Raw genomic sequence first — 773278 nt, 5'->3', positions numbered from 1 at the left:
TATAGGGCCCCTATCCGAACCTGTAAACACCTTTTTTCGAGATTTATCGAGATTTTCGGCGATTGTTTTTTTCACCCCCGAAACGGTCCGCACAAACCCTTGGCTTTCGGGGGTTTCACGTAGAAATCGGATATGCGCATAGCTCGACCCACATCGGTGCATAACACCGAAAACCACAGGGAAAACCGACTCTGCGCCAATAATTACAATATGGAGTCCAATGACTTCGCAGCAAAAACGAAAAAGGAAACGTTCAAATCGCAACAAGATTTTCGCTTTTTCACACAATCCAAGTCGCGTAAGAGAATCGCATTGATGTTCTTGCACCACCAGAACAGCCGATGGCCTGATCCATCATCTGTTTTGGCGGTTGCAGCCCCACATATATAAAAGGCCCATATCCGTGATCGATATCCCGCACATTGTCGCCCATCGCGGCGCTTCAATTGAAGCCCCGGAAAACACCATTGCCGCATTCCGGGTTGCCGGCGCACGCGGTGCCAAATGGATTGAGTGTGATGTCACGCTAAGTGCGGATGACAAATGCGTGCTTATCCATGACGACACGCTTGAACGGACCACCAACGGTACCGGCCCCATCCATCACAGCGATTTCGACGCCTTACGCAACCTCGATGCCGGGGGATGGTTTTCAGACATATATAGGGGCGAACGAATCCCCAGCCTGAAAGATACGCTCGAAACCCTGTATTTCATGGATATGGGAGCCAACCTTGAAATCAAGCCATCTGGCTGCGATCCGGTGCGCCTGTGCGAGGAAGTCATCAAGGAACTCCGTACATCGAAGACCGTGCCGCCAATTCTGATTTCAAGTTTTGATGACACCGCGGTTGCCCATATGCGCAAACATATGCCAGACCTGCCATGCGGCTGGTTGCTGGAAACCCTGCCGAAAAACTGGAAGACCGAGTATGCGCGTCTTGGCGCATCGGCCATTCATATCGACCACAAGGCACTGACACCGGTGAGTGCTGCCGAGATTGTCGATGCTGGTGTCCCGCTGGTTTGCTATACCATCAATGATGTCGAACGCGCCAAGGAGCTGTTCTCCTGGGGTGTAACATCGGTGATTACCGATGATCCGGCCAAATTGCTGATGGCGATTCCCCGCCGACCGTTCGCCGCCCACAGATAGACCCTGGATCAAACCAAACCCGGGCAAAACGGCATCACGGCTCTGATCGCCACCACGACCCAGAGCCTGATCGCCAGATAAAAACAGGAAACAGTCCAATGTCCATTGCCCCACAAGATGGTGCTCCGGCTCCGCCACCAATTGATCCGGCACTTGATCCTGCACTTTCGCCTACCCCGCTTTATCCCAATAATCGGATAAAGCGTCACCTAAGCGAATTGTTCAGACTGGCACTGCCGGTGACGATTGCCCGTCTTGGCATGCTGATCATGGCGGTTGTCGATACCATCGTGGTTGGCAACTATGACAGTGCGGCACTGGCCTACCTTAATATTGCACATGCGCCCTTTACATCCTTGATGGTGACCGGCATCGGACTCCTGACCGGGGTCATGGTCATGACATCGCATGCCAAGGGTCGCGACAACCTGATGGCGGCCGGGGCTGTGTGGCGCAATGCCATGCCTTATGCTGTCCTGATCGGCATTGTCTTTACCCTTCTGACCATGCAATCGGACTGGCTGTTTAAAATCACCGGTCAACCGGTCGAAATCACCGACCATGCCGGCGATCTGGCCATGATTCTGGCAATCGGAATGCCCGCCGCACTTATTTACATTACCTGTGCCTTTTTCCTTGAAGGATTGCAGCGCCCCCTGCCAGGCATGGTGTTGATGATCGCGGCCAACCTGGTCAACCTCGTTCTTGATTACGGGCTGGTTTACGGGGCATTTGGCTTGCCTGAATTGGGTGCCGAAGGTGCGGCATGGACATCAAGCGTCATTCGCTGGTTCATGGCGCTTGGTCTGCTGGGCTATATCCTTCTGATGAAAAGCCATCATCTTTATGGCATTCGCAACGGCTTTGCCGGGTGGTGGCGCGGATCGCGCGATGCCCGCCATCTGGGCTATGCTGCGGGCGCCAGTCAGGGGATGGAAACCGGCGCCTTTGCCGCCATGCAGCTTTTCGCCGGCCGTCTTGGCGTTATTGCCGCGGCGAGTTACGGCATCAGCATGACGCTTTTGGCCCTGATGTTTATGGTAGCACTTGGTCTGGCGTCGGCAACATCGGTTCGGGTCGGCATTGCCTATGGCAGGCGCGACCGACCGGACATGGCGCTTGCCGGGTGGATTGGTCTTTTGACCACGATGTGCGTGATGCTGGCCCTTAGCATTCCGCTTTATCTGTTCCCCGATGCTGTTGCACATCTGTTTACCCAGGATGTCGCGGTGCTTGCCACCACGGTTTCTGTATTGATTTTGATGCCGATCATTTTCCCGACCGATGGCGGGCAGAATGCCGCAATCAGTGCGCTTCGCGGCGCTGGCGATAAATGGGCACCAACGATTTTGCATCTGGTGTCCTATATCTTTGTCATGATCCCGGTTGGCTATTACCTGTCATTCGTTCTTGAGATGGGGGTGCGCGGCCTGTTTTGGGGGATTGCGATTGCAAGCCTTGTCGCGGTCAGCGGTCTGGCGATCCGGTTCCTGATCGTGTCATCGCACGACATTCCGGAACATCCCGAACAGATCTAGTCATAGAGAACCAACGAACAAAAAGCGCCGCCGGTTTCGCCCGACGGCGTTTTTAAAAATGCATACCATCACATGATCAGGAACGCGCAGCATCAAATTGGCGCTTCGGCATCAAAAGATCACAGAACGGCAGGACCAGTGTGTCGAACGCCGATGCAGCGCGCGCGGCATCAATCCGGATGATGTGCTGTTCGATATCGCGCTGGGTGGCAAACGCGCCAAGCGGTGCCAGTTCCGGCAAGGCATCAACCATGATCGCGTAAAATGCGACCTGATCCTCGCGCGCTGTTCCCGCCGCCAGATTGCCCAGATGGTTATAAAGCGCCATCGCCAGGAACCAGCGGCAATAGGGCATCAGACCTTGCAAGATCTCGGAGCGTTGTTGCGGCTGGACATATTGTTGCAGGTCATGATCAAGCCAGACGGCATTTTGCACCCCGGCAACAAAGGCGTTTCGAAGGGCGGGATACTCATCACTAAAGAACACAGTCGTCAGCCAGGATGACACATCATCAAGGGCTGCTCGGCGCGATGCCGGTGTGCTGTCATCCCCAAAATCAAGGGCCGGCATCGGCGGTTTGCCCGACATGGCAAGACTTGCCACCGCCGGATCAATCAATGCATTGGCAAGCCATGCCTGATGCCAGATTTTCATCGGCCGGAAATAGGGCTCCTTTTCCGAACCACCGGCTTCGATCCAGCTTTCGATCAGGTGCGCGCGCCCCAATGCGATACCAAGGCGCAGGGCATCTTCAAACCCCATGCCGTTCTGCAAAAAAGCATCACCGAGCATATCTTCAAGCAAGGGCAGCATGCTTGTGACATTGTCAGACCGAAGTCCTGCACCAAGCGGCTGATAGAAAGATGCAGCATCGCTGTGGCCCAGAATGGCGCGGGCATGCTTGGCAAAATCACCCCAGAAAACAAGCTTTACCGGTTCTGCCCGCTTGCGCCAAAGCGGGCGGGTCGTGTGCCAGTTTTCGCATTCAAAATTGGCCATCGGCAGGGCATCAACAAGGCGCGCCAACGGTTTGGCCACCGCCAATTCCAGATCATCCTCGGATCCGACATGACCGATGGACAGACGCCAGCCCGGTTCTTCATGCGGATGACGATCAAGCCACAACATGGCAAACCCGGTCGCATTTGACCGGCCCGCTGACGGGGCAACCAGATCAAAAAACAGCGAAAGGGCGGCCGGCATTTCCGGCACGCTATGATCGGTCAGTGCGTCCCCAACGGTCCATGTTTTGACCAAAACATCATCGGCATCCGGTCGATTGTCAAAACGCGGCGGCAGAAAACCGGAATACTCGTTTGCAGGACGGGTGGGGTCAGTCATGGCAGCCTCATGGATGCGAAAGGGCACGATGATTTAAACGAAATCATTCATGGCGCTGCTGATACCCAAGGAAACCGGGCAGGTCAATCACCGGGCAATCAGCCAGCACACCGTGAATGGTCGCGGCCCCTCCAGACTGGTTGACCGTTATGCCCGGGTCAAACCGGCATGGCCGATGCTGGCTTCACGGTAAACCGAGGGCGGCATCGCCATCAAACGTCTGAAATCGCGTGAGAAATGCGCATTATCTGTAAAGCCGCACCAGAACCCGATTTCACCAACCGAGAGGGTAGTGCCATATAAAAGCCGACAGGCTTCACGCACGCGCACCAGACGCAATAGGTCGGAAAACCGGCTGTTGGCCTGTTGCAAGCGGCGCTGCAATGTGCGGCCTGATGTATCAAGTGCTGCAGCAACTTCATCAATTGTCCAGCTACGCCCGATATCATGTTCCAAAACCGTACAAAGCTGTTGCACGATCGGGCGCTGCGCCCCGATTGACGGCGCGGTGCCGGGCATATTGGCCATGAATGGATAGGATGACGAAACCTGTTCGAAACTGCCCCAATTGATCCGAAAACGAAGGCCACGACCGGAAAATGCCAGTTTATCGCTAATGCGGCCCTTGCGCGTCACGCGCACTGCCGGACCGTGGCTTGGCAAAATGGTGGCGTCAATATTTTCGGCCCCGGCCGCCTCAAGCAAGCCGATCAGGAACCCCAGCAACAGCAGGTTTTCCACCCGTGCCGGTGGCTGACCGCGCACGACCCCGCGATGGATGGTCATGGATTTTCCGGTGACGGAAAAATCGCTGCGCGCACGTGCGTGCGAATAACCTTCAAGCCGGCGCCAGCGATCAGCAATCACCGACGGGGTTGCCGAGTGGCGTAACATGGTCAGGATCGGTTCCTGTTCCTTGGCCGCCAGATAGCGCCCAAGACGCACCAGCACCGCCGGACCATTGATTTCTTCCAGTGCGAGCATGATGCTGCGCAGCTTGGCAGAAGTTACAACCGTCCCGCCCGGGACAAGGTCATAGCCCCGCGGCAACCATGCAAGTTGCCGGATCAGGGCAACATGCAAACCAAAAGAAACAAATTCCTGCATCAAAACGCGCCAAATTAAAGGTAATTGGCGCGATCATACAAACTAATGACCGACCTGTCAGTGTCACATTCAAAATGTCACGAAGCTGTTACATTGATCGCGATTTTTAAAAATCCGCTGAGATGAAGGTCACTTGGCGCAACGACCAGCCATTGCCGACCAGGTGCGGGCATGTCACTTTTAAACCATCTCCTGCCCCTTCCCTGACAATACGGATTGATAGCGTGATCAAGGTTCTTTTCGTCTGCACCGGCAATATATGTCGCTCGCCCACGGCCGATGGCGTTTTTCGCAAGATGGTTCGCGACGCCGGACTGGATGCCCATATCAGCGTCGATAGCTGCGGGCTGTCGGCCTATCACGTTGGCGAATTGCCCGACCCGCGATCGCGTGAAATGGCAAAAAGCCGCGGCATTGATCTTAGCGACATCCGATCCCGCAAGATCAGGCCTACCGACTACCATGAATTTGACTATGTTCTGGCCATGGATGACGGGCATTTGCGCGATATGCGCCGCCAGGCACCCAATACCCATCAGCACCGTATTGAGCTGTTTCTGGATTATCATCCGTCGATGGCCGGACAAAGTGTCCCCGATCCCTATTACGGCGGTGCCAACGGGTTTGTCGATGTGTTTGACATGATCGAGGAAGCCTCAAACAACCTGCTGTCGCACATCCGCGAAAAACACGATATCTAGGCCCTTAACCCCCGGAAAGGATTATGGATAAACGCGCGCTTGCAGATTTGATCAAACGCCACACCGGGGCGTCGGTGCGATCCGTCGCGCCACTTTCGGGTGGATGCGTTGCCGATGTGATGCGCACCGATCTGGATGACGGGCAGCAACTGGTGATCAAGCACAGCACGACAAATGATGCGCAAAATGATGCAGGTCTTTTGATCGAAGCGGAAATGCTGCGTTATTTCAAAACGCACTCCCCGATCCCTTGTCCCGAGGTCATCCATGCCGACGCAAATTGTCTGGTGATGACATTTATCGCCAACGATAACCGAATGACTGGACGCGTGCAGCGCGATCTTGCCGAACAGTTGGCAAGGCAGCATCAGGTAACGTCTGAAACGTTCGGACTTGGCTTTGACACTTTAATTGGCGGCCTGGCGCAACCAAATACACCCGAGGAAAGCTGGATCACGTTCTTCGCCGAACACCGTTTGCGTCATATGGCGCAACACGCACATCGCGCAGGCAAGCTGCCCGGTAGTATGGCCGCGCGCGTTGATCGATTGATCGACAGGCTTGGTGATCTTTTGCCAGACCAAAGCACAGCGGTACTGCTGCATGGTGACTTGTGGGGTGGCAATATCCTGTGTCAGTCTGACAAGCTTGCGGGCTTGATTGATCCGGCGATTTATTACGGCGATCGGGAAATCGAACTGGCCTTTGGGACGTTGTTTGGGGATCTGACACCGGAATTTTTCGCGCGGTATGATGAAATACTGCCGATAGAGCCGGGGTTCTTTGAAGAACGCCGTGATTTGTATAATCTTTATCCGTTACTGGTCCATGTTCGCCTGTTTGGCGGCCATTATGTCGGTTCGGTTGACCATATCCTTGCCCGATTTGGGCACTAAAGCACGTGAACAAACACAAAATACCATCAGTCAGGCACACCTAGAATGGGGAAGAGAGAGTTGAAAGTACTAGCAGGAGCCGCCATCGCCTTGACCATGACGGTCAGCATTGCCGCCATCGCACATGAAGGGGCAACCGGCGTTGTCAAGGAACGCATGGAAGGCATGAAGGCCATTGGCCAACAGGTCAAAATCATGGTCCCGATGATGAAGGGTGCATTGCCCTATGACCCGGATCAGGTCGCGAAAGCCGCAACGATTATCGAAGGTCACTCAGGCGAGACCTTTACCGCCCTTTTCCCGGAAGGCAGTAATGGCAAACCGTCTGAAGCACTGTCAGACATCTGGGAAGACTGGTCAAAATTCACCAATCTGGCAAACGAACTGCACGCCAAGGCCAGCGATCTTAAATCGGTCGCAGTTAGCGGCGGATCAGAAGACGATTTCAAGGCATCACTTGGTGAAATGATGCAGACCTGCAAATCCTGCCACAGTGATTTCAAGGAATAGATCGCGCGAATTTGCGGTCCCAACGCAAAAAAGGTCGCAGCATTTTGGTGCTGCGACCTTTCTTTTTGGATCATCTGAATGCGTCTTAGCGACCGATCATGGCAAAGAATTCGCGACGCGTGATCGGGTCATCGCGGAATGCGCCAAGCATCCGGCTGGTGACCATCGACACGCCGGTCTTGTGCACTCCACGGGTGCTCATGCATTGGTGATTGGCATCAATCACCACCGCCACACCAAGCGGATCGAGTTCTTCCTGAATGGTGTTGGCAACCTGTGCGGTCATCTTTTCCTGAATCTGCAGGCGTTTGGCATAGACCTCGACAACGCGGGCCAGTTTGGAAATACCAACGACACGGCGGCGCGGCAGATAGGCGACATGTGCCACACCAATGATCGGCACCATGTGATGTTCGCAATAGGATTCGACGCGAATGTCGCGCAGAACGACCATTTCGTCATAGCCGTCGGTTTCTTCGAATGTCCGACGCAGAATCTCGGCCGGGTCCTGCTGATAGCCAGCAAAGAATTCACCATAAGACCGTGCCACACGGTCAGGGGTTCCGCGCAAACCTTCGCGGTCGGGATCATCCCCGGCCCAACGCAGAAGTGTCCGAACCGCTTCTTCTGCCTCTTCGCGTGTCGGACGCTTCACCGGGTTATGTTCGCTGCACATACCAAATCCTTTGTCATTTTATTACAGGATTGAACCTGCCTTGGTGGGGCTCAGGGCCCGCGCTACCTGATACTGTTTTTTGACGCGATCAGTTCACAGTGTGTTGCCCATGCGGACTGTCCAGCGAAAAGGCTGGAATCGCAATATCAAAATGATTGCCGTCCATATCCGTCATTTCGAAAGTGCCCACCATGAAGCCGCTTGGCGTGGTCAGTGGCGCGCCACTGGTGTAGTTGAAACTTTCGCCACAAGCCAAAACAGGCTGTTCGCCGACAACACCCGGGCCTTTGACTTCCTGGGTTTCGCCACGCGAATCCGTAATCCGCCAATGACGGTTAAGCAACTGAACAGTTTTCGAGCCGAGATTCTCGATCTCGATGCGATAAGCCCAAATATAACGATGGGTGTCCGGGTCTGATTCGTCCTCAAGGAACATCGGCTTTACCGATACCTTGATGTCGTGGGTTACGGTCGAATACATGCATATCTCCGGGCCAAGTGTGTTCCAGTCAATTTGCATCAGCCAAGAATGCGATGGATGGACCCTTTATGTAGACAATCCTTCCCGAAAGTACCAGTCAGCAGTCAAAACAAACTGGCATTATCCCCCGGATCGGAAACGAAAAGGCCCGTACAATGTACGGGCCGGATCGATGTCAGGATTACTGTTGGTCCATGCTTTTAAACGGCAAGGGCCGCCAACAGGTCTTCCTTGAGGTCATCAATATCTTCCAGACCGACAGATAGACGCAGCATGCCCTCGGTAATGCCCATTGCAATCTTGTCCTCGGCCGGTACACGCTGATGCGTGGTGGTCCAGGGATGGGTTGCAAGGCTTTTTGCATCGCCAAGGTTGTTGGAAATATCAATCAGCTTGAGATTATCAAGCAACGAGAAGGCTGCTTTCTTACCACCGGCAAGCTCGATTGCGATCAATCCACCACCACGGCCAGACATTTGCTTCATTGCCAGTTCATGCTGCGGGTGACTTTTCAGCCCCGGATATAGAACGCGTGACACTTGCGGCTGTTCCGTAAGAAATTCAGCCAATGCAGTTGCATTGCGAATATGCTGATCCACACGCAGGCTAAGTGTCTCAAGCCCCTTAAGAAGAACCCAGGCATTGAACGGGCTCATGCTTGGCCCGGTATGACGCAGGAAGGTGGTCAGATGTTCGTCATGCCATTCCTTGTCATTAAACAGGATCGCCCCGCCAAGGCAACGCCCTTGGCCATCGATATGCTTGGTCGCGGAATAAACAACAATATCCGCCCCCAGTTCCATCGGCTTTTGCAGGATCGGTGTGGCAAAGACGTTATCGACAATCACCTTCGCACCGGCCTTGTGCGCCAGTTCGGAAATGAAGGCGATATCAAGAACCTCAAGGGTCGGGTTCGAAGGTGTTTCAAGGAAAACCGCATCGGCCGGTTTCGAAAGTGCCTTCTCCCAGGCGTCCTTGTCCGTGCCGTCCACCAGTTCGGTCTCAACGCCGAACCGCGGCAAAAGCGTGGTCAGGATAAATTCACACGACCCGAACAGAGCACGCGATCCAACCACACGGCCACCGGCCTTGGTGCTGGCGGCCAATGCATTCCAGACAGCCGACATGCCCGATGCCGTCGCCCGGCAATATTGCGCGCCCTCGATCAGGGCAAGGCGTTCTTCGAACATGCCAACGGTCGGGTTGGCGAAACGCGAATACACAAAACGTTCCGGACCGCTGCCATCAAAGGAGGCCTCGGCCTCGGCGGCAGTTTCATATACATAGCCGGAATTCATAAAGATGGCTTCGGAGGTCTCGCAGAATCCGCTGCGCGCTGTACCGCCACGCACGGATCGGGTCGCTGCGCGCCAGTTATGGGAAGCCTTTTTGTCGGTCGTCATCGTCTTGCTCCTACATGCCCGGAATATCTGCATACCGTAATCCGGACACAAAAAAACCCTGACCGGCATGAATGGGTCAGGGCCGAAGCCATAGCACCCCTCTTTAGCGATTTTTTACGTGGCCGCAAGCCGGTCGACAAATCCCACGATGCGCAGACGATACGTCCAGTTTTCCCCTACGTCAAGCGCCACTCCCTCAGGTTTATTGCGCATGTTCCTAAGCCATCCGGCCAGGCTTTGTACAATTTGCCCTCACGCAATGGTGAAGGCAGTTCATAAGCAAGTTTTGAAATTTCTCTCTAATGTTGGGTCAAATAATGCGATCCTGTATTCAGGGATTTGCATTTCGAACCAAACGAACGACTTGCAAGAGCCTGAAATCAATGACCAAAACCAGTTCAATGGCGTCACACTTGTCCGACCAGAAACCAGATAACCATAGCGAAATCAAAAGCACGTCAAAGCCCCTATGGCGCAAGCTTTTGCCGGTGATTGTTCTGGTTGTCGGACTTGTCATTGCATGGGCCAGCGGCGTTCTCGATTTGCTGTCTTTTGAGACCCTGCGTGAAAACCGCGACCTGTTGCAGGGCTTTGTCTTCGATAACCCGGTTTCCAGCGTTCTGGTCTTTATGGGGCTTTACGTCGTTTCAGTCGCACTTTCCCTGCCAATCGGGTCGATCCTTACCATCACGGGTGGCTTTCTGTTCGGGGCGTTTCTTGCCACCAGTTATGTTGTGGTATCCGCCACCATCGGCGCGACGATCGTTTACCTTGCGGCCCGCTATGCGTTTTACGATCTGATGCGCGCCAAGGCCGGAAACGCCGTCCGCAGGATGGAGGAAGGCTTTGCTGAAAACGCGTTCAGCTACCTGATGGTTTTGCGCCTGATCCCGATCTTTCCGTTCTGGCTGGTCAATCTTGTGCCGGCCCTTCTTGGCGTCAAACTACGATCCTTTGTTTTTGGCACCATGATCGGCATCATTCCGGGCACTTTTGTTTATGCGTCCATCGGGGACGGTCTTGGCGCGCTGTTTGATCAGGGCAAGACACCTGATCTTGGCATCATCTTTGAACCACGTATTCTGACCCCGATCATCGGGCTTGCCGTGTTGGCGCTTTTGCCGGTGGCCTACAAGAAGTTGCGCAAACGTAAAATCGGGGCGAACGCCGATGAATAAGATCATCACGACCGACATTTGTGTCATCGGGGCTGGATCCGGCGGCCTTTCCGTTGCTGCTGGCGCGGTTCAGATGGGCGCAAAAGTTGTCCTGATCGAAAAGGGCAAGATGGGCGGTGATTGCCTTAATACTGGCTGTGTTCCGTCCAAGGCGCTGCTGGCCGCTGGCCATGCCGCGGAAAATGCACGTAGGGCTTCACGGTTTGGCGTATCGACCGGGCCGGTGGAGATCGACTTTGGCCGGGCTATCGACCATGTTCATTCCGTGATCGCGGGCATCGCGCCCCATGACTCGGTCGAACGGTTCGAAGAACTTGGCTGCACGGTCATTCAGGCCGAAGCCCGTTTTACCGGTCCGGGTGAAGTCGTTGCCGGTGACACCACAATCAGGGCCAAACGCTTTGTGATCGCCACGGGATCACGTGCGGCCGTGCCGCCGATCCCGGGGCTTGAGACCGTTTGCTATTTCACCAACGAAACCATCTTTGAAAACCGCGTTCGCCCAGAACATCTGATCATCATCGGCGGCGGCCCCATCGGTCTGGAAATGGCGCAGGCCCATAATCAGCTGGGCGCGAAGGTTACCGTGATTGAAATGGGCACCATCCTGCCCAAGGATGATCCGGATCTGGTGGCTGTTGTCCGCGACCGAATCAAGGCCGATGGCATCAGCCTTTATGAAGGGGCAAAAACTAAGGAAATCCTTGATGTGAATGACCAGATCCGGGTCGTCATCGAACATCAGGGTATCGAGATTACCTTGGAAGGCAGCAACCTGTTGCTGGCAACCGGACGCAAACCCAATGTCGAGAATCTCGGCCTGAAGGATGCCGGTATTGACTATACCGACCGCGGTATTTCCGTCGATGCGCGATTGCGGACATCCAACAAAAAGGTTTTTGCCATTGGCGATATCACCGGCGGCCTGCAATTTACCCATATGGCGGGATATGATGCCGGCATCGTCATTCGCAATGCGCTATTCCGTCTTCCGGCCAAGGTTGATCACAGTGCCGTGCCATGGGTGACCTACACCAACCCGGAACTGGCACAGGTCGGCCTGACCGAAAAGGCCGCCCGCGAACAATATGGCGATGACATCCGCGTTGTGACCTGGGATTACGCCGAAAATGACCGCGCCCGTGCAGAGGCCGAGACCGAGGGCTTCATCAAGGTCATCACCAAACCAAACGGCCGGATTCTGGGGGCTGCCATCGTCGGACGGCAGGCAGGTGAACTGATCGGTGTCTGGTCACTTGCCATCAGCAAGAAGATGAAGATTGGCGCGATTGCGGGCATGATCGCGCCTTACCCGACCTTGGGCGAACTTTCCAAGCGCGTCGCCGGGGCCTGGTATACCCCCAGCCTGTTTGGCGAAAAAACGCGCAAGCTTGTGCGTTTCCTGCTCAGGTTCGCATAAGCGGCTTGCTTGCCATCGCGCATGAAAACAAGCATCTGTATTGCTGTACTTTTTTCGGTTTATCGGCCTAACATCAGTTAATGAATAACCGGCATCTGAAATTGCCCCCATGGGCCAAATCGCTTTCCGCGCGCCTTCTGGTGCTGACGGTAAGCTTTGTGATGCTTGCCGAGGTGTTTGTCTTTGCCCCCTCTGTCGCGCGCTTTCGGATTGACTGGTTAAAGGCGCACCTTGATTCAGGCTACCTTGCGGCCCTTGCCCTTGAAGCCACCCCCGATCAGATGATCCCCGACGATCTTGAACGCGAACTTCTGTCCAATGCCGGGATCGAGGCGGTCATCCTGCGACGTGAAGATCGTAAATTGCTGCTGCAACGCGATGATATGCCCGCCAAGGTCGACAAGGATGTCAATCTGAGCGATTTCTCGATCCCGATGGCCTTGATGGAAGGACTGGCAACACTCAGCCAGACCGAAAACCGGGTATTGCGCGTGGTAGGCATGCCCTCCATGGCGCCGGATTTCGAGATCGAGGTGCTTGTGCATGAAGACCGCCTGACCGAGGCGATGCGCAATTTCGGCTGGCGGGTGTTTGGCCTGTCGCTGATGATTTCATTCTTTACAGCCGGGCTTGTCTATTTTGCACTTAATCGGTTGCTGGTGCGCCCGATGCGAACCCTGACCAGCGACATGATACGTTTTCGCGAAGATCCGCAGGACAAGGCATCGCTGATCAATCCGGGCGAACGTGATGATGAAATCGGTGTTGCCCGCCAGGAACTCGCCATGATGCAGCAAGACATTCAGGCGATGCTCAATCAGCGTCGCCGACTTGCCGCCCTGGGTACGGCCGCCACCAAAATCAGCCATGACCTGCGCAATGCACTGGCGACCTCGATGCTGATGACCGAACAGCTTGCCAAAAGCGAAGATGATGAAGTCCGCGCCGTGGTGCCGCGTTTGTTATCATCGATGGAACGCGCGGTTTATATCAGTGAACAAACCTTGTCCTTTGCCCGCGAAACCCCGCCGCCGCGCGATCTGGCAACCTTCACCCTGATTGAACTGATCGAGGAAATCCGCGATCAGATTTTGCTGCAAAAATGCGAACCGTTGCTTGATGGCAGTATGGGCGATGCACCTGTCGCCATTGAACCCTGCGCGGCGAGCATTGAGATCGACCTGCCTGATGATGTCATGCTTGAAGCCGACTATGACATGCTGTTTCGCGCCTTCAGCAACCTGATGCGCAACCCGCTGGAGGCCGGGGCGACCACCGTCACCATCAGTCACAAAATTCAAACCGAACCTGAAAAGGGTGACGAATCGGCCAAAGCCCGCCGCTCTATTGAAGTTTTCATTGCCGACAACGGGCCGGGATTGCCCGAAAAGGCGATCAAGAACCTGTTCGTCCCGTTTGCCGGCAGCGGGCGACAAGGCGGCACCGGACTTGGCCTTGCCATCGCACGCGAACTGATCAGCACCCATAACGGTGAACTTCGCCTCACTGCAACAGGGCCGGATGGTGCTGTTTTCACAGTCAAATTGCCACTTGGTAACTGATTTCGCGGCATTCCAGTGCTGCAGCGCATTCAGTCGATAGATTTTTCCTATATATTTTTATTTTATATTCGATTTTATCTTTTGATCAGCATTTGCGACCTTGGGTTATGGCGATGCCGGACTTGATCCCGATCCCCGATCCGCTCCTGACCCAAAGTTCGGTATCGCCAAACTTACTTGAGTGTGCACCGTATTCTTTTGAAGCCTTCCTACCCCTGTTGCACCCTCCCTTGACGTTGGCACCTTAAGTGAGACCGCATGTCGAAGACCCCATAATCCTTGCCGGATTATCATCAGGGGATCTGAAATGGTCTCCGCCCTCAAAACCCCTTGTCCAGATACGGACAAGGGGTGTTTTTTTGACATCACATCAGCTTGGGCGGATCAATGACGCACGCATGTCGTCAATCTGTTGGCGCAAAAAACAGCCTTGCGCGTGATCATTGATCAGGCCCATCGCCTGCATGAACGCAAACACCGTGGTCGGCCCGACGAACTTCCAACCGCGTTTTTTGAGATCCTTGGAAAGGGCAACGGACGTCGGCGACGTTGACATCGATTGTGGCGGGTCCACCTCATCCGGTTTCGGTTCAAACCGCCAGAAATAGGCGGCAAGTGATCCTTCATCGGCCACCATCTCGCAGGCCCGCTTGGCATTGTTGATCGACGCCTCGATCTTGCCGCGATGCCGGATGATCCCGGCATCACCAAGCAAACGTTTGACATCCGCATCATCAAACTGCGCGACCTTGTGAAAATCGAAACCGGCAAAGGCATGGCGGAAATTCTCGCGCTTGGTCAGGATCGTGCGCCAGCTTAACCCCGACTGGAATCCCTCTAGACAGATTTTCTCAAACAGCCGGATGTCATCGGTCACCGGAAAACCCCATTCCGTGTCGTGATAGTCGTTAAATTCCGGCGCCGCATCACACCAGTCACACCGACATTTTCCATCCGTTCCGATTGTTGTTTTGCTCATTGCTCAGGCCATCAGGAAATCAAGGCGTTGATCGGCACGCGCGGGCGAGATTTCCAGAATCTCGGCGCTAACGATCCCTTCGACAACGAACGGATCTTCATTTACGCGGGTTTCAATCTCATCAAACGACACGCCATGGGCCAGAACCGCACCGCCCATATTGGGTTGCAGGCTGCCGACCATCAGAAACACACCATCATCAAAGCCCTGCTTGATCCAGGCTTTATGCGCGTCCATGAATTCCTGTGCCTTTGGGCGGTTTTCGGCAAATTTCAAAAAGATCGCAAACATCGTCTACTCCCTGTCTGGGTTACTTTTGTTAGCAAGCCCGGCAATCTGGTCATCCAACCAGGCGCACATCAGATCGACCTCGTGATGCAGGAACCGGTCATCATCAAACGCATTGGCAAGGGTCGCCACACCCTGACTTCGGCCAAGGATATGCATGGCCAGTTCATCGGATTTGTTGCCAAAGCCCAACCGTTCGAACTGCCGACACAACCAACTGCGAAACAGGGTAAACAGCGCCGCGGCATCGCTTTTTGCCGCGTGGTTCAGTTTCGCCAGTTCTGACGACAACGTACCCACCGGGCAGCCGTATTTTCGGATTTTCTCGCCATTGACGATCAGAATATGGATGAAACTTAGAATACGCTCCGCCGGATCTGATCCGGAAACTTCCCAGCGATCAAGCATCTGCTCGGTATTGGCAAGACGGCGATTGATCACACCATCAAGGATGTCATCCTTGGTCTTGAAGTGATGGTAAAAGTTGCCGCGCGATATGCCGACGGTGGCTGCGATATCGGCAAACGATGTTGCCTCGAACCCGTGCTGGTAAAACAGCAGGTCCGCTGCCTCGACAATCCGTTCTCGTGTTTCTGCTGCCATTTTCCGATATGCCGCCCGATTAGCCTGAGATTAGGACAAATGTCCCAATCCCGAAATTAGGTCAATTGTCCTATTCTGTCAATAAGACAAAAAAAAACACCCGCAAGCATCGCCTGCGGGTGCTGGAAAATTCGGTGTCAATATCCTGGGTTTTGATCAGTCGCGCCAGAAGGCCGGGAAGAGCAAAACGAGCACGGTAAACACTTCAAGACGGCCAATCAGCATGCCAATCGACATCAGCCACTTTGCGCCATCCGGCAGGGTTGCAAAGTTGCCCGACGGGCCAACAATCGGCCCCAACCCCGGTCCGACATTGGCAATCGCCGTACCGGCACTCGACACTGCGGTGATGAAATCAAGTCCCATCGCGCCAAGTGCTGCGGCCAGAACGACAAAGCAGAACACAAACAGGAAGAAGAAGCTCAGAACCGATTCCGTAACATCTTCCGAAAGCGGTTTGCGGTTGTAATAGGCAATGAAAACGCCATGCGGACGCAGCATATGCGACAGCTGGATCTTGGCGATTTCATACAGAACCTGAAGGCGGAAGATCTTGACCCCGCAGGTTGTCGATCCTGCACAGCCGCCAATAAACATGACAAAGAAGAACACCGTCACCGCAAACGGGCCCCAAAGCCCGTAATCGGTGGTGGCATAGCCCGTACCGGTCATCACCGACACAATGTTGAAGGACGTAAAGCGTAGCGCATACAGGAAATCGACATTATTGGTTTCCGAATGCCAAAGCGCGAGTCCGACAACGATGGAAACCGCAATTGTGATGAACCAGCGCACCTGACTGTCGCGGAACAAGGCCCGACCCTGCCCGCGCAGCATCTGCAGATATAAAATAAACGGCAATGCCCCCGTCGCCATGCCCAAGGTGATGATCACATCAATCGTCGCACTGTCATAATGCCCGATTGACGCATCCTTGGTCGAAAAGCCGCCGGTCGCAATCGTCGTCATGGCATGCGCAATCGCATCAAACGGCGTCATGCCCGCCGACCACAACATAATCGCCCAAAGGCCCGTGAAGCTCAGATACAGCATCGCGATACCCATCGCGATCTGGGTTGCGCGTGGGAACGCCTTGTCCGATTTGTCGGAATTTTCCATGCGGAACAACTGCATCCCGCCAACACGCAGCATCGGCATGACGGCAATCGCCATCACGATAATCCCGATCCCGCCAAGCCACTGCAAAAGTGCCCGCCACAGCAAGATCCCCTGCGGCGCGGTATCAAGACCGACAATCACGGTCGATCCGGTGGTGGAAATACCCGACATCGCTTCGAAAAACGCGTCGGTATAGGACATATCAAGATCGGAAAAGGCAAAAGGCAGCGCCGATGCCGCCGTCAGAACCAGCCAGCTCAGCGTGGTCAGGATAAAGGCCTGGCGTGAATTGATCTTAAGATTGTCCATGCGGTTCATCATGATCAATGCCCCGCCGACAAACAGCGACACAAAGGACGCCGCCGAGAACACGATCCAGTCACGCTGCCCGTAATAAAGGTCGACCAACGCCGGGATGAACATGCCAATCGACAACGTACAGAGCAAAATGCCGACGATGAAAAGAATGGGACGGAAATCGATCAATGAAGCGCCTCTTGGCACATACACCGCGAAATCCCCCCGGACAAACGGCATATGGTGCGTCTGATGTTCTGTTTTCGGAAGCCACTGCATACCCGAAAATTCGGTCTGCATGTACCCCCTTCATCACAAGCAGCGAAATTCTTGGCATATGGGGCCACAATGTCCAGCCCTTTTAAGCTGTTGCACGCTGCCTTGCGGTCGGAATTTCGCGATAGTCAACACGATTTGTTCGCGCCCGCACCCTGATTAATGAACCACCGTCACCTTTGATCCGACTTTCAATATCGCCACACTGCGCAACCATTACCACTTAACTATGTCTATAATTCTTATTGATTTCTGATAGTTCACCTGTTGATCAGAATCATTCGAATATAATCGCCGGTTTCTTTTGGTTTTTTCCTCATCGCTCAAAGAACGCAAACCTGCCTGTATTTGATATTGTGTCGTGCAACATGGCGCGCTTTCCCCTAAATTAGCCGGACCAAAAACGATGAGTTCAATCATCGGTGCCTGCCTTGTGACTATCCTTGGGGAGCTTCCCGTGTGGGGAAAGAAATTATACTTCGCGATCATTCTGTGTGTTCTGCTGGCGGTCGGGTTTCTGACCACGAGTTTTGTAAGCTTCTATGTCGCCCGGGATTCTCTTGAAGAACAGATTTCCGAAAGCACGCTTCCGCTGACCAGCGACAATATCTATTCCGAGATCCAGCGCGATCTGTTGCAGCCGATCTTCATTTCCTCGTTGATGGGCCATGACACGTTCGTTCGCGATTGGGCGCTTTCCGGCGAAAACGATCAGGAACGGATCACCAGGTATCTGGGCGAAATTCAATCGCGCTTTGACACGATCACGTCCTATTTCATCTCTGAAGAAACCCGGAACTATTATCACCCGACCGGCGTGATCAAACAGGTCAGCGAAGATGACCCGGCCGATGGCTGGTATTTCCGCGCACGCGACGGGAAGCAACCATACGAGATCAATATCGACCATGACACGGTTGATCGGTCGCGCCTGTCGATCTTTGTCAATTATCAGGTACGTGATTATGACGGCAATGTCATCGGCATCACCGGTGTTGGCCTGGCCGTCAGTTCGGTCACCAATCTGATCGAAACCTATCAGGCACGCTATGGCCGGACGATCTATTTCATCGATACCGAAGGCCATGTCACACTACGCGGCAGCGGCTTTGGCGATGCCCACAGCCTGCAGGAACGGCCGGGCATGCGCACCCAGGCCACCAAAATCCTGACCTCGCCAGGCGCGTCGATCAGTTACGAACATGGCGGACACACCTATTTCGTCAACAGCCGCCTGGTGCCTGAATTCGGTTGGCTTCTGATTGTTGAACAAAGTGACTATTCATCAGATGCGCGTCTTCAGAACACCCTGTTCATCAATATCGCGATTTCGTTGCTGATTACGATCGTGGTCGGGCTGATCGCCTTCCTGACCGTGCGCAATTATCAGAAGCGCCTCGAAGAACTGGCATCGCGCGACAAACTGACCGGCACGTTTAACCGACAGGTCTTTGACATGATCTTTGATCAGGCGGTTCAGAACGCAAAACGGCAAAAATCGGTGCTGTCGGTGATGTGTTTTGATGTTGATGGCTTCAAGGAAATCAACGATGGTTATGGCCATCCGGGCGGAGATGCGGCGCTTCGCGAAGTTCTGACCATGGTCCGCCAGAATGTGCAGGACTCCGACGTGATCTGTCGCTGGGGCGGGGATGAATTTGTTGTTCTATTCCCCGGAAAGGATCGCAAGGAAGCCATGACAAAGGCCCGTGAACTTGCCGACTCTGTCCGCAATGCACCGGTCCGTTTCGGGCGTGATCATATTCCGGTCACCATCAGTGCCGGGATCACCGAATATCGCGATGGCGAGGACCTTGATACCTTGATGGCCCGTGTTGATAACGCGCTTTACACCGCCAAGGCATCCGGCCGCGATCATATCTCCCTGTCCTGATCGGTCGGGCCGCGACCAGATACAAAACACCCCCGGCAGAATGGTCTGCCGGGGGTGTTTTTTTTGTTTAGTGCGCTTCGGTGCGCGATCAGTCGGCGATAGATGCCTCAGCGATCTGAACCGCGTTAAGCGCAGCACCCTTAAGCAACTGGTCACCGGCAACAAACAGTTCCAGACCATGATCACCAAAGATCAGGTTGGTACGAATGCGGCCAACTTCGACGTCATACTGTTCGGTCGCGGTCAGCGGCATCGGGTATTTGTTGTTTGCCGGATCATCGACAAGTTTGACACCCTTGGCCTTTGCCAGCACTTCACGGGCGGCCTCCGGGGTGACAACCTTTTCGGTTTCAACCACGATGGCCTCGGAATGGGTGCGTTCGGTCGGAATACGAACCGCGGTGCACGATACCGGAAGATCCGGCGCACCAAAGATCTTGCGCGTTTCCCAGGTCACTTTCATTTCTTCACGGGTATAGCCGTTGTCCTGGAAAGTATCGATATGCGGGATTACGTTAAACGCCAGCGGCGATGAAAACACTTCCGCCGGGACCGGCTTGCCAGCAAGACCAGCCGCCAGACCTTCGCGCAGTTCGTTCATGCCAGGCTGACCGGCACCCGATGCGGCCTGATAGGTCGAAACGATCACCTTCTTCAGGCCAAAGGCCTGATGCAGCGGCCACAGGGCGACTGCGGCAATCGCCGTGGTGCAGTTCGGGTTCGCGATCAGTTTCGCCGTTTTGGCAAGGTGACCATTGATTTCCGGCACGATCAGCGGAACATCGTCATTCAGACGGAACGCCGAGGAGTTATCAATCACCAGCGCGCCTTCGGCAATCTTGGGCGCATATTCCTTGGCGAAATCACCGGAAACAGCAAGGAAGACAATGTCGCACTGCTTGGCTTCTTCAACAGAAAACAGCGCGACGGTCTTAGTGCCGAATTTAGTCTCCACGGTCTTGCCCGCTGAACGCTCTGACGCGAACAGGGTGAGTTCACCCACAGGGAACTTGCGATCAAACATTACATTGATCAGCTCGACGCCAACCGCACCGGTTGCGCCAATGACACCGACATGGAGATTTTCGGCACTCATAATAGTTGTCTAACCTCGCAATAAATTTGTTGTCATATTCGACTGCCGCGATCATTCGCGGGCCGCGCATTATAAGGATTAATCAAGGTAACGCAAATGTACCTTGCTGCATTGCATTCATGCGCGGTTCTGATTGGGTAAAAACGCACCGGACAACAGATTGTTCCATGGCGATTTTAAACGGGCGGACATAAAAAATCCGCCCTTCAACAGTACCACCGCCAAGCAGACGTCAAAGGGCGGATTTAGCCGCCATAAAGACGACATATCCAGACTATGAAAGAGAATCGGCTGATCGTTTTAATGTCCGATCAGGCGAATGCACTGATCACATCAGGCAATGTTTGGCGAAATCGGTCGCCTCGTTTGCTGTCCAGTCGCCCTTCGGCTTTTCCTTAAGGTCATTGCACCATTCCTCGCTGCCCACCTCGGGCGAGCATGCGGAAACAGCACCGGCCAGGAATAGGACCGCAAGGGCCCCGGCGATTTTGGTCGTGATCGTTTTCTGCAGTTTCATGTCCGTGTCCACTGTTTGTGTGTTTGTTATTAACGCTACAAACTTATACACGGCGCGAAAATGACGCAAAGTAAACCTTCGGTCTGTGGCAACCGTCACAGACCAACAGCAACAATCGACAAAATGAAAATCAGGGATCAGTCACGCCAGAAGGACGGCATCAACAGCACAAGAAGCGTCTCGAACTCAAGACGGCCCAGAACCATGGCAACATCCAAAATCCACTTCGCGGAATCCGGCAAGGACTGGAAATTGCCCGCCGGTCCGATGATATTGCCAAGCCCCGGCCCGACATTGGCAAGTGCTGTTGCGGCCGCACTCATCGAGGTAATCAGATCAAGCCCCGTCAAACCAAGGGCAATCGTCACCGCAATATAGCTGATGGTCAGAAGAAATACATAAACAGTGACGGCGTTATAGATGTCGGATGTGATTTCGTGGCGATCAATGCGGCTGACCACCACGGCAGACGGGCTACGCAGGCGCATGAAATGGGCACGAAGCCCGGTGAACACGACATACAGGCGAAACATCTTGAACCCGCCCGATGTTGATCCCGAACAGCCGCCGATAAAAGTCGCAAAGAAAAACAGCATGACCGCGGCGGGGCCCCACAACAGGTAATCCCCCGATGCATAGCCCGTGGTCGTAATCACCGACACAAGGTTGAACGCCGCCATGGTCAGCGACCGGAAGAACCCGTCATCTGAAATCTGCAACAGCCGCAAGGTCAGCAAAAATGTAAAACCTGCAATAATCAGGCAGAACAATCTGATTTGCTGATTGCCGATCACCGCCTTGATCGCCCGTTTGCGCAAGAAAACCGCATAGGCGGTAAACGGCAAACCGCCAAAGAACATGAACAGGATGGCAATCCAGTGCAGCGACAGGCTGGTGTCAAACTTGGCAAATGAAAGGTCCGACGTGGCATAGCCACCGGTCGACAGTGTCGTCATGCCGTAATTGATCGCATCAAACCATCCCATGCCAAAGATGCGATACAGCACAATGCACACCAGGGTCAGAACCGAATAGATCATCACGATCTGCAGGCACATATCGCGCATGCGACCACTGAGTTTTTCGGATCGATCCGAACTTTCCATCTGGAAAAGCTGCATGCCGCCAACCCGCATCATCGGCAAAAGGGCCAAGGCGGTCACAATGATCCCGATCCCGCCCAGCCACTGCATGATCGATCGCCAGATCAACAATCCCGGCGGCAATTCATCCAAACCCGACAGGATGGTTGATCCGGTCGTCGTCAGACCCGATACGGTTTCAAACACCGCATCACAGAAACTGATTTCAAGCGATGAATACCAAAGCGGCAAGGACCCGGTCAGGCTGATCGCAATCCATGACACCACGGTCAGGACATAGCCCTGACGTGCTGTCACACGCGGACCGATATCAGATCGGCAGGCAAGACACGCCATACCGCCAAGCCCGATGGTCGTGATCGAGGCTTGGGCAAAAATTTTCCAGTCCGGATTGCCATATGCAAGATCAACAGCAGCAGGCACCATCATCGATATACCGATGATAATGACCATAACCCCGACAACGAAAAAGATGGGTTGCAGACGGAACAAGCAAGCTTCCCTGACAGCAAAAGACAAACCCGCTTGTAGCGCCAATTGACAATTGATGCATCCGGTTATTGTGCATGACACCATTGATGGCAATTCCCGCTGCCCGCCACCCACCCGACAAGGGCGTCATCATTTTGCCGTTCTTTTTGCTTGTTCTTTTGCCATGACCGTTGTGTCATTCTTACCAAATACTCACCCCGCAGATCTTTGAGGCCAGTGTGAAACGCGTTACCCGCCTGATCATCCTTCTTGCCATTCCGGCCTTGATTGCCATTGGCCTTCACTGGCACAGCGCCCCGGTCCATGCGGCTGACACCACGTCCCAACAGGCCGATCCGGCCGGACTGGAAGCCAGGGGCCGCGATGTTCAGGTGATTGACGGCGATACCATCTTGATTGCCGGTCAGGTGCTTGATATCGCGGGCATGGATGCGCCGGAACTCGGCCAGCAATGCCTGCATAACGGCAGTTTCTGGGACTGCGGCATGTCTTCGGCCATGCAACTGCGCAAATATTTCGCCATGGCGCCGTTTGATGTCCATTGCTGGCCCGGTGATCAGGAACGCGCTGGCAAGGCCGGTGATTTCCCCATCGTCGAATGCGGCATCGGCGAACGCGATGTGGCGGCGGCAATGATCAGCGACGGTGAAGCCCTGCCGATTGCGGGCTATTCCCATCGCTATGACCGGCTGTCGCGCGATGCCGACAATGCTGGCATCGGCATCCATGGTGGCGATATGATTGCCCCGTCTGACTGGCGGGTTGGCAAACGGCTTGACGGTGAAACCGGACGCTGCCTGTTCATCGCAGATGGCAAGGGCAATTACCTCAGCACCCTTGATCCGCGCTTTGCCGATTTTGCCTCAGATACCAAAATCTGCAGCGACGAAGAGGCACGCGACATGAACCTGAACTATCTGCCGCCATCACCTTAATCGGCCCTTTTCATCGGCAGGTGCATCTTTTGGCGTCTTCGCGCGTCTTCCTGTTTATCGCTTCGATCAAACAGGAGAATAAGATGCGACTGCAACTTGCCTTGAATGTGAAAAACCTTGACCGTGCCGTTGCGTTTTACAGTGAAATGTTCGCAAGCCCGGTGCACAAACAACGGCCGGGATATGCCAATTTCGAAATTGAAAACCCGCCGCTTAAACTGGTTTTGTTCGAACACCCGGCAGCAACCGAAAACCTGAACCATATCGGTGTCGAATGTCTGAGCGAGCAGGCGTTTGAAACCGCGTCAGCGCGGCTGCATCAAAGTAATCTTGTCACCAGCGACGTTGCTGAAACCGGATGTTGTCACGCAAAGCAGTCCAAGTTCTGGGCAACAGGACCGGACGAACTTGACTGGGAGTGGTATCGTATTCTTGACGATGCGCCACATGACCAGTCTGGCGATCAACAAACGTCCGGGGCTGGCTGTTGTGGCCAACAACCGGGCAAGGAATTGCAACCAGATCAGGTGTGCTGCGCGTAAAGAACCATGAAGTTTGCATCGACACATCATACAAACTCAGACTGGCAGGCCTTGCAAAAAGGCCTACGCAGTTTTGTCTATCACCGCCTGCCCCGGGACGCGGTCGACGATGTTGTTGCCGACATCCTTGAAACGATCATCCGCAAAAAATCGGATCTTCGCACGGCTGCTAATCCATCTGCTTGGATTTATGCCGTCGCACGCAGCAAGGTGGCGGACTTTTATCGGCGACAGCGGCGCGAACATACCGCACTTCAGACCCTTAATACCGATCCGACCCTGTTAAACCATGACGAGCCGCACGACAAACCCGGTTTGCATGACTGCGTGATGGGTTTCATCGGTCGACTGAGCGAAACCGACCAAACCGTTCTTGAAGAAATCGACATTAACGGCACACGGCAAACCGATTTTGCCACCCGCAATGCCATCGCCCTTCCCACGGTGAAGTCACGCGTCCAACGCGCCCGAAACCGTCTGCGCGATCGGTTGATTGCCTGTTGTCCGGGTGATGACCTGGGCAACGGAGGCAACAGTGAAGATGTCGGTGACGATGCCACGGCCTGCAATGGCGCATGCCAAAATACAGGCGCCTGTGCGCCGGACCGGATGTGATGATGTCTGTGGGAAAAGGCTTGGAGCGGGTGAAGGGAATCGAACCCTCGTATGCAGCTTGGGAAGCTGCCGTTCTACCATTGAACTACACCCGCGAAGCGCGCGATTTATAGCCCGCTTTTCCGATCAACGCAAGCCGGTCCCATCCAGATCCATCCAATTAATTGCCCGACCAAATACCGGAAAACGTTAGCCTTCCGGCACCATGCGCCAGATCGCACTGGCATGGTCATCGGAAATCAGGATCGATCCGTCGATATAGTGTTTCACATCGACCGGACGCCCGATCACTTCGCCATTGCTGCGCAGGAAACCAACAAGGAACGGGTTTTCTGTCACCGGTTTGCCATTGATGAACTCGACCCGGACAACCTCGTACCCATCGGGAATTGTGCGGTTCCAGGATCCATGCAGCGCCACCAGCGCATCGCCGCCATCGAAGGTGAAGCCAAGCGGCGCATTATGGGCATTAAAGGTAAATTCCGGGAAAGTGACTTCTTCTGGCACCGCTTCATCGGAAAATTGCGGGCTTCTGGTGTCGTTCCCCGCATACCACGGATAGCCATAGAACTGGCCAGACTGGCTGGCGCGATTAAGTTCCTCACGCGGGATATTATCGCCCAGCATATCGCCGCCATTATCGGTAAACCAAAGCTCGTCGGTTTCCGGATGGAAGCTCAGCCCGACAGAATTGCGAATGCCACTGGCGTAAATATCCGGTGCCCCGCCATTAACCGGGATGGAAATGATGGTGCCTTCAAGGCCGCTGACCTTGCAAATATTGCACGGTGCCCCGACCGCAACAAACAGGCGGTCGCCATCCGGTGACAGGGCGGCATAGCGCCAGCCATGATGGCGTTCATCGGGCAGATTGGTAAACAGGATCCGCGGGCGACCAAGGGTCTCGCCATCAAAATTAGCAAGATCATAGGACACGATGCGGTGTTGATCGGCGACAAACAGGGTCCCGGGTTTATAGGCAATCCCGTTGGCCAGCTTGAAGTCATCGGCAATCAGATTGACGTCCTCGGCGACGCCATCGCCATCCTGGTCGCGCACGAAATAAAGGTTCGGTCCGCGCGTCCCGACAAAAGCGCCGTTAAGTTCCGGGGCGACCGCAATCGTCCGGGCGTTGCTGACCTCGGCAAAGACCGAAAGGCGATATCCGCTTTCAGCCGTTAACATCGATTGAACGCGTGCCAACCGTTCGGAAACCTGTTGGGCTTGGGCTGAGAGACTTAGCGCCGTCACAGCCACGGCAGAGATGCCCCCCAAAACACAAACGCCCGGCCCATCGGCGAGCGGTGTGCAACTGGCGACGGAAGTCCGGGCGTAAATATTGGGTCATCCTGCAATCTCCTTGTCTGGCAATCGGCCTCAAAGGGATACGGACAGTTTCCCGAGGCAGATTAACGAACGCGTTCAGAGATCGGGGCGTTGACCGACAGTTCCATGTCCCAGGGGAAGTAAATCCAGGTATCCTGTGAGACTTCGGTCACAAAGCTGTCAACGATTTCACGGCCAAGTGGCTTGGCATAAACCGTTGCGAAATGCGCATGCGGCAGTTTTTCGCGCACAGCCTTGGCGGTTTTGCCGGTATCGACCAGATCATCAATGATCAGCATATCGGTGCCGTCACCCTTGATATCTTTCAGCCATTCCAGATCGCCACGCGTCTTGTCAGAGTAGCTGCGTACGCACACCGTATCAATAAGGCGAATATCAAGTTCGCGGGCAATGATTGCCGCCGGTACAAGACCGCCACGGGTGATTGCCACGATTCCCTTGAACGGGCCTTTTTCCAACAGTCGCCATGCAAGTGCACGGGCATCGCGATGCATCTGTTCCCAGGAAACCGGGAAACCTTTGTTATAAGCAGCTTCGCTCACAAGAATTCTCCTGCGCCAGATCGGTTCGCCAAATGAATGTGCCCAGAGATTACCTAAAGGCGTCACCCAAAGGCATCACCATCCAGACCCGCATTCCACAAAATTAAGCCGCTTAACTACGCCCTGTTGGGCCCGAAGGCAAGTATTCGCTGGCAGCGTTGTTACTGCGCGTTCATCCGCGCTTGCAGCAGGGTTGAAAAATCACTGCCGAGTTTCTGGATCGCCGATGACCAGTCGCCGGGATTGTCCTGACGATAGATCCGCAAGGTCGGATACCACGGGCTATCTGCCCGATGCACCATCCAGCGCCAGTCGGTGGTGTAAAGCTGCAACATCCAGACCGGTACGCCAAGCGCGCCTGCCAGATGGGCGGGTGAGCTGTCAATCGTGATCACCAGATCCATCGCCTGCATCAATGCGGCACTGTCGCCGAAATCATGAATATGATCGCCAAGGTCGGTGACAAAGGCATGCAGGCCAAGCTTGTCGATATCTGCCCGGCGATCATCAATCTGGAAGCTGTAAAACGCTGCCCCCTTGGCCGACAAAATCGGCAGCAAGGTTTCGAGCGGGCAGGACCGATCCCGCGGATTAAGCTTGCCCGCCCAGATCAGCCCGACCTTAAGCACCGTCCCCGGCGGCGGTGCCAATCGCGCACGTTTGCCCTGCGGCGCGGAGATGTAGCTATCGGTCGAGATTTTCTGAAGCTCTTTGGATCCGATGCCCATCACATGCGGCAGGCTTAAAAGTGGCACATGCACATCAAATTCCGGAAGCGGCCGGCCCTTTTCCACAATGGTACCCACACCCGAAACGGTCTTCATGATCGGGATCAGTTCCTTGCGGCATTCAAGGATCACATGTGCGGCCTTTTGAGCCACCAGCGGCACGAAGCGGGCAAACTGGATCATGTCGCCAAAGCCCTGCTCGGCCCGCAGCAAAATGCGTTTGCCGCGAAGATCAGCCTTGCCATCCCATTCGGGCGCTGTTTCAAGCGGCCGGATCGGATTATCGGCAAGTTTGCGGCGCGTCTCGTACCCCGCCCAACCTTCGGCATAGTTGCCAAGCGCAAGATGCGCCAGCGACTTGTCCCAGTTGGCATCGACATAATCGGGATCAATCGCAAGCGCACGCTCGAAATAGTCAAGCGCCTCTTCAAAGCGGTTCATATCGCGATACACAAGGCCGGTATTAAACGTATGCGACTTCACCGTGTCATCGAGTTCAAGCGCCTTGTTGTGCGCAACAAGTGCCTCGTCAAAGCGCATCATTTCGCGCAGGCAATTGCCCATATTCGACCACAAGCCGGCATTGCCGGGGCGCAAGTCTGCGGCCCGTCGATAGGCAATGAGGGCTGCCTCGAACTTCTTGCTGCGACGAAGCGCCACGCCAAGGTTGTTCCACACATCCGGTTGATTGGGGTTCTGGCGAAGGGCCGTGCTGTAAAGGCGGATGGCATCATCAATCTGGCCGGCCTGATGGGCAGCAAGACCGCGTTGAAACAGATCACTGATCACCTGGCGGCGCTGAACCGCGGCATCACCATTTTTGGCCGACGGCATGCTTTGATCGCTGCTGACAACTTCTTCGGTTTTCGCGGTGGCATCCTTGGCCGAAATCACCGGATCATCCTGTTTGGCCGCCACGTTGTCCGCAGACGGCTTTGATGCCTTTCTTGCCGGTCGTTTTTTGCGCGTTGTCGCCGCTTTCGCCATTCCTGTTCCCCCCGGTGCCTTTGCCCTCATCTGGCAAAAGCCATCGCCCCCGTTAAAGGCATTTCCCACAGACTGACCACGGCACTGACCGCCCGATTCGGCGGCATGTGGCCTTTCCTGCACAAAGCATAATTTACCAAAAAAGCCTTACCAATAAGTGGATTTATTCATTTGGTTTTATGGAAATGGAATATTCACCACGCCCATCGTTTCTTGTTTCAGTAATTTTACCAGATGGGGTAGCCTCAACCGCATAACAACAAACCAGAATGTAGTCGCCATACCTTTGTGCCTCATTACGGAAAAATAAACGCACGAATTGGTCACTGTGAACATCACACAGGGCAACAATTCGTCACAACGTGACTGTCGGTAACATGATCGGAGCTTCAGGCCGATCACCGACATCAGATCTAGGGATTGGGTTAATTCTGCCTTTGAAGGATTGGGAGACCGTAAATGGCCGAACCTAAAAGATCCGGTGCCTCCGTCGGACGTAAAGTGATTTTTGTGATTGTGGGACTTCTCGTCGTTGGTTTCGCCGCGATGATGACCATCCAGACCGTCTCGCAACGCAATGCCATGATCGAAATCATGTACAATGAATCGGTCGAAAAAACCGAAATGCTGTCAACTGCGGTTCAGCCGGGCTTCATCGCCATGGACGGCGCATCGGTCGAAAAGGAATTCCGCAAGATAACCGACAAGGAAGGCTCGCAGCTGGCAAGCCTGATCGCGGCAAATCCTGATGGTGATGCCATCGGGACCTATCAGTCAGAAACACTCAAAAAGCATGAGCTGGCATCCCTGATCGAGCCATATCTCGGGCAGCTTGAAAACAAGGAAGTCATCAGCTTCATTTCCGAAGATGCCGTGATCGTCGGTGCCCCGATTACCAAATACTCCAAGCGCCGCGACGAAGATCAGTATCGTGGCATGCTGGTTACCGCCTGGTCACTTGATCGCGTCAATGCCGAAGTCCAGCAGGCCGTTATCATTCAGGTCGCCCTGGCTGCGGCCATTCTGGTGGTTCTGCTCGGCGTCACATGGTTTGTCCTGCGCCATCAGATCCTGACCCCGATGGTTAAAATCAATGGCGCGATGCGGTCGCTTGTCGATGGCGAACTGGATGTCGATATCCCGGGCCTCAAGCGCAATGACGAAATCGGCGAAATGGCCTCATCGGTCGAAATATTCAAGGAAAACGCCAAGCGCGTCGCCCAGCTTGATCGTGAACGCGAACAGGAACGCGAACGTGCCGAGGCCAAGCGTCGCGAAGCCATGGCGGCCCTTGCCGGCCGGTTTGAACAAACCGTCATGGGTGTGGTCGATGGCGTATCTGGCGCATCTGGCGAAATGCAGGAAGTCGCCCAGACGATGGTGGCCGCCGTGCAACAAAACGAAGCCGGATCACAGGCAGTGGTCGCCGCGGTTGAGCAGGCCAATCACAGTGTCGAAACCGTCGCAAGTGCGGCCGAACAGCTTGCTGTTTCGATCCGCGATATCAGCGCGCGGGTAAATGAAACTTCGAACATCACTGCCAATGCCTCGACCGAGGCAAACCGGGTCAACGAAATGGTTCAGGGTCTTGATGTCTCGGCCCAGAAAGTCGGCGAGGTCGTCCAGATCATTCAGGCAATTGCCGAACAGACCAACTTGCTGGCACTTAACGCCACCATCGAGGCCGCCCGTGCCGGTGATGCCGGCAAGGGCTTTGCCGTGGTCGCCAACGAGGTCAAAAACCTCGCCAATCAGACCGCGCGTGCGACCGAGGATATCTCCGAACAGATTTCCGGTATTCAGGGCTCGACCCAGCAGGCGGTTGGCGCGATTGACGGGATCACCGGCATTATTGCCAACCTGAATGACATCGCGTCCGAAGTGGCGGCTGCGGTCGAAGAACAGGGTCAGGCAACCACGGAAATCTCGACCTCGGTTCAGCAGGCCGTTCAAAGCACGCAGGAAGTGTCCAACCACATCCGCGAAATGCAGGAAGCCGCCCGCCAGACCGGCGAAGCCGCCCATCAGGTATTGGGCGCGTCTGACAAGCTTAACAGCCAGTCGGGCACGCTGCGCGGTGAGGTTGGCAACTTCCTTAATGAAGTGCGCGCAAGCTAAGCGTCATCTGGCTTAAAGCCAAAAAACGCCGCCCGGTTATCCGTGGCGGCGTTTTTGTTTTTCAATGTGGTCCTAGCGTAATGGATCGCGGTCCCGTGCGTCCTCATCAAGACGCATCATCATCATATCGTCGAGATCGGCATAGCCATGCAAACGATAAAGCGGCTGCATGTCCGCTGTCGCCAGAAGCCAGCGTTTCACACGCTTTAGTTCCGGGTGACTATGCAACGCATCGATCATTTTGGCGGCAATGCCCATGCGGCGATAATCCGGATCGACAAACACATCGGCAACATAGGCAATGGCGATCTGATCGCTGACCACGCGCGCAAAACCGACCTGACGGCCATCGCAATAGGCGCCGACAGGAAATGACATCTCGACAGATCGGTCAAACTCACCGCGCGTCCGCCCGGCGGCCCAATAGGACGCAGCGATAAAATCATAGCAATACTCAAGATCGATCCGTGACCGATCCAGGCTGATTTCAATGGTTTTGTCGCCATCTGCCATCTTGGTCGTCCCACAAAACTGATCTAGTTATTTCAGGTAAACCGCAACAGCCAGTGCCGCAATCGCCACCCACATCACAAGGGATTGGCGCGAAAAACCGCTAGGTTTGCTTTGTCCGTTATTTGGCTTGCCACGCATGGCGGCAACCGTGTCGGGATGCAGGCGTAAACCCTGATCGGTAAAGACGGCGGATGCCTGTTCTGCGGCTTCGATCACGCGCGGCAGTCGGCGCAACATGGTGCCCGCCTGAAGGGTGGCTTCCTTGATCTTGGCTTCCGGACCAAGGTTTTCACGCATCCAGTCTTCGATCAGCGGACGCGACAATTCCCACATATTCTCATTCGGGCTGAGAATACGCGAAAGCCCCTCGGCAACGATCATGGTTTTTTGCAGCATCAAAAGCTGTGGCTGTGTTTCCATGCCGAACTGTTCGGTAATCTGGAACAACTGCCCCAATAACCGCCCGACGGAAATATCGGCCAGTTCCTTGCCCAGGATCGGCTCGCCAATCGACCGGCAGGCCTGCTGAAAGTTTTCAAGCGACTGGTTGCGCGGCACATACCCGGCTTCGAAATGGACCTCTGCCACGCGGTGATAATCACGCGTCAAAAAGCCCAGCAGCATCTCGGCCAGATACAGGCGTGTCTGTTTGTCCACCCGGCCCATGATGCCGAAATCAACCAAACTCACCCGGCCATTTTCATCAACAAACAGGTTGCCCGGATGCATGTCGGCATGGAAAAACCCGTCGCGGAAAACCTGTTGGAAAAATGCCCCGGCCGCCTTGGCCAACAAGTCGGACCGGTCAATGCCCATGCGATCAAGGGCTTCGACATTATCAATGCGCACACCCTTGACCCGTTCCATGGTCATCACGTGTTCGGCGGTGCGTTCCCAATCGATCTGCGGGATGTAATAGGTCGGATCGTCTTCGAAATTTTGACGGAATTCCGATGCCGCGGCCGCCTCGAAACGCAGATCCATCTCAAGATGGACACTGTCTTCAAGCGCCTTGACCGTTTCAATCGGTTTAAGACGACGCAGACGCGGCTGGGTCAGTTCGACAAGTTCCGCAATCCAGTAAAACAGGTCCATATCGCGCGCAAAGCGATACCGGATGTCCGGGCGCAGGACCTTGACCGCCACTTCGCGCCCGTCGGTCGTGGTCGCAAAATGCACCTGTGCGATGGATGCGGCGGCAACGGGCGTTTCATCAAATTCGGCAAACAGCACGTCAAACGGCTCGGCCAGTTGTTCGGTGATGATGCGTTTGGCAACCTTGGCCGAAAATGGCGGCAGGCGATCCTGAAGCGACGAAAGGTCGGCGGCCACATCATCGCCGATCAAATCGGATCGGGTCGCCAGAGTCTGGCCAAGCTTGATAAAGGCCGGGCCCAATTCCTCAAGCGCACGGGCCAGTCGTTTGCCCGGTGGCAAATCAGACCGGCGCGAAAACGGTGCGGTCAGGCGAGCCAGAAACGCCACAAGTTTCCCCCCCGGCACAAGGGCAAGTGGAAACAACGCATCATAGCGCGCCAAAGTGCGCGCCATGGCAAGCAGGCGAAAGCTGTTACGAATAAAACGGATCATGCGTCAAACGCCCTTATATCCGCCAACCGGAATGAATGGCCGCAATCCCGCCAGACAGGTTGCGGTATTTTACCCGCTCAAAGCCGGCAGCCCGGATCATGGATGCAAATGTTTCCTGATCGGGGAACTTGCGAATGCTTTCCGCCAGATACTGATAAGCTTCGCGATTGCCCGCAATAAACCGGCCGATTTCGGGCAAAAGCTTGAATGAATAGGTATCATACAGCTTGTCAAACCCCGGCACGACGACCTTGGAAAATTCAAGACACTGGAACTTTCCACCCGGACGCAGGACGCGATAGGCTTCTGAAAGCGCTTCTTCAATGCGGGTCACATTGCGAATGCCAAAGGCGATGGTATAGGCATCAACAGATTGATCGGGCAGCGGCAATTTCTGCGCATCACCGACCGTCCAGTTGATGTTTTTCAGGATCCCGTGATCAACCGCGCGGTCGCGCCCGACATGGAGCATCTCATAGTTGATGTCACAGACCGTGACAGAGCCACCACCATTCTTCAGGAAGCGAAACGCAATATCACCAGTACCCCCGGCAACGTCGAGCAACTTCATGCCCGGACGCGGCTTAAGCTCGTTGATGAAGCTGTCTTTCCACAAGCGATGCACACCACCGCTCATCAGATCGTTCATCAGGTCATATTTCGACGCAACAGTGTCGAAGACCTCGCGCACCATGGATGCCTTCTGGCTTTCGGGAACATCACGAAAACCAAAGTGGGTTGTGTTTTCGCCGGTTTCGCCCGCGGCAGGGTCTGTGTTCTTGCTCATGGCCGGGAAAATAGCGCAGCAATGATTATCCTGCCAGTGGAAAGCCACGACAAAACGCAAATATCCTGTTGGATCGTGGTCATTTCTGTTAAGTCAATCTGACGCGACAACCATTTGTCGCCGAGATTAGAGCGACGACAAGAACAGGATGCCCCGATGACCTGCATGGTAAAAATCTGTGGAATTAACAGCGAAGATGCCGCGATTGCAGCCATGAGTGCCGGGGCAGATGCGCTTGGATATGTCTTCTTCCCGCCAAGCCCGCGCCATATCTCGCTTAAGGGTGCCAAGACGCTCACCGAACGGGTCCCCAACAGCATCTATAAGGTTGGCCTGTTTGTCGAAGCCGGTGACGAGGCACTTGAAAACGCGATCAAGGCGGGCAATCTCGACGTCATCCAGCTTCATGGCAAGGAAAGCCCGGAACGCGTGGCCGAGGTCAAGGAACGCTTTGGCCTCAAGGTCATGAAGGCCATTTCGGTCAGCACCGCAAACGACATCGAAAACGCCAAGAAGAACTATGACGGCATTGCCGATTTTCTGTTGTTTGATGCCAAACCGCCCAAAGACAGCGTCCTTCCCGGCGGCAATGCCGTGTCGTTCGACTGGACGCTTCTGACCGGTCAAAACTTCCAAAGCAACTGGATGCTGGCTGGCGGACTTGATCCCAGCAACGTCGCAGAGGCCGTGACGATTACAGGTGCCCCGTGGGTTGATGTGTCATCCGGTGTCGAACGCAGCAAGGGGGTCAAGGACCCGCGCAAAATCTCGGCCTTCATCCAGGCGGCAAAAGGGTACTGATCCCGCTGAGCAACTGCGATCAGAGCTGATTTAACCATTTCTGAAATGATTGGGCGCAAAACTGCCCGGGCAATAGTGCACTCCATTGCCCGGACCGAGTACGCGCGACATGAAACCGACCCTTCGATCAAGAACCCAGAAGCTTCTGCACGGTGTTGACCGGGAGTCGCGGTTTTCGCTGTTTGTGCATCTGGTTCTGGCCAGCGCGATCATCATCAATGTCGTCTCGGTGATCTTTGACTCGGTCGAAGCCTTTGCCGAACGCTATTTCATTCTGTTTGCCACAATCGAGATCGTCTGCACGCTGATCTTTGCCATCGAATATGGCCTGCGTGTCTGGTCCGCCCCGGACAATCCCCGTTTTGCGGGCACATTCGGTCGGCTGCGCTATATGCTGACGCCGATGGCGTTGATTGACCTTCTGGCGATCCTGCCGATCTTCCTGTGGTTCTTTACCAGCATTGATTTGCGCTTTATCCGTATTGTCCGGTTGCTGCGCCTGTTGAAATTCACCCGCTATTCCACCGGGCTGGAACTGATGATGCTGGTATTTCGCCAGCAGATGGGCATTTTCGGTGCCGCCAGTGCCGCCCTTGCCTGCATGCTGGTTTTCAGCGCCGGGGCGATTTACCTCGCCGAACACGAAGCCCAACCTGAACAATTCTCCAACCTGCTTGATGCGCTGTATTGGAGTGTCATTACGCTTGCCACGGTTGGCTATGGCGATGTTGTGCCGATCACGCCGTTTGGCAAATTCCTTGCCAGCATCATCTCATTGACCGGCATCGGGATTGTCGCCGTGCCGGCCGGTATTCTGGCGTCGGCCTTTAACGCCGAACTGCGCAGGCGCGAAGCCGAATATCGCCATCAGGCCACCCGGCAATTGATGGGCAAACGCCTGACTGAGCGGGTCCGCAACAAATTGCGATCCCATCAGGAAGAACTCGGCATCAGCGAAGAACAGGCCCAGTCAATCATCGAGGACATCCGCGATGTCCACCGCAATGAAAGCGATGAAATCCTGACCTGTCCGCATTGCCATCAGCCGCTTCATCTTGAACTGCACGACACCGAAACAACACCCACGCCGCAAAAGTCTTGACGCCCGGTTTTTTTGGGCACATGGTTGAGCCATGAAAACACACGGCATGAACCAGACCCGCATTGCAAATCGTTGGTGGTGGCTCGCTTAAGCGGGCGGCCAAAATTCGTGCCCTAAACATACCGGCCGCCTCATTCTTGCAGGCGGCTTTGTGTTTTCAGACTTCTTCTTCCTTGTCTAAAGATCACATGGCTCCTGCAGCGCTTGGCCCACACAGGAGTAAAAAACGTGACGACCCCGACAAGCCAAACCGGCATTTCCACTGACAGCAGCGAATACCGCTACACCACCGATGGCGGTGTTTCGGTCATCCGCCGCATGACCGAAATGCCCTACGAAAACGCAACCGAAGGCCTGATTGATGCGCTTGATGCCACCAAGGGCGTGTTGCTGTCTTCAAGCTATGAATTTCCGGGGCGCTATTCACGTTGGGATATGGGCTTTGATGCCCCACCACTTGAAATTGTCGGGCGCGAACGCGGCTTTGCCGTGCATGCGCTTAATGATCGCGGTCGGGTGTTGCTTGATGTCATTTCGGTTGCCCTTGAAAACCATCCCCATGTCGAAAGCCTGACCAACGGCGAAGACGGGCTTTATGGTGTGGTCAAAAAACCCGCCGCCTGGTTCCCCGAAGAAGAACGCAGCCAGCAACCCAGCCTGTTTTCGGTTGTGCGCGCACTGCGTGATCTGTTCGGGCACAAGGGCGATGAACGTCTTGGGCTTTATGGCGCCTTTGGCTATGACATCGCGCTTCATTTCGAACAGATCAATCTGGCACAAGACCGCCCGGCGGACCATAAGGACATCCACCTGTTCCTGCCCGATCAAATGGTTACAGTCGACCATGCCTCGCGCGTCGCCACCCGGTTTGATTATGAATTTATCGCCCCCGATGGCCGCAGCACCGCAGGGCTTGAACGCATTTCACAACCCCACCCGCCATCGCGCGGCAACAACGCCGCCATCGAAAACGACATGAAACAGGGCGAATATGCCGCCATTGTTGACGATGCCAAGCACCGCTTTGCCCGTGGCGAATTGTTTGAAGTCGTGCCCAGCCGCGTTTTCCGCACCGCTTGCGATGTCAAACCGTCGGAAATTTTCCGCCGTCTAAAGCGCCGCAACCCCGCCCCCTATGGCTTTCTGATCAATCTCGGCGACGGTGAACACCTGATTGGCGCATCGCCCGAAATGTATGTCCGGGTCAAGGGACAGCGTATCGAAACCTGCCCGATCTCCGGCACCATCGCGCGTGGCCGCGATGCGATTGAGGATGCCGAAAATATCCGCACATTGCTGAACTCGGCCAAGGAAGAATCGGAACTCACCATGTGTACGGATGTCGATCGCAACGACAAGGCACGTGTCTGCAAACCGGGCAGCATCCGCATTCTGGGCCGTCGTCAGATCGAAATGTATTCGCGTCTGATCCACACGGTCGACCATGTTGAGGGTCGCCTGCGCGACGGGTTCGATGCGCTCGATGCCTTCCTGACCCATTGCTGGGCGGTCACGGTCACAGGAGCCCCAAAACGCGCCGCCATGAAACATATCGAGGCCGTCGAACGCAGTGCGCGCGCCTGGTATGGCGGGGCGATTGGCGCTGTTTTGTGCAATGGCGATCTGAATACCGGCCTGACGCTGCGCACTGTGCGTCTCAAACAGGGTGTCGCCGAAGTCCGTGCGGGTGCGACGCTTCTGTTTGATAGTGAACCGGACGCCGAAGAAGCCGAAACCGTCCTTAAGGCATCAGCAATGATCGATGCCGTCACCCGTGATGCCAAGGATGAAGTCACCCTTGATCCGACGGTTTCAGGCGTTGGTAAACGCGTGCTTCTGATCGATCACGAAGACAGCTTTGTGCAAAACCTTGCCAGCTACATCCGTGCGACGGGTGCCGAGACGCTCACACTCCGTCCGGGCTTCCCCGATCAGGCGTTTGAGGATTTCAAACCTGATCTGGTGTTCCTGTCACCAGGCCCCGGGCGGCCTGATGACTATCACCTGCGCGACAGCATCGAACGCGCCCTTGCGGCCGGCTTGCCGGTGTTCGGGGTTTGTCTGGGTTTGCAGGGGATTGTCGAATTCTTTGGCGGATCCCTCGGCCAACTTGTCACACCGATGCATGGCAAACCGTCAAAGGTGAAACTCGATACAACCGATCCGCTGTTTGATGGCCTGCCCGAAGACATTGTTGTCGGACGCTACCATTCCCTGTTTGCCAAGGCGGCTGAAATGCCAGCCGACCTTACGGTCACGGCGCGCAGTGACGACGGGGTGATCATGGGCATCCGCCACAAAAGCCTGCCGATCAGTGCCGTGCAGTTCCACCCCGAAAGCCTTTTGACCCTTCAGGGCGAAGTCGGCATGCGCATGATTGCAAACCTTCTGCGCAACCCGCATGGCCAGCGCCCCGATGACAAGATCGAAGACCCCGAACAGGACGACACGACAAACAAGGAAGATACAGCGACCGATCACAAGGCCGCCTGACCATCACCAAACACCCTGATCTGCGTGGCGTGCCAAGCCCCCCTGTCAAGGCACAGCAAACCGCAGATCACACACAGCAACGGCCGTGCTCCTCCCTCGCGGCCGTTGCTTCTTTATATTTGGGCATTGGGTTGCGGTAATCAGGCATCGTCATCATCAAGCGAACCGTCGATTACCGAGTAATCGGGCGGCGGGGCCTGACGGAATTTTTCCGGGTCACCCTTGCGCTTGTCGCGCGTGCGCGAAATCCAGCCGCCGTAATGGGCTTCGGGCTTGGGTTCGGTCGGCGCACCGGCACGTACCGGGCGCGGCGCAAACCGGCCCAGATTGATCACCCGGTCATACATCACGATATTGGCGGCAATCGCCACATTGACACAAAAACTCATCGGGATCTTGATGATGAAATCGCATTTTTCCTGCATTTCATCTGACAGGTTTCCGCGTTCTGGACCCAGGATATAGGCCGCTTGCGACGGATGCTTGAAGCTTGGCAGTTCAATCGCATCAGGTGTCAGTTCGACCCCCACCATGCGGCAGCCTTGCGGCAGGAACAGGTTTTCGTGATCGGGGAAATGATAGTAGGGCATCTGTTCGCCCGACTTCGATGTATCGGTGATGTTGGAGCGTTCCTCACGGAAATCTGCATCCACCGTAAACGCAAAACTTGCGCCAAAGGCATGGGCAGAACGAAACAGGGTGCCCACATTCAAAGGCTTGCTTGCCCCTTCAATTCCAATCCCGAAATAGCCGCGCATATCTTCCTCCGTGCCGCACCAGACAGCCGGTCTCGGGCCGGTGCGAAAACAACTCCATAAAAAGAACTGTAGGGGGCTATAGCGCCCCGGACACGATATGGCAAGCACACCACGGGCAATGCTGCCACCCGTTGATGCAACCGGTTGCCCTAACCGAATGCCTTAACCGATCTGGCAAAACAATTTGGAACAACACCGCTGCTGCTTCGTTGATTCTAGCAAAGGGCACAACATCCCTTGGTCGAGCAAACCGTCAACCAAAACAGGAGACGACAATGAATTGGGACCAAATCGAAGGACGTTGGAAACAGCTTACCGGTGACGTCAAAAAACAGTGGGGTCGCCTGACCGACGATGATGTCGATGCCATTGATGGCCAGCAAGACAAACTGGTCGGCAAGATTCAGGAAGCCTATGGCATTCAACGCGAAGAGGCCGACCGTCAGGTCCGCGAGTGGTTCAATCGCCTTTAAGTGATTTGATTTAAGCCATAACCGGCCATTCCCCCATTCGTTTCGCGCGCAGCCCAAGATCCTCCCCTTGATTGCTGCGCGCGAAACTGCTTTTTATGGGCCTGAGATTTTTGTTATCCGCTTACAGGCCAAATATCATCATGCCCGTCAAATCCCCCTGCATTGGCACTTGTGTGCTTGATCCGAAATCGGGCTATTGCATGGGATGTTATCGCACCGGCGATGAAATCGGTTCCTGGATGACCATGAGTGACGGCACCAAAAAACGCGTTATTTCCAAAGCCCGCCAACGCCGGGCTGATCACAAAGACGCAGCCCTTTCCCCCTGTGCAGACTAATTAACCCGATTGGGTCATTTCCAAACCGGCCGGGCTTATCGGCGCTTCGTCCTTGACCGAAAACGGGCTTTCTTGGGCGCTGTCACGGATCGGAGCGGTTTTGGGCAAGACAATCTGAAACACGGTCCCGGATCCTGGAACAGATGAAATCTTGATCTTCCCGCCAAGGGTGTTTTGCACCACGTTCAAAATGATCGCCAAACCAAGCCCGCTGCCCCCGGTTGACCCGTCAACCGACCAGAACGGCTCGAAAATCTTGTCGTGATTTTCCGGCGCGATACCAATGCCGTTATCTGCAATTTCAAGAAGGAAATTGTCAGCATCTCGTTCGCTTAACCGGATGCTGATTTCGCCTTTTTCGCGGCCGACAAACGCATGTTGATGGGCATTCATGATCAGACTGAGGATCACCTGATCAATCGCGTCGCTGTAACTGTCGAGATGTGCCGAGGGCGGGAGAACTGCCGTCAGTTTAATGCCTGTCTTTTTGAACTGATTGCGCAATGTGGCAACCAGATCAGAGATAACCTTGCTCAGATCGAAACTGCGATGAATGTGGACAGTCTGATCCGTGGCTGTCTGGTTGAAATGTTTCAGCAATTCTTTGGTCCGGCCGATATTTTTCTGAACAATCCGGTTACCATCAATAAGCGCATTGATCATCTCAGTGCGTTCTTCGTCGAAATCCCCCGCCGTGATCAGGGATTGCTGCAAATCCTGCAGATCATCGGCCATGGTCGTCGTTACCGTAAGGGCATTGCCAAGCGGGGTGCGCATTTCATGCGATACGCCGGCCACAATCCGGCCGAGGGATGCCATCCGCCCCTGAACCAGCAAATCCTTGGTCAAAAGTGCCTGCAGTTCTGCGGTTTGTCGCCGCCGCAACATAAGATATCCGATCCCGCCTGAAAGCGCCCAGATCAGCACCAGAACAAGGCATACAAAGATCACCTCCAAGGCTTTGTTTCCCGCCCAGACCTGATAGGCGGGCGAACTTGCGACAATATGGTACCTGGCGGATTCTGATCGCATGCTGCCACTTGTAAAACTGCTCAGCATCCGTTCAATCGGAAGGGTTTCGACCTCGTAAATACGGCCCGCATATTCAAAGCCACCTTGCGCTTGCACGGATTTTATCCGTTGCCAAAGTTGCGGGTCCACCTGCGCAACCGAAGCATTATGTTGCAGCATAAACCCCCAGTTTCGCCCGTCCTCTGCCCCGGCCAACCAGTATCCATCCGGATTGACAAGCTCGGTTCGTGTCACACCGTTAAGTGCCGTTCCATACGCCACCAATGGCGCACCCATATCCAGATTAACAATCAGATAGCCGACAACGCTTTCATCGATCCCGCTGATCGGTGCGACCAAGCGGGTCGTCGGACGCCAGGGTACTTCGATCTCGCCATTTTCAACATTCAGATCAAGCCTGCTGACATAGACTTGGCCGGGCCGTAAAGATCGCGCGGCTTCGATATAATATCGATCCGATTTATCCTGTAGTTCGTCTTCCGGGGTAACAATCACCTCATTACCGCGCGCATCTACCCGGACGGCTTCCATGCCAGACGGCAAAACGATACGAAGTTGACTGAAACGTTGCACTTCGCGGGCCAGGGATCTGAAATATCTGATGGTTGCCTCGGGCTGTGTTTCAAATTCCTGTACCGCCGGATGCAGGATCGACAGGTTCACGGTCTGGATGGCGGTCTCATACCATTGCTGCAGATCTGCCGCCCGATGGGTGACGTCAACGACCAACCGACGTACGGTCTGTTCGTCTTCACGACTTGCTTCAAGCGTGTGCCAGAATGTCATCAAACCGAAAAAGATCAGCATCCCGCAGACCGCAAGAATACTGGTGACCCGCCAGAAATAACCGTCCTGATGCCAACGGGATTTCCGGCCTTCCACCAGTGGCAAGGCATGGTCCGTCACAGATGGCGAATTTTGCTGCCCGTCAACCATTGTCAGACCGCCCGTCGTTATCGTGGCTTTTCACCCATTCGACAAATTTTTCCGGGGGGAGTCCGGGGCTGTAGAGGAAACCTTGCGCAAACTGAATGCCAAGATCCTTGCAAATTTCTTGCTGGTCGGCGGTTTCTATACCCTCTGCAACTGCTTCGATACCAAGGGTTTGCGCAATTCTTGCCGCAGTTTCGGCAACCTGACTGGCATATCCGCCTGCCGAAAGGCCGCTGATGAAGGACTTGTCAATCTTGATGCCGCGCACCGGCAAAATATCAAGGTGATTGAGCGACGAATATCCCGTGCCAAAGTCGTCCAGCCAAATTTCAAATCCCTGGCGTGCCAGCTTTTGAACACAGGCTGTTGCCTCACCATCATTGGTAAAACGCTGGGTTTCGGTGATTTCAAAACCGACGGTTTCCGGACCAAGCTGACGTGTTCTACAAGCTTCAATCAACCGGTTAATGAAGTCGATATTGTCAATATCATTGGCTGCGAGATTAATCGCAGCACGCAGAGGCTGAAGACCCTGTTGCCTGAGCATTGCGTTCAAGTTTGTAACCGCCTCTAGGCACTGTAAAGTGATCTCGCCGCTTAGTCCGGCGCGCTCGGCAACCGGGATAAACCGACCGGGGGAAACCGGTTGTCCTTCATCGATCCAACGACACAGAACCTCGCTACCGATGACGGCACCGGTCTTGAGACAGATTTTGGGTTGGAAGACAAATGTCAGTTTTCGATCCCGCACCGCTTCACGTAACTTGCCAACCATCTGCAGCGCATTTTGAACTTCATCGGCCATTGACGGCTCAAACTCAGCCGTGCCACCCGGGGCCCTCTGCTTTTGTTTCAGCAATGTCAGCCTTGCTGCGCGCTGGATGTCGCTGGCACGGCGGCCTTGCGGGTTGCCGCGCACAACGCCGATGGTTCCGCGGACCACCACCGGGCTCCCGACCACTTCGAACGTCTCGTCAAAAATTTCTTCAATGGCTGAAACTTCGACTGTTCCGGTACTGTCAACAAGACCAAGCGTGTATTCCCCGACGCGCGCGACCAATACATCTTCTCCGACAACCGAACGCAGCCGTTCATAAACCGCAGTGATGACCCGATCGAAGTAATTCACGCCAAATGCAACGCAAAACTGTGCGGCATCTTCAATCGCGACCATCGCAACAATTGCCGCGTCACTGCCATTTCGCGTCATATGCATCAGTTCGCGATCAAACGCATTTTGATTGGGAAGTCCGGCGCGCTGATCGACAAATGCCAGCTCCGCCAACTCTGAAATCAAGGCCAGATTGTCAAAACAGATCGCAAGATTTGTGGCAAACACCTCAACCAGAACGATATTTTCCGGGCTTAAGACCTGATCATGGACGAAATAGATCAACAATCGACGTCCGGTGTCGCTTCGATGGCTAAACAGGATCTTGTTGCCGGAAATGACCGGTGCCGTACCGTTATTATCCCCTGCTGAAATCAGATCATGATCGATGTCTTCGACATCCGTAAGTCTTTTGCCGACATGGGATGCAAACCGCCCGATACCGGAAAGCACCACAAGGTTATCTTCCTGATCAGGTAACTCGGCAAGCGCGCAGACACCACCTTCCGGGCTAACCCGCAGGATGGCTGCAAGCTGGGTTAAAACCCCCTCGGCAAAAATATCGATACTCTTGTTTTGATAAAGGTACTGGGTGCCCTCGATCACCATTTCCAGACCGGCGCGGGTTCCCTTAAGCGCCCTGACATAATCAACCGTCCGGATCGCCGTTGTCAGCGACGTGACAAGACGGGTACGGGTCAACTCGTCCTTGGACCAGTAATCGTCGATCTCGTAATCGCGGATGACCTGTTTTTCAGGCGCATCACCTGGATAACCGGTTCGTAAAATGATGCGTTGCTCACGATATCCTTCGGCGCGGAGTTCCTCGACCAGACGCAATCCGCTATCTAGTCTCTCCATCACAACGTCAAGCAGGATGACCGCGACGTCGGGTGTCTGACGCAGAAGTTTAAGCGCCTCTTCTGCCGAAAAAACATGAATCAGCTCAAGCGGTCGGCCAAGAATCTGCACCCTGCGTAGCGCGAAGTCAGTCGCCTCATGTACGTCATTGTCATCATCGACCACGAGAATGCGCCACGTCCGATCACCCTTAAGCTCATCGTACGTGTTAGAACCTGCCTTTAACGGCCAGGTTTCCGACATAACTGGCTCAATCAACGTTGTATCCTTTGTTCAATCGCGCCGCTGACAGACGAAATCCGTTTCCCAGACCGCCAATTGTTTTTCTGCGCGCACCAGATCGGTGACACCCATTTCCCTCAAAATGGATGCGAACGACCTTGGCAGTCTCCCCGAAACCTCTCGCTAAAATTCATCACAACAACACATGCTGATATGCGATATGGGATCACGCAAAACGGATTACAGCCTTGTGAGCGGCAATTTTCGAGCCCATTTGTCGTCATATCGTCCGTCACGCGATCCTATTACCAAAGGTGCGTACGCGATTGATTTTTTTCAACCTATAGATTACCAACCATTGCAATTTTATCGTCATCAAAACAGGTTTTCGGTTTGGTTGCGCGGCAATGCAGATGGCTTTATCTCTTGATAGGCAACAACCACAAGGCACCGGCACCCCATGTCATCAGATACCGCACCGTCATCACACGCCCTGCGCCAGATGCTGCGTCATGCCAGACGGGCCGTTCTGGCAACAACCGCGCACGATCACGCTCAGATCCCTGATGGCTGGCCGGTGACATCGATGGTTGTCCCGGCCTGCGACATGGATGGTACGCCCTGCCTTCTGATCTCTGAACTTGCCGATCACACCCGTCACATCAAGGCCGACAACCGTGTTTCGCTTCTGGTAACAAACCACGATCTGGCCGAAAACAACGATGGTACGGCCACAATTGAAACCGATACCGCCCGATTGACCATCTTCGGACGCGCCATGCCGGTAACAGCCGCCGCTGACCTTGACCGGGTGAAAAAACGCTATCTGCAAACCCATCACGATGCTGCCCAATATGCCGGGTTTGCTGATTTCGGGTTCTATCGGGTTTCTGTCGACGCAGCCTACTGGGTGGGCGGATTTGGCAAACAACGCCGCCTTTCGGGTGATAAACTGATCCTGCCAAACTGTCAGGCACTGATCGACGGCCATGACGGGATCGTTGCGCATATGAATGCCGATCATGCCGATGCCCTGTCTGGCATCGTTGGTCGCTTCACCACCGCCGATCCCAGTGCTGGCTGGCAGATGCAATCGATTGATTGCGATGGCATGGTTCTGACCGCCAATTCGGTCGATGTCGCACCGCTTAGAATCGACTTCCCGGCCCCGGTCCGAACGCCGGACGAGGCACGCGAAATTTTGGTCAAAATGTGCAAAATATGGCGCGCATAAGTCGGACCATTTGTATTCTGAACATTAAACCCGCGACCCTGAAAATGTAATTTTCGCAAACGCAAAAACACTTACGGTTTCCTAGGTATAAGGCAAAAGGAGCGGTTGCTTTTAAGACACCTTTGTAACAATATGTCTCAGCGCCTCCGATTACCCACAATTGGCGGTGTAGAATAGGACATTAACCCCCAGATTTTCATTCCCACCAGGAGAGTTTCGTGCTGCAATCAGGACCCGTTGTCAGCCGTGTAGGCCTTGAAACCCATGGCCTCAAAAACCTTGGCGCCGTTCACTGGAACCTTGACGCTGCCGGCCTTTATGAACATGCGATCCGTCGCAACGAAGGTAAAATCGCCAAAGGCGGTGCCTTTGTCGCCCTTACCGGCGAACATACCGGCCGTTCCCCGCTGGATCGCTTCATCGTCGAAGAAGAAAGCACCAAGGCAGATATCGATTGGGGCGATGTAAACCGCCCGGTCAGCCCGGAAGTATTTGAGCGCCTCTATCAGAAAGTGCGCGCATATTTCCAGGGCACCGAACTGTTCGTTCAGGATTGCTTTGCCGGTTCCGATCCGCGTTTCCGCCTGCCGGTGCGCGTGATCAACGAAAACGCTTGGCATAACCTTTTTGCCCGCAACATGTTCATCCAGCCGCAGAAAGAAGAGCTGCGCGACTTCACGCCGGAATTCACCATTCTGCATGCACCGGGCCTACAGGCAGACCCGCAAGACGACGGCACCCGCTCCGAAGTCTTCGTGATGGTCAGTTTTGAGCGCAAAATGGTTATCATCGGCGGCACCTGGTATGCCGGCGAAATGAAGAAATCGATCTTCTCGGTTCTTAACCACATCCTTCCGGCCAAGGGCGTCATGCCGATGCATTGCTCGGCCAATATGGGCAAGAATGGCGATACCGCCGTCTTCTTTGGCCTGTCGGGTACCGGTAAAACCACGCTTTCTGCCGACGCATCGCGCACCCTGATCGGGGATGACGAACACGGCTGGGGCGAAGACGGCGTCTTTAACTTCGAAGGCGGCTGCTATGCGAAGGTGATCAAACTTTCGCGCGAAGCAGAACCGGAAATCTTCGCAACGACCGAGCGTTTCGGCACCGTTCTTGAAAACGTTGTGATGAACAAGCAATCGCGCGAGCTTGATCTCGACGATGCCCGTCACACCGAAAACACCCGTTCTTCCTATCCGATCGAATTCATTCCGAACGCTTCGGAAACCGGTCGTGGTGGCCATCCGAAAAACATCATCATGCTGACCTGTGATGCCTTTGGCGTTCTGCCGCCGATCGCAAAACTGTCCTCGGCACAGGCGATGTACCACTTCCTGTCGGGTTACACCGCCAAAGTTGCTGGCACCGAAAAAGGTGTCAAGGAACCGACTGCTGCGTTCTCGGCTTGCTTTGGTGCGCCGTTCATGCCGCGTCATCCGTCGGTTTACGCCAAGCTGCTTGGCGAAATGATGGAAAAACACGAAGCCAATTGCTGGCTGGTCAATACCGGCTGGTCCGGCGGCGGCTATGGCGTTGGTTCGCGCATGAAGATTGCCTATACCCGTGGCCTGCTCAATGCGGCGCTGAATGGCGATCTGGAAAATGCCGAATTCGCGACCGATCCGTTCTTCGGTCTGGCCTATCCGACCGCCTGCGGCGATATCCCGGCCGATGTTCTGAACCCGCGCGAAAGCTGGAAAGACAAGGCTGCCTATGACAAGGCTGCCACCAACCTGACCGGCCTGTTTGAAAAGAACTTCGCGAAGTTCGAAGAACATGTCACTGATGATGTCCGCGAAGCTGCCATCCGCAACAGCGCGGAAGTCAAAGCCGCCGAATAAAATCGGGCATTGATATTCAAAAAGGCCGGTGTTTGACACCGGCCTTTTTTGTTGCGTGACTATTTGTAAATCTTTCTACCTTAAATTGTTTCATGCATCACGCGAATAACTCATAATCATCCACCAAAGCGTGATAGCATATTGATTCCGTTATTCTTTTTTGAACGGTTAAAAATCGTGGGAAAGTGGGCCGGTATTATTTCATATGTGCCTTTGCGCCGCTCTGCTATTGGCGCACGTCAACACCTGAGCATCTGCACCAAGATCATTTGCCTGACCCTAGCTGCCTTTGTCCTGCTTGGCACGGTCAGCACGGCATCGGCCCAGAACACCCTGATACCCCCCGCTGGTAACCAGCGTACCGTCACGCTGGCGTGCAATCCGTTCCCGCCCTCAAAAATTGCCCAAAATGCCGCTTTACCGGGCTATGACATCGAAATATTGCGCGCCGCGTTTGCCACGCGCAACATCACCCTGATCACACCATTTTACCCTTGGCGACGGGCCTATTTCCTTGCCCGTACCGGACAGGTCGATGGCCTGTGTTCGTGCAGTTACCTGCCTGAACGCGAAGAGGAAATGTTTTATTCCTACCTGCTCGGTCATGTCGGGGTCGCTTTCTATGCGTTTGGGGAGACCGCCCTGCAATCGCTGGAAAAGATTTCTGATGCCAGAAACATGATCATCGGTGTGGTCAGCGGTTACAGCCTTGAATCAACCGCGCGTGCGGCCGGGCTTGATGTTCTTGTGGTCAATAACGAGGCCACCCTTCTTAATATGCTGCTGTCACGTCGTATCGATGCGGCCCTGTCCTACAAGGCACCGATGGAGTACGAGCTCCATCATTCGCAACACGCCATCACCGATATCGCGATGGTCCATTCCAAGGTGATTTCAAACAATCCCTACTTTGCCTGCATCTCGCGCCAGGCAAGGGATCCAAAGACATTGCTCAGGGAACTGAACAACGGGCTTATGGCGATCCGGGAAAACGGCCTGTTTGACAAAATCCTCGCCCGATATGGCGTGACTTCCGAGGACAGCAAAAACTGATCTTGCCAGTTAACGCCGCATCTCGCGGCTCAATATCCCCGCCCGGAAATGTCGTTGCCTGCCAGCATCACCGCTTGTAAACAGAATCACGCCAATACAGCGTAATGTCGGCTTCTGGCTTGCCGAACAGATAGCCCTGCGCATAGTCAAAACCGGCCTTGGTCACGAGTTCGCGCATCTTGTCTGTCTCGATCATCTCGGCGACAACCTCGACATTGATGTCGTGGCACAGATCGACAAGCGATCGCAGGAACGCCAGCCCCTTGGGCGTCTTGGTCGATTGCCGGATTGATTCGCCGTCAATCTTCACATAATCGATATCCATTGCGCTGAGATACCGGAAGTTCGACGCACCGGTGCCGAAATCATCAAGGCAGATCTCGACCCCGAATTCACGGAAACGGGCAATCCATTTTGCCGCCGTATCGATATCGCTGATTTCGGCGGTTTCGGTGATCTCAAGCATCAATTGGCCAAGTGCTTCGCGATGGCGCTCAAACAGCGCAATCACAGACCGGCAAAAATCCGGATTTCCCAGCGAATGGCCGGAAATATTCACAGCAACCCGGGCTGTTATCCCCTGATCAAGCTGGGAGGTGATCCATTTAAGGTTTCGGCGCAACATCGCCAGATCAAGACGATGGACCATATTGACCTGCTCGGCAAAGCTGACCAGTTCCTGTGTCGGGATCAGTTTGCCATCATCGTCATAGAACCTTACCAGCACTTCGAAATGATGGATTTCCGCATTCGGCAGGCGCACGATCGGCTGATACACCGTATCGAACTTCAACTGATCGACCCTTGTGCCGAAATCCTGCATCGCCGAAAAGGTATTATTGACCAGATTATCCGCCTGCCCCATCAGGCGCGAAAACGTAAAGCTGTGCTCCTGCCGGTCACAGAACCGCCGAATGGAATACAAAACCCCGCGCGCCAGATCGCCCGGTGGGATCAGCTCGGCGGTAAAATCGGTCACGGATGAACTGACCTCGATGCCAACCCCGGTCGGATCCGCATCGCGCACACATTCCTCGATCCGTTTTTCAAGATCGCCAATCGGGACATCTGCGCGATGTAACATGCCAAATTGTTCTGTCCCCAGTCGCCCGGCCGTGTCGCCCGCAACCGAATGGGCGCGCAGAAAGGCTCCGACGCTGGCCATCATTTCCGCCTGTTCGATCTGTTTCATCCGCGCGCATAGCGGATCAAACGCATTGAGGGTCATCAGGGTAAATTTGTGCTCGATCCCGGTTTCCCGGCGCGCCATCAACCGTTCCGTGACGACCTTTGACAGGCTTTCCTCATCAAGAAGTCCCGTAGCAGTGTCGCGCTGAAGGCTGGCGGCAACATCAGGCGACAGGGCATTGATCGCAACTCTGAGTGCGACAAAGAAATGATCGCCAAGATCAGGCAGGAAATAGCCGCTCATGGAAACCGGCGGGCTTAACATGCCGGCCTGCTGATTAAAGCGGACCTGAATATTGTCCATGCGCCCGCGACGGCGCGCGACCCGCAACATCTCTGTCACCAGTGGGCGATACTGTTTTGCCAGGAATTGGATGAACGACTTCCCCGACAGGTCTTGTGGCCGATTCCCCAAAATCCCGTCTGATGCGCCAGAGGCAAAAACAATGCGCAGATCCCCGTCCAGTTCCAGAAGAAGATCCCCCCAGACAAAGGCCAATGCCGCAAAACGGTTTCTCTCTTTGCGCAGTTCGGTTGTTCGCGCCTTTATAAGTTTATCCAATGCACCCTCTCACGCTGCCCGGATCAACAAGTGGTTCCCTTCCCCCGAGCACGGAAACCAGTCTGATCGCCTTAATGGCTTTCGGTCATTTTCACTGCTTCTACTTAACAAGGGTTTTACAAAACCTGAATTTCCTATGCGGACGGATAATAATGTCCGTGCCCGGTTTTCCGGGCCGAACCTCCGTCGCATTTGACACGCGCAGCCCAAGGCCCCAGAGACGGATCCCGGACAAGAACCCAATATATGTTTGCTCTTTTTGGCCGTTTTAAACCCCTGTGCCGTTCACGCCTGGCACCCTGCAATTCAACGGCGAACAAATGACCACGGGTACACCATTTCTGGTTCTGATTGATCCTGATGGTTTGCAACGCCGTAAGGATCGCATACAAATGTCGACTGCCTGACACGCGCGCCAGGCACGTCTGTCCAACAAGCATATCCGGAAGGCCCCAGATCATGACCACCGCCCCGAAACGCAGATCCGAATTGCCCCGTGTCGACGATGACAGCGTTCTGATCTTTGATCTCGACAACACGCTTTATCCGGCGGCCTGCAATCTGTTTTCACAGGTGTCTGATCTGATCGGGCAATATGTCCGCGATGCGCTGAAGCTTGAGGCAACCGAAGCCCACCGGGTGCAAAAGGACTATTTCCATCGCTATGGCACCACCTTGCGCGGGTTGATGACCGAACATGAAATCGATCCGGCCGATTACCTTGCCAAGGTCCATGACATCGATCTGTCCGTGGTCGCCCCGGCACCGGATCTTGCCAGCGCGCTGAATGATCTTCCGGGCCGCAAACTGATTTTTACCAATGCATCACGCGGCCATGCCGAACGGGTGATGGACCGCCTTGGTATTGCCGATCATTTTGAAACCATCTTTGACATCGTTGATGCCGAATACATCCCCAAGCCCAAGCAGGAACCCTATGACCTGCTTCTGGCGCGCGATGGGATTGACCCGACCCGTGCGGTCTATTTCGAAGACATGGCCAAAAACCTTCTGCCCGCCAAGGATATGGGCATGACCACCGTCTGGGTGCATACTGATCTTGAATGGGCGCAGGCCGGTCGCGATGATCCGCGCATTGATCATGAAACTGATGATCTTGTCGGCTTTTTGCGCGGGCTTAATAGCGGATCGTAATCCCCCCCGTTAAAGCTGCGCCCAATCAGGGTGCTTCACTTCCCCGCTACCGGGCACGGCAGCGCTGATTTGTCATCGTTCCAGGATTGAGCTTGGCGGTATGATCGGCTATGTCTAACGGCCATACGGGATCAGGAACGGAAATCTGCCTGACACAGGCGTTTCTACGTAAACTGGCGGAGTTGACTTGCGCGCGCGCATTGACCATTCTCCGCCAACGCAATTTTGGCTGACCGCAAGGACCTTCGAAAAATGAACAGAACCGAGCTTGAAGGCGTGATCAACGTCGCATGGGAAAACCGCGACGAGATTAACTCCTCTACCCAGGGTGAAATCCGCAAGGCTGTTGAACAGACGCTTTCCGCCATGGATTCCGGCGACCTACGCGTTGCCGAAAAGACCAATGGCAAATGGGTTGTCAATCAGTGGGCCAAAAAGGCGGTTCTGCTGTCCTTCCGTCTCAATGACATGACCACCATCGCAGGCGGTCCGGGCGAAAACACCAACTGGTGGGACAAGGTCCCGTCCAAGTTCGAAGGTTGGGGCGAAGCCGAATTCAAAAAGGCCGGTTTCCGTGCCGTTCCGGGCAGCATCGTGCGCCGTTCGGCCTATGTAGCACCGGGCACCGTTTTGATGCCGTCCTTCGTGAACCTTGGCGCCTATGTTGATACCGGTGTCATGGTCGATACTTGGGCCACGGTTGGATCGTGCGCACAGATTGGCAAGAACGTTCACCTGTCGGGTGGTGCCGGTATCGGTGGCGTGCTTGAGCCGCTTCAGGCCGGCCCGGTCATCATCGAAGACAACGCCTTTATCGGCGCACGTTCGGAAATCGTTGAAGGTGTGATCGTCGAAGAAGGTGCTGTCATTTCGATGGGTGTCTTCATCGGCGCATCGACCAAGATCATCGACCGCACCACCGGCGAAACCTTTGTCGGTCGCGTTCCGGCCTATTCCGTGGTCGTTCCGGGCAGCATTCCGGGCAAGCCGCTTCCGGATGGCACGCCAGGGCCGAGCCTGTATTGCGCGGTCATCATCAAACGCGTTGATGAAAAGACCCGCTCGAAAACTTCGATCAACGAATTGCTGCGCGACTGATCTGCGACACGCAATGTGATCATGATATAAGGGGCGAAACGGATGGCTGTTTCGCCCCTTAATGTATATTTGTTCCTATTTTGTTTCACGTGAAACATAATAATAGGTACAAATTCCTATTTCTGTATAACACCCAAAGACCAAGAGAGTGCCAATGTCGACCGCCCTTGAACTTGCACAAACCCTGATCCGCTGCCCGTCGGTTACTCCCGCCGATGAAGGCGCGCTTGATGTGTTGCAAAAGGCGCTTGAGGCACGGGGATTTAAGTGCACGCGCAAGGTCTTTGATGGCGATGACAGTGATGCGATCGACAACCTTTATGCCCGTCTGGGGACCAAGGGGCGCAATTTCTGTTTTGCCGGTCATACCGATGTGGTGCCCGCTGGCGATGTTGCCGCCTGGACCGTTGATCCGTTCGGCGGCGAAGTCAAAGATGGCCGTTTGTTTGGCCGGGGTGCGGTTGATATGAAAACCGGCATTGCCTGCTTTGTCGGAGCGGTTGACGCGTTTCTGGCTGCCCATCCGGATTTCGATGAAAGCATCTCGTTCCTGATCACCGGTGACGAAGAAGCCGACGCGATCAACGGCACGGTCAAGCTGGTCGAATGGTGCGATCAGCAGGACGAGAAATTTGATGCCTGTCTGGTCGGCGAACCGACCAACCCGAAATATCTGGGCGAGATGATGAAAGTCGGTCGCCGTGGCTCCATCACCGGCTGGCTGACAGTTTATGGCGCACAGGGCCATGTCGCCTATCCGCATCTGGCGGACAATCCGGTTCCGCGCATGATCAAGACGCTTGATGTGCTCAATTCCCGCGCGCTTGATCAGGGCACCGATCATTTCCAGCCCAGCAACCTTGAAATCACCACCGTCGATGCGGGCAATACCGCAACCAATGTGGTGCCCGCCAAGGTCAGTGCCGCGTTCAACATCCGCTTTAATGATCAGCACAAGGGTGCGGATCTTAAAAAATGGATCGAAGATGTCTGTGCCGAGTATGCCGGTGCGCACGATCTCAAGGTCAAGATTTCCGGCGAAGCGTTTTTGTCCAATCCGGGCAAGCTCGCCAACCTGATTGCTGATGCCTCGGAAAAAATCACCGGCAAACGGCCTGAAATGAGCACGACCGGCGGCACATCCGATGCGCGCTTCATTCAGAAATACACCGAAGTCGCCGAATTCGGCCTGGTCGGACAAAGCATGCACAAGGTCGATGAACACGCCATGGTCGATGACATCGAAAACCTTGTGAAAATCTATGCAGAAATCCTGTCGGGCTTTTATGACTGATCAGGCGGTTTTCTGACCAGCCTTCGCACGTAGGTGATCTCGCGATTGCAGGATCGTCTTGCGCGTAGAGGTCAGGATATCGTCGGCCGTTTCATTATCGACTGCACGGCTCAGCACCACTGCCCCGACCAGCATCGCCAGCATCGATGTGGCTTCAGTGCGGAAACCATCAGGAACATCTGGCAGTACGGACTCACCGTCAACCGGGACGGGCTTGTCCATGCCCGGAACACCGTCTTCCTTTGCCAGTTTCCAGGCAAGTTTGCCCGATGCCTGATCAATCAGTTTTGAAAACGCTGAACGCGCCTGATCGCCAGAGCGTGAGACTTCGGATGACAGGGTTGGCAGGGCACATCCAAGTTCGGGGTTATCAATGTGAAGCCGTGACAGATAGAGTTCGGCAAAGGATGTCACCCAGTCGCTTCCGGACAGCTCGGCCTTGCGCAATTTTGCCAGCACCGGCGATGACAAAAGCGACATGCCGTTTTCAACGCAGGCAACAAACAGGGCTTCCTTGTTCTTGAAATGGGCATAGAACCCGCCACGGGTCAGCCCGGCCGCTGCCATGACCTGATCAATCGTGACATTTTCAAACCCGTGCTTTTTAAACAGCGCGCTTGCTGCATTAACGATGCGAATGCGGGTTTTGGGCTTGTGCGTCGGCGCATAGGGCATTTCGAACTCCACCAGGTAATCGGCACGTCATCGGATGTTTGGATCAGGCGACAGATCCACCATGACACATTCTGATAATATGTTCTTGAACATATTATGGGGGACGTAATCCTGTCTGCAAGTTCACCGAACAAAAGGGTCTTGCCATGTCGGATGTCACAATTATCGGAATGCCGCGCAGTAACCTGACACGCACAGTTCGCATTGCCTGTCTGGAAAAGGAAATACCGTTCGCGTTCAGCAGCCGGAATGTCCAGCCACCCGGCCATCCGCCAACACCGGAACTGTTACGCAACAACCCGTTTGGCAAGTTCCCGGTCCTGAAACACGGGCCGTTCGTGCTTTATGAAACCGCGGCCATTTGCCGCTATATTGATGATAATTTCCCCGGGCCGTTATTGCGCCCGGTGCATGCCGAAAAAGCCGCCCGGATGAACCAGTGGATCAGTGTCGCCATGACCCGGCTTGATCCGGACATCATCCGTAATTTTGTTATTCCGATGTTTCTTGCCGATGATGTCAAACGTCGTGACCCGGAATTTACCACCCGGATGAACGAGATGGCGGACCGCATCCGTCATGATCTTTCTGTCCTTGACGCTGCTTATGCCGATGGCTGGGTTTGTGGTGACCGTTTCACCATTCCCGACATGATGATCATGCCGATGATCCATTATCTGAACGCGATGCCGGGCGGCCCGGAAATGTTGGCAAGTGCGCCCAATGTCGAAGATGCCTTTGCGCGCTTCAAGGCGCGAAGTTCTGCGGCCCAGACAGACCCGCTTTTGCCGGAAAAGCTTTTGAAATCAGCCTGACGATTGTACCACCACCCTGACGTTTCTCCCGTCAGGGTATTCAGCCACCACGGATGGGAACAACTTCCCCCGCCTCCCCCTTGCCTTGGGTGACGTTCCTGTTTGTGGTGGCTTTTTTTTTGGGGTTTTAGGGCGTCCAGGTGATCGGCACATAGCCCGGAACCGCCGTCATCCGGTCAAGCCATGCGCGAATGCCGGGATAGGGTGCCAGACTGATTTTGCCAAGTTCGGCCCGGTGCGTGTAGGCATAAAGCGAGATATCGGCAATGGTAAGCGCATCGCCGACCAGCCAGTTATGCCCTGAAAGACGCTTTTCCATCAGATCAAGCGCACGCTTCGCCCCCGCCTGTTTCATCGGTTCAAAGATTTCGGCATGTTCCGGCAGACCCTTGATCGCATACCATGAAATCAGAACGGCGACGTTTGGTTCATGGTCATATTGTTCAAAGAACAACCAGCTCATCATATCGGCCCGGTCATATGCATCCTCGGGGATGAAATTGGTGCCTTCGGCCAGATAGATCAGAATGGCGTTGCTTTCGGCAAGGGTCCTTCCGTCATCCAGGACTAGGGCCGGAATTTTGCCGTTCGGGTTGACCTTTTCAAGGTATTCGGGCGTGTGGGTTTCGCCTTTCATGATGTCGCGTTCGACATATTCAAACGGTTGACCCAGCATCGAAAGCAGCAAACGGACCTTATAGCCGTTTCCCGACATCAAATAGTCGTTCAAAATCATTGTAATCATCCTTTGGCACATGCGTTTTACGCATTCAAAACAGCATTGGCCGGCCGGGTTTGATATTTGCCGCTGGATCGTAATCGGACAATCGAATAGTTTTGACCCTATTGTTCAAAATTCCTGATCAATTTTTCTGATCAAAGGAGAGGCCATGGATTCCGATCTGCTTCGAAGCTTTGTCGCCTTTGCGGAATGCGGCAGCTTCAACCGTGCCGCCGATCGTATCGGGCGCACGCCATCGGCCTTTTCCATGCAGATGAAGCGCCTTGAAGAACTGGTCGATAACAAGCTGTTTGAACGCGACGGACGCAACGTTCAACTGACCCACGAAGGCATCACCTTTGTTGGTTATGCCCGACGGATCCTGAGCCTGACGGACGAAGCAATGGGACAATTGCGTTCGCAGGAAGAAAGCCGTCCGATCCGCATCGGCTGCCCGGATGACTACGCGCAAAAGATTTTGCCAACCGTTCTGCGCGCCATCAGTGCGGTGCATCCACAGGTGCGCTTTTTTGTTTCGGTCAATCCGACGATCCTGCTCCGCCGGATGCTTGATCAGGGGGAGCTTGATCTGTCGATCATCAGCCGGTCGGAAAAAGGCGAAGAGGGATATTTCCTGCGCCATGAACTTGGGGTCTGGGTGACATCGGCAGTCCACAAGCAGCACCTTCTTGATCCGCTGCCGCTTGTTCTGCCGGCCGAAGATTGCAAGTTTCATGCATGGGCGATTGACGCCTTTTCGAAATCCAACCGGCCCTTCACGCTTTATGCGACATCGCGGCAGGCGGCTTCGATGCTGCATCTGGTCCGCGATGGTTTGGGCGTTGCCGCCCTTGCCGCCGCCAGCGTGACCGACGAATTCAAAATCCTTGATGCGCGGGACGGATTTCCTCCACTGCCGGCCGTCGGTGTCGCCGTGATGCTGGCCGAAGAAGCCCATCCGCTGGTCAATCGCCAGCTTGCCAGTGCGATCCAGGAATATGTCACCCAACATCTTGATGATGACTTGACCAAACCAGTCGCAAGCTGATTGGATGCGCCCCCGCGTCGTTTACCTGTCACCAGCCCGGACAAGATCACCCGCATGACCGCCAAGTCCCGCCTGAATATCTGCACTACCTGCACGTCCTCAATCGCCAGCGCACCAACTGATCCGCGTGATGGTCAGACGCTTTTCGATCGCATTCAGGAAGTCTGTGCCACGCGCGATCTGCCGTTTGAGGTTAAACCGGTTGAATGCCTGACCAACTGCAAGTCTGGCTGTTCGGTCGCGCTGAACGGATCGGGCAAGTGGGGATATGTTTATGGCAATATTGATCCCGACAGCATGGTCGAGGATCTGTGTGAACTGGCGTCAAAATATGCCGAAAGTGAAAAGGGCATTGTTGCCTGGCGCGAACGGCCAGACGCCCTGCGCCGCAATGTTATTGCCCGTATCCCGCCGATCGACTAGCAGATGCGGTCGGGGCTTTATGTCGGAACTTGGGTCGGGACCTAACCAGACAGACCGATGTGAAGTTGCTGCCACAGGCGTTCGACCTCACCAGTGGATTGCAGTTTCGCAATCAATTGGTTGAACCGTTCAAGCGGGATCGACGATCCGGCTGACAGCACCGCCACCAGATCATGGACGGCATCGGGTTGATCTGAAATCACAAGGCTTTCGCGCAAGGACGGGTAATCGACAAACCGGGCGGCCAGAAAGCCCGCCGAAACAATACCAATCGGTGCTTCCCCGGCCAGAAGTCCGTCAAGGACCTCTTGTTCGTTATAGCGCAGCAAAACATCAAAGTTCTGGCGCAGATAGTCCGGATCCGCGTTGAAATCGGCAAATCCGTAATGGAACCCCAACACGCACAGGATCGGATAATTGGTCACATCTGACAAAAGTGCGCCGGTGTTATCCGGCCTGGCAAGCGTCAGATAAAGGTCCTTTTCCTGAACAATGGATTTGGAGAACTGAACATCCAGATTCCGCCATTCCCATTGCGCACTTTCCAGCAGAACAAGGTCCACCTCGCCACTGGTGACGGCCTGATAGCGCCTGCGCGATGAGGTTTCGGCAAGTTCAAACACATATTCGTCCTGCAAATCATTCAGAAGTCTGATCAGGTGCAGAACCATGCCCTGTGGCTTGCCATCATCATAGAAATAGACCACGCCATATTCATACGCACCGACCTTGACGGGGATCCGTTCATGGGCCTTTGCGGCTGTTACTGCGGACAAAGTCGCAAGCAAACAGACAGCAACGCCGGTTACACCCAAATCGCGTAGAAAACGTATCGCTACCAAAGCTTTTCCCTGAATACCGATCATCACCCAGTACAGCGATGCCGTATCACCAGGATGGTGACAAAGGCCTCTTTGTCTCTATATGTGGCCGGCGCACCAGTTTTCCAGAAGGAAGCGTGCGATAGATATCGGACGCGGCAGGTTGATACCTTTTTCGGGCAGGTTTGGCACATCGTCGCGATGCACCCACAGCGCAAACTCGATTTCTTCGTTATCAGGCAAAAGGTCGGTTGTTTCGGCCTCTGCGACAAAGCCCAGCATCAACGACCCCGGAAACGGCCAGGGCTGGGATGCGACATATTGCGGGCGTTTGATCCGGACACCGACTTCTTCAAACACTTCGCGCGCGACGGCCTGTTCAAGGGTTTCGCCCGGTTCGACAAAGCCGGCCAGAACCGACACCATGCCGGGCAGGAATTGCGGGGATCTTGCCAGCAACACATGATCCTGATGATGGATCAACATGATGACGGCCGGATCGGTGCGCGGGAAATGCGATTTGCCACAGGCCGGATTGCTGCATTGCAGACGATATCCCGCCTCTGCCACCAAATTTGGATGGCCGCACGCCCCACAGAACTGGTGCCCCTGATGCCAGTTGAAAATCGCGCGCGCCTGTGCGGCAAGGGCGGCCTCATCCACCGAAAGATTGGCCATGCGGGTGCGCATATCGCCAAAACCACCGCCGAGTTTGCGGATCGCCTCGTCACGATCGGTCACCACCGCGGCAATATCGACCGCAATCACCGGCCCGCTTTCATCGCGGCCAAGATAAATCCACTGCCCGCGATGAAGATCGACATCAAGATGCGGCACGGCCGGGGCACCCAGCACCACCAGTTCATGGGCGTCCATATCCTCCGGCCAGGCAAAAAGCGGATCGCCAGCATGACAAATCAGGATGCGCAGCGACTCCTCGGCCAACAGAACCTGTTGCCAGTCTTCGCGTTTGCGCAAAACCGCTTCGCGATCAAGATCAACGGATTCATAAAACAGCCTGTGCATGGCGGTCACTTTCTTGAAATTCTGATGCGGAAAATATCGGGCAAACCCATGGGATCGCCGACATTTCCTGTGGTGACGGAGCATGACATTAACGTGGGTGAGGATCGGTCAAAAGCCACGATTGCTTGATAACAGAAAAAATCCCAGCCAACCCTTGCGTTTTATGGACGCTTGCGCGATATAGGGGGCGAGAGGCTGGCAGTGGACGGACCGCTCGCCAACCCGGTCAGGACCGGAAGGTAGCAGCCGTAACGAGTTTTTCCGGGTCGCTGTTCAGTCTCTCACCCTTTCATTTCTCCCTTTGAAATCGCTGATATTTGCCATGCCCCTGACATTCGCGGGCAGATGGCTTTTTGTATGGGAAATTTCCCACTTGGCCTTTCCCATAGGGCTTCGAAGCTGCTAAAACCAACTGAGAATTAAAACAGTCCGGACCGGATGAATGAGCGAGCAGATCGAGACCGCCAGCGAAACGGCACCAGAAGGTGACACGGTGACAGACAGTAACGTCGCGGACACAACCGCGCCCGTCACCACGGCCGAGCCAGAAAGCAAAAGCGAGTATCAGGTTCTTGCGCGGAAATACCGCCCGAAATCCTTTGACGAACTGATCGGCCACGGGCCGATGGTCAAGACGCTGTCAAACGCGCTTGAAAGTGGCCGCCTTGCACATGCTTTCATCCTGACCGGTGTGCGCGGTATTGGTAAAACCACGACAGCACGTATCATCGCACGTGCACTGAACTGCATTGGTGCGGATGGCAAGGGCGGTGCAACGATCGAGCCGTGCGGCGTTTGTGAGCATTGCCGTGCGATTGCCGAAGACCGCCATGTTGACGTTCTGGAAATGGATGCCGCGTCGCGCACCGGTGTGGATGACATTCGCGAACTGATCGAGGGTGTTCGCTATCGCCCGACATCAGCACGCTACAAGATCTACATCATCGACGAAGTGCACATGCTTTCGAAAAGTGCGTTTAACGCACTGCTCAAAACGCTTGAAGAACCGCCAGAGCATGTGAAATTCATCTTTGCCACCACCGAAATCCGCAAAATCCCGATCACGGTTCTGTCGCGTTGTCAGCGGTTCGATTTGCGTCGCGTGCAGACCGATGAACTGGCCGCGCACTATACCCGCATTGCCGGGCTTGAAAATGCCGAGATCGAAGAAGAAGCCGTTACCCTGATCGCACGTGCCGCCGACGGATCCGTCCGCGATGGCATGAGCCTGCTGGATCAGGCGATTTCGCATGGCGCAGGCAAGGTCACGACCCAGCAGGTGCGTGACATGCTGGGCCTTTCGGATCGGTCGCGCATTTTCGATCTGTTCGATCACACCATGAAGGGCGAGATTAACGAGGCGCTGGAACTTCTTGGCGCGCAATATGCCCTTGGCGGTGATCCGCCTGTGATGTTGCAGGATATGCTGGACCTGACCCACTGGCTGACACGTGTGAAGCTGTCGCCAGATGCGGCTAATGATCCCGGCGTGTCGCAGATCGAACGCGAACGCGGCAAGGAAATTGCTGCCAAGCTTGCCATGCCGCAACTGACCCGCGCCTGGCAGATGTTGCTTAAGGGCCTTGAAGAAACGCGCATTGCACCATCGCCCATTCAGGCCGCTGAAATGATCCTGATCCGTCTGGCCTATGCCGCGGAAATGCCACCGCCCGGCGATCTGATCAAAAAGCTGCGCCAGGACATGAACAATGCCGGTAACGGCTGCGGTGCGCCACAAGGTGGCGGCAATGGCGGCGGCAGTGGCGGTCCGGGACCGCGCATGCAGGTGGTGAATGGTGGCGGCGGCGGTGCAGCGGCCGTGGCACAGCGCCGACCAGACCCGCTGGGCGAACCCGAACAGGTCGAACAGCCAGTCTATGCCAAGATGCCCGAAACGTTCGAAGAAGTTGCCGAACTGCTTGGCAAGGACCGGGAAACCACCGGCCTTTCGATGCAGGTCAAAAACTATATGCATCTGGTAAAGTATGAGCCGGGTCGCATCGAATTTCGCCCGGCACGCGGGGCGGGATCGGACCTTTCGACGAAACTGATCAAGGCGCTTAATGGCCTGACTGGTCATCGCTGGCTGGTCAGTGTGTCGGAGCGCGAAGAAGGGGCACCGACCCTTAAGGAACAGGAACTTGAAGCCCTTGAACAGCGCAAGGCAGATGCCTCGCAAGATCCGCTGGTCAGGGCCATTCTGGATGGTTTACCAAAAGCCAAAATCGTTGCCGTCCATCTGCCACCCGGCCAGGAAAATGCCGAGGGCGAAGAGGACGAAAGCGGTTCCGTATATGACGACGCATTTTATCTCGAAGGAGACGACGAGCTATGAAGAACCTTGCAGGGATGCTGAAACAGGCCCAGCAGATGCAGTCCAAAATGCAGGAAATGCAGGAAGGACTGGTTGAACTTGAAATCGAAGGCCAGTCCGGTGCGGGCATGGTCAAGGTGATGCTCAATGGCAAAGGCGAAATGCGTGGCCTTTCGCTTGATAAAAGCATCGTTGACCCCAACGACACCGAAGTCCTCGAAGACCTGATTGTGGCGGCCTATAACGACGCCAAGGTCAAGGTCGAGGCCGCCGTTCAGGAAAAGATGAAAGACGTCACCGGCGGCATGAACTTGCCGGAAGGTTTCAAACTGCCGTTCTGATCTTTCATCGGACACACAATAAATTTCGTACTTTCATCGTACGCGACAAAGGGTGGCATTGCGCCGCCCTTTGTTTTTGATACAAGCTAACTATCAGAAAACACCACAAACGGGATCATCATGACCGGACGGGAAATTGAAAATCTGATCAAGCTGCTTTCGCGCCTGCCCGGCCTTGGGCCGCGTTCGGCACGGCGTGCGGTTTTGCAGATGCTCAAAAAGCCTGAAACATTGATGATCCCGCTGGCCGACGCACTCCATGCCACGGCCGAGGTCATGACGACCTGTTCGAATTGCGGCAATATCGATGTTACCGATCCCTGCCATATCTGTGCCGATCAGAACCGGGGTACGGATATCATCTGTGTGGTCGAGGAAGTCCAGGATCTTTGGGCGCTTGAGCGCGGGGCATCGTTCAAAGGCAAATATCATGTGCTGGGCGGCACACTGTCGCCGCTTGATGGTGTCGGGCCGGATGACCTTAAAATCGATCAGCTGGTCAACCGCGTGCGCGAAAACGCTGTGTCCGAGGTCATCCTTGCCACCAATGCTACGGTCGATGGCCAGACCACAGCGCATTACATCACCGAACGGCTGATCGAAACCGGGGTCAAAGTCACCCGCCTTGCTCATGGCGTGCCGGTGGGTGGTGAGCTTGATTATCTTGATGATGGCACACTGGCGGCCGCTTTGCGGTCAAGAAGCTCGGTCTAAACAGCGATCATTCAGACAGAAAAAAGGGCAGCCATGTGCTGCCCTTAATTGTCTTCAAAATCTCTGTGTCGCAATTATTCAAACTGTCTTCTGGCAGAATTACAACATTTTACGACAACGGGATTGAATAATTCAGAGCCTTTTTCAGGCGGCCTTGATCTTTTCCGCAGCAAGGCGGGTTGCCAGTTCATAGCCATAGGCACCGGCACCTGCCATCACCGCATCGGCGACCGGGCTGATCCAGCTGGTATGGCGGAATTCCTCGCGCGCGTGCGGGTTGGAAATATGCAGCTCGATGATATAGCCCTCAAAGGTCTTGAGCGCGTCATGGATCGCAACCGAGGTATGGGTATAGGCACCGGCATTAATGATCAGGGCGGCTGATTTGGTGCGGGCCTCGTGGATCATGTCGATGATCGCACCTTCATGGTTGGACTGGCCAAACCGCACCGAAACGCCAAGCTCCTTGGCAAGCGTGCTGCATTTTTCCTCGATCGAGGCCAGCGTGTCATAGCCGTAAATTTCCGGCTGGCGCTGCCCCAGCAGGTTCAGGTTCGGTCCGTTGATGACTAGAATTTCCTGCACGCTCATTTCCTTGTTCCCAGCCTTTCCCACCTGAAATCGCGTTGGTGAGCCGTCTCGCCAAGATAGGCAGCACGCCCGACAAATCAAAGCAGAAATAATCATCTGAGTGTATTGCACCGTACTTAAAGCAGCCTTTGGCCTGCGTATTCCGGCATGCCACACCTGCTGATCCAGATACAAAACAGCTTGCTGTAAAGCAGGATATTTGTGCTACTTTGGCATTCGAATTCTGCGATTCGCCCGCTGAAACGAAACCATTTTCAAAGTGAACCCCGTGAACAGTGTAACCGGCCCAAAATCACCGCAACTTGCGAAGATTGCTTCGCGCATTCTGGCAGGCAGCTTCCTGTTTGAGGATCTGGACCCCGAACTGTTGGAGCAACTGTCAAACCAGGCGACTGTCCGCCGGTTCGACGATGGCCAGTTGCTGTTTGAAAAGGGCGCACCGGCAGACGGGCTTTATGCGGTTGAGGCCGGCAAGGTTCGCATTTCATCGGTTTCGGAAACCGGCAAGGAAATCGTGCTTAACGTTCTGGCCCCCGGTGCGGTATTTGGCGAGATCGCATTGCTGGATGGTGAACCGCGCACGGCGACTGCACGTGCGGTTGGCCCGACCCGGACACTTTTCATTTCGCGCGATGACTTCTTTGAAATCTTTGACCGCGAAGCTCCGCTGCGCCGTCACATCACCGCCCTTTTGTGCCGTCGCCTGCGCTGGGTCAGTGACCTGCTTGAAGATGCCAACTTCCTTGATCTGACCGCACGTCTGATCAAGCGCATCTTGTGGCTGGCCGAACGTCATGGCGGCCCGGACCCGGAAGGCATTCGCATCGCACTTCCGCTGTCGCAGCAGGAATTGGGCCTGATGCTGGGTGTGACCCGTGAAGCGGTGAACAAGAAGCTGCGCGAACTTGAAAAACAGGGGATGATCACGCGCCGTGATGGTCGACTGGTCGTCAAGGACAGCGAAGGGCTGAAACAACTTCTTGCTGATGCCGTCAAAAACTGAGCCTTCCGAGTCAATTTTTGAACGCCTTGTCGCCCGCGAAGAAAAGCGCGGGCTGATCCTTGTTGCCTTCTTACGCATCTGCCTTCTGGCGTTCATCCTGCTTTTGTTTAGCAAACCAGACTCCCCAACCGGCAAGCTTTATACACTGCTTGAGGTCCTCGGCTGGTTCATTCCCGGCGTGTTCGTTCAGCTTTTCGTCGCCTTTCGGGGCGGCAAATCATACTGGATGATCTATCTGCTGGCGGTGATTGACGCGGTTCTGATTGTCTATGTCTCGGTTGTGCCCGATCCGCTTAATCCGTTGCTGGATCATCCGGCATGGCTGTATGGCTTTGTCGTGCGCGACCGTGGCGTGGTCTTTTCGATGATCATGATGGCAATCATCATCATGACCTTTTCGCCGCGCCTGATCCTGTGGTTCGGCTTCTGGCTGTTTGCGTCATGGTGCGGGGCGATCTGGTGGCTGATGACGCGGCCCGGCGTGATCGTTTCGCAGCATTTCGGCGATGAATGGAACCCCAGCCAGCAAGAAATCATCGATACCTATAACCTGCCGGAATTTGTCGATATCTCGGCCCTTGCCGAACAGGTGATCATTGTCATCGTCTTTACGCTGGCCTGTGCGGTGATGGTTTCGCGTTTGCGGGTCCTGATCAACCAGTCGGCGGCGTCCGAACGTGCGCATGGCAATCTGGCGCGATATTTCCCGACCGCCCTTGCCGATCAGTTGGCCGATCGTGATGAACCGATCCGTGTGGGTGAACGCCGCGAATGCGTTATTCTGTTTGCCGATGTTATCGGCTTTTCACGCTTTGCCGAAAAGCGCGACCCGCAGGAAGTCATGCGGTTCCTCAACCAGTTCCATCACATCGCAACATCGCAAATCGGTGCCTATGGCGGCATTGTCGAAAAATATATTGGTGATGCGGTGATGGCGAGTTTCGCGGCCTTCGACGATCTTGAAAACCCGGCGGCCAATGCATTTTGTGCCGCACAGGCGATCATTTCCCAGGTCGCCGAATGGCAGGCCCGGGCCCCGGCAAATGGCGGCGAACCGCTTGAAATCGGGGTTGGCCTTAACTTCGGCCCGGCCGTTGTCGGTGATATCGGCCAACGCGAGGCAGTCACACCCGCCGTCATCGGGGCGACGGTCAACCTTGCCGCCCGCCTTGAAAAGGCCACCCGCGAACTTGGCAGCGATACGGTCATGAGCGAACAATTCGCCAACCGCCTGCGTAAAGAGGCCCCGGTTGCCGGACCGATCCTTCTCGCCCGCTATGCTGAGACGCAAACAATTCAGGTCAAAGGGTTTAGTGAACCTGTCGGGGTCCGCTTTAACGGCCGCTAAATAAACTGCTAATAGAATGTCTTCCGGTCTGCCAAGCCCTTGAATATCCGGCAAACCAATCCAAAGTGCTTTGATATTTCTGGTGCAGCATGAAAACGGATCAGCAGGAGGACGCGATGGCGACCGAAAAAGGCGCGAACCCGACGGCCAAGGGGGCCGTCCCGTCCGCCGTAAAACTGACCACCCTGTTTGGCGAACGCGAATTCGCCTGGGACAAGGCCATTTACTTCCCGGCCGGGCTTAAGGGCTTTCCTGATCATAACGTCTTTGCCCTTGCCAGCTTCCCGGGGGAAAGCGGTAATGCATTTCTTTTGATGCAATGCCTGACCGAACCGGAACTGGCCTTTATCGTGGCACCCTATAACCTTGAAAGCGATACGATCCGGCCCGAACATCTTGAACAGGGCTTTGGCATTCACGGTATCAAAAAGGAAGATGGCGCGGTGTTGCTGATTGTGACCCTGCACAAGCCCGATGATGGCCCGGTGAGCATGTCGGTCAATCTGCGCGCGCCGATCATCATTGATACCGCGCGTCAGGCAGCCTACCAACATCACCTTCCCGAGGTCGGCGGATATTCCTTCCACCACGTTCTGAGCTAAGCACTAGCCCCATCGTCAGATCCTGACTTTTGCTGTGCATCGAATTGCGCCGGCCAACGTTTGTGTGCATTGGTGCCACGTGTTTATGCGTCTTGCCTGAAATTATCCCTGCATGTCCTTGATCCTGCCATCTTTTCACGCAAAGGTGGCAATCAGAGCAAATTGCATAGCCCCACTTCATCAGGACAAAAGGGATCGGGAATGACAGCAGCATTACGCAATCGTTTTGCACTCGCCGCCTTGTTGGGATCAGCGGTATTTTTCGGACCGGATGCTGAGCCTGCCCGCGCGCAAAGCCCGTCCGTCGGACTATCAGCCGACAACCGCACCAGCCTGCAGCTGACGGTTTATCCCGGCAACCTTTCGCTGATTACCGAAAAACGCGATGCGGCCATTCCCGCAGGCCAAAGCACGCTTCGCATTGATGGCCTGCCCCAGACCATCATGAATGACTCCTTCCTGCTTGGCACTGCCAAGGATGCCGATCTTGTCTGGACGTCCTTGCGCAATCGCGGCAACGGATCAAACGCCATTGACGACCTTGTGCGCGATCAGATCGGCAAGACCGTCACCATTCGCCGTGACGATGACCTGATTGAAGGCACCCTTGTCGCGGTAAGCCATGTTGCCCTGATTGAAACCGATGCCGGTCTGGAACAGGTGCCGCTTGATCAGGTGATTGTTTCCGAACTGCCCGATGGCTTTACCACCAGCCCGACCCTTGATGCGGATATCGCGTCCGGTACCGCGCTTGATCACGTTTCCATGGCCTATCTTCTGGGCGGAATCGGTTGGAACACGACCTATACCGCCTATTATGACCGCGCGGAAAACAGTTTGAAATTGACCGCAATCGCCAAGGTCATGAACGGATCAGGCAGCGATTATGACAATGCGTCCTTGCGTCTGGTAGCTGGTGACCCCAACCGGGTGCAACAGCCCCCGATGGCCAAGGCCGCACGCACCGAAATGATGATGTCGGCCATGGCCGATGGTGCCGCACCTTCTGCTGGCGCACCCGACCGGGCAAGTTTTGAAAACCTGCATGTTTATGGCCCGTTTGACGGCCTTTCGATGCAGGATGGCGATACGGTCATTCTGCCACTGCTCGACCCACAGGTCCTGCCGGTCAAACGCCACGCGATCTTCCAGGCATCAAGCAGCGTCTATAACATGGCGCAAAATGACACCAACGACTTCGTCCGTCCGGATCTTGAAATCGACATCACCAACCAAGGCGGCAAAGACGCCAAAAGCCCGTGGCCGGATGGCATCGTGCGCATCTATGCCCAAACCCCGGCAGGCGATACCGGCTATCTTTCCGAAGACATGATTTCGCTGACCCCGGTTGGCCGTGATGCGACCCTGCGTCTGGGCAAGGCCAGCGATCTTAACGGCACACGAAATGTCACCTCGTTTGACCGCAAGGCCCGTCCGAACCTGCCAGACGCGATTAAGGCCGATCTAAAATGGACCATCCGCAATACCAGCGACCGTGTCGAAACCGTCACCGTCCGTGAAGACCTGCCAACGGATTGGAAAGTGACGGCCGAAAGCCACAAGCATGAACGCGACCAACCCGGCCAGATCAGCTGGGACATCGAAGTTCCGGCAAATGGTGAAGTGACGTTGACCTGGTCAGTGGCAAGCACCCGCTGATCAATCAATCCATGAATTGGAACGGCCACAGGGAAACGTCCTTGTGGCCGTTTTTCTTTGCTCAGGACTTGCCGCGCGCAGAGTAAAACGCCTTGGCCAGTGGCAACAAAACATTGGCATCGGGCAACTGACCCGTCCGGTTGCACAGATCGGCATAGATACAGATCAGCTTGGTCAAAAGGACAAACGCGTCCTGATTGCGCATCCCGGCAAAGGCACCCAGCACTTTGACCGCATCGCATGCCGCATCGCGCGCCAGATCAAGCTTGCCCGCCCCTTGCAGGGCCAGAACAAGCGCGGCCAGTGAATAGCCCAGATCAAGACGTTCCTTGTCATCCTTGCGCCCAACGCAATTGCGCAGGCGATCCTGACGCAGTTCCACGGCCTGACAGGCGGCATCCACCGCCCATTCCCATTCACCGGCCTCGATCTCAAGCGCGGCCCGGTTATTGAGACTAAGTGCCAGCCCCGCCACCGCCGCATCACGTGCCGTCGGCAAATGCAGCGCGAAAATTGTATCGGCGGCATCAAACAGCGCCAATGCCTCTTCGCGCTGATCGGGCCTGTGGTTGCTGGCCATTTCAAGATACAGCCGCGCGACCGCCAGCGAGTTGGGATCGGTTTTTTCAAGATAGGACAAGCGCAACGCATATTCTTCGTCCGTATTGTCCGTCATCCTGATCCCGCCACCTCGTTTTGCCGTCTCAAGGGCCCGATGACCCGTGCAAGAAAAAGACGTTTGGCAACCCCACCTTGTGAAGGACGGGCATTCGGGGATAAGCTGTTGGACTGTTGCCCACAGACTGCTAGACACATTCATGTCTGCTTTGCCCCACAGCCCGGAAACAAGCCCTAAATGAACACCTCCAGCGAAACCCTGCGCGCCCTTTACGGCACATGGCGTCTTGCCCGTGGCGATACCCAGGGTCTTGGATTTTTTAATTTTTTGATCGAGGGATTCTGGCGTTCGTTTCTGGCAGCAGTGATTGTGTTTCCGGCCTTTGCGATGTTGCGCTGGAACGACATTTTCGATGCCCCGGACGACTTCCCGGCGATGCGTTACATGCTGGTCGAAGTCATTGCCTATGTCATCAAATGGGTCGCCTTTCCGCTGATCATGTTCCATGTCATCCCGATGCTGGGCCGTGCCGAACGCTATATCGCGTTTGTCACGGTCTATAACTGGGCAAGCGTGCTTCAGATGGGGCTTTATCTGGCGGCCTTGATGCTGGGGGTGTTGTTCCCATCGCTGGGTGCCGGTGGCTTTGTCTTTATCGCGGTGATCGCGACGCTGGTGTATGGCGTCTATATCGCCAAGCTGACCCTGTCGGTCCCGATCCCGACGGCGAGCACCATCGTTCTGGCCGACTTCCTGCTGTCGCTGGTGATCACATCAATCGGTATCCGTCTGGCCGTTGGGCAGCTATTCTAGAACAATTGAAAACTTAAAAACAAAATCGCTTCAGGGAGAAACCCATCATGAAACCTGTTCTTGCCGTCACCCGCCGATTGCCCGATGCCGTCGCCAAACGTGCGGCTGAAAGTTACGACATCCGCACCCAGGAAGATGACGATCCCCTGACCCGGGCCGAAATCCTGGCGCTGTGTCATGGCGCGGATGCCGCCCTTGTTTCGGTGGGCGATCCGATTGATGCCGAATTTTTTGATCATCTATCCGACAGTGTCAAAATCATCGCCACCTTCTCGGTCGGGACCGATCATATCGATCTGGCAGCGGCCAGGAAAAAGGGCGTGATCATTGGCAACACCCCGGGTGTGCTGACCGATGCCACCGCCGATATTGCCTGGCTTCTGATCCTTGGTGCCGCCCGCCGCGCAAGCGAGGGGGAGGCCGAAGTCCGCAACGCCACCTGGTCAAGCTGGCGTCCGACCCATCTGATGGGCACGCAAGTAACAGGCAAGAAACTCGGCATCGTTGGCATGGGCCGCATTGGACAGGCGGTCGCCAAACGCGCCCGCGGTTTTGATATGGACATCCATTATTACAACCGCCGCCAGTTGCCCGCCGATCAGGAAGTGGGGGCGACCTATCACGACAGCATCGAGGGCCTTTTGCCCCATTGTGATTTCCTGTCGCTGCATTGCCCGTCAACGCCCGAAACACGCGGCATGGTCAATTCGGATTTCATTGCCAAACTGCCCGATGGCGCGATCATCGTGAACACCGCGCGCGGCGATGTCGTCAATGATCAGGACCTGATTGCCGCCCTGAAATCGGGCAAACTGACCGCAGCCGGGTTGGATGTGTTCGCGGGTGAGCCAAATATCGAGCCGGCCTATCGCGACCTTGCAAACACCTTCCTGCTGCCGCATCTGGGATCGGCCACGGTTGAAACCCGCAACGCCATGGGCTTCCGCGCGCTTGATAACATCGATGCGTATGTTGCCGGCAAGGACGTGCCGTTTACGGTCTGATCAATCATGATCAATCCAGCAAAGCAAAAGGCGCCATCTGGCGCCTTTTTCGTATCTGTCTGACGGGTCTGCGGCCTTAGCCGAGATCGCTTTCCTCGCCCGCGGGCAGGATACAGGCGATCTTGCGGCCATCGCGGCTGATCTTCACACGTCCACCATGGATTTCGACCACAGCCCGGACCATCGCCATACCAAGGGCCCTGCGGGCCGATGGGGATTCACCATCGCGCAGGCCTTCAAACAGCATCGGTTGCGGTGCTTCGTCCGACAGCGAGATCGAGATTTCGATATCCTCGCCACTGCGCTTTGCGACAACGGAAACCTCGCTGCCCTCGGGTGCTGTGCGCAGCACGTTGGTCACCAGAATGAACAAGGCCTGTTTCAGGCGCCGTTCATCGGCCACCATCCAGCCGATCTGGCGCGAACAATAAAGACGCAGCGACACGTTCAGTTCCGCCAGGCGCGCCCGTGTCAAAGCTTCGAGGGAGCGCAGCAAACGTCTTGGGTCGACGGTATCAAGTTCAAGGGCGACCTGCCCGGATCCAAGGGTTGCCAGATCGCGCATGTCATCGACCAGCGCCAGCATGCTTTGCGCTTCGGTCCGGATGGTTTCGACCGAGCGCGCCACATTGCCGGTCAGATGCGGGATCAATCGATCAGACTCGCCATTGATGTGATCAAGCGGCTTGGTCAGTTCGCGCGATACGGTGGAAATGAAGTCCGACTTCATCTGGTCTGCGGTGCGCAGTGCCTCATTGCGTTCACGAAGCGCACGTTCAACCCGGATGGTGTCCGTCACATCGATATAGGACATCATCACCGCCCCGTCGGGCAGCGGAACGATGGCAAAATCAACAATCGAATTATCCGCGCGTTCCAATCGGCCATTCATCGGTTCATGGTTGGTGATCCGCGCGACCATGCGGTTTTTGAACTTTTCCCAGTCGTCGCGTTCGCGCCAATACTCCTTGGATTTCTCGACCACGTCGCCCAGATGCGGCGCGACATCAAGGAAGGTGCTTTCAAGACCCCAAAGATCGGCAAAACCATGGTTATAAAGCCGCAGGCGTCCATCGCCACTGATCACGCCGACCGCCTCGTGCAGGCTTTCCAGCGTTTCACGCTGAACTGCAATCAGGGTGTTGTAGGAACTTTCCAGAACCAGCTTGTCGGTGACATCTTCATAAACAAACATCAGCCCGCCAAACGGATGGGGCGAGATGAAGCGACGCAAGGTCATGCCATTTGGCAGATGCATCAGGTCTTCTTCAGGTTTCAGAAGATCGGTAAAGCGCTGGTTTTCGGTATTGCGGAACTGGGCGAAATCGGTGACTTCGGGCAGTTTACGTTCATCGCGCAGGCGCCGCAAAACATCATCATGGGTCGGCTCGGTCCAGAGCCATTCGTCATCAAGATCCCAAAGCTTGGTAAAGGCGGTGTTAAAGAAAATAAGCCCCTTATCCCCGCCATAGACCGCAATCGCAGTGCCCAGGTTTTCAAGCACCTCGGCATGGGCGCGGATGTGGCGCGACAGATCGGACTGCAATTCTTCGACCGGGGTACAATCAATCGCAAAGCCGATCAGGCCATCGGGCTCGTTCGCCGCCCCGCCCGGCATTTCGGTAATGCGCAGCAATTTGCGATCACCGCGAATGACAACATGGAAATCGCGGGTCAGGCTTTCATTATTGCGCTGAACCGATGCCGCCAATGATCGCCCGTGATCGGGAATCACCCCCGCACCGATTTCGGCCTGTGCGGCCAAGGCATCCTCAATTGTTTGATATTCGACCGCATCGGCATAGGCGATGTTGCAATCGATCAGGCGAAGTTCGCTATCGCGGCGCCAGACCGGGAAGGGCAGGCTATCAAGTAACTGACGCAGACCCGATACTTCATGCTTAAGCAGCTGAAAATCGCCAAACTGGTTTTCGCGTTCTCGCGAATGGCGGGTTTCATCGCGGAACCACAAACCATGCGCCAATACATCCGATGACCGATCCTTGCGCGCGGCCATGCCGGTCACGTGGAATTTGCGCTCATCGACCGTGGTGATCCAAAGCTCAAACCGGTCATGCCCGGTTTTAAGGTTCCGCACCCGTTCCTTGAGTGCTGCGGCATCTTCATCGCGCAACAGATCCAGCAGATCGGGAAAGCGCCCATCCTGACCCAGTTGGAAGGCCCGTTTAAGCGACGGACTGGCCCCCTCGGCAAAGCCATGGCGGCTCCAATAGTAAACCGGGTCAGGACCGGCGAATAAAAGCTGGGTGAAAAGCTCTGTCTCGCCCGCCAGTTCGTGTTCGTGATCTTCGACTTCTTCGAGGTGACGACGCATCCGAAGCGACAGCCGCCAACCAACCCAACCGGCAATCGCCGCACCACCAACAGCCGCCAAGCCAACCACCAGCCAGTCGCGGTCACTTAGGCCCGCCAGGCTTCCGAAAATCGTCGCACCAATGCCATCGGCCTGAGCCACAGCGGGAGTCGCGCTCTCCGCTGTATTTGTTGTGGTATTAAGGCGAAATTTTTCCTGGGCCTGCACGGTTATCGACAGACCAAACGTGGCAACCATCGCACCCGCGCCGCGCCAAAAGGCCGGGCGCGCCAAATCAGACAATCTGCGCATGATCGCCACTGTCTTTTTGCCTGCGCAAAGCTGTGTGGATGCCTGTTCGGATGCTCGCCGTGTCACGTGTTGTTAACCGTTTGTGTTTATGAGCTATTATTATGGTGAAAACGCCGTGCTTTTACCACCGTTTCACATCATTACGGCAACAGGCTTGTCTGGTGGCGTATTTCATGGCGAAATCTTCGGGTCAAAACTCATTCACATGGCCAGTGATTCCGTTTATGTCTGCGGGACACACATTCTCAACTGAGCGCATCAACCATTCCTAAAATGAGCCCAAAACCGCAGCTAGACCTTTTTGCCCAGCGCGCAGAGCCCAAGCAGGCCGCGCCACAAAAGGACTCTGCCGTGCTCAAGGCGGCGGCAAAACCGGTACCCGAAATTGGCGATCTGTTTGATACCAATTTCAATGCCGATGACATCGCCGAATGGGAACTGCTGTTTCGCGATGTGCCGCAATATAACTACCATTTCAAACGCGCCCAGATCGCCTCGGCCTTTGACCGGCCCTTGCACAAGAAACTGATCGCCTCGCCCGCCTTTGAACGGTTGCGCGAAATCTCGTTCCTTGGTGCCATCGATTATCTGTTCCACCCGAATGGACGCCCGGCCAATATCCGTCATTCACGCTATGACCACACGATTGGCGTCGCATTGCTGTCGCAACGCTATTGCCGTTTGATGGGGCTGTCTGACGCCGATTGCGACCTTTTGGGTGCCGCCGCCCTTTTGCATGATATCGGCCACGGCCCGTTTTCCCATACGCTGGAACCGGAATTCGCAAGGCGATTTAACCGCAACCATCATCAATTGACCAACCAGATCATCACCGGCGAGGTCGATCTTGATCTGTCGGTCAATCATTTGCTGGTCAAGCATGGGGTGGATCCGGATGAAGTGATCGCGCTTCTGTCGAAGAAGTCCGATCACCCGCATGCCGCCCTGTTTTCCGGCCCGGTCAATATCGACACGCTTGAGGGCATCAGCCGCACCAAAACCTATGTCCATCCCAACCATGTGCATTGCCACCCGCGCCTGTTGCTTGAGGCGGCGGTGAAACTCGATGCAGATTCGCTGAAACGTCTCGATAAATTCTGGCAGTTGAAAGAAGACATCTATCGCAATTTCATCTTTGGTCCGATGTGCTTTGCCACCGACCATCTGTGCCGCGAATTTGTCGTCAAAAATGCGCCGGACTTTGCCGCCGATGACTTCCTGCTGACCGAAAAGGCGTTCCTGAATAGCCATCCGCCGTTCAAGAAATTCCTGCATAGTCTCAAAAACCGGATCGAGCTTGATGGCGTTGCCGACGTTGTCGACCATCAACTCAGCGCATCGGCCAGCAGCTTTGACCTGCACGAGGCCAAGGTGCCGCGGCGTGAATTTCACATCAACAAGGATGTCGAAGTCCGCTGCTTTGCCGATCTGTCAAAACGCTACTACGAGGAAAAGCATTCCTTCCTGCGGCGCGTCGGCAGCCTGACCGATCCGGCCCAGCAAGCCGCCGCCGCCAGCCTGTTTGATTAAGGCCCGGCCGTTTTAATCAACGACGAAAAGGGTCGCGCCGGTTTCGGTTGAGGAACGATGGGCCTCTGCGTTGTCTGCCACCTGATAGCTCATGCCCGGTTTCAGGACATATGTCCGGCCATCCTCAAGCTCGGTCACCAGTTCGCCTTCAAGACACAACAGAATGTGCCCCTTGGAACACCAGTGATCTGCCAGATAACCGGCGGAATATTGCACCATCCGCACACGGATCGGGCCAAAGTGGCGGGTTCGCCAGGTCGCCATGCCGGTTTCACCGCTATGTTCGGTCGGTTCAATCGCAGACCAGTCGGTTGTACCGAACGGCAGATCGGAAATATCCATGATGGGAAAACTTTCACGGTCAAGGGGACGCAGAAGGTTCAAGATATTGAATAGGCGCGAAAAATATCTGCCGCGCCCATAAAACTGTCAATCAGCTTAATTGGACAGTGCCATATCAGTTAAACGTGGTTTTAATCTTTAACCATTAGGCAGATACTCGGATATCAACGAGTCGCACCAAGAGGCTGTCCCGATCTTGTTACCGCAAACCATCGCAACCAATCAGCACTACTCAGCCACCCGTCTGGCCGAGATGCGCGATGCATTGGGTAAAAGCCTGTCGGGCGATACATTTTGCGTGGTGGTGACCGGGTCCTATGGGCGGCATGAAGCATCCGATCAATCCGATCTGGATTACTTCATCATTGGCCGCGAAGCCGAACGCAGTCAGGCGCCGCACCAGCAGGTCGCCGATATTCTTGGCAAGATGGTCACCAAGAAACCGGCGGTAAACGGCCCTTTTTCGTCCTATATCACCGCCGAGGAACTGGTCAATCGTATCGGGCTTGATGGCGATACCAACTCGATCACCACGCGTCGGCTGTTGTTCTTGCTGGAATGTGAGTGGCTGTATAACGAGGCGGGCAAACGCAAATTCTTTGACGATCTGATCGCCAATTACGTCACCAGTTCGGTTACACGTGATTCCATCGCGCGGTTTCTGGTCAATGACGTGATCCGCTATTACCGCACCATCAGCGTCGATTTTGAAATCAAGACCCGCGAAGGCGATGCCAGCAAGGCCTGGGCACCCCGGCGGCTGAAACTGGTTTTCTCGCGCAAGATGCTTTATTTCGGCGGCATTATCGCAGCGGCCGAAACCGCAGGCCGGGATTATGCCGGCAAACGTGAAAAACTGTCCGAGCTTTTACAGCTGCCACCGATCACGCGCTTGCAAACCGTGTTTGGCGAGAAAAGCCTTCCGGCACTGGAACTTTATGACCGTTTCCTGCGCGAACTTTCCGATCCGGAAGTCCGCGCGCGCCTCGATGGCGTTGGGCCGCATGATCGCAATGATACGGAATTGCGATCCCTGCTTGATGCCGGCAAAGGCTTTTCACGTGAGCTGATCAAACTGCTTAATGATCGTTACGGCCCGGATCATCCGATCCATGAAGCGCTTCTGATGTAATCACACGGCAAACTTGGTGGCGCAATCAGGCAGCGCGTGGGCCGTCGGTGACATGCTTGAAATAGTTTTCCCGATCAAGGTCATGAACTTCGACGGTAAACTGCACCTGATAATCGCCAACCAGCCATTCCAGCCGGTCAATGAGTGCGGCAAGGGCGGCCTCGCCAGTGGCGAATTTCACCGCATTGATCCGGCCTGACAGAAGCCGGATATCAAGATGGACCATGGCGTTTTTCGGATCGCCATCGCCGATCACGACATTTTCCAGCGGCGTAATCCGGGTCTTGAAAGAACTCAGTTCCGCATCGGCCTCGCGGGCGATGACGTAATGCAAATCAACCGCCAGCTTGGACAATTCGTCCTTGATTGGCAGTTGGGCAGAATATTCGATTTCAAGCTGGGGCATGGCCGCCATCCGTCTGACAAGATTTAAATTCTTCTAACAACTTGCTTTGTATCTGGACACCAAAAAAGCCGGTCTGAATAAACAGACCGGCTTTGATGCAAATCGGCAGCTGCCAATTAGTAGCGCCAATTAATAGCGATAATGATCCGGCTTGAACGGGCCAGCCTGCGGAACGCCGATATATTCGGCCTGTTCGTTCGACAGCTTGGTCAGTTTCACGCCAAGACGATCAAGGTGCAGGGCTGCAACTTTCTCATCGAGGTGTTTCGGCAGGACGTAGACCTTGTTTTCGTAGTTGGCGTGGTTTTTCCACAGCTCGATCTGGGCCAGCACCTGGTTGGTGAAGGATGCCGACATCACGAAGCTCGGGTGACCGGTTGCGCAACCAAGGTTGACCAGACGACCTTCGGCCAGAACGATCAGACGTTTGCCATCCGGGAATTCGACTTCGTCTACCTGCGGCTTGACGTTGTCCCACTTGTAGTTACGCAGCGAACCGATCTGGATTTCGGAATCGAAGTGACCGATGTTGCAAACGATTGCGCGGTCTTTCATCGCACGCATGTGGTCAAGCGTGATGATGTCGATGTTACCGGTGGTGGTGACAAAGATGTCGCCAACCGGGGCTGCGTCTTCCATGGTGGTGACTTCGTAACCTTCCATCGCGGCCTGCAAGGCGCAGATCGGATCGATTTCGGTTACCAGAACGCGTGCGCCCTGGCTGCGCATGGACGCGGCCGAACCTTTACCCACGTCACCGAAACCCGCAACAACCGCGATCTTGCCGGCAACCATGACGTCAGTTGCGCGCTTGATGCCATCAACAAGGCTCTCGCGGCAGCCATACAGGTTGTCGAATTTCGACTTGGTGACCGAGTCATTGACGTTGATCGCCGGAACCTTAAGGGTGCCTTTTTTCGCCATTTCATAGAGGCGATGCACACCGGTGGTGGTTTCTTCCGACAGACCTTTGATGTCTTCAAGAAGTTCCGGATACTTGTCGTGGATCAGCTGGGTAACGTCGCCGCCATCATCAAGGATCAGGTTCGGCTTCCAGCCGTTCGGACCGGAAATGGTCTGCTCGATGCACCACCAGAATTCTTCCTCGGTCTCGCCTTTCCAGGCAAATACCGGGATTTCAGCAGCCGCGATCGCCGCAGCAGCCTGATCCTGGGTGGAGAAGATGTTGCACGAAGACCAGCGAACTTCTGCGCCGAGTGCCGTAAGCGTCTCAATCAGAACTGCGGTCTGAATGGTCATGTGCAGGCAGCCGACGATGCGCGCGCCAGCGAGCGGCTTGGCCGCGCCATATTCATCGCGCAGCGCCATCAGGCCCGGCATTTCGGTTTCGGCAATCGCGATTTCCTTGCGGCCCCAACCGGCCAGCGAGATATCAGCGACCTTGTAATCGGTAAAGTTCGACATATCGTCTCCAATCAAACAGGAATGGCGCATCCGCATGGGATTTCCATCCTGCCGATACGCCGAAGAATTCTGTTGCGATCATTTCCCTGATCGCTATAGGCCACATATAAAGATATCTTTATATCGTTTTCAAGTCCTTTTTTGACGGAATTTGCATTCCGGGCAAAACCGGACCGGATAAAAGATGCCCACGCCTTTGAATCCGCGCTGTTCAGCACGCGGAAAAACAAGAACACAAAGGCACGGAACTGCCCCCTATGTTGGGATGCGTTGCGATCACGACAAGCTATGGCTGGCGGGATTTGTCAGGCGAGATCGTTGAAGTCATCAAGCATCATGGCAATTCGGGCAGAATCCCATTGTTCCATGACGCGGTTGGCCTGATGTTCGGAATTGCGACTATCAAGGCGGCGCAGGCGCTGTTTGACCAGCAACAGATTTACCGGCGACATCGAAAGGTTACGCAAGCCAAATCCGATGAACAGCGGCACATAACGCGGATCACCGGCCATCTCGCCACAGACACTGACGGGTATATCACGTTCGCGGGCCACCTTGATCACATCGCGGATCAGGCGCAATACAGCCGGATGCAGCGGATCAAACATGCCCGCCACCTGATCATCGGTGCGGTCAATCGCCAGGGTATATTGCGTCAGATCGTTGGTGCCGATGGCAAAGAAATCACTGTCGCGCGCCAAGGTATCCGCCGCCAGCGCCGCGGCGGGAATTTCGATCATCGCACCAAGCGGCGGCAGGGTTTCGGGGATCGGATGGCCGTCCTTGCGCAGGCGCTTTGCCACCGCCTCATAGATCTGACGCGCACGCGTCATTTCATGCACGTTGACCACCATCGGAAGCAACACCCGAACAGATCCATGCAGGGAGGCGCGCAGGATGGCGGCAAACTGTGCTTCAAGCAGTTCCGGCTTGCGCAATGATAACCGTATGCCACGCAATCCAAGGGCCGGGTTCGGGCCAGACACGATTTCATTTTGAAGGGCGACGGCCAGTTTTTCACCACCGATATCAAGGGTTCGGATGGTCACCGGTTTGCCATCCATGCGTTTGACGATATCGGCAAGTTCTTCGTATTGCTCGTCCTCGTCGGGCAGATATTCCTTGTTCATGAACATGAACTCGCTGCGCAAAAGACCGATACCGGTCGCCCCGTTTTCCAGGGCCGCGGCAAGTTCGATTGGCAGTTCGATATTGGCATGCAGGTCAATATCAATGCCGTCACGCGTTGATGACGGTACATCGCGAAGCGATGCCAGCTTTTCACGCGCCGCCAGCCAGTCAGCACGGCGTTGGGTATAATGTTCGATGTCGGCATCGCTTGGCGACAGGATCACTTCACCGCGCCCGCCATCGATAATGATCTGATCGCCGCCAGCAACGCCGCGAACGATATCAGCAGCCCCCAAAACGGCCGGAATACCAAGAGATCTCGCCATGATGGCGGTATGCCCCTCTGCCCCACCAAGGGCGGTGACAAAGGCGGTGAGCTGGCCCGGTTCAAAGCGCGCCATATCGGCCGGACTGACATCCTCGGCAATCAGGATGGACCCCTGTGGGGCATTGTCCATTGCGCGGTCGGTCTCACCGATCAGGCAGCGCATCAGGCGCAGGCCCACCTCGCGAATGTCCGTGGCGCGTGCCGCGAGATAGCTGTCTTCCATGCCCGAAAACTGTTCGGCAATCGCATTGATCACTTCGCTGACCGCATGCACGGCATTAAGCTTGCGCGAGACGATCAGTTCTTCGGCCCCGCGCACCAGACGCGACTGGGTCAGCATGTGGATATAGGCATCCATCAGGAAGCCAAGTTCCTCGGATGCGGCACTTTCGGCACTTGATGATTGGGATTTCAGGCGTTTGAGCTGATCAATGCTTTCGGCAACGCCATCATGAAGGCGTTTGCATTCGGCCTGCACGGCATCTTGGGAAATCGGCTTGCGGCTGACATGGACGATCTGGCGATCCAGAACAAAGGCGCGACCGATCACAATCCCGCCCGACGCGCCCAATCCGGTTATGACCCGTCGAACGCCCGAGTTATTTTCATCTGAAACGGTTTGGTCTTTTGGAGGAACTTGCAAACCTTCTTTGCTACCAACTCGTTTTTATTGTTATCCCGACAACGCTTTCTTGTTGTCACGAAATTCAGACGCCTGTGACCCCAAACTGGGGCCGGATGGGTCTTATTCTTCGTCGAACTTGGCATCGACCAGTTCGTTAAGCGCATCAATCGCCTGTTTGGCGTCCGGGCCGGTGGCCTCGACCTCGATCTCGGTGCCGATCGATGCGGCCAGCATCATCAAACCCATGATCGACACACCCGACACTTCGGTGCCACGGTTGCGCACCATGATGCTCGATTGAAATTCACCTGCCAGTTTAACAAATTTTGCAGCCGCCCGCGCGTGCAATCCGCGCTGGTTGCTGATTGTTAAAGTGCGTTTTTCCTTCTGCGCCATGTATGTCCCCGCAAGCCTGATGCACTGTCCCCGCGCATCCGGCCCTGTTCTTTTTGTGGCTGACTTATTCCTCGCCGCTCAGCAAACGCGACGCAACGTTGATGTATTTACGCCCCGCATCCTGGGCCGCATTGACCGTCTCGGCCAAGGTGCCGTCGATGCGAACAGATGCGAGTTTAATCAGCAAAGGTAAATTAACCCCTGCGATGACTTCGACATTTGCCTGTTCCATAATGGAAATCGCCAGATTGGACGGGGTTCCGCCAAACATGTCGGTCAGAAGGACAACACCTTTGCCGCTGTCGACCTTTTCGACACTGGCAAGAATATCTGCGCGGCGTTGTTCCATGTCGTCATCCGGTCCGATACAGACCGCTTCGACATTTTCCTGTTCGCCAACAACATGCTGCAAGGCAGATACGAACTCTTTCGCGAGATCGCCGTGGGTGACCAGCACCATCCCGATCATGCAGTTTTCTCCATTTTATCACTCCCCCGTGGTCGGCTCGTCCGGTTTGTCCCGATGACTGAGATGTGTGTCATATCCCAGATCGGCAATCCAGTCATTGAGTAACCGCGCGATATAAACCGAACGATGTTGCCCCCCCGTGCACCCGACCGCAATGGTCAGATAGCTTTTACCTTCCTGCGCATAACGCGGCAAAATCGGCTCCAGCATTGCCTTCAGGCGGTCGATAAACCCGGCGAAGTCCGGGTCTTCTTCTATATAGTGCCCAACAGCCGCATTCATCCCGGTCATCAGGCGAAGCTCGGGATCATAATGCGGGTTGCGCAGAAAGCGAACGTCAAAAACAAGATCGGCTTCTGCCGGAACACCCTGACGGAACGAAAAGCTGCGCACAAAGATCGCAAGGCCTTCATTTTCGCCGATGTCGAACTGGTCTTGCAGGATCTTGCGAAGCTCGGCCGATTTCAGGCGCGATGTATCAATGCGCATATCCGCCGTGGCGGCAATCGGCGCCATCAGGCGTTTTTCATGCTCAATCGCGTCGACCAAGGGCCGATCATGGCTTAGCGGATGCGGACGTCTGGTTTCGGTAAATCGACGCTGCAGGACCGTCGTGTCGGCATCGACATAGATCATCAACGGATCCATGCCCGTCTGTTTGCGAAGGCGACCGACAATCTCGACAAACTGATCAACACCGAAATCACGGGTCCGGATATCAAGGCCGATGGCAATCGGCTGTTCCGGGCGACAATCCCCCGGTACCAGGGCAGACAACATGCGCAGCGGCAGGTTATCGACCGCGTCAAAGCCGAAATCTTCAAGAATCTTAAGGGTCGTCGTGCGCCCGGCGCCGGATACCCCGGTCACAAGAACCAGTCCGCTTTTGCCATCAAACGCCCCCAGGGCCTTATTCTGGCTGTCCGAAGAATTCGCCGAAGTTTTCTGCAAGTCTGGGTCCTGTGGATTACGGTTCAAGTGTCATTCCACCCGTCGCGAGCGCCAAAGCTACTCCAATCTTTGCCTCGATGGCCAGATCGGATGCACATAATGTCCAACGCGGGATCGCAATGCCACAAATCTCTTCGAATTCGGGTTCGGGCATGCGTTCAACCGTGCTTGGATCGGTGACGAGATCAATCAGAACCCGCACATCGCCCTCGGTTTTTTGCGGCAAACCGCGCACAACCCCGATGCCGCGGACTTCACACAATCCGGCAATCTGATCGGGTGCGCTGGCGATCAGGCGACCATCGCGCGCCACAAGTTCGGTTCGATCATCGGAAACAAGAAAGCCGCCCGCGTCGATCAGACGCAGCGAAAGCCCGGATTTTCCAGATCCGGATGGTCCGCGCAACAGCACCGCATGGGCGCCGATCCGGACACAATTTGCGTGAAGCTGGGACATAATGCAAAACGATGCTTGGCAGAGGTTGGCTTGTCAAACCCCAAAAGCCCGGGGCGTGATCCACTTAACCTCCCGCATAGGCATTTCGCACTTTCTGCGTTAAAAAATCCTAGTCGAGCGGCAGGCGAATGGTAAAGGTAGCGCCCTTGAGCTCGTCACGGACCACGCGATTCTGTGCACTAAGCTCGCCGTTATGGGCGGCAATGATTCGCTTGGAAATCGAAAGCCCCAAGCCCGAATGCTGCCCGAATTTCTCAGTCGCTGGGCGTTCGGTATAGAACCGGTTAAAGATCGCCTCTTCCTTGCCGGGGGGGATGCCCGGGCCATCATCCTCGACCGTGATCACCGCCCAGTTTTTATCCCGCCATGCCCGCACACGCACCTCGCCGCCCTCGGGGGTAAAGGTAATCGCGTTCGAAATCAGGTTTCTGAACACCTGTGTCAGACGGCTTTCAAGGGCCGGAACATGCAGATTTTCCGGCACCGCAACCTTGATCGGCGGGCCATCTGCATCGGCATTGTAAAGCTCGCCCAGCGTATAAAGCAGCACACCGAGATCAACATCCTCGCTTTCGGCGCGCGACAGTTCGGCATCCATGCGCGAATAATCGGAAATGTCACTGATCAGGCGATCAAGACGCTGGACATCCTCGGCGATGATTTCCATCAGGCGGCGCTGGCGTTCCGGATCCTTAAGGCGCGTGGCGGTTTCCACCGCGGACCGCAATGATGTCAGCGGGTTTTTGATCTCATGCGCGACATCGGCGGCAAACCGTTCAATCGCGTCCATACGGTCCCACAGCGTTTCCGTCATATCGCGAAGCGTGGTCGACAAATCGCCGATTTCATCGCGACGATCCGACAGATCGGGAATGGCGAACTGGCGGTTTTTGCTGCGCCGGACCCGCTCGGCCGCACGTGCCAGCCGGTTAAGCGGCCGTGTGATCACCCCGGCGAGATAGATCGACAACAACACCGTAATGCCAAAGGCAAAGACAAAGATCTTCAGGATATCAAGGCGCACCGCATGCAGGGCGTTTTCAATCGATTCGCCGCTTTTGGTCATCATCACCGATGCCAGAACCTGCTTGAACCGTGCAACCGGCACCGACACCGACAAGACCCGGCGTCCTTCGCTATCAACACGAACCACCCCGCGCGAATAGCCCGCCAAGGCTGCGCGCACTTCCGGGTAATCGGCCGCACTGGCAACCGGCGGATCGACATAAAGTGGCAAGGGTTGTTCGCCCTCAAACAGGGTCAGGATGCCATCGGTCAGTTTGCGCATGATATCGGCAAAGGCATCTTCTTCGCCGGGTGGTGGAAGCTGTTCGGCCTGAATGGTGCCCGCACCAAGTGACTGGATGCTACGACTATCAGCCAAAAGGCTGCCGTTGGTAGCGAAAAGCCGGGTGCGTGCGCCGGTAATCCCGACAAGACGGCGCACCATTTCGCGCGCCACTTCGATTTTCACCCGGTTGGTTGCATCATCACTGGAACTCACGGCCGACGTCGACAGGGCGGCGGCATACATTTCCGCCTGCACCGCCATGGCTTCCAGTTCGGAATGAATAAGTTCCTGTTTGTAGCGGCCCAGATACAAAATACCCGCCACCAGCACAAAAAGTGCCAGCGCGTTCACGGCCAGAATCCGCCAGGTCAAAGGCGAAAACAGCCCGTGGCGTTCCTCTATCCGTGTCGTCCGGGGTTCGGACGGACCTGTGTGCTGGTCGTGATCACCAGTCCCAAGATCGCTCATTCAAACCTGCAATAACCGGCCCGGGAAGCGGGCCTGCAAAAGAGTGCGCGCCGAAGCACAAAGCTCCGGCGCGTCAAAAATCCTGATCAACCTGCCACAGTGGCCGTGTCGCGGTACCGGTAACCGACGCCATACAGGGTTTCGATTTCCTTGAATTCCTTGTCGGTCTCGCGGAATTTCTTGCGCAGGCGTTTGATGTGGCTGTCGATCGTACGGTCATCGACATAGATATGTTCGCCGTACGCCGCATCAATCAGCTGGTCACGGTTTTTCACGTGCCCCGGATGTTTGGCCAGTGCCTGGATCAACAGGAACTCGGTCACGGTCAGATTAACATGCTGACCTTTCCAGCTGCACATGTGGCGCGACGGATCAAGCACCAGATCACCGCGTTGCAGAACATCATCCGACCCGTTCGGGCGAACACCGCCCGCACGCATGATTTCTGCGCGACGCAAAAGGGTGCGAATACGTTCAATCAGCAAACGCTGGGAAAACGGTTTCTTGATGTAATCATCGGCACCCATGCGCAGGCCGGTCAGTTCATCAACCTCGTCATCCTTGGACGTCAGGAAGATCACCGGCATTTCGGTTTTCTTGCGCAAATGGGTCAGAAGTTCCAGTCCGTCCATACGGGGCATCTTGATATCAAGCACCGCAAGATCAGGCTCTTCCTTCGTGATGGCATGAAGTGCCTCCGAGCCATCAGAATATGTCAGGACCTCATATCCTTCTTCTTCCAACGCCATCGAAACCGACGTCAGGATATTACGGTCGTCATCAACAAGTGCGATCTTACTCACCTGGACCTCATCTACTGGACAGATACATTTCACTCATTCGTGTGGTGACTATACAATTTACATTCCAATGTGGCGAAAAAATAACCACTTGCGGCATAATTAAGGCTTGTCGAATACAGTCGCAGTGCAATCTGTCACATCGCTGTATTTGTTGACTTTGCGCCGCTGCGGCAAATAACAATCATCGCATCAGGGTAAAATGCCCACCTGTCCCGAACGCGGGACAAACCAAATTGATCCCTGACCCGACGGGAGGTCGCGATTTTCTATTGGTTAAGCAAGTTCAGCCGTGCCAGCCTGACCGCTGCCGGGGTTTTGATTTCGACACTTGTTGTCTGGCTTGTTGTCAGTTCGACCGGCAATCTGACGATCAATGAATTGCATCGCACCGCACAGGCACGACTGGCGCTGTATGACAGTTCGCTGCGCGCGGCCGTCGATCAATATCGCTATTTGCCCTATGTCGTTGCCCGCCATCACGAAGTGATCGCTGCCATCACTGGCACCGGAACCCCCCGCACTGCGGATATGTATCTTGAACGGGTCAAACAACGCTCCGGTGCGGCCGCCCTTTATGTCATGGACAAGACCGGCATGACGGTCGCGGCAAGCAACTGGAACACACCCGACAGCTTTGTTGGCGAGGATTACGGATTTCGTCCCTATTTCAGTCAGTCGATTACCGGCGGCGAGGGATTTTTCTTTGGCATCGGGGTGACCACCGGGCGGGCCGGCCTGTTTATTTCCAATCCGATCCGCGGTGGCGATGAAATCATCGGCGTTGCGGTGGTGAAGATCGAACTCGATGAAGTCGAAAGTAACTGGCAGGAAGGCGGGGAAACCGTCTTTGTCGCCGATGAAGACGGTGTAATCACAATGACCAGTCGCGGCGACTGGAAATACCGCACCCTGTCCGAACTCTCGCCCGAGGTGCGCGGTCGGATTGTCCGCCACCAACAGTATCCCGGCAAGGAACTGGCATCCCTTGATATCGGCCAGCAACTGGCCAAGGGTACGGGCATTGTCACCATCAATTCCGAACGCTTCCTGTTTGATGACAAACACATGCAAGACAGCAAATGGCGGCTCTATTACCTGACATCGATGGATTATGTTTCCAACCGTCAGGCCGCCGCCCTGTTCATTGCCGTCAGTGGTGCCGGACTGATCATTCTGATCATCCTGTTTTTGCGTGAACGCGAACTCAAGCTCGCCTCTCAGCGCGAAGCACGCGAATTTGCCCGCATTCAGGCACTGAACATCCGGCTAGAAGAAGAAATCGCTGTCCGGCGCAAAACCGAAGAAGAACTGCGCGGCACCCAGAACGAACTGGTGCAGGCCGGAAAGCTTGCCGCCCTTGGGCAAATGTCGGCTGCCATCGCCCATGAAATCAATCAGCCGATCACCGCCATCCGGACATTCTGCGCCAGTGCCAAACTGATGCTGGAGCGCGGCAAAACCGAAAAGCTTGATCAGAATATCAACCAGATCTCCGCACTCACCGAACGCATGGGTGCAATCACAGGTCAGCTCAAAACGTTTTCGCGTAAATCCACCGGCGTGCTGGAGCCGGTTGACCTCAAGGTCGCACTTGATAACACCCTGCAACTTCTAAGCCCGCAATTGCAGCAGGAAGAATGCACGCTTGAGCGTAATGAACCCGATACGCCACTGGTGATCCAGGCCGACCTTGTGCGGATCGAACAGATTTGCGTGAACATCATCCGCAACGCGCTTGATGCTATGGCCGACAGTTCGGTCAAACGTATCCGCATTGACCTTACGCGCACCAAAACCGACGTCATCATGCAGATTACCGATACCGGGCCTGGCATGAATGAAGAAACCCTGTCGCTTTTGTTTGACCCGTTCTTTACCACCAAGGATCCGGGGCAAGGCGTGGGATTGGGACTTTCGGTAACTTATGGCATTGTGCGGGACTTCGGAGGCAGCATAAAAGCCTATAACACCGAAACGGCCGGGGCCTGTTTCGAAGTTCGCCTGCCGTTACTCAAGGGTAAAACACCGTGACGACCACCAAGCAAGTGCCACACAGTGACGCAGAAATTCAGATCACACCGCACATCATCATTGTCGATGATGACGAGGCGATGCGTATCTCGCTTGCCCAGTGGCTTGAGCTTTCCGACTTTGACGTCACGGTCTATGAAGATGCCCGAGAGGCCCTGCATGACATCAGCCCCGAATTTGCCGGGGTCATCCTGACTGATGTCAAAATGCCGAAGCTTGACGGCATTACCTTTACCCGTTCTGTGCTGGCCGCCGACCCGGACATCCCGATCATCCTGATGACAGGCCACGGCGATGTGCCAATGGCGGTCGAGGCGATGAAAAGCGGCGCCTATGATTTCGTCGAAAAACCGTTCGAGCCCAAAGACATTGTCGAAAGCCTTGAACGCGCCATTGAAAAGCGCCGTCTTGTTCTTGAAAACCGCAACCTTCGGCGTCAGATCGCAAGCCGCGGCAGCCTTGAATCCCGCCTGATCGGCAATTCGATGCCGATGCGTAATCTCAAGGATGAAATCGCCAATATTGCACCAACCGAAGTCCCGGTTCTGATTTCAGGCGAAACCGGCACCGGCAAGGAACTGGTCGCGCGTGCCATCCATGACCTGAGCGACCGGCGCGATGAAAAATTTGTCGCGGTAAACTGTGCCGCCATTCCCGAAAGCACGGCCGAAAGCGAACTGTTTGGCCATGAAAAGGGGGCCTTTACCGGGGCGGCAAGCCAACGGATCGGCTGGATCGAACATGCGATTGGCGGCACGCTGTTTCTTGATGAAATATCAAGCATGCCACTTGCCCTTCAGGCCAAATTGCTGCGCGTGATTGAACAGCGCGAAGTGGTGCGGCTGGGCTCCAACGCGCCGGTGAAGGTCGATTTTCGCCTGATCTGTGCCACCAACGAGGATCTGGTCGCCGCCGTTGCCGAACGCAATTTCCGCGAAGATTTGCTGTTTCGCATTAACACGTTCGAACTGTCCATCGCCCCCTTGCGCGAACGCCAGGATGACGTCGCGCTTCTGTTTGATATCTTTGCCGAACGGGCGGCTGAGCGGTTCGAACGCCCGTATGAACGCCTGTCTCCGGCATTGATCGCGCAACTCAGGGCCCATGAGTGGCCGGGCAATGTCCGCGAGCTTAAAAACATGGCCGAACGGTACGTTCTTCTGGTCGGAAGCCCTGAAGAACGCTTCAAACGGCTGTTCAAGGGCGGGTTCGAACCAACCAGCACACATAGCGGCGATCTCGCCCTTGCCGATCAGGTCCGCGAGTTTGAGGAACGCATCATTCGCGATGCGCTTGACCGCCATGACGGCAATGTCAAATCGGTGATGGAAGAACTCGACATTCCTCGCCGGACGCTTAACGAGAAAATGAAAAAGCTCAACATCCGGCGTGACAAACCGGCCTAAGCTATTGTTGCATTGCGATATTTTGTTAGCACCCGCAACAAATCGGCAAGAATCCGCCGATCCATTTTGGTAAATCGGCAAGATTATGCCGAATTGACAAATTGAAGCAATCTAAGTCATTGATTTGTAATTGTTAATTTTATTTCCTGTTTGGCATACTCATTGCTAATTAAAACACCAAAATGATAAACTAACAAAAATCCGAGGGAGGAAATCTGACAGCCGGTCCGGTTCGGACGGTTCAAACGGCTGACTTAAAATCATCTCTTGGAATTGGTCTTTGAAGGGTGCCCGTCTGGCTTGATCGGTCAAACATGTTGCGATCAACATCCGGCATCTTCGAAAACCCAAAAACAACAGGCCCGGTTTACAGGCCGCCAACGAACGTGAAGACCCAAATTGTTTTACGATCTCTTGGATCTATTCGTCGCTTAAGTGTTTAACCCTAGGGAGGACTATCATGAAGCTCCGTACCCTGCTCACCGCAGCAGCCGCAGCCATGATGCTGACCGTCGCACCCGCGTCGGCACAGCAACTGTCAATCGCAACCGGTGGTACCGGTGGCACCTATTATCCGTATGGCGGTGGCCTTGCGGAACTGATCACCAAATACATCGACGGCACCAGTGCCGTTGCCGAAGTCACCGGCGCATCTGTTGAAAACATGGGCCTGATTGCCCGTGGCGACAGTGACATTGCAATCGGTCTGGCTGATACCGTTTATGCTGGTTACACCGGCACCGGTAAATTCGAAGGCCGTACCCTTGATAACGTTCGCGCTCTGGCGTCGATCTATCCGAACGCTGTTCAGCTCGTCACCATGGCCGACAGCGGCATCAACGGCCTTGCCGACCTTAAAGGCAAGCGCGTTTCTGTTGGCGCACCGGGTTCGGGTACCGAAGTTTCGGCACAGACCCTGCTTGCTGCTAACGGCATCACTTATGATGACATCGAAGAACAGCGCCTGAACTTCAACGAAACCGCAGATGCCCTTCGTGATGGTGACATCGATGCCGGTTTCTGGAGCGTTGGTCCGCCCACCAGCTCGATCCTGAACCTCGCGACCACGCGTGAAATCAAACTGATCGCGCTGACCGACGATGAAATCTTGGCTGCCCTCGATGCAGAACCGACCTTCGCACCGTACGCCCTGCGTAAAGGCGTTTACGAAGGTGTAACTGCACCGGTCAACACCATTTCGACCCCGAACGTTCTGTTCGTGAACGAAGAAATGGACGACGAACTGGCTTATCAGATCACCAAGACCCTGTTTGAAAAGGTCGACGAACTGATCGCCATCCACCCGGCAGCAAACGACACCACGGTTGATTTCGCTCTGAACTCGACCCCGATCCCGATGCATCCGGGCGCACTTCGTTACTACGAAGAAACCGGCATGCCGATTCCGCCGAAGCTGATCAAGTAAGATGCTTCTGCAAAAGTTCGGGCGGCCAGCAATGGCCGCCCTTCTTCTCCTGATCACGGCATGTGCTGGCCCGGCCTATCAGGATCACGTCAAACCCGGCACCGTTATTGATCATCTTGAGGTGATCGGTGCGGACGGGGCGCTTCTGGCCAGAACCGAAATTCCGCGTCAAACCGGCTGGTGCCTGTATTGGAACCATTCTGTCACCGGTGATGGCGTGATTGACTGTTATGTAGACGATCTTGGCAAGATGGTTCTCCATCGCGCCTATCAGCCCGACTTCGCGGCGGGACTTGGTCATTATCCCGGTCGCGGTATTCTGACCAGCGCAGAAGGCGGCGGATACTGGATCGAAGATATCGACGAACCTGTGCGCGGCAATGCCTATGTGTTGCGCGTCGGCTCAGTTGCGGTGAACCACCGCATCGTCACCGACCGTGACGAAATCAACCTTTCAAAGATGGCTGAACACACCCGTGTCACCATCCGCCTTGATACCGGGGAATAAATTTCATGTCCGAACAGGCAACGCTGCCATCCATGACGGATAGATTGCCACAGCCAAAACTAGTTCTGTGGGCAATCTCGATCGTCGCAGTCGCACTCTCTTTGTTCCAGATGTATGGCGCAGGGATCGAACCGCTTGGCCTGTTCTATCAACGCAGTATTCACCTTGCGTTCGTGATGTTCCTGGCCTTTTTGATGTTCCCGATTTTCGGCAGCAACAAAAAGCGCGGCTTCCTTGGCTGGGTGATTGATCTGGCCTTCCTGGCCGGCGCCTTTACCACGGGCTTCTATCTTACGTTCTTTCTTGATGAAATTATCAACCGCGCCGGTTTCTGGAGCGAAACCGACCTGATCATCGGCGTGATTGCCACCGTCACCGTGCTGGAGGCTAGCCGCCGTGCAGTCGGCCTTGGCATGACCGTGATTGGCATCGTTGCCATCATTTACGCCCTGTCGGGTCCGCGCGGTGCGCTGCCATGGGTTGGTGAATGGCTTCCGGGCATTCTTGCCCATCGCGGCAACGATGTTGATCGCCTTGTCGGGCAACTTTACCTCGGTCAGGAAGGCATTTACGGCCTGCCGATGGGGGTTGCTGCGACCTATATCTTCATGTTCGTTCTGTTTGGCGCGTTCCTTGAAGTCACCGGTGCTGGCAAATTCTTTATCGATATGGCCTATGCTGCCACCGGCAAAAAGCCGGGTGGCCCGGCCAAGGCCGCCGTTCTGGCATCGGCCGGTATGGGATCAATCAGCGGCTCAGCCATTGCCAACGTGGTCACCACGGGTGCCTTTACCATTCCGCTGATGAAAAAGCTCGGCTACCGCCCGGCACAGGCGGGCGGTGTTGAGGCTGCGGCATCCACCGGTGGTCAGATCACCCCACCGCTGATGGGGGCGGGTGCGTTCCTGATTTCCGAATATACCCAGGTGCCGTATCTCGACATCGTTCTGGTCTCGATCTTCCCGGCGATCCTGTATCTCGGCACGGTTTATCTGTTCGTGCATATCGTTGCCCTGAAACAGGGCATGCGCGGCATGCCGGTCGAAGAGCTTCCGGACTGGAAAGAAGTTCTCAAGGAAGGCTGGCAGTTCATCCTGCCGCTGGGCATCCTGATTTACCTGCTGGTCCTTAACATCTCGCCGATGCGGGTGGGCTTCTGGGCCATTCTATCGGTGATGGCGGTTGCCGCCCTGCGTTATGCGCTGTGGTTCTTCTTTGTCGCCCCGCAGCAGGGTGAAAAACCAAGCCACGAAAAACTGGTCGCCGCCATCCGAAAGGGCATCGCGATCACCATTGCCGCCCTTGAACTTGGTGCCAAAAACGCCGTTGCCGTCTCGATGGCCTGTGCAGTTGCCGGTATCATTGTCGGCGTGGTTGGCGTGACCGGTCTTGGCCTGAAATTCTCGTCGATGATGATCGCGTTTTCGGGTGGCAACATCGTTCTGGCGCTTGTTCTGGTACTGATCGCAAGCCTGATCCTCGGTATGGGTCTGCCGGTTACGGCATCCTATATCGTTCTGATCGTTCTGGTGGGTCCGGCCCTTTCGAACGAGTTCGGCATTCCGCTTCTGATCGCGCATCTGGTGGTGTTCTGGTACTCGCAGGACAGTAACGTGACGCCGCCGATTGCACTGGCGGGCTTCGCGGGGGCCGCAATTGCCAACGCCAGTCCGATGGAAACCAGTATTCAGGCATGGAAGTTTGCCAAGGGTCTCTATCTGATCCCGGCCTTCATGGTCTTCAATCCGGAAATCATCGAAGGCGGTTCGATCCAGATCGTCCTTTGGACCGGCTTTACCGCGATCCTGTGTCTGGTCGCCTTTGCCGCCGCCCTTGAGGGCTATCTGTTTGCCCCGATGGATGTGCTTTCACGCATCATCATCGTTCCGGCAACTATCGGCGTGTTCTATCCCGACATCCGGGCAGAAATCGCTGGCACGATCGTCCTTCTTGCGGTTCTGGCCTTCAACTGGTGGCAGGGTAAAAAGAACACCCCGACACCGGCAGTCGCCGCAAGCTAAACCATCTCCGTCCCGACGAAAGTCAAAGCCCGCAAGTGTAACGCTTGCGGGCTTTTTCTTTGCCGCCTTCCCGGGCGACCTGATCCCATCCCACCCATGCGGGCAGGTAGACAGCTGTTCACACGCCAGATACATTCCTCATACTATTTAAATCTTAAATCACGCGCCCCACTCACACCTCGCCGGAATCCGCATGCAGTTTTTGATCTTGCTTCGCCAAGCACCCCGCCAACTTGCCTTTGGCGCGTTGCACAGTTTTGGCTCCTCGTTCGGGCAGACGTTTCTGGTCGCACTGTTTGTACCCTTCATCTCGGCAAGCTTGGCACTCAATGAAACCGAATTTGCCAATATCTATGCCGGGATCACCATTGCCAGTGCGCTGTGCCTGCCGGTCGTTGGCCGCTGGATCGACAAGGTCGATATCCTGTCCTACAGCCTTGCCACCATGGCGTTACTCGCACTTGGCTGTGTGATGATTGCGCTCGCTGGCAATGTCTGGATGTTGATTGCCGCCCTGTTTGTATTGCGTCTGGCTGGTCAGGGATTGATGAGCCATGTCAGCATGACCGGTATCGCGCGCTATTTTTCGCGTAGTCGCGGACGGGCGCTGGCGATTGCCAGTTTCGGCTTTCCGCTGGCAGAGGCGATCATGCCCGCCACCTTGCTGGCGCTGATTGCCGCCTTTGGCTGGCGATATACCTATGCCGGGTCAGCGGCGTTTATTCTGCTGGTCCTGCTGCCGGTTGCGATCTGGCTTATTCGAAGCGATGCAAAATTCCGCAAGGCGCCCACTAAATCAACCGAGTCGGCGACTGCACCCGACACGAACAATGCGGATCACGCCGAGTCCCCGACAGACACCAGCCAAAGTGATCACCCCCGCCTGTTCAAATCACTTTATGTCTGGTTCTGCATGCCGATGCTGGCCGCACCCCCCTTGATCATGACCGCGCTCTTTTTCCATCAGGGGGCGATTTCCAACAGCAAGGGGATCGAGCTTGGCTGGTTTGCCGCCGGGTTTACGGTGTTTGCCATTACATCGGTGCTGGGCGCGTTTGGCAGTGGTCCGCTGATTGACAAACATTCGGCGCGCCGCCTGTTTCCCTGGCATCTGATCCCGATGATGGTTGGCATTGCCATTTTGGCGCTCACAACCACGCCGTGGGTGATCCTGATTTACATGGGGCTGGTCGGCATTACGGTGGGGTTTGCCACCACCTTGCGCACCGCCATCATCCCGGAACTGGTGCCACTTGATGAAATCGGTGCTGTGCGCAGTACGCTGACCGCAGTCATGGTGCTGGCCTCGGCCATCGGCCCGGCGATTTATGGCTGGATGTTTGCTGCCGACATGTCGATTGCCACCATGCTGGTCGTGACCCTTATTGCCGCCGCCATCGTCAGCCTGGGGTCATGGTTCTCGGAACGGCCGGGCTTTTACATGCCGCCCAACATCGCCCCCAAAGAGGCCGATTAGGCAAAAAAATGGCCCGGATCACAAAAGTGACCGGGCCAGTCGGGAAAACAGCGTCAAATAGGGAGGAAGACGCTAGATAGAAACCGTCGTCATAGTCCCTGCCTGCGGGAGCACCTCTTGGGGAGGAAATCAATCGGCGCTCAACCGCATGCAGTTAGGTCGTCAGTTAGGCAGCACCGCCAACGGTGCCGGCCGGATGGTTTACGTCGGCTGATTTCTCGGAACCTTTGAACAGGTTACGGAAGAAGGAGCCTACGAATTCAGCGCGGAGCTGCTGACCTTTACGTACACCTGCCTCGATTTCGGTGGTGGAGATGTAACGGGTGGTGATTTCTTCGTAAGTGGCCATGGTGACCTCCTAAAATTTCGTTCGTTGCGACGCCGTGTCGCTCTCGATGAACTCAATCTAATTTCCTTTACGGGGAAAGAGAATTACCTCAATATGCACATTACTTGTGAATGTCCGTCATAAATAGGAAAGCTGAATATGGATCGCGCCGCGGAAATGGAAATCTTTGTCCATGCAGTCGAGGAAGGAAGTTTCTCGGCCGCTGCCCGGACAATGCGTCTGTCACCGTCAGCTGTTTCGAAATACATCTCGCGCCTTGAAGATCGTTTGGGTGCCCGTCTTTTGATGCGCACCACCCGTCAGCTCAGCCTGACCGAGGAAGGCCGCGCCTTTTATGAGCGCGCCCGCACGATCCTAAACGAGATCGAGGAAGCCGAAGAAGTCGTCACCCAGCTTTATGCCGCCCCGCGCGGCACCCTGCGCATCAACGCATCGGTCGCCTTTACCAAAATGCAGGTCGTGCCACTGATCCCGGAGTTTTTGGCGCGCTATCCCGATGTGCGGATTGAGCTGACGCTTGATGACAAATTCACCGATCTGGTCAACGATGGCTATGACCTTGCCATTCGTCTCTCGGCACTCGAAGACTCATCCCTGATTGCGCGTAAATATGCGGTCAACCGCCGCATGATTGTCGCATCGCCGGAATATCTCGAAAAGAACGGTATCCCGCGTAAGCCGCAGGACCTTGAAAACCATAACTGTCTGCATCTGTCATCCCGCGAAAGCTTCAACGACTGGCACTTTGAAACACCCGATGGTCACGTCGCGTTCCGCGCACAGGGCTCGTTCTCGGCCAATGACGGTGATGTACTCCACGAAGCTGTTCTGGCCGGGCTGGGCATGGCGCGCTTGGCCGAATATCTGGTGCATGAAGATATCCGCACCGGTCGCCTGACCCCGGTTCTGACTGAATATGTCCATGATCAGGCGTGGATTTCGGCGGTGTATCCGCACAAACGCCACCTGTCGCCCAAGGTGCGTGCCTTTGTTGACTTCCTGGCAGAAAAATTCACCCCGGTCCCGCCGTGGGAGCTTGGCTTCCGCGATGCGCGTGCGGTGCGCCGCAACAGTGACGGCACCACCGACACCAGCAAAACCGCCCGTGATGTTGGCAAATAACCGATAGGCACCCGGCCTAGAAGCCGAGCGCCTTCTGATAGGCCGCGAAGTCAAAGCGGAACTGCCATTCCGACGAATTGGAAAGATCATCCAGAATGCGGCTTTCGCCTGTGCGCGCAAAGCCGCATTTTTCATAGAACCGATGCCCGGCCTCAAACCGCGTATCGGTCCACAACATCACCGCTTCGCATTCTGGATGCGCCTGTCCCAACCAAGCCAACGCCTTGGCCATCAGTTTTTGTGCTATGCCGCGCCCCCGCACAGCCGGATGCAGATAAACCTTGTGCAGTTCTGCTTCGCGGGTTGTGGCATCATATTTGACGCCAAAACAGCCCATAACCCGATCCTGATCGTCCACCGCAACCCAGATCCGGCCGTCACCGGCCTTGAAGTCATCGGCAATCGCATCAAGTTCGGGGAATTCGGCGGCGCGATCGAACACGCAGCCGGGATAATCGGCAAACACCAGCGCGATCAGTTCGGCAATGCCATCGCCATCGCGGTTAAAGGCCGGCCGGATCGTCACATCACCACCCGTATGTGCCGTGATATTTGCCATCAGCCGAGCTTTACGCCCTTGGCAAGCTTGTCATAACCGCGCAGCACCGCGTCGGTATCCATCACCGATTTGCCCGGACGCTGAATCCGGGTCGGGCGCAGCGCGCCGGTGCCACAGCCAATCGTCAGCTTGTCATCAAGGATCTCGCCCACCGGGCCCGATTGATCAATCACCTCGGCCGCCTGCACCTTGATGCGTTCCTTACCGAGCTCGAAATATGCCCCTGGCCAAGGGGTAAAGGCGCGGATTTTGCGCTCGAGTGCAGCGGCATCATCGGCAAAATCAAGCTTGGCCTCGGCGCGCTCCAGCTTTGCCGCGTAGGTCACGCCCTCTTCCGGCTGCTTGGTGGCAACAAGCTCCCCCTTGGGCAGCTTTTCAAGCGCCTCGACAATCATCTTCCCGCCAAGTTCCGCCAGATCATCATGCAGGGCATTGGCATAGGTTTCCGCCGTGATCGGCAATTCGCCAACTAGCAACATGTCACCGGTATCAAGCCCGACATCCATCTGCATGATGGTGACACCGGTCGCAGCGTCACCGGCCAGAATGGCGCGCTGGATCGGCGCCGCTCCGCGCCAGCGCGGCAGAAGCGACGCGTGAATATTCAGGCAGCCAAATTTCGGCGCATCAAGAATGGCTTTCGGCAGGATCAGGCCATAGGCCGCCACCACCGCAACATCCAGATCAAGATCGGCAAAAGCCTGCTGTTCCTCGGCCGATTTCAGCGACACCGGATGGCGGACCTCAATCCCCTGATCAAGCGCCCAGGCATGCACCGGGCTTGGCGTTTCCTTGTGCCCGCGGCCGGCCGGGCGCGGCGGCTGTGAATAGACGCAAACCACGTCATGACCCGCCGCCACCAGATCCTTCAGCGCCACAAGGGCAAAGTCCGGGGTTCCCATAAAGGCAATGCGCAGCTTGGTCATATCAATCCCATTCATCTTTTGACTCTTCTGGCGGCAATTTGGCGTTATCCTGCCCAAATGACAAGCCAAGCCTTACTTCAATCGCCGAAATACCCGGTCAGACATATCTGGCACGCAGACTGGAGCCTATCGCCCACGGGCCGCTGGGTCGCCAAAGCCAGCCGCCGTGACACCGGCTGGCAAATCCACGCCATCGAGCCGGTCGGGATGCTCCATCAATTTCGCCAATCGCTTGCCGCGCATGGCAAGAAGGATGCGCTCTGGCTTGGCCTTGATATGCCGATCGGTTTTTTGGATGCGTGGTATGATGGCGCGAATGTCAAAGACTTCATGTCCATGCTGGGGTTGCTTGAAACCGATGAATGGCAGGAATTCTTTGATGTCTGCCAATCACCGGATGAAATCCGGCATAAGCGCCCTTTCTACCCGCAAAGCTCCGGCATCAAGGGCAGCGTAAAACGCGACGATTTGATCAAGGCACTGGGCCTGACCGATTTCGATGCGCTTCATCGCGCCTGCGAATTCCCAACCACCCAACGCAACGCCGCCTGCCCGCCCTTCTGGACGCTTGGTGCCAATCAGGTCGGCAAGGGCATGCTGCATGGGCTCAAAAACCTGATCATGCCGGGTGATGCCGATGGATTTAACATCTGGCCGTTTGCGGGCGACCTTGAAGCCTGCAGCAAATCCCACGGCGTCACCCTGATTGAAACCTATCCCGGCGAAATTTATGGCTGGTTTACTGATACAAGTGAGTTGACTAAATCAATTCAAGACAGCCGGAAGAAATACCTGCACAAGCTCCGCGATGCCGCCCAAACCAAAGGCATTGAAATAAGTCGTGCCGTCTGGGACGACATCAAGGATGGCTTTGGACCGGATCACGGCAAGGATGATGCCTTTGACGCCCTGATTGGTGTGATGGGTTTGATCGAAATTGCCGAGGGGCGCCGCCCTGAACATCTGCCCCGCACGCCAAGCATACTGGAACGCGAAGGCTGGATCGTCGGGCTTGATCCGAACGACATCAAACCCCGCAAATCTTAGCTCACGCAAAACAAAAGGGCCGGAAAACCGGCCCTTTGCATACGTTTCTGATCAGACGTCTCAGGCAGACTTTTTAGTCTTCTGCAGCTTCTGGACTTTTTTCAGGATCATGTTGCGCTTGAGCGTGCTCAGATAATCGGTGAACAGAACGCCATCCAGATGATCGATCTCGTGCTGGATGCAGGTCGCAAGCAACCCGTCTGCCTCGATCTCGTGCGTTTCGCCGTTTTCATCCATATAGCGCATGCCGACTTCAGCCGGGCGTTCGACATCGGCATATTGTTCCGGGATCGACAGGCACCCTTCCTGATAGATCGAGGTTTCCTCAGATTCCCAGATGATCTCCGGATTGATCAACTTCAGCGGTTCCGGCTTGTCCTTGTCATCGGACACATCCATGACCACCACGCGCTTCATCACCCCGATCTGCGGTGCCGCAAGGCCAATGCCTGGTGCCGCATACATGGTTTCGAGCATGTCATCGAGAAGTGTCTTGATCTCATCATTCACGGCTTCGACCGGTTCGCATTCCTTTTTCAGGCGCGAGTCTGGAACGATAAGAATTTCACGCAGGGCCATGGGTCTCTGATCCGGTTTCAATCGTAGTTCGGTAACTGATTATAGCGAATTTCGCGCTTCGAGATAAGGTCTCCCCACGCCCAAGTCAAGCAAACAGCCCGATTTACGCGTGATGGCTGCCATGTCGCGCACAAGGGATCTCGGCCAAAACCGGTTTGGCTTAATCCCTGGCGTCTGGCGTCACATCCGCGTCTGCCGTCGCATCCTCTGGCCCAGCCAGCAATTCCGTCTTGGTGATTTCGCGCACGTGGGTTTCCGACGGAGAAGGTTCCTCGATCATGCGGTCATCAGAGACGATATGCTTTTCCTTGAGCTTGCGCGCCGACACCAGAACCGATCCTTCGAGTGACCCCAGCGTCTTGTTGTAATGCTTCACCGTACTTTCAAGCGATTTTCCCATCGATGAGAAATGCTTGGCAAGCGCGCCCAGACGATCATAAAGCTGCAAGCCGATTTCACTGATATCGCGTGCGCTTTCGGCCAAGGCTTCCTGTCGCCAGCCATATGACACGGCCTTAAGCAGGCCCAGCAAGGTCGTCGGTGTTGCCAGAATGACCCCGTCGCGGAAGCTGTCCTCAATCAAACGCGGGTCACGTTCAAGGGCGGCCGAGAAGAAGCTCTCACCGGGCAGGAACAGCACGACAAATTCCGGACTGTCGACCGACTTCCAGTATGATTTTTTCGAAAGATCGGTGATCACCTTGCGCACATTGGTGACATAGGTCGCCATCAAGGCTTCGCGGCGATCCTCGTCATATTTCTCGTCAATCGCCTCAAGATAGGCCGATGTCGGGGCCTTGGCATCGACCACGATATTCTTGCCGCCCGGCAGGTGAATGACCATGTCGGGTTTCTGAACACCTTCGTCGGTGTTGAAATGCACCTGTTCGTCAAAGTCGCAATGCTTGAGCATCCCGGCCAGTTCGACAATCCGCTTGAGCTGCAATTCGCCCCACTTGCCCGACACCGACGAACTGGACCGCAGGGCAGAACTCAGCGTCTGGGTTTCCTTGGACAATTTGTGTTGCGATTGCACCAGGGTCCCGACCTGTTCACGCAGCTCGCCGTAGGCTTCCTTGCGGTTTTTTTCAAGTTCGTTAACCTTGGTATCAAAGGCTTCAAGCCGTTCGCGGATGGGTTTTACGATCCCGTCAATGGCCTGCTGGCGTTTTTCAAGATCACCCTTGGCCCCTTCCTGCAGGCGGGAAAAGTTTTCGCGCGCCAGCTTCATGAACTCGTCGTTATTGACCTTAAGCGCATCGGACGACAGCGCCTTGAAGCTATCAAGCAGCTTGGTCTTGGCGTCTTCCAGCATTTCGAGCTTTTCCTTGGCCGCCTCGCGCTCTTTCTCAAGCGCGGTTTCAAGCTCGGACCCCTTTTCGCGCCAGTGGTCAAGGGCGGTGCGAAGTTCCTTCATTTCGGCTTCAAGAACCGGCACCCGGTTGGCCGTGGTTTCAGCAATGGCCCGCTTTTCCGATGCCTCGGCAAGCTTTTCACGCATCTGTGCCACCTCGGTCGCAAGATCGCGCCGGGTATTGTCCGCATGTTCAAGCTGGGACGCCAGAAGGGCTGTGCGCGACTCCGTCTCGGCTTCTGCGGCATCCTTGATGCGCTTGACCATCATGATGCTAAAGACAAGTGCCAGAACAGATGCGCCAAGCGCCCCTGCTGCCAAAGAAATCGGATCCATTATCCCACCATTTGATTACGTGCTGGCTTCTTTGTATCTGTTTTGTTCCGTCAAATCCAGAACCGAACCAAGCTGGCCCCACATCCGCATACAGAAAAAATGTAATCGGCTTCACTGGCGAAGCCCGAAATTTCGGATATATTTCAATTGGATAAGGGAACAGAACCAAGGATCGGCACCCAAGGGCGGCCAATGACGACGACCATGCCTGCCAGTGCGGCAAACGTACACCAACCAACGCGCACCCGGCCAGGCCCGCCCCCGTCTTAAGTTGTATTCCCTCAATACTCTCTGCGCACTAGCATAGGGCGCAAGCGACAGGAGTAACTTTGCCGTGCCCGCCCCCTTTGAACGGGACCGATCACACACCGGACCGGGCAGCATGGCAAAGCAGGTTCTGAACCGCACCGAAATTACCGCATCGGACGGATGCCTTTTTCGAGCCCGTTGGAAAAGTCATCGAAAGCACCCCGGTGCCGACCTAGAGACCACAGGAAACGAACAAGAGGCCACATATGTCTGCGAACGTTTATCCCGTACCTGACGACATCGCGAAGGGCGCTTTGATCGACAAGGCAAAATACGACGCCATGTACAAGCAGTCGGTCGAAGACCCGGAAGGCTTCTGGGGCGAACACGGCAAACGCATTGACTGGATCAAACCCTATAAAACCGTCAAAAACGTCAGCTACGACGCCAAAGACCTCTATATCAAATGGTATGAGGACGGGACGCTCAACGTCGCGGCCAACTGCCTTGACCGTCACCTTGAAAAGCGCGGCGATCAGACCGCCATCATCTTCGAGGGCGATGATCCCAACGTCTCAGAACACATCACCTATCGCGACCTTTATGAGCGCACCTGTCGTTTCGCCAACGCGCTGAAATCGATGGGCGTTGCCAAGGGTGATCGCGTTGTCATCTATCTGCCGATGATCCCAGAGGCCGCGGTTGCCATGCTGGCCTGCGCGCGTATCGGCGCGATCCATTCCATCGTCTTTGGCGGCTTCTCGCCCGAGGCATTGGCTGGCCGCGTTGAAGACTGCGGTGCGAAAGTCGTCATCACCTCGGACGAAGGTCTGCGTGGTGGCCGCTCGGTCCCGCTGAAACGCAATGCGGATGAGGCCCTGTCGCATCCGGGTGTCAAATCGGTCGAGAAAATGGTCGTCGTCAAGCATACCGGCAAGGACGTTGCCTGGAATGATGCGCGCGACGTTTGGTATCACGAAGTTTGCGAAGCAGCCTCCACAGACTGCCCGCCGACCGAAGTCAATGCCGAAGACCCGCTGTTTGTCCTTTATACCTCGGGCTCGACCGGCAAGCCGAAGGGTGTTCTGCACACCTCGGGCGGTTACCTCGTTTATGCATCCATGACCCATGAATATGTCTTCGACTATCACGAAGGCGATATTTACTGGTGCACGGCTGATGTCGGCTGGGTCACAGGTCACAGCTATATCGTTTATGGTCCGCTGGCCAATGGTGCCACGACCCTGATGTTTGAAGGTGTTCCGAGCTATCCGGACGCATCGCGCTTCTGGCAGGTTTGCGAAAAGCACAAGGTCAACATCTTCTATACCGCACCAACCGCGATCCGTGCCCTGATGCGCGAAGGCGAAAGCTTTGTGAACAAGGCTGATCTGTCGTCGCTTCGCATACTCGGTTCGGTGGGTGAGCCGATCAACCCGGAAGCCTGGGAATGGTATTACGAGCATGTCGGCAAAAAGAATTGCCCGATTGTCGATACCTGGTGGCAGACCGAAACCGGCGGTATCCTGATTACGCCACTGCCGGGTGCGACCGACCTGAAACCGGGTTCGGCGACGCTTCCGTTCTTTGGTGTCCAGCCGGCCTTGCTTGATAACGAAGGCAAGGAACTAACTGGCGCAACCGATGGCAACCTTGTCATCAAGGACAGCTGGCCGGGTCAGATGCGTACGGTCTATGGTGACCATGAACGCTTCATCCAGACCTATTTCAGCACGTTCAAAAACGTCTACACCACCGGTGACGGTGCGCGTCGTGATGATGATGGCTATTACTGGATCACCGGCCGTGTCGATGACGTGATCAACGTATCGGGTCACCGCATGGGGACTGCCGAAGTTGAAAGCGCACTGGTCGCCCATTCCAAGGTGGCCGAGGCCGCCGTGGTCGGCGTTCCGCACGACATCAAGGGTCAGGGCATCTATGCCTATGTCACGCTTAATGCCGGCGAAGAACCGACTGACGAGCTGCGCGCCGAACTGGTCAAATGGGTCCGTAAGGAAATCGGCCCGATCGCAAGCCCGGACTTCATCCAGTGGTCGCCGGGTCTGCCGAAAACCCGTTCGGGCAAAATCATGCGCCGCATCCTGCGCAAGATTGCCGCCAACGAATATGACCAGCTTGGCGACACCTCGACCCTTGCCGATCCGGGTGTTGTCGATGACCTGATCGATAACCGCCAGAATCGCTAAGGCCTGAACTCCGGCGACGATAAGTCTCCAGATACCCTTACACGGAAAGGCCCCTGCCAATGGCGGGGCCTTTCTTGTATCCGGGCTGCAATCAGGACTGTAATCCGGATCGCTTCCGGGGCTCGACGTAAGGCCGTATCAAGGCAATAATCAGCCCCCCGGTTTTCACCAAACCGACAAGCCACCAAAAAACACACATCAGCGGAGAACAGCACCGTGACACGCCCCACCCACAAAATCGCAGTCATCGCCGGCGACGGCATCGGAACCGAAGTCATGCCCGAAGGCATCCGCGTGCTTAAGGCCGCCGCCGAAGTTTTCGACCTCGATCTGGTGTTTAATGAATTCGAATTCGGCTCGTGCGACTACTATCAAAAGCACGGCCAAATGATGCCCGATGACTGGCGCGCACAGATCGAACCGCATGATGCGATCTTCTTTGGTGCGGTCGGCTGGCCCGATACGGTGCCGGACCATATTTCGCTGTGGGGATCGCTGATCATGTTCCGGCGCGACTTTGACCAGTATGTCAATTTGCGCCCGGCCAAACTGATGCCCGGCGTGCCATCGCCGCTCGCGGGTCGCAAACCGGGCGATATTGATTTCTATGTCGTGCGCGAAAACACCGAAGGTGAATATTCCTCGGTCGGGGGCAAGATGTATCCCGGCACGGACCGTGAAATCGTCATTCAGGAAACCGTCATGTCGCGCACCGGCATTGATCGCATCCTGAAATACGCGTTCGAGCTGGCCCAGAAACGCCCGCGCAAACATGTGACTTCGGCGACCAAATCAAACGGCATTTCGATCACCATGCCCTATTGGGATGAACGCGTGATCGAAATGGCGAAAAACTATCCCGACGTCACATGGGACAAATATCATATCGATATTCTGACCGCCCAGTTCGTCCTGAACCCGGATCGCTTTGATGTCGTCGTGGCCTCGAACCTGTTTGGCGATATCCTGTCCGACCTTGGCCCGGCCTGTACGGGTACAATCGGCATCGCGCCATCGGGCAACATCAACCCGGAACGCAAATTCCCCTCACTGTTCGAACCGGTCCATGGCTCTGCCCCGGATATCGCTGGCAAGGGCATCGCCAACCCCATCGGTCAGATTTGGTCCGGGGCAATGATGCTTGATCACTTGGGCCATACCGATGCCCATGATGCCATCATGCGCGCCATTGAGGCCGTCCTGCTCGATGAAAACCTGCGTACCGCTGACCTTGGCGGCAAGGCCAACACCGTCACCTGTGGCGAGGCGATCGCCAAGGCGCTTCTCGACAACGCCTGACCGGCATTTCAAAATGCAAGAAGATCCGGAGCACTCTGGCCAACAGCCTTGGTCAGAGTGCAATTGGACTGACAGTCGGCTTGTTTGACGCAGCGCCCCGCCCCAGTTCTCGGGCGAGCGCAACAAACGCCTTGTGCCCCGCCGACAGATTGCGCCGACCGGGATAATAAAGGCACAGCTCTGAAAATGGCAGCGTCCAGTCGTCAAGCACGCGCACAAGGCGCCCTGCTTCGATGTCCGCAAGAACATCACGCTCCATAAAACAGCCAACCCCGATATCTTCGAGAACCGCCGCGCGCGCAAGACTTGCCTCGTCGAGTGTGATGGGCCCGTTCACGTCAATCTGAACCGCTTCACCGTCCTTTTCAAACCGCCATCTGAAAACCGATCCATCCGGCAGCCTTACCCGGATGCATTTATGGTTCAGAAGGTCCGGCGGGACCTTCGGCTTTTTACGATCCTTGAAATAGTCGGGGGATGCAACGATCGCATATTGTTGAACACGTCCAAGTGGCACTGCGATCATGTCACTGGGAATCAACCCTGAAACCCGCACCCCCAGATCGAAACCTTCCGCGACGATATCCACCAGTCGCCCTTCGGTCACCAGATCAACATGCATGTCCGGAAACCGGCGAAGATATTCGAATACAAGTGGTGAAATCACCTCACGCGCCGCAAAAGGGGCCGCATTGATCCGGATGGTCCCTGACGGCGTTTCTCTTTGTGAGCGAACCACTTCCAATCCATCATGGATGCTCTGAAGCGAAGGACCGACCTGGTCGACAAACAGCCTGCCCGCATCCGAGAGCGATACGCTTCGTGTGGTGCGGTTAAACAACCTGACACCCAGACCAGCCTCAAGCTTGCTGATTGCATGGCTCAAGGCTGTCGTCGAAACCCCCATATCAATAGCTGCCCCGCGAAATGTGCCGCGTTTGGCAATTGCCATGACAGCTTCCAGATCGTTCAAGACGATACGTTCCATTGTCCCGATTTTTTCATCTCTACATCAATTATTGTCCGTATTGTTAGTACAATGAATCCGGATTATCTGTCGAGATACAAGTCACCGTAAGGAGTGAAGGCGATGGATATGATTGATGCTGTACAGGCGTATTTCGATGCTGATCGAAACCAAGATCCTGACATTCTGACAAAAGTGTTTTGCACGGATGCAATCGTTCACGACGAAGGCGAACGTCACGTTGGATCGACCGAAATCCAAAACTGGTGGCTGGCAGCGAAGGCAAAATACAACCATGTCGCCGAGCCTCTTGAGACAGAGACAACCGGTGACAAGGTCACGGTTCGCGCCAAGGTAAGTGGAAATTTCCCAAACAGCCCGGTGACGCTGAACTACGTCTTTTGCATCAAGGACGGAAAGATTGCCGAGATGGGCGTGAAATGATGTCAGATTTTCTTACCCTGAAAGGAAAGCGCGCCCTCGTTACCGGCGGGACAAAAGGTGCAGGCCTCGCAACATTCAAGCTATTGCGCGAACTGGGTGCAACCGTTCTGACCACAGCGCGCACCCGTCCGGAGACGTTTGCTGACGATCATTTTATCGCAGCCGACCTGACCACCGACGACGGCTGTCTGTCAGTGGCAGAGGCAACAAAACAACGCCTTGGCGGTGTGGATATTATCGTCCATATGCTTGGCGGTTCATCCTCACCTGCTGGCGGGTTTCGCGCGTTGTCTGATGATCATTGGCATCAGGAACTGAACTTGAACCTGTTTCCGGCCGTTCGACTTGATCGGCATTTGATCCCTGACATGATCACCCGGGGACAAGGCGTCGTCATTCACGTGACCTCAATCCAACGCGAGCTCCCGCTGCCAGACTCAACAACTGCCTACGCCGCAGCAAAGGCTGCTTTGTCGACCTATAGCAAGGCGCTTTCAAAAGAAGTCTCTCCCAAAGGTGTTCGCGTCATGCGCGTCTCACCGGGCTGGATAGAAACAGAAGCCGCCGTCCACTTGGCAGAACGCCTGGCAGAACAAGCAGGCACCGACTATGACGGTGGCAAAAAGATCATCATGGATGCACTTGGCGGCATCCCACTGGGTCGCCCGGCAAAACCCGAAGAAGTCGCCAACCTGATTGCATTTTTGGCATCTGATCGCGCCGGTGCCATAACCGGTACGGAATATGTCATTGATGGCGGAACGGTTCCGACGGTTTGAAGACCATGCGATCAAAACGTGCCGGTTACCAGTCCACACCGTTCTGGTAAATCAGATCACGGAGTTGCTTTGTCTTGCTGTTCAGATCCGCAAGCTCATCCGGGCTCTGACCAGAGGCCTGTAACAGCGCAGCACCAAGGCAACCTGCTTGATCACGAAGCGCCAATCCGGCGGGTGTTAGCGTAATCAGAACCTGTCGTTCGTTATCCGGGTTTCTTTCCCGCCTTACCATACCGGAACTCTCAAGACGCTTTAACAAGGGTGTCAGAGTGCTTGATTCCAATGCCAGTCGATCAGCGATTTGGCCGACACTCTGGGTGTTTTGCTGCCAGAGGATATTCAGAACCAGATATTGCGGATAGGTCAGGCCAAGTTTGTTCAACAACGGCTTATAGAGCCGCTGGATCGCAATCCCTGCGGAATAGATCGCAAAGCATAGTTGATCTTCAAGGGGCACGGGAATGTTGGATTCTTCCGACAAAAGAGACTCCTTTCTGGCACCTGATCTCAAGGTTTATTCACGATAATATATATCGCGATAATTATTTTCTGGACAAGAGAATTAATCCAACTTAATAGTTATCGAAATAACATTTATCGCGATAACTATTAAGTATCCCACAGCACGTCGCAAAGCGACATCCAACACTGCGCTGCTTTCGACATTCAATAACTACACTGACCAGAAAAGGATTACGGAAATGAAGAACAAGATATTGAACATCGCCGCTGCCATCGCATTGTCCTTGGTATCCGCAACATCTGCGCAGGCAGACGACAAGACCGCAGACGGCAACAGCATTCGCAATGTCGTGCTCGTTCACGGGGCATTCGCCGATGGAAGCGGTTGGCGCGGCGTTTACAATGATCTGACGGCGCGCGGGTACAACGTAACCATCGTACAGAACCCGCTTACGTCTTTGGCCGACGACGTTGCCGCAACAAAACGCGCCCTTGATCGTCAGGATGGACCGACTGTTCTCGTCGGGCATTCTTGGGGCGGAACCGTCATCACCGAAGCAGGCATAGATCCCAAAGTTGCCGCACTCGTTTACGTCGCGGCCCTCGCGCCGGATGCTGGTGAAACGACAGGCCAGCTCTATGAAGGCTATGCAACGTCGCCGGAATTCGTTCTGGACATTCACACCGACGGTTATGCCTTTGTTGAACCCGAAAAGTTCAAACAGGGCTTTGCAAATGACGTCAGCGATGCGGATGCCGCCTTCATGCGGGACTCACAGGTTCCAATCAACCTCAAGGCATTTGAAACCAAGCTTCAAAACGCTGCCTGGAGAACAAAACCGAGCTGGGCTGTCTATGGAACCGAGGACAAGGCATTCGATCCCGAAATGCTGGCCGCGATGGCCGAACGGATCAACGCCAAGGTCACCAAGGTTTCCGCCAGCCATTCTATTTTCATGACCCAGCCGAAAGTGGTCGCAGACACAATTGACCAAGCTGCCAAAGCAACCAACCAATAACATTTGGTCTATCCCAGGCAGGAGCAGGTAAGATTCCCTCACTTACCTGCTCCGACGGCTTTACATTCTGGCTGTTTGAGCAACCAAACCACCACTTCTCATTTCTCCGCACCCACGCCCAAAATTTCCACAATACAATCATCCGCAATTCACGGTCCTGCCCCACGGTTGTGTAAAATCTTAAATTGGTATAGGTACAGCCTGCTGCGACGCAGCAACGAACGGGATGGTCTTGGGGAGACCTGTCGCTGAATTTCCGGCTGACGGATCAAAAAGACCGCCTGATGACATTCCAGCCCGCGGGACAATCAATCGCCAGATCTGGCGATTGCGCGGTCGGGCTTGACCGAGACGGAGATTTTCTGTGAATAGCGATTTTCTGCCGCGTTTGCGGGCTGAATGGCTTGGCAACATTCGCGCCGATGTGCTTTCGGGCCTTGTCGTTGCGCTGGCCCTGATCCCGGAAGCCATTGCCTTTTCCATCATTGCCGGTGTTGACCCGAAGGTCGGGCTTTATGCCTCCTTCTCGATTGCCGTGATCACCGCCATCTTTGGCGGCCGTCCGGGCATGATTTCGGCGGCGACCGCCGCCACCGCCGTTCTGATGGGATCGCTTGTCCGCGAGCATGGCCTGGATTATCTGCTGGCCGCGACCGTTCTGGCCGGCGTCATTCAAATGCTGGCAGGTGCGCTTCGTCTGGGGTCGCTGATGCGCTTTGTTTCCAAGTCGGTCATGACCGGGTTCGTTAATGCGCTCGCCATCCTGATCTTCATGGCCCAGCTGCCGGAACTGACCAATGTCAGCTATATGACCTATGTGATGGTCGCAGGCGGTCTTGCCATCATCTATCTGTTCCCGCGCATCACCAAGGTCATCCCGTCGCCGCTGGTTTGCATTGTCGTTCTGACGGGCCTGTCGTTCTTTATCGATGCCGATCTGCGCACCGTGGGCGATATGGGCGCGCTGCCCGATGCCTTCCCGGCGATCTATTTCCCGGATGTGCCGCTGAACCTTGATACCTTCCTGATCATCCTGCCCTATTCGGCAGCGGTCGCGGCTGTCGGTCTTCTGGAAAGTCTGATGACGGCCCAGATCGTTGATGATCTGACCGACACCAGCTCCAACCGCACGCGCGAATGCTATGGCCAGGGGATTGCCAACTTCTTTACCGGCTTTATCGGCGGTATGGCCGGTTGTGCGATGATCGGCCAGTCGGTGATCAACATCAAATCCGGTGGCCGTTGCCGCCTGTCGACCTTCCTTGCCGGTATTTTCCTTTTGATCCTGATTGTCGTTCTGGGCGATCTGGTGGCGATCATTCCGATGGCGGCCCTTGTCGCGATCATGATCATGGTGTCGATCGGGACATTCAGCTGGTCCTCGATCAAGGACCTCAAGACCCATCCGCGCAGCTCCTCCATCGTGATGCTGGCGACCGTGATCACGGTGGTGGGTTCGCACAACCTTGCCATCGGTGTTCTGGTCGGTGTGTTGCTTTCGGGTATCTTCTTTGCCTGGAAGATCGCACAGATTTTCCGTGTTACCAGCACGCTTTCGCCAGACAGCACGCACCGCACCTATGAAGTGCGCGGCCAGATCTTCTTTGCCTCGGTCGAAGACTTCACCAAGGCCTTTGATTTCCGCGAAGCGCTCGACAAGGTCACGATTGATGTCAGCCACGCGCATATCTGGGACATTTCAAGTGTTGCAGCCCTTGATATGGTCGTGCTCAAATTCCGCCGTGAAGGGGCCGAGGTCGAGTTGATCGGTCTCAATGAAGCCAGCGAGACAATCGTCGATAAACTGGCCATCCACGATAAGCCCGGCGCGCTTGAACGCCTGATGGGCCACTAGGGAAACTGGGAAAGGAAGACGATCCATGACACATCTGATCGCACTGATCGATGGATCAGGCTATTCGCAAAGTGTATGCGACCTGACCCGCTGGGTGGCAGAACGGACCGAAGCCTCGGTTGAACTGATGCACGTGCTGGGCCGGCGCAATACCGATTCCGAACCCGCCGACCTCAGTGGCAGCCTCAAACTCGGTGCCCGTTCGGCGCTACTCAAGGAGCTGGCGGATCTTGACGAGCAGAAAAACAAGCTCGAACTCAAGCGCGGTCGTCTTCTGCTTGAAGAAGCCAAAACCGGGCTTGAGGAAAAGGGTGTTGGCACGGTAACCACCAAGCTGCGCCATGGCGATCTGGTCGAAACCATTGCCGAGTTCGAAGGTGATGCCGATCTGATTCTGGTTGGCAAACGCGGGGAAGCGGCCGATTTCGCCAAGCTGCATCTGGGCTCCAACCTTGAACGAGTTGTGCGTTCGGCCAAGAAGCCGGTGCTTGTCGCATCGCGTGCGTTCAAGCCGATCAACAAGTTCCTGATTGCCTTTGACGGCGGCGAAAGTGCAATGAAGGCCGTGCGCCACATTGCATCGGGCAAGCTGTTTACCGGTCTGCCCTGCACACTGCTTTCGGTTGGCAAACCCAATGACACCTTGCAGGCAAAGCTTGATGAAGCCGCAGGCATCCTGCGCAAGGCGGGCTACGAGGTTGATGCAGGCTTTGCATCGGGCGAGCCCGAAGACGTGATCAAGGACAAGATCGAAGCGGAAAATATCGACCTTCTGGTCATGGGCGCCTATGGCCACTCGCGTATCCGCAACCTGATCATCGGCAGCACCACCACCGAAATGGTCCGCTCCTGCCATGTGCCGGTGATGATGTTCCGCTAACCGCGCTGATTTTTACAATCATCAGACAAACAAAACCCCGGCGGGTTATGCGCCGGGGTTTTGTCATACTATTACGAACACTGTCTATTCTTGCCCGAATGAACGGGTCGCCGCCCTTACTAGGACCCTGTACTGGACGGAACAGGTATCACATTTTGGGGTGAAAGGGATTCCAGCGTTTTTGCTACGTTTGCGCGGCTTCCAACAGCGTTGGGGTTCTTAATCGTTTTCGTACATCCGCCAGCGCTCACGAGTGCACCAAGCACCGCAACGAGCATCAGTTTTTTTGTCATTGAAATCATAACGTCACCTCTACCGGCATCAGAAGAATGTCATAAGGCCGACCACTGTTTTGGTCGAATCATACAGGTCATTGAAAACAACATGATCAATATTGCCATAAACTGACACACTGTCTGTCAGGCTGTGTTGGGCACTGATTGATATCTGTCCATAATCTCGATCAAGCGGCTCCTCACCGGGCAGCGTCTCAAGACCAAACAGGCGTACATATGTCAGATGCGCGCCCAAGGTCGTATCTTCCGTCGCAAACCAGGTCCCGTTCAGCGAAAACCCGTTTGACCAGGCCCGCGAATACCCTTGTCCAACACTGTTGCCCGGTTGGAAATTTGCACTCATATGGCTCAAACCGATCTGATCGGATGCACCAAACAAGAAATCGTCATAGGCAAACAAGTCAAAATCCACACCGCCATATGCGCTATAGATATCGATGTCGGTTTTACTCGTGTCTGCACCATTGAAAACCACATCTTGGTCGCCCGTCGCGAATTCCCCTCCGCCCATCACACGAAAATACGGTGTTACAAAATGCGTAACCCCGATCCCCGCACCAGCGAGCGAACTGTCAGTTTCGATACTTGCAAACTCGTTAGACCCTTCGCCATCAGTTTTGGCGAATGTCAGATAAGGCACAACGAACGTATCGTTGCTACCTGTCGCAACAACACCACCAAACTTGAAGCCCCCGGTTTTGGATTTATCCGGATTGGGAATGTCACTGTGTTCGTCGAATTTGGAATAGGACAGCTCCGCAAACACTGCGGCAAGATGTATGCCTCCCGCGAAGTCGCTAGCTGTCTCACCTTGGCCGTTTTCATCTTCCGTGGCGTCTTGCGCAACGGCAGGTGTCACCAGCCCCCCGGTCATTAGCATTGCAAATGCAATCATTACCCTGCCGGACCATGACGATGGTCTGACAGCCTCCCCGGAATCAAACTTCATCATACGAGTCCCCTTGTCGCCTCTAGGCACATCACGCAAAACACAGCCTGTGCTCCGCAATTTAATTCGGGGACCTTATCCAAAACTGACGATGCAGTGCGTCCAAAGAAGATGCAGTGTGTCTTTATTGATTTCTGACCGCCACGTATGCACTTAAAGGCAATAAGCCGACTTAAGTTGCTTCGTGATAAGCGCGAAAATCGGTTGGAGACATACCGGTATATTCCCGGAAGGAACGTGAAAATGCTGCAGGGGATTTATATCCTGAACGATAGGCAATCTGTTTGACCGACAGGTACGGAACCATGCCCAAAAGAGAGACCGCATTTTCAAACCGGTACCGGCGGATCATATTTCCCACCGTTTCATGATGCAGCTCGAAAACCTGATAAAGATGGCTGCGCGAACACCCGAGACTCTGCGCAATCACTTCCGCTGTCAGATCCATACGGCCAATACTGATCTGGATAAAACGTCGGCTACTCTCGTAAATCGCGACTGTTGAAATCTCTTCCTGCGGATCATGACCATCAACACCTTGTGCCAAGACACCAAGCGAGAGCTCCACCGCCACCTTCATCGCAATTTCCACTTCTTGCGTGGCAAGATCCTCTCCTTGCACTGCCATATTCTGCAAGTGGGACCTGAGCATATCGGCCATTCCACCATGCGCCCAAAAAGAGACACCCTGATCCAATTTCTCGGCACCACCATTCAGGGCCAACATCGCTGAATCACGATTGATCGCGAGATAAACATGGGAATGAGTATCCGTGATTGTCGTCAAGGAGCGCGTCCCATCACCGACAACAGCCGATCTGCCTGCTGCAATTTCCGGGCAAACATCATCTCCGTAGATCAGTTTTACCCGACCCCCGACCGGAATGCTGATCATCGCGAATTCGCCTTCAGGCCTGGCAAAATTCACGACCCTATCGTCGCTTCGCGACAACCCAAAAATCAATCCATCGCTGGCAACACATTGCAGCAATTCGGCATTATAGTTTTTTGCCCCCTCATGTGTCGGGGTTTGAATATCAATTCGATGATGAAGACTGCGCCAATATTCAAAACGCAAATCAGAACGTTCATGGCGCGTTGACAGGCGTCGAAACCCTGCACCAGAAGGTGCCGGCTTGTCTTTATGCATTGCTCACCTGTTCCCAACCGGTTTTTCCTGCCGTGTTGAACACGGTCTGAAAACCAGAAAATTATTATTGTATCGCAACTATTTAACCGAGATAGACAGCTCCTTCAAACATTTTTCGTTGAAAAACTCATAATCCCAAACAACCCCAAACATCGCCAGCCCCCGGCCAACCAACCGGGGCTTTTTTTGTCCTAGATCGCGATCTAGGACGCCAAACGACACCTGACCGGTAAAGCTCATCGCATGATTTGATTTGTACAGAGGACCCAAATATGCTGCGCTTTGCACCTACCACTTTTGCGCTTATGGCTTTTGCCATTCTGGCCTTTCTTGTCACTTCCACGCCATCACAGGCATCCCCCGATGCGGTTGGTTTCCGGGAACTCACCATCGCCGCCAATGACGGTGACCGCGCATTGGCCGGTGCGATCTGGTATCCGACGGCGGATACAAAACCGCCAATACGCATCGGTGAAAACCCGATCTTTTTCGGTCATATGATGCAACCTGATGCCAACATTCAGGACGGACGCCATCCATTGGTCGTGATGTCACATGGCTTTGGCGGCAACTGGCGCAATCAGGCATGGCTTGCCATGGCCCTTGCCCGGACAGGCTACGTGGTTGCTGCCATCAATCACCCCGGCACCACCAGCCGCGATCTCACCGCCGAGGTCGGGCACGAATTGTGGCTCCGTCCGCGCGATATCAGCCATCTGATTACATCCCTTACCAATGACACGGCATGGTCGCCCCATCTGGACGCGGCCAACATCACGGTGATTGGTCATTCACTGGGCGGATGGACGGTGCTGGAGCTTGCCGGGGCGCGAATGGACATGGATCGGATGGATGACGAATGCCAAGCGCATCCCGAATTCGCCGCCTGTGATGGCCTCGCGACGCTGGAGGTTGGCAGCACAATGGCAGATCGCAAAATGCTGGCCGCCGACCTCAAAGACGAACGGATCCGTGGCGCCATCTCGCTTGATCTTGGCCTTGCCCGTGGCTTTACCCAGGCAAGTCTGGCGGCGATAGACATCCCGGTTCTGGTCATTGCCGCCGGTGCGCCCAATCCCAAAATCCCCAAGGACCTTGAATCAGGTTATCTGATCGAACACCTGCCGGCCGATTTAACCCGTTACCATGACCTGCCCGGTGCGGCGCATTTCAGCTTCCTGCCGGAATGCAAACCAAATGCCGCGATCCTCCTTGAACAGGACGTCCCCGGTGATGGCATTATCTGTCTTGATGGCGGCGAGGCAACCAACCGATCAGCCCTGCATCAGCAGACCATCACGCTTATTCTCGACTTTCTGCGTTCTCTGAAAACAGCTTCCTGATCGGCCCAAACGGTTGATCGGGGGTCGGTTGATCGGGGGTCGGTTGATCGGGGGTCGATTGATCAGGATTTGGGTCCGCGTCACGATAAGCCCGTGGACCCATCCCGGTCACGCGGCCAAATTCGCGGTTAAAGTTCGATTTGGTCTGAAACCCGCAGTCAAACATGATTTCGGTCACCGGCTTTTCGGTCGTTCGCAGCAACATTTGCGCCTCTGCCACGCGGTATTCATTGACGACCTGTGACACATTGCGCCCGAACCGGCGGTTAATCGCCCCGGAAATCTGCCGTGCCGGGATCACCACCCGGCGCGCCAATCGATCGAGTGTCAGATCAGGATCGCGATAGAGGTGCTGCGCGTGCATGACCTCATCGATTGCGACAAGGATGGCATCATCCTCGGCGATATCGTTGTTGTCTTGCGGACTGTCTTTTTGCTGCGCAAGAGCGGGCTCAGTCACGCTTTCAGTCAGCTGCGTGGTCTGCGGACTAAGCCGCTCCAACCGGACCATCAGCAACGCCAACACCACCAGAACAACCAACTGCGCAGTGCCGACGATTGTGGCGACGTTTGTGCCCTTCGTGATGCTGAAATCAAGGGCGATCAACCCGTCGACGAGTCCTGAGAAAATCAGCGCCCCGCCAACCACGGCAACAATGCCCCGAACCGATCCGACATCGCCCAGCCGTGCCTGCGCAAAACGGTCTTCGCCGCGACTGGCCAGAACCATCAACGCAATACCATATCCGGTAAATTGCAGTGCAATCAGGAAATCAACCTGGATATGCCATTGCCGCCAGGTCAGACTTGCGATGAAAATCGCCAGAACCGGGATAACATGCAGCCACCGCCATCTGGTTTTTGACCGATCCTCAGAACCGAGTGCGGCAAAACACATCCAGGCGATGGGCGGCAGCATCGCGGCAAACAGGGGCCGCAAGAAACGGAAAACCGGCAGATCAAATTGCCAGCGCAGCCCGACCATGATCACCAGTGCCAGACTGGCGGCAACGAAGATCCGCATGCTTCGCCCAACCGGACCAGCCGGACCGCGCAGGATCAGGCGCACCAGCAAGATCGCCAGCAACAAGGCAACAACAAAGGGCAACGGGATTTCAAACATAAGGCTTGGCACAATCTGGCAATGGGCAATCGTAACCTGATGTTTGTCCCGCGTGTCGCAGGGACGCGCAACAAAAAAGACCGCGATGACAGATCACCGCGGTCCTTGGGCTTTGTTCAAATCTCAAACGGGACGTCGATCACCGCAACAGGAAACGACCCAGATTGTTGTTGATCTGGCGTTCCATTTCGCGATCAAGATCCATCAAAAGGGCCGTGGTGGCGTCATAGACCGCCTGTTCGCGTTCGGCGACCGACATCGATTCCGAAAGCGTACGTGACCGTTCTGCCATCGCCGTTACCTCGCCCTTCTGCATGCCATTGGGGTCAAGCAGCTCAAGCTTGGCTGCGACCTTAAGATCGATCTTGTCGGACTGATCGTCGGTAAATACACCCTTGATGCCCTTGGTGGTTTTAAGCGCGTTCGAAGTCACCGAAGCCTCGGTCACGCTATAACGCAGCATGTCATTGGTGCCTGCCGTCTGGATGCGGTCATCGGGCCAGTTCATCGCCATGCGGCCCAGATTGAACGGCAGGGACGACTGGATCGATCCGTCCTCGTTGTCTGACCAGGCCGCAACCTTTTCAATCGGACCGGCGGCAAAGACAATCGGATCAAGATGGCGCCATGTCACATCGGGATAGGTCGCAACCGGGCCGCTTGTGCAAGCCGCCATCAGCGCAAGTGCCGCCCCGGCAACAACGGCGCGCAGGCCCTTGATGGACATAACCGTCATGTCTTCGATCTCCTTTGATCAATCACACAGATAAAAAAACAACGCCACCATGGCGTACAAATTCCATGGTGACGTTGCTTGATGATTAAGGCAAGGCTGTGACGAACAATTAAGCCCCGAAGCCCCTGAAGCCGCTACTAGATTTTCGGCGATGCCGCTTCGGGATCATCTGCCTTGAGCTGGCGAAGCTCGGCTTCGTTAAAGCCATAACGCGTGTTGCAGAACTGGCACGATACGCCAACCTCGCCTGTATCGGCTTCGCGCATCGAGAGCAGCTCCTCAAGCGGATAGGTCACAAGCGCGCCTTCGATCTTCTCGCGCGAGCAACGGCATTTGAACTGAAGCTGGGTCTGTTCAAACACGCGTGGTTCCTCGTCATGGAACAGGCGCCAGATCAGGTCATGGGCCGAAAGCGAGATATCAACAAGCTCGTTCTCGGTCGCACTCGCCATCAGGATGGTTGATCTATTCCAGTCTTCAGATACCTTTTCGGCCTCTTCCGGGGTGCTTGCATCGCCCGATGCGCTGACCGGCATTTTTTGCAGGAACAGCCCGCCAACCCACCAGTCATCTGCGGTCTCGCCGCGATGCACTTCGAGCTTGAACGATGTTTCAAGCTGCTCGGACTGACGGAAATAGGCCTCTGCACATTGCGCCAGCGTCTCGCCCTCAAGCGATACAATCCCCTGATAACGTTCGTGCTCGTCGCCCTGATCGACCGTAAAGGCAATATGCCCCCGTCCCATCAGTTTAAGAACCTGACCCCGAAGCGCGTCCTCGCCGCCTTCTTCGGCTGCGATCATGGCGTTGAGGCGTTCTTCATCGACCCGAAGACAGGCGCGCACATTGCCATCGCTATCGACATCGACCACCAGCATGCTGATCGGCCCGTCCGAGCTGGTCTGAAGGGTAAACAGGCCTTCATATTTCAGCGACGAGGACAACAGCACGGCAAGGCCGATGATCTCGGAAAGCAGATGGTTGGCAAGCGCAGGATAGGTGTGCTGCCCGATGATGGTCTGCACCGTCGGGCCCAGGCGCGTGAAGCGGCCACGGATGTTGGAATGATCCAGCGTGAAGGGCTGGCAAAAATCGACAGCAATCTGCATTTTCAGCTTCCGCGTTTTTACGTGTTGCGGGGCGTATAACAACTGCGACCCCGCGTTGTCGAGGTGCATAAGACAACCACCTGACAGCATAGCAAAGGGCGGCCAATGCCGCCCTTCAAATTCGATATGGCTTATTTAGGGGCCATAACCCGGATGGCAAGCCTTACGACGGCAAACCATTCAGGCAATACAGCAAAACACCCTTTTGCGCATGCAGGCGGTTTTCCGCCTCGTCAAACACAACCGACTGTGGCCCGTCAATCACCGCGTCGGTGACTTCTTCATTCCGGTGGGCCGGCAGACAATGCAGGAAGATCGCATCATCCTTGGCCTGTGCCATGGTGGTTTCATTGATCTGATAGGGCGAAAGGGCTTCCATCCGGGCGTCGTAATCTTCATCGCCCATCGACACCCAGCAATCGGTGACCACAACATCGGCACCGGCCAGCGCACTGTCCATATCGGTCAGGCGCACTTTGCCGCCTTCGGCATTGGCGGTTTCAATCAGCCCCTGATTAGGGCGATAACCCGCCGGGCACGCCATATCGAGTGCAAAGCCGAATTTCGGCGATGCATGAATGAACGATGCCGAGACGTTATTGCCATCACCAACCCAGGCAAACTTGAGGCCTTCAAGCTTGCCCTTGTGTTCCTTGACGGTCATCAGATCGGCCATGATCTGGCACGGGTGGCTCTGATCGGTAAGCCCATTGATCACCGGCACGGTGGCATATTGCGCCAACTCGTGCAGTTTGGATTCATCGGTCGTCCGGATCATGATCGCATCAACAAAGCGCGACAGAACGCGCGCGGTATCGGCAATGGTTTCCCCGCGACCAAGCTGGCTGCTATCGGCATCAAGCGTCACCACGTCACCGCCAAGCTGGCGCATGCCAACTTCGAACGACACACGCGTACGGGTCGATGGCTTTTCAAAAATCAAAGCCAAGGTCTTGCCCGCAAGCGGTTTTACCCCGAACGGGGCCTTCCCGGCCTTCTCGGAGTCGCCAAGGGCCAGAATATCCTTAAGCTCGCTTGCCGACATTTTGTCGAGATCGAGAAAATGGCGAATATCAGTCATAGTCAAATTTCCTTCCGCGCCCTTATTTGCGCATTATTTGCCAAGGGCGGCAGCGGCTGCGTCAATGGCAACCAGCGCTTCGTCAACATGGGTTTTGGTGATGTTAAGCGGCGGAATGATACGCACCACATTGTCACCGGCTGGCACGGTCAAAAGATTGAACTCGCGCAGTTTGGCAACAACATCAACATTGGCCGGTTTGGTTTTCATCCCCAACAGCAGGCCCATGCCACGCACTTCTTCGATAAAGCCCGGATGCTTGCGTGCAATCACCTCAAGGCCATCAACAATCAGGCGGCTCATTTCCAGAACATGATCCATGAAACCGGGTTTCAGGACCTCATCCAGCACCGCATTGGCGGCCGCCGTTGCAAGCTGGTTACCGCCAAAGGTCGTGCCATGCATGCCGGGCGTAAAGGCAGCGGCTGCCTTTTCATTGGCAAGCAACGCCCCGATCGGGAAGCCACCGCCAAGTCCCTTGGCCGAGGAAATGATATCAGGCTCCATGTCCGACCATTGATAGGCAAACAGTTTGCCGGTTCGGCCAATGCCGGTCTGAACTTCGTCAAACATCACCAGCATGCCGAATTCATCGGCTGCTTTGCGCACACCCTCAAGATAGCCTTCCGGCGCGCGGCAAATGCCGCCTTCGCCCTGGATCGGCTCAAGGATGATACCGCCAGTATTGGGCGTAATCGCGTTGCGAAGTTCGTTCAGGTTACCAAACGCCACCCGGTCAAAGCCATCGGGCATCGGCCCGAAACCTTCGCGGTATTTCTCGCTATAACCCGCGGTCAGGGTGCCAAGCGTTCTGCCATGAAACGCATTGGTCGCAACCAGAATGCGGTTCTTTTCAGGATGGCCCGACACATATTGATACCGGCGCAGCATCTTGATGCCCGCTTCATTCGCCTCGGCACCCGAATTACAGAAAAACACCGTATCGGCAAAACTGTTCTCAATCAGCCGCTTGGCCAGTTTTTCCTGCCCCGGCATCTGATACAGGTTCGAGGTATGCCAAAGCTTGCCAACCTGCTCAGTCAGTTTCGCCACCAGATGCGGGTGCGAATGACCAAGCGTGTTGACCGCGATCCCCGACCCGAAATCAAGGAATCGTCGGCCGTCCTGCGCATAGAGATAAGGTCCTTCACCTTTCTCAAAGGCCAAATCGGCCCGCGCGTAGGTCGGCATGACGGGAGTAATCACTTTCTTATTCCTCAATTCGGGTAAAATTCACATTCCTGACCGATTGGTCAAGCTCCAGCGGACTGCTGGGAAGCCGAGGAGTATCAAGAGATTCACCGACCCTGTCAACGCCACAAAAACACGTACGGGGGTCTTTTGAAAAAGGTCATCAAAATGAAAAAGGACGGCATCCGCATCAGAATACCGTCCTTTGTGATTTGCCAATCTGATCGGCGCTTAGGCCTTAAGCTTGTAGCCGGTTTTGATCATGCGATAGCACAGCAGCCAAAGGGCCGCATTGACCAGGGCAAGAACCACGACACCGGTCATGATCGTGCCATCGGAAATCCCGGTAAAGCCATAACGGAACCCGTCAATCATGTAGAAGAACGGGTTGAAATGCACCAGAACCTGACCGGCTTCGGGCAGGCTTTCGGCACTGTAAAACGTGCCCGACAGGAACGATAATGGGGTGACGACAAAGTTGGTCACGACTGCGATATGGTCAAACTTCTCGGCCCAGACACCACCCGCAATCCCCAGAAGCGACAGCATCAATGATGCCGAAATCCCGAAATACAGGATCGCCCAGATATTGTGGATCGCGACATCGACAAAGAACGACATGAAAATCGCGGTGACCAGACCAACGATCATGCCGCGTGTCACCGCGCCAAAGGCAAAACCGGCAACCATTTCCCCGGCCGACAGCGGCGGCATCAAAACATCGACGATATTGCCCTGTACCTTGGCAATCGTGATCGAGCTTGAGGAATTGGCAAAGGCGTTTTGCACCATGGTCATCATGATCAGACCAGGCGCCAGGAAAGTGGCAAACGGGATGCCATTGACCATTTCAACCGCACGGCCAAGGGCGAGTAAGAAAACAGCAAGAAACAGCAGGCTGGTGACAACCGGCGCACCGATGGTTTGCAAATGCACATTCAGGAACCGACGGACTTCTTTGGCATAAAGGGTCCAAAGTCCAAGCCAGTTCACAGCCCCCATATAGCGCGGGGCAAGAGCACGTTGCTCTGACTCGTTCATGGAATTTCCTTCGGAAAAATGCAGACAATTGCGCGTAAAATAGGGAGAGTGGGGGCATACTTGCAAGGGTGTGAATTCATTCATAGTGTCAGTCATGCACGACAAACATCGCCAAAGCCCGGAAACCAGCGACTCTGCGCGCGAAAAAAAGCCCGCCGGAAATGCGCGTTTTTCCAACCAGTCCGACAAAAAGTCGAAAACCCGCTCGCACGAACCCAAACGCCCGCGCAAGGTCACCCGCGACTATCTGATGAATTATGCCACCTGGTATCTGGAACGCTTTGCCGCATCGCGCGCCCGGCTTGAAACATTGATGCGCGGTAAAATCCGCCTCTCGGTCGCCGAACATGGCACCGACCCGGACGAAGCCGTCGAGTGGATGAATTCGGTGCTTTCGGCCTGCGAAAAGGCTGGCTTCATTAATGACGATGCCTATGCCAAGGGCCGGGCGCGATCCCTGCTCAGGCGCGGAAAGGCGCTTCGCGTCATTGCCGCCGATCTGTCATCGCGCGGCATTGCCAGTGATCAGGTCGATGCCGCACTGACCGAACTTCGGGCCGAGGCCGATGACGCCGCCTATGAGGAAGTGCGTGGCACGGACCCAAACATTGCCGCTGCCGCCGCCTATGCCCGTCGCCGTCGTCTTGGCCCATGGCGCCGGTCTGAGATCCGCGATGAAAAACGCGAAAAGGATATGGCCGCCCTCGCCCGTCAGGGCTTTGGCTATGACACCGCAACCCGCATCATCAATAGCGAGATCGACGAGCTCGAAGACCTGCTCTCGATGATCGACGGGATTTGATTGCATCCGCAAAGACCGCTATCAATGAACAAATCCATTTTGATACGGAGACCCAACCATGATGGTCCGCATCTACCACAATCCGCGCTGCTCGAAATCGCGCCAGACCCTGGCCCTGATCGAAGAACAGGGCATCACGCCCGACGTGATCGCCTATCTCGACACCCCGCCCACCCCGCAGGAACTTGGCGAAATTCTTGATATGCTCGGCATGAAACCCGAAGACATCCTGCGCAAGAAGGAAGCCAAAGAAGAAGGCATTGCCGACCTGCGCGGTGATGACCTGATCGAGGCCCTTTGCGCCCATCCGCGCGCCCTTGAACGCCCGATTGTGGTTAATGGCAACAAAGCAGTTCTGGGTCGCCCGCCGGAAAACGTTCTGGAAATTCTGTAACGCGCGGGCATCCATGCGGCGACATCCTCTCGGCAAGAATTAGCAAACATCAAGCGCCTGTGCCCGCCCGGCACGGGCGTTTTTCATAATTAACAAAGGTAGAACGCCTCCAGACGTATTATGTCTTGCGCAGAAAAACACGCATGCACCTGTGGGGAGGTTGTTGATGATTGCTGCTTTTGCCCTGATCCTTGTCTGTCAGCTGTTTGGTGAGGTGGTCTCGGAACTATTTGATCTGCCGGTTCCCGGCCCGGTCATCGGTCTGGTGCTGCTGTTTGTCGGCCTTCTGATCAAACGCAACCCGCCCAAGGTGCTCACAGATGCGGCAGATAATCTGCTGATCCATTTCTCCTTGCTGTTCGTTCCGGCCGGGGTGGGCGTGGTCACCCAGATTGATCGTCTTAAAGGCGACTGGCTGCCGATTGCCGCCGCCCTGATCATTTCCACCCTGCTGGCCATGGTGCTGACCGCCCTTTTGATGTCCAAACTGCTGCCCAAGGCCAAACCGGGCGAAAGTCTGGAGGACGGGCAATGAACGAGACCGATATCACCCAGCTTTGGGTTTACCTGTCGGCCAAACCGCTAACGGGTCTCACCATCACGCTTGTCGCCTATGCCATCGGGTTCTGGCTGTATCAAAAAAGCGACCGTAACCCGATCTGCAATCCGGTGGTCATCGCCATTGCCCTGATTGCCATGCTGCTGAAAGTGACCGGCACGCCCTATGCCACCTATTTCGAAGGCGCGCAGTTCGTCCACTTCCTGCTCGGCCCCGCCACCGTCGCCCTTGCCGTCCCGCTGTTTCGTCAGACCGAAACGCTGAAACGTGCGCTTCCGGTCATCGCATTCGGGGTCCTGTTCGGATCACTGGTTGCGAGTGCCAGCACCGTCATTCTGGCCTGGGCACTGGGCGCAAGTCCGGAAACACTGGCATCCCTGGCCCCGAAATCCGTCACCACCCCGGTCGCCATGGGGATTGCTGAAAATATCGGCGGCGTTCCGGCCCTGACCGCGGTTTGCGTGATTGCAACGGGCATCGTTGGCGCCACCCTTGGGCCGATGGTGATGAATATGGCCCGCCTTAAGGACTGGCGCGCACGCGGCTTTGCCATGGGGGTGGCATCACACGGCATCGGAACCGCACGTGCCTTTCAGGTCAATGAAACCGCCGGGGCCTTTTCCGGCCTCGCCATGGGGCTCAATACCCTTGCCACCGCATTGACCATTCCGTTCCTGTGGCACTGGATATTTGGCTAGATTCTGCGAAGGGTCTGCAGATGAAGTGTGACGCATTGCGCGTCACACAGCCGCGCTCGTTCTCACTGGGCGACGCATGCGCAGACCATCGCGGATGTTCAGGCCAATCAGAACAAGGTTGATCAGGCCCGCGAACAGTTCCAGCACCTGAAGGGTGATAAACACATCATCCATTTGCCCGTTTCGGGCCAGCATGGCCAACCCGATCGCACAGGGCACAAGAACAAGCAGTCCGTTTGCCGCGACCAGCTTCATGCGCCGCAATTTCACGACAACCAGCCCGGCGATTTGCCCTCGCGCCAACGCAAAGCCTGATCCCCCGGTGGCCGCAAGACACAGCACAAGGGCCAACAGGCTCCAGACAATTGCAGTTTTGACCATCACGATCTGATCGGTTGTCCCGAAAAGCTCGACCATGATTGTCGCCAGCCAGAAGCTGGCGATCAGGCAAAACGCCGCCCCACCGGCAACGCGGTGGATAATACGCAAAATCGGTTTTGAAATCGTGGACATCGTCATTTCTCCTGAGACAGGGATTGCGATGTGGCGCCACACGTAATTAAATAGCATACTATGCATTATATAGCATGATATGTTTTATATAGCAAGCTATGTATATTGACCGAAACCGGAGTTCTCATGCCCCTGAAACGCACCCAATCAGCCGGATATATGACAAACTGGGCGGCCCGCCTGTTTGCACGCGCGATTGATCAGAAACTCAAACCGCTGGGACTAAGCAGTGGCTATCTGCCGGTTTTCTTTGCGCTGGCCGATGGCACAACACGCACGCAAAAGCAGCTTGCGGCAGACGTTGGAATCGAACAACCAACCATGGCCGCCACCCTCAATCGCATGGAACGCGATGGGTTGATTGAACGCGAAAAAGATAATGAAGACCGCCGCATCACACACATCCACCTGAGCCCGGCGGCAAAGGCCAAGGCCCCACAAATCCAGACCATCGTCAATGCTGTGAATGAACAGGCCCTTTCAGGGCTGAACAGTCTTGAAAAGCGCGTCCTGCTCGACGCACTTGGCAAGGTTACAAACGCCCTTGCACCGGCAGAGGCCAAAACCGGCGCCGACAACGCGTAACCAACCGTGAAGACCTCAGAAAAAAGCAAAACCTGACAAGGGCATGCCACAACACACCCTTGTCAGTCTGATCGTAAAAGACCCGCTTTGAACGGAAACGTTCTATCCTGCGCGCAATTGCGACAGGAAGTTCGACACGGTCTTTTGCAGGCTATCGATCTGCTTGGCCATCGCACCAACATTCTGATCAAGTTCACTGGCGGCGGCCCCACTGCTAGCCGCGGCTTCGTGAATCTCGTTGATGTTGGCGACAACCTCGCTCGAACCGGACGATGCACTGGTCGCGCTGTTGGCGATTTCATTGACGGCGGCGTTCTGTTCGCTCACTGCCGAAGAAATGCCTGATGCGATTTCGCTGATTGATGAAATCGTATGCGTGACCTTTTCAATTGCCTCGACCGTGACCCTGGTCTCGCCCTGAATCGCCCCGATCTGCTGGGCGATTTCGTCAGTTGCCTTCGCGGTCTGGTTGGCAAGGTTTTTGACCTCTTGCGCCACAACCGCAAAGCCCTTGCCAGCTTCACCAGCCCGGGCGGCCTCGATTGTCGCGTTGAGCGCCAGAAGGTTTGTCTGGGCCGCAATGTCGTTAATCAAACTCACGACTTCACCGATGCGCTCGGCTGCTTCGGCCAGACCACCAACCATTTCGTTGGCCCGCGATGCTTCACCAACGGCGGTTTCGGCAATCGCTGTTGATTCACGGACCTGATCACCGATGCCGCTGATCGAGGCGGAAAGTTCCTCGGTCGCGGCTGCAACCGTCTGAACGCTCTGTGCCGAATCATTGGCGGCCTCTGACACCCGTTGACTTTGGGTCAGGGAGTGATTGGCCGATTCACGCATCAGTTCGGTCGATTTCTGCATGCCGGTCGACGACTGGCGTACAGATGCAACGATCTGACCAATGGATTGTTCAAGTTCATGGGCCAGACGGTTACGCTGTTCCAAACGTTCCTTTTCGGCACGTTTTTCGGCTTCCACCCGGGCGGCCTCGGCCTCACCCATTTTTTCCGCCGTTTCACGCCAACGCAAAAGACCATTGGCAATCACGCCAATCTCGTCCTTGCGATCGGTAAAGGAAACTTCTTCGGAAAAGTCGCGTTCGACAAATCGGGAAATCGTCTGACCAAGGTCACGCAGCGGTCCAAGCTGCCAGCGCAGCAACAGGAACAGCAATACAGCAGATGCGATGGCAACGATAATGCCGACAATCGCGATCCGCAGTTCGATCTCTGTCGCCACTTCGGCAACCTGTGCCTTCTCGATACCGACATACAGGATACCAAGCGTATCACCTGTCGGCGATTTGATCGGCGAATACTGCGTTACATATTGGGTGCCAAGAATAAGGGCTTCACCCCGGAACGTATTGCCCGACATGATCGGCTGATAGGCCGCACTGCCCTTGCCAAGCATGGTACCAACCGCACGCTGGCCGTCCGGCTTGATAATGTTGGTCGAAACACGCACGAAGTCCTGCTCTGCCGGGACGAAGGCGAACACGGTTGCCGTCTGACCGGTGGCAGCCCCGATCGAGTCAATCATTTCGTGTGACGACAGATCCGGAATTTCGGGAATGACGAGATCGGAGGTTTCACCATCCTCGCTGATTTTCATGGAAAATTCGGGATAATTATCCTTGAAAATCATCGCAGCTACGCGAAGGTTCAGTTTCTGCGATTCAAGGCTGTCACTTGCCACCTTGTCATCGATGCGCTGCATGATCAGCAAGCCCAGAAGCGCGATGCCCGCAATCAGGATCGCAACGGCGGCGAGTGCCACCTTGAAAATCAAACTTTTCGACATACTCACTCTCATTTCATCGTTGGTCACCGACGAGCCCCTCTAGCAACTAGATCGGCGGTTCAGCATCTTCCCGGGTCTTGGTCGCCTGGTTCAGCAGAGATATAAGATATACAATCCTATAAATTAAACTTTAGTATAGAGCAATACTATCGTACAGATTTTTAGCAACCTGAACGCGAGTCAGAGAACTAAAGATTAATTAATAGTGTAATTACAGGTCGTTACCGATAGGTGAACACCTACCCATAAGATGAACAACCATATCGATAAGCGTCATATGGGGAGTGGCAGACAGAAAACCGGAAAAATTTTCGCCTGTGCACCGTTTTTTCTACAAGGAGGTCCGGGAAGGATGAAATGCGTACAGGTAATGCGCAAAGGTCAGGCTGAATATTCGTCTGCTGAATTTATCTCAGACGCTAAACGGATCTCGATCTGATCGGGTGTCAGTAATCGACCTTGACGAAATAAAGCCCGTCGGCCGGTGCGGTCGGGCCGCCGGCACTGCGATCCTTGGCCTCAAGGGCCGTTTTGACGTCAATCGGCTTCCAGGCGCCCTTGCCGACCAGAACAAGTGTGCCAACCATATTGCGCACCTGATGATGCAGGAAAGACCGGCTTTCGGTATGCACCCGGATTTCAAGCGGGTTTTCGATCCCGCGCGTGACTTGAAGCTTTTCCAGCGTCTTGATCGGACTTTTGGCCTGACATTCACTGGCCCGGAAGCTTGTGAAATCAAACGTCCCGATCAGATGCTTGGCCGCTTCATTCATCGCATCAATATCAAGCGGCTTATAAACACCCCAAGCCAGCCCCGCCTCAAAGGTTAGCGGTGCGCGGCGATTGATGATGCGATACATGTAGTAGCGTTTCTTTGACGAAAACCGCGCATGGAAGTCTTCCGTGACTTCCTCGCATTCCTTGATCGCCACCGGATCAGGTTTGAGGTGATGGTTGATCGCATTCATCACCGCTTCCGCCGGGTAGTATTTCGGCAGATCGAAATGCACCACCTGCCCCAGCGCATGCACCCCGGCATCGGTCCGGCCCGACACATAGACGCGCACAAATACACCGGCGAATTTTTCGATCGCGGTCTCAAAGACCTTCTGAACCGAAATCACTTCGTCCTGGTACTGCCAGCCGTGATAGGGGCGGCCATCATATTCGACGGTACATTTATAGCGCTGCATGACCGATATAATTATCTGAACAGGTTAAGAGCCCGCTTATAGCTTGGCTTTCAAACGAAAACGAGGGGCAAAAATGCCCCTCGCTTGCCGCTCCACAATTGCTTGCGGAAACTTACTTCATGCCGTCGCGGTCAAAACCAAGACGCAGACGCAGCGCATTCAGTTTGATGAAGCCTTCTGCATCGCGCTGGTTGTAAACGGTGTCGGCCTCGAACGTGACATGCTCTTCGGAGTAGATCGAGTTCGGCGACTTGCGGCCGGTGACGGTGACGTTGCCTTTGTAAAGGTCAAGGCGCACAACGCCGTTCACGGTACGCTGGGTCTCGTCGACCAGGCGCTGCAAGGCCTGACGTTCCGGCGACCACCAGTAACCGTTATAGATCATCTCGGCATAACGCGGCATCAGCTCGTCCTTGAGGTGACCGGCGTTACGATCAAGGGTGATGCTTTCCATCGCGCGGTGCGCAACCGACAGAATGGTACCGCCCGGGGTTTCGTAAACGCCGCGCGACTTCATGCCGACATAACGGTTTTCGACCAGATCCAGACGACCGATGCCGTTCTTGCCGGCAACTTCGTTGAGTTTGGTCAGCAAAGTGGCCGGGCTCAGGCGTTCGCCGTTGATCGCAACCGGGTTGCCCTGTTCGAACTCGATTTCGATCGTGGTGATCGCATCGGGTGCGTTCTGCGGGGAAACAGTGCGCTCGAACATATTTTCGTCCGGCTTGACCCACGGATCTTCCAGCGCCTTGCCTTCATAGGAAATGTGCAGAAGGTTCGCGTCGGTCGAATAGGGCGGCTCATCGCCACCAAGCTTGTCGGCCGAAATCGGAATCTGGTGTTCGCGGGCAAAGTTCAGCAAAGCAGTACGCGAGTTCAGCTTCCATTCGCGCCACGGTGCGATGACCTTGACGTTCGGCTTAAGGGCATAATAGCCCAGCTCGAAGCGGACCTGGTCGTTGCCTTTGCCGGTGGCACCGTGGGACACGGCATCTGCACCGACTTCTTCGGCGATTTCGATCTGGCGCTTGGCAATCAGCGGACGCGCGATCGAGGTACCGAGCAGGTAAACACCTTCATAAAGGGCATTGGCGCGGAACATCGGGAAGACGAAGTCGCGGACGAATTCTTCGCGCAGATCGTCGATGAAGATCTGTTTGACGCCGAACATCTCTGCCTTTTTGCGGGCCGGTTCCAGCTCTTCGCCCTGGCCGAGGTCGGCGGTGAAGGTCACGACTTCGCAGTTATATTCTTCGCGAAGCCATTTCAGGATGATGGAGGTATCCAGACCGCCTGAATAGGCAAGGACGACCTTTTTGACCTGATCGCTCATGGGAGTGACGCCTTTCTTCTTCCGATGTAATGCAGGGCGCGGCACCTAACGCCTGCGTCCTGTCGGGGCTGCAACCCATATGTCGCAAATCGCCCCTAGACCTTGAGCGCGGAGTATAGGAAAACACTACTAGGGGGCAAGACCCAAGATGGGCTTGGCCCGAAAAAGGCACAAAAAGATCGCACTTTTTGCCTCTCTTTTGGAAAAATCCGCGCCGAATGCTCAAGAATACCGAAGAAACCGAGATCGATATGCCCAAAATCGGCCCGTTGCCGGTGCGATTGCGGCCAAGCGCGCGCGCGACGCGACTCAAATTGCGCATTGATCCGGCATTCGACGGTGTCGAAATCGTCGTGCCCAACGGGGTTTCGCGCAAAATGGCGATTTCGATGCTCCATCAGCATGGCGATTGGGTGGCAGCCCACATGCAACGCCTGCCCGAACGGGTGCAATTCATGCCCGGTGCCTGGATTCCCTTCATGGGCCATGATCACGCCATCCGTGCCGTGCCCGATGCCAAACGCGGAGTCTGGGTCGAGGCCGGCGTGATCTGGGTGTCGGGCCAGCCGGAACATACCAACCGCCGGGTGACCGATTTCCTTAAAAAGCAGGCCAAGCTTGAAATCGCCCCGCGCGCCCATGCCTATGCCGAACAGATCAACAAAAAGGTCAATCGTATCTCGCTCAAAGACACCCGCACGCGCTGGGGCAGTTGCTCCTCCTCGGGCAATCTGTCGTTTAGCTGGCGGTTGGTGCTGGCGCCTGAAGATGTGCTTGATTACGTCGTCGCCCACGAAGTCGCGCATTTGCAGGAACTTAATCACTCCGCACGTTTCTGGGCCGTGGTCGATGATTTGTATGGCCCGTCAAAAAAACAGCAACACTGGCTCAAGAAACATGGTGCAGCCCTGCATCGCTACGGGGCTGGAAGCGCGTAAATATTGAAATGTGAAAAACCTCACATTTCCTCCCAAAGGACGTAATCCATGCTGATCCCATTGGAAACCCTGGCGATTTTCATTCCCACCGCCCTGGCGCTGAACATGACGCCGGGCAATGACATGCTGTTTTGTCTGGGTCAGGGCATCAAATCCGGGCCGATGGCGGGCAATGCGGCAAGCTTCGGGATTGCAACCGGTGCGCTGATCCACACGGCCTTGGCCGGGCTTGGTCTGGCGGCGCTTGTCGCGGCCCATCCGGTGGCGCTTGATGTGCTGCGCTGGGCCGGGATTGCCTATCTGGTGTGGCTGGCGATTGGCGCGTTTCGAAGCCACGACCAGCACCTGAAACCCGCACAAACCAAGCGTTCCGGCGCCTTTACCGCCTGGCGGGACGGGATTGTGGTTAACCTGCTCAATCCAAAGATTATTGTCTTTGTGCTGGCGTTCATTCCGCAGTTTGTTGATGCGTCGCGCGGGTCGGTGTTGTTGCAGTTTTTGATTTTCGGGCTGATTTTGAATATTGGCGGGACGATTATCAATTGTCTGGTCGGCAGTTTTGCCGGGAAAATTGGCCAGGTTCTGTCGCGATCAGAGAAGATTGCGCGCGCCTTTCAGATCGCCACCGGCTGTATCTTTTTAGGCCTTGCAGCCAAGCTGGCGTTTGACCGGAAATAATGAATAATCAGAGCCATTATTCAAATTCAGTGAATAATAGGCCGATTCCGGAGTATCGCCCCAAATAGGGCCAAATCAAATCCTCATACAATACAGCCACTGGCGCGCAGATTTGGCAATTCGGCGCGCAAAAATGCCAGAAACCGTTTTTCCACCGCACTCAGTTCACGAGACGCGGTAAACAGGGCGACATCCCATTCGATATTCGGGGTCAGGGTGCGGGCGACCACCTTGTCGGTGTCGACCAGAAGGGCTGCGAACGGGTCACTGACCGAAATACCGACATTGCGCTCGACAAGACGCGAGATCGTGCGGATGGTGCGGGCCTCGACCGCGATTTTGCGCGGCCAGCCGGCAATCTGGAAAATATAGTCGATCTTGGTGCGCAAGGGCGAGCCAATGGAAAGTTCAACAAAGTCCTCGCCGCGCAGCAAATCGATATCGATGGTTTCAAACTTCGCCAGCCTATGATCAACCGGCATCAGACAGACGGCACGCGATTGCGCAAGTGGGGTGATCACGACATCCGGGTCTTGCAGATCAAGGGTAATGCCGATGCCAAGATCGCACTGGCGGGTGGCAATCATGTCAAGCATCCCTTCGAGGCCCGTATCGGTAATACTGATCGAAACCTTGGGATGGGCCTGTTTGAACTTCGCAACAACATCAAGCAGATAGGTATCAACATAGATCGGCTGGGCGGCGATGCGGATCGCACCTAACTGATCATTGGCAATCGCACGCGCCTGGGTTTCAACTTCACGAAACGCATTGAGCGACCGCAGCACAGTTGCATGAAACTGCTGGGCCTCGGACGTCGCGATCAGCTGATTGCGTTTGCGGGTAAACAGTTCAAACCCGACCGATTTTTCAAAGTTGTTCAACAGCCGGCTGACCATCGGTTGGCTGATATTCATCGCCTGGGCCGCGCCCGTCACAGAACCGTGGGTCATAAAGGCATTGAAGCTTTCGAGTTCGCGCAGTTTCATCGTGCTTTCCCAAATCCGGATTTCGGCCGCAGAACGCTGTTCAGTATGTAAATTAGTTATACTGGAATTAATTTTTTGCGTCACCGGTTATAGTTTGTCTATGCAAGAAGGCACAAAAACAAAAGACAGAGTGAAAACCAGTCTGAGCTTCGGCAATTCTGCCACCACCACCCAGGGAGACATGAAAATGTTTCACAAGCTTAAGAAAGCAGCCGGGATCGCAGCCGCAATCCTTGCAACCACATCCATGATTTCGACCGCGCAGGCAGACGCCTATCCTGAAAAAGCCATTACGCTGGTCGCACCTTATGGTGCCGGCGGTGCATCTGACCTGGCCGCCCGTGCGCTGGCAGAAACCGCAAGCAACTATACCGGCGGGCAGCCGGTTGTTGTGGTCAACAAAACCGGCAATGGCGGCATGAATGGCGCGCGCTTCGTTTCCGAAGCCGACCCGGATGGCTATACCCTTTTGCTGTCGCGTGTTGGCATGGCGCTTTATCCGGCCGTTTATACCGACAGCCCGGTTGGCTGGGATGCCTACACCTTCCTTGGCATGCTTGAAGCGACCCCGATGATTTTGGCTGTTAACGCCAATTCCGACATCCAGACCATCGACGAGCTGATTGCCAAAATCAAAGACAGCAACGGTGCCACCACCTATGCCGCATCCGGCCCCACCGCGATTGACGGCTTTACGGTTCAGGCATTGCTGTCTGACGTTGGTCTTGACCCGCTGACCGCATCCACCCTCGTGCCATATAAAGGCGGCTCTGCTTTGGCCGCTGCCCTGCTTGGCGGTCACGTTGATTTCCTGGCGATTGCTGCTGGCTCTCTGATGCCGCATATCGAAGCCGGTAAGATGCGCCCGCTGATGGTCTATTCGCCGAAACGCATGGCATCCCTGCCGGATGTTCCGACCGCGAAAGAACTGGGTTATGCCCAGGCCGGTCAGGTTGGTGGCTGGAGCGGCTTGTATGCGCCCAAAGGCCTTCCGGAAGACGTCGTTGCCAAATGGACCGAGATCCTGGGTCAGGTTGCGACCGACGAGCAGTGGCTTGACCTTGCCGAGAAGCGTGGTTCGACCTCGATCATCGGCGATGAAGACCCGGCTGCCTACGTCAAAAGCCAGTTCGAGCTTTATAACGGCATGGCCAAGAAGTTCGGCTACATCCAGTAAGACGCAACCGCGTTTTTAGTCAAAGACCTTAATGCGAGACGGAACCATGAACCAAAATCGTGATTTCTATGCCGGACTGGTGGCAACGGTGTTCTTTGCCGTCATCCTGTTCGTTCTGATCCCGATCTATGTGAAGGTTCCGTCTTTCATTCCGGGCTTTGCCCCGCCACCGGATATGTGGCCGCGCGTGGTCGCGGTGATCGGACTGGTAATGGGGGTTCTTGCGCTTGTTCTGGCGTTCCCGAAAATGCGCGAAGCCAGCCGTGACCGGGTCGAAGGATTTGGCAACCGCATCCTTGGCAACAAGACCCATCTGATGCGTTTTGCCGGTATCCTGATCGTGTTTGCCGCCTTTGTATATGGCATGCCCCTGATCGGGTTTGTTCCGGCGACGGTTTTGTTGCTTGGCGTGCTGTTCATCATGACGGGCAATTTCGAACGCAAGTTCTGGATGATCGGCCTTGCGGTCATTTTCCCGGTTCTTTTGTATCTGCTGTTTACCGAAGTCACGCATACGCCCTTCCCCAAGGGCAAGCTGTTGTCGGCGAACATTTCCCACCTGACCACCCTGATCTGATTGAGAGTTCATCGTTATGTGGAATGAATTGCTTTACGCCTTTCAGGAGGTGGCAACGTTACCGAATTTCCTGGCGATGTTTGCCGGAATCTGGGGCGGTGTGATCATTGGCGCGATCCCGGGCATGACCGGGACCATGGCCGTCACCCTGGCACTTCCGTTTACGTTCTATCTGTCCCCGGTGACGAGCATCCTGCTTCTGGTTGCGCTGTATAAAGGCTCAACCTATGGCGGATCAATCTCGGCCATCCTGATCAAGACGCCCGGCACGGCATCGGCCGCCTGCACGGTGCTTGACGGCTATCCGCTGGCACGGGCCGGCAAGGGTGGCAAGGCGCTGAACATGGCGCTGATTTCAAGCTGCATCGGCGATTTCATTTCCAACATTTCGCTGTTTTTCCTCGCCATCCCGCTGGCGACTTTTGCGCTGCGGGTTGGTCCGCCGGAATTCTTTATGCTGATGGCGTTTTCGCTGACGATTGTGGCAAGTATTTCGGGCCGTTCGCTGGTTCTTGGCATCATTTCGGCCTGCCTTGGCTTGCTTTTGGCGACCGTTGGCGAAGACATGTATGGATCGTTCCGCTTTGCGCTTTCCGAAGACATGAAATCGGGTCTTGGCATGGTGCCGGTTCTGATCGGTCTGTTTGCCCTGCCGGAACTGATCAAGATGATTGTGTTCCGCCCGGAAGATAATGCGGCGGCGATGAAGCTGGGCGATAACCGCCTGACCCTTGCCGAGTTTCGCGGATCGATCAAATCGATCTGTCGCGGATCAATCATTGGCGTGATCCTGGGCGCAATTCCGGGCATCGGCCCGTCGACGGCTGCGTTCTTTTCCTATAGCGAAGCGCGCCGGACCTCGAAAAACGGGGACAAGTTCGGCGAAGGCGAGATCGAAGGCATTGCCGCGTCCGAATCTGCCAATAACGGTGCATGCGGTGCGACCATGATCCCGCTTCTGGCCCTTGGTGTGCCGGGTGATGTGATTACCGGTGTCATGCTGGGTGCGTTCATGATCCATGGCCTGACCCCCGGCCCGCTTCTGTTTCAGAACAATCTGGGCGATGTCTATGCGCTGTTTATCGGCATCCTGTTTAGTTCGGTGTTCCTGTTTGTTGCTGGCAAGGCAACAGCCGGTGCCTTTACCAAGATTTCGCGCATTCCCCAGACGCTGCTTTTGCCCTGCATTCTGATCCTGTGCGTTTATGGCATCTATTCCATCGGGGCGAGCCCGTTTGATGTCACCGTCCTTCTGGTGATGGGTGTGGTTGGCTTTGCCATGATGTTGCTCAACATCCCGGCCGCCCCGTTCCTGATCGCCTTTATCCTTGGCCCGATGTTTGAAGACAATATGCGCCGCTCGCTTGCGATTTCGCGCGGTGATCTTGGTGTCTTCTTCCAGTCATGGATTTCATGGGGCTTCTTTGCCCTGACCGTTCTGTTCGTCATTCTGACCATTCGCCGCGAATGGAAGAAATGGCGCGACAAGCGCGATGCCACCAACGCATCCGCGTCCTGACCCAAACAAGAAGATAAAAATGTCCAAACCAAACATGTCCCGCCTTCATCATGCCATCGATCTGCTTGGCAAACTGGTGGCGTTCGACACGACGAGCAAAAACTCCAATCTCGGTCTGATCCATTTCGTCCGTGACTATCTGGCGGAATACGGCATTGAGTCCACGCTGTTCCATGATGAAACCGGGCAGAAAGCCAACCTTCTGGCGACCATCGGCCCCAAAGGGGTTCCGGGCATTGCGCTTTCGGGTCATACCGATGTGGTACCCGCCCTTGAGACCACCTGGGTCAGCCCGGCGTTTGAGCTGACCGAGCGGGATGGCAAGCTGTTTGGTCGCGGCTCAGCCGACATGAAGGGCTTTTCGGCCTGTGCGCTGGCGATGATCCCGGAACTGGTCAAACGCGACCTTGAAATTCCGTTTCATCTTTGCCTGTCCTATGACGAGGAAGTCGGCTGCATCGGTGTTGGATCAATGGTCGATCATCTGGCGAAGATGGACACGCCACCGCGTCTGGCGGTGATTGGCGAGCCGACCAACATGAAGGTGATTAACGGCCAGAAGGGCAAATATTCCATGCGGGTTGGCGTGACGGGTACGGCAGGACACAGTTCGTTTGCGCCTGATCACGTCAATGCCATTGAATATGGCGCGCGCGCGATCAACCTGATTGCCGACAAGGCCCGTGAATTCGAACAAAACGGCCCGTTTGACGCCGATTTCACCGTGCCGCACAGCACGATGCTGACGACCACGATCAGTGGTGGTACCGCGACCAACGTCACCCCGGAATATTGCGAGTTTACCTTTGAAATTCGCCATCTGCCCGACCATGACGCCGAAGCGGTGATTGCCGATCTGCAAAAGACCATCATGGACACCCTTGATGCCGAAATGAAGGCCAAGGCAGACGACACCGGCTTCACATTCGAGAAGATCTTTTCCTATCCGGGGATGGGTGATTGCACGGATGCGGAAGCGTTTTGCTATGTCAGCAACATCATCCCTGAGATTTCCGGCAAGGTGTCTTATGGCTCGGAAGGTGGGGTGTTTGAAAAACAGGGCAACATCCCGTCGATCATTTGCGGCCCCGGCAGCATCGAGCAGGCCCATAAGCCCAACGAGTTCATTGAAATTTCGCAGATCGAGGAATGCCTGGACTTCCTCGAAGCGCTCACCAATCAGGCTGCTGCAGCCTGATCTCACCATGACGACGCGCCACCCCGCACCGTCAGTTGGTACCCCGCAGTAGAATGTCTCCCAACCCGATGCTGCACCCACGGGGTTCTGACAGGTGAGAAACTCCCGGCCACATCCCCCCTGATGTGGTCATAGCAAGCCAACTTGAAGACCGGCTCGTTTATCGATGCCGGTCTTTTTTTGTGGTTTCACTGGAAAGAAGAAAATAAATCTGTCGCCTTTTTCCTTTCAGAAAATCAAACACACCTATTGAAATAGTTGAAAAAACGACCCCACTAGATTTATCTAAATAACTTAGAGTATTTTTTAAAATAACTAACCAAACATGTGTAATAATTATAATAACTACCGTCTGTAACAACCATCGAAAAATTTACAATCATACCGTCCACATCAGAAAGACCAACAATTGCGCAAGACCTGTTTGAACTCACAAAATCATCAATATTTCCACGCTTTAAATCTTCATTTCCTCCCAGAGAAGATATTAGGTTTTTATAATCCAATTCACTTTTTGAAAACCATATAACATATTTCCCACCATTATCATCTAGAGAAACCTCTCCTTCGCCCAACACCAATCCATTTATTAAACCAAGAAGAAAATAGGAAACACCTCCTCCATAAACCCCGTAAAATCCGCCAAACTCGTCAGGATGATCATATAAGTCACCCAACTTCATTTCTTGTCCTTCGAGATTCACATAGCGCTCCTCAGATTGAGCCTCCCCCGGCAAAGTAATGGAGATAACTAACAGCGCAGCAAACAAACGTCCGAACAAACCAGTCACCTTTCTCTTAAAATCTCATCCCGATACCGCAACTATCGACCCGAGAGCATATTCCAGTAAAAAGAAAAAGGGGACAGATCTATTTTGGTCGTCAAAAGCTTCAATGTTTTTGCGCGATCGTCCCAGCGCTCTTTGTTCAAGGCGTCTGCCGATAATGCTGGCAATTTTATCAACAAATCTCGGGTTTCCCGTGAACTGGTTGCGTTGAAGACCCGCGTGAGCAGAAAATTCTGCAGCTAGAATACGTTCAATATTTATTAGAATTTACAAATAAAATTATAACAATATTTCTAATGTTTAGATGAAAATTTGTAGAACAAGGAATATCCATAAAAAGACACTCCAAATGCAAAATAAATAACAAAAAATCTATAATCGTCCATTCTGAATATTATAATCGCAATGATCATCAAGCCGAAACAGAGCATAAAAACATTTCTGGCAAGACCCCCTGCGTATTTACCCATAACGTCTACGATCCCGGCTCGATACTTTTCGTCCTTAATTGCCCCATCAAAAATCAATACGGATAAAATTCCACCAATGAAACTAATACATCCAATTATAAACCATGAATAAAGATCATTTAATTCATGGATTTTATTGAAATCCATATAGGAAAAAATGACTGACGACAAAATAACGAAAAATAACAATATCTTTTTCAATGATTGCCTCATTTAAAAATGACTTTCCAGATACCTCAAATTAAACTTTAGAGTTGATCAAAAATCTCATTCCAAACAGAGAAAAGCGCTGCCTTGCAATTCATATAATGCTGCAACCATAGTGGATTCCCGCCTTCGCGGGAATGACGGATAGGCTGTAGATAGGCCATAAGAGTTTGAACGAAAACAGGCGGCCCGAAGACCGCCTGTGATTTCGTCAAAGACAGTTGAGGTGCCTTACTGCTTGGTGTTGCCCGAACTGTAGCCGGCGGTGAAGTCGCGCCAGCTGTCGTCTTCGCCGATCTTTTTGGAGCGCGCGAGTGCGGCCTTGCCAAGGGATCGGACCGGGATGTTTTGGTGGGCGTGCAGCATGAAGTCGCGCCAGAGTGCGGCCGGAAGGGCACCGCCGGTGACCTGTTCATCCATCGGGCTGCCATCGTCATTGCCCATCCAGATTCCGGCGACCAGATCGGAGCTGTAGCCGATGAACCAGGCATCGCGGTAATCCGATGTCGTACCGGTCTTGCCGGCTGAGGGGCGGTCGATGATGGCGTTGCGCCCCGTGCCCTTGGACACCACGGCGGCCAGCATGTTGTTCATTTCCCCGGCATGCAGCGGGTTCATCAGACGGACCGGGAAGTCGTCAGAGCGTTCATAGAGCACTTCGCCACCCTTGCCGGTAATCTTGCTGACTGCGTGCGGGAAGACGGCAAAGCCACCATTGGCAACAATCGCATAGGCACCGGTCAGTTCCAGCATCGAGACTTCGCTGGTGCCGAGCGCCAGGCTTGGTTCCGGTTTGAGTTCCGAAGACACACCCATGTCACGCGCCTTTTTGATGACCTTGTCGAGGCCGACTTCAAGCGAGAGCTGGACCGCGATCGAGTTGTTCGAGGTTGCCACCGCATCGCGGATCGACATGGTGCCGTGGTGCTTGCGGTCGAAGTTGCGCGGCTCCCAGCCATCAATAACAATCGGCCCGTCACGCATCCAGTCGTTCGAGCCAAAACCGTTTTCAAGCCCGGCGAGATAGACAAACAGCTTGAACACCGAGCCCGGTTGACGGCGGGCCTGTGTCACGCGGTTATACTGGCTTTCATAATAATCACGGCCACCGACCATAGCGCGGACGGCCCCATCGGGCGTCATCGCCAGAAGGGCGGCCTGCCCGACATGGTGTTCCTTGGCCCCGTTACTGGCGAGCGCACGCAGAAGGTTTTCTTCGGCGATGGCCTGAAGACGGGAATCAAGCGTGGTATAAACCAGAAGATCCTGATCGACATAGCCGACATAATCTTTCACACGATCAAGTACCCAATCAGTGAAATAGCGCACCCCCGGCCCTGCCTGTGCAGCACGTGCGGTGCGCACCCGGGTCTGTTTGGCGCGTTCGGCGCGTGCCTTGGTCAGCGCACCGGTCGATGCCATGGCTTCCAGCACGACATTGGCGCGTTCGGCCGCAAGTTTCGGATCGACCATCGGGTTATAGCGACTTGGTGCCTTGGGCAGGCCAGCCAGAACGGCGGCTTCATACAGGTTGAGACGCCTAGGATCGGTGCCGAAATAATGCCGGGCGGCGGCATCAATGCCATAGACGCCCGAGCCGAAATAAATCCGGTTGAGATAAAGCGAGAGGATTTGCTGCTTATCGAATTTGAATTCCAGCCAGAGGGCCAGAAGCACTTCTTCGATCTTGCGGCCAAAGGAGCGTTCCGGTGACAGGAACAGGTTTTTGGCCAGCTGCTGGGTGATGGTGCTGCCGCCCTCGGCAATGCGCCCAGCCGTCAGGTTGGTCCAGGCAGCACGCGTGATACCGACAATATCAATCCCGAAATGGTCATAAAACCGGCGGTCTTCGATGGAAACAAACGCCTGACCGACATAGTCGGGAAGATCGCGGACCTCGACCGGGTTGCCATAGCGATTGCCATAGGCCGCGAGGTTTTGGCCATCAATACTGATCACACGGATCGACGGTTTGCGTTCGCTGGCGACATCAAAGCTGACCTTGTCGGGCAGACCATATCCGTAATAGGCAACAACCCCGCCGCCCAGAACCATGACCCAGATCGAGCCGAGCACGATGAATTTGGCAATGGCTTCGGGCCCCGGAATCATATCGCCCAGACGGGCAAAAAGACTGCCGCCTTTCTTGCCCGAACTGCTGACGCGCTTTTTCGGCTTTTTGGAACCTGTTGCGCCTTTACGGACGCTCTTTTTCCTTTTGAATTCTCTTTGGGCCACAAAAGCACCTATCGGTCTGGTCCGGGCCGTGCACACGCCAAATTGCCCGTCATATCCGCACAACCCCAAAGTGCGTCTGACAGGCGATAGCGCCGCATTTTCCGGCGAATTTCAATTTTTATGTCCCAACCGAGGAGGGAGTCCCCCGTCTCCCCGTTTTGCGACGGTTTTATCCGTTATTGTCCGCTTGCACTGTCAACTTGACCCATTTTCCACAGATCCTTGACGCCATCGCCTGCGCGACGGCGTTCAGACGATGCACGGACCATGGAACGGATGGGTAAACCATCATGCGCTTCCAGCATAAATAACCGCCACAAAGACGCAAGTTCTACCTCGCCGCGGACATCCATCTGTGACCGATTGTCATTCCCCGCCCAGACGGTTGTGATCAGATCGGACGAGAACCCGACATACCATGCATCGGTGCGGCCACCGGCCACCGTGCCATAGCCGGCAAACGGACGATCCAGACGCACTTGCGGGTCGGTGACACTGGCAAACAAAACGTAGGACGCCTGAATCCCTTCGTCGGTCAGGCGTTTTTCCTGCACTTCCTCGACCCGCTGATAAACCGGGGGGGTGCTATTATCACCCGTATAGGACACCCGGTTGATCAGGGTCATCTGGGGTGGTTTGCCGGAGTTTTGCGGCAGGGCATGAATGGCGGTGATGTCAGTGATCGTTACCGGATCAAGGCCGACGACGGTTCTGATATCACTCGATAACGGGCTTTTGATGCCGATATTGTGGGCATATTGGCGGACATTCAACAGACCAAAGTGATCGGCAAGGTTGGTTGGCACCGTGTTGACATCACGCACAAATGCCTCGCGCAGTGAAATCATGCCCATATAGTCGTGATCCGGGTTGATCGGACGCCAGCCGCCCACCGCCATGCGGTTATCGCGCACCCATTGGGCCGGATCGCTGTTTTCATTGAGCGCATAGTAATAGGTCGCGATCTTGATCATCCGCCCGGGCGAATGGCGGACGTCGGTGACGCGGTTGCGCTGGAACGGTGAATAATTCAGTCCGCCGATCAGGGCGCGAATGCGGCCTTCGGGGCTGATGGACAGCAATCCCGTCTGTGACGCCCCGCGCGGCTTGAAGCGCAGTTCGGCGATTTCCGGCACAATTTCCTGTGCCAGATTTTGAATTTTCCAGTCGATGCTGGTGAGCACATCAATGTCACGGCTGCTGTAGCCGACAATATCGGCGACTTCTTCGAGCACCATATCAACGACATAGCCCGACAGGACGTTTTCCTCGTACTGCACATCGAGTTTCGGTTCGAGCAAGGTCAGGGCCGACACGCGATCAGCCTCGATAAACTTGTACTGTGCAAGACGGGCCAAGATCTTGTTGGCTTCTTCGGCGGTTTCGCGCGGATAAAACAGTGGATTGAAGGTTTCAGGGTCGCTGATGGCGGCGGCCAGAACGGCGGCCTGATGCAGGGTCATGCGTTCGGCAGGCCCGCCATACCAAAGACGCGATGCCGCCGAGATGCCAAAGATGCCGCGCCCGACATAGGCGCGTTCAAGGTAGCTTCGCAAAATGGTTTTCTTGCTGAAACTCCATTCCAGCCAAAGGGCGACAAGAAATTCCTGGATGTGGCGGCCGGGGCCGCTGTCCTTGGTTTTGAAAAAGCTGCGCGCGACCTTCATCGTGATGGTTGAGCCAGGCGCATTTTCGGTGCTGAACATGCGCGCGACATCCGCACCCGAAACCCCCAGATGATCAAAAAACGTCGGATCGGTGGCGGCGACAAAAACGTTCTGAACCCGTTCGGGCAAAGTAGTCAGCGAGACATCCTGGCTATAGTGGCCCTTGATGGTTTCAAGCAGCGCACCGTCATAGCCCAGAATACGGACTTCGGGGCTGCGGACCATGTTGCGGCTGAGATCAAGGTTGGACTTGATGGTAAACAGGCTGCCGAAGATGGCAAGGAACAGCAGAGAGAAGCTCAGGCCGAACACGATCATGCGTTTGCGGCGCTGACGTTTGCGGATCTCGCGCAGTTCCTTTTCGGCGATGCGTTTCATCGCTGCGTTGGCTGCTGTCCTGCCGCCTTGTTCGTTGTCGTCGTTTTCTTCTGCCACGCCGAATATCCGTTATTGCTCGCGGTTTTTGCTTATTCTCTGACAGTAAAGCGCCAAGCCGTTAATAAAGTACTTTAAATCGCCAGATTTATCATACGAACGTATGGTAACGCCGCTGGTAAGAGATGTGATGACCGCGACCATATCCGAACGCGCGGCGGGTGACTGTGATCAATGATATGGCGATGCAGATTTTGCTTGCCAACTTGCGCCCATCTCTCAATATGTCTCGGTGGGCAGGCGATGGCGTCGCCAGCGTGAGAACGATCAGAAGCACGCGCCCAATCCATCACCATACATATCCTGAACGCCGGGATCTTGCTTTGTCGTTGTCATGACAGGGGGAGGTCTTTGTCCCTTTGCATGCGCAACGCGTAAAAAAGGGAACGCGCTTATGGATCGCCCGGAATTTTACCGTTTTCACCAAGGTGACCGCGTGCTGCCGTTTGAGGCGGCCGAATATGATGCCCGTCTTGCGGGCTTGCGCAAGATCATGAATGACACCGGTGTTGAGGCCTGTGTTTTCACTTCCATGCATAACATCGCCTATTATTCAGGCTTCCTCTATTGCGCCTTTGGCCGGCCTTACGGGCTTGTCGTCACCGCATCCGAAAGTGTCACGATCAGTGCCGGGATTGATGCCGCCCAACCGTGGCGGCGATGCCATGGCGATAACATCACCTATACCGATTGGGCGCGAAACAATTACTGGCGCGCGATCCTGTCCGTCACCGGGCCGGGCAAGGTGATTGGTTATGAGGGCGATCACCTGAGCCTTGTGCAAAAGGCGTTGATGGATGAATTCCTGAAACCCGCCAGCACGCAGGACATCGCACCCGCCACCATGCGCCAGCGCATGCATAAATCAGCCGCCGAAATTGCCCTGATCCGCCATGGGGCGCAGGTCGCCGATGTTGGTGGCTATGCCATCCGCGATGCGATCAGGGAAGGCGTGCGTGAGATTGATGTTGCCATGGCCGGGCGCGATGCGATGGAACTTGAAATCGCCAAGCGGTTTCCGCATGCGGAATATCGCGATACGTGGGTCTGGTTCCAGTCAGGCATCAACACCGACGGGGCGCATAACCCGGTAACCGCACGCAAGCTCAAACGGGGCGATATCCTGTCACTTAATACGTTTCCGATGATTTCGGGTTATTACACAGCACTCGAACGTACGCTGTTTGTCGGCGAGGTCGATGAGGCCAGCCTGAAAATCTGGGAGGCCAATGTGGCGGCCCATGAATATGGCATGAGCTTGCTCAAACCCGGTGCGTCCTGCGCGCAGGTGACAGAGCAGATCAACGCGTTCTTTGCCGAGCGGGATTTGCTGCAATATCGCACCTTTGGTTACGGGCACAGCTTTGGCGTGCTGTCGCATTACTATGGCCGCGAAGCCGGGCTTGAGCTGCGTGAAGATATCGACACCAAACTTGAACCGGGCATGGTGATCAGCATGGAGCCGATGTTAACCATTGCCGAGGGCAATCCGGGGGCGGGTGGATACCGCGAACATGACATTCTGGTGATCACCGAAGACGGCAATGAAAACATCACCGGATACCCATATGGCCCGGAATTTAACGTCGTCGGATAGAACGGAAAAAGAAAACGGGCCCTGCATCGGGCCCGTTTTCACCAAATCAAACAAGCCAGTCAGTCGGCAAAGGAAAGCTGAACCTTGACCGATTTGCTGCGGTCGCGGGCGACGTCAAAGGCGTCCTTTGCGGTTTCAAGCGCAAAGGTCTGGGTGATGATCGGTGCGACATCAATCTCGCCGCGATCAATCATGCCAACCGCCTCGGCAAATTCGGTGTGAAAGCGGAAGGTACCGGTAATGGTGAGTTCCTTGGCAACCAGCGGGTTGAACGGTACGGGCATTTCACCGGCCACCCCGACCTGGACAAGAATGCCTTGCGGGCGCAGGGTCGCAATTGCTGTCCGGAGTGCCGCCGGTGCAGCCGAACATTCCAGACAGACATCAAACTGGCCCTTTTCGGCCTCATAGGGTTTGAGGTCATCGGCGGCATTAGCGATATTGATGGTGCGGGTTGCCCCCATCTGACGGGCGACATCGAGGGCAAAATCCTGTAGGTCGGTCACGATGATTTCGCTGGCACCAGCACGTTTGGCCGCGGCGGCACAGAGGCTTCCGATTGGACCGGCACCGGTAATCAGCACCTTTTTGCCCGACAGATCGCCCGCACGCGCAACCGCATGAAGACAGACAGCCAGCGGTTCGGCGCAGGCCGCCTTGCCGATATCTGTTTGATCGCTGATCAGATGGCACTGCCCCTGCCCGACATTGACCAGATCACGAAAGGCACCTTGAATATGAGGCATCGGCATGGCCGAGCCAAAGAACTTCATGTTCAGGCAATGCTGATGCAGGTCCTGCTGGCAATATTTGCAGGTGCCACACGGATGACTTGGATTAATCGCGACTTTCTGCCCGACGGACAAGCCGCTGACATCCGGACCGAGTGCGACAATTGTACCGGCAGCCTCGTGACCAAGAATGATCGGTTCGCGGACACGGATCTGACCGATCCCGCCTTCGAAATAGTAATGCATGTCCGAACCGCAGACGCCGCCTGCCCCGACCCGGATCAGGACTTCATCGCCGACCGGATCGGTGGTTGCTTCAGTTTCGATCCGCAGATCGTCTTGGCCATAGAGCCGGCAAACACGTGTTTGCATTGATTACTCCATCAGGGACGGCAGCCAGGTTGACAGCGCCGGAATATAGGAAACAAGAAACAGGATCAGGATATTGGTCACCAGAAACGGTGCCAGTGCCCGGATCACGGTGGAAACAGGTGCCTTTGCGATGTTCGCACAAATAAACATGCAAATACCCACCGGCGGGGTTGTCAGACCGATCATCAGGTTCAGGACCGCAAAGACCGCGAAATGAATCGGATCGACGCCGACATTGGTCGCAAGGGTCAGAAGCGGCACAAACAGGATGATCAGCGCGGCAATGGTTTCCATGAACATGCCGACAACCAGCAACACCAGATTGATCAGAAGGATCACGGCGTATTTATTGTCGGTAATCGACAGAACCGTATCGGAGATCATCTGCGGGATGCGTTCGGAGACCAAAATCCAGCCAAACACATTTGCCAGCCCGACAAGCGCCAGAATGGCAGCCGCCGTCACCGCACTATCGATGATGATTTTCGGCACCTTGCGCAGCGGCAATTCGCGATAGATGAAACAACCGACAACAAAAGCATAGACGCTGGCGATCACGGCTGTTTCGGTCGGCGTGGCAATACCACTGAGCAGACCACCAATAATCAGCCCGGTCATCGCAAGCGCCCAGAAGGCACCGGTAAAGGAGCGGCCGAGTTCACCAAATCCCTGCCAGGGTTGATGGGGGAAATTGCGCCGAACCGCAATGATGTAGCAGGTCACCATCATGGCAAGCCCCATCAGAATGCCCGGAATGGCACCGGCGATGAACATCTTGCCAACCGAAATCCCCGAAAGCGCACCGACGATAATCATCGGCATGCTTGGCGGAATGATTGGACCGACTGTCGATGAGGCCGCCGTCACAGCAGCGGAAAATGCCGGGGTATATCCGGCGCGCACCATGCCCGGGATCATCATCCCGCCAATTGATGCCGCATCGGCAACCGCGGTTCCGGAAATGCCACCAAACAGCATGGATCCCGTCACATTGGTCAGACCAAGTCCACCACGCATCCAGCCGACCAAGGCATTGGCAAAGCGCACAATGCGCGGCGTGATGCCGCCGCCATTCATCAGGTTCCCGGCAAGGATAAAGCCCGGAATACAAAGCAGGACAAAGACATCCATTCCGGCAAACAGTTTTTGCGGAATGACGACAAGCGGGATGCCTTCAATCAGGAGATAACACAATGAGGAAAGCCCAAGTGTCACCGCAACCGGAAGGCCGATGACAAGGCCGAGGACGAAAACGCCAAATAGAATTGCGAGGCTCATGGGAGGTCCTTTGTCGTGTCTTCGGCTTTTCCGTCAGAGACGCCGGCAATGATACGGATGATGCGCAGAACCGCAAAAAGACAGAGAACGGCAATCAATATGAAAACAGTCGCGTGGATGAAGTCCATCCGGACCCCGAGGGTCGGCGAGGTTTGCAGCACGCCGATTGAAACAAACATCCATGCCGGCGAAAGCAATAACAAACAGAAACCGGCAGTAAGTGCGGCAGAAACAAACATCAATGCCCGCTGGAGTCGCAGGGGCAGCAGGTCACAGACGATCTCGACATTGACCAGTTCACCATTGCGAAAAGACAGGCCAACCCCAAAGGCGGCCATATAGAGCAGCGCGTGGCGGGTGAGTTCTTCGGTCCAGACCGGAGAACTGGGCAAAAAGGTCCGCGAAAAGACCTGTATCAGGACCGTGGCAATCAGAACGCCGAAAGCAGCCCCTGTTCCAACCCGACACAATGCTATGATCAACGCGTATAATCTGGCTGAAAGCACGTTACTTCCCCGTCGAAAAAGGTTCGGCCGCAATCACGCGGCCGAACCGGCAGAATTTAGTTAGCAAACAGATCTTCGACAATCGGACGAATTTCATCGGAAACGTTTGCGAGAACGGCGTCTTTGGCCTTGGAGGCGAAGGCATCCTTGTCGACTTCGACAAAGGTCATACCCTTTTCCTGAAGTTCTTTGGTCAGGCGTTCCTCGTCGGCGGTGAACAGATCACGCTCAAACGCCTGTGCGCGACTTGCGGCTTCCATGACGGCTTCCTTGTCGGCGTCAGACAGCTTACCCCAGGTAATTTCCGAGATCGTCAGGTAAATCCACGAGCGAACATGTTCGGTCTTGTTCACGAAGTCCTGGACTTCATCGAAGCTTGCCGAGTCAATCAGAGCCAGCGGGTTTTCCTGTGCGTCGATCGTGCCTGCCTGCAGGGAGGTAAAGACTTCGGAGAAGGCCATCGGGGTTGGCTGTGCACCGAGCGACTTCCAGACATCAACAAATAGCGGAACGTTTGGAACACGCAGTTTCAGACCGTTCAGATCATCTGGTGATTTGATTTCGCGGTTGGAGGTCAGGTTGCGCGGACCGCGGGCAAAATAGGCAACCGGGCGGATACGGGCTTTTTCGATGATCTGCTGTTCAATTTGATCGCCGATTTCGCCACTGGCAACAGCATCCATGTCTTCAAGCGTTTTGTAGGCATAAGGCACGGCAAGAAGAGCGGCCTTTGGTGCCCAGTTCTGAAGGCTTTCACCGGTAATTGTCATATCGACGGCACCAAGTTGCATGCCATTGATCAGATCAATTTCCTTGCCAAGGGTTTCATTCGGGAAGACTTGAACTTCAATACGGCCATCGGTGAGGGTTGCCAGTTCCTCGCCGAATTTAACGGCGGCCTTGTGCCAGGCGTTCTGTTCATTTGCAAGGTGGCCAAGCTTGAGCGTCATCTCTGCTGCGATTGCAGAGTTGCTCATCAGGATGGCGGCTGCGCCGGCGAGTATCAGTTTCTTGGTTGATTGTATTGTAAGCATCTTTTCCTCCCTATTTGGTGATGCCTTAGGGTGACGGCGCAATCTTGTCTGCGTCGTCAAATAGCTCCGTTCTGGAGCGCGCAATATCAGGCAGCGTATGCAGAATTTCACGAGTATGTTCACGCATGGCTGCGCTGGCTTGTTCGGGATCACGTGATGTGATTGCCGAAACAATTCCGACGTGCTGATCAATGATTTCTTCCATCGGAAACTGGAAGTAGCTGAGATACCGCACGCGATCGAGTTGGGCGCGGACATCCTCGACAATTTTCCAGGCATAGGTTTTGCCTGCGACTTCGGCGAGGCAGCGATGGAAATCATGATCAAGTTTAAGGAAAGCCCGTGCATCGCCTTTCATGGCTTTGCGTTGCTCGGCGATTAATTGTTCGAGACGGGCAAGAAACGCAGCGTCCGGTTCTTTTGCAACGAAACCGGCAATGTCGGCCTCGATTGCCTCGCGGACGAAGCGGGCATCAAGAACAGCCGCGACAGAAATTTTTCTGACATAGGTGCCGCGTTGCGGGCGGATTTCAAGCAAGCCTTCATCGGCAAGCTTGATAAACGCCTCGCGGACGGGCTGACGGCTGACATTGAAATGTTTTGCAAGTTCGGCTTCGGACAATCGCACGCCCGGAAGCAAGTCGGTGCACACGATCCGTTCGCGAATGATGCGATGGATCTGGGTGCCGACAGCCTGATCGTGCGTGATTTCCCAGTCGTTGTGTTCGGGATCGCCCATCAATATCTCCTTGCCTTTTCGAGTCCTATTGCATACTACCATACTAGTCAACATAATTATGGCGCGATATTATCGAGAGCAGTTATAGTCGCTATTGCAGACTTCACGCCAATACAGAGAGAAGCATATGAAACAAACCTGGAGATGGTTCGGCCCCCATGACCTCGTGAGCATTGACGATATTTGTCAGGCCGGTGCACATGGCGTGGTTTCCGCCCTTCATCACATCCCCAGCGGTGCTGTCTGGACCCCAGAAGAAATCGCCAAGCGTCACACCGAGATTGCGACGATGAAAGACGGCAGCGCATCCGGCCTGACCTGGGACGTGGTTGAAAGTCTTCCGGTTTCAGAATCGATCAAACGGCAGGTCGGCCCATGGCGCGACCATATCGCGGCCTATAAGGAAAGCCTGCGTCATCTGGCGAAATCCGGCATTCGCATTGTTTGTTATAACTTTATGCCGGTTCTTGACTGGACGCGCACCCATCTGAACTGGCGTCTGGCAAACGGTGCGACCTGCATGCGTTTTGATCTGACCGACTTTGTCGCGTTTGACCTGTTCATCCTGCGCCGTGCCGGTGCCGAAGATGATTATCCGGCTGCCATTGTTGCGGATGCCAAAATCCGTTTCAGTGAAATGTCCGAAGACCGCCGTGCGGAACTTGAACGCACCGTGGCGTTTGGTCTGCCGGGTTCGGTCGAGAACCTTTCGCTTGAGGATTTGCGCGGGCTTCTTGCCACCTATGCCGAGATTGATGCCGATACGCTTCGTGCCAATCTGGTCGCCTTTCTTGAAGAAGTCGTACCGGTGGCGCGCGAAGTTGGCATTCGCATGTGCTGCCACCCGGATGATCCGCCCTTTGCGCTTTTGGGGCTGCCGCGCATCATGTCGACAGAAGCCGATTATGCCTTTGTCATGCAAGCCGTCGATATTCCCGAAAACGGCATTACCCTTTGTTCCGGGTCGCTTGGCGTTCATCCGGGCAACGATTTGCCGGGCATGATGAAACGCTGGGGCGAGCGGGTGCATTTCATTCATCTGCGCAACACCACACGTGAAAGCGAAGGTTTGCCATGCAGCTTCCATGAAGCCGAACATCTGGGGGGTGATACCGACATGGTCGCCCTGATCGAGCAGATCCTGCGCGAGGAAGCACGACGCAAAGCCGCCGGTCGGGAAGACTGGCAGATTCCAATGCGCCCCGATCATGGTCAGGACATTCTTGATGATCTTAACCGCCAGGGACAGCCGGGCTATCCGGCAATTGGCCGTCTGAAGGGCCTTGCCGAGCTGCGCGGCGTGATGACCGCCCTTTCAGCACGACTTGACCAGCTTGCGGAGTAAGAAATGACATATTCCGACGCGCCGGAACCCGGAACGGACTTGCCGATGGCAGGTGCCGGTATCGTGCATATCGGTATCGGTGCCTTCCACCGTGCACATCAGGCGGTCTATACCCAAGACGCCATGGCGGCAGAGGAAGGCGACTGGCACATTATTGGTGTTAGTCTGCGCAGTACGGAGATTGTCGATGCGCTGAATGCGCAAGGTTGTGGCTTTAATGTTATCGAACGCCATCCCGATGGGCCGAAGGCGCGCAAGATTACAAGCATGACGCACGCCCTTGCCGCCGCACGCGATGTGGCACCGGTGATTGCCGCCCTTGCCAATCCGGCGATCCGGATTGTGACGATTACGGTGACCGAGAAGGCCTATGGCATTGATCGATCGGGAAAGGTGCAGCGCAACCATGCTGCCATCAAACACGATCTTGAAAAGATCGACGCACCATCGGGGTTGGTCGGCATTCTGGTTGCCGGGCTCAAACGCCGCAAGGATGCAGGTCTTCGCCCTTTCACCATCGTTTCGTGCGACAACCTTCCGGCCAATGGCCATCTGTTGCGCGCCGGTGTGATTGATTTTACCCAGCAGATCGATCCGGATCTTGGTCAATGGATTGCCGAAAATGTATCCTTCCCTTCGACCATGGTCGACCGCATCACACCCGCCGCAACGGCACAAACATTTGCCGATGCAAAGCGCCTTACCGGCCATGACGATCCGGCAGCAATCGAAACCGAACCGTTTTCACAATGGGTGATCGAGGATGATTTTCCCGATGGCCGCCCCGCGTGGGAAAAGGCCGGTGCCATCCTTGTAAAGGATGTCGAACCCTATGAATTGATGAAGCTTCGGATGCTTAATGGCAGTCATTCGTTGATTGCCTATGTCGGGCAATTGGGCGGGTATCGTTATGTTCGCGATGCGATGGCAAACGACATGTTTGCCAAACTGGTTGCACGGCATATGGAAAATGCAGCGGCGACCATGACGCCTTTGCCGGGTATTGATTTTGCCGACTACGGCGCCGAGCTGGTGGATCGTTTCCGTAACCCGGAAATCGCCCACGAAACCCGCCAGATTGCGATGGACGGCACCGAAAAACTGCCGCAGCGGATTTTTGCCCCGGCATTGCAGATGCTAAATGCGCCGAAACAGCTTGGTACTTTTGCCCTTTGCTTTGCGGCATGGCTTGCTGTCATGCGCACACGGATCAATGGGGCAGATGCGAGCGAGGCGGCTCAGACCCTTAACGATCCGCGCGCAGACGATATTGTTGCCGCCCTTGGCGATGATCAGGAGGCGGCCGCCATTTATGACCGGCTGGCACATTTGCAAGACTGGATGCCCGAAGGTCTCAAGGAAAGTGCGGCTTGGCGTGAGGCGGTGATCGCCCGCCTGTCACTCTTGCTTTTGGAAGGTGCTGATCACGCGATTGCGCAAGAGCTTAAACCATGACGGCAAAGCGGTTTGTTTCCTGCGGGGAATGCATGATCGAAATGGCGGGCGGTGCGGATGACCGCTGGAAAATGGGCATTGCCGGCGATACGTTAAATACCGCATGGCACTTCCGGAATGCGACAACGGCAGATGACTGGCATGTCGGATATGTCACGGCCCTTGGCGAAGATCGGTATTCCGAACGGATTGTGAAATTCATTGCCGATGCAGGCATTGATGTCAGCGCCATTCAACGTCTGCAGGGCAAACGGCCGGGCCTTTATCTGATTGATCAGGAAGACGGTGATCGCGTTTTCACCTATTGGCGTGAAAATTCGGCGGCGCGCAAAATGGCCGATGATATTGCATCGCTTGCCCGTGCTGTACGCAATACCGACGTAATTTACCTGTCAGGAATTACGCTTGCCATTCTTGGGCCGGATCGCCGTGGGGCAATGATTGATCTGCTCAGCGATCTTTCGGAAGGCACCCGAATTGCGTTTGATCCCAACATCCGTCCGGTTCTGTGGGAAAGCCCCGAGATTTGTGCGGAGGTCATTCGCGCGGTCGCGGCAATATCGGACATTGTCCTGCCCAGTTTTGACGACGAGGCCAAACTGTTCGGGGACCGTTCACCCGAAGAAACCGTCATGCGTTATCGCGATCTTGGGGTGCCTGAGGTGGTGGTTAAAAATGGTAAGGAAGCGTGCTGGTTTTCAAAAGGTGACACGACGCAAAGCATCAAGACACCACCGGTGACTGATGTTGTTGATGCGACCGGTGCCGGCGACTCGTTTAATGCGGCCTTTCTGGCAGCACGACTGGACGGTGCGGAGATTTCCGATGCCATCCGGGCCGGACAGAGCCTTTCGGCAAAGGTCATCCAGACCCACGGGGCATTGTTTGATCCACGCCACACCCCAGAATGACCGAGCACTTGCCTGCGCATCAAGTTACGCGGAATACACCCGGTGATTTCGGGATATTCCACCATGCCGAGGGTGATCCCTATGGCCCGGACTTCAATGTGTTTGGTTAGGTAAGGATAGCGTGTTTCAAGAAATGGGCCCGATAACGGGCCCATTTCCGGATTGAGTGCGCATCGGACAGGGAGACTGGATGGGCAACCAGTGCGCACCCAATACAGTCACGGTGGGCCAATCACGATGGATTGGCACTTAAAACCGTGACATTCGCGCGGTTGAGATTGAGGGGTGCGAAATCGTGGTTTGGCGGCGTGTGCCCCATGGGACCAAGGATTTCAGGGTCCAGATCGGACAATAGAGGCTGTCTGCTGTCCTTTTCGGACACCACCGGCTGTTGCCCGTAAAGCTGCCAGTCGATAGCAAGATCAGGATCGTTCCAGGCAATGCCGCGATCATGGTCGGGGCTGTAATAGTTCGATGCCTTGTACATGACATGGGTGTCGGGCTTAAGCGTTTTGAAGCCGTGGGCGAAGCCCTCGGGGATCCAGAGCTGGTACCAGTTTTCGGCACTGAGTTCGATCTTGATGTGTTGACCAAAGGTCGCGGAGCGCGGGCGGATATCGACCGCGACATCAAGGATGGCACCTTGTGTCACGCGGATCAGTTTGCCCTGGGCATAGGGGCTGGTTTGAAAATGCAGGCCGCGGATGGTGTTGATCGGAACGCTGATCGAATGGTTTTCCTGTACCAGATCAATATCACCCACCACCTCGCAGAAATCGTCATAGCGAAAGGTTTCGGCAAAAACACCGCGTTTGTCCCGATGTCGGGTGGGCACAAACAAAACCGGACCTTCGATATCAAACGCGGTAAATTCGACAGGCATTGTTCATTACTCCTTGATCGAGATCGGAACACGGATCAGTTGGCGCGGCACACGCCAGCGATCCTTGTAGGGTTTCGGGACAAGACGGACGAAAACCAGGCTGGCTTCGTCATCAACCGTGCCAAACAGACGATCTGTGCTGTCTTCGTCGATGATCGACGGATAGGCCGAAAAGGTCTCGCCCTCTGCCGCGTCGCGTTGCAAAGGCTGGCGATAGAGCAGTTCGGGTTCCGACCAGTTTTTGAGATCCGTCGAGGACGAATAGAAGAAGCCGGCAATGTCGGGTTCGCCCTTTTTGCGAATGCGATGAAGGTAGACCGTGATGAAACTGTTTGATCCTTCGTGGCGGACCAGACCGCGGATGGAGGAAACACCCACCGGCCCGACGCGCGCGCATTCGGTTTCGCGTGCCGACCATCCCTGATCGGTCAGGGTTGCGGCCAGCTCGAAGCTTGAGCCGTTCCAGACATCCCATCGTTTGGGATCATCAATCGGGGCGCGCACCAGACAATTGCGCGACTCTTCCCAGTTATCGGCGCGACGCCAGACAATGGCGTAATAGTAGTTCTGCCAGGAGATGATGTTGGTCACCGTCACATAGCTTGGCGCGCGTTTGCGATCATCGCGATAGGGTTCTGGCGGCGGAAACGGCGCGTGATGGGGCGGGTTGCCGAGATAATCAAAGGTCTTGCCACCGTCACTGGATTTCAGCGTCACCAGCCCATTGATCCAGCAATCAGTGCGTTTTGTCCGGCCCTTGCACGGCATGTCATGGCGATAGGGCATGAAGCTGGCACTGCCCAGGGCATAAACATTGCGCCCGTCACGGGTATAGATCGCCTGAAGCCAGGTGCGGTCATCAAGCAGTTCTGGTACGGCTTTGCCCGCGGCCTTGAAGCGGCTGTCGCAATCGGGTTTCAGGCTGTTAAAGCCATAACCGACAAAGGCCCGGTTCTGAAAGTTCGGCGCAAACAGAACCATTTTGCCCTGATTGTTGCGAAAGGCGCGCGCCGGTGAATCGGGCAGATGATGGTTGTCACATCCGGTGACGTCGCTATCAAAGATGACGGTTTCGGTGCCCGAAACAGTTACCTCGGCGGCCCGTAAATCCGGGTTCCAGCCAAACATGCCCCCGACCGACAATCCGATCAGGAATGCCGAGAGACCTGTGATGCGTTTTGAGAAACGAAGTGTGCCCAAGGTTTCACCCGCCAGGTTTGAAATCAAATGAGAAAGTGTGGTGCGTGGCGTTACTGGGGGTTACGCCACGCACCAGACAGCAAGGTCACGCCGCCTCTGCGACGTATGGGGCCGGGGTACTGCCCAGACGGTGTGCCATGCTGTTTTCTTCAAGGAAGTTTTTCAGATCGCCAAAACGCTTCTGATAGGTCTGCTCAAACAGATCGAAATCGGCGTTATCCCAAGCTTCCTCGAACGAGAATTTGTCCATGTAGCGACCATCCACGAACGGAATGCCAAGTGTTTTGACAAATTCGCGGGTGCGCGTGTCATAGGTGACATAAAGGGCCGGAACTTCGTTGGCCAAGGCCAGCAAATTGCCATGCAGGCGATAGCCGGTCACCGCATCAAGGTTCTGTTCGGCCCGTTCGAAATCAGCGACACTTTCAAACACCGAAAGCGATGATTTATAAAGGTCCAGCAACGGATCCCTGGGGCCGTAGAACCACTTTTCCGCAGTCAGTTTTTTGACAGCCTCGTCCATGACAGATGCGTCATTTTCGACCTGTTTGGATCGGGCGTAATAGATCTGCTTTTCTTCAAGCTCGCCAGCACACAGAATTTCCGTGTCGTAGCGTTCGGCCAGTGTGCGCAGCATAAAGCGTTGCTGGGTCTGGAAACCATGTGTCTTGCGGCGAAGCGTAAAGCCCAGCCTTTTGATTGATGCGGCATTAACCCGGCGCAATTTCAGTTCCGGTTTGCAATGACGGAACGCCGTCGGGCAGCCAAAGATGCGGACATTTTTGATTCCGATCGAATTCAGCGCCTTTTTCGACAGATTGCCGCGCACGCCAATCGATGCCGAGCGATCTGCAACCAGGTTCAAGAAACGCCGGGTCGACTCATTGACGTAGTTTTCGGAATTGTCAGGAACCTGAACACCGATGCCAAAGGCAATCACGGGGACCTTGGTTTTTTCAAGAACCGCTGTGATCGGGTCCCATTGACCGTTGGTGTTGATATAGTTCGATCCGCGCAGAAAGATGTAATCCAGCCGATTGATCTGTTCGATCTGGGTTTCCGAAATATTGCCGTCAGAGGGCACATAGATCGGAAAAAGTTCGGAATAGTCGAGAATGCGCAGCGAGGAATCATAGACAAAGCAGTCACCGATATTGGTGAATAACGTCTTTGCCTTTTCCGGCGCATTATAGGTGTGGGTGACAACACCAAGATTGCCCTCAAGACGGCCAGCGGGCATTAATACGCCAATACGGGGCTTGCGCCCCCCGGTGGGGAGTTCGGGTGCCATTTTATGCTCCTGCGTGTTTGGTTCGTGTCATTTTTGACGTTGTTTCGAACCGTTGCTCGTGTCTGGAAGTGCAGGTTTTGCGAGGTGCGGTTAAGCCGCACTGACCTCGCGGGATTTAAGGCTTTGTTCCCAATCAAGGGCATGGCGCACGATGTCATCGAGATCATCATGAACCGGCGTCCAGCCGAGTTTTTGGCGAATACGATCGGCCGCCGCAATCAGGGCTGCCGGATCACCGGGGCGACGGTCGGCAAGTTCGACTTCGAAATCAACGCCAGACACCTTTTTGACTGCACCGATCACTTCGCGCACCGAGAAACCGCGCCCATAACCGCAATTCATCACGTCGCTTTCGCCGCCGCGTTCAAGATATTCAAGGGCCAGAACATGGGCATTGGCGAGGTCGGACACATGGATGTAATCGCGAATGCAGGTGCCATCGGGGGTTTCGTAATCTTCGCCGTAAATGGCCATTTGCGGACGCGTACCGGTTGCCGCCTGGCTTGCGATCTTGATCAGATGGGTTGCCTTGCGCGATGTCTGGCCGGAACGGCCTTTGGGATCAGCACCGGCAACATTGAAGTAACGCAGCGCGACATAGCGCAAATCATGCGCAATGGCGGCATCGGCCAACATCTTTTCGGTCATCATTTTTGATGTGCCATAGGGCGAGATCGGCTTAAGGGCAAAGTCCTCGTTAATCGGGGTGGCTTTTGGTTCGCCATAAACCCCCGCAGTCGAGGAAAAGATGAAATGCTTTACGCCGTTATCCACAGCAACTTGCAAAAGCGCACGCGAATTGACCGTGTTGTTGCGGTAATATTCCAGCGGATAGATGACCGAGTCCGGTACAATGATCGACCCGGCAAAATGCATGATGGCCGTCACATCATGTTCGGCGATGACACGACGCACCAGATCTTCGTCGCCACAATCACCTTCAACGAAGGCCGCCCCGGTTGGCACTGCCCAGCGATGCCCCTGACTTAGATTGTCCAGCACGACGACATCGCGCCCGCCATCGAGAAGTGCAAGTGCCGCGTGACTGCCGATATACCCTGCGCCACCTGTTACAAGTACAGTCATTGCCGTGTCTCCTTGTTGATGTTGCCTGTTTTGGTTCAGGCTGCTTTGGAAGGCACGGCCGCCCGGCGATCCCGATCCGGGTCGCCAGAACGGCCATACCGGGTGGGATCACGCGACCTTTCGCTGAGGCTGCGTATCAGCTTTCATGACATCGACCATTTTGTGATCGATGTTGTTTTCGGTCAGGAACTGCGCCATTTCGCGATAGGTCTGGAACCAGGCGCGGTTGAACTTGTCGAACAGATCCTGATTCCAGTAATCCTCAAGCACGAATTCCTTTTCCGAGAACACGTCATAGGACGGGATCTGATAGGTTTCGGCGAATTCGACCGTACGGCTGTCATAGGTGAAGTAAATCGACGGAACACCATTGGACAGCGCCATAAGATTGCCGTGCAGGCGATAGCCCAGCACGCAATCCTTGGTCCGGACCAGATCTTCGTAATCGGATACGACATCGGAATAGAACAGCTTCTCGCGATAGAGGCGTTCCATCGTGTCATCGAGATACCAGTTCTTGACCCAGTCGTTGTTTTTGAGCGCCTGCATGGCTTCTTCGCGCTGGGCGTTGCTGCCAAAGACGAGCTTTTTCTCTTCGGGTTCGCCCTGGGCCATCAGGGTCATGTCATCGAACCGGTCTGCGAGATGTTTGACCAGATCACGATGGAACGTCAGATACCGTTTGATGTCCTGGGCGTAGGCCGGTGAAACTTCACGGCGCAGCGTAATGCCGACATTCTTCACGCTATCAAGCGATGGCAGCTTGATGCGCATGTCGGGATTGTTTTGCCTAAACGCGGTCGGGCAGCCGACAATGCGGACATTGGTAATGCCAAGATCCCAAAGAACCTGTGCGGTATAGGCCCCGCGCACCCCGATGGAGGTGGTGGAATCGGCCATCATCCGCAGAACCGTTTTGGTCTGTTCAGACAGTTCGATCTTGCCTTTGACCGGGGCCTGCGCACCGATGCCAAAACCCAGAACAGGCAGTTTCAAACGTTTGAGAACGTCGATGGTATTGCGCCAGTCCATATCGGAATGGATGTAGTTCGAGCCGCGCAGGAAGACATAGTCATATTCCTCGCGAAGGCGGTCGATGTCTTCCATCTTGGGATCGGCAATCGGCAAGACACCAAGCTTGTCGTAATTCATCAGTTTGAGCGATGAATCGAAGACAAAGGCATCCCCGATATTGTGGTAGTGATTGATGCTCTTTTGAACATCCTGATAGTTGTACCATCGGACGCAGTCGTGGTCGTAGACTTCGCCGGACGGGATCATTACGAGAACGCGCGCCATGTTGTCTCTCCTTGGTTGATCACGTTTTTGTTCTGAATTCATGCCGTGCTTGCCACGGTTTGCGGGCTCGCAGCCTTTGCAGACATACGGCGCGTTTCCAGAACCTCCCGATACTGCGCGAGATGTTGCTCGGCGCATTCCTGATAGGTCGTCACGCTTGGTATTCCCTCGCGCATCCGATCCCAGATCTTGTTGTCGCTGAGAACTTCGATCATCCGATCAGCAAGGTCTTCGGCACTTCCGACCCGGAAATGCAGACCATTGACACCGTCGGTGATTTTTTCGGCCATGCCGCCAATGTTGGAACAAATCATCGGACGCCCGTGGAAGAAGGCTTCCTGGATCACCACCGGCGAATTTTCCCACCAGATCGAGGGAATGATCGTCCAGTCGGCGAGTTCCATCAGCTTGGGCATTTCGGTATTCTGATAGGCCCCGTAAAAGCGGACACGTTCGCCGGCCTTTTCGATCAGGTCATGGACCTTGTCCTGATATTCCTTGGGTTGGCGATCAAGGTTACCGCCAAAGATCATCAGCCGCGCATCATCGCCCCAGATTTCATCAGGCACACGCCCGACGGCATCGAGAAGGATGTCAGCGCCCTTGAACATCGTGAGCTGCCCGAAGAAGGCAAAGCGTGACCGGCGCGGCTGGGTTTTGGAAAGCGGGCGGTCCTTGGCCCGTTCATTGATGTCGAGACCGTTTTCGATCACCGACATCTTTTCGGCCTTCATGCCCCAGTCAATGAAGCGGTTAGCCAAAAATTCACTGGGCGAGACATAGTGATCGGCCAGTTCCAGCATCGCCTTGATGAAGCGTTCACGCCGAAGAAACGACGCCGGCGAGATATTGGGGAAACAGCCATTGCAATCAATCGGGCTGGCCCGGTTGCACAGCTTGGTTCCGCCGCTTTTGATCATCTGCCCGTGATTGTGGCAGATCGTCAAAAACTCGTGGAAAGTAAAGAAAATCGCGGTTTCGGGCAGGGCTTCGCGAATGGCATAGATGGTTTCGAGCCCAAGGCCAAGATAGTGATGGAAATGCACGACATCGGGTTCGTAATCCTTCACAAAGCGCAGGAAATCCCGATCAATTTCATCCGTGCTGCCGTTGGACAGCAGGAAGTGATCATAGTTTTCCGCGTGATAAAGGATTTCGTTTTCCTTTTGCCGCAGGCTCATCAGGGCCGAGGCGCCGTGACGTGGCACGGGATTGCCAACACGGGCGAGATAAAAGCTTTCGACCCCGTCAAGTTTGTTCAACCCTTTATGCAGGTTGTAGGAGGCCACTTCGGCCCCGCCCAGCGAGATGCTGGGATGGCCGTGCGAAATAACGAGGACGCGTAAATCAGTCGACGGCATTGTTGTGGCTCCGCAAGTTTGAAACGACCAATGACCAGCGGCGATCAAACGCCCAGCGGTCAAGACGATTGGATAGTTCCTCCCAGGCAGGGGCTTTGCTTATGGATTGTTCGCTGCCCAGTACTTCGACATCGGGGATCCAGTAGGATGGCGTCCCCGCCATGCGCAGCTTGAGTGCAAGGTCGAGGCTTTTTTCCGCCGGACCGATATAGCCACGGGTAAAGCCGTCACTGTCCTTGAAGGCCTTGCGCGGCAGAATGCAGCATTCCAACGTGCCGGCACTGACTTCGCTGGGCTGGGCATCGGCAAGAACCGCGCAAGGGTAGCCGACATAGCGATCCGACAGATACTGCCCGCCATTGGCATTACTGTTGATCCAGGTCCCGGCCCAACGGACAGAATCGTCTTCAAACAGGATGGTCGGCGATACGAGAACCTTGTTGCCGCGTTTGGTATAGGCGGCATGCAACTGATCAAACCAGCCATCATCGCGTGGCAGAATGTGTGCCGACACCAGCCCGACTGTTTCGGAATTGGTGGCATCCACACCGACTTCGAGCGCATCGCAATAGTCTTCGACCCCTTCGGCGAAAACGATCCGGGTGTTGAGTTTGTAAAAGGCGGCAAGGCGCAAGATTTCGCTGCCAACCTGATCAAAACTTTCGACCGGTCCGGCAATGACAATCGGCAGATGGCGGGTGGCACTATCAAGGCCCAGCAGGGCAATGGTGACGCCGATATCATTGATCGTGTCATCGACACCGACCACAAGGGTCACCGGTGCGTCTTCGTCAAAGTCGCCGATATCATGGATATCCACCGCATAGGGGCGCTGTGCCGTCATGGCCTGCAACATCGGGCCGAACTGACGTTCGATACTGTTCGAGGCCGTGACCGACCGCGGATCAAGCGAGGGCAAAACCCGTGAAAGGGCCTGACGGGCGGACGCACGCGTCGGGTTCAGCGGGCAATAGGCCGGAAAGGCATCACTGATGCCCAGTTCAAGATAGGTCGCCTGATCGGATGGCGGGGTGACATCCAACGGGCAAAATACCAAAAAGCCGTGATTATTCCGGGCCGGGTTCATGCCAGAAAACATCGGATCATTGGCAAAGGCATCGGTCACATCGGCGCGTGACTGGCGCGTCCAGTGATCGTCAATCCGGACGACTTCACCGCCAACCCGCAATGACACATCCTTGACCGCACGGTCGGGATCAAGCATCCAGCCGGAAATCAACACCCCGCTTCCTTCGATCAGAAGTGAGAAATCGATGCCGATACGGACCGGGCGATCGAGCTCGGATACCGTGTCGCGGCCATCAAAACGATGTGCGGCCATTTTAAGGGTATGCAGGATTTTTTCCGGTGCCCGCACACGATCAAGGACCGAGCGAATATGGGCCGGGACATCGGGTGGTGCGACCAGAACACGGTGTTGATACACCTCGATCGAGTACCAGGTGTCGCGGCCGCGGAAGTAAACCCGTTTGAGTTTTTTCGGATTGATCGGCTTATCGCCCAGCATCAGGCCAGTTACACCGGATGCCTCGTCGCCCAGATCATCGCGCTGGAAATCGGCACTGGTCAGTTCCGCCAGTATCGGAGAATCCGCCATTGCAATGACGCGGGTGCGTCCGGTGGGGAAGCCGCTTGACCAGCCCTGAATATAAACATCACCTTCTTCGAGCCCGCCGAGCACTTCGATAAAGCCGTTGCTGCGTGCCGCACTTTGTACAAGTGCGGCCACCTTGCTGAGGCGTTTTTTATCCGGGTCGCCGGCAAGCAAGGCTTCGATCAGGCCATCAATCACGGTGGCAAAGGCCGGGCCGGATTGATCCGCAACAGAGGACAAAACCGCTTCAATGCGTTGCTGACGATTGTCGATGCGGTATTCACGCGGCTTGCCCGCGCCGCGGAACAGGGCGGTTTTCAAACGACGTGCGGAGACATCCTTCATCGGCAGAAGGGCCACAAAGCCATAGGCGTTGTCGGGTTCCGCATCGTGGCGACGCCATGAAATGATGGATGCCTGGACTTTGGCGTCAGACTGGCTGTTGAGGTAAATATCAATCGTTGCCGGCAGGGCATTTCCCACCCCGACCATCAAAGCCAGACCTTCATCGACCAAGGCGGCGACGACGGTTCTGCCATCCAGTGGCATTCCATGGTGTTCGGTCATGCCCGGGCCTCCTTGTGTTTACGCGTGTGCTCTAAAACGAATGATTGCCGTGCCATGACGATCACCAGACAAAGGCGCCGATTGCCAACCCGGTGGTCACACCAATCAGGCAGGACAGGATCAGCAACGGGGTTTTAAGATCATTGGTGTGGCGTGCGGTCAGGGCTGAAAGCCGTTCGTCAAAGCCACCCAGCGATTTATCAAAGCGCACCAGAAAGACTTCGAGTTCATCGACCCGGCTTGAAAGTTCTTCCTGACCGTTGCGCACCAGTTTCACCCCGGCTTCGATGCCATCATCGGCGGACGCCAGTTCGTCCATGCGTTTGGACGCGCTGACCAGACGTTTGGCGGCTTCGCGCTGACCGTTTTGCAGGATGTGCTGTGCGGCCAGCAGGCGGTCCAGACGATCAAGAATTTTGCCAAGCGGGGCATTGAGCGCCGTGTGGGCTTCCTGTTCGCTTTGCGACGGGATGCGCAGCGTGATTTCTTCCTTGGTGCCGGGCATGACAGCACAGACCGTCAGACTGTCGACACTGGCAACCGCGGCATCGGGCAATTCGACTTCGAAGGCGTGTTTTCCATCGCCGATACCGTTGCGGCGCAGATCGACACGTTCGTTTTCGGCGGTTTCACGCAGCAGGGCATGACCGTTCAGGCGCACGACCACCTCGATCCGGGCATCCGGGCTTTGCGGTGACCAGACCCAGCCATAGAGGCGGTTCTGATCAATGGCATCAACCCGCCCTTCGAGGGTCGGTGCGGTTTGTTCGGCATCTTGCGCACCTGTTGACGCCGGGGTCGGCGGCGGGGTTTCTTCCATCGTCTGTTTTTCGGCAACAGCCATAGTGGCCTCCTTGTTAAACGTCAGGCCGCAACAAAATCAGGGCGAACCATGCGGCGGATCATCGCCAGATATTGCTCGGCAACATCGTCAATCCCGGCCGGGGGCCGGACATGGCCCGACAGTTTTTTCCAGAGTTTCGGATTGGTTGCGCAGTCCTTCATCACCCTGGCCAGTTCGGCCGGATCATCGGGGCGGACATGAATGCCGTCATGGCCATGGCGGACCATTTCGGCCATGCCGCCAATTGAACTGGTGATCACCGGGCGGCCATGCTGGAAGGCTTCCTGAATGACCAGAGGCGCATTTTCCCACCAGATCGAGGGCACAACGACCCAGTCGACCCGTGCCATCAGATCGGGGATATCTTCGCGTTGATAGGCCCCGATATGGTGTACCTGCGGGCCGCTTTGTTCGACCAGATCGGTGATGCGACTGGTGAACTGATCGGTCTGATACAGGGCCGCACCATGAATGCGCAGATTGAAATCGACCGCGTCTGCCGAAAGAATTCGCCCGGCTTCAAGCAGGACATCTGCGCCCTTCCACGGGTTGAGATTGCCGAAATAGCCAAAGACATTGGGCATTCCAGCCGCCCCGATATCGCGTTTTGGCGCGGCGGGGACAGTCGGGCGACCATTGTTGATCACCGAAATCCTGTCGGGGTTGATGCCCCATTCGATATAGCGGTCGCGCAGGAACTCACTGGGCGAGATGAAATGATCAACCGCACGCAGATGGTTGCGCAGATTGACAGCCCGCATCGCATGTTGATCAGGGGTAAAGCCATCAAGGCCGGACAGCCGCCCGGTGGCATCGGCCTTGGTATAGCGGGTTTTGGTTCCGCGATGGATCATCAGGCCGTCATTGGGGCAGATCTGATAATAGTCATGCAGGGTCATCACGATCTTGCAGTTCGGCAGAACACGGCGGATCAGCATCGGCAATTCGATGCCCCACAGGACCAGATGATGGATATGCACCACATCCGGTGCCCAGCTTTTCAAAAGGCGCGCGAAATCCGGGGCGACGGCATAAAGATCGGTCTGGGACATGTTGAAGCGGTCAAAATGCCCGGCCCAGAACAGCATTTCATCGCCGGCATCATTGATCGCCTGAAAACTTGTGCCCGGGCGGCGTTCGCGGTGAACATCGTTGGTCGCGCCGATGAAAAGCGCATCGCATTCCGCCCGCTTGTAGGCATGAAACAGATCATGGGCGAAAATTTCAGTCCCGCCTGGATGCAGATCGGGGTGATTATGGGCAAGCACCATTATCCGGGGATTCATGCGGTCCTCCGTGGTTTCTGGGCAATCAGGAAATCCTGGTAATGGGCGGCCGTTTCGCCGCGCCATGTGCCAAAGCTTTTGGTGTGGATATCGAACCCGGCACCGGTCAGGGCATCCTCAAGAAACGCATCGTCAAAACCGACGGCCGCCATCGGATTTTCACCGCGCAGGTGCCAGCAAGGCTGACCTTCGGCCTTCTCAAAGCCTTTGAGGCGCGCATCGCGATCGGGATTTGACGGGTCGTCATCTTCGCGGATGACAAAGGCGGTCAAGAACAGCCGACCGCCCGGGCGCAGCACACGAAAGACCTCGGAACAATAGGTTTCGATTTCGTCTGGCGGCAGGTGGGTCGCCACCGAGATCATTGCGGTGAAATCGAATGTTCCGTCCTGAAAGGGCAGTCGCATGCCGCGCCCGCTGATTTCGCCTTCGGGGTTGTAGAGTTCGTTCTTGATGTCCGAACACTCGAACCGGAAATTCGGATAGGCTGGTGTAATGGCGCGCTTGCACCAGTCAATGCCGCCGCGCACCGGATCCATGCCGCGATAGATCGCCTGTTTCGGATTGAGGAACTGTGTCAGGGGCACGGCAATCCGGCCGATGCCACAGCCGATATCAAGAACATCCTCGGTGGTTTTAAGCCCGGCCATGCGGACAAAATGACCAAGGAATTCCGCCCCGATGGCGCGGTAATCGCCATCGCCGACAAAAACGTCTTCTTCAGGCGGGACCGGAAGGAAACGGTTGGAAATGATCTGTTCGCACAACCAGGCAAGATGGGAATCGCTGATATCGGATGTCAGCGGGGACTGGTGTTCGGACAGTGCAAGAACCTGGCTCATGCCGCTTCTCCGTTGGGGGTTTTTCGCGATCGGTTTTGCGGCACACCGTTGGTGTGAAGATCTTCGAGCGCATCTGCCCAGCGCGACGCATGCAGCCAGGCGTTATATTCAGCAGCAACCCCGCGCATGTAATCGGCATGGGTCGAGATGGATTTGCGCTCAAAATGATAGAGGCTGACATCGGGGACGTATTTGATGTCGAAATCGGCCTTGCGAATTTTCAGACAAAGGTCGCTGTCTTCGTAATCGCCAATGACATAGTCCTCGGTAAAGCCATCGACCGCGTCAAAGGCATCGCGATGGATCATCATGCAGGCACCGGTGACACCGGGGACCGAGCGTTCAATATTGGCATCCCGGAACTGGTCGGGCATGCCTTTGTGATAGTGATAATTCAGCCACTTGCCGCTTTCATTGCGGGCAAAATACATCCCGGCATGCTGGATCGAGCCATCTTCAAACAGAAGTTTCGGCCCGACCACCGCGACCTCATCCGGGCCGCCCATTTTGGACGCCATCCCCTGGGCCCAGCCGGGCGTATGGGGGATCACATCGGAATTGAGCATTGCCAGATAATGGCCGTGTGCGTTTTCGGCACCGGCATTACATGCCCGGGCATAGCCGCCATTGCGGGTCATCACGACCAGACGCATCGGAATGCCATAGAGAACATGCAGACCGCGCAACAGATGTTCGCATTCCTCGGCCTGTTCGGGGGAGTCGAGCACAAAAACCAGTTCGCAATATTTCGCGACCCAGTCATCACAGGCAAAGGCGCCGATTTGCGCGCGCAGGAAGCCAAGAACACGATAAAGCGGCACAATGATAGAGACATCCGGGTCATCATGCGGGGTGCCGATATCAATCACGCGATCAACCTTGGCGGATGCCATCAGCTTTTGCTGCAGATCGCCAATCACCGGTGCCAGGCAGTTTTCAATAATCTCTGACGTCAGGTGTTGCGGCGGGACGGCGCGCAGGATGCGCGCACGGGCCTCGGCCGGGTCAATCGGCTGTGCGGGGGGCACCATCAGATGACGGTTGCCCGATTTCAGGCGCATCAGGCTTCGGGGCTGAAGGATCGGAACCGGGCTTTGGATATCCTGATAAAAACCGACAAAGCCGGTTGCCGGAACTGTCTGGCCATCGTCCTGCACATTGCCCTGATAACGATAAAATCCGTCGCCGAATGGATGGGCGATACCGTTGCTATCGAGAAGATCGATGCTGGCAATCATATCGACAGGATCGCGATACCAGCCGCCAATCAAGGTGCCGCGCGCTGTTGTGACCGCAAGATCGACTTCGCCACTGGGAAGCGATCCGCCACCTGAGACGCGCTGGCTTGAAAGCGGACAGCGGAGCTGGAATTCAATCGCGGCCTTGCTCGATTTCATGTCCGCACGGGCAAGCGACCCGATGATATATTCGCGCAAATCAGCATCTGATTTGCCCTTGGTTTGCCACCAGCGCGCCAAAGACGGCAGGGTTGAAACATCGGGCAAATGGCGAATGGCCAGCGTGCGCACGCCGGTCACGACCATATAGGCCCCGGATGCGGTACTTGGCTGGTCGGCAATCATGTAAACCAGTTTCTGGCCGCGCGGCCCGGTCTTGCTGATATGGGGAAGCTGCGTTAAGCGCTTGAACCCCGAGGGGGCGACGATGAAGACGGCCTCGATATCGTGAAAGGCATCGGGCAATGCCGTGGCCAGCAGGATCTTTTCACCGGAAAGCTTTGCGACCGCCTTGGCCGGTTTGGGCCGATCGACAATTTCGGCCACCAGTTGAAGAAGGAAACTGTTGTAGCTTTTGGACAGGCGCAGTCGAAACAGGCTTGCCCACATCCCCAGAAGGGTCGAGACCAGCGAAAGCCGCCCGGCAGGCGTCACCCCGTTCAGCAGCGTTGATGCACTGGCAAATTCAAAATCGCCATCGGGATCAATTGTGATCTCGTCCTTGCGGCCCAGCGTTCCGGCCTCGGCCAGAATTGTGATCGGTTCATCCTTGGGACGGCGGATGACGCGCAACAACCGGGTCCCGCCCCCGTCAAGTGGCAACCGCAATGTGGCCTGCGGTGAAATCGCAGCACCATCAATCGTTTCAAGCCGGGGAACTTCCCACAAACGGGTGGGTGTATCCCAACTTAACAACAACGTATCAGGGTTGAGCAGGCAAACACCGGGCGCTTCGCCGGTCGTCCGCACTGCATCGGACGAGGCAAATTCAAGCATGACAATCTTTCACTAACTTGAAGTTCAGGACGGGTCGCCCGCAGCCGAAGCTGCGGACGCCGCCAACGGATTACTGGACGCTAAAGAAGCTGTCCGGATCGTCCTGTACGTCTTCGGCATCGACATTGTTGAGGGTAATCGAATCCCCATTGCCAAGATCGATGACGGTGTTGGCACCGACTTGCGTTGCACGCGCAGCGACATCATCGGCACTTGCGATGCCGGTGTCGTTGATGTTGCTGCTAATGGAAAGCATGTCTTCGCCAGCCTGGAAGTCGAGTACGACGTCGTTGCCGCCGCCGCCGGAGAAGACAAAGGTGTCTGCACCGGAACCACCAGACATGATGTCATCGCCTGCGCCGCCTTCGAGGACATCATCCCCGGAGCCGCCAAGCATCAGGTCATCACCCTCGCCGCCCTGAAGCACATCGTCTCCAGAACCGCCAAGCATGACATCGTCTCCGCCACCGCCGAGAACGATATCGTCGCCTGCACCGCCGATCAGGACATCATTGCCTGATCCGCCGTCGAGAACGTCATTGTCTGAACCGCCAAGCAGGATGTCGGAATCCGCACCCCCTGACAGAACATCCTCACCGGAGCCACCCATCATCAGGTCGCTGCCGTCGCCCCCGATCAGTGCATCGTCACCCGATCCACCGAACAGGACATCATCACCTTCGCCACCAACGGCAACATCGTCGCCCGATCCGCCGAACAAGGCATCATCGCCTTCTTCGCCAAACAGCACGTCATCATTACCTTGTCCGAAGATTGTATCGTCTCCGCCACGTCCGAAAATGACGTCACTGAAACGAGATCCGAGAAGCGCATCATCAAAGGCGCCGCCTTCGAGAGTTGCCATGTAATCCTCCTTCGTGTCCCAACATTAATGACATCGTGGGGATATTTCCCTCACGAGAGGATGGCCGTTCCCTCTGGACGTTCTGAGCCCCGTGGAAACGACCACTCAGAAATCCTATATTTTTTTACTTTGTCATTGGAGGGTATTGTCGTGTTTTTATTTTGTCAACATTATGACTTAGTTTGAGATTCATTACATTTATTGTCTGAATACTAATTCAATTTTACTTATTATTTGGTTCAAAATTCGATCTATACTTGAAAAGAAAAGGGCTGCCCCGCCGACAAACGGGTGCAGCCCGGGGATCGAGCCCATATTCGCAAAGGCGATTATTCCTCGCGGAAGGCCTTTTCCATGCTTTGGGTGATGGGATCGATCAGGTAATCGATGGCCTTGCGCGGGGTTTTCAGAACCAGAATGTTGGCTGGCATGCCCGGACGCAGATTGATGTCATCATGTTTTGCCAGTTCGGCCGGATCAATCGCCGCCCGCACGATATAGTAAGACGCATCGCGCTGTTCATCGACGGTCTGGTCAGCGGCAACATAGCTTACCTCACCATTCAGGGGGGCCAGTCGACGCTGACTATAGGCGGTCAGGCGAATTTGCGCCTTTGATCCGACCTGGACCGAGTCGATATCCTGTCGGTTGATCCGTGCTTCGATCACCAGTGGCTCATCTTCGGGGATGATATCCATGATCGGTTCGGCCGGACTGATCACACCGCCGGGGGTTCTGATCTGGATGTTGGCAACCGTTCCGGCCTGGGGTGCACGCACTTCGAGGCGATCAAGCACGTCCTGACTTGCGCGGATACGTTGGGTGACGTCGTTCAAGGCAAGCTGGGCTTCCTGAATTTCCGTTGCGATATCGCTTTGCCATTCCATTTCAATCGAGGCGAGATTGATCTCGGCTTCGGCCTTTTGCTGTTGGGCGGCGGCACGCTGGGCTTTGAATTCGCCCATATCACCGACCAGATCCGACCAGTTATTTTCAATCTCGACCAGTTGGGTGCGGGTGGCGAAGCCCTTTTCGGCCAGTTGGCGAATCCCCGCAAGCTGTTCGGCGACGAGCTTTTCCTGACGTGTGCGGGCTTTGATCTGTGAGACCAGTGCTTCGGCTTCGGCCTCGAACTGTTCGATCTGTTTGGCCTGGGCATCACGTTTGGCGGCATAGACTTCCTTGCGCTTGGCAAACAGGCGTTTTTCATCGCTGAGGATATCGGCGACATAGGCCTCGTCACTGGCGAGAAGTTCCTGTGGGAAGGTGATGTTTTCCTGGCCGCGCTGTTCGGCGCGCAACCGGGCAAGCTTGGCCATCAGACCAAACCGTTCACCGCGCAACTGGCCGAGCTCCGACTCGCTACGTGTGCCATCAAGAAGGGCAAGGGTCTGGCCCGCGGTGACTTTTTCGCCTTCCTCGACCAGAAGCTGTTTGAGGATGCCGCCCTCATAGTGATTAACGACTTTCTTTTTCGAATCGACAATCACCGAGCCGGTCGCAACAGCCGCGCTATCGAGTTCGGCGGTAAAGCCCCAGGTCAGAAACCCGCCAAACCCCAGCACAATGACGAACAATCCGGCCAGGATCGGCTTGCGCAGGCTTTGGCGCGATGCTTCGCGTTCTTCCGAGAGGATCTGGTGCCAGGCGACTTGCGGTTCTTCGGCCGGGAGTGCCGCGCCACCGCCTTCAAGATTAATGACACGGGTCATGCCGCACCTCCGTTTTCATGTTTACGCTTTACCGGGGGGAGGCTTTTGATGTCGTCGCTTTCATTGGACAGATTGCGAATCACGTCTGTTCGTTCGCCGAACTGTTTGACCCGTCCGTCCTGCATCACCAAAAGCTTGTTGGCATATTGCATGATGCTTTGACGGTGCGCGATCAGCACCACCATTGCACCGGAATCCGCAGCCTGGCGCACAGCACGGATAAGGGATGCTTCGCCCTCGGCATCCAGGTTGGCATTGGGTTCATCAAGCACCAAGAGGCGCGGCCAGCCATAAAGCGCGCGCGCCAAAGCAATGCGCTGTTGCTGCCCGCCAGACAGGGTATGTCGGCCGGCACCAATCGGCGTGTCATAGCCCAGCGGCAATCGCCCGATCATTTCATGCACACCGGCCGCACGGGCAGCCTCGATCACCTTGCGCGGGCTTGCGTCGCGCATGCGGCTTATATTGTCGCGGATGGTACCGTTCAGAAGCGATACCGATTGCGGCAGATAGCCGACCATGTCGCCAAATGATCCGCGCTCCCAGAGATAGGCATTATGCCCGTCAAGATAGACACCGCCCGTCGCAGGCTTTGCCGTGCCGACCAGCAATCTTGAAAGGGTTGATTTCCCGGCCGCAGACGGCCCGACCACACCCAATATATCGCCCGGCGACAGTTCGAAACTGATCCCGCGCAGCACCGGCACATTTGAGCCCGGGACGGCATAGACCAGATTATCGACAACCAGCGGACCTTCGGAACGCGGGGTTGGTTTGATTTCGCGTTCGGACTGGCTTTCTTCGAGCATCAATCGAATGCGTTTCCACGATGAAAACGCCCCGACCCATGCCCGCCAGTCGCGGGTGACATTATCAAACGGCAGCAACAGCCGCCCCATGATCACGGTCCCGCCGATCATGGCACCCGGCGTGGTTTCGCCCTGAATGACAAGGTAGGCCCCCATGGCCAGCACAATGATCTGCATGCCAAACCGGGCAGAGCGGGTGATGGAATACATGCCCTTGCTGCGCACGTTGCCGACATCAAGCAATTCGCTGGCGTGGATTTGTGCCTGACGCCAGCGCAGGGCGAGGGCTGGCATCATGCCCATTGCCTCGATCACTTCGGCGTTTGAAACCGTCGATCCGATATCGCCGATATTGCGCAGATTGGCGTCTGTTCCTTCCTTGGTGACCTGACGGACCATCACATCACCGAGCAGGCTTAACCCAATCAGGGTCAAAACCGCCACCAGCCCGGCAATCCCGTAATAGGGATGCAGGGCAAACATCACGAAAAGGAAAATCGGCGACCAGATCGCTTCAAGCGGAGCGGCGATGGTGGTGCCGGTGATGAAGTTGCGCAGATCAGAAAGGTCGCGCAGGACCTGGGTGCCGTGCAGCGATCCTTTTTCAAGTGCCACACGCATGGCCGCCGAAATTGCCGGCAGGTTCAACCGGCGCAAAAGCGACTTTGCCATTTCCTGAAAGACAAGTGCGCGCACGAAATCAAGGATGCCATACAGAATGATCGCACAGACCGCGATCACCAGAAGCAAAAGCAGGGTATCGGTGCTTTGACTGTTGATCACGCGGTCATGCACCTGAAGCATGAACAGCGGCACGGTAAGTTGAAGGATATTGATGAAGCCGCTCATGACACCGGCCCATCCAAGCCCGCGCACGAACGTAAAGCGGGCCTCGCGAATGACCGATCTTGCATCAAGTTCGGGCCGGGCTTCCTTCGAATTCGCGTGCGAATTCACAGGCGAATCCACCGGTTTTGCCAGCTTTTTGCGGCGAAATTGCATCGAAAATCATCCAATTAAGCAAAAGTCATAGTTTTTCCGCAATCTAATCACATAGTTGCGATGACAGGATGATCTACAATAAAATTAAATATGTCGATCTCATGTTGATGATTAGTCAATGTAAAAACATTAACAACGGAAGTAATTCAAAAATAAAAATACTTTCGAATTACTTCCGTACAACGAGCAAACCTGCGGGAAGAAAGAGGCGTTCGGAAAAATTGTTCAAGAACAACGTCTTGTTATCTTCCCCAATACGAAATTTGTGTCAGGGCAATTGCGCCTTGGCATCAACTCTCGCTTGGGACCAGATAACGGATCGAAACTCATGACCGTCACTCATCTTGAACTGGCAAATACCGTCGAGCGGATCTATCGGCGGTTTGCGGATTTGTTACGGGTAGATCTCATTCGACTCGGAAAGGATGACATCAGCCCGGCGCAAGTGGCGCTGCTTTTTACCATTGGCGAAGACGAACTCTCGGTGCGCGATCTTCTTGATCGTGGCCACTATATGGGTTCAAACGCGTCTTATAATCTTAAACAGCTCGCGGAATCGGGCTATGTCGAACGTCAGGTCATGGCGCGGGACAGGCGTTCTGCCCGTTTGAAATTGACCAAAAAGGGCCATGAACTCTGTCAGGCATTGCACGAATTCCACGAAGAATATCACGACGCCCTGACCAACAATCTTGAAGACCAGCAGGAGATGGAAACAGCGCTGCGTACGTTGCGCAGACTGGAAGAATTCTGGACACAGACGCTCAGGTACGGGGGTGTTCCCATCAATGGGTCCGTCGCCGTGCAGGAGGCACGAAACAGACGATGAAGATTGTCCTCGTTCATCGTCATGGACCGGGACAGTTTGTACATCTTGCCTGCCATCTGGCCGATGCCGGATGGCAGGTTTCCTTCCTGTGCGAAGCAATGAATGTGCGCCTGCCCGGCATCCGGACACTCCGCCAGCCTGTCACAGCCCCACCGCCTGCCATACCGTTTGCGCAATATCATCAGGATGTGGGACTTAAGGCCGCCAGAACCCTTGAAAGCCTTGTGCGCGAAGAAGGCGCACCGGACATTGTTTACGGCCATATTGGTTGGGGCAGCATGATGTTTGCCCGCGACGTTATGCCCAAAACACCCCTGATCGGTTATTGTGAACATTATTATCACGCCACCGGGCGCGACGTGGGCTTTGATCCCGATGATGAAATCACATTGGCGAAACGCGCCCAACTTCGGGTGCGCAATGCGGCCCAACTGACGACACTGGATCAGCTTGATGCCGCGATCAGCCCGACCAAATGGCAGAAATCGGCATTTCCGGCGGCCTATCACCACAAGATCGGCGTTTGCCATGACGGGATTGATACCCACCGCTGCCAACCAAATCCAAACGCCAGTCTGACCTTGCCCGATGGGCGGGTGCTGACCGCGCGTGATCAGGTGATTACCTATGTCGCGCGCGATCTTGAACCCTATCGCGGGTTTCCGACCTTTATGCGTGCCGCCGCCACACTGGCCCAGCAAAACCCCGATGCCCAGTTCGTGATCGCCGGGGGCGATGGCGTCAGTTACGGACAGGCGCGCAAGGACGGGCGAACGTGGCGTGATGTGATGATGGCAGAAACGCAAATCGATCCGTCACGCATCCACTTTCTGGGCCAGATCCCCCATGACCAACTGATCCGGATGTACCAGATCAGTTCGTTGCATGTTTACCTGACATATCCGTTTGTTTTGTCCTGGTCGGTACTGGAAGCCATGGCGTGTGGTGCGCCTGTGATTGCCTCGGACACTGGTCCCTGCTATGACATGATCCGCGATCGACAGAACGGATTTCTGACCGATTTCTGGGACAGCGATGCGCTGGCGATGAAGATGGCGTTTTGCCTTGCCCATCGTGACGAGCTGACACCCCTGCGTGAACGGGCCCGCAAGACAATCCTTAATCACTTTGACCTTCGACGGTGCCTGGATCGTCAAACGACCCTGATCGAGAATCTGGCGTCTGGCAGAAAAAGCCGGTGACAGCATCACATGCCAAAAGCAAAGCCAAAGATGAAAGTTACATCACCTTTGGCTTTTGCATATTCGCCTTAAGCTAAATTAGTTGATTACTTAAACAGCAATTTAGACGAACAGTAATCACAGCGTCATTTGTGGCAGACCGAAGCCCTGTTCAAGCACCTCGCCAGCGGTCAGGCAAATGTCTTCGCGCCAGGGGGCCGCGATGAGTTGAACACCCGAGGGGATATTGTTTTCGACACCCGAGCAGATCGAGATCGCCGGAAGGCCCAGCAGCGGGATTGCGATTTGCGGCAATTGCGCGTTCCACAGGCGGGTCAGGGTTGCGGGACCTTCAAGGTCCTCGTCCTTGCGAAATGGCAGCTCGGCCGAAACCGGCATCAGGACGACCGGATAATCTTCAAGGAACGCCCGCCAGTCGCGGATCAGGGCCGAGCGGCGGAGAAAGAGCTTACTAAACGTGTCCTTATCAATCGCTGCGGCGCGATCAGCATAATGTTCGAGAAGGGCAATCGCGCCCGGATCGTCTTCGGCCCGGGCGGCTTTCAGTTTGGCTTCGTGATCATCCGAAAGCCAAAGGTCGATCTGAAGATCGACGGCCTCGCGAATTTCGGGGATTTCCGGGATTTCCACGGTCCAGCCAGCGGCGCGGAAAATCTCGGCGGCACGTTCCAGATCGGCCAGTATGCGCGGATCGGTATCAATCCCGCCGGGATGGGTGACAAGGGCAACACGCTTGGCAAAATCGGGGCCGCGAAGCGGCATCGGCACGCTCCAGGGATCATCGGGGGAATAGCCCGCCATGCCCTCAAGCCCGAGCCTAAGGTCATCAACCCTGCGCGCCAGCGGTCCTGATACCGCCATCAGTTGCGCGCCAATCGGACGATCACCGCCGGTCTGGTTAAACATCGGGATGCGGCCATGGGTGGGGCGCAATCCCTGAATGCCGCAGGCATAGGCCGGATAGCGCACCGAGCCCGCGATATCCGTTCCATGACCGATATGACCCAATCCGGACGATGTGGCCGCCCCGGCCCCGCCGGAGGATCCACCCGATGTGAGGGCCGGGTTATGGGGATTAAGCGTCGTGCCATGCACCTTGTTGGAGGTAAACCAGCGATAGGAAAAGGCCGGTGTATTGGTGCGGCCAATCACAATCGCGCCCTTGCTGCGCATGTTGCGCAAAAACGGGCTGTCTTGGGTTGCGATCAGATCGGCGGCCAGCGTCGTGCCATTGGTGGTGGCATAGCCCGCCTGATCGGAGATGACCTTGATCGTGACAGGGATGCCAGCCAAGGGACCGACCGCGTCCCCGGCCTCGATGCGGGCATCAAGCAGCTCTGCCTCTTGCATGGCGTCATCTGCACAATCCTGAACGATGGCGTTGATAGCCGGATTGACCCGCGCCACACGATCAAGCATTTGGCGAATGACCGAGGTGGCGCGCATTTCCCGGCTTTTGATGCGGCGGGCCAGTTCGCGGGCAGACAGGGAATTCGGATCGATGGTCATGTGGGGCGCTACCTTATGGGTTTGGGTTAAGCTGTCATCGGCTCGGACTGAAGCTGGTTCCGGCGGATGGACAGAACGGTCGCCCTTGGTTCGCAAATGCTGGCGACATGGGGGGTGACGAAAACCTTGGGATGGTGCCAAAGCGGATGTCCGGCCGGCAGGGGTTCGGTTTCAAACACATCGAGCGACGCGCCCGACAAATGCCCACGATCAAGGGCATCAACAAGGGCGGTTTCATCGACCTGCCCGCCGCGACCAAGATGGATCAGGGCGGCACCATCGGGCAGTTTTGCCAGATTTTCGGCACCCAAAAGTCCCTTGGTCTGATCGGTGAGCGGCAACACATTGATCAGAATGTCGCTTTGGGCGAGAAAATCATCAAACGCCCCATCACGATAATGCGTTACCCCGTCTTCGGGTGCCTTTGGGGCCGAACGGGAATAGCTTGCGACCGGGTAGCCCAAGGCCACCAGTGCCCTTGCGACCGCACGCCCCATCAGACCAAAGCCCAGAACACCAATGCGCCGTGCACGCGGTGATAGCCCGGTCAGCTGGCGTTCCCAGTGTCCGATTTTCTGATTGGCAAGAAGATTGCCCATATTGCGATGGTGCCAAAGCACATGGAAGGTGGCGAAACCGGCCATCTGAAGCGCCTGATCCGGGTCTTCGACCCGATGGATCGGCACACCCGGCGGCAAGGACGGGCACGCCATGATGGCATCAATACCGGCCCCCACCGAATAGATCGCACGCAAATTCGGATAGCGCGTAAAGGCGTCCGGTGCCGGGACAAAGGTGACCATGAAACTGACATCTTCGGGCCGGTCGATCTCGCCGGGCAGGCGCAGGTCCAGTTCGGGTGCCAGGGCATCAAAATGCGGGCCGTAAATGCCCCGCAAATCGATTTTGCTACAAGACAGAACGCCAATCATGCTGGCACTTCTTCGGTTTGGGCCCAGTCCGCACCGGGAACGGCGGCGAGAAGTTGACGGGTATATTCCTGTTTGGGCGACAGGAAGATTTCATCGACCCGGCCAATTTCAACCAGCTTGCCCTTTTGCATCACTGCAATGCGATCACACAGCTGTGCCGCGACCCGCAAATCATGGGTGATGAACAGGATCGACAAAGACAGGCGTTCGCGCAAATCGCGCAGCAGATCAAGCACCTGTGCCTGGATCGACACATCAAGTGCAGACACAGCTTCATCGGCAATGATCAGTTCCGGTTCCATGGCAAGTGCGCGGGCAATCCCGATGCGTTGACGTTGCCCGCCGGAAAACTCGTGCGGATAGCGCATGGCGGCATCGGCACCCAGGCCAACGATTTCGAGCAGTTCCTTTGCCTTGGCTTGGGCCTTTTCCTTGGGCACGCCACGGTTGATCGGCCCATCTGTCAGCGCACTCATGATCCGTTGGCGCGGATTAAGCGAGGCATAGGGATCCTGAAAAACCATCTGGACCTTGTTGCGCTGACGGCGGAGTTCTTCCTCGGACAGTGCGGCCAGATCAACGCCGCCAACCATGACGTGACCACCATCCGGCGTCACCAGCCGAACTGCCGTGCGACCCAATGTCGACTTGCCCGACCCGGACTCGCCGACAAGCCCCAGCACCTCGCCGCGGGCCACCGTAAGCGAGACATCATCGACCGCATGAACTTCACGTACGGGTTTGAACAAGCCACCACCCGTCCGGAAAGTTTTGCGCAGGTTTTTGATTTCAAGCGCCGGTGTATTGCTCAGTTCGCGTGCCTCCGGAAGTTTTCCGGTCGGAATGGCATCGAGCAGACGTTTGGTATAGTCGTGCTGTGGGTTATCAAGAACCGATGCCGCATCACCGCGTTCAACAACCTTGCCTTCGCGCATGACAATCACCTGATCGGCAATTTCGGCGACCACACCAAAGTCATGGGTGATGAACATCACGGCCATGCCGCGCTTTTTGCGCAGATCGAGAATAAGCTTCAGGATCTGTGCCTGGGTGGTGACATCAAGGGCGGTTGTCGGTTCATCGGCGATCAGGAGTTTGGGCTCCAACGCCAATGCCATGGCAATCATCGCGCGTTGGCGTTGCCCACCTGAAAGCTGGAACGGATAGGCGCGGATGATTTTTTCCGGATCGGGAAGCCCGACTTCGCGGACAAGGTCCAATGCGCGTTTGCGGCGTTCGGATTGGGTATAAAGACCGTGTGCCGCGAACACCTCGGAAATCTGATCACCGATGCGCATCAACGGGTTGAGTGCGGTCATCGGTTCCTGAAAGATCATGGCGATCTGGGCACCGCGCAGGGCCTGCTTTTCAACTTCGGGCAGGCGCAGGACATCGCGGGCTTCGAACATGGCCCGGCCTGATTTGACCTCTACCCCCTGGGGCAGCAGCCCCATCAGGGCATTGGCCGTCATTGACTTGCCAGAGCCGGATTCGCCCACCACGCAAAGGATCTGTCCCTTGTCGATGTCAAAGCTGACATTTTCGACCGCGAAGGGGCGATCTGCACCCTCGGGCAGGCCGATTGTCAGCCGTTCAATTGTCAGTGTCGCACTCATGCTTTGCCCTTTCGCGACAGATGCGGATTGAAGGCATCATTGAGCCCCTCACCGATCAGGTTGAGCGCCAAAACGGTGATCACGATGGCAATGCCAGGGAAGAAGCTGAGCCACCAGCTTGTGCGGATGACAGTACGGGCAGCCCCGATCATATAGCCCCATGACATCGCGTTTGGATCGCCAAGCCCCAGGAACGAGAGCGAGCTTTCAAGCAGGATCGCAGTCGCGACCATCAGCGATGCCATGACAATGATTGGCGAGACGGTGTTTGGCAGCACCTGCTGGATCAGGATGCGCGGTTTTGAAAGCCCCGCCAGACGCGCCGCATCGACAAATTCACGCGTGCGCACCGACATCACTTCGGCACGGACAAGACGGGCGACGGGCGGCCAACTGACAATGGCAATCGCAATGGTGATGGAGGTCAATGTTGGTTCAAAGATCGCCACCAGCACGATGGCGAGCGCGAAGTTCGGGATGGTCTGGAAAAACTCGGTGAAGCGCATCGCACCTTCATCGACATAGCCACCATAGAACCCGGCCAAGGCGCCCAACGGCACACCGATCAGCAAGGCAACCACGGTCGAAACCAGCCCGACCAGAAGGGAAACCCGCGCGCCATAGGCCAGTTGGGCTGCCACATTACGGCCCAGTGTATCTGTGCCCAAGGGCAAACCATCAACGGCGAAAGGTGCCAGGAACGGGCGTTGAACCATCTGCCAAGGCCCATCGGAGAAGATCAAGGGGGCGATCAGGGCGATGACGATCACGGAGATCAGCAAGACGACACCGATCATGGCGCCCATATTGCTTCTGAAACGTTTCCACATGTCAGCTACGGGCTCCGATACGGGGATCGACAATGCGATAGACAATGTCGGTCACGATGTTGAACAGGATGACCATGGCCGCCGAGACAAGGAACACGCCCAAAATCGTGTTGTAGTCACGTGCAGCCAGGCTTTCGAACATCAGGCGTCCAATACCGGGCCAAGCAAAGACCGTTTCGGTCAGAACTGCCCCGCCGACAAGTTGACCGGCCTGCAAGCCGGCCAGGGTCACCACCGGCAAAATGGCGTTGCGCAGGATGTGACGACGGCGAATGACCGCATCCGACAGGCCCTTGGCCTTGGCGGTTTTGACGAAATCAAGCTGCGAGACTTCAAGCATCGAGGCACGCGCCATGCGCATATAGACCGCAGTAAAGAACAGACCCAGTGTCAGGGCTGGCAAGATCAGGTGGCTGCCAATATCAAGGACGCGCTCCAGACCAGTATAGTTCGCCCCGACTGTTTCATAGCCAAAGCCCGGCAGCCATCCAAACCATACGGAAAACACCAGAACCGCCATAAGGGCTAGCCAATATAGCGGCGTTGCATAGAATAAAAGCGCCATCGTGGTCAGGACGGTATCAGACGGCTTACCAACACGTGCAGCGGCGGCAACCCCAAAGGCGATGCCCAACACCAGCGACACGACAAAGGCGGTTAATGTCAGCAGCAAGGTTGCCGGCAACCGATCGGCAATGAGTTCGGCCACAGGTGCGCCCTGGCGGAAGGAATAGCCAAGATCAAGTTGCACAATACCGGCGACATATTTGCCAAGCTGGACATAAAGCGGCTGATCAAGGCCAAAGCGTTCGCGCAGCTGTTCGATCATCTGTTCGTCAGCGGCACCGGCTTCACCGGCCAGCACGACAGCCGGGTCACCCGGCGCGGCATGGATGAGGAAAAAGTTCAGAATCGCAATGGCCAGCAAGGTCAGAATAGCCTTGGATAGCCGCGACACCACGACAGCGAATATGGTCATAGGTCCCCGTTGCATCCCGTAATTGAAATCCCGCCTGAACGCGGGCAATCAGGAAAAGAAGGGGGCGGACCGGCAACCGGTCCGCCCACAATGTTACTTCTTGATCCAGGCGTTACGCGGACCGTCATTCACACCGATGGCCGTGGTCACCAGATCATTGACGTTGCAACGGTAGATCGTCGGGAAGGTCAGTTCCTGCATCCAGGCGACAGGAACGTCATCGACGATTTCCTTCTGGATTTCGGCATAGGCTGCTTCGCGTTCTTCGGGTGTTACCATCGTCGCAGCAGCGGCCCATTTTTCATCGAGTGCCAGGTTTTCATAGCCTTCGACATTGTTCCACGGGCTGCCTTTCTTGATGCGATCGGCGGTATAGTTGCGCGAAACACCAAGGGCCGGATCACCGTACTGATAGAGATAGGTGAAGGCCATGTCGTAATCCCACTGGGACGTTTTTTCGTTCCAGCCCGCGACATCGGCACTGTCGATTTCGACATTGATGCCGACTTCGCTGAGATTCTGACGGACGGCCTCGGCCCAGCGTTGCCAGGTTTCGCCATATGGCAGCGGCAGGATGCTGACCGGCTCACCGTCATAACCCATCTCGGCCAGAAGTTCCTTGGCCTTGTCCGGGTTGTGATCATAAATGGTCACGTCATCGGAATAGAAATTGGTGCTCGACGCAATCGGGCCGGTCGCAACCTTGCCAAAGCCGTTCCAGACCACATCGCGCATGAATTCACGATCCATGGCGTACATGACAGCCTGACGGAACTTCTCGTTGGCGGTCGGACCTTCGCGGTTGTTAAGCCACATCCAAGCCAGCGGCGCGAGGAATTCCCAGCCCTTTTCGGTGACACACACACCATCCATTTCGGCCAAACGCGGGATATCCCAGTTTTCAACTGAACCGCCCGGCAGAACATCAACTTCGCCGGTTTCAAACGCCACCGCACGCGCCGCAGCATCCGGGATCACACGGTAAAAGACTTCATCGAGATAGGGCAGGCCATCGACATAGTAGTCCTCGTTCTTGACGAGATGAATGTGGCTGCCCTTGACCCATTCCTTGAACTTGAACGGACCCGTGCCAATCGGGGTGGCGTTCGCCGGGTTGTTGGCGAAGTCAGTACCTTCGTAGATGTGCTTGGGCACGATTGGCATGGTGCCGTTTTCAAAGGCGTTGATGAACGGACCAAACGGTTCTTTGAGTTTGAAGACAACCGTCATCGGATCCGGGGCGGTGATGCTTTCGACATAGGCCAGCGACGCACGCAGACGCGCATGGGTTTCACGCAGGAAAACGTCCGCGGAAAAGACAACGTCATCGGCGGTGAAATCTTCGCCGTCATGCCATTTGACACCTTCATTAAGCTTGAAGGTGTAGGTCAGACCGTCGTCGGAGATTTCCCAGCTTTTGGCCAGGCTCGGCATCGGGGTCAGGTCGCTGTCATAGCGCAGCAGGCTTTCATAGATATCGCCTGCGACAAGCTGGGTCGGGCCGTTTTGCACGAGGCCGAGCATCAGTCCCGGTGGTTCGGGCTGAACAACGATATCAAGCCGACCGCCAGCTTCCTGTGCCGCCACTGGCGAGGCCAGGGCGGCGGCGATGAGAAAAGTAGTCACCTTTAAATATTTCATAGCATTCCCTGATTGTGTTTTGCATTTAGGTTCTTGTTTTTATTGGTGTTACCACGTTTTGTTTAGCCAAAGGCCACAGGCGTGACCCAGGTGCACAGGTTACCCGAGGTAACCCGGGGCGCTGGCATCAAGCCGGCGCAGTTGGGCGGCCCATTCCGGGTCTGGTTTGCCCTTTTGTTCATAAGAATCGTACATCGACTGGTATTGGGAGGCCGTATGTTCGGCAACGTCATGGCCGAGCACAACCGGGGTCAGGCCCATCCCCAGCGCGGCAACCTGCGCCTTGCAGGACCGTTCAAGGTTCAAGGCCAGCTTGACCGCCTCGGCCACCGAGCGGCCCAAAAGCAACGTTCCGTGATTGCGCAGCAACATCACCGATTTGTCGCCGAGATCGGCAACAATGCGGGCGCGTTCCTCAAGATTAAGCGCAATGCCTTCGTAGTCGTGGAAGGCAATCCGGTCGTAAAACTGTGCCGACCATTGATTGAGCGGCAGCAGTCCTTCCTGATTTGATGAAACCGCCACACCCGCCACCGTGTGGGTATGGAGCACACAAACCGCATCGTGGCGCGCCATGTGAACGGCCGAATGGATGGTAAAGCCAGCGGCATTCACCCCCGCACCATAGGGGTCGTCAATCACGGCACCGGTTTCATCGACGGTTACCAGATTGGCCGCGGTGACTTCGTCAAACCGCAGACCGAACGGATTGAGCAGAAAGCGTTGCTCGCCCCCCGGTCCGGACGGGAGCCGTGCGGAAATATGGGTGTAGATGCCGTCATCCATGCCCTCGAGCGCGATCAACCGATAGGCCGCAGCCAGATCGCGGCGGATTTCGGATATCGACTGATCACTCTTAGCATCGCGCATTAATGCCGCCCTTTCGTTATGTCGCTTTTTTGATTGCTTCAAGGCTGCGGGATGATCCCGGCGCAGTCAAGTAAATTGTCGACAATCTACAATTCGTTGCCTAGACTGACCGGAGTCATGCATCTTTCTTTGGCGTCTGTTGCGGGCTTAATTCAAAGAATTCAAATCCACCTTCTGCGGGCTTACATATGACACAGACACAGCCGTCCTCCGGCTTCCAACAGATTGACCGTGAAGGGCTCGTCCAGCGGGTTGCCAAGTTGCTGAGCAAAGCAATCGTCAGCGGAAAGCTCGCACCGGGTGCGCGGCTATCCGAATCGGTTGTTGCCCGCGAATTGGGGGTCAGCCGGGCACCGGTCCGTGAAGCGGCGAGGTTGCTTGAAAGTTCGGGACTGGTGAGGTCCGAGCCGAACCGGGGATTTTTTGTGCGTCAGATTTCGATAAAGGCGCTCAATGATCTGTATGAGTTGCGACTGGCGATTGAGACGGCCGTGGTCGAACGTCTGGTGCAGAACTGGAACGACGAGATCGAGGAAGCCCTGAGCGCACAGGTGGCCGAGCTTCACCGGGTTGCCACCGAAGAGGCTGATATTTTCACCCAGGTCGAGGCCGACATGCAGTTTCACCGGCTGATGTGTACTGGCAGCGACAACCCGAAATTCCTGCAGGTGTTCGAACAGGTCGCCATAGAAACCGAGTTCAGCATCATGCTGATCGGGCAGTTATATGACGATCCGACCCGCATTGCAGAAACACACGAACCGATTCTTGAAGCCCTACGGGCACGCGATGCCACCAAGGCCGTTTCGGCGATCCGCTACCACATTTCGGAGGCGCAACGCATCGTGATCGATCAGTTCCGCCTTCTGGAAGAAGGCAAAACGTCGACATGAAATGCTTCTACGCCCCAGAGACCGAAACACACGATCCGATTTTTCGGCTGACCTATGGCAAGATCCAGCGCAATGCCGAACAGGCCGAACGCGCCAAGCTTTTGCTGGCTGGTCTTGATGCGCTTTCCCTGTCGGTAACCGAGCCCGGACGCGCCCCGATGGCAGCCCTTGAAACCGTTCATACCAAGCGGTTCTTAAAGTTCCTCGAAACGGCGTGGGATGAATGGCAAAAACAGCCCGATGCGGGCCCGGAAGTCGTGCCCAACGTCTTTCCGCGTGCCGCAACATCATCCTATCCGCACACCATTCTGGCCCGGGCGGGCTGGCATATGGGCGATACGTCGGCCCCGATTGGCCAGAATAGCTGGCAGGCGGCCCTCCGTGCCGCCGATTGCGCCATTGCCGCAACCGATGCTGTGCTGGCGGGCGATGACAAGGCCTATGCGCTGTGTCGGCCGGCGGGCCATCACACCAGTGCCGAAATTGCCGCCGGTCATTGCCTTTTGAATAATGCCGCCATTGCGGCTGCACGCCTGCGCACCGCACATGATCGCGTCGCGATATTTGATATCGATGTCCATCATGGCAACGGCACGCAGGATATCTTTTATGATCGGGGCGATGTCCTGACCGCCTCCATCCATGCCGACCCCACGGACTATTACCCGTTCTTTACCGGCTTTGCCCACGAGACCGGCACAGGGAACGGCGACGGATATAATCTTAATCTGCCCCTGCCTCGCACCACCACAGACGCAGCATGGCTTGCCGCGATTGACACCGCCCTTGACCGTATTGCCCAATTCAATCCCGGTGCGCTGGTTCTCAGCCTTGGGCTTGATACCCACGAAGATGACCCGTTGCTTGGCATGAAAGTAAGTTGGGACGGACTGCGTCGTGCCGGTGAAAAAATTGCTGCGGCGGGCTATCCGACGGTTATTGTGCAAGAGGGTGGATATCTGACACCATCACTGACCACGTCGCTGACATCTTTTCTTTCGGGTTATTTGGGCGCAAAAATACCCGCACTTGAGAGAAACTGACCCGCATCAGCCACCAATGGCGGGTTTGATCGCAACCGCATATACTGCAGAACAAAATGGCCGCCCCATATCAGGGCCTCATCATCAGAACGGGAGTTTCACATGAACCATCGGCCGAATTCGCTCCACATGTCCGACATCGCACATTCGATGCATCCATACACCAATATGCGACTGCACGAAGAAAAGGGCCCGATGATCATGGCCGAGGGCAATGGCGCCCGCGTCACCGACAGCGAAGGCAAGGAATATATCGAAGGTCTTGCCGGGCTTTGGTCGGTTGCGGTTGGTTTTTCTGAAACCCGTCTGGCCGATGCCGCCTATGCGCAGCTTAAACGCCTGCCCTATTACCACAGCTTTGCGCACAAGGCGCACGAGCCATCGATCCGTCTGGCCGAAAAGCTGGTGGAAATGACGCCCGAAGGCCTGAACCGCGTGTTCTTTACCAATTCCGGGTCGGAAGCCAACGACACCGTCGTCAAGATGGCCTGGTTCCTCAATAACGGTTTGGGCCGTCCGGAAAAGAAGAAGTTCCTGTCGCGCACCAAGGCCTATCACGGGATTACGATTGCATCGGGCTCGCTGACCGGGCTTGCCGGCAACCAGAAGGACTTTGACCTTCCGGCCATTCCGGTGACGCATCTGAGCTGCCCGCATTTCTGGCGTTATGGCGAAGAGGGCGAGTCCGAGAGCGAATTCACCGCGCGCCTTTTAAAGGAACTTGAAGACACCATCCTTGCCGAAGGCCCGGAAACCATCGCGGCCTTTATTGGCGAACCGGTGATGGGTGCAGGTGGTGTGATGACGCCGCCGGAAGGTTACTGGCCGGGTGTGGTTGAAATCTGCCACAAGTACGACATTCTGGTCGTTTCCGACGAAGTCATTAACGGTTTCGGCCGGACTGGTGCCCGTTTTGGCTGTGAAAAATATGGCTTCACGCCGGACATTCTGGTGACATCCAAACAGCTGACCTCGTCCTACATGCCGCTTGCCGCGATTGTGGTGAATGACAAGGTCTATAACGCGATTGCCGACAACACCGCCAAGCTTGGCAATTTCGGCCACGGCTTTACCGGCACCGGACATCCGGTTGCCTGTGCGGTTGGTCTGGAAAACCTCAATATCATCGAAGAACGCGATTTGATGGGCAATGCCAAACGCCTGGAGCCGATGTTCCAGGATGGTTTGCGCGCCTTTGCCGATCATCCGTTGATCGGCGAAATTCGCGGTGTCGGCCTGATTGCGGGTCTGGAAATGGCAGACAAAAAAACCAAACAGCCGTTTGGCAAACCGGGCACGGTTGCCGCCAAGGTCGTGGCCCTTGCCGCCGAGGAAGGGCTTATTTGCCGCAACGTCTATGACACGGTCGCACTCTGCCCACCGCTGATCGTGACCGAGGATGACGTGCGTGAAATCCACGCCCGCCTGGGCCGTGCGCTTGACCGGGCGCTTGATTGGGCCAAGTCCGAAGGGATGCTCTGATTTGAAAATCGCTGTGCAAAAATTAGCACGCGAGGCGCACCAAAGAAAAAGCCGGAGATGGTTTTCCCATCTCCGGCTTTGTTTTTCTTGGCGTGATCTTACAACGTCAAGGTCGCTTATACGTCGAGGTTTGCGACCTTAAGCGCGTTCGACTGAATGAAGTCGCGGCGGGGTTCGACGACGTCGCCCATGAGGGTCGAGAAGACTTCCTCTGCCTCGTCGGCGTGGGCGACTTTGACCTGCAGGAGCGAACGGACGTTCGGATCGAGCGTGGTTTCCCAAAGCTGATCCGGGTTCATTTCACCAAGGCCCTTATAACGCTGGACCGAAATGCCGCGGCGGCCATATTCCATCACCGCATTGACCAGATCGACCGGGCCGTTGATTTTCCAGGTCTTGTCCTTGGCCACGAATTCAGCGCCCTTTTCAAACAGTTCGCGCAGTTCGCCAAGGATACCGGCAATTGCACGGGCCTCGGCCGAGCGCAGGATGTTGCCATCAATCACGTGACGCTGTTCAACGCCGCGCAGCATGCGCCAGAGCACGATTTCATCAAGCGGTGCTTCGCCATGCCAGCCGCGATCATAGTCTTCTTCAAGAGTATCAAGATGTTTGGCGAGCGTTTCGGCCGCCTCAACGCGTTTGCCATCGTCATCAAGCAAGGCCGGGTTCAACGCGCCAGCAAGGGTTGCCTGTTCGAGAACCGAAATCGGAAGCTTGATCGACAGCGGCTCCAGGAAGCCCTTGGCCTTACGCGCCAATTCGACCACACGGACCAGATCTGGGCCGGCAAGCTGTTGGCCACCGGCAAGGGTAAGCACGGCTTCTTCGGTGCCCTGTGCGGTCAGGTATTGCTCCATCTCGCGGTCGTCCTTGAGATACTGGACCGAGTTCCCGCGTTTGGCGCGATAAAGCGGCGGCTGTGCGATATAGAGATAGCCGCGTTCGATCAGTTCGGGCATCTGACGATAGAAGAAGGTCAGAAGCAGGGTTCGGATATGTGCACCATCGACGTCGGCGTCAGTCATGATGATGATTTTGTGGTAGCGGGCCTTTTCGATATTGAAGTCATCGCGGCCAATACCGGTGCCCATGGCGGTAATCAGGGTGCCGATTTCCTGACTTGAAAGCATCTTGTCAAAGCGCGCGCGTTCGACGTTGAGGATCTTACCGCGCAGCGGCAGGATCGCCTGGAAACCACGTTCACGGCCCTGTTTGGCCGAACCACCTGCGGAATCACCCTCCACGATGAACAGTTCGGCTTTGGACGCATCGCGTTCCTGACAGTCGGCCAATTTGCCCGGCAGGGACGAGATATCAAGCGCGCCCTTGCGGCGGGTCAGTTCGCGGGCCTTGCGGGCCGCTTCACGGGCAGATGCCGCTTCGACCACCTTGGTGACGATCTTGCGCGCGTCCTGCGGATGTTCTTCAAGCCACTGGGCAAGCTTGTCATTGACGATGTTTTCAACGACTGGGCGGACTTCGGACGAGACCAGCTTGTCCTTGGTCTGGGACGAGAATTTCGGGTCCGGCACTTTGACCGAAATCACGCAAGACAGGCCTTCACGGGCATCATCACCGGAAAGGGCAACCTTTTCTTTTTTGGCGATGCCGCTTTCCTGGGCGTAGCTGTTGATCTGTCGGGTCAGAGCAGCACGGAAACCGGCCATGTGCGTCCCGCCATCACGCTGCGGGATGTTGTTGGTAAAGCACAGCGTGGTTTCGTGGTAGCTGTCATTCCATTGCAGGGCGACTTCGACGGTGATGCCGTCTTTTTCGCCTTCGATGCAAATGGCTTCTTCGATCTGACGGGCCTTGTTGCGGTCAAGATATTCGACAAAGGCGCGAATACCGCCTTCGTAATGCAGTTTGATTTCGGTCGGCTCACCACTGCGTTCATCGCGCAGCGTCAGGATCACGCCCGAGTTCAGGAAGGCCAGTTCGCGCAGGCGATGTTCCAGCGTCGGCAGGTCGAAATCGGTCATCGTGAAGATTTCGGCATCCGGGTAGAAGGTCACTTCGGTCCCCGAAAGCGGCGTGCCATCCGCGGTCAGCGGCGCATCACCGACAACCTCAAGCGGCTTGATCGCGTCCCCACCGGAAAACTCCATGTAGTGTTCTTTGCCGTTACGCCAGACGCGGAGCTTGAGCAGCGTCGACAGCGCGTTCACCACCGACACGCCCACGCCGTGCAGACCACCGGAAACCTTATAGGAATTCTGGTCGAACTTACCGCCGGCATGCAGCTGGGTCATGATGACCTCGGCGGCGGAAACGCCTTCTTCCTTGTGCATGTCGGTCGGAATGCCACGGCCGTTATCGCGGATGGTGGCAGAACCATCACCGTTGAGCTGGACCCAGACGGTATCGCAGTGACCGGCCAAGGCTTCGTCGATTGCGTTATCGACGACTTCGTAGATCATATGGTGCAAACCGGTACCGTCATCGGTATCGCCGATATACATGCCCGGACGTTTGCGCACAGCTTCAAGGCCCTTAAGAACCTTGATCGATTCTGCGCCATACTCCTGCGACTGTTCACCAGTGTTCGGCGTTTCGGTTTCGTTGGTCATAGGGTCAGAACCTCGGCATTCACTAAGTGGTTTCAAGGGTCAGTGTGGCATCTTCCACGCGGAAGAATTGCGCACGACCGTCCAAACCTTCAAACAGCGCCCGGTCCGTGCCTGTCATCCAGGCCTGGACGCCAAGCGCCACGATTTCATCAAACAAGTGGCTGCGGCGTTCTGCATCGAGATGCGCAACCACTTCATCAAGCAACAGTAACGGGCCAGCCCCGCGTGCCTTTGTCTGCAGGCGGGTATTGGCCATAATGATCGACAGCAACAACGCCTTTTGTTCCCCGGTGGAACATTGATCCGCCGACTGGCCCTTTGCATCGTGCCAAACCAGCAGATCACTGCGTTGCGGGCCGACCACCGCCCCGCCATAGGTCGCATCACGTGACCGTCCGTCGCGCAATGCGGCCCGCATTTTATCTTCGACCTCGACCGCCGGCAGGTTTTCCAGCCAGTCTTCAAGGTCCCCGGTCAGCGCCAGACGGGCGGCCGGAAATGGTCCGATCGCCATAGTCCCGGCACGGCGCAACCGTTCAAGCAATTCTGCACGTGCGACCGCAACCGCAATGCCATGGCGCACCATCGAATCCTCGATCGAGGTCAGCCATTTATCGTCAGCCTTGCCTTCCTTAAGCAGCTTGGCGCGTGAGCGCAGTGAATGCTCATAGGCGGCAACGCGGCTGCTGTGATCGGGATCAAGGCCATAAACCAGCCGATCCAGAAAGCGCCTGCGGGCCGACGGACCATCAAGGAACAAACGATCCATTTGCGGCGTCAGCCAGACCGCAGCACAAACCCGGCCCAAGGCCGCCTGACCACGCTGGGCCTGCCCATCGATGCGCACAGCACGGCGTTCGCGACCCTGTTCGAGGGCGGCCGGATCAAGCCCGGTGCCCAATTGAAACGCCCCATCCGGCGTATCGACATCTGCGGCCACGGCCCAGGCCCGGAGTGCGCCGTTGGCGGTTGGCGGGGTGCTTCGGGCGATTTCGCCCAGCTTGGCCCGGCGCAATCCACCGCCCGGTGCCAGAAGCGAGACCGCCTCAAGCAGGTTGGTCTTGCCCGCCCCGTTTGGCCCCGTCAGCACAACCGGCGAGCTGTCGAGCGACAGTCGCAGGCCTTCGTAACAGCGAAACTCGCTGAGCTGGATGCGGGAAACAGCAAGACGGCTTGTCATCGACACCCCGTCTTTTGGCATGAGGTTATTGGCAAGAGCAGCCACAGCTTGATCGTACTAACCGTCAAACACGCATCGGCATCAGAACGTACAATGCCGAAAGGTCGTCGGTGTCACGCAGAATGGTCGGGCTGGATCCGTCCGACATCAGAAGGTTAAGCGTATCGCCCTTTACCTGCTTGGCGATGTCGAGCAGATAGCGCGAGTTAAAGCCGATTTCGATATCCTCGGCGTCGTAGTTGATTTCAAGCTCCTCGGACGCGGTGCCGTGTTCGGGGCTGGAGGCCGAAAGAGTCAGGGTATTGCCCGACAGAACAACCTTCACCGCACGCGATTTTTCAATCGAGATCGCCGACACACGGTCGACCGCATCGGCAAATGCCTTGCATTCGATATCAAGGGTCTTGTCGTTGCCCGACGGGATCACGCGTTCGTAATCCGGGAAGGTACCGTCAATCAGCTTGGAGGTCAGCACCGCATCGCCGAAGCCAAAGCGGATTTTGGTATCCGACAGCGCGATATCGACGGCTTCGCCGGTTTCCTCGATCAGTTTACGCAGTTCACCAACAGTTTTGCGCGGCACGATGACGCCCGGCATGTTTTCCGCACCATCAGGCAGCGGCGCCTCGACGCGCGCCAAACGGTGACCATCGGTTGCAACCGCGCGCAGGATTTTGGTGCCTTCGGCGTCGGTGGCATGGAAATAAATCCCGTTGAGGTAGTAACGGGTTTCCTCGGTCGAGATCGCGAACTCGGCACGGTCAATCAGGCCACGCAGTTCGGCCGCAGCCAGGCCGAAGCTGACCGGAAGGTCGCCACCGGACATCACCGGGAAATCATCAACCGGCAGAACGGCAAGATTGAACTTCGAACGACCGGCAGAAAGGGTCAGACGGCCTGCACCCGGCTCAAGCGAGATTTGCACCTGGGAGCCTTCGGGCAGCTTGCGCACGATTTCATAAAGCGTATGGGCAGGGGTCGTGGTCGCGCCCGGTTCGGACACCTCGGCCGTCGTGGTTTCGATGACTTCGAGGTCCATATCGGTCGCGGTCAGCGCAAGACGATCATTCTCTGCCCGGAGCAAAATATTGGACAGAATCGGAATGGTGTTACGTCGTTCAACAACGCTTTGAACATGGGTCAGCGATTTCAACAGCGCCGCGCGTTCGATGGTCAGCTTCATGCCCGTCCTATCCGTCTGTCAGTATTCGTTTAACAAATTGATTTTTAATCAGTTTTCTTACCTGACCCACACCCTTTCGGGTGCGGAAATCGCATTATAACATGCTGGCATGGAAATCGAAGGATTTTTACGGCCTAAACCCAAGCAAATAAAAGGAGTCGGCGGACAAAAATACGCCCCGAACGCGCAAAGCGGCGCAAACCGTGCGACTCGCAGTTTCGGCGATAAAATTGCAGCTAAGAATCCAGCTGATTCAAAAACAAAATCCGCCGGAAAACGCGGCGGATTTCATCTTGAACAACGACGTTTCGACAGGCTTTTGCGTGCAATCAGCTTTCGAGCATCCGACGCAGAAGATCGATATCTTCGCAGAGCGACGGATCCGTTCCGTGCAGTTCTTCGATCTTGCGCACGGCATGCATCACCGTGGTGTGGTCACGACCGCCAAACTTGCGGCCAATTTCCGGCAACGAGTGGGTGGTGAGCTGCTTGGACAGATACATTGCCACCTGACGCGGACGGGCAACCGCACGCGCACGGCGGGCGGAATGCATGTCGGACACCTTGATGTTGAAATGCTCGGCCACGCGTTTCTGGATTTCCTCGATCGAAACCCGGCGCTCGGACGCGCGCAGAACGTCGTGGAGGATGTCCTGAACCATTTCCAGCCCGATCTCGCGACCGACCAGCTGGGAATGCGCAATCACGCGGTTAAGCGCGCCTTCGAGCTCACGCACGTTGGCGGTGATCTTGTGGGCAAGGAATTCCATAACACGCTGGGGCAGTTCGACACCCTGACGCTCGGCCTTGGCCTCCAGGATGCCCAGACGGAGCTCGTAGGTGGTGGCGTGAATATCGGCCACAAGGCCAGAGCCCAGACGCGAACGCAGGCGTTCTTCGATATCTTCAAGATCGGATGGCGATTTATCCGCAGACACAATGATCTGACGGCCCTGATCGACCAGCGCGTTGAAGGTGTGGAAGAATTCTTCCTGGGTCGAATCCTTGCCCGAGATGAACTGGACATCATCAACCATCAGCACATCGACCGAGCGGAACTGGTCCTTGAAATCGACCGTGTTCTTGTCGCGCAGCGCCCGAATAAAGCGATACATGAATTTTTCGGCCGACAGGTAGATCACCGTGCGGTGCGGCTGAGTGCGGCGGATATGCCAGGCAATCGCATGCATCAGGTGGGTTTTACCAAGACCAACGCCACCATAGAGGAACAGCGGGTTGAACGGCACCGATTCGGCCTCTGCCAGACGGCGGGCGGCGGCATAGGCGAACTCGTTTGGCTTGCCCAGCACAAAGTTATCAAAGGTGTAGCGCGGATCCAGAGCAGCCGAGATGCCGTCATCAGACATGCTGGCAATGGCGGTGCGGCCCGATCCATTTGACTGGGACGGCGCACTGACCACGGTATTGTTTTCCGTCGAATGGCTTGGGGAATGGCCTGACGAATGGGAAGTGCGCGCGGATTTGGCACGCGCGGTCGTGGCGTTTGCCGATGTCGATTTGGCCGAAGAAGAACCCGAAGCAGACGCATCGTTCTGCGCAGTCGCGCCCGAAACGATATTGATTTCAACGAAATGCACATCGGAATCTTCGGCGTGCCAGAAATTCTGGATACGGTCGAGGTAGTGCTGCGTCACCCAGTCACGCATGGCACGAGTCGGTGCACCCAAACGGGCCACGCCGGCTTCTACTGCCATCAGGGCAACGGGCTCCAGCCAATAGCGATAGGCTGTTGCGCCAAATTCGGCGCGCAGCTTTTCACGTACGACTTGCCAGGTTGCCACTGCGTGATCATCAAGTGCTGCGTGCTGGTCACCCGCAATCCCCCCGCTGGATTGGCCAAGTGCCGATTGTGTGTCCCTCACGGCGTGCTGCACTGTAAGAACCTTTCCCCGATATCCCGATTTCACCACCACAAAGACCGCAAAAGACAAAACGATACTGTGTCGCGTTGATCACCGCAGTGACCAACACGTTGGCCTTCCACAAAATCAGGAAGTGTACTCGCGCCTTTTGTTTTTAGTTCTTCGTCACTGGTCGCTTTGCGCGGCCTGCGAAGTTCAAACACTGTACTGATGTGACCCACATCAGGCAAGGCGATCTTTAACAGAACGTTAAAAGGATTTCGCAACCAAAACGGCCCTTGTTTTCTGCGGTTTCTTGCACCCGCGCAACCAAGGAACAAAAGGTGATTCTGCGAAATCCGGGCAGCGAAAAGGCCGCACCCGAGGTGCGGCCTTCGACTCGCCATCCCGTAAGGGATAAATTAAAGCGCTTTGATACGCGCGGTCAGGCGCGAAACCTTGCGAGCAACGGTGTTCTTGTGCAGAACACCAAGCTGTGCGCCACGCGCCATTTCCGGCTCAGCGATTTTCATCGCAGCCAGAGCAGCATCTTTATCGCCAGTGTTCAGCGCAGCCTCGACCTTCTTAACGAAGGTACGAATGCGACCGATACGTGCACCATTAACTTCTGCACGTGCGGCGTTGCGGCGAATGCGCTTCTTGGCCGATTTATGGTGAGCCATTGCGAACCTGTCTCTTCAAACAAATGTTACGTAATTCGGAGCGCGGCTTATAGCTCTGTCCGAAACCCTCGTCAACCCCCGATACCGCCATAATGCCTCAATTTCTGCGGCTTCGGACTCTTTTGCGCCGCAAGGCAGATATGAAGGCACGGAATCAGAGGTCAACTTGCCCTGATCACCCCGCAATCAGCGGTGCTTGAAGGCAGGCTTACGTTTCTCGCCAAAGGCTTTCATGCCTTCGGCGCGATCTTCGAGTGCGAAGGTCGAATGGAATTCACGACGTTCGAACATCAGGCCCTCGGTCAGGGTCATCTCATAGGCCTTGTTGACCGATTCCTTGACCTTCATCGACACCGGGCCCGAGAAGGAGGCGATCTTTTCGGCCAGTTGCATGGCTTCATCGAGCAGCGAGTCGGCTGGGACGATTCGCGCCACCAGTCCGGCACGCTCGGCTTCTTCGGCATCCATCATGCGCCCGGTCAGGCACATTTCCATCGCCTTGGCCTTGCCAACTGCACGGGTCAGGCGCTGTGTCCCGCCCGCACCGGGAATGGTGCCGATGGTGATTTCCGGCTGACCGAACTTGGCGGTGTCGGCGGCAATCATGATGTCGCACATCATCGCCATTTCACAGCCACCACCCAATGCGAATCCGGCGACCGCGGCAATGGTCGGCTTGCGGCAGCTTGCAACGCGGGTCCAGCCCTTGGTGATGAAGTCGTTTTTATAAACGTCCATATAGTCGTAATCGGCCATTTCCTTGATGTCGGCACCGGCGGCAAAGGCGCGGTCCGACCCGGTAATGACGATGGCGCGGATGCCTTCATCGGATTCGAAATCATCAAGAGCAGCACCGATATCCTTGATCAACGCATCACAAAGCGCATTGAGCGCCTTGGGACGGTTAAGCGTGATCAGGCCGACATTGCCCTTTTTCTCGGCGATGATGTTTTCATAAGACATGCAAGTGATCCTTTTATCGCTGTTCGGCCCGCGGGACTCCGGATGTGAGTCGCTGTGGGGTTATCGGGCCGATTCGCCTGAAACCATAATTTGATACTGTTTTACCGATTTTGATCCCGGGCCGCAACCGAACCTGTTATCGGCGCCACACCTTCCCCGACTTTCAGAGACGGTCACCGCCCATATTATTTCTGACAGGTTGGGCAGAAGAAGGTCGACCGGCCGGCCTGAACAATACGCGCGATGGTGCTATCGCAGCCATCGGCGATGCAGGTTTCGCCTTCGCGGCCATAGACACGGAAATTGTGCTGGAAATAGCCAAGCTCGCCATTGCTTTGGCGGTAGTCCTTAAGGCTTGAACCACCGGCAGCAATCGCATCTTCCAGCACCAGACGGATTTCGCGATACAGCCGTTCGATTTCGCCGGGTTTGAGATCCTTTGCCAGACGGTCCGGCGCGATGCCTGATCGGAACAGGGCTTCGCAGACATAGATATTGCCAAGACCAGCCACCAGTTTCTGATCCAGCAGCACGGTCTTGATCGGGCTTGCCCGTTTGGCGATTCCCGCCGCCAGCACGTCGGCATTAAACGCATTGCCAAGCGGCTCGGGACCGATACCGGCCAGCATTTTGTGACTGGCGACCTCGTCGCCCGCGATCAGGGTGATGACACCAAAGCGCCGCGGATCGTTGAACCGCACAACGGCCCCGTCGGCCATGACAAAATCGACATGGTCATGCTTGCCCGCTTCGGGCACTTCGACAGTCGGATCATTGTGAATGGTCATGCGACCAGACATGCCAAGATGGATCAGCAGCACCTGCCCGTCATCAAGGTAGCCCAGAATGTATTTTGCCCGCCGGGTCAGCTGATTGATGGTGCGCCCGGCCATGCGATCAACAAACCTCTCCGGGAAGGGAAAGCGCAGGTTCGCACGTCGTTGCACCACATGATTGACCACCCGTCCTTCCATGACGGGTGTCAGACCACGGGTGACTGTTTCGACCTCTGGCAATTCGGGCATATCTGGAACTCATATAAACAAGGGTGTGTGACTTTTAGACTACGGCTTGCGCGCAATTCAACGACTGAAATCGATCCCACTGGACGCGTGCACGCAAAGCCATATGATGTGCGCTGTTTTGACAGACCGCATCGCCCCCAGTTGTGCGGTCGCGCCCCAATTTGAAAGCGACCAGATGGAATTTGGTTTTGATCTTTTAGTGATCCTGTTTGCGGTTGCCACCCTTGCCGGTTTTGTCGATGCGATTGCAGGCGGCGGTGGGTTGATTACCATCCCGGCCCTGTTGTGGGCGGGTGTCACGCCGGCCCAGGCATTGGCGACCAACAAGTTGCAAGGCAGTTTTGGCAGTTTCAGTGCATCGCTTAATTTCATTCGCAAGGGGCATGTTGATCCGCGCCATATGGTTTTGGCGATTGTTCTGACCTTTGCCGGATCAGCACTCGGTACGGTTCTGGTGCAGATGCTTGATCCCGGTATTCTGATGACCATCCTGCCGGGGCTTTTGATCCTGATTGCGCTTTATTTCCTGTTTTCGCCGCGTGTGGGTGACATTGATGCCCATCAGATGATTGGCAAAGCGACCTTTGCGTTCACCGCCGGGTTTGGCATCGGGTTCTATGACGGCTTCTTTGGACCGGGCACCGGATCGTTCTTTTCCATCGCCTTTGTTGCCCTGCTTGGTTTCAACATGACCAAGGCAACCGCCCATACCAAGGTTCTGAATTTCACCTCGAACTTTGCATCCTTAGTGATGTTTATCGCCGGGGGTGAGGTTGTCTGGATTGTTGGCGGGGTGATGGCCGTTGGCGCATTGATCGGCGCACAGATCGGATCACATATGGTGATGAAGGTCGGTGCACGTTTGGTAAGGCCGCTTCTGGTCGTTACCTCGATCGCGATTTCGATCAAGCTGATCATTGATCAGTATGGGACCACCATCAGCCAAAGCTGGGATCAGATCCGCCACTGGGTAAGCTGAGCTCGACGACTTATCGACCGGTCAAAGAAAAACCCGTCAAGCGTAAGTCTGACGGGTTTTGTTTTACTCAGGCGCTGGCGCCGTTTTCGACAAGGACTTCGTCGCGGCGATCAAGCAAATGGCTCCAGACCGTTGCCAACAGGGCCAGAACCGCAATTCCGGCTCCCAGCCACGGGATATGCTGATAGGAAACGCCCTGGGTGATGGCAATACCGCCAAACCATGCGCCCGCCGCATTGCCGAGGTTAAAGGCACCCTGATTAAGGGTTGAGGCAAGGTTTGGCGCATCGGATGCCTCGTTCACCACCCGCATCTGAAGCGGGGACACCAGTGCAAAGGCCACCACGCCCCACAGCATCACGGTTGCGACTGCCGGAATGACCGACGTCAGCGTTTCGGTGAACAGGGCAAGAATCGCAATCAGCAAGGCAAAGGCCATGATGATGGCGGGCATCAAACGCCAGTCACCCAAACGCCCGCCGATATAGTTGCCTACCGTCAAGCCAACCCCGAACAGCAGCAACACATAGGTTACCTGACGCGGGGTAATGCCGGTGATTTCCTGAAGCATCGGGGTGATATAGGTAAAGACACTGAACAAGCTGGCCGAGGCCAGAACCGAAATCAGCATCGCCAGCAGAACCTGTTTTTTGCCCAGAGACTTGGCTTCAAGCCATAGACTGCCCGTCGATGCGGCAATCTGGCGTGGCAGGGCAACATAAAGCGCGCTGGCGGCAATAACACCGATTGCCACAACCGCCCAGAAGGTCGAACGCCAGCCAAGTTCCTGACCAAGGGCGGTGCCAAACGGCACGCCCAGCACATTGGCCAGCGTCAGACCGGAAAACATCAGGGCAATCGCCTGAACCCGTTTATGTGGCGCGACAAGGTTTGAGGCGACAACAGCCCCCAGCCCGAAGAACGCACCATGGCAAAATGCAGTGACCACACGGGCCGCCATCAACAGCCAGTAATCAGGGGCAATCGCACACAGGAAGTTGCCGAGAATGAAGATCGAAATCAGCAGCAGCAATGCCCGTCGACGGTCCATGCGCGCGGTGGCAATCGCCAGAAACGGCGCGCCAAAAGTCACACCGAGTGCATAACCCGTCACCAGCAGTCCGGCATCGGGAATGCTCACACCAAGATCAAGCGCCACATCGGGCAGAAGCCCCATGATGACAAACTCGGTGGTGCCGATCGCGAATGACGCAAGGGCGAGGGCCAGAATCGGCAAATTCCCGAAAAATCCGGGGCGGGTGACGGTATCTGTCATGTCAGAATATCCAGATTAACTTTAGCGCAGGTGACGCGGGGGCGCGGGTGACGCGGCCAACGTTTTGTGCAGCTGCGAGATATGCATCATGCAGCAAATTTTGAAACGATTCAATTCTGAGATAATGCGGTGAACAAATCCATCGCGAAATTTGCATGGCAGCCTGTCTTGCCTGCATTACAGCAAGGCACAGGCATGATGCAGCACAGGCAGAGATTGAGGATCGTGGATCAGGAAAGTTCAGCGACGATTTTTTGCGCCGCAGCAACCGGATCTTCGGCTTTGGTGATCGGTCGACCAATCACAAGAACGTCACTTCCCATGGCGACGGCATCGGCCGGGGTAACGATGCGTTTCTGATCATCACTTGCCGCCCAGCTTGGGCGAATACCCGGGGTGATCAGCTTGAAGTCCGGGCCAAGTGCCTTACGCACCGGCGTGATTTCCTGTGCGGAACAGACAACACCGTCCAGACCGGCCTTTTGGGTCAGTTCCGCCAGCTTGACCACGCGATCTTCAATCGGGCCCTTGAGGCCGACATCATCAAGATCGCCCTGGTCCATACTGGTCAGGATGGTTACGGCAATCACCCACGGTACATCAACGCCCGCTTTGTCGGCGGCTTCGCGCGCCGCATCACCGGCACGTTTCATCATCTCCAAACCACCGGCGGCATGGACATTGACGATCCTGACACCCAATGGCGTGACAGCGCGAATGGCACCGGCCACCGTGTTGGGAATATCGTGATATTTGACATCGAGAAAGATCGGCATGCCCGTTTTGGCAACCGCCCTGACCCCTTGTGGCCCGTGGGCTGCGAAGAATTCCTTGCCAAGCTTGGCACCGCCGATAACACCCGACAGCTTCGATGCCAGATTGATTGCATGATCAAGATCGGTGGTATCAATCGCGCAATAGATGCGGTCTTTGGCGGCAAGGGTCTGGGTCATGGGGTCCTCCGGCAGGCTGGCAATGGGTCATGGCCCAGCTTTTCGCAGCAAATTTCATAGCGGACCGGACATGGCTTAGCCGATTTGGCCACAAAGGCCAATGTCAAATCGGCTCTCGAACAGACATTGGCGCCATGCAGCAAAAAGCAAAAGGGCCCCGAAACGGAGCCCTTTGACTTGATCAGCTTTGGCCGATGGCCTTTTGATCTGTATTTGTGGTGGATGGCGTAGTGTCATCCGTCTTGATGCGCTTGAGTTCGCTATCCATGCGCCGTGCGGCACGACGGTGCTTGCCTTGCAGCAACCATTCAAAGGCAAAGCCGATCCCAAGTCCGATCAACAACGCAATCATGATCGGCAGGAACAGCGGCAAGTCGATTTCAAACGGCAAGGGCCAAAGCGAAATCGTGACCAATGCCCGGTTGGAAACTGCAAACACCGCAATCAGTACGGCAAGCGGGATGGAAATAATCCAGTAAAGGAAGCGCATTACCTAGCTCCTTGTGCCGGTGCCTGAACCATCCCGAAAACAGGATGGTTCAAAACCCGGCAGCAGGTCTCGTTTGATCAATGTTCTGATCAGTATGGGGCAAGAACCGGACAAAAGCCATGGCAACAGTCACACAGTTTTTGTGTGTTGCATGCTGGTCGTATCGGGCGGGCTGCGGGTGGCGCAGGCCCGATTGCCGGTCAAAACAAATCAGGCAGGAATCAGTTCAAACGTTCGCGAAGCTGTTTGCCGGTTTTGAAATAGGGAACCTTTTTCTCACCGACAGGAACCGCATCCCCTGTACGCGGATTGCGGCCGACGCGGGCCTCACGCTGTTTTACGGAAAATGCGCCAAAGCCGCGAAGCTCGACCCGGTCGCCGCGCGCAAGCGCGTCTGTGATCTCGTCAAAGATCGTGGCGACAATCCGCTCAACGTCGCGCTGATAGAGATGCGGGTTCATCTCCGCAAGGCGGGCAATCAATTCAGATTTTGTCATTTCCAGGCCCCATCCTGTTGGTGCTGACAGTCTCACTCAACCACGGATTAGATTATGTCTTAAAGAAGCTCTCACTCAGGTTGCCAGACCGTCAGCAAACCGTCAAGTTTAAGCCCCTCAGATGACAGCACTTTTCCAAGGCTTCCCTCAAGAACAGCACTCATCAAATCGTCTTCCGGGTATTCGATTTCAAGCGGCACTACCTGTGCATCCGTCGTGATACCGGCTTCCTCTTCGAGCCAGCGCAAGGCTTCACGACGGCCTCCAATTTCATCAATCAATCCGTTGGCAACAGCCTGCTGTCCGGTATAAACGCGGCCATCGGCAAGAGTCGTAACTGTTTCGACCGACATATCGCGGCGGGTCGCAACCATTTCAACAAACACGTCAAACATGTCTGAAATCAGGCCCTGCATGGCCGATTTTGCAACATCATCAACAGGTTCGAACGGATTGGGTGCAGCTTTAAGCGGACCGCTTTTCACCGTCAGCGGTTCAACACCAAGCTTTTCAAGCGTTCCATTGAAATTCATCGACTGGAAAATCACCCCGATCGAGCCGGTGATTGTCCCACGGCGGGCAATGATGTGGTCGGCGGCAATCGCGGTCATGTAACCGCCGGACGCCGCAACAGTCCCCATCTCGGCAACGATTGGCCTGGTTTCACCGATACGGCGCAGCGCCTCAAACAGCGTTTCGCCACCAACCATGGTGCCACCCGGGCTGTTAATATGGACAATCACGCCGACAACGTCGCTGTCTTCTTCAATCGCGCTTAGCGCATCAAGAAGATAAGGGTCTTCGGTGATCACACCTTCGATGGTGACTTCAACAATGCGCGGCCCAAGTCCGCCCAGAACACTGTCCTTAACACCCGTGCCAGACAAGCCGATCACGATCACCGCGATTACGGCAATCACCGCCACCACACGCCAGCGAAAGATAGATTTTTTCAAGCGGCGTCGATCCAGCAGGATATCGGCATCAAGTGCCATCGGCGTGTCCGTTTCCAATTGTTCAATCAAATACTTAGACGAGTGTGATCGCTCAAACCCGTCTCTTCAAATGGTTTTTATCGACCCGGAAGGCAAGAACAAAAAGCGTTTAAAATCAAAATTTTCGCGAAAAATGCCGATATCGGCAGAGTCGGGCTAAAATTCAGCCGCAAAAAGCAGATGATATACAATTTGGCGCCCTTTACAGGGCCGCCGGGCATTGGGCGGATATATCGGCCATCCACCGCGCATCAGTTTGCCAGACTGGAATCCGGACAAAAGAAAACGGGCCGCGCAATGCGCGACCCGTCTTTTCGTTCTGCAAGACTGCAGAGCGTATTTCGTCGGAGGGTGGCTTATTCGCCGCCTTCCTGTTTCTTGCGCAGAGCTTCGCCGAGGATGTCGCCGAGCGATGCGCCGCTGTCTGCCGAACCGTAATCCGCCATTGCTTTCTTCTCGTCAGCAACTTCAAGAGCTTTGACAGAGAGGGAAACCTTGCGGGTTTTGGAGTCGATTGCAGTAACGCGTGCGTCGACTTTTTCACCAACTGCAAAACGTTCCGGACGCTGTTCAGAACGCTCACGCGCCAGCTCAGCTTTACGGATGAAGCCTTTGAGTTCGGTGTCGCCAACCGAAACCTCGATGCCACCGTCGTTAACTTCGGTAACTTCACAGGTTACAGCGTCGCCACGTTTGATGCCGACAACGGCGTCTTTGAACGGATCACCAGACAGCTGTTTGATGCCGAGCGAGATGCGTTCTTTTTCAACGTCAACGTCAAGAACCTTGGCTTTGACGATGTCGCCTTTTTTGTATTCTTTGATGACTTCTTCACCAGCGCGGTCCCATGACAGGTCCGAGAGGTGAGCCATACCGTCGATACCGCCCATGAGGCCAATGAACAGACCGAATTCGGTGATGTTCTTGACTTCGCCTTCGATCTCGGACTCGACCGGATGAGCTGCCAGGAAGGCATCCCACGGGTTCGAGGTGCACTGCTTGAGACCAAGCGAGATACGGCGTTTCTGGGCATCGACGTCGAGCACCATGACTTCGACTTCCTGCGAGGTCGAAACGATTTTGCCCGGGTGGATGTTTTTCTTGGTCCAGGACATTTCGGAAACGTGGACCAGGCCTTCGACACCAGCTTCGAGTTCGACGAATGCGCCGTAATCGGTGATGTTGGTGACACGACCTTCGAATTTCGAACCGACCGGGTATTTGGCTTCGACACCTTCCCACGGATCAGCTTCAAGCTGCTTCATGCCAAGCGAGATACGCTGGGTTTCGCTGTTGAAACGGATAACCTGGACTTTAACAGTCTGGCCGATCTGGAGTGCTTCGGACGGATGGTTGATACGTTTCCAAGCAATGTCGGTAACGTGCAGCAGGCCATCAACGCCACCGAGATCGACGAACGCGCCGTAATCGGTGATGTTTTTGACGACGCCGTCAAGGATCTGACCTTCCTGAAGGTTCTGGATCAGTTCAGCACGCTGTTCTGCACGGGTCTCTTCGAGAACGGCACGACGCGAAACAACGATGTTGCCGCGCGAACGATCCATTTTCAGGATCTGGAACGGCTGCGGGTTGTTCATCAGCGGGGTGACGTCACGAACCGGACGGATATCAACCTGGGAACCCGGAAGGAACGCAACTGCGCCCGACAGGTCAACAGTGAAGCCGCCTTTAACACGACCAAAGATGGTGCCGTCGACGCGTTTGCCTTCGGAGAACTGTTTTTCCAGCTCAACCCAAGCTTCTTCGCGGCGCGCTTTTTCGCGCGACAGGACGATCAGGCCATCCTTGTTTTCATAGCGGTCGACATAAACATCAACGGTATCGCCAATGTTTACTTCGCCTGCGCCAAATTCTTTAAGCGGAACGCGGCCTTCGGATTTCAGGCCGACATCGACGATGGCATCATCGTCAGTTTTTTTAACGACCGAACCGGTCATTACGCGGCCAACAAAACCTTCGTCTTCAGAACCAAGGGTTTCAGCCAGCAGGGCGGCAAAATCTTCGCCAGTCGAGAATTGTGCTTCTTCAGCGGTGGTCATAAACCAGACTTCCTTTCGAGTATCGTCACTATATTCTGGCCAACCGGTTGTGTCCGGTGGTCTTTGCCGCAAAATCGCGGCGATTTGTCATTCAGTGTTCGAGCCCGAACGCATGTGAAGGCGAACCTTCCATACACGAAAAGGTGAACGCACAAGTCGTTCACCTTAGGAACAGGCCAAAGGACCGGTACCTCGGGATCGTTCAACGCCTGACGGTTAAAACGCCTTTTGATCAGTCATCCGCACCCATATGGGTATGGATATGTGCCATGACGGCATCGAACACTGCGTTGGCATTCAGACGGTCCGTATCAATATGGATTGCGTCATCTGCCATCTTGAGCGGTGCGACATCGCGAGCACTGTCTCGGGCATCCCGTTCTTCAAGCTCTTTAAGAACGCGCTCGTATATAGCAGCGGGATTTTTTTCCTGCAACTGTTTGAACCGACGGTTTGCACGTTCTTCGACACTGGCTGTTAGGTAAAACTTGATCGGTGCTTCCGGACAGACGACCGTTCCGATGTCACGACCATCCAATACAGCACCGCGTTTACCGCCTGGCGGGGTGGTGGCAAGGGTGCGCTGAAAATCAAGCAACACCTCGCGAACCCTTGGAATCGCTGCAACTTTTGAGGCCGCGGTCCCGACTTCCTCGCTGCGAAGGGCCTCACCTTCGAGGTCGGACGCGCTCAGATTTTCGGCTGCGGCCACGGCGGCGGCTTCATCAGCAGGGTCGCCATTTTCGGCCAGAACTTTCGCACCGGTCGCACGATACAGCAGGCCGGTATCGAGATAGGCATAGTCCATTGCTTCTGCGACTCGACGTGCCAAGGTCCCCTTGCCGGACGCGGCCGGCCCATCAATGGCGATGATCATATGGGTCACTCCCTGTGATTATATCTGGTGCATCCATAAGTCCCGAATGGTGACTTATATATTGGTGGGCCCGATCAAGAATGCAGCGCAAATTTCGCGCCCATGTCCGCCATCAGGGTTTCGAAGTTCGGGAAGCTCGTGGCAATCGGGTTGGCATCATCGACCGCAACCGGATTTTCCGCGCCAAGCCCCAAAACCAGGAACGACATCGCGATGCGATGATCAAGATGGGTTTCCACCATGCCACCGCCCGGCACCACACCGCCAGTGACAATCAGATCATCGCCTTCGATCCGGTGAATGACGCCATTGGCTTCAAGACCAGCCGCCACCGCCGCCAAACGATCCGACTCCTTCACGCGCAATTCTTCAAGATCACACATACGCGTTTCACCCTCGGCATAGGCCGCAGCCACGGCGAGAACCGGGTATTCATCAATCATGGATGGGGCGCGTTCGGCCGGAACGACAATGCCCTTGAGGCGGTTCTTGCCGGTCACCACCAGATCGCCGATGGTTTCACCGGCTTCTTCGCGCTCGTTGGTGATCGTGATGTCACCGCCCATTTCAATCAGGGTGGTGATCAGGCCGGTGCGCAGCGGGTTCAGGCAGACATCACGAATGGTGACGCGGGAATCCGGATTGATCAGGGCCGCCACCATCGGGAAGGCCGCCGAACTTGGATCGGTCGGCACAACAATATCCGCAGCCTTCATTTCGACCGGGCCGGTCAGGCTTACGGTGCGGCCACCGTCGTCATTGACCTTCACATCCACATCAACGCCAAAGTGGCGCAGCATGCGTTCGGTATGATCACGCGATGGTTTGGGTTCGATCACCGTGGTGGTGCCCGTTGTGTTCAGACCGGCCAGCATCACGGCCGATTTCACCTGGGCTGATGCCATTGGCAGGGTATAGGTCACCGGTTTGGCTTCATCGGTGCCAATCACCGCCATTGGCGGACGACCGCGATCACGGGTGATGAATTGCGCGCCAAATTCGGACAACGGATCGGCAACACGGCCCATCGGACGTTTGCACAGCGACGCGTCGCCGGTGAAGAAGGTCGTGATCGGATGGGTGGCAACAATGCCGGCCATCAGGCGAATACCGGTACCGGCATTGCCCATGTCAATCACGCTATCGGGTTCACGCAGCGCCCCCACGCCAACCCCGGTGACATGCCAGGTGCCATCTTCATCGCGGGTGACAGTGGCCCCCAGTTTGCGCATGGCGTCCGCCGTTGCCAGAACGTCTTCGCCTTCCAAAAGGCCGGTAACCTTGGTTGTACCGATTGCAAGACCACCAAACATCAGGGAGCGATGAGAAATAGACTTGTCACCCGGAACCCGGATATCGCCCGAAAGCGGCCTGGCCTTGGCCGAGGAAAGCGGACGTTTGGTTTGCGAAGAACTCATGGGCTCGTACCTGCCAGTCACTGTTTTATCATCAACAAAAGGCTGATTGAAATTGCACTGCGCTGCGGCCATGTTTTCAGGCGCGCGCGGGCCTTTCAATCAGGGGACCAATGCTCTAGCACAAGCGGTTGGCAGGCACCAGTATCGAACCCGAAATTCGGTGTAGGAAATTGCACGAATGTGCGGCAGATTTGTCCCATCGCCTTGCCAAAGGGAAAAACGCGCAATTTCCTTTTGACAAGGTGCTCGCAAGATGGCAATTGGGCCTCTCGGACAAGACGCTGTGCGTAGCCTTGCTGCGCTTTTGCGACACAAAGTCTTTTTCTTAATTGATAACGGTAATTAAGAGGATTTGCCGTAATGTCAGCACGCGGTAAGAAACGTCACTGCCTCGCCTGTGGTACCAAGTATTACGACCTGAACCGTACCCCGGTTGTCTGCCCGAAATGCAAAACGCCGGACGGGGTGACAAAGGTCAAGAAATCCGCGGTTGCAAAACCGGCACCGGAAGAAGACGAAGACGTCGATGACGTCACCGATCTTGACGATGATGTCGATACCGATATCGACGACGATATTCTCGAAGATGCTTCTGATCTTGGCGAAGACGATGATGATCTTGGCGAAGTCTATGAGCATGTCGAATCAGACGACGACGATCGCTAAGAAATTTTGAAAAAGGGTCTTGCCAACATTTGGCGAACCTTCTAAATATGCGCCGCGCCGCAGAGCCTGTTTCATCAGACTGCGTCGCGGACAAAGTGGGGCCGTAGCTCAGTTGGGAGAGCGCTACAATGGCATTGTAGAGGTCGTCAGTTCGATCCTGATCGGCTCCACCATTCAAAACCCGTTGCCTTTGGCGACGGGTTTTGTCGTTTTAGGGTCTGACATACCCCATCATAACGACCACCAAGGGAGAGAAAGATGAGCAAAGTCTGGACCGTCTATTTATCGGGCGAAATTCACAGCGACTGGCGCGAGCGTATCGAGGCGGGTGTTGCGGAAGCCGGCCTTCCGGTCGATCTGGTTGCCCCGATTACCGTGCATGAAGATTCTGATGATTGCGGCGTTGCCGTGTTTGGCGCAGAAGAAAACAAGTTCTGGCATGACCGCAAGGGCGCGCAGCTGAACGCCATGCGCACCAAGACCCTGCTGTCACAGTCCGACCTTGCCGTTATTCGCTTTGGCGAGAAATACAAGCAGTGGAACGCGGCCTTTGATGCCGGTTACGCGGCCGCCCTTGGCATTCCGTATATTACACTGCATCCGGCCGAGCACGATCATGCGCTTAAGGAAGTCGATGGTGCGGCCAATGGTGTTGCCCGCGAACCCGAACAGGTGGTTGCGGCACTGGCCTATATTATCCGGGGTGATATGCCCAAGGCGTAACAAACGCCCAAAGCCGGGCCTTTATGCCGACTTCTCGGCAAAGGCCCGGATGCGTTTGATGGCTTCGCGGAGTTCCTCGTCAGGGACCGTAAGGGCCACACGGATCAGGTTCTTGGCGTTTTCGCCAAAGGATGCACCTGGCATGACGGCGACGTTTTGATCATCCAAAAGCGCCCATGCGAATTCTTCGCCGTTCATGCCGGTCGCCCCGACATCAATCATGGCAAACATCCCGCCGGATACCTTGCCCGGTTTCAGGACGGTGCATCCGGCAAGTTCGGTTTCGATCATATCGACGCGCGCGGCGTAGCTTTTGCACATGCGTTTGGCGGTATCGAAATTGCCGCGCAGTGCCACCTCGGTCGCATCGGCAATGAAGGGCTGATTGCCAAACAGGATGGTTTCGGAAATCGGCAGGACCTTGGTGCAAAGTTCCGCAGGCCCAACCGCCCAGCCACTGCGAAAACCGGTGGCAGCGAAGGTTTTCGAGATCGAGGATGTGACGATGGTGCGATCACGCAGCTCTTCGATTTCAAGCGGGGAGGCAAAGGTGCCTTCAAACACCAGATCCTCATAGACCTCGTCACAGACAATCCACAGATCATGTTCGATGGCGTTCTTGCCAAGTTCGACCAGTGTTGCGCGATCCAGCAGCGCGCCAGATGGATTGTGTGGCGTGTTAAGCAGCAACACACGGCTGTCCTTGGTGATGGCGGCGCGCAGGTCACCCGGCTGCATGATAAAGCCGTGCTCGATCGACAGCGGAACGGATTGCAATTCCGCCCCGGATGCGCGGATCACCCCGGCATAGGTCGCGTAATAGGGATCACCGACCAGCACCCCCTGCCCGGCATCCACCAGCGCCGTCATCACGGTATAAAGGGCGGTCTGCGTGCCGGGAAAACACAGGATGTTTTCCGGCGTAACGTCCGGCCAGACGGGTTTGTATTTTTCCACCAGCGCATCAAGCAGCCCGACTTCGCCCCGACCATTGGAATAATGGGTGCGACCACGCCGCATGGAGGCTTCGCAGGCGTCAATCAGGGCCGGGTCGACAGGGATGTCGGGCTCGCCAATTGTCAGTTCGATGATCTTGGTACCGTGGGCCTCGCGATCACGGGCAGTGTTATGAACGGCCCACTTCGCCCCGCCCAGTTCGGCAAGACGGTCGGTAATCTTGGCATATCTCATGACGGCTTACTTTGTTGTTCGGGGTGTGTCTGGTGGCGTGCCGATTGAAGGGCAATATCGGGTGCGGACAACGCCCCGGCGGGCAATTCAAGCAGGCGTTCGGCGGCACCGGTAATCAGATCGGGCAGGATATCCTGCGCATACAAGCCGGAATTCAGCGCCCCTTCCATCCACAGCCCATCAATCAGGCCATTGAGTGCAATCGCATGGTTGCGACAAATCGCCACACTGTGCGGGCAGCCATGATAAATCAGGACAGGCTCGATCAGGGTTTCAAGGACATTGAGAAACTCGCGATAGCCATCACGATGAATCTCGGCAAAGTCCGGATCATGACGCACCCGGCCGATGAAGGTCGCCCAAAGCGAGACGGTTTCTTCGTCCATGTTCGGCTTGGTCAGATTGGCGCGCAGGAAACTTGCCAGCTTGGCCTCTGGCGTGGCTTCGGTCGCACGTGCGCTTTCACTGGCCTGTGCCGTCAGCTGGCCCACCAGATAGGCATAGGCAGTGCGGACCATGTCATCCTTGCTGCCGAAATAATGGCGCACCAGCCCGACGGTCACCCCGGCTTCTTCAGTGATCCGGCGCACCGATGCTCCATGCAGCCCGTCACGGGCAATGCAGGTTAGCGTCGCCTCGATCAAACTGCGGCGGCGGACATCAAGCGACAGGCGTTGAAATGTTTTTCGGCTCATTGTTATACAATTGAATAATTTTTATCGGGTTTCAAGCGTGCAATCGGGTGCAGGTATGTTGAGCGGACCGCTCAGTAGCCCTGACCGCGGCTGACAGCAAGACTGAGCGGTTTGCCTGCATGCAGTTCACGCGCCGATTGCAGGGCTTGTTCAGCGACAATGCGCGGCGTTGTATCACTGGCGATATGCGGGGTGATGCGCAGGCGCGGATCGGCCCAGAACGGATGATCAGACGGCAACGGTTCGGTGCGAAACACATCAAGGGTCGCGCCACTGAGTTGCCCACGATCAAGAGCGGTAATAAAGTCATCCTCGTCCAGATGTTCGCCGCGTCCGATCTGAATCAGCCAGGCGCCCTTGGCCAGTTTTGAAAACAGCGCTGCATTCAGGATATTCTCGGTCTTGGCCGTCAGGGGCAGGACATTGATCACCACATCCTGACCGGCCACCGATTGCAGAACCGAGCCGTCACCGGTGAAATAGCGAACACCCTCGACGGGATCCTCTGGATCGCGGCGGCAGGCAACCGAAACACTAAACCCACAGGCAGCCAAGGCTTTGACAACAGATGCCCCCATGGAGCCATGGCCAAGCACGGCGACCTTGAGATCACGCGGTGGCCGGATCGCAGGCGGGGCCCATTCGGCGCTGGCCTGACTTTGCTGCATACTGGCAAAGCCGCGTTCAACATGAACAACTTCATGCACTGCATAGCCCGCCATCAGGTCCGCCTGATTGGGGTCGCGCACACGACAGATCGCGACGTCATCATTCAAGCCCGGATGTTTCAGCAAAGCATCCACGCCGGCCCCGACCGACATCGCCATTTCAATATTGGGATAAGGCGAAAACGCCGCCGGGCCCGGCAGCCAGCACACCGCAAAACGGATAAGATCGGGGTTGGTGACTTCATCAGGGTTAAGCAGGCGGACATCGGGCGCCGCATCGCCAAAATCAAGCGAATAATAGCTTTTGAGATCCATCGCATCGCTGAGAAGAACACCGTAAATCGGTTCCGCCACCGCCATCAGTCAAAGCCCCTTACATCATCTTCTTTTGCGCTGCTGCTCCCTGTTGGCGCAGCCAATTTACGGGCGCCTGCCCAAGAAAATTTGCGCTTTGGTTTCATCCTCAGTTAAACAAGTGTATATCAAAGAGTAAAGCCGTTTGATCAGATCAATGGAGGTCGGCATGCATATCGCGACACAGAAGGACGCCGAGACCAGCGTCATGAATGATCCACAAATCAGCGACGGCGAAAAGCAGTGCCGCATCGAACTTGCCGCCTGTTACCGGCTGGCGGCGCATTACAGAATGACCGACACGATCTATACCCACATTTCGGCCCGGGTACCGGGTGAACCGGGGCATTTTCTGATCAATCCCTATGGCCTGATGTGGGAGGAAATTACCGCCTCCTCGCTGGTGAAGATCGATGTCGACGGCAACAAGGTTGCGCACAGTCCCTATCGGGTGAACCCGGCAGGCTTCACCATCCACAGTGCCGTACATATCGGTCGCCATGATGCCGCATGGGTGATGCACACCCATACACGATCAGGGTTTGCCGTTTCCTGCCTTGAAGAAGGTCTGATGCCGCTTAATCAGATCGCCCTGCAGTATTATGGCCAGATCGGCTATCACGATTATGAGGGCATCGCGCTTGATCTTGAGGAACGCGAAAGAATCGTTGAAGCGCTTGGCGCCAACATCGCGTTGATCCTGCGCAATCATGGTCTTTTGACCGTGGGGGCAACTGCCGGGCAGATGTTTTCAAACATGTTTTATCTGAACCGGGCGTGCGAGATTCAGGAATCTACGCTGGCGATGGGAAGCCCCCTTCGGAAGATTGATGATGCGGTGATAAAACGTGTTTCCGAACAGTTCAGCCAGATGGCCTATGACGACGGTGATGTTGCCCTGGAGTGGGACGCACAAATGCGCCTTGCCGACCGTCTGGACCCCGGTTTCCGCGACTAGGACATCACACCGGAAGCGCGCATTCCGCCCCTTCGCAAGCGCGGTAAATACTTGCTGGTTTTGATATTTCTGGACCCATCACTCAACACGTCCAAATCCCCGGGCGGGAACGAGGGATATTTGTGATTAAAATTTAATCTGTTCGACCAATTGCGCAAAAGATAATCAAATCCTTCCTTGACACCCACCTGCCGACTGCTACGATTGAATTCAACAAGGTCGGGCCGGAGAATTTTCCGGTGTGTTTTGGTCGGGGTTCGGAGAAAGCCACTTTGATGGCGCACCCAATCCCAACGCATTGAAAATCATAACTTGTGCTGATGCGCGACAGTCGCGATGCGAAACGAGTTTGATGACCAAAACGGGTTAATTGCAAAAGTTGACCCTTATGACCGCCCAGCTGACAGAACGGGTCTTTGGATCGGGCCTTCTGTCATTCCGATGATGCCACCGCGTGGTGGCTTGATGCTGGGATCGCGCAAAGGTCGAGAGTGTTTCTATCAGGTTGCCCGCAGATCTTGGCGGGCATCGGGAACACGTCATGCTGCGGCATCCTTAACCGTCCCCGGCGGTGTGCCGAAGCTCCTGCTTGCCAGACAAGGAGAAGACGACATGCAAGTATCGAACACAATTGATTGCAACGGTTTGTCCCCGGCACCAACTCTTCTGCGGATCATGCAGGCGTTGGTGGGCCGTGAAGACAGCACATCCCCACTCAATGTTCTGGTCGGCGCGGACTGCAATTGTGAAAGTCTGGCAGTTTCGCTTGGCCCGCTTGCCCAAGACGTTCAGCTGGCCAGCGACGCAAAACAGTTTGCCGCCGTAAACTGAGGGGCGCTTTTGCCCTGCCCATGCCGGTGCCATTGCCGGCAATCTTCCCGTTCATGATGCCTGTATGGCGTCACGTCGCGCTCACCTGACCGCGTCAAGAATAAGATAAAACGCTGCGCATCGGCACTGGCTTGTCGATCCCGGTACCGTTTATACGGGCTTGTCGCGCCAATTCCATCCGGTTGCCTTGTCACCGGATTCTATGGCGCTTTTTGCCATGCCTGCAGGGTCCCGCGACCGGCTGATGCGCAAGAAAACAGGAAGCACTATGCTAGAAGAGAGCAGCGAGACATCCAGCCCATACGCCAGTGATCCCGAAACACCAGATTTTGCCTTTGATCCCGATGATCCCTGGACACAAACATTCCAGGACGGCCTTGCACGCGCTGATCTGAAAGGCAAAACCGTTTACGAGGTCGGTGTAGGTACTGGCATCAATGTCGCCTTTATCTTGCAAAGCTGCGGCGCCAAACGCGTTTACGGCAGCGACCTTGACCCCCGCCTTGTCGTTCTGGCAGAGCGCAACATCAAAATCCTTTCCCCCGAACATGCCAAACATTTCAAACCGGTCCATGGCAGTGTCAGCCTTGTCGATACCGATGAGGCGCGTGAAAAAATTGCCAAGACCGATGTGGTGATTGCCTGCATCCCACAGGTCGGGGAGCCCAGCGATGAACGCCTGACAGCCTTTCGCGAAGCCCAGTCCATCGAACTGGCCGAAGGGGCCGGTGACGAGGCCGAAGACCATATCGCCCATTATTATCCCTGGAGCCTGTTTGACCAATATCCCTACAACTCGGTAGGGCTTGGCCTGAACGAGGCGCTGATGCGCCGTATTCGCGAACACGCGCCAAAGGCCGAACTGGTGATGAATTTCGGTTGCCGCATTGGCACCGAGATTATTTGCGAATGCTTTGAGGCCAACGGCTACAAACCCGAAAAGATCGCATCAAAGATCGTTCTGCAACATTCCGGAACGGATATTTCGTTTTTCGTATCACTGGAAAAGGCGCTGAACGGGACCGAATATGAAAAGCAGCTTGTTTGCAAATTCTATGGCGACCCGGAAGGAAATCAGCCGCTTTCGGCCACCAAGGCCCAGGAAATGATCAATGATGATCCGAATGTGCCGCTTTATCACGAGGTGGCGGTCATTCGCGGCACACCGGCCTAAGACCTGATCAATGGCACATAAAAACACCCCGCAGCCACAGGCTACGGGGTGTTCTGCATTAAGCAGTTCGCAACGACATCTCAGTGAAGGGTTTGACCCGAGGCCTGATCGGGATCGCCCGGAATGATCAGATCGCCCGCCATTAGCGCCAATGCATCACTTGCACGCGCGACGATGACCCGACCTTCGACCGGATTACCCTTTTCCTGACGCAGAACACCCAAAGTGTCTGAAAGAACGTTAAAGCCACACTCGACCAGCCATTCGCTGATCGCGCGCTGGTGATGGCGGAAGCGTTGCCCGGGACCGAGATCGAACGGGAAGTTATCACCATGCTCGAGCGTGAATACCAGCAACCCGCCGGGCTTCATCCGATCATGGGCAGCGCGAAGGGCTGGCACCAGATCGCCAAGATAGTTCAGAACGTCCGCCGCGATGACAACGCTGTAATCCGTTCCGATGTCAGCGGGCATATCGGTGATATCGCCAGCGACAAGGGTGCGATAAAGCCCCTTGGCGCGTGCACGGTTGATCATGCGCGGCGACAGGTCGATGCCATCAATCGCATCAACATGACCAGCGAACACTTCGCCCACAAGCCCGGTACCACAGCCAAGATCAAGCACATCCATCGGGCGCAACATCTCCGGCAGGTGAGTCCGGATGGCTTCAAACAAAAGTTCCGGTCCGCGATAGGCCAGTCGATCCCGCAGGCTGATTTCAAACCGTGGGGCATAATCGTCAAACAAGGCCCGCACATAATCGGGCGGCAAGCGATCACGAAGAGCAGCCGCACCAAGCAATGTCAGGCGGACCTCTGCCCCCATGCGGTCCTTGGGATCGAGCATCAGATATTGACGGAAAGCCTCAACGGCGTTTTCGGTTTCACCAGCACGTTCATAGATGTCGCCCAGCGTAAAATGGGCTTCGTCCCAGTCACTATCAGCCGCCAATGCGGCACGCGCCACGTCAATCGCAGCGGTGTAGTCACCCTGTGATACCAGCGCCAATGCGACATCAAGACGCCGACTGGCGGACAGACGATCTTTGCTCATGCATGAAATCCGAAAAGGGGGTTTGGGCAACACGCCGAAACCACAACCAAAGATACTGCTATATCTTCCTATTTTCGGTGTTTTGCAAGATAGATAAAATATTGAAAAATCAAAACCTTATATGTTTTCGGGAATCGAAAACCAATGCAAACATGGTGTTGACCGATATTTGGGCGCTTTCGCGTGCGGCTGCATCGATTTTAGCAACGGTTTCCACAAAGAAATTTGGCACAAATTTCCACTGAACCATTGATAAAATCAATTAATTATCATACATTAATATAAATTCTGATTTTGATGGATTGAATGATGGAAAACTTCACTCCGATTTCCGCCCTGATTGGCGGTGGACTTATTGGTCTGGCCTCTGGCCTTTATCTTTTGCTCAATGGGAGAATTGCCGGGATTAGCGGCATTCTTGGCGGTCTGTTGACCCCGACCAAGGGTGGTTCTGCTGTTTTTGAACGGCTGGCCTTTATCATCGGGCTGATTGTTGGTCCGTTCATCCTGATGAACGCAACCGAGATCGAAGCCCAGAGTGTTGTGACAAGCTCATTCCCGGTCATCATCATTGCCGGTCTTCTGGTTGGTCTTGGCACTACGATTGGTAGCGGTTGCACCAGTGGTCATGGCATTTGCGGCCTGTCGCGGTTCTCGCTGCGATCGCTGGTCGCGACCCTGTCATTTATGGCAGCAGGCTTCGTCACAGTTCTTGTCACCCGCCATCTGATGGGAGGCATGTAATGCGGATAATTGTTTCCCTGATTTGCGGCACGATTTTCGGCTTTGGCCTTTACATTTCGGCCATGATCGACCCGCAAAAGGTTCTGGGCTTTCTTGATATCTGGGCGATTGCCGATGGGGGTTGGGATCCGAGCCTTGCGTTCGTCATGGGCGGTGGACTGGCGGTTGCCATTCCGATCTTCCAGTTTGCAAAGAACCGGACCGAGGCGGTCTGTGGCGGCGAGATGAGCCTGCCGAGCAACCGTGCCATCACCACCAAACTGGTTGTTGGTGGCCTGTTGTTTGGTACCGGTTGGGGACTGGTTGGGTATTGCCCGGGTCCAGCACTCAGTGCACTGGCCTTCGGCCATACAGACACAATTATTTTTGTGGTCGCGATGATTGCCGGCATGGGCGGTGCGCGTGCCATGGGTCTTAACAAGTAAACCCGGCCAAAGCCTGAACCCGATAATCTGCGGCCGGTTTGATCCCCCAGACGCTGGCCGCAGGTTTTGCAACCGCCCGTGCTTTGCGCCGGGCGGTTTCGCATTTCCGGTCAAAATTTGACTAAAATCTCGCAGCACCGGGCTTGTCTTTGGCGTTAAAATCCCATAACTCAGCAAGAGCGCCACATTGACGACCACAGAGGTTTTTGCATGAAGATCGGCATTCTTGAGACCGGATTCGCACCGGAAGAACTTCGCGACGATTTCGCCTCCTACCCTGGGATGCTCGAAAAGCTGCTCGGCGACGTTGACCCGAGTCTTGAGTTTCAAACCTGGACCGTTCTAGAAGACGTTTTTCCGGATTCAATCCGCGATGCTGATGGCTGGGTGATCATGGGATCAAAACATGGCGTTTATGAAAACTTGCCTTGGATGATCCGCCTGCAGGACTTCCTGCGCGATGCGGTTTCTGCCGGTCAGCCGGTCTTTGGTATCTGCTTTGGTCATCAGATTCTGGCAACAGCACTTGGCGGCAAGGTCATCAAATCCGACAAGGGTTGGGGTGTTGGCGTACATGAATACGCGGTTGATGCACGCAACAGCGACTGGCTGTCTGACAGCCCAGCAAATATCCGCATCAATGCTTTCCATCAGGATCAGGTGGTTGAACCACCCAAAGGTGCGACTGTCTGGGCGAGTTCCGATTTTTGCCCCTATGCCGGTTTGCAGTATGGCGATAATGCCGCCTCAATCCAGCCGCATCCGGAATTCATGAAGCCCTATGAAACCGCCCTTTTGCAGGCCCGTTATGACCTGATCCCCAATGATGTGCATGACGCTGCCATGAAGTCGCTTGAGACGCCGATCACGAGTGTTGATTTCGCGCGCTCGCTCGTTAAGTTCATGACCCGGAAGCGAATCAAGTCCGCCGCCTAAGGCCACAGATCATATCGACATCACGCACCAAATCACAGAAAGCCACCGGAAATCCTGGTGGCTTTTTTCGTGCCTGAAGATGCAAAACACTTTATCAACCAAAGGTGTTGCATGATCCTGTTCAACAATGGACGCAGCAAAATGATGTGATCGACCGCAGAATGTCGACGTTCAAGTTTGGACCACTGAGAGACCGCGCAAATGAACAATAGGCACCCGAAGCGATGATCCAGAATCTGCGGCTGTATTCCGGCCTGACCATGTTTGCCTATGTGCTGACGCATTTGCTGAACCATACGGCAGGCATCGTTTCACCGGAACTGATGGAAAAGGCCGGGGAATACACCACGGAAGTCTGGCAGTTTCCACCGCTTGAGATCCTGTTGGTGTTGTCACTGATAACGCACTTTTTGTTGGCAACCGCACGCCTGACCAGCCGCCGCACCTTGCGCCTGCGCAAATCGGAATGGGCACAGATGATCCTTGGCCTGTGCATTCCGTTCCTGCTGTTTAGACACATCATCGCGACCCGGGTTATCGATCTGGGCTTTGATGTTGATTCACCGTTTGAGCGCGTTCTTCTGGATCTGGCCGTGTTTATTCCGCATCAGGGCATCTTGCAGGCGATTACGGTGATTGTTGTCTGGGCGCATGGCTGCATCGGCATTCATTTCTGGCTGCGGGTCAAACCGTTCTATCCGAAATGGCGCAATACGCTTGGCACGCTGGCCATTCTGATCCCGACACTTTCGCTTGCCGGTTATTCGGCCGCGGCAGCCGAGGTGATCCGCCGCGCCGAGGAAGGCGGACGCAAATATGTGTTTGGCGTGATTGATGCCGCCAATGTCAATCAGGACGCCATCACCTTCTATGAAAACGCCATTTTGCCCTTCACGATCCTGAGTATCGCCCTTGCGCTGGCACCTTTTGGTGTGCGCCAGATCCGACAGACATTTGATCGGGTCAAGCGCGGCCCGATGTTGAGCCTGCCAAACGGGCGTTTCGTGCGTGTACCGCCCGGTGCCACAGCGCTTGAGGCGCTGCGCGATGCCGGTGTTCCGATGGCGTCGGTTTGTGGCGGTCACGGACGCTGCACGACATGCAGGATCCACTGCGGATCAGGCAGTGATCACCTTGCCCCTCCCGGTGATATCGAGGCCGCGGCACTCAAAAGCATTCAGGCCCCCAAGGGTATGCGCCTTGCCTGTCAGATCAGACCGCATAATGATCTGGCGGTCGCACCACTTTTGCCGCCCAACGCAACCGCGCGTGACGGCCGGCGTCCCGGCGGACTTTCTGGCAGTGAAAGACAGGTTGTTTGTATCTTTATCGACTTGCGCGATTCGACCAAGCTTGGCGAAAGCAAGATGCCCTATGACGTGCTTTTCATCCTAAACCAGTTCTTTGCCGAGATGACCGAGGCATTGCGCGGCACAGGTGGGTATTACGCCCAGTTTACCGGTGATGGTCTTATGGCGCTTTATGGCCATGAAAGTGATGATACCGAACGCACCATCCTGCAGGCCTTTGAGGGAGCCGCCGAGATGCTGCGCCGGATCGAAGGCCTTAACCTGCATCTTAAATCGGAACTTCCCCATGCGTTGCGCATTGGAATTGGCATCCATATGGGCAAGGCAATTGTTGGGGAAATGGGCCCGCCCGGCCGCGAAAACATCAGTGCAATCGGCGATACGATCAACACGACCGCCCGCCTTGAAGCCCAGACCAAGGGACACGGCGTGCCATTGGTGATTTCCAAGACGCTGTTTGATCACGGGCCGATTCCCTTGCCGGAAAACGCCGTGATGCACGAGGTTGCGCTGCGCGGCAAGGATCAGTCGGTTGCCTATTATGCGCTTGAAACCATGCCAGATCTGACACAAACCAAGAATTAGTCGATGTCTTATGTCCGTGCCGCAGGCAAGGCTTGACTATTGGCGGGAAAACCACATTTATTTGAATATATCAAACGTTCGGTGCCGAATGCCTCGGGTCGAACAATTAGATGCCCGAAACGCAGGATGCGTGGGATCTGAAAACAACCACACTCGCTCTGATGGAGGAGGTGCTGCAAATGTCACGAATTTCAATGTTCAACAGCCCGTTGCTTTTGGGTTTTGACCAGATCGAACGCGTTCTTGATCAGGTCTCGAAAACCAAGGCCGAGGGCTATCCGCCCTATAACATCGAACAGATTGGTGAAAACAAACTGCGAATCACTGTCGCAGTTGCCGGATTTGCCGAGGAAGACCTGTCGGTAACCACTGAAGACAATCAGCTGATCATTCGCGGCAAACATACCGATGATGACAGCGAACGTGTTTATATCCATCGTGGCATTGCGTCACGACAGTTCCAGCGCTCCTTCGTCCTTGCCGAAGGCATCGAAGTCGTCGGTGCGCATCTGGATAACGGTCTACTGCATGTTGACCTGAACAGACCCTTGCCGGAACCGGTCGTTCGTGAAATCGCGATTGGCTCGAACAAGAAAAAAGCTGTGCCGTCAAAAACCATCGACATGAATGTCGAGGACGAGGATAGCAATGCTGATCAAATAGACGGCAAAGCCTAACCAAGGAGTGGTTCAAATGACAAATCGAACAAATAACCACGATACCGAAAGCGATCAGCGGATCGGCCAGGATACCGGTCTTCTGTCAAATGGTGACTTCGCCCTGTTGGGTATTCATGATTTTGCCTATGTGCGTCCGGTTCCCAATACAGAGAACGACAGTGACGAACTGGTCTATGGCGTCTTTACCGCCGATGGCACCCATATCGCGTCGTTCGAAAACCATGCCGTCGCGGATGCCGCCATCCGCCAGCACGACATGGAGCCACGCGCGGTTCACTAATCAGGAAATGCATTCCTGTATGCCCGAATGCCCGGCCTCGTGCCGGGCATTTTTGTTTTGCCTTCCGTTCCGGGAACACTGGCCCGCTCAGCGGATTTCAATCACTTCGCCGGGTGCCGCAATACGGACCTGTTCATTGCCCCTGATCATCTGGGCCATTTCCGCACGGACATTGCGTTTGACGTGATAAAGCCAGAATCGCGCGCCGGGCATGTCAGAGGCCAGTTTCAAAACCGTTTCCAGATCACAGTGGGCTGCATGTTGCGGATCATGCTTGATCAGATAAGTTTCCTGAAACACCAGATCCGCGCCCGTAAACAGGGCCGCGGTTTCTGCTGTTACATTGCCATCACCCGAATAGGCAAATCCCTTGTCCGCGTAGCGCAACAGGATCGCGTGATTCTGCACGCTGTGATCGGACCTTGCGAAACGGCATTCAAACGGACCAATTGAATTTGTCTCGGCAATCGAATGCCAGATGATGGTAAACGGCCAGGCTGACCCAAGTCCGGTAAAGCCGAGCTCCATCAGTTTCTCAAGATGAGTGCGCAATTGCGGGCTGCACAAAATACGCAAAGGCTTTGAACGGCCGTCATCGCGCCAGTTCAGCATGACCGGTACAAGACCGAACACATGATCGGGATGCATGTGGGTGAAATAGATCGCATCGATCGCATCCGGATCGGGAAACTTGGCCATCAGCCGCCCGGCCGCCGTTGCCCCGCAATCGATCAAGAGGCGAAAGTCGCCCGCAGACACCACGACAGACGAATTTTCAAAGTTCGGATCGAAGGCCTCGCCCACACCAAGAACATCAATGCGCAGATGATCGCTGTTCATTTCCTTATCGCCCCGTATTTCCCCTGCAAGCCCGGAGTATATCAGCTCCAAGTGTCTCAAGCCGACATTCTTGTGACTTCCCCCTGCTTAAGGCAAGTGGTTCCCCGCAGGATACCTTGATCATCTTCAAACTGTCATATTCCATGACAAAAGGGCGGAGCCGTTTGGCTCCGCCCTTTCAATGGCAGCTTTCGATCGAAGAACTTGGCCCTGATTAGCGCGTCAGCACTTCGGCCGCTTCGCGCGTGCGCTGAACAGAGGATGCGACCGTATCGGTCGTCGTGCGAATGGCAGCAAGGTTATCTGACATGTTCTCGACAGAGTGCGCCATGTCGCGCACGCTGGTACTGACATTTTCGGTAACCGCCGTTTGCTCTGTCACCGCCGAAGAGATGTTGGTGACATCGTTACGGACAGTTTCAACCGAACCACGGATGGTCTCCAAAGCACCGGCGACCTCGGCGGAAATTTCCTGAATACCGGTAATTTCCTGGGTGATGTCTTCGGTGGCACGTGCCGCCTGATTGGCAAGGTTCTTGACCTCGTTGGCAACAACGGCAAACCCTTTGCCAGCTTCACCGGCACGGGCACTTTCAATCGTCGCGTTCAGTGCCAACAGGTTGATCTGCCCGGCAATATTGCGAATGACTTCAACGATATTGCCCATCTCGTCAACCACACCCGTCATGCGCTGGGTCATTTCGTTGGCGGTGTTGGTCTGCTCGTAGGCGCGCTCGGTTGCGCCCTGTGACTGGGCCATGCTTTGGGAAATCTCGGCAATCGAGGCGGCCATCTGCTCGGTGCTGGCCGCAACGTTGCGGGTCAGTTCCATCGTGTTGGTCGACGCATCAACGCTTTGAACCGTGCGCGTGTTGAGCTCGGTGATATTGTTGTCAATCTCGGTAAAGTTACCGTCGATCATTTTTTTAAGGTCGATCAGAAGCTTGGTTTTTTCGGTGATGTCGGTGGCAAATTTGATCACCTTGATCGGTTTGCCAACAGCATCAAGAACCGGGTTATAGGTCGCTTCGATCCAGACTTGTTTGCCATTCTTGCCCACACGGGCGAACTGACCGGCCTGGAATTTTCCCTGGTTCAGGCTTTGCCAAAAAGCCCGGTACTCTGACGAATTTCTCTGATCTTCCGGCACGAACATGCTGTGATGCTTGCCCTTGATTTCATCAAGGCTATAGCCCAGCACAGACAGGAAGTTCTCATTGGCGGTCAGAATCGTGCCATCGAGATTGAACTCGATCACCGCCTGCGAGGTGCTGATCGCATCAAACACGCTTTGCAGCAAAGCACGTTCGTTGCGACGTTCGGTAATGTCGGTCGCAAACTTCACGACTTTGGTTACATTGCCCTTCGCGTCGAGGATCGGGTTGTAAGTGGCTTCAAGCCAAATCAACGATCCGTCACGACATTTGCGCGGGAAGGCCCCGGTCAGAAACTCGCCTGATGCCAGTCTCTTCCAAAAGTTTTTGTAATCTGCCGAACTGATAAGCTCTTCGGGGACAAACAATGAGTGATGTTTGCCGATAAGATCGCTGGCCTTGTAGCCCATCGTCTTTTCGAAGTTTTCATTCAGCGAAAGGATCTTGCCTTCCGCGTTGAATTCGATGCGTGCCATTGAGCGACCGAGCGCAGCGGTGACTTGTTGTTCATTCCGCGCCTCGGACTCACCCTTAAAAAATCCAATACCCACTTTTATACCCTTTGCGTAAACGGGTTTATCCCGTCATTTCCCGTCAGCTTCGCGGGGTTATTGACCGTTTGGTCGTAATTATGAACGCGTGAACCACGCCTCTCATACACATGCATGATCGAACCTAGGCCTAAGAGCGTTCACTTCTCATGCGAGAGGATACGGTGAGATCTTCAACACAGATCATTCCCGGTTTTCAAACGGCTTGCGTTTGATGAGTCAGATGTTCGGAATTTCTTGCAGTTTTTCAAACTTTGCATCGGGTACGCCAGGCCCTCAGCCATACCGGTCGAAGTTTGAAATATTTCTGCCCTTAAGCAATTGATCCCGCTTTGAACAAATAATCAACTATACCAAACATATACTTTTGATTAGCGCAAGTGAATTTGCTTGGCTACACAGAAAAAGTCAGTTCGTGAGAAACAATATTTACTTTTATTAGTTATATTACAGATTCTTAGAAAGCTTCTTGGCGACGACAAAAATATTCTGCCGTATTTCAAAAAGATTTATCTCACATACAAGAGGATGCTTGGACCCTAGCTTGCAACCCTTTTGCATAGCTCTCGGAAAGTAATGCAATGCGTGTAGCTATTGCACCACATCGAAGAAGTTACCCAAGTGCGGACAGGAGCTTGTGAGCTCAACCAGATAATCATCCGTTCCGTTGAACGTGCGTCGATGTTCTTAGGCAACAGCGTGTTTGTACAATCAGACCCGCTCGAAACCTGGTAAACCTTCTGCACCAAGACAAGGCATGAGTCCGCATTTTGATGTCACAAACAAATGGGCCAAAGCCTTTCAGCTTTGGCCCATTTATATAGATGCACATGAGTTTGAATAATTTTAGCGGGCAAGAACTTCTGCTGCACGTTCAGTGCGATCAACCGAGTCTCCAACCAGAGTGGATATCTGATTGATTTCATCAAGATCTGATGAGAGCTGTTCTACCGCCAGAGCCATACTTTGCATGTTCTGCGATACGTCACCGGTTACCGAAGTTTGTTCCTCAACCGCAGACGCGATATTGGTCACGCTGTCACGAGCGGTTTCAATTGAACCACTTATGGCCTGAAGCACGTTGACGACCTCGTTAGATATGTTCTGGATTCCTGAAATCTCTTCAGAAATCTGGTCAGTCGCTTTGGCAGCCTGATTGGCGAGATTTTTTACCTCGTTTGCCACCACGGCAAAACCCTTGCCAGCTTCACCTGCGCGAGCACTTTCGATCGTAGCATTCAACGCCAGCAAGTTAATCTGGCCGGCAATGCCTTGAATAACCTCTACGATACTGCCCATAGACGCGACAACTTCTGACATTTTTTGTGTCGAACTGTTGGCGGCCTGTGTCTGTTCAAAAGCGCGTTCCGTCTCGTCGCGAGATTTATTCATGCTGCGCGCTATTTCCGAAATTGAAGCTGCCAGCTCTTCAGCACTTGCCGCAACTGTCTGGACGGTTGCCGAAGTCTCCTCAGCTGAGGAGGCACCACTTTGGGCCGCTTGCTCAAGCTTCTGGATATTCTGGTTAATCTCGGAAAAATTGGTATCGATCATCTTCTTGAGATCAATCAGCAGGGAGACCTGCTCTGTAACGTCTGTTGCGAACTTGATAACCTTGAAGGGCTTGCCGTCCTGGTCGAATACCGGGTTGTAAGATGCTTCGATCCAGACTTCCTTTCCAGATTTGGCAATACGCTTGAACTGTGCAGCCTGATACTCGCCTTCACCAAGGTTTTTCCAAAATTCGGCGTATTCCGGGCTTTTGCTGTACGCGTCTTCAACAAATATACGGTGTTTTTTTCCAACAATTTCCTTGAGCTCATAGCCCATTACTTTGAGGAAATTTGCGTTCGCTGTCAGAACCGTACCATCAAGATCAAACTCGATCACAGCCTGCGAGCGATCAATCGCCTGCAAAACACTATCCTTTACAGCCGCTTCCTTGCGTCTTGCGGTGATGTCGGCAGCGAATTTAACAACCTTGATCAGTTTGCCGCGTTCATTAAAAACTGGATTATACGTTGCTTCCAGCCACACTTTTTCACCGCCCTTGCGCACACGCTGAAAGGCACCCGAAGCAAACTCCCCCGATCGCAGTTTTTTCCAGAATTCGGCATAGGATGCGTTTTTGGCGATTTCGCTGGGCACAAAAATCGAATGATGCTTGCCTTTAATATCGGAGAGCGAATAGCCCATGACAGCCAAGAAGTTCTCGTTGGCAAGCAAGATGTTACCGTCAACGTCAAATTCGATGCGCGCCATTGACTTGCCGAGCGCTGCCGTAACCTGCTTTTCAGCGCGCGCGTCAGCGTCCCCTTGCAAAAATTGAAATCCCACCTCAATACCCTCACAGCTAGCTAACTATACCTTTGGAGACAAACGTGAAGTATATATTAGCCATACAGCTAGTATTTCAACCATGGGATAGGATAATTTTTGCTCAAATGATTATCAAAGTGTCTATTGCAACTTTTGGCTTGTGGATCTGTGGAGAGAAGGCACCCTCAGTCTATTTCGGACTGACATGCGAAAACCCGCCATCAAATTTGCGAAACTTGAGGACATTCGAATCAGACACCGTCATATCCGACTCCAACTATTCGTAAATTCAGGCAGGCCACTTCACGATATAGCGTGTCAGATCAGGATGGGCTTCGTCTTCGGGGATGGCCATGCCGCGCACGGACATGCCTGCCATAATGGCCGAGTCTGCGACACCTGTCTTAAGCGGATGCCAGTCGGGTAGTGGTTTTCCCTCTGCCATAAGGCGATAGGCACAGGTGGATGGCATCCAGGACAGGGTTTCGACATTTTCCTTGGAGAGCTGCACACAATCGGGAACATGCTGGGTCCGATTGGGATAATCCTTGCAGCGACAGGTATGACAATCGAGCAAACGACACGCGACCGAGGTGTAATAGACAAAATCGTCTTCTTCGTCCTGCAGCTTGTGCAGGCAACATTTTCCACACCCATCACAAAGGGATTCCCATTCCGCTTGCGTCATTTCAGCAAGAGTCTTGGTTTCCCAGAACGGTTCAGGTGGCAATGCGACGCGGTCTTTTTTGTCCATGATCTCTCTCAGTCGGGCCGTCATTGAGACATAACACAGTCTAACCCGCGCGTAATCCCCGTCACATTCAAGTCTGACAACGGATTGATCAACTCTCTGCGATCATGTGGAAGAAGGACCCAAAAACACTCCCACCCACCAGGCCAGCAGGGCCCAGATCAAGACCCGTCGCCGTTTTCATCCGGCATAACGGCATACCGTCTTCGGATAACGTTGTCGCATAATGGAACTCATGACCACGCAGCTTCATGCCTGCCGGACCAAACGGGGTCGGAATGCCCAACTGTGCCTCGCGGTAGCCAAGATGCAGCCTGCGGCTGGCAAAGCTGGTTTCAAGCGGCAACAGACCAAGCATTTCGTGGCGCGTACCACTATCATCAACAAGGCCGTTGCCAAGGGTCATGTACCCGCCGCATTCGCCGTAAATCAAGATGTTTCGTTGGGCAGCGTCGTGCATGCCGGCCCTGAAAACCTTGGCTTCGGCAAGGGTTTTGGCATGAAGTTCCGGATAGCCGCCGGGCAGATAGATGGCATCACAATCCGGGTTCGGGGCCTCGTTCGCCAGTGGCGAGAAAAAGGAAATTTTCGTCCCCGCTGCACGCCAGCCAAACAGAAGATGGGGGTAGCTAAACGCAAAGGCCGCATCACGCGCCACCGCAACATGACGGCCAAGAGGGGCAATGACGGGTGCGGTCGAGGTAACCTTTGCAGATTTTTTGGTTTTCTTGGCCTTGCCGGCGTTTTGACTCACCAGTGCGATCAAGGCATCCAGATCGACATCTTCACTGATGATATCGGCGGCACGATCGAGAAAGGTATCAAGCTCGGTATGTTCGCCCGCCTGCACCAGACCAAGATGCCGTTCAGGCAGGATCAGGTCTTCGCTACGCCGGACCGCGCCAAGAGCCGGCAGATCTGGCAGATGTTTGGCACAGGCATCAACAATCATCTGCTTGTGGCGGTCACTGCCCACCCGATTAAGGATCACGCCGGCAACATTGATGTCATCACGAAACTTGGCAAAGCCGGAAATTACTGCCGCTGCAGAAGCCGACTGGCCTTTCACATCGACCACAAGAACAATCGGCCACCCGGCAAGGGTGGCAAGATCGGCGGTCGATCCATCGCCATTGGCAGCACCATCGAACAAGCCCATCACGCCTTCACACATCAAAAAGGCTTTGCCCTCCGTGTGATCGCGGGCCAAACCGTTGATCTGGTCTGGCGTCATTGCCCATGGATCAAGATTGATGCAGGTATCGCGGCACGCAGCTGCCTGAAAGGCCGGGTCGATGTAGTCCGGCCCGGTTTTGGCCGCAGAAATTTTATGGCCCTTGCGGGTCAGCGCGCGCAGAAGCGCCAAGGTAATGACGGTCTTGCCACTGTTTGACGCGGGGGCCGCAATCACGATCCCGGGAATGGTGTCAGGCATTTGGGCTATTCTCCCGGCCGGTTATCAACCATTCTTTTTAATTGCCTCGGTCACGCCTTTGGCCATGTCTTCGGGGCTGGTGCCGTAATTGAAATGACGTACGAATTTTCCTTCACGATCCATCAGATACACGAAGGACGAATGGTCCATCAGATAAGTATCGGTATCTTCAGGCTCACCTTCCGGGATCGCTTTTGCGTAGTAAACACGAAACGCCTTGGCAGCCGCCGTCGTCTGTTCAACGGTGCCGGTCAATCCAACCATCCGATCATGGAAGTAGGGAACATATTCGGCAACCGCTTCGACTGTATCGCGTTCCGGGTCGACCGTGAAAAAGACGGGTGTGATTTCATCTGCAATGTCCTGGGGCATCATATCAAGCGCAGTTCCCATGACCTGTAATTCGGTCGGGCAGACATCCGGGCAGAAGGTATAGCCGAAATAGGTCAGCATGTATTTGCCCTTGAAGTCATCCTGAGTGACAGTTTCGCCATCCTGATTGACAAGCTCGAACGGCCCACCGATGGAAGCTGCGCCAGATGAATTGGTTTCAGTCCCCATCATCATCAGGCGATAGGTCAAACCGATCCCGAGAACCAGCGCAATACCCAGAATTGCCAGAAGCGTCTTTTTGCTCACGCGTCCATCCTTATGTCTTTGCCGGTTACGGACAACCGATCCTTGTGCGTCACAACCTGACCCGGCACTATAAATATCCCGGCGATACTTGCAAGTTCAGCACCTGTGGGAAAGCTCACACTTGATCACGCTGCCCGACCCCATCAGCCCAATGTCGTTGCCGCCAAGGCAAACAGGATCAGGCCATTGATAATCATAAGCCCGCGCCCGACCGGCACCATCAGGGCCCGGAAACGCTGTGCGGCATACTGGCCGACAAAGCCTGTGACAAACAACATCGGCACCGTGCCAAGACCAAACACCAGCATCACCGCCCCACCATTAAGCGCCGCACCGGTTGCGGCCGCCATCACAAGCGCGCCATAGACCAGACCACAGGGGATAAAGCCCAGCATCACGCCCAGCAAATATCCCCGCCAGCCATAGGGGGCCTGGAAAAGCCCACGCGCACGATTGCCAACCAGCTTGTTCCACCAGCGTGATTCGCCGGTCGATGGCAACAAACCGCCAAGATGGGGCATCAGGCCCAAAATACCGAAAAGAAGGAAAAACACACCGGCCGCAATCAGCAAGACCGGCCCGATCCACCAGACACGGGTGAGCGCACTGATGCTGTCGGTGAAATAGCCAGCCAGCACGCCCAGCAAGCAATATGTCGACAAACGCCCGAACTGATAGGGCAGGAGTGCGGCACCGGTGAGACGGCGAAACTCGCTCATTTTCTCGACCGGGAGCTGTTCCATCCGGCTGGTGACCTGACTGATCACGAACGGGCCGCACATGCCGACACAGTGGGTCGCACTGCCCACCAGTCCCGCCACCAACGCAGTCAGAAGCACCCCGCCATCCGTGCGCACGATATCGGCACATTGCGCCCAACCGCTTTCAAGGATGCGTATCAATACCTGCTGTTCGTCCATGATCCATCCGGGTCAAAACATATGCGCGCGATTGTACAGTCGCGCGTCCCACCGGCAACGATATATATCAATCTGTTGGACCTTATCCTGACAGGACCGAAGTTCAGTTTTTGAGGGGATCTGCCGGTGCGGTGATCAGATCAAGCACCTGTTCGAACGGCACATGACGCACCGCGGTCACATCGTCCTGTGGGGACAGCCAGTTCAGACGATCGCGCAGGCCAACAACCTTGCCCAGAATGCACACCGCAGGCGGCTCAACACCTTCGCGTTCGACGTCATCAGCCGCCTTTTCGAGGGTGGTGATCAGAATACCCTGTCCCGGTGTGGTCGCCTGACTGATCACGGCAAGCGGTTCATCCGCAGCCCGGCCATTTGCCATCAGTTCCGACGAAATCCGGCGCAGATGTTTCATGGCCATATACATGACAAGGACCGGCGCACCTTTGGCGAGTGCTGCCCAGTTGATGTTGTCTGGCACTTCGCCACTGGATCCGTGGCCGGTGACAAAGGTGACCGACGAATTGCAGTCGCGGTGCGTGGTCGGAATACCGGCATAGGCCGCACCGGCAATCCCGGCGGTAATGCCCGGCACCACCCGGAACGGCACATTGTGATCGACAAGGGTCATGCCTTCTTCGCCGCCGCGCCCGAACACGAACGGATCACCGCCCTTAAGGCGCAAAACACGCAAGCCCTGTTTGGCCAGTTCAACCAGTTGCAGGGAAATATCGGTTTGTTTGGAGGATGGACGGCCACCGCGCTTGCCCGCATAGATGCGTTTGGCATCGGGACGCAAAAGGTTCAAAATCCGTTCATCGACCAGTGCATCAAAGACAACAACATCGGCCTGTTGCATGGCGTTGACGGCATGCAGCGTCAGAAGACCGGGATCACCAGGTCCCGCCCCAACAAGCCATACCCAACCCGGTTCAAAAACCGGAAAATCAACACCAAGGTTCGTCATCGCGCGATACTTCTACTTAAATGAAATGCAGCCATCTGTGCAGGACCGCATCAAGAGGATATGTTAAACAGCAATCAAACGATACGCACAACATATTTCCGATATTTTTTCGTATAACTTTTTAAATCACATAAATATTGATGTTTAATTGAATTTCCCAATCGGATCTCATCCCCGCCCTCAATAGCGAAAACACCGACAGGATTAACAGGAAAAAACCGACTGATGGCAAGAAAACCGGAAGGACCACTGCGCAAGGGATGGACGACGGGGGCCTGCGCCACCGCCGCAACCCGTGCCGCGTGGCAGGCATTGCTGTCCGGCGACTTTCCCGATCCGGTCACCATTACCCTGCCTGGCGGAGAAACGCCGTCCTTCGAGTTGATCAAGGCTGAAAAGGGCGATGGCTGGGCGCGCGCCAGCGTGATCAAGGATGCCGGGGATGATCCCGATGTCACCCATGGGGCAGAAATCATATCGACGGTGCGCGTCGGCAAACCAGGAAGCGGCATCACATTCCATGCCGGTGACGGGATTGGCACGATTACAAAGCCAGGCCTGCCATTGCCGCCCGGTGAACCCGCGATCAATCCCAAACCGCGCGAAATGATGATCGGACAGATCGAAGCACTTCGTGACCAGTATGGCGCAAGCCCCGATGTCGAGATCGAGATTTCCATTCCCGGCGGTGCCGAGATCGCCACCAAGACATGGAATGGGCGATTGGGCATTGTCGGCGGTTTGTCGGTTCTGGGCACGACGGGGATTGTCATCCCGTTTAGCTGTTCGGCGTGGATCCATTCGATCCATCGCGGGATTGACGTCGCGCGTGCGACCGGGCGTGAACATGTTGCCAGCGCAACCGGCAAAACGTCCGAGGCGGCCATTCGCGCATTCTATGGCCTGCCCGAAGAAGCCATTCTTGATATGGGCGACTTTGTTGGCGGGATGCTGAAGTATCTTCGCAAGAACCCGATTGCCTTTGTCAGCATCGCCGGTGGCTTTGCCAAACTGGTCAAACTTGCCCAGGGGCATCTCGATTTGCATTCAAGCCGATCACAGGTCGATTTTGATCGACTGGCAGGAACGATTGCAGCGTGTGGCGGGGATGAAACGCTGCAAAACCAGTGTCGCACGGCCAATACCGCCAAACAGGTTCTGGAACTTTGTCAGGCAGCGGACGTTAAGATTGAAGATGCGATTGCCCGTCAGGCCTGCGAATCCGCGCGCGCGACATTGGACGGCGCATCGGCCGTTGAAGTCATTATTACCGACCGCAACGGCACCATCATTGCCCGCCACGGGATTGGCGAATTTGATCAATTCCGACCGGTGGCATCGTAAGCAGCAGTTCGTTAATCTGTTCCCGTGTCTGCACAACAATCAGGCCACCCAAGGTCATAAAGCAACAACAAGGTTCTTTGCCCATGTCCCTCTCCCGCCCTGCCGAACGTCCAAAACGCATTCTTATTTTTGGCGGGACCGGAGACGCAAATCGCATTGCAGAGGACCTGATGCATGAATTTGGCCGGGATGTTCGTTTGCAACTCTCGCTCGCCGGGCGCACCAGCGCGCCGAGCCTTCCCGATGGCGTTCCCGTTCGTATCGGCGGTTTTGGCGGGCCAGAAGGCATCATCACCCATCTCAAAAACGAACAGATTGATCTGGTGATTGATGCGACCCACCCCTATGCCACCGAGATTTCACACAATATCGCCAAGGCCTGCCATGCCGTGGCAATGCCTTGCATTCAGTATCACCGTCCGGCCTGGGAACAGACCGAAGATGACAACTGGATCATGGTAAAATCGATTGAGGAAGCGGCCAAAATCCTGCCTGACGTTGGCAATCGCGCGCTAATCGCGAGCGGGGCAAAGAACCTTCATGCCTTTGAGGGGCTTGAAAAAACATGGTTGCTTGTTCGCACTGTTGATGCCCCGCGTGATCCGTTTGATCTGGAATTTGGCGAATGGCTTTTTGCGCGCGGCCCGTTCAGTGTTGAAAGCGAGACCGAGCTTCTTGAACGCAACGAAATCGATGTGGTCGTCAGCAAAAATAGCGGCGGTGATGCGACCTTTGCCAAGATCAAAGCCGCGCGGAACCTTGGCATTCCGGTGATCATGATTGAACGTCCTGGTGGAGAGCCGGTCATTCAGGCCCCGTCGCGTTCTGAAATCATCGATACCGTTCGTGAGACCCTTAAGAAGGTCTGATGGTCCTGTGCAACGCAGCTTGTGTCCTTGGCACCTTCGAGGCAATAAAAAACCCCGCCAACGGTTTGGCGGGGTTTTCTTTTTGATCGTCTGATCAGCCGTGCGTCTTAGACGAAACGGCGGAACTCACCGGATTTACGCGGCGGGCAGAACCGTTTGAGGTATGACGGCGCAATTGCCTCGAGGCTGTTGGGTGTAATGCCAAGTTCGGCAAAACCATCCGCACCTTCGGAAACGACGTTATCGGTCTTGAGCAACCGAACCTGATCCGGGGTCAGAGGCGGAACCGGCAGGAACTGCAGGAAGAATGCCTTGATCGAGGCCAGCCAGAACGGAACTGGCATCAGAATGGCGCGCTGACGGGTAATGCGCAGCATGTCCTGCAAAAGCGCCATGAAGGAATAGGTTTCCGGTCCACCAAGCTCATAGGTCTTGCCAGCAGATTTGCCTTCGGTGAGTGCGGTGACAAAGGCATCAGCAACATCGCCAACATAGACCGGCTGGAATTTCGGGCCGCCTTCGCCGTGCAGATCAACCTTGCCTTCGCCCAGATCAACTTTCGGAAGGCCCGGTGCGCCAACAACCGGCAACATCGGCGAGAAACGCGCCATGGTGGCAAACTTGTTCAGGAAATTGTCGTTCGGGCCAAAGATCACCGACGGGCGGAAGATCACTGCATCCGGGAACACTTCGCGCACGGCTTTTTCACCGGCCAGCTTTGACGTCGCATAGTTGGCAGAGGTGTTTTTATCCACACCCAGTGCCGACATATGCAAAAGCGTCTTTACACCGGCTGCCTTGGCTTCCTCGGCAATGCGTTTGGCCGCCTTGACGTGGATATTGAGGAAATTCTTGCTGCCGCGTTCATAGAGAATGCCTAGCAGGTTGATCACCGCTTCGGAACCCTCAAGCGCGCCCTTGATGCTGTCTTCGTCGCGCACATCGCAATGGACCGGAACGACCTGCCCCAGATTGCCCATCGGTTTTAGTTTTTTGACGCGCTCAAAGCTTCTGGTTGGGACGCGAACGATAAAATCACGCTCCAGCAGACGCTTGACGATATGACGTCCGACAAATCCGGTGCCGCCAAAAACGGTTACGATACGACGATCCATGCTTGCTCTCTCCTTGCCGGTCGGGACGATGCGGACGATGCCCACATGATATGCCCGTGCTCGGTGGCCTTGGGGTCCGGAACGCCAAAACGATCCGGTCCGAAACTGATCCTGTGGAAAATCATATGGTGCCTGAACATACGGTGTCCAAACAGACGACAATATGATTTTCCGCAGGCTCTTGGGTTATATACGACCCGCAATTGTGGTCAACAATGCGGTTTTATGAAACGTTTTCGTCTCTGCCCTGCAATTTGGCCAGTATTTCATCATGCAGGGCCAGCAAACCGGCCCGATAATCCGGATAGTGCAGCTTAACACCCAATTCCTGTTTGATCCGCGCATTTGAAACCCGTTTGTTGTCCTCATAGAAACTGGCGGCCATCGGGCTCAGCTTGGCGGTGGCAAAATCCTGTTCAGGTGGCGGATCGATACCAAGCAAACCGCAGGCATGCGCAATCACATCCTGGGGCGGGGCCGCATCATCATCACAGACATTATAGGCCGCCCCGGAATTGGGCTGCTTGATGGATGCCAGAACCGTCTGGGCGATGTCATCAACATGGATGCGCGAAAAGACCTGACCAGGTTTGACGATCCGACGCGCACGACCTGACCGAACGGTTTCAAGCGCATTGCGACCGGGGCCATAGATGCCCGCCAGTCGGAAGCTTTGCACACACAGATCATGACGACGGCCAAGATCAAACCATGCCTTTTCCGCAGCCACACGCCTGCGACCGCGTTTGCCACTTGGCAAAAGATCATCATCCTCGGTAACTTCGGCGCCATCCCGATCACCGTAAACCCCCGTGGTCGACAAATAGCCAATCCATGTGCCCGCGGGCAGTGCCGCAAGATCACTGCCATGATGATGGATGACCGGATCGCCCATCCCGCCGGGCGGGGCCGATGAAAGGACATGCGTCACGCCTTCAAGCGCGCTGGCGATATCGGCAATCGGTTGATCATCGGAAAAAATGAAGGGCTCGATGCCTTCAGACTTCAGCTGTTCGGCCTTGTCCGCGCTTCGCGTGGTTCCGGCAATTTTCCAACCTTCTGCCTTAAGATCGCGGGCAACAAGGCGGGCAGAAAACCCCAATCCGAAACAGAACAGCTTATTGGTCATCAAGGCACCTTTTGTGACGGCAAATTCGTGTGAAGGGCACAGTAACGGCCTTGCCACACACAAACAAAGTCTTTTGGCAAAACCTTTTGGACCATGATTTGTTCCCGCAACCTGTGGCTTTCGGGAACAACAATCATCTTGTTGCCGTTTTCATGGTGTGAGACTTCACGAATGTGCGTTTACAGATATGCGCATTCAGCCATGGTGGATCGATCATGTGATCTTCTATGGTGACTGCCATAAATTTTGCCAAAGACGGAGCTTTTTCATGTCACGACTTTTCGCGACCTCGTTCCTAGCGCGCGCCACAGGCTTGCTGTGTCTGGCGGGGTTTGTCGGCATCTATGGCGCAGGATTGCCTTCCGCCAAGGCCCAGACCGAAAGCAACGGTGGCATGACACAGGAAGAAAGCCAGCAATATCGTGACTGCATCAAGCTGGCCCAACTCAAACCCGAAGACGGATTTGAAAGCGCGATTGCCTGGCGCGACCTGGGTGGCGGGGAACCGGCCCGCCATTGTGTTGCCGTGGCACTGATATCGCTTGGCAAATATGAAGAAGCCGCCACCCGTCTTGACGCACTTGCCAAGGACAGTACGGCCGGGCCCGGTGTGGTTGCCGGGATGCTGGCCCAGGCCGGTCAGGCCTGGATGATGGCCGATAACCTTGAATTCGCCTGGCGCGATCAAAGCCGCGCGCTTGAACTGGTGCCCAACAACCCGCAGCTTTGGGTCGATCGTGCCATGGCACTTGGCCTTGCCGGGCAGTATTGGGAGGCGATTGATGACCTCAATGCCGCACTTGATCTTCAACCTGATCATACCGAGGCCCTGATTTACCGGGCATCGGCCTGGCGGCTACTAGAAAGTTACGATCTGGCAATGACTGATATCAAACAAGTTCTGAACCGGGAACCCCGGAATGTTCAGGCGCTTTTCGAACGCGGCAAGCTCCATCAGATTGCCGGTGATACCGATCTTGCACGGCAGGACTGGTTAACTGTCATAGAACTTTCAAATGGAACCCCTGTTGCTGACGCGGCAAAAGCGAATATAGAGAAGATGGATGTTCGCACCGAATCGAACTGACGGGGACCGTCAGTTTAGAAAACAGGTTCACGGTGACCGATTTCCTTGTATATGACCGGTAGAACCATTTGCCGGACCATCACCGGATACGTTTTGGGGGACGAAATGCGTCGCACGTTTGCCTTGGCTACCCTTGCCGCATCGATGGCACTTCTGACATCACATGCCGCAATGGCCCGCGATCAGATCAGGATTGTCGGTTCTTCGACAATCTTTCCGCTGACCACCAAGGTCGCCGAACATTTCGCCAAAACCACCGGCGCACCGGCCCCGGTGGTTGAAAGCACCGGTTCAGGCGGCGGCTTCAAGCTGTTTTGTGGCGGCATTGGCGCAGAGTTCCCCGATATCGTTGACGCATCGCGCCCGATCACTGGGTCGGAAACCGCAATTTGCGCGGCAAATTCTGTGCGCGACATCAGCGAAATCAAGATCGGCTATGATGGCATTGTCATGCTGGGTTCCCGCGAAGCACCGGGTATGGAACTTACCGCCCGCCAGCTTTATCTCGCCCTGGCGCGGACCGTTCCGGTCAATGGCGCAAGTGTGCCAAACCCGCATGAAAAATGGTCTGATATCGATCCCAGCCTGCCGGACCTTAAAATCCGCGTTTATGGCCCGCCGCCGACTTCGGGTACGCGCGACCTGATGGGGCAGCTTTTGCTTGATCAGGGTTGTGCAACGTTTTCTGACATCGCAAGCCTTGAGGCAACCGATCCTGACAGCTTCCGACTGCTGTGCCGGACCCTTCGCGAAGACGGGGCCTATATCGAGGCGGGCGAGAATGACCGGCTGGTGATCAGCAAGCTTGAAAAAGATCCGACCTCATACGGCGTGATGGGCTTTAACAATCTGGAGCGCAACCGCGAACGCCTTCAGGGTGTCCCGATCAACGGGATCGAGCCGGATTATGAAACCATCCTTGATGGCAGCTATCCGGCATCGCGTGCGCTTTACCTATACGTCAAGGATGACCATCAACAGCTGGTTCAGAGCCTGGGTGACTTTATCTCGACCTATGTCTCGGAAGCGGTGATTGGTGAAGAAGGCCTTCTGGCGGATAACGGCCTTGTGCCGCTGACCAATGAGGAACGTGCTGAAACCATGACCAGTGCCGCGAAATTCGCCGGCAACTGAGCAGCTAACGGATAAACACCAGTAGACGCAATTGAGCGGCCGGGCATCAGTCCGGCCGTTTTGCCATCCAGACCTGATTGCTGGCATATTTCGGGGGATCGCCCTGGAAATCCGAAAATTCGGATATCGAAACGAAACCGGATAGCTCCAACATCAGCCGCATTTCACTGCGATGAACCCAGCGCAGGTGATGCCAGCAATCCTCGCGCGTAATCACATCGCCCTGATCGTTAATTTCTTCAAACCGCCAATGTTCGCTGAACTTTTGGGTCAGGGGATCATTGGTGCGTTCCATCGCCGTGATGCGAAGCCGACTGCCCGGTTGCCCGACGCCCTCTGGCATCGGAAAGATCGGCAGTTCGACGTGCTCCGGGTCACCTTCTGGCAGGCAATAGCGCAAATCCGGGTCCATCAGATCAAGGGCGATCGCCCCACCGGGTTTCAGATGGGATAAGGCCCGTTCAAGGGCGCGACGCTGACCCTTGGCATCGGTGACTTCCTGAAGTCCGCGAAACGGGATGATCACCAGATCAAACTGCCGCCCCAGATCAAAGTCGCACATATTGCCAAGATGCCATGTCAGATCGGGATAATTGGCGCGCGCCTGACCCAGCATGGCGGGTGACAGATCAAGGCCTTCGACCACGACACCAAGCCTGGCAATCGCGGCACTGATCCGGCCCGTGCCGCAGCCCAGTTCAAGCACGCCATTTTCATGCGCAAGGCTGGTCGCCAGACGCGTATAAAAGGGAATGGGGTCTTCAAAAATCTTACGATCAAGATCAGCGCGAAGATCGTAACTGGCGGTATTTAACCCGCCTTCAGGATAGAATTCATCAGATATGGATGAATCCTTCATTCAAAATCCAGTTCCGCATAATGACTTGATGGCGGGAAACTTGCCTGCCGATCTGCCAGAATATCGCGCATTGCAGGGCGGCTTTTGATCCGCATGTACCAGTCCTTGGCGCGTGGATGTTTTGACCAGTTGATATCGCCCATATAGTCGATCACGGATACCTGTGCGGCAGCCGCAAGATCGGCCATGGTCAGATGATCACCGGCAAGCCAGTTCCGACGTTCAAACAACCAGCCGATATAATCCATGTGGTAGGCGCCATTGGTGCGCCCGGCACGCAGGACCTTGGTATCGGGGGTGCCGGTCGAGAAGAAGCGTTTCAGGAGCTTCTCACCCAACAGATGGTCAGTGACCTCGCGATTGAATTTGCCATCAAACCACGCGACAAGGCGGCGGATTTCAGCACGTTCCTTGGGGTCGGATCCAAACAGTTTCGGCTCGTCCTGGTACACCTCGTCGAGATACTCGCAGATGACGCTGGAATCACACAGCACCGTCCCGTCTTCTTCCTTAAGCACAGGCACTTCACCGGCCGGATTAAGCAGCAGGAAATCGTCACGCCGTTCCCATACCGGTTCAGCGGTGAGTTCGAAATCGAGCTTTTTCTCGGCCAGGACCAGACGGACCTTGCGCGAAAAAGGTGAAAGCCAAAAATGATATAACTGACGCATGAGCGTGAAGATACCCGACCAAGATGAACGTTTCGCAAAGACCCGGCATGGGGGCGCAAACATTCCATAAACCGCAACGAAGCCGGTTCGTTTCCAACCCGGAACTGCAAAATATCTCAAACCATGCAACGCGCGCGAAGTAAAGACCTTCAAGTGCGCGAAAGTGCAATTTTGCTATACGTAACGCTCATGCCTGACAGAAAGCTTAAATGCGCCCTGTCACGCCCGGCTTTTTGCCAGTTCCAGCATGCCATCGAGATCAAGGCAGGCTTCAAGATGATCGGCCAATTCATCAAGGGCCGCATCAATACTGGCCTCAAAATGCGTCATTTTGTGTGCCTCGTCCGATCGCAATACAGCCAGAAAGGCATGACGGAAATCATCACTGCCAAACAGCCCGTGCAGGTAGCACCCCAGAACCCGCCCATCACCACTGATCGCGCCATCCACCACACCATCCAGATCAAGCCAGCTTCGCGCCCGATCCGGGCCATCGGTCCGGCCCATATGGATTTCATAGCCATCGACGGATGTTCCGGCGGCAAGAACAATATGCTCGCCAACCGTCAGTCCGGCTGTTTTGCGCAGCGTCTTGTCGCCCGCCATGACGGTTTCAACATCAAGCAAACCAAGGCCAGCCTCGCTTCCCGGCGCGCCTTCGACCCCGTCCGGGTCATGGACCATACGACCCAGCATCTGATACCCGCCGCAAATGCCGATCACATGGCCACCTCGCCTGTGATGGGCGAGAATATCGATATCCCAGCCTTGCTCCCTGAGGAACCGAAGGTCGGCCATAGTCGATTTTGACCCCGGCAGCAGCACAAGGTCACAATCGCCCGGGATCACTTGCCCTGGCTTGATCACCAGCAATTCAACATCATCCTCGGCCGCGAGCGGATCAAGATCATCAAAATTGGCAATACGCGGTAAATGCGGCACCGCGATGCGCAGGACTGCGTCCCCCTCATTCCCGGCCTTGCGGTGATATTTCCCGACCTTTTCCAGCGCCACACCGTCTTCGGCAGGCAGCTTGTAGGCACTCGGCCAGTACGTTGCGATACCGTAACTTTTAAGCCCGCAGCGCTCATGAATGATGCCGGTGGCTGGTTCAAACAGCGACACATCGCCACGAAATTTGTTGATCACATAGCCCTTGAGCCAGCGGCGGTCATCCTCGGACAGTAGCGCATATGTGCCAACGATGGAGGCAATCACCCCGCCACGATCAATATCGCCGACCAGAATGACCGGAACGCCTATGGCCTCGGCAAAGCCCATATTGGCAATATCGGACGCCCGCAGATTGACCTCGGCAGGTGAGCCGGCACCTTCGATCAGGACAAGGTCGGCATCACTTGCCATGATCTCGAAGCTTTCGACCACCTTGGGCAACAGATCGCGTTTTAGGCGATAATAATCACGTGCCTTGGCGCTGGTCAGGACTTTGCCCTGCACCACAACCTGCGCCCCAATGTCGCTTTGCGGTTTCAGCAAAACCGGGTTCATATGAACTGATGTGGCAACACCCGCCGCACGCGCCTGAAGCGCCTGCGCGCGGCCGATTTCGCCGCCATCATCGGTAACGGCGGCATTGTTTGACATGTTTTGCGGTTTGAACGGACGCACCCGCAGGCCACGTCTGGCATAGGCACGGCACAATCCGGCCACCAGCAAGGATTTCCCGACATCGGAACCGGTACCTTGCAACATCAGAGCGGGGACGGATTGCGCACTCATTCCGGTTTCAAAACTTTCTTGTAAGTGATCCGCTAAATGATCAAGGCCGGATCAGAACTCGACACCAATCTGTGCCTTGATGCCCTGTTCACGGAACGGGTGTTTGACCATGGTCATTTCCGTGACCAGATCGGCCGCCTCGATCAAGGTATCCGGGGCATTGCGCCCGGTAAGCACGATATGCTGATCAGGCAGTTTGTTGGCGAGTGCTTCAAGCACGTCCTCAAGCGGCAGGAAATCATAGCGCAGAACGATATTGATCTCATCGAGGATCACCATCGAATAGCTTGGATCGCGCAACATTTCCAATGCCTTGTTCCAGGCTTCACGGGCCAGGGCGACATCCTGTGCCCGGTTCTGGGTTTCCCACGTAAAGCCTGCCCCCATGGCGTGGAATTCACAGAGATCGGGGAATTTTTTAAGAAGCTTTGCCTCGCCAGTTTCCCAGCCACCCTTGATGAACTGGACAACGCCGACTTTCATATCATGGCCGACACAGCGCATCGCCATGCCAAAGGCCGAGGAAGACTTGCCCTTGCCTTTGCCGGTATGAACAATGATCAGGCCCTTTTTGTCGATCTTCTGGGCCATCATCTTGTCGCGCGCGGCCTTGATTTTCTTCATTTTTTCATCATGGCGCGCATTGATATCGACGTCTGGCTGGCTTTTGTCGGTCATTGTTTCTTCCCTTTGAGATGTCGGCCCAGAATGCGGCGAAAGTCCTACCGGGATCAAGGGCAGTTTTGCGGCGTTTGATCAAGATCCAGATTGGCGATCACGCCTTGAAATCCGTGGGCAAGCGCCGCCGGACAAAAAGCCGTCAGATCGGCACCTTCGTCAAGATACTCGACGGCAAAAACAGGCTTTCCTTGGGATACATAGGGATCAAAATCCTCCATGAAGCCAAGCCGATGGGCCGATTCCAGCAAGGCAAAATCCATCTGATCGACAAGATCCGGCACAAGATCGGCAACATTTTTCTGCCCGATGGCAAGACCGCGCGTATGGGCCTCAGTGATCAGCCAATTCACATAGCGCAACTGGTCGGCGCGCGTGATGTCAAAACCGGTTGGCTTGCTGCTTTGATCGCCTTCAAAGGCATCAATGTTATCAGGCTCAATCGCCAGAAATCCCTTGTCACGGCAAAGATCAAGACGGGCCGTGATCACATTGGCAAAAAGCTCAAACCGGCGGATATCAAGCCAGTTTTCGCCATCCCACCCCCAATAGGGCGCACCGATCACATCTTCCGGAAACGCCTTCGCGTCATCCCGCCAATCTTCAACCGCACCAACATTGATATAGCAAATCGGATACTGGCCGGCCGCGCGCCAAGTGGCGACCTGATCGGCGGACACATCAAAAAGATCGACGCCTACAATGCGGATGGCGTCATCGACATCAAGTATGCCTTGAAGCTGCCAGTGAAACCGGCCGTTTGGGACGGGTGTCCATTCTTTTGCGGTATCCGCCTGTGCGGTTTGCCCATGCGACAGCAGGCAGAGGAGGATGCCTGCCCACAGACAAAAGGATTTTGAAACCGAGTTCTTCTCGCGATGCATCTTGCTTCCGTGACGTTGGGTGCCGAGTTTGCCCGCGCACGCAAGCCAAGACAATCCCGCAAACAAAAAGCGCGATCCCAATGACCGCGCTTTTATCCGATCCAAGTTGGCCCAGCTTTACCAATTGGCACTTTGGCCTGTTGTCAGGCCAAGGTCACTGGTCACCAGATCCGCCCATTTATCGGGTTCGCGCATGTCTATATTGCGCAGTTCCGGGCGGCGCATCCGGGCCTTGTTAAACAATTGCAGGCGATCCCCGGGCGACATGCGGCGCAGGCGGTCCAAGGCCTTGCGCACGGCCTCGTTACGCGCGCCGGCCGGGCTTTGGAAGCTTTTCTCGACCACCTCAAGGCGTTTTTCCAGCCAATCACGGCTGATCGCGACCTGTTCAATCAGGGTTTTGAATTCACGCACCACCGGGAAGTGATCCAGACGAAGATGGGCAACCGCAATTGCCGTCCGCCAAACCTGACGTTCGACCCCTTGCAGGTAGCGCCAGTAAATCTTCACCTTGGCATTGATTTCAAACTTGGTTTGGTCCGGACCCGGAAGGTGATGGGCAAGCTCTGTCATGCCGACATGGAATTCATCAAACGTTACCGGCCGATGCACGCCGTTGAAACGTTCACGGACATCCAGAACTGCGCGAATGGCACCGCGTGCCGGGCGATAGCGCCCGTTGCCGTGCAAATCTGCACGCAACCAGTCTGGCATGTCGAAATCAGAAAGCAGGGAGTTGACGATATCTGCATGCCTGTCATGGGCAGGCATTGGAGTTTGCAGATAATCTGGCAAACGAACGTTGGTCTTGATATCCATCGCGGCCTCCGATCTGTTCAATCAACCTGCTTCCCATGCAGGCGATCCGATAGGGGTGCCCCGTCCCTCACAACTTATTAACAGTTGGTTAATTGAGATATGGTGCGAAAACGTAACGTTTCAACTGCCCGGTTTGTTCCGACGGTAAAATTCCCGTGATTCCAATAACAAGCAACAGTTGACATTACACTCCCAGATCGACGGAAACACTGTTGCGACGCGGCTGCCACAGCCCACGTTCAATCGCCTCATTCAGGCGGTCCTTGATGTCCTGCAACGCGTCGGGATTATGATCGGCGATAAAATCGCGCACCTCGGCATCACCGAGATAGGCGTCATAAACCAGATCAAAGTGATGATCGGCAACGCAGCGCGCGGTGGCGGCGAAGGCAAACAGATAATCAACTGTTGCCGCCATTTCGAACGCGCCCTTGTAGCCATGGCGCATCACGCCCTTGATCCATTTGGGGTTCACGACACGCGCCCGAACGACACGGGCGATTTCCTCTTCGAGGGTGCGGATTTTCGGGCTTTCCGGGCGGGAATGATCGCTGTGATAAACTGTCGGCTGTTTGCCCGACAGACTGCGCACAGCAGACGTCATTCCGCCTTCGAACTGATAATAGTCATCGGAATCCAGCAAATCATGTTCGCGGTTGTCCTGATTGTGGACAATCGCATCGACCTTGGCGAGGCGCGTTTCAAACAGATCGCGTGCCGCCGTGCCCTCGGCGCCATTGCCATAAGCATAACTGCCCCAGGCAAGGTAGGCGTCAGCAAGATCGTCTTCATCTTCCCAGAGTTTTTCGTCAATCATCGCCTGCAAACCGGCCCCATAGGCACCGGGTTTGGAGCCAAACACCCGGAAGCCAGCCTGTCGGGCCGCCTGATCCGCGTCCATTCCCGTAGCGCGGAGTTTTTCGGTTTCGGCCCTTATCCGCACGGCAATCGGATTGAGATCATCTGGTTCATCGGTTTGCCCGGCCACCGCGCGTACCGCACTGTCGAACAAATCAATCAGACCGGGAAAGGCATCGCGAAAGAAACCCGAAATGCGGAGGGTGACATCCACACGCGGTCGGCCCAGCACCGATGCAGGCATGATTTCAACGCCGGTCACCCGGCGTGATGCACTATCCCAGGTCGGGCGCACCCCCATCAGGGCCAATGCCTGCGCGATATCATCACCGCCGGTGCGCATGTTACTGGTTCCCCAGACAGACAAACCAAGCGCACTTGGCCATTCTCCGTGATCCTGCACATGGCGTTCCAGCAGCAACTCGGCCGATTTCCATCCCAACTGCCAGGCCGCCGGGGTCGGCACGGTACGGGTATCAACCGAATAGAAATTACGCCCGGTCGGCAACACATCCGGGCGGCCACGGGTCGGGGCACCGGACGGGCCAGGTTCGACGAACTTCCCGGCAAGGCCACGCAAAAGACCCTCGATCTCGGCCGGGCCGCAACCAACAACTGCTGGGCGAATAGTCGTTTCGATATCAGAAATAACGTCACAGACGGCCGACCACGCGGGTTCGGCCTTCACTGCGCCCCTGACCAGATCACGTGCCAAAAGCTCGATCCGTTCCACGGTATCGCCGGTGGTGCGCCATGGTCCGATATCTTCGCCGTCATAATGCGCGAGAATTTCAGGCTTGGATCCCGGCCAGAATTCGGCAAAGGCACAATCAAGCGGATCAAACGCCGGATCATCAAGGATATCCTTGGCAATCGCGCGATGCAGGGATGCCTTGGGCCCACTGTCCGACCCGCGCGGCAAGCGTGCCAGTGCAACCAGAAGATCGGTCAGAAGGTCACCCTCAGGCGCCTTGCCATAGATATGCAGCCCATCGCGGATCTGAAGTTCTTTCAGTTCGCACAAATAGTTATCAAGCTTGGCCAGCGCACTTTCCTCATCTTCACCCACCTCGATGCCGCAATCACGGTCAAGGCCGATGCGGATCGCCAGTTCAAGGATGTCGCGCTTCAAGATCACAAGACGACGAGGATCAACCGCGGCCGCGTCATAATATTCATCGACCAGCGCTTCGAGATCCTTGAGCGGACCGTAGCTTTCCGCCCGCGTTAATGGCGGAGTCAGGTGATCGAGGATCACTGCCTGTGCCCGGCGCTTGGCCTGCGTGCCTTCGCCCGGATCGTTGACAATGAAGGGATAGAAATGCGGGGTTGGGCCAAAAACGGCCTCCGGGAAGCAATCCTCGGACAGGGCCAGTGACTTGCCCGGCAGCCATTCCATATTGCCATGCTTGCCAAAATGAATGATGGCATCGACGCCAAACACATCGCGCAGCCAGATATAAAAGGCGAAATAGTTGTGCGGCGGCACCAGATCGGGCGAGTGATAGCTTTCAAGCGGATCAATGTTATAGCCACGCGCGGGCTGCAACCCGACCACCACATTGCCAAGCGGCAGGATCGACAGGGCAAAGGCATCCTGACCCGCCAAATAGAACGGATCGTTCTTCGAATCACCCCAGGCCTCAAACACCTGATCGCGGATGGCTTTCGGCAGGGCATCAAACGCCTTTTGATAATCCGCACGCTGTAAAGTCACGCGGATATCGCGGGTGGTAAGAGATTTGAAATCGTTGGTCGGTCCGGCCTTGATCGCAGCAATCAGGGCGTCGCCATCTTTTGGCAGATCATTCACCCTGTATCCTTCGCCCTGCATCGCACGAAGTGTTTCGACCATACCTGCCGGGGTATCAAGCCCGACGCCGTTGCCAAGGCGCGCATCCTTGTTGGGATAGTTCGCCATGACCATCGCCACCTTGCGCGCGCTGGTATTTGATTTGCGCAAGCGTACCCAGTTGGCGGCAAGTTCGGCGGTAAAGGCAACACGATCACGGACCGGGATATATTTCACCAGATCAATCTGGGTCAGGTCATCCTTGCCAGCCGAGCCCTTGAACGACACAGCACGTGAGAGGATACGGCCATCGACTTCGGGCAGGGCGACATTCATCGCAATATCGCGCGCGGCCAGACCATTCACACCTTCGCGCCAGGCTTCTTCGCCACCACCCGACAGCACCACCTGAAAGACCGGGGCATCCACCGCGTCAAACGGACCATTTTTTCGTTCTGATCCCGGAACAGATATCGCAAAACCGGTGGTATTCAGGATCAAATCCGCACTGGTTTCCGCCAGCCAGTCCTCAACCAATGCCGCAGCCAACGGATCCTTGAGACTGGCAACAAAAATCGGCAATGGATTCAGACCATTGGCACAAAGCTCCTCAACCAACGCGTCAATAACGTCGAGGTTGGCGGCCTGCACCAGTGAACGATAAAAGATAATCGGTGTAACCGGTTGATTTTTAACCCAATAAGTACAGATTTCATCAAGGCTTGCCTGTGATTTTCCGGGCCAATAACCGCCGGCCTTGACCAGCGGAGCGGCGGGCGACCACTTCCAATTCACGTTTGAATTTAGGTTTTCGTATATAAGGCGAAGTAAATTCTCGGAATTTTGCGGTCCGCCTTCGATCAGATAGCGCCAGATGTTTTGATATTCGCGCCCCTTGACGGTCGAAAGCGACAAAAGCTCCGCATCGGGTTGATCATCGCCAGGCAACAAGACCAATGGAATATCTTTGGCACGCGCAAGCGCCACCAACTGTTCGATGCCATAATCCCAATAACCGCGCCCCCCCAGAATGCGCACGATGATGAATTTGGCGTCGGAAAGTACATCGTCGATATAGAGATCGACTGACATGTTGTGGCCAAGCTGCAGCAAACTTGCCAGACGCAGTGACGGGGTTTCGTCGCCAAATGCATCGACCAGCCGCGCTTGCGCCCCGGCAAGGCAGGCCAGCTCAGATTCGGCCGCAGACAGGATCACCACATCGCCGGGTTGCTGTCCAAGGTCGACGGCCTCGCTGCCATCCGTGACCATTCCGGGCTGGGCTGCCAATAGATGCATTTGGAGATCCGTATTCTTGCGTCGTTACGTCGAAAAGGCGACCAGGACCGGATGTAAAAATCCATCCAGTCTCAGCCAAGTTTCATCAGGTCGAATGGATTCAGGCGGCCTTGATAGCGGCTTCGATCGCTGCACGGTCCAGACCATGCAGACCAATCACGACCAGTTCGGAACGCCGGGTTTCGCCATCCGCCCACGGACGGTCGAAATAGCGCTGAAAACGTTCACCAACCCCCTGCACGACATGGCGCATCGGTTTGCCGGGCACATCCAGGAAACCCTTGATGCGCAGCACGTCAAACTGACGCACGACATCAATCAGGCGCTTTTCAAGGTTGGCCGGATCACTGATCGCGTCAAGCGATACGACAAAGCTATCGAAATCATCATGGTCATGTTCGTGGCCATCGTCATGATGGCTTGGGCGACTATCAAGGTCATCCTCGGCGGCAGCCCCCAGACCAAGCAGGATGGCGTTTTCAACCCGTGAATGTTCGGTCGCGATAATCTTGACTGACGGCTTTTTCAGCTCTGCACGGATATCGGCTTCGACCTTGCTGCGTTCGGCATCGGTCAAAAGGTCCGTCTTGTTGAGAACCACCATATCCGCACAGTGAAGTTGTTCTTCGAACAGTTCTTCAAGCGGGCTTTCATGATCAAGATTTTCGTCTGCTTCGCGTTGCGCCTGCACTGCATGATGATCATGGGCAAACAGCCCATCACGCAGGGCAGCGCCATCAAGAACCGCCACAACACCATCAACGGTCACACGCGACCGTATTTCGGGCCAGTTAAACGCCTTTACCAACGGCTTTGGCAGGGCAAGACCAGATGTTTCGATAACGATATGATCTGGTGGGGTGTCACGATCAATCAGGCCCTGGATGGTTGGCAGGAAGTCATCAGCCACGGTGCAGCAGATGCAGCCATTTGCCAGTTCAACAACATCATCCTCTTCGCAGCCTTCGATGCCACAGCCATTGATGATACCGCGATCCACACCCAGATCGCCGAATTCATTGATGATCAGCGCGATGCGTTTGCCATTGGCATTTTCCAGCATGTTGCGGATCATGGTTGTCTTGCCAGCGCCCAGAAAACCGGTAATGACGGTTGCCGGGATTTTGCCCAATTGTGCCATTTCTGAAATCCTTAAAATTCAATAATTTATGTTGCTATTTGACCGACATCGGAATGCCGGCCACCACAAGGGTGACCTTGTCTGCAATCTCGGCAATGCGTTGATGCAGGCGTCCGGCATGATCGCGAAAGGCCCGCGCCATCGCATTTTCCGGCACGATGCCAAAGCCAACCTCGTTTGAGACAAACAGCATCGACACATGAAGGGTCGGCACCAGATCGCAAAGAGCTGCGATCTCGGCATCAATGTCGCGGTCTTCAAGCATCAGGTTGGTCAGCCACAATGTCAGACAATCAACAAGAACCGGCTTGCCGCCTGTGACATTACAGGTCTGCAGCGCCGAACAAAGTTCGACCGGTTCCTCGAGTGTCTGCCAAAGATCGCCGCGTGATTGTTTGTGAAGATCTATGCGGTTGGCCATTTCGTCATCCCAGGCACGCCCGGTTGCGATATATGTGCCACCGCCCGCCTGATTGATGATGTTTTCGGCAAACCGGCTTTTGCCGGATCGCGCCCCGCCAAGGATCAGATGCGTCCCGCCAGAGGGGCCGTCAGGGGGTAAAGTCTGCGTCATCCCGTTTCTTCCTCGCCATGGCCTCCCACCGAGGCCCGATTGCGTCGTCACCACCTAAAGAATAGTGACACCTTCGGCAGGTTTCCTGGCTGCGGGCATGAAAGCGATCCGCCTTCCCGGTTTCCCGGTGGCTGGTCTGGCGCGTTGGCACCGACCCGGATCTCCCAACCCGATACAGTTGCGGGGGCAGCATCGGCCTTGCACCGATTTCCCATCACCGAACGATGCGCCGAACCTAGCAGGTTTGCCAAAAATGCCAAAGGTCATTCTCGGCACTTAACCCTTCGTTACCACCCCACCCTAATCGGAAGGTCAGTATTTGTAAGAATTGTCTGCTTGAGAGGTCATACCATTTCAGCCAACATCAAACCGTTGCGCTGGAACTAGAGACGGAACAATCCGCAATCTGGCGAAAACCCGGGAAGTAGACTCATCACCCGGCTGGCTGCAGGAAATACTGCACCGAAACTCTTGGGGTAATCTGGATTTTTCAAGACCAATGGCAATACGTTCTCACCTATCCAAAATCCGACAGATGAACGCGCCAACCTGGACCACATCGTCTCGCAAGGACATGTGGCTGGGATTGCTGGACCGTCTGAACAGTCCTGATCGGTCATTTCAGGATTTTCTTGAACAGCACGCAACCGATGGCGAGATCACTCTGGCACGGCGCGATGTGCGTGACATCTTTGCCGAGGATGCCTCAAAGGGTGTAATCGCAACTATCATTTGGTCCCATGAACGCGGGATTCGCGTCAATGCGCTGTCGTTGCTTGTGCGCGATATGCCAACCCTTGTGACCCTGATGTCGATCTCGGATTTCGGACAGGACGAGTTGAACGAGTTGCTTTCCCAGCCGGGCATTTCTGTTCCGACTGCCAGCAAGATGTTGTCTGCCTGCGGCAAAACTTATTGCGGGATGCCGGCTGCCATCATTGATGACACCATCATACAGGTAATCGAAAACGCATCCTTTGCCAGTGATTTCCCGAATGTCGCCAAACTGCGCAGTAAATCACGCAGCCGCCCGGTGCCCTATTATCAGGCCTATCTGCGCGATGTCTTCGACATCTGCGAAAAACATGATCTGAACCCGGATATGGTTGACCGCTATCTGGCAGAACACGCGCTTGATGACATGGCATCCGATATCGAGCTGGCCTCTGCCTGACGGCCCCCCCCCTTAAGCTCTTCAGAAGCGTTGATTGACAGCGGTCACGCGCCAGCCCGGTTCGTCGACCCCGTCGATATATTCAAGCGTGGTCAGGCCGAGTGTGTCGATATGAAATGCCAATGCGGTTTCAAGGGACAAACCCAGTGCATTGGCCATTATGGCGCGCACCGTTCCGCCATGAACGACGGCGACAATATCCTTGCCCGCCCAATCCGCACTCAATCGTCCAAAGACGGGGCCGACGCGGGCAACCACATCGGCAAAGCTTTCACCATTTGGGGGTTGTTGGCGGGCGAAGTCGGTCCAGAACCGTGTTGTTTCGCCCTTGGGCAAATCATTCCAGTTCTGCAGCTCCCAATCACCAAAATGCTGTTCGGCAAAGCCGCTTTCAGCCTGCGGCGTTACGTCTTTGTCCATGAAGGCCTGCAGACTGCGCGCCGTATCATGCGTACGTGAAAGATGGCTGGTCACCCAGACGGCATCACCCGGCAGTTGCCCGGCAAGGGCAGCCAGTGTCTTCTCATCGGAAAGGTCGGCAGGCATGTCACTTTGGCCATAGACCAGCCGTTTCGGATTTTGGACGGGGGCGTGACGCACCAGCCACCAGCGGGTTATTTTCGAACTGCTCACGGCATTCCTTCTTGTTGCTGTGCTGGTTGATCAAAGGACGGCAATAAACGCGATACCGACAAGCAGTTCGGTCACGATCTGGGTTGCCCCCAGGACATCCCCTGTCTGGCCGCCGATCTGCCATTTCGTGACCGCCGCGACAAGGCCAACCGCCAAAAGTCCGCCCACCAAAATGGCCATAGTCGCAAACAGACCCGATAAGACGAGCGACAGGATCAAAGCAAGGCCAATACCCAAACCGACCATCATCACATTTGGCGTTCCGGCCCCCTTGCCCAAACCATCGGCGCGCGCCGGAGGCAGGATATGCATCACGACTGGCATTGCCGCCCGTGATGTTATTGCCATCACCAGAAACAGGATCGCTGCCTGACCGGCATCGCCCGCCGCAGAAAGCAAAATCAAACGCAGGCCAAAACACAGGATCAGGGCAACAACGCCATAAGTACCAATATGGCTGTCGCGCATGATTTCAAGTTTGCGCGCACGCTCAAACCCGCCGCCAAACCCGTCGGCACAATCTGCGATGCCATCTTCATGCATTGATCCGGTCAACAAAACCATGCCTGCCAAGGCGATAATCGCAAAAATCAGGTTGTTGGCTGTCAGGGAATAGACCAGCATCGCCGGCAGCATGGCAAAACCAGCCAGCAACAAACCGACCAACGGCCAAGACCAGACCGATCTTGCAATCACCTCAGCGCGGAAATCATCGATACCCTTGACCGGAACGCGGCTCAGCAACGCCAAGGCGCGCCAGAAATCGGAAACAGGCGAAACCTCGACGGGGGCATCTGTCGCTGTGTCCGGGCCGGGCTTGTCAGATGAATCCGAGCTTTGCGTATTTGTTTCGTTTTGGTTATGATCTTTGGATAGCATAAATTTCCGATTTTCAAACTGGCAATCTGTTGCGCACAGGCCTAGTTTGGCCCGACTTCCTGAACCGCCTTGCACAATTGGTTTCCGAGCCTAATCCTTACCATCCCGGAAGCCAAGCGGAACACTAGTTAGGCACCTTTGTCGCCAGCCGGAGACCAAAATGTTCAACCCGAAACATCCGCCCCAAAATCTTGAGGAAATTCGTGCGCTTCTGGCCGAGCTTCCCGAAGTCGATCAGGAAGCGCAGGCCGCCGTGGCCCAGCGCGAACCGACATTGACCAAGCCTGCCGGATCGCTTGGACGGCTTGAGGATTTCAGCCTTTGGCTGGCAGGTTGGCAAGCAACATCACGCCCACGCATGTCGCGCCCGCGCGTTACGGTTTTTGCCGGCAGTCACGGTGTCGTTGCGCAGGGCGTTTCGGCCTTCCCGGCGAGCGTGAACCAGCAGATGGTGGAAAACTTCATCAATGGCGGGGCTGCGATCAACCAGATTTGCAAGTCTGTCGATGCCGAACTCCGCGTCATGGAAGTCGCCCTTGAAATCCCAACCAACGACTTTTCCCACGAACCGGCGATGGATGACGAAGGCTGTGCCGAGGCGATGGCCTTTGGCATGAGTGCAATTGAAAAGGGACTGGATCTTTTTGTTCCCGGTGAAATGGGCATTGGCAACACCACATCGGCGGCGGCAATTTCCCATGCACTTTATGGCGGGAATGCTTCGGACTGGACCGGCCGGGGAACCGGGATTGATGACTCTACCCTTGACCGCAAGACGCGCGTCGTCGGTGATGCCATCATCCTGCATAAAAACCAGATGCATGACGGATTGGATGTTCTGCGCTGTGTTGGCGGACGCGAAATTGCTGCTATGGCCGGTGCCATAATTGCAGCGCGCTTTGCACGGGTTCCGATATTGCTTGATGGGTATGTATCCTGTGCGGCGGCAGCTGTTCTGGCTGCGATGCGCGCCGATGCACTTGATCATTGTCTGGTTGGGCATATATCGGCAGAACCGGGACATGCGCGACTGATTGAAAAACTTGGCAAAGAAGCACTGATCAATTTCGGCATGCGCCTTGGTGAAGGATCGGGTGCAGCACTTGCCATCCCGCTTTTACGCGCGGCCGCAGAATGCCACACCGGCATGGCGACCTTTGAAAAAGCCGGGATTGATGGCAAGGAAGAGGCCTGATCCTCAGCCTTACAAGTGAAATCACCCAATAGCGTCAGCAATCTGGCGCTATTTTTTTGTCCGTTCGTTCATCAGATGCTCAACATGGCGACCTTGGAACATGGTGATATTGATCGAATGACCAAACTTGATGGCGCGTTCGTCATCACAACGGCACAAAATAACGCGGGTATCGCCGGACTCTGCCACAGCGGCGCGCATGGCTTCGCGATGCTCTTCATCCATGTTTTCCATTTCCGGATCCCAGAGCATCTTGATCATATCAACGCCAAGCTTGTTGCGGTTGATATAGGGCAGGGACAGATAACTGATGCCGTCGATACAGATGCGATAGCCCCGATCACGGCAGAAATCGCGGGCAAAGAAGAATGCCCCAAGGTCGGCAAAGATATCGATTTTCTGGAGCTCAAGCACGATTGTCCCGCGCTGCCCGGCCTTGACGTTACTATCGAACGTCAGGAAGTCCGGTGACAACAGTGTTGAGACGTTCAAATTGATGCTGACTGACCCGGTCACTGACGCATCATTGGAGCGTGTTAAAAGCGACAGCATGCGCCGATCCAGAATTTCAGTCAGATGCTGAAACAGCCAGCGGTTCGAGAGAACATTGACATCTGGCAGCAGCGTATCTTGCAAATCCTTGATCGAGATGAACAATTCATGAAACACCGGTGTCGGGTTCGCATCACCCACCACGGCACAAATGGCCTGTCGACGCATCAGGTTGGACAGATCCGCACGCCGCAGCGATTCATCGATGCGCCCTAAGATCTTCGGGGTCAGCGGCGCACGATCATCGCTGAGTTCGGGATGGTCATTGTGGCGCTCGGCTGCCTTGCTGACGATTTTGGGTCGATTGGCGTTGGCGCGGACCAGCAACTGTGTCAGATGCAGGAATTCTTTATATTGCTGCCCGACATCGAAATAGTCGGTAAAGGTCGCGGGCGCGCCGCTTTCATCCTTGCCATCACTGATCAAAGGATCGTCGTTAAACAGGAATTTGAGCCGGAAAATGACGGCATTCACCTCGTCCATCTCTGCGGCATCAAAGATGAAAATCAGATCCTGGTTGGACAGGGTAAAAATACGCCCTGTGACTTCCGGGACGATTTCTTCAAACGCCGTAATCGCCGTACGGATGTGATGGTCACGCCGGTTAAACGGCAGCAATTTGGAAAAATGCACATGAATCGCCCCAACGCCGTCCTTGCGCCGCTCAAGGCGTCGCACATAGTCAACGAGGAAGGCTTCGGGCGATGGAAGTGAACTATCAGACATAAATGCAATGACCAGAGAATTGTTTCGACGGAATCACAGCCGCTAATTTGCCCGAACCACGATAACGCCGGTGCATTAACAGGTTATGTATTTAGCATTCATGCATATTGAAACCAAACCCGAATATCGGGGAATTTCAGACACGTCCAAGAAAAGATAAGTCGTAGCTTTCCGCCATCCAAGCTGCTAGTTTCAGCCCGTTTTGATTTCAGAGTAACTAAGGTCAGAGACGATATGTGGCGACGCAAGCGCATTTTGGTAACCGGTGGCGCAGGTTTTTTGGGCTCGCATCTTTGTGAACGCTTGCTGAACGAGGGCAATGACGTTCTGTGCGTCGACAATTTCTTCACTGGCACCAAGGACAACATTGTCCATCTTCTCGATAAACCGCATTTCGAGCTGATGCGCCACGATGTTACCTTCCCGCTCTATCTTGAAGTCGACGAGATTTACAACCTTGCGTGCCCGGCATCGCCGATCCATTACCAGCACGATCCGGTCCAGACGACCAAAACCAGTGTACATGGTGCGATCAACATGCTGGGTCTTGCCAAACGCGTTGGCGCCAAGATTTTCCAGGCCTCGACCAGCGAGGTTTATGGCGATCCTGAAGTCCATCCGCAGACCGAAGATTACCGCGGCAATGTCAATCCGATCGGCCCGCGCGCCTGTTATGACGAAGGCAAGCGCTGTGCTGAAACGCTGTTCTTTGATTACCACCGCCAGCATGGTCTGGATATCAAGGTCGCCCGTATCTTCAACACCTATGGCCCGCGCATGCATCCGCAGGACGGCCGTGTGGTATCGAACTTCATCATCCAGGCGCTGCATGGCGAAGACATCACCATTTACGGTGACGGCCAACAAACCCGATCCTTCTGCTTCTATACTGACCTGATCGAGGGTTTTGTTCGCCTGATGGCAACCGATCAATCGGTTACCGGGCCGATGAACCTTGGCAACCCATATGAGATCACTATTCGTGAGTTGGCAGAACGCGTCATTGAGATGACCGGCGCCAAATCAAAGCTGATCTTCAAAGACCTTCCGGCCGATGACCCTCTGCAACGCAAGCCCGACATTACCTTTGCCCGAAACACACTTGATGGCTGGGAACCGACTGTAAGCCTTGAAGATGGCCTCGGCTCGACAATTGAGTATTTCCGCAATCTGATTGCGAAACACGGCTAATACGACGACTTCTTTTGGATTTGGACGCGTGATGGATATCAAAGCCTTTTTCGATGCCGAGTTTGACGAGCATCTTGATCTGGTCAACACGACCCGTGAAGCCACCCGCGATGCCTTTATCGAACTGGTCGAGATTTGCACCGACGCCCTAAATGACGGCAACAAATTGCTGTTTTTCGGCAATGGCGGGTCGGCCGCGGACGCACAGCATATCGCAACCGAATTCACGGTTCGCTATATCAATGACCGTCGCGCGCTTCCAGCGATTGCGCTGACCACAGACAGCTCGGCCTTGACCGCGATCGGCAATGATTTCGGGTTTGATCACCTGTTTTCACGCCAGATCGAGGCGCTTGGCAATCCGGATGATGTTGCGATTGGCATTTCAACATCCGGCAACAGCAAGAACGTCAATCTTGGTTTGGCCAAGGCCAAAGAAATAGGTCTGATTGCGACCGGCTGGACTGGGAAGACCGGTGGTGACATGGTTGATCTGTGTGATCCACTGATGATCGTGCCGAGCAACACCACAGCCCGCATCCAGGAAATGCATATCCAGATTGGCCAGATGCTGGTCGGTGCGCTTGAACATACGCTTGGCCTGACGAAAAAATAACCGGCGGGCCGCAAAGCCGCCTGAATACCCTTACAGCATAAAGAACTGCGCCCATGACCGATCTTAGCCATCTGGCCCGACAGGTTGAACAACTGACTGATGCCAAAGTCCTTTGCATTGGCGATGTCATGCTTGACCGGTTTGTCTACGGTTCGGTCACCCGCATCTCGCCCGAGGCGCCTATCCCCGTCATCCGGGTTGAGCGCGAAAGCGCCATGCTTGGGGGTGCCGGTAACGTCACGCGCAACGCAACAGCCCTGGGCGCATTGGTTCAGTTCCTGTCGCTTGTTGGCGACGATCTGCCCGGCCGCGAAGTTATGGAATATGTCGCCGCTGACAAGGGTGTTGAGCCCTATATCCAGACCGAGCGCAACCGTCCGACAACGATCAAAACCCGCTATATCGCGGGCGGGCAGCAATTGTTGCGATCTGACAATGAAACCACCAGCGCCATTGCACCAGCATCGATTAGCAATCTTTCGACACTCGCAGGTCAGCTGGCAGGGGATGTTGCAGCGATCATTCTGTCTGACTATGGCAAGGGTGTCTTGCATGCCGATGTCGTTGCAGCCGCGATCAAGGCAGCACGCGCAGCCGGAAAACCCGTCATCGTCGATCCAAAGGGCAATGATTACAGCATCTATCGTGGTGCCACAGTGGTGACGCCGAACCGCGCAGAGGCCGAAGCAGCCACCGGCATTGCCATAAACAGCGACGAAGATGCCATCGCCGCCGCGACCAAGATCATTACCGAATGCGGGGTCGAGAATGTCCTGCTTACCCGCAGTCAGGATGGCATGACCCTTGTCACCAAAGATGGCGAGGCTTTGCACCTGCCAACAGAAGCCCGCGAAGTATTCGACGTTTCGGGTGCCGGTGACACGGTCGTTGCCTGCCTCGCATCGGCTGTCGCGGCCGGATCAAGCCTTGCCGATGCAGCCCGTATTGCCAATGTCGCTGCCGGTATCGTGGTCGGCAAGATCGGGACCGCGGTTGTTTATCCGGACGAGCTGATTTCCACCTTACATCACCATGATCTAATGATCGGTGAAGCCAAACTGATGCCGCTTGATCGCATGGTCGATCGCGCAGAACGCTGGCGACGCAAGGGATACACGGTCGGTTTTACCAATGGCTGTTTTGATCTGTTGCATCCAGGCCACCTCAGCCTGCTCAAACAGGCCCGCGCAAATTGCGACCGGCTTATTGTCGGGTTGAATTCAGATGCGTCTGTCAAACGCCTTAAGGGCGAAGCCCGTCCGGTCCAGTCCGAGGCCGCACGTGCAGCCGTACTTGGGTCGCTTGAAGCCGTCAGTGGTGTCGTGATCTTTGGCGAGGACACTCCGATTGAACTGATCACGGCGATCAAACCAGACATTCTGGTCAAGGGTGCGGATTACACCATCGACAAGGTCGTTGGTGCCGAAATCGTTCATGGCTATGGCGGCAAGGTGGTTCTGGCCAACCTTGAAGACGGATTTTCCACCACATCGACCATCGCACGGATGAATAAAGCCAAAGACTAGTCTTTGCCGTCTAGCCAGGGTGAGATGGTCAGATCGGGCCAGATTTTCTGCCAGCGGGCAACCTTGGCCGCATAGACCTTTTTGACCGGCAAAACCTTGTTCGGGATGATGCGACCTTCCATCACAGCAGAAAGACCAAACGGCGCATAGATGCGATAGGCGTCTGGTCCATCTCCGCCTGCCTCCTTGCGCACGCCAATGGCAGTTGTCTGATAGGCAAACCGGTCAATGCCATCACTGGAAGCCGTCACAGCACCATAAGGCACACCGAACTTTTCCGGATACCAGATCGGCACACGCGCCTGATTGCGGATTTCAACGGAAACCGGGATATCAGAAAACAGTTCAGTGCCTTGGGCGATCACATGATCTTCCGCCTGCCATGACGTATCGGGATCGAAATAAAAAAGATCATAATCAGCAATATCGGAACCCGGGGCACGATTGACCGTGATGTTCCAGATCGTCTGTGCAAGGCATCCGGCGGTCAGCCACCAGTCTTTAATTCCGCAGGCTGAAAACCGGTCGAGAATGATTTGGTTGGTGCGGTTTTGCAGGATCCCTTCAAGGAACTCGCGGCCAAAAGGAATATCAGTGGCACGCTGCCCGGCACTCATAGCCCGACCCAGAGAACTTTAAGAACAATCGGCCATGCCGCATTGATCAGGCATGAGGTCGTAAAAAGCCTCAGCGCACGGTCGATATCAAACGCGGTCAGATCGGAACGACCGTTGCCAATATAAGGATCATCGACCATTTCGCTGCCATATTGGCGCGGCCCGGCAAGGACGATTTCAAGCGCGCCAGCGAAGGCTGCTTCCTGCCAACCGGCATTGGGCGATTTATGCTTCTTTGCATCTGACACCATGGTCTGCCAGGCAGCTTTGCCACTTGTTTTCTTACCGATCACGGCGGCAAGGCAAATCACACCACCGGCAATCCGTGCGGGGATAAAGTTCGCAACGTCATCAAGTCGCGCGGCGAACCTACCGAAATAAAGATAGCGTTCGTTGCGATGACCAATCATAGAATCAAGTGTGTTGATCGCCTTATAGGCGCAAATACCAATCGGCCCACCGACCACGTACCAGAATAGTGGCGCGACCACCCCGTCTGAAAAGTTTTCAGCACAGCTTTCAATCGCTGCCCGGCTGATGCCTGCTTCATCGAGCGTATCGGGGTTGCGCCCGACGATCATCGAAACCGCCTTGCGGCCGCCAGCGATGCCATCTTTTTTAAGCGCGTTCGAGACGGCTTTGACATGCTGATAAAGGCCTTTTTGGGCAATCAGAACCGCCAGCAAAAGAACTTCGGGCGCTCTGAAAACGTCACCAAGTGATGAGACAAACTGCACCGCACCACCGAAAGCCGCTGCGACCGCAATCACAATCAGACTGGTCACAGCACCGCGTAAAAGTCGGTCCGGGTTGCTGCGGTCTGTGCGGTTCAGGCGCCTTTCGAACCACGCAATCAAATTGCCAATCCAGACCACCGGGTGCCCGATCCGGCTAAACAGCCACGGGAAGTCACCAAACACCGCATCCAGCAGCAGTGCCAGCACCAGCATTGAAAAAAGCGGCCCGAAAAACGCAGGTTCCGGGATCAGAAAATCGGTGAATGTCGGTTCCATGGCGGCAATGTGCGCGGTGATCGCCAACCCGTCAATCAGAATGACATGGTAGACACATAAGCCAACTTGATGCTGCGAAATTTGCCATCGGGTTTTGGGTTTGATAAAGAAATTTCATACGAATTTTTATTTTATCATAACTTATGTTGGTCAATCCTGTTTGCCCGGCAGTGCGTAACGCAAAACACCGCAACCTGATCAACCGCCATAACCGAAGGACTGGCCACCGCCCACAACATATTCGATACCGGACCATAACCGGCCCACAATAAGTAGTATTTTCATCACCCAAGCCACTTGTGCACCCTCTTGGCGTAGCTGCCGCTTGCATTCCGCAAGCCAATCGGTGAAAACGGGGGTGGCATCGGGTACCGCATGGCAACAATGTCATGTGAAGAACACCATCAAAGAGAGACAAAGGAGCAGCCTTTTATGTCCCCCAAAGGCGCAGTAATGATTTGCGGTCATGGTTCGCGCGACGAACGCGCGGTTTCACAGTTCAACGCTATGGTTGAAGCTATGAAACAGACCCACCTGGCCGACTACGATGTCGAAAGCGGCTTTCTCGAATTTGCCCACCCGATCCTGCGTGATGGTTTTGAAAAGCTCAAAGCCATGGGCCACAAGAAAATCTACGCCCTTCCAGGTATGCTGTTTGCCGCCGGTCACGTCAAAAACGACCTGCCGAGCGAAGTGAACAATTTCGCTCATGAAAATCCCGATATCGAAGTGCTGTTTGGTCGCGATCTTGCCATTGATCCAAAGCTTCTGATGGCGGCAAAGGAACGTATCGAAGAAGCGCTTGAAGGTGCCAATGACAGCATTGAGCGCAAAGACACCCTGTTGATGGTGGTCGGGCGTGGCACCAATGACCCGGACGCCAATTCCAATGTCTACAAGGTTGCCCGTATGCTTCAGGAAGGCATGGGCTTTGGCCGTACCGAAATCAGCTATTCCGGTGTTGCCCATCCGCGCGTCAATGCGGGCCTGCGCGAGGCGATGAAACTGGGATACAAGCGCGTTGTCGTCTTCCCGTATTTCCTGTTTGCCGGCATTCTGATTGACCGCATCTATAGCCATACCGACGAAGTCGCGGCGGAATTTGGTGATGTCGAGTTCATCAAGGCAGGCTACCTCAAAGACCATCCAATGGTGCTTGAAAGCTTTGCCGAACGTCTGACCGAGATTGATACCGGCGACAACAATATGAACTGCCAGCTTTGCAAGTATCGTGAGCAGATCATTGGCTATGAAGGCGATGTCGGAACCCCGCAGGTCGGTCACCATCACCATGTGATGGGCATCGGCACCGACGGGCATAGCCATGATCATGGGCACCACCACCATCATGGCCATAGCCATGGACATCATCATCACGGTCATGGCCATGATCACGGGCACAGCCACGCCCATGATCACGACGATGCGAAGAAACCGACCGGTTCCTGACCGGTCGATCCATGTCCCCTGAAAGGCGCGGCAATGTTTGACTATCTGCGTGACCCGCAGGAAATCTATGCCAAAAGCTTTGCGACCATCGAGGCGGAGGCAGAGCTTGCGCGCTTTTCAGAGGATGAACGCCCGATCGCCATACGCATTATTCATGCCTGTGGCATGGTTGAAATGGCTGACCAGATTGCCTTTGGCGGAGATGTTGCCGGCACCGCAACCGCAGCACTCCGGGCCGGAAAGCCCATCTTGTGTGATGCGGAAATGGTCCGCCATGGCATCATTTCCCGACTTTTGCCCACCGAAAACGAGGTGTTGTGCACCTTGAATGACAGCGACACACATGGTCTTGCGGCCAAGCTGGCAACCACGCGGTCTGCCGTTGCTGTCGAGGGCTGGAGCGATCATATCGAAGACGCAATAATCGCCATTGGCAATGCCCCGACCGCACTTTTCCATTTGCTTGAAGCCATCCATGACGGCCGCATGGCCAAGCCTGCCGTGATCATTGGTATGCCCGTCGGGTTTGTTGGTGCGGTCGAAAGCAAGGAAGCCCTGATTTCGCACGCAAACGGCATTCCTTTTGTCACGCTGCGTGGCCGGTTTGGCGGCAGTGCGGTAACCGCGGCCACAGTCAATGCATTGGCGCGCATGGCACGTGATGATGGTGCCACACCCGACGGTACGCTTGAGCGCAAGAAAGGCGGGTTGTCATGAATGAACAATCCCCGATCAAGGGCCGGATCACGGTTATTGGTATTGGCGAGGACGGGTATGATGGACTATCACCGCTTGCCCGCCAGATCCTTGAAAAAGCCAGCATCATATTTGGCGGCACGCGCCATATCGCCATGCTGCCCGGCACCAACACCGCGACCCAGAACAAGTGGATCACCCCGTTTGAGGCCAACCTGCCCCTGATTGAGGATTGCCTTGATCAGAACCCGGTGGTTCTGGCAAGTGGGGATCCGATGTATTTCGGTGTTGGCAATACACTGATCAACTATTTCGGAACCGAACCGGTTCATGCGATCCCGGCGCCTTCGAGTATTTCACTGGCAGCTTCGCGCCTTGGCTGGCCCCTTGCAGATTGTAATGTCATTACCCTGCATGGTCGCGATCCGGAAAGCCTGCGCGCCCATTTGCGCCCGCATGGCAAGCTGATCGCGCTGAGTGCTGATGGATCAACCCCGGCTCTGGTTGCTGTCATGCTGTGTGAGGCCGGTTTTGATCAAAGCCGTATGTCAGTATGCGAACGGCTTGGTGGTCCGGAAGAACGCATTACCACCCAGACCGCACAAACATGGCAGGCACGGGCAACATCCATGCCCGATATCAAACCGATTGATCCGCTCAACCTGATCATGATTGATCTGGAAGCCGGACCAAATGCCAAACCACTGCCCAAGGGCCCCGGTCTTCCTGATGATGCCTTTGTCCATGACGGCATGATCACCAAATCCGAGATCCGCGCGCAAACGCTGTCCTCGCTCGCCCCGTTCAAGGGTGGCGTGCTTTGGGATCTGGGGGCTGGATGTGGAACCATATCGATTGAATGGAAACGCATGGGTGGTCTGGCGGTTGCGATTGAACGCGACGCTGAACGCTGCGCCCTGATACAAAAAAATGCCATCCGGCTTGGCGTACCAACCCTGGCAGTCGAACAAAAATCCATCGAAGAGGCCCTTACCTTTGCTGATCGCCTGCCCAGGCCTGATGCCATTTTTATCGGCGGCGGGATCACCATTGATGGTCTGCTTGATACCTGTTGGGATTTGCTACCGCGTCATGGTCGGCTGGTGGCTAACACCGTGACACTCGAAGGCGAAGAAAAATTATTACGGTTTTACAATAAAAACGGTGGCAGCTTGTCGCGCCTGTCGATTTCACGACTGGTGCCACGCGGCGGCTTCAAGGGCTGGAGCAACCTTGCCCCGGTCACCCATTACCTCGGAGTAAAAGCATGAGTGCGGAATTTCCCGCAAGCGATAGCCTTCCGGTTGCCGGAACGGCCTATGGCCTTGGTATCGGACCGGGCGAGCCTGATCTGATCACGCTTAAGGCCTATAACATCCTGCAAAAGGCCGATGTGATCGCCTATCCCGCGCTGGAAGATGGCGTCAGCCTTGCGCGTCAGATCGTTGATCGGCATATCCCGGAAGGCCGCATCGAAATAGCCATTCGCATCGAAATGGGCAAACCGGCCGATCCGATCTACGACGCGGCTGCCATCGAAATCGGCAAGCATCTGGCAGATGGCAAAACCGTTGCCGTTCTGTGCGAGGGTGACCCGTTCTTTTACGGCAGCTTCATGTATCTGTTTGGCCGTTTGGCCGAGGCCGGGCACCCGGTCAAAACCGTTCCCGGTGTAAGCTCCATGATGGCCTGTGCCGCCCAGCTTGGCGCGCCATTGGCCGCCAAGAACGACGTGTTGCAAGTCATCCCGGGACCGCTTGATGCCGACCGCCTGCGTGAACAGCTGGCCAAGACAGATGCGGCCGCCATCATCAAGCTTGGTCGTCATTTCGCCAAGGTTCGCGGTGTGATCAACGAACTCGGGCTTACGGATCGGGCGCGCTATATCGAACGTGCGACGCTTGAAACCCAAAAAATGGTCCCGCTTGGCGAACTGCCCGCCGACGCCAAGGCACCGTATTTTTCCATGATCCTGATCCACCGTCGCGGAGACGCATGGCGATGACCGCCCAGAACACCCAGAATAAAACCGCGTTGCCAACTGCACCAATTGCCCCTATTGCGGTCATCTGCCTGACACAGCGCGCCCTTCCGACCGCACGAAAAATTGCATCCAGCCTGCAGGGTGCATCGGTGCATGGCCTGCGCACACGCGTGTCGGTCAAGGATGTTGATGTCGCGTTTGATGATACCATTGCGCATCTGCAACAAACCTTTTCATCCGATCATGTCATCATTGGGGTCTGTGCATCAGGCATTCTGATCCGCGCACTTGCACCGCTTTTGGCAGGCAAATGGCAGGACGCTGCCGTGCTTGCCGTTGATGAAGCCGGTGATAACTTCATCCCGCTTTTGGGCGGGCATCATGGCGGGAACCGACTGGCGCGCGATCTGGCTGATCGTCTTGGTGGCAATGCCGCCATCACCACGCCGGGCGATGCGATGCTGGGCCTTGCGCTTGATGAGCCGCCTGTTGGCTGGACACTTGGCACGCCCGAAACCGTCAAACCGGCCACAGCGGCCCTTTTGGCCGGTGCCTCTGCCCGAATTGAGGTTGAGGCAGGCTCGGCCGCGTGGTTGACCAATAGTGCAATTGCCCAGTCCGAAGATGGCAGCATCCTGATCACCGCCACCGCCCGCGAAGGTGCCAATGAAGATGCGATCAGCGATGGTGCTGAAACCGCAATTACCTATCACCCGCCGGTCCTGGCACTTGGTGTCGGCTGTGAGCGCGGCTGCCCGGCCGATGATCTTTATGATCTGGTGATGGAAACACTGGCTGGTCAGTGCCTGAGCCCGAAGGCCATTGCCTGTGTGACCTCGATCGATCTGAAGGCCGATGAGGCCGCAGTCCACGAACTGGCGCAACGTCTGGGCGTTCCGGCCCGGTTCTTTGATGCCCAAACCCTTGAGGCCGAGGCAGACCGTCTGGTAACGCCATCAGACGTCGTGTTTGCAGAAACCGGCTGCCATGGTGTGGCCGAGGGTGCGGCACTGGCAACGGTCGGTCCGAACGGCAAGCTGATTGTTCCCAAACACAAAACCAAGAAGTCCACCTGTGCCGTCGCCCTGTCACAGGATGACATCATCCCCGAGAACGTCGGCACAGCGCAGGGCAGGCTTTCGATTGTTGGCATCGGTCCGGGCCAGATCGGCTGGCGCAGCCCAGAGGCCACCGCCCTGATCAGTCGCGCAACCGATATCGTCGGCTATCAGATGTATCTTGATCTGCTTGGCCCGCTGATTGACGGCAAGGATTGCCATCATTCCGATCTTGGTGCCGAAGAAGCCCGTGCGCGCCACGCGCTTGAGCTGGCCGCGACCGGTAAGGACGTTGCCCTGATCGGGTCGGGGGATGCCGGCATCTACGCGCTGGCGACACTGGTGTTTGAGCTGTTGGATCGTGAAGACCGCGCGGACTGGAACCGGGTTGCGGTTCAGGTTTCGCCGGGTATTTCCGCCCTTCAGGCGGCGGCATCACGCATTGGCGCGCCGCTGGGTCATGATTTCTGTGCGATTTCGCTTTCTGACCTTTTGACACCGCGCGAAGACATCCTGCGCCGTCTGAAATCAGCAGCCGAAGGCGATTTCGTAATTGCTTTCTATAACCCGGTTTCCAAGCGCCGCCGCGATCTTTTGGCCAAGGCGCGTGATATCCTGCTTGAACATCGAAATGCAGACACCCCGGTGGTTCTGGGCCGTCAACTTGGCCGCCCGAACGAGGAAATTACGGTTGTTCCGCTTTCGAAACTAGAAGTCGATATGGTCGATATGCTGACCACGGTTCTGGTCGGATCAAGCAATAGCCGCCACATCACCCGCGGCGAGAACGAATGGGTCTATACCCCGCGCGGCTATGCCAAAAAGGGCCCGGATGCAGCCAAGGCCCCGGTTCTGAGCACATCTTTTCACAGCAGCACTGATACTTCCAAAAACGACACTTCCAAGAAAGGCGGGACAGAATGACTGTTCATTTCATTGGCGCTGGTCCTGGTGCCCCGGACCTGATCACTGTGCGCGGCCTGCGCCTGATCGAAAAATGCCCGGTCTGCCTTTATGCTGGATCGCTGGTGCCCGAAGAAATCGTCACAAGCGCCCCGGAGGGTGCCCGCGTAATTGATACGGCCCCGATGAACCTTGATGAAATCATAGCCGAAATCGAGGACGCCCACGCCAAGGGACAGGATGTGGCAAGGGTGCATTCCGGTGATCCGTCAATTTACGGCGCAATTGCCGAACAGATCCGCCGTCTGGATGACCTTGGTATTCCCTATGACATTACACCGGGTGTTTCGGCCTATGCCGCGACGGCTGCTGAAATTGGCGCGGAACTGACCCTGCCCGATATTTCCCAGACCGTGATCCTGACCCGAACCGCCATGCGGTCGTCCAGCATGCCAGAAGGCGAGAGCCTTGCTGAACTTGGCAAGTCGCGCGCGACGCTGGCGGTGCATCTGTCGATCAACAACCTGGCCAATGTGGTGCGCGATCTGACCCCGCATTACGGCGAAGACTGCCCGGTTGTGATTGCCTATCGCGTGACCTGGCCCGACCAGCAATTCATTTTTGGCACCCTTGGCGATATCCGGGCCAAGGTCAAAGGCAGTGGTATCACCCGTACGGCCCTGATCATGGTGGGGGAGGTTTTCGGTCGGAAAGATTTTACCGACTCTAGACTTTATGCCGCCGATCACACGCACGTTCTGCGCCCGGCAAAAGCATGATCTGATCGGGCGGACTTTATGTCCGCCCGTTTTTTGTACAAACCCTCTGATCAGCAAGTTTATTTTTTCGGCAGAACAGCAATTTGCTGAAAAATATGTCATTTCAACTGTGAACATCCTTGACCGCTCCCTGCTCGGCACCCTTTAATCAAAGGGAAATAAAGGGGAGAATGCATGTTCAACGAGATGAGTGTTGACGACCAAATTCGCGAACCTTATCGCGCCTTGGTTGACTGGATGGAAGCAAGCGGCCCCGAGGTTCTCGAACAAAAGCGCCTTGAAGCTGAAACGCTGTTCCGCAAAATCGGCATTACATTTGCTGTTTACGGCGAGGGCGGAGATCCCGAGCGGCTTATTCCCTTTGATCTGATTCCCCGTATCTTCACATCGCAGGAATGGCGCAAGCTTGATCGTGGCGTCAAACAGCGCGCCCGGGCGCTGAACGCGTTTCTTTATGACGTTTACCATAATGCCGAAATCATCAAGGCCGGTATCGTCCCGGCAGATCTGGTGTTTCGCAACGATGCGTTCGAACCGGCCGTAATCGGCATTGATCCACCGCGCAATGTCTATAGCCACATTGTCGGTGTCGATATCGTGCGTACCGGACCAGACGATTTTTATGTTCTCGAAGACAACTGCCGCACGCCATCTGGCGTGTCCTATATGCTTGAGAACCGCGAAATCATGATGCGCATGTTCCCCGATCTGTTCAAAAGCCTTCGGATTGAGCCGGTCGAAAGCTATCCGGACATGTTGCTGAAAACGCTAAAAAGCATCGCACCGCGCAAATGCGACCGCGACCCGAATATCGTCGTCCTGACGCCGGGTGCGATGAACAGTGCGTATTATGAACATTCCTTCCTTGCCGATCAGATGGGTGTCGAACTGGTCGAAGGTCAGGATTTGTTTGTTCATGAAGACCGGGTCTTCATGCGCACCACACGCGGGCCAGCCCAAGTTGATGTGATTTATCGCCGCATTGATGACGCCTATATTGACCCGCTGTGCTTCCGCTCGGACTCGGTTCTGGGTATTCCGGGGCTTATGAATGTCTATCGGTCCGGCGGGGTGGCGATCTGTTCGGCACCAGGTGCCGGTGTTGCTGATGACAAGGCGGTTTATACCTATGTGCCGGATATGATCCGCTTCTATCTGGGGCAGGAGCCGATCCTTAATAACGTGCCGACATGGAAATGCGGCAAGCCAAATGATCTGAAATACGTTCTCGAACATCTGGGCGAGCTTGTGGTCAAGGAAGTCCACGGGTCAGGTGGCTATGGCATGCTGGTCGGTCCGGCATCGACCAAGGAAGAACAGGCGGCCTATGCCAAACGGATCGAAGCCGATCCCGGTGATTTCATCGCCCAACCGACCCTGTCACTTTCAGCCTGCCCGACCTTCGTTGAAAGCGGCGTTGCGCCGCGTCATGTCGATTTCCGGCCATTCTGCCTTGTCGGTGATGACGTGCGCCTGACACCGGGCGGACTGACCCGGGTCGCCATGCGCGAAGGGTCGCTTGTCGTAAACTCGTCGCAGGGCGGCGGGGTCAAGGACACCTGGATCATGAGCGATTAAAAGGAAAGGGTTGAGAGATGCTTAGTCGTACCGCCGAAAACCTTTTCTGGTTGTCGAGATATGTCGAACGGGCCGAAAACATGGCCCGCCTGATGGAGATGGGCTATCGCATGGCGCTGATGCCTGCTGTTGTTGATGGCAACCGGTCGGAATGGGAATCGGTTCTTTCCGCGTCAGGCTGTGCGGCGGGTTACGACCCTGACGCACCGTTGCGCCAGGAAGAGGTCGCCAATTTCCTGATCTTTAACCGCGACAACCACTCATCGATCATCAATTGCTTTGAGTATGCGCGCGCCAATGCACGCGCCATGCGTACCGCCATTACCGCAGAAATGTGGGAGGCGCTGAATAATGCGCTTATGGAACTGCGGCGCCCATCGATGCACAATCTGGCCAAGAACGAATTGCCGGAATTCATCGACTGGGTCAAAAAACAGGGTGCGCTATTCAGGGGGGCCACCGATTCCACGATTTTGCGCAATGACGGTTATGACTTCATCCGTCTTGGCACCTTTATCGAACGCGCGGACAACACCGCACGGCTTCTGGACGTCAAATATTACGTCCTTCTGCCGGAAACCAGCATGGTCGGCGATGGTGTCGATAACTATCAATGGACAACGGTTTTGCGTGCGGCATCGTCGCTCCGCGCGTTCCATTGGGTCTATCGTGATGATTATTCACCGCATCGCATCGCGCACTTCCTGATCCTTAATCCGTTTAGTCCGCGATCGCTTGCGCACTGTTCCGAACAGATTACACAGCATCTTGAAAGGCTTGCCCGCCACTATGGTCAACGCCACAGCGTTCATCGCCAGGCGGTCGAGATGTATTCCTTGCTGACACAAAGTGACATGGACGAGATATTCTCAGGCGGGTTGCACGAATTCCTGACCGACTTCCAGGGACGCAACCGTATCCTGTCGCTTGCCATTGCTGACGCATATCATTTCGGGGGACAGTAAGATGCGCTTGACCGTCGAACACAAGACCCATTACCGCTATGAGTATCCGGCCTATCATGCGGTGCAGAGCCTTAAACTGACGCCCGCTGAGTTCGAAGGCCAAAAGATCCTGAGATGGTCGATCACAGCCGAGGGCTGCAACATTGGTGCGGAATTTACCGATGGCAACGGCGATATCATCAGCACCCTGACATCAAACGGCCCGGTCGAGGCAATTGAAATTGTCGTCACAGGCGAGGTCGAAACCACTGATACCGCAGGCGTTTTGCGTGGTCACAAGGAACGCGCCTTTCCGGCCGTATTCCTGCGCACGACGCCGATGACCAAATCCAGTGCCGCCATTCGCAAGCTTGCCGACAAGGTCGCAAAGAAAACCAAGGACGGCACGATACTGGAACTGGCACACGGTCTTGCCGCGGCAGTCGCCGATGCCATTGAATATGCGCCGGGTACAACCCATGTGCACACAACGGCTGCCGATGCGATTGCTGATGGCAAGGGTGTTTGCCAGGATCATGCCCATGTGCTGATCTCGGCGGCACGCCATCTTGGCATTCCGGCCCGCTATGTATCGGGATATCTGTTTGCCGATCACGAAGGCAAACCGCATGAGGCATCCCATGCATGGGCGGAGTTGCATCTGCCAGAGTTCGGCTGGGTCGGGTTTGATCCGGCCAACAAGTGCTGCCCGACGGATAGTTATATCCGGCTTGGATCAGGACTTGATGGTCAGGTCGCCACCCCGATCCGGGGCGTACATACTGGTGGCGGAAACGAAGATTTGGATGTAACAGTCGTCATTGCGCAGTCACAACAATAGTCGGACTACAAAAAGATGACCTACTGTGTCGGGTTGATGCTGAACGAAGGGTTGGTTTTCCTTTCGGACACACGGACCAATGCGGGCCTTGATAACATTTCACGTTATCGCAAAATGTTCACCTGGGAAGTCCCCGGTGAACGCGCGATTGTCGCACTTTCAGCCGGCAACCTTGCCATTACCCAGGCGGTGATGAGCACCTTGCATGAGGCCATCGACGATCCCGAAACCGAGCCGGGCAACTGCATCCTGAGCGCACCAAGCATGTTCCGCGTCGCCGAACTGGTTGGCGAAGCCATGCAGAAAGTGCAGCTGAAATACCACGACACTCTTGAACAGCATCATGAAAGCAGCGCTGCGTCGATCATGATTGGCGGTCAGCGCAAGGGCGGTGATCAACGTTTGTTTCTAGTTTACGCCGCGGGTAATTTCATCGAGGCCACATCCGATACGCCATACCTTCAGATTGGCGAACACAAATACGGCAAGCCGATCCTTGATCGTGTGATCACGCCCGATACGCCGATCCAGGACGGGGTGAAGGCGGTATTGTTGTCGATGGATTCAACGCTGCGCTCCAACCTGTCAGTTGGTATGCCGCTTGATCTGGCTGTTTTGCCAGATGACGCTTGCAAATTTTCCGAAATCCGCCGGATCGAGGCCGAGGACAGGGGCTTCCGCGCACTGTCTGACGCCTGGTCGAACGCACTTCGCGATGCCTTCGCCGATATGCCCGACGAACATTGCGATATCGCAGCAGAATAGGCACCTTGAATCCGAACACCCAAAGCCGGGCCTAACAAATGGTTCGGCTTTTTGTTTGTGGATGTTCCGATCTTATCGGAGGCGATGAAGCGATCCTTCAACCCGGGCCAGATGGCTGTGATGACTATGATGGCGATGGGTTAAAAGCCGAAAGACCCATACCTTGATACAGCCCGCCACCACAAACCAGCACAGCGCATATCCCCAAACCACCAACGCGTGATACCAGCCAATCGCTGGCACAAACCAGCCATAGACAGCCGCCAGCGTGCCAATGATCTGGGTAATCTCGGTTGCAAGAAACAGCTTCATGCTAGGATAGGGTTTTTGCCAGAAGAACCCTTTGTGCCGGGTCAGATAAATCGTCAGATGCCCCGCCACCAGAAGTTTGAGGAACACCAGTGTCTGGACTTCTTCCGGTGGCAGATGCAGCCATGTTTCCGACACCCAAAGCAAGGCAAAGGATGATGTCACGCCGATAACCCCCAAAAGGGACGCCATGCTCAGGGTATTACCCATATTCCATCGCACCGGGTGTTCGGCAACCTCGGCATTGTCGTAGGCAATCATCATGATCGGGAAGTCATTGAGCAACGCCAACAACACGATCATCACCGCCGTGACCGGATAGAAATCAAACACCAGGATCGAAATTGTCATGAACAACAAAACCCGGATCGTTTCGGAAATCCGGAAAGTGGCGTAACTGCCCATGCGTTCGAAAATACGCCGTGATTCTTCAATTGCGCTGGTAATCACGGAAATACCCGGCGCGGTCAGAACAAGATCGGCCGCCGCCCGCGCCGCATCGGTGGCATTTGAAACAGCAATGCCAATATCGGCCTGTTTTAAGGCAGGGGCATCATTCACCCCGTCGCCGGTCATGCCGACAATATGGCCGCGGTCCTGAAACTGACGAACAATCGCATATTTATGTTCAGGAAAGACGCGGGCAAAGCCATCTGCCTGCTCGATCATTACCTGATCAAGTGCCTGATTATTGCGATCAAACACCGCATCGGCGGGCAGGATATTTTGCCCCAATCCAAGCTGGCCTGCGACTTCGCGGCCAATTGCCTCGTGATCGCCGGTGATCATCCGGATATCAACACCCTTGTTGCGCAGTTCGGCAATGGTTGATGCCGCGTCCTCACGCGGCGGATCAAACAGTGGCAGCAACCCCAGAAACTGCCAATTGCCGTCTTTATCGGTGCGGGCGACACCAAGCGCGCGGTATCCATGCTCTGCCATGGTTTTGATCGCATCCATCACCACACGATAAGCGGCAACACTTTCGATATCCGATATCTCATCCTCACACAGCAAAGCCAGAACCGCCTGCGGCGCCCCCTTGGCAACCATGATGGTCTGGTCATCATGCGCAACATCCGCCTCGGCCCGTTTGCGTACCGGATCAAACTGCCGGAAACTGGTGATGTCATAGCCATCAAGCTTTGCACGATCACCAAGGATCGCAAAGACCGCTCTATCAATCGGATCGTGGCTGTCGGCCTCTGATGCAAATGCGGCGGTACGGATCAGATCGCTTTCATCCTTGGCATCAATCAGGACCGGGGTTCCAACGGTTAAATGGTTTTGCGTCAATGTCCCGGTCTTGTCAGAACACAGGATATCCATCCCGGCCAGTTCCTCGATCGAGACAAGCCTTGATACAATCGCCTTCATCCGCGCAAGCTTCTCCGCCCCGACCGCCAGTGTCACCGAAAGAACCGCTGGCAAGGCCACCGGAATTGCCGCCACCGCCAGGATCAAGGCAAACAGCAAGGTTTCCATCAACGGATCCCCACGATGCAGGGCCACGGTCATGATCAGCGCAATCAGACCCAGCGTGATCAGGATTAGGAAATTGCCAATGCGCAGAACCGCGCGCTGAAAATGTGATTGTTTGCCGGCAGTTTTCACCAGACTTGCGGTTCGGCCAAGATAGGTCGCCATGCCGGTCGCGGTGACCATTGCAGTCATCTGCCCCTGTCGGGCAATGGCGCCGGAAAAGACCTCGTCCCCGATTTTCTTATCAATCGCTAGCGACTCACCGGTCAGGGCAGATTGATCAACCCGCAAATAATCTCCCGCCAACAGCTTGGCGTCGGCGGGAATGATATCGCCAAGCTTGATGCGGATAATGTCACCCGGCACCAGTTCACGGGCCGGAAGATCCGACCAGGCGCCATCGCGCAACACGCGGGCATCCGGCGCAAGGCGCTGTTTGAGCGCAGCAATGGCGTTGTCCGCCTTGAATTCCTGCCAGAAACCGACTCCGGCATTGAGCAACAGCATCACGATGATAATCGCAAAGTCCGACCAATGCTGCACAACAGCCGAAAGGATGGCGGCAACTTCGATCATCCACGGGATCGGCCCCCAAAAGAACGACAGAAGCTTTTTAAGCGCGCTGGTTTGATCATCCTTCAGACGATTTTTGCCGAACTTCTCTGTCCGCCTTTTTACCTCGTCCTGTCCAAGCCCGGTTTTCGGATCTGTCGCAAGCAGGGACGGGTCAATCTGGGGGTTATCGCGTTTGGCAGTCTGTTCCATCATGATGACACCCTCTGTGCCGCTATTGGCAATGTGGGGAACTGCAATGTTTCTAGAGTATATTGCAGCGCACAACATTGTTGCACATCAATCAGGTCGACAAATCAGGTGTCACAAATTATCTATAAAACATGACAAAGAGCACCACAGACACCACGGTCGCGGGTCGCATTACCCGGGCGCTGGCCGAACGGATCATTTCCGGCGAATTCGAACCGGGCATGAAACTGCGTCAGGATCACTTCGCCGAGGAATTCGGCGCCAGCCATGTTCCGGTGCGTGAGGCGTTTCGTCGGCTGGAGGCACAAGGCCTTGCGGTCAGTGAACCAAGGCGCGGCGTCCGTGTTGCCAGCTTTGATGTTGCCGAGGTGCGCGAAGTTGCTGAGATGCGGGCGTCCCTCGAAGTTCTGGCACTGCGCCAAGCTGCACCGCATTTGACCCCTGAAATTCTTGATGTGGCAGAGGCCCATAACCGCGCAGGCGAAAATGCCACTGATGTCCATGGCTGGGAACAGGCCAACAGGGCGTTTCACCGTGTCATCCTGGAACCTTGCGACATGCCGCGCTTGCTTGCGACGATTGATGATCTGCATGCTGCCAGTGCGCGATTTTTATTTTCGGGCTTTCGCATGGAATGGGAAGCCCCGACCGATCAGGACCACCGCGCGATCCTTGCCGCACTGCGCAGCAATCAGATTGATGTGGCCGCCGCCACCCTTGCCCGGCATGTGAAATGGATTGGCAATAAATCCGGCAAAACGGCACGCCCGCACACCCTTGCCTGACGACACTTCCCCGACGTTAAATTTTCTCCATGCCTGTCCGGTTTACGACCCCAAAGGGGCGGAACGACGGGCGAAAGCGCCGATTCAGGACGTCATGGACATAAAATATGCGTCGCAACCGTCCTTATCGCGTTCATACCAAAATTTTATAGATAATATTTATGATTTAAAATCAATAATTTAGAATGGAATGGAGTGAATTCCGCGAAGAATCACACCTTTCCTTCGATTTTGCAGTTGATTTCAGCACTCGATCCCGGCGTAATTATCATAGAAAACGTCATTTTATAGATAATTTGAATTCAAGGCGCGCCAGAAAGGATCAGTGATTATCTGCCGTGCTGGTAATCAGTATCGAAACGGATGCTTGAAATCGCATCGCACCGTGATCCTGCTCTGCCAGAAAGGCGCTTTAGGCAAGCCTTGTCGGGTTCAACCCCCGAACCCGTGCCGCCCGCACGGGTTTAATTGGCGAAGCTCTCTATCCGTGGGGGCTTCGCCACTTTTCTTTCGTGATGTCGGGAGAGTTTTTGGCGCCAGCGGGGCGCCAGCAGCGCAGTGGCTTAGTTCGCCTCAGCAGTCTCGCGCGGCTGATAGATAAAGCCGTGGGCTGGATAGACGCTTCCGAATGTGCCAAGCGTGTTCATCATCCGCACTTCGGACCAGTCATTGTTGGGGGATACATCAACAACCGGCTGGCGATAATGCACCTTGCCGCGGGTACGCGAATCGCTGCCCCAATTGGCATGGTTTACAAGGATCTTGCGGCTATCAAGGATGGCTGAAACCACTGCAACATGGCCCAGCTTCAGGCGCGATGTCTTGCGAAGCGCAAGAACGGCACCGATTTGCGGGCGGTTACCGCGCTGGAAGTTCTTCTGCCCGGCCTGCGCCCACCATGTCCAGGCATCGCCGTAAATCTCGATACCGGATACTTCGCGGGCATAGGGCACGCATTGCAGGAACTTGTTGGTCGGAGCGAAACTGTTCAGGCGTGAGGACGGCAGATTGACGCTGGCAAGAGTCTGAACCGTGTCACTTGGCATCGGGCCGGACGCACGTGGTGCCGAATTACCAGTGCTAAAACACGCCGAAAGCAACAAACACAGTCCGACAATACCAAGCAAACGCATCTGGAAATCCCCGATCCTCTCACAATGAGCCACCATAGGTCGGCAGGCCTTAACAATCCTTTACCGCAATGCACCCGAACGCGCCAGCGCCCCGATGCGATAAAGCCGCCAAAGCCCGACACAGGCCGCACACAGGATCAAAACGCCAGAACCACGCGCCGTATATTGAATGTCACCGGCTTCGGAAATTGCGCCAAGAAGCGTCCCGCCCAGCGCCATGCCACCAAAGCTGGTCGCACTCCAGAAACTCATCACCCGACCCCGCAGGCGATTATCAACCGTTAGCTGCAAGGCCGTTTGTGATCCCACCCCAACAAGGGTCAAGCCACCGCCCGTCAGGGCGACCAAAGGTACGGCAAGTTCGTACCACGGCGCAAAACCAAGGCCAGTCATGCCAATCGCGGCGGCAAACGCACCAATAATCGTGACCCTTTGATAGGCAATGGCATCTGATGAAATCCGCGACAGGATAAAGGTCGATGTCACCGCCCCAATTCCCGCACTCGATGCCAGCATGCCAAGTCCCGTAACCCCGCGGTCGTAAACCGCCTCGGCAAAAACCGGCATCAGTTCAACCATGCCGGTCCCGACCAGCGAGACAAAGCAGGACAGCGCCAAAACCGATCGGATCATCGGATGATTGAGCGCATAATTTGCCCCGTCGACAAGCGATGTCCAAATACGGCGGCTTTTGGCATCGGGTGCGCGTTCCATATGAATGGTGACCACCGAAATGACAAACACCATCGGAAGATAACTTATTGCGTTAATCATAAAGGCTGCCCCGGTGCCCCAGGTGGCAATCACCACCCCACCAACCGCAGGCCCGACCAGACGTGAGATATTGAAATTCATCGCCGCATAGGCGACCGCGCGATTCATGAAGGCACGCGGTACAATCACCGGCACCAGCGACAACCGGATCGGCGTCATTGCACTGCCAAGAATTCCCATCGATCCGGCAAGTGTGACCATCCACGGCAACGTCATCATATCGGCGTAGGACAGTCCCATCAAAAGGAAGGATACCGCAGCCTGCCCAAGATTAAGCAACATGGCCGTGCGCCGCAGATCGACCCGATCGGCCATCACCCCGAAAATAGGCCCAAGAAAAAAGGCCGGGGCAAAATTAAGCGCGGCAATCACCCCGGTCCAGAAGGCCGATCCGGTCAAAGACCATGCCAGCCACGACATGGCGATTTTCTGAATCCACAATCCTTGTGTCGTGATGCATTGCCCGACAAGAAACAGCACGAAATTCCGATCGGAAAAAATCGATCTTTGGCCGCCATCCTGGTCAGAGGCAGGCACACAATCAGGATTGCTTTGGTCCGAGCCTTTGGATGGATCTGGGGCAGGGTCGGGAATAGGCACAAGGCCTCCAATCATGGGTGAGCGATCACAAACCGGGGCTGCGGTCATCATATTGGTGGCAGAGGATATGACCGGCGCGGATTTGATGGAAACCAGCGGGCAGACTAGCACGCCGATGTTTCATTATACGAAAGACGTGCCGTTCTGACACCAATTCGTGACAAATCGAAGATTGAACGCCTTCCAAAACCGGGGATTGCAACACATATCTATCTTAACCGACACGTTATAAAAAACTGATAAAAGCGTCCAAGAAACCAACGCCTTATACTGGGTTAGACCTCCGGCCGGGATATTTCCACGCATGGTTCAGACATTTCGCGATATCGAACGTGAAAAGTTCGCCATCAATCCGAAGACCTGCGAATGGACCCTTCGCGCGATGACGGCTTTGCGGGCCAATATCGACATCAACATCAAGATGCACGGGCCGCGCGACCATCTGTCGCAGGGCGACATTTTCATGTTCAATCACTTCGCCCGGTTTGAAACCTTTATCCCGCAATACCTGATCGCGCTTGAAACCGGGGTCTATTGCCGGTCGATCGCATCGGGCGAGTTTTTTGTTCAGGACAATACTTTTTCGCGCTATCTCCGGGCGCTTGGCGGGGTTCCCAATAACTATGAACGCCTGTTGCCGTTTCTTGCCGAGGAAGTCCTGCGTGGTGGCAAGGTCGTGGTCTTTCCCGAAGGCGGCATGGTCAAGGATCGCCGTGTTCTGACCGACATACGGCCACACCCCAAACGCCCTGATTACAGCGTCTATTCCAGATCGGCAGATACCAGGCGCGCCCACCATACCGGTGCGGCCTTACTTGGGCTTTGCATTGATGGCTTCAAGATCGGCCTATCAACCCTGATTGATCGGGGTAAAACCGACGAACTCAACCGTTGGGCCGACCTTCTGGAACGCAGCGAAGATGACCTTCGCGCAAGCCTTGCCAAGCCGACCTTGATGTTTCCGGCCAACATTACCTTCCATCCGCTGCGCGTTGATCAGAACCTTTTGGCACGCGCAGCTGACATGTTTACCGGCGGGCTCAGCCCCAAAATGGCCGAGGAAATGATCATCGAAGGCAACCTGATGTTCAAAAAGACCGATATGGACATCCGGTTGGGCGATCCTGTCAATCCGCGCGATCAGTTTAATTGGCTGGACCGCAGGCTGCTTGCGAAGCGGGTTGAGCAGGCCACCTGCATTGATGATCTGTTCAAGCCGGCCAAGACCCTTGAAAAGTTCACCGAACGCGTCCCGCAATTTGCCATCACCCGGCATATCAAGCCGCTGCGCGATCATTGTATGTCGGTGATGTACTCCAATCTGACGATCAATGTCAGCCACCTCGCATCGCGCCTGATCATGATGTGGCTTGAGGATGGCGTAACCGAAGTTGATATAAGCCATTTCGACAGAACACTTTATCTCGCGATCAAGAACATCCAGCAGGCCGAAAACGTCCATTTGCATCGCGGCATGCGCAATCCCGCCGACTATGTCGGTATTTTTGAACTCAATTGTCCGCAAATCCGCTTCTTTATCGATAGTGCGGTTCAGCTTGGCCTGATTGAACGTCGCGATCAGAAATATTGCTTCCTGCCAAAATTACAGGCGGAGGCAACGTTTGATCAGATCCGCATGGACAACCCGATCATGGTCTATGCCAATGAAATGGCCCCGATCCATGATGCGTGGCAGGCCCTTGAACGCGCGCGGATCGAGGTCGATCACTTAAGCCCCACCGACATTGCCCATCGCCGTTTTGATGATGAAATTCTGGCCTGGCAGTGGAACCACACCAAGTTCCAGAAACCGAAATATGACGCAATCAACGCCCAGGAAACCGCAACGGCTGACAGCCGCCCCTATTTGCTGCTGCCCAACGGACAAAAGCAGTTTGCCTGCGGTGTGTTGCTTGTGCATGGCTTTTTGGCATCCCCGGCGGAGCTCCGCGAACTGGGCGAAAAATTTGCTGCCATGGGCCACGCGGTGATGGGGGTTCGTCTTGCCGGACACGGCACATCACCCCATGAGTTGCAAAAACGCAAATGGACCGATTGGCTGGCATCGGTCGGGCGTGGCTATGAAATCCTGGCCCCGTTTTGCGATCAGGTGATCATTGTCGGATTTTCAACCGGCGGGGCGCTATCAGTCATTCATGCCGCTGATCACCCTGAAAAACTGCGGGCACTTGTCCTTGCCGGAACGCCGCTTAAATTCCGCAATCGAAATCTGATGTTTGTGCCACTGCTTTATGGTGCCAACAAACTGATGGGATGGATGCCATCCGCGCAGGAACTGCTCAGTTTCCGGCCCAACGAGTCCGAGCATCCCGAGATCAATTATCGCAACATTCCGATCGGCGGACTGCATCAATTGCGCCAGACCGTGGCCGAGATGCAGCGGCGCCTGCCGGATCTCGATTGCCCGACACTGATCCTGCAAGGTGATGGCGACAAGGTCGTCGATCCGGCCAGTGCGACCATGATCCGGCGTCTGGCAACCAACGCCAGCGACATTAACGTCCAGATGCTGAAATCCGATCGTCACGGCATCGTTAACGAAGACATCGACGGCGCACATGACCGGATTATCGCCTTTGTGCAAAGCCACTGCGACCTGCAGGACGCTCATACAGAAGCCATACCCGCAGAGTGATACTGCCGTCTGTTTTTCTTGACGAAAAATCTGACGCATCATAGTTTGGATCCATGGATACAAACTTGATCACAACAGCACTTCGCGAAGAGATCGAAGCTGGCAGCTTGCCCCCCGGCACGGTGCTTAAGCAGGAAAATCTCGCCGCGCGCTTTGGTGTAAGTCGCCAGCCGATTCGCCACGCCCTTGAACGGCTTCACGAATCCGGTTTGCTCGAAAAACGCCCGGATAGAAGTCTTGCCGTCACTGGACTGCGCAGCAAAGACGTGCAGGAGCTTTGTCAGATTCGCATTTCGCTTGAGGTCAGCGCACTTGAGCTGTCTGCACCTAACCTGAGCCCATCAGCACTGCGTAAGGCGCGTCGCCTGAACGAAGATCTGTTTGAAGAAGAAGATCCCGACATGCTGGCAGCGCTTGATCAGGAATTCCACGCGACCCTGTATGGCGCATGCGGCAATCAAAGGTTGCTGTCGATGATCGATGGATTTCGCGGAGAGGCCAAACGTACCTACGCCTTGCAACCCAAGGGGTCACGACCGCGAAGCGCGTTCTATGAAGAACATCAGCAAATCCTCGCCGCCCTTGAGGCCGGGGACATTGCGACTGCGCGTAAGGTTTTGACCACCCATATCGGCGTCACGGCCGGAACCCTGATCCCGATTGATAAGTCCTGAAGACCAAGGAGCCCCACCATGAGCAGTTTTGGCGCAGAAGTCACCTGGAAGCGCAAGGAAAGCGAGGTTTTCACCGATCGCCGCTATTCGCGTGGTCATGTCTGGCGCTTTGATGGCGGGGTCGAAGTTCCGGCATCTTCATCCCCGCATGTGGTGCCCCTGCCGTATTCCTTGGCAGAAAATGTCGACCCTGAAGAAGCATTTGTCGCAGCGCTTTCAAGCTGCCACATGCTGTTTTTCCTGCATTTCGCATCCGATGCCGGGCTTTTGATTGATGCCTATGTCGATGACGCCAGCGGCATCATGGAAACGATGGATCGCAAGACCATGATCACCAAGGTCACCTTGAAGCCAAAGGTCACCTATGGTGGCACCGCACCAGATGTTGCGCTTGAGGATGAGCTGCATCACCGCGCCCACGAAGCTTGTTTTTTGGCCAATTCGGTCAAGACCGAGGTCGTGACCGAGCCGGTCCGCTAAACCCAAGTTTTGTAAACAGCCTAAGCTTCCAACGGTTTCTGCGCGCAGATGGCATAGCGATGCTGTGCACCGCGTTCCAAGCCCTTGGCGAAGCTGATGTGTTTTTTCTGCGCGCTGTGAATGCGTTTCAGATCGAAATCCACCGCAATCGGATCGAACCCGGTTTGGCGCAGCATTGCCTCAACAGCATCTGCCCGTGCCCCGTTTGAAAAATGCACGCGGGCCAGAATATCTTGATGGGTCCGCATCTGTGCAATCGCCTCGACCGGTTTTCGCAAACCAAGGGTTTCAAGGAAACCCGCCATCGCCTTGTTGAATTTCGTCGCCCAGGTCGGGGAGACAAAATCACCATCAACCACCAAAAGCTTTCCACCGGGTTTCAGCACCCGGAACCATTCGGCAAAGGCTGCTGCAGGATCAACCAGCGTCCACACCAGATGACGGGTGACGATCACGTCATAACTGTTGTCTGCCTCAAGCGTGTTTTCCGCATCGCCCAGCAGGAAAGTGATTTTTGATCCGCGTTGCCTTGATTTGGCGCGCGCCTTTTCAAGCATCGCCTCCGACCAGTCCATGCCGGTCACGTTAAATCCAAGATCATGCATCAGATGGCTGATTACCCCGGTGCCACTTGCCAGATCAAGCGCCTTGCGCCCGTCACCCTTGCCGAAATGACGTTCAAACAAGGTATGCCACGCGCTGCGTTCGGTTTCTGAGAAAATCTCGTGGCCGGGCTGTTCGTCGAAGGTGGCCGCACGCATTGACCAATATTCCTTGATCTCTTCGCGCAGGTTGAAGTTGCTGGCCTGGTTCATGATCTTGATGCTCTCTTGGCGGAATACCCGGATTTCTGCGGGCTAGTTAAATCTCACAGCGATAATTGCGCAATCACTAAAAACAAATGATTTGCATTATCATTGCGAAAAAGATTGATTTTCATTCTCAATAACTGATAAATCGCTCGACAGGCAATCCTAATCTGAGGGAACGGGAATGAAATTTTTGGGTGTATTTGCTGGTCTGACCATGCTGGTCACAGGCACCGCACAGGCAGCAGAATCGGTCACGGTGACCGACGTTACAGGACGTGAAGTTACAGTCGAAGTACCAGTTCAGAAGGTCATTCTGGGCGAAGGCCGCCTGATCTATGGTCTGGCGACGCTCGATAGTGAAGACCCGTTCCAGCGCGTTGTCGGCTGGCGCGATGACCTGAAAAAGGCTGATCCGCAGACCTACGACATCTATGCTGCGAAATACCCGCGCATTGATGACATTCCGACCTTTGGCGGCATTAAAGACGGCACGTTCGACATCGAACAGGCCATTTCGGTCAATCCGGACGTCGTGATCATGAACCTTGAAGCCAAGGCTGCGACCGAAGACGGCGGTTTTGACGAAAAACTCGCTGCTGTTGGCATTCCGCTGGTCTATATCGACTTCCGCGAAGCGCCGATGAAAAACACCGACACCAGCATGAAGATCCTTGGCCAACTGACCGGCAAGGAAGATCGTGCGGCCGAATTCATCAAGTTCCGTGCGGACAGCATCAAGAACGTGACCGATCGCATTGCCAAGGCAAATCCGGAAAAACCGAAGGTCTTCATTGAACGTGCTGCGGGTTACTCCGATGAATGCTGCATGTCGTTTGGCAACGAGAACTTCGGCACGATGGTCGAAATGGCTGGCGGCGTGAACATCGCAGCATCCATCATTCCGGGCACCTTTGGCACGATCAACCCGGAACAGGTTGTGGCCTCCAACCCCGATCAGTTCGTTGGCACCGGTGCCAGCTGGGAAGCCTATTCCCCGGGTGGTGCATGGGTCGGTCTTGGACCGGATGCCGATATGGTTGAAGCACGCCGCAAACTGGTTGGCTTGATGGAACGCCCGGCCTTCACCGGCATCAAGGCGGTCGAGAACGGCGAAATTCATGCTGTCTGGCATCAGTTCTATAACAGCCCGTACCAGTTCGTGGTGATCGAACGGATGGCGAAATGGTTCCACCCGGACCTGTTTGCCGATATCGATCCGGAAGCAACCTTCAAGGAACTGCACGAACGCTTCCTGCCGCTGGACTACCAGCCGGGCTACTTCATCTCGATCAGCGATACAGCCACAAACTAATGACGACCAACCAACTCAGTATCGAAGCCGGGAGCGTGCATTACAAGGCACGCTCCCTGCGTCGTTTCATGCTCCTGCTTGCAATGGCGGGGGCATTGTTTCTTTCATTTGCCATCGATCTGGCAACGGGTCCGGCGAACTATCCGTTATCAGATGTGATCGCCACCCTGCTTGATCCTTCGTCGGCGACTGATCAGTTGCGCGTGGTGATCTGGGATATCCGCATGCCGGTCGCCCTCATGGCATTGACCGTGGGCGCGGCGCTGTCGACTGCTGGCGCACAGATGCAGACCATCCTTGCCAACCCGCTGGCAAGCCCGTTTACGCTGGGCATTTCGGCCGCCGCCGGGTTTGGCGCGGCGCTGGCGCTTGTACTAGGGGTCGCCCTTCTGCCGGCCTTTGTCGAATTCATCATTCCGCTCAATGCCTTCATCATGGCGATGGGCACGGCCCTGATCATTCATTTCTTCAGCCGCATGCGTGGCGTGACGGTTGAAACCATCGTGTTGCTTGGCATTGCACTGGTCTTTACCTTCAATGCGCTTCTGGCCCTTTTGCAGTATCTGGCAAGTGAACAGGCCCTTGCGGCCGTTGTCTTCTGGACCATGGGGTCACTGGTCAAGGCGACCTGGACCAAGGTGGCGGTCACCGCCATCGCGGTCGTTATCGCCATTCCGCTTTTTGCCCGTCAGGCATGGGCATTGACCGCCCTTCGTCTGGGCGATGCCAAGGCGGAAAGCTTTGGGGTGAATGTGCAGGGGCTTCGTCTGCGCACCATGCTGATTGTCAGCCTTCTGGCCGCCATTCCGGTTTCCTTTGTCGGCACCATCGGCTTCATCGGACTTGTCGGGCCACATATTGCCCGCATGCTGGTGGGTGAAGATCAACGCTTCTTCCTGCCGGCATCGATCCTGTGTGGCGCCCTGATCCTGTCGGCGACGTCCGTGTTGTCAAAGCTGCTGATCCCAGGCGCCATCCTGCCCATCGGGGTGATTACCGCCCTTGTCGGTGTACCCTTCTTCTTCTCGCTGATTTTCGCAAGTCGGAGGAAATCATGGTAACGCTGCGTCTCGAAAATATCGGAACCCGTTATGGCAAGGTGCAGGTGGTATCTGATGTTACCACTCCGACGATCCAGCCAGGCACCGTAACAGCCGTCATCGGCCCGAATGCAGCCGGCAAATCCAGCCTGTTTCGCCGCGTGGCCGGCCTTGCAAAGGGCGATGGTATTGTTGACCTTGGATCACACCGCAAGGAACGCAATACGATTTGTTATATGCCTCAGGATACTGGCTCAACCGCGGTGCTATCGGTCTATGAATCGATCATTCTGGCCGCCAAGCAGGGATCAAGCCTGCGCGTGCGGGCAGATGAACTGGCACGTATTGACGATATTCTGGCCGCCCTTCGTATTGGCGATCTCGCCGCGCGTAACTTGGGCGAGCTTAGCGGCGGGCAACGCCAACTGGTCGCGATTGCCCAGACCCTGGTGCGTGATCCGAAAATCCTTTTGATGGATGAACCGACATCAGCACTTGATCTGCATCGCCAGATGGAAGTCCTGTCCTTTATGCGTGATGTCGCCAAGGGCCAGAACATCATCGTCCTGATCGCCATTCACGACCTGAACCACGCCCTGCAATATTGCGATCAGGCCATGGCCATTCGCAATGGCAAGATGGTCGCGTTCGGTCCGTGTTCTGATGTCATCGACAGTGACCTTCTGCGCGATGTCTATCAGGTTGATGGCCATGTCGAACTCAATTCGCTTGGCCATCCGCATATCGTCCTGCGCGGCCCGAGCGATGAAACCAACAGTCGGCACAATACGGCCACGGCCCGCAAGACCCTGACGGAGGTCGCACAGGCTGCACAATAGAAAGGCGCGCCTTTCCTTGTGATTAAAAACTTTGCATTTGAGGCATTTTCTGGTTCCATGGACAAATGATGATCATGCATCGCAACAGCGTCATGTTTGGCGCTGTTTTCCTTTGCGGACAGGGGCAAAAATTCCTGGCGATGTCTTTCATGCTTCAGGAGGCAGAACTTGCAGACCGGCGCGCCATTCAGTTTTGAACGCTTTACCTTTCCCGACCTGAAAACCCTGCTGGCAAAGGCAAGCCCGCTTCGGTCCGGCGATTTGCTGGCAGGGCTGGCGGCAAGCTCGGATGAAGAACGGGTCGCGGCGCGCTTTGCGCTGGCCGATGTGCCACTCAAACAGTTTCTGAGCGAGGCACTGGTCCCTTACGAGGATGACGACGTCACGCGCATGATCATTGATGATCATGATGCAGATGCTTTTGCACCGGTATCCTCGATGACCGTCGGTGATTTTCGTAACTGGCTTCTGACCGACGATGCGACCCCCGAAGCACTTAAACATCTGGCCCCCGGCCTGACACCGGAAATGGTCGCGGCGGTGTCAAAACTGATGCGCAATCAAGACCTGATCACGGTTGCCAAGAAATGCCATGTCGTCACCGCCTTTCGCAATACGATCGGCCTGCCCGGCCATCTTTCGGTGCGCCTGCAACCCAATCATCCGACTGATGATCCTGCGGGTGTTGCGGCCTCGATCCTTGACGGTCTGATGCATGGTAGCGGCGATGCGGTGATTGGCATCAACCCGGCCACTGACAGCCCGGAAGCCATGATTGAGCTTCTCAAGCTAATCGACGAAGTCCGCGAACGGATCGATATCCCGACCCAGTCGTGCGTTTTGGCCCATGTCACGACGGCGATTGATGTTATGGCGCGCAATGCCCCGGTTGATCTGGTGTTCCAGTCGATTGCCGGCACGCAAAAGGCCAATGAAAGCTTTGGCATCACCCAGGCCATGCTGGCCGAGGCCGAAGACGCCGCCAAGGGGCTTAAGCGCGGCACGGTCGGCAACAATGTCATGTATTTTGAAACCGGGCAGGGTGCTGCGCTTTCGGCCGATGCCCACGAAGGCATTGATCAGCAAACTGTCGAGGCCCGCGCCTATGCGGTCGCGCGCAAATATTCACCGCTTCTGGTCAATACGGTGGTCGGCTTCATCGGTCCGGAATATCTGTTTGATGGCAAGCAAATCACCCGCGCCGGGCTTGAGGACCATTTTTGTGGCAAGTTGCTTGGCGTGCCGATGGGCTGTGATGTTTGCTATACCAACCATGCCGAGGCCGATCAGGATGACATGGACAACCTGCTGACCCTGCTCGGCGTTGCTGGGTGTAACTTCGTCATCGGGGTGCCCGGTGCGGATGACATTATGCTCAATTACCAAAGCACAAGCTTCCATGATGCGATGTATCTCCGCTCTGTACTGGGTCTGCAACCGGCCCCGGAATTTGCCGCCTGGCTGCGCAAGATGGAAATCCTTGATCAGCATGGCCGAACCCGTCCGCAACTTGACGGGCAGGCAGCGCAAAACCTTCTGGCATGGTCGGGGGCCGCTTAAATGAGCAACCTGACCAACAAGAAAATACCGAGCGGCCTTGATCCCTGGAACACACTTCGTGCCCATACCGATGCCCGTATCGGGCTTGGACGGGTGGGCGACGGGTTACCAACCGAAAGGTTGCTTGAATTCCAGATGGCGCATGCCCGCGCCCGGGATTCGGTGCATATGGCCTTTGAACCCGGCGGCGTGCGCGATCAGCTTGATGGACTTGATCACACGATCCTTGATGTCCATTCGGCCGCACCGGATCGCCCGACCTATCTGCAACGACCCGATCTTGGCCGATTGCTGGACGAAGACTCTGTTGCTGCGCTCGGCAAGTATGCCGGGGACTATGACGTTGCGTTCATTCTGGCGGATGGTCTTTCAGCCCGCGCCACCCATGACCATGCGGCCAATACCTTAAAGCTGATCCTTGATCACTTGGGGGAAAGCTGGTCAGTCGCGCCGATCACACTGGCCACCCAGTCACGTGTCGGACTGGGCGATGAAATTGGTGCTGCATTGGGCGCCAAGCTGACCGTGATGCTGATCGGTGAACGCCCGGGGCTTTCGAGTGCGGATTCACTTGGCTGCTATCTGACCTGGGGGCCACGGCGCGGGCGGTCGAACGCCGATCGCAACTGTGTTTCCAACATCCGTCCGGCTGGCCTGACCCCGGAAAAGGCCGCGAAAAAGATCGCTTATCTGATGGTCGAATCGCGCAAGATGGGACTGTCAGGTGTGGCGCTCAAGGACAACTCATCCAACCCGGAACTGATTGAAGGCTAGGCACGCGGGGCGCGAAGGCAGGCCCTTTGTTTGCCATCAGCCCTTAAGCGCCTCTAGACCGTCTGCCACCATCACCGGATCAAATTCGGTGATGTGGTAATCGGCCAGATCATGCTGATGAAACGGATCGCGGGTCAGTTCATCTTCCAGTGCGGCCCGATCCCCCTTGGCAAGGATAACCCCGCCATCACGCGGGATCTTGCGCCCAGATGCCAGAAACATGCCCTTTGCATAGGCCTGCTTTAGCCACGCGATATGGTCTTCGATATGCGCATCGACCTGTTCAAGCGGAACCTTGTAGTTCAGCGAGACAACAAACATTGCTGATTTTCCCTGTTAGATTCGAAGGGGTGGGGTTGCGCACAATCCGGCGTTTCGACGCTGATCACAAATCACATTTTGGCGATCAAACAGCTTTATGCACCGTCCATTTTGCTCCCCATTCGGGTAAGAAGACGTTCGATGCGATCTGCGTGAGCAGCCTCGACCCGGGCCAGGCTTTCAAACCATGCAGCGATATCTTCCAAGCCCTCTTCACGGGCAATACGGGCCATTTCCGGATAAGCCGTTTCGGCCTCGTCCTTTTCCTGCGCGATGGCCGCTTCAAGGTTCAGGCGGGTGGTGCCCAATTCTTTGCCAGTCAGAGGGTCACCTGCGGTTTCAAGAAATTCCAGATGGCCGAACGCATGGCCGGTTTCGGCCTCGGCTGCGGTGCGAAACAGCTCGGCTGCCTCGGTATAGCCTTCGATGTCGGCCTGCTGGGCAAAGTAAAGATAACGACGATTGGTTTGTGCCTCGGCGGCAAAGGCCGCGCGCAGGTTTGCCTCGGTACGTGTTCCCTTAAGCGCCATGTGCGCTGTTCCTTGTTATTGTTCGCCCAATACAACGTTGTTGTATGAGCCAAAGTCGCAAAAAATAAGGCGGCAAAACCAAGTGGTCTTGCCGCCCTTTATGTGTCGTGAAATCCGCCACCGTCAAGCAGAGCAGGGGCAATTGCACTGATCAGGTGTCAGATTTCATCTGCCTGTCACCTGCGCAAGGCTTGCGCAAATAACGGCTGCGCGATGTCTTAGGCTGCGTCCTTCGCCGCCTGGTTGCGACGCAGTCGGAATACCAGATCAACCGATGCCAGTTCCGTGCCGTTGGGCATGTTCGGAATGTTTGCGATCTTGACATCACCTGCCGGAATGTCAGACAGCATGCCGTCTTCTTCACAATAGAAATGGTAATGCGGTTCGGTGTTGGTATCGAAATAGGACCGACCCGAATCAATCACGATTTCATTGAGAAGGCGCGCATCGGTGAACTGGTGCAGGGTGTTGTAAACCGTTGCCAGCGATACCTTGATATTGTTGCTCATGGCTTCGGAATGCAGCTGTTCTGCTGTGACATGACGATGGCCGTCATCAAACAGCAAACGTGCCAGTGCCAGACGCTGACGCGTCGGACGCAGATTGGCATCCTTGAGCCGGTTAAGCGCGTTGGTATATGGACGCGATGTATGTCCCATAGCTTTGCCCCTTTGTCGTGGTCGGGCCAAAATCATAATGGCCCTAATGAATGCTGGGGACAGACTAAAGAACCCGGACGCGTTGTTCTTTGATTTTGATCAACTATAATCGCGTGATGAAATACTGCGAAATACAAACAAAAAGGGCCGGTAAAAACCGGCCCTTTTTTATTTGGTCTGATGTCAGGATCAGTCGCCCGTCATGATGCGGTCGACCAGTTCCTTCACAGTCGGAATATTGCCGTTGGCGTAGAACGGGTCTTCACCAAACTTGTAGGCATTGTGACCGGCAAACATCAGTTCATTTTCAACTTTTGCGCCATGGGCAATGCTCTGGAGCGTCTTCTGGATACAGAAGGACCGCGGGTCAGCGCGCTTGCCAGTGGTGCCTTCATGCTGTTCCCAGTTGGAGAACTGGCACTGTGACAGGCAACCCATGCAGTCGATCTGGTCTTTCTTGATCGTCAGTGCGCTTTCCGGGGTGACAAACACCATGGTGTCATCCGGGGTCGGCATGCCTTCGGTATAGCCAGCTTCAAGCCAAGCCTTGACCTTGTCGGCATCGTCTTCACGCACATAGATCGGACGGCCGCGACGGCCCAGCGGAATACCGACATGCAGATCCGCCTCGGCGGTACGCGAATAGCGTACCTGACGGTCAGAACGCTGATGCAGATCTTCGAGGAACGCATTGCGCACAGCCGAACTATAGAAGCCAGTCGGGCTGAATTTATGCAGCGATACGTCACCATTCTTAAGACTGGTCAGGCGCTGTTTCCATTCGTCGGAAATCTCGCTTTCCTGTGTCAGAAGCGGACGAGTCCCGAACTGGAAGGCCACCGGGGCCACTTCGGGGTTGTCGATCCAGTCTTCGAAATCACGCAGGAACCACACACCACCAGCCATGATGATCGGAACATCATTCAGACCAACGGAGTTCATGAATTCACGAAGGGCCGCAACACGCGGGAACGGATCCTCGGGCACCAGCGGATCTTCGGAATTCGACAGACCATTATGGCCACCAGCGCGCCACGGATCTTCGTAAACCACGCCACCCAGCCATTCCGGGGTCTTTTTATAGGCCCGCAGCCACAATGCGCGGAAAGCACGGGCTGACGAGACAATCGGATAATAGTGAACGCCGTATTGCGCAGAAATCTGAGCAATCTTGTAGGGCATACCGGCACCACAGGTTACCCCGTGGATCAGGCCTTTGGCACCTTCAAGAACGCCGTGAAGGATCGGTTCGGCACCGCCCATTTCCCACAATACGTTCATGTGCAGACGGCCTTCACCGTTCCGCATTTCATGTGCGATCTGTGCTTGTGCAATACCACCACGAATGCCGTAGGCAATCAGTTCCTGATGGCGGTCACTGCGGGTTTTTCCTGCATATTCGATCGGGACCAGATTGCCGTTCTCATCATAAGAATCGGCATTCACAGCGGAAAAAGTCCCGATACCACCGGCAGCAGCCCATGCGCCGGAACTTTTACCCGTCGATACAGCAACGCCTTTGCCACCTTCGATAACTGGCAAGACTTCTTTACCCGACATGACGAGCGGTTTAAGGGCTTTCAAATTCGTCTCTCCCATTCGGCCTTTGCCCGCGATGCTATGGCATCGCGCAGAGTGCCGGACGACGTCGCGTTTTTATCGTCGTCCGGCATCCCGTTTGCTTTATTCGGCGTCGCCTGCGTCGAGGTCGGCACCGGTTTCCTGGTCAACACGTTTCATCGACAGTTTGATTTTGCCGCGATCATCGAAACCGATGACTTTGACCTTAACCTGGTCGCCTTCTTTCACGATGTCCGAAACCTGTTTGACACGCTCAGGTGCCAGTTCGGAAATGTGAACCAGACCGTCACGCGCACCAAAGAAGTTCACGAATGCGCCGAAATCGACAGCCTTAACGACCTTACCATCATAGATATGATTCAATTCAGGTTCCGCAACGATGGATTTGATCCAATCCACGGCCTGCTTGCCTTTTGCACCGTCGGTATGTGCGACAGTGATCGAACCATCATCTTCAATATCAACCTTTGCACCGGTCTCTTCGCAGATTTCGCGAATGACCTTACCGCCCGAACCGATGACATCACGAATTTTGTCTTTCGGGATCGAGAACTGGGTGATGGTCGGGGCGTTACCCGAAACTTCACCGCGTGCTTCCGGAAGGGCTTTGGCCATTTCACCAAGAATGTGCAGACGACCATCGCGGGCCTGCTTCAGGGCGATCTGCATGATGTCCGGGGTTACCGAAGTGATCTTGATGTCCATCTGCAGCGAGGTAATGCCGTTTTCGGTACCAGCAACCTTGAAGTCCATGTCACCAAGGTGATCTTCGTCACCCATGATGTCGGACAGAACTGCGAAATCGTCGGCTTCCTTGATCAGGCCCATGGCGATACCCGCAACCGGGCGTGCCAACGGAACACCGGCATCCATCATCGCAAGCGAGCTTGCGCAAACGGTTGCCATCGAGGAAGAACCGTTTGATTCGGTGACTTCGGAAACGATACGGGTGGTGTACGGGAAGGCATCCTTGCCCGGCATCAGCGGGTGCAGGGCACGCCATGCCAGTTTACCGTGACCAATCTCACGACGGCCCGGCGAGCCCATACGGCCAGCTTCGCCAACCGAATAGGGCGGGAAGTTGTAATGCAGCATGAAGCTTTCACGGTATTCACCGTCCAGCGCGTCAACGATCTGCTCGTCCTGACCGGTACCAAGGGTAACAACAGCCAGTGCCTGAGTTTCACCACGGGTGAAGATCGAAGAGCCATGCGAACGCGGCAGGACCGAAACTTCGCCCATGATCGGACGAACGTCGGCACCGGTACGACCATCGATACGCTTGCCGGTTTTCAGGATCGCACCGCGAACGATGTCTTTTTCCAGATCCTTGATGATCGAGGAAACTTTGCCTTTAAGCGCATCGGGAACTTCATCGCCAAGTTTCTCGACGATGTCTGCCTTGGCAGCAGAAACAGCGGCCGAACGCTCCTGTTTGACAACATGTGCATAAGCAGCGGTCAGGCTTTCGGTGCCCAGAGCAGCGATTTTTTCGACCAGTGCGTCGTAGCCTTCCGGAAGTTCTGCAACTTCACGCGGCTCTTTGGCTGCTTCTTCGGCCAGATCAATGATCAGATCAAGAACGCCCTGGAACTGTTCGTGACCGAACTTCACGGCGCCAAGCATGATTTCTTCGGACAGCTCGGATGCTTCGGATTCAACCATCATCACGCCATCACGGGTACCGGCAACAACCAGATCCAGATCGCTTTCCTTGACCGCTTCGGTCGACGGGTTGAGCAGGTATTCACCATCCTTGTAACCAACGCGGGCAGCACCAATCGGGCCAAGGAACGGCAGACCGGAAATGGTCAGGGCCGCCGAGGTACCGATCATGGCAACCACATCCGGATCGTTTTCCATGTCGTGCGACAGAACGGTACAAACGATCTGGGTGTCGTTACGGTACTGCGGGTGGAACAACGGACGGATCGGACGGTCGATCAGACGTGAAACAAGGGTTTCTTTTTCAGACGGACGGCCTTCACGTTTGAAGAAACCACCCGGGATTTTGCCAGCGGCAAAGGCTTTTTCCTGGTAGTTAACCGTCAGCGGGAAAAAGTCGACATCCGGGCGCGGCTGTTTGGCGCCAACAGCAGTACACAGGACAACGGTTTCACCGTAGGTAACCTTTACGGCACCATCTGCCTGACGGGCGATTTTACCGGTTTCGAGAACCAGTTTGGCATTGCCCCACTGCATTTCCTTACGGACGACATTAAACATTATTTTCTCTTCCTCTTACAAACCTCTGGCGGACCCGAAAGTGTACACGAGTTCCGAACACATTACTCATGAGGCTTACATGACAGCGCCATGAGTAATGGGTCCGGCGTAAGCATCGGGTCGGCCCATCCGACCCTGCTTCTCGTGTTCCGATCCGCCGGAACAATAAAAAAAAACGACGGCGGAGGTCACCCTCCGCCGCAGTTCGATATCAGCGGCGAATACCGAGGCGTTCAATGACGCTCTCGTAACGCGACTGGTCTTTGCGCTGCAGGTACTTCAGCAGACGACGACGCTGACCAACCATCATGAGAAGACCACGACGGCTGTGGAAGTCGTGGTTATGTTCTTTCATGTGCTCGGTGAGGTTCTTGATCCGTTCAGTCAGGATAGCAACCTGGACTTCGGGGGAACCGGTGTCACCGTCTTTCTGACCGTATTCCTTGATCAGCTCAGCTTTGCGTTCAGCAGTAATCGACATCAGGCATCCTTTCGCCTTTAGAGATTAAAAACACGCACAGGTCGAATTTCGCCACCAGTGATCTCAGCCAACGCAACAGCGCGGTCATGGAGCATGGCACAGACGATTTCGTCCTGCACGACGGGGTTTTCAAGGGCATTGCGCTTTGCCACCGGCAACAGCCCGACGGGCTGGCCAGAGGAAAGGCGTTGCGCCTCGACTTCGGTCAGGGCCAGCGCCGGGATGTCGTCCAGCGCGGTCTCAACCGGAAGCAGTTTCTTCATCACCTCGTCCGGGTCCATATCCAGCAGTTCCTGCAGGGGAATGGCGTTCCCTTCCGAAAACGGCCCCGCCGAAGTCCGGCGAAGCGCGGCGATATAGCCGACGGTGCCTAGGCGCAGCGCGATATCGCGCGCCAAAGATCGCATATACGCGCCCTTGCCTGACACAACGTCAAACACGGCGTGATCGCGATCTGGCATGTCGACCAGTCGAAGATCCTTGATCAGAATCGGACGTGGCTGCAACACCACATCTTCATCGCGACGCGCAAGGTCATAGGCACGCTTGCCATTGACCTTGATCGCCGAAAACTTTGGCGGCACCTGCTGGATTTCACCGATGAATTCACCCAGCACAGCCTTGATTTCGTCTTCCGTCGGACGATGGTCGGAGGTTTCAATAACCTCGCCTTCGGCATCGTCTGTACTGCGCGCTTCGCCGAATTTCAACGTCACGCGATAACTTTTGCTGCCATCCATGACATAGGCAACCGTTTTGGTTGCTTCGCCAAAGGCAATTGGCAGAACGCCAGACGCCAGCGGGTCAAGTGTCCCGCCATGTCCGGCCTTGTTGGCATCAAGCAGACGGCGCACCTGATTGACCACGGTTGATGACGTGATCTCCAGGGGCTTGTCCACCGCCAGCCAGCCATTAATGCTTTTACCGCGACGGCGACGCGCCATCAGTCGTCCTCATCTTCCGGGTCGCCCGACCGGTCATCCACAAGATCCTGCGCAACATGCGGGTCGCGCAGCAGGGCACCAATATGGTCAGCGACATCAAAACTCTTGTCTTCGACAAATCGCAATGCGGGCACATATTTCATGTGAACCGTGTGGGCCACATGATTGCGCAGGTGACCTTTCTGACGCATCAACGCCTTCATCGACGTTTCTGCCTCTCCACCGCCAAGCGGGGTGAAAGATACCATGGCATTGCGCATATCCGGTGAAAGATTGACACCCGTAATGGTTACCGGGCGCCGTGTCAGATCCGGATCGTAAATGTCTCCACGCTCCAATGCCTGCGACAGCGCCTGACGGATTTCTTCCGCCACGCGGAGCTGTCGCTGACTTGGTGCTTTGGCTGGTTGCTTCGCCATTTCAGTTCCTCACCGTCTTACAGTTCGACGGCAATTTCCTCGTTCTCGAAGCACTCGATCACATCGCCCGACTGGATATCGTTATATTTGGCGAACGACATACCGCATTCATAGCCCTCGCGGACTTCCTTGACTTCGTCCTTGAAGCGACGGAGCGTCGAAAGTTCGCCAGAGTGAATGACAACGTTGTCGCGCAGCAGGCGGACGCCTGCGCCACGTTTGACGATACCCTCGGTGACCATGCAACCGGCGATCTTGTTGCCGGAAATCGTAAAGACGTCGCGGATTTCCGCATAACCCAGGAACTTCTCGCGAACTTCCGGAGACAGCATGCCCGACAGCATCTTTTTGATGTCATCTGCAACATCGTAAATGATCGAATAGTAACGAATATCAACGTTGTCACGGCGCGACTGTTCACGGGCCTGCTGGTTTGCACGCACGTTAAAGCCGATGATCAGTGCATTGGATGCACGCGCCAGTGTGACGTCGGATTCGTTGATGCCACCAACACCGCTATGCAGAACGCGGACCGAGACTTCCTCGTTACCAAGTTTCTGCAAGGTGCCGATGAGTGCTTCGACAGAACCCTGCACGTCACCCTTGATGACGATCGGCAGTTCTTTGAGGTCACCGCTCTGCGAGAACATGTTCTCGAGTGCTGATTTCTTCATTGCAGCGGCCTGGGTTTCACGAATACGACGCTGGCGGAAGTCAGAAACTTCACGTGCCTTGGCTTCGTTTTCAACAACCACAAAGTCGTCACCGGCAGACGGTACACCGTTCAGACCGTTCACCTCGACCGGCATACCCGGAATGGCTTCTGCGACACGGTTGCCGTGATCATCGATCAGGGCACGGACACGACCCCATTCCGGACCCGTGACAAAGATGTCACCGGTACGCAGGGTGCCGCGCTGGACCAGAACGGTCGCAACCGGACCGCGGCCTTTTTCCATACGGGCTTCAACAACAACACCATCTGCAACGCGTTCCGGGTTGGCTTTAAGGTCAAGGACCTCGGACTGCAGCAGAATGGCTTCTTCAAGTTCGGTCAGGCCGGTGCGCTGTTTGGCCGATACTTCGACGGCCTGGACGTCACCACCCATTTCCTCGACCACAACTTCGTGCTGAAGAAGTTCGGTTTTCACCTTGCTCGGATTTGCACCCGGCTTGTCGATTTTGTTGATGGCAACAATCATCGGAACGCCAGCCGCTTTCGCGTGGCTGATTGCCTCGATGGTCTGCGGCATGACCGAGTCATCGGCTGCAACAACCAGAACCACGATATCGGTAACTTTCGCACCGCGCGAACGCATTTCGGTAAATGCGGCGTGGCCCGGAGTATCGATGAAGGTGATCTTCGCACCCGTTGCCATGGTGACCTGATATGCACCGATATGCTGGGTAATACCGCCAGCCTCGCCACCGGCTACATCGGTGGAGCGCAGCGCATCAAGCAACGAGGTTTTACCGTGGTCAACGTGGCCCATCACGGTCACGACCGGCGGACGACCAACGAGCTTCGCGTCATTGTCATCTACACTGACCAGCGACTCTTCAACGTCGGCATCAGATACACGTTTGACGTTGTGACCGAATTCTTCGACCACGAGCTGTGCGGTATCCGGATCAAGCGACTGGTTAATCGTTGCCATGACGCCAAGACTCATCAGGGTCTTGATCACGTCTGCAGCACGTTCAGCCATACGGTTGGCCAGTTCCTGGACAGTAATAACGTCCGGGATTACCACATCACGCACGACTTTTTCCTTCGGTTTTTGCGGGCCCTGGGCACGCGCTTTGGCTTTGGCCTGCTGGCGTTTGATCGATGCCATGGAACGACGGCGACCACCTTCGTCACCGCTCATTGCATTATTGATCGAAAGTTTGCCACGACGACGGCCTTCGTCACCCTTGGTGCGCGCCGCACGGCCGGCTTCTTCTTCGGCACGTTTGCGGGCTGCCACACGGGCATTTTCCTCGTCAATTTCCTTGCGGCTTTTGGATTTGCCATCTGCCGGGGCGGAACGACGACGCTCTTCGGGGACCAGCGGCTCTGCCGGTTCGCCCTGAATAACGGTTTCCTCGGCCTTCGGCTTGGCAGCCGGTTTCGGCTTGGAGGTCTTGCCTTTTGCCGTCGAAGCGGCAAGGCGCTGTTCGACTTCTTCCACTGACGGAGAGTCGTTTTCAGACGCAGTAGGCGCTTCTTCCTGTTTGGCTTCGGCAGCAGCCTTGGCTTCTTCTGCCTTGCGTGCTTCTTCCTCGGCCTTGCGCGCAGCTTCTTCGCGGGCGCGAATTTCCGCATCCGCCTCGTCCTGCTTGCGGCGCTCTTCAGCAGCCTTCAAAGCAGCCATACGGGCAGCGCGTTCGCTGTCGGTCAGATTGCCATGATCATCAACCGCCGGACGCGGTTTCGGCTCTTCAACCGGCTCTTTTTTTGCTTCCGGTGCCGGCTTTTCTGCTGCCGGGGACTGTTCTTCAACGAGATCCTTCTTCACCTCACGGAAGCGACCGGATTCGTTCTTTTCGAATGTACGCTTCTTGCGCACTTCGACGGTCACAGATTTTGACCGTCCATGCGAGAAGTTTTGACGAACCTGCCCTGCCTCGACCGTCTTGCTCAATTCAAGCTTCGATCTGTTGAGGCTCAGCGGTTTCTTCTCCTGATCGCGATCACTCATAATCCGTTCAACTTCCTCATTTCCTGCGGGATCGGGCACATACGCCGATCCTGTCCTGTCCGTCTGGCGCTCGTCTGATCTCAGACAGCGCGAAATCCTTCAAGCCGTTTGCACGAACGCCCCAACCGGTTGGCAAGGCCTCCTGGCGCAACGGCCACATGTACTGCTTTTTCGCGACCAAAGGCCGCGCCGATTTCAGCAGCATCCAGAACGGAATAAATCGGCAGATCCCGGGCCTTGGCCTCGATCTTTGATTTTCCGTCTGCGGCACCATCGCGTGCCGCCAATACTAAGGCTGCGCCCTCGGCAATCTGGGCACGGGCCTTTTCAAATCCTGCAACAGCCTGTCCTGCACGCCGCGCCAGCGACAACAGATCGATGCATTTGCGCGTCAGCAGCTCTTCGATCCGGTCTGCAAGTGCGGTGTCGACCACGACTTTTTGTCGGGCCGCCCGGGCAAAGGCGTTCTTTGCACAGGCGGTATTTACCACATCCCGCGACGGGCACAACCATAATCCCCGTCCCGGCAGCCGTTCCTCAAGGTCGGGAACAACCGAACCATCCGGCCCGATCACAACCCTGAGAAGATCTTCCTTGTGCCGGACTTCGCCGGTGACAATGCACCGGCGTTCCGGAACCTCGGCTACCTTGCCGCCTTTACGATGCGACATGGCATCCTCCGATCGGCCTTAGGCCTCTTCGCTTTCCGCGGATTCTTCGGTCTCTTCTTCAAGACCTTCGAACCAGCCAAGCTTGCGACGGGCTTCCATGATCATGTCGTTGGCCTGATCCATGGTAATGGAATCGGCATCCCCGACATATTCGATCAGCTCGTCACTGGCGAGATCCGCGAAATCTTCAAGGTTTTTGACGTCGTTTTCACCAAGGCGAACAACAACAGCCAGCGACAGACCCGGGAATTCAACCAGGTCATCGGCAACCTTAAGCTCTTCGCGACGTTTCTGAAGACGCTCGGCCTCTTCGGCAAGGAAGGTACGTGCGCGGTTTCGCAGCTCTTCGGCGATTTCTTCTTCGAAACCTTCGATTTCGGCCAGTTCTGCCAGCGGCACGTAACCGACTTCCTCGATCGAGGTGAAGCCTTCGGCGACCAGGAGATGGGCGATAACTTCGTCAACATCAAGCGCCTTGATGAACATTTCCGCACGCTTGCGTGCTTCTTCCTGACGACGTTCGCTTTCGTCTTCCTCGGTCAGAATATCGATATCCCAACCGGTCAGCTGGGACGCCAGACGCACATTCTGACCACGACGGCCAATGGCAAGGCTCAACTGATCGTCCGGAACGACGACTTCGATACGGTTGGTTTCTTCATCAATCACAACCTTGGTGACTTCGGCCGGGGCCAAAGCGTTCACAACAAAGGTTGCCGGGTCTTCCGACCACTGGATGATGTCGATTTTTTCGCCCTGAAGTTCGGCAACAACCGCCTGGACACGCGAACCGCGCATACCAACGCAAGCCCCGACCGGGTCGATCGAGCTGTCCGAAGACAGAACCGAAATTTTCGCGCGCGAACCCGGGTCACGGGCAACCGATTTGATTTCGATGATGCCGTCGTAGATTTCCGGTACTTCCTGGGCAAACAGTTTTGCCATGAAGGTCGGGTGGGTACGCGACAGGAAGATCTGCGGGCCGCGCTGTTCACGACGAACATCAAGGATCAGGGCACGTACCCGGTCACCCTGACGAACCGTCTCACGCGGGATCAGTTCTTCACGGCGCAGGATGGCTTCGGCACGACCGATATCGACAAGAACGTTGCCAAACTCGACACGTTTGACGACGCCATTGATAACTTCGTCGGCACGGTCCTTGTATTCCTCGTACTGACGTTCGCGTTCTGCGTCGCGCACTTTCTGTACGATGACCTGTTTCGCGGTCTGGGCAGCAATACGACCAAAATCAATCGGCGGCAGCGGATCAATCAGGAATTCACCAAGATTGATGTTCTCGTCACGAATACGTGCCTGTTCGAGCGACATCTGGGTGAAATCGTTTTCGATTTCATCGGTGACTTCGATGTAACGAGCGAGTTTGATTTCGCCGGTTTTGCGGTCGATATGGGCACGAATGTCATGCTCGTGACCATATCTGGAACGGCCTGCCTTCTGGATGGCCTGCTCCATAGCACCGAGAACCTCGTCACGATCAATGCCCTTTTCACGGGCAACGGCATCTGCGACCTGCAAAAGTTCCGGCCGCGGCATTCCCGAAGTTGCTTCCATATCCAACCTCTATTCTGCGTTATCGTCATTCCGGCGGTCGCCGGTGACGTGCGCGATCAATTCATCTGTCAGGACCAATTTCGCTTTTGCGATATCGGCCAACGGCAACAAGACACGTTCGCCATCTACAATCAGGGCGACCGTATTATCTTCAATCCCATCCAGCACACCGCTGAAACGGCGACGACCATCCTTGGCCATCACCAGTTCGACCTTTGCCTCAAATCCCTTCCACACGTCAAAATGCGCGGCACGGGTCAGCGGGCGGTCGATACCCGGGGAACTGACTTCAAGGTGATAGGCACCTGAAATCGGGTCCTCGACATCCATCAGGGCAGAAACCGTACGGCTGATTTGGGCGCAATCTTCAACGTTGATGCTGCCTTTCGCACCCGGGCGATCTGCCATGATCTGCAGGATGTTATGGTCCTGACCTGTCATCGAAACCCGAACCAGCTCAAAGCCCAGCGCGTTGATTGACGGCTCGATAATCTCAACGATTTTCGCCATCAACGGGTCTTTTAACTGTTGTCCAATCAGCTCAGCCATAAAGCGATGCCATACCCCAAAAAGCACAAAAGAGCGGGCGCAGGGCCCACTCTTTGTCAGAATTTACAAAAAGCTTGGCGGCCTTATACAGCCGGTTTACGCAAAAATCAAGTCAGGATACCGGCTGCCGATGCCATTCAACCTAAGGATTCCGCCCGTGACAGCAAACCGCGGACATGCATCACAGACGAGATCAAAACACCCGCCCCCGATAGCCCGGCGGACACTGTGCGCTACCAACCCGGCAAACGCCTGCACAGCCTGACTTTTGTCTCGTTCGAGGACGTCGGACAAAACATGTTTGGGGCGCATAGATACCTCATACACATCCATACCGGCGGGACGAACATGCTTTGCCTATCTTCATGAAACAGTAAAGTCAGGACGCCGTGATCACCCCGTCATGCCGGAATCGCAGCTCTGCCCTGAACCTGCCGACTCCCGTCAGACAGAATCCAAAGGAGGCTATGATCAGGACTGACGTGGCTTGCGGCGGAACCGGAGATAGTTGCACTTCTTGCCCTGACGCAGCGCCTTTTGCTCATAGCGGGTTTTGACCCAATCGCTTGGCGGCGTGCGCCAATCATCCGGGCCTTCGGCCAGCCATTCGAAATCCAGATGGTTATGCATGTGCTGCAACGTCCAGGAAATATACTGCATATCGTCACTGGCGACCCGGAACTCGGCCCCGTCTTTGAGAAGACGGGCAAGCAGCGCCAGATTCTTGGGTCCGATAAAGCGGCGCTCGGCGTGGCGCTTCTTTGGCCAGGGATCGGGAAACAGCAAAAAGGCCCGATCAAAACAGGCATCAATCAGCTTATAAAGCAGCGGGCGCGAATCATCGGCCACCACGCGCACATTGGTCAGATTACGCTCATCAAGATGGCGCAGAAGGCTGCCCACCCCGTCCATAAACGGCTCAGCACCAATAATCCCCACCGTCGGATTGGCCTCGGCCTGACCGGCCAGATGCTCCCCGCCGCCAAAGCCGATTTCAAGCCACAGCTGTTCGGGCGTGCCATCGAAATAGCTGTTGGGATCGACCCCGGCTGCGTCGGGATAGTTAATCCCGATCTTTGGCAGCATGGCATCCACAAGGGCCTTGCGAGAGTCCTTAAGCGGACGGCTACCGCGACGGCCATAGAAATTCGGGCGATCAGGGGTCGGAAGCGGACGGTCTTTGTTGCGCATGGTCGTTTCTGTCGATCAGGGTCGGAATTTGTGGATCAGGCGGACTGAAAATCAAAACGGGCGGCCCGAAATGTCCGGACCGCCCGCCTCTTATCACGTCATGCGATTTTGGCAAATCGCACTTTTTAACGCGCTTTCTGTCAATCAGGCACCAAATGCCGATTTCAGGTCGCTGACCAGATCGGTGCGCTCCCAGGAGAAGCCACCATCTTCGGTCGGCTGACGGCCAAAGTGACCATACGCAGAAGACGGCGTATAGATCGGACGGCACAGCGACAGATGCTCACGAATGCCACGCGGGCTGAGATCCATCAGCTGACGCAGAACGTCACCAAGCTTCAGTTCGTCAACATTACCAGTGTCATGGTTGTTAACGTACAGCGCCAGCGGCTTGGATACGCCAATCGCATAGGCAAGCTGAATGGTGCATTTTTCGGCAAGACCAGCCGCAACGACGTTTTTCGCAAGATAACGCGCAGCATAGGCAGCCGAACGGTCAACCTTGGTCGGGTCCTTACCCGAAAACGCGCCGCCACCATGCGGGGCCGCACCACCATAGGTATCGACGATGATCTTACGACCGGTAAGGCCGGCATCACCATCAGGACCACCAATCACGAAACGGCCTGTCGGGTTGATGTAGATTTCATCAGCCGGCGGCATCCAACCTTGCGGAAGGGCTGCTTCGATATAGGGCAGAACCAGCTCATGAACATCGCGCTGCGAAAGACCGTCGGCATGCTGGGTTGAGACAACAACCGAAGTTGCCGCAACCGGCTTGCCGGCAGCATAGCGCAGGGTTACCTGGCTTTTGGCATCCGGACCGAACTGCGGCACCTTGCCGGAGTGGCGGTCAGCGGCCATGGCGCGCAGGATACGATGCGAAAACTGGATCGGGGCCGGCATCAGTTCATCGGTTTCGTTACACGCGTAACCAAACATGATGCCCTGGTCACCGGCGCCAAGGTCTTTTTCACCAGCGGAGTCAACGCCCTGAGCAATATCAGAAGACTGTTCATGCACATGGCATTCGATCTCGGCCGTCTTCCAGTGGAAGCCATCCTGCTCGTAACCGATATCACGGATTGCCTGACGGGCCTTTTCGATCATGACCTCTTTGGTCACGCTTTCAGGACCGCGAACTTCGCCTGCCAGAACCACACGGTTGGTGGTGGCAAGAGTTTCGACGGCAACGCGCGAATCTTCATCCGCGGCAAGAAAAGCATCAACGATGGAATCGGAAATGCGGTCACAGACTTTGTCCGGATGACCTTCCGAGACGGATTCACTGGTAAATAGATAATCGGAAAGAGACATATAAGACCTTCTCCGGTAATGGGTTTCCAAAACTGGACCGGAGGGCTCCCGATACGAGGCCGTATCGATAGCGCCCACTTAGCCTTTTTTTGTGTGGTGGCAAGCGGTCCAAATCCGTCCACAATGTCAGTCCGAGTCGAACTGTCTCGTCGGTTGTGCCTGATCGCTATTTGAAGGTCAAGCATCATTGACGCAAAACCGTAATCCCGATGGCAGTGCATCCCGGGTAGTAGTGCTCAAAAGACAAAGACGTAATTCACGGTCTGTGAAATACGTCTTTTGCCCAAAACCATCGATCGAATCGACTATTTCTGGTCGGAATCAGTGCTCTGCAATGCACCCATCGATTTGACGAGCTCAAAGATTTTCTTGCGCTGGTTCGGATCGGTAATCCGGTAGTAGGCACGCACCAGTTCAAGCGTCTCGCGACGGTTCATCGGATCGTTGTCAAACGGGTCCGGACTTTCCGACATTTCCCGACGTTCATGCACCGATTTCGACGAAATCTCGTCGGGCATGTCGTCAAAGAAGAATGATACAGGCACTTCAAGAACCCGCGACAGGTCATACAGACGCGATGCACCAACGCGGTTGGCACCACGCTCATACTTCTGTACTTGCTGGAATGTCAGGCCGATCGCTTCACCAAGCTTCTCCTGGCTCATGCCAAGAAGAGTCCTGCGCAAGCGAACACGCGCACCAACGTGAATATCGACAGGATTTGGAGCACCACTTGCGGTCCGGCCACGGCCCCGACCGCGTGTGTTCTTTACCATCTTAGTTTCATCCTTAGGCGACATTTTATGGCAGTTCCTTCTCTCACTCCGGCCTATCCGTCCTTGTTTTGAGGGACAATTTCTGGACGGTTTGGCAAAATTTTCAGCCGCCTAGAGGGATTTTGCGTTGCGTTTATATCCCATAGCGAGAACGGCAAAGAAGGTAACAATACCGTAAAATAGCAAGTCACGCCACAAATAATATACTGTTGTATGGTTTTTGTTACTCGAAAGGGGGTGCACCAAGATTCCCCTCTCTCCTAAACCCAAGTCAGTAAGCTTGCGCCCGTAGGCGTCAAAGACAACCGATACCCCGGTATAGGCTGCCCTTACGAGGGGGCGACCCTCCTCGATGGTGCGAAAACGGGCTGCGGCCATATGTTGATATGGGCCTGCGCTGTGTCCAAACCACCCGTCATTGGTGACATTTAAGAGCCAGTCGGGTTGATGACCGTCGTCAATCACCGCTCCCGGGAAAATAACCTCATAGCAAATCAGCGGCGAGAAACTCGGCATACCGTTGACAGACAAGGTCTGCGGCCCCGGTCCGGCCGAGAAATCGGTCCGCCCTGCTGTCAGTTTCGGGAACGGCAGGATGGATCGGAACGGTACATATTCACCAAACGGCACCAGATGAAACTTGTCAAAGCTGGCGACAATATGACCGGTGGCATCAATCACCTGAATGGCATTCCAGACCTTGTATTCATCCGTGTCACGCGGATAGGTCCTTGGTGCCCCGGTAATCAGGATGTCATCAGGTCCCAACACACCAGCCATTTGCATGCGGGCCTGTGTCTGGGTCTCCACAAAAAAGGTCGCGGCGGTTTCCGGCCAGATCACGATGCGTTTTTGATCCGGACGCAGGGTTTCCGGTCGGCGCGACATATCAAGCAGCAGCGAGAAATGCTGGTTTTGCAGTTCGGGCAACCATTTTTCCCGTTGGGGGATATTGGGCTGAACAATTTGCACAATCGGCACGTCGGCTGGCAGCTCTGAAAGGGCAACTTCGGTCTCTGCGGGCCCAACCATCATCAGGCGCACCGCACCGCCACCCCAAAGGGCCACCGCAATCATGATCCCGCCAAGGGCTGCTATCTTGCCGGATTTTCCGGCAACAAAGGCCGCGGGCAAGGTTGCAAAAAGCGCCGTGACAAAGGAAAGACCATAAACCCCGACAACCGAGGCAAACTGCATGGGTGCCGCATCAATGGCCCAAACATGGCCCAAAAGGTTCCATGGAAAGCCGGTCAGGATATGACCGCGCAGATATTCCATCACGGCCCAGAAAACGGCCAGCAATACTGCGCGCCTAATCAGGCCATTGCCCAAACGCCAGCTCGCCCAAACGGCAAGCATCGGAAAAATCGCCAATCCGCCACCAAGCCCCAAAAGGGCAAACGGAATCATCCAGCCATAGATTTCGGGCTGCACCAGAAAGGCGTGACTGACCCAGTAAAAACCGGCGGCAAAATGGCCGGTGCCAAACCACCAGCCAGCAGAAAGCGCCCCCTTGTTGCAACGGACACCTTCAAGGCTCCAGAGCAAAACCGCAAAGCAGATTGGTAAAACCGGGAAGATAAAGAAAGGCGGCAGCGCCAAAACCGCCACCGCACCGGACAACAACCACACAAAACGCCTGCGCCAGCCTGAAAGACCGGCAAGTCGGCGCGCCATGGCCTCAATCATCCGCTTTTTCCTGCTTTTCGATTGCTGCGGCGGGATCCTCGTCCTCCCGGCGTATCATGTGAATACGCAGACGACGGATGCGCCTCGGATCGGCATCAAGGACTTCGAACTGAATGCCACTTGGATGTTCAATCAATTCCCCACGCGCCGGAACGCGCCCGGCCAACGAGAAGACAAGCCCACCAAGCGTGTCGATGTCTTCGTCTTCGTCCTCGTCAAGCAATCCAAAGGAAAGCTTTTCTTCAAGGTCTTCGACCTCGAACCGGGCATCAGCGATATAGCAACCATCCGAAAGACGGATCAGTTTCGGTGTCTGGTCGATATCGTGCTCGTCATCAATCTCGCCGACGATTTCTTCCACCAGATCCTCGATAGTGATCAGACCATCAATCCCGCCGAATTCATCAACAACAAGCGCCATGTGCGTACGCGACAGCCGCATTTCCGACAGAAGATCAAGAACGCGAATGGCTGGCGATACGAACAAAACCCGACGCAACAGCGACTGCAGACTGAATTCCCGACCGGCAGCAACACAGCCCAGCACATCCTTGATGTGAACCATGCCGGCAATGTCATCAAGGGTATCGCCATACACCGGAAGCCGCGAATGGGCCTTCTTGACCATCACTTCGACCAGTTCTTCAAGTGCGATGGTCTTGGGAACCGCCACAATATCGGCGCGCGGAATCATGACGTCTTCTGCCGTCATGTCGCGAAGTGCAATGATGTTTTCAAACAGGGAACGTTCGTGCAGCGAGACCGGCTCTTCATCTTGTTCGGTCCGCTCGGCGAGTTCTTCAAGCGTATCGCTGAGCGAAGCTTCGCCGTTGCGGGATTTGCCCCGCTTGAACCCCAGGGCCGAGGCCACGTTATCCCATAAGGACCCGTTTTCAGCGTCCTGAATTGTTTCCTCGCCAGTGCGAGGGCGCATACTCTCGTGGTCGTCGTCGCGTTGACTAGAGTCGTTCATGGGTCGGTTTCGACATCCTATAATTCAAACAAACCGTGTGCAGGGCTACTAAACCGGTTCATCTTCAATCGGTTCATAGGGATCATCAATCCCAAGTCCGGCAAGAATTTGACGTTCAAGTTCTTCCATCTCTTCGGCTTCATCATCAACCATATGATCGTAGCCGACAAGATGTAGCGTGCCATGAACGGCAAGATGAACAAGATGATTTTTCAATGGCTTTTGCTGTTCGATGGCTTCGCGCGCACATGTTTCACGCGCAATCACGATATCACCCAGCATCAAGGGCATATCTGGCACCATCATAAATGCATCGGCATCCTCGGCACTTTCAAGGGCGGCAAAGGACAGCACATTGGTCGGTTTGTCCTTGTCGCGATAATCGCGATTGAGGATCTGAACCGACGCATCATCTGACAAACGCACCCCGATCTCGATCACCGGAGCAACCGATAAAAGCGATGCACCATCGCCTTCATCTTCGGTGCCGTCGGTCGGCACCGCGTTGTCATCCCAAAGGGCACCGTCGCCAAGCGCGCCATCAAGGGCCGCGATCACGGCGGCTTCGATGGCCGCGATCTCGTCCTGATGCCAGTCGCCTGCTTCGACCTCAAGGTCCAGTTCAAGCGGTGCCGTCATCACCAGGATCCTTGGCTGCGCTGTCCTTGTCCCCGCGATAGCCCTTTTTCAGGCGATCACGCAGGGCATCCGCCGCGTCATAGGCCTGGACAATCTTGGTCACAAGGTGATGGCGCACCACGTCACGCTGATCGAACTTGATTGTGGCTACGCCTTTGACATCACCAATGGTTTCAAGTGCATCGCGCAAACCTGATTTCGTGCCATCGGGCAAATCGATCTGGGTCATATCACCGGTTACCACCATGCGCGATCCTTCGCCCAAACGGGTCAGGAACATTTTCATCTGCATCGGGGTGGTGTTTTGCGCCTCGTCCAGAATGACAAAGGCGTGCGAAAGGGTACGACCACGCATGAAGGCCAGCGGGGCGACTTCGATCTCGCCACTTTCCATGCGCTTGATCACCACATCCCCCGGAAGCGTGTCATGCAGCGCGTCATAAAGCGGGCGAAGATACGGATCGACCTTGTCTTTCAGATCGCCCGGCAAGAAGCCAAGGCGTTCACCGGCTTCGACCGCCGGACGCGACAGAATAATACGATCCACCTGACCCAGAATAAACGCCTGCACCGCCATTGCGACCGCAAGATAGGTCTTACCGGTACCGGCCGGGCCGATGCCAAAGATCAGCTCGTTATCAAGGATCGCCTCGACATAGTCCTTCTGGCGTTTGGAGCGCGGCGAAATACGACGTTTTTTGGTCTGGATCGTCAGACGCGATCCACCAAACATGTCCTTGGTCTGGCCGCTCCAGGGATCTGTGTCGTCCGGTTCGGAAAGACGCACCGCACCTTCTACCGTTTCGACATCGATATGATCTATTTCCTTATCACGCAGACGCGCATAAAGCTGCGCAAGAACCTTTTTGGCCTGTGCGACCTTGGCCGGATCACCGGCCAGCATCACCACAAGCCCGCGGCTTGAAACCTGTACACCGGTCCGTTCAGACAAACGCGTCAGGTTTTCGGCCTGCGGGCCGTACAACACTTGCGCAATCGCGTTGTCCTGAAACTCGATCTGATCGGAATCCTTTGGGGCGTGTTTGGTTTTGGTGTTGGTCTTGCTTTTCGTGGGGGTGCCGCTCACGCAACGTTCCTTTCAGATTTCTGGTCGTTTCGGGTGGCATCGACCAGTTCGCCGCCAAGGGAATTAGGCAGCGCTTCGGTGATTTTCAAGCAAACAATCTGTCCAAGGGCTGATTCCGGCAAACCGCTGACATGAACTGGCTGCATATAGGGGCTTTTGCCCACCAACTGGCCTTCATACTTGCCCCGGCGTTCCAGAAGGACATCCATCTCCTTGCCGACACTGTTCTGGTTGAACACCAACTGCTGTTCTGCCAGCAGCGCCTGCAGGCGCATGATCCGTTCGGTTTTGACTTTTTCAGGCACCTGCAGTTCCATCGCCGATGCCGGGGTACCCGGACGCGGGCTGTATTTGAAACTAAACGCCTGAATGAAGGTGATGTCGCGCACGATTTCCATCGTGTCTTCGAAATCCTTGTCGGATTCACCGGGGAAGCCGACGATAAAGTCCGAAGACAGCGCAAGATCAGGGCAGGCATCCTTAAGCCGTGCTGCGATGTCACGATAATCCGCATTGGTATGTTTGCGGTTCATCGCCTGCAAAACGCGGTCGCCACCGGCCTGAACCGGCAAATGCAGGAACGGCATCAGCTTTTTAAGATCACGATGCGCCGAAATCAGATCCTCATCAACATCGCGCGGATGCGACGTGGTGTAACGAATGCGATCAAGCCCGTCGATTTCGGCCAATTCACGCAACAAACGGCCCAGCGTCCATTCGCCGCCATTCGGTGCTTCGCCGTGATAGGCATTCACGTTCTGCCCCAAAAGGGTCAGTTCACGCGCGCCATGGGCGACAAGTTGCTTGGCTTCGCGGATCACATCGGCACCGGGGCGCGAATATTCTGCCCCGCGGGTATAGGGCACAACACAGAACGTGCAGAACTTGTCACAGCCTTCCTGAATGGCCAGAAACGCTGAATAGCCCTGTTTTGAAACCTGCTCTGGCAGATGATCAAACTTTTCCTCGGCCGGGAAGTCGGTATCAACGATGCGGTTGCGGCCAACCGCGCGATTGGCGCGCGCAACCATTTCTGGCAGGCGATGGTAGGTCTGCGGACCAAACACCATATCGACCATCGGTTCGCGCTTCATCAATTCGGCCCCTTCGGCCTGCGCGACGCATCCGGCAACGGCGACAATCATCTTGTCACCGCCATTGGCTTCCTTGGCTTCCTTGTGCTTGCGCACGCGGCCCAGATCAGAAAACACCTTTTCGGCGGCCTTTTCGCGGATATGGCAGGTATTGAGGATGACCATATCGGCCCCCTCGGCGCTGTCGACCGGCTGATAACCCAGCGGCGCCAGAACATCCTGCATGCGCTGACTGTCATAGACATTCATCTGACAGCCATATGTTTTTACAAAAAGTTTCTTCGGTTCAGTCACGCCAGATCCGTTTCGCTCTCTCAAAACGCCGAAAAGCGGTGTGATCACTCACACCGCGCCTGAGTTCCGAACAATCGGTGATCGGAACTCCTCGGACATCTCGTTATCTGAAATCCCGGTCAGGTGAAACCGAATTTCACATCAACCGGGGCATTATACGGCAAAACGGTCAGGAGCCGAACTGTCGATCCGGACCAAACAGTCGAAAATCTTCCGAAATGATCGCAAGCGGCGAAAAACCAATCAGCTCGCCCGACAGATCGCTGTCAATCAACTGAACCGGCACACCCTGATGCAGGCCACGCAACGCTGCCTGATGTCCTTGGGCAACACGGGCTTCACACATCCGGGCAAGTTCCTTGCGTGATCCGGCTGCATCTGCCAGCGTCACAGGCGGATGGACAACAATCTCAACCGTCACCTTGCCGAGCGCGAGAAACTGCCACAAATGCGGTGCCAAGTCCATATCCCCGTACCAGGAATAAAATGCCCGCAAGTCGCGACCGATCGGTGCACCGTCAAGACGGGTGGCGGCAATCGAAATCGGCTGGAATTTGACCGGCGACCCATCGGGCATCACCCGCTCTGCCGCGGCAAACAGGGTCGACTTGAATGGCAACACACGGTTGCCGTCGTTGCTTGTCCCTTCCGGGAACAGGATCAGCTTGTCACCATCGCGCAAACGCGCGCTCAGTTGATCGTTCTGTTCGCGGGATCGGGCCGCACGGCGTTCGATAAAGGTGGTACGTGAAAGTTTGGCAAGCAAACCAAACACCGGCCAGTCGGCGACTTCGGTCTTGGCGATAAAGCTGCCACGGGTCAAGGCGCCCAACACCGGAATATCAAGATAGGATGCGTGGTTGGCAACGATCACACCCGGACCGTCCATCATATCAACACCCGAAACCCGGACTTCGATATGCAGGATGCGCAGGCAAAGGGCGTGATAGAAACGCGGCAATTCTTCAGCCAGCTTCAATCGTGCGGCAATTGCCACCATTTGCACCGGCAACAAAACCAGTGTCAGAAGCACATAGGCCATCAGGCGGATGGCAGCGCACACATAGCAGTTCACGATACCCTCGCGGTGCGTTCGTAATGCTTGTAATAGCGATCGGTTACCTTTTCGGTCGGCAACACGATGCAGATGTCGGTGGTGTTGAACTGATGGTCGACCACTGCCCCGTCACCGACAAAACCACCCAGACGCAGATAGCCCTTGATCAGCGGCGGCAGATCACGAAGTGCTTGGCGCTGATCAATGCCATCGATCTCGGCACGCATCATCGGCTCGTAACGATCAGCAATCGCACGCGGGCGCATGTCTTCGGGGGCAAGGTGATTGTGATGCAAATAGGTCAGAACATCCTTGAAGGCATCCGGATCGGTGCCATGGAAGGATGCGCAGCCAAACATCAGTTTGATATCGTATTTGAAAACATATGCCGCAATCCCCTGCCACAGAAGCTGCAAGGTCGGCATGGTGCGGTATTCGGCTTCGACACAGGAACGGCCAAGTTCCATGATCTCGCCGGTGTCTTTCACCGCATTAAGCATGCTTTCGATATGGTATTCATCAGCACTGTAAAAGCCGCCATGCTCGTTGGCTACTGACTGGCGCAGCAGGCGATAGGTGCCAACAACCGCATCGGCACCGGCACCGCGATTGTGATCAAGAACAAGCAGATGATCGCAGAGCGGATCATAGTGATCGAAGTCGCGCTTTTCGGCTGCCATTTCCTCGGTCGGTTTGGCGCCGCGTTCTTCATAGAACACTTTGTAGCGAAGCTTCTGGCTGGCGAGAATTTCGTTTTCATTCTCGGCAAGGCGAACCTCAAGCCGCTGAAGCTGTTTTTCGTCACGCATGACAACACCCTTTCGTTCAACTGCACGGATTTTGCGCAAGAACGGCGTGAAGAGCGAGTGAAGGCTTTGTGAAGAACAGGTAACAAAATTATGAAGGCCACTTGCCTGTTTCAGCAAGTGGCCTTGAAAACTGTAAGTTCAGTGCGCGATTGAACGCTGGAATTACTTGCCGTCTTTCAAAGGAACACCGTAAAGCTCAAGACGATGCCCCACCAGACGGAAGCCCAGTTCTTTCGCAATCTCTTCCTGAAGCTTTTCGATTTTGTCGTTCGAAAACTCGATCACCTCGCCCGAACGCATGTCGATCAGGTGATCGTGATGTTCTTCGGTCAGTTCCTCGTAACGCGCACGGCCATCGCCGAAATCGTGTTTCTCAAGGATGTCCGCCTCTTCGAACAGGCGCACGGTGCGATATACGGTCGCAATCGAAATCTTCGGATCAATGTCGGTCGCCCGACGATAAACCAGTTCAACGTCCGGGTGGTCTTCGGACTCAGAGAGCACACGGGCAATCACCCGGCGTTGGCCCGTCATTTTCAGGCCCGCGTCGATGCATTTCTGCTCGATAGTTGATTCTGCAAGCATTGTCTTGTTTCTCGTTTCCGTTTCCGGTTCCACCTGTCCCCAGCCGAGACGTGTCTCTGGCGTCGATCTCTTGTGGCTCAATATTGAAAAATCCGCCACATATCGCAAGGTTGAATTCGCGATAAATTCCGCTTCCTGTAGATCGCCGGTACTAACACCCTGCAATCACAATCATATCGGCATTCTTCTGGCCACTTGCTACCTGCGATGAAGGGCGCTACTTCAAAGTTACGCATCAAGGCAGGAGACCAACATGGCCACCGCAACCCCCGACCATAAAATAGACATCACAAACGACGTCTGCCCGATGACATTTGTGCGCACCCGCCTCAAACTCGAAACCATGACACCGGGTCAGGTTCTGGAGGTTACCCTTGGCGCTGGTGAACCGTTGAAAAACGTTCCGCGCTCGGTAACCGAGATGGGCGACGAAGTCGTCGAACTGGCCGAAATCACTGATACACCGGGAACCTACCGACTCATAATCCGCAAGGGATCATAAAACCGCCAGTTCCGATGCAGGCTTACACTACAACAGGTTGGCGCTCAAAACCACACTCATTATGTGGGTATAATCGATTAAAATTGTTCCAGATTGCCTAACACCCTATTGGCAAACAAAAATTCCTGCCATGGATCGAAAAGGTCACCGACATCGAAAAATTTAATTAGATCAGTCGTTCGAGGACCAAGGCATCAACTTTTCGGCCATTGGGCCGGGCATAGTAGCCCTTGCGACGCCCGATTTCGGCAAAGCCGTTCTGACGATAAAGCGCAATCGCGCCATCATTATCGACTGCGACTTCCAGCAAGATACGGGTAACACCCGCCGCCACGAGACGATCCTTGACCGCATCAAGCAATGCGCGTCCAACCCCCATGCGCCGGGCATCCGGGGCAACCGTGATGGTATTGATTTCCGCCTCATCGAGAACAGTCTGCATCAGAACAAAGCCAAGTGGCTGGTCTTTCGCATTTTTGGCCTGATCGCCGGGTCGATAAGCCAGAATGCCAAACGCACCGGGTACATCAAGCAACCGGATAATCGCATCCTCGTCCCAGGCATCATCAAACCCCTCGGCATGTAGCGCACTTGCCACCGTCGCAAAGGCCGCCGTCAAAGGCACCAGCACAATCTGCGAGGCGTCATAACCAGAACTGCCATCGTTGGATTTGGCCGGGCTCATTTCTTTTTCTGCGGTCCCTGATCTTCGATACGTCTTGCATCGGGGGCGCGCAGGTAAAGCGGCACCGGCGCCAGGTTTTCACCGGTTTCCCAACGCGCGGCCGCGATACGTGCCACATTGCCCGCCCGCGGAAGGCCGGGTGCCGTGCAATCATAAAAGGCGTCCGGCGCATGGGCAGCAGCGGTCAGAAGGCGCGGGGTCGCATCACCGGCAAGCAAGGTATCACCGGGTGGCGCCATCATCAGGGCCTGACGCGGGGCGACACATTCGGCATTGCTCAGCGGGCGTTTTTTACTGTCAAAAGCCTGGGCAAATATCTCGTTTCGTTTGCTATCAAGCGCGACCAGGATATTGCGACCCTGATGATCGCGCTCCGTCACGCCATAGGCGACGGCTTCAAGCGAACTGACGCCGACCACCGGGATCTTGCGCGCCAGACCAAGCGCACGCGCCGTCGAAAGGCCGATCCGCATGCCGGTAAACGCCCCCGGACCAACCGTCACCGCAATCCCGTCAAGATCGACAAGGTCGACTTTCGCGGTCTCAAGCGTCTTGGCAATGAAACCCATCAGGTGCTCTGCCTGACCGCGTTCCATATCTTCATAAAGTTCGCCTTTGACCTCGCCATTTATCAAGACGGCCGTCGACAGCGACGTTGATGCCGTATCAATCGCCAAAATTGTCGGACCGGACTTTTCCGCCTTTGTCTTTGCGGCGTCTGATGCGCTATGGTCGGCGCCATCTGATATGCGCGACTGTCCAGTCAGCATCTTCTTTATGTAATCGGTGAACGACAAGAACAGGGAGCCTCCGGCGATGGCGCTGGTCGAAATTACGCCTTACGAATATGATGTCGAAATTGATATCGTCTATGCCACGGATCGGAATTTCACCGGGGCACCGATTTATACACGACCTGCCTGCTATCTTCACGCGGATGCCGCTGCCTGTCTGAAAAAGGCCGCCGCCATGGCGCGTCGTCAGGGGGTGAAATTGCGCATTCTTGATGCGTTTCGTCCCCAGGAAGCCCAACGGGCCCTTTGGAACCATTCGCCCAACCCCGATTTCGTCGCCAACCCGGATTTCGGATCGCCACATGGTCGTGGTGTGGCCATTGATCTAACGCTGATTGATCAAAACGGCAAGGAACTGGATATGGGGGCAGGGTTTGATGAAATGCATATCCGGTCCTATCACGGATCTGATTTGATCTCCAAAGAGGCCGAAGCCAACCGCTTCCTGCTGCTTGGCATCATGGTCAGTGCCGGGTTCGAATATTACGATCATGAATGGTGGCACTATCAGTTGCCAAACGCACGGGCGCGCTATCCGCTGTTTTCCGACAGTTCGCTGCCCGAACCAATGATGGTCAAATAAACAAAATGGCGGTGCCGCAATGCACCGCCATTTTTCAAATCCAAGGCCCGCAAATGCATAAACTCAGCCGTGCAAAAGCGCCTTGCCGTTTTCCACATCAAACAGCGACATCCGCGCGCCATCAATCACGACCCTGATATCTGATCCCGACTTGAAGGCCTGTTCCGGGCCGCTTCGGGCGGTCATTTCCGCACCGGCGACCGCCAGACGCACATACTGATCGGGGCCGGTCGGCTCCGCCAGCACAACACGCGCCGAAATCCCGGCATCATCAAACATCAAATGTTCCGGCCGTGCGCCCAGTGTCATCGGACGCCCGACCAGATCATTGGCCTCGGCGGGGACATCAACCAGCGGCAATTTCCCGTTACCAGTGTCGAAAAAGACCTGATCACCATCGCGAACAAGGGTGCCATCGACGAAATTCATCGTCGGTGCCCCGACGAAGCTTGCGACAAACCGGTTTGCCGGGCGGCGATATACATTTTCCGGGGTGTCGGCCTGCTGGATGCTGCCACGATCAAGCACGACAACCTTGGTTGCCAGTGTCATTGCCTCGATCTGATCATGGGTGACATAGACAATCGTGCGGCCAAGACGTTCATGCAGGCGCTTAAGCTCGATCCGCATATCGGCGCGCAGCTTCGCATCAAGGTTCGATAGTGGCTCGTCAAACAGGAAGACAGCGGGCTCGCGCACCAGCGCCCGGCCAATGGCAACACGTTGCTGCTGCCCCCCCGAAAGCTGCGATGGCTTGCGATCCAGAAGCGGCGTGATCTGCAAAAGTTCCGCAACTTCGTTCACCCGTTCTTCGATCTCGGGCTTGGGCATGCCCGCCATCTTAAGGCCAAAGCCGATATTCTTGCGTACCGACATCGTCGGATACAGGGCGTAGGATTGAAACACCATCGCGATATCGCGCTCATCCGGCTCAAGTGCTGTTACGTCGCGCCCGTTAATATCAATCGCGCCCCCGGTGACTGGTTCAAGACCGGCAATCATGTTCAGCAATGTTGATTTGCCGCACCCCGATGGCCCCAATAGCACCAGAAAATCCCCGTCGGCGATTTCCAGATTGATGTTTTCCATCACCGTGATGCCGGCATAGGCCTTGGTCACATTGCGCAGTTCGACGCCATTCATTCCCGTTATCCTTTCACTGCACCTGCGGCAATGCCGCGCACAAACAGCCGCCCGGACAGCAGATAAACCGCCAGTGTGGGCAAGGCCGTCAGCATGGTTGCAGCCATATCAACATTGTATTCCTTCTCGCCGAACTGTGATCCGACAAGGTTGTTCAGTGCCACTGTCATCGGCTGGCCGGAACGCCCGCCAAAAGTCAGCCCCAACAGGAAGTCGTTCCAGATGTAGGTGAACTGTAAAATCATCGCGACACCCAGGATCGGCAGCGACAATGGCAACATCACATGCCAGAACAATCGCCAGAATCCGGCCCCGTCAATGCGGGCCGCCTTCAAAAGATCCTGTGGAACGGTTTTGAAAAAGTTTCTGAACATCATCGTGGTAAAGGCGACACCCCAAATGACATGCACCAGAATAAGTCCCTGAATGGATCCGAAGATCCCCAGTTCGCGGATCATGATGATCAGGGGATAAAGCGTTACTTGCGGGGGAATGAACATGCCCACCAGAAGGGCTGCAAACATCACATTCGCCCCCTTCATCTTCCACACCGCCAGCGAATAGCCCGTCACTGCGCCCAGCCCGACCGACAGGAACAAGGCCGGAATGACGATCTGTACCGAGGTCATGAACGAAGATGACAACCCGCCGCATTTTTCGCCAAGTGTCTGCGTGCAGTCACCAAACCAGGCTTTGCTCCAGGCGGCAAAGCTTGGGTCGGCTGGCAGGGTAAAGATGCTGCCATTCCTGATTTCATCCATTGATTTCAGCGATGTCGAAATCATGATGAAAACAGGGGCCATGATCATAATGGCCGCCAGGCAAAGCAATCCGTAAAGGGCCCATCGATTATATCGCATGATCAATGCCCCCGCCCGCCGCGCTCTTTTTTGAGCTCGAAATAGATATAAGGGGAAATCACGGCAATCACGGTGCACAGCAAGACAAACGCACCGGCCGCCCCCAAACCAAGTTCCTGACGGTTGAGGATATGATCGACAACAAATCGTGCCGGCAGATCCGATGAGAAGCCCGGTCCACCACCGGTAAGGGCGACGACCAGATCAAACGCCTTCATCACAATCGCACTCATCAGAATAAAGACCGTGAAGAACACCGTGCGCATCATCGGGGTGATGATATGCAGGTAAACCCGCCATACCGGGATGCCATCGACGCGCGATGCTTTCCAGATATTGGGATCAATGTTGCGAAGACCGGCCAGAAACAGCGCCATGCACAGCCCGACCTGCTGCCAGATTCCGGCAATCGCCAGCGTATAAATCGACCTTTCGGGGCGCACGATCCAGTTGAATTCAAACCCGGTCCAGCCAAGGGCACGCACGGCCTCTTGCAGGCCAAGCCCCGGATTCATCACCCATTGCCAAATCACACCGGTGACAATGAACGACATCGAAAGCGGCAACATGAAGAGCGTTCGAAACATCCCCTCTGCCTTGACACCGCGATCAATCAGAATCGCCAGAAAATAGCCAAAAACAACGCAGCCGCCGATAAACAGGAACCCGTGAATCGCCAGGTTCTGCATCGCCGTCCACCAGCGTTCATTGGCAAACAGCCGGACATACTGTTCAAAGCCGGTGAATTTATAGACGGGTAAAAGCCGTGAACGGGTCAGTGAAATGACGAAAGTCCAGATGATGAACCCGTAAAAGCAGACAATCGTAATTGTCATCGCCGGGATCAACGCCATCCCCGCGCTCCATTGCGGCCGCCAACGCTTTTTTCCAGACTTGAGTGTGAATTTTCGATCTTCGGAACGCTGCAACACGTCCGGTGCCGGTTCGGCCATGACATTCTCGCCTATTTATGGAGGCGCCGCTGCACCCACATCCATGGTTTCAGCGGCGCTTTTCCGCAATATCCGGAATTTCGCAAAATCGTTATTTTGCGTAGGAAATCGCTTGCTGGAATTGTGCCTGACCCTCTTCGGGGCTCATATCTGCACTGTTCCAGAAATTGGAGATGGTGTCATCAATCGCACCCGAAACTGCACTTGGCACACCAAACAAACCGGTGCTGACAAGGTGGGTTTTCTTGTCCTGAAGAGTTTTGATGGCGGTTTGGGCGCAGACATCAAAACTGTCAGCAGGCACGTCAAGACGGGCCGGGATCGATCCCTTTTTCTTGTTAAAGGCAATCTGCACGTCCGGCTCAAGCATCACCTGCGCCATCAAGGTCTGTGCAGGCGTTGCGTCTTCACCATCCATGGCCGAGAAGGCAAAGGCATCCACGGTCATGATATAGGCGGTATCAATCGCCGGGGCGAAGGCACATCCGACCGTCGTGCCGGGCTCAATCCCTGCTGCGATGATTTCACCCTTGGCCCAGTCACCCATGAACTGGAAGGCGGCCTCGCCCTTGGCGACCATGTTGGTCGCTTCGTTCCAGTTACGGCCCGGGCTTGCTTCGTCGACAAACGGCTTGAGCGCAGCAAAGGTTTCAAACACCTTGCGCATGGTATCGGATTTCAGAAGGTCATCATCAAGCGTGCTGTAAAGCTCGGCATAAAACTCACGACCGGCAACACCCAAAAGGACGCTGTTGAACATGATGCGCTCCTGCCAGGGCTGGCCACCCAAGCCAATCGGCGTAACGCCAGCGGCCTTGAGCTTTTCTGCCGCAGCAATGAAATCATCCCAGGTTTTCGGAACCTCGATCCCGGCCTCTTCAAGAACCGACGTGTTATAGAACATCCAGTTTTCACCATGGATGTTGATCGGTGCGGCAATGTAGTTGCCATCATATTTCGCAGCTTTGACGATCAGCGGCGGCAGCTTTTCATCCCAGTTTTCTGCCGTGGCAACGTCACCGACATTGGCCAGAAGCCCCTGATCAGCCAATTCGCGAAGTTGCTGACCAATGGAAAACTGAAATACGGCGGCCGCGTCACCACCCAGCATACGGTTCACGGCCGCTGCACGCGCATTGCCGCCACCGGCAATCGGGGTATCAACCCAGGTGCCGCCTTTGGCCTCGAACGCCTTGCGGATTTCGCCAAGGGCCGCCTGTTCACTTCCCGAAGTCCACCAGTGCAGGACTTCGGCAGTCTGGGCATGAAGTGCACCGGCAGATACACCGACGCTCAGAAATGCCACGCTTGCGGCAATCTTTGAAAATTTCATCATAACGGATGTTCCTCCCTAATGGACACGATCACGCCCGGCTTCTTGTTAAGTGATATGACCGGAAAATCGTAACGTTACGATTTTTTTGATAAGCGCTTTAATCACCCTTGTCAATCACGAAAACCTTACCATAATAGGCCAAGATGAAAGTACGGAAGATTTTTTGCTGTGCTTTTCGAAACGTTACGATTTTGGATGCGTTCAATAAAAGACATCCAAAGCTAGGGCAAGGAAGCGAACATGACCAAATCATTTCCTGACGGTTTCCGCTGGGGGGTCTCGACATCAAGTTATCAGATTGAAGGCGGCGCAAAAGATGACGGACGCGGTGCCAGCATCTGGGACACATATTGCGCAACGCCGGGCCGCGTTGCCAATGGCGATGATGGCAGTGTCGCGTGCGACCATTACCATCGCTGGGCCGAAGACCTTGATCTGATCAAAGGATTGGGCGCAACCCATTACCGGTTTTCGATAATGTGGCCACGCGTGATGCCCGAGGGCACCGGCAAGGTGAACGAAACCGGCATTGATTTTTACAGCCGCCTGATTGACGGCATGCTTGAACGCGGGCTGGATCCGTGGCTGTGCCTTTATCACTGGGATCTGCCACAGGCGCTTCAGGATCGTGGTGGCTGGACCAACCGTGACATTGTTGACTGGTTTGGCGACTATACCGAACTTCTGGTCACCCGACTTGGTGACCGGGTGAAATCATGGGTCACCTTCAATGAGCCGAATGTCGTTGCCTGGGTCGGCCATGAAGAAGGCCGCCACGCACCGGGAATTACCGATCCGCGTGCGGCAATGCGCGTTGCCCACCACCTGAACCTGTGTCACGCACGCGCAACCCGGGTGATCAAAAACCATTATCCGGATGTGCCGGTCGGTTTCGTGTTGCCGATGCACAAGGGCTATACGCTTCCGCACCGTCGTGAACAGGATGCGCATCTGATTGATCTGTTCGAAGCCAAATGGAACGGCATCTTTTTGGACCCGGTATATTATGGCCGCTATCCGGAACTGATTATCGACCGGATGGAGCCCCATATTCAGGATGGCGATCTTGAAGCCATCAAGACCAAGGTCGATTTCCAGGGGCTAAACCAGTATTTCCCAAGCTACATTCAGGCCGCCGAAGGCGCTGCATGGCCGTTCAAACATGCCCAGCCGCCAAACTATTTCCGCCGCACGGAAATGGGCTGGGCGATTGACGGGGATTGCTTCTATCAGACCATGAAAATCCTTCAGGATGATTATGGTAACCCGCCTGTTTTCATTACCGAAAACGGTGGTGCCTTTACCGATATCCCGAAGGCAAACGGCCAGATTGATGATCAGGACCGCATTGCCTATTACACCGAATATCTCGAAGCCCTGCTTCGTGCGAAGTCCGAGGGTGCCGACATTCGGGGCTACATGCCCTGGTCGCTTCTGGATAATTTCGAGTGGGCATATGGCTATGAAAAGCGTTTCGGGCTGGTGCATGTTGATTACACCACCCAGAAACGCACCCCCAAGGCATCCTATGATTTCATGCGCAAGGTGATTTCACAGAACGCATTGCCTTAGGCCAACCGGGCGCTTAGATTGTCCGAAATTTGAATGGAACGGACCTGTATATGCCTGCTGCTCGCCCCAATTTGCGTACGATTGCCGATCGCCTTGGTCTATCGATCACGACGGTATCACGTGCGCTTAAAGACGGGCCGGAAGTCAAACCCGACACCGTCGCCCGCGTAAAGGCAGCCGCAGCAGAAATCGGTTATCAGCCAGATGCCCGTGGTGTCATGCTTCGAACCGGCAAAACCATGCAGGTCTGTTCCATTCTGTATTCCCCCGAAGTCGGTGATTACGGCGACCCGGGCTTTCTGGCACAGGTCGAAAGCCTTACCCAGGGTCTTGAAGCCGATAATTATTCCCTGTTGGTGCTGGCCCAGACGCGCGGCGAAGATCCGCTTGATCCGGTGCGCAAGGTCCATACCCAACGCCTTGCCGATGCTGTGGTGTTTTCACGCACAACCTTGCAAGACAGTCGCGCGAAATACTGCCTGCAACATGACTTTCCATTTGTCAGCTTTGGCCGGACAGAACTTCTGACCCCGCATGCCTTTGTCGATCATGATGACGAACAGGCCGCCTATGACGCGGTGAAACGGTTGCTTGATGATGGCCACCGCAATATCGGCATGATCGACCCGCCCGAAGCCCTGACATTTTTCGGATATCGCAAACAGGGCGCGCGCCGGGCCATGGTTGATGCCGGCCTTGATCCCGACAGCCTGATCTGGATGCCGTCGGAAATTTCCGTGCGGGCTGCGCGCGAATCAACAACACGGCTTTTTGCCAATCAGCGCGATGTCACGGCTGTTGTCTGCGCAAGTCAGATGACGATGATCGGCGCGCTTGAAGCATTGATGGAACTTGGCATGGACACCATCCGCGACGGAATTGGTGTTGTCGGCTTTGGCGGCATGCCGTTTCGCATGCTTTCGAAACAAAAACTTGCCTATTACTACCAGCCGCAGCGCCATGTCGGCGAAGTTCTTGCCCGCCATCTGCATGACCTGATGAACGGCACACCGCCCGAAAACCTTCAGACGCTTCTGCCCTATCACCGCATTGACGACCTTGCCGCCTTCCGCGAGGGCGAGGATTTCTAAGTGCAACCCAGTCAGGGCGCGGATTACCCTAAATTGCCCCTAGCTCTCCTTGGCGTCCTTGGCGGCCTCTGAATTGCCGACCCAGCGCACCAGCATGAGCTCGACCGGTTTCAGCGCGACCAGGATAATAAAGGTCAAGACGGTTGCAATAATCACGATATGCCAGGCCGCAAGCGCACAGGCGATGCCAAGCGCTGCCGTCATCCAGACGGTCGCAGCAGTGGTTAGCCCCGTGACCGACATGTTTTTTGGCTCACGCAAAATAACACCGGCACCGATGAAGCCGATCCCGGTCAGAACACCTTGCAAAATCCCTTGAACCACGCGTGAAAGCGCGTCGGGGTGATCGATCAGATCCTGAAAATGGACCGCCACGACCGACACGACCGCCGCACCAAGCGACACAAGGGCAAGCGTGCGCATGCCGGTTGGCTTGCCATTCACATCACGGTTCAACCCGATCAGCATGCCGATGACTGTTGCCGCCACCAGACGCGCAATCATATCGATCACGCCAATATCGAAGTATTTTTCCGCCGTGGCGAAATAGGGAAGGTCGGTCAGCATGCGATAAACCCTTGCCATTCAAACAATCCCCAAACGCTTCGCACGCAATCAATGTTCCGAGGTGATGCACAGCCGAACAGTTCGCTGATCACAGTCAGGCTGGTGATATCGCATGCTCCATGTCAGCTGCCTTAGCCATCAACCAGTCAAAGAACAGCGCAACCCGCGGGTCACGCTTGGGCGGGTCAAGCGTGATCAGGACATAATCATAGCCCGTCGGGGCCATGCCATGCGGCGCTATCAGCCTCCCGGACGCCAGATCATCAGCCACAAGCGGCAAGGGACCAATCGCTGTACCAAGCCGGTTCACGGCTGCCTGCAGGGCGAAAAAGAAATGATCGAAATACTGCTCGCTGGCCGGGGTTGCCGTGCTGCCGCTTGAGCGTTTCCAGTTATCCCAGGCATCGGGGCGCGTTCGCGTATGAAGCCAGCGGGCGTTGGACAAATCCCTTGAAAGGATGGTTTCCCAGCATTCCGGATCGCAAACCGGCCCCGCATATTCCGGCCAAAGTCGGGTGGTGATGTAATGCTCGGAAATACCGTAATCCGCACGCCGGATGGCAACATCACAACCATCCGCCAACAAATCCACCGGCCCGCCTGCCAGCCTCAGATCAATATTCAGATCCGGGTTGGCCTCGCGAAAATCGCCAAGAAGCGGCATCAACCAACGCATCGCAAGGCTGGGCTCGCACGATACGGTCAATATCGGGGACGACTTGTCATGGCGATGGATATCCTCAATTGCCTGATCAAGCCCATCAAGCGCAACCGTTGTTGCCTTCAACAACCGCTCGCCTGCGGCCGTCAGCCAGACACGCCGATTGCGCCGAACAAACAGCTTAACGCCTAGGCGTTCCTCGATTTGTGCGACCGCGCGACTGATCGCACCGTGCGTCAGATTAAGCTCATCCGCCGCACGCGAAAAGCTTTGATGGCGGGCTGCGGTCTCAAAGGCGGGCAGGGCCGCCAAGGGCGGCAAACTGCGTTTTCTGTGAATATTACTCACAATAAATACCAGTATTTTTCGATTTTCCGGCGATCTGAACAGTTTGATACTGAATTCACTCACACATCAAATGAATTCATCATTCACAAGGGATCACATCATGCCGGAATGGACAGGCGATATCTTATCGATGGAAATCATTGCCGTTGGCATCATCACCATTCTCGCCGTGATCAGCCCCGGCCCGGACTTTGCGATGGTGACCCGAATCGCCCTTGCACGCGGGCGGCGGGCGGGCGTGCGTTGCGCCATCGGGATCGGTACTGGCGTTTCGGTGCATCTTGGCTACACGTTGATCGGGCTTGGTGTTGTTTTTGCCAGTAATATCTGGGTTTTGTCAGCTTTGCGCTACCTTGGGGCAGCTTATCTGATCTGGCTTGGCCTATCGGCGCTTTGGCCGGACATTCGACACCTGCTGGGCAGGCCGGATCACAGCAAAAGTGCTTCGAACATCACAGCTTCTGATCCGTCGGATCAAAACCAAACCAGTTCGGCACAAAACAGCGGATCGGCATTTTGGATCGGTTTCGCCTGCAATGCGCTAAACCCCAAAACAATGCTGTTTATCGTATCGCTGTTCAGTCAGGTAATTTCACCAAACACGGTTATCATTCAGGAAGTCGCGTATGGTGTTTATATCGCGGCCTGCCACATGATCTGGTTTGCACTTGTCGCAACAGCCCTGACCCTGCCATCGGTGCAGGCGCGCATTGCTGCGATCAAATCATGGATCGAACGTGGTGTTGGCATCTGCCTCGCAGGCCTGGGCGTCAAGCTTCTGGCAAGCTAGCCCGAATACCAACCTCAAAGATCAGATAAACAGCATCTCGCCATTCTGCTTGGCATCATTCAGGAACGTAACAACACCGCCGGTTTCAATCGCCAATTCTTCACGCTTTGCCTGATTTTCAAGACCAAGGGCGCGCAGGCCCATCTCGCAGATCATGAATTTGGCATTGAGGCTGGCACAAGCCGACAACAATTCTTCGAAAGTGCCGATGCCCCGCGTTGAGTAACTCAGATCAATCGATGTCGCCGTTGCCCCGTCAACCTCGGTGCGCAGATGACGCCAACCCGACGGCGCAAACAGCGCCCGACTGGCTTCCATGGTAAAGAACAGCGTCACTTCACGGCCCGATGCCAAGGCGGCCGATGCCATTACGAGGGCGTAATGAACCTTTTCATAGGTCCCGGAAAACGCCACCAGGGAAAGCTTTTTGGGCGTATCAGACTCAGTGCTCATGAATAGACAGGTCCTTGACTGTGGCGTTTTCTGAACAGGTCGGGCAGCCCGGATCGCGGGGCACCTTGATCTTGCGGAACGAGGCGGACAGGGCATCGATAATCAAAAGCTGCCCTGAAAGGCCATCACCGATGCCCATCAGCTCCTTGAGCACCTCTGTCGCCTGAATGCCGCCAACCATGCCAACGACCGAGCCCAAAACGCCGCCCTGCGCACAGGACGGAATGGCGTCTTCGGGTGGTGGCGCATGATAAATGCAGCGATAACAGGGATGCGGCGCGCCAAGATGGGCCTTGAAGGTCGAAACCTGCCCGTCAAAGCGAAGGGCGGCACCGGAAACCAGCGTCTTGCCCGCGTGGTAGCAGGCATCGTTGAGTAAAAAGCGCGTATCGAAATTATCCGACCCGTCGGCAATCACATCATAATCGGCAATCAGATCCATGACATTGCTGGCATCAAGGCGGGTGTTATGGGCATGAACGGTGACTTCGGGGTTCATATCCGCCATGGTCGCCTTGGCACTGTCGACCTTGGGCGTTCCGATATCGGTCATGCCATGCGCGATCTGACGTTGCAGGTTTGAAAGTTCGACCGTGTCGGCATCGACAATGCCAATCGTGCCGACCCCGGCAGCCGCCAGATACATCGCAAGCGGCGATCCAAGCCCCCCCGCCCCAACGATCAGAACCCGACCGCGCTTGAGCTTCATCTGCCCCGTGCCGCCAACCTCCTTAAGGACGATATGGCGGGCATAGCGTTGCACTTCATTTTCGCTGAAATCGAAATCACTCACGCGGGTGGGCTTCCTGTCAGAACGTCGGTCATCAGATCAGATGGTAATCCGTTAGGCTTTTGCATATAGCCCATGGAACAGTGGCCTCAAGCAAAGATTTCATATTTATATCGAAACGAAATGCCTTGCTTGCTCAATCAACCAAGCCAGAGCCCCGCATTCCACCAATGAAAAAGGCCCGGCACATCGTGCCGGACCCTTTGAAATCTTTGGTCTTTCAGGCTGCTTATTGCAGTCCTTCGAACAACGGGGTCGAAAGATACCGTTCGGCAAAGCTCGGTATGATCACAACAATGCGCTTGCCTTCGTTTTCCGGCAGCTGGCCAAGCTCGATCCCGGCCGCAACCGCTGCACCGGACGAAATGCCGGTTGGAAGGCCTTCGATGCTGGCAAGCTTGCGGGCGGTGGCAAAGGCGGTCTCGTTGCCGATGGTCATGACCTTGTCGATGACATCGATATTGAGGTTGCCCGGAATGAAGCCCGCACCAATGCCCTGAATTTTATGCGGGCCGGGCGCACCACCGGAAATGACCGGGCTGTCTTCGGGTTCGACGGCAACGATCTGGATGTTCGGGTTATGCTTTTTAAGCACTTCACCCACCCTGGTCAGGGTCCCGCCAGTCCCAACACCGGCAACAAAGATATCTACCTTGCCGGCAGTATCCTTGATGATTTCCTCGGCCGTGGTGTTGCGGTGGATTTCCGGGTTGGCCGGGTTGTCAAACTGCTGAAGCATGACGGCACCGTCAATTTCCGAAACCAGTTCCTCGGCACGGGCAACCGCGCCCTTCATGCCCTTGGCCGCCGGGGTCAGATCAATCTGCGCGCCCAGAAGCATCAGCATTTTACGACGCTCCAGCGACATGCTTTCGGGCATGGTCAGGATCAGCTTGTAACCCTTCGCTGCGGCAACAAAGGCCAGTGCAATACCGGTATTGCCAGACGTCGGCTCCACCAGGGTCGCACCCGGCTTGATCTTGCCCGATTTCTCGGCATTTTCGATCATCGCCAAACCAATACGGTCCTTGACCGAGGCCAGCGGGTTAAAGAATTCAAGCTTGCCGATCAGATCGGCTTTGACACCTTCGGCCTCTGCCAGTCGCGAAAGGCGCACCAGCGGGGTTGCGCCAATGGTGTCGATGATGCTGTCGTAAATCTTGCCGCGAAACTCAGTCATGTTTTCCTCGCACGTTTCTGTATTTTTGCCATCAAGCACATCTTTGATCTGTATTTATCTCGCTATTTATCCGGGTCAAACGGATTGAAAGATTTTTTACAGATCCTGTGCCGGGCAACGTTCCATAAACTTGTAGTTTTACCTTCAATAGCAGCAGTTTCTTGTGCAATGACGATACACCAAACCGCTACACCCCGATAAGATCAAATGATGAAATCCGGGGACTCTTCAATCCCGCTGCGCAGGCCCGCATCACGTGCCCGGTTGCACAGGTCTTCGACCGTGATTTTTTCAAGCTGCTTCATCATTTCGTCCTGCAATTCCCGCCACAGCGGACGGACGACTTCCTTGCCCAGTGGCGATCCTGCCGGATCCTCGATCGGGTCATCGGATGTTTCCATCGACCGGATCACCGACACGATATCGGCAAGCGTGATGCGACGGCGTTCACGCGCCAGCCGATATCCCCCGCGTGGGCCACGCACGCCGACCAGAATGTCGGCACGCACCAACTGTTGCAACGTCTGTTCAAGGTAACGTTTCGGAATGCCCTGACGCGCGGTGATATCCCGGCTCTGAACCGGCTCACCCGCCGCGTTATAGGCAATGTCCACGACCGCCTCGATCGCAAACAGCATCTTCTTAGAAAGCTTCAGCATCTTTTCACTCAACTCCCCTTGCGGTTCAGCCATCCCCCCAGACGGCATAACCAGATAGCGTCAAACCGGATCGACCAGCATGCTTTCCCTGTCCTAACGGGCCGGGCTGGCTGTTCCGGTCGAACCGAAACCACCCGCACCGCGCGCGGTTTCATTCAAGTCTTCTACGGCGTTCCACTGCACTTGCGTCACCGGTGCGACAACCAGCTGGGCAATGCGCATGCCGCGCTCGATTTCAAAGGCCTCGTCACCATGATTGATCAGGATGACTTTGATCTCGCCGCGATAATCGGCATCAATCGTGCCGGGGCTGTTAAGGACCGTGACCCCGTTTTTCGCCGCCAGGCCTGACCGCGGACGCACCTGTGCCTCAAACCTGGCGGGCAGGGCGATGGCGATACCGGTTTCGACCATGGCACGTTTGCCCGGTGCCAGAACCAGCGTCCCGTCAATCGCGGCCTGCAAATCAACCGCGGCTGACTGCGCGGTTGCGTATTCCGGTAACGGCAAATCCGCCCCATGCGGAAGCTGTTTTAAATCAACGCTTAAAAGCGACATCGTCTATCCTTGTCTTGTCCCGGCAGGATCATCTGCCGGTCTAATCGTTCTGTCTGCCTTCCGGGATACGCCCGTCAGGAAAAATGTTTGATAATGCGCGCGCTCAATGCACGGGCAACCCCGGTCTTGCTTTGGCGTTCCCACCGTTCATCACTGGTTTCGTCTTCGCCTGAAATCAGGCAAATCTCGTTATCATCACCGCCAAAGGTCCCGGTCGAAGGCGCCACATCATTGGCCAAAATCCAGTCGCACCCCTTGCGCAAGCGTTTGGCGCGTGCATGGGCGGTGACATTTTCGGTTTCGGCGGCAAATCCAATCACAAGACCCGGCCGCGTAGCTCCGGCCTTGCTGATGGTCGCCAGAATGTCCGGATTTTCCGAAAGCTTCAGGTTCGGGATCACCCCCGATCCATCTTTCTTAAGCTTTTGACCGGCTTCATCAGCCGTGCGCCAATCGGCCACCGCCGCGGCACAAACGGCAATATCAGCGGGAAGGGCGGCCTGTACGGCACCCAGCATCTCGCGTGCGGTTTCGATGCGCACGACCTTGACCCCAACCGGGTCGGGCAGGGTCACCGGACCCGTCACCAGCGTCACATCTGCACCGGCCTGTGCCAGCGCCTCGGCAATCGCATGACCCTGCTTGCCCGAAGACCGGTTGGCGATGTAACGCACCGGATCAATCGGCTCGTGGGTCGGGCCGCTGGTGACCACCGCCTTTTTACCGGCAAGGGGTTTGGGCGCGTCTTGTGCATCAAGGAAATCAACAACACTTGCGATGATCTCGGCCGGTTCGGCCAAACGGCCCGATCCAAATTCACCACACGCCAAGTCACCAGATGACGGGCCGACGCGCAATACGCCGCGGCCTTCAAGGGTGGCGATATTGGCTTGCGTTGCCGGATGGTTCCACATCTCGACATTCATCGCGGGGGCAATCATTACCGGCTTGTTGGTCGCAAGTAACGCAGTTGTCGCCAGATCACCGGCCTGTCCGGTCGCCATCTTGGCCAGAATATCGGCACTTGCCGGGGCGACCAGAACAAGATCCGCCTCACGCGACAGGCGGATATGACCCATTTCCGCTTCATCGGTCAGGGAAAACAGATCCTGATAGACCTTGTTTTCGGTCAGTGCCGCAACCGAAAGCGGTGTCACGAACTCGGCCCCGCCCTTGGTCAGGATGGCGCGGATATGGATCCCGCGATCACGCAACCGACGGATCACTTCAAGCACCTTATAGGCGGCAATGCCGCCCGAGATGATCAGAAGGACACTCTTTCGATTTAAGTCACTTGGCACTGTGATTACCAATTAATTACGGTTAAGAAGTGTGGTTAACCTACATTGTCCCCTAATCGCGCGCAAGAACCCAATCAAGAACAGGATGAAAGCGGCACGATTGTTTGAAAAACGCCATGCCCGATATCTGGACATGGCGTTGATTTTATTTGGATTTCCGATCCCGACGCTGAATATCGGGTTTTGCGCCATCAAGCCGGTGCTTATGGAACGGTATAAAGCATCCCGAACCAGCGCCAGCGTGAATCTGGCCCCATGGCGGTGCAATTGATCCGCCAGCGCCCGCTTGAAACCGGACCATCGAGGCGGATTTCAACCCGCTCTTCGCCAAGGCGCGACATGGTCGGCTCCCCTTCGGACGGGTAACAGTTCATCGACGGGGCCGGTTCTGCCAGCGTAAAGCCAAAGGCCGGCGGATTGCGGGTCAGGGTGTAATCAGCCGGTGTGATGTCGCTGACCACAAGCGGTAGCGAATTCGCCGCCAGATTAAACCGATCCATCGCGCCATAATGTTCGTTCAGGGCATAGCGTGGCAGATACATGAAATCGGATTCGGTATGCATCGCACCGCTTTGCTGGCCAAATGCCGCACGATAACCGGCTTCCTTGACCGCGGCGATCACCGCGTCATTGGCCTCCCCATAGGGATAAGCAAAGATTTCCGGCACATAGCCGAGTTCTTCCTCAAACCGGGCGGCAGAATTGGCAAGCTCTGCCTTGACGCGATCAATTTCGAAATCAGGCAAATGGGCGTGATTCTGGCTGTGACCACCAATCGTTACACCCGCCTTGGACAATTCGCGCACCATGTCCCAGGTCATGTAGTTGGCATAGCCCGAATCAAGTTGTTCGGTGGAAACAAACACGGTGAAGGGCAGGTTGTGTTCGCGAAATACCGGCCAGGCCTCCTCGTAAACTGACCGATAGGCATCATCGACCGTAATGCCGATGGTGCGATCCGGAAGCCCCTTGCCATCGGCAAGCGCGCTCACGATCTGCGGAACGCCCATCACGGTATAGGGGCCACTGGTCAGTTCTTTGACGTGCTGGTCGAACTGTTCCATCGTGATGTTGGTCGAAGGATATTCGCCCTCGCCAAAGCGATGATACATAAACACCACGGCCGACGTCGCGTCTCCGCTTGGCGTAACCATTTCCTGATCCGCATTTTGCGGCGCATCGGACTGGGTCGCGTCCTGTGCTGTTGCCTCGGTCGTCGGGACTTCTGGTGTTTCCGGGGTTTCGGCACCATCCGCACCCGTTACCGCAGGCGCCGCCGTCGTCGCCTCAACCGTTTCATCGGTTGCAGGTGCGCTATCCGACGCGATCTGGGCAAAGCCCGCCGTAGCACCAAAAGTAAGCCCAACCGCGAAGGAGACACCAACAATAAGGCCGTGCATCCTGCGCGGCGGTTTCACCGGCATCACTGCCGAAATTGCGCTGTGCCCTTTGGTCTCAACTGCCATATCTGTTTCCAGTATCTTGCGATCCACCCACGCTGGGGCGCAACTCATTCGCGCCCTCGGATCTCCCCCCAGTAGAAAACCCGGCTCCTGCCCCACGCAATGCGTTTTGCAGGATCATTTTGACTTCGAAAATACCAGTGAACCGATTGTTTTTCCACAGTTCATATCAGCTCTTGCCAATTCTCCGCCACATTACAAATCTAATGGTAACCATATCGAACTTTTGGCACCCACTTCTGATTGACGAGGATGCATGCTTAATTCTGATGGACTTGACCTTCTTTTTCACAATGGCCGCACCCACAATGTCTGGCACGACAAACCGGTTGACCCGGCACTTCTCAAAAAGGCCTGGGACCTGACCGTACTGGGACCGACAAGTGCCAATTGCGAACCGATGCGCATTACCTTTGTCACCACCGACGAGGCCCGTGCACGCCTTAAACCCTGCCTGGCAGAGGGCAATATCGAAAAAACCATGACGGCACCGGTGACCGCGATCATCGCCCATGACATAGAATTTTACGAAAAGCTGCCCGACCTGTTCCCGCATACTGATGCCCGGTCGTGGTTTGCCGGCAAGGAAGAGGTCATCAAAACCACCGCATTTCGCAATGGCACGCTGCAGGCAGGCTATTTCATCCTCGCCCTTCGGGCTGTTGGCCTCGATTGTGGCGGGATGTCGGGCTTTGATAACGCCAAGGTCGATGCCGAATTCTTTGCTGGCACCCCGTATAAAAGCAATTTCCTGCTCAATATCGGCTATGGCGATGGCAGCAAGCTGTTTGAACGCCAGCCACGTCTGAGCTTCGATCAGGGTGCTGAAATCATCTGATCAGGCTTCTGATCACACCAAGCATGAACCTGACCGGCGGGCGTTAAAACACCCGCCCGCCAGTTGGCGCAAACCGATACGCTTCCCACATGAGCATCTTGCCCAAAGGCGTTGGGCAGAGGACGGCATCACCACGTACCCGACAGATATTTTCAATCACTTCAGTGCTTAGAAAACTGTCATCAAAGTTTTATTTGATCTTTACTGGCCCATAACCATTTTAGGTCCACTTTTGATCACACGCGTGGTAAACCGCCGTCACCCCGTTTAAACAGGAGCGTTAATTGGGTTTCCGCCAATTGATACTTACGGCTTTGGCCGTTGCCTTTCCGGCAGGTGTTGTCTTTGGCGTCCTTGCGGCGATGGAGCAGCTTGGCTGGGGCACAGCGATCCTGTCTGCGACCGCCGCCTGGCTCGGGGCTGCGGCGATTTTGCGCATCTATTTTGGTGATCTGCGCCGGGTGGCACGCTATGCGACCGATCTGCGCGACCGCTATAAAGGCACCCCGCCGCAACATATCAGCTTTGCCGCCGCGTCCGAGCTATCATCGCTCTATACCCAGATTGCCGCAGCATTTCGTGATCGGATCGCGCTGCTTGAAGCGCAAACCAGCACCGATGCCGAAATCCTTGATCACCTGCCAAACCCGGTGGTGATGGTCAATCGCCATCGCGTGGTCACCGGGTTTAACCGAGCGGCCAAGGGCCTGTTTCACAACCTTGAAACTGGCCGTGATCTGACGCGTTTTATCCGCGACCCGATCCTGCTGGATGCCTTTGATGACGTCGCAAGCGCGCGCGAAACCATGAAGCATGCTGAATTCGTGCTGGCGGCTGATGCACACCGTCACTTTGACGTCCTGACCGCGCGCCTGCCTGCTGCTGCGGGCGACCGGAACTTCGTTCTGACATTCTCCGATCTGACCGAGCTTCGCAAACTCGAACAGATGCGCGCTGACTTCGCGACCGATGCCGGGCACGAACTGCGTACCCCGCTTTCGGTGCTGCTGGGCTTTATCGAAACACTTGAAGGCCCCGCCAAGGACGATCCCGATGCGCTCAACCAGTTCCTGCCGGTGATGCGCGATCAGGCCCAGCGTATGCAGCATCTGATCGAAGACCTTCTGTCGCTTGCCCGCATCGAGCTTAATGAACATACCCCGCCGTCCGAAGACTGCGATGTCGGCAAGATCATTGGCAAGGTCGCCAAAAGCCTCGCCCTGAAGGCCGAAGCAAAGGGCATGAACATCCGTGTCACCAGCACGCTTGATGACACCGAAATGGTTGGCGAGGAAAAGGAACTGACCCAGGTCTTTGTCAATCTGGTCGAAAACGCCATCAAATACGGCCACGCCAATACCGATGTCGAAGTTTCGATCAGTCTGGCCAAAACCCCGCCGGGTGCACTGGCGCGTTTCCGTCATGACCGCATCATGGCCGTTGCCATCCGCGATCATTCCGATGGCATCGCCCGTGAACACCTGCCGCGCCTGACGGAACGTTTCTATCGCGTTGATACTGCACGCTCCCGCGCGGTTGGCGGCACCGGACTTGGCCTTGCCATCGTCAAACATCTGGTGCAACGCCACCGCGGCACCATGCAGATCGAAAGTGAACAGGGTGTCGGCTCGGTCTTTACGGTCTATCTCCCGGCCAAAACCGGCGACAATGTCCGGAAATTGCATTCCGCCTAAGCGTCTGGAAGACACGCAAAAACAAAAAGGCCAGCAACATCGTGCTGGCCTTTTGCATATCTGGTCCGATTGAACGTTTCGATTACAGAATAAATTTCGAAAGGTCGGTATCCTTGGCCAGGTCTTCGACCTGTTCGCGGACATAATTGGCATCGACCTTGAACGTCTCACCACCACGGTCGGTGGCGGTAAAGCTGATATCATCGAGCAACTTTTCGAGCACCGTATGCAGGCGACGCGCCCCGATATTTTCGACCGATTCGTTCACATTGGCCGAAATACGGGCAATTTCATCGACCGCATCTTCGGTGAAGTCGAGTGTCACGTCCTCGGTCTTCATAAGCGCAATATACTGTTTGATCAGGGATGCTTCCGGCTCCATCAGGATGCGGCGGAAGTCACCCTCCGTCAGCGCCTTAAGCTCAACGCGGATCGGCAGGCGCCCCTGCAATTCCGGCAAAAGGTCGGACGGCTTTGCAAGGTGGAATGCGCCGGAACAGATGAACAGGATATGGTCGGTTTTGACCGTGCCATGCTTGGTTGAAACGTTGGTCCCTTCGATCAGCGGCAACAGATCGCGCTGAACACCTTCGCGCGATACGTCGCCACCACGTTCGGACCGCGCGGTGATCTTGTCAATTTCATCCAGGAACACGATGCCGTTCTGTTCGACATTTTCAATCGCCTCGGCGGTGACCTTGTCATTATCAAGAAGCTTGTCGCCTTCTTCATCGATCAGGCGCTCAAAGGCTTCTTCGACCGTCATGCGCTTGGGCTTGGTATTGCCACCAAACGCCTTGCCGAACATATCGTTCAGGTTCAGCATCCCCATCTGTGCCCCGGGCATGCCCGGGATATCAATGGTCGGCATTGAGGCCGCACTGCTTTCCTGCACGTTGATCTCGATTTCTTTGTGCTGAAGCTCGCCTTCGCGCAGCATCTTGCGGAACTTCTGGCGGGTGTCGGAGGATGCATTTTCACCGACCAGACCATCCAGAATGCGTTCCTCGGCCTGCATTTCTGCCTTGGCGCGGACTTTCTTGCGCATGCTTTCGCGGGTCAGGTCGATCGAAACTTCCACCAAATCACGCACGATCTGTTCGACATCGCGCCCGACATAACCGACTTCGGTGAATTTGGTTGCTTCGATCTTGATGAACGGGGCCTCGGCCAGTTTGGCAAGGCGACGCGCGATTTCGGTTTTACCGACACCGGTCGGGCCGATCATCAGGATGTTTTTCGGAAGCACCTCATTGCGCATCGTTTCGTCAAGCTGCTGACGGCGCCAGCGGTTGCGCAGCGCAATGGCGACCGCGCGCTTGGCATCCTTCTGACCGATGATGTGACGGTCCAGTTCGGAAACAATTTCGCGCGGGCTGTAATGTTGGGTCATGATTTATTCCGTATCTTTTTGCGACGAATGCAGAAGCGGCCCATTCAATTTAAACGTCGATTTTCGTGGCGAAAATGACGGAGCCCGAGAACCGGAGCGCAGCGCACTTTGATGTGCGTGAGCACCGGAAGCGCAGGTCTTCGTTATTTGCAGCCCGAAAGGCGACGTTTGCTGGCACCGTTATTTCGCATCCTCGATATCGATTTTCTCAAGCAAGACATTGCCATTGGTGTAGACGCAAATCTCACCGGCAATCGCCATGGCCTTGCGGGCAATTTCCTCGGCACTGAGGTCCTGATCAAGCAGGGCCCGTGCCGCAGCAAGTGCATAGTTACCACCCGAGCCAATGGCAATGATGCCATCTTCGGGTTCAAGAACATCGCCCTGGCCGGTCAGAACCAGCGACACGTCCTTATCGGCCACCGCCATCATGGCCTCGAGCTTGCGAAGGTAACGATCTGTCCGCCAGTCCTTCGCCAATTCGACACAGGCGCGCATCGTCTGGCCCGGATGACGATCAAGCTTGGCTTCAAGCCGTTCCAGCAGGGTAAAGGCATCCGCCGTTGCCCCGGCAAAGCCCACCATGATCTCGCCCTTCTGGCCGATCCGGCGCACCTTGCGCGCATTTCCCTTGATCACGGTCGGACCAAGCGAGACCTGACCATCACCGGCCACCACGACTTCATTGCCCTTGCGCACGGACAGAATTGTCGTGCCATGCCAGCTTTGTTGTTCGCTCATGAATTATCCTTGAATCTCATCGATTGCTTCGCCCAAGAGTTAGCACGGCAGACGCCCCGGTCAAGGGCCAAGGGTCAGCTGGCGCTTTCACCAAAACGCAAACACAGTTTCAATCCGCCAATCCATAAAAATTTCAAAGCGTTCAAGGGCCACATGCTTTACCCTTGGGGATGGTAAAAGAATTTCAAGAAGACAGGATCAGAGCCCATGAGCAGCGATCTTACCCAAACCCATCTTGGCAAATGCATCCTTGCCGGTCAGGGCAAAATCAAGGCTGATCTGGTCCTGAAAAATATCGGCTTGCTTGACGTCATCACCGGCCGGGTCACCCAAACCGATATCGCCATCGTCGGCGACCGGATTGTCGGCACCCATGACAACTACGCTGGCGAGACCGAGATTGATGGCACCGGCAAGTTCGCAGTGCCGGGCTTTATCGATACCCACCTGCACATTGAAAGCTCGCTCGTCACCCCGCTGGAATTTGATCGTTGTGTACTGCCCCATGGTGTCACCACGGTGCTGTGTGACCCGCACGAAATCGCCAATGTACTGGGGTCTGAGGGCATCAAATACTTCCTTGATTGCGCGGAACAGACCGTGATGGATGTGCGGGTTAATCTGTCCTCCTGCGTACCGGCCACGGCGTTCGAGACTGCCGGTGCGCGGCTTGAAATCGAAGACCTTTTGCCGTTCCGATCCCATGAAAAGGTCGTCGGTCTGGCGGAAATGATGAACTATCCCGGCGTGCTCAACCTTGATCCGGGCATCATGGCCAAGCTTGAAGCGTTTCAGGATGGCCATATCGATGGGCATGCACCGCTGGTGCGCGGGTCGGACCTGAATGGTTATATGGCCGCTGGCATCCGCACCGATCACGAAGCCACCTCGGCCGAGGAAGCCCGCGAAAAACTCGCCAAGGGCATGGCGATCCTGATCCGCGAAGGATCGGTTTCCAAGGATCTGGAAGCACTGGCCGAAATTCTCGATGAAAACAGCTCAAGCTTCGTGGCCTTGTGCACCGATGACCGCAACCCGCTTGATATCGGCGAAGAAGGTCATCTTGATAGTCTTGTTTCGCGATTAATTGGTCATTTGAAGGCACGTAATTGCCCGATCCATCATGCCTATCGCGCAGCATCTCATTCCGCGGCCCGCATTTTCGGCCTGCGTGATCGTGGTTTGATCGGGCCGGGCTGGCGGGCCGATATCGCCATTCTTGATGATCTGGAAGCCTGCAACGTCACCGATGTCATCGCTGGTGGTCGCCTTGTCACCAAGGATCTGTTTGCCAAACGCAAAACCATCGATCCGGTTGGTCTAAGCTCGATGAAGGCCACCCCGGTCACGGCAGAGGCCTTTGCCTGCGATCCCAAACCGGGTCAGAACCAGACCCCGGTGATCAAGGTCAAGCCGGGCCTTATCCTGACCTTCCGCGACGAAGCAACGCTTGAAATCGGCGATAATGGCCTGAAACCCGATCTTGATAATGACGTGATCAAGGTCGCAGTGGTCGAGCGCCACGGCATCAATGGCAATATCGGACGCAGCTTCGTGCGCGGCTTTGGCCTGAAACGCGGGGCAATTGCATCCTCCGTCGGGCATGACAGCCACAACATCACCGTGGTCGGTGCAAGCGACGCCGACATGGCAGCAGCGGTAAATCGTCTGATTGAAATGGGCGGCGGCTTTGCGGTGGCCGATGGCGGCAAGGTCACCGCCGAACTGGCCCTGCCGGTTGCGGGGCTTATGAGCCTAGAGCCGTTCGAAACCGTCGAGGAGCACCTGATTGATCTGCGCAAGGCAGCCAAGGATCTGGGTTGCGTTTTGCCCGAACCATTCCTTCAGGTCGCCTTCCTGGCCCTGCCGGTGATTCCGCACCTGAAAATGACCGATCGCGGCCTGTTTGACGTCGACAAATTCGACTTTGTCTAAGGCCAAAACAGCCTGTGACGGCGGGTAGAAAACGGTTTGGCGACCGGATGCATGAATTCATGTGATTTTGCGGCCAATACGTAGCCAGCTAAAACTGGCTTTTCCACAGCTTTATTGCTACATACGACCCGTCATATGCATCAATATCTGCAGGAAAGGAGCTTTGCATGCGCAAGGCCCGCGTTGAGCGTAACACAAACGAAACCCAGATCATGGTTGAACTGAACCTTGACGGGACCGGCGTTTATGACGTCGAGACCGGGGTCGGGTTCCTTGATCACATGCTCGAACAGCTTTCGCGTCACAGCCTGATGGACCTTAAAGTCCGGGCCAAGGGCGACCTGCATATTGATTTCCACCACACCACCGAAGATAGCGGCATCGCAATCGGCGAGGCCTTTGCCAAGGCGCTTGGCGACAAGAAGGGCATCACGCGTTATGGCAGTTGCCTGCTGCCGATGGACGAGGCGCTGACCCGTGTCGCACTTGATATTTCAAGCCGTCCCTATCTGATCTGGAATGTCGAATTTACCCGCGACAAGCTGGGCGATATGGATACCGAGCTGTTCCGTGAATGGTTCCAGGGCTTTGCCCAGGCGGCCGGCATCACGCTGCATGTCGAGAACCTGTATGGTGAGAACAATCACCATATCATCGAAAGTGCCTTTAAGGCGCTTGCACGGTCCCTGCGCGTTGCTATCGAAATTGATCCGCGCAAGTCCGATGCCATCCCCTCGACCAAGGGCACGCTTGGCGGCTCCTTGTAAGCAGGTCAGTTCGATCTGATCGAAAATACACCGGTGGCACAGCAGACAAAACTCTGCCACCGGTCCAGAGAACCGGTTTTCGATGAAGGTTTACACAGTCCATACCCATCCCGGCAATGCCGACCCGATGGAAAACGCCATCCTGATCCGCGAAGGCTTCAATTTCTGGGCCTTTCTGCTCTCGGGCCTTTGGGCGTTGTATCATCGGCTTTGGCTGGGCTTTTTCGGCCTTGTCGCGGTTTCATTTCTCTGCACCTTTGCCGTCGAGCTGTTTAACGGCGGGCCTGAAATGGACTTTGCGCTCGCCCTTGTGACCGGCATCGGCTTTGGCCTGATTGCCAATGACCTGCGTCGGCGCAAACTGGCCGCAAAGGGCTGGAAGATGGTCGATATCGTCGCCGGCCATGATGAGACTGACGCCGAACATCGCTGCTTCGAGCGTTCGAAGAATTCCCGGCTGCGCGTCCCACACTCCGCAGCTGCCCTTACCTCCACCCCCTCAACCGGGAGCCCATCCTACCCATGAGTGTTGCGATTATTGATTACGGTTCCGGCAATTTGCGTTCGTGTGCCAAGGCGTTCGAGCGTGCTGCACGTGAAACCGGCTTTTCTGACGAGATCATTGTCACCGATGACCCGGAAAAGGTCCGCAACGCCAGCCATATCGTGCTTCCGGGCGTTGGCGCCTATGCCGATTGCCGTGCCGGTCTTGATGCCGTCACCGGCATGGTTGATGTCCTTACCGAACAGGTGATTAACGGCGGCAAGCCGTTCTTTGGCATCTGTGTCGGCATGCAGTTGATGTCGACCGTCGGCCGCGAATTTGTCGTCACGGACGGCCTTGACTGGATTTCTGGCGAAGTCGTGGCCATCGAGCCCAGCGACCCGAGCCTTAAGATCCCGCATATGGGCTGGAACGAGCTGGTGCTTGATCCGGCGGGCAAGGCGCACCCGGTCCTTAAAGGCATTTCGGATGGCGATCACGCCTATTTCGTGCACAGCTATCACATGCATGTCACCAAACCGGATCAGCGACTGGCATCGGTTTCCTATGGCGGGAACATCACGGCGATGATCGGGCGCGACAACATGATTGGTACCCAGTTCCACCCGGAAAAAAGCCAGAAAACCGGGCTTACCATCATCGGGAACTTCCTGGGGTGGAAGCCATGATCGCACCATCTGATACCATTCAGCCGGGCGTCATTGCCGAACGCGTGACCGAACTGACCGCGGGCGACATTTCCGATATCGTCGATGCCTGTACGCAGGCGATTGTCGAAGGGGGCGGCTTTGGCTGGCTCACGCCGCCGGACCGCCCGGACATGGAAAAATACTGGCGCGGTGTGTTGTTGATGCCCGGTCGCCATCTGTTTGTGTCGCGCGTCGATGGCATCATTTCCGGTGCCGCCCAGTTGATCGAAACACCTGCCAACCTTGAAGCACAGCGTCATTCCGCCCAGATTTCCGGCCATTTCGTCGCCCCCTGGGCGCGCGGGCGCGGCAACGGCAAGGCGATTGTACGCTCGATTGAATATTTCGCCCGTGAAGCGGGCTACAGCGTTTTGAAACTCGACCTTCGCGAAACCCAGGAAGCTGCCATCGCACTGTATAACGGGCTTGGCTATGTCCGTTGGGGCATCAATCCCTACTACGCGATGGTCGATGGCAAGATGGTCGAAGGCTATTACTACACCAAGAAAATACAGGACACCGATCAGTGAACCTTTATCCCGCAATTGACCTGAAAGATGGCGCATGTGTCCGCCTGCTGCGCGGCGACATGGACAAGGCAACCGTGTTTAACGATGACCCGGGCGCACAGGCCGGTGAATTTGTCGCCGCTGGCTGCCATTGGGTTCATATCGTTGATTTGAACGGCGCCTTTGCCGGTGAACCGGTCAATGGTGCGGCTGTGGACTCCATCCTTGCCGCCGTGTCGGGCAAGGCCCAGACGCAGCTTGGTGGCGGCATTCGCACCATGGAAACGGTTGATTATTGGCTCAATAAAGGCGTCACGCGCGTGATCCTTGGCACCGTCGCACTTCGCAACCCGGAGTTTGTTAAGGAAGCCTGTGCCAAATGGCCGGGCCGGGTTGCCGTCGGCATTGATGCGCGCGATGGCTATGTCGCGGTTGAAGGCTGGGCGGAAACGTCCGAGGTCACCGCCCTTGAGCTCGCCAAGAAATTTGAAGATTGCGGTGTGGCTGCCATCATCTTTACCGACATCGACCGGGATGGCGCGATGGGTGGTCCGAATATTGAGTCCACCGTGGCCCTGGCATCGGAAATCTCGACGCCTGTGATCGTCTCAGGCGGGGTTTCATCGCTTGATGATCTGATCGCGGTCATGAAACACACAGATGCCGGCATTGATGGCGCGATTTCCGGTCGTGCGCTTTATGATGGCCGCATCGATCTGGCAGAGGCCATCGCGGCCCTTTCGTAACCGACCCAACAGGAAACAGACCATGCTGAAAACCCGTGTCATTCCCTGTCTTGACGTCAAGGACGGCCGCGTCGTCAAAGGGGTCAATTTCGTTGATCTGGTCGATGCCGGTGATCCGGTCGAACAGGCGCGCATCTACGATGCAGAGGGTGCGGACGAGCTCTGCTTCCTTGATATCACGGCATCAAGTGATAACCGCGATACCATCTTTGATGTGGTCGCCCGAACGGCCGAGGCCTGCTTCATGCCGGTCACCGTCGGCGGCGGCGTTCGTACCCTTGAAGATATCCGAAAGCTGCTTCTGGCCGGTGCGGACAAGGTTTCGATCAATACTGCCGCCGTCAAAAACCCCGATTTCGTCCGCGAAGCCGCACGCAAGTTCGGATCACAATGCATTGTGGTCTCGATCGACGCCAAATCCACCGGCCCGGACAAGTTTGAAATCTTTACCCATGGCGGGCGTGAACCGACCGGGATTGACGCCGTTGCGTTTGCGAAACAAATGGTCGAATACGGTGCAGGCGAACTTCTTGTCACTTCGATGGATCGCGATGGCACCCAGTCGGGCTTTAACATCCCGCTGACCCGTACCATTGCCGATGCCGTCCATGTGCCCGTCATTGCCTCCGGTGGTGTTGGCACGCTCGACCATATGGTCGAAGGCGTGCGTGACGCCCATGCATCAGCGGTTCTGGCCGCCTCGATCTTCCATTTCGGCACCTATCGCATTCGCGAGGTCAAGGACCACATGAAAGCTGCCGGTATTCCGGTGCGCGAGGATTGAAATCATGCCCGATACGGACAAAAGCCAACACATCCTTGATGCGCTTTACGCGACCGTGGCTGCCCGCAAGGGTGCGAACCCGGAAACCAGCTATACTGCCAAGCTGCTTGCCAAGGGTACCGCCAAAATCGCCCAGAAAGTCGGCGAAGAAGGCGTTGAAACCGTGATTGCGGCTCTGGCCGAAACCCCGGAAAAGGTCGCCTCCGAAAGTGCCGACCTGCTGTATCACCTAACCGTGCTTTGGGCCGATCAGGGGGTGAAGCCTGATGATGTCTGGAAGATCCTGGCCGAGCGTCAGGGCATTTCAGGTATTGCCGAAAAGGCGTCGCGCAGCAAAGATTAAGGCATAAAGCCTCAACTATCCGGGCAATGTCCCGACAAGGTATCAGGAGCATCACCATGGCCGTTCAGCCCTACGATCCGGAAAACATCTTTGCCAAAATCCTGCGCGGCGAAATCCCGTGCACCAAGGTCTATGAAGATGACCATGTGCTGGCGTTTAACGATATCGCGCCGCAGGCCCCGACCCATGTGCTGGTCATCCCCAAGGGCGCTTACACCAGCTATGACGACTTCGCACTCAATGCCTCAGATGCCGAAATCGTCGCCTATACCCGCGCAATCGGTAAAATCTCCAAGCAAGCTGGCGTGGTTGAGGACGGCTACCGCCTGATCGCCAATACCCGCGAACACGGCCGCCAGGACGTCCCGCACCTGCATGTGCATATCCTTGGCGGTGAGAAACTGCCGCGGATGCTGCCGGGAGCCTAAGCGACTGAAAACCCGTTAAAAAGGCAGGGCCCCGCACTCCGCGCCCTGCCTTTTTTGTCCTAACGTGGACCTGAAAACATCCATGGCACCGAAAATTCCCGATGCATCCGAGATTTTCCATGCCCTTGCGGGCAACTGGACGCTTGTGCGCGATTTGGGCGAAGCCGGGCAATTTACCGGCGATGTCACGTTTCATGCCGCCGATCCGGCCCAACCCAATGTGCTGCGCTATCGCGAAGAGGGTTTTCTGACCCGCCCGGATGGCAAGCGGTTTGATGGTTATCGGGAGTATGATTTTGTCCTGCACAAGGACTTGGGCGCGATCGAGCTTCTGTTTCGCGACCCTTTGAGTTTCGGCAATCGCTATGTGCTGCTGCAATTTGGCGAAGAGGGTGAAGAGGAGGTTTGTGCGCGGGACATTCACCCCTGCGGGGAGGACTTTTATCACCATTGCATGATCTGGAACGGGCCCAATCATTTCGAAACAAAAATAAAAATCACAGGTCCGAAGAAGGATCACCTGCTGCACAGCATCTATCGCCGCGCCTAGCATCCCGAGAGACGAGAAACCCGTCCATAATTTCAAATACTTGCCGATTTATTCTGAAAAACCGGGTTGACTTGCCAAACCAAGCACCCAGTCACGAAAGGCGCGGACTTCCGGCACGTCCTGACGGCTTTCCGGCGTGATCAGATAATATGCGCCGCTGGATTTCAGCCACGCATCACTGACGATTTCAAGGCTGCCCTCGGCCAGTGGTCCTTCGATCAAAACCCTTGGCAACAGTGCGATTCCCATGCCTGCCTTGGCGGCCTCGATCAGCATGAAGAAGTGTTCAAACGCCGGTCCGGGCGCACCTGTAATGGCAACGCCATTGGCCTGCGCCCAGTCATGCCATGCCTTGGGCCGGGTGGTGTGGACCAGTCGCGGGTAGTGCCCGAGCAGATCTGCCAGGTCCCTGGGGCTGTTTTCGTCCGTCATGGCACCTGAAGCAACATATCCGGGTTTGGCGACAACCACTTGAATTTCATCAAAAAGCTTGTCGCAGATCATCTCGGGCCAGCGACCATCGCCGAAATAAAGCCCGACATCCATCTGGCGTGCACCAAGGTCTGGGCTGCGTTCCGGGGTGGCGAAATTAAGCGCCAGGGTCTCGATCACCGGGCGGATATCCGGATGTTCGTTTTGGAATCGATTTAATCTAGGAATTAACCAGCTGCTGGCCAGGGTGTGTAACGCACCGATAACCAGTTTCCGCTCCCCCGCGCCATGGGTGACCAGATCAAGGGTGGCGGCCTCGATCTCGTCGAGCGCCCGGCGCAAACTGGGCAAATAGGCCCGACCGGCCTCGCGCAAGGTCAATTTCGGGCCATTACGCTCGAACAAAGTCATGCCAAGGCTGGCTTCAAGATTGGCGACCTGCTGGCTGATGGCGCCCGATGTCACCGAAAGCTCCTCTGCCGCGCGGGCAAAGCTGCCAAGCCGGGCGGCGGCTTCAAAGGCGCGCAAGGCGTTCAGTGGCGGAGTGGTCGGGCGCAGCGCCATATCGATAGTTTTCCTAATCTTAAATTCAGAACTTCTGATTTTACGCGCGGTATTATGCTGATTTAGACTGTCTCTAACAACACAGCATTAGATTATCTAGGAGACACTCATGTCGCTGCCCCCGTTCCATCTGGCCTTTCCAATCAAATCGATATCTGACACCCGCGCGTTCTATATCGATATCCTCGGCTGTGAAGAAGGTCGCTCGACCGAGGCCTGGATTGATTTTGATTTCTTTGGTCATCAACTGTCGGCCCATGTTCGCCCGGAAGCCGGTCAGAACAAGGGGTCGGGTGATGTCGATGGTGATGCGGTGCCAATCCCGCATTTCGGGGCGGTTCTTGAATGGGAAAAATGGCATGAACTGGCAGACAAGCTTAAAGCCGCCAATGTCAAATTCCTGCTCGAACCCAAGATCCGCTTTAAGGGTGAGCCGGGCGAACAAGGGACCTTCTTTGTCGAAGATCCGGCGGGAAATGGCCTTGAATTCAAGACCTTCCGCGATCCGGCGATGATCTTTGCCCATTAAGGCTGCGCAAAACGAACGCCGACCCGGCCTTGTGAAAGCAGGCCGGTCCATGACAGACTGTGATTAAAGCGCCAATTGACGCGCCGGAACGCTTTGCGCTCTGGCGCGTTTGATATGTGTAGAACCCTTTTCGCCCCAACTTTCGACGTTTTGACCAGGAGACCCCAATGGCAACCACCAACGCCCCGCTCAATATTCTGATTTCCGCTGCCGGCGACGATCAAAAGTGGAAAAGCGTGATGGTTGACCGCCTGCCGGACGCCAATATCGTGATCGAGGAAGACGATTACGTTCCTGAAACGATTGACTACGCCCTGTTCTGGAAACAGCCGCAGGGCCTGATCAAGACACTTCCGAACTTGAAGGCCATCTTCTCGCTCGGTGCCGGGGTCGATCATGTTGTTTCATCCCCCAGCCTGCCCAAGGAACTGCCGGTCATTCGTCTGGAAGATGCCGGGATGGCCGATCAGATGGTGCAATATCACCTTTATGCCGCGCTTCATTTCATGCGCGACTTTGATGTCTATAGCGCCCAGCAGGCCAAGGCCGACTGGACCCAGCATGACGTCGCACGCATTTCGCAATGCCGGGTCGGTGTCATGGGGCTGGGTGCACTGGGCTCTGCGGTTGCTGTGTCGCTGTCCAATCTGGGCTTTTCTGTTTCGGGCTGGAGCCGCTCGATGAAGGCGATTGAAGGCATTTCGACCTATGCCGGCAAAGAGACGCTGGCAGAATTCCTCGGTCAGTCCGATATCCTGATCTGCCTTCTGCCGCGCACGTCCGAAACTGAAAACGTGCTAAACAGCAGCACGCTTTCCTTCCTGCCCAAGGGGGCCGCGATCATCAATGCCGCCCGTGGGGCGATGATCAACGAGGCCGACTTGCTGCGCGCGATTGATACCGGCCATCTGCGCGGCGCGTTTTTGGATGTTGCGGCGACCGAACCGCTGCCCGAAAGCCACCCGTTCTGGGACCATGCCAAAATCCGCATCACCCCGCATATTGCGGCCGCCACCCGGTTTGAAGAATCGGTCGATCAGATTGCCGAAAACCTTGATCGTCTGGCCCGCGGCGAAACCCCGCGTGGTCTGGTCAATCGCGAGACCGGCTACTAAACCGCTATATCTTCGACCACAGACCCTTCAGACCCGATTTGGCACATTATGCCTGCCGGATCGGGTTTTGCTTGTCCGGCCACGGGCTTTCTGCAAAACAGGAACAAGCCGCACACCAGATCGGCGTCATTGCTGTTAAACGGGATCTTCGATGTCAGCCAAAACCTTTGTTGCGCTTCGCGTTGACTGCGACGCCGCCACCGCCTTTGACCAGTTCACTGACGGGATTGATCACTGGTGGAAACAGGGGCCGCGCAACCGGCTGCTTGGCAATCGTCCGGGCATCATGGAATTTGGGACGGAAAATGGTGTGCGCTATTTGCAGGAAGTCGATAAACGCCGCCCCGATTTCATCGTCCGCGCCGGTAAGGTCACCAAGTGGGAGCCCGCCAAGCGCCTGAGTTTTGAATGGAACTGGCCGATGGCCGACCCCAAGGAACCGGCGACATTGGTCGATATCCGCTTTAGCGCACTTGGCGATCACACCCGTATCACGCTGGAACATCTTGGCCTTGAAAAGCTTTCGATGGCCCATCCCGGGCGCAATGGCCTGAATGACAACCGTTTCAAACCGATGATGACCCATTACTGGCAGGCGCATCTGGTTTCATTGCGAAACCGGATCAAACTGCTTTCGCGCGGCTCAAGCCCGGCCTGACCCGGCAAGATCAAGCCCCGCCAGCAATTCAGTCAGCCAGTCGACAAATACCCGCACACGCGCCGAAAGCTGCCGGTTTTGCGGATACAGCACCGAAACCGGCATCGGATCGGGCGGGCAATCGGGCAGGATTTCAATCAGTTTCCCCGATTTAAGGTCATCGGCCACGCGATAGCGCGGCACCTGAACAATCCCCAATCCGGCGGCGGCACAGGCGGCATAGCTGTCGGCCCCGGTCACGGAGATACTGGCGGGCAGCATGATCTCGCAAAGCTTGCCATCCACCCTGAAATCAAGCGGGATCGGCTTGTCATCCGCACCGGATAAAAAACAAACCATCTGGTGACCCTGACTTTTAAGGTCTGCAAGGGTTTCGGGCATACCGGTGCGGGCGATGTAATCTGGGCTGGCCACCGTTGCCTCATGCAAAAGCGCAAGCCTTCGCCCAATCATCGATGAACTGGCCAGATCCCCACTGCGCAACACGCAATCAAACCCTTCATGCACCAGATCGACAAACCGGTCACCATCGGCCAGCACCAGTTCGATCCCCGGATAGCGATCGCGAAATTCCGAGAGTGCCGGGATGATAAAGGTCCGCGCCAACGTCCCTTGCAGATTAACCCGAAGCAACCCTTTGGGATCGGCATTGGTAAAGCTGCCATCGGCTTCTTCAAGATCGGCCAGAATCCGCACACAGCGTTGGTAATAGGCATCCCCGTCACGGGTTGGATTGACCGTGCGCGTCGTACGTTCCAGTAACCGGGTACCCAACCGGTCTTCAAGCCGCTGGATGGAATTGGTCATGGTTGCGCGCGGGATCAAAAGATCACTCGCCGCCTTGGTAAAGCTTTTGCGCTCCACCACGCGCACGAAATTACGCATTTCCTCAAACCGGTCCATTGCGATCCTTATTGTTGTTCATTTTCGAATAATGATGTCGAATATAGCCTAATTATCCAAAAAGTCATCTTGGGCATAGTGGGCCCATGCCCTTGAGGCCCCGTAACCACCAAGGAGACTTTTGATGTCTGTCCCTGAAAACAAAACTGCCATCATCACCGGCGCATCACGCGGCATTGGCGTGGCGCTTGCCAAACGTCTGGCGGCGGATGGCTTTAATGTTGTCATCAACTATGCCAGCTCTGCCGCCCCGGCAGAAGAACTGGCTGATTCGCTTAAATCCCAGGGCCACAAGGCCATCGCAATCAAGGCGGACATTGCCAGGCCGGATGCGGTTAAGGCCCTGTTTGACAAGACCATCGCCGAGTTTGGCGGCGTTGATGTCATCGTAAATAACGCTGGTGTCATGACGACCACCCCGATTGCCGACATGGATGACGCCACCTATGACGCGATGATGGACATCAATGTGCGCGGCACGTTCAACATGCTGCGCGAAGGCGCAAAACACCTGCGTGACCATGGTCGGGTGATCAACTTCTCAACCACTGCCCTACACCTCAAGCTGCCGGGTTATGCCGTTTATAACGCCACCAAGGCCGCGGTCGAGGCCATGACGGGTGTGTTCGCCAAGGAACTGCGCGGTCGCCAGATCACGGTCAATGCCGTTGCGCCGGGCCCGGTGGCAACCGAACTGTTCCTCAATGGCAAGACCGACGAACAGATTGCCAATTTCGCAAAGATGCCACCGCTCGAACGGCTTGGTGAACCTGATGACATCGCCGGCGTGGTGTCCTTCCTGGCCGGACCGGATTCCGGCTGGGTGGATGGTCAGACCATCCGCGCCAATGGTGGTCTTGCCTGACCTCCACAAACCCTGCTTGCCGGGGTCCCTGGTTTGATATCGGCATGATTTCCCCCATCCCCGTGCCGGTCTTTGGCTTTGGGCCCCGCACTACCGGAAATGACGTCGCCTGATGCACAAACAGGCGGCGTCATTGCCATATTGCCTTGATCCCCGGCTTTGCCCATGATGGCCCGCCATCAGCAAAGGGATCCCGCAATGTCAAACGCCACCACCACCAGCACCACCACAAAATCCGATGACATCACGTTTCGCTATGCCACCCGCAATGATTTGCCTGCCATTGTTGCCCTTCTGGCCGATGATGAAAAAGGCAAAACCCGCGAGGAATTCACCGATCCGCTTCCGGATGCCTATTACGCCGCGTTTGATGCCATGGAATCCCAGTCCACCGATGCCCTGCCCAACAAGTACCTGCTGGCGATCCAAGGCATGGAAATTGTTGGCTGTTTGCAGCTGACCATGATCGCCGGATTGTCGCGGCGCGGCCAGCTGCGCGCCCAGATCGAAGGGGTCCGGGTGGCAAGTACCGCCCGTGGCCAGAAGATTGGCGAAAAGCTGATCAAGCAATCCATTTCGATTTCGCAATCACTTGGCGCGGCGTTGATACAATTCACCACGGATAAAACCCGCAAGGATGCCCATCGCTTCTATGAACGGCTTGGATTTGTCGCCAGCCACGAGGGCATGAAGATGGCTCTTGATGCGAAATAGGCCTGTTTTCTGCCAGATTGCGCACACGCAAATACGCCGGGCGCATTTCGTGATAGGGTCTGATGATTGTTGGCCTTACGGCTGCATCCATCGAACGGAGGACCATCATGAACTTGAGCGAATTACAAGATCTGGCGCGTGAGCGCGGCTTTTCGCATGTTTTCAGCGCATCGGAAAACCATGTCACTTGCGATGGCAAACAGGCGAAATATAGCGCCGATGATTTGACGATCATCGATTCCCGTTCTGTCGATGCCGGAACCGACCCGGGCGATGACGCCACCCTGTACATGATCGAGGCCAGCGATGGCACGCGCGGTATGCTGATTGTGCCCAACAGCTTTGATACCGACCGCAACAAGGCCGATCTGATCGACAGTCTTCGCCGCAAGCACAGTTGATTTCGGAACAAGCAGCCAGGATTTGCGTTTTGCCTTTATCAGACAATTTTTGATCGAGGAGGCCCGCAATGACCTTGGCTGATCTTCAGGCAAACGCCAAAGAACACGGTTTTGAACATCATTTCATGGCCGAGGAGGGCGGTGTACGCAGTGACGGCACCGGCAAGCTTTATACCCCGGACGAGCTGCGCCTTGTCCATTCCAACAGCACCGACCAAGGCACCGATCCGGGTGACGAGGCAACGCTGTTCATGATCGAGGCCAATGACGGCACCAAGGGTGTGATGATCATGGCCGATGCATTTCATGCCGATCCGCACAAGGCCGAAATCATTGATGTTCTGCGCCGTAACCGCGCTGCGTAATCATTGCGTTGAACGCCACCTCGCACGTCTCTGGGTGGACACGTTGCCGGGTGGCATTTCGCAAAATGAACACAAATAAGCGCCCGAAGCGACATAAAGGGTCGGCAGTTTATGCGCTCTCCCTTTACCAAGTGGGGCATTTCATTCGATGTCGGACTTTTTGCCTTTCATTCGCGCCTGGGTCACCGATCCCAGAAAAATATCCGCCATTTCGCCCTCAAGCCCAGCGCTGGCGCGGCTGATCACATCCGAAATCAACACCCAAAGCACCCCGGTTCTGGAACTCGGACCGGGGACAGGTGTGTTTACCCGTGCACTTCTTGATCGCGGCTTGCGTGAAGATGACCTGACATTGATCGAAGCCGGACCGGATTTCTCCCGCCTGCTTTCCGAACGCTATCCCAGAGCTCGCATCCTGCAAATGGATGCCTGCCGTTTGGGTAAAAAGGGCCTTTTTGGCGCTGGCGAACTGGCAAGCGCGATTAGCGGCCTGCCGCTTTTGTCGATGTCACCGCGCCAGATCATGGGCATCTTGTCGGGCAGTTTTGAATATCTGCGCGAAGACGGCGCATTTTACCAGTTCACCTATGGCCCGCGCTGCCCGGTGCCGGACGCCATTCTGGCCCGCCTTGATCTTCAGGCGACGCGCATCGGCACCACGGTGCGCAATGTCCCGCCCTCGTCGGTCTATAAGATCGAACGCAAAAGCCGCCCGGAAATGCTCAGCGAAGTCCGCAAATCCGCCTGAAACGCAAAAAAGGGGCACCAATCGCATGGTGCCCCTTTATCTGTCTCATCGGCCGTTTAAGGCCATTGGATGCGTTTGATCACCACAAATGATGGACGTGCGGGGCGATGCGCTGCTCATAGATGTTGCGCAATTCACCGATCACCTCTGAGGGCAGGGGTGCCACATCACTTGCCGCCGCATTCGCCGCGGCCTGGGCTGCGTTCTTTGCCCCCGGAATCACAACACCAACGGCTTCTTCCATCAAAATCCAGCGCAGGGCAAACTGCGCCATGGTGATATTGTCGGGAACCAGCCGGCGGATTTCCTCGACAGCTTCAAGCGCAACATCAAACGGCACACCGGCAAATGTTTCGCCTTTGTCAAACGCCTCACCGTTGCGGTTAAACGCACGGTGGTCGTCTGCGGCAAAGGCGGTGTCCTTGGTCATCTTGCCGGTCAAAAGGCCGGATGCCAACGGCACACGGACGATCACCCCGACATTCTTTGCTTTTGCCTCGCGGAAGAAAAGTCCCGACGGGCGTTGGCGGAAGATGTTGTAAATGATCTGAACCGACGCAACCCCGGGATATTCGATGGCTTTGAGGCCTTCTTCGACTTTCTCGACCGAAACACCGTAATTGCGGATTTTCCCGGCGGTGACCATCTCCTCCATCACCTCGAACACATCCGGGCGATAGAAAACCTCTGTCGGCGGGCAATGAAGCTGCACCAGATCAAGACAATCCGTCGCAAGGTTCTTTAGGCTGCGTTCGACAAATGCGGTCAGGTTCTGCTTGTTGTAGCCCTCAGACACATGCGGATCCAAACGACGCCCGGCCTTGGTTGCGATGAACGGGCGTTCGCCACCACGTTCCTTCATGACATCGGCGATGATTTTTTCCGACCGGCCATCACCGTAAACATCGGCGGTATCAATAAATGTCGTGCCGTTATCAAGGGCGGCATGCAGGGCGGCACGCGCGTCAGCCTCTGAAACATCGCCCCACGCACCACCAATGGCCCAGGCGCCGAAACCGACTTCGGATACCGTGCGCCCTGTCTTGCCGAATTTTCTGTAGTTCATATCGAATTCCTTCCTAAGGCATTAACTGGCCGCCATTGACCTCGATGATCTGGCCTGTGATGTAGCCCGCCATGGCGTTTGAGGCGAGAAACAGGAACGCCCCGACACATTCATCCGGGCGGCCCACGCGACCCATCGGGACCGTTGCACTTTGCGCGGCAAGAACATCTGGCGGTGTATAGCGGTCATGAAATGGCGTCTGGATCAGGCCCGGCGAAACGGCGTTCACGCGAATGCCGTCCGCCACAAATTCCTTCGCCTGTCCGCGTGTCAGGCTGCTGACAAAGGATTTTGCCGCGGCATACAGCACTGCACCACCGCCGCCGCCATTGCGCGCGGCAATCGATGTCGTATTGACCACAAAGCCGTTTTCTGACGCTTTGAGGTAGGGGTAAGCCGCCACCGTGGCTTCCCAGACAGACTTGCCATTGAGGGCAAAGACACGGTCAAGATGATCAGCCTCCACCTCGGTCGTCGGCACACGGCCAAGCATGCCACCGGCATTGTTGATCAGGCCATCCAGCCCGCCAAGCATCCCTGCGGCTTCCCGGACCACTTTCGTCGGGGTACCCGTTTCACTCATATCGCCCTGAACAGCCACGACATGCTCGGGAAACTCCGCCTGAAGGGCGCGTGCTGCATCACCGCTTTCATTATAATGAAGCGCAACCTTGGCACCCTGTGCGGCAAACCCCCTGACAATCTCGGCCCCGATCCCGGTCGATCCCCCGGTTACCAAAACACGGCGCGACATCAGGTCTGGAATCCTGACTGCCTGAATATCACTCATCGCATTCCTCCGGCTGAATTGTCTGACTTTTGGCCAGATTACTTGTTGCACCGCCCCGTGTGGTGTGGTTTTTCATGAACTGAAATCATCCACAAAGTGAATAGAGTTCAACTTGGCTGGAATCGACCGCGCAGAGTTTGCCGATCTACGCTTGTTTCTGGCAATTGTCCGCCGCCAGAGCTTCAAGGCTGCGGCGATTGAATTCGGCCTTTCGCCGTCGGCGGCCAGTCACGCGATCCGCCGTCTCGAAAGCCGCCTTGGCGTAAAGCTGATCAATCGAACGACCCGGTCGATCGTGGCAACCGAACTGGGTCAGGACCTTGCAACCAAGCTTGCCGAGGGCTTTGACAAACTTGATGAAGCCCTCCAGACGCTTGATGCCCCCGGTGCCGCCAGCTTTGGCGAGGTCCGCATCAACGCCTTTTCCGATGCCGCACACCTTCTGATCGCCCCGGCATTGCCGGAATTTGCCAAGACCTTTCCCGATGTAAGCCTCAGCATAATCGTTGAAAACCGGCCGATTGATATCGTCGCCGAGGGATATGATGCCGGCATCCGGTTTGGCCATCTTGTCCCGGAAGACATGGTTGCCATCGCACTTAGCGGACCCCAGCGCTGGGTCGTGGCCGGCGCACCGGATTATCTTGCACGCCGCGGAAAACCAGACACCCCCGAAGATCTGCACAATCACACATGCCTGCAACTTCTTCTGGGCGATAATTCGCCTTTTCCCTGGGAACTTGGCACTGGCCCCGATCAGAAAAGCTACCGCGTGCCGGGCCACATCACCATTCAGGACACGGCAACAACGATCTCGGCCGCCAAGGCCGGGCTTGGACTGGCCTATCTGCTGGAATCGCGCATTTCCGATGAACTCGCCAGCGGACAGCTTGAAATCGTGCTGGAAGACCATGCATCATCTGATGATCCCTTCCACATGTATTACAGCAGCCGTCATAACAATCACCCGGGCTTGCGCGGCCTGATCAACATCATCCGCAAACAGAACGGCCTGTCGCGCATTTGATCACACCCGGGTTGCCCAATGACGAGGGATTAGCGCCGATAGACCATCTGTCGGTAATTCAGCGCCTCGGCAATATGGCCGCGCTTGACCGCCGCACTTCCGGCCAGATCGGCAATGGTACGCGCCACCCGCAAAATCCGATGATATCCGCGGGCTGACAACTTCATCTGACGCGCTGCATCCTGCAACAATCCACGGCCCTCTGTATCAAGAGCGGCGGCATCCTGCAGGACTTCACCATCGGCCAGCGCATTGGTCGATATGTTTTCGTTTTTATATCGCAACATTTGCAATTCGCGGGCCAGAAATACCCGTTCGCGCACCGCCTGACTGGTTTCGCCTTTGGCCGGTAAATCAAGGTCTTCGGGCTTGACCGCCGGTACTTCGATCTGGATATCAAACCGGTCCAGAAGCGGCCCTGACAGCCGTGCCTGATATTCCTCGCCACAACGCGGGGCGCGGGTGCAGGCCAGTTCATTATCCCCAAGATAACCACACCGGCACGGGTTCATCGCCGCGACCAATTGCACACGTGCCGGATAGGTCACATGTGCATTGGCGCGTGCAACCGATACCTGCCCGGTTTCAAGCGGCTGACGCAGCGCATCCAATACATTGCGCTGAAATTCCGGCAATTCATCCAAAAACAGAACGCCATTATGGGCCAGCGAAATCTCGCCCGGCTTGACGCGATGGCCGCCACCGACAAGGGCCGGCATGGAGGCAGAGTGATGGGGCTGGCGGAACGGACGCGTGCGGATCAGGCCACCTTCTGGCAACATTCCGGATACGGAATGGATAACCGTGGTTTCCAGTGCCTGTCTGGCATCAAGATCGGGCAAAATGCCCGGCAAGCGGGCCGCCAGCATCGATTTCCCCGACCCCGGCGGCCCCGACATCAAAAGGTTATGGCCGCCAGCCGCTGCGATCTCAAGCGCACGTTTCGCACTTTCCTGTCCCTTGATATCGCGCAGGTCGCCGTGGAAATCAGTGATCTCGTCTGCGTCGCGCCGGATCGGGCGGGGCAGAATTTGCGTGCCTTTGAAATGATTGATCAGGGCAACAAGGCTTGCAGGGGCCAGGATCTCAAGATCACCGGCCCAAAGGGCCTCCGCCCCGTTTGCGTTCGGACAAATGATGCCGCATTCCTGCATCCCGGCTTCCATGGCAGCGGGCAAAACCCCGCCAACCTTGGTGATGCTGCCATCAAGCCCCAATTCACCCAGCACCAAGAACCGTTCTATATCGTCATGGCCGATGACATCCATCTCGGCCAGAATACCCAGTGCAATCGGCAGATCGAAATGCGATCCTTCCTTCAGCAAATCGGCCGGGGCGAGGTTAATCGTGATGCGTTTGGGCGGCAGGGCCAATCCCATGGCCGAAAGCGCGGATCGCACCCGTTCACGGGCCTCGGACACCGCCTTGTCAGGCAGGCCAACGACAGTAAAGGCCGGAAGGCCACTTGCCATTTGCACCTGAACATCGACAGGGATCGTTTCAATCCCGGCAAAGGCAACTGTGGTAACCCGCGCTGTCAATTTGCCTGACCCCCATAACCCCAAGTTGCATCACTTTGACGGGAAACGGGGATCAAGGCAACATATCGTTCAAGGACAAGGTGTTGGCAGGTCGCGATGCCTATGCCGGTTCCATGTCGGTATTGACCATCCAGGGTGTGCCGAACTTGTCCGTCACCAGACCAAAACCCTTTGACCAAAACGTTTCTTCGAACGGCATGATGACTGTGCCACCCACCGCAAGTCCGTCAAAATACGCCCGCGCCTTTTCGGCAGTGGGTGCATGAATGGAAATGTTCATGCCTTTCATCGCCTCGAAATGTTCGGATGGGCTGTCAGACGCCATGATGTTCCAGCCATCCCCGACAAGGCAGGCATGGGCCATTTTGTCGACCATCGCGGGCATTTCTTCTGCCATCGGGGTTTCGCCATAGGACATGGTGATAAGCTCACCCCCCAGAACAGATTGATAAAACTCCATTGCCGGGCGGCAATTACCATCAAAATTCAAATAGCTGATCACTTTCATCGGGGCTTCCTTTGTAAGATTGCGTTGATGGGCACGGCTTATGGCTCAAGCCCGAACTGGGCTTGACCATTTTCGAAATCAAATGGCACGGAAAAATGCTCGTGCGCGATGCGCCATTGGCCGTCGCGCTTTTCAAGCTGAGTGCTCGAGCGCATCCAGCTTGAATGTTCGGTACCATCCGGATCGCGCATGCCGCAGCGGATCAGGAAATGCGCAACACCAAGATGGCCTGAGACGCGAATGGTTGGTGTCTGCATCTCGACAATCATTTCGGCGTCCTTGGGCAGGCATTTTTCCCAATGGGCGCGGTAATCTGCGGCACCGTTGAATTGCAGCGGTCCAACCGCGTCATAGGAACAGATATCGGGGTGATAAAGCGCCATGATCGCATCGATATCCTTGCTGCGATTGGCATTCGCCCAACGATCAAACAGATCGGCAATCGCCTGGCGATCCTTGGCTTGCTTTTCTGACATCAGACATATCCTTGCGTTGGTGGTGCGAGGGGTTTGGCTTCATGAGTGCTCAGGCCCGATCAGCCGTCGGCGACCGAACGTTCAAGTGCCGCGATATCGATCTTTTGCATGGTCATCATTGCGGTTGCTGCGCGTGCGGCGATGGCCGGGTTCGGATCGCTCATCAATTCAATCAGGCGGGTCGGGGTGATTTGCCAGAAAACGCCAAACCGGTCCTTTACCCAGCCGCAATCGCGTGGCTGCCCGCCGTCCGACAGGCAATCCCAGTAATAATCGACCTCTGCCTGATCCTTGCAATCGACGACGAAGGAAACGGCTTCGGTAAACTTGAAATCTGTGGGGAAGTTGAACGCGGTAAAGCTTTGCCCAAACAGTTCAAAACCAATGGTCAGAACACGTCCCTCCGGTCCGGGACCGGCCGCACTTGCACGCATGACTTTGCCGATTTTGGCATCAGCAAATACCGAAACATAGAAATTCACGGCTTCTTCAGCGGTCTGATCAAACCATAAAAAAGGACTGATCTTCTGCATGGGGCATTCTCCTTGCCAGGCAGAATGGATTTAACGCGGTGACGATCAAAACGGGCGATTTATCAGCATTTTCTTGTTTTCCCGTTTGACAAATACGTTGATATCAACATAATTTACCCATGTCAAAAAAATATTTCAACCATAGCGATCAGATCGTTCCCTATGCCGATACCATAATGGTAAGGGACTCGTGCCTTTGCCTGCATGTCCGGCGCGCAGCCCGCACCGTCGCAAGACGGTTTGATGACGCCTTTCGTCCCCTTGATCTGACCAGCGGGCAATATTCGCTTTTGATGTCGTTAAACCGGCCATATCCGCCGCACATGAAAGATGTCGCCGACCTTCTGGCGATGGATCGCACCACTTTGACGGCCAATCTCAAACCGCTTGAACGACGTGGACTGATTGAGATTACACCCGACCCCAAGGACAAGCGCGGCCGCCTGCTGGCTTTGACCAAGGACGGCTTACACCTTCTCAGTCGCGCCTTCCCGATCTGGCAGGAAACCCAACAACAGCTGGAAAATCAGGTCGCCGACACGGACCCAAAGCAGCTTCTGGCAGCGTTAATCAATCTGTCTCAGGAACCGGGCAACTAAGCCGGGCTTTGGAAATGCCAAACGGGATTAGCCGATCTCAAGCCGGAACTTTTGAAAGCAGGCCCCGTCGTGGGAAACCGTTCCTTCGAACACGGCACCAAGGCGCTTTAACGCGGCAAGCTTGGTACGGGTCGGCGGCAACAGGAAGGTCACCGACGAAATACGGGGATCGGATCGGGCAAATTCAAGCGCCCTGTGCGTGATCGCCATGCCAAGCCCAAAGCATTCAGGGCGCAGCACCAGCCCGTAATCCCAATCATCGTCTTCTTTCTGAAACCCGCCCCAGCCGACATAAGTGCCATCATAAAAGATCGCCCAATGCCCAAGGCCATCGCGTTGCCAACAGGCCTTCTTGGCCGCCATGAACCGGGCAACGTCATCCTGATCCCACGGACCGTTTAGCAACGGCATATGTTCAGCCATTCGCGGGTCGGACATATGGGCAATCAGGGTTTCGGGCGCGATATCGTCAAGCGAACCAAACGAAATCGCATCGGATCGGGTTGTCATCAGGCAAGACCAAACTCAGGCAAAGAAAAAGGCGCAAGAACCACCGGTTCATAGCGCCCTTCATCGGCCTCTTTGTCAATCAAGCCCGCCGGCATCAGCCATCACATTTGCGATAGCGGCCTAGTCCGAGGATTCGTCATCCGTTTCGCGCGGCGGAAGGAATTCCTTGCGGCACGGCACGGCAACCTCATCAACCACGGTCCAGCCGAAATTACGGAACTTGCCGAAACTGGCCTTTTTCATGGTGATGCCGCTTTCCTTGTGCTTGCGCACTTCCTTGGGGTCTTCGCCCTCAATCCGTTCGGCACGGACCCAGGCGCGTTCACGCATGGCTTTGGTAATGGTCGGTTCGGTCATCGGCTTTTCGCAATTCAATCTTCAAAAAGGCGGCGATATCATGTCTGGCGGCGTTTGTCGCAGGTAATCGTTGGATTTTCTGATCAATCACCGTCATGGGGCAGGTGAAAGGTGGTTTCGGTAAAGGATTCACGTTCCGACATGATCGCCATCCAGTCGCGCACCCGCACCGGGATATCAAACCGCCGGTCCGGCCAGCGGAAATCAATGTAATAAAGCGCAATCAGCACCGACCAAGTACCAAGATGTGGCTCCTCGGTGCGAAGCGCCGGCAGACCATCGAGGATCGCCTCTATGCCGGATGTAATCGCCTGCGCCTGTCGCTCCATTACGATTTCGGAACGATCACCATCTTCGCGTTGGGAGTCGGCATAAAGCCGTGCGGTTGCCGCCATCATGCCATCGGCCAAACCCTGCCATTTAAGGGCACTGAGGCGGGCCGGGCCACTTTCGGGGATCACACCCTTTGAAATGCCTTGGGATTTGGCAAGCTGATCAAGATAATCACAGATCACGGCCGATTCAAAAACCGCCATGCCATCCTCAAGGATCAGGGTCGGCACTTTGGCAAGCGGGTTATGGGCACGCAGCGCCTCATCCGTCCACGGATCAATCAGGATCTCGCTGATCTGTTTTTCCAGACCCAACTCACGCAAGACAACGCGCACCTTGCGCGAAAAGGGTGAAGTTGGCGCGTAATAAAGCTGCATCATGATCCAAAGCCCCTTGCCATTGGCACATTTCCGTCGGCCATACGGCGCGTTCAAACGCGCAAATCCGGCGTCCAGCCAATTCCTTCGAGATGCCAATTGGCATGCCAGTTGGTGTCTTTACGTAACAGTGTAAGGTAATTTCGCGCCGCACAATAGGTACCTTTGCGTTCCGGCAGCGGTTTTAACTCTGTCGGCCGCCCCGGAAGCGGGTTCTCCCCGATCCATGCCAAAAGACCCAAAACCCTGGCAAAGGTCGGGGGTGGTGCGGTGTGCGAAATGCCCGATGCCACCAGTTGATGGATGGTTTTGCCCCTGGTTTCGAAGGTGCCCCGGGTTGCGACATGAATTTCCCCCGAAAGCAGGGTGATCTCATGGTTATGCTCGTTGGCGATTTCTTCGATCAGCTCAAGGAAACGGCACCATTCGCGCCGGTGCCAGCGGCTTTGCCACTGATCGCGCAGGTCATCCTCGTATTTCTGGGCACGGGGGGAAAGATGCAACACCATCTCAATCAACGATAGTCGCGGGCCGATCACCGGCACACTCGACATCAGAAGAATACGATTGCCATCCGGCACGGTTTTAAGCATCTCGGGCAAATCGCGCCAGCCATGTGCCCCCATCACGTCATTTGGTGTCCGTTCGGATCGCAAATCGGGCGCAACAATACTGACGCCCGGAAAATCGGTGCGCCAGCCAAGGCTGATGCCATCGCGATCCCTGACCATATCGGGCAAATCATCGGGTGTGCAGCCAAGTTGCATCAGGCAAAAGGCTTCACGTGCGCAGTCAAACATGCCCTTGGCAACGGCACTGCCCTGAAACCACTTCTTGTGACTGCCCCAGCCATCAAAAATGTCATGGTCGTCCCACATCATCAGCGACGGCACGCGCGCCAGCATGTATTGGATCTGCGGTTGGCCATAAATCGCCAGATAATGATCAAGATAGAATTTCAGAACGGCGTCGCGCATGACATCGGAAAAGGCGGTCGCCAACCGTTCACTGCGCCCGGCCTTGTCCCAGGCAATGATATCCTCATGGCATTCCCAGACGCCGTCGGCATAAATCTGATCGCCACCATGCAGCAAAAGCGAGAAGGGCTGTTTTGCGTGCTCTTTGCCCAAATCCGTCCAGAGCGCATTGCGATCTTCAAGCGGCCGATCCAGATCACCGTCTTCCTGTCCGTTGCACGACACAAACCCGATGCGAAGATCACCCCCAAGATCGGTGCAAACCTCGTATGTTTCGTTTCCGAAACTATATGACGCGGCCCGGTTTGACGGCAGTTCAAAATCAAACCGCCAATAGCTTCGGCCAAACAGGCTGGCAAGCTTCGAAGGCGCAATGACATCACGGCCATTAGCCCGAAATTCCGGGATTTCTGCACCATCATCGGCAACCACAAGGGCCGCGATTTTTGCCGTCTTGGCATCAGCACCCCGGGCAAACAGGAACGGCCCGAAAAGATCCTGATCGGTGATTTTTGTCGCCTCGGAGCTGGTCATGCGCTGTTACTACCTGCCAAAATGATGTGAACTTGACCCTTGAAACATACGTTTGATCGCCGCGTTAGTTCCAGCTTAGCGGAACCGGACGGCAACGGCATCGTCAAAGTCACACAAGAGGCCGACATAAAAAAGGCAAGCAGCATGAGGGACTTGTCGCTATCATCACCGGGTTAACCGCAAAAATTGGAGAAACCCAGTGACTGCACAGCGCCCCAAAGCCATTCCCACCGTTCAGGTTGATGACGATGCCGTCAAGGTGACCGAATGGCACTTCCCGCCCGGCTCCGAAACCGGTGATCATGTTCACGGCATGGATTATGTCGTCGTGCCGATGACAACCGGCACACTGACCATTGTTAATGATGACGGCACAACGTTTCCGTCCGACATGACCGCCGGGCAATCCTATGCCCGCAAGACTGGGGTGTCCCATAACGTGATTAACAACAATGACTTTGCCATCACCTTTGTCGAGGTCGAGGTCAAGGCGCGCTGATCAAAGCCCGCCTCAAGCCCCACAAAATCACCCAACAAAAAGGGCAGGTGATGATCACCTGCCCGATTTCGTTTTAGCGATATAAGGATGGCCTAGCCAAGCCGCGTTTCAATCGCATCCCAGATCAGGCTTTCCAGTTTGGAACCGTCAAACCGGTTGATTTCCTGCAAGCCCGTCGGCGAGGTGACGTTGATTTCCGTCATGTAATCGCCAATCACGTCGATCCCGACAAAGATCAGATCGCGTTTCTTAAGCTCCGGCCCGATGCGATCGCAAATCTCGCGTTCGCGCGGGGTCAGCATCGATTTCTCGGCCACACCGCCAACATGCATGTTCGAACGTGCTTCACCCTCGGCCGGAACGCGGTTGATCGCGCCCACCGGTTCGCCATCAACCAGAATGATGCGTTTGTCACCCTTGCGGACGTCCGGCAAATAGGCCTGCACCATCAGCGGTTCGCGCGACTGGGCGGCAAACAGTTCCAGCAGCGAATTCAGGTTCTCGTCACCGGGTTTGAGGTGAAACACACCCGCCCCGCCATTGCCAAACAGCGGCTTGACGATGATGTCCTTGAACTCTTCGCGGAATTCCTTGATGCGGGCTGCCGACCGGGTGATCAGGGTCGGCGGCATCAGATCAGGAAATTCGGTGACAAAGATCTTTTCCGGCGCATTGCGGACATGGCCCGGATGGTTGACCACAAAGGTTTCCGGGTGGATCGCCTCAAGCAGATGGCTTGCGGTGATATAGTTCATGTCAAACGGCGGGTCCTGACGCATCAGGATCACATCGGTTTCACGCGCCAGATCAATCACCCGTGCTTTGCCCAGATCATGGTGGTTGCCATGTTCGTAGCGCAACGTCATCGGGCGGACTTCCGCCTTGATCCGGCCCCGGTCATAGAACATGTCATCGGGATGATAATGCAAAAGGTCATATCCCCGCGCCTGGGCTTCAAGGCCCATGACAAAGGTCGAATCCCCCTTGATATCGATGCTCTCGATCGGGTCCATCTGGATGGCGACGATACGGCTCATTAAACGTGTTCTCCTGCTTGCCGGTGGTCAAATGACCTGCAATTAAGGCTCAAAACGGCCAATTAAGGTCATTTGCGGGCATGGCTTGACCCGGCTGGCCTTCCCGGCCAAATGATGCGATATGTTACTCGCAGTGAGTGGTTACTATTTGGCACGATTTTTATCATCCGCCATTCACCTTCTGCAATCGCCATGATTGCGATCAACGAATTGTTACGAACACCGGTAAGACACATGACCCGTTTGACCCAAGAACCGAAGACTCGCTGGAAATTGTTTGGCAAGAAAGGCCGCGCCGTTCTTGCGGCAAGTGTCATTGCATCCGCCATCGGTCTTGGTGCCGTCACCAGTCTGACCCTGTTGCCAAGCACAGCCCACGCGCAAGCAAGCGATCAGATCACGCCTGAGATGATCGAAAAGATCGAAAACTATCTGGCCGGGATCACGACGCTGAAGGCCGAGTTTGTTCAGATTTCATCGGATGGCGGTGCGGCCGAAGGCGATCTTTATATGGAACGCCCGGGCAAAATGCGGTTTGAATATAACCCGCCGGCCCAGATCCTGCTGGTCTCGACCGGTCATGATTTCATCTATTATGACAAGGAAATCAACGCACCGACCTATTTCGACATTGATGAAACCCCGGCCGGGATCATCCTGGCGGAAAACATCTCGCTGACCGACAAGGTCAAGATTGTCGATTATCGTCGCACGGCCGAAACCGTGCGCGTTGAACTGGTGCGCAAATCCGATCCGGGTGCCGGAAGTGTAACCCTGGTGTTTACCGAAAAGCCGATGCAACTGCGTCAGTGGAGCGTCAAGGACCCGACCGGGGTCGAAACCACGGTCACCCTGTTCAATACCGAAGAGGGCATGCAGCTTGACCCGGAACTGTTCAAATTTGAACGCATCTGGCCAAATCAGCGCAACTAGGCCAAAAAACTTTCCTATCCGCCTTTGACGTCTTTGAACCGCCCGTAAACCGGTGCCGGATCAAGAATATTTTCTGATTCAACTGCTTGGCCAAGTGGTGAATGTAATTGTGATTTCGTAACGAAATCACCGCAGATTGGAATCAGGGAAAAGTTTCAAAATTTGTCGGCTTTTTCGGGCCCAAACCCATGGCACGGACGTCCTGTGCTTCCTATATGTGAGTCTGTCACAAGGTTCCCCTAAACGACGGGAACCCGGTGTGAGGAAAAGGTCTCCCCTACCTTTCCTCACGCTCCAGATTATCGGAGCGCTGGCGTCCGGTTCTCCCCCCTGGCCGGACGCCTTTTTTTTGCCTGATGCCTGCGATAGATGTCGCATTCTTGGGAAATCTGCAAAGCCAGTCCCTGATTTCACAGGCTGTTAATTTTAATTGCCTACTAAACTAATGCATGATTCCCTTGCGGATATATTCCGCACACTCGACACATGACAGGACAGGACCGACATCTTCCATGATCAATGACTTTCTGAAATCCGTTGCGCAGTTTTCCGACCCGCGTTTTCGCAAAGTTGTGCTGATCGGTGTTGCCGGTGCGCTGGCAACCATTGTCGGGTTGTGGGTCCTGATCTGGTTCGGTCTGAATTCCATCACCTTCTTTACCGATGGTGGCTGGCTTGAAACCGCCGTCGACTGGCTGCTGGGCATCGGTCTGACGCTTCTTGTGCTGTTGCTGTTTCCCGCGGCCACGGTCCTGATCTCGAGCCTTCTGCTCGATCAGATCGCCGACGCGGTCGAAGACAAGCACTATCCGACCCTGCCCGATACCCGTCCGCAGCCGATTATTGATGCGCTGATCAGTGGTCTTAAATTCGCCCTGACGGCTTTGGCGCTTAACATTCTGATTTTGCCGCTTCTTCTGGCCGGGCCGCTCTATGTCATCGCGTTTTACGGGATGAATGGCTATCTTTTGTCGCGTGAATATTTTGAACTGGTTGCCGCACGCCGCTATGATGCGCGAACGGTTGAGGCCATTCGCAAAAGCCGCCAGAAAAAGCTTTGGATTGCCGGGGTCGGTTTGACCTTCCTGATGACCATTCCCTTGGTCAATCTGGTCGCGCCGATCATCGCCACCGCCTTTATGGTCCACTATTCTGTGCGTCTTGGCACCTATGTGCCTGAGACCGCCTGACCGGTAACCGCAAGGCCGATACACCTAGACCAACATCGAAACTGCAACTCTAAGGATCTGGTCATCCCATGTTTGGAAAGAAAAAAGCCAACAAAACAGTCGACAGAAGTGCGACTTCGTCAGATACATCTCGCCTGGATGGATCAGACAAGCTTTCCGGGACGATGACCTCGGCCTCTGATGCTGCATCTGACAAAGCCAGCGAAACCCGCACGTTCGAAAAAACAGAAAAACGAACAGAGCCGCGGCTCTTCACCCAACCGCGCACAAAGGATGAACCGCAAATGTCCAGCAAACCGCACTCCACCAACTTCCGCCCGGAAATCCCGAAGCGCCCGCTTGAAATCCCGACCCGCGGCAGTTCCGGTCGCCCGGGAGGATCGGGTAGCCACTCCTCCGAGGGCAAGAAACTGACAGTTGGTCGCGACATCACGCTTAAAGGTGAAATCGGTTCCTGTGACGTTCTGGTCGTCGAAGGCGTTGTCGAAGCCCAGATCAAGGAATGCTCGCGCCTCGAAGTTTCCGATGGCGGCAGCTTCATCGGTTCTGCCCAGGTGGATGAAGCCGAAATCAGCGGCAAGTTCGAAGGTGAACTGACGGCTGGCCGTGTGGTTGTCGTCCACTCGGCTGAAATCAGCGGCAAGATCACCTATGGCGCGCTTCAGATTGAAAATGGTGCCCGCATCAAGGGCGAGCTGGAATATGTCGAAGGTGCGGACACCGGTATAAGCCGCGGCGGCAGCACCGGCGCAATCACCATCCCGCGCAAATCAGACGATTCCTGATTTTTAGCGCGCATGATTGCTCTGACCCAAACCTCACCCCGAACAGACGTCACCCGTCCATTCGGGGTGATTTTGCTTCTGGCGCTCATTGTCATGGGTCTTTCGGCCTGTGGCGGCGGGTCGTCAGTGCCACCGGGTTCGACAAACACCAATTACGGCGAGCTTAATACCAAGGGCAACGTCACCACGGCCCAGCCCGAGGCCCGCAGGCGGCCGGAAAATTCAAGATCACGCACCACCACGGCCGCCATCCCGTTCAAGCCAGTACCCAACGCATCGCTCAAGGGGCTGTCAGAACCGGAAGTCGAGGCCAAAATCGGCGAACCGGAAATGATCCGCGGCGAAGGCGACATCCGCGTCTGGCAATACAGATCCGATCAATGTTCGTTTGATGCCTTCTTTGCCCCGGCAACCGAAGGCGCACCGCGTGAACTCCGTCACATGCTGGCCCGCATGCGGCGCGGAAATCAGCCGATCACGGTTCAGGATTGCTTGGATCAGGTGGTCAAAAAGAATCTCGCACGCGGCTAACACCTGCCGATCAATTTTAGTGTTTTGACAACGGTTTACCGGTAATCCCATCAAGAAGGGCATCACCAGCCATGGCGGGCGTCCGGCGCCATCCACAGAATAATTTGTAAAATTTACCTGTTCGCACCCGGTTGGACGCATTCCTTGGTTTAATCTTTACCTTTTGGCGGCAATCTCGGGAAACGAGCCTCATAAATTTGCCATATCCTTTGGATTTTATGCGTCCTAACGTGGTCCGGTCGGACCGATCCCGAAACTTCAGACACGATACGCGACCTCATGAAAAAACACGCCCATCGTCTCGTCAGAAATTCGTTTGCCGCCGCTTTTGGCGCGGTTGCCTGTCTGCTTGCGCTTGGTTTTGCGACCAACGTGGCACAGGCCCAGAACTCCCCGCAGCTGATTGATGTTTACGGCAAGTGGGAAGCCTACACCTATTCCGAGGATGGCCAGAAAGTCTGCTATATGGGCAGCCAGCCGACCTCGGCCAAAGGCGACTACACCCAGCGTGGCAAAATCTATGTCATGGTCACCCATCGCCCGGCACTTAAGCTGCTCAATGAAGTCAGCTTCATCACCGGCTATACCTACAAGTCCGGCAGCGAGGTCGATCTTCGAATCGATTCCAAAAGTTTCAAGCTGTTCACCCATGATGATTCCGCCTGGGCGGTAAACAGCGAAGAAGACCGCAAACTGGTCAGCGCGATGAAAGCCGGATCGACCATGGTTGTGGTTGGCTATTCGTCACGCGATACCAAGACCACCGATACCTATTCACTGTCGGGCTTTACCAACGCCTATAACGCGATTTCAAAGGCCTGCAACACCAAGCCGGTCAACTGATCCATATCTGATCAAACCGTTTGGTGGGGCCGTCACAGCCTGCTTTGCAACCGTGATTGCAGTGCTGTGATAGCTGCAATGTGAAATTTATCGTTTCTAAATCGACCCGGCCCCGCTATATGCGGGGCCAAGCATTTTTGCATCATTTCTGGTATAGTCCCGCTGACGCCAGAACAAGACGGCCAAAAAGCTGTCTGGCAAACCCACACTACGCAAAAGAGAGAGCCCGGGATGACCGACGTCCTGACCGAAAACGCACCCCTGACCGATGCCCCTGCCAAGCAGGATGGGCCGTCGCTGTCCGACTTCGTTTCGCGCGCCGCCAATGGGCAGGCTGCCGACGGGCGTCGTGATCTGGTCGGCATCACCCGCGAAGAACTGACCGAACTCATGGCTGGCATGGGCGAAAGCAAGTTCCGCGTCAAACAGCTTTGGAACTGGATCTATAACCGCGGTGTCACCGACATCGAGGACATGACCAACATTTCCAAAAAGCTGCGTGATCGCCTGGCTCAGGATTTCTATGTCGGGCGTCCGGTTCTGACAGCCGATCAGAAAAGCACTGACGACACCCACAAATGGCTGATGAAGTTCCATGACGGCAACGAGGCCGAGACGGTCTATATCCCCGATCGCAACGAAGATCGCGGTGCTGTCTGCATTTCATCGCAGGTTGGCTGCACGCTGACCTGCAAATTCTGCCACACCGGTACCCAGCTTCTGGTGCGTAACCTGACACCGGGCGAAATCGTCAGCCAGTTCATGGTCGCACGCGACAGCTACGGTGAATGGCCGACCCCGGCCAATGGCATCCGCCGCCTCTCAAACATCGTCATGATGGGCATGGGCGAGCCGCTGTTTAACTATGAAAACGTTCGCGATGCCCTGCGCATTGCCATGGACGGCGAAGGTATTTCGATCTCGCGCCGCCGGATTACGCTTTCGACTTCGGGCGTGGTGCCGGAAATCGTGCGCTGTGGCGAAGACCTTGGCGTTGGTCTGGCGATTTCGCTGCATGCGCCTGATGATGATCTGCGCAACGAAATCATGCCGATCAACAAGAAATACCCGCTAAAAGAACTGATGGATGCGTGCCGGAACTATCCGGGCATGTCGAACGCCCGTCCGATCACCATGGAATATGTCATGCTGAAAGGCGTGAACGACAAACCCGAACATGCGCGTGCGCTGGCCAAGCTGGTCAAGGGCGTTCACTGCAAGTTCAACCTGATCCCGTTCAACAAATGGCCGGGTTCGGATTACGAATGCACGCCGACCAACGACATCAAGAAGTTCGCGCAAATCCTGCTCGATAACGGCTACGAAGCGCCGATCCGCTGGCCGCGCGGCCGCGATATTCTGGCCGCCTGCGGGCAGCTCAAATCCGAAAGCCAGCGTCAGCGCAAATCACGCGTTGGCAGCAACGGTGACGCAGGTGGTTGCGGCAAATCGGATGCCGGCAACGAAGGCATCGTTGCCGCCCAGTAAGTCTGGCACCAACAACAACCCAATATCGATCAACACCGGATGGCCTTGCCGTCCGGTGTTTTTCTTTGCGCTGTCCCTGTTTCAGGTCCGTGCGCCAAAATATCCAAAAAGACGCAATTTAGATCGTCGGTTGGATCTTAATTATAAGCTAATCCGACGTAATCTAGTTCAGATCCAGCGTAGTTCCGGCTTCTTGTCCGATCCCTTGTCGGGCGTATGAATGTCATCGACATTGACGCTGATCGCAAGAATACCGCCAAGTCCGCCTTCGGTCATTTCCGACAATCGAATGCCGATCCAGTCCTGATCAAGGCCGCGCACATAGGTGTCGCGCGCTGCCAGATCAGTGAAATCAATGGTGATGGCGTGGGTAAATCCCTGACTAAGGCCGCTTCCAGTCATCTTTGCCCCGCCGCAAAAGGCCAATGCGCCCGGCACTGAAAAGGCAACTTTTTCAAGTTCGCCGATCATGGTGTCGATGTCGCTTTGCGCGATATGGCTTGGGATCTGCAGCAACACAATATGACGGATCATGAAGTGCCCCCTGTCTGAGTATCCGCATCCTGCCAGCTTGCCGGATCGATGCTGTTGGGCAACAGGACATATTTGCGGCCCTGCCGGTTCATGTGGCCAGCATAAAGGGCCGCGTCCTCGCCCGGGCCAAAGAAGATATCACCGCGCACCGGCCCGCGAATGGCCCCACCGGTATCCTGGGCCACCATCAGGCGGCGGAATGTACGGTCCGCATTCATCGGATCGCTGGTTTCAAGCCAGACCGGCACCCCCATGGCATGGAACCGCCGATCCACTGCCAATGACCGGCCGGGCTCTAACGGCACCCCTTGCGATCCCAGCGGGCCCGCTTCGGGGTCATTCGGATCAACCTTAAGCGGCTGGAAAAACACATAGGATGCGTTGGTATTCATCACCGCATCGGCTTCACCCGGATTGTCATGCAGCCATTTACGGATTGATTGCAGCGATACGGTTTCACGCGTCAGCACCCCGCGCGCAATCAGCTCGCGCCCGATGGCAAAGTAAGGGTGGCCGTTGGTTGCGGCATAGCCCACCCGAAGCACGCTGTCATCAGGCAGAACCACCCGGCCAGAGCCCTGAATTTGCAGGAAAAAGGCATCCACCGCGTCATCGACCCAGACCAGTTCAAGATCACGGTCTGACAATGCCCCTTCCTCGATCGCTTCGCGGTCGTAATAGGGTTTGATTGCATCACCCGCGATCCGCCCGACCAGTTTGGTGCCTTTCAGATCCTCGCGAAAATCGCCAAGATCGATCGAAACCATGTCATTGGGCTTAAGATAAAGCGGCGTCTGATACGCCCCGCCACGGGTCAGCCGGCCTTGCAATTCCGGCTCGTAATAGCCGGTAAAAAGGCCCTCGACCGTATCGCGATTGCCACTGAGATAGGGTCTGAACCCACTTTCAAAGAAGGCCCGCGCGTCTTCCTTGCGAAGGCTTTCAACATCAAGGGAAACCGCGGTTTCGCAACGATCCCGCCACTGGCCAATGGTGCCCATGCGCGGATCAGGCCCGACGGGTTTGTCATCGCTGCGTCTTAGCATCGCCTGGCACGACCGGGCAAAGGCCCGCACGGTGCCGCGCATATCATCGGTCTGCCAGCCATCAAGATCGGCAAACGTCGCCGGGCGCAGGGTCAGTTTGTCTTCCACCTCGGCCGGGGGTTCGATCTGTCCGGTGATTTGTGGCCAGAACATCCAGATCAGGGCGGCAGCCGCACCGACCAGCACAGAAACAAGGGACAGGCTGCGCGATAAAACCAGTCGTCTTTTCAAGATGGAAACCCGCTTGTAACCAAGGCAAACGTTACCGTCTCGGATTCTGCGCCCAAGATCGGCTTTGCGAAAACCCGATTTTGCCCCTGACATGCTTAACAAGCCGATAATTGCGCGTGCTCGTTACCATGCGGACATGAAAAAAGGCGACCCGGTTTATCGGATCGCCTTTGATATGTTTGGTCTTTGTGAAACCGTCGTTAATCGGCGGTTTCTTCTTCCGGGGTTTCGGTCGCAACCAGCTGCCAGTTCGGATCGCGGCTTTCGATATTGCGCGCGAATGTCCAAAGGTCTTCGGCCTCGACCACCTTGTTGGGGTCGCCATCGACAACATCGCCCTCGGCATTGCGAATGACCGAGACTTCCTCGGACACGAACTTGACCGTGACATAGGCCGTACGGCCTTCAAGGCTGGCGTCATGGATGGACGCGCTCTTGATACCGACCAGGGTGGTTTCCTCGTGCTCGCCCTTTTCAGCGCGGGCATCGATGGCGGCGGCGAAGTTCTTGTAAACCTCGGCCGAAAGCAACGGGTTCAGGCCATCCTTGTCGCCCTTGGCAAAGTATTCGACAATCATTTCGAACGCCATGCGCGCGCCATTCAGGAAGTCCTGCTGGGTAAAGTTCGGATCGTGCTTCTGGATCTCCTGCAGGGTTGCAAACGTGCCCGAAGGAACATCTGCCACATCCTGATCGTTACCGGAGTCCGGCAGGCGATAAACATTATCGGTCTGAGCTGCGGCGTCTTTCTGGCCTTCATTGTCATGAGTCTGACGGCCAAAGATATCGGACGGCCCCTGCTTTTCATTGCCGGTGCGACGGCCAAGCACGCCACGCAAACGCAGCACAAGGAAAACCGCAATCAGAGCGAATAAGAATATATCGAAATACTGCAAGACGGTCTCGTGATCCTAATGGTTTCAAACTGGTTGTCTGTATATCACAACCGTGGTGGAGAGATGGTATGAACTTAACCAAATGCAAGGGCAACTGCCGATTACCCGGCAAGATGTGATCATCTTCACCCTTCACCGGTGCGATATGCGCCGGGGCAAGGCCAAGATGACGATCTGCCGCATTTTTGTCGCGTTGTCACATTAGCGTTCCCACCAACTAACCAACGAACTTAAGTGTGCAGATTAATGAGAAATCGCTGAAAACCAAGTTGTTTTCTGCAATAGTTTCAGCAAGACGTCAGCTTTGGCCGTAAAATGCATGTGATAATACGACATTTGCGGCGCATACAGGCAATCCATCGCCAGTAAACGGAGAAACAATGGGCTTTTACTTTCTCGCGATATTCGTCGCCATGCCAATCATCGAAATCGCGGTCTTTATTCAGGCCGGCGAACTGATCGGGCTATGGCCGACCATTGGCGTGGTTGTTCTAACAGCCATCATCGGTACGTCCCTGATGCGTGCCCAGGGGTTGCAAACTCTGGCCAAGGCGCAAAGCCAGATGGATCAGGGCGAAATGCCCATTGGTGCCCTGTTTGACGGCATCTGCATTCTGATCGCTGGTGTATTGCTTCTGACCCCGGGCTTTGTCACCGACACCTTTGGCTTCCTGTTGCTTGTCCCGCCGCTGCGCCAGCTGATCGGGGCCAAGGTCATCATGAAGCTGGTCCAGTCGGGCAATATCCGGACAAACTTCCGCGGTGCGACCTATTCCAGCGGCGCGCAAGACGGGCCAAACGGGCGCGGGCCCAATGGACCCGGTGGACATGGCGCTGGTGGACCTAGCGGATCACGGCCACGTGGGGCCGGGCCGATCATTGATGGCGATTTCGAAGATGTCAGCCCGAACGATCCGTCAAACGACACCGATAGCAGCAACGATCCGGGCGACAATCCCGAAACACCGCGCAATTTGCCGCCGCGTGACGAGACGCGCTGAATTCATCCGAAAATCACAAAATCAGAAGGTTGGCCGACACCCCCGGTCAGCCTTCTTTGATTCAAAGGCCTTTGTCCGCAATAAGGACAACCAAACCCCCGGAAACGCGGGCTTTGATAAGGGCTTTGACCCGCTCTGATTGGCTTGCCCGTGCAGGCCAGACGTGCTAGGCCAACAAGTCCAATTTATCTGCCGCAACGGGGCGGCGTCAGTAATAAGCATTTCAGCCAAGGCAAAGCCTTCAAGCCGAAAGCTTTTTTCTGATCAAGACGAAATGACCTCTAAGGGAGCTAGACTTTAATGGCCGAGAATACCACCGGTGCAGAAGGCGCAGCAGAACAGAAGCAGCAGCCGGCCGCAAATCCGATCACGATCCACACCCAGTACATCAAGGATCTGTCGTTCGAAAACCCGAACGCACCGGAAAGCGTTGCCCTGCAGCAGCAGCCGAAAATCAATATCGACGTTGATGTTGAGGCCCGCACCACCCAGGACCAGAAACTTCACGAAGTCACCATCAAGATCAATGTCAAAGCCGACGTTGGCGACAAGGTGGCCTTCATTGCCGAACTGCAGTATGGCTGCGTTGTGACGCTGAATGTTTCTGACGAACACCGCCTGCCGGTTCTGATGATCGAAGTTCCGCGCCTGCTGTTCCCCTATGTCCGTAAAATCGTCGCAGACCTGACCGCAGACGGTGGTTTCCCGCCGCTGATGATGCAGCAGATTGATTTTGCTGATCTTTTCCGCAAAAAATTCGCATCCAAGATGGAAGGTCAGCCGGCTGGCAACGCCTGATTGACCCCATCCATCGGCTTTTGGATCGATGCCAAAACGATGACAAAGAAAAGGCCGCCAGTTTGGCGGCCTTTTTATTTTAAAATCGAAACGTTTTTACTGATGGGCCGTCAAACAGAGCCGATCAGAAGGGCCGTGCGATCACCATGAAGACGACAATGATCATCAGGATCGTCGGTACTTCATTGAAAATACGATAGAATTTCTGCGATTTCGTATTGGCATCCGCCTCGAACGCCCGGCGGTAACGCGCCATCATCATGTGTGCGATGGTCATCAGAACCACACACAGCAGTTTGACGTGGAACCAGCCTTCGGTCATGACACCGGCCGCATGGATCAGATAGCCGCCAAAAATCCAGGTCGCGATCATTGCCGGGTTCATGATGGCGCGCAAAAGACGGCGTTCCATCACCTTGAATTTCTCGCTGGCTTCCGAGCCCGGCGCCACTTCGCAGTGATAGACATAAAGCCTTGGCAAATACAGAAGACCCGCCATCCAGGCGATCACGCTGATGACATGCAGGGATTTGATAATGCTGTAACTATCCATCTCTCTCTTCTCTGGATGTGACGGTCAGGGTCGGCAGGTTAAAGCCCGCGCAAGCGGGAATTTTTTTGAATTTTTCCGACCATAACAGCAATCAGGCCGATCCAAAAACAGAACCGGCCCGCTTGGCGTTATAACTGTGATCTAGGCCCCGGCAGGTTTCAGCGACGGCTGCTTGGCCACCGCACAGGAATGTTCATCCGGGCACCACCAGCCGCGCGTTTCGACCGTATAGTCATCCGGTCCTTTTTCATCGAGCTCGTCTTGCGTTTGTTTTACGACCGAAACAAGTCCGGCAATAAACTTCGGATGGGAACAGACGGTGCGCACGCGCTCATAGATCGGCACGTGTTTTTCATGCGCCAGTTCGCCATATTCGATATCAAGCTCGACCAGGGTTTCCGAATGCTCGGTGACAAAGGCAATCGGCACCACGACGATACCCTTGTTTTCCTTGCCAGCACGCTCGATCTCGTCCTCGGTCGATGGGCCAATCCATTCCATCGGGCCGACCCGGCTTTGATAACAAACGTTCCAGTCCAATCCTTCGATCGCCATTTTCTCGACCACGGCGGCCGATGTTTTTTCGATCTGCGACTGATAGGGATCCCCACGCTTGGTAATCACCGCTTTCGGCACACCATGGGCGGAAAACAGGATGCGCGGTTTATCAATGCCAAGTTCGGTAGCCTTGGCCAGCGCGCGCTCATAGCCCGCCTTGATCATCTCAGCCGATGCTTCGACAAAGCCCGGATTGGTCGGATAGCAGCACGCCGTTTTGATCGGGGATGTCAGGCCAACCTTGGCACAGGCCCGTTTCCAGTCCTTGACCGACGATCCGCTGGTGGTGGTGGAAAATTGCGGATAAAGCGGAAGCAGGATTTGTTCGTCCGCGCCCCATGCCTTGACTTCGGCTGCGGTATCATCGGCAAACGGCTTCCAGTAGCGCATGGCGATGAAGCAACGGTTTTCATAACCGTCATCTTCGGCATTGAGCGCAATCTGAAGCGCATCTGCCTGTTCCTGGGTCAGTTCCAGAAGCGGCGATTTGCCACCGATATGGTCATAAATCTCGCGCGCAATTGGCGCGCGGCGACGCGAAATCAGCTTTGCCAGCAAAAAGCGGAACGGATTGGGCAGGCTGATGATCGCCGGATCATTAAACAGGTTGAACAGAAACGGCTCAACAGCTGCCGGACTGTCCGGCCCCCCCAGATTGAAAAGAACAATGGCGCGTTTCTTGCGCGTCGTCTCGGACATTTGGCTATCCTTCATGTCAGATCGTGTCTGGACCGGTTCCCGACAAACCGGGAATGATGTAAACCCGTCGCGCTCCGGCGCCTATTTTGGTCAAACCGGACCCAAGCGCAACAGGCAACGCCCATCATACGCATTGAATATTTCAATCGATTTGATTGATTTCAAAAATCACAAAATAAAATGCAACAATTGCCGACATTTACCCTTTGTAATCGCGAATGAAGTCGACCAGCTGGCCAACATGTTCCGGCGGGGTTTCCGGCGTGATGCCATGGCCAAGGTTAAAGATGAATGGCCCCTTGCCCAGCGTATCAAGGATGCGCTTGGTTTCATCAAACATCGGATCACCGCCGGTGATCAGCAGCATCGGATCCAGATTGCCCTGTACGGGCCCCAGTTTCTGAAGGTTTTCTGCCACCCAGTCGAGTTTCACCCCGCTATCAAGGCCAACCGCGGTCACACCGGTTTTCTGTTTGAAATCGACCAGATGCAAGCCACAGCCACGCGGGAAGCCAATGATCGGCAGATCCGGGTGCACGGCGCGCAAATTGGCAACGATCTGTTTGGTCGGCTCGATCACCCAGCGATTAAAGCCGGTCTCGGACAACACCCCGCCCCAGGTTTCAAACAGCTGAATGCATTCTGCGCCTGCCTCAACCTGTTTCAGCAAATATTGCGTGGTCGCCTCGACCAGAATGTCGATCAGTTTGGCAAAACCATCGGGATCGCCATAGGCAAAGCGGCGGATATTCGGGAAGTCCTTGGAACCCTTGCCCTCGACCATATAGGTCGCAACGGTCCAGGGCGCACCGGCAAAGCCGATCAGTGCTGTACTGGATGGAATGGCGTGTGAAAGCTTTGAAACCGTCTCATAGATCGGACCAAGCGTGTCATGAATGCCTTCAACTGAAAGCTTGCCCAGGCCTGAAGCATCGCGGATGGCCTCAAGCTGTGGGCCTTCTCCCTGCTTGAAGGCCAAATGCTGTCCAAGTGCCTGCGGTATAACGAGGATATCGGAGAACAATATTGCCGCATCGAAGTCAAAGCGCCGCAGCGGCTGCAACGTAACTTCGCAAGCAAGATCAGGATTATAGCAAAGATCAAGGAAAGAGCCTGCTTCTTCGCGGGTTGCGCGGTATTCTGGCAAATAGCGACCAGCTTGGCGCATCAGCCAGATCGGCGGTACCGGCAAGGTTTCACCGGCAAGGGCACGCAAGAAGGTCTTTTGGGTGTTAGGCATCTGGTTTCCTGTTTCTCTTCCCGATCGCTTTTTTGATCTTTGGCCTGACACGTGGCGTTCGGCCACCTGTCAGAACCGGCTTTGTTATTTCGTGAAATGTGCCCTGGGGCCTTTGCCAAGACGTTTTCCACGTTCTGCCTAACAAAACCTTATTTAATAAAAAAGGATGTTGTTTGTGAGTGGTTCCCTGTGGATAACAGGGATTAAATTTCACGCACAGTTTATTCACATTCCGACTCGGGAAAAATGATTCATCTCAACCGGCCTTGGGGAAAACTGTGTACGACTCCGAACGACTCCCGGACTCTGCCTTGGGAAAAGACGTTTTTGAATAATGGGGATAAGGTGAATAAGTCTGGTTTTTGCATTCTTATCCCTGTTATTACGGGAAAAATTTGGCACTTATCCCGCTCGGGACAGAGCACTTGAGAAACTTTGTATGAGCGGGAGGATAATTCCTGTGGAAAAAATCGGGCCGGAGTCGCACCCGTTATCCACATTTATCCACAGGGCCGACTCCGATCCGCTAACTTCGGGTTGCGATAAAACTCTTATCCATCCGGTTAGTGATCGGTATTTTGAACAGCCGTAACTTTGTTTGAATAAAGTTAGAAAAATCGTTTGGTCGGCAAAAAGTGGATAAGATTCTGCTTGGTGATCAAAAATTGACCAAAGAAACGGACAGGCATGGTCGGGACGGACAAAATTTTCCATCTTCATCTGGTCTCGGACTCAACCGGCGAGACGGTCGATGGCATCGCGCGCGCCTGCGTCGCGCAGTTTCCCGATGTGCGTGCTCATGAACATGTCTGGTCGCTGATCCGGACAGATGCCCAGCTGGCGCGTGTCTTGGCCGATATCGAACGCAATCCCGGCATCGTTCTTTACACCGTCTTTGACAGCGACATCCGTCGCAAGCTCGAAGAAGGCTGTCGCCGCCTGCAGGTCCCCCACAGCCACGTGCTTGATAATACCGTCACCATGATGGCCGGGTATCTGGGGCAGCAATCGCACGGCCGGACCGGTGCGCTCCATAAAATGGACGAGGAATATTTCAACCGGATCGAGGCGATCGATTACACCCTGACCCATGATGACGGCCAATCGGGCTGGGATCTGGAAGACGCCGATGTGGTGATTGTCGGTGTTTCGCGCACGTCCAAAACCCCGACATCGGTTTATCTGGCCAATCGTGGCATCAAGACTGCCAATATTCCCTTTGTGCCGGGCTGCCCGTTGCCGCCGGAACTTGATCAGCTCAAAAAACCCCTGGTGGTCGGCTTGATCAAGGATGTTGATCAGCTGGTCTCGATCCGCAAAAACCGCCTGCGCCAGATCGAACGCGGCGAGGGCGGCGATTATGTTGATCCGGTTGCAGTCCGCGACGAAGTTCACCAGGCACGGCGATACTTTACCGAACGCGGCTGGAAGATCATTAATGTCACCCGCCGGTCCATCGAAGAAACCGCCGCCATCATTTTATCGACCATGTATGACCGCCGCGGTCATTAAGCTGCACCAACAGGATAAACATATGCCCAGCACCCATCGTCTTATTCTCGCATCCAGCAGCAAGGCCCGCCATGCCATGCTGACCAATGCTGGTGTCAATTGCGAAGCCGTCGCCTCGATGATTGACGAGGACGGCTATAAACAGGCGATGAAGGCCGAGGGTGCGACGGCGGCCGAAGCCGCAGAGACGCTTGCGGAAATGAAGGCGCTGCGCATGTATCGCCAGCAACCCGATGCGATTGTGATTGCCGCTGATCAGATGTTGGAATGCAATGGCATCTGGTTTGACAAGCCGATGGACCGTGACAATACCCGCGCGCAACTCCTGGCCCTGCGGGGCAAAAGTCACAAGCTGGTCTCGGCCGCTGTTATATATAAGGAAGGCTCGCGCATCTGGGGCACGATTGATACCGCCCATCTGACCGTGCGCAACTTCACCGATGAATGGCTCGAAGAATATCTCGATGCCGCCGGTGAGGAGATTTATCACTGTGTCGGCGGTTATCAGCTTGAAGGCCTGGGCGCGCAGCTTTTTACCGAGGTGCGCGGGGATTATTTCACGGTTCTGGGCATGCCGCTCTTGCCGCTGATCGGCTTCTTGCGCGATCATGGCGTTCTAAAAGCATAAAAAAATCAAACTGATACAAAGCATTCAGGCAGGAAATATCATTCGATGACTCCGCATCATACCTATCGCACCCTGACCGGAACCTCGCGCTTGGCGGGCGTGATGGGTTGGCCGGTTTCACATTCGAAATCGCCGCGCCTGCAGGGTTATTGGTTGGCGAAATACGGGATCGATGGCTGTTATATGCCGTTGCCGGTCAAACCCGAAAACTTTGAAACGGCCCTGAAATCCCTGCGTGATCTTGGTTTTGCCGGCGTAAATGTGACCATTCCGCACAAGGAAGCCGCCATGGCTGCGTGTGATCAGCTCTCTGATCGGGCCAAGCGGGTTGGTGCGGTCAATACCATCACTTTCACCGAGAATGGCGAGGTTTTGGGTGACAATACCGACGGGTTCGGGTTTGTCGAAAACCTGCGGCAAGTTGCCCCGGACAGTGCCTTTGCGTCAGGTCCGGCCGTGGTGCTTGGGGCTGGTGGGGCATGCCGCGCGGTTCTTGTTTCCTTGCTTGAAGAAGACTGCCCGGAAATCCGACTGACCAACCGCACGCGCAAACGCGCCGAGGACCTTGCGACTGAAATCAATGATCCGAGGATCAAGGTTGTCGACTGGCCACTTGCACCCGATGCCCTGTTGGGGGCGTCGCTTGTGGTCAACACCACCAGCCTTGGTATGGTCGGCCAGCCCAAACTTGAGATTGATCTGGATGGTTTGCCGCAAACGGCCCTTGTCACCGATATCGTTTATGCGCCGCTGATGACCGACCTTCTGGTGAAGGCCAGGGAACGCGGCAATCCGATTGTCGACGGGCTTGGCATGTTGCTCCATCAGGCACGACCGGGTTTCCATCGCTGGTTCGCGATTGATCCGGAAGTGACCCAGGAACTGCGCGATTTCGTTCTTTCGCCGGATTAAGATCCGAAGGGTAATCTTATCATGAAAATTCTTGGGTTAACCGGCTCCATCGGCATGGGCAAGTCAACCGCGGCGGCGATGTTTCGCACCCTTGGTGTGCCGGTCCATGATGCCGATGCCACGACCCATGAATTGATGGCGCCAGATGGCCTTGCCTTTGATCCGATCGCCAAGGCCTTTCCCGATGTGATCGTTAATGGCCGGATTGATCGGCAGGCATTGGGCAAGATCGCCTTTGCCAATCCGGATGTTCTAAAAACGCTTGAAACCATCCTGCATCCGCTGGTGCGCGCAGCCGAAAACCGGTTTCTTGCCGCTCAGCGTCGTTTGGGGCGCAAGCTGGTTGTTCTCGACATCCCGCTTTTATATGAAACATCCGGTGAAAAGCGCTGTGACCATGTTGCGGTTGTATCGGCCCCCGGGTTCATACAACGCCAGCGTGTTCTTTCGCGAGAAGGGATGACGGAGACAAAATTTTCCGCCATTCTGTCGAAACAGATGCCAGATATCGAAAAGCGAAAGCGCGCTGATTTCATCATCCCGACCGGGTTGGGGCGTGCCGTCACTTTTCAATATATTCAGGGTATTATCGACCAACTCAGTTGATGACTGGATAACGACTACATGCGTGAGATTGTTCTTGATACCGAGACCACCGGCCTTGATCCCTATGCTGACCACAGACTGGTTGAAATCGGCTGTATCGAACTGATCAATCACATGCCCACCGGGCGGCAGTATCACCAGTATATCAATCCCCAGCGCCCGATGCCCAAGGAGGCATTTGACGTTCACGGTTTGGGCGATGAGTTTCTCAAAGACCAACCCGTCTTTGCCGAGGTCGCCGATGAGTTCATCGAATTCATTGGCGAGGATTCGGTTCTGGTCATTCACAATGCCAGCTTTGATATGAAGTTCCTCAATGCGGAGCTTGAATGGCTGAACAAGCCGCGCATTGCCATGGAACGCGCCCTTGATACGGTTCAGATGGCGCGCAAGAAATTCCCCGGATCCCCCGTCAGCCTCGATGCGCTGTGTCGTCGTTTCAAGATCGACAACTCCAACCGTACCCTTCACGGCGCATTGCTTGACTCCGATTTGCTCGCCCAGGTCTATCTTGAACTGCTGGGCGGCCGTCAGCACGGCCTGTCGCTTGATCCCAATGCGTTAAACGGTGATCAGGAGGGGGAAAATGGCGGGCGTCGGGTTCTGGGCCCGCGGGGCAACCGGCTGGAACCAAGACCGCATGTGATCAGCGACGAAGAACTTGCCGCTCACCGCGCCTATATCGAGGCCAAAGTCAAAGATGCGCTCTGGCTGACAAGGCAAGATGCCTAGGGTCAGGACTCATTAATTTGGTTTCAATGGTTCATCGGATTTGTGCGGATACGCGAAACAAAGCCACAGGAAGATATGTATCTTTCAAGGCTTTGCGACAAAGTAGGCCGTGCAAATCCGATGAATCCGAAGGACAGACGTTATATTTGCAAACTCCGGCGTCAAATCCCTTGCGCGGGGAGCCACCCCGCTCTACGGCATTTTCCTTGGATTTCACAAATATAACGTCTGCCATTGATATCAAATTAATGGGTCCTGACCCTAGGATGGCACAAGGGCAGTGGCCTGCACTGCGTTCCTTAACTTTGCCCTTCAAAAAACGCGCTCATTACTTTGTCGCGGTCCTGATCCTTGCATGTGTTCTGATTGTTGGCACCACGGCCGTTCGGGCCGACGAGGCGGCCACGGGTAATACCCCCGGCACAAGCCCATTTAATGGCACCTACGTCATCCATCTGTCTGAAAGCACGCGGGTTCAGTCATCGGGCCGGCCGGAGCCAGGCTACTTCGATACCCTTGCCATCGAACTGTTTACCAAGGCCGGTCTGGCTGTTGAAATCGTGCCGCAGATGCCCTGGAAACGTCAGATGGAGTTGGCCGGACGCGAAGTCGGGCACGTGATTTACCCCACCACCCGAATTGATCATCGCGAAGATGTTTTCCAATGGGTGGGTCCGGTCAGCCGGACCTTCTGGAACCTGTTTGGCTTTGTCGATACCGGTTGGTCGGACATGGCGTTTGACACGCTTCTGCGCGATGCCCGCATCGGGGTTCTGATGGGATCAGCGCGTGAAGGATATCTTCGTGATCGCGGTGCGAAACAGTTGGTTATGGTGCCGCGTGAAGAACTTCTTTTGCCGATGATGATGGCTGATCGCGTTGATCTGATTGCCATTGGTGGCAATATCCTGCGCCATTATCTTGATAAGGTCCGTGCCGAATATCCCGAAGTCAGCATTCCTGATGTGACTGGTTTCAAGCCCTATCGCACCTGTTATCTCTATATCGCGATCAGTGGTGATGTGCCACAAAGCGATATCACAAGGCTGCAAACCCAGCTTGATCGTTTCAAGACCGACGGCTTTTTTATTGAAAATCGCCGGATGCATGGGCTTTCGACCAATCTCGACAGTGCGTTTCTCAAGGCGATGCTTGATCTTGATAATAACGGGGTTACCTGTGTCGATCTGACCGACATCGACACCTGAAACACAACCCCGTCGGGTCACCTTTCCCGGTCTGGCCTGTTTTTCCTGCAAACATATTGTTGCCGTGACGGCGAAATGCGCGACGGGCGCGGTTGCGCGAAAAGCAATGACACGGCAATATGCCGCGAACATTCCTTTGGGTGACCGGGCTGTTGCAAACAGGTGATATCGAATGGACGATAAAGCCTTGCGTATATGGACCGCGCCGCTTGCATATTGTCTTGGTCGATGAGTCAGAAGAAACCAAATAAGCGACGCCGCACCGTCACGGATGACGAAAAGACCCTGTGGGAGGTCTTTACCCGTGACGTCAAACCTTTGCGCAAGAAACGGCGCAAGGCCGGCGATGACGTGGTCGCGTCTGATGATGACATCCACACCAGCGATACCGCGATTACCTTGCCTGACAATCTTGGCGAAAAGCTTGAACAGTCTGAACAAAGCCGGGCTGCGCGCAATCTGCCCTCGGCCCGTCATGCTGATCGTGGCCCAAAGATCAAAAAACAGAACCTTTCCGAACTCAAACCCGGTGTCACCGACGGGATTGATCGATCGACTGCCAACAAATTCCAAAAGGGCAAGATGTCGATTGACGGGCGCATTGACCTGCATGGCATGACCCAGGAAGTCGCCCATAATGCGCTTAATACCTTTATCGAAGACAGCTGGCGGGCCGGAAAACGTTGCGTTCTCGTAATCACCGGCAAGGGATCGCGCGCTGATGAATATGGCCGTACCGGTCTGTTGCGCGAACGCACCCCGCAATGGCTGAGTGCGCCGAACCTTCGCAATCGCATCCTTGCCATTCATCAGGCCCAGATCCAGCACGGTGGCGCCGGGGCCTTTTATGTCTTGTTGAAACGGAGACGCCCGTGACACCTTTTGGCAATCGCATCCGGGAACTCCGCGCGCGCAACAATGTGACGCTGACCGATATGGCAACTGCACTTCAGCTGTCACCGGCCTATCTGTCCGCGCTTGAACACGGTCATCGCGGGCGGCCCAGCCCCGGCCTGGTGCAGCAAATCTGTGGTTACTTCAATCTGGTCTGGGACGAGGTTGATGACATCAAACGCCTCGCCCAGCTATCGCACCCCAAGGTGACGGTGGATACTGCCGGACTGGAACCCGCCGCGACCGAACTGGCTAACCTGCTCTCGGAACGCATCGCCGGTCTCAGCGACGATCAGCTTGAACGCATCCTTAAAATCGTGCGCGAAGGCCCTTCAACCTCCTAAAGACGATATAATTTCAAACATAAAAGTTAAAATTGAAGTTCCGGCCTCTTGACGCCAGTCATGGATTGCCAACATCAACCCGAGTAACCTTTTCTGCAGAACGCGGCACCTGTTGGGAGAAAACCTTCAGATTCTGGCGGTTTCCAACAAAAGAACGTCGAGGGATTTTGATGTTTAGTAATATTCGTATTGGCAAGAAGCTTGCGATTTCGCTGATACCGACGCTTGTGGCGCTTATTGTGTTATCTGCGATTTCCATCACTGGCCGTTATCAGCAGATGGACGAACTGGGCAACATCAGGGGATTGACTGAACTTGCCGGTCAGATCGGAACAACGGTCCACGAACTACAAAAAGAGCGCGGTGCGTCCGCCGGGTTTATCGGATCCGGAGGCGCTTCATTCGCCGAGCAACTTTCCCGGCAGCGTGATCTGACTGATGAAAAAATTGCGGCCCTCAAAGGCGCTTTGTCTGATTTCGATATTGATCAATACGATGAAAAACTTGCCGTCAGAGTCACGACTTTCACCCGCTTGATCGATCAGATTCCGCAAATGCGAGCCAAGGTCGATAACCTTGCCCTGGGTGTGCCGGATGCGGTGGGATTTTATACCTCGATCGTGACCGACATGCTGGCAACCGTCAATCTGGTCGCACAGCTTAGCAACGACCCCGAAATCCTGCGGATCATTGCCGCTTACAACAATTTCATGCAGGCCAAGGAACGTGCCGGTCTTGAACGTGCGACCGGGGCGGTCGGCTTTGGTCAGGGGGAATTTGCCCCGGACCTTTATTTGCGCTTTGCCTCGCTTGTCACGTTGCAAGATGCCTATCTGTCGGTTTTTGCCGAATTTGCCAATCCTGAACTTTTGACATTCTATATCAACACCATGAATGATCCGGCAGTCGGCGAGGTCGCTGATTTGCGCCAGGTCGCCTTTGATTATCCCAAAACCGGCACGACCAATGACATTGCCGGGGATGCGTGGTTTGCCACCATCAGCAAGAAGATCAATCTGTATAAAGCCGTCGAAGACCATATTGCCGGCTATTTGCTTAGCCGGGCCGAGGGCAAACTGACCACGGCCCGGACGGTTTTCTTTGCCACTTTGGCCGGGGTGATCCTTGTCGTCGTGCTGGCATCCGCTCTTGTCATTGCCGTCGGGCGCAGTGTGACCAACCCGATCAAGGATATGACCGGGTGCATGTCGCGTCTGGCTGATGGTCATCTTGACGAAGTTATTACCGGGCAGGATCGCGGTGATGAAGTCGGTGATATGGCCCGTTCGGTCGAGGTTTTCCGCGAAAATCTGGTCGAAAATCGTGAAATGGTGCGTCAGCGCGAAGCCGATCAGGCCGCCCGCGATGCCCATGCCAGCAAAATTGAAAACCTGACCAATGCGTTTCGAACCCGTGTTGACAGCCTGTTGGGCGCGGTTGGTAAGGCCACCGAAGAATTGCGCAACACATCGGCTGATATGGATTCCGCTGTTACGCAGACCCGCGACCGTGCCGTGCATGTCGCCAGCAATGCCGAAGAAGCATCCGGGAACGTATCGGCGGTGTCGGCGGCAACCGAGGAGCTGGCAAATTCCATTCTGGAAATTTCCCGCCAGATTGAAGCCGCCTCCGGCGCGGCCTCTGATGCCGCGTCCGATGCCCGTGATGCTGATCGCATTGCTGAGGCCCTCAAAGACGGGGCGAACCGCATTGGTGAAGTCATCGGATTGATCGGCGATATTGCCGATCAGACCAATTTGCTTGCGCTTAATGCAACGATTGAGGCGGCGCGTGCAGGGGATGCGGGCAAAGGCTTTGCCGTGGTCGCAAACGAGGTGAAAAACCTCGCCAGCCAAACCTCCAAGGCGACCGATGAAATCACGGGCCATATCAACACCCTGCAAACCGCGACCGATCAGGCGATTGATGCGTTCAAGCGGATCGGATCACGGATCGAGGAACTTGATACCACCTCGGCATCCTTGTCTGCCGCCGTGAATGAACAGCAGGCGGCCACATCGGAAATCGCAAGCAATGTCGAACGTGCCGCTACCGGAACGAACGAGGTTTCACGCAATATTTCCGATGTCAGTACCGCGACCGAGCAGGCCGATCAGGCGGTCAGGAACCTGATGAATGCCTGTGAAAGCGTGACCAGGGTATCGGTTGATTTGCGCACTGAAATAGAGGGGTTCCTGACATCGGTTCAGGACGAAAGGCAGGGTTGAGAACAAGGTTGTGAATAGGCACATAATCGGGGCTGGTGTCTGTGGCTGGTCCCGATCTGTGATCTTTGCGCATCAATTTGTGCAAAATTCTGCAAGCTGGTGAAACACGGTTTGACTATTTGTTCTTTCAGCGTTATCTATCGGGGGTGTTTCGATCCAGAAACATGAAAAGGCCTGCCTTTCTTGCAACTCCAAGGTTTCGAACCGTCCGCACGCCCCAGCAAAAGCCTGAGCGCCTTGCCTGACGGTCAACCGCACATTCTCTTTTCTATCTCCATAAAATCTTCGCCCTTTCGGCAACCACAGATCATTAAACGCACATATGCATCTTCAGGACCTTAAAAAGAAATCTCCGACCGAGCTGCTTGCTCTGTCTGATGAACTCGAAATCGAAAACGCCAGCACGCTCCGCAAGCAGGAGCTGATGTTCGCGATCCTCAAGCAGTTGGCCGAGAACGACCATGCCATCTTTGGTCTGGGCGTTCTTGAAGTTCTGCCCGATGGTTTTGGCTTCCTGCGCAGCCCCGAGGCAAACTACCTTGCCGGCCCTGACGACATTTATGTCAGTCCGAGCCAGGTGCGGCGTTTTGGTCTGCGGACCGGCGATACCGTCGAAGGCCAGATTCGTTCGCCCAAAGAAGGCGAGCGTTATTTCGCCTTGCTCAAGGTCGACAAGGTCAATTTTGATGCGCCTGAAAAAGTTCGTCATCGCATCAACTTTGACAACCTGACCCCGCTTTACCCCGATCAGCCGCTGCATATGGAGCGCGAGCGCGATCAGGAAGGCAACAAGGACATCACCAACCGGGTGATCGAGCTGGTTGCGCCGCTTGGTAAAGGTCAGCGTGCCCTGATCGTCGCACCGCCGCGCACCGGTAAAACCGTGATGCTGCAAAACATTGCGCACGCGATCGAGGAAAACCACCCGGAAGCCTATCTGATCGTTCTTCTGATTGATGAACGTCCGGAAGAAGTGACCGACATGGACCGTTCGGTGAAGGGCGAAGTCATTTCCTCGACCTTCGATGAACCGGCCCAGCGTCACGTTCAGGTCACCGAAATGGTTCTGGAAAAGGCCAAACGTCTGGTCGAACACAAGCATGACGTTGTCATTCTGCTTGATTCCATCACCCGTCTGGCACGTGCTTACAACACCGTCGTGCCGAGTTCGGGCAAGGTCCTGACCGGTGGTGTTGATGCCAATGCCCTGCAACGTCCGAAACGCTTCTTCGGTGCGGCTCGTAACATCGAAGAAGGCGGCTCTCTGACCATCATCGCGACCGCCCTGATCGATACCGGTTCGCGTATGGACGAGGTCATCTTTGAAGAATTCAAGGGCACCGGTAACTCCGAGCTTATCCTGGATCGCAAACTGTCTGACAAACGTATCTTCCCGGCGATTGATATCCTCAAATCGGGTACCCGTAAGGAAGAGCTCCTAGTCGACAAGAGCGTTCTGTCCAAGATGTGGGTCCTTCGCCGTATCCTCAACCCGATGGGTCCGCAGGACGCGATGGAGTTCCTTCTGGGCAAACTCAAATCGACCAAAAACAACGACGATTTCTTCGATTCGATGAACGGATAAGTCCGGCCGGGCCTGATGGGCCCGGTTATATGGATCGTCAAACGATGAACGGGGCCCAACCGGGCCCCGTTTTTTATTTCAATATCGAAATAACCGTTAAACAATCTCTATCCAAGGGCCAGTGTCACCTCTGCCAGACCGCTCCGCAGTTTCTGCCGATCCACACGGGCATCACCTGGCTCGATGGAAAAATTGTCGTCGCTCAGATGAATGCCGATATGATGCGTGCCGTAATTTAGCGTAATCGCCAATGTGTTGGCAGCCGTGATCTCGCACACCACCGATTCACCGGCCTCGATCCGGTTGGGTGGGGCGCTTTGCCAGCCATCCTTGGGCGCAAGGGCACTCAGATGCAGCGGGGTCTCGGCGTTTTCATTCCACAAGGTCAGTTTCAGGCGCATTTCCTGTGACATTTTTGGCGTCTCCCGCTTGATGGTAGAGAAATCAGTCTATCCTGTTTGCCGCTGTTTTTCACGGCTCTGCATGAATTTCATCGGGAGGAACGGATCAAGGCTTGAAACCGCGCAAAAGCCGTGGGACTCTGGGCAACCCGTTCACGATCATATCGCGCTTTATGCAGCTTCTACTCAAATCCGTTGATTTCGCCGCCCGTGCCCATCGCGACCAGCGTCGCAAAGGCGCTGCCCAGGAACCCTATATCAATCACCCGATTGAGGTTTCCCGCCTGATTGTCGAATGCGAACCGGGGACGGACGAGGATATTCTCTGTGCCGCCGTTCTGCATGACGTGATCGAGGATTGCGGCGCGACCCGCGATGAAATTGCCGCCTGCTTTAACGACATCATCGCCGATATCGTGCTCGAAGTCAGTGATGACAAGGCCCTGCCACGTGACGAGCGCAAGGCAAAACAGATCGAAACCGCACCCGGCCTTTCAAACGGGGCCAAGCTGGTCCGACTGGCCGACAAGGTCGCCAATGTCGGTGCGATGCTGACCGACACGCCGGTTGGCTGGGATGAAAGGCAGATACTGGCCTATGTCGACTGGGCCGAAGCCGTTATCGCCCCCTGCCGCGAAGTCAGCGAAGGCCTTTCAGAACGCTTTGACGCGATTGCGCGTGATGTGCGGATCACCCACGGCAACTAAAAACCCGGTAAATGTTGAATTACCGGGTTTCCCAGGCTGACTTGATGTCGCTTTGAACGTTATTTGACGTAGCTGTCGGGGAAGGGCAGCTGTTCAACAGCCCGCCAGTCCGGCGTGACATAGTTGATAATCAGCGATTTCCGAATGCCCGGAATGGTCCGTTTTTCAAAGCCGTGCCAGGTATTGTTGGACGGCACAAAAATCAGGGCCGAGTTCGGCTTGAACGGGGATGCGCCGACATGGGTATCGGCATCCTTGTAGATATCGGTCCCCAGTTTCTCATGACCCGGCTCGTCCGAGAGATAGAGCAACATGGTAAAGCGCTTCACGCCGATATCGGTATGGGGCTGCAGCCAGAAACCGTCGCGATCCTGGGCGAATTCCAGTCGAATGCGGGAATCACTCAGGTCAGCACCAAACACTTCCTCGACCGTGTCGACAACCTCGCGGGAATGGAAGGCCTGCGCGATATCATTGGCGGCCTCGAATTTCGCAATGTTTTCCTGATCGAAGTAACGGCGGCTTGAATTGTTGGCTTCACGCGTGCCAGCATCATCGACTTCAAGAAACGGCGCATCAATCGGAAGGGCGCAAACGGCCTCTGCCATGCCTTCTGGCAAGACGTCTTCAAGGAACCAGTGCTGATAAGGGTCCTGATAGGTTTTTGCCGATTTGAAGGCGGCGATGACAGATTGTTGTACTTTTGAAACAGACATTGCAGAGGTTCCGATATGCGAAGGCACAAGAAAAAAGCCGATCGCGCAATGTATCGGCTTTTTATCAAGTGTCCTATAGTTTTCGCGTCAGGATTGATGCCTTATCAGACCGTGAAGACGATCGACCCGTTGGTTTTGCGGCTTTCAAGGTCGTCATGCGCCTTGGCAGCATCGGCAAGCGGGTAGGTCGCGGTGATATCAATCGTGACAATGCCTGATTTCAGGACATCAAACAACTCATTCGCGCTGGCCAGAAGCTCTTCGCGGGTGGCGTTGTACTGGAAGATGCTGGGTCGGGTCAGGAAATAGGCCCCCGGGGCAAGCTGGGCCAGCGATACCGGCGGCACCGCACCTGATGACTGACCAAAACTCACCATCATGCCAAGCCGTTTGAGGCATTTAAGCGAATCCTCGAACGTATCTTTACCGACCGAATCGTAAACAACTTCAACGCCTTGGCCATTGGTGATTTCCTTGACCCGCTCGGAAACGACCTCTTCGCGATACAGGATCGGATAGTCACATCCCTTGGCCTTGGCGATTTCGGCCTTTTCCTTGGACCCGACCGTTCCGATCACGGTCGCCCCCAGATGCTTGGCCCACTGACACACAATCTGGCCAACGCCACCTGCCGCCGCATGGATCAGGATGGTATCGCCCTTTTTGACGTTATAGGTCCGGCGCAGAAGATACTGCGCGGTCATGCCCTGAAGCATGGCGGCCGCGGCCAGTTCGAAACTGACATCATCGGGGATCTTGACCAGACCCTTGGCCGGCATCACGCGCGCCTCTGCATAGGCGCCCAGCGGCTGTGCCGCATAGGCCACACGATCACCCACCGCCAGATCCGTCACACCCGGACCAACTTCTTCAATGATACCAGCACCTTCAAGCCCAAGGCCCGACGGCATGCTCGGTGCCGGATAAACGCCGGAGCGGAAATAAATATCGATATAGTTGAGGCCAACGGCCTTTTGCGTCAGGCGGACTTCGCCTTCGCCCGGGCTGCCGACGTCGACATCTTCAAATTTCAGGACATCACTGCCGCCGGTCTCGTAAAATCGGAATGCTTTGGTCATGAAAGACCTCCCATCTTTGCGTTTTCCAACGCATGTTTCGTTAATGGGAGGAGTGTAGGGCAGATACCGGCGATTTGCAGCAGGCGAAGTTATGTATTTCGCAGACTAGAAACGCAGGGAAGGCAAATTCGACGGGGCCGACGCTCACCTAGATATCAAGGCTGCCCTGATCACTCGGTAGCAGCAAATTGACACCTTCGATCTTTAAAAGCGCGCGCTTGGTTTCAAGCCCGCCCTGGCCGGAGTAGCCGCCCGGCTTGTCGCCTGTGGCCAGAACGCGGTGACACGGAATGAGGATCGGGATGGGATTAAGGCCGCATGCCGTGCCGACCGACTGAAACGCCTTGGGCGATCCGGCCATCGCCGCCAGTTCCTTATAGGTCGCAGTCTTTCCCGCCGGAATCTTGCACATCGCATCCCAGACGGCCTTTTGAAATGCTGTGCCGTCCGGGGCCAGCGGCAAATCAAAGCTGGTCAGATCACCCGAGAAATAGGCCGTCAGCTGCTTTTTGGCTTCTTCCAGTACGGATGTGCTTTCAACCTCTTCAACAAATCCCCAGTCAAGCGCAACGATTTGATCTTCAAATGCGAAAATCGTAATTGCACCGACGGGGCTGTTGATCGAGATTTGCGGCATTGGCTAGGCCGCCTTGGCGGGCAAATCTGCCAGCATTTCGATCAATTCTTCCACGCCTGTGACGGGCGCCGAACAAACCGGCCCCTGACAGATATAGGCGGTTTCCTTGCCGTCAATCGCGGTCTTGCCCTGGGCCGGATGGCCGTCGGGCAGGGGATCACCATCCGACAGGATCGTGATCGCCCGGTTGGGCAGATACGCGCCAAAAATGGCGCGCCGCATATCAAGATAGGTCTGGCTGCGCTCCCTGGCGATTAGCACGATCTGCACCGGGTTTTGCAGCATTTCGGCCGCCATCATAAGACCCGGCATATTCGGGAATTGCTCGCTGATCCGCCCGCCAAAGGCCGCAAGGGTGATTTCGGCCTGATCACGGTATTGCGCATCGCCAGTCAGAGCATAAAGCTTGGCCAGATTCTGGGCCATGATCGCATTGCCCGATGGCACGGCATTATCCATGAAGGGTTTTTGGCGCACGACAAGGTCACTGGCATCCGATGCCGACTGGAAGTAGCCGCCCTTGGCGTCGGCAAACAGGGTTTCGACCGCGGCGGACCACCGGATGGCGTCATTAAGATAGGCATCCTCGCCAAAGCATTCATAAAGCCGCAAGGCCGCGCGGATCATATGCGCATAATCCTCAAGCATACCGGCATGCTGCACGCGGCCATCGCGATAGCTGTGCAGGAAGCGGTCACCCTTCATCAGGGTGTTGATGACAAAGCCATAGGCAAGCTTGGCATAATCCAGCCAATCCGCCCGGTGGAAGGTCATGGCGGCCTCGGCAAAAGCGGCAATCGTCATGGCATTCCAGTCGGTCAGCGCCTTGTCATCCCAGCCCGGGCGAATGCGTTTGGCGCGTTCTGCCAGAAGCTTCGCACGAAGCTCCGCCAATTTTTCCTCGGTCGCATCATCCGAAAGCGTGAGCCCCGACGCCGTGCGGTTCAGGATATTCTGGCCTTCCCAGTTGCCGTCTTTTGACACGTCATAGAATTTCTTGAACAGATCGGCATCACTGCCAAGGATCTGGTCAATCTCATCCTCGGACCAGACATAAAACTTGCCTTCGACCCCTTCGCTGTCGGCGTCCAGACTTGCGGTAAAGGCCCCGCCGGCAATGCGCATTTCGCGCAAGATCCAGGTAATGGTTTCCTCGACCCGCTTGGCATAAAGCGGATTGGCATCGACCCGCCAGACATCGCACAGAAGATCAATCAGCTGCGCATTGTCATACAGCATCTTTTCGAAATGCGGCACCAGCCATTGGTCATCGACGGCATAGCGGGCAAAACCGCCCCCCAGATGATCATAAATGCCGCCCTGGCACATGCGATCAAGACTGTGTTTGACGATGCGTTTCAGCCCGTCATCATCGGTGCGCACACCGGTCCGCCAGATATAGGATAAAAGGCTCGGCTGCGGGAATTTCGGCGCGCCGGATGTGCCGCCATTTTCCCCGTCCATGATTTGCAAGCAGCCATGGCCGCAGCGATCAATCATCTCAAGGCTCGGAACCGCGCCAACCGCCGCACTGTTCATCTTGATCAGCGCATTGGAAATCTGGCTGACATTGTGGCGGACATCGTCGGGCTTCTCGGCGTAAATCTTGGCGACGGTCTTAAGCACATCGCCAAATCCCGGTCGACCATAGCGCGCTTCCTTGGGGAAATAGGTCCCGCCCCAGAACGGCTCGCCATCCGGGGTCAAAAACATCGTCAGTGGCCAGCCGCCCTGTTGGCCCAAAAGGGCCAGCGCATTCTGATAAAGCGCATCAAGGTCTGGGCGTTCTTCGCGGTCGAGCTTGATATTGATGAAAAGCTCGTTCATCAGGGCCGCAACACCCTCATCCTCAAAGCTTTCATGGGCCATGACATGGCACCAGTGACACGCCGCATACCCGACCGACAGCAGGATCGGCTTGTTCAATTCCTTGGCTTTGGCGAGAATTTCGGTACTCCAGGGCTGCCAATGCACCGGGTTGTCACGATGCTGAACAAGATAGGGGCTTGTTTCCGAACCAAGATTATTGCGTGCGAGTTCCATTTTGTGTCCTGTGCCATCCATTAAGCCGATGGCTTTATCGTTTGCGGTAGCGCGATCTGCAATCACGCGCCAGTCATCAGTGCTGGCAATGCTTTATAAGGCTGTTTGCGTGATTCTAAGGGTTATGGCCTCATTCATAAAGGCAAATGGCCGAAATCTTTTATCGCAATATTGTGAAAGTTGCGGTCGCCGCATCCGCTTGCTTCCCATATGGTAGGGGCAGGTTGGCGTTATTGTGATTGCGAAGGCGGTTCTGGTGGGGATAATGGGCCAGCCATGCAAACAGCCAGTCACGCAAATCACGTAAAGTGACAGAGACCAAAAAACAAAACAGATCAGGAGACCAGGGCGATGAAAGTAACCGTGAACATTGATTGCACGCCGGAAGAGGCACGGACCTTCTTTGGTCTTCCTGATGTTCAGCCGATGCAAAAGGCGATGATGCAAGATATCGAAGACCGCATGAAAGCCAATCTGGCGGCGATGGATCCGGAAACCATGCTCAATACCTGGCTGCCGCAGGGCATTCAGAACTGGGAACAGCTTCAGAAAGCCTTCTGGGGCCAGTTCAATGCAGGTACCGGCGGTACCGGTGACAAGGACAAAGGCTAGGCAGACCCGATATCATGCGTGAACACTACTATCAGGCACATGTCTTCGTGTGCCAGAACGAACGCCCGGCCGGTCATGAACGCGGTTGCTGCAATTCCAAGGGCGCGACCAAACTTCGCAATTACATGAAGGTACGCGCCAAGGAACTTGGCTTGCCACAGACCCGCATTAATACCGCAGGATGCCTCGATCGCTGCGAACTTGGCCCGGTGATGGTGGTCTATCCCGAAGGCACCTGGTATCGCTACGAGACGATGGAAGACATCGAGGCGATCCTCAATGATCACCTGATCGGCGGGCAGGTGGTTGAACGGTTGAAGCTTAATCCCGATCAATAAGCGCCCCTGCGTAACCTTGAGTAATCAAACCGGCCCGCAATATATGTGTGGCCGGTTTTTTGTGCGGTGGCAGCAGATGCCCGCCTGCGCGGGCATGACGGGGCGAGGGCGGTTGCCAACGCGCACCCGATGATCCGCGCAACCAACTCAAAGCTCATTAAATCCCTGTTGGTTATTTTCTGCCATATGTTGACCTTTGCCGCTGTCTGGACGATATCCTGCTCAGCCACGTAACCGCATTTCCAGAACTGACGGATCCGCCATGATTGCCAGCCGAGAAACCATTTTTGCCCTGTCCTCCGGCGCGGGGCGTGCCGGTGTTGCCGTGATCCGATTATCCGGGCCGCGTTCGGGTGCTGTGCTGTGTGCGTTATTGGGCCGCGATACCATGCCCAAACCGCGCCATGCGATCTATGCCCCGATCCGTGATCCGCAAAGCAATGAGCGGCTTGATGATGCGGTGGCGATCTATTTCCAGGGTCCGGCAAGCTTTACCGGCGAGGACGTGGTTGAACTGCATGTCCATGGTGGGCGGGCGGTGATCGAAGGGGTTCTGGATTGCCTGTCGCGTCAGGATGGATTGCGGGTGGCCGACCCCGGTGAATACACAAGGCGGGCGTTTGAAAACGGCAAGATGGATCTGACCTCGGCCGAGGGGATCGCCGATCTGATTGACGCCGAAACCGCCGCCCAGCGCCGTCAGGCAGTGCGCCAGATGGCCGGTGAGCTGGGGACGCTTTATGAAGGCTGGCGCGCGCGATTGATGAAGGCGCTGGCGCATATCGAAGCCGATATTGATTTCCCTGACGAAGATTTGCCCGATGGCATCGTGCCGGTGGTACGCGGTGATCTGATGAGTGTGTTTGGCGAGATCAAAAAACATCTTGCTGATAATCGTCGCGGCGAACGGCTGCGCGAGGGCTTCCAGATCGTGATCCTTGGTGCGCCGAATGCCGGTAAGTCAAGTTTGCTTAACCGGCTGGCCCAGCGCGATGCCGCCATTGTGTCCGAGATCGCCGGCACCACGCGCGACATGATTGAAGTCCATCTTGATCTGGGCGGCTTCCCGGTGACCATGGTCGATACCGCAGGCCTGCGCGAAAGCGGCGATGTGATTGAGTCCGAGGGTGTGCGTCGTGCGACCGAGCGGGCCGAAAACGCCGATCTGCGTTTGGTGGTGATTGATCGCAATGACTGGCCGACGATTGATCCGGAGGCTGCGCGTCTGATCGATGACAAGACGCTGATCCTGATCAACAAGGTCGATGCGACCGATAGCAGCGCCATTCCGGCAAGCTGGCAGGGAACATCGGTCGATGGTCGGGCGCTGGAGCTTCCCGTTTTACCCATATCGGCCATGACCGGACAGGGGATGGAAAGCCTCTTGCAACTGCTGGAGACTCGCGTAAAAGAGGGGCTCGATTTTGCCGGGCCCGTGCCGCTGACACGGCTGCGCCATCGGCGGGCACTTGAAAGTGCCAGCGATCATCTGGATCGCGGATTGCAGACCGATATCGCAGAACTGGCGGCCGAGGATGTACGCCTTGCTGTCCGCGAAATCGGCAAGATTACCGGACGTGTCGATGTGGAAGATTTGCTCGATATTATCTTCGGGGATTTCTGTATCGGCAAATAGAGTTAGGGAAGAGTCGTTAGACTTGGGTCCTGCGAATGTTTCACGTGAAACATTCGTCACAAGGTTGACCATATACACCTATTCGAACCAAACAAGGTTCACACCCGCGGCGTGACAAGCCGTGGGGATTGAGTGAGGAAGTCGATGTCACAGAATGTGCCAAATAACCGCTTTGACGTCATCGTGGTCGGTGGCGGCCATGCCGGATGCGAAGCCGCCGCTGCCGCTGCGCGCATGGGCGCATCCACGGCACTGGTTACACACCGCGCGGATCGCATCGGGGAAATGTCGTGCAACCCGGCCATCGGTGGTCTGGGCAAGGGGCATATGGTGCGCGAAGTTGATGCGCTTGACGGTGTGATGGGCCGCGCGATTGATCGTGCCGGCATTCAGTTCCGCATGCTCAATCGTTCCAAGGGCCCAGCCGTGCGCGGCCCGCGTGCGCAAGCCGATCGCAAGCTTTATCGTCAGGCTGTGCAGGATATCCTCGCTGAACAGGAGAACCTCACCATCCTTGAAGGCGGTGTCGAAGATCTGATCATTGACGACAATAACCGCGTCAAAGGTGTCATCACTGGCGATGGGACCGAATACCTTGCCGGTGCGGTGGTATTGACCACGGGGACGTTCCTCAATGGTTTGATCCATATTGGCGAGAAATCCGAACCGGCCGGTCGCATGGGCGATGCCCCGGCAACCGGTCTATCTGACACGCTGGCAAAATATGATTTCCGATTAGGCCGTCTGAAAACCGGGACGCCGGCGCGCCTTGATGGCCGCACCATCGATTGGGCGAGCCTTCAGGAACAGCCGGGCGACAATCCGCCAGAACCATTTTCGTTCCTGACCCGCGAAATTACCGTGCCGCAGATTCCATGTCATATGACCTGGACGACCGAGGCGACCCACGAAATCATTCGTGCCAACCTCGACCGTGCACCGATGTATAGCGGCAAAATCAAAAGCAGCGGTCCGCGCTATTGCCCGTCCATCGAAGACAAGGTCGTGCGCTTCGCCGAGAAAAATCAGCATCAGATTTTCCTCGAACCCGAAGGGCTCGACGATCCGACCATCTATCCGAACGGCATTTCAACCTCGCTGCCAGAGGACGTCCAGCTTGCCATGCTGGCGACCATTCCGGGTCTGGAAAAGGTCGAGATCTTCCGTCCGGGTTATGCGGTGGAATATGATTTCGTTGATCCGCGCGAGTTGCGCCATACGCTGGAAACCAAAAAGGTCGCGGCGCTCTTCTTTGCCGGTCAGATCAATGGCACCACCGGCTATGAAGAAGCCGCCGGGCAGGGGCTGATCGCCGGTGTGAATGCCGCCCTGATTGCCGGGGATGCTGAGCGCGAATTCGTTCTCGATCGTGCCGATGCCTATATTGGTGTGATGATCGATGATCTGGTCACGCTTGGCACGCGCGAACCTTATCGCATGTTCACCTCGCGCGCCGAGTACCGCCTGATGCTACGCGCCGATAACGCCGATCAGCGTCTGACCGATCGTGGGCTTGATATTGGCTGCATCGCATCGACCCGCGCGCATGCGTGGGGTGCCAAGAAATCAGCATTGAATGCGGCCAAGACCGAAGTATCCGAACTGACCGAAACCCCGAATGGTTTGGCCAAGTTCGATATCAAGATCAATCAGGATGGCGTGCGCCGGTCGGCCTATGACCTGCTGGCCTATCCCGATATTGATTTCGATACCCTGACCAGGGTCTGGCCGCAGCTGGGCGAGCTTGATCCGGCGATCAAGGAACAGGTGTCAATCGATGCCCAGTATAAGGGCTATCTCGATCGCCAGGCCGCCGACATCGCGGCCTTCCGCCGGGACGAGGAATTGCGCCTGCCGCGGGGGCTTGATTTCGATAAGGTCGGTGGACTGTCGGCGGAGATTCGGTTGAAGCTGAAAGAAATCCAGCCGGAGACCATCGGTGCCGCGTCACGTATTCCGGGTATTACCCCGGCCGCGGTGACAGCGCTTCTGGGCCATATCAAAAGTCACAAGCATCAGACGGCCGCCGTCAGCAAAACCGCCTGATCGGTCTTTGCCCAAACACACTATATAACGCGTCCGATCTGGACGCTTCTTGTCCAGTTACAACGCCCGGCCAAATTCACTGGCCGGGCGTTTTGTTTTGACCGGGGCGTCGGGTAACGGCTGAACCACAAGACGGACGGGCAATGTGGAAGTGTGGTTGGTCATTACCGACTTCTGCCGAGTCGCAGGGGATTTGGGTTGGGTAGGGTGGTGGAGTCGCCCATTCGGTGTCAGTGGGCAGGTAAACTTCATCGAATGTGCGGTGTTTTGGGTCTGGAACGATGCTTTTTGGACGTGGGAATGTTTCACGTGAAACATTCGACGCTGTTTTGGGGTGTTTTATCGCATCCGACGCGGCCAAAAACGTAAAAGGACGAAAATCAAGACTGGTGTGTTTTTTTGGCTCGGCCTATAACTCAAATATGCAGACAATTTCCACACCCGTAAAAACATGGTTTGAGCAGGATTTGAATGTTTCACGTGAAACATTGGACCGTCTCAGCCAGTATGCAGACCTTGTCGTGAAGTGGCAGCCGCGGATTAATATCGTTGGCGCCAGCACGGCCGAAGACGTTTGGGGACGTCATTTACAGGATTCTGCGCAGCTTTGGCCGTATGTTCAGGACATCGCCACAACCGGCAAAATCGTTGATTTTGGATCGGGTGCCGGGTTCCCGGGTATCGTTCTGGCGATCCTTGGCGCCAATAACGTCACCCTGATGGAATCCAACACCAAAAAGACCGTCTTCCTGATGGAAGCCGCCCGGGTTTGCGGTGTGCTGGATAAGACCGAGATTGCCCGCGAACGGATCGAGGCAGCGGCCCCGCGGCAGGCCGATGTGATTACGGCGCGCGCCTTTGCCCCCTTGCCGAAGCTGTTGGAGTTGGGGCAGCGCCATTTGAAAGACGGTGGCCATTATGTGCTGCTGAAGGGACGTGCCTTTGAGGATGAGCTGGCGGACGCACGGGACGCTGGTTGGACATTTGATGTAACCACGCATGCCAGCCTGGTCGATCCGGACGGTGTCGTGATGATCTTAAAAGGAGTGGGCCGGTGACGGATGTTATTGATTTGCCGCTTTCGACGAAATCAGAGGGTACAGGACATCGTCCGCGCATCATTGCAGTGGCCAACCAGAAAGGCGGGGTGGGCAAGACCACCACGACAATCAATCTGGCAACGGCACTGGCGGCTGTGAACCAGCGGGTTCTGATTGTCGATCTTGATCCGCAGGGCAACGCCAGTACCGGCTTGGGTCTGCGTCCGTCCGACCGCGAAATCAGTTCCTATGACGTGCTGATCAACGGCAATACCTTGGAAGAGGCGCGCAAGGAAACCTCGATCCCGCGGCTTAGCATCGTGCCGTCGGGCATGGATCTGTCGGGGGCGGAGATCGAGCTGGTCGATTTCGACCGTCGCGAGATGCAGCTTAAGGAATCACTTGGCAAATTGCCGCACGATGTTGATTACGTCCTGATCGATTGCCCGCCGTCGCTGGGTCTTTTGACCCTGAATGCGCTGGTGGCATCCGATGCGGTTCTGGTGCCGTTGCAATGTGAATTCTTTGCCCTTGAGGGGGTCAGCCATCTGGTCCGGACCATCAAGCGGGTCAAGAAGGCGTTCAATCCGAACCTTGAAATCCAGGGCATTGTGCTCACCATGTATGACAAGCGCAACAACCTGTCGGCCCAAGTGGCCAACGATGTGCGCGATTATTTCGGAGATGTGGTGTATCGCACGGTGATCCCACGCAATGTCCGCGTTTCCGAAGCCCCCAGCCACGGAACACCGGTGCTGGTTTATGACATGAAGTGCCCGGGTTCACGGGCCTATCTAAATCTTGCGAGCGAAGTCCTGAAACGCGAAGGGGTAAAAGCATGAGCGAAGCAAAAAAACGCGGGTTGGGCAGGGGACTGTCTGCACTTCTGGGCGAAGAGGACGAAGAAGTTGCTGTTGCCGCCAGTGGCGATAGCGCCGAGGCGGTCCATCCGGGACCGGGCGGCACGACGCAGCATATTGCGATTACCGACCTGAAGCCTTCGCCGTTTCAGCCGCGCAGCAATTTTGATGATGATGCGATTGATGATCTGGCGGCCTCGATCCGACAAAAGGGCATCATTCAGCCGATTCTGGTGCGTGCCTCTTCGACGGGCGAAACCAAATATGAAATCATCGCCGGTGAACGTCGCTGGCGCGCGGCCCAGCGGGCACAGCTTCATGAAGTGCCGGTTCTGGTGCGCGAGTTTGATGATCGCGAAACCGCCGAAATTGCACTGATTGAAAACCTGCAGCGACAGGATCTGTCGCCGCTTGAAGAGGCGGAGGGCTATAACCGCCTGATGAGCGAGTTCTCCCACACGCAGGAAGCACTTGGCCAGGCACTGGGTAAAAGCCGCAGTCACATTGCTAACAGCCTGCGTTTGCTGGGCCTGCCAGCCCCGATCAAGCAGATGCTCTCAGACAAGGTTCTAAGCTCCGGCCATGCGCGCGCACTGCTTGGGGCGGATAATGCCGTCGAGCTTGCGGCCCAGATCGTCAAGAAGGGTTTGAATGTTCGTCAGGCGGAGAAACTGGTCAAAACCGATGGCGGCAAGGCTGCGCGTCCGAAGAAATCATCGGGCCGGTCTTCGATTGAAAAAGACCCAGATACGGTGTCTCTGGAGCGCGACCTTAGCAACATGTTGGGGTTGGCGGTCAATATCGACTTTGACGGATCGGCGGGTAAGATCTCGATCCGCTATGAAACGCTCGAGCAGCTTGATGACATCCTGCAGCGCCTGACCCATGGCAAGGCCGCCGACATTTCCGATGACGCCGATGCTGATGCTGCGCCCGGACCGGATGAAAACGAGTTCGATTCGATGTTTATCGAAGATGACGAGTTTGAAGCCGAATCGGTCGATGATGCGGAAAACGAAGACGAGGATGCGCTGACCAGCGAGCTCGAATCGATTGCCGATGCGGTTGATGGCGGCCGTGATCTTGACGGGATCAATGACGACAGCCTGATGATCGACGATGAGCCCGAGGGCGATATGCCGATCGCGCAGGAAGAAGTCGACGAAGATGTGCTGGAGGAGGTTGCAGATGGCACGGGAAAAAAGCCGTAACCAAAACCAGCATAAAGGATCTTGATCGCGACAAGATCGATCAGCTTAAGAAGCTTAAAGAAGAAGAAGCAAAATCCCGCCGGGGATCGGTCGAGGTGAAGCGGATCCTTTAGATATTTAACGCGGTGCGGGGCTTACATCCTGGACCGCGTTTTTTGCGTTTTTGGTGCGTTTTGGACGCATTCCAGTCAGGGCACGGTCATACTGCATCGACCTTAATTACCGCGATCGTGCTGAAGACTGGCGAATCGGGTTAGCGTCTGACCTGTTTCTGGCGGGCAACCGCGACCTTGATCATGGCGCGATGGGCGATGGTTTCGGGGATGGCCAGGCCGCTTTTGCAGTCCTTTTCGGCTTCCAGCAGGATTTGTAGGGCACGCTGCAGGTTATTGACCGCCCAGTAATTCAGATTGGCGCGGAACTGATCGGCGGCCTTGAAAAACAGGGGCGGGCGCAGTGATTTCATCGCCTGGTTGGCGTCCATTCCCTGAGACACCTGTCCTTTGACCAGATGCAGCTTCTGGAAATAGCTGATCATCATGCGCAACGCGCCAACCGGGTTGAGGCCTTCTTCGACCAGCCGGGTCAGGGCGGCATCCAGATTGACGACATTTCCCTGAGAAACCGCCTGAATGACATCGTCATAATGGCGGGCGGAGCTGTCGCCAACGCAGGCCATGGCGTCTGCCAGCGTGACCTGACCGTCTTTAAGCGCATAAAGGGCGAGTTTTTCAAGCTCGCTCCGTGAAATCATGCGGTCCGAGCCGAGATTGGCGACCAGATAGCTGGTGGCATCACGGTCAATGCGCAGTTTGTGTTCTTCCATGATCGACTGGATCAGGCTTTCGATATCCCGTGCGCCATCGGCATAGCAGGGCAGGGCCATGCCATTGCCGGCCTTTTCGACTGCCTGACGCAGTTTGGAGCGAGTCGGAAGGCTTCCGGCCTCAATGACAATCAGGGCATCGCCGGCCGGATCGCCGAGGAAATCGGCAATGACAGGAGCCTGCGCATCACCGATATCGCGGAGTCGGATCACGCGGCGCCCGCCACCGAAGCTTATGGCGGCGGCCTCGTCGCGCAGGCGGCTGGGATCTTCCTTGAGTTGGGCGGTGCCAAGCTCGATCACGCGGAAGGGATCCTTGAGATCCTCGACTACGGTTTTGGCCAGTTTGGTCGCACGTTCACGCACAAGGCCTTCGTCCTCGCCATAGATCAGGATCAGCTGCGCCTTCGCATCCGGGGCGCGCAAGAAGTTTTCAACCTGTGCTGCCTTGAGCTTCATGATGCGCCTTGTGGTTCTTTGGGGAGTGGGCGTGACGAGCGAAAGTTTCAGAGAACGACGTTATTGTGACCGCAGGCCAATCGCGACCTGATTGGCCAGCTGCTGAGCAAGATTACGGGCAGCGTCGCCACGGGCGGCGTCCTCGGCCTCGATGGTGGCAAATTCCGAATCGACGATGTTGTAACTGGTGCGAGCGCGAACCGATCCTTTGCGCAGGACCTTGGTATCGGCCCGGCGGACAAGTTCGTACTTAGCGTTAATCAGGTAATCGGCGATCGTTGCTTCATTTTCCTTGGTAAAGCCTTGCTCACTCGTCGATTCGGACAAGGTCACCTTCAAATCATATAACGGGGTTGCGCTTTGTCCGCGTGGGGTCAGGGTTTCGATTAGGGCATTGCGGGTCAGTTGGCCAACACGGTCATTGATCACAGCGACTTTCACCTGGGCCATATTGGCTGCCGTGTTGTAATCATCACCCGCTGTGGCATAGAGCGGGCGAAATCCGCAGGCGCTGAGCGTTGTCAGGGCCAGGAGTGCGAGAATCGGAAAAACCGCGCGCAATGTCATTCAGCTATACCTTCTTTATCTTTGGTCCGGGACCGGCTGATTGGATCCTGTTCAATCTGGCCCTGGCGCCACAATAGTTCGGTTGCGATGAAAGGGCAAAACAGAGATAGGCTGTTCAGAAAAGAAATGTACAGCCCGGCATTGTCGGGCTCCTGTTGCACCTTTTTGAACAGATTACGCAGCTCGGCGATGGCAAGATTGTTTTTGCCGCTTCGTAATGCCTCTGTCACCGCGTTCCGGGTATCCATTGTTGCCGTACACTGTGGGCGCGAGGATCCTACACGCCAGACGTCACGTAACCAACGCCAATGACCAATCAGGCTGTTTTGCGTCAGGTGTAACGGTCGGTGGGCTGGCACATCGGCCAGCAGAGCTAGTGACATGATATCAAACCCGACTTCATGATAGAGCTGTGCTCCATTGCCCAGCGATTCGTCGGTTGTGACCTTGGCAGGACGATCGTGCTGTGAGGAGGGTGGCGAACAATCCAGTGGTGATGCCTCAACAATTGAGAAGTAGAGTGCAGTACGAATCGTCGCAAGACTCTCTGGTATCACCTCAAAAACATCACGTCGGTCTACCGATACAACAAACCCCCAGTCGCGTTGCAGCGAGTGGGGGTTGTATTCAGGCGATATATAAAGCGTGCCTTGCGACATCAGCCTTATTGAGAATTTGCACTGTCAATGCGCAGCTGACGGGCGCGGGTCAGGATAGCGTCTTCCATGGATGTCACGGTTCCCGGCTCAACAACCGCATCCTGCCATTGGTTCGGGCCAACATTGACCTGACGGAAGACAGAAACCTTGATGGCATCCGAGCGCAGGGCTGTGCCAAGGATATAGGCAGTCAGCTTGAAGCGTTCATCGGAAGATTCCGGCGGGGTGTACCAGTCGGTAATAATGACTCCCCCAAAGGGATCCGCAGAATTGAGCGGCATAAAGGAAAGCGTATCAAGCGACGCACGCCACAGGAAGCTGTTCACACCGATGCCTGAACCGCCCCCTTGCTGGGGCTCTTCGCCACCAAATATGTTCAGGCCTTCTGATCCGAACAGACCTCCGCGCTCTTTCTCTTGTGCGCGTGTCATTGCCTGCCCGTTGACACGTTCATCAGTGTTCGCTGACCCCGGGAACTGATCGTAGTCAACCTTACCAGCGGAGCAACCGGAGAGAATGATCGCAGCAGCAGCCCCTGTGACCAGCGACTTGAACGAAGAAAAGGTTAGCATTTCCTGCCCTTGAGAGAATTGTGTTCAACAAGCAAACCGAATTTTCAGCGAATATAGGGCGGAAATCAGAGATGAGCAAAGAAAACCGGTGTGTTTTTTTTGTCACACCAATTTGCGAATGTGCCATTTTGGTCACAGCTTTGGTTGACGCGGGACTCATTTGGTGGCTCCATCACCAACGAACCGGGCGGCAAAAGCTGTCCAAATATTTGTATTGCGTAAAACGCATTCAAAGACGTTGAGGGAAAAGATGAAAAAGATTCTGGTAGCTTCCAGCGCACTCGTCGCTGTTGGTTTCGCAGGCGCAGCTCAGGCTTCTGAGCCGATCAGCCTGTCCGTAGGTGGTTACATGGAACAGTGGATCGGTGCTGCTTCTGAGGACGACCGTTTCGAGTCCAAAGGCATGATGCAGTCTGACACCGAAGTTCACTTCGGTGGTTCGACCACTTTGGATAACGGTATCGAAATCGGCGCGAAAATCGAATTCGAAGCCGAAGGCGAAGCAACGAACAACACCGACGAACAGTACCTGTTCATCAACGGTGGCTTCGGTCAGGTTAAACTGGGTCAGGAAGACGGCGCAGCTGCTGACATGTCCATCACCGCTCCGTCCGTTGGTCCGGCTGGTGTGAACGACGGTGACATGCCGAACTACGTTACCCTGCGCGCAACCCCTGACAACGTTTGGGATGATGGTGACGACAACAAGATCACCTATTACACCCCGGTTCTTGGCGGCTTCCGCGCTGGTGTTTCGTACACCGACGACGATGGTTCCGAGGCATCTGACGAGCGCACCAACACTGGTGACTCGGTTGTATCCGCCGGCGTTGAATACAAAGCTGACTTCGACGGCGTTTCTATTGCTGTCGCAGCAACCGGCGAATCCAAGCAGGAAGGTGAATGGTACCATGTTGGTGGTACCGTTGGCTTCGGCAACTTCACCGTTGGTGCTTCCTACGGTCTGAAAGAAGCTGAGTTCGGCCTGAACGAAAACACCACCACCACCGCAGATGACAACATGGGCGTTGATTTCGGCGTTTCCTATGCAATGGATGCTGCAACCGTTTCCGCAACCTACATGTATGCTGAAATGGAAGACAGTGCTGCGACCTCTGGCGTAGACGAGTTCAACGGTGTTGACCTTGGCCTTGCTTACACCCTCGGTGCAGGCGTTACCTGGAAGTCTTCTGTCTTCTGGTTTGACTATGACGCAGTCGCTGCTACTTCGGACAACGACGGTTTCGGTGCAATCACCGGTATCGCACTGTCCTTCTAATCCTTTCCGGATTAGCTGAAGAATTGAAGGGGGTGGGTTTTCCACCCCCTTCTTTTTTTGTCTTAGTTTTTGGTCACCATTTCTGCTCAGCACGTGCGATCTTTACGGGCGTCGCAACAAAAGTCTCTTTGATTGTCAAAGGTGCAGCTAGTTTACCAAACCGACAAACATATGTTTGTCAGCAAACAGCTTCCATCATGTTCTTGATGCAATTTGCCGATAGGCGATAGCTGTTAATTCCCCCATTCCAAGTAGCTAACGCTACCCCTGAGATTGCAGGATAGACATACGTAAGAGCCTTTCGAGAGCTAACTTGCGCAGCGATAAAATGACCAATGGACATTTATATGAAGTAAAAAGATAGACGTTTTCGAGAAGTTACCGAATTGGCAACAACATCGAACACTGCACCAACACTAACAATTCAATACTGCAAAACATTATGTGACAAAAATGCAACGCATAGCGATATAAATGACCATTGCCCATTTAACTTAATTGACCATCAGTCACTAAAGTGGCTTTATCACCCTCGACAGAACGAAGGGCCGTCCGGTTCAAACCCCTTCGTCCCACAACGTCATTCTATTGAGGGTTATGATGAAAAAGATTCTTTTTGCTTCCAGCGCACTCGTCGCTGTTGCCGCTGCAGGCACCGCACAGGCTTCCGAGCCGATCCAGCTTTCAGTCGGTGGTTACATGGAACAGTGGGCTGGCTTCGCTGATGAAGACAACACTGCTGCTGGCGGTCGCAAAAACGCATTCCAGTCCGACACCGAAGTTCACTTCTCCGGTTCGACCACGCTTGATAACGGCATCGAAGTTGGTGCTGACATCCAGTTCGAAGGTGAGTCGTCTTCGGGTGACCAAGTCGACGAACAGTATCTGTACATCAATGGCGGCTTTGGTCGTATCGAAATGGGTAAAAACGACAGTGCAGCCGATGCCATGGGCATCACCGCACCGTCTGTTGGCCCGGTTGGCGTCAATGACGGCGATATGAGTAACTGGGTTGATGCATATCTGATCGACACCGTTCGTTCGAGCGGAGACCAGAAGCGTGTGACATACTACACCCCGGTCCTGGGCGGCTTCCGCGCTGGTCTTTCCTATGCCGACCAGAATGCATCGAACAATAACGACACCGTAAGCACCGGTATCAACATTGTTTCCGGTGGTCTGGAATACCGCGCTGATCTTGATGGTGTGGCATTGGCCCTGTCGGCAGTTGGTGAAAATGCCGGTGAAGGCAACTGGTACGGCTTTGGTACTAATGTTGGCTTTGGCAACTTCACGGTTGGTGCGTCCTATGGTCATACCGAAGATGATTATGGCGTTAACGAGCGCAATAACAACTTTGGCCTGAACGACGGTGGCAATGAGCTTGACGCATTTGACATCGGTGTTTCCTACGCCATGGATGCGGCAAGCGTTTCCCTGTCCTATGGTTACGAAGATGTTGATGGCGAAGGCGATATCAGCGCGATTGATCTCGGTCTGAACTATGCCCTGGGTGCAGGTGTTGCCTGGAAGTCCTCGATCTTCTGGTTCGATCAGAAAGCTGACAGCAATGCTGTAAACCCGCAGGACATCACGAAGGACAATGATGGCTACGGCCTTGTTACCGGTCTGGCTCTGTCCTTCTAATTCCTCGGAATTAGAATCGATTTTGAAAGGGTGGCTTCGGCCACCCTTTCTTTTTGCCAATTTGCCTTTTTGTCGAGCGGGTCAACTCAGTCAGATCAGGTTTTGGCCAGGTCCCGGGATATCAGGTCACATATCGCTGGAATATCGGTTTCCAGTCGGGCAACGCAGGGCACCGGCGCGTTTGTGACCAAGGCACGGGCCAGTTCGGGATCGCTTTTCCCCGGGATGTCGGGCAGTTCGCTGACTGGCAGACCAAGACTGCCCATACAGCCGATCTTGCCATCCGCGGTCGCGCGCAGTTTTGCCAGCCCGCAGGGGGCGCTGCAATGCGGTCCTGTGAAATCGCTTTGCCATCTGCGCAGGTTTTTGTGGCGTCCTTGCAGGGTCTTGGCGTCTGCGGAACTGTAAATGCCAATTCCCGGGGTTTGGAACAGCTTGGAAATATGTGCGGGGCCGCTGTCGGCGGCGACGAGATAATCCTGCTGCCCGACAAATTTGACCAGATCGCCGATGGTCTTGAAGCCATCAACAATCTGGATGTTGCCGTCATTCCGGGTGCCAAGATCATTCAGCGCGGCCTTATAAGCCTTCATCACCCCTTGATAGGCATTGAGCACGAGGGTGATGTCACAATCCTGTTTGGCCAACATGGCGGTAATTTCACTGACCAGCTTGGGTGGAAGTGTGCGCAGTGGTGAGGACGCCATTGGGACGATCCCGACCTTAAGGCGTGTTTCCGTTGCTAGCTGCCGTTTTTCCAACGGTACAGGAGGAATGCCGAACGCCTCGCAGAGCGCCTCTTCCGGATTGACCGGCATGGTGGCGATATCGCTCCAGCCTTCCATTTCACTGAGATCAATTACGTGATCGAAACGTTTGAGCTGTGCGCTCGAGATAAACAGCTGAAAAATCTCGATTCCCTGCACCAGTGCAAAGATGTCCGATGCGCTGCCAGCGTTAAGAACGCCAATCCGGATATCGCCAAACCGTTGTTTGAGAGCCCGGAAAAACAGTGCCATACCGACACAGTCGCCAAGCGCGTCATCGGGGATCAGAAACAGCACTGATTTTCCGGAAAAATCCCGTTCGCCCCAGCCATCACGCGGCAGAACCTGAAACCGATAATTATCCGACTTGATCTTGACCCCGTCGGCCTTCGCCAGAACTTGCCGTCGCAGCAGCGATGTTGCCCGAGTGAAATAGATCGGACTGTTGTCTGACGTCTGGGTAAGTCCGGAACTGACATTGGGCAGGCCAAACTGAAACGGCTGTTTGGAAGCAAAACGGGTGAATGTCTTGCGCGAGGGGTGTGGGGCCCGGGGCATTTTGCGGGAGAACTCCGGTCAATGGGGGGACGGGGTGTTGGCACCAGAAAACCCGATCCCGGCGATGGAGGCAAGTGCGGAGGTCCGCAGTTTCCCAATTGTTTGTGCGGTAATGCCGCCCAACCCGATCGGTGTCATGCCGAGCATGTGGCACATCCTTGAAATTTGGCGGATATCTGAAAGTGACATCGGATTTGCGTCCGGATGACTTTGGGTAGGGAAAATCGGGGAAATCAGGACACCATCGGGACGTGCTGTTTTTGGAAGAAGTCCAAGCCGTTGGACCGTTTTCGGGGTGTGGCAAGCTGACGTGCGCATAAAGTGTTCCGGAATTCGCTGATAAATACCGGGATCGGTCAGCGCGCGATATTCAGGGAAATGCATGCCGTTGGCATCGAGCCTGAGCGCCAGCCCAACATCATTCGCGACCAAAAAAGGGATGCCCTTTGCGCGGCAGATGGTGCGAAGTTTTGCGCCAAGTTTTGCCCGCATCGGATGATCATAATGGCGGAAAATGACCATGCTGTCGCGGGGCAGGGCACGGATGACGGGTTCCGGATCGGGTAATCTTTGATCATCGGTCATCAGGACAATCGGTGGAATCGGGCAATTCGGGCCGCCATTGCGCAGATTGAGCCTGCGTGCCTGCTTTAACAGGGCCTTATCCATTGATACACTCCCGACTTGGCAGCTATACCTGCCGTTCCTGAATGCGTTACCGATGAAGGACCACCCTCCATGAGCAGTCATGATCTGTCATCTGGCAAAACCGATGTTGCCGTCAACCTTGCCGAAATCCAGAGCAATATCAATGCGGCATGTGAAGCCGCCGATCGTGATCCGGGGGATGTGACGCTGGTCTGTGTCAGCAAAAACCACGATGCCGATCATGTGCGCAAGGCGCTTGTGGATGGCCGGCGTGTGTTTGGTGAAAACCGCGTGCAGGAAGCCGCCGGGAAATGGCCGGGATTGCGCGCCGAGTTTCCTGATATCGAGCTGCACCTGATCGGGCCGCTTCAGACCAACAAGGTCAAGGACGCGGTTGCACTGTTTGACGTGATCGAGACGGTGGATCGCCCGAAACTGGCCAATGCATTGGCCAAACACCGCGATAAAACCGGTGCCTGCCCGGATCTGTTCATTCAGATCAATACCGGTGAGGAAGAACAAAAGGCCGGCATCGCGCCAAAGGATGCCGATGATTTCATCAAGATGTGTCGTGAAGAGCTTGATCTTCCGATCATCGGCCTGATGTGCATTCCCCCGGTCGATGAAGAACCGGCCCCGCATTTCACCCTGCTTGGCAAGATTGCCGATCGCCATGGCCTGAAAATCAAAAGCATGGGCATGAGCGGTGATTACGAGGTTGCAATCCGGTTTGGCGCCACCCATGTTCGGGTTGGGACAGCAATTTTTGGCTCCCGGGGCTATTGATTGGCCTTAAATGGCCCAAATTGCGGTACCTAAATCGATATTCGGGGTAAAAACCTGTAAAACAGACCGCGTTTTAGGTCGTTTTTGTGTATTTAACGCCAGATTGCATGATCTGGGCTGTTCTGTGGATAATCAGGGCGATAACATAGACGCCGCAACCCGACATCTGTGACAAAAAAAATCCCGCATCAGCGGGATTTTCTTTTGGTGGGTTCTAAAACCGTTTTCCGATCAGGGGATCAGCTTGTAACCGCCGGGTTCGGTAATCAGGATCGCCGCGTTTGACGGATCCTTTTCGATTTTCTGACGCAGGCGATAGACGTGGGTTTCAAGCGTATGGGTGGTCACACCGGCGTTATAGCCCCAGACTTCGTCCAGCAATGTTTCGCGGCTGACCGGTTTGTCGCCCGCCCGGAACAGGAATTTCAGGATCGAGGTTTCCTTCTCCGTCAGGCGGACTTTTTTCTCGGTCGCGGTTTCAATCAGGATTTTCGCGCTGGGCTGGAAGCTGTAGGGGCCGATGACAAAGACGGCATCTTCGCTTTGTTCATGCTGGCGGATATGCGCACGAATGCGGGCCAAAAGCACATTAAGGCGGAATGGCTTGGTGACATAGTCATTGGCGCCCGATTCCAGACCCAGAATGGTGTCAGAGTCACTATTGGCGCCGGTGAGCATGATGATCGGTGATTTGACATTGGCGCGACGCATCAGTTTGCAGACATCGCGGCCATCCATATCGGGCAGACCAACATCAAGCAGGATCACATCAAAATAGGAATCCTTGGCAAGATCGAGTGCTTCCTTGCCACTGTTGGCAACCACGCATTCGAAATCTTCATGAAGTCTGAGCTGCTCCGTCAAAGACTGGCTGAGCGCTGCATCATCCTCAACCACCAGAACCTGTTTACCTGTCGACATTCACCATCCCTTGCTGCTTGTCAGATCCGCCGTCATATCCGGGGTCTGCGCCTGATGTTGATTTTACCGGCTTGTTTTTGTGGCGCTTTCGGGTCCGGCCCGCCATATATGCATTACGTATTCCGCGCTGAACCATAGGATCAGCATCTTAAGTTGTATTTTCAAGAACAAACTGTTTTCTGTTTGGTCCTTTAACTCCCGGCCCAACCGGATTAGGTAGTAGGGGCGATTTGTCTAAAACGTGATGTCGTAAAATCTTGAAAGATACGCGTCTTCCTGCGATTTTGCGCATCACCGACCAAGCAGGTTCGCATCGCCTGATGCGCTTATATGAATTAAACCGGGTCTTTATCCAGCCCCATAGCCACCGGATCGCGATGTTGTGATCACAAAGACAAGATGCCGATGACCCAAAGCTCCGCCGTGACGGCCCAAAATGATAGCAATCTGATCCCGGCAACCGATCTGGTAACGGTTTCCCGCGCCGTGGCAGATTTGCGCCGTGGCGAGATCGTCCTGGTTCAGGGGTATGACAATGGCGAAGCCCACAGCGTTGCGGTGATTGCCGCCGAGCCGCTGTCACAACATGGTCTGCAACGTCTGTGTGACATCGCCGGAAGCGAAACTGCACCGGCAATCGTCCTGCCGCGTGTGCGGGCCAAATCGCTTGGTCAGACGGCCAAGGATGATCCGTTTGTCGCCTTTGTTTCAGCCGACCAATCGGCTGTTGATGCCAATCGTCTGGGTGAGATTGCCAATCCGTTGCTTGATCTTGATGCGTTGCCTGCGGGCGATTGGCGACCGGTCAGCATGGCAGAAAATGCGGCCATCCGTTTGGCGAAACTTGCCCGTTTATTGCCCGCGGTTGTGACGGTGCCGGTCAGTGCTGATCAGCTCGAAACCCTTGCCCGCGCGCAGAACCTTCTGGTGTTGCAGTCTGAAAGCATCAATGGTTATGAAAATGCCTCGGCTGCATCCTTGCGCCAGGTCAGCGAAGCCCGTGTGCCGCTTGAAGACGCCGAAAACGTCACTGTGATTGCGTTTCGCCCGGAAGATGGCGGGCAGGAACATCTGGCAATCGTCATTGATGAACCGGCCAAGGACAAACCGGTGCTGATCCGCCTGCATTCGGAATGCTTTACCGGCGATCTGATCGGGTCGCTGCGCTGTGACTGCGGACCGCAGCTGCGCGGTGCGATTTCGGAAATCGCCAAAAGCGGTCAGGGCGGTATTGTGCTTTATCTGCGTCAGGAAGGGCGTGGCATCGGGCTTGTGAACAAGCTGCGCGCCTATGCCCTGCAGGATCGCGGGTTTGATACCCTTGATGCCAACGAGGAACTTGGCTTTGACGCCGATGAACGTGTCTATCGCCCGGCGGCCGAAATGCTGCGTCAGATGGGCTTTGAAAGCGTGCGCTTGTTGACCAATAACCCCGAAAAGCTGACCGGTCTTGAAAGCTGGGGTGTCACGGTTTCCGAGCGTGTCCCGCATAAATTCCCGTCCAATGGTCATAACGAGTTTTATCTGCAGACCAAAAAGGACCGGGCGGGCCATCTGTTCTAAGCCGCTCTTATAAGCTGCGGGCCGTGAAGATGCCGATGCTACCCGGCAGAAGATTCCGACAGGCAAGTCCGGCGAAATTCTTTCCCAAGAAAATCACTATAATTCAAAGCGTTAGCATACGTTAAAATTGGCACTCCTTTTGCAAAACAGATGGCAAGAGGAGGACAGACATGTCGATTGGTGAAAATTGGCGGCAAATTTCGCCCGGTAGCCTATCCGGTAGCGCGGGCGGTGCAGGTGGCACAAATGGTGCGGCAAACGGCAAGTTTGCCCAGTCCAATGCTGCCGACCAGCTTTCTGGCACGTCCGAAGGCCGGACATTCTCGCAATATATGTTTGGCGAGGATGGCTTTGAATTCACCGATTTCCTCGATGTGATCAATCCCTTGCAACATATTCCCGGTGTCGGGATGATTTATCGCTCGCTCACCGGTGATGAGATCGGCAATGGTGCCCGCGTGGCCGGTGGTGGCCTGTTTGGCGGGGTGTTTGGCCTTGCCGGGGCGGCGATTGACGCCGTGGTCGATGCGGTCACAGGCGACGATACCGGCACCCACTTCATGGCGATGGTCGAAGACGGGTTTGGAGGCAGCGGCATTGATGATGGCACGGCGGTGGCCGATGCAGGCAATGCGAACGCGCCCACCAATCAGGCAACCACGGTTGCGCAAAAAGGCGCCTATCAGGGCGATCTGGTTCTGCCCTGGATGGCTGGCGCGCAATCACAATCCGTCAGCCCGGCCGAACAGGCCACCATTGTCCAGTCCGCACCAACGGCCCCGGTTGATCAGGCCATGCTGGCATCAAATACCGCAACCGGCAGCACGGGCGTTCAGGCTTCTGATTTGAATGTGCCGTGGGCACAAGGTGCGCAGGGTGCACAAGGCGCGCAAATTGCGCAGAACACGCAGAATGCCTCGCCAGTTGCACAAGCAGCGCAAAGTGCAGCATCAAAACAGCCTGAGGCAGAACTTGCTTCGGCATCTGCCACACCTTCAACCGATCCAGCAGAACTGACTGTTGCCATGGCATCGGCAGGAACGGCGAACCCGGTATCTGCCTTCAACCGGACCGTCGCATCCAATTCGACGGCAACCGAAACCGCACGTCGGCCGGTCACCAGCACCGGTGACGCCAATACTGTCTGGGCACGTGCCGCCAGCAGCGGCCGGGTCAGCCGCCAGACCACTGGTTTCGCGATTTCTGCTGAAATGGCTGCCCACGAAGCCAAATACGCCAAACTGAATGCCGTGAAGGCCCAGACCGCAGAACGCAAGGCCAGCGACATACAGACCACGTCGCCAGATGGCACGCCATTGTCGGCAGCCGAAATGGCGGCCCGCTTTAACGCCGCGCTTGGGCGTGACAAGGCACAAACCATGGCGGCAGATGCCGTCGCCAGCAGCAACGCGGTGGCTGATGATCGCCCGGAAAATGCCCATGACGGATATGATGTTGCCAATGCAGACCGGGGTGGATCAGCCCTTCCCGCCAGTGCACCGGCTGCTGACGCGCCGACTGACCATCCGCTTTTGCAACAGGCGTCTGATAACCTGAATGGCGATGCGCCGGTGGGTGCATGGTTCAGCCAGACGATGATGGATGGTCTGAAGAAATATCAGGCGATGCAGCAGAAGCCTTCACCGTCCGGAAATGCAATCTGATAAGGCACGTTTCGAAATCAAAACAAAAAAGCCCGCCTGGTTTACACCGGCGGGCTTTTTGATGTTCAGATGGTCTGACGCGATCAGCTGTTCAGGAAGCCGACGATTTCCTTGACCTCTTTGAGGATCGGCTGGGCGATGGCGTTGGCACGCTCGGCACCCTTGGCCAGTACAGAGTCGATATAGGCCGGATCGGCTTTGAGGCGCGCCATTTCCTCGGTGATCGGTGCCAGATTTTCGACAACCACGTCGGTCAGCGCCTGTTTGAAGCCAGAGAACTGGGTGCCGCCATGTTCTGTCAGAACCGCATCGACGGTGCTGTCGGTCAGCGCTGCATAGATGGTGATCAGGTTCTTGGCTTCCGGGCGGCCTTCAAGACCGGCGACCTCGCTTGGTAGCGGTTCCGGATCGGTTTTTGCCTTGCGGATTTTTTTGGCAAGCGTCTCGGCATCGTCGGTCATGTTGATGCGCGACATATCGGACGCATCGGACTTTGACATCTTTTTCGAACCGTCACGCAGCGACATCACACGGGTTGCCGGACCCAGGATCAGCGGTTCGGGCTGCGGGAAGAAGCCTTCGACCTCGTAATCGGTGTTGAATTTCAACGCGATATCGCGCGCCAGTTCAAGATGCTGTTTCTGGTCTTCGCCGACCGGCACATGGGTCGCCTTATAGGCCAGAATGTCAGCCGCCATCAGGCTTGGATAGGCGTAAAGGCCGAGCGACGCGTTTTCGCGATGTTTGCCCGCCTTTTCCTTGAACTGGGTCATGCGGTTCATCCAGCCGATGCGCGCGACACAGTTAAAGATCCAGGCCAGTTCGGCATGGGCGGAAACCTGGCTTTGGTTGAACAGCACTTGATTTTCCGGATCAATGCCCGAAGCAATCATGCTGGCCGCCAGTTCGCGAATGTTGGAACGCAGTTCCTTGGGGTCTTGCCAGACCGTGATGGCATGCATATCGACCACGCAGAAGATGCATTCATATTTCTTCTGCAGTTCGACCCAGTTGCGGATCGCGCCAAGATAGTTGCCAAGGTGAAGGTTACCGGTGGGCTGAGCGCCCGAAAACACACGTTCCATAACGTCGTCGTCCATTTCAATTTATGTTTAACAGGGCCTGCATACTCCGCCAGGTTTTGGACACCCGCCGGCGGACGAGCATGCAAGCAAACAGCGCGCGAGTTTAGGGTCTGGCCCGATTTGGTCAAGCTGCTTGTCTGGAAACGTGTCGATTAATTGTGATCAGGCGGGTTTTCCGCGTTTGAGCGTCGCTTTCAGCTCGGAAAAGCTGGTCGCACCAAGCAGTTGGGCCGCAATCGCATATACAGCCATACCCCCGGTTACAATCGCCGCCATGGTGATGATGCGTGTGATCGAAAGCGCATCATTTTGCCAGAAGGCATCAATCGCAAACCAGAGTGCCGATCCCATAAGTGCGGATGCAACAAGAATGCGCGGTACGCGCCGGGCAAGGCGGGTATCAAAGGTTAGGTCGCCCCGGCGATGCAAAATAAAACCAAGCGAGGTCGCATTGACCCAGACCGAAACCGAGGTTGCGGCTGCAATGCCAAGATGCCCGAACCATGGCATCAGCACCACGATCAGAATGATATTTAGCACCATGCAGGATATGCCGATACGGATCGGTGTTTTGGTGTCTTCGCGCGCAAAGAAACCGGGTGCGAGAACCTTGACCAGAACCGAGGCCGGCAAGCCGAAGGCAAACACGGTCAGTGCCATGCCGGTCATAAGCGTTTCTTCCGCGCCAAATGCCCCGCGTTCAAACAGAACATTGATCACCGGCAGGCCCATGACCCCAAGGGCAATGGCAGCCGGAAGGGTGAGCAAAAGCGCGATTTCAATGCCGCGATTCTGGCTATACATCGCGGTTTTGGCATCATCACCCTGCAATTGGCGCGACAATGTCGGCAACAGCGCAGTGCCAATCGCAATGCCAATCACACCCAGTGGCAATTGTTGCACGCGATCGGCATAATAAAGCCAGGAGACCGCGCCATCAGAGACAAGGGAGGCCAGCATCGTGTCGATCAGAAGATTGATCTGATAGACGCCGGCGCCAATCATGCCGGGGATCATGCGTTTGCCCAGAAGCTTGATGCGGTCATCAACACGCGGCATCTGCCATTTTATGGCAAAGCCGACCCGCTTACAGGCAATCACCAGCATCAGGAACTGCGCCACACCGGCAATTGCCACCCCCCATGCAAGGGCGTGGGCCGGTGTGTCGGTGATGGTGGTCAGGCCAAGCAAGGCACCGATCAAACAGATATTGAGAATGATCGGGGCGGCGGCGGCCGCGGCATAGCGATGCAGCGTATTCATCACGCCCGACATCAGGGCGACGGCGGATATGAAGGCCAGATAGGGGAAGGTAATGCGCGACAGTTCAACGGCGAGTTCGAACTTTTCGGGGTTTTCGGCAAAACCCGGCGCGAACACATACATCGCCCAGGGCATCAGGATTTCAATGACTGCGACCAGAAAACCGGTGATCAGGATCAGCATCGACATCGCACGGGCGGCAAATTCGCGGGCTGCGTCCATACCGCGTTTTTCAATGTCGCCGGCCAGAAGCGGGATGAAGGCCGCGGAAAATGCGCCTTCGCCAAACAGGCGACGAAACAGGTTGGGAAACTTGAACGCGACAAAGAACGCATCAGCTATACCGCCCGCACCGAGCATCCCGGCAATCAGAATATCGCGGCAAAATCCCAGAAGGCGGGATAACAGCGTAAAGCCACTCACCGTGGCGATAGAGCGGACAAGCGACATTCGAGAGCGTTCCGTATTTAAGCGTCACCAAAGGGCGCGATTCTGCCGGTGATGACGTGCGATTGCGGTATTTTCACGTTTGATGCACAGAAATCTGACAGTCGAAGGTGAAAATAGTCGTAATTTTTGAGGCCTAAAACCGCGGCGTATATCGCATTTTTGTGAAAGTGATTGAATTAGGTGATTTTTTTGGGGTCCCTGTGACAGCCGTCACAGAAAAACAGTTGCAACACCCGCATATTCACATTCGCTGAGGGTTCGTTGGGACGCGAGCCTCATATTGGACGGGCGGGGAAATACGGTATCCACCTCAACCTGCTGCACTCCGAGGATTTCGACACCGTGAATAACAGGTCACGCTGTCGGGTTTGGTTTTACCCTTCCTCGTCCGTCACAATTTCCAAAGAAATATAATTCGAGCAGTTTACTGGCCCTAACGGCTGGTACATCCGGATCTGATCCATACCGTGGCGTTGCCTAGGGTAGCGCATGGGTATTGGATCGATCCGGTTTGTTTTACGGCGATTGTGAAACGCGCTAGTCGTTGCGAATCGCCTGCGTCAGGGTTTCCTTGACCTGAACAAACTTGGTGCGGCTGTCGATCTTGAGCCCGAACACATCCTTGACATAGAAGACGTCAACCGCGCGTTCGCCAAAGGTGGAAATGCGCGCAGAGGCAATCTGCATCGAAAGATCACGGAGCGCGCGCGTGATGTCATAAAGCAGGCCCAGCCGGTCACGGGCGGTGATTTCAATCACCGTATGGGTGCGGCTGGCCTTGTTGTCGATAATGACATTCGGTTCGACCTTGAAGACCGCGGTGCGGTGCTTGTTGTCCTTGGTCTGGCGGCGTTCGATTTCCTGACTGGGGCGAATCTGCCCGGAAATGACCTTTTCCAGCGTGTCGCGCAGGCGATCAAGTTTGGTGGAGTCGTTAAACGCCTCGCCATTGGTGTCCTGCACGAAAAAGGTATCGAGCGCCATGCCATCGGCAAGGGTCAGGATCTTGGCATCGACCACGTTGGCCCCGCACAGCGCCATTGCGCCTGCAATCTGGGAAAACAGGCCGGGATGGTCGGTGGTGTGGACGGTGATTTCGGTGGCATCAATTTCGGTATCGATGCGGACATCCACCGTGATCTCGGCCCCGGAATTTCGGGCATCGCGGGTCAGGTGGGCGTGATGGACGTGGATTTCGGTATCAAAGCTCAGCCAATAGGACGGATAGCCGCGTTCGATAAAGTCCTCGATGTCCTGTTCGGGCCAGTCCTTGAGCGCGTCGCGCAATGCGTTTTGCGCATTTTCAACGCGCGAATCGCGGCTATCGGCATTCAGACCCCCTGACAGCATATCATCGGTGGCATAGTAAAGTTCACGCAGCAGGGTGGCCTTCCAGCCGTTCCAGACATTGGGACCCACCGCGCGGATATCGGCCACCGTCAGGCACAACAACAGACGTAAGCGTTCCTGCGATTGCACCAGATCGGCGAAGGCGCGAATGGTACTGGGATCATTCAGGTCACGCTTGAACGCGGTCAGGCTCATCCACAGATGCGCCTTGACCAGCCAGGCGACCGCCTCGGTATCGGCCGGGGACAGACCCAGCCGCGGGCAGAGCTTTTCGGCGACTTCGGCCCCAAGCTCCGAATGATCGCCGCCACGGCCCTTGGCAATGTCATGGAGCAATACCGCGACATACAGCACACGGCGTGAAATCACCTGACCCATGATGCGGGTGGCAACCGGGGCGTCTTCGGCAAGTTCGCCGGACTCGATCTGATTTAGCACGCCAATCGCCCTGATGGTATGCTCGTCCACGGTGTAGGTGTGGTACATGTCGTACTGCATCTGGGCAACGACACGGCCGAAATCGGGGATGAAACGGCCAAGAACACCGGCCTCGTTCATCTTGCGGAGTGTGACATCCGGGCTGTCACGCTGGGTGAGGATTTCAAGGAAAACCTCGTTGGCATCCGGGTCGTTTTGCAGCTTGTGATCAACGTATTTCAGGCTTTGCGTGATCCAGCGCAGCGTTTCGGGATGAATGCCGACCCGGTTCTGATGGGCAACCAGAAACAGGCGCAAAATCTTGATCGGGTCGTTCTTGAAGACATCAAGGCTTTCAACCGTCAGGCGTTCATTGCGCAGCTCAAACCCGTCAATTTCCTTGGTGCCAAACAGCTTGCCCGGAAAACGGATCAGCGGGCGGCGCTGATGGCTTTCTTCAAGGGCAGCACAGAAGATGCGCGTCAGGTTCCCGACATGCTTCACCATCAGATAATAGTGCTTCATGAAGCGTTCGACGCCCGATGCCCCGGCATGATCGGTATAGCCAAGCCGTTCGGCAATATCGCGCTGCATATCGAACGTCAGGCGGTCTTCTTCGCGATCAGACAGGTAATGCAACCAGCACCGCACCGCCCACAGGAAGTTCTGTGCCTTAAGAAAGCCGCGCGCTTCCTTGCGCGTCAGGACCTTGAGATCGACCAGCTCCATCGGCGAATTGACGCGATAAAGATATTTGCCAATCCAGAACAGGGTATGGAGATCGCGAAGCCCGCCCTTGCCATCCTTGACGTTGGGTTCGACCACATAGCGTGAATCGCCCATGCGGGTGTGGCGTTCGTCGCGTTCACCAAGCTTCTTTTCGATGAACTCGATGCCGCTGCCCTTGACCAGTTCTTCCATGAAGCGGGTGCGAAACAGTTTATAGGTTTCCTCATCACCCCAGACAAAGCGGCTTTCAAGCAGGTTGGTGCGAATGGTGATGTCCTGTTTGCCCATGCGCAGGCAATCATCGACCGAGCGCGTCGCATGACCGACCTTAAGCCCCAGATCCCAAAGCATATAAAGAATGAATTCAACGACCTGTTCGCCGTGTGCGGTCTGTTTGTAGGGAAATAGAAACAGGATATCGACATCCGAATGCGGTGCCATGTCACCGCGGCCATAACCGCCGACGGCCACCACCGACATGCGTTGCTCATTGGTCGGATTGTGCAGCGGATAGACGAACGTGGTGGCAAAATCATGGATCAGGCGAACGATCTGATCCATCAGGAAACTGTTGGAAAAGACGGTGTCCTGCCCGGAATTGCTTTCTTCAAAGCGTGCGCGGATAACAGATCGCCCGGCCTCAAGTACTGATTTCAGCTTGTTGAGAACGGCGGTGCGCTGTTTGAAGCTTTTGAGTGCCGGATCGTTGGCGATGGCCTCAAGCTCGGCAAAGACCTTTTTGCGGTCGATGATTTCGCGCTGCTTCTTGATCTTGTAGGTCACGTTGGTCGGTTTCCTCGGCCCTGGCGTGCGGTCTGTAGGCGACAGGGTTTATATATCAATTTTCTTAACAGTTGCCGCACCATAGCGCCAATTTCATCTATCCGCATCAAATGCGTGCGCAAGTCCGATCGGCAGACACGCACCTGATATGGGGATAGGTCGCCTGTTTTGCAGGTGATCAGCCCTTCAGCGACTGAAGACGATACAGCGCATCGAGGGCTTCGCGCGGGGTCATGTTATCGGGATCAAGATCGGCAACCGCATCAAGCAGCGCCTTTTGCGCATCCGAAAGCGCCGGGGCGCTTGTGCGTTCCTCCTTGGCGGCCTGTTCGATGGCAACCGCAAACAGCGGCAGGTCATCGGCAAGCTTCGACACCGCGCCACCCTGTTCGCCCTTTTCAAGGGTCTTGAGCACCTGTTCGGCGCGCTTGATCACGGGCTTTGGCAGGCCGGCCAGCTGGGCGACGTGAATGCCGTAGGATCGATCCGCGCTGCCTGCGCCGACTTCATGCAGGAAGACGACCTCGCCCTGCCATTCCTTGATCAGCATGGTGTGACACGACAGGTGTTTTAGCTTGGCGGCAAGGGCCGTCAGTTCATGATAGTGGGTGGCGAAAAGACCGCGGCACTGATTGATTTCATGCAGGTTTTCAACCACCGCCCAGGCAATCGACAGGCCATCAAAGGTTGCCGTGCCACGCCCGATTTCATCCAAAATCACCAGCGACCGGTCGGTTGCCTGATTAAGGATCGATGCGGTTTCCACCATTTCTACCATGAAGGTGGATCGCCCGCGCGCCAGATCATCGGCCGCACCGACACGTGAAAACAGCCGGTCAATCACGCCGATATGGGCACTTGTCGCCGGGACAAACGCCCCGATCTGGGCCAGAACCGCAATCAATGCATTCTGGCGCAGGAAGGTCGATTTACCGGCCATGTTCGGACCGGTGATCAGCCACAGGCTTTGTTCATCTTCAAGGCGGCAATCGTTGGCAACAAAGGGTGCATCGCCATTTTCGCGCAAGGCGGCCTCAACCACCGGATGGCGGCCCGCGGTGATGTCAAAGGCAAGGCTGTTATCGATGTTGGGGCGAATGCAGCCCTGATCGCGGGCGAGTTCGGCCAGGGCAGCGGATACATCAAGCCCGGCCAGTGCACTTGCGCATTTGGCGATGTCATCGGCCTTGGCCAGAACGGCGGCCACCAGTTCGTCAAACAGTTCAAGTTCAAGGGCAAGCGCCTGATCACCGGCCTTCGAGACCTTGCTTTCAAGTTCGGACAGCTCGACGGTGGTAAAGCGCACCGCATTGGCCATGGTCTGGCGATGGATAAACTCATCCATCTCCATCATCTTGTCGGCGGTTTTGGCCGATACTTCGATGAAATAGCCAAGTACGTTGTTATGCTTGACCTTAAGGTTGGAAATCCCGGTTTGTTCGGTATAGCGGGCCTGCAGGTTGGCGATCAGCTTTTTGCTTTCACTTGAAAGCATGCGCAGCTCATCAAGCGGCGGGTGATAGCCGCCAGCAATGAAGCCACCATCGCGGGCCAGAAGCGGCAGGCTTTCGGCGATTGCCCGGCGCAACAGATCAATCAGATCGCCGTGATGGCCCATCATGGTCAAATGATCAGAAAGGGCTTCTGGCTGTGCAGTCAGGCCATCATTGCCGCCATCGGGTTTGTTCAGCAGGTTGCCAATCGCAAAGGCGCAGGACAGCCCGTCGCGCATCGCCGCCAGATCACGCGGGCCACCGCGCCCGACCGACAGGCGCGAAAGTGCGCGTTCGATATCGGGGCATTCGCCAAGGGCGGCGCGCAGATCAGACCGCAAGCCGTCGCGATCATGGAAATATTCCACCAGATCAAGGCGCTTGTTGACTTCATCGGCATTGGTCAGCGGGGCGGACAGGCGCGCCGCCAGCAAACGTGCACCGGCCCCGGTGCGGGTGCGGTCAATGACGGACAGCAACGATCCCTTGCGTTCGCCCGACTGGGTCTGGATCAGCTCCAGCGACCGACGGGTGGCGGCATCGATTTCCATCGCAGCCCCCTCTGCCACGCGGGTCGGCGGGGCAAGGCGGGGCATCTGGCCCTTTTGGGTCAGTTCGACATAATCAATCAACGCACCGGCAGCCGAAAGCTCGGCGATCTCAAACCCGCCAAAGGCATCAAGGGCTTCGACTTCATAGAGCTTCTTAAGCCTAAGCTGCGCATTTTCAGCATCAAAGCGCGCGGTCGGCTGCGGGGTGATGATGTTTTTATATTCGGCATAGATGTCGAACACTTCTGATCGGTTCAGCATCTTTTCCGAAAACAGGATTTCACCCGGATCAAGCCGGGCAAGGGCGGCACCAAGACCGGCCATTTCGCACGGCTGCACAAAGAAATCACCGGTCGACATATCAAGCCAGGCCAGACCGATCTTGCCGCGGACTTCCGATACGGCGGCCAGATAATTGTGGCGCCGGGCATCCAGCAGGCTGTCTTCGGTCAGGGTGCCCGGCGTGATCAGGCGGACAACACCGCGTTTGACCACGGATTTGGCACCGCGTTTTTTGGCCTCGGCCGGGTCTTCCATCTGTTCACAGACGGCAACCCGGAAGCCCTTGCGGATCAGACGTTGCAGATAGGTTTCGTGACTATGGACGGGAACACCGGCCATGGGAATTTCGTTACCTTGATGCTTGCCACGTTTTGTCAGGGCAATATCAAGGGCTTCGGCGGCTTTGACCGCATCGTCAAAGAACAGCTCGTAGAAATCGCCCATCCGATAGAACAGCAGGCAGTCCTGATACTGTTCCTTGATTTCAAGGAACTGCATCATCATTGGCGTCGCGCCGTCTCTGGAAAAAGAAGGTGCGGTCGGTGTGGTATCGGATTTATCGGCGATCTGGTTCATGATGACTTGATAGCAAACCCTGAAGGCAAAGACGAGAGCAGGAAACTGGCGGGGTGATAAAACTTGATCTATGCCATTGCAACGCCTGAATTTCTGCGAATATATAAAGATCGTGACCAACAACCAACTGTCGTTTTCCGCGACAGAATAACAGTGAGCAAGGAGCGTACAAAATGGCAGAAGAACAGACCATCCCGCAGGCCCCGGAACTGGTCGGACTGTTTGATACCAAGGACGGTTTCGATGCGGCTCTGCGTGCGCTCCGCGATGCCGGGTTTGAACGCACCGATCTGTCGGTTCTAAGCTCCCACGAATCCATCGATGTTGCAGGCAAGGATGGTCGGTCCTGGTCCGATGTGCTGACCGCACTGGTGGGTGAAACCAAATATGAAGTGCCGCTGGTGGCATCTGGCGCGATTGCCCTGTTTGGGGGCGCTGCCACAGCCGCCGCCGCCATTGCGGTCGGGGCCGGTGTTGGCGCAGTCGCACTTCGTGAATTTATCGAAGAAGTGACCTCCACCCCGCATACCGAGGATTTCGCCCGCGCGGTGGACGCCGGATCGGTCATTCTGTGGGTTCGGATCGACCCGGACCATGACGGTGCCGAGGCCAAGGCACGCGCCATTCTTGAACAGAATGGTGCCACCAACATCCATCTGCATTCACCGAAGTAATCCGCACGTTTTGGCGTGGCGGGCAGCTGGATGACAGAGTCCGCCGAGAACGATTGATTTTGCTGCTAAGGCAACAGGAACACGGGGGCATTGGCCCCCGTTTTTCGTATCGTGGAAAGTTCATATTTGTGCCAATCGGCGGGTCGGTTTGCGCGGCGCAATAAAAACGGCAATCCCAAGGGGCCTTTGCGCACGCGTGATTACGCCTCTGAAAAACCAGCACTTACTGCCAGCCATGGCGCCCGGGTCGATGGGGCGGGCGGATCCACCATTGCATTTGCACATGTGAAACGGGCCGCATCAGAAGCCAATGTTGCGCCGCAACATACGGAAAACGCTACGTAATTTTGCGGTTGCCGTTAACGTCGCCTTTGACCCGGGGCGCGAAGCCTGATTTATTGGGCGGTCCGACAAGACGGTCCCACGCCGCAAACTTGTCGATCAGGAAAATCAGAACTCAAGAACAAAACAGACCGTACAGGTTGCTTTCCATCTCACCACGCAAGCGTCAGTGAAAAACACAATGTCAGATACAGAAATCAAGGTTCGTGACCGTGAAGCGCTGCTGTTTCATTCCAGCGGCCGCCCCGGCAAAATCGAAATCACCGCATCCAAACCGCTGACCACTCAGCGCGACCTCTCGCTCGCCTATTCACCGGGTGTTGCGGTGCCGTGTCTTGAAATCGCCAAGAACCCGGCAACTGCCTATGATTACACCTCCAAGGGCAACATCGTTGCGGTCATTTCCAACGGCACTGCCGTGCTTGGCCTTGGCAATCTTGGTGCGCTGGCCTCCAAGCCGGTGATGGAAGGCAAGGCGGTGCTGTTCAAACGCTTTGCCGATGTGGATGGGTTCGATCTTGAAGTGTCGACCGAAGATGTCGACGAGTTCGTCAATTGCGTACGCTTCCTGGGCGCATCGTTTGGCGGGATCAACCTTGAAGACATCAAGGCGCCGGAATGCTTCATCATCGAACAGCGCCTGCGCGAAGTCATGGACATTCCGGTGTTCCATGATGACCAGCATGGCACGGCGATCATTGCGGCATCGGGGCTGATCAATGCCTGTGACCTGACGGGTCGCAAACTTGAAGACATCAAGCTTGTCATCAACGGGGCCGGTGCGGCTGCGATTGCATGCTGCGAACTGGTTAAAAGCATGGGTGTTGCCCATGACAACGTGATCATGTGTGACTCGCGCGGGGTGATCTACAAGGGCCGTGAAGACGGCATGAACCAGTGGAAATCGGCCCATGCGGCGGATACCGATGCCCGGTCGCTTGACGATGCGATGAAGGGCGCTGATGCGTTCTTTGGCCTGTCGGTCAAGGGGGCGGTGACATCAGCCATGGTCAAAAGCATGGCCAAACAGCCGATCATCTTTGCCATGGCCAACCCGGATCCGGAAATTTCCCCGGAAGAAGTTGCTGCTATTCGTGATGACGCGATTTGCGCCACCGGGCGTTCGGATTATCCGAACCAGATCAACAACGTGCTTGGCTTCCCGTATATCTTCCGCGGTGCGCTTGATGTTCAGGCATCCACGATCAACGAGGACATGAAGATTGCCGCAGCCCACGCGGTGGCATCGCTTGCCCGTGAAGACGTGCCTGATGAAGTGGCCGCGGCCTATTCCGGGCGTCGTTTGCAATATGGTCCGGAATATATCATCCCTGCCCCGTTTGACCCGCGCCTGATTACCGCCGTGCCCAAGGCGGTTGCCCAGGCCGCGATGGATAGCGGTGTGGCGCGTCGTCCGATCATTGATATGGAAGAATATGAAAATCAGCTGCGTGGTCGTCTTGATCCGACGGCAGCCCATTTGCAGCTGATTTCCGATTATGTCCGTGCGCACCCGAAACGCATCGCCTTTGCCGAGGGCGAGGAAGAAACGGTGATCCGCGCAGCAGTGGCGTATCGCAATTCGGGCTATGGCACGCCGATCCTGATCGGGCGCGAAGACCGCATCCATGAAAGTGCCAAGAAGCTTGGTATTGAAAGCCTTGATGGTGTTGAAATCAGCAACGCGGCCCTTTCCAAGCATAACGCGGAATATGCCGAGTTCCTCTATCAGCGCCTGCAGCGCAAGGGCTTCCTGTGGCGTGATTGCCAGCGCATGGTCAACCAGAAGCGTAACGTGTTTGCCTCTGTCATGGTGGCACAGGGTCATGCCGATGGTTTGATCACCGGGCTTACCCGGAACTTCAATCGAAGCTTCGCCGATGTTGCCGGTGTGATCGATGCCAAGCCGGGCGAAATCCCGATGGGGCTTTCAATTGCGATTGCCAAGGGCCGGACGGTGTTCATCGCCGATACCCGTGTGCACAACCTGCCCAATGCCGAGGAACTGGCCGAGATCGCCATTCAGGCGGCTGCCAAGGCCCGTCAGATGGGGCATGAGCCGCGTGTGGCGATGGTTTCGCACTCGACCTTCGGCAACCCGTATAGCGAGGATACCGACCGTATCCGCGAAGCCGTTGGCATCCTTGAAAGCAGCAATGTCGATTTCGAGTTCGATGGCGACATGGCGGTTGATGTGGCACTCGATACCGAGCTTCTGAAGCTTTATCCGTTCTGCCGTCTGTCGGGTCCGGCCAACGTTCTGGTCATGCCGGCGCTCCACGCGGCAACCACGGCCTCCAAACTGCTTGATAAGCTGGGCGGTGGCACGGTGGTCGGTCCGGTGATGATCGGTCTGGAAAAACCGGCCCAGATCGCCCAGATGGGGGCAACCGTGAACGATCTGGTGAACCTGGCAGCCCTTGCCGCCCACGAGGCAGAGCACGGCTAAGCCGTTCTGAAATCAAAGATCAAAAAGGCGGAGCTGATTTTTCAGGCTCCGCCTTTTTTCTGTTCGAGGCAGGGCGAACCTTAAAGGGGCAGGGGGCTTATTCGACCGGCTGTCCCAGAATGGCGATAGCAGCCCCCAAGGCGGCCAGCACGGCAAAGAACGCGGCCTTGCCCGGATTGCCACGGCGGACTGAAATGATGGCCGCCAAGGCCGCTTGCAGGCCGTAATAGATGGCAAAGGCGCGCGATGCATAGCTGACAATCGCGAAGATGTCTGCTGACCATGTCAGGGCGATACCGATAATCCCCAGCGCCAGATAGGCCTGTGGCTCGGTAATGCGGTTTCGCGACAGTTGGGCAAACAGTCCGCCCGATCCGCTGGTATCGGCAATTGCGGCACTGAATTGCGATGCCATGGCAGCCGCCACCAACATGAAGGGCAGGATCGGGGCGACGATCCCCATCATATCGATAATGCCCGTTTCCGAGGACGACATCTGGTCAGGGGCGAAAACATAAGAAATCAGAAGGATGTAAATCAGATAGATCAGGGTCGAAAGCCATTGGGCAAGGCGCATGGATCGAATACGGGTTTCGGCATCATAGCTTGATCCCAGATAGCGCGATGTTTCGAACCCCTGAACCGTGATCAAAAGACCAAAGGCCATGGTAATGGCCGGCCATCCGGTGACGTTCTGGGGATTGAAAATCAGTTTCTCGTCAATGGCCTGCTTGCCGAAATGGGCCATCAGCCCGACCAGAAGCCCGGTAATGATTGCCAATTTCAAACCGACCGAGACATATTCAAGCCGCTCAAGGCTTTTGAATCCGCGTGACCAGCCAACCATGACAATGATGCCAAAGACGCCACTGGTCATCAGTTTGGCATCAAGGGTGGAATCAAATGGCGTCAGGCTCAGCGAAAAGGCGCCGAGCAGATTCAGGTAATAGGTCACCGAAATGATGTAGGCAAAGGCAAGCGCCCAAGAAGAAAGGGTTTCAACACGCTTTGCGAGTTTGCCATAGGTGCCGTCAATGATGGCTTCTTCGCCGGCTTGGATGTTGTTTCGGATCACCGCGCCATACAGATAAGCCACACCACAAAGTGCCAGCATCACAAGCGGCGCATAGCCGCCATATCCCAGATTAAGGACCGGACCGAGCAGCAAGAAACCACTGCCGATGATCGAGGCCAGCGGCGTCACGACAGCGCGCCAGGTGGTGGAACGCGAAACGCGGGGCATGGACAGCACAATCGCAATGCCGATAGTTGCGATGGCAATGATCAAATCGAATATCACGTTTTTTGCTCGGACTTTCGGGTGGTGGCGTCCTGATTTTCAAGGACTGTAAGCTGGTTGGTGTCGATTAGCATATCAAATGGTGTATGTATCGTTGCCATCAGGGATCCTACGAATAAAATCAGCCTGCAGTCTTCACCGGGATGAATGGTAACCTGTTTGGCATAGATATCCCGTTGTCGACGTTATTGTTGGCAGGATGTGACAGATGACCTGATTTTTGCCACATCACAGAGGCAATAGTCCGCAATTCAAGCCAAAACCCAGAAAACAGGAATCGCTCATGGGCCAGTTGACCCGGTTTTTCGCCGTTATCATGTTTTTGCCGCTGCTTGCTGCCTGCGAAGATGAACAGGTCAGCGGACCGACAGCCGATGAAATCACCACGGCGGTGATCGAACGGTTTCGCGATGATCCCTATGCCAAGGTCGGCCATGTTGAAAACGTGACCAAAACCAACAGCATTTCCGAAGACGATGACGAAGTGCTTGTCATGGTGCGTTATGAGCTGGTGTTTGATCGCACGGTTGCCGATTTTGCCGATGACGTAACCGAAAAGGGCAAGGCGGCCGGAACGATGGATGATGTTGGCAGCACGGTGCGCGATGCGCTTGATCTGGTGAAAACCAAGATGCTGACGCTCAAGGAAGGCGAATACAAGGTGGGCGACCGTCGGGTGGTCGAGGATGAAATCCGGTTGCTGAAATCGGAAAAGGGCTGGATTTATCGCGGACGGCCATAACCGGGTCTTCTGATATCCGAAGCAAAAAAGGGACCCGAGCGGGTCCCTTTTTATTTGGTTATCTGGCTTGGTGCCTGATTTATCTCTTTTGTCCCTTGGGATTATTCCTCAAGGGCGGCGAGCACCTTTGGCGGCGGCGGGACGTCGCCTGCCGCAAAATCAAGACCATCAAGCTCGTTCAGCCCGTTCACACTCATGATCGCATGCAGGCTGTCGACATATTCCTCGCCGCGCTCGGAATATTTGGTCAGAGTCTCGGCCAGTTCCCAGCCACTGATAAATTTGCCTTCGGCGCGAAGGGTTGCGCGGCGTTCGCGCAATTCCTGATAGGCCGGGTGCGAGTTGATGTTGCGTGCATAGGCGCGCACACTGTCCATCAGGCTGCCAAAGGCCTTGATGACGTGGGTTTTGCCATCTTCGCGATCTTTCGGCACGATGCCTTCATCGTCGCCCCAGGCCCATTGACCAAACAGGGCGTTGCCTTTACGCACAAAGCGTGACGTGCCCCAACCACTTTCCTCTGCCGACTGGGCAAGGATCAGGGAGGTCGGGATAACGTCAATGCGCTCAAGCAGGGCGTTGATGCCGCCATCGGTCACGCGATAGCGCTTCATCAGCTGATTGACCCATTGCTGATCGGCCTGGCTGACCGGGGTGCCGGAAATGCCCTTGGCCTGAATGGCCATCAGGCGTTCACGGCGCGCGGTGATTTCTTCGTTCACGCGCATGGCCAGCGGCAGCATGATTTTCAGGAAAAGCTGTTTGCGCTCTTCAACCGATGCCAGTTCGCCAAGGCCTTCGGGTACGCGCTTGATATAGACGCGCGGAACTTCGCCCACCTCATTGAGGTGATAGCCGATGCTTTTGAAATACTGGCTGAGTGCGATGACTTCCGGGCCGCGGCGATAAACCGTTTTCTTCTTTTTGATAACGGCTTCATCTGCCGTGACTTCGACGGTTTCTGTCTCAAAACCTTCCGGAGTTGGAGAAAGATCAATTCCGGCGAAAAGCCCAATATACAGGAAAACAACCGCTCCGAAAATCGAAGCGAGCGCAACATTCCTGTAACTGTTTGTTTTTGCGCTAGTCATTGTTGAATCTCCAGGATCAGTCGAACTGTCCATCCCAAGTGGAGGTTATCTATGCCTGCCGCGCGCGATGATCGCAACGGGCAATATCTCCGAGAGTTGAAAACGCCAAGAAAACCTTTTCGTTCAGCGCATAATTTTTACGCCCGGCGCGGGTTAAAGTTCACGCCGGGCGTCTGAATTTGTTAACGACTCGTAAATCCGTGCGCGGTCAGTTCACCGGATGGTCGGACGCCATCTTGTCGGTGAGGTGTCCGATAACCGGGTCAGGTTCAGTCAGCCATGACCGGTTCGACGGCCTGAACTTCGGGCACGTAATAGCGTAGCATGTTTTCGATGCCCATCTTGAGCGTCGCGGTGCTGCTCGGGCAGCCGGCACATGCGCCGTGCATTTCAAGGAAGACCACGCCATCTTCGAAACGGTGGAAGACGATGTCACCACCATCCTGTGCCACGGCCGGGCGCACGCGGGTATCAAGCAGTTCCTTGATCTGGCTGACCAGTTCATCATCGCCTTCGGCAGCAGAGCTGGTACCGGTGGCGGCGTTGGAGTCCTGATCGAGAACCGGCTGACCCGACGTGTAATGTTCCATGATCCCGCCAAGAATCTGCGGTTTCAGGGTCTGCCAGTCCTTGGAGTCATCCTTGGTGATGGTGATGAAATCACCGCCGAGGAAAACACCGGCAATCCCATCAATTTCAAACAGCTTGCGGGCAAGCGGCGATTTGATGGCTTCGTCACCCTTAACGAAGTTGGCCGTGCCAAGACGGCCCATGACTTCTTCACCCGGAAGGAATTTGAGTGTCGCCGGATTCGGGGTTGGTTCGGTCTGAATGAACATTTTCGGCTTGTCCTCTCACTCTGATTGCCGGGACTTCAGGATCTGGACCCGCTGATATACATGTAATGGCAGCTACAAGGCTTGCGAAATACAAGGAAAGGCCCGCAGAGCGGGCGGGAAATCCCGGTCAAGGGGTTTGACGCAGGAGTTCGCAAGCCTTGTAGCTGTCCTTCGGATTGATCGGAGTTGCGCGGTCTACTTTGTCGCAAGGCATTGCAAGATGCATATCTTCCTGCTGCCTTGCTTCGCGTATCCACACAACTCTGAGCAACCATTGCATATATATCAGCGGGTCCAGACCCTAGAGCCCACTCAACAATCTCTATTTCATTTGGTTAGGCCCTAAATGGGGCAAAAACCACAAAAGATCAAGTCGCAGCGCGCAACTCAGGTATTCCGGAAGGCGTGTTTCGTGATCACATTGACATCAACGTTGCAGAATGCTGCTGATTTCGCGCATTTGGGTACGGGCCCGCAAAAGATAGAATCCAAGCCCCGCCAGATGGTTAGGGAAGACGATGCCATCGGCCGAGCCGTTCACAACTACCATCGGGTCAAGTGCGGCGGCCGCCTGCAGGGATCCGATCATTTCTGCCCAGACCGATGCGATCTGGCGTTCATTGATGATCTGTTCGAAGTCGGTGCCAAGATCGCGCAAGATCAGGCTATAGGCATAAAGGCGACCCTTGGTGGCATAGAAAACGTCATCTGCCGTGCGATCAAAGATCGACGGATTTTCCACCTTATCATCAATCAGGGCAGAGGCCGAGCCAAGGTCATTGGCAATGCGGTTCAGTGTTTCCTGAAGGTTGTCGGCACGGCGCTCAAAAACCGCATTTCCGTTGGTCAGACGGGTATTGTAGTTTTGCAGGGACCGGATTGCCTGACGGTATTGTTGTTCGGACGTGACACCGGGCAGCAGCGAAACACTGGGATCAAACACCCATTTGTCGCCACGGAATTTCAAAAGGCCTGCGGCGTCATCCAGATCCGGGTCAACCTGACTTGACCCACGGGCGCGCCCGATCTGATCGGAAAGCTCGATCGCAAAGCGCGACAGCGCATAGACAATCCCGGTCTGGAAGTTCGGCATGTTATCAAGGGCCGCACTTGGCAGGAAGAACGGATCGTTGGCGGTCCAGCGGTTCTGGTTGACCTCGCGATCAATCAGGGCTGCGGCGGTGTTGACCGCATGACTGCCGCCTTTGTAATTGCCGATAAAGTCGGGGTTGTCATCGATACGATGCACAATCGCCATGCCCGCCGGATAATAGATCACGGCAATCAGAACGATCACACCAAGGCTGCGCGCCCAGAACTTGCCCGATCCGAAAATAGCTTTCAGTCGGGAACCAAATCCTGCAACGCCGCCTTTTTTATAGAGATAATCGTCTTCAATCATGACTTGTCCTGTGAATTGATCCGGCAATTGAACCTAGGCGCTGTGCACCCAAACGGCAAGTCCATGATTTTACGCAGTGATGGTGATGAACGTTTCAAAGGTCGCCAGTCCAAGCAGTGTTTCAAGATCCTTCTCGGCCAAGGCAATACAGCCTTCGGTACCAGCATAATCGGGTTTGGCGATATGCATGAAGATCGCCGATCCCTTTCCGGGCACAGGCGGGTCATCATTATGGCCCAGAACAACGATGATGTTATAGAGATCATCCTTGCGAAACAGCTTTTCATGGCTGGCATCAAACGGCAGGCGGACCGGGCAGTTATAGTCGGGATGACCCGGATCATCACACCAGCCATCGGAAAAGGAAATGGTGGTGACCGGAAGCTTGGTGCGCGGGCTGGGCGTGCGATCGGCACGATACATCACATAGCGCAGCTGCCAGCGACCGGCCGGCGTTTTGCCATCGCCTTCGGTTTTCTGGTCGGCATCAATCACGCCATTAATCCCAAGCGCACAGCGAAATGTGTGTTCACCCACGCTCAGCACACCGTCTGGCGAAGCAAACAGTTCAAGCGGTTGGGACGGCGAAGGTGCAGCAGCGTCGCTTTGCATTCTATTGATGGACCTTATCGTATTCGATCATGTGCTGGCATAGTGCTGGCACGCAGCTTCAATATGCTGACGCGCCGATGGTGAGAAACAACAAAGGTAAATTTGTGGCATTTGCGCTAATTCGCCAGTCAGCTCACAAATGGTTGATACGGTGATTTTGGCTGCCTGGTCTTCCGGATAGCCAAATATCCCGGTGGATATGGCAGGAAACGCCACAGAGGCCAGATTGTTCTCGACCGCCAGCAAGATTGAATTGCGATAACAGCTTGCCAGCAGATCGGCCTCACCGCGGTCCCCGCCATGCCAGACCGGGCCGACGGCGTGGATGACGTATTTGGCCTTCAGGTTAAATCCGGGTGTGATTCGGGCGTCACCCGTCGGGCAGGGGGCAAGCGGTCGGCAGGCGTTTGCCAGTTCGGGGCCCGCCGCATGATGGATCGCACCGCACACACCACCGCCAGGCAACAGGGCCTCGTTGGCGGCATTGACGATGGCATCGACATCAAGTGTGGTGATGTCGCCGACGGTAACTTTGATCGCATGGGTTTTGTCGGGCGCGTTTTTGTGGGTCACGAATAGTATCCTGAAACGTGAATTCTTCCCTCAATACCAACCTGTAAGGGTGGCGCCCCTGCACCAAAGTAGTGTTGCGCGACCAATAAGTCAAAAAAGCAACGCTCCGCCAAATCTGACGGAGCGTTGCTTTTTAAATCCGGTCCCTGTCCGAAGACGGGTTGAATGCGGCTTATTTGCCGAGGCGGGTCACACCTTCTTCGATGAGTTTGGCGGCTTTTTCAGCGCCTTCCCAACCGGTGACCTTAACCCATTTGCCTTTTTCGAGGTCTTTGTAACGCTCGAAGAAGTGCTGGATCTGGTCGCGCAGGATCTGCGGCAGGTCTTCGTGGGATTTGATGTCGGTGTAGTACGGGTCGATCTTGTCATGCGGAACGCAGATCAGTTTTTCGTCCTGACCGGCTTCGTCTTCCATGATCAGAACGCCGATCGGACGGGCACGGATGACAGAACCGGCAACGACCGGCTCGCGGAACATGACCATGGCATCGACCGGATCGCCATCTTCGCCAAGCGTGTTGGGGATGAAGCCATAGTTGACCGGGTAATACATCGAGGTGTGCAGGAAACGATCCACAAAAACAGCACCGGAGTCTTTATCGACTTCGTACTTTACCGGTCCGCCCTGCGGAATTTCGATGACGACGTTTACGTCCCACGGAACATCCTTGCCAACGGCAATCTTGCTGAGATCCATCTGGGAAAATCCCTTTCGCTTTTTGAACGCATGCCCCGATCACCAGGGCGGCTGATATGAGCTTCTAAGATGCAAAGACGCATCCGAAGGAAAATGATGCCGACCTTTTATCGCGAAACGCGGCTGCTTCCAAGGGGGTCTAGATGCATCCTTGGTCGAAAGGTTATTCGGCCGCTTCGCGTTCGGCTTTCTGCGTCGCCGAGGTTGCCTTGACTGCGGTCAGAGGCAGGAAGCGTTCTGTATCAGCCAGAAGATTTTTGAAATGGCTAGGGTTCTTGGAATCCTGTACATGGCGCTTGGGGTCGGAACGCTTGTGGAAGAGATGCAGAACAGGTGAACAGTATTCGACATTCTTGCGTTTTAGCCCGGAGCGCAACAACCGCAGAACAAAGTCAGAGTCTTCCAAGCCGTGGCCTTCGTAGCTTTCGTCAAAGCCCTGCACCCGGTCGATGTCGGATTTAAAGGCGGCAAGATTGCAGGTTTGCGCCTTTTCCCAGCAATTTTCATGTTCCCAAAGCCAGGGGCCATTATGGGGCAGGCGAATGAATTGAAATGGTCGGTTGGCGAAACCGAACAGGGCGGTGACAAACAGCAGCAGGCGCGGCCATTTGTGAAAAGCCCATTTGCGTGCCAAAAGGGTTTTGGTCAGCCGTTCCTTGAGGAAGACTCGCTTGCCTGAGACCAGACAGCCCTCGGTCGCGGCCTTGCGGTGGCGCGTAATGAAGTCAGGCATCACACAGCAGTCACCGTCAATAAAGACAACCAGATCACCTGCGCACAAGCTGATCGCGCCATTGCGCGCCTTGGCCACGCGAAAACCACTGTCTTCGTGCCAGTAATGTTTGACAGGGATCGCACTTGTGGCGGCAAAATCCTTGATGACCTTTGCTGTTTCATCGCCGGATCCGTCATCTGCAATGACAATCTCGAAATGACGATCTTTTTGATCGGCAAGAGAGTTGAGCACCATCGAAAGTGCTTCGGGCCAGTTATACGTCGTGACCACGACCGACACCAAGGATGTCATCTTTCCCACATAACCCCATTTTTTGGCTTACGGCTGATTTTTATGCCCGAACCCTAACCTTTCGCGCATTCAAGGACAACGACAATGGTGTTACATCACCTTTTTGCGGGCAAGGGATGCGGTTTTCGGGTTGATGAGTTCGCGGATCCAGTTGGCGGCTTCGATGACGATCGGGTCTTTTTCACGGGCCGGGCGGATCAGCAGGCGATACCACCAGTGCGAAATGAAATCCGGGAAATTAAGCGGCACCAGTTCACCGCGCTCAACGTAATTGCGCGCAACAACATCGGTGCTGGCAACGATGCCCTGACCGGCACGTGCGGCCTCAAGCGCCCAGATATGGTGGCTGAACGTCCAGCAATCAGCGAGCGAGAAGCTGGCATCCTTGAACCATTGTTCGATCTGGGAGAACTGTTCGCTGTCACTGTCGATCAAGAGTATATCGCGCGGGCCGAGTGTCGCGACGTCAACGTTGCTGGCATCATAGCCGCGCTTAGCCAGCCATTCCGGGGCGGCAAATGCAGTATAGACTTCAGGGGTCAGAAGCTCGGTAATCCAGTCTTCGGGACCGGGCAGGTCCTTTGGCGCGATCTGAAGGGCGAGATCAATTTCAAGCGGATCAAGACCGTCATCAAATTCGATCTTGCGAAACTGCACGGGAATGTCGGCGGGCAGCCGGTCGCGCAGGTTATCAAGCTCATACAACAGCACGGTGAGTGCCGGTGTGGCCAGTGCGCCGATGCGGATTGCCTTGCCCTTGTCTGGGCCGACTTCGCCAGTGATATCGGCAATGCCATCAAGTGCTTCGGTCAGGCGGGGCAAAAGAAGCTCTGCCGACTTGGTCAGGGTCAATCCACGGCCCTTGCGGGTAAACAGCACCACGCCAAGGTTCTCTTCAAGCTGGCGGAGCTGATGACTGATCGCACTTTGCGTGACATGCAATTCTTCTGCGGCCCCCTTCACGCTTTGATGGCGTGCGGTGGCTTCAAAGGCGACAAGGGCGCGCAACGGGGGGAGCTTTCTGCGCATCGTGGGTTTCCATCCGGAGAGCATTAATGGCTTTTATTCTGTCTATCAGGCCTGATCGAAAAGTGGGCCAAAAAAATCTCAACAATGGCTGAAAAAGCTTCATTCGTATTTTTCCAAACAAGCAGGCAATATCATCGTCATACAGGGTTTCCGGCCGTAATGACTTATGCCTCCTTGCGCCACCACGTAAGCAGCCTCCCCCCAACTGCCGGAAACCCCAACACTCCTTTCGAAACCGGGATTGACCATGACCGCAACGCGACTGAGCGGAAATTTCCGCGGTGTCCTGTGGATGACGGCTGCCATGGCATCAGGCGTTTTTGTCGATGTTTGTGCCAAGCTTGTCTCGCACGATGTGCCGACCTCGCAGATCCTTGCGATGCGTGCCCTGACCACCGTTGCGGTGTTCCTGGTCATCATCATGTTTATCGGCACGCGACAGATTCGCACGCGGCGCCCTGTTGCGCATATTGCGCGTGGCGTTTTGTGGTACGGATCGCTGTTCTTTGTGTTCTTTGCGCTGCGCCAGATGAGCATCGCCGAGGTCAATGCCTATCTGTTTATCGAAGCCTTGCTGACCGTGATGTTGGCGGTGGTGATTCTGGGCGAGAAACTGACCCCGCGCAAAATCATCGCGACCCTTTTGGGCCTTGTTGGCGTGTGGGTGATGTGTGTGCCGCGGATGGACGGCTTTGGTGTGCCGCTTGGTGTCGCCGCGGCCCTGATCGGGGCGTTCTGTTTTTCCGCCCAGACCCTGTTTGCCAAGGTGCTGACCCGGACCGAAACCAATTTCTCCATGCTGTTCTGGCCTCAGATCATCGCGGTTGCGATCTGGGTGCCGATTGCGATGATTACCTGGTATCCGGCCTCAATGGCTGATTGGCTTTATGCGTCGGGTGCCGGTTTCTTTGCCATGCTGACCAACTATATGGTGTTGCGCGCCGTGCGGGTTGCGGATGCCAGTGTGGTGTCGCCTGCGGCCTATACGGCCCTGCCATTTTCGGTTGCGATGGATCTGATCTTCTTTGACATGCTGCCGGTGCCGGTGATTTTCATCGGAGCAGGCATTGTGGTGCTGGCCGTAATGCTGCTTGATTACAAGGGCGGTGCCAAAGCGGTCCAGGATGCCGTGGAAGAAGAATTTGCCGAGAGTAGCGAAATCGGGGATGAAGAAGCATCCCCGAAACCGGCAAAGGCCTGAGTCCCGATGACCGACGTTACAGATCAGCGATCATGTTGTGCGCGGGAGTCATCCGGGGCCTCGTCACGGTCATGAAGGCCGTAATCACGGATCACGCCAGCCACCCGTAAACGGTAATCCTCAAAAATCTTGTGCCGTCCCTTGATCTGGGCGGTGCGGTGCTCGCCCAGATTGCGCCAGGCGGCAATTGCGTCCTCATCGCGCCAGAAAGACAGCGATAAAACCTTGCCCGGATTGGTCAGGCTTTGAAATCGCTCGATCGAGATAAAGCCATCCATGGTTTCAAGCACGGGTTTGAGATCGCCGGCAATCGCAAGGTAATCGTCATAGTGCCCTTCGCGCGGTGTGACCTCGAAAATGACGGCAATCATGGTTTGATCAACTCCGTATGCGGGCCAGCGCGTGGTGTCGAGGCAATTTTCAGAAACTGGCGTTCTTCGCGCAGGATGAATTTCTCGCGCTGGGAAAATTCGTAATTCTCACGACCTAGCGGATCATCCCTTAGGCGCGCGCGATAGGCTTCGTAGGATGCCAGATCAGGCAAATGATAGATACCATAGGCCGTTGTGACCGATCCTTCATGCGGCGCGAAATAGCCGACAAGGTCGGCCCCGCAGCGCGGAATGGCCTGCCCCCAGTTCCGCGCATATTCGATAAAGGCATCCTTTTTATAAGGATCGATTTCATAGCGAATAAAGCAAGTGATCATGACAGCGTCCTTTCAGGAGAGGGGTCTTGTTGGGTGACAAATCCATTATCCTGATTGCTGCGCATTAATGCTTCGATTAGCATCGAACTATGAAAGAAGGACCCGATATCGCCCGCGTGGCCGCATTGCTTGGTGATCCGGCGCGCGCAAATATGCTGACAGCACTTATGAGTGGTCGTGCATTAACCGCGGCCGAGCTGGCGCAAGAAGCCGGTGTAACACCGCAAACGGCAAGCTCGCATCTGGCAAAGCTTGAAGCCGGTCGGATCGTTTTGCCGCGCAAACAGGGGCGGCATCGTTATTTCACGCTTTCGGGCCCGGATATTGTCGAGGCGCTTGAAGTTCTGATGGGGATTGCCAATCGGGTCGGGCATAACCGCGTGCGCACCGGGCCCAAGGACCCGGAGCTGCGCAAGGCACGGGTTTGTTATGACCATCTGGCGGGGGATATGGGGGTTGCGCTGTTTGACGGCCTTGCCAAACGCAAACTGATTGAAAGCAACATCAATGGTGTTGCCCTGACACCGGCCGGGATCGATTTTGCCAACACGTTTGGCATTGATCTGGATGGCTTGCGGGCCAAGCGCCGACCGCTGTGTCGAGAATGCCTTGATTGGAGTGCCCGGCAATCGCATCTGGCCGGATCATTCGGGGCGGCCTTGCTCGACCGGTTCTATGATTTGGGTTGGGCCCGACGGATGCCGGAGTCGCGGATCGTGCGGTTCAGTGATGCGGGCGAAAAATCATTCCGTGATTTGATCAATCCTTAAGGCCAGCTATCAATCACCGAGCAGGGCGGCAACAAAGGCCGGAACCAATTCGGTGGCGGGGCCATAGCGGCTGTGATCAAACATTGTCGCACCGGAACTGGGTTCGAGGTTGAGCTCAACCGTTTCAGCCCCGGCTTCTTCATGGGCGACCTGCACAAAGCCGGCCGCAGGATAGACATTGCCCGATGTCCCGATGGAGATGAAAAGCCCGCAATCGCCAAGGGCAGCATAAATGCGTTCCATCTCAAGGGGCATTTCGCCAAACCACACCACATGCGGGCGCAATCCACCGGGCTTGCTGCAACTTGGGCACGGCGTTTCCTTGGCAAGGTCGTCTGGCCAATCGGTCAGAAGATCACAGTGATTGCAGCGGATTTTCAGAAGTTCACCATGCATGTGGATCAGGTCTTTGGACCCGGCCTGGCCATGCAGATCATCAATGTTCTGGGTTACCAGAAGCACATCACCGGGCCATTCGGCCTCTAGCCGTGCCAGGGCCAGATGGGCGGCATTGGGTTGAACTGCCGGGTCATGCAAGCCAGCACGACGGTCGTTATAGAAATGATGCACCAGATCGGGATTACTTACGAAGGCCTCGGGCGTTGCGACCTCGGAAATATCGTATCTCGCCCATATGCCATCGGGATCGCGAAAGGTATGAAGTCCGCTTTCCTTGGAAATGCCAGCCCCGGTCAGGATGACAATCGGGGCGTTTTCATCGCGCAGGATATCGATCAGGTCGGGGCGAAGCGGCATGGTGTGCGGTCCTGTGCTGGTGATCAGTATCGGTAGCCTACTGCAAACAAAACACCCCCGCCAAGTCTGTCTGGCAGGGGTGAATGCGAAACCGATCCGCTAAAACCGGTTGATCTGAAATTTTTCTGTCAATCAGGCAGAGGTGTCGACATTCCCACCCGGGGTGTCGGTCTGGCTTGGTTTTTCACCACCCGGATTTTTGGTCACACCGACCATGGCCGGGCGTAGCAAACGGCCCTTAAGCACGTAACCGGCCTGCATAACCTGTGCGACGTGGCCGTCCGGATATTCCGGATGTGGCAGTTCAAACACGGCCTGATGTTTGTTCGGATCAAGCTTTTCACCAAGCGGTTCGAGCTTTTCGATGCCGTTCTTTTCAAGCGCCTTTTGCAGGGCTTGTTCGGTCATCTCGACCCCGTCAAACAGGGTTTTCATCGCCGGATCGGCATTGGATGTATCGCCCGCGGCATCAAGCGCGCGGCGCAGGTTGTCGCTGACATCCAAAAGGTCGCGGGCAAATTTGGTAATGGCGTAGTTGCCGGCATCCTCGACGTCTTTTTTGGCGCGGCGGCGGGTGTTTTCCACCTCGGCGGCCTGGCGCAGCAGACGGTCTTTGAGCTCCGCGACTTCGGCTTCAAGTGCGGCGATCGGGTCCTGGGGTGCGGCGTCCTCAACAACTTCCTCGGTCGCCTCTGCTGCGACCTCTTCAGAAGCGGTTTCCTCTGCATTGACGTCCTGCAGATCTTCCGGAGTGTTCTTTGCGGTTTCCGACATGGCTAACCTTGCTACTTTCACGTTATGCGGCCTGACACGCAGCGCCGCGATTTATCCAATCAGTCGACCGACCAGCTTGGCGGTGTAATCGACCAGCGGAATGATCCGGGCATAATTGATCCTGGTCGGTCCGACAACCCCGATTGCACCCACAATGCTGCCTTCAGCATTCTGATAGGGCGAAATCACCATCGAAAGACCCGATCCGCCGAACAGTTTATTCTCCGACCCGATGAAAATCTGAACGCCCTGGGCATCCGTCGTCACATCGAGCAATTCAATCATCTGATCGCGGGCTTCGAGCACGTTAAACAGGCGGCGCACGGTCTCAAGCTGTTCAATCGTATCGATATTTTCCAACAGCTGGGATTGCCCCTTCACAATCAGGGACGATCCCTTGACCCCGCCGGCCCATGTTGCCAGACCCGCATCAATCAGATTGGCGGAAAGTTCATCAAGCTCCTGCTTGAGACGATCACGCTCCTTCGTCATCAAAAGGCGCGCATCATCAAGCGTCTTTCCAGCCAACCGGGTATTTAGATAGTTTGCCGCTTCTGTCAATGCCGAGGCGGGCAAATCAGGCGGAACATCAAGGATTCGGTTCTCGACACTGCCATTATGGGCCACCAGCACCGCCAGGACCTTGCCCGGCGACAGGGCCACGAATTCGATCTGTTTTAAGCGAATGCCATCGGTCTTGGGCGCAACCACCAGCCCGGCACAGCGCGACAGGCCCGACAACATCGTGGTTGCTTCGCCCAGCATCTGATCGAGCGAATAACCCGCCTGTTCGCAGTTTTTGGTCAGTTGGTCACGCTCGGCATTGGGAAGGTCACCGACCTCCATCAAGGCATTCACAAACAGGCGCAGGCCCTTTTCACTGGGCAGGCGCCCGGCCGAAATGTGCGGCGCGACCAGAAGACCCATTTCTTCAAGATCGGACATGACATTGCGAATGGTCGCAGCCGAAAGGTTTTCCGACATGCGACGCGCAATTGACCGCGAACCGATCGGTTCACCGGTTTCGACATAGGCATCGACAATCTGGCGGAACACTTCACGTGACCGCGCATTCATGTCGCCCAGCAATGTATCGTCAAAATGCGCCATGTGTTGCGTGCCAATTGATCCAGATGGATGAAGCGTTAAACGTGAGGAGAATTTAGTCAGGCAAACGCATTGCGTCAATTGCACGGCCTATTGCTAAGCCATGCTTGTAAGTTTGGTCGAAGTTGTTGGTTTAACTGCTTTGCGCCAGGATTGCACCAGAACAGATAAAAACATCCGGGGAAACTGCTGGACGTTTGGTGGGTCACATCTTACTTTGGGCCAAATTTTTCAGGACAGTTTCGCGTCGTGCGCGGGCATTCAAGTCGCCACGAACGCAAGCCCAGACAACCAAGAGGTTCCTTCTCATGCGCCCTTCCGGCCGTACCCCCGATCAGCTTCGCGATGTAACGATTGAAACCGGCGTTTCCAAATATGCCGAAGGCTCGTGTCTGATCAAATTCGGCGACACGCATGTGATCTGTACCGCCACGGTCGAAGACAAGGTACCGGGCTGGATGCGCAATTCCGGCAAGGGCTGGATCACCGCTGAATACGGCATGCTACCTCGCGCAACCGGCAGCCGCATGCAGCGCGAAGCCGCGCGTGGTGGTCAGTCCGGCCGTACCCAGGAAATTCAGCGCCTGATTGGCCGTTCGATCCGCGCGGTTGCCGATATGAAGGCGATGGGCGAAATGCAGATGCGCCTTGATTGCGATGTCATTCAGGCCGATGGCGGTACGCGCACCGCATCAATCACCGGTGCCTATGTGGCCGCCCATCTGGCGTTTCAGGGCGTGCGTCGCCTTGGCCTGATCAAGGAAATCCCGCTGACCCAGCCGGTCGCAGCCATTTCATGCGGTATCTATGAAGGCGAAGCGGTGCTTGACCTTGATTATGCCGAAGACAGCAATGCCGGGGCTGACGCCAACTTCGTGCTGGCCGGCAATGGCGGCATTGTCGAAGTGCAGGCAACCGCCGAAGACGTGCCGTTTGATCGTGCATCCTATGATCAGATGTTCGCGTTGGCGGAAAAAGGCTGCAAGGAATTGTTCGCCAAGCAGCGCGAAGCGCTTGGGCTCTAAGGCACCTTAATTCTAACGGCGTGCACCGGGCCCGCCGTTTTTTCGCATCAGTTGGATATCGCAGTTTCAGGCAAGACCATGGCCCGTCGTTTCACGGAAAAAAAACTCGTCATCGCCAGCCACAACAAAGGCAAGATCAAGGAAATCGCCGAACTTCTTGAGCCGTTTGGCATCGAGGTCTTCTCGGCCGGTGAGCTTGACCTGCCCGAACCCGAAGAAACCGAAAAAACCTTCATTGGCAATGCGCAGCTGAAATCAACGGCGGCGGCCAATGGGGCTAATCTTCCGGCCCTTGCCGATGACAGTGGTTTGGCGGTTTCGGCCCTTGATGGCGCACCGGGGATTTATTCCGCGCGCTGGGCCGGGCCCGACAAGGATTTCGACATGGCGATGGAAAAGGTCAAGAACGGCATTGGTGATCATCCGGACCGCCGGGCATCGTTCATCTGTGCCCTGTCGCTGGCCTGGCCGGACGGGCATGTTGAGAATTTCGAAGGCCGGGTAGAGGGCGAAATCGTCTGGCCGAAACGTGGCCCGCACGGCTTTGGCTATGATCCGATTTTCCAGCCCAAGGGCTACGGGGAAACCTTTGGCGAAATGGACCCGGCGAAAAAGCATGAAATGAGCCACCGGGCCGATGCCTTCCGCCAGTTGGTCAAGGCCTGCTTCGAAGACTGATTTCAGGTTTAACCACCTGCATTGAACTTATGCACGCATCGCGGATGTCATCATCGGCGGTGCGTGTTAGTTTATCGGCCAACATTTCCGCGTTTGAAAAGAGTCCCGCGTGTCCGCAGCCTCAAGTGAAACCGTGCCGTTCGGCATTTATATCCACTGGCCGTTCTGCCTGTCGAAATGCCCGTATTGCGATTTCAACAGCCATGTGGCGAACAGTGTTGATCATGCGCGCTGGCGCAAGGCGCTCCGGGCGGAGCTTGCCCATGGTGCGGCCCGCCATCCGGGGCGGACGGTTGGGTCGGTGTTCTTTGGCGGTGGCACGCCATCCCTGATGGACCCGGAAACCGCCGGGGCCTTGATCGAGGACATTAAATCTTTCTGGCCGGTGACAGATGATCTGGAAATCACGCTCGAAGCCAATCCGGGCACGGTCGAGATTGACCGGTTTTCGGCATTTGCCGCCAACGGGATTAACCGGGTGTCGATCGGCATTCAGGCGCTCAATGACCGCGACCTGAAATTCCTTGGTCGCCTGCACAGTGCCGAGGAAGCCATGCGGGCCCTCGATGTTGCGACCTCGGTCTTTGATCGCTTTTCGTTTGATCTGATCTATGCACGCCCGGAACACGATCCCAAGGCCTGGCGGGCTGAACTGCGCGAAGGGCTTGGCATCGCCAATGGACATATTTCGCTCTACCAGCTGACCATCGAGCCTGGCACGCAATTCTATACCCTGCATCAGCGCGGCGATCTGGTCGTGCCGGACGAAGACCTTGCGACCGAGCTTTACGAGATCACCCAGGAAGAGACCGAGCGGGCCGGCTATCGCTGCTATGAGGTGTCCAACCACGCCAAACCGGGGCAGGAAAGCCGCCATAACCTGGTGTATTGGCGCTATGGCGATTATCTGGGCATCGGGCCGGGCGCACATGGCCGTGAAGCGGTGGTGGGGGCTGATGGCAACACCACACCCACTGCGGTGCGCCGTCACCGGGCGCCTGATATCTGGCTGGACCGGGTGGAAAAGTATGGTCATGGCACGCAGGAAGAAACCGCGCTTGAGCGTGACGAGCGCTTGCTTGAAATGGTAATGATGGGCCTCAGGCTCAATGAAACCATCCCGACGGCACGGTTTAACCGCATCATCGGCAAGGATCCGCGTGATGTTTTGGCGTCGGATCGGCTCGAAACCCTGATCGAGTCCGGTGATCTCATCTGTGATTCTTCGGGGCTACGCGCCACCGATCAGGGCAGGAAACGTTTGAACGGTGTTCTGGCCTATTTGTTCGACCACGCGGTGTAGGGCCGAAACCGGCAAAACGCCAAGAAAAACCGGGCGATTGGCGCGTACCCGCAATCGGGCGCAGGAAGTTTCACCAAACCATCAAAAAGTTGGTTGACACTTAAGCCTGACCGCGTATATTCCGCCCCGTTCCGGCGGACACCGTCCGAACAAATACCACAAGCCCCTATGCCCAGGTGGCGGAATTGGTAGACGCGCTGGCTTCAGGTGCCAGTGGCCATTAGGCCGTGGAAGTTCGAGTCTTCTCCTGGGCACCATAGCCCTGCAAGTTAACGTTTTCAAAGACTTAGCTTGCAGGGCTATTGTCTTTGTACTACCGGGTTGTACTACTCGGAGAAGGCCCTTCCTCCCCCATAAAATATTTAGCTAAATGCTCGGTGCAGACGGTTCAGCGCTTATTGGTCCGTTGTAAGCGTATCTCTCATTGGAATCGAGAACCTTAGAACCTGTGAAGCGCATAGCAAGCATGGTGAATCCTTGCCACGTCACAGCTATTGGCGAACGCTTGGTTGTCTTTGACGGTGACTACGGGGTTGATGGTTGCGAGTGCGCTCATGATCTTCACCCATGACATACATGCCGTCCTTGCGGATGGCGGGGAGAACATCGCGGGTGAGCCAATCTTGGAAGGCTTTGGCCTCGCGCTTGTCGGAGCGCATGACGAGTTTGTAAAGGCCGCTCTCGGAAACAATCAAAGGACTGCGACCGGGCAAACCTAAGTCTGCCTTATGTTTCTCGTCCGCACTCAGGGGCTGGGTTGAAACACTTGTGTTCGTAAGCCCAAGCACACGGCACACATCAGCCGCAACGAACCAAGGCGCACCCTCAATGGTGACGACACGGATGCTGTTCTGGTTGAAGTCAAAGGTTGTAAGCGCGTTCGTCATGACTGCCTCACTGCGCAGTCGATTGCTCAGTGAGCCGATTTTTAAGTCACAGCGGCGCTTTGAGTGTGCAGGCCTCAAAACCCCAGCCGCCATACCCCGCATGACTCTTCAAGGTGCCTTAAATCGCCTCCTAGGGGTATTGAAGGTGGTGGTGGATTGGGAGCATTCGAAAAATGATAGATAGACCGCCCCCTCACGCACGAACGACGAAAAAAAAGGCCACCAGAAGGTGACCTGTTAAGTGGGCGTTTGACTGAGTTTTCAGCTTACTTGAGGGGGCTATGTCTAGGGCAGATAACCGCCCGTAGTTGTCGCCTTGATCATGGCAGTAGCATTTCTAGGGCTTGCTCGGGCTCGATTTTGTGCGCAATCAGAATTGAATGGAAATCCATTACTTCCTGCTGAAACTCGAACTCCTTGAGGTACTCGATAAACTTTTCGCGGTCTTTGGTGTCCAAGAGAAGACAGGCTAAGTAGTCGAACCCGCTATGGGGGATGTCATAGACGGTGGTCTTTCTCGGATTTCCTGCCTCAGTAAAAGTGGTCGCAGTTCTCTCCACCACCTCTTTGAAGAAATTGAAGTGTTCGAGTTCGAGTAATCTGCGGACAACCGTTTCGTGTTTTCGACGGAAGAAGCGTGCGATGTGGTGGCTAGACGTATAAAGGGTGCCATTGCGTCGCGAAACGATTGGCTTCACACGGGAGAGGTCATAGAGTTCGGTTTCGACTTCATTGTGAAAGTCGTCAATGTCAGAAGTCAGAAAGTGCACGGGCATCGGGATTCTCGCTTTCTTAGGGTCATCTATTGCTTTGGATGGGTATTCCAAGGGTGCGTGGTAATCTTGAAACCCGCAGAAATCCTGACGTTGTGGTGAGCGCCAGAGGGAAGCACGGAAAGCGATTAACGTGCCTCAACCTCTGTCGCTATCGAGGGCTGCTCAGTGTTGGGCTTCACCCTCTTGAACGGATATCTGTTGCGGCTTAAATGGATGCTTGGGGGCAGGGTATGCCATAGGAGGCTTACCTTGGATTACGAACAAGATGGTGTCCCATTAAGTGAACTTGTGCGTCATGATTACAAGGCAATCCATTTTTACTGCCGAACTTGTTATCGTTGCGTCAGTAAGCGCCCGGTTGAATTGCTTTGCTTGGCACCCGAGACAACTGGCGTCTGGATGTTAGCCCGAAGACTGCGTTGTGTCAGTTGTGGGAAGCGAGATTTCACAGTCAGAATAGCGACTAGGTAAGCACCAAAGGTTTGACCTGTGTGGTGATAGGCTTTGTCGGGGATATGGTTGTTGGGTCTATCCGTTTAAGGCTGGACTGCCATACTATTTAGCGGGGAGCGATAACCTACCTATAAACCTAACTAACCCTCTAACTATTACCCTTACTATCCCTCTAACTATAACTCTAAATAACCTTTAAATATCATTCTTACTATGACTTATCCAAGGGTGCGTTGTAATCGGTGGATAACTTTATATTCATGATTAATCCCAATTACTTAGCATGGCATTCATCAGGGTTGGCTGATCAAGAATTGTCGACAGGAAGATGCCTGACTTATCCAAGGGTGCGGTGTAATTAATATGGCTGTTTCTTCGTCCTTGGAGAGTCGTTGTCTTGTTTGGGTGCCTCACTAGCCAATGAGTGTGTGAGGGCTCTCCAGAGTCAAATTAAACGGCCTGCTGGCGACCTTGTTCCAATGGCGAGGGAATGTCTTGTCCAGTGGCTTCTGAAAGCTCCAGAAATCATAGGCGGTAGAGTGGGTGTCTCGTTTGAGCATGGTTAAACTGGACGTCTTACCGTGCGATGTAGATTGTCTCTTTTACATTGTTTGTTGATTTATAGGACGATTCAGATCAAACGTCTTAAATGTAAATCGGACACTTTGACAGGAGAGCAACCAATGTTGGTCGGCTATGCACGCGCCTCAACACTGGACCAGAAGGCTAGCATTGAAGGACAGGTAAGGGAGCTTAAAGCTCTTAACTGCGAGAGGGTATTCGCCGAGCAGGTTTCATCGGTCGATGTGATGGCAAGGGAGCAACTAGCGGCAGCGCTGGACTTTATCCGTGAGGGCGACACGTTGGTGGTTACAAAGCTTGACCGGCTTGCCCGCTCCACCGCTCACCTCATGGAGTTGATCAAGGTTATCGAAGGCAAGAAGGCGGCGCTCCATATCCTTGACTTGAATATAGACACCGGGAAAGCCACGGGAAGGATGATGCTCACTGTGGTCTCCGCCATCGCGCAGTTCGAGCGCGAGATTATGTTGGAACGACAGAGAGAGGGTATTGAGCGGGCGAGGCGTGAAGGCAAGTACAAGGGTAGGCCCTCAGAGATTGACCCCGCCGCCATCAAGCAACTCATGGACGAAGGCAAAGGGGCAACCGCGATCTCTAAGGAACTCGGCATCGCGAGGTCTTCGGTTTATCGCGTCGTCAAAGAGCTTTCTGATACGGCTTTCTGAGCAGGGAAAAGAAAGCTGGGATATCGCCATGGCTCGGCTGCTTAAAAACGCCCCCGGCAAGGGGGGATTGAGCGCCAACTATTACTAATGATACCCGCTCAGGTGGTCGCCCAAAATATTCCGACCTTCCAAATGCCGTGCTTATCGGGTGGACTAAAACCGTTCCACTAATGGAGGAATTATAGGCTATTGAGGCAATCTATGGTGTTTCACGGGAAGAGGCAAACGCAAAGAGTGCAACGCTCTGATTCCAAAGGGACTCTGGTTGTTGTTGGTGATCTTGATAGCTTGGGGCCCAGACAACACAAAGGGGAACCTTAATCATGACGATCAATCTCTTCGGCGCTTTTATCCTTGAAATCTCGCTCTCGTCTGTTTTCCTTCGACTGCCTTTCGTTGGGCAGGGTTTTCTTGACTTAAGCGGACAGGGCCTGTCGGCATGGGATAGTTGGGATTTAGTGCGAGGAGAATGAAGTTTTTTTGTCTGGTGCTGGGTGGTTCTGAGTATGCACGCTCTTGCGTGCACTAAACGAAGCGCTTTAATGTATATTCAATAATGCACGTTGGAATTGTAGGTAAGTATGAGATTTGTAATCTTATCAGGGCGAAGAACATCAATTCCCGAAGGTGGTCAAAGTACCGTATTTCTTCGTTCTGATAGTTGGAACGATTACAGCTTCGTAACTATGTTTCATGCGAGCATGTATAACAGTGAGGGCGAACATCTTGATCTCGGTGCTGTCAAGATTGGCTTCACTGGCCAATCGGAGAGTGTACCTACCCGCTCTACGCTTGCAGAGAGCTTCGATGCATTGCCTAGTAACTATTTTTCTGTAGCTCTGGATGCTTCGTACTATGAAACAATGATGGAAAAGCTGGGCCCACAAGAACGTGAGGTGATTCTTCGGAGCCTAAATGATGTCGCTTATAGTGACGGAGCTTTCCAGCTTGCTAAAAGGGAGGCGGTAACTCGAGTTTCTCTATTTCGCGACGTGAATATGTCGGTCGTGCTGGAGCAATATAGGCGTGTTCTTTTGGGCGCTAGCCGTTTAACCGATTTCAATTTCGGTTATGTCCGAGAGGAAGAAGCCGACTTTACGGGCATAGAACTTAGTTTTGACGTTAAGGTTGGCTCCAAGCCAAGCACCAATATTCATGCAATAATTGGTCGAAATGGTGTCGGGAAAACTACCGTTCTCAACGGAATGATCGAAGCCTTTGTTGAAAAAGATCGTAAAACCAAGCGGTTTGTAGACTATCAAAAATGGTTTGGACCCTTTCTTGAGCCAGAAACACCGGCACCACCGATTGATGATGAGTACTTCAGCAGCTTGATCTCTGTATCATTCAGCGCTTTCGACCCCTTTAAGCCGCCAAAAGAACAGACTGATCGATCTCTTGGTAACTGTTATCACTATATCGGTCTGCGGAATTCACGTGACCGCAGTCAATTAAAGAACTTAGAAGAAATTTACAAAGAATTTGTTGATAGCTTTGAGGTTTGTCTAAGTGAGCCTACAAAAGAAAAAAGATGGTTGAACGCCATATACACTCTTGAGTCCGATGAAAACTTTGCAGAAACCGGTTTGAGAGGATTGGTCAACCTTCCAGAAGAAGAGGTTTTGCATTCCGCGCTCAGGCTAATAAGAAAAATGAGTTCTGGGCATGCAGTTGTCCTTCTTACGCTTACTAAGTTAGTATCTTGTGTCGAAGAAAAGACGTTGGTTTTAGTTGATGAGCCGGAGAGCCATCTGCATCCTCCTCTTCTTTCGGCGTTTACTAGGTCTCTTAGCCAGTTGCTTCTCGACCGCAACGGTGTAGCAATTATTGCTACGCATTCTCCTGTAGTTCTTCAGGAAATACCCAAGTCCTGTGTTTGGAAGGTCCATCGGAGTAAGTTAGCCGTTGCTGTAAGCCGACCAGACTTAGAAACATTTGGCGAAAATGTGGGGACGTTGACCCGAGAAGTGTTTGGTTTAGAAGTTAGCAAATCGGGCTTCCACACTATCCTGTCGGCTGCTGTTCGCGCCGGGGACAGCTACGACGAAATCATTGCAGAGTTTGGTGGGCAGTTAGGCCTTGAGGCTCAAGCAATCCTCCGGGCTTTGATCTTTGATCGGGACCAAAAACTACAATGATTCAACTTGAATGTACGGAAGTATCGGATACGGAGATTTACGACGCTTGCTTGGACGGCGTTACCGATGAGGGACTGAAGCAGCGCTATCAAATGATCTACCCCGAGCTGAGTGAGGCATACGATGAATATCGAAACCATGCCTCTTTAGGGGCCTTAAGTGACCTGCCCGTATTGCCAAATAGAACTTCTGACGACGAGATTGTTGTTGGTGCCATTAACAAGGGTCAACTTAAGGCGCTTTACAGTGCCTATCTAGTTCCTTCTGCTAAACCCGGTCGGCTATTTTATGACCGGCTGATTGTCGCGGGAGACAGGAAATGCCCATCTTGCGGGATGGGACAGGTTCGAACACTCGATCATTATCTACCTAAGTCCCGATATCCTAAATACTCCGTACTCCCCGCAAATCTGATACCGAGTTGTCGTGATTGTAATACGGGAAAAGGTGCGAGTATCGCGGAGACTGCTCAGGAGCAGGTATTGCATCCATTCTTGGACGCTGATCATTTTTACCAAGAGCAATGGCTTTTTGCGCAGGTTGTTTGGTCCAACCCGCTTTCGATCAAATATTACGTTGATGCTCCCGCGCATTGGTCTGAAACGGATAGAAACCGCGTTAAGAAGCATTTTGATGACTATAAGTTAGCACTGCGTTTCAGCACTGAGGCAGGTGAGCGACTTGTTGAGCTTTTGTCACAGAGAGAAATTCTCTTAAGGTTTGGTGGACCAGAAGCGTGCAGGGAGTTCCTCAGAGAAAGCGTCGAGCATTATCGAAATCACGTTAACGACAGGAGGCGTGCAATGTACCAAGCATTGGAAAATGCGGAAGGGTTCTGGAACCCAGATGTTTAATTGAGGTTTTCAAATGGGTGATTTAGGTGAGCTTCAGAGTCGGCTTCGCAAGTTTCGCGATGATCGAGATTGGGAGCAGTTTCATACTATCAAGGATTTGGCATCTGCGTTGTCCATAGAAGCGTCTGAGCTTGTAGAGTTGATGCTCTGGATGCGTGACGAAGAAGTCGATAAGGCTCTCGAAAATCAAGAATTTCGCGAGAGCTTTGTCGATGAGTGTGCTGATATATTCAATTACCTTTTACTGATAGCCGACAAGGTTGGATTTGATTTAGTAGCCAAGGCTAACACCAAAATTTCCAAGAACGCCGAAAAATATCCAGTTGCCAAATCGTATGGAAAGTCTACTAAATACAATAGGTTATGACTTTCTGAGGTTTTGACGTGATAAGTAGCGCTGATATCCGGCTTTTTGAAAAATACCGTGACGCAGGTCCGTGGGCTTTTGGTTCTAAAACTAAGCCTGCGGTCGTCGGAAACGAAGATAAGCAACATTATTGGCGTATTTATCGAGAATTGATCGACGCATGTGAGGAGGCTCTTTCTGAAATAGCGGGAGGCGAACGCCTTTATGTAGAGCCACAGCGGTATAGTGAAGACAGGGGTTCGAGAGGTCATAGACCAAAGGATTTGTGGTGTGCGGTTCGGAACAGACAATCCGAAGACTTCAACAAGATGCCTCAGATTTACGTTATTGCCTCTAAAAGAGGGCTTGAGCTGGGCTTTGCGGTAAGTATCAGTGAGGCTGAATACTCTGATGCTAAGATCAAGCAACAGAACAGAATCATCATCCCCCAAATCCACCGCAAACTGCCTATCAGTGGTACCGTGATTGAGCGCCTTGATGCTGTCGTCGGTAACTCGCCAGAGTGGCATGTGAATGCCTCGACACGATTATTGCAAGATGATGATGGCTTCGACGCATTTCAGTTGCCCTCCGACCTATTTAAATCCCTGAAAAAAGAGCCGTTGAGCAGGGGGGGTGGAGCTATTTGCAGGATATTCCCTGCAAGTGTGTTTCACGAGGGTAAGGAGGTGGACCTAAAGTTAGCCTTTAAAGAAGCACTGGAGCACTTTGCAGAAATTCAGTTGAGCTGTGCCCCTTCAGCACCAGACAGAAAGTTTGTAATTGAGCAAACCAAAGTGGCAGAGTTCTCGGAAGATGAGGAGCTTTGGGCTGACCAAGGCGATGACGCCGATCAAATTAATTCTGATGATGTTGACACTGACCAGAAATTCAGGGAAGTCGCAGTCCGGCAAGGGCAAGCTAAATTCCGTAGTAATTTGATTGGCCTTTTTGATGGGAAATGCGCAATTACTGGCTGTGCGGTTGCGGTGGCACTGCAGGCGGCTCACATCGTTCCCTATCGGAAAAAAAGCAAACTTGATTTGGGGAATGGATTGCTCTTGCGGGCGGACATTCATACGCTTTTTGATATGTTTCTGTTGTCGGTTTCGCCAGACGACTTGACGGTACACGTCTCTCCTCAGTTAGAAGGCACTGAATATGTCGCTCTTCATGGGAAAAAAATCTCATTGAGTCATGCAAATCGTAAAGGGCCTTCGAGGGCTGCTCTGCGTTGGCATTTTGAACAATTAGTGAGCGCGTGATTTTTAAACTGGTTTGAGGTGAGGTCGAAAAGAAACTGCAATTATCCATTATGTCGAGTGAGGGAAGATAATGTCCTTGTTCGAACCGATACCAAATCATGTTTCGTTAACTAGTGAAACAAGGTTTTCTGGATAAATCAGTTTCTCTACTGCAGCCCTTAGATCGACATATTGACCTTTCGTGTAGCGCCCAATGGTAATGTCATGGCGTTTGTGGCCTACCAATAACTTGATGGTTCCGACGGCCACCTCAGCGCCTTCTAGCAATTCGATATAGGTTCGGCGTGCAGAGTGAAGGCCTTGGCGCTTTCCTTGGGGCATTTGGAGGTTTCTGCGCTTACGGTTGAACTCCTTGTTGATATAGCTATGGCGTTTCTTGTCGGTCTCGAACACCAGCTTAGGGTAAAATGGGAAGACCCAGCGACCGGTTCTGGTGCTGGTCAAGCGTTCCATGAGGGGGGTGAACGTGTGAGGGACTGGAACGCGGCGTCGAGCGCTTTTGGTCTTTGTGCCGGGGAGGCTGACCCAATAGCCATCGTCTTCCTTGGTTATGTGCTCCCATTCGAGAGCAGTGATTTCAGCGCTACGTCCCCCTGTAACAAGCGACAGCCGAAGAACGTCAGCAAAGAGCGGTGGGTCGAGCTTGGTTAGGAGCGTTTCAATGTCTTCGAATGAGAACGGAGCTTCTTCATCAGTCTCGGCCTTTACTTGACCCGTTCCGATACGGATATGGTTCGGGTATTCGTGGTCATCCCAAACAGTGCTCTTTTCCTCGACAAAGCCTCCCGTCATAGCGTGCTTCCATACGCCACGGAGCCCGCTTAGAGCCAGATTGGCGGTTTTCCCCATCTTGCCGTAATAGGTTTCTTCAACAAACTCACGGACTTTTCTGCGGGTGATTTGATCGTAATACTCGATCTGCTGCCGAGCACACCAATCGGAGAAGCGCTTTATGGCACGCTCGTATTCGTCTCTGGTGCTCACGGAAAGCTTGGGTCCATTTGCTTTGCGCCAGCTTTCAGTGACCGTGTCAATTTTGGTACGTGGGTTTAATGCATCTTTGGCGAAGCTCTCTGCCTGAACTTGTATCTCGTTGGCGGCTTGCCGAATCGCGACTGGGATGGGTTCCCCTGCCTTGTATTGAGCGGAGGTTTTGAAGGCTTCAATCCGTTTAAGGCGCTGTTTGGTACCCCATTCCGAAACCAAATCCAGCAAAATGTCCTTCTCGGAAAAGCTGCCGGGTTCTGCATCGTCATCCGCGTTCTTGTATGCGGTAACGAGGTCTTGAAGCTCTTGCAGAACGTTCTGATCATCCGGGAAGTGTTTTGCGAGAAGGCGAGTTACCTCGGCTTGAACTTCTGCCAAGCGCACTGGATACAGCTTCTTTGCGGTAGAAAGGTCTGCTGTGCCCAAACTGCGATATATGGCAGATGTGCGCATGACTTGGCGGAGTTTCTGGGGAAGCGGATATTGAATTTCGTAGTTGTTCTTGCCGGGACGCTTAACAGGTTTGCCCATTCGTCGATACTCAGGTATTGATACTTTGTGCTACCCAGATGTACTACCTGATTCGACCTGTCAAGCCCTTGAGAACACTGGAATCCTTGCAAATCAACGCTTGTAGGGTGGGGATGCAGACGATCTTCTCCTGGGCACCATACCCCAGCACATTTCTGATGTGCTGGGGTATTGTCGTTTTGGGGCCGGGTTTGCGTTTTAGTCTTTTCGAGACCGGCTTGACTGGTTACAAGCAGAAATCGACTTAAAAATGAGCCGCGAAAACCATGCAACCCGAAGTCAGTTTTGTTCTGCCGGTCTACAACAAAGAAAATGCTCTTCGTTATTTCTTTGCGTCTTTGTTGGCCCAGACCGGCGAAATACCTTTTGAGGTTGTTTTCGTAGATGACGTGTCAACAGATAATTCTCTGGCGATCCTCCACGAGTTTTCGGCGAAGCACGACTTTGTTCGGGTGATCAGTAATACAGTCAATGCGGGTCCATCAATTCGGCTCAACCAGGGAGCCGAGGCCGCAAATGGCAAGTATCTGGCACTGTTTGACTGTGATGAAATTCTTGCGCCAAATGCGCTTGAGATGCTGCTTTCACTTGCAAAACAGCATAATGCAGACATGGTGCACGGTCGCTACCGCAAGACGACCGAACCAATCGATAAGGTGTTGAGCCCTCGGATTGCAGAAGATTTCAAGCTTAGTATCCACAAGGATCCGCTTGAGAGGGTCCTTGGTCGCGGTATGGTGCGGATGACTTGGCTTGTTGAACGGGATGTTTTTATCGCCGCAGGTGGGTGCGATGAGACGGTCTTCGTTCAGGATGAATCGTTGCCGTTGCGACTTTCAGTGCATGCAAAGTGCCTTCTTGATACTGACATGGTTCTTACGATGGTGTCGGATGTCGGAAGCCACATTTCGCAAAATACCTTGCAGCTCAATCATGATCGATTTTTGGTCTATCTGAACTTTCTGGAGGCCCACCCGGAGTTGCCACACGAAAAGCGCGTGAAGCTTTATCGCAAGTGTGTTTCGGCCATAAAAAAGGCACGCCGCGATGGGGCACCTATTCCGATGATACCTTTGTTTGTTCACTACGTTGCGGGGAAACTCGGATTTGTTGATCCCGACCCCGCAGCACTGAAATCCTACCGGAATATTTTTCAAAACTTATCAAACATCCGCCATATTAAAGAAGTGAATTGCTAAAGATGACCTCGCTTGATCGAAAGTTGCACCTAGCGGCCAGTTTTTTGCTGCTTTGCCTTCCGGCATCCTTGATGTTTTCCCGTGCAGTTGCCGATATTTCGGTTGTCCTGATTGGCGTGATTTTTTTGGTACGATCTTGGTCGGTCAAGGATTGGTCTTGGGCGCGCGAAAAAGATATTCTGGTTCTTCTGGTTATCTTTGTCTTGATGAATGTCTTTGTCTCTCCTTTTGCTGAGTATGTCGGCAAAAGTTTCGGGCGTTCGTTAAGTTGGCTCAGGTTTATTATCTTTTATGCGGCAGTAACCCGTTGGGTCTTGGCGGATGAGCGCACAGTCCGTCGATTTATTGTTGTTGTGCTATGTACGATGGCAGTGGCGGCACTTGATGCATTCTACCAGTTTTTCGTCGGTGTTTCCCTGTTGTCTGGGCAGCCGATGACTGGTCGTTTAACCGGGCCACTTGACCGGCCAAATATCGGTATGTATCTGGCCAAATTGGGTCTTGCGACCAGTGCGTTGGGTTTCGTTCTTTACGCTCGTGGGCAATCCAGAAAGCTTTTCCTGGCAGCGTGTTGTTTGTCACCGCTTCTGCTAACCGTTGTATTTTTGAGTGGTGAGCGAGCAGCAAGTGTGCTGGCATTGTTGGCTCTTTTGCTGGTAACTTTCAGTCTGCTTCTTTCTGGAAAGCTTGCTCGTAGGATAGCGATTGGCTTGTCTCTGTGTGGAGGGGCGGCATTGACATTTCTGCTCATAACGAGCGAGCGCATTTGGGGGCGGGTTGAGGAACTGGCTACCGTACTTTCCGACTACACAGACTCAATTTATGGTCAGCTTGCGCTACTAGGATTACGCTTCTTTGGTGAAAACCCGATAACCGGTACCGGGATGGGAAACTTTCCTTTGGTCTGCAAAGATTACGTGCAGCAAGGGCTGGACAGTGCGTTGTGCCACCCGCATCCCCACAACTTCTATATCGAATGGTTGTCGGACACAGGTTTGATTGGCACCATTCCATTTACGACTTTCATGGCGATTCTTTACTGGAACGGCGCGAAAGTGCTTTTTGGCCCGCGTGATGCCAGGCTGCTTGGCGGGTTCTATTTGGGGGTTATGGTGATGTCGTTATTTCCCCTTTCAGTGACGCAAAGCCTGTTTTCAAATTGGCCAGCGATACTGGCGTGGCTTTCCATAGCAACTGCTGTCGCTGCAATAAGGTTAGCAATGCGCAACACTGATTGAACCAAAAGCGCCTCTTAAGTGATTTACTACGATTTCCACTGTGCCAACCAACAGTCGGTGGCAGCTCTGATCGTAAAAAAGTTATACCCAGCACAGCACCAGATCCGCTGGGCATAACTGTTTTGGGTTAACAATGCTCATGGCTTGATCCCAATGAACGTAACACGTTGGGACATCGTTTTGCTGGCTTCAAGGCTTGCCGCGATGTTTGGTGCAAGTGAGTCGAACTGTTCAAAAACGAGGTCAAATCCGATTTTGTGAATCAGTTCCAGCAAGTATTCGCGACGTACCCAGAACGATTTGTTGTTTTCCCAAGACGCCCAGCGCAATCGCTCAAGTTGCTCTGCACTGGTTTGTGGTGAGAATTCACCGTACCAGCGACCCGGCAGGCCCTCGTTCGTGGTGTTTTCGGATAGTGGAAATTCTCGTTTGCCTTCTTCTGCCAGTGAAACATGGGTTTGCAAGATTAGAAGCTTGCGGGTCTGTTTTGCCAGTTTTTCCAGAAATGCCCTTGGTTGGTCGAGGTGATAAAGAAGGCCACAACAAAAGCTGATATCAAACTCACCATACTTTTCGATATTGAGAACCGTATCTTTTGCAAACCGCAAATTGGGAAGATCTGTGTGCTCTCTGACATACTCACAGCATGCAAAGTTTGTTTCGCGAACTTCAATGCCGAGGCTATCCATTCCCATGCGGGCAAATTCCGCCGTGTAACCGCCTTCAAGACAGCCAAGGTCTACGACGCTGACGCCTTTTTTACCTCCGGGGAAAACAGTATCGATAAGTTTCCTGGTGCTAATGAACCAAGGGAACTGATCGACTGTATTTGACTCGTCCGGTTTTGTTTCCTGTCCGTTATCAAGACGAACATTGTGGGCCGTGAAGAGCGGCATTTCCGAAATTGACATCGCGGTACCTTCATTTTTGCGCATGATTGCAGTCTGTTCTTCCGACAATAGGCGTTAAAAGTTAAATTTAGTTTTTACCTTGTGGTTGTGAGAGTGAGCTTTTAACCGGTGTGCACTCGAAAATGAGTCTGCTGCTTGCGTTTAGGGACAAATTTGAGGGTAAATCCTTCGACTTTTGCAATGCGATGCTCGGTTTGCTGTGTTAAGAACAGGCAAATTTTGACATTTGGAGAACCGTGATGACCAATTTCCTCCATCTCGGAGATCTGCCGGGTGACCTTGACCTTGGAAAGGTCGTAGCCATTGACAGTGAGACCATGGGCCTTAACCCGCACCGCGACCGTTTGTGTGTCGTGCAGCTTTCAAGCGGGGATGGCAATGCCCATCTGGTCAAATTTGATGGGGAGGATTACAGCGCGCCGAACCTGAAAAAGCTCCTGGCTGATCCGTCGGTGTTGAAGCTGTTTCATTTCGGGCGTTTTGACATCGCAGTAATGGACAAATATCTCGGTGTGCGCTGTGCGCCGGTCTATTGCACGAAAATTGCCTCCAAGCTGGTGCGCACCTATACCGACCGTCATGGTCTGAAGGATGTGCTGCGCGAGACCGTCGGGGTCGAGATTTCCAAGCAGCAGCAGAGCTCCGACTGGGGTGCTGCCGAGCTTTCCAAGGAACAGATCGATTATGCCGCCTCAGACGTTTTGTATCTGCACAAGGCCAAGGAAGAGCTTGATTGTCGTCTGGCGCGCGAAGGGCGCACCGAGATCGCGCAGGCCTGTTTTGACTTCCTGCCGACCCGCGCGACGCTTGATCTGGCAGGCTGGGAAGAAACCGATATCTTTGCCCATTCTTAAGGTCGGCATAAGGCCGGTTAACCATCTGTGAAGATTGGCGGTGTATGGGGGATGCAATAGAATTGACCCCTACGCCAACCGGGTTCATAGTTTTGGCCCAATGATCTTGCAAGATGGGTCAAATAGCCTAGGGTCAGGACTTGTTAATTTGGTTCGAATGGTCGATCAGATTTGTGCGGATACGCGAAGCAAAACTGCAGTAAGATACATATCTTTCAAGGTTTTGCGACAAAATAGCCCGTGCAAATCTGATCGATCCAAAGGACAGCTTTTATGTTTGTGAACTCCTACGTCAAAACCCTTGTACGGGATACCAACCCGCCCTGCGGGATTTTCCTTGGATTCCACAAACATAAAAGCTGCCATTCCAATCAAATTAACAAGTCCTGACCCTATCTCCGGGCGGGAAACGCTAACAAGAAACAGATGACAGTGACCCCAGTCTCAAAAGACGTCTCAAACGAGTCCCCCAAAGTGCCAGCACCGGCGAGTGACGCCGATCTTGCCATCGCGCGCCGTGTTCTTGATATCGAGGCCAATGCGCTGCGCGAGCTTGCAGACTCGCTTAATGGCGAGTTCTGCAACGTCATCAACCTGATCGAGGGCCTGAAAGGCCGTCTGGTTGTTACCGGCATGGGCAAAAGCGGCCATATTGCCAAGAAAATCGCCGCGACCTTTGCCTCGACCGGCACCCCGTCCTTTTTTGTGCATCCGGCCGAGGCCAGCCACGGTGATCTGGGCATGATTGGCAAGGATGATGCGGTTCTGGCCCTGTCCAATTCCGGCGAAACCCCGGAACTGTCTGACATTATTGCCTTTACCCGGCGTTTTAACGTGCCACTGATCGGTATGACCCGCAAACCGGAAAGCTCGCTTGCCAAGCAGTCAGACTGCCCGCTGGTCCTGCCGGCAAGCCCGGAAGCCTGCCCGAACAAGCAGGCACCGACGACATCAACCACCGCCATGTTGGCCCTTGCCGATGCGCTGGCGGTGACATTGATGGAGCGGCGCGGCTTCACATCCGAAGATTTCCGCACCTTCCACCCCGGCGGCAAGCTGGGTCAGCGGTTGCTGCATGTCCATGATGTCATGCACGGGGTTGATACCCTGCCGCTGATTTCGCCCGATGCCCTGATGGCCGAGGCGCTTGTCACCATGACCAGCCATTCGTTTGGCTGTGTCGGTGTGGTTGATGATACCGGCGTTCTGGCCGGGATCGTGACCGACGGCGATTTGCGCCGTCACATGGCCGATAATCTGGTGGCGATGAAGGTCGGTGATGTCATGACCACTGGGCCGAAAGTGACCAGTGCCGATGCCCTGGCGGTTGAAGCACTTGCCATCATGAATGACCGTTCGATCACATCCCTGTTTGTCTTGGATGACGGCGGTGTGCCGGTGGGCCTTGTCCATATCCATGATCTGTTGCGCGTCGGGGTGGCATAACGCATGAGCACAGAGGGCACGCCACAGGTCGAAGACCGCGAAAAAGGCCAGCAGGCAGCAGCGCGTGACGAACGTCAGGCGCGCCATGAGCGTGGCTTTTCGCGTGATCGCATGCCCTCGGCCCGGCGCAATGTGCGGATCAATCCGTTCCGCCGTGTCATCGTCAATATGCTGAAATTCGTGCTGCCGCTGATCGCGATGACGATCATGGCGCTGGTGGTTTTGTGGCCGCAGATCGAACAGGTTCAGGATAGCGGTTTTCGGCTTGGCTTTTCGACCTCGCCCGAGGATCTGATGGAAAATGTCGCGATGAGCAATCCGCGCTTCTTTGGCGTGGACGGCAATCGCCAGCCCTTCACGGTGACCGCCAGCGAAGCTGTTGAAACCGACGCAACCGAAACCCGGCCCGATCATGTCTATCTGTCCGGTCCGCAGGCCGATATTACGCTGAATGACGGATCGTGGATTGCGATGACCGCCAATGAAGGCTTCTATACCGAAACCGACGGGATGCTTGATCTGGTGGGTACGGTCAATATGTACCACGATAACGGTTTTGAAATTCACACCGAGGAAGCTGAAATCGCCATGAATTCCGGCAGTGCCAGCGGCGATGTGCCGGTTGACGGGCAGGGGCCGTTTGGCACTATTGCATCGGATTCAGGGTTTGAGCTTGAAGACAAGGGGGCGGTGATCCGCTTTTTGGGGAAATCCCGGCTGGTGATTTTCGACAGTGCATTGAATTCGACGGAGCAATGAGAGGGAAGTCATGATTGCGATGCCGCATCTCGCCCGCAAGACTGGAACGCTGCTGACACCCCTTATGCTAGGGGGGCTTATGCTGGGTACGGCCGCGCTTGGACTGTCGGCCATGGTCAAGGATGCTGCGGCCAATCCGTTGGGTTTGGCCCAGAATGGCAGTGGCGGGCTTGAAGTCGAGTCTGATAACGGCATCGAATGGCGCCGCAATGAACAGATCCTGATTGCCCGTGGCAATGCGGTGGCCAAGCGCGGTTCCTCGCGCGTCGATGCCGACGAGTTGCAGGCGCTGTATCGTGATCGTGACGGCAATAGCGAGATTTACCGCATCATTGCGACCGGCAATGTCAAACTCTCATCCGATACCGATGTCGCTGTTGGCGATCGCGCCGTCTATGACATTGACGAGGCGGTGGTTGTTCTGACCGGTGATAACCTTAAATACAGCACGCCCAATGAAACCCTGACGGCGCGCGACAGCCTCGAATACTGGGAGACAGAGCGTGTCGCGGTTGCACGCGGTGATGCGGTCGCGGTGTCGGAAGATCGCACGCTGCGCGGGGATGTTCTGACCGCGCGCTTTGAGGCAGGTTCGGATGGCGCAAATGAATTGCGCCGCATCGACGGGCAGGGCAATGTGAATATTCGCACAGCAACAGAGTTTGTTGTTGGCGATCAGGGTGTTTATGATGCGAAAACTGGTATCGCCACCCTTATCGGATCGGTTAAGATCACCCGCGGGGAGAACCAGTTGAACGGGGATCGTGCCGTGGTCGATCTGAATACCGGGATCAGTCGTCTGACGGCTGACGGTAATGGCGATGGTAAAACCCGCGTTCGGGGCCTTCTGGTTCCGCAAAAAGACGAAAACAACAGCCCGGCCGATGCCGGGACCGGTAACTGAGAAAGGTCGGTCATTTGTTCTGGTCGCGCAAAAGCGTAAAATCCGACAACGCAAAGGCGACAGCTGTATCTGGCAGCGCACAGCCAACTGACGGCGGGGCAAATGGCCCGCGCCTGATCACCACCAACAAGGGTCTTGTGGCGCACAATCTGGGCAAAAGCTTTAAGAAGCGCCCGGTGCTCAAAGATGTCTCGGTTTCGGTGCAGCGCGGCGAGGCGGTTGGCCTTCTGGGGCCGAACGGGGCTGGCAAGACCACCAGTTTCTATATCATTACGGGCCTGATTGCCGCAGACCGCGGCACGATTTCCCTTGATGGGCGCGATATCACCATGATGCCGATGTATCAGCGCGCCCGTATGGGAATCGGCTATTTGCCGCAGGAAGCCTCGATCTTCCGCGGCATGACGGTTGAACAGAACATCATGGCCGTGCTTGAAGTGGTCGAGGATGACCGCATCAAACGCGAACAGTCGCTTGAAGACCTTTTGGCAGAATTTGCCATCGAACATTTGCGCCGCACACCGGCTCTGGCGCTTTCGGGCGGGGAACGTCGCCGTTGCGAGATCGCGCGTGCCTTGGCAGCCCATCCGAACTTTGTTCTGCTTGATGAACCACTTGCCGGGATTGACCCGATTGCCGTGGGTGATATTCGCGATCTTGTACGTCATCTGAAAGATCGTGGCATTGGGGTCTTGATTACTGACCACAATGTGCGCGAGACTCTAGACATTATCGACCGGGCATATATCTTGCATGATGGTCGGGTTCTGATGGAAGGTGGTCCTGAGGAAATCGTCAGAAACGACGATGTACGAAGGGTTTATCTGGGCGATCGTTTCAGCCTTTGATAATACCCACCAGACCGTCAACCAAGTCTAGGGGGAGTTCGGATTGACACGGGGTAGTGCATAAATGGCCCTGAAGGCGCGTCTGGATCTACGCCAGTCCCAGTCACTTGTCATGACTCCCCAGCTGCAGCAGGCAATCAAACTGCTGCAATTCAATAATATTGAGCTTTCCAATTTCATCGACAGTGAACTGATGGAAAACCCGCTGTTGGAGCGGGCCGATCCCGGCCAAACCTATGCCGAGGCCGGTGATGGTGCGGTTGGCAATGGCGATGAAGGCCTTGATAGCCGATCAAACGACAATTTCACGGACCGCGATGACCGGTTCGGCACCGATCGCCTGACGTCCAGCGAAACGATGGGCAGTGATGACGGCCCGCTTGATGTTTCAAGTGACGCGCTTTATGGCGGCGAAGGTGAAATCACCCGCAACGGCGAACCGGTTTCAGGCAGTCACGATTATTCCGCGCCCTATAGCGGGGGTGCGGGTGGCGGTGCTGGCGGTTCGGCTGCGGGTGGGGATGACCTTCCGGGGCTTGAACAGACGCTGGCCGATGAAGCGACATTGCGCCAGACTCTTGATGATCAGCTTAATATCGCCTTTGCCGATGCCACGTCGCGTATGATCGGCAGTTACCTGATCGATATGCTTGATGAAAACGGCTATATCAGCGGCGATCTTGATGAAGTTTCCGAATCCCTTGAATGCGATATCGCGGATGTCGAACGCGTTCTGAAGGTCATGCAGGGCTTTGACCCGGTTGGCATATTTGCCCGCGATCTGGCGGAATGTCTGGAATTGCAACTGCGCGAACTCAACCGTTTTGATCCGGCGATGGCAGCCCTTCTGGCCAATCTTGATTTGCTGGCCAAGCGGGACTTTGATCGCCTGCGTCGGGTGTGCGGCGTCGATTCGGATGATCTCCATGACATGATCGCCGAGATCAAAACCCTTGATCCGCGCCCGGGCAAGACCGCCGATGGCGAAATCGCAACCCCGGTGATCCCGGATGTTTTGATGCGTGCGGCGGGCAATGGCAACTGGCATCTGGAACTGAATTCCGAAGCCCTGCCGCGGGTTCTGGTCAATGAAGACTATGTCGCCCAGATCGGGTCGGGCCTCCGCGATCGCGAAGAGCGCGGCTTCATGAGCGAGAAGCTGCAAAGTGCCAACTGGCTGGTCAAGGCGCTGCATCAGCGTGCGACGACGATCATGAAGGTCGCCAGCGAAATCGTGCGTCAGCAAGACGGGTTCTTTACCCACGGGGTTGCGCATCTGCGGCCACTGATCCTGCGCGACATCGCCGAAGCAATCGGTATGCATGAAAGTACGGTTTCACGTGTGACCAACGGCAAGTTCATGTCGACGCCGCGCGGCATGTTCGAGCTGAAATATTTCTTCACCACGGCAATTTCATCTTCAGATGGTGGGGACGCCTATTCGTCCGAAGCGGTGCGCCATCGGATCAAGTCTTTGATCGACAACGAAGAACCCAAGAAGATTTTGTCGGATGACAAACTGGTTGAGCTTCTGGGCAAGGAAGGGATCGACATCGCGCGTCGAACAGTGGCAAAATACCGCGAAGCGATGCGCATCCCATCGTCAGTGCAGCGTCGGCGCGAGAAAAAATCACGTGCTTCCTAGCACGAATTTATCGAAAAAACGCACCTTAAGGTGCTGTAATTCAAGGGAACATACCCATATCTTGACTTGGTAATGACGAGGGAATATGGTGCGCCCACCTACGAGAGGGGCACCAAACTGGTATGTCACTCAACCGGGGATAGGCGATCCATGCAAATTACGGTTATCGGTAAGCAACTTGACGTTGGCGATGCTTTTCGCCAGCACGTCGTCGAGACCTTGGACCCTGCAGTAGAGAAGTATTTCGATCACGCGATTGAAGCCACGGTGACCGTCACCAAACAGGCACATCTCTATCACGCGCAGATTTCGGTCCATGTCGGCAAGGGCATGATGGTTCAGGCCAAGGCATCAGCGAACGAGGTTTATCCCGCGTTTGATGCCGCCTGTGACAGAGTGGCCAAACAGTTGCGGCGTTATAAACGGCGCCTGCGTGATCATCACGCAACCCGTGACCACTATGAGGAGGCTCGCCTGGAGGCGATCCACTATGTGATCGCACAGGAAGATGAAGATCAAACGGACGATAATCACACAAATGGCTTCGAGCCAGTGATTGTTGCCGAGACACCCGATCGCATCGATACGCTTTCCGTTGGGGAAGCTGTCATGCGGCTCGACTTGGGGGACATTCCGGCACTGATGTTCCGGAATGGCAAACATGGCGGACTGAACGTTGTCTACCGTCGCTCGGACGGAAATTTCGGCTGGTTGGACCCAAACGATAATGAAGCGAGTGGCGCGTGACAGACACAGATTCCGAGCCAAACAACGCAACGCGAAAAATGGACATATCATCTATTCTTACTCCGTCCGGAGTTATTCCGGCACTGCGTGCCGGTGCGAAGAAGGCTGTGCTTGAGGAACTTGCCGAAAAGGCCGCCGAAGTTACCGGCCGCCCTGCAAGCGAGATTTTCTCTGTCCTGCTTGACCGTGAAAAGCTTGGCAGTACCGGTGTCGGTGGCGGTGTCGCGATTCCGCATGGCAAGCTCAATGATCTGGACCACCTGTATATGGTTTTTGCCCGTGCAAGCAATCCGATCGAGTTTGACGCGGTTGATGAACACCCGGTCGACCTTTTCTGCATGCTGATTGCGCCCGAAGAAGCCGGTGCCGATCACCTGAAGGCACTGGCACGGATTTCCCGTCTGCTGCGCAATCAGGGCATGTGCGACAAGCTCCGCGGTGCCGGATCTGCAGATGCGATTTACGCATTGCTGACCCAGGACGAAGCCGAACAGGCCGCCTGAAAAGGTCAGTGAGTGGCGGGTAACCCCCGTAACAGACACAAGATTTAAAAAAACCGGACGCCCAATCAGGCGTCCGGTTTTGTTTTGGGATATTGGACCCGACGGTGGACCGGGTTCGGTTTCTGGCCTGATCAGGCTTCGGCGGTCTTGGGCTCTTCAGGGTCCTTTACGTCGGTCAGGCGCGCGGCCAGAACAACAAGATAAAGCACCGGAATGCCGATCACGGCTGTGCCGATAAAGAACCAGCTATATCCGACCGCATCAACCACCGTGCCCGAGAAGCCGGCAAGGATTTTGGGAAACAGGGTCATGATCGAACTGAAGATCGCGTACTGCATGGCCGTGAACGAGATATTGGTCAGGCCCGACAGATAGGCGATGAAGGCTGCCGTTGCGAGACCACCCGACAGGTTATCGGCCATGATGACAACGACGAACATCGTGGTGTCGGGGCCAAGCTGTGCCATGAAGGCAAACAGGACATTGGTGATCGCCGATAACAACGCCCCAAGAAACAGGATCCGCACCACGCCATAGCGGACTGACAGAACCCCGCCCAGGAAACTGCCGCCAATGGTCATGAACAGGCCGAATGTCTTGGAAACGGCGGCGATTTCTTCCTTGGAATAACCAAGGTCTGTGTAAAACACGTTGGCCATCACGCCCATGACAATATCGGCGATGCGATACACCCCGATCAGAGCCAGGATGACGATGGCCGCCTTGCCATAGCGGTCAATGAAGTCCTTGACCGGCGAGATATAGGTTTCCTGAACCATGCCGGTCGGTGTCAGGCCAACCCGGGTGGTGAGCCAGGCAACAAGGATGGCAAATCCGACCGAAATGGCCAGTTTGACGGTACCGGCAATGAAGCCTGACAGCTCACTGATCATGCCGCCTTCAGTCATGGCGGTTTTCAGCGGATTGGTGATTTCCCCGGCATAGACATTGGCAAGTATGAAGGCGATGACGGTAAGCGCGAACATCGCAAGAAAGCGGACATAGTCCGATGTTTCGTGAAAATATTTGCTGTCGAGCTTTACGACCTTCGGCTCGCTGACAAGAAGGGTGGTGATCACGCCCACACACATCGCAAGCGCCATACAGGCATAGGCCACCGTCCAGGCATGGTGTTGATAGGTACCTTCGGCTTCAAACAATCCGGCAATGGTCAGGGCCCCGGCACCAGCGACGATCATGCCGATGCGATAGCCGCCGATATAGGCCGAACTCATCATCGCCTGAAGGTCGGCATCGGCGGCCTCGATGCGATAGGCGTCAATAACAATGTCCTGGGTGGCCGAGGCAAAACCAAGCGCAACCGCGGCGAAGGCCATCATGGTCAGGTTTTCTGCCGGGTCGGTCAGTCCCATCCACAGGATGGCGGCGATGATGCCGCCCTGGGCAATGATCAGCCAGCTACGCCGACGGCCCAGAATGCCGTGCAAAACCGGCAAGGGCAGCCGATCAATCAGCGGCGCCCAGACGAACTTGAAGGAATAGCCAAGTGCCGCCCAGCTGAAATAGGTGACGGTGGAACGATCCACACCCGCTTCGCGCAGCCAGATCGACAGGGTGGAGAAAATCAGAAGGATGGGAATGCCGGCCGACAATCCCAGAAACAGCATCGTGATTACGCGCGGATGAATAAAGGCCCCAAAGGCCTCGCCCCAGCTTCGTTTTTCTGCGCTGCGCATCGATTTCCCCCAACTTGAAGCATGCTGTCATGAAGCTAGGGCAAACAGGTTAAGGAAAGCCGAAACATCGGGCTGTGTGGCTAAAACGCGAACAGCAAAAAGGCCGATCCATATGGACCGGCCTTTTTGAATTCGGCTTGGCAAGAGAAAGGCTTAGCCTTCTTTCTTGCGGCTTTCGCGCTTACGCACGTTCGGATCAAGGTGCAGCTTACGGATACGAACGCTTTTCGGGGTCACTTCGACCAGTTCATCGTCCTGAATGTAGGACAGGGCTTCTTCAAGCGACATACGGCGCGGCGGGGTCAGCGTAACAGCTTCGTCCTTGCCCGATGCACGCACGTTGGTCAGCTTCTTGCCCTTGAGCACGTTGACTTCAAGGTCGTTGTCGCGGTTGTGTTCACCGATGATCATACCCTGATAGACGCGTTCGCCATGTTCGATGAACATGATGCCACGATCTTCAAGGTTAAACAGGGCATATGCCACTGCTTCGCCCTGATCGTTGGAGATCAGCGCACCGTTACGACGGCCAGCGATAGAGCCCTTGACCGGGCCATAGGAATGGAACACGCGGTTCATAACGCCGGTACCGCGGGTATCGGTCAGGAATTCACCGTGATAACCGATCAGGCCACGCGATGGCGCAATAAAGATGATACGGGTCTTGCCGCCACCGGAAGAACGCATGTCGGTCATTTCAGCCTTGCGCAGGCTCATTTTCTCGACCACGACGCCGGAATATTCCTCGTCAACGTCAACCTGGACTTCTTCGAACGGTTCGGACAGAACGCCGTCGATTTCCTTGAACAGAACGCGCGGACGCGAGATCGACAGTTCGAAGCCTTCGCGACGCATGGTTTCCACCAGAACGCCCAGCTGAAGTTCGCCACGACCGGCAACTTCAAACGCGTCCTTGTCTTCGGTTTCACCGATCTTGATCGCGATGTTGCCTTCGGCTTCGCGTTCCAGACGGGCACGGATCATGCGCGAGGTAACCTTGTCACCTTCCTGACCGGCCAGCGGCGAGTTGTTGACCGAGAAGGTCATCGCCAGGGTCGGCGGATCAATCGGCTGGCTTTCTATTGCGGTGGTAACTTCGGTGGAGCAGATGGTGTCAGCCACGGTTGCTTCGGTCAGACCGGCAATCGCGATGATGTCACCGGCAACGGCTTCTTCCTGCGGGACACGTTCCAGACCGCGGAAGCCCATCAGTTTCGACAGACGGCCGGTTTCAACGGTGCCATCGCCACGAATAACCTTCACCGGCATGTTGAGTTTCGCACGGCCCTGATAAACACGACCGGTCAGAATACGACCCAAGAAGTTATCGGCATGCAGCATGGTTGCCAGCATGGCAAACGGTGCTTTTTCATCAACGTCCGGTGCCGGAACGTGGCTCAGAACCAGTTCCATCAGCGGGGTCAGGTTTTCTTTCGGGCCTTCCGGGTTTTCAGCTGCCCAGCCGTCACGACCGGATGCATACAGAACCGGGAAGTCGAGCTGTTCTTCGGATGCTTCGAGCGATACGAACAGATCAAAAATCTCGTCGAGAACTTCCTCGGCGCGCTGATCCGGACGGTCGATCTTGTTGATGATCACAATCGGCTTCAGACCGAGTTTAAGCGCCTTGCCCAGAACGAATTTTGTCTGCGGCATCGGGCCTTCGGCCGAGTCAACCAGCAGGACAACACCTTCAACCATGGACAGGATACGTTCGACTTCACCACCGAAATCGGCGTGGCCCGGGGTATCGACGATGTTTACACGGGTTTCGCCCCACTGAACGGCCGTCGGTTTCGCGACGATGGTGATGCCACGTTCACGTTCCAGGTCGTTGCTGTCCATGGCGCGTTCGTCAACACGCTGGTTGTCACGATAGACACCGGACTGGCGGAACATGGAATCGACCAGCGTGGTTTTGCCGTGGTCAACGTGGGCGATGATGGCGATATTGCGCAAGCTCATGGGCGCGGACTCCAGAAATAAAAATGCCGCGCGCCGGGTCATGCCCATGCGCATCGGTCAGTAAGTAAGTGTTTCAAGGCCAGTAGATATTCAGCAACAAGCACGATGGTTGCCGCCGGTATCACCGGTGGGAAACCCACATCAACGTATGTGCTGAATGTTTACTGGCCCGGATCGTAATCGTGCAGATATACCCGAAGGCCGCCCTGTCATAGCCAATGTTAAGGCGAAAGGCCAGCGTTGTAAGCGCCATGTCGGGTTGATTATTCTGCAATGCGGGCTGTTTGCGCCAAACTCTGGACAAAGTCAATGATTGTGTTGCGCTGCAGCGCCATGCAAATCCGGCCTTCGCGACAGAAAAAACGGGACGGCAACGAATTGTTGCCGTCCCGTGAAATCTTTCAAACATCCGCACTCTTTATATAAAAGAGTGATCAGAGTGCCTTTGCGATCAGTTCCTTGAGATCCGCATCCGGGCGCGCACCCATATGCGAAATCACCTCAGCCGCGCAGATCGCACCCAGCTGACCGCAGATCTCAAGGGTGTGACCCTGGGTGTAGCCATACAGGAAGCCTGACGCGAACAGATCGCCAGCACCCGTCGTGTCGACCACTTTGGCGACCGGTTCGGCACTGATTTCATAAAGTTCGTCCTGGCTTACGATAACGGCACCCTTTTCACTACGGGTCAGGGCAGCAACGCGGCAATGCTTGCGAACTTCTGCCAGTGCTTCTTCAAAGGTCTCGACCTCGTAAAGCGACTTGATCTCTTCCTCGTTGGCAAACAGGACGTCGATATGGTCATCGACCAGTTCGCGGAAGGATTCGCGGTGGCGATCAACGCAGAAGGAATCAGACAGGCTGATCGAAACCTGACGGCCGGCATCATGGGCAACCTTGGCGGCCTTGACGAAGGCATCCTTGGCTTCGGGGCGATCCCACAGATAACCTTCCATGTAGGTGACCTTGGCCGATTTGATCAGGTCTTCGTCAATATCATCCGGGCCAAGCTCTGTGCAGGCACCCAGGAAGGTGTTCATGGTACGGTGACCATCCGGGGTGACAAAGATCAGGCAACGCGCGGTCGGGGAACCCTCGGTCGCGGCCGCAGAATCAAACGCGACACCAATTGCGCGGATGTCATGGCGGAAAACCTGGCCCAGCTGATCGTCACGCACCTTGCCGATATAGGCACCCTTGCCGCCAAGGGCTGCGATACCAGCCATCGTATTGCCAGCCGATCCGCCCGACATTTCAAGGCCCGGGCCCATCTGGTCATAAAGCGCATCGGCCCGGTCGGCATCAATCAGGGTCATGGCGTTTTTGACAAGCTCAAGACGCGCGAGGTCTTCTTCCTTGCAGTGGGCAAGGACGTCGACAATGGCGTTGCCGATCCCAACGACGTCGAATTTGGTGTCATTCATATAGTAAATTCCTGCGGTTATGTGGGCTCAGACCCTGATTTAAACGGCACAGTGAAAAACCGGCAAGCCACGCCGCGCGTGCGTTGGCCTCGTCATTTTCAGTGCGCCTGATACTGACTGTTGCGGAGTATAGGGAATGCGATTTTCGGTGCAAGCTTTGCAACTGTTTCGTGCCCGGTCGTTTAACCTGTCCTTAACTTCGCCAAAAAACTGCAAAAGATGTTTTTTTAAGTGTTGATCGGTGAAATTCGATCTGGATCCGGTTCGAATTTACGGGCCACGACTGCAAAAATTGATTTTGAATGCGCACTGCCATGAACGACCGGGCGCAAAGCCTCGGAAATCAACGGTTCGGGCTTTGTTTAGACTTTTCGCAGGTAACAGCGCGCAAATGGTGCGAAAAGCCCGCAAAAATATCGAAACAAGAAGATTTATATGATTTTGAAGGGCCAATTCGCCCGGTTTTGCGACGGAGAGGTTTCAAGACAAACCGGTTTGTCTTTAGATAGACCCAAATAACAAATGCTATAATGTAACACATAAGTAACTTTATTTAATCCTGAAGATGGAAAATGGCTATTTCGCAGCCAAACGGGATGGCGGCACCTTGGTCAGGCACATCTCGCCAAATGCGACATTTCCGGTCCGCAGCACAGGATTTTTGGGTGCTATTTCGGGGTTATTTATCGGGGAAAAGCGGGATCGGCGCATTGTCGTCTGCCGATCCGGTGTCGTCCTTGTCGGTGTAATCCGGCACGACCTTGTTCTTTTCCGTATGTGCCGTTCCGGGGCCCGCTTCATGACGGACCCTTTCATACAATTCTTCGATTACCGCTTCGATCCGGGTGCGATGAAGCGGGTCTTCGCAACGTTTGACGAACTGTTCAAACGCACCAAGCGCCATATGGTCCTGGTCAAGGCGGGCATAGAGCGCGCCAAGCTGATGCCAAAGCCCTTCATGGTCCGGCGCGATCAGCAAACTGTGTTCGACAACACGGGTTGCGAGCTCCAGCTCACCGGCGCGAAGCGCCCGTACCTTTATGTTATTTTGAAGTCGTAACAAAATATCGATATCGGATGACGGCCGGTAATGATGGGGTGCCAGCTCGGCATCAAGACCGCTGAATGACTTCAGCAATTCACGTAATTCAGCCGGACCGAGACTGATCGCGCCATGGAACGGGTCGATCATCTTGCGTTTGCCATTGGCCTGCACACGCAGCAGGAAATGACCGGGAAAATCAATGCCGGTGACGGCAATGCCGCACCGCATGGCCGCGTGGATATAGAGCATGCCAAGGGCAACCGGCAGGCCGCGCTTGCGCTCAATCACCTGCATCAGATCGGCATTGGCAATGTCATCATAGTTTTCCGCATCCCCCTGAAAGCCATTGCGTTCGGCAATCACGGTCTGCAGGGCGCGCACGACCTGATCAATGGTCGGCTCGGCTTCCTTGTCATCAACCGGCAGGGCCTGCTGATCCGTGCCATCGGTGGCAAAATCGGGCTGCAAGGTCAGACCTGCCAACTCGGCGCGGACCTGATCGGCGAGATCATCCAAAATCGCAATGAACGGCGCGACATCGCGTTTATGGGTGCCGTTCGATTGATTCAGACGGGCAAAATGCAGGGCTGCCTCGGCCACGCTGGCGTCAGGTTTCAGGCCCTTGCCATAATCGACAAGCCATTGGCGATCCGGATCGGTCGGTGCTGTTATGTGGCTTACGGTACTGATGGCTCAGGTTCCTTGTCGGATGGCATCGTCTTTCAGACGGATATGACTGACAACCCGTTTGACATAGCTGGTGTCCCGGGCATGTGAAATCACGCGACTGCGTTCATGGTCGTCCTGGGCAATTCCCATCAGATGGACGGTGCCATTGACGGTCTCGACGCTGTAATTGATGGCGAAAACATCACCATCAAACATCAATGCAGTCTTGATCTTGGTGGTGATCAACAGGTCGCTTGCATTATCAACAAGCGTCAGGCCGTCACCGATCTCAATCTCGTTATGAACACTTTTGACCCCGCTAACCTGCCAGCTTAGGCGTACAGCTTCAAGTTGATCAGCCACGGTGGGCACCTGACCGGCCAAAAGAACTTCGCCTTCAACCACTTCAATCTCGATATCGAGAAACAGTTTTTCGTCCTGTGCCAGAAACTTCTGCCAGATCTGTGCGGTGATCGCCGTATCACTGACAGCACCGTTAAAGCCGCGTTCCTGAAAGGCGGCAACACCGGCGGTTGCGCCAGCTCCGAGCACAACGGATGTAGGCGTGCATCCCGAAAGCGGCAAAATGCACATACCCGTCAGAAGAAGTGCCTTGGCAACGCCAAGTGGCCGATTGACCATTCTTATTGGTGACATTAACGGATGTCTCGTCCAGTTCCCCCAAGTCTTACAACACCCATCATGGCCCGCGGGGGTTAAAGAGACTTAAAATACTGGCCGGTTTATCAGTAAAAATGCATTTTTCTGCGAATTCGTGCCTGAAATCGATGTAACAGGGCGACGATCACAGGTTGTTGCTGGCGAACAATTCCGTCCAGCGGCCGGGTGACACGCCATAGGTCTGGCGGAAATGGCGGTTGAAATGGCTTTGATCGGCAAACCCGGTCTCGGCGGCAATTCCGGCCAGGGGTTGCCCAATCATCATCAATGCACGTGCCTTTTGCAGGCGACGCATCATCAAATATCGATAGGGTGTGGTTCCGAACCGCGCACGGAAATGCCGGATCAGGCGAAAACGGTCCATACCGGCAACCTGTTCAAGCTCGTCAGATTGTACCGGACGGTCAAAGTTGTCTTCCAGAAAGGCGCGCACCTGATCCATGCTTTGGCTGGCCGTAAAGCGCGGGCGTTTCAGTGGTGCCTTGGCATGCAGTGACAGGCGCTGGGCGATGTCGCTGACAAACTGATCGCGCAAAAGCGGATCCATGTCGCTTTCAAGTTCCCCCAAAGCTGAGGCCATGATCGACCACAAGACAGGATCCTGAATAACCGGTTCACCGACAAAGGGCAGGGGATCGGCTTCGTGATCAAGGCCCGATCGCAACAGGGCGGGTTCAAGATACAGCATGCGATACTGCAATCCGTCCTCGGTCCCAGCCCCGCCGTCATGCAGCTCGTCAGGATGCAGGATGATGATATTACCCGGATTGCTGGCGCGAAATTCCCCGCGATAATTAAAAGTCTGGACACCTTTTAAGGTGATGCCCAGCGCATAGGTATCGTGGCGATGCGGGGTGAACATATTGCCATAGAACAGGGCTTCGATCCGCTCGATCCCCGGTGCGGTCGGTGCCGCAACGAAGCGTTCGCGCTTTTTGCACAAACGTTCAATACCGCGATCATCTGCCTGTTCTATTGCTTCTTTCATTACCGGATCATCCGACCGATTGGAGGAAGTGAATGTTTGATACCAAAGTCGCCCTGATTTTGCGCAATGACCTTGAAACTTGGCAATCCCTGAATGTGACGGCCTTTCTGATGAGCGGCATTGTTGCCCAAACCCCCGATATCATCGGCGAGCCCTATATCGACGCCAACCAGAATATCTATAACCCGCTGTCGCGTCAGCCCGCCATCGTTCTGGCCGCCGATGGCGATACCATCGCGAAAATCCATCAGCGCGCCTTAAATCGCGGCGTTAAGGTATCGGCCTATATCGAGGAAATGTTTGCCACTGGCCATGATGCGGCCAATCGGGATGTTTTTGCCAACGCGGATCCTGAAACGGCAAAATTCGTTGGTATTGGCATTCATGCCGATAAGCGCAGTGTGGATAAGATCACCAAGGGCGCGAAAATGCATCCCTGAGGCCAACAAACTACGGGAATGCCTGCTTACGAAACCTGCCAGGCATTCCTGAGATGCTCGATCCTGCCCCAATTTCGAACAATCATCAGATCAAGTCGCATATCGCCCGTGTGGCCAATCTTGCCCGCGTATGCTTCAAGTGCACGGGCGATGCGGTTTTGTTGTTTGGGGGTAATGGCATGCAGCGCTGTTGCGCGATCGGTGCGATTTTTGACCTCGACCGCGACCAAGACATTTCCGCGTCTGGCAATGATGTCGATTTCACCGACCGGGCTTTTGTGGCGGATGGCCAGAATGCGATAGCCCTTGAGCCGCAACCAGAATTCACAAAGTTTTTCCGCCCGGCGTCCAGCCTTTTCCGCCCGCTTGCGGCTTGATGTATCATCATGCACGGGACGGGATCGGGCCATGGTCAATCCCGGTCCGACTTGGCCAGCTCAAGGGCACGATTATAAAGATCGCGCTTCTTAAGACCGGTTTCACGGGCCAGGATATCGGCAGCATCCTTGGTGCGGTGGGTTTTGATCAGTTCGCTTAAGCGCGCGTCGATGTCCTCGGCACTTGGTTCGTTTTCGCTGGCATCGGCCGGACCGACAATCACCACGATCTCGCCTTTAGGCGCGCCTGCCTCATTATAATGAGCCGCCAGATCGGCAAGTGTGCCATTGCGGACTTCTTCAAACATCTTGGTTAGTTCGCGGGTCACGGCGGCTTCGCGTGTGCCCCCCAGCATTTCGGCCATATCGGTCAGGCTTGCGGCCAGTCGCTTGGGACTTTCGAGAAAGATCAGGCTGCCCGGGATCGGGGCAAAGCGCGCCAGTTCCTTTTTGCGCGCCATCGATTTGGGCGGCAGGAAGCCGGCATAAAAGAAATGATCGCTCGGCAGGCCAGACAGGATCAGGGCAACAATCGGCGACGCCGCACCCGGGGCGGCGGTGACAGTGAACCCTTCGGCCTTGCAGTCGCGTACAAGTTTGTAGCCCGGATCATTGATCAATGGTGTTCCGGCATCGGAAATAAGCGCAAGGCCCTGCCCCTTGCCCAGACGGTCCATGATTTCGGGGCGCATCCTGGCCGCGTTATGTTCGTGATAGGCGATTCGCTTGGTTTTCACGCCATATCGCGACAGCAATTTCCCCGACGTTCTGGTGTCTTCACACAGGATGACATCGGCACGTTTGAGGATTTCAAGCGCCCTGAACGTAATATCGCCCAAATTTCCGATTGGAGTAGCGACAAGATAAAGACCAGCTGAAAGCGGCAAATGGCTTTCATCATGTTTACTTGCATCCTCGCCCGCATTACCCTGCGGACGAAACGACTTATCTGGAGGTGAGAGTGGGTTGTCCGAAACGTCATCCGTCACAGAATCGGATGCAGAAAGAGGCGCTGCCGTGTCAGGCGTTATCAGATCGGGATCGGTTTTCGGATCTATTTCCGGCTTGGGGCCGGATTGCGCGCCGGACGGCATCTGTGGTTGTCCTCTCTTTCGGGCTGACCGCTTGTAATGCGACCACGAGTATCACGGACCTTTTCGGCATGCAACGTGATGGGGCGCCGGTTGAAAGTGCCAATCAGCCAGGCGGCAATACCGTTGATCCGAACAGTGCCCCCAATCAGGGCCTGATCCCTGATGCCAGCCCATGGCCAAGCGATGCTGCCTTGCCCGAGGGCGAGGGCGCTGAGCTGCCATTGCTTTATAATGACGATGCGGCTGTTTTTGAAAAGCGCGTTGCATTGTTGTTGCCGCTGTCAGGTCAACACGGCGAACTGGGCCGGGCGATGCGCCATGCCGCAGAACTCGCCATGTTTGATATCGCCGGTGATGACTTCATCCTGATGCCGATCGATACTGCTGGCACCTATCAGGGCGGGCAGAATGCCGCGCGCGAGGCCGTCGATGCCGGTGCCAAGATGATCCTTGGCCCGCTATTTGCCGAATCGGTCAGCGGGGCGAGCGAAGTTGCCAAATCGGCGAATGTGCCGGTGGTGGCCTTTTCCAACAATCGTCGGGTGGCGGAAAGCGGCGTTTGGGTCAATGGCCTGATCCCCGAAGACCAGATTGCCCGGGCGGCTGGCTACGCCACGACGCAAGGGCGTTACCGTTTCGCAGCCCTTCTGCCGCAAAACGATTATGGCCGCCAGATCGCAAGCGGACTTAATACCGTTGTCGCGCGCGTTGGCGGGACCCTTGGCCGGGTGGCGTTCTATCAGCCCGGTTCGGAAGATTTGCAGCAAACAATTCGGGACTTTGCAAATTATGACGCGCGGCGTGCGAACCTGCGCGCACACAAGGCGCAGCTTGAAGCCGATGGCAGTGCCGGGTCGAAACGCGCGCTGCGACGTCTTGAAGGGGTCGATACCTTTGGCGAGCTTGATTTTGATGCCCTGATCCTGCCGGCCACCGGTGGCGAGTTGCGTCAGGTTTCCTCGCTTCTGGCCTATTTCGATGTTGATCCCTCGGTGGTGCAGTTTATCGGAACGTTTGGCTGGAACGATCCGGGCCTGTTTGCCGAACCGGCGCTTAAGGGCGGGATCTTTGCCGCCCCCAACCCGGAAAACTGGGAACTGTTTGCCGCCCGTTTTGAGCGTACCTTTGGCAGCCAGCCGCCGCGCATTTCAAGCCTTGCCTATGACAGCACGGCTTTGGCGGCCCTTATGGCGCGTGATGAAAACAATATGAGCCAGCAGACGCTGACCAATCCAAGCGGATTTGTCGGTGTGGACGGTATCTTCCGCCTGACCCCGGATGGTCAGTCCGAACGTGGCTATGCCATCATGCAAGTCCAGCCCGATGGGGCAAAGGTCATTGCACCTGCCCCGGCAAGCTTCGATCAGGTCTTCTGATCACGACTTGATAAGCCCAGACCTTTTAAACGCCTGCCGGATCACGCTTCGGCAGGCGTTTTGTCTTTGTAATTGCACAGATCATTGACGATGCAGTCACCACAGCGCGGCTTGCGGGCCTTGCAGATATAGCGCCCATGCAAGATCAGCCAGTGATGGGCATGGGTCATGAAGCGGGCCGGAACCTTTTTTAGCAGCGCCTTTTCAACCGCCAGAACCGTCTTGCCATTGGCCATGCCGGTACGGTTGCCGAGCCGGAAGATATGAGTATCAACCGCCATGGTGTGCTCACCCCAGGCGATGTTACGTACCACATTGGCGGTCTTGCGGCCGACACCGGGCAGTTCTTCAAGCGCTTCCTGATCGTTGGGGACAATGCCGCCATGCTTTTCCACAAGGATTTTGGCCGCTGCCATCACGTTCTTGGCCTTGCCACGATAAAGCCCGATGGTCTTGATGTGCTCGATCAATGCTTCTTCGCCAAGATCAAGCATGTCCTGCGGGGTCGAGACGATCTGAAACAGCTTTTTGGTCGCCTTGTTCACCCCGACATCGGTGGCTTGCGCCGAAAGCGCAACCGCAACCAGAAGGGTATAGGGATTGGTGTAGTCAAGCTCCCCTTTCGGTTCCGGATCTGCATCGGACAGGCGCTGGAAAAACTCTTCGATGGCGGCTTTGTTCATCGGGCGGGCCATGGGCTGCGATCTCTTTTTATGTATCGATAGTTGGGGCTGGGGGCGGCGTTGATGCGCATCCCCTGATCCGATTTATGTGTTGCAAACTATATAAACTGTGAGGGGTGAAAAATCGAATTTTGATTGCAGCTGTCCTGTGCCCCGGCGCACAATCGGATATCCAGCAACAGGTAACTTACATGCCAAACGTGCCGCGTTCAGCAAAACCGATCTTTCGGGTGGATCTGTTTCCGCCGCGATCGCTGTCGCGCCGCGCTGCCCGCAATATTGTGCTGTTCATTGCAGCACTCACCACGACCATCGGGTTTATTTTCTGGTCGGTGGGCGCGTGGCCGGTGATCGGGTTTTTGGGCCTTGATGTTGTGTTGCTGTCCCTGGCGTTTTATTTCAGTTTTCGTTCCGCCCGTCAGGAAGAACGGATCGAGCTTGCGCACGGTAACCTTCGGGTGACACGGATTTCGGTGCGTGGCGAACGCGAGGAATTTGATTTTCAGCCTTATTGGCTGCGCGTGGTGCTGGAACGCGGCGAGGATGAACAAGCCGCGCTGTTTTTGCGCACGCACGGCAAAAGTCTGGAAATTGCGCGTTTTCTGGGCGCAGATGAAAAGGAAAATCTGGCGCACAGGCTTGAGACTGTCTTGCGCCAAACCCGCTGTAATCCTGCCGATGTTCCGATCTGAGGCCCGTGATCTGAGTGTTTTGCAACCCGGTTATGAAGCAATTCGAAAGCCGGGTTTTGTGCCTTGAAAACCGGCTTTTCTTGCCCATTGCGCCGGTTTATCGAGCCTGAAATGCGGTTGATCGGATCAAAAATGCGGTTTGAAGGCAAAAAAACAGCCAAGATTCCCCACTTTGACCGCTTGCGACTTTGTGGCGACTTTCATATATAGGTTCGCGGGGTAACGAAGAACCCCCAGAAAAATTACGTGTATTACAACCATTGGTCCCAGGAGGTCCTGCGCGGCGCTTCATTTCGGAGGCTGCGGGACGGACCGGCCGCTAAAAGAGGAACTTACTATGGGTAAGATTATTGGTATCGACCTTGGCACCACCAACTCGTGCGTAGCAGTCATGGACGGCAAAGAAGGCCGCGTGATTGAAAACAGCGAAGGTGCTCGTACCACTCCGTCAATGGTCGCTTTCACCGATGATGGTGAACGCCTTGTCGGTCAGCCGGCGAAACGCCAGGCAGTCACCAACCCGGAAAACACCCTGTTTGCCATTAAACGTCTGATCGGTCGTCGTTACGGCGATCCGGAAGTCGAAAAGGACAAGGATCTCGTTCCGTACAAAATCGTATCGGGCGAAAACGGCGATGCATGGGTTGAAGTCAATGGCGAGAAAATGGCTCCGAGCCAGATCGCAGCCATGGTTCTTCAGAAAATGAAGGAAACCGCAGAAGCCCATCTGGGTGAGCCGGTAACCGAAGCCGTGATTACCGTTCCGGCATACTTCAACGACTCCCAGCGCCAGGCGACCAAAGACGCCGGCAAGATTGCGGGTCTTGAAGTCAAACGTATCATCAACGAGCCGACCGCAGCCGCACTGGCCTATGGTCTGGACAAGAAAGACGGTGGCACCGTGGTCGTTTATGACCTTGGTGGTGGTACCTTTGACGTGTCGGTTCTGGAAATCGGCGATGGCGTTTTCGAAGTTAAATCGACCAACGGTGATACCTTCCTTGGTGGTGAAGACTTCGACAAACAGATCATCGACTACCTTGCTGACGAGTTCAAAAAAGAACAGCAGATCGACCTGCGTAAAGACCGTCTGGCCCTGCAGCGGCTGAAAGAAGCTGCCGAGAAAGCCAAGATCGAGCTTTCCTCGTCGATGCAGACCGATGTCAACCTGCCGTTTATCACCGCAGACGCATCTGGCCCGAAACACCTGAATATCAAGCTGTCGCGTGCGAAGCTTGAAGGTCTGGTCGGCGATCTGATCGAACGCACCATGACCCCGTGCAAGGCAGCGCTGAAAGACGCCGGTATCACTGCTGGTGAAATCGATGACGTTATCCTGGTCGGCGGCATGACCCGTATGCCGAAGGTTCAGGAACGCGTTAAAGAGTTCTTTGGCCGTGATCCGCACAAAGGTGTGAACCCGGATGAGGTTGTTGCCCTTGGTGCCGCGATTCAGGGTGGTGTTCTGCAGGGTGACGTCAAAGACGTTCTTCTGCTTGACGTGACCCCGCTGTCGCTTGGTATCGAGACGCTTGGTGGTGTCTTCACCCGCCTGATCGACCGTAACACCACGATCCCGACCCGCAAGTCGCAGACCTTCTCGACCGCTGAAGACAATCAGACGGCCGTGACCATCCGCGTCTTCCAGGGTGAACGTGAAATGGCGGCTGACAACAAGATGCTTGGCCAGTTCGATCTGGTTGGTATTCCGCCGGCACCGCGCGGTGTTCCGCAGATTGAAGTGACCTTTGACATCGACGCCAACGGTATCGTCAACGTGTCTGCCAAAGACAAGGCGACCAACAAGGAACAGCAGATCCGCATTCAGGCATCTGGTGGTCTTTCCGATGACGAGATCGAAAACATGGTCAAGGATGCGGAAAGCAACGCCGAAGCTGATAAAAAGCGCAAGGCCCTTGTCGAAGCCCGCAACCAGGCAGAAGCCATCATCCACGCCACCGAAAAGAACCTTTCGGAACATGGTGACAAGGTTGACGACGCGACCAAGTCGGAAATCGAAAACGCCCTGTCGGCTTTGAAAGAAGCCAAGGACGGTGAAGATGCCGAAGCCATCACCACCAAGCTGAACGAACTGCAGCAGGCCTCGATGAAACTTGGCGAAGCCATGTATCAGGCCCAGCAGGAAGAAGCTGGCGCAGGTGACGCGGCGGACGCCGATGCCTCTGCACAGGCCGACGACGGTGTTGTTGACGCCGACTTCGAAGAAGTCGATGACAACAAAAAAGACAAGTAAGGCGACCGCAGAGGTCGTCTTGAACGACGCCCTGTAAAGAAAAATCGGGCCGTTCCGGACGCAAGAATTTGCTGGAACGGCCCGACCGTATTTCGGAGTTACAGATGGCGAAAGAAGATTATTACGAGCTGTTGGGTGTCAGTAAGAATGCCAGTGCAGCCGAGCTGAAAAGCGCCTATCGCAAGCAAGCGATGAAATACCACCCGGATAAAAATCCGGGCGATACCGAAGCTGAAGTCAAATTCAAACAGGTCAGCGAAGCTTACGAGGTCCTGAAGGATCAGGAAAAGCGCGCGGCCTATGACCGTTTTGGCCATGCTGCCTTTGAACAGGGCGGCCCCGGTGGCGGCGGCTTTGGGGGTGGTGGCTTCGGCGGTGGATTTGGCGGCGGCGGTTTTGCCGACGTCTTTGACGAGATCTTTGGCGCCATGGGCGGCGGACGCCGCGGGGGTGGCGGATCGTCCCGTGGGGCGGATCTGCGCTACAACATGGCGATCACGCTTGAAGAAGCGTTCGAAGGCAAAAAAGCCGAAATTACCATTCCGGGGTCCGTATCGTGCGACAGCTGTGACGGTACCGGTGCTGAAGCCGGTTCGCAGCCGGTCAATTGCCCGACCTGTAACGGTCACGGCAAGGTCCGCGCGCAGCAGGGCTTCTTTACCATTGAACGCACTTGCCCGAGCTGCCATGGCAAAGGCAAGATCATCAAGAACCCGTGCAAATCCTGCCACGGTGTTGGTCGCGTCGAAAAGGAAAAGACCCTTCAGGTCACCATTCCGGCCGGTGTCGAGGACGGCACGCGCATTCGCCTTGCGGGCGAAGGCGAGGCGGGCACCAATGGTGCGCCTCCGGGGGATTTGTATATCTTCCTGGATATCGGGCATCACCGCTTCTTCCAGCGCGAAGGGGCCAACCTGTATTGCCGGATTCCGATCCCGATGGGCAAAGCCGCCCTTGGCGGCACCATCGAGGTGCCGACCATCGAAGGCACGCGCACCCGGATCAACATCCCGGCAGGCACCCAATCCGGTCAGCAGCTTCGTCTGCGTGGCAAGGGCATGAGCATCCTGCGCTCCCAAGCGCGCGGTGACATGTTTGTTGAAGTCAGCGTTGAAACCCCGGTCAATCTGACAGACCGTCAGAAAGAACTGCTTGAGGAATTCGACGAGATTTCGCGCGAACAGGGTTCCAGCCCGGAAAGTGAAGGGTTCTTTTCCAAGATGAAGGAAATCTGGAAAGACCTGACCGACTGATCGGCTTGCGCTTAAAAGATCAATATCCCAAACCCCCGGCCGCTTTGCCGGGGGTTTTGTTTTGCGCTGTCGGAGCCGTGTGTTAAAGCAATTACGAGTTTGAGTTTGCTTGCCCGGAGGAGACCGGAAATGAAGATCGGGATTGTTGGATGTGCTGGCCGTATGGGGCGGATGTTGGTCAATGAAACGGCCAAGACCAAGGGCTGTGAGGTTGGTGGCGGCACCGATCTGCCCGGAAGCCCGTTCATCGGCAAGGACGTTACCCTGATCGCCGGTCTGGAAGAAAGCGGCGTTGTCGTCGGCGATGATCCCAAGGCACTGTTTGAAACGGTTGATGCGGTGATTGATTTCACTGCTCCGGCCGCCACCATGAAGCATGCGAAACTGGCGGCTGAAACCGGTACCATCCTTGTGATTGGTACCACCGGCCTTTCCAATGATCAGAAAGACGATCTGAAGGCTGCTGCCGAAAAAGCCCCGATCATCTTTGCCCCGAACATGAGTGTTGGTGTTAACCTTGCCTTCGCGCTGGTCGAGAAGGTGGCAAGCATCCTTGATAAGGATGTCGCCGACATCGAAATCGTTGAGATGCACCACAAACACAAGGTGGATGCCCCGTCGGGTACCGCGCTTGGCCTTGGTGAAGCCGCCGCCAAGGGGCGTGGGGTTAATCTGGATGATGTTGCTGTCCGATCGCGTGATGGTCACACAGGTGCGCGTGAAGACGGCACCATCGGCTTTGCAACGCTTCGCGGTGGCGATGTTGTTGGTGATCACACGGTTGTCTTTGCCTGTGAAGGCGAGCGCATCGAGATCACCCATAAGGCATCCTCACGCGAAGTCTTTGCCAAGGGCGCGGTTCGCGCTGCCAAATGGGCGGAAGGCAAGGCACCGGGGCTTTATTCGATGCGGGAAGTTTTGGGACTTTAAGGGCCCAGAACGTCAAAGCTGATCCGTTTAAAAAAAAAGACCCCGCTGCAGCGTGTTGCAGCGGGGTCTTTTGCGTTTGATATACGCCTAAGTACTAGTGCGCGTCGGCCCAGCTATCGCCAATGCCGGCGTCGGCAATCAGCGGCACCGACAGGTGGGCGGCGTTTTCCATGACTTCGCGGATGGTCTTGATCGCCTTTTCGGCTTCGTCTTCCGGGGCCTCAAAGATCAATTCATCGTGGACCTGAAGCAGCATGCGGGTTTTGAGCCCCGCATCAACCAAGGCACCGGGTACCGCAATCATTGCGCGTTTGATGATGTCGGCCGCACCGCCCTGAATGGGCGCGTTGATCGCGGCACGTTCGCCAAAGCTTCGGCGCATGCCATTTTTGTCGTTGATGCCGTTGATGTGGATATGGCGACCAAACAGGGTGCGGACAAAGCCGTGCTTTTTGGCAAATTCCTTGGCCTCGTCCATGTAATCGCGGATGCCTGGATAAATCTCGAAATAGGCTTCGATGAATTCCTTGGCTTCCTTCTGGGCGATGCCGAGCTGGTTGGCGAGACCAAAGGCCGAGATGCCGTAAATGATGCCGAAGTTGATCGCCTTGGCCTTGCGACGGACCATCGGGTCCATGCCCTCGATCGGGACGCCAAACACCTTCGATGCGGTTGCGGCGTGGATGTCCTCGCCGTTTTTAAACGCCTCGCGCAGGGCGTCGATCTCGGCCACGTGGGCCAGAAGGCGCAATTCAATCTGCGAATAGTCGGCAGAAATCAGTTTGTGACCGGGCTCGGCGATAAAGGCTGTGCGGATTTTTCGGCCTTCCTCGCTTCGGATCGGGATGTTCTGCAGGTTCGGGTCATTCGATGACAAACGCCCGGTATTGACGTTGGTTTGCCCGTAACTGGTGTGCACGCGGCCCGTATTGGGGTTGATATGGTGGGCCAGCGCGTCGGTATAGGTGCTTTTAAGCTTGGAAAGCTGACGCCATTCCAGAAGCTTGGCCGGAAGGTCGTGACCCTGGGCCGCAAGGGCTTCAAGCACGTCTGCCCCGGTCTGCCAGGCGCCGGTTTTGGTCTTTTTGCCGCCGGGCAGGCTCATCTTGTCAAACAGGATTTCGCCAAGCTGCTTGGGACTACCAAGATTGAACGGCTCGCCCGCCATTTCGTGAATGGTTTCTTCAAGGGCGGCCATGCGTTTGGCGAAGTCTTCGGACAGGTTTTTGAGGATCTCGGCATCGACCTTGACCCCAAGGCCTTCCATTTCGGCCAGAACCGGCACCAGCGGACGATCAAGCGTCTCATAGACGCTGGCCATATGTTCTTGCGCGATACGAGGTTTCAGTAACCGATGCAGGCGCAGCGTGATATCGGCGTCCTCGGCCGCGTAATCCAGCGCCTTGTCGAGCGCGACCTGATCGAAGGTGATCTGGGTCTTGCCGCTGCCGCAGACATCCTTGAAGGAAATCGGTTTGTAATCCAGATGCAGCTCGGCCAGTTCATCCATGCCGTGCCCGTGGCTGGTGCCATCGAGCACATAGGACAGCACCATGGTGTCATCCATCGGGGCGACCTTGATGCCATGGCGGGCCAGAACGATCATATCGTATTTCAGGTTCTGACCGACCTTAAGCACACCGGGGTCTTCCAACAGCGGTTTGAGCAGCTCAATCGCGCGTTCGAGCTTGATTTGCTTCGGCGCGTCCTTGCTGTTGCTTGGGCTGTCGGCGGGATTGTCGCCAAAATCAAAGCCGCCTTGTGCTGCGCCACTGACATGACCGAGCGGGATATAGCAGCCATTGCCGGGCTCGGTCGAAAGCGAAACGCCGACCAGCTTGGCGGTATGGGCATCAAGTGACGTGGTTTCGGTATCGACCGCGACGGTGCCAAGATATTCGGCCTCGGAAATCCAGTGCTTTAGGCGGTCTTCATCCTGCACCAGTTCATATTCGGCCTTTTCGACTTTGATATCATTGACGCCAACACCGGCCGCCGTCGGGCTTTCAAATTCAACATCGCCGCCGAATTTCGACTTTACTTTAGAAAGCAATGATTTAAAGCCGTGACTTGCGATGAAGCTTAAAAGAACTTCCGGATCGGGTTCACGCAATTCGAAATCACCCAACGGTTCGACCACCGGCACATCGGTTTTCAGCGTCACCAGATCGCGCGAAATACGGGCAAGCTCGGCATTTTCAATCAGCTTTTCACGGCGCTTGGGTTGTTTGATTTCGCCTGCGCGCTCCAGTAGAGAATCAAGATCACCATATTCATCAATAAGTTGGGCGGCGGTTTTAATGCCGATGCCGGGCACACCCGGGACGTTATCGACAGAATCGCCCGCAAGTGCCTGAATATCAATGACCTTGTCCGGGGAAACGCCGAATTTTTCCAGAACTTCAGCAGCGCCGATGGTGCGATTCTTCATCGCATCAAACATTTGCACCCGATCGGTGACAAGTTGCATGAGGTCCTTGTCCGAAGACACGATAATCACGTCAGAACCTTCTGCCTCGGCCTGGCGGGCATAGGTCGCGATCAGATCGTCGGCCTCAAAACCTTCGAGCTCGATTGATGGCAGATTAAATGCACGGGTCGCATCACGGATCAGGCCAAACTGCGGTACCAGTTCTTCGGGGGGTGGCGGACGATGGGCCTTGTAGTCGGGATAGAAGTCATTGCGGAACGACTTGCCCTTGGTGTCAAAGATCACCGCCATATGGTCTGGGTTGGTATCTTCGCGCAGCTTCATCAACATGGTGCAGAAGCCATAGACCGCATTTACCGGCGTGCCATCGGGGCTCGTCATCGGTGGCAGGGCGTGAAAGGCGCGGAAAATAAAGCCGGAACCGTCAACCAGAACGACGCGACGCGGGGCTTTGTCGGCGGACGAACCGGTGCTGGACGGGGCGGAATCTGTCATGCGTCTCGTGCTCTTATACTCGTTAAAAGATTGGCCGGAAGAATGCCCGATCCCGGCCTGTAAGTCGAGTGCCGCCTGCCTTAAACAGGCAAAAACACCCAAGGCTGCTGACAGTTTTGCGCTTGCGAATGCAAAGGCTAAGCTTATGCGTCTGAGATATCATTTCGAAATCATAACAATATGGCTAAAACCCTCATTTTCCGGGTTTTTTGGCATCATTCTTCTTTGTGCTTATCAGCTTGCTCCGGGATTGCTATGGTAGCGGATTACTTCATCCCAAGGGACATGGGAGAGCGGGTTCGTGGCCCGGAAAACGAGCAAGCCGGAATTTTTGCCAAAAGGCATCGGCGTCGAAACTGCAGGTCCGGCGCGTGAGCTTTCAGATGACATGAAGCTCGCCACCCGGAAAGGCAAAAAGCAGAAAGACCGTCGCAATGCGAACGGTGGTGGATGGCGCAGCTTTTTTAGCGTCACTGCATGGCTGCGCTTTATCCTGACCTTTGGCACTTTTGGCCTGATCGTCCATGGCCTGTTTGTTGTTTTTGGCATTTATGAACGCAATCAACGCCTTGCCAACTTTGATCACTTCGTCTTGTTGATCAAACTCGTGGTGTTTGTCGCGCTGATGTATTTGTTCTACGCGATGCTGATGCATTACGGCCCGATCCGCCACAAGGTGCGCGGTATCTTCTTTCTGGCCTTGGCACCGGTGGCCGCCCTTTGCATCTTCATGATCTATGGCGGCGGGATGATTTTTGGCAGTTTCCTGCCGGTGTTGCAGTTCCTGACCCTGACCGTCGGGGTGGGTGGATTTTTGCTCTATATTCTGGGCTATACCTGGATTACCGGGCGCAAGGTCAAACGCGAGGCTGCCAAACACGGTGATCCGGCCCAAGTGGCAAATGATGGTGATGCTACGGGTGACAGAGGTCTGCCACCGCTTGTCCAGGGCGATCGTCGTCGCCAGAATACCGCGGGCAATCTGCGTCTGCGCCGTACAGATGGTGGGGATGGTCCGGCAAGGGGCTCTGCACGGCGCAAGATTGAACTACCTGACGTCTGATTGCCTGTGTTTTGATGACCGGTTTCTATACGACGGAGGGCATCATGGCTGTGTTACGTGATCTGGTTTTTATCCACAGTGCCGGTCCGCAAGGCGGCAAGAACGGCAGCACCGGCCTGATTTCGCGGTTGGAAGAAGCACTTGGCGACAAGTTTCACATCATCGCCCCTTTGATGCCCGACCCGGAACGCCCGGACATAGATAGGTGGTTGGCCGAGATCGCAAAGACGGTTTCACAGGCACGATCAGGGGCCGTATTGATGGGCCATTCACTTGGCGGGTCGTCCATCTTGCAATATCTGGCGCGAAATCCGGAAATCTGGCGCGATAACAATCGCTTTGCAGCGGTCTTTAGCATCGCTGCCCCATTTTGGGGTCAGCAAGACTGGGAAGTAACGGATTTTTCGTTGACGGAGGATGAGCTGGCTGTGCTCGCCGGGTGTCGACCAATGCATTTCTGTCACAGCAAAGACGACAAGATTGTCGGGTTTGCGCATTGCGAAACCTATTTACAGCACTTCCCGCAGGCAGATCAGATAGCGTTTAAAGATGGCGGGCACGCCTTGTTAGATGGCGATATTACAGCATTGATTGAGAAAATACGCATATACGATTGATCAGGCGTGTTTTTCCAGAACCAGACCCGCAAGATAGAGCGAGCCCAGAATAAGCACCCGTTTCGGAGTGCGACAGGCCTCAAGAAGCAGGGTAATCGCCGCTTCGAAACCGTCACTGGAAAATGTCGGGGAAATGCCACAGGCAATTGCCGCATCGCGCAGGGTTTCTGGCAGATGTGCCTGATGTTCGCCGGGGATCGGAACGCCAGCCAAGGCGGTAATGTGGGTCGCCAACGGTTTCAGGAAGGCTTCCGCATCGCGGTTATCAAGCATGCCCATGATGACAACGGTATCGCCAGCGGGTTGGCGCGACAGCCAGTCGGCAATGGCCTCGGCCGCGGCAATGTTGTGGCCACCATCCAAGATCAGATCGCAGCCATCGGGCAAGGCGTCACAAAGTGGGCCTTTGGTAAGTTTCTGTAGCCGTGCGGGCCAGCTTGCGGTTTCAAGACCACGGGCAAGGATGTTGGTATCCTTGCCGTCACAGCCGGGAATTCCAGCCTTGCGTACCGTGGCAATCGCAGTGGCGGCATTGGTGTATTGATGGCGTCCTGGCAGAGCCGGGTGCGGGAGATCAATCTGCTCGGTTCCGATGCGGATCGTGAAGCCATCTTCGCGTTCCTGGATGACCTCGAAATCGTTGAAGATTGGGGCCGAAATGCGGTTGGCGTGACAGGCCAGCGTATTAAACGCCTCAAGGCTTTGCGGGGCGGTGATGCATGGAACGCCGGTTTTCATGATCCCGGCCTTCTCGAACGCGATTTTGGCAATCGTATCACCAAGGAAGCCCTGATGATCTAGCGAGATTGGCGTGATCACGGTCGCGGCAGGTTTATCGATGACGTTGGATGCATCCACACGGCCACCCAGCCCGGTTTCAAGCAACAGGACATCGGCCGGAACCCGCGAAAACGCAAGGAACGCCGCGGCCTGGGTGATTTCAAAGAAGGTAATGGAGTCCCCGGCATTGACCGCCTCAACCTCTTCCAGAAGATCACACAGGGCTTCTTCGGAGATCATCTGGCCGGCAAGGGTAATGCGTTCATGAAAACGCACCAGATGCGGGGATGTGGAGCAATGCACCCGAAGTCCCGCCGCCTCATAGATTGCGCGCAGATAGGCCAGGGTTGATCCCTTGCCATTGGTGCCGGCGATATGAATGACGGGGGGGAGTGAAAGGTGCGGATTGCCCAGCTTTTCAAGCAGCCGGGTAATCCGCCCTAACGAAAGGTCGATGACTTTCGGGTGCAGCTTGCCAAGGCGAGCAAGGATTGCGTCGCTGCCCGCCAAGTTATTTATCCGCACTCGGAGTTTTGGATTTGGTCGATTTCGCCTTGGCGTCCTTGATCGGCACCACAGCCGCACCCGGTTTGGTGCGTCGGATCATATCGATCAGGCGGCCAAAGGTCGCGTTCAGCTCCGAACGCGGCACGACCATATCCACCATGCCATGTTCCAGAAGGTATTCGGCCGTCTGGAAGTCATCGGGCAGCTTTTCGCGGATGGTGCTTTCGATCACGCGGCGCCCGGCAAAGCCGATCTGTGCGCCCGGTTCTGCGATCTGGATATCACCCAGCATGGCAAAGGATGCCGAAACACCGCCAGTGGTCGGATCGGTCAGGAGCACGAAATAGGGCAGGCCCTTTTCCTTGACCTTTTCGATCGCGGCCGTGGTGCGTGCCATCTGCATCAGGCTGAGAATGCCTTCCTGCATACGCGCACCACCCGATGCCGGAACGACAATCAGGGCCGCATCCTGCACACAGGCAAGTTCAGCCGCTGCAACGATGCCTTCGCCAACGGCGATGCCCATCGATCCACCCATGAAGGAGAAATCGAAAACGGCAATCACGGTCGGATGACCACCAACTTCGCCATGGGCCACAGCCAGCGCATCCTTGAAGGTTGCTTTGGCCTGGGCCGCCTTGAGGCGGTCGGTATATTTCTTCTGATCGCGGAATTTCAGCGGATCGACCGGAACATTCGGCAGTTCGATGGTCTGGTACTTGCCACCATCAAACAGGGTTTCGAGACGTTCCTTGGCGGAAATGCGCATGTGATGACCGCAATGCTGGCAAACATGATTGTTCTTTGCCAGATCGCGATGGAAGATCATCTGTTCGCAGGATTTGCATTTGTGCCAGAGGTTTTCGGGCACATCAGTGCGGCGAACAAGTTTCTGAATCTTTGGACGGACGAATTCAGTCAGCCACGACATATCGGATACTGATCCTTGGTTCTGTCTATATCGGTTCTTTCAAACGCAGCGCCATCTATTTGCGCGCGTTTCGGACCCCGTTTGCAAGTTCACTTACAAGGCCGGTAACCATAGAGGCGGTCTTATCGGTGGCCTTGCCGTTTTCGTCAAGACTTTCGGCAATTTTTGATACGATTGCCGATCCGACGACAGCGGCATCGGCCTGTTTTGCCACGTCGGCTGCCTGGGCTGCGGTCTTGATGCCAAACCCGACCGCAATCGGCAGATCGGTATGGCGACGCAGGCGTCCCATGGCCTCGACGATCTGCTCATTGCTGGCAGATCCGGCACCGGTCACACCGGCAACAGAGACATAGTAAACAAAGCCCGAGGTATTCTGAACAAGTTTCGGAAGACGCTTGTCATCGGAGGTCGGCGTGGTCAGGCGAATGAAGGACAGGCCCTTTTCCACGGTCGGAATGCAAAGCTCTGCATCTTCTTCGGGCGGCAGATCGACAACGATCAGGCCATCAACCCCGGCATTGCGCGCATCTTCAAGGAATTCGGCAACGCCATAGATATAGATCGGGTTGTAATAGCCCATCAGAATGATCGGCGTATCATGATCCTGATCGCGGAAGCCGCGCACAATCGACAGCGTCTTGCGCATATGCATGCCAGCGGCAAGCGCGCGAAGCGATGCTTCCTGAATGGCGGGGCCATCGGCCATCGGATCGGTAAACGGCATGCCCAGTTCGATGATGTCGGCACCGGCTTCGGGCAGCTGTTTGAGGATTTCAAACGAGGTTTCCGGGTCGGGATCGCCTGCGGTGATAAAGGTTACCAGACCGGCACGGCCTTCTTCCTTGAGCTTGGCAAAACGTTTGGCGATGCGGTCCTGGCCGCCGATGATAGCGTCGCTCACAATTCTACTCCCAGTGCTTCGGCCACGGTAAAGATGTCCTTGTCACCCCGGCCACTCAGACACATGAGGATGATCTTGTCCTTGCCCATTTTCGGGGCCTCTTTCATGATCTGCGCGATTGCATGGCTACATTCCAGCGCCGGAATGATGCCTTCGAGTTCCGAACAGAGTTTGAAGGCCGCAAGGGCTTCCTTGTCGGTGATCGGCTCATAACGCGCGCGACCGATATCCTTAAGCCAGCTGTGCTCCGGCCCGATGCCCGGATAGTCCAGACCGGCCGAAATCGAGTCGGCTTCCTTGATCTGCCCGTCATCATCCATCAGCAGATAGGTACGGTTGCCGTGCAGAACGCCCGGCTTGCCCGCCGAAAGGCTTGCGGCATGTTTGCCGGTATGAACGCCGTGCCCGGCGGCCTCGACACCGACAACTTCAACACCCTTGTCATCAAGGAACGGGTGGAACAGGCCAATTGCGTTGGACCCGCCGCCAACCGATGCGATCACCTGATCGGGCAGGCGATTTTCAGCTTCCATGATCTGTCGGCGGGCTTCATTGCCGATGACCGACTGGAAATCGCGGACCATTTCCGGATAAGGGTGCGGGCCAGCCGCGGTACCGATGATGTAGAAGGTATCTTCAACGTTGGTGACCCAGTCGCGCAGGGCTTCATTCATCGCATCTTTCAGCGAGTTTGAGCCGGAAACGACCGGTTTGACTTCGGCACCGAGAAGGCGCATGCGGAACACGTTGGGCGACTGACGTTCGATATCCTTGGAACCCATATAGACCGTGCAGGGCAGGCCAAAGCGTGCGCACACAGTCGCGGTCGCAACGCCATGCTGACCGGCGCCGGTTTCGGCGATGATACGGGTTTTGCCCATGCGCTTGGCCAGCAGGATCTGGCCGATGCAGTTATTGATCTTGTGCGCGCCGGTATGGTTAAGGTCCTCGCGCTTGAAATAGATCTTTGCACCGCCGAGTTCCTCGGTCAGGCGTTCGGCGAAATAAAGCGGGTTTTCACGGCCAACATAGTGACGGAGATAATAATCCATCTCTTTTTTAAACGCAGGGTCTGCCTTGGCGTCCTTGTAGGCCTGTTCCAGCTCAAGGATCAGCGGCATCAGGGTTTCGGCGACAAAGCGTCCGCCGAAATTGCCGAAATGCCCGTCCGGATCGGGCAGAGCGCGGAAGCTGTTAGGTGCAGAAGACGTCATGGAAGTTCCCCGTGGATTGGCCGTGATGGCGTTCACGACAGCATAGGCAGGTGACAATATATGGTCTGCCAGACCATCTGTGCGCAAGCATTGGCAGGGTCTGGCCCCATACTGTACCTAAAAAGGTGCGTATTGGATTAGTGGGCTGCGTGCTCGGCCAAGGATTTGTCGAAGATATATTTTTTCGAGCAATACGGGCAGACCACCTCGCCTTTTTCCTCAAGATTAAGGTAAACGGTCGGGTGCCCAAGGTGACCTTTTCCGCCGTCGCAGGCAACATTTAGCGTGCCGACTTTGATTTCTTCGGTGATCTTCATATATCCAGTTCCAAGTTTGCCTTTTTCAGGCTTGTATGACCATCGGGATTGGCCACGCACTGTGGACAGCATTGACCCCGGTTTCCCGGGAATGATACCGATTGGGCATATTCAATCAATACTTCCGCGTGCTCATGGCGCCTCATGGTCTTAGCGCAAACAGGCGACGCGGAAAAGAGTGGAGATCACGGACATATGACTGCAATGCCCGACTATGCCATCGAAGTCGAGGGGCTGACAAAGGTCTACAAGGGATCAAACGGTGAAAAACTCGCCCTTGATAACGTTTCGCTCAAGATTCCGCGCGGCTCGTTTTTTGCCCTTCTGGGCCCGAACGGTGCCGGAAAGTCTACGTTTATCAACATCTTGGCCGGTCTTGTGACCAAGACCAGTGGTACGGCAAAAATCTGGGGCAACGATATCGAAGCCCAGATGCGGGCCGCACGCTGCTCCATCGGGATCGTGCCCCAGGAACTGAACCTGGATGCATTTTTCACCCCGCGTCAGGTGATGGAATTGCAGGCGGGTCTCTATGGCGTGCCGAAATCCGAACGCCGCACGGATGAAATTCTGGCCGCCATCGGACTCGCCGACAAGGCAGACTCGTATGCACGATCGCTTTCGGGCGGGATGCGTCGCCGTCTTCTGGTCGGCAAGGCGATGGTCCATACGCCGCCGGTTCTGGTTCTTGATGAACCAACGGCGGGTGTGGATATCGAACTGCGTCAGCAGCTTTGGGCTTACGTCAAGGAGTTGAACAAAGCGGGCGTCACGATTGTTCTGACCACGCATTACCTTGAAGAAGCCGAAGAACTCTGTGACGAGATCGCGATCATCAATCAGGGCAATGTCATTGCCCATGAAGACAAGCGCAGTCTGCTGCGCCGGATTGATCACAAGACGCTGGTTCTGACCGTGAACAATGAACTGAACGCAGTACCAGACGCCCTGTCGCCCTGGGGGGCAGAGCTTAAATCGGAAAACCAGATCGCGCTTCATTACCGCCCAAGCAACACCCAGATGGCGGAAATCCTCGAGGCGATCCATGGCTGTGGCCTTGCGATCAAGGATCTGTCGACAGAGGAAGGCGATCTTGAAGACATCTTCCTGATGCTGACGCGTGATAATAACAAGCAACGCGCAGGTGCCGGCAAGGCTGCCTAATTCGTTGCGTTTTCGTAATCATGTGCAAAACCCCGCAAGATAACTTGCGGGGTTTTGTGTTATTGCGTTTTGATCCGCTCGATCACTTGAATCTGCTGGTAGCCATTTTCATCGCAGCTTCAATCGAGTCCCAAGCGTTATCCATGCCAGCTTTCAGGTCCTGCCAGGCGGTATCGCTTGATTTTTGCAATTCTCTAAGCTTCTGCTCGGCCTCGTCTTGCATGGCGCGGAGCTCTTTGACTTGTTTCTGATACTGTATTTGTGCATCGGCTTCTGCCACCTCAGCCTGCGCCTTAAGCTTGTCAATCTGGGCACTCCACTCATTGAGTTGGGCTTCCAGTTTTTTCTCGTAAGCTTCTTTCATGCTCATGGTCGTATCCTTTCGTTGGAAAACGTGTGGAACGATCGATATGGCAACAAGGCAAAATACCCAATGTCTGCGTCTGTCATTGGATTAAAAAACCCGCTGAATCTGCTGTAGTTCTACTAGATCGCGCCGATTGGTTAAACCTTAAACCAGAATTTCCTCAATAACCCGTGTGCCCGCTTGGAATACGTAATGTGTGACAATACCTTGCGGGCGAACGCATTATAACCTTCATTGAGCGTCTCTGTTTCCTGCGTAGGGTTTCACCACTTTGTCACCGTGTTTTTTGCGCCCCGTCGTTATCCGCCTCTGTGCCATGTTGTTCTTTGCCGGGATGGTAAGCGCCTGTGCACCAACCGTTCGACCGGCGGGGGCACCGATTGCCCAGACCGTGCTTGGGCCAGACGTTTTTGTTGCAGTCGATGGTACGGCGCTGCCGTTGCAACGCTGGGGCGATCTTGAAGATCCAGATGCGGTGATCCTTGGTCTGCATGGGATGGGCGATTATGCCAATGCCTTCATGGAGTTGGGTGAACAGGTCGGCCCGAAGGGCATCGCGATCTATGCTTATGATCAGCGGGGCTTTGGCCGCACGGCTACATGTCCGTTCTGGGCGGGCACGGCCAGCCTGGTCAATGATGCCAGCGATGCATTGGCGCTGTTGCGCGCCCGCTATCCTGACACACCGATTTACCTTCTGGGGAATTCGATGGGCGGGGCGGTGGCGATCATCACCGCCGCCACACGCGGCTATTTGATGGATGGCCTGGTTTTGGTGGCACCGGCAGTTTGGAACCGCGGCATGATGCCGTGGTACCAGACCGCACCACTTTCGATCCTGTCGCACAGCCTGCCATGGTTGCCGCTGACCGGCCGGGGGCTTGATATCTGGCCGTCGGACAATATCGAAATGTTGCGTCGGCTGTCGCGTGACCCGCACATGATGTCTTCAGTCCGCGTCGATCTGCTTGCCGGTGTTGCCGATATCATGGATCTGGCGCGCGTTCGGGCCGGGGATATATCTGTGCCAACGCTTTTGCTGTCGGGCATGCAGGATCAGGTGATCCCGCCCGAGGCTATTGCGGCCCTTGATGATCAACTGTCCAGCCTCGGTTTGCCCGACTATCACCGCTGCCTTTATTCGGCGGGCTATCACATGTTGTTGCGGGATCTGAACGGGCCGGTGGTGATCGAGGATATCCGCCGTTGGGTTGTCGACAGCGAGGCTCGGAAAAATTATTCCTGCACAATCAAATGATTGCATTTTGACCCATAAACCGTGATCAGGTAGCCTTTTTTAAAGAGTTGCAAGGCATTATGCAGGTTGTCGAACCGCTGTTTCGTTCCGATATGCCAAGCAGCAATTGATGATGCACCATCACTTAACCGGAGGATCAGGACCGGCATGCTAAGGACCATTCGGGCGAAGTTCCTGGGTGTCGCGGCCTTTTTTGTCGTGTGGCTCGTTGTGGCCACCGGGTTCTCCGTGATCCAGTCCCTTGGCATCAATGGTGATCTTGAGGCGGTGTCGCGCTATGTCACGCCGGTTAAGGACTCGCTTTCGGACGTGCGTGCGCGCCAGCTTGAACAGATTTCGCTGATTGATCGTTACATGCGGGTGGTCGAAAGTGACGGACCGCAGACATCGCTTTTGAATGGCATCGAGATCGAAATCGAAGCCAAACAAACCCAGATCGAACAGGCCTTCCGTAAATCCTTTACCTTTGCCGCCCTTGGTCGGGCGCAGGCATCCGGTCACTTTGACGAGGGGGTGCTGTTTGATCTTGATGTGCGCATGCGGGAATTCGCTGATGTATCGGCACAGTTTTCCTTGGGCGTTGAACGCCTGCTTGATCAGGTGCGGGCAGGTAATCTTGCCGATGCCCGGTCACAGGAAAACACCGTGCGCGGCCTGCATCGAATCATCGTGCTGAACCTGCGCAATGAAATCCGGCTTCTTGAAGATTACGCCGCTCAGACAGTTGAAAACGTTTCCAAGCGCGAAGATTTCCTGATTCAGGCCGAATTCATCATGATGCTGGCCGCCGTCATTATCGGTATTTCTCTGGCCTATTACATGGCGCATGCGGTGGTGGTTGCCGTGCGCAAAACCACGAGTGCGCTGAATTCCATTCAATCGGGCAAACTTGATACCAAGCTTGAATTCAGCTCCAAGGGGGACTTTGGCCGGTTGGCCGACGCCTTTAACCGCATGACACGCGAACTCCGCGTACGGTTCCGGATGCGCGAACGGTTTGGCAAATATGTCGATCCGAAAGTCATCAATAATCTGATCAATCAGGAAACCGCGCTTGAGAACTCCGAAAAGCGCGTGATGACCGTCAGTGTCGTCAACCTGACCGGGTTTGACTGGCTGGCGGAACATACGCCGCCCGAGAAGCTTGTCGACTTCCTGAATGATTATCTCACCGCGATGACCGAACCGATCGCCAATCAAAGCGGGATTATCGACAACTTCGTTGGTGACCGTGTGATCGGCTTCTGGGGCCCGCCCTTCTGCGGCGAAGGGGCCCACGCCAAACATGCCTGCCAGGCGGCCCTTGAACAGGTTGCGCGCTTCAACGCGCTTAAGACCAAATATGCAGAACTGATTGGCGATCACGGCCTTGAAATTCGTGTCGGGATTGCGACCGGCGAGGTGGTTGTCGGTTCCATCGGTACGGACAAATCACGCGCCTATACGGTGGTTGGCGATTGCGTGAACTATGCCAACCGTCTGGAAAAGGCTAACCGGGTCTATGGTACGCAAATTCTGGCTTCCCACGAAACGGCCAGCATGGCGTCGGGTGAGGTCGAAATGCGCGACCTTGATCATGTGGTGCTGCTGGGTACCGAAAAGGTTGTCTTCCTTTACGAAGTGCTGGCGCAGGGCGGGCAGCTTTCCGAAGAACGGCGTGAATGGCGCAGCAAGTACGAAACCGCCATGGCGCATTATCGCGATGGCAATTTTGACGCAGCCCGCCCGCTCTATGAAGAAGTCATTGCATTTGATGACAGCGACTTTGCCGCACAGCTGATGATGAACCGCATGGAACGCCTTGAACGGCGTGAGCAGGACCGCGAATGGGATGGCACCTGGGTGGTCCGTGACCCGTATGAACGCCGTGATGTCGAAAGCTGATTGCGGCCACGCCGCGCCAAGGTTACCTTAACCGGGATTGATGATGGCTAAGGCTGTGAGTCGGTTCGAAAACCCTTGCCCGTTCAGGCCAAAACCTGTATCACCCAAACCGCTCGGGCCACACATTCCAGTCATGGCCCCACATATTGCGCACCCGTAGCTCAGCTGGATAGAGCGTTGCCCTCCGAAGGCAAAGGCCACAGGTTCGAATCCTGTCGGGTGCGCCAATTTCCTCCCAAAATTGTTTTGTCAGTTGGCATGCGCGGATAGTGCGCGTAAGGATGATTTTTTACCGTGCCGAAACCGGCAGGGGTGCGTTTTTGCATTTGTTGGGGCGAACCAATGACAAAGCTGTTTTTCCTTTTCACCATTCATCCGGTTTCGTTGGCGATCTGGACCTTTGTTGTGATGGCGATGGTGGTGATGACCGGCTGGGCACACCTTGCCACGCTGACCTTTGCGTTTGAGGCCGGCATATTCGATGCCGATGTGACGCTTGAAGAAGATGTCGCCGTCATTCTGGTTGCCTTTGGCGTGTTCCTTGAGATGCGCGAAATGTTAGCGAAACGTGCCTACGGCGCAGAAATTGCCGAAAAACAGCATGATCTCAACGAACTTTCAGAGCATTACGGCGCTTACCTTCTCATCATCGGGCTGTTTATGGAAATCAACGACCAGTGCTTTGAGCCCCTGCTTGAAAATACCGGGTTTGCGGCGATTGGTGTATCGACCATGGCTTTGTTTGACCTGATCGCGCTTGTTGTGGGCTTCGGTTATCTCGCCAAACTGTTCGTTCCGACCCGTTCTGTCGCCGCTTGATACGATCACGTTCCACTGACAGTGATGCCGTGATTTTGGGGCTGCGGAAATGTTGCCCGGCCTTTATGCTGCGGGTTCTGATGTCAAGAATGCGGAAAGTCAAAGATGCGCGGTTACCTTCATGATGTTGCAGGCCATAACGTGTTGTTCGCAATGGCGGCACCGGCGGAATATGGTGATCACCTCAAGGAGCGGTTTACGCCCTTGATGATCGGGGTTGGGCCGGTGGAGGCTGCGATCAATTTGACGGCGGCTCTGACCGAATTGAAGTTGGCGGGTGATTTGCCTGATCTTGTCGTCACATTGGGATCGGCCGGGTCGCGCACGCTTGAACAGGCCGAGGTTTATCAGGCCGTTTCGGTATCGTATCGCGATATGGATGCATCGGTTCTGGGTTTTGAGAAGGGCTGCACGCCGTTTGTCGATTTGCCCGCCGAGATCGAGATGGCGTTGCGCATTCCCGGTATCCCCGAAGCCCGTTTATCGACCGGGGCCAATGTGGTGTCAGGCGCGGCCTATGACGTCATTGATGCCGACATGGTCGATATGGAAAGCTTTGCCATCCTGCGTGCGTGCCATAAGTTTGGCGTGCCGCTGATCGGGCTGCGGGGCATTTCCGATGGCAAGGAGGAGCTTTCCAAGCTCTCGGACTGGACGGCCTATCTGCATGTGGTTGATGAGAAACTGGCCGTTGCCGTCGATGCGCTGAAGGCCGGACTTGAAAGCGGCGAGATCAGCATTCCCAGACGCTGATCCCACTTATTTCAATTTCGAAACAATTAAATCGACTTAGTTGCCCGCACGGATCTGATCAAGGGTTTTGATCGGGGTAAGGGCCTGTGGATCCACCTGGATTTCAAGGATGGCCGGTTTGCCTGAGGCAACCGCGCGGTCAAAGGCGGGGCCGAAATCCTCCGTTCTGGTGACGGTTTCACCGTATCCGCCAAAGGCCTTGGCGTAGGCCGCGAAATCCGGGTTGTGCAGTTCGGTGCCTGAAACACGGCCGGGATAGTTGCGTTCCTGATGCATGCGGATGGTGCCAAACATGCCGTTATTGACCACCAGCGTGATGATATTCGCGCCATATTGCACGGCGGTGGCAAATTCCTGCCCGTGCATCAAAAAACACCCATCACCGGCAAGACAGACCACCGGGCGATCCGGATGGGCAAGCTTGGCGGACACTGATGCCGGAAGCCCATAACCCATCGACCCCGATGTCGGGGCCAGTTCGGTGCGATATTCGCGATAGCGGAAAAAGCGATGCAGGAAGGCGGCATAGTTGCCCGCCCCATTGGTGACAATCGCATTGTCAGGTAGTTTTTCACGCAATTCCGCCACCACATGGGCCATTTTGACATCGCCGGGTGTTTCGACCGGGGTGGAAAAGGCAATGTAATTGGCATGTGCGGTTTCGATCATGTCATCGCGCGTTGATCCATCCACTGGCTCCATCATGGCGATGGCGCGCAGGAAAGATCGCTGGGACGCATTGATCGCGACATCCGGGCGATAAACCCGACCCAATTCATCCGGGCCGCTGTAAACATGGACCAGTTTCTGTTTCGGGCAGGGGATATCAAGCAGGCTATAGCCGCTGCTGGTCATTTCCCCCATGCGCGATCCGACGAGGATCACTAGATCACTGTCCTTGATGAGCTCGGCAAGCTTTGGGTTGATGCCGATGCCGACATCGCCGACGAAGTGGCTATGCGTGTTGGGGATATAGTCCTGACAGCGGAAGCTTGTCGCAATCGGCACATTGTTACGAAGTGCAAACGATTTAAGGTTTTCAGTCGCTTCGCGGGTCCAGCCACCCCCGCCAATGATCATGACCGGCTTTTCGGATTTCGCAAGGGCGTCACGGAAGCGAGAGACATCTTCAGGCGCTGTTTTGGCCTCGACCGGGACATAGGGTTTGGCGTCGGCAATATCGGTGCTTGAAGACAACATGTCTTCGGGCAGGGCCAGAACCACCGGGCCGGGGCGACCGGATGTCGCGATGTGATAGGCGTGGCTGATATATTCCGGGATGCGGTTGATGTCATCAATCTGCCCGACCCATTTGGCGAGCGGTTCAAACATTTTGCGGTAATCGACTTCCTGAAACGCTTCGCGATCAACCATGTCGCGTCCGATTTGGCCGACCAGAAGGATCATTGGTGTGCTGTCCTGATGGGCGACATGCACGCCGGCCGATGCGTTGGTGGCACCCGGACCACGGGTGACCATGCAGATGCCGGGTTTATTGGTCAGCTTGCCATAGGCCTCTGCCATGATGGCAGCACCACCTTCCTGTCGGCAGATGATCGGATCGATGCCCGGATGATCGACAAGGCCATCAAGCACGGCGAGGTAACTTTCGCCCGGAACAAGAAAGACGCGTTCGGCCCCGTGCAGGGCCAGTTGATCGACCAGAATGCGTCCGCCATGGCGCGTTTCTGTTTTCCCGGACATGTTTCGTGAACTCCGTTGCGTGGGGCAAAATCGTTTTAGTTTTTATCTGTTTGCCATCTGTTGATGCCGTGAGCGCGATTTCATCATGGAAAACGGGCGCAGGTAAAGATGGTTGATCCAGAAAACAGCGGAAAATCCGACAATATATGGATCGGTTCTAAAACCCATACGTTTTGAACGAAAATGCACAGTGGATTGTGCTGGAAAGCTACCCTTTTGCAGTGATTTAGAAGTACCTTTCGGTCACACGCACGATGTCGCCAGGCATGACGATGGTGGCGAGCGTTGCCGGGATGACGACGCGTGATGCGTCATGACCACGCAGGATTTCGATGTCATCTTCATCCCCGCGATAGGTCAGCCCGCCGCCGACTGCGATGGCATTAAGCACATTCATGCCCGGAACATAATCATAGGATCCCGGTTGATTGACTTCCCCCATGATGAAAAACGGGCGAAAGGCGATGATCTCCACCGCAACATCGGGATGGCGCAAATAACCATCGAGATAGGCGTCATGGATTTTCTGGCGTGCCTGATCCGGGGTGAGGTTGCGCACCTCAATCGGGCCGATCAGTGCAAGGTTGAGCCGGCCCATGGCATCGACCTTGAACTCACCCGACAGATCCGGTTCGCCAAACACCGTGACCCGCACCGTATCGCCGCTATCCATGACATAGATGGTCTGTGCCGTTGCCGTCATCGTCATTGCGATCAAGGCGAGCAGCGTGATCAGGGCCGTGCGCAAGCCATTGAACAAGCGTGGCTTTGGTGTTGTCATTTACATCTCCAACTTGAGGCGAATGTGGCTTTGCAGGCGTTCATAATCCTCACCCTCGCTGTTTGAGTTTCGCTGGTCATAGGCGAGGCCACCCTCGATCCGGGCAAGGCGATTAAGCTCATAGCGAATGCCAACTCTGAACCGACTGGTGTTGTCACGCCGCGTGGTCTGTTGGAAGGTTTCTGCGCTATAGTCCGCACTGAGTGAAACGGTCAGTCGCCGCCGCAGTTCATGGGAAATCCCCGTTCCTGCCTCAAAGGCCAGAATGCCACTGGCGCCGGTCTGGGTCGTCTCGCGCACGGTACGCGCGGCATTGAACGTGATATTGGTGAGGCGGGTGACCGACCAGTCGAAATCGCCGCGCAAGGTATAATCCCCGATATCGCCAAAGGCCGGGTCGGCATAAGTCTGGTTCATCCAGCCCGCCGCCAGATCGGCCGTGATCAGATCGGTCAGATCAAGGCGAATGCCGCCCAGCATCTGATACCCCGCAGAATCACGGATGCGTCCACCATCATCGGGGGTGCGGTCATATTGTCGCTGGTTAAACGTGACCTCGCCGTAAGCCTCACGACCAAGATCAAGCGGCCACAGAACACGCAGCGTTTCGCGCAGTTCAAGGCGATCACGATCATCATTGCGGATGATCGATCCGTTGCGCGCGGTGCTATCGTCAAAGTCAAGACGGCGAAGTGCAAACTGTGATTCGTAATGAAGGCCGTTGGTAATATGGCGACCGCCAATCTGGGCGCTGACATCACGGTAAATAACGGGCTCTGTGGCACTGGTCGGGACATCGTTGCTGCCGCGCGGGTCGTGGGCGCGCTTGAACTGAACCCCGCCTTCAACGGATGTCGCACCGAGATCAAGACTGCCCGCAGTGCTGAGCTCAAGGTCCTGATAGGCATCACTGGATGAGTCGGCAAAAAAGCCAAGCTCGCCGCCGGCTGCCAGATGCAGGCGAAAAACCCGCCAGTCGCCCTGCACGGTCAGGCGTGGCGTCAAGGTTGTGACGACATCTGCGGTGGGATTGGCATCGCTTTGAAATATGTTGCTGTCATATCGCGTGCCGAACTCAACCGACGGGGTTGCCAGAATTCGGCCAAGACGAATGCCACCAGCATCGTCGGGATTTTCCATTGCGGCGGCGGGGGCCACGACATTTGCACAGAGCAGTGCGGCGGACATCACGAATTTACGCATTACACCAGCCGCCGGTCGCGACCAAGACAGGGTTTGAGTGCGCGTTGGGACTGGTGTTGCGACCGATAACGCGCCAGCGTCCTGAAGGGTAGGGCAACCGTGCGGATCAGAATGGCGCAATCAAGCAGACGTGTTCGGCGGCGGATGTATTCAAGATCGCAGGCAACGCGCGCCTGCAAGTGATCATCGCTGAAGACCGGGCCGCGCCAGCCCTGAATTTGCGCCCAACCGGTCATGCCTGGCTTTATCGCAAGCCGGGCAGCGTAATCGGGGATGCGTTTGGTAAATCGATGATGATCGACAAGATTGTGCGGCCGCGGCCCGACCAGCGACATATCGCCGCGCAGCACATTGATGAATTGCGGCAATTCATCAAGTCCGGTGATACGCAAAATGGAACTGAGCGTTTCTGCAAATCGCAGGCCGCGTGCAGAAAGCGGGCGGCAGGTGCGATCGCGTAAAGTCCGGAACTTGAAAATGACAAAGATCCGCCCCTCAAGGCCGACCCGTTTTTGCAAAAACAGCGGATTGTGAAAGCCAGATCCAAACAGCAAGACCGCAATGATCATCAGAACAGGGAAAAGCACCAGCAACCCGATCCCGGCAAACAGAACATCGCATGCCCGTTTGACAGATCGGTTATGGTCGGACATCGACCGATGACAGGCCCAGGACGGTTTTGACGACGGTTCTGATGTGTCGCTATGTCCAGTCAACTCCTGTGCCCCACCCCAGCATTCAAGACCCTGATGTTTCTTAACTCAGGGTAGATGTATTGGCGGCGTTTTCAAGTTTTTATGGTGTGGGTCTTTGGTCGGATGACGTTGTTTAAGCACTAATTTACAGTGCGCTAGCGCAAGGACGGAATACTTGAAAGCACCGTTTTCATCAGTTGCGGCTGTCGGTTCACACCGGTTTTCGAGAAGATGGTCTTAAGATACGTCCGTGCCGAAGAATGCGAGATTCCGACCAGTTCTGCGGCCTGATCAAGGGCCAGCCCCTCGGCCAGTTTTTGGGTCAGTTTGGCTTCGGATCGGGTCAGGCCAAACAGATCCATCAGATCGTCAACCGCTGGCGGGCGCTGTTGGGCCGGGTCGACCAGAATGATCATGAAGCTTTGTTTGTCATCGACTTTTTTGGGGACCCGGCGAATAAGAAGCGACAGCTTTTCACCGTCACGTTCAAGCGAGAAGCTCTGATGGCTGCGGGGAACGGTTTTGCCCGGCGGCACAAGAAATTTCGTCAGACCTTCCGGGCTTGGGTCAATGATCAGGCGTCCCTGTGGGCCGGACCGCACCAGTGAGGACCGCCTGAGAACCTCGGCACCCTGTGAATTGAGATGCAAGATGGTCAGGGTCTCGTCAACCGCAATCACGCCCAGCTCAAACAGGTCGAGAAACTCGGTGGGCAGCGTATCTTCAATTTCGCCAAGTCGACTCTTAATCTCGGTTTCGATGTCATCCAGCATCGTCTCAAGCATGGTTGGCTTGGGATAGAAGCGAAAGACGCCGATTTCATTGACGGCCAGCAGTGCTGATTGCAGATCGGCATATCCCGTCAGCATCACAATGATCAATTCCTTGCGGGCCTTGCGCAGTTCGGCGGCAAGTTCAAGGCCGGTCATGCCCGGCATGTGGATATCAAGGATGACTGCCGAAATATCCGGATCGGCGATGATGGCGTCACGCGCGGCAATCGGGTCATTGACAAAGACCCCCTCCCAGTCTGGGCGCAGGCGGGCAAAATTGCGGCGATGGGACGACAGAAGATTTTCGTCATCATCGACAAAGGCAATCCGGACCGTCTTTTTGGCCGTCATCAAAAGCGCCCTCCACAAATGGGGATATTGGAGAAAGGTAGTCTGACACTAATCTGCGAACGTTCAAAGCTCCGCTATTTGTATAGCACGCATTTAGGCGGGGCTGTCTTGAGAAGATTACCGCGCTGATCGCGTTCCGGAGATGTCCATTTATGGATCAGGTTGATAAACAACGGCCCGTCATTCTGATGGTCGATGATGATGAAAAGTTGCTGGCTGCGGTACGTCGTACCCTGTCGGGGTGCTTTGAATTCGTCACCCATACAGACGGGCAGGCTGCACTGGATTGGCTGGCCCAATACCGCGACCGGACCGACCTGATCATTGCCGATCTGGTGATGCCGAATATTGACGGTATTTCCTTTCTCAAACAGTCAGCGCGCATGGCACCCGGCATCAACCGGATGTTGTTGTCTGGTAACGTCTCCAGCCTGTCGCTGCGTGAGGCGATCAATCAGGCCATGGTGACACGCGTTCTGGCCAAGCCGGTATCGGTCGCCGTCCTTAAGGAAGCGATTGACCGTATTCTCAATACCGGCGTGGTGGTTAAAAAGGTTTCTTCGGGCCCAACGGCCCTGATGGTCAATAACGCCATTGACCGGGCAGACTTTCACACCGTCCTGCAACCGCGTTTTCGTGCAAGCGACCTTGGCCTGTGCGGGGCAGAGGTCCTGTGTCGCATGCCATCTCTTGAAAGGGAATTTGGCATTGACGAGATCATCGAAGCCTCTCAGGACAATCCGGTGATCAACCGTCTTGGCAGTCAGTTGATGGCCATCATGATTGATCAGGCACCGCGCTATCGTGCGCTTATGGGCGATCAGGCCAACCTTGCGGTCAATTTGTCGCTGTTCTCTCTGAAGACACCGCAATTCTTTGAGCTGCTGATTCGCTTCTATGAAAAGATGCGGATGCGCGGTGTTACCGTGTCCTATGAAATTCCCGAACGCCAATTGCTGTCCAACGATCTTGAGATGCTGGCAAATGCCACGCGTTTGCGCGAACGCGGTATCGCGCTTCTGATTGATGATTTCGGTTCGGGGAACAATTCGCTTGATCTGCTGCGTCAGGAAGTCTTTGCCGGCATCAAGCTTGATCGTGATTTGGTGCGCGGCACCATGACAGATTTTCTCGATGATGCTTTTGTTGAATGGATTGCACAGGTCTGTTCGAAAATGGGTCTTTCGATTTCCGCCAAGGGTATCGAAAATCCCGGTGTGATCGAAAGGCTGCGGGTATACGGGATTACAGAACTGCAAGGTTTCCACCTTGGTGTACCGGTATCACTCGAAGAGTGGGAAGAAACCGCAATCATACCCCTTCAGGCATCTGGCTGATTGAAATCGCGTCAAAATTCCCGGTGCAGGCATTGAAAAAAAATTGCTGGCAACCACTGTGTATAATCGTGTGATGGAGCATGAAAAGAATGATGAAAAGCGCCCTTAAACTGTTTGCGATGGTGATCGCACTGATTGGATTTCATGTCGCCCCGTCTTTGGCGGGGGGCACATTGTCCATGACCAGGATCGATGGTGAAACTGTCCATGTTTCGCTTGAGGAACTGATGGAGCTGCAGGCCACCGAGATCAATACCTCGACCCAGTGGACAAACGGAGTACAGAAGTTCCGTGGTGTTGCTTTTGATACGCTGTTTGACAGTTATGGTCTGAAAGCGGAAACCGTGCGTGTTTCAGCACTCAACGACTATAGCGTGATGGTGCCTGCAGATGTTTTGCGCAACGATGGTGCCATTCTGGCCTATCACCTCAACAATGCCGAAATGTCAGTTCGCGAAAAGGGACCATTCTGGGTCATCTTCCCCTATGACGCCGATGAGCGGTTTCAGACTGATACCTATTGGGCTTATTCCGTCTGGCAGGTAAAGTCTGTTGATGCAGCAAATTAAGTCATTCCTGTTCAAGCAGTCAGGCAGGGCCATTTTTATCGCATTGGTCCTGTTTGTCGTGCTTTACGGGGTTCTTTCGACTGAGATTGTCCGCCAACTTGACGATGAGCGGTTCAAGTACCGCGAAAACTTCGTCTGGGCGGTTTTTCAGGTGCAACGTCAGTTCCTTGTCGTGCAGCGTGACATTGAGGCTGCAATCGGCCGGATTGGTTTGTCTGATGATGTGGTTGATCGCGTCCTGCTGGAATATGAAATTCTGGTCAGTCGTGTCTATCTGCTGCGTGATGGTGACGGGTTTGAGGTGCTGTTTACGGTGCCGGAAGTCGCCGAAACAATCAAACAGCTTGAACTTCAGATCGACAAGATCGACGCGGCGTTGGCGACCATCACCGATCCTGAGAAAAAGCTGAGAGCGTTGTATCGCTTGCTTGAGCCGATGAACGACTCCTTGCAACAGGCGGTGGTACGAACAACCAACTTTGTTTCGGTTTACAACGCCAACAATATCTCGGTCGTGAAAACCGATATTCAGATCCTGTCCTATCTGTTTTTCGTCGGTGTGATTGTCATGGCAGTGCTGGGTACTTTCATGATCCGCCAGCGCCAGAAGATTTTTGCTGCCGATATCGCCGCCCAAAAAGCGCGCCAGGAACAGGAAGTGATTGAGGAAGCCGCCGATTACGCCAAGATGCATGCGCTTGGTACCTTGGCCGGCGGGGTTGCGCACGAAATCAACACGCCGGCACAATATATCCAGAACAATCTTGAATTCTTGTCCGACAGTTTTGCCGATCTGGTTGGTGCGATTGACCGCAAGAATCCCGATGAACCGGCACGGCTTAATCTTGATAAAGACAAGATCGACTTCATCACCGAAGAAGTCCCGATGGCGATTGACGAGAGCATTCAGGGCCTGAACCGTATTGCCGAGATTGTCCGTGGTATTCGCAAATTTGCCCATCCGACGACCGATGCCGTGGAGCCGATTTCGATTACAGAGGAAATCGATACCGCCGTTACCCTGACGCGCAACCAAGTCAAACATATCGCCGATCTGGACGTTGTCATGCAGTCCGATGTCACCGAAGTCAGCGGGCGCAGAAACCACTTGTCGCAAGCGCTGATCAACCTGATCGTCAATGCGTCACAAGCCATCCGAGAAACAGGTCAGCGCCGCGGGCGCATCGATCTTCTGGTGACGTCTGATGAAGACAATGTCTATATCCGCTTGCGTGATAATGGCGCGGGCGTTCCCGAAAATATCCGGGAACGCATCTTTGATTACTTCTTCACCACCAAGGAACGGGGTGTTGGCACCGGTCAGGGATTGCCGATCTGTCGCAAACTAATTCAGGATGATTTCAACGGGGACCTGACCTTGTCCGCGGATTATACCGACGGGGCGGAATTTGTCATCCGGTTGCCGAAACCCGATCAAAACGCCGCCACTGACACCAACGCGGATCTCCTTGAAGGGCCAAGTGACCTCAATAGTTTGCTTCGATAATCGGGCTGGTTTTTGATCAGAAAGCCGTGTTTCAGAAATTTTGAGGCTTGGTTGCTTCCAGCGGGACGTGCTTGCCAATGCAGGCGCGTTCCCAGAGCTGCCAGTCGGCCGCAGCACCGCATCGGGTGATAAATCCACGCGCGAGGTCATATTTTTGTGCGCGTGTCACACCATCAACACCTGCCTTGCGCGCAAAATGCTGTGCTGCATAGACAATCAGCAAGCTTTCGGACCTGTCGGTTGGTGCCGATTCCGGACGATGATGAAACGCGATGTTTTCAATGATCTGATGGGAAAAGCCCCAGCAGGCGCACAGGCACGCTGATACAGCCGGGTGGGCAAAGCCCATTTCACTGATTTCAGCGGATATGATGTCGCAATTATCTACGTCTGCACGGTGGCGGCTGGCTGCATGTTTTTCAGGCACAATGCGGGCAGTGAAGATATCGCCGATGTGACACAGAAGAGCAGCGGCACGGATCTGATCGACAGATTCCGGTTCGAGGTTGCGAAGTCGTGCGATCTCGGCCGCCATCTGACCCAGGACAAGGGGACGATGAAGATCGACACCGATCCGCTCGCCATCAAACTGGCTGGGTTGTCCCAGTTCGCACCACAGCACGCACAGTGCTTTGATGGTTTCGATGCCCAAGATTTTAAGAAGCTTGATGAAGTCAGGATGACTGTCCCCGGGTATGAGTTGCTCACGATGGGCAAGCTCATGGACAAGGTTCGTTAACGCCGGGTGATCATTTGCGAAATCAGTAAGTTCGGTGTGGCTGCTGGGACCGCTGAATTGCAGTATGGAATGCAGGCGACGAAAGGTTATTGGCCATATCAGATCGCCCGGAACGTTGGAAAGCAAATCAACCAGAAACGGGTCGCGCAGATATCTGTTCATGATCAGGCCGCGCTCGGCTGCGTGGATGATGTCGCTATCGGTGCAGGGTTTGGCCAAAAAATGATGGGTCGCGGCAGCACCATTCCGAATGGCGATTTCATCAGCATAGCCGGACAACAAAATGCGGGATGTCTGCGGCCAGCGTGTTGCAACGATTCGAAGGAACTCTGCACCGTCCATGGATGGCATGCGCATGTCGGAAATGACGACGTCTGCAGGCTGTTCTTCCAGTGCGGTCAACGCCTGTTCCGCACTTTCGTAAAAGCGCGTCGTCCAGTTCGGACACCGTGATAGCATGCGCCGTCGCAGGCCCCGCAAAACATTGCGGTCATCATCAACAAATATGATTGATGCGTTTTGCGACATTGCTTTTGACGTTGTTTAGGCGACTGCCGCCGACAGGCTGGCGGCATCACAGGGTTTGCTCAGAACGAAGGTCGCGCCGACAGATTTGGCTTCTTCATTCACCTTGGCGTCATAGAAACCGGTTAACATGATTTTGCGTGTACCTTCGGCATTCTTGATTTCACGGCGCTCGATCTCATAAAGCATTTCGATGCCAGACATACCGGGCATCATATAATCAAGAATCACCACGTCATAAGGTGATTTTTTGCGGCCCGCCTGGGCCAACATCTGCAAAGCGATTTCGCTGTTTTCAGCGACGTCTATGTGAGTTGCACCGGCACTGCGCAGGACACGGCGAACGGAGAAGCGTACTTCGATACTGTCATCGACCAGGAGGAAACGCTTTTCGGCATTCGGCTTGCGGTATGCGTTATCCCCTTTGCACCGGCGTAGACCGTCGGCGATTTCGATATCATTCTGACTGTTTCTGGGCGACGCGACGTTCATGGCTTCGTTCCGGATCGCTTTGCAATGGTTGGATCTTTAGCTTGATCACCATCTTCGCCCTTTTCCGGGACGGGCAATATCCCCATTTGGGGAGCAAACGAAAAACGGGCTGCACTTATGGCAGCCCGTTGAAAATACGCACGCATTTGGCTGTATGATCAGAATTCACGGCCGATCTTGTGATCGACAGAGAATTTCCCCCCGCCCTGAATAAGCACGGACAGGGCAAGAAGTCCCCACATCAGCGGCATTTCAAAACCACCCTCGTTCCAGAAGTAGCCAGCTGGAAGATGGGTTGAAACTGCAATCGCCATGAAGACAAGAACTGCCGCTGCCACCGGACGGGTCAGAAGGCCAATCGTCAGCAACAGGCCACCGACAAATTCAAGAAGGCCGATGGCAAGGGCAAACAGGAAGCCCGGAACAAAGCCGATGCTTTCCAGCCAGCCTGCGGTTCCTTCAAGTCCGTAACCGCCAAAGGCACCAAACAGTTTCTGGGCACCGTGCGGCACCAACAGAAGGCCGGTGGTCACACGGACAATGACAGGCGAAAGCGGTTGCAGGGTTGACCATACATTGCCAAGGGCAGGGATGATCAAACGGGTGTTTGCATTATACGAAGTCATGGTCGTTCTCCTAACCATGGGGCACGCGGGGTTTGCGCTTCAGGCCGCCATGTCAAAAACAAGGGCCTCGGCGTTATCCGCGTCCGAGAAGACAAGTTCGTCTTCATCCTTGATCGCAGCGCCATCACCGGCATTAAGGGTTTCACCGTTTACCGTCAGGCTGCCGCGGGCGACCTGTACCCAGGCAATACGGCCTTTGCCGATTTTGTGCTGGGCACTTTCGCCATCACTGAGATGGGCGACATAAAGATCGACATTCTGATGAATGGTGATCGAGTCTTCGCGGCCATCGCGGCTGCCGATCAGGGTCAGGCCGGAACCGGTATCGCGGCGTGCGATTTCCTTTTCCTCGTAACCCGGTTCCAGACCGGCCGCTTCGGGGATGATCCAGATTTGCAGGAAATGCACCGGATCGGTTTTGGAATGGTTGTATTCCGAATGGCGGATACCGGTCCCGGCGGTCATGCGTTGCAGGCGGCCCGGACGGATGACTGATCCGGTGCCGATGCTGTCCTTGTGTTCAAGGGCGCCATCAAGAACATAGGAAATGATTTCCATATCCTTGTGACCATGCGTGTCAAAACCGGCACCGGGAATGACCCTGTCTTCGTTGATCACACGAAGCGGACCCCAACCCATGCGGTTCGGATCATAGTAATGCCCGAACGAGAATGTGTGATTGGAATCAAGCCAGCCAAACTGGGCACGGCCGCGGGTATCTGCATCAACTTTAATAAGCATCTTCTACCTCCGTGAGGTTGTCTGTTGTTGAAGACAGGATACCCATTTCAATCGAGGAGACAATTCGTGTAATTATCGCCATTGTGTTGCATATTGTGCGACAATATGAACCGACCGGGGCGATAAACGGGAAGACGTATCATGGACAAGCTGGCCAGCCTCAAGAGTTTCGTGCGCGCGGTTGAAGAAGGAAGTTTTGCCTCTGCGGCGCGTGCGATCGGACAATCACGTTCGCAGGTTAACCGCGCGGTGGCGGCACTTGAAGATGATCTTGGCGTTCAGTTGCTGAACCGGACAACGCGCAAAGTGTCGGTCACGCCAAGCGGACAGGCCTTTTATCAGCGGGCGAAAGCCATTCTGTCCGATCTGGGGGACGCAGAAGACTCCATCCGCGAACATCGCGATCATCCTACCGGGGATATCCGGATCAATGCGCCAATGTCCTTTGGCACGTTGCATCTGGGGCCGGCATTGGTCGATTTTGCCCGGACCTATCCCGATATCCGGGTCGAACTGTCTCTTGATGATCACTTTATTGATCCGGTGGCAGACGGGTTTGACATGACGATGCGCATCAGCCGCCCGACCGAAACCCTTGCCCTGATCGATCATGAAATCGTACCGATGCGTCGCGTGCTGTGTGCCTCGCCCGAGTTTATTCGAATGCATGGGGAACCGACCGATATTCGCGATCTGGCGCGGTTGCCCTGTTTGCATTACGGCAACCTGCCATCCGGGGCACGTTGGAAAATGACCGGTCCGGACGGGCCGGTCGCGGTACAGGTCAATGGCGTGTTTTGCTGCAACAACGCGGAAGTGTTGCGTGATGCGGCCCTTGCCGGGCTGGGCATTGCCGAGTTACCGACATTTATCGCCGGGCCGGAATTGCAGACCGGGCGACTGGTCAGTGTCCTTTGCGATTATGCGCCGGCTCCTCTGTCCCTGTATCTTTTGTATCCGCCCAGCCGTCAGCTTGCTGCGCGTATCAGGTTGCTGGTTGAATTCATCCAGGACCGCTTTGGTGATCAGCCGCGATGGGATCTGGTGCAATGAAATTTTCACGGCAGAACAGGGGTTTTCGCCTGTGTGGCGATCCAGATGGTTGCATGATGCGTATAGCAAACTACGCTTTAGACAATTCAGACTATGGTGAGATGCATGCCACATTTCGAAATGCCGACACTCATGATGGTGTCCCACGGCAACAGCGGTAATGGCGGTGATCCGGCAGGGGACCTTGCGCGGACAATTGCACCTGACTGGAATGGCCGCGTCAGCCACGGATATATGCGAAGCCGACCTTCTGTCAGTGATCAGCTTGAAATCCTTAAGGAAACGGCTGATGCCAATCGTCTGATTGTTTTCCCGCTATTCTTCAGTGAAGGCTATCTGGTGTTCGAAGAACTGCCAGCCAAATTGCATGAGGCGGGGCTCGGCGATGCGGTCATCCTGCCACCGGCCATCAACCTTCCGGGTTTTTGTGAAATGATTGCGGCGCACGTCCATGCATCAGCACGCAATCGTGGCTGGAGCCTTTCTGAAACATCTGTCTTTCTTGTTCCGCACGGCTTGAAAACCCTGACAGATCCGCTTCCCGAAACAGTCCGGCTTGCGGATCGTCTGGGGCGGATTTGCGTTGGCGCGGAAATCTGCATTGGCAATATCGAAGGATCACCGTCGCTTGGCGATTGGCGCGACATCGCCGCCCACAGGCAGGCGATTATTGTGCCTATGCTTGCCGGTGGTGGAACGCATGCGCGCGAGGATCTGCCTGAACTGCTTGATGTTAAATCAGATGAACGTGTCAAGGTGCTGGCACCGATCGGGCAGTGGTCTGAACTGCCGGGTCTTGTTCTGGCAGAAGCCGAACGTCATGTGGCGCGTTTTGGCGGCATGGCAGTGCCCTTGGGGCCGAGTGGACAGGACCTTTGGGCGGAACGCGCACAGCGTTCTGCCTAACGAGCAGGATCAACCCAAAACCGGTTTGAACTGTGTTTCCGCCGCCTTGCGCAGAAGATAATCACGAAACAGGCGCACGGCACTGGTCAGATTGGCGTTTCCTTCGTGGGCAATCAACAATTGGCGTTTGGCCCAGTCATCGGCAATCGGCGCGCCAGCGATGTTCATATGCCCGATATAGCCCGCGACCGAGCTTTTGCGCAGGAAGCCAATCCCAAGACCCGCCGCAATCATCTGCCGCAAGGAGCCAAATCGGACGACCTTGATATGCGGATGCATGTCGAGTTTGATTTTCGATGCGGCCTCGGAAATCAGATCATCAATCACGCCGCCTTCATGCAACGAGATGATGTCGTATTTGGCGGCTTCGGAAAATTTCACCGGTTTTGGATTGTCGGTATTGGGGATCAGCGGATGCCCCTTGGGGGTCACAACCCAGATCGGATCATCACAGAACACATCATGGGATAGATCGCCAAGCGGGCTGTTATCAGCCAGAATTGCCAGATCAGCGCGGCCTTCACGGACGGCGTCGGCACTTTCGCGCGACGTCAGTTCACGGACATCGACCGTGATGTGCGGGAAATCGCGTTCAAAATCGGCCAGGAACGATGGAAGGCCGGTCAAAATCGCCGAAGTGACCGCGGCAAGATAGATCTTGCCCTTTTCACCGGCGTTGAAATCGCGCAATTCGTTGGAAAGATGGTTCAGATCGCCCAGAAGCTTTTCGCCATAACGGGCAAAGATCGTGCCTTCTTCGGTCGGTTCGACCCCGCGTGGCAGGCGGCGCAAAAGCTTGACGCCCAACATGGCTTCAAGTTCGCCAATGCGGCGCGAGACTGCCGAAGTCGCGATATGTTCGCGCCGGGCAGCTTCATTGATACTTCCGGCGCGCACGATGGCGACAAAAAGCCGGATGGTCACGATATCAAACTTTTGCATGGAACCGTTGTCGGTGGTTCAACCCGAAGCGTCAAGAAGTTTGAGGGTGCGATGATTTAAGGACCGTCGCACCATCCTCAAACGATAAGGAAAGGCGGGTGCCTTAACCTTCAATCTGACGCCATGCCTTGTTCCAGTCCGCAGTCAGTTCTGCGTGGTTTTTGGCCTGGGATGCTTTCATGATCACGGCAACCTGAAGGGCACGAACAAAGCTGGTGAACCAACCGATACGGACTTCGCGTTCGATGCTGGTGGTGTCTTTGTAAGCAATCGTCGTCATGGCTTTGATCCTTGTAGAACCGTTTGTGTCTGGGGTGATTGCAGATATACCGACAGCCGGTTCGGACGACTATTCTCGTTTCACCGCTATCCCGTTCTTGATTGGAGAACGGTGTGGTTATCGTATTGAAGTAAAAACGTTATTTCATGTTGCATCGCCTAACATCGATTAAGGGATACGGTTTTTCAGCCGGTTTTGCACTGTGTTGTGAGCTGTGCGGGGACTAACCAAGGCATGCGCATCATCGCGGTTTTCGGCACTTATCGATATCTGCTATAGCTTGGGGAGTTTTACGACAGGGATGGTTTATACATGACCGGCACGCACGATAATCTGGCCTATGAACAGGCCCATGGCAGCGGATTGCAGGATCATCTTGGCTATCGACTGGTGGAATGGACGGAAGACCACGCGGTGGTCGAACTTGATGTGCAAAACCATCACTGCAACCGCGCCGGGATTCTGCATGGTGGCGTGCTGACAACCCTGATGGATACGGCGTCTGGCTATGCTGTGTGTTTCTGTCCTGTGCCGGGCAATGTGCGCAAATCCCTGACCCTGTCATTGACCACCAATTTCCTGGGGATGGTGAGGGATGGTTTGGTCCGGGTTGTTGCCCGCAAACAGGGTGGCGGACGCAAGGTGGTGTTTACCGAGGCAACTGCCTATGACGCGGATGGTAATGTGATCGGCACATCGACGGGTACGTTCAAATATCACCGCGGTAGCGAGAATCCGAACGGGGTTCCGCGTGATGCGTGAACGGAATATGCGCGCGTAGCGAATGGCGTTCGTTACCGGAAATCGCAAAGAGCTTTAGCTGGCTTCCGAGGTCGGGATGCGGCCAAAGATGCTGGCAAAATCGGTTTTGCCCGGTTTGGGGCGCTGCAATTGCAGGCGATCGCGGATGGCATCAAGGTGGCGTGACATTTCAGCCGCCGCGACATCGGGATCACCACTAAGCAGGGCATTGAGCAACTGGTCATGTTCCGTGTGGGAGCAATCGACCGGCTGCGGGCTTTCATACATGGCAATAATCAGCGACGTGCGCAGGATCAGGCGTTCAAGGAATTCCTCGATCACCAGATTGCCGCTAAGTCGTGCCAGCAACAGGTGGAATTCACCCGACAAAATGATGGCAGCGCGATGATCCCCGCGATGATGGGCATCATGTTCGCGATCCAGATGCGCCTTGATCTGTTCGGCGCGTTCCGCGGTCATGCTGGTGGTGACCTTGCGGGCAACGCCATCCTCGATCATGCGGCGTGCGGAAAAGACTTCGATCGCTTCGTCAATGGTCGGTTCGGCGACAAAGGCGCCGCGATTGGGTACCAGATTGATCAGCTTGTCATGGGCGAGCTGCAGGAAAGTTGCACGGATGCGCGCACGGCTGACCCCGAAGGTTTTGGCAAGATCTTCCTCGATGAGCTTCATGCCCGGCTCCAGACGGCGATCCAGGATAGCGTCGAGCATCTCGTGATAGATCATTTCCTCCGGGCGCAGCTTTTCGCTGCCTTTATAGCTGCCGGTCTGTTCGGCCTTGGCCATCGCGACGATACTTTCCATCGTTCATGTTCGTTGGGTGGTTCTCTATTTCTACAAAATTGTTGACGATTTGCACAACATAAAATGGTTCTTTATTTTCCGTGCAGGGACAAAGATGATTATAATTTTCGCACATAATGAACAGTGACTAATAAATATGCATAAAGTGGACATAAAACGGGCAGAATGAGGAGCCTAACAAACGCGCCAGTTTTGACGGTTTGGCGGGACTCGTTGAAAAACTGCCAATGAAATCAAGTGGCACGCATCTTGCCTTAGATCGCTGACATGATTGTTAACAATTTTGCATGCAGCGACGGGTGAGCGGATGACGGGCAACGGGGCCATTGAATTGATTGCTGTTAGTAAATTCTACGGCAGCACACAGGCAGTGAAATCGATTGATCTGCAAATTCCGGCAGGGGCGTATTGCTGTTTGATTGGTCCGTCGGGGTGCGGCAAGTCAACTACACTGCGCATGATCGCCGGTCATGAAGTGATCAGCGAGGGCGATCTTTTGATCGGGGATCGCAATGTGACCGAACTGCCGCCAGTCAAACGCGGCACGGCAATGATGTTTCAGAATTACGCACTTTTCCCGCACATGACCTGTGCGGAGAACGTTGCCTTTGGCCTCAAGATGCAAGGTGTCTCCCCATCGGATCGTAAAGATCGGGCCAAAGAGATGCTGGCCCGGGTCCATATGGAGCAATTTGCAGATCGCAAGCCCGACCAGCTCTCTGGCGGGCAGCAACAGCGTATTGCTTTGGCGCGTTCCCTGATTACCGAGCCGTCCGTGCTGTTGCTTGATGAGCCGCTTTCGGCCCTTGATCCGTTCCTGCGGGCGCGTATGCGTGATGAGTTACGCCGTCTGCAGCAGGAACTGGGCATTACCTTTGTTCACGTCACCCACGCCCAGGATGAGGCATTGGCGCTTTCGGACATGGTGGTCGTGATGGAAGACGGGATCATTCGCCAGAAAGGCACCCCGCACGAAATCTTCAACCAGCCCAAATCGCGCTTCATCGCGAACTTCATGGGCGGTCAGAACATCTTCAAAGGTACCGTTTCGGAATCCGGTCCGGCAGGCACGTTGCTTGCGCGCGGTCCGGACAGTTTCTTCCTGCCCGGTTTTGCAGACGGCAAGGCGGGCGAGGACATCGAATTCACCATTCGTACCGACCTGATCGGTCTGGACGAAACGCCACCAGCAGACAGCAAGAACGGTCAGATCCCTGTCGAAATTACCACAGTCGAGTATCTCGGCCTGTGGGTTCGGATTGTCGCAACGACAGCCGACGGCAAGGAAATAACCCTAATGAAGACCGAAAGCGAATTTCGGCAGGCACCGGTCAGGCGACTGGACAAATTCATCGCCTATTGGAAGCCGGAACATGCCCATGTTCTGGCCTGAATGAAATAAACCAACAAGCTATCAGGAGTGCTTCACATGACGATCGAAAAGAAAATTTCGAAGAAAACAGTCGAGACGGAAACCGGCGTTTCGCGCCGTGGCTTCGTTAAGGGTGCAGCGGTTGTAACCGGAGCTGCCATAGGTTCGGGCGCCATCACCGGCTTCCCGACCATCTGGGCGCAGAACATCAAGGACGTTACCCTCCGTCAGTTCGGTACCGGTGTTTCGAACATCAACGCCGTTGCGGACAAGGTCAAAGAAGATCTTGGCTTTACCCTTCAGATGACTGCCCTTGATTCTGATGCGGTTGCCCAGCGCGCTGTGACCCAGCCAAACTCGTTTGATATTGCCGATATCGAATACTGGATCTGTAAGAAGGTCTTCCCGGCCGGCACCATGCAGCCGATGGATACCACCAAGCTGAAAAACTATCAGTACATCTCCAAGCTGTTCATTGATGGCAAACTGACCCCGGATTCAGAAATCGCGCAAGGCACCGCGCCGCATACGGTTGGCTTCGTTGAAGGTGCCGACAGTGTCGAGTTTGCATCTGCACCGACCCAGTGGATGACCCTGATCCCGACCATTTATAACGCAGATACCCTTGGTATTCGCCCCGACCTGATTGATCGCGAAATCACCAGCTGGGCCGATCTGCTTGATCCGGCATTCAAGGGCAAGGCATCGATCCTGAACATTCCGTCGATTGGTATCATGGATGCGGCGATGGTGTGCGAAGCCATGGGCGAAGTCACCTATGGCGATAAGGGCAACATGTCCCAGGAAGAAATCGACAAGACCATCGCGGTCATGATCGATGCCAAGAAAGCCGGCCAGTTCCGCGCCTTCTGGAAGAGCTTCGATGAGTCGGTCAACCTGATGGCATCTGGCGAAGTTGTCATTCAGTCCATGTGGTCGCCGGCCGTTGCGGCCGTGCGTTCCAAAGGCATCGCCTGCAAATACCAGCCGCTTAAGGAAGGGTATCGTGCATGGGGTGGCGGCATCGGTCTTGCCAAGCACCTTTCGGGTCTCGAACTTGAAGCAGCCTACGAATATATCGACTGGTACCTGTCGGGCTGGGTTGGTGCGTATCTTAACCGTCAGGGTTACTACAGCGCAGCGCCGGAAACCGCGAAGAAGTTCATGTCCGAAGACGAGTGGGGCTTCTGGATGGAAGGCAAAGCCGCCGAAGGCGACATCCTTTCCCCGGAAGGCAAGGTCATGGAAAAAGCTGGTGCGGTTCGCGATGGCGGTTCCTACGAAGAGCGTATGGGTTCGGTCGCGTGCTGGAACTCTGTCATGGACGAGAACAAGCACATGGTTCGCAAGTGGAACGAATTCATCGCAGCATAATCTGCGACAGATATCTGGTGGGCGCGGCTTTGGTCGCGCCCGTCACCTCGACTTTCTGATTTTACGTTTTCAATTTTCCGACAGCATGTCGGGCCCATTTATTCGTTTTTACTTTTTGGTTTTCTGGCAGGGTTTCAAGGACAGAGCATGGCTTCTGATACGTCAAAAAGATCGTCCTATTTCCTGATCTCGCCAATGGCGCTGATCTTTGCGGTGTTTCTTGTCATCCCGCTTCTGACCATTGTTGTGGTCAGTTTCTGGGACTATGACGAATATCGTATCCTGCCGGACTTCATTTTAGAGAACTACAAGTACCTGTTGGGCTCCTCGGTAACCTGGAGCATCTATCTCAATACCCTGAAATATGCCGTTCTGACTTGGGTCTTCACCCTGCTGATCGGGTTTACCGTCGCCTATTTCCTGGCGTTTCATGTGCGCAGTCTGACCTGGCAGATCGTTTTGTTCATGCTGTGCACCATTCCGTTCTGGACCTCGAACATCATTCGCATGATTTCGTGGATCCCGTTCCTTGGGCGTAACGGGCTTTTGAACTCTGCCCTGATCAATCTGGGGATTGTCGATCAGCCACTTGAATTCCTTCTGTTTTCCGATTTCGCAGTCGTGTTGGCAGATGTCCACCTTTACACCCTGTTCATGGTGGTGCCGATCTTCAATTCCATGATGCGCATTGACCGGTCCTTGATCGAGGCGGCGCGCGATGCCGGGGCCAGCGGGTTCGAAACCTTGAAATCCGTCATCGTCCCGCTGTCCAAGCCCGGCATTGCCATCGGGTCGATCTTTGTCATCACGGTGGTGATGGGCGATTTCATCACGGTCCGTTTGATGAGTGGCGGGCAAAGTGCCTCGGTCGGTTTGCAGATTTCCAATGAAATCGGACTTCTGCAATATCCGGCCGCAGCCGCCAGTGCGGTGGTATTGCTGATCACGGTTTTGCTGATCGTGACTGCATTGTTGCGTCTCGTTGATATCCGCAAGGAGCTGTGATCATGGCATTGTTAACCAAAACCCGTGAACGCCGTCCGACCAGCTTCTATTTCCTTGCGGCATTTTTTACGCTGTTCGTGCTGTTTCTTTATGGTCCGATGCTGACGATCTTCATTCTGTCCTTCCAGGGCGAGAATGGCGGTCTCACCTTCCCAATGAACGGCTTTTCGTTCCACTGGTTTGGCAATCTGTTTGAACAACAGGCCGTAGGTGATTTTGGTGGATCGTTCAGCCGGTCGCTTAAACTTGGTCTGATTGTCATGGTGGTGACGGTTGTTGTTTCGTTCATGGCTGGTCTTGCCTTCCGCAAGCGATTCCGGGGCGACAGCGTGATTTTCTATCTGGCGATTGCCAGCCTGATTGTGCCGTCGATCCTGATTTCGCTGGGGATCGGTTTGCTGTTCAATATTGTTGAAAGGCAACCGCAATGGTTTACCTCGGCCCTTGGTGCGCATCTGACATGGACGTTCCCGTTCGGTCTTCTGATCATGTTTGCGGTGTTTAACCGGTTTGATCCGTCTTATGAGGAAGCGGCGCGCGATCTGGGCGCAAGCAACTGGCAAACCATTCAGTATGTTGTTTTGCCGATGGTGGGGCCAAGCCTGATCGGGGTTGCGATGTTCTCGTTCACCCTGTCCTACGATGAATTTGCCCGCACCCTGATGACGGCCGGTGCGCTCAATACACTGCCGCTTGAGATCTATGGCATGACAACCAACGTCACCACACCGGTACTTTATGCACTGGGCACGGTGACCACCGGGTTCTCTTTCCTGGTGATTGCACTGGCATTGGGCACGGTTGCGATCATGCGCCGCCGCAAAGGACAAAAAGCATGAGCCGCATTGCCGTTATCAATCCCAACTTGTCGACCGGCTTTACCAAAAAGGTGGGTGAACAGGCGCAAAGGATTGTTGGGCCGACAACACAGGTTTTAGCGCTCAACCCGACTTTCGGCCCGGATAGTATTGAGGGGTATTACGACGAGGCCTTTGCCAGTGTCGGATTGCTCTCGGTCATTCGCGAACTTGAAGCTGCACCCGAACAGGAATCGGACCCAATCGGCGGCTATGTGGTGGCGTGCTTTGATGATACCGGGGTGGATGCTGCGCGCTGCCTGACCGGTGCGCCCGTGCTGGGGCTGTGCGAGGCGGCCCTGCGTATGGCGGCCGCCGTGTCATCGCGCTTTGCGATTGTTACCCCAATGCCGGTTTCGGTCCGGCCGCTTGAACATCTGGTGTCGAAATACGGGGCATCATCGCAATGTGTCGTCCGGGCCGCCGGTGTGAGAACGCTGGATTTCGAAGGGGCCAATGCCAAGGCGGCGTACGTCGCACTTAAGAAGCAGGCGGAGATTTGCCTTGCTGATGATTATGCCGAGGCGATTGTTCTGGGCTGTGCAGGAATGACCGATATCGCCGATCGCCTGACCGAGGAGTTATGCGTGCCAGTGATTGACGGGGTCAGTGCCGCGGTCAAGATGATCGAGGCCATGGCGTTTCTGGGGCTTCGCACAAGCAAGGTCGGTGCCTATGCCAAGCCGCCGCTTAAGGCGTACCACGGCATGTTTGCGGACTTTGCGCCGCAGGGCTGACCGCTAGCAGGTTGTCATAAAATCAGGTTTGTTTCAGCGCGTGTTCCACCTCGGACAGGTGGCGGCGCATGGCGTCTTCGGCGCGTTTGGGGTCGCGTTGCTCAATCGCGTTGATGATGTCGCGATGCTGGGTGCTGAGTTCTTCGATCAATGTGTCTGAATGGCTGCTTTCGCGCAAGCGTGCCCATGCTGCTTCGCGGCGGACTGCATTGACGGCCTCAAACACCGCCAGAAACAGCGTGTTCTTGACCGATTCGGCCAGGCGCTGATGAAAGGCGGCATCCCATTTTTCGTATTCGGCCTGTGTGGTCGCACGGGCGGCCTTTTCGACCATGCTGCGCATGGCGTCGATATCGCCTTGTGATGCGCGAAGGGCGGCGAACCGGGCCATCGATGGTTCGATTTCCTGACGGACTTCCATGATTTCAAACGGGCTGGTTTTGGTGGCCAGTCCTTCAAGCTTGCGCAGGCGCGGGGTTGGCGGGGTGCCAACAAAGGTGCCCTGACCCTGACGGCGCCAGATCAGGCCTTCGGATTCAAGCTGATCAAGCGCCTTGCGGAGCGCGCGCCGACCGACATCAAGCTGTTCGGCAAGGGTGCGTTCGGCGATCACTCGCCCGTCCTTGACAAAGTTCCCCTGTGCAAAGCCGGTCTTAAGCTTTTCTGCCAGCGCCTGGGTCGCGAATTCAGTCATGGTTTTTGGTCATTTTTTTATGGCGTTTCTATCGATGTTTACAGATGCGTATCTATTGGCGAACCAATGCGCACCTATCATTGTAAGCCATTGGTTTATCTAAGAACAAGCATATACAATTCCTGTTTGTTCCCAGATGTTTGCAAGGACGCCTAGCTCAGAAGGTCATAGAACATCCGCGCAGACGTGATCGCCAGAAACAGGCCAAAGCACATTCGCAATGCCCGGCGTGGAATGGTGTGGGCAATACGTGCCCCGATTGGTGCACACAGTACGGTCATCGGAATAAGCAGGGCCGCCGCCAGAACATTGACATAGCCGATTGAAAATGGCGGGCGACCATCGACACCAATGCCCGACATCGCATAGCCGATGGTGCCGGGAAGGGCGATGATGAGGCCAATCGCGGCCGAGGTGCCAACCGCGCGGCGGATGTCGTAACCAAGGAAATTCAGGACCGGCACGCAAATGGTGCCGCCGCCAATTCCCATCATGGCCGAAAGACTGCCGGCAATCACCCCAAGTACCGCCCAGATGGATTTTGGCGGGTTTTTGGTTTCGTTGGTTTCGCGGTCTTTCACAAGGATCATGTTGCCAGCCACGATCAGGGCGACAACGGCAAACACGATGGTCAGAACCCGGCCATCGGCCAGTCCGCCAATCGCGGTGCCAAGGATCACGCCGACGATGATCGCCGGGCCCCAATGTTTGAGCAGGGCAATATCGACTGAGCCCTTTTTATAGTGGCTGCGCGTTGATGAGATTGCCGTGGCAATGATTGTGGTCAGCGATGTGGCGACAGCGACCTGCATGCGAAGGCTTTCATCGACACCCATGGTGGTCAGAAAATGATAAAGCACCGGGACAATCACAATCCCGCCGCCAACACCGAGAAGCCCGGCCATGATCCCGCCAAGGACGCCAGCAAACAGCATGGCTGCGCCCCAGACGAGATAGAGGCTCATGGCGCCATCCATTTCAAACATTCGAACCAATCCGTACCAATAATGATATCAATTAATAAGTGGTACTATCCATCTTTGATCGTTGTGTGCAACAAAATCCTTGTTTTCCGGTAAATATAATTTTGCGCTTGCGAAATTGGGTTGTGAATGCCAACAATGTGTCGACAATTTGATTGAACCAAATTAGTAATGGTTCAACGATCTTCAGGAATGTTATCAGGAGGCAAGACACATGTTCCGCAAGATTGCTGTTGCTGCCGGCTTGATGGCTGCGGCCATTGCATGCCCGGCGCAAGCGCAGGACTATCCAGAAAAGCCAATCGAATTCATCGTTCCGTGGGGCCCGGGTGGCGGCAGTGACACGCTGATGCGTATCGTTGCCCAGGGTCTGGCCGAAGAAACCGGCAAAGCCGTCCCGGTCATCAATATGCCCGGTGTTGGTGGCAATGTGGGTCTGGCTGAATTCGCCAAGCGTCCGGCCGATGGCTACACCGTTTCTCAGATTCATGAAGGTCTTCTGATTTCCAACGGGACGGGCATTACCGACCTGAACTGGGACAGCTTCATGCCGATCGCGCTGGTGACTTCGTCACCGCAGTATCTGACGCTTTCGAAAAACGACAATTTCTCGAACTTTGAGGAAATGGTTGCCTATGCCAAGGAAAACCCGGGTGCCGTGCGTGCCGGTGTGACCCTTGCAGGCGTGCCGCATCTTCACATGGCGATGATCGAAGACGCCTTTGATATTGAATTCTCCTATGTTGGGTATGAAGGCACCGGTCAGCGTATTCGTGCGCTGGTTGGCGGCAATATCGACGTTGCCATCGGTGACGTTTCCTCGGCTGGTCAGTTTGTTGAAAACGGTGAACTGGTCTTTGCTGCGGTTGGTATGCCCGAGCGTACCGAAGAAGCCCCGGACGTTCCGACCTTTGGCGAGCTGGGCCACGATCTTGATCTGGCGGTGACCCGCGGTGTTGTTCTGCCGAAGGGTACGCCGCAGGAAATTGCAGATGCCCTCGAAGCGCATCTCGAAAAGGTCATGCAGCGCGAAGACGTCCGTAGCAAGGTCACCAATGTTGGTTCTTCGCCGATGTTCCTTGGTCAGGAAGAATACAAGGCCTATCTCGGCAAGTTGTCCGACACGGTCAACCGTCTGGTCGGCAAGCTCGAAGGATGACGACCCCGAACGGGAAATCAGCAGCAGCGGATGCATCGGCATCCGCTGCTTTGCGTGCAAAAATTGAAGTCGCACGGCTGATTTCATATATCGTTTTTGGACTTGGATCGGTTTATCTGTCGATCCGGGCGGGAGAATTGCCGACGTCACGATGGGAGCCGCTGGGCGCAGGATCGTTCCCGAAACTGGTTTTTGCTGTTCTGGCTGTCTTGTGCCTGATCGCGTCTGTGCGTGCGGTTCTTGATATCCGAAAGGCCGGTCATCTTGATGGCTTTGCGCATGCATTCGGTCAGTGGGTCAAGGTGCGTCGCATTTCATTTGCGATTTTTGGCTTGCTGGTTGTCTATCTGCTTGCGCTGCCGGTTGCCGGGTTCTCGTTGGCAACTTTTGTCTTCCTGTTGATTACCCAGCTTTTGATTGCCGGTATTTCGAAAAAGACTCTCATACAGTCGATCATCGCCGCCCTGATTTTCTCGGTTGGTTTGAACATCCTGTTTGCCGAGGTCTTTAACGTGTTTCTTCCGCGTGGCGTACTGTTCGCGGCCTAAGTAAAGTTTACGATCATGTTGGACGCATTTATTTCCGGTGCCCATCAGGTGTTCGCCTTTGACACCTTGATCTACATGCTGATCGGTTCAATTGCCGGGATCGTGGCAGCCGCCATTCCGGGCTTTACCGTGACAATGGCGATTATCCTTACCTTGCCACTGACCTTTGCGATGAATCCATTGCAAGGTGTTTCGGTGATGTTGTCGGTTTATGTCGGCGGCTATACCGGCGGGCTGATCAGTGCAGCCCTTCTGGGGATTCCCGGTACACCAAGTTCAGTCGCAACCACGTTTGATGCCTATCCGATGGCGCGCGGCGGAGAACCGGGACGTGCGCTTTCGCTTGGTGTGTGGTCATCGTTCTTCGGGACGGTTATTTCCACCATTGTTCTGATTGTCGCTGCCCCGCCGCTGGCGCTTTTGGCGGTCAAACTGGGGCCCTGGGAATATTTCTCTTTGATCGTGTTTGCGCTGACCATTGTCGCAAGCCTTGTGGGCAATTCGCTGATGCGCGGTTTGATTGCCGGGGTGATTGGTCTGGGCCTTGCGACCATCGGCCCGGATCCGATGATGGGTCGCCCGCGTCTGACCTTTGACAGTGATCTTTTGATGCCGGGCCTGCCGTTTCTTGTTGTCCTGATCGGTATTTTTGCCATCAGCCAGTTGATGAGCGAAGTTGAGGATCACGGCAAAGGCAAGGGCAGTGATGCGCTTATTCCCGATGTCATCGAATTCAAGACCTGGGCGGTCATGCGTGAAGTTCTGATGCATCCGGTCAATCTGGTGCGTTCATCACTTATTGGTGTGTTTATCGGTGCTCTTCCGGGTGCAGGCGGCTCAATCGCGAACCTTCTGGCCTATGATCAGGCCAAGCGAAGTTCCAAAAATCCCGATGAATTCGGGAAGGGCAACCCCGATGGCGTGATTGCGTCCGAGGCCGGGAACTCTGCCACGGCCGGTGGTGGTCTTATTCCGATGATTGCGCTGGGTATTCCGGGATCGGCGGTGGATGCCATTCTGATGGCGGCCCTTATGGTGCATGGCATATCGGTGGGTCCGCGTCTGATCATGGACAATGCCGATCTGGCCTATGGCATGTTCGTTGCCATGGTTGTGGCGTCGCTCATGATGCTGGTGGTTTGCGTGCTGTCGATGCGTTTGTTCCTGCGCGTGACCGACATTCCCAAACAGTTCATCGTGCCGACTGTCATGATCTGTTGTGTGATCGGGGCCTTTGCGCTCAATAACCGGGTGACGGATCTTTATCTGCTCGGTGCGATTGGACTTGTCGGCTATGGATTGAAGTCGCTTGATTATCCGCTGGCGCCGCTGGTGCTGGGTGTCATTCTGGGACCGATTGCCGAAACCAACCTGCGCCGCGCGCTGATGAGTGACGGTGACTGGACGGTGTTCTTTACCCGTCCGATCTCCGCCATTCTGCTGGCGGCCGCCCTTCTTTCAGTCATCTTCAGTGTCCGTTCGGTGCTGAAGATGCGCAAAAAAGACCGTCCTGCCACCGATGAACAAGACGGCGATTAAGGATTAGGAGACTTCCATGAAACTTCGTCACGACGCGCTTTATGCCTCACGCCGGTCGCCGGTGCTGGCGCGCAATATGGTTTCAACATCCCAGCCGCTTGCAGCCCAGGCAGGTTTGCGCATGCTGTGGGCCGGTGGTAATGCCGCCGATGCCGCACTTGCATCTGCGATTGCACTTACCGTGGTTGAGCCCACCGGCAACGGTCTTGGATCGGATGCCTATGCCATCATCTGGGATGGCAAGGAACTGCATGGTCTGAATGCATCGGGCCGTGCGCCTGCGGCTTGGAACCCGGAACGCTTTGCCGGTTCTGACACCATGCCACAGCGGGGCTGGGAATCGGTCACCACACCGGGTGCGGTATCGTCTTGGCATGAAATTTCCGAGAAGTTCGGCAAATTGCCGTTTGAAAAACTGTTCGAGCCGGCGATTGAATACGCGACCCGCGGCTTTGCCGTATCGCCAATCATCGCCACCCTTTGGGAAAAGGGCGGCGATTTGCTGGGTAAGCAGCCTGGCTTTGCCGAGGCGTTCCTTCCGGGCGGAAAGGCCCCAAAGGCGGGCGAGCTGTTTGTCAGCAAGGCCGCGGCCGAAAGCCTTATTGATATCGCTGAAACCAAGGGCGAGAGTTTCTATCGCGGCAAACTGGCCAGCAAGATTGCCGCCTTTGCCAAGGAACATGGTGCGGCCCTGTCGGAAGAAGACCTTGGTAGTCACAAGGCCGATTGGGTTGGTACGATTTCGCAAAGCTTTGGCAATGTGAAGCTGCATGAAATCCCGCCAAACGGGCAGGGGATTTCGGCCCTGATCGCGCTGGGCATTTTGCGCCATACCAACATTACCGATTATGAGTCGGACTCGGTCGAGGCACTTCATCTCGAGATCGAGGCCATGAAACTGGCCTTTGCCGACATGCAAGCCTATGTCGCCGACCTGGATTACATGACCGATATCACGGTCGAGCATCTGCTGTCTGATGATTATCTGAAATCGCGCGCGGCCCTGATTGATGCCAACAAGGCGCAGGACTTCAAGGCCGGTGCGCCCAAACATGGCGGCACGGTTTATGTCAGTACGGCCGACGAAAATGGCATGATGGTGTCGTTCATCCAGTCGAACTATATGGGCTTTGGGTCTGGTGTCGTGGTGCCGGGCACCTCGATCAGTCTGCAGAACCGTGGTCACGGCTTTAGCCTCAAAGACGGCCATCCCAATCTGGTCAAGGGCGGCAAACGCCCGTTCCAGACAATCATCCCGGCATTCCTGATGGGCCTTGATGGCAATCCGGTCATGAGTTTTGGCGTTATGGGCGGCCCGATGCAGGCACAGGGTCATCTGCAAATGACGCTTCGTACCCAGCTTTGGGGGCAGGATCCGCAAACAGCGGCCGATGCACCACGCTGGCAGGCACTTTCGGGGCTGAATGTTGCCGTGGAAACATCGGTCGGGGCGGATGTGATCGACGCACTCAAGGCCAAGGGTCATGTGATCAAGGTCGAAACACCTGACAGCACCAACTTCGGATTTGGCGGCGCGCAGCTGATTGCCAAGACCGATGCGGGGTATGTTGCGGGTTCGGACCCGCGCAAGGATGGTTGTGCGGTCGGATACTGATCGCGGCTTTCACAGATCAAAAAACAAATGGCCGGCCCGTTCATCGGGCCGGCCATTGTCATACCGGGCAACAGGGAGCCAGGGAGAAACCCGGGTCAGGGCATTCCGCGCCCGGGATTATTGTGCGCCGATGGTCAGGCCTTTGGGGGCCATTTTCTCATCAGCCAGCTTGGCGTCTTCGATCGGCTCGATGATTTCCCAGTTGTGGTCAGCACCGCGAATGAAGCCCGGGATATCGGCAATCCAGCGCTGCTGGATTTCCTTGTTCAGGTTCAGATACAGCTTGTTGTCAACGATGCGCCATGCCTGCGGATCGGCACCGAATTTACGACCCATTGCCGCACCAAAGGCACAGAACCCACCATACTGCGGTGCGTATTTTTCCGGGTTGGCATTGAACAGGTCACGGTTTTCAGCGCTGGCAAAGCGATAGGTCGCACCGCCGTGCTCGGCCTTGAATTCGGAGTTGCCCGGGGTCGGGGCACCGACGGTGAAGTATGCAACCGGGTCAAAACCCTGCAGGGCGTAGCCTTCAACAATGTGGACTTCCTGTGCGGCCGATGCCGGTGCGCTGATGGCGACAATGCTGCCAACTGCGGAAATACCCAGGACTGCGGCGAGGGCAGCGGAACGCATGAAACTGGAACGTTTGGTCATCTTTTTCATCTCCTTCACGGGGTGATCACCGGGTCTTTACTGGCAGGCGATCACGGAACTGGTTCATCAAGAGGACGTCTTGAAATCTGTAAACAGCCTACCGTCGGAGAAGTGACTTGTTGTCTGAGGAAGCACGCAATTCGTCTGAGAAGGATGTCCTGTCTGATATGTTTGCCGGAAATCACCCGCGCGGTGATGTGATTTTTGCCGGAACCCATTGCGGCAGCAGTCATCATCAGGGTCGAGCTGATCTGCCATCGCAACAGCAAGGCATGCTGCATGTTTTGCAAAGTGGCACGATGCGGGTCATTTTTGACGGGCGCGAAAAGGCGAGACTGGATCGCCCCGGCGTGGTCCTTTTCGGATGTCCGGTGCCCCACGATATCGAGACTCCCGCAGGTGGCGCAGCAATGGTCTGTGCCAATCTCGATTTCCCCGATATTGGTTTGAGCCCCGCTAAACTGGGTTTGCCGGAATATCTTTTTTTGCCCTTTGACGAACTCCCCGGGCTTGAGGCCATCACCAATCAGCTGTTTTCGGAATCACTGGGCGCGCAGCCCGGGCAACGCACGGCAATCAATCTTCTGGTTGATCTGCTGTTGTTGATGGTGTTGCGTCACTGTCAGGCCAAGAACCTTGTCCGTCCGGGCATTCTGGCGGCCATGCGCGATCCGCGGATTGCGCGCGTGGTCGGTGAACTTCATCAGAAACCCGGCGAAAACTGGTCGATTGAACGACAGGCCGAAATTGCCGGCATGTCGCGGGCGAGCTTTGCTGCCCGGTTTCGCGATTTGCTGGGCACATCGCCCGGTGATTTCCTGCAAACCATTCGCCTTGATCTGGCGTTTGGGTTGTTGCGTGATGGCAAAAGACTGCAAGCGGTTGCGGGGCAAGTCGGTTACCGCAGCACAACGGCACTGGCACGTGCCATCCAGCAGCGCCACAAGGTTTCCCCACGTGAATTGCACGCCGATTCCAGCGCGGAAAACAGCGCGTTTCAATCAGCGGTTTGACAAACGGTTTTGCGTTTCCGTCAAGCGGTTCTTTGCAGCGTTTTTCCGTTGCTGCCCATGCAAAAATGACGCTTTGCCAATGACATGTCCGGGATTAAAGCAATCCTTTCGGGCAACTGATCGGTTGTGGCTTTGCGGATTCTTACCCTGATGACGACACATTCCTGCCCTGTTTTCTGTGCACAACAGCAACCAATAAATTCGGAAAAATCCAACGGTTGGTAGCATATAAGAGCATGACGCAACATTTTCAGCAGCATAGCAAGCTGCCCCTCAGACGTGTTCTTTTGGGTGCTGCCGCGTCCGCGTTGATCATGATCGGCGGGCCTGCGGCCATCCATGCACAGGAAAGTGATCCGGCACCTGTCCCACAGAGTACCGAGGAAAATGCGTCTGCGCCAATTCCAGCGCCGGTTCCAGCTTCTGGGCAAAATGCACCGGCAGAACAGACGGCCGATACTGCAGCATCGCCGGAAGATACGGTTGAGAATGCGGTGTCTGATGCCGAAAAACAGCCAAACGTATCCAAGCCGGTGATGTTTGATCCGGCAATGGTGACCAACCTTGCGCGCAATCTTGCCAAACAGCCGTTCGTTAATCCGCATCGCGAACTGCCCGAGGCACTTTCAGCCCTGAGCGCAGAAGATTACGCACAGATCCGCTTCAAGTCGCAGCGTGCCTTCTTTAATCCGGCCGAGACCGATTTCAGTCTGGAGCTGTTTCATCCGGGCACCATGTATGACGTGCCGGTAACCATCAATCTGGTGCGGGACGGCGAAGTTCAGGTCATTCCGTACTCGGCCGGACTGTTTGATTTCGGCAAGACTGGCCTGTCGGGGAATGATTTCTCGACGCAGAACTATGCCGGGTTCCGCCTCCGTTATCCGCTTTCTGATGTCACCAGCAATGATGAGCTGACCCGTTTTCTCGGCGCTTCCTATTTCCGCCTTCAGGGTCAGGGCCAATCAATCGGCCAGATGGCGCGCGGCCTTGCGGTGGATCTTGCTGGTCCAACCGGCGAGGAAATTCCGGTCTTTCGTGAATTCTGGATTGTCGAGCCAAAGGATGGCGCAAATACCATCACCGTGTTCGCGTTGCTCGACAGTGAACGGATAACCGGTGCCTATCAGTTTGATATCACGCCCGGCAACCGGAGCCGGGCCGACATCAAGGCCCACCTGTTCTTCCGCGACGGGGTGGAGAAGATCGGCATAGCACCGCTGAATGGCATGTTCCTGTTTGGCGAACAGCGCCGCCGGTTCTTTGATGACTATCGCGGTGAAGTCCATTCAAGCGACGGGCTTTTGATCAATAATGGACGCGGTGAATGGTTGTGGCGTCCGCTGGATAATCCCCAGCACCTGCAGATGAGCTCGTTCCTGGATGAAAACCCCATCGGCTTTGGCCTTTTACAGCGTGACCGCAACTTCGATCACTACCAGGATCTGGAAAAACGCTTTGATCAGCAGCCGGGTTATTGGGTGATGCCGAAGGGCAAATGGGGCAAGGGCCATATCGAACTGGTCGAAATCCCGAGCCCGTCGGAAACCAACGACAATATCGTTGCCTATTGGGTGCCCGAAACCAAGCCGACGGCCGGCGGCGAAATGCAGGTCGAATACAGTGTCACCGCAACCCGCGATGGCACAGGTTTGCACGGCATGGCGCAGGCCACCGATACCCGTATCCAGCGTTCGGCCAGCCAAGGTGATGAAGATCGGTCCGGGACGCGCTTTGTGCTGAACTTCGCCGGTGGTGATCTGGATTATTTCATCAAGGACGCCGATAAGTTGCGGGCTGATATCAGCGCATCAAAGGGTGAAGTCCGTAACATCCGCATCCTGCCCGATCCGGAAAATGGTGGCGTGCGTGTGTTCTTTGACCTGGTCAATGCCGGGGATGCGACATCAAGCAATCTCAGGGTCTTCTTGTTGTATCAGAACAAGGTCCTGAGCGAGACTTGGACCATGCCGTGGGCCTTCTGATCCTGCGGGATCAAGCGCCTCAATTGCCAGAAACAGATAACCCCAGAAGAGCCAGATGACAGAAGCCGCCAATACACCCGCAAAAGGGACCATACCCGCAGAGCGATCAGAGGACGCATTTTGTGATCCGACGGTCAAACTGCGCGGGCCCGGTGTCGGATCGCGGCGGATTTTCCTGTTTGGGGCATCGATTGCGGCGACTGCCTATGCGGCGTGGTTGATGACCGATGTTCTGGGTGCGGATCAGCTGACCATCATGGAGATGGTGGTTGTGGCGTTCTTTACCATCAACTTTGCCTGGATTTCGTTGTCCTTCTTTACCGGGATTGTCGGGCTGGTTTTGCGCGGGTTGAAACTTGATGCCATCACGCTCAAACGCCTGAAGCCGATTGCGCGCAAAGGTCGCCTGCGATCCAAGAATGTGGTGGTGATCCCGGTCTATAACGAAGACCCCAACCGCGTCTTTGCCGGATTGCGCGCGAGCTATGAAAGTCTCGCTGCGACTGGCGAACTTGATGCGTTTCATTTCTTTGTGCTGTCGGATACCCGCGATCCCGATATCTGGATTGCCGAGGAAATGGCGTGGGCCAAGGCCTGCTCGGATCTGAATGCCCGTGGCAAGATTTTCTTCCGCCGCCGGGTAGAGAACACCGAACGCAAGTCCGGCAACCTCAAGGAATTCTGCGAGACCTATGCCGCCAATTACGATCACATGATCGTCTTTGACGCCGATAGCGTCATGTCGGGCGAGGCAATGGTCAATATGGCCTATCTGATGGAAAATAACCCGGATGCCGGGATCATTCAAAGTCCGCCGCAGCCAACCGGTCGCCAGACGCTGTTTGCCCGCATCCTGCAATTCATTTCGCGCGTGCATGGTCCGACCATGTCGGCGGGTCTGTCATTCTGGTGCATGGGCAGCTCGAACTATTGGGGCCACAATGCGATCATTCGCACCAAGTCATTTATCGAATGCTGTGGCCTGCCAGTTCTGTCGGGCAAACCGCCGATGGGTGGTCATATCCTGAGTCATGATTTCGTTGAAGCCGCCTTTATGCGCAAGGCAGGCTGGCGGTGCTGGCTGATCCCGCAGCTTGAAGGCAGCTGGGAAGAATTGCCGCCCAACCTGATTGATTTTGCGATCCGTGACCGGCGCTGGTGTCAGGGCAATATGCAACATGCGCGCCTGATGGTTGCGCCGGGCTTTAAACCGCTCAGCCGTCTGCATTTCTTTATGGGCGTGATGAGCTTTGTATCATCGCCGCTGTGGTTGTTGCTGTTACTAAGTTCGACAATCGCGACCCTTCAGAACACCCAGCTGACCTATAGCTTCTTTCCAGGTCAGTTCACCATGTTTCCACAATGGCCGGTGGATCGGTCGTTTGAAATGCTGGTGTTGCTGATCTTTACCATCGGCATGCTGGTGCTGCCCAAGATCATCTCGATTCTGATGGTGTGTCTTGGCCGCGACCGCAAACAGTATGGCGGGGTAATGGTATTGGCCAGTGGCCTGCTTGAAACCCTGTATTCGGCCTTGCAGGCCCCGATCATGATGATGCTCCATTCCCAGTTCGTGTTCTCGGTCCTGACCGGTAATCAGGTGGGCTGGGACGCGCAGGAACGTGACGATGCCGGGGTACCGTTCAAGGCCGCACTTAAAACCCATCGCACCATTATCGTGATTGGTGTGGTCTGGGGCGCGATTGCTGTTTTTGTGGATACGGCATTCTTCTGGTGGTTGTCGCCCATTCTGGCCGGTTTGGTGCTTTCGCCATGGCTGACCCATTATTCCAGCAGCCTTGCCATCGGAAAGGCTGCGCGTCGGATGAAGCTTTTTGTGACCCCCGAAGAATATGACAGCCCCGAAGAGCTTCGCGCGTTGGTGCGGATCAATGCCGAAAGTGGTGATGACGATGTCAAAGACGGGCTGCTGCGCCTGATCGAAGATCCTTACGCCAATGCACTGCATTCCGCGCTTCTGCCGGTGCGCAAGCCGGATGCGCGTACCGCGATCGAAATCGGGATCATCTATGAAAAGCTTGCCCGGCTTGGCGTTGAAAGCCTGACGCGCGATGAAAAGCTTCTGATTCTGTCTTGGCCGGTCAAGCCGCTTGATCAGATCATGGCAGGGCGCGATCACATCACGGCCGAAGGTCCGAAGCCAGCAAGCTAGTGGTTTGTTTTCAAAAGTTTCTCGACGCCACAAAAACGCCCAGATTCGAGCAAATTATCCCGCTTTTTTTCAGCGATATTCATTCTTAACGAAGCGTTAAGTCCCGCTGATTGTTCACCGCCCGGAGGGCCAGACGAATGACTGACATGACCATTGCATCAAAGGGTTTCACCTATGCCGCGTTTGAATCGGCTGCGATGACGCGTTTGATCGAAGACACGGCACGTGCGTGGTTGCGTTCATTTAGTGTCAACTCTCCGCAGGCCAGTCAGCGCATGATCAACGCCCTTCGCGATGCGCTTGCCGAAGACAGCATTGCAGCCAGTGATCGGGCCAGCATGCAGGACATCCTTGATCAGGCTGCCCATGACGCAATTGCCGGCTGGCTTGCCCAGGTGACTGGCGAACATAACTGCCATGGATCAAGCCGTTTTTCGATGCTGCGTTGTGCGTTTCTGTCAGCCAACCGTGACGGCAGCTGGTCGGAGCATTTCCTCGATGCCAAACGCGATCACCGCGACCTTGGCATGGCACTTTCGGTACAGATGATGTTGCCGACACCAGGTCTTGTTGCCTGTGAAATGCCGCGTCAGTCACTGGAACGCCGCGCTTCCTGAAGCTTATAACCACTCCTTCGCTTCACGCTTTTTCATCATATCCCTCAACGTCTAGCGTTTAATGCGAAGGCGGCACCGCCATTCTCCCCGTGGCGGTGCCTTTATGTGCGCATACCACAAAAAAGAACCCGCCACAAAGGGCGGGTTTAGTTCAGCGGGCGAGAGAGCCCGATTTCCAGTGCAGATCATCCACAGCCGTAAAATCAGGCCCCTACGAGACGCCGAGGCACACACTTCCCCGGCGCCATGACGGTCAGGCTGCTTTGTGAAAGCGGCCCAGTTTCGTAAGCAGTTTTGCAACCTGCGGGTCGTTCTTGCCGTTGCGATCAAGCTCCAGGAAGAAGTCCGGATAGGGCGGTTTGCCCGGGGTCAGGTTGTATTGTTCGAAATCGGTGACACCGATGGCCTCAAGCACACTTTCATCGGTAAAGAAGCCCCCTGTAATTTCGCGCGATGGGGCGGTAAGGATTGCATGTGCCGCATCGGCCAGAATTTGCGGTGTGCGTGCACGGCCCTGCTCAAGACCGGGGATCATGTTGAGCGCTGCTGTTTCAATCACCGTGACCGGCCAAAGCGAATTGACGGCAACTCCTTCATCGGCAAACTCGGCTGCCAGACCAAGCGTGATCAGGCTCATGCCGTATTTCGAAATCGTATAGGCGGTGTGATTGGCAAACCACTGTGGGGACAGGTTGGGCGGTGGTGACATGGTCAGGATATGTGGGTTGTCCGACTTCAGAAGATGCGGCAGGCAGGCCTGCGCACAGGCAAAGCTCGCACGCGTATTGACCTGATGCATCAGATCAAACCGCTTCATCGGTGTTTGCAGGGTCGGGGTCAGATTGATCGCGCTGGCATTGTTGATCAGGATATCGATCCCGCCAAAGGTTTTGACGGTCTTTGCGACAGCCTCGGCAATTTGGTCTTCATCGCGAATATCGGTCTTAAGGGCCAGTGCCTTGCCACCAACTTCCTCGATCTCGGCAGCGGCACTATGGATGGTGCCGGGCAGTTTGGGGTGTGGTTCATCAGTTTTGGCAATGATCGCGACATTGGCCCCATCGCGCGCCGCACGCAGGGCAATTTCCTTGCCGATGCCGCGCGATGCGCCGGTGATGAACAGTGTTTTGCCTTTAAGACTCGTCATCAAATTCTTCCCTGAATTCTTTTTATGATTTGCCAAAACGCGGCGTGCGTTTTTCGACGAAAGCAGTAACGCCCTCGCGGAAATCGGCACTCGTGGCGCAATCAGCGAATGATTTGGCCTCGGCCTTCAGCTGTGTTTGCAGATCGGCCTCGGGGGCGGCATTCAGCAACGTCTTTGTGCGGGCAATCGCATCGCGCGGTCCGGCGGACAAACGAGTTGCGTATTTCGCGGTGGTTGATGCCAGCAGATCTGCCGGGACGACCTTGTTGATCAGGCCGCAATCATGGGCTTCATCGGCCCCGAACCGATCGCCAAGCAGGGCGATTTCCTTGGCCTTTTTCATGCCGACCAACCGGGTCAGCGAATGGGTTGCACCGCCATCGGGCGAGGTGCCGATATGGATATAAGCCAGGGTGAAAACGGTTTCCTCAGCCGCAATGGCAAGGTCGCAGGCATTCATCAGGCTGACACCAAATCCGGCAACCGCGCCTTCAAGTTTGGCGATCACCGGGCGGGGCAGGGCGTTGATGCGCAAAACAATTTGGTGAACCCGATCAATCAATGCTTCGATTGAGGAGCGGGCGTCTTCGACCGGGCTTTTTGATACCTGATGGAAAAACTTCACATCGCCACCGGCCATGAAAGTGCCGCCCGATCCTTCGATGATGATGGCTCCGATATCGGGAAGGTTGGCTTCGATCTTGTCCATGGCGGCGGACAACCCACTGACCATCGCCTGATCAAGGGCGTTCATGCGATCCGGGCGGTTCAGCGTAATCGTTGCGACCGCATCGGTGATGTTGAGCAATACGGCGTCATCGGATGCCATGGTGTTTCCTCCTGCGCGGTGTTTTTTACCGCAATTGTCCCGGTTTTCCGGTTGTTGGTGTGTGTTAAATCGCCAGTCGCGCTTCGATTGCGGTTTCCATATCGGGCCACCCAGAAAGCCAGTCGGGCATGGATGGCGACGTTTCATCGGCACCGACCATCCGACAGATAACCTCGGGCGCAACAATGCCATCCGGGCCAACGAAAACCGCCTTTACGACGCCAAGGGCCAGCGTCTTGCCTTTGGCGACAAAGCGTTGCTCGAGATAGAAGCCCTTTTCATCCCAATACAAAGCCTGCGTTTCGAGTGCGAATTTCTGAAACGGTTTGATCGCGCGTTTGAACCGCATGGTCGATCCGGACACCACCGGCTGCCATTTGCGTTTCAGCATCTGCTTGGCAATGCCATTGCGCATGATCAGTTCGGTTCGACCCAGATCCATCAGCGCGAAATAGCGCGAATTTGTCATGTGCACGTTAATATCAAGATCCAGCGGCCATGCCCGGAAATGCAGGGTCGATGGATCAAGCGGGTGCAGGCGGGGCCGCAACAAGGACAGGATCACCACACGGATCAGTCGGAAAATCAGGTTCACGACAATGCTCCGTATCCGGATGACAGGTCTTTGTGCATGCGGCCCGTAGCCATGATCAGAACAGCTCCTCGTCAAGCGCCATCATGGTCGAAGACCCCGACATGATCTGGCTGAACAGGGCACCTGATTGTGGAAGAACACGTTCCATATAGAACTTGGCCGTGATCAGCTTGCCCTTATAGAAACCGTCTTCGTCATCACCCTGTTTGGCGAGTGCGATTTCCGCCATGCGGGCCCACATGAAGCCGACGGCAACCAGACCAAACAGACGCAGGAATTCGGTGGCGGCAGCACCGGCTTCATCGGGGTTTTTCATCCCGCGCTGGGCCAGTTCGCCGGTGGCCTGTTGCAGGCGCATGAAGGCCTTGGCAAGCGGCTGGACATATTCACCAAGGTCGCCGTTCGAGACATTGGCTTCGATATATTCCTGCACGGGATGGAAGAAACGACGCAGATACCGCCCCGCCTTGGTCGGCATTTTACGGCCAACAAGGTCAAGCGCCTGAATGCCGTTGGTACCTTCGTAAATCTGGGCAATACGGGCATCACGGACATATTGTTCCATACCCCATTCGCGGATATAGCCGTGCCCGCCAAAGACCTGAACACCAAGGTTGGTGTTATCAAAGCCCCAGTCGGTGAACAGCGCCTTGACGATCGGGGTCATCAGCTGAACGAATTCGTCAGCCTCTTCGCGTTTGACCGGATCTTCGTGGTGTTTGGCAGTATCAAGTGCGCGTGCCACCCACATACCCATCGCCCGGCAGCCTTCATTGGTTGCCTTTGCCGTCAGCAACATGCGCCGCACATCGGGATGCACGATGATGGAATCGGCAGGTTGGTTGGGGGATTTTGCACCGGTCAGGGCGCGGCCCTGCAGGCGGTCCTTGGCATAGGCACGCGCACCCTGATAGGCGGCTTCGCCAAGGCCAAGACCCTGAATGCCAACCGAAAGGCGTTCCTGGTTCATCATGGTGAACATGGCGGGCATGCCCTGATGGGGTTCACCGACCAGATAACCAACCGCGCCATCAAAGTTCATGACACAGGTCGAAGATGCCTTGATGCCCATCTTGTGTTCGATGGAACCGCATTTGACCGCGTTGCGATCGCCAAGTGATCCGTCATCACCCACCATGAATTTTGGCACAAGGAAAAGCGAAATGCCCTTGGTGCCGCTTGGGGCGTCAGGCAGCTTGGCCAGAACCAGATGGATGATATTTTCCGTCAGGTCATGTTCCCCGGCCGAGATAAAGATCTTGGTACCGGAAATCGCATAGGACCCGTCATCAAGGGGTTCGGCCTTGGTCTTGATGATGCCAAGATCGGTACCGCAATGCGGTTCGGTAAGGCACATGGTCCCTGACCAGGTGCCATCGACCATCTTGGGCAGGAATTTGTCCTTGAGTGCGTCCGATGCGTGGCTGTGAAGGGCGGCATAGGCGCCAAAGGACAGACCCGGATACATGCCAAAGGACAGGTTGGTCGAACAAATCATTTCCTCAACCAGGGCATTGATGGATTTCGGCGCGCCCTGACCGCCATATTTCGGGTCACAGGCAATCCCGGTCCAGCCACCTTCGGCAAAGGTCTGGTAGGCTTCCTTGAAACCTTTGGGGGTTGTGACGATGCCGTCATTCCAGCTGCAGCCTTCCTCATCGCCCGACCGGTTGATCGGGAACAGGACTTCTTCGCAGACTTTGGCAGCTTCTTCGAGAACCGCATCAACCACATCAGGGGTAAAATCCTCGCAACCGGGCATCTGATTGATATCGTTGAAATCAAACAGCTCGGTCAGGACGAAGCGCATGTCGCGCAGGGGTGCTTTATATTCAGCCATTTTACTTTTCCTCCCGGACCGGTCAGTTTCGCAGCGGCTTGCCGGTCAGCAGCATATGCTCAACCCGGGCCATGGTGCCTTCATTGCGGACCAGACGCATGAATCCTTCGCGTTCCAGTTCAAGAATATCGTCTTCGGAAAGTTCCTCGGTCACGTCTGTATCGCCACCGGCGAGAACCTTTGCCAATTCACCGGCGACCACACGGTCGTAATCGGTGGCCTTGCCCAAACGGTGGAAGCCATCGACCGCCATTTCAAAGGCAACCCGTGCACTTTCACCCGGCAGGCGATAGGTGAATTCTTCGGGGGATTCGTAACCATCAACCATGGATAACGCGCGTTCCTTGGCATCGGCCAGCAAACGGTTGCGGTTCATGGTGATGCCGTCAGTTTCACGGAAGAACAGGTTTTCCTTGGCCTCCATCGCCGATTTGGCGACGGTCGCGACCGAGATGATCTCAAACGCCTTGGCACTCGGAGCCATCGGGCCTTTGACAAACTTCGGATTTTCCGCCCAGCGACGGATCATTTCCTTACATCCGCCCCAGGCCGGGATCAGACCCACACCGGGCTCAACAAGCCCGATATAGGTTTCCCCGTGCGCCTGAACCGCATCACAATGCAGCAGAACTTCACAACCACCGCCAAGGGCAAGGCCACTTGGGGCACCCACGACCGGGAAGGGCGAGTATTTAAGCGCCTTGTAGGTCTCCTGACCGGTTTCAACGAAGTTTTCGATCTCTGGCCAGGCGGCGATATTGGCGGCAAACAGCGCCAGACCGAGGTTTGCCCCGGCTGAGAAGTTGCTTGCTTCGTTATAGATCACCATCGCCTTGAACTGCTTTTTGACAGTCCGGATGGATGTCTTGATCGCGCCAAGCACATCGGCATCAAGCGCATTCATCTTGGTATGGAATTCAAGGCAGGCAACGCCATCACCGATATCCCAAAGCGATGCAGCCCGGTTACCGGCAACCCGTTCAGATTTACGTTTGATGTCTTCCAGAAGGATGACGCCTTCCGGGCGGGTGACCTTGGCATAGTTGCCATCAAAGCCGAGGTAATAAAGATCACCGTCTTCGACCTTGTAGAACGACTTGCCTGCGGCCTTTTTCAGCAATGCCGGAACTTCAACACCGTCTTCTTGGAGCATCGAAATCAGGGCATCGACGCCAATGGCATCAATCAGTTCAAACGGCCCGGTTTTCCATGCATACCCAAGCTTCATCGCATCATCGACATCGACGATGGAATTCGCAGCGGCCTCGGCAATCAAGGCCGCATAGGCCAGCGTCTTGCCCATGACAGCGCGGCCATACTGGCCACCCTTGTCAGATGCTTCCATCATCTTGCGCGGGTCTTTGCCAGCAGCGCGGACACTGCCCAAACGGGCCTTTTCGGATTTGGCAAACTTACCAGTTTGCAGATCCACCGATTCCTTGACCTTTTCACCACCGTCACGGTTCAGGCGGTAAAAACCACCCTTGCCCTTGCGGCCGGTATAGCCATCGGCAATCAGTTTGCTGACCAGATCGCTTTCGCGGTAAATCGCGTGGAACGGATCGGATTTATCAAGGAGTCCAGCCATGCTTGATTGCACATGGGGCATCAGATCAAGACCAACCAGATCCATCAGGCCAAAGACGCCGGTTTTGGGAATACCGAACGGACGGCCGATGACGCTGTCGGCTTCTTCGACCGTCAGTTTGCGGTCCATGGCCTCAACCATGGCGGCCTGAATCCAGTAGACACCCAGCCGATTGGCGATAAAGCCCGGTTCGTCATGACAGGTGACACAGGTTTTGCCCAGTTTGCGATCAGCAAAATCGGCAACCGCATCAATCACACCATCGCGGGTGACACCCGATCCAACCAGCTCCAGCAGGCGCATATAGCGCGGCGGGTTGAAGAAGTGGGTAATGATGAAGTCCTGTGCGAAGCTTTCATCCATCCCGTCAATCAGGGTGGCGAGCGGAATGGTCGATGTGTTTGATGACACCACCGATCCCTTGGCACGGACCGCATCAATCTTGCGATACAGATCCTGCTTGATATCAAGGCGTTCAATGACGGCTTCGATCACCCAGTCACATTTGGCGATTTTATCAAGGTCATCTTCGATATTGCCACATGTGATCAGCTTGGCGACCCGTTTGGACATGAACGGGGCCGGATCGGTTTTCAGCATTTTGGCAACCGCACCCTCGGCAACCGAATTACGGTTTTTGGCCCCTTCGGGCACGATATCAAGCAACAGGACGGGTGTCCCGGAGTTGGCGATGTGGGCCGCGATCGCAGCCCCCATAACACCGGCGCCGATAACGGCGACCTGTTTAATGGTGGTCATTACATCGCCTCCAGAATGGTCGCGATCCCCTGACCTCCGCCAATGCATTGCGACGCCAAAGCATATTTGCCGCCATCACGTTTGAGGATGCTTGCGGCCTTGCCAACGATACGCGCACCGGTCGCACCCAGCGGGTGACCAATCGCCAACGCACCACCATCGATATTTACCTTGGCACCATCCAGACCCAGTTCGGAAATGCTTGCCATGGCCTGGGACGAAAACGCCTCGTTAAGTTCGGTGACATCAATATCGGCCGAGGTCAGGCCGGCTCGCGAAAGCGCCTTTTTCGATGCGCCAATCGGGCCAATGCCCATGATTTCCGGAAGACAGCCATCAACTGCAACCGACTTTATACGTGCAATCGGTGTCAGGCCGTTTTTGGCGGCATAGTCTTCGGAACAGACCAGAACAGCCGACGCACCATCGGTCAGCGGGGAAGAGGTGCCAGCAGTAACAACACCGTCTGCCTTGAAGGCAGGTTTGAGGTCAGCCAAGCCTTCGGCGGTTGTTTCTGCGCGGATGCAGCCATCTTCGGAAACAACACCATCCTTGGTCTGGATCGGGATGATTTCATCCGTGAATTTGCCAACAGCCTGCGCTGCGGCGGCACGTTTGTGACTTTCAACTGCAAAAGCTTCCTGATCGGCACGGGTCAGGCTGTATTTGGCAGCAACATTTTCGGCCGTATCGCCCATGCCCATATAGGCCTCGGGCATGGCTTTATAAAGTTCCGGATTGGGTAGGGGATTAAAGCCCATCATCGGAACCCGGGTCATGCTTTCGACACCGGCACAGATAAAGACATCACCGGCACCGATCGCAATTGCACCAGCGGCCTGATGGATCGACTGCATGGACGATCCGCAGAAACGGTTGACCGTCACGCCACCAACGGAACGTGGCAGACCGGCGATAAAGGTGATCAGGCGGGCAACGTTCAAGCCTTGTTCGCCTTCAGGGAAGGCACAACCAAGGATCAGGTCCTCGATCGCGTTGGGATCAATGCCGGTCTTTTCGACCAGACCTTTGACGACCTGTGCCGCAAGGTCGTCAGCGCGGACCTTTGCAAGGGCCCCTTTGCGGGCCGGGGTAAAGGGCGACCGGACATATCCGGCAATTACGGCGTTGGTCATGGCTATGTCTTCCTTCCTGAGCTGTCCTCTGATCCGGGAAACTTGTTACGATACCGGATCGAGTCCCTTTTCTTTAAGTGCATCAACCGATTGCTGTTCGATATCACGCAGTTCATCCAAAGTGACGTCCAGTGCCTGACGCTGTTCTTCCAGGTCAGTAATCCGTTCCCGAACGCGTTCCAGAAGCATTTTGATTTGCTCTGCCTGGGTTGGGTCTGCGCCGTAAAGATCAAGGTAGTCCGCGATCTCTCTTAAGCTGAAGCCCAGTCGCTTGCCCCGCAAAATGAGGAGCAGTTTGGCGCGATCCTGTCGGGTATAGACCCGGGTGGTGCCGGCGCGCTGCGGGTTCAAAAGCCCCTTTTGCTCGTAAAACCGGATGGTGCGCGGCGTGATGCCAAGATCGTCGGCCAGTTCGGGAACGGTATAAAACCGTTCGTCAATTTTTGTCATTGTTCGCCCCTTATGGTATCTATTTTTCAGTATACGTCAATTAGTTTACGTTAACGTCACTTAAGTTTTTTCAGTGTGTATATGGTGACGCCAACGCATTGCAACTAAACCGTATTTCCTTCCCTCTTTTGTCGTTCTTCCTCGACCAATTCCTTTTTCGACAGTTTGCCGACCATGGTTTTGGGAAGTTCTTCACGAATTTCGATTTCGCGCGGCATTTCGATTCTTGAAATCTTGTCATCCAGAAATGCCCGCAGATCTTCGGCGGTCACATCGGTGACACCGTCTTTCAGGCGAACAAACGCCTTTGGAGCCTGACCACGATATTGATCGGGGATCCCGATGCAGGTGACTTCGGCGACCTTGTCATGCAGATAAAGAGCCTCTTCGATGGCACGCGGATAAACGTTGTAGCCGCTGCACAGGATGACATCCTTAAGACGATCAACCAGGAAGGTGTAGCCATCCTCATCCTGATAACCGACATCACCGGTCCGCAACCAACCACCCACAAAGGTCTCGTTGGTGGCCGTTTCGTTTTGCCAGTAGCAAGGCATGACTTGCGGGCCACGAATACAGACCTCGCCCTTTTCGCCAAGCGCTACGACCGTATCCGGCTGATCCAGAGACCGGATTTCGATCTCGGTTCCGGGCAACGGTCGCCCGATCGAGCCTTCCTTGTTCTCACCCTTAAGCGGGTTGCAAGTACAGACCGGGCTGGCTTCTGACAGGCCATATCCTTCAACCACCTTGGAGCCGGTAATTTCCTCGAACCGGTGTTTGACTTCGACCGGCAACGGCGCACCGCCCGAAATGCAGCAACGGATGTGTGACAGATCGTATTTGAGTGTTTCCGGCGAATTGTTGATCGCCGTATAGATCGTCGGAACACCCGGGAAGATGGTGGCCTTTTTCTTGTCCAGCGCCTTGATCAGGGAACCCAACTCAAATCGGGGCTGCAACACCATTTCCGCCCCGAGATTGACTGATGTGTTGAGCGCCACGGTCATCGCAAAAACATGGAAGAATGGCAAAACGCACAGGGTCACTTCGTGGCCCGGTTTGGCGTCCGGCATCCAGCGGGTTAGCTGATCAACGTTCGCACTCAGATTGGCATGGGTCAGCATCGCACCCTTCGGGCGCCCGGTTGTGCCACCGGTATATTGCAGAACCGCCAGATCGTTCACATCGATATCCACCACGCGATCAATCAGGTTGCATCCGATGACCCGTGAATAGGGGATATGACGCAGATCCGTCGGTACGTGGGCCAGTTCGCTACGCTTGAACAGCGAAAACAGAACACTTTTAACTGGCGGCAAGATGCCGCTCATTTCGCAGACGACGATCCGCTTGAGGCAGGTTTCATCAAGGCATGCTGCCACCTTGGGATAGATCTGTTTGAGGTTCAGCGTCACCATCAGGCGACAGCCTGAATCTTCGATCTGATAGGCGATCTCGCGCTTGGCATAGAGTGGATTGAAATTCACGACCACACCGCCACATTTCAGGATCGCGTAATAACAAACCACGTAATAGGGCGTGTTGGGCAGGCACAACCCGACCTTGTCACCCTTGCGCACGCCAAGCTGTTTAAAGCCTTCGGCAGCACGGTCGATTTGCTCGGAAATGGTCTTGTAATCATAGACCCGACCGAGGAAATCCAGACACGGGCGCAACGGGAACCGTGCCGCCGCTTTATCGAAAATCTCATGAACCGGGCAGGTTCTTACCGGCGAGCTGATATCAACGCCATCGCGCAGGATCGGGGATTCTTGGACGTTTACTTTGTTCACTTGCGTTAACTCCATTACGTTAACGTCACTTTGCGGGCAAAAAAAGGGAGCCCGATGCGGCGCGACATAGCACCCCGCACCGGACAGTATAGCAAATCAGAACTTGAATTTCGCCTGCAACGCGATGATGTCGACTTTGGCTTCGTAGTCGGCTGTAAAGTTGCCGAGGTTGGTGGTTCCATGATCAACGCGTGCCTCATCTGCGAAAATATGCGTGTATCCCAGCGTCACATCAGCCCAGTCCGAGGCCTTGTATGTTGCACCAAGCGAAACCCAGTAACGGTTGGAATCCGGCAGGCGGACGTTGCGGTTCCGCGTCTTGATCGGGGTTTCGTCATAGGCAACACCACCGGTAAATGACCAGTTTTCATCATACTGGTAGCGTGCGCCGAGTGCTCCGAACCATGAAGAGCCCCAGTGGTAATTTTCTGTGCTGCTGGTGCTACCAGTAAGTGAGTTGTTGATGGCACCGTCATATACGAAGACCAAATCTTTTACGGAATTCCAGTTCGTCCATTGCAGATCACCCATGACGGTTAGCTTCTCGGTCAAATCGTGAGAAGCCCCAAAAGCAATGGCTTCCGGTGTGGTGATTTTGGCAGTTGTTTTTCTGTCAATATAGGGAGTGGCAAGGTTCTTTGCTGCTTGGTCGAACTTGATGTCACCTTCAAGCGTATGCTTGACCTCGGAGTTATAGGCCAGACCAAAGCGGGTATCCTCGGTTATTTCCCAGTTAAGGCCAGCGGTCCAGCCGTAGCTAATATCATCGCCCTCAACAGTCGAGTTTCCTTCTGCTTTCGGGAGACCGATTCTAGGAACTGCCTTGCTAAGAGATGCTTCAAACTGCTGAATCTGAGGGCCAGCACCAATGCTCAGGCCATTATCAAAGCGATACGCAACGACAGGTTTGATATTGATGGTCTTGATTTTTGAGGTCGTGCCAAAGAACCGGCCTGCAAAATCCGAGTCATTATCCGTTACCAAGCCCCAAGGTGCGGTAATCGAAACACCAAAGTTGATGTTATCGTTAAGCTTCCAGACGGCATGGGCGTTTGGAACCACAGCATCCTGTGCCATGTCCTTATAGTTACCACCGGTTTGCGCGATTGCGGTCAAGTTGCCGTCAGTGGCGACAATGTTTGTTGCTTTCGCCACCGGGCGAATGACCGTAATACCTGCGCTATAACTGGTTTCCTTGTACTGTCCAACCGTGCCCGGGTTATAGGACATGGTGGACGCATCGGTTGACAGTGTGGTCATCCCGGCAAAGCTTGAACCTTGCAGGGTGCCGCTGGTTTCACGAACCTGAAAACCGGACGCTTGCGCGGTGCCAGCAGTGGCGAGTGCGCATAGAAGTGCAGTACCTGAAGCTGCACCCCAAAGGCAGCTCTTCTTGAAGTAGGACATCTGTTTCTCCCTAATCTTTAAACGTTTCAAATCTTTGATTTAAAACGCCCGCTTTTATTGCTGAGGGTTTATCGCATCGACCCTGATAAAATCGATGTCGTAACCCTTCCTTTTAAAACTCGTTTTGAGCAGTTTTCCGTCGGTGCCGTACCAGAGGTGCCGTTCGACATCGCCAGACATTTCGTAATGGACTGCCGGTGTTTCCCGGCTTTCGACCATGACGTTTTCTTCGCCAACCCTTTGAGTGTGCACAGTGTAGGGTTCAGCATTGATGACGCTAAAGAGATCGGTTTTACCCGTGACATCCTCGTGCCACAGGGTCAGCGGCCAGGCCGCATCACAGGCATCACGTTTCCCGACACCTTTGCCCGCCAGCGCATAACAATCTTCGTCATAGCTGGCCTGCCAAGTGTAGTGTGTGCCGTCATCATTGGTGGTGGTTTCGACCGATATCAGCTTTCCGTCCTGCCATTGTTCGGTGCGCTGATGGTCGTAATGAAACTTCAAAAACAAAACCCGCACATCGGTCAGCGTTTTGACCGTCACGGTTTGACCGTTCGCTGTTGGCGCAATTTCGACGGTTTCATAACCGATCAGCTCCCCGTCCTTGAGGACGCGGAAATTGAGCGTTTCCGATCCGGATGCCAGCGACGCGGTGGCATATTGAATCATAAAGCCGGCAATCAGGGCCGATATGCTGCCTTTTGCGATGCGACTGCGCATGTTTCCCTCGTCAAACAGACCATACCGACAAAGCTAGTCGAGCATTGATGACAGCTTTGCTGCCACACCCATGGAGCCCTTGATCTTCAGTTTGCCCATGGTAAAGGCAAGCATCGGGTCAAGCTTTCCGGCGATCAGCTTTTCGAGGTTGGCTTTCTTGATCTTGAGAATGCAATCGGCATCGGACGGATCATCATCACTGATTTCCGGCTCGTCGCCGGTGGCATCAATCACGATATGTCCATCATCGCCACAATCGAAGGCGACGACAGCATTGAGACCGCGCAGTTGCGGCAGTTTTTCTTTTACGGTTTCGAGGATGTCATCCACGAACGCCTCCCTCAGTCAGCAGGTATTTTGTTTTGATTATGACAGGACTGTAACCCAAAGTGACGTTAACGTAAAACAAATAACGGTTGCGAGAGTATAGCCACCTATAAGACATTGAATTGAAATAATTTAGGATGCGCTGCTTATCAGACAACGTACAGAAAAAGCCCGGCACTGCCGGGCTTTTTGCGGGGCATGGCCCCAGATTGAAATATGCTTGGTGCGCGTTCGGGTCTCAGGACACGATCTGCCAGGATCCATCAGCCTGGCGGCATGCCGTGCCGTATGTTTTCCGCAGTTCTCCACCAATACGGGCTGTTGCGCTATATTCGCGGCAATAGCGTCCGTCGGCGTTCTGCCAACTGTTGCGCGGCACAACATTATAGCTGTGTTGCGAATCGGGATTTTGCCACCGGACGGCCTGCCCATCAGGGGCACGTTGCAAGGCATAGCCGGTACAAGCCAGATCACCCTGATCAAGGCTCTGACCAATCGAGTAGCCACTGAGCATGCCAAGAATGGCACCACCAATCATGGCCGCATCCCGGCCGCTTCCCTTGCCGATAGTTGAACCGAGAACCGCGCCTGTGCCACCACCAATGATGGCACCAACCACATCACGGTTACAGCGCAGGAAACCACCGTCGGAGACAAAAAGCTCGTTACCGTGGCGGCTATAATTGCGTTTGTACCCTTTATGCTGCTTGGCACGATAGCCATGGGCAGGTGCCCATGACGGCGGGTCGGCCTTAACGGGCGCAGGTGCCGCGAATGGCAGGGTTAGGCCGAATGCAGCGACCAGAAGAATGATCCGTTTCATCATTTCCGGGCCTTCTCATTCTCGTGCATGATATAGCCCGCACCGGTACCCACCGCGCCGCCAATTACCGCGCCACAGGTAACACAGCCACCGGTGATCACGGTGCCAACAGCACCCACACCGGCACCAATCGCGCCGCCACTCAGCATTTTCTGGTCTCGGTCATTCAATCCGCTACAAGCCGAAAGCCCCAATGCGCTTGCAACGGCCAAAATCATGGCTGTCTGTCGCATCTCTCGTGTCCTTTCCAAGGTTTTTGGGCACAGGTCATTCATGGACCTGTGTCTGATCGCAAAGCTTGCCGAGGAAATAGGCACGAGGTTTGGCCGTATTGGGGGCTATTTGGGGCAGATATGACGACAAAAAGGCACAAAGTCCGCAAATTATTGGTTTTCGGTGCCTTTTTACCTGACGTAATCCGGTTAAAAGACCAAATTAATCCTCAAAAGTACCGCGGAGCAGCCGTTCCTTGCCAATCATGGCCGGTTTTCCGCGTGAAATGACGCTATCGGGGGTCAAAGCATCATCGAAAACCAGGATATCTGCATCATAATCGACCTTGAGCTGCCCTTTGTGTGCCGCAAGGCCCAGCATGCGTGCCGGATTGATCGTAATCGGGGCCAAGGCGGTCGGGATATCAAGCTTTTCGACTTCGATCAGATCGGCAAACTCGCGCGGTACGGTTTCAAAGCCTGCCACCAAAAGCCCGATCATATTGCCATCGGAATCAAAATCCGGAAGTGACCCGTTGCCATCCGATGTCATTGAAATGCGATCCAGCGCAACGCCATCGGCCAGGCATTCGGCAATGCTGGTCGATGTTTTGGTGGCCCCCTTGGGATCGGCTTCGGCATCAATCCCGGTGGTGAAATCGATATTGCCGCCACGCTTTGCCCAGAGTTTGGCCGCATCAAGCAAGGCGCGCTTGCGGTTGACATGGGTCGGGATGAACTGGCCGATCGGGATTTCGGTCTGCTCAATCACAGCAATCAGGGGATCAAAGTGCCCGTCACCATCGCCCAGATGAACCACAACCGATCCGGCCTTGCCCGATATCATACCGCCAATGCGCGATTGGGATGCGATGCGGGCCAGCTCCTCAACCGTGCTTTGGCTGCTGCGGTGATCTGAAATCGCTGTTTTCAAACCGATACAGGCATCCAGAAACGTCACATCATCACCGATATTACCGGTCAGTGTTGGCGACGGTACGCGATAACCACCTGTGAAGAACCAGGCAGAGATACCTTCGGTTCGAAGCGCCTTGGTCTTGGCATACAGCGATGCGATGTGGCGGGTTGCGGCATCTGTGCCCAACAATCCACAAACGGATGTGATGCCAGCCTCGATCAGTTTGCCAACCGCAACTTCGGGCGTGCGCGTCGCAAATCCGCCTTCGCCACCGCCCCCGATCAGATGGACATGTCCGTCGATAAAGCCTGGTACAGTCATCTTGCCGCCAAGGTCGATGGTCTTGATTTCGGCCGGAACAGAAACCACCAGATCCGGGGCAATGGCGACAATTTTCTCGTCACAAATCAGGATATCATGGATGCCAAGCGGCGTCGGGGCGAAGACGTTGGCATTCTTGAGCAACAGAAACATGTTTTAAAACCGTATTTTACGAAATGCTGTGTTCAGGTGGCAGGTTGGCGCGGATGCGCATCATAGCGACAGTTCATTTCCGTTGAAACGGTTCTGGCAAGCAGATAGCTTTCGATAAAACCAAGCGGGAATAAACCTGCGTCACCCAAAGGAAACGTTATGAGCTTCGCCGCCTGGTTGTCGGTTGCAACCATCTGTGTTCTGGGCGCAATGACACCGGGTCCAAGTCTGGCCGTTGTATTGCGCTATTCTGTTGGTCATTCCCGTCAGGCCGGATTTGCCTGCGCCTTGGCGCATGCACTGGGTATCGGCTTTTATGCTGTGATCACCATGACCGGACTTGGCATCCTGTTTCAGACAGTGCCGGTCTTTCACAATGCAGTCAGTATCCTTGGTGCGCTTTATCTAATCTGGCTTGCGATCAAGGCGTGGCGCGGTGCCAAGGCGGGTGCGAAGTTTGATGTGGATAGTGCTGGCAAGGTATCAGGATCGATCCTGCAGGCCGCCCGCGACGGGTTCATGATTGCGTTTCTCAATCCCAAGATCGCCCTGTTTTTTCTGGCCCTTTTCAGCCAATTTGTCTCGCCGGAGTTTGAATGGGGCGGCAAGTTCCTTCTGGCGTTTACCGCCGCTGTAATCGACGGGGCGTGGTATTGCCTTGTCGCCGTTGGGTTGTCGCACGGGGCGGTGTTGCCCTGGTTGCGCGATCACGCTGCCTGGATTGAGCGGATCATTGCCATCCTGTTTGTGCTGGTTGCGCTCCGGGTATTGTGGGGTGTTGTTGCGGCCTGAAAGCCCGCTTTTTGAATTTATGCTGAAATGAATTTCTGTCCGCGCCACCATCGCGACACAACATGGATCATCCAGATGACTGACAAGACGGCCCCACACACCAATTCTTCCGAGACGCCAACGCCGGGAAAGAATGCCGCATCGAATGCCGGGCGTGGCTTCCATCATTTGGGGGCGCATATCGGGTTTTTGCTGGCAATCCTGCTTTTGGCGGCGAACATGCGGGGGAGTATTGTCGGCCTGGGGCCGCTGGCGGAAATCATTGGTACTGATCTGTCGCTTTCAGGCACTCAGCTAGGATTGCTGACAACGCTGCCGGTGCTGAGCTTTGGCGTGCTTTCGATGTTTGCGCCGCGTCTGGGGCAGAAATTCGGTCTCGAAGCGACCCTTCTGACCATGTTGCTGTTTATCGCCATCGGGCAGGGGCTTCGCGCCAGCGGGGCGTATGATATCATGGTGGTCGGGACCATCATTTTGGGTGCTGCCATTGCGGTTCTGAACGTATTGACCCCATCACTGGTACGACGCAGTTTTCCGACCCATGTCGCACTGGTGACTGCCCTTTACACCTTCACCATGTCCAGTGGTGCGACGATCGCGGCATTTGTTTCGATCCCGATCCGAAATGCGGCGGACGGCGATTGGCGCTGGTCGCTCGGCGTTTGGGCGGTGTTTGCCGCCATTGCCTTTGTCTGCTGGCTGCCGATGTTGCGCTATCGCCATGTTGGCGCGGCCCCGGCACCGGTTACGCGTATTTCGCTTTGGAAAAATGTCGAAGCCTGGTGGCTGGCGCTGTTCTTTGGCTGTCAGTCGCTGATGTTCTATACCGGCACCGCCTGGGTCGCCAAAGTGTTCATTGATCACGGCATTTCCGAGGCCGAAGCCGCGACCCTTCTGACCCTGTTTAACGTATTTGGCATTCCCGCTGCCTTTGGCGCGCCCCTGATTTATTCGAGGATTGCCAACAAGAAACTGGCGATGCTGGTTCTTCATATTCCGTTGATCATCGCCATTCCGGGCTTTGTCTTTGCCACTACCGAGTTGCCTTATGTTTGGGCGGTTTGTATGGGCCTTGGACAAGGCAGCATGATCAGTATTGCCCTGACCCTTGTCGGCATGCGCGGGGCCGATCCGCAAACGTCTGCCCGACTGTCGGGCATGGCGCAATCAGTGGGCTATCTGTTTGCGGCCATCGGGCCGGTTTTGTTTGGGGCCTTGCATGACCTTCTGGGCGACTGGCAAGTGGCACTCTACTTCCTGTTTGTTGTTGTGGCGGTGCAACTTTGTGCAGCGATGCGTGCAGGATCGTCCGCAAAGATTGGCGCGGACTAGATCACCAGCCGCTTAACTCAATTTGGTAAGGATCAGGCAGCGGTGCCCGACGGGATGGCGCGATCATCCTGTTCGGTGCGGCATGTTGCAATCAGCCAGTCGCGAAATGCGCGGACCGCAAAATTGTTTTCCTTTTCCTTGGGATAAACCACGTAATAGGCGTGCTGGTTGGGGATGGAGACATCAAACGGTGCGACCAGGCGCCCGCTTTCAAGTTCTTCACGCACCAGAAATTCCGGCAGCAGTGCCAGCCCAAGTCCCGCCACAGCGGCCTGAATGACCATGTGGAAATGCTCAAACCGGGGACCAGCCAGTTCATCGACCACGGCAACGCCGGTGGCCGCCAGCCAGTCCTGCCAGGCACGCGGGCGAGTGGAATGCTGCAACAAAGTACAGTTGCGCACCCGTTCGCGTGCAATCGGCAGATCGTCATTTTCCTTAAGCAGCTTGGGCGCACAGACTGCAATCAGGGTTTCGCCCATCAAACGGTGCGTCACGCAGCCCGGCAGGTTGTCTTCACCAAAATGAATGGCGATATCGATACCCTCGCGGTCGAAATTGAACTCCCGCGTCTGGGTAATGAGATTGAGTTGAATGTCCGGCCAGGTTGCCTTGAAATCACCAAGGCGCGGCACAAGCCAGCGCGCCCCAAAGGTCGGGAGCGTCCCGACATTGAGCATCCCGCCTGCATCGGAATAGGCCATGACCTGCAAGGTGGCGGCCTCTGCTCGATCGAGAAGGTCACGGACCTGTGCGGCATAGGCTTCGCCGGCTGCGGTCAGTTTCAGGCGTTTCTTCACGCGGCGAAAAAGATCCCGCCCGAGATATTCCTCAAGCGCACGGATCTGACGGCTGATTGCGCTTTGCGTGACATTCAGTTCCTCTGCCGCGCGGGTGAAAGACAGATGGCGGGCCGAACTTTCAAAGAATTGCAGGGCGGTAAGGGATGGCAGGACGCGACGCATGGCAAAACCAGTTCATAACAAAACGGAATGATATGGTGCGAATATATCGTTTGTTTGCTGTGCAGCCAAGGCGTACGGTTTTAAACGGTTCAAAGCCCCCTCGCGCCACCCCAAGAGGCGTTTGGGCTGAAAGCCATCTGCGCTGGAATGCTGTTACTTTGGAATGTTTTGGAAGGATGGCTCCCCCTTTCATTCGGATAACGGGTTCCAGCGCACCATCGCAAAATGCCGGTTCATCAATGGCCGGAAAGCAACAATTTGCATCGGGTAGAAGGCAAGAATGGGTTCTGTTGACGAAAATTATGATGTGATCATCGTCGGTGGTGCGGTTATCGGCAGTTCCATCGCATGGCATCTGACCGGTCGTGATGATTTCAAGGGCCGGGTTCTGGTGATTGAAAAAGACTCGACCTATGAGTTCTGTTCGACAGCGCTTTCGGCGGCCTCAATCCGCCAACAATTCTCGACCCCGATCAATATTGAAATGTCGGCCTATGGCATTCAGTTCCTGCGCAATCTGAACCGCGATCTTGATCCCGACGTCGACATTGCCCTGCATGAAAAGGGCTATCTCATTCTGGCAACCGATCAGGGCCGCGATATCCTGCGCCAAAACCACGCAACGCAGACCGAGTTTGGCGGTGACATCGTCTGGATGGAACCTGATGACCTTGCCGTGAAATACCCGTGGATGAATACATCCGATCTGGCGGCTGGTTGCTGGGGACGCACGGGAGAAGGCTGGTTTGATGCCTATTGCCTGATGCAGTCATTCCGCAAACAGGCCCGCCGTCGCGGTGCCGAATACATTGACGGCGAAGTCGTCGATGTCATGCGGGATGGTGATCAGGTCACCGGTGTGGTTCTGAAAGACGGTCGTCGTTTCGGCTGTGGCCAGCTTGTCAATGCGGCGGGCACGGGTGGGTCAAAGGTTGCCCGGATGGCGGGTCTTGAAATTCCGGTCGAGCCACGCAAACGCTGCATCTTTGTATTCAACTGCCGGGACGCGGAAGACATCAGCGCATCCTGCCCGATGCTGATTGATCCAAGCGGACTTTATGTCCGTCCGGAAGGCGAGTTCTTTATTACCGGCATTGCCCCACCCAAGGATCGCGATCCGGAATGCTGGGATTTCGACGTCGATCACAGCCTGTTTGACGACATCATCTGGCCGGGCCTGTATGAGCGGTGTGAACGGTTTGAGGCGATCAAGGTCGTCAATGCCTGGGCGGGTCATTATTCCTATAACCTGCTGGATCAGAACGCGATTTTGGGCCGCCATACGGATGTTAAAAACTTCATATTTGCCAACGGGTTCTCGGGCCATGGGCTGCAACAAAGCCCGGCGGTTGGCCGTGGCATTGCCGAACTGATCGCAACAAACGGCTATGAAACCCTTGATCTGTCGGTGTTTGGCTATGAGCGCATTCGCGACAATGCGCCGGTGCTTGAACTGAACGTTATTTAAATCAACATCAAAAAGGTCGGAGCAGCCCCACATGCCCCGTGACGAAAACACCAAACCAGCCCAGGACAGCACGCAGATGCGCGACCGCGCAATCGCGTCGGTATCGGCCGGCGTGCGCAATGTGCATCCGGTCTATCTTGATCGCGCGCTCAATGCCGAGGCATGGGATGTCGAAGGCAAACGCTATATCGATTTCATTGGCGGGATCGGTGTTTTGACTGTCGGGCATCGCAATCCGGTGGTGATGGAACGCGTTGCTGCTCAGTGCGAACGGTTTACCCACAGCTGCTATAATGCCCTGCCGCATGAACCCTATGTCGCGGTAACGGAGTGGCTGGCAGCAAACTGCCCGATTGAAGGTCCCGCAAAATCAATGCTGACCAATTCCGGGGCAGAGGCGATGGAAAACGCGCTGAAGCTTGCGCGCGCCTTTACCGGTCACACCGGGGTGATCGCCTTTGAGGGCGGCTTCCATGGCAGGACGCTTGCGACCCTTGCCCTGACGGGCAAAACCAAACCCTATAAAACCGGGCTTGGTCCATTGCCGGGGCCGGTTTGGCATCTGCCATATCCTTGCCCCGAAACCGGTGTATCGGTTGATGATGCGATGGCCGCCATCGCCAAGCTGTTTGCTGTTTCCGCCGATCCGGCGTCGGTCGGGGCGGTGGTGATTGAACCCGTTCAGGGCGAAGGCGGTTTTCGTGCTGCGGATGGCGCGTTTCTTGTCGCCCTGCGCCGCCTGTGTGATGAAAACGGCATGGTTCTGATTGCCGATGAAATCCAGTCGGGTTTTGCCCGGACGGGTAAGATGTTTGCCGTTGAGCATGCCGGCGTTGCGCCCGATATCCTTGTCATGGGCAAGGGCATTGGCGGGGGCTTTCCGCTGGCCGCAATCACCGGTGCCGAGGATGTCATGAATGCGTTGGCCCCGGGCGGGCTTGGCGGCACCTATTCCGGCAATCCGGTGGCGTGCGCGGCAGCGACCGGCGTGTTTGAGGTTTTGGAAACCGACAAGCTGACCGCCCGTGCCAAGCAGCTCGGTGAAAAATACGCCACCCATATCGCATGGTTGCGCGATCTGCCCGGTGGGCATGTGATCGGCAACATGCGCGGGATCGGGGCAATGCGTGCCTTTGAATTGATTGCAGGTGACGGCAAGCCGTCACCCAAACGTCTGCAATGCTTGTTGCAACTGGCCCGTGATAACGGGCTATTGTTAATGCCAAGTGGCGAACACGCCAATGTGGTGCGCCTGCTGGCACCTTTGACCATTCCGTTTGATCAGGTTGATGAGGCCTTTGCCATCATCGCCAAACTGCTGCCCAAGGTAGCCGATATCAAGGATTGAACAGAGATCGAATTTGCCGGTGATCCGCGCCGGAAAGTTTAAAACGAAGGGAGTTTTACTGTGAGCTACAAATCCATTCTGACCGAACTTGGTCTGTCCGAAGCAGAGATTGCCAACGGCACCCTCAGTGTCCAGACCCCGGTTGACGGTTCGGAATTCGCAAGTGTCACCGAAACCACCCCGGCCGAGATGACAGATGTCATCGGCAATGCCAAAAAGGCATTTGGCGCATGGCGTCAGGTTCCCGGTCCGCGTCGCGGCGAGCTGGTGCGTCTTCTGGGTGAAGAACTGCGTGCAGCCAAGGAGCCGCTGGGCCGTCTTGTGTCGCTTGAATGCGGCAAGATCTATCAGGAAGGTCTTGGCGAAGTTCAGGAAATGATCGATATCTGCGACTTCGCGCTTGGCCTGTCGCGTCAGCTTTACGGTCTGACCATCGCGTCCGAACGTCCGGGGCACAAGATGATGGAAAACTGGCATCCGCTGGGTGTTGTTGGCCTGATTACCGCGTTCAACTTCCCGGTTGCGCCGTGGGCATGGAACACCGCCCTAGCACTGGCTTGTGGCAATGCTGTGATCTGGAAACCGTCGGAAAAGACCCCGGTCACAGCCCTTGCGTGCCAGAAGATCCTCGAAAAGGCGATTGCCAAATTCGGTGATGCACCGGCCAACCTGCATCAGGTTGTTGTTGGTGATCGTGAAATCGGTGAAATCATGACCGACAGCCGTGACGTCGCGCTGATTTCAGCCACCGGTTCTACCCGCATGGGCCGCGAAGTTGCCCCGCGTGTTGCGCAGCGCTTTGGCCGCACCATTCTTGAGCTTGGCGGCAACAACGCCATGATCGTGACCCCGTCGGCCGATCTGGATATGACCGTGCGTGCAGTTGTGTTCTCCGCAGTTGGCACCTGTGGTCAGCGTTGCACGTCACTTCGTCGTCTGATTGTTCACAAGGACGTCAAGGATCAACTTCTGCCGAAAATCATTGCGGCTTACAAGTCGGTGAAAATTGGCGATCCGCTGGCCGATGGTGTTCTGGTTGGTCCACTGATTGATGAAGAAGCCTACACCAACATGCAGACTGCGCTTGCCAATGCCAAGAAAGACGGCGGCACCGTGCATGGCGGCGAACGTACCTTGGAATCGGAATACCCGAATGCGTTTTATGTCACCCCGTCAGTGGTTGAAATGCCGGGTCAGACCGAGACCGTGAAGCACGAGACCTTTGCACCGATCCTTTATGTCATGACCTACGAGACGCTTGAAGAAGCCATCGCGCTTCAGAATGACGTCCCGCAGGGTCTGTCGTCGTGCATCTTCTCGACCGATCTGCGTGAAACCGAACTGTTCCTGTCCTCGGTTGGTTCCGATTGCGGTATCGCCAACGTCAATATCGGCCCGTCCGGTGCGGAAATCGGTGGTGCCTTCGGTGGTGAAAAAGAAACCGGTGGCGGTCGTGAATCCGGTTCGGACGCATGGAAAGGTTATATGCGCCGCGCAACCAACACCATCAACTACTCCCGCGAGCTGCCGCTGGCTCAGGGTATTAAATTCGATATCTGATCACGCACCTGATTATGTTCGATCCAAACCCCGCCGGTTCGCTGGCGGGGTTTTTCTTTGTTTGTGTTGCGCGCACAAAAAAGCGGCCCCCGGAGGAGCCGCTTTTTGTAATTCAGTCTCAAAGCGTCGGCGGATTAGCCAGCTTTGGAGAAACGCTCTGCAACATATTCCCAGTTTACCAGGTCGTTCAGGAACGCCTTGATGTAGTCCGGGCGACGGTTGCGGTAATCGATGTAGTAGGAGTGTTCCCAAACGTCGCAACCCAGAAGCGGGGTCATGCCGTGAACCAGCGGGTTTTCAGCATTGGGGGTGCCAGAAACGACCAGTTTGCCTGACTTGTTCATCGACAGCCACGCCCAGCCGGAACCAAACTGGCCAACACCGGCGGTGGTGAAGGCTTCTTTGAAAGCATCAACCGAGCCGAAGTCTTCGACGATTTTCTTTTCGAGTTCGCCCGGGATGTTGCCACCGCCATTCGGCTTCATCATGTTCCAGAACTCGATGTGGTTCCAGTGCTGACCGACCTGGTTGAACAGCTTGGCCTTGTCCTTGTCGCCATAGGTTGCAACGACGAGTTCCTCAAGCGACTTGCCTTCAAGACCGCTGCCTTCGAGCAGTTTGTTGCCGGTTTCGACATAAGCATTGTGGTGCTTGTCGTGGTGGAACTCGAGGGTTTCAGCCGACATATACGGGTCAAGCGCGTCGTATGCGTACGGAAGTGCTGGGAGTTCAAGTGCCATGATACAGTTCCTCGACTTTCATTATTAATCTGTGCGGTAACGCAACATATCCCTTTTTGCGCCGTCGATAAAAGTGAAAATCCCGTGCAACATCTTGGAAACCTTTGTTGCAGGGCCGACTTGCGCATCCGGGTCGTTACCCGTGCTACTTTATCTAGCACGCACGAGCGTTTATGCAACGCATCGCCACATTACCTTTGAATGGTTCGATATATGATGAACATTCAGGCCATCAAAACGTTCCCGGATTTTCCGGAAAAATTTGAACGGTTTGGGTCTTGGCGCAGGCGGGATGCCTACTCTTTGTAGAGTCCTACCATCTTCTGGCTTTCGTCGCCATTTGTCAGTGTGACATCGTAGTCGCCGCGTTCAAGCGACGAGATGTCAATCTTGCACGGGAACCGGACGCAATCGCGCCTGATGGCGATGGTGCCATCCGGGTGGCGCAGCGTCACTTCACCCCGGACCATTTCGGAATGGATGGTAACGCTGTCGGTGGTCGGTTTGGGTGCGACCTTGATTGCAGCCAGCCCGGCTGTCGTGATCGTCATAAGCCCAATCAGGGCAATGGCAACCGGCTTACTACGCAGAGATCTCAGCATGGCTTCCTCGCGCGGTTGTTCTTGGTTGATGCCTGATAACTTGCGCTACGAAGCCGAAAAATTAACGGCGCAAATGGGGCATTTCCGTGCCGGTCATTGTTATTTGGGCGCAACAGCCATGCGTTTTGCGCCCCATAACAGCCCTGATCATTGCAGATCGGAACCACGAAAGCCCAAGGTTACTGCGACAGATAAGCCCGCGCTGATTTGAGTTTTTGGGCAATATATGCGGCGGCCTGTTTTGGATCGGGCTGCCCACAAATCGCCGAGACAACGGCAATGCCGTCAGCACCGCTTTCAAGTGCCGGCAGGGCGTGTTCGCCCTTAAGCCCGCCAATCGCAACCGATGGCAGGCCGACCATCCGCACCAGCTTTTCAAGCCCGTCAAAGCCGATCGCCGGTTTATGGTCGGGCTTGGTTGCGGTGGCAAATATCGGTCCGATACCGACATAATCGACAATGCTGTGGTCCACCTTTTGCGCGACATCTTCGCTTTCAATCGACAGGCCGATGATTTTGTCCGGGCCAAGGCGGTCGCGGGCAATTTGCGATGGCAGATCATCCTGACCGACATGCAGGCCATGTGCGCCAATGGCAATGGCGGCATCAATGTCGTCATTCACGATCAGTGGTATGTTGGTGCCTTCCATCGCCTTCATCAATTCCCGACCAACGCGAATGAGGCCCTCGGTCCCGGCCTTTTTATCGCGCAGCTGAATGAGGGTGGCACCGCCTGCAATCGCGGCCATCGTGGTTTCCACCATCGAATGGTCGCGACACAGATCGGTATCAAGCACGAGATAAAGCGATAGATCAAACGACTTCATTGAACATTGACCTGAAGGTTCTTGGCATAAGTCGCGCCATCAAGGCGATGCAGGCCATCGATAAAGGCGGTCATGAAGGATGCTGGGCCGTTTGCCGTTTTGGCGGCGATTTCACCCGCCACGGCAAAATTGCCAAGGGCGGCAATGGTGGCTTCAAACGCCTGATCGGGTGCAACCGCAAGATAGGCGCCAACAAGTGCGGTCAGCGAACAGCCTGTGGCGGTGATTTTCGGCATCAGGTCCGAACCACCGGCAATGCGTACCGAGCGCGAGCCATCGGTGACGAAATCCACTTCGCCAGTGACGGCAACAACAGCACTTTGCGCGCTGGCAAGGTTGCGTGCGGCTTCTTCAGCCTGTTCGACCGGATCGCCACTATCGACCCCCTGACCGGCACTTTGACCGCCACCAAGGGCAATGATTTCCGATGCGTTACCGCGAATGACCGTGGGTTTGAGTTTCAAAAGCGTTGCCACAGTGTCCCGGCGATAGCCGGTGGCAAAATGCGCTACCGGATCAAGCACCCAGGGCTTGCCAGCTTTATTGGCCGATCTGGCTGCTGCGATCATGCCTTCGACCCAGTTGGGCGACAGGGTGCCGATATTGACCGTCAGCGCACTGGCAATCGCGGCAAATTCGCCGGATTCTTCAGGCGTGTGAACCATCGCGGGCGAGGCACCCGCAGCCAACAGGACATTGGCGGCATAGTTCATCGCGACATAGTTTGTGATGCACTGAACCAGCGGATTGGTCGCGCGCATCCGTTCAAAAAGATCGGTCGCGGTCTGGGAAATTTCGGTCGTCATGTCGAGGCTCCAATGCAGAAACTTTGCGTATGGAGACCCAGTTCGAAGTCGGAAAGATGGAGAACGCCGTAATCCGCGTTCGCACCGTCCCTACGCCAGTATGAACTGGATCAGGTTCAAAGGGTCACTGCGCGGCAGTTTCTCAGCCCCCTTGTCGGGGCTCCCCTTGGTGAGTGCTCAACATGGGTTTTAAACTGTCTTCTGTCAATTCATCCGATCGGCATGACTGCGCAAAAGAAAAACGGCGGAATGGTATATGCCATCCCGCCGTTTCGAAGCCTTTTTGCGATAGGTTATTTGCGACGTTCCATCGCGGCCTTGAGTGCGGCGGCCATTGCACCGCCATCGCCGCCAGCGTTGCCACCGGCATTGCCACGACCTTGGCCGCCCTGATGGCGCGGGCCTGACGAATGCTGCGGACGGTTGCCGCGCGGTGCATCGCCGCGATTGTCGGCGCGCTTTTCACGCGTGGCTTCGTAATCCGGTGCGGATTTCATCGAAAGCCCGATACGTTTGCGCGGCGCATCAACTTCCATGACAGTGACCGACACAATCTGACCGGCCTTGACCACCTGACGGGGATCCTCGACGAACTTGTCTGCAAGTTGGGAAATATGAACAAGGCCATCCTGATGCACACCGATATCAACAAACGCCCCAAAGTTGGTGACGTTGGTGACCGTACCTTCAAGCTTCATGCCGGTGCGCAGATCCTTGATCTCATTCACACCCTCGGTGAATTTGGCGGTCTTGAATTCCGGGCGCGGGTCACGACCGGGTTTGTCGAGCTCGGCAATGATGTCGCGGATGGTCGGGACACCAAATGTGTCATCAGCGAAATCTTCGGGGCGGAGTGTCTTGATAAAGGCCGAATCGCCGATCAGTTCTGCCAACGGCTTGGCGGCGTTGGCACTGATTTTTTCGACCAGCGGATAGGCTTCCGGGTGCACAGCCGATGCATCAAGCGGATTGTTGGCGCCGCGAATACGCAAGAAGCCCGCACATTGCTCGAACGCCTTTGGTCCAAGACGCTCGACCTTTTTAAGATCCGCACGCGACTGGAACGCGCCGTTGGAGTCGCGATAACCGACAATATTGCGCGCCAGCGTTTCGGTCAGGCCAGCCACACGGGTCAAAAGCGGGATGGATGCGGTGTTAAGGTCCACACCGACACCGTTCACGCAATCCTCAACCACAGCATCAAGCGACCGGGCCAGTTTGGTTTCCGATACGTCGTGCTGATATTGCCCGACACCGATGGATTTCGGCTCGATCTTCACCAGTTCTGCCAGCGGGTCTTGCAGGCGGCGTGCGATGGAGGCTGCACCACGAAGCGACACATCAAGGTCGGGGAATTCTTCTGCGGCAAACTGCGATGCGGAATAAACAGACGCACCGGCTTCGTTGACGATCACCTTGGTGGCCTTGAGTGCTGGGAAGCGTTTAAGCATCTGACCGGCAAGTTCGTCGGTTTCACGTGAAAACGTCCCGTTACCAATCGCGATCAGTTCGATCTGATGGCGGGCCGCCAGTGCAGCCATGGTGTTGATCGCGCCTTCGACGTCATTGCGCGGCTGGAAGGGATAAACCGTTGCGGTATCGACCAGCTTGCCCGTGGCATCAACCACTGCAACCTTGACCCCGGTACGCACACCCGGATCAAGACCCATGGTCGCCTTTTGCCCCGCAGGGGCGGCCAGCAAAAGGTCTTTCAGGTTATCGGCAAAGACCTTGATCGCACCTTCCTCGGCGGAGTCACGAAGGGTGCCAAACAGATCAAGCTCGATTGACAACGACAGTTTGACGCGCCAGGTCCAGCGCACGGTGTCCATCAACCATTTGTCAGCGGCACGACCCTTATCGGTGATGCCAACATGGGCGGCAATCATGACCTCGGCCCGGCCCGGTTGGCCGCGCGGACGGTCTTCGTCTTCTTTGCCAAGGGTCAGTTTCAGCTGCAGGATGTCTTCATTCCGGCCCCGGAAAAGGGCCAGCGCACGATGTGACGGGCAGGTTTTGATTTTTTCGGAATGCTCGAAATAGTCCGAGAATTTTGCCCCTTCGGCCTGTTTGCCCTCGATCACGGACGCGGTGATTTCACCTTCTTTCCACAGATGGTCACGCAGCTTGGCAACAAGGTCGGCATCCTCGGCAAAGCGTTCCATCAGGATCTGGCGCGCGCCATCAAGGGCGGCCTTGGTGTCCTCAATGCCTTTTTCGGCATCAACGAATTTGGTGGCTTCGGTTTCCGGATCAAGCGTCGGGTCGTTAAACAGGCTATCGGCCAGTGGCTCCAGCCCGGCTTCGCGGGCAATCTGGGCCTTGGTGCGGCGCTTTTTCTTATAGGGCAGATATAAATCTTCGAGGCGGGTCTTGGTGTCGGCCTCGTTGATTGCGGCCTCAAGTTCCGGCGTCAGTTTTTCCTGTTCGCGGATGCTCTCAAGCACGGATGCGCGGCGTTCTTCAAGCTCGGTCAGATAGCGCAGGCGTTCTTCCAGCGTACGAAGTTGGGTGTCATCAAGCCCGCCGGTTTTTTCTTTACGGTAACGGGCGATGAACGGAACGGTGGAGCCTTCATTGAGCATCTCGATGGTGGCAATGACCTGTTCCGGACGAACCGAAAGTTCTTCGGCGATACGCTGGGGAATTGGACGCATGGTTTCTCCTTGTTTTGCTCGTATGCTTGGAATAACGGCTTTGAGCGCACTGGGAAAGAGTCTGTTTTTGCCAAAATTTTGAGCGCATCCACATCAGGATTCGCTGTTTGATTCCAAAGGCCTGAAATCACACGGCTTTGTGTGGCCTTGACAGCGGTGGCATGCGGACTTGCCGATGCCGGTCTGGGACGCTATTTCTTTGGCAAATGTGATTTATCGGGCCAAGCCCAAAGCAGGAGAAGCCGAATGGCTGGAAAGTTCCGCGAAACCGTCATTCATGAAGTTCCCAAGGAAAAGACAGAACCGCAGGCCGATACCAATGCGGCATCTGAAGAGATCGCCGGAGCAGAAGAAGCACCCAAGCTTTCGCAGGACGCGATCAATGCGCTAAATGAGGCCAAGGCCGCCAAGGAAGCCGCCGCCAAGGCGCGTGAAATTGGCGGACCCAAAGGTCCGGAACCGACCCGATTTGGCGATTGGGAAAACAAGGGCCGATGCATCGATTTCTGATTGCAGTGCGCACAAGACAGTTACGAAAAAGGCCGGAGCATCTTGCACCGGCCTTTTCTCATTTCAGGTCATCAACACGGCTGTGACTTAGGCGCCGCGGATGGCCTTGATGTTGTTGGCGTACTCGCCGGGGCCGCCTTTGAAGGTGGCGGAGCCTGCGACCAGAACGTTGGCACCGGCTTCGATCACCTTGGGCGCGATTTCCGGGTTCACGCCACCATCGACTTCAAGGTCGATATCACGGCCGGTGGCATCAATCATCTTGCGGATGCGTTTGATTTTCTCAAGCTGGCTCGGAATAAATTTCTGGCCGCCAAAGCCAGGGTTCACAGTCATGACCAGAACCAGATCGACCATGTCCATGACATATTCAATCACACTTTCCGGGGTCGACGGGTTGAGCGAGACACCAGCCTTTTTGCCCAGTGACTTGATCAGCTGCAGCGAGCGATGCAGGTGCGGGCCAGCTTCGGCGTGGATGGTGATGATGTCAGAACCGGCATTTGCAAATGCCTCGATATAGGGATCGACCGGTGCGATCATCAGATGCACGTCAAACACCTTGTCACTATGCGGGCGCAGTGCCTTGACCACGTCCGGGCCAATGGTGATGTTCGGTACATAGTGGCCATCCATCACATCGATATGGATATAGTCAGCACCGGCTTCGTCAACAGCGCGGACATCAACGCCAAGCTGGGCGAAATCGGCCGAAAGGATCGAAGGTGCAATTTTAATGTTTGACGTGGTCATGCGTCACAGGTCCTGAAGCGATATGGGATACGGGAAATTCGCGGCCTTCATACCCCAGATTGCACCCCATGTCACCCGAATGGGACTCATGGCTGTCTTGTGTGCGTCAAACTATGATCTTGTGGCTGAAAATCAGGATTTTTTGACAAGGCGGGCACAGAAAAAGCCATCCATGCCGCCAAAATCGGTCATGTGAATCGGCAGAATGCGCAATTCACCGGCATCGTTTATTGCCTCATCCCAACCACCCAGTTCGTCGGCGGTGATGGCTTTGCGTTCATAGTTCGGATGATCCGCCAGGAACGATTTGACCTGATGTTCGCCTTCTTCGGGTTGCAGCGAACAGGTGCAATAGATCAGCTCTCCCCCAACATTCAAAAGCTTGTCCGCCTGATTAAGCAGCTTGGTCTGAATGGGAAGAAGCGATTGCATCAGCTTGTCATTCTGACGCAGCAGAATGTCCGGATGGCGGCGAATGGTGCCGGTGGCTGAACAGGGCGCATCAAGCAAAACCGCATCGGCGCGTGACGTATCAGGCGCAAGATCGGTGGCATCGCCGGTTACGACAGCTGCACCAAGCGATACACGCTCTAGGTTTTCAAACACGCGTTTCAGGCGACCTTCGGATTTATCGACCGCAATTGCACTCGCACCAAGGGATGCAAGCTGCATCGTCTTGCCGCCCGGTGCGGCGCACAGGTCATAGATGGTTTTGTCCTTGTAGGCCGAAAACAGGGTTGCCGGAATGGCAGCGGCTGCGTCCTGCACCCACCAGTCGCCATCCTTGTAACCCGGAAGATCACGGATACGGCGACCCGGTTCAAGTCGCACCGATCCGGTCGGCAGGACAATGCCATCCATCTTTTCGGCCCACTCGGCGGTCTGACTGCGATCCTTGATCGACAGATCCAGCATCGCGTGGCCAAGGCTTGCCTCGGCAATGCCTTGCGCGATCTCGGCACCATAGGCCTTTTTCCAGGATCCGCGCAGCCATGCCGGGATGTTGAGCTGCCAGTCTTCGACACCTTCGGGCCATTCAAAGCCGTCACGCTGCAAGCCACGCAGAACCGCATTGATCAGTTTGGTGTATTTATGCAAACCCGCATCACGCGCGAGATTGACCGTACTGTCGACCGCACCGTAGTCAGGCGTATCCATAAAGAACAGCTGCGCCACACCAAGCCGCAAGATGTTGGTCAAGCGTGCTGCGACCCGGTCCTGTGGTGGTTGATAACGCGGGGCAAGCACGGCATCAATTTCGCCCAGATGGCGCAGCGTGGTGCCCAGCAATTGACGCAGGAAATTACGATCAAGCGACGGCAGACCATAGCCATGCTTTGACAGAAGCTCGTCCAATGTCACTTCACCGCCGCGCAATTCCTGCAGGGTTTTAAGCGCAAGCATGCGCGGATCGGGTGCCTCTACCGCCTGTTTGCGGGGGGCTTTGCGCGGGGATGGACGGGAACGACGTTCTGCCAAAGGGATATCTCCGGTTTCGGTTTATGTGCAGTAGTTAAGCGCAGCATGGCAAACTGTAAAGCATCAAGCACGGTTTTGCGCGACATGGCTGCTCTGTGCGGCTGTGTCGGGAATGGTGCAGGATTGTGGGGCTGACAGGGTGAAAAGCCTTGTGATAGGGAATGGGTCCGGCTAATCCAGACGGATCAATCTGACGGGGACAGGGACAAGGGCGATCCAACGATGACTTTTGCCGGACTTGCGACCTTTGCAAGCATCTTTCTGGTCGGCTCGATGTTGCTGACGTGGGTGGTGCTGAATTATCTGCGGCGCAAGGCGATCCTTGATATGCCAAATCACCGTTCCAGTCACGCTGTACCGACCCCGCGTGGTGGCGGGCTTGCCGTGACGCCGCTTCTGATTTTGCTGGTGGCAGGTGTTTTTGTCTTTACCGGTGTTTCGGCTGTTGGTGACTGGCTGATGCTGGCCGCTTGCGCTGGGCTTGGGTTGCTCAGTTGGCTTGATGATCGTCATGACCTGTCCGCGGCTAAGCGCTTTGCCTTGCAATTTGTTGCGGTGATTATTGGCATGCTGGCCCTTGATAAACCGGTTCTTGGCGGACTGGTGCCGATGTGGCTGGATCACGTGTTGGTGGTTTTGGCATGGGTGTGGTTCATCAATCTGTTCAATTTCATGGATGGGGTTGACGGGATTACCGGTGTCGAAGCCGGTTCAATCGGCCTTGGGATTTTTGTCCTCGCCCTTTTTGTGCCGTTGCCGCAATTCATCGCGCTTGGCTATATCGGGCTTGGCATTCTTGCGATCATGATCGGGTTTCTGATCTGGAACTGGCATCCGGCAAAACTGTTTCTTGGCGATGTCGGGTCAATCCCGCTTGGCTTTATTCTGGGATGGCTGTTGTTAAAGGTCGCCTCCGAAGGGGCTTGGGCCATCGCGCTGATTTTGCCATCCTACTATCTGTTTGATGCAACATTTACCCTGATCAAACGCGCCTTGCGGCGCGAGAAAATCTGGCAAGCCCATCGCGAACATTTCTATCAGAAAGCGACCCAGCGTGGGTTTTCGCATGCCCGGGTGTCGATCATGATCCTTGTCAGCAACCTTATTCTGATTGCTGTTTGCTTTGCCCAAAGTGATACGCCGGACTGGATGCGGGTGATTGCAGCACTGATCGTTGTGCTTGGTCTGGTTGGCATGATGGTGCGGATGCCTGTGCGCGAAACACCCGGCACCTGATCGATCAGACTATTACGTGCATTGCTTGACTTGATGTGAGCAGAGCGCGAAAAGAAACCCTTATCCGTCTGTCGCCAAGCGGGTATATCCTTATAAAAACAGAAATCTGCCGGTAAGGGACCGCATGCTGCGAATATTTCAGCGAAGCCATATTGCCTTTGTCCATGACATCATCATGGCGGCAATCTCCTTCCCGTTAGCCTTGTATCTGCGGGTCGGGGATGGCGTGGTGTATTATGCGCCCCATAATATTCTGTTTTCGTCGGGGATTTTCACGCTGATCGCAGCCGTGTCCTTCTGGTGTTTTGGTCTGTATCGCGGCATTTGGCGCTATGCATCGCTCAACGATGTCATCCGTATTGCCAAGGCCGTATCAGTTGCTGTCGCGGTTCTTTTCATAGTTCTGTTTCTGACCACACGTTTGGACTGGATGCCACGTTCGGCGCCAATCATTCAGTGGTTCCTTCTGATGGCCTTGCTTGGGGGGGCACGCCTGACCTATCGGATTGCCAAGGATAAATCGACGGCACGTGCACTGGTGCGTCAGGGAACAGCACGTGTTCCGGTCTTGTTGATCGGGGCGGGCGATGAAGCCGAAGCCTTCATCCGTGAAACTGAACGATCCGCCAATACTCCGTTCAAGGTGATTGGCATCGTTTCGCTGACTCAAGGCCGGGTCGGGCGAAACATGCATGGCGTTGACGTTCTGGCGACTGTCGATCAGCTCGAAGATGTCATTCAGAAATTACAAAAGGGCAGGCACGGCTTGCCGCGCCGGTTGGTGCTGAGTGGGGATGCACTGCGTCATGAAGATAGCGCCAAGTGGGTCGAGATTGCTGATCGCTATGGCATGACTTTGGCCCGTTTGCCCAAGCTGGGCGATCTGCGCGAAGGCCTGGCCGATCCGCTGCAAATCCGCCCGGTGGCGATTGAAGATTTGCTTGGTCGCCCACAGGCCAGATTGGATCGTGATCGCGTGCGCGAAATGATTGCCGGCAAGCGGGTTCTGGTGACTGGCGCTGGCGGGTCAATTGGTTCGGAACTGGTGCGTCAGATCGCATCCTATGGCCCAGACAGCCTGACCTTATTGGATGCCGGGGAATTCCAGCTTTACGCCATTGATATGGAAATGGCGGAAAAATACCCTGATTTGCCGCGTGAGAGCATACTGGGCGATGTCCGCGATCAAACCCGGATTGGTCAGGTTTTTGATCTCTACAAGCCCGAAATCGTATTCCATGCGGCGGCTTACAAACATGTGCCGCTGGTCGAACACAATCCCAATGAAGGCATTCTGACCAACACGCTGGGCACGCGAAATGTGGCTGAAGCCTGCCGTGCCGCTGGTGTAGGCACAATGGTTCTGATTTCAACCGACAAGGCGGTGAATCCGGCCAATGTCATGGGGGCATCAAAACGTCTGGCGGAATGTTATTGTCAGGCGCTGGAAACCTTGCCGCTTGATCAGCGCGGCTCGACCCGGTTTGTGACTGTGCGTTTTGGCAATGTTCTGGGTTCTACCGGATCTGTTGTGCCCCTGTTCAAGCGTCAGCTTGAGGCAGGTGGACCGCTGACCGTGACCCACGAAGGTATCACCCGTTACTTCATGACCATTGCCGAGGCGGTCGAGCTTGTTTTGCAATCTGCGGAGCTGGGGCGCCACGGGGTGACCGAGGGCGGGAAGATCTTCGTACTTGATATGGGCCGTCCGGTCAAAATCATCGATCTGGCGCGACAGATGATCCTGTTGTCGGGCTTGCAGCCGGACAAGGATGTGGAAATCAAGGTTACCGGCTTGCGCCCGGGTGAGAAGCTTTATGAAGAGCTCTTCCATGATTCCGAACCACCGGTCCCGACCGAGACCGATGGGGTGCTTTTGGCTGCCCCGCGTGTGGTGGATTATGGCCTGATCAAGCAGGTCTTTGATGCTTTGGAAGACAGTGCCACCAACCGAAACACTTCCAAAACGCTGGAGCTGATCAGCCAATTGGTGCCTGAATTCCAGCCGCCCGAGATCGGTGTGAAGTCGATCTTTGCAGATAGCAACGGCGGCGAAGCCGAGGCAGCCTCTTAAAAGATGCTTCTCACCGCATTTCCAATTATTGTTTCGATGATCTGCATGTTCATTCTTTGATGGAATGAATTCGTGCAAAATTGTCGTTTGTCATGCCCGAAACCGGACCATATTTTGCCACCCTGATGATGAACGGGAATGATCTTGCCGAATAAGGCCATTCCACAGGTTCAATATGACCCCGTCTTTTGGAGGCCCCATGTCGACAGACGCCTTTGTCCATCCCGATGAAATTCGTTCGATGTTTTCCAGCGCGATGTCCGACATGTATCGCAGTGAAGTGCCGCAATACGGCACCCTGATGGAGCTGGTTTCCGATATCAATCAGAACAAACTGGAAGCCGATCCCAAACTTGCCGACAGCCTTGAATATAATGGCGAGCTTGAGCGTATCGACCTTGAACGCCACGGCGCGATCCGCCTCGGCAAACCGGAAGAGCTGTTTAATATGCGCCGCCTGTTTGCTGTCATGGGCATGCATCCGGTCGGCTATTATGATCTGTCTGTTGCCGGTGTGCCGGTGCATTCAACCGCATTTCGCCCGATAGATGAGGAAGCGCTTAAACGCAATCCGTTCCGCGTCTTTACCTCTCTGCTGCGTCTTGAACTGATTGAAGACGAAGATCTGCGCAATGAGGCGGACAGCATTCTGGCAAAGCGCGACATCTTCACCGCGGATGCCCTTAAGCTGATTTATCTGGCAGAGAAGAATGGCGGCCTGACTCGTATACAGGCCGAGCAATTTGTTGCCGAGGCACTGGAAACTTTCCGCTGGCACAGTGATGCGACCGTAACGCTTGAAACCTATCGGAAACTTCATGACGCCCATCGCCTGATTGCCGATGTGGTCTGCTTCAAGGGGCCGCATATTAACCACCTGACGCCGCGCACCCTTGATATCGACGCCGTGCAGCAAGACATGCCCAAACGCGGCATTACGCCCAAGGCAATTGTCGAAGGCCCACCGGCACGGTCTTGCCCGATCCTGCTGCGCCAGACCAGCTTCAAGGCGCTTGAAGAACGGGTGAACTTTATCGGTGATCGTCGTGATGAAACACTCGGCACCCATACCGCCCGCTTTGGCGAGATAGAACAGCGCGGCATTGCCCTGACCGCCGAGGGCCGCAAGCTTTATGACACGCTCTTGGCCGCAACCCGTCATGCGGTGCAGATCAATGCCGGTGGGTCGAATGCGCGCGATTATGAGACCGAACTGGCAGAGCGTTTCCGAGCCTTCCCGGATGATTATGAGACCTTGCGCGTCGAAAAGCTGGCTTTCTTCCGCTATAGCCCGACCAAGGCTGGTCTGAATGCAGTAAAAAAAGTCGATATTGATCCGGCAACCGCGATCAATGAACTGGTCGATAAGGGATATCTGCGCGCCGACCCGATCATTTACGAGGATTTCCTGCCGGTCAGTGCTGCCGGGATTTTCCAATCGAATCTTGGTAGTGACGAGCAGAAAAACTATTCAGAACAATCCAACCAGGATGTGTTCGAAGAATGCCTTGGTGCGCCGGTTAGCGACGAACTTGCGCTTTATGCCGGGCTTGAGCAGGCCTCACTTAATGATGCGCTCAAAACACTGGGTGTGCGTAAAAACGTTGCCTGATCCGACACTTGGTAAAACCGGAACGGGGTGGCAGCGATGCCGCCCCGTTTTTTGCTGCACGACAAGGTTTGCTGGCCTGACTGTTAAAAGCCGCCATGCAAGAATTCGGGGTCCACATTTTGCGTCGCACATGCTAAAGCTCCGCGCGAAACATGGTTCGGACTCATTGATCATGTGTCGGCTCGGATTGGATAAACCTTTTTCCGATCCCTTTTAAAGGCCGTTTTGCCCGCACACTTTCATTTCGCATGCACGAGCAGCCATGCGCATTCCTGATTTTGTGGGCCGATATATCATCAATGGGTCCGCAACCTTCATCACATTGATGCATGAAAGCGAACCCAATGACTGCTCGTATTGCGCGCGCGCTTATTTCCGTTTCTGACAAGACCGGTCTGGTTGAATTTGCCAAATCCCTCCACGCACAGGGTGTTGAAATCCTCTCAACCGGTGGCTCTGCCAAGGCGATTGAAGCCGCTGGCGTGCCGGTCAAGGAAGTTGCCGATCACACCGGTTTTCCCGAAATCATGGACGGTCGTGTCAAGACTCTTCATCCGAAGATTCACGGCGGCCTTCTGGGCCGCCGTTCTCTTTCCAGCCATATGCAGGCGATGGAAGATAACGACATTTCCCCAATCGATCTGGTTTGTGTGAACCTTTATCCGTTCGAAGAAACCGTCGCCAAGGGTGCCGATTTCGACACCTGCATCGAAAATATCGATATCGGCGGGCCAAGCATGATCCGCTCTGCGGCCAAGAACCATGAGTCGGTCACCGTGGTTGTCGATCCGTCCGATTATGATCGTGTTGTTGCCGAGATGAAGGGCAATGGTGGTGCCACCACCGCTGAAACCCGCCGCGTTCTGGCGGCCAAGGCCTTTGCCCGCACCGGTGCATATGACTCGGCGATTTCAAGCTGGTTTGCAGGTGAACTTGGCGAAACCTTCCCGCAGCGTCTGAATGTCTCTGCCGAACTGAAACAGACGCTGCGTTATGGAGAAAACCCGCATCAGCAGGCTGCGTTCTATACCAACGGCAAAAACCGCCCGGGTGTGGCCACCGCGACCCAGCTGCAGGGCAAGGAACTGTCGTTTAACAACCTGAACGACACCGACGCCGCGTTCGAACTGGTATCCGAATTCGATGAAAAGCCGGCTGTTGCGATCATCAAGCATGCCAACCCGTGCGGCGTTGCCGAGGGTGACAGCCTGATTGATGCCTATAACAAGGCACTGTCCTGTGATCCGGTATCGGCCTTTGGCGGCATCATTGCGGTCAACCGTACCCTCGATAAACAGACGGCCGAAGAAATCGCCAAACTGTTTGCCGAAGTCGTGATTTGCCCGGATGCCGATGACGCGGCCAAGGAAGTTCTGGCAGCGAAGAAAAACCTGCGTCTTCTGGTCACCGGTGGCATGGCTGATCCGGAAGGTGAAGACATGACCCTGCGTTCGCTTGCGGGTGGTTACCTGCTTCAGAACCGCGATGCGGGTCGCGTGAAACGCGAAGAGCTTAAGGTCGTGACCAAGCGCAAGCCGTCCGAGGCAGAGCTTGATGACCTTCTGTTTGCCTTCCGCGTTGGCAAGCATGTCAAATCAAACGCCATTGTCTATGTCAAAGACGGCAAGACTGTTGGTATCGGTGCCGGTCAGATGAGCCGTGTCGACAGCTCGCGCATTGCAGCATGGAAAGCCGAAGAAGCTGGCAAGAATGCTGGCGAGGGCGATCTGCGCACCCAGGGCTCAGTCGTGTCGTCGGACGCGTTCTTCCCGTTTGCCGATGGTCTTCTGGCCGCGGTAAAGGCGGGTGCAACCGCAGTGATCCAGCCGGGCGGCTCGATGCGTGACGAAGAAGTCATCGCCGCAGCCGATGAAAATGACATTGCCATGGTCTTTACCGGCATGCGTCATTTCCGCCACTAGGCCTTTCGGACTTTAAAAGCAAAACCCCGCAAGGCGTCCTTGCGGGGTTTTGTGTTGATATCGTCAGAACGAAACATCAGGCTTGGACGGTTGCCTTGCCATCTTTGGCTTCATCCGAGTCTGTATCCTGATCAATCAGGACGCCAGTCTGTGTAATCGCAGACGGTTTTGCGGTTTCCGGTTCTGCGTTTTCCTTGGCGGCGTCATCCTGATGAACACGAAGCGGCGCGCGCCAGTTGACACTGCCAAAGGAATGACAGGACGGGCAGGAAACAACCCAGCGGTCAGTTTCGGCCCCACAGGCCCCGCAACGCCAATCCGGATCCGGGTTGGCATGGCTTGCCTTGATCAGCAGTTCACGGGCCTTCGCGCCATCCTGATTTTCACGCAGTTCAAGATCGGCCAACAGCCGATAATGCCGGGCTTCGGCCTTGGTTGCCATGGCCTTTTCAAGGTTGCCGCGCGCAATACCCCAAAGATCGGCTTCAAGCGCTGCTTCGGCCAGAACGATCTGGCTTTCGACATGACCGGGGTTTGTCGCGACGAGTTTTTCGACTGCTTTGACTTTTGCTAACGGATCGCCGGTCAGCGTTTCGCGGAAAATCGCACCCAAAGCTGCCGACGGTGCTGTGCGCCAGCTTTGCATTACGACGTCGCGTGCCTTGCTATCCTGTTTCAGATCACGATAGAGCCCGGCCAGAAGCACAGCCGCACCGGTAAAGTCGGGTGCAGAATTCAGCGCCTTGCGCAAAAGCTTGGTGGCTTCTGCGTTTTCGCCTTCGGTAATCGCGTCTTCTGCCTTGGCCGTGATCAAAAGCGCACGGCGATGGGTCAGTTCGGTTTCACTAAAGACGGCGGCCTTTTCTGCATCAACCAACAGACTAAGCGCCCGATCCCAGCGTCTTGAGGTCAGCAGCAAGTCAAACAGTGTCACGATGACCGCTGGATTGCGTGGACGCAGTCGGTGTGCCCGTTCTGCATAATCAAGGGCGGCTTCGCGGTCATTGGCCTTCAACGCCAATTGCAATAGGCCCCGCAGCCCAAAGAACGCGGAGTCGGGCTTTTCCAGCATGGCTTCAAACTGGCGCTTGGCAGCGTCATTGTTGCCGTCCAATTCTGCCGCCTGTGCTGTCAAAAGCCGGGTCAAGGTATCATCTTCAAGATACCGGTCGACCGCACGGGTATGTTTCAGCGCCTGGCGCACATCGCCTGACGCCAGTTCCAGCAGTCCCATGGTCAGGGCTTGCTGGCCTTTCTTGCGACGACGGCTGCCGAGCAGACGGCCAAGCCAGCCCGGGGAATTGGCAATGATCGTCCAGCCCCGCCACAGCAGGACGAGCACGGCGGTTAGCGCCAAGAGGCCCAGCGCGACCATGCCAATCGATCCGTCAAAGCGATATCCTAGCCAGACAATCGTCATGCGGCCCGGGTTATCGGCAAACCAGACGGTGCAGAAAACCAGTGCTGCCGTAATAAGGATAAAGATCAGAAGGCGGATCATTGACTGCCCTCCGAACTTGTACTGGTTAGAATGGTAATCGCGTGTGAACTCAGCGTCGCAATTGCCTGATTGAGGGTCTGACGGTTTTCGGCAGCCTCAAGCCAGTCACTTACCGCCGCCGCAGCGTGATCGCCTTCGACCCCCTTAAGGGCGGCAACGGCGGCATCAAGATCATCCTGCGCCAACGCGTTTTCCGCCAGAACCAGACGACCTTCAAGCGACTCTTCGCCTGCGGCATCAACACGCCGGATCGGGACCAGCTTCTTGATGTTGGCCCAAGTCGCATCAAGGACACTGCCCGAATGATCATCCGTGGCGGCCGCAACTGCTTCCTGTGCCATCGCCGGGAAGGACTGGCGCAGTTTTTCAAGGGTCGGTGCACCTTGATCTGCCAACGGTTTCAGGGTGGCGATCTGTTCTGCAATGACTTCGTCATCGCCTGCACTGCGTTCAAGCTGGTTCAGGGCAATGACAAACGGCCCGCCACGCTGAAGGGCATCACGCAGAATGGTAACAGCCATGGCAATGGCCTGACCGCGGCTTTCAACCCGCAGACCGCTGGTTGCGCGGATTTCTTCCTCCATGGTCGACAGGCGGGCAGACAGCTCACGCATTTCATTGGCGACACCAGCCAGTTCGCTCTCGACCCGTGCCAGTTCCTCAATCGGGGCGGTACGGGTTTCGATCTCGGCCATGCGGCGTGCAACTGTGTTGTTCAGCGTATCGCCACGTTCGTTGTTCAGACGTTCGCGAAGCGCATCAATGGTGCCTTCCAAACGCGAAAGGCGTTCGGTCAGGTCCGGATCAATGACAACAGATCCATCCGGTATGGGCTGGGAGTTCGCGGTCGAGGCGCTTTCATCCGTAGCAGTCGGAAGCATCCCCTCGGTTGCCAACACGCCGTCATCCTTTTCGGCCATACCGGCATCTTCGTTGGGCGCAGGAGGTGTTGCACCATCAGATGAGCCATTGTCTGACGGGGTGTTGGTGACTGTAATCTCGCTGCCATTGGTTGCATCCGGGCCGTAGCCCTCAGGTGCGATTTCGGCAAGAATGTCGCTTGGTACATACTGGGTCAGAACCGGTTCTGCATCGCGCCACCAGATTGCGCGTGTCAGCCAGCCTGCTGCCAGGGCACCGACGATAATAATCACAAACAAAAACAGCGCTTTGCCACCACCGCTTTTCTGTTTTGCGGGCGCGCTCGATTTTGTTGTGGATGTCTTTTTATCGTCACCGGCTTTGGTGTCGGATTTTGACGTATCGGTTGCTGCGGCAGTTGTGCTGCTTGCGGGTTTGTCCGCAGGGCTGCCGTCCTTTTTCGCAGTGGTGTCACCAGATTTGACCGTGCCTGAGTTTGGCACGCTGGATTTGGCAGTTGTGCCGGTATCGGCCGCTTTGGCCGACGATTTCGCATTGCCTTTGCTATCTACGGAAATGGTGTCGGACGACTCTTTGGTGTCGGCCGATTTTGCGGAAGCATTGGTTTTTGGCGTTTCTGGTGTTTTCACGATCAGACCATTGCAGTTTGCGGTTATTCCCAAGACGGCGTCAGGCGCAGGAAGCCATTACGACAGGGACCCTAGCTCGGAAAGAAGGTATTCTTGTGTCGGTTGTGATGCAACGCGTGTTCTATACCATGTAAGATCGGATATATTCGATTGCACCGCCGGACTTAGGCAAATCGCGCTTGTTCCCGACAAGTCTCTTTCCAGCTTATAGCTGCGGACCAGCTTAACAAAGGTTTCCGCAGTGCGGGGAGAGAAAAATAAAACAGCTTCAATATGATGATTGCGAAGCGCCTCTAAAACGTCTTCTGGGAACGAATTGCTTTCTTGTGCTTCATAAACGTTTTGCCGATCGACGTTATATCCATCAGTCAAAAGCATCTGGCCAAGATCACCTGCCGTTTTACGTGCGGCTGGATGGAAAAGTGGTCCATGTGCAGGATCAACTTTTTTGCGAATTAACGCTGCCAGATCGTTGATGTCACCATTTGCCGAATAAACATCATCAAAGCTAAATGCGGCGCACGTTCTGGCTGTCGCGTCACCAACACAATACGCCGGAAGTGACCGATCCCCGGTCAGTTTGGCAAATGCCCGTACCCCGTTCGCCGATGTGAAAATCACCGCTTGGTATTTCTTGATATCAAGCGGGCTTGTCGGCACTGGAATGACAATATTCAGCATTGGCGCAGACAGGTGACGATAGCCGCGCTTATCAAGCGCTGCCAAAAGGTCGGCAGAGTCGGTATCGGGCCGGGTATTTAGCACCAAGGGTCCCATCTGCGTCCCTGTGTGTTGCCTAGGGTACTGATTCTCGTCAGGCGGAAATGAAATCTGGTCCGCCACGCTGTTTGAGCTCTTCACCGGCATCCGTGCCAGCCGCCATCGCCGTTGCGATATCCGGTTTGGCGATCATGCGTTCGGTATCAAGGCGTTCGCTGCCGTCCGGGCGCACAATCGATACACGCAGGCGTAGGCTGCCATCATCCTTAAACTCTGCCAGTGCTGCGATCGGGGTGCGGCATGACCCATCAAGTGCCTTAAGCGCTGCACGTTCTGCTGCCACGCGAATGGCAGAGGTTTCGCAATGAAGCGCAGCAAGCCATTTTTTGCACTGTGCATCATCTTCGCGGATGGTAATGCCAATGGCGCCTTGCGCAACCGCTGGTAACATATCGTCTTCGGAAATCGGGGCTGTGGCGATGTCAGGCTGCCCCAAACGGTTCAGGCCTGCCATCGCCAGAAGTGTGGCATCAACCTGTTCTTCGCTGAGTTTGCGCAAACGGGTTTGCACATTCCCGCGGAATGTCACGACCTTGAGGTAGGGATATTTGTTCAGGATCATGGCCTGACGACGAAGGCTGGCTGATCCGATTACGGACCCGGCGGGCATTTCAGCAAAGCTTTTATATTTCAGCGAAATAAATGCATCGCGGACATCTTCGCGTGGCAGGATGGTTGGCAGGATCATGCCATCGGGCAGAACAGTTGGCACATCCTTCATGCTGTGAACAGCAAGGTCGATCTCGCCACCCAGAAGGGCATCATCGATTTCCTTGGTAAACAGTCCCTTGCCGCCGATTTCCGACAAGGCACGATCTAGGATCTTGTCGCCGGTTGTGGTGATCACGGTGATGGCAATTGCGCCTTCCTCGGCAAGTTCCGGATGGGCATTTGCCAGTTTGTCACGGACCTCATGCGCCTGTGCCAAAGCCAGGGGCGAACCGCGGGTGCCGATGCGAAGTTTTGCTATATCTGTCATGAGTGAAGTCTTAGTCTTAAAACTGTTTAAAAACAAGGTCTGCGGGCAGCCTGTTGCCACCGGCAAAAGGCTGAATTTTCGGGTATTGTAATCGCTCGAAACTGGGCTGCATTGATTTAGGTCGCGGTTCAAAATCTTCGCTGCCTTCGTGAAGCGCGATAACTGCATATGGCACTTGCGCTGCACGGGGGTGGAAAGCGCAGGAACTTTCCGCTACATCATCGTCACACCTGTAATAGGATTCCGATTGCCGTCCGTGTCGGCAGAGTTGGTAAAACGGATCAGGATCATGATCGTTCTGGGTATCGAAACAAGCTGTGATGAAACGGCCGCTGCTGTCGTGAACGACAAGCGCGAAATTCTTGCAAACCGTGTGTTGTCTCAGCTTGACGATCATCGACCCTATGGTGGGGTGGTGCCGGAAATTGCCGCGCGTGCCCATCTTGAACATCTTGATCGTCTGGTGGCCGAGGCCATGGATGATGCCGGTGTTGATTTTGATGATCTTGATGCCGTGGCCTGCACCGGGGGGCCGGGGCTGATCGGTGGCGTGATGGTTGGTACCATGACAGCCAAGGCGATTGCCTTTGCCGCCCAAAAACCGTTTCTTGCCGTCAATCATCTGGAAGGTCACGCGCTGACTGTGCGTTTGACCGACGACGTCGCATTTCCCTATCTGCTGTTGCTGGTGTCCGGTGGGCACTGTCAGGTCCTGATTGTCGAGGGTGTTGGTAAGTACAAGCGCATCGGCACCACCATTGATGACGCGGTCGGCGAGGCGTTTGACAAAACCGCCAAGATGATGGGGCTAGGCTATCCCGGTGGTCCGGCGCTTGAAAAGATCGCGGCCAAGGGTGATCCGAACCGGTTTGGTTTGCCGCGCCCATTGCGTGGAAGGCCAGGGTGCGATTTCTCCTTCTCGGGTCTCAAGACAGCTGTTCGGACTTATCTGGATGGCTTCCCGGTCGAACAACAAACTGATGAGGTCAAGGCCGACCTTGCGGCATCTTTCCAGCGCGCGGTGGGTGATACCCTGATTGATCGCGCGCGCAATGCCGTGTTTGAATTCATGCGGGATTACCCCGGCGGCAAAACGCTGGTGCTTGCCGGCGGGGTTGCGGCCAACAAGTATCTGCGTGGACGTCTGGTGGAACTGACCGATCAGGCCGGGATGGAACTGGTCGCACCGCCGCTTCATCTTTGCACCGACAATGCAGCGATGATTGCTTGGGCCGGGTTGGAGCGGTTCCGTCTGGGTGAGCGTGATGATCTTGATTTCAAGCCGCGTCCGCGCTGGCCACTGGATCCTGAGGCCCCCAAGCGCCCGGGTGCCGGGGTCAAGGCGTAAGGCCCATCTGCCGCGTTTGACGTATTTGCCGATCCTCGAAACAACTTCATTTTTGCCGGACAAACATCATGAAAAAGCGCATTACAGTTGTGGGTGGCGGTGCTTGGGGAACGGCTCTGGCTGTGCAGGCTGTGCGGGCTGGCGAAGACGTTGAACTGATTTTGCGCAACGAAGAACTGGCCGACCGGATCAACACCAAAGGTGAGAACGATCTTTATCTGCCGGGTATAGAGCTTCCGGGCGCCTTGCGGGCCACTACGCATTACGAAGGTCTGCGTGATTCTGATGCGGTTTTGCTGGTGACGCCGGCACAGCATTTGCGTGAAACCCTGATCAAATTGTCATCGCATTGGCCAGATCCGCTTCCGGCGGTAATTTGCTGCAAGGGCATTGAAAAGGAAACCGGTGCCCTGATGGCACAGGTGGTTTCCGAAACCCTTGGAAACGTGCCGGTGGCAGTTCTGTCAGGGCCGACCTTTGCCAAGGAGGTTGCGATCGGCCTGCCAGCCGCAATCACGCTGGCTTGTGAGGATCGTGCCCTGGGTAAACGCCTGGTGGAGTTGATCGGCACGCCGGAATTCCGTCCTTATTTCAGTACCGATGTCGCTGGTGTTGAGGTGGCTGGCGCGATCAAGAACGTTCTGGCGATTGCCAGTGGCGTGGTGGCCGGGTTGAAATTGGGTGACAACGCCCGTGCAGCCCTGATTACCCGTGGTATTGCTGAAATGTCGCGTCTGGCGGTTGCCATGGGGGGTCGGGTTGAAACCATGCTGGGACTTGCCGGTCTTGGTGACTTGACCTTGACCTGCACCGGGACGTTATCACGCAATTACACCTTTGGTGTCGCACTGGGCGAAGGTCGCAAGGCACAGGACATTCTGGCCGAACGCCGGTCCGTGACCGAAGGCGTGCATACCGCGGCATCCATCACCGCTGTTGCCAGAAAATATGGTGTCGAAATGCCGATCTGTGCGGCGGTTGATCAGGTTGCCAATCACGATGCGGATCTGCGCAGCACGATCAATGCCCTGTTGCAGCGCCCGTTCCGTGATGAGCTTGAAAACGCCGATTAAATTCTGGCCTTGCGGTTATTGACCGCGCAGTTCGGCTTGAGAATGCGCGGGGCTTCTGTCAATTTATGAATATTGAACCCATAAAGAAGCAGGAAACCGTTCATGCATTTCTACATCCGTTGTGTTGACAAGCCCGGCCACCTTGATGTGCGCAAGGCCAATCGCGAAGACCATCTGGCCTATATCAAGGGCGGTTTTGCTGATCGCATCGTTGCAGCTGGTCCGACCCTTGATCCCGACATGGAAGGCATGAACGGCTCGGTCTTTATCATCGAGTTTGATGCCATCGAAGACGCGCGCGAATTTGCTGCCAATGATCCTTATGCCAAGGCTGGCCTGTTCGAATCCGTTGTTATTCGTCCGTTCAAGAAGGTCTTCTGATCCATGGCGTATTGGCTGGTCAAAACCGAACCGGGAAGCTGGTCGTGGGACGATCAGGTCAAGAAGGGTGTCGAAGGCTGGGATGGTGTGCGTAACCATCAGGCAGCCAAGAACCTGCGCGCGATGAAAATCGGCGACAAGGCGTTCTTTTATCACTCGGTCAATGAAAAACGCATTGTCGGGATTGTTCAAGTGGTGCGCGAATATTACCCGGATCCGACCGATGAAAAGGGTAAGTTTGTTCAGGTGGATTTCGAAACGGTCAAACCGTTGAAAACGCCGGTTACCCTTGCCGATATCAAGGCCGATCAGCGCTTTTCCGATCTCGCCTTGCTCAAACAATCGCGTCTATCGGTCATGCCAATTGATGACGCGTCTTGGGTGGCGATCTGCGAGATGGGCGGGGTCGATCCATGAGTGATTTGCCTGCGCCCGGCACGGTGCTGTGCGCGCTCAGCGATCTTGATGCCACCGGTGCCAAAGGCCTTAATCTTGGTGGTACCGGTATTTTTGTTGTCCGTAGTGGCGATGACGTCTTTGGCTATATCAACAGCTGTCCGCATATCGGTGTGCCGCTGGATATGGAACCAGATGAATTCATCAGCGACTTTGGCGATGAAATCATCTGTTCGACCCATGGCGCACGGTTTCGGATCGAGGACGGCGAATGTGTATCCGGCCCGTGCGCGGGTGATATGCTTGAGCCGGTTGCGGTGAAAATAAAAGACGATCAGGTCGTTCTGGCCTGATCGTCTATCGCCATACGTAATTTATGCGAGACGGAGCATTATCCCGACGTCTTTGCGATCACTTCGTCGATATGTTTGGTGATCACGTCAAGCTGATCTGGCTCCGAAAGGCGGTGATCACCGGTCTTGATCAAATCCACGCGGACATCCTCGGATACCAGCGCCTCGGTCAGGCGGATCGCTGTCTGCCACGGCACATCAGGATCCTGCATGCCCTGAACCAGTCGGACTGGGCATTTCAGATCAATCGGCTTGCGTAATAAAAGCTGATTGCGGCCATCCTCAATCAGATCACGAGTGATCGTGTATGGATCATCGCCATATTCGGTCGGCTCGATCAGCGCGCCTTTATCCATAATGGTCTTTTTCTGTTCTTCGCTGAACTGCGCCCACATCAGGTCTTCGGTAAAGTCGGGGGCAGCAGCAATGCCAACCAATCCGGCAATGCGTTCCGGTCGGGCGAGGGCTGCGAGAAGCATGATCCAGCCGCCCATCGAAGAACCGACAAGAATCTGCGGGCCAGAGGTGATTTCATCAAGAACTGCAATGGCATCACGTGCCCACTGCCCGATGGTGCCGTCGGCAAATTTGCCCGACGATTGTCCGTGACCAGTGTAATCAAAGCGGGTATAAGCCACCCCCTGCCGAATGCAGTGCGCCTCAAGGTGGGTTGCCTTGGTGCCGGTCATGTCTGACATGAACCCGCCGAGAAACATTACACTGGGTGTATTGTGCACCTGTATGTCAGATTGCTTGCCCGGAGTATGATGGTATGCGATTTTTAAGCCATCTGGACGGTTGAGATATTCGGGCTTTGCAGGCTGTGGCGTCGGCAGGTCATGTGTCATCCGGGGCGTATGTCCTTGGGTGTTGATGGTTGGAGTTGCATGAGCGCGTCAGAAGTAATGACAGAAACAGTCTATCGATCAGAGCCCCAAGCGCAAGGTGGGGACTATCGGCCTGCCGTTATTTTACAGGTGCTTCCCGAACTTGATGCGGGTGGTGTGGAGCGCGGAACAGTTGATATCGCGCGCGCGATTGTCGATGGTGGTGGCAAGGCCCTTGTCGCATCCCAGGGCGGTCGGCTCGAACGCGAACTTGATCGGTTTGGTGCCAAGCACATCACCCTGCCGCTTAAATCTAAGAACATCCTGACCATGCGCAAGAATATCGATGCATTGGTCAAACTTATCCGTGAAGAGGGTGTCGATATCATTCACGCCCGTTCACGTGCCCCGGCCTGGAGTGCGTATTTTGCGGCGCGTAAGACCGGCATTCCGTTTGTGACGACCTTCCACGGCACCTACTCAGGATACAACAACCCGTTCAAGCGCCGCTATAACGCGATCATGACCATGGGTGATCAGGTGATTGCGATTTCCAAGCATATCGCCAACCACATCAACAAATACTACAAGGTCGATCCGGATCGCCTCAATATCGTGCCGCGTGGGACGAATGTGGATCTGTTTAATCCGGAAAATGTCAGTCAAGAACGTCTGATTGCGCTTTCCAACCAATGGCGCCTGAATGGTGAGGAATATGTCATCATGATGCCGGGGCGTATCACGCGCTGGAAGGGGCATAGCTTCCTAATTGGCTCGCTTCCCGCCGTTCTTGAACAACTTGGCCATCGCAAAGTACGATGTCTGATCGTCGGATCGGATCAAGGGCGGACAGGTTATCGCGAAGAGATCTTGAGCCAGACTCGCAAGCTTGGGTTGGAAGACATCGTCCATATTGTAGATCACTGCAATGATATGCCAGCAGCCTATATGCTGGCGGATGTCGTTGCCTGCCCATCAATGGAACCAGAGGCTTTTGGCCGTGTTCCTTCTGAAGCGCAGGCAATGGGGCGACCGGTTGTGTCGACGGCGCATGGTGGTGCAATGGAAACGGTTCTTCCGGGCGAAACAGGATGGTTGGTCAGTCCAGGCGAGGTTGATCAATTGTCCCGTGCTTTGGTTCAGGTTCTTAGCCTTACACCCGAAAAGCGCGCCAAACTTGCCGTTAAGGGCCGCGATCATGTAATTGCAGAATTCTCTTTGGAACAAATGGCCGAGCGGACACTAAATGTCTATGCCAAGGCGCTGAAACGGGTCATCAGGAACGCTGCATGACCGAAAATAAAACCGAAAGCATGTCCGTGAATCCTGATGATTTTTGGGTTGATGAACAGCCTGTGGAAGGGACGGAAGAGTCCAAGCGCAAACGCATCCTTGTCATCAAACTTTCTGCGCTTGGCGACGTTGTCTTGGCGATGGGTCCGTTTGCGGCCATCCGTGTCGCCCATCCAGATGCGCATATCACGGTGCTGACCACGCGGCCTTATGTTGATCTGATGAAGGCCAGCGGATTTTTTGATTCGATCGCAATCGACCGTCGCCCAAAACTGATTCAAGTGCGTGAAGTCTTGGCGCTGCGACGTTTTCTTCGGAACGGTAATTTTGACCGGGTTTATGATCTGCAGACGTCCGACCGGACCGGCTTTTATTATAAACTGTTTTGGCCGGGACCCAAGCCGGAATGGTCAGGGATTGCGCGTGGCTGCTCGCATCCGCATGCCAATCCTGAGCGCTCAAATATGCATACGATTGATCGACATGCGGACCAGCTTGCTGATGCCGGTATCAAGGATGTTCCAGCACCATACATTTCAGGGCCCGATATAGACCTAGACCGATTTGGCATTCGAAGCCCGTTTGTTCTGATCTGCCCCGGCGGAGCACCGCACCGTCCGGCGAAACGCTGGCCAGCTGAGCGGTTCGGTCTTCTTGCCAAGAAATTGGCCGATTACCGTTTGACCCCGGTTTTGATCGGAACCGATAGCGAAGCAGATGTTTTGAACCGGATTGATCAGATGTGCCCGAAGGCACGCAATCTGATGGGGCGTACCGGGTTTCTTGATATTGCATCGCTTGCAGCGCGTTCGGTTCTGGCGATTGGCAATGATACCGGTCCAATGCATATTGCAGCAGCGGCCGGAGCGCCATCAGTGGTTTTGTTTTCACGTGAGTCCGATCCAAAGCGCTGCGCACCCCGTGGGCACTCTCCCAATGCAGTCAGTATTATACGCGAGAGTGATCTACGAAAATTGACGGTAAACCGGGTGATGGATGTCATTCGTGAGCGCCTTGATCTAACCGACTAGGATTGCAGGATTTGTCTGATTTGGCGATCTCGGACAAAGGCGCGGAAAATGGCGCTTTGAGGGCGCTGTAATTGCCTAAAATCATTGCTTTCTGAACGCACGTGGATATGCTAGGTCAGGTTTCAAGGAAAACATCCCTGAACGTCCTTGCGTGTTTTTCTGTTTCTAACCGATTTGTTTGATGACCATAGGAGATTATCCATAGCACGACCACGCAAACCGATGCAGCCGACCAAGGAAGGTCCGCGCGTCAATGAGGATATCAAAGCCCGTTCCATCTGTGTTGTTGACTCTGAAGGCAACATGTCCGACCCGATGACGGTGCGTGAAGGCATTGAAATGGCAGCGGAAGCTGGACTTGATCTTGTCGAAGTCGCTCCGAATGCCGAGCCGCCAGTTTGCAAGCTGATTGATTACGGCAAGTTCAAATACGAACAAAGCAAGAAGCAGAACGAGGCCAAAAAGAAACAGAAGGTTATCGAGGTCAAGGAGATCAAACTCCGTCCGAACATCGATATCCATGACTACAACGTCAAACTGCGTGCTGCGCAGAAGTTTCTTGGCGGTGGAGACAAGGTGAAAGTCACGTTGCGTTTCCGCGGACGTGAGATGGCTCACCAGGACCTCGGTCTTGGCATGCTTCAGCGTTTTTCGGGGGACCTCGAGGACCTCGCAAAACCGGAGATGATGCCAAAGATGGAAGGTCGTGTTATGATTATGGTACTGGCGCCGCGTTAAGACGCGGCGTTTTGCCTTTTACCCCAAGGTTCAAGCCAAAGAGGGAATGCCATGCCAGTCGGAAATGATCTTTTGATCGTGGGCGTCGATGATGACCCCAAAAGTCTGGTTCTCCTGAAACGAATCGTCGAAAGCGGCGGGTTTACGTTTCAGGGTGTTTCCTCTGGCAAGGATCTTCTTAAACTTCTCAAGACCAAACGTCCGCGCATCATCCTGATGGATATCATGATGCCTGACATGAACGGGTTCGAGACCGCGATTAATGTCCGGACCCAGTTCCCCGATCTGGCCTGTGCAATCATTTATGTCACGGCGCGACAGGGTGAAGAAGACCTGCGGGGTGGTGTTGCCGCCGGCGGCAATGATTTCGTGCTGAAACCGATCAATCGTGAAAAGCTTATGAGCCGAATCGAAAAATGGATCGGTCGGGCACATACCATCAAGACCGCAATCTGACCGTTGCCTGAAGCCTAATTGTGTTTTCGGCCATTCTTTCTGAACTCAGGTTGTTGTGCCCCTTTTACTGGCCAAGCCACCCGACAATCGTCTCAATATAGACCGAGAACATAGAGAAGCTGACGACGCCAAGTGCGGTGGTTACCAGCACGATCGAGGAACTTCGCACGATATAGCGGTCATAGGTCGTTGCTATCACGAACACATTTCCCGCTGTTGGAAGGGCTGCCAGTAATAAGACGGCCTTTGTTTCAAGCCCGCTTGCTGAGCCAACAATCCAAAACCCGATAAATACTGCAATGGGGTGCACAATCAGTTTGGCAACCGACATGGTGGCAAGTTCGGCGCGCTTTTCGGCAATTGGTCGCCCAACCAGCGCAACGCCAATGGCAAACAATGCCGCCGGACCTGCACTTTGCCCCAACAAGTCCAGCAAGTAGTCAACGCCGTCGGGCCAATCCAGATCAAGCAAACTTGCAAGCACGCCGATGATAATTGCAAGTACAACCGGGTTCGTCAGGGTGCCTCTTATGATCTTGCCGGTCGGATGGCTGCCCTTTGCGTGCTTTGTCCCTTCCAGCAACAAAAGGGAGAGCGGCAACATCACAATCAAATCAACTGCGAGCGCGACGATCAGCGGCACAGTCGCCAGAGGGCCAAGCAAACCGATGATAAGCGGGAGCCCCATGAAGCCGACATTGCCCATGGTTCCGGCAAAGGAAAACAGCGTCTGGCTGGCCGGATCAAGATCGAACACGCGCGAGGCGATGAGCCGCGAAATGCCATAAACCACAAGAGTACCACCGCCATAGGCGAGGATGATGTCAGGCTGCCAAATCTCTGACGGGCTTCGGGTTGCAAGTGCCTTGAACAACAGGGCGGGCAGTGCAAAATAGAACACAAACCCGTTGATGCCGCGCATACCGTCGGGTGATACGATCTTGAACTTGCCGCCAATCCAGCCAAGACCGATCAGTGCAAAGAATGGCAAAATGATTGATGTGATTTGCGACATGTGATCAGTCAGATGGCAAAATGCGCGATGATGGATTGGGTCTGAAAAAGTGGTGCCTGCGCACAATGGCGGCTCAATGTCCCAAAAAGCAAGGGGAAAGGGCTGAATTGGCCCTTGAAAAAGGTAAAGTCGGAGTCTATAACCACCCGTCCCCAAAACAGGTGGTGAGGCTGGAAGGTTTATATAGATCCTTCAGGGCATGCCCAGCCGCCGTAGGGGATTTCGTTTTCATTGCTTTTGCAAGGATAGAAAAATGCCCAAGATGAAGACCAAAGCGAGTGCGAAAAAACGCTTTCGCCTGACCGCCAGCGGGAAAGTCCGTCACAACGTGGCAAACAAGCGCCACCTTCTGACTGCGAAACCGACCAAGATGAAGCGCCAGGCACGTGGCACGGAGATCCTCTGTGACGCAGATGCCCGCATCGTCAAAAAATTCCTGCCGTACGGTTAAGGTTGAAGGAGAGTTAAATGGCTCGTGTAAAAGGGGGCGTGTCTTCACACGCTCGTCACCGCAAGGTTATTAAGGCTGCCAAGGGTTACCGCGGTCGCCGCAACAATACTTTCCGCACCGCCGTTCAGGCTGTGGAAAAAGGTCTGCAGTATGCATACCGCGATCGTCGCGTTAAGAAACGCCAGTTCCGCTCGCTCTGGATTCAGCGTATCAACGCTGGCGCACGTGAGAACGGTCTGAGCTATTCCCAGTTCATGAATGGCCTGAAAAAGGCTGGTGTTGAACTGGACCGTAAGGTTCTTGCCGACATCGCAGTGCGTGAGCCGGAAGCTTTCAAAGCTCTGGTCACCCAGGCGCAGGCTGCACTGGACTGATAAACCTTTGTAAAAAGGTTTCATCGGCACTTGCCTGATTTGATCAGGGGCGGCCATATTGGCCGTCCCTTTTCTTTTTGTGAATTTTAAACCCAAGCCAAAGCGTCGGAAGTTATGGAAAACATCGAAGCATTGCGCGAAGAGGTTCTGGCGGAAGTCGAAAAGGCAGCGGATCTGGCAGCCCTTGAAGACGTCCGTATCAGCGCCCTTGGCAAGAAAGGCCGCATTACCGGCCTGATGAAAAACCTTGGCAAGATGAACCCTGACCAGCGTCGTGAATTTGGTCAGACGCTTAATGCCGTCAAGGACCAGGTCGCTGGCGCAATCGAAACCCGTAAAACTGCCCTTGAGGATGCTGCCCTCGAGGCGCGTCTGTCGGGCGAGCGGATTGACGTCACCCTGTCCTCGCGTCCGGATGAAACCGCGGGCCGCATTCACCCGATCAGCCAGACGATTGATGAAATCGTCTCGATCTTTGGCGAAATGGGCTTTGCCCTGGCCGAAGGCCCGGATGTTGAAGACGACTTCCATAACTTTACCGCGCTGAACATTCCGCCGGAACACCCCGCGCGTGAAATGCAGGACACCTTCTATCTGCCCGAACAGGAAGATGGTTCGCGCCTTGTGCTGAGAACGCACACCTCGCCGGTGCAGATCCGGACCATGCAGTCGAAAACTCCGCCGATCCGCATCATTGCGCCGGGTCGTACCTATCGCTCTGACAGCGACATGACCCACACACCGATGTTCCATCAGGTCGAAGGTCTGGTCATCGACAAGAAAACCCATATGGGTCACCTCAAGGGCTGCCTGCTTGAGTTCGTCAAAACCTATTTCGAACTTGATGATGTGCCGGTCCGCTATCGTCCAAGTTTCTTCCCGTTCACCGAGCCGAGTGCCGAAATGGATATCGGTTGTTCGCGCAAAGGTGGGGAGCTCAAGATTGGTGAAGGCGACGACTGGCTGGAGATTCTTGGCTGCGGCATGGTTCATCCGCGCGTGCTGAGCGCCTGCGGCCTTGATCCCGAAGAATATCAAGGCTTCGCCTTTGGTATGGGGATCGAACGTATCGCCATGCTGAAATACGGCATTCCCGATCTTCGCACCTTCTTCGATACCGATCTGCGCTGGCTGAAACATTATGGTTTCGTGCCGCTGGATGTACCGAACATGGTAAGGGGCTGAGATAATGAAATTCACACTGAATTGGCTGAAACAGCACCTTGATACCGATGCGTCGATTGAGGTGGTTGCAGAAAAACTGACCGATATCGGTCTTGAAATCGAAGGCGTGACCGACCGCGCGGCAGCCCTTGCCGACATCCGTGTCGCCCACATTGAAGAAGCAGGCCAACATCCCGATGCTGACCGCCTGAAGCTTTGCCGGGTTAATACCGGCGAAAAGATCATTCAGGTCGTTTGTGGTGCGCCGAATGCCCGTACGGGACTTAAGGTCGCATTGGCACAGCCGGGCGCGATCATTCCGATTGATGGTTCCAAACTGAAACCGGGCAAAATCCGTGGTGTTGAAAGTCAGGGCATGATGTGCTCCACCCGTGAGCTCTGCCTTGGTGAAGACCATGACGGCATCATCGAACTGCCTGAAGATGCTGAAATCGGTGCACCGGTTGCGTCTGTCCTTGGTGCGGATGATCCGATCCTTGAAATCGGTCTGACACCGAACCGCCCGGATTGCACCGGTGTTCGCGGGATCGCCCGCGATCTGGCGGCTGCGGGCATCGGAACGCTTAAGGCCGATCCGCGCCAAGAGCCGGTTACTGGTGCGTTTGACAGCCCGATTGGCGTTACGATTAGCGGCGATATTGACACCAACAATGCAGTTCCGGCCTTCTATGGCCGTTACATCCGCGGTGTGAAAAACGCCGAAAGCCCGGAATGGCTGAAAGCCCGTCTGGAAGCCATCGGTCTGCGTCCGATTTCCGCACTGGTGGATATCACCAACCTAGTGACTCATGACCTTGGTCGTCCACTGCATGTGTTTGATGCCGACAAACTGTCGGGCGACATCAATGTGCGTTATGCGACCAATGGCGAAAAGATCGCAGCCCTTGATAACAAGGAATACGCGCTTTCCGACTCCATGGTGGTGATTGCCGATCAGGCAAAGGCACTGGGCATTGGTGGCATCATCGGTGGTGAAGAAACTGGCTGCCTTGAAGAAACGACCAATGTGTTTGTCGAATGCGCACTGTTCGATCCGATCAGCATTGCCAAGACCGGTCGTAAGCTTCAGATCAATTCCGATGCGCGCTATCGGTTTGAGCGTGGCGTTGATCCGCAGTCGGTTGCCTGGGGCATCGAAGTTGCCACCCATCTGATCACCGAGATCTGTGGGGGTGAAGTATCCCATGTCGTCAAGGCTGGCGAAGTACCAAATCCGCGCAATGCCTTTGATCTGCGAATTGATCGTATTCGTGAGCTGGGCGGCGTTGCCGTTGAAGCAGATCGTGCGATTGAAATCCTGAAATCGCTGGGCTTTGAGGTTAGCGGTTCTGCACCGGTTATTAACGCCGTCGCACCGACCTGGCGTCCGGACATCATCGGTGAAGCCGATCTGGTCGAGGAAGTGCTGCGCATTGTCGGTTATGACAAAATCCCGACTGTCCCGCTGGAACGTGAGACCAGCCTGCCGGTTCCGGCCTTGTCGCCGTTCCAGAAACGTGTTGGTTTGACCCGCCGAGTTCTGGCATCGCGCGGTCTTTATGAAACCGTGACCTGGTCATTTACCGACTCGCGTTGGGCCAAACTCTTTGGTGAACTCAAAGACGGTCTGTATCTGGCGAACCCGATCAGTTCCGACCTTGATATCATGCGCCCGAACGCCCTGATCAACATGATTGCGGCGGCCGGTCGTAACCAGGCCCGTGGTTTTTCCGATCTGGCGCTGTTTGAAGTTGGTCCGGAATTCTTTGGCGATCAGCCGGGCGATCAGCGTCTGGTGGCCGCAGGCTTGCGTTCCGGTGCAACAACTCAGCGCAGCTGGACCGGTTCGCGTCGTGATGTCGACGTGTTTGATGTTAAGGCCGATGCCGAAGCCCTGATCGAAGCACTGGGTACCAGTGCCGCCAATGTTCAGGTCAATACCGATGGTGCGCCGGAATGGTATCACCCGGGCCGTTCGGCAGCCCTGCAGTTGGGTCCGAAAAATGTTCTGGGCTATTTCGGCGAATTGCATCCGAAGGTGCTTAAGGCGCTTGGCGTCAAAGGTCGCGTTGTCGCGTTTGAACTGTTTGTTGAAAACGTTCCGATGCCAAAGAAAAAGGGCACGGCCCGTCCTGCCTTGAACGCATCAAGCTTCCAGTCGGTCGAACGTGACTTTGCCTTCCTGCTTGATGAAGGTGTGAAGGCAGAGGCGATCATCAAGGCCGCCAAAGGTGCCGATCGCAATCTGATCACGGATGTGACGATCTTTGACCTTTATGCTGGCAAGGGGATTGAGGATGGCAAAAAGTCACTCGCCTTCTCGATCATCTTGCAGCCGACCAAGGCAACCCTGACCGAAGAAGAAATCGAAGCGGTCTGCAAAAAGGTTGTCGAAGCGGTTGAAAAAGCCACGGGTGGCTCTCTACGCGCCTGATCTTTCGCCAAAGATACGAATAAAAACGGGCTGCTCCAATGTTGGGCAGCCCGTTTTGTTTGTGGACCATCGGTCAAATTTACCGACCGGGGCGTTTGCGCAGGATGGCGTATTCGTCCTCATCCAGATCAAGCGCGATCAGATCCGGCCCATTGGTAAAGACATGCCATTCCATATCGGTGTCGTCGCATTCGATGGTCAGCTGATCGACCATGCTGTTCCATTCACAACGTTCACGATCATCATCGGCTTCCATTCGACCTGTACCATCGTCATAAAGATGCATGACCAGAAGCTGTTCATCCTCGTCAATTGAATAGACGGCATATGTTTCGTTTGCAAAACGGTAATTGATTTCAGCGCCATCCAGCCGGCGCCACCCCCGCGGCAGCGGCTCGCCCGGTTCATGTTCGGCAAAATAAAAAGCCAGTTTCTGCATGTGGCTGTCATTCATGGTGCGCATGTCTGATCCACATGCGCTGAGCGCCAAAAGGGCCAGCATCACCGGAACAGATTTGAATACAGGGCGGGACAGGATCATGGTCTTGAACATCTAACGCTCCATAACAGGCACAGGGCAGCTTTTACCTGTCTGCCCGTCTAACTCTCAGTCTCAAGCAATATGCTTGCCATGCTGCCATGTACTGAGCCGTTCAAGGATTGTTTTGCCCAATGCGTGATGCCTCGGCGTGGTAAACCCGAAGCGTAAAGATGATGGTCGTGCCCGGGTCACTGAGCGGTCGGCTGGTATCAAGCCAGATGCGGCCGCCATGCTGTTCAACGATCTTGCGGCACAGAGACAGGCCAAGTCCCGTTCCGGAAAACTCGTCCTTATGCAGGCGCTGGAACAGGCGGAAAATCCGTTGTGCATGTTCGGGGTGAATGCCAATGCCGTTATCGCGGACTGAAAAACGCCAATAGTCGCGCATCACCGGGTCGGGTTCGACCGTAATGGAAATATGCGGTGATACGCCGGGGCGGCGATACTTGATGGCATTGGATAAAAGGTTCTGGAATAGCCGCGACAAGGCAATCCGGTCACCTTTGACGGTCGGAAGATCGTCATGGGTGATGGTCGCATGTTCACGGCCAATCACGTCCTTGAGGTCCGCTTGCGCCTCGTTTAGCACCTGATTGCAGTCAATCGGTGCGAAATCTTCGCGCGTACCGGTCTTGGCATATTCAAGGAGGTGGCTGATCAGCTTGTGCATGCGCTTGGCACCATCGACAGCAAAGTCGATATATTCGTCGGCTTCCTGATCAAGGCTGCCGCTGTAACGCTGCTTGAGAAGTTGCGTATAGCTGGCGACCATGCGCAGTGGTTGCTGCAAATCGTGGGACGCCACATAGGCAAATTGTTCGAGGTCTTCGTTGCTGCGCTTGAGCTGATCAAGTGTGTCGCGCAGCTTGTTGGCATTTTCGACAAACTCCGTCACATCACGCGCACTGCAAAAGATCATCTCGTCAAACGGGCCCACGCAATGCCAGGCCAACCAGCGAACATTGCCCTTGCGGTCGAGTACGCGCAGGATTGATTTGCCATCACTGATCGTCGCAGTGCCGTTTTTCTGGCGCATGGCCGTCATCGCGGTTTGTTGGTCCTCGGGAACGAACAGCATAAAGAAAGGTTTGTTGACGATGTCATGCACCGGCAACCCCATCAGCTCTTCCAGGGCGGGGCTGAACCCCTTAAGGATGCCGTCCTGATTGACCACAATGGCTGGTTCCGGCGTATGGCGCAGGTAGGTTTCAAACGGATGGCACAGTTCCTGTTGTGCCGCAGTTTCCAGAAGCAAAACCGAAATAAATTCCCGATTGTCTTCGCTGTAGCGATGCGCCATCAGATAGAAACGCTGCATCTGGTTTCTGGCAGTGCGGATATCGACCATCGTGCCAATCCGGGCATCCTGCCAGACATTGTCAATCAGCGGTCCGCGAAGCTTTGTGCGGGATTCCGATGACAACCGGTCAAGAAAATCCGTCATGGTCGGTTCGATGTTTTCCGCTGTCGGACCAAGGATTTCCGGCCAGTTCAGTTGCGCCGTCAGTTTTCCGTCGGTGGTCTCCACCGGCCAGCTGATCACGGCACAGCCGCATTCCGCCAAGGTATTTTCCGTATCGCTGAAATGTTCGGCAAGATGGGCAGCACGCATGTGCTGCCGTTTGAGGCGATGCCACAACCAGACCGCCAGGCCACAAAGAATGGTCATCGCCATGACAAACATCAGCGCGTGCAGGATAAAAGCATCGCGCCAGTTATTCAAAAGCGCGCTGCGCGGCGTATAGGCCACCACTATCCGGTTGATTTGTGGCAGTTTGCTATAGGCCAGAACCATGACTTCGCTGCTGTGAACACAGACCAGGGAATCGCGATCAGTTTGTTGGGTACTGATATAGTCGCCCAGATCGCCGATCAGATGCGGCGGGATAAAACCCTTGATCTGGTTAAGCTGGTTATCAAGCAGACCAACGGTAATATCGGAATTGTCCGCCACGATCTTTTGCAGGTCGACATCATTATGAAGCAACAACATCGATCCCAACCGAAAGGCGGTTGCTTCAAGTTGGGCACTGGCGTGTTCGACCGCGCTGTCATAAAGCGTTTTCTGAATGAAAAAGAAGGAAAACAGCAGGACAAACACACCCGTCAGCGTCAAGGCGGCAAGCCGTTTGCGCAACTTGACAAGACTGCGCCGGGACAGGGATGGCTCGATTGACATTATGAACATGTTATTGGCGTGCCCCTGCCAGACAGAGTTATGGTTTCCTCAACCTTGAAATTTAAGACCTTTTCGCGCGGTTGAAAAGGATGCAAACAAATGAATGTAAGCGTTAAAGGCTTGTTTTGTGATGCACCTGACATCTCGTGACCAGGACCCTTAACGTGATCACGTTTCGGTAAGTGATGGCCGTGCCAGACTGCAGGTTATTCACAGACGCCGTGAACATAACACAACGCTTCTAATTCCTTGCAAAAACCCCTATAAACCCGCTGGTGATTGATCCGGGATATATCAGAACCGATTTCCCGAACGATGCAATGATCACGCAATGCTGGTTTTTCCGATCGTGCTCTTTCGCATCCGTGATGCGATAAGGCCTGATGTCGCTGCCGAAATTGGCTGGCCGACGGGGCAGGGGATATTGGAAAGAATGCGATTTGCGCGTTATGTATCAACCGGGTATCTGGTGATCACACCGTTTCGAAACAATGTGCCACGCGGCGAAATGCCAGCCAATTTTAGTGCCAGAAGCAGCCAAAAATGACTGACCTTAAGAACATTCGTAACTTTTCGATCATCGCCCATATCGACCACGGTAAATCAACCCTGGCCGACCGCCTGATCCAGTTGACCGGTGGCCTGACCGAACGTGAAATGGCCGATCAGGTTCTCGATTCGATGGATATCGAACGTGAACGTGGCATCACCATCAAATCCCAGGCCGTGCGACTGAAATACACCGCCAAGGATGGGCAGGAATATACGCTCAACCTGATGGACACGCCGGGTCACGTTGACTTTGCCTATGAAGTGTCGCGCTCGCTCGCAGCGTGCGAAGGATCGCTTCTGGTGGTTGATGCAGCACAGGGTGTTGAAGCCCAGACGCTTGCCAACGTCTATCAGGCGATTGAAAACAATCACGAGATCGTCCCGGTCTTGAACAAGGTCGACCTTCCGGCAGCCGAACCCGATCAGGTCAAGGAACAGATCGAAGAAGTGATTGGCATCGATGCGTCTGATGCTGTGATGATCTCGGCCAAAACCGGCCTGGGCGTGCCTGACGTGCTTGAAGCACTGGTGCATCGTCTTCCGGCGCCGACAGGTGATGCGAACGCACCGCTTGAAGTTCTTCTGGTTGATAGCTGGTATGACACCTATCTCGGTGTGATGATTCTGGTGCGCGTGAAGGAAGGCACCCTGAAAAAGGGTCAGAAAGTCCGCTTCATGAACGCCAAGGTCACCCATCAGATCGAACGCGTTGGTGTGTTCACGCCAAAGCCGCTTGCGATTGATGAAATGGGGCCGGGCGAAATCGGCTTTATCAACTGCGGTATGAAAACCGTGGCGGAATGTGAAGTCGGTGACACGATTACCGAGGAAAAACGTCCCTGCGCCAAGCCGTTGGCCGGCTTCAAACCGTCCATCCCGGTTGTGTTTTGTGGCATTTTCCCGGTGGATACCAGCGAATATGAAGTGCTGCGCGATGCGCTTGAAAAGCTGCATCTCAATGACGCGTCCTTCCAGTTCGAGCCGGAAAACTCGACCGCACTTGGTCTTGGTTTCCGTTGTGGTTTCCTGGGTCTTTTGCATCTGGAAATCATTCAGGAACGTCTGGAACGCGAGTTCGAGCTTGATCTGATCACCACCGCACCGTCGGTGTCCTACAAGATCACGCTGAGCAAGGGCGAAGAAATCCTGCTGCATAACCCGGCTGATTTCCCGGACGTTACCAAGATCAAGGCCATTGAAGAACCATGGATCAAGGCATCGATCATGGTGCCGGACGAATATCTTGGCGGCATCCTGACCCTTTGCACCGAACGCCGTGGTGTTCAGCTTGATCTGACCTATGTCGGCAACCGGGCAATGGCGGTCTACAAACTGCCGCTCAACGAAGTGGTGTTTGATTTCTATGACCGTCTGAAATCGATTTCTCGCGGCTATGCCAGCTTCGATTACGAAATTGCCGGTTATGATGAAAGCGATCTGGTAAAGGTTTCCATCCTTGTGAACGAAGAACCGGTTGATGCATTGGCTCTGATGGTGCACCGTTCGGCGGCTGAATACCGTGGTCGTGAGATTTGTAAGCGTCTTAAGGACCTGATCCCGCGCCAGATGTTCCGCATCGCCATTCAGGCCGCCATCGGCGGCAAGGTGATTGCCCGTGAGACCGTTTCTGCCCTGCGTAAGGACGTTACGGCAAAATGTTACGGTGGTGACGTTTCGCGTAAACGCAAGCTGCTTGAAAAACAGAAGGCCGGTAAGAAAAAGATGCGTCAGTTCGGCAAGGTCGAAATTCCGCAATCGGCCTTTATCAACGCGCTCAAGATGGGCGACGACAAGTAAGCCGAAATTACGATTTCGAAACAAAGGCTGTATCACATTGTTGATGTAGCCTTTTTCTTTGCTGTTTTCAGAGGCTAACGTGCTGCGCTATGGATGGACGCAGCCCAACCAATTGCCCAAGGAGTCTCCCGATGGATCTGGAATTGCTCGCCAAACAGGAAGAAATTCTGGTGTTTGACCGCTTTGATGAAGACACCGCCTGGTCAATCGGCTCCAAACTGGTCGGCGTCGCACAGGCCAAAAACGCCCCGGTTGCCATCAATATCCGCACCCCGGACCGCACCCTGTTTCACGCATCCCTTGCCGGTGCCAAACCGGCCAACGATGCGTGGGCACGTCGTAAAAGCAATCTGGTGCTACGTGAACATCAAAGCTCGATGCGCTTTGGGGCGGAGCTTAAGGCCAAGGGCAAATCCCTTGCTGATCACGGGATCGATTTTGCCGACTATGCCGATCACGGCGGCAGCTTCCCGGTCCGTGTTGCCGGTGTCGGCGTGATTGGCGCGATTACAGTATCCGGCCTCGCATCGCACGAAGATCACGGCATGATCGTGAGCGTTTTGGCCGAGCACCTTGGCGTTTCGGTTAAGCTCTAAGACACAGCCGAACCTCTGGACGCTATATGTGCGAGATACTACTTGACGTCGAACGGCGAAGCCGCGCAAGAGGCCAAGCTTACTCTTCCAGAATAGCCTCAACCTTGCGGGACACCCATTTTGATATGATGGTCGAACCGGCGACCAAAAGGCCGATCGCAACGGCTGTACCAATGACAATGATGAAGCTGCCTGCAGAACGTCCATGCATCATCATCTGAAAGGTGGTTTGGAATGTCACCATCATCAGTAAGGTGCCAAGCAGAAGCGTACCTGAACCAAACAGCATCAGTTTGCGCATATTCATTTTTCGGCGGCTGTTCGGTTGGTCGTCCGGATTCTGATCGCTCATTTCGTTCCCCTGATGGTGATATGTGCGAATTCTACTCTTGGTAGAATTTTGCAGCCTGTCATGATTGAGCCCCGAGGGCCAGAGACAAAGTTTCTTTTGTCCGGTACCTGTGATGTCACCAGTTTGGCAGGAACAAGCTTTAGTACTTTAAAAGGGTCAGGGATCGTCGCGCTTAATCAAAATGCTCGATCTCCGGATCAATTCCGGCAAAGCTCGGCAGTGCTGTGCGCATCCAAAGATGCTTTTTGGCCTTGAACCGGCTTGGGTCATCAAAGGTGCCCAATCGGAAATCGATGAAGCTGTCGTCATCGCCCTTGCGCCAGGTAACGCTTGATCCGCATGTCGGGCAAAATCCGCGATACTTGCCAGGCGAACTTTCATATTCGCGCGGCTTGCCATCCCATATGACGGCGTTGGTCGGGAACGCGACAAAGGTCGAAACACCCGAACCGCTATCCTTACGACACATGCCGCAATGGCAGTGATTGCCGCCAATCGGTTCCCCGGATGCAACAAAGCGCACCGCGCCACAAAGACAACCTCCACGATGTTCGGGATGTTTTGTGGTCATGGTGCGCTTCCTTGAAAACTTTGACCAAATGTCAGGTTATTCGTTCGGAACACCCGTCGTGGTCGAATATTCGAAGTGGAATTCCTTGTCCGGGAACATATAGGCGCGTGCGGCGTGGATCGCACTCGCACCCTCGGCAAAGCCCGACAGGATCAGTTTAAGCTTGTGCTCATAGGTCGCGATATCGCCAATGGCAAAGATGCCCGGGACGGATGTTTCCATCGTCGCCTGTTTCACGCCGATATGGTTCTTCTCAAGATTAAGGCCCCAATCGGCAATTGGACCGAGTTCCATGGCAAGGCCAAAGAACGGCAGAAGGTGATCGGCTTCAAGTTCCCGCTCTTCGCCCTTGAGCGTCGCTACAACCACGTGCGACAGAATGCCATTTTCACCCTTAAGACCTTTAAGCTGATAGGGGATGACCAACTCGATCTTGCCCGCCTCGGCCAGCGCCTGCAGTTTTGCACTGCTGTCCGGGGCGGCACGGAATTTCGGGCGACGATGAACCACCATCACCTTGGCGGCGATATCATGCAGGGACAATGCCCAGTCCACAGCCGAGTCACCGCCACCGGCAATCACGACGTTCTTGCCAGCAAAGTCGGCACGACGTTTTACGTAATACTGAACGCCACCCGATCCTTCATACTCTTCAAGACCATCCATCGGCGGTTTGTTCGGGCCAAAGGCACCGCAACCCGCCGCAATCACAACCGCACCGGCATCAATCACAGTGCCCTTCGTGGTGACCAGCGTGAAACGGCCATCATCGCGTTTTTCAAGCTTGGTGACCTGCTGACCCAGATGATAGGTCGGCTCGAACGGGTCAGCCTGTTTGGCAAGTTCGTGAATAAGGTCCTGACCGGCGATCTGCGGATGGGCCGGAATGTCGAAAATCGGCTTTTCCGGATAAAGCGCGCTGCACTGGCCGCCGACCATATCAAGCGCGTCAATCACATGGGATTTAAGCCCCAGCATACCGGCTTCGAAAACCGCAAAAAGCCCGACCGGGCCTGCGCCAATAATGGCAATATCTGTGCTATGCGATGCGTCTGACATACTTATTCCATCCAAATAAAATCAAATTTGGGTAGGGGGCTGCCCCCAAGCCCGGCGGTGTGCGGGATTTCTTATGCAGCGAGATAGCATCTGGAACACGATATCGCAATGTAAACCGGCCTTTTTCCGGGTTTGCACCGTGATTTGAACCACAGGCCTCGATCGGCTTCGCAAAATCATTGCGAAGTGCCACATCAACCCCCTAAAACGGAAGGCAAGAGCCATTCAAAAGACGGACATTATGACCAAGACAGTCACTGTCAGCGATCAGAACGGGACCGAAGCCCTCGCCGCCAAACTTGCCGCTGTAGCCAGGGCAGGGGACGTGATTTTGATGCATGGGACACTCGGCATGGGCAAAAGTGCCTTTTGCCGTGCCTTCATTCGGGCTGTGGCCGATAACCCGCATGAAGAAGTTCCCAGTCCGACTTTCACGCTGGTTCAGATCTATGAACTTGATCGCGTGCCAGTCTGGCATTTTGACCTGTATCGCTTGTCTGATCCCGAAGAAGTCCACGAACTTGATATCGAGGATGCCTTTTCCGATGCGGTCAGCCTGATCGAATGGCCGGATCGGTTGGAATACCTGACCCCGGAAAACCGTCTTGATATTCATATCGACCCCGGATCGACCCCTGATGGCCGCGTGTTCAAGCTTGAGCCGCATGGCGAAGAATGGGTGACGCGCATCAATGATCTGGAGGTGGATCCGTCATGAACCGCGCAAGCCCCGATCAGGAACGACGTAATGCCGAACGCCAGGATTTTCTGGTTACCTGTGGCTGGCAGACCGCGCAGGTCATGCCGTTGGTTGATGATGCCTCGGCGCGGAAATATTTCCGCCTCGAACGGCGCCATGACACCGCCCTGTTAATGGATTTTCCGCCGACGGCAATTCATGTCGATCCGCACGGTATCCATGACAACCCAGAACGCGCAGCCTCTGTCTCGCCGGTATTGCAAACCACAAACCTGTTCCAACAGGCCGGTTGGCGGGTGCCGGAAATCTATCAGGCGGATGAAAAGCGCGGCTTGGTCCTGATCGAGGATTTTGGCGATATCACCTTCACCGCGGCGCTCACCGGCAGTGCGATGCTTGATGGCATGACGCAGGATGCGCTTTACCTGCGTGCCATTGAACAGCTGATCACCCTGCATCGCTTCTGCGACGGGGGCGGGATGAATGATTGCGGTCTGGTGCGCTATGACCCGGAAAACCTGCGCCGGATGCTTGCCAGCTTCAAGGACGATTATCTGCCACTCATCATCCCGGATGCCGCCAAGCGTGAAGCGGCAAGCACGGCCTTTGATCAGCTTCTTGAAACCGTGTTGCCACTTTGCTGGCAGGTGGGCGAGGTGATCATTCACCGTGATTATCATGTTGGTAACCTGATGCTGGTTGAAAATGGTGATGGCGGTGATGATTGTGGCATCATAGATTTTCAGGACGCGGCCATTGCACCAAGGCCCTATGATCTGGCGTCGCTTCTGCGCGATGTGCGCCATGATATCGGACCGGACCTTGAGGCGCGGATGAAGGAATTCTATCTCACCGCGTTCCCTGATGTTGATCGTTCTGATTTCGAAACGGCCTATATTGCAAGCTCGATGGTGCGCAATTTCCGCATCCTTGGCCGGTTTGGCTGGCTTGCGATCAAGGCCGGAAAGACGCGCTATTTCGACTACATCCCATGCTGCTGGGACATGATCCTGCGCGGGGCGACTGATAACCTCCCTGCCCTTCAGGAATGGGTAGATGCCCATATCCCGGCCGATGCCCGCACCGCCCCGGCAATCGTCAAAACCCAGAACCTGTCAAGCAAAGAGGCACAATTATGACCGCACCGGAAACAAAGGCACAGGCCATGGTTCTGGCGGCTGGTCTTGGCAAACGCATGCGCCCGATCACCGATACCATCCCAAAGCCGTTGATATCGGTCGCGGGCAAACCGATGCTTGATCATGTGCTTGATAAACTCGCAAACGCCGGTGTCACGCAGGCGGTGGTCAATTCCCATTATCTTGGGCAACAGATCATTGATCATGTCGCCAACAGAACTGCCCCCATCATCATCACCTCGCCCGAGGAAGACCTGCTTGAAACCGGCGGCGGGGTGAAAAATGCGCTCTCGAAACTCGACGAAGACGCAATCCTGATTGCCAATGCCGATGTTTTTTGGACCGAGGGCGCTGAGCCGCTGTTTGATCGCCTGATTAATGCCTTTGACCCCGATCACATGGATGCACTTCTGGCCCTTTATCCGGTTTCGGACGGCTATGGCTATGACGGGGCAGGGGATTTCTTCTGGCAAGTGGACGGGCGCTTGAAACGGCGCGGTGATGCGCCCGAGGCCCCGTACTTCTTTACCGGGGTGCAAATATTGGCACCGCATCTGTTTGAAGACACGCCCGATGGCGCCTGGTCACTGAATGTCGTTTATGACAAGGCGCTTGCCGCTGGTCGGTGTTATGGTCTGGTACATGATGGCGGATATTTTCATATCGGCACGCCAGAGGCGCTCAAGGAGTCCGAACCTGTCATCGTAAAGGCGCTTGAAACTGAGCGCGCCAAGAAAGCCGCATCCGGGGGAGTTTGATGGCCGACCTGTTTGATTACATGGACGCGCCCGAATATGACGAAGCCTCCTTCGCCGGCGAGGTTACGCCGCCCTCAAACCTGTTTTTCATTCCGCCCGGCGTTGCCTTTGCCGATCTGATCGCCAAACAACTTATGGCGGAAACCGCCGATCAGCCAGATACCTTGCCCGACTATGTTCTGATGGTGCCCAACCGCCGATCCGCCAAGGTGATGCGCGATGCCTTTTTACGGCAGTCCCAAGGCGCGGTTACCCTGCTTCCGACCATTCGTCCGCTGGGCGAGGCGGATGAGGATGAATTGGCGATTTATGGTGCGGGTGGTGAACAGGCGGCCCTTGATCTGCCGCCCGCCATCCCCGATCTGCAGCGCAAATTGCTGCTCACCCAGCTGATCATGGGCCGCCCCGATCATCGCGGTGAAAAACCAACTGCCGATCAGGCCGCCCGCCTTGCCGGCGAACTCGCACGCTTTCTGGATCAGGTGCAAACCGAAAACTGCGCCTTTGACGATCTTAAGGGCCTGGTCCCCGAAGAATTTGCCGAACACTGGCAGCTCACCCTTGAATTCCTGCAAATCCTGACCATTCACTGGCCGGGTATTCTGGCTTCTCAGGATGTCAGTGACCGGGCTATGCGGCGCAATGCCTTGATTGCGGCACAGATTGATCTCTGGGAAGAAAACCCGCCAGAAACGCCGGTGCTGATTGTCGGCTCAACCGGCCCGTTCCCCGCCTTGCGCGACTTGATGGCGGCGGTGCTTAGAATGCCGCAGGGCCGGGTAGTTTTGCCCGGCCTTATGACAGGGCTTAGCCACGAAGACTGGGCGGCGATTGCCGATGATGCGGCCCATCCGCAACATCTTCTGGGCAAGACATTGGGCCATATTGGTCGCCATGCTGACAGTGTGCTGCCTTGGCCGGCCCTTGACGCGGAAATTGATGCCACGATTGAACGCCGCCGTCTGGCCCGCGAGGCGTTGCGACCGGCCAAGACCACCCATCACTGGCGTCACATCACCGGATTTACCCCGGATGTGATGGATGGCGTTTTGCGTGTGGATTGTTCGGGTGCGCGTGAAGAGGCAACCACCATTGCCCTTATGATGCGCGAGGCTTTGGAGCATCCCGAAAAGACCTGCGCGCTGGTAACACCAGATCGTGGCCTTGCCCGTCGCGTGGCGACGGAACTCCGCCGGTGGGAGGTCGAAATTGATGACTCGGCCGGTATCCCGCTGCATGACACGGCACCGGCGATTTATCTGCGCCTTGTCGTGCGGGCGGTGCAGGAAGAATTCGCGCCCGTTCCGTTGCTGGAACTGCTTAAACATCCATTGTCGGCGGCGGGACTTTCACCCGAAAACTTCCGGGTTCTGACCCGATTGCTTGAAAAGGAAGTCCTGCGCGGTGCCCGACCGGGTCCGGGGCTGGATGGTTTGCAAATCGCACTTGATGGCTGGTGCGAAGATACAGTCACCCGCATTAGCACGTCCGGATCAGATAGCGTGACGGGCCGGATTGAGCGCATCCGTGATGATCATGCGCGCCTTAGTGATCTGGTCACCCGCATCAAAACCTGCCTTGATCCGATTGATGATCTGAACGGCGATAACGCTCATGCGCCAGTTCATCTGCTGCGCAGTCATGTTGCGGCGGCCGAGGCACTGGCAGCCAGCGACACCCAAACCGGCGCTGATCGCCTGTGGCGCGGCGAAGCAGGCGAGGCATTGGCGGATTTCGTCCATGAATTGCTTAATGCGCTGACGGATTTTGCGCCGATGCCGGGTAATCGGTATAGCGCGTTTCTCGATGCCCTGATGGCGGATCGCGCCGTGCGTCCGCGTTACGGCAAACATCCGCGCCTCTTTATCTGGGGCACGGTTGAAGCCCAGATGCAGCAGGCCGACCTGACCATTCTGGGGGGCCTTAATGAAGGTGTCTGGCCACCCGAAGCCGGGGCCGATCCGTGGATGAGCCGCCCGATGCGGCGCAATTTCGGTCTGCCAGCGCCTGAACACCGGGTCGGGCAATCAGCACATGATTTTCAGCAACTGTTTTGTTCGCCTGATGTGGTGATGACCCGTGCATTGCGTATCGAGGGCACGCCGACTGTGCCGTCACGCTGGTTGTTACGGATTGAAAACATTCTGCGCAAATCGCGCGTTTTGATGGAAAAACCCGACGCCACCGAGTGGCGTGCACTGGCTGATCTTATTGATGAACCGGCCTCAAGCATGCGGATCAAGATCGGACGCCCGGCCCCCAAACCGCCTGTATCGGCGAGGCCGGATCGATTGTCGGTCACCCAGATCGAAACGTGGATGCGTGATCCTTACGCTATCTATGCCCGTCATATCCTTGGCCTGCGCAAGCTCGATGGTATCGACGAAGATCCCGGTGCAGCCGATTACGGCAACCTGATTCACGACGCCCTTGATCAGTTCATCGCCCGCCATCCCGAACATTTGCCACCGGATGGCGAACATGAATTGCTGATCATTGGTCGCGAAGTGTTCAAACCGCTTGCCGCGCGCCCCGGTCTTTGGGCCTTCTGGTGGCCACGGTTCGAGCGCATCGCCAAATGGTTCATCCAGACCGAAGCAGCGCGCCGCGATGCCGTGCGTAAATCCTATACCGAACAATCCGGAACCCTTGATACCAGCAGCGGTTTTCAGGTCTATGCCCGTGCTGACCGCATTGATCAGCTGCGCGATGGCGGGATTGCGATCATTGATTATAAAACCGGCGCACCACCCAGTCAGGGCGACGTTGCCAACGGGTTTGCGCCGCAATTACCCCTTGAAGCCGCCATCGCCGAAAAGGGCGGTTTTGGCGATGTGCCCGCCGGTCCCCCGGCCAGCATGGCGTTCTGGAAACTCTCGGGCGGGGATCCGGCAGGTGAGATCGTTGAAATCAATACAGGCCGCATGAAAACCACGCCAGCAGAGCTTGCCCACGCGGCCGTGGATGGTGTGAATGGGCTGGCGGCGGCCTTTGCCGATCCCGATACGCCCTATCTCAGTGTTCCGCATCCCGATCATGCGCCGAAATATTCCGACTATGTCCATCTTGCCCGCCTGCGTGAATGGATGGGCAGCGAGGATATCGAAGAGCTTGATGATGCTGATGATGGTGCGGAGGGCGATGTGTCATGACCGAAATGCGCGGAACCGATCCCAATGTCCTGCAGCGCAATGCATCTGACCCGACGGCATCTGTCTGGGTGTCGGCCTCGGCAGGTGCCGGGAAGACCAAGGTGCTGTCTGATCGCGTCTTGCGCCTGATGCTTTCGGGCACCGAGCCACATCGTATTCTGTGTCTGACCTTCACCAAGGCCGCGGCGGCCGAGATGGCCAACCGTGTGAATGAACGATTGGGTCTGTGGGCCACCATGGAGGATCGCGACCTTCAGGCCGATCTCGCCAACCTTGCCGGTGCAGCACCCAGTGCCGATGAAACCATCCGCGCAAGGCAGCTTTTTGCCCGTGTGCTGGATGCACCGGGCGGAATGAAAATCCAGACCATTCATGCCTTCTGCCAGTCGCTGTTGCGCCGCTTCCCGCTCGAAGCCGGTTTGGCGCCGCATTTTGAAATCATGGATGACCGCACAGCGGCTGAAACCATGGCCGATGTGCAGGAAGAGGTTCTGGCATTCGCCCGCACCGGTCGCGATGATGATCTGGCCCATGCCCTGTCTGTCGTCACTGGACAGGTCCGCGAAGGTGCGTTTGGGGAAGTCATGAGCGAGCTTGCCCGCGAACGTGGTCGCCTTAAACGCATGCTGGCCAATCTTGGCGGGGCCAATCGCATGCGCGATGCGGTTTATAAGGCGCTTGGCGTGCCCGTAGGGCTTGATGATGAAACCATCCTGACCAAGGCCCTTTCCGATGATGCCTTTGACCGCGATGGGTTGCTGCGCGGGCTGGCAGCGCTTGAGGCTGGAACCAAAACCGATAAGGCACGCGTCCCCGCATTGGCGCAATTCCTTGAAAAGACAACGGTCGAAGACCGCCTGGCAGTATTTAACGACTATCGCAGCGTCTTTTTCACCACGGCAGGCGAACCGCGTGCCAAGCTGATCACCAAGGCAGCAGGCGAAAATCACCCGATGGGGGCCGATGCGCTTGAACAGGAATGTGCGCGTCTGGTTGAGGTCGATCGCCAACGCAAGGCCGCCGCCATGGCCGGGGCGACATCAGCCCTGATTACCATCGGCAATGCGATGCTTGATCGCTACGCCACCAAAAAGGCCCTGCATGCCCGTCTTGATTACGATGACTTGATCCTGACCAGCTTGCAGCTTTTGCAACGTCAGGCCGGGATTGCGGGCTGGGTGTTGTTCAAGCTTGATGAAGGTCTTGATCACGTTCTGATTGACGAGGCGCAGGATACCAACCCCGAACAGTGGGAAGTTGTGCGTATTCTGGCCGAGGAGTTCTTTATCGACGCCGGGCGCTATGCCGATAAGCCCCGCACCATCTTTGCCGTCGGCGATGCCAAACAATCGATCTATAGCTTCCAGCGCGCTGATCCGGAAAAGTTCGCCGAAATGCGCCGTTATTTCCGCGAAAGGGCGCGTGAAATCGAAGCCCTTTGGCGCGAAGTACCGATGAACATCTCGTTCCGGTCCACCGATGCTGTGCTGGGCACGGTGGATCGTGTCTTTGCCGGTCCGGTGGCACGGCAAGGGGTGGGCGATGACGGGGCAGACGTGCAGCACAGCCCGTTTCGTGTCGGACAGGCCGGGCGGATTGAGCTGTGGCCAGCGGTTGAGCCCGAAGAACGCGCACCCGAAGACCCGTGGACACCGCCAACCCGCATTGTCCGCCTTGAAGATCCGGAAATTCGCCTTGCCCGCGTCATTGCCGGGCGTATTCGCCATGCAATTGATGAAAAGGAAATCCTGACGTCGCGTGGCCGTCCGGTGCGCGCAGGTGACTTCATGATCCTTGTGCGCCGTCGTACCGCCTTTGTCGATGAGGTCGTCAAGGCGCTTAAGGAACGCAATGTTCCCGTTGCCGGTGTTGACCGCATGCAAATCACCGATCAGCTTGCGGTGATGGATCTGGTGGCATTCGGGCGGTTCCTGTTAATGCCCGAAGATGACCTGACACTGGCCGAGGTGCTTAAAAGCCCACTGATCGGGCTTGATGATGATCAGCTGTTTGAAATTGCCCATAACCGGCCGAGAACCCTTTGGCATGCGCTGCGTGAAAAGGCGGCTGTGGTCGAAGACGGATCGCCGTTTGCGCGCGCCTATGCCTTTTTGTTCAAGTGGCTGGGCCGGGTTGATTACGAACGCCCGTTTGAACTTTATGCCGAATTGCTTGGCGGTCGCGGCGAGGAAGCACGTGGTGTCCGTGCCCGTCTGGTTGGTCGTCTGGGGATCGAGGCGAACGACCCGATTGACGAATTCCTCAACCTCGCCATGGGTTATGAGGCGGACCATGCACCGACGCTTCAGGGCTTCCTGCATTGGCTGATGGCGGGCGACGCCGAGATCAAGCGTGACCTTGAACAAAGCGGGCGCGATGAAGTCCGCATCATGACCGTGCATGGTGCCAAGGGGCTTCAGGCTCCCATTGTGTTCCTGCCCGATACCATGCAGGTGCCGACACAGGCCCCCAACCTGTTCTGGCAGGAAGACCGCAACCTGATGTTCTGGTTGCCGCGTGTGGCGCTTGAAACCGATCTTGTTGCACGCCTGCGCGATGATATCGCGCTTAAACGCGATCAGGAATATAACCGCCTGCTGTATGTCGCCCTGACACGCGCGGAAGACCGGCTTTACATCTGTGGTTGGCAGGGGCGGCGCAAGGCGCCTGAGCATTGCTGGTACAATCTGTGTAGCCAAGCGATGGAAGGGTACGCCAAACCGGCCCAGATTGATCTTTCGGCCTATTCCGGATCGGGATGGGAAGGCGAAGGCTGGGTCTGGGAAACCGATCAAAGTCAAGCGCCCAAACCGGACCGTTCTGATGATATTTCGGATTCAAAACAATCTGTAAAACGCCAATTAATTCGGGCAGTTGCGCCAGAAGAATCCTTCCCGCCAAAGCCACTGGCGCCCAGTCGGCCGATCGAAGACGAACCGGCTGTTCAATCGCCGCTGGGTGGCGATCAAGGGCAAAGCTTCAAGCGCGGTCTTCTGATCCATAAACTTTTGGAACTTCTGCCAGACCTGCCGGAGCAGGCCCGCCGGAAGGCTGCGGAACGCTTCCTTGCCCAACCGGTTCATGCACTTGATCCCGATCTGCAGGTCGAAATCGCCAATGAAACTCTGGGTATTTTCGATAATCCGGCCTTTGCCCCGGTCTTTGCGCCGGGATCACGGGCCGAGGTGCCGTTGGTTGGTATTGTCGGCGGGGATGTGGTTTCGGCCCAGATTGACCGGCTTGTCGTGCGCGGCGATGAAGTGATGATTGTCGATTACAAAACCAATCGTCCGCCGCCCCGCGATGTCGAAGACACGCCACGCGCCTATCGTCGCCAGATGTCGATCTATCGCGCGGCCTTGGCGCAAATGTATCCGGGCAAAAAGGTCAGGTGTTTCATTCTCTGGACCAATGGGCCGTGGATGGTAGAGTTGCCTGATCATATTCTGACTTTTGGTTAGGGAACCGACTCTGCAGAACGCCTGCTTTGACGAAGATCGCTTTCGCGCGGATCGCCCAATGCGCTTGACGTTTGCGTCAGTGCTGCCTACCTTGGCCTCATAAAGCGGATCGAGGTTTGCGGGTTCGCCCGCCTTGCCTCGTAACAACTAGGATCTGAAAGTATGACCACGATTAAAGTTTCCGACGGTTCGTTCGATACCGACGTTCTGGGTTCCAACGACCCGGTTTTGGTCGATTTCTGGGCTGAGTGGTGCGGTCCGTGCAAACAGATTGCCCCATATCTCGATGAAATCGCTGGTGAACTGGGCGGCAAGCTCAAGATCGCCAAGGTGAATATCGATGAAAACCCGAACACCCCGGCGAAATACGGTGTTCGTGGCATCCCGACCCTGATGATCTTCAAGGGTGGTGAAGTCGCTGCGATGAAAGTCGGCGCACTTCCGAAAAGCGCTCTTGTCGACTGGATCAACCAGTCGATCTGATCTTCATCGCATCACAGAATACGAAAAAGAGGCAGGCTGCAAAACAGCCTGCCTCTTTTCATTTGGTGTCTTTTTGCCGCAATGGGCAGGTTACGCAGCACGGATATCCTTGAGGAATTCCTGAATTTGGCTCAGCAGAACCTGCGACTTGTCGGTCATGCTGTCAGATGCGCGCAGGACTTCGTTAGATGCCTGACGTTCTTCTTCGGCAGACTCGCGAAGTCCGACAACGTTGTGGGCGACTTCTTTTGTGCCCGACGCAGCTTCGGCGACGTTGCGCGCAATTTCACCGGTTGCCGCATCCTGTTCGCTGACCGCAGCTGCAATGCCACCAGCCACTTCATTAAGTTCCTTCATGCGTCCTGAAAGATGCTCAATCGCACCAAGCGCACCTTGGGTGCTTTCCTGAATGCCTGTGATGTGTCCGGCAATATCTTCGGTCGCACGGGTGGTCTGGTTGGCAAGGTTTTTGACCTCGGCTGCGACCACGGCAAAGCCTTTGCCGGCTTCACCGGCGCGGGCAGCCTCAATGGTCGCATTGAGCGCAAGCAGGTTTGTCTGTTCTGCAATCGACTGGATCAGTTCGACGACTTCACCGATTTTGTCCGATGCGTTGGCAAGTTCAGCAAAGATTGCACTGGCATCATCGGCCTCATCTGCGCCGGATTGCGCAATCTCCGAACTGCGCGCGACCTGAGATGTGATTTCATCAATTGCTGCGGCCAGTTGCTCCGCAGCAGCGGCAACGGTATCGACGTTGGTTGCAGCCTGTTCGGTGGCAGCTGCAACATTGGCCGCCTTGCTGGTGGTCAGATCAGACTGACCGGCCATTTCGGATGCTGTGCTGCGCAGTTGCGACAGGGCGGCGTTGACGACAGTCAGGTTGCTTTCGACATCGTTCTCGAACGCCTTGATGCGTGCATCGATACGTTTCGCACGTTCGATCTGTGCCTGATTGGCGGCTTCTTGTTCCTGCTGAAGGCGATCAGCCTTCTTGCGGTTTTCAAGGAATACCTCAAGTGCACGGGCAAGGTTACCAATCTCGTCCTTGCGATCCTGTCCTTCAGCCCGAACAGACGTATCACCATTTGCAACCCGCGAAAGGGCTTCGGTGATTTTGCGCATTGGGACGGTGGTGCTTTTCTCGACTGCAAAGCCAAGACCGCAGATGATCACAAGGACGCCGACAAAAACGATAATGCCGATGGTCGTGCTCTGCCAGAATGCAGCCATGACATCGTCCATATAGACGCCTGCAGAAACAACCAAGCCCCAGTCGCTTGCTGTTCTGGCGTATCCGAGTTTCGGTGTGACTTCTTTGCTTTCGGGATGGGGCCAGACATAATCGACATACCCGCCTTCAGGAGCACGGGCAGCTTCAACCAACGCTGCAACAGGTGTCGCTCCGGTCGGGTCCTTGACCGCCGAGACCGGCTTTCCATTCAGCGACGCATTGATCGGATGCATGACCATTGTGCCATCGAGGCTCGCGACGAAAACATAGTTTTCACCGTCAAAGCGCTGGGCCTTGACCGTTTCCAGGGCAAGTTTTTTGGCTTCTTCTTCTGAAAACTCGCCTTGTTTTGCCCGGTTGGCAAAATTATCAATGATCGACGCTGATTGATCGACAACATACCGCAGCGTTTCCTGACGGTCCTTGATCATGGTCGTGTACAGGGAATAAAGGTCGATGATCGACACTGCGGCGAGTGCCAAAGCGACCAGAAACATAACGCCGCGCAGTTTCCACGCTAAAGAGTAGTCCGAAAGTTTCATGACGCACCTGCTTGTTACTTGTTCTGTCGTTCCGTCGACGTGAATTGGGGCGAGCGGTAACTAGGTGCGTAAATCGCGTTTCCCGCGCAGGTAGTCGTTGATTTATGCCAATCGGCAGTCCGGCTCTCATCTTAGTGCATTGTAAAATAGAGATATTTAATTTTAATTATGGTAATGCAAAACATCTATAGGTTGCATGAAAAAAAGAAGACCCCACCAAACAGGTGAGGGTCTTCTATGAATTCAGCTTGTATGCAGCGTCTATTCGAGTCTGCTCAGATCAATACTCGTAGGGCGTACCGTCCATATTTTCCATCAGCACTTCACGTTTGCCGACATGGTTGGCGGCGGAAACGACGCCGTTTTCTTCCATCTGCTCGATAATGCGGGCTGCACGGTTATAGCCGATTGAAAGCTTGCGCTGGATGAAGCTGGTCGATGCCTTCTTTTCACGCAGGACAATGCCAACCGCCTGATTATAAAGATCATCATCCGATCCACCGCCGCCAGCCCCGGCATTGCCACCGGCCATGTAGGCCGCAACCGGGTCTTCTTCGGGTTCTTCGGTAACGGTTTCAAGATAGGCCGGGTCGCCCTGATCGCGCAGATGCTTGACGATGCTTTCGACTTCTTCGTCGGAAACAAACGGGCCGTGGACACGTTGCAAACGGCCGCCCTGACCCATGTAAAGCATATCCCCCTGACCCAGAAGCTGCTCGGCGCCCATTTCACCCAGAATGGTGCGCGAGTCGATTTTCGAGGTCACAGAATAGGAAATACGCGTCGGGAAGTTGGCCTTGATCGTGCCGGTGATCACGTCGACTGACGGACGCTGCGTCGCCATGATCAGGTGCAGACCCGCCGCACGGGCCATCTGCGCCAGACGCTGGATGGATGCTTCAACATCCTTGCCGGCAACCAGCATCAAATCGGCCATCTCGTCAACGATGATGACGATAAATGGCAGCGGCTCCATCGGCAGTTCCTGATCTTCAAAGATCGGTTTGCCGGTTTCCGGATCAAAGCCGGTCTGGACACGTCGTGTCAGTTGTTCGCCCTTGGCGGCCGCTTCCTTGATGCGTTTGTTATAGCCCGCAATGTTACGCACACCGACCTGGCTCATGGCGCGATAACGGTCTTCCATCTCGCGCACGGCCCATTTAAGGGCAACAACCGCCTTGTGCGGGTCTGTCACAACAGGCGTCAGCAGGTGCGGAATACCATCATAGATCGACAGTTCGAGCATCTTGGGGTCGATCATGATAAAGCGGCATTCTTCAGGCTTCAGGCGATACAGCAACGACAGGATCATCGCGTTGACACCCACCGATTTACCCGAACCGGTGGTACCGGCAATCAGCAAGTGCGGCATTTTCGACAGATCGGCAATGACCGGCGTGCCGCCGATATCCTTGCCAAGGCTCATATTGAGCTTGCCTGTGTTCTTTTCAAAGTCACTCGATGCCAGAATTTCATGCAGATGAACGGTTTCACGGCGCACATTCGGCAATTCAATCCCGATGACGTTGCGTCCGGGCACCACGGCAACACGGGCGGCAATCGCACTCATGGAACGCGCAATATCATCTGCCAGACCAATCACCCGCGATGATTTAACACCTGCGGCGGGCTCGAGCTCATAAAGGGTGACAACCGGGCCGGGCCGGACCTGCACGATCTCGCCCTTAACGCCAAAGTCCTGAAGAACGGTTTCAAGCAAACGGGCATTCTGCGCCAAGGCTTCCTGATCGATCTGGTTGGCATCGGCCGGATCTGGTTCACCAAGCAGATCAAGCGGCGGGAAACGATACTCATCCGAGCCCAGATCAAACGATGCCTGACGCTGCGCTGCGGCCTTCTGGCTGGGTTGCAGCTTTGCGGCCGGGGCGGCGACAATATGAACCGGCGGTTCGTGATCGTCATCGTCGTCAAACCCGTCATAATCGTCCGGGTCGACATCCGGCTCGGACTTCCGGGTTGAAATGGCCGTGCCAAGCTTGGACTTGCCTTTGTCCATCGACGGTTCCTGACGCGAACCCGGGGCACGCTTGGCAAGCGGCTCATCGTTGCTGCCGGTCGGGATAATGGCACGAATGCCCGCAATCACCTTGCCGCCTGCAAAGGACAGGGCCGTGCCCAACCGTCCCCATTCAGACAGCGAATAGGCCATGCAAAAGATCGTCAGTGCCAGACCAAGCATCATGGATGCCAATGCGATCAGCGCCCGTGCGCCGGGAACCCCAATCATCGCAAAACCGGCCTGAAGCTTGCCCAGCAGCAAATCACCGGCAAAACCACCCAGTCCAACCGTCAGAGGCCAATGCATGCCCGGCTGAATGGCAGCTGCCGAAACAGCGACAAGAAGCAGTGCCAGCGGCAAGACAAGGAAACGTGCCCACATCCAGCGGAACGGTTTGACCGCAATCAGGCGCAGGCCCCAGGCGACAAGCAAAACGGTAATCAGTGCGGATGCCAGACCAAGGGTACGCAGCATCAAATCCGCGCCATAGGCCCCGACAATCCCCAACGGATTAAAAACCGTCGTGCGGTCGGTTGCGTGGTTAAATGATGGGTCGCCGGGATGAAAACCGATCAGCATGATGAACAGGGCCATGGCCAGCAATACCAGCCCAAGGCCGCAAAACCGCAAGCCACTGCGCTTGAGCAGTGTCACGAGACTGCCGGGCATGAAAGCGGTTCCAAGAGTGTTTGACTGGCTGCTCATCTGGGTATCCGTTCTGGTTAAGTCCTGCTGTTCTGGTCGGGCGAAGTATCGGTTTAGCTTTCCAATGCCTTCGCGATGCGGGTCAGTCCTTCCCGCGTGGTTTCAAGATCATGCACAAGAGCAATGCGGATGAACCGTTTGCCCGGATTGTTGCCATTGGCGTCGGTCAATGAAAGGTAACTGCCCGGAATGACCTTAACTCCGGATTCTTTCCAGATTTTCCGGGTGGCAGCCTCATCATCGCCGACATCAAGCCACAGGAAAAATCCGCCGGGCGGGCGATAGAAGCCAAACCGGTTGCCAAAGACTTCCTCGGCGATGTCGATTTTGGCGCGATAGATATCCCGGTTGGCCTCCGCATGGGCATCATCGTTCCAAAGTGCGGTGGATGCGGCCATGACCGGCATCGGAATGGTGGCCGAGCAATAGCTGCGCAGTGCGGTAAAGCGTGTGACGATTTTTGCATCACCGGCAACGAAGCCTGAACGCAAACCCGGCGCACTGGATCGTTTCGAAAGACTGTGGAAGACAAGGATATTGTCCATGTTTCCACCCTGTGCGGCACAGATTTCAAGCGCGCCGGTCGGTGCGGTGCTGTCATAGATATCGGCATAGCACTCATCCATGGCCAGCACGAAGTCATGCTTGCGGGCCAGTGAAATGATCTGTTCGAGGTACGCACGCGATGCAATCGCCCCTTGCGGGTTGGCGGGCGAGCACAGGAAGAACAGCGCGCAGGCATCAAGATCCTTGGCATCAATCTGATCAAGGTCGGGCAGGAAACCGTTTTCCGGCTCTGCCGCCAGCGGCACCATTTCCGCGTCATTCAGCACCGCCGCCCCGCAATAGACCTGATAGAACGGGTTGGGCAGCAAGACCTTGGGTTTGGGCCCCGGTTGATCCTGTGGAATGACGGTGGTGGCAATCAGATAAAGTGCCTCGCGCGTGCCTGCGACCGGCAGGACGTGATCATCACGGTCGATCATGTCTTTGGGCAGGTTATAGCGCCGATCAAGCCAGCTTTTGATGGCGTCGCGCAATTCAGGCGTACCGGCACCGGGCGGGTATTTGTGCCAAAGGCTGGCATGTTTGACCATTGCCTCGGTGATCATGGCGGGCGGTTCGTGCTGTGGCTCGCCGATCGACATAACAAGCGGCGGCTGACCGGGTTCGATCCCGTCAAGCAGGGTTGCCAATCGCGGAAACGGATAGGCAGGCAATTGATCCAGGCGCGCGTTAAACATGGTCGTCGTCAATCCAGCATGATCTGTGGTCCGCCGTTCGCGGTCCCGTTATTCGGAAGATGGGTAAAATCCCCTGACTTTACCCCTATGCCAAAAGTGCAAAGAAACATTTAAGAGCACGGGTAAGCCAACGCAAAAAGCCCGGAAAGATGCGCTTTCCGGGCTTTAAAGAGTATTAACTCTGTTGCGGGTCGCGCAGCCTAGCTCGCGCGGAGATCGTCCTCGGGATATGCGCCGATGTTGTGGATCGAGATATCCGCACCATCAAACTCGGCTTCTTCGGACAGACGGATGCCAATGGTGGCTTTTAGGGCGCCATAGACAACAAAGCCGACCACGGTCGCAAAAACGACACCAATCAGCGATCCTGCCAGCTGTGCGCTGAACGAAACACCGCCCATGCCGCCAAGGGGCTCAAGGCCAAAGATGCCACAGGCAATTCCGCCCAGAAGGCCGCACATCCCGTGCAACGGCCAAACGCCGAGAACATCGTCAATTTTCCATTTTGCCTGACACTGATTGAAGCCCCAGACAAAGAGGGCACCGGCAAGACCGCCGGTCACAAGTGCCCCCAACGGATGCATGACATCTGACCCGGCGCAAACGGCAACAAGTCCGGCAAGTGCGCCGTTATGGACAAAACCGGGATCGTTTCGACCGGCAATCAATGCCGTCAGAATGCCGCCGACCATCGCCATCAGCGAGTTAACCGCAACCAGTCCGGTTATGCCGCTTATCGATTGTGCCGACATGACGTTAAAGCCAAACCAGCCAACACAAAGGACCCAGGACCCCAACGCCAGGAAGGGAATGTTTGATGGCGGAATACCGACGAGGCCGCCGGTTTTGGTATATCGACCGCGACGAACGCCGAGATTGATCACAGCGCCAAGTGCGATCCAGCCGCCAACCGCATGAACAACGATGGAACCGGCGAAATCATGAAACGGTGCGCCAAAAGTGGCTTCGATCATGTCCTGAAAACCGAAATTGTTATTCCAGACCATGCCTTCAAACAGGGGATAGCAAACACCCACCAAAATGGCGGTGGCGAATAGCTGCGGATAGAAACGCGCGCGCTCTGCAATGCCGCCAGAGATGATGGCGGGGATCGCTGCTGCGAACGTCAAAAGGAAGAAGAATTTGACCAGATCATAGCCGCTATCAGCAAAGGCTGGGCTGTTTTCGGGGGTGATCTGACCGCTCAGAACGCCAGCATTGGTAAAGAAATCAACGCCATATGCGATGCTGTAGCCGACGAAGAAATAGGCAATGGTCGAAACAGCGAAATCAACAATGATCTTAACCAGTGCGTTAACCTGGTTCTTTTTGCGAACCGTGCCGACTTCAAGAAAGGCAAAACCGGCATGCATTGCGAGCACCATAATAGCGCCCATCAGGACGAAAAATACGTCCGAGGCAGTCTGGAAGGCCCCCATAAGGCGTCCCCTTTTCAAATAGCGTTTCCTCTCGGTCCGGTCTTGTCGGGGCAGCCGGACTCTGGTTCGGGGCAGCCAAGATCAATTTTCGTGCCAATGCCGCGAAATCGGGCAGCAAAGCGTAAAATGCCAAGGCTGATGCTCGGTATTTGAGTGCCGTGGAGTGTTGTCCGCTTATGGCGGTGAAAAACGTCTTTGCCTTCCAAGTGATCAAAACGCTGCCCAAAAAGGCAGCATGGAACAAAAAAAAGCCCGCCCGGGTTTCCCCGGACGGGCTTTTGATCTGATCGACCAGGTGTCGTACGAACACGGCACCTGCCAGTAAGTCTTGCTTAGAAGCGCTGGGAACCCTTACCGAATTCCGGATAAGCTTCCATGCCAAGCTCGGTAGCATCTGCACCGTTGGCCTCTTCTTCCTCGGAGAGGCGAATACCAACAGTGAATTTCAGAGCCAGCCAGACGATCGACGAAGCAACGATGGTGAAGGCACCCATTGCAACGATACCGGTGATCTGCGTACCGAAGGAAGCACCGTCATTGGTGAACGGAACAGCAAGCGTGCCCCAGATACCGCAAACAAGGTGAACCGAAACAGCACCGACAACGTCGTCGATTTTCAGTTTGTCTAGCAGCGGAACTGCAACAACAACCAGGATACCACCGATGGCACCGATGATGATCGCCGAGCCAATGGTCGGGGTGTCCGGAGCAGCCGTGATCGAAACCAGACCAGCCAGTGCACCGTTAAGTGCCATGGTAAGGTCGACCTTTTTGTAAAGGATCTGGGTCAGGATCATTGCTGCAACCACACCGCCGGCAGCAGCCATGGTGGTGTTGCCATAGATGTTGGCAATGGCGATGACGTCAGCGCCGGTACCCATAGCAAGCTGGGAACCACCGTTGAAGCCGAACCAGCCGAGCCACAGGACGAAGGTACCAAGCGTTGCAAGCGGAAGGTTCGAACCCGGCATCGGGTGAACGGAACCATCTGCGCCGTACTTGCCTTTACGTGCACCAAGGATGATCGCACCGGTCAGAGCAGCCCAGCCGCCGACCGAGTGAACAATGGTGGAACCGGCAAAGTCAGAGAAGCCCATTTCCGACAGCCAGCCGCCGCCCCAGGTCCATGCACCGGTGATCGGATACAGAACGCCAGTCAGAACAACGACGAAGATCAGGAACGGCCACAGTTTGATACGCTCGGCAACAGTACCCGATACGATCGAAGCTGCGGTTGCAACGAAGACCATCTGGAAGAACCAGTCGGACGTTGCGGAATAACCGCCAGAGAAGTCGCCTCCAAGGGCAGCGGAGTCATCTGCACTCCACAGGCTCAGCGAGCCGATCCAGCCAGATACATCCATGTACATCAGGTTGTAACCGATGAGGTAGTACATGATGCCTGCGATTGCGAAGAGCGAAATGTTCTTAAGCAGGATGGTGGTAACGTTTTTGGTACGAACCAGGCCGCTCTCAAGCATAGCAAAGCCAGCCGCCATGAACATGACGATTGCGCCACTGAACAGGAAGCTAAAGCTGTTGAGAATGAACTGGGTTTCTGCCGGAACGCCTGCGTCCTGAGCAAAAGCCGGAGAAGCGATTGCCAGAAGGGCGGTAGCTGCAGCCGCAGCAAGGCCGGTTTTCTTCATGGAAATAGTCATAATGTCTCCCCTTGTCTCTGGACTTACAGGGCGTCGTCGCCGGTTTCACCAGTACGGATACGAACCGCCTGATTCACATCAAGAACGAAAATCTTACCGTCCCCGATTTTCCCGGTTTGAGCAGTTTTGGTGATGGCTTCGACAACCTGATCAACCAGATTATCCGTGATGGCGACTTCCAGCTTCACTTTCGGCAGGAAGCTGACCATGTATTCAGCACCACGATAAATTTCGGTCTGACCTTTCTGGCGACCAAAACCTTTTACTTCGGTGACCGTCAAACCCTGGACGCCCAGTGCGCTAAGCGCTTCACGGACTTCGTCCAGTTTGAACGGCTTAATGACAGCAGTAACAAGTTTCATAATAATGCGACCTCCCGGCATATCCGTTGAGTACCAACGTGGTAATCACGATTTCGCAGTCGCAGTCTCCAAACCAAGAATCGTGCCAGACTCAGAATAAAAATCATAAACAACTGTTTTTGTTGCATAAAATGATGAATTGATCTGACGGAATTACGACTTCGTTCTGTCATGGCCGGATTAAAATATGCACAAAATCTGGGGATGTTCAAAAAATGTGCATATTTTTTAATCAACCTGTCGCGCAATTGAAAAGCGCTTACAGCTCAAGGCTCTGTGGCAAATCGCATTCTTGTTCCGCGGGCCTTGTCGCAACCAAGGGGTGATATGCCTTGGCAGGTGGCAATGGTGCATTCACGGCCGTCAAAGATGGTTTTGCGCCGATGTTGTGCTGGCAAAGGTGTGATAACTGCGCGTCGATGATCGGTGCGGGTTGTGGCTGCGTATCTGGCAGGGTAAAGATGTGCAAGCAACGCTTTCACGACGCCCTATTGCGTCAGGTCAACGCAGGATGCCAAGCTGCACTGTAAACCGGCATCACTGGTCAAGGCCAAACGACACAGGAAATTGCGATATGCATGATCAACAGCCACTTCAAACCGATGTCATTATTTTTGGGGGCGGCTTGAACGGTGCCTCTATGGCCTTGGCGCTGGCCCATGGCGGCATCAAGTCGGTGGTGATTGATTATGCAGACCCCAAAACCATTCTGACGGCCAATTACGATGGCCGTACCTGTGCGATTGCCGCCGCCTCCAAATCGGTTTTGGAAGTGATCGGTGCCTGGGAAAACATGGCTGGTGGCGCGGAGCCGATCCTTGATATCCGCATTGCCGATGGCCAAAGTCCGCTTTTCCTGCATTACGACCATCATGATGTCGGTAACGAGCCGCTTGGCTATATCGTCGAAAACCTTGTCACGCGCAGTGCGCTGTATCGTGCCATCGAAAAAAACGATCTGGTCAAAATGATTGCACCGGCCAAGGTCGAAACGATTGCACGTGATCAGGGTGCCATGACCATTACGCTGGCCGGCGGGCAAGTCGTGCGCGCACCACTTGCCATCGGGGCCGAAGGGCGCAAATCAATGTTGCGTGAATGGGCCGGCATCAAGACCTATAACTGGAGCTATAAGCAAAGTGCGGTGGTTTGCACCGTAAAGCACCAGCAGCCCCACAATGGGCTGGCGGTCGAGCATTTCCTGCCAGCCGGGCCGTTTGCAATCCTGCCGATGACCGATAACCGTTGCTCGATTGTCTGGACCGAGGGCACGGATCAGGCCAATTATCTGGTCAATCTTGATGATCAGACCTTCCTTGATGAATTGCATCGCCGGTTTGATGGCTATCTTGGTGATCTTGAAGTTATCGGGCCACGCTTCTGCTATCCACTTGGGCTACAGCACGCCTATCACTATACGCAGGATCGCTTGGCGCTGATTGGTGATGCGGCGCACGGCATGCACCCGATTGCCGGTCAGGGGCTGAATATGGGGATCCGCGATGTTGCGGTTCTGGCAGAAATTCTGGTCAATGCCCGTCGTCTTGGTCGTGATATCGGCAGTGCCGATGTGCTGGCAGAATATGAACAATGGCGCCGTTTCGACAACACGGTGATGCTGGCGGTAACCGATATCACCACGCGCCTGTTCTCGAACGATATTGCGCCAATCCGCTGGGCGCGTGATATCGGATTGGCGATTGTCGAGAAAATCCCGCCCCTAAAAAAGACCTTCATGTCGCATGCGATGGGCTATGCCGGTACCTTGCCAAAACTGATGCAGGGCAAGCCGCTGTAACCGGATCGCCTTTTGCCGCAACCGGGAACTATAGCCAGATCTTCCGGTCGAAAAATCCCTATAGGTGGTCAAAGGTCATTTAAAAGCATTCAAAAACATGTCGTTTTTTGTGGGTGAGTGTTGATTTGTGTCAACAAGTCAGCAAACAGAAAGGCGCAATGTCCCCGTCGAGTTGATCAAACTAACAGGGGACAGATAATGTCATTCAAATCCAAACTCCTTGGTGCCGCATTGTTGGGTGGCATGATGGCCGCTTCGTTTGTTGCTGCCAATCCGGCTTCCGCGCAGACCGCCGAATTCAAAACCAAACAGGCTGGCGACTTCCTGATTCGTGGCCGTGTGCTTGGTGTCGTTCCTGATGAAGACGTCAAGAGCGGGACTCTGTCTGGTGAAGGTAAAGTTGATAACGATGTCATTCCAGAACTGGATTTCTCTTACTTCGTGACCGACAACATCGCGCTTGAACTGATTGCAGGCACATCCAAGCATGATGTTAGCTGGAACACCGGTTCTGCAGATGTTAACTTGGGCAGTGTCCGTCTGCTGCCGCCGACCCTGACCCTGCAGTATCACTTTATGTCCGATAGCCGTTGGAGTCCTTACGTCGGTGCTGGCATAAACTACACCTTCTTCTACGACGAAAAACGAGGCGATGCGCAGTCGATCAGCTATGATGATGGCTTTGGTTATGCGTTCCAAGCTGGCTTCGACTATGCGATTTCGGGTCCTTGGTCGTTGAACGTCGACGTCAAGAAAATCTTCCTGAATACCGATATCACAACGAATGTAGGCGGCAACACTCACAAAGCTGATGCAGACCTCGATCCGTGGTTGTTCGGTGTCGGTATTGGCTATCGCTTCTAATAAAACGTACATCCGAGGATAACTTCCCCGGACAGCAAGACACTAAAAACGGTCCTGTCTTTGGCAGGGCCGTTTTGTTTTGGGACTTTTAGGAAGAAGGGGGCGCGTCAGCGTTTGGCAGGGTCGCGTGACAGGCTGCGGGCCTTGAGTGCGGCGAGATAGTCGTTCCAGAGCTTGTCCTGATTGTCGTGCAATTCGCGCAGATATTGCCAGCTAAACAGGCCGCTATCATGCAAGTCGTCGAAGGTAATGCGCACGGCATAGTTCCCGACCGGCACAATATCGATGATGCCGACATGCCGGCGGCCGGCGATGATCTTCTTTTCTGACGGATGATGGCCTTGAACTTCGGCGGACGGGCTTTCCACCCGAAGCAACTCGGCGCCAAGGCGTGTTTGAACACCGTCATCCCAGATGATTTCCAAAATGCGCTCATCACGCAGATAGTTGATTTCAACCGGGGTGAAAGCAGGCGTAAAACCGTCGCTGGGCATGGTGGCAGGCAACCTTTGCCTTAGTCTTCGATGGCACGAGCTTCGTCGGGCAGCATGATCGGAATGCCGTCGCGGATCGGATAGGCAAGACCGGCCTTCGGGCTGATCAGTTCGTTATTTTCACGATCATATTCCAACGCCTGTTTGGTCACCGGACAGACAAGGATTTCAAGAAGTTTCGGGTCTACCGGGCTATGGGTCGCGGTCATCAATTCAGCCTTCGGGTTGGATTTGCCGCGTGCGGCGGCAAGTATGTTCAGTTGGCATTGCTGTGTGCGTGCTTGGGATCGGCATGGACTGCCATTTCAAGCAACGACGTTAGCATATCGCCGCGATCATACAGCGTTGTGCATTCGAGCAAAGCCTGTTTTTCAAGCGGACTGAGGCGGCAGCCCATGGAAATGGTGGTGATCAGCATTTCATCATCGCTATCTGCCAGTGTGTCCCAGCATGATTGCAGCGAATGTTGCGCGAAATAGGCGTCAAGCGCCATGCGCAGGCGATCACGATTGATCGGCGTATCGTCTTCCTTGGGTGTGGTCAGATCCTTCTTCCACGGCGCGAAATCACCACGCACCCGGCGATATCCGCCGGAATTTTCGGGCAACTCCTCGATCACGGTAAATCGGCAGACGCCCGTCAGGGTGATCAGAAAACGTCCATCGTCCGTTTCGCTAAAGGCGGTAATGCGGCCCGCACATCCTGTCGAAAAGATCTCCGGGCGATCCGGGTCCATGAAATAGGCGTTACGCTGATCCGGTCGGGGTTGAATCATCCCGATCATCCGGTCCTGTCCAAGCGCATCCGTGATCATATTCATGTAGCGCGGCTCAAAGATATTGAGCGGCAAATGCCCGCGCGGCAGCAAAAGTGCACCGCTTAGCGGGAATACCGGCATGGTTTCCGGAAGGTCCGAAAGTTCAGGATCAAAGGGGCCGCATATGCTCATGAGAACAATACCGTCGATAATGCACGGCGTCCGGCGACGCTGGCAGGGTCCATCGGACCCCAGGCTTCAAAAAACTTCAGGAGCTGGGTGCGTCCTGCATCTTCGTTCCATTCGCGGTTGGTGCGAATGATGGTGATCATGGCGTTGACCGCTTCTTCACGCTTGTTCTTGGCAAAACAGGCCATGCCGTAATCATACAACGCCTGCGGGTCGTTCGGGTTGGCTTCTGCCTTGGCGCGCGCGGCTTCAAGGTCTTCACCCGAAACCCCGGTCTCGGCCAGTTCAAGCGCGCTGATCGCGGCTGCAATAGGTGCCTTCAGGCGATCAACATCGGACATGTTGTCAACGAAGTGGCGGGCTTCTTCAACTTCATCCATGCCCACCATGCAGCGGATCATGCCGCCAATTGCGGTTTCGTTGTCCTGTTCGCGCTCAAGCACGCTGACATAAAGACCATGGGCTGCTTCAAAGTTTTCCTCGGCAAGTGCAGCACTTGCCTGTTCAAGCAGTCCCTCGATCGGGCTTTCAATCGGACCACCAGCGAGTTTTTCATAAAACGCGCGCACTTCGCTTTCGGGCTGCGCGCCCTGAAAACCATCGACCGGGCGACCGCCCTTGAATGCGTAAACCGTCGGTACCGACTGAATGCGAAGCTGCATCGCCAGTTCCTGGTTCTCGTCGATATTGACCTTCACCAGTTTCACGCGCCCGCCAGCCTCACGGGTGACTTTTTCGATCACCGGCGTCAGGCTTTTGCACGGACCGCACCATGGCGCCCAGAAGTCGACAACCACCGGCACTTCCATCGACGGTTCGATAACGTCCTGGACGAAGGTTTCAACACTGCTGTCCTTGATCAGGTCAGAATCCTGATTATGTGTGGTGGCGCCATCCGGCGCATTCGCATCAAGAATGATCGACATTATTGTTCACTCGCTAATTCTGAATTCTAGATGATACCGCCATGCCCGGACGACAAGAGGCAGCCATGTGATATTGCGTGTGACTTATACTTGAATATAAGAAGATTTAAGGGCTTACCTCAGATGTCCGTGGTTCATTTATCATCGGCCGCGGCGGGTTCGGCATCAAAATCAATGATCATCGCCTCATAGCCAAGTGAGCCGATGAAGGTTAACAGGTCTGCCGAGGAAATTGTCGTGGTGCGGTCATTTCGCAAGGGGTGAAAGTTCAACAGATCCCCGTTGGCAAGCTTGGCATCAAGGGCTAGGTTGACCTTGCGGTCCCGATCATTGAGCAACGCAAATGGGGTGACAGACCCCGGTTTTATGCCAAGCGTTTCGATCAGAAGCTCCGGCTTGCCAAACGACAGGCGCGCGCATCCCAGCCGCTTGTGCAGGTGGTTCATGCGGATTTCGGTCTCTTCTTCGGCAACGACCAGCCACAATGCGCCCTTCTTGTCTTTGACAAACAGGTTCTTGGAATGAAGCCCCGGCAGGTCGCCACGCAGTGCCTGCGAATCCTCAACCGTAAACAACGGTTCGTGTTCATGTGTTTTCGTTTCGATACCCAATTTGGCCAGATGATCGAAAAGCGGGGTTGATGGATCACTCATGCTCTTTCCCTTGTGGCTGTGCGCCAAAAGATAACCAAGTTCAAAACCGGACGCAAATTTGCATAAATCGGGTCGGATTTCGACAATTGGGACGCTTAAAGTCAAGGAAAACCGCCAAAATTCCTGATGTCGCGATTTCAAAGAAAAAAGGGTTGCAATCGCTCTTTGTTGGGCTATTATCCGCGCCGCTCCACAGGGGCAGAAACAATCTGATGAACGCGGGCGTAGCTCAGGGGTAGAGCATAACCTTGCCAAGGTTAGGGTCGAGAGTTCGAATCTCTTCGCCCGCTCCATGATGAAAGTTTTAAAAGGCCGTCCTTCGGGGCGGTCTTTTTGCATTTGGGCCAAGGCTGTCGACTGTTTCGCGCTTGCAAGCAAGTGCAAATTGTCGTGTGCTTATTCGATGTCTGATCCGAATAATACAAAATCCACGTCATCAGGGCGCATGATTTACACAGTCGGCTATGCGGGCCATGACCGTGAAAGCCTGCTTACGCTTTTCAAGGCCCACGGCATCACGGCGGTCGCCGATATTCGGACCTTCAAGCGATCAAGCTATTGGACAGCATTCGACTCTGACAGCTTCGGGCCGTTCCTTCGGGAAAACGGTATTGCCTATGTGTTCATGGGCGATGTGATGGGCGGAAAACCGCAAGTTCCGGAACTTTACCCTGATGGACAACTTGATTATGGCCTGATGGCAGATCGGCCTGATTTCAAATCGGGGATAGAGCGGCTGGTTTCGGGGGCGGAAAAATATCGCATCTGCCTGATGTGTGCCGAGAAGGACCCGCTGGACTGTCATCGCACGCTTCTGATTGCGCCAGCCCTGAAAGATGCCGGGTTTGATCTTTGCCATCTGGTCGATGGCCGGGTCGAAAGTCAGGCGGAAACCGATGCCCACATGATCGCAATCAACGGCGGGGATGTCCCCGATCTGTTTGCTGCCGCCGCACCCGACCCGGATGCCGAAGCCAAACTGGCATTGGCGCGCCAGATCAAGCGCGTCGCCCCCAATGCCGAGGACGCGATCAAGCGACGCTAGCCAGCGATGCTAACCCTTGGCTCAGCCCATGATGTTGTAGCCACCATCAATATGCACCACATCTCCGGTCAATGATTTTGCCCGGTCACTGGCCAAAAACGCGGCCAATTCGCCAATTTCATCAATTGTCACCAGGCGACGGGACGGCGCGCGGTCGGTGGCATGGTCCATCAGGTGTTGAAATTCGGCAATCCCCGAAGCCGCGCGGGTTAAAAGCGGCCCGGGTGAAATTGCATGGCAGCGAATGCCTTTCGGGCCCAGTTCGGCCGCCATATAGCGAGTCGTGCTTTCAAGGGCTGCCTTGACCGGCCCCATGACGCCGTAATGATCAATCACGCGCTCCGATCCCATATAGGTCACGGTCAAAAGCGCACCGCCACCCTGCATCAATGGCTCTGCCCGCTTGGCGAGCCTCGCAAACGAATGGCACGATATATCCATCGCCGCCAGAAAACCGTCGCGTGAACAATCGGTTACCCGACCGTGCAGGTCATCTGCCGGGGCAAAGGCGATCGAATGCAGCACGAAATCAAGTTTTCCCCACTTCTGTTCGATTTCGGCGAACAGCGCGTCTGCCTGTGCCTCATTGCAGACATCAAGTGGTACGAAGATCGGGGCATTGATTTGGTTGGCCAATGGTTCGACAAAGCGTTTGGCCTTGACGTTCAAATAGGTCACCGCGATGTCGGCACCTTCGCGCTTGAAAACGCGCGCACAGCCCCAGGCGATGGACATTTCATTGGCAATTCCGACGATTAGCCCTTTTTTGCCTTCAAGCATGCTGTGGTCCCTTCCGGATCATGTGCGAGTGCGAAGAAATTCTCAAATCGGGGCGTATTTCAAAGTGTAGCGGGTTTTGCGCCGCAAAAAAGTGCAAAATTCTGTGACAGTTCATGTCCACCGACGATCTGGCAACCGAAGGCTAGCTTATTGGTTAAATGAATTTTTTTTGTGCAGAAGCATAGTTTTTAGGCAGATGATCCGTTATGTGTAAGCGTGAAGGGACACAGGGGATTTCCAGGTGGGTCTATGGTGGAAATTCCTGCTTTCTTTCCCAAATAATGAAAGGGTCTGACCCCAACTAAATGTTTGAAATGGCATCAGAACAAGCAAGGCATGCTAGGAAAGCTCCGCAGCGCAGGGTTCTCCCTGGGCAAGGAGGTTGACGACGCAGGTCGCAGGTTGTCCTGATGTCACTCGGATCGGAAGCATTTGCACGGGCTATCGCGTCGTTTCACCTTGAAAGGCAGCAAGCCTTTCTTCGGTAAAGCTCCTAATATCCGCACAAATGCTTCGCGACCATTTTAAGCATTTAATTGGGTTCAGACCCTGAATCAGTGGTGTGTGGCACCGGTCGCAAAGATCGGTGTTTCGGTTCTGGTAAACAGAGCCGGGAAAAAGGGAAATTGGTCATGAAAGCCCGAAACGGCGACCCAAAGCGGGAAGTCATCGACAAGGTTGTCGAAAAGATCCATCAACGAATGTCTGGTGAAACGGCGAAGGGTGCAGAAGCATTCGTTCGCCTTTTTTATAAGGATGTTCCGCCTGACGACATGGCGGGTCGCTCGGTCGACTCGCTTTATGGCGCGGCACTTACACTTTACAAATTCGCGCAAAAGCGCCCCTCGGCCGATACGGCCAAAATCCGGGTCTATAACCCCGATCTCGAAGAACATGGCTGGACGTCTGATCACACGGTGATCGAAATCAACAATACGGATATGCCGTTCCTGGTGGACTCGGTGACTGCCGCCCTGCATGAACTTGATCTGACCGTGCATCTTGTCATCCACCCGATCATGCGCATTGCCCGTGATGACAAGGGTGAATTGCAAAGTGTTGCCAGCGTTGAAGAAACCAACGATCCGCGTGAATCTGTCATGCATGTCGAAATCGACGAGCAGACCGACAAGGACGTTCTGGCCAAGGTCCATGACGCACTTGAAAACAGTCTGACCGACGTTGCACTTGCTGTGCGCGACTGGCAGCCGATGCTTAAAAAGGTCACCGAAGTTCTTGATGAGATTGGCGATGTCAAGGCAGGCGCGCCAGACGAGGACCGCCGCGAGGTGCAGGACTTCCTTGGATGGCTGCACAATGACCACTTCACCTTCCTTGGTTATCGGGAATACAGCTTTAAAAATGCTGGCAAAAAGGGCCCGGTGGATGTCGAGGTCAAAAATCAGCTCGGCATTCTGTCGCGCGAAGGAACCCACGTCTTTGATGAGTTGCGCCAGATTGGCAACCTTTCGGCTGAGGTGCAGGATTTCGTCGCCAAGCCAAACCTGCTGATGGTGACCAAGGCCAACAAACAATCGACGGTTCACCGTCCTGTGCATCTTGATACGATTGTCGTCAAACAGTTCGATGCCAAGGGCAAGGTCGTTGGTCAGCACCTGTTTGTCGGCCTGTTTACTTCGGTCGCCTATAACCTGTCCCCACGTCTGATCCCGCTTCTGCGCATGAAGCTTGCTGAAACCGTCAAACGTGCCGGTTTCCCGCCAGCAAGTCACGATGGCAAGGCGCTGGTCAACATTCTGGAAACCTATCCGCGTGACGAGCTGTTCCAGGTCGATCTGGACGATCTTTATCACACCTGCATGGGAATCCTGCATCTGCAGGAACGTCAACGCATTGCGTTGTTCGTGCGCCGCGATGCGTTTGAACGGTTTGTCTCCTGTCAGCTGTTCTGCCCGCGCGATCGCTTTACCACCAAGCTGCGCCTGAAGTTCCAGACCGTGATTGAAAACGCCTTTGATGGCAAAGTCACGGCGCACTACACCCTGATTGGCGACAGTCCGCTTGCGCGTTTGCACCTGTTGGTCAAAACCAATCCCGGTGAATTGCCCGAATACAGTGTGGCTGATATCGAGCGCCAACTGGTCGAGGTGGCCCGTGACTGGTCCGATACTCTGCGTCAGGTCCTTGTACGTGAACTGGGTGAGGAACGTGGTCTTGCGCTGCATCGTCGCTATGGCGAAAGCTTCTCGACGGAATATCGTGAACGCTTCACGGTCGAGAGTGCAGAGCTTGATATCGAACGCATCGAAGAGGTCATTAATGCCAATGACCTGCGGGTAAATCTTTATCGCCCGATCGAAGCCGCCGAAAATGAACTGCGTTTCAAGATCTACAATCCTGGTGCGCCAGTACCGCTGTCCGATGTTTTGCCGATGCTCGAAAACATGGGGCTCAAGGTCATTACCGAAAATCCTTTCACGGTCAGTCCGCGTGATGTCGGGATTGATGTTCGCATTCATGATTTCGGCGTCGAGGTTGATGGCGAATTCAGCCTCCATGATGTGCGTAACAAGTTCCAGGAACTGTTTGTCCGCATCTGGCATGGCGAAGTTGAAAATGATGCGTTTAACCGCCTTGTGCTGCTGGGCAATCTGAATTGGCGCGAAGTGGTGATCCTGCGGGCCTATGCCCGCTATACCCGCCAGACCGGATCGGCTTTCTCGCAGGCTTATATGGCCAAGACGCTCGCCAACAATCCGGCGCTGGCATCCGCTCTGGTGTCGCTGTTTATTGCGCGCTTTGATCCGGATCGCGATCCGGCCAAGGGTGACGAGGTCGCAGCGATTGAGGCTGACATCATCAGCCGCCTCGAAGACGTGATGAACCCGGATGAAGACCGCATCTTGCGCGCCTTCCTCAATCTGGTGCAGTCGACCCTTCGCACCAACTTCTTCCAGCATGATGCGGATGGAAATCCGAAGTCCTATCTGTCGGTCAAATTCAACTCGGCCGTGATCGAAGATTTGCCACTGCCACGTCCGTGGCGTGAAATCTTTGTGTATTCCCCGCGGGTTGAGGCCGTCCACCTGCGTGGTGGTCCGGTGGCCCGTGGCGGTATTCGCTGGTCAGACCGTCAGGAAGATTTCCGTACCGAAATCCTCGGTCTGGTCAAAGCCCAGATGGTCAAGAATGCGGTTATCGTCCCGGTCGGCTCCAAGGGTGGCTTTGTTGTCAAACGTCCGCCGGTCGATGGCACGCGTGAAGCATTCCTTGAGGAAGGCATTGCCTGCTACAAGACACTGATGAGCGGGATGCTCGATATCACCGACAATATCGTTGCCGGTGAAATCGTGCCGCCAAAACGCGTTGTGCGTCTCGATGATGATGATCCCTATCTGGTTGTTGCTGCTGACAAGGGTACGGCGACCTTCTCGGACATCGCCAATGGCGTTGCCCGTGATTATGGCTTCTGGCTTGATGATGCCTTCGCATCGGGCGGCTCACAGGGCTATGACCACAAGAAAATGGGCATTACTGCCCGTGGTGCGTGGGAGTCGGTCAAACGTCACTTCCGCGAAATGGGCAAGAATATCCAGACCACGCCGTTTACCGTTGCGGGTGTTGGCGATATGTCGGGTGACGTGTTTGGCAATGGCATGCTGCTCTCCGAGCAGATCAAACTCGTTGCGGCCTTCAACCACATGCACATCTTTGTCGATCCCGACCCGGACCCGGCCAAAAGCTTTGCTGAGCGCAAACGCTTGTTTGACATGCCGCGCTCAAGCTGGACCGATTATGACAAAAAAGTCCTGTCCAAGGGTGGCGACATCTTTGATCGCAAGGCCAAGACCCTTGATCCGTCACCAGAGGTCCGCAAGGTTCTGGGGCTGGATAGTGGCAAGGTCACCCCGGCTGATATGATGAAGGCCATCCTGAAATCCGATGTCGAACTTTTGTGGTTTGGCGGGATCGGGACCTATATCAAGTCCAGTCTTGAAACCGACGCCGATGCCGGTGACCGTGCCAACGATGCCATCCGCATTAATGGTCGTGAAGTCCACGCAAAGGTCATTGGCGAGGGGGCAAACCTTGGTGCGACCCAGCGGGGCCGTATCGAATACGCCCATGCCGGTGGTCGTCTTAACACCGATGCGATTGATAACGCGGCGGGTGTCAACTGCTCGGACCACGAGGTCAATATCAAGATCCTCGTGGGCGAAGTGGTTGCGGCTGGCGACATGACCGAAAAGCAACGCAACAAGCTGCTTGTCGACATGACCGACGAAGTCGGCGAACTGGTGCTGCGTGATAACTATCTGCAAAGCCAGGCCATCTCGAATGCCGATGCGGAAAAGGCCGATATTCTTGATGCACAAGTCCGTTTGATCCGCATGCTCGAACGCGAAGGGCGCCTGAACCGGGAAATCGAATACCTTCCCGATGACGAGGAACTCACCCGTCGTGCCAACGCGCATGAAGGCCTGACCCGTCCGGAAGTCTCGGTTCTGATGCCTTATGCAAAGCTGTGGCTCTATGACGAAATTCTTGAATCCGACCTGCCCGATGATCCGGTTCTGGTCGAAGAACTGGTGCGATATTTCCCGACACCGCTTCGCAAGAAATACGCAAACGCGATTTCAAACCACCGTCTGAGACGCGAAATCATTGCGACCGTGGCGACCAACAGTCTGGTCAACCGGGTCGGCGGCACGTTCGTCCATGACATGATGGAATCCACCGGCATGTCGGCGGTTGATGTGTCGCGCGGTTATCTGATCACGCGGTCTGTCTTTGGGCTGCGCGAAATGTGGGAAGGCATCGAAGCGCTTGATAACGTCGTGCTGGCGAAACTTCAGACCAGCATGTTCCGCGAAATCAATCGCATGGTAAACGATGTCACCCAGTGGTTCCTGCGCAATTGCGAGGAGCTTAATGTCGGCGCAAAGATCGAGATGTTCCGCCCGGCGGTTTCCAAGGTGATCGAAAGCTTTGATGAAATCGTCCCCGAGGATGCTGCTGCACGCAAGGCGCTGGAACAAAAGGCCAAATCGCTGGTCGCCCAAGGTGTCCCAGAAGACCTCGCCTGGCGTGTGGCCTCTGCGACCCAGTTGGTGGCGATCTGTGACGTGGTTCGTATCGCCGAGGCAACCGGTCGCGATGTGATCGAAGTGTCGGCCACCTATTTCGCAGTCGGGGCACGTTTCCAGTTGGGCCTGATGCGATCAGCTGCCGAGTCGATCGAAGCCGATACCCATTGGCAGAAACTGGCGCGGGCGGCAGTGATCGACGATCTGTTCGGTCATCAGCGCGAGCTGACCCGTTCGGTTCTGGCTGCGGGCAAAAAAGGCTCGTCCGGCTCCGACCTTGTCGATATCTGGGTGCAAGATCGTCAGCGTGGCTGCGCACGCTGTGATGATCTGATCAATGAACTGCGTTCAGCCGGTCAGATCGATCTTGCCATGATCACGGTGGCCAACCGCCAGATTAGGGCCCTGATCGGGGCTTGACGTCTGACAGGTCGAAAGACCTTGTTTTTAAAAACTGGAAGGGCGCCTGTAACGGGCGCCCTTCTTTTATTTTCAATCAATGGCCTATGCTCATAGCGCGTCGTTGAGAAAACATACCGCCTTAACGGCAAAAAAGGCGATGCAGCGTGATTTGCGCTAGATCACGGAAATTAATGGGAAATCCTGTCATTCTGCTGCCATTATTATATGATGGGATCAAAATATTGCCGGTGTATTCCTTGAAAAATACCAACCGGTATGTATATCTGAGGCATATAAACAAAACAGGTTAAGGTTATGAGGAACGCCACAGAAACCCGGATCAAGCTGCTTGAAACGGCGATGGAGCTATTGGCGACACGCAGTTACCACGACGTTGGCGTCAGTGATGTATGCAAGCATGCCGGGGTAACAAAGGGTGCGTTCTATCATCACTTTGACAGCAAGGCAGAGCTGTTTGCCGCAGCGGCCCGCCATCACTGGGAAAAGGGCAAGGACGAGCTTCGCGCCATCTTTTCCCCGGACGTCCCGCCGCTTGAACAGCTTAACAGCTATATCGAGCTCATTTGCAACAAGCAGGAACGCTATGCCGTCCCTGGTGAAAATGAAGTCTGTGTCTGCCCGATCTTCACCGCCGGTGGTCAGGTCGGTCCGGAAGATGAGCCGATCCAGGCCTGTTCACGCGAACTTGCCGAAGAGCAGATCAAATATCTGGCATCCATGGTGCGCGGCCTGAAAGGCGAGGGCATGCTGGGTGAAGATGGCGACGCCACAACTTTGGCGCGATTGATTTTCCAGTATGTTCACGGTTTGCTGACCTATGGCCAGGTTTTCAACGATCTTGATACCGTTCGGTCTGATATTCGCAACGGCATCTGCCGAATCCTTAATTTGCAATGCAAATACAGGGATTTAGGTGCGGAAACAGCCGCCTAAATCCCCTGCAAATTTCGTTGTCTAGAGAAAATAGTTCACTTTTTTCTCTAAATTCACTTGCAAACATACCGATCGGTATCCATTTTTCTTCCAAACGTGCTGCCTGTGCGCGGCGTAACCTATTTGGAAGATGGAATGATGCAGTCTCGATCAAAACGCAAAATTTTGCTGCCAGCTGCCGCCTTGGCGCTGGTTGCTGCCGCCGGTGGATATGGCCTGCATATCACCGGATCCGCCGCTGATGAGGTCGCGGTTCAAACCGAACAAGCAGCCCCTCCGGCAACCCCGGTCACCGTATCGGGTGTCAAAACTCAATCTGTCCGCCTCTGGAGCAACTTTTCCGGCCGTCTGAGTGCGGTCGAGGAAGTCCAGCTGCGCCCGCAGGTCAGTGGTGCGATTGTCGAAATCCTTTTTGAAGACGGTGAGTTGGTCAGTGAGGGCGATATCCTTGCCGTGATTGACCCGCGCAGTTATCAGGCCGCGGTCGATGAGGCTCGCGCCGAACTGGCCGCCGCCCAGCAGAACCTGTCGCTGGCGAAAAAGGAAAAGGAACGGGCCGAGAAACTCGTTTCCAACGGTACGGTTTCCAAGCGCGTCTATGACGAACGTCTCAGCACCCATCAGGTTGCCCAAAGTGACGTCAGCCGCGCCAAGGCCAAGCTTGAACTGGCCGAAATCCAGCTTGATCACGCCTATGTCAAAGCACCGATCAATGGTCGTGTCAGCCGGGTTGAGCTGACGGTCGGTAACCAGGTCAATGCCGGCCCCAATGCCCCGGTCCTGACCACGATCGTCTCCACCGGTAAAATCTATGCCGATTTCGACCTGGATGAGCAGACCTTCTTTGCAAGTCTCGGCGACAGCGGCAAAATTGACGCTGCTGCCCAAACCATTCCGGTCAATATGACGCTGTCGAATGGTCGTCATGTGTCCGGACACGTGCACAGCTTTGACAACCGCATTGATCCGCGGACCGGCACCATCCGGACCCGTGCGATGTTTGATAACCTTGATGGCAGTCTTCTGCCCGGCACCTTTGCCAGCCTTGAGGTCGGCACATTGGCCAAAAGCAACGTCATCATGGTCTCGCCAGAAGCCGTCAGCACAGATCAGGACCGCAAGTTTGTCTATGTTGTCGAACCCGACAATACCGTTGCCTATCGTCAGGTAACGCTGGGGTCTGAGATCAATGGCATGCGCATTGTGACATCGGGTCTGAACGAAGGTGATCTCGTGATCGTCAATGGCATCATGAAGGTTCGGCCGGGTATGCCTGTCGCGCCCGAAATTCTGCAGGCCTCCGCATCGTAATCGATGTGTGACTGCGCTTTAAAGCAAGGCTGAAAAACATGCAGAATCTCTCCCGCTTTTTTGTGGATCGCCCGATCTTTGCCGGCGTCCTGTCCGTCCTGATCTTGTTGGCGGGCCTGATTGCCATGTGGCGTTTGCCGATTTCCGAATATCCGGAAGTTGTGCCGCCGACCGTTGTGGTCGAAGCCAAATTCCCCGGTGCGAACCCGGCCGAGATTTCCGAAACCGTTGCCTCCCCGCTTGAAGAACAGATCAACGGGGTCGAGGGGATGCTTTATATCAACTCGCTGGCAACCACCGACGGCAATCTGTCCCTGACAGTGACGTTTGAAATCGGCACCGACCCGGATCTGGCGCAGCAAAAAGTTCAGAACCGCGTCTCGCAGGCCGAACCACGCCTGCCGGATGTTGTGCGCCAGCTTGGCGTGACCGTATCAAAGCAGTCGCCTGATTTGACCATGGTCGTGCATTTGCGTTCGCCCAATGAACGCTATGACATGCTGTATTTGCGGAACTACGCGACGCTGAATGTGCGTGACCGTCTGGCCCGTATTGCCGGTGTCGGGCAGGTCGGGCTGTTTGGTTCAGGCGATTATGCAATGCGTGTCTGGCTTAACCCGGACAAGGTTGCCGAACGTAACCTGACCGCGGGCGAGGTGGTTTCAGCCATCCAAAGCCAGAACGTTCAGGTCGCAGCCGGCATCATTGGTGGTGCGCCTTATGACACTGGTGTGCAGTTCCAGTTGCCGATCAATATCAGCGGCCGTCTGGAAAGCCCCGAAGAGTTCGAAAACATCATCATCAAACGCGAAACTGACGGCACGATTACGCGTTTGGGCGATGTTGCGCGCATCGAAATGGAAGCCCAGCAATATGCGCTGCGCTCACTGCTTGATAACAAGCCTGCAGTGGCAATCCCGATCTTTGCATCGCCGGGCTCGAACGCACTTGATATTTCAAGCAACGTCCGCGCCACCATGGAAGAACTCAAACAAAGCTTCCCGGACGATCTGGACTACTCGATTGTCTATGACCCGACCGTGTTTGTCCGTGGCTCGATCAAGTCGGTCATCATGACGTTGCTTGAGGCCGTCGCCCTTGTGGTTGTCGTGGTAACGGTGTTCTTGCAGACATGGCGTGCCTCAATCATTCCGTTGCTGGCCGTGCCGGTATCGATCATCGGTACCTTTGCGCTGATGCTTTTGATGGGCTTTTCGATCAACGTCCTGTCGCTGTTTGGCTTGATCCTGGCCATCGGGATCGTGGTCGATGATGCGATTGTCGTCGTCGAAAACGTTGAACGAAACATCGAACGTGGTCTTTCGCCACGTGATGCAACGGTTGCCGCCATGCGCGAAGTGACCGGGCCGATCATTGCGACCTCGCTTGTCATCACCGGTGTGTTTGTGCCGATTGCCTTTATTTCCGGCCTGACCGGCCAGTTCTATCAGCAATTTGCCCTGACCATCGCGATTGCCACGATCATTTCCACCGTCAACTCACTGACACTGAGCCCGGCCTTGTCGGCTGTGCTTTTGCGCAGTCACGACGCACCGAAAGATTGGCTGACACGCGGTATGGACTTTGTCTTTGGCTGGTTCTTCCGCGCCTTCAACCGCTTCTTTAACCGCAGCACCGATCTTTACGCCGGTGGTGTGAAGCGCCTGCTGGGTGTGAAGGCCATCATGATGGTGCTTTATGTCGGTCTTCTGGCCCTGACCTATCAGGGCTTCCAGATCCTGCCGACAGGCTTCGTACCGCTTCAGGACAAGCAGTATCTTGTCAGCTTCGCCCAACTTCCGCAGGGCGCGACACTGGACCGGACCGAAGACGTCATTCGTGAAATGTCTGACATCGCGCTTCGCGAACCCGGTGTTGAAAGTGCTGTCGCCTTCCCGGGGCTTTCAATCAACGGCTTTGTGAACAGCTCAAGTGCAGGCATCGTCTTTGTCACGCTGACGGATTTTGCCGAACGCAAAAGCGATGATCTGTCGGGTCTTGCCATCGCCGGCAAGCTCCAGCAGAAATTTGGCGCGATTGACGAGGCCTTTGTCGCCATCTTCCCGGCACCGCCGGTGCAGGGGCTTGGCACTGTCGGTGGTTTCAAGCTTCAGGTACAGGATCGTTCCGATCAGGGCTATCGCGCGCTTGATGATGCGATGAAACAGGTCCTTGCCAAGGCATGGGCCGCACCGGAACTGACCGGTGTGTTTTCAAGCTACAACATCAACGTGCCACAGCTTCAGGCAACGCTTGACCGTACCAAGGTCCAGCAGCTTGGCATCCCGGTTGATGAGATCTTCCGCACCATGCAGGTCTATCTCGGGTCGATGTATGTTAATGACTTCAATGCCTTTGGCCGCACCTATCAGGTGATCGCACAGGCAGACAAGGCATATCGTTCAAGCCCCGATGACATCCTGCGCCTGCAAACGCGCAACGCAGATGGCGATATGGTGCCGCTTGGTTCTGTGCTGTCGGTCTCTGAAACATTCGGGCCGGATACGGCGATGCGTTATAACGCGTTCCGTTCTGCCGATCTGAATGGTAACGCGGCACCGGGATATTCCAGTGGCGATGCACAGGCGGCGATCACCAAGATCCTTGATGAAACCTTGCCGCCGGGCATGTCCTATGAATGGACAGAGCTGACCTATCAGCAGATCCTGGCAGGCAATACAGCGATCTTTGTCTTCCCGATCTGTATCCTGCTCGTGTTCCTGGTGCTGGCGGCGCAATATGAAAGCCTGACCATGCCATTGGCGGTGATCCTGATCGTCCCGATGAGCATCCTGTCTGCCATCTTTGGTGTCTATCTGTTCGGGGGTGACAATAACATCTTTACCCAGATCAGCCTGTTTGTGCTGGCCGGACTGGCATCAAAGAACGCCATCCTGATTGTCGAGTTCGCCCGCGAACTTGAACATCAGGGTCGCAGCACCGTTCAGGCCGCGATCGAGGCCAGCCGCCTTCGTCTGCGCCCGATCCTGATGACTTCCTTGGCCTTCATCATGGGTGTCGTCCCGCTGGTTCTGTCCAGTGGTGCCGGTGCCGAGATGCGCCACGCGATTGGTATTGCCGTTTTCTCGGGCATGCTGGGCGTGACGATATTTGGCCTGATCCTGACCCCGGTCTTTTATGTTCTTGTACGCATGATTGGCCGGCGCAACGACGTTCGTTCACTTGATGAGGCTGAAACACACCAGCCTGCGGAGTGACTGATATCGTTGCATAAACAGCCGGACCGTCTTTTTCCCCCGACCCCGCCGGTCCGGCTGTTTTAAATTCCCGAACGGGGCCGATACAAGTCGGCCCCGTTTTGGTTTTCTGATGTGAGCCATATCTCAGTTTGGTCTGATGGCCCTTGCCTTGGCCGGACTTCGCCTTATCTTTCGGTCGGAATGTTTGTCGATAAGGGTTTTCGACCATGAACTATGTGCGTACAGGTTTGTTGCTGGCCGGATTGACGGCGCTGTTTGGCGCGGTCGGCATGATGATTGGCGGCCAACAGGGCATGATTATTGCGCTGCTGTTTGCAGCCGCCATGAATGTGTTCGCCTATTGGAATTCGGACGCGATGCTGCTGCGTATGCGCAGCGCCCGGCAGGTCGATGACAAAACAGCACCCGAACTGGTGGCGATGGTGCGCGACCTTGCGCGCAATGCCGATCTGCCCATGCCCAAGGTCTATGTGATTGAAAACCCGCAACCAAACGCCTTTGCGACGGGCCGTAACCCGGAAAATGCGGCGGTGGCGGCGACCACAGGGTTGCTCAAACTGCTTGATCGCAACGAAATCGCTGGCGTCATGGCCCATGAACTGGCCCACGTCAAAAACCGCGATACCCTGACCATGACCATCACTGCGACCATCGCCGGGGCGATTTCGGCACTCGCCAACTTCGCGATGTTTGCCGGCATGTTTGGCGGCAATCGCGACAACAATAACCCGCTGGGCGGGATCGGTATGATCCTGATTGCCATTCTCGCACCCTTGGGGGCGATGATCGTGCAAATGGCAATTTCGCGCACCCGTGAATATGAAGCCGACAAGATCGGGGCTGAAATCTGTGGCCATCCGATGTGGCTGGCCAGTGCATTGAACAAACTTGATAAGGGTGTTCACGCCATCCCGAACATGGATGCCGAACGCAACCCGGCGATGGCCCACATGTACATTGCCAACCCGCTGTCGGGCAAAGGTGTTGATAACCTGTTTTCAACCCATCCCAACATGGCCAACCGCATCGCGCGCCTGAAGGAAATGTCAGGCAAGCCTGCAAGCAATGCACCGGGCCGTCCGGCAGGGCAGGGTGCCGGTGTTGCCAAGGCGGCCCCGCCGCGTGGCCCGTGGGGTCGAAATTCATCAAAACCCGCTTCTTCGACGCCCAACGCATCGCGACAGCGCAAACGGCCCTGGGAGTCCTGAACCCGGTAAAACACTGTTTTGTTGGATGTCATTTCACCCTTTTTGGGATCGTGTACCCTATTCTTCGGTATGAGTGAAATGACAACCCACGCCATTGACCAACCTGATTTGTAGGACGAAAATGTCCCTACTAAAGTCTTGAGATCCCTGCTGTTCAGGCTCCGAGAAGCAGGGAACAGATAAGGACAAGAATGGCTGGTTTCTGGTCAATGGTTGGCCTTGTGTTCAAATCCTTGATCACAGGTGCCGATACTGTCGATGATACGGGGGGTGCTCCCAGAGATATTCTGGCGACAGATGATGTCCTGTGCCGATATGCTATCGCCCGCTTCACGCCTGCCGATACCAACGCCCATATCGGTGCAAGTTCCGTTGATGATATTTCAGATATCGTGACAGCCGCTGTTTCGTCCGTCCCGGAAAGCGAAGGGGTTCGGGTTGATCAGTTCTTTTCACCAAACCCCGATGCCGCCGATCCGTTTCAGGCCATACGCGAAGCGCAGCTAAGCGTTCTTAATATGGCGCACCGCAAGGATGCCGATACAGTCTTCTGGGGGCGTCAGGATGCCAGCACCGGGTATCTCAACCTCTATCTGGTCAGCGATGCCCTGACATCATCGCTTTATGACCTGATGCTGCCCCAGACCTATATCTTCCGTCAGCCGACCCATTCCGACGTTGCCGAGGCATTGCGGGTGCTGTTGAACGCACAGCTTGTCCTGACATCCCGGGGCGGTGAACAGCGCGCCCTTCAGATTGCGCGTCTGGCAGCGATCATGGAAGACCTTCAGGACCGCGTTCTGGGCGGTGAAGTCTTTTCGCACGCTGGTGCCGGTGCGGCGCTGGCCTATGGGTTCGGGGCGTTTGTCCTGTCGGAAACCGGTGATCGGTCCTATTGCGCAAGTGCGCTTCGTGTCATGGAACCCTATATCCGCCAGATGGTGGCCGATATTGCCGAAAAACCGGTGGCCGCCACAGGGAAAACCGCCGCACCAACCGGTCTCAAGGGCGAAGCCCTGGCGGAATATGATCCGGCCGCGCCAACCAGCCAGCTTTCGGAATTGCTTGATCGCGTCACGGATTTTTCCAAGGTCGATCCCCGCACCACAGCCGCACTCGCCCTTTATGGATCGCTTGTGAACTGGTCACTGATTGCAAACCTCAAGGCGCGCTCTGGCGAATTGTCGATTGCGATCTGGCGCATGTTGGAACGCAGGATCGAACTTTCGATGGGTTCGCCGGTCGATCGTGCCCTTTCGATCTGCAAACTTGGCGAGGCCATGGTCCTGACTGGCAAGGACAAGGAAAATGCCCAGATCGTCGACAAGGGTGCTGCGCATTACCGCCGGGCGCTTGGCATGATCAATGCACGCGTTCACGGCCCGCTTTATGCGTTGATCGCTTATGGTCTGGCGGATGCGATTGTATCGTCTGCCACCATTCGCGATGTGACCATCCCCGATACGCAGGTTGTCCCGGTTTTTCAGGCAGCCCTTAAAGTCTGCACGCGTCGCGATCATCCCTATATCTGGGGTCGGATCATGTTTGCGCTTGCCACCGTCTATCTGACCAACGGCAATCTGCACAAGGATATAGAAATGCTCACCCACGCCCGGATGAGCTATTCACAGGCCTACGAGGCATTTAACGAAGCCGGCGCAAAGGGGGCTGCGCGTGCTGCGTCGGGCGGCTTTACCCGCTCGGAAAACTTTCTGTCGCAGCTTGGACATCGCAAGACGCTTATGGACGCAACCGGTGGCCTTGGCAAAGACACGGCAAATGCGTCCTGAGCCACATCCTGACCAAAGACAAAAAGAAACCCCCGCAGCGGATGCTGCGGGGGTTTTGACTGCGACTGCCGGGCAACTTCTATTCGCGATTGCCAAAGAAGTGCAGCAGCATGATGAACAGGTTCACGAAATCAAGATACAGACGCAGCGCACCAAACAGGGCTTTTTTGCCTGCGGTCGTTGCATCGTCATGCTCGTGATATTCTTCCTTGATTTTCTGGGTGTCATAGGCGGTAAGGCCCGTGAAGATCAGAACACCAGCCGCCGAAATGACGAACTGCAGCATCGTGCTGGCAAGGAAGATGTTCACCACCATTGCGATGATGATACCGATCAGGCCCATGAACAGGAAGCTGCCCCAGCCCGAAAGGTCTTTCTTGGTGGTATAGCCAAACAGGCTCATCGCACCAAAGGTACCCGCGGTGATGAAGAACGTGCGCGCGATCGACTCACCGGTGTAAACCAGGAAGATCGACGCAAGGGACAGACCCATCATTGCGGCGTAGATCCAGAATGTCGCCTGTGCGGCACCAAAACTCATCTTGTGGATGCGCGCGCTCAGGAAGAACACAAGCCCGATCGGGGCCAGCATGACAATCCAGTGCAGTCCGGTGCCGAAAATAGCCTGCATCAGGGTCGGGCTGGTCGACACAGCCATTGCCACGATACCGGTCAGGGCAAGTGCAGATGCCATGTAGTTATAGACACGCAGCATATAGGCGCGGAGACCTTCATCGATCTCGGCCGCCGACCGGCCAACCGAGACGTCATAGCCGCGTTGACGCGTTTCAAAAGCCATTGAAATCCCTCTTTGATCCAATTGTGAGCAGAACATAGATATACAATTCTGCGATGATCAAAATATGGCAGGATTTCCGGGAAAAGCAACGTTTTGACAGATTGTGCAACTCCGGGCCGCCGTCAGATGTGAACTTGTTCACCCTGGATGTGACGCTATCGTGAAATCGCATATTGGCGACATGCTTGCTAAACCGGTCTATAATGTTGCTACTGCGGGACCCGCAAAGCCGTTGCGAACTTTACCAAGGTCCGGAATATGCCACGCTTCATCGCATTCAATATGCTGCCATCAGCTCATCTTTTTTGGGGATGGTCAGGTGCGTGTGCAATTGGTGCTGTTTTGGTTGCTCTGATGATGGCGGGTGCCACGGTCGGACATGCGCAAAATGCCAGTTTGAAACGTGCGGCCGGTGATGGCGATATTCCGGTTTTTACCGACATCTATGACAATGCAGAATTCTGTGCCGATGGCAGTGGCACGGGTCCGTGTGCTATTGCGCCGGTTGATGTGCCGGAATTTGACGCCAGCTTCGTTTATCGCTTCCTTGCCTATCACGCCCAGCGCCCGTTTGACCGGTTCTCCTGGCAGGCATTCACTTCGCTGATGGCGCCGCTCGATCATCCCGGTCAGGCAGCCTTATGGGAAAGTTTCCCGACTAGGCGGGACCTGTTTTCCGAGGTGACCTATCCGAATCCGGCCTGTGCCGATGATCTTCCCGACGGGCATTTGCTGCTGGCAAGTTATCTGCAATCTACCGGTGATGTGCTGATTGATCAGGCGGGCAATTTCGTTCTTTTCGAAACCCGCATTAACCAGGTCGCCGCTGAATATATCATCGCAAATAACCTGCAAACGCCAGCCGGGCGTGCCGCCTTTGCCACGTCCGGGAAAAACATCGATTTCCCTACCGGCCATCTGCAGGCCGATGTTGCAACGAAGGCAAAATTCGCGTCCGCCGATGCGGTTGCGAAAGATGCGTCAAACGCATCGGGCCCTGCTATTCCAGCCTCTGCCCCCGGTATGATGGGGGCACAGCTTCTGAAGTTTTCCTGGCGTATCCTGCCAACTGCGGATGCGACAAATCGGGGTCGTTATTTTACCCGCCCGGCGCGCATATCGCTTGCCCGTGATCAGACAATTGATGGCCGGGCGAAATGTCTTGATGTCACGGTCGGGTTGGTTGGCATGCATCTTGTCCAGCGGGTCGCCAGCGGCAACGGGGATCGCTGGATCTGGTCAAGTTTCGAGCATATCGACAATGTGCCCTTGGCCGCCAATGCCCGGCGCCCCAACAGCATCATCACCAAGCAACCGTTTGAAAACGGCTGTCTCGTGCCCGAAGCCGTCGAAGGGGAATTCGCCTTTTATGGTGGCCAACTGCCAGCCGGCGGCCCGGCCAATCAACCGATATCCGGGATTCTGAAATGGTCAGACAACCCGCCCTATGCGCGGTTCGCTTCCGGGGATCATCCTGCCCCGCCCGATATTGTGCGTTGCTGGCGACTGTTTTCAGGCACGGCTGAAAGCAACTTTGTCTGGCAGACCAAGCTGAATGGCAGCGTCCTTGCAAATTATATGCTGCTCGGCACGCAATGGATCGGCAATCCCGGTGGTGAACCGTTCGGTATCGGCGAGGTGCCGCGTTTCCTGACCAACAGCACGCTTGAAAGCTTCATGCAGGATCAGTCTGATGCCACCTGCCTTGGCTGTCATGCCCGTGCAACGACCGACGTCGGACAGAATGCCAACTTCACCTTCCTGCTTGATCCGGGCAGCTAAATACCGGCAATCAGAGCCGCGCAGACAGACCTTCCAATTTCGCACGATTGCCACTAGCATGCTCCGCAACATTTGCCGCACCCAAAAATAAAGAACAGCGGCGAATTCAGGGAGGAAATATGCTGGGCAGTCGTTCTGACTATGCTTCGGTGCGTTCACGATTTGCCTGGGACGTGCCAACCCACTTTAATATTGGCGTCGATGTTTGCGACAAATGGGCGGATGACCCGGATCGTTTGGCATTGATGCATCGCAGGCGCGATGGCACGCGCCGTGACTACACCTTTTCACAGATCAAGCGCCTGTCGAACCGGTTTGCCAATGTCATGCGCCGTCATGGCATCCGGCGCGGTGATCGGGTGGGGATCTTGTTGCCCCAAAGCCCGGAAACGGCAATCGCGCATGTCGCGACCTATAAGATGGGGTGTATTGCCGTACCGCTCTTTACCCTGTTTGGCGTCGACGCGCTGGAATATCGTCTGGGTAACTGCGCGGCAAAGGCATTGGTGACCGACAAGGAAGGTGCCGCCAAGATTGCCGAAATCCGCGATCTCTTGCCCGCGCTTGAATATGTCTATGTGATTGATGGGGCACCGGATAACTGTTTTGATTTCAAGGCCCTGTCATCAGAAGCCAGTGACGTGTTCGAGCCGGTCAATACCCGTGCCGATGAACCGGCCCTGATCATTTACACATCGGGCACCACCGGCCAGCCAAAGGGCGCGTTGCATGCCCATCGGGTGTTGCTGGGGCATTTGCCCGGTGTTGAGATGTCACATGATTTCTTTCCCGAAGACGGTGATGTCATGTGGACCCCGGCTGATTGGGCGTGGATTGGCGGGCTTCTGGATGTTCTGTTGCCCGCCTGGCATCACGGGGTGCCGGTCGTCGCCCACCGGTTTGAGAAATTCACGCCCGAAGATGCCTTTCGCCTGATGGCCGAATATGGCGTGCGCAATACCTTCCTGCCACCGACCGCGCTTAAGATGATGCGGGCCGCTGGTGACGATATGGCGCAAAGGTTCAATTTTAAGCTCCGCTCTATTGCAAGCGGTGGCGAAACATTGGGTGCGGAACTTCTTGATTGGGGACGTCGGGTGTTTGGCCTCACCATCAACGAGTTCTATGGTCAGACCGAATGCAACATGGTGGTCAGTTCCTGTCAGTCGATCATGGAACCCAAACCCGGTGTGATGGGCCGTCCGGTGCCTGGCCACGATGTCGCGGTGATTGATCTGAGCGGCAAGGTGCTTGAACCCGGTGAAATGGGCCGCATTGCCGTGCGTGCGCCCGATCCGGTGATGTTCCTGGAATACTGGCGCAATCCCGAGGCCACCCGCGACAAGTTTGTCGGCGAATGGCTTTTGACCGGCGATATGGGCTGTATCGATGCTGATGGCTATATTCGCTTTGTCGGGCGTGACGATGACCTGATCAGCTCGGCCGGATATCGCATCGGCCCGGGCGAGATCGAGGATTGCCTGATCGGCCATCCGGCCGTGCGCATGGCCGGTGTGATTGGCAAACCCGACGAACAGCGCGGCCAGATCGTAAAGGCCTTTGTCGTGCTGGCCGATGGCTTTGCCCAAAGCCCGGCGCTTGAAAGCGAAATCAAGGATTTCGTGAAAACCCGCTTGGCCGCACACGAATACCCGCGTGAGATCGCCTTCCTTGATCAATTGCCAATGACAACCACCGGTAAGGTCGTCAGGCGGGCACTGCGCGATATCGCCTGATCCTCAATCAATCAATTCAGATCGTTTTCGAAACGGTTTTTGCAAAAAACAAGGCCGGGTCCATCTGGATCCGGCCTTGTCTGTTTCAGGTTTTGGAGTTGTGGGCTTATTCGTTGCGCAACAACGGTGCTGCCGGGCTGCGCAATGCCTGCCAGGTGCCGACAAAGCCAGCCGCCAGCGTGGCAAACAGGCCAATCGCAATCGGACCAAGAATGGTCATCGGCAGAAGAACCCAGTTGGCTTCCATGATCAGCACCAGCACCGACCAGGCGGCAACCGATCCGACCACGGCCGCAATCACCCCGGTGGCAAGGCCAAGGATCCCGTATTCCAGCGCATAGGCATAAAGGATGTTGGCCCGTGTCGCGCCAAGGGTCTTGAGCACCACGGCATCATAAATGCGCTTGCGCCGACCGGCCGCAACCGCCCCGCCAAGGACAAGCACGCCGGCGACAATCGCAATCATGCTGGTGGCGTTAAGCGCCGTTCCGATCCCGGCCAGAATGGCATTGGCCGCTTCAAGCGCTTCACGCACCCGGATGGCCGAAACATTCGGGAAGTCCATGCCGATCATGCGATCAACCGGTTCTTCCATTTCGCGCGGCATATGGGCGGTGGCGATCAGGCTATAGGGCGCCTTGTCGATCAGGCCCGGTGAAAACACCATCGCGAAATTCATACGCAGGCTTTGCCATTCGATCTCGCGCCAGTTGGCGATCTCGGCGGTGATATCGCGGCCCAGCACATTGACGGTCAATGTGTCGCCCGGCTCCAGATCAAACGCATTACCGATATCCGCACTGATCGACACCAGTGGCTTGGACGCGTCGTTATAATCGGCTGGCCACCATTCGCCGCGCACCAGCTTGGTTTCCGGCGGCGGGGTGGCGGCAAAGGTAAGGCCACGGTCCCCACGCAGGAACCAGCGATCATCACCCGGCCCGACATCGTTGGAATTAACGCCATCGACCGCCGTTACCCGCCCCCGCAGCATCGGTGTTTGTTCGATATCCGAAACGTTGTCTTGGGCGAGAAGCTGACCTCGGAACTGCTCGATCTGATCAGGGCGGATATCAAGGAAGAAGAAAGCCGGGGCAGAGTCCGGCAGGTTCTCGTTGATTTCGTTATCAAGGTTGCCCTCGATCCCGGAAATCGTCACCAGCAACGTCAATCCCAATCCAAGCGACAACGCAACCGGTACCGTGCTTGCGCCCGGACGGTGCAGGTTGGCCAGCGCCAGTCTGGAAAAGGCACTGCGACCCGTAATCAACCGTTTCGAAAGGGATACGATACCTTGTCCTGCAAAGGTGAAAATCACCACGGCCGCCGCCGACCCGCCAATAAAGCCAAGCGCGATCGCCTTGTCGGTTGCGGTCAACACGGTCAGGATCAGCAACAGCACCAGCGGCACCCCGATATAGGGCAGGTCACGCTTGCGCACCGGACTGCCGCTAAACAGACCGGCACTGGCCCGGAACAATCGTGCTGCCGGAATCTCGCGCGCACGCAACAAGGATGGCAGCGCAAACACCAGGGTGGTCAAAACGCCAAAGCTTGTTGCAATAATCAAGGACGGCAATGCCGGTCCAAGTGTCACATCAATCGGCAGGCGCCCCGACAAGAGCGGCGCAATCAAAGCCGGTGTCACCGCACCGATCAAAAGCCCGATGGCAATGCCGATCAGGGCCAGAACAAGGATCTGCAGGAAGTAAATCCGAAGCACCAAGCCATGCGACGCCCCGATGGATTTAAGGGTGGCAATGACGGATGTTTTGCTTTCGATATGGCTGCGCACCGCATTGGCCACCCCGATGCCGCCAACCAGAAGCGCCGAAAGACCAACAAGCGTCAGGAAAAGGGTCAGACGCTCGATAAACCTCTTCAGGCCGGGGTTGGCATTGGCCGTATCCCGAATACGCCAGCCCGCATCTTCAAACTGCTCTTCAAGCCGTTCGCGAAAGACGGTCGGGGTTTCATTGTCATTGATATCCAATGCGTAATAATAGCGGATCAGACTGCCCGGCTGCACCAGCCCGGTGTCCATCAATCCGTCCATCGATACCATCAGGCGCGGGCCAAAATTGAAAAAACCAACCGCCTTGTCGGGCTCGGTCGCAATCACGCCACGGATCTGAACATCAATATCGCCAAGGGCAACCGTATCCCCGACATTGATGCGAAGCCGCTCAAGCAAGCCGGCCTCGGTCACAGCACCCCAGACGCCATCTTTTTGGTCAAGGATCCCGTCAAAAGGAACCCCATCGGCAAGCTCCATCTCGCCAAACAGAGGATAGGCATCATCAACCGCCTTAAGCTCCACCAACCGGCGCTGGTCCGGGCCATAGGCCGTTGTGCGCATCGTCGCCAGTTCGGCAACGCGTTCGGTATTCTCCTGCAACCACTCAATCTGATCGCCGGTGGCTTCCTGATGGGTCAGGCGCAGTTCAACATCACCGCCCAAAAGCTTCCGCCCGTCACGCTCAAGCGCTGAAAGAACGGATTCCGAAACGTTTCCGACAGCGGCAATCGACCCGACGCCAAGCGCCAGACACGCAAGAAAAATACGAAAGCCCGAAAGCCCGCCGCGCAACTCGCGCCGGCAGACCCGCCAGGCGATGGACCACAGGCGGTCCGCACCGTCAGTGGGGGAAACAGATGTGCTCATGACTGCGATTCCAGATGCGAAACGATTTCGCCGTCGCGCAGCATCACCGTGCGGTCACACCGCTTGGCAAGGGCGGGATCATGGGTAATCAAAAGCAGGGTCGAGCCACGCCGTTTGGTCAGATCAAATAACAATTCGATAATCGTTTCACCGGTCGTGCCATCAAGGTTGCCGGTCGGCTCGTCGGCCAGCAAAAGCTCCGGGTCGGTGGCAAGTGCACGTGCAAGCGCAACGCGCTGTTGCTCCCCGCCTGATAGCTGGCCCGGATAGTGATCGGTGCGATGACCCAGCCCGACAAGTTCCAATTCTTCGCGTGCCTTTTCAAAGGCATCTGCGCGCCCGGCGAATTCCATCGGAAGCGCAACGTTTTCCAACGCGCTCATGGTCGGGATCAGGTGGAAGTCCTGAAACACGATGCCGACATGATGGCGGCGATAAAGCGCCAAACCGTCCTCATCAAGGGCGCGAAGGTCCTTGCCGCAGACCTTCACCACACCTTCCTGGGCTTGTTCCAGTCCGGCGATCACCATCAAAAGCGATGTCTTGCCCGACCCGGACGGACCGACCAGCGAGACGCGTTCGCCCGCACCAATCGCAAGATCAACCCCCTTGAGGATCTCGACAATCCCGGCTGGACCCTGCAGCCGCAGCTTCAGGTTTTGCACATCAATTGTCTGTTTTGGCGCTTCACCAGACGCGGCGACATTTTGTTCCGGTATCGTGGTGGTTTCGGTCACACTCATTTCGGGTCCTATCGGGTTGTCCGTTGCAAGATCAACAAAGCAGGCTACATAAGCTTACGGATCAGGACGTTTCTGGTTCAGACTTCTTTTGATCTGAATAACTTCTTTAAGGGTAAACGGTCGGAAACCGCTCCGGCAAGTTCGCAGCATGTAAAGGTGAGATTTGTAATGAATTTGGCGTTTGGGCAAGGTCGCACTGTAATCAAGTTCACGCATAAGTTGGTATCACGCCTTCGCAAATCCGCCGGTTTGGCCCTTGCCACGCTTGCCCTTGCAACCCTTGGGATGGCCGGGTTTGCCTATGAAACCAAGGCACAGGATAGCGACCAGACGCCAAAAACCCTTGTTTTATTTGGCGATAGCCTGATGGCGGGCTATGGCCTTGATCATGAAAACGGCTTTGCGCCCAAGCTTGAAGCCGCCCTTAAGGAAGCCGGCCATGATGTCCGGGTGATCAATAGTTCCGTCTCGGGCGATACCACGGCGGCAGGACTGGCGCGTCTCGACTGGGCATTGGTTGAAAAACCCGATGCGGTGTTGCTCGAACTTGGTGCCAATGATGCGCTTCGCGGGATGGAACCATCCCAGACCCGTGAAAATCTTGCAGAAATCCTTGAAAAGCTGCGCGGCATGGATGTTGATGTCCTGCTGGCCGGTATGATGGCCCCGCCTAATATGGGGACCGCATATGGCGATGAATTCAACAGCATCTATCCCGATCTCGCCAGCCGCTATCAGGTTGATCTCTATCCATTTTTCCTCGAAGGCGTTGCTGCCGAGCCGGAGCTCAATCAGGATGACGGCATGCATCCCAATGCCGATGGCGTGGACGTGATCGTCAAGCGCATCCTGCCCGATGTCGTCGACCTGCTACAAACCACTGATGCCAGCTAAGCGCGAAGCGCCTGCCTGGGTATATGCCGGACGCTTCATGATCTGGGGGCGCAAAACCGTCGGTTTTCCAAGGGCTTGTGCGCGTCCCGACAGGTTATAAAATTTCACAGAGACACAGGTTGGCGCAATTTCGACGCTTGTGACGCGTAAAAAACTACGTATGTAGATAGAAAACGTCAACAAACCGAAATGATTAAGCTGCTGGATCTTCAGAAGGCGAAGTCAACGCGGCGAGAAGACCAAAATATCATAAAAATCAATAAGTTAAATAGGTTTCAAGTGTCTTGCGAACACCCTGAATTTCGCCTGAAAATCCCCATTTGGGGACCAAAACACGTGGTTTGGTGTAAAATTAACACCTCATTTACTTTCGGTTCTGTTTCGAACAGCGTTTCTGCTACTGCGTATGTTGTTTTTCCAATCGCCTCTTCCGAGGCTGTTATCCAATTATCGGGTTTCTGATCCTTTTTTGCCTTTCCGGCAGGGCTGGGGCATCGCAAGTGCACCATGTGATAAATTACTTAATATCAATAAGTTAATCAAATTTTCCGAAATCAGGCGACACTTATGGCTTGTGGATAACTATTGGGAAACCAAACAGGTGTCCAAAGTGCCTGAAATGCACGCCGTAAAACAAATATCTCGTTATATCAATGTGTTGGCGTTTTTCTGGGGACTCCATGGATTCCCAACGAGTCGCCGATAGGCCTGTGAATGAATCGGAAGCGATTCAATTTTGACTGCAAATGCAGTTGCCGGGGGTCAAATCCATCGATACACTTCATGTCATCGGGCGGAAAGGTGCGGTTGACCTGCGCTTTCGGTGTCCGGAGGTGCCAGATTTAAGTTAAATACTTCAATGCCTTAAAGGGATTGTTCAGTGTCGTCTTCTTCCACCGTCAAACAGTCCTACACCATCCCCTGTTCTTCGATCTTTCGTGACGCTGTGCTGCAACTGGCAGAACGGCGCGGGGTGAATGCCGCCGATCTCGCGCGTTCGGTGATGTTGATCGTGCCCGAAAAGGCGATTGAGGATTATCAGGACCCCGGCGACCCGCCCAAGGGCGATCGCGAAACCATTGTCTTGAAGTCCGGCCCGGCCGAGGGGCGCCCCTGGCGGCGCAAACCCCGGCTGCAATTGCGCCTGCCACCGGGCTTTTCGGTGATCACCGTGCGCAAGGCACTGCAAATGGCGATCGATTTCGATGCGGGTGATGTCAATATGCGGGTTGAGAAATCCGATGTTCTCGCCGCAGAACGTGCAGCGCTCGAAGAAGCCCGCGCGCTTAAAAAACGTCAGGCAGAGCCACCCGTCGAACTTCTGCAATCGCGTGAAGAACTCGAACGTCTGCGCCAGATTGTTGATAACCTTGCCTTTGATCCGCTGGACCGCGGGGTGACCACCTTTAACGAGGCGCTGCATGTCATGGGCTTTGCGCCAAGTGCGCGGCCGGATTTGCGCGCCATCCGCGCCAAATACCGCGTTCTCGCCGCCATCCACCACCCCGACAGCAATTATGGCTCCCACCAGCGCATGACGCAGCTGAATGCCGCGATGGAGATCCTGCGCAAACACGTTTCCTGATCGGTTGTATCGATCCGTATCACGAACCGCCGCCCAAGCCCTTGTCGAAGGGGCAGCCCAATGCTTAGATGTAACTGGGCTTAGATGTAACTGGGCTTAGATGTAACTGGGCTTAGATTTAACTGGGCTTGGATGTAAGCATCATATTTCTGGTTATCGACCGGGCACAAGACCCGGACACCCTGACCAGTCAGCAACGGGAGACAGCATGACGGCGGAATTTCGGGCGGCACATGCCAGCGGCGAAAACTGGGCTTCGGTCGCATCCGAGCTTGCAGAACTTCTCGAAAAAGAACCACTGCCCAAACAAGCGCTGGCCTTTTTGTATGTCTCCGAACCGCTGGCCGATGATCTTGGCAGTATCCTGACCTTCCTGCGTTCCCGTCTCTCGATAGAACACTGGATCGGAACATCCGGCGTTGGCGTCTGCGGATCGGGCCGGGCCTATTTCGGTGTTCCGGCGGCCTCTGTCATGGTGGCCCCCTTTGCCCGTGATGAATTCCATATTTTTGAGCCGCTCAAGACCGAGGCCGATCTGGATGCGCGCGACCTGCAAAGCGCGATTGACCGGTTGCAGCCGATCTTTGGCCTGGTGCATGGCGATCCCGCTGCCCCGGAAAGCCTCGCCCAACTGGCCGAATTGGCGCGACTGGGCTCGACCTATCTGGTTGGGGGCATCGCATCGGGGGAACGCGGCGCACCGCAGATTGCCGACCGGGTGGTTAATGGTGGCCTGTCGGGCGTTTTGTTTGATGGCAAGACCAGTGTTCAGGTCGGCATCAGCCAGGCCTGCACGCCAATCGGCCCGGTTCACCGTGTGACCGAGGGACGCGAAGGCATCATCTCCACCCTTGATGATCGCCCGGCCCTTGATGTGCTTAAGCAAGAACTCGAAGCAGATGGCGGTGAACAATCCATGGCATCCGGGCGCTATCATGCGGCCCTGATGGTGCCGGGATCTGACACCGGTGATTTTGTCGTGCGCAATCTGATGGGGATTGACCCCCACAACAACATGATCGCGATCAGTGGCGATGTGCAGGCGGGCGATGCCATTCGTTTTGTCCGCCGTGACGGGGCCGCCGCCGAACAGGATTTGCGTCGCATGCTAAGCGATTTGCAAAAACGTCTGCCGGGCAAGCCTCGTGGGGCGCTTTATTGCAGTTGTGTCGCCCGTGGCCCGCATCTGTTTGGCACCGAAAGCCGCGAAATGATGATCATCCGTGATGAATTGGGTGATTTGCCACTGACCGGTTTTTACGGCAACGGCGAAATCTGCAATGACCGGTTCTATGGCTATACCGGGGTTTTGACCCTGTTTATCTAAGGCCGCGAAATTTCAAATCATAAGAAATTTGCCCGCAAACGGTTTCATCGCGCGGCCAAGCGGATATATTCATACCATTGCAAAATCATGTGCCGTCCTGATCGATCAGTGCGGGCGGCATAAGACAGGGGAATTTCATATGGAATATCGTCGACTGGGGCGTACAGACATTGATGTCAGCGTCATCTGCCTTGGCACCATGACCTGGGGCCAGCAGAACACCCAGGAAGAAGCATTCGAACAGCTTGATTACGCCACTGCCAACGAAGTCAATTTCATCGACACTGCCGAAATGTACCCGGTCCCGGCGATGGAAGAGACCTTTACCGCGACCGAAACCATCATCGGCAACTGGCTTGAAAAACGCGGAAAGCGCGATGATCTGGTGATCGCCACCAAGATTGTCGGCCCGGCGGATCGTTTCCCGTATGTGCGTGGCGGGCCGCGTTTGACCCGCGGGCAGATCTTTGAGGCGATTGACGCTTCACTTGGCCGCCTTAAAACCGATTATGTCGATCTTTATCAGCTCCATTGGCCGGATCGGAATTCCAACTTCTTCTCCAAGCTCGGCTACACCCACGAGCCGGACGAGGAATTCACCCCGATCGAGGAAAGCCTCGAAGCGCTTGATGAGCTGGTCAAGGCCGGCAAGGTCCGCCATATCGGCCTTTCGAATGAAAGCCCGTGGGGCCTGATGAAGTTCCTTGAGCTGGCCGAAAAGAATGGCTGGCCGCGCGTTGTCTCGGTTCAGAACCCCTATAGCCTTCTGACCAGGCAATATGAAGTCGGTCTGGCCGAATGTTCGATCCGTGAAGATGCCGGTCTTCTGGCCTATTCGCCGCTGGGCGGCGGGGCGCTGTCGGGCAAATATCTTGGCGGTGCGCGCCCGGATGGCACCCGCGTGACCAAATGGCCGCAGTATTTTGGCCGCTATCTGACCGAAAATGGCGTCAAGGCAACCGAAGCCTACGTCAAACTTGCCAAGGACAATGGTCTTGATCCGGCCCAGATGGCGCTGGCCTATGTCAATTCGCGCCCGTTCCTGACGTCCAACATCATTGGCGCGACCAGCATGGAACAGCTGAAATCCAATATCGGTTCGGCCAACATCACCCTGTCGGACAGCGTTCTCGAAGAAATCGAAAACATCCATCAGGTCTATACCTATCCCTGCCCGTAAGGTCACAGGATGGTCAGATTTTGCTCGCAGAATTTGACCAGAGACTTTTGAAAGGCGGCGGTTTATCCCGCCGCTTTTCCCACCACCAGAACGGAGGCGACATATGGTTAAGCTGATCTTTGGCAAGGAATCCGATCTGGGGGGTATCTCCGTGCGTCGCGTTTTACCCCATCGCGATGTGCGTTCCGTCGGTCCGTTCGTGTTTTTCGATCATATGGGGCCGGTCGAATTCCAACCCGGTCAGGGCATCGATGTGCCGCCGCATCCTCATACGTGTCTCGCGACCGTGACCTATCTGTTCAAGGGTGCGATCCTCCATCGTGACAGTCTGGGCAGTGATCTTGAAATCACACCGGGCGATCTCAACTGGATGAGTGCCGGGCGCGGCATTACCCATTCCGAACGCGAAACCGATGCGGTCCGCAATTCCGTTCATGAACTCGATGGCCTGCAGCTATGGGTCGCGCTGCCAGACGAGGCAGAGGAATCAGATCCCGCCTTTTATCACGTTGCCAAAAATGACCTGCCCGTGATCGAGGATGCCGGGCTTCACATGCGCCTGATCGCCGGTGAGGCCTTTGGCAAAACCGCCCCCGTGCCGGTCAAATCCAAGCTTTATTACCTTGATGTCGAAATGGACGAAGGCGCGCAGCTTCTTCTGCCCGGCGAAAATCAGGAAGGGGCGATTTATGTTGTGTCCGGTACGCTACTGATTGACGGCGAAAGCTATAAGCCTGAAAGCTTTATCTATGTCGCACCCGAAGAAATCCCCGATATCGTTGCCAAAACTGGTTGCCGGGTGATGCTGCTGGGCGGCCTGCCGGTTGGCCGGCGCTATATCTGGTGGAACTTTGTCGCCAGCACAAAGGAACGGATCGAGGCGGCCAAATCCGATTGGGCGGCGGGAAAGTTCCCGCAGATTGATGGCGAAGATGACGCCTTGCCGCTGCCTGAACGTTCGACCGGCTAATTACCGCATCAGAATTGGATCGAAGACATGCGTTTGTTTGTTGGTGTGGAAATTCCCCACGATATTGCGACCGACCTTTATCCGCTGGGGCGTGCGATCAAGGGGCTTGATGCCCAGACCCCGGAAAACATGCACATCACCCTGAAATTCATCGGCAATGTCGATCCGGGTCTGGCGGGTGAGATTGATCAGGCCTTGTCACAAGTGGCGTTCGAGCCCTTTGATCTGCAGGTATCGGGCCTTGATATGTTTGCCTCAAACCGCAAGGTTCGCATTTTCTGGGCCGGGGTAAAGGATGAACCGGCTCTGCGTACACTTGCCAATCGGGTGGAAAATGCGCTTCTGGCGCTGGAAGAATGCCCGGATATGGATATGCGCAAATTCACCCCGCATATTACGTTGGGGCGTAACCGTGACGCTGCGCGTGCCGTCGTCGAACAGGCGATTGTCGATCATGGCGATGTGTCATCACGGGTGTTCACCGTTGATCGTTTCTGTTTGTATGAAAGCCACGCAACGGCGGATGGTCCGGAATTTCGCGTGATTGCCGCCTATGACGGCAAGGATGGGCCGCTTCCTGAGCCAGACCTCTCAGAGGCCTTCGCAACAGAGGATTTTCAATGAAACTTGGCTTTATCGGAACCGGCGCCATCAGCGATGCGGTCATTCGTGGTCTTTTGACATCTGATTACGCAGTAGATGAAATCATCGTCTCGCGCCGAAGCGGACATATCTCGGCAAAGCTCGCCGCCGACTTTGATCGGGTGCGGGTCGAAGACGACAATCAGGCGATCATTGATCAATCCGATATGATCTTCTTGGCGGTTCTGCCGCAGATTGCCGGTGATGTCCTGTCCGCCCTTCGCGTGCCTGATGACAAACAGATTGTCAGTCTGATCGCCACCATCCCGATTTCTGATCTCAAAGTCTGGCTTGGCACCAACGCGCAATGTGATCGCGCCATTCCCCTGCCACCGGTCGAACATCATGCCTGTGTCACGGCGGTTTATCCCGGCTCGCCCGGTGTAATGACCCTTTTTGAAAAGCTGGGCGGCGCGGTGGCGGCTGAAACCATTGATGCCTTTGATGGCTACGCGACCGGCAGTGCATTGATGGCGACCTATTTCACCGTACTGGAAAGTGCCGCCCAGTGGATGGTCAAACAGGGATCCGACTATGCCGATGTCAGGCGCTACCTTGCTGCCCTGTTTTCCGGCCTTGCGCAAAATACCGACAAATCCCCCGATCAAAGCTTTGCTGATCTTTATGAGGGCCACATCACCGCCGGTGGCCTGAATGAACAGGTGGCCCAAACCTTCATCCGCGAAAAGGGTACTGACGCAATCCATACCGCCCTTGATGAAGTCTTCGCGCGGATCAAGGCCTCCGGGTAAGCACCGTCAAGCAACGCAAAACGGGCGACCAACAAGGCCGCCCGTTTTTCTGTTGTTTATATAATGCGTGCTGAGCTCTCAGGCCGCCGCCCTGTTCTGATACCCAACCGTCAAGCGCTGCTGACCGCCATTGCCGGTTTCGATCAGATCAACCATGGCATAACCGAAATCGGCATAGGAAATCCGCGCAACCCCGTCGTGATCGGGGATCAGCGTATCGGTGCCGCGCACATATTGCCCGGTCAGCGGCCCCTCGATCAGCATCGCCGGCGGGCGCAGGCAGGTCCATTGCACATCCTCATATTGATTAAACAGCGCATCCTGCTTTGCACAGGCCTCTGCAATCGGGCGCACGGCATCGGGCAGGAAATCCGGCGCGGTTAGAACAGTATGACCACTTTCATCGGCCAGTTTCAGGGTCGCAGCCCCACCGGTCAGGTAAATCGGGGCTTTTGTTTTACGCGCCGCATCAAGCAACACGCGGGTCATCTCAACCAGCAAACTTTCTGATCCGCTGATCGGGCGAAGTGCGCTGATCGCAACGTCATGGCTTGTCATTAGCTCGGCAACGCGGTCTGGCTTGGCCAGCACATCAACGCTTTCGCGCGCGACGCTGTCTGGCATATCGGCCAGTTTGTGGATATTGCGCGCAATCGCGGTGACGGTATGGCCTCGCTTTAGGGCTTCGTGCAGGGTGGCGGTACCGACATCGCCGGTGGCACCAAACAGAACAATCTTCATCGGACGTTTCCTGTATATTTGTGGGGCGTTTTGTTTTTATGTCGTGCGCGGGGCGGGTTCGTTGATCGCCGCTGGTGCTGGTTCAGCCACTGGTGCAGGCGCAGGACGCGCCGCCCGCTGACCCAGCCAGATACTGACCAGCACAACAATCACGCCTGCCATCTGAAGCGGGCTCAGGGCCTCGCCCAGAATTACCCAGCCGAGCAAAACCGCACTGGTCGGGCTCAAAAAGCCAAAGCTTGTCACCGTCGTCGGGCCAAGGCGCGCAATGCCCCGGAACCACAGGTAATAGGTCAGGGCCGCCCCGATCAGACCGAGCCACACCAAACCGGCCAGATTGGTTACGGTCGGCACCGGGAAGCCGGGCTCAAGGATCAGGGCTACCGGGATCATCAGGATCCCGCCCGCGGTTAATTGCCAGGCGGTAAAGGTCAGCGGTGATACCGGCGGCTGCCATTTGCGGGTCATGACGGTGCCGGCTGCCATGGATGCGGCACCAAAAAGGGCGGCTGCAATGCCAATCGGATCAAGGCTGCTGGTCGGGCCAAGCACAAGCATCGCGACCCCGATCAAGCCGGAAATGGCAGCGATAATGCCCAGCATCGTAATCCCGGATCCCAGCGCAAAGCGCGCCAGAAACAGCACCAGCAACGGCTGGATCGCGCCAAGTGTCGCCGCCACACCGCCCGGCAGGCGATAGGCCGCGACAAACAGCATCGACCAGAAAACGGCAAAGTTCAGCGCGCCCAGAATAAACACGCGGGCGCGCCAGCCAGCAGGCGGTAATTGCCGCACAACAAGCAAAAGGATCAATCCGGCCGGCAGGGCACGCAGAAGGGCGACAGTCAGTGGAAAGCCATCAGGCAGCATTTCCGTGGTGACGATATAGCTGCTGCCCCAAATGATCGGGGCAAGAGCGGTGAGGCATAAATCGGTTGTTCGGTTCATGGTGGCATCTCCATTTATCTTGACTTCAAGATATATTCAGAAATCTTGACGTCAAGATAAAATTCTGAGAAGAATCCGAACCATGGATAAAGTTGATCGCATTCTTGCGCAGTGGCGCCGTGAAAGACCGGACCTTGACGTCACCCAAATGGGCGTCATTGGCCGGATAGGACGACTGCGCAGCCATTTGAGTGCCGCACATGAACGTGTTTTCAAAAAATACGATCTGTCGCTGGCAAGTTTTGACGTTCTGGCGACACTGCGCCGGTCCGGCCCGCCCTATGCTCTCAGCCCATCAGAGCTCATTGACTGGACCATGGTGACATCGGGCACCATGACCAACCGCCTTGATCGGTTGGAAAAGGCCGGGCTGATCACCCGCCAGCGTAACCCGGAGGACGGGCGCGGCTTTGTCATCGCCCTGACGGACAAGGGGTTTGAGCTGATTGATGCCGCCGTTACCGAGCATGTCGCCAACCAGCATCAGATGCTCGAAGCACTAAGCGCAGAAGAACTCGAACAGCTTGATGGGCTCTTGCGCAAATGGCTGGCGGCGATGAATTCTGCCGAGAATTCAGAAGACAGCTAGGTTAGTCATAAACGATCCCTGAGCTTAAAAGCTCAAAGCCTGCGATTTCAAACTCATACATGCCCGATCCGTCCGCCTTTTCGGCGCGGGCGATCAGCTTGCCATCCGCATTGCGAAAGACCGCGTGTGCTGTATGCAGGGCGCGGTAACAGTGGCTGCCGTCAGGATAAAAATATTTGATCATCATGCTTCCTTGCAAAAGCACATTATGATCAAGACGCCCTTACAGCTTGTTGTCAGGAGCCGTGCAAAACGCGTGACAAATCAGAACCTGACACGTGGATATGTGCCGGTTGATCTTGTCTGTATGTCTCGGAAAAATGCTCTTTAAAGTCAGTGGCAGAGAGGAGGGGATTCGAACCCCTGAGGGGCTTACACCCCAACACGCTTTCCAGGCGTGCGCCTTAAACCACTCGGCCACCTCTCCACATGCGATCTTTGATATATCGCGAAAGCGGGCGGACATTAGCCGAGACGCCCGCGCTTGACAAGGCCCAATCAGCCTCTTTTTTCACTTTGCGCAAATCCCACTGATTTGCCTGTAAAATGGCCTGTGTTTCTGACATTCAATCGCCGCAAACCCTTGGTAAACGGGGCGTTGTCGGCATCTTTACTTCTTGTTGATGTCTGATCCGTAAGGTTTGGTGTCAGGTGTTTGCAACTCATGGGTAATGTTTTGTTATACAAATGCATCCCTTTACCCTTTATCTGCAAACCATTAGGCTTGTTGTTGTTTTTCTAATATACCGACCCTGACAGGTCGCTTGGAGAGGATAATGTGGTTTTTCCGGGCGTTGGGATGGTTACTGCTTTTTGCCAGCATTGCTGTGCTGGTCGATGATTCCATTACCGCGCTTCAAACAGGAAGTTTTCGTCTGGTCGCCGCCGGCGAGCTCTGGTATCGCCTTGATACCGGCAGCCTGAACCTGTTGCAATCCGTCATCCAGCGCTACATTTCCGTTTGGGTATGGGACACCATCTTTGTGCCGATCCTGCTGGCACCGGCCCTGGTTGTCTTGTTTGTGCCGTCCGCCATCCTTCTTCTGCTGACCCGCAAGCGCAAGCGTCAGCGCATTTTCTGATCTCCCGTTCGCCAGAGCTCTTCATCTAACTGTTGTCCGGTTTGGTTTAGTCCTTTGTCGCCTTGTCTGCGCCCGGTGCAGTCGGCACACTGCCAGAAATCAACATCGCAGCAGGCAGGAAAACCGGGATGAAAGCGTGGATTTGCAACGCATTTGGCGAAGTACCGCAATGGGTGGATGTCCCTGATCTGGCACCGTCGGTGCTGCAGCCCGGTCAGGTCCTGATTGATGTTGCCGCCTGCGGTGTCAATTTCGCCGATACCCTGATCCTGCAAGGCAAATATCAAAAACGTCCCGAAGGTCCCTTTTCCCCCGGCTTTGAAGTCAGTGGCACGGTGCGCGCAGTTGGCGATGATGTCAGTCATGTCAAACCCGGCGATGCGGTCATGGCCATGCCCGATTGGGGTGGTTACGCCGAACAGGTCGTAGCCGACGGTAGTCTTGTGATGCCGCTTCCGAATGGTGTCGATTTCAACAGCGCAGCAGCCTTTCAGATCGCTTATGGCACAAGCTGGTTTGCATTGAAGTATCGCGCCGATGTCAAGCCGGGCGAGGTCGTTCTGGTGCATGGGGCGGCTGGCGGGGTTGGTCTGACGGCGGTCGAATGCGCCAAGCTTCTGGGCGCAACCGTGATTGCCACGGCCGGTGGGGCGGACAAATGCCAGATCGCGCGCGACCATGGTGCGGACCATGTCATTGATTATAAATCCGAAAATATCCGCGACCGGGTGCGTGAAATCACGGCAAGCCTTGGTCAGCCAAAGGGCGTCGATGTTGTTTATGATCCGGTTGGCGGTGATGTCTTTGATCAAAGCCTGCGCTGCGTTGCGCCCGGTGCGCGCATGCTTTTGATCGGCTTTGCCAGCGGCACCGTGCCGCAAATTCCGGCCAATATCCTGCTGGTCAAGAATGTCACCGCAATCGGCTTTTATTTCGGCGCCTATCTCGAACAAAATGCCGATATTGCGCAAGCCGGCATGGCAGAGCTTCTGGAGCGCCTGAAATCCGGCGCGATCCGGCCGATGATCTCGGCGGTTTATCGTCTTGAAGATGCGATGGATGCCTTGACGGCCATTCGCGAACGCACGGCAACCGGCAAACTTGTGATTGATTGCCGTCCAAACAGGTAAATAGGCGGATTTCAATACGCACATTGCTGGTATAGGATGAGCCCGTCCCAACCACTTCTCTGCCGGAAATCGCCGAATGCCCGACGACAAAAACAGGCCCGATCACGTCCAGTCTTCTGCAAAGACCCGTGATCAGTATGAAACCTATCCCTATCCGGCCCGCAATCCCGAGGATGAGGACAAGCGCCTGATCACCGGATCACCGGGCAACTGGGACGAGATCGTGCATTTTGTCTTTGGCGGGCGCGATCCATCGGCACAGACCAAAAGCGGCAAAATCAAAATCCTTGTCGCCGGCGGTGGCACCGGCGATGCGCTGGTGATGCTGGCCCAGCAGGCCCGTGACCGCAAAGCCAAGGCCGAGATCGTCTATATCGATCTGTCCGAAAGCTCGCGCGCGATTGCCGAGGCGCGCATCAAACGCCGCAGTCTGGAAAAGAACGTCACGTTTGTGACCGGATCCTTTGTCGACCTGGCATCTGAGTACGGCCCGTTTGACTATATTGATTGCTGCGGGGTGCTTCATCACCTGCCTGATCCCGATGCCGGGCTCAAGGCACTTGCCGATGCGCTCAAACCCAATGGCGGCATGGGCCTGATGGTCTATGGCGAGTTGGGCCGCCAAGGCGTCTATCACATGCAGGAAATGATGGAACGCCTCAATGCCGAGGCCGGCGGGGCCAAGCGCCTGAATTTCGGCAAGGCGCTGTTTAATTCATTGCCCGGGACCAACTGGCTCAAACGCAACCCGTTTGTCGGTGATCACATCCATGGCGGCGATGCCGGGTTCTATGACCTGTTGTTGCATCAACAGGACCGCGCCTATCGCGTCGACGAGGTGTTTGATTTTGTCGAGGCGGCCGGCCTTAGGCTGCAAAACTTTATCGAACCGATGCGCTACGACCCGACCACCTATTGTTCGCGCCATGATGTGCTTGATAAGGCGATGCACGTACCGTTTCGTGAGCGCGCGGCCCTGGCCGAACTGATGGCGGGCAATATCACCAAGCACACCTTCTATGTCGTAAAGGCCAAGAACAAGGTTAAACCACCGGTCCCGTCGCCGGAGCTGATCCCGACCTTCACCCGTGTCGATGGTGCGGCACTCGCCCGTTCGGTTGCCAAGACCGGTAATATCAAGATCACCTTTACCGGCCTTTCCGTGACCCGCACCATGCCCTCGGCATCGCCTGCGATCCTTTCGCGGATTGATGGTAAACGCTCGATCGGTGAAATCTACGAACTTTTTGATCCCAAACCGGAAAAATTCGAATTCAATGCCCAGTTTGCCGTGATGTATTCGGTACTCAATGCCGCAAACCTGATGTATCTGCGCCACCCGGAAAAGACATAGACCAAAGCAAAAAAAATGTCGGTCACAGGGGGTGCGACCGACATTTAAATACGCACTTTCCAGCGGGGGAGCTGGAATTGCGCTCAGGGATTAGTAGGATCAGAACCAGTTAATTTGGTTCTGACCCTCAAGCCTTATTTAAGGCTGATGCCTTTCCACGCGTCCATCAGGGCTTCAATCAGAACCTGAAGCGGGAAGGTAATTGCGCTGTGAAGCGGCGATACGTTGTTCTGCATGACAGAATACTCAGTTGGTGCGCTGTTGCGCGGGTTAAGCTTTCCAGAATGGCTTGGCGGCTTCGCGTTTTGCGTCATAGACGGTCCAGCCGATATCGCGCAGCATGTGTGCGTCCATGTCGGCCAGCTTCTGACGCAGGTCGTGGCGTTTAAGCCAGGTGCGCGCCAAGTCCAGAAGGCTGGTGGCAGTGTGGTTACGGCGGGTGGCGACAAATGCGCCTGCTTCTTTGGTGATAGCAACCATGATTCTAATCCTCTTTAAATCAGGCCTGCTCTCAGCGATTCAGCGGCCCGGGCATCCACGATGCGTCTGTACTAATCTCGTTAAACCCAGAGTTACCCGAAAAAACACTTGCGCTCAAACCACCTTTTGTCATCATTGCATGAGTTTTTATCATGCAAAGTCACTATCATGAAACGCCGTCCGTTGCCGCTAAATGCGCTCCGTGCCTTCGAAGTAGCCGGTCGTCTCGAAAGTTTCACCAAAGCGTCACATGAGCTTAACGTGACCCAAGGGGCGGTCAGTCGACAGGTGCAGCATCTTGAGGAAGTTCTGGGTCGTCAGCTTTTTGAGCGTCACCACAGAAGCCTGCGGTTGACGCGCGCCGGTCGCAACCTTCTTGAAGCGCTTACGCCAGCTTTTGATGCCATAGAAGACGCGGTCGCCAAGGTCGAAGACCGTGCCGACGACACCCACCTGTCTGTTTCGGCACCGCTGACATTTTCCATGCGCTGGATCGTGCCGCGGCTTGGGCGGTTTCAGATGGAATATCCCGATTTTCAGGTCCAGTTGGGCACCTATAACGATGATCTGGCATCGGTTGACTTCAACGAGGTCGATATCGCCATCCGCTTTGCCGATCATGGCAATGAACAGCTGGTGCACGAATTTCTGACCGGTGAACGGCTGTTGCCGGTCTGTCATCCCGATCTGGCCAAGCAACTCAAAACCCCTGAAGACCTGGCGAGTGTGACGCTTCTGCACTGCTCTGCCCAGCGCGAAGACTGGCGCATCTGGCTTGAAGGAACCGGTATCAAGGGGGTGGACGGCACCAAGGGGCCGGTTTTTGCCACCCTTGATATGGCGATGGAGGCCGCGGCAAGCGGCTTTGGTGTGGTGGTTTCCGATCCGGCCATGATCGGGGAATATGTTGTGACCAATCGCCTGACCGTGCCGTTTGATCTGCCGGTCGACAGTCCTTATGCCTATTCGTTGTGTTATCCGCGCGGGCGTCTGGAACGGCGCAAGGTCAAGGCGTTCCGTGACTGGCTGATGTCAGAGATCAAGCTTGAAACTGCGCGGCGAAAACTGACGCAAAAAGATGCGCGATAAACCAAACTCACGTGATGGTGCCTTGAAATTGAACGATTTAACGGTGACTATCAGGCGGTTCTAGTGTGGCATCATTCACAGACAACGCGGGCAGAGGGCATCGCGAAGTGACCGTCGATTGCGCCGCGTGGATTAAGTCCACATAATAGTAGATTAAGTCCACATAATGGAACAGTGATCAGCTTGCATCAGGGAAAGACGACAATCACATGATTTCGTATGCAGCCAGCATGACAATGCCGGGCAGGAAGCGGCGCGGGGGCGCCATGACATCCATCCTTTTTGCCAGTGCACTGACCCTGCTTTCGGTCGCACTGCCTTTACATAACGCAAATGCCCAAGATGGTGACAAGCCGGTGATGAACCCGGCTCCGACGGTGGCTGTTGACGAGACCGATCTGGCGCCGCTGACCACCCGCTCACACGGTATTTCGCTGTATGGCGATCTGAAATACGGTCCGGATTTCCACCATTTCGATTATGTGAACCCCGATGCGCCGAAGGGCGGCACGCTGGTGCAATCCTCCATCGTTGCCTTTGATACCCTTAACCCCTTTACGCTTAAGGGAAATCCGGCTGCGGGCCTTGGTCTGATCTATGACAGCCTGATGGTTTCCAGCGCGGATGAGCCATACGCCATGTATGGCCTGATTGCCCATTCGATCGAGGTGCCGAACGACCGATCCTATGCCATCTTCCACCTTGATCCGCGTGCGCGTTTCCAGGACGGCAGCGACATTACCGCCGAAGACGTGGTGTTTTCATATGAAGTGCTGGTCGAAAAGGGAAGTCCCGTCTACCGCCAGTATTTTTCCCAGATCGAAGGGGCCGAGGTGATTGACGAACTGACCGTCAAATTCACTTTCAAGCCGGGCAATAATCGCGAAACACCGATGACGGTGGCGGGCATTTCGATCATGCCGAAAAAGTTCTGGGAAGGTAAGGACTTCGCCAAAACCACCTTTGAAATCCCGGTCGGCAGCGGGGCTTATAAGGTTGCCAGCATCGAAGCAGGCCGACGCATCACCTATGAGCGGGTCAAGGATTACTGGGCGGCCGACCTTCCGGTCAATCGCGGGCAGAACAATTTCAATACCATCCGCTATGACACCTATCTTGATATGGAAGTGCAGCGTCAGGCATTTCTGGCTGGCGAATACATGATCCGGTCCGAGCATTCATCACGTGACTGGAACACGGCCTATGACACGCCTGCGGTCCAGCGTGGTGACATCCAGAAGGAGTTCATGCCTGATCATTTGCCAACAGGCATGCAGGCCTATGTTCTGAACGCGCGCAATCCGCTGTTTGCCGACAAGCGCGTGCGCCGCGCGCTGCAATACGGGCTCGATTTCCAGTGGCTAAATCGTGCAATGTTCTATGGGGCCTATCACCGCACCGACAGTTTCTTTGCCAACTCCGAACTGGCGGCGACCGGTATTCCGACCGGTGCTGAACTGGCACTTCTTGAACCCTATCGCGATCAATTGCCCGAAAGGTTGTTCACCGAACCCTACACGTTGCCGAACTTTGATGCCCCGAACGGGCGCCGTGAGGCCCTGCGTGAATCCATGACGCTTCTGAACGAAGCGGGCTGGGAAGTACGCGACAAGGTTCTGGTTAACAAGGAAACCGGGCAGCCGTTCCGGTTCGAGCTGATCATTCGCCAACCGGGACTTGAAAAGATCGCGCTGGTGGTCAAATCGCGCCTCAAACAGCTTGGCGTGGAAATGGATATTCGCCTGATTGATACCGGCCAGTGGGTCAATCGTATTCAGGCCTTTGATTTCGAAGTTACCACCCATTGGTGGACGCAATCCCTGACGCCGGGCAACGAACAGCGCGTGTTCTGGAGCTCCGAGGCCGCCGATCAACCAGGCTCTCGCAACTTTGCCGGCATCAAGGATCCGGTGGTCGATGCAATGATCGAAAATGTGGCATCTGCCGACAGCTGGGAAGAACTGGTGGCTGCGACCCGCGCACTTGATCGCGTACTTCTGTGGGGGAATTACGTCATTCCGCAATGGTATCTGGGTGGGGACCGCATGGTCTGGTGGAACATCTTTGGTCGCCCGGACACGGTGCCGCTTAAGGGAATGTCGATAATGCGTTGGTGGATTGACCCTGAAAAGGCCGCCAAACTGCAGATGGGGGGATTCTAGGCCATGCTGAACTATATCATTCGGCGTTTGCTTCTGATCCCGGTCACGCTGTTTGGCATCATGCTGTTGAACTTCGCAATCATTCAGTTTGCCCCCGGCGGCCCGGTCGAACAGGTGATTGCCCAGCTTCAGGGAACGGCTGTTTCATCAACCGCACGCATCACCAATCAGGGTGGCGACAGCGGCGGCGGAAGTACTGCTTCATCCTCTGCATCTGGTAATAACTTCTCCTCGACATCCAACTATCGCGGCGCGCAGGGGCTTGATCCCGAAGTCATCAGACAGCTCGAAGTACAGTTCGGTTTTGACAAACCGGCCCATGAACGCTTCTGGATGATGATGAAGAACTATCTGACCTTCGATTTCGGCCAAAGCTATTTTCAGGACCGCGACGTGGTCGATCTTGTGATCGACAAGATGCCGGTTTCGATCTCGCTGGGCATCTGGTCAACGCTGATCATCTACATCATTTCGATCCCGCTGGGCATTACCAAGGCAGTGCGCGATGGATCGAACTTCGATATCTGGTCATCAGCCGCGATCATTGTCGGCTTTGCCATTCCGGGCTTCCTGTTTGCCGTCATGCTGATCGTGGTGTTTGCCGGTGGGGCCTATCTTGACTGGTTCCCGTTACGCGGGCTGACATCGTCAAACTGGGAACAGTTGTCCTTGTGGGGCAAGATCGTTGATTATTTCTGGCATCTGACCCTGCCGATCATAGCCCTGACGATTTCGGGTTTTGCCACGCTCACCATGCTGACCAAGAACTCGTTCCTGGATGAGATTAACAAGCAATATGTCGTGACTGCCCGTGCCAAGGGCCTGACGGAAAAGCGCGTGCTTTATGGTCACGTTTTCCGTAACGCCATGCTTCTGATCATTGCCGGGTTCCCCAGTGCACTGGTTGGCATGCTGTTTACCGGTTCGGTCCTGATCGAGGTGATCTTCTCGCTTGATGGTCTGGGCCTGCTTGGTTTTAACGCGGTGATGACGCGTGATTATCCGGTGATGTTTGCAACCCTTTATTTCTTCACGCTGTTTGGCCTGATCATGAACCTGATCAGTGACCTCAGCTATCATCTGGTGGATCCACGGATCGACTTCGAAGGGCGGGGGAATTGATCATGTTCAATGCTGTTCTCTCACCGCTCAACCGTCGTCGCCTGTCGAACTTCAAATCCAACAAGCGCGGCTATTGGTCGCTTGTGATCTTTACCATCCTGTTTGTCATTTGCCTGGTGGCCGAACTGGTCGCCAATGACAAACCGATCTTCGTCAAATATGGCGATGACTGGTACGTGCCGATCGTATCGGACCATCCCGAAACGGCCTATGGCGGCGATTTCGATGTCGAGACGGATTTCTATGATCCCTATATTCAGGGCAAGATCGCCGAAAACGGCTTTGCCATCTGGCCTTTGATCCCGTTTTCCTATGACACCATCGATTTTGAAATGCGTGAACCGCAACCAGCCCCGCCCTCAATGCGCCATTTGCTGGGCACGGATGAACTGGGCCGCGATGTTCTCGCACGCCTGATTTACGGTTTCCGGATTTCCATCCTGTTTGGTCTGGCGCTGACCGCCGTCAGTTCCGTGATCGGCATTGCGGCTGGTGCGGTGCAGGGCTATTTCGGCGGCTGGGTCGATCTTGGCTTCCAGCGGGTGATCGAAATCTGGTCGGGCCTGCCACAGCTTTTCATCCTGATCATTCTGGCCAGCCTGTTTGCGCCGGGTTTCTGGACGCTTCTGTTCATTCTGGTGCTGTTTAGCTGGATGAGTTTGACCGGCCTTGTCCGTGCCGAATTCCTGCGCGCGCGTAATTTCGAATATGTCCGGGCTGCGCGCGCCCTTGGCATGACCGACACCCGGATCATGTATCGCCATGTTCTGCCCAATGCGATGGTGGCAACCATCACCTTCCTGCCGTTCGTGTTGAATGGCTCGATTGTGGCACTCACATCCCTCGACTTCCTGTCGCTTGGCATGCCGCCCGGCTCCCCGTCCTTGGGCGAGTTGCTGTCACAGGGCAAGAACAACCTTCAGGCGCCCTGGCTTGGCTTTACCGCCTTCTTTGCCATCGCCACCATGCTCAGCCTTCTGATCTTTATCGGCGAAGCGGTGCGTGATGCCTTTGATCCGCGTAAAACGTTTTAAGGAGTAGGACAATGACAGCGCAATCCGCCCATCAGCCGCTCCTTGCCATTCGCGACCTCTCGGTCAAATTCGCCGATGCGACGGCGGTAAAGGATGTGTCCTTTACCCTTGACCGCGGTGAAACCATGGCGCTTGTCGGGGAAAGTGGCTCTGGCAAATCGGTCACGGCCCTTTCGATTTTGCAATTGCTGCCCTATCCGCGCGCCAGCCACCCGTCAGGATCGATCATCTTTGACGGGCAGGAAATGGTCGGGGCCAAGGAACGTACCCTTCGCAAAATCCGCGGCAACCGGATTTCCATGATCTTTCAGGAACCGATGACCTCGCTGAACCCGCTGCACAATATCGAAAAGCAGGTGGGCGAGGTGTTGTTGCTCCATAAAGGCCTGCGGGGTGCCAAGGCCCGTGCCCGCATCCTTGAATTGTTGGAGCTTGTCGGTATTCCCGATCCGGCCTCACGGCTGAAAGCCCTGCCGCATGAACTGTCCGGCGGGCAGCGCCAGCGCGTGATGATCGCCATGGCGCTTGCCAACGAACCGGAACTGCTGATTGCCGACGAACCGACCACGGCCCTTGATGTCACCATTCAGGCGCAAATTCTTGAACTGCTCAAGGACCTGCAAAGCAAGCTTGGCATGGCGCTGCTCTTGATCACCCATGATCTGCAAATCGTTCAGAAAATGGCGCAGACCGTTTGTGTGATGAAGGACGGCGAAATTGTCGAGGCCGGGCAGGCGCGCGCGCTGTTTGACGATCCCAAACACGATTACACCAAAAAGCTGCTGTCGGCCGTGCCCAGTGGTGAAGCTCCGGCATTGCCCGAAAACGCCACCGAGCTGCTTGAAACCAGCAACATCCATGTGCAGTTCCCGATTGGCCGCAAGGGTATCCTCGGGCGGCCCGATCATTATCTGAATGCCGTTGATCAGATTTCACTCACCCTTAAGCAGGGCGAAACGCTTGGCATTGTTGGGGAAAGCGGATCGGGTAAGACCACGCTCGCCATGGCGATCCTCAGGCTTCTGAAATCAACCGGTGACATCCGCTTTGCCGGGCAGGACATTCGCGATTTTTCCGGTGCTGATCTGCGCAAGCTCCGCCGCGACATGCAGGTGGTGTTTCAGGATCCGTTCGGTTCGCTCAGCCCGCGCATGTCCATCGCCCAGATCGTTGGCGAGGGCCTTGAAATCCATGCGCCCGACCTGACCCAGGCCGAACGCGAAGCCCGCATTGCAGAGGCGCTTGACGAAGTCGACCTGCCGCAAAATGCCATGGATCGTTATCCGCACGAATTTTCCGGCGGGCAACGTCAACGCATTTCGATTGCGCGCGCTTTGGTCCTGAAACCCCGCTTTATCGTACTTGATGAACCGACATCGGCCCTTGATATGTCGGTACAGGCCCAGATTGTCGAACTGCTGCGTGATTTGCAGGCGCGCCATAAGATGGCATACTTGTTCATCAGTCATGACCTGCGCGTTGTGCGTGCATTGTCGCACCGTGTCATGGTCATGAAGAACGGAAAACTGGTCGAAAGCGGGGCGGCGGCCGATGTGTTTGATAACCCGCAACAGCCCTACACCAAGGCGCTGCTGGCCGCGGCCCTTGATCTCAAAGCAGCCGGTAAGGAATTTGTCAGAAACTAGGGGCAGCATTCCTGATCGAGATCGGGTACAACATATGAAAAGGCAATAATAACAGGACTATAAAGGCAGGTTTAAGGTTGAATATGTTGTCACGTGCGATCAAAAATCGAACCGGACATCGTCTTTGCGGCCATGTGCTGTTCATGGCTCTGTGCTTTGCTGTATTTTCAATGGCGATCCCTTCGGCCCGTGCCAGCACGGCGTCCGCGGACAAAGCCAACACCGAAGAACCCAAAGAACCAGCCGTTCCTGAAATACCCGATACGGTTGTTGTGCCTGATCCGGTGTCGCTGACGGTGGTCTTGCGCAACAGCGGCACCATTCGTCAGATCGTTTTCAACATCTGGCTGGAAGCCACCAACAGGCAGGCAGTGGACGTTATCGAACAACGTCTGCCCAAGGTCATCAATGCCTTTCTGATCGATCTGCAACGCCTGATGTATCGCGATACCGAGCAACGCTTTGAAAACCGCGAACCGGGCAAGCGCGGCTTTAAATACACAGCCCCCGGCCTTCTGCCGCCACCCCCCCCAAAGACCGAGGAAGAACTCGCCGCCGAGGCCGAAGCCGCCAAACTGGCCGAAGAAAATGGCGAGGAAATTGCCAAGGAACCACCTTTCAGCCCGTTCCAGCCGGTTTCAAACCGCTATTTCGCCGCCCTGCAAAACAAGCTTCTGCGTACCGGTCAGGGCGTCCTGCCCCCCGATACCCTGCGCTCGGTTCAGATCCGCATGTTCTATGACTTCTGGCCGGGTGACGCCAAGCCGCGCAAATAACCAAAATCCCCACCGTGATGTGCGTATCGATGCCCATGCGGCGCAGCCTGCGCATGGGCCATTGTCAAACGGGCACTTGTCGATCCTTGCTGCTGTGATATCCGGGGGCAACGTCACCAGACTTGTCATCAGAGTTGCCACTAAAGTTGCCCCGCCATGTCGTTTGAAATCTGGCTCAGTTTCACCCTTCTTGTCTTCCTCGTCGTGATGTCGCCCGGCCCCAGCATCCTGATCGGCATGTCACATGCGCTACGTTATGGTGCACGCCCGACCTTGATGACGGCCTTGGGGGATGTCACCGCCAACATGATCCAGATGCTGATTGCGGCCCTTGGTTTGGGCGCTGTACTGGCGACATCGGCAACTGCCTTTGCCATTGTCAAATGGTGTGGTGTTGGTTTTCTGCTCGTCATCGGGTTGATGTCATTCCTTCGCAAGCCCAGGGAAATCAGTATCAAGACCGGTATCGAAACGAATAATCAGGTGGGGTTTGAGCCAGCAAACGGGCTGCACCTGTTCCGTGAAGGCTTTCTGGTCGCAGCTGGAAATCCCAAGGCGATTGCGTTTTTCGGGGCGCTGTTTCCGCAATTCATTGATCCTGGTCAGCCCCTCGCACCACAACTTCTTATCCTTGGCGCAACCTTCGTGACACTTGATTACAGTTTCGTAATGATTTACGCGATGGGGGCTGCAAAACTGATGCCGTGGCTGGTGCGTCGCGGCGGCAATAACGTCATTGCACGGCTGTCAGGTGGCGTTTTGATCGTTGCTGCGGGGCTTTTGGCGTTGATTGAGGTGCCCGAAACCATGGCAGACACCCACCCGGTCCCGGCACAGGCGATAAACCACCAACTGGCGCCATAACGTCGTTTTGCCCGGTCTTTTGCATTAGAATTTCCGATAAATCGTTGATATCAGACGGGAAAACAGAGTGCGCATAACATGTCAATTGGCGCAGATACAAACCAACCGGTCTGTATATGGCGATTTTTTGCCATATCAGATTTGCTGCATTTAAAATGGGGAAGTTTTGCTGCCCTAACTGGCCGATTTTGCGAAACGTGGCCTTGGAAACGGGCTTTGAGCGTCAATTTCGGACTGGCGTCAGGCGCTTGTCGATTTGTTCTTGGTTGTTTCTGGGGCCGGATTATTCGCTCTCGAGACCGGCACCGACGATGATATCGCCAAATTCACGCAGGAAGACCGATCCCTTGACCGTCCGCTGAACCAGAACCGAACGGCGATCTTCTTCATCGACCTTGCGTTTGACCATGCCAAGCGAGCTCAGACGATCAAGTGCACGGGTAATGGCCGGCTTGGAGATATTAAGTGCCTCGGAAAGGCCGCGCACCGTATGCGGGGCCGGGGTCAGGTAGACGCTGAGCAACAAGGCCATCTGTCGGGCCGACAGGTCGGGGGAGTCCCGACGCACACTCTCAACAATCGCGATACGCCAAAGGTCAAGCGCCTGAGACGGTTTGATCTCGATCGACATGTTCGTGCCCAACAATTTATTTGTTACGAATACGTAATCTCTACCTGACCCCTGCCATGATGTCAAAGGCCTAATTACCAAAAAATTGAATTTGTGGTTAGTTTACTTACCGTAACGATCCTTGATCAGCTTGAAGGCGGCCCGGATGCCCTGTGCTTCGCCACCGGTCGGGCGACCGGGACGGTCAGCCGGGTTCCAGGCCATCAGATCGATATGCGCCCAGCTTTTGGCTCCCTCGGCAAAGCGATCGAGGAACAGGGCGGCAATGATCGCGCCGCCAAACGGGCTGCCGGAAATGTTGTTCATGTCGGCTGCCTTGCTATCAAGCTGGCTGCGATAATCATCCCAAAGCGGCAAACGCCACAGCGGATCATTTTCGGCCATCCCGGTTTCCATCAACCCGTTGGCCAGATCATCATCATTGGAAAACAAGGCAGGCAACCCAAGGCCAAGGGCAACACGTGCCGCCCCCGTCAGGGTCGCGAAATCAAGCAGCATGTCCGGGTCTTCCGATGCCGCCTCGGTCAGGGCATCGGAAAGAACGATGCGTCCTTCGGCGTCGGTATTGCCGACCTCGACCGTGATGCCCTTGCGGGTTTGCAAAATATCACTCGGGCGATAGGCACGACCCGACACCATGTTTTCAACCGCCGGGATCAGAACGCGCAACCTTACCGGAAGGTCGGCCGCCATGATCATGCGTGCCAGGCCAAGAACCTGCGCCGAACCGCCCATGTCTTTTTTCATCAAAAGCATGTTGCTCGATGGTTTCAGATCATAGCCGCCGGTGTCAAAACACACACCCTTACCGACCAGCGTGATTTTCGGCGCACTTTCATCGCCCCATGTAAGGTCGATCAGGCGCGGGTCGCGGTCGCTGCCATGGCCGACCGTATAAATCGCCGGGAAGTTTTGCTTCAGCAGCTCTTCACCGACAATTGCGCTGACCTTGGCACCAAATTCCGCACCAAGGCCTCTGGCGGCTTCTTCAAGTTCGGCCGGGCCCATGTCATTGGCCGGCACATTGATCAGATCGCGCGCAAGGCCGATGCCGCGTGCAATATTCTCTGCCCGCTTGGCGGCCTCAATGTCATGCAGGGCGATTTTGGCGCGCTTGTCCTTTTTGCCGTCATCCTTGCGATAGCGATCAAACCGGTACCCGCCCAGATAAAGTCCAAGGGCGGCCTTTTCATAAAGATCATCCTTATCCGTCAGATCATCAGAAAGTGCATAGGTCCCGGCCGGAAGGGCATTTGGCAAACCGGCAAAATCCCAGATCGCCTTGGCATCATCAACATAGCCAACCAGAACAGTGCCAACGGCGCCATCTTTACCGGGAAGCAAAAGCTGCGAGCCACGCTTGCCCTCAAAGCTGTTGGCGGCAATCCATGACTTGGTCGCGTCCGGCTGCTGGGCAAGCCAGCTTTCAAAACCGCTTTCGGCAATCGGGGTGATCGGGGTCGGGTTGGCAGAAGGATCGTTGGCGATGATGTGGTCGTACAATTTAAGGCATCCCTGCTGGTGACGGGTGACGAGTGATTGGTGATACGTGACGGTCGACTGAAAGGGCAGCGGCCAAAGACCAACTGCCCAACCAAGATGCACCGGCAATATGTGTTCACAAGATATGTGACCCGATCTTACGGCTGCCATCCCCCGCGGTCAAAACGCATTCACATCATCGGGTGTGATTGTTTGCAATGGCCTGCGCAATGTCGCGCTTGAACACAGCACCCAAAGGCCAGATAGTATTTACCGCTGTCATCAAACGCACCAACCGCGCCAACCGCCAAAGGTCCCAGCATGCAAAACCTTCCTGTGCTTTATATCGGCAATAAAAACTATTCCTCCTGGTCGCTGCGCGCCTGGCTTGGCCTGCGCGTCGCCGGTGTGGCGTTCGAGGAAAAGCTCGTTCCGCTCCGCTCCGAAGAATGGCATGCCAAGGCGCCGGTCTTTTCGCCCACGGCCAAGGTCCCGGCCTACTTTGATGGCACCAAAACCATATGGGAGGCGCTTGGCATTCTCGAATACATCGCCGACAGCCAGCCAGACACCATGCTCTGGCCGCTTGATATCGATGTGCGGGCAATCGCGCGTGCCGTCTCGCTTGAAATGCATGGCGGGTTTGGGCCTTTGCGAAGCTCCATGCCGATGAATTGCCGCAAAAGCCTGCCCGGTCTGGGGCGCAATGAAGGCGTGGACAAGGACATCAACCGCATCACTGAAATCTTCAAGATGTGCCGCACCCAATTCGGGCAGGGCGGTGATTTCCTGTTTGGCCATTTCTCGATTGCGGACGCCATGTTTGCCCCGGTGGTAACAAGGTTCAAAACCTATGGCGTAAGCCTTGATCCGATCGGCAATGCCTATATGGAAACCATCCTTGCCCTGCCGGAAATGAAGGAATGGTACGCCGATGCCGCAGCCGAGGAATGGGTGATTGACGATGCCGAGGTGAAATAGCCCATGCCGGGGCTAACCGGAAAACTGCCTGAAATTGATCCGATGGGCGGCGATGCCGCCCTTGATCGGTTGCTGTCTGAGGTCCGGGCCTGCCGGATTTGTGCCGAACACTTGCCACTTGGGCCGCGCCCGGTGGTGCGCATGGCAAAATCGGCGCGTATCCTTGTGATCGGGCAGGCCCCCGGCACACGCGTGCATGAAACCGGTCTGCCGTGGAACGATGCGTCCGGGGATCGCTTGCGCGATTGGTTGGGACTTTCGGTCGATGATTTTTATGATCCGGCCAAACTCGCCATCATGCCGATGGGGTTTTGTTATCCCGGACGCTTTGATCGTGGTGGTGATCTGCCGCCCCGTCCGGAATGCGCGCCGACATGGCATGATGCCCTTATGCGCCATTTACCCAATATCGGCCTGACGCTTCTGATCGGGAAATATGCGCAGGAACGCTATCTTGGTTCGCGCCGGGCCAAAACCATGACCGAAACCGTGCATCGGTTTGCCGATTTCCTGCCCGACGACATCCTGCCCATGCCCCATCCAAGCTGGCGCAACACCGCCTGGATGAAAAAGAACCCGTGGTTTGAGGCCGACCTTTTGCCGGTGCTGCAATCACGCGTGCAAGGCTTGCTGACATAGACAGATTTGGGTTGCGCTGGTTTTTATGTTCCAATGCGCCCAGAAGACAAGTGGCCAACATTAAGGAGGCACAAGATATGAGCAAACTTGAAAAATCCACCATCGAAAAGGCGCTGACCGATCTTCCGGGCTGGACGCTTGCCGATGACGGGCTTTCGATCAAGCGCGTCTACAAGTTTGGCGATTTCAATGCCGCGTTTGGCTTCATGACGCGGGTGGCACTGATGGCCGACAAAATGGATCACCATCCCGAATGGTTCAATGTCTATAACAAGGTCGAAATGACGCTGACCACCCATGATGCCGGGGGTGTCACGCAAAAGGACATTGATCTGGCGACCTTCTGCCAAACGGCTTCTGGTCAATAAGCCCTGCCAAATGGATTGCGCCCTGCCGCTGGGGGACGGCAGGGCGCATTGGCTGCGGAATAAAGAAACGAAATCGTGTGGGACTATTTCGGTTCCAGCCGGACCGCGCCATCAATGCGAATGGTCTCGCCATTGATCATTTCATTTTCACAGATATGCATCGCCAGACGGCCATATTCATACGGGTCGCCCAACCGTTTCGGGAACGGCGTATTGGCAGCCAGGCTTTCCTGAACCTCGTCAGGCAGGCCCTTTAACATCGGCGTGCCAAACAGACCCGGTGCGATGGATACCACCCGGATACCGTGGCGCGCCAATTCACGTGCGGCGGGCAGAGTAAGGGATGCCACCCCACCCTTGGACGCGGCGTAGGCCGCCTGTCCAATCTGCCCTTCGAAGGCCGCGATCGATGCGGTGTTGATAATCACCCCGCGTTCACCAGCATCATTCGGGTCATTCTGGCTCATCGCATTGGCGGCAACCCGCATCATGTTAAATGTGCCGATCAGATTGACGGTAATCACCTTGGAAAACGCGGCCAGATCGGCCGGGCCTTCGCGCCCGACAATCCGTTCGCCGTGCACGATCCCGGCACAATTCACAAGGATCGATGGCGTGCCGAGATCCGCCTGCACCTTTGCAACCGCCTGCTCGACACTTTCGGCATTGGAAACATCAACGCCATAGCCAACACCACCCAATTTCTCGGCTGTGGCCTTGGCACCCTCTTCATTCAGATCAAATGCCGCAATCCGTGCCCCGGCACTCGCCAGTGTCTCGGCGGTTGCCGCGCCAAGACCGGATGCAGCCCCGGTAACAATGGCAATCGAACCCTTGATTTGCATGACGTGAAGCCTCCCGACGCGCGCTCTTCTGATTAATTTGGTATTTGTATACCAAATTATATCTTTAACGGGCAAGCGCCGATTTAACCTTGTCGGCTGTGCGAAATTGACACCTCAGATCAGGGTTAACGGCGCTGGGCGATCTCGCGATAAAGCGCTTCGGGACTGACACCGATTTCAAGGGCAATCACCCGCCAATTACCCTTTTCGGGCAGCACCCCGTCATGCCAGGCGATCCAGGCATCAAGCCGCTCAGTCACTGTTCGAAGCCGCAAAATCTCTGCTCGCTGGCGGGTTGCCTGCACCTCACGCGCCAGATGCGCGGCAAGCGAAAGTGCCATCTGATTGTTATCAGCAAGATGGGCTTCAACATCATGTTTGCGGATCATCTTGACCTGCGCATCCTGATGGCAGACAGCATCGCAATGGTAGTAATGCGAAAACAGTGATGCCTCTGCCAAAACGCTGTTTGGCCCCGCACGTTGCAAAACAATCTCGTCGCCGTTTTCCAAAAACCGCGCCAGTCGCACTTCCCCGCTGAGAACAAGAAAAAGATGCTCGACCGGGTCGCCCTTGCGAAACAGGACCTTGGGCGGGCTGTAATCATACAGCCTGCCATGAAAACGGTTGAGAAGATCAAAGATTGATACCGACATGATATCTATCATGTGGCAATTGGCTGACCTGTTTCAAGCTTGGCGTTCATTCAAACCAAAAGGTGTTGCCATGCTTGTTCTCCCCCGCCTGTCGCAAACAGCATTCCGGGTCGCATTTGCCGCGTTGATCCTGCTTGGATTGACCATCCCGTTATCGGCCCATGCACAGGGAAATGCTCACATGCATGGCACCGATAATGGTGAGCACGGCAGTAACATGGCCAGCGACGCAAGCACGCCATCCCCCTATGTCGGCCAACAACATCGGCCGGTCAAAAGCCTGTCGGCCAAGGATATGGCTGAATTGCAAAAGGGCGGCGGCTGGGGATTGGCCAAGGCCGCCGAACTGAATGGTGTGCCGGGACCGGCCCATTTACTCGAACTCTCTGATCAAATCCCGCTATCCTCAGATCAGCATGCCGCCATCACCGCCCTTTATGCCGACATGAAAGAAAACGCGATCATTGCCGGTAACAGATTGATCGAGGCTGAAATTGCCTTGGACGCGGCATTCAGGGCCGGCGGCCTGACCGCAGAAGAACTGGAAGGGCTGATAAACACCATCACCCAAAGTCTCGGCCGGTTGCGCTATGTTCATCTGTCGACCCACCTCAAGACCCCGGAAATCCTGAGCCCCGATCAAATCGCACGCTATAACAGTTTGCGGGGATATGACGGGTGATGGGTGACGCGTCGCCAAACCCTATCTGGCCTTGGCAAGCTTGCGTTCCCGCAGTGCGACATAGATCGCAGCCCCGATAATCATCGCCCCGCCGGGCAATATCCAGATATCGGGCACTTCGCCAAACAGAATCAGCGCCAGCACCGCAATGATCGGCAAACGCAAATAGGAAAACCCGACAAAGAAACTGTAATCGGCCAGTTGCAGGGCTTTGACATTACAAACCTGCATCACATTCATCATCAGGGCTGCAACCGCCATCAGGCCAAGTGCAGACCAGCTTGGCGTCTGCCAGACGAATAAAGCCGGGATCAGGGAAACCGGTGTGGTGATGATCATCAGATAAAACAAAAGCGATGTCGTGGACTCAGTTGCCACCAACCGCTTTGTGATCAACCCGGCACTGGCCATGCAGATTGCGGCTGCAATCGGCAAAATGCTGGCCGCTTGCATGGTTTCCGAACCGGGCTGAATGATCAGGGCCACACCGACAAACCCGATAAAAATCGCAAGCCAGCGGTGAATGCGCACCTGTTCGCGCAAGATCACTGCGGCCAGGATGGTGCCAAACAACGGCACGGTGAAGTTAAGTGTGGTTGCCTCTGCAAGGGGCAAATACAAAACCGCCATGAACCACAAACACATTTCAGCGGCCGACAAAACCCCGCGCAAGCCAAACAAAGGCAGGCGCTTGGTGGCAAGGCTGTCAATCCCGCGCTTCATCACCATCGGCAAAATCAGGATCAGGCCAAAGGCAAAGCGTAAAAACACCGCCTGATAGGGATGCAGTTCCTCGGTGGCATAGCGGATGGTGAGCGTAAAACACGCCGCCAGAATGGCCGCAAACAGCGCGAAAAAGCTTGCTCGCATCACATCGGACTGGGTGTTGAACCATGTCCGCATGCCCTCACGACTTCCTGTTGGAAGGCGGCGGGTCAAGGTCGCTTGCGGTGGCCGAAAGCCCGCGCTTGATCCGGTTTGCTTCGCGGTTAAGCTTCGCCTCTCGCCGCGCGATATAAAGTGCGGACCCGATAATCAGGGCCGCACCCGGCACCAGCCAGATTTCCGGAACCTCGCCAAACATCACCAGGGCGATACCAACGACAAAGGGCAGGCGCAGGTAATTAAACCCGATCACAAAGCTGTACTCATAAACCCGAAAGGCGTTGGTATTACAAAGCTGGGTGATGTTGGCCATGAACGCGCCCGCCACCATCAGGCCAAGCACCTCAAGGCTCGGTGTCTCCCAGACAAACAATGCCGGGATCAGGGTCAGGGGCGTTGTCAGCATCATCATGTAAAGGATGATGGCGGTCGGGTTTTCGGTCCGCGACAGTGACTTGATCGTCAATCCTGCACTGGCCATGCAAATTGCGGCGGCAATCGGAAACAGGCTTGCCAGTTGCACGGTCTCACTGCCCGGCCGGATGATCACCAGCACCCCGCCAAAACCAACCAGCAAGGCCGCAATCCGGTATTTGCGAACTTTCTCACCCAAAAAGATCGCGGCAAGGATGGTGCCAAACAGCGGCACGGTGAAGTTAAGCGCGGTTGCCTCGGCCAGCGGCATATAGGCAATCGCCGAAAACCAGAAACTCATCGCCCCCATCGACAGAACCGCACGCAGGCAGAACATCGGGAAACGCTTGGTCTTAAGCGGCGTTAATCCGGCCCGCAACGCAATCGGTGCGATGAACAAAAGCCCAAAGAAATTGCGCAAAAATACTGCCTGCAACGGATCGATATGCTCGGTCGCAAGGCGGACAAACACCGAAAAGATCGCCGCACTGATCGATGCCATCAGGCCAAAGGCAGTTGCCTGTAAATAGGACGGAAGTCCGTTAAACCATTCACGCATCGGGCTTGTCCTTTGCGCTGGCATCCCGGTCAACGCCGGTCACCGGGATGGCTTGCGGATCGGCGGGTGCTGTGGTCGGCATGCTTGCTTCCCGCTTGGCCCTTTTGGCCAGAACCGCCTCGCGCCGCGCGATATAAAGTGCTGATCCAATGATCAAGGCCGCCCCGGCCCAGGTCCAGAAATCAACCACCTCGCCAAACATCACATAGGCCAGGGCCGCAACAAATGGCAGGCGCAGGAAGTCAAAAATCATGACATAGGACTGATCGGCCGTGCGATAGGCACGCACCAGCAATTGCTGTCCCGCCGTTCCGGTCACGGCAATGATCAACAGGATGAACAATTGCCAGGTGGTCGGCCCCTGCCAGTATATCAGCGCCGGGATCAGCGACAGCGGCGTCATGATCAGGCCCATCCAGGTTACGATGGCATTGGCACTTTCGGTCCGTGACAGCATTTTGACCGTGGTCATCGCACACGCCATGAAAACCGTCGCGCCAAGTGCTAGGATCGCACCGGTCTCAAAACTTTGCCCAAACGGACGGATCACAATCATCGCCCCGACAAAGCCAATCGCAATTGCGCTCCAGCGGCGTGCCCGCACGGTTTCGCGCACCACTACGGCGGCCAGAACCGTGGTCAGGATCGGCAGGGTAAAGTTGATCGCAATGACCTGTGCGGCGGGCGACAGCGAAAGGGCGGTAAAAATGCACGACATCGCCCCGAAACCAAGCACCCCGCGCAGAAAATGCAGCTTGAACCGCTCGGTCTTTAATCCGCTCGCGCCATGGCGCACCATCCACGGCACCATTGGCAGCAATCCGAACAGGTTACGGAAAAACGATGCCTCGAACGGATGCAGGTCGGCGGTGACATAACGGATAAAAACCGCCATTACCGCAAAACACATTGCAGCACTGATCATAAGAAGGGCGCCCATCAGGGCTGCATTGTCAGAAGCGGGGCGATGTAAAATCATTACAAGTAAAGGTTTACGCAGCTATCCGGAAAAAATCCAGTCTCGCGAACGGGGTATCGCATGGCAGCGGCGCATGGCAGACCCGGCAAATTTGGCGAACAGTTCGCGCACACCCGTTTTTCGTGTAAGATCACGGCAATCAGCAAAATCCATTCAGGGGGAAGATAAATGGATGCAATTGATCGCAAACTGATCGACATCCTGCAGGAAGACGCATCACTGTCCTATTCGGTTCTGGGAACAAAGGTCGGGCTGTCTGTTTCTGCGGTGAATGATCGTGTGCGCAAGCTGCGCGAACAGGGGATTATTCAGGCCTATCGCATTTCGGTCGATCCAAACGCCATTGGCCGTGCCTTGACCGCGATGGTCTGGCTGCGCACCGACCCGGCCAAGGGCAACAAGAAGCTGGTCAAATCCCTGATCAAGGCCGACGAAGTGCTGGAATGCCATCACATGACCGGCCGCTTTGATTTTCTGGTCAAACTGCGCCTGCGCGATACCGGCCATCTGGAATCGTTTATTTCCGACACGATCAAGGAAATGCCCGGCGTGGTCGAAGTTCTGCCGGAAATTGCCTTGTCGACGGCCAAGGAAACCCTATTTGTTCCGGCGCAGGCCGACCACGAATAGGCTGCCGTGCCTGACTTTACATTTTCAGGATAATTTTGATCAATCATCGGGGGGTGATGGCATTGCCAGTCATCATTTCCTAAGTATCACTATGTGATAGTACTGCGCGCGTAACCCGCCAAACCCATTTTGATGTGCCGACATAGGAGCCCCCGAAATGATTGAATCGATGAATCTGGTGATCCTGATTGCATCGATTCTGGTGGTGGTGGCTGTTTTCACCAGTCTGGTCAGTTTCCGGGTCGGCGCCCCGTTGCTTCTGGTGTTTCTGTTTGTCGGTTTGGCGGCGGGTGAGGACGGCATTGGCGGCATCATGTTCGACAATGCGCCGCTTGCCTATTTCATCGGCTCCATCGCGCTCGCCCTGATCCTGTTTGACAGTGGCTTTGAAACCCAGCTCCGAACGTTAAAAATCGCGGCCGGTCCATCGCTTGTGCTTGCCACATTCGGGGTGTTGATCACCACCGGGGTGATTGGCGGGGTAACCTGGCTGGTGCTCGATGTGCCGTGGCTGGTCGCGCTTTTGTTCGGGGCGATTGTCAGTTCAACCGATGCGGCGGCGGTGTTCTTCCTTTTGCGCGTTGGCGGGATCAATCTGCGTGATCGTACGCGCAGCACGCTTGAAGTTGAATCGGGTTCGAACGATCCGATGGCGGTGTTTCTGACCATCTCGCTTGTCGAGTTGATCATTCTCGGCGGTGGCGAAAGCATCGCGCTTGAACTCCTGCAACGCTTCATCCTTCAGATCGGCCTTGGCGCGATCTTCGGCCTTGCGGGCGGTTATGCGCTGGTCTGGATGATCAACCGGGTCAAACTTGAACCGGGACTGGTGCCGATCATTACCATGGCGTTGGCACTCAGCCTGTTTGGCGCGACCAGTATTCTCGGTGGCAGTGGCTTTTTGGCGGTGTATGTCGCGGGTCTTTACGCCGGGAACAGCAACATGAAAATGAGCGTCGGCGTCCGGCGTTTTCAGCATGTCACCACCTGGCTTGCCCAGATCGCGATGTTTGTCACCTTGGGTCTGCTGGCCACACCGTCCGAATTTGGCACGGTTGTCCTTCCGGGTGTGATTCTGGCGCTGGTTCTGGTGTTTGTCGCCCGTCCGGTGGCGGTTTGGCTGTGCCTGATGTTCTTTAACTTCTCGCGCAATGACACTGCCTTTATTTCATGGGTCGGTCTGCGCGGCGCGGTCTCCATCCTTCTTGCGATTGTGCCGATGGTCGAAGGCGTCCCCGAAGGGCAACTGTTATTTAACACCGCCTTTATTGTCGTGATTACATCGCTTCTGTTGCAGGGCTGGACGATCCGGCGGATGGCGCATTGGTTGGGCATCATTATCCCGGCCAAGCATGGCCCGGTGGATCGTATTGATCTTGAACTGCCCGGCAATGCCAATCAGGAAATCGTTGTCTATCGCGTTCACGAAGCCAGTGCGGTTGCCACCGGTCATCGTATTCCGCGCTGGGCACGGCCAAGCCTGATCCTGCGCGATGGCGCGTCATTGCGCCCGCATTCCGCCGGGCCCATTCAGGGCGGCGATCAGGTCTATATCATCACCCCGCCCAAGCATGTCGAACTGCTCGACCAACTGTTTGCTGGTCCCGCCGAGGGGGCCAATGACGTCGAACTGTTTGGCGATTTCAGCTTCCCTGCCGATACCCGAATTGCCGATATTGGCCGTCTGTATGGCTTTGCCGTCGAGGCTGATGACACCGAACGCACCGTGGCAGAAATCCTCGAACGTGATCTGCCCGGCGATCTCGAACTCGGTGATCGCATGCCCTATGGCACGGTGGAACTGATCGTGCGCCGCACCGATGACGAACATGGCGTGCTTGAGGTCGGCCTGGCGGTTGAACAACAAAAAGCCAAACCCAAACGCCGCATTCCGATCTTCCAGTCGCGCAGCGAATTGCTGGCAATCTGGAAAGACTGGCAGAAACGCAAACGCGCCGAAAAGAACGCGGCGCTCAGCGATCAGACATCATCAACGGCCAAGCAGATTGATGATGGCACAGACGAGGCCGATGTGACTGAGGCACCCGACGTGCCGGGCGCATCCGATGACAATATCGACGATGTGGCTGACGACACGGCTGACGACACGTCCGGTGATACCCCCGAAGACGGCGATGAAGCCCCCGAACCAGAAGACAGCGGCAAAAAGCCCGGCAAAGCAGGTCGGTCGAAGAAATCCTGATCGGCGATGCATTAGATTTCCGGTCTTTGGATTAGTTTGGCTAATGACTGGATCAAAAAAGCTGGTTTGGCGCCGGTTCCGAACTGCCCTAAATTGTGGCTTCAATTCTTTTGGAGTCCTAGGACCATGTTCGGTCTTTACGCAGCAGTTGTCTTGATCTGGGGATCGACCTGGATCGCCATTCAGTATCAGCTTTCGGTCGCCCCCGAAGTGGCCGTGGCCTATCGCTTTGCCTTGGCAACGCTGATTTTGATGGCCTGGTGTGGCTTGCGCCGCTTGCCGATGCGCTTTGGTGTGCGCGATCATTTCTTCATGGCGGTTCTGGGCGTCTGTCTGTTTTCGCTGAACTATGTCCTGATCTATGTCGCCAGTATCCATCTGACGTCCGGGCTTCTGGCGGTGGTGTTTTCGACCATCGTCATCATGAATATGATTAATGGCGTGATCTTTTTCCGCCGCCGTCCCGAAACCCGCACCCTGATCGGGGCCGGGATCGGCCTTACCGGGATCGCCATGGTATTTGCCAATGATCTGGCCGCCTTCGATCTGACCACGGGCGGCAGCATCGGGCTTCTGGTCTCCCTTGCGGGGGCTTACATCGCATCGCTTGGCAATATGGCATCCGCACGCAACCATGCGCGCGGGGTTCCGGTCATGCAGGCCAATGCTTATGGCATGCTCTATGGCACGCTGTTGCTGTTTGGCTATATCGCGCTTGCCGGAATCCCGGTGTCGTTTGATACCAGTGCCAGCTTCTTGGCCGCTTTGGTTTATCTCGCCCTGTTCGGATCGGTTCTGGGCTTTGGCTTCTATCTGACACTTTTGGGCAAGATCGGCCCGGATCGTGCGGCCTATAGCTCGGTGATGTTCCCGATTGTCGCCTTGTTGCTGTCGACCTGGTTTGAGGATTTCCACTGGACGGGCAATATAATCTGGGGTGTGGCGCTGACATTGGTCGGCAACGTGGTTATTCTGACCAAACGGGTTCCCAAACCGGCGACCAAGGTGCTTGAACAGGTTGCACCGGTACCGCCAACTTGCGCAACAAACCCGACAGCGAAGCCCTGATCGCAGACCTGAAGACGGAGTAACAAGATGAACGGTGCGGCCTATTTCGAACGCATGGCGCAATATAATCTCTGGGCCAATTCGCGTGCCTACGGGCTTTGCGCGAAATTGCCTGCCGCCGAACTCGATGCACCGCGTACGGCCTTCTTCCCGTCGATCCTGCGCACGCTCAATCATATCCTGGTGGCTGATCGCATCTGGATGAGCCGCCTGCTTGGCAGTCCCGTGGCCATGCCGCTCAACACGGTGCTTTATGAAAACTTCGATGAACTCCGCCGCGCCCGCGTGGCCGAAGATCAGGCGATCATAGAGTTCACCAACGGCCTGACCGATGCCGAGGTAACCGCCGATCTGACCTATAACACAGTCGCGGGTGATGCCTATACCATGCCGCGCGATCTGGTTTTGGCGCATATGTTCAACCATCAGACCCATCATCGCGGGCAGCTGTCCAACATGCTGATCGAGGCCGGATTGGGCCCGCTTGAGATTGATCTGGTCTTTTTCGCCCGGGATCAGTTGGGATGATCGAACTTCTCGTTGCCTATACGCCGTTTCTGATTGCCGCCCTGTTGCTCAATATCTCTCCGGGGCCGGATATGGCCTATATTGTCGGGCAAACCGCGGTGCATGGCCGCAAGATCGGCCTGTTTTCATCGCTTGGCGTGATTTCCGGTGCCTTTGTCCATGTTTTGGCGGCAACTTTTGGCCTGTCGGCCATCCTTGCCACCTCGGCGCTGGCCTTTGCCATCGTCAAATGGATCGGAGTGGCCTATCTGGTGTGGCTGGGGATCGGCGCGCTGCGCAGCAGCTTTGCCAAATCAGAAAGTGATGCGCATTCCGATGAACCGGCTGCCCCGATTTCGACCAAACCGATGACCGCCTTTGCCGCCTGGCGTCAGGGGGTGATGATTGATGTGCTCAATCCCAAGGTGGCGATTTTCTTTATGGCCTTCCTGCCGCAATTCATTGATCCAACCCGTGGCAATGGCGCGGTGCAGTTTCTCGTACTCGGCCTGATGGTGCTTCTGATTGCCTTTGTGGTTGAGGGCATGCTGGTTTTGGCCGTGGCCTCGACTGCTAGCCGGATCAAGGGCAGTCGCAAGCTCGGCGCCTGGTTGAACCGCGCCCTTGGCGGCATGTTCATCGCTCTTGGCATCCGTCTTGCCATTTCCCAGCAATAGCCTGAAAAAAAACTGCCTTGCTCAGGATTTCCGCGCCAGATAGCTGACCAATGCCCGTGATGCCGGGGCAGCGGTAATACCATGGCCAACCACGCTGATGCAGACGATCATGGTACCGGCGGCAAATAGCGGCTTGAACGCGCCCGGATCAATCATCGTCGCCATGATCAGCATATAAATCACCGAGGCAATCCCGCGCGGTCCGAACCAGCCGATATAAAGCTTTTCGCCCAGGCTATAGGGACTGCCGATCATGCAGATCCACACACAAAGCGGCCGCAGGACAGCAAGGCTTGCAATCGAAAACACCAGCATCGTCCAGGTCCAGCTTTCATAAAGGGCTGGCACAACGATCAGGCCAAAGACAAAGAATGTCAGCATGGTCAGAAGCTCTGACTCCGCCTCGCCAAAGCTTTCGATCGCGTCCTTGACCTTGTCACTCGAAATATTCAGCGCAAGCCCGCCGGCAAACGCCGCGACAAAACCATTGCCGCCCAATTCCTCGGCCAGAAGGAAAATGAAAGGGGCCGCCAGAACGCCGAGTAACCGTTCAAACCGCGCAACGATGGTCCTGCTCTTGACCGCGTGATTGACCACCTGGCCAATCACATAGCCACTGACCACCCCGATCACCGCCCCGATTGAAATCTCAAGCAACGCCTCGGCGACCCAGCCCTGATGTCCGTTGCTCAGAAGATTGGCTTCCAGCAGAACGGCGGTCGTAAAGACCGGCAAGACCAACCCGTCATTAAACCCGCTTTCAATATTGATGCCCTGGCGCACAGGTTCGGGCACGCCCTTGTTTTCAAGGACGGGTCGGCCAAGGGCGGCATCGGTCGGACTGACAATAAGCGCAAGAATCAGGGCTGGCACCAACCCGATAGAGGCATCAAGCCCGACAATAAACGCCCACGTCACCCCGATGGTCAGCGGCAACCCGATCAAAAGCAAGCGGATCGCGATATTGCGCGCCGCACTTTCCTTGCGGTAATCGAGCACCGCCGCATCCAGAAACAAAATGATCGCCAGCGTCATCTCGGCAAAGCCGGTGGCAAAATGAATGCTGCCCGAAAGCGCATCCATCGGCGCGCTGTGCCAGATGCCCAGCGGCAAGGCGACCAGCATCCCGGTCAGGACCATCATCATCGGTGATGAAATATTGCGGCGTTGCAGGCGGCGCGATTGCAGGCCGTACACCAGCCCGGAGCCGAGAAAAAGAATGATCACCCATTCAAACATGGCGCTGCCCAACCTGTTGCCCTGATCATGGCAAGTGTGCCCGAAAGGTGCCTGATCGCCAAATGTTTAAGGCATCACACGGCCTTACGCGATGGCCTTTTGCAAAACCGCCAACCCCTCGGCATGGGCGCGGCTGTCCCCACTGGCAATCACCAGATCGCCACTGTGCATCGTAAGGGCATTGCCATCCCAGTCGGTAATGATCCCGCCCGCACCTTCAATCACCGGCACAGCGGCACAGAAATCATAGGGTTGCAGGTTGGATTCCACCAACACATCGCCAAACCCCATGGCAATCAGGCCATAGCCATATGAATCAATGCCGTAAATAGGCTGCCTGGCAGCACGAAAAGCCGCCTCATATCCGGCAATTGCGTTTGGCTTAACGAAAAGATCCGGTCCAGTGGTGAAAATGGTGGCATCTTTCAGGTGCGCACATTCACGCGCCGTGACCACATTGCCATTCAATGTCGTCGGTTGCCCTTCGACCCCGATCCAGCGTTCATCCAAAATCGCCTGATCAATCACACCCAGCACCGGCTTGCCATTGCGGCACAGCGCGATCAGGGTGTTGAAGCTGGGCTTGCCGGTGATAAACGACTTTGTGCCGTCAATCGGATCAAGGATCCAGACATATTGGGCATCAAGGTTTTCCGGCCCGTATTCCTCGCCCAGAATGCCATGATCGGGAAGCTCCGCATTGATCAGATCGCGCATGGTGCGCTCGATCGCGCGGTCGGCATCGGTCACAAGGCTGGCATCACCCTTTTCATCGATAGAAAGCGGCTTGCGGTAATAGCTTTGCAGCACCGGGCGCGCCGCATCGGCAAGCTTGTGGGCCATGGCAAGAAACGGGTGGTCGTTGGTCATCGGATATCCTGTGTCGGCAAGGTCAGTTTTGCGGTGGTGCGTCCCGGCAATGAAGGCTGTCAGGCCATCGCCGCCTTGATCGTCGCCAGAACATCCTGATGGCAACGGGCATCCCCGCTGGCAACAACGTCGCCTGCGCTATCGATATGAAGCGGCTTGCCCGACCAGTCACTCATAACCCCGCCAGCCCCCTCGACAACCGGCACCAACGCACAAAAATCATACGCCTGAAGCCCGATCTCAACCACCGTATCAGCCAGACCGAGTGCTGTCAGGCCATAGGCATAGGCATCAACACCATACATCGGCACCCGGCAGTTTTTCGAAACCGCCTGATAGGCCTTGGCGGCATCGCCCTTGAACAGTTCGGGCGCGGTGGTAAAGAAGGTGGCACTCTTAAGGTCTTCGCATTCGCGTGCGCTGATCTCAACGCCATTCATGGTGCTGGCCTGTCCCATCACGCCGACCCAGCGTTCATCGGTAATCGCCTGATCGATAATGCCCAGAACCGGGGTGCCCTTGTGGCAAAGCGCAATCAGGGTCGCAAAGCTCGGCTTGCCGGAAATAAACGATTTGGTGCCGTCAATCGGATCAAGCACCCAGACATATTCCGCATCAACATTCTCCCGGCCATGTTCCTCGCCCAGAATGCCGTGGTCGGGCAATTCGGCATTCAGGATATCGCGCATGGTGCGTTCAACCTCGCGGTCGGCAATCGTCACCGGGCTGTCATCGGCCTTCACATCGACCGCGACCGGGGTGCGGTAATATTTACGCACGACCGGGCGTGCGGCATCGGCCAGTTTGTGGGCGATTTCCAAAAACGGATCGAGATTTTCCATAAAGGCATTCCTGCAGGCGGTTGATGTCTGGCGGCGGGGTATGGTTATGGCCGGTACTATTTCCGCTTTGGGCCCAGAAGGCAAGGACGCCATATATAAAGTCCCAAACGACAAACCCCCAAACGCAAACAGGGGACAGTTTCCTGTCCCCTGCATGTTCTGTGCTGACCATAAATTTCGGTCAGGCGATATCTTTGGCTTGTGTTATTACTGCGCGGTGGCCGCGTCAACAGCGTCGCCGGCTTCCTCGGCAGCGCCTTCAACGGCGTCAGCGCCTTCAACGGCGTCAGCGGCATCATCAGCGGTTTCTTCAACCGCTTCGGCGGCTTCGTCAACGGCTTCTTCTGCGGCCTGGGTGGCTTCAACCGCTGCCGGATCGGGCAGGGCGACCGGGTTGTCAGACTTGGTGTTCAACCAGGCAATAACCGCGGCACGATCTTCGGCCTTTTTCAGACCGCCAAAGCTCATTTTGGTACCATCGATGTAATCGCGCGGCTTGTACAGGAACTCGTTCAGCTCCTCAAAGCCCCAGGTGCCACCATGGTTGGCCATCCCGTCAGAGTAGGAGAAGTCATCCTTGTGCGCGAACGCGGCACCAACGATGCCATAAAGGTTCGGGCCGGTTTTGTTCGGGCCGCCTTTTTCGACGTCATGGCAGGATGCGCATTTTTTGAAGACTTTCTCGCCTTCACCCATGTCGGCCGAGGCCAGCATGGCAAGAATCGGTTCCGGGCCTGCCGGTTCTGCCGGTGCAGCAGCAGGGGCATTTGCGCCCGCCATCACATCTTCGGAGAACGGATATACCGGTGCTTCCAGTTCTTCAGGACTGACCAGTGCGCTGCCGACCTTGCCGACAACCACTACCAGAAGCACAGCACAAATAACGCCGGCGACGATCTTGTTGATTTCCATCGTGTTCATGACGGGACCCCGTTACAGCCTAATCACTCTCAGGTTTTATCTTTATGTTCTACCCATGCGTCCCCGGCAATCCTCGATCAAGAGAAACACACGTGTAACCGCAGGCAAAACTGGTCGGTGGGAAACTATACGTTTCAGCGATTTGCATCAACCTTTCTTAAACACCAAGGTGAACAAGCTTGCCTTAGAACTTTCGTCTAGTGTTCTGCAAAACGTGATTCCGCCTTTCGTCCCCCCACCAAAACCGGCTAATGTCGCGCCGGTTAAGAACCTGTGTTCTGCCATTGCTTGTTCACACCACGCTTTGCGCAAGATCAAAAAACGGGTGTTTTGTGCCTGAACGGAGTGAAGAAATGTCGACCCCGCGCAATCCTGTTGTTGTAATTCCCGCCCGCATGGCGTCCACGCGTTTGCCCAACAAACCGCTGGCCGATATCTGTGGTGAACCCATGATCGTTCAGGTCTGGCGTCGCGCGACGGAGGCCGGAATCGGTCCGGTTCTGGTCGCTTGCGCCGAACAGGAAATTGCCGACGCGGTCACGGCTGCCGGGGGTATTGCCGTTCTGACCGATCCCGATCTGCCCAGCGGATCGGACCGCGTCCATCAGGCGCTCCAGACATTCGACCCCGAAGGCAAGTTTGATGCGGTGGTCAATGTGCAGGGGGATCTGCCGACCATTGACGCCGCCGACATCCGCGCGGTGTTTGAACCGCTCAGTGACCCGAATGTCGATATCGCGACTTTGGCCGCAGAAATCAAACGCGACGAAGAACGCACCAACCCCAATGTGGTCAAGGCCGTCGCGGCCTTTGGTTCGGGGCGTGTCGCACGCGCGCTCTATTTCACCCGCGCAACCGCACCCTATGGTGACGGGCCGCTTTATCATCACATCGGTCTTTATACCTATCGCCGTGCGGCCCTTGATCGGTTCGTTTCCCTGCCCCCGGCAGAACTCGAACAACGTGAAAAGCTTGAACAGCTGCGCGCGCTTGAAAACGGCATGGTGATTGCGGTCGCCCTGGTGGATGGCGTGCCGCTCGGTGTCGATACACCAGAAGACCTTGAACGCGCGCGACTTGTCTTGGGCGCGTAATTGGGGTTTTCTATCCTGCCGTCCCGAACCGGGCCGGCCCTATAACAAGTCTTTATATTTACTTCAGGAAACAGCCAGATGACTGCGCAACAAAGGATCGCTTTTCAGGGAATGCACGGTGCCTATTCAGATCAGGCAGCCCGTCGCGCCTTTCCGGGTGCAACGACAGTACCGTACAGGACCTTTGAAGGCGCCTTTAGCGCACTTGAAGACGGCGACGTCGATCTGGCCGTGATCCCGATTGATAACACGTTGGCCGGGCGTGTCGCCGACGTGCATCACATCCTGCCAGAATCCGGTGTGCATATTATTGGTGAAACCTTCCTGCGCATTAACCATGCGCTGGTTGGCGTACCGGGTACGAAGATCGAAGACATCAAGGAAATCCACAGCCACGTTCACGCGCTTGGCCAATGCCGCAAATTGCGCAAGGAACTCGGTGTGAATGCCGTGGTCGGCCCGGATACCGCGGGCTGTGCCAAGGAAGTTGCTGATCGCGGCGATAAATCGATTGCCGCCATCGCACCGGTGCTGGCAGCCGAGATTTATGGCCTTGATGTGCTCCGGACCGAGGTCGAAGACGCCGAACACAACACCACGCGCTTTATCATTCTGGCCCGTGAACCGCTTGACATTCCTAATGACGGCACCCCGGTGGTGACAAGCTTTGTCTTCCGGGTGCGCAACGTCGCCGCTGCCCTTTATAAGGCACTCGGTGGTTTTGCCACCAACGGCATCAACATGACCAAGCTTGAAAGCTACATGGTCGAAGGCCACTTCACCGCGACCCAGTTCTTTGCCGAGGTCGAAGCCCACCCCGAACAGCTCGGCCTGCGCCACGCGCTCGAAGAACTGCAATTCTTCTCGCACGAAGTCCGCATTCTGGGTGTTTATCCGGCGCATTCCTTCCGCAAGGAAAACAACCTTCCGGCCGAATAGGCGGAAAAAAGAATTCGCAAAACAAAAAGGGCCGGACAAATCAATGTCCGGCCCTTTTTTGATATCAGGTTCTTACGACCCGGCCTGGTTCTTCAAGTCGGTCGAGAAACGATGAATGATCTGGGTCAGTTCGGCAGAACGATCAGAAAGCTCTGCTGATGCCGATTTCAGTTCATCTGCATCGTTGGTCGTGCCCTGGGCGTTCTTCATGGTTTCATCAACGCTTTGGGAAATCTGTTTCACACCATCCGCACTGCGGTTGGCATTGCCCGAGATTTCCTGCGTTGCCGCACCTTGTTCTTCAATGGCAGCGGCAATTGCGGTTGATGCGGTTCGAACCTGTTCGATGGTTTCCGAAACCCGCGAAATGCCGGTGACCGCACGTTCGGTGCCATCAACAATGTCATTGATCTGGGCGGCGATTTCGTCGGTCGCCTTGGCCGTCTGGGTGGCAAGGTTTTTGACCTCGTTTGCCACAACCGCAAAGCCTTTGCCCGCTTCACCCGCACGCGCAGCCTCGATGGTCGCGTTCAGCGCCAGAAGGTTGGTCTGACCGGCAATATCGTTGATCAGGCCAATGATTTCCTTGATCTTCTCAACGGTCTCGGACAGGCCGGCAACGTCATTTGACGCGCTCTGGCTTTCATCGGTTGCCCGTTCCACCGTGTTCGACATCTGCGAAATCTGAACGTTGATCTCGGTGATCGAGGATGAAAGTTCCTCGGTCGCGGCGGCAACCGCATCGACGTTCTGGGAAACTTCACCGGCGGCGGATGCCACCTGCTGGCTCTGGCCCAGAATGCCATCCGCACTCTGTGACATGCTCACCGCAAGATCTGCACTGCGTTGGACCGAACGATCAACGGCCTTGGCAATGCCACCGACTTCACTTTCAAGCTTTTCGGCGATGGCGCGGATATTGCTGCGGCGTTCTTCTTCGGCTTTCTGTTTCTGAACCGCGGCATCGGCTTCAAGCTGCTGTGCCTGTGCCGACTTGTCACGCAGTGCCAGAACACCGGCTGCCATGTCGCCAATTTCAACAAAGCGGGATTCGGTATCAACCGGGGCCTTGTAATCGCCTTCGGCAATCGTACGAATGTTGTTGTTCAGGCCGATAATGCTGCGTGTGATGCGTGTGCCGACAAACCACGACAAAACGCCTGCAATGATGATCGCGATAACCGAAATGATCGCAATACGCTGCATGACAGAAATGAATTCTGCCTGAACATCGTCCATATAGACGCCAGCGCCAAGGGCCCAGTTCCATTCCTTGATCGGGCGCACATAGGCGGCTTTCTCGATCAGTTTGTCACCTTCGCCCGGCTTCTTGGTTTCATACAGGATTACATCCCCGCCTGCCTTGGCTGCGGCAACAATCATGTTGCGCACCTTGCTGTCGGGATTGCACTTGCCAACATCTTCCGGGCTCAGCGGATCAAGCTGCATGCAGTAATTATAATCGGTGGCATAGATATAGTTCTGCCCGTCAAACCGGTATGCATTGAGCACATCCAGGGCCGCAGCCTTGGCTTCGTCTTCGGTCATCTCGCCGCTTTTGGCTTTGGCGATGTAATTATTGACGATCGTGACCGCACCCTCGGTCAAATTCGAAATCTGTTCAAATTTCGCATTTCGAAGACTGGTTTGATAGTTCAGGGCGACTGTGGCGATAATTGCCAGCAGCACCAAAAGGCAGATGGCGGGAATGGAAAATATCCCGGTGACGACCCGAAATCGCATGATTATCCCCTTCCAAGCGATTGTAGTGATCGCACTATATGCACATGATTTGAGAACCAAATGATTAATATTGCGTGCGATATTTGTTACATGGTTATGACGGCCACAAACCCCAATAACCGGGGGAATGCGTTTTTGCATGGCTGATCGGCGCGGGGATTGATTGACTTATGGTCAAATGCCCTGTATCACCCCGCTCATTCCTTCGCTTGCAAAGACAGAATGAGCTGTCAGGAACTGTATGAAAAGGCGAGGGCGGGTTCGGCGTGATGACGTCGATGCCTCACATCATTTGCCTCTCATGCAGGGTCCGACGCAGTGGCTGCTCTTTGCCGCGCACCGGTCATGACTTCGTTTGGGCAGGCACCCACAGGCGTTAACATGGCGCCGACCGGATAAACGAAGGACTTTCCTTTATGACGAATTTTAATGGGCTCAACCTGATCGAGCCCCTGCTGCGCAATGTTGAAGCTGCCGGTTTCTCCGCGCCGACCGAAATTCAGGCCGCGACGATTCCTGCACTTCTCGAAGGCAAGGACCTGATGGGTATTTCCCATACGGGTGGCGGTAAAACCGCTGCATTCTGCCTGCCGTTGCTGCAGCGTCTTGCCGAAAACCCGCAGCGCCCGAAACCGGGTCAGCCGCGTGCGGTTATTCTGGCACCGACCCGCGAACTGGCGACCCAGATCGGCCAGTGCCTGCGTGATTTCAAAAAAGGCATCCGCCTGTTTTCCTCTGTTGTCTTTGGTGGCTCCCCGATGGGCCCGCAGATTCAGGAACTGCGCCGTGGCGTTGATATCCTGGTTGCGACCCCGGGTCGTCTGCTGGATCATATGTCGCGCAATACTGTGCGTTTCGACGATGTCGAAGTCTTCATCCTTGATGAAGCCGACCGTATGCTTGACATGGGCTTCTCCGAAGACGTTCTGACTGTTGCTGAACTGCTTCCGAATGCGCATCAGACCGTGATGTTCTCGGCAACCATGCCGCCGGAAGTCAAACACCTGACCGACCGTCTGCTTAAAGACCCGGTCAAGGTTGAAACCGCACCGCAGTCCAGCGTGACCGAGCGCGTGACCCAGGTTGGCATGTTCGTGAAACGTCACGACAAGACCAAGCTGCTGGTTCAGCTGCTTAAACGTGACGAATCCGAACGCGTTCTGGTATTTACCAAAACCAAGGCAGATGCCGACGAACTGTCGTTCCAGCTGCGCGATGAAGGCATCGACAGCGATGCAATCCATGGCGACAAACAGCAGCGCATCCGTCAGAAAATCCTGCGTAACTTCCGCAATGGCAGTTTCCCGGTTCTGATTGCGACCGATGTTGCTGCACGTGGTATCGACGTTCCGGGTATTACCCACGTTGTGAACTATGATCTGCCGCAAGATGCCGAAAGCTATGTCCACCGTATCGGTCGTACCGGTCGTGGCAGTGCCGAAGGTATTGCGATTTCATTCTGTGAACCGCGCGACATTCGCCTGCTTCGCAACATCGAACGCCTGATCAAACAGGATGTTAATATCGACGAAGATCACGAATTCCATGCTGCCCCGCCGCCCCGTTCGTTCGGTGCCGGTGGTGGTGCTGGCGGCCGTGGTGGTCGCGGTGGCCGTGACGGTGGTCGTGGCTTTGGCGGCGGCGGTCGTGGTGGTTTCGGCGGCCGTGATGGCGCCCGCGATGGTGGCAGGGGCCGCGGTGGCTTCGGCGGTGGTCGTGATGGCGGCCGCGATGGTGCCCGTGGTGACAATCGTGACGGTGGTCGCGGTCGTGGTTTCGGTGGCCCGCGTGATGGTGCCCGCGCCGAAGGTGATCGCGCAGCCCGTGGCTTTGGTGGTCGTGATGAGGCACGCGATGGTGGCCGTGATGGCGCACGTCGTGACTTCAATGATCGTCCGCGTCGTGATGGCGGTGATTTCCGCAATGACCGCAAGCCGCGCTTTGACAACGATGACCGTGCACCGCGCGGCGATCGTGAAGAACGCAGTGGCGGCCGCGGTGGCAACTTCCGCCCTCGTGGCGAAGGTGGCAACCGTGACGAACGTCGCTTTGCCGACAAGCCGCGTGGTGATCGCGGCGGCAACTTCCGTGGTCGCGATGGTGCCCGTGATGGTGCTGGTGCGCGCGACGGTGCACGTCGTGACTTCAACGACCGTCCGCGTCGTGCCGAAGGTGGTCGCAGCGAAGGTCGCGGCGGCAACCAGGGCATGAAACGCCGTTCGGCATAATTCTGCCCCGCTGTATTGCGGGTACTGTACGGGGGCTGCGCCGGGGAACGGCATAGACGTTTACGTCATGCCGGTGCGCAGCACTTCACAGGAATATTGTTAAAGGGGGACCGGCTGGAAACAGCTGGTCCCTTGCTATTTTGGCCTGTGTTTCCCGCACGGGTTTGTTGCGTAAACCTGTTTAGACCTATTCTGAAGTGTGTAATTGGTCTAAATTCACTACACCTAAGCGTAAGGTATCTGTTCTGTTTGGCTCCCGGGTCGGGAATGCAGGCAGAGGAAGAGTGGTAATGATGAGCATCAGAATTGCATTTCTGGCCGTGCTTTTGGCGACCGTTGTTGGCTCGGAATCTGTGCGTGCACAGTCGGGCGAAAGCGGATCTGTTTCCGATGCCGACGGGCAGCGCGATTGTTCGCGTCTGGTTGCGTCGGGCAATCCGGATTACCCGCCCTATCTCTGGGTGGCCAAGGATGGCCATACCCTGCAAGGTGCTGCTGCCGACTTCATCAAACGGGCCGGTGAACTGGCCGGTGTTGAAGTCGACGTCGTCTATTCGGGCAACTGGGGCCGGGTGCAGCAACATATGCGCGACGGCACGATCGATATGATCGCCGGTGCCTTCCTGACCCTGCCGCGCCTCGAATATATGGATTACTTCTATCCGGCCTTTCAGGGTACCCGCACCCTGATCTGGACGCATGACAATCTTGATCTGCGCTACAGCCAGTGGTCCGATCTGGTCGGGATCGATGGCCTGACCGTGATCAATAACAGTTTCGGACAGGCGTTTGACACCTATGCCCGCCACAATCTGACCATTCGCGAAGTACCAAGCCTCGAACAGGGCTTGCAGATGCTCTCGCTTGGTCGGGCGGAATACCTGATTTACGAAGAATTCCCCGGCAAGGCCGTGGCAGCCCACGAAAACATCACCAATATCCGCAGCTACGACACCCCGGTCAGTACCGAAAATCTCTATCTGACCATGTCGCACAAATCGGAATGCAACACCGGCGAACTGCGCGGCCGCCTGTCGCGTGCCGTCTTCGATCTCGTCTCCCGCAATGTGATGACCGAAATGCTCGAAGCCAGCATCCAGGAATGGGGCGACCAGACCAACTGAGGCCAGACCAACTGAGCCCAGACCAACTGAGCCCAGACCAACTAAGGCCAGACCAACCGAGGCCAGACAAGCCAAGGTCAGGCCAACCAGGGTCAGACCAACTGGGGCCAGAACAACTGCGTGGAGCCCAGACCAACTAGGGTCAGATCAACTGAGGCAGGCAAACTAGGGCCAAACCAGCCGGGGATTATCGCCGCGCCACACGCGGGATGCCTCTGTCGCACCCGTGGGCGAACTCTCCCGATTATTGCGGCAATACAAATGTGAGGATTCCTCACATTTAATCTATGCCTCTGAAATTATGGGGCGTTTCCGCGACCAGTGCGCGAACTGCAATCCGAATCTGTTGAATATCGTCGGCTTCACGGCGATTTAGTCTGGATGCTGCCCGCCGCATCAAAAAACCGGTATAGCTATGCGGATTTAATTTGACGTTAACGTTAACGTCAACTACAACAGAGTCGCGTCATATCCCGGTGTGCTTGATCCTCATCGCGCCGGTTTCACCACAGGATCGCGACATGGCCTCGTTTGAACCGCAAAATCCCGATTACGTCGCCGAAGTGCACCGGCGTTTCGCCCAGCAGCCGTACAATCTGTCGATCGGGGCGGCGGTTTCTGATGTCAAACCGGGTCGGGTCGAGGTGATTGTGCCAACGCGGCCTGATTTGTTGCAGCATAACGGCTATTTCCACGGTGGTCTGATCGCAGGCCTTGCCGATATCGCTGGTGGTTTTGCCGGCTGGAGCCTGGTTGAGGCCGATCAGGGCATGCTGACGATTGAATACAAACTCAACATCGTCGCACCCGGCATGGGCGATCAGTTGCGCGCCGTCGGCGAGGTGGTTTCACGGGGTCGGTCGATCATTGTCACCCGCATCGATGTCTTTGGTATGAGGAATACAGAAGCGGTCCTCTGTGCGACATCGCTTCAGACGCTCAAGGTGATGAAGCTTCCGCCGGAATTACTCACCAGCGCCGCATAATCGGGCTGATTATTCACTTTTATCAAATAACCAGAATTCGCAGGGCAGGAACAGTAACATGGCATTTTTCGACTTCCCCGGACTGAAATTCGATCTTGGCGAGACCGCGGAGGCAATCCGCGAAACTGTCTCGTCTTTTGCCGAGGCCGAAATCGCCCCGCGCGCCGCCGAGATTGATGCAACCAACCAGTTCCCCAACGATCTGTGGCGCAAATTCGGTGATCTTGGCCTGCTGGGCATGACGGTGTCCGAAGAAGATGGCGGTACGGGTCTGGGCTATCTTGAACATGTCATCGCCATGGAAGAAATCAGCCGTGCCTCGGCCTCGGTGGCCCTGTCATACGGCGCGCATTCCAACCTGTGCGTCAATCAGATCAAACGCAACGCCACGCCCGAACAGAAGTCCAAATACCTGCCCAAACTGATCAGCGGCGAGCATATCGGGGCCCTTGCCATGAGCGAGCCGGGCGCTGGTTCCGACGTTGTGTCGATGAAGCTGCGTGCCGAGAAAAAGGGCGATCGTTACATCCTTAATGGCAACAAGATGTGGATCACCAACGGCCCGGATGCCCATACGCTGGTCGTCTATGCCAAAACCGATCCTGATGCCGGGCCCAAGGGCATTACCGCCTTTATCATTGAAAAGACGTTCAAGGGCTTCTCGACGGCGCAAAAGCTCGACAAACTGGGGATGCGCGGGTCGAACACCTGCGAGCTCGTCTTCCAGGATTGCGAGGTGCCAGAGGAAAACATTCTTGGGCAGCTCAATGGCGGTGTGCGGGTTTTGATGAGCGGTCTTGATTACGAACGTGCGGTTCTGGCCGCAGGCCCAACGGGCATCATGCGCGCCTGCATGGATGTGGTCGTGCCCTATATCCATGAACGCAAACAGTTCGGTAAGGCGATTGGCGAATTCCAGCTGATGCAGGGCAAGATCGCCGATATGTACACCACAATGAATGCCTGCCGCGCCTATGTTTATGAAGTCGCCAAGGCGTGCGATCGCGGGGAAACCTCGCGCAAGGATGCGGCCGGTGTGATCCTCTATGCTGCTGAAAAGGCAACCTGGATGGCGCTGGAAGCCATTCAGACGCTGGGCGGCAATGGCTATATCAATGAATATCCGACCGGCCGGTTGCTGCGCGATGCCAAACTTTATGAAATTGGTGCAGGCACCAGCGAAATCCGCCGCATGCTGATTGGCCGCGAACTGTTTGGCGAAACCGCCTGAGTTCTGAGCTGAAACCCGAAACTTCGTCCCATGAAAACAAACGGACCCATACCATGAGCACTTCTGATCCGATCGTCATTGTTTCCTGTGCCCGCACCGCGATGGGCGGATTGCAGGGGGATTTTGCCAGCGTGACTGCCGCCGAGCTGGGCGGTGTTGCCATCAAGGCAGCGCTTGAGCGCGGCGGTATTGCCGCTGATGATATTGATGAAGTCATCATGGGCAATGTCCTGCCCGCCGGTCAGGGGCAGGCACCGGCCCGTCAGGCCGCCTGGCATGCCGGCATCCCGCGTGCGGCGGGGGCGACCACGATCAACAAGATGTGCGGATCGGGCATGAAAGCGGTGATGTTTGCCCATGATACGCTGGTCGCCGGTGGCGCCAATGTCATGGTGGTGGGTGGCATGGAAAGCATGACCAATGCGCCGTTCCTGCTTCCGAAAATGCGGTCGGGCCATAAATACGGCCATGACATGGTCTATGATCACATGGCGCTCGATGGTCTGGAAGATGCCTATGACAAGGGCCGTTCAATGGGCACCTTTGCCGAGGCAACAGCCGAGAAATACGGCTTCACCCGCAAAGAGCAGGATGACTACGCCATCACGTCGCTGACGCGGGCGCAAAATGCCGCCACGTCCGGCCATTTTGCCGATGAAATTACCCCGGTGACCTTTAATACCCGCAAGGGCGAAGTCACGATTGACGCCGACGAACAGCCGCCCAAGGCCAAGCCTGAAAAAATCCCGACCTTGCGCCCGGCCTTTGCCAAGGACGGCACGGTCACGGCTGCCCATTCGGCATCGATTTCAGATGGCGCCGCAGCGCTTGTGATGATGCGCGCGTCGGAAGCCGAAAAGCGCGGGCTTAAGCCGCTTGCCAAGATCGTTGGTCAGTCGAGTCACGCCCAGGAGCCCTGCTGGTTCACGACGGCCCCGATTGATGCGATCAAAAAGGTGCTGGGCAAAACCGGCTGGTCCAAGGACGATGTCGATCTGTGGGAAATCAACGAAGCCTTCGCCGTGGTGGCGATGGCCGCCATCCGTGATCTCGAACTTGATCACGGCAAGGTCAATGTCCATGGCGGGGCCTGTGCGCTGGGCCATCCGATAGGTGCCACCGGTGCGCGGTTGTTGGTGACCCTGATCCATGCGCTTAAAACCCATGGCGGGACCAAGGGTGTGGCGTCGCTTTGCATTGGTGGCGGTGAGGCCACGGCGGTTGCTATCGAGCTGCTTTAAGTTTTTGGTAAATTATGTGAACGAAGTTACGCCCCTGTGATCAGACCGTTCGGCTTTCTGATGACAGAAAACCGCGATCCTGTTATCGGAATTGCGGTTTTGGCGCAGGGGCGAGGCTGCTTGCGCGACACCAACACCGGGGTATCATAGTCAAGGGACAGCCATGCAAGATGTGTTGAGCCTGGCGGCGCAAAATCTTCTGTCGCCCATCGTTCTTTTCTTTGTTCTGGGGGTGGGGGCTGCCCTTGCGCGATCGGATCTGACAATCCCCGAGGCGGTCGCCAAGGGCATATCGCTTTATCTGCTGTTTGCCATCGGGTTCAAGGGCGGGGTTGCGGTTTCAAATAACGGGATCGACCTGACCCTTGGTATGACGTTGATGGCCGGTGTCATCCTGTCTTTCGTGTTGCCGTTCATTGCCTTTGCCCTGTTACGCTGGATCTCGCAACTGAGCAGAACAGATGCCGCTGCGGTGGCAGGGCATTATGGCTCGATCTCGATCGTGACGTTTGTCGCGGCAACCTCGGTCCTGCAAAGTTCGGGCATCGTCGCAGAGGGGTACATGGTTGCGGTGGCTGCCGCGATGGAGGCACCTGCCATCTTCTCGGCCCTGTTGCTGGTGTCGTCGGGCGGCAAGGGCCGGCTGGATGGCGCGCTGATCCGTGAAATCCTGCTCAATGGTTCGATTGTCCTGCTGGTCGGCAGTTTCTTTATCGGCTGGATCACCGGTGCCGAGGGCATGGCCAAGATCGAAGCCCTGATTGTTTCGCCCTTCCAGGGAGTTCTTTGCCTGTTCCTGCTGGATATGGGGCTGGTTGCCGGACGTGGCCTTAAACAGGGGCGTGCGGTGTTGCGTCCGGGGCCGCTTGTTTTCGGGATGTTGATGCCGGTGATTGGTTCGTGCCTTGGACTGGCGTTTGCGCTGATTATCGGCCTGTCACTTGGTGGGGCGGTGTTGTTGATGGTGCTGGCCGCCTCGGCAAGTTATATCGCGGTGCCTGCGGCCATGCGTGTTGCCCTGCCAGAGGCCAATCCGTCGGTCTATCTTACGCTGTCGCTTGGCGTGACGTTCCCCTTCAACCTGACGCTTGGCATTCCGCTTTATCTTGCGATGGCCAGCGCCGTTCACGGAGGTTAATCCCATGGAAAAGCATGATGCCAAACGCGTGGCGATCATTATCGAAGCCATTATGGAAAGCCGCCTGCGTCAGGCGCTTGAGGGGGCGGGGGTTACCGGCTTTTCCGTGCTGCCGGTGCTTGGCGGATCGGGTCGGTCAGGCAGCTGGAGCCGCGACGATACCGTGTCGCGCGGCGGCGGCATGGTTCAGGTGATCTGCATTATTCGCCCGGAGAAGCTTGACCGGATGCTTGAGGCCGCGTTCGAGGTGGTGGATCGTCATATCGGCGTTGTCACCATCAGTGACTGTCAGGTGCTGCGCGCGGATCGTTTCTAGGAACGTCAGGGTTTGGTTGTCTGCGAAACAAAGGAGATCGCACATTTAGAACGGTTCAAAAGGTTGGAATGGGGACTATCAACTTGGGCAATTTGGTCCTATTTTGTCGACAGCGTTATGACAGAATAGGGGACTTCGCGAGATGTCAAAGCCAACCGTTGATCGGATGCTTGCCGGGTTCAAGAGCTTTAAGGCGATGTATTATGATCAGCGCCCGGAACGCGTCGAGGACCTGGTCAATATGGGCCAGCGACCGGAAGTTCTTCTGATTGCCTGTTCTGATTCCCGCGTTGATCCCGCCATCCTGACCAATGCCGAACCGGGCGAGATGTTTGTCATCCGTAACGTGGCGAACCTTGTTCCGCCCTATGAGCCCGATGAGAATTACCACGGGACGTCGTCGGCGATCGAATTTGCGGTGCGTGATCTGAAGGTCAGGGACATCGTCATTCTGGGCCATTCGGCGTGCGGTGGCATGGAGGCTCTGGTCGAGCACGGCGAAGCGGGCAAGGTGCCGGACCGCGACTTTATCGGCGAGTGGGTCAGCATTTCGAAATGCTGTCTCGAACATGGCCCGGATGTCGACAAGGTATCGCGTCATTCGATCCGTAACTCGCTGCAAAACCTGATGTCGTTCCCGTTCATCAAGGAACGGGTCGAGGCCGGTGACCTCAAGCTGCATGGCTGGTGGTACGGCATGAAAGAAGGGATCCTGTGGCGCTTTGATGGCGCGCAGGACAAATTTGTTCAGGGCGAAGAATAAGCCCGGTCTGATCAAACCAGTTTTCTGATCGCATGACCGGACATCGCCCATGAAACGTAAAGTGGGAGGGTGGCCGTCATGCGGTTGGAAGAACATCAGATCATGGTGCGCGATACCGCGCGCGAGTTCGCCGAAAATGAACTCAAACCCAATGCCGCAAAATGGGACATCCACCATACCTTCCCGGCCGAGGCGATTGCAGGCCTGGGCGAGCTTGGCTTTCTGGGCATGCTTGTGCCGGATGAATATGGCGGGGCGGGCATGGATCATGTCGCCTATGCGCTGGCACTCGAAGAAATTGCCGCTGGTGACGGGGCGACCTCGACCATCATGTCGGTGCATAACTCTGTTGGCTGCATGCCGATCCTGAAATTCGGGACAGAGGCACAAAAGCAGGAATTTCTCGTGCCGATGGCGCGCGGTGAAAAGATCGGGGCGTTCTGCCTGACCGAACCGCAGGCCGGATCGGATGCCAGTGCGCTGCGCACCCGCGCGGTCCGCGATGGCGATCATTGGATTATCAATGGTGCCAAGCAATTCATCACATCGGGGTCCGAGGGCGATGTCGCCATCGTCTTTGCCGTGACCGACCCGGATGCGGGCAAGCGCGGCATTTCCGCCTTTATCGTACCGACCGATACGCCGGGCTATGTCGTTTCCCGGGTTGAGGAAAAGCTTGGTCAGAATGCCTCGGACACCTGTCAGATCACCTTTGTCGAATGCCGGGTACCGGTCGAGAACATGCTGGGTGAAGAAGGGCAGGGCTACAAGATCGCGCTTGCCAACCTTGAAGGCGGGCGCATCGGCATTGCCGCCCAGTCGGTCGGCATGGCGCGCGCCGCGTTCGAGGCCGCCAAGGATTACGCCAACGAACGCGAAACCTTTGGCAAGAAGATCATCGAACATCAGGCGGTGGCGTTTCGTTTGGCCGATATGGCGACCAAGATCGACGCTGCCCGGTTGCTCGTTCATCGCGCCGCAGAACTTCGCGATGATCACAAGCCCTGCCTGACCGAGGCCTGCATGGCGAAAATGTTTGCGTCTGAAATTGCCGAGGAAGTGTGCTCGGCCGCGATCCAGATTCACGGCGGATACGGCTATCTCAAGGACTTCCCGGTCGAGCGTATTTATCGCGATGTGCGGGTGTGCCAGATCTATGAAGGCACATCTGACATTCAGCGGATGGTGATTGCCCGCGCGTTGGCGGACTAGCAGCAATATCATCCAAGCCAGCCCCCGAGCGGGTTGGATAAGGTGGCATCCGATTTGAAAGGGTGCCAATGATTGAATTGTTTATATCGGCCTTTGGGCTGGGCTTTTTGTTCAATGCTGCACCGGGGGCCATTTTTGTTGAAAGTCTGCGGCGTGGCATGGTTGGGGGATTTCCCCAGGCTTTTGCGGTGCAGATCGGGTCGCTGATTGGTGATTTGATATGGGCGGCCCTTGGGCTTTTGGGGGTGGCGGCCATTTTTACGCTGGCCATTGTTAAGCTGCCCATGGCGATCCTGGGCACGGCGCTTCTTGGTTGGATGGCGCTGCAAAGTTTCAGGGATGGTATGGGCGAAGTGCCAGTATTTTCGGCGGGTGTTTCGCCGGGGCGACAATCGGCATTTGTCGCAGGTGCGGGGCTTTCATTGTCCAATCCGCTGAATATTACCTACTGGGCCGCCCTTGGCGGGACGATTTCAGCCCTTGGCGTTTCTGATCCGGGGGGCGCGGCGTTCTTCGTTTTTCTGGCCGGTTTTATGCTGTCGTCGGTTTTATGGTGCTTTATGTGTGCGGCGGGCATTGGCTGGACGCGACGATATGCATCACCTTTTATTTGGCGTTTTTTGAACCTGACATGCGCCGTTGGTTTGTTGTTTTTTGCCGGTTTGATCCTCTATCGCGTCGTGGCCGTTTAAGGTTTGTCGCGGGTTGAGGGAGGAGGCGGTGAAAACCGTTCCAGATAGCGATCGGCGCGTGGCAAGCCATTGTGCAAGAACTGCGTGGGTTCGCGGAGCCAAAGACCAGCGATTTCGCGGGATTTGGTTTCGGAAATTAACACGTCGTGGGGCAGCTCCGTGATGTCAGCATCCCAACTGGCTCAATGTTGCCGGTAAAGCCCGCGTGCGTGTGAAGTCATAAAGGCGTCATGTCGTCCGTGCCGTAACGCTTGAGAAAGGCATGGGCAAGGATATGGCAGGCGCCGCAGGCAAAGAAGACACGGTCCGGCAAGTTCCAGCGCATCACCGGATCATTCTTGCAGTAGTTCGGTGTTCTTGGCTGGTACATCGCGTTCAATCGTGAAGACCGGGACATGCCAAAAAAAACACCCCGAACCGCGAGAATATCGGGTCCGGGGTTTCTGGATAGATCAGGTGGTTTCAGGTTGCTGCTGTATGGCGTGCTTAGAATTGGTATTGCAGGCCGACCATGAACTCATGTGCCCGCAGGTCAAACCGGGGAGCCTCCAACTTGGTCTTCGTCGCTCCACTAATATATGTGTCGCCACCGCGAGCTTCGCCCATGTCAAGGAAGCGATAGGACAGGTCGAGCGTCCAATGGTCGGAAATCGCGTACCCGACACCCGCACCAATCTGCCAGGCCAAATCATTATGCGTGTCGCCGATGATGAAGCTATTGTTTGCAAAAAACATTTTTTCCGTCTTGTTCCGTGCCCAGCCGATCCCACCTTGCACGTAGGGAGAAAACGCCCCGCTACCAATGCCAGCCAGGCTAAGCGGATCGACGTAAACGTTCATCATTGTCGTCCAGTTGGATGTTTCTAAAGCACCGTCATTCATCATGTTGACTGGTTTGTCCGCGATGCCATCCGGGTCACGATAGTCATCTGCTGCGGACAGGCGGGCACCATGCGATACTGTTATGTCGGTACGCAGATAGTCCGTGAGCTTGAGCCCTGCACCGATCTGGTAGCGGGTCCCTTTATGGCTCGTCATTTCGAACGAGGCGGTTCCAGCCGAATCGAAAAAACGGACTTTATCATTAATTGTGCTCGAATACCCCAGATCAGCCCGCAGGTAGGGGGTCAGTAGCCATTCTTCGGCTTGTGCCGGAACGGAAACGGCGGTCATGACAAGGGCAGCAAAAAGGGCGATCAGACTTGACCGCTGAAAACGCTGGGGTAACTCTGACGTTGGCAAAAACGAAATCATTGGTGTGCGATCCTCAACCAAGGGTTATATTGTTAAGGTTCAACACTCCCTAATATAGAAGGATCCCGCAATTAAAATCTTTAACTGCATGAGTTTTTCAGTATTTGAGATTGACCTCTATCGCCCCGGTAAAAGATCGTGTTTTTCCAAAAGTCGGCGGAATTGGTGGTAATTTAGGTCAAGCGCCTTGGCGGCTTCGGTCTGGTTGTTGGCGTTGGTGCGCAGGGCCTTTTCAAGCAGTTTGGTTTCGAAATCGGCGACCTGTGACTTGAAGTCGATGCCTGTGTCAGGTTCTGGCGTTTCAATGGTGGCTTTTGGCGCAGGTGTCGGTGTGTCTCGGTCGGTTTCGGACCAGATGTCCTCAAACGGATCGATGGTGATGTGGGCCAGCGGGGTTTCGTCGTCTTCGGACAGGTAAATGCTGCGTTCGACCGCGTTGCGCAGTTCGCGGATATTACCAGGCCAGGGATGGCGGAGCAGTTGTTCGGCGGCATTGCGTGAGAAGCCCGGAAAGACGCTGCGTCCCAGGCGTTTGGTCATCTCAAGCGCGAACTGTTCGGCGAGCAAGAGGATATCGTCAGACCGTTGGCGCAGTGGCGGCACGGCGATGACGTCAAAGGCGAGGCGATCAAGCAAATCGGCGCGGAACTTGTTGGTTTTGGCCAGTTCACGCAGATTTTCATTTGTCACACCAATGACGCGGGTATCGACCTCGATCACTTCGGAGCCACCAACGCGTTCGATCTCGCCATACTCCACCACACGCAGAAGCTTTTCCTGTACCACCGGGCTGGCGGTGGCGATTTCGTCCAGGATGATGGTGCCACCATGGGCGCGTTCAAACCGCCCGACATGGCGTTTGGTTGCCCCGGTAAACGCGCCGGCCTCGTGACCGAAAAGCTCGGTATCAAGAAGGGTCTCGGACAGGGCGGCGCAATTGACCTTGACCAGTGGCCCACCCCAGCGGCGCGACAGATAATGCAGGCGCGCCGCAATCAGTTCCTTGCCCGAGCCGCGTTCGCCAATCACCAGACACGGGCGTTCAATCGGCGCCAAGCGTGAGACGTGCTCGAGCGCGGCCAGAAAAACGGGGTCTTCGCCCAATATCGGTTGCAAGCTATCCATTTCGCGAAAAACGTTATCGAAAAACGTCATTATTGTCGCGATAAAAGTTAAATAAAAAGTCTGATGATTGGTTAAGTTATTGATTTTAGGGAATTTCAAAACTGGCACGGTTCTTGAGATAGAGAGTGCAGAATTTTGTGCGTCCCCCGATTAATTAAGGAGATCAGACAATGGGCGTGTTTTCGCGTTTGTCCGATATCGTAAATGCCAACATCAACTCGCTTCTGGATCGTGCCGAAGATCCGGAGAAAATGGTGCGGTTGATGATCCAGGAAATGGAAGACACCCTGGTTGAGGTGCGTTCCGCTGCCGTCAAGGCGATTGCCGACAAGAAGGAAGTCGAGCGCAAGCTCAAGAAACTTCATGACGGTCAGGTCGAATGGGACACCAAGGCAGAGTTTGCTGTTTCCAAGGGCCGTGATGATCTGGCCAAGGGCGCACTGATGGCGCGCCGTCGTCTGGCCGATCAGAGCCTTGTGCTTGAGCGTGAACTGGAAGTGATTGAGGAAACCCTTGGCAAGTATGACGAGGACCTCAATAAGCTTCAGAACAAGCTGAACGAAGCCAAGGCGAAACAGCGGACGGTTGAAATCCGCATGCAGACGGCTGAAAAGCGTGTCAAAATGAAAGAAAAGCTGCATTCCGGTCAGATCGACGAAGCGCTTCTGCGTTATGAGCAGATGGAACGCCGGATTGACGAACTTGAAGCAAGTGCGGACTCCTGGGATCTTGGTCGCGGACAGAGCCTTGAGGAACAGTTCGAAGACCTTGAGGCCGAGCTCGGGATCGAGGATGATCTTAAGGAACTGAAAGCACGCGTGAAAAGCGACGCGAAAAAAGACAAATAAGTAACGGGTTTTCGTGTTTCGACGTGTGAACCTGCTTGAAAGAACGAGATGTCGAATATGTGGGCGATTGCCGTACCTCTTATCGTTTTGATCACCGTTGTTGGCCCGGTTTGGGTGGTGTTTCATTACATCACGGTTTGGAAACGCATGAAGGCCGAGCAACGCCCGCAAAGCCCGGAACAGACAGCCCGCGAAAAGGAAGCGGTGGCGGGTCTGAAACAACGGGCAAAGCGACTCGAAACGCGTGTCGAAACACTTGAACGCCTGTTAGATGCCGAGGTTGCCGAATGGAGGAACAGGATATGACTGCTCAGCAAGCTACTGCCGGAGACGGTTTTGGGCGCAGTCACAAAAGACGCTCGCGCTGTGGATGTGGCTCACGGCACAACCCGGACGGTTCCAGGCGTCATGGTGTGATCGGCCGTACCACGCGCGGCATTTCAGAAGCCTTTGGCATTCCGCGCAAAGGGGTGCTGATTGCTTTCATTCTGGTTCTGATCTTCAGCTTCCCGGTCGGCGTGATGTTGTTTGGTCTGGCATGGGCCTATGTGCATCATCCGCACTGGTTTGATGCTCTGCGCGGCAAAGTACGCGGTGCCGGTCAAAGCACATCGGCCGGACGTGCCGCCCGCCAGAACAACAGCACGGCGGATGCCGCAAACGAGCGCCCGACAGTTGGTGTTGATTATGAAGAAAGCTGGATGGAAGACCTGCGCGAGCAGTTTGACGATCTGGAACGGCGCACCGGTTCGATGGAAGGCTTTGTCGCATCTGGCGATTACCGTATGGCATCCGAATTCAAAAAGATGAAAGAGGATGACGAAGCCGGTAAGGCCGATAAAGACACCAAGCCGGACGATACCAAAACGGATGGGCCGAAGGCCTAAGCACGAGCACAGCATTTTGACGAGATTGACGACGGTTTTAACAGCTACCCCAAATCCCCCCTCGCGTTAGCACGGGTCTTGACCCGAAGAACCGTCGTCAAACATCAAACCGGACTTCTTAGGAGGTCCGGTTTTTCTTTTTGTTTGCAGTTCCTTGCGGCAAAACCCCCAAATAGCGTTTATCACTATACCTAATTTAAAGGTTTTTCCGGCAAAGTCGGAAAAATTGTCCATATAGTGCGCTATAGGGCAGGCAGCTTTTGGGGAGCACCATATGACGACCATGATCGAGCATCCCGGCGAACAGGATTTTCTGCATCGTTTGATGCTTGATAACCCGTGGTGGGACGGCGTTACCGATGATCAGGTGCAAGGCCTGCCGCAGCGGGCGTTTTTCAAGCGGTTCTGGGCGGCGATTGAAAAGAATGACGGCCAAAAGGCGGTTGTTCTGACGGGCCCGCGCGGGGTGGGCAAGACCGTGATGATGCGCCAGGCCGTGGCGGAGCTTTTGAATGCCGACACGCCCAGACGCCATGTTTGCTATATCTCGCTTGAACATCCGCTGTTTCTTGAGGTTGATCTGCCGCGTTTGCCGAAGCTGCTGCGCTCCATGCGCGGTATTTCGGCCGATCATCCGCTTTGGCTGTTTATCGATGAGGTTTCCTATCAGCGCGACTGGGAGGCCAGCCTGATCAAGTTGCTGGCGGCCGATCCGATGTTACGCGTGGTGGCGGTCAGCGCCCTGGCGCCAGCCGGGGATAATGCGGAATATATCCAGAGCCTGTTTTTACCGCCTTTCAGCTTTGCCGAATATCTTGAGCAAAAGGGCATCGCGGCCAGTGATGTCTTGCCCGAAACGCCCAATGTCGGGCGTTATACCGCCGATGTGCCGGACGGGTTGGTGGCACTCAACGACCTGTTTGAGGACTATATCAATGAAGGCGGTTTTCATGCCGCCAATGGCGAGGCCGGGGCCATTCACCGGTCATTGCATTCCGATTTGCCGGGCCTGCATGGCATTTCAAGCCCGTCGGATTTGCATCGGTTGTTTGCGCTTCTGGCCTATAATACCGGTTCGGAATTTTCGATCGAGGGGCTGGCGCGCGAGCTTGATATCGCCAAGAACACGCTTCGGCGGTATCTTGAATATCTTGAAAGTGCCTGGCTGGTGCGCCGTCTTGAACGTGTCGATCAGGATGCCAAACCGTTTCAGCGCGCGGTGGCGTTTAAGGTGCACCTTATTCATCCGGGGCTTCGCACCGGTTTGATTGGTGTTCGGGCATCTGATAGTGCCACCATCACACGGTTGGCGGAAACCGCGATCCAGACCCAGTTCCTGACATCAAGTGTCGGGATGGAAAGCCTGTATTATGCGCGCTGGGGGCAATATGAGGTGCCGTTTGTGTTCCTTGATCGTCGGTCGGGCACGCCGCTTTTTGCCTATCACTGCCTGTGGCGTGATGAAGCGATCCGCAAGCCCAAGGAAATCCGCGCCCTGGTTAATTTCCGGGGCAGTCATGCCCTGCCGCTTGGGGCGTTTGTTTTGACCAAGGCGCAATGGCATGGCGGGAAGCTTGGCGGGGTGCCGATGCGCTTTGAGCCGGCAAGTGTGCTGGCCCTTCGCATCGGGCTTGAATTTTCGCAGCTTTGATGTGTGGCGCGCGGGGAAGGAGGTCTTTGATGACTGGGTTCTTACGGTTTTGCCTCTGCTTTTTTGCCGGGATGGTGTTGCCGACGATTGCGTTTGCGCAGGCACAGGTTGCCTGCCCCGCCGATCCGCACTGGAGTAACACCACACCGCCAATCAATGTCGAGCATGTCTTTTGCGGCGAGGTCGATGGCAATCGGGCCAAGGGTTTCCATTCCCGCCCGGATGGCATTAATCCGGCCAGTGTCGCGGATGTAAAGATCACGCAAGAACCCAATGCCAGTGGCGTTTACGGCGCGACCATCACACTGGTGAACCCCGATGGAGCCAACCCGTCCAAGTTTTCGACCATGTACCCCGACAGCTGTAGTCAGGCGGAGGTGGAGAAATCCATTATTCATGCCTATGACCATCAGGTGGCCTGCCCGACCGGCGCGCCGCACTGGGCATCCTGCGGGTTCAACCGACCTGAAGGCGGGTCGAGTAATGGGTATTGCGTTGGTCCATCGGAGGATGTGCGTTTTTACATCGCCTTTGCCACACTCAGTCACGGGGCGCATGCGGGCAATATCAACACGGCCTTTCCGTTGTATTGATCAGGGGTGGCAAGCGGCAGGCGATGAGAGTTTTTTATAATGACAGCCGATGATTTCCCGCTGCCCGACTGGCCGGGTAAGGTGGCCGATGATCCGGGGCATGACCGGATCGCGGCTTGTCTTGTGATGGATATCGGGCGCGCGGACCAATGGGCGGCTGAGGTGCTTTTGCAGGTTGGTAAGGTGCGCCAAGGTCTTGAAGGCTCTTGGGAAATGGCGATGAATGCCTACATCTTGAATGTCGGACCCGAAACAACCGACATCGCGCCGGTTTATGACGAAGCGGGTGAAAGCCCGGTGACGGTCCGCACCAATGACCTTGAGGCGGCGCTGCGGGCCTGGATATCAAAGCTCTCGGAAAGTCCGGATTAACCGGGCGGAAAGCAATTTGCCCGAAGCTGGGCGTGGTTGGACAGGATGAGTAAAGCGATTTGAACCCGGCATTCTGGCGTATTCCCGCATGTGCGATGGCGATATTGGCGGTGGCATTTGTCATGTCCGCGAGCCATCCCGCATGGGCGCAAAGCGCAAGCACCAAGGACGCGCCGTCTGATCCGCTGGAAAAATTCCTGCATCAATATGTTGAGCATGCCGGACTTCCTGGCGCCGTGGTGGCAATTGGTTATGGCGAGGGCAATGTGCGCTATGCCGCCACGGGCTATGCCAGTGTCCGGCCCGAAACCGGCATGACGCGGGATCGGCAGTTTTATATCGGATCGCTGACCAAGATGATGACGGCGGTTGTGACCCTGCAACTGGCATCGGAAAAGCGAATTGATCTGGCCGATCCGATTGGCAAATACCTGCCCGAAGCTTTTCGCGATCGCATTGCCAATGCCGATCGTGCGACCATTCGTGATTTGCTGCGCAACAGTTCGGGCATTCCCGATTACCTTGATGGCAAGTTCTTTTTTGAACTGGTCGGACGCGACCCGCAGCATGGCTGGCGCAATGTCGAACTGTTGCCGCTGATTGCCGATCGGGAGGCATACTTTGCGCCGGGCACAAACTATGCGCCGTCCAACAGCAATTTCATCCTGCTTGGCGTCATGATCGAGGCGGTCGAGGGTGACCATATCGAGGCAGTGTTCAATCGGCGGATTTTCGAACCGGCCGAGATGATCAACACATCCTTTGGCCGGTTTCCAAGGCCTGCATCACTGGCCCGGGGCTTTGATGATGCCAATGGCGACGGGCAGCTTGAAGACGTCACCGATTATGATGTCGGCGATCAACTGGCCGATGGCGGGGTGATTTCAACGACGGAAGATTTGGTCAAGTTCGCCCGTGCGCTTTTTGTTGAGGGGGTGCTGCTGGGACCGAACGCGATTGAGCGGGCAACAACGGATACCGTTTTTGCCGGTGGCGGGTCTTATGGCTATGGGCTTATGATCGGTTCAAGCGACTGGGGCCCGGTCTGGGGCCATGACGGCATCTATTTCGGCTATTCCGCCGAGTTTTCCTGGTTCCCGGAACAGGACACGGTGGTGGTGTTTCTGGCCAATGGCCGGGCGCTGAATGAAGTGCCATCAGTTACCAGCATGCTGATGACCGGTTTGTTCGGCAAGCCGGAATAGGTTTATCTCCCTGTTTTATCGATGTTTTTCTATCAAGCTTGTGCAGATATGCATAAGGCAACGGCGCATCTATGCATGCAGGTCATAACTGATAGGATTATAATAGTTAGAATTCTAACGAATTTTTCTGTTATGATCCGGGCATGGAAAATATTGATCAAAACACCCCTTATCTGACCCTTGGCAGTGCCCTGATGCGCGTGGCGCGTTGTTGGCAGCGCGAGGTCAATCGCACCCTTCAGGCGCATGGGCTTTCGCAGACCATGGTCATGCCGCTGATCGTTTTGCATCGCCATGGAGGTGCGGTACGCCAAGGCTTGATCGCTGAGGAAATCGGTGTCGAGGGCCCGTCACTGGTCCGCGTCATTGATCAGCTTGAACGAGACGGTTTGGTTACCCGTGTCTCTGATCCCAGTGATCGCCGGGCCAAGATGGTTGCCCTGACCGATGCGGGCCGTGAAAAGGCCGTCGAGATAGAAGCTTTGCTGGGCAATTTGCGCGGAGAACTGACCGCAAATGTTTCTGAAGAGCATCTGAACATCACCCTTGATGTCATGCGCGAGTTGCTGACCCAACTGGATGCGCGTGACCGGTCACAATAGGCAGGAGGACCCGGCATGTTACAAAACATCCTGTCTTTCCGGCCAAAGCCAGCCGACTGGATTTTCTCGGTCAAGACGTTCGCTGCCTCGATGCTGGCACTTTATATCGCCATGGCGTTCGATCTTGATCGCCCGGTCTGGTCGATGGCGACGGTTTATATTGTTGCCCATCCACTTTCCGGGGTTCTGGCATCCAAGGCGGTTTATCGTGTTTTGGGTACCCTGCTTGGTGCGGTGGTCGCGGTCATCCTGATCCCCAATCTGGTTAATGCGCCGGTGGTGCTGAGCGCTGTTTTGGCGCTTTGGGTTGGGGTGTGCCTGTTCTTTGCCCGCCTTGACCGCACCCCGCGCAGTTATGTCCTGATGCTAGCCGGTTACACGGTGGCGCTGATCGGCTTTCCGAGTGTGACCGACCCGATGTCGATATTCCCGACGGCGATTGCGCGGTTTCAGGAAATCACCCTTGGTATTCTGTGCGCGGCGTTGGTAGGCCACATCATCCTGCCGCGCCATCTCGGTCCGGTTATTGCCGCGCAGATTGATGGCTGGATGGGCGATGTTGCCAAACTGGTGACCGAAAGTTTTGATGCTGATATGGACCCCGATCAGCTTGACCGCGACCGGGCGCGGATTGCGAGCGACCTTGGCGAGCTGCGCGGCATGGCGTTGCATCTGGGCTATGAGAAATCCCGCTTTGCCGGGCAAACCCGGGAATTGCAGGCCTTGCAAAGTGCCATGGCGGCCCTGTTGCCGGTTTGCTTTGCGGTGCATGATCGCCTGACGGCCCTTAAGGCGGCCGATGTGAGGGTGCCAGAAGAACTGCGTCGTCTGTGCGATGACATTATCAAGCATGTCAATCAAGAGAACCATGATCCAGCTTTGGTCGCTGATTTGCATCACCGCGTGACAGCGTTCCGCGATCAAATCCGCCAGGCAGATGACTGGGGCGGGCTTTTGATGATCAATCTGTGTGACCGGTTGCACCGGTTGTTGGATTTCCATCATGATTGCCGCGTTTTGTGGGACGGTATTCGTGCGGGCAAAGCCCCGTCTGACCTGCTTGGCCGCTGGTACGGAGCAGCAGGTGCCGAGGGCATGGACCGCGATGCCAATGGGGCCGTGCGCAGCGGTATTGCCGCAATGGTGGCGGTCATTGCAGTTTGTGCCTTTTGGATCGCCACTGGCTGGAATGCTGGTGGGACGGCTGCGATGATGGCGGCGGTTGGCAGTTCGATCATGTCGTTTCTTGATAATCCTGTTCCGGCGCTTAAAGGCTTTATGCGCTACACCACGATCGCGGTTGGCGGGGTTGTTTTTTACAATCTGATGATCCTGCCGGGTATTGATGGCTTTCCGCTGTTGGTTCTGTCGTTCGCGCCTTACTGCATTGTACTTGGTGTGTTCATGACATCGCAGGTGACCTATGGGTTCGGACTGGCGATGGTGGTCAACCTTGTCATGATCCTGAACCTTGATACGACCTTTAGCAGCGATATCGAGAGCATTCTGGGCGGTGGCGTCGCATCCCTGATCGGCTTTGCCGCGGCGGTTGTTGCCACTGCCCTGATCCGGGTCGTGCCGGCAGACCAGTCGATCATGCGTCTGGTTCGCGCCAACTGGCGTGACATCGCAGCGGTTGCACGTGGATCGTTCGCGCATGGGCGTTTGATCCTTGTGCGACGGTTGCTGGATCGGCAGGGATTGATCCTGCCGAGGTTGGCAATGGCACCGCAGCGTCGCGACACCCTGATTCGGGTGATGCCGGAAGTCTCCATTGCCTCTGCACTTTATGACCTGCGCATGACGACTTTGTTTGCCAACAAGCCGGTCTCAGATCGCATCAAGGTGCTGTTGCGGTCGATTGCGCGCCATTTCGAGGCACGCCTGACCGATCCGGACCGGTTGCCCGATCCATGGATTGTCGAAGAGGTCGACAACCTTCTTCGCATGGCGGTCAGTGATTTGGCAGCGGCAGAGCGCGAACGGCTTGTTTTGCCTTTGGTTGCCTTGCGTCGCACGCTTTCAAAAACAGGTGCCCCACGCCTGCGCAAACATTCCGGCGGCGGCATGTTGCCCGCCCAGCCGACGATCATGGGAGAAACAGCATGATCAATCCGACACTCAATCTATACGGCCTGTATGTTCCGACCGTTCTGGCTTTGGCCATTGCTGCATGGGGGTGCCTGAAGGTCACCCGATTTGGTCTGGCGCAGATCGGTTTTTACAAAATCACCGTTCATCCGGCGCTGACTGATCTTGCGCTTTATGTGCTGATCCTGACCGGGCTTTCGGCCGTCTTTCTGAAATAGGTACTGTTATGAAAAACACTCTTTTGAAAAGCCTGCGCATCGGGTTTACGGCATTGCTGGTGCTAATTACCTGTGTTGGCGGATGGCATCTGTATGATTATTACATGAACGAACCCTGGACCCGGGATGGCCGCGTGAGTGCCGATGTGATTTCAATCGCGCCTGATATTGGCGGACTAGTCTCAGAGGTGATGGTGAAGGATAACCAGCCGGTCAAGGCAGGTGACGTTCTGTTTGCCATTGATCCGGCGCGCTATCAGGTGGCAGTCGATCAGGCGCAGGCCAAACTTGAAAATGCGATTGCCGCGCGCGATCAGGCCAAACGCGAAGTTTCACGCTATAGCGAGCTTGATCGCGATGTTGTCAGTGATCAGAAAAAGGAACAGGTAAAAACCGGCCTTGCGACTGCGCAGGCCGATGTTGATCTGGCGCGTGCGGACTTGTCGCTTGCGCAATTGAACCTTGCGCGTACCCGGGTTGTTGCGCCGGTGGATGGGGTTGTTACCAACTTCTCGCTCAGGCGCGGGGCGTATGTTGGGGCGGGCAGCCCGATAGCAGCGCTTGTCGATAGCAGCTCGTTCTATGTCGCTGGCTATTTTGAAGAAAACAAATTGCCGCGCATTGCGATTGGCGATCGGGTCAACGTGATGCTGATGGGCGAAGACCAGCCTTTGCATGGCCATGTCGTCAGCATCGCAAGCGGCATTCAGGATAGCGAGCGTTCCGGCAGCTCCGCCGGACTGGCACAGGTCAAACCGACCTTTAGCTGGGTAAGACTGGCGCAGCGCGTTCCGGTCCGGGTCGAACTTGAAGACGTGCCTGAGAATGTGCGCCTTGTTGCCGGGCGCAGTGCAATCGTGACAGTCGAGGATGAAAATGCGCAAAGTAGTTTTGCCGGGCTGAGCCCGAAGCTATTGTTCTAGGAGAAGAACGCGACATCGTCATGCCGCACCGCAAAAAGTGGCTTGCAGTGAAAAGCGAGTTTGGGTAATTTTCGTAAAAATAAATATCAAATATTGTACGAATATTATCAAACGGGAGATTCCTGATGGCTGCTGCCCCACGTCCGCGCCGTTCTGTTTTGTATATGCCGGGTTCCAATGCCCGCGCCCTTGAAAAGGGCAGAAACCTTCCGGCCGACGGGCTTATTCTGGATCTTGAGGATGCGGTGGCCCCCGATGCCAAGGATGCCGCGCGGGGTCAGATTGTGAGCGCGCTTTCCGAGGGCGGCTATGGCAAACGCGAAATTCAGATCAGGACCAATGGCCTGAACACGCCGTGGGGGTATGCAGATATTGTCGCGGCCTCCAAAACATCCGCCGATGCCATTCTGCTGCCCAAGGTCGAAAGTGCCGATACCGTGCGACAGGTCGCCAATATCATGGAGGCCGAAGGCGCGCATGCAGGCATGACCATCTGGTGCATGATGGAAACGCCGCTTGCGATGCTAAATGCCAAGGAAATTGCCGGGGCCCATCCGCGTATGGGCGGGTTTGTCATGGGGACGTCCGATCTTGCCAAGGATCTGAACTGTGCGCATACGCCGGATCGGCTGCCGATGGTGACCAGCCTTGGTCTTTGCCTGTTGGCGGCGCGCGCCTATGGGCTTGCGATCCTTGATGGTGTGCATCTTGATCTGTCTGACGATGCCGGATTTGCCGCATCCTGCAAGCAGGGGCGCGAGTTTGGCTTTGACGGCAAGACGCTTATTCATCCCAAAACCATTGCAGCGGCCAACGAAGCCTTTGCCCCGGCAGAGGCCGAGATCGAATGGGCGCGGAAAATCATTGCTGCGCACGAAGAAGCCAGTGCGGCGGGCAAGGGTGTGGTCGTGGTCGATGGCAAGCTGATTGAAAATCTGCATGTGGTGTCGGCCAAGAAGCTGGTCGCGATGGCAGATTTGATCGCGGAAATGGATGCCGCCTGATGGCAGCATCAGCATCAGACAAAACGGGTCGCGCCGAGTAACGAAAATGGCTGCAAGCAAGACAGCCAAACTGGCGCGCACCGGTATTTTACAGAAAATCCGGCCTTTCAGGGAGGCAATCGAATGTCAAAGACAAACCCGGGCAATTATTTTGAGGATTTCCAGATTGGACAGGAAATCCGCCATGCCACCCCGCGCACAATCACAAGCGGGGATGTTGCGCTTTATACCGGGCTTTATGGCCCGCGCTTTGCCGTGCAGTCGTCTGACGAGTTTGCCCAAAGCATCGGCTATAAGGCCGCGCCCGTCGATGACCTGTTGGCGTTTCACATGGTGTTTGGCAAGACGGTGCCCGATGTGTCGCTGAATGCGGTGGCCAATCTGGGCTATGCCGGGGGCGTGTTTGGTGTTCCGGTCTATCCCGGCGATACGGTCAGTTCGGTTTCGACCGTGACCGGGATCAAGGAAAACTCCAACGGCAAGACCGGTGTGGTGTATGTCAATTCCGTCGGGCGCAATCAGCGCGGCGAGATGGTGCTTGATTACAATCGCTGGGTCATGGTGCGCAAACGTGATGAAAGTGCCCCGGCCCCGGAAACGGTCCTGCCGGAATTGCCCGGCGTTGTCGCGCCCGAGGCGTTTCAGATCCCGGTCGGGCTTGATGTATCGGGCTATTCGACCGAGCTTTCCGGATCACCGCATCGCTGGGATGACTATTATGTCGGCGAGAAGATCGATCATGTCGATGGCATGACCCTGGAAGAAGCCGAACATCAGATCGCAACAAGGCTTTATCAAAACACCGCCAAGGTTCATTTCGATCAGGTCGCGGCCAATGGCGGGCGATTTGGCAAGCGGTTGATTTATGGCGGGCATATCATTTCACTGTGCCGCGCCCTTTCATTCAATGGCCTTGGCAATGCGTTCCGGATTGCCGCGATCAATGCCGGGGCGCACGCCAATCCGGCCTTTGCCGGGGATACGATCTTTGCCTGGTCGGAAGTTCTGGGCAAATTTGAAGTGCCCGGTCGTCGTGACCTTGGCGCGCTTCGTTTGCGTCTTGTGGCGGTGCGCGACCGTCAGGCCATTGACTTCCCGCTTAAGGACGCGGATGGCAAATATCAGTCTGATGTGTTGCTTGATTTCGACTACACGGTGCTGATACCGCGCTGACTCGTCATAAATCCTGGGGCGGCTTAACTTTTCGTTTGGCCGCGCCAGGGTAATTTCGCCGCGCGCCTGGGCCCGGTCTTGATCGGGTGAGGGCGCATTCATATGTGTTTGCAATAAATAAGACCCGATCCGCTGGCAGTTGCCTTGCGTAAGAAGGTCTAATTGTGCGATTGCTAAAAGCACGTTACGCCGTAAGTGAATGACCCGTGTCTTTCAATATGCCCTTCCCGCAGGGTGTTTACGGTGTCTGAGAGGTCAACCTACGTAGTTTAACGGAGGCAGTTGAGGCGTTTTGTCACTGATTTCTTTGGTTTACAAAGGGGTTCAGATTGACTCAAACCCGCTGCATGGGTAAATAAACCCTGCTTTCCCGCCAGCTACTTTGAGAAGAGGCAATTCCGCTATGAGCAAAGCCAATCGGCCGCTGTCTCCGCACTTGCAGGTGTACCGGCTTCCGATGACGGCAAAGATGTCCATCTCCTTCCGCGTGATGGGTGTCGGCCTTGCCATTGGTTTCGTATTTTTGGCGTCCTGGCTGATTGGTGCCGGCGCTGGTCGTGAAGCCTTTAACGGCTATCACGGATTTTTCACCTCGTGGTTTGGTCTGCTGCTGCTGTTCGGTTGGACGGCGGCGTTTTATTACCACGCCTGCAACGGGATCCGTCACCTTGTCTGGGATACCGGTCGCGGCCTGACGAATGAGGGTGCTGCCAAAGGCAACCCGATCGTCCTTGGCGCGGCAGTCGTGCTGACCATTCTCACCTGGATCATCGGTCTGGCCTAAGGCCGGGCAAGAGGGGACAACTTGTCATGAAGATGCAATCCGATCTGGGCCGTGTCCGCGGTCTCGGTTCTGCCAAAAGTGGCTCTTCGCACTGGTGGACCCAGCGCGTTACGGCTGCTGCAAACCTTCCGCTCGGCATCTGGTTCATTGTTTCTATACTTGCCGGGCACACGGCGAATTACGATGCCGTTCACGCTTGGTTGAGCTCGTATTTCCATTCAACCATGATGATCCTGATGATCGTCAGTGTTGCCGTGCATTTCACGCACGGTCTGCAGGTTGTGATCGAAGATTATGTGCATAACCGTAAAGCAGAAGTGATCTCGCTGATGCTGATCAAGGCGGTCGCAGCGTTCTTGTCTGTGGCGGCCATCGTATCAGTCCTGCGTATCGTTTTTGCCGGAGCCTGAGCCAATGAGTGAATCTTATAAAATTATCGACCATAACTACGACGTCGTTGTTATGGGTGCGGGTGGCGCGGGTTTGCGCGCGACACTGGGTACGGTTGAAGCCGGCCTTAAAACCGCATGTATCACCAAGGTCTTCCCGACCCGTTCGCACACCGTTGCTGCCCAGGGTGGTATCGGTGCATCGCTTGGCAACATGTCCGAGGATCACTGGCAGTGGCATATGTATGACACCGTCAAGGGTTCGGACTGGCTCGGTGATCAGGACGCGATCGAATATATGTGCCGTAACGCCGTTCCGGCGGTTCATGAACTTGAACATTACGGCATGCCGTTCTCGCGGACCGAAGATGGCAAAATCTATCAGCGTCCGTTCGGTGGCCACACCCGTGACCACGGCAAGGCGCCTGTTGAACGTGCATGTGCCGCAGCTGACCGTACCGGTCACGCCATGCTGCACACGCTCTATCAGCAGTGCCTGAAGCACAAAGCAGAATTCTTTGTCGAATATATCGCCCTTGATCTGATCATGGACGAAGACGGTTCGTGCAAAGGTCTGGTGGCCTGGGATCTCGATACCGGTGAGCTGCATCGCTTCAACGCCAAGATGGTCATTCTGGCCTCTGGCGGTTATGGCCGTGCGTTCTTTAGCTGCACCTCGGCGCACACTTGCACCGGTGACGGTCATGGCATGGTGGCCCGTGCGGGTCTTGGCCTGCAGGATATGGAATTTGTTCAGTTCCACCCGACCGGCATTTACGGTTCAGGCTGCCTGATTACCGAGGGTGCCCGTGGTGAAGGTGGCTATCTGACCAACTCCGAAGGCGAGCGTTTCATGGAACGTTATGCGCCGACCGTTAAGGACCTTGCATCGCGTGACGTTGTGTCGCGTGGTATGGCACAGGAAATCCGTGATGGTCGTGGTGTTGGCGAGCACGGCGAATACATCCACCTGCATCTTGAACATCTTGGTTCCGAAGTGCTGTGGGAACGTCTGCCGGGTATTACCGAAACCGCAAAAATCTTTGCCGGTGTTGATGCGACCAAGGAACCGATCCCGGTCCTGCCGACGGTCCATTACAACATGGGCGGTATCCCGACCAACTATAAGGGCGAGGTTCTGCGCCCGACCGCCAAAGACCCGAACGCGATTGTTCCGGGCCTGATGGCGGCTGGTGAAGCAGCCTGCGTTTCGGTTCACGGTGCAAACCGTCTGGGTACGAACTCGCTGCTCGACCTTGTTGTGTTTGGCCGTGCATGCGGCATGCATGCCGCCGAAGTGGTCGATTCCAAGGCATCCTTCAAGGAGCTTAAAACCACCGATGGCGACGAGGCGATTGCACGCTTTGACCGTCTGCGCTGGGCAAAAGGTTCGCGTCCGACGGCTGATATCCGTTTGGAAATGCAGCGCGTCATGCAGGGTAACTGCGGCGTGTTCCGGACCTCGGAAATCCTTAAGGAAGGCAAGGACAAGCTTTCTGAAACCGCCAAGACGCTTCCCGACGTCGGTGTTTCGGACCGCTCCCTCATCTGGAACTCGGACCTGGTCGAGACTCTCGAGCTTGAGAACCTGATGACCTGTGCCGCTGCAACCATGAATTCGGCAGAAGCGCGTCATGAATCGCGTGGTGCACATGCCCACGAAGATTTCCCGAAGCGTGATGACGAAACCTGGATGAAGCACACGATTGCGACGGTCGACACCGAGAAGGGCTATGGCGTTGATCTGACCTATCGTCCGGTCAACAACTTCACCCTGACCGATGAAGTGTCGTATATCGAGCCGAAAGAGCGCGTCTATTAAGGCGCGGCAAGAGAGGATTTGAGAGATGGTAGAATTCAATCTTCCCGCCAATTCGGTCGTCAAAGAGGGCAAAACGTTCTCTGCGCCGGCTGACGCGAAGAATGTCCGTGCGTTCAAGATTTACCGTTTTGATCCGGACAGTGGCGACAACCCGCGTACCGACACCTATGACATCGACCTCGACAAATGCGGGCCGATGGTTTTGGACGCGCTGATCAAGATCAAGAACGAGATCGACGCGACCCTGACCTTCCGCCGTTCTTGCCGTGAAGGCATTTGCGGTTCGTGCGCGATGAACATCGATGGCCGTAACACGCTTGCGTGTCTCAAGCCGATCGAAGACATCAAGGGCGAGGTCAAGATCTATCCGCTGCCGCATATGCCGGTGGTCAAGGATCTGGTGCCGGATCTGTCCCAGCCTTATGCGCAGCTCGCCTCGATCGAGCCGTGGCTTAAGGCCGACAGCCCGACCCCGCCGGATGGCGAACGTCTGCAGTCGCGTGAAGAGCGTGCCAAGCTTGATGGTCTGTGGGAATGCATTCTGTGCTTCTCGTGTTCGACCGCGTGCCCGTCTTATTGGTGGAACTCCGACCGTTACCTCGGCCCGGCTGTTCTGCTGCAGGCATATCGCTGGTTGGCAGATTCGCGTGACGAATATACCGGTGAACGTCTCGATGCACTCGAAGATCCGTTCCGCCTGTATCGTTGCCACACGATCATGAACTGCACCAATACCTGCCCGAAAGGCCTGAACCCGGCGCTTGCGATCACCGAAATCAAAAAGATGATCGCAGAACGCCGCGCGTAAAGCCGCAGGCTTGTTGCCCTGATATTGGCGTTTAACGCCAGCTTGTTAAAGCCGCCGAGGATTGACTATCCCGGCGGCTTTTTCGTTTCGTCGCATGATGTTAACCCCACAATTACCCAAATGCGCTATGATGGCGTCTGGCTTTCTGCACCAGTATGGGAATGACAACCTTGATTGACCGCCACCCGTTTCATTTCAGATCAACGCGTTTCGTAATGGTTGCCGGCATGATGCTTGGCCTTGCCGCCTGCGGGGAAACTGCCCCGAAGTGGGAAGCACAGGATATGTTTGCCGCCCCGACCGAGCAAAAGGTTGATGACCGTTATCGGGCGATGATTGATTTCAAGGCCATGGCGCGCGATGCGGCGGGCAAGGAATATGCCGCTGGTCCGAACGCCACGGTGATTGGCGCGGTCGAGGAAGCGGTTGCCATGTGCCAACAGGCCAATGCACAAGGTTGCAAGGCGGTGCGGGTCGGGCTGACCTGGGTGGATGGGCTTGATCAAAGTGCCATTGAAAGCGTGATCACATCTTACCGCGATACCATGACGGCCGAGGCCTATCAGGCGGCAGGGCAGGGCAATATGGGGGCGGCCAACTGGCTGGCCTATCATTATGCGGTGCGCGGCGAAAACCTGCAGGAGGCCGAACGCCTGTCAAAGCAAGCCTTGCAGGTGGCTCCGGATGATCCCGGTGCGCTCGATACCTACGGGTTGATCCTGTATCGACAAGGCCGCTATCAGGAAGCCGAAGAAGTCTTTATCCGTGCCAACAAGGCAATGCCAACGGCCGAGCATATTGCGCATTTCGCCGATAATGCGCTGGCGATGGGCAAGACTGAAATGGCACGGGCAGCCTATCAGCGCGCATTGGAGGCGGGGGCTGGTCCGGTTCTGTCGCAGACCATTCAGAAGCGCTTGTTGGCATTGGACCTGAATGGCGGGGCGGCGGCCCCGGCGCAGTAAGAAGTATCTGTATTAGAAATAGAAAAAGGCCGGGAGTTCCCGGCCTTTGTTATTTCGTGACTTTGCTGCGTTACGCCCAATCCAGCGTGATGACCTCGCCGTCGACCAGTGGCAGGTCGACCTCATTGAGGTTCTTGCCGGGACCGCTGCGATCCACGATCAAAAAGTCGCTGTCTTCTTCAAGAACGAGCAACGGGTGATGCCAGACGTTTTTGGCGTAGGTAACACCCTGGGTGCCATCAGAAAGAAACGCACGCAAGTCTTCGGGCTTGGGTGTGTCCGAGCCCGACGCGACGACAATCAGGAACTTCTGACCCGCAAGCGGGATGAAGGCCTGCGAGCCTAGCGGGTGGCGTTCCATCATCTTGATTTCAATCGGCTTGGGCCGGGGTGTGCCGCGAAAGATGCTGATGATCGGGGCACCGCCTTCGTCACTGACATCAACGCGCGAGATATCATGAAACCGGGTCGTGGTGCCCTGATTGATCTTGTAGGTATCGCGTGCGGTGGCGGTTGAGATGACCTCGCCGAAAGGGGAAAATGCCTCGGCCGTCAGATGTTCGATGGGAAGCTGCATCAATCGGCCCCGTTACTTCGTCGGTTTGCCGAGAATGCGCAGACGGCTGATGCCGCCATCGGGGATCGAGTTGACGCGAAGATGGGTGACCGGACCATTGACGGTCAGTGCGGAAGCATCAAATTCGTGGATGTGATCCGCCTGCATTTTGCTTTCGGGCAGGATGGTCGACCAGAACATCGAACGTGCGCGCAGTGATTTGTCCTTTTCACCATCGACAAACGCGCCCTGAATGGAGACGCGGTCGGGATAGTTGCCCTTGAAGTGGCAGGTGTCGACGATGATTTTTTCAATCTCGCCGGGATTACCCAACTCGACAATCAGCCACTCATTGCCCGGTTCACGACGGCGACGGGTTTCCCAGCCATCGCCCATATTGACCCCACGACCGGGGGCTAGAATGGCGTTCGGATTGCCGTAATGCGCATCCGACCAGCCAACAACAACGCCGCCATTGATCATCGCGGCCAGATCGACCTGTTCGCCCTTGGCGGCCATTTCCGTCCAGTCGCGGTTCGGGCGACCATAAACGCGCAGGCGTGCAACACCACCATCCGGATAAATGTGCAGGCGCACATGGGTATAGATCGCCTCGGACGTGACGTCGGCATAGTGATGCGCACTGGCACCAAGGCCTAGTGGGGCAACGATTTCATGCCATTTGGTGTCGTCAGTCGGATCGCCACCGGGGCAATAGCAGCCTTCAAGTGATGCGGCTGGCGGGAAGTTGCCGGTGAAGTGGCTGGTATCGATATCAACACCGTAAATGCGGCCCGATGTCGCCAGACGGACGACACAGTAATCATGGCCTTCGACCCGTTTGCGGCGGCTTTCCCAGCCATCCATCCATTTGCCGTGGTCGTCATAGCGGTCAGGATAAAACACCGCGTCGGCGGTTTGCAGCATGCGCTGCTTGTCGGCGAAGAAATCATCGGTCGCAAAGATTGCCTCTGCACCCAGACGTTCGTCGGCCAGATTGACAAAGCGCCGTGCAAATTCCGGTGCGTCGGTGTTTTCCTGATGGCTCATGGTCTTTTTATCCTGAAATAGTCGTTTATTATCTGGCGGTCACAGGTGTTTGCTGCTTCTGGTGCTGTGGTGAAACCCTACAGTGCTTCGAGCCGCAATTTGGCAATGCGGTGAACCTGTGCAATCGCCTCATTGAATTCGGTTTCCGGGTCGTTTTTCACGCGCCGCTCGAACGCTTCGAGGATATCGGTGCGATGGAAACCCTTGACCGCAAAGATGAACGGAAAGCCGAACTTCTGTTTATAGAGATCATTAAGTTCGGTAAAGCGGGCAAGTTCACCCGGTGTGCATTGATCAAGCCCGGCACCCTTTTGTTCGCTTTGTGATGACTCGGTTAGATCGGCCAGCGCAAGCTTGCCCGCAAGATCCGGGTGGGCGCGCAGAAGTGACAGTTTGTCGTCATCAACCGCGCCATTGACGATGGCCGCCATGGCATCGGCAAGCGCCGCAGGATTATCGAGGTTTTTGGCGATGCCGCGTTCATAAAGCTGATGGGCAACCCACGGTGAATGTTCGTAAACCCAGCCATAAAGCGACACGAACGCGCTTTGCGCAAGTGTGCTGGGCGGGCGGGTTTCAAACAGGGATTGGGTGGTTTCTGTCATTGGGACCTTGTGTTTCCTTATTCGCCGCCAAACGGGTGATGTTCGCGCCAGTGACGGGCGATATCAATGCGGCGGGCAAACCAGACATTATCGTGGCTCTGGACATAATCAACAAAGCGCTTGAGGGCCGCGAAACGGCCCGGACGCCCGACCAGACGGCAATGCAGACCAATCGACATCATGCGCGGGGTTTCAGTCCCTTCTTCGTAAAGGGTGTCGAAGCTGTCCTTGAGATACTGGAAATACTGTTCGCCGGAATTAAAGCCCTGCATGGCGGCAAAGCGCATGTCGTTGGCATCAAGTGTGTAGGGCACGATCAGGTGCGGCGTTTCTGTCTGGGTGCTCCAGAACGGGAGTTCGTCGCTGTAATCATCGGCGTCATAGAGGAAACCGCCTTCCTCAGCCACCAGACGACGGGTATTGGGGCTGGTGCGCCCGGTATACCAACCAAGCGGACGTTCGCCGGTGACGTCCTTGATGATCTCGATCGCCTTGTGGAGATGTTCGCGTTCCTGATCTTCTGGCATGTATTGGTAATCGATCCAGCGATAACCGTGCGAGCAAATCTCGTGACCGTCTTTCATCGCGACTTCGCCGACCCGGGGGTGGCGGGCAAGGGCCATGGCAACCGCAAAGATCGTGATCGGAATCTGGCGTTCGCGGAACAGGTTCAGAATGCGCCAGACACCGACCCGAGAACCATATTCATAGATCGACTCCATGCTCATATGGCGGACACCTTCGCGCATGTCGGCCCCGATCATTTCAGACAGGAACGCTTCCGAGGCCTTGTCGCCATGCAGGATGCAGTTTTCGCCGCCTTCTTCATAGTTCAGGACGAACTGCACCGCGACGCGCGCCTTGTTTGGCCAGTTGGCCTTGGGCGGGTTTTCCCCATAACCGATCAAATCACGCGCATATGTCTGGTCGTTCATGCGAACCTTCTCCTGAATTCTGTGGGATTGATCCCGTACGCCCGGCTTTGTTGTCGGGCCTGTTTGGTGTAGCATTAACCATCGGCCGCAGCGCAGCAAGAAAGAAACCTGTGCGTGGCGGGCCAACGACGTGCCGCACTATCAAGGCTGTTTTGATAATGTTCCTGGACGGGATCAGATTTGAGCCACGTTTTTCGCGGTCTATCAAGGCATTTTGCCTGTGTTTCCGTTCATAGTGCCTGAAACGGGACTGTTCTTTTTTCAAAGAATTATTGATATAGTTTCACTTTATCCCCTCTTTCCCGAGGGTGGGTCGTAATGCGACCCTTTTTACATCGCTTAAAAAATGGTTCGGCACACAAAGTACAAACAGAATGCCGACCAAAGGGAGAAGCGACCGCTCATAAACAAAAGAATGAGAGAGGAGGCCCGGCATGGGACGACTGACCACCCATGTACTGGATACGGCGAAAGGCTGCCCGGCTGCCGGAATCCGCATTGAGTTGCATCGCTTTGGCAATGGCCATGATGACATGGTTGCCGAAGCCGTGACCAATGCCGATGGCCGCACCGAAGGCCCGATGCTTGAGGGTGCCTCTTTCAAACCCGGCCAGTATCAGCTTGTTTTCCATGCCGGTGACTACTTTGATGCCAGCGGTACGGAGCTTCCCGATCCGAAATTCCTCGATCAGGTCGTGATCCGGTTCGGCATTTCTGACGGGCAGGCGCATTACCATGTGCCGCTGTTGCTGTCGCCGTTCGGCTATTCCACCTATCGCGGTAGCTGAGGACAGACATGGCAAGTGCGACCGGATCCTTCCGTTCTGATATCCGTTTTTTGCTCGGCGACGAGGAACGCAGCCTGCGTGATGTTGATCCGCAGATGACGGTTCTTGAATATCTGCGCCTGTCCGAGCACAAGTCCGGAACCAAGGAAGGCTGTGCCGAGGGCGATTGCGGGGCCTGCACGGTTGTGCTGGGCGAACCCGATGGCAAGGGCGGCATGGCGTATCGCACGGTTAATGCCTGCATCCAGTTTGTCCCGACCCTTGATGGCAAGCAGCTTTTGACCGTGGAGCATCTTAAATCGACGGACGGTACCCTGCATCCGGTGCAGCGGGCGATGGTCGATACCCACGGATCGCAATGCGGTTTCTGTACGCCGGGCTTTGTCATGAGCCTGTATCAGTTGTGGCTGGATGGCGGCGAAGATGACCGCGGTGCGATCAATGATGCGCTGGCAGGCAACCTGTGCCGTTGCACCGGCTATGGCCCGATTATTGAGGCCGCGCGCAAGGCCGGTGGTGTCGCTGCCAATGACAGTGCCGAGCAAAAACGCCGTGCTGATATTGCCGCCAAACTGACCGCGATGGTCGAAGGCGAAGGCACGCTAGCGCTTGAACATCCCGCCGGGCGTTATTTCGCACCACGCACATCTGATGAATTGGCCGCCCTTTTGGTGGCGCACCCGGATGCCACGGTTCTGGCTGGGGGGACGGATGTCGGGCTTTGGGTGACCAAGATGCTGAAGCGTCTGGATCCGATCATTTACATTGGCGATGTCGCCGATATCCAATCGGTATATGAAACCGAAGATGCACTGATTATCGGGGCCGGTGTGACCTATAGCCGGGCGCATGATGCACTGGGCCGGGTGGCAGCCGACGTGGGCGAGCTTGTGCGCCGGATTGGCTCAAGACAAATCCGCAATGCCGGAACCGTGGGCGGTAATATCGCCAACGGATCACCGATTGGCGATACGCCGCCGGCCCTGATTGCGCTGGGGGCTAAGATCGTTCTGCGCATGGGCGATGTGCGTCGTGAAGTGCCGCTCGAAGAATTCTTTATCAGTTATGGCAAACAAGACCGGGTTGCGGGCGAGTTTGTCGAAAGCGTGATTGTGCCCAAACCGCACAGCGGATTGGTGTTCAAGGCATACAAAATCTCCAAACGATTTGATCAGGATATCACGGCTGTTTTGGGGGCCTTTGCCATCAAGATTGATGATGGCAAGGTTTCCGAATTCCGTGCGGCCTTTGGCGGCATGGCGGGCACCCCGATGCGTGCGAAAAAATGCGAAGCGGCCCTGATCGGCAAGGATTGGAATGAAGCCAACCTTAATGCTGCGCAAATGGCACTGGCCAGCGAGTTTGAACCGATGACCGATATGCGGGCATCGAAGGAATATCGCATGCTGGTGGCGCAGAACCTTTTGACCAAGTTGTTTATCGAAACCAATGCGCCGGATATTGCCACTCGCCTTGTTGGCAAGGAGGCGGCCCATGTCTGATCAAGCTTTGAAAGCCGATATGGACGAGGTTGTTGCACCGACTGCGGGGTTAAGCGGCGGTGTGCGATCCAGTTCCAAACATGACAGCGGCCCGAAACATGTGGCGGGTGAGGCGGTTTATATTGATGACATCAATGAGCCGTTTGGCACGCTTCATCTGGCGCCGGGCGCCTCGAACATCGCACATGGCAAGATTACCAAAATGGACCTGTCCAAGGTCCGCTCGGCCCCGGGTGTGGTGTGTGTCCTGACCGCCGATGATATCCCCGGTGTGAATGACGTTTCACCAGCGCATACCCATGACGAGCCGGTATTGCCCGATGGCATCGTGCAGTTTTATGGCCAGCCGGTCTTTTGCGTGGCGGCGGAAACCCGTGCACAGGCGCGCGCGGCCGCCAAGTTGGCCGAGATTGAATATGAAGAATTGCCCGCGGTTCTGGATGTAGTCGAGGCCCTGGAAAAGCAGCTTTTTGTCGCACCGCCGCATGTGATGAAGCAGGGCGATGCCAAATCGGCATTGGCCCGCGCCAAGCATCGCCATTCCGGGCGGATGGAGATTGGCGGGCAGGATCATTTCTACCTTGAAGGCCATATCAGCTTTGCCATTCCGGGTGAGGATGGCGATGTGTTGCTGCATTGCTCCACGCAGCATCCATCGGAAGTGCAGCATAATATCGCCAATGTGCTGGGCCGTCCGGCCAATGCGGTGACGGTTGAGGTGCGCCGCATGGGTGGCGGGTTTGGCGGCAAGGAAACGCAGGCGATGCAATGGGCGGCACTGGCCGCCATCGTTGCAACCAAAACCGGACGCCCGGCCAAGTTCCGACTGGATCGTGATGATGATATGATCATGACCGGCAAGCGCCATGATTTCATTGTCGATTACGATGTCGGCTTTGATGATGACGGGCGGATTTGCGGCCTAGATATTCAATACGCGGCCAATTGCGGTTTTTCGGCCGATTTGTCCGCCGCAATTGCTGATCGGGCGATGTTCCATACCGACAATGCCTATTACCTTGGCGATGTTGAAATAAGGTCGTACCGCTGCAAAACCAATCTTGTGTCCAACACGGCGTTTCGCGGTTTTGGCGGGCCGCAGGGCATGGTCGCGATTGAACGCATCATCGATGAAATCGCCATGACCGTCGCGCGTGATCCGATGGATGTCCGCATTGCCAACTATTACGACACCAAGGATCGCAACACGACGCCATACCATATGGTGGTCGAAGACAATGTCCTTTCGGAGCTGACAGACGATATCCTGAAAGCCAGCGACTATCGCAAACGCCGCGAAGAGATTACGGCGTTCAATGCCGAAAGCCCGGTTTTGAAAAAGGGTCTTTCCCTGACGCCCGTGAAATTCGGGATTTCCTTTACCACGACCTTCCTGAACCAGGCGGGTGCGCTGATCCATGTTTATCAGGATGGATCGGTGCATCTGAACCATGGCGGGACGGAAATGGGGCAGGGCCTGTTTATCAAGGTCGCCCAGGTCGTGGCCGAGGAGTTCCAGATCGATCTCGATCAGATCAAGATCACCCCGACCAATACCGGCAAGGTCCCCAACACATCGGCAACCGCGGCCTCAAGCGGGGCGGACATGAACGGCATGGCGGCACGCGATGCGGCGATGACGATCAAGAATCGCCTGATTGCCTTTGCCGCGGAGAAATATGGTGTGGCGGAAAGTGCTGTGCGCTTTGTGCCGGGCAAGATCATTGTCGGCGACAAGGAAGAGCTCGCCTTTGCCGATCTGATCAAGCAGGCCTATCTGGCGCGTGTGTCGCTGTCGGCCACGGGCTACTACGCGACGCCGAAAATTCATTATGACCGCGAAAGCGCATCGGGACGGCCGTTTTATTACTTTGCCTATGGCATGGCGTGCTCCGAAGTTCTGATTGATACCCTGACCGGGGAATACAAGGTGACGCGCGTTGACATCATTCATGATGTTGGCCGGTCGTTGAACCCGGCGATCGACCTTGGTCAGATTGAAGGTGGCTTCATTCAGGGGATGGGCTGGCTGACGTCCGAGGAACTCTGGTGGGATGATAAAGGCAGCCTGCGCACCCATGCGCCGTCGACCTATAAAATCCCGGCATGTTCGGATCGACCGGAAGATTTCCGTATGGAGCTGTGGTCGTCCGGACGAAACGTTGAAAAAACCATCCATCGATCCAAGGCAGTTGGTGAGCCACCCTTGATGCTGGCGATTTCGGTGCATCGGGCGATTGCCGATGCGGTGGCCTCGGTCGCCAATCACAAGGTTGTCCCAGCCCTTGATACTCCGGCAACGCCAGAGGCGGTTTTGCATGCGGTCGCCGATTGTGCCAAGCGCATGATCGAAAAGGTTCATTCAGCACAATCGATGGCAGGGGAATAGATCATGGCCCTGTCGCGGCGCGATCATATCAGGCTGTTGTCTGAACCCGGTCCGGTGATGCTGGTCAGTGTTGCGGCCATTCGCGGATCCACCCCGCGGGAAGTCGGCGCCTTCATGCTGATCACGCCGGATGCGATTTCGGGCACGATTGGTGGTGGCAACCTTGAACATCAGGTCACACGCCGGGTGCGTGACGGATTTGCCCAAGGTGTCGATACAGTAACCCTTGCCGAGATCGTGCGGTTTCCGTTGGGGCCGGGGCTTGGACAGTGTTGCGGTGGATCGGTCGAGGTCGGTTTTCATCTGTTGGGCGGTGTCGCGAAAGAGACGTTGCGCAGTTTTTTGACAGAGATCGAGACGGCACCGGTCAGTGCAGATGGCCATTGGGTAACCGTGCCGACTGATTGCAGCGACATCGCCCGGGTCAGTGGTGCGCATGCCAAGATGCTCTCGGGCAGTTTTGGTGCGGCCCGCGGCGGGATTGTTACGTTAAACGGGGTGGAAACGCTTTGTTTGCGCCTTGATGACGCGCGCACGCCGATTTGGATTTTTGGTGCCGGGCATGTCGGCAAGGCGGTTGTGCAGGCCTTGGCGCCGCTTCCGTTTGATGTTCACCTGATCGATTCGCGTGATGAATTTCTGGCGGGTGTTGAAGGCGAAAATGTTCAGGTTTGTCAAAGTGATAAGCCCGAGACTGAGGTCGCCGATATTCCGGCCGGGGCGCATGTTTTGATCTTAACGCACAACCATGCGCTTGATTTCGAGATCTGCCGGGCGGCTTTGGTGCGCGATGATCTTGGTTTTGTTGGCATGATCGGCAGCCAAACCAAGCGTGCACGCTTTATCCGACGTCTTTCTGATCGGGGGTTGAGCCCGGTTGAAATCGGTCGTCTGACCACTCCGATTGGAATTCAAGGCATTACCGGCAAACAGCCGGTGGTGATTGCGGCATCGGTTGCCGCACAGGTGTTATCGGTGCGTGAAGCACAGATGGCGCAGACGCAAATGCCAAAATCCGCATCAGACGGGTTGGGCGACGCTTAAGGCCTTCTTTGAGGGCAATATTAATGATAAAGGGCCGCGCAATGACGGCCTGTCAGGCGGTTCGGGCAACCGGACCAGAGGTTTCGTAGAGGAGAGATTGGCTGTGTGTGACGCCAAGGGCCATATGCGCCATGCCGTGGATTTGTCGCGGCAAAAGATGGATGAGGGATGCGGTGGTCCGTTCGGGGCAATCATCGTTCGCAATGGCGAAGTGATTGCAGAAGGATGGAACAATGTGACATCCCAGAACGACCCGACCGCTCATGCCGAGGTCAGTGCCATTCGCGCGGCCTGTGCCAAGCTTGGCACGTTCAATCTGTCAGGCTGTGAAATCTATACCAGTTGCGAACCTTGCCCGATGTGCCTGTCTGCGATCTATTGGGCCCGTCTTGACAAGATCTATTATGCCAATGGTCGCGAAGATGCCGCTGCCATCGGATTTGATGATCAGTTTCTGTATGATGAGGTGGCAAAGCCGATCGAAGATCGTTCATTGCCAATTGTGCATGTCGATTTGCCCGAAGCGCGCGAAGTGTTTGCCGCCTGGGATGCGAAAGCCGACAAGATCGAATATTGAGACCGTTTGACTGCAATGCGTTATGCGGTAAAACCGCGTGCTGGATGCAAGACATATCGCTAAATGGGGGTGGCAACAGTGACGTCAACGACCGGTGAAGCCGGGGCAAATACCGTGAAGGGGGCTGGTGGGCCTGCGCAATTGGAAGTGCGCGGCGTAACCAAGGCCTTTCCGGGCTGTCTGGCCAATGACGATATCAGTTTCCGTATCGAACCTGGTGAAATCCATGCGCTGTTGGGGGAAAACGGTGCTGGCAAAAGTACGCTTGTGAAAATCATCTATGGCGTGCTGCAGGCCGATGAGGGCGAGCTGATCTGGGAAGGCAATCCGGTCACGATCGCAAGCCCGCATGATGCGCGCGAAATGGGGATCGGTCTGGTGTTCCAGCATTTCTCGCTGTTTGAAACCATGACGGTTCTTGAAAACATTGCGCTAGCGATGAATGACGTGCGCGATATGGATGCGCTGCGCAAGCAGGTGCTTGAGGTTGAAAAGACCTATGGCCTGCCGCTTGATCCGGATCGTCATGTTTACACGCTGTCGGTCGGTGAACGTCAGCGCATCGAAATCGTGCGTTGTTTGTTGCAGAACCCAAAACTTCTGATCCTGGACGAGCCGACCTCGGTCCTGACGCCGCAAGAAGTCGAAAAGTTGTTTGAGACGCTGCGTCGTTTGGCCGATGAAGGCTGTGCAATCCTTTATATCAGCCACAAGCTGCATGAAGTGAAGGCGCTGTGCCAGAAGGCAACTGTACTGCGCGGTGGCAAGGTTGTTGGCGGTTGTGACCCGCGCGAAGAAACCGCAAAATCGATGGCCGAAATGATGATCGGCCAGAAACTGACCGCGCCAGATCGGGGTAAATCCCGCGAATTTGGCGATGTCCGGCTTGCGGTTTCCAATCTGTCGCTTGAAAGTGATGAACAGTTCGGTACCGACCTTAAGGGGATTAATCTTGAGGTGCGCGGTGGTGAAATCATGGGTGTTGCCGGGGTTGCCGGCAATGGGCAGAACGAATTGTTCCGCGCCCTTGCCGGCGAAACCGAACAGCAAGCGGCCCCGGACAGTATCAAGATCGATGGCAAATCGGTCGCCCATTTCGGCCCGCGCCGCCGTCGTCGACTGGGCGCGACGTTCGTGCCCGAAGAACGCAACGGACATGGTGCCGTGCCCGATATGAGCCTGTCGGAAAACGGTTTTTTGACCGCGTTCCGGCGGATGGCGCTTTCGGCACGCGGTCTGATCCGCGAAGTCCCGACCAAGTCGTTTGCCGATAACATCATCAAGACATTTGATGTGCGCACCACTGGTTCCGGGGCAGAGGCCGGATCGCTTTCGGGTGGCAACCTTCAGAAATTTATTGTCGGGCGCGAGATTTTGCAGGACCCGGGTGTTCTGGTGATTTCCCAGCCGACCTGGGGCGTTGATGCCGGGGCGGCCAGTGCCATTCATCAGGCATTGCTGGATCTGGCGGCGAAGGGCACAGCGGTTCTGGTGATTTCGCAGGATCTGGACGAGATTTATGCCATTTGTGATTCGGTGGTGGTGATGGCGGAAGGCAAAATGTCCAAACCGCGTCCGATGGCCGATGTCAGCATCGAGGAAATTGGTCTGTTGATGGGGGGGCTTCATGATCTTGAAGGCAACGCGACCCCGGCGAACAACACGCAAGTAGAGGGAGGTCGCGTTGGTCAGGCTTGAACCCCGTCGCCAGCATTCACAGGCGATGGTTTATCTGTCGCCGGTTCTGGCAATCCTTATGACGCTTGTCGTCGGCGGGATCATCTTTGCCTTTATGGGCAAGAATCCGTTTGACGCGCTTTATACGTTTTTCATTCTGCCGATCAATAACAGCTACGGCATTTCCGAGCTGTTCGTGAAGGCGACCCCGCTTGTCATCATTGCGGTCGGTCTTGCCATGGGGTTCCGGGCGAATGTCTGGAACATCGGGGCGGAAGGCCAGTTGACCATGGGGGCGATTTTCGGCGGTGGTCTGGCGCTTTATTTCCATGACAGCGAAAGCGTGCTTTTGCTGCCGGCCATGTTTGTGCTGGGCGCCCTGGGCGGCGCGTTTTGGGGGGCGATCCCGGCATTGCTGCGCACGCGCTTTAACGCCAATGAAATTCTGACCAGCCTGATGCTGACCTATGTCGCAACGCTGTTTCTAAGCTTCCTCGTTCATGGTCCGTGGCGTAACCCGGAAGGCTTCAACTTCCCGGAATCACGCCCGTTCCCGGATGCCGGTTTGCTTCCGATCATCTTTGAAGGATCGCGTGTGCATCTTGGTACGGCCGTTGCGGTGTTTGTCGTGATTGCCGGTTGGTTGTTGCTGTCAAAATCGGTGATCGGGTTCCAGTTGCGCGTTGTCGGCAAGGCCCCGCAGGCTGCCCGCCATGTCGGGTTCCGTCAAAAACGCATGGTCTGGTTTACCCTTCTTCTGGGCGGTGCGCTGGCCGGTTTGGCCGGTTTGTTTGAGGTGTCCGGCCCCATCGGGCAGCTTCAGCCATCGATCTCGCCCGGTTATGGCTTTACAGCGATTATCGTGGCCTTCCTTGGGCGTTTGCATCCGGTGGGCATTTTGTTTGGCGGTTTGATCATGGCGCTGACCTATTTGGGGGGCGAACTGGCGCAAATTACACTCGGCCTGCCCAATGCTGTGACCGGTCTGTTCCAGGGCATCTTGCTGTTCTTCCTGCTGGCCAGTGATGTCTTGACCAAATACCGCATTCGTTTCGGCTCCATCGCGGCAAAAGGGAGAACCGCATAATGGAATGGATTGTTCCCTTTACCCTGACAGTAATCACTGCTTCCACGCCGCTTTTGTTGGCAGCATCGGGTGAGCTGATTACCGAGAAATCCGGTGTGCTTAACCTTGGCGTCGAGGGCATGATGCTGGTTGGGGCGATTACCGGTTTTGCGGTGACCGCTTCCAGTGGGTCGGCTGTGCTCGGCATTCTGGCCGCTGTTGTGGCTGGCACATTGATGTCGCTGATCTTTGCATTCCTGACACTCACCCTGATGGCCAATCAGGTGGCGACGGGTCTTGCGCTCACGATCTTCGGGGTTGGTTTTTCAGCCCTCGTCGGATCGGGGTTTGTCGGCTTTGCGATTGATCCGCTGCCAGCCCTTTCGATCCCGGGCATCAGTGCCATTCCGATCATCGGCCCGATCCTGTTTGGTCAGGACTTCCTGGTTTATCTGTCAATTGCGGCTGTGATCGGGATTTGGTGGTTTCTTGTCAAATCGCGTGCGGGTCTCATTCTTAAGGCCGTTGGGGATTCCCATCATTCGGCGCATGCGATTGGCTATTCGGTGATCAAGATCCGCTATCTTGCCACCATGTTTGGCGGGGCGATGGCAGGCCTTGGTGGCGCGTATCTGTCGCTTTCATACACGCCGATGTGGGCAGAAAACATGACGGCTGGTCGTGGCTGGATCGCGCTGGCGTTGGTGGTGTTTGCCACGTGGCGTCCGGGACGTCTGGTTGCCGGGGCCTATATGTTTGGCCTGATTTCAGTGATGCAGCTGCATGCCCAGGGTGCTGGTGTTCATGTGCCCAGCCAGTTCATGTCGATGTTGCCGTATCTGGCGACCGTAATCGTGCTGGTGATTATTTCCAGTGACCGTGCGAAAATCAGACTGAATGCGCCGGCCTGTATTGGTCAGGCGTTCAGGGCCGCCCAATAGGGTTTTGGCGGCCTTAACAGCGGGACCGGAACACGTTAAATGATGTTTCGGCCCGACGACGGGAGGAAGACTGTGCTTGCCAAACCTCACACAAGCCGGGCAGGGCCTGGCCGGTTTGTCTGAGATTTGGTTTGTGCAGGAACGCGTCATTGATTGCGATCAGGAATTACGTATAAATCCTGATTGAGTGTCTAACAGGGAGACTGAAACTATGAATGCAAGCCTCGTGAAGCGCACACTTGCCGCCGTTGCGGCTGTTGGTGCCCTCGCAACCGGCATGGGTGCAGCCCAGGCCGAAGACGTTAAGGCCGGTTTTGTCTATGTCGGCCCGATTGGTGACCATGGCTGGTCTTACCGTCATGACATTGGCCGTCAGGCCATTGAAGCTGAACTTGGCGATGCTGCTTCGACCACGTTTGTCGAAAGCGTGCCGGAAGGTGCCGATGCTGAACGCGTGATCACTCAGCTGGCCCAGACTGGCCACAACCTGATCTTCACCACCTCGTTCGGTTATATGAACCCGACCGAAAAAGTTGCCAAGCGGTTCCCGAATGTGAAATTCGAACATGCAACCGGCTTCAAGCGTGCGGATAACATCTCGACCTATGCCGCACGTTTCTACGAAGGCCGTTATGTTGCTGGTGTGATCGCCGGTAAAATGACCAAGTCGAACATCGTTGGTTATGTCGGCTCTTTCCCGATCCCGGAAGTTGTCCGTGGTATCAACTCCTTCATGATGGGTGCATGGTCGGTTAACCCGGACGTGCAGGTCAAAATCGTTTGGGCCAACACCTGGTATGATCCGGGCAAGGAAGGCGATGCTGCCAAGGCGCTGATCGACCAGGGTGCAGACATCATGGTTCAGCACACCGACAGCCCGGCACCGCTTCAGGTTGCTGAAAACCGTGGCGTTCTTGGTTTCGGTCAGGCTTCCGACATGATCAAGTTCGCACCGAAGGCACAGCTGACCGCGATCGTTGATAATTGGGACAGCTACTATGTTGCCCGCGCCAAGGCCGTTGCCGATGGCACCTGGGAATCCAAAGACACCTGGGGTGGTATCAACACCGGCATGGTCGAAATGGCACCGTACACCAACATGCCTGATGACGTGAAAGCACTGGCAGAAGAAACTGCTGCCAAGATTGCTTCGGGTGAATTCCATCCGTTCACCGGCCCGATCTATGATCAGGCAGGCGAACTGCGCGTTGCAGAAGGCGAAGTTGCTGATGACGGCATGCTGCTTGGCATGGACTGGTACATCAAAGGCATCGATGCCGAACTGCCGAAATAAGTCGGATTTCCGATCCATCCGGATCGGTTAAATGACGAAGCCCCGTGCATTAGCTTGCGCGGGGCTTTTCTTATGACGGTTTGTCAGGTCGGTTTCTTGGGATTGGGTCGACTTGGTTCGTCTGACTTTTCATAGGCGATCATTTCGGTTTTTGGATGCCGCAAGGCATAGAGTGCCGCGCGCCAGCCATGTAGCTTGACTTTGTGTTCGCGGGTTTTACCGGCCCATTTGTCGCGGAAGCGTTCCATATCTTCACGGCGACTGAAATAGATCACCATATCGACAATCGGGGCATTCTGGTCGCCACGCGGGAGCTCGATATTCCGAATGCCCATTGTCCAGTTCTTGCTCATGACATTGATGTCGAGCCAGTCCAGCACAGCTTGGGCGGAATGTTTCTCGTGAATAACGACACGATATGGAAAATTCCGAAGATCTTTCGACATCGGTGTGTCCCTGACGGTTCCCGTTTGCAGCGATGATACATGAAATCGTTACAAAGATGCTTAATTCATGAATTTGGGTTTGTTTCGTTTCGCGCATGTCTCGTGGATTGCCGATACTGGAAATCTGTGATTGGCGCAGAAAGAAAAATGGTAATCGCAGGTTGAATATCTACTAAACGGATAATACTTTATCCAATAATAATTCCAGATTACTGTGTTAGGTATTGAGAATGAAACGTGTGGAAAAATAATATTTAGCTTCGCACGATCATTTTCACATGATAATCGAGTAATTCATCCTGCCCGCAGCCCGAAATTGCGGGCATGTTTGGAAATAAAAATAAAGTATCGGGGTCTTAAAGGTGAGTGAAAAGCCTTCAGGCATTCAGCCTTCTGGGCGGGAACGTCATTTCAAACCGGACGAGTTGATCGTCAGCAAGACGGATCTCAAAGGGCATATTACCTACGCCAATGAGGTGTTTTTGCGCCTTTCTGATTATTCGGAAGGTGAGGTTTTGGGGAAGCCGCATGCGCTGATCCGACATCCAGATATGCCGCGCAGCGTTTTCAAGCTTATGTGGGACCGGATTTCATCCGGTCACGAGATTTTTGCCTATGTCGTGAATATGGCCAGCAACGGGGATCATTATTGGGTCTATGCCCATGTGACGCCGACCTTTGATGCCAGTCACAAGGTGATTGGATACCATTCCAACCGCCGGGTGCCCGATCCAAAGGTTCTGAGCGAAACGATCATTCCTCTCTATGCGGAACTCCGCAAGATCGAGGACAGTCTGCCCAATCGCAAGGACGGCATGAATGCCGCATCCGAGGCCTTGTCACAGAAGCTTTCTGATATGGGCATGTCTTACGACGAGTTTATCCAAAGTCTCTAGAGGATCGCAAAGCGGTTCCCGAAAATGCAAGGTTTGAGGTTCTAATGTCTCTGTTCGGTGGTTCAAAATCGGGTATCAAAAAGGCACTGGATGTGGTTCTGGCCGCAGCGGACGGTGATTATGAAGCCCGCATTACCAATGTCGACAGTCATCCTGACATGCGCGAACTGTTTATTGCGATCAACCGGCTGATTGACCGCAATGATGCGTTCCTGCGCGAAAGTGCGGCATCCATGGGGGCTGTTTCCGAAAACCGTTATTACCGGCGCATCGTGGAAACCGGGCTGGTCGGTGATTACCTGTCCTCGGCCAAGCGGATTAATGCTGCAAGTGCCTCCATCGAAAAGAAGCTGTCCGGGTTTGCTGACATTCTTGATGAATTCAAAAGCGGTTCCTTTGCCGCGGTTGATGACATTGCCAATGCCGCATCCGCCCTTTCTGAGGCATCCGGGGACGCCAACTCCATCGCCCATGAAACCAGTTCACGGTCGACCAACGTTGCCGCTGCGGCCCGCCAGACGGCGGCCAATGTCAGCGAACTTTCGGCCGCATCCGAAGAGCTGAACGAGGCAATCCGCAATGTGTCCGAACAGGCGCGTGAATCGGTTGAGATCGCCAACCGCGCCAACGGCCTTGCCCAGGAAACCGATGGTCGTATCGGACAGCTGGAAGCGGCGGCTGGCGAGATCGTTGAAGTGGTCAGCTTTATCCGTGACATCGCAGCTCAGACCAACTTGCTTGCGCTGAATGCGACGATCGAGGCTGCACGTGCCGGTGAAGCCGGCAAGGGCTTTGCGGTGGTTGCCAACGAGGTCAAGGGACTTGCCAACCAGACCAGCAAGGCGACCGAAAGCATCGAGGAAAAGGTTCAGGACATTCAGACCGCGATTGAACAGTCCGTCGGTTCGATCCGCGAGATCGCAGGCGTAATCGATGATCTGGCGGCACGTTCGGATACGATTTCGGGCAATGTTGAAACCCAGGCGAACCTGTCGACCAACATCACGCGCAATGTCGAACAGGCATCAAGCGGCGCACAGGAAGTCACCGACAATATCACCGTGGTTTCCGATATGGCCGGGCGTACCGGGGAGGCTGCCGATACCACACGCGACATGGCCAGTCGTCTTGCCGATCAGTCGGAAAGCCTGCGCAATCAGTTGGGTGTGTTCCTCGATACCATCGAAAAGCTGCTTTATACCGCCAAGAAATAGCCGCTTTCTGCGTGCAACAGGATGCGTCGGGCGTCATGATGGTACCCGGTCAGGATTTTCAGTCAGGAGAGCGGTGCCATGCGGGTTTTCTTCAATTCGCGCCACGATGCCCATGACGGGGCAGGCGAAATGCATCACGGACGCATGGTGCCATGTTTCGAGAATGCCCGGCGTATTCCGATCATTCGCGATGCCGTCGCGCACGCGATCAAGGCGCAGCTGGTTGATCCGACCGATCATGGCCTCGGCCCGATCCGCGCGATCCATGAGCCGGACTATATTGATTTTCTGGAAAACGCCTGGAGCGAATGGACCAAGGCAGGGAAAAGCGGTGACGCCTTCCCCTATGTCTGGCCGACGGGCGGTTTTTCAGGCGGCAAGCCCGAACATATCAGCGCGCGTCTGGGTCAGTACGCCATTTCATCTGATACACCGATAACCCAGGGGACTTGGAAGGCCGCCTATTGGGGGGCGCAAACCGTCATATCGGCAGCTGAGGCAACCTGGAGCGAAGGCGAAGCATCCTTTGCCCTGACCCGTCCGCCGGGGCACCATGCCCATGCCAACCGTTATGGTGGATACTGCTTCTTGAACAATGCCGCCATCGCCGCCCAGCACATGATTGCCAAGGGGGCAAAAAAGGTCGCCATCCTTGATATCGACTACCACCACGGCAACGGTGCGCAGGACATTTTCTATGAGCGCGGCGATGTTCTGACGATTTCCATCCATGCTGATCCAACCCATCAATTCCCGTTCTTCATGGGCTATGCCAATGAAACCGGACGCAATGACGGGCAGGGTGCCAACCTGAATATCCCGCTGCCAGCGGGTACGGATTTCGCGGGCTGGGGGGCTGGCTTTGCCAAGGCGATGCAGAAACTTCTGACCTGGCAGGCCGATGCGCTGGTGGTGGCCCTTGGTGTTGACGCCCACGAGGCCGAACCGATTTGCGACTTCAAACTCCAGACCGATGATTTTAACCGCATCGGGCAGATGATCGGGCGTATGGGGCTTAAAACCATGTTCACCATGGAAGGCGGTTATGCCCATGATGTGATCGGGCAAAACGTTGCCGCGGTTTTAAGCGGGTATCTGGCGCTTGCCAAAAGCTAGACCGGCCTAAATCGAATACAAAAAATCGCCCCGGCATCTGTTCGGGGCGTTTTTTTGTTTAGCATTCTATTTGTTTAACGTTCCCAGGGCGGTGTGCCGCCAAATTCCGCGACCAGAAAATCGACAAAGGCGCGGACCCGCGTCGGCAGATAACGGTTTTCCGGATAGAGCGTATAGACCGCGTGTGACGGTGGCTGGTAATCGGGCAGGACGCGTTGAAGGCGTCCGTCGCGCAGATATTCGTCGACTTCCCAGTTCGATTTCAGTGAAATGCCATGCCCGTCAAGGCACCAGCGGGTCAGGACTTCGCTGTTATCGGAATCCATCGAACCAGCGACGGCCAGCGTGACCGGGGGCTCATCATTCGGCCCTTGCAGGGTCCATTGATATTGCTGTGATCCCGGGAAGCGCAGCAGCAGGCAATTGTGGTTCAAAAGGTCGGCGGGCACCTTGGGCGCGCCGTTCTTTTTGATATAATCCGGGCTTGCGACCAGCATGCGTTTGTTGGTGGCCAGCTTGCGGACAATCAGCGAGCTTTCCTTAAGCTCGGCAATGCGGATGGCAAGATCGACCTTGTCTTGCAACAGATCCAGCAACCGATCGGACAGATGCAGGCGGATTTGCACATCCGGGTTCTGATCAACGAACTTCGGAATGATCGGGGCGACAAACTTGTTGCCGAATGCCACCGGGCAGGTCAGCGTGACCGGGCCGCGGGTGGTGTTTTTCTGGTTGGCGATGGCGTTTTCGGCTTCCTGCATTTCCGAAAGAATGCGCAGGCAGTGCCGGTAATAGACATCGCCTTCCGTCGTCAGATTGACCCGGCGCGTTGTGCGATTGAGCAAACGCACCCCAAGCCGTTCTTCAAGGCGGGCAATCCGGTTTGACACCACAGCCGCCGAATGGCGCAATTCACGCCCGGCCGCAGAAAGGTTGCCAAGTTCGGCAACACGGACAAAAATCTGGATGTCCTCGAAGTCGGACATGGCGCGGGAAGCTCCTGATGTCTGAGGTCTTTTGCATTATTCTACGTGCAAATTGGCGGGCACACTGTGCCATTTTAAAGATTAATTTGAAAGTCATTTCGATTATGCTCAACCCCTAAATAATAGAGCCGGTCGGGTGACTGTGTTAGGAAACAGATCGACTGGATTGAACCCGGATAAAGCCATCAGAGCGACTTCAAAAGTCCCGGGCATCATCATCAAGGCAGGGCTGTCAGCGCGCCGGAAACCGCGCACAGGCGAGACGGAGGTTTCAAGCACCGTGGATATTCTGTTTCAGGACTGGATCAATTTGATCCTGCGCTGGGCGCATTTGATTACGGGCATCGCCTGGATCGGGTCTTCGTTCTATTTCGTCTGGCTTGACCTGAGTTTGCGCAAGCGCCCGGACATGGATGAAGGTGTCTATGGCGAAGCCTGGATGGTGCATGGTGGCGGGTTCTATCATGTGAACAAATGGATGGTCGCCCCCAGTTCCATGCCGCCGGAACTGCATTGGTTCAAATACGAGGCCTATTTCACCTGGATTACCGGCTTCGCACTTTTGGTCACCATGTATTACTGGAGTGCCGAAAGCTATCTGATCGACCCAAGCGTGCTGGCGCTGACCAAGATGGATGCGATCCTGATTGGGCTTAGCAGCCTGTTTGCCGGTTGGGTGATCTATGACATCATCTGCAAAAGTGCGATTGGCAAACGCACCGATACGCTTGCGGTCGCGCTGTTCATCCTGATCATGGCGGCGAGTTATCTGTTTACCCATGTGTTCAGCGGGCGCGGTGCGTTTATCCATGTCGGTGCGATGATTGGTACGATCATGGCCGCTAACGTGTTTCGCATCATCATCCCCAACCAGAAAAAGGTCGTGGCCAGCCTGATGGCCGGGGAAAAGCCCGATCCGAAACTGGGACTGCAGGCCAAGCAGCGTTCAACGCATAACAACTACCTGACGCTTCCGGTGTTGCTTATGATGATCAGCAATCACTATTCGATGCTGTTTTCCCATGATCAGTCCTGGCTGATTGTCGGTTTGATCCTGATCATCGGTGGGTTGGTGCGCCATTTCTTTAACACACACAATGCAGGCGGCACCGGCAAGGCGATTGCCTGGCAGCTTCCGTCGGCTGGGGTGGGGATGGCGATCCTTGCGATGTTTGCGTCCTATGATCCGAACGCGGTCAAGCGTGCCGATGACGACGTGATTACCGCCAACCATGCCTTGGCCATCGTTCAGACCCGTTGTTCGACCTGTCATTCGGCCAACCCGAGTGACGAGGGCTTTGACGAAGCCCCGGCAGGCGTGATGTTTGATGATCTGGCACAGATCGAAGCCAATGCGCAGCGTGTTCTCGCACAGGCGGTTATTGGCCGGGCCATGCCGCTTGGCAATATGACGGAAATGACCGACGAGGAACGCGCGCAGCTTGGCCAGTGGATCCGGGCTGGCATGCCGGAATAAGCAGACAGGGACAAGATCCAAAGGAAAGAGCGGTCGTACACCACGACCGCTCTTTTGCGTTGACGGATTGCTTTAAGGTCGGCGGGGATGGGGGATCAATTCCAACCTAAACGTCAGCGCGATAGTTCATCGGTACCCAGTCATACATCGTGGCATCTTCGCGCACATGACCAAATCCCGGGAAGGCGACGTGGCAGCCAGCAACCAGGTACTTGTCCTGTACTGCTTCGGCAAAGGCCGCTTCCCGTGATTTGATTGCCATGTCGGTGTCGCCGTCAAAGGCGATGGCAATATTCGGATCGTCAAACTGCACGACATCGCCATGGGTAATGTCGCCCCAATAAACAAACTTCTCGCCCTTGCTTTCGATCCAAAGCGCGCTGTGGCCTGGCGTGTGGCCGGGGCGGAAAGTGGTGTTGACCATGCCTTCGATCGCCGGGGCATCGGGTGCGTATTTGGCAAGCTTGCCACTATCGATATAGGGGGTCAGGGCCGTAACCGCCTGATCAAAGAACGCCTTGGCATCTTCAGGCGCGGTCGCCTTGTTTTCGGCACTGAGCCAGAACGCGGCGTCTGCCTCTGGAACATGGACGGTGGCATTGGCAAAGACCTTGTTGCCAGCCAGTGTCAGGCCGCCGGTATGGTCGGGATGAATGTGGGTAATCGCGACATCATCAACCTGATCAGGGTGATAGCCCGAGGCAATCATATTAGCCGGAAGTTTGCCAAGTGCCGGTCCCATCAGATCGCTCGTACCCGCATCGAGCAATACAAGACGATCCCCGAAATTCAGCAAATAGGCATTGACCGAAAGATAGGTTGGGGTTCCCTGAAACGCCTTGGCAAGGGCCAGGCGTGCCTGTTCGGGCGTGGTGTTGACGTAAAGATCGGCGATGGGGAACTGGGCCGCACCATCAGAAAGGGCGGTGACTTCGACATCCCCGACCATGACACGGTAATAGCCCGGTGCCTGTGTGCCAACCAGCGGTGCCTTTGCCTTTGCGGCCAGTGGCACAAAGACGGTGCTGCCAATCGCGCCAACGGCACCGGCGGCAAGCGTGCTTTTGAGCAAATCACGACGTGATAGCATTTTTCTTTTCCCTCAAATCATGCCGGTGTGAGCCGACGGGTTGTAAGCTGATGGGGAAAGGCTATAGTGCGATCAGTCAGTAATCAAATCGATACCAGTCATGGATAATATTGATCATTTCAATTTACGGTCATTTGACCTCAACCTGATGATTGCGTTTGACGCCATGATGCAGGAAATGAGCGTGACCAAAGCGGCCGAGAAACTGCGCATCGGGCAGTCCGCAATGAGCCACAATCTCAATACCTTGCGCATGTTGCTGGCCGATGACCTGTTTGTGCGTGTGGGTCAGAAAATGCAGCCGACAGCAAAAGCCCGTGCGCTGGCCGGGCCGGTGCGCACCGCCCTTTCGCAGGCACAGAACGCCCTTCATGCGACGGATTCTTTTGATCCGCAAACCGCCCAGCGTGTTTTCCGTTTGGGCGTGACCGGTGAAATGGACATGATTTTGCTGCCGGTTCTGATGCAGCATTTGCAGCAGCAGGCACCGGGCATCAAGATTTTGAGCCGTACCATCACGTCTGAAACGGTTGATAGAATGATCAATGGCGGCGAGATCGATCTGGCGATTGGCTGCAAAAGCCAACTCAACACAGGCCATTTCGGCGAGGTTCTGTTCAACTCGGAAGTCGCCTGTTGTTTTAATCCCGATATTCTCGATTTGCCGCTGCCGATGTCGCGTGCGCAATATTTGGCATCGCGGCATGCGGTTCTGTCCCAGACCGAGAATGTCGCCGGGTGTGTTGGCGTCGCGCTTCAGGGGATGGGCATCGAACTTGATGTTGTTCTGGCGGCGCCTGATTTCATGCCGCTTCTGGCAGCGGCCCGAAACAGTGCCGTGATTGCCACTGTGCCGTGTCGTATTGCCAACCAGTATGCGCCGTTATTCGGGTTGTCTTATTGCCCGATGCCGATTGATGTGGCGTTTCCGCCGGTGAGGATGAACTGGGCTGTGTGGACGGACAAGGATGTTGGTTTGATCTGGTTGCGTGATCAAATCCGCACAGCAATTAACGCGATCGCGCCGGACCGCGAATTGCAGGCGGCCGAGTAATTCCGGACAAATACAGCCAGAAATCAAAACGCCCCGCCGGTCTCCCGACGGGGCGGGAAGCGGGCCGACACAGGGCAGATTGTGGTGCAATAAGCTCAGCGCAGGCGAAACTTCCGCGCTCCAGATAGGCTGTGAAAACCCTGACGTCAACATGATCAAAAATTAATCAAAATGTAATCAATGATTGAAAAATAGTCATTCAAAACACGGCTTACGCAAATATTTTCCCCAAAATAGCTGTAAAATGGTTTCTTATTGCGTGAGAATCCCTCGATTCGCGATTTTATTCGATCTGGCCTCTGAGTCTGGCACGGTTTTAGCAAGTGCAACGGCGGTGCAATAGAAACTCAGTGGAGGCTATAAATGAATAAGAAGCTTCAGGCGCTCATTGGCGCCGGGGCCATGGCAGTGTCTGCAATGGCAATGTCAGCCGCACAAGCAGCAGAAACCATCAAAGTTGGTGTGCTGCACTCTCTTTCCGGGACGATGGCGATTTCCGAAACCACGCTGAAGGACACTGTTCTGATGCTGGTTGATGACCTGAACAAGAATGGTGGTCTGCTTGGCAAACAAGTCGAAGCCGTTGTTGTTGACCCGGCTTCTGACTGGCCGCTGTTTGCTGAAAAAGCCCGCGAACTGATCGAACAGGAACAGGTTGCTGTTGTCTTCGGTTGCTGGACGTCGGTCTCGCGTAAATCGGTTCTGCCGGTCTTCGAAGAACTGAACAGCATGCTGTTCTATCCGGTTCAGTACGAAGGCGAGGAAAGCTCGCGCAACGTGTTTTACACCGGTGCAGCCCCGAACCAGCAGGCCATTCCGGCTGTTGATTACCTGATGAGCGAAGATGGCGGCTCTGCCGAGCGTATCGTTCTTCTGGGTACCGACTATGTTTATCCGCGTACCACCAACAAGATCCTGCGTTCTTATCTGAACGGCAAGGGTATCTCCGATGAAGACATCATGGAGAACTACACCCCGTTCGGTCATTCTGACTGGCAGTCGATCGTTGCTGACGTGAAAGCATTCGCATCTGCTGGCAAGAAAACCGCCGTGGTTTCGACCATTAACGGTGACGCGAACGTTCCGTTCTACAAGGAACTGGCAAACCAGGGCATCAAAGCCGAAGACATTCCGGTTGTTGCCTTCTCGGTTGGTGAAGAAGAATTGGCTGGTATCGATACAGCGCCGCTGGTTGGTCACCTTGCTGCCTGGAACTACTTCCAGTCGGTTGAGTCTGATGCCAACACGGCCTTCATCGAAAAATGGCACGCCTTCATCGGTGATGAGTCGCGCGTAACCAACGATCCGATGGAAGCTACCTATATCGGCTTTAACATGTGGAAACAGGCTGTCGAGCAGGCTGGCACCACCGATGTCGATGCGGTTCGTCAGGCAATGTATGGCCAGGAAGTTGCAAACCTGACCGGCGGTACCGCTGTCATGAACACCAACCATCACCTGTCCAAGCCGGTTCTGATCGGCGAAGTCCAGGATGATGGCCAGTTTGACATCGTTTGGGAAACCGAAGGCACCGTCGTTGGTGATGCATGGTCGGACTTCCTGCCGGAAAGCGCAAAGCTGACCGCCGACTGGACCTATCCGTGGGTCTGCGGCAACTGTGAAAAACCGATGTACTAATTGGTTACGGATGGGCCGGTCGTGGCAACGCGACCGGCCTGTTCATTTTCAACGCAATCAGCACCTGCCGGCTGTCCGCGTTTTCTTTATCCAATTTTCCATATTGAATTCAAAGGTTTGGTGATCATGCGCAATGACATGTTTTCAGTGCTGCGCCGTTCTCCGTTCTCATTGGCCAAAACGCGTGACGTCGCCCTTCGACTGGGTGCCTTGATCGCGTGTCTGGCCCTGCTTGTGGTCGCGACACCCAATAGCGCACAGGCATTCAGCGACGAAGAACTGCGAAACATCGCCGAACAGTTAAATGATAAAAGTGCGAGCAAGAAGGTCGCGGTGATCGAGGAAATGGCAGCGGACGGTGATCCGCGCGTCGCCCCGATCCTTAAGGCCATGCTTGATGGGGACCTTTATGTTCGCGACAGCGACGAGCATGTCGTCATCGCCACCAAAAAGGGCAAGGTCTTTACCCATATCGACATCGTCAGCGGCGAAGAAGTCGGTGAAAGTTCATCCAAGGAACTCTCCAAGATCAAGATCAACAACCGTCTGCGTGGTGCGCTGCGCGATGCGTTGGCGACGCTGAACCTGTTCAGCCCGGATCTCAATATCCGAAGTGCTGCGGTCGAGCAGATCATGGATGCCCGTGATCCGGCGATGTTGCCGTTGCTTCTGCGCGCGATTGATCGCGAAGAGGATGAAACGCTTCTGGCACGGATGGAACTGGCGCAGGCCACCATGGCACTGGCGGCCGGTGAAACTACCGAAGAACGCCTAAGCGCGATTGATGTTCTGGCCAGTGAAACCACGCCGCAAATTCGTGCGGTGCTGTCGCAATTTGTCGCCAGTGCCGAGGCAGAAGGCTACGAGCCCGAAGTGGTTGCCGCCGCCGAGGATGCGCTTGAAGCCGTCGAGGGGCGCCTGTCGACCTGGCAGACGATTGGGGATGTCTATCGCGGTATCAGTCTGGGGTCGGTTTTGTTGCTGGCGGCGGTTGGTCTTGCCATCACCTTTGGCGTGATGGGCGTGATCAATATGGCGCATGGCGAAATGATCATGATCGGTGCCTATACCACCTTTATGGTTCAGCAGGCGCTTGGGACCATTCTGCCATCCGGGTCGGCATGGTCATTGGTGATTTCAGTGCCAGCCGCCTTTTTGGTCGCGGGGGCAGTCGGAGTTGTGATCGAACGATCTGTCATCCGTTTCCTCTATGGTCGGCCGCTTGAAACCTTGCTGGCGACATGGGGTGTCAGCCTTGTCTTGCAGCAGGCGATCCGAACGATTTTCGGGGCGACCAACCAGCAGGTCACCGCACCTGATTTCATGAGTGGTGCGATTGAATTTTCGACCGGTCTGGTGCTGACATATAACCGGCTGTGGATCATTTTGTTTAGCATCATCGTGGTTGCGGGTATTGCAGCCGTGCTGCGCTATACCGCGTTTGGTTTGCAGATGCGCGCCGTTACACAGAACCGGCGCATGGCCGGATCGGTTGGTATCCGGACCGGTTATGTCGATGCGCTGACCTTTGGTCTGGGGTCGGGAATTGCAGGCATCGCTGGTGTGGCGCTCAGCCAGATTTCCAACGTCAGCCCGAACCTTGGTCAGACTTACATTATCGACAGTTTCATGGTCGTCGTGTTCGGTGGGGTCGGGAACCTTTGGGGCACGGTGCTGGGCGCATTCAGCCTTGGCATTGTGAACAAGTTCCTTGAGCCGATGGCAGGTGCCGTTCTGGCCAAGATTTTTGTTCTGATTGCGCTGATCCTGTTTATCCAGAAACGACCCAAGGGGCTGTTCGCCCTTAAGGGTCGCGCAGTGGAGGCCTGATCCATGACCGATTATCGTCAAAAGTATCAAATGACACCGGTGATTGGCTGGCTGTTGAAAGACCGCGGCGGGATGATCCTTTTGGGTATCCTGATTGCAGCCGCCATTCTGGTGCCGGCAAGCAATTTGTTGTTGCCCGAAAGCTCCGCCTTCCATGTGCCGACCTGGATGGTCAGCCTGCTGGGCAAGTATCTTTGCTATGCGCTGCTGGCACTCAGTGTCGATCTGATCTGGGGGTTCTGCGGGATTTTGTCGCTGGGCCACGGGGCGTTCTTCGCACTTGGTGGCTATGCCATGGGTATGTATCTGATGCGTCAGATCGGTGATCGTGGCGTTTATGGTGATCCGATCCTGCCGGACTTCATGGTCTTCCTGAACTGGCAGGAATTGCCATGGTACTGGTATGGCTTTGACATGTTCTGGTTTGCCATTGTTATGGCGATGTTTGTGCCGGGGCTTTTGGCCTTTGTGTTTGGCTTCCTTGCCTTCCGGTCGCGCGTGACGGGGGTGTATCTTTCGATCATCACGCAGGCCATGACCTATGCGCTCTTGCTGGCTTTCTTCCGCAACGATATGGGCTTTGGTGGCAATAACGGTCTGACCGATTTCAAGGATCTGCTGGGCTATTCATTGCAATCGGATGGCACACGGGCTGGCTTGTTTGTCGCGTCCTGTGTGTTTCTTGGCATCTGCTATACGGTGGCGCGCGGCATTACCCAGTCACGTCTGGGCAAGGTGCTGATTGCCATTCGGGATGCCGAAAGCCGGGTGCGTTTCACGGGCTATCGGGTTGAATATTACAAGCTGTTTGTCTTTACCGTTTCGGCTGTCATGGCCGGGATCGCCGGTGCGCTTTATGTGCCTCAGGTCGGCATCATCAACCCCGGCGAATTTGCCCCGGCCCTTTCGATTGAAATCGTTATCTGGGTTGCTGTTGGCGGGCGCGGCACGCTTTATGGAGCGGTGCTTGGCGCGTTTATCGTCAACTATGCCAAGACCTTCTTTACCGGGGCGATGCCGGACTTCTGGCTGTTCTTCCTCGGCGGGTTGTTCATTGCGGTGACCCTGTTCCTGCCAAAAGGTGTGATCGGGGCGGTGCCGGCATTCGGATCGGCAGATCGGCAATCATTGTTCACGACCTGGCGCAAACGACGCGCAAATGAAGGAGGCAAGGCATGAGCGAAGCAGCCGCCATTCAAAAGAATGCCTCGGACGAGGAACAGGTCAAATCCGCGCGGTCGGAAACCATCCTTTACGTCGATGGTGTGTCGGTGACCTTTGACGGGTTCCGCGCACTCAATAACCTGTCCTTCTATGTCGAGCCGGGCGAACTTCGTGCCATCATCGGCCCGAACGGGGCGGGCAAGACAACCATGATGGATATTATCACCGGCAAAACCCGACCTGATACCGGTGATGTCCTGTTTAAAAGCGAGATCGATCTGACCAAGCTGGACGAGGCGGAGATTGCCAATCTGGGCATTGGCCGCAAGTTCCAGAAGCCGACGGTGTTTGAAAGCCATACGGTGTTCGACAACCTGCTTTTAGCGTGTTCGGGCGGGCGAGGGGTGTTTCAGGCCCTGTTCCATCGCCTTTCTGATGCGGAAAAGATCAAGATCGAAAAGACGCTGGTCACCATCATGCTGGAAGACAAGCGTGATGAGATGGCCGCCAACCTTTCGCACGGGCAGAAACAGTGGCTGGAAATCGGCATGCTGTTGATGCAGGAACCCGAACTTCTTCTGGTCGATGAGCCAGTTGCCGGCATGACCGATTCCGAGACTGAGGAAACGGCGAAACTTTTACGGTCGATTTCCAAGGAATACTCGGTCGTGGTGGTTGAGCATGACATGGAATTCGTCCGCGACCTTGATTGCAAGGTGACTGTTCTGCACGAAGGATCGGTTCTGGCCGAAGGGCGCCTTGATCACGTGCAAAAAGACCCGCGGGTCATTGAAGTCTATCTGGGACGCTAGGGGAAAACTGTCATGCTTGATGTCAGCAATATTGATCTGTTCTATGGCGCGTCCCATGCGTTGCGCAAGGTGTCGCTGAGTGCGGAAACCGGCAAAGTTACCGCGGTTCTGGGCCGTAACGGGGTTGGCAAAACATCCCTGATGCGGGCCGTTGTTGGCCAGCACCCGATTGCAGATGGCAACATCAAATGGGAAGGCAAGGATATATCGCGCGATCCGTCTTATCGTCGCTCGGCCAACGGTATCGCGATTGTCCCGCAAGGGCGCGAGATCTTCCCGCTTTTGACCGTGAAGGAAAATCTTGAGACCGGCTTTGCCGCATTGCCGCGCGCCATGCGCCATATCCCCGACGAGATTTTTGAACTGTTCCCGGTGTTGCGCGACATGCTGGGACGTCGCGGTGGGGACCTTTCGGGCGGGCAGCAACAGCAGTTGGCCATCGGGCGCGCGCTTGTCACCCGTCCGCGTTTGCTGGTGCTCGATGAACCGACCGAGGGTATTCAGCCATCGATCATCAAGGACATTCAGCGCGTCATCAAACAGCTGGCCGACCGCGGTGATATGGCGATCCTGCTCGTCGAGCAATATTTTGAATTCGCGCACGAACTGGCCGACGAGATTGTCGTGCTTGAACGTGGAGAGGTTGTTTTGTCTGGTGCCAAAGACACGCTCGATCGTGAAAAAGTCCGTGCCTATCTGACTGTTTGATCGGCATTTGCCAAAATTTTGCGCAAACTGGATGCTGTCAATCGGGCCAGATGCCGCCAAACTCCCTATATCGGCGGGGCGTTGGCGGTTGGCCCGCATCTTGCTGTGAGGACCCTTGATATTAAGGCTCCATAAGTGGGCCGCATTAATCAGGTGACTTTGTGCAGCTTCGCAAACTTGAACCGACAACATCCGCAGATTCGAATGTGGAGATGGAAACGCCAGTAACGCCCACCCGCATCATTACCGATGGCCGGGCCGAGGTGACGTTTCGTCAGGGCACGGGTGCGGCGCATCGGGGCGGGCATGCAGCCCTTGATCATCTTTATTACCGTGACCCGATGAAAATCCTGTTCCCGCGCCCGGTTGCGGGGGATCTCGCGACGGCCGTTCTGGTCACGACATCGGGCGGCATGGTCGGTGGCGATAAGCTGGCCTTTACCGGCAAGGTGGAGGCGGGCGCATCCGCCCTGTTTACCGCGCAGGCGGCTGAAAAGATTTACCGGTCGGTCGGGCCGGATTGCGAAATGTCGGTTGATCTGGATGTGGCCGATGGCGGGTGGCTTGAATGGTTGCCCCATGAAAGCATCCTGTTTGATCAGGCCCGGCTGAAACGCAAAACCACCGTGCGTGCATCGGGAAGCGGCATGGTCATGGCCGGCGAGATGATGGTGTTTGGCCGCCTTGCACGCGGCGAGGTGTTTACCACGGGCCTGGCACGCGATGCGTGGGATGTTTCGATTGACGGTCGCCCGATCTGGCGCGATGCGCTGCATCTGGAAGGTGATGTGTTGCGCATGCTTGATCACGCGGCCGCCTTTGACGGTGCACGCGCCAATGCGACCGCCATTCTGGTCGGGCAGGGCGCGGAACAAAACCTTGAAGCCGCGCGTGACTGTCTGGCGCAGGCGTCTGAGGGGCTTGAGGCGCGCGATGTCTTGTGTGCCGCGACCGCGATGAAGGGCATTGTGATTGCCCGTTTCATGGCGCGCGATCCGATGAAATTGCGCCGGGTTTATGGTGCGTGGTGGAAAACGTTCCGCCATCAAACAAGGGGGCTTCCCGCACGCTTGCCGCGTTTGTGGGAGATTTAATTGATGAAGCCAAGGAGTAGGCAGGCATGAATCTGACGCCACGCGAAAAGGACAAACTGCTGGTTTCGGTCGCCGCCATGGTGGCGCGCAATCGCCTTTCACGGGGGGTGAAGCTTAATTACCCCGAAGCTATCGCGATCATTACCGACTATGTCGTTGAAGGCGCGCGCGATGGCAAATCTGTTGCCGATCTGATGCGCGACGGGGCGACCGTGATCACGCGCGATCAGGTAATGGATGGCATTGCCGAAATGATCCACGAAATTCAGGTCGAGGCGACTTTCCCGGACGGGACGAAGCTTGTGACCGTTCATGAACCCATTCGTTAAGGAGACCGGCCATGATTCCAGGTGAAATCATTACCAAGGAAGGCAGCCTCATCCTCAACGAGGGGCGTGAAACCAAAACCATCACCGTTGCCAATACCGGGGACCGTCCGGTGCAGGTGGGGTCGCACTATCATTTCTATGAAACCAATCCGGGCCTTGATTTTGACCGCGAAGCCGCACGTGGCTTTCGCCTTGATATCCCGGCGGGGACCGCTGTTCGTTTTGAGCCGGGCCAGTCGCGTGAAGTCAATCTGGTGAAATATGCCGGGACCGGCACGGTCTATGGCTTTAACGCCAAAATCAACGGCAAGCTTTAAGCGGGGGGATGGAATAAATGGCTTACGAAATTGATCGTCCGTCCTATGCGGCCATGTTTGGCCCGACCGTCGGGGACAAGGTGCGACTGGCGGATACCGACCTGATCATCGAGGTCGAAAAAGACTTCACCACCCTTGGCGAGGAAGTCAAATTCGGTGGTGGCAAGGTGATCCGTGATGGCATGGGTCAGTCACAGGCAACGCGCGCCAATGGCGCGGTAGATACCGTGATCACCAATGCGCTGATCCTTGATTACACCGGCATCATCAAGGCCGATATCGGCATTCGCGATGGCCGCATCGCCGGAATCGGCAAGGCCGGGAACCCGGATGTGCAGCCCGGTGTCGATATCATCATCGGTCCGGGCACCGAGATCATTGCCGGTGAAGGCAACATCATCACCGCTGGCGGTATTGATGCCCACATTCACTGGATCTGCCCGCAGCAGGTTGAAGACGCGCTTTATTCCGGTGTGACCAGCATGCTGGGCGGCGGTACCGGCCCGGCGGCGGGCACGAACGCCACAACCTGTACGCCAGGTCCGTGGCACATTGCCCGGATGCTGCAGGCGGCAGACGGCATTCCGATGAATATCGGTTTCTTTGGCAAGGGCAATGCGACCCTGCCGGGATCGCTTGAAGAACAGGTCAAGGCGGGTGCCTGTGGTCTTAAGCTTCATGAAGACTGGGGCACGACCCCGGCTGCGATTGATACCTGCCTGTCGGTCGCTGATGACCTTGATGTGCAGGTCATGATCCATACCGATACCTTGAATGAAAGCGGCTTTGTCGAACATACCCGTGCATCGTTCAAGGGCCGCACCATTCACACCTTCCACACCGAAGGTGCCGGTGGTGGCCATGCGCCAGATATCATCAAGCTGTGTGGTGAGGCCAACGTCCTGCCGAGCTCGACCAATCCGACCCGGCCGTTCACGGTCAATACGATTGACGAGCATCTGGACATGCTGATGGTCTGCCATCACCTTGATCCGAAGATCCCCGAAGATGTCGCCTTTGCCGAAAGCCGCATCCGCCGTGAAACCATCGCGGCCGAGGATATCCTGCATGACCTTGGCGCGTTTTCGATTATCTCGTCAGACAGTCAGGCCATGGGGCGCGTTGGTGAAGTCATCACCCGGACCTGGCAGACGGCAGATAAAATGAAAAAGCAGCGCGGTGCGTTGCCTGAGGATTCTGGCAAGGGCAACGATAACTTCCGTGCCAAACGCTATGTTGCGAAATACACCATCAACCCGGCGATTGCGCAGGGTATTGGTGCGCATGTCGGCTCCATCGAAGTGGGCAAGATCGCCGACCTTGTTGTCTGGAAGCCGATGTTCTTTGGCACCAAGCCCGACATGGTGATCAAGGCGGGCATGATTGCCGCCGCCGCCATGGGCGATCCGAACGCATCAATCCCGACGCCGCAGCCGGTGCATTATCGTCCGATGTTTGGCGCGTACGGCAATGCGCTTGCGAAATCGAGCTTCTCGTTTGTCTCGCAAGCGGGCATTGATGCGGGCATTGCCGCCGAGTTCGGCCTGTCGAAGGAACTTCTGGCGGTGTCGAACACGCGCAATATCGGCAAGAAGGACATGAAACTGAATGATGCTTTGCCGGTAATGGAAGTTGATCCGGAGACCTATCAGGTGACGGCGGATGGTGAGCTTCTGACCTGTCAGCCGGTGGATGTTGTGCCGATGGCGCAGCGTTACTTCCTGTTCTGATCGGTGGCTGAGAACACCATGCGTCACGCCATTGAACATATCCCGGTTGATCGTGCCGACACATCCGAAGTGCGCGGTACGGTCACGCTGGCCTTTTCCGACCGGCATCGCCGCCGCATTCGTCTGCATGATGATGCAGGGGAGCCATTCTTGCTCGACCTGCCGCATGCGGTGCGTCTGGCGGATGGCGATCGGTTGCGCCTTGTTGATGGCGGGGTGATTGTCGTCCGCGCGGCCGAGGAACCGGTTCTGACCATCACGGCGGCCGGTCCGATTGCGGCCGCCAAACTGGCCTGGCATATCGGCAACCGTCACACCCCGGTTCAGGTTTTGAATGACGGGCGTCTGCGCATCATTGATGACCATGTCATGCGCGACATGATTACGGGCCTTGGCGGTGTGGTAGAAAATGAAATCGCGCCGTTTGATCCGCTGAACGGTGCCTATCACGGGCTGGGCGGCGCGCATGGTCACAGCCATGGCAACGATCATTTCGACCATGACGATCATGAACATGATCACGGGCATGATCACAAGCACAGCCATCACCACGGGCATTCCCATGATCACGGATGACCTGACCCTTAACCCGGCTGGCCTGATGCGGTTGATGACGTGGCTTAGTCCGTCATTCCCGGTCGGTGCCTATACCTATTCGCATGGCGTGGAATATGCCGTCGAAGACGGCCGGGTGACGTCGGCTGATAGCCTGATCAACTGGGTTGAAGGGGTTCTGGAATTTGGCGCGGGGCGGATTGATGCGGTGCTGTTTTGTGCCGCATGGCGTGCTGCCCGCGCTGGTGATGAAGCGGCCCTGTTTGAAATCGGGGTCGAGGCCGATTGTTGGCGCGGCACATCCGAGATGGCGTTGGAGGCAACTGCGCAAGGACGTGCCTTTGTTTCGACCATGCAAAAGGTCTGGGGCGATGGTGTCGTTACCCGCTGGGCCAGTGCAATGCGTGAAGATGACCGACTGCCATCCTATCCGGTGGCTGTGGGCATTGCGGCCGCCCAGTTTGACGTGCCGCTGCGTGATGCGCTGACGGCGTATTTGCATGCGATGGCGGCAAACCTTGTGTCCAGTGCGGTACGTCTGGTGCCGCTTGGGCAGACCGATGGTGTCAGATCACTGTCGTCGCTTGATGGCGCGGTGACGGTTGCAGTCGATCACGCCATGCAGACAGACCTTGCCGATCTTGGTGCCGCGGCACCGATGGTCGACTGGACGTCGATGAAACACGAAACCCAATATACGAGGCTATTTAGATCATGAGCTCTCCCCTTCGTATCGGAATTGGTGGCCCGGTTGGTTCGGGCAAGACCGCCCTTCTGGAACGCCTGTGCAAGGCGATGCGCGATGAGTTCAACATCGCCGCCATCACAAACGATATCTACACCCGCGAAGATGCCGAATTCATGACCCGTTCGGGCGCACTGGCCGCAGACCGCATTGCCGGTGTTGAAACCGGTGGCTGCCCGCATACGGCCATTCGCGAGGATGCCTCGATCAATCTGGCAGCGGTCGAAGACATGGCGGCCAAGCATGCCGGGCTTGAGGCGATCTTTATTGAATCCGGGGGCGATAATCTGTCGGCCACCTTCTCGCCGGAGCTGGCCGATATCACGATTTACGTCATCGACGTTTCCGCCGGCGACAAAATCCCGCGCAAAGGCGGACCGGGCATCACCCGATCCGATTTGCTGGTGATCAATAAGACTGATCTGGCACCGCTTGTGGGGGCTGATCTGGGCGTGATGGACCGCGATGCCAAGAAAATGCGTGGTGATCGTCCGTTCCTGTTTACCAATCTCAAGGCGATGGACGGCCTTGAAGACGTGAAAAACTTCATCATCGAGACAGGGGGGCTCCGCCAATCCGCAGCATCCTGATATGGGGATATAAGGATAACTGCACGGGCAGGGCCATGTGCCTTGACCCAAGGATGACGGGAGCACGCACCGCCCGGCTGGCAACAGCCGGGCGTTTGTGTTTTCGCGGCCAAACAATAAAATGCAACTTTTTAGTTGCATAACGAAATATCTTCTGGCAGATTAAATGCAACCAGGAGGTTGCTTTATGTCAAATACAATCGAAAAATCTATCGAGATCAATGGCCCTCGTTCCAAGGTATGGGCGGCATTGACCGATCACAAAAAGTTCGGTGCATGGTTTGGTGCCCGAATTGATGCGCCGTTCAAGGTCGGGGAAACCTCGACCGGTGATATTACCGTTTGTGAGGGAGCAAAATGGAAATCAACCATCAAGGCGATGGAGGAGCCGGCCTATTTTGCCTATACATGGCACCCATTTGCGATTGACCCGTCGGTTGATTACAGTGCTGAACCCGAAACGCTGGTTGAGTTTTGGCTGGAAGAAAAAAATGGCATGACCGTGCTAAAGGTGCGGGAAACCGGATTTGATAATCTACCAGCGCATCGTATTACGGAAGCACTTCAGGCCAACAACAAGGGCTGGGAATTCCAGCTTGAAAACATCAAGAAATATGCTGAAACCTGAACATAATTCGGACAATGGCAAACATGACAAGGATTTTTCCGTCATGTTTGCCGCCTTGGGCGATCCTACACGGTTGGCGATCTTTGATCGTCTGGCCGATGGCAACCCGCGCTCGATCTCGGTGTTGTCTGATGATGCCGATATGACCCGCCAGGCCGTGACCAAGCATCTGCGCGTGCTTGAGGCGGCAGGGCTTGTGCAGAACCATCGGGTCGGGCGTGAAAGCCAGTATGCCTTTTGCCCGGAACAACTGGCCGAGGCGCGCGCTTATCTTGATCAGGTGGCGGGACGTTGGGAATCTGCCCTGATGCGGCTTAAGTCCTTTGTCGAAGATGGCGAGGCCTAAGGTTTTGAAAAATATCGGATACTGCGTTCCTCTTAAATGAGCTACGCAGTATCCGGTGTCATTTTGCTTGGCGTCGATGATATTTGCGGTTATCCCATATCGCGTTGAGCCGGTCGGGCGGACCGGTTAACGAAAGGCAGTCCTGCGCAAGGGGTTGATTGTGGGGCTGTCTCATAACGGGAATGGGAAACCGTTACATGAAGACCAAAGATATTGTCTATGTCGCCCTGTTTGCAGCCCTGACCGCCGTTCTTGGGCTGTTTCCGCCAATCACCCTTCCAGTCACCGGTGTACCGGTCACAGCACAATCGCTTGGTCCGATGCTGGCCGGGGCCATTTTGGGTGCCCGTCGCGGCGGGCTTTCGATTGTTCTGTTCCTTGTTCTGGTTGCTGTTGGCTTGCCGCTTTTGTCCGGTGGGCGCGGTGGCTTTGGCGTGATGATCGGGGTTACGGGCGGGTTCATGTTTGGCTGGGCCATTTCGGCCTTTGTCATCGGGCTTCTGATCGAGAAGTTCTGGAACCGCCTGAATGTTTTCAATGCTGCACTGTCCATCGCCTTTGGCGGGATTGTCGTCCTGTATGCCATTGGCAATGCCTGGGTCGCGGTGGTGGCCGAGATCAGCTATTGGCAGGCAACCGTCGGGGCGGCTCCGTTCCTGATCGGGGATGCCATCAAGGTTGCGATTGCGACCGCAGCATGCCTCGCAGTCCGGCGCGCCTATCCCTTGATTTCCAAGGCGAGCTAACATCTTATGGGCGCAAGTGATGTACTTGCGCCCATTTTGAGTCGTTCCAATTTCCCTGATAAAGCCGGACGTCCTTCCATGATCCGAATTGAAAATGTCTCTGTGCAGTTTGAACAGCGACGTGCGCTTGCTGGCATTGACCTGACGCTTAGCGAAAAGCGTATCGGGATTGTTGGTGCGAACGGATCGGGCAAAAGCACCTTTGTCCGGTTGCTTAATGGCCTGCAAACAGCAAGCACGGGTCGGGTACTGGTTGATGATCTGGATGCGGCAAAGGATGGCCGCAAGCTCAGACGTCATGTCGGGTTTGTGTTCCAGAACCCGGACAATCAGATCGTCTATCCGGTGGTCGAGGAAGATATTGCCTTTGGCCTGAAGCCGCTCAAGCTTTCGAAAGAAGAAGTCAATCGCCGCATCGATACAGTGCTGGCGCGCTATGATCTGACCGCGTTCAAAACCCATCCCAGCCATTTGCTCAGTGGCGGACAAAAGCAGTTGCTGGCCATCTCGGGCGTGCTGGTGATGGAACCGCGCTATATCGTGTTTGATGAGCCAACCACACTTTTGGACCTGCGCAATCGCAACCGGGTGCAGCGTGCCATTGCCGAGCTGGATCAGACGGTGATTACTGTTTCGCATGATCTGGATCTGATTGCCGATTATGACCGGGTGCTGGCGTTTGAGGATGGCAAGGTCGTGCTTGATGGCACCCCAGCAGACGTCCTTCCGAAATATCGGGAGATGATGGCGTGATCGCGGGGCTTTATATCGACGGGCAGTCTGCCCTGCACAGGGCGGCGGCCGGGACCAAGATCCTGGCCATGGTCGCCCTTGGCACGGGCGTGTTCCTGATCCCCGATTGGCCGGTGGTGGCGTTTGTTCTTGCGACTGTCTTGTTGTTGTACCCCGCATCCGGCTTTGGCCCGCGCATTATGTGTGCGCAGATCAAGCCGATCCTTTGGCTGCTGGTAATCTTTTTTGCCGTTCAGCTTTGGCTGAATGACCGGCAGGCGGGGTTGCTGGTCATCACCCGGATTGCAGCGATTGTGATGTTTGCTGCGCTGGTGACCCTGACCACCAGAACATCAGACCTGCTGGCATCGCTTGAACGCGCCATGCAGCCGTTGCGCCCGATTGGTGTGCACCCTGAAAAGGTGAGTCTGGCGATTTCAATGGTGCTGCGTTTTATCCCGGTGATCGCACAGGTGGCACACGAAATCCGCGATGCGCAACGCGCGCGCGGGCTTGATCGCTCTATTGTTGCAATGGTGGTACCACTTATCATCCGCACGCTTAAAATGGCCGATGATGTCGCTGATGCGATTGATGCGCGCAGTTTTGACTAGGCACCATCACCAGGTTTTCAGATTTCCCCGAAAAGAAAAGCCCCGACACGCCAGAGGGGGGAAGTCAGTGGGCGGCGTGCCGGGGAAGTCGAAGATCGTTGGTGCAATCAACTACAGGCCAAGATGCTTGGCGTGGAAGCGGATATGATCTTCGATGAAGGTAGAGATGAAATAGTAGCTGTGGTCATAGCCATCCTGAATGCGGATGGTGACCGGGTAGTTTGATGTCTTGGCTGCTGCTTCAAGCACTTCGGGCTTAAGCTGCTCGGCCAGGAAGCCATCTGCACCGCCCTGATCAACAAGGGCCGGGGTCTGAACGTCGGGCGAACTTGCCGCCTTCATCAGTTCCGAGCTGTCCCAGTCTTTCCAGGCTGATTTGTCATCGCCGAGATAATTGCCTAGCGCCTTCTGGCCCCACGGGCAATTGATCGGGTTGGAAATCGGTGCAAAGGCGGTGACGGACTTGAACGTGCCCGGATTGCGCAGTGCAATCATCAGTGCGCCATGACCACCCATAGAATGGCCGGAAATCACCGCATCATCATTGACCGGGAAGTGATCCTTGATGAGGGCTGGCAGTTCCTTGGTCACGTAATCATACATGCGGTAATTGCGCGCCCAAGGCTCCTGGGTGGCGTTGACGTAAAAGCCAGCTCCCTTGCCGAAATCATAGGCTTCGTTCTCGTCATCGGGGACATGATCGCCGCGCGGGCTGGTGTCCGGGGCGACAATGGCGATGCCCAGTTCGGCGGCAACGCGAAATGCACCAGCCTTCTGCATGAAGTTTTCATCCGTGCAGGTCAGGCCCGACAGCCAGTACATGACCGGGACCTTGGTGCCATTGCTGGCTTGCGGCGGCAGAAAGATCGCAAAACGCATGTCGCAGCCAAGGGTGGTTGACGGGTGCGTATATTGCTTTTGCCAGCCGCCAAAGACCTTGTTGCTTGAAGAATTCTCGATACCCATATCGGGGCCTCCTTCTGATCGGCCACTACCGGATAGTTTCCGGCAGTGGCGCAATTATTCAAACGTTTATATTTCGATCAGTAATGGATAACCGAACGGATGCTTTCGCCTTCATGCATCAGGTCGAACGCTTCGTTGATGTCTTCGAGCTTCATGGTGTGGGTAATGAAGTCCGAGAGCTTGAACTCACCGGCAAGGTAACGCTCAACATAATCGGGCAGCTGGGAGCGGCCTTTGACACCACCAAACGCCGTGCCGCGCCAGACGCGACCGGTGACCAGCTGGAACGGACGGGTGGAGATTTCCTGACCGGCACCGGCAACACCGATGATGACCGATTCACCCCAACCCTTGTGGCAGCACTCAAGGGCCGAACGCATGACATTGACATTGCCGATGCACTCGAACGACCAGTCAACACCGCCATCGGTCAGCTCGACAATCACTTCCTGGATCGGCTTGTCATAGTCTTTGGGGTTGATGCAATCGGTCGCACCCAGTTTCTTGGCGAGATCGAATTTCTTTTCATTGAGATCAATGGCAACGATCCGACCGGCACCGGCCATCTGTGAGCCGATGATGGCCGAAAGGCCGATGCCGCCAAGGCCAAAGACGGCGACCGAGTCACCTTTCTGCACCTTGGCCGCGTTGACCGTGGCCCCCATGCCGGTGGTGACCCCGCAACCAAGCAGGCAAACTTCTTCAAGCGGTGCTTCTTTGTTGATCTTCGCCAGCGAGATTTCCGGCAACACCGTATATTCCGAGAAGGTCGAGCAACCCATATAGTGATAGATCGGCTTGCCATTCTGCGAGAAACGCGTGGTGCCGTCCGGCATCAGGCCCTTGCCCTGGGTTTCGCGGATTTTCTGACACAGGTTGGTTTTGCCCGATTTGCAGAATTTGCACTCGCCACATTCCGGGGTGTAAAGCGGGATCACGTGATCGCCAACCGAAACGCTGGTGACACCTTCGCCGATGGATTCAACGATACCACCGCCTTCATGGCCAAGGATGGCCGGGAAGATGCCCTCGGGATCGTCGCCCGATAGGGTGAAAGCATCGGTGTGGCAAACGCCGGTTGCGACGATCCTGACGCGCACTTCGCCAGCCTTTGGCGGGGCGACCTGAACTTCTTCGATCGACAGCGGTTTGCCTGCTTCCCAGGCGATGGCGGCTTTGCAGGTAATGGTTTCGGCGGTCATTGCGCGTCTCCGATAGATTAAATGAACTGTGTCCAGTGTATTTGTTTCATCCAGAATGATAATCCGCTATTTTGGTAATTAACTTTTACTCATGTGTAATAATCAGGATGAGGTCGGGCGATGAATGCCTGGGACGGGATCAGCGAGTTTATCGCCGTGGCCGAACGACAAAACTTTACCCAAGCGGCCAAGCAACTTGGCATTTCAGTCGCCCAGGTCAGCCGACAGGTCACAGCGCTTGAAGAAAAGCTCGGCGTGCAGCTTTTTTACCGCACCACGCGCAAGGTCAGCGCGACCGAGGCCGGGCAGATTTACTATCAGCATTGCCGACAATTGCTTGATGGGCTGGGCGAGGCAGAGCGCGCGATTGGTAACCTGACGGAAGTGCCGCGTGGCAAGCTTAAGCTCACCGCGCCGACGACTTACGGCGAGACGGTGATTGCGCCACTGGTCAATGATTTCGTCACCCGCTATCCCGATCTGGAAGTGCAATGCCGTTTCACCAACCAGAAGCTTGATCTGGTGCTCGAAGGCTATGACATGGCGATCCGCTTGGGCCGTCTGGAGGGCACAACCGGCAGCCTGATGACCCAGCAGCTTTCAACCCGGCGCCTATATGCCTGTGCTGCACCCAGCTACATCGCCAAACGCGGGGAGCCCTATTCCCTGTCCGAATTGCACCACCATAATTGTCTGGTCGGGACGCTCGATTACTGGCGGTTCGAAGAAGATGGCCGCGAACGCACCGTGCGCATTCACGGCTCGATCCATGCCAATAGCGGTCAGGCGCTAGTCGATGCCGCACGCAAGGGGATCGGCATCGTGCAATTGCCCGACTATTACGTCGATCCCTGGATCGCCAGCGGCGACCTTGTGCCCGTGCTTACCAAATACCAGCCATCAGATGAAGGCATCTGGGCAATTTACCCGACCAATCGGCATCTTTCGCCCAAGATCAGGATGCTGGTGGAGCATTTGGGGCGCTATTTAGGGTAGAAGGACGTTTTAGGGTATGGTGTCTTAGGTTGGCGTTTTCGATAGGAGGCCTTGGTTGGCAGAAGGTGTATGTAAACTTTGTCGGCAGCATCAGAAGCTTATTCGTGCTCACTTGATGCCGGATGTGCTGCGCAAGGGAATTATGTCGGATGTCTCAGAAGACCTTATCGAAGTCGACACTGTTTCTGGTAGGAGTAAAATAAAAAGAACCCTGCAATTTGATCCTTCGATTTTATGTAGTCGATGCGATGGTCAAATAGGCAAATATGATGAAGTGCTTGGAAGTTTTGTTAAGAGTTGGGTCAAGCACCCCGATAGAGATGTCGAACGTGAATTTGCGGACGACCTTGTGGTTGTTCGTCAGCCTTGTCATGTGCCTAGCCTAGTCATTTCTCTTGCCGCAATCTTACTAAGGTTTTCCTTCTCAGGCAGATATCCTGAGTTTGATTTGGGCCGTTATTATGAGCAGATGTTTTCTGAATGGGTTAGGAGCGGCTCCTTGCCTGAAGACGTTGACCGCCTTTTCTCTATTATCCTTATCGGTTATTCCGCCGATGTTATCGTGAGTGCTGAGGGCAGGGATCCATATGACATGAGCAGGGTGATGCGTGGTCAACCGCGAGGCGGTCGTTTCGGTCACGCTCACATCTACAGTTTCGAGCTACCATCACTGTTCTTCGCGGCTAAGGTCGGTAAAGGTGGGTGGCCGTCTCGATTGAGAGGCTATCCGACTCTTGAGAATTATACGGACGAGGTGGAAATACCCTGTGTGCCGTTTAGAAAGAGTATGACTCTCTATGAGGTCGGAAACTCTGTTAAGACAAATCGCGCTTGGATTGATAGGCAGCGAGCAAAGCGGGCTAGGAGATAGAGTGTAATTTGCTCCGATTAGCCGCCTTGGGGTGGAGAAATACTCCTTGAGTAGCTGTGAGGCAGTCTTAATTATAATTCTTCACAAGAAGTCGGTGCCTGCGTCGAACCCTCAATACATTTCGGTTTGAAGGAGGCGAGCGATGTCAAAATGCACAGGATCAAAGGGTGATTTGTGGGAGATTTATGAGGCAAAGGATGGCTGGCGGTGGCGACGTACGGCCAAGAATGGCGAGATTGTCGGGGCCTCGACGCAAGGCTATTCGAACAAATCCGATTGCATCGCAAATGCCAAGCGCAATGGGTGTGATTGTGATCTGAGCTAGTTTTGGATCGCCCGACGCAAAGAAAAAGCCCCGCGGCCTGTGCCAGCGGGGCTTTGTTGTTTCAGGATACGTTTGCGTTATTGCGCCGTCCAGCCGCCATCGACCGAAAGGTGCGTGCCCGTCATTTGTGATGCGGCGTCCGAGCACAGGTAAAGTGCTGTCTGGCCGATCTGTTCGGGGCTGACGAACTGTTTGGACGGGTGTTTGTCCGAGACAAGGCGGGTGGCGGATTCTTCAACGGAAATGTTGTTTTCCTTCGCGCGGGCCTCGATCTGGCGTTCGACCAGTTCTGTGCGTACCCAGCCCGGGCAGATGGCGTTTGCCGTGATGCCGGTTTCAGCGGTTTCAAGGGCTGTCACCTTGGTCAGGCCGATCACGCCGTGCTTGGCGGCGACGTAAGCTGCCTTCTGGACCGATGCGACAAGGCCATGGGCCGAGGCCGTGTTGATGACGCGGCCCCAGTTTTGTTTGCGCATGTAGGGCACGGCAAGGCGGGTGGTGTGGAAGACGGATGACAGGTTGATCGCGATCACCGCGTCCCACTTTTCGGGCGGGAAGTCTTCGACATTGGCGGTGTATTGAATGCCGGCGTTGTTGATCAGAATGTCGACGCCGCCAAATTTGGCTTCGGCGTCTTTCATCATCGCTTCGATCTCGTCAGGCTTTGACAGGTCGGCCCCGTTATAGTGCGCGGTCACGCCATAATCGGTTTCAAGGCTTTTGCGGGTTGCCTCGATTTCATCGGCGTCGCCAAAGCCATTGAGCATCACATCGGCCCCGGCCCCGGCAAGGGCCTTGGCCATGGCAAGGCCGATCCCGCTGGTCGAGCCGGTGACGAGTGCGCGTTTACCTGTCAGCATAATGTCTTCTCCCTGTGAAGTGGGCTTTCTGCCCCTTGATTTAGGAAGATCATGCCGCAGTGCAATGTAAGTGGCAAGAAATGCTGTGACTGAGTGACTAGGTAATACCGTATTTGCGCAGTTTGTTGGCGATCGAGGTATGTGAAACGCCAAGCCGGTCCGCCAGCTTGCGCGAGCTTGGATAATCCGGATAGAGGCGGGTCAGCATTTCGCGTTCAAGCAAATCCATGCCGCTGTTGAAATCGCTTTGTGCAAGGGCGGTGGCGATCAGGTCGGTTTGTTCCGTTGGGGCTGTGGCCGTGTCTTGCGCCGTATCCGATGGGGTGTTTCGATGCGCCTCGGACACGGTCGCCGTGCCGCTGGCGGCATCGGCGAGGTCATTGGCGCCAAGGGTGTTGCCATCCAAAAGTGCGACGGCGCGAAACAGGGTGTTTTCAAGTTCGCGTACATTGCCCGGCCAGTCATGCGCGCAGAGCCAGTCCAGCCCGTCACGGGCGAGGCGTGGTGGTGTTCGCTCAGTCTGTTGGGCGGTGCGATCGATAAAAACATCAGCCAGATCGGCAATGTCTTCGACCCGGTCGCGCAAGGGCGGCAAGGTGATGCCCAGAACGTTGAGGCGGAAATAGAGGTCCTCGCGAAATGTACCGTCATGCGACATGGTTTCGAGGTCGCGGTTGGTGGCGCTGATGATGCGAACATCGACGGTGATTTCATCCGTGCCGCCGACACGCCGGAAGCTGCCGTCCTGTAAGACCCGCAAAAGCTTTGCCTGCAGATAGGGTGTCAGTTCACCGATTTCATCGAGGAATAATGTGCCGCCATCGGCCAGTTCAAGAAGTCCCGGCTTGCCGCCGCGTCGGGCCGACGTAAAGGCCCCGGCGGCATAGCCAAACAGTTCGCTTTCGGCCAGCCCCTCGGGCATGGCGGCACAGTTAAGCGCCAAAAACGGTTGGTCGGCGCGGGGGCTTGCGCGATGGCAGGCGCGGGCGAACAGTTCCTTGCCGGTGCCGGTTTCACCAAGGATCAGGATCGGCGCATCAATGGCCGCCAGTCTTTGTGCCTGGGACTTCACACGGGTCATAGCGCGGCTGGTGCCGATAATGTCATCAAAGCCGGTGTGACTGCGATCCTGAAGGGCGGTGATCACGCGGCCCAGTCGGGCCGGGCGGTGAAAGACCATCACCCCGCCCCACGGGGCATCATCACTGGCGTCCGATCCGTCATCAACATGACCAATCGGTTCGACCTGCAAAAGATAGGTCTGCCCGCCCAAAATCACCTCACGCTCGGGCAGGCGAAAACCGCTTTGGCGTAAATCTTCAATAGATGGTTCACTCAGAATATTGGCGATATCATGATCGCGCAGTGTTTTTTCAGGGGTGTCTGAAATCGCTTGTGCTGCCGGGTTGGCTTGCGCGATCTGGCCGTTGGCATCAACTGCAATTACCGGATCGCCAAGGGCGGCCAGCGTCGCATGCAGCTGTGCGCGACGACGTTCTGTCGGCAGGCGGTCGATTTCGGTGATGTCGAAAATGCCGGGTATTTGTTTGAGCGCGTGCGACAGAAGCAGAAAGCGTTCCGGGCGCACGGCCGGGATGTCGGCATAGATGTGATGGGTGGTGACCTCGAACGTGCGGATGTCCAGACCCTGATCGGTCAGGACGTTGATCACGTCGCGCGTAATGCCAAGCCTGTTTTCACCGCGAATTTCGAACCGCATAACTGTGCCGATAAGTTTACACTGTAAGAGAAAATGTACACTCCTAAGATTCTGAAATCCAGTGCCTTTGAGGATTTCAGTGCAGGATGGCGTTGATGTGTAAATAAAAATTTACACACCTGAGTGTGGCGATTTTACCAAGTTCTTGAAAACAGGCGATTTTTAAATCTGGCACGATGATTGCGGTGCTGTGGGCAGAATAAACGCATTTCAAGGAGCCTTCCGATGTCTGCCCATGACAAACACAACAGCGCCAAAACCGGCTTTGCCACCCGAGCGATCCATCACGGTTACGATCCGCAAAGCCATAATGGCGCGTTGAACCAGCCGGTTTACATGTCTTCGACCTTTGCGTTCGAAACAGCCGAACAGGGCGGGCGGTTCTTTGCTGGCGACGAGCAGGGCTTTATCTATTCGCGCATTGCCAACCCGACGCTTGATCTGCTGGAAAAACGCCTTGCGGTGCTTGAAGGCGGTGAAGCCGCTGTTGCGACCGCATCGGGCATGGGCGCGATTACCTCTGTCTTCTGGACCTTTATCGCGCCGGGCGACGAGATCATTGTCGATCGTACGCTTTATGGCTGCACGTTTGCCTATTTCCGTCACGGTCTGGAAAAGTTCGGCATCAAACACACCCATGTTGATCTGACCGATCCGGCGGAACTTGAAAAGGCGATCTCGGACAAAACCAAGATTGTCTATTTCGAAACACCGGCCAACCCGAACATGCGTCTGGTCGACATCGAAGCCATTTCCGACATTGCCCACAAGCATGGCGCCAAGGTCGTTGTCGATAACACCTATTGCACGCCATATCTGCAGCGCCCGATTGAACTCGGTGCCGATATCGTTGTGCATTCCGCAACCAAATATCTGGGTGGCCATGGCGATCTGATGGCCGGTGCGGTGATCGGAACGCTTGAAGACATGACGCAGGTACGTCTGGTCGGGCTTAAGGATATGACCGGTGCGGTGCTTTCCGCGCAGGATGCCAACCTTGTGATGCGTGGGCTTAAAACGCTTGAGCTTCGGATGGAGCGCCATTGCGACAATGCCGAAAAGATCGCCGATTTTCTGGCCAAACACCCGAAGGTCGAGAAAGTCTACTATCCGGGCCTTGAAAGCGACCCGCATCATAAACTGGCGAAAAAACAGATGGACCGGTTTGGTGGCATGATCGCGTTCGAACTTAAAGGCGGTATCGATGAAGGTCGTAAACTGATGAACGGCCTTAACATGATTACGCGCGCGGTCAGCCTGGGCGATGCCGAAACCCTGATTCAACATCCTGCATCCATGACGCATTCGACCTACACCGCCGAAGAACGTGCGGAATATCAGATCACCGATGGGCTGATTCGCCTTTCGGCCGGGCTTGAAAGCATTGATGATATTCTGGCTGATCTGTCCAGCGCACTCGATGGCGATCAGATGGCGATTGCCGCCGAGTAACTGAAAATCAAAGGCGGATCGGGATGGCTTGCCGCCATTCCGGTCTGCTGTTCTCACCCGGCGCTAGTCAAACAGGCTGTAATTATCCATCGCTTCGCGCGATTTGTCTGACAGGTGTTTATTTTTGATCCGCATAATGTTCAGGTCACGCAAATCAATTTGGGAGAATGACGGTGCGGTATCGCGGTGGGTTTTCAAAAGATCCAGCATCATGCCGTTCGAAAAGGCGCGCTTAAGTCCGGTTTCGATGATGTCGTGCAGCTTGGGTGTTTTCCGGCTGACAAAAAAATAGATCGGCTGCGGGTAATAAAGCGCCGTTTTTTGACCAATTTCGATACCGGGTGCTTCCCACTTCATCCAGTTCCATTCGCCGACAATCTGCCAGTAGGCCCGTGGATAAAGATCAAATCGCCTTGCATCAAGCATGCGATGAAGCGTTCTGTAACGTCCGCTAACGACGTCAAAGCCGTTATCAGTCAAAATCTTGTTGTCCGGCCATCCAAGTCCCTGACCCATGGAAAGTTTCCTGAGATCGTCAAGCGTCTCAACCTGACTGAACTGTTCTTTCGCGTCTTCATGGAGCATAAACAGCCGCAAACCGGTGGTGCCAAGATAAATCGGGATATAGACCGCAAGCAGCCTTTCTTCGCGCTCTGCATTGGTGCCAAAGAAAACCGTGTCGAACTGGTCGGCAGCTTCGAGCATGGGAATACGCCGTTCTTCGGTCGGGTAATCCATGCATACCGGCACAAGTTTGGCATTGTGCCCGCTCAGTTTCAGGGCGAGGCGCAACAGATCGATGTGATATTCCCGGTGTGATTCCCAGGTGATCTCGCCGCGGCAATAGTCCGACGGCGTATCCATGGGGATGCGTACGACGAGCGGATCATTGGCATCTTCTGCCTGCGCATGTGCGGGGGTGTCACCAAAAAGGCACGCAATGACAATCATCAGGCAGAGCAATCGTGGGGCATCATCTTTGATGGCTGTGAACCGGTTGATCACAGCGGATAATACACCTCGAATTGCTCCGATCCGGACTGTCATCGGAATAGAATAACTTTGGTCAGGGAGAGAGATTTTTGCGATAGAAAGTTTGGCAATTTCGACGTCACCGGAAGCGAACTTTAGGAGAGGTGTCATTTATATATCAGTATAAGATATTTCTGTGCAAAGAGTTTGAGCCGGGGTTGCACGCGGGCCGTAATCTTCCACCCGGCGCTGATCGAATTTGGCGGTCTTCCGGGTTTGATGCGACTCGCACATGCACAGAGGTGGGCCAGAGATTTTCCAGAGCTTTTGCCGGAACGGAAATTCGAGAGTTTCCCTGTGATCGTCGCAGCTGATTCCAACCTTTCAGTGAAATTGCCGAATCTTGTGTGAATTGCCGGACCGCCATCTTGATTTCCGCGACGTGCCCCTAAAAATCGGCATTGTGGTGCCGAATTATTGAGACGCCAGACGACATCGCATGAAACCCGCAATATCGGATAAAAAAGAAAGCAATCAGGAAATGTCAGTACAGGAAAGCGCACCGGAAATCGGTGAAATCATCGAAGCAAGCAGCACGGCCGATATCAATGCCAAGGATCTTGAGATGCTTGGCCTGCTTGAAAAGAAAGTGCGCTGGCTGTCAAGCTGGACAATCCATAATGCCAACCATCTGCGCCCGAAGCGCGACGGCATCAAGGTTGGCGGACATCAGGCCAGCTGTGCGTCGATGACCACCCTGATGACAGCCCTTTATTTCAATGTTCTGCGCCCGCAGGATCGGGTTGCGGTTAAGCCGCATGCAAGCCCGGTATTTCACGCGATTAACTATCTGCTTGGCCGTCAGACCAAGGAAAAGCTTGAAAACTTCCGCTCGTTCGGTGGTGCGCAATCCTATCCGTCACGGACCAAGGATGGCGATCAGGTTGATTTCTCGACCGGCTCCGTCGGCCTTGGTGCGGCGGTGACGAACTTTGCCGCCCTGACGCAAGATTACCTGCGCTACAAGGACATGCTGCCCAAGGATGAAACGCCCGGTCGCATGGTTGCCCTTGTCGGGGATGCCGAACTTGATGAAGGCAACATCTATGAGGCGTTGCTTGATACCTGGAAGCATGACATTCGCAATGTCTGGTGGGTGATCGACTATAACCGCCAAAGCCTTGATGGCATGATCGATGCCCATCTGTTCCGCGTGATTGGCCGGTTCTTCCGCGCGGTTGGTTGGAACGTGATTACCATCAAATATGGTCGCAAGCTGCATGATGCCTTTGCCAAACCGGGCGGGAAATCGCTTAAGAAGTGGCTGAATGATGTGCCAAACGACATCTATTCCGCCCTGACCTTCCAGGGCGGGGCGGCATGGCGCAAACAGATTACATCGGACATGGACGGCGATAATGCGCTGGCAAGCCTGCTTGGCGACTATGACGACGATCAGCTCCATGACCTGATGACCAATCTGGGCGGCCATTGCATGGAAGCGGTGCTGAGTGCTTTTGATGCGGTCCCAAATGACAAGCCGACCGTGTTTATCGCCTATACCGTCAAGGGCTATGGCACGCCGCTTCAGGGGCACAAGGACAACCATGCGGGCCTGATGAACGTGCCGCAAATGGATGCCTTCAAGCTGCAAAACAAGATCGCCGACGGGCAGGAATGGGATGTCGCGGCTGGCCTTGATATCAGTGCCGATGCGCTTCGCGACTACATCGCCAAGGCACCGTTTAACGATGATGCTCCGCGCAACAAGTCGGCCAAGCACATCACCATCCCTGAAATGCCCTTTGCACGTGCTGAAACGTCCAGCACGCAGGAAGTCTTTGGCAAGATCTTGAATGAACTGGCCAAGATGAAAAACAGCGACCTGTCGGACCGGATCGTGACGACATCGCCCGATGTGACGGTCTCGACCAACCTTGGCGGGTTTGTAAACCAGCGTGGCCTGTTTGGCCGCGAAGAACTGGCTGATGAGTTCAAGGAACGCAAGGTTCCCTCGGCCCAGAAATGGATCAGATCGCCAAGCGGACAGCATGTTGAGCTTGGCATTGCCGAAAACAACCTGTTCCTGAATCTGGCTGCACTCGGCCTGTCGCACAGCCTGTTTGGCGAACGCCTGTTCCCGATTGGAACGCTGTATGACCCGTTCATTGCGCGTGGTTTGGATGCGTTGAATTACGCCTGCTATCAGGATGCGCGTTTCATGGTGGTGGCAACGCCAAGCGGCATCACGCTGGCCCCCGAAGGCGGGGCGCACCAGTCGATCAGCACACCAATGATCGGCATGGGCCAACCCGGCCTGACCAGTTTTGAGCCAAGCTTTGGGGATGAACTGGCTGCCATCATGGGCTGGTCGTTCGAACATATGCAGGACCCGGATGGTGGATCGATCTACCTGCGTTTGTCGACCAAACCGCTCTCGCAGCCGGAGCGTGACCTGTCACAAACTGAAAAGACCGAAATTATTTCGGGTGGTTACTGGCTGCGTCAGCCGGGCGACGATTGCAAAATGGCGATTACCTATTGCGGTGCCATGGCACCCGAAGCAATTGCGGCTTGGGAAAAGCTGTCTGAAGATCATCCAGGCCTTGGTCTGCTTGCCGTCACCTCGACCGACCGGCTTTACAATGAATGGCAGGACCTTGAGCGTGCCCGCCTTGAAGGCAAGGCCGATGGCAAGATGGCCCATGTCGAAAACCTGCTCAAACCGCTGGCCTCCGATGCCCGCCTTGTCACGGTGATTGATGGTCATCCGGCCGCCCTTGCATGGCTTGGCGGTGTGCGTGGCCACGCGGTTGCGCCGCTTGGCGTGAATGCCTTTGGCCAGTGCGGCGACAGCATCGCGCTTTATGATCATTATCAGATCGGCACCGATGCGATTCTGCGTGCGGCGAAACGCTGGGATGAGTAAGCTGACCCATTGTTGAATTTAGAAAGGGGCGACGTTGCTGATGTCGTCCCTTTTTTATTTTGAAATGGTGAACAAGTTCGCTTGCAAGTGATCGGTCGGCAGAACAACTCTGCGCAAAGCATCTTGAAGATGTGCGTTGTTATGTATCCTGGTCTGAAAGGACGTTGGTGATGGAATATCTGATGTTGCTCGGCGGTTTGGCCGGGCTTTTCTTTGGGGGGGAATCTCTGGTGCGCGGTAGCGTCGGGATCGCCCGCAAACTTTCCATGTCATCGCTTCTGATCGGTTTGACCGTGGTCGGTTTCGGGACATCGACGCCGGAACTTCTTGTCTCCATGGATGCGGCATTGCGTGGTGTGCCGGATATCGCGCTTGGCAACGTCATCGGGTCCAACATTGCCAATATCTTGCTGATCGTTGGTGTCTCTGCCGCGGTGTGGCCAATTGCCGTATCGGGCGGCACGCTTGGTCGCGATACCGCTGTGATGCTTGGTGCTGCTGTCCTGCTGGTGCCGTTCTTTGCGCTTGGTGACCTTGGTCGTGTGGCTGGCGGGTTTATGTTTGCGGCGTTGATTGGTTATCTGGTGTTTGCCTATCGCCAGTCGCGTTTGGAACCCGCGTCATCGACGGATCTTCCCGAAGCGGTTTCAAATGTTTGGCTGTCAATTTTCTGGGTTGTCGCGGGGCTGGCCATGTTGATGGTCGGTGCCCATTACCTTGTCGAAGGGGCGGTGACCATCGCGCGCACCTTTGGTGTATCCGAAGCCTTTATCGGGCTTACGATTGTTGCGGTTGGTACGTCCCTGCCAGAGCTCGCAACATCGCTGATTGCCGCTTTGAAAAAGCAATCCGAAATCGCGATTGGCAATATTATCGGGTCGAACATTTTCAACATCCTTGGGATTCTCGGCCTTACGGCGGTCGTGTCGCCGATTCCAGTCGCGGACCGGTTCCTGATGTTCGATCTTCCGGTGATGATTGCGGTTTCGATTGGCCTGACGCTGATGCTTCGCCGTCCACAGATCGGCCGGATACCCGGCATCATCATGCTGGTGCTGTATGCGGGTTACGTCTGGGCAGCCCAGTAAGGATTGTCAGCGCAGGGCAGGCTTCTTTTCTGGGGGTCCTAGAAAAACGCCTGTTTGATGCCATCGATAATGAACTGAACCGCAAGGGCGGCCAGGATCATGCCAAGCAGGCGTGACACCACCGTGGCGACGGTCGGGCTGAGGCGTTTGGCAACAACGTTTGCCAGCAGGAAGAAGACAAACGCGATCACCATCACGACGGCGACCACGCCGATGACGCTTGCCTGCATGGCGATATTGTCTTCGAACTTGCCCATCAAAAGCATCACGGATGCGATGGCGCCGGGGCCGGACAGGAACGGGATCGACATCGGGAAGATCGAGACATCATCGGCCTCATCGTCGGGGATGGTGACATCACTGTTTGATTTGGCTGGGCTTGCTTTGGGTTTTGCCTTGGGCTTTTCGGCTTCGTGATCTTCTTCGAGTTCCTGATGGACCTGTTCGGCGCGCTGGTTGCGTTTCTGGCTGCGCTTTTCAAACAGCATTTCAAGCGCGATCAAAAACAGCAACGTGCCCCCGGCAATCCGGAAGGCGGGCATGTGAATGCCAAAGATGCCAAGCAACCCTTCGCCGATCAGGGCAAAGGCTGCGAGGAGGAAGAAGCTGGTCAAGCACGCGCGGATCGCCATGCGCCTGCGATGGGCAGCACTTGTGCCCTGTGTCAGGACGATGAAAACCGGCACCAGACCCAGCGGGTCAATGATCACGAACAATGTGACAAAGACCGGGATCAGATCATTTAGCATATCTAGCATCGGTTCTTCCTGCTTTCGGCGGTTGCGCGACGGATGCGTATATTGCGCCTATCTTGGCAGGTAAATGGTTAAATTGGCAGTTCTTTCCCCGGAAGGGTCTAGCGGCGTTTGCCGCGATTGTGGCCATATCGACCGGCACTTTCCGGCCAGTCGACATAATCAACCGGTTTCTTGCGCACCCATTTGACGAACTTGATGATATCGGGATGGGCAAGCAGCTTGTCGGGGCTGTTATAGTCGCGTGCAAGGGTGGCTTCATCAAACAGGCGATGGATCATGCGATGGCAAACGCGATGCAGCCATTCGGTTTCGGTCCCGCCCTGTGATTTCGGGTGCCAGTGATGGCGGTCGACACTGGGACCTGCGATCATCACCCGACCACAAATCGAACATTTCCCAAGATCAGAACGATCAGAATTTCCCGGTATTGCCATGGTCGATTATTGCGGCGGCATCCGCCGGTTTTCAAAGAATTTCTGCCAGGTTCCGGGTTTGAGGGCGCGGAGCGCCTTGATCCGTGCCCCAACCGATGGATGAGTATCAAGCAGGCTTGGCGGCTGGGTGCTGCGATAAGGCACAAGGCCCAGACGTTTGCGATTGATCTGATCAATATGCAGAAGTGCATCAATCATGTCTTCCGGGCCATTAAGCAAATCACTTGCCCCGTGGTCGGCGGCAAATTCGCGGTCGCGGATGACCGCGCGCTGGAACAGGAAGCTGATGGTTGGCACCGCACCAAAAAGGATAATCATCCAGGCGGGTGGATTAAAATCGCCAAAGATAAAGATCGCCAGACCAAGCAGCGCGATGGTCCATGTTGCGCGATACAGCACATCGGTAATCAGCAAGATACGGGTATCGCCATGCCAGGCATGCGCCACTTCATGGGCCAAAATGGCACGCATCTGGCGCGGTGAAAGGCCATGAACCGCATCGCTTGAAATCGCAATCGTGGTGTTGTCGTCCGTTCCTGTCGTGATGGCATTAACCCCCTTGCCGGGCAGCAGGAACAATTTTGGTTTGTGACCAAGTTCTGCGCGTTCGGAAAGCAGGCGGCTCATTTCATGGATGGCGGGATAATCTTCCCCCGAAAGCGGACTGGCACGCAGCATCTTCATCAGGATTTCTGGGGAGATCATTGGCGAAAGTACCAGCATCAGGGCAACCGCAATACCGGCCGAGATCATCATCGATATCCCGCCCAGCATCCATGCACAGGCGGCAAGCACGCCGATCATGCACGCCATCAGCCCGCCCGCGTGAGAGACTCCGCCCGGTTGAATGGCGAGAAACCGTTGAATGAAGTCGGGAAGTTGCGGCGTATTGTCGGCCATAAAATGTTTGCCTGTCGCGGTTTGGGGGTGGGGCTTGTTCAAAGATAGGGGTGATGAACGGGGATGCGCAAATGGAACCTTCTTTGTGACCCAAAAAGTCTATGCCAAACAATCTGTTAACGGCATTGATTCAGCACAGGTCGCATCGGGCGAAGAATTGTCAGGATTTTGGGCCGAAAGTTAGCCCGAATTGCGCGATCTGATGTCGCGGTAAGGCAATGAAATAAAGGGCTTTGCGGCAAAATTTTAACACATCCTTATATATTCGACTAGAATAGTGGGAGTATGCCATTGGCTAGGTTGCCCGTCATAGCTTCGCTGCGCGGGTGGTTTGTCATGCGTGGTTGGCATGTGGTCAACGGCAACAGATATAAGGGTTTCGCCCATATTTCTTGGGTGGATGTAGCGGAAGGAACGAATGGGCCTGTTGGATAGAATCCGGCCAACCCGCAAATCGGATGCGGGACGCGAGGGGGATCGGACCCCGCTGGAACGGTTGTTCTGGCGGTCGATTGCGCTTGTCGGCGGGTTCTCGATGGTGATCAACCTGCTTAACATGGTGATCCCGATTTATTCCATGCAGGTATTTGACCGCGTTCTTTCCAGTCGGTCGGTGGATACGCTGGCCCTCCTTACCCTTGGCATTGGCCTTGTTCTGGTCTTCATCGCCTCAATGGAGCAACTCCGGTCACGGGTTTTGATCCGGGTCGGGACGGCACTTGATCTGCGTTTGGGTGGGGAGCTGTTTGCTCATGTCGTGCAGCAATCGGCACGCGGCAGCCAGATGCGCCAGCGACCTTTGCGCGATTTGTATGGCTTGCGCGGATTCCTGACCGGCAGTGGCCCGTTTGCCCTGATCGATTTCATGTGGGCCCCGGTCTATATCGGGGTGGTGTTCATCTTTGATACCCGGCTTGGCATGGTGGCATGTGGCGGGGCGTTGCTTTTGATCGTGATTGCGATTGCCAACGAAGCCGCGGCCAAGATTTCCGTCGACCGGTCCGAAGAAAGCCAGAACCGCGGTATTGCGCAGGAAGAAACCTATGTCCGCAATGCCGAGGCGATGGAAGCCATGGGCATGACCCAGTCCGCCCGGCAGCGCTGGCAAGCAGACCAGTCGGATTCGCTTTATTGGGAAGGCCAGGCCAGCCGCCGGGTTGGCACATCGACCACGTTATCGCATTTTGTCCGCCTTGCCATGCAGGTCTGCTTTATCGGGGTTGGCGCCTATCTGGTTCTGTCCGAAAGCATCACGATCGGGATTATGGTGGCATCCATGATTCTCGGCATGCGGGGTCTTGCGCCGTTTGACGGTGCGGTGACTGCATGGCGCAGTTGGAATGCGGCCCGCAGTTCGTTCGAACGTCTTAATAATATCCTGCTTGAAAAACGTCAGACGGTCCCGGCACCCATGCCGCGCGGGCGCGGCATGGCGGTCAGTGTGGACCGGCTTGTCTTTGCGCCGCCCAACAGCCGCAATGTGCTGTTCAAAGGATTCTCGTTCAAGGCCGGGCCGGGGCAGATCATTGCAATCGCCGGGTTTAACGGGGTCGGCAAGACCGCGCTTTTGAAACTGATCATGGGCATCTGGTTGCCCGGTTCCGGGTCGGTGAAGCTTGATGACGTTGAAGCCTCCCGCGCAGATCGCACAGAAATGGGCGCACAGATCGGTTATCTGTCGCAAAACCCCTTCCTGTTCCCGGGGACGATTGCCGAAAACATTGCCCGTCTTGGCAATGCGGAAATGCGCGACATCATTCAGGCTGCTGAATTGGCTGGCGCGCATCAGTTCATCCTGGATTTGCCAGATGGTTATGACACGCGGGTTGATCGTGGTGGTCGTAACCTTTCGGGTGGGCAGAGGCAATTGATCGCACTCGCCGCTGCCCTGTTTTCGCGTCCGCGGTTGCTGTTGCTTGATGAGCCGACAACCGCCCTTGATGACAATGGCGTTACCCATATCAGCGAACTGATCGATGTTTTGCGTCGCAACGGCATTACGACCTTTATCGTCAGTCATGAACGCGAAATTCTGGCACGCGCCGATGCCATTCTAGCGCTGGCGGACGGCCAAATTCAGGTTGTCCCGGTCAAGGGTGGGGCGAAATCAGCAGTATCAAAACCGGTTCCGGAAAGTGGTAAAATAGCACGTGGCCTGCCACCAATCTCCCGCCCGGCCGAGCCAATGGCCGACGCGTTGCCATCTGATGGGCAAATGCGCATCATCCCCAAACAGATTGCCGTGCCAAACCCCGACGCACCGCGCCCGATTGTTGAAAAAAACACAGCCCCCAATACCCATCCGGCTTCAGCCATGAGCGCGCACGAACCTGAAATCGAGATCGAGGAAACACCTGAGATCGCGGATTTCGGTGCCACCGGCGAAGCAGGTTCTGGTCGCGCACAGGCCGCAAAGCAGGCGGCAGGTATCGCCAAAACAGAAATGAAACCACAGCCGACCCCGGGTGGCACGATGATGACCATGCGTCCGGTCAGCAAGGAACAAGCCGCGACAAGGGACGCAGCCCGCAAGGGTCCGCCAGCCCGTGCATCGCGTGAAGCCCGTCCGGCAAGTGCCGCCGACCTTGCGCCCAAACGCGCAGCGACCAAACCAAAGGCCAAACCGGAACGCACAGCGCAACCGGCCCGCAAGCCTGCGCCACAGCGCAAAATGAGTGAAGCCGAGGCCATCGCCAAGGCCCGCGAAGAAGCCGCGATGCGCATGCGCAAAGTGCGTGAGGATGCCGAACGCGCCGCTGCTGCGCGTGCACCGCGCCGCAAACCGGCCGAGGCGGAAGACCGCCCGATGGATCGCGCACAACCAAGCGCACAAAACACCCGTCGCGGACGTCCGCAATTGCGTGTAGTTGAAGGATCGGCTGAACGTCGACAGGGTGGTGCCTGATGTCTGGTGGAGTGCAACTTCCAACCGCGCGCGAGCTTAGCACAGACGTCAAACCGTTGGTGCGGATCGGCTTTTTGATCCTGTTTTTGGGCTTTGGCTCGGTTCTTCTGTGGGCGGGTACGGCCGAGGTCAATTCGGCCGCCACGGCAAGTGGTGTGGTTGCGCCATTTTCGGGCCGACAAAGCGTTCAGCATCTTGAAGGCGGCATCATTCGCGACATTCTTGTGCGTAATGGTACGCGGGTCCAGGCGGGCGATGTCCTGATCAGGCTTGATGATACACGTTCACGGGCAAGTTTTGATCTGCTCAATAACCGTTATCTCAATGCGCTGGCGACCCAGACGCGGCTGATTGCCGAACGGGCACAGGAAGATTACTTGTCATTCCCGCCGCCACTTGAAGATCCTCGGTATTTTTCGATCACCGATGCACAACGCACCCTGTTTGACAGTCGCCGCAGTGCGTTTGCCGGTGAACTTGCGCTCTATGACGAGCGCATCAAGGAATTGCGCCGAGAGATTATTGGCACGCGCGAACAAAAGACTGCTGCCGAACAGCAGGTCGGGATCGTCAAGGAAGAGCTCGCGATGGTCAAGCCGATGGTCGATCTTGGCTATGCGCGGCGGACCCGGTTGCTGCAACTCGAAAGCCGGTTGGTTGAAACCCTTGGCAATATCGGTCGGTTTTCCGCCGACATTGCCCGGATTGAACAGCAAATCCAGCAGGTCAAGGCCAGCCAGTCACAGTTGATGCGCGACCACCTGCAATCGATCAACACAGAACTGCGAGATATCCAAAGCGAGATTTCCGATCTGAACGAACGCCTGCGCTCGGCCGAGGATATCCTGGTGCGTTCCGACATCAAGGCGCCGCGCAATGGGACAGTCACCAACATGCAGTTCACCACTGTCGGCGGGGTCATTCCGCCGGGGGCGCAAGTACTTGAAATCGTGCCGGCGGATGATCGGCTTGTGATCGAGGCCCGCGTTTCCCCGAACGATATTGACGTCGTTTCGGCCGGTCTTCCGGTCAATATCCGGGTGACATCGTTCAGTCAGCGTTGGTTTGCCCCGGTCAAGGGGACGGTAACCGATGTCTCGCCGGATCGACTGACAGACTCCGAAGGCCGATCCTATTTCCAGGCCATGGTCGAGATCGATGCCGAAAGCCTGGCCGAGCATGAAGGGATGATTTTGTCGCCCGGCATGCCCGCCCAGTTGGAGATCGTAACGGGTGCCAGAACGATCCTCGCTTACCTGTTTTCACCGATCACCACCAGCTTTGATCGCGCATTCCGCGAACAATGATTTGGTAAATAACGTATAGGTCATGGTGACTGAATCTATACAACCTGACAGATTCTGACAGGCCGGGCTTTTTCCTTCCAAAACGCCGGAAAATATGAGAAAAAACGCATCAACCGTCCCTGGGCGAGTCATTTTCTATTGATGATTCGCATAAATCTAATTTATACTACGGTATAATTCGATTCTGGGGCCGATTGTTCGCCGCAGTACTGGTAAAAATAATTCCCATGTAGGGAGTATGTGTTTTGGTCTCGCCCGCCAACCAAGACGACGGTGTTGGAATTACCGACACCGATATTGATAAGGTTCTTGATGACCGCGCAGAAGGGGATTCTGCTGCGGTCAAAAATGATTCCGGGGCAGGCTCTTCGGGCGAAGGCAACTCTCAATCCACTGCAACGCAGGTTTTCACCAACATCCAGAACGTGATTGGCACTGCCTATGACGATGTTCTGGTGGGCGATGGTGGTGACAACACCCTGATTGGCGGCGAAGGCGACGACATTCTCGAATCGGGCGAGGGTGAGGATGTTGTTACCGGCGGCGAAGGACGCGATACCTTCGTGCTCCAAAGTGGTTTCGAGCAAACCACAATCACCGACTTCAACATTGATGAAGATGAGTTGGCACTCAGCGACCTTGGCGTCGACAGTGTCAGCGAACTCATGGCGCTGGCCAGCGAAGATGCGTCTGGCAATGCCTTCATCGTGTTTGCCACCGGCGACAAGGTGATTTTCGAGGGCGTGTCGAAGGCAGAGCTTGCCAATGTGACGCTGGTCGATGTCCCGCAAATCAACGAAGTTTCCGTCGCGACAGAGGGCGGCGATGCTGCCTCCACCGATGGCGAAGCCAATGTCATTGAAGGTGGGACAGGCGACGACATCATCATCGGTTCGGATGGTGACGATGTGATTTTGCCGGGTGGTGGTGCAGACAGCATTGATGGCGGTGCTGGCGAAGATACCCTTTCGTTTGACGGGGCTTCTGACGGCGTGCGCGCCGATCTTTCGCAAGGTTCCTCGACCGATGCCACGGGTGCCAATCGGACGTCCTTTGAAAATATTGAAAATCTCCGTGGCACATCAGGTGATGATGTTCTGACGGGTGATTCCGGCAATAACAGCCTGTCGGGTGGCGATGGTGATGACACCTTTGCCGTCAGCGACGGCGCGGACGCTATTGACGGGGGAGCAGGCGAAAATACCCTTGATTACAGCCAGTCAGATCAGGGTGTTGAAGTTAATCTCGATTCCGGCGCTGGTCGCACAAATGACGCGCAAGATACTTCGTCGCAAAGCGATACCGGTACCGCAACCGATGATGCGACAGGCGATAGTGGCACGGGCGGTACGGAAGCCGGTGGCGCGGAACCTGGTTCCGGCAGCACCGGGGAAACGGGTTCGGCAGCTTCTGGTGAAACCTCTGGCGAAGCTTCTGGTGATGGCGCGACCGGTGCATCCGGCAGTGAAGAAACCACCCACAATGATGGCGGGACCGGCAGTGATTCCAGCAGTTCCGGTGAAACCACGACTGGCGATGCCGGAACGGAAACCGGTTCAACGGGCAGTTCTGAAGCACAGGAAGATACCACCTCGGGCGAGGTCACATCTGGCGGTTCAGAAAGCACCGACGAAACGGGCAGCACCGGCGATGCCGGGTCCGAAACGCAAGCTGATGGCGGTTCAGGTGATACACTCGGCTCCGAAGCGACCGGTAATGAAACCGGTGCGTCTTCGGGCGAAACTTCCGGATCGACGGATGGCGGCAGCACAACGGGTGAAACCGCATCAGGTGAAACGGAACCTTCCACGGGTGGTTCCGACGCTGGTGATGCAACCGGCGCAGAAGAAGCTTCAGGCTCTGACGGCGGTGAAGTCGTCGATGGTTCTGCTACCGGTTCTGGCGCAGGTTCAGAAGCCGGTGCGGGCAGCGAGACTTCTGGTGAGGGTGCTTCTGGCGGCGAAACCAGCGGAGAGGCAGGTTCTGACAGTGCTTCCGCCGGCAGCGGTGAAGATACGCTGGGTTCCGGCGATACTGAAGGTGGCGCAACAGATACTGATAGTACAGGTTCCGGTGAAGCTGCTGCGGGCGAAGGTGCTGAGCAGCCGGTAGACGAAGCAACCGGTGAAACATCCGGCGGGGAGACCGCTGGCGCGGGCGCTTCCTCTGGCGAAGCAGAGACCAGTGAAGAAACCACAGGTGACGAAGCCGGTGCCGACAGCCCGGCTGGCGAAACCAGCCCGAACACAGAAGACAATACAAGCACCGGTGCCCAGGCGGGTGCCGAAGCTGGTGCAGAAACTGGCGGTGAGACAACTGAGTCACAAGCCGGTTCTGAAACCACCGGCGAAGGTAGCGACGAAACACCGGCAGAAGGCTCCGGCGAGACAGGGTCAGGTGATAGTGCCGCTAATGGCGATCAGCCGTCTGATGCGGGTTCAACTTCCGATGAGACCGCAGGCCAAGAAACCACCGGTGAAGAAACCGCATCGGACGATACCACCGAAGGCGGCGAAGCTGGCACAGCACCCGAAGGTGACGCCGGACAAGAAACCTCTGGCGATGCAGCCTCGGGCGCGGACGCAACAGGTGGTGAAACAACCGGCGGTGCTGACGCTGAAGCAGATGGTGACGTAACCGATGCCGATGACGGCGATTCCAACGCCTTTGACAATAATCCATCGGGTGCGGCCGATGTTGTTCAGGGCGACGACGAGACAGATACTCTCGGGGGGGCTAGCGGAAACGACACCCTTCAGGGCAATGACGGCGATGACACGCTTGAAGGCGGTGCAGGCAATGACCTTTTGCAGGGCGGCGGTGGCAATGATGTCCTGCGCGGTGAAAGCGGCAACGACATCCTGCAGGGCGGTGATGGCAGCGACAGCCTGTTTGGCGCCGATGACGACGACGTGCTGCAGGGTGGGGCTGGCAACGACCTTCTGGTGGGTGGTTCCGGCAATGATGTCATGGCGGGTGGATCGGGTGACGACTTCCTGCGTGGGGGCCAGGGCGATGATCACATCCAGGGTGGCAGTGGTGTCGATACTGTAAGCTATAGCGATGCGGACAGTGCAGTCACGGTTGATCTTGCTAATGAAGCCGCAACGGGCGGTGCGGGCAATGACGTTGTCCAGATGGTGGAAAACGTCGTCGGCTCCGACTTTGACGATCACATTGCGGGTGATGATGCCGACAACGTTCTTGAAGGCGGTGCGGGCATCGATACGCTGACCGGTGGTGCGGGCAATGATACGCTGACCGGTGGTTCGGGTGCCGACGACTTTGAGCTGACCGAGAATTTCGGCAATGACACGATCACTGATTTTGCCGGTTCGGAAGACATTATAGATCTTTCCAAACTCGGCATTCAGGACTTTGCAACCCTGCAAACCATGATGTCCGATGATGGCAACGGCAACACCGTTATCGATTTCGGGGACCAGGGCACGCTCACCCTCGAAGGTGTCAGCAGCGACAGCCTGGACGCGGATGATTTCCGCGGTTTTGGTCGCATTTTTGAAACCGAAGACAATGATGTCGGTTCCGGTACGGACGGCAATGACGCGCTTTATGGCTATGGCGGTGACGATACGCTCAGCGGTGGGAGTGGCGATGACGTCATTTCCGGCGGTTATGGCGATGATACGGTCTCGGGCGGGGCAGGTAACGATACCCTGCGCGGTCAGGAAGGTATTGATACCGTCGACTATTCCGGCGCCAATGGCGGTGTTCAGGTTGACCTTGGCGCAGGAACTGCGACGGGTGCCGATGGCAACGATGTTCTTGATCGCATCGAGAATGCGACCGGTTCAGCATATGAAGACGAACTTTACGGCGATAACGGTGTCAACGTTTTGCGCGGTGGTGCGGGTAATGACACGCTTGTTGGTCGTGGTGGCAACGACACCCTTGATGGTGGCGAGGGCGACGACCTGTTTGTTGGCGAAGAAGGCAACGATACCCTCATCGGTGGTGAAGGCAGCGACACCCTTGATCTGAGTGCGCGCGAAAGCGGTCAGGAAGTTAATCTCGAGGATGGATCCGCGCGTGACGTCCAAACCGGCGAAACTGATACACTGATTAGTGTTGAGAACGTAATTACTGGTGCTGGCGATGACACTGTCATTGCGTCCAGTGACGCCAATGTTATTTCGACCGGCGCGGGGGATGACGTCATTCGCGGCGTTGGCGGTAACGACACCGTCGACGGTGGTGATGGCAATGATACGGTTTCCTTTGGCAATGAGTCCGGGCTGAGTGTCGATCTTGCGAACGGTACCGCCACGATGGGTTCCGGCACGACGCAACTGTCCAACATTGAAAATATTACCGGTTCTGCAAGCAACGACGTCATTTCCGGTGACGATGGTGTGAATACGCTTTCGGGCATGGCTGGTGATGACACCATTTCCGGTGGCGGCGGTGATGACGCCCTTTCTGGCGGCGCTGGGAACGATACTGTTGATTATACCGATGTTGATGGCGGAGTGACGGTTAACCTCTCGACCGGCACGGCAACCGGTGACGGCAATGACACCCTTTCGGGCTTTGAAAACGTTGTGTCAGGTTCTGGTAACGACATCGTTTATGGCAACGCTGCCGACAACATCGTTGATACTGGTGCAGGTGATGACACTGTTTTTGGCAGTGCCGGTGATGACACCCTGATTGGTGGCGATGGCAACGATACGCTAAGCTACAACGCTGGTGTGACAGGTCCTGGGTCGGCCGTGACGGTTGACCTCGACGCAGGAACGGTTTCCGGAAACGACTTTACCGACGTTATCTCCGGTTTCGAAAAGATCGAGGGTTCATCTGGCAGCGACACCATGCTGGGCAGCGGCGGTGACGATATCTTCTTCGGTGGTGCGGGCAGCGATACCATTGATGGTCGCGGCGGTGACGATACGCTGACCGGTGGTTCAGGTGCCGATACCTTCGTTGTCCGGGCGGACAGCGGTAATGATCTCGTCACCGATTTCGATCCTGTGAACGACGTCATTGATATTCAGGGTATCGACAATCTTGAGCTGTTCTCCGATGTTGCCGACTTTATCGGCGAAGACGCGGCGGGCAATGCGACGATTTCGGTTGGCGATGCCGTCATCACCCTTGAAGGTGTCAATCCCGATAGCCTGACCTATGCCAACTTCAAGGGCATCCGGTCGCTGGAAGGTACCGAGGACAGAGACGTTCTGATTGGTACTGACAGAAGTGATGTGATTAGCGCCAAAGACGGCAACGATGTGGTTTCCGGCGGTGCCGGAAACGATACGATTGATGGTGGTGCTGGCAATGATTTCATAACCGGTGGAACCGGCACTGACACTATTACCGGCGGTACGGGTGACGATGCGATCAATGGCGGTGCCGGCAATGATGATCTTGATGGTGGCGATGGTAACGATACCCTAAGCTATCAGGGTGCTGACGGTGGTGTTGTTGTCGACCTTGCGACCGGACAGGCAAGTGCGCCCGACGGTACCGATACAATTACCAACTTTGAAAATGTCACGGGCTCATCGTTCAACGATACCCTGGCCGGCGATGACACTGCGAACGTGCTTGATGGGGGCGCAGGTAACGACATTCTTGATGGTCGTGGTGGCGATGATGTGCTCAATGGCGGTGCCGGTAACGACACAATCGCGGGTGGTGCCGGCAATGACCGGATTTCTGGTGGCCTTGGTTCCGATACCGTTACCTATGCCGATGCATCCGGTGGCGTAAATGTCGATCTTGCTGTGGGCACGGCATCGGGTGCGGATGGCAACGACACGCTAAGCTCTGTCGAAAATATTGTCGGCTCGGATTTCGATGATGTACTGACTGGCGATCAGTTTAGTAACGTCATCGAAGGTGGCGGTGGCGATGACACCATCACTGCAGGTGGCGGCAACGATGTTGTTTCCGGCGGTGAAGGTGCTGATACCTTTGTCTTTGGTACCGAGACTGGCCGGTCCGTGATCACAGATTTCAATCCGGCAGAAGACAAGATTGATCTTGCTGGCTTCAATGTTCCGAACTTTGAAGCACTAAAGAAAATGCTCGGTACGGACAATGCGGGCAATGCAGTCATCACCATAAATGACAGCACTATCGTCCTGAATGGTGTTTCACCCGAAAACCTGACTGCGGACAACTTTATTGACATTGAAGCCCTGGGTGCGACCGAGGGTAATGATGTTTTGCAGGGATCCTTGGCGGCCGAGGTGATTGATGGCCTTGCGGGCAATGATACGATTGCTGGCGGTGCAGGTGACGACACAATTTTCGGTAACAGCGGTGATGACACCATTTCCGGCGACTTGGGGCGAGATGTCATCGACGGTGGTGACGGCGAAGATACGGTTGACTATTCGGAAGGCAATGGCGTTTCGGTAAATCTCGAAGCTGGCATCGGCGGTGTCGGGAACGAAGACACACTGATTGATATCGAAAATGTTCTTGGTTCAAACCAGAACGACACGATCATCGGAAATGATGGTGCCAACACATTGTCCGGCGGTGCTGGTAATGACACCATTTCCGGCGGTGCCGGTGATGACGCATTGCTTGGTGGGACAGGCAATGACAGGCTTTCAGGCGGTGAAGGCAATGACATCGTATTAGGCGGTTCGGGCAACGATATACTCGCCGGCGGCCTTGGCAATGACACCCTTGTCGGCGGTAATGGTACAGATACAGCTGACTACGGCGATGCCGACGGCTCTGTAACCGTTGATCTTTCCGAGGGGGCTGCAAGTGGTGCCGCTGGCGACGATACCCTTGAAAGTATTGAGAGTGTTCTCGGTTCAGATCACGACGACACCCTGATTGGTGACGATGCCAACAACATCCTTTCCGGTGGTTCTGGTGACGACATCCTTGATGGTGGTGCCGGCGACGACCTTCTGATCGGTGGCGCAGGCAGTGACACCATCGAAGGTGGCGACGGCGACGACACTGTAACCTATGCGGATGGCGGTGCGGTCAACGTTGACCTGTCGGCAGGAACGGCGAGCAATGCCGGCGGTACTGACAGCATTAATGGCGTTGAAAATGTCATCGGTTCTGGTCAGGCCGACATCATTACCGGCGACGACGGTAACAACGTTATCAATGCCGGTGCCGGCGCTGATACCATCACCGGTGGTGCGGGTTATGACACCCTGACCGGTGGGACAGGGGCAGACGTTTACGTTGTTGGTCCGGACGCCGGAACAGATACCATTACCGACTTTGCCGTTGGCGAGGACCAGATTGATATTCGTGCTCTTGGTGTTGATACCTACGGCGCGCTTCACGAGATGATGTCTGAGAACGAAAACGGTGACCTTGTCATCGATTTCGGCGAGGGCACGTCGATGGTGCTCGAAGGCGTCAGCAAGGATGACATCACCGCGGACAACTTCATCGGTGTACGTGACCTTGTCGGAACGTCTGATGATGACACCATGTCGGGTACCGATGGTCAGGACACGATGTCGGGTCTTGATGGCAACGACATCATTGATGGTCTTGAAGACAATGACAGCATCTTTGGCGGTGCTGGCGATGACACCCTGATTGGGGGTGACGGTGATGATATCCTGGATGGTGGCACAGGCGTCGATACAGTTGATTATTCCGACGAAACTGCAGGTATCAATGTCAATCTCAACACCGGGACGGCCACGGCACAAAGTGGCAATGATCAGATTCGTAATGTCGAAAAAATCGTTGCCGGTGCGGGCAATGATGTCCTGATTGGTTCCGATGCCGACAACATCCTCGCAGGCGGCGAAGGTGACGACATCCTTGAAGGACTGGGCGGGGATGACACCCTGTCGGGCGGTGCGGGCAAAGATACTGCAAGTTACACCAATGCCGAGGGCGGGGTTACTGTTGACCTTGCTGCACAAACGGCAAGTGGTGCGGCGGGTGAAGATACGCTTGAAAGCATCGAAAACGTCACCGGTTCGGTCCACGACGATACTCTGATTGGCGATGCTGGTGCCAACACGATTGATGCTGGTGCAGGCAATGACTCCCTGATCGCAAGTGGCGGCGATGATGTGCTGCGCGGTGGTGCCGGGGTTGATACCGTTGATTATGGCAACGCGACAGGCGGGATCACCGCTGATCTTGGTGCGGGAACTGTTACCGGGCTTGGCAATGACAATCTTGTCGGTATCGAGAACCTGAGCGGTTCTGTTTATGACGACACCATCACGGGTAACCAGGCCAACAACGTCCTGTCGGGTGAGGGGGGCAATGACATTCTGTCAGGTGGCGAAGGTAACGACACGCTACTTGGTGGTGCGGGTGACGACACCCTGATCGGTGGCCTTGGAAAAGACCTGATCGATGGTGGTGACGGGATTGATACGGTTGATTACTCCGGCGCAGAGCAGGGAGTAACGCTGGACCTTGCGACGGGTAAAACAGACGAAGAGACCGGTGATACGGTTCTTAATGTTGAAAATGTAATCGGTTCGAACCGGAACGACATTATTACCGGTTCGGATACTGATAACACCATTTTGACTGGCGGTGGGAACGACACCATCAACGGGAGCACCGGTGACGACGTGATTGACGGTGGCGCTGGTCAGGACGCTGTTGATTACAGTAACAGTGAAACCGGTGTTGATGTTGATCTTGAAGCCGGTTCGGCTGCCAAAGCCGATGGCACAGATGTGCTAAGCAACATCGAAGACGTCATTGGCTCCGACGCAAAGGACAGCATCGGTGGTTCGGACGCGGCGAACACCCTTTCGGGTGGTGCGGGCGACGACACGATTGATGGTCGCTCGGGTAATGACCGGATTTCCGGTGGCGTAGGCGATGATACCCTTTCCGGTGGCGAGGGAACAGATACCCTTGATTATTCCGACGCGACCGGTGGCCAGAACATCGATCTGTCTTCGGGAACCGCGACCGGTGCAGATGGCAATGACACGATTTCCGGTTTCGAAAACGTCACCGGTACAGAATATGACGACACCATCACTGGCAACGATGCCAACAACGTGATCACTGGTGGTGCCGGGAATGACATGCTGACCGGCGGTGCTGGCAACGACGTCCTTGATGGCGGAGCGGGCAATGACAGCTTCGTCGGCGAACTTGGCGATGACACCTATATTGGTGGTGCGGGTGCCGATACGCTTGATTACTCGGACGCTGCATCCGGCCTGAACATCAATCTGGGCACCAACACGGCGACCGGTGAAGATACCGGTACCGACACCTTCAGTGGAATCGAACAGATCATTGCATCTGACCATGATGACGTGATCACCGGTAGTGGCCGCAATGACACCATTCTTGCCGGTGACGGCGATGACATCGTGACCGGCGGTGCAGGCAATGACGTGATCGAAGGTGGCGCGGGCAATGACACCATTTCCGGCGGCGCCGGCATCGATACACTAGATGGCGGCGAGGGCGAGGATACCCTCTCCTTCGAAGGCGAGTCCGGCGTTTCGGTTGACCTGCAGACGGGCGTAACCAGCACCGGCGAAATCATTTCGAACTTCGAAAATGTTTCCGG

General features: G+C 55.5%; 711 protein-coding genes, 6 tRNA genes, 1 other RNA gene and 3 riboswitches (1 of these 721 cut by a window edge). Of the genes, 375 read left to right on the top strand and 343 right to left on the bottom strand.

Translation table 11 applies throughout. The features are described from left to right. Positions 1-403 precede the first annotated feature (403 nt). Together FHI25_RS07530 and FHI25_RS07525 are read left to right on the top strand one after the other, a co-directional pair. A complete protein-coding gene (locus FHI25_RS07530; protein WP_210516403.1) occupies positions 404-1156 on the top strand; it encodes a glycerophosphodiester phosphodiesterase family protein in 753 nt (250 codons plus the stop codon). 98 nt (positions 1157-1254) lie between these two features. Further along, positions 1255-2694, top strand: a complete 1440-nt coding sequence (locus tag FHI25_RS07525) for an MATE family efflux transporter (protein ID WP_210516402.1) — start codon at positions 1255-1257, stop codon at positions 2692-2694. Between the two features lie 76 nt (positions 2695-2770). Here the strand turns inward: FHI25_RS07525 and FHI25_RS07520 are convergent, their stop codons facing one another. Continuing rightward, positions 2771-4036, bottom strand: coding sequence for a hypothetical protein (locus FHI25_RS07520; protein WP_210516400.1), 1266 nt, complete (start codon positions 4034-4036; stop codon positions 2771-2773). 147 nt (positions 4037-4183) lie between these two features. Next, positions 4184-5143 carry an AraC family transcriptional regulator gene (locus FHI25_RS07515; RefSeq protein WP_008889133.1) on the bottom strand — a complete coding sequence of 320 codons (960 nt, stop codon included), beginning with the start codon at positions 5141-5143 and terminating at the stop codon, positions 4184-4186. A gap of 224 nt (positions 5144-5367) precedes the next feature. Here FHI25_RS07515 and FHI25_RS07510 point away from each other — a divergent pair, with 224 nt between their 5' ends. Genes FHI25_RS07510 through FHI25_RS07500 form a run of 3 tightly spaced genes read left to right on the top strand, consistent with a single transcriptional unit; the run spans position 5368 to position 7250 of the window. After that, a complete protein-coding gene (locus tag FHI25_RS07510) occupies positions 5368-5844 on the top strand; it encodes a low molecular weight protein-tyrosine-phosphatase (protein WP_210516398.1) in 477 nt (158 codons plus the stop codon). A gap of 23 nt (positions 5845-5867) precedes the next feature. Continuing rightward, entirely contained in the window at positions 5868-6740 is an 873-nt protein-coding gene (locus FHI25_RS07505) for a fructosamine kinase family protein (protein ID WP_210516396.1), read from the top strand. A 60-nt stretch (positions 6741-6800) separates the two neighbouring features. Continuing rightward, positions 6801-7250, top strand: coding sequence for a cytochrome c (locus tag FHI25_RS07500; RefSeq protein WP_158586094.1), 450 nt, complete (start codon positions 6801-6803; stop codon positions 7248-7250). Positions 7251-7335: 85 nt separating this feature from the next. On the opposite strand, the gene folE is transcribed toward FHI25_RS07500, so the two are convergent. From folE to metZ, 3 genes are all read right to left on the bottom strand, one after another. After that, entirely contained in the window at positions 7336-7926 is a 591-nt protein-coding gene (gene folE, locus FHI25_RS07495) for a GTP cyclohydrolase I FolE (protein WP_008889129.1), read from the bottom strand. Between the two features lie 88 nt (positions 7927-8014). Further along, positions 8015-8407, bottom strand: coding sequence for a Co2+/Mg2+ efflux protein ApaG (gene apaG, locus FHI25_RS07490; RefSeq protein WP_008889128.1), 393 nt, complete (start codon positions 8405-8407; stop codon positions 8015-8017). Positions 8408-8607: 200 nt separating this feature from the next. Next, complete coding sequence (gene metZ / locus FHI25_RS07485; protein ID WP_210516394.1) at positions 8608-9810, bottom strand: O-succinylhomoserine sulfhydrylase; 1203 nt, start codon at positions 9808-9810, stop codon at positions 8608-8610. Between the two features lie 82 nt (positions 9811-9892). Then, positions 9893-9967, bottom strand: a riboswitch (SAM riboswitch). Between the two features lie 226 nt (positions 9968-10193). On the opposite strand from metZ, the gene FHI25_RS07480 reads away from it, so the two are divergent. The 3 genes from FHI25_RS07480 to FHI25_RS07470 all read left to right on the top strand — a co-directional run bounded on the left by FHI25_RS07480 (position 10194) and on the right by FHI25_RS07470 (position 13970). After that, entirely contained in the window at positions 10194-10988 is a 795-nt protein-coding gene (locus FHI25_RS07480; protein ID WP_210516392.1) for a TVP38/TMEM64 family protein, read from the top strand. Then, complete coding sequence (locus tag FHI25_RS07475; protein ID WP_210516390.1) at positions 10981-12408, top strand: FAD-dependent oxidoreductase; 1428 nt, start codon at positions 10981-10983, stop codon at positions 12406-12408. Before FHI25_RS07480 ends, FHI25_RS07475 begins: the two co-directional genes overlap by 8 nt. 80 nt (positions 12409-12488) lie before the next feature. Next, positions 12489-13970, top strand: a complete 1482-nt coding sequence (locus tag FHI25_RS07470) for a HAMP domain-containing sensor histidine kinase (RefSeq protein ID WP_210516388.1) — start codon at positions 12489-12491, stop codon at positions 13968-13970. Between the two features lie 370 nt (positions 13971-14340). Here FHI25_RS07470 and FHI25_RS07465 read toward each other — a convergent pair whose 3' ends face one another. The 4 genes from FHI25_RS07465 to FHI25_RS07450 all read right to left on the bottom strand — a co-directional run bounded on the left by FHI25_RS07465 (position 14341) and on the right by FHI25_RS07450 (position 17556). Further along, positions 14341-14949 carry a DNA-3-methyladenine glycosylase I gene (locus tag FHI25_RS07465; protein WP_210516386.1) on the bottom strand — a complete coding sequence of 203 codons (609 nt, stop codon included), beginning with the start codon at positions 14947-14949 and terminating at the stop codon, positions 14341-14343. A 3-nt stretch (positions 14950-14952) separates the two neighbouring features. Continuing rightward, positions 14953-15240 (bottom strand): YciI family protein, encoded by a 288-nt coding sequence (locus FHI25_RS07460; protein ID WP_210516384.1) that lies wholly within the window; start codon positions 15238-15240, stop codon positions 14953-14955. A 3-nt stretch (positions 15241-15243) separates the two neighbouring features. Then, positions 15244-15840 (bottom strand): TetR/AcrR family transcriptional regulator, encoded by a 597-nt coding sequence (locus FHI25_RS07455; protein ID WP_210516382.1) that lies wholly within the window; start codon positions 15838-15840, stop codon positions 15244-15246. Positions 15841-15996: 156 nt separating this feature from the next. After that, on the bottom strand, positions 15997-17556 hold the full coding sequence (locus FHI25_RS07450; RefSeq protein WP_246878929.1) for a TrkH family potassium uptake protein: 1560 nt from the start codon (positions 17554-17556) through the stop codon (positions 15997-15999). A gap of 382 nt (positions 17557-17938) precedes the next feature. Between FHI25_RS07450 and FHI25_RS07445 the strand changes: the two genes are divergently transcribed. Continuing rightward, on the top strand, positions 17939-19426 hold the full coding sequence (locus FHI25_RS07445; protein WP_210516380.1) for a sensor domain-containing diguanylate cyclase: 1488 nt from the start codon (positions 17939-17941) through the stop codon (positions 19424-19426). An 88-nt stretch (positions 19427-19514) separates the two neighbouring features. On the opposite strand, the gene FHI25_RS07440 is transcribed toward FHI25_RS07445, so the two are convergent. The 3 genes from FHI25_RS07440 to FHI25_RS07430 all read right to left on the bottom strand — a co-directional run bounded on the left by FHI25_RS07440 (position 19515) and on the right by FHI25_RS07430 (position 22634). Further along, positions 19515-20522, bottom strand: coding sequence for an aspartate-semialdehyde dehydrogenase (locus FHI25_RS07440; RefSeq protein WP_008889118.1), 1008 nt, complete (start codon positions 20520-20522; stop codon positions 19515-19517). Positions 20523-20850: 328 nt separating this feature from the next. Continuing rightward, on the bottom strand, positions 20851-21039 hold the full coding sequence (locus FHI25_RS07435) for a DUF3012 domain-containing protein (RefSeq protein WP_008889117.1): 189 nt from the start codon (positions 21037-21039) through the stop codon (positions 20851-20853). A gap of 137 nt (positions 21040-21176) precedes the next feature. Continuing rightward, the gene (locus FHI25_RS07430; RefSeq protein WP_246878928.1) at positions 21177-22634 is read right to left on the bottom strand and encodes a TrkH family potassium uptake protein; all 1458 of its coding nucleotides are present in this window, start codon (positions 22632-22634) and stop codon (positions 21177-21179) included. Between the two features lie 218 nt (positions 22635-22852). Between FHI25_RS07430 and FHI25_RS07425 the strand changes: the two genes are divergently transcribed. The 3 genes from FHI25_RS07425 to FHI25_RS07415 all read left to right on the top strand — a co-directional run bounded on the left by FHI25_RS07425 (position 22853) and on the right by FHI25_RS07415 (position 24726). Further along, the gene (locus tag FHI25_RS07425; RefSeq protein WP_210516378.1) at positions 22853-23569 is read left to right on the top strand and encodes a thermonuclease family protein; all 717 of its coding nucleotides are present in this window, start codon (positions 22853-22855) and stop codon (positions 23567-23569) included. A gap of 83 nt (positions 23570-23652) precedes the next feature. Further along, positions 23653-24111 carry an ArsI/CadI family heavy metal resistance metalloenzyme gene (locus tag FHI25_RS07420; protein WP_210516376.1) on the top strand — a complete coding sequence of 153 codons (459 nt, stop codon included), beginning with the start codon at positions 23653-23655 and terminating at the stop codon, positions 24109-24111. A gap of 6 nt (positions 24112-24117) precedes the next feature. Continuing rightward, a complete protein-coding gene (locus FHI25_RS07415; protein ID WP_210516374.1) occupies positions 24118-24726 on the top strand; it encodes a sigma factor in 609 nt (202 codons plus the stop codon). A 21-nt stretch (positions 24727-24747) separates the two neighbouring features. Here FHI25_RS07415 and FHI25_RS07410 read toward each other — a convergent pair. The 4 genes from FHI25_RS07410 to FHI25_RS07395 form a co-directional block, all read right to left on the bottom strand. After that, a tRNA-Gly gene (locus tag FHI25_RS07410) sits at positions 24748-24821 on the bottom strand. A 94-nt stretch (positions 24822-24915) separates the two neighbouring features. Beyond that, on the bottom strand, positions 24916-25983 hold the full coding sequence (locus FHI25_RS07405; RefSeq protein WP_349237977.1) for a PQQ-dependent sugar dehydrogenase: 1068 nt from the start codon (positions 25981-25983) through the stop codon (positions 24916-24918). Positions 25984-26135: 152 nt separating this feature from the next. Then, positions 26136-26615, bottom strand: a complete 480-nt coding sequence (gpt, locus tag FHI25_RS07400) for a xanthine phosphoribosyltransferase (RefSeq protein WP_008889111.1) — start codon at positions 26613-26615, stop codon at positions 26136-26138. A gap of 161 nt (positions 26616-26776) precedes the next feature. Beyond that, positions 26777-28330, bottom strand: a complete 1554-nt coding sequence (locus FHI25_RS07395) for a tetratricopeptide repeat protein (RefSeq protein ID WP_210516372.1) — start codon at positions 28328-28330, stop codon at positions 26777-26779. A 459-nt stretch (positions 28331-28789) separates the two neighbouring features. On the opposite strand from FHI25_RS07395, the gene FHI25_RS07390 reads away from it, so the two are divergent. Continuing rightward, positions 28790-30448 carry a HAMP domain-containing methyl-accepting chemotaxis protein gene (locus FHI25_RS07390; RefSeq protein ID WP_210516370.1) on the top strand — a complete coding sequence of 553 codons (1659 nt, stop codon included), beginning with the start codon at positions 28790-28792 and terminating at the stop codon, positions 30446-30448. 72 nt (positions 30449-30520) lie between these two features. Here the strand turns inward: FHI25_RS07390 and FHI25_RS07385 are convergent, their stop codons facing one another. Genes FHI25_RS07385 through ubiE form a run of 3 tightly spaced genes read right to left on the bottom strand, consistent with a single transcriptional unit; the run spans position 30521 to position 33338 of the window. Continuing rightward, complete coding sequence (locus FHI25_RS07385; protein WP_210516368.1) at positions 30521-30961, bottom strand: GNAT family N-acetyltransferase; 441 nt, start codon at positions 30959-30961, stop codon at positions 30521-30523. Between the two features lie 27 nt (positions 30962-30988). Further along, positions 30989-32551, bottom strand: a complete 1563-nt coding sequence (gene ubiB / locus FHI25_RS07380; RefSeq protein ID WP_063085686.1) for a 2-polyprenylphenol 6-hydroxylase — start codon at positions 32549-32551, stop codon at positions 30989-30991. A 13-nt stretch (positions 32552-32564) separates the two neighbouring features. Further along, positions 32565-33338 carry a bifunctional demethylmenaquinone methyltransferase/2-methoxy-6-polyprenyl-1,4-benzoquinol methylase UbiE gene (ubiE, locus tag FHI25_RS07375; protein WP_063085689.1) on the bottom strand — a complete coding sequence of 258 codons (774 nt, stop codon included), beginning with the start codon at positions 33336-33338 and terminating at the stop codon, positions 32565-32567. A gap of 156 nt (positions 33339-33494) precedes the next feature. Here ubiE and FHI25_RS07370 point away from each other — a divergent pair, with 156 nt between their 5' ends. From FHI25_RS07370 to FHI25_RS07360, 3 genes are all read left to right on the top strand, one after another. Then, positions 33495-34139, top strand: a complete 645-nt coding sequence (locus tag FHI25_RS07370; protein ID WP_210516366.1) for a phosphoribosylanthranilate isomerase — start codon at positions 33495-33497, stop codon at positions 34137-34139. Between the two features lie 109 nt (positions 34140-34248). After that, positions 34249-35241 carry an ion transporter gene (locus tag FHI25_RS07365; RefSeq protein ID WP_210516364.1) on the top strand — a complete coding sequence of 331 codons (993 nt, stop codon included), beginning with the start codon at positions 34249-34251 and terminating at the stop codon, positions 35239-35241. A 228-nt stretch (positions 35242-35469) separates the two neighbouring features. Beyond that, complete coding sequence (locus tag FHI25_RS07360; RefSeq protein ID WP_210516362.1) at positions 35470-37734, top strand: anthranilate synthase component I; 2265 nt, start codon at positions 35470-35472, stop codon at positions 37732-37734. 140 nt (positions 37735-37874) lie between these two features. On the opposite strand, the gene FHI25_RS07355 is transcribed toward FHI25_RS07360, so the two are convergent. After that, the gene (locus tag FHI25_RS07355) at positions 37875-38492 is read right to left on the bottom strand and encodes an RNA methyltransferase (RefSeq protein WP_197146504.1); all 618 of its coding nucleotides are present in this window, start codon (positions 38490-38492) and stop codon (positions 37875-37877) included. A gap of 275 nt (positions 38493-38767) precedes the next feature. On the opposite strand from FHI25_RS07355, the gene FHI25_RS07350 reads away from it, so the two are divergent. Both FHI25_RS07350 and FHI25_RS07345 read left to right on the top strand, forming a co-directional pair. Next, complete coding sequence (locus tag FHI25_RS07350) at positions 38768-38965, top strand: CsbD family protein (protein ID WP_008889101.1); 198 nt, start codon at positions 38768-38770, stop codon at positions 38963-38965. Between the two features lie 140 nt (positions 38966-39105). Further along, positions 39106-39303, top strand: coding sequence for a DUF1289 domain-containing protein (locus FHI25_RS07345; RefSeq protein WP_210516360.1), 198 nt, complete (start codon positions 39106-39108; stop codon positions 39301-39303). Here the strand turns inward: FHI25_RS07345 and FHI25_RS07340 are convergent, their stop codons facing one another. After that, positions 39304-41271: a HAMP domain-containing sensor histidine kinase gene (locus FHI25_RS07340; protein ID WP_210516358.1), complete on the bottom strand. Its 1968-nt coding sequence runs from the start codon at positions 41269-41271 to the stop codon at positions 39304-39306. After that, positions 41264-43498 carry an EAL domain-containing protein gene (locus FHI25_RS07335; RefSeq protein ID WP_210516355.1) on the bottom strand — a complete coding sequence of 745 codons (2235 nt, stop codon included), beginning with the start codon at positions 43496-43498 and terminating at the stop codon, positions 41264-41266. Before FHI25_RS07335 ends, FHI25_RS07340 begins: the two co-directional genes overlap by 8 nt. Before the next feature lie 424 nt (positions 43499-43922). Between FHI25_RS07335 and FHI25_RS07330 the strand changes: the two genes are divergently transcribed. The 3 genes from FHI25_RS07330 to FHI25_RS07320 all read left to right on the top strand — a co-directional run bounded on the left by FHI25_RS07330 (position 43923) and on the right by FHI25_RS07320 (position 47593). Continuing rightward, complete coding sequence (locus FHI25_RS07330) at positions 43923-44696, top strand: DUF2470 domain-containing protein (RefSeq protein ID WP_210516353.1); 774 nt, start codon at positions 43923-43925, stop codon at positions 44694-44696. 218 nt (positions 44697-44914) lie between these two features. Next, on the top strand, positions 44915-46540 hold the full coding sequence (locus FHI25_RS07325) for a phosphoenolpyruvate carboxykinase (protein WP_210516351.1): 1626 nt from the start codon (positions 44915-44917) through the stop codon (positions 46538-46540). A 177-nt stretch (positions 46541-46717) separates the two neighbouring features. After that, the gene (locus FHI25_RS07320) at positions 46718-47593 is read left to right on the top strand and encodes an ABC transporter substrate-binding protein (RefSeq protein ID WP_210516349.1); all 876 of its coding nucleotides are present in this window, start codon (positions 46718-46720) and stop codon (positions 47591-47593) included. A gap of 67 nt (positions 47594-47660) precedes the next feature. On the opposite strand, the gene FHI25_RS07315 is transcribed toward FHI25_RS07320, so the two are convergent. Continuing rightward, positions 47661-49343, bottom strand: coding sequence for an EAL domain-containing protein (locus FHI25_RS07315; RefSeq protein WP_210516347.1), 1683 nt, complete (start codon positions 49341-49343; stop codon positions 47661-47663). Between the two features lie 459 nt (positions 49344-49802). On the opposite strand from FHI25_RS07315, the gene FHI25_RS07310 reads away from it, so the two are divergent. The 3 genes from FHI25_RS07310 to dapE all read left to right on the top strand — a co-directional run bounded on the left by FHI25_RS07310 (position 49803) and on the right by dapE (position 52890). Continuing rightward, on the top strand, positions 49803-50498 hold the full coding sequence (locus tag FHI25_RS07310; protein WP_210516345.1) for a pyrimidine 5'-nucleotidase: 696 nt from the start codon (positions 49803-49805) through the stop codon (positions 50496-50498). 252 nt (positions 50499-50750) lie between these two features. Continuing rightward, on the top strand, positions 50751-51596 hold the full coding sequence (dapD, locus tag FHI25_RS07305; protein WP_064780413.1) for a 2,3,4,5-tetrahydropyridine-2,6-dicarboxylate N-succinyltransferase: 846 nt from the start codon (positions 50751-50753) through the stop codon (positions 51594-51596). Between the two features lie 154 nt (positions 51597-51750). Beyond that, a complete protein-coding gene (dapE, locus tag FHI25_RS07300; RefSeq protein ID WP_210516343.1) occupies positions 51751-52890 on the top strand; it encodes a succinyl-diaminopimelate desuccinylase in 1140 nt (379 codons plus the stop codon). Here the strand turns inward: dapE and FHI25_RS07295 are convergent, their stop codons facing one another. Continuing rightward, a complete protein-coding gene (locus FHI25_RS07295; protein WP_210516341.1) occupies positions 52891-53565 on the bottom strand; it encodes a TetR/AcrR family transcriptional regulator in 675 nt (224 codons plus the stop codon). 146 nt (positions 53566-53711) lie between these two features. Here FHI25_RS07295 and FHI25_RS07290 point away from each other — a divergent pair, with 146 nt between their 5' ends. Then, on the top strand, positions 53712-54380 hold the full coding sequence (locus FHI25_RS07290) for a glutathione S-transferase family protein (RefSeq protein WP_210516339.1): 669 nt from the start codon (positions 53712-53714) through the stop codon (positions 54378-54380). 127 nt (positions 54381-54507) lie between these two features. Here the strand turns inward: FHI25_RS07290 and FHI25_RS07285 are convergent, their stop codons facing one another. Beyond that, positions 54508-55116 (bottom strand): glutathione S-transferase family protein, encoded by a 609-nt coding sequence (locus tag FHI25_RS07285; protein ID WP_210516337.1) that lies wholly within the window; start codon positions 55114-55116, stop codon positions 54508-54510. A gap of 154 nt (positions 55117-55270) precedes the next feature. Here FHI25_RS07285 and FHI25_RS07280 point away from each other — a divergent pair, with 154 nt between their 5' ends. Together FHI25_RS07280 and FHI25_RS07275 are read left to right on the top strand one after the other, a co-directional pair. Then, the gene (locus FHI25_RS07280) at positions 55271-56149 is read left to right on the top strand and encodes a LysR family transcriptional regulator (protein ID WP_210516335.1); all 879 of its coding nucleotides are present in this window, start codon (positions 55271-55273) and stop codon (positions 56147-56149) included. A 54-nt stretch (positions 56150-56203) separates the two neighbouring features. Further along, complete coding sequence (locus FHI25_RS07275; protein ID WP_210516334.1) at positions 56204-56572, top strand: DUF1636 domain-containing protein; 369 nt, start codon at positions 56204-56206, stop codon at positions 56570-56572. 41 nt (positions 56573-56613) lie between these two features. On the opposite strand, the gene FHI25_RS07270 is transcribed toward FHI25_RS07275, so the two are convergent. Beyond that, positions 56614-57414, bottom strand: a complete 801-nt coding sequence (locus tag FHI25_RS07270) for a transporter substrate-binding domain-containing protein (RefSeq protein ID WP_210516332.1) — start codon at positions 57412-57414, stop codon at positions 56614-56616. A gap of 78 nt (positions 57415-57492) precedes the next feature. Next, the gene (gene nudC, locus FHI25_RS07265) at positions 57493-58419 is read right to left on the bottom strand and encodes an NAD(+) diphosphatase (RefSeq protein ID WP_210516330.1); all 927 of its coding nucleotides are present in this window, start codon (positions 58417-58419) and stop codon (positions 57493-57495) included. A gap of 190 nt (positions 58420-58609) precedes the next feature. Between nudC and ffs the strand changes: the two genes are divergently transcribed. The 4 genes from ffs (at position 58610) to recR (ending at position 61788) form a co-directional block, all read left to right on the top strand. After that, positions 58610-58704: signal recognition particle sRNA small type (gene ffs, locus FHI25_RS07260), an RNA gene on the top strand. Positions 58705-58861: 157 nt separating this feature from the next. Next, positions 58862-60754: a DNA polymerase III subunit gamma/tau gene (locus tag FHI25_RS07255; RefSeq protein WP_210516328.1), complete on the top strand. Its 1893-nt coding sequence runs from the start codon at positions 58862-58864 to the stop codon at positions 60752-60754. After that, positions 60751-61074: a YbaB/EbfC family nucleoid-associated protein gene (locus tag FHI25_RS07250; RefSeq protein WP_008889081.1), complete on the top strand. Its 324-nt coding sequence runs from the start codon at positions 60751-60753 to the stop codon at positions 61072-61074. The genes FHI25_RS07255 and FHI25_RS07250 overlap by 4 nt, the downstream gene beginning before the upstream one ends. A 120-nt stretch (positions 61075-61194) precedes the next feature. Continuing rightward, positions 61195-61788 (top strand): recombination mediator RecR, encoded by a 594-nt coding sequence (gene recR, locus FHI25_RS07245; protein WP_008889080.1) that lies wholly within the window; start codon positions 61195-61197, stop codon positions 61786-61788. A gap of 144 nt (positions 61789-61932) precedes the next feature. Here recR and aroQ read toward each other — a convergent pair whose 3' ends face one another. Next, positions 61933-62379 (bottom strand): type II 3-dehydroquinate dehydratase, encoded by a 447-nt coding sequence (gene aroQ, locus FHI25_RS07240; protein ID WP_210516326.1) that lies wholly within the window; start codon positions 62377-62379, stop codon positions 61933-61935. 268 nt (positions 62380-62647) lie between these two features. Between aroQ and FHI25_RS07235 the strand changes: the two genes are divergently transcribed. From FHI25_RS07235 to FHI25_RS07220, 4 genes are all read left to right on the top strand, one after another. Further along, positions 62648-63382: a Crp/Fnr family transcriptional regulator gene (locus FHI25_RS07235; protein WP_008889072.1), complete on the top strand. Its 735-nt coding sequence runs from the start codon at positions 62648-62650 to the stop codon at positions 63380-63382. After that, positions 63366-64730, top strand: a complete 1365-nt coding sequence (locus tag FHI25_RS07230; RefSeq protein ID WP_210516324.1) for an adenylate/guanylate cyclase domain-containing protein — start codon at positions 63366-63368, stop codon at positions 64728-64730. Before FHI25_RS07235 ends, FHI25_RS07230 begins: the two co-directional genes overlap by 17 nt. A 116-nt stretch (positions 64731-64846) precedes the next feature. Further along, the gene (gene fliW / locus FHI25_RS07225) at positions 64847-65332 is read left to right on the top strand and encodes a flagellar assembly protein FliW (protein ID WP_210516322.1); all 486 of its coding nucleotides are present in this window, start codon (positions 64847-64849) and stop codon (positions 65330-65332) included. A 201-nt stretch (positions 65333-65533) separates the two neighbouring features. Beyond that, entirely contained in the window at positions 65534-66991 is a 1458-nt protein-coding gene (locus FHI25_RS07220; protein WP_210516320.1) for a DUF4139 domain-containing protein, read from the top strand. A gap of 61 nt (positions 66992-67052) precedes the next feature. Here the strand turns inward: FHI25_RS07220 and FHI25_RS07215 are convergent, their stop codons facing one another. Further along, positions 67053-67667, bottom strand: coding sequence for a hypothetical protein (locus FHI25_RS07215; protein ID WP_210516318.1), 615 nt, complete (start codon positions 67665-67667; stop codon positions 67053-67055). 180 nt (positions 67668-67847) lie between these two features. Here FHI25_RS07215 and FHI25_RS07210 point away from each other — a divergent pair, with 180 nt between their 5' ends. Both FHI25_RS07210 and FHI25_RS07205 read left to right on the top strand, forming a co-directional pair. Then, positions 67848-68423 carry a hypothetical protein gene (locus FHI25_RS07210; protein ID WP_210516316.1) on the top strand — a complete coding sequence of 192 codons (576 nt, stop codon included), beginning with the start codon at positions 67848-67850 and terminating at the stop codon, positions 68421-68423. Positions 68424-68470: 47 nt separating this feature from the next. Beyond that, a complete protein-coding gene (locus tag FHI25_RS07205) occupies positions 68471-69427 on the top strand; it encodes a D-glycerate dehydrogenase (protein ID WP_210516314.1) in 957 nt (318 codons plus the stop codon). Between the two features lie 76 nt (positions 69428-69503). Here FHI25_RS07205 and FHI25_RS07200 read toward each other — a convergent pair whose 3' ends face one another. Next, complete coding sequence (locus FHI25_RS07200) at positions 69504-72053, bottom strand: PAS domain-containing sensor histidine kinase (protein WP_210516312.1); 2550 nt, start codon at positions 72051-72053, stop codon at positions 69504-69506. Positions 72054-72326: 273 nt separating this feature from the next. Here FHI25_RS07200 and FHI25_RS07195 point away from each other — a divergent pair, with 273 nt between their 5' ends. After that, positions 72327-73583, top strand: coding sequence for an HD domain-containing protein (locus tag FHI25_RS07195; RefSeq protein WP_246878926.1), 1257 nt, complete (start codon positions 72327-72329; stop codon positions 73581-73583). A 12-nt stretch (positions 73584-73595) separates the two neighbouring features. Here FHI25_RS07195 and FHI25_RS07190 read toward each other — a convergent pair whose 3' ends face one another. Continuing rightward, positions 73596-73925, bottom strand: coding sequence for a DHCW motif cupin fold protein (locus FHI25_RS07190; RefSeq protein WP_210516310.1), 330 nt, complete (start codon positions 73923-73925; stop codon positions 73596-73598). Between the two features lie 196 nt (positions 73926-74121). On the opposite strand from FHI25_RS07190, the gene FHI25_RS07185 reads away from it, so the two are divergent. After that, the gene (locus FHI25_RS07185) at positions 74122-75057 is read left to right on the top strand and encodes a DUF294 nucleotidyltransferase-like domain-containing protein (protein WP_008889061.1); all 936 of its coding nucleotides are present in this window, start codon (positions 74122-74124) and stop codon (positions 75055-75057) included. Between the two features lie 25 nt (positions 75058-75082). Here the strand turns inward: FHI25_RS07185 and FHI25_RS07180 are convergent, their stop codons facing one another. The 9 genes from FHI25_RS07180 to FHI25_RS07140 form a co-directional block, all read right to left on the bottom strand. Beyond that, complete coding sequence (locus FHI25_RS07180; RefSeq protein WP_064780501.1) at positions 75083-75463, bottom strand: 5-carboxymethyl-2-hydroxymuconate isomerase; 381 nt, start codon at positions 75461-75463, stop codon at positions 75083-75085. 129 nt (positions 75464-75592) lie between these two features. After that, positions 75593-76888: an adenosylhomocysteinase gene (ahcY, locus tag FHI25_RS07175; RefSeq protein ID WP_210516308.1), complete on the bottom strand. Its 1296-nt coding sequence runs from the start codon at positions 76886-76888 to the stop codon at positions 75593-75595. A gap of 305 nt (positions 76889-77193) precedes the next feature. Further along, positions 77194-78990 (bottom strand): phosphoenolpyruvate--protein phosphotransferase, encoded by a 1797-nt coding sequence (ptsP, locus tag FHI25_RS07170; RefSeq protein ID WP_246878925.1) that lies wholly within the window; start codon positions 78988-78990, stop codon positions 77194-77196. 102 nt (positions 78991-79092) lie between these two features. Further along, positions 79093-79368 carry an HPr family phosphocarrier protein gene (locus tag FHI25_RS07165; protein WP_008889057.1) on the bottom strand — a complete coding sequence of 92 codons (276 nt, stop codon included), beginning with the start codon at positions 79366-79368 and terminating at the stop codon, positions 79093-79095. Between the two features lie 64 nt (positions 79369-79432). Next, positions 79433-79837 (bottom strand): PTS sugar transporter subunit IIA, encoded by a 405-nt coding sequence (locus FHI25_RS07160; RefSeq protein ID WP_008889056.1) that lies wholly within the window; start codon positions 79835-79837, stop codon positions 79433-79435. Positions 79838-79855: 18 nt separating this feature from the next. Further along, a complete protein-coding gene (gene rapZ, locus FHI25_RS07155; protein WP_210516306.1) occupies positions 79856-80788 on the bottom strand; it encodes an RNase adapter RapZ in 933 nt (310 codons plus the stop codon). A 16-nt stretch (positions 80789-80804) separates the two neighbouring features. Continuing rightward, a complete protein-coding gene (locus tag FHI25_RS07150; protein WP_210516297.1) occupies positions 80805-81245 on the bottom strand; it encodes an HPr kinase/phosphatase C-terminal domain-containing protein in 441 nt (146 codons plus the stop codon). Positions 81246-81354: 109 nt separating this feature from the next. Next, positions 81355-83004 carry a stimulus-sensing domain-containing protein gene (locus FHI25_RS07145; RefSeq protein ID WP_246878924.1) on the bottom strand — a complete coding sequence of 550 codons (1650 nt, stop codon included), beginning with the start codon at positions 83002-83004 and terminating at the stop codon, positions 81355-81357. A gap of 86 nt (positions 83005-83090) precedes the next feature. Next, entirely contained in the window at positions 83091-83807 is a 717-nt protein-coding gene (locus FHI25_RS07140; RefSeq protein WP_008889052.1) for a response regulator transcription factor, read from the bottom strand. Positions 83808-84122: 315 nt separating this feature from the next. On the opposite strand from FHI25_RS07140, the gene FHI25_RS07135 reads away from it, so the two are divergent. From FHI25_RS07135 to FHI25_RS07110, 6 genes are all read left to right on the top strand, one after another. Then, on the top strand, positions 84123-85838 hold the full coding sequence (locus tag FHI25_RS07135) for an ATP-binding protein (protein WP_210516295.1): 1716 nt from the start codon (positions 84123-84125) through the stop codon (positions 85836-85838). Then, complete coding sequence (locus FHI25_RS07130) at positions 85835-87244, top strand: sigma-54 dependent transcriptional regulator (RefSeq protein WP_210516293.1); 1410 nt, start codon at positions 85835-85837, stop codon at positions 87242-87244. The genes FHI25_RS07135 and FHI25_RS07130 overlap by 4 nt, the downstream gene beginning before the upstream one ends. A 460-nt stretch (positions 87245-87704) precedes the next feature. Next, positions 87705-88670, top strand: a complete 966-nt coding sequence (locus tag FHI25_RS07125; RefSeq protein ID WP_210516291.1) for a TAXI family TRAP transporter solute-binding subunit — start codon at positions 87705-87707, stop codon at positions 88668-88670. A gap of 31 nt (positions 88671-88701) precedes the next feature. Continuing rightward, positions 88702-89178, top strand: a complete 477-nt coding sequence (locus FHI25_RS07120; protein WP_246878923.1) for a DUF1850 domain-containing protein — start codon at positions 88702-88704, stop codon at positions 89176-89178. Positions 89179-89183: 5 nt separating this feature from the next. Continuing rightward, on the top strand, positions 89184-91199 hold the full coding sequence (locus tag FHI25_RS07115) for a TRAP transporter permease (protein ID WP_063085821.1): 2016 nt from the start codon (positions 89184-89186) through the stop codon (positions 91197-91199). A gap of 193 nt (positions 91200-91392) precedes the next feature. After that, positions 91393-92676 (top strand): MFS transporter, encoded by a 1284-nt coding sequence (locus FHI25_RS07110; protein ID WP_210516286.1) that lies wholly within the window; start codon positions 91393-91395, stop codon positions 92674-92676. Positions 92677-92842: 166 nt separating this feature from the next. On the opposite strand, the gene FHI25_RS07105 is transcribed toward FHI25_RS07110, so the two are convergent. Then, the gene (locus tag FHI25_RS07105; protein ID WP_008889045.1) at positions 92843-93025 is read right to left on the bottom strand and encodes a hypothetical protein; all 183 of its coding nucleotides are present in this window, start codon (positions 93023-93025) and stop codon (positions 92843-92845) included. Between the two features lie 138 nt (positions 93026-93163). Between FHI25_RS07105 and FHI25_RS07100 the strand changes: the two genes are divergently transcribed. After that, positions 93164-94147, top strand: a complete 984-nt coding sequence (locus tag FHI25_RS07100; RefSeq protein WP_008889044.1) for a LysR family transcriptional regulator — start codon at positions 93164-93166, stop codon at positions 94145-94147. A gap of 16 nt (positions 94148-94163) precedes the next feature. Here FHI25_RS07100 and FHI25_RS07095 read toward each other — a convergent pair whose 3' ends face one another. Together FHI25_RS07095 and fmt are read right to left on the bottom strand one after the other, a co-directional pair. Then, entirely contained in the window at positions 94164-94706 is a 543-nt protein-coding gene (locus FHI25_RS07095; RefSeq protein WP_210516284.1) for a GNAT family N-acetyltransferase, read from the bottom strand. Next, positions 94706-95632, bottom strand: a complete 927-nt coding sequence (gene fmt, locus FHI25_RS07090; RefSeq protein ID WP_210516508.1) for a methionyl-tRNA formyltransferase — start codon at positions 95630-95632, stop codon at positions 94706-94708. Before fmt ends, FHI25_RS07095 begins: the two co-directional genes overlap by 1 nt. A gap of 57 nt (positions 95633-95689) precedes the next feature. On the opposite strand from fmt, the gene FHI25_RS07085 reads away from it, so the two are divergent. After that, complete coding sequence (locus FHI25_RS07085; RefSeq protein ID WP_210516282.1) at positions 95690-96679, top strand: methyltransferase type 12; 990 nt, start codon at positions 95690-95692, stop codon at positions 96677-96679. A gap of 60 nt (positions 96680-96739) precedes the next feature. On the opposite strand, the gene def is transcribed toward FHI25_RS07085, so the two are convergent. Next, complete coding sequence (gene def / locus FHI25_RS07080) at positions 96740-97258, bottom strand: peptide deformylase (RefSeq protein WP_210516280.1); 519 nt, start codon at positions 97256-97258, stop codon at positions 96740-96742. Positions 97259-97418: 160 nt separating this feature from the next. Beyond that, on the bottom strand, positions 97419-98948 hold the full coding sequence (rmuC, locus tag FHI25_RS07075; RefSeq protein ID WP_210516278.1) for a DNA recombination protein RmuC: 1530 nt from the start codon (positions 98946-98948) through the stop codon (positions 97419-97421). Positions 98949-99463: 515 nt separating this feature from the next. On the opposite strand from rmuC, the gene acs reads away from it, so the two are divergent. After that, the gene (acs, locus tag FHI25_RS07070; RefSeq protein WP_008889038.1) at positions 99464-101407 is read left to right on the top strand and encodes an acetate--CoA ligase; all 1944 of its coding nucleotides are present in this window, start codon (positions 99464-99466) and stop codon (positions 101405-101407) included. Between the two features lie 216 nt (positions 101408-101623). Continuing rightward, entirely contained in the window at positions 101624-102706 is a 1083-nt protein-coding gene (locus FHI25_RS07065; protein ID WP_210516277.1) for a tartrate dehydrogenase, read from the top strand. A gap of 52 nt (positions 102707-102758) precedes the next feature. Here FHI25_RS07065 and FHI25_RS07060 read toward each other — a convergent pair whose 3' ends face one another. After that, positions 102759-103694: a LysR family transcriptional regulator gene (locus FHI25_RS07060; protein WP_210516275.1), complete on the bottom strand. Its 936-nt coding sequence runs from the start codon at positions 103692-103694 to the stop codon at positions 102759-102761. A 102-nt stretch (positions 103695-103796) separates the two neighbouring features. Here FHI25_RS07060 and FHI25_RS07055 point away from each other — a divergent pair, with 102 nt between their 5' ends. Both FHI25_RS07055 and FHI25_RS07050 read left to right on the top strand, forming a co-directional pair. After that, entirely contained in the window at positions 103797-104117 is a 321-nt protein-coding gene (locus FHI25_RS07055; protein ID WP_210516273.1) for a nuclear transport factor 2 family protein, read from the top strand. Then, complete coding sequence (locus FHI25_RS07050) at positions 104117-104896, top strand: SDR family oxidoreductase (protein ID WP_210516271.1); 780 nt, start codon at positions 104117-104119, stop codon at positions 104894-104896. Before FHI25_RS07055 ends, FHI25_RS07050 begins: the two co-directional genes overlap by 1 nt. A 25-nt stretch (positions 104897-104921) precedes the next feature. Here the strand turns inward: FHI25_RS07050 and FHI25_RS07045 are convergent, their stop codons facing one another. Beyond that, on the bottom strand, positions 104922-105377 hold the full coding sequence (locus tag FHI25_RS07045; protein ID WP_210516269.1) for a MarR family transcriptional regulator: 456 nt from the start codon (positions 105375-105377) through the stop codon (positions 104922-104924). Between the two features lie 220 nt (positions 105378-105597). Here FHI25_RS07045 and FHI25_RS07040 point away from each other — a divergent pair, with 220 nt between their 5' ends. From FHI25_RS07040 to FHI25_RS07030, 3 genes are all read left to right on the top strand, one after another. Beyond that, positions 105598-106377 (top strand): alpha/beta hydrolase, encoded by a 780-nt coding sequence (locus tag FHI25_RS07040; protein ID WP_210516267.1) that lies wholly within the window; start codon positions 105598-105600, stop codon positions 106375-106377. A 364-nt stretch (positions 106378-106741) separates the two neighbouring features. Further along, positions 106742-108232: a SulP family inorganic anion transporter gene (locus FHI25_RS07035; RefSeq protein WP_210516265.1), complete on the top strand. Its 1491-nt coding sequence runs from the start codon at positions 106742-106744 to the stop codon at positions 108230-108232. Between the two features lie 25 nt (positions 108233-108257). After that, entirely contained in the window at positions 108258-109112 is an 855-nt protein-coding gene (locus FHI25_RS07030) for a universal stress protein (protein ID WP_210516263.1), read from the top strand. A gap of 321 nt (positions 109113-109433) precedes the next feature. Here the strand turns inward: FHI25_RS07030 and FHI25_RS07025 are convergent, their stop codons facing one another. Together FHI25_RS07025 and FHI25_RS07020 are read right to left on the bottom strand one after the other, a co-directional pair. Beyond that, positions 109434-110396 carry a hypothetical protein gene (locus FHI25_RS07025; protein WP_210516262.1) on the bottom strand — a complete coding sequence of 321 codons (963 nt, stop codon included), beginning with the start codon at positions 110394-110396 and terminating at the stop codon, positions 109434-109436. Between the two features lie 133 nt (positions 110397-110529). Beyond that, complete coding sequence (locus FHI25_RS07020; protein ID WP_210516259.1) at positions 110530-111507, bottom strand: helix-turn-helix transcriptional regulator; 978 nt, start codon at positions 111505-111507, stop codon at positions 110530-110532. A gap of 272 nt (positions 111508-111779) precedes the next feature. Between FHI25_RS07020 and FHI25_RS07015 the strand changes: the two genes are divergently transcribed. Next, the gene (locus tag FHI25_RS07015; protein WP_210516257.1) at positions 111780-112850 is read left to right on the top strand and encodes an alpha/beta fold hydrolase; all 1071 of its coding nucleotides are present in this window, start codon (positions 111780-111782) and stop codon (positions 112848-112850) included. On the opposite strand, the gene FHI25_RS20570 is transcribed toward FHI25_RS07015, so the two are convergent. The 6 genes from FHI25_RS20570 to FHI25_RS06985 all read right to left on the bottom strand — a co-directional run bounded on the left by FHI25_RS20570 (position 112810) and on the right by FHI25_RS06985 (position 119131). Next, positions 112810-113973 (bottom strand): AraC family transcriptional regulator, encoded by a 1164-nt coding sequence (locus FHI25_RS20570; RefSeq protein ID WP_246878922.1) that lies wholly within the window; start codon positions 113971-113973, stop codon positions 112810-112812. The genes FHI25_RS07015 and FHI25_RS20570 overlap by 41 nt on opposite strands. Positions 113974-114112: 139 nt before the next feature. Next, positions 114113-114709, bottom strand: a complete 597-nt coding sequence (locus FHI25_RS07005; RefSeq protein WP_063085856.1) for a hypothetical protein — start codon at positions 114707-114709, stop codon at positions 114113-114115. A 137-nt stretch (positions 114710-114846) separates the two neighbouring features. Further along, a complete protein-coding gene (locus FHI25_RS07000) occupies positions 114847-115818 on the bottom strand; it encodes an Hsp33 family molecular chaperone HslO (RefSeq protein ID WP_210516255.1) in 972 nt (323 codons plus the stop codon). 163 nt (positions 115819-115981) lie between these two features. Next, the gene (gene argF / locus FHI25_RS06995; protein ID WP_008889025.1) at positions 115982-116899 is read right to left on the bottom strand and encodes an ornithine carbamoyltransferase; all 918 of its coding nucleotides are present in this window, start codon (positions 116897-116899) and stop codon (positions 115982-115984) included. Between the two features lie 33 nt (positions 116900-116932). Further along, positions 116933-118090, bottom strand: a complete 1158-nt coding sequence (locus FHI25_RS06990) for an aspartate aminotransferase family protein (protein WP_197147618.1) — start codon at positions 118088-118090, stop codon at positions 116933-116935. Positions 118091-118321: 231 nt separating this feature from the next. Beyond that, positions 118322-119131: an ABC transporter permease gene (locus tag FHI25_RS06985; RefSeq protein ID WP_008889022.1), complete on the bottom strand. Its 810-nt coding sequence runs from the start codon at positions 119129-119131 to the stop codon at positions 118322-118324. 94 nt (positions 119132-119225) lie between these two features. Here FHI25_RS06985 and FHI25_RS06980 point away from each other — a divergent pair, with 94 nt between their 5' ends. The 4 genes from FHI25_RS06980 to FHI25_RS06965 all read left to right on the top strand — a co-directional run bounded on the left by FHI25_RS06980 (position 119226) and on the right by FHI25_RS06965 (position 121584). After that, entirely contained in the window at positions 119226-119933 is a 708-nt protein-coding gene (locus FHI25_RS06980) for a RecX family transcriptional regulator (RefSeq protein WP_210516253.1), read from the top strand. A 58-nt stretch (positions 119934-119991) separates the two neighbouring features. Then, positions 119992-120327 (top strand): arsenate reductase (glutaredoxin), encoded by a 336-nt coding sequence (gene arsC, locus FHI25_RS06975; RefSeq protein ID WP_210516251.1) that lies wholly within the window; start codon positions 119992-119994, stop codon positions 120325-120327. A 166-nt stretch (positions 120328-120493) separates the two neighbouring features. Further along, positions 120494-120862, top strand: coding sequence for a CidA/LrgA family protein (locus tag FHI25_RS06970; RefSeq protein WP_063085876.1), 369 nt, complete (start codon positions 120494-120496; stop codon positions 120860-120862). Next, positions 120859-121584 carry an LrgB family protein gene (locus FHI25_RS06965; RefSeq protein ID WP_044830159.1) on the top strand — a complete coding sequence of 242 codons (726 nt, stop codon included), beginning with the start codon at positions 120859-120861 and terminating at the stop codon, positions 121582-121584. The genes FHI25_RS06970 and FHI25_RS06965 overlap by 4 nt, the downstream gene beginning before the upstream one ends. Before the next feature lie 42 nt (positions 121585-121626). On the opposite strand, the gene FHI25_RS06960 is transcribed toward FHI25_RS06965, so the two are convergent. Next, complete coding sequence (locus FHI25_RS06960) at positions 121627-122097, bottom strand: hypothetical protein (RefSeq protein ID WP_246878921.1); 471 nt, start codon at positions 122095-122097, stop codon at positions 121627-121629. A gap of 126 nt (positions 122098-122223) precedes the next feature. Between FHI25_RS06960 and FHI25_RS06955 the strand changes: the two genes are divergently transcribed. Next, complete coding sequence (locus FHI25_RS06955) at positions 122224-122682, top strand: MarR family winged helix-turn-helix transcriptional regulator (RefSeq protein ID WP_210516249.1); 459 nt, start codon at positions 122224-122226, stop codon at positions 122680-122682. A gap of 102 nt (positions 122683-122784) precedes the next feature. Here FHI25_RS06955 and FHI25_RS06950 read toward each other — a convergent pair whose 3' ends face one another. The 3 genes from FHI25_RS06950 to FHI25_RS06940 all read right to left on the bottom strand — a co-directional run bounded on the left by FHI25_RS06950 (position 122785) and on the right by FHI25_RS06940 (position 127014). Next, positions 122785-124488 (bottom strand): methyl-accepting chemotaxis protein, encoded by a 1704-nt coding sequence (locus tag FHI25_RS06950; protein WP_210516247.1) that lies wholly within the window; start codon positions 124486-124488, stop codon positions 122785-122787. Positions 124489-124934: 446 nt separating this feature from the next. Further along, complete coding sequence (gene truA / locus FHI25_RS06945; protein ID WP_210516245.1) at positions 124935-125681, bottom strand: tRNA pseudouridine(38-40) synthase TruA; 747 nt, start codon at positions 125679-125681, stop codon at positions 124935-124937. A 112-nt stretch (positions 125682-125793) separates the two neighbouring features. Next, complete coding sequence (locus tag FHI25_RS06940) at positions 125794-127014, bottom strand: argininosuccinate synthase (RefSeq protein ID WP_210516243.1); 1221 nt, start codon at positions 127012-127014, stop codon at positions 125794-125796. 218 nt (positions 127015-127232) lie between these two features. Between FHI25_RS06940 and FHI25_RS06935 the strand changes: the two genes are divergently transcribed. Further along, positions 127233-127952, top strand: a complete 720-nt coding sequence (locus FHI25_RS06935; protein WP_063085888.1) for a SprT family zinc-dependent metalloprotease — start codon at positions 127233-127235, stop codon at positions 127950-127952. Positions 127953-128000: 48 nt separating this feature from the next. Continuing rightward, complete coding sequence (locus FHI25_RS06930; protein ID WP_210516241.1) at positions 128001-128630, top strand: LysE family translocator; 630 nt, start codon at positions 128001-128003, stop codon at positions 128628-128630. 83 nt (positions 128631-128713) lie between these two features. Here the strand turns inward: FHI25_RS06930 and FHI25_RS06925 are convergent, their stop codons facing one another. After that, positions 128714-129619, bottom strand: coding sequence for a LysR substrate-binding domain-containing protein (locus tag FHI25_RS06925; protein WP_210516239.1), 906 nt, complete (start codon positions 129617-129619; stop codon positions 128714-128716). A gap of 187 nt (positions 129620-129806) precedes the next feature. On the opposite strand from FHI25_RS06925, the gene FHI25_RS06920 reads away from it, so the two are divergent. From FHI25_RS06920 to argE, 4 genes are read left to right on the top strand one after another with little or no spacing between them, the layout of a single operon-like run. Then, a complete protein-coding gene (locus FHI25_RS06920; RefSeq protein ID WP_008889011.1) occupies positions 129807-130796 on the top strand; it encodes a tripartite tricarboxylate transporter substrate binding protein in 990 nt (329 codons plus the stop codon). 46 nt (positions 130797-130842) lie between these two features. After that, complete coding sequence (locus tag FHI25_RS06915; RefSeq protein ID WP_210516237.1) at positions 130843-131373, top strand: tripartite tricarboxylate transporter TctB family protein; 531 nt, start codon at positions 130843-130845, stop codon at positions 131371-131373. A gap of 16 nt (positions 131374-131389) precedes the next feature. Then, positions 131390-132892, top strand: coding sequence for a tripartite tricarboxylate transporter permease (locus FHI25_RS06910; protein WP_210516235.1), 1503 nt, complete (start codon positions 131390-131392; stop codon positions 132890-132892). Between the two features lie 19 nt (positions 132893-132911). Beyond that, complete coding sequence (gene argE / locus FHI25_RS06905; RefSeq protein ID WP_210516233.1) at positions 132912-134090, top strand: acetylornithine deacetylase; 1179 nt, start codon at positions 132912-132914, stop codon at positions 134088-134090. Between the two features lie 281 nt (positions 134091-134371). Here argE and FHI25_RS06900 read toward each other — a convergent pair whose 3' ends face one another. The 3 genes from FHI25_RS06900 to FHI25_RS06890 form a co-directional block, all read right to left on the bottom strand. Then, positions 134372-134881, bottom strand: coding sequence for a hypothetical protein (locus FHI25_RS06900; RefSeq protein ID WP_210516231.1), 510 nt, complete (start codon positions 134879-134881; stop codon positions 134372-134374). A 905-nt stretch (positions 134882-135786) separates the two neighbouring features. Beyond that, on the bottom strand, positions 135787-137793 hold the full coding sequence (locus FHI25_RS06895; protein WP_210516229.1) for a PBP1A family penicillin-binding protein: 2007 nt from the start codon (positions 137791-137793) through the stop codon (positions 135787-135789). Positions 137794-137969: 176 nt separating this feature from the next. Further along, positions 137970-139895: a transglycosylase domain-containing protein gene (locus FHI25_RS06890; protein WP_210516227.1), complete on the bottom strand. Its 1926-nt coding sequence runs from the start codon at positions 139893-139895 to the stop codon at positions 137970-137972. Positions 139896-140289: 394 nt separating this feature from the next. Between FHI25_RS06890 and FHI25_RS06885 the strand changes: the two genes are divergently transcribed. Beyond that, positions 140290-141492: a M24 family metallopeptidase gene (locus FHI25_RS06885; RefSeq protein WP_210516225.1), complete on the top strand. Its 1203-nt coding sequence runs from the start codon at positions 140290-140292 to the stop codon at positions 141490-141492. 59 nt (positions 141493-141551) lie between these two features. Here the strand turns inward: FHI25_RS06885 and FHI25_RS06880 are convergent, their stop codons facing one another. From FHI25_RS06880 to FHI25_RS06860, 5 genes are read right to left on the bottom strand one after another with little or no spacing between them, the layout of a single operon-like run. After that, the gene (locus FHI25_RS06880; protein WP_210516223.1) at positions 141552-142595 is read right to left on the bottom strand and encodes an L-idonate 5-dehydrogenase; all 1044 of its coding nucleotides are present in this window, start codon (positions 142593-142595) and stop codon (positions 141552-141554) included. Positions 142596-142598: 3 nt separating this feature from the next. After that, positions 142599-143873: a TRAP transporter large permease gene (locus FHI25_RS06875; RefSeq protein ID WP_210516221.1), complete on the bottom strand. Its 1275-nt coding sequence runs from the start codon at positions 143871-143873 to the stop codon at positions 142599-142601. Continuing rightward, positions 143870-144379 carry a TRAP transporter small permease gene (locus tag FHI25_RS06870; RefSeq protein WP_210516219.1) on the bottom strand — a complete coding sequence of 170 codons (510 nt, stop codon included), beginning with the start codon at positions 144377-144379 and terminating at the stop codon, positions 143870-143872. The genes FHI25_RS06875 and FHI25_RS06870 overlap by 4 nt, the downstream gene beginning before the upstream one ends. Positions 144380-144435: 56 nt before the next feature. Further along, the gene (locus FHI25_RS06865; RefSeq protein ID WP_210516217.1) at positions 144436-145413 is read right to left on the bottom strand and encodes a TRAP transporter substrate-binding protein; all 978 of its coding nucleotides are present in this window, start codon (positions 145411-145413) and stop codon (positions 144436-144438) included. A 25-nt stretch (positions 145414-145438) separates the two neighbouring features. Continuing rightward, on the bottom strand, positions 145439-146152 hold the full coding sequence (locus FHI25_RS06860) for a GntR family transcriptional regulator (protein ID WP_210516216.1): 714 nt from the start codon (positions 146150-146152) through the stop codon (positions 145439-145441). A 127-nt stretch (positions 146153-146279) separates the two neighbouring features. Here FHI25_RS06860 and uxuA point away from each other — a divergent pair, with 127 nt between their 5' ends. The 3 genes from uxuA to FHI25_RS06845 are packed head-to-tail and all read left to right on the top strand — an operon-like array spanning position 146280 to position 149863. Next, on the top strand, positions 146280-147497 hold the full coding sequence (gene uxuA, locus FHI25_RS06855) for a mannonate dehydratase (protein ID WP_210516214.1): 1218 nt from the start codon (positions 146280-146282) through the stop codon (positions 147495-147497). Between the two features lie 3 nt (positions 147498-147500). Next, positions 147501-148952 (top strand): mannitol dehydrogenase family protein, encoded by a 1452-nt coding sequence (locus tag FHI25_RS06850; protein WP_210516212.1) that lies wholly within the window; start codon positions 147501-147503, stop codon positions 148950-148952. Beyond that, the gene (locus tag FHI25_RS06845; RefSeq protein ID WP_210516210.1) at positions 148949-149863 is read left to right on the top strand and encodes a sugar kinase; all 915 of its coding nucleotides are present in this window, start codon (positions 148949-148951) and stop codon (positions 149861-149863) included. Before FHI25_RS06850 ends, FHI25_RS06845 begins: the two co-directional genes overlap by 4 nt. 232 nt (positions 149864-150095) lie before the next feature. Here the strand turns inward: FHI25_RS06845 and rfbC are convergent, their stop codons facing one another. The 14 genes from rfbC to FHI25_RS06775 all read right to left on the bottom strand — a co-directional run bounded on the left by rfbC (position 150096) and on the right by FHI25_RS06775 (position 168759). After that, the gene (rfbC, locus tag FHI25_RS06840; protein ID WP_210516208.1) at positions 150096-150746 is read right to left on the bottom strand and encodes a dTDP-4-dehydrorhamnose 3,5-epimerase; all 651 of its coding nucleotides are present in this window, start codon (positions 150744-150746) and stop codon (positions 150096-150098) included. 6 nt (positions 150747-150752) lie between these two features. Further along, positions 150753-151946 carry a hypothetical protein gene (locus FHI25_RS06835; RefSeq protein ID WP_210516206.1) on the bottom strand — a complete coding sequence of 398 codons (1194 nt, stop codon included), beginning with the start codon at positions 151944-151946 and terminating at the stop codon, positions 150753-150755. Positions 151947-152031: 85 nt separating this feature from the next. After that, on the bottom strand, positions 152032-153237 hold the full coding sequence (locus tag FHI25_RS06830; protein WP_210516204.1) for a polysaccharide pyruvyl transferase family protein: 1206 nt from the start codon (positions 153235-153237) through the stop codon (positions 152032-152034). A gap of 90 nt (positions 153238-153327) precedes the next feature. Then, positions 153328-154323, bottom strand: coding sequence for a UDP-glucose 4-epimerase GalE (gene galE / locus FHI25_RS06825; RefSeq protein ID WP_210516202.1), 996 nt, complete (start codon positions 154321-154323; stop codon positions 153328-153330). A gap of 108 nt (positions 154324-154431) precedes the next feature. Next, positions 154432-155622: a polysaccharide pyruvyl transferase family protein gene (locus tag FHI25_RS06820; protein WP_008888997.1), complete on the bottom strand. Its 1191-nt coding sequence runs from the start codon at positions 155620-155622 to the stop codon at positions 154432-154434. A gap of 38 nt (positions 155623-155660) precedes the next feature. Beyond that, positions 155661-156983 carry a glycosyltransferase family 4 protein gene (locus tag FHI25_RS06815; protein WP_063085926.1) on the bottom strand — a complete coding sequence of 441 codons (1323 nt, stop codon included), beginning with the start codon at positions 156981-156983 and terminating at the stop codon, positions 155661-155663. After that, on the bottom strand, positions 156970-159165 hold the full coding sequence (locus FHI25_RS06810; RefSeq protein WP_210516200.1) for a hypothetical protein: 2196 nt from the start codon (positions 159163-159165) through the stop codon (positions 156970-156972). The genes FHI25_RS06815 and FHI25_RS06810 overlap by 14 nt, the downstream gene beginning before the upstream one ends. Before the next feature lie 61 nt (positions 159166-159226). Beyond that, entirely contained in the window at positions 159227-160009 is a 783-nt protein-coding gene (locus tag FHI25_RS06805) for a hypothetical protein (RefSeq protein ID WP_210516198.1), read from the bottom strand. A 20-nt stretch (positions 160010-160029) separates the two neighbouring features. Beyond that, positions 160030-161295, bottom strand: a complete 1266-nt coding sequence (locus tag FHI25_RS06800) for a glycosyltransferase family 4 protein (RefSeq protein WP_210516196.1) — start codon at positions 161293-161295, stop codon at positions 160030-160032. Then, on the bottom strand, positions 161292-162137 hold the full coding sequence (locus FHI25_RS06795; RefSeq protein ID WP_210516194.1) for a class I SAM-dependent methyltransferase: 846 nt from the start codon (positions 162135-162137) through the stop codon (positions 161292-161294). The genes FHI25_RS06800 and FHI25_RS06795 overlap by 4 nt, the downstream gene beginning before the upstream one ends. Continuing rightward, positions 162134-164371: a glycosyltransferase gene (locus FHI25_RS06790; protein WP_008888991.1), complete on the bottom strand. Its 2238-nt coding sequence runs from the start codon at positions 164369-164371 to the stop codon at positions 162134-162136. Before FHI25_RS06790 ends, FHI25_RS06795 begins: the two co-directional genes overlap by 4 nt. Before the next feature lie 70 nt (positions 164372-164441). Then, positions 164442-165236 (bottom strand): calcium-binding protein, encoded by a 795-nt coding sequence (locus FHI25_RS06785; RefSeq protein ID WP_210516192.1) that lies wholly within the window; start codon positions 165234-165236, stop codon positions 164442-164444. A 329-nt stretch (positions 165237-165565) separates the two neighbouring features. Continuing rightward, positions 165566-166948 (bottom strand): HlyD family type I secretion periplasmic adaptor subunit, encoded by a 1383-nt coding sequence (locus tag FHI25_RS06780; protein WP_008888989.1) that lies wholly within the window; start codon positions 166946-166948, stop codon positions 165566-165568. Continuing rightward, on the bottom strand, positions 166945-168759 hold the full coding sequence (locus FHI25_RS06775) for a type I secretion system permease/ATPase (RefSeq protein ID WP_210516190.1): 1815 nt from the start codon (positions 168757-168759) through the stop codon (positions 166945-166947). Before FHI25_RS06775 ends, FHI25_RS06780 begins: the two co-directional genes overlap by 4 nt. 328 nt (positions 168760-169087) lie before the next feature. On the opposite strand from FHI25_RS06775, the gene FHI25_RS06770 reads away from it, so the two are divergent. Continuing rightward, complete coding sequence (locus tag FHI25_RS06770) at positions 169088-169588, top strand: winged helix DNA-binding protein (RefSeq protein WP_008888987.1); 501 nt, start codon at positions 169088-169090, stop codon at positions 169586-169588. Next, on the top strand, positions 169585-170790 hold the full coding sequence (locus tag FHI25_RS06765) for a glycosyltransferase (RefSeq protein WP_210516188.1): 1206 nt from the start codon (positions 169585-169587) through the stop codon (positions 170788-170790). Before FHI25_RS06770 ends, FHI25_RS06765 begins: the two co-directional genes overlap by 4 nt. Positions 170791-170907: 117 nt before the next feature. Here FHI25_RS06765 and FHI25_RS06760 read toward each other — a convergent pair whose 3' ends face one another. From FHI25_RS06760 to FHI25_RS06730, 7 genes are all read right to left on the bottom strand, one after another. Beyond that, the gene (locus tag FHI25_RS06760; protein WP_210516186.1) at positions 170908-172299 is read right to left on the bottom strand and encodes an amidase family protein; all 1392 of its coding nucleotides are present in this window, start codon (positions 172297-172299) and stop codon (positions 170908-170910) included. 26 nt (positions 172300-172325) lie between these two features. Beyond that, positions 172326-173231 carry a glyoxylate/hydroxypyruvate reductase A gene (locus FHI25_RS06755; RefSeq protein WP_210516184.1) on the bottom strand — a complete coding sequence of 302 codons (906 nt, stop codon included), beginning with the start codon at positions 173229-173231 and terminating at the stop codon, positions 172326-172328. Next, the gene (locus tag FHI25_RS06750) at positions 173228-174847 is read right to left on the bottom strand and encodes an ABC transporter ATP-binding protein (protein ID WP_210516182.1); all 1620 of its coding nucleotides are present in this window, start codon (positions 174845-174847) and stop codon (positions 173228-173230) included. The genes FHI25_RS06755 and FHI25_RS06750 overlap by 4 nt, the downstream gene beginning before the upstream one ends. Continuing rightward, the gene (locus FHI25_RS06745) at positions 174844-175677 is read right to left on the bottom strand and encodes an ABC transporter permease (protein ID WP_210516180.1); all 834 of its coding nucleotides are present in this window, start codon (positions 175675-175677) and stop codon (positions 174844-174846) included. Before FHI25_RS06745 ends, FHI25_RS06750 begins: the two co-directional genes overlap by 4 nt. Before the next feature lies 1 nt (position 175678). Then, a complete protein-coding gene (locus FHI25_RS06740) occupies positions 175679-176656 on the bottom strand; it encodes an ABC transporter permease (RefSeq protein WP_008888981.1) in 978 nt (325 codons plus the stop codon). Between the two features lie 93 nt (positions 176657-176749). Beyond that, positions 176750-178282, bottom strand: coding sequence for an ABC transporter substrate-binding protein (locus FHI25_RS06735; protein WP_349237975.1), 1533 nt, complete (start codon positions 178280-178282; stop codon positions 176750-176752). 114 nt (positions 178283-178396) lie between these two features. Then, positions 178397-179167, bottom strand: a complete 771-nt coding sequence (locus tag FHI25_RS06730; RefSeq protein ID WP_210516176.1) for a class II aldolase/adducin family protein — start codon at positions 179165-179167, stop codon at positions 178397-178399. A gap of 188 nt (positions 179168-179355) precedes the next feature. Between FHI25_RS06730 and FHI25_RS06725 the strand changes: the two genes are divergently transcribed. The 3 genes from FHI25_RS06725 to FHI25_RS06715 all read left to right on the top strand — a co-directional run bounded on the left by FHI25_RS06725 (position 179356) and on the right by FHI25_RS06715 (position 182585). After that, a complete protein-coding gene (locus FHI25_RS06725; protein WP_210516174.1) occupies positions 179356-180060 on the top strand; it encodes a GntR family transcriptional regulator in 705 nt (234 codons plus the stop codon). Next, positions 180057-181103: a histone deacetylase family protein gene (locus FHI25_RS06720; protein ID WP_210516172.1), complete on the top strand. Its 1047-nt coding sequence runs from the start codon at positions 180057-180059 to the stop codon at positions 181101-181103. The genes FHI25_RS06725 and FHI25_RS06720 overlap by 4 nt, the downstream gene beginning before the upstream one ends. Positions 181104-181205: 102 nt before the next feature. Beyond that, entirely contained in the window at positions 181206-182585 is a 1380-nt protein-coding gene (locus FHI25_RS06715; RefSeq protein WP_210516170.1) for an aspartate aminotransferase family protein, read from the top strand. 116 nt (positions 182586-182701) lie between these two features. Here the strand turns inward: FHI25_RS06715 and gyrB are convergent, their stop codons facing one another. From gyrB to mutM, 7 genes are all read right to left on the bottom strand, one after another. After that, positions 182702-185158, bottom strand: a complete 2457-nt coding sequence (gyrB, locus tag FHI25_RS06710; RefSeq protein ID WP_210516168.1) for a DNA topoisomerase (ATP-hydrolyzing) subunit B — start codon at positions 185156-185158, stop codon at positions 182702-182704. A 22-nt stretch (positions 185159-185180) separates the two neighbouring features. Beyond that, positions 185181-186338 carry a DNA replication/repair protein RecF gene (gene recF, locus FHI25_RS06705; protein ID WP_210516166.1) on the bottom strand — a complete coding sequence of 386 codons (1158 nt, stop codon included), beginning with the start codon at positions 186336-186338 and terminating at the stop codon, positions 185181-185183. A gap of 64 nt (positions 186339-186402) precedes the next feature. Then, the gene (dnaN, locus tag FHI25_RS06700) at positions 186403-187521 is read right to left on the bottom strand and encodes a DNA polymerase III subunit beta (protein ID WP_008888966.1); all 1119 of its coding nucleotides are present in this window, start codon (positions 187519-187521) and stop codon (positions 186403-186405) included. 329 nt (positions 187522-187850) lie between these two features. Then, complete coding sequence (gene dnaA / locus FHI25_RS06695; protein WP_210516164.1) at positions 187851-189416, bottom strand: chromosomal replication initiator protein DnaA; 1566 nt, start codon at positions 189414-189416, stop codon at positions 187851-187853. A gap of 389 nt (positions 189417-189805) precedes the next feature. Next, the gene (gene rpsT, locus FHI25_RS06690; protein ID WP_008888964.1) at positions 189806-190066 is read right to left on the bottom strand and encodes a 30S ribosomal protein S20; all 261 of its coding nucleotides are present in this window, start codon (positions 190064-190066) and stop codon (positions 189806-189808) included. Between the two features lie 186 nt (positions 190067-190252). After that, a complete protein-coding gene (locus FHI25_RS06685; RefSeq protein WP_210516162.1) occupies positions 190253-191029 on the bottom strand; it encodes an enoyl-CoA hydratase in 777 nt (258 codons plus the stop codon). A 185-nt stretch (positions 191030-191214) separates the two neighbouring features. Continuing rightward, a complete protein-coding gene (gene mutM, locus FHI25_RS06680; RefSeq protein ID WP_210516160.1) occupies positions 191215-192054 on the bottom strand; it encodes a bifunctional DNA-formamidopyrimidine glycosylase/DNA-(apurinic or apyrimidinic site) lyase in 840 nt (279 codons plus the stop codon). A gap of 175 nt (positions 192055-192229) precedes the next feature. Between mutM and FHI25_RS06675 the strand changes: the two genes are divergently transcribed. Further along, the gene (locus FHI25_RS06675) at positions 192230-193033 is read left to right on the top strand and encodes a TSUP family transporter (RefSeq protein ID WP_210516158.1); all 804 of its coding nucleotides are present in this window, start codon (positions 192230-192232) and stop codon (positions 193031-193033) included. A 67-nt stretch (positions 193034-193100) separates the two neighbouring features. Here FHI25_RS06675 and FHI25_RS06670 read toward each other — a convergent pair whose 3' ends face one another. The 8 genes from FHI25_RS06670 to aroA form a co-directional block, all read right to left on the bottom strand. Further along, entirely contained in the window at positions 193101-194309 is a 1209-nt protein-coding gene (locus FHI25_RS06670) for an MFS transporter (RefSeq protein WP_210516156.1), read from the bottom strand. 230 nt (positions 194310-194539) lie between these two features. Next, positions 194540-195262, bottom strand: coding sequence for an orotidine-5'-phosphate decarboxylase (gene pyrF / locus FHI25_RS06665; RefSeq protein WP_120224633.1), 723 nt, complete (start codon positions 195260-195262; stop codon positions 194540-194542). A 181-nt stretch (positions 195263-195443) separates the two neighbouring features. After that, on the bottom strand, positions 195444-195752 hold the full coding sequence (locus tag FHI25_RS06660; RefSeq protein ID WP_210516154.1) for a LapA family protein: 309 nt from the start codon (positions 195750-195752) through the stop codon (positions 195444-195446). Between the two features lie 221 nt (positions 195753-195973). Beyond that, positions 195974-196249: an integration host factor subunit beta gene (gene ihfB, locus FHI25_RS06655; RefSeq protein WP_008888957.1), complete on the bottom strand. Its 276-nt coding sequence runs from the start codon at positions 196247-196249 to the stop codon at positions 195974-195976. A gap of 71 nt (positions 196250-196320) precedes the next feature. After that, entirely contained in the window at positions 196321-197244 is a 924-nt protein-coding gene (gene sppA, locus FHI25_RS06650; RefSeq protein WP_008888956.1) for a signal peptide peptidase SppA, read from the bottom strand. 356 nt (positions 197245-197600) lie between these two features. Continuing rightward, positions 197601-199304: a 30S ribosomal protein S1 gene (rpsA, locus tag FHI25_RS06645; protein WP_008888955.1), complete on the bottom strand. Its 1704-nt coding sequence runs from the start codon at positions 199302-199304 to the stop codon at positions 197601-197603. A gap of 232 nt (positions 199305-199536) precedes the next feature. Continuing rightward, positions 199537-200181, bottom strand: a complete 645-nt coding sequence (gene cmk, locus FHI25_RS06640) for a (d)CMP kinase (RefSeq protein ID WP_063085978.1) — start codon at positions 200179-200181, stop codon at positions 199537-199539. Positions 200182-200255: 74 nt separating this feature from the next. Continuing rightward, positions 200256-201599 carry a 3-phosphoshikimate 1-carboxyvinyltransferase gene (gene aroA / locus FHI25_RS06635; protein WP_210516152.1) on the bottom strand — a complete coding sequence of 448 codons (1344 nt, stop codon included), beginning with the start codon at positions 201597-201599 and terminating at the stop codon, positions 200256-200258. A 360-nt stretch (positions 201600-201959) separates the two neighbouring features. Between aroA and FHI25_RS06630 the strand changes: the two genes are divergently transcribed. From FHI25_RS06630 to FHI25_RS06620, 3 genes are all read left to right on the top strand, one after another. Beyond that, complete coding sequence (locus tag FHI25_RS06630; protein ID WP_008888952.1) at positions 201960-202265, top strand: FYDLN acid domain-containing protein; 306 nt, start codon at positions 201960-201962, stop codon at positions 202263-202265. 97 nt (positions 202266-202362) lie between these two features. Further along, positions 202363-202438, top strand: a tRNA-Ala gene (locus FHI25_RS06625). Positions 202439-202523: 85 nt separating this feature from the next. Next, the gene (locus FHI25_RS06620; RefSeq protein WP_210516150.1) at positions 202524-202988 is read left to right on the top strand and encodes a YtoQ family protein; all 465 of its coding nucleotides are present in this window, start codon (positions 202524-202526) and stop codon (positions 202986-202988) included. A gap of 21 nt (positions 202989-203009) precedes the next feature. Here FHI25_RS06620 and FHI25_RS06615 read toward each other — a convergent pair whose 3' ends face one another. The 3 genes from FHI25_RS06615 to FHI25_RS06605 all read right to left on the bottom strand — a co-directional run bounded on the left by FHI25_RS06615 (position 203010) and on the right by FHI25_RS06605 (position 205902). Beyond that, entirely contained in the window at positions 203010-204179 is a 1170-nt protein-coding gene (locus FHI25_RS06615; RefSeq protein WP_210516148.1) for a pyridoxal phosphate-dependent aminotransferase, read from the bottom strand. After that, on the bottom strand, positions 204176-204874 hold the full coding sequence (locus FHI25_RS06610) for a TetR family transcriptional regulator C-terminal domain-containing protein (RefSeq protein WP_210516146.1): 699 nt from the start codon (positions 204872-204874) through the stop codon (positions 204176-204178). The genes FHI25_RS06615 and FHI25_RS06610 overlap by 4 nt, the downstream gene beginning before the upstream one ends. A 71-nt stretch (positions 204875-204945) precedes the next feature. After that, complete coding sequence (locus FHI25_RS06605; protein WP_210516144.1) at positions 204946-205902, bottom strand: NAD(P)-dependent oxidoreductase; 957 nt, start codon at positions 205900-205902, stop codon at positions 204946-204948. A 163-nt stretch (positions 205903-206065) separates the two neighbouring features. On the opposite strand from FHI25_RS06605, the gene FHI25_RS06600 reads away from it, so the two are divergent. The 3 genes from FHI25_RS06600 (at position 206066) to FHI25_RS06590 (ending at position 208859) form a co-directional block, all read left to right on the top strand. Beyond that, positions 206066-206854 carry a class II aldolase/adducin family protein gene (locus FHI25_RS06600; RefSeq protein WP_246878919.1) on the top strand — a complete coding sequence of 263 codons (789 nt, stop codon included), beginning with the start codon at positions 206066-206068 and terminating at the stop codon, positions 206852-206854. Between the two features lie 612 nt (positions 206855-207466). Further along, complete coding sequence (locus FHI25_RS06595) at positions 207467-207685, top strand: hypothetical protein (protein ID WP_008888946.1); 219 nt, start codon at positions 207467-207469, stop codon at positions 207683-207685. A gap of 268 nt (positions 207686-207953) precedes the next feature. Continuing rightward, entirely contained in the window at positions 207954-208859 is a 906-nt protein-coding gene (locus FHI25_RS06590; RefSeq protein ID WP_210516143.1) for a 50S ribosomal protein L11 methyltransferase, read from the top strand. Between the two features lie 80 nt (positions 208860-208939). Here FHI25_RS06590 and FHI25_RS06585 read toward each other — a convergent pair whose 3' ends face one another. Beyond that, on the bottom strand, positions 208940-209914 hold the full coding sequence (locus FHI25_RS06585) for a methyltransferase domain-containing protein (RefSeq protein WP_064780332.1): 975 nt from the start codon (positions 209912-209914) through the stop codon (positions 208940-208942). A 309-nt stretch (positions 209915-210223) separates the two neighbouring features. On the opposite strand from FHI25_RS06585, the gene FHI25_RS06580 reads away from it, so the two are divergent. The 6 genes from FHI25_RS06580 (at position 210224) to FHI25_RS06555 (ending at position 214874) form a co-directional block, all read left to right on the top strand. Next, a complete protein-coding gene (locus FHI25_RS06580) occupies positions 210224-210658 on the top strand; it encodes a YeeE/YedE family protein (RefSeq protein ID WP_210516141.1) in 435 nt (144 codons plus the stop codon). Continuing rightward, complete coding sequence (locus FHI25_RS06575) at positions 210658-211083, top strand: DUF6691 family protein (RefSeq protein WP_210516139.1); 426 nt, start codon at positions 210658-210660, stop codon at positions 211081-211083. Before FHI25_RS06580 ends, FHI25_RS06575 begins: the two co-directional genes overlap by 1 nt. A gap of 210 nt (positions 211084-211293) precedes the next feature. Next, positions 211294-212019, top strand: coding sequence for a type 1 glutamine amidotransferase (locus tag FHI25_RS06570; protein WP_210516138.1), 726 nt, complete (start codon positions 211294-211296; stop codon positions 212017-212019). 224 nt (positions 212020-212243) lie between these two features. Continuing rightward, positions 212244-213914 carry an adenylate/guanylate cyclase domain-containing protein gene (locus tag FHI25_RS06565; protein WP_064788035.1) on the top strand — a complete coding sequence of 557 codons (1671 nt, stop codon included), beginning with the start codon at positions 212244-212246 and terminating at the stop codon, positions 213912-213914. Between the two features lie 179 nt (positions 213915-214093). Further along, positions 214094-214591: an Hsp20 family protein gene (locus tag FHI25_RS06560; RefSeq protein ID WP_040822570.1), complete on the top strand. Its 498-nt coding sequence runs from the start codon at positions 214094-214096 to the stop codon at positions 214589-214591. 16 nt (positions 214592-214607) lie between these two features. Further along, positions 214608-214874 (top strand): DUF1150 family protein, encoded by a 267-nt coding sequence (locus FHI25_RS06555; RefSeq protein ID WP_008888938.1) that lies wholly within the window; start codon positions 214608-214610, stop codon positions 214872-214874. Between the two features lie 87 nt (positions 214875-214961). On the opposite strand, the gene FHI25_RS06550 is transcribed toward FHI25_RS06555, so the two are convergent. The 8 genes from FHI25_RS06550 to cobA all read right to left on the bottom strand — a co-directional run bounded on the left by FHI25_RS06550 (position 214962) and on the right by cobA (position 224450). Continuing rightward, positions 214962-215714 carry a ribonuclease Z gene (locus FHI25_RS06550; protein ID WP_210516136.1) on the bottom strand — a complete coding sequence of 251 codons (753 nt, stop codon included), beginning with the start codon at positions 215712-215714 and terminating at the stop codon, positions 214962-214964. Positions 215715-215928: 214 nt separating this feature from the next. Continuing rightward, the gene (locus tag FHI25_RS06545; RefSeq protein ID WP_210516134.1) at positions 215929-217419 is read right to left on the bottom strand and encodes a PAS domain-containing methyl-accepting chemotaxis protein; all 1491 of its coding nucleotides are present in this window, start codon (positions 217417-217419) and stop codon (positions 215929-215931) included. A gap of 846 nt (positions 217420-218265) precedes the next feature. Beyond that, positions 218266-219756, bottom strand: coding sequence for a PAS domain-containing methyl-accepting chemotaxis protein (locus FHI25_RS06540; RefSeq protein WP_349237974.1), 1491 nt, complete (start codon positions 219754-219756; stop codon positions 218266-218268). Between the two features lie 271 nt (positions 219757-220027). Next, positions 220028-220492 carry a YcgN family cysteine cluster protein gene (locus FHI25_RS06535; RefSeq protein WP_008888934.1) on the bottom strand — a complete coding sequence of 155 codons (465 nt, stop codon included), beginning with the start codon at positions 220490-220492 and terminating at the stop codon, positions 220028-220030. Between the two features lie 88 nt (positions 220493-220580). Beyond that, positions 220581-221924 (bottom strand): cobyrinate a,c-diamide synthase, encoded by a 1344-nt coding sequence (locus tag FHI25_RS06530; protein ID WP_210516132.1) that lies wholly within the window; start codon positions 221922-221924, stop codon positions 220581-220583. Positions 221925-221948: 24 nt separating this feature from the next. Then, complete coding sequence (locus FHI25_RS06525; RefSeq protein WP_210516130.1) at positions 221949-222563, bottom strand: SCO family protein; 615 nt, start codon at positions 222561-222563, stop codon at positions 221949-221951. Between the two features lie 143 nt (positions 222564-222706). After that, positions 222707-223483 carry a sulfite exporter TauE/SafE family protein gene (locus FHI25_RS06520; RefSeq protein ID WP_063086011.1) on the bottom strand — a complete coding sequence of 259 codons (777 nt, stop codon included), beginning with the start codon at positions 223481-223483 and terminating at the stop codon, positions 222707-222709. Positions 223484-223586: 103 nt separating this feature from the next. Further along, on the bottom strand, positions 223587-224450 hold the full coding sequence (gene cobA, locus FHI25_RS06515; protein WP_008888930.1) for a uroporphyrinogen-III C-methyltransferase: 864 nt from the start codon (positions 224448-224450) through the stop codon (positions 223587-223589). Positions 224451-224675: 225 nt separating this feature from the next. On the opposite strand from cobA, the gene FHI25_RS06510 reads away from it, so the two are divergent. Continuing rightward, positions 224676-225794 (top strand): cobalt-precorrin-5B (C(1))-methyltransferase, encoded by a 1119-nt coding sequence (locus FHI25_RS06510; protein ID WP_210516127.1) that lies wholly within the window; start codon positions 224676-224678, stop codon positions 225792-225794. An 83-nt stretch (positions 225795-225877) separates the two neighbouring features. Further along, positions 225878-226663: a cobalt-precorrin-6A reductase gene (locus FHI25_RS06505; RefSeq protein WP_210516125.1), complete on the top strand. Its 786-nt coding sequence runs from the start codon at positions 225878-225880 to the stop codon at positions 226661-226663. 107 nt (positions 226664-226770) lie between these two features. On the opposite strand, the gene FHI25_RS06500 is transcribed toward FHI25_RS06505, so the two are convergent. Both FHI25_RS06500 and FHI25_RS06495 read right to left on the bottom strand, forming a co-directional pair. After that, positions 226771-227778: a complex I NDUFA9 subunit family protein gene (locus tag FHI25_RS06500; RefSeq protein ID WP_064780318.1), complete on the bottom strand. Its 1008-nt coding sequence runs from the start codon at positions 227776-227778 to the stop codon at positions 226771-226773. Between the two features lie 223 nt (positions 227779-228001). After that, on the bottom strand, positions 228002-228907 hold the full coding sequence (locus tag FHI25_RS06495) for an SDR family oxidoreductase (RefSeq protein WP_210516123.1): 906 nt from the start codon (positions 228905-228907) through the stop codon (positions 228002-228004). 268 nt (positions 228908-229175) lie between these two features. On the opposite strand from FHI25_RS06495, the gene FHI25_RS06490 reads away from it, so the two are divergent. Continuing rightward, positions 229176-229994, top strand: a complete 819-nt coding sequence (locus FHI25_RS06490; protein ID WP_210516121.1) for a tetratricopeptide repeat protein — start codon at positions 229176-229178, stop codon at positions 229992-229994. A gap of 105 nt (positions 229995-230099) precedes the next feature. Further along, positions 230100-231128, top strand: coding sequence for a substrate-binding domain-containing protein (locus tag FHI25_RS06485; protein WP_246878918.1), 1029 nt, complete (start codon positions 230100-230102; stop codon positions 231126-231128). Positions 231129-231174: 46 nt separating this feature from the next. On the opposite strand, the gene FHI25_RS06480 is transcribed toward FHI25_RS06485, so the two are convergent. The 9 genes from FHI25_RS06480 to cobU form a co-directional block, all read right to left on the bottom strand. Next, positions 231175-231987: a class I SAM-dependent methyltransferase gene (locus FHI25_RS06480; protein ID WP_210516117.1), complete on the bottom strand. Its 813-nt coding sequence runs from the start codon at positions 231985-231987 to the stop codon at positions 231175-231177. Continuing rightward, the gene (locus FHI25_RS06475; RefSeq protein ID WP_040822555.1) at positions 231984-232658 is read right to left on the bottom strand and encodes a glutathione S-transferase family protein; all 675 of its coding nucleotides are present in this window, start codon (positions 232656-232658) and stop codon (positions 231984-231986) included. The genes FHI25_RS06480 and FHI25_RS06475 overlap by 4 nt, the downstream gene beginning before the upstream one ends. A gap of 219 nt (positions 232659-232877) precedes the next feature. Continuing rightward, a complete protein-coding gene (locus tag FHI25_RS06470; protein WP_210516115.1) occupies positions 232878-234398 on the bottom strand; it encodes a cobyric acid synthase in 1521 nt (506 codons plus the stop codon). A gap of 51 nt (positions 234399-234449) precedes the next feature. Beyond that, positions 234450-235076, bottom strand: coding sequence for a cob(I)yrinic acid a,c-diamide adenosyltransferase (gene cobO, locus FHI25_RS06465; protein WP_008888919.1), 627 nt, complete (start codon positions 235074-235076; stop codon positions 234450-234452). Positions 235077-235129: 53 nt separating this feature from the next. Then, positions 235130-235960 carry an endo alpha-1,4 polygalactosaminidase gene (locus tag FHI25_RS06460; RefSeq protein WP_210516112.1) on the bottom strand — a complete coding sequence of 277 codons (831 nt, stop codon included), beginning with the start codon at positions 235958-235960 and terminating at the stop codon, positions 235130-235132. A 117-nt stretch (positions 235961-236077) separates the two neighbouring features. Next, positions 236078-236779 carry a hypothetical protein gene (locus FHI25_RS06455; protein ID WP_210516110.1) on the bottom strand — a complete coding sequence of 234 codons (702 nt, stop codon included), beginning with the start codon at positions 236777-236779 and terminating at the stop codon, positions 236078-236080. Between the two features lie 184 nt (positions 236780-236963). Then, positions 236964-240728 carry a cobaltochelatase subunit CobN gene (cobN, locus tag FHI25_RS06450; protein ID WP_210516108.1) on the bottom strand — a complete coding sequence of 1255 codons (3765 nt, stop codon included), beginning with the start codon at positions 240726-240728 and terminating at the stop codon, positions 236964-236966. Between the two features lie 100 nt (positions 240729-240828). After that, the gene (cobW, locus tag FHI25_RS06445) at positions 240829-241869 is read right to left on the bottom strand and encodes a cobalamin biosynthesis protein CobW (RefSeq protein WP_210516106.1); all 1041 of its coding nucleotides are present in this window, start codon (positions 241867-241869) and stop codon (positions 240829-240831) included. A 34-nt stretch (positions 241870-241903) separates the two neighbouring features. Continuing rightward, positions 241904-242443 (bottom strand): bifunctional adenosylcobinamide kinase/adenosylcobinamide-phosphate guanylyltransferase, encoded by a 540-nt coding sequence (gene cobU, locus FHI25_RS06440; RefSeq protein WP_210516104.1) that lies wholly within the window; start codon positions 242441-242443, stop codon positions 241904-241906. A gap of 57 nt (positions 242444-242500) precedes the next feature. Beyond that, positions 242501-242692: riboswitch (cobalamin riboswitch) on the bottom strand. 286 nt (positions 242693-242978) lie between these two features. Here cobU and FHI25_RS06435 point away from each other — a divergent pair. Then, positions 242979-243617, top strand: a complete 639-nt coding sequence (locus FHI25_RS06435; RefSeq protein ID WP_008888913.1) for a hypothetical protein — start codon at positions 242979-242981, stop codon at positions 243615-243617. Positions 243618-243638: 21 nt separating this feature from the next. Here the strand turns inward: FHI25_RS06435 and FHI25_RS06430 are convergent, their stop codons facing one another. Together FHI25_RS06430 and cobS are read right to left on the bottom strand one after the other, a co-directional pair. After that, positions 243639-244250 (bottom strand): histidine phosphatase family protein, encoded by a 612-nt coding sequence (locus tag FHI25_RS06430; protein WP_349237973.1) that lies wholly within the window; start codon positions 244248-244250, stop codon positions 243639-243641. A gap of 30 nt (positions 244251-244280) precedes the next feature. Next, the gene (gene cobS, locus FHI25_RS06425; protein WP_210516102.1) at positions 244281-245129 is read right to left on the bottom strand and encodes an adenosylcobinamide-GDP ribazoletransferase; all 849 of its coding nucleotides are present in this window, start codon (positions 245127-245129) and stop codon (positions 244281-244283) included. Positions 245130-245289: 160 nt separating this feature from the next. On the opposite strand from cobS, the gene cobT reads away from it, so the two are divergent. Then, on the top strand, positions 245290-246324 hold the full coding sequence (cobT, locus tag FHI25_RS06420; RefSeq protein ID WP_210516101.1) for a nicotinate-nucleotide--dimethylbenzimidazole phosphoribosyltransferase: 1035 nt from the start codon (positions 245290-245292) through the stop codon (positions 246322-246324). Between the two features lie 48 nt (positions 246325-246372). Here the strand turns inward: cobT and FHI25_RS06415 are convergent, their stop codons facing one another. Further along, positions 246373-247602 (bottom strand): hypothetical protein, encoded by a 1230-nt coding sequence (locus tag FHI25_RS06415; protein ID WP_008888909.1) that lies wholly within the window; start codon positions 247600-247602, stop codon positions 246373-246375. A gap of 234 nt (positions 247603-247836) precedes the next feature. Here FHI25_RS06415 and FHI25_RS06410 point away from each other — a divergent pair, with 234 nt between their 5' ends. The 3 genes from FHI25_RS06410 to rfaE1 are packed head-to-tail and all read left to right on the top strand — an operon-like array spanning position 247837 to position 250935. Beyond that, entirely contained in the window at positions 247837-248793 is a 957-nt protein-coding gene (locus tag FHI25_RS06410) for a UDP-glucuronic acid decarboxylase family protein (RefSeq protein ID WP_210516099.1), read from the top strand. A 31-nt stretch (positions 248794-248824) separates the two neighbouring features. Further along, positions 248825-249409 carry a D-sedoheptulose 7-phosphate isomerase gene (locus tag FHI25_RS06405; protein WP_210516495.1) on the top strand — a complete coding sequence of 195 codons (585 nt, stop codon included), beginning with the start codon at positions 248825-248827 and terminating at the stop codon, positions 249407-249409. 53 nt (positions 249410-249462) lie between these two features. Then, entirely contained in the window at positions 249463-250935 is a 1473-nt protein-coding gene (gene rfaE1, locus FHI25_RS06400) for a D-glycero-beta-D-manno-heptose-7-phosphate kinase (protein WP_210516097.1), read from the top strand. Here rfaE1 and FHI25_RS06395 read toward each other — a convergent pair. Together FHI25_RS06395 and cbiB are read right to left on the bottom strand one after the other, a co-directional pair. Next, entirely contained in the window at positions 250932-251552 is a 621-nt protein-coding gene (locus tag FHI25_RS06395; RefSeq protein WP_210516095.1) for a nucleotidyltransferase family protein, read from the bottom strand. The genes rfaE1 and FHI25_RS06395 overlap by 4 nt on opposite strands. Continuing rightward, positions 251549-252592, bottom strand: a complete 1044-nt coding sequence (gene cbiB / locus FHI25_RS06390; RefSeq protein ID WP_210516093.1) for an adenosylcobinamide-phosphate synthase CbiB — start codon at positions 252590-252592, stop codon at positions 251549-251551. The genes FHI25_RS06395 and cbiB overlap by 4 nt, the downstream gene beginning before the upstream one ends. Before the next feature lie 348 nt (positions 252593-252940). Between cbiB and FHI25_RS06385 the strand changes: the two genes are divergently transcribed. The 10 genes from FHI25_RS06385 (at position 252941) to FHI25_RS06340 (ending at position 263562) form a co-directional block, all read left to right on the top strand. Then, entirely contained in the window at positions 252941-254014 is a 1074-nt protein-coding gene (locus FHI25_RS06385; RefSeq protein ID WP_349237972.1) for a sirohydrochlorin chelatase, read from the top strand. 33 nt (positions 254015-254047) lie between these two features. Next, complete coding sequence (locus FHI25_RS06380) at positions 254048-254731, top strand: precorrin-8X methylmutase (protein WP_210516089.1); 684 nt, start codon at positions 254048-254050, stop codon at positions 254729-254731. Continuing rightward, positions 254728-255981, top strand: a complete 1254-nt coding sequence (gene cbiE, locus FHI25_RS06375; protein ID WP_210516087.1) for a precorrin-6y C5,15-methyltransferase (decarboxylating) subunit CbiE — start codon at positions 254728-254730, stop codon at positions 255979-255981. The genes FHI25_RS06380 and cbiE overlap by 4 nt, the downstream gene beginning before the upstream one ends. Beyond that, a complete protein-coding gene (gene cobI, locus FHI25_RS06370; protein ID WP_210516085.1) occupies positions 255978-256715 on the top strand; it encodes a precorrin-2 C(20)-methyltransferase in 738 nt (245 codons plus the stop codon). The genes cbiE and cobI overlap by 4 nt, the downstream gene beginning before the upstream one ends. Next, entirely contained in the window at positions 256712-258676 is a 1965-nt protein-coding gene (gene cobJ, locus FHI25_RS06365; RefSeq protein WP_349237971.1) for a precorrin-3B C(17)-methyltransferase, read from the top strand. Before cobI ends, cobJ begins: the two co-directional genes overlap by 4 nt. Then, positions 258673-259434 carry a precorrin-4 C(11)-methyltransferase gene (gene cobM, locus FHI25_RS06360; RefSeq protein ID WP_210516081.1) on the top strand — a complete coding sequence of 254 codons (762 nt, stop codon included), beginning with the start codon at positions 258673-258675 and terminating at the stop codon, positions 259432-259434. Before cobJ ends, cobM begins: the two co-directional genes overlap by 4 nt. A gap of 174 nt (positions 259435-259608) precedes the next feature. Further along, entirely contained in the window at positions 259609-261012 is a 1404-nt protein-coding gene (locus FHI25_RS06355; protein WP_210516079.1) for a circularly permuted type 2 ATP-grasp protein, read from the top strand. A gap of 17 nt (positions 261013-261029) precedes the next feature. Continuing rightward, positions 261030-261977 (top strand): alpha-E domain-containing protein, encoded by a 948-nt coding sequence (locus FHI25_RS06350; RefSeq protein WP_210516077.1) that lies wholly within the window; start codon positions 261030-261032, stop codon positions 261975-261977. 1 nt (position 261978) lies between these two features. Further along, positions 261979-262797 carry a transglutaminase family protein gene (locus tag FHI25_RS06345; RefSeq protein WP_210516075.1) on the top strand — a complete coding sequence of 273 codons (819 nt, stop codon included), beginning with the start codon at positions 261979-261981 and terminating at the stop codon, positions 262795-262797. Between the two features lie 15 nt (positions 262798-262812). Beyond that, positions 262813-263562 (top strand): proteasome-type protease, encoded by a 750-nt coding sequence (locus FHI25_RS06340; RefSeq protein WP_008888894.1) that lies wholly within the window; start codon positions 262813-262815, stop codon positions 263560-263562. Between the two features lie 72 nt (positions 263563-263634). Here FHI25_RS06340 and FHI25_RS06335 read toward each other — a convergent pair whose 3' ends face one another. Further along, positions 263635-266121 carry a plasma-membrane proton-efflux P-type ATPase gene (locus FHI25_RS06335; RefSeq protein WP_246878916.1) on the bottom strand — a complete coding sequence of 829 codons (2487 nt, stop codon included), beginning with the start codon at positions 266119-266121 and terminating at the stop codon, positions 263635-263637. 128 nt (positions 266122-266249) lie between these two features. Here FHI25_RS06335 and FHI25_RS06330 point away from each other — a divergent pair, with 128 nt between their 5' ends. Next, positions 266250-266903 carry a GntR family transcriptional regulator gene (locus FHI25_RS06330; RefSeq protein ID WP_210516073.1) on the top strand — a complete coding sequence of 218 codons (654 nt, stop codon included), beginning with the start codon at positions 266250-266252 and terminating at the stop codon, positions 266901-266903. Between the two features lie 563 nt (positions 266904-267466). On the opposite strand, the gene FHI25_RS06325 is transcribed toward FHI25_RS06330, so the two are convergent. Further along, a complete protein-coding gene (locus tag FHI25_RS06325; protein WP_210516070.1) occupies positions 267467-268036 on the bottom strand; it encodes a CHAP domain-containing protein in 570 nt (189 codons plus the stop codon). A gap of 60 nt (positions 268037-268096) precedes the next feature. Continuing rightward, positions 268097-269347, bottom strand: coding sequence for an MFS transporter (locus FHI25_RS06320; RefSeq protein ID WP_349237970.1), 1251 nt, complete (start codon positions 269345-269347; stop codon positions 268097-268099). Between the two features lie 367 nt (positions 269348-269714). Between FHI25_RS06320 and FHI25_RS06315 the strand changes: the two genes are divergently transcribed. Genes FHI25_RS06315 through FHI25_RS06305 form a run of 3 tightly spaced genes read left to right on the top strand, consistent with a single transcriptional unit; the run spans position 269715 to position 273220 of the window. Then, positions 269715-272066: an alpha/beta fold hydrolase gene (locus FHI25_RS06315; protein ID WP_210516067.1), complete on the top strand. Its 2352-nt coding sequence runs from the start codon at positions 269715-269717 to the stop codon at positions 272064-272066. A gap of 53 nt (positions 272067-272119) precedes the next feature. After that, complete coding sequence (locus tag FHI25_RS06310) at positions 272120-272740, top strand: GntR family transcriptional regulator (protein WP_210516065.1); 621 nt, start codon at positions 272120-272122, stop codon at positions 272738-272740. A gap of 18 nt (positions 272741-272758) precedes the next feature. Beyond that, entirely contained in the window at positions 272759-273220 is a 462-nt protein-coding gene (locus FHI25_RS06305; protein WP_210516063.1) for an OsmC family protein, read from the top strand. Positions 273221-273240: 20 nt separating this feature from the next. Here the strand turns inward: FHI25_RS06305 and FHI25_RS06300 are convergent, their stop codons facing one another. Beyond that, positions 273241-274035 carry a class I SAM-dependent methyltransferase gene (locus FHI25_RS06300; RefSeq protein WP_210516061.1) on the bottom strand — a complete coding sequence of 265 codons (795 nt, stop codon included), beginning with the start codon at positions 274033-274035 and terminating at the stop codon, positions 273241-273243. A gap of 178 nt (positions 274036-274213) precedes the next feature. Between FHI25_RS06300 and FHI25_RS06295 the strand changes: the two genes are divergently transcribed. The 5 genes from FHI25_RS06295 (at position 274214) to eutC (ending at position 279557) form a co-directional block, all read left to right on the top strand. Beyond that, complete coding sequence (locus FHI25_RS06295; RefSeq protein ID WP_210516059.1) at positions 274214-275344, top strand: ABC transporter substrate-binding protein; 1131 nt, start codon at positions 274214-274216, stop codon at positions 275342-275344. Next, positions 275344-276405 (top strand): iron ABC transporter permease, encoded by a 1062-nt coding sequence (locus FHI25_RS06290; protein ID WP_008888884.1) that lies wholly within the window; start codon positions 275344-275346, stop codon positions 276403-276405. The genes FHI25_RS06295 and FHI25_RS06290 overlap by 1 nt, the downstream gene beginning before the upstream one ends. Further along, positions 276399-277223, top strand: a complete 825-nt coding sequence (locus FHI25_RS06285; RefSeq protein WP_008888883.1) for an ABC transporter ATP-binding protein — start codon at positions 276399-276401, stop codon at positions 277221-277223. Before FHI25_RS06290 ends, FHI25_RS06285 begins: the two co-directional genes overlap by 7 nt. A 168-nt stretch (positions 277224-277391) precedes the next feature. Then, positions 277392-278783, top strand: coding sequence for an ethanolamine ammonia-lyase subunit EutB (locus FHI25_RS06280; RefSeq protein WP_210516057.1), 1392 nt, complete (start codon positions 277392-277394; stop codon positions 278781-278783). After that, entirely contained in the window at positions 278784-279557 is a 774-nt protein-coding gene (eutC, locus tag FHI25_RS06275) for an ethanolamine ammonia-lyase subunit EutC (RefSeq protein ID WP_210516055.1), read from the top strand. It begins immediately after the preceding gene. A gap of 36 nt (positions 279558-279593) precedes the next feature. Here eutC and FHI25_RS06270 read toward each other — a convergent pair whose 3' ends face one another. The 23 genes from FHI25_RS06270 to FHI25_RS06160 form a co-directional block, all read right to left on the bottom strand. Continuing rightward, positions 279594-279878: a YciI family protein gene (locus FHI25_RS06270; protein WP_008888880.1), complete on the bottom strand. Its 285-nt coding sequence runs from the start codon at positions 279876-279878 to the stop codon at positions 279594-279596. A 95-nt stretch (positions 279879-279973) separates the two neighbouring features. Continuing rightward, a complete protein-coding gene (locus FHI25_RS06265) occupies positions 279974-280408 on the bottom strand; it encodes a rubrerythrin family protein (RefSeq protein ID WP_210516053.1) in 435 nt (144 codons plus the stop codon). Between the two features lie 218 nt (positions 280409-280626). Beyond that, positions 280627-281067 carry an iron response transcriptional regulator IrrA gene (gene irrA / locus FHI25_RS06260; RefSeq protein WP_063086087.1) on the bottom strand — a complete coding sequence of 147 codons (441 nt, stop codon included), beginning with the start codon at positions 281065-281067 and terminating at the stop codon, positions 280627-280629. 189 nt (positions 281068-281256) lie between these two features. Then, entirely contained in the window at positions 281257-282651 is a 1395-nt protein-coding gene (locus FHI25_RS06255; protein WP_008888877.1) for a 2-nitropropane dioxygenase, read from the bottom strand. Positions 282652-282750: 99 nt separating this feature from the next. After that, entirely contained in the window at positions 282751-284874 is a 2124-nt protein-coding gene (pnp, locus tag FHI25_RS06250) for a polyribonucleotide nucleotidyltransferase (RefSeq protein WP_210516051.1), read from the bottom strand. A 211-nt stretch (positions 284875-285085) separates the two neighbouring features. After that, positions 285086-285355: a 30S ribosomal protein S15 gene (gene rpsO / locus FHI25_RS06245; protein WP_008888875.1), complete on the bottom strand. Its 270-nt coding sequence runs from the start codon at positions 285353-285355 to the stop codon at positions 285086-285088. A 17-nt stretch (positions 285356-285372) separates the two neighbouring features. Next, complete coding sequence (gene truB, locus FHI25_RS06240) at positions 285373-286299, bottom strand: tRNA pseudouridine(55) synthase TruB (protein ID WP_064780279.1); 927 nt, start codon at positions 286297-286299, stop codon at positions 285373-285375. Continuing rightward, positions 286299-286718: a 30S ribosome-binding factor RbfA gene (rbfA, locus tag FHI25_RS06235; RefSeq protein ID WP_008888873.1), complete on the bottom strand. Its 420-nt coding sequence runs from the start codon at positions 286716-286718 to the stop codon at positions 286299-286301. The genes truB and rbfA overlap by 1 nt, the downstream gene beginning before the upstream one ends. Positions 286719-286735: 17 nt before the next feature. Continuing rightward, positions 286736-289402, bottom strand: a complete 2667-nt coding sequence (gene infB / locus FHI25_RS06230; protein WP_210516049.1) for a translation initiation factor IF-2 — start codon at positions 289400-289402, stop codon at positions 286736-286738. Between the two features lie 80 nt (positions 289403-289482). Continuing rightward, on the bottom strand, positions 289483-290073 hold the full coding sequence (locus FHI25_RS06225; protein ID WP_008888871.1) for an RNA-binding protein: 591 nt from the start codon (positions 290071-290073) through the stop codon (positions 289483-289485). 18 nt (positions 290074-290091) lie between these two features. Next, positions 290092-291648 (bottom strand): transcription termination factor NusA, encoded by a 1557-nt coding sequence (nusA, locus tag FHI25_RS06220; protein WP_063086093.1) that lies wholly within the window; start codon positions 291646-291648, stop codon positions 290092-290094. A gap of 9 nt (positions 291649-291657) precedes the next feature. Beyond that, entirely contained in the window at positions 291658-292158 is a 501-nt protein-coding gene (rimP, locus tag FHI25_RS06215; protein WP_210516047.1) for a ribosome maturation factor RimP, read from the bottom strand. Between the two features lie 510 nt (positions 292159-292668). Beyond that, positions 292669-293388 (bottom strand): tRNA (guanine(46)-N(7))-methyltransferase TrmB, encoded by a 720-nt coding sequence (locus tag FHI25_RS06210; protein ID WP_210516045.1) that lies wholly within the window; start codon positions 293386-293388, stop codon positions 292669-292671. Positions 293389-293532: 144 nt separating this feature from the next. Beyond that, positions 293533-294705, bottom strand: a complete 1173-nt coding sequence (gene metK / locus FHI25_RS06205; RefSeq protein WP_210516043.1) for a methionine adenosyltransferase — start codon at positions 294703-294705, stop codon at positions 293533-293535. Between the two features lie 305 nt (positions 294706-295010). Then, entirely contained in the window at positions 295011-295481 is a 471-nt protein-coding gene (locus FHI25_RS06200) for a helix-turn-helix domain-containing protein (RefSeq protein WP_210516041.1), read from the bottom strand. 111 nt (positions 295482-295592) lie between these two features. Continuing rightward, positions 295593-297170, bottom strand: coding sequence for an apolipoprotein N-acyltransferase (lnt, locus tag FHI25_RS06195; protein ID WP_210516033.1), 1578 nt, complete (start codon positions 297168-297170; stop codon positions 295593-295595). Further along, complete coding sequence (locus FHI25_RS06190; protein WP_210516491.1) at positions 297163-298104, bottom strand: hemolysin family protein; 942 nt, start codon at positions 298102-298104, stop codon at positions 297163-297165. The genes lnt and FHI25_RS06190 overlap by 8 nt, the downstream gene beginning before the upstream one ends. An 87-nt stretch (positions 298105-298191) precedes the next feature. After that, positions 298192-298782 (bottom strand): rRNA maturation RNase YbeY, encoded by a 591-nt coding sequence (gene ybeY, locus FHI25_RS06185; protein ID WP_210516031.1) that lies wholly within the window; start codon positions 298780-298782, stop codon positions 298192-298194. Beyond that, positions 298766-299869, bottom strand: coding sequence for a PhoH family protein (locus FHI25_RS06180; protein ID WP_210516023.1), 1104 nt, complete (start codon positions 299867-299869; stop codon positions 298766-298768). Before FHI25_RS06180 ends, ybeY begins: the two co-directional genes overlap by 17 nt. Next, entirely contained in the window at positions 299866-301257 is a 1392-nt protein-coding gene (gene miaB, locus FHI25_RS06175) for a tRNA (N6-isopentenyl adenosine(37)-C2)-methylthiotransferase MiaB (RefSeq protein ID WP_210516021.1), read from the bottom strand. Before miaB ends, FHI25_RS06180 begins: the two co-directional genes overlap by 4 nt. 169 nt (positions 301258-301426) lie before the next feature. Then, the gene (locus FHI25_RS06170) at positions 301427-302332 is read right to left on the bottom strand and encodes a lysophospholipid acyltransferase family protein (RefSeq protein WP_210516019.1); all 906 of its coding nucleotides are present in this window, start codon (positions 302330-302332) and stop codon (positions 301427-301429) included. Then, positions 302329-303123 carry a GNAT family N-acyltransferase gene (locus tag FHI25_RS06165; protein WP_040822534.1) on the bottom strand — a complete coding sequence of 265 codons (795 nt, stop codon included), beginning with the start codon at positions 303121-303123 and terminating at the stop codon, positions 302329-302331. The genes FHI25_RS06170 and FHI25_RS06165 overlap by 4 nt, the downstream gene beginning before the upstream one ends. 162 nt (positions 303124-303285) lie before the next feature. After that, positions 303286-303708 carry a Fur family transcriptional regulator gene (locus FHI25_RS06160; protein ID WP_008888851.1) on the bottom strand — a complete coding sequence of 141 codons (423 nt, stop codon included), beginning with the start codon at positions 303706-303708 and terminating at the stop codon, positions 303286-303288. 253 nt (positions 303709-303961) lie between these two features. On the opposite strand from FHI25_RS06160, the gene FHI25_RS06155 reads away from it, so the two are divergent. Beyond that, the gene (locus FHI25_RS06155; RefSeq protein WP_063086111.1) at positions 303962-304210 is read left to right on the top strand and encodes a sulfurtransferase TusA family protein; all 249 of its coding nucleotides are present in this window, start codon (positions 303962-303964) and stop codon (positions 304208-304210) included. A 166-nt stretch (positions 304211-304376) separates the two neighbouring features. Here the strand turns inward: FHI25_RS06155 and rimI are convergent, their stop codons facing one another. Both rimI and tsaB read right to left on the bottom strand, forming a co-directional pair. After that, entirely contained in the window at positions 304377-304895 is a 519-nt protein-coding gene (gene rimI, locus FHI25_RS06150) for a ribosomal protein S18-alanine N-acetyltransferase (protein WP_210516017.1), read from the bottom strand. Then, on the bottom strand, positions 304892-305665 hold the full coding sequence (tsaB, locus tag FHI25_RS06145) for a tRNA (adenosine(37)-N6)-threonylcarbamoyltransferase complex dimerization subunit type 1 TsaB (RefSeq protein WP_246878914.1): 774 nt from the start codon (positions 305663-305665) through the stop codon (positions 304892-304894). The genes rimI and tsaB overlap by 4 nt, the downstream gene beginning before the upstream one ends. Positions 305666-305711: 46 nt before the next feature. Between tsaB and ddpX the strand changes: the two genes are divergently transcribed. Further along, the gene (ddpX, locus tag FHI25_RS06140) at positions 305712-306272 is read left to right on the top strand and encodes a D-alanyl-D-alanine dipeptidase (RefSeq protein WP_063086120.1); all 561 of its coding nucleotides are present in this window, start codon (positions 305712-305714) and stop codon (positions 306270-306272) included. A 63-nt stretch (positions 306273-306335) separates the two neighbouring features. Here ddpX and ugpC read toward each other — a convergent pair whose 3' ends face one another. The 4 genes from ugpC to FHI25_RS06120 form a co-directional block, all read right to left on the bottom strand. Further along, a complete protein-coding gene (ugpC, locus tag FHI25_RS06135; RefSeq protein ID WP_210516013.1) occupies positions 306336-307415 on the bottom strand; it encodes a sn-glycerol-3-phosphate ABC transporter ATP-binding protein UgpC in 1080 nt (359 codons plus the stop codon). 5 nt (positions 307416-307420) lie between these two features. Beyond that, positions 307421-308275, bottom strand: a complete 855-nt coding sequence (locus FHI25_RS06130) for a carbohydrate ABC transporter permease (RefSeq protein ID WP_210516011.1) — start codon at positions 308273-308275, stop codon at positions 307421-307423. A 2-nt stretch (positions 308276-308277) separates the two neighbouring features. Continuing rightward, a complete protein-coding gene (locus tag FHI25_RS06125) occupies positions 308278-309129 on the bottom strand; it encodes a sugar ABC transporter permease (RefSeq protein WP_246878913.1) in 852 nt (283 codons plus the stop codon). Between the two features lie 190 nt (positions 309130-309319). Next, complete coding sequence (locus tag FHI25_RS06120; RefSeq protein WP_210516008.1) at positions 309320-310564, bottom strand: ABC transporter substrate-binding protein; 1245 nt, start codon at positions 310562-310564, stop codon at positions 309320-309322. 240 nt (positions 310565-310804) lie between these two features. On the opposite strand from FHI25_RS06120, the gene FHI25_RS06115 reads away from it, so the two are divergent. Together FHI25_RS06115 and FHI25_RS06110 are read left to right on the top strand one after the other, a co-directional pair. Continuing rightward, positions 310805-312136, top strand: a complete 1332-nt coding sequence (locus FHI25_RS06115) for a GH1 family beta-glucosidase (RefSeq protein ID WP_210516006.1) — start codon at positions 310805-310807, stop codon at positions 312134-312136. A gap of 50 nt (positions 312137-312186) precedes the next feature. Continuing rightward, complete coding sequence (locus tag FHI25_RS06110) at positions 312187-313227, top strand: LacI family DNA-binding transcriptional regulator (protein ID WP_063086132.1); 1041 nt, start codon at positions 312187-312189, stop codon at positions 313225-313227. Positions 313228-313266: 39 nt separating this feature from the next. Here the strand turns inward: FHI25_RS06110 and FHI25_RS06105 are convergent, their stop codons facing one another. Both FHI25_RS06105 and FHI25_RS06100 read right to left on the bottom strand, forming a co-directional pair. Then, positions 313267-313812: an MgtC/SapB family protein gene (locus tag FHI25_RS06105; protein WP_008888840.1), complete on the bottom strand. Its 546-nt coding sequence runs from the start codon at positions 313810-313812 to the stop codon at positions 313267-313269. A 76-nt stretch (positions 313813-313888) separates the two neighbouring features. Continuing rightward, complete coding sequence (locus FHI25_RS06100) at positions 313889-314803, bottom strand: LysR substrate-binding domain-containing protein (protein WP_349237968.1); 915 nt, start codon at positions 314801-314803, stop codon at positions 313889-313891. 100 nt (positions 314804-314903) lie between these two features. On the opposite strand from FHI25_RS06100, the gene FHI25_RS06095 reads away from it, so the two are divergent. After that, positions 314904-315593, top strand: a complete 690-nt coding sequence (locus FHI25_RS06095; RefSeq protein ID WP_210516004.1) for a LysE family transporter — start codon at positions 314904-314906, stop codon at positions 315591-315593. A gap of 21 nt (positions 315594-315614) precedes the next feature. On the opposite strand, the gene FHI25_RS06090 is transcribed toward FHI25_RS06095, so the two are convergent. The 7 genes from FHI25_RS06090 to FHI25_RS06060 form a co-directional block, all read right to left on the bottom strand. After that, positions 315615-316046: a DsrE family protein gene (locus FHI25_RS06090; protein WP_210516002.1), complete on the bottom strand. Its 432-nt coding sequence runs from the start codon at positions 316044-316046 to the stop codon at positions 315615-315617. Beyond that, the gene (gene moeB, locus FHI25_RS06085; protein ID WP_210516000.1) at positions 316036-316839 is read right to left on the bottom strand and encodes a molybdopterin-synthase adenylyltransferase MoeB; all 804 of its coding nucleotides are present in this window, start codon (positions 316837-316839) and stop codon (positions 316036-316038) included. The genes FHI25_RS06090 and moeB overlap by 11 nt, the downstream gene beginning before the upstream one ends. 226 nt (positions 316840-317065) lie before the next feature. Then, positions 317066-318016 (bottom strand): cysteine synthase A, encoded by a 951-nt coding sequence (cysK, locus tag FHI25_RS06080; protein ID WP_210515998.1) that lies wholly within the window; start codon positions 318014-318016, stop codon positions 317066-317068. A 203-nt stretch (positions 318017-318219) separates the two neighbouring features. Continuing rightward, positions 318220-318675 carry an Rrf2 family transcriptional regulator gene (locus FHI25_RS06075; protein WP_008888834.1) on the bottom strand — a complete coding sequence of 152 codons (456 nt, stop codon included), beginning with the start codon at positions 318673-318675 and terminating at the stop codon, positions 318220-318222. 93 nt (positions 318676-318768) lie between these two features. After that, entirely contained in the window at positions 318769-319233 is a 465-nt protein-coding gene (gene dut, locus FHI25_RS06070) for a dUTP diphosphatase (protein ID WP_210515996.1), read from the bottom strand. A 74-nt stretch (positions 319234-319307) separates the two neighbouring features. After that, on the bottom strand, positions 319308-320534 hold the full coding sequence (coaBC, locus tag FHI25_RS06065) for a bifunctional phosphopantothenoylcysteine decarboxylase/phosphopantothenate--cysteine ligase CoaBC (protein WP_210515994.1): 1227 nt from the start codon (positions 320532-320534) through the stop codon (positions 319308-319310). Positions 320535-320737: 203 nt separating this feature from the next. After that, positions 320738-322000, bottom strand: coding sequence for a polysaccharide deacetylase family protein (locus FHI25_RS06060; protein WP_210515992.1), 1263 nt, complete (start codon positions 321998-322000; stop codon positions 320738-320740). A 253-nt stretch (positions 322001-322253) separates the two neighbouring features. On the opposite strand from FHI25_RS06060, the gene FHI25_RS06055 reads away from it, so the two are divergent. Then, positions 322254-322835 carry a malonic semialdehyde reductase gene (locus FHI25_RS06055; RefSeq protein WP_210515990.1) on the top strand — a complete coding sequence of 194 codons (582 nt, stop codon included), beginning with the start codon at positions 322254-322256 and terminating at the stop codon, positions 322833-322835. 284 nt (positions 322836-323119) lie between these two features. Then, complete coding sequence (locus FHI25_RS06050) at positions 323120-324529, top strand: ATP-binding protein (RefSeq protein ID WP_210515981.1); 1410 nt, start codon at positions 323120-323122, stop codon at positions 324527-324529. Positions 324530-324611: 82 nt separating this feature from the next. Here FHI25_RS06050 and hslU read toward each other — a convergent pair whose 3' ends face one another. Together hslU and hslV are read right to left on the bottom strand one after the other, a co-directional pair. Continuing rightward, positions 324612-325922: an ATP-dependent protease ATPase subunit HslU gene (gene hslU / locus FHI25_RS06045; protein ID WP_063086156.1), complete on the bottom strand. Its 1311-nt coding sequence runs from the start codon at positions 325920-325922 to the stop codon at positions 324612-324614. A gap of 180 nt (positions 325923-326102) precedes the next feature. Continuing rightward, positions 326103-326663, bottom strand: coding sequence for an ATP-dependent protease subunit HslV (gene hslV / locus FHI25_RS06040; protein WP_064780260.1), 561 nt, complete (start codon positions 326661-326663; stop codon positions 326103-326105). A 207-nt stretch (positions 326664-326870) separates the two neighbouring features. Here hslV and ade point away from each other — a divergent pair, with 207 nt between their 5' ends. The 10 genes from ade (at position 326871) to FHI25_RS05990 (ending at position 333919) form a co-directional block, all read left to right on the top strand. Beyond that, complete coding sequence (gene ade, locus FHI25_RS06035) at positions 326871-328598, top strand: adenine deaminase (RefSeq protein WP_210515979.1); 1728 nt, start codon at positions 326871-326873, stop codon at positions 328596-328598. 167 nt (positions 328599-328765) lie between these two features. After that, a complete protein-coding gene (gene hisB, locus FHI25_RS06030; RefSeq protein WP_008888824.1) occupies positions 328766-329365 on the top strand; it encodes an imidazoleglycerol-phosphate dehydratase HisB in 600 nt (199 codons plus the stop codon). Between the two features lie 82 nt (positions 329366-329447). Then, positions 329448-329891, top strand: a complete 444-nt coding sequence (locus FHI25_RS06025; protein ID WP_210515977.1) for a DUF2628 domain-containing protein — start codon at positions 329448-329450, stop codon at positions 329889-329891. Next, positions 329888-330538, top strand: a complete 651-nt coding sequence (gene hisH, locus FHI25_RS06020; RefSeq protein WP_210515975.1) for an imidazole glycerol phosphate synthase subunit HisH — start codon at positions 329888-329890, stop codon at positions 330536-330538. Before FHI25_RS06025 ends, hisH begins: the two co-directional genes overlap by 4 nt. Next, a complete protein-coding gene (locus FHI25_RS06015) occupies positions 330535-331089 on the top strand; it encodes a GNAT family N-acetyltransferase (protein WP_040822270.1) in 555 nt (184 codons plus the stop codon). Before hisH ends, FHI25_RS06015 begins: the two co-directional genes overlap by 4 nt. Next, positions 331086-331814 carry a 1-(5-phosphoribosyl)-5-[(5-phosphoribosylamino)methylideneamino]imidazole-4-carboxamide isomerase gene (hisA, locus tag FHI25_RS06010; protein ID WP_210515973.1) on the top strand — a complete coding sequence of 243 codons (729 nt, stop codon included), beginning with the start codon at positions 331086-331088 and terminating at the stop codon, positions 331812-331814. Before FHI25_RS06015 ends, hisA begins: the two co-directional genes overlap by 4 nt. A 22-nt stretch (positions 331815-331836) precedes the next feature. Continuing rightward, positions 331837-332598, top strand: coding sequence for an imidazole glycerol phosphate synthase subunit HisF (gene hisF / locus FHI25_RS06005; RefSeq protein ID WP_210515971.1), 762 nt, complete (start codon positions 331837-331839; stop codon positions 332596-332598). A gap of 4 nt (positions 332599-332602) precedes the next feature. Beyond that, the gene (locus tag FHI25_RS06000) at positions 332603-332941 is read left to right on the top strand and encodes a phosphoribosyl-ATP diphosphatase (RefSeq protein WP_210515969.1); all 339 of its coding nucleotides are present in this window, start codon (positions 332603-332605) and stop codon (positions 332939-332941) included. A gap of 56 nt (positions 332942-332997) precedes the next feature. Next, a complete protein-coding gene (locus FHI25_RS05995) occupies positions 332998-333369 on the top strand; it encodes a histidine triad nucleotide-binding protein (protein ID WP_210515967.1) in 372 nt (123 codons plus the stop codon). Between the two features lie 82 nt (positions 333370-333451). Then, positions 333452-333919, top strand: coding sequence for a DUF6314 family protein (locus FHI25_RS05990; protein WP_246878911.1), 468 nt, complete (start codon positions 333452-333454; stop codon positions 333917-333919). 48 nt (positions 333920-333967) lie between these two features. Here FHI25_RS05990 and FHI25_RS05985 read toward each other — a convergent pair whose 3' ends face one another. Then, the gene (locus tag FHI25_RS05985; RefSeq protein ID WP_210515965.1) at positions 333968-334915 is read right to left on the bottom strand and encodes a LysR substrate-binding domain-containing protein; all 948 of its coding nucleotides are present in this window, start codon (positions 334913-334915) and stop codon (positions 333968-333970) included. Between the two features lie 109 nt (positions 334916-335024). Here FHI25_RS05985 and FHI25_RS05980 point away from each other — a divergent pair, with 109 nt between their 5' ends. The 3 genes from FHI25_RS05980 (at position 335025) to FHI25_RS05970 (ending at position 337217) form a co-directional block, all read left to right on the top strand. Further along, positions 335025-335444 (top strand): VOC family protein, encoded by a 420-nt coding sequence (locus FHI25_RS05980; protein WP_210515963.1) that lies wholly within the window; start codon positions 335025-335027, stop codon positions 335442-335444. Positions 335445-335611: 167 nt separating this feature from the next. Beyond that, complete coding sequence (locus tag FHI25_RS05975) at positions 335612-336559, top strand: glyoxylate/hydroxypyruvate reductase A (RefSeq protein WP_210515961.1); 948 nt, start codon at positions 335612-335614, stop codon at positions 336557-336559. Between the two features lie 151 nt (positions 336560-336710). Then, positions 336711-337217: an SRPBCC domain-containing protein gene (locus FHI25_RS05970; protein WP_210515959.1), complete on the top strand. Its 507-nt coding sequence runs from the start codon at positions 336711-336713 to the stop codon at positions 337215-337217. Here FHI25_RS05970 and FHI25_RS05965 read toward each other — a convergent pair. Next, positions 337203-338120 (bottom strand): LysR family transcriptional regulator, encoded by a 918-nt coding sequence (locus tag FHI25_RS05965; RefSeq protein WP_210515956.1) that lies wholly within the window; start codon positions 338118-338120, stop codon positions 337203-337205. The two genes, FHI25_RS05970 and FHI25_RS05965, sit on opposite strands and share 15 nt — an antisense overlap. 124 nt (positions 338121-338244) lie before the next feature. Here FHI25_RS05965 and FHI25_RS05960 point away from each other — a divergent pair, with 124 nt between their 5' ends. From FHI25_RS05960 to FHI25_RS05940, 5 genes are all read left to right on the top strand, one after another. After that, entirely contained in the window at positions 338245-338985 is a 741-nt protein-coding gene (locus tag FHI25_RS05960) for an SDR family oxidoreductase (protein ID WP_210515954.1), read from the top strand. Between the two features lie 198 nt (positions 338986-339183). Then, a complete protein-coding gene (locus tag FHI25_RS05955) occupies positions 339184-339699 on the top strand; it encodes a GNAT family N-acetyltransferase (RefSeq protein WP_210515952.1) in 516 nt (171 codons plus the stop codon). A gap of 107 nt (positions 339700-339806) precedes the next feature. Continuing rightward, positions 339807-340100 (top strand): hypothetical protein, encoded by a 294-nt coding sequence (locus FHI25_RS05950; RefSeq protein WP_008888805.1) that lies wholly within the window; start codon positions 339807-339809, stop codon positions 340098-340100. 68 nt (positions 340101-340168) lie between these two features. Next, positions 340169-340465, top strand: a complete 297-nt coding sequence (locus FHI25_RS05945) for a hypothetical protein (protein WP_008888804.1) — start codon at positions 340169-340171, stop codon at positions 340463-340465. 148 nt (positions 340466-340613) lie between these two features. Then, positions 340614-341213 (top strand): rRNA adenine N-6-methyltransferase family protein, encoded by a 600-nt coding sequence (locus FHI25_RS05940; protein ID WP_064780247.1) that lies wholly within the window; start codon positions 340614-340616, stop codon positions 341211-341213. A 79-nt stretch (positions 341214-341292) separates the two neighbouring features. Here the strand turns inward: FHI25_RS05940 and FHI25_RS05935 are convergent, their stop codons facing one another. Next, positions 341293-342279, bottom strand: a complete 987-nt coding sequence (locus FHI25_RS05935; protein ID WP_063086190.1) for an aldo/keto reductase — start codon at positions 342277-342279, stop codon at positions 341293-341295. Between the two features lie 13 nt (positions 342280-342292). Continuing rightward, positions 342293-343069 carry an SDR family oxidoreductase gene (locus tag FHI25_RS05930; protein WP_210515950.1) on the bottom strand — a complete coding sequence of 259 codons (777 nt, stop codon included), beginning with the start codon at positions 343067-343069 and terminating at the stop codon, positions 342293-342295. Positions 343070-343181: 112 nt separating this feature from the next. Here FHI25_RS05930 and FHI25_RS05925 point away from each other — a divergent pair, with 112 nt between their 5' ends. Further along, positions 343182-344096: a LysR family transcriptional regulator gene (locus FHI25_RS05925; protein WP_246878910.1), complete on the top strand. Its 915-nt coding sequence runs from the start codon at positions 343182-343184 to the stop codon at positions 344094-344096. Positions 344097-344125: 29 nt separating this feature from the next. Here FHI25_RS05925 and FHI25_RS05920 read toward each other — a convergent pair whose 3' ends face one another. From FHI25_RS05920 to FHI25_RS05905, 4 genes are all read right to left on the bottom strand, one after another. Beyond that, a complete protein-coding gene (locus FHI25_RS05920) occupies positions 344126-345637 on the bottom strand; it encodes a YifB family Mg chelatase-like AAA ATPase (RefSeq protein ID WP_210515948.1) in 1512 nt (503 codons plus the stop codon). Between the two features lie 100 nt (positions 345638-345737). Next, entirely contained in the window at positions 345738-346145 is a 408-nt protein-coding gene (locus FHI25_RS05915) for a VOC family protein (protein WP_210515946.1), read from the bottom strand. A 38-nt stretch (positions 346146-346183) separates the two neighbouring features. Next, the gene (locus tag FHI25_RS05910) at positions 346184-346621 is read right to left on the bottom strand and encodes an SgcJ/EcaC family oxidoreductase (RefSeq protein ID WP_210515944.1); all 438 of its coding nucleotides are present in this window, start codon (positions 346619-346621) and stop codon (positions 346184-346186) included. A gap of 59 nt (positions 346622-346680) precedes the next feature. Beyond that, complete coding sequence (locus tag FHI25_RS05905; protein ID WP_210515942.1) at positions 346681-347154, bottom strand: VOC family protein; 474 nt, start codon at positions 347152-347154, stop codon at positions 346681-346683. Between the two features lie 119 nt (positions 347155-347273). Here FHI25_RS05905 and FHI25_RS05900 point away from each other — a divergent pair, with 119 nt between their 5' ends. Further along, positions 347274-347753, top strand: coding sequence for a MarR family winged helix-turn-helix transcriptional regulator (locus FHI25_RS05900; protein ID WP_210515940.1), 480 nt, complete (start codon positions 347274-347276; stop codon positions 347751-347753). 27 nt (positions 347754-347780) lie between these two features. Here the strand turns inward: FHI25_RS05900 and FHI25_RS05895 are convergent, their stop codons facing one another. The 4 genes from FHI25_RS05895 to FHI25_RS05880 form a co-directional block, all read right to left on the bottom strand. Next, positions 347781-348263, bottom strand: a complete 483-nt coding sequence (locus FHI25_RS05895; RefSeq protein WP_210515938.1) for a GNAT family N-acetyltransferase — start codon at positions 348261-348263, stop codon at positions 347781-347783. 120 nt (positions 348264-348383) lie between these two features. Next, positions 348384-348620, bottom strand: coding sequence for a hypothetical protein (locus FHI25_RS05890; RefSeq protein ID WP_064787945.1), 237 nt, complete (start codon positions 348618-348620; stop codon positions 348384-348386). A gap of 83 nt (positions 348621-348703) precedes the next feature. Continuing rightward, positions 348704-349333: a glutathione S-transferase N-terminal domain-containing protein gene (locus FHI25_RS05885; RefSeq protein ID WP_064787944.1), complete on the bottom strand. Its 630-nt coding sequence runs from the start codon at positions 349331-349333 to the stop codon at positions 348704-348706. A gap of 50 nt (positions 349334-349383) precedes the next feature. Next, positions 349384-350841, bottom strand: coding sequence for an alkaline phosphatase D family protein (locus tag FHI25_RS05880; RefSeq protein ID WP_210515936.1), 1458 nt, complete (start codon positions 350839-350841; stop codon positions 349384-349386). A gap of 199 nt (positions 350842-351040) precedes the next feature. Between FHI25_RS05880 and FHI25_RS05875 the strand changes: the two genes are divergently transcribed. Beyond that, positions 351041-351340: a cupin domain-containing protein gene (locus FHI25_RS05875; RefSeq protein WP_064787942.1), complete on the top strand. Its 300-nt coding sequence runs from the start codon at positions 351041-351043 to the stop codon at positions 351338-351340. Between the two features lie 92 nt (positions 351341-351432). Here FHI25_RS05875 and gshB read toward each other — a convergent pair whose 3' ends face one another. Next, positions 351433-352377: a glutathione synthase gene (gshB, locus tag FHI25_RS05870; RefSeq protein WP_210515934.1), complete on the bottom strand. Its 945-nt coding sequence runs from the start codon at positions 352375-352377 to the stop codon at positions 351433-351435. Positions 352378-352611: 234 nt separating this feature from the next. On the opposite strand from gshB, the gene FHI25_RS05865 reads away from it, so the two are divergent. The 6 genes from FHI25_RS05865 (at position 352612) to rlmN (ending at position 358147) form a co-directional block, all read left to right on the top strand. After that, on the top strand, positions 352612-353310 hold the full coding sequence (locus tag FHI25_RS05865) for an outer membrane lipoprotein carrier protein LolA (protein ID WP_197146336.1): 699 nt from the start codon (positions 352612-352614) through the stop codon (positions 353308-353310). 512 nt (positions 353311-353822) lie between these two features. After that, positions 353823-354500 (top strand): EI24 domain-containing protein, encoded by a 678-nt coding sequence (locus FHI25_RS05860; RefSeq protein ID WP_008888783.1) that lies wholly within the window; start codon positions 353823-353825, stop codon positions 354498-354500. A 284-nt stretch (positions 354501-354784) separates the two neighbouring features. Then, positions 354785-355285, top strand: coding sequence for a polymer-forming cytoskeletal protein (locus tag FHI25_RS05855; protein ID WP_246878909.1), 501 nt, complete (start codon positions 354785-354787; stop codon positions 355283-355285). 12 nt (positions 355286-355297) lie between these two features. Next, the gene (locus FHI25_RS05850; protein ID WP_210515932.1) at positions 355298-355816 is read left to right on the top strand and encodes a hypothetical protein; all 519 of its coding nucleotides are present in this window, start codon (positions 355298-355300) and stop codon (positions 355814-355816) included. A 279-nt stretch (positions 355817-356095) separates the two neighbouring features. Continuing rightward, positions 356096-356659 carry an invasion associated locus B family protein gene (locus FHI25_RS05845; RefSeq protein ID WP_008888780.1) on the top strand — a complete coding sequence of 188 codons (564 nt, stop codon included), beginning with the start codon at positions 356096-356098 and terminating at the stop codon, positions 356657-356659. A 231-nt stretch (positions 356660-356890) separates the two neighbouring features. After that, positions 356891-358147, top strand: a complete 1257-nt coding sequence (gene rlmN, locus FHI25_RS05840; protein WP_210515930.1) for a 23S rRNA (adenine(2503)-C(2))-methyltransferase RlmN — start codon at positions 356891-356893, stop codon at positions 358145-358147. Between the two features lie 168 nt (positions 358148-358315). Here the strand turns inward: rlmN and FHI25_RS05835 are convergent, their stop codons facing one another. The 3 genes from FHI25_RS05835 to FHI25_RS05825 form a co-directional block, all read right to left on the bottom strand. Further along, positions 358316-358681 carry a Dabb family protein gene (locus tag FHI25_RS05835; RefSeq protein ID WP_008888778.1) on the bottom strand — a complete coding sequence of 122 codons (366 nt, stop codon included), beginning with the start codon at positions 358679-358681 and terminating at the stop codon, positions 358316-358318. After that, positions 358678-359958, bottom strand: coding sequence for a murein transglycosylase A (locus FHI25_RS05830; protein WP_210515920.1), 1281 nt, complete (start codon positions 359956-359958; stop codon positions 358678-358680). Before FHI25_RS05830 ends, FHI25_RS05835 begins: the two co-directional genes overlap by 4 nt. Before the next feature lie 200 nt (positions 359959-360158). Beyond that, positions 360159-360854, bottom strand: coding sequence for a Tim44/TimA family putative adaptor protein (locus FHI25_RS05825; RefSeq protein WP_210515918.1), 696 nt, complete (start codon positions 360852-360854; stop codon positions 360159-360161). A gap of 380 nt (positions 360855-361234) precedes the next feature. On the opposite strand from FHI25_RS05825, the gene FHI25_RS05820 reads away from it, so the two are divergent. Together FHI25_RS05820 and secB are read left to right on the top strand one after the other, a co-directional pair. After that, entirely contained in the window at positions 361235-361855 is a 621-nt protein-coding gene (locus FHI25_RS05820; RefSeq protein ID WP_210515916.1) for an FxsA family protein, read from the top strand. Positions 361856-362155: 300 nt separating this feature from the next. Then, positions 362156-362653 (top strand): protein-export chaperone SecB, encoded by a 498-nt coding sequence (gene secB / locus FHI25_RS05815; RefSeq protein ID WP_008888774.1) that lies wholly within the window; start codon positions 362156-362158, stop codon positions 362651-362653. Positions 362654-362777: 124 nt separating this feature from the next. Here secB and hemJ read toward each other — a convergent pair whose 3' ends face one another. From hemJ to hemE, 3 genes are all read right to left on the bottom strand, one after another. Then, complete coding sequence (hemJ, locus tag FHI25_RS05810) at positions 362778-363206, bottom strand: protoporphyrinogen oxidase HemJ (protein ID WP_008888773.1); 429 nt, start codon at positions 363204-363206, stop codon at positions 362778-362780. A 141-nt stretch (positions 363207-363347) separates the two neighbouring features. Continuing rightward, positions 363348-364463: a ferrochelatase gene (gene hemH, locus FHI25_RS05805; RefSeq protein WP_210515913.1), complete on the bottom strand. Its 1116-nt coding sequence runs from the start codon at positions 364461-364463 to the stop codon at positions 363348-363350. A gap of 199 nt (positions 364464-364662) precedes the next feature. After that, positions 364663-365703 (bottom strand): uroporphyrinogen decarboxylase, encoded by a 1041-nt coding sequence (hemE, locus tag FHI25_RS05800; RefSeq protein ID WP_210515911.1) that lies wholly within the window; start codon positions 365701-365703, stop codon positions 364663-364665. Between the two features lie 687 nt (positions 365704-366390). On the opposite strand from hemE, the gene FHI25_RS05795 reads away from it, so the two are divergent. The 10 genes from FHI25_RS05795 (at position 366391) to rho (ending at position 376352) form a co-directional block, all read left to right on the top strand. Beyond that, a complete protein-coding gene (locus FHI25_RS05795; RefSeq protein WP_008888770.1) occupies positions 366391-367215 on the top strand; it encodes a pyruvate, water dikinase regulatory protein in 825 nt (274 codons plus the stop codon). Between the two features lie 22 nt (positions 367216-367237). Beyond that, the gene (locus FHI25_RS05790) at positions 367238-367843 is read left to right on the top strand and encodes a nucleoside triphosphate pyrophosphatase (RefSeq protein ID WP_063086279.1); all 606 of its coding nucleotides are present in this window, start codon (positions 367238-367240) and stop codon (positions 367841-367843) included. 45 nt (positions 367844-367888) lie between these two features. Then, positions 367889-368755, top strand: a complete 867-nt coding sequence (locus FHI25_RS05785; protein WP_210515909.1) for a shikimate dehydrogenase — start codon at positions 367889-367891, stop codon at positions 368753-368755. A gap of 21 nt (positions 368756-368776) precedes the next feature. After that, the gene (coaE, locus tag FHI25_RS05780) at positions 368777-369361 is read left to right on the top strand and encodes a dephospho-CoA kinase (RefSeq protein WP_210515907.1); all 585 of its coding nucleotides are present in this window, start codon (positions 368777-368779) and stop codon (positions 369359-369361) included. Between the two features lie 18 nt (positions 369362-369379). Next, positions 369380-370093 (top strand): DNA polymerase III subunit epsilon, encoded by a 714-nt coding sequence (dnaQ, locus tag FHI25_RS05775; RefSeq protein ID WP_210515905.1) that lies wholly within the window; start codon positions 369380-369382, stop codon positions 370091-370093. Between the two features lie 266 nt (positions 370094-370359). After that, on the top strand, positions 370360-371301 hold the full coding sequence (locus FHI25_RS05770; RefSeq protein ID WP_210515903.1) for a transporter substrate-binding domain-containing protein: 942 nt from the start codon (positions 370360-370362) through the stop codon (positions 371299-371301). Positions 371302-371529: 228 nt separating this feature from the next. Then, positions 371530-372177, top strand: coding sequence for a Smr/MutS family protein (locus FHI25_RS05765; RefSeq protein ID WP_210515901.1), 648 nt, complete (start codon positions 371530-371532; stop codon positions 372175-372177). Continuing rightward, positions 372174-372539, top strand: a complete 366-nt coding sequence (locus tag FHI25_RS05760; RefSeq protein WP_210515893.1) for a helix-turn-helix domain-containing protein — start codon at positions 372174-372176, stop codon at positions 372537-372539. Before FHI25_RS05765 ends, FHI25_RS05760 begins: the two co-directional genes overlap by 4 nt. Before the next feature lie 170 nt (positions 372540-372709). Further along, positions 372710-374767, top strand: a complete 2058-nt coding sequence (locus tag FHI25_RS05755; RefSeq protein WP_210515891.1) for a nitrate- and nitrite sensing domain-containing protein — start codon at positions 372710-372712, stop codon at positions 374765-374767. A 322-nt stretch (positions 374768-375089) separates the two neighbouring features. Continuing rightward, positions 375090-376352, top strand: a complete 1263-nt coding sequence (rho, locus tag FHI25_RS05750; protein WP_210515889.1) for a transcription termination factor Rho — start codon at positions 375090-375092, stop codon at positions 376350-376352. A gap of 107 nt (positions 376353-376459) precedes the next feature. Here rho and FHI25_RS05745 read toward each other — a convergent pair whose 3' ends face one another. After that, a complete protein-coding gene (locus FHI25_RS05745) occupies positions 376460-376765 on the bottom strand; it encodes a hypothetical protein (protein WP_210515888.1) in 306 nt (101 codons plus the stop codon). Positions 376766-376866: 101 nt separating this feature from the next. On the opposite strand from FHI25_RS05745, the gene FHI25_RS05740 reads away from it, so the two are divergent. Continuing rightward, positions 376867-377460 carry an HD domain-containing protein gene (locus FHI25_RS05740; protein WP_246878908.1) on the top strand — a complete coding sequence of 198 codons (594 nt, stop codon included), beginning with the start codon at positions 376867-376869 and terminating at the stop codon, positions 377458-377460. A gap of 59 nt (positions 377461-377519) precedes the next feature. On the opposite strand, the gene FHI25_RS05735 is transcribed toward FHI25_RS05740, so the two are convergent. The 4 genes from FHI25_RS05735 to FHI25_RS05720 all read right to left on the bottom strand — a co-directional run bounded on the left by FHI25_RS05735 (position 377520) and on the right by FHI25_RS05720 (position 381935). Beyond that, positions 377520-378176: a 2OG-Fe(II) oxygenase gene (locus tag FHI25_RS05735; protein WP_064780222.1), complete on the bottom strand. Its 657-nt coding sequence runs from the start codon at positions 378174-378176 to the stop codon at positions 377520-377522. A gap of 104 nt (positions 378177-378280) precedes the next feature. Continuing rightward, positions 378281-379255, bottom strand: coding sequence for a quinone oxidoreductase (locus FHI25_RS05730; RefSeq protein ID WP_210515886.1), 975 nt, complete (start codon positions 379253-379255; stop codon positions 378281-378283). Positions 379256-379403: 148 nt separating this feature from the next. Beyond that, on the bottom strand, positions 379404-379892 hold the full coding sequence (locus FHI25_RS05725) for a methylated-DNA--[protein]-cysteine S-methyltransferase (protein ID WP_210515884.1): 489 nt from the start codon (positions 379890-379892) through the stop codon (positions 379404-379406). A 3-nt stretch (positions 379893-379895) separates the two neighbouring features. Beyond that, on the bottom strand, positions 379896-381935 hold the full coding sequence (locus tag FHI25_RS05720; protein ID WP_210515882.1) for a thioredoxin domain-containing protein: 2040 nt from the start codon (positions 381933-381935) through the stop codon (positions 379896-379898). 351 nt (positions 381936-382286) lie between these two features. Between FHI25_RS05720 and FHI25_RS05715 the strand changes: the two genes are divergently transcribed. The 7 genes from FHI25_RS05715 (at position 382287) to FHI25_RS05685 (ending at position 389678) form a co-directional block, all read left to right on the top strand. Next, on the top strand, positions 382287-382547 hold the full coding sequence (locus FHI25_RS05715; RefSeq protein WP_008888754.1) for a DUF6489 family protein: 261 nt from the start codon (positions 382287-382289) through the stop codon (positions 382545-382547). Between the two features lie 14 nt (positions 382548-382561). Next, a complete protein-coding gene (locus FHI25_RS05710) occupies positions 382562-382885 on the top strand; it encodes a (2Fe-2S) ferredoxin domain-containing protein (protein WP_210515880.1) in 324 nt (107 codons plus the stop codon). Between the two features lie 262 nt (positions 382886-383147). Then, positions 383148-384521 carry a tRNA uridine-5-carboxymethylaminomethyl(34) synthesis GTPase MnmE gene (mnmE, locus tag FHI25_RS05705; RefSeq protein ID WP_210515878.1) on the top strand — a complete coding sequence of 458 codons (1374 nt, stop codon included), beginning with the start codon at positions 383148-383150 and terminating at the stop codon, positions 384519-384521. A gap of 144 nt (positions 384522-384665) precedes the next feature. Next, positions 384666-386567, top strand: coding sequence for a tRNA uridine-5-carboxymethylaminomethyl(34) synthesis enzyme MnmG (mnmG, locus tag FHI25_RS05700; protein WP_210515876.1), 1902 nt, complete (start codon positions 384666-384668; stop codon positions 386565-386567). Between the two features lie 422 nt (positions 386568-386989). Next, positions 386990-387625, top strand: coding sequence for a 16S rRNA (guanine(527)-N(7))-methyltransferase RsmG (gene rsmG / locus FHI25_RS05695; protein WP_064780467.1), 636 nt, complete (start codon positions 386990-386992; stop codon positions 387623-387625). Continuing rightward, on the top strand, positions 387622-388449 hold the full coding sequence (locus FHI25_RS05690; RefSeq protein ID WP_210515874.1) for a ParA family protein: 828 nt from the start codon (positions 387622-387624) through the stop codon (positions 388447-388449). The genes rsmG and FHI25_RS05690 overlap by 4 nt, the downstream gene beginning before the upstream one ends. Beyond that, positions 388446-389678, top strand: a complete 1233-nt coding sequence (locus FHI25_RS05685; RefSeq protein ID WP_210515872.1) for a ParB/RepB/Spo0J family partition protein — start codon at positions 388446-388448, stop codon at positions 389676-389678. The genes FHI25_RS05690 and FHI25_RS05685 overlap by 4 nt, the downstream gene beginning before the upstream one ends. 253 nt (positions 389679-389931) lie before the next feature. Here FHI25_RS05685 and holA read toward each other — a convergent pair whose 3' ends face one another. From holA to FHI25_RS05665, 4 genes are read right to left on the bottom strand one after another with little or no spacing between them, the layout of a single operon-like run. Further along, positions 389932-390963 (bottom strand): DNA polymerase III subunit delta, encoded by a 1032-nt coding sequence (gene holA / locus FHI25_RS05680; protein WP_210515870.1) that lies wholly within the window; start codon positions 390961-390963, stop codon positions 389932-389934. Between the two features lie 60 nt (positions 390964-391023). Then, positions 391024-391530 carry an LPS assembly lipoprotein LptE gene (lptE, locus tag FHI25_RS05675; protein WP_210515868.1) on the bottom strand — a complete coding sequence of 169 codons (507 nt, stop codon included), beginning with the start codon at positions 391528-391530 and terminating at the stop codon, positions 391024-391026. Then, positions 391527-392189: a hypothetical protein gene (locus FHI25_RS05670; protein ID WP_210515866.1), complete on the bottom strand. Its 663-nt coding sequence runs from the start codon at positions 392187-392189 to the stop codon at positions 391527-391529. Before FHI25_RS05670 ends, lptE begins: the two co-directional genes overlap by 4 nt. 5 nt (positions 392190-392194) lie before the next feature. Beyond that, entirely contained in the window at positions 392195-392761 is a 567-nt protein-coding gene (locus tag FHI25_RS05665) for a DUF3576 domain-containing protein (protein ID WP_210515864.1), read from the bottom strand. Positions 392762-393011: 250 nt separating this feature from the next. Between FHI25_RS05665 and FHI25_RS05660 the strand changes: the two genes are divergently transcribed. Beyond that, positions 393012-394040, top strand: a complete 1029-nt coding sequence (locus tag FHI25_RS05660) for a porin (protein WP_210515861.1) — start codon at positions 393012-393014, stop codon at positions 394038-394040. A 600-nt stretch (positions 394041-394640) separates the two neighbouring features. Continuing rightward, positions 394641-395687, top strand: coding sequence for a porin (locus FHI25_RS05655; RefSeq protein ID WP_210515859.1), 1047 nt, complete (start codon positions 394641-394643; stop codon positions 395685-395687). A gap of 95 nt (positions 395688-395782) precedes the next feature. On the opposite strand, the gene FHI25_RS05650 is transcribed toward FHI25_RS05655, so the two are convergent. Both FHI25_RS05650 and FHI25_RS05645 read right to left on the bottom strand, forming a co-directional pair. Next, on the bottom strand, positions 395783-397012 hold the full coding sequence (locus FHI25_RS05650) for a glycosyltransferase family 9 protein (protein ID WP_210515851.1): 1230 nt from the start codon (positions 397010-397012) through the stop codon (positions 395783-395785). A gap of 18 nt (positions 397013-397030) precedes the next feature. Beyond that, positions 397031-397681 (bottom strand): thiamine phosphate synthase, encoded by a 651-nt coding sequence (locus FHI25_RS05645; protein ID WP_210515849.1) that lies wholly within the window; start codon positions 397679-397681, stop codon positions 397031-397033. A gap of 69 nt (positions 397682-397750) precedes the next feature. Between FHI25_RS05645 and FHI25_RS05640 the strand changes: the two genes are divergently transcribed. Further along, positions 397751-398446 carry a YggS family pyridoxal phosphate-dependent enzyme gene (locus FHI25_RS05640; protein ID WP_210515847.1) on the top strand — a complete coding sequence of 232 codons (696 nt, stop codon included), beginning with the start codon at positions 397751-397753 and terminating at the stop codon, positions 398444-398446. A gap of 231 nt (positions 398447-398677) precedes the next feature. Here FHI25_RS05640 and FHI25_RS05635 read toward each other — a convergent pair whose 3' ends face one another. Next, positions 398678-399367: a response regulator transcription factor gene (locus FHI25_RS05635; protein ID WP_008888737.1), complete on the bottom strand. Its 690-nt coding sequence runs from the start codon at positions 399365-399367 to the stop codon at positions 398678-398680. 405 nt (positions 399368-399772) lie between these two features. On the opposite strand from FHI25_RS05635, the gene ribA reads away from it, so the two are divergent. Both ribA and FHI25_RS05625 read left to right on the top strand, forming a co-directional pair. Then, positions 399773-400930 (top strand): GTP cyclohydrolase II, encoded by a 1158-nt coding sequence (gene ribA / locus FHI25_RS05630; protein WP_210515845.1) that lies wholly within the window; start codon positions 399773-399775, stop codon positions 400928-400930. Between the two features lie 170 nt (positions 400931-401100). Continuing rightward, entirely contained in the window at positions 401101-402594 is a 1494-nt protein-coding gene (locus FHI25_RS05625) for a hypothetical protein (RefSeq protein WP_210515837.1), read from the top strand. Between the two features lie 83 nt (positions 402595-402677). On the opposite strand, the gene trpS is transcribed toward FHI25_RS05625, so the two are convergent. The 4 genes from trpS to mutS form a co-directional block, all read right to left on the bottom strand. Next, positions 402678-403679, bottom strand: a complete 1002-nt coding sequence (trpS, locus tag FHI25_RS05620) for a tryptophan--tRNA ligase (protein WP_210516481.1) — start codon at positions 403677-403679, stop codon at positions 402678-402680. 162 nt (positions 403680-403841) lie between these two features. Then, positions 403842-405392 carry a murein biosynthesis integral membrane protein MurJ gene (gene murJ, locus FHI25_RS05615; protein WP_210515835.1) on the bottom strand — a complete coding sequence of 517 codons (1551 nt, stop codon included), beginning with the start codon at positions 405390-405392 and terminating at the stop codon, positions 403842-403844. A 537-nt stretch (positions 405393-405929) separates the two neighbouring features. Next, on the bottom strand, positions 405930-408671 hold the full coding sequence (locus FHI25_RS05610) for a [protein-PII] uridylyltransferase (RefSeq protein WP_210515833.1): 2742 nt from the start codon (positions 408669-408671) through the stop codon (positions 405930-405932). 178 nt (positions 408672-408849) lie between these two features. Continuing rightward, positions 408850-411573 carry a DNA mismatch repair protein MutS gene (mutS, locus tag FHI25_RS05605; protein WP_210515831.1) on the bottom strand — a complete coding sequence of 908 codons (2724 nt, stop codon included), beginning with the start codon at positions 411571-411573 and terminating at the stop codon, positions 408850-408852. 173 nt (positions 411574-411746) lie between these two features. Here mutS and FHI25_RS05600 point away from each other — a divergent pair, with 173 nt between their 5' ends. Beyond that, positions 411747-412247, top strand: coding sequence for a hypothetical protein (locus FHI25_RS05600; protein WP_210515829.1), 501 nt, complete (start codon positions 411747-411749; stop codon positions 412245-412247). Between the two features lie 523 nt (positions 412248-412770). Beyond that, the gene (locus FHI25_RS05595; protein ID WP_008888727.1) at positions 412771-415038 is read left to right on the top strand and encodes an NADP-dependent malic enzyme; all 2268 of its coding nucleotides are present in this window, start codon (positions 412771-412773) and stop codon (positions 415036-415038) included. Positions 415039-415135: 97 nt separating this feature from the next. Here the strand turns inward: FHI25_RS05595 and FHI25_RS05590 are convergent, their stop codons facing one another. After that, the gene (locus FHI25_RS05590; protein ID WP_210515827.1) at positions 415136-416338 is read right to left on the bottom strand and encodes a hypothetical protein; all 1203 of its coding nucleotides are present in this window, start codon (positions 416336-416338) and stop codon (positions 415136-415138) included. A 283-nt stretch (positions 416339-416621) separates the two neighbouring features. Between FHI25_RS05590 and FHI25_RS05585 the strand changes: the two genes are divergently transcribed. Then, a complete protein-coding gene (locus FHI25_RS05585; protein WP_008888725.1) occupies positions 416622-417080 on the top strand; it encodes a hypothetical protein in 459 nt (152 codons plus the stop codon). A gap of 101 nt (positions 417081-417181) precedes the next feature. Here FHI25_RS05585 and FHI25_RS05580 read toward each other — a convergent pair whose 3' ends face one another. The 8 genes from FHI25_RS05580 to FHI25_RS05545 all read right to left on the bottom strand — a co-directional run bounded on the left by FHI25_RS05580 (position 417182) and on the right by FHI25_RS05545 (position 424350). Then, complete coding sequence (locus tag FHI25_RS05580; protein WP_210515825.1) at positions 417182-418171, bottom strand: glucosaminidase domain-containing protein; 990 nt, start codon at positions 418169-418171, stop codon at positions 417182-417184. A gap of 269 nt (positions 418172-418440) precedes the next feature. Further along, the gene (locus FHI25_RS05575; protein WP_008888723.1) at positions 418441-419010 is read right to left on the bottom strand and encodes a NifU family protein; all 570 of its coding nucleotides are present in this window, start codon (positions 419008-419010) and stop codon (positions 418441-418443) included. 427 nt (positions 419011-419437) lie between these two features. Continuing rightward, on the bottom strand, positions 419438-420412 hold the full coding sequence (locus FHI25_RS05570; protein WP_210515824.1) for a DUF2333 family protein: 975 nt from the start codon (positions 420410-420412) through the stop codon (positions 419438-419440). Between the two features lie 69 nt (positions 420413-420481). Beyond that, on the bottom strand, positions 420482-421024 hold the full coding sequence (locus FHI25_RS05565; RefSeq protein ID WP_210515822.1) for a L,D-transpeptidase family protein: 543 nt from the start codon (positions 421022-421024) through the stop codon (positions 420482-420484). A 27-nt stretch (positions 421025-421051) separates the two neighbouring features. Further along, a complete protein-coding gene (locus tag FHI25_RS05560) occupies positions 421052-421597 on the bottom strand; it encodes an O-acetyl-ADP-ribose deacetylase (RefSeq protein ID WP_210515820.1) in 546 nt (181 codons plus the stop codon). 172 nt (positions 421598-421769) lie between these two features. Beyond that, positions 421770-422294, bottom strand: a complete 525-nt coding sequence (gene ppa, locus FHI25_RS05555; protein WP_008888719.1) for an inorganic diphosphatase — start codon at positions 422292-422294, stop codon at positions 421770-421772. A 163-nt stretch (positions 422295-422457) separates the two neighbouring features. Further along, entirely contained in the window at positions 422458-423321 is an 864-nt protein-coding gene (locus FHI25_RS05550; protein ID WP_210515818.1) for a glycosyltransferase, read from the bottom strand. A gap of 90 nt (positions 423322-423411) precedes the next feature. Beyond that, the gene (locus FHI25_RS05545; protein ID WP_008888717.1) at positions 423412-424350 is read right to left on the bottom strand and encodes a LysR family transcriptional regulator; all 939 of its coding nucleotides are present in this window, start codon (positions 424348-424350) and stop codon (positions 423412-423414) included. Positions 424351-424597: 247 nt separating this feature from the next. Here FHI25_RS05545 and FHI25_RS05540 point away from each other — a divergent pair, with 247 nt between their 5' ends. Continuing rightward, on the top strand, positions 424598-425551 hold the full coding sequence (locus FHI25_RS05540; RefSeq protein ID WP_210515816.1) for a DMT family transporter: 954 nt from the start codon (positions 424598-424600) through the stop codon (positions 425549-425551). Positions 425552-425574: 23 nt separating this feature from the next. On the opposite strand, the gene FHI25_RS05535 is transcribed toward FHI25_RS05540, so the two are convergent. Both FHI25_RS05535 and FHI25_RS05530 read right to left on the bottom strand, forming a co-directional pair. Beyond that, on the bottom strand, positions 425575-425922 hold the full coding sequence (locus tag FHI25_RS05535) for an antibiotic biosynthesis monooxygenase (protein ID WP_210515814.1): 348 nt from the start codon (positions 425920-425922) through the stop codon (positions 425575-425577). Further along, positions 425919-426260: an NIPSNAP family protein gene (locus FHI25_RS05530; protein ID WP_210515812.1), complete on the bottom strand. Its 342-nt coding sequence runs from the start codon at positions 426258-426260 to the stop codon at positions 425919-425921. The genes FHI25_RS05535 and FHI25_RS05530 overlap by 4 nt, the downstream gene beginning before the upstream one ends. A gap of 89 nt (positions 426261-426349) precedes the next feature. Between FHI25_RS05530 and FHI25_RS05525 the strand changes: the two genes are divergently transcribed. Continuing rightward, positions 426350-427030 (top strand): winged helix-turn-helix domain-containing protein, encoded by a 681-nt coding sequence (locus tag FHI25_RS05525; RefSeq protein ID WP_210515810.1) that lies wholly within the window; start codon positions 426350-426352, stop codon positions 427028-427030. A 9-nt stretch (positions 427031-427039) separates the two neighbouring features. On the opposite strand, the gene FHI25_RS05520 is transcribed toward FHI25_RS05525, so the two are convergent. The 3 genes from FHI25_RS05520 to hrcA form a co-directional block, all read right to left on the bottom strand. Beyond that, positions 427040-427786, bottom strand: a complete 747-nt coding sequence (locus FHI25_RS05520; protein WP_210515808.1) for an NAD-dependent deacylase — start codon at positions 427784-427786, stop codon at positions 427040-427042. Positions 427787-427918: 132 nt separating this feature from the next. Further along, on the bottom strand, positions 427919-428560 hold the full coding sequence (gene grpE / locus FHI25_RS05515; RefSeq protein ID WP_008888711.1) for a nucleotide exchange factor GrpE: 642 nt from the start codon (positions 428558-428560) through the stop codon (positions 427919-427921). 51 nt (positions 428561-428611) lie between these two features. Beyond that, positions 428612-429670, bottom strand: a complete 1059-nt coding sequence (gene hrcA, locus FHI25_RS05510; protein ID WP_008888710.1) for a heat-inducible transcriptional repressor HrcA — start codon at positions 429668-429670, stop codon at positions 428612-428614. Positions 429671-429975: 305 nt separating this feature from the next. Here hrcA and rph point away from each other — a divergent pair, with 305 nt between their 5' ends. The 4 genes from rph to FHI25_RS05490 all read left to right on the top strand — a co-directional run bounded on the left by rph (position 429976) and on the right by FHI25_RS05490 (position 432930). Continuing rightward, positions 429976-430692 carry a ribonuclease PH gene (gene rph, locus FHI25_RS05505; RefSeq protein WP_210515806.1) on the top strand — a complete coding sequence of 239 codons (717 nt, stop codon included), beginning with the start codon at positions 429976-429978 and terminating at the stop codon, positions 430690-430692. A 78-nt stretch (positions 430693-430770) separates the two neighbouring features. Continuing rightward, positions 430771-431370, top strand: a complete 600-nt coding sequence (rdgB, locus tag FHI25_RS05500; RefSeq protein WP_063086365.1) for an RdgB/HAM1 family non-canonical purine NTP pyrophosphatase — start codon at positions 430771-430773, stop codon at positions 431368-431370. A 109-nt stretch (positions 431371-431479) separates the two neighbouring features. Further along, positions 431480-432673 (top strand): radical SAM family heme chaperone HemW, encoded by a 1194-nt coding sequence (gene hemW / locus FHI25_RS05495; protein ID WP_210515804.1) that lies wholly within the window; start codon positions 431480-431482, stop codon positions 432671-432673. 170 nt (positions 432674-432843) lie between these two features. After that, positions 432844-432930: transfer RNA gene (locus FHI25_RS05490), tRNA-Leu, on the top strand. 234 nt (positions 432931-433164) lie between these two features. On the opposite strand, the gene FHI25_RS05485 is transcribed toward FHI25_RS05490, so the two are convergent. Then, positions 433165-433560: a Bro-N domain-containing protein gene (locus tag FHI25_RS05485; RefSeq protein WP_210515802.1), complete on the bottom strand. Its 396-nt coding sequence runs from the start codon at positions 433558-433560 to the stop codon at positions 433165-433167. Positions 433561-433880: 320 nt separating this feature from the next. Continuing rightward, positions 433881-434336, bottom strand: a complete 456-nt coding sequence (locus FHI25_RS05480; RefSeq protein WP_210515800.1) for a hypothetical protein — start codon at positions 434334-434336, stop codon at positions 433881-433883. A 1136-nt stretch (positions 434337-435472) separates the two neighbouring features. Between FHI25_RS05480 and FHI25_RS05475 the strand changes: the two genes are divergently transcribed. The 6 genes from FHI25_RS05475 to FHI25_RS05450 all read left to right on the top strand — a co-directional run bounded on the left by FHI25_RS05475 (position 435473) and on the right by FHI25_RS05450 (position 440639). Beyond that, positions 435473-436036 carry a recombinase family protein gene (locus FHI25_RS05475; RefSeq protein WP_210515797.1) on the top strand — a complete coding sequence of 188 codons (564 nt, stop codon included), beginning with the start codon at positions 435473-435475 and terminating at the stop codon, positions 436034-436036. A gap of 323 nt (positions 436037-436359) precedes the next feature. Further along, positions 436360-436509 (top strand): hypothetical protein, encoded by a 150-nt coding sequence (locus tag FHI25_RS05470; protein ID WP_210515796.1) that lies wholly within the window; start codon positions 436360-436362, stop codon positions 436507-436509. A 108-nt stretch (positions 436510-436617) separates the two neighbouring features. Beyond that, positions 436618-438174 (top strand): AAA family ATPase, encoded by a 1557-nt coding sequence (locus FHI25_RS05465; RefSeq protein WP_210515794.1) that lies wholly within the window; start codon positions 436618-436620, stop codon positions 438172-438174. Further along, positions 438171-439028 carry an HNH endonuclease gene (locus FHI25_RS05460; RefSeq protein ID WP_210515792.1) on the top strand — a complete coding sequence of 286 codons (858 nt, stop codon included), beginning with the start codon at positions 438171-438173 and terminating at the stop codon, positions 439026-439028. Before FHI25_RS05465 ends, FHI25_RS05460 begins: the two co-directional genes overlap by 4 nt. A gap of 13 nt (positions 439029-439041) precedes the next feature. Further along, complete coding sequence (locus tag FHI25_RS05455) at positions 439042-439395, top strand: nucleotide pyrophosphohydrolase (protein ID WP_210515790.1); 354 nt, start codon at positions 439042-439044, stop codon at positions 439393-439395. A gap of 17 nt (positions 439396-439412) precedes the next feature. After that, positions 439413-440639 (top strand): HNH endonuclease, encoded by a 1227-nt coding sequence (locus tag FHI25_RS05450; RefSeq protein ID WP_210515788.1) that lies wholly within the window; start codon positions 439413-439415, stop codon positions 440637-440639. A gap of 96 nt (positions 440640-440735) precedes the next feature. Here the strand turns inward: FHI25_RS05450 and FHI25_RS05445 are convergent, their stop codons facing one another. After that, entirely contained in the window at positions 440736-442157 is a 1422-nt protein-coding gene (locus FHI25_RS05445; protein WP_210515786.1) for a tyrosine-type recombinase/integrase, read from the bottom strand. 266 nt (positions 442158-442423) lie between these two features. Between FHI25_RS05445 and FHI25_RS05440 the strand changes: the two genes are divergently transcribed. Next, a complete protein-coding gene (locus FHI25_RS05440; RefSeq protein WP_210515784.1) occupies positions 442424-443356 on the top strand; it encodes a glycosyltransferase family 2 protein in 933 nt (310 codons plus the stop codon). A 2-nt stretch (positions 443357-443358) separates the two neighbouring features. Beyond that, the gene (locus FHI25_RS05435) at positions 443359-444594 is read left to right on the top strand and encodes an O-antigen ligase family protein (RefSeq protein WP_210515782.1); all 1236 of its coding nucleotides are present in this window, start codon (positions 443359-443361) and stop codon (positions 444592-444594) included. 137 nt (positions 444595-444731) lie between these two features. Here the strand turns inward: FHI25_RS05435 and FHI25_RS05430 are convergent, their stop codons facing one another. Continuing rightward, complete coding sequence (locus FHI25_RS05430; protein ID WP_210515780.1) at positions 444732-445529, bottom strand: methyltransferase domain-containing protein; 798 nt, start codon at positions 445527-445529, stop codon at positions 444732-444734. Positions 445530-445744: 215 nt separating this feature from the next. Between FHI25_RS05430 and FHI25_RS05425 the strand changes: the two genes are divergently transcribed. The 8 genes from FHI25_RS05425 to ptsN all read left to right on the top strand — a co-directional run bounded on the left by FHI25_RS05425 (position 445745) and on the right by ptsN (position 453211). Continuing rightward, entirely contained in the window at positions 445745-446359 is a 615-nt protein-coding gene (locus tag FHI25_RS05425; RefSeq protein ID WP_210515778.1) for a ribonuclease D, read from the top strand. A 426-nt stretch (positions 446360-446785) separates the two neighbouring features. Next, positions 446786-447805 (top strand): KpsF/GutQ family sugar-phosphate isomerase, encoded by a 1020-nt coding sequence (locus FHI25_RS05420; protein ID WP_246878907.1) that lies wholly within the window; start codon positions 446786-446788, stop codon positions 447803-447805. A gap of 3 nt (positions 447806-447808) precedes the next feature. Next, complete coding sequence (lptC, locus tag FHI25_RS05415; RefSeq protein WP_210515776.1) at positions 447809-448564, top strand: LPS export ABC transporter periplasmic protein LptC; 756 nt, start codon at positions 447809-447811, stop codon at positions 448562-448564. A gap of 10 nt (positions 448565-448574) precedes the next feature. Beyond that, complete coding sequence (locus FHI25_RS05410) at positions 448575-449468, top strand: LptA/OstA family protein (RefSeq protein ID WP_210515775.1); 894 nt, start codon at positions 448575-448577, stop codon at positions 449466-449468. A 14-nt stretch (positions 449469-449482) separates the two neighbouring features. Next, entirely contained in the window at positions 449483-450316 is an 834-nt protein-coding gene (gene lptB / locus FHI25_RS05405) for an LPS export ABC transporter ATP-binding protein (RefSeq protein WP_210515773.1), read from the top strand. 64 nt (positions 450317-450380) lie between these two features. After that, positions 450381-451961 (top strand): RNA polymerase factor sigma-54, encoded by a 1581-nt coding sequence (gene rpoN, locus FHI25_RS05400; RefSeq protein WP_008888696.1) that lies wholly within the window; start codon positions 450381-450383, stop codon positions 451959-451961. 150 nt (positions 451962-452111) lie between these two features. Further along, positions 452112-452708 (top strand): ribosome-associated translation inhibitor RaiA, encoded by a 597-nt coding sequence (gene raiA / locus FHI25_RS05395; RefSeq protein ID WP_210515765.1) that lies wholly within the window; start codon positions 452112-452114, stop codon positions 452706-452708. Positions 452709-452746: 38 nt separating this feature from the next. Continuing rightward, positions 452747-453211, top strand: a complete 465-nt coding sequence (gene ptsN, locus FHI25_RS05390; protein ID WP_210515763.1) for a PTS IIA-like nitrogen regulatory protein PtsN — start codon at positions 452747-452749, stop codon at positions 453209-453211. A 131-nt stretch (positions 453212-453342) separates the two neighbouring features. Here the strand turns inward: ptsN and FHI25_RS05385 are convergent, their stop codons facing one another. The 6 genes from FHI25_RS05385 to FHI25_RS05360 form a co-directional block, all read right to left on the bottom strand. Further along, a complete protein-coding gene (locus FHI25_RS05385) occupies positions 453343-454908 on the bottom strand; it encodes an MFS transporter (RefSeq protein WP_210515761.1) in 1566 nt (521 codons plus the stop codon). A gap of 153 nt (positions 454909-455061) precedes the next feature. Beyond that, on the bottom strand, positions 455062-456873 hold the full coding sequence (gene typA / locus FHI25_RS05380; RefSeq protein WP_063086392.1) for a translational GTPase TypA: 1812 nt from the start codon (positions 456871-456873) through the stop codon (positions 455062-455064). Between the two features lie 434 nt (positions 456874-457307). Then, on the bottom strand, positions 457308-458297 hold the full coding sequence (locus FHI25_RS05375) for an adenosine kinase (protein ID WP_008888691.1): 990 nt from the start codon (positions 458295-458297) through the stop codon (positions 457308-457310). A 679-nt stretch (positions 458298-458976) separates the two neighbouring features. Next, positions 458977-459942, bottom strand: a complete 966-nt coding sequence (locus FHI25_RS05370; protein WP_210515759.1) for a transglutaminase-like domain-containing protein — start codon at positions 459940-459942, stop codon at positions 458977-458979. Positions 459943-460035: 93 nt separating this feature from the next. Next, positions 460036-460668 carry a BON domain-containing protein gene (locus FHI25_RS05365; protein ID WP_246878906.1) on the bottom strand — a complete coding sequence of 211 codons (633 nt, stop codon included), beginning with the start codon at positions 460666-460668 and terminating at the stop codon, positions 460036-460038. A gap of 148 nt (positions 460669-460816) precedes the next feature. After that, positions 460817-461680, bottom strand: coding sequence for an AraC family transcriptional regulator (locus FHI25_RS05360; protein WP_210515757.1), 864 nt, complete (start codon positions 461678-461680; stop codon positions 460817-460819). A gap of 32 nt (positions 461681-461712) precedes the next feature. Here FHI25_RS05360 and FHI25_RS05355 point away from each other — a divergent pair, with 32 nt between their 5' ends. After that, the gene (locus FHI25_RS05355; protein WP_210515755.1) at positions 461713-462120 is read left to right on the top strand and encodes a DUF2000 family protein; all 408 of its coding nucleotides are present in this window, start codon (positions 461713-461715) and stop codon (positions 462118-462120) included. Between the two features lie 26 nt (positions 462121-462146). Here FHI25_RS05355 and FHI25_RS05350 read toward each other — a convergent pair whose 3' ends face one another. Together FHI25_RS05350 and rsmI are read right to left on the bottom strand one after the other, a co-directional pair. Next, positions 462147-462530, bottom strand: a complete 384-nt coding sequence (locus tag FHI25_RS05350) for a YraN family protein (RefSeq protein WP_210515753.1) — start codon at positions 462528-462530, stop codon at positions 462147-462149. 2 nt (positions 462531-462532) lie between these two features. Beyond that, a complete protein-coding gene (gene rsmI, locus FHI25_RS05345) occupies positions 462533-463591 on the bottom strand; it encodes a 16S rRNA (cytidine(1402)-2'-O)-methyltransferase (RefSeq protein WP_210515751.1) in 1059 nt (352 codons plus the stop codon). Positions 463592-463659: 68 nt separating this feature from the next. On the opposite strand from rsmI, the gene FHI25_RS05340 reads away from it, so the two are divergent. After that, on the top strand, positions 463660-464967 hold the full coding sequence (locus FHI25_RS05340) for a penicillin-binding protein activator (RefSeq protein ID WP_210515749.1): 1308 nt from the start codon (positions 463660-463662) through the stop codon (positions 464965-464967). Between the two features lie 41 nt (positions 464968-465008). Here FHI25_RS05340 and nth read toward each other — a convergent pair whose 3' ends face one another. Further along, positions 465009-465650, bottom strand: a complete 642-nt coding sequence (nth, locus tag FHI25_RS05335) for an endonuclease III (RefSeq protein WP_210516477.1) — start codon at positions 465648-465650, stop codon at positions 465009-465011. 191 nt (positions 465651-465841) lie between these two features. On the opposite strand from nth, the gene FHI25_RS05330 reads away from it, so the two are divergent. The 4 genes from FHI25_RS05330 to dapB all read left to right on the top strand — a co-directional run bounded on the left by FHI25_RS05330 (position 465842) and on the right by dapB (position 470779). After that, on the top strand, positions 465842-466342 hold the full coding sequence (locus FHI25_RS05330) for a DUF2244 domain-containing protein (protein ID WP_210515747.1): 501 nt from the start codon (positions 465842-465844) through the stop codon (positions 466340-466342). A 337-nt stretch (positions 466343-466679) separates the two neighbouring features. After that, entirely contained in the window at positions 466680-468596 is a 1917-nt protein-coding gene (gene dnaK / locus FHI25_RS05325) for a molecular chaperone DnaK (RefSeq protein WP_008888681.1), read from the top strand. Between the two features lie 104 nt (positions 468597-468700). After that, a complete protein-coding gene (dnaJ, locus tag FHI25_RS05320) occupies positions 468701-469849 on the top strand; it encodes a molecular chaperone DnaJ (protein WP_210515745.1) in 1149 nt (382 codons plus the stop codon). 129 nt (positions 469850-469978) lie between these two features. Then, positions 469979-470779, top strand: coding sequence for a 4-hydroxy-tetrahydrodipicolinate reductase (dapB, locus tag FHI25_RS05315; RefSeq protein ID WP_210515743.1), 801 nt, complete (start codon positions 469979-469981; stop codon positions 470777-470779). A gap of 94 nt (positions 470780-470873) precedes the next feature. Here dapB and polA read toward each other — a convergent pair whose 3' ends face one another. Beyond that, complete coding sequence (gene polA, locus FHI25_RS05310; protein WP_210515741.1) at positions 470874-473705, bottom strand: DNA polymerase I; 2832 nt, start codon at positions 473703-473705, stop codon at positions 470874-470876. Here polA and FHI25_RS05305 point away from each other — a divergent pair. Genes FHI25_RS05305 through FHI25_RS05295 form a run of 3 tightly spaced genes read left to right on the top strand, consistent with a single transcriptional unit; the run spans position 473704 to position 475385 of the window. Further along, a complete protein-coding gene (locus tag FHI25_RS05305) occupies positions 473704-473967 on the top strand; it encodes a hypothetical protein (RefSeq protein ID WP_210515739.1) in 264 nt (87 codons plus the stop codon). The two genes, polA and FHI25_RS05305, sit on opposite strands and share 2 nt — an antisense overlap. 39 nt (positions 473968-474006) lie before the next feature. Continuing rightward, complete coding sequence (locus FHI25_RS05300) at positions 474007-474768, top strand: hypothetical protein (protein ID WP_210515737.1); 762 nt, start codon at positions 474007-474009, stop codon at positions 474766-474768. A gap of 44 nt (positions 474769-474812) precedes the next feature. Further along, positions 474813-475385, top strand: coding sequence for an alpha/beta hydrolase (locus FHI25_RS05295; protein WP_210515735.1), 573 nt, complete (start codon positions 474813-474815; stop codon positions 475383-475385). Here the strand turns inward: FHI25_RS05295 and FHI25_RS05290 are convergent, their stop codons facing one another. From FHI25_RS05290 to FHI25_RS05270, 5 genes are all read right to left on the bottom strand, one after another. After that, positions 475386-476675: a folylpolyglutamate synthase/dihydrofolate synthase family protein gene (locus tag FHI25_RS05290; protein ID WP_210515733.1), complete on the bottom strand. Its 1290-nt coding sequence runs from the start codon at positions 476673-476675 to the stop codon at positions 475386-475388. It lies immediately after the preceding gene. A 1-nt stretch (position 476676) separates the two neighbouring features. Next, a complete protein-coding gene (gene accD / locus FHI25_RS05285) occupies positions 476677-477603 on the bottom strand; it encodes an acetyl-CoA carboxylase, carboxyltransferase subunit beta (protein ID WP_008888672.1) in 927 nt (308 codons plus the stop codon). Between the two features lie 55 nt (positions 477604-477658). Next, positions 477659-478507, bottom strand: a complete 849-nt coding sequence (gene trpA / locus FHI25_RS05280) for a tryptophan synthase subunit alpha (protein ID WP_210515731.1) — start codon at positions 478505-478507, stop codon at positions 477659-477661. Further along, positions 478504-479721, bottom strand: a complete 1218-nt coding sequence (trpB, locus tag FHI25_RS05275; protein ID WP_008888670.1) for a tryptophan synthase subunit beta — start codon at positions 479719-479721, stop codon at positions 478504-478506. Before trpB ends, trpA begins: the two co-directional genes overlap by 4 nt. Before the next feature lie 137 nt (positions 479722-479858). Further along, positions 479859-480038 carry a zinc-finger domain-containing protein gene (locus FHI25_RS05270; RefSeq protein WP_040822460.1) on the bottom strand — a complete coding sequence of 60 codons (180 nt, stop codon included), beginning with the start codon at positions 480036-480038 and terminating at the stop codon, positions 479859-479861. Positions 480039-480233: 195 nt separating this feature from the next. Between FHI25_RS05270 and FHI25_RS05265 the strand changes: the two genes are divergently transcribed. After that, positions 480234-481202: an ABC transporter ATP-binding protein gene (locus tag FHI25_RS05265; RefSeq protein ID WP_008888668.1), complete on the top strand. Its 969-nt coding sequence runs from the start codon at positions 480234-480236 to the stop codon at positions 481200-481202. An 82-nt stretch (positions 481203-481284) separates the two neighbouring features. Here FHI25_RS05265 and FHI25_RS05260 read toward each other — a convergent pair whose 3' ends face one another. Then, positions 481285-481572, bottom strand: coding sequence for a coiled coil domain-containing protein (locus tag FHI25_RS05260; protein WP_210515729.1), 288 nt, complete (start codon positions 481570-481572; stop codon positions 481285-481287). 268 nt (positions 481573-481840) lie between these two features. Here FHI25_RS05260 and FHI25_RS05255 point away from each other — a divergent pair, with 268 nt between their 5' ends. From FHI25_RS05255 to FHI25_RS05235, 5 genes are all read left to right on the top strand, one after another. Next, entirely contained in the window at positions 481841-482827 is a 987-nt protein-coding gene (locus FHI25_RS05255; RefSeq protein ID WP_246878905.1) for an alpha/beta hydrolase, read from the top strand. Positions 482828-482974: 147 nt separating this feature from the next. Next, the gene (locus FHI25_RS05250; protein WP_008888665.1) at positions 482975-484711 is read left to right on the top strand and encodes an adenylate/guanylate cyclase domain-containing protein; all 1737 of its coding nucleotides are present in this window, start codon (positions 482975-482977) and stop codon (positions 484709-484711) included. 150 nt (positions 484712-484861) lie between these two features. After that, positions 484862-484938, top strand: a tRNA-Arg gene (locus FHI25_RS05245). A gap of 115 nt (positions 484939-485053) precedes the next feature. Beyond that, positions 485054-485530, top strand: coding sequence for a hypothetical protein (locus tag FHI25_RS05240; protein ID WP_210515727.1), 477 nt, complete (start codon positions 485054-485056; stop codon positions 485528-485530). A gap of 105 nt (positions 485531-485635) precedes the next feature. Continuing rightward, complete coding sequence (locus FHI25_RS05235; protein WP_210515725.1) at positions 485636-486283, top strand: 5'-methylthioadenosine/S-adenosylhomocysteine nucleosidase; 648 nt, start codon at positions 485636-485638, stop codon at positions 486281-486283. Between the two features lie 36 nt (positions 486284-486319). On the opposite strand, the gene FHI25_RS05230 is transcribed toward FHI25_RS05235, so the two are convergent. The 5 genes from FHI25_RS05230 to FHI25_RS05210 all read right to left on the bottom strand — a co-directional run bounded on the left by FHI25_RS05230 (position 486320) and on the right by FHI25_RS05210 (position 491790). Next, positions 486320-487987, bottom strand: a complete 1668-nt coding sequence (locus FHI25_RS05230; RefSeq protein WP_210515723.1) for a thiamine pyrophosphate-binding protein — start codon at positions 487985-487987, stop codon at positions 486320-486322. Positions 487988-488213: 226 nt separating this feature from the next. Then, positions 488214-488768, bottom strand: a complete 555-nt coding sequence (locus FHI25_RS05225) for a polysaccharide biosynthesis/export family protein (protein WP_210515721.1) — start codon at positions 488766-488768, stop codon at positions 488214-488216. After that, positions 488769-489971 carry an outer membrane beta-barrel protein gene (locus FHI25_RS05220; RefSeq protein ID WP_210515719.1) on the bottom strand — a complete coding sequence of 401 codons (1203 nt, stop codon included), beginning with the start codon at positions 489969-489971 and terminating at the stop codon, positions 488769-488771. It lies immediately after the preceding gene. Continuing rightward, entirely contained in the window at positions 489971-490624 is a 654-nt protein-coding gene (locus tag FHI25_RS05215) for a sugar transferase (protein WP_210515717.1), read from the bottom strand. Before FHI25_RS05215 ends, FHI25_RS05220 begins: the two co-directional genes overlap by 1 nt. A gap of 197 nt (positions 490625-490821) precedes the next feature. Then, the gene (locus FHI25_RS05210; RefSeq protein ID WP_210515715.1) at positions 490822-491790 is read right to left on the bottom strand and encodes a response regulator; all 969 of its coding nucleotides are present in this window, start codon (positions 491788-491790) and stop codon (positions 490822-490824) included. A gap of 152 nt (positions 491791-491942) precedes the next feature. Between FHI25_RS05210 and FHI25_RS05205 the strand changes: the two genes are divergently transcribed. The 3 genes from FHI25_RS05205 (at position 491943) to FHI25_RS05195 (ending at position 495203) form a co-directional block, all read left to right on the top strand. After that, entirely contained in the window at positions 491943-493127 is a 1185-nt protein-coding gene (locus tag FHI25_RS05205) for an EAL domain-containing protein (RefSeq protein ID WP_210515713.1), read from the top strand. Positions 493128-493216: 89 nt separating this feature from the next. After that, positions 493217-493696, top strand: a complete 480-nt coding sequence (locus tag FHI25_RS05200) for a molybdopterin-dependent oxidoreductase (RefSeq protein ID WP_246878904.1) — start codon at positions 493217-493219, stop codon at positions 493694-493696. Then, complete coding sequence (locus FHI25_RS05195; RefSeq protein ID WP_246878903.1) at positions 493683-495203, top strand: ATP-binding protein; 1521 nt, start codon at positions 493683-493685, stop codon at positions 495201-495203. The genes FHI25_RS05200 and FHI25_RS05195 overlap by 14 nt, the downstream gene beginning before the upstream one ends. Positions 495204-495234: 31 nt before the next feature. Here the strand turns inward: FHI25_RS05195 and FHI25_RS05190 are convergent, their stop codons facing one another. From FHI25_RS05190 to FHI25_RS05175, 4 genes are all read right to left on the bottom strand, one after another. After that, positions 495235-496470 carry a response regulator gene (locus tag FHI25_RS05190; RefSeq protein ID WP_210515709.1) on the bottom strand — a complete coding sequence of 412 codons (1236 nt, stop codon included), beginning with the start codon at positions 496468-496470 and terminating at the stop codon, positions 495235-495237. A gap of 15 nt (positions 496471-496485) precedes the next feature. Beyond that, positions 496486-496959, bottom strand: coding sequence for a response regulator (locus tag FHI25_RS05185; protein ID WP_210515707.1), 474 nt, complete (start codon positions 496957-496959; stop codon positions 496486-496488). A 158-nt stretch (positions 496960-497117) separates the two neighbouring features. Continuing rightward, complete coding sequence (locus FHI25_RS05180; RefSeq protein ID WP_210515704.1) at positions 497118-497585, bottom strand: DoxX family protein; 468 nt, start codon at positions 497583-497585, stop codon at positions 497118-497120. A 39-nt stretch (positions 497586-497624) separates the two neighbouring features. Then, positions 497625-498326 (bottom strand): pirin family protein, encoded by a 702-nt coding sequence (locus FHI25_RS05175; RefSeq protein WP_008888651.1) that lies wholly within the window; start codon positions 498324-498326, stop codon positions 497625-497627. Positions 498327-498467: 141 nt separating this feature from the next. Here FHI25_RS05175 and FHI25_RS05170 point away from each other — a divergent pair, with 141 nt between their 5' ends. Further along, positions 498468-499379 carry a LysR family transcriptional regulator gene (locus tag FHI25_RS05170; protein WP_210515702.1) on the top strand — a complete coding sequence of 304 codons (912 nt, stop codon included), beginning with the start codon at positions 498468-498470 and terminating at the stop codon, positions 499377-499379. A 105-nt stretch (positions 499380-499484) separates the two neighbouring features. Continuing rightward, the gene (locus tag FHI25_RS05165) at positions 499485-500285 is read left to right on the top strand and encodes a CbiX/SirB N-terminal domain-containing protein (RefSeq protein WP_210515700.1); all 801 of its coding nucleotides are present in this window, start codon (positions 499485-499487) and stop codon (positions 500283-500285) included. A gap of 9 nt (positions 500286-500294) precedes the next feature. Here the strand turns inward: FHI25_RS05165 and FHI25_RS05160 are convergent, their stop codons facing one another. Further along, the gene (locus tag FHI25_RS05160) at positions 500295-501227 is read right to left on the bottom strand and encodes a LysR family transcriptional regulator (protein WP_210515698.1); all 933 of its coding nucleotides are present in this window, start codon (positions 501225-501227) and stop codon (positions 500295-500297) included. Positions 501228-501330: 103 nt separating this feature from the next. Then, positions 501331-501507 (bottom strand): hypothetical protein, encoded by a 177-nt coding sequence (locus FHI25_RS05155; RefSeq protein ID WP_157097706.1) that lies wholly within the window; start codon positions 501505-501507, stop codon positions 501331-501333. Positions 501508-501819: 312 nt separating this feature from the next. Here FHI25_RS05155 and FHI25_RS05150 point away from each other — a divergent pair, with 312 nt between their 5' ends. Further along, positions 501820-502269, top strand: a complete 450-nt coding sequence (locus FHI25_RS05150) for a PaaI family thioesterase (RefSeq protein WP_210515696.1) — start codon at positions 501820-501822, stop codon at positions 502267-502269. A 54-nt stretch (positions 502270-502323) separates the two neighbouring features. On the opposite strand, the gene FHI25_RS05145 is transcribed toward FHI25_RS05150, so the two are convergent. Next, on the bottom strand, positions 502324-503073 hold the full coding sequence (locus tag FHI25_RS05145; protein ID WP_210515694.1) for a GntR family transcriptional regulator: 750 nt from the start codon (positions 503071-503073) through the stop codon (positions 502324-502326). A 307-nt stretch (positions 503074-503380) separates the two neighbouring features. On the opposite strand from FHI25_RS05145, the gene FHI25_RS05140 reads away from it, so the two are divergent. The 5 genes from FHI25_RS05140 (at position 503381) to FHI25_RS05120 (ending at position 508418) form a co-directional block, all read left to right on the top strand. Continuing rightward, on the top strand, positions 503381-504466 hold the full coding sequence (locus FHI25_RS05140; protein WP_210515692.1) for an ABC transporter ATP-binding protein: 1086 nt from the start codon (positions 503381-503383) through the stop codon (positions 504464-504466). A gap of 36 nt (positions 504467-504502) precedes the next feature. Continuing rightward, entirely contained in the window at positions 504503-505819 is a 1317-nt protein-coding gene (locus FHI25_RS05135; RefSeq protein ID WP_210515690.1) for a PotD/PotF family extracellular solute-binding protein, read from the top strand. A 147-nt stretch (positions 505820-505966) separates the two neighbouring features. After that, the gene (locus FHI25_RS05130; protein ID WP_008888643.1) at positions 505967-506824 is read left to right on the top strand and encodes an ABC transporter permease; all 858 of its coding nucleotides are present in this window, start codon (positions 505967-505969) and stop codon (positions 506822-506824) included. A 2-nt stretch (positions 506825-506826) separates the two neighbouring features. Then, positions 506827-507663: an ABC transporter permease gene (locus tag FHI25_RS05125; RefSeq protein WP_210515687.1), complete on the top strand. Its 837-nt coding sequence runs from the start codon at positions 506827-506829 to the stop codon at positions 507661-507663. Then, on the top strand, positions 507660-508418 hold the full coding sequence (locus FHI25_RS05120; protein WP_210515685.1) for an aspartate/glutamate racemase family protein: 759 nt from the start codon (positions 507660-507662) through the stop codon (positions 508416-508418). The genes FHI25_RS05125 and FHI25_RS05120 overlap by 4 nt, the downstream gene beginning before the upstream one ends. Before the next feature lie 22 nt (positions 508419-508440). Here the strand turns inward: FHI25_RS05120 and FHI25_RS05115 are convergent, their stop codons facing one another. Next, positions 508441-509112, bottom strand: coding sequence for a FadR/GntR family transcriptional regulator (locus FHI25_RS05115; RefSeq protein ID WP_210515683.1), 672 nt, complete (start codon positions 509110-509112; stop codon positions 508441-508443). Positions 509113-509264: 152 nt separating this feature from the next. Then, positions 509265-510098: a sulfite exporter TauE/SafE family protein gene (locus tag FHI25_RS05110; protein ID WP_210515681.1), complete on the bottom strand. Its 834-nt coding sequence runs from the start codon at positions 510096-510098 to the stop codon at positions 509265-509267. A 211-nt stretch (positions 510099-510309) separates the two neighbouring features. Here FHI25_RS05110 and FHI25_RS05105 point away from each other — a divergent pair, with 211 nt between their 5' ends. Genes FHI25_RS05105 through FHI25_RS05090 form a run of 4 tightly spaced genes read left to right on the top strand, consistent with a single transcriptional unit; the run spans position 510310 to position 514956 of the window. After that, positions 510310-511254, top strand: coding sequence for a tripartite tricarboxylate transporter substrate binding protein (locus FHI25_RS05105; RefSeq protein WP_210515679.1), 945 nt, complete (start codon positions 510310-510312; stop codon positions 511252-511254). Beyond that, complete coding sequence (locus FHI25_RS05100; RefSeq protein ID WP_210515677.1) at positions 511251-511802, top strand: tripartite tricarboxylate transporter TctB family protein; 552 nt, start codon at positions 511251-511253, stop codon at positions 511800-511802. Before FHI25_RS05105 ends, FHI25_RS05100 begins: the two co-directional genes overlap by 4 nt. A gap of 15 nt (positions 511803-511817) precedes the next feature. Then, a complete protein-coding gene (locus FHI25_RS05095; RefSeq protein WP_210515675.1) occupies positions 511818-513341 on the top strand; it encodes a tripartite tricarboxylate transporter permease in 1524 nt (507 codons plus the stop codon). Positions 513342-513357: 16 nt separating this feature from the next. Beyond that, positions 513358-514956, top strand: a complete 1599-nt coding sequence (locus FHI25_RS05090) for a gamma-glutamyltransferase family protein (protein WP_210515673.1) — start codon at positions 513358-513360, stop codon at positions 514954-514956. A gap of 117 nt (positions 514957-515073) precedes the next feature. On the opposite strand, the gene FHI25_RS05085 is transcribed toward FHI25_RS05090, so the two are convergent. Beyond that, positions 515074-515613, bottom strand: a complete 540-nt coding sequence (locus tag FHI25_RS05085) for a YHS domain-containing (seleno)protein (protein ID WP_210515671.1) — start codon at positions 515611-515613, stop codon at positions 515074-515076. Positions 515614-515732: 119 nt separating this feature from the next. Here FHI25_RS05085 and FHI25_RS05080 point away from each other — a divergent pair, with 119 nt between their 5' ends. The 4 genes from FHI25_RS05080 to FHI25_RS05065 all read left to right on the top strand — a co-directional run bounded on the left by FHI25_RS05080 (position 515733) and on the right by FHI25_RS05065 (position 521401). Further along, positions 515733-516626 carry an AraC family transcriptional regulator gene (locus tag FHI25_RS05080; RefSeq protein ID WP_210515669.1) on the top strand — a complete coding sequence of 298 codons (894 nt, stop codon included), beginning with the start codon at positions 515733-515735 and terminating at the stop codon, positions 516624-516626. A 236-nt stretch (positions 516627-516862) separates the two neighbouring features. Then, entirely contained in the window at positions 516863-518611 is a 1749-nt protein-coding gene (locus FHI25_RS05075) for a glucan biosynthesis protein (RefSeq protein WP_210515667.1), read from the top strand. 55 nt (positions 518612-518666) lie between these two features. Then, complete coding sequence (mdoH, locus tag FHI25_RS05070) at positions 518667-520784, top strand: glucans biosynthesis glucosyltransferase MdoH (protein ID WP_210515658.1); 2118 nt, start codon at positions 518667-518669, stop codon at positions 520782-520784. 137 nt (positions 520785-520921) lie between these two features. Continuing rightward, complete coding sequence (locus tag FHI25_RS05065; RefSeq protein WP_210515656.1) at positions 520922-521401, top strand: hypothetical protein; 480 nt, start codon at positions 520922-520924, stop codon at positions 521399-521401. A gap of 253 nt (positions 521402-521654) precedes the next feature. Here the strand turns inward: FHI25_RS05065 and FHI25_RS05060 are convergent, their stop codons facing one another. The 14 genes from FHI25_RS05060 to iadA all read right to left on the bottom strand — a co-directional run bounded on the left by FHI25_RS05060 (position 521655) and on the right by iadA (position 536426). Then, positions 521655-522548, bottom strand: coding sequence for an NAD(P)-dependent oxidoreductase (locus FHI25_RS05060; RefSeq protein WP_197146242.1), 894 nt, complete (start codon positions 522546-522548; stop codon positions 521655-521657). 22 nt (positions 522549-522570) lie between these two features. Continuing rightward, positions 522571-523377: an enoyl-CoA hydratase-related protein gene (locus FHI25_RS05055; RefSeq protein ID WP_210515653.1), complete on the bottom strand. Its 807-nt coding sequence runs from the start codon at positions 523375-523377 to the stop codon at positions 522571-522573. Between the two features lie 64 nt (positions 523378-523441). Continuing rightward, complete coding sequence (locus FHI25_RS05050) at positions 523442-523972, bottom strand: acyl-CoA thioesterase (protein ID WP_210515651.1); 531 nt, start codon at positions 523970-523972, stop codon at positions 523442-523444. Between the two features lie 55 nt (positions 523973-524027). Further along, the gene (locus FHI25_RS05045; protein ID WP_210515649.1) at positions 524028-525812 is read right to left on the bottom strand and encodes an acyl-CoA dehydrogenase C-terminal domain-containing protein; all 1785 of its coding nucleotides are present in this window, start codon (positions 525810-525812) and stop codon (positions 524028-524030) included. A 22-nt stretch (positions 525813-525834) separates the two neighbouring features. Continuing rightward, on the bottom strand, positions 525835-528159 hold the full coding sequence (locus FHI25_RS05040) for a 3-hydroxyacyl-CoA dehydrogenase/enoyl-CoA hydratase family protein (protein ID WP_210515647.1): 2325 nt from the start codon (positions 528157-528159) through the stop codon (positions 525835-525837). Further along, the gene (locus tag FHI25_RS05035) at positions 528159-529295 is read right to left on the bottom strand and encodes a thiolase family protein (RefSeq protein WP_210515645.1); all 1137 of its coding nucleotides are present in this window, start codon (positions 529293-529295) and stop codon (positions 528159-528161) included. Before FHI25_RS05035 ends, FHI25_RS05040 begins: the two co-directional genes overlap by 1 nt. Positions 529296-529340: 45 nt before the next feature. After that, positions 529341-529745, bottom strand: a complete 405-nt coding sequence (locus FHI25_RS05030) for a MerR family DNA-binding transcriptional regulator (RefSeq protein ID WP_063086508.1) — start codon at positions 529743-529745, stop codon at positions 529341-529343. Positions 529746-529849: 104 nt separating this feature from the next. After that, positions 529850-531541, bottom strand: a complete 1692-nt coding sequence (locus tag FHI25_RS05025) for a long-chain fatty acid--CoA ligase (protein ID WP_210515643.1) — start codon at positions 531539-531541, stop codon at positions 529850-529852. Positions 531542-531637: 96 nt separating this feature from the next. Further along, positions 531638-532948, bottom strand: a complete 1311-nt coding sequence (locus FHI25_RS05020; RefSeq protein ID WP_210515641.1) for an outer membrane protein transport protein — start codon at positions 532946-532948, stop codon at positions 531638-531640. Positions 532949-533002: 54 nt separating this feature from the next. Further along, positions 533003-533671: a DUF6134 family protein gene (locus FHI25_RS05015; protein ID WP_210515639.1), complete on the bottom strand. Its 669-nt coding sequence runs from the start codon at positions 533669-533671 to the stop codon at positions 533003-533005. Between the two features lie 33 nt (positions 533672-533704). Then, complete coding sequence (locus FHI25_RS05010) at positions 533705-534001, bottom strand: SCP2 sterol-binding domain-containing protein (protein WP_064787820.1); 297 nt, start codon at positions 533999-534001, stop codon at positions 533705-533707. Positions 534002-534236: 235 nt separating this feature from the next. Further along, positions 534237-534824 (bottom strand): RT0821/Lpp0805 family surface protein, encoded by a 588-nt coding sequence (locus tag FHI25_RS05005; RefSeq protein WP_210515636.1) that lies wholly within the window; start codon positions 534822-534824, stop codon positions 534237-534239. Further along, positions 534821-535054 carry a hypothetical protein gene (locus FHI25_RS05000; RefSeq protein ID WP_008888617.1) on the bottom strand — a complete coding sequence of 78 codons (234 nt, stop codon included), beginning with the start codon at positions 535052-535054 and terminating at the stop codon, positions 534821-534823. The genes FHI25_RS05005 and FHI25_RS05000 overlap by 4 nt, the downstream gene beginning before the upstream one ends. Before the next feature lie 202 nt (positions 535055-535256). Further along, positions 535257-536426, bottom strand: a complete 1170-nt coding sequence (gene iadA, locus FHI25_RS04995) for a beta-aspartyl-peptidase (protein WP_210515634.1) — start codon at positions 536424-536426, stop codon at positions 535257-535259. Positions 536427-536585: 159 nt separating this feature from the next. On the opposite strand from iadA, the gene FHI25_RS04990 reads away from it, so the two are divergent. Beyond that, the gene (locus FHI25_RS04990) at positions 536586-537218 is read left to right on the top strand and encodes a LysE family translocator (RefSeq protein ID WP_210515632.1); all 633 of its coding nucleotides are present in this window, start codon (positions 536586-536588) and stop codon (positions 537216-537218) included. A gap of 75 nt (positions 537219-537293) precedes the next feature. After that, positions 537294-538550: an MFS transporter gene (locus FHI25_RS04985; protein WP_210515630.1), complete on the top strand. Its 1257-nt coding sequence runs from the start codon at positions 537294-537296 to the stop codon at positions 538548-538550. Between the two features lie 32 nt (positions 538551-538582). Here the strand turns inward: FHI25_RS04985 and gcvA are convergent, their stop codons facing one another. Continuing rightward, positions 538583-539515: a transcriptional regulator GcvA gene (gene gcvA, locus FHI25_RS04980; RefSeq protein ID WP_210515628.1), complete on the bottom strand. Its 933-nt coding sequence runs from the start codon at positions 539513-539515 to the stop codon at positions 538583-538585. 280 nt (positions 539516-539795) lie between these two features. Between gcvA and FHI25_RS04975 the strand changes: the two genes are divergently transcribed. The 3 genes from FHI25_RS04975 to FHI25_RS04965 are packed head-to-tail and all read left to right on the top strand — an operon-like array spanning position 539796 to position 543891. Then, positions 539796-540983, top strand: coding sequence for an FAD-dependent oxidoreductase (locus FHI25_RS04975; RefSeq protein ID WP_210515626.1), 1188 nt, complete (start codon positions 539796-539798; stop codon positions 540981-540983). Positions 540984-541014: 31 nt separating this feature from the next. Next, the gene (locus FHI25_RS04970; RefSeq protein ID WP_210515624.1) at positions 541015-542331 is read left to right on the top strand and encodes an aminotransferase class III-fold pyridoxal phosphate-dependent enzyme; all 1317 of its coding nucleotides are present in this window, start codon (positions 541015-541017) and stop codon (positions 542329-542331) included. A 60-nt stretch (positions 542332-542391) separates the two neighbouring features. After that, complete coding sequence (locus tag FHI25_RS04965; RefSeq protein ID WP_210515622.1) at positions 542392-543891, top strand: aldehyde dehydrogenase family protein; 1500 nt, start codon at positions 542392-542394, stop codon at positions 543889-543891. A 134-nt stretch (positions 543892-544025) separates the two neighbouring features. On the opposite strand, the gene FHI25_RS04960 is transcribed toward FHI25_RS04965, so the two are convergent. From FHI25_RS04960 to FHI25_RS04940, 5 genes are all read right to left on the bottom strand, one after another. Then, positions 544026-544631: a superoxide dismutase gene (locus FHI25_RS04960; protein ID WP_064780125.1), complete on the bottom strand. Its 606-nt coding sequence runs from the start codon at positions 544629-544631 to the stop codon at positions 544026-544028. A gap of 296 nt (positions 544632-544927) precedes the next feature. Further along, the gene (locus FHI25_RS04955; protein WP_008888602.1) at positions 544928-545233 is read right to left on the bottom strand and encodes a hypothetical protein; all 306 of its coding nucleotides are present in this window, start codon (positions 545231-545233) and stop codon (positions 544928-544930) included. 179 nt (positions 545234-545412) lie between these two features. Beyond that, entirely contained in the window at positions 545413-546060 is a 648-nt protein-coding gene (thiE, locus tag FHI25_RS04950; RefSeq protein ID WP_210515620.1) for a thiamine phosphate synthase, read from the bottom strand. Next, entirely contained in the window at positions 546057-546866 is an 810-nt protein-coding gene (thiM, locus tag FHI25_RS04945) for a hydroxyethylthiazole kinase (protein ID WP_210515618.1), read from the bottom strand. Before thiM ends, thiE begins: the two co-directional genes overlap by 4 nt. A gap of 70 nt (positions 546867-546936) precedes the next feature. Further along, positions 546937-547043: riboswitch (TPP riboswitch) on the bottom strand. A 116-nt stretch (positions 547044-547159) separates the two neighbouring features. Continuing rightward, a complete protein-coding gene (locus FHI25_RS04940) occupies positions 547160-549523 on the bottom strand; it encodes a Tex family protein (RefSeq protein ID WP_210515616.1) in 2364 nt (787 codons plus the stop codon). Positions 549524-549769: 246 nt separating this feature from the next. Between FHI25_RS04940 and FHI25_RS04935 the strand changes: the two genes are divergently transcribed. Continuing rightward, positions 549770-550033 (top strand): succinate dehydrogenase assembly factor 4, encoded by a 264-nt coding sequence (locus FHI25_RS04935; protein ID WP_210515614.1) that lies wholly within the window; start codon positions 549770-549772, stop codon positions 550031-550033. Between the two features lie 87 nt (positions 550034-550120). Here the strand turns inward: FHI25_RS04935 and rpe are convergent, their stop codons facing one another. Both rpe and FHI25_RS04925 read right to left on the bottom strand, forming a co-directional pair. Then, entirely contained in the window at positions 550121-550786 is a 666-nt protein-coding gene (rpe, locus tag FHI25_RS04930; RefSeq protein ID WP_210515605.1) for a ribulose-phosphate 3-epimerase, read from the bottom strand. Between the two features lie 132 nt (positions 550787-550918). Next, the gene (locus tag FHI25_RS04925; protein WP_210515603.1) at positions 550919-552265 is read right to left on the bottom strand and encodes a transcription antitermination factor NusB; all 1347 of its coding nucleotides are present in this window, start codon (positions 552263-552265) and stop codon (positions 550919-550921) included. A gap of 222 nt (positions 552266-552487) precedes the next feature. Here FHI25_RS04925 and FHI25_RS04920 point away from each other — a divergent pair, with 222 nt between their 5' ends. The 4 genes from FHI25_RS04920 to purH all read left to right on the top strand — a co-directional run bounded on the left by FHI25_RS04920 (position 552488) and on the right by purH (position 559109). Continuing rightward, the gene (locus tag FHI25_RS04920) at positions 552488-553501 is read left to right on the top strand and encodes a glycosyltransferase family 4 protein (protein WP_210515601.1); all 1014 of its coding nucleotides are present in this window, start codon (positions 552488-552490) and stop codon (positions 553499-553501) included. A gap of 124 nt (positions 553502-553625) precedes the next feature. After that, entirely contained in the window at positions 553626-555575 is a 1950-nt protein-coding gene (locus FHI25_RS04915) for a nucleoside-diphosphate sugar epimerase/dehydratase (RefSeq protein WP_210515599.1), read from the top strand. 199 nt (positions 555576-555774) lie between these two features. Continuing rightward, positions 555775-557187 carry a VOC family protein gene (locus FHI25_RS04910; RefSeq protein WP_210515597.1) on the top strand — a complete coding sequence of 471 codons (1413 nt, stop codon included), beginning with the start codon at positions 555775-555777 and terminating at the stop codon, positions 557185-557187. Between the two features lie 344 nt (positions 557188-557531). After that, positions 557532-559109, top strand: coding sequence for a bifunctional phosphoribosylaminoimidazolecarboxamide formyltransferase/IMP cyclohydrolase (purH, locus tag FHI25_RS04905; RefSeq protein ID WP_210515595.1), 1578 nt, complete (start codon positions 557532-557534; stop codon positions 559107-559109). A gap of 76 nt (positions 559110-559185) precedes the next feature. Here purH and FHI25_RS04900 read toward each other — a convergent pair whose 3' ends face one another. The 4 genes from FHI25_RS04900 to hemC are packed head-to-tail and all read right to left on the bottom strand — an operon-like array spanning position 559186 to position 563880. Then, entirely contained in the window at positions 559186-560610 is a 1425-nt protein-coding gene (locus FHI25_RS04900) for a heme biosynthesis HemY N-terminal domain-containing protein (protein ID WP_210515593.1), read from the bottom strand. Then, entirely contained in the window at positions 560607-562121 is a 1515-nt protein-coding gene (locus FHI25_RS04895) for a mitofilin family membrane protein (RefSeq protein ID WP_210515591.1), read from the bottom strand. Before FHI25_RS04895 ends, FHI25_RS04900 begins: the two co-directional genes overlap by 4 nt. Before the next feature lie 57 nt (positions 562122-562178). Further along, positions 562179-562886, bottom strand: coding sequence for a uroporphyrinogen-III synthase (locus FHI25_RS04890; protein ID WP_349237965.1), 708 nt, complete (start codon positions 562884-562886; stop codon positions 562179-562181). 49 nt (positions 562887-562935) lie between these two features. Then, entirely contained in the window at positions 562936-563880 is a 945-nt protein-coding gene (gene hemC, locus FHI25_RS04885; RefSeq protein WP_210515587.1) for a hydroxymethylbilane synthase, read from the bottom strand. A gap of 289 nt (positions 563881-564169) precedes the next feature. On the opposite strand from hemC, the gene tsaD reads away from it, so the two are divergent. From tsaD to FHI25_RS04860, 5 genes are all read left to right on the top strand, one after another. Further along, positions 564170-565228 (top strand): tRNA (adenosine(37)-N6)-threonylcarbamoyltransferase complex transferase subunit TsaD, encoded by a 1059-nt coding sequence (gene tsaD / locus FHI25_RS04880; RefSeq protein ID WP_008888586.1) that lies wholly within the window; start codon positions 564170-564172, stop codon positions 565226-565228. Between the two features lie 68 nt (positions 565229-565296). Next, entirely contained in the window at positions 565297-566301 is a 1005-nt protein-coding gene (locus FHI25_RS04875) for an NAD(P)H-dependent glycerol-3-phosphate dehydrogenase (protein WP_210515585.1), read from the top strand. Positions 566302-566403: 102 nt separating this feature from the next. Further along, positions 566404-566682 carry a YciI family protein gene (locus FHI25_RS04870; protein WP_008888584.1) on the top strand — a complete coding sequence of 93 codons (279 nt, stop codon included), beginning with the start codon at positions 566404-566406 and terminating at the stop codon, positions 566680-566682. A gap of 3 nt (positions 566683-566685) precedes the next feature. Beyond that, positions 566686-567099: an EVE domain-containing protein gene (locus tag FHI25_RS04865; protein ID WP_210515576.1), complete on the top strand. Its 414-nt coding sequence runs from the start codon at positions 566686-566688 to the stop codon at positions 567097-567099. Then, on the top strand, positions 567096-567431 hold the full coding sequence (locus FHI25_RS04860; RefSeq protein WP_210515574.1) for a Rieske (2Fe-2S) protein: 336 nt from the start codon (positions 567096-567098) through the stop codon (positions 567429-567431). Before FHI25_RS04865 ends, FHI25_RS04860 begins: the two co-directional genes overlap by 4 nt. A 38-nt stretch (positions 567432-567469) precedes the next feature. On the opposite strand, the gene FHI25_RS04855 is transcribed toward FHI25_RS04860, so the two are convergent. Continuing rightward, positions 567470-568129 (bottom strand): alpha/beta hydrolase, encoded by a 660-nt coding sequence (locus FHI25_RS04855; RefSeq protein WP_210515572.1) that lies wholly within the window; start codon positions 568127-568129, stop codon positions 567470-567472. 189 nt (positions 568130-568318) lie between these two features. Here FHI25_RS04855 and FHI25_RS04850 point away from each other — a divergent pair, with 189 nt between their 5' ends. The 4 genes from FHI25_RS04850 (at position 568319) to FHI25_RS04835 (ending at position 571776) form a co-directional block, all read left to right on the top strand. Then, complete coding sequence (locus tag FHI25_RS04850) at positions 568319-569551, top strand: glycosyltransferase family 4 protein (RefSeq protein ID WP_246878900.1); 1233 nt, start codon at positions 568319-568321, stop codon at positions 569549-569551. A gap of 20 nt (positions 569552-569571) precedes the next feature. After that, on the top strand, positions 569572-570582 hold the full coding sequence (locus tag FHI25_RS04845; protein ID WP_246878970.1) for a glycosyltransferase family 9 protein: 1011 nt from the start codon (positions 569572-569574) through the stop codon (positions 570580-570582). Positions 570583-570804: 222 nt separating this feature from the next. After that, positions 570805-571320, top strand: coding sequence for a translation initiation factor IF-3 (gene infC, locus FHI25_RS04840; protein WP_008888578.1), 516 nt, complete (start codon positions 570805-570807; stop codon positions 571318-571320). A 51-nt stretch (positions 571321-571371) separates the two neighbouring features. Continuing rightward, positions 571372-571776 carry a response regulator gene (locus tag FHI25_RS04835; protein ID WP_008888577.1) on the top strand — a complete coding sequence of 135 codons (405 nt, stop codon included), beginning with the start codon at positions 571372-571374 and terminating at the stop codon, positions 571774-571776. 64 nt (positions 571777-571840) lie between these two features. On the opposite strand, the gene FHI25_RS04830 is transcribed toward FHI25_RS04835, so the two are convergent. Beyond that, on the bottom strand, positions 571841-572791 hold the full coding sequence (locus tag FHI25_RS04830) for an AEC family transporter (RefSeq protein ID WP_210515570.1): 951 nt from the start codon (positions 572789-572791) through the stop codon (positions 571841-571843). A gap of 253 nt (positions 572792-573044) precedes the next feature. Between FHI25_RS04830 and rpmI the strand changes: the two genes are divergently transcribed. The 4 genes from rpmI to pheT all read left to right on the top strand — a co-directional run bounded on the left by rpmI (position 573045) and on the right by pheT (position 577214). After that, complete coding sequence (gene rpmI, locus FHI25_RS04825) at positions 573045-573242, top strand: 50S ribosomal protein L35 (protein ID WP_008888575.1); 198 nt, start codon at positions 573045-573047, stop codon at positions 573240-573242. Positions 573243-573259: 17 nt separating this feature from the next. After that, entirely contained in the window at positions 573260-573616 is a 357-nt protein-coding gene (gene rplT / locus FHI25_RS04820) for a 50S ribosomal protein L20 (protein WP_008888574.1), read from the top strand. Positions 573617-573730: 114 nt separating this feature from the next. Next, entirely contained in the window at positions 573731-574801 is a 1071-nt protein-coding gene (pheS, locus tag FHI25_RS04815; RefSeq protein WP_210515568.1) for a phenylalanine--tRNA ligase subunit alpha, read from the top strand. 4 nt (positions 574802-574805) lie between these two features. Beyond that, on the top strand, positions 574806-577214 hold the full coding sequence (gene pheT / locus FHI25_RS04810; RefSeq protein WP_210515567.1) for a phenylalanine--tRNA ligase subunit beta: 2409 nt from the start codon (positions 574806-574808) through the stop codon (positions 577212-577214). A gap of 79 nt (positions 577215-577293) precedes the next feature. On the opposite strand, the gene FHI25_RS04805 is transcribed toward pheT, so the two are convergent. Beyond that, the gene (locus tag FHI25_RS04805) at positions 577294-577767 is read right to left on the bottom strand and encodes a hypothetical protein (RefSeq protein WP_210515565.1); all 474 of its coding nucleotides are present in this window, start codon (positions 577765-577767) and stop codon (positions 577294-577296) included. A gap of 100 nt (positions 577768-577867) precedes the next feature. Continuing rightward, entirely contained in the window at positions 577868-579943 is a 2076-nt protein-coding gene (locus tag FHI25_RS04800) for an ATP-binding protein (RefSeq protein ID WP_210515563.1), read from the bottom strand. A gap of 322 nt (positions 579944-580265) precedes the next feature. On the opposite strand from FHI25_RS04800, the gene FHI25_RS04795 reads away from it, so the two are divergent. The 3 genes from FHI25_RS04795 to FHI25_RS04785 all read left to right on the top strand — a co-directional run bounded on the left by FHI25_RS04795 (position 580266) and on the right by FHI25_RS04785 (position 582879). Beyond that, positions 580266-580481, top strand: coding sequence for a hypothetical protein (locus tag FHI25_RS04795; RefSeq protein WP_210515561.1), 216 nt, complete (start codon positions 580266-580268; stop codon positions 580479-580481). Further along, complete coding sequence (gene lepA, locus FHI25_RS04790) at positions 580478-582283, top strand: translation elongation factor 4 (protein ID WP_064780089.1); 1806 nt, start codon at positions 580478-580480, stop codon at positions 582281-582283. Before FHI25_RS04795 ends, lepA begins: the two co-directional genes overlap by 4 nt. Before the next feature lie 131 nt (positions 582284-582414). Continuing rightward, on the top strand, positions 582415-582879 hold the full coding sequence (locus tag FHI25_RS04785) for a heme-degrading domain-containing protein (RefSeq protein WP_210515559.1): 465 nt from the start codon (positions 582415-582417) through the stop codon (positions 582877-582879). 79 nt (positions 582880-582958) lie between these two features. Here FHI25_RS04785 and FHI25_RS04780 read toward each other — a convergent pair whose 3' ends face one another. The 3 genes from FHI25_RS04780 to FHI25_RS04770 all read right to left on the bottom strand — a co-directional run bounded on the left by FHI25_RS04780 (position 582959) and on the right by FHI25_RS04770 (position 584861). Continuing rightward, positions 582959-583231 (bottom strand): hypothetical protein, encoded by a 273-nt coding sequence (locus FHI25_RS04780; RefSeq protein ID WP_210515557.1) that lies wholly within the window; start codon positions 583229-583231, stop codon positions 582959-582961. Positions 583232-583403: 172 nt separating this feature from the next. Then, on the bottom strand, positions 583404-583802 hold the full coding sequence (locus tag FHI25_RS04775; protein WP_210515555.1) for a GFA family protein: 399 nt from the start codon (positions 583800-583802) through the stop codon (positions 583404-583406). Between the two features lie 36 nt (positions 583803-583838). After that, positions 583839-584861 carry an NAD(P)/FAD-dependent oxidoreductase gene (locus tag FHI25_RS04770; RefSeq protein ID WP_210515552.1) on the bottom strand — a complete coding sequence of 341 codons (1023 nt, stop codon included), beginning with the start codon at positions 584859-584861 and terminating at the stop codon, positions 583839-583841. Between the two features lie 241 nt (positions 584862-585102). Between FHI25_RS04770 and tsaE the strand changes: the two genes are divergently transcribed. From tsaE to trxA (FHI25_RS04740), 6 genes are all read left to right on the top strand, one after another. Beyond that, entirely contained in the window at positions 585103-585579 is a 477-nt protein-coding gene (gene tsaE / locus FHI25_RS04765; RefSeq protein WP_210515550.1) for a tRNA (adenosine(37)-N6)-threonylcarbamoyltransferase complex ATPase subunit type 1 TsaE, read from the top strand. After that, positions 585576-586700 carry a phosphotransferase gene (locus FHI25_RS04760; RefSeq protein WP_210515542.1) on the top strand — a complete coding sequence of 375 codons (1125 nt, stop codon included), beginning with the start codon at positions 585576-585578 and terminating at the stop codon, positions 586698-586700. Before tsaE ends, FHI25_RS04760 begins: the two co-directional genes overlap by 4 nt. After that, positions 586697-587458 carry a nucleotidyltransferase family protein gene (locus FHI25_RS04755; RefSeq protein ID WP_210515540.1) on the top strand — a complete coding sequence of 254 codons (762 nt, stop codon included), beginning with the start codon at positions 586697-586699 and terminating at the stop codon, positions 587456-587458. Before FHI25_RS04760 ends, FHI25_RS04755 begins: the two co-directional genes overlap by 4 nt. After that, a complete protein-coding gene (gene addB / locus FHI25_RS04750; protein ID WP_210515538.1) occupies positions 587458-590610 on the top strand; it encodes a double-strand break repair protein AddB in 3153 nt (1050 codons plus the stop codon). Before FHI25_RS04755 ends, addB begins: the two co-directional genes overlap by 1 nt. Next, complete coding sequence (gene addA, locus FHI25_RS04745; RefSeq protein WP_210515536.1) at positions 590607-594071, top strand: double-strand break repair helicase AddA; 3465 nt, start codon at positions 590607-590609, stop codon at positions 594069-594071. The genes addB and addA overlap by 4 nt, the downstream gene beginning before the upstream one ends. Before the next feature lie 162 nt (positions 594072-594233). Continuing rightward, entirely contained in the window at positions 594234-594554 is a 321-nt protein-coding gene (gene trxA, locus FHI25_RS04740; protein WP_008888557.1) for a thioredoxin TrxA, read from the top strand. A 90-nt stretch (positions 594555-594644) separates the two neighbouring features. Here the strand turns inward: trxA (FHI25_RS04740) and FHI25_RS04735 are convergent, their stop codons facing one another. The 6 genes from FHI25_RS04735 to glnK all read right to left on the bottom strand — a co-directional run bounded on the left by FHI25_RS04735 (position 594645) and on the right by glnK (position 603761). Then, a complete protein-coding gene (locus FHI25_RS04735; RefSeq protein WP_210515534.1) occupies positions 594645-596330 on the bottom strand; it encodes a cache domain-containing protein in 1686 nt (561 codons plus the stop codon). Between the two features lie 280 nt (positions 596331-596610). Continuing rightward, the gene (locus FHI25_RS04730; protein WP_210515531.1) at positions 596611-599055 is read right to left on the bottom strand and encodes a DNA translocase FtsK; all 2445 of its coding nucleotides are present in this window, start codon (positions 599053-599055) and stop codon (positions 596611-596613) included. 53 nt (positions 599056-599108) lie between these two features. Beyond that, the gene (locus FHI25_RS04725) at positions 599109-600299 is read right to left on the bottom strand and encodes an aminotransferase class I/II-fold pyridoxal phosphate-dependent enzyme (protein ID WP_210515529.1); all 1191 of its coding nucleotides are present in this window, start codon (positions 600297-600299) and stop codon (positions 599109-599111) included. 200 nt (positions 600300-600499) lie between these two features. Then, positions 600500-601738: an ammonium transporter gene (locus FHI25_RS04720; protein WP_210516469.1), complete on the bottom strand. Its 1239-nt coding sequence runs from the start codon at positions 601736-601738 to the stop codon at positions 600500-600502. Positions 601739-602070: 332 nt separating this feature from the next. Then, on the bottom strand, positions 602071-603399 hold the full coding sequence (gene amt, locus FHI25_RS04715; RefSeq protein ID WP_210515528.1) for an ammonium transporter: 1329 nt from the start codon (positions 603397-603399) through the stop codon (positions 602071-602073). Positions 603400-603422: 23 nt separating this feature from the next. Next, on the bottom strand, positions 603423-603761 hold the full coding sequence (gene glnK / locus FHI25_RS04710; protein ID WP_008888552.1) for a P-II family nitrogen regulator: 339 nt from the start codon (positions 603759-603761) through the stop codon (positions 603423-603425). Positions 603762-604335: 574 nt separating this feature from the next. Here glnK and ubiH point away from each other — a divergent pair. Both ubiH and FHI25_RS04700 read left to right on the top strand, forming a co-directional pair. Next, complete coding sequence (gene ubiH / locus FHI25_RS04705; protein ID WP_210515525.1) at positions 604336-605559, top strand: 2-octaprenyl-6-methoxyphenyl hydroxylase; 1224 nt, start codon at positions 604336-604338, stop codon at positions 605557-605559. A gap of 198 nt (positions 605560-605757) precedes the next feature. Next, a complete protein-coding gene (locus FHI25_RS04700; protein WP_210515523.1) occupies positions 605758-606423 on the top strand; it encodes an OmpW family outer membrane protein in 666 nt (221 codons plus the stop codon). A gap of 107 nt (positions 606424-606530) precedes the next feature. Here FHI25_RS04700 and FHI25_RS04695 read toward each other — a convergent pair whose 3' ends face one another. The 5 genes from FHI25_RS04695 to FHI25_RS04675 form a co-directional block, all read right to left on the bottom strand. After that, positions 606531-606917, bottom strand: coding sequence for a DUF971 domain-containing protein (locus FHI25_RS04695; RefSeq protein ID WP_210515521.1), 387 nt, complete (start codon positions 606915-606917; stop codon positions 606531-606533). A gap of 20 nt (positions 606918-606937) precedes the next feature. Then, the gene (locus FHI25_RS04690) at positions 606938-607126 is read right to left on the bottom strand and encodes a Trm112 family protein (protein WP_008888548.1); all 189 of its coding nucleotides are present in this window, start codon (positions 607124-607126) and stop codon (positions 606938-606940) included. A gap of 47 nt (positions 607127-607173) precedes the next feature. Next, positions 607174-607866 (bottom strand): LON peptidase substrate-binding domain-containing protein, encoded by a 693-nt coding sequence (locus FHI25_RS04685; RefSeq protein WP_064787770.1) that lies wholly within the window; start codon positions 607864-607866, stop codon positions 607174-607176. Then, complete coding sequence (trxA, locus tag FHI25_RS04680; RefSeq protein WP_210515519.1) at positions 607863-608789, bottom strand: thioredoxin; 927 nt, start codon at positions 608787-608789, stop codon at positions 607863-607865. Before trxA (FHI25_RS04680) ends, FHI25_RS04685 begins: the two co-directional genes overlap by 4 nt. Before the next feature lie 134 nt (positions 608790-608923). Beyond that, positions 608924-609442, bottom strand: a complete 519-nt coding sequence (locus tag FHI25_RS04675; RefSeq protein WP_120224025.1) for a prolyl-tRNA synthetase associated domain-containing protein — start codon at positions 609440-609442, stop codon at positions 608924-608926. Positions 609443-609660: 218 nt separating this feature from the next. Between FHI25_RS04675 and FHI25_RS04670 the strand changes: the two genes are divergently transcribed. Both FHI25_RS04670 and FHI25_RS04665 read left to right on the top strand, forming a co-directional pair. Further along, positions 609661-609735, top strand: a tRNA-Gly gene (locus tag FHI25_RS04670). Between the two features lie 152 nt (positions 609736-609887). Beyond that, entirely contained in the window at positions 609888-610487 is a 600-nt protein-coding gene (locus FHI25_RS04665) for a DUF488 domain-containing protein (RefSeq protein ID WP_246878899.1), read from the top strand. A 21-nt stretch (positions 610488-610508) separates the two neighbouring features. Here the strand turns inward: FHI25_RS04665 and fabI are convergent, their stop codons facing one another. Beyond that, on the bottom strand, positions 610509-611267 hold the full coding sequence (fabI, locus tag FHI25_RS04660) for an enoyl-ACP reductase FabI (protein WP_210515514.1): 759 nt from the start codon (positions 611265-611267) through the stop codon (positions 610509-610511). 632 nt (positions 611268-611899) lie between these two features. Between fabI and FHI25_RS04655 the strand changes: the two genes are divergently transcribed. From FHI25_RS04655 to FHI25_RS04630, 6 genes are all read left to right on the top strand, one after another. Continuing rightward, a complete protein-coding gene (locus FHI25_RS04655; protein ID WP_210515512.1) occupies positions 611900-616735 on the top strand; it encodes an NAD-glutamate dehydrogenase in 4836 nt (1611 codons plus the stop codon). Positions 616736-617032: 297 nt separating this feature from the next. Then, positions 617033-617671 carry a TetR/AcrR family transcriptional regulator gene (locus FHI25_RS04650; RefSeq protein ID WP_210515510.1) on the top strand — a complete coding sequence of 213 codons (639 nt, stop codon included), beginning with the start codon at positions 617033-617035 and terminating at the stop codon, positions 617669-617671. A 135-nt stretch (positions 617672-617806) separates the two neighbouring features. After that, entirely contained in the window at positions 617807-618982 is a 1176-nt protein-coding gene (locus FHI25_RS04645; RefSeq protein ID WP_246878898.1) for an efflux RND transporter periplasmic adaptor subunit, read from the top strand. Between the two features lie 38 nt (positions 618983-619020). Continuing rightward, positions 619021-622200: a multidrug efflux RND transporter permease subunit gene (locus FHI25_RS04640; protein ID WP_210515508.1), complete on the top strand. Its 3180-nt coding sequence runs from the start codon at positions 619021-619023 to the stop codon at positions 622198-622200. A 209-nt stretch (positions 622201-622409) separates the two neighbouring features. Then, complete coding sequence (gene htpX / locus FHI25_RS04635; RefSeq protein WP_210515505.1) at positions 622410-623411, top strand: zinc metalloprotease HtpX; 1002 nt, start codon at positions 622410-622412, stop codon at positions 623409-623411. 191 nt (positions 623412-623602) lie between these two features. Continuing rightward, positions 623603-625201, top strand: coding sequence for a hypothetical protein (locus FHI25_RS04630; RefSeq protein ID WP_210515503.1), 1599 nt, complete (start codon positions 623603-623605; stop codon positions 625199-625201). A gap of 79 nt (positions 625202-625280) precedes the next feature. Here the strand turns inward: FHI25_RS04630 and FHI25_RS04625 are convergent, their stop codons facing one another. Then, on the bottom strand, positions 625281-626000 hold the full coding sequence (locus FHI25_RS04625; protein ID WP_120224031.1) for a Bax inhibitor-1/YccA family protein: 720 nt from the start codon (positions 625998-626000) through the stop codon (positions 625281-625283). Positions 626001-626258: 258 nt separating this feature from the next. Between FHI25_RS04625 and FHI25_RS04620 the strand changes: the two genes are divergently transcribed. Next, a complete protein-coding gene (locus FHI25_RS04620; protein ID WP_246878897.1) occupies positions 626259-627782 on the top strand; it encodes a hypothetical protein in 1524 nt (507 codons plus the stop codon). A 119-nt stretch (positions 627783-627901) separates the two neighbouring features. Beyond that, complete coding sequence (locus FHI25_RS04615; RefSeq protein ID WP_210515501.1) at positions 627902-629518, top strand: acyl-CoA synthetase; 1617 nt, start codon at positions 627902-627904, stop codon at positions 629516-629518. Between the two features lie 106 nt (positions 629519-629624). Here the strand turns inward: FHI25_RS04615 and FHI25_RS04610 are convergent, their stop codons facing one another. Further along, the gene (locus FHI25_RS04610) at positions 629625-632183 is read right to left on the bottom strand and encodes an FtsX-like permease family protein (RefSeq protein ID WP_210515499.1); all 2559 of its coding nucleotides are present in this window, start codon (positions 632181-632183) and stop codon (positions 629625-629627) included. Then, positions 632180-632926 carry an ABC transporter ATP-binding protein gene (locus tag FHI25_RS04605; RefSeq protein WP_008888532.1) on the bottom strand — a complete coding sequence of 249 codons (747 nt, stop codon included), beginning with the start codon at positions 632924-632926 and terminating at the stop codon, positions 632180-632182. The genes FHI25_RS04610 and FHI25_RS04605 overlap by 4 nt, the downstream gene beginning before the upstream one ends. 168 nt (positions 632927-633094) lie before the next feature. On the opposite strand from FHI25_RS04605, the gene FHI25_RS04600 reads away from it, so the two are divergent. The 7 genes from FHI25_RS04600 to FHI25_RS04570 all read left to right on the top strand — a co-directional run bounded on the left by FHI25_RS04600 (position 633095) and on the right by FHI25_RS04570 (position 640276). Next, positions 633095-633820 carry an arylesterase gene (locus FHI25_RS04600; protein WP_210515497.1) on the top strand — a complete coding sequence of 242 codons (726 nt, stop codon included), beginning with the start codon at positions 633095-633097 and terminating at the stop codon, positions 633818-633820. Between the two features lie 880 nt (positions 633821-634700). Further along, the gene (locus FHI25_RS04595; protein ID WP_008888530.1) at positions 634701-635405 is read left to right on the top strand and encodes a J domain-containing protein; all 705 of its coding nucleotides are present in this window, start codon (positions 634701-634703) and stop codon (positions 635403-635405) included. A gap of 208 nt (positions 635406-635613) precedes the next feature. Further along, the gene (locus FHI25_RS04590; RefSeq protein ID WP_197146184.1) at positions 635614-636732 is read left to right on the top strand and encodes an FIST C-terminal domain-containing protein; all 1119 of its coding nucleotides are present in this window, start codon (positions 635614-635616) and stop codon (positions 636730-636732) included. 139 nt (positions 636733-636871) lie between these two features. Beyond that, positions 636872-637912 (top strand): NADP(H)-dependent aldo-keto reductase, encoded by a 1041-nt coding sequence (locus FHI25_RS04585; RefSeq protein WP_063086634.1) that lies wholly within the window; start codon positions 636872-636874, stop codon positions 637910-637912. Positions 637913-638015: 103 nt separating this feature from the next. Further along, a complete protein-coding gene (locus FHI25_RS04580) occupies positions 638016-638882 on the top strand; it encodes a pirin family protein (RefSeq protein ID WP_210515495.1) in 867 nt (288 codons plus the stop codon). 27 nt (positions 638883-638909) lie between these two features. After that, on the top strand, positions 638910-639506 hold the full coding sequence (thpR, locus tag FHI25_RS04575) for an RNA 2',3'-cyclic phosphodiesterase (RefSeq protein WP_210515493.1): 597 nt from the start codon (positions 638910-638912) through the stop codon (positions 639504-639506). Further along, positions 639503-640276 (top strand): pyrroline-5-carboxylate reductase, encoded by a 774-nt coding sequence (locus FHI25_RS04570; protein WP_210515485.1) that lies wholly within the window; start codon positions 639503-639505, stop codon positions 640274-640276. Before thpR ends, FHI25_RS04570 begins: the two co-directional genes overlap by 4 nt. 78 nt (positions 640277-640354) lie before the next feature. On the opposite strand, the gene FHI25_RS04565 is transcribed toward FHI25_RS04570, so the two are convergent. Together FHI25_RS04565 and FHI25_RS04560 are read right to left on the bottom strand one after the other, a co-directional pair. Further along, the gene (locus FHI25_RS04565) at positions 640355-641017 is read right to left on the bottom strand and encodes an NAD(P)H-binding protein (RefSeq protein ID WP_210515483.1); all 663 of its coding nucleotides are present in this window, start codon (positions 641015-641017) and stop codon (positions 640355-640357) included. A gap of 36 nt (positions 641018-641053) precedes the next feature. After that, positions 641054-641965 carry an EamA family transporter gene (locus FHI25_RS04560; RefSeq protein ID WP_064787747.1) on the bottom strand — a complete coding sequence of 304 codons (912 nt, stop codon included), beginning with the start codon at positions 641963-641965 and terminating at the stop codon, positions 641054-641056. Positions 641966-642047: 82 nt separating this feature from the next. Between FHI25_RS04560 and FHI25_RS04555 the strand changes: the two genes are divergently transcribed. Next, positions 642048-642554, top strand: a complete 507-nt coding sequence (locus FHI25_RS04555; protein WP_210515481.1) for a MarR family transcriptional regulator — start codon at positions 642048-642050, stop codon at positions 642552-642554. Position 642555: 1 nt separating this feature from the next. Here FHI25_RS04555 and FHI25_RS04550 read toward each other — a convergent pair whose 3' ends face one another. Continuing rightward, positions 642556-642738: a hypothetical protein gene (locus FHI25_RS04550; protein ID WP_210515479.1), complete on the bottom strand. Its 183-nt coding sequence runs from the start codon at positions 642736-642738 to the stop codon at positions 642556-642558. Positions 642739-642891: 153 nt separating this feature from the next. After that, positions 642892-642981 (bottom strand) — tRNA-Ser (locus FHI25_RS04545). Between the two features lie 349 nt (positions 642982-643330). On the opposite strand from FHI25_RS04545, the gene FHI25_RS04540 reads away from it, so the two are divergent. The 3 genes from FHI25_RS04540 to FHI25_RS04530 all read left to right on the top strand — a co-directional run bounded on the left by FHI25_RS04540 (position 643331) and on the right by FHI25_RS04530 (position 646120). Further along, positions 643331-643636: a hypothetical protein gene (locus FHI25_RS04540; protein ID WP_063086648.1), complete on the top strand. Its 306-nt coding sequence runs from the start codon at positions 643331-643333 to the stop codon at positions 643634-643636. A 128-nt stretch (positions 643637-643764) separates the two neighbouring features. After that, positions 643765-644766, top strand: a complete 1002-nt coding sequence (locus FHI25_RS04535) for an NADPH:quinone oxidoreductase family protein (protein ID WP_210515477.1) — start codon at positions 643765-643767, stop codon at positions 644764-644766. 76 nt (positions 644767-644842) lie between these two features. After that, positions 644843-646120: a class I SAM-dependent methyltransferase gene (locus tag FHI25_RS04530; RefSeq protein ID WP_210515475.1), complete on the top strand. Its 1278-nt coding sequence runs from the start codon at positions 644843-644845 to the stop codon at positions 646118-646120. A gap of 270 nt (positions 646121-646390) precedes the next feature. Here FHI25_RS04530 and FHI25_RS04525 read toward each other — a convergent pair whose 3' ends face one another. After that, the gene (locus FHI25_RS04525; protein WP_008888517.1) at positions 646391-646600 is read right to left on the bottom strand and encodes a DUF1127 domain-containing protein; all 210 of its coding nucleotides are present in this window, start codon (positions 646598-646600) and stop codon (positions 646391-646393) included. A gap of 168 nt (positions 646601-646768) precedes the next feature. Here FHI25_RS04525 and FHI25_RS04520 point away from each other — a divergent pair, with 168 nt between their 5' ends. From FHI25_RS04520 to FHI25_RS04490, 7 genes are all read left to right on the top strand, one after another. Further along, positions 646769-647689, top strand: a complete 921-nt coding sequence (locus FHI25_RS04520; RefSeq protein ID WP_210515473.1) for a LysR substrate-binding domain-containing protein — start codon at positions 646769-646771, stop codon at positions 647687-647689. Positions 647690-647955: 266 nt separating this feature from the next. Continuing rightward, complete coding sequence (locus FHI25_RS04515; protein ID WP_210515471.1) at positions 647956-649851, top strand: extracellular solute-binding protein; 1896 nt, start codon at positions 647956-647958, stop codon at positions 649849-649851. A gap of 3 nt (positions 649852-649854) precedes the next feature. Continuing rightward, a complete protein-coding gene (locus FHI25_RS04510) occupies positions 649855-650973 on the top strand; it encodes a microcin C ABC transporter permease YejB (protein WP_008888514.1) in 1119 nt (372 codons plus the stop codon). Positions 650974-650975: 2 nt separating this feature from the next. After that, complete coding sequence (locus FHI25_RS04505; protein ID WP_210515469.1) at positions 650976-652007, top strand: ABC transporter permease; 1032 nt, start codon at positions 650976-650978, stop codon at positions 652005-652007. An 11-nt stretch (positions 652008-652018) separates the two neighbouring features. Beyond that, the gene (locus tag FHI25_RS04500; RefSeq protein ID WP_210515467.1) at positions 652019-653653 is read left to right on the top strand and encodes an ABC transporter ATP-binding protein; all 1635 of its coding nucleotides are present in this window, start codon (positions 652019-652021) and stop codon (positions 653651-653653) included. 170 nt (positions 653654-653823) lie between these two features. Then, on the top strand, positions 653824-654429 hold the full coding sequence (locus FHI25_RS04495; protein WP_246878896.1) for a hypothetical protein: 606 nt from the start codon (positions 653824-653826) through the stop codon (positions 654427-654429). A 156-nt stretch (positions 654430-654585) separates the two neighbouring features. Then, positions 654586-655293, top strand: a complete 708-nt coding sequence (locus FHI25_RS04490) for a LysE family translocator (protein WP_210515463.1) — start codon at positions 654586-654588, stop codon at positions 655291-655293. A gap of 283 nt (positions 655294-655576) precedes the next feature. Here FHI25_RS04490 and FHI25_RS04485 read toward each other — a convergent pair whose 3' ends face one another. Both FHI25_RS04485 and FHI25_RS04480 read right to left on the bottom strand, forming a co-directional pair. Next, positions 655577-655924: a MarR family transcriptional regulator gene (locus tag FHI25_RS04485; RefSeq protein ID WP_064787729.1), complete on the bottom strand. Its 348-nt coding sequence runs from the start codon at positions 655922-655924 to the stop codon at positions 655577-655579. Between the two features lie 102 nt (positions 655925-656026). Further along, entirely contained in the window at positions 656027-657427 is a 1401-nt protein-coding gene (locus FHI25_RS04480; protein WP_210515461.1) for a leucyl aminopeptidase family protein, read from the bottom strand. Between the two features lie 300 nt (positions 657428-657727). Here FHI25_RS04480 and FHI25_RS04475 point away from each other — a divergent pair, with 300 nt between their 5' ends. The 3 genes from FHI25_RS04475 (at position 657728) to FHI25_RS04465 (ending at position 659394) form a co-directional block, all read left to right on the top strand. Next, positions 657728-658387, top strand: coding sequence for a glutathione S-transferase family protein (locus FHI25_RS04475; RefSeq protein ID WP_210515459.1), 660 nt, complete (start codon positions 657728-657730; stop codon positions 658385-658387). 3 nt (positions 658388-658390) lie between these two features. After that, positions 658391-659026: a uracil-DNA glycosylase family protein gene (locus FHI25_RS04470; RefSeq protein ID WP_210515457.1), complete on the top strand. Its 636-nt coding sequence runs from the start codon at positions 658391-658393 to the stop codon at positions 659024-659026. A gap of 77 nt (positions 659027-659103) precedes the next feature. Next, positions 659104-659394, top strand: coding sequence for a 4a-hydroxytetrahydrobiopterin dehydratase (locus FHI25_RS04465; protein ID WP_210515455.1), 291 nt, complete (start codon positions 659104-659106; stop codon positions 659392-659394). Between the two features lie 83 nt (positions 659395-659477). Here FHI25_RS04465 and FHI25_RS04460 read toward each other — a convergent pair whose 3' ends face one another. Next, positions 659478-660239 (bottom strand): SDR family NAD(P)-dependent oxidoreductase, encoded by a 762-nt coding sequence (locus tag FHI25_RS04460; RefSeq protein ID WP_210515453.1) that lies wholly within the window; start codon positions 660237-660239, stop codon positions 659478-659480. 125 nt (positions 660240-660364) lie between these two features. Further along, the gene (locus FHI25_RS04455; RefSeq protein WP_210515451.1) at positions 660365-660895 is read right to left on the bottom strand and encodes a Crp/Fnr family transcriptional regulator; all 531 of its coding nucleotides are present in this window, start codon (positions 660893-660895) and stop codon (positions 660365-660367) included. Between the two features lie 70 nt (positions 660896-660965). Here FHI25_RS04455 and FHI25_RS04450 point away from each other — a divergent pair, with 70 nt between their 5' ends. Then, on the top strand, positions 660966-661577 hold the full coding sequence (locus tag FHI25_RS04450; protein WP_246878895.1) for a hypothetical protein: 612 nt from the start codon (positions 660966-660968) through the stop codon (positions 661575-661577). A 21-nt stretch (positions 661578-661598) separates the two neighbouring features. On the opposite strand, the gene FHI25_RS04445 is transcribed toward FHI25_RS04450, so the two are convergent. Genes FHI25_RS04445 through FHI25_RS04435 form a run of 3 tightly spaced genes read right to left on the bottom strand, consistent with a single transcriptional unit; the run spans position 661599 to position 664375 of the window. Then, complete coding sequence (locus FHI25_RS04445; RefSeq protein ID WP_210515449.1) at positions 661599-662480, bottom strand: EamA family transporter; 882 nt, start codon at positions 662478-662480, stop codon at positions 661599-661601. A gap of 4 nt (positions 662481-662484) precedes the next feature. Further along, on the bottom strand, positions 662485-663435 hold the full coding sequence (locus FHI25_RS04440) for a DMT family transporter (RefSeq protein ID WP_210515447.1): 951 nt from the start codon (positions 663433-663435) through the stop codon (positions 662485-662487). Then, positions 663428-664375, bottom strand: a complete 948-nt coding sequence (locus FHI25_RS04435; protein WP_246878894.1) for a DMT family transporter — start codon at positions 664373-664375, stop codon at positions 663428-663430. Before FHI25_RS04435 ends, FHI25_RS04440 begins: the two co-directional genes overlap by 8 nt. Before the next feature lie 207 nt (positions 664376-664582). Here FHI25_RS04435 and FHI25_RS04430 point away from each other — a divergent pair, with 207 nt between their 5' ends. The 5 genes from FHI25_RS04430 (at position 664583) to FHI25_RS04410 (ending at position 669499) form a co-directional block, all read left to right on the top strand. Continuing rightward, positions 664583-665044, top strand: a complete 462-nt coding sequence (locus FHI25_RS04430) for an Lrp/AsnC family transcriptional regulator (protein ID WP_063086688.1) — start codon at positions 664583-664585, stop codon at positions 665042-665044. A gap of 157 nt (positions 665045-665201) precedes the next feature. After that, the gene (locus FHI25_RS04425) at positions 665202-667247 is read left to right on the top strand and encodes a potassium/proton antiporter (protein WP_210515442.1); all 2046 of its coding nucleotides are present in this window, start codon (positions 665202-665204) and stop codon (positions 667245-667247) included. A 126-nt stretch (positions 667248-667373) separates the two neighbouring features. Next, positions 667374-668315, top strand: coding sequence for an EamA family transporter (locus FHI25_RS04420; RefSeq protein WP_210515440.1), 942 nt, complete (start codon positions 667374-667376; stop codon positions 668313-668315). Between the two features lie 27 nt (positions 668316-668342). Further along, positions 668343-668843 carry a DinB family protein gene (locus FHI25_RS04415; protein ID WP_210515437.1) on the top strand — a complete coding sequence of 167 codons (501 nt, stop codon included), beginning with the start codon at positions 668343-668345 and terminating at the stop codon, positions 668841-668843. Further along, on the top strand, positions 668840-669499 hold the full coding sequence (locus FHI25_RS04410; RefSeq protein WP_210515434.1) for a LysE family translocator: 660 nt from the start codon (positions 668840-668842) through the stop codon (positions 669497-669499). The genes FHI25_RS04415 and FHI25_RS04410 overlap by 4 nt, the downstream gene beginning before the upstream one ends. Positions 669500-669520: 21 nt before the next feature. On the opposite strand, the gene FHI25_RS04405 is transcribed toward FHI25_RS04410, so the two are convergent. The 4 genes from FHI25_RS04405 to FHI25_RS04390 form a co-directional block, all read right to left on the bottom strand. Next, a complete protein-coding gene (locus FHI25_RS04405) occupies positions 669521-670738 on the bottom strand; it encodes a cation:proton antiporter (RefSeq protein WP_210515432.1) in 1218 nt (405 codons plus the stop codon). 84 nt (positions 670739-670822) lie between these two features. Beyond that, positions 670823-671608 carry an inositol monophosphatase family protein gene (locus FHI25_RS04400; RefSeq protein WP_210515429.1) on the bottom strand — a complete coding sequence of 262 codons (786 nt, stop codon included), beginning with the start codon at positions 671606-671608 and terminating at the stop codon, positions 670823-670825. A gap of 59 nt (positions 671609-671667) precedes the next feature. Then, on the bottom strand, positions 671668-672450 hold the full coding sequence (hisN, locus tag FHI25_RS04395; RefSeq protein ID WP_210515426.1) for a histidinol-phosphatase: 783 nt from the start codon (positions 672448-672450) through the stop codon (positions 671668-671670). Positions 672451-672657: 207 nt separating this feature from the next. After that, positions 672658-673371, bottom strand: a complete 714-nt coding sequence (locus tag FHI25_RS04390) for a cytochrome c family protein (RefSeq protein WP_210515424.1) — start codon at positions 673369-673371, stop codon at positions 672658-672660. Positions 673372-673724: 353 nt separating this feature from the next. On the opposite strand from FHI25_RS04390, the gene FHI25_RS04385 reads away from it, so the two are divergent. Both FHI25_RS04385 and FHI25_RS04380 read left to right on the top strand, forming a co-directional pair. Further along, on the top strand, positions 673725-674465 hold the full coding sequence (locus FHI25_RS04385) for a 3-deoxy-manno-octulosonate cytidylyltransferase (protein WP_210515422.1): 741 nt from the start codon (positions 673725-673727) through the stop codon (positions 674463-674465). Positions 674466-674543: 78 nt separating this feature from the next. After that, positions 674544-675404 (top strand): prephenate dehydratase, encoded by an 861-nt coding sequence (locus tag FHI25_RS04380; RefSeq protein ID WP_040822211.1) that lies wholly within the window; start codon positions 674544-674546, stop codon positions 675402-675404. Between the two features lie 72 nt (positions 675405-675476). Here FHI25_RS04380 and FHI25_RS04375 read toward each other — a convergent pair whose 3' ends face one another. Beyond that, entirely contained in the window at positions 675477-677147 is a 1671-nt protein-coding gene (locus FHI25_RS04375) for a methyl-accepting chemotaxis protein (protein WP_210515419.1), read from the bottom strand. A 416-nt stretch (positions 677148-677563) separates the two neighbouring features. Here FHI25_RS04375 and FHI25_RS20715 point away from each other — a divergent pair, with 416 nt between their 5' ends. From FHI25_RS20715 to FHI25_RS04325, 10 genes are all read left to right on the top strand, one after another. After that, a complete protein-coding gene (locus tag FHI25_RS20715) occupies positions 677564-679375 on the top strand; it encodes a DEAD/DEAH box helicase (protein WP_210515415.1) in 1812 nt (603 codons plus the stop codon). 290 nt (positions 679376-679665) lie between these two features. After that, positions 679666-680499, top strand: a complete 834-nt coding sequence (locus FHI25_RS04365; protein WP_210515413.1) for a transporter substrate-binding domain-containing protein — start codon at positions 679666-679668, stop codon at positions 680497-680499. A 521-nt stretch (positions 680500-681020) separates the two neighbouring features. After that, on the top strand, positions 681021-681485 hold the full coding sequence (locus FHI25_RS04360; protein ID WP_210515411.1) for a PaaI family thioesterase: 465 nt from the start codon (positions 681021-681023) through the stop codon (positions 681483-681485). Positions 681486-681543: 58 nt separating this feature from the next. Continuing rightward, complete coding sequence (locus tag FHI25_RS04355) at positions 681544-682716, top strand: isovaleryl-CoA dehydrogenase (protein WP_210515409.1); 1173 nt, start codon at positions 681544-681546, stop codon at positions 682714-682716. 53 nt (positions 682717-682769) lie between these two features. Beyond that, a complete protein-coding gene (locus FHI25_RS04350) occupies positions 682770-683957 on the top strand; it encodes an acetyl-CoA C-acyltransferase (protein ID WP_210515408.1) in 1188 nt (395 codons plus the stop codon). Positions 683958-684120: 163 nt separating this feature from the next. Then, positions 684121-685095 (top strand): sodium-dependent bicarbonate transport family permease, encoded by a 975-nt coding sequence (locus tag FHI25_RS04345; RefSeq protein ID WP_210515406.1) that lies wholly within the window; start codon positions 684121-684123, stop codon positions 685093-685095. 4 nt (positions 685096-685099) lie between these two features. After that, entirely contained in the window at positions 685100-685411 is a 312-nt protein-coding gene (locus tag FHI25_RS04340) for a hypothetical protein (RefSeq protein WP_007088811.1), read from the top strand. Between the two features lie 142 nt (positions 685412-685553). Beyond that, positions 685554-686174 (top strand): carbonic anhydrase, encoded by a 621-nt coding sequence (locus FHI25_RS04335; RefSeq protein ID WP_210515404.1) that lies wholly within the window; start codon positions 685554-685556, stop codon positions 686172-686174. Between the two features lie 78 nt (positions 686175-686252). Next, positions 686253-687386, top strand: a complete 1134-nt coding sequence (locus FHI25_RS04330; protein ID WP_210515401.1) for an acyl-CoA dehydrogenase — start codon at positions 686253-686255, stop codon at positions 687384-687386. A gap of 68 nt (positions 687387-687454) precedes the next feature. Further along, on the top strand, positions 687455-688078 hold the full coding sequence (locus tag FHI25_RS04325; protein ID WP_210515399.1) for a LysE family transporter: 624 nt from the start codon (positions 687455-687457) through the stop codon (positions 688076-688078). Positions 688079-688295: 217 nt separating this feature from the next. Here FHI25_RS04325 and FHI25_RS20560 read toward each other — a convergent pair whose 3' ends face one another. From FHI25_RS20560 to pspF, 3 genes are all read right to left on the bottom strand, one after another. Then, complete coding sequence (locus FHI25_RS20560) at positions 688296-688448, bottom strand: hypothetical protein (protein ID WP_246878893.1); 153 nt, start codon at positions 688446-688448, stop codon at positions 688296-688298. 116 nt (positions 688449-688564) lie between these two features. Then, positions 688565-689332: an outer membrane beta-barrel protein gene (locus FHI25_RS04315; RefSeq protein ID WP_210515397.1), complete on the bottom strand. Its 768-nt coding sequence runs from the start codon at positions 689330-689332 to the stop codon at positions 688565-688567. A gap of 117 nt (positions 689333-689449) precedes the next feature. Then, positions 689450-690457 (bottom strand): phage shock protein operon transcriptional activator, encoded by a 1008-nt coding sequence (pspF, locus tag FHI25_RS04310; protein ID WP_210515394.1) that lies wholly within the window; start codon positions 690455-690457, stop codon positions 689450-689452. A gap of 170 nt (positions 690458-690627) precedes the next feature. Here pspF and pspA point away from each other — a divergent pair, with 170 nt between their 5' ends. The 18 genes from pspA to FHI25_RS04220 all read left to right on the top strand — a co-directional run bounded on the left by pspA (position 690628) and on the right by FHI25_RS04220 (position 706792). Further along, entirely contained in the window at positions 690628-691305 is a 678-nt protein-coding gene (pspA, locus tag FHI25_RS04305; RefSeq protein ID WP_008888471.1) for a phage shock protein PspA, read from the top strand. A gap of 48 nt (positions 691306-691353) precedes the next feature. Further along, on the top strand, positions 691354-691611 hold the full coding sequence (pspB, locus tag FHI25_RS04300; protein ID WP_232308297.1) for an envelope stress response membrane protein PspB: 258 nt from the start codon (positions 691354-691356) through the stop codon (positions 691609-691611). A gap of 107 nt (positions 691612-691718) precedes the next feature. Next, positions 691719-692192: a hypothetical protein gene (locus FHI25_RS04295; RefSeq protein ID WP_210515391.1), complete on the top strand. Its 474-nt coding sequence runs from the start codon at positions 691719-691721 to the stop codon at positions 692190-692192. A 274-nt stretch (positions 692193-692466) separates the two neighbouring features. Beyond that, the gene (locus FHI25_RS04290; protein ID WP_210515388.1) at positions 692467-693843 is read left to right on the top strand and encodes an AAA family ATPase; all 1377 of its coding nucleotides are present in this window, start codon (positions 692467-692469) and stop codon (positions 693841-693843) included. Between the two features lie 29 nt (positions 693844-693872). Continuing rightward, complete coding sequence (locus FHI25_RS04285; protein ID WP_210515386.1) at positions 693873-694436, top strand: EndoU domain-containing protein; 564 nt, start codon at positions 693873-693875, stop codon at positions 694434-694436. Between the two features lie 39 nt (positions 694437-694475). Next, the gene (locus tag FHI25_RS04280) at positions 694476-694808 is read left to right on the top strand and encodes a hypothetical protein (RefSeq protein ID WP_210515384.1); all 333 of its coding nucleotides are present in this window, start codon (positions 694476-694478) and stop codon (positions 694806-694808) included. 122 nt (positions 694809-694930) lie between these two features. Further along, complete coding sequence (locus tag FHI25_RS04275) at positions 694931-696013, top strand: serine hydrolase domain-containing protein (protein ID WP_246878891.1); 1083 nt, start codon at positions 694931-694933, stop codon at positions 696011-696013. Between the two features lie 143 nt (positions 696014-696156). Next, complete coding sequence (locus FHI25_RS04270) at positions 696157-696615, top strand: MarR family transcriptional regulator (protein WP_008888462.1); 459 nt, start codon at positions 696157-696159, stop codon at positions 696613-696615. 15 nt (positions 696616-696630) lie between these two features. Further along, the gene (locus tag FHI25_RS04265; protein WP_210515382.1) at positions 696631-698724 is read left to right on the top strand and encodes an FUSC family protein; all 2094 of its coding nucleotides are present in this window, start codon (positions 696631-696633) and stop codon (positions 698722-698724) included. Next, on the top strand, positions 698721-698924 hold the full coding sequence (locus FHI25_RS04260; protein ID WP_210515380.1) for a DUF1656 domain-containing protein: 204 nt from the start codon (positions 698721-698723) through the stop codon (positions 698922-698924). The genes FHI25_RS04265 and FHI25_RS04260 overlap by 4 nt, the downstream gene beginning before the upstream one ends. Positions 698925-698932: 8 nt before the next feature. Continuing rightward, entirely contained in the window at positions 698933-699847 is a 915-nt protein-coding gene (locus tag FHI25_RS04255; RefSeq protein ID WP_210515378.1) for an HlyD family secretion protein, read from the top strand. 125 nt (positions 699848-699972) lie between these two features. Next, positions 699973-700851, top strand: coding sequence for a CoA ester lyase (locus FHI25_RS04250; protein WP_210515375.1), 879 nt, complete (start codon positions 699973-699975; stop codon positions 700849-700851). A gap of 123 nt (positions 700852-700974) precedes the next feature. Next, complete coding sequence (locus FHI25_RS04245) at positions 700975-702024, top strand: MaoC family dehydratase (protein WP_210515373.1); 1050 nt, start codon at positions 700975-700977, stop codon at positions 702022-702024. A gap of 403 nt (positions 702025-702427) precedes the next feature. Beyond that, positions 702428-702808 carry a succinate dehydrogenase, cytochrome b556 subunit gene (gene sdhC, locus FHI25_RS04240; protein WP_008888453.1) on the top strand — a complete coding sequence of 127 codons (381 nt, stop codon included), beginning with the start codon at positions 702428-702430 and terminating at the stop codon, positions 702806-702808. Positions 702809-702834: 26 nt separating this feature from the next. Then, positions 702835-703218 (top strand): succinate dehydrogenase, hydrophobic membrane anchor protein, encoded by a 384-nt coding sequence (gene sdhD / locus FHI25_RS04235; protein WP_008888452.1) that lies wholly within the window; start codon positions 702835-702837, stop codon positions 703216-703218. 4 nt (positions 703219-703222) lie between these two features. Beyond that, positions 703223-705019 (top strand): succinate dehydrogenase flavoprotein subunit, encoded by a 1797-nt coding sequence (sdhA, locus tag FHI25_RS04230; RefSeq protein ID WP_063086733.1) that lies wholly within the window; start codon positions 703223-703225, stop codon positions 705017-705019. Positions 705020-705044: 25 nt separating this feature from the next. Then, complete coding sequence (locus tag FHI25_RS04225; protein ID WP_008888450.1) at positions 705045-705827, top strand: succinate dehydrogenase iron-sulfur subunit; 783 nt, start codon at positions 705045-705047, stop codon at positions 705825-705827. A gap of 161 nt (positions 705828-705988) precedes the next feature. After that, a complete protein-coding gene (locus tag FHI25_RS04220) occupies positions 705989-706792 on the top strand; it encodes a tetratricopeptide repeat protein (protein WP_246878890.1) in 804 nt (267 codons plus the stop codon). 70 nt (positions 706793-706862) lie between these two features. On the opposite strand, the gene FHI25_RS04215 is transcribed toward FHI25_RS04220, so the two are convergent. The 4 genes from FHI25_RS04215 to puuE form a co-directional block, all read right to left on the bottom strand. After that, positions 706863-707372 carry an ureidoglycolate lyase gene (locus tag FHI25_RS04215; protein WP_349237962.1) on the bottom strand — a complete coding sequence of 170 codons (510 nt, stop codon included), beginning with the start codon at positions 707370-707372 and terminating at the stop codon, positions 706863-706865. A gap of 9 nt (positions 707373-707381) precedes the next feature. Further along, on the bottom strand, positions 707382-708398 hold the full coding sequence (alc, locus tag FHI25_RS04210; RefSeq protein WP_210515368.1) for an allantoicase: 1017 nt from the start codon (positions 708396-708398) through the stop codon (positions 707382-707384). A gap of 77 nt (positions 708399-708475) precedes the next feature. Further along, positions 708476-709003 (bottom strand): 2-oxo-4-hydroxy-4-carboxy-5-ureidoimidazoline decarboxylase, encoded by a 528-nt coding sequence (uraD, locus tag FHI25_RS04205; RefSeq protein WP_210515365.1) that lies wholly within the window; start codon positions 709001-709003, stop codon positions 708476-708478. 17 nt (positions 709004-709020) lie between these two features. Then, positions 709021-709938 (bottom strand): allantoinase PuuE, encoded by a 918-nt coding sequence (puuE, locus tag FHI25_RS04200; protein ID WP_210515363.1) that lies wholly within the window; start codon positions 709936-709938, stop codon positions 709021-709023. Between the two features lie 434 nt (positions 709939-710372). On the opposite strand from puuE, the gene uraH reads away from it, so the two are divergent. The 9 genes from uraH (at position 710373) to FHI25_RS04155 (ending at position 721216) form a co-directional block, all read left to right on the top strand. Beyond that, a complete protein-coding gene (gene uraH / locus FHI25_RS04195; RefSeq protein ID WP_064779948.1) occupies positions 710373-710726 on the top strand; it encodes a hydroxyisourate hydrolase in 354 nt (117 codons plus the stop codon). Positions 710727-710734: 8 nt separating this feature from the next. After that, positions 710735-712228, top strand: coding sequence for a xanthine dehydrogenase small subunit (gene xdhA, locus FHI25_RS04190; RefSeq protein ID WP_210515360.1), 1494 nt, complete (start codon positions 710735-710737; stop codon positions 712226-712228). Beyond that, positions 712221-714617: a xanthine dehydrogenase molybdopterin binding subunit gene (xdhB, locus tag FHI25_RS04185; RefSeq protein ID WP_210515357.1), complete on the top strand. Its 2397-nt coding sequence runs from the start codon at positions 712221-712223 to the stop codon at positions 714615-714617. The genes xdhA and xdhB overlap by 8 nt, the downstream gene beginning before the upstream one ends. 3 nt (positions 714618-714620) lie before the next feature. Then, positions 714621-715661, top strand: coding sequence for a xanthine dehydrogenase accessory protein XdhC (xdhC, locus tag FHI25_RS04180; RefSeq protein WP_210515354.1), 1041 nt, complete (start codon positions 714621-714623; stop codon positions 715659-715661). 103 nt (positions 715662-715764) lie between these two features. Then, positions 715765-716238: a nucleoside deaminase gene (locus tag FHI25_RS04175; RefSeq protein WP_008888438.1), complete on the top strand. Its 474-nt coding sequence runs from the start codon at positions 715765-715767 to the stop codon at positions 716236-716238. A gap of 63 nt (positions 716239-716301) precedes the next feature. After that, positions 716302-717936: an ABC transporter ATP-binding protein gene (locus FHI25_RS04170; RefSeq protein WP_120224103.1), complete on the top strand. Its 1635-nt coding sequence runs from the start codon at positions 716302-716304 to the stop codon at positions 717934-717936. Beyond that, positions 717923-719002 carry an ABC transporter permease gene (locus FHI25_RS04165; RefSeq protein WP_120224104.1) on the top strand — a complete coding sequence of 360 codons (1080 nt, stop codon included), beginning with the start codon at positions 717923-717925 and terminating at the stop codon, positions 719000-719002. Before FHI25_RS04170 ends, FHI25_RS04165 begins: the two co-directional genes overlap by 14 nt. Then, positions 719002-719922: an ABC transporter permease gene (locus tag FHI25_RS04160; RefSeq protein WP_210515351.1), complete on the top strand. Its 921-nt coding sequence runs from the start codon at positions 719002-719004 to the stop codon at positions 719920-719922. The genes FHI25_RS04165 and FHI25_RS04160 overlap by 1 nt, the downstream gene beginning before the upstream one ends. A gap of 211 nt (positions 719923-720133) precedes the next feature. Beyond that, positions 720134-721216 carry a BMP family ABC transporter substrate-binding protein gene (locus tag FHI25_RS04155; protein WP_246878889.1) on the top strand — a complete coding sequence of 361 codons (1083 nt, stop codon included), beginning with the start codon at positions 720134-720136 and terminating at the stop codon, positions 721214-721216. An 83-nt stretch (positions 721217-721299) separates the two neighbouring features. Here FHI25_RS04155 and FHI25_RS04150 read toward each other — a convergent pair whose 3' ends face one another. Beyond that, positions 721300-721662 (bottom strand): hypothetical protein, encoded by a 363-nt coding sequence (locus tag FHI25_RS04150; protein ID WP_210515348.1) that lies wholly within the window; start codon positions 721660-721662, stop codon positions 721300-721302. Between the two features lie 362 nt (positions 721663-722024). On the opposite strand from FHI25_RS04150, the gene FHI25_RS04145 reads away from it, so the two are divergent. The 3 genes from FHI25_RS04145 (at position 722025) to FHI25_RS04135 (ending at position 724888) form a co-directional block, all read left to right on the top strand. Further along, positions 722025-722558 carry a PAS domain-containing protein gene (locus tag FHI25_RS04145; RefSeq protein WP_008888432.1) on the top strand — a complete coding sequence of 178 codons (534 nt, stop codon included), beginning with the start codon at positions 722025-722027 and terminating at the stop codon, positions 722556-722558. A 44-nt stretch (positions 722559-722602) separates the two neighbouring features. Next, the gene (locus FHI25_RS04140; protein ID WP_008888431.1) at positions 722603-723772 is read left to right on the top strand and encodes a methyl-accepting chemotaxis protein; all 1170 of its coding nucleotides are present in this window, start codon (positions 722603-722605) and stop codon (positions 723770-723772) included. Between the two features lie 78 nt (positions 723773-723850). After that, the gene (locus FHI25_RS04135) at positions 723851-724888 is read left to right on the top strand and encodes a histone deacetylase family protein (RefSeq protein WP_210515345.1); all 1038 of its coding nucleotides are present in this window, start codon (positions 723851-723853) and stop codon (positions 724886-724888) included. 74 nt (positions 724889-724962) lie between these two features. Here the strand turns inward: FHI25_RS04135 and FHI25_RS04130 are convergent, their stop codons facing one another. Beyond that, positions 724963-725874 (bottom strand): LysR family transcriptional regulator, encoded by a 912-nt coding sequence (locus tag FHI25_RS04130; protein ID WP_210515343.1) that lies wholly within the window; start codon positions 725872-725874, stop codon positions 724963-724965. A gap of 280 nt (positions 725875-726154) precedes the next feature. Between FHI25_RS04130 and FHI25_RS04125 the strand changes: the two genes are divergently transcribed. Beyond that, positions 726155-727351 (top strand): urate hydroxylase PuuD, encoded by a 1197-nt coding sequence (locus FHI25_RS04125; RefSeq protein ID WP_210515340.1) that lies wholly within the window; start codon positions 726155-726157, stop codon positions 727349-727351. A 106-nt stretch (positions 727352-727457) separates the two neighbouring features. On the opposite strand, the gene FHI25_RS04120 is transcribed toward FHI25_RS04125, so the two are convergent. Continuing rightward, positions 727458-728441 carry an MBL fold metallo-hydrolase gene (locus tag FHI25_RS04120; protein ID WP_210515338.1) on the bottom strand — a complete coding sequence of 328 codons (984 nt, stop codon included), beginning with the start codon at positions 728439-728441 and terminating at the stop codon, positions 727458-727460. A 100-nt stretch (positions 728442-728541) separates the two neighbouring features. Between FHI25_RS04120 and FHI25_RS04115 the strand changes: the two genes are divergently transcribed. From FHI25_RS04115 to FHI25_RS04030, 18 genes are all read left to right on the top strand, one after another. Further along, a complete protein-coding gene (locus FHI25_RS04115) occupies positions 728542-729495 on the top strand; it encodes a LysR family transcriptional regulator (RefSeq protein WP_246878888.1) in 954 nt (317 codons plus the stop codon). Positions 729496-729858: 363 nt separating this feature from the next. After that, positions 729859-731133, top strand: a complete 1275-nt coding sequence (gene urtA / locus FHI25_RS04110) for an urea ABC transporter substrate-binding protein (protein WP_008888426.1) — start codon at positions 729859-729861, stop codon at positions 731131-731133. 126 nt (positions 731134-731259) lie between these two features. Continuing rightward, complete coding sequence (gene urtB, locus FHI25_RS04105; protein ID WP_246878887.1) at positions 731260-732963, top strand: urea ABC transporter permease subunit UrtB; 1704 nt, start codon at positions 731260-731262, stop codon at positions 732961-732963. 3 nt (positions 732964-732966) lie between these two features. Further along, positions 732967-734142, top strand: coding sequence for an urea ABC transporter permease subunit UrtC (urtC, locus tag FHI25_RS04100; protein WP_064787639.1), 1176 nt, complete (start codon positions 732967-732969; stop codon positions 734140-734142). Continuing rightward, entirely contained in the window at positions 734139-734939 is an 801-nt protein-coding gene (gene urtD, locus FHI25_RS04095) for an urea ABC transporter ATP-binding protein UrtD (protein WP_063086766.1), read from the top strand. Before urtC ends, urtD begins: the two co-directional genes overlap by 4 nt. Before the next feature lie 12 nt (positions 734940-734951). Continuing rightward, positions 734952-735647, top strand: coding sequence for an urea ABC transporter ATP-binding subunit UrtE (urtE, locus tag FHI25_RS04090; protein WP_210515333.1), 696 nt, complete (start codon positions 734952-734954; stop codon positions 735645-735647). A gap of 161 nt (positions 735648-735808) precedes the next feature. Continuing rightward, a complete protein-coding gene (locus FHI25_RS04085) occupies positions 735809-736741 on the top strand; it encodes an urease accessory protein UreD (protein ID WP_210515330.1) in 933 nt (310 codons plus the stop codon). Positions 736742-736767: 26 nt separating this feature from the next. After that, positions 736768-737070: an urease subunit gamma gene (locus tag FHI25_RS04080; protein WP_210515327.1), complete on the top strand. Its 303-nt coding sequence runs from the start codon at positions 736768-736770 to the stop codon at positions 737068-737070. 11 nt (positions 737071-737081) lie between these two features. Next, complete coding sequence (locus FHI25_RS04075; protein ID WP_008888419.1) at positions 737082-737387, top strand: urease subunit beta; 306 nt, start codon at positions 737082-737084, stop codon at positions 737385-737387. Positions 737388-737404: 17 nt separating this feature from the next. Then, positions 737405-739117 carry an urease subunit alpha gene (gene ureC, locus FHI25_RS04070; protein WP_210515325.1) on the top strand — a complete coding sequence of 571 codons (1713 nt, stop codon included), beginning with the start codon at positions 737405-737407 and terminating at the stop codon, positions 739115-739117. A gap of 18 nt (positions 739118-739135) precedes the next feature. Next, a complete protein-coding gene (locus tag FHI25_RS04065; RefSeq protein WP_210515323.1) occupies positions 739136-739693 on the top strand; it encodes an urease accessory protein UreE in 558 nt (185 codons plus the stop codon). After that, positions 739596-740390, top strand: coding sequence for an urease accessory protein UreF (locus FHI25_RS04060; RefSeq protein WP_349237961.1), 795 nt, complete (start codon positions 739596-739598; stop codon positions 740388-740390). Before FHI25_RS04065 ends, FHI25_RS04060 begins: the two co-directional genes overlap by 98 nt. Further along, positions 740387-741007 carry an urease accessory protein UreG gene (gene ureG / locus FHI25_RS04055; protein WP_008888415.1) on the top strand — a complete coding sequence of 207 codons (621 nt, stop codon included), beginning with the start codon at positions 740387-740389 and terminating at the stop codon, positions 741005-741007. The genes FHI25_RS04060 and ureG overlap by 4 nt, the downstream gene beginning before the upstream one ends. A 187-nt stretch (positions 741008-741194) precedes the next feature. Continuing rightward, positions 741195-741635 (top strand): SRPBCC family protein, encoded by a 441-nt coding sequence (locus FHI25_RS04050; RefSeq protein ID WP_210515320.1) that lies wholly within the window; start codon positions 741195-741197, stop codon positions 741633-741635. Then, positions 741622-741981 carry a metalloregulator ArsR/SmtB family transcription factor gene (locus FHI25_RS04045; protein ID WP_210515317.1) on the top strand — a complete coding sequence of 120 codons (360 nt, stop codon included), beginning with the start codon at positions 741622-741624 and terminating at the stop codon, positions 741979-741981. The genes FHI25_RS04050 and FHI25_RS04045 overlap by 14 nt, the downstream gene beginning before the upstream one ends. A 197-nt stretch (positions 741982-742178) precedes the next feature. After that, complete coding sequence (locus FHI25_RS04040; protein ID WP_197146116.1) at positions 742179-742727, top strand: biotin transporter BioY; 549 nt, start codon at positions 742179-742181, stop codon at positions 742725-742727. Between the two features lie 78 nt (positions 742728-742805). Continuing rightward, the gene (locus FHI25_RS04035; RefSeq protein WP_210515313.1) at positions 742806-743480 is read left to right on the top strand and encodes an ATP-binding cassette domain-containing protein; all 675 of its coding nucleotides are present in this window, start codon (positions 742806-742808) and stop codon (positions 743478-743480) included. Then, positions 743477-744073, top strand: coding sequence for an energy-coupling factor transporter transmembrane component T (locus FHI25_RS04030; RefSeq protein WP_210515309.1), 597 nt, complete (start codon positions 743477-743479; stop codon positions 744071-744073). Before FHI25_RS04035 ends, FHI25_RS04030 begins: the two co-directional genes overlap by 4 nt. A 111-nt stretch (positions 744074-744184) precedes the next feature. Here the strand turns inward: FHI25_RS04030 and fghA are convergent, their stop codons facing one another. Both fghA and FHI25_RS04020 read right to left on the bottom strand, forming a co-directional pair. Further along, positions 744185-745039 carry an S-formylglutathione hydrolase gene (fghA, locus tag FHI25_RS04025; RefSeq protein ID WP_210515305.1) on the bottom strand — a complete coding sequence of 285 codons (855 nt, stop codon included), beginning with the start codon at positions 745037-745039 and terminating at the stop codon, positions 744185-744187. Positions 745040-745116: 77 nt separating this feature from the next. After that, positions 745117-746241, bottom strand: coding sequence for an S-(hydroxymethyl)glutathione dehydrogenase/class III alcohol dehydrogenase (locus FHI25_RS04020; protein ID WP_246878886.1), 1125 nt, complete (start codon positions 746239-746241; stop codon positions 745117-745119). 120 nt (positions 746242-746361) lie between these two features. Here FHI25_RS04020 and FHI25_RS04015 point away from each other — a divergent pair, with 120 nt between their 5' ends. The 3 genes from FHI25_RS04015 to FHI25_RS04005 all read left to right on the top strand — a co-directional run bounded on the left by FHI25_RS04015 (position 746362) and on the right by FHI25_RS04005 (position 748433). Beyond that, the gene (locus FHI25_RS04015; protein WP_210515302.1) at positions 746362-747237 is read left to right on the top strand and encodes a LysR substrate-binding domain-containing protein; all 876 of its coding nucleotides are present in this window, start codon (positions 746362-746364) and stop codon (positions 747235-747237) included. A 55-nt stretch (positions 747238-747292) separates the two neighbouring features. Then, the gene (locus FHI25_RS04010) at positions 747293-748108 is read left to right on the top strand and encodes a hypothetical protein (RefSeq protein ID WP_210515297.1); all 816 of its coding nucleotides are present in this window, start codon (positions 747293-747295) and stop codon (positions 748106-748108) included. A gap of 142 nt (positions 748109-748250) precedes the next feature. Continuing rightward, positions 748251-748433, top strand: coding sequence for a DUF1508 domain-containing protein (locus FHI25_RS04005; RefSeq protein ID WP_210515294.1), 183 nt, complete (start codon positions 748251-748253; stop codon positions 748431-748433). A 77-nt stretch (positions 748434-748510) separates the two neighbouring features. On the opposite strand, the gene FHI25_RS04000 is transcribed toward FHI25_RS04005, so the two are convergent. Further along, the gene (locus FHI25_RS04000) at positions 748511-749293 is read right to left on the bottom strand and encodes a 3-hydroxybutyrate dehydrogenase (protein ID WP_246878885.1); all 783 of its coding nucleotides are present in this window, start codon (positions 749291-749293) and stop codon (positions 748511-748513) included. 97 nt (positions 749294-749390) lie between these two features. Next, positions 749391-751013 (bottom strand): sigma 54-interacting transcriptional regulator, encoded by a 1623-nt coding sequence (locus FHI25_RS03995; RefSeq protein ID WP_210515289.1) that lies wholly within the window; start codon positions 751011-751013, stop codon positions 749391-749393. 225 nt (positions 751014-751238) lie between these two features. On the opposite strand from FHI25_RS03995, the gene FHI25_RS03990 reads away from it, so the two are divergent. Further along, the gene (locus FHI25_RS03990) at positions 751239-752465 is read left to right on the top strand and encodes a methionine gamma-lyase (RefSeq protein ID WP_210515285.1); all 1227 of its coding nucleotides are present in this window, start codon (positions 751239-751241) and stop codon (positions 752463-752465) included. 63 nt (positions 752466-752528) lie between these two features. On the opposite strand, the gene FHI25_RS03985 is transcribed toward FHI25_RS03990, so the two are convergent. Beyond that, positions 752529-753416 (bottom strand): hypothetical protein, encoded by an 888-nt coding sequence (locus FHI25_RS03985; RefSeq protein ID WP_210515281.1) that lies wholly within the window; start codon positions 753414-753416, stop codon positions 752529-752531. 562 nt (positions 753417-753978) lie between these two features. Here FHI25_RS03985 and FHI25_RS03980 point away from each other — a divergent pair. Continuing rightward, entirely contained in the window at positions 753979-756366 is a 2388-nt protein-coding gene (locus FHI25_RS03980; RefSeq protein WP_246878884.1) for a transketolase, read from the top strand. A gap of 170 nt (positions 756367-756536) precedes the next feature. Next, the gene (locus tag FHI25_RS03975; RefSeq protein ID WP_210515273.1) at positions 756537-757454 is read left to right on the top strand and encodes a calcium/sodium antiporter; all 918 of its coding nucleotides are present in this window, start codon (positions 756537-756539) and stop codon (positions 757452-757454) included. 38 nt (positions 757455-757492) lie between these two features. Here FHI25_RS03975 and FHI25_RS03970 read toward each other — a convergent pair whose 3' ends face one another. The 3 genes from FHI25_RS03970 to FHI25_RS03960 form a co-directional block, all read right to left on the bottom strand. Beyond that, entirely contained in the window at positions 757493-758212 is a 720-nt protein-coding gene (locus FHI25_RS03970) for a MarC family protein (RefSeq protein ID WP_246878883.1), read from the bottom strand. Between the two features lie 98 nt (positions 758213-758310). Further along, a complete protein-coding gene (locus FHI25_RS03965) occupies positions 758311-758583 on the bottom strand; it encodes an HNH endonuclease (RefSeq protein ID WP_210515270.1) in 273 nt (90 codons plus the stop codon). Positions 758584-758652: 69 nt separating this feature from the next. After that, positions 758653-759546, bottom strand: a complete 894-nt coding sequence (locus FHI25_RS03960) for a M48 family metalloprotease (protein WP_210515267.1) — start codon at positions 759544-759546, stop codon at positions 758653-758655. Between the two features lie 418 nt (positions 759547-759964). Here FHI25_RS03960 and FHI25_RS03955 point away from each other — a divergent pair, with 418 nt between their 5' ends. From FHI25_RS03955 to FHI25_RS20555, 3 genes are all read left to right on the top strand, one after another. Beyond that, positions 759965-762451, top strand: a complete 2487-nt coding sequence (locus FHI25_RS03955) for a type I secretion system permease/ATPase (protein WP_210515265.1) — start codon at positions 759965-759967, stop codon at positions 762449-762451. Beyond that, positions 762451-763758, top strand: a complete 1308-nt coding sequence (locus tag FHI25_RS03950; protein WP_210515262.1) for an HlyD family type I secretion periplasmic adaptor subunit — start codon at positions 762451-762453, stop codon at positions 763756-763758. Before FHI25_RS03955 ends, FHI25_RS03950 begins: the two co-directional genes overlap by 1 nt. 245 nt (positions 763759-764003) lie before the next feature. Next, positions 764004-773278, top strand: the 5' end (the start) of a protein-coding gene (locus tag FHI25_RS20555; RefSeq protein WP_282597571.1) for a hypothetical protein. Its footprint extends 12832 nt past the window's final position; the window shows 9275 of its 22107 coding nt (coding positions 1-9275); the start codon lies at positions 764004-764006; its stop codon lies off the right edge, out of view.

The organism is Thalassospira sp. ER-Se-21-Dark, from assembly GCF_017922435.1.
Taxonomy (GTDB): Bacteria; Pseudomonadota; Alphaproteobacteria; order Rhodospirillales; family Thalassospiraceae; genus Thalassospira.
This window is presented reverse-complemented; position numbering and strand designations above follow the sequence as displayed.

Bases quoted from the DNA above. Each gene is read 5' to 3' on its own strand.
- FHI25_RS04735 (WP_210515534.1), bottom strand. From the start codon at position 596,330: ATGAAACTTTCGGACTACTCTTTAGCGTGGAAACTGCGCGGCGTTATG.
- FHI25_RS04865 (WP_210515576.1), top strand. From the start codon at position 566,686: ATGGCGTATTGGCTGGTCAAAACCGAACCGGGAAGCTGGTCGTGGGAC.
- FHI25_RS04565 (WP_210515483.1), bottom strand. From the start codon at position 641,017: ATGAAGATTGTTCTGTTTGGTGCCACCGGCGATGTCGGTACCGCCACC.
- FHI25_RS06510 (WP_210516127.1), top strand. From the start codon at position 224,676: ATGGCAAGAAAACCGGAAGGACCACTGCGCAAGGGATGGACGACGGGG.
- FHI25_RS07445 (WP_210516380.1), top strand. From the start codon at position 17,939: ATGAGTTCAATCATCGGTGCCTGCCTTGTGACTATCCTTGGGGAGCTT.
- rfbC (WP_210516208.1), bottom strand. From the start codon at position 150,746: ATGCCTGTCGAATTTACCGCGTTTGATATCGAAGGTCCGGTTTTGTTT.
- FHI25_RS06830 (WP_210516204.1), bottom strand. From the start codon at position 153,237: ATGGCACCCGAACTCCCCACCGGGGGGCGCAAGCCCCGTATTGGCGTA.
- FHI25_RS04345 (WP_210515406.1), top strand. From the start codon at position 684,121: ATGCAAGATGTGTTGAGCCTGGCGGCGCAAAATCTTCTGTCGCCCATC.
- FHI25_RS05525 (WP_210515810.1), top strand. From the start codon at position 426,350: ATGAAAGAAGGACCCGATATCGCCCGCGTGGCCGCATTGCTTGGTGAT.
- FHI25_RS04510 (WP_008888514.1), top strand. From the start codon at position 649,855: ATGCTGAACTATATCATTCGGCGTTTGCTTCTGATCCCGGTCACGCTG.
- FHI25_RS06620 (WP_210516150.1), top strand. From the start codon at position 202,524: ATGAGCAAAGTCTGGACCGTCTATTTATCGGGCGAAATTCACAGCGAC.
- FHI25_RS07285 (WP_210516337.1), bottom strand. From the start codon at position 55,116: ATGATTTTGAACGACTATTTGATGTCGGGAAACGGCTATAAGGTCCGT.
- fliW (WP_210516322.1), top strand. From the start codon at position 64,847: ATGGCGACCGAAAAAGGCGCGAACCCGACGGCCAAGGGGGCCGTCCCG.
- FHI25_RS05355 (WP_210515755.1), top strand. From the start codon at position 461,713: ATGTTTGATACCAAAGTCGCCCTGATTTTGCGCAATGACCTTGAAACT.
- pheT (WP_210515567.1), top strand. From the start codon at position 574,806: ATGAAATTCACACTGAATTGGCTGAAACAGCACCTTGATACCGATGCG.
- FHI25_RS07475 (WP_210516390.1), top strand. From the start codon at position 10,981: ATGAATAAGATCATCACGACCGACATTTGTGTCATCGGGGCTGGATCC.
- FHI25_RS07280 (WP_210516335.1), top strand. From the start codon at position 55,271: ATGGATTCCGATCTGCTTCGAAGCTTTGTCGCCTTTGCGGAATGCGGC.
- rpsA (WP_008888955.1), bottom strand. From the start codon at position 199,304: ATGACCACCGCTGAAGAAGCACAATTCTCGACTGGCGAAGATTTTGCC.
- FHI25_RS05880 (WP_210515936.1), bottom strand. From the start codon at position 350,841: ATGACCAGCTCCGAGGCGACAAAAATCACCGATCAGGATCTTTTCGGG.
- mdoH (WP_210515658.1), top strand. From the start codon at position 518,667: ATGACAGAAGCCGCCAATACACCCGCAAAAGGGACCATACCCGCAGAG.
- argE (WP_210516233.1), top strand. From the start codon at position 132,912: ATGTCCAAACCAAACATGTCCCGCCTTCATCATGCCATCGATCTGCTT.
- FHI25_RS06300 (WP_210516061.1), bottom strand. From the start codon at position 274,035: ATGAACCAGGCCAGCAACTTCAACCTGCGCGAAGAGATCAAGGAATAT.
- FHI25_RS07345 (WP_210516360.1), top strand. From the start codon at position 39,106: ATGCCCGTCAAATCCCCCTGCATTGGCACTTGTGTGCTTGATCCGAAA.
- ybeY (WP_210516031.1), bottom strand. From the start codon at position 298,782: ATGACGGCACCGCTTGAACTGGACCTTGAGGTCGAAGCAGGCGACTGG.
- FHI25_RS06315 (WP_210516067.1), top strand. From the start codon at position 269,715: ATGGTTCAGACATTTCGCGATATCGAACGTGAAAAGTTCGCCATCAAT.
- xdhB (WP_210515357.1), top strand. From the start codon at position 712,221: ATGTCTGATCAAGCTTTGAAAGCCGATATGGACGAGGTTGTTGCACCG.
- FHI25_RS05035 (WP_210515645.1), bottom strand. From the start codon at position 529,295: ATGACCAACGCCGTAATTGCCGGATATGTCCGGTCGCCCTTTACCCCG.
- FHI25_RS06880 (WP_210516223.1), bottom strand. From the start codon at position 142,595: ATGCAAACACGTGTTTGCCGGCTCTATGGCCAAGACGATCTGCGGATC.
- FHI25_RS07000 (WP_210516255.1), bottom strand. From the start codon at position 115,818: ATGCAGATTGCTGTCGATTTTTGCCAGCCCTTCACGCTGGATCATTCC.
- FHI25_RS07420 (WP_210516376.1), top strand. From the start codon at position 23,653: ATGCGACTGCAACTTGCCTTGAATGTGAAAAACCTTGACCGTGCCGTT.
- aroQ (WP_210516326.1), bottom strand. From the start codon at position 62,379: ATGAGCGTGCAGGAAATTCTAGTCATCAACGGACCGAACCTGAACCTG.
- FHI25_RS07020 (WP_210516259.1), bottom strand. From the start codon at position 111,507: ATGCATAAAGACAAGCCGGCACCTTCTGGTGCAGGGTTTCGACGCCTG.
- FHI25_RS06270 (WP_008888880.1), bottom strand. From the start codon at position 279,878: ATGTTTGTTGTCTCGCTGAACTACAAGGTTCCGCTTGAACAGGTCGAT.
- thpR (WP_210515493.1), top strand. From the start codon at position 638,910: ATGCGTTTGTTTGTTGGTGTGGAAATTCCCCACGATATTGCGACCGAC.
- FHI25_RS04075 (WP_008888419.1), top strand. From the start codon at position 737,082: ATGATTCCAGGTGAAATCATTACCAAGGAAGGCAGCCTCATCCTCAAC.
- FHI25_RS06090 (WP_210516002.1), bottom strand. From the start codon at position 316,046: ATGAGCACTGAGTCTGATACGCCCAAAAAGCTTTCCCTGGTGGCGTTT.
- FHI25_RS06965 (WP_044830159.1), top strand. From the start codon at position 120,859: ATGAACGAGACCGATATCACCCAGCTTTGGGTTTACCTGTCGGCCAAA.
- FHI25_RS06115 (WP_210516006.1), top strand. From the start codon at position 310,805: ATGACCAAATCATTTCCTGACGGTTTCCGCTGGGGGGTCTCGACATCA.
- FHI25_RS07465 (WP_210516386.1), bottom strand. From the start codon at position 14,949: ATGAGCAAAACAACAATCGGAACGGATGGAAAATGTCGGTGTGACTGG.
- FHI25_RS04795 (WP_210515561.1), top strand. From the start codon at position 580,266: ATGCTGGTTTTTCCGATCGTGCTCTTTCGCATCCGTGATGCGATAAGG.
- FHI25_RS04990 (WP_210515632.1), top strand. From the start codon at position 536,586: ATGAGCTTCGCCGCCTGGTTGTCGGTTGCAACCATCTGTGTTCTGGGC.
- rimP (WP_210516047.1), bottom strand. From the start codon at position 292,158: ATGGCGAAAATCGTTGAGATTATCGAGCCGTCAATCAACGCGCTGGGC.
- FHI25_RS04605 (WP_008888532.1), bottom strand. From the start codon at position 632,926: ATGAGTGTGACCGAAACCACCACGATACCGGAACAAAATGTCGCCGCG.
- fmt (WP_210516508.1), bottom strand. From the start codon at position 95,632: ATGACCAAGCTGCGCATTGCCTTTATGGGAACCCCGGACTTTGCCCTT.
- cobS (WP_210516102.1), bottom strand. From the start codon at position 245,129: ATGCTATCCAAAGATCATAACCAAAACGAAACAAATACGCAAAGCTCG.
- FHI25_RS07455 (WP_210516382.1), bottom strand. From the start codon at position 15,840: ATGGCAGCAGAAACACGAGAACGGATTGTCGAGGCAGCGGACCTGCTG.
- FHI25_RS06355 (WP_210516079.1), top strand. From the start codon at position 259,609: ATGTTCAACGAGATGAGTGTTGACGACCAAATTCGCGAACCTTATCGC.
- FHI25_RS06585 (WP_064780332.1), bottom strand. From the start codon at position 209,914: ATGAGCAAAGATCGTCTGTCCGCCAGTCGGCGTCTTGATGTCGCATTG.
- FHI25_RS05145 (WP_210515694.1), bottom strand. From the start codon at position 503,073: ATGGAAAGTATCGTCGCGATGGCCAAGGCCGAACAGACCGGCAGCTAT.
- FHI25_RS03970 (WP_246878883.1), bottom strand. From the start codon at position 758,212: ATGCTAGATATGCTAAATGATCTGATCCCGGTCTTTGTCACATTGTTC.
- FHI25_RS04285 (WP_210515386.1), top strand. From the start codon at position 693,873: ATGACTGGGTTCTTACGGTTTTGCCTCTGCTTTTTTGCCGGGATGGTG.
- FHI25_RS04780 (WP_210515557.1), bottom strand. From the start codon at position 583,231: ATGAGCGATCAGAATCCGGACGACCAACCGAACAGCCGCCGAAAAATG.
- FHI25_RS07385 (WP_210516368.1), bottom strand. From the start codon at position 30,961: ATGGCAGATGGCGACAAAACCATTGAAATCAGCCTGGATCGGTCACGG.
- rpsO (WP_008888875.1), bottom strand. From the start codon at position 285,355: ATGTCGATTACTGCTGAACGCAAAGCTGAGCTGATCAAGGAATACGGT.
- FHI25_RS05105 (WP_210515679.1), top strand. From the start codon at position 510,310: ATGTTCCGCAAGATTGCTGTTGCTGCCGGCTTGATGGCTGCGGCCATT.
- FHI25_RS04365 (WP_210515413.1), top strand. From the start codon at position 679,666: ATGATGAGCATCAGAATTGCATTTCTGGCCGTGCTTTTGGCGACCGTT.
- cobI (WP_210516085.1), top strand. From the start codon at position 255,978: ATGAGTGCGGAATTTCCCGCAAGCGATAGCCTTCCGGTTGCCGGAACG.
- FHI25_RS04060 (WP_349237961.1), top strand. From the start codon at position 739,596: ATGGCAACGATCATTTCGACCATGACGATCATGAACATGATCACGGGC.
- FHI25_RS05085 (WP_210515671.1), bottom strand. From the start codon at position 515,613: ATGACCAAACGTTCCAGTTTCATGCGTTCCGCTGCCCTCGCCGCAGTC.
- hemE (WP_210515911.1), bottom strand. From the start codon at position 365,703: ATGCCTAACACCCAAAAGACCTTCTTGCGTGCCCTTGCCGGTGAAACC.
- lptE (WP_210515868.1), bottom strand. From the start codon at position 391,530: ATGACATTGCGCGCGGTTTTTCCGATTCTCGCACTCCTGGCCCTGACA.
- FHI25_RS05210 (WP_210515715.1), bottom strand. From the start codon at position 491,790: ATGACGGCCAAAAAGACGGTCCGGATTGCCTTTGTCGATGATGACGAA.
- urtB (WP_246878887.1), top strand. From the start codon at position 731,260: ATGCGCAATGACATGTTTTCAGTGCTGCGCCGTTCTCCGTTCTCATTG.
- nusA (WP_063086093.1), bottom strand. From the start codon at position 291,648: ATGGAAGCAACTTCGGGAATGCCGCGGCCGGAACTTTTGCAGGTCGCA.
- FHI25_RS04420 (WP_210515440.1), top strand. From the start codon at position 667,374: ATGTTCGGTCTTTACGCAGCAGTTGTCTTGATCTGGGGATCGACCTGG.
- FHI25_RS05020 (WP_210515641.1), bottom strand. From the start codon at position 532,948: ATGTCCTACTTCAAGAAGAGCTGCCTTTGGGGTGCAGCTTCAGGTACT.
- FHI25_RS04640 (WP_210515508.1), top strand. From the start codon at position 619,021: ATGCAGAATCTCTCCCGCTTTTTTGTGGATCGCCCGATCTTTGCCGGC.
- infB (WP_210516049.1), bottom strand. From the start codon at position 289,402: ATGAGTGATCGCGATCAGGAGAAGAAACCGCTGAGCCTCAACAGATCG.
- FHI25_RS05685 (WP_210515872.1), top strand. From the start codon at position 388,446: ATGAGCGAAGCAAAAAAACGCGGGTTGGGCAGGGGACTGTCTGCACTT.
- FHI25_RS04805 (WP_210515565.1), bottom strand. From the start codon at position 577,767: ATGTTCAAGACCATGATCCTGTCCCGCCCTGTATTCAAATCTGTTCCG.
- FHI25_RS05945 (WP_008888804.1), top strand. From the start codon at position 340,169: ATGACCTTGGCTGATCTTCAGGCAAACGCCAAAGAACACGGTTTTGAA.
- cobU (WP_210516104.1), bottom strand. From the start codon at position 242,443: ATGACGCAGACTTTACCCCCTGACGGCCCCTCTGGCGGGACGCATCTG.
- sdhC (WP_008888453.1), top strand. From the start codon at position 702,428: ATGAGCAAAGCCAATCGGCCGCTGTCTCCGCACTTGCAGGTGTACCGG.
- FHI25_RS05910 (WP_210515944.1), bottom strand. From the start codon at position 346,621: ATGTCAGAAAAGCAAGCCAAGGATCGCCAGGCGATTGCCGATCTGTTT.
- FHI25_RS05175 (WP_008888651.1), bottom strand. From the start codon at position 498,326: ATGCTTATTAAAGTTGATGCAGATACCCGCGGCCGTGCCCAGTTTGGC.
- FHI25_RS06685 (WP_210516162.1), bottom strand. From the start codon at position 191,029: ATGTCTTATGAAAACATCATCGCCGAGAAAAAGGGCAATGTCGGCCTG.
- urtD (WP_063086766.1), top strand. From the start codon at position 734,139: ATGAGCGAAGCAGCCGCCATTCAAAAGAATGCCTCGGACGAGGAACAG.
- FHI25_RS04330 (WP_210515401.1), top strand. From the start codon at position 686,253: ATGCGGTTGGAAGAACATCAGATCATGGTGCGCGATACCGCGCGCGAG.
- FHI25_RS04220 (WP_246878890.1), top strand. From the start codon at position 705,989: ATGACAACCTTGATTGACCGCCACCCGTTTCATTTCAGATCAACGCGT.
- FHI25_RS04140 (WP_008888431.1), top strand. From the start codon at position 722,603: ATGTCTCTGTTCGGTGGTTCAAAATCGGGTATCAAAAAGGCACTGGAT.
- FHI25_RS06805 (WP_210516198.1), bottom strand. From the start codon at position 160,009: ATGGCTGTTGCCGAAAAACAGACGATGGAAGAAACCCCGCCGCCGACC.
- FHI25_RS07470 (WP_210516388.1), top strand. From the start codon at position 12,489: ATGAATAACCGGCATCTGAAATTGCCCCCATGGGCCAAATCGCTTTCC.
- FHI25_RS04975 (WP_210515626.1), top strand. From the start codon at position 539,796: ATGGGTTCTGTTGACGAAAATTATGATGTGATCATCGTCGGTGGTGCG.
- FHI25_RS05120 (WP_210515685.1), top strand. From the start codon at position 507,660: ATGAGCCGCATTGCCGTTATCAATCCCAACTTGTCGACCGGCTTTACC.
- FHI25_RS06780 (WP_008888989.1), bottom strand. From the start codon at position 166,948: ATGACCCGTGTCATTAATCTTGAAGGCGGTGGCGCGGCACTCCCGGCC.
- FHI25_RS06750 (WP_210516182.1), bottom strand. From the start codon at position 174,847: ATGAGTGCGACACTGACAATTGAACGGCTGACAATCGGCCTGCCCGAG.
- FHI25_RS04115 (WP_246878888.1), top strand. From the start codon at position 728,542: ATGGATAATATTGATCATTTCAATTTACGGTCATTTGACCTCAACCTG.
- recF (WP_210516166.1), bottom strand. From the start codon at position 186,338: ATGACAAGCCGTCTTGCTGTTTCCCGCATCCAGCTCAGCGAGTTTCGC.
- FHI25_RS07275 (WP_210516334.1), top strand. From the start codon at position 56,204: ATGACCGCCAAGTCCCGCCTGAATATCTGCACTACCTGCACGTCCTCA.
- FHI25_RS07220 (WP_210516320.1), top strand. From the start codon at position 65,534: ATGACAGCAGCATTACGCAATCGTTTTGCACTCGCCGCCTTGTTGGGA.
- FHI25_RS07415 (WP_210516374.1), top strand. From the start codon at position 24,118: ATGAAGTTTGCATCGACACATCATACAAACTCAGACTGGCAGGCCTTG.
- FHI25_RS05305 (WP_210515739.1), top strand. From the start codon at position 473,704: ATGCGTCTCGTGCTCTTATACTCGTTAAAAGATTGGCCGGAAGAATGC.
- FHI25_RS07060 (WP_210516275.1), bottom strand. From the start codon at position 103,694: ATGGAACGTATCGTCTTGAACGATCTGGAAGCTGTCATGGCAATTGCC.
- FHI25_RS07115 (WP_063085821.1), top strand. From the start codon at position 89,184: ATGTCCGAACAGGCAACGCTGCCATCCATGACGGATAGATTGCCACAG.
- FHI25_RS06225 (WP_008888871.1), bottom strand. From the start codon at position 290,073: ATGTCGCATCGTAAAGGCGGCAAGGTAGCCGAGGTTCCGGAACGCCGG.
- FHI25_RS05670 (WP_210515866.1), bottom strand. From the start codon at position 392,189: ATGTCGCAAGGCACGCTTTATATATCGCCTGAATACAACCCCCACTCG.
- FHI25_RS07125 (WP_210516291.1), top strand. From the start codon at position 87,705: ATGAAGCTCCGTACCCTGCTCACCGCAGCAGCCGCAGCCATGATGCTG.
- FHI25_RS05580 (WP_210515825.1), bottom strand. From the start codon at position 418,171: ATGACTAGCGCAAAAACAAACAGTTACAGGAATGTTGCGCTCGCTTCG.
- hslU (WP_063086156.1), bottom strand. From the start codon at position 325,922: ATGACCCAACATTACAGCCCGCGCGAAATTGTTTCCGAACTGGACCGT.
- FHI25_RS06670 (WP_210516156.1), bottom strand. From the start codon at position 194,309: ATGACAGATACCGTCACCCGCCCCGGATTTTTCGGGAATTTGCCGATT.
- FHI25_RS06560 (WP_040822570.1), top strand. From the start codon at position 214,094: ATGTCACGAATTTCAATGTTCAACAGCCCGTTGCTTTTGGGTTTTGAC.
- FHI25_RS06580 (WP_210516141.1), top strand. From the start codon at position 210,224: ATGGAAAACTTCACTCCGATTTCCGCCCTGATTGGCGGTGGACTTATT.
- rsmI (WP_210515751.1), bottom strand. From the start codon at position 463,591: ATGCCGTCCGGCGCGCAATCCGGCCCCAAGCCGGAAATAGATCCGAAA.
- gyrB (WP_210516168.1), bottom strand. From the start codon at position 185,158: ATGACCAACGAAACCGAAACGCCGAACACTGGTGAACAGTCGCAGGAG.
- ubiE (WP_063085689.1), bottom strand. From the start codon at position 33,338: ATGAGCAAGAACACAGACCCTGCCGCGGGCGAAACCGGCGAAAACACA.
- FHI25_RS07190 (WP_210516310.1), bottom strand. From the start codon at position 73,925: ATGGATATTTCCGATCTGCCGTTCGGTACAACCGACTGGTCTGCGATT.
- FHI25_RS06615 (WP_210516148.1), bottom strand. From the start codon at position 204,179: ATGAGATATGCCAAGATTACCGACCGTCTTGCCGAACTGGGCGGGGCG.
- FHI25_RS05710 (WP_210515880.1), top strand. From the start codon at position 382,562: ATGCGTGAACACTACTATCAGGCACATGTCTTCGTGTGCCAGAACGAA.
- rpoN (WP_008888696.1), top strand. From the start codon at position 450,381: ATGGCCCTGAAGGCGCGTCTGGATCTACGCCAGTCCCAGTCACTTGTC.
- FHI25_RS07350 (WP_008889101.1), top strand. From the start codon at position 38,768: ATGAATTGGGACCAAATCGAAGGACGTTGGAAACAGCTTACCGGTGAC.
- tsaE (WP_210515550.1), top strand. From the start codon at position 585,103: ATGACCAAGACAGTCACTGTCAGCGATCAGAACGGGACCGAAGCCCTC.
- mutS (WP_210515831.1), bottom strand. From the start codon at position 411,573: ATGAACCAGATCGCCGATAAATCCGATACCACACCGACCGCACCTTCT.
- FHI25_RS04465 (WP_210515455.1), top strand. From the start codon at position 659,104: ATGAGCAAACTTGAAAAATCCACCATCGAAAAGGCGCTGACCGATCTT.
- FHI25_RS06335 (WP_246878916.1), bottom strand. From the start codon at position 266,121: ATGATGGAACAGACTGCCAAACGCGATAACCCCCAGATTGACCCGTCC.
- FHI25_RS04730 (WP_210515531.1), bottom strand. From the start codon at position 599,055: ATGAGCAGCCAGTCAAACACTCTTGGAACCGCTTTCATGCCCGGCAGT.
- FHI25_RS05575 (WP_008888723.1), bottom strand. From the start codon at position 419,010: ATGTTCATTCAGACCGAACCAACCCCGAATCCGGCGACACTCAAATTC.
- rlmN (WP_210515930.1), top strand. From the start codon at position 356,891: ATGACCGACGTCCTGACCGAAAACGCACCCCTGACCGATGCCCCTGCC.
- FHI25_RS05480 (WP_210515800.1), bottom strand. From the start codon at position 434,336: ATGCCCGTGCACTTTCTGACTTCTGACATTGACGACTTTCACAATGAA.
- FHI25_RS06745 (WP_210516180.1), bottom strand. From the start codon at position 175,677: ATGTGGAAACGTTTCAGAAGCAATATGGGCGCCATGATCGGTGTCGTC.
- FHI25_RS06720 (WP_210516172.1), top strand. From the start codon at position 180,057: ATGAAATGCTTCTACGCCCCAGAGACCGAAACACACGATCCGATTTTT.
- FHI25_RS05445 (WP_210515786.1), bottom strand. From the start codon at position 442,157: ATGGGCAAACCTGTTAAGCGTCCCGGCAAGAACAACTACGAAATTCAA.
- FHI25_RS06845 (WP_210516210.1), top strand. From the start codon at position 148,949: ATGACGGCAAAGCGGTTTGTTTCCTGCGGGGAATGCATGATCGAAATG.
- galE (WP_210516202.1), bottom strand. From the start codon at position 154,323: ATGACTGTACTTGTAACAGGTGGCGCAGGGTATATCGGCAGTCACGCG.
- FHI25_RS06130 (WP_210516011.1), bottom strand. From the start codon at position 308,275: ATGCGATATAATCGATGGGCCCTTTACGGATTGCTTTGCCTGGCGGCC.
- FHI25_RS04485 (WP_064787729.1), bottom strand. From the start codon at position 655,924: ATGTCGATCGAGATCAAACCGTCTCAGGCGCTTGACCTTTGGCGTATC.
- FHI25_RS07370 (WP_210516366.1), top strand. From the start codon at position 33,495: ATGACCTGCATGGTAAAAATCTGTGGAATTAACAGCGAAGATGCCGCG.
- FHI25_RS07525 (WP_210516402.1), top strand. From the start codon at position 1,255: ATGTCCATTGCCCCACAAGATGGTGCTCCGGCTCCGCCACCAATTGAT.
- FHI25_RS05915 (WP_210515946.1), bottom strand. From the start codon at position 346,145: ATGAAAGTGATCAGCTATTTGAATTTTGATGGTAATTGCCGCCCGGCA.
- iadA (WP_210515634.1), bottom strand. From the start codon at position 536,426: ATGTTTCTGTTGCTCAAGAATGCCAACGTCTTCGCCCCGACGCCGCTT.
- trxA (WP_008888557.1), top strand. From the start codon at position 594,234: ATGACCACGATTAAAGTTTCCGACGGTTCGTTCGATACCGACGTTCTG.
- FHI25_RS05225 (WP_210515721.1), bottom strand. From the start codon at position 488,768: ATGACAACACCAAAGCCACGCTTGTTCAATGGCTTGCGCACGGCCCTG.
- FHI25_RS04655 (WP_210515512.1), top strand. From the start codon at position 611,900: ATGAAAGCCCGAAACGGCGACCCAAAGCGGGAAGTCATCGACAAGGTT.
- FHI25_RS06605 (WP_210516144.1), bottom strand. From the start codon at position 205,902: ATGGCGGTGGCGGAACCGATTTACGGTGTTCTTCTCAGCGATGCGATG.
- FHI25_RS07450 (WP_246878929.1), bottom strand. From the start codon at position 17,556: ATGCAGACCGAATTTTCGGGTATGCAGTGGCTTCCGAAAACAGAACAT.
- rfaE1 (WP_210516097.1), top strand. From the start codon at position 249,463: ATGACCGATCTTAGCCATCTGGCCCGACAGGTTGAACAACTGACTGAT.
- FHI25_RS20570 (WP_246878922.1), bottom strand. From the start codon at position 113,973: ATGTTTGAAATCCCGTTGCCCTTTGTTGTTGCCTTGTTGCTGGCGATC.
- FHI25_RS05660 (WP_210515861.1), top strand. From the start codon at position 393,012: ATGAAAAAGATTCTGGTAGCTTCCAGCGCACTCGTCGCTGTTGGTTTC.
- FHI25_RS05430 (WP_210515780.1), bottom strand. From the start codon at position 445,529: ATGCGCAAAAATGAAGGTACCGCGATGTCAATTTCGGAAATGCCGCTC.
- mnmG (WP_210515876.1), top strand. From the start codon at position 384,666: ATGTCACAGAATGTGCCAAATAACCGCTTTGACGTCATCGTGGTCGGT.
- FHI25_RS07040 (WP_210516267.1), top strand. From the start codon at position 105,598: ATGAAGAACAAGATATTGAACATCGCCGCTGCCATCGCATTGTCCTTG.
- FHI25_RS05440 (WP_210515784.1), top strand. From the start codon at position 442,424: ATGCAACCCGAAGTCAGTTTTGTTCTGCCGGTCTACAACAAAGAAAAT.
- FHI25_RS05725 (WP_210515884.1), bottom strand. From the start codon at position 379,892: ATGCCGCAAATCTCGATCAACAGCCCCGTCGGTGCAATTACGATTTTC.
- FHI25_RS04490 (WP_210515463.1), top strand. From the start codon at position 654,586: ATGTCGTTTGAAATCTGGCTCAGTTTCACCCTTCTTGTCTTCCTCGTC.
- FHI25_RS06570 (WP_210516138.1), top strand. From the start codon at position 211,294: ATGAAGATCGGCATTCTTGAGACCGGATTCGCACCGGAAGAACTTCGC.
- FHI25_RS05785 (WP_210515909.1), top strand. From the start codon at position 367,889: ATGACTCCGCATCATACCTATCGCACCCTGACCGGAACCTCGCGCTTG.
- FHI25_RS06875 (WP_210516221.1), bottom strand. From the start codon at position 143,873: ATGAGCCTCGCAATTCTATTTGGCGTTTTCGTCCTCGGCCTTGTCATC.
- FHI25_RS06190 (WP_210516491.1), bottom strand. From the start codon at position 298,104: ATGCGCCCTCGCACTGGCGAGGAAACAATTCAGGACGCTGAAAACGGG.
- FHI25_RS07210 (WP_210516316.1), top strand. From the start codon at position 67,848: ATGAACACCTCCAGCGAAACCCTGCGCGCCCTTTACGGCACATGGCGT.
- arsC (WP_210516251.1), top strand. From the start codon at position 119,992: ATGATGGTCCGCATCTACCACAATCCGCGCTGCTCGAAATCGCGCCAG.
- FHI25_RS05715 (WP_008888754.1), top strand. From the start codon at position 382,287: ATGAAAGTAACCGTGAACATTGATTGCACGCCGGAAGAGGCACGGACC.
- FHI25_RS04720 (WP_210516469.1), bottom strand. From the start codon at position 601,738: ATGGGGGCCTTCCAGACTGCCTCGGACGTATTTTTCGTCCTGATGGGC.
- FHI25_RS06285 (WP_008888883.1), top strand. From the start codon at position 276,399: ATGGTAACGCTGCGTCTCGAAAATATCGGAACCCGTTATGGCAAGGTG.
- FHI25_RS06760 (WP_210516186.1), bottom strand. From the start codon at position 172,299: ATGACCATCGATCCGAATTCCCTGTCTGCCCGCGAACTGGCCCGCCGC.
- FHI25_RS04755 (WP_210515540.1), top strand. From the start codon at position 586,697: ATGACCGCACCGGAAACAAAGGCACAGGCCATGGTTCTGGCGGCTGGT.
- FHI25_RS05585 (WP_008888725.1), top strand. From the start codon at position 416,622: ATGGGCCAGTTGACCCGGTTTTTCGCCGTTATCATGTTTTTGCCGCTG.
- FHI25_RS05005 (WP_210515636.1), bottom strand. From the start codon at position 534,824: ATGATGAAACGGATCATTCTTCTGGTCGCTGCATTCGGCCTAACCCTG.
- FHI25_RS06155 (WP_063086111.1), top strand. From the start codon at position 303,962: ATGGCCACCGCAACCCCCGACCATAAAATAGACATCACAAACGACGTC.
- FHI25_RS06110 (WP_063086132.1), top strand. From the start codon at position 312,187: ATGCCTGCTGCTCGCCCCAATTTGCGTACGATTGCCGATCGCCTTGGT.
- FHI25_RS04150 (WP_210515348.1), bottom strand. From the start codon at position 721,662: ATGTCGAAAGATCTTCGGAATTTTCCATATCGTGTCGTTATTCACGAG.
- FHI25_RS05460 (WP_210515792.1), top strand. From the start codon at position 438,171: ATGATTCAACTTGAATGTACGGAAGTATCGGATACGGAGATTTACGAC.
- FHI25_RS06165 (WP_040822534.1), bottom strand. From the start codon at position 303,123: ATGCGTGACGAAAAACAGCTTCAGCGGCTTGAGGTTCGCCTTGCCGAG.
- purH (WP_210515595.1), top strand. From the start codon at position 557,532: ATGACTGCTCGTATTGCGCGCGCGCTTATTTCCGTTTCTGACAAGACC.
- FHI25_RS06970 (WP_063085876.1), top strand. From the start codon at position 120,494: ATGATTGCTGCTTTTGCCCTGATCCTTGTCTGTCAGCTGTTTGGTGAG.
- FHI25_RS04775 (WP_210515555.1), bottom strand. From the start codon at position 583,802: ATGACCACAAAACATCCCGAACATCGTGGAGGTTGTCTTTGTGGCGCG.
- ihfB (WP_008888957.1), bottom strand. From the start codon at position 196,249: ATGACAAAATCTGAATTGATTGCCCGCCTTGCGGAGATGAACCCGCAT.
- FHI25_RS04475 (WP_210515459.1), top strand. From the start codon at position 657,728: ATGCAAAACCTTCCTGTGCTTTATATCGGCAATAAAAACTATTCCTCC.
- FHI25_RS07205 (WP_210516314.1), top strand. From the start codon at position 68,471: ATGAAACCTGTTCTTGCCGTCACCCGCCGATTGCCCGATGCCGTCGCC.
- amt (WP_210515528.1), bottom strand. From the start codon at position 603,399: ATGACTATTTCCATGAAGAAAACCGGCCTTGCTGCGGCTGCAGCTACC.
- truA (WP_210516245.1), bottom strand. From the start codon at position 125,681: ATGCAGCGCTATAAATGTACCGTCGAATATGATGGCCGCCCCTATCAC.
- FHI25_RS04035 (WP_210515313.1), top strand. From the start codon at position 742,806: ATGATCCGAATTGAAAATGTCTCTGTGCAGTTTGAACAGCGACGTGCG.
- addB (WP_210515538.1), top strand. From the start codon at position 587,458: ATGGCCGACCTGTTTGATTACATGGACGCGCCCGAATATGACGAAGCC.
- FHI25_RS03985 (WP_210515281.1), bottom strand. From the start codon at position 753,416: ATGATTGTCATTGCGTGCCTTTTTGGTGACACCCCCGCACATGCGCAG.
- FHI25_RS06385 (WP_349237972.1), top strand. From the start codon at position 252,941: ATGGCAACAATGTCATGTGAAGAACACCATCAAAGAGAGACAAAGGAG.
- FHI25_RS04290 (WP_210515388.1), top strand. From the start codon at position 692,467: ATGACGACCATGATCGAGCATCCCGGCGAACAGGATTTTCTGCATCGT.
- ahcY (WP_210516308.1), bottom strand. From the start codon at position 76,888: ATGTCGAACTTTACCGATTACAAGGTCGCTGATATCTCGCTGGCCGGT.
- FHI25_RS05110 (WP_210515681.1), bottom strand. From the start codon at position 510,098: ATGTTTGAAATGGATGGCGCCATGAGCCTCTATCTCGTCTGGGGCGCA.
- FHI25_RS07365 (WP_210516364.1), top strand. From the start codon at position 34,249: ATGAAACCGACCCTTCGATCAAGAACCCAGAAGCTTCTGCACGGTGTT.
- FHI25_RS05735 (WP_064780222.1), bottom strand. From the start codon at position 378,176: ATGTCTGTTTCAAAAGTACAACAATCTGTCATCGCCGCCTTCAAATCG.
- FHI25_RS04580 (WP_210515495.1), top strand. From the start codon at position 638,016: ATGGTTAAGCTGATCTTTGGCAAGGAATCCGATCTGGGGGGTATCTCC.
- FHI25_RS05265 (WP_008888668.1), top strand. From the start codon at position 480,234: ATGACTGCAATGCCCGACTATGCCATCGAAGTCGAGGGGCTGACAAAG.
- FHI25_RS04435 (WP_246878894.1), bottom strand. From the start codon at position 664,375: ATGGGCGCCCTTCTTATGATCAGTGCTGCAATGTGTTTTGCGGTAATG.
- FHI25_RS05160 (WP_210515698.1), bottom strand. From the start codon at position 501,227: ATGCAAAAGTTTGATATCGTGACCATCCGGCTTTTTGTCGCCATCGTG.
- FHI25_RS06470 (WP_210516115.1), bottom strand. From the start codon at position 234,398: ATGAGTGCGCAATCCGTCCCCGCTCTGATGTTGCAAGGTACCGGTTCC.
- FHI25_RS06495 (WP_210516123.1), bottom strand. From the start codon at position 228,907: ATGACCAATAAGCTGTTCTGTTTCGGATTGGGGTTTTCTGCCCGCCTT.
- FHI25_RS05665 (WP_210515864.1), bottom strand. From the start codon at position 392,761: ATGCTAACCTTTTCTTCGTTCAAGTCGCTGGTCACAGGGGCTGCTGCT.
- FHI25_RS04280 (WP_210515384.1), top strand. From the start codon at position 694,476: ATGACAGCCGATGATTTCCCGCTGCCCGACTGGCCGGGTAAGGTGGCC.
- ddpX (WP_063086120.1), top strand. From the start codon at position 305,712: ATGGCGCTGGTCGAAATTACGCCTTACGAATATGATGTCGAAATTGAT.
- FHI25_RS06075 (WP_008888834.1), bottom strand. From the start codon at position 318,675: ATGCTGAAGCTTTCTAAGAAGATGCTGTTTGCGATCGAGGCGGTCGTG.
- FHI25_RS07230 (WP_210516324.1), top strand. From the start codon at position 63,366: ATGCCGTCAAAAACTGAGCCTTCCGAGTCAATTTTTGAACGCCTTGTC.
- FHI25_RS06105 (WP_008888840.1), bottom strand. From the start codon at position 313,812: ATGGCAAGGGTTTATCGCATGCTGACCGACCTTCCCTATTTCGCCACG.
- FHI25_RS04830 (WP_210515570.1), bottom strand. From the start codon at position 572,791: ATGTCGCAAATCACATCAATCATTTTGCCATTCTTTGCACTGATCGGT.
- FHI25_RS04850 (WP_246878900.1), top strand. From the start codon at position 568,319: ATGAGCGCGTCAGAAGTAATGACAGAAACAGTCTATCGATCAGAGCCC.
- FHI25_RS05790 (WP_063086279.1), top strand. From the start codon at position 367,238: ATGCCCAGCACCCATCGTCTTATTCTCGCATCCAGCAGCAAGGCCCGC.
- FHI25_RS06345 (WP_210516075.1), top strand. From the start codon at position 261,979: ATGCGCTTGACCGTCGAACACAAGACCCATTACCGCTATGAGTATCCG.
- FHI25_RS05955 (WP_210515952.1), top strand. From the start codon at position 339,184: ATGTCAAACGCCACCACCACCAGCACCACCACAAAATCCGATGACATC.
- FHI25_RS05135 (WP_210515690.1), top strand. From the start codon at position 504,503: ATGACGATCGAAAAGAAAATTTCGAAGAAAACAGTCGAGACGGAAACC.
- FHI25_RS05535 (WP_210515814.1), bottom strand. From the start codon at position 425,922: ATGATTGCCGTCATTTTCGAGGTCACACCGCGCGAAGGGCACTATGAC.
- FHI25_RS07460 (WP_210516384.1), bottom strand. From the start codon at position 15,240: ATGTTTGCGATCTTTTTGAAATTTGCCGAAAACCGCCCAAAGGCACAG.
- FHI25_RS04390 (WP_210515424.1), bottom strand. From the start codon at position 673,371: ATGAACACGATGGAAATCAACAAGATCGTCGCCGGCGTTATTTGTGCT.
- hisF (WP_210515971.1), top strand. From the start codon at position 331,837: ATGCTGAAAACCCGTGTCATTCCCTGTCTTGACGTCAAGGACGGCCGC.
- FHI25_RS06265 (WP_210516053.1), bottom strand. From the start codon at position 280,408: ATGGCGCTTAAGGGAACACGTACCGAGGCAAACCTGCGCGCGGCCTTT.
- FHI25_RS04325 (WP_210515399.1), top strand. From the start codon at position 687,455: ATGATTGAATTGTTTATATCGGCCTTTGGGCTGGGCTTTTTGTTCAAT.
- FHI25_RS06885 (WP_210516225.1), top strand. From the start codon at position 140,290: ATGGATCGCCCGGAATTTTACCGTTTTCACCAAGGTGACCGCGTGCTG.
- FHI25_RS06765 (WP_210516188.1), top strand. From the start codon at position 169,585: ATGAAGATTGTCCTCGTTCATCGTCATGGACCGGGACAGTTTGTACAT.
- FHI25_RS05855 (WP_246878909.1), top strand. From the start codon at position 354,785: ATGTCCAGCAAACCGCACTCCACCAACTTCCGCCCGGAAATCCCGAAG.
- ureG (WP_008888415.1), top strand. From the start codon at position 740,387: ATGAGCTCTCCCCTTCGTATCGGAATTGGTGGCCCGGTTGGTTCGGGC.
- addA (WP_210515536.1), top strand. From the start codon at position 590,607: ATGACCGAAATGCGCGGAACCGATCCCAATGTCCTGCAGCGCAATGCA.
- FHI25_RS06415 (WP_008888909.1), bottom strand. From the start codon at position 247,602: ATGTCTGATAGTTCACTTCCATCGCCCGAAGCCTTCCTCGTTGACTAT.
- FHI25_RS04630 (WP_210515503.1), top strand. From the start codon at position 623,603: ATGGCTGGTTTCTGGTCAATGGTTGGCCTTGTGTTCAAATCCTTGATC.
- cmk (WP_063085978.1), bottom strand. From the start codon at position 200,181: ATGATCATCGCCATTGATGGGCCGGCCGCGTCCGGCAAGGGGACCTTG.
- FHI25_RS06725 (WP_210516174.1), top strand. From the start codon at position 179,356: ATGACACAGACACAGCCGTCCTCCGGCTTCCAACAGATTGACCGTGAA.
- FHI25_RS05745 (WP_210515888.1), bottom strand. From the start codon at position 376,765: ATGTCACAGGAAATGCGCCTGAAACTGACCTTGTGGAATGAAAACGCC.
- FHI25_RS06960 (WP_246878921.1), bottom strand. From the start codon at position 122,097: ATGTCCACGATTTCAAAACCGATTTTGCGTATTATCCACCGCGTTGCC.
- FHI25_RS05155 (WP_157097706.1), bottom strand. From the start codon at position 501,507: ATGACGACGATTGCTTACAAAGACACCACCAGCATCGAACGCGAAGTC.
- FHI25_RS04440 (WP_210515447.1), bottom strand. From the start codon at position 663,435: ATGCGTGAATGGTTTAACGGACTTCCGTCCTATTTACAGGCAACTGCC.
- FHI25_RS04520 (WP_210515473.1), top strand. From the start codon at position 646,769: ATGAAACGCCGTCCGTTGCCGCTAAATGCGCTCCGTGCCTTCGAAGTA.
- FHI25_RS07055 (WP_210516273.1), top strand. From the start codon at position 103,797: ATGGATATGATTGATGCTGTACAGGCGTATTTCGATGCTGATCGAAAC.
- FHI25_RS05520 (WP_210515808.1), bottom strand. From the start codon at position 427,786: ATGCCGCTTCGCCCCGACCTGATCGATATCCTGCGCGATGAAAACGCC.
- cobM (WP_210516081.1), top strand. From the start codon at position 258,673: ATGACTGTTCATTTCATTGGCGCTGGTCCTGGTGCCCCGGACCTGATC.
- FHI25_RS04650 (WP_210515510.1), top strand. From the start codon at position 617,033: ATGAGGAACGCCACAGAAACCCGGATCAAGCTGCTTGAAACGGCGATG.
- FHI25_RS04495 (WP_246878896.1), top strand. From the start codon at position 653,824: ATGGCGATCCCTTCGGCCCGTGCCAGCACGGCGTCCGCGGACAAAGCC.
- FHI25_RS05425 (WP_210515778.1), top strand. From the start codon at position 445,745: ATGACCAATTTCCTCCATCTCGGAGATCTGCCGGGTGACCTTGACCTT.
- pspB (WP_232308297.1), top strand. From the start codon at position 691,354: ATGTCGAATATGTGGGCGATTGCCGTACCTCTTATCGTTTTGATCACC.
- sdhD (WP_008888452.1), top strand. From the start codon at position 702,835: ATGAAGATGCAATCCGATCTGGGCCGTGTCCGCGGTCTCGGTTCTGCC.
- FHI25_RS06785 (WP_210516192.1), bottom strand. From the start codon at position 165,236: ATGGCAACTCTCGAAGGCGGCGCCTTTGATGATGCGCTTCTCGGATCT.
- FHI25_RS04515 (WP_210515471.1), top strand. From the start codon at position 647,956: ATGACATCCATCCTTTTTGCCAGTGCACTGACCCTGCTTTCGGTCGCA.
- FHI25_RS06330 (WP_210516073.1), top strand. From the start codon at position 266,250: ATGACAAAGAGCACCACAGACACCACGGTCGCGGGTCGCATTACCCGG.
- pyrF (WP_120224633.1), bottom strand. From the start codon at position 195,262: ATGACCCAGACCCTTGCCGCCAAAGACCGCATCTATTGCGCGATTGAT.
- FHI25_RS03975 (WP_210515273.1), top strand. From the start codon at position 756,537: ATGGAATATCTGATGTTGCTCGGCGGTTTGGCCGGGCTTTTCTTTGGG.
- FHI25_RS04935 (WP_210515614.1), top strand. From the start codon at position 549,770: ATGGCTGGAAAGTTCCGCGAAACCGTCATTCATGAAGTTCCCAAGGAA.
- rmuC (WP_210516278.1), bottom strand. From the start codon at position 98,948: ATGGATCCGATTTCTTTGGCAGCAGGGGCGCTTGGCGCATCTGTTCTG.
- FHI25_RS05125 (WP_210515687.1), top strand. From the start codon at position 506,827: ATGGCATTGTTAACCAAAACCCGTGAACGCCGTCCGACCAGCTTCTAT.
- FHI25_RS06790 (WP_008888991.1), bottom strand. From the start codon at position 164,371: ATGCTTGAATTTGCCTCGTCCGATGCAGTGCGGACGACCGGCGAAGCG.
- FHI25_RS06555 (WP_008888938.1), top strand. From the start codon at position 214,608: ATGACAAATCGAACAAATAACCACGATACCGAAAGCGATCAGCGGATC.
- FHI25_RS05190 (WP_210515709.1), bottom strand. From the start codon at position 496,470: ATGTCGCAAAACGCATCAATCATATTTGTTGATGATGACCGCAATGTT.
- FHI25_RS06600 (WP_246878919.1), top strand. From the start codon at position 206,066: ATGCATATCGCGACACAGAAGGACGCCGAGACCAGCGTCATGAATGAT.
- FHI25_RS04700 (WP_210515523.1), top strand. From the start codon at position 605,758: ATGTCATTCAAATCCAAACTCCTTGGTGCCGCATTGTTGGGTGGCATG.
- FHI25_RS06675 (WP_210516158.1), top strand. From the start codon at position 192,230: ATGGAATTTGGTTTTGATCTTTTAGTGATCCTGTTTGCGGTTGCCACC.
- FHI25_RS04355 (WP_210515409.1), top strand. From the start codon at position 681,544: ATGGCATTTTTCGACTTCCCCGGACTGAAATTCGATCTTGGCGAGACC.
- FHI25_RS05410 (WP_210515775.1), top strand. From the start codon at position 448,575: ATGATTGCGATGCCGCATCTCGCCCGCAAGACTGGAACGCTGCTGACA.
- sdhA (WP_063086733.1), top strand. From the start codon at position 703,223: ATGAGTGAATCTTATAAAATTATCGACCATAACTACGACGTCGTTGTT.
- FHI25_RS05975 (WP_210515961.1), top strand. From the start codon at position 335,612: ATGGCAACCACCAACGCCCCGCTCAATATTCTGATTTCCGCTGCCGGC.
- FHI25_RS04250 (WP_210515375.1), top strand. From the start codon at position 699,973: ATGGCTGCTGCCCCACGTCCGCGCCGTTCTGTTTTGTATATGCCGGGT.
- FHI25_RS07295 (WP_210516341.1), bottom strand. From the start codon at position 53,565: ATGCCCTATGCGCCGACGCACAAGCCCAAAACCCGCATTCGCATCGTT.
- ade (WP_210515979.1), top strand. From the start codon at position 326,871: ATGAGCAGCGATCTTACCCAAACCCATCTTGGCAAATGCATCCTTGCC.
- FHI25_RS04245 (WP_210515373.1), top strand. From the start codon at position 700,975: ATGTCAAAGACAAACCCGGGCAATTATTTTGAGGATTTCCAGATTGGA.
- FHI25_RS04385 (WP_210515422.1), top strand. From the start codon at position 673,725: ATGTCGACCCCGCGCAATCCTGTTGTTGTAATTCCCGCCCGCATGGCG.
- FHI25_RS06120 (WP_210516008.1), bottom strand. From the start codon at position 310,564: ATGATGAAATTTTCAAAGATTGCCGCAAGCGTGGCATTTCTGAGCGTC.
- FHI25_RS05655 (WP_210515859.1), top strand. From the start codon at position 394,641: ATGAAAAAGATTCTTTTTGCTTCCAGCGCACTCGTCGCTGTTGCCGCT.
- htpX (WP_210515505.1), top strand. From the start codon at position 622,410: ATGAACTATGTGCGTACAGGTTTGTTGCTGGCCGGATTGACGGCGCTG.
- FHI25_RS06000 (WP_210515969.1), top strand. From the start codon at position 332,603: ATGCCCGATACGGACAAAAGCCAACACATCCTTGATGCGCTTTACGCG.
- FHI25_RS06480 (WP_210516117.1), bottom strand. From the start codon at position 231,987: ATGAAGGATTCATCCATATCTGATGAATTCTATCCTGAAGGCGGGTTA.
- FHI25_RS06340 (WP_008888894.1), top strand. From the start codon at position 262,813: ATGACCTACTGTGTCGGGTTGATGCTGAACGAAGGGTTGGTTTTCCTT.
- hslV (WP_064780260.1), bottom strand. From the start codon at position 326,663: ATGAGCGAACAACAAAGCTGGCATGGCACGACAATTCTGTCCGTGCGC.
- FHI25_RS04450 (WP_246878895.1), top strand. From the start codon at position 660,966: ATGCTTGTTCTCCCCCGCCTGTCGCAAACAGCATTCCGGGTCGCATTT.
- FHI25_RS05455 (WP_210515790.1), top strand. From the start codon at position 439,042: ATGGGTGATTTAGGTGAGCTTCAGAGTCGGCTTCGCAAGTTTCGCGAT.
- FHI25_RS04445 (WP_210515449.1), bottom strand. From the start codon at position 662,480: ATGCGGACATGGTTCAACACCCAGTCCGATGTGATGCGAGCAAGCTTT.
- FHI25_RS07480 (WP_210516392.1), top strand. From the start codon at position 10,194: ATGACCAAAACCAGTTCAATGGCGTCACACTTGTCCGACCAGAAACCA.
- FHI25_RS06920 (WP_008889011.1), top strand. From the start codon at position 129,807: ATGTTTCACAAGCTTAAGAAAGCAGCCGGGATCGCAGCCGCAATCCTT.
- FHI25_RS04080 (WP_210515327.1), top strand. From the start codon at position 736,768: ATGAATCTGACGCCACGCGAAAAGGACAAACTGCTGGTTTCGGTCGCC.
- FHI25_RS06930 (WP_210516241.1), top strand. From the start codon at position 128,001: ATGCTGATCCCATTGGAAACCCTGGCGATTTTCATTCCCACCGCCCTG.
- pspF (WP_210515394.1), bottom strand. From the start codon at position 690,457: ATGGATAGCTTGCAACCGATATTGGGCGAAGACCCCGTTTTTCTGGCC.
- rho (WP_210515889.1), top strand. From the start codon at position 375,090: ATGCATCTTCAGGACCTTAAAAAGAAATCTCCGACCGAGCTGCTTGCT.
- FHI25_RS07330 (WP_210516353.1), top strand. From the start codon at position 43,923: ATGTCATCAGATACCGCACCGTCATCACACGCCCTGCGCCAGATGCTG.
- FHI25_RS07340 (WP_210516358.1), bottom strand. From the start codon at position 41,271: ATGGTTGACGGGCAGCAAAATTCGCCATCTGTGACGGACCATGCCTTG.
- FHI25_RS04550 (WP_210515479.1), bottom strand. From the start codon at position 642,738: ATGATCAAATATTTTTATCCTGACGGCAGCCACTGTTACCGCGCCCTG.
- fghA (WP_210515305.1), bottom strand. From the start codon at position 745,039: ATGGGTATCGAGAATTCTTCAAGCAACAAGGTCTTTGGCGGCTGGCAA.
- FHI25_RS06550 (WP_210516136.1), bottom strand. From the start codon at position 215,714: ATGAACAGCGATCATCTGCGCATTGATGTTCTTGGTGTGGGCGAGGCC.
- FHI25_RS06530 (WP_210516132.1), bottom strand. From the start codon at position 221,924: ATGCCTGACACCATTCCCGGGATCGTGATTGCGGCCCCCGCGTCAAAC.
- FHI25_RS04380 (WP_040822211.1), top strand. From the start codon at position 674,544: ATGACTGCGCAACAAAGGATCGCTTTTCAGGGAATGCACGGTGCCTAT.
- eutC (WP_210516055.1), top strand. From the start codon at position 278,784: ATGAGCAACCTGACCAACAAGAAAATACCGAGCGGCCTTGATCCCTGG.
- FHI25_RS04040 (WP_197146116.1), top strand. From the start codon at position 742,179: ATGAAGACCAAAGATATTGTCTATGTCGCCCTGTTTGCAGCCCTGACC.
- FHI25_RS05550 (WP_210515818.1), bottom strand. From the start codon at position 423,321: ATGACATCCTTGGTGTCGGTCGTGGTCACGACGTATAACTGGCCCGAA.
- FHI25_RS04725 (WP_210515529.1), bottom strand. From the start codon at position 600,299: ATGTTTAACGCGCGCCTGGATCAATTGCCTGCCTATCCGTTTCCGCGA.
- rpsT (WP_008888964.1), bottom strand. From the start codon at position 190,066: ATGGCTCACCATAAATCGGCCAAGAAGCGCATTCGCCGCAACGCCGCA.
- FHI25_RS06610 (WP_210516146.1), bottom strand. From the start codon at position 204,874: ATGAGCCGAAAAACATTTCAACGCCTGTCGCTTGATGTCCGCCGCCGC.
- FHI25_RS06505 (WP_210516125.1), top strand. From the start codon at position 225,878: ATGTCCCTCTCCCGCCCTGCCGAACGTCCAAAACGCATTCTTATTTTT.
- FHI25_RS04360 (WP_210515411.1), top strand. From the start codon at position 681,021: ATGGCCTCGTTTGAACCGCAAAATCCCGATTACGTCGCCGAAGTGCAC.
- FHI25_RS07195 (WP_246878926.1), top strand. From the start codon at position 72,327: ATGAGCCCAAAACCGCAGCTAGACCTTTTTGCCCAGCGCGCAGAGCCC.
- FHI25_RS07160 (WP_008889056.1), bottom strand. From the start codon at position 79,837: ATGATCGGGATGGTGCTGGTCACCCACGGCGATCTCGCGAAAGAGTTC.
- puuE (WP_210515363.1), bottom strand. From the start codon at position 709,938: ATGAACGACCAGACATATGCGCGTGATTTGATCGGTTATGGGGAAAAC.
- FHI25_RS04315 (WP_210515397.1), bottom strand. From the start codon at position 689,332: ATGATTTCGTTTTTGCCAACGTCAGAGTTACCCCAGCGTTTTCAGCGG.
- FHI25_RS04455 (WP_210515451.1), bottom strand. From the start codon at position 660,895: ATGTCGGTATCAATCTTTGATCTTCTCAACCGTTTTCATGGCAGGCTG.
- FHI25_RS07085 (WP_210516282.1), top strand. From the start codon at position 95,690: ATGACAAGCCAAGCCTTACTTCAATCGCCGAAATACCCGGTCAGACAT.
- lptC (WP_210515776.1), top strand. From the start codon at position 447,809: ATGAGCACAGAGGGCACGCCACAGGTCGAAGACCGCGAAAAAGGCCAG.
- FHI25_RS06305 (WP_210516063.1), top strand. From the start codon at position 272,759: ATGAGCAGTTTTGGCGCAGAAGTCACCTGGAAGCGCAAGGAAAGCGAG.
- FHI25_RS04570 (WP_210515485.1), top strand. From the start codon at position 639,503: ATGAAACTTGGCTTTATCGGAACCGGCGCCATCAGCGATGCGGTCATT.
- infC (WP_008888578.1), top strand. From the start codon at position 570,805: ATGCAGCCGACCAAGGAAGGTCCGCGCGTCAATGAGGATATCAAAGCC.
- FHI25_RS04065 (WP_210515323.1), top strand. From the start codon at position 739,136: ATGCGTCACGCCATTGAACATATCCCGGTTGATCGTGCCGACACATCC.
- FHI25_RS06500 (WP_064780318.1), bottom strand. From the start codon at position 227,778: ATGGATCGTCGTATCGTAACCGTTTTTGGCGGCACCGGATTTGTCGGA.
- FHI25_RS06910 (WP_210516235.1), top strand. From the start codon at position 131,390: ATGTGGAATGAATTGCTTTACGCCTTTCAGGAGGTGGCAACGTTACCG.
- lnt (WP_210516033.1), bottom strand. From the start codon at position 297,170: ATGATTGAGGCCATGGCGCGCCGACTTGCCGGTCTTTCAGGCTGGCGC.
- FHI25_RS05795 (WP_008888770.1), top strand. From the start codon at position 366,391: ATGGTCGGGACGGACAAAATTTTCCATCTTCATCTGGTCTCGGACTCA.
- glnK (WP_008888552.1), bottom strand. From the start codon at position 603,761: ATGAAACTTGTTACTGCTGTCATTAAGCCGTTCAAACTGGACGAAGTC.
- FHI25_RS05230 (WP_210515723.1), bottom strand. From the start codon at position 487,987: ATGTCCGGGAAAACAGAAACGCGCCATGGCGGACGCATTCTGGTCGAT.
- FHI25_RS06520 (WP_063086011.1), bottom strand. From the start codon at position 223,483: ATGGACGAACAGCAGGTATTGATACGCATCCTTGAAAGCGGTTGGGCG.
- FHI25_RS04675 (WP_120224025.1), bottom strand. From the start codon at position 609,442: ATGAGTGATCCATCAACCCCGCTTTTCGATCATCTGGCCAAATTGGGT.
- dapD (WP_064780413.1), top strand. From the start codon at position 50,751: ATGAACAGAACCGAGCTTGAAGGCGTGATCAACGTCGCATGGGAAAAC.
- FHI25_RS03960 (WP_210515267.1), bottom strand. From the start codon at position 759,546: ATGGCCGACAATACGCCGCAACTTCCCGACTTCATTCAACGGTTTCTC.
- FHI25_RS06590 (WP_210516143.1), top strand. From the start codon at position 207,954: ATGCTAGAAGAGAGCAGCGAGACATCCAGCCCATACGCCAGTGATCCC.
- FHI25_RS06455 (WP_210516110.1), bottom strand. From the start codon at position 236,779: ATGGATATCAAGACCAACGTTCGTTTGCCAGATTATCTGCAAACTCCA.
- FHI25_RS05545 (WP_008888717.1), bottom strand. From the start codon at position 424,350: ATGCGCAGAAAGCTCCCCCCGTTGCGCGCCCTTGTCGCCTTTGAAGCC.
- FHI25_RS05850 (WP_210515932.1), top strand. From the start codon at position 355,298: ATGATTGCTCTGACCCAAACCTCACCCCGAACAGACGTCACCCGTCCA.
- FHI25_RS05980 (WP_210515963.1), top strand. From the start codon at position 335,025: ATGTCGCTGCCCCCGTTCCATCTGGCCTTTCCAATCAAATCGATATCT.
- FHI25_RS04505 (WP_210515469.1), top strand. From the start codon at position 650,976: ATGTTCAATGCTGTTCTCTCACCGCTCAACCGTCGTCGCCTGTCGAAC.
- FHI25_RS07105 (WP_008889045.1), bottom strand. From the start codon at position 93,025: ATGGCCACTTACGAAGAAATCACCACCCGTTACATCTCCACCACCGAA.
- FHI25_RS05240 (WP_210515727.1), top strand. From the start codon at position 485,054: ATGACAAAGCTGTTTTTCCTTTTCACCATTCATCCGGTTTCGTTGGCG.
- FHI25_RS05375 (WP_008888691.1), bottom strand. From the start codon at position 458,297: ATGAATGACACCAAATTCGACGTCGTTGGGATCGGCAACGCCATTGTC.
- FHI25_RS05060 (WP_197146242.1), bottom strand. From the start codon at position 522,548: ATGACGAGTCTTAAAGGCAAAACACTGTTCATCACCGGCGCATCGCGC.
- FHI25_RS04800 (WP_210515563.1), bottom strand. From the start codon at position 579,943: ATGTTCATAATGTCAATCGAGCCATCCCTGTCCCGGCGCAGTCTTGTC.
- FHI25_RS05845 (WP_008888780.1), top strand. From the start codon at position 356,096: ATGAAAAAACACGCCCATCGTCTCGTCAGAAATTCGTTTGCCGCCGCT.
- FHI25_RS06025 (WP_210515977.1), top strand. From the start codon at position 329,448: ATGAAGGTTTACACAGTCCATACCCATCCCGGCAATGCCGACCCGATG.
- FHI25_RS06475 (WP_040822555.1), bottom strand. From the start codon at position 232,658: ATGCGTCAGTTATATCATTTTTGGCTTTCACCTTTTTCGCGCAAGGTC.
- FHI25_RS06865 (WP_210516217.1), bottom strand. From the start codon at position 145,413: ATGCTTACAATACAATCAACCAAGAAACTGATACTCGCCGGCGCAGCC.
- FHI25_RS04610 (WP_210515499.1), bottom strand. From the start codon at position 632,183: ATGAGCACATCTGTTTCCCCCACTGACGGTGCGGACCGCCTGTGGTCC.
- FHI25_RS05570 (WP_210515824.1), bottom strand. From the start codon at position 420,412: ATGATTGAAGACGATTATCTCTATAAAAAAGGCGGCGTTGCAGGATTT.
- apaG (WP_008889128.1), bottom strand. From the start codon at position 8,407: ATGTATTCGACCGTAACCCACGACATCAAGGTATCGGTAAAGCCGATG.
- pnp (WP_210516051.1), bottom strand. From the start codon at position 284,874: ATGTTTAATGTCGTCCGTAAGGAAATGCAGTGGGGCAATGCCAAACTG.
- FHI25_RS05350 (WP_210515753.1), bottom strand. From the start codon at position 462,530: ATGGCCCGATCCCGTCCCGTGCATGATGATACATCAAGCCGCAAGCGG.
- FHI25_RS05075 (WP_210515667.1), top strand. From the start codon at position 516,863: ATGACGCAACATTTTCAGCAGCATAGCAAGCTGCCCCTCAGACGTGTT.
- FHI25_RS05385 (WP_210515761.1), bottom strand. From the start codon at position 454,908: ATGCGCAGCGCAGAAAAACGAAGCTGGGGCGAGGCCTTTGGGGCCTTT.
- FHI25_RS07310 (WP_210516345.1), top strand. From the start codon at position 49,803: ATGACCACCGCCCCGAAACGCAGATCCGAATTGCCCCGTGTCGACGAT.
- murJ (WP_210515835.1), bottom strand. From the start codon at position 405,392: ATGTCGCTTGTCCGCTCTATCGCCACGGTGAGTGGCTTTACGCTGTTA.
- FHI25_RS07005 (WP_063085856.1), bottom strand. From the start codon at position 114,709: ATGACGGTTATGTCCATCAAGGGCCTGCGCGCCGTTGTTGCCGGGGCG.
- FHI25_RS06860 (WP_210516216.1), bottom strand. From the start codon at position 146,152: ATGGGCGATCCCGAACACAACGACTGGGAAATCACGCACGATCAGGCT.
- FHI25_RS06125 (WP_246878913.1), bottom strand. From the start codon at position 309,129: ATGGCGTTGATCCCGGCGATGACAATTACGATTGTCTGCTTTTACGGG.
- FHI25_RS07255 (WP_210516328.1), top strand. From the start codon at position 58,862: ATGAGCGAGCAGATCGAGACCGCCAGCGAAACGGCACCAGAAGGTGAC.
- FHI25_RS04425 (WP_210515442.1), top strand. From the start codon at position 665,202: ATGATTGAATCGATGAATCTGGTGATCCTGATTGCATCGATTCTGGTG.
- FHI25_RS05220 (WP_210515719.1), bottom strand. From the start codon at position 489,971: ATGCGTAAATTCGTGATGTCCGCCGCACTGCTCTGTGCAAATGTCGTG.
- FHI25_RS05930 (WP_210515950.1), bottom strand. From the start codon at position 343,069: ATGAGTGATATTCAGGCAGTCAGGATTCCAGACCTGATGTCGCGCCGT.
- hemJ (WP_008888773.1), bottom strand. From the start codon at position 363,206: ATGGATAGTTACAGCATTATCAAATCCCTGCATGTCATCAGCGTGATC.
- FHI25_RS05565 (WP_210515822.1), bottom strand. From the start codon at position 421,024: ATGCAAAGCGACGCTGCTGCACCTTCGCCGTCCCAACCGCTTGAACTG.
- FHI25_RS06410 (WP_210516099.1), top strand. From the start codon at position 247,837: ATGTGGCGACGCAAGCGCATTTTGGTAACCGGTGGCGCAGGTTTTTTG.
- typA (WP_063086392.1), bottom strand. From the start codon at position 456,873: ATGAGCTTGCGCAATATCGCCATCATCGCCCACGTTGACCACGGCAAA.
- FHI25_RS04615 (WP_210515501.1), top strand. From the start codon at position 627,902: ATGCTGGGCAGTCGTTCTGACTATGCTTCGGTGCGTTCACGATTTGCC.
- FHI25_RS05295 (WP_210515735.1), top strand. From the start codon at position 474,813: ATGGCTGTGTTACGTGATCTGGTTTTTATCCACAGTGCCGGTCCGCAA.
- FHI25_RS04875 (WP_210515585.1), top strand. From the start codon at position 565,297: ATGAAAAAGCGCATTACAGTTGTGGGTGGCGGTGCTTGGGGAACGGCT.
- ubiH (WP_210515525.1), top strand. From the start codon at position 604,336: ATGCATGATCAACAGCCACTTCAAACCGATGTCATTATTTTTGGGGGC.
- FHI25_RS04585 (WP_063086634.1), top strand. From the start codon at position 636,872: ATGGAATATCGTCGACTGGGGCGTACAGACATTGATGTCAGCGTCATC.
- FHI25_RS04415 (WP_210515437.1), top strand. From the start codon at position 668,343: ATGAACGGTGCGGCCTATTTCGAACGCATGGCGCAATATAATCTCTGG.
- cbiE (WP_210516087.1), top strand. From the start codon at position 254,728: ATGAATGAACAATCCCCGATCAAGGGCCGGATCACGGTTATTGGTATT.
- accD (WP_008888672.1), bottom strand. From the start codon at position 477,603: ATGTCGTGGCTGACTGAATTCGTCCGTCCAAAGATTCAGAAACTTGTT.
- FHI25_RS05090 (WP_210515673.1), top strand. From the start codon at position 513,358: ATGAAACTTCGTCACGACGCGCTTTATGCCTCACGCCGGTCGCCGGTG.
- FHI25_RS04915 (WP_210515599.1), top strand. From the start codon at position 553,626: ATGCTGCGAATATTTCAGCGAAGCCATATTGCCTTTGTCCATGACATC.
- FHI25_RS05970 (WP_210515959.1), top strand. From the start codon at position 336,711: ATGTCAGCCAAAACCTTTGTTGCGCTTCGCGTTGACTGCGACGCCGCC.
- hemC (WP_210515587.1), bottom strand. From the start codon at position 563,880: ATGACAGATATAGCAAAACTTCGCATCGGCACCCGCGGTTCGCCCCTG.
- FHI25_RS05465 (WP_210515794.1), top strand. From the start codon at position 436,618: ATGAGATTTGTAATCTTATCAGGGCGAAGAACATCAATTCCCGAAGGT.
- FHI25_RS04135 (WP_210515345.1), top strand. From the start codon at position 723,851: ATGCGGGTTTTCTTCAATTCGCGCCACGATGCCCATGACGGGGCAGGC.
- FHI25_RS05040 (WP_210515647.1), bottom strand. From the start codon at position 528,159: ATGACCACCATTAAACAGGTCGCCGTTATCGGCGCCGGTGTTATGGGG.
- FHI25_RS06405 (WP_210516495.1), top strand. From the start codon at position 248,825: ATGGATATCAAAGCCTTTTTCGATGCCGAGTTTGACGAGCATCTTGAT.
- FHI25_RS04130 (WP_210515343.1), bottom strand. From the start codon at position 725,874: ATGTCCGACTTCGAGGACATCCAGATTTTTGTCCGTGTTGCCGAACTT.
- FHI25_RS03990 (WP_210515285.1), top strand. From the start codon at position 751,239: ATGTCTGCCCATGACAAACACAACAGCGCCAAAACCGGCTTTGCCACC.
- rph (WP_210515806.1), top strand. From the start codon at position 429,976: ATGCGCCCTTCCGGCCGTACCCCCGATCAGCTTCGCGATGTAACGATT.
- FHI25_RS06055 (WP_210515990.1), top strand. From the start codon at position 322,254: ATGCTTAATTCTGATGGACTTGACCTTCTTTTTCACAATGGCCGCACC.
- trpB (WP_008888670.1), bottom strand. From the start codon at position 479,721: ATGACGTCTTCTGCACCTAACAGCTTCCGCGCTCTGCCCGATCCGGAC.
- FHI25_RS04855 (WP_210515572.1), bottom strand. From the start codon at position 568,129: ATGTCAGACATGACCGGCACCAAGGCAACCCACCTTGAGGCGCACTGC.
- FHI25_RS04160 (WP_210515351.1), top strand. From the start codon at position 719,002: ATGGAATGGATTGTTCCCTTTACCCTGACAGTAATCACTGCTTCCACG.
- sppA (WP_008888956.1), bottom strand. From the start codon at position 197,244: ATGGCACTTGATGCCGATATCCTGCTGGATCGACGCCGCTTGAAAAAA.
- FHI25_RS04275 (WP_246878891.1), top strand. From the start codon at position 694,931: ATGTCCGCGAGCCATCCCGCATGGGCGCAAAGCGCAAGCACCAAGGAC.
- FHI25_RS05650 (WP_210515851.1), bottom strand. From the start codon at position 397,012: ATGCCCCGGGCCCCACACCCCTCGCGCAAGACATTCACCCGTTTTGCT.
- cobO (WP_008888919.1), bottom strand. From the start codon at position 235,076: ATGACCGACAAAAGCCAGCCAGACGTCGATATCAATGCGCGCCATGAT.
- FHI25_RS06985 (WP_008889022.1), bottom strand. From the start codon at position 119,131: ATGAACGAGTCAGAGCAACGTGCTCTTGCCCCGCGCTATATGGGGGCT.
- cobJ (WP_349237971.1), top strand. From the start codon at position 256,712: ATGACCGCCCAGAACACCCAGAATAAAACCGCGTTGCCAACTGCACCA.
- FHI25_RS04625 (WP_120224031.1), bottom strand. From the start codon at position 626,000: ATGGCTTTTGAAACGCGTCAACGCGGCTATGACGTCTCGGTTGGCCGG.
- FHI25_RS06015 (WP_040822270.1), top strand. From the start codon at position 330,535: ATGATCGCACCATCTGATACCATTCAGCCGGGCGTCATTGCCGAACGC.
- FHI25_RS04785 (WP_210515559.1), top strand. From the start codon at position 582,415: ATGGATCTGGAATTGCTCGCCAAACAGGAAGAAATTCTGGTGTTTGAC.
- FHI25_RS06395 (WP_210516095.1), bottom strand. From the start codon at position 251,552: ATGAGTGCCGGGCAGCGTGCCACTGATATTCCTTTTGGCCGCGAGTTC.
- FHI25_RS03980 (WP_246878884.1), top strand. From the start codon at position 753,979: ATGTCAGTACAGGAAAGCGCACCGGAAATCGGTGAAATCATCGAAGCA.
- FHI25_RS07390 (WP_210516370.1), top strand. From the start codon at position 28,790: ATGGCCGAACCTAAAAGATCCGGTGCCTCCGTCGGACGTAAAGTGATT.
- FHI25_RS05195 (WP_246878903.1), top strand. From the start codon at position 493,683: ATGCAGCAAATTAAGTCATTCCTGTTCAAGCAGTCAGGCAGGGCCATT.
- secB (WP_008888774.1), top strand. From the start codon at position 362,156: ATGGCCGAGAATACCACCGGTGCAGAAGGCGCAGCAGAACAGAAGCAG.
- FHI25_RS04845 (WP_246878970.1), top strand. From the start codon at position 569,572: ATGTCCGTGAATCCTGATGATTTTTGGGTTGATGAACAGCCTGTGGAA.
- FHI25_RS04265 (WP_210515382.1), top strand. From the start codon at position 696,631: ATGTTACAAAACATCCTGTCTTTCCGGCCAAAGCCAGCCGACTGGATT.
- FHI25_RS07215 (WP_210516318.1), bottom strand. From the start codon at position 67,667: ATGACGGACAATACGGACGAAGAATATGCGTTGCGCTTGTCCTATCTT.
- FHI25_RS05165 (WP_210515700.1), top strand. From the start codon at position 499,485: ATGCCACATTTCGAAATGCCGACACTCATGATGGTGTCCCACGGCAAC.
- FHI25_RS05995 (WP_210515967.1), top strand. From the start codon at position 332,998: ATGGCCGTTCAGCCCTACGATCCGGAAAACATCTTTGCCAAAATCCTG.
- FHI25_RS05185 (WP_210515707.1), bottom strand. From the start codon at position 496,959: ATGAACGTCGCGTCGCCCAGAAACAGTCAGAATGATATCGAAATCGCC.
- FHI25_RS05420 (WP_246878907.1), top strand. From the start codon at position 446,786: ATGACAGTGACCCCAGTCTCAAAAGACGTCTCAAACGAGTCCCCCAAA.
- FHI25_RS07200 (WP_210516312.1), bottom strand. From the start codon at position 72,053: ATGCGCAGATTGTCTGATTTGGCGCGCCCGGCCTTTTGGCGCGGCGCG.
- FHI25_RS05130 (WP_008888643.1), top strand. From the start codon at position 505,967: ATGGCTTCTGATACGTCAAAAAGATCGTCCTATTTCCTGATCTCGCCA.
- cysK (WP_210515998.1), bottom strand. From the start codon at position 318,016: ATGACTGAGTTTCGCGGCAAGATTTACGACAGCATCATCGACACCATT.
- metK (WP_210516043.1), bottom strand. From the start codon at position 294,705: ATGTCTCTTTCCGATTATCTATTTACCAGTGAATCCGTCTCGGAAGGT.
- FHI25_RS05250 (WP_008888665.1), top strand. From the start codon at position 482,975: ATGCTAAGGACCATTCGGGCGAAGTTCCTGGGTGTCGCGGCCTTTTTT.
- FHI25_RS05065 (WP_210515656.1), top strand. From the start codon at position 520,922: ATGACTGACATGACCATTGCATCAAAGGGTTTCACCTATGCCGCGTTT.
- FHI25_RS07145 (WP_246878924.1), bottom strand. From the start codon at position 83,004: ATGAGCGATCTTGGGACTGGTGATCACGACCAGCACACAGGTCCGTCC.
- FHI25_RS04685 (WP_064787770.1), bottom strand. From the start codon at position 607,866: ATGAGCATATGCGGCCCCTTTGATCCTGAACTTTCGGACCTTCCGGAA.
- metZ (WP_210516394.1), bottom strand. From the start codon at position 9,810: ATGACGACCGACAAAAAGGCTTCCCATAACTGGCGCGCAGCGACCCGA.
- FHI25_RS03950 (WP_210515262.1), top strand. From the start codon at position 762,451: ATGTCTGGTGGAGTGCAACTTCCAACCGCGCGCGAGCTTAGCACAGAC.
- FHI25_RS07435 (WP_008889117.1), bottom strand. From the start codon at position 21,039: ATGAAACTGCAGAAAACGATCACGACCAAAATCGCCGGGGCCCTTGCG.
- FHI25_RS05485 (WP_210515802.1), bottom strand. From the start codon at position 433,560: ATGACGAACGCGCTTACAACCTTTGACTTCAACCAGAACAGCATCCGT.
- FHI25_RS06575 (WP_210516139.1), top strand. From the start codon at position 210,658: ATGCGGATAATTGTTTCCCTGATTTGCGGCACGATTTTCGGCTTTGGC.
- FHI25_RS07355 (WP_197146504.1), bottom strand. From the start codon at position 38,492: ATGCGCGGCTATTTCGGGATTGGAATTGAAGGGGCAAGCAAGCCTTTG.
- hrcA (WP_008888710.1), bottom strand. From the start codon at position 429,670: ATGGCGCATTTTGACGATACATTGCTGGGCGACATGAATGCGCGGTCA.
- uxuA (WP_210516214.1), top strand. From the start codon at position 146,280: ATGAAACAAACCTGGAGATGGTTCGGCCCCCATGACCTCGTGAGCATT.
- FHI25_RS06095 (WP_210516004.1), top strand. From the start codon at position 314,904: ATGCCGGAATGGACAGGCGATATCTTATCGATGGAAATCATTGCCGTT.
- FHI25_RS07030 (WP_210516263.1), top strand. From the start codon at position 108,258: ATGACACATCTGATCGCACTGATCGATGGATCAGGCTATTCGCAAAGT.
- FHI25_RS05475 (WP_210515797.1), top strand. From the start codon at position 435,473: ATGTTGGTCGGCTATGCACGCGCCTCAACACTGGACCAGAAGGCTAGC.
- FHI25_RS04525 (WP_008888517.1), bottom strand. From the start codon at position 646,600: ATGGTTGCTATCACCAAAGAAGCAGGCGCATTTGTCGCCACCCGCCGT.
- FHI25_RS06595 (WP_008888946.1), top strand. From the start codon at position 207,467: ATGCAAGTATCGAACACAATTGATTGCAACGGTTTGTCCCCGGCACCA.
- FHI25_RS04970 (WP_210515624.1), top strand. From the start codon at position 541,015: ATGCCCCGTGACGAAAACACCAAACCAGCCCAGGACAGCACGCAGATG.
- FHI25_RS05540 (WP_210515816.1), top strand. From the start codon at position 424,598: ATGACCGCAACGCGACTGAGCGGAAATTTCCGCGGTGTCCTGTGGATG.
- FHI25_RS06815 (WP_063085926.1), bottom strand. From the start codon at position 156,983: ATGCCGTCGACTGATTTACGCGTCCTCGTTATTTCGCACGGCCATCCC.
- nudC (WP_210516330.1), bottom strand. From the start codon at position 58,419: ATGCACAGGCTGTTTTATGAATCCGTTGATCTTGATCGCGAAGCGGTT.
- FHI25_RS07395 (WP_210516372.1), bottom strand. From the start codon at position 28,330: ATGGCGAAAGCGGCGACAACGCGCAAAAAACGACCGGCAAGAAAGGCA.
- FHI25_RS05895 (WP_210515938.1), bottom strand. From the start codon at position 348,263: ATGACAACCCGATCCGATGCGATTTCGTTTGGTTCGCTTGACGATATC.
- FHI25_RS04470 (WP_210515457.1), top strand. From the start codon at position 658,391: ATGCCGGGGCTAACCGGAAAACTGCCTGAAATTGATCCGATGGGCGGC.
- FHI25_RS05045 (WP_210515649.1), bottom strand. From the start codon at position 525,812: ATGGCTGAATATAAAGCACCCCTGCGCGACATGCGCTTCGTCCTGACC.
- FHI25_RS04400 (WP_210515429.1), bottom strand. From the start codon at position 671,608: ATGACCAACGACCACCCGTTTCTTGCCATGGCCCACAAGCTTGCCGAT.
- FHI25_RS05960 (WP_210515954.1), top strand. From the start codon at position 338,245: ATGTCTGTCCCTGAAAACAAAACTGCCATCATCACCGGCGCATCACGC.
- cobN (WP_210516108.1), bottom strand. From the start codon at position 240,728: ATGCATCTATTGGCAGCCCAGCCCGGAATGGTCACGGATGGCAGCGAG.
- mutM (WP_210516160.1), bottom strand. From the start codon at position 192,054: ATGCCCGAATTGCCAGAGGTCGAAACAGTCACCCGTGGTCTGACACCC.
- FHI25_RS06955 (WP_210516249.1), top strand. From the start codon at position 122,224: ATGCCCCTGAAACGCACCCAATCAGCCGGATATATGACAAACTGGGCG.
- FHI25_RS05365 (WP_246878906.1), bottom strand. From the start codon at position 460,668: ATGTCACCAATAAGAATGGTCAATCGGCCACTTGGCGTTGCCAAGGCA.
- FHI25_RS04000 (WP_246878885.1), bottom strand. From the start codon at position 749,293: ATGCTGACAGGTAAACGCGCACTCGTCACCGGCTCGACCAGCGGGATC.
- FHI25_RS04620 (WP_246878897.1), top strand. From the start codon at position 626,259: ATGCCACGCTTCATCGCATTCAATATGCTGCCATCAGCTCATCTTTTT.
- aroA (WP_210516152.1), bottom strand. From the start codon at position 201,599: ATGAGTTCTTCGCAAACCAAACGTCCGCTTTCCTCGGCCAAGGCCAGG.
- FHI25_RS04955 (WP_008888602.1), bottom strand. From the start codon at position 545,233: ATGCTGAGATCTCTGCGTAGTAAGCCGGTTGCCATTGCCCTGATTGGG.
- FHI25_RS07100 (WP_008889044.1), top strand. From the start codon at position 93,164: ATGGATCGCGCCGCGGAAATGGAAATCTTTGTCCATGCAGTCGAGGAA.
- FHI25_RS06770 (WP_008888987.1), top strand. From the start codon at position 169,088: ATGACCGTCACTCATCTTGAACTGGCAAATACCGTCGAGCGGATCTAT.
- uraH (WP_064779948.1), top strand. From the start codon at position 710,373: ATGGGACGACTGACCACCCATGTACTGGATACGGCGAAAGGCTGCCCG.
- dnaQ (WP_210515905.1), top strand. From the start codon at position 369,380: ATGCGTGAGATTGTTCTTGATACCGAGACCACCGGCCTTGATCCCTAT.
- FHI25_RS06730 (WP_210516176.1), bottom strand. From the start codon at position 179,167: ATGCGCGATGCTAAGAGTGATCAGTCGATATCCGAAATCCGCCGCGAT.
- mnmE (WP_210515878.1), top strand. From the start codon at position 383,148: ATGATTGCCAGCCGAGAAACCATTTTTGCCCTGTCCTCCGGCGCGGGG.
- FHI25_RS04340 (WP_007088811.1), top strand. From the start codon at position 685,100: ATGGAAAAGCATGATGCCAAACGCGTGGCGATCATTATCGAAGCCATT.
- urtC (WP_064787639.1), top strand. From the start codon at position 732,967: ATGACCGATTATCGTCAAAAGTATCAAATGACACCGGTGATTGGCTGG.
- FHI25_RS05935 (WP_063086190.1), bottom strand. From the start codon at position 342,279: ATGAACTACAGAAAATTCGGCAAGACAGGGCGCACGGTATCCGAAGTC.
- FHI25_RS05000 (WP_008888617.1), bottom strand. From the start codon at position 535,054: ATGCGACAGACAGCCATGATTTTGGCCGTTGCAAGCGCATTGGGGCTT.
- FHI25_RS06295 (WP_210516059.1), top strand. From the start codon at position 274,214: ATGAAATTTTTGGGTGTATTTGCTGGTCTGACCATGCTGGTCACAGGC.
- FHI25_RS06460 (WP_210516112.1), bottom strand. From the start codon at position 235,960: ATGCATCGCGAGAAGAACTCGGTTTCAAAATCCTTTTGTCTGTGGGCA.
- FHI25_RS06755 (WP_210516184.1), bottom strand. From the start codon at position 173,231: ATGATTGGCGTTCTGTCTTGTAGCAAAATCGATTTGCGGGGCATTTAC.
- FHI25_RS05985 (WP_210515965.1), bottom strand. From the start codon at position 334,915: ATGGCGCTGCGCCCGACCACTCCGCCACTGAACGCCTTGCGCGCCTTT.
- polA (WP_210515741.1), bottom strand. From the start codon at position 473,705: ATGACAGATTCCGCCCCGTCCAGCACCGGTTCGTCCGCCGACAAAGCC.
- rpe (WP_210515605.1), bottom strand. From the start codon at position 550,786: ATGACCACGTCAAACATTAAAATTGCACCTTCGATCCTTTCGGCCGAT.
- FHI25_RS06660 (WP_210516154.1), bottom strand. From the start codon at position 195,752: ATGCGCTTCCTTTACTGGATTATTTCCATCCCGCTTGCCGTACTGATT.
- FHI25_RS05270 (WP_040822460.1), bottom strand. From the start codon at position 480,038: ATGAAGATCACCGAAGAAATCAAAGTCGGCACGCTAAATGTTGCCTGC.
- grpE (WP_008888711.1), bottom strand. From the start codon at position 428,560: ATGTCGGAAACCGCAAAGAACACTCCGGAAGATCTGCAGGACGTCAAT.
- FHI25_RS04910 (WP_210515597.1), top strand. From the start codon at position 555,775: ATGTCGACAGACGCCTTTGTCCATCCCGATGAAATTCGTTCGATGTTT.
- FHI25_RS05115 (WP_210515683.1), bottom strand. From the start codon at position 509,112: ATGACTGAATTCGCGACCCAGGCGCTGGCAGAAAAGCTTAAGACCGGC.
- rpmI (WP_008888575.1), top strand. From the start codon at position 573,045: ATGCCCAAGATGAAGACCAAAGCGAGTGCGAAAAAACGCTTTCGCCTG.
- FHI25_RS07250 (WP_008889081.1), top strand. From the start codon at position 60,751: ATGAAGAACCTTGCAGGGATGCTGAAACAGGCCCAGCAGATGCAGTCC.
- FHI25_RS04535 (WP_210515477.1), top strand. From the start codon at position 643,765: ATGAAAGCGTGGATTTGCAACGCATTTGGCGAAGTACCGCAATGGGTG.
- FHI25_RS04050 (WP_210515320.1), top strand. From the start codon at position 741,195: ATGTCAAATACAATCGAAAAATCTATCGAGATCAATGGCCCTCGTTCC.
- FHI25_RS04985 (WP_210515630.1), top strand. From the start codon at position 537,294: ATGACTGACAAGACGGCCCCACACACCAATTCTTCCGAGACGCCAACG.
- FHI25_RS05765 (WP_210515901.1), top strand. From the start codon at position 371,530: ATGAGTCAGAAGAAACCAAATAAGCGACGCCGCACCGTCACGGATGAC.
- FHI25_RS04645 (WP_246878898.1), top strand. From the start codon at position 617,807: ATGATGCAGTCTCGATCAAAACGCAAAATTTTGCTGCCAGCTGCCGCC.
- FHI25_RS05015 (WP_210515639.1), bottom strand. From the start codon at position 533,671: ATGCGCAGTCGCATCGCAAAAGGCAGCATATCGGCCCTGATTGCCGGC.
- FHI25_RS04270 (WP_008888462.1), top strand. From the start codon at position 696,157: ATGGAAAATATTGATCAAAACACCCCTTATCTGACCCTTGGCAGTGCC.
- FHI25_RS05755 (WP_210515891.1), top strand. From the start codon at position 372,710: ATGTTTAGTAATATTCGTATTGGCAAGAAGCTTGCGATTTCGCTGATA.
- FHI25_RS05890 (WP_064787945.1), bottom strand. From the start codon at position 348,620: ATGACCGAACCGACCATTACCAAAGCCATGCGTGAACGCGCCTGGGTC.
- FHI25_RS05330 (WP_210515747.1), top strand. From the start codon at position 465,842: ATGCCAAACGTGCCGCGTTCAGCAAAACCGATCTTTCGGGTGGATCTG.
- tsaB (WP_246878914.1), bottom strand. From the start codon at position 305,665: ATGCTGACTGGACAGTCGCGCATATCAGATGGCGCCGACCATAGCGCA.
- FHI25_RS07505 (WP_210516396.1), top strand. From the start codon at position 5,868: ATGGATAAACGCGCGCTTGCAGATTTGATCAAACGCCACACCGGGGCG.
- rdgB (WP_063086365.1), top strand. From the start codon at position 430,771: ATGGCCCGTCGTTTCACGGAAAAAAAACTCGTCATCGCCAGCCACAAC.
- ribA (WP_210515845.1), top strand. From the start codon at position 399,773: ATGACCCAAAGCTCCGCCGTGACGGCCCAAAATGATAGCAATCTGATC.
- tsaD (WP_008888586.1), top strand. From the start codon at position 564,170: ATGATCGTTCTGGGTATCGAAACAAGCTGTGATGAAACGGCCGCTGCT.
- FHI25_RS04335 (WP_210515404.1), top strand. From the start codon at position 685,554: ATGTCAAAGCCAACCGTTGATCGGATGCTTGCCGGGTTCAAGAGCTTT.
- FHI25_RS06715 (WP_210516170.1), top strand. From the start codon at position 181,206: ATGAACCATCGGCCGAATTCGCTCCACATGTCCGACATCGCACATTCG.
- rplT (WP_008888574.1), top strand. From the start codon at position 573,260: ATGGCTCGTGTAAAAGGGGGCGTGTCTTCACACGCTCGTCACCGCAAG.
- ptsN (WP_210515763.1), top strand. From the start codon at position 452,747: ATGGACATATCATCTATTCTTACTCCGTCCGGAGTTATTCCGGCACTG.
- FHI25_RS05150 (WP_210515696.1), top strand. From the start codon at position 501,820: ATGACCGGCACGCACGATAATCTGGCCTATGAACAGGCCCATGGCAGC.
- thiE (WP_210515620.1), bottom strand. From the start codon at position 546,060: ATGAAGTCGTTTGATCTATCGCTTTATCTCGTGCTTGATACCGATCTG.
- FHI25_RS04260 (WP_210515380.1), top strand. From the start codon at position 698,721: ATGATCAATCCGACACTCAATCTATACGGCCTGTATGTTCCGACCGTT.
- FHI25_RS06990 (WP_197147618.1), bottom strand. From the start codon at position 118,090: ATGCCGACCTACGCGCGGGCCGATTTGGCCTTTGAGAAAGGTGAAGGA.
- FHI25_RS05770 (WP_210515903.1), top strand. From the start codon at position 370,360: ATGGCACAAGGGCAGTGGCCTGCACTGCGTTCCTTAACTTTGCCCTTC.
- FHI25_RS05885 (WP_064787944.1), bottom strand. From the start codon at position 349,333: ATGATGCAGCTTTATTACGCGCCAACTTCACCCTTTTCGCGCAAGGTG.
- hisH (WP_210515975.1), top strand. From the start codon at position 329,888: ATGAGTGTTGCGATTATTGATTACGGTTCCGGCAATTTGCGTTCGTGT.
- ppa (WP_008888719.1), bottom strand. From the start codon at position 422,294: ATGGATCTCAGCAAGATTGCCGTTGGCAAGGATGTTCCGTGGGACGTA.
- FHI25_RS04530 (WP_210515475.1), top strand. From the start codon at position 644,843: ATGCCCGACGACAAAAACAGGCCCGATCACGTCCAGTCTTCTGCAAAG.
- FHI25_RS05860 (WP_008888783.1), top strand. From the start codon at position 353,823: ATGATCAATGACTTTCTGAAATCCGTTGCGCAGTTTTCCGACCCGCGT.
- FHI25_RS05235 (WP_210515725.1), top strand. From the start codon at position 485,636: ATGCGCGGTTACCTTCATGATGTTGCAGGCCATAACGTGTTGTTCGCA.
- FHI25_RS06775 (WP_210516190.1), bottom strand. From the start codon at position 168,759: ATGCAATTTCGCCGCAAAAAGCTGGCAAAACCGGTGGATTCGCCTGTG.
- irrA (WP_063086087.1), bottom strand. From the start codon at position 281,067: ATGGGACATACATCGCGTCCATATACCAACGCGCTTAACCGGCTCAAG.
- pheS (WP_210515568.1), top strand. From the start codon at position 573,731: ATGGAAAACATCGAAGCATTGCGCGAAGAGGTTCTGGCGGAAGTCGAA.
- def (WP_210516280.1), bottom strand. From the start codon at position 97,258: ATGGCCCTGCGTGAAATTCTTATCGTTCCAGACTCGCGCCTGAAAAAG.
- hemH (WP_210515913.1), bottom strand. From the start codon at position 364,463: ATGTCCGAGACGACGCGCAAGAAACGCGCCATTGTTCTTTTCAATCTG.
- FHI25_RS06310 (WP_210516065.1), top strand. From the start codon at position 272,120: ATGGATACAAACTTGATCACAACAGCACTTCGCGAAGAGATCGAAGCT.
- FHI25_RS05435 (WP_210515782.1), top strand. From the start codon at position 443,359: ATGACCTCGCTTGATCGAAAGTTGCACCTAGCGGCCAGTTTTTTGCTG.
- FHI25_RS06980 (WP_210516253.1), top strand. From the start codon at position 119,226: ATGCACGACAAACATCGCCAAAGCCCGGAAACCAGCGACTCTGCGCGC.
- FHI25_RS04560 (WP_064787747.1), bottom strand. From the start codon at position 641,965: ATGAACCGAACAACCGATTTATGCCTCACCGCTCTTGCCCCGATCATT.
- recR (WP_008889080.1), top strand. From the start codon at position 61,195: ATGACCGGACGGGAAATTGAAAATCTGATCAAGCTGCTTTCGCGCCTG.
- FHI25_RS05600 (WP_210515829.1), top strand. From the start codon at position 411,747: ATGGCAGAAGAACAGACCATCCCGCAGGCCCCGGAACTGGTCGGACTG.
- FHI25_RS06810 (WP_210516200.1), bottom strand. From the start codon at position 159,165: ATGACCGAACACCATGGAATGCCACTGGATGGCAGAACCGTCGTCGCC.
- FHI25_RS04760 (WP_210515542.1), top strand. From the start codon at position 585,576: ATGAACCGCGCAAGCCCCGATCAGGAACGACGTAATGCCGAACGCCAG.
- FHI25_RS06820 (WP_008888997.1), bottom strand. From the start codon at position 155,622: ATGGCGCGCGTTCTCGTAATGATCCCGTCCGGCGAAGTCTACGACCAC.
- FHI25_RS06350 (WP_210516077.1), top strand. From the start codon at position 261,030: ATGCTTAGTCGTACCGCCGAAAACCTTTTCTGGTTGTCGAGATATGTC.
- FHI25_RS04155 (WP_246878889.1), top strand. From the start codon at position 720,134: ATGAATGCAAGCCTCGTGAAGCGCACACTTGCCGCCGTTGCGGCTGTT.
- FHI25_RS06950 (WP_210516247.1), bottom strand. From the start codon at position 124,488: ATGTCGAAAAGTTTGATTTTCAAGGTGGCACTCGCCGCCGTTGCGATC.
- hisN (WP_210515426.1), bottom strand. From the start codon at position 672,450: ATGGAAAATCTCGATCCGTTTTTGGAAATCGCCCACAAACTGGCCGAT.
- FHI25_RS07515 (WP_008889133.1), bottom strand. From the start codon at position 5,143: ATGCAGGAATTTGTTTCTTTTGGTTTGCATGTTGCCCTGATCCGGCAA.
- FHI25_RS07440 (WP_008889118.1), bottom strand. From the start codon at position 20,522: ATGAGTGCCGAAAATCTCCATGTCGGTGTCATTGGCGCAACCGGTGCG.
- ubiB (WP_063085686.1), bottom strand. From the start codon at position 32,551: ATGATCCGTTTTATTCGTAACAGCTTTCGCCTGCTTGCCATGGCGCGC.
- FHI25_RS04170 (WP_120224103.1), top strand. From the start codon at position 716,302: ATGGGGGTGGCAACAGTGACGTCAACGACCGGTGAAGCCGGGGCAAAT.
- FHI25_RS05100 (WP_210515677.1), top strand. From the start codon at position 511,251: ATGACGACCCCGAACGGGAAATCAGCAGCAGCGGATGCATCGGCATCC.
- FHI25_RS05645 (WP_210515849.1), bottom strand. From the start codon at position 397,681: ATGGATAAGGCCCTGTTAAAGCAGGCACGCAGGCTCAATCTGCGCAAT.
- holA (WP_210515870.1), bottom strand. From the start codon at position 390,963: ATGAAGCTCAAGGCAGCACAGGTTGAAAACTTCTTGCGCGCCCCGGAT.
- FHI25_RS05730 (WP_210515886.1), bottom strand. From the start codon at position 379,255: ATGACCAAAGCATTCCGATTTTACGAGACCGGCGGCAGTGATGTCCTG.
- FHI25_RS07180 (WP_064780501.1), bottom strand. From the start codon at position 75,463: ATGCCCCAGCTTGAAATCGAATATTCTGCCCAACTGCCAATCAAGGAC.
- FHI25_RS03955 (WP_210515265.1), top strand. From the start codon at position 759,965: ATGGGCCTGTTGGATAGAATCCGGCCAACCCGCAAATCGGATGCGGGA.
- FHI25_RS06290 (WP_008888884.1), top strand. From the start codon at position 275,344: ATGACGACCAACCAACTCAGTATCGAAGCCGGGAGCGTGCATTACAAG.
- FHI25_RS04870 (WP_008888584.1), top strand. From the start codon at position 566,404: ATGCATTTCTACATCCGTTGTGTTGACAAGCCCGGCCACCTTGATGTG.
- FHI25_RS04900 (WP_210515593.1), bottom strand. From the start codon at position 560,610: ATGATCCGCCTTCTGATCTTTATCCTTATTACGGCAGCACTGGTTTTC.
- FHI25_RS07015 (WP_210516257.1), top strand. From the start codon at position 111,780: ATGCTGCGCTTTGCACCTACCACTTTTGCGCTTATGGCTTTTGCCATT.
- FHI25_RS07050 (WP_210516271.1), top strand. From the start codon at position 104,117: ATGTCAGATTTTCTTACCCTGAAAGGAAAGCGCGCCCTCGTTACCGGC.
- FHI25_RS05835 (WP_008888778.1), bottom strand. From the start codon at position 358,681: ATGATCCGTCATATTGTGTTGCTGCAGATCCCAAGCCATATCGCGCAA.
- FHI25_RS05205 (WP_210515713.1), top strand. From the start codon at position 491,943: ATGGATCAGGTTGATAAACAACGGCCCGTCATTCTGATGGTCGATGAT.
- FHI25_RS04555 (WP_210515481.1), top strand. From the start codon at position 642,048: ATGGATAAAGTTGATCGCATTCTTGCGCAGTGGCGCCGTGAAAGACCG.
- urtA (WP_008888426.1), top strand. From the start codon at position 729,859: ATGAATAAGAAGCTTCAGGCGCTCATTGGCGCCGGGGCCATGGCAGTG.
- FHI25_RS04590 (WP_197146184.1), top strand. From the start codon at position 635,614: ATGACGGCGGAATTTCGGGCGGCACATGCCAGCGGCGAAAACTGGGCT.
- FHI25_RS20560 (WP_246878893.1), bottom strand. From the start codon at position 688,448: ATGTACCAGCCAAGAACACCGAACTACTGCAAGAATGATCCGGTGATG.
- FHI25_RS05820 (WP_210515916.1), top strand. From the start codon at position 361,235: ATGGGCTTTTACTTTCTCGCGATATTCGTCGCCATGCCAATCATCGAA.
- FHI25_RS04045 (WP_210515317.1), top strand. From the start codon at position 741,622: ATGCTGAAACCTGAACATAATTCGGACAATGGCAAACATGACAAGGAT.
- FHI25_RS06925 (WP_210516239.1), bottom strand. From the start codon at position 129,619: ATGAAACTGCGCGAACTCGAAAGCTTCAATGCCTTTATGACCCACGGT.
- dut (WP_210515996.1), bottom strand. From the start codon at position 319,233: ATGTCGCTTTTAAGCGTTGATTTAAAACAGCTTCCGCATGGGGCGGAT.
- FHI25_RS06380 (WP_210516089.1), top strand. From the start codon at position 254,048: ATGTTTGACTATCTGCGTGACCCGCAGGAAATCTATGCCAAAAGCTTT.
- FHI25_RS04500 (WP_210515467.1), top strand. From the start codon at position 652,019: ATGACAGCGCAATCCGCCCATCAGCCGCTCCTTGCCATTCGCGACCTC.
- acs (WP_008889038.1), top strand. From the start codon at position 99,464: ATGTCTGCGAACGTTTATCCCGTACCTGACGACATCGCGAAGGGCGCT.
- FHI25_RS05180 (WP_210515704.1), bottom strand. From the start codon at position 497,585: ATGACTTCGTATAATGCAAACACCCGTTTGATCATCCCTGCCCTTGGC.
- FHI25_RS04460 (WP_210515453.1), bottom strand. From the start codon at position 660,239: ATGCAAATCAAGGGTTCGATTGCCATTGTTACCGGGGCTGCATCCGGT.
- FHI25_RS04960 (WP_064780125.1), bottom strand. From the start codon at position 544,631: ATGGCACTTGAACTCCCAGCACTTCCGTACGCATACGACGCGCTTGAC.
- FHI25_RS06210 (WP_210516045.1), bottom strand. From the start codon at position 293,388: ATGCGCAACAAAGACCGTCCGCTTCCGACCCCTGATCGCCCGAATTTC.
- ureC (WP_210515325.1), top strand. From the start codon at position 737,405: ATGGCTTACGAAATTGATCGTCCGTCCTATGCGGCCATGTTTGGCCCG.
- trxA (WP_210515519.1), bottom strand. From the start codon at position 608,789: ATGTCGATCATTCTTGATGCGAATGCGCCGGATGGCGCCACCACACAT.
- FHI25_RS06800 (WP_210516196.1), bottom strand. From the start codon at position 161,295: ATGAATCCCCGGATAATGGTGCTTGCCCATAATCACCCCGATCTGCAT.
- FHI25_RS04665 (WP_246878899.1), top strand. From the start codon at position 609,888: ATGATTTACACAGTCGGCTATGCGGGCCATGACCGTGAAAGCCTGCTT.
- hisB (WP_008888824.1), top strand. From the start codon at position 328,766: ATGCGCAAGGCCCGCGTTGAGCGTAACACAAACGAAACCCAGATCATG.
- fabI (WP_210515514.1), bottom strand. From the start codon at position 611,267: ATGCTTGAAGGCAAAAAAGGGCTAATCGTCGGAATTGCCAATGAAATG.
- FHI25_RS07120 (WP_246878923.1), top strand. From the start codon at position 88,702: ATGGCCGCCCTTCTTCTCCTGATCACGGCATGTGCTGGCCCGGCCTAT.
- alc (WP_210515368.1), bottom strand. From the start codon at position 708,398: ATGAGCCATCAGGAAAACACCGACGCACCGGAATTTGCACGGCGCTTT.
- FHI25_RS07095 (WP_210516284.1), bottom strand. From the start codon at position 94,706: ATGGCAAATATCACGGCACATACGGGTGGTGATGTGACGATCCGGCCG.
- FHI25_RS06740 (WP_008888981.1), bottom strand. From the start codon at position 176,656: ATGACCATATTCGCTGTCGTGGTGTCGCGGCTATCCAAGGCTATTCTG.
- dnaN (WP_008888966.1), bottom strand. From the start codon at position 187,521: ATGAAGCTGACCATCGAACGCGCGGCGCTGTTGAAATCGCTGACCCAT.
- FHI25_RS05635 (WP_008888737.1), bottom strand. From the start codon at position 399,367: ATGTCGACAGGTAAACAGGTTCTGGTGGTTGAGGATGATGCAGCGCTC.
- FHI25_RS04375 (WP_210515419.1), bottom strand. From the start codon at position 677,147: ATGCGATTTCGGGTCGTCACCGGGATATTTTCCATTCCCGCCATCTGC.
- urtE (WP_210515333.1), top strand. From the start codon at position 734,952: ATGCTTGATGTCAGCAATATTGATCTGTTCTATGGCGCGTCCCATGCG.
- FHI25_RS05140 (WP_210515692.1), top strand. From the start codon at position 503,381: ATGACGGGCAACGGGGCCATTGAATTGATTGCTGTTAGTAAATTCTAC.
- dnaJ (WP_210515745.1), top strand. From the start codon at position 468,701: ATGGCGAAAGAAGATTATTACGAGCTGTTGGGTGTCAGTAAGAATGCC.
- folE (WP_008889129.1), bottom strand. From the start codon at position 7,926: ATGTGCAGCGAACATAACCCGGTGAAGCGTCCGACACGCGAAGAGGCA.
- rimI (WP_210516017.1), bottom strand. From the start codon at position 304,895: ATGAGCCCGGCCAAATCCAACGATGGCAGTTCTGGTTATGACGCCTCG.
- cobW (WP_210516106.1), bottom strand. From the start codon at position 241,869: ATGGCACAATTGGGCAAAATCCCGGCAACCGTCATTACCGGTTTTCTG.
- FHI25_RS06060 (WP_210515992.1), bottom strand. From the start codon at position 322,000: ATGGCAGTTGAGACCAAAGGGCACAGCGCAATTTCGGCAGTGATGCCG.
- FHI25_RS07520 (WP_210516400.1), bottom strand. From the start codon at position 4,036: ATGACTGACCCCACCCGTCCTGCAAACGAGTATTCCGGTTTTCTGCCG.
- FHI25_RS04405 (WP_210515432.1), bottom strand. From the start codon at position 670,738: ATGTTTGAATGGGTGATCATTCTTTTTCTCGGCTCCGGGCTGGTGTAC.
- FHI25_RS04430 (WP_063086688.1), top strand. From the start codon at position 664,583: ATGGATGCAATTGATCGCAAACTGATCGACATCCTGCAGGAAGACGCA.
- FHI25_RS20715 (WP_210515415.1), top strand. From the start codon at position 677,564: ATGACGAATTTTAATGGGCTCAACCTGATCGAGCCCCTGCTGCGCAAT.
- rsmG (WP_064780467.1), top strand. From the start codon at position 386,990: ATGCAGACAATTTCCACACCCGTAAAAACATGGTTTGAGCAGGATTTG.
- thiM (WP_210515618.1), bottom strand. From the start codon at position 546,866: ATGACGACCGAAATTTCCCAGACCGCGACCGATCTTTTTGAACGGATG.
- FHI25_RS04350 (WP_210515408.1), top strand. From the start codon at position 682,770: ATGAGCACTTCTGATCCGATCGTCATTGTTTCCTGTGCCCGCACCGCG.
- FHI25_RS06200 (WP_210516041.1), bottom strand. From the start codon at position 295,481: ATGGTAAAGAACACACGCGGTCGGGGCCGTGGCCGGACCGCAAGTGGT.
- FHI25_RS05055 (WP_210515653.1), bottom strand. From the start codon at position 523,377: ATGGCATCCGATGACGCCGTATTGCTCAACATCACCGATGCGGTCGCA.
- FHI25_RS05640 (WP_210515847.1), top strand. From the start codon at position 397,751: ATGAGCAGTCATGATCTGTCATCTGGCAAAACCGATGTTGCCGTCAAC.
- FHI25_RS05965 (WP_210515956.1), bottom strand. From the start codon at position 338,120: ATGGACCGGTTTGAGGAAATGCGTAATTTCGTGCGCGTGGTGGAGCGC.
- FHI25_RS07110 (WP_210516286.1), top strand. From the start codon at position 91,393: ATGCAGTTTTTGATCTTGCTTCGCCAAGCACCCCGCCAACTTGCCTTT.
- FHI25_RS05200 (WP_246878904.1), top strand. From the start codon at position 493,217: ATGATGAAAAGCGCCCTTAAACTGTTTGCGATGGTGATCGCACTGATT.
- FHI25_RS07150 (WP_210516297.1), bottom strand. From the start codon at position 81,245: ATGTCCCAGCTTCACGCAAATTGTGTCCGGATCGGCGCCCATGCGGTG.
- trpS (WP_210516481.1), bottom strand. From the start codon at position 403,679: ATGGAACGTGTGTTTTCGGGCGCTCAGCCCACCGGTAACCTTCACCTT.
- FHI25_RS04940 (WP_210515616.1), bottom strand. From the start codon at position 549,523: ATGCGTCCAATTCCCCAGCGTATCGCCGAAGAACTTTCGGTTCGTCCG.
- FHI25_RS04835 (WP_008888577.1), top strand. From the start codon at position 571,372: ATGCCAGTCGGAAATGATCTTTTGATCGTGGGCGTCGATGATGACCCC.
- FHI25_RS05905 (WP_210515942.1), bottom strand. From the start codon at position 347,154: ATGCAGAAGATCAGTCCTTTTTTATGGTTTGATCAGACCGCTGAAGAA.
- FHI25_RS05360 (WP_210515757.1), bottom strand. From the start codon at position 461,680: ATGAAAGAAGCAATAGAACAGGCAGATGATCGCGGTATTGAACGTTTG.
- FHI25_RS06565 (WP_064788035.1), top strand. From the start codon at position 212,244: ATGATCCAGAATCTGCGGCTGTATTCCGGCCTGACCATGTTTGCCTAT.
- dnaK (WP_008888681.1), top strand. From the start codon at position 466,680: ATGGGTAAGATTATTGGTATCGACCTTGGCACCACCAACTCGTGCGTA.
- dapB (WP_210515743.1), top strand. From the start codon at position 469,979: ATGAAGATCGGGATTGTTGGATGTGCTGGCCGTATGGGGCGGATGTTG.
- FHI25_RS06485 (WP_246878918.1), top strand. From the start codon at position 230,100: ATGCGTCGCACGTTTGCCTTGGCTACCCTTGCCGCATCGATGGCACTT.
- FHI25_RS05950 (WP_008888805.1), top strand. From the start codon at position 339,807: ATGAACTTGAGCGAATTACAAGATCTGGCGCGTGAGCGCGGCTTTTCG.
- FHI25_RS04920 (WP_210515601.1), top strand. From the start codon at position 552,488: ATGACTTTTGCCGGACTTGCGACCTTTGCAAGCATCTTTCTGGTCGGC.
- FHI25_RS04690 (WP_008888548.1), bottom strand. From the start codon at position 607,126: ATGACCGCGACCCATAGCCCGGTAGACCCGAAACTTCTTGAAATCCTT.
- FHI25_RS04020 (WP_246878886.1), bottom strand. From the start codon at position 746,241: ATGACCGCCGAAACCATTACCTGCAAAGCCGCCATCGCCTGGGAAGCA.
- gshB (WP_210515934.1), bottom strand. From the start codon at position 352,377: ATGAGCCGTATCGTCGCCATCCAGATGGACCCGATCGAGAGCATCGAT.
- FHI25_RS04410 (WP_210515434.1), top strand. From the start codon at position 668,840: ATGATCGAACTTCTCGTTGCCTATACGCCGTTTCTGATTGCCGCCCTG.
- FHI25_RS04005 (WP_210515294.1), top strand. From the start codon at position 748,251: ATGTCAAAATGCACAGGATCAAAGGGTGATTTGTGGGAGATTTATGAG.
- uraD (WP_210515365.1), bottom strand. From the start codon at position 709,003: ATGACAGAAACCACCCAATCCCTGTTTGAAACCCGCCCGCCCAGCACA.
- pspA (WP_008888471.1), top strand. From the start codon at position 690,628: ATGGGCGTGTTTTCGCGTTTGTCCGATATCGTAAATGCCAACATCAAC.
- FHI25_RS05260 (WP_210515729.1), bottom strand. From the start codon at position 481,572: ATGAGCATGAAAGAAGCTTACGAGAAAAAACTGGAAGCCCAACTCAAT.
- FHI25_RS05990 (WP_246878911.1), top strand. From the start codon at position 333,452: ATGGCACCGAAAATTCCCGATGCATCCGAGATTTTCCATGCCCTTGCG.
- FHI25_RS06535 (WP_008888934.1), bottom strand. From the start codon at position 220,492: ATGGACAAAAAAGACCGCGTCGCATTGCCACCTGAACCGTTCTGGGAA.
- FHI25_RS05470 (WP_210515796.1), top strand. From the start codon at position 436,360: ATGACGATCAATCTCTTCGGCGCTTTTATCCTTGAAATCTCGCTCTCG.
- rbfA (WP_008888873.1), bottom strand. From the start codon at position 286,718: ATGGCGAAGCAACCAGCCAAAGCACCAAGTCAGCGACAGCTCCGCGTG.
- FHI25_RS05595 (WP_008888727.1), top strand. From the start codon at position 412,771: ATGTCAGATACAGAAATCAAGGTTCGTGACCGTGAAGCGCTGCTGTTT.
- cobT (WP_210516101.1), top strand. From the start codon at position 245,290: ATGTTCAACCCGAAACATCCGCCCCAAAATCTTGAGGAAATTCGTGCG.
- truB (WP_064780279.1), bottom strand. From the start codon at position 286,299: ATGGCGCGTCGCCGTCGCGGTAAAAGCATTAATGGCTGGCTGGCGGTG.
- FHI25_RS04770 (WP_210515552.1), bottom strand. From the start codon at position 584,861: ATGTCAGACGCATCGCATAGCACAGATATTGCCATTATTGGCGCAGGC.
- coaE (WP_210515907.1), top strand. From the start codon at position 368,777: ATGAAAATTCTTGGGTTAACCGGCTCCATCGGCATGGGCAAGTCAACC.
- FHI25_RS05625 (WP_210515837.1), top strand. From the start codon at position 401,101: ATGTCGATTGGTGAAAATTGGCGGCAAATTTCGCCCGGTAGCCTATCC.
- FHI25_RS05170 (WP_210515702.1), top strand. From the start codon at position 498,468: ATGGACAAGCTGGCCAGCCTCAAGAGTTTCGTGCGCGCGGTTGAAGAA.
- FHI25_RS06435 (WP_008888913.1), top strand. From the start codon at position 242,979: ATGAACGCGCCAACCTGGACCACATCGTCTCGCAAGGACATGTGGCTG.
- FHI25_RS06935 (WP_063085888.1), top strand. From the start codon at position 127,233: ATGCTCAAGAATACCGAAGAAACCGAGATCGATATGCCCAAAATCGGC.
- FHI25_RS06490 (WP_210516121.1), top strand. From the start codon at position 229,176: ATGTCACGACTTTTCGCGACCTCGTTCCTAGCGCGCGCCACAGGCTTG.
- FHI25_RS04860 (WP_210515574.1), top strand. From the start codon at position 567,096: ATGAGTGATTTGCCTGCGCCCGGCACGGTGCTGTGCGCGCTCAGCGAT.
- FHI25_RS04600 (WP_210515497.1), top strand. From the start codon at position 633,095: ATGAATTTGGCGTTTGGGCAAGGTCGCACTGTAATCAAGTTCACGCAT.
- FHI25_RS05095 (WP_210515675.1), top strand. From the start codon at position 511,818: ATGTTGGACGCATTTATTTCCGGTGCCCATCAGGTGTTCGCCTTTGAC.
- FHI25_RS04015 (WP_210515302.1), top strand. From the start codon at position 746,362: ATGAATGCCTGGGACGGGATCAGCGAGTTTATCGCCGTGGCCGAACGA.
- FHI25_RS06160 (WP_008888851.1), bottom strand. From the start codon at position 303,708: ATGCTTGCAGAATCAACTATCGAGCAGAAATGCATCGACGCGGGCCTG.
- argF (WP_008889025.1), bottom strand. From the start codon at position 116,899: ATGACTGATATTCGCCATTTTCTCGATCTCGACAAAATGTCGGCAAGC.
- dapE (WP_210516343.1), top strand. From the start codon at position 51,751: ATGTCGACCGCCCTTGAACTTGCACAAACCCTGATCCGCTGCCCGTCG.
- xdhA (WP_210515360.1), top strand. From the start codon at position 710,735: ATGGCAAGTGCGACCGGATCCTTCCGTTCTGATATCCGTTTTTTGCTC.
- gcvA (WP_210515628.1), bottom strand. From the start codon at position 539,515: ATGCGTCGCGTCCTGCCATCCCTTACCGCCCTGCAATTCTTTGAAAGT.
- raiA (WP_210515765.1), top strand. From the start codon at position 452,112: ATGCAAATTACGGTTATCGGTAAGCAACTTGACGTTGGCGATGCTTTT.
- FHI25_RS04695 (WP_210515521.1), bottom strand. From the start codon at position 606,917: ATGCCCAGCGACGGTTTTACGCCTGCTTTCACCCCGGTTGAAATCAAC.
- FHI25_RS05530 (WP_210515812.1), bottom strand. From the start codon at position 426,260: ATGATCACTTGCTTTATTCGCTATGAAATCGATCCTTATAAAAAGGAT.
- FHI25_RS04540 (WP_063086648.1), top strand. From the start codon at position 643,331: ATGTGGTTTTTCCGGGCGTTGGGATGGTTACTGCTTTTTGCCAGCATT.
- FHI25_RS06630 (WP_008888952.1), top strand. From the start codon at position 201,960: ATGTCAGCACGCGGTAAGAAACGTCACTGCCTCGCCTGTGGTACCAAG.
- FHI25_RS07290 (WP_210516339.1), top strand. From the start codon at position 53,712: ATGTCGGATGTCACAATTATCGGAATGCCGCGCAGTAACCTGACACGC.
- ugpC (WP_210516013.1), bottom strand. From the start codon at position 307,415: ATGAATGGCGTCGAACTGCGCAATGTGACCAAGGCCTATGCCGGCATC.
- xdhC (WP_210515354.1), top strand. From the start codon at position 714,621: ATGGCCCTGTCGCGGCGCGATCATATCAGGCTGTTGTCTGAACCCGGT.
- FHI25_RS05940 (WP_064780247.1), top strand. From the start codon at position 340,614: ATGTCGGACTTTTTGCCTTTCATTCGCGCCTGGGTCACCGATCCCAGA.
- cobA (WP_008888930.1), bottom strand. From the start codon at position 224,450: ATGACGAACCTTGGTGTTGATTTTCCGGTTTTTGAACCGGGTTGGGTA.
- FHI25_RS05215 (WP_210515717.1), bottom strand. From the start codon at position 490,624: ATGTCCGACCATAACCGATCTGTCAAACGGGCATGCGATGTTCTGTTT.
- FHI25_RS06915 (WP_210516237.1), top strand. From the start codon at position 130,843: ATGAACCAAAATCGTGATTTCTATGCCGGACTGGTGGCAACGGTGTTC.
- nth (WP_210516477.1), bottom strand. From the start codon at position 465,650: ATGAACAAAGCCGCCATCGAAGAGTTTTTCCAGCGCCTGTCCGATGCA.
- FHI25_RS04225 (WP_008888450.1), top strand. From the start codon at position 705,045: ATGGTAGAATTCAATCTTCCCGCCAATTCGGTCGTCAAAGAGGGCAAA.
- FHI25_RS05340 (WP_210515749.1), top strand. From the start codon at position 463,660: ATGCAACGTGATGGGGCGCCGGTTGAAAGTGCCAATCAGCCAGGCGGC.
- FHI25_RS05720 (WP_210515882.1), bottom strand. From the start codon at position 381,935: ATGGAACTCGCACGCAATAATCTTGGTTCGGAAACAAGCCCCTATCTT.
- FHI25_RS05030 (WP_063086508.1), bottom strand. From the start codon at position 529,745: ATGACAAAAATTGACGAACGGTTTTATACCGTTCCCGAACTGGCCGAC.
- FHI25_RS06325 (WP_210516070.1), bottom strand. From the start codon at position 268,036: ATGCGTTTGCTTGGTATTGTCGGACTGTGTTTGTTGCTTTCGGCGTGT.
- FHI25_RS06940 (WP_210516243.1), bottom strand. From the start codon at position 127,014: ATGAGCGATCAGGTCAAAAAGGTCGTCCTTGCCTATTCAGGCGGTCTG.
- FHI25_RS05865 (WP_197146336.1), top strand. From the start codon at position 352,612: ATGACCCGTTTGACCCAAGAACCGAAGACTCGCTGGAAATTGTTTGGC.
- FHI25_RS05900 (WP_210515940.1), top strand. From the start codon at position 347,274: ATGTCAAAAAAATATTTCAACCATAGCGATCAGATCGTTCCCTATGCC.
- FHI25_RS07165 (WP_008889057.1), bottom strand. From the start codon at position 79,368: ATGGCGCAGAAGGAAAAACGCACTTTAACAATCAGCAACCAGCGCGGA.
- FHI25_RS06850 (WP_210516212.1), top strand. From the start codon at position 147,501: ATGACATATTCCGACGCGCCGGAACCCGGAACGGACTTGCCGATGGCA.
- FHI25_RS04120 (WP_210515338.1), bottom strand. From the start codon at position 728,441: ATGCTATCACGTCGTGATTTGCTCAAAAGCACGCTTGCCGCCGGTGCC.
- FHI25_RS06795 (WP_210516194.1), bottom strand. From the start codon at position 162,137: ATGAGCCAGGTTCTTGCACTGTCCGAACACCAGTCCCCGCTGACATCC.
- lepA (WP_064780089.1), top strand. From the start codon at position 580,478: ATGACTGACCTTAAGAACATTCGTAACTTTTCGATCATCGCCCATATC.
- FHI25_RS03995 (WP_210515289.1), bottom strand. From the start codon at position 751,013: ATGCGGTTCGAAATTCGCGGTGAAAACAGGCTTGGCATTACGCGCGAC.
- FHI25_RS04255 (WP_210515378.1), top strand. From the start codon at position 698,933: ATGAAAAACACTCTTTTGAAAAGCCTGCGCATCGGGTTTACGGCATTG.
- FHI25_RS03965 (WP_210515270.1), bottom strand. From the start codon at position 758,583: ATGATCGCAGGTCCCAGTGTCGACCGCCATCACTGGCACCCGAAATCA.